This is a genomic window from Dechloromonas sp. ZY10, assembly GCF_041378895.1.
Lineage (GTDB): Bacteria > Pseudomonadota > Gammaproteobacteria > Burkholderiales > Rhodocyclaceae > Azonexus > Azonexus aquae.
The window spans coordinates 2402849-3325594 of sequence record NZ_CP144212.1; the positions used below are offsets into that span (position 1 = coordinate 2402849).

Here is a 922746-nt window from a genome sequence, read left to right on the forward strand (position 1 = left end):
GTTGCCGTCTGCCTCTACGACACCGGGGTGCCAATCGCCGGCATGAATCACTTCATGCTGCCGCAAATGAAAAAAAGCGCGCATGCCGACGAAGATGTGCTTCTCGCCGGCGATGCCTGCATGGAAGCCTTGCTCAATGCAATGCTGGCACAGGGAGCTGCCCGCCACCGGATTCGCGCCAAGGCTTTTGGCGGCGGTACGGTAATCGATGCCAACTTGCCGAACTCCTTGTCGATCGGCAAGAAAAATTCTGATTTCACCCGGGACTGGCTGGAGCGTGAAAGCATTCCGCTGATCGCATCCGACTTCCTCGGCCCCTGGTCGCGCAAGGTCCTGCTCGTTCCGGCCAATGGCGATGCCTACTGCAAACGTGTAACCTCCAGCCTGATCAAGGCGGAATCCCTGCGCCGCGAACAGGAAGCCTACGCCGCCTCACTGCATGTGCAGCAAGCCACCGCCTCTTCCAAGAAAATCGAGTTGTTTTGATGCAAGCCCCCGCCATTACCGACCAGGAATTCGGATTGTTCCAGCGGCTGATCTACAAGATCGCCGGGATCAACCTTGCCGATAGCAAAAAGGTGCTGCTGGTCGGACGCCTGCAAAAGCGGCTGCGCCACCACCAGCTGGATACTTTCACGCAGTATTACCGGATGCTTGCCAGTGGCCAGCACCCGGATGAACTGCAGACAATGGTCGACCTGCTGACGACCAACGAGACCTATTTCTTCCGCGAACCCAAGCATTTCGACTTCCTGATTGAGGAAATCTTGCGCCCTCGCCGCAATCCGGGGACCTTCCGGATTCTCAGTGCAGCCAGTTCGACCGGGGAAGAAGCCTACACGATGGCGATGGTACTCGCCGAAAATCTCAAAAACAGCCCTTGGGAAGTGGTTGGAACCGACATCAGCACCCAGGTTCTGGAAAAGGCCCGGCGCGGCCACTATCCGCTGGAGCGTAACGAAGGCATTCCCCCCGCCTATCTCTCCCGATACTGCCTGAAGGGTGTCCGTTCGCAGGAAGGCACCTTCCTGATCTCCAGCGAGTTGCGCAAGCGGGTCAGCTTCCACCACCTCAATCTGACCCTGCCAGTCACTCAGGATCTGGGAATCTTCGAAGTGATCTTCCTGCGCAATGTGATGATCTATTTTGACTCGGACACCAAGCGCAAGGTGGTAGGCAATCTGCTCCCCTTGCTGGCCCCGGGCGGATACCTGATCATAGGCCACTCGGAAACGCTGAACGGCATCAGCGATGGCCTGATCGCCCTGCGCCCGACCATTTACCAGAAAGCATAAGCATGGCAGACAAAATCAAAGTCATGATCGTCGACGACTCCGCGCTGGTGCGGCAAGTCGTTTCCCAGGCACTGGCCAAGGAGCCGGGGATCGAAGTAATCGCCACCGCCTCCGACCCGGTCTTTGCACTCGACAAGCTCAAGAGCCTGTGGCCGGACGTGATCGTGCTGGACATCGAAATGCCGCGCATGGACGGCATTTCCTTCCTCAAAAAAATCATGGCTGAACGGCCGACGCCGGTAATCATTTGCTCGTCGCTCGCCGAAAAAGGCGCGCAGGCCACCTTTGACGCGATGGCAGCCGGCGCGGTCAGCATCATCACCAAACCCAAGGCTGGTCTCAAAGCCTTTCTCGAAGACGCCTCGAACGACATCGCGCAAGCCGTCAGGGCCGCAGCCCGCGCCAACCTGCGCGCACTGACCCGGAGCAGCAGCGCCTCAAACACGGCTGCCGCAGCAGCCCTGGTCAACCGGCCCAAGATTTCCGCCGACGTGATGCTGCCCCCCGGCGGCAGTTCCACCGCGATGGCCCGCACCACCGACCAGCTGATCGCGATCGGCACCTCGACCGGCGGTACCCAGGCGCTCGAAGCAGTGCTGACCCGCCTGCCGTCGACCTGCCTGGGCATCGTCATCGTCCAGCACATGCCGGAAAAGTTCACCGCGATGTTTGCCGAACGCCTTAATGGCCTGTGCGAAATCGAGGTCCGCGAGGCCAGGAACGGCGACCGCGTGATGCCGGGGCGGGCGCTGATCGCGCCCGGCGGCAAGCACATGATGGTCAAGCGCAGCGGCGCCCAGTACATCGTCGATGTTGTCGACGGGCCGCTGGTCAACCGCCACAAGCCCTCGGTCGACGTACTGTTCCGCTCGGTCGCCAAATTCGTCGGGGCCAATGCCCTGGGCGTCATCATGACCGGGATGGGTGACGACGGCGCGCGCGGCCTCAAGGAAATGAAGGACGCCGGTGCCAAGACCATCGCCCAGGACGAAGCCTCGTGCGTGGTCTTCGGCATGCCCAAGGAAGCAATCAAGCTCGGCGGTGCTGACCAGGTGATGCCGCTGGAGCGGATTCCCGACGCCATGATTGCCTACACCCGCAGCAATCTCTGAGCCGACGGTCACTGCCGCCGATGCCGCAAGGCGGGGCATGAGCTCAGAAGAAATCCTTCTTTGCCGAGTCCCTGCCACCGACCTAAACTCGCATCGGATTTGCCCCCGGCATCACCCCACCGGGGCAACATTGCCGTGCATGGCAGTTTTGACCGTATGCTGATCATTCGAGGAGAGGGCGCAATGCCGCTGACCGAACTGGCGCTTTATTTCAACAATATCCATCCCGCACAGGACAGCGCACTGTTCCCCAGTGGCCAAAGGATGGAAGCCTGGTTTCGCGAATACTTTCTCGGTTCGCTGTTCGAGCCGATTGTCGAACTGAGCAGCGGTCGCATTGTCGGCCATCAGGCCACCCTGACCGTGCGCGACCCAGGTGGCCAGTCGCTGAGTCGCGACCAAGCCTATGCGCTGTGCCGTGATACCGACGAAGTGGTACTGCTCGACCGTCTTTGCCGGACCCTGCACGCACTCAACTTCCTGACCCAACGCCAGCATGCCGGCGGTTTCCTGCTGCTGCCGGTGCATCCCCGCCACCTGCTCGCCGTCCCCTGCCAGCACGGGCTGGTCTTCGAAGCCCTGCTGCGCCGCTGCGGGCTGGCTGCCGACGACATCGTCCTCGAAATCGGCCCGCACCCACTGCTGGCCGAGGAGCGGCTGGCAGCGGCCGTTGCCAGCTACCGCCAACGCGGCTACCGGATCAGCATCGCCAAACAACCGGAACAGCCGCAGGTCGAACGCAGCTTCACCCCCGATTTCATCAAGCGTAACCTCGCCGGCCTGCCCCCGCCGGCAGATGCTGACGCGCCGGCGCTGATCGTCGAGGAGATCGCCACGCCGGAGCAACTGGAATACGCCCAGCGCTGTGGCGCCAGCTACGGTTGCGGCCCCCTGTTCGGGAGCGCACAGGCGCAGTGCCTGCCAACCCATCGCCCCCGCGCCGCCTGACACTGCGGGGCCGAGGCGGATACGCCGCCGTACCGCCGGCGGCATCCCTTCCTCAATCTGCCCGTCGCGGTTCGTTCGATGCCGCCAGCCACGCAGCCATCCCCCGGCCGGCAACGAAGCCGCTGGCCAGGCAGGCAGTCAGCAGGTAACCGCCGGTCGGCGCCTCCCAGTCAAGCATTTCGCCGGCACAGAACAGCCCGGGACAGGCCGTCAGCATCAGGTGCTCGTCAACCGCCGCGAACTCAACCCCGCCGGCACTGCTGATCGCCTCGTCGAGCGGCCGTGGCGCCACCAGCGGCAGCGCTAGGGCCTTGATCGCACGGGCCGCGCTTGCAGCCACGGTCAACGCTTCCGGCGAACAAAATTCACGCAGCAGCGCGGCCTTGACCCCTTCGATCCCGGCCCGCCGACGCAGATGCGTCGCCAGCGAATCGCGGCCGCGCGGCCGCGCCAGTTCTGCAGTCAGCTTGTCGAGGCTGCGGCCGGGCGCCAAGTCGAGCATCAGCGCCGCCGTTCGCTGCTGCGCCAGCGCATCGCGCAGCGGTGCCGAGAGCGCATAGACCAGGCCGCCCTCGATACCGCCAGCAGTGATATTGAATTCGCCCTGGCGCTCGTTGCCGCAAAAGCTGGCGACCACCGCCTTGACCGGGGCACCGGCAAAGCGCTCGCGAAAATAGGTGCTCCAGGCCACGTCGAAACCGCAATTGGCTGGCTGCAGCGGCGCCACCGGGATTCCCCGTGCCTGCAACCAAGGCACCCAGGCGCCGTCGGAACCGAGCTTGGACCAACTGCCGCCGCCCAGCGCCAGCAGCACTGCATCGGCCGCGACCTCCACCTCGCCGTTCGGCGTCGCCAGGCGCAGCCCACGGGTCAGCGCTCCGTCCCCCTGCCACCCCAGCCAGCGGTGACGGACATGCAGACGCACCCCGCGTTCGCGCAGCCGGTGCAGCCAGGCGCGCAGTAGCGGCGCGGCTTTCATCTCGGTCGGAAAGACCCGTCCCGAGGTACCGACGAAGGAGGCAATTCCCAGCCCCTGCATCCAGGCGCGCAGGTCGTCCGGACCGAAAGCCGCGAGCAGCGGCGCGATCCGTTCGGCGGCGCGGCCGTAGCGGCCGATAAAGGCGGCACGCGGCTCGCTGTGGGTGATGTTCATGCCACCCTTGCCGGCCATCAGGAACTTGCGGCCCAACGAAGGCATGGCGTCGAAAATATTGATTTCCAGCCCGTCGACCGTGGACAGTTGCTCGGCCGCCATCAAACCGGCCGGCCCGCCGCCGATGATTGCTACCCGCCGCATGCAGCTGCTCCCTCGCCCAATTGCGGCAGGCCGGGCGGCAGGCCTTCCTCGTCCAGCGGCACCACCGTCACCGCGACTTCCGGGGCCGGGCCACCGCCGCCGAGGACCACGCCGCGCAGCGGTGAGACATCGGAAAAATCGCGGCCAAACGCCAGCGTGATGTGCTCGGTATCGGGCAACAGGTTATTGGTCGGGTCAAACTCGACCCAGGTCGCCGGCAACCTGTCGCTTCCCGGAACATACACCGCCACCCAGGCATGCGAAGCATCGGCGCCAATCAGCCTCGGCCTGCCTGGCGGCGGCCGGGTCAGCAGATAACCGCTGACATAGCGGGCGGCCAGGCCGAGCGCACGCAAGCATCCGATCATCAAATGGGCAAAGTCCTGGCAGACCCCCCGTTTCTTCTCCAAGACCTCAAGGATCGGTGTCGACACCGTGGTCGCCTGCGGATCAAACACAAACTCGCTGAAAATCTGCTCCATCAGCGCCGTGACCGCCTGCAATAGCGGGCGCCCTGGCGGAAAGCAGGGCGCCGCGAAGGCGGCCAGCTCGTGCTTGACCCGCACATGCGGACTCTCGAACAGAAACTGGCAGGCCTCCAGATCCTCGTCGCCGGGTGGCAGGCCCCGGTATGCCAGCCGATCGCGCACGCTTTCCCAAGCCGGCGAAGCCACCAGGTCGGGCATCGGACGCGTCTGCAAGGCCAGGGTCAGGGCCGAGCGGATGCATAGCGAGGCATGTGCCTGGTCAAATGCGACCCAACTCACTGGATTGCCAAAGGCATCGACACCGTCGCGCCGCCAGGATGGAGCCGGCAGAATCTCGACACATTGCAACTCGATCTGCTGCCACGCCAGCACGCGGGGCGACAAATGCAGTTGCTGGCGCGAAAGCGAAACTGGCGACGCATAGGCATAGCGGGTTTCGTGCAGAACGTGATAACGAACGGTGGCGGCAGTCATGATCTACAGGGCCAGAGTTGAGCGGGCCTGCTCGTCGCAGTGCGTGAAATGCCGCATCGCCAGCACATCCGACAGGCTGGCGGCAGCCGCCGCCAGGTGGTCCAGACACCCGGCCAGCTGCACTGCCGCCGCCTGCGGCGCCCGCTCGAAACTGACCAGCGGAAAATTCAGCAAAGCCTCGGCAGCACTGGCCAGGACGGTTGCCGGCGGCGACCCCAGCTCGCGCTGCAGGCGTTCGAGATAGCGCGTCAGCACCTCGACCTGGCCAGCTACCGCATGCGGATTGCTGGCATCGAAGACCAGCAGATCGACCAGCGGCAACAACTCCGGGGGCCGCGAGTAGCGCGAACGATAGGTGATGATCGAGTCCGCCAGTTCAAGCAGGCCCTCCATGCTGTCGCGATCGGTGCTGCCCAGGTGGCGGAGAAAGTCGGCGAGCATCCGGGCCAGGAAGATCAGGCGCTCGATGCGGCGCCCAACCATCAGGAAGCGCCAACCATCGTCACGAGTCATGTTGTCCATGGCAAACCCGTTCAGCGAGGCCGACACTGCCAGCACCCCGTCAAGAAAGGCCAGACTCTCACCCAGACCGGAAGCGCTCTGACGGGCCAGGGCAAAGACCTGCAGATCGCGCTGCAGACGACTCAGCACCTGCCAGTGATCCTGCGACAAGCGCTCGCGAACCTGGCCGGCGGCACGCAACAAGGCCCGGATCGCACTGTGCAGGCCACCACCGAGACGGGGATCATGGACCGCCCGCAACAGGACGTGTTCGTCTCCTTGCACGGAGTCTGCCTGAGCGGCAGGAATCACGCCCAAGGTACCAGCCAGGCGTAACAACCCGGCAACCGCCGGCGTCCGCTCGCCGGTGGTATCGACCAACCGGGCCAGCGCCACCCGCAATAGCCGCGCACAATCGTCAAAACGCTCGGAATAGCGCCCGAGCCAGAACAGATTTTCCACCGCCCGCGAACTCAACGGCCCGCCAGCCCTGACCAGATCGCGAACGCCGAGCGAAGGTTTAAGCAGCGAAAACTCGCTGACCGGCCCGTCGGAGAGCACCCAGGCGTCCTTCGATGCCCCTCCCCGTTGCATCGAAATCACCCGCTCGTTCACCGCGCCGCCAACCCGTGCCAGGCCGCCCGGCATCACCGCGTAACCGTCGGGTGTTGCCACTGCGTGCACCCGCAACCCCACCGGGCGGGCAAGCAGCCGCCGTTCGTGGCTACGGCTCCAGATCGGCGCCTGCGCCAGTTCGATCACTTCCTGCGCGACGTAGGCGTGCGGCCGCGCCTCGATCCGGTGCAGCAACTCGCTGCGCTCGGCGACGGACAATTCGCCGGCAAACACCGGCGCCAGCCGCTGGGTCGGGTAAGCCGCCTTGATCACCAGTTGCGGCAAATGCTTGCGTACGTAGTCGAGCGCTGGTCGTTCTCCGCACCACCAGGTCGCGACCGAGGGCATCGCCAGGGTTTCGCCGAGCAGCCGCTCACAGGCGCCGGGCAGGAAACCCATCAGCGCGCCGGAACCAAGCAAGCCGCTACCGAGCGCGTTGGCCACCAGTACCCGGCCGGCCCGCACGGCATTGAGCAGGCCGGGCACGCCCAGCGCCGATTCGCCGCGCAATTCGAGCGGATCGCAGTAATCGTCGTCGAGCCGGCGCAGGATCACATGTACCCGCTGCAAGCCGCTCAAGGTTTTGAGATAAACCGCATCGCCGCGCACGGTCAGATCCTGCCCCTCGACCAGCGGAAAACCAAGATAACGGGCGAGGTAGACGTGCTCGAAATAGGTTTCGTTGTACGGCCCCGGAGTGAGCAGCACGATCCGCGGCTGCTCATCGCCGGCCACCGGCGCCAAGGCAGCCAGTCCCTCGCGCTGGCGACGGAAGAAATCGGCAAGATGCTGCACGCGCAGGTCACGAAACAATTGCGGAAAGACACGCGAGACGATCAGCCGGTTTTCCAGCGCGTAGCCGGCTCCGGAGGGTGCCTGGGTACGGTCGGCAATCACCCACCAGCGGCCGTCGGGCGAGCGCGCCAGATCGACCGCGTACTGGTGCAGCCAGACGTCGCCGGGCGGACGCAAGCCCTGACACGGCCACAGATAGCCATGCTGACCATAGACCAGAGCCGGCGGCAGCAGCCCTTCGGCGAGCAAGCGACGGGGGCCGTAAAGGTCACCCAGGATCGCGTTGAGCAGGCGCGCGCGCTGCGCTACTGCGGCTTCGATCTGCGCCCACTCGGCAGGCGGAATGATCAACGGCAGCGGATCGAGGGCCCAGGGCCGGTCGGCACCGTCGGGATCGGCATAGACGTTGTAAGCGACACCGTTTTCGAGAATCCGGCGATCAGCAAAATCGAGCCGCAGGCGCATCTCCTCCGGCGTTGCTTCGTCAAGATGTGCGAACAGGCGCCGCCAATGCGGCCGGACGCTGCCGTCGGCGGCGAGCATTTCGTCGTAACGGCGGGGATTACGGGGATAAATCGCGAGAAGCGTGCGGGCCATGCTGCCGGTCGATCAAGATAAGCACCGGCCGGGAGCCGGAAAGTCAGAAGCGCGCCCGAACCAGGGCCAGGCGGAAGTCTAACGTAAACCCGGGCGTCGACTGCGGCTGCGGGTTTGCGGCAACGCATCCGTTACCGACTTTGGGCTAAGCTGACGAGCCTTGCCGTCCTTCCTGCCTCCCCCAATGCCGCCCGCCTCCCGCCTGCCCCTGCGCACCGCCCTGTTACCGCTGCTGCCCGTGCTGCTCGGACTCCTGCTGCTGGTGCTCGACCCGGTCCCGCTGCAAGGCCTGCGCCATGCGCTGTTCGACCAGTACCAGCGCTGGCAGCCACGAGAAACGAGCGAAGTACCGGTACGGGTGGTCGATATTGACGACGCCAGCCTGGCGCGCCTTGGCCAATGGCCGTGGCCGCGCACCCGGATCGCCGAACTGCTGGCCCGGCTGCAAACAGCCGGTGCCGCCAGCATCGGCTTCGACGTGGTATTTGCCGAAGCTGACCGAAGCTCGCCGCTGACCGCCAGCAGTGAGTGGCCACTGACACCAGAACTCAAGCGCCATCTGGTCAGCCTGCCCGACCACGATGCGGTACTGGGCGAGCGCCTGAGCCAGAGCGGGGCCATTCTCGGCTTTGCCGTCAGCCAGCCGGAAAATGCGGCGATTGCCGCGTCGACCGTGGAATTGCCACCGCCGCCCTCGCCCGCCCGCTTCATCGAGGCGGGTCAGGACGCCAGTGCCCGCCTGCCAGCCTTTGCCGCTGCCATCGCACCGATACCGCAGCTTGCCGCAGCCGCCGGCGGCCACGGCGGACTGGCCTTCATTCCCGACCGCGACGGGATCGTCCGCCGCGTGCCGCTGGCGCTGAGAGTGGCCGGCGAACTGCGTCCGACCCTGGTCAGCGAAACCCTGCGCAGCGCACTCGAGACCCGCAACCTGATCCTGCGCGCCGAAGGTGGCCAGCTGCGCGAAATCCGCATCGGCGACCGGAGTATCCCGACCACGCCGAGCGGCGAATTGTGGATGCACTACGCGGCACCTGAATCGGGACGCCGGCTGCCGGCCTGGCAGGTACTGGCGGGTCAGGCCGACCCGGCACTCCTGGCCGGCCACATCGTGTTGATCGGCACCTCAGCCAGCGGCCTGATGGACCTGCGCTTCACCCCGCTTGGGCAGATTGTTCCGGGCATCGACATCCATGCTCAGGCGCTGGAGCAGATCCTCGCCGGCCAGTTCCTGCAGCGCCCGGCCTGGGCGACCGCCGGCGAAGCCCTGGCTCTGCTAGTTGCCGGGCTGCTTGCCGGAATGCTCGGCCTGCGCCGCAAAGCGCTACCTGCTGCCATCTTGAGCCTGAGCCTGACCGGTGCGCTGTTCGCCGGCAGCTGGCTGAGCTTCCGCCACACCGGCCTGCTGCTCGATGCTGCCTTGCCGGCACTGACCGTGCTCGCTGCCTTCGCCGTCGGCAGCCTGGTACACCACCGGCAAAGCGAACGCGAACAGCGCCGGGTGCGCACCGCCTTTGCCCGCTACGTCTCGCCCAACCGCGTTGCCCATCTGCTCGCCCATCCGGAAGCGCTGCAACTCGGCGGCGAACGTCGCCAGTGCAGCTTCGTGTTCACCGACCTCGCCGGATTCACCACGCTGATGGAAAAAATCGATCCGGCGCAAGCGGTCGAACTGCTCAATGCCTACCTCGATGAAATGATCGCCATCGCCTTCCGTCACGAAGGCACGCTCGACCGGATCGTCGGCGATGCGGTGGCGATCATGTTCTCGGCACCGCTGCCGCAACCCGACCACGCAGCCCGCGCCCTGGCCTGTGCCCGGGAAATGGCGGTATTCGCAGACCGCTACGCAGCCACCCTGCAGGCGCGCGGAATCGCCTTCGGTCATACCCGGATCGGCATCCACAGCGGCGAAGTAATCGTCGGCAACTTCGGCGGCAAGCACATCTTCGACTACCGGGCGCTGGGCGACCCGGTCAACACCGCCGCCCGGCTGGAGAGCGTCAACAAGCAACTCGGCACCCGCCTTTGCGTTTCGGCGGCAACGCTGGCCGACTGTCCGGAAACCGCCGTCCGTCCGGTCGGACGGCTGGTGCTCAAGGGCAAGAGCGAGGCACTGGCAGTGTTCGAACCGCTACCGCCGGAACTTCCTGCCGGCTACGCCCCAACTGCCGAATACTGTGCCGCCCATGCCATGCTCAACAGCCAGTCCGCCAACCCTGAGCAAACGCTCGCACTATTTGCTGCGTTGCTCAGACAATGGCCAGACGATCCACTGGTCAGGCTTCACTGGCAACGCCTGCAAGCCGGCGAAAGCGGCGACCTGCTGGTGATGCAGGCCAAGTAGAGCGGTATTGATGCGCTTGTTCACGGTCGACCGTGAAAAACCGCAAAAATGGCGTAAAAAAACCGGGGGATGCCAGCCCCGGTTTGCGGTTTTCGGTAGCGCGGCTTCAGCGCACCGAAATTTCCACCCGGCGATTCCTGGGCTCGGCGGTTTCGTCAGGCGTCGCCACCAGCAGGTTGCGCTCGCCATGCGATTCGACGCTCAGCGCGTGCACCTTGAGCCCCTTGTCCTTGAGCAGGGTGGCAATCGCTTCGGCCCGCTTGAGCGCCAGCGCTTCGTTCATTTCCGCCTTGCCGACGGTATCGGTATGGCCGATCACCGAAACATCCGGCGCCGGACGCTGGCCGACCTCGTCGAGAATTTTCGGCAACAGGGCCTGCGACTCGCCGGTCAGCGCCACCCCGGCGCTCTGGAAATAGAGCAGGAAACGCACCGGCAGTTTCGGTTGGGCGGCCAGCGCGGCACCGAAATCGCGTTCGATCTGCTCCCTGGGAATCGCCGCCGGTGGCGCCGAACCATCATTGGGCACGCCCTGCCCGGCAACGCTGACGCTCTGCTCGCCCTTGGCGCCCTTGACCAGAATCTGGCCGGTACTGCCGTCCGGGTTTTCCAGCAGGACCACGTAGGACTTGCCACCGCAGGCACTCAGTGCAAGCGCCAGTAGCCCGGCCAGCAGCCCGCGGCCGAATTGTTTACGGTCAACCGTGAAAAAAGACGAAAAATGCATCGCTTACTCCTCCTCGACCCGCACCGCAAAATGCGTGCCGCGTACGCCAATGATCCCCGCCGGAGTCGCCACCGACACCGCTTCCGGCTGCAATTTGGCGATCACCCCGGAAACGTAATTGAGGCTGCCCTTGGCCAGCTTGCTGCCGAGCTTGAGTTTGCCCTGGCCGGGCTGGTACAGGTATTCGTCAACGCTGAGTTCGGTATCGGGGCCGAAGGACATCACCGTTTCGTCCTTGAAAACCACACCGAGACTGCTTTTCGGGCCGGTGCGCAGCACGCTGCCCTGCTGCACTGGTGTCCCGACTGCGGCCTTGGCACTTTTTCCGGCAGTGGTCACCGAAGCCTCGCCGCTAACGTTCTTGACATAGCCGATGGCGGATTCCTGGGCCCCGGCGGTACCCGCCAGCCAAAAGACCGCCAGCCAGATCGCATGTCGCATGCTGCTCTCCCCTGCAGATATTGGAAAACGCATTCTAGCAGCCCGCAGTCCCGCCGCTGATCCGGCGCAGGATCGGCCGATCTGGCAGGAGTATACTGGCGGCACAGGGGGTCAAGATGCGCAGCGCCATCACCAACAACACCACATCGATGCCGGAAAACCGCTTCGCCAGTTCACAATGGAGCGCCCGCATCCTCAACGCCGCCATCCTGCTGATCCTCGGCTGCGGCGGCCTGCTCTCCAGCCACTGGCTGAAAAACTATGTCACCCAGCAAAAGCTGGTCGAACTGACCCGCGCCAACCGCCAGGTCAGCGACATGGTCGGCGCCTACGCCAAGGCCCTGGAACAATCGGCGCTGACGCTGGGCAGCGACTTCGCCAGCCGCTTCCACAACCTCGAACGCCTGCCGCAGGAAACCCTGAGCAGCGGCCAACGCAATCTGCCCGCATTGCGCCAGGGGCAACATCTGCTGAACAACGACAGCCAGGCAGTCGACAACTTCTCGGCCGCCACCCAGGCCACCGCCACCCTGTTTGTCCGCAGCGGCGACGATTTTTACCGGATTGCCACCACCGTCAAGCAGCAGGACGGCAGCCGGGCACTGGGCACTGCGCTGGGCCAGGATCATCCAGGCTATCGCCAGCTGCTGCGCGGCGAGGCTTATACCGGACCGGCACTATTGTTCGGACGCCAGTTCATGACCCATTACCAGCCACTGCACAACCGTCACGGCGAGGTGATTGCGATTGCCTATATCGGAATCGACTTCACCGACGGCCTGAGCGCTCTCAAGGAACGCATGCTGGCCCTGCGAATTGGTGAAAGTGGCTACGTTTTTGCGGTCGACTATCGCTTTCAGCCCGGCCGCCTGATCGTCCACCCGGCCGGCGAGCCTCTCTACCTGCAGCAACGGGACAACCCCGAAGCCCAGCGCCTGGTCAACGAGATGTTCACCCGTGGCGACGGCATCCTGCGCTATACCTGGCGCAATACACCGCTCGGTGAAACCAGCCCGCGCGAAAAGATTCTGGTCTATTCGCGCTTCGAGCCCTGGGGCTGGATCATCGGAGCCACCGCCTACCAGGACGACATTGACCGGGAACTGCGCCCGCTGCACCTGCAACTGCTGACCATTGGCGGCCTGATCGCGGTACTGCTGCTCGCCACCTCGGCCTATGTGACCCGCCGCTTCCGCCTGGCAGAAGAACGAATCGAACATGCCTGTCTCGCCGCCGAAGCTGCCAGTCGGGCAAAAAGCGAGTTTCTCGCCAACATGAGTCACGAAATCCGCACCCCGTTGAACGGCGTGATCGGAATGACCCATCTGCTGCGCGAATCCCCACTCGACAACGAACAGGCGGAGTATGTCCAACTGATCGAGAGTAGCGGTGATGCACTGATGACGGTGATCAACGACATCCTCGATTTCTCGAAAATCGAGGCCGGCAAGCTCGATCTGGAAACCATCCGTTTCGAACTGCCGAAACTGGTCGAGTCGGTCTGCGACCTGATGGCCATCCGGGCGCACGAAAAGCAGCTTGAGCTGATCTGCGAACTGGCCCCCGAACTGCCCGAACAATTGCACGGCGACCCCGGGCGTCTGCGCCAGGTCCTGATCAACCTGCTCGGCAACGCCATCAAATTTACCGCTCGCGGCGAAGTCAGCCTGAACGTCAGCGGCCGCCCCAATCGTGATGGCCACTGGTTGCTGCGCTTCGAAATCCGCGATTCGGGAATCGGCATCGCGCCAGAACGACTGGCCGACCTCTTCTCGCCTTTTGTCCAGGCCGACAGTTCGACCACCCGACAATACGGCGGTACCGGCCTGGGCCTGTCGATCAGCAAGCGACTGGTCGAAATGATGGGCGGGGAAATCGGTGCCGACAGCCGCCTCGGCGAAGGATCGACTTTCTGGTTCACCCTGCCCTGTCCGGTGGCGAGCGCCCCCCAGGCGGCCCCACCGATAGTCGCCCACGACTGCCTCGAAGGCTGCCGCATTCTGGTTGTCGACGACAATGCCACCAACCGGCAATTGCTGCTGCGCCTGCTCGGACGCTGGGGTTGCGCGGTAAGCAGTGTCGACGGCGGCAGCGCAGCGCTCGATGAGCTGGAACGCGCCCATGCCGCCGGCAGCCCTTATGAAATCCTGCTGCTCGACATGCAAATGCCGGGCATGGACGGCGAGACCCTGGGCCGTGCTGTCCGCAGCGATGCACGCTTTGCCGCCGCACATCTGGTGATGCTGACATCGGCGGCGCTGCGCGGCGATGCGGAGCGCCTGCGCCAGGCCGGATTTGCGGCCTACCTGAGCAAACCGATCAAGGAGCAACATCTCTGGCACAGTCTGGCCAGCCTGCGCCAGCGCGTCGCCACCCCGGCCCCGACCGACCATGAACTGATCACCCGCCACAGCATTGACGAAGCCCTGCCGCGCAACGGCCGCATCCTGCTGGTCGAGGACAATCCGACCAACCAGAAGGTCGCCAGCGCCCTGCTGACCAAGTTCGGCCTGGCTGTGGATATCGCCAACAACGGCAGCGAGGCACTCGATGCGCTGGCGCAGCAAGCTTATGACTTGGTTCTGATGGATTGCCAGATGCCAGTGATGGATGGCTTCGAAGCCACCGAAAATATTCGCGGCGGCAAGCAACAGGCTGGGATTCCAATCATTGCCCTGACTGCCAACGCGATGCAGGGCGATCGCGAACGCTGCCTGGCCTGCGGCATGAACGACTATCTGGTCAAACCGCTCAACTGGCAGCAACTCAAGGCTGCCCTCGAACGTTGGCTGCCGACCGGCAACCCGCCGCCCTAAGCCATGCAGAGCCACCGGTTTCAGGCGACACCGCCGGTCGACCGCAAACTGCGCCCGACGCCCTTCACCCCCAGCCCGCGTCCGCCAATCCCTCTCCAGCCCGGGCTTGGCGTCCTCCGGCCCGCCCTGCTGCTCGGCGGAATGTTGCCAGCCGCGCTGCTGGCGGCGGCGCCCCCCTATCCACTCAGCGTCGATAACCAGCGCACTGCCCGCGGTTACCGCTTGCAGGCACGCAACCTTGGCCCGGCACCGGTATCACTCAGCCTGAGCCTGAGCGATAGCCGCAACCTGGCCAGCGAACGCAGCTTTCCGCAACTGGTCGTGGTCCCGCCCAACGGGGGCAGCGTAGACTTCGGCGAAGTTTATGCCGCGCATCCGGGCCATGCCTTTTCCTTCCGCACCCAGTATCGCTGGCTGCTCGGCGACTTCCATGCCCGCCATGCCACGGAAACCCTTTACCGCCTGCCCTGGCTGGATGGTCAGCAATTCACCCTGGGCCAGGCGCCGGGCGGACCGATCAGCACCCACACCCGCCCGGACAGCGAATACGCGGTCGACATTCCGATGCCGGAAGGCACCCCGATCGTCGCCGCGCGCGGCGGCCGGGTGATCGCCACCGAGGCTGGCGAAAGTGACGGCCGCCAGACGGCCGACATGCTCAGCCGCGCCAATCTGGTCAAAATCCTGCATGAGGATCGCAGTATCGGGGTCTACGCCCACCTGGCACCGGGCGGCGTCCGGGTCAGCAGCGGCCAGTACGTGGCTGCTGGGCAGGTAATCGGGCTGGCCGGTTCGACCGGCTACTCCAGCGGCCCGCACCTGCACTTTGCCGTCCTTGGCGTACGTCGCAACGGCGAACAACTGGAAAGCGTCTCGCTACCCTTCAATTTCCACGTCGGCAACCCGCCGCAGGTGATCGTGCCACGCTACGGACTGACCCTGACCGCCCAATACCAGCACCCGTATCAGCCAGCCGTGCCCGCCCCGGCGGCGGCCGGAACGCCGCCCAAGCCCCCCGAGAATCCGGCGACCGCTGCCCGCCAGCCTCAGCTCCGCAGCGAGCGGGACCACGCCGAGACCTGGGTAACACAACTGGCAGCACTCCCTGCCAGCGTCTGGGCCGGGCTGCTGGTCGCCCTGTCGCTGCTCTTTGCCTGGTTCAACCACCGCAACGACCGCCGTTGAAGCCGATCAGGGCGACAACGCAAATTGCCCAAAAAACCGGCAAGGCGAACAAAATTCCAGCGAATCAATGAACTGCACTGCGCACCCACATTCCATGCGCAGACTTACCCACAGCTTTTGGGGACAACCCAGCCCTTGATCCTCGATCTCAGCGCCCGAAACGCTGCTTCTGCTCAAAGGCCACCGCGCGACGCAGATAGGCGCTGAATTCTTTCATCGCCTCAGGGTGGTTGCTATAGCCCTTGTCCTGCACCTCGGCATCGACAATCGCATCGAGCCCGGCAGGCAGCGAAATGGCGGGGTAGGTTGTGCGGCGCTTGGCGATTTTCATATGCAATCCTGCTCTGGAACGAAAAAAAACGCGAACTCTACCCGCTGCGCCCCGATTCGGCTACTACCAGCCGCCGGACGGGACGGCCGAAGCAGCCGGCGAGGCTCTGCTAGACTCCGCCTTCTTCTCACCCCATCGCCCCCGCCATGCTGCCGCCCGACCTGGAAAAACAACTCGCCTTCCTCAGGGAAATCGATCGCCTCAAGAATGTTGTCCGGCTCTCACCCCTGCTCGACCGTTCACGCCGTGAAAACAGCGCCGAGCACTCCTGGCATTTGGCGCTCTACGCCGTAATCCTGCGCGATTACGCCGCAGCCCCGGTCGACCTCGCACGGGTGGTCAAGATGCTGCTGATTCACGACATTGTCGAAATCGATGCGGGCGATGTTCCTTTTCACCTGCCAGAAACCCATATTGGCCAGGCCGAACGCGAACAAGCGGCCGCCGCCCGCCTGTTCGGCCTGCTGCCCGCCGCCCAGGCTGCCGAATTGCGCGCCCTGTGGGACGAATTCGAAGCCGCTGCCAGCGCCGACGCCCAATTTGCCAAGGCGCTCGACCGCTTCCAGCCGATGCTGCATAACGCCGCAACCGGCGGCGGCACCTGGATCGAATGCGCCACCACCCTCGACCAGATCAGGCAGCGCTGCCAGCCCCCGATCGAACGCGGCGCACCGCTGCTGTGGCAGGCGGCGCTGGCGATGGCCGAAGCGCACTTTCAGGCGGCCGCTGAGGGTCGGCAAGCTTGAGAGGCACGGTCGACCAGAAAAACCGCCATTTTTGCCAGTTGACCGTGAACGCAGCCACATTGCCTAAACAATAGGCAGCACCGTGCCCAAGCCCGTGCTTAAAGGAAAGGTAGCGACCGGCCAACACGCGGCCCACAGACTTATCCACAGGAACTGGGGACGAGTCTGCGCCGGCAGCCCGGAGAACGCAGCGCTCCGGCCGCGCTGACCACGGTCAACCCCGGAAAACCACAAAAAACCCGCCGCTGCTTTGTGGCACACTGCCGCCATGCATGCTTTACCTCATCTTTCTCCCGGCGACTGGGCAGCACTACTCATTTTCTTCATCTGTTGGGGCGGTTACGCTTGGTTTGCCGAGCGCAGCCCGCACGGCGCGCGCGGCCTGACCCGGACGACGCAGTTGTACCGGCTGGACTGGGCCTACCGGATGCTGGAGCGCGAAAACCGGGTCGCCGATTCAAGCCTGATCGGCAACCTGGTAACCAGCGTCTCGTTCTACGCCAACACCACGATCTATATCATTGCCGGCCTGGTCGCCGCGCTCGGCGCCTCCGACAAGCTGATCAGCGTTACCGCCGAACTGCCCTTCGGCGGCGTCGGCAATCGCGAGCTGCTGGAGATCAAACTAATGCTGGTGCTCGCTTCGTTCGTCTTCGCCTATTTCAAATTTACCTGGTCGTTGCGCCAGTTCAACCTGCTCTCGATTCTGGTCGGTGCGGCGCCGCAGGGCCAGCCGGGCGAGCCGGGGATCGACGCCTACGCGCAGCGGGTCGCCGGGGCCAACAATTTTGCCGGCGACGATTTCAATCGCGGCATCCGCGCTTATTACTTCGGGCTGGCGGCCTCCGGCTGGCTGTTGAGTCCCTGGGTGCTGGCGGTACTCGCCTGCGTGATCCTGCTCGTGCTCTACCGCCGCGACTTCCGTTCCGAAGCGCTGGCACTGCTCCACCGCGAGGAGGCCGCCGCCCCCCGCGACGCGGCCTGAAATGCGGCAATCGCAATGAATTCGCGCCCGAGCGCCGCCGGGATTGCCTTCGGCCTCGCTGCCTACGGCATCTGGGGCTTTTTCCCGCTCTACTTCCACCAGCTGGCGGCAGTGCCGCCGCTCGACGTGCTCAGCCACCGCGCGCTGTGGGCCTGCCTGTTCGTCGCGCTGCTGCTGGTGCTGACCGGCGGCTGGCCCAAGGTGCGGGCGCTGCTCAGATCGCCGCGCCACTGCGGCCTGCTGGCGCTGGCGGCGCTGCTGGTCGGCAGCAACTGGCTGATTTTCCTGTGGGCGGTCGGACAACGGCTGGTGATCGAATCCAGCCTCGGCTATTTCCTGACCCCGCTGGTCAATGTGCTGCTCGGGCTGCTGGTGCTCAAGGAACGGCTGAGCCGCTACGAATGGATCGCGGTCGGTCTGGCGCTGGTTGCGCTGCTGCACGAAGTGCTGGTGCTCGGCAGCCTGCCCTGGGTCTCGCTGGCGCTGGCCGCAACCTTCGGCACCTACGGTCTGGTGCGCAAGCGGGTACCGGTCGAGGCGCTGCCCGGCCTGTGGCTGGAAACCCTGGCAATGCTGGCCTTCTGCCTGCCGTACACGCTGTGGCAGGCAAGCCAGGGGCACGCGGTTTTTGCCTTCGGCGCCGGGTCGACCGTGACTTTCGCCGAACAGGCCTTCCTGCTCGGCGCCGGGGTACTGACCGCCGTGCCGCTGCTGTTTTTTGCCGCCGCCACCCGCCGCCTCGATCTGGCCACCGTCGGGATGCTGATGTACATCAACCCGACGCTGCAATTTCTCACCGCCGTCGTCGTCTTCGACGAAGCCTTGCAACCGGCGCGGCTGCTCAGTTTTGCGCTGATCTGGCTGGGCCTGGCCTTCTTCAGCGTCGGCCTGTGGCAGAAGACGCGCCGCCCCCGGAACTGACATGTCTCCCCGCCTGATTTACGCCATCGTCTTCATCGAAGGTTTCTGCTCGCTCGGTGCCGAGGTGATCGCCCTGCGCCGGCTGGTGCCGCATGTCGGCAGCGCGATTGTCGTCACCGCGCCGACCATCGGTTTCTTCCTGCTCGCGCTGGCGCTCGGCTACGCCGCCGGCGGACGCATTGCCGGCGATTACCGGCGGGTGGTGCGCAACAACTTCCTGCTGGCGGCGGCGCTGGCCGGGATCGGCCTCTCCGGCCCGGCGATCGACCTCGCCTTTAGCCATTTGCAGCCGACCCCGCTCGCCTACCTCGCCTTCGTCGGCGGCGTGATGTGCCCGATTGCCTGGCTGCTCGGGCAGACGGTGCCGGTGCTGACCAACCTGCTCGCCAGCGAGCGGGTCGGCGAGGCCAGCGGCAATGCGCTGTACTGGTCCACGCTCGGTTCCTTCCTCGGTTCGCTCGGGCTGTCGCTGGGGATGATGCAGTGGCTGGGCGTTTCCTCGGCGGTGTTCGCCTGTGCCCTCGGCCTCGCCGCCGGGGCGCTGCTGCTCGCCGGCCGCGACGGCAAATTCTGGCTGCTCGCCGGGTCGACCGTGGCCGCCAGCCTGGCGATCAATCTGCAACACGCGGTCAATGCCGACACCGCCTACGCCGAATACCGGATTGCCACGGTCGACCTGCCGGGGCAGCAAAATCCGCGCGCCTTCAAGGTCAACCAGTCGGTCGCCTCGCTGCTCGACGATAGCGAGCCGCCGCGCACCACCCGCTATGTCGAGCATCTGCGCCGGGTACTGCGCGACGAACTCGGCTTCCGCGAGCGCGAGATCCTGGTTCTCGGCGCCGGCGGCTTCACGCTGTCGCTGGCCGACCCGGACAATCGCTATACCTATGTCGATATCGACCCAGCCATCCGCCGCATCGCCGAGCGCGATTTCCTCAAGCGCCCGGCCGCTGGCGAATTCATCGTCGATGATGCGCGCCGCTTCGTCGCCGCCAGCGAGCGCCGTTTCGACGCGGTGGTGGTCGATGTCTATAGCTCGCACACCTCGATTCCCAGCCACCTGGTTACCCGCGAATTCTGGGTCGGGCTGCGCCGCGTGCTGCGCGACGGCAACGGCGCGGTGCTCGCCAACCTGATCCTCGACGGCAAGCTGGAAACGCCGTTCGCCCGCAACCTGCTGGCGACCATCGAGAGCGTCTATGGCCGCTGCGCGGTCGAGGTGCTGCACAAGGGCAAGCCGCTGGCCAATGTCGAAGTACTGTGTTTTGCCAGCAGCCAGCCGGCACCGACCGGGATCTACCGCGACGAACTCAACCGCGCCGACAGCGACCGTCTGCACTGAAACGGCCGCCGCCCTGTTCGTTCAATCAGTGGGCGCCTATCCCGCCGGCGTTTTATAATTCCACCCTTGTGCGGTAACCGCCGGGCCTCCCGCCTACGCTCCCTGCACCGTCCCGTCGCGAGTCGAGGCTTGAAAAACGAAAACACCCTCCGCTGGTTGCTCCCTCTGCTGGTTGTAGTCGCCAACCTGTTTGTCATCGCACTGGTTGCCTACTCGCTGTTCGAAAGCCGCCAGCTGCAGGAACAGCGGGCCTTGGTACAGACCCAGAATCTGGCCACCATCCTGGAACAAAACCTGACCGAGAAGCTGCGCAGCATCGACCTTGCGCTGCGCAGCGGACGCGACGAATTCGAACGCCAGCAAGCCGCCGGCGGCATCGACCCGGCAGCACTCGACACCTACCTCAGCCGCCTGCAGGCCCGCCTGCCCGAACTGGACGGCCTGCGCATCACCGATGCAGCGGGCAACATCCGCTACGGTCAGGGAGTCAATCAGCACACGCTGGCCAATCTGGCCGACCGCGACTATTTCCGCTGTACCCGCGATGGCGACAAGGCCCGCCGTTGCCTCGGACAGCCGGTGATCAGCCGGGTCACCGGAAAATGGATTACCGCCCTTGCCTATCGGCTTGAAGATCGCCGGGGCAACTTTGGCGGCATGGTCTATGCCACCATCCGGATCGCGGAACTGACCCGGCTGTTTGCCGAACTGGAAATGGGTCGCCACGGCTCCCTGATTCTGCGCGACCACCAGGCCCGTCTGATCACCCGTTACCCCGAAGCAGCGGGCCCCGCCGGCGAGGTCGGCAACGCCAAGGTCTCGCCGGAATTTCGCTCCCTGCTCGGCAGTGGACAGCAAGCCGGCAGCTATAAAGCCAGCAACACTTCCGATGGCATCGCCAGAATTCACACCTTCCACCGCCTTTCGAGCGCCGACTGGATCGTCGTCGCCGGACTCGCCGAAGATGAATACCTGGCCAGCTGGCGCGACCAGCGCGACCGTTACATCGCCGTCGCGCTAATTTTTCTCGCCGCATCGCTGTTCGCCATGCGGCTGCTCGGCGACTACTGGCGGCAGCAGATCGAAAACGCCGAGCAACTGCGCCGGGCACGCGACGCCGCCGACGCGGCCAACCGGGCCAAGAGCCAGTTTCTCGCGGTGATGAGCCACGAACTGCGAACCCCCCTCAACGGCGTGCTCGGAATGGCGCAAATCCTGATGATGCCGGACATCACCGATCAGGAAAGAATCGACTACGCGCAGACCATCAACCACTCGGGGCTCAGCCTGCAAACCTTGCTCAACGACATCCTCGATCTCTCGAAAATCGAGGCCGGCCGCATGGAACTGCAGGTAGCCGATTTCCACCCCGAGCAACTGCTGCACGAAAGCGCCCAGCTCTTCGCCGATGCAGCCGGCAAGAAAGGCCTCAGCATCACGGTCGACATCGGCTCATTGCATTTTTCCAGCTATCGGGGCGATCCGTTGCGTTTGCGCCAGATCCTGATCAACCTGGTCAATAACGCAGTCAAATTTACTGAACAGGGGGGCATCCGCCTGCAGGTCTGCGACGCCCCCGCCGGCAACGGTCTGCGTTTCAGCGTCTGCGACAGCGGCATCGGCATCCCGCCGGACAAGCAGGCGGCCCTGTTCCAGCCGTTCTCGCAGGTCGACGACTCATTCACCCGCCGCTATGGCGGCACCGGCCTGGGGCTGGCAATCAGTCGCAACCTGCTGCAATTGATGGGGGGAGAGATCGAACTCGACAGCGAACCCGGACGCGGCACCTGCTTCACCTTCACCCTCCCGGCCCCGCCGGGCAATGCCAGCGCCGACCTCAGTCCGGTTTCATCGGCCCCGCCAGCGAGCGAAGCTCCGAGCCCCCCGCCAGCAGCGATCCTGCTGGTTGATGACAACCGGGTCAACCGCAAGGTGGTACGCACCCTGCTTGAAAAACATGGCTTCGCGGTCAGCGAAGCCGAAGATGGCGAACAGGCGCTGGCACAACTGGCCACCGGGCCGTTCAGCCTGGTACTGATGGATTGCCAGATGCCGGTGATGGACGGCTACAGCGCCACCCGCGCCTTGCGCCAGAGGGAAGCCACAGAACACTTGCCACACCTGCCGGTGATCGCGCTGACCGCCGCCGCCTTTGAAAACGACCGTGAACAATGCGCCGCCGCCGGGATGGATGACTTCCTCAGCAAGCCGGTCGTCGCCGAGCAGCTTTTCGCCGCGATCAAGCGCTGGCAGCGGTAGCGACCGGGCTCAGGCCCGGCGCAAAGCCATGTGTGAAACGATCATTTGCCCGATATTGGTGGCCAGGTTTTCTTCCAGCCTGCACTCCAGCGCCAGATGCAACAGGCCGCTGGTGAAGGCCCAGGTGTCGCGGGCCGCAGCAAATGGATCAAGACCGGCGCGCAAGGTACGCCGCTCGGCGGCGCGCACATACATGCGCTCGATCTTGGCCAGAAAATCGATCGCCGGACGATTGACCTCTTCCTGAACCCCGGCAAACTCCTGCACATATTCACAGCGCAGGATCATGATTTCGAAAACCTCGCGCACCACCGCGCAATCGTCGAGAACCCGGAAAAATTCCTGCAGCGAAGCCTGGATGGCATCGAGCGGATCGCCGTAAGCCTCAGAAAACAGGATTGAATCGGTGCGTTCGAGCAAGGGCACGAAGATGTCCTCGCGCACGGCGAAAAACAACTCGGCCTTGTCCTTGAAGTGCCAGTATACGGCCCCGCGGGTAACACCAGCCTCCTGCGCGATCTTCTCCAGCGTCGAACGGCTGACGCCGCAACGGTGAAAGACCGCACGCGCGGCATCGACAATCTGTTTGCGGGTTTTTTCCGCTTCTTCGCGGGTTTTCCTGACCAAGATAATTCCTTTTCGCGGGAACGTCCCGAGTTCGGCGCGCATCTTAAACGAACTTGTTACGCTTTGAAACAACAAACATACATCCTTGTATGTTTATAATAGGCGCAATATTTCTCCCCGGAGTTCGTCCATGCCCCCCTTTTCCTCCGTCCGTCCGCCCTTCCTTCATCTAGCCACGGCGCTGGTGCTGAGCAGCGCCCTGCTCGCTGGCTGCGGCCAGTCGCAGGCACCTGCCGGCAAGCCGCCGCAGGGCCCGCTACCGGTCAGCATCGTCAAGGTGGAAAGCCAGCGGCTGCCGACCTGGATCGAAGTCATGGCCCAGACCGAAGGCGCCCGCGAGAGCGAAGTGCGGGCCCGTGTCGGTGGCATCCTGGTCAAGCGCCTGTATCAGGAAGGCGACCCGGTCAAGGCTGGGCAAGCGCTGTTTCAGATTGATCGCGCCCCCTACGAAATCGCGCTCGAACAGGCCAGGGCCCGCGCCGACCAGACCCGCCGCGAAGCCAGCCGGCTCAAGGGGCTGGCCGAGGCCAAGGCGATCAGCCAGAAGGAATACGACGATGCGGTTTCGGCCGATGCCCAGGCACAGGCCGCGCTCAAGCAAGCCGAACTGAACCTGGCCTGGACCACGGTCACCGCCCCGGTGGCCGGCACCAGCGGCCGCGCCGTTCGCTCCGAAGGCAACCTGATCGGCACCGGCAGCGCCGACAGCCTGCTCACCTCGGTGTATCAGAGCAACCCGATCTGGGTCCGCTTCAGTCTCGGCGACAGCGACCTCGCCCGCCTGCCCGCCCGCCGGGTCACCAACAAGGACGTGAAAAAGGTCGAACTGGTGCTGGCCGATGGCAGTGTTTATGAACAGCCGGGCAAGCTCAACTTCCTGGCCTCGAACATCGACACCACGCTCGGCACCCAGCAATTGCGCGCCGAATTCGCCAACCCCGAACAGCGCCTGCTGCCTGGCCAGTTCGTCCGCATCCGCCTGGTCACCGGCGAGCGCGACGGCCTCTTCCTGGTGCCGCAGGCGGCGGTGATCCAGACCGACCGGGGCGCGCTGGTGATGACCATCGATGGCGAAGGCAAGGTGGCGCCGCGCCCGGTGCAGACTGGCGAATGGCAGGGCAAGGACTGGATCATCCTCGGCGGCCTGAAGAACGGCGACCAGGTGATCACCGACAACCTGATGAAGCTCAAGCCGGGCATGCCGGTCGCGGCCAAGGACGCAGTACCTGCCGGTCAGGCACCGGCTGCCGCCGGCGGTGAGCCGGGCAAGGCAAGCGCCAAGTCCGGAGAAGGCGCCAGCCAGCCGACCGGTGACAAGCCGGGCGCAAAGCAGGGCTAAGGAGCGAGCATGTCGAAATTCTTCATCAACCGGCCGATTTTCGCGTCGGTCATCTCGATCATCATCGTGATTGCCGGGCTGGTCGCCTCGCAAGTGCTGCCGATTGCGCAATATCCGCAAATCGCGCCGCCGACGGTGCTGATCAACGCCACCTACCCGGGCGCCTCCGCCGAAACCCTGGCCAAGACCGTTGCCGCCCCGATCGAGGAGCAGTTGAACGGGGTTGAAGGCCTCTCCTATTTCACCTCGTCGGCCACCGCCAACGGCACGGTGACGATTACCGCCACCTTCGATGTCGGCAGCAATGTGGACATGGCGGCGGTCAACGTCAATAACCGGGTCAAGGCCGCTGAACCACGCCTGCCGGAAGAAGTCCGGCGCAACGGCGTGATCGTGCAGAAGCGCTCGAACGACATCCTGCAGGTGGTTGCGCTCGATTCCGAACAGGGCAAGTACAACACCCTGTTCCTGTCGAACTACGCCAGCCTCAACATCGTCGACGAACTGAAGCGGCTGAAGGGAGTCGGCGACGTCACCATCTTCGGCGCGCAGGACTACTCGATGCGCGTCTGGCTCAAGCCCGACCGCCTCGCGCAACTGGGCCTGACCACCAGCGACGTGTCGAACGCGATCAAGGCACAGAACGCCCAGAACGCCGCCGGCAAGATCGGCCAGGAACCGGCGCCGAGCGACCAGCAACTGGTGTACACGGTGACCGCCAAGGGCCGCCTGCTGACGCCGGAAGAGTTCGGCAACATCGTCATCCGCAGTTCCGGCCCCGGTGGCCTGCTGCGCCTCAAGGACGTTGCCCGGATCGAACTCGGGGCCTACAGCTACGACCAGAGCGTGACCCTCGACGGGCAACCGACCATCGCCATGGGCGTCTTCCTGCAAACCGGCGCCAACGCGCTGGAAGTCGCCGAGCGCGTGCGCGGCAAGATGCAGGAACTGAAGCAGAAATTCCCCGAAGGCATGGGTTACGTCATCCCCTTCGACACCACCCGCTTCGTCTCGGCCTCGATCGACGAAGTGGTCAAGACCCTGGTCGAAGCGATGGTGCTGGTGCTGGCGGTGGTGTACCTCTTCCTGCAAAGCTGGCGCGCGACGCTGATCCCGATGGTCGCGGTACCGATTTCGCTGATCGGCACCTTCGCCGGCCTATGGCTGTTCGGCTTCTCGATCAACACCCTGACGCTGTTCGCGATGGTGCTGGCAATCGGGATCGTGGTCGATGACGCGATCGTCGTCCTGGAAAACGTCGAACGCCTGATGGCCGAAGAAAAGCTGCCGCCGCGCCAGGCCGCAATCAAGGCGATGCACGAAGTGCAGGGCGCACTGATTGCGATCGTGCTGGTGCTGTGCGCGGTATTCGTTCCGGTTGCCTTCCTCGGCGGTATCGCCGGCCAGCTCTACAAGCAGTTTGCGGTCACCGTCGCTGTCGCCGTGGTCCTCTCCGGCGTCGTCGCGCTGACCCTGACCCCGGCGCTGTGCGCCCTGCTACTCAAGGCGCAGCATACCGAGAACAAGCTGTTCGCCCCGTTCAACCGCGCTTTCGAGCGTTTTACCAACGCCTTTACGCGCGGCGTCGATTTCATCCTCCGCCACTGGATTGTCGGGACCACGGTTTTTGCCCTGGTGATCGCGTCGACCGTAGCGTTCTTCAAGATCATCCCCGGCAGCTTCGTGCCGGCCGAAGACCAGGGCTACCTGATCTCGGCGCTGATGCTGCCCGACGGCGCCACGCTGAAGCGGACCGAACGGATGGGCGAGCAGACCCGCGCCATCATCGCCAAGGACCCGGCGGTCAAGCATACCTTCGTCGTCTCGGGCTTCGACCTGATCGGCGGTGGCAACAAGCCCAACGCCGGTACCATGTTCATCCCGCTCAAGGACTGGAAAGAACGCGACGCCAAGGCGCAGGATCTGGCCGGCAAGTTCATGGGCATCGGCATGAGCCAGCCGGAAGGTCTCGGCCTGGTCTTCAACCCGCCCCCGATCATGGGCCTGGGCACCGCCGGCGGTTTCGAAGTCTATGTCCAGAACCGCGTCGACGGCGATGCCAAGAAGCTCAACGAAGTGGTTCAGGGCTTCATCGCCGAATTGCAGAAGCGGCAGGAATTCACCCGCATCTCGACCTTCTTCCGGCCGACCGTGCCGCAGCTCTTCGTCGAGGTCGACGAGGCCAAGGCGCTGGCCCTCGGCATCCCGCTCGCCGACGTGTACACCACGCTGCAGAGCACCATGGGCGCGCTCTACGTCAACGACTTCAACAAGGCCGGGCGCGTCTACCGCGTGCAGTTGCAGGCCGAAGCCAATTACCGGATGAAGCCGGACGACATCGGCAAGGTCTATGTCCGCGCCAATACCGGCGCGATGATTCCGCTGTCGGCAATCAGCAAGGTCAATAGCGTGGTCGGTCCGGAACAGGTCGAGCGCTTCAACGGTTTCATCGCCGGCAAGGTGATGGGCGACTCCAAGCCCGGCATCAGCTCCGGCGACGCGATCAAGATCGTCGAGGAAGTCGCCGCCGCCACCCTGCCCGATGGCTACACCATCGCCTGGACCGGCCAGGCCTTCCAGGAAAAGCGCAGTGCCGGCTCCTCCCTGCAGGCCTTCGGCTTCGCAATCATCATGGTCTTCCTGATCCTCGCCGCCCAGTACGAGAAATGGTCGCTGCCGCTGGCGGTGGTGATGGCCGTGCCCTTCGCGCTGCTCGGCGCCCTGGCGGCGATCTGGCTGCGCGGGATGCCCAACGACATCTACTTCCAGATCGGTCTGGTGGTGCTGATCGGGCTGGCGTCGAAAAACGCGATCCTGATCGTCGAGTTCGCCGCGCAGAAGTACGCCGAAGGCAAGAGCGTCGTCGACGCCGCGCTGGAAGCCGCCCGCTTGCGCCTGCGGCCAATCGTGATGACCTCGCTCGCCTTCATCCTCGGCGTCTTCCCGCTGGTCAAGGCCAGCGGCGCCGGCGCTGCCGCCCGTCAGTCGATGGGTACCGGCGTCTTCGGCGGGATGCTCGCCGCCACCTTCGTCGCGACCATTTTCGTGCCGCTGTTCTTCAAGTGGCTGGAACGCGGCAAACAGATCGATCCTTCGCACCTCGCCAGCGAGGAGGAAAACGCATGAATACCCGCTTGCTGAAATCCCTGGCCGCGCTGCTCGCGGCCGGCGCCCTCGGCGGCTGTGCCGTCGGCCCCGACTACCTGCGCCCGGCCAACCTGTTGCCGGCCTTGTTCGGCCCGGCGCCCGCCGAAGCCGAAGTGACGACTGCCACGGTCGACGCCCGCTGGTGGCAGTTTTTCAACGATCCGGCGCTCAACGAGCTGATCGAACAGGCACTGCAGAAGAACGCCGACCTGCGCCTCGCCGTCGCCCGCGTCGCGCAGGCCGATGCCGCCGCCCGCGAAGCCGGCGCCGAGCTGTACCCGGGCATCAACCTGCAGGCCGGCAGCAGCAGCAACAAGGTCAGCGGCAAATCGGCGACCTACTCGCCGGCGATGCCGCAGATCCGCCAGAGCCGGACTGCCGGCCTGGCCGTGTCCTACGAGCTCGATGTCTGGGGCCGCGTCCGCCGCAGCGACGAAGCGGCGCAGGCACAATTGCTGGCCAGCCGCTACGGCCGCGATGCGGTCCGCCTCTCGGTTGCCGGGCTGGTCGCCAACGCCTACCTGACGCTGCGCGCCACCGACGCGCAACTGGCGGTCAGCCAGGAAACCCTGGCGACCCGGCAACAGGCGCTAGACCTGGTCAAGAAACGCGTCGATGCCGGCCTCGGTTCGCCGGTCGACCTGCACCAGGCCAGCGGCGCCCTCGCCGCGGCCGAAACCCAGGTGATCGAACTGCGCCGCCAGCGGGCCCTCGGCGAGCACCAGCTGGCCCTGCTGAGCGGCAACCCGGCGCTGCGAATTGCGCCGCCGGCCAGCGCCGACCCGCAACTGCTGCCGCTGCCGCCGCTGCCGCCGGCCGGTTTGCCGGCGCAACTGGTCGAACGCCGGCCGGACGTGCGCGAAGCCGAACAGAAGCTGATCGCCGCCAACGCCGGGATCGGCCTGGCCAAGGCCGGCTACTACCCGAAATTCACGCTGACCGGCAGCTACGGCAGCGAGAGCAAGGCGCTCGGCGACCTCTTCGCCGCCGGTGCCGGCACCTGGGGGCTGGGCCTCAACCTGCTCATGCCGCTGCTCGATTTTGGCCGCACCGAGGCCCGCGTCGACCAGGCCAAGGCAGTCAACGAACAATCGCTGATCGCCTGGGAAAACACCCTGCAGGGCGCCTACAAGGATGTCCGCGACGCGCTGGTCAACAGCCGCGAACAAGCCGCCGCCGAACAGGCGCAGCAGGTCCGCGTCGACCAGGCCCGCGAAACCCTGCGCCTGGTCGACCTGCGCTACCGCGCCGGGCACGCCGGCTACCTCGAAGTGCTCGACGCGCAGCGGACGCTGAACGACTCGCAACTGCAGCAGATCGCCACCCGCCAGGCCCGCCTGGCGGCAGCGGTCGGCCTGTTCAAAGCCCTCGGCGGCGGCTGGCAGGCTGCTTCCTGAGGCGAGTCGCCGCGGCTAAGGCCGGCGCGGCGACAAAAAAAGGGGTTTTTCACGGTCGACCGTGAAAAACCCCTTTTTTTGTTCACCCGCAGCGACGCAGATCCAGCGTCAGCGGGTACTCAGCGCTACGCACCGGCGCTTCGACGCTGACCGGTCCCGGCGTATGGCCGAAGCGGAAGAAGCGGGCCAGGCGGCGGCTTTCGGCCTCGAAGGCATTGACCGGGAAGTGGGCGTAATTGCGCCCGCCGGGGTGCGCGACGTGGTACTGACAACCGCCCAGCGAACGGCCGCTCCAGGTATCGACCAGATCGAAGACCAGCGGCGCGTGCACGCCGATGGTCGGGTGCAGGCAGGCTGCCGGCTGCCAGGCGCGGTAGCGGACGCCGGCCACATATTCGCCGACGGTACCGGTGTTGTGCAGGGGCAGTGCGACGCCGTTGCAGGTCAGCACATAACGGTCGGGCGGCAGGTTGCTCAGCTTGAGCTGCAAGCGTTCGACCGAGGAATCGACATAGCGCACAGTGCCGCCAACCGCCCCCTCTTCGCCCATCACATGCCAGGGTTCGAGCGCATGCCGTAATTCGCAGGCGATGCCGCGCAGATTGAACTCGCCGTGGCGCGGGAAGCGGAATTCGAAATGCGGCGCGAACCAGTCGAGCTGCAGCGGATAACCAGCCGCCTGCAGTTCGCCGATCACTTCGGCAAAATCCTGCTCGACGAAGTGCGGCAGCATGAAGCGGTCGTGCAGTTCGCTGCCCCAGCGGGCCAGCCGCGCCGGCTTGTACGGGGTTTCCCAGAAACGCGCGAGCAGTGCCCGCAACAGGAGTTGCTGGGTCAGCGACATGCGCGCGTGCGGCGGCATTTCGAAGGCGCGCAGTTCAAGCAGGCCGAGGCGGCCGGCCGGGCCATCGGGCGAATACAGCTTGTCGATGCAGAACTCGGCACGGTGGGTGTTGCCGGTAACGTCGATCAGCAAATTGCGCAACACACGGTCGACCCGCCAGGGCGGCACATTTTGCCCGGCCTCGGGCAACTGGCGGAAAGCGATTTCCAGTTCGTAGAGACTGTCGTTGCGCGCCTCATCAACGCGCGGCGCCTGGCTGGTCGGGCCGATGAACAGGCCGGAGAACAGGTAGGACAGGCTGGGGTGGTTGTGCCAGTAGGCGATCAGGCTGGCCAGCAGGTCCGGCCGACGGAGGAAGGGCGAATCGGCCGGAGTCGCGCCACCAAGCACGAAATGGTTGCCGCCGCCGGTGCCGGTGTGGCGACCGTCGAGCATGAATTTTTCGCTGATCAGCCGCGACTCGCGCGCCGCGTCGTACAGGTGGGTGGTTTGCGCCACCAGTTCGCGCCAGCTGGCGGCGGGATGGATATTGACCTCAATCACGCCAGGGTCCGGCGTCACCCGGAAATGCGCCAGACGCGGATCGGCCGGCGGCTCGTAGCCTTCGATAATCACCGGCGTCTGCAGTTCGGCGGCAGTGGCTTCGACCGCTGCCAGCAGTTCGAGGTAGTCCTCCAGCCGCTCGGTCGGCGGCATGAAAATGTGCAGGCGCCCGTGCCGTGCCTCGGCACACAGCGCCAGGCGCACAATTCCGGGCGCCGACTGGCCCGGCTGCGGAGCACCAGCCGACATCGTCGATGCGCCCCCCGCGACACTTGCTGCCGCGCAGGCCGTTCCGGCGTCGACCGCCGTTGCACCGGTACTCGGCGCCGCCGCAAACTGCTGCCGGATCGCTGCCGCGCTGGCCAACGGCTGACGCGGTGCGAAGGGGTCGGGCGCGTGCTGCCAGGGGTAATCGGCTGCCGTTACCCAGGGCTGCGAATCGAGCGGCAAACGGTAGCCGAGCGGCGAATCGCCGGGCAGCAGGTAGCAGCGTTCGCTGCGCAGGAACCACGCACCACTTTCCCAAGAGCCGGCGGCATTCTTGCGCAGGGGCAGTACCTGCCCGACCACCTGCGCCAGCCCCTGGCCAAAAACCCGCGCCAGGCGCTCGCGCTCCAGCGGGTCATCGAGATTCGAAGCCAGCGGGTCGACGTTGATCGGCAAGCGACGTTCACGCCACAGGTAATAAAAGGCGTCTTCGTAAGCCGGAAAAACGAATTGCGGATCGAGCCGTAACTTGGCCGCCAACCGGCTCAGGAAGCGCTGCGCGGTTTCCGCGCTGTGGCCGTAATCGATCTTCTCGTCGGCATAGAGCGCCGGGTCCTGCCATAAGGGCTGGCCGTCGCGGCGCCAGAAGCAGTTCAGGCTCCAGCGCGGCAACTGCTCGCCGGGATACCACTTGCCCTGCCCGAAATGCATCAGCCCCTGCGCCGCGTATTCGGCGCGCAGCTTGTGGAACAGGTCGGCGGCAAGCAGGCGCTTGCGCGGCCCGAGCGCATCGGTATTCCACTCGGCGCCATCCGGATCGTCGAGCGCGACGAAGGTCGGCTCGCCGCCCTGGGTCAGGCGCACGTCGAGTTCGCCGAGACGGCGGTCGACCGCGTCGCCGAGTTCAAGAATCGCCTGCCATTGATCGTCGCGGTAAGGCTTGGTAACGCGCGGCGACTCGTGGATGCGGCTGACCGTCATCGCGTGCTCGAATTCGACCTCGCAGGCGTCGAGGCCACCGGTCAGCGGTGCCGCCGAGGCCGGCTCCGGCGTGCACGCCACCGGAATATGCCCCTCGCCGGCGAGCAGCCCGGAAGTCGGGTCGAAACCGACCCAGCCCGCCCCCGGGAGATAGACCTCGCACCAGGCATGCAGATCGGTGAAGTCGGCCGGCGGACCGCTCGGGCCGTCGAGCGACTTCTGGTCGGCGGTCAGCTGGATCAGGTAGCCGGAGACGAAACGCGCCGCCAGGCCGAGGTGACGCAGCAGTTGCACCAGCAGCCAGGCCGAGTCGCGGCAGGAACCGGAACGTTTTTCCAGGGTTTCTTCCGGTGTCTGCACCCCCGGTTCGAGGCGGATGGTGTAACTGATGTCGCGCTGCAGGCGGGCGTTGAGATTAACCAGGAAATCAACGGTCGGCGTCCGCGTGCGCGGGATTTCTGCCAGGTAGGCGACAAAGCGCGGAGTTGCCGGCAACTGGTAGAGAAAGGGGGTCAGCTCGTGCCGCTGCCAGGGCTCGTAGACGAAGGGAAAGTGCTCAGCCGAGGCTTCGAGGAAGAAGTCGAAGGGATTGAACACCGCCATCTCGGCTACCAGATCGACTTCGAACGAGAATTCGCGGGTTTTTTCCGGAAACACCAGGCGTGCCAGCCAGTTGCCCTGCGGGTCTTGCTGCCAGTTGATGAAGTGGGGTTCCGGCTGGACCTTGAGCGCATACGATAGAACGCGAGTACGCGCATGGGGACAGGGGCGCAGGCGAATCACCTGCGGTCCGAGGTTGATCAGATGGTCATAGCGGTAGCGGGTGAGGTGATTGAGTGCAACGTGGATCGACACGGCGGCTCTCCTTCAACAAGCGAATCAATCCGCACGCACCGGAAGCCGCCGGTGCGTGCCGGGAACGAACGGGGAACGACGACTAGAGAGCGGCCCAGTCGATGTCGGGCAAGGCGGCAAAGCCCTGCCGCAGATGCTCTCCCCACTGGCGGCGAATGGCCCCGTAGTAGGGGCTTTCCTGGGTGATCTGCACCTGCCGGCCAAGACTCAGGCTATCGCGCTCGTACAGCACGAGATCGAGCGGCAGGCCGACCGAAAGGTTGGAGCGGATGGTCGAGTCCATCGAGATCAAGGCGCATTTGGCCGCCTCATCCAGCGAGGTGGAGGGCGCGATCACCCGGTCGATGATCGGCTTGCCGTACTTGGCCTCGCCAATCTGGCAATACGGTGTCTCGCGCTGGATCTCGATGAAATTGCCAGCAGCATAGATATTGAACAGGCGCGGTTCCTCGCCCCCGATCTGGCCGCCAAGGATCAGCGCGGCCGCGAATTCCATGCCGAATTTTTGCAGCGCTGCCGCATCGCGCTCATGCACTTCGCGCAGGCAGTCGCCAACATGCTTGGCCGCCTCGAACATGTTCTTGGCCCGGTACAGGCTCGCGCCGCGCCGCGCCTCCAGCCGTTCGCGCAGGGTATTGACCACAGCCTGGGTAATCGCCAGATTGCCCGAGCTCATCAGCACCAGCACCCGCTCGCCCGGCTTTTCGAAGACGTGCATCTTGCGGTAGGTATTGATGTGATCGACGCCGGCATTGGTTCGCGAATCGGCGAGAAAGACCAGGCCTGCATCCAGCCGCATGGCAACGCAGTAAGTCATGCCGCCTCCTCCATCGGAACCAGGAAGTCGCGGCTGATGCCGTCGCCAAGCGCGTAGATGCGGTCCATGAAATCGGTCAGCCATTCGTGCAGGCCGTGTTCGAGAATATCCTCGATCCGCCCGTAGTGCAGCTGCGCATGCAGCAGCCCGGCCTGGCGCTGGGTCTCGCCGGACAGCCGGTTGGCGACCAGTTCGAGATTCTTGATCACACCGTTGAGACAGAAATGCAGCGAGCGCGGCATGTCATCCTTGAGGATCAGCAATTCGGCAACCCGCCCCGGGGTGATCACGTCGCGGTACACCTTGCGATAGACCTCAAAGGCCGATACCGAGCGCAACAGGGCCCCCCACTGGTAAAAATCGGTCGCTCCTTCGCTGTCGTCCTGCGGCCGCAGGACGTGATATTTGACGTCGAGGATGCGGGCGGTGTTGTCGGCGCGTTCAAGCAGGGTCCCGAGACGGATGAAGTGGTAGGCCTCGTCCTGCAACAAGGTGCCGAGCGTGGTCCCGCGCGAGAGCGAGGAGCGCATCTTGACCCACTCGAAAAACTCGCCGATGCCGGCGTTGAACAACTGCTCGAAGCCCTTGTCGCGTGCTTCCAGCCAGGTTGCGTTGATCGTTTCCCACATTTCGGCGGTCAGCGTGCCGCGCACCGCGTGCGCGTTTTCGCGGGCCAGGCGCAGGCAACTGTAGATCGACGAGAGGTTTTCGGCGTCGGTCACCATGAATTTCAGCACATTTTCAGCGTTGACCGTGGCATAGCGCGCAGCAAACACGGCATCCAGGCTATTCAGGGTCAGCACGGCCTGCCAGTTCTGATTGGCGGCAGCCTCGGGCTGCGGCACCAGCGACATCTGCCAGGTGACGTCGAGCAGGCGGGCCAGGTTTTCGGCGCGTTCGATATAGCGTGCCATCCAGAACAGATGGTCGGCGGTACGGCTCAGCATTTTCTTTCTCCCTAAACTCAGTCTTCCAGCACCCAGGTATCCTTGGTCCCGCCGCCCTGCGACGAATTGACCACCAGCGAGCCCTTGGTCAGCGCCACTCGCGTCAGTCCGCCCGGCGCCATCTGGATACACTTGCCCGACGACAGGACGAAGGGCCGCAGGTCGAGGTGGCGCGGCGCGATGCCTTCCTCGACAAAGGTCGGACAATTCGACAGCGCCAGCGTCGGCTGCGCGATGTAGCCGTCCGGCTTGCTCAGCAGCAACTGCCGGAAGTGCTCGATCTGATCGGGCGTCGCCGCCGGGCCGACCAGCATCCCGTAGCCGCCGGCGCCGTGCACTTCCTTGACGACCAGTTCAGGCAGATGTGCCAGCACGTACTTGAGATCGTCGGGCTTGCGACACATGTAGGTCGGGACGTTGTTCAGCTTCGGCTCCTCGCCGAGGTAGAACTTGATCATCTCCGGCACGTAGGGATAGATCGACTTGTCGTCGGCGACCCCGGTACCGATGGCATTGGCCAGGGTCACGTTGCCCGCCTGGTAGGCCTTGAGCAGGCCGGGTACGCCCAGCGCGGAGTCGGGACGAAAGGCGAGCGGATCGAGGAAGTCGTCGTCAATCCGGCGGTAGATCACATCGACCCGCTGCGGCCCCTGGGTGGTGCGCATGTATACCACTTCATCCTTGACGAACAGGTCGCGGCCTTCGACCAGCTCAACCCCCATCTGCTGCGCCAGGAAAGTATGTTCGAAGTAGGCTGAGTTGTAGGCGCCGGGCGTCAGTACCACTACTGTCGGATCGTTGACGCCGTTGGGCGCCACCGCGCGCAGCTTTTCCAGCAAGAGGTCGGGGTAGTGCTGGACCGGCGCCACCTTGTGCCGGGCGAACAGCTCGGGGAACAGGCGCATCATCATCTTGCGGTCTTCGAGCATGTACGAGACGCCGGAAGGCACGCGCAAGTTGTCCTCCAGCACGTAGAACTCGCCGGCGCCGGCACGCACCACGTCAACCCCGGCGATGTGGGCATAAACCCCGCCCGGCACGTCGACGCCCTGCATCACCGGCCGGTACTGGGCATTGTTCAGTACCTGCTCGGCCGGGATGATGCCGGCCTTGAGAATTTCCTGATCGTGGTAGATGTCCCACAGGAACAGGTTGAGGGCGCGCACCCGCTGGCGCATCCCGGATTCCAGCGCCTTCCATTCCGCTGCCGGAATGATCCGCGGCACGATATCGAAGGGAATCAGACGCTCCTTGCCGGCTTCTTCGCCATAGACTGCGAAGGTGATCCCGACGCGGTGAAAGGCGAGGTCGGCTTCGGCCCGCTTGCGCTCGATGCGCTCAGCCGGGGTTGTTTCAAGCCACTCGGCGTAGGCGCGGTAATGCGCCCGGACCTCGCCGTCTGCTGCATACATCTCGTTATAGAAGTTCATGATGTGCTCGCTGCTGATCTTGATAGGCAGAGAGCATTTAGCACTTAGCATGCCATCGGAAAATGCGCCAAAAACCGAAAAAACCCGGGATTTGATCGCAAAAACGGCACCAAAACGGGGGGGGATGCCTTGTTTTGGTGCCACCTGGAGAGCACTATCCCGGTGCAAAAATGGCCCGCCATACAGGTTGACCGTGTCAACGCAACACGGGGCCCGCAGGCCCCGTGTTCGGTTGCGCCGGATCGGCGCGCTTATTTGATGTAGCGGAAGTAGGACACCAGCTTGCTCAGGCGGGCAGCGGTTTCGCTCATTTCGCGCGTATTGTCGGCAGCCATCCGCACCGTGCCGACGGTCTGCTCGATTCCCGCGACGATGCCCTCGATCTGGGCCAGAATGTCGCGACCGGCCTGACTCTGTTCACGGGTCGCATCCGCAATATGACGCGACATGTTGGCCACTTCGCCACTGTGATGGTCAACCTGACCCAGGCCATCCTCGGCGGCAGTCATCGAGCTATCGGTTTTGGCGACCTGCTGGCCAGCATTCTCCATGCCACTGACGGCGATCTGGGTAATCCGCTGGATTTCGCCGACCGTTGAGGTGATTTCCTTGGTCTGCAGGCTGGCCCGCTCGGCCAGTTTGCGCACCTCGTCGGCGACCACGGCAAAGCCACGACCGCTCTCGCCGGCCCGCGCCGCCTCAATCGCTGCGTTGAGTGCCAGCAGGTTGGTCTGGTCAGCAACTTCCTCGATGGTCCGGGTCACCGCGCCAATCGCAAAAATCGACTTGAACAGCTCGGCCATGGTGTTGCCGGCACCGTTGACCGTATGCACCACCTCCTGCGTTGCCTGCCGGCTCTGCTGCATGCTGCCGACCGCCTGATCAAGCAAGCGCCGCGACTCTTCGACTGCAGCTGCGGTAGCCTGCGAATCGTCGGCCACCTGGGCAATCGAAGCATTGATTTCCTCGACCGCCGCTGCAATCCGGTTCACCGAGTCAGCCTGCATTTCAGTCGTGCTATGGGTCTGCTCCATTCCCACCGCCAGACCGCTGGCTGAACTTTCAACCGTCTTCGCAGCCTCGTCGATCTCCGCCATCATGCTCTTGAGATGGGTCTGCATGCTGATCAGCGCATCGTTGACCTTGCCCAGTTCGTCCCGGCGATGCAGCGGAATCTGGTCGGTCAGGTCGCCCTGGGCAATATGATCGAGACGCCCGATGATCCGTTCGATGATGGTGAAGACCTTGCCCTGCAGCAGCATCAAGCCGACACCGACACCGATACTGCTGATTCCGAGCAACTGCAGCAATGACGACACCGCGGCCTGGGACAAGCCCAGCGAAGCGCCGAACTGGTGCAACAGACCGCCGATCAGGTGTGCCAGGATCAGATAGCCGACCGCCGCGTTGAATTTGCTGCGCAGCGAAATCCGGCTCCACAACGAAGCCTTTGGCAAGCTGGCCTTGCCCTGCTGCAACTGGCGGTAAAGTCCCTCGGCTTCGCTGACCTGCTGCCGCGTCGGCTCGGTTCGCACCGACATGTAACCGATGGTCTGATTGTTCTTGCGCACCGGCACCACCAGCGCATCGACCCAATAGAAGTCGCCGTTTTTGCAGCGGTTCTTGACCACGCCGCGCCAGGGCCGCCCCTGCTTGATGGTGTCCCACAAATCCTGAAACGCCACCGGCGGCATGTCCGGATGGCGCACCATGTTGTGATTGAAGCCGATCAATTCGTCGCGGGTGAAGCCCGACAGTTCGACAAAGGTATCGTTCGCGTAGGTAATCGCGCCCTTCAGATCGGTTTTGGAAACAACATATTTTCCTTTTGGGAAAGGCTGCTCATTCTGGGTAATTGGCAGATTTTGTTTCATGGTGCGGAAATCGAAAAAAGTTCAATGAGTTTAGCAATAGGCATGCCATCAAAATCTTGACCCAACAAAAAAGGGCAGCTTCCGCTGCCCTTTTTTGTTGCAAAAACCGCAAATTACATGCGTTCGAAGACGCAGGCGATGCCTTGCCCGCCGCCGATACACATGGTCACCAGCGCATAGCGGCCATTGGTACGCTGCAACTCATACAGCGCCTTGGTGGCGATGAAGGCACCGGAACAGCCAACCGGATGGCCGAGGGCGATCGCGCCGCCGTTCGGGTTGGTCTTGGCCGGATCGAGGCCGAGGCCCTTGGAAACAGCAATTGCCTGAGCGGCAAAGGCTTCGTTCGACTCGATCACATCCATCTGATCCAGGCTCAAACCGGCCTTTTTCAGGGCCAGCTTGGATGCCGGGATCGGACCTTCGCCCATGACGTCGTTGGGCACGCCGGCAACCGCGTAGGAAACCAGACGGGCCAGCGGCTTCTGGCCGGCGGCAGCAGCGACATCGGCGGCAGCGAGGACGAAGAAGGCAGCACCATCGTTGATCCCGGACGCGTTACCGGCGGTGACCGTGCCATCTTTCTTGAAGGCCGGCTTCATCTTGCCCAGGGATTCCAGCGTGGTACCCGGCTTGAGGTGCTCGTCGGTGTCGAAGACCACTTCGCCCTTGCGCGTCTGCTTGACGATGGGGACGATCTGCGACTTGAAGTAACCGGCTTCCTGGGCAGCGGCTGCGCGACGCTGCGACTCGACGGCAAAAGCGTCCTGTTCTTCGCGGGAAATGCCCCACTTGCTTGCCAGGTTCTCGGCGGTGATCCCCATGTGGCCAACGCCGAACGGGTCGGTCAGGACCGAGACCATCATGTCGACTGCCTTGCTATCACCCATGCGGGCGCCAGTACGCAGTGCCGGCATCATGTAACCACCGCGCGACATCACTTCGACGCCGCCGCCAATCCCGTAATCGCAATCGCCGAGCATGATTTGCTGCGCGGTGGTGACGATGGCCTGCAGGCCGGAAGAACACAGGCGATTGACCTGCATGGCCACGGAATCCATCGGCAAGCCGGCCTGGATCGAGGCAACACGCGGCACATAGGCATAGCGGGAATCAGTCGGGATGCAGTTGCCAACCGTCACATAATTGATCTGCTGCGCATCGACGCCGGAACGGGTGATGGCTTCCTTCATCACGGTACCCGCCAGTTCGGCCGGCTCGATATCGGCCAGGGAACCGCCAAAAGCACCGATGGCGGAACGGACTGCGCTCAGAACGACTACTTCTCTGCTCATGTAAACCTCCTGTGAGTAAGCTCTGGTGCCTGCCTGCGAGGACAGGCCCTTTCAAGATTGGAACAGCACGATGTTACGCGTTGAAGAATCAAGCGCGCGGGTCTACGGGTGTCGGACCATCCCGTGACTGGCAGGCGGCGCGGAGAACTCCACGACAAAGCTCCGCCAGCGGGACGAAAGTTCCTGCAGCCGGTGGGCCGGCTCTTTTTTATTACGGTTTGTGACAATAACACAAGCTCAGGCCGCGTGCAGCCCGAGACGCGCAGTGAGCGAACGGATCATCCCGGCGGTAGCTCCCCAGATGAAATAATCCTGCCAGGGCATGGCAAAAAAATGCCGCAAGGCCCCGCGCACGTGTACCGAATGTTGCTGGTGATTGGCGGGATCGAGCAGAAAGGACAAGGGTACCTCGAACACCTCGGCAACCTCGAAAGGATCGGGACTCAAGGTGAAAGGCGGAGTGACCAGCGCCACCACCGGAATCACCGAAAAACCGGTGCCGGTGCGGTACTCCGGTAAATACCCCAGAACCTCGACATGTTGCCGGGCGAGACCGATTTCCTCTTCGGTTTCGCGCAGGGCGGTAGCCAGCGGTGACGTATCCTCATCCTCGACCCGCCCACCGGGAAAACTGATCTGCCCGGCATGCTTATTGAGGTGGGCGGTCCGCTGGGTCAACAGCACGGTCCGCCCCTCGGGCCGATCGATCACCGGAAACAGGACAGCGGCGGGCGTCAGTCCGGCACTCGGCGCTCCATCCTCGATCACCACCTGCGTCAGCGGCGGCAGCGGCAACAGCGCAGCCTTCAGCTGCGCAACATCAATGTTCATGCGACAGGCGAATCTTCCTCGATTTCGGCATGCACCGCACCCAGGGCGTCCTGCAGGGTTTCCTCGGGCAGGGCGTTGATCGAGGTGGCAACCAGATCGGCGGATTCGACAGCACCTACCGGCAAGCGCTTGCTTTCCAGCGAGGCAATCAACACCGCAGCGGCACCAACCACCCGCAGCAAAGCCTGCCGTTCAGCCATCAGCATTTCAATTTCTTCACGCAAGAGCGCGATTTCCTGCTCGCGTTGGGGCATGTTGCACCTTTCCTAATAGCGCTTTTTCAGCGTCATTGTCGGGCCGTCGCGCAGCATTTCCATACGATTGAGGAAGCTCATTCCGAGCAGCGCGATCGGCAAGTCGTTCTGGTGGATCGTGGCATCGACGCCGTGCAGCGTTACCTCGCCGATCCGTACAGTGTCCAGTTTGACGCGACTGACCTGTACTTGTCCATTCGCAGTTTGCGATATTCCACGCTGACCGCTGTTGAAGTCGAGCCCGATCCGGCGGGCATCCGAAGCGCCCAGGGAAATCATGGTGGCCCCGGTATCGACGAGAAAACGCACCGAAGTGCCGTTGATCGTGCCGTTGGCCAGAAAATGCCCTTGGCCATCTGCGGTCAGCACAATCTTGCCGCCGCCTTCGGCAGCCGCGCCAACGGCATGCTGCCCAACCCGCAAGGCGCGCTTGCGCCCGCCAATCTCGACGATCACCTGCTCATCCTGCACGGCCAGCAGGCGTACGCCGTCGAGGGTCTGGCCAACCGTTGCAGCCCGCGGCGAGCCACCGTTGATGATCAGCATCGCCTTGCTGCCGAGAATGCCGGCAAGGCCGACCTCCTGGGCCGCCAGCGGTGCGGCGGCCAACAGCAGCCAGGCAAACGCCGTACAATGACCGGCCATTTTTCCGCTACCGGGGAATTTCATGCTGCCAGTCGCCATCTTTCGCCATGCTCCTACCGAAGGTCCGGGCTATTTTGCCACATTCCTCGATGCCCACGGGATTCCCTGGGAACTGATCGCGGTCGATGCCGGCGCCCCCCTGCCGCTCGATACACAGGCATTTTCCGGCCTCTGCCTGATGGGTGGTCCAATGAGTGTGAATGATTCGTTGCCATGGATCGAGCCGGTTTGTGCCCTGATCCGCGAAGCCGACCGGCGCCAGCTGCCGCTGCTTGGACACTGCCTGGGCGGACAACTGATCGCCAAGGCACTCGGTGCCCGGGTCGAGAAAAACCCGGTCAAGGAAATCGGCTGGGGCACGATTCTCGGCGAACAGCATGCAACGGCGCGGCGCTGGCTCGGCGAATTCTCCGGCCGCCCAGTCAGTGCCTTTCACTGGCACGGCGAAACCTTCTCACTGCCGGCCGGTGCCGAACGACTCGCCGGCAACGCCCATTGTGCCAACCAGATGTTTGCGCTCGGCCCGCACCTGGGCCTGCAGTGCCATGTCGAGATGACCCCGGAGATGATCGCCGAGTGGTGCGAACAGTGGCACGAGGAAACCCAAGGCGTCGATGAGCGTATTGGTATCCAGACGCCGGAAACGATGGCGGCCGAAACTGCTGAACGGCTGCCGGAAATGCGCCGTCTGGCCGATCAGTTGTACTCGACCTGGAGTCTCTGCCTGCCGCGCTGAAGCGGGATGGTGCCGCCGGCCTCAGCCGGGCAAGCGCCCGGCGCGAACCAGGGCGGCACGCAAGCGGGCCACGGTTTCCTCGACCGGCGCATCGCGCCTGACCTCCAGCCCGAGGTCGCGGGCCAGCGCATTGACCCGCGCCGGGTTGAGCGGAATTCCGCCCCGCTCGACCGCCAGCACCAGCCGGCGAGCACGCTCGAATTCGTCAAGCGGCACCGGCGGCTTGCCGAACAATGCCTGCAACCATTGCCGAAAACCCATGTGCAGCCCCGAAATCGATGGTGGACTTGTTCTTTTTGCTGGTTTTCACGGTCGACCGTGAAAACCAGCAAAAAACCGATCAGTCGCGGAAATTCCCGGCCTTGATCGGAAAATCGGCAATCGACTTGCGGATCAGCGCGATGCATTCCTGCAGATCGTCGCGCTTGGCCCCCTGGACGCGCACGGCATCGCCCTGGATCGAAGCCTGCACCTTGAGCTTGGCATCCTTGATCATTTTGACAATCTTCTTGGCCAGCTCGGTTTCGATCCCGAGCTTGATTTTCAACTCCTGCTTGACCTTGTTGCCGGAGACTTTCTGCAGCGGCTGCTCGTCGAGGCGCTTGGTGCTCTCGGCTTCCTTCTTTTCCATCGCCGGGAACAGGATGTCCTTGATCTGGTCGAGCTGAAAATCGGAATCGCCGTGCAGGGTGATCAGCTTGTCCTTCTCGTTCAGTTCGACCTTGGCCGAAGTGCCCTTGAAGTCATAGCGGTTTTCGATCTGGCGCGCCGCGACGTCAATCGCGTTCTTCAGCGCGACCATGTCGGCTTCTGAGGTGAAGTCAAAAGAAGGCATTACTAGCTCCTGAAAAACGAAAAACCCGGCACGCAGCCGGGCTCTGACCGGACTGGCCGGAAACGATCAGCCGAAGTGGCAAACGTAGTGGTAGGACTCGCCGTCGGCCACCGAAATTTCGAAGGACGAATTACCCGGCACGTTGAAGGACTGGCCCTCACCATAGGCGGTCCATTCGCTTTCGCCGGCCAGCTTGACGCGGCAGGCACCGCCTACGCCTTCCATGATTTCCGGCGCGCCGGTGTTGAAGGTCAGGGTGGACGGCAGGATCACACCGACCGTCTTCTTGGTGCCGTCGGCAAGGACGACGGTGTGGCTGACGCACTTGCCGTCAAAATAGACATTGGCCTTCTTGACCACCGAAACGTTATCGAATTGAGACATCAGATTCCCCAGATTTTTTGGATGACGGATTTGGCGATGAAACCGACCATGCCGAAGGCCAGCACGAAGAACAGGACAAAGGTCCCGGTCTTGCCCGCCTTCGATTTCCAGGCGATTTCGCCGATGATGAAGAGCATGAACAGAATGAAAGCTCCGACGCCCCAGGTCGAAAAAAAATCGGAAATCTGTTCCTCGGTCAGGCCGAAAAGAGTCGAAGGTTCCATCTGTTGAGCGGCTAGCTGTTAGATATTGGCAAACAGTAAATTCAGGGGGCGCCTGCCGCGCCCCGAGGAATCAGTTCGGTCCTCGATCCTGATCCCTCGCCCCTGTCCTTACCCCTTGCGCGCCTTGAGATTGGCGGCAATGCGCATGCGCAGCGCATTGAGCTTGATGAAGCCCCCGGCATCGCGCTGGTCGTAGGCACCGGCATCGTCCTCGAAGGTGGCGATGGTCGGGTCGAACAGCGAGTCGGTCTTGGAATCGCGGCCGACGACGATGACGTTGCCCTTGTACAGCTTGACCCGGACGTTGCCGTTGACGGTCTGCTGGGTGTGGTCAATCAGGGTCTGCAGCGCAACGCGCTCCGGGCTCCACCAGTAACCGTTGTACACCAGGCTGGCATAACGCGGCATCAGGTCGTCCTTGAGGTGAGCAACTTCGCGATCGAGGGTGACCGATTCGATGGCGCGATGGGCCTTGAGGATGATCGTGCCGCCCGGGGTTTCGTAGCAGCCGCGCGACTTCATGCCGACGTAACGGTTTTCAACCAGGTCCAGACGGCCGATACCGTGCTTACCGCCCAGTTCGTTCAGCTTGGTCAGCACCTGAGCCGGGCTCATGCGCACACCGTTCAGCGCGACGATGTCACCCTTTTCAAAGTCGATGTCGAGGTATTCGGCGGCGTCCGGTGCCTGTTCCGGCGACACGGTCCAGCGCCACATCGACTCTTCGGCCTCGGCCGACGGGTCTTCGAGGTGACGACCTTCGAAGGAGATGTGCAGCAGGTTGGCGTCCATCGAGTACGGCGAACCGCCGTTGCGGTGCTTCATGTCGATGGGGATGCCGTGGGTTTCGGCGTAGTTGAGCAGCTTCTCGCGCGACAGCAGATCCCACTCGCGCCACGGGGCAATGACCTTGACGCCCGGCTTCAGTGCGTAGGCGCCGAGTTCGAAACGCACCTGGTCGTTGCCCTTGCCGGTCGCACCGTGCGAAATCGCGTCGGCACCGGTCATGTTGGCGATCTCGATCAGGCGTTTGGCGATCAGCGGCCGGGCAATCGAGGTGCCGAGCAGGTATTCGCCTTCGTAGACGGTGTTGCAGCGGAACATCGGGAAGACGAAGTCGCGGACGAATTCTTCGCGCAGGTCGTCGATGAAGATGTTTTCCGGCTTGATGCCGAACTGCAGTGCCTTGGCACGTGCTGGTTCCAGTTCCTCGCCCTGGCCGAGGTCGGCAGTGAAGGTCACCACCTCGCACTGGTAGGTATCCTGCAGCCACTTCAGGATCACGGAAGTGTCGAGACCGCCGGAATAGGCCAGCACCACTTTCTTGATATCGCTCATCGTCGTTTCCTTACTTCGTTTCAATCCTGCCCAAATGCAGGTATTCCATCAAAGCCTTCTGCACATGCAGCCGGTTTTCGGCTTCGTCCCAGACCACGGACTGCGGGCCGTCGATCACTTCGGCGGTCACTTCCTCGCCGCGATGTGCCGGCAGGCAGTGCATGAAAACCGCCTGCGGACTGGCCACTGCCATCATCTCGGCATCGACACACCAGTCGGCAAAAGCCTTCATCCGCACCTCGTTCTCGGCCTCGAAACCCATCGAGGTCCACACGTCCGTGGTGACCAGATCGGCCCCGCGACAGGCCTCCATCGGATCGGCAAAAACCTGGTAATGCGCCGGATTGACACCCTTGATCAAGTCCGGGTTCAGTTCATAGCCGGGCGGGGTCGACACATTGACCTTGAAGTCGAGGACTTCGGCCGCCTGCAGCCAGGTGTTGCACATATTGTTGGCATCGCCGACCCAGGCCACCGTCTTGCCCTGGATGCAACCGCGATGCTCGATGAAGGTGAAGATGTCGGCCAGGATCTGGCACGGGTGATATTCGTTGGTCAGGCCGTTGATCACCGGCACGCGCGAATGCTTGGCAAAGCGCTCGATGATGTCCTGCTCATAGGTGCGGATCATCACCAGATCGCTCATCCGCGAAATCACCTGCGCCGCATCCTCGACCGGCTCGCCGCGCCCAAGCTGCGAGTCGCGGGTGTTCAAGTAGATCGCGGCGCCGCCCAACTGGTGCATGCCGGCCTCGAACGAGAGACGGGTGCGGGTGCTCGCCTTCTCGAAGATCATCACCAGGGTGCGATCCTCCAGCGGCCAATACTTGTTGAAGGACTTGAACTCCTTCTTGATCCAGGCGGCGCGCTCGAACACATAGGTGTGCTCTTCGCGCGTGAAATCACTGAATTGCAGAAAGTGCTTGATTGCCATGCTCTTTATCCTGCGAGAAATGCCTTGATCAGCGGTGCGACACGGTCGACCAGCTCGCGGGCATCATTTTCGGTAAAGGTCAGCGGCGGCAGGAAGCGCACCACCGTATCGGCCGTCACGTTGATCAGCAGGCCGGCAGCCAGCGCCTGGCCAACCAGTTCGCCGCACGGGCGTGCCAGTTCGATGCCGATCATCAACCCGTGACCGCGAATTTCGACCACGCCATCAACGCCGGCCAGTGCCTCGGCAAAGCCCTGGCGGATCAGCGCGCCGATCCTGGCAGCATTGTCGAGCAGGCCTTCTTCCTCAATCACCGCGATGGTGGTCAGGGCTGCGGTGGCGACCAGCGGATTGCCGCCGAAGGTTGAACCGTGATTGCCCGGCCCGAACAGACCGGCGGCCCGGCCGCCAGTCAGACAGGCACCGATCGGCACACCTGAACCCAGGCCCTTGGCCAGGGTCGCCACATCCGGCTGGACACCGGCGGTCTGGAAACCGAACCACTTGCCGGTCCGCCCCATGCCGCACTGGACTTCGTCGCACATCATCAGCCACTCGTGCCGGTCGCAAAGCTCGCGCACGCCGCGATAGAAGGCTTGATCAACCAGATGGATGCCGCCCTCGCCCTGAATGATTTCAAACATCACGGCGACAATGTTCTTGTTGTGTTCGGCCACCGCGCGAATCGCGTCGAGATCGCCGTACGGCACCCGGACAAAACCGCTGACCAGCGGCTCGAAACCGGCCTGCGCCTTGCGATTGGCTGTTGCCGACAAGGTCGCCATGGTCCGCCCGTGAAAGGCCTTGTCCATGACGATCACCGTCGGCAATTCGATACCCTTTTTATGGCCGTAAAAACGCGCCAGCTTGATCGCCGCCTCGTTGGCTTCGGCACCGGAATTGCCGAAAAAGACTTCCTGCATTCCGGACAGCGAACACAGCTTGTCGGCCAGTTGCTCCTGCTCGGCGATCCGGTAGAGGTTGGAAACATGCAGCATGCGGCCGGCCTGGGCAGAAATGGCGGCAACCAGCTTCGGATGGGCGTGGCCCAAGGTCGAAACGGCGATCCCCGACAAGGCGTCGAGGTATTCCTTGCCATCAACATCGAACAGGCGGCACCCACGACCGTGGCTGAAAGTCACTGGCAGGCGGGCATAGGTATTCATCACATGCGACATGAGGGAACCCCAGAAAACGAAAACGGCGGCCAGTGCCGCCGAAACCAGTGCAACTTGCGCAGGCGCAGACAAAAAACGGGCCTGCAGGAGCTGCAGAAACCTGAATACTAAGTGAAAAATGCAGCCTTGTATAGAACGGCTCCGTATGCGCATTGCCACTTTTGAACCGCCGCGCACAGCAATCAACGACGACAGCCACGCCACCCCTCGAGCCGGACGCAAACCAACTGTCACCTACCGATCACCGCCAGCTTCACCGCAACAACATCCGGCCAGGGGCAGTGCAACCGTCTGAGTTCGCCCAAGCCAACGGGCTTCTGCTAGAATGCTCCCCCGCAAGGTCGCATCGCCCGCAAACGCAGAGTAGAACAATGACAACTCCAGAAACGACCACCTTCATCATTGTCGGCCTGACCACCGAAGGCAAGAAATTTCGCCCCAGCGACTGGGCCGAACGCCTGTGCGGCGTGATGTCCGCCTTTGGCGCCGAGCGCAAGATGAAATACTCCCCTTACGTCGGCCCCGGCGACTACAACGGCGAAAAAGCCGTGTTTGTTGATGGACGCCTCGGCGAAATCGAGCCGATGGCCTACCGCTTCATGCTCAACTTCGCACAGGACAACGACCTGCAAATCGTCGACGGCGTCTGCTCGCTGGACGACCGCAAGTAATCCCCGGGGAAGCCAGCACTTCCCACCATCACCACCAAAAGCAGCCGCACCGGCATCGATCCGGCAAAAAAACAAGACAATAAAAAAGGCGCCCGCAGGCGCCATTTTTATTTGCTCGTCGCAGTCGCTCAGGCAGCAGCCAGCGCCTTGATCTGGGCAGACAGGCGGCTCTTGGTGCGAGAGGCCTTGTTCTTGTGGACGATCTTCTTGTCAGCGATGCGATCCAGAACAGCCACGGACTGCTGGAAAACGCTCTGGGCGGCAGCCTTGTCGCCGGCGTCGATTGCCTGACGGACACGTTTGATTGCAGTACGCAGGGTGGAACGCAGGCTGGCGTTGTGGGCGCGCTGCTTGTCAGCTTGACGTGCGCGCTTGCGGGCTTGTGCGCTGTTGGCCATGAATGTATCCAGTAAAAGTGAATAATCTAAACCGTAGATTCTAACAAAGAATCAACTCATCGTGCAAGACATCAGCCCTGCAACAACTCTTTCGGTAGCGGAAAAGAGACACCTTCTTCCTCTCCCTCAAGCTGCCCGACCGTCGCACCTGTCAGCGCCACGATACGGTCAACCACCTGCCGAACCAGAATTTCCGGCGCCGATGCGCCGGCGGTAATCCCGATCCTGACCTTGCCGGACACCCATCCAGCATCGATTTCATCTGCCGAATCGATCAGGTAGGCCGCGATGCCGCGTGCCGAAGCCACTTCTTTCAGGCGCCGCGAATTGGAGCTGTTCGGGCTACCAACCACCAATACCAGATCGCAACGCTCGGCCAGCGCCTTGACCGCATCCTGACGATTCTGCGTGGCGTAACAGATGTCATCCTTCTTGGGCCCTTCGATCGCCGGAAATTTTTCCCGGAGCGCATCGATCACCACCACCGCATCATCCACCGAGAGCGTCGTCTGAGTCACGAAAGACAGGCGTTGCGGCTCGGCAACCTGAAGTTTGGCCACATCTGCGACGGTATCGACCAGATACATGCCACCTTCGCTTTGCCCCATCGTGCCCTCGACCTCGGGATGCCCCTTGTGGCCGATCATCACGATCTCGCGCTCACTCTTGCGGTTGCGCGCCACTTCCAGATGCACCTTGGTCACCAGCGGACAGGTCGCGTCAAACACCTTGAGCCCACGTGTATCCGCCTCGGCACGGACGGCCTTCGAAACACCGTGGGCACTGAAAATCACCGTACTGCCGGCCGGCACCTCGGCGAGTTCCTCGACAAAGATCGCCCCCTTGGCCCGCAGGTCGTCGCAAACGAACTTGTTATGCACCACCTCGTGACGCACATAGATCGGCGCGCCGAATTTTTCCAGCGCCTTTTCGACGATGGCGATGGCGCGCTCGACACCGGCACAAAAACCGCGGGGGTTGGCAAGAATGACCTGCATTACATGATTCCGATGATTTCCACCTCGAAACGGACCGTTTTGCCCGCCAGGGGATGATTGAAGTCGAACAGCCCGTGCGTTGCACCGAGTTCGCGCAGGAAACCGGCAAAGGTCGAACCGTTCGGGGCGGTGAATTCGACGACCGAGTTTTCCTTGAGTTCCATCCCCGGCGGCAGTGCACTCAGTGCAATCCGCTCAACCAGGCGCGGGCTGTATTCGCCAAATCCCTGCGCCGGTTCCAGTTCAAAGACAAAACGCTCCTTGGCGGTCAGACCGACCAGCAGCGCCTCCAGATTTTCAGCCAACTGGCCGCTACCCATCTGCAGGGTGGCCGGGCTCATCTCAAAGGTCGACAGAAACTCCTCGCCATCGAGGGTGGACAGACGGTAATGCAGCGTCAGATAGCTGTCGGGGCGAACGGTAGCGCTCATGCTTGATCCTTGTTTGCCGGTTCCCCGGTCTTTGCCACGGTCGACGCGCCGAACTGGGCAAAAACCAGCAAGGCAGCACCGACGGTAATCGCCGAATCGGCGACGTTGAAAGCCGGCCAGTAATACCCGCCGGCATGCCATTGAATGAAATCGACGACCGCACCGAAACGAACCCGGTCGATGGCGTTCCCCAAGGCCCCGCCCATGACCAGCGCGAACGCCAGCGCCGCCCAACGCTCGCCGGGATGCCGCCGGATTTCCAGCGCCATCCAGCCGGAGACCGCAAGTGCCAACAGGGTGAAGAACCAGCGCTGCCAGCCCGGCTGGTCAGCCAGGAAACTGAAGGCCGCCCCCGGATTGAAGGTCAGCACCCAGTTCCAGAACGGCGCAACATAAATCACCTCGCCGAAGGCGATTTGCTGCAGAACCAGCCATTTACTCAACTGGTCGAGGACGATCACGCCCCCGGCCAGTCCGTACCAACCGGCCGCCGTCTTAGGCACAGACCCGCGCCTCGCCGTCGCCGTGCAGATTGCTGACGCAACGGCCGCACAGGCCGGGATGCGCCGGATCGGCACCGACGTCAGCGCGGACGTGCCAACAGCGTTCGCACTTGGCGTGTTCGAGCGGCGTCGCCGCCACAGCCTCGGCCGCATCTTCAACAACCACGGTCGACGAGCAGATGAAGACAAATTTCAGATCATCGCCCAGCGTTGCCAAGGCCGCATATTTCTCACCGCCGCAGCGAATTTCGACCGCCGCCTGCAAGGCAGAGCCGATCTTGCCCGCTTCGCGCTGCGCTTCCAGCGCCTTGGTCACATCGTTGCGCACCTCGCGGATCAGCGCCCACTTGGCCGCCAGCACCGCCTCATCAGCCACCTCCGGCAGGTCGTGCCACTGCTGGAACATCACCGAATCATCCGCCTTGCCTCCCAGCACCGCCCACACTTCTTCAGCGGTGAAGGCGGCAATCGGCGCCAACAGGCGGACGAAAGCCTGAGTGATGTGCCACAGCGCCGACTGCGCCGAACGACGGGCAACCGACTTGGGTGCGGTGGTGTACAAACGGTCCTTGAGGATGTCGAGGTAAAAACCGCCCAGATCTTCGGAGCAGAAAGTCTGCAAGCCCTGAACCACACGGTGAAACTCGTAGCGATCGTACTCGGCGCGGCAGTCGTCCTGCAGCTTGCGGGTCAAGGCCAGCGCATAGCGGTCGATCTCCAGCCATTGCTCGACTGGCAGCATATCGACCGCTGCATCGAAATCCGACACATTGGCCAGCAAGAAACGCAGGGTGTTGCGGATGCGGCGGTAGCCTTCGACCACCCGCTTGAGGATTTCATCGGAAATTGACAACTCGCCGGAGTAGTCGGTCGAGGCGGTCCACAGGCGCAGGATGTCGGCGCCCATCTTGTCCGACACCTGCTGCGGCGCAACCACGTTGCCCTTGGACTTGGACATCTTGTGGCCCTTGCCATCAACGACGAAGCCGTGCGTCAGCAGCGCCTTGTACGGGGCACGGCCGTCGATCGCGGCGCCGGTCAGCAGCGAGGAATGGAACCAGCCGCGATGCTGGTCCGAGCCTTCGAGGTAGAGGTCAGCCGGCCAGCCCAGTTCGCTGCCGTGGGAGCCGCGCATTACGCTCATGTGCGTGGTGCCGGAATCGAACCAGACATCGAGAATGTCGGTGGTCTTGACGTAATCCGCAGCATCGGCGCCCAGCAGTTCAGCGGCATCCAGCTGCGTCCAGGCCTCGATACCGCCCTGCTCGACGCGCTTGGCGACGGCTTCCATCAGCTCCAGCGTGTTCGGGTGCAGTTCGCCGGTCGCCTTGTGGGTGAAGAAAGGCAGCGGCACGCCCCAGTTGCGCTGGCGCGAGATGCACCAGTCCGGGCGGTTGGCGATCATTGCGTGCAGACGGTTCTTGCCCCAGGCCGGGTAGAAGGCGGTGTCCTCAACGCCCTGCAGCGCGGCTTCGCGCAGCGTGTGACCAGCCGGTTCAGTGGCGGCAACGCCCTGGCTGTCGACGTCCGGTGCATCCATGCGCACGAACCACTGGCTGGTGGCGCGGTAGATCAGCGGCGTCTTGTGGCGCCAGCAGTGCATGTAGCTGTGTTCGATGGTGGCGTGCTTGAGCAAGGCGCCGACTTCAGCGAGCTTTTCGACGATGACCGGGTTGGCCTTCCAGACGTTCATGCCGCCGAAGAAGGGCAGATCGGCGGCGTAGGTGCCATCGCCCTGCACTGGCGTCAGAATCTGCTCGTTGTGCATGCCGTACTGCTTGCACGACTGGAAATCCTCGATCCCGTAAGCTGGGGCCGAATGCACGATGCCGGTACCGGCATCCATGGTCACGTAGTCACCGAGGAAGACCGGCGACAGGCGATCGTAGAACGGATGACAGAAGGCAATGCGCTCAAGCGCAGCGCCCTGGCAGCTGGCCACGGTCGTCCCCGCCAGGCCGTAACGGGCCAGACAGGCTTCCTGCAGTTCGGCGGCAAGGATCAGGCAACCCTTTTCGGTCTGTACCAGGTTGTAGGTAATTTCCGGGTGAGCGTTGAGCGCCTGGTTGCCGGGGATGGTCCACGGCGTCGTGGTCCAGATCACGGCATAGGCTTCGCCGGCGGGCAATTCCTTGAGGCCGAAGGCAGCGGCGAGCTTGTCGCGTTCGGCAGCAGCAAAGGCCACATCGATGGCGGGCGATTTTTTGTCCTGGTATTCGACCTCGGCTTCAGCCAGCGCCGAACCGCAATCGAAGCACCAATTCACCGGCTTCAGGCCGCGATAGACAAAACCGCGCTTGACCATCTGACCCAGCGCACGGATTTCGTCCGCTTCGGTCTTGAAATTCATGGTCTTGTACGGATTGCCCCAGTCACCCAGCACGCCCAGGCGGATGAAATCCTTCTTCTGGCGCTCGATCTGCTCGCCGGCGTAGGCGCGGGCCAGCTTCTGCACTTCGGCGCGCGGGATATTCTTGCCGTGCGTCTTCTCGATCTGGATCTCGATCGGCATGCCATGACAATCCCAACCCGGGATATACGGTGCGTCGAAACCGGACAGGGTTTTCGAACGCACGATGATGTCCTTGAGAATCTTGTTCACCGCATGACCGATGTGGATATCCCCGTTAGCATACGGGGGGCCATCGTGCAGGATGAACTTCGGACGTCCGGCAGAAATTTCGCGAATCCGCTGATACAGCTTTTTTTCCTGCCATTGCGCCACCCATTGCGGCTCGCGCTTGGGCAGGTCACCGCGCATCGGGAATGGGGTGTCGGGAAGATTCAGGGAGTCCTTGTAATCAGCCATTTTTTTACGCCATCGAGAGTGGAGAGTTGTGAGTCAAGAGAAACGCTCTCTCACAGCCGGAAAAATTCCCTCGCCGCAGCGGCATCGGCCGCAATCTGCGCCTTGAGGGCATCGAAATTAGGAAAACGCTGCTCGTCGCGCAGCTTGTGGATGAAGCGGACAGCGATGTGGGCGCCGTAAATGTCGCGGTTGAAGTCAAACAAATGGACTTCAAGCAGGGGACGAATCCCGCCCACCGTCGGCCGTACGCCGAGATTGGCGACACCCGGCCAGGGCCGCTCGGCCAGGCCGTCAACCTCGACCGCAAAAACACCGGTCATGGGCAGCGGATTGTGCTTGATCCGCAGGTTGGCGGTAGCGAACCCGAGTTGCCGCCCGATCTTGTCGCCGTGCTTGACCTGTCCGTCGATCACGTAGGGCCGCCCAAGCAGACGCGCGGCATGCTCCATGTCGCCGGCCGCCAGCGCCTTGCGCACGCCCGAACTGGATACCCGCTCACCGTTCAGGGTCACGCTGCCCAGCGCTTCGGCAGTAAAGCCCAAGGCTGCGCCAGCCGCCTGCAACATCGCCAGATCGCCGCTACGACCGCGACCGAAACGAAAATCGTCGCCGACGATCACGTGGCGCACGCGCAGCGCGCCGACCAGCACCCGCTCGATGAATTCCTCTGCGCTCAAGGCGGCAAAGGCGGCATTGAACGGGCAGATCATCGCCTGAGCTACTCCGGCCGCAGCCAGCAGTTCAAGCTTTTCACGCAGCGTGGTGAGACGCGCCGGCGCCGATTGTGGTGCAAAAAACTCTCGCGGGTGCGGCTCAAAGCTGAGCACCGTGGGCGCCCCCCCGCAGGCTGCGGCAACCTCGCCCAGACGCTGCAGCAAAGCAGCATGACCAAGATGCACCCCATCGAAATTACCGATAGCGAGGGCAACAGGATCGGAGACGGGACGTGAATAGCCGCGAAAGACGCGCATGGACGGAGGCCGGAACAAAACGTCGCATTATAGCGGCCTGCACCGTGCATGGAAAAACCATTTCCTGAAAAAACAGGTAGCTAGAACACTTCCCACGGCCCCCCCGACGATTCGGCCACGAACGCAAGCACGAACAACCGGGGCAATCGCGACCGGCAAACGGCTAAAAAACCCCAAAAATGCGAAACCCAGGCCAGCAAATTCATACTTTCGTTATAATCAATAACATCTTCTGGACCTATGCCGCCCATTCGGCACCGTCTTCATGCACGACCTGATCAGCCACGTGGTCAACATCTCGGCCCGGCGCGACCGGACCGAAATCAATTCGGCAATGACCTCGGCCCTGCGCGAACTGTTCGCCCCCCAGCAGTCGACCATTTACCGTTGCTACGCCAACAGCAGCGACGACGTGCTGCTATTCGCCTGCGCCGGATTTACTCCTGGCGGCGAGTTCGTGCGCAATGCTTATTTGCCCGACCGGCGTTACTGCCGCCCCTTGCAGCGCGAACCGATGCTCCAGGCCAGCTACCTGCAGCAACAACCCTTGCTGGCATCGCTGCCGGACGGACGGCGACGGATCGTGCTGCCAATCCACAGCAGCCAGCTGCTGACCCCGGACTATCTGATCGACCTGATCCTCCCCTTCGACCTGAGCAGTGACGAGGAGAGCTCACTGCGTGGGCTGGCAGAATATTTCAGCAACCATATCGCACTGCTGGACTATGGCGAGACCGATACCCTGACCCGCCTGTCGAGTCGCAAGACCTTCGAGAAACATCTCTTCGAGATGCTCGGGCAATCCTTGCCGGACACCGCCGCGCCGCTTGAAGAGATGCCGCACCGGCGCCACGGCAGTTCAGCGGATTGCCATCATTGGCTGGCGGTGTGCGACATCGATCATTTCAAGAAGATCAACGACAGCCACGGCCACCTGATCGGCGATGAGGTGCTGATCATGCTGGCCGACACGATGCGGCAGAGCTTTCGCATTGAAGACCAGCTGTTCCGTTTCGGCGGCGAAGAATTCATTGCCTTGCTGCAACCAGCCACTGCCCCGGATGCGCTGGCAACCCTGGAGCGCTTCCGCCAGCGGGTTGCCGGCCAGATCTTCAGCCGGGTCGGCCATGTCACGCTAAGCATTGGCTTCAGCCAGCTGCTCAGCAATGACACGCCCAACGACGTCATCGACCGGGCCGACGAAGCGCTTTATTACGCCAAGCAGCATGGACGCAACCGGGTCGAATCCTACGAGCAACTGGTCGCCTGCGGCGCCCTGTCAGCCCGGCAAAGCATCAGCGGCGAAATCGAATTGTTTTAAGCAAAAAAAGGGCATTTTCCACGGTCGACCGTGAAAAATGCCCTTTTTCCGAATACCGGACTCAGCCCAGCACTGCCATCTTGGCCTTCGGCCCCGGCGGGTGCTTGATGAAGTACTGCCGGATGCCACGGATGATCGCCTCGGCCAGCTTGTCCTGATAGGCGTCGTCGGTCAGCCGCCGCTCCTCCTCGGGATTGGAGATGAAAGCGGTTTCAATCAGCGCGGACGGAATATCCGGAGCCTTGAGCACGGCAAATCCCGCCTGCTCGACGTGGCTCTTGTGCAGGGTGTTGATCGAACCCAATTCGCCGAGCAGGTACTTGCCCAGCTTGAGACTATCGTTGATGGTTGCCGTTTGCGACAGATCGAGCAGGGTCTTGGCCAGAAAAGCATCCTTGGTCGCGATATTGACGCCTCCGATCAGGTCGGCCTGGTTCTCGCGTTGCGCCATCATCCGCGCCAGCGTACTCGAAGCCCCCCCCTCGGACAGAACGAACACCGACGAACCACGCGCCTCCGGCTTGATCCAGGCATCGGCATGAATCGACAGGAAAAGGTCAGACTGGACCCGCCGCGCCTTTTGCACGCGCATTTGCAAGGGCACGAAGAAATCAGCATCGCGAGTCAGTACCGCACGCATGTTCGGTTCAGCATCGATCCGTGCCTTGAGGCGACGAGCCACCTCCAGCGTCACGTTCTTTTCCTGCGTCCCCCGAGCTCCGATCGCCCCGGGATCTTCGCCGCCATGGCCGGGATCCAGGGTAATGGTGACCAGACGATCCACGACCGGCTTCCCGGATTTGCGGCTGGTCTGGATTTCGGGTGCATCCACGGTCGACTCGGCCTTTTTGCCATTTTCCGTCGCAGTGCGCCCGAGATTGTCGAGCGACCCCGGCTCCAGAGCCTCCTTCCGCCCCTCCAGCAGGGCCATCAGAGGATCGACCGGGACTTGCGGGTAAACATCGAGAACCAGCCGGTGACCATATTCGCCGACCGGCTTGAGCTCAAACACCTGCGCACTGACCTTGGTCTTGAGATCCATCACCAGACGGACGACGCCCGGCTTGTAGCGACCGGCACGCAACTGGCGGATATAGGGATCGCTCTCCGAAACCTTGCCAGCCAGCGAACCAAGGACGCCGTTGAACTCGACGCCTTCAAGGTCAACCACCAGACGGTCGGGGTTCTCGACCGTGAAGTGGGTGAATTTCAGTGGCGAGTCGAGTTCCAGTGTCACCCGCGTGTAATCAGCGGCCGGCCAGATACGGACGGCAACAATCGCCGGCTGGCGGGTAACCGCACCGGCCAGCGGCGAGACGGAAAAAATCAGCGCGGCGCCGGCGCCACGCAACAGGCGGCGACGCCCCCGGCTGAGATCGTGGCGTTCAGACATGCTTGACCCCGTTCGGTATCGGCGACGGCTTCGAGTTCCCGCCCGCCATCGGCGGTGTGATGCAGGAATAGGCGCAGATCGGGGGCCGGCAAACACTCCGCCGCCCGCTCCGGCCACTCAACCAGACAGACAGAAGTCTCGTTGAAATGCTCGCCAAAACCCGCATCGAGAAACTCCTCAGGAGACTCGAAACGATAAAAATCAAAGTGATATAAGTATAAGCTCGAAATTACGTAAACTTCAACCAAAGCATAGGTCGGACTTTTCACCGGCCCGGCATGCCCCAGGGCACGAATCAGCGCCCGCGACAAAGTCGTTTTTCCGGCCCCCAGATCGCCCGCCAGGAAAATCTTGAGCCCCGGCACGACTCCCTGTGCCAGCGCTTCGCCCAGAGCCTGGGTTGCCGCCTCGTCAGGCAACCGCCAGCATTTCGTATTTTCCATTGCAATCTCCTGCCACTTTTTCCTTACTGCTAGCAACCACCATCATTCAAAGTGGGGCAATTCAGGCTAAGATTCGCGCCCTCAGCCTTCGTCGGCCCGCCTCCCCTGCCCAAGCCCTGCCATGCCCGCCGATACTCCCTCCCAATCCCCCGTCGAGGCCGCAGCGCTCAAGCTGGCAATTCGCACCGCAGCGCAACGACTCGGTTTTTCCGAAATCGGGTTTGCCCGCGCAGAACCTTCGGCGGACGCCGTACTCCGACTGCGCGCATGGTTGGCCGCCGGCCGCCACGGGGAGATGGATTATATGGCTCGCCATGCCGATCTGCGCGCCCGACCGGCCGATTTGCATCCCGGCACGCTGACCGTGATCAGCACCGCCACCGACTACCTGCCGCACCGCAAGCAAGCCGACGATCCGGCCCAGGCAGCCATCTCGCGCTATGCCCAGGGCCGCGATTACCACAAGCCAATCCGTGCCCGCCTGCAAAAGCTGGCCGACGCCATCGGTGAACTGATTGGCCCCTATGGTTACCGGGTCTTTTCCGACTCGGCGCCGGTGATGGAGGTGGAATTCGCACAACAAGCCGGCCTCGGCTGGCGCGGAAAACATACCCTGCTACTGTCACGCCAGGGCTCATGGCGTTTTCTTGGCGAAATCTACTGCGACCTGCCGCTGCCGCCCGACCCGCCAGTCGAGGCACATTGCGGCTCATGCACTGCCTGCATCGACGCCTGCCCAACGCAAGCCATCGTCGCCCCCTACCAGGTCGACGCCCGCCGCTGCATCTCCTACCTGACCATCGAACTTTCCGGCGCCATTCCGGAAGAACTACGCCCGCTGCTCGGCAACCGGATTTACGGCTGCGACGACTGCCAGACCTGCTGCCCGTGGAATCGCTTCGCGCAACTCGGCGACCCCGAGTTCGCCCCGCGCCATGGCCTGGACAGCGCCAGCCTGTGCGAGCTGTTCGCCTGGAGCGAAGCGGAATTCGAGCAGCGCCTGGCTGGCAACCCGATTCGCCGCATTGGCCACGAACGCTGGTTGCGCAACATCGCCGTCGGCCTCGGCAACGGCCCGACCAGCCCAGCCACGCTACAGGCCCTGTACAGCCGCCTGGAGCATCCGTCGGCACTGGTTCGTGAGCATGTCAGCTGGGCACTCGTCCAGCTCAAGACTTCCCGCTAACCGGGGAGCCTGCACTTACAACCACTCCAGCAGTTTGCGGAACAGTACCGCTGGCTCAATCGGCTTGGAGACAAAGTCGTTCATCCCGGCATCAAGACAGCGTCGCTGCTCTTCAATGAAGACGTTGGCAGACAAGGCCAGAATCGGGGTATTCCGGCACAGACCGGCCCGGCGGATCTCCCGCGTCGCCTCAAGCCCGTCCATGACCGGCATCTGCATGTCCATCAGGATCAGATCGAAAAGCCTGTTTTCGGTCTGCAGCAAGGCTTCTCGACCATTGCCGGCAACCGTGACCTGCAAACCGAGGTCTTGCAGGATGGTGGCACTGATTTCCTGATTGATCGGCTCATCCTCGACCAGCAGGATGCGCTTGCCGGCATGCTGCTGCCGCAGGCGCTCCTCTGGCCCTTCGACCTCACTCTCAGCCCCGGCCTCCTCGGCCGGAAAGCTTGCCAACCCCCGTTTAAGGCAGACGGTAAACCAGAAGCGGCTGCCTTTACCCAACTCGGTTTCAACGCCAGCCTCCCCTCCCATCAACAACGCCAACTGACGGGTGATCGCCAACCCCAGCCCGGTCCCACCGAAGACCCGGGTAGTCGAGGAATCGGCCTGCTCGAAAGCAGCAAACAGACGCGACACAACATCAGGGGCAATCCCCGGCCCGGTATCCTCGACCTCGAGGCGGACATGCACGCTGTCCACAGACTGCTCAAGCAAGCGGCAACGCAGACAAATTTCCCCGCGCTCAGTAAATTTCACCGCATTCGACGCGAAATTGAGCAAGCCCTGGGTAATTCGCGTTGCATCACCCTCCAGCCCATCCGGCAGTGGATCCACTTCAGCGCGTACCTGCAGTTGCTTGAGATCGGCAAGTTCCCCAATGATCGACCGGACGTTGGCAAAGATTTGCGGCAAACTCACCGGCTGGTAATCGATACTCAGCTTGCCGGCATCAATTTTCGAGAGATCGAGGATGTCATTGATGATGGTCAGCAAATGCCGTGCCGAATGCTCAATCTTGTCCAGGTAGGCAAGCTGCCGACTACTCGGCTGCTCCCGCCGCAGCAGGTGGAGCATGCCAATGATTCCATTCATCGGCGTCCTGATTTCGTGACTCATATTCGACAGGAAGGCTGCCTTGGCCCGGCCAGCCGCCAGCGCGCTTTCCCTGGCTTCTTCGAGTTCCCCGGTACGCTGCCGAACCATTCCCTCCAACTCGCCGTGATAGCTGGCCAATGCCTTTTCTGCCTCGATCTGCTCCGATATATCGTGAGCAACGGCAATCAGGCATTCCTTGCCATCAAGCCACAGCACCTCCACCGATAGCAAAATGGGAACCAGACCACCACCGCGACGGCAACACTGAGTCCGATAATTACTCAGGCGAGAGGCATTCCCAAGCGCCGCCAGCAACGCTTCGCGCGTTGCCGGATCCGGCCAGAAACCGACCTCGATCACGGTCCGCCCAAGAACCTCTCCACGAGTAAAGCCGAGCACCCGGGAAAATGCCTCGTTGACCTCGATAAAGCGCCCGGTCAGCCGTTCGGTAATCACGATCGGATCCGGCGAAGCACGAAAAATACTGCCCAGCTTGTCGCCAACTTGCAGCAATTCACGAGTACGACGGGCAATGGCATCGGCCATGCTGTCCAGCGCGCCTGCCAACTGCCCGAGTTCATCGTCACTGCGCCAGTGGCTACGAGCAGCGTAATCGCCATCCTCGATCCGTCGCGCCAGTTGCTCCAGAGTCAGGACTCTGGCAATCACCAGTCGGTTGATCACCAGCCACAGTATCCCTAGCAGCAACAAATAGCCCGCCAACCGGACCATCAACCGGGAACGCCAGGTTTCAAGCGCCCGCTGGGTCACTCCGACCACCGGCAAATGCATGCTCATGATCCCGCGCAACTCTCCCGGATGATAATCAAAAGCACTGTCATAAGCCGTGCTGACGGCCTCCGGGGCCTTATCTCGCTCACCATGGCATTGCAGGCAATAGCTTTCCACCCAGATTGGCGTTGCATAGAGGTAATAATCCCCTTGCGCCCGATTCTCGATCAGAGAGGTGTATTCGGTAGCTTGCGGGTTGTTCCGGAACCAGGCCATTGCTGTCAGCTCATCGGAGTCCGCTTGGTTTTGCGGATTGCGCGGGCGGTCGGAAACATTGTTGAAGCGCATCCCGGTTGCTGACCAGTTCGGAAATTCGCGCGCAATCCGCGACATTGCATGCGCCGGGAGAAACCCGAGGGTCTTGTCGGTCAGCGGCAATCCGCTCTCGATGAACTGGTGGTGGTAAACCCGCCGAACCGACATCAGCAAACTACGGACTTCGCGTGCATCGCGCAGCATTTCGCCCCTGACATCCTGCTCGATTACCCGATAGCCGGCCCATCCCTCGAACAACAGGACCAGCGCCAGCACTGCCAGGCAAGCCAAACCGATTTTGAATTTGAGATTCATCATCAGTCCCCTGGCATTCTGCGGGTCAAGTGTTGGACAGCAGACGGATCAGTTCCTGGTCATAGTCCAGCTCGACGGCATAAGCCCCCTCAAGCGAACTGGCCAGAACCGAATCGAAGATGCGGGCGTGTCCGCCCATCCAGGCCCGTGCAATGTGCTGCAAATGCAGGGCCGATTGCCGTGGATTGTCACGATCCAGATTGGCAGTCAATTCGCTCAGCAGGCGGGAAATTTCCCCATGCGCCTGCTGATGAGCAGAAATATGGCGACGACAAACCTCACTGTCGGGCAGGAACCGCATCAGCTTTTCCTCGTAGGAAAAATGCTCGACCATGAAGCCGAGCAAATCGGCAATCAGATCGGCCAGACGATTATTGCAGGCTGAAAATGAAGCCTCCGGGCAGTTCAGGCAATCCGGAGCCCCGGCCTGGCGATTGGCGCAGACCAAGTCCAGGTGCGCAATGATGCTATCCAGGCGCTCGTGCTGGCGGTCGATTTCTTGGTGTCCGGTCAGGGCGGTCATGGCACTTGATGCTCCCAGGCAGTCACTCTAAATGTAACCGATTTATTCGAAATACCGCTATGCAGAATGGACCAGTCCCGCCGTACTGGAAAAATGCGGTAACGTCGGCAGAAAAGCTGCTTCCGATCATAAAAAAATGCCGCCTGGCACTTTCAACCAGGCGGCATTGATCAGGGATGCCCCTTGAGATCAGGCGTCGAGCAGGATGCGCAGCATGCGGCGCAGCGGTTCGGCAGCCCCCCACAACAACTGGTCACCGCAGGTAAAGGCAGCCAAATATTCCGGCCCCATGGCCATCTTGTGCAGACGGCCGACCGGCACCGTCAGCGTGCCGGTGACGGCAGCCGGGGTCAGTTCGCGCTCAGAAATCTCGCGATCGTTCGGCACCACCTTGGCCCACTGGTTGGCCTTGGCGAGCATGTCGGAGATTTCGTCCAGCGGTACATCCTTCTTCAGCTTGATGGTCAGAGCCTGGCTGTGGCAGCGCATCGCGCCGATACGAACGCACAGACCATCGATCGGGATCGAACCGGCCGAACGGAAGGCCGGCTTGCCGAGGATCTTGTTGCATTCGGCGCCGCCCTTCCATTCTTCCTTGGACTGGCCGTTTTCGTACGGCACGTCGATCCACGGGATCAGCGAACCGGCGAGCGGCGTGTTGCGGAAATTCTTCTTCGGGAAAGCGTCGGAACGGATGGTTTCGGCGACCTTGCGATCGATGTCGAGAATGGCGGAAGCCGGGTCGGCCAGCAGGTCCTTGACGGAATCGTGGATGACGCCCATCTGGGAGATCAGTTCACGCATGTTCTGCGCGCCGGCGCCGGAGGCAGCCTGGTAGGTCATGGAGGTGGCCCACTCGACCAGATCGTTCTGGAACAGCCCGCCCAGGCCCATCAGCATCAGGGAAACGGTGCAGTTGCCGCCAATCCAGTTCTTGCCGCCCTTGGCCAGGGAGTCCTTGATCACGTTCATGTTGACCGGATCGAGGATGATCACGGCATCATCGGCCATGCGCAGCGACGAAGCAGCGTCGATCCAGTGACCGTTCCAGCCGGCAGCGCGCAGCTTGGGGAAGACTTCCTTGGTGTAGTCGCCACCCTGGCAGGTGATGATGATCTCGCAGGCCTTCAGGGCCTCGATGTTGGTCGCATCCTGCAGCGGCAGGGAGGCTTCCTTGCCACCGAATACCGGTGCCGTGCCGCCAGCGGCGGAGGTCGAAAAATAAACCGGATCGATATGGGCGAAATCACCCTCTTCCACCATGCGTTGCATCAGCACGGAGCCAACCATGCCACGCCAGCCAACCAGACCAACCTTCTTCATGACTTCTTCTCCAGATATAACTTGTATTTAACGCGCGAGCCGGGTTTTGGCTTACGCAGCCAGCGCGGCAAGCACGGCGTCGCCCATTTCGCGGGTGCCGACCTTGTTGGTACCGCGCTCGTAGATGTCGCCGGTGCGATAACCTTGAGCCAGCACCTTCTTGACGGCGTCTTCGATGCGCACAGCCTGCGCTTCAAGGTTGAAGGTGTAACGCAGCATCATCGCGGCGGACAGGATGGTGGCCAGCGGATTGGCCACGCCCTTGCCGGCGATGTCCGGCGCCGAACCGTGCGACGGCTCGTAGAGGCCCTTGTTGTTCTGATCCAGCGAAGCCGACGGCAGCATGCCGATCGAGCCGGTCAGCATCGAGGCTTCGTCGGACAGGATGTCGCCGAACATGTTGCCGGTCACCATCACGTCGAACTGCTTGGGCGCCTTGACCAACTGCATCGCGGCGTTATCGACCAGCATGTGGCTGAGTTCGACATCGGGGTAATCCTTGCTCACCTCGATCATCACATCGCGCCAGAGCTGGGTGCATTCAAGCACGTTCATCTTGTCGACCGAGCACAGCTTCTTGTTGCGCTTCTGCGCAGCCTGGAAAGAAACGTGGGCGATGCGACGGATTTCCGACTCGCTGTACACCATGGTGTTGAAACCAACGCGCTCGCCGTTTTCTTCACGCACGCCGCGCGGCTGGCCGAAATAGATGTCACCGGTCAGTTCGCGGACGATCAGGATATCAAGGCCGGCCACGACTTCGGGCTTCAGCGTCGAAGCGTTGGCCAGTTCCGGATAGAGGATGGCCGGACGCAGGTTGGCAAACAGGTTGAGATCCTTGCGGATGCCGAGCAGACCGCGCTCCGGACGCTGTTCGCGCGGCAGGCTGTCCCACTTCGGGCCACCGACGGCGCCGAGCAGGATGGCATCGGCTTCGCGCGCCAGCTTCTGCGTCGCTTCCGGATAGGGGTTACCGGTCGCGTCAACCGCACCGCCGCCAAGGAGGGCTTCCTCCATCTCGAACTTGAGGTCGAGCGCCTTGAGCACACGCACTGCTTCAGCAGTGATTTCAGGACCGATGCCGTCACCCGGCAAAACACAAATCTTCATATTTTCAGGATCCAGTGGGTAGGACTCAGGATCGAACCGGCCAGAAACGCCAACCATAGCGTTCCCGGCGACTGACGGCTCAAGCCCCTAATAACTAAAAAACCAATGACTTAACCTGCAAACAGCCAGGGCTGCTCAAGCCGGCGCTTATCCTCAAAGGCCTTGATCTTGTCGGCATGGCGCAGCGTCAGACCGATGTCGTCCCAGCCATTGAGCAGGCATTCCTTGCGGAACGGATCAATCTGGAAGGCCATCGCATGCCCGTCCGGACGAATCACTTGCTGCGCCTGCAGATCGACGACCAGCCGATAACCCGGGGTCGCGGCGATCTGCTGCACCAGCGTTTCGACCTCAGCCGCAGGCAACACGATCGGCAGGATGCCGTTCTTGAAGCAGTTATTGAAGAAAATATCGGCAAAGGACTCGGCAATGATTGCCTTGAAACCGAAGTCCAGAAGTGCCCAAGGGGCATGCTCGCGCGAGCTGCCACAACCAAAATTGGCACGGGTCACGAGGATCTCGGCGCCCTGATAACGAGCCTGATTGAGCACGAAATCTGGGTTCTTCGGGCGCTGCGAGCAATCCTGACCGGGCTCGCCGACATCCAGGTAACGCCATTCGTCGAAGGCGTTCGGGCCGAAACCCGAACGCTTGATCGACTTCAGAAACTGCTTGGGAATGATCGCATCGGTATCCACATTGTTGCGGTCGAGCGGCGCGACCAGTCCGTCGAGACGTTCAAACTTGTCCATGGGCTTCCTTACTTCGTTGCGCGCTGGATGGCCTCGCCACCCTTTTCAATATCCTTGCCGATTCCCTGAATCGTATTGCAGGCCGACAGCGAAAGCAGGCCTGCTACGGTCAACACGGCAAAAAGCAATTTTTTCATGTCCGTCTCCGCGTCAGGAAAGCTCGCGCACATCAGCGAAGCGCCCGGCAATAGCCGCTGCTGCGGCCATTGCGGGACTCACCAGATGAGTCCGCCCGCCCGGGCCCTGACGACCCTCGAAGTTGCGATTCGAGGTCGAAGCACAACGCTCGCCCGGCTCCAACCGGTCGGCATTCATCGCCAGACACATCGAACAACCCGGCTCGCGCCATTCAAAACCGGCAGCAAGGAAAATCTGATCCAGCCCCTCGGTCTCGGCCTGACGCTTGACCAAGCCGGAGCCCGGTACGGCCAGCGCCAGCTTGACGTTGGCCGCAACCTTCTTGCCCTTGACCACAGCTGCCGCCTCGCGCAAGTCCTCGATCCGGGAATTGGTGCACGAACCGATAAACACCTTGTCGATGGCAATCTCGGTCATCGGCGTATTGGCCTGCAAACCCATGTATTGCAACGCACGCTCCATGCCTTCGCGCTTGACCGGATCGGCCTCCTGCGCCGGATCTGGCACCCGGCCATCAACCGCCACCACCATCTCCGGCGAAGTCCCCCAGGTCACCTGCGGACGGATATCATCGGCGTTCAGGGTGACCACCTTGTCGAAATCGGCAGCTGCGTCGGAATGCAAGGTCCGCCAGTAGGCGACAGCCTTGTCCCAAGCTTCGCCAGTCGGCGAGAACGGACGACCGCGCAGATAGTCGATCGTTTTGTCGTCAACGGCAACAAAACCCATGCGGGCGCCGGCTTCGATTGCCATATTGCACAGGGTCATCCGCCCTTCCATCGACAGGCTGCGGATCGCGCTGCCGGCGAACTCGATGGCGTAGCCGGTGCCACCAGCAGTACCGATCTTGCCGATCACTGCCAGGGCAACATCCTTGCCGGTCACGCCTTTGCCAAGCTCACCGTTGACCAGCATCAGCATGGTCTTGGACTTCTTCTGCACCAGGCACTGGGTCGCCATCACGTGCTCGACTTCAGAAGTCCCGATTCCGTGTGCCATGCAGGCAAAGGCACCATGTGTCGAGGTGTGCGAATCACCGCAAACCACGGTCATACCCGGCAAGGTCGCCCCGTTTTCCGGACCGACCACGTGCAGGATGCCCATGCGCGGATCCTTGAACGGGAAATAAGCCAAGGCGCCGGTTTCCCGCACGTTGGCGTCAAGGGTCTCAACCTGCAGGCGCGAAACCGGATCCTTAATCCCTTCGTCCCAGTGATCGGTCGGGGTATTGTGGTCCGGTGTCGACACGATGGACGACGGGCGCCAGGGCTTGCGACCGGCCAGCTTGAGGCCTTCGAAAGCTTGCGGGCTGGTCACTTCATGCACCAGGTGACGGTCAATATAGATCAGGGCCGTGCCATCCGCCTCCTGATGGACAACGTGGCTTTCCCAGAGCTTGTCGTAAAGTGTTTTCGCCATGAAAATCAAAACAAGGGGCTGTAAAGCGTTCGATTATTGCACAGGATCGGCGCTTTTTTGCCTTTTTGCCGCGTCGACCGTAGCAACCGCCGGGACTCCACGAGCAATCAACAGGTAGCCGACCAGAGCTGCTAGCGCCGCCAGGGAAAAAGTCCAGCCCGCCCCCCAGGCCGTCCAGGTATAGCCGCTGATCAGAGCCCCCAACAAGCCCCCGGCGCCGAAAGACAAACTGGAATAGAGCGCCTGACCACGCGCCTGTGCTGCACCGGGAAACCAGAGGTTGATCGCGGTAATCGCAACGGCATGATAAGCCCCGAAAGTCAGGCCGTGCAGCAATTGCACCAGAACCGCCAGCAGCAATGAATCCATGCCCCAGCCCATCAAAACAAAGCGCAGTACGGCAGCCGCAAAAGCGAACAGCAGGATCGCCCGCAACGAATAGCGCCGCCCGAGCCGGGCCATGGCCATGAACACCCCGATTTCGGCAAGCACCCCGAGTGACCACAGAACGCCGGTGGCACTGCGACCATAACCATGATCGGCCAGATGAATCGAGAAAAAAACGTAGAACGGACCATGCGCAACCGACATTGCAAAACACGCCGCCAGCAGCGCCCGCACCTGCGGGCGGCGCAGAATATCGCTGATACCGACCGTCTCCCGCCCAGCGTGAGCAACACTTGCCTCAGGCAAGCCCAGCGCACAAGCCAGGATACCAAGCAGAATCGCCGCGCAAACCCACAACACCCCGCTAGCCGGCAGGTGATCAAGCAGGGCACCGGTCACCAGGACCGCCACGATGAAACCGACCGAGCCCCACAGCCGGACCCGGCTGTAACGCCCCCGCTCTTCCCGCAAATGATCAAAGGTCAGTGCTTCGACCAGCGGCAGCGCCGCACTCCAGAAAAAGGCCAGCACAGCCATCGCGAGCAACATCGGCTCAAGACGCTGCCACCAGAAGAAACTCAGAAAGCCCAGACCACTCGCCAACGCTGCCAACCGAATGATCAGCAACCTACGGCCATAGCGATCTGCCAGCCAACCCCAGACATAGGGGCCGAGCAGGCGCATCAATTGCATCTGGGACATCAGCAAACCAATATCCCAAGCAGAAAATGCTAGCGACTGGAGGTAGAGCCCGAAAAAAGGAGAAAAGGCGCCAAGGAATGCAAAGTAGAAAAAGTAATAGCCGGACAGGCGCCAGTAGGGGAAAGCGTGCATCCGGCCATTCTACCGGACGCACGCAGTACCGGAACTCAGGTGCCGAGCGCGGCTTGCTGGCCGGCGCGGTAGGCCAGCAGCAGGTGATACAACTCATCCTTCAACTTCAGGCGCTGCTTCTTCATGTCTTCCAGCGTAAAGTCGGAGACCGGCATATCGTGCTCTTCCAAATCCTCGACCTTGCCGGTCAAGCGCTGGTAAGAGGCATGCAGGCGGGCGAAATGGGCATTACCCGCCTTCAGCGCAGCGATGGCATCAACCATCTCCGGAAACTCCTGGTGCAGCTCGTGATGCTCAACTTGCATGGTGTGTTCTCCCTGGAACGACTGAACAAAGCTTGAATTCACTCACTGCAGTAAAGTTTAACGGATTTCGCCAGGAATCACCGGGGTGCCAGAACGCACATCGGCGCACTGAGCACGATGACGCAGCGCGTGATCAATCAGGACCAGTGCCAGCATCGCCTCGGCGATCGGCGTAGCCCGAATGCCGACACAGGGATCATGGCGGCCATGGGTTGCCACTTCAATCGCCTGCCCTTGACGATCGACCGAACGACGCGGCTGGGCAATCGAGGACGTCGGCTTGATTGCCATATTGACCACGACCTCCTGCCCAGTCGAAATTCCCCCAAGGATGCCACCCGCGTGGTTGCTGGCAAAGCCCTGAGGGGTCATTTCATCGCCATGTTCGCTCCCACGCTGGGCAACCGAGGCGAAGCCGGCCCCGATCTCAACGCCCTTGACCGCGTTGATGCTCATCATTGCGTAGGCAATCTCGGCATCGAGCCGGTCAAAGACCGGCTCGCCCCAACCAGGCGGCACGCCGCGCGCGGTTACCGTAATTTTTGCCCCAACCGAATCGAGCGACTTGCGCAACTCGTCCATGTAAGTTTCCAGCTGCGGCACGATCTCGGCATTCGGTGCAAAGAAGGCATTGCCATCAATTTCTTGGTCAGCCACAAAAGGAATTTCGATCGGTCCAAGCGCACTCATCCAGCCACGAATCTCGATCCCGAAGCGCTCGCGCAACCATTTCCGGGCAATCGCCCCGGCAGCAACGCGGACGGCGGTTTCTCGGGCGGAAGAGCGGCCACCGCCACGATAATCGCGGAAACCGTATTTCTGGGTGTAGGTGTAATCGGCATGGCCAGGCCGGAAAGTCTCGGCAATATTGCCGTAGTCCTTGCTACGCTGATCTTGATTGCGAATCAGCAAGGCAATCGGTGTGCCGGTGGTTTTGCCTTCGAAGACCCCGGAAAGGATTTCAACCGTATCCGGTTCACGCCGCTGCGTCACATGGCGGGACGTCCCTGGCTTGCGCCGATCCAGTTCCAGCTGAATATCGGCTGCGCTCAGCGCAAGTCCGGGCGGACAGCCGTCAACCACGCAGCCGATGCCCGGCCCGTGCGACTCGCCAAAGGAAGTGACGGTAAAGAGGGTGCCAAAGGTATTGCCGGACATGATTGCAAAGCCTGAAAAAACAAAGGGGCGATTTTATCACGCCCCTTGCCCACCGCTTCTGCCCGACCCCTCCAGGTTCAGGCAGCCGGGGCCTCACCTTCGCCAGGCCAGTTCTTGATATAGCTTTTGAGCATACGGTTCTCGAAGCTTTGCTCTTCGAGAACCGCCTTGGCGACGTCGAGGAAGGAAATCACTCCCTGCAAGGTATTTCCATCCATCACCGGCAGATAACGGGAGTGCTTCTCGATCATCAGGCGGCGCAACTCGTTGGCCTCCATCGCGGGATAAGCCGTCACCGGGTCGGCAACCATGACCTCGCCCACCTTGATTTCCTCAGGAGCCCGGTCATGCCGATGCAAGGCCTGAAGGACCTCGCGAAAAGTCAGCATCCCCGCCATCTTGCCATCCTGCATCACCACCAGTGAACCGACATCAAGCTCGGCCATCACATCGATCGCCGAAGCCAGCGTATGCTCGGGCGTGGTGGTGTACAGCGTGCCCCCCTTCAGGCGAACAATTTCGCGAACCTGCATCGGACTCTCCAGCAAAAATGGATTGCAATGGCGTTGCATATTAGAGCATTGAACCGGAATGCGAAAGACAGGACGATTGCAACCAATTTCCGGCTCCGCTAGTCTTACGTCCAAACAATTCCCTGGAGCCTGACCATGAACTACGACACCCCCTCGATCAACAGCCAAGGCATCGCCCTGTCGCCAGGCCAAAATCGTGTGTTGCGCAACACCTACCTGCTGCTCGCACTATCCATGCTGCCAACAATAGGCGGCGCCCTGCTCGGCATCCAGCTGAAGTTTTCGTTCTTCGCCGGTAGCCCGTTCATCGCTTTCCTGGCTTTCCTGGGGATTGCAATGGGCTTCATGTACGGCATCGAGCGCACCAAGAACAGCGGCCTTGGCGTAGCCTTGCTGCTCGCCTTCACGTTTTTCATGGGGCTGATGCTCTCGCGCCTGCTCCAGGTTGCGCTCGGTTTCAGCAACGGCGGCAGCATGATCGCCCTCGCCGCCGGCGGAACTGGCGCAATATTCTTCACGATGGCCGGAATCGCCAGCGTCAGCAAGCGCGACTTCACCAATATGGGGAAATTCCTGTTTGTCGGCATGATCGTGGTGCTGCTGGCCGCCGTCGCCAATATCTTCTTTCAGATTCCGGCCCTGTCGCTAGCCATTTCCGCAGCCGTAGTAATGATCTTTTCAGCCTATATCCTGTATGACATCAGCCGCATTGTGCAGGGTGGCGAGGATAATTACATCAGTGCAACGCTGGCAGTCTATCTCGACATCTACAACGTCTTTGCCAGCTTGCTGCAACTGATCATGGCCTTCAGCGGCGAGCGCGACTAAGCCTCCCCTCCCCGCCCATCCCTGGAAAAAAGGCGACCAAGGGTCGCCTTTTTTCCAGGGCGGCACAAGCCAGAGCGTCAGTCGTGCTCAAATAGCGCCACCGATTCAACATGCGCAGTATGCGGAAACATATTCACAATTCCGGCGGCCTTCAGGCGATACCCCTTGACCGCTGTAAGCACCCCCGCATCCCGTGCCAGCGTCGCCGCGTTACATGAAACATACACTAGACGGCGCGGGGCATCTTCGGACAGCGCCTTGACCAGCTCGACAGCACCTTCGCGCGGCGGATCGATCAGCATTTTGTCAAAATGCCCCAACGCCTTGAGCGACTCCGGCGTACATTCAAACAGGTTGGCCACCCCGAACTCGACCTGTGCCGCCAAACCGTTGGCCTGCGCCGTCGCCCGCCCCCGCTCGACCAGCCGGGGACTACCCTCGATACCGAGCACCGAGGCGCCACGGCGGGCAATCGGCAAGGTGAAGTTTCCTAAGCCGCAAAACATGTCGGCAATCCGCTCGCCCGGCCTCGGGTCGAGCAAGGCCAACGCTTTCGCCACCAGAATGCGGTTGACCGTATGATTGACCTGGGTGAAGTCGGTGGGCTTGAATTCGAACTCAAGGCCGAACTCCGGCAAGGTGTAGGACAGGCGCGGCTCAGGCGGATAAAACCGGTAAATGCTATCCGGCCCCTTAGGCTGCAAATAAAAAACCACGTCATGCCGGTCGGCAAATTCGCGCAGCAAACGCTCGTCATTGCCTGTCAAGGACTGCAGAATCCGCAATGAAAGCGCAGTGCAGTGCTCTCCCACGGCTATCTCAAGTTGCGGCAAGCGATCGGCCATACTGAGTGCCGAAAACAACGCACGCAACGGCTCAAGCAGCGCTGAAACATGCGGAGGCAGGACCAGACAGGAACGCAAGTCGGCAATATAGCTACTGCGCCGCTCGTGAAACCCGATCAGCACCCCCCCCTTGCTGGGCACCAGGCGCACCCCCAGCCGAGCCCGATGCCGGTAGCCCCACGGCGCACCATAAACAGGCGCCAGCATCGTCTCCGGGCGAACGCGTCCGACATGCCACAAAGTATCTTCGAGCACCCGCTGCTTGACCGCCACCTGGGTGGCCGGGTCGACATGCTGCATTGCGCAACCACCGCAAATATTGAAATGCGGACACGGAGGTACAACCCGGGCATTCGACGGCTGCAGAACGGAAACCAGTTGCGCCAGCTCGTATTTCGGCTTGCGGCGAAAACTGGCATATTCCACCATCTCCCCCGGCAAAGCACCATCGACGAAGATGGTTTTACCATCCTGACGGGCAATTCCTCTTGCCTCATGATCCAGCGACTCGATGACACCGACAGGCACGGTCGACTCCCAAAAAGGCGAAATTTTATCAAGCCTCTTCACCGCGCAAACGGAAAGCACGAGAAAAGTCTCCGATCAAGCGACAATGAATACGTTTACGGATAGCCGTTTCTCATACTGCAATGCAACAAGAAAATTCCCTCATTGCAAAAAATTGCTATAATCGCACGTTGATCAGGTCGCTCCTGGTCTCCCAACGTTTCAACATTTTACGTTTCTTATCGATAAGGAAATCCCATGAACAAGTCTATCCTCGCCGCCGCCCTCCTCGCCGTTGCCCTGTCCGCTTGCGGCAAGAAGGAAGAAGCCGCCCCGGCCCCGGCCCCGGCTCCGGCTGCTGCTCCGCAAGCTGGCATGGCTGGCATGGAAGCCGCCAAGCCCGCCGAGCAAGCTGGTATGGCTGGCATGGAAGCCGCCAAGCCCGCCGAGCAAGCTGGCATGGCCGGCATGGAAGCCGCTAAGCCTGCCGAGCAAGCTGGCATGGCCGGCATGGAAGCCAAGAAGTAATCCTTCTTCGCCATCCAAGAAAAACGGGGCTTCGGCCCCGTTTTTCTTGGCCTGAACGGCAAGAAAAACGGCGCCATAGGCGCCGTTTCTGATCTCATTCGGCCAGCAGGATTACTGCAACTGCTGCTGCAACAATCCGAGAATACGGCGCGCGGTTTCGGAACGATCGGCTCCACCCTCGCTGGACAAGACCTGAACCACACTACCGGCACCGCCATCGCGGATATAGATACGATACTGTGTACGGCTATTTGCCACTGGCTCACTGCCCTTCCAGAACGCAAGCTTCGACAGCAGGCTATCGGGCTTCTTGTTCATTCCGGCATCCGGGTCAACATAGCGGACAAAATACAAGCCCCGCGAACGATCCCGGTCTTCCACCGTAAACCCGATCCGGTCAAGCGCCAGTCCGACACGACGCCAAGCTCGATCAAAACGTTCGCTAACCTCAAGCGTCCCCGAACCATCGTTGGCACTTGCCAGGCGAGCACGCGGCTCGACCTTGGCAGCAGCAATACTGACTTCGGCACGCTTCTCTTCCGTCCCCAGCCGCACCATCAAGCGCCGCAGCATTTCGGCTTCCAGCTCGACATCCGGCGGCCGTGGCTGCCAGCGCGTTTCATCCTTGGCCGAAGAGGTATAAACCTCCTCCATACCACGATGACTGATGAAAATATCAGTTGTTCCCGGTTCCGCACCGGGCTCGAAGCGGGTTCTGAACTTGTCCCGCTCACCACTCGAATACAGCGAGTCAAGAAGCTTGCCGAGAGTATTCCGGATGATGTCATCGGCAATCTTGGCCCGGTTTTCCGCCCAATCGGTCTCCATCACCCCAGCTTCCGGGCGCTCGATGGAGACGATGAAGCCGGTTTCCTGCCAGAAATCCTTCACCGTATCCCATAATTTGTCAGCAGGCATGCCAACCACCAGCCACCGCTGATTTCCCGAACGCTCGACACGAACCTTGTCAACCTGCGGAAGAATCGCGGTATTTTGGCTCTGCGCCTGCGGCGTGCGATCTGCTGCATAAGCCGAGAAAGTAGCACTCCCCTTGCCGGCAATATCCGGCACCAGAAAGCGATCATCCTTGGCCAGCTGCGACAAGTCGGGAGGAATCTCCAGCGAAGGCGCCTTGCCCGCCGACTTGTACTCGATCTTCTTCGACTCGGGCAAGACGCTGCAACCTGCCAGCATCACGGCGACCAGCGACAGCGCTACCCCGGAGAAACGACATTTCATCAAATACCCCTTGTCAGGCAAGCAAACCGGCTTGGCGCAAGGCAGCCAGCACTTTGGCCTGCCCCGCCTCGCCCAGGGTTGTCAGCGGCAGCCGGATACCACCCGGCATCATTCCGAGCTGCTCGACGGCCCACTTGACCGGAATCGGGTTAGCCTCGCAGAAGAGGTCGCGGTGCAGCCCCAGCAACTTGAAATGAATCTCCCGCGCCTTGGCCACCTCGCCCGCTGCCGCAGCGACGCACATCTCATGCATCAGACGAGGCGCGACGTTAGCGGTGACGGAAATATTACCGTGGAAGCCCATCATGATTGTCGAGACACAAGTCATGTCATCGCCGCTATACAGAGCAAAACCCTGCGGCGCGCGAGCAATCAGATCGCAAGCCCGATCAAAATTACCGGTGGCATCCTTGACCCCGACAATCCCGGGCACTTCTGCCAGACGCAAAATGGTGTCGTTGCTCATGTCGGCAACGGTACGCCCAGGCACGTTGTACAGGAGCACAGGCAATTCCACCGCTTCAGCGATGGTCTTGAAGTGGCGATAAAGGCCTTCCTGCGTCGGCTTGTTGTAATACGGAACCACTGACAGGGCCATGTCGGCGCCAGCCTTCTTGGCAAAGCGGGTCAACTCGATCGCCTCTGCCGTCGAATTGGCACCCGTCCCGGCGATCACCGGAATCCGCCCGGCGGCATGCTCGACCGTCACCTTGATCAGTTCGCAATGCTCTTCAACGCTGACCGTTGGCGATTCGCCGGTGGTTCCGACGATCACGATGCCATCAGTCCCTTCGGCAACATGAAAATCAACCAGCTTGCGCAGGGAGTTCAAATCAAGGCTGCCATCCTCGTGCATCGGGGTGACAATCGCAACAATGGATCCAGTAATCATGGCCTGACAAAAAGAAAATAATCCCTTGATTGTAACTGAAGCCTCAGCCCCGCGAAATGCCAAAAGCGGGCATTTCTCGCACCGCCAAAACCTTCGGGCGCCAAAGAAAAAGCCCGGAACGAATCCGGGCTTTTTTACGAATCCAGCAGGTCGACCGTGGATTACTGGTAGTACAGGCCGCCGTTGATGTTGATGGTGGCGCCGGTGGTGAAGCCGGACAGCTCATCGCACAGATAGGCACAGGCAAAACCGATTTCTTCCGGCTTGGCCAGGCGCTTCATCGGCACCGAGTCAACGATGGTTTGCAGGATTTCCGGCTTAATGGCCATGACCATCTTGGTAGCAACATAGCCCGGAGCGATGGCGTTAACCGTCACACCCTTGTTGGCCAGTTCGGCAGCCAGTGCCTTGGTGAAGCCGATGACGCCAGCCTTGGCGGCGGAGTAGTTGGTCTGGCCAGCCTGCCCCTTGACGCCATTGACCGAAGAGATGTTCACGATGCGACCGAAGCCACGCTCGGCCATCTTGGCGGAGACCTGCTTGGTCATGTTGAACAGCGAAGTCAGGTTGGTGGCGATCACAGCATCCCAGCCATCTTTTTCCAGCTTGGCGAACATGCGGTCACGGGTGATGCCAGCGTTGTTGATCAGGATGTCGACCTGACCGCAGGCGGCTTCCGCTTCGGCAACCATGCGCTGGCAATCTTCGAGGACGGACACGTCGCCGCCAACACAAACGAAGTCGTTGAAGCCGGCAGCAGCCATCTCCTTCAGCCACTCTTCCTTGTTGTCGAATTGCGGGTGATAGGCCGCGACCACCTTGTGCCCGGCCTTGGCCAGTTGCTGACAAATGGCGGTACCCAGGCCGCCCATGGCGCCGGTAACGATTGCAACACGTTGCGTCATTTACTTTCCTTCCTATTAAGTGACTACTGCGTTAAAGACTTCCGGCGGCCCAGGCCTCCCTGGCCGTCGTGAATCGTGAATCCTGCATCAAACAGCGCGTGCCCGCACATAACGCCCCGGCGCCGGCTCGACCGGCTTGTACTTGCTCGAACCGAGCGCGCGCGGCGCACGTTCCTTGCCCACCAACGGCTGCAGCCAAGCCGCCCAGTCATTCCACCAACTGCCCTTGTGCTCGGAAGCGCCGAGCAGCCAATTCTCGGCATCGCTCTTTACATCCGGATTAATCCAGTAACTGCGCTTGTTCTTGCTCGCCGGATTGATTACCCCGGCAATATGCCCGGATGCGCCAAGGACGAAACGCAAGGCCCCGGAAAGCAGACGGGTACTCCGGTACGCCGACTGCCACGGCACGATGTGATCCTCGCGGGTTGCCAACAGGTAAATCGGCATGTCGAGTTGCCCGAGATCGACCTTGACCCCGCACATCGACAACTTGCCCGGAATACGCAGGCTGTTCTCGTGATACAGATGGCGCATGTACCAACAGGCAAAAGGCCCCGGCAGATTGGTCGAATCCGAATTCCAGTACAGCAGGTCAAAGGCAGCCGGCTTCTGCCCCTTGAGATAATTGTTGGTCACATAATTCCAGACCAGGTCGTTGGCGCGCAGAAACGAGAAGGTATTCTGCAGGTCGCGGGCCGGCAGCAACCCACCCTGACCAATCGCCTGCTCACGCGATGCCAAGGCACTCTCATCGATAAACAGACCGATTTCCCCGGTATCCGAGAAATCGAGAAGCGTGGTCAGCAAGGTCAGGGAAGCCGCCGCATCATCGCCACGTGCCTTGAGCACGGCAAGCGCGGAAGTTGCGATAGTCCCACCGACACAAAAGCCGAGGACATTCGCCTGTTTGACCTTGCAAATCTCACGCACCACGCGCAAGGCCTCGATCGGCCCCTGTTCCAGATAGTCATCCCAGGTCAACTGACCTTGCGCTTCCTGAGGATTGCGCCAGGAAACCAGAAAAACCGTGTTCCCCTGCTCGACCATGAAGCGGATCAGCGAGTTGTCCGGCTGCAAATCCATGATGTAAAACTTGTTGATGCAAGGCGGCACCACCAGCAAAGGCCGCGTCCCGACCTTAGGCGTCAGCGGCGAATACTGCAAAAGCTGCATCACCTCATTTTCGAAAATCACCGCCCCCTCGGTAGTAGCGATGTTCTTGCCGATCTCGAATACCGATTCATCGGTCATCGTGATCCGCCCTTTTTCGAAATCGCGGATCAGATTATTGATGCCATCCGTGATGCTCTGCCCTTTGGTTTCAAGCGCCAGCTTGATGAACTCAGGATTGGTCGCAGCAAAATTCGACGGAGCCAGGGCATCGCTCACCTGCCGGGCAATGAAGCGCATTTTTTCCCGCCCCTTGTCATCCACCGCCGGCAAGGTCTCAACCAGATCTTTCAGGTAGCGAACATTGAGCAGATAAGCCTGATGCAGATAGTCATACACCGGGCTCTCGCGCCACTCCGGCGCAGCAAAACGACGGTCACCGGGCTCGGGGCTAACCGAAAATTCACCAGCAGGCTGTTGCTGGTGCTTCCCCATCACGGCTTGCCACAAGGCAAGCTGCTGCTCAGAATATTTTTTCTGCAGCGCAGTCAAGGACTGCGGATCAACCGCCAGCGGCGGCACATTAGGGTTGCCAGCCTGGCTCAGGGCATCTACGAATTGCTGCAGCATACCTTGGCCGGCCTGCAGAAACTGCATGGCTGGGCCAAAAAAGGCGTCGTTGTGGTTCGCTCCGGAAGCCATGGGGTCATCGTCCTTGTGAACGTCAGGGTCTAAGCCTCTCGATTCTCCATAGCCCCCGAAAGTGTGTCAACGCATTTGCATGCAGCAACCGGACTCTCCCACCTTCCCCACGCCACAACAGGGCAGAAGCCGATTGCCGGCGGCACGGCGAATTCCTAAAATGGGCGGATGCACCTTTCCCTGATCATCGTCATCGGCTGGCTCTATGTCACCCTGCTGGTCGCCGCCAATGAGCCGACCCTGATTGCCGGCATCGTATCCTTTCTGTTCTACGGCGCCCTGCCCTGCGGATTGATTCTCTATTTTGCCGGCAGCAGGATTCGCCGCGAACGGCGCAGGCATCGGGAGCTACAGGCCGCTGCAGCACAGCCCAAGCACAAAGAGTAAACCGACCGTGCCTCACTCACCGACTAACGCCTGAACCACCCCGATCGAGGCAATTCCGGCGCAGATCAACAAGACCTGCTGCACGGTAGCCTTGAGTTCAGTGCGTTTATGCAGCCCCGGGATCAAATCCGCGACTGCCACGTAGATCATGCTGGCGGCAGCAATCCCCAACAACGAAGGAACCCACTCCGACAATTCAGCCAGAGCAAAATAGGCCAGCAGGGCTCCCACCAGGGTTGCCAGACTGGAAAGCAAATTGAACATCAGAGCCTTGAAACGGCTATAACCCGAGTGCAGCAGGATCAGGAAATCCCCGACCTCCTGAGGAATTTCGTGAGCAATGATGGCCAGCGCGGTAACGATTCCGAGTTCTGTGCTCTCAACAAAAGCAGCCGCAATCAGAATCCCGTCAACAAAGTTGTGGAAGGTATCCCCCACCAGAATCAGCATCCCCGAGCGCCCGTGATCATGCCCCTCTGCTTGCGCCTCATGTGCCTCGCAGTGGTCGTGATGACAGTGCCGCCATAGCACCAGCTTTTCCAGCACGAAAAAGCCAAGAATCCCGAACAGCACGGTCATCGCGGTATGGTGCGCATCCCCATGCTCGAGAGCATGCGGCAGGATTTCCAGGAATGCGGCTCCGAGCAATGCGCCGATCGCGTAGGAAATCAGCATTCCCACCCGCTGAGCACCAAGCGTTGCTCCCAGCACCGCTGCGGCCGTAACACTCAACAAGCCGCCGGCGAGGGCGACGGCGATGATCCAGGAAAGCGTGCTCACAAAAATCCGCAGTCAGAAAGGTAACCGTACATTATACGCCTTCTACTGCAGGCGTTCACTCCAGGCAGATCAGGGTCGCCATCCGCCCCGTCTGCCCATCGCGCCGGTAGGAAAAATAGCGTGCAGAATCGTGATAGGTGCATTCGCCTCCACCATAGATCGCTGTCACCCCGAGTCTATTCAATCGCTGTCGTGCCAACGCGCCAAGATCCGCCAACCACTTTCCCTTTGCTGCGGGAACAAAAGCGCCAGCCGCGGCGGGAGAGTCCTTGACAAAAGCGATGCGCACCTCGTCACCGACTTCGAATGCCTCCGGGCCAATCGCCGGCCCGAACCAGGCCAGCAGGTTACCGGGAGCGCAAGTCATGGCTGCGACGGTCGACTCCAGCACCCCCCCCAGCAAACCCCGCCAACCGGCATGAGCCGCAGCCACCACCGTACCCTGCCGATCACAAAACAGCACCGGCAGACAATCTGCCGTCATCACTACGCAAACCACGCCCGGGCTGCGCGTCCACGACGCATCTGCCTCCGGAAAATTCTGAGCTTTTCCCGCGTCGACCGTAAGCGTCCCATGCACCTGCCGCAACCAGCAGGGCTCAGCAGGCAGACACCCGCGCAAAGCAGCCCGGTTGGCGGCCACCCGCAGCGGATCATCGCCTACGTGGTCACCAAGATTGAAGCCAGCCCATGGCGCCGAACTATAGCCACCAGTGCGCAGGGTCTGCCAGGCCCGCACCCGGGATGGGGCTGGCCACTCAGGAATCAGCAAGCCGATATCGACCGCATCGACCTCAGGCATATTCGAGACGCTCAAGCAACTCGCGCATATCTGCGGGCGGAGGCGCCTCCCATTGCATCAAGCGACCGCTCAGCGGATGCAGCAAACCAAGGCGGGTGGCATGTAGTGCCTGCCGGTGAAATTCGGGCAAACGGGCATGCGGCTTGCCATAGACGGGATCACCGACGAGGGGATGACCGATCGATGCCATGTGCACGCGAATCTGATGCGTCCGCCCCGTCGCCAAGGAACATTCAACGTAAGTGCAGTGTGGGTAATAAGCGAGTATGCGGTACCAGGTCAGCGCCGGCTTGCCACCACGGCTTTCCGGCACCACCGCCATTTTGGTCCGCTGCACCGGATGCCGGCCAATTGGAGAGTCCACGCCGCCATCAGCCTTGACCGTGCCAGCGACCAGTGCCAGATAGACCCGGCGCACGCTCCGGGCCTGCAATTGGCGCACCAGATCGGTCTGCGCTTCGAGTGTTTTGGCAACTACCATCAGGCCACTGGTATCCTTGTCCAGACGATGCACGATGCCCGCCCGCGGAACCTCCGCAATACCGGGAATGTGGTGCAACAACGCATTCATCAAGGTTCCGCTCCAGTTCCCGCTCCCCGGGTGTACTACCAGCCCGGGCGGCTTATTGATCACCAGCAGGCATTCGTCCTCGTAGACGATATCCAGCGGAATGTCTTCCGGCTGCTCGGCGAGCACCTGCGCATCGGGTGGCTCGGCCAGGGACAACTGCTCGCCACCATGCAACTTGCGCTTGGGCTCAGTTTCCACCTGACCGTCAATCCTGACCAGGGAGTCACGCACCCAGCCCTGCAGCCGGTTACGGGAATGCTGTGGCAGCAACTCTGCCAGGACCTGATCCAGTCGGCGACCGGAACAGGTATCGGGAACGCTCAGGACGAGCGGTTCAGTTCGGCTATAATCGCCGGAGTTTTCCATAGGATCGTTCATGATGCGAAGTTTAGCCGTAATCCGGAGTTTCTCGCCGTTTTGCCGCAACGCTGCCGGTTTTTTCCGGCTTGCGCCGGTACTGCTGGCCGCCGCGCTAATTGCCGGCTGCGCGAGCAATGAGAAATACGACGAAACCGCCGGCTGGTCGGCAAGCAAACTCTATTCCGAAGCCAAGGATGCGCAGGCCGATGGCGGCTGGGATAAAGCCGCCAAGCTGCTGGAAAAACTGGAGGCACGCTACCCCTACGGTCGCTACGCCCAGCAGGCGCAAATGGAACTCGGCTACATCTACTGGAAAGGCGGCGAACCCGGTTCCGCTTTGGCGGCCTGCGACCGCTTCATCAAACTGCATCCAAATCACCCCGCCGTCGATTATGCCTACTACCTCAAAGGCCTGATCAATTTCAACGAAGACCAGGGTTACGCCGGCTACATCAGCAAGCAGGATCCGACCGAACGCGACCCCAAGGCGGCCCGCGAAGCCTTCGACACGTTCAAGGAACTGGTCGCCCGCTTCCCGAAGAGCAAGTACGCACCGGATGCAGCCAAGCGCATGCACTATCTGGTCAATGCACTGGCCTCACAGGAAGTTCACGTCGCCCGCTACTACATGAAGCGCGAAGCATATATTGCAGCGGTCAACCGGGCCCAGTTTGCAATCAAGACCTATCCGGAAGCGCCGGCCATCGAGGAAGCACTGTCGATCATGGTCACCGCCTACGACCGGTTGGGTATGCCGGAACTGCGTGACGACGCAAGCCGCGTCTTGCAAAAGAATTTCCCTGAAAGCCGCTTCACCAGCAGCAAACTGGCGGAAGACAAAGCCTGGTGGAAATTCTGGTAATCACCAAACCGGATTTCCCACAAACGAAAACCGCGCCGGCCCAAAAGCCGCGCGTTTTTTTTAATGCACCAAGCAAGGCTGACACGCCAGCCGGAACCCCATCTCAACTCCCTTGCTTGATCGCCAGCACAGCCTGGTTCCGCAAGGTGCGCAGCAAAGACAACTCCTTTTCCGGAATCGAAATTCCACCGGGTTCATCGCGATCCGCATAGATCAAGGCAACCGGGTTGTTTTTGATGTTCAGCGGGAACAACACCATCGACTGCGCCGGCAAGGCTTTGCGGTACCAACCGGGTACGCGCGGCGCGATTTTTGGATCATTGATGTCGTTGATCAGGATGTCGACACCTTTCGAGGTGGCAACATGAAAGACATCAGCAGAAAAACTCAGGGGAAAACGGAATGTCTTGACCACCTCAGTTGTGTTTGGCCCGAAACCAAAACGACCGATCATGCTATTGGTCTTGGCATCACGAACACAGAGGATCACGCGCTTGAAACCCATCGCCCGATACATGGTTTCCAGAATGATGCGCAAGATGTCATTCAGCTTGAAGCCATCGACCAAAGTATTGCTGATATCCTGAATCCCGGCAGTTAGAATTGCCTGCGCATCAATCCGGGTATCCAACTCGCGACCATCCTCGCTGACCTCTTCAATGATTCCATAAGCCCCCTCATCCTTGAGCACGGTTGAACTGAGGGTGTCTTCGCCGACCCGCGCTCCGCCCGCAACAGCATCTCCCTTGCCGGAGAAGAACTGGCGCATCTGCTTGCCAAACGTGGTTTGCTGCAGGTTCAGATGAATGATCCGGGCAAATTCCGCCACCTCCTCAACCGAACGCTGCATGCTTTGCTTGACCTCCTTGTCGGAGAGAGGGACTGCAGCGGCGTAGCGGGCCATTATCTTGCGCATTTCCTTGTCCCTGCCTTCGCCGCCAGGCTGGGCGACCAGTTGGCACAACTCGTTGGCCATCCCTGACAGCACCCGTTGCCGCTCCTCTGGGGTTACCGGCTTGCGCACCAGGCCATCAGGCAAGCGCCGCATGGCACCAACGATCAGGGGAGGGAACCCCCATTGGCGGGCAATTTCGATGCCCATTTCCTCGTAGGAAACGCCTAGTACCTGCTGCGAAGCGACATCCTCGGTCAATTCGCGCTGTGCCGCCAGACGCCGAATCTCCTCCGCTTCTTCAGGGAAATAATACTGCGAAAGCAGGCGCCCGAGATTGTGGAACAAGGCACAGATGAAGCTTTGCTCGAGATCCCGCATCTGGGCTGCGCCCCCCAACTCCTTGCCCAGAATCCCTGCCAGATTGGCGCGGAGGAACTCCTCCTTGAGCTGGTTGGCATTGGATTTATTCTGCAGGTGCTCAAACAGCAACACACTGATTGCGATATTGCGCACAACATCAAAGCCAAGGACGATCACCGCACGCGATACGGTGCTGATACTCCCTCCGCCTGCTGGCCTGAAATAGGCGGAATTAACCAACCGCAGGATTTTGTTGGTCAGTGCAAAATCCTTGAGAATCGAATTCGAGAGCTTGTTTACACTCTCTGTTTCGCTGGCGGCGATTTTGTTAATCGTAGTAACCGACTCCGACAAGGCAGGAAAATCGCTCTTGTGCCGCATCCGCCGCAACAGGAAATCGATTGTCGATTGCTTTCCCTCACTGGCTGCAGTCTCGGCCTCCGGTGCAAGGTAGGCGTCGAGCGCCTCAGCAAACTGGTTGGCACTCTGGTACCGCAGGCAGGGATCACGAGCCAGCGCCTTGTTGAGGATTTCCCCCAGACGCTGATCGACAGCAACGCCGGCAGGCAGGCGAATGTCTTCGTTGGCGACCCGATTCATCACCTGATAGATATTGTCGCCCTGTGCTGCCCGTTGCCCGGTTAACAGTTCATAGAGGATCAGCCCGGCGGCAAACACGTCCGAACGCTCGCTCAACTGGCGGTGAGCAATATATTCCGGCGCCATGTACGCCGGAGTACCGGTGTACTCATCCGGCGACTCGGCCGGGCCATCAACCCGGGCAGCAATCCCGAAATCCATTACCCGTGGCAACCCATTTTCATCGATCAGGATATTCGACGGTTTCAGATCCCGGTGAATTACCCCATGCCCATTGGCATAGGCCACCGCATCCAGGATCGGCCGAATCAGCGCGATAGCGCGACCCGACGGAAGAGCCCCCGATTCACGCAGGTAAGCGGCAAGATTTTTACCCGGTACATACTCGAAAACCAGGTAAAGATCGCCGGCCTCCTCACCAGCTTCGAAAATCGGAACGATATTCGGATGGCGGAGCTTTCCGACCGTCCGCGCCTCGTTGAGCAGAGTCTGATTTTGCTGCGGATCCGGTTTGCCGAAATGCAGGGTCTTGATCGCGATTTCGCGCTGCAACTGCGGATCGAAGCCGAGATAAACGACACTCTGAGCCCCCCGGCCGAGTTCGCCCTTGACGTCAAAGCGTCCGATTTTCTTGCTCATTTTCTAATTCGTTTTCTTTTATCCACAGCAACTGTGGCACAGCATCGCCCCAGCCAACGAGCACCGCCCTCTGACCATGCTCGACGGCCAGACGGCGCAGCGCGTGCCAGCTCAGCCCCACCGCCAGACAAGTCGGTTCAACCGGCCAGACCGAACCATCGGCGAGGTTTTCCCCCTCTCCGGCAAGCCAGCCGCCGGCCCGCAGGCCAGCCCGCAGGCGCTCCTGCCGCTCGGCGTTCTCAGCTGCAGAAAGCAAGCGTGAACCAGGATTGTACGCCGTAATGATCGCAAATTTGTCAATTTCACTTGCCCGCAGCCAGGCGGCAAATGCCGCCTCCGGCGCCCCTACCCGCAGATCAAACACCCGCCCATCAACCTTCACCCGATAGGTAGTGGCTTGATAAGCCGCCAGCAACGGGTCGGGAGATGCCGTCGGGATACTCATTTCAAGGCAAACTCCACCCCCGGCGCCCGCATTCCGTCCTTGCCGGTAGCAACCTTGGGGGGCAGCATGAAGATTCGCTCCACCGGCGCCCCCTTGTCGACCAGCCAGGCCTGAACCACCTCGGCCCGGCGACTTGCAAGCAAGGCCAGATCATCATCGCTCGCTGGCAGATGCGTCAGCAGCAGCTTTTCCATCTCCTCAACCGGCAAATCCTTCTGCAGGCCGATCAGGTTGCGCGGCTTGGGAAACCTGGCATCACGATAAACCCGCTGCAGATAACGTGGATATTCGTTGTCGGCAATCTCGATATTATCGATAGAACGCCCTTCACCCATTTTTTTCTGTAATTCGCGAGCCTTCTCAGCCTTCATCAAGCGCTCAATCGCCACCCGCTTCAAGCCCTCGCGGTCAGCCTCGGGATCGGCTCGCCCGAGAATCTCAAGCTTGAGTCCACTGCGATCCTGCAGGGCACGAGCCAATGCCGACAACTTTTTCTGGCTATCCGAGCTCAAGGAATTTTGCCCTGGTGCAAAGTCGACCGTGGAAAGCTCCTCTCCTCCGCCAAAAATCGATCCGAGCAGCGCAAATGGCGAAGTGACCGCCTTGACAAAGAGGTTCACGATCACTTTGACTACCAAGCCGCCGATTGAAAACTGCGGGTCGTCGAGCGAGCCGGAAATCGGCAGATTGAGATCGATTTCCCCCCGGCTATTCTTCAGCAAGGCCAGCGCCAGATTGACCGGCAGTTTGGTCGCATCCGGACTCTCGACCGGCTGCCCGAAAGTGAGCTGATCAATGAACAGACGATTATCGGCACTGAGTTGGCGGTTTTCCAGCTTGTAGGCGACGTTGAGCGACAACTTGCCCTTCTCGATCGCATAACCGGCGTATTTGCCGGCATAGGGCGAGAAACCAACCAGATCGACACCAGTCACTTCGGCCTTGAGATCCAGATAGGGATTGGCGGCCAGCGGATTCAAACGGCCTTCGATCCGGACCGGCGCTGCGTTGGCGTAGGCCCCGCGCAAATCGAGCTCGGCAACACTGCCGTCTTGCGAGGAAAGACCGGTAACCCGCCCTCCCAACTTGCCGATATTGACCGAATAATTCGGTTTGACGAAATAGTCGGAGAAATTGACCGTACCATTCTGCAAGCTGACCTTGGCGATCTTGATCGGCAGCGGAGCACTCTTGCCCCCGGCCTCTTCAGCCCTTGCAACAGGCTGCACCGAGGTAGTCGGCACTACCTGTTGCGGGTTGTCGCTGGCCGGCTTGCGCACGATCTGCTGCAGATTGAGTTGTCCCTGCGCATCGAGAATCAGACGCGAGTAAAAGTCGCTCAAGGCTATTTCGCCAACCTCGATTGCCAGCGGCTGGGCCCGAAAATCGACCCCCCCGAAATACAGTGATTTCCATTTCAGGAAATCGGCGTTATTGACACGGTCGACCGCAAGAAAATCACCCAGGGTCAATGCCCCGCGGTAACCGGCCTGAACAGTGCCCTTGGTCTCGCGCACCGTCGCCTCCCCCTTCGCCGAAACCTGGCCGCGCGTCACCGCAACATTCAGATGTTCGTCGAAATATGCCTGCAAGGGCATCAACGGTAGCGCCTGAGCCTCCAATTTGAGCGCCAGATCCAGCGGCTGGGCCTGCACGCTGCCTTCAACCCCCAGGCTACCCTTGCGGTTAACCCGTGCCTTGAGCGCGATTCGCCCCTTGCGTCCAGGCTCATTACCGAGGTTTTCACCATGCAAGCTGAGACCGTCAATCTCCTGGATTGACGTCAGCTTGCCGGAACGATCTTCGAAACGTACTGCCAGATCGTCAATTACCAATTTAGCCAGCTGCGCCTGCCAGGGTTTTTCCGCAGAGGCCTTACCGGTTGCCGCCGGCCTGGCCGGCGGATTGGCCAGTTGTGGCGGCGACAGCCAGCTCAATTGCCCCTGCGCATTGCGCAGCACGGCAATCCGGGTCTGGCTGTTGCGCAACTCGCCGATCTGGATGCGCTGGCCGACCAGATCGATCCGCAAATTGCTCAAACTGACCGGCCCCGACTGCAGCGCGCTACCAAACTGCGGCCGGAACGATAGCTCGCTGATTGCCAGCGGCTCGGCCAAGCGATGATCCAGCCTGCCCACTGCTAGTTCCAATCCCTGCAACTCGCCCTGCACCGCTGGTGCATTCGATTCATCACGCCAATGCACCAGCCCTTCGCGCAACAGCACGCTGCCGACCGACCACCGCAACGGCTGGCCGGGAGCTGATGCAGCAGCCTTGCCGCCGGCCGCCGGAGGCACCAGTTGCAGCCAGTTCAACCGCCCTTGCCGATCCACGGTTGCGTGCACAGTCGGAGCGGTCAGCTTGACCAGGCCAAGGACAAACTCCAGATTCAGAGGATCGACCCGCTCAACCTCGACATCGAGCCGCTGCCACCCCAGCAGGGGGCGACCGCTGCGTTCCTCAAGCGCAAACTTAGTCAGATGCAGCGCGCCACTCAAACCCAGCGAGTAGACCTGGTCTGCCGATTCACTGAATACCAGCTTCAACTCCGAATCAAGCACCCCCGAAACCAGCCGGAAAGGCAGCCCGTCCGGCAGATAGGCCTGAACTCCGCTCAGATCGAAACCATCAAGATCAAGATCCAATTCGCTTTGACGACTATTGGCAAACGGCTTGCTACGCCCCTTGAGATCGATCCGCGAACCATTGAACTCGGCAGCGAACGCCGGCTCCACGAAAATTTCGGCCTGATAAGGCAAGCTTGAAAGGAACGGAATGCCCAAGCGCAGGCCGGCCACCTGATGCATTCTCCCTTTAAGTTGATCGTCCAGCGTCAAACGGCCATCTGCAATCTGGATGTTATTCAGCGAAAAGCGCGGCACGCCGCTATCCGGCTCATCCTTGGGCTGCAGCCACTGGTCGAGAAGGTCGGAAATGTCATAGCGCCCCTCTGACAGGCGGATCAACGACAGCCTCGGTGCCTGCAGGCGGAGTTCGTCGACTACCAATGCCGCCTTGAACAAGGAAGCAGCAGAGAGATTGACGAAGAGTTCGCCAAAGCCGGCAACTTCACGCCCGCTGTGATCACGCAGCGAAGCCTCGGTGATCCGCAACGACAAGGCAAAAGGATTGAACTCAACCCGACCGACCTGCAAGTCGCGTTGCAAGGCTTTGCCGGCCTGCTCCTGCAGCACCGACTTGAGCACGGGTGGCACAGCCAGATACGCCACCGTCGCAAGCACCAGAAGAACCGCGACCAACCATGCCAGGCGCTGCCGCCAGCGTATCCGCTTTACACCGCTGCCGGTGGCCGGATGTGCCGAGTCTGCTGCGGTACCTGCCCTGTCTTCAGCCATGATAACCTTCGTCAAAAAAGAGTTTTTTCGAATTTAGCATACCCCCCACCTGGAGCGAGTCCAACCATGTTGCGCTGGATCATTGACGACCTGAAAGACGCCTTTGAGCAATTGAAACGGCCCGAAACCTGGATCGTCATCGGCCTGATTTTCACCTTTATCCTGTTGCTCTACCTGGTTGGCCGCTTTGCTTTCCGCACCGACGCCATCCTGGTTTTCCATCACGCCACCAGCGGCTACTGCCGGCCCCTCAGCGATTTCGCAATCATCATGCTGTTTTGCGGCATGATCTTCTTCTTCTTCTTCGCCACGCTGACACTCGGAGAATTGCAGCAGTATTTCACCCTGAAAGCCCGCAAATTCAAAGGCGAAGCCGAAAAGGCCCTGCGCGGGGTGATGCTCTGGGGTGGAGCAACCATCGGCATGTCGCTCGGCGCGCTGATTTTTTTCAATAGCAACTGCTCCTGATCGCTCCTCCGGATTCGGCTAGGCCATGAACAAGAACAAACGCACTCCGGTACTAATCGTTGACGATAACGACATGATGCGCAGCGTACTGCGCGGCATCCTGCGCGGTGACGAGTACGAAGTCATCGGCGAGGGGCGCAACGGCCTCCATGCGGTTGAAATGACCAAGAACCTGCTGCCCTGGATTGTCTGCCTCGATGTCCAGATGCCGGAAAAGGATGGCCTAACCGCATTGGCGGAAATCAAGGCCGCACAGCCCAAGGTACAGGTGGTGATGATCACGGCCAGCGCCGATGGGGAGACCGTCAAGCATGCGGTACAGTCCGGTGCCAGCGGCTTCATCGTCAAGCCGTTCAACGCGGCAAATGTACTCAAGGCGCTGGAAAAAGCCCGCCAGCGCTATCTTGAACAAGCCACCGCCAAAACCCCGCCGCCCACCACCTGATCAGAAGTTGTTTCGCCAAGCTCTCAGGGCCGCAAAAACAGCGACCGGATCATCGCCGACCGCCCCCTGTTGTCGGGCGGCGGCAACCACTTCCGACTGCTGACAACGCAGAAATGGGTTGGTCGCCTTTTCCTCGGCCAGCGTTGATGGAACGCTGGCCCTGCCATCGGCACGCAACCCGGCCACCTGCCGGCAACGCGCGAGCAGCGCCGGATTACCCGGCTCAACCGCAGCGGCAAAGCGCAAATTGGCCTCGGTATATTCATGCGCACAGTAAATCAGCGTCTCTTCGGGCAGAGCAGCAATCCGTTGCAGCGAAGCTGCCATCTGCGCGGGCGAGCCTTCGAACAGGCGGCCACAGCCGGCACCGAACAAGGTGTCGCCGCAAAACAAGGCACCGCGATGGTAATAGGCCAAGTGCCCCAGAGTATGGCCGGGTACCGCCAGTACCGCAAACTCGGCCCCCAGCAATTCCAGTTGTTCTCCGCCGCGCAGCGGACGATTGCAGCCGGGAACGTTCTCCGTTTGCGGCGCGTAGACCTGGGCTTGCGGCCAGACAGCAAGCAAGTCGGCCACGCCGCCTTGATGATCTGCATGATGGTGCGTCACTAGAATCGCCGCCAGGCTCAGCCGCCGTTCAGACAAAGCCGCCAGCACCGGGGCAGCTTCGCCGGGATCGACAACCAGCGCCGACTGCCCATCGTCAAGCAGCCAGATATAGTTATCGCGAAAAGCGGCCAGCCGGCTGACCATCAGGGAACTGACCGCTGATTGCGGCAGGCTCATGGGGTACCCGCAGTAGCCGTGCGGCCACTGCCGCGACGCTCGACCTTGATCGTGTTCTTGCCCAGTTTGGCGGACCACGCAAGGAAGGTTCCAATCGCCTGTCCCTCGGCCGCCAGCCGTGCGGCTTCGGCGAGATATTCGGCGTAATCCTGATTCAATTGTTTCTGTTCGGCTTCACTGATCATGCTGCGGATTGTAACCCCGGGACAGGTTAAAATTGCTGCGACCGGCAACGGTCGCAGCGGTCTGTGCCAAGCCTTGCGGTAGCCGCCCCTCACCTCAGGTTTTTGCTCCCCGATGACCCACCTCCCTCTCCCCCCCACCGACGACGGCATGGATGCCTGGTACGCCAGCGCCCCCGGCTGTTACGCGCTGGCCTGGGAGCAAGCCGCGATCGACGGCGCAGTCGCCGATGTTTTCGGCTACAACGCGGTGCAACTGGGACTACCACAGCTGGCCGGACTGCGCGGCAGCCGCATTCCGCTGCGCCAGATCGCCGGCGAACCCGGCCATGCCCCGGGGCGTTTCGACCTGATCTGCGACTTCACCGCCCTGCCCTTCGCGGCCAACAGTCTTGACCTGGCGATTCTGCCCCACACCCTGGAATTCGCCGATGACCCGCACCAGATCCTGCGCGAAATCGAACGCGCCCTGATTCCCGAAGGACGGCTGCTGATCACCGGCTTCAATCCCTACTCTCTATGGGGAGCGCATCGCCGGCTGACCCGCAGCCAATGCTACCCTTGGCACGGCCACTACCTGTCGGCCGGGCGTCTGACCGACTGGCTGAAATTGCTCGGTTTCGACGTCGACCGTGGCAGCTTCGGCTGCTACGCCCCGCCGCTCAGCCAGGAAAAGTGGCTGCGCCGCTGGCAGTTTGCTGAAGGCCTGGGGCCCCGCTGGTGGCGCTTCTGTGGCAGCGTCTACCTGCTGCAGGCGATCAAGCGGGCGCCCGGCATGCACCTGATTACCCCGCCCTGGCGTCGCAGCAAGCTGCGCGCCAAGGCCTTGCGCCCGGTGGCGCAACGCCGCTTACACAAGGAAAACACCCTGGAATGACCACCCCGAACCCAACCGACCCTCTGATCGAAATCTTTACCGACGGCGCCTGCAAGGGCAACCCCGGCCCCGGCGGCTGGGGCGCGATCCTGCGCATGGGCCCGCACGAGAAGGAACTGTGGGGCGGCGAAAAGGAAACCACCAACAACCGCATGGAACTGATGGCCGCGATCCAGGGCCTGAGCGCGATGAAGCGGCCGATCGTCGGCAAGGTGTACACCGACTCGCAATACGTGCTCAAGGGCATCAGCGAATGGATTCACGGCTGGAAGCGCAACGGCTGGAAGACCGCCGACAAGAAGCCGGTAAAGAACGCCGACCTCTGGCAGCAGCTCGATGCGCTCGCCCGCCAGCACAAGCTGGAGTGGATCTGGGTCAAGGGCCACGCCGGCCACCCGGAAAACGAACGCGCCGACGCCCTCGCCAATCGCGGCATCGACGAACTGAAGAAAGCCTGACCACGATGCGCCAGATTGTCCTCGATACCGAAACCACCGGCATCGACCCGCGCCAGGGTCACCGCATCATCGAAGTCGCCTGCATCGAGATGGTCAACCGCCGGCTGACTGGCCGCCATCTGCATAAATACATGCACCCCGAGCGCGACATCGACGAGGGTGCGGCCAAGGTGCACGGGATCACCCTCGAATTCCTCGCCGACAAGCCCAAGTTCGCCGACATCGTTGATGAACTGATCGACTTCATCAGCGGCGCCGAGTTGATCATCCACAACGCGCCCTTCGACATCGGCTTCCTCAACGCCGAATTTGCCCGCCTCGACCGGGTGCCGATCGAAACCCTGTGCAATGGCGTGATCGACACCCTGAAGATGGCGCGCGAGCAGAATCCGGGCAAGCGCAACAGCCTCGACGCACTGTGCGAACGCCACGGCATCGACAACTCCGGGCGCACCCTGCACGGCGCGCTGCTCGATACCGAACTGCTCGCCGACGTGTACCTGGCAATGACCCGTGGTCAGAACGCGCTGATGATCGAACCCGACGATGGCCCGGTGCTCAGCCTCACCGCCGACGGCAAGCCGCGCGTGCGCAAGCCGCTGGTGGTGGTGCGTCCGAGCGAGGCCGAACTCGCCGACCACGACCGCGTCCTCGCCGCCATCGACAAGGAAACCAAGGGCGGCTGCCTGTGGCTGCCCAAGGCGCCGGAAGACGCTCCGGCCGCCTGATCCGTGCCCCAAGACACCGCCGCGCCCGCCTGCCGAAAGAAGCCCATGCCCACCCCGCTTACCGTCGCTCAACGCGCTCCGGCGCAAGACCTGCTCGATTTCATCGACGCCAGCCCCAGCCCCTGGCACGCCGTCGCCACTTGCAGTGCCCGGCTCGAAGCCGCCGGCTATCGCCGCCTCGACGAGGGCGAACGCTGGTCGCTTGAGGCCGGCGGCCGCTATTACGTAACCCGTGGCGACGCCTCGCTGATCGCCTTCCGCCTCGGCCGTGCGCCGCTGGCCGAAGCCGGCCTGACCATGATCGGCGCCCACACCGACTCGCCAGGCCTGCGCGTCAAGCCGCGTCCGGCCGAAGACGTCGCCGGCATGCGCCGGGTCGCGGTCGAGGTTTATGGCGGCCCGATCCTGGCCACCTTTGCCGACCGCGATCTCGGCCTCGCCGGCCGGGTTTATGTGCGCGACGGCGCCGGCGGCCTGCGCAGCCAGCTGGTGAACTTTGCCGAGCCGCTGCTGCGCCTGCCCAACCTGGCGATCCACATGAACCGCGAGGTCAATGAAAGCGGCCTCAAGTTCAACAAGCAGAACGAATTGCCGCTGCTGCTCGGCGTCGCCGACGGCATCCCGGCTGACGACGCCTTCCGCGCTTTGCTTGCCGAACGCGCCGGTGTCGCCGGCGCGGATTTGCTGAGTTGGGAGCTGGTCGCCAGCGATACGCAAAAAGGCGTTTTTTGGGGTGTCGACCGTGAATTTGTCGCCAACAGCCAACTCGACAACCTCGCCTCCTGCCACGCCGCGCTCAGCGCCCTGCTCGCCGACGAAGACGCGGCCAAGCAGCAGGCCACCTGTGAGCAAAGCGCGCTGGTCGCTTTCTTCGACCACGAGGAAGTCGGCAGCGAAAGCGCCGGCGGCGCCGGCGGCAGCTTCATCGCCGACCTGCTGGCGCGACTGGCGCTCAGCCAGCAACTCGACGCCGAGGATCAGCGGCGAATGCTGGCCAGGAGCTTTTTCATCAGCGCCGACATGGCGCACGCCTGGCATCCCAATTTCCCCAATGCCTACGAGCCCGGCCACCGCGTGCTGGTCAATCACGGCCCGGTGATCAAGCACAACGCCAACCAGCGCTACAGCACCAACGCTGCAACCGCCGCCCGTTTTGCCGAGTTCTGCCGCCGCGCCGGCGTGCCCTGCCAGCACTACGCGCACCGTACCGACCTCGGCTGCGGCTCGACCATCGGCCCGATAGTCGCCGCCCAGCTCGGTATTCCCAGCGTCGACATCGGCAACCCGATGTGGGCAATGCACAGCCTGCGCGAAAGCGCCGGCGCCCTCGATCACACGTACATGATCGCCGCGCTGCGCCAGGCGCTCGCCGGCTAAACCTTTCCCCAGAGCCACCGATGCTGGTCCTCGATCACGTCTCGATTGCGGTTCCCGACCTCGCCGCCGCCCGCCCTTTCTACGATGCGATCATGGCGGCGCTCGGCGTCGAGAAAGTCTATGATCGCCCCGACGCGCTCGGCTACGGCCTGCGCTGTAACGCCATCGAGGATTTCCACTCCTGCCTCGCAGTCTATGCCGCCGCCGCAGCCACCAGTGACGACCGTCGCCACTGGTGCTTCAAGGCCAGCACCCGCGCCCAGGTTCGCGCCTTCCATGCCGCCGGACTGGCCCACGGCGGTCGCGACAACGGCGCCCCCGGCCTGCGTCCGCACTATCACGCCGACTACTACGGCGCCTTCCTCCACGATCCAGCTGGTAACCGGGTCGAGGCTGTCTGCCATCGGGGCGAGTAAAGTGAGTAGCACCGCGATCAGCGCCTTGCCCCAATTGCTGGCCAGCCTGCAGCCGGAGCTTTGTCCCGGGGTATATGTCTATGCCACGCTGCCGCTGACGGCTGATCCCCAGCCCTATACGCCGCTGGCGACGATCCGCGAAACCGAGGCGCTGACCGTGATCGTGCCCGAAGCCGTCGCCGAGCAGGCCGGGCTGCCGATTCATTTCCGCTGCGCCTGGATCACCCTTCGTGTGCACTCCGACCTCGCCGCCGTCGGCCTGACTGCCGCTTTTGCCAATACGCTGGGAGCCGCCGGAATCAGTTGCAATGTACTCGCGGGAACCTACCACGATCATTTGCTGGTCCCGGTCGCCAGCGCGGAAGCCGCCTTGTCCGCATTGCAGCGCCTGCAGTCCGAAGCTGCCGCCGAAACAAAAACGGGCGAAACCCGGGCAAGCGCCTTCTGAAGGCTGCCGCGAGCGCTGCTTTTACGGCCTGCGCACGGTCGACCGTAAAATTCCGGAAAAATGGCCGGACTCAGGGTTGTGCAGCCGTTTCGGCGGCAGCTCGCCCCTGCGTCAGATAGGCGTGCAGCAAGGTGTACAGACTCTCCGGCGCAAACGGTTTGGTGACAAAAGCATCCATGCCGGCTGCCAGACAGTGCCGCCGGTCTTCGGGGAAGGCGTTGGCCGTCATCGCGACGATCGGCATCCTGGCCAGCCCGAGTTCCTCGCGAATGCAACGCGCCGCTTCAAGCCCGTCCATTTCCGGCATCTGCATGTCCATCAGCACCAGATCGTAGGTCGCAGCCTTCAGACGCTCCAGGCAGGCTTTGCCATTGTCGGCCGTATCGACCAGCAAGCCTGCCTCGCTGAGGATTTCGCTGGCGATCTCGCGGTTGATCGCTTCGTCATCAACCAGCAACACCCGGAGCCCCTGACAATCGCGTCGTAACCCGGCAAGCGCCGAAACCGGAGACAAGGCCTCAGCGGCCAGGCAGCCCTCTGCGCCCGACAGATCGGTCCGCGTCAGGGCTTCGCGCAGCATCGTCACCGACAAAGGCTTGAGCAGCACTTCGGAAAAACCGGCACGCGGCGCATCGTCAAGAATCGACTGATCACCGGAGGCGGTGACCAGCCAGCAACGCGGCGGCGGGTCCAGTGCCAGGGCCCGGATCGCGGCCAGGGTTTCGAAACCGTTCATGCCCGGCATCTGGAAATCGATCAGGATCAGTGCATACGCCTGTCCGGATGCCGCCGCCAGACGGATTGCTTCCACCGCTGCTTCGCCAGCCGGCGAATCATCACAATTCAGCCCGGCAGCCCGCAGCAATTGGGCATGCACCAAGCGGCACACCGGCGTATCGTCGACCACCAGAGCCCTTGCTCCCGACCATACCGGTGGCAAGGCTGGCTCCGCCAGCGGGTCCTGGCAGCGGAAACGGGCACTCATCCAGAAGGTGCTGCCCACCCCCGGGCTGCTCTCGACTCCGGCGGCCCCGCCCATCATCTCTGCCAGACGGCGGGTAATCACCAGACCCAGACCAGTACCACCGTACTGGCGAGTGGTCGAACTGTCTGCCTGCTGGAAGGCCTGGAACAGCCGCGACAGGGCTTCAGCCTCGATTCCGATGCCATTATCCTCAACCTCGAACTGCAAATACAAACTCTCGCGATGTTCCTCCAGAACCCGAACGCGCAACGTAATCACGCCTTCCTCGGTAAATTTGACCGCATTACCAAGATAATTCAGCAGAGCCTGGGCCAGACGGGTCGCATCGCCAAGCAGAACCCTTTCGCCGATCGCACAATCGATAACCAACTGCAGCTTCTTGGCATGAACCCGGTCAATCACCATGCCGGAAACCCGCGTCAGGACAGACTCGAGGGTAAACGGCACCGCTTCGAGCACGATTTTGTTGGCCTCGACCTTGGAGAGATCAAGAACATCGTTGATCACCCCGAGCAAGTGATCGGCCGCCGCTGAAATCTTGTCCAGCCGCGCCAGTTGCTCGGGATTGGCAATACCCTTGCGCAGCAGGTAGGCCATCCCGATGATGGCATTCATCGGAGTGCGGATTTCATGGCTCATATTGGCCAGAAAGGCGCTCTTGGCCTGATTCGCCGCTTCGGCCTGCAGCTTTGCCTCATGCAACTGGGTTTCAACGGCCTTGCGCTCACGAATATCCCGGATAAAGGCAAAAAATTCCCCAGCGCCCGGCGTATCGGCCGCCGCCCCCAGATAATACAAAGTCACCTCCACCGGGATAGCCTCGCCCTGTCGGGTCAGGTTTACCGTTTCAAAGGAAGCGACACGCTGCTCGCGTAGCGAGCGCACAGCCTCGGAAAAGTCGTGGGCGGGAAAATTCGGGTCGATATCCGGCACCGACAATTGCAGCATTTCCCTTTCCCCGTAGCCAAGCATTTCGGCCGCCACCCGGTTAACGTAGCGCAGCCTGCCGCTGGCAGCATCGACCCGATGTACCGCGATCCCGACCCGATCCATTGCAAACTGGATCAGTTCCAGCCGTTCCAGGGTTTGGTTCTTTTCCCGCCAGACACGTTCGCTGACGCGGACCAGCCGTCCGCCGAAGAATCCGAACAAAGCCAGCGCCAAAATGCTGATCCCCAGCAAGCCGTGCCAACCGGACAAGACCCGTTGATACTCACGACCAACGAACACGGTGAATCCATAAGCCGGATGGCGGCGATAGGAATAGATGCGCCGAACCCCATCGGCTGCGCTGGTACCGCTATCGTAGCTGCCGGCATCGGGCGTTGCCTGAAGCATCGCCTGAGCCGGCAAGGACAGCGCCTGATCGCCAACCTTGACCAAGGTACCGTCCTTGGCACTGCGGGCAACACTGTGCCAACCAGCGTCGCGCAGCTCGATGACGCTACCGCTGTCGAGTTGAATCTCCTCGAACAAGCGCACCAGATCATCGATGTAAATCGAAGCGTAAACCACCCCGGCAAACTGGCCATCTGGGGTTTCGTAGCGACGGGCCGCCAGCCACAGCCAACGTTGCGAAATCTTGCCGAACACCGGCGCCGGCATCAGCAGCCCGGCCGCCGGGTTATCGCGCAGTTCGCGAAAATAATCACGGTCACCCAGGCCAAGCGGCACCGCCGGCAGACCGCGCCCATAAATCACCACGCCCTCGCGATCGCTGGCCCGCAACAAGCGGATATGCGGAAACCGCTCCTGTTGCCGCTGCATGAAACTCGACAAGGCCTCAGGATCCACCCGCCCTTCCTGCAACTGGTGCTCGATCTCATCGACCGTCACCTGCAAAGCGTAATCCATGCCTTGCAACATGCTGCCCAGGGTCTGGCCAACCGAATCGGCCAGGGTTCTGGTCTCCAGTTCGGTATCGGCCAGGGCCCGCTCGTATTCGACCCGTAGAAAGGCCATGCAGCCAAGCACGCAGGCCAGGAAGAGCAGCCAGAAACCCTGCCACCAACCGATTTTCTTTTCACTCATGCCTGCCCCCCTGCCCTCTCCTGAGGCCGCCCCGCGTGAGTCGCCACTCCAGCCGAGGAACTTGAGGGGAACTGTAGACTGCTGCGAATACGAATAAAACTAGCAGAAATGACAGGCTGCAGCCGCTACACGAAGGTCAGACCAGACGCCGGCTGACTGCGGCGAGTGTGGTCAGGCACGGGATTTGTATTGTCGGCCGAGCCAACTGAACGGCCTTTTTCGCTGTTCAGCCGGTACCGGCCGCTGCTGCCGGCAGCCAGCACAAAAGCCCCCGCCCAGCCCGCATCCGGCCAGCCGGCAAGTGGAGTTCCGGGTGCCGGTCTGGCGCCGCGTTCTGCAATTGCCGGGCAAACTCTTCCAGTCGTTCGCTATTCGGCGGCTGCCAGCCAAGCTGGCGCAGACGGTAACGCAGCAGATTTTTCAAGCGCGCCAGCGGTAGTTGCCGCAACGCCGGCCAGCGCGCGCTGTCACCATCGGCGACCGTGGCCCAGTCGAGTTCGGCCAGTTGATCGAGCAGTTCGCCAGCTTCGGCACAATGCGCGGCGCTGCGCGCCAGTGCGGCTTCGGCAGCAGGAAAGCGACTGCCGAGCAGCGGCAGCAATTCGTGGCGCAGATGGTTGCGACTGAAGGCGGTATCGGCGTTGCTCTCGTCCTCGATCCAGCGCAGGCCATGCGCCTGCGCCCAGGCCTCGATTTCACTGCGGGCGCTGGTCAGCAAAGGTCGCAACAGCGGTCGGGAATGAAACACGCGCTGCGCCGGAATACCTCCCAGACCAGTCACCCCGCTACCGCGTAACAGGTTGAAAAGCAGGGTTTCGGCCTGGTCGCCGCGATGCTGGCCGAGCAGCAGGGCATCGGCGGCAAAGGCGTCGAGGGCGGCGGCAAAGGCCTGGTAGCGCGCGTTGCGGGCGGCGGCTTCGAGTCCTTCGCCGTGCGGCGCCACGGCCACGCGGCTGATTTGCAGGGGAATCGCCAGTTCGGCACAGAGGGCGGTGCAATGCTCGGCCCAGGCATCGGCATTGGGCGACAGGCCGTGATGCACATGCACGGCACAGAGTTCATAGCGTGGCCGCAGGACGGCCAGCAGATGGAGCAGGACCGTCGAATCGCAACCGCCGGAGAGCCCGACACACAGCTGGGGTGCGCCGGCTCTGGCAGCGATTTGCCCGGCCAGGCGGTCGGCGAGAAAGTCGCCGACGCGCCTTGCCAGATCAGGCGGCGGACTGTTCCGTGTAGCGGCCATAACTCATCAGCCGCTGGTAACGGGTGGCCAGCAATTCCTCGGTGGTCAAGCCCGCCAGGCGATGCAACGCGGCTTCGAGCGCCGCCTTGAGGTTGCGCGCCATCGCCACGTGATCGCGCTGGGCGCCGCCCAGCGGCTCGGGGACGACGCGGTCGACCAGGCCGAGATCGTGCAGGCGGTCGGCGGTGATGCCCATGGTTTCGGCGGCAACCGAGGCCTTCTCGGCGCTCTTCCACAGGATCGAGGCGCAGCCTTCCGGCGAAATCACCGAATAGGTCGAGTATTGCAGCATCTGCACGGTGTCGCCGACGGCAATCGCCAGCGCGCCGCCGGAACCGCCCTCGCCGATGATGGTGACGATCACCGGCACCTTGAGCTCGGCCATTTCGAACAGATTGCGGCCAATGGCCTCGGACTGGCCGCGTTCCTCGGCGTCGATCCCGGGATAGGCGCCGGGGGTATCGACAAAGGTCATCACCGGCAGGCCGAACTTCTCGGCCAGCTTCATCAGGCGCAGCGCCTTGCGATAGCCTTCCGGACGCGGCATGCCGAAGTTGCGGTAGATTTTTTCCTTGGTGTCGCGGCCCTTCTGATGCCCGATCACCATCACCGGATGACCGTTGAAGCGAGCCAGGCCGCCAACAATCGCATGGTCATCGGCAAAGGCACGGTCGCCGTGGAGTTCCTGGAAATCGGTGAAGATGTGCTGCACGTAATCGAGCGTATACGGACGCTGCGGATGACGGGCCAGTTGGGCCACCTGCCAGGGGCTGAGGTTGGCATAGACCTCGCGGGTCAGTTGCGCGCTTTTGGCTTCCAGCTGGGTGATCTCGTCGGCGAGGTCGACCGCCGAGTCCTCCTGCATGGTGCGCAGCTCTTCGATCTTGGCTTCGAGATCGGCAATCGGTTGCTCGAAGTCGAGAAAAGTGTTCTTCATGGCGTACTCACAGCAAAATTTGTCGCGGATTTTACCGCAAAGGACGCCGCTTGCCCTGCCACTCGCCGCCGGCCCCACTGCGCCCTCCGGCTGGAATTGCACCGACCGGGGGCAGAAAGCGGTGCTTTGCCGGCACGTAGCCGGCGCATTCGCCGTCGTTACCCAGGATTCTCGCCACCAGCAAAGATTTCCCCGGGATAAGCGCTCGCGGGTAAAGCAAGAGGCACTCAGGCAAAAAACCCGCCATTCACGGTCGACCATGGCACAGGGCAAAAATGTCGAGCCCCGGACTTGCGCAACAACCGGTTGGCGCGCTAAATAAGGCGCCTTGCTTTCATCGCGAACAGCCCATGCCCAGCCTGATCCTGCACAGCGACCGTCTCGAACTGTGCCATCCCGAAGCCGCCGACTTTCCCGAGTTGCACGCCATCCTGGCCGACCCGGAAACCATGGCCCAGGCCTTTGCCGGACAACCGCTGAGCGAGGCCGCCGCCCGCGATTTTTTCCGCGACCACTTCGACTGGACTCGCACCGGCCGCCGGGCAGGCGTTCTGCGTTGCCGGGGCGGGGCGGAAATCATCGGCTTTGCCGGCCTGCTCCCTTGTAGCGCACTCGGTGCAGACGACTACGAAATCGGCTTCGTCCTCGCCCGGCGCCACTGGGGCCGTGGTTACGCGCAGGAAATCGGTCACGCCCAACTGGCCTACGGCTTCACCCAACTCAACTGTCCCCGAATGCTGGCGCAGGTCGCTCCGGACAACCTCGCCTCGCGCAAGGCGCTGGAAAAACTCGGCATGCACCTGCACGGCAGCACGCCGCACCCGCTCCGGGGCGAACGCCTGATTTACCTCAAGCACCGCCCGCCCGGCTGCTAGCGGCTAATACTCCACCGGCACCGGATCGAGACTGCGCCACAAATACCAGGTAGCGACCGAGCGCCAGGGTCGCCAGCGCTGGCCCAATTCGACCAACTCGGCCCGCGTCGCCTTGTCGCGATCAAGGTAGTGCCGGCCGACCGCACGCTGCAAGCCGATGTCGTCCAGCGGATAGACATCGGGACGCATCAGGTTGAAGATCAGGAACATTTCGGCAGTCCACCGGCCAATGCCACGCACCGCCGTCAGTTCGCCAATGATCGCGGCGTCGTCAAGTTGCGGCCAATGCCCGGGATCGAGTTGGCCGGAGACAAAATGCCCGGCCAGGTCAAGCAGGTATTCGCGCTTGCGCAACGACAAACCGCAGCCATCCAGCCCAGCAAACCCGAGCGCCAGCAAGCGTGGCGGCGCAACCTCGCCAACCTGCGCGACGAAGCGTGCCCAGACCGAATCCGCAGCCTTGACTGAAATCTGCTGCCCGACTATCGAACGCGCCAGCGTCCCGAATACGTCGCCGCGCGATTGCAGGCTGACGCCGGGATAGGTAGCGATCAGCCGGGCCAGCACCGGGTCGGCGTCACTCAGTTCGGCACAGGCTGCGCGCCAATACGCAGGTGGCATTTTGCACCCAGATCAAAGCAGGAGCCTGCATTTTCCCGCATTTTCACGGTCCACGGCACATTGGCCGAAAAACTTGGCATCCCCGCGATAAGACGATAACGCTGCGCGTCATTCTCCGTTTACCCGCACAGACGCCAGCAGTTAAGTTTGCTAGGATCGCGCAAAAAACTGAATGATTAGCCATGAACGAACGGCACTACCTGTTCATCCACCCTCTGCTGGCCACCGACGAAACCTGCGCCGGCTACCGCTGCGACCTGCTGCCCGGAACCGACGCGGCACCGTTGCTGGCCGAACTGACCGCCGACCCCAACTGGGCAAAGTTTCCCCTACAGGCGCTCTGGCTGGCGCCGGCGATACCGCTGTGCGACAACCAGCCACGACTGACCCCGGTGTTCGTCGCGCCGCCGGAAGCCGAGGCCGACTGCCAGCGCCTGGCACTGCTGCGCCAGGCCGGACGCAAGACCGTGCTCGCACTGCAGCCCGGCCAGCCGCTGCCGGGCGCCGGCAACTGGGATTACCTGCTGCTACGCTGCGGCCATGCGCGAACCCTGCCACCGCTGTCTTTGCTCGGGCTCTCCGCACGCAGCACGCTGATCGCCAGCGAGGTTTGCTCGCATGCTGACCGCGACTGGGTACAGAAGAACGGCTTCACCCTGTGTTCCTGCGAGTACCTGCTGACGCGGTCCGCCAACGGCAACCGCGCCGACACCGTGCGTACCCGGCTGCTCCGGCTGCTCGCGCTGATCGCGGAAGACGCCAGTACCGGCGAACTGGAGGCTGTTTTCCGCCAGGAACCGAAGCTGTCGTACAGCCTGCTGCGCCTGGTCAATTCCGCTGCCGTCGCGCCGCGCGTGCCAATCGCCAGCTTCGGCCAGGCGATCAATCTGCTCGGCCGGCGCCAACTGCAACGCTGGCTGCAACTGCTGGTCTATGCCGACCCGGACAACGGCCAGCGAGCCAACCCCTTGCTGATCAAGGCGGCTGCTCGCGGCCACCTGATCGAAACGCTCAGCCGCGACCTCGAACTGCCGGCAGAACTTGAGCATCCGCAGGATGCGGCTTTCATGGTTGGCAGCTTTTCGCTACTTGATGTCCTGCTCAACCGGCCACTCCCAGAAATCCTCGAACAGTTGCCCCTGGCGACACCGGTCCGCGCTGCGCTGGCGGAACAGCAGGGAACGCTGGGGAAATTGCTGGCAGCGATCCAGCATGCCGAAAGCGGCGAACTGGAACAGGCCGAAAACCTGCTCGGCACGCTTGGAATCGAACCTGGCGGCCATCTCGCTGCGCAACTGGCCACCTTGCACTGGGCCGGCAGCATCCAGCTCAGCGCCTGAGGCGGCGCCCACCTCAACCGAAGCGACCGCTGAGGAAAGGATTGAACTGGCGCTCTTCGCCAAAGGTGGACTGCGGCCCATGACCGGGAATGAAGCTGACTTCGTCGCCGAGCGGAAACAGCTTGTCCTTGATCGAGCGGATCAGCGTCTCGTGGTCGCCGCGCGGGAAGTCGGTGCGCCCGATCGAGCCCTGGAACAACACGTCGCCGACCTGAGCCAACCGGCTCGGCGCATGGAAGAAGACGACATGGCCGGGGGTATGGCCAGGGCAGTGCAGCACGTCGAGCTCGACTTCGCCGAAACGGACCTTGTCGCCATCCTTGAGCCAGCGCGTCGGCACAAAGGGCTGTGCTTCGGGGAACCCGAACATCCGGCTTTGCTGCGCCATGCCATCGATCCAGAACCGGTCTTCGGCATGCGGCCCCTCGACTGGTACGCCGGTCCGCTCAGCCAGCGCGTGCACCGCCCCGGCGTGATCGATATGGCCGTGGGTGACCAAGATCAGCGCCAGGGTCAGGCCTTCCTGCTGCAAGGCATGCAGAATGCGGTCGATGTCGCCGCCGGGGTCGATTACCGCGGCTTGACGGGTTTGCTCGCACCAGAAAATGGTGCAGTTCTGTTCGAAGGGAGTGACGGGAACGACGAGATAGCGCATAGCCCAACCTTGGTGCCGAATCGGAAGCGCGAAACTTTACCAGATAAGCCGGCGCGCTTCGTACCGCCACCACGGCCAAGCGGTCTGCGATAGCCGCATCGCATGCAGTACATCGGTTATCCTCGTCAGTAGCGACATAAACACATAACTCGAATCATGTCCCCGCCCAAATCGCTCGGCTTTCAGCGCCAGATCGTCCTCCCGGTCGTCGCTGCCATCGCACTGCTGCAAGCCCTTACGCTGTTCAGCTTCGACCGCTACCTGGATACGCAGATGACCCTGCGCATGACCCAGCTCAGCACCCAGGTCCGCAGCGGCTGGCACAATCTGGAGGCCGACAGCAGCCGTCAATTGGCGTGGTTCGCTGCCGAAGCTGCGGCCATGCCCGAGTTGCAGCAGGCGATGCGCCAGGGCCACCCCACCCGCCTGCTGGCCCTGAGCCAGGAGCGGCTGCGAACCCTGAACCATGCGTTCGGGATCAGCCATTGGTATTTCATTACCCCGGAACACAAGGTCTTGCTGCGAGTCCACGCGCCACTCAACGCCGGCGACCTGATCGAGCGCAGCACGCTGAAACAGGCCGCCAGACTGCAACAGCCATTCACTGGACTGGAAATCGGCCGCACCGGCGTCCTCACCCTGCGCCACGTTCGCCCCTGGCATGACACCTCAGGCCAACTGCTCGGCTACCTCGAACTGGGTACGGAAGTGCATTGGTTCGCCAACAAGATCAAGGAGAATCAGGGGGTGGATATCGCCTCCGGCCTGCGCAAGGAGTACAGCAATGTGGAAGATTTTGCACTGGGCAAGCGCACTTTCAACTTCAGCGGTAACTGGGACAGTTACCGCGATCTGGTCATCCTCAACCAGACCCAGGCGGAACTGCCGCCGCCCCTGATCACTGCCTGGCAAGCTCATCTGCAAGGCAGCGGCAGCGGCGCACAATTGCTGCGGGAAGCGGACAACCACTGGGCCGTCGATTTTGTCGACATCCCCGACACCGATGGCCGACCGGCGCTCTCGCTGGCCGTGCTGCTCGATCTCAAAGCTCAGACGCAGGCACGGACGCACGATCAGATTCTGCTTTTGCTGCTCACCATTGCTCTAGGCATTCTGCTGGCATTCGCCCTGTATTGGCGAGTCCGGCAAATTGAAACGCGGGTCGCTGCAGCCGAATCCGACCGGGTCCGGCGCGACCAGGCCACCCAGGTCAAATACGCGGTAGCGCACGCCCTGCAGGAATTCGACCTGCCCTTCGCCAAGCGTATCGACCATGCACTGGCGGCACTCGGCCAGATCGAAAGCCGACATCCGCAAGGCGGCTTCTGGCTCGCAGTCCGGGGGATCGACACCGAGCAGCAGAGTTTCCTGCACGGCGAAGCCCTGTGGCAGGAATGGAACGACCTGCAACCGGGGGATCACGTCCGCGTGATTGAGCACTGCAGCTTGCGCGAACCGGCCCACGGCCATTATCAGATCGCTCTGCGACACGGCCAGGAAACCTTAGGGTCGCTGGTCGTCGACACCGTCTGCAATCCGGCCAGCGATACGGTCACCCTGGAAACCCTGGCCCAGATCGGCGACATCTTCGCGCTGGCGATCATCAACGAACGCACTGCCGGGCTGCTACTCAAGGCCAAGCTGAAGGCGGAAGCGGCGAGCCGGGCGAAAAGCGATTTCCTGGCCAACATGAGCCACGAGATTCGCACCCCGATGAACGGCGTGATCGGCATGTCGCAATTGCTGCTCGACACCAAACTCGACGACGAACAGCGCGATTTCGCGACCATCGTCAAAAACAGCGCCGAATCGCTGTTGACCGTGATTAACGACATTCTCGACTTTTCCAAGGTCGAAGCCGGCAAGCTCGACATCGAGTACATCGACTTCGATTTGCCGCAGGCGATCGGCCATACCGTCGACACGCTGGCGATCAAGGCCGCTGAAAAAGGCTTGGAACTGATCTGCGACATCGCCCCCGACGTACCGCAACGGGTCCGCGGCGACCCCGGCCGGCTACGCCAGATCCTGCTCAACCTGGCCGGCAACGCGATCAAGTTCACCGCCCGCGGCGAAGTTGCGATCAGTGTCCGTAACGGCGCGAAACAGGAAAACGGACAGTTGCTGACCGTTGCCGTCCGCGATACCGGGATCGGCATCTCGGAAGAACAACGCGAACACCTGTTCCAACCGTTTTCGCAGGCCGACAGCTCGACCACCCGCCGCTTCGGCGGCACCGGCCTGGGCCTGTCGATCGCCCGGCGGCTGGCCGAATTGATGGGCGGCGATATCCAGGTCGCCAGCACCGAAGGCGTCGGCTCGACCTTCACCCTGTCGCTGCAGGTGTTCCCGCCGGAAGACGCGGGCCCGCGCAGCGCCCTACCCCACCCCATCGACCTCAACGGCTGCCGCGTTCTGGTGGTCGACGACAACCAAACCAATCGCCGCCTGCTCAAGCGCCTGCTGCGAAACTGGGGCTGCCTGGGCAGCGAAGCCGCCTCCGGGCGTGAAGGACTGCGCCTGCTGCAAGCGGCGCAAGCCGACGGGCAGGCCTTCGAAATTGCGCTGCTCGATATGAACATGCCGGAAATGGACGGCGAAACCCTGGGCCGGCTGATTCACGGCGATCCGGCACTGGCAGCAACCAAGCTGGTGATGCTGACCTCGGTCGCACTGCGCGGCGATGCCAGTCGCTTTCACGAGGCCGGCTTTGCTGCCTATCTGACCAAGCCGCTGAAAGAAGAGAACATCCGCCGCTGCCTGGCCATGCTACGCGCCAGCGAACCGCAAACCACGACCGCCCCGCAGCCGCTGATCACCCGCTACACCCTGGAAGAAAATTGCGGCGGCCGGCGTATCCTGGTGGTCGAGGACAATCCGATCAACCAGAAGCTGGCGGTTCTGCTGCTGCAAAAACAGGGGCACACCGCCGAGTTGGCCGAAAACGGCGAGATCGCCCTGGCCCGGCTGGCGACCGAAGATTTCGACCTGGTCCTGATGGATTGCCAGATGCCGGTCCTCGACGGCTTCGAGGCGACCCGCCGGCTGCGCCGCGACGGCCAGGTCCGCAATCCGCAGATCCCGGTAATCGCAATGACCGCCAACGCACTCGAAGGCGACCGCGAGCGCTGTCTGGCAGCCGGGATGAACGACTATCTGACCAAACCGGTACACCAGCAACACCTGCTTAAGCTGCTTGCCGCCTACCTGCCCGGCTAAGGCATTTCTGCCATTTCTGGCATGAATATCGCTTTATTCTGCTTAGTCGATTCACCGGCCACGATCCGCTACACAGCGGATGCGGAGGTTTCGGCTTACTGATGAATAAACGGAACCGATCATGCTCGACCACCCCCTGCCCGAACTCGAAGACTGGATTTTGCTGTTCTCCAACAACAGCCTGCCGGTACTGCGCGTCACCAAACGCCGACTCGAAGAGATGCGCGAGAACCTGGACGCGGTCGATGTGCGCGAACTGGCGCGGGTGATCCTGCAGGACCCGATCATGACCGTGCGCGTGCTCGCCTACATCCAGCCGATGCGCGGTCGCTTCCTGCAGCACGACATCACGACCATCGGCGGCGCCATCCTGATGGCCGGGATCGAGCCCTTCTTTCATCGTTTCGAAAACCTGCCGACGATCGAGGAACAACTGCACGACCAGGATCCGCACGCCCTGCTCGGTGTCCTGCAAGTCATCCGGCGCGCCCAGCGGGCCGCCGATTACGCACAGGACTGGGCGATCCGCCGCCAGGACATCAACATGGAAGACGTACGGATCGCGGCGTTGCTGCACGACCTGGCCGAAATCCTGGTGTGGTGCTTTGCGCCCAAGCTGGGTTTGATGATCCATCAGCTGCAGGTGCTTGAGCCAACCCTGCGCAGTGCCGATGCGCAAAAGCGGGTACTCGACTTCACCTTCCTCGATATTCAGTTGGCACTCTGCGGCGTCTGGCACTTGCCCGAACTGCTCAAGACCCTGATCGACGACGACCATGCCGAACAGGTGCGGGTCCGCAACGTCACTCTGGCGGTGCGCCTGGCACGCCATTCGGCCCACGGCTGGAACGACCCGGCGCTGCCCGACGACTACCGCGACATCGGCAAGTTGCTCAATACCACGCCGGCAACGGTCTGCCGTCGCCTGGGGGTCGACGTGCCGGCGCAATTTGCCGAACAGGACGACGAGGACACTCCGGCTCAGCCGCAGTAACGCAGGTTGGTCCAGTCAAGCAACAACTCCGGCATCTGGTAGGCGGCAAAAGCTGCCGCCAGCACCAGTACCAGCAAGGTCGCGGCGATACCGGCGATCAACCAGCGCCAGCGCCGCTGCATCACGCCGCCTGCCGCTGCAGCGGCTTTTCATTGATCGGCAAAGAACACAGGGTCGCCAGCAGCGACAGCCCGACGGCGATCATCCAGGCCAGATCGTAGGAACCGGTCTGGTCGAAAATGCGACCGCCCAGCCAGGCGCCGAGGAAGCTGCCCAACTGGTGGCCGAGGAAGACGATCCCGGTCAGCATCGACATGTAGCGCAGGCCGAAAATTTGCGCGACCAGCCCATTGGTCAGCGGCACCGTACCCAGCCAGAGCAGGCCCATTGCGGCGGCAAAAACCCAGGCGCTCACGGTCGACAGCGGCACCAGCATGAAAATCACGATCACCACCGCCCGCAGCCCGTAGATCAAGGCCAGCAGGTTTTTCTTGCTGCAGCGGCCGCCGCCCCAGCCAAACAGGAAAGAGCCGAAGATATTGAACAGCCCGATCAGCGCCACTGCCGTCATCCCGACGTTGGCCGAGAAACCGGCATCGACCAGGAAGGACGGCAGATGCAACATCACGAAGGCCGTCTGGAAGCCGCAAACGAAATAGCCCCAGAACAGGTAGTGAAAGCTTTTTTGTCCGCTGGCTTCGCGCAGTGCTTCGCCAATCGACTGGCCGCTGCTCGCCGCCGGGCGGTGGCCGTCGGCCAGCGCATAGGCCAGCGGTGCGATCAGGCCGGCGCCAGCACCGAGCAGCACCAGCGCACTCTGCCAGCCGTAGGTGTTGATCAGCATCTGTCCGACCGGGAGCACCGCGAACTGCCCGAAAGAACCGCCGGCACTGGCAATCCCCAGCGCCAGGCTGCGCCGTTCCGGCGTGGTGTGGCGGCCGATCACCCCCATCACCACCGCAAAAGTGGTGCCAGACAAACCCAGGCCGATCAGCACCCCGGCCGACAAGTCAAACGCCAGCGGCGTGCTGGCTTGCGCCATCAACACCAGGCCGATGACGTAGAGCACGGCGGCCCCGGCAATCGTCTTGCCAGCGCCGTGGCGGTCGGCCAAAGCCCCGGCAAAAGGCGAGGCCAGTCCCCAGACCAGGTTCTGGATCGCAATCGCAAAGGAGAAGGTCTCGCGACTCCAGCCGTGCGCCACCGTCATCGGCTGCAAGAACAGGCCGCCGTTGTGGCGAATGCCCATTGACAGCGTCAGGATGATGCAGCCGGCGACCAGGATCAGGAACGGGGTACGCCAACCGGCGTTGGGAGTAGAGCTCATCGGAATTCGGTCCGCCAAACAGTCAATAGAAGGGACTTGGGCAACGCCGTTCAGCCAGCGTTCCCGGCTTTGGCTTCGAGCACTTCCCAGCGTTCGAGCAAGGCCAGCAATTCGTCGTCAATCGCGGCCAGCCGCTCGGCCGCCTGTTGCGCCCCTTGCGGGTCGCGCTGATAAAGCGCCGGGTCTTCGAGCTTCTGGCTCAGCGCAGCTTGCTCGGACTCCAGACCGGCGATCTTGTCGGGCAGCCCTTCCAGTTCGCGGCTTTCTTTCCATGACAGTTTGTCACCCTTCGGACCGGAATTTTTCGCCGCATTTTGACCGTTTTCCACGGTCGACCGTGAATTTTGCCGATTTTCCGCCTTGGCGGCCTCGTCCTTGCGCTTCTGCTCGCGGGCGAGCTCTTCCTCACGGGCACGGCGGGCAGCACTCCATTCGGCCCATTCGGCATAACCGCCGACCTGCTCGCGCCAGATCCCGTCGCCTTCGGCAGAGATGGTCTGGGTCACCACATTGTCGAGGAAGGTCCGGTCGTGGCTGACCAGGAAAATGGTGCCTTCGTAGTCCTGCAACAGCTGTTCGAGCAGTTCCAGGGTTTCGATGTCGAGGTCGTTGGTCGGCTCGTCGAGCACCAGCACGTTGGCCGGCTTGGCGAACAGACGGGCGAGCAGCAGGCGGTTGCGTTCGCCGCCGGACAGCGAACTGACCGGCGAACGCGCCCGCTCGGGCGCGAACAGGAAATCTTCGAGGTAGCCGATAACATGCTTCCTGGCACCGCCGATCTCGACGTAGTCGGAGCCCGGCGAGATCACATCGGCGAGGCTGGCGTTGGGGTCGAGCTGGGTACGGAACTGGTCGAAGTAGGCAATTTCGAGCTTGGTGCCCTGACGGATGACGCCGCTGTCGGCCTGCAACTCGCCGAGGATCAGGCGTAGCAGCGTGGTCTTGCCGGCGCCGTTGGGGCCGATCACGCCGATCTTGTCGCCGCGCTGGATGCGCGCCGAGAAATCGCGAACGATGGCACGTTGACCGTAGTTTTTATGCACATGCTCCAGTTCGGCGACCAGTTTGCCGCTCTTGTCGCCGGCGTCGAGCTGCAACTGCACCTTACCCATCTGGTCGCGGCGGGCGGCGCGCTCGGCGCGCAGGCGGTCGAGCCGCTGGACGCGGAAGACCGCGCGCGTGCGCCGGGCTTCCACGCCCTTGCGAATCCACACCTCTTCTTCCTTGAGCAGTTTGTCGGCACGGGCATTGGCCAATGCCTCCTCGTGCAGCATCGCCTCCTTGCGCTCCTGATACTTGCCAAAGCTGCCGGGAAAGCTGGCTAGCTGGCCGCGATCCAGTTCGACGATGCGGGTGCACACCCGCTCCATGAACGCCCGGTCGTGGGTAATGAACAGCAGCGTGACGCCGGATTCGATCAGCAGGTTTTCCAGCCATTCGATGGCGGCGATGTCGAGGTGGTTGGTCGGCTCGTCGAGCAGCAGCACCTCCGGCGCCACCGCCAGCGCCTGGGCCAGCGCCAGGCGCTTTTTCTGGCCCCCGGAAAGGCTGCCGACCCGCGCCTCGGGATCGAGGCCGAAACGCGCGATCACCCGCTCGGCCTGCGCTTCGTAAGCCCAGGCGCCGCATGCTTCAAGTTCGTGCTGTAGCTCGGACATGCGCGCCAGCAGGGCCTCGCTGTCACCGCCTTCGCTCAACTGGTGCGAAACCGCGTGATACTCGGCCAGCAGGCGCGAGGTTTCGCCCATGCCGGAGACCACGGCGGCAAACACCGTCGCCTCAGGATCAAAGGGCGGCTCCTGCGGCACATAGCCGACACGGATGCCGGGCTGGGTCCACACTTCGCCATCGTCGAGCCGGCCACGTCCACTGCCGGCGGCCAGGGCGGCCAGCAGCGAGGACTTGCCAACGCCGTTGCGGCCGATCAGCGCAACCCGCTCGCCAGGATCGAGCTGGAAATCGGCATGATCGAGCAAGGGCACATGGCCGAAGGCTAGACAGGCATTGGCAAGACGCAGATAGGGCATGGCGATCGACCGCTCACAACAAGATCATGAAAAAAGCGGCGCCCCAGAGGACGCCGCTGACTGGATGGGGGCGATTTTAACAGCCTGCGGTGCTGGCCCGACGCCCCACAAACAAGGCTTACACCGAGAATCGGGACAACCGCGCCTGCAAATCGCTGGCCAGCTGCTGCAATTGCCCGGCCCGCTCGCGGTTGAGAGCCGCCCGTCCGCTATTGCCTTCGGCAACCTGAGCCACGGCACCGACCAAGCGGGAAATTTCCTGACTGGCTGTACTTTGCTGGCGAGTGGTGTCGGCGATGTCATGCACCACGCCCACGGTCTGCTGCGCATGGGTTTCGATACCGGCCAGCGCTACCCCGGCGGCGCGAGCCAGATCAACGCTGTCGCGCATGCTGCCACTGACCGATTGCATGCGCGACACGGCCCCCGAGGTCTCACTCAGGATCGCCTGTACCGTCGCCGCGATCTCCTGAGTCGACAACGACGTGCGCTCGGCCAGCTTGCGCACCTCATCGGCCACCACCGCAAAGCCGCGCCCCTGCTCACCGGCGCGAGCCGCCTCGATGGCGGCATTGAGCGCCAGCAGATTGGTCTGATCGGCAATCTCGCGAATCACACCAACCACATTGGAAATCTGCTGCGACCGCTCACCCAGCGCCTCGATCAGCTCGGCAGACTCGCCAATTTCGGCAGCCACACGGATCAACTCCTGCTCGGTTCGCGCCACCACTTCGCGGCCACTGACCGTGACCTGGCGTGCATCCTCGGAAATGCGCGCCGCCTCGCCCGCATGGTCGGCAACCTGGGCAATGCTGCCCGACAACTGATCGACCGACGCGGCAATGCCGTTGGCCGACTGCGAAGCCTGAGCCGAACTTTCGAGCGCAGCCCCTGCGGCCTCCTGCAGTTCTTCGGCAGCGCCATGCAATTTTTGCGAGGTTTCGGCAACTCCGGCAACCAGTTCGCGAATCTGTACCGCCATGCGGCTGAAAGCCAGGGAAATCACCTCCACTTCATTGCGGCTATCTGCGTCAACCGCAGGCAAGGCGACCCGCAAGTTGCCCGCGCTTAATGCCTCGACCCGCTCGACCAGGACCGCCAGACCGCGCAGGCGCGTCGCGATCAGGAAGCGCACGACAATCGCCAGCAATAGCGCAGCCCCGACGCTGACCAGCAGGACCATGTTGCGCAATGCCTTGCTCTCGTCGAGGTATTCATCGACCCAACTGCCGGTAAACACGGTCCACCCCCAGGCTGGCGAAGTTGCGGCATAGATCAGCTTCTCGCGCAACAGCCCTTCGGCCTCGGGCAGAACATAGCGATCGGCACCGTTCTTCCGGATCAGCAACTCACCAATACTTTGCTTGACCACGGCCGGAGCATCGATCTCGGCCAGGCTCTTGTCCTGGAACCTGGGATGCTGCACGAATTCGCCGCCCCCCTTGTCATCGGTAGCCCGCACGATGAAGACATAACCGGTCTTGCCTGCAACGATCTGCCCGAACTGGCTGCGCAAGCGCTTGAGCTCGCTCTCCAGCGACAATCTGACCGAGTACGCCCCCCAGGCTTTCCCCGCCGGATCGCGCAGCACCTTGACCGTACTGAAGAAATAGCGGCCGCCGCGAATCGCCAGCCCCTGGTAGTCCTGCCCGGCGAGCACAGCCCGCGCCACCGGATCACCATCCGGCAAGGGAACCCCGTGCATCGGCTTGCCGTCCTTGTCACGCAACAAGGTCGCCAAGCGGTACACCTTGCCTGCATGCAGCACCAGGAATGCCCCCTCCTCGCCAGTCTGCTGACGAAATGCCGCCAGCAGGCGTTCATTGCCATTCAGCAGTTCACTGCCCAGGCGAACCGGCGGCAGTTCCACCTCACCGGTCTTGACCTGGCCCGCCCCCGGCTCCGGTACGCCACCCAGATATTTCAAAAAGAAATCCGACTGCCGCTCGCCGCGCGCTTTGACCGACTCAAACAAGGCATCAAGCGTCGAGGCCATCAATTCGGCCTCGTGCTTCAAATTCTGTTCGGCCACGCTCAACGCTGCCCGGCTGGCCCGCTGCTCGATCAACCAGACCATCCCGCCAAAGACCAACAGCATCGCCAGCAAGATCACCAAAATCAGCTGCTGGGCCAAAGGTCGCTGCACAAAATGATGTTTCATACGCCCCCCGCAAGATTCAACATTTAATCAAGTAATAATATTTCAATCTGCCACGCCCTGCCGATAAACCGTTACAATGCGCGCCGTCCGCAAGGGACCGCTGCGCCTCCATAGTTAAATGGATATAACACGCCCCTCCTAAGGGCGAATTGGTGGTTCGATTCCACCTGGGGGCGCCAGCCTGAAGCCCGGCTACAGGACCCTCGCAAGTATTGATGCAGATCAACCCGGCACCGACGATGCCGTCGGAAAATCGACAGGCTCTAATACTTTCGGACCACCCCTCCCTGTGCTCAAGCCCTACCAGCACTCACAAAGGCTAGTTGTTGCACTGCTGCGCAGCCTCCTGCCGCTCGGCCTGCTGCTGACCAGCCTGGTGCCGTTTGCCGGCGAGCCCGCCGCCACCTATCGCCTGGCCATTCTTGCGTTTCGCAGCCCGGAACAGACCCTGGCCCGCTGGCAGGCAACCGCGAATGCGCTGGAAACCTCGCTACCCCGGGGGAGCCGGCTCGAATTGCGGGTCTTGCGCCAGGACGCCCTCGATCAGGCCGTAGCCCAGCGGGAAGTCGACTATGTCTTGACCCAGCCGGAGCACTACGTTCTGCTCCGTGAACGGCATGGACTGGCAGCCCTGGTCACCCTGATGCCACTCGCCAGCGGCCGGCCGGTAACCCAGTTCGGCGGGGTGATATTCACCCGTGCAGAACGGCGGGACCTGAACACCCTCGACGATCTCGCCGGAAAACACCTGATGGCGGTGCACGAACACTCGTTTGGTGCCTTCCGGATGCAGCAATGGGAATTGCTCAAGCGCGGCCTCCACCTCCCGCGCGATGCGGCCAGCCTGAAATTCAGCGGTCAGCCGCAGGACAATACTGTCTTCGCCGTACTTGAAGGGCGGGCCGACGCCGGCTTCGTCAGAACCGGTGTGCTTGAGGCGATGGCGGCAGAAGGTAAGCTCAGGCTGGACCAGCTCAAGATACTCAACCGCCAGCCGGAAGCCGATTTCCCGCAATTGCTATCCACGGCGCTCTATCCGGAATGGCCGCTGGCTGCAATGCGCGGCACCCCGGAAGCGATCAACAAGACGCTCACGCTGGCCCTGCTCAACCTCCGCCCGGACTCGGAGGCTGCCCGCCAGGGGCAGTACTACGGTTTTTCCCCACCCGGTGACTACACGCCACTGGAAGCCGTACTGCTGCGCCTGCGCGTACATCCGAAAGCCCTCAACAGCTTCGAGTTCCGCGATGTCTGGCACAAGTACAGCCAGCCCCTGGCCAGCCTGCTGGTCTTGTTGTTGTTGCTGGCACTGGCGACGGTCTGGCGCATGCGTCGGGACAGCCGCCTGATTCGCAAGGGTGCCCACGAGCGCAGCCTGTTACTGAGCAGTCTGGGCGAAGGGGTGTATGGGGTTGATGCCGGCGGTCAGTGCACTTTCATCAACCCTTCTGCGTTACGCATGCTCGGTTTGAACGCGGAGGAATGCATCGATCGCAATCCACATCTGCTGTTTCACCATCACCGTCCGGATGGCAGCCCCTATCCGGAAACCGACTGTCCTCTTTACCAGGCATTACGTGCGGGTCGCCCGTCACGGGGAGAGGAATATTTCTTCCGGGCCGATGGCAGCGGTTTTCAGGTTCGTTTCGACGCCATGCCGATCACCGAAGGTCACCGGATCGTCGGCGCCGTCGTCTGCTTCCAGGACATCTCCGAAGAACGGGCTGCCGAAGAGGCGCTGCGCTTGGCTGCGGTGGCGTTCGAAACGCAGGAAGCGATCGTCATCACCGATGCCGCCAACCGTATCCTGCGGGTCAACCGTGCCTTTACCCAGGTCACCGGCTACAGTCCCGAAGAGGCCATCGGACAAACTACCTCACTGCTCAAGTCAGGACGCCATGATGCGGCATTTTACCGGCGCATGTGGCAGGAATTGCAGGAGTTCGGACGCTGGCAGGGCGAGGTCTGGAACCGCAGGAAAAATGGTGAGTTGTACCCGGAGTGGCTAACGATTACCGCAGTCAGAGACGAGCATGGAGCTATCCGGCATTACGTCGCGGCCTTCCTTGACATCACCGAGCGCAAACAGGCGGAAGCCAAGCTCGAATACATGATGCTGTACGACAGTCTGACCGGCCTCGCCAACCGCCGTCTCTTCCTTGACCGACTGGCACAGAACACGGCCCGGCGCAAACAGGGTTTTGGTGCCCTGCTGTTCGTCGACATCGACAATTTCCGGCATCTCAACGATCGCCTTGGACATGCGCAGGGAGATCGCCTGCTGGCTGAAATCGCCGAACGCCTGCGCGCAGTCAGCGGCGACGAATCCACCCTCGGCCGGGTGGGGGGTGATGACTTTGTGGTTTGTTGCAGCGAACTGGGTTTGCTCAGCAGCGAAAGCGCCACCCGGGCCGAGCAAAAAGCAGAGGAATTGCTGGCCAGCCTCACCCGCCCCTACAAAGTCGGCGACGAGGACTGCCATTGCAGTGCCTGCGTCGGAATCACATTGATTGGTGAACACAGTCCGGGTCCCGAAGAACTGCTCAAGCAAGCAGAGTTGGCGATGTACCAGGCCAAGGAAAACGGCCGCCAGAATGTGCGTTTCTTCGACCCCGACATGCAATCCGCCGTTGCCAGCCGCCTGAGCCTCGAAGCCGACCTGCGCCAAGCCCTGGCCGAGCAGCAATTCGTATTGCACTACCAGCCGCAGGTCGATGGCCGGGGCCAGATCGGCGGCGCCGAAGCCTTGGTCCGCTGGCTACATCCCGAACGCGGCATGATTTCTCCGGGGCTGTTCATTCCCCTGGCAGAAGAAAGCGGCCTGATCGTCCCTCTGGGGCGCTGGATACTCGCCCAAGCCTGTCACCAACTGGCTGAATGGCAGAGCAACCCAGCCAGCCAAAACTGGACCCTGGCAGTCAATATCAGCGCCCGTCAGTTCCACCGCCCGGACTTTGTCGAACAGGTGACCGAGTTGTTGCTCAGCAGCGGCGCCGCTGCGCGTGGATTGAAGCTGGAACTGACCGAATCCCTGCTGATCGAGGATGTCGAGGATACGGTGCGCAAGATGTCAGCACTGCGCGAGCTCGGGCTGACCCTGTCACTCGACGATTTCGGTACGGGTTACTCTTCGCTCTCATACCTGAAACGCCTGCCGCTCTCCCAGCTCAAGATTGATCAGTCGTTTGTCCGTGACCTCAGCGAAAACGCCAACGATGCGGCAATCGTCAGGGCAATCATCGGGATGGCAGAAAGTCTTGGACTGGAAGTCATCGCCGAAGGGGTTGAAACCGCTGAACAATGTGCCCTGCTTCAGGACTGGGGCTGCCAGCACTTTCAGGGTTACCACTTCTATCGTCCGCTGCCGCCGGAAGCCATCGCACGGCTTGAACATCGCCACCCACCCGCAGTACAGACCGGCAGCAACGGCCAACTTGCCGGATAATGCCGCCTGTTTCCATCTGCGGTTTTCCCCATGTCTCGCTCCAAAGCCCCACGCCACGCCATCGACATCAGTGAGGATGCCGGTGTCCGTTATCTCCACTTCGGTTCGGACTGGATTCAAGGGGCGATGCGCATTGCTCGCCCCTGGTCGCTGGAACTCCCCTACACCCGCGACATGCTGTTCGGACTACTGCTCCGCGAGCCGGCAGAATGGCCGCGCAACATTTTGCAGATCGGGCTTGGAGCTGCATCGCTGACCCGTTTCATCCACCGTTACCTGCCGCGCAGCCGGCAAACCGTGGTTGAAATCAACCCCCAGGTGGAGTTCGTGGCCCGTCAGTACTTCAAGCTGCCGGACGACCCTCCCCGTCTGCACATCGAACATGCTTGCGGTGCCGAGTACTTGCTGGCGGGCGGCCCCACCAGCGAGTTGCTGCTGATCGACGGATTCGATCCGGAGGGACGCATGGGAGCTCTCGGCACCGAACCCTTTATGCAGGCTGCCCGTGCCCGTCTGGCCGAAAACGGCTTGCTGGCCATCAACCTGCTTGGCCGGGACCGCAACTTCAAGGCCCTGCTTGCCCGCATCCGCGAGGTCTTCGCTAACCGGACCCTGGTCCTGCCGCCGTCTGCCAGCGGCAACGTCATCGTTCTCGCTCACAACGGCGAGCCCCGCCATTATTCCTTCGCCGATCTGGAACAGCGAGCCCTTGCCCTGAAATCCGACACCCGCCTGGACTTACGCCCGACGTTGCAGGAACTGCGGAGCGCCAGCGGCGAGGCAAGCCTGCTCTTTTGATCCGGCTTGTCCTGAAGGGTAGAGTGGACTACAAACAAGACAGGTACCGTCGGGGTTTCGGTTGATCATGCCCGACTTGTCCCGCTAAGGAGTTTTCCCATGTTATCGATACAGGACGTGCTGGATTATTGCGATCTTGATCGCGGCGAAATCGAGGCCATCGCCGAACACGAGCATCTCCCGCTGGCCGTCGCGGCAGAGCTCGGCGAAGCTTTGCTGAGCACACCCGAAGGGGTTTGTCAGGTGCACACCATGATCATCGAGAACATCCAGCATGCTCTTGATGGCGGCCACTATCAGCATGCGCAGGAACTGGTCACGGTTTACGAACACCTGCAACGCTGCCACCCGCTTCCACAACACTGAGCGGCCAAGACCGGACCCTGCACACAACCCCGGCGCTGCCGGGGTTGGTTTTTACGTGCGTTCCTACCAGTACCGGGGAACGCACGTAATTTCAGCCGGCAGCAGCGTTTCGCGCCGGGCCGTAGCCATGCTCGACGGCATAGAGTGCAACCTGTACCCGGCTAGTCATGTTCAGTTTCTTGAAAATGTTCTGGACATGAATCTTGACCGTACTCTCGGCGAGATCCAGGCGACGGGCAATTTCCTTGTTGCTTTCGCCCTGCGCCAGGCTGGCCAGGATGTCGCGCTCACGCGGCGAAAAGCGCTCCCGATCCGGCGGATTGTTTTCCTGACGCGGCGGGTTGCGTACGCCAGCGATCAGCTTGGCCGTCATCTGCTGCGACACCACCGACTCGCCGGCAGCCACCCGACGCACACCGTCGATCAGCATCTCGGTCTCGATATTCTTCAGCAGATAGCCGGAAGCTCCTGCCCGCAGCGCATCCATCAGATCCTGCGCGTCCTCCGAGACAGTCAGCATCAGGACTCGCACTTCAGGAATCTCTTCAACGATAACCTTCAGCGCCTCCAGCCCCGATACGCCGGGCATGTGCAAATCGAGCAAGGCCACATCCGGCTTCAGCGAACGTGCACGCTTGATCCCTTCCAATCCGTCGCCGGCTTCACCGACGACCTCGAACTCCTCGTTGCGTTGCAACAAGGATTTGATTCCACTGCGAAAAAGGGTGTGATCATCGACCAGCAGCACCCGAATTTTGTCGCTCATCTCCTATCGACTCCCGAAGTTTGGCGTTTGCGATCATCGCGGACGGCGCAGTGTAACCTGCGTACCGCCGCCAATCTTTGATGTAATCCGACATTCGCCGCCGATCCTCTCGGCTCGCTCACGCATGATTTTCAGTCCGACATGGCGGTCCGACAAGACCTTGGCCTCATTGACCGGGTCGAAACCGATGCCATCATCTTCAACCACGATCTCGACCCGCCCCTGGCTGCGGTGCAGGCTGACCTGCACATGCCTTGCCTGGGCATGTTTGCGGATATTCGATAGCGATTCCTGGATGATATGCATCATCTGGATTTCATCCTCCGGCGCCAGCGGCATGCCACCGCCCTGACAAATAAACTCGCTGGCAACTCCGGTCTGCCGCTGGAATTTTTCCAGGGCACCACGAATCGCCGACTCCAGATCGGCCTGATTCAGGCGGGTCCGGAAATGCAACAGCAATTCGCGCACGTAGTCGTAACTTTCCTGCACGCCCTCTCGCAACTGGCCGGCAATCTGCAGGGACTCGCCCAGATCCTGATGGCGTAGCGAATCCTGCAACAACTGGACCTGGATATTGAGAAAAGCCAGGCCCTGGGCAATCGAATCGTGCAACTCCTGAGCCAGCAAATTACGCTCTTCGGAAACCGCCAGTTCCTTCTCCCGGGCTTTCAGGCGCTGAGTTTCAATCGCCCCCCCGAGATGCTGGCCCAAGGTTTCAAGCAAACGTATTTCACGCTCCGAAAGAGCTGCCGGACGTGAAAAATAGAGATTAAAGACACCCAGCTGCTGCTTCTCGCAAACGATATTGAAGGCGCTGGCAGTCGCAAAACCTTCGCGGACGCAGGTCATCATTTTCATGCCTACCGGTGGGTTGACCGTGTGAAAAGCCACCGGCACACCGCTTTCGATCACACCACCGCACAAGCAATCGCCACAATTCATTTCGCCTTCGGTGGCAATGAAGTCTTCCGACAAGCCTTCATGGGCAACGATATAGAGCATTTCCGACTGCGGCTGGTAAAGGCGAACAGCACCGCCGTCAGCCCCCAGGGCTTCGCGAATACGGGACAGGAAACCTTTGCACAAGGCCTCCAACGGAGCCGGCTCGCTGAGAAAGGCCGTCGCTTCATACAAGATTCCGAGTTCACGGTTACGCTCGGCCAGACTCCGGGTTTCGGCCTCCACTCGTTGCTCCAAGGTACCGTAAGCAATCTGCACATGTTCGGCCATGCGGTTGAAACCATCGGCCAAGCGCCCAAGTTCATCATCGCTGGTCACCGGCAGACGCACTGAAAGATCCTTCCCGGTCATCCGCAGCATGCCGGCATGCAGGATATTGACCGGCTGGATCACCAGCCGGAAAAAAAAGCTGATCAGCAGCAGCGTGCTCACCATCGACAGAAAAACCAGTATTGCCTGGAGAGTCCGCAGCAGATTGGTATCGTCGGCATAGCTACGCTCCATCGCCAGCACCAGATGATTGATGTTGCCGACAAAAGGTTCGAGTACCAAATCGTACTGATTGAGCAACGACTCGCGCTGCGCCCGGTCGGCCGACAGGAAGAGCGCCACCAAGGGACGCAATTGCGACTCCCACGATGCAGTCACGCTGCTCAGGTGCAATTGCACCTTGTCATCGCGCGGAGCGGCCAGCGGACGAGCCGGGTCGCCCTGTTGCAGGTCGAGCAAAACTTGATCGAAACGCTGCAGTTCCAGAGCCAATTCGTCGATCACCGGCGTACTCGCCTGCTCGCCCTGCATCCGCGACATCAGATGGCTGATCCGGTAACTCCGCATGCGCTGGCTGCCGGCATCATTGATCGCTGCGGCAACCCCTTCGAGTTGCCAGGAAATAGCCAGCGTCAGGCCAATCGCGGCAGTGGCGACAACAAAAAAAGCGATCAGCGAACTGACAATTTTTCGCGATAATTTTCCCGCAGGGAGCAGCATGGCGCTTGATCCGGCAACCCAAAACGCGCAACCTTAGACCTGCCATCGAGAAAAACGCAAGCGCCGCCGACAAAAACAGAATTTATTATTCCCTTAGCCAGTCATGACCACCCAGCCAAGTACCGCCTGCGCCCGCCACATCGTCTACGCACTCTCCGATGCCCTTGACCTGGTCGGCATCGACGATATTGCCCACGGCAAACGGGTCGGCATCATGGCAGCCGAATGCGCCCGTCACCTGGGGTGGCCCGACTGGCGGATCGAACGGATTTTTGACCTTGGCCTGCTACACGACATCGGGGTTTCATCGACCGCAACCCATCGGCAATTGGTCAGCGAATTCGACTGGACCAGTTCGCAGCAGCACTGCGAAATTGGCTACCGCCTGCTTCGCGAATACCCGCCGCTAGCCGACCTGGCCGAACCGATTCTCTACCACCATACACACTGGCCGGCCCTGCCTGCCGGACTGCCGCAGGAGACTGCCGAAGCGGCCAACCTGATTTACCTGGTTGACCGTGTCGATGCGCTGGCTGCTCCGTTTCACGCCGAGGGTACCCTGCTGCGCCATACCGTCAGCATCCGCGAGCAGGTTTGCCAACATGCCGCCGGTCGCTTCTCGCCAACACTGCTGGCAGCCTTCCTCGCTGCGTCGCGTCCGGAAGCCTTCTGGCTGACGCTCGAACCACGGGGAATCCGCGTTTACCTCGGCAGCATGCTGTCGGCAACTGCAGAACAGCCTGTCCCGGCTGCCGAACTGAAACCCGTGGCCCGAATCCTGTCGCAGATTGTCGATGCCAAGAGCCCATTCACCGCCGAACACTCGCAAGGCGTTGCCGCGCTGGCCCGCCTGCTGGGCGAACAATGCGGAATTACCGGAGTCAACCTCGACAAGATCGAGATTGCCGGATTGCTGCACGATATCGGGAAATTGCGCGTTCCCGATGAAATTCTCGACAAACCGGGGCAACTCGACCACGACGAACGCCAGGTAATGAATGCCCACAGCTTCGAAACCTGGCAAATCCTCCGGCAGATTCCCGGTTGCGAAGAGATCGCCCCGTGGGCTGCCTACCACCACGAAGAACCGGGCGGTCACGGCTACCCCTTTCATCTGGATGCCACGACCCTGCCACTGGAAGCACGTATCCTGCGCGTTGCCGACATCTTCCAGGCGATGACCCAGAACCGGCCTTACCGGCGCGGCCTCGACCTGACCTCGGCGGCTGCTTTCATGCGCGAACTGGTCGCTTCCGGACGGCTGGATGGCGCACTGGTTGAACGTCTGCTGGACATCCCCGAAGCCGCCCTGGCAGCGGCCCGGGCGGCCCCCTCTGACTGAGCCAAGGCTTACCAGCTGGCTCCCTGCGGCCCTGGCATGAAATGCAGTGGAGCCACTTCTGCCTTTTCTCTAGCCATTTTCTGCTCGATGCGCAGGCGCAGCACTTCCCGAGCCGGCTGCGGATAGCCGGCATACTCGCCCAGCAGGTGACGCAGCCGCCCCAGCCACCAATGGGTCAGCCCGGCCAATGCAGCATAGAAGTCGCAGTCGGCAAACTGCACCACACGCGCAGCAAACTCGGGAAACCAGTAGCCGACATGCTCGTCGATGAAACAGGCAATTTCCTCCGCCCGCGCCGACAACGGCGCCCGGCCAAAACGCCGGAGGCTATGTGCCAGGTAATGCAGTTGCGGCACCAGATGATCATCGAAGTATTGCTGCCGGTCGGCCAGCGACAAGCCAGCCTGGGCATACAGTTCGCGCAATTCGAACATCGGTGCCGCGCAGGCCAGATGGTCGTCCGAGAGCCATACCGATTCGCAGGGTGACGTCCCGTAGCGATGATTCAGATAGATTGCAGCGTAGTCGGCGGCCAGCCGGTCTAGGCCGGCTGCATCACGCGGCAGGCCCGCAACAGCCCGGGACATTTCACTCAGGACTTGCGCCTCGACCGCCGCAGCCGGCAGCAAGGCCAGCCCCTGTGGAAATTGCTCGGCCTGCAGCGCGTCGACCGTGGGGAGATCCAGTTCATGCTGATGCAGGCGCACCAGTTGCTCCAGATCATCGGCCAGGGCAGCAAAAAAGGAAGAAATCACCCCATCAACCATCGACTCGCCCCTTGCTGTGCGGAACAAAAGCCACCGAGGGCTTGGTCAGTTCGGGATTGGCCATGTTCTTGACCTGTTTGACCGGCTGGTCGTGCGGCCCCATCGCGGTGGTTTTGAGTTTGCCACTCCAGATCTGCTCGATCGGCCCGATGTCGAGGACGCGCATCATGCAGGCCATCACGCAGTAAGGCTTGCGCCCAGCCTCCAGTTCGTCGATGCACATGTTGCATTTCTTGACCACCAGTTCCTGCGGGTCCCACTGCGGTGCTCCGTAGGGGCAGGCAGCTTCGCATTTGCGGCAGCCGATACACAGCGTCGAGTCGATATCGACCACCCCGTTATCGGCCCGCTTCCAGATCGCACCGGTCGGACAGGTCGGCAGACAGGCCGGTTCGGCGCAGTGGTTGCACGACATGTTGACCTTATAGGCATAGACCTCGGGATAGCTCCCACCCTCGACGTACATCACGCGCCGGAAGCGCGGCCCCGGCGGCAGGCCGTTCTTGTCCTTGCAGGCAATTTCGCAGGCGCGGCAGCCGATGCAGTCGACATTGTGGTGGATGAAGCCGAGCTGGACGGCCGGCTTGACCGGCTCATAGGTCTGCGCCACCTTGCGTTCGATCCCGGCTTTCAATTCCTGTTTATCGATTTTCCTGACCATCACTTGTCCCTCCGGAAGATCACCGAACGCGAAGTCGCCTGGGTATCCCAGCCCGGACGGTGGTTCAGTGTCGTTTTCCTGAAATCGACGAGGATGGTGTTGTAGGCAAACGCCCCGGCCGGACTCGGCTGGTCAAGGGTCAGGAAGTCGGGATTGCCGGAACGGTCGGAGCCATCCTTGGCCAGATCCATCCACGCCCCCTCGTAAAGCACGACCACGCCGGGCATGCAGCGCTCGGTCACATAAACCGGCACTACCACCTTGCCGCGCTCGTTCCAGACCTCGACGATATCGCCGGTCTTGAGCCCCTTTTTTGCCGCATCGGCGGCGTTGACCGTGATTTCCTGCTGGTAGGTCTCGCGCAGCCAGGGAATGTTGTGAAAGATCGAATGCGTCCGCCAACGCGGATGCGGGGTGATCATGTGGAAGGGGAATTGCCGGGCCTTGGGGTGATTCAAGGACTCGAAAGGCTCAATCCATTTAGGAATATACGGTATTTCATAACCGTACTGTGTCCGCGTCCAATCCTTGATTCCGGCAAGATAGCCGGAAAGCACCTCGATCTTGCCCGACTGCGTGGGAAACGGAATCCCCTTTTCGATCTGTTCCTGGAAGGCCACATGCGGCCGATCGAACTTGAACTTGTACACCCCGTGCCGCTTGAAGTCATCCCAACTCATCGTCACGCCCTGATGCGCCTGAACCTTGTGTTTCCACCAGTCGACCAGATAGGCCTCGTCGGTGGCGTCGTTGTCCTGGAAATAGCTGCGCGTTGCCTTGGGGTTGTAGCGTTTGCCGAAGTCCTTGACGCTCGGGTCGATCTGCTCGATCCGGTAGGCAAGTTCGGTAAATACCTGGAAATCGGTTTTGGCCTCGCCCAGAGGCTGAATCGCCTTGGGCCGGTGGATGTAGTAATGCCCTTTGTACCAGGGCAAGGCGACATCGTGGCGCTCGAAGTGGGTGGCAATCGGGAAAAGCACATCGGCCCACAGGCCGGACGGGGTGATCGTCGAGTCCATGCAGACCACCAGTTCCAGCTTCTTGATCGCGGCGATTTCCTTGTTGATGTTGGTCAGCTGGTTGAACCAGTCGGAGCCATGCCAGAAAATCGCCTTGATATTGGGAATCTTGCCGTCCAGCTCGTCATCGCGCGGCCAGCAGCCAATTTCCTCGCGCTTCACGTTGGGATAATTCAGCACGCAGTGCGCCCAGCGGTCAGACTTGATCGAGGCGTACCAGACATTGGCGTACTGATCGTAAGGATAGGCCACCGACTCGGCATGCCAGCCTTTGCCGACCCCCTCGGCGCAACCGCCGAGGACACCGATGTTGCCGGTCATCGCCTGCAAGACTGCAGCCATCCGGTTGTACTGCTCGCCGTAGCTGGCCCGCCCCGGCGCCCAGCTGGCCTTGAGCGCGGCCGGTTTGGTCAGGGCATACATTTCGGCCAGCTTCTTGATGTCGGCTGCCGGCACACCGCAGATCTGCTCGGCCCACTCGGGTGTCTTTGGCGTGTTGTCGTACTTGCCCAGGATGTAATCCTTGAAGTTCTCCTTGTCCTTGAAGCGCTCGGGCGTGGTTCCGGCATCCATCCCCTGGCAGAAGCGGTCGATGAACTTCTGGTCCTGCCAGTTGTTGGCAAAGATGTGATGCGCCATCCCGGCCAGCATCGCGGCGTCGGTATTCGGCTTGATCGGAATCCACCAGGCGTCGTAGGCCGCCGCCGAATCGGTGTATTGCGGGTCGATGACGACAAACTTGCAACCGCGCTGCTTGGCCAGCCGCATGTAGTAAAAAGTATTGCCGCCATGGAAAGTGTAGGCCGGATTCCAGCCCCACATGATGATCAGCTTGGAATGGGCAAAGGCATCGTCCTCATTGCCATCGGTAATCGTGCCGAAGGTCATCCGCGACGAAAAAGTCGTCCCCTGATAGCTCGGCACCGACCACGAATTGGTGCGGCAGCCGAACATCCCGAGAAAACGCGCCAGCAAGCCCTCGATCTGGTCCGACTTGTGCAGCACGCCATAAGAAGTGCCGGCATAAGCCTGATCGAGAATCGCGGTCGGGCCATAGGTCTGCTTCAGCTCGACCATCTTGCGCGCCACGAAGTCAAGCGCCTCATCCCAGGAAACGCGCTTGAACTTGCCCTCGCCCCGCTCGCCCACCCGCAGCATCGGGTAGAGCAGCCGTTCCGGCGAATACAGCCGGGCGCGATACGAGCGGCCGCGCAAACAGGCGCGCAATTGCGGCACCTGCTCACTTTCGAAACCGAATTTTCCACCCTCTTGGTAACGTCCGTCATCCGTCGACAGGCGCACGATCACATCGCCCTTCTTGTGCGCCACCAGCATGTGGCGGGAACCGCAGTTGTGATCACAGGAAGTGACCACGGTGGTCAACTCGTCATCCTTGGGATAGGGCTCGTAGGCAAAGGCCTGCACCTGTTGCTCGCCACTGCCCAGTTCGACCAGAGTCCCGGCCCCGGCGACCGCTGCCCCGGCCCCGACACTTTTGAGAAAACTGCGCCGGCGGGGATTAAGCAAATTCAGCCAAGCGTTCTTTTTATCCATGATTTTTGCCTTTATTGCGGGTTGACCGTGGCAGTCGTGCGGAAGCGTGCTTCCGATTCGGTTGGACGATTCTTTGCCCAGTCCGGCACCTCCGGACTCATTCCTTCCCAGGCATGGCGTGGGTAAGGATAGGAAATGCGATACCAGGAACGCCCGCCATGGCAGCCGTAACAAACCTCGGCATCCTTTTGGCCGGCGGCCTCGATAGCGGCCGGCTTGAGGTAGTTCACCTGATGCCGCCGGGTACGAATCGCGGCGTGGCAGGTCAGGCAGGAGTTCCCGAAGATTTCCCGGCTCTCCTGCCAGGGGCCGGGCAAGCCCATGATCTGGGTATTCATCTGACCGTGGCATTTGAGACAGGTGGTTTCTGGGTTGACCGCCTTGCGCAGGGTAAAACCCGGATCGCCCTGCGGCGCAGCCGTTGCTGACGAGCCTTGGGCCTCCTCGCGGGGATCGTGCCCCTGATGACAGGTATTGCAGGAAAGATTCATCAATTCCCGCGCCATCGGCGACAACAGATGCCGGCGATGAAAGGTATCCTGCTCACCACTATACGTACTCACCCGCTGATACCAGGCCTTGCTGGTCGCGGCCGCAATCCCGGCCGGAGAACGCTCGCGGACCTTGTCGTCGAGCACTTCACGATGACAGGCCAGGCATTGGGCATCGGTCGCCTGCTCAATCGCCGGCCTGAAGTGAAGCGGATCGTAACTTGCCCGCAAATGATCCGGATGCGACTCGGCAAGCACCCGCTCCCGATTATCGCGACTGATCTGCCAGCCGGCCCCGAGGCCAAGCAACAATGCCAGTGCAAGCAATCCGGCAATCAACCCGGTAGTTCTTGAATTATCCATACTCAATTCTTCCCGCTGGCTTTGCCGGCGACATGCAGGCCACGCAGGTCGTAATACCCCGGCATGTTCGGCCGATTGAACGGGGTATACCAAGCCCCCTGATCCTTCAGGAAGGCCGTGCCATTCGCAGGCAAGCCAAGGCCTCTGACGGCATTAGCCTTCCATGCCTCGCTCTGTTCGAAACTGACAATCCGCGGCGCCGCAACCGGTCGCCGATCCGGTTGCAAGCCGGCCACCGTAACCTCACGGGCGTCACTGGCCGAGGCCAGGCCGCAGCCCGCCGCATAGACCAGCACATACCCCAACCAAAACTTCCGCATCACCCCTCCCATCACGCAAAGAGGGCGGACCCACGTCCGCCCTCGCCAGACCGGCTGGCTTACTTCTTCTTGCCTTCCATACCGGACATCCCGGACATGCCGCTCATCCCCGACATGCCTTTCTGACCTTCCATGCCCGACATGCCGCTCATCCCGGACATACCCTTCTGGCCTTCCATGCCCGACATGCCGCTCATGCCTTGCTGCTTGCCAGCCTTCTTGCCCTCCATGCCCGACATCCCGCTCATGCCCGACATGCCGGACATGCCACTCATCCCCTTCTGGCCTTCCATGCCGGACATCCCGCTCATGCCCTTCTGCTCAGCGGCCACCGAGCCGCTCAGGGCAGCCAACGAAACGATAGCAACGGCAGCAATAGTCGACAGCTTCTTCATGGGTTACCTCACTGTTGTAGTAGTAGTCATCGTCGCTGCACCAGGCAGCTGACGGCCCGAGCAAAGGCTGGGGCACAAGCTACTACGCACAAGCCGTGCCAAGCAAAAACGAGCAGCCAACCAACTGATTTAAAAGAACTTAATCAAGCCCACAAAAAATCACAAAGCAACTCTCTGACATTTTGACAGGACAGAAACAGGCTTACCTGGCAAGTCATTGATTTTCAGGGGAATCACCAACTGCCATTTTGACAGCCCACGCTCACTCCCGCGCGCCAATCTTGCATGCCTCGTCAGGCAGCAAAAAAAACAGCGATCAATCAGAGGCTTAATCGCTCAACCCGTAGTGCTTGATCAGGCGATAGATGTTGCGCTCGCTGATCTCCAGCGCCTGCGCCGCAGCAGCGCGATTCCCGCCGTGACGCAACAGGGCTGTGCGCAGGCATTCGCGCTCGACCTCGGCCAGTGTTGGCGACTGCGCAAAACTGAATACCACGGCATCGCTACTCCCGCCTTGCAAGGGGCCAAAATGCTCGGGCCGGATCTTCTCGTCGCGGCCGGCGAGGATCGCCGCCCGTTCGATCAGGTTACGCAACTCCCGGACATTCCCCGGCCAGTCATAGGCCTGCAGCAGACGCAAAGCCTCCGGGGTCAGCAGCAACTGCCGGCCACGGGCGAAGCGCTGGAGAAAATGCTGGGCCAACAGGGGAATATCCTCGCGCCGCTCGCGCAGGGGCGGCACCCGGATGACGAAGCTCGCCAGCCGGAAATAGAGATCGCTGCGAAACCCGCCATTACGGCTCAACTCGGCCAGATCGCGATTGGTGGCGACCACGAAACGGACATCAGCCTTGAGCGTCTTGGTTCCGCCGAGACGGCGGAAAGTCGAGGTTTCGAGGACGCGCAGCAGCTTGGCCTGGTTGGCCGCCGACATTTCGCCAATTTCGTCGAGGAACAGGGTACTGCCGGCAGCCTCCTCGATCAGGCCTTTCTTTTGCCGCTCGGCGCCGGTGAAGGCTCCGCGCTCATGGCCAAACAATTCCGACTCGAACAAGGTTTCCTGCAGGGTGCCGCCATCCACCACCACCAGTTCGCCGGCGTGCCGGGCACTGGCCTGGTGAATCGCCTGCGCAACCATTTCCTTGCCGCTGCCGGACTCGCCAAGGATCAGTACGGTTGCTTCGGTTGGGGCAACGGCATCGATCATCGCCTGCAGTTCGCGCATCGCAGGGGCCTCGCCAAGCAACGGGCCCGGCCGCCGCGATGCCAGTTGCCGCCTGAACAAGGCATTGCTGCGCCGCAGTTCGGCATTGGCCAGTTCGCGGCGCAGGGTCAGTTCGAGTTCATCCAGCCCGACCGGTTTGGTCAGATACTCGACCGCCCCCGCCTGGATCAGATCGACCGCATTGCGGATCGAACCGTAGCCGGTGAGGACCACGACCGGAAACTGACCGGCCAGGGTCTCGACCAGTTGCGGGGTATCGGCATCGGGCAGGCGCAGGTCAAGAAAGATCAGATCCGGCTCGCTCTCGGCAAGAAAGGCCGTAGCCTCGGCCCAGTTCAGGGCTCCGTAGGCATCGAAGCCCATCTCGCCGATCTGGTCGACCAGCAGGCGGTTGAAAACGCGGTCATCGTCGACCACCAGAATCTGTTTGCGCATCATCCTATTCCTCGGCTCGCTGCAAATACACCTGGAACACGGTCCCTTCGCCAACCACGCTGGAGACATCGATCCGACCGCCGTAGCGCTCGACAATGCTTTTGCAGATGGTCAGCCCAAGCCCGGTGCCACCTTCGCCATCGGCCCGGCGGCTGTAAAAAGGGTCGAAAATCCGTGCCAGCACCTCGGCCGGGATGCCACAGCCACTATCGCGGACCTCGATCAGCGCCAGCTTGCCTACCGCAGCGGTCCGTACCTGCAAACATCCGCCCTCCGGCATGGCATGGTGGGCGTTCTGTACCAGATTGAGCACCAGCATGCGCAGATCGCTATCGTCGGCCAGCACCTCCAGCACCTCCCCGGCGAGTTCGAGTTGCTGCTCGATGCGATGGCTGCGGGCGTCGAACTCAAGCAGGGTGACGGTATCCGCAACCGCCGGATTGAGTGCAACCCGCTGCGCCTGCTGCTGCGGCAAGCGCGACAGCAGCAAGAGGCGCTGGGTGACGCCGGTACAGCGGTCAATTTCGGCACTCATCATTTCCAGATAGCCGCTCAAGCGCTGCGGCTCTGCCTGTCCCTGGCGCAGGGCACGCAACAGGCCATCGACCGCCAGGCGCATCGAGCCCAGGGGATTGTGGATTTCGTGGGCGATCCCGGCGGCAAGCAGCCCCAGCTCGGACAAGCGCTGCTCCTGGGAATGGCGGACGGCATGCGATAGATCGACAATCGACTCGACGATCAGCGCCCCGGCATCGTGTTCGAGCAGGCTGGCATGGACCTCAACCGGAACCTCGCGGCCATCGGCCGCTTTATGGCGGTGGCGACAAACCAGCGACTGCGCCGGCGAGCGCAGTTCGACCAGCGGGCAAACCAGCAGGGTCTGCGGACAGGGAGCACTCCGTCCATGACTCAGACGATAGCAGGGCTGCCCCAGTGCTGCCGGAGCACTGATCCCGAGTTGTCGGGCAAAGGCCGCATTGACGGCAAGCACCTGATAGTCTGCCTGACGGATCACGCGCACGCCGTCGGGCAGGCCGTCGAGCAATTCCTGCAAATAGCGGCGCTGCTCTGCGGTCTGCTGCAACTGCCCGGCCAGACGGTCGGCCATGCGATTGAACGAGGCGGCCAGCCGGCCGGTTTCATCATCGCAACCGGCATCGGCGCGCTGGGCCAGATCGCCGCCGGCGAGCGCATCGGCAGTTGCCGCCAGAGCGGCCAGCGGGTCGATTACCCGGCGCCGCAACAACCACCACAGCAGCGCCAGGGTCAGGCCGAGGACCGCGATGCCAGCGCCGGCAAACAGCCCAGCACTGCGCAGCGAAGCCTCGCGGATGGCGCCGGCAGCCAGGTCGACGACCAGCACGCCATTGACCGGATGCGCCTGCAGATCGCCGTGGCACGCCACGCAGGCTGGCTGGTTGGGCACCGGGTTAAAGGAACGTAACAACTCCTCGCCATCACGTTGCAGAAACTCTGCCTGCATCCGCTCGGCAACCAGTCCGGCAGTCAATTCCGGCAACTGCCGCCCCAGATCATCGGGCCGCGAAGCAAAACGCACCTCGCCGGCCGGCGTCAGGATCATCACCCCGGCAATCCCAGGCTGGGCCCCGAGGTGATTGACAATATCGCGCAAGCCCTCAACGTCGCGTTTGAGCATTGCATTTTCGAGCGCCCCGCGCAGCAGACGGCTGACCTGCTCGGCGGCCCGGGTCCGTTCCTCGATCAATTGCTGGCGATAGAGACCGAAAAAAAGCAGGCCAAACAACAGCGAAGCACCGCCCGCAACCAGCAGGATCCGCCGCAGCATCGCAGCCACCAGCGTCCCTGCCGGCAGCCCGGCAACTGCCGCCGGTGGCTCAAGGAGCGGCATGCCGCCCCCGGTTCAACGAGCCAGCGGCCGCGCCGGGTCTGCGCACCACTCGCTCCACGACCCCGGATAGAGCCGGGCACCGGGCAAGCCGGCAATTTCCATGGCCACCAGATTGAGGCAGGCGGACACGCCCGAGCCGCATTGGTGCACCACCTGCTCCGGTGCGGCACCGGCCAGCAGCGACAGCCATTCGGCACGCAGCACGGCCGCCGGCTTGAAGCGGCCATCGGGCAGCAAGTTATCCTTGAAGAAGCGATTGCGAGCCCCCGGGATATGCCCGCCGACCGGGTCGATGGTCTCGTTCTCACCGCGATAGCGATCAGGCGACCGGGCATCGACCAGACACATATTCACGGTCGACAGGTTTTTTTGCACAAAATCGGCGTCGACCGTCAATCCCGGCCTGGGTACGGCCACCGTACTGGCCGGCTGCGGTGTCTTGGTCCCCGCAGCCGGAGCATCCGCAGCCCCCGCCGCTATCTGCCCTCCTGCCGCCAGCCAGGCCGCCCAGCCGCCGTCGAGCAAGGCCACTGCCTCGTGACCGAGCCAGCGCAACAGCCACCACAGGCGCCCGGCGATCATTCCCTGGGCATCGTCATAGACCACCACCTGCGTCGTTGGCGCCAGCCCCAGCCCGGCCATCCGGGCGGCAAAGACCGCCGGATCAGGCAACGGGTGGCGGCCATTGCCGCCGCTCACCATCCCCGACAGATCGCGGTCACAATGCAGGAAACGGGCGCCCGGCACATGCGCCGCAGCGTAGGCCCGCTCGCCGTACTCCGGGTCAGCCAGCTGGTGCCGCACATCGATCACCAGCCAGTCCGGTGCATCGAGATGCGCCGCCAGAGTGGCGGCGTCGACATGGGTAAGATAAGGCTTCACCCCGGGACTCACAGTGGCTCCATCTCCAGCCACATCCTGGCCTCCTCGGCGACCGCAAAGACCTCGACATCGGCATTGACAAAGGTCTGCGACAACCAGGCGCTCCAGGTCACCCACTGGCTGTCGGTAACCACTGCCACCCGCTTGAAGTCGTTGGCGTGCGCCCGCGAAAACTTGACCTCCTCCCAGGCCACATCCAGCGTCAGGCCGGCCATCTGGCTAAGATCGAAATAAAGGTCTACCGGCCCCTCGAATTTCACCTTGTAATTGACGACCTCCTCAAACTCCTTGTAATCGGCCAGAGTGAACTCGCCGAATACGGCGACGTTGACGAGATTTGGTTTGTGGTCGATGACGATCATGATCTGCTCCCGAAAGTGGTTCACGGCCTGCCATCCTTGTCGTGGCGGGGCTTCAGGGACTATCTTAATCCCATGCGAGCAAGCCCGCACGTCGACCGCCGGGCAACCCCCGGCGGAATTCCGCGCAAACCGGAGAAGCTGCGCCAAAAAAGCAGGCTTTTTACGGTCGACCGTGGCTCCCTCCGGATTTCTCCGGCATCGTCTGTCCACCCTGAATCAGCCCCTGTCCTCACCATGACCACCACGCCCCCACCGACCGCACAGACCCGGGAAGAAATTCTCGCCTGCCTGCAAAATACCCCGCTGCGCATCGGCCAGATCGACGTCAACGGCAAATGCAATGCCAAGTGCTGGTATTGCCCGGTGAAGTACGAAGGCAATCCGCAGGAGTTTGCGGTCCAGATGCCGCCGGAGATGCTCGACGAGATTCTCGGCAAGCTGCGGGCATCGCCCCTGATCACACCCGATTTCCGCTTCCTCTACACCTGTCATTACAACGAAGTGCTGCTCTACCGCCATTTTGCCGAACTGCCCGGACTCTTCCGCAAGCACGGTTTCGCCACCATGGTACTGTCGAATGGCACACCGCTGACTCCCGAAAAAATCGACATCATCATGGACAATCAGGACGTGATCTGGGGTCTGGCACTGAATATTCCGGCGCTCGAACAAAACGACTGGGCCCGCAAAACCGGCTTCCCTGCGAGCATGCACAACAAGCTGCTGCGCAATCTCGATTATCTGCACGAGCGGCGCAGCGCGACCATCCAGATCAACTGCGCCACCAATACGGCCAGTGTGCTCGGCGAAGGCATGGGCAACACCAGCGAAGAAGCAGAGAATATCGCCGAAGCCTTCCGCCAGCGCTATCCGAAATTCAAAATATCGCTGCAAACCTGGCTCAGCGACCGGGCGGGAAAACTCAGCGAGCATGGAGCGATCTCGCTGCAACAAGCGGCCAGGCAACCGATCATCGGCTGCTCGCACTCGGCCAACGAAGGCGGCCGGGTGTTCGGCTGGGCACACATCAACGCACGTGGCCAGATGTTTCTATGCTGCGACGATTACGAGATGCGCTACCGCTTTGGCGACCTGACCCAACAGAGCTTCGCCGAAGCCTGGCTGTCGGCCGAGCATATCGATGCGATCGAAGCCTCGCGCAACGGCATTTGCCGCCACTGCCCCTTCCGCATCGAGCAGACAGCCTGAAGCAGCGGCCGCTCAGTCCTGCTCGACCGGGCTGGCGCGCGAGAAATGCGTGGCGGCGATGCCGGAGAGGATGATCAGGCCGATCGCCGCCCAACCCGAGGCGTCCATCACCTCGCCCCAGAGCTGCATCCCGAAGAGGCTGGAAAAAATCACCGTACTGTAGGCCAGCGCCGCCGAAACCAGGGTTTTACCGCGCGAATAGGCGCGGGTCATCGCCAGTTGCGCAACGGTGGCAAAGCTGGCCACCCCGAGCAGCAGCAAGCCGCTCTCCAGATCCACCGGATGCAGTTCGGAAAACGCCAGCCAGACGGCAGCGCAGACGGTAGACACCAGCGAAAAATAAAATACCGTGCGGGTTTCCGACTCGCCGCGCGCGCCCAGCTGGCGGACGCTGAAATAAGCCATCCCGGCCATGATCCCGGAACCCAGACCGATCAGACCGCCGACCAACTGCTCGGCGTGCAGGGTCGGTTTGAGCAACAGGCCAACCCCGAGCAGCCCGACCGCCAAGGCCCCGAGCATGCCGCCCCGGACGCGCAAACCGGCCAGCGCCAGATAGAGGGCGAGAAAGATCGCCGAGGTGTAGTTGAGCGTCACCGCCGTCGCCAGCGGCAACAGGGTAATCGCGTAGAAATAGGAAAACAGCGAAATGAAGCCGACCACGCCGCGCGTGATCTGCCAGCGCAGGTGCGCGGTCGCCAGCGGCACGCCGCGCAGGCGAACCAGACCGAACATCAGAATCAGCGACAGGAAACTGCGCCAGAAAGTGATCTCGACCGCCGAATGGGTAGCCGATGCGAGCTTGACGCACACTCCCATGCAGGCGAAGAGCAAGCTGGCAACGATCATCCACAGGGATTGCATAGAAAGCCGGTTATCCGAAACGAGGCAGAGTCGCGCCGACGCGATCCGCAAAAAACAAAAGGGCGCCGGCTTTTTGCTGCCGACGCCCGGTTGACCGTGGAAGACCGCTCAGCGGGCCTCAATCGAGGATTGCATGACCCGGCGATAGAACTCGTGGAAGTGCTGCATGCCGTCTTCCATCGGGCTCTGGTAGGGACCGACCTCGTTGCGCCCCTGCGCGAGCAGCGCCTTGCGGCCGCGATCCATGCGTTCACCGATATCGTCGTCCTCGATCGCCGTCTCCATGTAGGCGGCGCGCTCGGCCTCGATGAACTCGCGTTCGAAATCGACGATTTCCTCGGGGTAGTAGAACTCGACCACGTTCATGGTCTTGTTCGGCCCCTGCGGGATCAGCGTAGACACCACCAGGACGTGCGGATACCACTCGACCATGATATTCGGGTAGTAAGTCAGCCAGATCGCGCCTTGCGGCGGGGTCTCGCCCCGGTCACCGTAGTACTCGCGCACCACTTTCTGCCACTTGTCGTAGACCGCCGAACCGGACTTCATCAACGAGGTAATGCCGACCTTCTGCACCGAATACCAGTCGCCAAATTGCCAGGTCAGATCGTCGCAGGTGACGAAGTTGCCGAGACCGGGGTGGTAGGGCACGACATGGTAGTCCTCCAGATAGACCTCGATGAAGGTCTTCCAGTTGTAGTTGCACTCGTGCATCTCGACGTGGTCGAGCTTGTAGCCGGTGAAATCGAGGTCACGCGCCACCTTCATCCCGGCCAGATCGGCATTGGCCGAACGCGGGCCCTTGAAGAGCAGGCCGTTCCAGTTTTCCAGCCGGGCCTTGTCGAGGTTGAGGCAAGGATTCTGCGGAAAGTGCGGCGCCCCGATCAGTTGCCCGCCCTGGTCGTAGGTCCAGCGGTGAATCGGGCAAACCACCGGCCCTTCGAGCGTGCCGCTGCCTTGCAGCATGATCGCCTGGCGATGGCGGCAGACGTTGGACATCTGCCAGATCCCGGCGTTGGGGCCGATTTCGCCGCCATTGAGCAGCATCTGGCCGTGGTCCTTCCATTCCAGCGAACGATAGTTGCCGGGTTCCGGAACCATCAGTTGGTGCCCGACATAGCCGGGACCGGCATCGAAGATGAGCTTTTTCTCCAGCTCATAGATTTTTTCGTCGAAGTACCAGTCCACCGGCAGTTGGGAAACTGCGGGGGCCAAACGGGACATCGTGGCGACATCGGACATCTCAAGCCTCCGGCAGGATTGTGAAAATTAACGGAAAGGCGGGATTCTACCCGTCCCCGCATTTGACCAGAAGCCCTTTGTTGGAGTATTTTGATATGTTTTGTCATCCCCCGTTGACATGGATCAATCCCCAATTGGCGACCTGAAATTCGAGGCTGCGCTGGCCGAACTTGAAGGCATCGTGCGCAGCATGGAGAACGGCCAGCTTGAACTGGAGGCCGCAATTGCCGCCTACAGCCGCGGCATGGCGCTGATGCAGCACTGTGGCGCCCAGCTGGACGCCGCCGAGGATCAGATTCGCATCCTGGAAAATGGCCAGTTGCGCGCCGTTGACCGTAGCACGCTGGAGAATTCGTGACTTCCGCCTCCCCGACCGCCACCCTTGCCTTCAGCGACTGGATGGCGACGACGCAGCAGCGCGTCGAACAGGCCCTGAGCCAGCACCTGCCTTCTGCCGACCGGATTCCCGCCCGCCTGCATGCGGCGATGCGCTACGCGACCCTGGGCGGCGGCAAGCGCGTCCGGCCGCTGTTGGTGTTTGCGGCCGGCGAACTGTCTGGCGCTCCGGTCGAACGCTTGGAAGTCGCCGCCTGCGCGGTCGAGATGATCCACGTTTATTCACTGGTGCACGACGACCTGCCGTGCATGGACGACGACGTACTGCGCCGTGGCCGCCCGACCTGCCACGTCGAATACGACGAACCGACCGCGCTGCTGGTCGGCGACAGCCTGCAAACCCGGGCCTTTGAAATCCTCGCCGATCCGGCGCTTGGCGACCCCGCCCGGCAGCTGAAAATGATCGCCCAACTGGCGCATGCCAGCGGCTCCTGCGGCATGGCCGGCGGCCAGGCCATCGACCTGGCTTCGGTCGGCCAGACCTTGAACCAGACCGAACTAGAATTGATGCACGCGCTCAAGACCGGTGCCCTGATCCGCGCTGCCGTGCTGCTTGGCGCTCTCGCCGGTAACCCGCTCGACGCCGAAGCCGAACACCAGCTCGACCGCTTTGCCAAGCGCGCCGGCCTGCTCTTCCAGGTCGTCGACGACATTCTCGACTGCACCGCCAGCACCGCCACGCTGGGCAAGACCGCCGGCAAGGACGAAGCCGCCGACAAGCCGACCTACGTGGCGCTGCTCGGGCTCGAACGCGCCCGCGCCTACGCCGAAGAACTGCGAACCGAAGCCCTCGCGGCGCTGTCTGTGTTCGGCGAGCGTGCCAGCCGCCTGATCCAGCTGGCCGATTTCATTTGCCACCGGCAATTCTGAACATGACTGCTGCCTCGACCTTTCCGCTGCTGGAACGCATTGCCTCACCGGCCGACCTGCGCCGCCTGGACCGCAAACAACTGCCGGTCCTCGCCGCCGAGTTGCGCCAGTTCCTGATCGAATCGGTCGCCCAGACCGGTGGTCACCTCTCGTCGAACCTCGGTACGGTCGAGCTGACCCTGGCCCTGCACCGCGTCTTCAACACCCCCGACGACCGGCTGGTCTGGGACGTCGGCCACCAGTGCTATCCGCACAAGATTCTCACCGGTCGCCGTGAGGGGATGAGTCGGCTGCGCATGCGCCACGGTCTCGCCGGCTTTCCCAAGCGCTGCGAGAGCGAGTACGACACCTTCGGCGTCGGGCACTCCTCGACCTCGATCTCGGCGGCGTTGGGCATGGCCCTGGCCGCCAAGCAGCAAGGCCTTCCCCGCCAGGTGGTGGCAATCATCGGCGACGGCGCGATGTCGGCCGGGCAAGCCTTCGAAGCGCTCAACAATGCCGGTGTCGCCGATGCCGACATGCTGGTCATCCTCAACGACAACGAGATGTCGATCTCGCCGCCGGTCGGCGCGCTGAACAACATCCTCACCCGCCTGACCTCAAGCAAGACCTACAACGCCGCCCGCGAAGCCGGCCGCCACATGCTCGGTTTTGCCCCGCCGCTGCTCGAACTCGCCCGTCGTGCCGAAGAGCACGTCAAGGGCATGATCGCACCGGGTACGCTGTTCGAGGAATTCGGCTTTCATTATTACGGTCCGATTGATGGCCATGACCTCGATGCGCTGATCCCGACGCTGGAAAACCTGAAGCAGATCAAAGGCCCCAAGTTCCTGCACGTGATCACCAAGAAGGGCCAGGGCTACAAGCTGGCCGAGGCCGACCCCATCCTTTACCACGGCGTCAGCAAATTCTCCGCCGACGAAGGCATCGCCTCCGGCAAGAGCGGCGGCAAGCTCAGCTACACCCAGGTCTTTGGCGACTGGCTGTGCGACATGGCACGCGCCGATGCCCGCCTGGTCGGGATCACCCCGGCGATGCGCGAAGGCTCGGGCATGGTCCGCTTCGCCAGCGAACAGCCGGCGCGTTACTTCGACGTCGGGATCGCCGAACAGCACGCCGTCACCTTCGCCGCCGGCATGGCCTGCGAGGGCCTCAAGCCGGTGGTTGCGATCTACTCGACCTTCCTGCAGCGGGCTTACGACCAACTGGTGCACGACGTTGCGCTGCAGAATTTACCGGTGGTTTTCGCGGTCGACCGTGGCGGCCTGGTCGGCGCCGACGGCCCGACCCACCACGGCACCTTCGACCTCTCGTTCGCCGCCTGCATCCCCAATCTGGCAGTCATTACCCCCGCCGACGAAGCCGAGTGCCGCGCACTGCTGACCACCGCCTTCCGCCACGACGGCCCGACGCTGGTCCGCTACCCGCGCGGCAGCGGTCTCGGCACCGTCCCCGGCAATGACCTCGACGCCCTGCCCTTCGGCAAGGGCGAAATCCGCCGCCCGGGCCGTCAGGTCGCGCTGCTCGCTTTCGGCAGCCTGCTCGGCGCTGCCTTGGCCGCCGGCGACGACCTCAATGCCACGGTCGCCAACATGCGCTTCGTCAAGCCGCTCGACGCCGACCTGGTCGCCGAACTCGCCGGGAACCATTCCCTGCTGGTCACGCTCGAAGAAAATGCCGTGATCGGCGGCGCCGGCTCGGAGGTCGAGCGCGTGCTCGCCGAACGCGGTCTCGCCGTCCCGGTACTGCGCCTCGGCCTGCCCGACCGCTTCATCGACCACGGCGAACAAGGCCAGCTCCTCGCCGAACTCGGCCTCGACAAAGCAGGCATCGTCCGCGCCATCCAGGCCCGGCTTGCCTCCGACAACAGACAATAACCCTTACCCCGACAGAACAGCCCACCATGAGCACCCCGAACACTGCTATCCCCGACGTGCAGAACCTGGCCGACACCCGCCAGATCGCGATCAATAAAGTCGGGATCAAGTCGATCCGCCACCCGATCAAGGTCCAGGACAAGTCCGGCGGCATCCAGCACACCATCGCGATGTTCAACATGTACGTCAGCCTGCCGCACAACTTCAAAGGCACGCACATGTCCCGCTTCGTCGAGATTCTCAACAGCCACGAGCGTGAAATCTCGGTCGAAAACTTCCCGGCGATGCTGCGCGACATGGTCGAAAAGCTCGAAGCCGAAAGCGGCCACATCGAGATGAGCTTCCCGTACTTCATCAACAAGGCCGCGCCGGTTTCCGGCGTGCAGAGCCTGATGGACTACGACGTCACCTTCATCGGCGAAATCTGCGGCGGCGAAATCCGCTTCTCGCTCAAGGTCGTGGTCCCGGTCACCAGCCTCTGCCCGTGCTCGAAAAAGATTTCCGAATACGGCGCCCACAACCAGCGCTCGCACGTCACCGTCACCGCCCGCACCAACGGCTTCCTGTGGATCGAGGAACTGGTCCAGTTGGTCGAAAGCGAAGCCTCCTGCGAACTGTGGGGCCTGCTCAAGCGCCCGGACGAGAAGTACGTCACCGAGCGCGCCTACGACAACCCCAAGTTCGTTGAAGACATGGTTCGCGACGTCGCCGCCCGCCTCAACGCCGAAACCCGGATCGATGCCTACATCGTCGAATCCGAAAATTTCGAGTCGATCCACAACCACTCCGCCTACGCGCTGATCGAAAAAGACAAAACACGCGGCTAAACCGGCAAAAACCCGGATTTTCACGGTCGACCGTGAAAATCAGCCAAAAAGCGCAGCCAGGCTGCGCTTTTTTCTTTTTCACTGCCGCCGCTACCCGGCAACCGCAAAAAACTCGCTCGGCGCAGCGCCGAACTGGCGGCGGAACATGGCGGTAAAGGCGCTCGGGCTGGCGTAGCCGGCGTCGAGCGCGACGTCGAGGACGCGACGGCCGGCGGCCAGTTGTTGCAGGGCGAACAGCAGCCGCGCTTGGCGCCGCCATTCGCCGAAGCTCATCCCGGTCGCTCGCTGAAAACGCCGCTGCAGGGTGCGGCTGTCGATGCCCAAGGCCGCCGCCCAGTCGACCGTTGTGCGCGCGTCGTCGGGGGTGTTGCGCAGGGTTTCGCACAAGGGCTGCAGGAGCGGATCGGCGGGGATCGGCAGCGCCAGTGGCAGGCTTGGCAGGATTTGCAGTTCGTCGAGCAGTACGCGGATCAGCCGTTCGGCCCGGCTCTCAGGCGGATGCGGCGGCTGCAATTGCACCGCCGCCAGCAGCAACTCGCGCAGCAGCGGCGTCACCGCCAGCACGGCGCACATGCTCGGCATCGCCCGCACCGCATCGGGCCGGACATAGACGCTGCGGATGCACACCCGGCTCAGCATCCGCACCTGGTGCCACTCGCCGGGTGGAATCCAGATCGCCCGGCTCGGCGGCGCGATCCATTGGCCAAGCCCGGTTTCAACCTGCATCACCCCCTCGATCGCGAACAGCACCTGCGCCACCGGGTGGGTATGGCGGATGGTCGTCGTTCCGGCGACGTAGGTTTCGGATTTGCCGATCAGCAAGCTGTCGGCCATCGCCTCGGGCGGGCCAACTTCGGCAATCGGCGCCAGCGCCGGGTTGCTTGGGTACTCCATGTCGCTTTCTCGATAGTTTCTGCCACAATCCAGCAGGACAGGCAAAAGCATAACACCTAGCATGATCACCCGACTCATCCCTGGAGCCTCCCGATCATGACCAGCAGCACCGCTTTACCCGCCAACGCCGCGCCCGACGATACCCGCTACCGGGTACTGACCGCGATCAGCCTGGCGCACTTTCTCAACGACATGATGCAGTCGCTGATCCTGGCGCTTTACCCGATTCTCAAAGGCAATTACCACCTCAGTTTTGGCGAAATCGGCCTGCTGACCCTGACCTACCAATGCACCGCCTCACTGCTGCAGCCGCTGGTCGGACTCTTCACCGACCGCAAGCCGATGCCGCGCGCCTTGGCGCTGGCCATGGCCGCGACGCTGATCGGCTTGCTGCTGCTGGCGCAGGCCACCACCCTGCCCGGCCTGCTGCTGGCGGCCGCACTGGTCGGCACCGGTTCGGCGATTTTTCATCCGGAATCGTCGCGGGTGGCGCGCCTGGCCTCGGGCGGCCGGCACGGCTTCGCGCAGTCGCTGTTCCAGTTGGGTGGCAATGGCGGCACCGCCGCCGGTCCGCTGCTGGCGGCGCTGATCATCCTGCCCGGGGGCCAGCACAGCGTTGCCTGGTTTGCGCTCGCCGCGCTGCTGGCGATCATCGTCCTCTGGCAAGTCGGCAACTGGTATCGCACTCACCTAGCGGCCCAGCCCACACGGGCACCGGCACCGGTGCAGGCGCCGCTGGCGGCTGGCCGCACCCGGCTGGCACTGGCAGTGCTGGTCGGCCTGGTGATCGGCAAATACACCTACATGGCCAGCCTGCACAGCTACTACACCTTCTACCTGATGCAGCATTTCGCGCTCGACGCCGAGGCAGCGCAGCTCTACCTGTTCGCCTTTCTCTTTGCCGCTGCTGCCGGCACGCTGCTCGGCGGCCCCCTGGGTGACCGGATCGGGCGGCGCAGCGTGATCTGGTTTTCGATTCTCGGCACCATTCCCTTCGCGCTGTGGCTGCCTCATGCCAACCTGCACGGCACGCTGCTGCTGAGCATGGCGATCGGTTTCATCCTCTCGTCGGCGTTCTCTGCGATTCTGGTCTTCGCCCAGGAGTTGGTGCCAGGCAAGGTGGGTACGATTTCCGGGCTGTTCTTTGGTCTGGCCTTCGGCATCGCCGGACTGGCCGCCGCCGTGCTCGGCTGGCTCGCTGACCACTGGGGCATTGTCGGCATCTACCAGCTGAGCGCCTGGCTGCCGCTGAGCGGCCTGATCGCGCTGGCTCTGCCGGACCTGCGCCGCAGCGGCCGTTGAAGCAAAAAAAAACGGAGTGCCGAGGCACTCCGTTTCCTGAACTGAAAGAACAGTCCTGATTACTGCGCGGCCGCAGCAGCCGGCTTGCGTGCAACCAGCTTTTCCTTGATGCGGGCGGACTTGCCGGAACGCTCGCGGAGGTAGTACAGCTTGGCACGACGCACATCACCGCGACGCTTGACTTCGATCGAAGCAACCAGCGGGGAGTAGCTCTGGAAAGTACGCTCGACGCCTTCGCCGGAAGAGATCTTGCGGACGATGAAGGAAGAGTTCAGACCACGGTTGCGCTTGGCAATGACCACGCCTTCGTAAGCCTGCAGACGCTCGCGGTTACCTTCCTTGACCTTCACTTGCACGACGACGGTGTCGCCGGGAGCGAAATCAGGGATGGTCTTGCCCAGGCGGGCGATTTCTTCTTGTTCCAGTTGTTGAATCAGGTTCATGTGAGATCCTTCGATTGTTAAATTTTACTCACCGCATTGCTCCGCTTCGGCAATTTCCGAGAGGAGTTGCGTTTCTTCCGCAGTCAGACTGCGTTGCGCCAGCCAATTGGCCAACAGCTCCGGGCGGCGCTCCCGGGTTCGCTGCAGCGACTGCTTGAGCCGCCAGCGGCGAATCTTTTTGTGGTCGCCGGACAGCAGTACTGCCGGCACCCCTTGTCCTTCGTAGACTTCGGGCCGCGTGTAATGCGGGCAATCGAGCAGGCCATCGACAAAGGAATCCTCGGTCGCCGACGCAGCATCGCCCAGCACCCCCGGCAACTGGCGGACAACGGCATCGATCAACACCATTGCCGGCAATTCGCCGCCGGACAGCACGAAATCTCCGACCGATATTTCTTCATCGACGCAGCGCTCGATCAGACGCTCGTCAATTCCTTCATAGCGACCGCAGAGGAGGATCAAGCCCTCGTCGGCGGCAGCCAGTTCCATCACTCGCGCATGCGTCAGCGGACGCCCTTGCGGCGACAGGTAAATCACCCGGCTGCGCACCACGCCGACAGCGGACTGGGCCGCCTTGGCTGAGGCAATCGCCTTTTCCAGCGGCGCGGCCTGCATCAGCATGCCGGGACCGCCGCCAAACGGCCGATCATCGACGCGCCGCCAGGCATTTTCGGCGAAATCGCGCGGATTCCAGCCTTGCCAGGCCCAGCGCCCTTCTTCCAGTGCGCGACGGGTAATCCCGCTCTGCGTGACGGCCGCGAACATCTCGGGAAAGATGCTCACGCAGTCGAAACGCATCACCAGTCGAGTCCCCAGTCGGCGAGAATTTCGCCTTTTTCGCGGTCGACCGTGGAAACCACGGCATCGACGAAAGGCAAAAGCCGCTCGGTGCCATCTTCGCCAACGACGCGCAAGACATCGTTGGCACCGGTCTCGATCAGGCTGGCCACCCGACCAAGCAATTCGCCCGCCGGATTAACCACCCGCATGCCGATCAAGTCGGCCCAGTAATACTCGTCGGCCGCAGTCTGCGGCAAGGCCGCGCGCGGCGCCCCGACCAGCACCCCCTTGAGGGACTCGGCAGCATTGCGGTCGGCAACGCCTTCCACTTGCACTACCAGACCGTCGCCGTGGGCCTTCAGCCCGAGCAGACCGATCTGGCGCCAGGGACCGCCTTCGCGCCCCAGCCACCAATGCGGCATTTGCCGCCAGGCCAGCGGGTCGTCGCCAAAAGCGTGCAGGTGCAGCCAGCCGCGAACCCCATAAGGATCGGCAAGCCGGCCCAGGACAACGATTTCGTCAGTCACAGCAATGCCGGACTGATCGGCAGGCTTGTCGCTCAAGGCCGGAGAGCAATCAGGCGGCTTGCTTGGCAGCGTACTGCTTGATCACGCGAGCAGCGGTCGGGCTCATCTGAGCGCCGTTCTGCTGCCAGTAGGTCAGGCGATCCATGGCGACGCGAACGCCTTCTTCGCTTTCAGCAGCAACCGGATTGTAGAAACCGATGCGCTCGACGAAACGGCCATCACGACGGCAGCGGGAGTCGGCAACAACGATGCTGTAGAAGGGACGCTTCTTGGAGCCGCCACGGGCAAGACGGATAACAACCATGAGAATTCTTTCGTTAGCAGGAAAAAAGACTGTAGATTATAGCGTCAAAGCGTGAAAAAACAAGCCACTTAGCCAAAGGCTGCAGGAAAGAGGCGCGACAAGTTGTGAAAAAGCACGAAGCCTGTACATTTCCGGCGGTTTTGCTATCCTCGCCGGACCCATGAATACGCCTCCGGAATACCATGATCCGGCCGGGCAAGCCGCCGCCGAAATCCTTGCCTGGCTGAGCAGCACCCGCCCCGCCAGCGCCGAACCCGGCGAGTTGCTGCGCCTGCTGCAATTACTCGACAGCGCCCCCCTGCCGAGCGAACCGCGGCAGCGCTTTCTCGACCTCATTTACAGCCAGGCTCTCCGCCTGGCCACCAACCTGACCGGTAGCCTCGGCACGCAGACGCTACCCTTGCCGCGACCGCTACGCCAGCGCACCCGGCAAACTGCCAGCCTCCTGGCGCTACTGGCTGAAACCTACGCCCGCAGCCCCGCCTTCCCAGCCACGCCCGCAGCCACCCGTCCGCACCATCTCTGGCAAGCCCTGCAGGCCAGCCTGTGGCAGTTGCGCACTGACCAGCAGAGCGCCGCCCCGAGCGAACCAGGAACCTGGCTGCGCATCCATGCGCTCTATCAGCGTGCCCACGAACAGGGCATCCATCAACACCCCGGCCCCCGCCACACCGCCAGCATCGAAGCCCTTTACCTGCAACTGGTACTGGCTGCGATTGCGCAACCCACGTCGTTCAGTCCCGACGAAATCGGCTTCATTGGCGAGTATCTGGCCCAATCGCTCCCCCTGCCCGAGCTTTCGCAGCGGCCCGGACAACCGCCAACCACCTTCTGGATCGACCCGAACAAGGATTTGCCGGCGCAAGCCCTGGTCCGGCGCAACCCGCCGCCGGAAACGGCCATCCTCTATCTCGACTGCCAGGCCCTGGCGGCCCGCATCGGCGAGCATTGCCAACGACTGCAACAGGGCGCAACCAGCGAGCGACTTGGCCTGCCGCCGCTGCCGCCCGGCCTGCCCCTGCCAGCCACGTTGCGACGCCTGCAACAACTCTGGGGCGAACCCGCCCGCCGCCGCTTTCCGCGGCGCCGCCAATCCTACCGGGCCAGCCTGCTCAGCGGCCTCGACACCCTGAACAAATTTGCCCGCGACGGCTCTTGCGCGCAGCCGGGGAGCCAATGGATGGTCATCAACGAAAGCCCGGACGGGTATGCGCTGATGCACCTCAGCGGCGACAGCAGCAACATTCGCGTTGGGGATGTGGTGGCGATCCAGCCGCAGCGGGATTCCACTACCGACCGCGCCAACTGGCAAACCAGCCTGATCCGCTGGGTGGTTTCCGAGAATCCGGAACATCTGGAAATTGGCCTGCAGGTTCTTGCTCCGCAAATGCAGGCCGCCGAAATCGCCGGCTTGGCCGAGCGTATCCCGGCGCTATTCCTGCCGGAAAAGCCGCCGCTGCGCCCCCAAGCCGGGCTGATCGTGGCCGCCGGCAGCCTGCCCGGCCAGCCGGAGCGCTTGTTGCTGCTGGTGGAACAAGGCAATCTTTGCGTTCGCGAAGTACGCCCCACCCGCCTTGAAGAACAAACCGCGAGCGTCGAAATCTTCAGCGTCGAGCCCGATCACTCCCAGTAGCCGCGAGCAAGCCGCCGAGCAGCACAATCCCCCAGGAAACGTGCAGCCAGAGCAGAAATACCGGAAACGCGGCAAAAGCACCGTAAATACTCTTCAGCAAAGCCGAACTGACCAGATAGTACTCGAACACTTTCTGCATTCCGGCGAAGGCGAACGCCGCGAAAAATCCGCCCAGCAGCGCACGCCGTCGCGCTACTGCGGCATTCGGCACGGCGTAGTAGAGGAAGGAAAAGAACAGCCCGAGCAGGAACAGCGAACTCCCCTTGAGCACCCAGTGCTCGGCCAGACCAAGATCGCCAAACCAGCCGAGCGAATTGCTGACGGCAAACGACACGGCCAAAGCCACCCCGCCCAGCAGCAAGGGCCAGACCAGCATCATCAGCAGATACAGACCCAGACGATCCAACCAGCGCCGCGGCTCAACCTGCCACAAATGATTGAAGGCCCGCTCGATGGTGTGCAGCAGCATGAAAGCGGTTACCGCCAGGACCCCCAGGCCAGCCCAAGTCAGCTGTCGCGCCTTGTCGGTAAAGCGCACCAGGCCGGCGACGATGGTTGCCGCTGCCCCGGGCGGGAGCAAGGTGTCCTTGAGCAAGGCATCAAGCTTGAGCAGCAAGGGATCGGCATAGGGAAAAAAGTGCGCCAGCGACAACACCACGGTCAGCAGCGGAACCATCGACAACAGCGTGGTAAAAGCCAACGCAGCACTGGTCTGGATCATGTTTTCGCCGAAAAAACGGCTGACAATCCAGCGCACAGGGTTTTCTCGGCCGGCACTGACGCGCGAAGGCGACGGGCGTTTGCGGCGGGTAGTCGGCATGGGGCCGTATAATAGCCGACCATGTGTGAAATTCTTGTCCTTTATTACAGCCATCGCGGCTCGGTCCGCGCCCTGGCCGAAGCCATCGGCCGCGGCATCGACTCGGTGCCCGGCGCCGCAGCCCGCCTGCGCACCGTACCTCGCGTCTCCACCACGTGCGAAGCCGTTGCCCCAGCGATTCCCGAGCAGGGCGCCCCCTACGTCGAAGCCTGCGACCTCGCCGAATGCGCCGCCCTGGCGCTGGGCAGCCCGGTCCGTTTCGGCAACATGGCAGCGCCGATGAAATATTTCTGGGACAGCACCGTCGCCGACTGGCAAAACGGCACGCTAGCCGGCAAGCCGGCCTGCGTATTCACGTCCAGCGGCAGCCAGCACGGCGGCAACGAAGCCACCCTGCTCTCGATGATGTTGCCACTGTTGCACCACGGCATGCTGCTGCTCGGCCTGCCCTTTTCCGAACCCGACCTCGCCCACAGCCGCAGCGGCGGCACGCCTTACGGCGCCAGCCACGTTGCCGGCGCCAATGGCGACCCGCGCCTGAGCGACGAAGAAATCCGCCTCGCCGTGGCACAAGGCAAGCGCCTGACAGAATTGGCCCTGAAACTGAGTTGACCGTGAATATTCCCCCCGCATCCGCCCCGCGCTGGCAACTGCTGGCCAGCGCCAGCCTGATCGCGCTGATTGCCCTTTGCCTGGCCTGGGAAGGCTGGCTGGCCCCGCTCCGTCCCGGCGGCTCGTGGCTGATCCTCAAGGGCTGCTTCCTGCTGCTGCCGTTGTTCGGCATCCTGCGCGGCAAGCGCTACACCTACAAGTGGCTGTCGCTGTTCGTGCAGTTCTACCTGCTCGAAGGCCTGACCCGCGCCACCAGCGAACAAGGGGCAAGCCAATGGCTGGCCGTCGGCGAAACCCTGCTCGCCAGCCTGCTGTTCGCCGCCTGCATCCTCTACGTGCGCGCCACCCGCAACCCGCCGACCACAGCGTAAATCCCGCCCCGACCATGAAAAAAGGCGGTTTTCACGGTCGACCGTGAAAACCGCCTTTTTTGTGCGGCAAGCGCCTAGGGCTTATACGTCGCCCTGCGCCTTGACCTTGTCGCGACTGGAATGCAGCTTGTTCAGCGCATTCAGGTAGGAGCGTGCGGAGGCGATGACAATGTCGGTATCCGCCCCGTTGCCATTGACGATGCGCTCACCCAGCGCCAGACGAGTCGTCACTTCGCCCTGAGCATCGGTTCCGGTGGTGATCGCGTTGACCGAGTAGAGCAGCAGTTCGGCACCGCTGCCGGCGATGCTTTCGATGGCCTTGAAGGTAGCATCGACCGGGCCACCACCGCCCGCTTCGCCCTTTTTCTCGACGCCGCCGACATTCAGGATCACCTTGGCAAACGGCAGCTCACCGGTCTCGGAACAGACATGTGAATACACCAGCTTGTAGTACTCCTGGTCCGGCGTCACCACCTCGTCGGAGACCAGCGCATGCAGGTCTTCATCGAAGATTTCGTGTTTCTTGTCGGCAAGTTCCTTGAAGCGGGCAAAGGCGGCATTCAGGGTTTCGTCGCTATCGAGTTCGATCCCGAGCTCGGACAGACGGGTCTTGAACGCATTGCGCCCGGAATGCTTGCCCAGCACCAGCTTGTTCTGAGTCCAGCCGACATCCTGGGCGCGCATGATTTCGTAGGTCTCGCGGTGCTTGAGCACGCCGTCCTGATGGATACCCGATTCGTGCGCGAAGGCATTGGCACCGACCACGGCCTTGTTCGGCTGCACCGGGTAGCCGGTGATTTGCGACACCAGTTTGGAGGCGGGAACGATCTGCGTCGTCTCGATCCGGGTTTCGACCGGAAAAACGTCGCTGCGCGTGCGCACTGCCATCACGATTTCTTCAAGCGAGGCATTGCCGGCGCGTTCGCCCAAGCCATTGATCGTGCATTCAACCTGCCTGGCGCCAGCCATCACCGCCGCCAGCGAGTTAGCTACCGCCAACCCGAGGTCGTTGTGGCAATGCACCGACCACACTACCTTGTCGGAATTGGGCACCCGCTCGATCAATTGGCGAATGGTATCGGCGTACTGCTGCGGAATGTTGTAGCCGACGGTATCGGGAACATTGATCGTGGTCGCGCCGGCCTTGATCACTTCCTCGAAAATGCGGCAGAGGAAATCAATCTCGGAACGCCCGGCGTCCTCGGCGGAAAATTCGATATCGCCGGTGTATTGCCGCGCCCAGCCGATCGACTTGACCGCCTGCTCGACCACTTGGTCCGGCGTCATCCGCAGCTTCTTTTCCATATGGATCGGCGAAGTTGCGATGAAGGTATGAATCCGCCCCGACTTGGCTGGCTTGATCGCCTCGCCGGCACGCCGGATGTCGTTTTCGTTGGCCCGTGCCAGCGAGCAGACGGTCGAATCCTTGATTGCCTGCGCGATCGAGTGGATCGAATCGAAATCACCAGGGGAAGCGGCGGCAAAGCCGGCCTCGATCACGTCGACCCGCATCTTTTCCAGCTGACGGGCGACACGAATCTTCTCTTCCTTGGTCATCGACGCGCCGGGGCTCTGCTCGCCGTCGCGCAAGGTGGTATCGAAAATGACAAGATGCTGTTTCATCGAAAACTCCGTAAATCAGATTGCCTTGCGCTTGAACAGGCCAAGCGCGGCGAGGACGTAGCCGGACAGGCCGTAGAGCACGAAAAAGCCGAACAAGGCAATTTCCGGACTATAGGCAACCAGCGCAAAACCGAGGGCAATCGCGGCAATCACGAAGAACGGCACGCTCTTCTTCAGATTGACGTCCTTGAAGCTGTAATAGCGGATATTGGAGACCATGGTCACGCCGGCAAAAATGGTCAGCACGCAGGCAATCCCGCGCACGTCGGCGCCGGCCACCCCGGAAACGATCATCACCCAGACGAAACCAGCCACCAACGCCGCCGCCGCCGGAGACGGCAAGCCCTGGAAGAAGCGTTTGTCGACCACTTCCAGCGTGGTATTGAAGCGCGCCAGGCGCAAAGCCGCACCGGCACAGTAAATGAAGGCGGAAATCCAGCCCAGGCGGCCGAGATCCTGCAACGCCCATTCGTACATCACCAGCGCCGGCGCCGCGCCAAAGCTAACCATGTCGGACAGGGAATCATATTCGGCGCCAAACGCCGATTGGGTATTGGTCAGCCGCGCAACGCGGCCATCGAGACCATCGAGAACCATGGCGATGAAAATCGCCATCGCTGCCCGTTCAAAATCCCCCTGCATCGCCTGGACAATGGCGAAAAAGCCGGCAAACAACGCCGCCGTGGTAAACAGGTTGGGCAGCACGTAAATACCGCGCCGCTTGACTTCGGGATTGAACAGGGTCTTTCGGGGCTTGAGTTCAGTCATTGGCAAACAATCCACGGGCAATCCGAAGAGGATACACCCGGACAGCGTCAAAATCCGCAAACAACAAGGGCGGTGCAGTTTCCCACACCGCCCGAAGCGAAGACGAGGCTAGGCACAAGCGCCCGGACAATCCGTCAGTACGGCAAACGCCGCCTCGCCAAGCCAGTCAATGACCAATTAGTTCTTGGTCTGATCAACCAGCTTGTTCTTCTTGATCCACGGCATCATGTCGCGCAACTGGCCGCCGACCGTTTCGATCGGATGCACGGCATTGAGGCGACGACGGGCAGTCATGCTCGGGTAGTTGGTACGACCTTCGAGGATGAACATCTTGGCGTACTCGCCGGTCTGGATGCGCTTCAGGGCGTTGCGCATGGCTTCGCGGGACTGCTCGTTGATCACTTCCGGACCGGTCACGTACTCGCCGTATTCGGCGTTGTTCGAGATCGAGTAGTTCATGTTGGCGATGCCGCCTTCGTACATCAGGTCGACGATCAGCTTCAGTTCATGCAGACACTCGAAGTAGGCCATTTCCGGAGCATAACCGGCTTCAACCAGGGTTTCGAAGCCCATCTTGACCAGTTCGACGGCGCCGCCGCACAGAACAGCCTGCTCACCGAACAGGTCGGTCTCGGTTTCTTCGCGGAAGTTGGTCTCGATCACGCCACCCTTGGTGCCGCCGTTGGCAGCTGCATAGGAGAGTGCAATGTCCTTGGCCTTGCCGGAGACGTCCTGGTAAATGGCGATCAGGGACGGCACACCGCCACCCTTCAGGTACTCGGAGCGCACGGTGTGGCCCGGGCCCTTCGGGGCAACCATGATCACATCAAGGTCGGCACGCGGCACAACCTGGTTGTAATGCACGTTGAAGCCGTGTGCGAAGGCCAGGGTCGCGCCCTTCTTGATGTTCGGCTCGACGTCATTCTTGTAGACCTCGGGAATGTTCTCGTCCGGCAGGAGGATCATGACCACATCGGCAGCGGCGACGGCGTCCTTGACTTCCGCAACCTTCAGACCAGCGCCTTCGGCCTTGGCCCAGGAAGCACCGCTCTTGCGCAGGCCGACGGTGACGTTGACGCCGGAGTCGCGCAGGTTCTGAGCGTGGGCATGGCCCTGCGAGCCATAACCAACGATGGTGACGTTCTTGCCCTTGATCAGGGACAGATCGGCGTCCTTGTCGTAATAAACTTTCATGAAATCCTCGTTACAAAACAGACAGTTAAACTTTCAGAATCCGGTCGCCGCGACCAATACCGCAAACCCCGGTACGCACGGTTTCGAGAATCAGGCCGGCATCGAGCGCGGCGATGAAGGAATCGAGTTTGGAGCTGGAACCCGTCAGTTCGATGACATAGGTCGACTCGGTCACGTCGATGATACGGCCGCGGAAAATGTCGGCCATCCGCTTCATCTCTTCGCGGTCCTTGCCGGTCGCGCGCACCTTGATCAACATCAGTTCGCGCTCGACGTGTGCAGCCTCGGAGAGATCAACCACCTTCACCACGTCGACCAGCTTGTTGAGCTGTTTCGTGATCTGCTCCAGCACCTCGTCGGAACCGGAAGTCAGGATGGTCATCCGCGACAGCGAGGGATCTTCCGTCGGTGCCACGGTCAGGGATTCAATATTGTAGCCACGAGCCGAAAACAGGCCGGAAACACGCGACAGGGCGCCGGCTTCGTTTTCGATCAGGATGGAAATGATATGTCGCATCGTCTTTTCCTTCCCCGCTTACAGGTCTTCAGCGAGGATCATTTCGGTCAGACCCTTGCCTGCCGCCACCATCGGGAAGACGTTGGCCGCCGGGTCGATGATGAAGTCCATGAACACCAGGTCGTCCTTGTGTTCGGTAAATGCCTTGCGCAGGGCCGGTTCGACGTCTTCCGGACGCTCGATCTTCATCCCGACATGGCCGTAGGACTCGGCCAGCTTGACGAAGTCCGGCAGCGAAGTGACGTAGGACTGAGAATAGCGCTTGGAATAGAACATCTCCTGCCACTGGCGGACCATGCCCAGCATGCCGTTGTTCAGGTTGATGATCTTGACCGGCAGACCGTACTGCTTGCAGGTCGACAACTCCTGGATACACATCTGGATCGATGCTTCGCCAGTGATGCAAGCCACCGTCGCATCCGGGTTCGCCATCAGGACGCCCATGCCATACGGCAGACCGACGCCCATGGTGCCGAGACCGCCGGAATTGATCCAGCGGCGCGGCTGGTCGAACTTGTAGTACTGCGCAGCAAACATCTGATGCTGGCCGACGTCGGAAGTAACGAAGGCATTGCCGCCGGTCACTTCATAGAGTTTCTCGACCACGTACTGCGGCATGATGTGCTCGCTCTGGCGATAACGCAGCGAATTGCGACCACGCCAGTCTTCGATCTGCTTCCACCAATCAGGCAGTTCCGGATCGGTCTTGCAGCCGCCGTCGAGCAACTTGAGAATTTCATCAAGGACATCAGCGACATTGCCGACGATCGGCACATCGACCTTGACCCGTTTGGAAATCGAGGAAGGATCGATGTCGATATGGATGACACGGCGCTTTTCCTGGCTGAAATGCTCCGGATTGCCGATCACGCGATCGTCGAAGCGGGCGCCGATCGCCAGCACCACGTCGGCGTAATGCATCGCCATGTTGGCTTCGAAGGTTCCGTGCATGCCGAGCATGCCAACAAACTGCCGGTCAGTGGCAGGGTAGCCACCGAGGCCCATCAGCGTGTTGGTCACCGGGAAATTCAGTTTGCGCGCCAGTTGGGTCAGCTTGTCGGCGGCATCGGAAAGAATCACACCGCCGCCAGTATAGATAATCGGGCGCTTGGCTTCCTGCAGCAACTGGACGGCCTTCTTGATCTGTCCCAGATGCCCCTTGACCACCGGGTTGTAGGAGCGCATCTGGACAGCCTTGGGATATTCGAACTCGCACATCTGTGCGGTGATGTCCTTCGGGATATCGACCACTACCGGACCAGGACGACCGGTCGCCGCGATGTGGAAGGCCTTCTTGATAGTAACAGCGAGATCCTTGACGTCCTTGACCAGGAAGTTGTGCTTGACACAGGGACGGGTGATCCCGACCGTATCGCACTCTTGGAAGGCATCCTGGCCGATGTACTGGGTCGGCACCTGGCCGGTCAGCACCACCATCGGGATCGAATCGCAGTAAGCGGTCGCAATGCCGGTCACGGTATTGGTCACGCCGGGACCGGAGGTCACCAGCGCCACGCCAACCCGCTGCGAGGAGCGCGAGTAGGCATCCGCCGCATGCACGGCAGCCTGCTCGTGGCGAACCAGAATATGTTTGACCTGATCCTGCTTGAAAAGGGCATCGTAAATGTGCAGCACGGACCCGCCCGGGTAACCGAACACACAATCAACCTTTTCTTCCTGCAAGCACCTGATTACAATTTCCGCACCGCTGATCATCATTGCTAGAGCCTAAAAGCTGTTACCCGAAAAGGGCATAACCTTAATCGACCGACCAGTTCCGGTCAAGGTTTGCAGCATGTGCGTATATAATCGGCTCGCGTTAAAGAAGAACGGAAGGCAAGACCCTGGCTGCACCCCATCAACTCTCAAGCTTCCTCGAATCGGTTGAACGCCGAGCCTTCAAGCAGGCGATGTTCGCCGTTCACGACGAGGAAGCCGCGCTGGACATCGTTCAGGACGCCATGCTGAAGCTTGCCGAAAAATACGGCGACCGCCCGGAAGAAGAGTTCCCCATGCTCTTTCAGCGCATCCTGCAGAACACCATCCGCGACTACTACCGACGGAGCAAGGTTCGCTCGATGTGGACCACGCTGCTGTCGGCGTTTTCCAAGGACGACGACGAGGATCACGACCCACTGGAAACCCTGGCCGCCGACGAAGACCAGAAAGGCGAGGCCAGAACCCCCGAAAGCAAGCTACTGCAGGCGCAGACACTGAACCTGATCGAGGACGAAATAAAAAAATTGCCGGCACGTCAACGCGAAGCCTTCCTGATGCGTTACTGGGAGGACATGGACGTCGCTGAGACCGCAGCGGCGATGGGCTGCTCAGAAGGCAGCGTCAAGACCCACTGCTCGCGCGCCACCCACGCGCTCGCAGCCGCCCTGTCGGCGAAAGGTATAGAGCTATGAAGGAAGAACGCTACGCACAACGGATTCGGCAAGCCCTGAATCACGGACTCAAGGACGTTTCCCCGGCCGCTTCGCGGCGGCTGGAGGCCGCCCGTCATCTGGCGCTGAGCAAGCAGAAGCAGACCGCCCCACAACTGGCGCTGAACACCGGCAACCGCCACACCGGCAGCAGTTGGCAGGAGGTTCCCTACGTGCGCCAACTCCTGGCGATTGTCGCCCTGCTGCTGGGCATGTGGATCTCTTTTTACTGGCACAGCGTGCAGTACGTCAGCGAAATCGAGGCCGTCGATAGCGCCCTGCTCGCCGACGACCTGCCGCCCGAAGCTTTTCTCGACGAAGATTTCTTTTCATGGCTCACCGACGACTCCTCGGACGATTGACCCTACTGGCGGCCCTCAGCCTGCCGGTTGCTGCCCAAGTACCAACCACGGCGGTAATTGGCACGCCCCCGCAACCCACCTGGGGCCAATTGAGCGCACAGCAAAAAGGGGTACTGGCCCCGCTGTCCCAGGACTGGGACAAGATGGAAAACATCCGACGGAAAAAATGGCTGGGAATCGCCGACCGCTACCCCAGCATGAAGCCGGAGGAACAGCAACGGATGCAGGAGCGGATGCGTGAATGGGCCGCTCTGACCCCCGAGCAGCGCGCGAAAGTGCGCGGAACCTACAAGGATTTCCAGCAACTACCCGTCGAACAAAAGCAGGTTGTAAAGCAGAAATGGGAGGCTTACAACAGCCTGCCAAGCGAAGAGCGCCAGAAAATCCGCGAAAGCGGCAAATCGGCCAAGCTGCTCGCCCCACCGCCCGAAGCCCCGGCGCCGGAAAGCCCGGCCGAGCCCCCCCCAGCCGAAGCCGGACGTAATTGATGCCGCCCTCCCCCCCCCTGCCCAGCGCCGGACTGGGGCGCCGCCTTGCCAGCCTGCTTTACGAGGGACTGGTCCTGTTTGCAGTATTGCTGATCGGTTTCTGGCTACCGCAAGCCCTGCTTCTCGGCAACGGCATCCAGTTCAGCGCCAGACAACTCTGGCTGCACGTATTCCTGCTATTGATGCTGTACTGCGTCTGGTTCTGGATCAACGGTGGCCAGACCCTGCCGATGAAGACCTGGCGCCTGCGTATCGTAAATGCCAATGGTGGCGCCATCCGTCCGACCCAGGCCTTGCTTCGCTACCTTGCCAGCTGGCCTTGCCTGCTACTTGGCGGCATCGGCATTCTCTGGGCCCTGATCGACAAGGACCGGCAATTCCTGCACGACCGGGTCGCCGGCACCCGCATCGTCCAGGAGCCCGCGAACACCTGATCCAGCCGCCCTCCGGCCAAGGATTGATCCAGTAAAAAAGCCTGCTTTCACGGTCGACCGTAAAAGCAGGCTTTTTTACCACCACCTCTCTGTCGCTTTCAGCGGCGCTCAACCCACCACAGCATTCCGGCCGCGGCCAGCATGAACAGTGCCGACGGCGCAGCCGCACTGGCAAAAGGAGGCCAGGCGTTGATCACGCCGAGGTTGGAGAACAAGCCATTGAGCGCGTAGAAAACGATGCCCAGCATCACTCCGGCGAAAATCTTGAGGCTGACACCGCCGACACGGTCATGCGAATAACCGAAGGGCAAGGCCAGCGCCACCATCACCAGCGCAGTCAGGGGATAAAGCAATTTTTTCCATAGCGCGATCTCGTAGCGTCCGGTTTTCTGCCGGTTCTCAGCCAGATGACGGGTATAGTTAACCAGCCCGAACAGCGACATCCGCTCCGGCGAGACCATCAACACCGACAGCAAATCCGGTGTCACCGCCGATTGCCACCACTCACTTGCCGCCCTTTCGACCCGGGCCGACTCACCGGCCAACGCGGTGCGCACCACTTCATGCAACTGCCAGCCATGCTGCGCATCGTATTCGGCAGTCGCCGCGTCGGTCACCGACTGCAACGCATTTTCGGCGTCAAAACGATAAATCCGCACCTGCTCCAGGCGAGCATCCGGCGTTGCCGAACGAATATTGATAAAGCTTTTGCCATCCTTGACCCAGATGCCACTGCCAAAACCCTGCTGCGCAATCACCCGACTCAAGGCGCGCGCTTTCAACTCCTGCGCCACCCGCTCCGACCAGGGGACCAAGGCTTCGCCCACCAGCAAGGTCAGCAGCGCCAACAGCCCAGCCACTCGGAACAAGGTGAGCAACAAATCGCGGGTAGCCAACCCCGAGGCCCGCAACACGGTGATTTCCGAGTGGCGGGCGAGCGTGGACAGCGCATACAAGGTGCCGATCAGGGTAGCGATCGGAATCAGTTCATAAACCAAACCCGGCATGCTCAGGGAAACAAAAAGCAGTGCTTGCGCAACACCGTAGTCGGCCTTGCCGACATTACGCAGCTCATCGATGAAATCGAAAAAACCGAACAGGGCAAGAAAGGCCGCCAGCACCAGGCCGACCGCAGCCAGGACCTCGCGCATCAAATAGCGCTGATAGAGACCCAAACGCAACATCAACCCTCCCTCCGCTGCCAAGGCATGCGGATCGCCACCCGCCGGTAGAAGAGCAGCAGCAGTGGCAACAGCATTAGCGCATGGACAGCCCAGACACCGACCCAGAACGACAGCTTGCCCTGCGACACCCAAGCCTGACTGACCGATAGCAGATTGCTGTAAATCGCATAAATCAGGATCGCAATCAACATGTTGGCGGAACGCCCGGCACGCGGATTGACATAAGAAAGCGGAATCGCCAGCAAGGCCAGGATCAGCGCCGAAATCGGCATGCCGATTCGCCACACCAGTTCGCCCTGGGCCCCCGCCACCCCACTCGCCGCACTGCGCACCAAGTCATCCAGCGGCATCCGGTTGGGCAAGCGTTCGGCAGGCGTCGCCTCGCCATCCTGAGTACGCACCCAGTAACGCTCGAACTCCATGATCCGGAACGCCGGAGTCCCCGGCTCAACCTCGTAACGCCGCCCCTGTTCCAGCACCACGAAGCGGTCACCGTTATCGGCCGTTTCCTGGGTACCGGTATCGGCCATCACCACCCCCAGACGCCCCTCCTGAATCGAGGCGACAAACACGTTGCCGACGCGACTGGCATCATCGGCCAGCGCCTCGACAAAAAACACCCGCTGGCCGCTCTTGACCTCCCGGAAAGAGCCGGGCGAGACCTGGGACAACTCGCTGCGCACCGACAACCGCTGCTTGTAATCGGCGGTGTTGTAGTTGGCCCACGGCGACAAGAAACCAGAGAGCACCGCAATTGCCACCACCAGCGGCAAGGCAAAGCGGACCACCGGCCCCACCCAGGCCGTCAACGGCTGACCGCAGGAAAACCAGACCACCATTTCGGAATCGCGATAAACCCGCGACAGACTGAGCAGAACAGCGACGAACAAGGTCAGCGACAACAGCACCGGCATGAAATTGAGCGCCGCAAAGCCAAGCAGGGACGCCACTGCCTCGGGCGCAATCCGGCCGCCGGCCGCATCCTTGAGCAATCGGATCAATTGGGTGGAAGTCAGGATCGCCAACAGCGCTACGCTGATGCCGGCCGCCGCCTGGGCGAACTCGCGCCGGGCGGCGCGCTCGAATATCATGTTTTGACGAAAGCGAAAAGAAGCGCGGATAATCCGACGGTTACAGATACTTCCCCGTTCAGGAGCAGCCTGTGGAATTTAGCATAAAAAGCGGTAGCCCGGAAAAACAGCGCACGGCCTGCGTTGTTGTCGGCGTCTACGAAAACCGGAAACTGAGCCTGGCGGCAGAGCTGCTGGATAACGCCTCGGGCGGTTATTTGCAGGAAATCATCAAGCGCGGCGATCTCGACGGCAAGCCCGGCAGCACGCTGATGCTCCATCGAGTGCCCGGCACCGCCTGCGAGCGCGTGCTGCTGATTGGCCTGGGCAAGGAAAAGACTTTCCGCGAAAAGGAATTCAACCGTGCCCTGCGGGCCGCCACCAAGGCACTCAACGATGCCAACCTGGCCGACGCCAGCCTGTTCCTGACCGAACTGCCGGTAAAAAAGCGGGACAGCGCCTGGAGGATTCGCCAGGCTGCGAGTGTTGTCAGCGAGACCAGCTATCGCTTCGACCGCTTCAAGAGCAAGCTGGATGACGCCCGCCCGGGCCTGCGCCGACTGGTTCTGATCGTGGATCGCCGCAACGAACTGCCAGCCGCCGAGGAGGCCCTGCAACAAGGTCTGGCCATTGCTGCCGGCACCACGCTCGCCCGCGACCTGGGCAACCTGCCGCCGAATATCTGCCACCCGACCTATCTGGCCGAACAAGCCCGGCAGCTGGCCAGCGAATTCAAGCTCGATTGCGAAATCCTCGAACGCGCCGACATGGAGGCCCTAGGGATGCACTCGCTACTGGCCGTGGCCCGCGGCTCACAACAGCCGCCCAAGCTGATCGTCCTGCACTACCGAGGCGGCGCCGCGCAGGACAAGCCGATCGTCCTGGTCGGCAAGGGCATCACCTTCGACACCGGCGGCATTTCGCTGAAGCCGGGTGCCGAAATGGACGAAATGAAGTACGACATGTGCGGTGCTGCCGGCGTCATCGGCACCCTGCGCGCAGTCGCCGGCATGCAGTTGCCGATCAACCTGACCATCGTCGTTCCGGCAACGGAAAACATGCCCGACGGCAACGCCACCCGGCCGGGAGACATCGTCACCTCGCTCTCCGGCCAGACCATCGAAATTCTCAACACCGACGCCGAAGGCCGCCTGATCCTGTGCGACGCGCTGACTTACAGCCAGCGCTTCGAACCGGATACCGTGATCGACGTCGCCACCCTCACCGGCGCCTGTGTTGTCGCCCTCGGCCAGGTTGCCAGCGGCCTCTTCGCCAACGATGACCACCTTGCCCGCGAACTGCTCGATGCCGGAGAAGAAGCCGACGACCGCGCCTGGCAAATGCCGCTCTGGGAGGACTATCAGGACCTGCTGAAGAGCCCCTTTGCCGACATGGCGAACATCGGCGGCCGCTGGGGCGGCGCGATTACGGCCGCCTGCTTCCTGGCCCGGTTCACCAAAGAATACCGCTGGGCGCACCTGGACATTGCCGGCACTGCCTGGAAATCGGGTGCCGACAAGGGAGCCACCGGACGCCCGGTCCCCCTGCTGACGCACTACCTGATGCGCTGCGCCGGGAAGCTGAATTGACCGAAGTTTTCTTCTACCACGGCGCTGCCGACCGCATTGCCGCTGCCTGCGCGCTACTTGGCGGTGCAGCGGCGCAAAAGAAGGCGGTACTGGTCTACGCTCCGGAAGCCGGGCTGGCCGCGACTCTCGACCGCAGCCTGTGGACGCACAATGCGCTGAGTTTCGTGCCGCATTGTGCAGTCGACTCGCCACTGGCCGCCGAAACCCCGATCCAGATCGCCGCCTCGGCTGCCGCCCTGGCTACGGCCGGCCCGCGCGAGCGGCTGATGAACCTCGGCCAGCAGGCCGCTCCCGGCTTTGCCAGCTATGCGCGACTGATCGAGGTCGTCGGCCAGGACAAAGAGGAGCGGCGGATTGCCCGCGAGCGCGTACAGTTCTACCGGCAATCCGGTTGCGACGTGCGCTTTTTCGACCTTAGCCAGCGCTGAAACCATGCCCAGCCCCATCCTTGCCCGCGCCAACGCCCTGATGCACCGGCATCGCAGCAACGCCGACGACGGCGATGAAATTCCCGTGCTCACCGATGCGGTTGCCAGCAGCGAGGAAGCCCCGCTGCTGACCGACATCCTGTCGCCGGAAATCGCCCCGGCATTGCCGCCGCTGACGGCCCCTGACCTCTGCCTGGAACCCATCGAACCCGCCGCCCCGGCTGCGCGGCCAGACCCGGCCCCGCAGCCGCCAGAGAATGCGCTGCTGCAGGCTCTTTGCCAGCGCGTCGAAGCCCGCCTGGCGGCAGCCCTGCCCGGACTGATCCAGGCCTGCTTGCAGGAAGTGCTCGCCGAACAGGCTACCGCCCCAGACACAGCGGCACCGCGCGACCTGCTGGCCCCCTGAATTGCATCCGCTACCAGCCGGGAGCGAATCGCTCCGGCTGCCTCCGGTATAATCACCGGTTTTCCCCATTTCCCCGTACAGCCCCATGGAACTCGCCAAAGCCTTCGAGCCGGCCGACATCGAACGTCGCTGGTACCCCGAGTGGGAAGCCCAGAATTACTTCGCCGCCGGCGTCGACCGTAACCAACAGGACAATTTCTGCATCCTGCTGCCGCCGCCCAACGTCACCGGCACCCTGCACATGGGTCACGGCTTCAACCAGACGATCATGGACGCGCTGACCCGCTACTACCGGATGAAGGGCCACAATACGCTGTGGCAACCGGGCACCGACCATGCCGGGATCGCGACGCAAATCGTCGTCGAGCGCCAATTGGACGCGCAGGGCATCTCCCGCCACGACCTCGGCCGCGAGAAGTTCCTGGAAAAGGTCTGGGAATGGAAGGAATACTCCGGCAACACCATCACCAAGCAGATGCGCCGGATGGGCACCAGCCCGGACTGGACGCGTGAGCGCTTCACCATGGATGCCGGCCTCAACCAGGTCGTCACCGAGACCTTCGTCCGCCTCTACAAGGAAGGCCTGATCTACCGTGGCAAGCGCCTGGTGAACTGGGACCCGAAGCTGCACACCGCCGTGTCCGACCTCGAAGTCGTGCAGGAGGAAGAAGACGGCTTCATGTGGCAGATCCGCTATCCGCTGGCCGATGGCAGCGATAGCCTGGTGGTCGCCACCACCCGCCCGGAAACCATGCTCGGCGACACCGCCGTGATGGTCCACCCGGAGGACGAGCGCTACCAGCACATGATCGGCAAGATGGTGAAGCTGCCGCTGACCGACCGCGAAATTCCAGTCATCGCTGACGCCTACGTTGACCGCGAATTCGGCACCGGTTGCGTCAAAGTCACGCCGGCACACGATTTCAACGACTACGCCGTCGGCCAGCGCCACAACCTGCCGATGATCTCGATCCTGACCCTGACCGGCCAGATCAACGACCACGCCCCGGAAAAGTACCGTGGCCTCGACCGCTTCGACGCTCGCAAGGCCGTGGTCGCCGACCTCGAAGCGGCTGGCATTCTGGTCAAGGTCGACAAGCACAAGCTGAAGGTGCCGCGCGGTGATCGCACCGGGGTGGTCATTGAGCCGATGCTCACCGACCAGTGGTTCGTTGCGATGAGCAAGCCGGGCGCTGACGGCAAGTCGATCACCGAAAAGGCGCTCGACGTGGTCCATTCCGGCGAAATCAAGTTCTACCCGGAAAACTGGGTCAATACCTACAACCAGTGGCTGAACAACATCCAGGACTGGTGCATCTCCCGCCAGCTGTGGTGGGGCCATCAGATTCCGGCCTGGTACGGCGTCAATGGCGAAGTCTTCGTCGCCCACAACGAGGAAGAAGCCCGTGCCCAGGCCGATCAGGCCGGCTATGCCGGGCAGCTGACTCGTGACGCCGACGTCCTCGACACCTGGTACTCGTCCGCCCTGTGGCCGTTCTCGACGCTCGACTGGAGCGGTGACGAGGCGCAGGATGCCGCCAACCAGATGCTGCAGCAGTATCTGCCGTCGTCGGTGCTGGTCACCGGCTTCGACATCATCTTCTTCTGGGTCGCCCGCATGGTGATGATGACCAAGCACATCACCGGCAAGATCCCGTTCAAGCACGTCTATGTGCACGGCCTGATCCGCGACGGCGAAGGCCAGAAGATGTCCAAGTCCAAGGGCAACGTGCTCGACCCGATCGACCTGATCGACGGCATCGGCATCGATGCGCTGGTGGAAAAGCGCACCTTCGGCCTGATGAACCCGAAGCAGGCCGAGAGCATCGCCAAGAAAACCAAAAAGGAATTCCCGGACGGCATCCCGGCCTTCGGCACCGACGCGCTGCGCTTCACCTTCGCTTCGCTCGCCAGCCCCGGCCGTGACATCAAGTTCGACCTCAACCGCTGCGACGGTTACCGCAATTTCTGCAACAAGCTGTGGAACGCCACCCGCTTCGTGCTGATGAACGTCGAAGGCCAGGACCTGGCGCTCGAACACGAACAAGGGCGCGGCGGTGCATGCACGGTCGACGGTGAGAAAAAGCTGAAATTCAGCTTCGCCGACCGCTGGATCGTCAGCCTGCTGCAAAAGCTGGAACAGGAAGTCGAGCAGCACTTCATCGACTACCGCTTCGACCTGCTGGCGCAGGCGATCTACAAGTTCGTCTGGGACGAGTTCTGCGACTGGTATCTGGAAATCGCCAAGGTGGAAATCCAGACCGGCGACGAAGCCCAGCAGCGCGGCGCCCGCCGCACCCTGGTGCGGACGCTGGAAACCATCCTGCGCCTGGCCCATCCGCTGATCCCGTTCATCACCGAAGAACTGTGGCAGACGGTCGCTCCGATTGCCGGGCGCAAGACGCACGCCTCGCTGATGCAGGCAAGCTACCCGAGCGCCAACCTTGCCCGCGTGGACGAAGCCGCCGAAGCCAAGGTCGAACGGCTCAAGGCCCTGGCTTACGCCTGCCGCAACCTGCGCGGTGAGATGGGTGTTTCGCCGGCACAGCGGATGCCGCTGCTGGTCGCCGGCGGCGGCGAGGAAATGGCGGAATTCGCGCCGATCCTGCAAGCCCTGGCCAAGGTTTCCGAAGTCCAGATCGTCGCCGAGATGCCGGAAGATGCAGTCGCACCGGTCGCCGTGGTCGGCGAAACCCGCCTCATGCTCAAGGTCGAGATCGACGTTGCCGCCGAGAAGGAACGCCTGAAGAAGGAAATCGAGAAGCTGGAAAAGCAGATTTCCATCGCCCAGGGCAAGCTCTCGAACGAAGGCTTCGTCGCTCGTGCGCCGGCCGCCGTGGTTGAGCAGGAAAAGCAGCGGGTCGCCGAGTTCAGCGCCACGCTGGAAAAGCTCAAGCCACAACTGGCCAAGCTGGGGAATTGAGCATGAGCACGCCCGCCGCCCAGCCGGGAGATCGCTTCACCGCGATCTTCTCGGCCTTCATGGTCTTCTGCGTACTGGTCTGGCTGTGGGGCCTCGGCCTGTTCATGCTCTGGCCATGGCAGAAGGGCGGCGAATGGCTGCCCGAGTTCCCGATTGCCGCGATCTGCGCCGACGAGCAAGTCTGTGCCGTGCCCTATGGCGAACTCGCGGCGGCCAAGACGGCCGGCCGGGTGAAAACCCTGCAACTGCCGACCGCCAGCGGCGAAACCGCTTACGAGATGATCGCGCTGCAGTGGAAAAAGCTGCCTGGCGGCGTTGAGGCCAAGGCCTCGGCCTGGAACTTCCAGACCACGGTGCGCTACCGGATCGAAGATGAGATGCCGATTCTGGTCGAGTACCAGGAAATCGGTGGCAAGGTCTTCTTGTACGCCATCGTCGGCGCCCTGATCAGCCTCGGCCTGCTCTATCTGCGCAAGCTGCGGAAATAAGCAGCCAGAGGCCATCAGCCCAAAGCGGGAGTGCGCAAGCCTCCCGCTTTTTTCGTGCCCGTTTGTGGCACCACCTGTTTGGCAGCGACTGGATTTTGCGCCTACGGGGGAACCCGGCCCCGGTCCCAGCCCGGGTGGTACGCTGGCGGCCTCACCCAAGCCAGCAGGATTTGGCGATTACTCACGGTCGACCGTAAAAATGCCCGAAAACGCTCAGCAGGCTGCCCCGGACTCAGCTTCAATGCCAGCAATCCAGTGCAAACCGCGCAAGGCGTTGCCGAGCCAGAAGCCATCCCGCAGATCGGCCGGATAAAGCACTGCCTCGCGCGCCCGGCCGCTGGCCAGCAATTCGCCACGCAAGACGCCGGGCAACGCGCCGCTGGCAAGCGGCGGGGTCAGCAGGATGCCGTCGCGCTCGACAAACAGATTGCTGCGCGCGCCTTCCGCCAGCTCGCCACGCTGGTTCAAAAACACCACATCGAACAGCACCGGGTCGCCGCCGATGCGCTGCAGCGCCGCGTCGTAGAGCGCACGCTGGGTGGTCTTGTGACGGCGCAAGGGATCGTCGGCATCGATCGACTCGGCCGCCAGCCAGGCGCGGCGCGGCCCCTCCGGTTCGGGCTGGAGCGGAAAGGCCGCAACCTCCGGCCGGCCGTCTTTGCCCAGCGTCAAGCGCACCCGCCAGTCGCCAACGGTCTTGTCAGCCGCGAGTTGGTGCAAGGCCGCAGCCACCGCTGATAGGTCGCAGGCAAACCCGAACCAAGCCGCCGAACGGGTCAGCCGGGCCAAATGCCCAGCCAGGGCCGGATAGTCGCCGGCGCTCAAACGCAAGGTTTCAATCAGCCGCAAGCCGGGATCGGCCGCGTGCACAAAGGCGCCCTTGAGCAGGCATTCGCGCCATTCGGCGGCTGGATCGGAGTCGGCGACGATGCCGCTGCCCAGGCCGAGTTGCGCCTGTCCATCGGCAGCAATCGCCAGCGTGCGGATCGCGACATTGAGCCTGAGGTCACCCTCCGGCGAGCGCCAGCCGAGTGCCCCAGTGTACAAGCCGCGCGGCGCTGCTTCGAGTTCGCCGGCGATCTGCATGGCGCGGATTTTCGGCGCGCCGGTGATCGAGCCGCAGGGAAAAACCGCACGCAGCAACTCGCCAAGGCGCTCGTCACCCGGCGCCAGTTCGGCAGAAATCTCGGACACCATCTGCCAGACGCTGGGATAGGCCTCGACTTCGAACAACCGCTCGACACGGACGCTGCCGGCTGCGGCGACGCGCCCAAGATCGTTGCGCAGCAGATCGACGATCATCAGATTCTCGGCCCGGTCCTTGACCGAATCGCGCAAGGCCTCGGGTGGCAAATCACGCGGCGCGGTGCCTTTCATCGGCCGGGTCAGCAAGCGCCGGCCGCGCTTTTCAATGAATAGCTCCGGCGACAGCGAGACAATTGCCTCGCCGCCCGCCGGGTCGCCGACAAAACCGCCATAACGTACCGGTTGCCGCTCGCGCAGGCGTGCGTAGAGCGCCAGGGGCGAACCGAACACCCGGCCGCTGACCGGGAAGGTCAGATTGACCTGATAGCAATCGCCGGCGGAAATCCAGTGTTTGACACGGTCGACCGCAGATAAATAGTCTTTTTCGGCAATCTGCGGCTGCCAGCCGCCGAGACCGGCTACCGGAGCAACACCGACCTGCACCGCCAGCCAGTCCGCCGCCTCGTCGGCCCGCAAGGTCCGCACTGCGGCAAACTGCCAGATCCGCCCCAGCGGCGCCGCACCATCGGCCGGCAGTTGCCAGCCCGCCGGAGCCGCACGCGGCTCAAGCAGGTAGCCCAGCTCGTAATCAAGCGCCAGCACCGACCAGCCAGCGCCCCGCTCGACAGCAGCAAGAGCTGCGGCCAGACTCCCGGCATCGCGAATTTCATGGCAGGCGAGCGGCTGCTCGAATAGCCAAGCGGCGGGTTCGCCGGCCGGCGCCCGCCTGTCTTCAAAAAAGGCAATCAAGGGTGGTGCGGTAAAACGCAGCGACGGAAATTACTTCCGCTTCAGGAAGAACAGGAAAACCTTGTCTTCCTCACCCTGCTCGACCAGTTCATTTCCGGTCTGCTTGGCAAATGCGGGAAAATCCTTCAGCGAACCGGGATCGGTCGCCTGCACGCGCAAGACCTGCCCGGAATCCATTTCGGCCAGCGCCTTCTTGGTCCGCAGGATGGGCAACGGGCAGTTCAGGCCCTTGACGTCGAGATCGCGATCAAAATGCATGGTGTCAGCAACTTATGGCAAAAACAGACGCCCATTTTAGCGCGAATCGCCGACCGTCACCCGCCGTAGCGGCGCTTGATTCAACGCTTTTCCTTCATCTCGTCGATCCGTCGCTGCTTCATCTCGCGCAAGCGGGCATCGATGGTCGAATTTTCAAAAAAGTTGGCATCCCCTGCGCGTTGCGCCAGATTCAGCTGCTCGATGGCCGCCTGGGTCTGCCCCTGCAAAGCCGCCGCCTCCGCCAGCGCCAGATGTTGCGGCGCCCGCCGGCCAAGACCGGCATAGCTTTCGGCACGCAGGCGATAAAGCCGGACCTCGTCGGGAAACGACGACAACTGGGCGTCGACAAAACGCAAGGCTTCCGGATAACGCTTGGCGGCGACCAGCGCCGCTGCATAACCGAAAACCAGCCCATGGTGCCGGGGAAAACGCTCGGCAGCCGCCCGATAGACCGCCAATCCGCCATCAACATCGCCCTGGGCAATCCGCACATCGGCCAGCAGATGTTCGATCATTGCGCTCCCGCTCTTGCCGGCCCTGGCCTCGCGCAAGGCCTGCTCGGCCGCAGCCCAGTTGCGCGCCCGGAACTGCGCCTGAGCCAGGCCGTACCAGGCGGCCGGCCGCACCGCATGCTTGCCTTCGGCCAGCAACTGGGTGAAATCGCGCACGGCTTCCGCCGGAACTCCCAACTGTGCCCGCAAGCGGGCCCTGACGAGATGAAAATCGAGGCTGTCGGGTACTTGCCGATAAGGCGTTTGCAGTTCGCGGTTCTGCATGTCGGTCACCCGCTCGCCACTGAGAGGGTGCGTGCGCAAATAGGCAGTGGCATTGTTTTCGTAAAGGCGCACCGCTTTCTGCAGGCGCTCAAAAAACAGCGACATTCCACGCGGGTCGAAGCCGGCACGCGACAGCAGGTCAAAACCGACCCGATCCGACTCGCGTTCGAAATCCCGCGAAAACGCCAGTTGCGCCGAAATCGCGCCCGCCTGGGAGGTTGCGGCGGCAGCACCGGCCACCTGCCCGTTGGAACGCGCGGCAAGCAGGGCCAAACCCATCGCCACCATCGACGCCATGCCGATCTTCTTTGACTGAAAAACCTGGCGGGCAATATGGCGCTGGGTGACGTGCGCAATTTCGTGCGCGACCACCCCGGCCAGTTCCGACTCGCTCTGCGCGGCCAGGATCAACCCGGTATGCACGCCAATGTAGCCGCCCGGCATCGCGAAGGCGTTGATCGCCGGATCGCTGATCGCGAAAAAATAGAACCCTGTTCCCGGATCAGCACTGACAGCAGCCAGCCGCCCCCCCAACTGATTCAGGTAGGCCTCGATATCGGGATCGTCAAGAAATGCCGGTTCGCGCCAGCGGATTTCGTGCATGATCTGCTGCCCGATCCGCCGCTCGGCGGAAATCGAGAATTCGCTGCCGGCAATATCGCCAAGCTCGGGCAGATCGTCCGCCGGCTGCGCGGGAAATGCCAGCGAAACAGCCAGCAAGGCGGCGAGAAAACGAGAGGAACGACGCATGGTGCTATGATACCCCACTCGCAAAATCGCCATCGCTACCGATGGTAAGCAAAGGTAAATCGCCGTGAGTGACACCCCCGCCTCCCCCCTCACCCACTTTGACGCCAGCGGCCAGGCCCACATGGTCGACGTTGGCAGCAAGGCGGAAACCGCCCGCATCGCCCGTGCTGGCGGCAGCATCCGCATGCAGCCGGCAACCCTGGCCCTGATCCAGGCCGGCAACGCCAAGAAAGGCGATGTCCTGGGCATCGCCCGGATTGCCGCGATTCAGGCCGCCAAGCGGACCGGCGACCTGATTCCCCTGTGCCACCCACTGGCCCTGACCCGGGTAACCGTAGATTTTGAGATTGATGCCGCAGCCGCCACGGTCCGCTGCCAGGTCACCGCAGAATGCTTCGGTCGCACGGGTGTTGAAATGGAAGCCCTGACCGCTGCCAGCGTCGGCCTGCTCACCATCTACGACATGTGCAAAGCGGCTGACCGGGGGATGACCATCGAGAACCTTCGTCTGCTTGAAAAACAGGGTGGCAAGTCCGGGCATTGGACGGCGCCCTGAGCCGAAAAGGGAGCAAGCCTTGACTCCGCGCAAGCCTGCGGCCCGCCATTTGCGTTCGCTGCTGCTCATGGCGCTGGTAGCGGCCAACCTGCTGGTGCTCGCGCTGTCGGTCAGTTCGGTCCGGCAAGCCCGCCTGCAATACGAACAGAATGCCCGCACCCATAGCGAAAACATCGCCCAGGCACTTGACCAGAGCGTCACCAACAGCATCGACAAGATCGACCTGGCATTGCGCAGCGTTGCCGACGAACTGGAACGCCAACTGCAGCAAGGGCGCATTCTTCCCGATCAGGCTGATGCCTACCTGGAGCGCCTGCTCGCACGACTGCCAGAAGTCGAGGCGCTACGCGTTGCCGATGCCGATGGCCGGGTTTTTCTCGGGCGCGGCGTTGACCGTGGAAATCCGGTCAGCTGGGCCGACCGCGAGTACTTTCTCGCCCTGCGAGCCGATCCGCAAGCGGGTTTGCAAATATCGAAACCGCGCATCGGCAAGGTCGCGAAGAAAGCCATCGTCGGCTTTGCCCGCCGCTACAACCACCCCGATGGACGCTTTGCCGGAGTCATTTCGGCTCCGATTCCGGTCGAGCATTTCCAGACCCTGCTGTCCGGCTTCGATACCGGCCCTGGCGGCGCCGTTGTCCTGCGCGATGCAGAACTCGGCCTGATTGCCCGCCATCCGGCGCTGCCGGGCAATCCGGCAGCCAGCGTCGGCAGCCAGAGCGTCTCGCGGGAATTGCAGGAGTTGGTTGCCAGTGGTGTCGCCAGTGCCACCTATCACTCCATCACTGCCTCCGACAAACTTGAACGGATCATCAATTTCCGTCGCCTCGAAAAAGCCCGGATGTACGCACTGGCGGGGATTGCCAGCGACAACTATCTGGCAGGCTGGCGCGACGAACTGCGCAAGACCGCCTGGTTTGCCGGCAGTTTCTGCCTCCTCTCGCTGCTCTGTGGCGGCCTGCTGCTGCATCTGCTCGGCCGCACCCTGCGCGAAAGCACTCGCAACCGGGTATTCCTGCAGCGGGCCGGCGACGGAATCCAGATTCTGAACGCACGCGGCGAACTGATCGAAGCCAATGAGCGCTTCGCTCAACTGCTGGACTACCCTGCCGAAGAATTGCCCGGGCGCAGCATTGGCGACTGGGAAACCGGCTGGGCAGATCCCGCCATCCGCCAGCGCTATCTCGACTGGAACGATGATGATGCCGGCCCTCCCACCTGCTTCGAGACCCGCTACCGCAACCGCGACGGAACCTTGATCGATGTTGAGGTCAGTCTGGGACACTTTGAACTTGAGGGCGCGCGCCATGTTTACGCTGCCGCCCGCGACATCCGCGAACGCAAGCAGGCGGAACGTGAACTGATTGCAGCCAAGCAGGTAGCAGAGGCTGCCAATCTCGCCAAAAGCCGCTTCCTGGCCACCATGTCGCACGAAATCCGGACACCGATGAACGGGATTCTGGGCATGGCGCAACTGCTGCAACTCCCTGACCTGACCATCGCAGAACAACAGGAATACGCCGGCACCATCCTCAGTTCCGGACAAACTCTGCTCGGCCTGCTCAACGACATTCTCGACCTGTCCAAAGTTGAGGCAGGCAAACTAGAGTTGCATCCAAGCGCCTTTACCCCCTCGCAGGTACTGGCCGATACCGCAGCCCTGTTTACCGCCAGCGCCGAACAAAAAGGTCTGACCATCGAAGTCGACCGTGAATCTGCGGCGAGTGGCAGCGTGTATCTCGGGGATGTCACGCGCCTGCGCCAGATGCTGTCCAACCTGGTCAGCAATGCAATCAAATTTACCGATCGCGGCCAGGTCGCCCTGTCGATTCGTGATCTTGCTCCCCCTGACTCCTCACCGGCTCGCCTGCGCTTTGCCGTAACCGACAGCGGTATCGGCATCCCGCCCGAGGCACAAAGTCGTCTCTTCTCGCCCTTCAGCCAGCTTGACTCATCGAGTACCCGCAAATACGGCGGCACCGGACTGGGACTCTCGATCGTGCGCCGCCTGGCCGAATTGATGGATGGTGAGGCCGGCGTCAGCAGTCGCCCCGGGGCCGGTTCGACCTTCTGGTTTGAAATTTCCCTGCCGCGTGCGCAGGGGCTTTCGCCCCTCCCGCCACCGGAGCCCAGCAGCCCTGCCGCTCCCAGCCTATCTGCCCCAATATCGGCGCACATCCTGCTGGTCGAAGACAACGCCACCAATCGCGCAGTGGTCAAGAGCCTGCTGGGAAAATATGGCTACCAGGTTAGTTGCGCTCACGATGGACAAGATGCTGTCGAGCAATTGACCTGTGGTGAGCAGGCGATTGACCTGGTTTTGATGGACTGCCAGATGCCCCGTCTCGACGGTTTCGATGCCACCCGCGAAATACGCTCCTGGGAACATTGTCAGGGACGCTCTCCCTTGCCGATTATTGCCCTGACCGCCGGCGCCTTCCCCGAAGACCGCCAACGCTGCCTGGAGGCCGGCATGAACGATTTTCTTGCCAAGCCGGTCAATGCCGGAGAACTGTTCGCTTGCCTGAAGAAGCACCTGCCCCCCTCGCCTTCGGTACATTGACAGGCGCCCCCGCCTGCCGGCAATGTAGAGGTTTTACTCGCCCACCGGGGGACCTCGCTGCAGGCCGCCCCGGCATTAGCCAAGAAAAGGACTCCCATCGATGATGCCCCTGCGTCGACTGCTGCTGAAAGGCAGCGCAGCCGCTTCGCTATTGCCACTGCTCGGCGGAGGCATGTTGTTGCCTACGCGAGTGCTGGCCGCCGAATGGAACCGCAACGCCTTTACTGCCCGTCAGGCGGGCGATGCGCAAAAAGCCTATGGGGCTGCTCAGGTAAGCGAATCGCGCGAGATCACAATCAACGCCCCTGAAATTGCCGAAAATGGCGCCAAGGTTGAAATCGAGGTCGCCACGACTCTGGCAGGGGCCCGCAGTATTGCCGTTTTCGCCGACAAAAACCCTTACCCCCTGTGCTCCACCATGGACTTTTCCCCGCCAGCCCTGCCCTTTGTCAAACTCCAGGCCAAGCTGGCCGAATCGACCCGAATCCGTGCCCTGGTCCGCACCGGTGACGGAAAAAATTACATCGCCTTTCGCGACGTCAAAGTCACGCTGGGCGGTTGCGGAGGCTGAGCATGGCAGACCCGATCAAGATTCGCGTTCAACAACATGGCGATTTCGCCGACATTCGCATCCTGATGCAGCACCCGATGGAAACCGGGCAACGCAAGGACGACCAAGGCAAAACCGTGGCACTGCAATTCATCCAGACGTTTGCCGTCGAATTGAATGGCAAGCCGCTGATTGAAGGGCAGCTGAATACCTCGATTTCGCGCAACCCGCTATTTGCCTTCCGCGCCCGCGGAATTCGTGCCGGCGACAAGATTGCAGTCAGTTGGACAGACAATGGCGGCGACCGGCGGCGGGATGAAATCACCGTCGCCTGAAACGACGTGAAGCAATAAAAAAACCCGCCGGAAGGCGGGTTTTGTCTTGCGCGGATCCCCCGATCAGGCGCGCTGGATGTTCGAGGCCTGCTTGCCCTTCGGGCCCTGCACGACATCGAAGGAAACCTTTTCGCCTTCCTTCAGGGTCTTGAAGCCATTCATGTTGATTGCCGAAAAATGGGCGAAGAGATCTTCGCTGCCATCATCCGGAGTGATGAAGCCGAAACCTTTGGAATCATTGAACCACTTAACGGTACCGAGTGCCATATCCTTGCTACTTTCCCACAAAAAAACGAACCAAACTCCGGTGCTACCGGACTCCCTGTTTGAGTTCAACGCACCGGTGCGCTGCGGCATCTGCGATACAACTTGAATCCAAACGCCTCTGATTTTTACGCCTGCTGCATTTCGCCGTCAACACATTTCGATGCCGCAGTGCACCATCCATAATCACTTGCACGCGTCTCACCTGGGGGCGCGGCCACAGGCGGTTGCAGATTGAAACCGACTGTATAGAATCCGTCCCATGGCTACACAGACTCACGAAGAAGGTGTTCAGGAGGCTAGCACCACCCTCCCGGAACCTCCGCGCATGTACAAGGTGTTGTTGCTGAACGACGACTACACCCCGATGGATTTTGTCATTCTCGTGCTGCAACGTTTTTTTTCGCACGACACTGAACAAGCGACGCGCATCATGCTCAAAGTTCACAACGAGGGCCGCGGCGTCTGCGGGATTTACCCCCGCGATATCGCGGCCACCAAGGTTGAACAGGTATTAGCTTTCGCGCGTCAGCATCAGCACCCGCTGGCCTGCACCATGGAGGAAAACCAATGATTGCCCAGGAACTCGAAGTCAGCCTGCACATGGCCTTTGTCGAGGCTCGCCAGAAACGCCACGAATTCATCACCGTGGAGCATCTGCTGCTTGCCCTGCTCGACAATCCTTCTGCCGCAGAGGCCCTGCGCGCCTGCGGCGCCAAACTGGATCTGCTGCGCAAGGACCTGGGCAACTTCATCGGTGAGCACACCCCGACCGTGGCTGGCGATGACGATATCGACACCCAGCCGACGCTGGGTTTTCAACGGGTCATCCAGCGCGCCATCCTGCACGTTCAATCATCGGGCAAGAAAGAGGTCAATGGCGCTAACGTGCTGGTTGCGATTTACGGGGAAAAGGACTCGCATGCGGTGTATTTCCTGCAGAAGATGGGCATTACCCGCCTCGACGTAGTCAATTTCATCTCGCACGGAATCAGCAAGGTACCGCAGCCCAGCAAGGCACCAGCCGAAGGCGAAACCGAGCCGGAAGCCGAGCGCGAACAAGGCGGACCGCTGGAGCAATACACGATCAATCTCAATGCGCTTGCCCTGCAGGGCAAGATCGACCCGCTGATCGGTCGCGATAAGGAACTCGAACGGGTGATCCAGACCCTTTGCCGGCGCCGGAAAAACAATCCGCTGCTGGTCGGCGAGGCAGGCGTCGGGAAAACCGCGATTGCCGAAGGCCTGGCCCGGCGCATCGTTGAAGGTGACATTCCCGAAATTCTCGCAAAGGCCAACGTCTACTCGCTGGATATGGGTGCGCTGCTCGCTGGCACGAAATACCGAGGCGATTTCGAGCAACGCCTCAAGGGCGTGCTGAAAACCTTGCAGGAAAACCCCAACGCAATCCTGTTCATTGACGAAATTCATACGCTGATCGGCGCCGGTTCGGCCTCCGGCGGAACACTCGACGCCTCCAACCTGCTCAAGCCCGCATTATCGAACGGTCAGCTCAAGTGCATCGGCGCCACGACCTATACCGAATTCCGGGGTATCTTCGAGAAGGACAGCGCTCTCTCGCGCCGTTTCCAGAAAATTGATGTCAACGAACCCTCGGTAGCCGAAACCATCGACATCCTCAAAGGCCTGAAGGCACGCTTCGAAGCTCATCACGGAATCAAATACTCGACGACAGCACTGTCCTCGGCCGTCGAATTGTCTGCCCGCTATATCACTGACCGCCACTTGCCCGACAAGGCCATCGACGTCATCGACGAAGCAGGCGCCGCTCAGCGGGTGCTTCCCAAGTCGCGACAGAAGAAAGTCATCAGCAAGCAGGACATCGAGGAAATTGTTTCGCGGATTGCGCGCATTCCTTCGCAACACGTTACCATGGATGACCGCAGTGCATTGAGGAACCTCGACCGCGACCTCAAGGCCGTGGTGTTCGGACAAGACAACGCTATCGATGCACTGGCCCGCGCCATCAAGATGGCCCGTTCCGGCCTGGGTAACCCGGGCAAGCCGATCGGCAGTTTCCTGTTCAGCGGGCCGACCGGCGTCGGCAAGACCGAAGTCGCCAAGCAGTTGGCGTACTGCCTGGGGATCGAGCTACAACGCTTTGACATGTCGGAGTACATGGAGCGCCATGCGGTCTCACGCCTGATCGGCGCACCACCCGGATACGTCGGTTTTGATCAGGGCGGACTGCTGACCGAAGCAATCACCAAGAAACCCTACTGCGTCCTGCTGCTCGACGAGATCGAAAAGGCCCACCCGGACGTTTTCAACATTCTGTTGCAAGTGATGGACCACGGCACGTTGACCGACAATAACGGACGCAAGGCCGATTTCCGCAACGTGGTAATCATCATGACCACCAATGCCGGAGCCGCCGACCTGCAGAAAAGCAGCATGGGCTTCACCAGCAGCAAGCAGACCGGCGACGAAATGGCGGAAATCAAGCGGATGTTCACCCCGGAATTCCGCAACCGCCTGGACGCGACCATCCCATTTGCCCCGCTCGACCGGCAGATTATCCTGCGTGTGGTCGACAAGTTCCTGATGCAACTGGAAGAGCAGCTGCACGAGAAGAAGGTCGAAGCGCATTTCACCGAAGCGATCAAGGAGATGCTCGCCGACAAGGGCTTTGATCCATTGATGGGTGCCCGACCGATGGCTCGCCTGATCCAGGACACCCTGCGCGCTGCACTTGCCGATGAATTGCTGTTCGGCAAACTGGCCAGTGGCGGGCATGTCACGGTCGACCTCGATGAACACGGAAAAATCCGCCTGTCCTTCGCTGAAGAAAAGGCAGAAGCAGTGGCCTGAAGCGGCCGCAGAATCCATTACAGCCATGCCCTGCATGGCTTTTTTTTGACCAGGGAGACCTTGAATGAGCTTTAAAACCCCCGACCTCTGCGACGAATTTGAAAATGAACTGGGCCACGGCCTGCGCGTCGTCACCCCGATGTTCAAGCGCTACGGTGGCCGCGCTGCATTTTCCGGACAGATCGTCACCCTCAAACTGTTTGAAGACAATTCGCTGGTTCGCGAAGCCTTCGGTGAAAACGGAACTGGCAAGGTACTGGTGATTGACGGCGGCGGCTCCCTGCGCTGCGCGCTGGTCGGCGACCAGTTGGCGATCCTGGCCAACAAAAACGGCTGGGAGGGCGTAGTGGTTTACGGCTGTATCCGCGACTCAGGCGACATCAACGGAATCGACATCGGGGTCCGGGCGCTCGACACCCACCCGCAAAAAAGTATCAAGAAAGGGGTTGGTGACAAGAATATCGCCGTCACCTTCGGCGGTGTCACCTTCCAGCCCGGAGAATGGCTGTACGCCGATGAAGACGGCGTACTCGTCTCGGCCAGATCGCTAACCTGATCGATCCCGAAACCGAGTTGCCCGGAATTTCAGCCTTCACCCCTCCAGCAGGACACTGCTGTCGCAGCCGATGCGGGCACCCCCCCAGTGGCGACCATTGACAATCAACGGCAAGTTGATTTCCGACAAGACCTCGCCCGTATCTCGGGCGTAGGTCTGCACCAGCAAGGGCAGACGGTTTTTGGCTGCCCGCTGCCCGGTCGGATCCTCCCACAGGCGACGGGTTCGATTGCCGACCAAGTCAACCTGATAATCGCCGGTCAGGGGTTTTGAATGCTTGAGGTTATGGATTGCCCCGTAACCCTTGTTATCGACCACCAGCGCATACGCCCCCCCCTTCAGGCGCCCCAGGGTAGCTTCGGCAATCGGTTGAATCTCGCGCTCGAAAGCGGAAACATAGCTGACCTCGTATTTCTGCGGATTGGTTCCCGGAATGGGGCGGTAATTCTGATCCCAGATATCGATTCCTCTTTGCACCATGGCGGTCAGCGCATCCTGGAACTCCTGCTGGAAGCGGCGCGCCTGCTCAACGTTGTAGTCAAATGCGCCGCGACCGATTTTAAAGCGGGACACCAGTTCCTGAACGCTCTCAGTAGCATTGCTCAAGGTCACGGTAGATTCAGATGAGGTTTTCATGCTCGCCGAGACCTCGGAGGACAAACCATGAACCTGGGTCACCGCATCATGAACCTGGCCATTGGTTGCCCCCAGTTCCTCCATGGCCGCCGCAATCTGGCTCAACTGATCGCTGGTGCGCTCAAAATCCAGAACCATCCGCTGAAACTCGTCGGAAGAACGTTCAACCACCTCACGGGTTTGCCGGACATCACCGTTGATCGCCTCGTTTTCCTGCTGGGTGTCGCGCACCAGAGCAATCATGCCGCCGATGTTTTCATTGATTTCCTGCGTTGCCACATTGACCCGTTCAGCCAGTTTTCTAACCTCATCGGCGACCACTGCAAAGCCTCTACCCGCCTCTCCCGCCCGGGCTGCTTCGATAGCGGCGTTAAGTGCCAGCAAATTGGTTTGATCGGCAATTTCCTTGATCAGCCCGGCGATTTGCCGAATGCTGTCAGAACGCTGCGACAACTGCCCGACCGTGTCGTTGAACCGCCCCAACTTGTCGCTGACTGTCTGCACCTTGTCTACAACCTGCCCGATCTCACCCAGAGACTTGCGCGCATTGGCCAAGTTACTTTCGGTAGACTCGGAAATTCTCTCGGTTGCCGCCGAAACCTCCTCGATTGCCTGCGTCGCCTCATTGCTGGCACCGAAAACCGCTGCCGCAATCTGACTTTGCTGCCCCGAACGCTCGGCCGTGACCGCCACCGCCTTCTTCATCATCACCGCTTCACGGGCGATATTGACGCTCATCTTCCGCACTTCGCTGATGATTTCGCGCATCTTCTCAGCAAACCGGTTGTAGGACTCAGCCAGCGTTCGCAACTCATCGTGCGAAATAGTTGGCAGATTGCGAGAGAAGTCCCCCTCCCCACGCCCAATCTCATCGAAAATTTGCGAGATCAGGCGCACCGGGCGGAGGATCAAATGCCGGATATAGAGAATCTGCAAAACGTTCCAGCAGAGTGCGATACCAGTCAGGATCAGCATCAACAACAAGCCCTGATTCAGGCTATCACTCACCCCCTGCAACACCTCGGCTGAGGTATTGCCTGCACGCAGACGGGCCTCGATGTCGCCTTTTTGTCGCACGTAGATGCCAAGATAAACGGCATCGATCAGCAACAGGAGCAAGAAACTCATCAGCTTCTTGGTCAGCGAATTCCAGAACGTGCGTTCGCTCCAATCATATAAACGCCGAAAAGTCTCCATGCCCATGCCTCCAGATTTGTAGATTTTGGCGAATTCAACGCTTCTTGGAGCACTCCGTCAAGGCTTACCCGACAAGGGTTTTCCCCTTATCAAGCCAGCGTCATTCGGCACCTGCGCAAGCAAAATTTCACTAACGCAAATTATTTTTCACATTATGAAAAATAAAAAACAAGCCAATGATTTTAATAAGAAAAATATTGTCTTATGTCTTATATAAGACTATTGCTGCCCCGCAAAAAAAAAACTATACTTCTCTCCATCGCACAAGCACTCTCCAAACCCCTGGCTTGGCGCAACAAGCAAACTCTCAACCCTACTCTTGAGGAATTCACATGAGCACTCGCGAACAGCAAATCGCCGCCCTGGAAAAAGATTGGGCCGAAAACCCCCGCTGGAAGCTCGTCAAGCGCGGCTACTCCGCTGCTGACGTCGTCCGTCTGCGCGGCTCCCTGCAGCCGGAATACACCCTGGCCCAGCGCGGCGCCAAGATCCTCTGGGATAAGGTCAACGGCGGCGCCAAAAAGGGCTACGTGAACGCCTTCGGTGCGATCACCGCTGGTCAGGCCATGCAACAGGCCAAAGCTGGCCTGGAAGCCGTCTATCTGTCTGGCTGGCAAGTCGCCGCCGACGGCAACACTTCCGAAACCATGTACCCGGACCAGTCGCTGTACGCCTACGACTCCGTCCCGACCATGGTTCGCCGCATCAACAACACCTTCAAGCGCGCTGACGAAATTCAGTGGTCCCGCGGTGTCAATCCGGGCGACGAAGGCTTCATCGACTACTTCCTGCCGATCGTTGCCGACGCTGAAGCAGGTTTCGGTGGCGTCCTGAACGCTTTCGAACTGATGAAGAACATGATCGCCGCCGGTGCCGCTGGCGTTCACTTCGAAGACCAGCTGGCTGCCGCCAAGAAGTGCGGCCACATGGGCGGCAAGGTTCTGGTTCCGACCCGCGAAGCCATCGAAAAGCTGATCTCCGCTCGTTTCGCCGCTGACGTCATGGGCGTTCCGACCCTGATCCTGGCCCGTACCGATGCCGAAGCTGCCAACCTGATCACCTCCGACTACGACGACAACGACAAGCCGTTCCTGACCGGCGAGCGCACCCAGGAAGGTTTCTACCGCGTCAAGAACGGTCTGGAGCAGTCCATCTCCCGCGGCGTTGCTTACGCTCCGTATGCTGACCTCGTCTGGTGCGAAACCGGCGTGCCCGATATCGGCTTCGCCCGCGAATTTGCCCAGGCCATCCAGGCCGCCTGCCCGGGCAAGCTGCTGTCCTATAACTGCTCCCCGTCCTTTAACTGGAAGAAGAACCTGTCTGACTCCCAGATCGCTTCCTTCCAGGAAGAACTGTCGGCACTGGGCTACAAGTACCAGTTCATCACCCTGGCTGGTATCCACGTCAACTGGTACAACACCTTCCAGTTTGCCCACGCTTACGCTCGCGGCGAAGGCATGAAGCACTACGTCAACATGGTTCAAGAGCCGGAATTCGCTGCTCGCGAAAAGGGTTACACCTTCGTCTCCCACCAGCAGGAAGTCGGCACCGGCTACTTCGACGAAGTCACCACCGTGATCCAGGGCGGCTCCTCCTCCGTCAAGGCCCTGACCGGCTCCACCGAAGAAGAACAGTTCCACTAATTAGAACAGGCCGAACGCCAACCGTCACCGCAGTGGCGCAAGGGCCGATCCCGGAAGGGATCGGCCCTTTTTCATTGTTTATCAAACTAAGTAATTGATGACAAAAAAAAATGCTGTCAGAATTATAAAATCATCAACGACTAGTTAATAAGCATGCTTTCGAATCTTAAAATTCGCCACCGTCTGGCATTGCTCGTTGTCGGAGCCCTGGTCCTGATGGTTGCCACCGCCGCCTACGGCCTGCTGATCCTGCGCGCATCGATTCTCGAGGACAAGCGAATCGAAACCCGGGAAATCGTTAACCTGGCCTACAGCATCGCCGAACACTATGGAAAGCAAGCCGAGATCGGAAAACTCCCGCTCGAAGAAGCAAAAGAACGCGCACAAACGGAAATCGCAGCCCTGCGCTATGAAGGCGACAATTACTTCAGCCAGTACGATACTTCGTACCGGATGGTTCGCCACCCGTTCAAGCCCGAACTTAATGGCAAGGATCTCAGCGAACTCAAGGACAGTACCGGCAAGCGCATTGTTTACGAGATGGTTGAGGCCGCCAAACGCGGCAAAGGCGAGTTCGTTGAATACCTCTGGCCACGCGGCGCCGACAAGACTCCGTTGCCCAAGCTGGCAACTGCCCGTCTGTATGCCCCCTGGGGTCTGATCGTCGCTTCCGGCATCTACATCGACGATGTCGACACCCAGTTCCGTCAGGCCGCCAGCGTCATCGGGATTGGCATTGGAATCGGCATGCTGCTGCTGGTCGGTCTCTCGTGGACGATTGCAACCGGCATCACCCGCCCCCTGACCCAACTCAGCGAAGGCATGCATCTGGCGGCAGCCAGCGGCGACCTGAGCCAGCCCATTCAAATTCGCAGCCGTGCCGAAATCGGCGCGATAGCGAAAGCTTTCAATACCCTGCAGCAAAAATTCGGTGACATTATCCGCGACATCTCTGCCAGTTCCCAGCAAGTCCTGGCTGCCTCGGAACAGCTGAGCAGCAGCATCCGCCGAATTGAGCAAAGCAGCGCCCGACAAAGCGATGCCGCAGCCGCCACGGCAAGTACGATTGAAGAGGTCAGCCAAAGCATCGCCAGCACCACCAGCAGCCTGCAGCAGTTGACCGGCATTGCCGGATCCTCCCGGCAACTAACAGAAGACGGGCGCTCCGTTGTCAACGAGGCTTCCGGCGAGATGAGCCGGATTGCCCAGTCGATTTCCGGTACAGCACAGGCTGTTGACCAGCTCGGCGAAGAATCACGACGGATCTCCGACATCGTGGCCGTAATCCGCGACATTGCCGACCAGACCAATCTGCTGGCACTGAATGCTGCAATCGAAGCTGCCCGGGCCGGCGAATCCGGGCGGGGCTTTGCCGTAGTGGCGGATGAAGTACGAAAACTGGCTGAACGCACCGCCCAATCGACCAGCGAAATCACCGGCATGATCGGCTCAATCCAGTCCCGTACGGAACGGGCTGTCGATGAAATCGGCCAAGTATCGGGCATGGCGCTGAACGGTGTCACACTGGCCGAAAAGGCAGGAGACTCGGTCACCAGCATCAGCGGCAGCGTGGGTGAGGTCAGCCAGATCGTTGCCGACATCGCACGCGCCGCAGAAGAGCAGCACATCGCCAGCGCATCGATCTCCGGTCACATCGAAGATATCTCGCGGCAAGCCTACGAAAACACCTCCGCCATCCGCGACGTTGCCGAGGCAGCCCGAGGCCTGGAAAAGATGGCCGAAAGCATGCGCAGCACAATTGCCCGGTTTCGTATCTGAACGCGGTTCCCTGCTGCTCCCGCGACCGAACTCGCGGGAGCAGTACAACCCTGTCGCCAGCACGGGCAATTGCTCGTACAATGAAACCGAAATCACTACAACGACAGGAGCTTCAACCATGTTTCCCGAATTCCGCGACCTGATCACCCAACTGAAGACCAGCGACCGTCATTTTTTAAACCTGTTCGACAAGCACAATGAACTTGATCAGAAGATCAAGAACATGGAAGCCCACATCGAACCGGGCACCCCGGTCGAAATCGAAGTGCTGAAGAAGGAAAAGCTGGCACTCAAAGACGAACTCTACGCCGTACTCAAAAAAGCCAGCGCCGAAGCTGCCGCCTGACTTACGAATGACCCGAAGTCGACAAGCCGGCGCTCAGCGCCGGTTTTTTTATTGCTGCTCAACCAACCGGCCAGCGCATCAAGACAGCGCAAAGCGCTTCTGTGATCCGAAAATCCCGGCTAAGATCGCTACCTTGTAAAAATCACAAATCTAGCAGCATCGTGCCCCCTCTCTGGCAAAGCATTTCGCGCCACATCGTCGCCCCCTCGCAACTCAATGCCAGCCAGCTGTTCAGCCTGCTGACACCAGCCGGCCGGTCACTGCACCTGCGGCGCCACGCCGCGAGCGTGATTCTCGCCAGGGTGCAATTAATTGCCGCACTGTTTGCCGTCCTGGTCCCGCTCTGTTCGATCGTCGACCTGCTGGTTTTCCCGAGCGAGCTTGCCTGGCAACTGGTCATCCTCCGCATTGCCTCGGCACTGCTCTTCGTCGCCCTCGCGTGGCCCCGCGAGTTGTCCGCAGCCCATCCTTACCGGCAGGCACTGTTGCACCTGCTTGGGCTACTGATGATCCCGCCGCTCTTTCACCTGTTTGCTGCCGATGCCCTGCTGGGGGCTGGAACCACCCAGGCGCAACGCCTGGTCGCCCAGCTATATACCTACTTGCCCACCATTGTTCTCGGCGGCCTGGCCATTTTTCCGCTGACAGCCTTGGAGACCCTGGGGCTCGCCCTGCCTGTGATTGTCACCGGATTACTCGGTGCGACCAGTGGCCAGACCCTCAGCCTGGAACAACATGGCGGCACCCTCTGGTTCATGAGCATGATGCTTGGCGTAGCCGTTTTTTCCGGCATGAGCCAATGCCACTACATGGCAACGCTGGTTCTCAAGGCGATGCACGACCCGCTGACCGGTGCCTTCACCCGCCAGTCCGGGGAAGAAGCGCTCAATCTGCTGTTTCGTTTGAATGCCATGGCTGACAAGCCGCTGACCCTGGCCTTTTTTGACCTGGACCATTTCAAAAGCATCAATGACACCTGGGGGCATGAAGCGGGCGATCGCTGCCTGCAGACACTGGCTGACCGCATCCGTCAAGGCTTGCGGCGCAGCGACCTGCTGGTCCGCTGGGGAGGGGAGGAATTCATCGCTCTGTTACCCGACACCCCGAGCGACAATGTCGAAATCCTCCTGCGGCGCCTGCGCGCCAGCGGACTCGGAACTCGTCCGGACGGAACAGCCCTAACCGCATCGGTAGGGATTGCCGCCAGTAGCGAAGACGGAATCACCGCCTGGGAACAATTGGTCCAGCGTGCCGATCAGCGCATGTATGCAGCCAAGGCGCTAGGTCGCGACGGCGTGGTTACGCCAGCTGGCGACTATCACTCGCTCACCCCTGAGCCCTGAGCACTCCCTTCAGGCATTCGGCCGGCTCAGCATCCAGCCGAACACCACCACGCCAACGGCCATCGGCACATAGGCCAGTGGCGGCGACAGCCACCACCAGCCGCCGACCGCACTGATTGTCAGCAAGATTCCGGCCATCCATTTCGCCACCAGCGGAATCGCCCGCCGCTGCCGCCAGGCCATGATGGCCGGACCGACTCGGGGATGAGCCAAGAGCCGCGCCTCCCATTCCGGATGTGAATGGGCAAAAAAATACGCGGCCAAGATGAGAAAAGGCGTCGTCGGCAGCAAGGGCAGAAAGGCGCCGATAACGCCGAGCACAACCGAACAGATTCCCAGCAGTCGATAGACCGGACGCTTCATGGTTTAGAGCAGGCTGAGCAAGCCAAGGAGATGGAAGAGCGGCAGCTTAGCGCAGTTTCTCTCGGTCGCCACCGCTGTTAGCGCAGTTCCCAATACGCCGGGTTGCCATAGTTGTCCTTGAGCAGATCAATGAACAGCCGGACCCGCAGCGGCAGATGCCGGCGCTGCGGGAATACCGCGTAAATTCCCATCGGCGGCGCCTGCCAGGCATCGAGCACCGAAGTCAGCCGCCCCTCCTTGAGGTCGCGCCCGACCTCCCACAACGAGCGCCAGGCCAGCCCGCGTCCGGCCAGCGCCCATTCGTGCAGTACAGCCCCGTCGTTGCATTCGAAGCGACCACTGACCTTGAAGGTCTCGACCTCGCCGCTCTCCGGCTGGCGAAAAATCCAGCCGCGCTGCTGCCCGAGCGACAGGCAGTTGTGCCGAGCCAGATCGGCCGGCGAGCGCGGCACCCCGTGCGCGACCAGATAAGCCGGACTAGCGACCACCATCCGCCGCATTTCGCCCAAGCGGACACTGACCAGACTGGAATCGGTCAATTCACCGATGCGCACCGCGCAATCTATGTTTTCGTTGATCAGGTCAACAATTCTGTCGCTCAAATTGAGGTTGACCGTAACTTCCGGATTGGCGCGCATGAAATCGCCGACCAGCGGCGCCACATGCTGCCGGCCAAAGCCGGCCGGCGCCGAAATCTTGAGGTAGCCACTCGCCTGCAGCCCGCCGAGCGATACTGCCGCCTCGGCATTGGCCAAATCGTTGAGCAGTTTCTGGCAATCCTCAAGAAAGGCCTGCCCCTCGAAGGTCAGGGTCAGCTTGCGCGTGGTGCGCAGCAGCAAACGCACGCCCAGACGAGCCTCCAGCGCATCGAGGCGACGCCCGATGATCGCCGGCGTCACCCCTTCGGCACGCGCCGCCGCCGACAAACTGCCGCGAGTTGCGACACCAACAAAGGCCTCAACCTGTTTTAATCGATCCATTTTTTACTTTAAGTAAAAGATGAAATGATTTTACCCAGCTTCCAAGTCTTATAGAAGACCCATAAAATGCGTTGCATCGCAGCATTGGTTTACTCTTCATTCAACTTTGATCCAGGAGATCCGCATGGCCCTCAACCTGCCCGCCGGTATGCAAATTACCGCCCCCGTGAAGCCCGAATGGGAATCCATCCTCACCACTGAGGCCCTGGAATTCGTCGCCAAGCTGCACCGCGCCTTCGAAGGCCGTCGCCAGGAACTGCTGAAGGCCCGCGTCGAGCGCCAGGCCCGCATCGATGCCGGCGAAATGCCGGACTTCCTGCCGGAAACCAAGCACATCCGCGAAGGCGACTGGAAGGTTGCCCCGATCCCGGCCGCCCTGCAATGCCGCCGCGTCGAAATCACCGGCCCGGTCGAAGCCAAGATGATCATCAACGCCTTCAACTCGGGCGCTGATTCCTACATGACCGACTTCGAAGATTCCAACAGCCCGAACTGGGAAAACCAGATCCAGGGCCAGTTGAACCTGTACAAGGCCATCCGCCGCGAACTGTCGTTCAAGAACGAAGCCGGCAAGGAATACAAGCTGAACGACAAGATCGCCACCCTGCAGATTCGTCCGCGCGGCTGGCACCTCGACGAGAAGCACGTTCTGGTTGATGGCCAGCGCGTTTCCGGCGGCCTGTTCGACTTCGGTCTGGTCTTCTTCCACAACGCCAAGGAACAGATCGCCCGCGGCGCCGGCCCGTTCTACTACCTGCCGAAGATGGAAAGCCACCTCGAAGCCCGCCTGTGGAACGACGCCTTCGTGATGGCCCAGGACCACGTCGGCCTGCCGCAAGGCACGATCAAGGCCACCGTGTTGGTCGAAACCATCCTCGCCACCTTCGAGATGGAAGAAATCCTGTACGAACTGCGCAACCACTCCGCCGGCCTGAACGCCGGTCGCTGGGACTACATCTTCTCCTGCATCAAGAAGTTCAAGAAGAACAAGGACTTCTGCCTGGCCCAGCGCGGCGCCATCACCATGGAAGTGCCCTTCATGCGCGGCTACGCCCTGGCCCTCGTCCAGGCCTGCCACAAGCGCGGCGCGCCGGCCATGGGCGGCATGTCGGCCCTGATCCCGATCAAGAACGACCCGGTTGCCAACGAAAAGGCCCTAGCTGGCATCCGTCACGATAAGACCCGCGACGCCAACGACGGCTTCGACGGCGGCTGGGTGGCTCACCCGGGTCTGGTGCCCATCGCCATGGAAGAGTTCGTCAAGGTGCTGGGCGACCGTCCGAACCAGTTCGACAAGCAAGTCGAAGGTTCCTTCGGCCCGCAACAGTGGCTCGACTTCCGCCCGACCACCCCGATCACCGAAGCCGGTCTGCGCAACAACATCAACGTCGGTATCCACTACCTCGGTTCCTGGCTGGCCGGTAACGGTTGCGTGCCCATCCACAACCTGATGGAAGACGCCGCCACCGCCGAAATCTCCCGCTCGCAAGTCTGGCAGTGGGTCGTTTCGCCGAAGGGCATCCTCGACGACGGCCGCAAGGTCACCGTTGAAATGGTCCGTCCGATGATCGCCGAAGAACTGGTCAAGGTGAAGGCCACCGTCACCGCCCAGGGCGAAGACACCGCCACCTACGATCAAGCTGCCGAAATCTTCGACCGCATGTCGCTGACCCCGGATTACCCGGAGTTCCTGACCCTGCCGCTGTACGAAGCCATGGCCTAAAAAACAAAAAGTGGAGTGAGACAGAAGCGCCGGGGCAACCCGGCGCTTTTTTATTGGTTTTTTACGGTCGACCGTGGCAGGAAGGAAAAAACCTCGACCCCGGCACCTATTGGTTTTTGTCGCAATCGACGCAAATCCTTACCTGGAAAGGCGCTCAGCATTTCCTGAGAAAGCGGTCGAAAAGCCTTCCGGGCAAGACATGTTGGCGACCCACAGGATAAACCAGGGGCGAAGGCGAACAGGGCCAGGAAGAACCTGCCCCCCTAGGTGCCTCCTCGTGCAAAAAGGCCGGTTTTCACGGTCGACCGTGAAAACCGGCCTTTTGGGCCGAGGCTAAAGTCAGATCAGGGACAAACCGCTGTTGTCGGCTCGTTGTCGCGGGTGACAACGCTGTTTTTCGCCAATGAGAAATAGGGATCACAGGCAGCGGCAGGCTTACCGGTACGCACCGTTAACTCGGCACTACCGGCCAGCGGCTGGCCGCTGACGTTGAGTGCCTGCAGACTGTAGCGGTAGCTGGTCTGGGCCTGCAAGCCGTTATCAACCCAACTGTTGACCGTGCCGGCAGCCAGGGTCGTCAGCGGCTGGCTGTCGCGGAGCAGGCGGTAACTTTGCGCCCCGGGCACGGGCGCCCAGGCCAGCGCAACCTGGCTGGCGGAAGCATCAACCAGCTGCAAGCGCAGTTCGCGCAGGGGCGCCACCGGTGGCGCGGACTTGGCTGCTGCAGCAATGCGCTTCACCATGTTCCAGACGCTGGCAATCTGCGCGCCATCGCGGGTTGCGTAGTAGCCGGTCATGTTCCAGCCGTAATCGTTGTAGCCCCACCAATCCCAGCAGCCTTGCGGATTGAAGGGCGTTGCCGGCGGCGCGACGGCGGCAACGGTTTGCGGATAGAGCACGACAATCCGGTTGGCGTCGGCCCATTCGTTGAAGCCGGCGTGCTCGACGAAGTCGCGGCCGATCAGCCCGGCCTGCTGCTGACAACCGTGAAAAGCCACGTGCAGGCGACAGGACTCGCCATCGGCGCAGGCTTTCGGAACATACAGGTAACCACTGTCGGCCAGCGAAATCTTGAGCGGCGTCACCGGCTTGCCGCCTTGCTGAGTATAGGGCCGCTGGTCGAACTCGCGGATGCTGCCCGCTAGCGCCGAGGCGGCCGTGCGCTGCAAGGGGCCATAGAACAGCTGCAGGGCGGCGCCGGCAGCGTCGTAAGCCTGCTCCGGACGCGCCTCATCGCGGCAGCTGTTGATGAATTTGCCGCCGGTGGTGGCACAGGGCTGACACGCCGCCTCGGCGCTACCGCAAGCGGCAGAAATCTGGGCATGTGCTGCCGGCGTCTCGTTCTTGTAAAACACCTGGGCGGCCGGCACGAATTCGCGGTACCACTTGTACAGCGCATCGCTGACTGGAGCTTTGACGATCCCGTCGTTGTAGCCATGAAACAGCCAGACCTTTTGCTGGGCCAGGCTTTCGAGTGGGTCGATCAACTGCCAGCCGGCCCAGCTGCGGGTCGAGGAGACCATATTGCGCATCTCGGCATCGCCAATCGGCTTGGCCGGATAACCTGGGTCGCCCTGCATGCAGCGAGCGATCACCCGGCTGACACTGGCCCCGGCCCAGGAATCCTTGCCGGCGCAAAAATACGGCCCGCCTGCTGTCGCTGCTACGCCGCGCACCTGCGCTGAATGCACCACCCCGAATTGCACGGCCATAAAGGCGCCCGAGGAAATTCCCGAAACGCTGGTCTGGCTCAGATCGACATTCAAGGCAGGCAGCGGAGTCGCCGCAGCCACTGCCAAGGATGCCGCCAGCAGCGGCAGCACCAGAGGAAAGCGCAAAGCACAGGATAAACGCGGCAGGGCCATCGACGAACTCCCGAACACGAAGAAGGAGGCCGCAATTATCGCATCGTCAACCACCATTAATGCCATAAGCAACAAAATAAATTCCCTCGGGATTACCCGTCTTGCCCGAAAGAAGCGATGCCTGCAGACTGCACTCCCTGCCGGTTCATCTGCGGCTTACTCCCCTTTCCCGACCATGGATCTACTCGTCGATATCGTTCTCAGGGCCGGCCGCTCGGCGGTCGAGCTATCTCTATTCATTCTGCTGCCGGTGATGGTCGTGATGCTGTCGCTGATGCGCCTGCTTGAAGCACGCGGCGCGCTCGACCGACTGGTGCTGCTGCTGACCCCCCTGCTGCGCCCCTTCGGCCTGACCGGCCTGGGCGTATTTGCCGCGCTGCAGATCAATTTCGTCAGTTTCGCCGCGCCGATGGCGACCCTGACCATGATGGAACAACGCGGCGCTTCCGACCGCCACCTGGCGGCGACCCTGGCGATGGTCTTCGCCATGGCTCAGGCTAACGCTGCCTTTCCGATGCTAACCATGGGCCTCGATTTCACGCTGACGCTGGTTTTCTCGCTGCTCGGCGGACTGGCGGCAGCGGCGGCGACCTACTACCTGTTCGGCCGGCAACTGTCGGCCACCGAAGAACCGTTTGACGAATCGCTCAGGCATCCGGTGGCCGAATCAGCCAAGGGCGTACTCGACGTGATCAACCGCGCCGGTGCCGAAGCGTTCAAGATCGCTATCGGCGCGATCCCGATGCTGGTCTTGTCGCTGGTCGCGGTCACCGCCCTGAAGAAATTCGGCGCACTTGACCTGTTGACCGTAGTCATTGCACCGGCACTGCAGTGGCTGGGCATTGACCCGGTCTTGATCCTGCCCGCGCTGACCAAATACCTGGCTGGCGGCACCGCAATGATGGGGGTGGTCGACGAGATGCGGCGCGCCGGACAGATCGGTCCCCTGTTGCTCAATCAGAGTGCCGGCTTCCTGATCTCGCCGTTCGACCTGCCTGGCGTCGCCGTCCTGATCTCAGCGGGAGCGCGTGTCGCCCGAGTATGGAAGGCGGCCGCTCTCGGTGCCTGCTGCGGCATCCTGCTGCGGACCATGGGGCACGCCCTGTTTGCCTGAGGCAGCGGCGGAGAATTTGATCCAGCGCAAAAAGCCAAAGACTTTGAGACGCCCACCATTGAATTTGTTTGGCATTGCGTCATAATCGCCGGGCTTCCCAAAAAACCAATTACAACGCGAGACATCGTGAAACTCCACGCCAAGGTCACCCTGTTTTTCATTGGCATCGCAGTTGGACTGCTGGCCGTTCTGGTCGCAATCAGCCTGTATGCCTTCCGCAGCTTCTCGATCGCTACCGCGACCGAACACATCCGCACCGCTGGCGAGATCGTCCGTGTGCACCTCACGGAATCGATGATCAATGGCGTCATTGACAAGCGCGAGCGCTTCCTGCATCGCCTGGTCGAGGTCCAGAGCCTGAAATCGGCACGGGTGATCCGTTCGCCGGAGGTCAGCAAGCAGTTTGGCAACGGACTGACCGTGGAAGCCGCAGCCGACGACATCGAAAAAACCGTACTGCAGGATGGCAAACCACGCTTCGAAGTGATTGATGTCGAAAACGACACGGTCTTCCGCGGCACCATCCCCTACATCGCCACCTCGCTCGGTAATCCCAATTGCCTGCAGTGTCACCAGGTTCCCGAAGGCACCGTGCTCGGTGCCGTCAGCATGACCATGTCGCTCAGCGCGCTGAAGGAAAAGGCGTTGTTTACAGTGGCCGGGATTGCCACTGCCGTAACGCTCTTCGCACTGGGCCTGATCCTGTTGCTGCGCCGCCAGCTGAAACCGATCTCGGATACCGCCTGGGCCGTCGAGGAGGCTGTACAGCGCGCCCTGCGTGGCGACTTCAAGGCACACGTCGAAAAGAAAACCAACGATGAAATCGGTCAGATTGCGACCGACATGAACCGCCTGCTGACCTTCCTCGACGAAGGCCTGACCCGGATCGGCAGCAATGTTGCCAGACTGATCAACCGCACCCCGACGCCAGGAGAAAACCTGCTTACGGCCACCATCGACATGGTCGACGGCCTGACCAAGGCTGCGCACTTCAAGCAGGCGATCGAGGAAGACGAATCGAAGGACGAAATCTACGAACGCCTCTCGACCACGCTGAAAACCGAGTTTAGCCTCGGCGAGTATTCGATTTACGAGGTCCACCCGAACAAGCGCCAGATGCAGAGCGTAATGGTCGACGGCGAGACCGGAGGAAGCTGCCGCTGGTGCGATCCGCAGGTGCTGGTCCGCCCCGAGGCCTGCCGTGTTGCCCGCACCGGGCACGTGGTCGACGGTGTCTCGACACCGGACATCTGCTACTCCTTCCGCCCCCCGGCCGAGGCCGGCGAACGCCGCCACGTCTGCTTCCCGGTAATGCAGTCGGGCTCGGTCGGCAGCATCGTGCAATTGCTGACCACGCCGGAGCGTGCCGCCTGCCTCAGCAACAAGATTCCCTTCGTCAATGTCTATCTGCGCGAAACCGCACCGGTGCTCGAAACCAAGCGACTGATGGAGAGCCTGCGCGACTCGACCCTGCGCGACCCGATGACCGGCCTGCACAATCGCCGCTTCCTTGAGGAATATGTCGAGACCTTGGTCGCCAGCGTCCAGCGCAAGCGGGTGCACGCAACGATCATGATGCTCGACCTCGACTACTTCAAGATGGTCAACGACACCTACGGCCACGATGCTGGTGATGCCGTACTCAAGGCCCTATCGAGCATTCTCCGCCAGGCGGTGCGTGCCTCCGACCTGGTTATCCGCTATGGCGGCGAGGAGTTCATGATCATCCTGCTCGACACCCAGGGCGAGGCAGCCGAAAAGGTCGCCGAGGGCATCCGCCTGGCGGTCGAGAACATGAAGGTGCAGGTCACTGGCGTGGTTTTGCAAAAGACCATCTCGATCGGCCTGTCCGACTTCCCGACCGACAGCGACACCTTCTGGCAAGCGGTCAAGTTTGCCGACATCGCCCTCTACCAGGCCAAATCAAGCGGTCGCAACCGGGTGATCCGCTTCAACACCAGCATGTGGTCGGATCAGAAGGAATACTGATCAGGAAACGGCCGCCGGCTGTTTTTCGGGTAGCATCCTGAATCGGGGCGGCCACAGCCGCCCCGCTGTCTTTCGGCCACGCGGCGACTTGCCCCCTGAATTAGGGTAAGTACCAATGGCTGCCTTAGCCGTCGCGGCCAAAAATCAGTCGATGTTTATTCGCCCCCCTACTTCCTTTCCCGGCAAGCCTTGGCTATGGCTTGCGCCGTATGTCGCAATCGGTGTCTTCGCGGTCGCGATGTTTGCCGTTACCGCCATGTTGCAATGGCGCGAACTCGACACAGCCCGCTCGGCGCTAGAAGCCGACATGCACTGGGCTGAACGCACTATTGAAAGCCGCTTGCACCAGCACCAGGATTTTCTCGGTGAACTTGGCCGCGAACAGGAATTCCGCCAACTCGACTACGAAGGTTTCCAGGTCAAGGCCGCGCGCTATGTGCGCGACAATCCGGACCTGCAAGCGATTGTCTGGGTCAATACAGAGGGCAAAGTCGAATGGGTCGCCCCCAACGAAGGCACCGATACCTTTGTTGGTGAGCAACTGGAGGGGCTTCGACTACATGCTCTGCAGGAGGCACTGCGCATCCGGCGCGAACTGTATTCGCCTGATTACCCTGACGTGAGCCAGAAACGCGTCCACGATCTGGTCCTCCCGGTACAGCGCGCCAGTAGCGATCTCGGAGCCTTCATCGCAATGCAGTCGCTGGAAATGCTGCTGCGTACCTCGCTGCCGACCAGTTTCACCACCCGCTACAACCTGACGCTGGTCGACGCCGGCAACCGCGAACTGCTGAGCAACACCTCGGTCAAGCCGACCCAGCGCGAACTTTCCGGCACGATCAGCCTCGACCTGCCCAACAACCGGCTCGGCCTGAACATCGTCGCCTACCGCAGCGGCGGCCCATGGATTCAGTACCTGCCGGCGCTGATGATCGGGCTCCTGACCCTGATTGCGGCGGCCACCCTGGTCCAGTTGCGGCGCCATGCGCAGCACCGGGCCGATGCCGAGGAAGAATTGCGAGCGGCCTATGCGTTCCGCCAGGCAATGTCGAATTCGCTGATTACCGGCATGCGCGCCATCGACCTGGAAGGCCGGATCACCTTCGTCAATGCCGCCTTCTGCCGGATGACCGGCTTCAATGAACGCGAACTGATCGGACTCAAGCCTCCGTACCCCTACTGGCCTCCGGAAGAGTTCGAGCAATTGCAACACAATATCGATACGGCGCTCGCCGGGCAGGCACCGGCCAGCGGCTACGAGATGCGGATCATGCGCAAGAACGGCGAACGTTTTGACGTGCGCCTCTATTTTTCGCCGCTGATCGACACCGCCGGCCGCCAGATCGGCTGGATGGCCTCGATGAATGACATCACCGAGCCCAAACGCGCCCGCGTCGAACTGGAGCGGGCCCACGAGCGTTTCGTCACGGTAATCGACGGCCTTGATTCAGCGGTACATGTCGCCGATGTTGATAGTGGCGAAATCCTCTTTGCCAACCGGGCCTTCCAGAACATCTTCGGTTACAACACCCTCGGGCGCGACTCGGCGTTGGTCACTGCGGCGTGTCGGCCGGCGCCGGACGCGCTGGAAACCGACCCCATGGTCTTGTCCACGGAACAACTGCCGCAAGATTTGTTCGATGGCGAAATCCAGCACGCCCTGTCGGGGCGCTGGTACCACGTGCACGAACGGGTGATCCGCTGGGTCGATGGTCGCGCGGTACGGGTGCAGGTCGGAACCGACATCACCGAGCGCAAGCATATCGAGGAGGTCAATCTGCAGCAGCAGAAGCGCCTGGAACAGACCTCACGACTGATCACCATGGGTGAAATGGCCTCTTCGCTCGCCCACGAACTCAACCAGCCACTCTCGGCAATCGCCAACTACTGCGCTGGCTGCATCAAGCGGATGCAAGGCGGCAACTACCGTTTTGAGGACCTGTTGCTGGCGATGCAGAAGGCCGCCGACCAGGCCGAGCGCGCCGGCAAGATCATCCGCCGGATGCGCGACATGGTAAAGAAAGGCGACCCCAAGCGCTTGCCCATTGCGCTGGCAGAAATTATCGACGAAGCACGTGCTTTTGCCGACATCGAGGCGCAGCGGAACAGCACCCAGATTCAGGTCGAAATGGCCGAGGACCTGCCGCGCATCGTGGTCGACCGGATCATGATCGAGCAGGTGCTGCTCAATCTGGTCAAGAATGCGATCGAGGCTATGAGCGACGTACCGGTCGAACGCCGCCGGCTGACCATCAGCGCCCATGAGGTAGCCGGCCGGATGCTCGAAATTGCCGTCACCGACCAGGGACACGGCATTGACGAAGCCGATGCCGAGCGGATCTTTGCCCCGTTTTACACCACCAAGGCAGAAGGCATGGGCATCGGCCTGGCCATCTGCCGTTCCATGATCGAATTCCACCAAGGCCGGCTGTGGCTTGAAAACCGCCGCGAAGGTGGTACTGTGTTCCGCTTTACCGTGCCCTGCGAGGCAACCGGGGAAGCCGACGGAGAATCCAGCGATGAGTGATCCCTCTCAGACGATTTACGTAGTCGACGACGACGAAGCCATGCGCGATTCGCTGACCTGGCTGCTTGAAGGCGAAGGCTACCGCGTAGTCTGTTTCGACTCGGCCGAGCATTTCCTGCTTGCCCGCCGCGATGAAATGCGCGGCTGCCTGGTCCTCGATGTGCGGATGCCGGAAATGAGCGGCCTCGAACTGCATGAAAAGCTCGACAGCCTCGGTTCGCAATTGCCGATCATTTTCGTCACCGGGCACGGTGACGTGCCGATGGCAGTCAATGCGCTGCAGCGCGGCGCCTGCGACTTCATTGAAAAACCGTTCAGTGACGAAGACCTGCTCTCGCGTATTCGCCGCGCCCTGGAACTCGACTGCGAACTCGCCGCCCAGCGCGAACGCAGCCACGCCCTGAGCCACCGGATCGAGCAACTGACCCAGCGCGAGCGCGAGGTAATGCAACTGGTCGTGGCCGGGAAACTGAACAAACAGATTGCCGACGAACTCGCGATCAGCATGAAAACGGTCGAAGCCCACCGGGCCAGGGTCATGGAGAAAATGGGCGTGCGGACTCTGGCAGAATTGGTCAAGGCGGTGATGAGCCTGTCCTGAGTCCGGGGCGAAAAAGCTTTTCTGCCAACTGACGCGGTCGACCGTGACAGGCGATAATTCGCCTTTTCTCCTTTCCCGGTCCGGCCATGTCCGCTCATCCGCCCACCACTCCGCACATCCAGCGGCAAGTCGTCGTTTCCGCCTGCTTCGGGACCTTTCTCGAATGGTATGACTTCCTGACCTTTGCCTCGCTGGCCACCTGGTTCGGCAGTCTCTTTTTTCCCGCCACCGACCCCGTCGCCGCGCTGCTCGCCAGTCTCGGCACCTTCGGCATCGGCATGATCGTGCGGCCGCTCGGCGCGGCGCTGTTCGGTTCGCTTGGCGACCGCATCGGCCGGCGCACAGTGTTCCTGATCACCATCGTGCTGATGGGTGGCTCGACCGTCTGTGTCGGCCTGCTCCCAACCTATGCCCAGGTCGGCCTGCTCGCCCCGGCGCTGCTGCTCTTCCTGCGCATCCTGCAAGGTCTCTCGGTCGGCGGCGAAATCGGCGGCGCAGCGGTCTACCTCACCGAACACGCTCCGACCGGCAAGCGCGGGCTATATACCAGCGTGCTGCAGTTGATGGGGCCGCTGGGCATGCTCGCCTCGACGCTGCAAATCGTGCTGCTGCAACAATGGCTGTCGGAAGCCGAATTCCGCGACTGGGGCTGGCGGGTCCCCTTCATTTTTTCGGCCGTGCTGCTGGCGATTTCGCTGAAAAGCCGGCTGAATCTGCACGAATCGCCGATTTTCCAGCAATTGCGCGCCAAAAATGCCCTGGCCAAGGCACCGCTGCGGGAATGCCTGCGCGACCGGCAAACCCTCGGCCGCATGGCCCTGCTCTTCTTCTGCATCTCGGCCGGTGGTTCGATCCTGTTCTTTTCCGGCCAGGTCTACACCAACGTCTTTCTCAAGACCGTGGTCAAACTGCCGGCGGCCGATGCCAGCAAGCTGGTGATGCTGTCGACGCTGGTCTTGCTGCCGGCGACCATTTTCTGCGGCTGGCTGTCGGACCGCATCGGCCGCCGTCCGGTCCTGCTGTTCGGCCTGATCTCCGGTCTGCTGGTGATTTTCCCGGTCTTTCAGGGGCTGCTCTACTACGGCACGCAGGCAACGCCCGACCAGGGTATGTTGCTGGTGCTGCTGCTGGTGCTGGTAGTGCCCTTGGCAGCGATCACCGGACCGCAAACGGCAACCTTGCCGGAACTCTTTCCGGCACGCACCCGCTACAGCGCGGTCGCCTTGCCGCACAACCTGTCAGCCGGCTGGCTCGGCGGCATGTCGCCGTTCATGGTCACCTGGCTGGGGGTGCACTTCGGCCACCCGCTCGCCGGACTCGGTTACCCACTCGCCCTGCTGGTGATTGCCAGCATCGTCGGCGTCTTGTTCCTGCCCGAAGTACGCGACCGCCCGCTCGAAACCTGAAGCTGACTGCAGCCTAAAACCGGCTGTCCACGGTCGACCGGCAAAAATCGGATTTTTTGCCGGTCGACCGTAAATAATTGCGGCCGCCGCGTCAGTAATTCCTGACCGGCCCTTTCGGCGGCATTTTCGGGGTTCCGAAATAAGTCGCCGGCGGCACCTTGTAGCCCACCGCTTTGCCCTTATCGTCGTACACCATCTGCGCCTTCTGTTCCTGCGGCTTGGCGCGGCTGGCCGAAATTTCAAAGGTTGCGGCCCGCCCCGGTGCATTTGGCCGATCCAGTTCGGCGCGGACGATGCGGACCCGCTCGGCAGCAATCCGCTTGTCAATCTGCTCGGTCGCCATGCCTCGCTGGGCCAGCGTTTCGCGCATTTTGAGCAGTTCCTCCAACTCCTTCGAAGTACGCAACGAACGCTTGGGCTCGCCCCATTTTTCCTTGGGCTGGCTGACCGCGATATTGAACTCCTCGGGGTTACTGACCATCCGCGCCAGATCGAGACGCTCGTAGCGCATCGCCCACTCCAGTGCCCCGTCGCCCCAGTCGTTCTTCACCGTGCGGTCGGCGCCCTTCTCGATCAGTTTGCGCGCCAGGGCCTGGCGCCCCTCATACACGGCCAGCATCAGGGGACTGGAGCCATTGGTCGACAAGGCATTGATGTCGGCGCCCTGAGCAATCAGGCTGTCGGCCATTTCCTCGTGCCCGGCGAACACCGCGTAATGCAGCGCCGACCATTGCCGGGGGCCGGCATTGATCCTGGCACCGCGCTCAAGCAACCAGGCTACCGCCGCCTTCTGGCCGCGCCAGGCGGCCAGCGCCAGCGCCGACTCACCGTTATCGTTGACTGCATTGAGGTCGGCACCGCGCGCCCGAAACAACTCCATCAGTTCGAGGTTACCCTCCCAGGCACCGATCATCAGACCGCTGCCGATCCGGCTGCCGGCGAAATTGACCGGCAGTCCGGCATCGAGCCACTGACGGGCCTGGCGCACATCTCCCAGTTCCAGCGCATTGGCAAAGGCTACCGGATCCGGCAAGGCGGTAGCGGCAGAAAGCGGCATTGCCGGCAGGCAGATCAGCGCCATCCCGATTATCATTGCGGCTCCCTTGATTTTCAGCCGCCCACCTGTAGTCTGCATTGCCTGTGATCCTGTCGATTCAAACCGGATGCATTGTCGCATGAGCCGCCCGCCTCCGCTGCCGTTCGCGCCGAGCGAACGCCGCCTGATGCGGGCCCTCGCCGCCTCGCTGTTGGCGCATGCGGTGTTGCTGCTGCCACCGCAGCCCAAAGCGCCGGTCCGCCCCCCTGCCCTGCCGCCACTGCAAGCCCGCCTGCAGCCGCCGCCGGTCGCGCCGCTGGCGGTACCGGAATTGCGCCTGGAGAGCGAGCAAACCGCAGTCCGCACGCAACCGCCCCCGCCCCCCGTTGCGGCGCGCCGGCCACCGCCGGAACGCAGTCAGCCACAGCGCAGCGACTGGCGGGAAAAAGTCCGTCAGCATTTGCAGCAGTTGCAACAACAAGGCCTGTTCTACCCGCCGGAAGCGATTGCCCGGGGCGAACAGGGCGAGGTCGTGGTTCTGCTGATCCTGGCAGAAGACGGGCAGGTTGCCGCCGCCCGCGTCGAACAGGGGAGCGGCCATCCCTTGCTTGATGCCGCCGCGTTACGCGCGGTACGCTCACTGCACGCCCTGCCCGCCGACGCCCCTCGGGAAACCCTGCTCCCGGTCCGCTTCCGGCTTCGCTGACCCCCTGCTCAGCCCCCCTCTCCGCAGCCAACCAAGACGCCTCAAAAAAGTGCGTAACTGATTGCACTTTAGGAAATCGCAACTATGCTAAAAGTAATAGGTCATAGTTTGCGATCAGGGCCGATGTCGCCTCTGTCGCCCTTCACCCACAGACCAAGGGAGCATTCAATGAACAAGATCCAGAACTGGTCGGTTTCTGCCCGCATGCACCTGCTCGGGATCATCAGCATTCTCGGGCTGGTGCTGCTCTGTGTCGCTGCCTTGCTGATGCTGCGCCATTCAATGCTTGAGGACCGCAAGGCCAAGATTCGCAACCTGACCGAATACGCCCACAGCCAGCTGGCCTATTACGAAGAATTGCAGCGCAGCGGCAAGATGAGTCTTGAGGAGGCGCAGCACCATGCCAAGGAAAGCCTGCGCAAGGCACGCTACGACGACAAGGAGTATTTCTGGCTCAACGACTTCCATCCGCGCTCGCTGATGCACCCGATCAAACCCGAATTGCAAGGCCGCGACATGACCGACAACCGCGACCCGAGCGGCAAGCAGTTATATGTTGAATTCGTCCGCGTCGTCCGCGCCAATGGTGCCGGCTTCGTCGACTACCAATGGTCGAAGCCAGGCTCGGAGCAGGCCGTGCCCAAACTATCCTACGTCAAGGGCTTCGCGCCGTGGGACTGGATCGTCGGCACCGGGATTTACATTGACGACGTGGACGCTGCCTTCCGTCAGAACCTGCTCTGGCTCGGCGGCATCGCCGGAGTGTTGTTGCTGGTTCAGGGATTCGCCGGCTGGCTGATCCGGGGCAGCATCGTACGCCAGCTGGGGGGCGAACCGGCCGCCGCCGTCCAGGCAATGCAGCAGGTTGCCGCCGGCGATCTGACAGTAAGCATTGCCGCCCCCCCCGACAGCCTGCTCGGGGCTCTCAACCAGATGCTGGCCTCGTTGCGCCAGTTGATCGGCGAAGTGAACCACAGCGCCCAGACCCTGGCCGGGAACGCAGCCGAAATCCGCAATGCCGCCAGCGAAATCAGCCGCGCGGCGGAACACCAGTCCGATGCCACTTCATCGATGGCAGCGGCAATCGAACAGTTGACGGTGACCTCGAACCACATCTCCGACAACGCCAGCGATACCGAAACCAATTCCCGCGCAGCCTTGCGGCAAGCCGATGAAGGCCGCCTGCGAGTGGAGGCGGCGAGCAAGGCCATCGAAACCATTTCGCACACGGTCAACGACGCTTCGGGCCGGATTCATGCGCTGGCCGAGCGGGCCAACCAGGTTTCCGGGATCGCGCTGGTGATCAAGGACATTGCCGGCCAGACCAATCTGCTGGCGCTCAACGCCGCCATCGAAGCTGCGCGAGCCGGGGATCAGGGCCGCGGCTTCGCCGTCGTCGCCGACGAGGTGCGTACGCTGTCGGAACGGACAGCCAAGGCTACCGGGGAAATCGAAGGCATGCTGCAAAGCATCCAGCACGATACGGCAGCCGCTGTGGCGGCGATGAATTCCGCACTGCCCGAAGTCAACAATGGCGTCGCCCTGGCCAGTGCCGCCTCGGAATCGCTTAGCCTGATCGAAAGCGAAACGGGCAAGACCCTGGACCGGATCGGCGACGTTGCCGCCGCGACCCGCGAACAGAGTTCGGCCAGCACCTCGATTGCCCAGCGCGTCGAGGAAATCGCCCAGATGGTCGAGGAAACCACTACCACCATTCGCGGCACAGCCAATGCCGCCAATTCCCTGGAGCAACTGGCGCATGAATTGCGCCAGCAGATCAGCCGCTTCCGGACATGAAGCGATCCGGAGCAAGGCACTACTGGCGGGTGCGGCCTAGATCGCGCCCGCCTGGCGCAGGGCGGCAATTTCTTCAGCTGGGTAACCGAGGGCGGTAAGCACCGCATCGGTATGTTCGCCCAGACGAGGCCCGATCCACTCGGTCGTGCCCGGCGTTTCCGACAATTTGGGTACGATCCCCGGCATCTTGAACGCCTTTCCGTCCGGCAATTGCGCCGCAGCAAACATCTGGCGGGCGATGAATTGCGGGTCGGCAAACATGTCGACCGCGGAATAGACGCGCGAGGCCGGCACCTCGGCCTGCTCCAGTACGGCCAGCACCTCGGCTTCGTCGTGGCGGCGGCACCAGTCGTCGATCAGGGCATAAATCTCGTCGCGCCGCGTATCGCGGCCGGCATTGTCAGCCAGGCCCAGATCGTCAGCCAGGTCGGGCCGGCCAATGGCGAGCATGAAGCGGCGGAAGATCGCATCGCCATTGGCGCCGATGGTGACGTGCTTGCCATCGCGGGTGGTGTGGGTATTCGACGGCGTGATCCCGGGCATGATGTTGCCGGTGCGCTCGCGGACAAAGCCAAACACATCGAACTCCGGAACCAGCGATTCCATCATCGCAAACACCGCTTCGTAAAGCGCGACATCGACCACCTGCCCGACGCCACCGTTCACTTCCCGGTGACGCAGCGCCATCAGCGCGCCGATCGCGCCCCACAACGCGGCAATCGAATCGCCGATCGAAATCCCGGTGCGTACCGGCGGCCGGTCGGCAAAGCCGGTGATGTAGCGCAGCCCGCCCATCGACTCGCCAACCGCGCCGAAACCCGGCTGCTCCTTGTACGGCCCGCTCTGGCCGAAGCCCGAGAGGCGAACCATGACCAGACCGGGATTGGCGGCCTTGAGCTCTTCCCAACCAAGACCCAATTTTTCCAGCACGCCGGGGCGGAAGTTCTCGACCAGGATGTCGGCCTCGGCGATCAGCCGGCGCACGAACTCGCGTCCGTCCGGGTGCTTGAGGTTGGCGGTGACCGACTTCTTGTTGCGCGCCTGCACATACCACCACAGCGAGGTGCCTTCGTAGAGCTTGCGCCATTTGCGCAAGGGATCACCACCATCCGGCGCCTCGACCTTGATCACCTCGGCACCGAATTCGCCCATGATCCGGGTACAGAACGGGCCGGCGATCAGGGTGCCGAGTTCGACCACCTTGAGTCCGGCCAAAGGTTTTTGCGGATTCGTCATTGTCTTCTCTGTTCAAGGTTCCCAGTGCGCGACCGGCATTTTTTGCCCGAAGAGCCGGTCGACCGTGGCGGCAACCCGCTCCGGACCGCCACTGGTAGTCAATTGGCTGCGGCCGCTACCGCCGCCGAGCAGCCCGCCCGCCGCGAGCAGGCGTTCGAGTTGGCGCGCCACTGCCGCACCAGTATCAAGCAATTGCGTACCCGCCGGCATGCGCCGGGCGATTGCCTCGGCGACCCACGGGTAATGCGTGCAGCCGAGGACCACGACATCGGCGCCGGCGGCATTGAGCGGAGCGATGTAGCGATCCAGCAGGCCCTCAACTGCCGCGCTGCCCGGCCCATCGCTCTCTATCGTTTCGGCCAGACCGGGGCAAGCTTGGGCGAGCACCTGCTGGCCCCGGCCATGTTCGGCGACCAGCCGCTGAAAGCGTTCGCTGGCCAGCGTCCGCGTCGTCGCCAAAACGCCGATGGTACCGCTGCGACTGAGGTTGCAAGCCGGCTTGACGCCGGGTTCGAGGGCGACGATGGGCAAGGCAGTAGCGGCCCGGATCGCCTCGGCCGCCGCCGCCGTCGCCGTATTGCAGGCAATCACCAGCGCTTTGGCTCCACGTGCCGCCAGCGCTGCAGCGATCTGTACCCCGCGCTCGCGGAGAAAGACCTCGGGCTTGTCGCCGTAGGGCAGGTGCCGGGTGTCGGCAAAGTAGAAATAATCTTCGTGCGGCAGACGCGCCTGCAAGGCGCGCAGTACAGTCAGGCCGCCAAGGCCGGAATCGAAGACAGCAATCGGGCGAGGGTTCACGGAATCAAAGGCAGGGCAAAGAAAAAGCCCCCGCGCGCGGGGGCCCCATTCAACCATAAATGCGCCCGGATTACATCCGCGCGATCATCGCATCGCCGAATTCGGAACAGGAAATTTCCTCGGCGCCATCCATCAGGCGGGCGAAGTCGTAGGTCACCTGCTTGTCGCCAATCGCCGCTTCCATGCCCTTGATCACCAGATTGGCGGCTTCCTTCCAGCCGAGGTGGCGCAGCATCATCTCGGCCGAGAGGATCAGCGAACCGGGATTGACCTTGTCGAGGCCGGCGTACTTCGGCGCGGTACCGTGGGTCGCCTCGAAGCAGGCGTACTGGTCGGAAATGTTGGCCCCTGGCGCAATGCCGATGCCACCGACCTGCGCGGCCAGCGCGTCGGAGATGTAGTCGCCGTTGAGGTTGGTGGTGGCGATTACGTCATACTCGGCCGGACGTAGCAGGATCTGTTGCAGGAAGGCGTCGGCAATCGAGTCCTTGACCGTGATTTCGCGCCCGGTCTTGGGATTGGTGAAATGGCACCAAGGGCCGCCGTCGATCAGTTCGGCGCCGAATTCCTCACGGGCAACCTGGTAGCCGATGTCGCGGAACAGGCCCTCAGTGAATTTCATGATGTTGCCCTTGTGCACCAGAGTCACACTCTTGCGGTCATTGTCGATCGCGTACTGCAGCGCGGCGCGGACCAATCGGGCGGTGCCCTCAACTGAAACCGGCTTGATTCCGATACCGGAGCTTTCCGGGAAGCGGATTTTCCTGACGCCCATTTCCTTGACCAGGAAGTCGATGACTTTCTTGACCCCTTCCGAACCGGCCGCCCATTCGACGCCGGCATAAATATCCTCGGTATTCTCGCGGAAGATGACCATATTGGTCAGTTCCGGGTGCTTGAGCGGGCTGGGCACGCCCTTGAAGTAACGCACCGGACGCACGCATTGGTAGAGGTCGAGTTCCTGGCGCAACGCGACGTTGAGTGAACGAATACCGCCGCCAACCGGAGTAGTCATCGGCCCCTTGATCGACACCGAGTATTCCTTGAGCGCAGCGAAGGTTTCCTGCGGCAGCCACTCGTCCGGACCGTAGATGCGGGTCGCTTTTTCGCCGGCGTAGACTTCCATCCAGTGAATTTTTCTGGCGCCACCGTAGGCCTTTTCAACCGCCGCATCGATCACCTTGATCATCACCGGAGTGATGTCGATGCCAATCCCGTCGCCTTCGATGAAGGGAATGATCGGATTGTCGGGAACCGCTTGTCCGGGAACGATTTTCGCGCCGCCCTGCGGCACCTGGATGTGAGAGGTCATGGCTACTCCTTGGTCTGTGTGCAGGCCACAGGGCCTATGGCCCCGGCCCCGGACGCATCTCCCGCGCGCCGGTGGCGCGAATTATGTAGCAAATCCGCCTGCGCTGTCAGCCGTCCGGCACCCCAGAAGATCAGCGGGAAAACTCACTGTTTTCACGGTCGACCGTAAACAAAAGAAAAAACCCCGGCCGCCAGAAAGCGGGCCGGGGTTCTTGCCGTTCAGGCAAGCCGGACTCAGACGGCGGCAGCAGCCTTGATCGCGGCGTTGAAAGTCGGGCTCGGACGCATCACGGCCTTGCACTTGGACGAATCGGCCATGTAGTAGCCACCGATGTCGGCCGGTTTGCCCTGCACGGTAGTGAACTCGGCAACGATTTGTGCCTCGTTGTCGCTCAGGGCTTTGGCCAGCGGAGCAAACTTGGCGGCCAGTTCGGCATCTTCGGTCTGCGCTGCGAGTTCCTGAGCCCAATACATCGACAGGTAGAACTGCGAACCCCGGTTATCGAGCTCGCCGGTCTTCGGCGACGGCGACTTGCGGTTGTCGAGCAGCTTGCCAGTCGCGGCATCGAGGGTCTTGGCCAGGATCACGGCCTTCTTGTTGCCGGTTTTCAGGCCGAGGTCTTCGAGCGACACCGCCAGCGCCAGGAACTCGCCGAGCGAATCCCAACGCAGGTGGTTTTCCTCGGTCAGCTGCTGCACGTGCTTCGGGGCCGAACCGCCGGCACCGGTTTCGTACATGCCGCCACCCGCCATCAGCGGAACGATGGAGAGCATCTTGGCCGAGGTGCCGAGTTCCATGATCGGGAACAGGTCGGTCAGGTAGTCGCGCAGGATGTTGCCGGTCACCGAGATGGTGTCGAGACCGCGAGCGACGCGCTCCAGCGTGAAACGCATGGCACGGACCTGGCTCATGATGCGGATTTCCAGACCGCTGGTGTCGTGATCCTTGAGGTAGGTTTCGACCTTCTTGATCAGTTCGGCTTCGTGCGGACGGTACGGATCCAGCCAGAAGACGGCCGGCATGCCGGAATTGCGGGCGCGGGTAACGGCCAGCTTGACCCAGTCGCGCACCGGCGCATCCTTGACCTGGCACATACGCCAGATATCGCCCGCTTCAACGTTCTGGGTCAGCAGCACTTCACCGCTGTCGATATCGACGATGTTGGCGATGCCGTCTTCAGCAATTTCGAAGGTCTTGTCGTGCGAACCGTATTCCTCGGCCTTCTGCGCCATCAGACCGACGTTCGGGACGGTACCCATGGTGCGCGGATCGAAGTTGCCGTGCCACTTGCAGAAGTTGATCATCTCCTGGTAGATACGGGCAAAGGTCGATTCCGGCATCACTGCCTTGCAGTCGGCCGGCTTGCCATCGGCGCCCCACATCTTGCCACCCTGGCGGATCATCGCCGGCATCGAGGCGTCGACGATCACGTCGTTCGGAGAGTGGAAGTTGGTAATGCCCTTGGCCGAATCGACCATCGCCAGCTTCGGACGGTGCTCCTGGCAGGCATGCAGGTCACGGATGATTTCGTCGCGCTTGGACTCCGGCAACTGCTTGATCTTCTCGTAGAGATCGACCATGCCGTTGTTCACGTTGATGCCCAGTTCGTTGAACAGGGCACCGTGCTTCTCGAAAGCTTCCTTGTAGAAAATCTTGACGCAGTGGCCGAAGACGATCGGGTGCGAAACCTTCATCATCGTCGCCTTGACGTGCAGCGAGAAGAGGATGCCGGATTCGCGGCAATCTTCCAGTTCCTTCTCGTAGAACTCGCACAGCGCCTTCTTGCTCATGAACATCGAGTCGATGATTTCGCCAGCCTGCAGGGCAACCTTCGGCTTGAGCACGGTGATCTTGCCGCCCTTGGCAATCAGTTCCATGCGCACGGTGCGAGCCTTGTCGAGGGTCATCGACTTTTCGCCATGGTAGAAGTCGCCGTGGTGCATGTGCGACACATGGGTGCGCGACCACTGCTTCCACTCGCCCATCGAGTGCGGGTTCTTGCGGGCATAGTTCTTGACGGCAAGCGGTGCGCGACGATCGGAGTTACCTTCGCGCAGAACCGGGTTGACGGCCGAGCCGAGGCATTTGCCGTAACGGGCAGCAATCGATTTTTCTTCGTCGCTGTCCGGAGCTTCCGGGTAGTCGGGAATTGCATAGCCCTTGCTTTGCAGCTCCTTGACGCATGCCTTCAACTGCGCGACCGATGCCGAGATGTTCGGCAGCTTGATAATGTTGGCGTCCGGCTCCAGGGTTTTCTTGCCGAGTTCGGCCAGCGTGTTCGGGACGCGCTGTTCTTCGGTCAGATACTCGGGAAACTCGGCGAGAACGCGGGCAGACACGGAAATGTCGGCCTTTTCGATCTCGATGCCAGCCGGAGCGGTAAAGGTCCGGACCACCGGCAGAAAAGCGCAGGTCGCCAGCAGCGGTGCCTCGTCCGTCAGTGTGTAGATAATCTTCGACTTATCGCCAGCCATGAAAAACCCCTTGCGGTAGATTGATTGTCGGGACCGGTCAGTGCCGGTCTTTTCTGAGGAAGAACAGCAAAGACCGAAGTATCGGTTTTCTTGGGCGTTCCAGTCAACGAAACCCCGTTTCACATTGCGAAGCGAAAACCTTTTTTCCCGCCACGGCAGCGTTGACCGTAAATGTCGGGTGCTAAGATTTCTCGCTGCTGCAGTCAGGGGAGAGGCATGAAAATTTCGATTGGTCTGTATGGGAGCAACGCTCACCAGATCGCGCTGGCGCTGATCCAGGGGTTCAACAAACACTACACCCTGTTCCGCCAGACCAGCCGCGAAGCCAGAGTCCGGTTTGAACAAGCCGACTGGCAAGGGGGCCAAAAGGCGGTGCGCGAGCGGATCCGCTTTTACGACGACCGGGTCGATGAATGTGTCGAGCGCCTGCGCAGCGAATTCGACGTCGAGAACATCGAAGACGGCACCTGGCAGCAGGTCAAGCTGCTCTATATCGGCCTGCTGCTCAACCACAAGCAACCGGAACTGGCCGAGACCTTCTTCAACTCGGTGACCACCAAGATCCTGCACCGTACCTATTTCCACAACGACTTCATCTTCGTCCGCCCGACCATCTCGACCGAGAACCTGGAAGCCGACGGCGACCCGACCTACCGCAGCTATTACGCGCACGAGCACGACGGTCTGCGCGGCGCGATGCGCCAGATCCTGCTCGACTTCGGCTGGCGGCGGCCCTTTGCCGACCTTGGCCGCGATGTCGAGAATGTTTACCGGGCCATCCTCCGCCACCTGGGCGAAATGCCCCGCCGCGAAGTCAATTTCCAGATTCAGGTACTCGGCTCGGCGTTTTACCGCAACAAGGCCGCCTACGTGATCGGCAAGGCGATCAATGGCGCCGCCGAGTATCCGTTTGCGATTCCGGTCCTGCACGACGGCAAGGGCCAACTCTTTCTCGACACCATCCTGCTCGACGCCTGGCGGATCGGCCTGCTTTTTTCGCTGTCGCGCGCCTACTTCATGGTCGACATGGAAGTCCCCTCGGGCTACGTCCAGTTCCTCCGCTCGATCCTGCCCAACAAGCCACGCTCCGAGTTGTACATCATGCTCGGCCTGGGCAAGCAGGGAAAGACCATGTTCTTCCGTGACTTCATCTATCACCAGCATCATTCGGAAGACCAGTTCATCATGGCGCCCGGTATTCGTGGCCTGGTCATGCTGGTGTTCACGCTGCCGTCCTATCCTTATGTCTTCAAGATCATCAAGGATGTCTTCGGCACCTCGAAGGAGATGGATCAGGCCACGGTCAAACGAAAATTCATGCTGGTCAAGCAGGTTGACCGGGTTGGCCGACTGGCCGACACCCTGGAATTTTCGAATGTACTGTTTCCGCTCGACCGCTTTGCTCCGGAAGTGCTCGATGAATTGCAGCGTCTGGCCCCCTCCAAGTTCGAAATCGACGGCGAGCAACTGATCATCAAGCACCTCTACATCGAGCGCCGGATGGAACCGCTCAACATCCACATTGACCGGATGGACAAGAGCAACAATCAGGATGGACTGGAGCACGCCATCAAGGAATACGGCAACGCCATCCGCGAACTGGCGCAGGCCAACATCTTCCCCGGCGACATGCTGTGGAAGAACTTCGGGATCACCCGCTACGGTCGCGTCGTGTTCTACGATTACGACGAGATCGAATACATGACCGACATCAACTTCCGCAAGATCCCGCCGGCCCCCGATTTCGAGACCGAGATGTCGGGCGAGGTGTGGTACCCGGTGGCCCGCAACGATGTTTTCCCCGAGGAATTCGCGACTTTCCTGCTGGGCTCCCCGCTGGTCCGGAAATTGTTCATGAAACACCACAAGGACTTGCTCAAACCGGCTTTCTGGCAGGAGGCACAGGAAAAAATCCGGCAAGGGCATGTCGAGGATTTCTTCCCTTATCCGCAGGAAATCCGCTTCTGCCGGCAAATCGCCCAAAGCTGAGACTTTGCCAATTTCAACATTTTCTCCGCTGCCTGGTGCTCTCCCCGTACAATGCGGCGATCCCACCTCTACTGTGGATACAGCAATGCAAAGAATCGATGACCTGCTGATCGCCACCACCCTTGCCGCCAGCCTGGGCCTGGGCGTCTGGGGGTTGTTCGGCGGGCAGCCGCCGGCTTACCTGTTTTTCGCCATCGGCTGCCTGTTGACCGTGGCTGCCGCCATCTCGACCGGCGAACGGCGCCGCTGGCGCGAGCGCCAGCAAGCCAAGCTCAAAGAACTGAACGACGTGGTTTCCGAATATCAGGTGCTATCCGACCAAGCGATGGCCCATGCCGAAACCCAGTTCGTTTCTCTGGAAAAGGAGATGGGCGAGGCCCGGCAGTTGATCCGCGACTCGGTCGCCAAACTGTACGGCAGCCTGACCGGACTCGAATCGCAATCGACCGACCAGCGCCAGGTTCTGCGTTCGCTGATTTCGGAAATGTTGCAGATGACCGGTTCGGAAAACAGCGAACAGGAACGGGCCGGCTTGCAGCGCTTTTTCACCGAAACCAATCTGCTGATCGCCGAGTTTTCGCAGAAGATGGACACCCTGCGCGGCAGCAGCCATGAAATCGCCGGCAGTTTCGAACAAATGAAAGCGCAGGTCAGCGGGATCAACACCTCGCTGAACGACATCGCTGCGATCACCAAGCAAACCGACCTGCTGGCCCTGAATGCCGCGATCGAGGCTGCACGAGCCGGCGAAGCCGGACGCGGCTTTGCCATCGTCGCCGACGAAGTGCGCAGCCTGGCTGCCCGTACCGGCGAATTCAATGTCGCAATCCGCAAAGAGCTCGACAGCATTCTCAACCTGCTGGAAAAAATCGGCCGCCAGGTCGAGGAAGCGACCAATGTGGATATGAGCGTTGCTGAAAAATCGCGCGGCACGCTCGACGAACTCGGCAAGGAATTGTTCGAACTGACCGACAAGGCACGGGAACACTCGCGCCACATCACCGAGGTCAGTGAGCAGATGCAGCGGATGACGCAGGAAGGCGTAATGGCGATGCAGTTCGAGGACATCGTCGCCCAGATGATCGAGCGCATCACTCAACGCACCAACAATGTCGGCCAGTACATGCACGCCTTCCTCAGCCTGCACCGCGAGCAGGGCAGCGACGACCCGGTCAGCCGCTACCGCGCCCGCACTGAGCAACTGGTCCAGTTGCTGGTCGAGTCCCACATCAAGACCGATGCCTTGCGCGCCCACGCGGTTGCACCGCCCCAGAGCAGCAACGACGACATCGAACTGTTCTGACCGCAACGGCAATGCTCAGAAAAGCGATCGTCACCGGATACAGCCGCGGCCTTGGCGCAGCAATCGCGCAAGAACTGCAGCAGCAGGGCTTCGAGACCCTCGGGCTGGCCCGCCAGTCGAATGCGCAATCCTGTACTTTCCGTATCAGTCTCGATCTGGCAGACAGCCGGGCACTGGCCGACTGGCTGGCCAGTGGCGAACTGGCAAGTTTTCTGGCCGATGCCGAACAAGCCATACTGATCAACAATGCGGGTACCGTGCAACCGATCGGGCCAGCTGGCAGCCATGCGGCCACCGAGGTGCTGCACGCGCTGGCTCTCAACGTCGCCGCACCGCTGCTGCTCAGCGATGCCTTCATCGCCGCCAGCCGCGACTGCCCGGATCGCCGCATCCTGCATGTTTCAAGCGGCGCCGGCCGCCATGCCTACCCCGGCTGGAACCTCTACTGCGCCGGCAAGGCCGCGCTTGACCGGCATGCCGAAGCAGTGGCACTGGAACGATTGCCCGGACTACGCATTGCCAGCCTCGCCCCGGGGGTGATCGATACCGACATGCAGGGAGAAATCCGGGCCTGCCCGGAGCCCCGGTTTCCGTTGCGCGGCCGCTTTGTCGAACTCAAAGCCCGCGGGCAACTGAGCAGCCCGGAAAATGCTGCGCTCGACACCGTCGCGTATCTGCTCGGAGAGCACTTCGGCACCCCGCCGCTGGCCGACCTGCGCGAACTCAAACAGCCCAATAAAAAACAACAAAACCAATAAAAATCATAATATTATAGAATTAATTTGTAATATTTCCGTCATAAAAGCTACCGCAGCAGACTCTATACTCCCCGGGCTAACAACAATCAGTCCACCGGGGAAATCAATGCCAAAACACCTGAGCACTTCAGGCAAACTGCTCCTGCTCGGCCTGCTCGCGGCCGGCGCCATCGCCATCGTCGGCCTGCTGGGTATCGGCGCACTCGAAACCCTGTCCGGCCACGCCCAGCGCGCATTGCGCGGCGCCGAACTGGACAGCCGGATCATGCTGCAGATCAAAGGAGCGCAAAGCAACATCCTGATCCAAATACAGGAGTGGAAAAATATTCTGCTGCGTGGCCAGGACCGCGCCAGCTACGACAAACACCTGCAAGGCTTCGGCGAGCGCGCCACGGCGGCCCAGGGGCAGCTGAAAAAAGCTGCCGAACTGATGCGCGAACGGCAGATGCCCACCACCGAGATCGACCAGCTGATTCGCGAGCACCAACTGCTCAACCAGCGCTATCGCGATGCATTGTCCGCCTTCCGCAGTGATGATCCGCAAGCCGGACAACAGGTCGACCAGCAGGTTCGCGGGATGGACCGTGCGACCATCGCCGGGCTATACAAACTGGTCGAGGCCGTCGAGGCTGAGTTTTCACGCCGGATCGGCAGCGAGATCAGCAGCAATGAACAACAGAGCAATCGGGTCGAACGGATTTTTGCCGGCCTCGCACTCGCTACGGCCGCTCTAGTTGCGCTCCTTGCCAGTCTGATCCGCAAGGATCTGATGCGGCTGCTGGGCGGTGAACCGGCCTATGCAGCCGAGGTCGCCCGACAAATCGCCGAAGGCAACCTCAGCGTGCCGATCAACGTCCGCTCCGGCGACCAGAGCAGCCTGCTGGCCGCCATGCACCGCATGCGCGATGCGCTACTGGCGATCATCAGGAACATTCAGCACAGTTCGGAGCAACTGGCCGGTGCTGCCGAGCAACTGGCCGCCACGTCGCAACAGGTCGCAGCCAGCAGCGCCAGCCAGAGCGACGCCTCAAGTTCGATGGCTGCCTCAATGGAGCAAATGGCCAGCAGCATCGGCCAGGTCGCCGACAACGCCAGGATGTCGCGCCAACTCGCCGATACCGCCCGCAACTCGTCGGCCAGCAGCGGGCAACTGGTGCAGCAGACAATTCAGGAAATCCACCAGATTGCCCAATCAGTCGAACGCTCGGCCCGGGTGGTGCATGGACTAGGCGAGCACTCACAGAAAATTTCCGGGATTGCCAACACGATCAAGGAAATTGCCGATCAGACCAACCTGCTGGCGCTGAATGCCGCAATCGAAGCGGCACGCGCTGGCGAACAGGGGCGCGGCTTTGCGGTAGTAGCAGATGAAGTCCGCAAATTAGCGGAAAAGACCACCATCTCGACCCACGAAATCAGCACCATGATTGATGCCATCCAGCACGGCACCAACGAAGCGGTAGCGCAAATGCAGACCGGTACCGAGCAGGTTCAAAGCGGCGTGGATACTGCCGCCCGGACCGGCCAGTCGATGGCCGGGATCGAGGCCAGCGCCAGCCAGGTCCTGCAGGCGGTGGATGACATTTCGGCTGCGCTGCATGAACAGAGCCTGGCCAGCGGGGAGATTTCACGCCGGATCGAACACATTGTGCAGATGACCGAGGAAAACGGCAGCGCAGTACGGCAGGTTTCAAATTCAGCCAGCCACCTGCTCGGCCTGGCCTCCGAACTGCGCCAATCGGTTTCCCGCTTCCGTCTCAGCGCCAATTGAGGACGGCGGTCGGTCCGGTAACGCCCGGCAGGGCATTACCGGATGGTTCCGACTCAATGCGGGAAATACATCCGCGCCTTGTCGAGCTTGTAGGTCCAGGGCAGATTGGCATTTTTCCAGCCATTCACCGCCCGCTGCCCGGCTTTCGCACCGCTCTTGGCAAGATCGCCTTCAAAGCCTTCGGGAACGCCATAGACCTGCCGATAACCCGCCGCCAGCAGGCGATCCTGCGCCTTTGAACTGCGGTCGCCGGAGCGGCAGATCAGGATGATCGTCGCCTCCTTGCCCAGGCCCATCGCCTGCAGGCGCCGTTCCAGTTCCGGCATGAAGTCCTGGTTCGGTTCCAGCTTGTACATCTGCCGCTTGTCGTCCCAGTCGGTCATGATTTCCTGATGCTCGACAAAGGGCACCAGGGCATCAGCGATCTCCGGCCAGCCGACATAAACGGCCTCGGCGCGGGTCCGGATGTCGAACAAGGCCACCGTTTTCGGGTGGGCCTTTTTCATCTCGAAGGCTTGCTGCGGCGTCAGATACAGCGCGAGCTTGCTGCGCTTGATTTCGGGCAGTTTGTCCCAGTCACTGAAACCGGGCTGCCAATCGGAAGCCAGCGCATTTCCGGCCAGCAGCAAGGCCAGTCCGAGCCCTGCCAGAAAACGTTGGTGCTGCATCATGCAATCCCCGGGTTATTGGCCGCGCCTTTCAGCGTCGGCAGGTTGAGGGTGACCGGCTTGACCGTCTTGAGGTCACGCAGGTAGCGGGCGACCAGTTCCCAGATCGGCTCACCGGAGTTTTTCGCTTCTTCCGCCACTGGCGCCCAGCCGGCCACCTTATAGTTTTTGCCGGCTGCCAGCGGTTGACCGTGGAGGGTCAGATTCTGGATCCGCTGGCCCATGCGGGCGGTCGGATCGCACGTGTATTGCAGGCCGCCGACGCGCACCATGTCGCCACCTTGCTGATAATACGGATCGGGGTTGAACAGGTTGTCGCAAACATCCTCAAGCACGGTCTTGATCATTTCGCCGCTCATCGTGGACACCGTGGTCCACGGATAGGTGATCGCAGTCTGGTCGAGCACGTGCTCCATCCGGATCACCTGCCCCGGCAGCAAGGAGGTACCCCAACGGAAGCCCGGGGAAAAGGCGATTTCGGCGTTCTTTTCACGCATCAGGGCATCCAGGATCAACTGGTCAAAACTCCCGTTGAAATTGCCGCGCCGATAGAGCAAGCCCTCGGTCACCGCCAGCTGCTCGTTGAGCTTGTCGAGGTAAGGCGCGCGAATCCTGTCGATCAAGGCCTGCATCTCGCGGTCAGCCGGCAGCAGGTTGGCGAAGACCGGCAACAGCTTGTAGCGGAAATCGGCGACCTTGCCGTTTTTGACCTCGAAATCCATCACGCCGAGGTATTTGCCGTTCGAGCCGGCATTGGTCACCAGCGTCTGACCACCGCCATTTTTGACCACCACCGGCGCCGGTACGCCATCATGGGTATGGCCGCCAAAAATCGCATCGATGCCGCGAACCCGGCCGGCCATCTTGAGATCGACGTCCATGCCGTTATGCGACACCACGACCACCACTTGTGCACCCGCAGCGCGCGCCTCGTCGACGGTCTTCTGCATGTTTTCTTCCTGGATGCCGTAGCTCCAGTTCGGCACCTGCCAGCGCGGGTTGGCAATCGGGGTGTAGGGAAAAGCCTGACCGATGATCGCCACCGGAATGCCGTTGATCTGACGGATCACATAGGGTTTGAACACCGGATCACCGAAGTCGGTAGTCTTGATGTTCTGGGCAACAATGTCGATTCGCCCGGCAAAATCCTTTTCCTCGATTTCCTTGACCCGCTCCTCGCCGTAGGTCGCCTCCCAATGCAGGGTCATCACGTCCACGCCCAGTGCCTTGCAGGCGTCGACCATGTCCTGTGCATTGGTCCACAGCGCGGTCCCGGACCCTTGCCAGGTATCGCCGCCGTCGAGCAGCAAGGCACCGGGCCGGCTGGCTTTCATTTTCTTGACCAGGGTCGCCAGATGCGCGAAGCCGCCGACCTTGCCATAGGTCTGCGCCGCCTTTTCGAAATTGAGCGAGCTGAAGGCATGGGCTTCCAGCGTATTCGGACGGAAGCCGAAATGCTTGAGCAGCGACTCGCCGACCAGGTGCGGCACCTTGCCGAACTGCTCGCCGAAACCGAGATTGACATTCGGTTCGCGGAAGTAGATCGGCTGCAACTGCGCATGGCAGTCGGTGATGTGCAGCAGACTGACATTGCCGAATCTGGGCATTTCGTACAGCTTGCCTGCCCCCTTTTCAGCCAGCGCCAGTTCGCTGTGCAAGGCCATGCCGCCGGCTGCGGCAACCGCCAGCATCTGCAGAAATTCACGACGATTGATACTCATATTTTTCCCCTGATCCTTGGTCGTGGCGACGCCCGACCGGCGCCATCCGAAAAAAAGCCGGAATTCGCGCGAATCCCGGCTTGCAGCGGCACGTCAGCCCGGCCGCCGGGCAGATTTACGGTCAACCGTCTCAAACCCGGATTTTCAGGTTTGGCCGGCGATCGTTGATCAGCCGATGGTGGCTTCGTCGGTGCGTGAATCGCCCTTGTTGTCCTTCCAGGCGACGCTGACCTTGTCGCCCTTGGCCCCGCCTTTGAAGCGGAAGGCCAGATAGGGATTCTTCGACACGGCGGTCCCGAGTTCCCCCTGCAGCACCACCTTGTCGCCATGCTTGGCGGTCAGTTCGGTGATGAACCAGGCCGGAATCAACGCCCCGGCGGCGTCCTTGCGCTGGCCGGTTTCCATTTCGTGGCTGATCAGTACCTTGACCTCGGTCACACCATCCTTGACGGCGGCGCGGATTTTCATCGGATTGCCCATGTTGCTATCTCCTAAACTCAGTAAGTGTGAAAACGGGAATAAAGGCATCGCGGACCACGGCCCAACCAGGCGCATCGGTGAAGTAGTGCGATCCGCACGACAGCCAGATGCAACGCGGTTCCGGTACGCGCAGTCGCCTTGCCCCCGTTTTAGCCGCCGCAGCCGCCCAGGGTGACCTTGATTTCCTTGGTCGCCATGTAGAACTTGCCGTCGGCCTTGACCAGGGCATAGACATTCGAGGTCTGGCCCATCTTGACGCGAGTCTGGACGTTGCACTCCGTGCCTTCCGGCAGGTTGAAGGTACAGGCCAGCGCGTTCGGGTTCTTTTCGATCAGTACCGCGACCATGCTCACGTTAGCCAGCGACGAGGTCACGCCGACCGGAACCACGGCGCCGTTTTCGGCGATGTCCGGACCGTTGACCTGTACATCCTTGCTGTCGACCGAGGCGCTGACACCGAGGGCCTTCAGCGTATCGGCCATGCTCTTGGCGTCAAACGCAGCCTTGTTCCAGTCGGCCAGCGCCAGCTCCGGCTTGATCAGACCGGCTGCAGCCAGGACGCCCAGCAACGCGGCGCCGGAACTGCCCTTGAGTAGATTACGACGTTGATTGTTCATGACAACTCCTGTGAGGTAGGTGATGCGTTACTTGGCGCCGGACAAGATCCACTTGACCAGCTGCGAAATTTCCTCGTCCTTGAGGTGGGCGTTCGGCGGCATCGGCACGCTGCCCCAGACCCCCTGGCCACCGTTCTTGACCTTGGCGGAGAGGCGGCTCTCGGCATCGGCCTGATCCTTGTAGCGGGCAACGACTTCGTTGTAGCCCGGGCCGACAATCTTGTGCGCCACACCGTGACAGGCCATGCAGCCGTTCTTGCTGGCCAGTTCGAGCGCCGGATTGGCGGCGGCCGCCGGTTTGGCAGCGGCCGACCCGAGGGTACGGGTACCGCGCACCGGACCGAAGCTGCGATTCTGATCGGCCAGTTCGCCGTGCGCGGTCTTGGCATAGTCGGGCAAGGTCGAACTGACCTTGGCTTCCGGCTTGCAGTTCTTCATGCAGGCGCTGTTCTTCACATCGGGAATGCCACCGTTACCGATCTCCCCCTTCTTCGCCGCCGGCCCCGGCCACATGCCGTGGTCGGTCGTCATCCCGTAGCGATTCGGCATCAGCTTCTGGACCTCGGCGATGTTCTGGTCCGACAGGGTGAAATCGGCAGGGACAATCTCGGCCAGGTTCAGGAAGTAAGCGAGGATGGCGTAGACATCGTCCGGCTTGAGCGATTTGGGCGCAGTCCAGGGCATGGCGCGGTAGATGTAATCCCAGACCGTCGAGATCGTCGCGACCTTGGTGAAGGTAGTGCGCTGCGGAATGTCGCCCTTGACGAAGCCGCCGACGCGGCCATTCTTGACATCCTCCTTGGTGGTGCCGCCGACCAGTGGGGTAAACACCTCGTTCGACTCACCGAAGGAACCATGGCAGGAAGCGCATTTATCCTCGAACAACTCCTGCCCCCGGTCGACATTGCCGGACCCCTTGGGCAAACCCTTGAAGTCGGGCCGCACGTCGATATCCCAGGCCTTGACCTCGGCCGGGGTGGCCTGGCGGCCTATCCCCTGATAGCGATCAAAGGCGCTGACCACGGTCGACAGGCTCGTAGCCGAAAAACCGAGCGCCAGGCAGAGCAAGGTTTTAGAGAACCTGGACATTGGTCACCTCCCCGTTTTCGACGACCTTCCAGGTCTGGATTGCATTGTTGTGATAGATCGACTTGGTCCCCCGAACCTGCCGCAGCTGGCCGTAGCCGGGCTGGACGTAGCCGGTTTCGTCAATCGCCCGCGATTGCAGCAGGGCAGGCTTGCCGTCCCAGACCCAGTCGATATTGAAACGGGTCAGCGCCTTACTCAGTTGCGGTCCTTCGAGGCGGGCCGTCCGCCAGTTGATGCCGCCATCAACCGAGACATCGACTTGCTTGATCTTGCCGCGCCCCGACCAGGCGAGACCGGAAATGTTATAGAACCCGGGCGTCAGCAGGGTCTGGCCACCGGACGGCGTGGTAATCACCGACTTGCATTCCTGGATCGAGGTGTACTGGCGGTGCAGACCGTTCGGCATCAGGTCGATGTAGTGCACGGCTTCGTCCTTGGTCGCATAAGGCTGGTCACCGACTTCGATGCGGCGCAGCCACTTGACCCAGGACACGCCCTGAACGCCCGGGACCACCAGACGCAGCGGGTAGCCGTTCTCGGGACGCAGCATTTCGCCATTCATCCCGTAGGCGACGAAAACTTCGCCGCTCTCGACCATTTCCATCGGAATCGTGCGCGTCATCGACGAGCCATCGGCACCTTCGGCCAGCACGTAGCGGGCCTTCTTGTAATCGACGCCGCAATCCTCAAGCAACAGCTTGAGCGGCACGCCAGTGAACTCGGAACAGGAAAGCATCCCGTGCGTGTACTGCACCGTCGGCACGGCCACATTGCCCCATTCCAGTCCGGTGTTGGCACCGCATTCGATGAAGTGAATGCGCGACACCGAGGGCAAGCGCATCAGTTCGTCCATGGTGTAGACCTTGGGCTTTTTCAGGAATGCCGGGTCGGAGCCATTGATCATCAGGCGATGCCGGGCCGGGTCGATATCGTGCCAACCTTGGTGGTGACGCTCGAAATGCAGGCCCGACGGGGTGATGATCCCGAACAGGCCCTGCAACGGGCAGAACGACACTGACGCCCCGCCAACCCGGGTCAGGCCCGGCGATTCGCGGCGCTGCAACTGGCTTTCATACTTCGAAGGCTGACCATACGGACGGGTGGCCACCGGTTGCCCGAGCGTGGTGCTCCACTCCGGCAACTCCAGAATCGCCGGATCACCCTCGCTGGCTCGTGCCGCCAGCGGCGCGGTCAGACTTGCCCCTGCCGCCAGCAGACTGCGGCGAAGGAAATCGCGGCGCCCGGCCCCGACTGCCCTGACCTGCTCCTCCGACAGGAAGTTTTCCGGCGCCGGCCGCAGCCGCCCCGGTTGTTGCTTGTAATCCACCATCGAATGGCTCCCCTCTGCGTGTTTAGAGTTCTTTGGCTGACAATCTGCCGATCACACCCATTTGCTCCCCCAGGTCGCGGCTGGCGACGGTAATGCTCACGGTGCGGCAAATATCGACGAAATTCGGATCGGTAACCCGGTAATAGACCGTGCTTCCCTCGCGCCGGCGCCCAACCACTCCTGCCCGGTACAGGATATTGAGATGGCGCGAGATATTGGCCTGGGTCAGCCCGATATGCTCGACCACCTCATGCACCGGACGCTCCTCGGCGCACAGGCAGGAAAGGATGCGCAGGCGGGTCGGATCGGCGAGCAAGCCGAAGTAATGCGCCACCTGTTCAAAGACTCGTACGGTTTCGTCCATGATCCATTTTGATTTCAGTCAAGAATTACTGTATAACTATGCAATTATATAGTCAACCACTGATAGTTCAGTCTCAACGGATGCTTTTTTTGGCGAAGCCCGCTAACCTTCGAGCCTTGCCGGAAGCCTGGTCGCACCCGTCAGGTTGATCGTCCGAGGCATAACAACACCACTCAGAGGAGATGTCCCGATGAAGTTGCATACCACCGTCGCTGCACTCTGCCTGTTCGCTGTCGGCACAGCCGCACAGGCCACCGACCCGAATCTGGGCCGCAACCTGGCCGCCACTTGTGCCAACTGCCACGGCACCAACGGCAAGGCCCTGGCGGCTCCCGGCTCTGGCCTGGAACCACTGGCTGGCGTGCCCAAGGCCACCACGCTGCAAAAGCTGACCGACTTCCGCAACGGCGACAAGCCGGCGTCGATCATGCACCAGATTGCCAAAGGCTATACCGATGCGCAGCTTGAGCTGATCGCCGCCTACTTTGCCGCTCAAAAATAAGGGAGACGAACATGATGCTGATGAAACGACGTGATTTCCTCAAGGCCGGTGCGGCCGCCACCGCCATGGCCGGTCTGTACGGCTGCGCCGGTGCCGGCAAGAGCGGCGGCCACGTGGTCGTGGTCGGTGGCGGCTATGGCGGAGCAACGGTGGCCAAGTACCTTCGGATGTGGAGCGAAGGCGCGGTCCAAGTCACGCTGATCGAACGCAACCCAAGCTTTATCTCCTGCCCGATTTCCAATCTGGTGATCGGCGGCACCAAGACGATGGCCGACATTACCGTCAGCTACGACAACCTGAAGAGCAAATGGGGCGTGCGCGTGCTGCAGGATGAGGTACTCACGGTCGACGCCGCCAAACGCACGATTTCGCTGCAAGCCGGCGGCACCCTGAGCTACGACCGGCTGGTACTGTCGCCGGGGATCGATTTCATGTGGGACGAAATCCCCGGACTCAAGCCGGCGGAAGCGCAAAACCAGATCCTGCATGCGTGGAAAGCCGGCCCGCAAACCATCGCGCTGCGCAAGCAACTGGAAGAAATGAAGGACGGCGGGGTCTATGCGTTGGCCGTACCCAAGGCACCTTACCGCTGCCCACCCGGCCCTTACGAGCGGGCCTGCCTGGTCGCCGACTATTTCAAGAAGCACAAGCCGAAATCCAAGGTCGTGATTCTCGATGCCAACGAAGACGTGATGTCCAAGCCAGCGCTCTTCAAGAAAGCCTGGAACGACCTGTACAAGGGCATCATCGACTATCGCAACAATAGCGAAGTCAAGGATGTCGAGGTCGCCAGCAAGACGGCAGTGCTCGAATTCGACAAGTTCCAGGCCGACGTGCTCAATATCGTGCCGCCGCACCGCGCCGGGCAGATCGCGGCCCAGGCCGGACTCAAGCTGATCAACAACCGCTGGGTCGACATCGACTGGCTGACCATGGAATCGACCAACACCCCGGGCGTCCATGTCATCGGCGATGCGATTTTCCCGGCGCCGACCATGCCCAAGTCCGGCCACATGGCCAACCAGCATGCCAAGGTAGCCGCCGCAGCGATCATTAACCTGCTCGCCGGCGAGGCCCCGAACCCGAGCCCGGTGGTGATGAACACCTGCTACAGCTTTGTCGATGCCAAAAACGTGATCCACGTCGCCTCGGTGCACCAGTACGACAGCGCCACCAAGACCGTGCAACCGGTCAAGGGCGCCGGCGGCGTCTCGGCCGCGCGCAACGAGCTCGAAGGCAAGGTGGCGCTGGGCTGGGCCAAGAATATCTGGGCCGACATGCTCGCCTGAACCCCGCCTGAAACTGCGGAAGCCGCCCCCGGGCGGCTTTTTTCATACCCTGTCGAACCGCAGCAAGTTTACACAGGGCTCCATACGGGGGATGGCGGCTCGGGCATATGACGATAAAATCGTTGTTTTTCGACTCTCGCCATCACCATGCCTTCGACCTTGCGCCTGCGTCGCCCGCACACCCTGCGCTCCCGGCTGATGCTGGCACTGGCTCCGATCATCGGCCTGATCATCCTCGGCGGCGGCTACCTGCTGGCACTTAGCAGCAAGGACGCACTGCTGCAAGAGAAACAGCGACACCTGCTGGGAATCACCCGAATGCTGCTGAGCGAATTACAGCGGCAAGGCGGTTATGAGCTGATCGAAACCCAGGCTGACAGCCGTAAACAGCCAGGCACGGAGCGCGTCCGGATTCTCAACACCCAGTTGAGCGAGGCAACCGACCGGATTGCCGGGGCCTTTCCCGGTGTCGGCCTCGGTTTCTATCACCGCGAACTTGATGCGATCATCACCTACAGCCCAAGCCGTGAATTCCGCGACAAAGTCGGCGTCCGGATCGCGTCCGATCACCCGGGCCGGGAGGTCATGACCCGGGGCGTCGCCATGGTCAGCAGCGGCCTGCAGGTACGCGGCGAAATCATGAATGCCATGACTCCGATCATTGCCGACGGGCGGGTCATGGGCTACATCTGGGCCAACGAATTGCTGGCCGACATTGACCGGCAGGTCAGTGAAATGCAGCGCAGCATTTTGGCTTACGCCTCGCTGGCACTACTGCTGACCCTGCTCGCCGTCTATCTGGTCGTACGCCGCCTGACCCGCGATGTGGCAACGATCAAGGAAGGCCTGGAGCGGATGTCGCAGGACCTTGAGCAACGAATCCCTCCCCTGCGCGGCGAATCCGGTGAAGTTGCAACCGCCATCAACAGTCTGGCAGCTTCGCTGGCCAGTTCGCGGGAACGTGAAATCGGTGCCGTCCAGAAAGCCCTGGAGCATAGCGAGGAAACCCTGAAAACCGCGATCGATGCAATTGACGCTGCCTTTGTCCTGTTCGACGCTGAAGACCGGCTGCTCTACTGCAACCAGAAATACCGCGAGTTGTTCCCCCTGATCGCCAGCAGCCTGCACCGTGGCAACACCTATCCGCAAATGCTGCGCGCCGGGGTCTATGGGGGTGTTTTCCCGCAAGCCACTGGCTGCGAAGAAGCCTGGATTGAATTGCGCATGGCCGAACACCTGGACGGGAACCGGATTCGCGAAGAACAGATCGACAATGGCCGTTGGTTGCGCTTCATCGACCGCAGGACCGGGAGCGGGCTGTTTGTCGGGCTACGCATCGACATCACCGACCTGCAACTGGCCAAGGAAGCTGCCGAAGCGGCAAGCCGGACTAAAAACCAGTTCCTGGCAACAATGAGCCATGAAATCAGAACCCCGATGAACGGTGTCCTGGGAATGACCGAATTGCTGCTAACTACCCGCCTCGACGCCGAGCAGCGCGAATTCGCCGAAACCGCAGCGCACAGTGCTCGCGCGCTACTGGGCCTGATCAATGACATTCTCGACTTCTCGAAAATCGAGGCTGGTCGCCTGGAGGTCGAGAACATCCCCTGCAATCTGATTGAAATCGCCGAGGAAATCGTCGAACTGCTCAATCTCCCGGCTGAGGAAAAAGGCATTGAACTGCTGGCGGATCTGGCCCCCGAATTGCCAGCGCAAATCCTCGGCGACCCCGGACGCCTGCGCCAGATCCTGCTCAATCTGCTCGGCAACGCCGTCAAATTCACGCAACAAGGCCAGGTTGTGCTGCGCATCACAGTCCTGCCGGACACCCCACCGCGCCTGCGTTGCGAAATCAGCGACACCGGCATCGGTATCGCCGCAGATGTCCAGGCTCGACTATTCCAGCCTTTCACCCAGGCCGACAGTTCGACCACCCGGGAATTTGGAGGCACCGGACTGGGCTTGTCGATTGCCCGTCGCCTGGTTGAACTGATGCAGGGCGAGATCGGGGTGACCAGCCAACCCGGACAAGGCGCCAGCTTCTGGGTGGAGTTACCGCTGCAAATCCCGCCCGGCACCACCACCGTTTCCACGGTCAACCTCGCACAACAGCGTTTTTTCCTGCTTGAACAAAACGCCGCCGTTGCCGCCATGATTGCCGCGCATATCCGCCATGCCGGTGGGGAGCCCATCCTGCTCGACCAACTCGCCGACTGGCCTGCCGTTCTCGCGGCCCACCCGGCCCCCAGCGCGCTGCTGCTCGACTCTCGCCTCTTGCCGGGCAACCTCGCCGCATTACCGCCAGGGCTACCCTGTCTGCTGCTCACCCGCGCCGGCGAACGCTCGACATGGGAGCGCTACCGGGCAGCCGGTTTTGCCGAATGCCTGCATCGCCCACTGCGTGCAGGCGCCCTGCTCGCGGCACTAGCCCGGCTTGGCAGGCAAGCCGGCACCACCGGCACGCTCCCGGTAGCGGCTCCGGCTGAGCCCGAGTTACCCCGGCAAGATACCCGTCTGCTGCTGGTTGAAGACAATCCGGTCAACCAGAAAGTTGCCCTCGCACTACTCCACCGCCTCGGCTATTCGGCCGATGTTGCCGAAAACGGTGAGCAGGCACTGAACTGCCTGGCCCAACAAACCTATGGTCTGGTTCTCATGGATTGCCGCATGCCGGTCATGGATGGCTATGCGGCCACCCGCGCGATTCGCAACCAGTCCCGCCAAACCCGGCAGCCACAAATTCCGATCATCGCAATGACGGCCAATGCCATGGAAGGCGACCGGGAAGCCGCACTGGCCGCAGGCATGAACGATTATCTGAGCAAACCGGTCAATCCGCCCTTGCTTGCAGCCACCCTGCAGCGCTGGCTACAACCCCAGGACGCGCCAGTGCCGGCGGCGACCACAGCACTCCCGGGCAACCCGCAGGCAGCAGCAAGCCTGTTTTCACCCGCCCGCGTCATGGAACAATTGGGTGGCGACCTGGCGATTGCCCGCGATATTCTTGCCGAAATCCCTAGCGCGATCAGAGACGAACTCCAGCGCTGCCAGACCGCCTTGCGCCACGAAAGCCCTATCGGAGAAACCGCGATCCGCGCCGCTCATACCTTGAAGGGACTCTGCGCCCAAGCAGGCAGCAGCCACCTGCAACAACAGGCAGAAATACTGGAAGCACAACTGCGCGAGGGCAAAATCAATGCCAGCGAACAGCTGCTGCATACCCTCGACGATGCGCTGGACGAACTTCAAAAAGCCATCGAATGCTGGCTCGCGGGAACTGAAACCATCATCGCCAGCGAATCCTGAACAGCACGCACTGGCACAAAAAAGCCGGGCGGCAACCCGGCTTCAGGCTCGATTCGGCGTAGCTCAGTCAAGGGTTGCGATGTACTCGGCCACCGCATGCGCCTCAAGTTCCGAGAGTTTCGAAGCGATGGTATGCATGATCGCATTATCGTTAGTCCGCTCCCGCTTGTTGAACTGCTTCAGCTGATCCTCGATATAACGCGGATGCTGGCCTGCGAGCCGCGGCAGGTGCGGCGTCCCCAACCCACGCTCACCATGGCAACTGGCACAGGAAGGAACGCCGGAAAAAGAGTTGCCACGGTTGAATACGAACTTGCCGACCCCGAGCAATTCCTGATCGGAGGCACGCCGTGCCTTACCCGGCTTGTTGGCAAAGAAAGCACCAAGCGCCTTCATTTCTTCGGGATTGAGCTCCTCGGCCTGCGGCTTCATCGTATCGCTCTTGCGCTTGCCCGACTTGAAATCGGCCAGCTGCTTGGCGATGTATTCGGAGTGTTGCCCCGCCAGCCTGGGAAACACCGGACTTGCGGACTCTCCCTCCATCCCGTGGCAAAGGAAGCAACGCCCGGAAACAATCTCTTCCGCACGCGCCAGATCAGCGGCAGCAACTGGCAGGCTGACGGTCAGCGCAGCAGCGACAACAGCAAAACGGTGTGACCAATACGACATCCCCCGACCCCCAATAAAAGAAAATAATTAAATCGTAATTTGCTTACGCCGCGCTTTCAAGTCTGCTGCCAGAAATACCCCCGTCCGATCAATGCTTGCCGGTACTGCCAAAGCCACCTTCACCGCGCTCCGACTCAGGGAATTCATCAACTACGTTAAACCCCACCTGCAACACCGGAACCACTACCAATTGGGCAATCCTCTCCAGCGGGTTGAGAACAAAATCGGCCTGACCACGATTCCACAGCGAAACCATCAGTTCGCCTTGATAATCGCTGTCGATCAGCCCGACCAGATTACCCAGCACGATCCCGTGCTTGTGTCCCAACCCCGAACGCGGCAGGATCATCGCTGCCAGCCCCGGGTCGGCGAGATGGATCGCCATCCCGGTACGAACCAGCGTGGTCTCGCCTGGAGCCAGCGTTAGCGGCGCCTCCAGACAAGCGCGCAGGTCGAGACCGGCAGAGCCCGGAGTGGCATACTGCGGCGGCTGGTTATTAAGGCGTGAATCAAGAATTTTGACGTCGATACGGTGCATGGTTGTCCTGCAAAAATCAGTTTAAAAATCGGAGCATCCGGTCATCAGGGTGGCCGCAAGCCACCGCCTGCAGTACCCACCCGCCAGGGCGTCAAGGCAACAGGCGCGCCACATGCTCGAGCAATTGCCGCGCCAGTGCTAACTTGGATGCCGGCGGCAAAGGGTGCGCGCCATTCGCATCGAACAGAACCAGGCGATTGTCGTCGCCACCGAAACCGTCCTGAATCAAATTGCCAGCAATCAACGGAATCTTCTTCTTGGCGCGTTTTTTCTGGGCGTAGTCCTCAAGATTCTGGCTCTCGGCGGCAAAGCCGACACAAAACGGGGGGGCCGGCAAAGCCGCCACCTCGGCCAAAATATCGGGGTTCTCGACCAGGCGGATCGGCGGCACACCGCCCTGGTCCTTTTTCAGCTTGTGCTCGGCGACTTCGGCAACCCGATAGTCGGCCACTGCCGCCACCGCAATGAATACATCGGCCGCAGCGGCCCGAGCCATCACAGCGGCATGCATTTCGAGGGCACTGCGCACATTGACACGGTCAACCCCGGCCGGAGCCTGAAAAGCCACCGGCCCGGAGACCAGGGTCACCTCGGCCCCGGCAGCCCGGGCCGCGCTGGCCAGTGCGTAACCCATGCGCCCGGACGACAGGTTGGTGATCCCGCGCACGGCATCAATGGCCTCAAAGGTTGGACCCGCAGTCATCAGCACCTTCCTGCCGGCAAGAATCTTCGGCGTGAAGAAGACCCGGATTTCTTCGAGAATTTCTTCCGGCTCCAGCATTCTGCCAGCCCCCACCTCACCGCAAGCCTGTTCGCCGCAAGCCGGCCCGAGCAAGCCAATTCCATCATCCTGCAACTGCCGGACATTGCGCTGGGTCGCCGGATTTTCCCACATTTGCCGATTCATCGCCGGCGCCAGCAAGAGCGGACAATCGCGGGCCAAAACCATGGTCGCGAGCAGATCGTTGGCCATTCCGTGGGCAATCCGGGCGAGAAAATCAGCTGAAGCAGGTGCCACGACGATCAGGTCTGCCTGCCGTGAGAGATCGATATGTGCCATTGCATTCGGCATCCGGGCATCCCATTGATCAACATACACCGGCTGGCCGGACAAGCCCTGAAAAGTTGTCGGCGTCACGAAATGCGTTGCCGCCTCGGTCATCGCCACGCGCACGCTGGCCCCCGCCTTCCTGAGCAGACGCACCAGTTCCGCCGCCTTGTACGCGGCGATCCCGCCGGTCACGCCAATAACAATGCTTTTGTCATGCAAATCCATGCTCAAACCGCTAGAATGCAAAAGCACGAATTCTACTGGAAAGACCGGAGAAACCCTTTGGCAATCAGTGACTGGCCAACTGCCGAACGCCCACGCGAGCGTCTCCTCTCCCAAGGTGCTGCCGCCCTCTCCGACGCCGAACTGCTGGCAATCTATCTGCGCGTCGGCGTCCGCGGCAAAAGCGCGGTCGACCTCGCCCGGGAACTGCTGCAGCGCTTCGATGGCAACCTGGCCGCGCTGGCAAGCGCCTCACTGCCGCAATTGGCGGCAACCCCCGGCATTGGCCAAGCCAAAGCCGCACAACTCAAAGCCAGCTTTGAACTGGCCCGCCGTGCTCTCAGCCAAGAAATGGAGCAACGTGACAACCTCACCTCACCCGACAAGGTTCGCGACTGGCTACGCCTGCAACTCGCCCACCGTTCCCGCGAAGTCTTCCTGGCGCTGTGGCTGGATGCGCAAAACCGCCTGATCAGCAGCGAAGAACTGTTTACCGGCAGCCTGACGCAAACCTCGGTGTACCCGCGCGAAGTGCTTAAATCGGCATTGACCCATAACGCTGCTGCTGTCATTCTCGCCCACAATCACCCCTCCGGCGTTGCCGAGCCTTCGAATGCTGACGAGCTGCTGACCCGCAGCCTGCGCCAGGCTCTGGCCCTGATCGATGTCCGCCTGCTCGACCATTTCATCGTTGCCGGTAACCAAGCCCCCCTTTCCTTTGCCGAACGCGGACTCCTGGCATGAGCCATGCGTACTGAACGAGGTTTAATCCAAATAGAACTTGCACTAACCAGCAAAATACGGATAAAATCCCGGGCTTTCTCTTAGCGAATTCTGGAGCACCATCATGGCGCGAGTCTGCCAAGTCACGGGTAAAGCCCCGATGGTTGGGAACAACGTTTCCCACGCCAACAACAAAACGAAGCGCCGCTTCCTGCCGAACCTGCAGTACCGTCGTTTCTGGGTCGAAAGCGAAAACCGCTTTGTCCGCCTGCGCGTTTCCAACGCCGGCCTGCGCATCATCGACAAGAACGGCATTGATTCCGTTCTGGCCGATCTGCGTGCCCGTGGCGAAATCTAATCAAGAGGGACTGAAAAATGGCTAGCAAAGGCGGTCGCGAAAAGATCAAGCTGGAATCCACTGCGGGTACCGGTCACTTCTATACCACCTCCAAGAACAAGCGTACGACGCCTGAAAAACTGGAGTTCATGAAGTACGACCCGAAGGCACGCAAGCACGTGGCTTACAAGGAAGTTAAGCTGAAGTAATTCAGCCCTAGCTTCTCCAGCTTTCGACAAACCCGCCTTCTCGGCGGGTTTTGTTTTTTTGCCCTGACGTACGCCAGGGCCCCTCCGAAACTCAGTGCTTTCGCACCGACAACCAGCCAACAAAACAGAGAATTCCGGTAAACACCAACAAAGACCAGTTTGCCAGCGACAACCCAATAAACTCCCAGTCCCGGCTACTGCAAAACCCGGTCGCCAAAAACAGCGATGGCCAGTGCATCCCCAGCCAATCGACAAGGCGCTCCAGGACATTTGGATCGGTATAGCTACACTCCGGTGCCAGATGCGGGTAAGCCTGCATCCAGCTTTGGTAGGCTGCAATCAACCACCCCAACGAAGTCACCGCGCCAATCAAAACCGACCACAAGGAACGCCCCCGCGGCCAGCAGACCCCCCCCAACGCCAGCCCCGCAATCAGCAGATAGAGGACTCGCTGGGCTATGCACAATGGACAAGGCGCAATCTTGACCAACTGCTGCAAAGCCATCCCGGCTGCGACCAAACCGAATACCCCAAGCCCCAGCGCGGCAAACCAGGCCCGATCGGGAACCTCGGCCAAACTCTGCAAAACCGGCCCACCCCGAGGATTATCACGTTGCTGCATAAACTCTCTCCAAGACATCAGTCTGCGCGCAAATGAGAATCGGCAAGCGAATTGCCAGCCCGCGCAACTGCCCGCATAATGCGGGCCAATAATATAAGCCGTAATGGCAAAAATAGTGGAGAAGACAATCCGTGCCACACCACAATCCGCACCTGCCATCCGGACAACCGGGTCGCAGTGGCAGTTCTTTGCTGGCCCTGCTTGCGGCCATTGCGCGCCTGCGACAATCCTGCTGCCACGAAGACGAACTTCTTGGCGACACCTGCCAAACCCTGGTCGATACCGGCGACTACCGGACGGCCTGCATTGCCCTGTTTCCCCCAGGACAGGGCAAGACCTATGCCGAACTCAGCGCGGCAGCAGCGAAAGATACCCCGCCGGTCGACTGGGCAAGCTTTGAAGCCTCCGGACTTGCCCACCTGATCGCCAGAATCGAACACAACGGCGAATGCCTCGGGCTACTGGGAATCGAAAGCGCAACCGGCCTGAACGCCGACGAGCAACAGTTACTGCATATTGTTGCCGACAACCTTGCCGAATCCCTGGCCAGAATGCGGGGAGAGCGCGCCCGGAGCGGCATGGAATCAAGCCTCCGCCAGTTGTCCCGAGCCCTCGAATCGAGTTCGAACGGAGTAATGATCACCTCCTCAACCCAACTCGACCATCCGATTGTGTATGTCAATCCTGCCTTTGAGCGGATTACCGGCTATCGCCCGGACGAGGTGATCGGAATCAGCGGCCGCTTTCTGGTCCGCGACGACCTGAACCAGAAGGGATTGAGCACGATTCGCGATGCACTGCGCAATCACCACGACGGCCACGCCATTCTTCGCAACTACCGCAAGGATGGTTCCCTGTTCTGGAATGAACTCTACATTTCCCCGGTTCGCGACGAAGCCGGGGAAATGACCACACATTTCGTCAGCATCATCAATGATGTCACCGAACGCATCAATTACGAGCAACAACTCGCCTTCCATGCAAACCACGATACTCTCACCGGGCTGGCCAATCGTAACCTGCTCAATGACCGGATCGGCCAGGCAATCGCCCAGGCCCGCGACGATGGACTGCTGGCAGGAGTACTGCTACTCGACCTAGACCGATTCAAGCTGGTCAATGATGGCTTCGGCCATACCCCCGCCAACGAACTCCTCAAGCACGTTGCCCAACGCCTGGGAACCTGCGTGCGCGACAGCGATACAGTCGCCCGCCTGGGCGGAGATGAATTCGTGATCGTCGTTGGCCGACTGCAGGCAGCAGATGATCTCGCCATCGTTGCGAGCAAAGTGCTGCGGGCGTTCAGCCAGCCCTTCCACCTCGAAGGCAAGGAGATATACGTGACCGCATCGATCGGCGCTGCGATTTACCCCCGCGACGGGGAGCATGGCGAAGCCCTGCTACGCAACGCCGATGTCGCGATGTACCGAGTCAAGGAGCACGGCCGCAACAACTATCGCTTCTACACGCCAGAAATGACCCATATGGCACTAGACCGCCTGGACATGGAAGGCAACCTCCGCCGCGCACTGGAACGCAACGAACTGATCGTGCATTACCAGCCGATCGTCTCGCTCAAGAGCGGTCGAATCACCGGTGCCGAAGCCCTGATCCGCTGGGAGCACCCCCGCATCGGACGCATTCAGCCAGGTGAATTCATCCCCCTGGCCGAAGAAACCGGCTTGATCATCCCGCTCGGCCAATGGATCATCCGCCAGGTCTGCCGCGACCTGCGCGACTGGGACAGTCATGGCTTGCCGCCGCTCCGCGTCTCGATCAATCTCTCAGCCCGCCAGTTCCGGCAGGACGACCTGGTGGATACCATCAGCGCGGCTCAGCAGGAGTTCGGGATTGCAGGAGAACGACTAGGCTTCGAACTGACCGAAAGCATGATGATGCACGATCTGGAAAATACGCTGGCCACACTGCGAGATCTGCAAAATCTGGGAGCCCTGCTGTCGCTCGACGATTTCGGAACCGGCTACTCCAGCCTTTCCTACCTCAAGCGCTTTCCGATTGACGTACTCAAGATTGACCGCTCCTTCATTCGCGACATTCATGAAAATGCCGACGATGCCGCCATCGCCCATGCCGTCATTGCCATGGGGCACCGCCTAGGCATGCGTGTCGTCGCCGAAGGCGTGGAAAATGAAGCACAACTCGGACTACTGAGGGAATACGGGTGCGACGCACTACAAGGCTTTTATTTCAGCCGCCCAGTCCCGGCCGAGGAGTTCACCCTGATGCTGCACCAAGGAAAAGCACTGGAGACTGCTGCGGAATGAGCCGTAAACCGCAACTCGAATATCAACGGATTACCCGCCAGGCACTCGCAGACCATCTTGGACAACATGAAGTGCTGAGTGCCGAAGTCTGCACCGGGCTAACCGTCTATCGCTGTGCAGCCGCCGACGGCGATGGAGAAACCTTGGCCATCTCGCTTCCCGAGGGCGAAGCACTGCTCATCAGTTGTCCGGTAGCCGCCAGTGGAAAACTGGACCGCAGGCGCAAGCCCGGCTAACATCCGCGCATGAATACCCGTATCCTGCTTGTCGAAGACGACACCCGGCTAGCCGAACTCACCGCCGAGTACCTCGGAAAGAACGATTTTTCTGTCAGCATCGAACCTCGCGGTGATACCGCCGAAGCACGCATTCTGGAAGAACAACCCGATCTGGTAATTCTTGACGTGATGCTTCCCGGCAAGGATGGACTCGAAGTCTGCCGCGCCGTCCGCCCGGCCTATCGAGGCGTCATCCTGATGCTGACGGCCCGCGACGAGGATTTCGACCAAATTCTCGGTCTTGAAATGGGGGCCGACGATTATATTGCCAAGCCTGTCCAGCCACGCGTCCTTTTGGCCCGGATCAAGGCCCTGCTGCGCCGCCGCCCGGCCACAGAAGCCACCGGCGGCTCCGGCGGCGACGATGAAAGCCTCGTCTTCGGCCAGTTCCGGATCAGCCAGGTGACTCGCAATGCCAGCCTCGCCGGCCAGACCATTGACCTGACCACCGCCGAGTTTGACCTGCTCTGGCTGCTTGCTTCGCATGCCGGCAACGTCCTGTCGCGCGACGACCTGCTGCAGGAGCTACGCGGCATTGGCTTTGACGGTCTCGACCGCTCGATCGACGCACGCATTTCGCGCTTGCGCAAAAAGCTGAACGACGACCCGGAAAACCCCACCCGGATCAAGACCGTACGCGGCAAAGGCTACCTGTTCAGCAAGCATGACTGGAACTAAGCAGCCCCCGGAGGAGCGGAGGCGCGCCGGTCTCGCCCGCTCGCTGTTCCGGGTTGCCTTGCCTCGCTGGCGGAGTGGCCGTTACAGCCTATCGCAGCTGTTTTTCAATTTTTATCTACTGGCGATGGGATCTTTCGTTGCCATCGCTTTCACTGCCGACTTCGTCATCTCGACCGCCCAGCGGGGAATCACCGATGATTACGCCCGTCGTTTCATGCGGGGTACGATCACCCTGATCGAAGACGAACTTTTCCGCCATCCCCGCTATACCTGGGAAAGGAAAATCAAGGAACTCGACGAGAAATTCTCTTACCGCCTGGATATCGTTGAACGAATTACCCTGGATCGAAAACTGACCGCTGCTCAAGTCACCAAACTGGATGCTGGCGACATTGCCATCGACCACGACGGCGACATCATGTACCACCGACTGGGCACCAGCAGCCGCGTTCTGGTCGTTGGCCCACTTGCCTCCAGCCGCAATCCGGAACTCACCGACAGAATGCCTCTCGAATTGAGGCTGCGTCTGCTGACCTGGAGCCTGACCGGAGTAATTTTCGCTATCGCACTGTGGTTCTGGGTACGCCCGATCTGGCGCGACCTGGAAGCACTCCGCCAGACGGCTCGCGCACTCGGCGACGGCGACTTCGAAGCGCGCGCCCCCTGTGCGCGCAGCCAGTTGTTCGCCCCCCTGTCAGACACCATGAACGGGATGGCGGAGCGTGTCCAGCAACTGATTGCAACGCACCGGGAACTCTCCTGCGGCATCTCGCACGAACTACGCACACCGATTGCCCGCATGCGTTTTGCACTGGAAATGCTTGCCGAAACCGACGAGCAAGGGGAGCGTCAACGCCTGTGGTCGATGATGGAAGATGACCTCGATGAACTCGACCATCTGATTGATACCAGCCTGACCTATGCCCGTTTCGAGCGGGAGGCACCGGAGCCGCATTTTTCCAGCGTTGATCTGGCTGAGTGGCTGACCGACGAAGTGGACAACGTCCGCGTTCTTGGGCGCAGCCTCGACGTCACGGTCGACTGCAGCCAATTGCCAGAAACCTGCCCGGTTGATCTGGATCGCAAAGCAATGCCTTATGCGTTGCGCAACCTGCTACGCAACGCTTTCAAATATGCCCGTACACGGATTGTCGTCAGTGCCGAACTCGCCGACAGCCGCGTCCAAATCCACGTAGATGACGACGGCATCGGCATTCCCAGTGATGAACGGGAACACATTTTCTCTGCCTTCACGCGTCTTGACCGCTCTCGTGATCGAGCCACCGGCGGCTATGGACTGGGCCTGGCAATTGCCCGCCGCGTCCTGGAGTTGCACGGAGGAACGGCCAAAGCCAGCGATGCACCTCTCGGCGGCGCCCGACTGACCCTATGCTGGCCCAGCCACCGGCCAGGATGACCCAGCCCCGCCTGTTACACAACGTCACGCAAGCACACCCGACGTTACTACCCACCACGCATCAGCCACAGACGTAAACTGTCGGTCTTTCCTAAAATCCCTCCCATGATGGAACAACAAAACCTACAGGAGGAAAAGAGGATCATGGAAAGCAATATCCACCAATTTATCGCCGCTGCCCGCGACTATCTCTTTGGAATGCTTCCGGCGACCGGCAAACAACTGGGTACGGCCAACTAATGGCTTTTGCCGACCATCTGCCGATCAACGAAAGCCTGGGGGTTTTCGTCGGCGTTGCCGGTTTTGACTGGCTGGCCGAAGGCCAGGCAGAGCCACTGAAGGCACTGCTGGCAGCACTCTGTGCCGGTGTCGCCATCGCACTCGTACGACAGCACTGGAAGAAACGGCGCAAGGAATAGCAAAACCGCAGCGCCCCCTGTCCCCATTCCCTCACCGGGCTCAGGGCCAGTGAAACTGGCCGTGGTCGTCGGAAAACAAGCGATCAACCGCAACACAGGCAGTGGTCATTGCCGTTTGCAGTTCCTTGGCCGGCAGCAAATGCGGCGCCTTCGCCGTGGCTGGGTAGCGCCAAGCCCGAACCTCGGTCTCCCCCTGCACTTCGCTGATTGCGCACGCCACGCCCAAACCTGCCTCGCTGCGCGCCTTCTCAACCGCATCCCGCTCATTCCCGAGGGTCTCAAGTTGCTGGCGCAACCCCTGGATTTCCCCGGTTATTTTCTGGGCCACCCGCAATAACGGCGACACCTTTGCCACCAGTGCATTCCATTGCGCCAACTGCGGCTGAGACAAGACCTGCTCCCCCGACTTGATGCGCGCATGCAGTGAAAAATAGGTTTTCATGTCTCGCTGTTCGCGCAATTCGCGCAAGACCTCCTGGCGACCGGCAATGCCTTGCTCGGTCTCCGCCAGCGCCTGCTGCACGGCCGACTCACGTGCCTGCAACGGTCCCGGGTCGGGCAAGCGCAAGTTGACCAGAGCCGGAACTCCACGCCGGTCGCTACTACAGCCGATAGTCGCCAGTTTACAGGCCAACGCCCCTCCTTCAAGCACCCCGACCTCTGCCGCATCGGCAACCACCGTACAGCCGACCAGATGCTCCGCCTGAACCCTGGCTGCAAAAATGGTGCAGGATTCGGCACGCTTGACGATGACCTCGCCCCCATGAGCGTCGATTCGGGCATTCGATGCACCGCCTTCAATCACGATCGTGCCCTGCGGGCTTTCCGCCACTCCCCCCCCAAGATTGGACTTGAGGGAAATCCGCCCACCACGCGACACGACATGCCCATATACCGGTGCCAGGAAGGTCATGTGCAGCCCTTCGACCCGGCGCTTTTCCTGAACCTCGCCATGCTCCTCGTACTCATCGCCACTCAGCGCAAGATTGCCGGTGGTACGCGAACTGACCCCTTCGCGATTGACGATCTTTTCGATTACCGAAATCTTGCCGCTCTGCGGCTCGATATCGACAAAGCCGTCACGATCAGCCAACAGGCATTGCTGCCCCTCTCGGGCCTCAAGACGCACCCCCTCTCCGGCCAGGGCATGCAGGTCAAAGTCCTTGACCGGCTCGGGAGCCAGCAGGCGTCCCCGCACATCCCGCCCGGGCAAGCCTTCCTGCTTCGGCAATTTGCGAAATAGAACGTCGTCGCAAAACACCTGAGGAAAGCGATTGGCGTACTGACACAAGTCCAGGCGCCCATCGGGACGTATCTTCGGCGTATTGTCCCGGTGCAGGGTGCTGGAGGCCTCCTCAAGACTTGCATCGTGGCCGGGCTGCGGCGCCTGCTGCCGGGCGATCACCTGCCACTGAGTACCCGCTGCAAGAATGGCACTCCGGACCTGGTCAAGATCGATTCCCAGACGCAGCCCGCCCAGCCAGACGGCGGCCACCAGTTCATCGAGTTCCAGCCTGGCCGGCTCGCTCAGCGTTTTGCTTCTGTACTCCAGTATCGTAGGGTCACCGTGTTCGTCGGGCGGCCCGAAAACCGCCTCCTGCTCCTCACGCTCGATGAACAGCGGCTCGAACAGGTACTCCGCCTCCCGTCCTTCACTATCGATCTTGAGCCCGCGATACAGCGCTTTGCGCTCCGGCAGGAAAAGCGTCACGGCCTTGGCCAAAAACACCGTCGACGGTTCCCCCACCTGCTCACGCCGCTCAAGTTCGGCAGCGATATCGTCGAGCGACCAGTGGAACAACAGGTTCTGGAATAAAGGGTAATCCAGTCCGACCAGGTAATTGCCGCTGGCAAACAGCGACTGCACAAATTCAGGAAACAAGGCCAGGGAATCGAGCGCAGCCAACTCGACCGCGATTCCTTGCGGGCCGCTGACAATAAAACCGGGCAGGGGAAACCCGCCACCGGCTATCTGTTTTTGCTCACCACTCATCCCTGTCTCCCGTCGCCCTGGTCGGTCAGCACCGGGCGCCACGGGAGCGAACCAACATTCCGCGCAAACACTCAAGTGCCGAGCAGGCGAACCTCTCTTTGCGGATAGGGTATCTCGATACCATGAATTCTAAAAGCATTCCAAATGGCAAAATTCACATCCGAGAGCACATTACCTCGCCCTTCTTCAGGATCGGCGATCCAGAAACCCAATTCAAGGTTAATTGCACTGTCGGCGAACTGAGTCAGCAATACCTTCGGGGGCGGGTCCGGCAGCACACGCGGATGCGTGGCGGCCGCTTCGCTCATCAGGCGCATCACCAATTCCAGATCGCTGGCATAGGCAACGCCGATCGTCGTCGCCAGGCGAACCCGGCTGTCGGAATAAGTCTGGTTCTGGACGACGCTGCCGATCAACGCCTCGTTAGGCACGATGTATTCGGTACCACCGGGATGCTTGAGAACGGTGTAACGGGTGGTAATCTGCGTCACTTGGCCGGCATCGTTGCCGACCTGAACGATGTTGCCGAGGCGAATCGAGCGGTCGAGCAGGATGATGAAGCCGGAAACGTAATTGCTGGCGATCTTCTGCAGGCCGAACCCCAGCCCGACCCCGAGCGCCCCGGTAAATACCGACAGCGCGGTCATATCGATCCCGACCAACGACAGGCTGGTGATTAGCGCACCCACCGTGAGCAAGGCCTTGGCCACGCGGACGCCGACGATGCGCAGGCTGGAATCGAGTGACTCGACCCGCATCAGCCGGCCTTCGATTACCCCAGCTACCCACAATGCGACAACCACGGTCAGGAAAACAGTGACCAGGCCATGCAGCAGCATCCACAGATCGAGTTTCTGCTTGCCGAGCTTGAAGCTGACCGATTCCAGGGCCTCAATCACATACGGGGCCAGATCGGTGATGTAAAGCGCCAGCCAGCCCCAGACCAGGGCTGCGATGATCCGTTCCCAGGCAACCAGCCAGCCAGCCTGCGGAAAAGCCTGGCGCAGTACGAAAACCACGGTGCGGACCAGCACCATGGCCCCCAGCAGCGGCTGTGCCAGCTTCAGCAAGTTGACATGGACAAAGGGTGCCAGCGCAAACTGGGCCACCCCGATCAGCAACGAGGCGACCAGCGGGAAGGCCAGCCGGGCGCTGGCCTGCTTCAGGTGCCCGGCCGAGTCGTGCTGCCGCCCCCACCACCAGCGGGCAAAGGCCCAGGCAAGCAGCAGACAGGTGGCCAAGGCCAGAACCTGCCAGACAAAATCGGGATCGGCCACATCCGCCCATAACTCATTCAGCAGCTTGAGTGCCGGGCTTTTTCCGTTCATGCCCGACGCTCCAGCACGGCGGCAAAAAACCCATCCGTGTCGTGATGTTGCGGCAGCAACTGCAGACAATCGGCACTCAAGGCCGTGCCGGGCAATTCGATCTGCTGTTTGGCCAGCACGTCACTCGCTGGCAGTAACACGAAATCCGGATGCGCTGCCAGGAAGGCTTCGACGACACCGAAGTTTTCCACGGTCAACAGGCTGCACGTGGCATAAACCAGGCGCCCACCGGGGCGCACCAGAGTCGCCGCAGCCGCCAGGATCGCTGCCTGCTTGGCGGTCAGTTCGCTGACCGATTGCGGCGCCTGCCGCCATTTCAGATCCGGGTTGCGGCGCAGGGTCCCCAGGCCGGAGCACGGAGCATCGACCAGCACCCGGTCGATCTTGCCGGCCAGGCGCTTGACCCGGGTATCGCGCTCGTGTTCGATGCGGATCGGATGCACATTGGACAGGCCGCTGCGCGCCAGCCGTGGCTTCATGTTGGCCAACCGCCGGTCAGAGACATCAAAGGCGTACAAACGGCCGGTATTTTTCATCTGCGCGCCGAGCAGCAAGGTCTTGCCGCCGGCCCCAGCGCAAAAATCGACCACCGCTTCGCCCCGCTTGGGCGCCAGCAGGCAGGCCAGCAACTGGCTTCCCTCATCCTGAACCTCGAAATGTCCCTCCAAAAATAGCGGGTGCTTGGCCAGCGCCGGCTTGTCGCGCAAGCGCACCGCCAACGGCGACCAACGCCCCGCACTGGCGGCAATGCCATCAGCCGCCAGCGCTGCGAGCAGGGCAGCCTGATCGGTTTTCAGCGTGTTCACCCGCAGGTCGAGCGGCGCAGCCTGATTCAGCGCCTGTGCCAGTTCGGGGACCGCTGCGGCGCCATAATTTTCCGCCAGTTGCTGATACAGCCAATCAGGCAGGTCACAGGCGACCGCCGGTGCCAGCGTTGCAACATCGCAGGCTTTGGCTGCAGCCAGCCAGGGCTCTTCGCTTTCCTTGAGGACCGGCGCCAGTTCGCGCAAGCTCCAGCCACGTACCGTTGCCAACATCGCCAGCAGCAGGCCGCGCACAGTCACGCGCGCACCACCAGCCAGGCACCGTGCCTCCAGACTGCGCCAGCGGCGCAGCACGGCATACACGCTCTCGGCGATGAAGGCGCGGTCGGCATGCCCGAGTTGGCGATGTTCGCGGAAGTAATGGGACACCGTCGCATCGGCTGGATGCTCGAAGCGGAGCAAGCGGGTCAGCAGTGCTTCGGCATGGACGAACAAGGTCGGCGTAAAGCGGGCACTGCGCGGCGCAGCCCCCGGAGTGGCGCCTTTGGCCGGAGAAGGGGAAGGAGCATTGTTTTTGGAGGAGTGGCGTGTCATGGATTTCCTGTATTCGGCTCGGGCAGCGGCGGGTCACCGCTGCCGATTTGCTGGGCGAGTTGGACATAGCTCTCGCCCTTTTTATCGGTAAAGCGAATTTTAACCGGCAGATGAGAATGCTCGAAGGCCAGCCAGACTTCGGTCAGGTTACCGCCACGCACCAGCAGGTGAATGCAGGAAAAACGCCCGGCGGGTGTTTCTATCGTTTCTTCGCCGCGCACTTCGAGCTGTTGCACCTCATAACTGCGCCCGCTGACCACGCCGAGGGTGCCGGCACCACCAGCGGGCAACAGATAGGCCAGTTGGTAAGGAAAGGAAAGCAAGTCCTGGGTGCCGACCTGCACCGGCAGCATCCGACCATCACGCGCCAGAGTAACGCTCACGGTCGACCAATCAAAATCGGCATTTTCCCCCAGGTCCCGGCCGTTCTTGCGGGTTCGGTAAAACTCCGGTTGCAAACCGTCGACAACCAGCCGGCCGGCACTCTCGCTCTCGAAACGCACCGGTCGGAACAACGAGGCCAGACCACTGGTTTCGCTGCGACTGCGCAGGCGATAACGGCCATCGCCGGAAAATTCCCAGACCTGCTCGACCCAGCCGATGACCAGCCCCAAGGATTCTTTGCTCACCTGGTAGCGGATATATCCGCTACCCGACAAACGGGGAGCCGCTGGAACCACAGCCGGCAACGCCGGTTCCGACGACTGCGGCGTTGCGTCGGCGGGTCCGCCAGCCGGCATGGCCTCGACCAGCGGCGCTTCGGGTACTGCGGCTTCGGCAGCCGGCAAAGGCCAAGCTTTTTTGCGTTTTTCGCCAGTCGACCGTGGCGGATGCGTTGGCATCGCCATCACCGGCGCCGGTTCGCTGGCAACACGCGGCAACGGCCGCAATTCGGCTTGCAAGGGTGGATTGACCTCGGGCAGTAGCACCGGCCAGGGAATTTCCGGCCCGAACAACGCCCCGGCATGCAAGGCCAGTGAGGCGGCAAAGGCAGCCAGCAAAGGCAGCATCGGCAAGCCGCCGGCCCGCGCTTAACCGGCCAGTTGCGGCGCGATCAAGGCACAGTCGGCGACCAACTCGGCCGCCAGGCGCACCTTGCCGCCTTCCAGCCGCAGCCGGCCCTCGGCAAACCAGCGCACCGCTTGCGGATAAATGCTGTGTTCCTGGCGCAGCACCCGGGCCGCCAGCGTGCTTTCATCGTCGCTGTCGAGCACCGGCACAGCGGCCTGGATGACCACCGGACCATGATCGAGTTCGGCCGTCACGAAATGCACGGTACAGCCGTGGATGCGCACGCCTTCGTCGAGGGCCCGTTGATGCGTGTGCAGGCCGGGGAAGGACGGCAGCAGCGACGGGTGGATATTGAGCAGGCGGCCCTCGTAGTGACGGACGAAGTCCGGGGTCAGGATACGCATGAACCCGGCCAGGACCACCAGATCGGGGGAAAACTCGTCGATGCAAGCGGCCAGCGCATGATCAAAGTCTTCGCGACTGGCGTAGGCCTTGTGGTCCAGGCTGCGCGTGGCAATACCAGCGTTGGCGGCGGTTTCCAAGCCCTTGGCGTCAGGGCGGTTGCTGATCACGGCGGCAATCTCGACCGGCAACTGGCCAGCGGCGCGAGCGGCGAGCATGGCTTCCATATTGGAGCCGCGACCGGAAACCAGGATGACGATTTTTTTCATTTCAATAAACCTACGGGCAAGAAGATCATCGTGGCGACATTTTGTGTCAGCCGGGAAAAACTGCGGCCGTTGCGGTCGGCAACGACGCGCGCGAGAAAATCGAGGAGGCCGATCAGGCGGCCAAATTCGCGTTCGAACGACAGGTTGCGGTTGGCCGGATCGAGTTCGTTGGCCAGCAGGAAAGCCTCGCCGGCGGCACTACGGTCATGCGCCAGCTTCCACACTGCGACCTCGACATTGCGCGCGCAGTTGTACAGCTTGCGTTCATCGAGCTGGTCGAACAGGTAAAAACTTTCCTTGTGCTCGAAAGCCGCATCGACCATGGTCAGCAGACCGTAAACCAGCGCCGCAACGCGGTCGCCACCATAGGAATCGCTGAAGGCCAGCGCTGCCGCCGGACCTTCGCGCAAGCCGGTCAGTTCAGGCCAGAGTGGCGCCTGGCGCCGGTTCAGCCGCTCCAGCGCCGCCTCACGGCTGGGATGGCCGGCCTTTTTCCATTCACGGGGATTGCGCCGGTACAACTTGTCGGCCAGCATCATCAAACCCGATACCAGTTCTTGGCGATTGAGGTCGGCAATCCGGTCAACCTCGGTTTTGGCCAGATATTTCAGGTCGACCGTGGTCGTTGGCTGTCCATTCTTGCCCAGTTGCGTCGAGCAAGCCGCCAGCCCGAGCAGGATGAGTGCGGCCAGCGGCAGAACAGGGGCAACCGGCATCAGGCAGCGCGATGCTTGAGATAGCCGAGCAGCACCGGCAGCAGCGAGAAGGCGATGATGCCGACGATCACCAGCGACAGGTTCTGCTTGATCCAGGGCATGTTGCCGAACCAGTAGCCGGCCAGGCACAGCGACACCACCCAGGCCAACGCTCCGATCAGGTTAAAAAAGCTGAAACGGGCAAAAGGCATCGCGCCAATACCGGCGACGAAGGGGGCAAAAGTCCGGAACAACGGCAGGAAACGCGAAAGCACCAGGGTTTTGCCGCCGTGCAGTTGATAAAAGGCGTGGGTCTTTTGCAGCGCTGCGCGGTTGAACAGGCGCGAACTTTCCCAGTGGAAAACCCTGGGCCCGAAATATTTGCCGATCTGGTAGTTGACCGTGTTGCCGAGAACGGCAGCGATGGTCAGCACCGCCATCAAGGTGCTCAGGTCCATGCCGCCCTCACCGATCGCCGCCAGCGCACCGGCCACGAAGAGCAGCGAATCGCCGGGCAAAAACGGGAAGACGACAAAGCCGGTTTCGGCAAACACGATGAAAAACAGGATCGCGTAAATCCACAAGCCGTGTTGCTGCACCAGCAGCGCCAGGTGCTTGTCGAGATGCAGCAGGAGATCGAGAAACTGGCCGAGGAATTCCATGATGGACGAACGAAGAGAAAGCAGGATTCTACCGCAAGCTATAATCCGCCCCCATGCCGACCATTGCCCGCCTCCCCGACCTGCTGATCAGCCAGATTGCTGCCGGCGAAGTGGTCGAACGCCCCGCCTCCGTACTCAAGGAACTGCTCGAAAACAGCCTCGATGCCGAAAGCAAGGCCATCCAGATTCACCTTGAGGAAGGCGGGGTCAAGCTGATCCGGATTACCGACGACGGCTGCGGCATCGCCCGCGAGCAGCTGGAACTGGCACTGACCCGGCACGCCACGTCAAAGATCAAGGACCTCGACGACCTCGAAAAGGTCGCCACTCTGGGCTTTCGCGGCGAAGCCCTGGCCTCGGTCGCCTCGGTCGCCCGCCTGACCCTGACCAGCCGCGAACGCGGGGCGAGCCACGCCTGGAAGCTCAAGGGCGAACCGGGCGCGACGCCGGAGCCGGCGGCCTTGATGGCCGGGACCGTGGTCGAGATGCGCGATCTGTATTACAACACCCCGGCCCGGCGCAAATTCCTCAAGTCGGAAAGCACTGAATTCGCGCATTGCGCCGACGCTGTCCGCCGCCTGGCGCTGACCCGGCCCGACGTCGCCTTCAGCCTCAGCCATAACGGCCGCCTGCTTTACCAATGGGCACCGGCGGATGCGCCACGGCGGATTGCCGACGTGCTGGGCGACGATTTCATCGGTGCCGCCCGGCGCGTGGACGCCGCCGGCGGGCCGCTCGAACTGTTCGGCTTCGTGATCGACCCAACCCTCGCTGGCGAGAGCAAGGATGGTCAGACGGTTTTCGTCAATGGCCGTTTCGTCCGCGACAAGGTGATTGCCCACGCGCTGCGCGAGGCCTACCGCGACGTGCTGCACGGCAGCCGCCAGCCGGCGGTCTGCCTGTTCCTGGCGATCGACCCGGCGCTGGTCGATGTCAATGTGCATCCGGCCAAGACCGAGGTTCGCTTCCGCGACTCGCGGGCGGTGCACCAATTCGTCTATCACGCGGTCAACCGCGTGTTGGCCGAAAATCGCGGCACGCCAGAAAACTTCAGCGGGCAGTCCACGACTCCGGTCAGCCCGGCTGCCCGCGAGAGCCAGCCGGCCCCCACCGTTTTCACGGTCAACCCGCCCACCGCGCAAAAACCCGCCTGGCAGGCACCGCAGCAAGGCGGACTCGGGATTGCCGAACCCACCGCTGCGGCCTATCTCGCCTTTGCCCGCGCGACCCAGACGCTGGACGCGCCGGGTGGTCACAGCCCGCGTCCGCCAGCGCTCAGCGAGAATCCTCCGCCCCAGCCGGTCGACCGTGACAGTCCACCGCTCGGCTACGCGCTGGCCCAGCTGCACGGCATCTACATCCTGGCGCAAAACGCCGAAGGCTTGGTCGTCATCGACATGCACGCCGCGCACGAGCGCATCCTCTACGAAAAGCTGAAGACCGCCTTTGACAGCCGCGAGGTCGCGACCCAGGCACTGCTGATCCCGGCCGTGTTCAATGCCGATCCGCTCGATGTTGCAGCCGTCGAGGAACACGCCGAAGCACTGGCAACGCTCGGTTGCGAAATCACCCCGCTGGGGCCGACCCAGCTGGCGGTGCGCAGCGTCCCGGCCTTGCTACAATCGGGTGACCCGGCCGCGCTGGCGCGGGCACTGATTGCAGAAATGCGCGAGCACGGAATCAGCCAGCTGATCACCGCCCGCCGCAACGAACTGCTGGCGACCATGGCCTGCCACGGCGCAGTCCGCGCCCGCCGCCAGCTAACCCTGCCGGAAATGAACGCGCTGCTGCGGCAGATGGAGGAAACCGAGCGCGCCGGCCAATGCAACCACGGCCGCCCGACCTGGAGCGCACTGTCACTGGCCCAACTCGACAGACTGTTCCTGCGCGGGCAATAAGCCACACCGCTTCCCGGCCGCACGGATTCTGGCAGTTCCGCCCCCTTGGCAGGCGCCAAGCCAGGACGACCGAGGAAAGCTCGCACTCGCGGGCTCGGCCCGGCAGACGAAAAAAAGGCCGCAGGGAAAATGCGGCCTTTTTGCCAAACGGCGTTCTGCGCTTACTGGTACGAGCGTACCTCGACCAGGAAATCCCCACCCGGCGTATGCCCTGCCGAAGCCGAGCCGGCATATTGCGGATTCTGCGGAAACTCCTTCGTCACCTGTGCCTTGACCGCATCGAAGAGATTGCTGGCCGGGTCAAACTTGCTGACCGTCTTCAAGGCATTCATGAAGCTGTAGGCAAAAATCGAGTGCCCATCCTTGCCTTCGTCAGAGACAGGCTCCTCCCCCCCCGAGGACATCACGGTCACTGAACGCTTGGCCAGAATTGCATTCGGATCGACCGAAGTGCGGGAGCCCACCGTCTGCTCCTTGGCCAGCGAGCCGGAATAGCAGGAATCGGAAACCAGCATCACCTGTTTGGCCGGAATATTGTTCAACAGCTTGGCCACATCGTTATTGGAAATCCAGTTATCCGGCGACGTACTCTTGGCATCTGCCGGAATCCAGTAGCCGGTATTGTTCTTGTCGCTCAGATAGCCGTGCCCGGCGTAATAAACGGTGACCGAGTCATTCGGCCCCACCTCGCGTGCCAACTGGTTGAGAGCGACCACAATATCCGCCCGGCTAGCATTGGGCAGGGTTTTGACGTCGTAGCCCATCTGGTTCTTGAGCGCATCACCGACCGCCCGGGCATCGGGCAAAGCAGTTTCCAGTGCCGGAATATTGGAATCGGAGTAATTGTTGATCCCGATCATCAACGCCACCTTGCGCTGAATCTGCGGCAGGAAGGAGACCGTCGGACGCGGAGGCGGCGGCAGTTCAGCATTCTGGTTGCTGCCCTCCGGCACGCAAACCACCGCACCACTACCGCAAGGCGGCAGATCAGCAGCCTTCGGATTACGCTCGACGGTTTCCAGCGCCGGCTTCAGCACCTCGGTCTTCAATTCGCGGCGCATGGCCAGCACATCGGCAATCTGAGCCTTCGAGGCCCCAGCCGGAAGAGTAGAGAATGCGCTGGCCACTTCTTCCTTGCGCTGCTCCTTACGCGTTTCCTCGGCAACTTTCCGAGCCTCGGCCTTCTGCTCGGCAACCGCCTTCTTCTGCTCGGCTTCGGCCTTCTTCTGCTCCACCTCGGCCTTCTTCTGCTCGACCTCGGCTTTTTTACCCTCGACCTCGGCCTGTTTCAACTCGGCCTCGGCTTTTTTGACCTCAGCCTCGGCCTGCTTGACCTCAGCCTCGGCCCGCTTTTCCTCGACCCGCTTTTCGGTCACAGTCCGCCCCCCCGCCGAACGCTGACTGCGTGCCTCGATTTCCCCGAGCTGAGCAGCGGCCTCGGCCTGCTTGCTCTCCGCCTCAGCCTGCTTGCTTTCGGCGAGGGTCTGCTTGATCTCGGCTTCGAATTTCTTCTGCTCAGCCTTTTGTTCCGCACTCGCCTTTTGCTCCGGGCTTGCAGCAGTCTTGGCCGCACTCTCTGCCTGCTTGGCCTCGTTTTCCGCCTGCTTGGCCTCTGCGGCCAGCTGCTTGCTCTCTGCGGCCTTGCGCATCGACTCCGACTCCAATCGGGCCAGGCCAATCCGCTCGCGCAGTTGCTCACGCGTCAACGGCAAGGGATTGCCGCTCAGCATCAGTTTATTCAGGGCATCCTCGGTTTCGGCAGCACTCAATTGCATGAAACTGTTGATCAGGTTGCGCTCGACCTGAACCGGTGCCTCAGCCTGCTGCGGGAAATTGGGATTTTTTCCGCGCTGCGCCTCAATCGCCTGTTTCTGCAGTTCGGTCAGCAAACGGTTTTGTTCCAGCACCTGCTCTTGTACCTTCTCCGGTGCGATTGTCGGCTGCGGCAGCAGCGTGCCCTCCGGGGCAAGCGTTGGCTGCGGCACGATGCTCGGATCCGGCGTCGGCTGCACGGTCGGCACTGGAGACGTTGTTGGCTCGGGCGTGGGACTTGGGGTTGGCGCCGGGGTCTGGGTTGGCGCCGGGGTGCTGGCACCGCCACCACCGCCGCCGCCACTGCTAACCGTTGGCGCCGTGCCAACCGCATAGAATTTGCGATTGGTCAAATCGGAACTGGCGATGGTTGAATTGGACAAATACCCTGCTGCAGTCAGCGCAGATTTATCAGCATAGGTTCGATACCCGCTTGGCAAGGAAGATGTCGGCTCGCTGGTAGAGGAAGGAGTGATCAGAAACCAGGTTTTTCCATTCGAACTACCCGTTGCATTGATCTGTGAGGCCGGCGTGGTCTGTGACAAAGCGCCGTAGCTGGTTCCCGAGGAGGAATCCCCCAATTCGACGATTACGGTAGGGTCCGTCGTTGTCGGACTATAGGTGCTGGCGCTGCCCGGCTCCTTCAGAGGCGCCAGACTCCCCGAGCCTTGCAGCGAACCGGTCGAGCCCAGAGAAACCGTGCCACTACTCGATTTGGCATGAACAAAGATGTAGCTGGCTTTCGCCGTCCCCGAAGAGAGATCAATGTTCCCCTTCTGGGAAGTAATATCCAACTCACGGCTGGCCGTCAGTTCAGTGCTGATGGTCAGATTGCCACCGGCATTAAGACTCAGGCTCTCGGCAGGCTGCAGAAAACCGCTGACCACTGAAAGGGTGGCGGTTCCCGAAGTATTGACGGCAGTTTGCTTCCAGCTACCTGAGAAATAGGTGCTGACATCCTTGATGCAGATCGTGCTGCCAGGACAATTGCTGTCATCACCCAACTGGATGTTATCGCGCTCAATCCCCTTGGGCACCATCGCCAATGTCCAGGCACTCACCTTGAGCGGCACAATGCTTGAGCTGCTACCCAATGCTTCGTAGTCTGGAGACCCGGCAGCCAGGATGCCGGTAGTAAAAGTCGACTCGGCCCCCGACTCGACCGACAAGTAACGAGTAGAGATTTGCACGATCCCGGCCCGGTTATTCACCCCCCCGACCGTCACCTGAGCACCAGGTTTTACCCGCAGCTTGTTGCCGTTAAAACGCAAATCGGCTTCGTCGTACCAGTTAGTATTTTCCTGCACTGAAGCCGTCTTTGGAATATTGATCACCGCGTCACTGGCCAGCTTGATTTCGCCGCTGGCGTCATCCGTAGACTCCAGACGGACTTTCAGCCCCGAGGCCGAGGCGGCATCGAAACTTCCGCTCAACTCCACCGACCCGCCCTTGGCGATCAAGGTCCCGCCAGCCAACACCGACGGTACGGTATACGACTGAAGAAAAACCTTACCCGAGGTCAGCATCGACAAGGTCGATGCACGAGGATTAAAGCTGCTGCTTAAATAAATGTCGCCATAGGTAGCATCGACATCATAAGGGTTCTTGATCAACAACTTGGACAATGAACTGGTGCTGGCAAACAGTTCATGCACATCTGAAAAACAGAAATTACCCGCTCCGCAAGCATCGTTGGAGATCGACACCCCGAGCTTCAAATGCTGGATATTGGCTGACTTGGGGTCCAGCTTGAGGGTATTTGCCTTGACTTCGAGATTACTGGAAAAGCTACCCGCTTCGATGTGGACATTGCCGGCCGCCAGTTTTGCGGGGCTGGCTGCGGCAATCTGCCCGACTTTAAGCGCCGCAATCCCGCTATTGCTGCTGTAGTCGCCCACCTCGACCTTGCTGTTGGCAGCAAAATCCACCTTGGTTGCCTCGACCTTGAAACTCGCGCTGGCCATGGTATCCGCCGTGTCGGAAACCGTGCCCCCCGGCCCCGGCAAGCGAATCGAGGCACTCGGGCCAAATTCGACTGCATTACTCTTGGTGCTAAAAGAGGAAGAGGAGCCAGAGCTTGCATTCAGCCACAAGGCCAGGTTACGGCTATTGGCCGTATCCGAGGTCTTCGCATCAAAAGTCCCATTGACATAGATATACGGTGCCTCAAACGTGATTTTTCGCCCCTGCGGCACAGTGCTGGAAACCTCGAAAACCCCGCCATTCGGCAAAATCTCGATGTAATCGGTAGCGGTATAGGTGAGATCACTGCTGAGCAAAGCCGACTCAAGATTTGCCTTGCTGACTTTTGAAACCGGCGCTGGCGTGGCCGCCGGGTAACTTTCGCTAGTCGTACTGCAAAGATCACCACTGTTCAGCACAAAACAGATGACGGATGGATCAATCAGCCAGAACCCGGTTTTCCCTTTGCTGGCCAAGGTGTTCACCTGCCCGCCCAAGTCGATGCTCCGATGGCCAGAGGTTTCGACCCGTCCGCCGTTACCATCGAGAGCACCGCCTCGCGCAAAAATCTGCCCCTTGAAGTCGGTATGTCCATCGGCCCAGACCACGACCTTGCCGCCATCACCTCGTTCGGTTGCATCGGCCTTGATCGTTGCTCCGGCCTGCATGGCAGTCGTTTGCGCATTCGGTACGGCGCCATTCTTTCCTTGCCAGTCACCACCGACCAGCACCGTCCCGCCACCAGTAGCACCGGAGGCATCAAGAGCCGCCTTTGCGGTCAACTCGACTTTTTCGCCCAAAACGCGGATATCCCCACCCTGCCCCTGGCTATTGGTAGCACTCAAGGCACCACCCACGGACACCGTATCGCTTGCTCGCAGCACGATCCGCCCCTGTGCATCGACGCGGGCACTGTCGGCACTGAGAACGCCTTGCTGCTCGATTAGCGCCCCGAACATGTCGATCCTGCCACCGTTGGCGTCGATCCGTCCCAGGTTGACGGCCTTGTTCGCATTTGCTGCGATCGTGACTGACAATTCCGGGCCTGCCGTATCGGCCAGACTGACGCTCTTGCCGGCTGCCAGCAAAACCTGCCCCAGGGGGCTGGAGATGATGCCCTCATTACGTACTTCACCACCCACCAGGTAAACACTGCCGCCCAGCGGTGTGGAAATTCGCCCCAGGTTAACGACTGGGCCAAAACCCCCGCCATTGAAACTGAAACGGCGGGCAAGAAAATCGGCATCGGCCAGATTGAGCGACGAGAGGATCAGTTTGCTGACATCGATGACTGCATTCGGACCGACAAATATGCCGGCCGGGTTAACCAGATAAACCTGCCCGTTGGATTGCAAGTGACCATAAATCCTGCTCGGATCGTTACTCAGCACCCGGTTGAGTACCGCCGAACTCGCCGATTGCTGGTTGAAGCGAGTGGTTTCGCCGGCATTGATGTTGAATTGCTGCCAGTTGATGATCGTCCCTGGCGCATTCGTCACTGTCAAGGTGCTGCCCTGCTGGTTGAACTGAGCGTTACCGGCGACCACCTGTGGCCCGACCGGATTGGCCAAGGCCCCGGTATGGGCAAAACAGGCGGCGACCGCCATCGCAGCAAGCGATGGGCGAAAATCAAAAACCGGACGAGTGCAGCGGGCGGCGGGGCGATGACGAGAATTCATGATCTTGCAACTCCCTGAATACGGGATCAAAACGAAATATTGAGTGCCACATGACCGAACGAATCGCCACGCTGGCGACTCATCCCGGTCCCCGGACCACCAACGAACGATTCCTGAGTGACACCGACGTCAATCTTGAACGCAACGCTGCGTCCCAGATTGAAGCGCAGGCCGGCACCTACGCTGGAGAGCGGCAATTGGGCAGAACCGGCGTTTGAATAGACTCGGCCAAAATCATGAAACACCAAAGCCCGCAAACCAACGCCCTCACCCAGCTGCTTGCCGATATCCGGAGAGTACAACTCCACGTTTACACTATAGCCGCTCTCTGCGGTCGCGGTTCTCTCCATGTAGCCACGCACGGAGGCAGAACCACCAACCCCGAATTGCTCACCTGCAATCAGCCGGTTACCAGTCACTTGCCCGGCCAGAGCAACCCGGAACTGAAAATCCGCAGGTAACGGCAACATCGCACCTGCACTTATGCGCCATGCCTGCCAGCGATTTTCACCACCTCTGGCGTTGAGCCGGTATTCCTGGTTGCCACCGTTCGGGCCTCCCGGCAGGTTGGTAAACCAACCGAGGCTACCGTTCAACTGATAAGCGGGGTTATTCAACTGCGCGACATACGAAACGCTCAGCGGTTGCGAAGTAATCGTGCCGCACTTGCCCGGCGCGTCGGGTGCGCCCGTGCAATCGTTGCGAAAATCTTTGAAATCATAGCCATAGATAAGGCGATGACGGTATTCACCGATGCTTGAGAGTATCTGATTAAGGCGCAAGCCCAGCGTCACCCCCTTGCCGGTAAACTGATTGGCGTTGCCAAAACCGACATTGGTTGTGGCATTGGAGTCGGAATAGGCCGCAATCAAATCGAGGGACAGACCGCTTTCATAGAACGGCACCCGATACCCCCCGGAAAGACTCAGGCTCTTCTGTGGGTAATCCCAGGAGGTGCTAGCCGTCAGGGTCAACATGTGGTCGCGATTGAACAGGTTGGCATGCTGATAGCCAACGCTGTAGCGGTTGACGCCGGTCGACTTGCTCCCCATGTTGTCGGCAGTCAGCAGGATTTTTTCCGGGTTTTCCTCTGTGACATTGACAATCGCATCGATATCACCCAACTGCTCGGCGGCCTGGAAGTTAACCGCCACCTGCTTGGCCGGATTTTCATTGGCCGCTGCAACCGCAGCGACGATCTCGCCGGTGTTCGGCTGCCGCCGTTCCTGCAGAGGCGGCAAACTGGCGCGGATATTATCAGCGTTGTAGATTTGGCTCCCCTTGATCTGGACCGACTGAATCTTTCCTTCGATCACCTTGAGCTTGATCCGCCCCTGCTCGGCCGCCTGCACCGGCGGATAAACCTTGACCACCGGGTAGCCGGCCTTTTCATAAGCATTGCGCAGCGCTTCGGCAGCCGCGTTGATGTCATCCAGAGTCCGTCCGGTACCCACGTAAGGCTGAACCACCTGGGCAATGGCTGCTTCGGGAAACAACGTAACGCCTTCCACGTCGAAGGCATTGATCACGAACCCGCCGGTATCGCCGCCAACCCCTGCCACCAACACTGCCAACACCGCCCCGAAACTCATTGACAACCCCTTGTACAAACTCTCTTTGCGCCTTGATCAAGGCAAACCTTTCCATTGTACTAGAAGCACTGGGACAAACAGAATAGGCCTTTCGCCCCACCCGCCGCCGAATCGCCCCCTACCGGAGATTCACCGATACCCGTGATAGCATTCGCCGCCATGAATTCTGCCTGCTCCACCCATTCACTCCCCCCCGCCATCCTGCTGATGGGCCCGACTGCATCCGGCAAGACTGCCCTTGCCATGCACCTCGCCGAGCGTTTCCCCTGCGAGCTAATCAGCGTTGACTCAGCCCAGGTCTTTATCGACATGGATGCAGGCACGGCCAAACCCAGCGCCGAGGAACTCGCACGCCACCCTCACCGGCTGATCAACCTGATCAGCCCGGAAGAAAGCTACTCGGCGGCACGCTTTTGCAGTGACGCCCTGGCGGCCATGTCCGAAGTTCGCCAAGCCGGAAAAATCCCCCTGCTGGTCGGCGGCACCATGCTTTACTTCCGGGCGCTACTACAAGGGCTGGCCGACCTGCCGCAAGCCGACCCGGCCATTCGGGCTGAACTCGATGCGGACGCCGCGCGTCTCGGCTGGCCAGCTTTGCATGCTCGACTGCAGGCGCTTGACCCGGTGACCGCAGAACGCCTGCACCCTACCGACAGCCAGCGAATTCAGCGCGCCCTGGAAATCTGCCTGCTTTCAGGGCAAACCATGTCGGCCCTGCTTGCCACCAGCCAACACACGCCCCCACCCTACGACTTCCTGCAGTTGGGCCTGCTCCCATCCGACCGTAGCGTTCTGCACGAGCGGATTGCCCAGCGCTTTGACAGCATGCTGCTCGCCGGACTCGATGACGAGGTGCGACAGCTACGGGAAAAATACTCGCTGCACCCCGAACTTCCCTCGATGCGCTGCGTCGGCTACCGCCAGACCTGGGAGGCGCAGGAAGGACTGATTCCCCGCCGGGAGTTACGGGATCGGGGTATTTTTGCCACCAGGCAACTGGCCAAGCGCCAAATCACCTGGCTCAGCAATTCGTTTGCCGCTGACAACTTCGATTGCCTGGATGCGGCGCTGCAAAAAAAAGCCGGCGACCATGTCGCCGGCTGGCTGGCGGCCCGAAACTTCAGTTCCTGAGCAAAGCCTCAAGCGAATCGGCCAGTTCCTGCAGCTGATCGATGATCTGCGCACCTTGATCCTGTGACGCTACCATGGTCCGCATCTGCTCGCCGGTCAGCCCCGTCAGGAATTCTTCCTGTTCCTCGGTCAAGCCAAGCGAAACAAAGGACTTGGCCAGCACCTGCTCGAACTCCAGCATGCTTTGCGTCAGTTCGAAGGAACTGCGGCGGTAGCCCGCCTGGACCGATTGCAACACTTGCTGCACCCTCGGCAGCACCCGCTCGATCCCCTCGCGCCGACGATGCGCCAGCAAATCACTTTCAATCGCCTGCATCCGGGCTGCGGCCCCCTCGGCCAGCAGCGCTACGTTATCGCGAATTCGTCCGGCCCGCTCCTCATCATCCAGCGGCATGTTATTAAGCAGCAGCGTCAGATTGCCGTAGTTGAAAACACAACGCGACTTGAACTGGAAGATTCGCCCGCTGTTACGGACATGGTTGAGCACCGCAACTTCCAGCGGGACTTCCGGACCATGGGCACTGACCGAATAAACCCGCCCGTCGAGCCGCAACTGAACGGCTGCCTGCAAGTCCCACTGCCGGGTTGCGTCAAGTATCGCTGCCGCCAGCGACTCGACATCGCTGCAGGCAAAAGACTTGCTGAGAAACTGCAGCACCACGCCCAACTCACCCATGCTGGTCATGGCCGAAAGCGCAGTCCGCTGGGCATAACCCGCCTGCTCGTTGAGTGCCCGCTTGCTGGCAATGATCCGCTCGGCAACCTGCAGCTTGCACTGAATCTCGGCCGGCTCGAAAGGCTTGAGAATAAAATCCTCGCCTCCGGCTTCGTAACAACTCAGACGCGTTTCCATGTCATCGTTGGCCGAGACAAAAATTACCGGAATATCCTGGGTTTCCCAGTCGTCCTTCAACTCGCGGCAGAAGGTATAGCCATCCATCCCCGGCAACGACAGATCGAGCAACAGCAGATCAGGCTGACGCTCCGGCAGGCGCGCCCGGCAAGCCTCGACCGACGTAAAGCACTCGACCGCACATTGCCCCGCGAGAATCTCGCGCAACACGGTCAGGATAATTTCGTCATCATCGACGATGAATACCAACAATCCGCTGTCCATGGCTTTTTTCTTCATCTCCCGAAAGTAGGACATTGTAGACCAAGCACATCACTACAAACGCCCGCTGGATCACCTCACCGTAATCTTCACTGCATTCCCAAATCCTGCACCGGCAGCGAAAAATCGGCCTCTGACGGCGGTTGACCGTAAAAATCGGGCATCTCAGGCAAACCAAACGCCGCCCGGCACGCCTGTCGCGCGTCGGTTTCCCCCTCGCCAGCGAACAGGGCTGCCGCATGCGCCGGGTCAAGCCTGGCGACCCGTACAATAGCTACCCCAGCCCGCAGACTACCCAATGCCTCAGCCGCACTGCGGGACAGGTCGATCACCCGCTTGCGATGCCCGGCCATCCGGTCATTAATCCGCACAATCACGCAAGCTTCGGTATCCGGGCGGTAAACAGCAACCTTGCTTCCCAGCGGGAAGCGGTTGCTGGCACCGGTAAATTCGCGCACATCGAAAGTTTCGCCCGAGGCGGTACGCCGCCCCTGAAAGGCATGGCCGTAAAAACTGGCGGCGCCATGCACCCCTTGAAAATCGCCGGCCAGCACTTCGGCTGCACCCAGTGTGGCAACCAGGTAATCGGCCGGATTGCTGGCCAGCGGCTCGCTGGGTGGAGGGGCCTTGGGCTGGGCCCGTTTAAGGGCCGGACGCAACGGCCGGGCTTTGCCGCGCACGACCGGCGGCGCGACCGTCGCAAGCTGCCGCAGCCCATTGCCCGGCTTGGCGGGAGCCGCCATAACCGGCTTCGGGGCAAAAACAAAAACCAGAAATCCCGCCAGCAGCAGCGCCGGCAAGCGCAGTTGCCGGCCAGCCCGCTGCGCCGGAGAATCAGACCACCAGGGTCTGCGCTTCGTCACCCTGACGCGCCCGGATCACGCCGATGCGATAGACTGCCTCGCCCTGCGCCTTAAGTTCGGCCTCGGCTGCATCGGCTTCGGCAGCAGAAACGATCACCACCATGCCAATACCGCAGTTGAAGGTACGGTGCATCTCGTTTTCGGCAACATTGCCTTCGGCCTGCATCCAGTCGAACAGCTTGGGACGCGGCCAAGCAGCCTTCTGCAGTTCGGCGACGGTATTCTCTGGCAGCACGCGCGGCACGTTTTCAAGCAGGCCGCCGCCGGTGATGTGGGCCATGCCCTTGATCGTCACCTTCTGCATGGTCGCCAGCACCTGCTTGACGTAGATACGGGTCGGCGCCATCACCACGTCGGCCAGGGTGCGCTCGCCGTCAAACGGCGCGTTCATATCCGGGTTGGAACGCTCGATGATCTTGCGCACCAGCGAGTAACCGTTGGAGTGAGCGCCGGAAGAAGCCAGACCAAGGACCACGTCGCCCGGCTGGATCGACTTGCCATCGATCAGTTTGGATTTTTCGGCAACCCCGACGGCGAAGCCGGCCAGATCGTACTCACCGTCCGGGTACATCCCCGGCATTTCGGCGGTTTCGCCACCGATCAGCGCGCAACCAGCCAGCTCACAGCCCTTGGCGATACCGCCGACGACCGCAGCGGCGGTATCGACATGCAGCTTGCCACAGGCAAAGTAGTCGAGGAAGAACAGCGACTCGGCCCCTTGGACCAGGATGTCATTCACGCTCATCGCCACCAGATCCTGGCCGACGGTATCGTGCCGATTGAGCTGGAAAGCCAGCTTGAGCTTGGTGCCAACGCCGTCGGTGCCGGACACCAGCACCGGCTCCTGGTAGCGCTTGGGCACCTCGAACAGGGCGCCGAAACCGCCGATGCCGCCAAGCACGCCATCGCGCAGCGTCTTCTTGGCCAGCGGCTTGATGCGGTCGACGAGGGCATCGCCGGCATCGATATCGACGCCGGCATCACGGTAGGAGAGGGAGGTATTCTGGGTCATGGCAGGAATATTTGCGGTCGACAATCAAAGATTGCCATTTTACCTCAAGCCGGTGCCGGCTTTTTCAATAAACAAAGGGCCGCGCTGGACGCGGCCCCGGCACCTGCCTCTGTTCGCCGCCTAGCGCAGGCCCGGCTGGCTCTTGCGCAGCATGCTGCGCACCTGCCGATCCAGCGGCAGCGCATAGTCGTGCGCGGCCAGGATCATGCTGTTGGCCGGATTGACGAGCTTGAGGCTGACGTGGATGTAGGACGCACTTTCGGCATAAGTCCCGAGAACCACCGCCTGCGCCCGATGCGCGGTCGCCACTTCCTTGATCTCACGAGTCAGCAGGAATTCACCCTCGTTGCGCTTCATGTAAATCCCGTTACGCAACTTCAGTTCAACCACTTGCTGCCCCATCTGGCTCAGACGCGACGACACCTGTTCGGAAATCAGCCGCCCCAGGGTCGACGACTGCTCCAGCTGGTCGATATTGGCCACGGTCGCCACGATGAACGGCGCGGCCGCACTCTCGGCACGGTTGTTGACACTCGCCGGCAGCCCGTAACGCTGCATCAACTCGCCGACTGCACGGTAGTTGGCCTGAACGAAAGCATTCTTGCCAGCCTCCTCGTACGTCGGCTCCGGCAGATCGCCATCGCGCCGAATCGTTTCGCAGCCGGCCAATGTCAGCCCGGCCAGAACCAGCCAAGCCCCCGTTATCAGCGCGCGCATTTCGCCACCTCACCGCCGCAATCGCCGCTGACCTGCAGCACCGTACCACCCGCCGCTGGGCGACTCCAGTACAGGGCAACATCCGCATCGGCCACGAAATAGACATGACTCTTGCGCACCACGATCCGGCCGGCGTCGGCAATCGACGTGGTCAGCACGATTTCGCTTTGCGGCACCGGGCCGCTGGCTTCGCGTGACTTGCCGCCAGCCTCTTGTTCAAGCCAATTCAAGCCATCAAGCCAGGCTCCAACACCGACCAAAACAGTCCCGACATGCACGCCAACTGCATGCGTCACCTTTGCCGAGCCAATCGCCCCCAGCCCCCATAAACCAACGGCCAGCGAAGTCAGCTGACCGTAACGATACTGATTGACCACGCGATCAGGAGAAAAGCGGTAGGCCGCATAGCGCACATCAACGCTCAAAGCCCCTTGCGGCTGCGTCGCCACCGGTACGCCACGCTCGACCAGCGCAGTGATCAGCAACTCGCGAAAACCTTCAACGAAAGCCTGTTCGCCGCCCGGCTGCGGCACATACAAGGCCCGCCCAGCAAGCTTGTCGCCGATGCTCAGATCGGCCGCCAACTGCTCGGCGACATGCCCGGCGATCACCTGCCAGTGATGTGCCGCCTGCAGCTTCTTCTGCGCCGCCGCTTCAAAGCGGGTCGGCGTCGGCACATCGGCATATTTCGAGGCACAACCGGACAACCCCAGCCCGGCCAGCAGCGCGCACAAAATGGCGCTCTTGTTCATATAAAACTCCCTGTCGACGAGGACAAAACCTTTCTGCCAAAGCAGATACAAGCCAATGGCAGCAGCAAAAAACAACCATGGGATTATGCCAAACACCCATCGCAATGCCAAAAGGAATATTCCATCAGTACCAAACGATGAAAAACAACATTTTTTAGATCATCCACGGTCAACAACCTTCACACTTAAAAACCAGCCTCGCGACAAGGCCGACCGACCGCCATCCACCTCCCGCCGTCGAAACCAGACTCCGGGAAGTCTCATCATGCGCTTAGCACCGAATACTGATCAGCGGTACCGACACCTGTCCGTGGCCAAATGCCCCTTACTTGAGATACCGGATGAAACAAGGGGCTCGGGCGTTCACGCGATACGCATAGCCGCCTAGCCATACGCGAATCAGCGACACCACATTCCCCTCCGGTCAAAAGCATGCCGAACTGCAGTCGACCGCAGCGCCTCTGTTAAAATCTGCGGTCCGATTTTTGGCGCGTCGGAATCTTTCTCAACTTGCGCCGGTTTGTGGAGAAAACGCAATGTACAAGTCCCCCCTCCTTCAGGACCTGCAGGATCGCGGCCTGATCGCCCAGCTCACCGATGCGGAGACGCTCGACCAGATGCTGACCGAGGAGAAGGTGACGCTGTATTGCGGCTTCGACCCGACCGCCGACAGCCTGCACCTCGGCCATCTGGTGCCGGTGCTGATCCTCAAGCGTTTCCAGGACGCCGGCCACACCCCGATTGCGCTGGTCGGCGGCGCCACCGGGATGATCGGCGACCCCAGCTTCAAGGCCACCGAGCGCAAGCTGAACACGCCGGACGTGATCGCCAGCTGGGTCGGCAAGATCCGTGACCAGGTCAAGCCCTTTCTCAAGTTCGAGGGCGACAACGCGGCGATCATGGCCAACAACTACGACTGGTTCAGCGGCATGAACTGCCTGGAATTCCTGCGCGACATCGGCAAGCATTTCTCGGTCAACGCCATGATCAAGAAGGAATCGGTGCAGCAGCGCATCCAGCGCGAAGACCAGGGCATTTCCTACACCGAGTTTTCCTACAGCCTGCTGCAGGGCTACGATTTTGCCGAGTTGTACAAGCGCCACGGCTGCAAGATCCAGGTCGGCGGCTCCGACCAGTGGGGCAACATCACCGCCGGCACCGACCTGACCCGTCGCCTGCATCAGACTCAGGCCTACGGCATGACCGTACCGCTGATCACCAAGGCCGACGGCACCAAGTTCGGCAAGACCGAGTCCGGCGCCGTCTGGCTCGACCCGAAAAAGACCTCGCCCTACGCCTTCTACCAGTTCTGGCTGAACACGGCCGATGCCGACGTCTACAAATTCCTGAAGTTTTTCACTTTCCTGCCGGTCGACCGGATCAACGAGATCGAAGCCGCCGATAAAGCCAGCGGCGGCAAGCCGGAAGCCCAGCGCATTCTGGCCGAGGAAGCCACCCGTCTGGTGCATGGCGAAGTGGCGCTGATGGCCGCCCGCCGCATCACCGAAAGCCTGTTCTCCGGCCAGCTGGCCGACCTGACCGAGAACGACCTGGAGCAACTGGCGCAGGACGGCATGCCCGGCGTCCAGATCGACGGCGCCAACGCTGGCCTGATCGACGCGCTGGTGGCCGCCGGCCTGGCCAAGTCCAAGTCGGAAGCGCGCACCTTCATCTCGGGTGGCAGCGTCGCGATCAACGGCGTCAAGGCCGACTCGCTCGATCACCAGATCGTTGGCGACGACCGCCTGTTCGGCCGCTTCAGCATCCTGCGCCGGGGCAAGAAGAACTACGGCCTGATCAGCTGGCAGTAACCCGACGCCCGTCCTGAACGCCCCGCCCCGCTGCGGGGCGTTGCTTTTTTACCGGCAGCACCATCACTGCCGGCGAGCATTTTCTGTATTTACCACGGTCGACCGTGGCAAAGCGCCATTTTCAGCCGACCGCACTCATCTCAGCAGCCTTGCTGCGACTCAGCCAGCGATGAATGGTGGCGTAAACCAGTTCCAGATCGACCGGCTTGCTGATGTGGTCGTTCATCCCGGCGTCGAGACAGGCCAGGCGATCCTGTTCAAAGGCATTGGCAGTCAGGGCGACAATCGGCGTCTGCCGGTTCAACGAGTCGGCACGGATTGCGCGCGCTGCCTCAATCCCGTTGAGATGCGGCATTTGCATATCCATCAGCACCAGCGCGTATTTCTGCTGGTTCGCCAGCACCACCGCCGCAGCGCCGTCCTCTGCCAGATCCGCAATCAACCCAACCTCTTCCAAAGCGCCCTGCATCACCGCCTGGCTGATCGGCTCGTCTTCCGCCAGCAGCACGCATGCGCCAGCAAAATCACGGCGCAGCCGGCTCTCCGCCGACTCATCGCTGCCGTGCGGCAGGAGTTGGCCGTTGGCAGCCTCATCGGCCAACGGCAGGCGCACGGTGAACCAGAAACAACTCCCCTGCCCCAACTGGCTGCTGACACCGATTTCCCCGCCCATCAACTCGACCAGACGCCGGCTGATCGCCAGCCCCAACCCGGTACCGCCGAAGCGGCGGGTCATCGACTCGTCGGCCTGGACAAAGGGACAGAACAGACGCGCCTGTTCATCCTCGCCAATCCCGATCCCCTGGTCGCTGACCGAAAAGCGCAACAGTACTTCCTGCCCGACCTCAGCCGCCAGTTCGACCGTGATCCTGATCTCGCCATGCTGGCTGAATTTGATCGCATTGGACGCCAGATTATTGAGGATCTGGCCAAGCCGCAGGGGGTCGCCGAGCAAGGGTTTGCGCCCCAATTCCCAAGGCAGGTCAACCGCCAGCGTCAGCCCCTTTTCTTCGGCCCGGGCGCCTAGCATCGAGTAAACATTGCCGAGTACGGTCGAGAGATGCAGGGGAATCCGCTCCAGGGTCATCCGTTCGGCTTCGATCTTGGACAAATCGAGAATGTCATTGAGGATGCCCAGCAAATGCTCGGCTGACGTCCGGGCCCGCTCCAACTGCTCCTCGCCGCGCGGATCGCTCATCCGCTTGCGGGCCAGCGCGATCATCCCCAGCACCCCGTTCATCGGCGTCCGCAGTTCGTGGCTCATATTGGCCAGGAAGGTACTCTTGGCCCGACTGGCCCGCTCGGCGTCCTCCTTGGCCTGCGCCAGATCGCGGGTACGAGTCTCGACCATTTCCAGCAACTGGGTCTGGTATTCGAGCAATTTGGCTTCGGCCGCCTTGCGCTCGGAAATATCCTCAACCATCGCCACGCAGTAATCGACCTGACCATCGGCCTTGCGGACCACGCTGACCGCCAGCCGGGTATGCACCGGGTGTCCGTCGCGATGAACGAAACGCTTGTCCATTGCATAGCCATTGATTTCGCCGGCCAGCAGGCGCCGGAACTGTGCTGCGTCAGCCTCCAGATCATCAGGATGCGTCAGTTCGACCCAGGTCATCCGCTGCAATTCCTCGCGTGCATAACCAAAGGACTGGCACAGCGCATCATTGACCTCGACCCACCCCTTCTCCGGGCTGGTGATTGCCATCCCGATCATTGCGTAATCGAAATAGGCATGGAAGCGGGCTTCGCGTTCGCGGATTCCCTCCAGCATCAAGACCCGTTCGGTGACGTTGTGACCGATTCCGAGCACCCCCAGCAAATCGCCGCTACCCGAGTAAATCGGCGTCTTGGTAGTTTCCAGCAACACCCGCGGACCACCGTGGGCATAGGTCACCCATTCTTCATTGACCGTCGGCCCCCCGCGCTCGACAGCCCGCTGATCGTTGCGGCGGAAAAAGTCGGCCAGTGCCTGATCGACAAAATCGTAGTCGGTCCGTCCGATGATCGCCGCCTCGGCCGCCCCGAAAAAGCGTTCGAATTCGGCATTGCAGGCCAGATAAATCCCAGCCGGGTCCTTCAGCCAGATCATCGCCGGCGCCGACTGGATCACCGTCTTGAGCAGGCGCCGTTCACGCTCCAGTTCCTCGGTACGCTCGATCACCCGCTGCTCCAGCCCGCTCTGGGCCTGATTCACTTGCTCGGCCATATGGTTAAAGGCCAGCCCCAGCGCCAAGAATTCACTACAGGACTCGCCATCCGTGGCCACCCGCCGCTGCCGCTCTCCGCCGCCAAAGGCTCGCGCGGTTTCGGCCAGGCGGGCCAGCGGCTGGGTCAAGCGGCGTACCGCGCCCCAAACCAGCCCCAGGCCGACCAGCAAGAAGAGCGTCCCGACCAGCAACAAGCCGGTACGAATCCGGCCAGCCCCCTCCAGCATTTCGGCCTTGCGCTGAAAATGCACCAGGCGCAAGCCCTCGCTGCCGCTGATCGCAACGTGCCGATAACTGGCCACCAGTTCGCCCAAAGGCTCAACCACCTGGGCCACACTGCCTTCGAAACCGGCAGTGATTGCCAGCAGGCGCAGTACTTCGCGCTCTCCCGGCTGCCCCGACAAGGTGTTTAGCAGCACCTCTCCGGAAGTATCGGCAAGCAACATGTGCCGCTGCAAGTTGGGCATCGCCGCACTGCCGAGTTCGGCCATCGGCAACAACTGCTCGTGGTTGAGCACCGCCAGCAGCACCCCCAGCGGTCGCCCGACCGGCCGACCTTCACTGTCTAGCGCATGCACCTGGCGTAGCACGGTAAGCGCCAGCCCCCCCCGCCGGCATCGGGCAGCAGACGGATCATTTCATGCACTCCGGGCTCGCCCATGGCACGCAAGGTCTCGGCTGCCAGCAAGCGCCGTCCGATTTGCGAGGCCGAAGTGCTGAACCGCACCTCGCCACTACCCGGATCGAGAATCTGCAGGTAGCGGTAATGGTCGGGGTAGGCCCGCAACAACCGCTCGAGCGTCACTTCGACCGTTGCCTGTGTAACCTCGCCTGGCCGCTGCAAGGCACGGGCAACCACCTCGTTTTCAGCCAGCACCAGCAGGTCGCCGCGCCGCTCCTTGATCCGCTGAGTCAGCAAGGATTGCTGGTAGTCCGCCCCCTGCTCCAGCAGTTGCACCGCGCCGGTCACGTGGCGCTGCCACTCGCCGGTCAACCCCAGCGCCGGGACACCGAAGTACCAGGCACACATGACGGCAGCGATACTGAGGGCAAAAAGCAGGGCGAAATAGCGACTGACGCGGGCGGAGAAGGAGTGCGGGCGCATCACGATGATCAATTCTCGTAATCAAAAACCGACAGGCGATAGCGTTTGGGATCAGCGATGACTCTGGCCAGGCCGTCATACCGCAGAGCGGCTTCGACGGCGGACCATTGCGCACCTTCCGGCAAGCGCCCCTGACGACTTAAAAAGTCGAACTCACCGCGCAACGGCGGCCGGCTCAAGCGCTCGGGAATAGCCGGTGCCGATGGCACCTCAAGCAAATCCTGACGGACAATCCGTACCGCCTGCGCATCCGTCACACCGACCGGCTTACCCGAAAAGGCCAAGGCATCGGCCTTCATCCAGCGCACTGCCCGCTCCAGATTGGACTGGGAACGACGCATCCACTCCAATGCCCTGACGAAGGATGCGGCCACCTGCAGGGCGCTCTCCGGCTGCCGCTCGGCGAATGCACGGCCAAACACCAGATAGTCGCTGGTCAAGCCGCGAAATACCACCCGGTTATCGCGGCTCGCGGCCAGGGCAATCGCCGGCGCCGGCTCCCAGCCGGCAAATGCGTCGATGCGGCCAGCCGCCAGTGCTTCTGGCATCTCGCTGACGGCCAGCGGCAACAGCTGCACCCGCTGCTCGTCGAGCCCAGCCGAGCGCAGGCCCTGCAGCAGGGTGTGATGCGCACTCGACCCCTCGACATAACCAATCCGCTTGCCGGCCAGTTCGCCCACCTGAATCACGCCCCGTCCGACAATCGCAGTCGAGGTCTGCTTGACCAGGCCGACAATCACGGCCTGCCCGCCGACCGTAGCCATCAGCGTTGGCATGTCGCCGAGCAACCCGACCTCCAGCTGACGGCGATTAAGCAACGGAACAATCTCCGGCCCACGCCAGAAGGGATGAAACACTGCAGTCCCGCGCGACACCTCAAGCGCCCGCTGCAAAACCCGGTCGCGCTGCATCACCGCGCTAACCACCCCTGACGGTATACCCAACGGCTGCACACCGACATCAACCGCAGGCGAATCGGCAACCGGCAACGCACGCCCGGCATCAGCCGCCAGCACCAGCGGCAACACCAAGCCCAAGCCCAACCCGCACAGCCACGACCAAGCGCGGCTTTGGCAATCATTTTTCCGGCATCTCATGCAGGCACTCCTCCCCGCGTCGATAGACCTTCCCCTGACTCAATATAGCGGCTTTTCCGCCGCAGCACCGTATGACCTATGGTGCAAATCATGGCGAATTGGCCGCTGTTTAGGGTCGACCGTAAAAATCGCAAAAAATGCCACTTGCCAGGCACCTCTCGGCGCGCTTCCGGTTTACCAGTAAAATCCGCCCCTCGTCGTTTCTCCCCCCACCATGCGCCAACTTACCCTCGACCTCGTGCCCGACAGCCCTCCGACGCTGGACAACTTCGTCGCTGGCAGCAATGCCGAAACCGTCGCGGCACTGACCGAATGGCTGGCTGGGGCGCGGCCCGACACCTCGTTTGCCCTTTACGGCGAGTCCGGCTGCGGCCGAACGCACCTGCTGCTGGCCAGCGGTTTCGCCTATGTCGATGCCGCCACCAACCCGGCCTTGGCTGGGATTACCGCCAACGGCGAGTTGGCGATCGACAATGTCGACCGGCTCGACGCCGATGGCCAGATTGCGCTGTTCGCGCTGTTCAATCAGCTCAAGGCTGCAACCGGTCGCCTGCTCACCGCCGCCCCGCAACCACCGGCCCACCTGGCCTTGCGCGAGGACTTGCGCACCCGCCTCGGCTCCGGCCTGATCTACCGGCTGCAAGCCTTGTCAGACAGCGAAAAGGCCGAGGCGCTGCAAGCCCTGGCCCGCGAACGCAGCCTGCGCCTGCCCGGCGAAATCAGCAGCTACTTGTTACGCCACGTCAGCCGCGACATGCGGACCCTGGCGATGCTACTGCTGGCGCTCGACCAGTATTCGCTGGAGCAGAAACGTCCGCTGACCCTGCCGCTATTGCGCGAACTGCTGCAGCAATACGCCCCCTGAATCCTTCATCCTCTTCCTTGTCTGCACCGCCTGTCACCATGAATCTTGCCCTGTTCGACCTCGACAACACCCTTCTTGCCGGCGACTCCGATTTTGAGTGGGCGCAATTCCTGATTTCGCGCGGGGTGGTCGACCGCGAAGTGCAGGAGGCCAAGAACATCGAGTTTTACGAGCACTACAAGGCCGGCACGCTCGACATTTACGCCTTCCTCGAATTCCAGCTGGCACCGCTGGCCCGCCACCCGCGCAGCGAACTTGATGCCTGGCACCGCGAGTACATGGCCAAGCACATCCGCCCGATCATGACCCCGCAGGCCCGGACCAAAGTTCTCGAGCACCTCGCCGACGGCGACCTGTGCGCCATCGTCACCGCCACCAACAGTTTCGTGACCGGTCCGATTGCCCGCGAATTCGGGATCAGCAACCTGATCGGAACAATTCCTGCGGTCGACGTCGCCAGCGGCCGTTTTTCCGGGCAGCCGACTGGCACCCCCTCATTCCAGGGCGGCAAGATCACCCGCGTCGAAGCCTGGCTGGAAAGCCAGGGTCTGTGGTGGGGAAGTTTCGAAAAAAGCTACTTCTACAGCGACTCGCACAACGACCTGCCGCTGATGGAGAAAGTCAGTCATCCGGTTGCGGTAGACCCCGACGACAAGCTGCGGGCACACGCCACGGCAGCCGGCTGGCCGGTCATCAGTCTGCGTCCGGCTTAACATTCTTCATCGGCAATTGCGCAAAAAGCCCTACGCCTTCCGGTAGAATCCGCAGGTTTTCGCAGTGCAACATTTCTTTTTCCCGTGATCCGCAAACTCATTTCCCGTGTTTTCGGCGGCAAAAAAGCCGCCCCCAGCAAGAACGAACCGGCCGTCATCCCGGTTTCCAGTCACGGCATCACCCGCGACCGCCTCAGTTCAGGCAGCCGCCGCACCTGCGAAACCCTGCAGCAGCACGGCTACAAGGCCTTCGTCGTCGGTGGCGCGGTACGCGACCTGCTGATCGGCGCCGACCCCAAGGATTTCGACGTCGCGACCAACGCCACGCCGGAGCAGGTCCGTGCCTGCTTCCGCCGCTCGCGGATCATCGGCCGCCGCTTCCAGATCGTGCATGTGATGATGGGGCAGGAGACGATCGAGGTCACCACCTTCCGCGGTGAACTCGACGCCAACACCAAGAAAGACGAGCACGGTCGCGTCCTGCACGACAATGTTTTCGGCACCCAGGCCGAAGATGCGGCGCGCCGAGACTTCACCGCCAACGCCCTGTATTACGACCCAGCCACGGAAGCGATCATCGACTACCACCACGGCGTCGGCGACCTCAAGGCAAAAACCCTGCGCATGATCGGCGAGCCGAAGACCCGCTACCGCGAGGACCCGGTGCGCATGCTCCGCGCCGTTCGCCTGGCGGCCAAGCTCGGGCTGCAGATCGATCCAGACGCCAAGCGCCCGATCCGCGAAATGACCAGCCTGCTGGAAAACGTCCCGCCAGCCCGGCTGTTCGACGAAATGCTCAAGCTGCTGACCTCGGGCCATGCAGTGAAATGCCTGCGCCAATTGCGCGACGAAGGCCTGCACCACGGCCTGCTACCGCTGCTCGACGTCATCCTCGAACAGCCGCTCGGAGAAAAGTTCGTTATGCTGGCGCTGGCCAATACCGACGAACGAATCCGCAAAGGCAAGGGAAGTTCGCCCGGCTTCCTGTTCGCCACCCTGCTCTGGCACGAAGTGTTGATGCACTGGGACAAACTGAAGGCCAAAGGCGAGTTGAAGATTCCGGCGCTGTATCAGGCAATGGACCACGTGCTCGACGTCCAGGCGGAAAAGCTGGCGATCACCCGCCGCATCGTCGGCGACATCAAGGAAATCTGGTCGCTGCAGCCGCGCTTCGAGCAGCGCGCCGGCAAGCGCCCCTACGCACTGCTCGAACAGCCGCGTTTCCGTGCTGCCTACGATTTTCTGGTGCTGCGTGCCCAGGCCGGCGAGATCGAGATGGAGATTGCCGACTGGTGGACCCGCTTCCAGCGTGCCGACTTCGACCAGCGTGGCGAAATGCTGCTGCCGGAAGCCGCTGGCGACAAGAAAAAACGTCGCCGGCGCAAGAAAAAACCGGCTCCCGGCGACGTTGACCGTAGCAGCGGCGAATAAACGCAAGGATTACCCATGGCGATTGCCTATCTTGCGCTGGGCGCCAACCTCGGCGACCCGGTTGCCACGGTCAACGCCGCTTTTGCGGCCATTTCCCGGCTGCCGGACAGCGAACTGCAAGCCCGCTCGGCGCTCTACCGCACCGCGCCGGTCGGAATTGCCGAGCAACCCGAATTCATCAACGCCGCTGCCCGCATCAAAACCGCGCTGGCACCGGAAGCGCTGCTCGACGCGCTGTTGGCCATCGAACAGGATTTCGGACGCATCCGCAGCCTGCGCAACGGCCCGCGTACTTTGGATCTCGACGTCCTGCTTTACGGCGACCTGACGCTGGATACGCCGCGCCTGCAGTTGCCGCACCCGCGCCTGCACCTGCGGGCCTTCGTCCTGCAACCGCTGGCTGATGTCGTACCCGCTGCCGACTTTCCGCTGCCCGGCCGGGGCACCCTCGCCGCCTGGCTGCCAGCCGTCGCCAATCAGGGCATCGTCCGTCTCTGATCCCGCCCGGATGCCTGCATGAGCGCCTTGACCGGACTTCCCGTCCTCTGGCAGACCGTCATCCTGCTGACGCTCTCGAACGTCTTCATGACCTTTGCCTGGTATTCGCACCTCAAGCATTTGAACGACCGCCCCTGGTGGATCGCCGCGCTGCTGTCGTGGGGCATCGCACTGTTCGAATACCTGCTGCAGGTACCGGCCAATCGCATCGGCAGCAGCCAGCTGAGCCTGGCCCAGCTCAAGATTTTGCAGGAAGTGATCACCCTGACGGTATTCATTCCGTTCGTCGTCTTCTATATGGATCAACCGCTGAAGCTTGACTATCTGTGGGCGGCTCTGTGTATCCTAGGCGCCGTCTATTTCGTTTTCCGCGGCTGAAGATCACGCCGTCACCGTCCGTCGCGGCCACGCCGCACCTAACCCTCACTCCTACTTTCGACTCAGGATGTCCGCACAAACCATTACCCGCCGCCTGACCCAGGCCGACCTCGCCAAGCTCTACCAGGATGGCGAAAAGGTCGTGATGTTCACTGCCTACGACGCCAGCTTCGCCCGTCTGCTCGATGGCGCCGGCGTCGAATGCCTGCTTATCGGCGACTCGCTGGGCAACGTGATCCAGGGCCACGACACCACCCTGCCGGTGACCATTGCCGACATCGCCTACCATACCGCCGCCGTCAAACGCGGCTCGGAGCGCGCCTTCATCATCGCCGACATGCCTTTCGGCAGCTACCAGGAGGCCCCCGAGCAGGCCTTCCGCAACGCCGTCACGCTGATGGCGGCGGGGGCTCAGATGGTCAAGCTCGAAGGCGGCCGGGAGATGGCCGAGACCGTGCGCTTTCTCGTCCAGCGCGGGATTCCGGTCTGCGGCCACGTTGGCCTGACGCCGCAATCGGTGCATGTACTCGGCGGCTACAAGGTTCAGGGCAAGGGCGATGCCGCTGCCCAGCGCCTGAAGGACGACGCGCTGGCCTTGCAACAAGCCGGAGCGACGATGATCGTGCTCGAAGCCATCCCGGCCGTTCTGGCAGCCGAAGTCACCGCCCAGCTCGACATCATCACCATCGGCATCGGCGCCGGCAAGGACTGCTCCGGTCAGGTGCTGGTCGTGCACGACGCCTTCGACATTCCGCCGGGGAAGAAAGCCAAGTTCGTGCGCAATTTCATGGCCGGCGCCAGTTCGCTCGATGACGCCGCCCGCCGCGCCGTGGCTGCGGTCAAGGACGCCAGCTACCCCGGCCCGGAACACACTTATTCAGCCTGAGGGCTGGCCGGGACGTGCTTGCCAGCGCAACCGTCCCGGCTCACGACTCCCGACTTGCCATGCATATCCATTCCCGTATCGCCGACCTGCGCAGCGCCCTGCAAGGATGCGGCCGTATCGTTTTCGTGCCGACCATGGGCAACCTGCACGCCGGCCACATCAGCCTGATGGAACAGGCCCGAGCCCACGGTGACACCGTGGTCGCATCGATTTTCGTCAATCGCCTGCAGTTTGGCCCGAACGAGGATTTCGACAAATACCCGCGCACCTTCGAAGCCGACTGCGCCAGGCTGACGGCAGCCGGTGTGGACGTGCTGTTTGCCCCCACCGAGAGCGACCTCTACCCGGAACCGCAGGAATACCACGTCGAACCGCCCGGTATCCAGAATATCCTCGATGGTGAGTTTCGCCCCGGCCACTTCCGCGGCGTCGCCACCGTGGTCACCAAACTGTTCAACTGCGTCCAGCCGCAAGTCGCGCTGTTCGGCAAAAAGGACTACCAGCAGTTGATGGTAATCCGCAACATGACCCGGCAACTGGCCCTGCCGATCAAGATTGTCGGCGGCGAAACCGTACGTGCCGACGACGGCCTGGCCCTCTCCTCGCGCAACGGCTACCTGTCGCCGGCCGAGCGCGCCGAAGCGCCGCGCCTCTACCGCCTGTTGCAAGAAATCCGCAGCGCCATACTGGCCGGCAATCGCGACTACGCCGGACTGGAACGGAAGGCGCTCGACGAACTCGCCGCAGCCGGCTGGAAAAGCGATTATGTTGCGGTGCGACAACAGTCCGACCTGAGCCTGCCACAGACCGCTAACGCCCCACTGGTGGTGCTTGCGGCAAGCCGACTGGGGGCTACCCGGCTCATTGATAACATTGAGATTTGAGCCCCGCACAAATTCATAATTACACTGGTTGACAGAGGGGCGATTGCCGTTACAATGCGCTTCCCCGACCTTCCTTAACCATGGATGAGTGAAACCTATGCAGAGAACAATGCTGAAATCCAAGCTGCATCGCGTGACCACGACCCACGCCGATTTGCACTACGAGGGTTCCTGCGCCATCGACGAAGATCTGCTTGACGCAGCCAATATCAAGGAATACGAACAGATCGACATCTGGAACGTCAACAATGGCGAGCGTTTCACCACCTACGCCATTCGCGCCGAGCGCGGCTCCGGGGTGATCTCGGTCAACGGTTCGGCCGCCCGCCGCGCCGCCCCGGGTGACATCCTGATCATCGCCACCTTTGCCATCTACAACGACCTTGAGATTGCCAAGTACGAGCCGGACCTGATCTACGTCGACTCACAGAACCGCATCGTCCGTCGCGGCCACAAGATTCCGGTACAACCGGCCGAGGCCGCCTGAGACCTGCCACCGGGTCGCCGGCTGACCGCCGGGCACAAGTTCCACGGTCGACCCGCCAGCCGATAAAAAACCGCCCGAGGGCGGTTTTTTATCGTCCTTGAAGGCAGGCACCAGCGCCTGCCTTCGGTCGCTTATTCACCGACTTCGGCCGCCCCTTTGGCATCTTTCGCCTCTTTAGCCTCTTTAGCCTTGCGCGGCCGGGAAGAGCGCTGTCGGGCCGGCTTGACGGATTTGACCGCAGCCTCAGGCTCGGCAGCGACCACCGGAGCCACTTCGCCGACCACTGCAGTCTCTGTCGCCACACGCTTCTCTGCAGTCTTGCGCCGACTACGGGCAGGCTTCTCCTCGCTGCTTTCCGCAAGCGACGCCACCTGGCTGCCTTTGGCCTTTGGCCCGGCTTTTTGCCCGGCCTTCTGTTCGCTCTTCTCCTTGCGGGCTGGCTTGTGCGCGCGGCGAGCCTTGCCCGCAGCCTCAGCGGGCGCCTCGCCTGCACGCTCATCGCCCACGCTGGCAACCGCTAACGCATCTGGCGACGAGACCAGCTGCGCGGGCCCAGCTGAAAGTTCCGTCTCCGGCAAAGGTTCGGCAGACTCGCGACGCGACGTCTCGGCGACGGCCGACTGGGCCTCACCCTTGCGACCACGGCCTCGCCCCCGACCGCCGCGACGACCGGAACCCGCTTCGACGGCGGCAACATCAACCGGTGCGGCAGTCGCCGCCGGCACCATCTCGGCCTCATGCTCTCCTGACAGTTCCCCCGGGGCTTCTCCCGCTTCCGGCTCGGATTCGGCCGCACGAGGCTGGGCGCGGGTCACATAGTTGCCTGACTTTTCATCGCGGCCAACACTGAGCAGCCCCCGCTGTGCCGCCTCTTCCAGCAGGTTGCCAAAGGTGCGGAAGCCGAAATAGCTCTCGTTGAAGCCAGGATTACGCCGCTTGATCACTTCCTTGAGCACCGAGGCCCAGATCCGTTCGTTCTCGCCCCGATCGGCAATCATGTCGGCAAAAGTCGCTGCGGCGAGTTCGACCGCCCGAGTCTTGCGCTCTTCGAGTTTCTCGCGCCGTTTCTGCTCTTCTTCCGGCGTCCGCTTGCCCTGTTCACGCTCGCGGCGCAGCGAAGCGCGCTGCGCCTCGCGCTCGCGCACCAGATCGTCGTAATAGATGAATTCGTCACAATTGGTGACCAGCAGATCGGAGCAGGACTGCTTGACGCCGACCCCGATCACCCGTTTGGCGTTTTCGCGGAGTTTGGAAACCAGCGGCGAGAAATCAGAATCCCCCGAGATGATCACGAAGGTATCGACGTGGGCCTTGGTATAACAGAGGTCGAGCGCATCGACCACCATCCGGATATCGGCGGAGTTCTTGCCGGACTGGCGAACATGGGGAATTTCGATCAGTTCGAAATTGGCTTCATGCATTCCGGCCTTGAAACCTTTATAGCGCTCCCAGTCGCAATAAGCCTTCTTGACGACGATGCTGCCCTTGGCCAGCAAGCGCTCAAGCACCGGCTTGATATCGAATTTTTCGTATTGCGCATCGCGCACGCCGAGGGCGATGTTCTCGAAATCGCAAAATAACGCCATGCTGGCGGTGTCGTTGGCTACTGCCATGTCTAACCCTTCCCTAGAAGAGTGCGCAGTATACCGTCTTGGCCGCTGCCGGGACCCGCCTGCGTCCCGGCAGCCCGGCGCTTAGCGGTTGAACACGCTGCGGTCGTTCTTCACCACAATGACTTCGAAATATGGACGGAACTGTTCCTCGCCGATACCAAAGCCGCTGAGGAAGCGGTTGAACAGGGCCTGCTCGGCCGCTGCCGCATTGCCGTCGGCCAGCAAGGAATCCGCCAGATTGGTCAAAATGCACAGCTTCTGCGACTCTGACAGAACCGCCGCAGCCTGCGGCAGGAAGGCATCGACTGGATTTTTGCGGGCATATTTCAGTGCCGCATCAAGCGTCGCGCGGTCACCGCCAAGGGCCGAAATCAATTGCCCGACCTCTTCCTCCTCGATCTGGCCATCGGCCGACATCATGTACAGCAGGGCTGCAGCAAAAGCCAGCTTGGGAGTCATTTCCTCGTTATTGCTGCCTTTGAACATATCGAACAAACCCATGGTTTTCTCCTCGCTCGGGACAAAAAGCGCCATTCTAAGCACCGAAAGCCACCGATAAAACCAGAAAAAACCCAAAAAACATTCCCATAAAAACAGCAATTCTCCCTCTCGCGTACAGCACAACCCTTGCTCCGGCAAGGCTTTCCGCTGCCTGCACATTTCCCATTTTTAGCGGACATCAAAGCCGCAACCGCCCCCCGCCACTACCATCGGTCGGCCAAACATATATTCCGAAAGGGGGAAAATCCATGAGTGGCGCTTTCACCAAATCGATGGCGCGGAACATTTTCTACGGGGGGACGGTTTTCTTCTTCCTGTTGTTCCTGGCGCTGTCATTCGACACCCATTCGCAACTGCCCAAGCGGGACATGCGGGCCAACATCACGCCGCAAGTCGTCATGGGCAAAAAGCTGTGGGAAGAGTACAACTGCATTGGTTGCCACACCCTGATGGGCGAAGGCGCCTACTTCGCACCGGAACTGGGCAACGTCGTTGTCCGTTACGGCGAAGAAGGCACCAAGGCTTTCATCAAGGCCCGTCCGAAGGAAGGGATCCCCGGCCGCCGCAGCATGCCGCAGTTCAACTTCACCGACGAGCAACTGGATGCCATCGTGGCCTTCCTGAAGCACGTCAATTCGATCAACGATGCCAACTGGCCGCCTAACAACCAGGGCTGATCGAGAGGAGAGAACGAACATGCAATTCAAGTCGCAAGCGGTTGCAAAACCCTACTTCATCGCTGCCCTCGGTCTTTTTGTCGGGCAGATCCTGTTTGGCCTGATCCTGGGCCTGCAGTACGTGCTGGGTGACTTCCTGTTCCCGGCAATTCCGTTCAACGTGGCCCGCATGGTCCACACCAACCTGCTGATCGTGTGGCTGCTGTTTGGCTTCATGGGCGGCGCCTACTACATGATCCCGGAAGAATCCGAGACCGAACTGTTCAGCCCGAAACTGGCGCTGGCCATGTTCTGGATCTTCCTGGTCGCAGGCGCCTTGACCATCGTCGGCTACCTGACGGTTCCGTACGCCACCCTGGCGCACATGACCGGCAACAACATCGTGGAAACGATGGGTCGCGAGTTCCTTGAGCAACCGCTGATCACCAAAGTCGGCATCGTCATCGTTGCCCTGGCCTTCCTGTTCAACATCACGATGACCGTGCTGAAGGGCAAGAAGACCTCGGTTGCGACCGTGCTGCTGATCGGTCTGTGGGGCCTCGCCGTCTTTTTCCTGTTCTCCTTCTACAACCCGGCGAACGTCGTTCTCGACAAGTTCTTCTGGTGGTGGACGGTGCACCTCTGGGTGGAAGGCGTTTGGGAACTGATCCTTGGCTCTTTCCTGGCCTTCGTGCTGATCAAGACCACCGGTGTTGACCGCGAAGTGATCGAAAAGTGGCTGTACGTGATCGTCACCCTGACCCTGATCACCGGCATCATCGGTACCGGTCACCACTACTACTGGATCGGTACGCCGGAATACTGGCAGTGGTGGGGTTCCATCTTCTCCGCACTGGAGCCGATTCCGTTCTTCGCCATGACCGTCTTCGCCTTCAACATGGTGAACCGTCGTCGTCGCGAACACCCGAACAAGGCTGCCGTGCTGTGGGCCCTGGGTACCGGTGTGATGGCCTTCCTCGGCGCTGGCGTGTGGGGCTTCCTGCACACCCTGGCTCCGGTGAACTACTACACCCACGGTACGCAGATCACCGCCGCCCACGGTCACATGGCCTTCTACGGTGCTTACGCCATGGTCGTGCTGATGATGATCTCCTACGCCATGCCGATCATGCGCGGCCGTGCTGCCAACAGCAACAAGTCGCAAGTGATGGAAATGTGGGGCTTCTGGCTGATGACCATCGCCATGGTCTTCATCACCCTGTTCCTGACCGCTGCCGGCATCCTGCAGGTCTGGCTGCAACGCGCCTCCGACGCACCGCTGCCGTTCATGGTTGCACAGGACAAGATCGCCTTGTTCTACTGGATGCGTGAATGGACCGGCGTGGCCTTCCTGATCGGCCTGATCGTCTACATCGCCAGCTTCTTCATCGGTGGCGAAGAGAAAGAAGCCGCCTAACCGGGATATTCCTCCTCGCAGTATTAAGCGCGGTACTTCGGTACCGCGCTTTTTTTATCGTCGAATCGTCAGGTCGACAACGATCATCCTTCTCCACCAGCCCCGGAACAAAGGGGACTTTCTGTTAGCATTCAGGGATACATTCCATCGTTTTACCCCATGCGCTTACGCCTTCTTCCGGCCTTCTTACTGCTGCTCGCCACCTCCGGCCACGCCGAGACATCGCTACCCGGAGGCGTGCAGTTCAATGGCTTCGGCAGCATTGGCCTGACCCGTTCCAGCAGCCGCCAAGCAGCCTTTGTCCGCGACCTTGGACAAGCCAAGGGAAGCCGCGGCGACTGGCGCAGCGAAACCGACAGCCTGCTCGGGCTGCAAGCCAGCTGGCAGGTGAATCCGCAACTGGCACTGGTTGCACAGGGAATCAGTCGCTACCGGGTGGGTAACAACTACAACCCGGAACTGATGTCCGCCTTTGTCCGCTACGAACCGGATGCCCGGGCCACCCTGCGGGTGGGACGGATGCCGACCGATTTTTACCTGTTCTCCGATTCGCGTCACATCGGTTACAGCTATCTCACAGTCCGCCCTTCGGGTGACTTCTTTGGCGCCCTGCCTTTTGCCCATTTCGACGGCACCGATCTGCAATTGGCGCATCCCTTGGGCGACAGTCTGCTCCGGGGCAAGCTGTACTGGGGTTACCTGGACGAAGAACTCCCTCTGGCCGAACGTCGCTGGCCATTGCGCGGCTCCCAGCTCAGCGGCGGCAACCTGAGTCTGCAGCAAGGCCCCTGGACCCTCCGGCTGAGCACGACCTTGCTGCACTTCCGCCACAACCTGCCGATCGCCGAGATCAGCGACAACCTGCGCCAGCTTGCCCCCCTCTTTCCTGCCGCCGGCACGGCTGCCGAACGCCTCGAGGTGGCAGGCGCGCACAGCCGCTTTCACTCACTGGGCGTAGTCTATGACGATGGCCCGCTGCAGTTCCAGGCCATGCTCAGCCGCGCCACTCACTCGACCTCTGCCTTCCAGAACTGGCAGGCCGGATACCTGCAGGTCGGCTACCGGCGTGGCACAGTTACTCCTTTTATCGGCCACTCCTGGATTCGCTCAAACCGGCGGACACTCGAAAGCGGCCTGCCCAGCGGCGTTGCACCGGCTTTCGACCTGCTCAACGCCGGCGTTGCCAGCGTGCTCGCCGACAGCCACAGCGCCCAGCAGACCACCACGCTGGGGCTACGCTGGGATCTGGCCAGCCAGTTTGCGCTGAAGATCCAGTACGACATGATTCGCGGCAAGCCTGATTCGATCTTTCCCTATCGCGACGAAACCCGGGCCTGGAACGGTAGAACCCAGGTTCTCTCGGCGGTTCTCGACTTCATTTTCTGATCATGCGTTACCTGCGCCTGCTTCCTCTCCTGTTGCTGCTCGGCCTCCCGGCCGTTCGGGCCGAGATGGTCGTGGTGGTGCGCGCGGACAGTGAAATCAGCGCGCTGGGGAAAACCGAGGTCACCAATATTTTTCTCGGCCGCTACCGTCAGTTGGCCAGCGGCCAACTTGCCGAGCCGATTGACCTGCCCACCGGCTCGGCCGAACACGCAGCGTTCTACGATACCCTGCTCAACAAGACCAGCGCCGAGATTCGCGCTTACTGGGCCCGCCTGGTGTTTACGGGGCGGGTCGCCCCACCGCGAACGGTGGATAGCAGCGAACGTCTGCTGGAGCAGTTGCTGATCAACCCACGCGCCATCGGCTATATCGAACGTAGCAAAGCCGACCGGCGCCTGCGCGTGGTCTTCGAGGTGAGCAGCCGATGAAGCCGCCTTCCCCGCTCTGGCAACGCAGCCTGCTGTTTCGCACGGTCGCCAGCATCATCGCCATGACCTTGCTGGTCGGAGGCCTGCTGGTCGCCGGGCTCTCGGTGCTGGTCAAGCAAAAGGCCGAGGCCGACGCCTATCGCCAACTCGGGGAACTGATCGACACCGTTGAAAGTACTGTCCGCATCGCCTGCTTCGTCAAGGACGAGCAACTGGCGGCGGAAGTCGCCCGCGGCCTGATGCGGACGCGGGAAATCAGCGCAGTCCGCATCTCCGACGAATTACAGCCGCTCACCTACCAGGAGCGCAGCCCCGAACCCGGACGCAAGATGCCACTGACGGTGGCGCCGCTGGAACGGGAAGTGCATTCCCCCTTCGACGAACGGGAACGGGTCGGCAGCATCACCCTGTATCCGAACAAGGCCTTGATCGAGGAACGGATCGTTACCTCGACCCTGTATATCGCCTCGCAGTTCGGCCTGCTGATCGCCGCAGTAGCCGCAGCGCTGACCCTGACCGTCTATCGCCTGGTAATGCGCCCGATTGCCCGGCTGTCACACGGCTTGCACGCCCTGGATGCCGAGTCGGGAGCCCACCTGCAGCCACCGCGCAGTCATGAGCACAACCTGCTGGGCACCCTGACGGCCGACATCAATGCTCTGACTGCGCGACTGGTGGCCTCTCTGCATGACGAACAGAGTCTGCGCCGGCAGCGGGAAATCGACGAGCGCAAATACCGCGGGATTTTCGAAAACGCCGAATCGGGCATTTTTGTCGCCGACGGACGTTGCCGAATGAGTTCTTACAACCGTTCTCTCGCCCGCTTGGCCGGCCTGCCGCCGGCCGCCGAACAGGCTGCGGCGCTGGCCCTGACCGACCTTCCCTGGGCCGCACCGGAACATCTGCCAGCACTGATTGGCCGCTGCCTGCAAGACAACCTCACCGTTGGCGACGACTTCGAACTGATGCATCCGGAAACCGGCTGGTGCTGGCTGAACATCACCCTGACACCGGTCGGCCCCGACCTGGTCCAGGGCATTGTCAGCGATGTAACCGAGCGCCGCGAGGCCGAAATCCGCGCCCGTCGCCTCGCCATCACCGATCCACTGACCGGCCTGCCGAATCGTAGCGGCTTCGAACAAGCCTTGCTGCAACAACTGAAAAACCAGCCGGAGCAGGAATTCACCCTGCTCCTGCTCGACCTCGACGGTTTCCGCCAGATCAACGATGCACTCGGCTTTGCCGTCGGCGACCAGGTCCTGGTCGGAATGGCCGCCCGCTGCCTGGCCGCGCTCAAGCCCGGCGACCAGGTAGCACGTCTTGGTGGCGACGATTTTGCCATCTGTTTGCCCGGTGTCTCCAGCAGCATTTCCGCCGGCAAACTGGCGCAGCGACTGAAAGGCCAGATTGCCGAACCGATCCGCGTTGCCGACCGCGAACACGGCTTGCACGCAAGCATCGGCATCGCCCGTTACCCGGCCGACGGCAACACGTTGCCGGATCTGCTGCGACACGCCGAACTGGCGCTGGCCAGCGCCCAGAGTAGCGGAGGTAACGCCTGGCGGCTGTTCGAGCCGTCAATGGCCAAGGCAGTCGAGCAACGCCAGCAGTTGGCCAGTGACCTGCGGGAAGCCGCCAGCCGGGGCGAACTGCGCCTGCACTATCAACCCATCGTCGACCTCGCCAGTCATCGTGTCAGCAGCGCCGAATGCCTGCTGCGCTGGCAGCACCCGACCCTTGGCATGATCCCGCCCGACCGCTTCATCCCGCTCGCCGAAGAGACCGGGCTGATCGACGAAATCGGCCTGTGGTGCCTGCAAACCGCTTGCCAGCAGTTATCCAAATGGGATGCAGGCGGCCTGGGCCTGAATCTCACGGTCAACGTTTCGGCACGGCAAATTCCCACCGGCCTTGCCCCCGAAGCGGTGCTCGCGCTGCTCGCCAGACATCAGCTGGCCCCACACCGGATCGGTCTGGAAATCACCGAAAGCACGCTGATCGGCGACCGCAGTGCCGTCGAAACCTGGATCGACACCCTGCGTGCCGCCGGCTGCCGGATTTATCTCGATGATTTCGGCACCGGCTACTCGTCGCTGTCCTATCTGAAATCCCTGCAACTCGATACGCTCAAGATCGACAAGGCCTTTGTCCGCGACCTCGACGAGGCCTCCCATGACCGGGTGATGGTCGAGGCGGTGACAATGATGGCCGACAGCCTGCAGTTGTCAGTCGTCGCCGAAGGGATCGAAACCCCCGAGCAACTCGCGGTGCTGCGCCAGATGGGCTGCCGCTACGGGCAAGGCTATCTGTTCTCGCGCCCGGTCCCGGCCGAACAGTTACCAGAGGCCCTGGTGCGGATCAATACCCACGCACTGGCAGCGACGATTTAGGCCAGATCAAGTTGGCCGGCGCAGCGGATCATTAAGATGCGCTCATGCAGACCCCAACCCCTTCCGAAGCCACAACTGCCCCGCGCCGACTGCCCGGCGACCTGGCAATCTGGTTTTTCATCCTTGCCGAACTGCTCGCCTTTGCCGTGTTTTTCTCGGCCTACGCCTTCGCTCGCGCCCGTCATGTCGAGGAATTCAACCTCTACCAGCAGACGCTGGACCTGACTGCCGGCGCAGTCAATACCGTGCTGCTGATCACCGGCTCGTGGTTCGTCGCCCTGGCGGTCCAAGCCGCCCACCGTAACGATCAGGCCGCGATCAGCCGGCACCTGGCCCTCGGCTGGCTCTGTGGCGCAGCCTTTCTTGGCGTCAAATGCTACGAATACGCGGCCAAGTTCGGCGCCGGCATCACGCTGTCGACCAACACCTTCTACATGTTCTACATCTCGCTGACCTTCTTTCACTTCATGCACGTGATCCTCGGCATGGTGATCCTCGGCATTTTGTGGAAACAGGCGCGCAAGGGCGTCTATGGCGCCAGCGAGGCCAACGGCCTGGAGAGCGGTGCTGCGTACTGGCACATGGTCGATCTGCTGTGGATCGTGCTCTTTCCTCTGGTTTATGTGATGCGCTGATGATGAAGTTCCTTGCCAATCCCATCCACCGCGCCTGGCTGGTGCTGCTCGCCGCCACCGGCCTGACCTGGTATCTCGGCGAAAGCGGTGCTGCCGGCACCGGTGCGATCGTCGCCATGCTGCTGATCGCTTTCGTCAAGGGTCGCCTGGTAATCCTCGATTTCATGGAACTGCGCCATGCCCCACGACTCTGGCGCATTCTGCTCGAAGGCTGGATGCTGCTGGTCGGCGGGCTGATCCTGCTCGCCTACTGGCTATCGCTCAAATAAGCCCGCTCCGGCCCGTTTTTTTGCCCCTTTTTTCCGCGTTGACCGTAAAACTCCATGTCCGACCACTCCCTGCCCTTCTACGAACCGTCCGGTAACGAAATCGCGCTGTTCGAACACGCCTACCGCGAGCGCCTGCCGCTGCTGATCAAGGGCCCGACCGGCTGCGGCAAGACCCGCTTCGTCGCGCACATGGCCGCCCGCCTCAAGCTGCCGCTGTACACCGTCGCCTGCCACGACGACCTGACCGCCGCTGACCTGGTCGGCCGCCACCTGATCTCCGGCAGCGGCACCTACTGGACCGACGGCCCGCTGACCCGCGCGGTACGCGAAGGCGGCATCTGCTACCTCGACGAAGTGGTCGAAGCACGCAAGGACACCACCGTCGTCCTCCATCCGCTGGCCGACGACCGTCGCATCCTGCCGATCGACCGCACCGGCGAGACGCTCGAAGCCCCGCCCAACTTCATGCTGGTGGTGTCGTATAACCCCGGCTACCAGAACCTGCTCAAGGGCCTCAAGCCCTCGACCCGCCAGCGTTTCGTCTCGCTGCGCTTCGATTTTCCGTCGGCCGAGCGCGAAAGCTCGATCCTGATCGGCGAAACCGGCTGCGACGGTGATCTGGCCAAGCGCCTGATCGGCATTGCCCGCGCCTTCCGCGCGCTCAAGGACCGCGATCTCGAAGAAGTGGTCAGTACCCGCCTGCTGGTCTATGCCGCCACCCTGATCAAGTCAGGGATGGACGTTTCGGTCGCTTGCCGCGCCGCGCTGGTCGAAAGCTTGACCGACGACGAAGAAACGGTCGAAGCCCTGATGGAAATCGTCAACGCGACCTTCGGTCGCTGAGGAGAAGTGCGATGAGCAGCGAAGACGACTTCGGCATCCCGGAAGAAAAACTCGGCCAGGGTCTGGCCGTTGCCGCCGAAGCCCTGTTTCTGCTCAACCTGCTGGCCTTTCCCGGCCTCGCCTTTGCCGTTCTGGCCGGGCTCTGGTTCAAATTCCGCCACAGCGCCCCGCCGCTGGCCCGCCAGCATCTCAAGCAGGCCACCTGGGTCAGCTTCTGGGGCGGCCTGCTGATCGTCGGCCTCTCCGCCATCATCCTCGCCGCCGGCGGCCTGCAGTCGGAATGGACCTGGGTCACGCTGATCCTCTATTTCACCTGCATCCACTCGACCCTGGTGCTGTTCGGCATGTACGCACTGATCAAGGCACTCAACGGGCAGACCTGGCGCTACCCGTTGATCGGCCCCACGGTCGACGGCGAAAACACCGGAAAATCATCGTGAGCAAACCCGCGCTGCAACGCGCCCGGGTACTGGCGCAGATCGCCTTTTTTGCGCTTTTCGCCCTGACCCCGGTATTCGACCTTTTCCGCTATGACCTGATTGCCGGTCACGCCTGGTTCCTGACCTTTCCCTGGCACCTCGGCATCGACGAATTGATCGCCGGCACGGGCCACCCGCTCGCCGCCGCCGGCAATATCGTGCTTTTTCTGTTCCTGCCGGTGCTCGGCACGCTGGCACTGATCATCCTGGTCGCCTGGAAGTGGGGCCGCCTCTATTGCGGCTGGCTGTGCCCGCATTTTTCGGTAGTCGAAACGATCAATCGGCTGATGCTGTTCGCCACCGGCAAGCATTCGCTATGGGACAAGAAGACGACGCCACCGTGGGAGCCTGACGGCACGCCGGCGCCGCGCGACAAACGCTACTGGTTTGCGGTCGTCCCCGCCGCCATCGCCTTTGCCTTTGCCTGGGCCCTGGTCGGCCTGACCTACCTGATGCCACCCTCCCAGGTCTATTCAGGGCTGTTGAACGGTAGCCTGACCCGTGGCGAAGTGATTTTCCTGACCGCCGCAACCACCGTCCTCAGCCTCGAATTCCTCTTCGCCCGCCACCTGTTCTGCCGCTACGCCTGCGCGATCGGCCTGTTCCAGAGCTTTGCCTGGATGGGTAACAAGAAGGCGATGGTGGTCGGCTTCGAGCGCGAACGCCTGAGCGACTGCGCCAACTGCCTGAATGGCCATGGCTCGGCCTGCGACGCGGTCTGCCCGATGCGCCTCAAGCCGCGCAACGTCAAGCGCTGGATGTTCGCCTGCACCCAATGCGGCCAGTGCGTCTCGGCCTGCGCCACGGTCAACCGCGAGCATCCGCAAGGCCAGTTGCTGCGCTGGGTCAGCAACGATGCCGCCAGACGTAACGAAGCCCGCTTTTCAGCGCTATCGCAGACCGACGAAGACGCCGGCGCCCGCTGAAGTCAGCGCACTGCCCCCTCAACCTGAATGCTCGCCCCAAAAAAATGGAAGAACTGATCGGCAAACTCTGGCATAACTGGGTCACCAAGGCCGCCGGCGGCCATTACCCGGCTGCCGCCGTCAAGCTGGTCGAGGTTGAGAAAACCGCCGGCATCCTGTTCCGCGCCTTTGGCGGTGACCCTGGGCTGAACGTTGCTGCCGCCACGCTCGACGCCCACGGCGCCCGCCGCAACTGGTTGCAACGCTTGGCCGGCAGCGGCGAAAAGGTCGCGCAGGCCCGCCGCGACGCCGAAACCCTGCGCCTGCCGCCGGAAATCGCCGCCTTCCCCGATAAAGCGCTGAACCGCGACCTCTACCTGTGGCTGGCTGCGCTCGCCGCCTGCGATGTTTCGCCACAGCGCGGCTGGCTGATTCGCAATCAGCACGCCACCCAGGCTGCCTTGCTGCGCTTTCCCGGACTCAAACCGCGCTACGAACGGCTGGTTGCCGCGCACCTGGCCAACCGCATCGGCCCCGAGCAAATGCTGCCCGACGAGGCCGCGCAGGAAAATGCCCTGCGCGCCGCACTGCTTGATCCCGGCTCGGTCGCCGGCCTGCCGCCGCTCAATTCGCTGAAGGCCAAGCCGCCGCAGCCGGTACTGCTGTGGCTGATCGCCGCCGACGAACCGGCTGTGGCGCCACTCGGCAACCTGCCCGACGAACAACTGCCAACCGAAGGCAGCAGCCAGACCGACGCGCGCAAGGAAGCGCACAAGGCCGAACAGGTGGAGAAGCCGGACAACAAGGCACCGGTACTGGCGATGTTCCGCGCCGAAAGCCTGCCAACCTGGGCCGAATACGTGCGGGTGAACCGCGCCTTCGACGAGGACGAGAATCCGGACGCGCAGAACGCCGCGCGCGACCTCGACCGGCTGTCATTGATGCGCGACGGGGAAACCGGCAAGTCGCGGGTCAAGTTCGACCTTGATCTGCCTTCGGCGGCCGAGGACGATACCCCGATCGGTCCCGGCATTGCATTGCCGGAATGGGATTACCGCAAGGAACTGATGCAGGAAAAACACTGCCTGCTGCAACCGATGGTTGCGCAGGATGCCGAACCGGCGGCGCTGCCTGGCCCGCTGGTCGCCACCGCCAAGAAGCTGCGCGGCCAGTTCGCTGCGCTGGCGCCGCAGCGCCGCTGGCTCAAGGCGCAGCCCGACGGCCCGGAGCTCGATCTCGACAATTGCGTGCGTAACCAGGCCGACCGCCTCTGCGGGCAAACTCCGGAAGCCGGCAGCTATCTGGCGCAGGCCCGTTGCGAACGCGACCTCGCCTGCCTGCTGCTGGCCGACCTGTCGATGTCCACCGACGCGCCGATTTCCGACACCCATCGCATCGTCGACGTGATCCGTGATTCGCTGCTTCTTTTTTCCGAAGCGCTGACTGCCACCGGCGACCGCTTCGGGATTTACGGTTTTTCGTCGTTGCGCCGGCAGAACGTCCGCTTCCACCTGCTCAAGGATTTCGGCCAACGCTATGATGCTGCCGCCCGCGGCCGGATTCTGGCGCTCAAACCCGGCTTTTACACGCGGATGGGCGCCGCGCTGCGCCAGGCCGCCGCAATCCTGGCCGAACAGCCGGCCAGCCGTCGGCTGCTGCTGATCATTACCGACGGCAAGCCCAACGACCTCGACCTCTACGACTCGCGTTACGGCATCGAAGATACCCGGATGGCAGTGCACGAAGCCCGCCGCCTCGGACTGACGCCATTCTGTGTCACCATCGACCGCGAAGCTGGCGCTTACCTCCCCTACCTGTTCGGCCCGGCGGGTTTCTGCGTCATCCGCAAGCCCGAAGAATTGCCCAAACGCCTGCCCCTGCTTTATGCTCAACTGACCCGCCAATAGCTAATCAAAAAGGAGGATTGCGACCATCCTACCCGGGTGCGAACATCCCCCCCTTCGGATTCACTACCCTGCCCATGCCGAACTCACAACCGATCAATATCGAAGCCCTGCTTGCCAACATCCCCCTGTTCAATGGCCTGGCGCCCGAGGAAATCGCCCGGATCGCCCGCGGCACGCGCGAGATCAACGCCAGCAAGGGCGAAATCCTGTTCCACAAGGGCGACCCGTGCAACGGCTTCCACCTGCTGGTATACGGTCAGATCAAACTGGCCTTCACCTCATCGCAAGGCACCGAGAAAGTGGTCGAGATCCTGACCCAGGGACAGAGCTTCGGCGAGGCGGTGATGTTCATGGAGAAGCCCTACATCGTCTTCGCCCAGGCGCTGACCGATACCCTGCTGCTGCACATCTCCAAGAACGCGGTGTTTGACGAACTGGCGCGCGACCACAATCTCTGCCGCAAAATGCTGGCTGGCATGGCAATGCGTCTGCATCAACTGATGAACGACGTTGAATCGTATTCGCTGCACTCGGGCAAGCAGCGGATCATCGGCTACCTGCTGCGCGAACTGCCGGAAGTCGAAGGCAGCGGCAAAAACGTGGTGATCACCCTGCCGACCAACAAGGGCATCATCGCCTCGCGCCTCAACCTGACCCAGGAACACTTCTCGCGCATCCTGCACGAGCTTTCAGAAGACGGCCTGATCGTCGTCGAAGGCCGCAAAATCCACATTCCCTGCGTTGCCAACCTGAAGAAGCACGAAGGCTGAAGCCGCAGCAGCGACCTGCCTGCTGCAACGACAACGGCGCCAGATTCGGCGCCGTTGCTTTTTCTCGGCTGCGGCCGCTGGGGTTTTTGCAGCGGTTCACGGTCGACCGTGAACCGCTGCATTTTTGCTCAGGCCAGCAAGGGCACGATCAAAAGCGCGACCAGGTTGATGATCTTGATCAGCGGATTGACTGCCGGGCCGGCGGTGTCCTTGTAGGGATCGCCCACCGTGTCACCGGTCACCGCCGCCTTGTGCGCGTCCGAGCCCTTGCCGCCGTGGTGGCCGTCCTCGATGTATTTTTTGGCGTTGTCCCAGGCGCCACCGCCGGTGGTCATCGAAATCGCGACGAAGAGGCCGGTGATGATGGTGCCGACCAGCAGACCGCCGAGGGCCTGCGGCCCGAGCAGCAATCCGACCGCCACCGGTACCGCCACCGGCAACAGCGACGGCAGCAGCATTTCGCGGATCGCGGCAACAGTCAGCATATCAACCGCCCGCGAGTAATCGGGCTTGGCCGTGCCTTCCATGATCCCCGGAATTTCGCGGAACTGACGGCGGACTTCGACCACTACCGCGCCCGCCGAACGTCCCACCGCCTCCATCGCCATCGCGCCGAACAGGTAGGGAATCAAGCCGCCGATGAACAGACCGACGATCACCTGGTGGTTGGACAGATCGAAGGAGACCGTGCCGATGCCGCTGGCTTCGAGCCCGTGCGTGTAGTCGGCGAAGAGCACCAGCGCCGCCAGCCCGGCCGAACCGATGGCATACCCCTTGGTCACCGCCTTGGTGGTATTGCCAACCGCATCGAGCGGATCGGTGACATTGCGCACCTCCTTCGGCAGCTCGGCCATTTCGGCGATGCCGCCAGCGTTGTCGGTGATCGGCCCGTAGGCATCAAGAGCGACGACGATCCCGGCCATCGAGAGCATCGAAGTCGCAGCGATGGCAATCCCGAACAGGCCGCCGAGCGCCTGCGCCGACCAGATCGCCAGGCACACCGCCAGTACCGGCCAGGCGCAGGCCTTCATCGAGACGCCGATGCCGGCGATGATGTTGGTCGCGTGCCCGGTCTGGCAGGCCGAAGCAACGTGGCGCACCGGCGCGTAATCGGTGCCGGTGTAGTACTCGGTAATCCAGACCAGCGCGGCAGTCAGCGCCAGGCCAATCACCGCGCAGCCAAACATCGACTCGGCGGTGATCCCGATCGCCGGGGCACCGGCGCCAATCAGCCACACAGTCACCGGATAATAGGCGAGCAGCGCCAGAATCCCGGCAACGATCAGGCCGCGATAAAGCGCGCCCATGATCTTGCCGCCCTCGCTGGTCTTGACGAAGAAGCAGCCGGCAATCGAAGCCAGGATCGAAACGCCGCCCAGGGCTAGCGGATAGAGGATCAGGTTTTCCCCAAGCGCTGGCACCGCCTGCAAGGTCAGCGCCGCGAGGACCATGGTTGCGACCACGGTAACCACGTAAGTTTCGAACAGGTCGGCGGCCATCCCGGCGCAGTCGCCGACGTTGTCGCCAACGTTATCGGCAATCACCGCCGGATTGCGCGGGTCGTCCTCGGGAATCCCGGCTTCGACCTTGCCAACCAGGTCGGCACCGACATCGGCGCCCTTGGTAAAAATGCCGCCGCCAAGACGGGCAAAGATCGAAATCAGCGACGAACCGAAGGCCAGCCCGACCAGCGGCTCAAGGGCATGATAAAAATCGCCGTTTGCCACGGTCGACCGTAGAAAAGCGTAAAAACCGGCAACCCCGAGCAGCCCCAGACCGACCACCAGCATCCCGGTCACTGCGCCGCCGCGAAACGCCACCGCCAGCGCCGGGGCAATCCCGCCGCGTGCCGCTTCAGCAGTGCGCACATTGGCGCGCACCGAGACATTCATGCCGATGAAGCCGGTCGCCCCGGAGAGCACGGCACCAAGCAGGAAACCGCAAGCGGTGGCCCAGCCGAGGCGTGGCACCAGCCCGATCAGCAGGAAGAGCACGCCGCCGACCAGCGCAATGCTGCGGTATTGCCGGCTGAGGTAAGCTGCCGCCCCTTGCTGGATGGCGCGGGCGATCTCCTGCATCCGCTCGTTGCCGGCCGGCAAAGCCAGAATCCGCTGCCCGGACAACCAGCCGAACAGTACCGCGACGATGGCACAGCCAAGTGCCAGCAACAGTGCAGCATTCATCACACACCCCCTGCGTCGATGAAACACTCGGCCGGTCGGGATGACCGGCCACAGCAACCAAACCAGAAAACACTCCTGAACCTGATCACACAAACAACTCACTGACAGCCCAGGTGGCCTGGCGGGGCTTTCTGCGGCGACCGGTAACTGGCGCCCGCCCCCGACCAACAGGCTGGCTAACCCTCTCCAGCCTCTGGGAAATCAGTGTTGTGCTACGTCCTCTCGGTTTGAAACGAGAGTTATCAGGATCAAACAGCAAATGCGGCGAGCTTTTTCTCTACAGCGTTATTCTGCAAACGAACATAGTCGGGCAACCCGGCCCGGAACGGCGGCGGTGCCTCGCCCTCGATCAAGGGCTGCAAATAGCGGCGGCAGGCATCGGTAATCTGAAAACCGTCGGCCGAGATGAATTCGGCCGGCATCTTGCGTTCGACATTGGCCACAGCGGCCAGTGGCACCTCGCCGATATGCCAGCGATACGGCGCATCCGCCTCGCGGACGATGGTCGCCATCACCGCGTTTTTTCCCTGCAGGGCGAGGTCGACCGCAGCCACGCCCAAGGCGTGCGCCTGTTCGAGATCGGTCCGCGAAGCCAGGTGGCGGGCCGAACGCTGCAGATAATCGGCGAGCGCCCAATGGTATTTGTGACCGAGACGGTCCTTGATCAATTGCGCGACGTACTGGCCGACGCCACCCAGCTGCGCATGCCCGAAGGCATCGCGACTGCCGCTCTCGGCCAGCAAATGACCGGCTGCATCACGCAAACCTTCGGAAACGGCCACCGTGCAATAGCCGTAATCGCGTACGCACTGGTCCACGCGGGCGAGGAAGGCCTCGGGGTCGAACGGCACCTCCGGGAACAGCAACAAATGGGGCGGTTCGCCGGCCTGCTCGGCGGCCAGGCCGCAGGCCGCAGTGATCCAGCCGGCGTGGCGGCCCATCACTTCAAGGACGAAAATCCTGGTCGAGGTGCGCGCCATCGACGCGACATCGTAGCCGGCCTCGCGGATCGAGGTCGCAACGTACTTGGCGACCGAACCGAAGCCGGGACAGCAATCGGTCAGCGGCAGATCGTTGTCGATGGTCTTGGGAATCCCGACACAGACCACCGGATACCCCATCGCCTCCGAAATCTGCGACACCTTCCACGCGGTGTCCATCGAATCGTTACCGCCGTTGTAGAAGAAATAGCCGATCTCATGGGCGCGAAAGACCTCGATCAGCCGTTCGTACTGCGCGCGATGCTGCTCCAGACTCTTCAGCTTGTAGCGGCAGGAGCCGAAAGCGCCGCCCGGTGTCTGCAGCAGGCGGGCAATATCGGCATCGGACTCTCTGCTGGTGTCGATCAGATCCTCGGTCAGCGCGCCGATGATCCCGTCGCGCCCGGCCAGCACCTTGCCGATTTTTTCCGGGTGCAGCAAATGCAAACGGCGCGCTTCCTGAATCAGGCCGCACGCCGTTGCATTGATGACCGCAGTCACACCTCCCGACTGCGCATAGAAGGCATTGATCGCGGCCATGGGCTTCTCCTTACATGGGAGGAATTACTTCAGGGCGTCGAACACCGAAGCGGTGATCGCATCGACCGAACCGACACCGGCAACCTTCTTGACCTGCGGTGCCTTGCTGCAGCCTTCGGCGGCCCACTTGCTGTAGAAGTCGACCAGCGGCTTGGTCTGCGAGTGGTAGATTTCGAGGCGCTTCTTGACGGTTTCTTCCTTGTCGTCATCGCGCTGAACCAGGTCTTCGCCGGTCACGTCGTCCTTGCCTTCGACCTTGGGCGGGTTGAACTTGACGTGGTAGGTGCGGCCGGAAGCCAGGTGCGCGCGGCGGCCGGCCATGCGCTCGATGATGTCGCTGTCGGGAACGTCGATTTCAACCACGAACTCGATCGGCACGCCGGCATCCTTCATCGCCTGCGCCTGCGGAATGGTGCGCGGGAAACCGTCGAACAGGTAACCGTTCTTGCAGTCGTCCTGGGTCAGGCGATCCTGGACCATGCCGATGATCACGGCGTCCGGCACCAGGCCACCCGCATCCATATGCTTTTTGGCTTCGAGGCCAAGCGGCGTGCCGGCCTTGACCTGGGCGCGCAGCATGTCGCCGGTCGAGATTTGCGGAATACCGAACTTCTCGCAGATGAACTTGGCCTGGGTGCCCTTGCCGGCGCCGGGAGCGCCCAACAGAATCAGCTTCATGAAAAAAATCCCTCTGGTTTATAAAAGTTGTACTACTGAAACCTGTTCTCGACCGCTTTCGATCTTGTGGCGCTGCCGCCTGTGTTTTTTCGAAAAAAGTACTCGCTATTTCAGACCCGGTCAAACAGTTTGCGCATCCGCTCGGCATCTTCCGGCGTATCCACACCGGGTGCCGGCGCAGCGTCGATCAGCGCGACGCTGATGCGGTAGCCATGCCACAGCGCACGCAACTGCTCGAGCGATTCGAACTGTTCGGTCGGCGCCGGAGCCAGGCCGGCATAGGCTTTGAGGAAAGCCGCCCGGTAAGCGTAGAGACCGACATGGCGCAAGGCCGGCAAGCCCGCCGGCAGCACGCTGCGGTCACGGGCGAAATCGTCGCGGGCGTAGGGCAGCGGTGCGCGCGAGAAATACGCGGCGTCGCCATCGGCGCGGCACACCACCTTGACCACATTGGGGTTGAAAAACTCTTCGGCGGCGGCAATCGGGTGCGCCACCGTCGCAATATCGGCGCCGCTGGCCGCCAGTTGCCGGGCGGTTTGCAGGATCACCGCCGGTTCGATCAGCGGTTCGTCGCCCTGCACGTTCACCACCAGCGTATCGCTGGCCCAGCCGCGCTGGGCGACCACTTCAGCCAGCCGGTCGGTGCCGGTGGGATGGTCGCCGCGGGTCATGATTGCGGCGACCTCGTGCGCGCAGCAGGCAGCATGCACCCGTTCGTCGTCGGTCGCGACCCAGATTTCCTCGGCCCCGGACTGCCGTGCCCGCTCGGCCACACGCACCACCATCGGCTTGCCGCCGAGGTCGAGCAAGGGCTTGCCGGGCAGGCGGGTCGAGGCGTAGCGGGCCGGGATGACGACCTTGAACGCCGGGGTCGGCATTACTGGCCTTCCGCTTCGAGGCGGCGAGCCTCGTCGACCAGCATCACCGGAATGTCATCGCGCACCGGGAAGGCCAGCTTGCACGGCTTGCAGACCAGTTCCTGTTCATTCTTGCGATGTTCCAGATTGCCCTTGCAGATCGGGCAGACAAGGATGTCAAGCAGCCTGGCGTCCACGGAGTTTCTCCTCAACGAGTTCAATCAGCGCCGGCGGCAGTTCCGCCTCGACCGGCAGGTACCAGGCTTCGCCCGGCACAAGAGCCAAACATTTTACTGCATCCTTCTCGGTCATCAGCAGGATATCGTCGCCAGCAAAGGATAAATCGGCAACGGTATAGGCATGATGGTCGGGAAAGGGATGGGCGACGAAATCGATGCCCAAGCCCAGCAAGGTGGCGAAGAAGCGTCCGGGATCGCCGATTCCGGCCAGGGCATGCACCCGGCGGCCGGCAAAGTATCCGGCCTCGACCGCTGCTGCCGGCCGGTCCAGCCGTTCGAAACGTCCTGGCTGCAAGGTCATCGGAAAATATGCCGGACCGGCCGGCAACTCGACGCCCGGTGGCAGCATGGTTGCCGCCCCGGAAAAATTGCCGATCACCGCGTCGACCGTGGATAACCGCGACAAGGGTTCGCGCAGCGGCCCCAGGGGCAGGCGCCAGCCGTTGCCAGCGCCACGCCCGTCGAATACCGCCAGTTCGACATCGCGCGCCAAACGCAAATGCTGCAAGCCGTCGTCGCAGAGAATCAGATCGACCTGCGGCTGCGCCGCCAGTAGCGCCCGCGCCGCCGCGCCCCGGTCGCGTCCGACATAAACCGGCACACCACTACGCCGGGCAAGCAACAGCGGCTCGTCGCCAACCTCAGATGCAACGCTGTCGGCAGTGACCGCGACCACGCCGTCGCCCCGCCGGCCATAGCCCCGGCTGACGATCCCCGGCTGCCAGCCGCGTGCCGCCAGCCTGCGGGCCAGCCACAGGGTCAGCGGGGTCTTCCCGGCGCCGCCGACGGTCAGGTTGCCGACCACCAGCACCGGAACCGGCAAGCGTTGCGGCTGCGCCCGTCGCCGCTGCCAGCCGGAAACCAGCACGAACAAGGCATGCAGCGGCAACAATGGCCACAACAGGAACAACAACGCCGGCGTCAGCCGGCGTTGGAACCATTGGCGTTGCAGCCAGCGGGCAAACATCACTGCGCCGTCTGGGTAGCGAAGGAAATGTGCGGGTAGCCTGCGGTCTGCGCCGCCTGCATCACATCGACCACGCTCTGGTGGGTCGCCTTGGCGTCGGCATTGATCACGATGACCGGATCGTTGCGGCTGCCGGCGGCGCGGCGCAGCGCATCGGAAATCGCCGGCACGTTGCTGTTGGCCAGCGGCGATTTGTTGATCAGGACCTGGCCACTGGCGGTCACCGCGACGTCAATCTCGTTCGGCTGCTCGGCCTGCTTTCCGGCTTCGGCAGTCGGCAGGTTGATTTCCAGCCCGGAGAACTTGGAGTAGGTGGTCGTCAGCATCAGGAAAATGATGATCACCAGCAACACGTCGATCATCGGCACCAGGTTGATTTCCGGCTCTTCGCGAGCGGCTCCGCGACGGAAGTTCATGATTTCACTTCCGGTCGCCGTGCATGTACTCGACCAGGCGCACGGCCTGCTGCTCCATCTCGACCACGAAGCCATCGACCAGCGCCCGGAAATGGCGCCAGAAGATCATGCTCGGAATCGCAATGAAGATGCCAAAGCCGGTGTTGTACAGCGCAATCGAAATCCCGTGCGCCAGCTGCTGCGGATTGCCGCTGCCCGGTGCTTGCGCGCCAAAAATCTCGATCATCCCGACCACCGTGCCAAACAAGCCCATCAGCGGGCTGATCGAGGCGATGGTGCCGAGCGTGGTCAGGTAGCGACTGAGTTCATGGGTGACAGCCGAACCGGCCTCCTCGATCGACTCTTTCATCACCTCGCGGGAGTTATCCACATTGCGCAGGCCAGCCGCCAGTACGCGACCCAACGGGGAATGACGCTCCAGGTTGTCGAGCAGGGCGGTGTTGTCCTGGCCGCGCTTGAATTCACCGACGGCATTTTGCAACAAGCCGGGCGGAACGATCTTGCTGCGACGCAGCGCAACCAGACGCTCGATGATCAGGGCGACGGCAATGATGGAGGCCAGCAACAAGGGCCAGATTGGCCAGCCGGCCGCTTTGACGATTTCGAACACTTCAATTTCCCCGGTGGAATGTCAGCCCGCGATTTTGCCCTGCCCCCCGACGCAGGGCAAGCCAGCTTGCTTGCGGCAAAATGCCACACCTCCGGCCGCTTATCCCCAGAAGCTGTGGATAAACCTGTGCACGAGCTGTCAGCAGAATGACAAAAGCCACAGATTTAAAGGCTCCGGCCTACCCTGCCCAAAAAAAGAGCAAAACAGCAATAACAAATAAAAACAACAGTTTACAAAGTATGCGCGACTGTCAAGCCCTGCCTGAGCCACCGCTTCGCCAGTAGAATCGCGCCCATGCCCACGCCTCACCTCCCTGTAGACAACCCGGTCCTCAGCGTTTCGGCACTCAATCGCCGGGTACGCGACTGCCTCGAACAAAACTTCCCGCTCAGTTGGGTTGCCGGCGAAATCTCGAATCTGACCCAGGCTGCTTCGGGCCACGTCTATTTCTCGCTGAAGGACGCCCAGGCGCAGGTCCGCTGCGTGATGTGGCGCAGCCGGGCGCAATTGCTCGGCTGGCGGCTGGAGAACGGGCAGAAAGTCGAAGTCCGGGCGCTGGTATCGTTTTACGAGCCGCGCGGAGAATTCCAGCTCAGCGTCGAAGCCATCCGCCGTGCCGGCCAGGGCGATCTGTTCGAGCGCTTTTTACGGCTCAAGGCCAAGCTCGAAGGCGAAGGCCTGTTTGCCCCTGAACGTAAGCGCCCACTCGCGGAACATCCCCGCTCACTAGCCATCGTCACCAGCCCGCAAGCGGCCGCCCTGCGCGACGTGCTAAGCACCTTGCGGCGGCGTGCGCCCTACCTGCAACTGACCCTCTACCCGACCCTGGTCCAGGGAGAGGGTGCCGGCGAACGCATCGCAGCCGCCCTCGCGACAGCGGCTGCCGGCGCTCACGACACGATCATTCTCTGCCGTGGCGGCGGCAGTATCGAAGACCTGTGGGCCTTCAACGAAGAAGTCGTCGCCCGGGCGATTGCCGCCAGCGCCGTGCCAGTCATCAGCGGTGTCGGCCATGAAACCGACTTCACCATTGCCGACTTTGTCGCCGACCTGCGCGCCCCGACCCCAACCGCTGCCGCCGAACTGGCAGCCCCCGACCGCGTCACCCTGCTCGCCCGACTCGCCGATTGCCAACGAAGGCTCAAACGCGCAAGTGAGCGCCTGCTCGCACAAGATCGCCAGCAACTCGACCTGCTCGCTGCCCGCCTGCTTCATCCGGCGCAACGCCTGCATCAGCAACGCCAGACCCTGCACGCCCTGGGCGCGGCACTAGGTTTTGCAAGCGAGCGCATGCTTGCGCGTCGCCGCGAGCGTTTAAGCCAACTTCAGCGCGAATTGCAACGCCGGCGACCGCAAGCCGAACGGCACCAGACGCAGCTGGGCGAACTCGGTCACCGACTGGCACAAGCCCTGCACCGCCGCCTCGACGGCAAAAAAATGCAACTAAACACGCTGGCCGCCAGTCTGAAGCAACTCGATCCCCATGCGGTGCTGACCCGCGGCTACGCGATCGCCGTCGGTGCCGACGGACGCAGCATCCGCGATGCCGCTCAGCTGACCCCGGGCAGCCGGCTGCAACTGAGCTTTGCCCGAGGTCGCGCAGCGGTCACGGTCGACGCGGTAGCCAGCGAAAAAAGCGCTCCGCCGGTTGTCGCCACCCCGGAAGCCCAATAGAATTTTTGCTTTACCCCTGAAAACAACGGAGAAAACCATGGAACATCAACTGCCCGCCCTGCCCTACGCCAAGGACGCACTGGCTCCGCACATGTCCGCCGAGACTTTCGACTACCACTACAGCAAGCACCACAACGCCTACGTGGTTAACCTGAACAACCTGATCAAGGGTACCGAGTACGAAGCCCTTGACCTCGAAGCCATCGTCAAGAAGGCCCCGGCCGGCGGCATCTACAACAACGCTGCCCAGGTCTGGAACCACACCTTCTTCTGGAACTGCATGACCCCGAACGGCGGCGGCGCTCCGAGCGGCGCCCTGGCCGACGCGATCAATGCCAAGTGGGGTTCGCTGGATGCCTTCAAGGCCGCCTTCCAGGCTTCCGCCGTCGGCAACTTCGGTTCCGGCTGGACCTGGCTGGTCAAGAAGGCCGACGGTTCCCTCGACATCGTCAACATGGGCGCCGCCGGCACCCCGCTGACCACCGGCGACAAGGCCCTGCTCTGCGTCGACGTCTGGGAACACGCCTACTACATCGACTACCGCAACCTGCGTCCGAAGTTCGTCGAAACCTTCCTCAACCATCTGGTCAACTGGAACTTCGCTGCCGCCAATTTCGCCGGCTAAGCGACTCCCCGCCAAGCAGAACGACCCCGCCACGTGCGGGGTTTTTTTGTGCACTGCAACTTGCCTGCCGCCTGCACCATGGCTAATGTCAGCATTCAGCCAAACCAAGGGCAGCCATGAGCGAACCTGATTTCCCCCACAGCGGCAGCCGCCTGCTGGTCGTCGATGATGACCGCCTCTGCCGGACCACGCACCGTTTGATGCTGGCGAAGCATTTTGACGTGCTTTCTGCCGCCTCCGGTGAGGAAGCACTCACCTTGTGCGACCAGGCCCTGCCCGACCTGATCCTGCTCGACGTGACCATGCCCGGTCTCGATGGCTACCAGACCTGTCGCCTGCTGCGCGAACGCCATCCGCGCATACCGATCATCTTCGTCACCGGCTGCCAGACGCTGGACGAGCACTTAACAGCCTTCGAAGCCGGCGGCGACGATCTGATCGTCAAGCCGGTCGAATACGAGATCCTGCTCCACAAGATCCGCCTGGCCTTGCAGCGCCACGCGACCGCCGCCCAGTTGCAGGCCGAAAAGGACAACCTGCACAGCATGGCGATGCAGTTCCTGTCCTCGGCTGGTGAAAACGGCACCCTGCTCAACTTCACCCGCGCTGCGATCCAGTGCCGCGATTACGGCACGCTGTCCGAGCAACTGGTCGCCGCGATCCGCGAATTCGATCTCGGCTGCAGCGTGATGATCCGCCACGGCGGCGAAACCACCATCCGCACCGGTGCCGGCGAGCCCTCGCCACTGGAACAGGCGATTCTCGAACACGCCTCGACCATGGGCCGGATTTTCCAGTTGGGCAGCCAGTGCGTATTCAATTACGACCATGTTTCGATTGTCGTGCGCGGCCTGCCCGAAGACGAAGACAAGCGCGGCCGCATCCGCGACAACCTGACCATCCTTGCCGAAACCGCCGAAGGCCTGTGCGACAACGTCGCGATGCGGCAAAAATCCGGCGCCCATGCCGAACAGCTGCAACTGGCGCTGGGCGGCGCGGTCGCGTCGATTGAAAGCCTGCGCCTGCGCCAGCAGCAATTGCTGCTCGACAGCCGCCTGCTGCTGCAGGAGATGATCGACAGCATCGAAAAGGCTTATGCCTGGCTCGACACCGCCCCCAACCAGGAACAGGCGATCAGCAGCACGATGGAAGCAGCGGTGCACAAGGTGCTGGACATGCTCACTGCCGGCAACCAGAAAGACGCGGCTGATTTTCAGAGCGTGCTCGACGCGCTGCGCGGCCCCGGTGCCGGCAACGACGACGTCAGCCTGTTCTGACCGGGCGCCGCGCCTGGCTCAGCCGGTGAGGGCCCGGATCGCCGGCAGGAAGACCTCGCAAACACTGACCTGCTGCCCGCCCAGCGCGTGCGTCGAACGGCGCGCCCAGAGTTGCGGCGGCAGGGCGCTGCCGGCTGGCAGCGCTGCCAGCGCGGCGCGATACAGCGGGTCGCGCCGGTCCAGCCGGGTACACTCGATGGCCCCCCGGCAAAAGCCCGGATAGGCAAACAGCAAGGAACCCAGCGAACGGCTGCCGAGTCGGGCCAGCCAGCGGTTGAGGCGGCCGCGCCCCACGGTCGACAGCGTGGTGTGGGCAAAAATCACCGGCACCCCGTCGCAACAGAGCAGGACTTCGCGCACCAGCGTCTGGCGCGCCCGCGCCGGCTTGGCGGCGACCAGGTCCGGCGCCCGCCCCTGGGCGAGCAGACACACCTGGAAATGCCGGCACCGGCCCTGGCAGCGCCGGGTCAGCGAACCCGGCTCCAGCAACCAGGAACGCAGCCAGGCTTCGGGCGCTGGCGCCGCCAGCGTGGCGCGCCAGGATTTGCGCAGCCGCACCGGCGTTTACCGTGGCTGCGGCGCGCGCTCGATGCCGCCGATCTTGCTGCCGGATTTGATCCCGCGTTCGCGGAACCAGCCGAGGTTCATTTCCAGCGCAAACCGTGCCGGGCGCTTGGCGCAGTGGCTGTCCTCGGTTTGCGGCTGCATGTCCTCGATATTGATCACCACACCGTTGTCGTCGATGAAGGCGACCGACAGCGGCAGCAGCGTGTTGCGCATCCACATGCAGTGGGTATTCGCCTGCGGAAACACGAACAGCATGCCATGGTGCTGCGGCATGCTCTTGCGGTGCATCAGGCCGAGCATGCGGTTCTGCTGGTCGGCGGCAACTTCGGTATCAATCCGGTACATGCCGGCGGTCAGCTCCATGCGCGGCATCTCGGCCTGCGCCACTGGCACCAGAACAAGCGCCAGCAAGCCGGCGAGGAGGGAAAAAATGGATTTCATGCGACTCCGGAATTACTGGGCGGCCACGCGCGGACCGGCGTAAGCACGCTGCGACACGCGCTTGGCCTTTTTCGCAGACAGCGATTTCTTCGCCTTCTTGGCCTTGACGCTTTTGCCGGCCTTGGCCTTGTGCATCTTGACGGCCTTGACGCCGTGCTTGTGACGCGGCGCGGCTTCGGCGACGAAAGAGGTGGAAACGAGGGCAAAGGCAGCCAGCAGGCTGATCAGCTTTTTCATGGTGTGTATTTTCCTGTTTTTTTGCGGGAAGGGGGCGCTACCGGACGCTGCGCCAAGGCAGCCGGCGGCGCCAGATCGGCCAGACCACCGACGAATTGACGCCACTCGCCGGGCGCCAGTCCGGCCAGGTCGAGCCGGCCAATCGCCGCCCGAACCAGGCGCAGCGTAGGATAGCCGATGGCCGCCGTCATCTTCCTGACCTGCCGGTTCTTGCCCTCGCTGATGCGGATTTCCAGCCAGCTGGTCGGAATTGCCGCCCGGTAGCGGATCGGCGGATCGCGCTCCCACAGCCCTGCGGGCGCGTCGATCAGCCGCACCTTGGCGGGTTTGGCAACGTAGTCGGACAAGGCGATCCCGGCGCGCAGCCGGTCGAGCGCCGCTTCGTCGGGAATACCCTCGACCTGCGCCCAGTAGGTTTTTTCCAGCTTGTGCTTGGGCTCGGCGATGCGCGCCTGCAACTGGCCGTCGTCGGTCAGCAGCAGCAGTCCTTCGCTGTCGGCATCGAGGCGGCCGGCGACATACACCCCCTTGAGCGGGATGAACTCGGCCAGCGCCCGCCACTTCCCCTCGGGGGTGAATTGGCTGAGCACGCCATAAGGCTTGTTGAAAACGACGATCCGGGCCACGAAATACCAGCGAGGCAGAAAAAAACGGATTGTGCGCCAGCCGCCGCGCCGGCGTCGAGCGGGTTTTTGCCCTTTTTCACGGTCGACCGTGAAAATCAGGGAAAACCCGCAAGTCGACCAGGCGGGCAGCCAGGAGGCCAGGCGGCGGCTCAGTGATAAAAGGCGTAGCCGATCAAGATTGCACCGACCAGCCCGACCGCGTCGGCGATCAGGCCGCCGGCCACCGCGTAGCGGGTTTGCGTGATGCCGACGCTGCCGAAATACACCGCCAGCACATAGAAGGTGGTTTCGGTCGAGCCCTGGATGATCGCCGCCAGCCGCCCGGCGAAGGAATCGACGCCGTAGGTGGTCATTACATCGACCATCAAGCCGCGCGCGCCGCTGCCCGACAGGGTTTTCATCAGCCCGACCGGCAGCGCCGGGACAAAATCGGTATTCAGCCCCAGCCCGCGCACGCCCCAGGCGATGCCCTCGACCAGCCAGCCCATGCCGCCGCTGGCGCGGAACAGCGCAATCGCCGCCAGCATCGCGACCAGGTAAGGCACGATCTGGATCGCGACATTGAAGCCATCCTTGGCGCCCTCGACAAAGCTGGCGTACACATCGACGCCGCGCCAGGCGGCGACGCCGACAAAGAGCCCGATGATCGCCAGCACCGTGCCGCTGCCCAGCGCCCCCATCGCCCGCGCCATTTCTTCCGGCGGCAAGCCGCCCAGCCACAGGTACAGCCCGGCGAGCAGCGCGGCAAAACCGGCAAAGAAGACCAGTACCGGCCGGCACAACAGGTTGATGCGCTGCCAGCGGGCGACCGCGATCAGCCCGGCGGTAAACGAGACAAAGGTCGCCAGCAGGGTCGGCAGAAAGATGTCGGCGGCGTTGAAGCCGACCAGCCCCTGCTTGAGCGCCAGGCTCTGGCGGATCGCGATCACCGAGGTCGGGATCAGGGTGATCCCGGCGGTATTGAGGACCAGGAACATCAGCATCGGGTCGCTCGCCACCGTCTTCTGCGGGTTGATCTCCTGCAGTTCGCGCATCGCCTTCAGCCCCAGCGGCGTCGCCGCGTTGTCGAGGCCGAGCAGGTTGGCCGAAAAATTCATCGCGATGCTGCCGCTGGCCGGGTGCCCCGGCGGAATCGCCGGAAAGATGCAGCGGAAAAACGGCGCCAGCAGCCGCGCCAGCGCCTCGATCAGGCCGCCGCGCTCGCCCACCTTCATCACCCCCAGCCACAGGCTCATCAGCCCGACCAGCCCGAGCGCGATGTCGAAACTGGTCTTGGCGCTGTCGAACAAAGCTGTCAGCAGCCGCGCAAAGACCTCGACATCGCCGTGCAGCGCCTGCCACGACGCCGCCGCGAAGGCGAACAAGACAAAAGCAATCCAGATCCGGTTGAGCACGCTGTACGGGGCGGCGGCAGGCCGCGCAAAAGGCAAAGGCACAGTTTACGTGAAGACATTGAGCTGCCATAGCCAACACCCCAGAAACCAGCGAGCTCATTGGCATAAAATGCCGTGGTTATTTGTTCCAACACCAAAAACCGGGAGGGATTGCATGTCTTTACATCGCCATTACGCGTTATTTTTTTCCGCAGCGAGTTTGCTATTTGCCGGCTGCGTTCCACAATCGGGCATGCCGGTCAAACCCACTGAGCAGGTTGAAAGCCCCGCTCAAATCCCGACCTCTGCCGAAACCGTAAAAGCCTCACCAATCGGCAGCAGGCCGTCCGGCAAACTCTCCTGCAAGGCGATCAACGGCACATTGGTTTCTCTACGCGCAGAAATCGAGCGCCTTGAGGAATTGGATGCCGAAGCCCGCCAGAAGATGGCAACCCAAGCCTCTACCGGCTCCCTCTTCCTCTCGGCACTGAATCCGGCGAATTTCGGCAACTCCCCATTCGCCAAACAACTGAGTCTGCAACCTTCCCCCCGGCTGATCGCGGCAGACCTGGAGCGACTCGAACTGGAGCAACTGGCGCAGGAACAAAAATGCAAACTTTCGCCTGACGCCACCCTCCCCCCTTCCTTGAACAAACTCAGTTGTCCGAAAATCCACGCCGAATGGAAGTCATTGACTGACAACCACCTGCAAAACAACCGCGAACTCGACAAGTACAAAAAAATGGCAGACGAAAGCAAAAAGTTCGGGATGGTTGCAGGCTCGGCCGGTCTCCTGGCCGGCGCCACCCCGCTGGCTGCCGCCGGGCACCTGGCAGGAAAAATGGAGGTAGGCCCCCAAAGTTATGAAATGGCACGCCTGACCCAGTCCGCCGTCAGCAAATACTCGGGAGAAGATCTCAAGGCCGCCGCCGCCAGCAAGAAATGTCGAATCAGCGACCCTCAGGACCTGGCCAAGCAAACCACCTTCAGCCCACTGATCCGCTCGTGCCGGCTACTGCAGATCGAACTCAGCAATGCCCAGACAGCTGAAGAAGCAACACACTTGACCACAGGCCAAAAAGTAGCCGGCATACTTGCCATATACACCGCTAGCGGGGTCATCGGCGGGAGCCGGGCCCATGAGGACTATAAAAAACAGCGCATCGCAATTGAAAAACAGATGGCCGAGCAGCGCTGTGAGCAATACGTGAAGCGGCTAACGGATGCGGAGCAAATCCATTAAGGGGAGCACCCCGGACAAGCCGTAGCAGGCCAGGTCGCTCTCGGCGGCCTGCGGCCACTGCAGCAGCAGCGGCTGCGCGGCGGCGTCGAGCCAGCCGGCCAGTTCGCGCATCGCCGGCAGCGCCAGCGCGGTGCAGCCGGCGGTCGGCACGCCCGGCGCCTCCCACACGTGCAAAAAAATGCACGAACCGCGCCCGGGCTGCGGCGGCTGGTTGTAGGCGACGACCGCGCCGAGCTCGTAACGCCCATCGGCCCGCCGCATTTCTTCGGCCGAACCCCAGTCGACCGTGACAGCGGCACGATCCACCACCTGGTTGTAATGCGCCGACATGGCATCATCGACGCACTGCAAACCCGGATGCGCCGCCAGATACGGCAGCCGCGCCGCCCGCGCCAGCTCGCTGTCGGCAGCGGCATAACCAAACAAGGCCGTCACCGGAAACAGCCCGACCGGCGCCCGACCGTCGCCTTCGATTTTGTGTGGAGCGGCTTGCGGTGCGGTTGCGGTTGCGGTTGCGGACAGGGCTAAGTCTGGTGCGCCTGCGAGTGCACTTCCCGGGACATTCTCCGGCGCGGTGTTGAGCGCACCGGCCGGCATGCCGACCATCCCCCAGGCCAAGCCGTTGCGCCCCAGCATCACCGGCCACGCCTCGCCCACCGGTTGCCAGCCGGCCGCATCGCGTTCAAACCGCTGCAAATGCCCGCTCGTCGCCTGCCAATCGGCAGCGAGACAGAGCAGCAACTGGCGGCAGGAGGCCAGCGCCGTCGCCAGCGTATCGGCAACAGCGCTGGCCGCTTCGGGCACGGCACCCACAGGAGACAGCACCGGCCAAGCAGCAGGCGCGGCAGAACAAGTTGAGGATTCGGACACGATCAAGGCGAAAAAGGATCAAAAAACACCGGGAACACCGGCAGAGCAAGCATTTTCGCCGATTTTCACGGTCGACCGTGGAAATGGCGAAAAACGGCGCAATGGACTGAGGCCAGCGTAAAACGTCCGCCAAAGACTGGGAGAACAATTGGCAAATCAACGCCGCCAAAGCCACCGCCCCAACCCGGCAATCAACGGCCAAAGATCAGCAAAAACCGGGTAAGCGGGTTGCGCCCGCAGAGCGCACAAAAGACCCGCCCCCGCCGCTGTCGTAAAAATGCCGCAAGCGGCCGATTTTTGCCGGCGGATACGGTCGACCGTGAAAAAGATCAAAAACCACGCCATGCCGTCCGGCTAGAATAAGACCTTTGTCCTAGCCCGCATTCGCGCCCTCGCCGCGCCCCAAGGAGCCCGCCGCATGCCGATGTTTGTTGATACCTCGCCGCCCGGCGAATGCATTTTCTGCCGCCTGATTGCCGGCGAAATCCCCGCCGCCAAGGTCTATGAAGACGAACTGACGCTGGCCTTCATGGACATCGGCCAGGTCAACCCCGGCCACGTGCTGGTCGCCGTCAAACGCCACGCCGCCACCCTGCTCGACCTGACGCCGGCAGAAGCCGGCGCCGCAATGCAAACCGCGCAGCGCATCGCGCAAGCCCTCAAAGCCAGCTTCGACCCGCCCGGCATCACCCTGCTGCAAGCCAACGGCAAGGAAGGCGACCAAACCGTCTTCCACTTCCACCTGCACGTCGTCCCCCGCCACGGCAACGACGGCATCGCCCTCTCCTGGCCGAGAAAAGACCCGCCGAGGGAGGTGCTGGAGGAGTATGCGGGGAGGTTGCGGGGGAGTTTGGTGGGGTGAGAGTGCGTTTTCGTCCAGAGGAATAAGGCAGGAATTGTCTGCTACCGGCCAGAAGCAGTCCTTCACGAAAATCGCCTAAGGAAGCCATTGGAACCTTCAGGCAGTATGCTAAAGACCTGCTTTTAGACGCACTACTTTCTGGGGGCTGCCCACTGTTCTTGGCCCTGTTCTTGAGCTTGTTGACCAAGAGAGTTTCGCAATGAACACTACGTTCTACCTTGATGAAAGCGGCCACAGCGGCGATATGGTGAATAGTGGCGATAACTTCGACTTCAACAGCCAACCATACTTTGTGTTGGCGGCGGTTGGATTGAGCGACGAAGCTGCACATGCTACGCATGTGGCCAAACTGCGCACCTTGCACAGAATCCCTAAAGGAGGGGCGTGTAAGAATTTTTGTGTAAACGGTCATTTGGCAGGAGACTGCCACGCCCCAAGGAGCGATGATGGCCGTAGCAAAGAAAGCAGTACCCAAAGAGTTGCTGGACAGCCTGCTGGCTGACTATCGAAAACCGGAAGACCTGATTGGCGAGAACGGCTTGCTCAAGCAGCTCACCAAGTTGCTGGTCGAGAAAGCGTTGGAGGCGGAGATGGCCGACCATCTCGGCCACGGCAAGAATGAGCCGGTGGAGAATCCGGCGGGCAATACGCGTAACGGAAAGAGCCGTAAGACGCTCAAAGGGGAATTCGGCGAACTACCGATAGAAATTCCCCGCGACCGCCACGGCACCTTCGAGCCGCAGCTGATTCCCAAGCACCAGACCCGCTGGACGGGCTTCGACGACAAGATTCTGTCACTGTACGCCCGGGGCATGACGGTCCGCGAAATCCAGTCGCACCTGGAAGAGATGTATGGCGCCGAGGTCTCGCCTACACTGATTTCATTAATCACCGATGCCGTGGTTGATGAGGCCAAAGCCTGGCAGTCACGGCCTCTGGACAGCATCTACCCCATCGTTTATCTGGACTGCATCCACGTCAAAGTCAGGGATGGCAGCGTACGGGTCAAAGCCGTCTATCTGGCGATTGGACTCAACTTGGCCGGTGAGAAGGAAGTGCTGGGGCTGTGGATTGCCCAGACGGAAGGCGCCAAGTTCTGGTTGCAAGTCGTCACAGAACTCAAAAACCGGGGGGTGCAGGATATCTTCATTGCCTGCGTCGATGGCCTGAAGGGCTTTCCAGAGGCCATTGAAGCCGTTTATCCCCACGCCGCCGTTCAACTGTGCGTCGTCCATATGGTTCGGCATAGCCTGAACTACGTCTCATGGAAAATGCGCAAGGCGGTGGCCGCTGACCTCCGGCGGATTTACACCAGCGCTACTGCTGACGAAGCGGAGCAAATGCTCGGCGAATTCGAAGACAAATGGGACGATGCCTACCTGCCCATTAGCCAGTCCTGGCGCCGCAATTGGCCGCGAATCATCCCGTTCTTCGACTACCCGCCGGAAATACGTAAAGTCATCTACACGACCAATGCGATTGAGTCGGTGAACATGAGCCTGCGCAAAATCACCAAGAACCGAGGCTCGTTTCCTAGCGATGAGGCACTGATGAAATTGTTCTACCTGGCACTGCGCAACATCAGCCAGAAATGGACACTGCCTATTCGGGATTGGAAGGCAGCATTGACCCGATTTACTATCCAGTTCGAAGACCGGATGAACAACCTGTAACTCAAACCCCGTTTACACAAAATTCCAGACACGCCCGAACCACATGGATGATGCAGAAAAATTAGCTAACCACATCGAAACACTCGCTAAGCAAGGGAAGCTCGTACTGGCTAGTGCCAAACTCCCTGATGAATATTTCTACAGTTCGCTATCTCTTTGTGTCATCGATTCCGTTTTTTCGATCGGTGTGCGCTACCAACAGGTTCAAGCGGTAGTCAATCGCTACTGCGATTACTACAACCTGAACCAGGATCGAAGGACCCCCCCTCCAGTTGCCGAGCAAGAACGACGACTGGAAAGTCTTGTTATGCGAATCAACCAACTAGGCGTACAGGCTTTTGCTGAACAGGTCGTCAAGAACCGGCAACGAACATCAACAAGGAATGGGATTCTGAAAGCTGAAGCAGTCAAATTTTTCGCCGAATCGTTGATTAAGAATGGTATCCAGACATTTCAGGATGCGATTGAAGCGACTCGAGATCCACAAAAGGAAAGGGGCATCCGGAAGGCTATCAAATCCATTCCTGGCCAGCGCTCGGGAATTTCCCTGCAATATTTCTCTATGCTTGCTGGCTCCGATGATTTCATTAAGCCAGACCGCATGATTCTCCGCTTTGTGCAGCCTGTACTTGGCAGATCTGTAGCCCTAGATGAAGCACAAGCCCTGCTTGCAGCAACCGTTCGCTTTCTTAATAACAGCTATCCCACGCTGACGCCACGTCTTCTTGATTACATTCTTTGGAATTATCAACGAGGAGCAAAAGAGGCCAAGCCCTGCTCGCCGAACTAACGCATACCATTCCGCACAACCCCATATGCATACCCCCGCGTGTAAGCCACGTCGGCAATAACCCTTCGTTACAGTCTGGTATGCCCTGCAAGAACAAAAGGGACCAGGGTCAGTTTTTTCCCAAAACCACGGTCGACCGTAATTTCGAGCAAAAAATCCATCTGATCACCGCCCCCAAAAAAACAAAAGCCCAGGCATCCGCCCGGGCTTTTGCTTTCCTTCCCCCGCCACCCACCTTCCCGGCGGGCAGCCATGGGGGTACGCGACCTCGCCTTACGCCGCCGCCTTCTTGCACTCCTTGACGCAAGCGGCGCAGGAATCGGCGCAGGCTTTGCATTCGGCGTGGTGGTCGGCGTGTTTGCGGCATTCTTTTTCGCAGTTGGCGCAGATTTCGCCGGCAACCTTGGCCAGGGCGGGGACGTAGCGGGAGTCCTGGCCGGCGAGTTTCATCAGCGCGGTGCAGGAGGCGAGGAGTTCGTTGACCGACTGGGCGCAGGCGGCCATTTCCTTGTCGCCGTTGCCGAGCAGGTAGAGGCAGTGGGCAAGGCAGGCTTCGCCGGTTTTGAGGCAGTCGGCGGTGGCGGCGATCAGTGCGGCGTTGCGTTGGGCACCGCCGTGGTCGTGGTGCTCATGGTGGTGATGGTCGTGCTGACCGGCAGCGAAGGCGCTGGCGGAGAGCGCGCCGGCAACGGCGGCGGCAGCAGTTTTGAGAACTTCGCGACGTTCCATGGGGGCTTCCTTGCTTTCCTTGTTTGTTGGTGGATGCAACACCGGGCAGCCAGGCGATTGACTCATCACCCGGCGCCGGCAATCAATGGCTGGTACCTTCGGACTTGGTGATCTTGTTCCAGATGTTGTACTTGCCGACCGGCTTTTTCATCGGCAGGCGCTTGACTTCCTTGAGCGTGACGGCGTCGTAGATGATCAGCGCGCCGTCCATTTCCCACAGGCTGGCGAGGACGTACTTGCCGTCGCGGGTGAATTCGACGTGAGCGAAGGTCTTGCCCGGCTCGGGCTTGAGTTCGGCGACGACTTCCAGGCTTTGCTTGTCGATCACCTGCATGGTGTCCTTGAATTCGCGGCTCATCATCGAGTCGGTCCAGGCGTAGCGGCTGAGCTCGTGGCTGCGCATGAAGAAGCCGGGGCCACGGGTCTTGATCTGCTTGATCGTTTTCCAGGTCGCCATGTCGATGATGCTGATGATCCCCTCGTTGAGATTGGGGGTCGCCATCACCGTGCGTTCCTGACCCTGCGCGTCCTTCCACTTCCAGCTGATGCCGGAGCCGAGGTGGGGCATGCCGGGCAGTTCGAGGTCGGCGATCTTCTTGCGCGCGTCAAGATTGATCACCTGGCCGCTGACCACGCTCTTGGCGTCGTTGCGCGAGGCGCCCATCACCTCGTCGTAGTTCTGGGTGAAATAGAAGTCGTCGAGGTAATCCTCGGTCTGGCTGCGCTGCGGGTTGAGGAAGCCAGGGACAAAAGCGCCTTCGCGGTACTTGAAGTCGTGGATGATGCCGGCGGGGATTTCCGGCGCTTGCGGGTTGTACGAGATTTCCCAGATTTCCTTGACGTCCTTGAGCGCGGCGACAAAGCTCTGGCGCGGGCTGGCGTCATAGACGGCGGAAACCCGCGAAGTGGTTTTGCCGTCCTTGTCGGCGACCGGGATGGACTTCACGAAATTGAGGTCGGCATCGAGGATGACCAGGCTGTGCGGCAGGTAGTTGGCAACCGCGACAAACTTGCCGTCACCGGAGACGGCGGCGTTGCGGGTGTTGATCCCGGCGCGGACTTCGCTGATCACCTTGAGGTTCCACAGGTCGTACTTGGTGACCCAGCCGTCGCGCGAGGCGAAATAGACGTAGCGGCCATCCGGCGTGAACTTCGGCCCGCCGTGCAGCGCAAAGCGCGAGGGGAAGCGGTGGATGCGTTCCAGCTTGTCGCCGTCGAGCACCGAAACATGATGGTCGCCGGATTCGACGACGACGAAGAGGTTGAGCGGGTCGGCCTTGAATACCGGCCGGTCGGGCAGGGGCTGCGCTTCATGCACGATGCGCGAGGCGGTGATTTCCTTCTCGCCCCACACCGGCAGCGGCTTGACCGGGGTGTAGATGTAGTCGACCAGGGCCTTGACCTCGGCCGCCGAAAGCTGGTCACCAAAAGCCGGCATTTGCGTGGCCGGGCGGCTTTCGCGGATGACCTTTTCGGCTTCGGCCTTGCGCAGGCGGGCCAGGTTGTCCGGCAGCAGCGCCGGGCCGATGCCGCCCAACCGCGCCTCGCCGTGACAGGAAGCGCAGTGTTCCTTGTAGGCAACAGGTGCAGCCGGCGCATCGGCGGCCTGGGCCAGTTCGCTCAGCGCCAGCAGCGAACACAGCGCGAAGCCGGCGGGGATCATGATCTTGGTGATTTCCTTGAGGTTCATGCCGCGATCTCCTCGTCGCTCAGGTAGCAGCCGGGGTCTTCCGCCCACGGGTTGCCGGTCAGTTGTTGGGCGCGCACGCGGGTATTGCCGTTGCAGCGCGCGAGGTGGGCACAACCGGCACAACGCCCTTCGACCGCGCGCGGGTGCTGCTTGAGGCCGGCCAGCAGCGGGTCCGAGAGGTCGCTCCAGATTTGCGAAAACGGCCGCTCGCGAACATTGCCGAGGGTGTGGTGCCACCACATGGTGTCGGGGTGCACATTGCCCAGGTTGTCGATATTGGCGACATTGACCCCGGAAGCATTGCCGCCCCACTGCACCAGCTTGGCGGCGATGTGTTCGGCGCTGGCCGGGAAGCGGCGGCGCACCCAGTGCAGGAAATAGGCGCCGTCGGCGTCGTTGTTGCCGGTGGTGAATTCCTTGTGCAGGCCGCGCTGCTGGTAGTCGAGGCAGGTGTCGAAGAGGAGGTCCATCGCCCAGCGCGTCAGCTGGTGCTGCGCGTCGTCCTTGCGGTTCTTGTTGCCGCGCCCGGCGTAGTTGAGGTGCGAGAAGTAGAAGCGGTCGATGCCCTCATCCTCGATCAGTTTGAGCAGACCGGGCAGGTCCTGCGCGTTGTCCTGCGTCATCGTGTAACGGACGCCGATCTTGAGGTCGAGGTCGCGGCAGAGGCGGATGCCGTGCAGCGACTTTTCGAAGGCGCCGTCAAGGCGGCGGAATTTGTCGTGGGTGGCGCCCAGCCCGTCGAGCGAGACGCCGACGTAGTTGAAATCGCATTCGGCAATGCGCTCGATGTTGCTTTCGTCGATCAGCGTGCCATTGGATGAGAGCGCGACGTAAAAGCCCTGCGCCTTGGCCCGCTGGGCGATCTCGAAAATATCCGGGCGCAGCAGCGGCTCGCCGCCGGAAAGGATCAGCACCGGCACGCGGAAAGCCTTGAGGTCGTCCATCACCGTCGCCACTTCGGCAAAATTCAGCTCGCCGGCAAACTCGGTATCGGCAGAAATCGAATAACAGTGCTTGCAGGTCAGGTTGCAGCGGCGGATCAGGTTCCAGATCACGACCGGACCGGGGGGATTGCGGCGCGGCCCGACCGGGGTCGGGGCGTTGATTTCCTGCATGAATTGCGAAATGCGGAACATGGGTTTCCTTGCGCGGGTGCGGCAAATTGGGCGTCGGCGTATTCAATGGCAGAGCGGCCCTGGCGACATTGATGCGAGTCAAGCTTGGCCGCTGCCAACGCAGTCACCGCCACGGTCGACGGGAAAAAAGGCGATTTTTCCGGGTCGACCGTGGCCACAGCGGGTCAACCGCAATCCCGCCCGGACGTTACGCAACAGCACCTTCCGGTATACTCCCGCGATGACCCCAAGCCATATCAATTCAAACAGCATGGCCACGACCATGCCACAAAACCCCGACCAGACCCTGCCGCCCCACTGGGCCGGCGAAGTCGGCAGCCGGCTCGAAGCCGGCGAAAGCGTGCAAGCCTGGCTCGAAACCGACCTCGATGCGCGCCTGTATTTTGCCCCCGGCCTGATCGTGCTGACCGAGCGCCGCCTGCTGGCGCGCGCCGGCGGCGAACTGGAATGGAAAAGCTGGCCGCTGGCCGCCGGGCAGCGCCTGGAACACCACGACCATGCCGGCGTCGGCCTGCTCGAACTGGTCAATGAGCAAGGCCGGGTCGCCACCTGGCGCTACACGCTGGCACGCAACCTGGCGGCGCTGCGGGTAATCGCCGAATTCGACCTGCACCGCGACAGCCAGGTTTCCGGCCAGCCGGTGCAGCGCCCGGACGACAGCAACTGCCCCAAATGCAAGGCGCCGATTCCGCCCGGCGAAGACGAATGCCCGATCTGCAACCGCGAATCGACGGTCGCACCGTCAACCTGGACGCTGTTCCGCCTGTGGCGCTTTGCCCGCCCCTACCGCTGGCAGCTGTTCATGGGCTTCATCCTGACCCTGGCCTCGACCGCCGCGCAGCTGGTGCCGCCCTACCTGACCATGCCGCTGATGGACAATGTGCTGATCCCCTTCCAGAACGGCCAGCCGATTGACTGGGAACTGGTCAGCCTGTATCTCGGCGGCCTGCTCGCTGCGGCCATCGTCGCCTGGGGGCTGGGCTGGATTCGTACCTACATCCTGGCGCTGGTCTCGGAACGGATCGGGCGCGACCTGCGTACCCAAACCTACGAACACCTGCTCGGCCTGTCGCTGGAGTACTTCGGCGGCAAGCGGACCGGCGACTTGATGGCGCGGATCGGCGCCGAAACCGACCGGATCAACGTCTTCCTGTCGCTCGATCTGCTCAATTTCGCGACCGACGTGCTGATGATCACGATGACGGCGGTGATCCTGTTCACCATCAATCCGTGGCTGGCGCTGGTCACCCTGCTGCCGCTGCCGATCATCGGCTGGCTGATCCACACCGTGCGCGAAAAACTGCGCACCGGTTTCGAGAAGATCGACCGGGTCTGGGCCGAAGTCACCAACGTGCTTGCCGACACCATCCCCGGCATTCGCGTGGTCAAGGCCTTTGCCCAGGAAAAGCGCGAGGCCGACCGCTTCCGCAACGCCAACGAGCACAACCTGGCGATGAACGACAAGCTGAACAAGACCTGGTCGGTGTTCACCCCGACGGTGACGCTGCTCACCGAGGTCGGCCTGCTGGTGGTCTGGATTTTCGGCATCTGGCAGATCGCCCGGGGCGATTCGACGGTCGGCGTGCTCACCGCCTTTCTCGCCTACATCGGCCGCTTCTACACCCGTCTCGACTCGATGAGCCGCATCGTTTCGGCCACCCAGCGCGCCGCCTCCAGCACCAAGCGCATCTTCGACATTCTCGACCACGTATCGAGCGTGCCGGAGCCGGCCAAGCCGGTGCATCTGGAGAAGGTCACCGGCCTGATCGAATTGAAGAAAGCCGGCTTCCGCTATGGCACCCGCGCCGTGACCAAGGATGTCGATCTGGTGATCCAGCCGGGCGAGATGATCGGTCTGGTCGGCCACTCCGGCTCGGGCAAATCGACGCTGGTCAACCTGATCTGCCGCTTCTACGACGTTTCCGAGGGCCAGGTGCTGATCGACGGCGTCGATGTGCGCTCGGTGCCGGTCGCCGAATTCCGCAGCCACATCGGTCTGGTGCTGCAGGAGCCCTTCCTGTTCTTCGGCACGATTGCCGAAAACATCGCCTACGGCAAACCCCACGCCAGCCGTGCCGAAATCATTGCCGCCGCCCGCGCCGCGCATGCCCACGAGTTCATCCTGCGCCTGCCGCACGGTTACGACTCGCTGGTCGGCGAACGCGGCCAGGGCCTCTCCGGCGGCGAGCGCCAGCGCATCTCGATTGCCCGCGCGCTGCTGATCGACCCACGCATCCTGATCCTCGACGAGGCGACGTCTGCGGTCGACACCGAAACCGAGAAGGAAATCCAGCGCGCCCTCGACAACCTGGTCAAGGGCCGCACCACGATTGCCATCGCCCACCGCCTGAGCACGCTGCGCAAGGCCGACCGGCTGGTGGTGATGGATCGCGGCAAGATCGTCGAGATCGGCAACCACGACCAGCTGATGGCGGCCGAAGGGCATTACCACAAGCTGTACATGGCCCAGGCCCGCAACGTCGACACCGAAGACCCGGAGCCGGCAGCACCCAACCTGCCCAAGACCGTTGCCACTTCCGCCTGAGTCACTGACCGAGTATTCCGCATGTCCACAGCTTCCTTCCAACTTGAACGCGACGCCTACGGTCGACTGGTCCTGACCGGCGAAAACGGCGAGCGCCACGAAGGCGTCACCCCGGTGCGCGCCTTTCCGATTGCCGCGCCGGACGAAGGCATTTCGCTGATCAGCGCTGAAGGCCACGAAGTGGCCTGGGCCGACCGCGTGGCCGACCTGCCGCCGGCGGCCCGCGCCCTGGTCGAGGACGAACTAGCCAGCCGCGAATTCGTCCCCGAGATCGACAAGATCATCGCCGTTTCCAGCTTTGCCTGCCCCAGCACCTGGCAGGTGAGTACCAGCCGGGGCGCCTGTGAACTGCTGCTCAAGGGCGAGGAAGACATCCGCCGGCTGTCGCGCACGCAATTGCTGATCGCCGACAGCCACGGCATCCAGTTCCTGGTGCGCGACCTGACCCAGCTCGACCGGCACAGCCGCAAGCTGCTCGACCGCTTCCTGTAAGGCGCCGCCCTGTAACCGCCTGTGGCGAAACGGTGACATTTTTTGCCAGCGGTCAGCCCGGTGGCGAACAAATGCGTTGATAATCGTGAATTCGTCGCAGTGCCCTAGACACTTACCAAGCTGCTAGCATGAAGAACGCAAACATCATCATCAGGGAAACCTTTTCGCTGCCCGGCCCGAACATCTGGACCATCTACCCGGTTCTGGAAGCCTGGATCGACATCGGCGAGCTGGAAGACTACCCGTCCGACAAGATTCCCGGTCTCTACGAGCGACTGACCGCGTGGATTCCCAGCCTGATCGAACACCGCTGCAACATCGGCGAACGCGGCGGCTTCCTGCAGCGCTTGCGCAACGGCACCTGGAGCGGCCACATCCTCGAACACGTCGTGCTGGAATTGATGAACCTGGCCGGCCTGACCGGGACCCGCGACGGCTTCGGGCGGACCCGCGAAATGACCGAGCGCGGCGTGTACAAGCTGATCATCAGCAATTTGCACGAGGAATGCACCCGCTACGCGCTGGACCTCGCCCGCGACCTGCTGCTGGCCGCGATCCGCGACGAGCCACACGATGTCGAGGCGACCATCGCCAAGCTGCGCCGCCAAGTCGACCGCAAGCACCTTGGTCCGTCCACCGCCGCCATCGTTCAGGCCGCCGAAAAGCGCGATATTCCGCACATCCGCCTGCTGCCCAACGGCAACCTGGTGCAACTCGGCTACGGCGCCGCGATGCGCCGCATCTGGACCGCCGAAACCGACCAGACCAGCGCCATCGCCGAGACCATCTCGCGCGACAAGGATTTGACCAAGGAGTTGATTTCCTCGGTCGGCGTACCGGTGCCGGAAGGCCGCGAGGTCGATAGCGCCGAAGATGCAGTCGAAGCCGCCGAAGATATCGGCTACCCGGTGGTGGTCAAGCCGACCGACGGCAACCACGGGCGTGGCGTGTTCATCGACCTGGTGACGCCGGAAGCGGTGCGCAAGGCCTACCCGATTGCCGCCGAGGAAGGTTCCGGCGTGCTCGTCGAACGCGCCATTCAGGGCATCGAACACCGCCTGCTGGTGGTCGGCGGCAAGCTGGTCGCGGCCAACCGCAGCGATTTCATCACGGTTACCGGCGACGGCCAGCAGACCGTTCAGCAACTGATCGATAGCCAGATCAACGTCGATCCGCGCCGTGGCAACACCGAACTGCATCCGCTGTCGATCATCAAGATCGACACCGCTGCCAAGATCGAACTCGAACGCCAGGGGCTGGGCGAAGACAGCGTGCCGGCTGCCGGCCGCGAAGTGCTGATCCAGCGCAACGCCAACCACGCCTTTGACTGCACCGACGAGGTTCACCCCGAAACCGCCGCCGTCGCCGCGCTGGCGGCCCGCGTGGTCGGCCTCGACATTGCCGGCATCGACCTGGTCTGCGCCGATATTTCGCAGCCGCTGGCCGCCCAGGGCGGTGCCATCGTCGAAGTCAATGCCGGCCCCAGCCTGCTGATGCACATCAAGCCCGGCGTCGGCAAACCGCGTCCGGTTGGACAGGCGATTGTGGACAACCTGTTCGCCGCGCACGAAAGCGGCCGCGTGCCGCTGGTCGGTGTCAGCGGTACGCACGGCAAGACGGCGGTCGCCAAAATCATCGCCCACCTGCTCTACCTCTCCGGCAAGCACACCGGTCTGGCCTGCAGCGACGGCCTCTACCTCGGCCGCCGCCAGGTCCAGAAAACCGATGCCGGCAATTTCGCCGGCGCCCGCCGCCTGTTGATGAACCGCGCGGTCGAGGCCGCAGTGGTCGAAGCCGGGGCCGAAGTGATCCTCGGCGAAGGCATTCCCTACGACTTCTGCTCAGTCGGTGTGGTCACCAACGTTGCTCCGGCCGACGAGGATTTGTCGCGCTGGGACGTGCAGCCGGTAGACAGCGACTATTACACGACGCCGCGTGCGATTTACCGCTCGCAGGTCGATGTGGTGCAGCCGAACACCGGGATCGCCGTGCTCAATGCCGACGATGCACTGGTCGCCGACTTCGCCGAGTTGTGCGAAGGGAAAACCCTCTTTTTCACGGTCGACCGTAAAAATCCGCGCATTTTCTCTCACCTCGCCGCCGGTGAACGCGTCGTCACCATTGACGACGGGCGCATCGTGCTGCTTACCGGCAGCGACGAAGTCCGCCTCTGCCGCCTGGGCGACGTGCCGCTGATCGGCAAGGAGAAAAAGCCGGCCGACATCGCCAACGTGCTCGCGGCCACGGCCACCGGCTGGGCGCTGGGGCTGTCCAAGGACGTGCTGAAGACCGGCCTGAAGACTTACGGAATCGAGCTGGCCGACCTGGCCACGCTGCTGTCGCAGAAATAACAAGGAATAAAGCGTCATGGACGTTTCCCGCATTCGTGCCCTGCGCGGTCCCAACCTGTGGAGCCGCCACACCGCCATTCAGGCCATCGTTACCTGCGAAGGCAACGAGACCGCCATTGCCCAACTGCCCGGCTTTGAAGCCCGCCTGCGCGAGCGTTTCCCCGAGCTGGGCGACCTGATCCCGTCCGACCACCTCGACACCGTGTCGATGGCCCACGCGCTGGAGTTCTGCGCCCTCGGGCTGCAGGCCCAGGCTGGTTGCCCGGTGACCTTCAGCCGTACCGCCCAGACCGTCGAAGCCGGGGTCTATCAGGTGGTGGTCGAATACACCGAAGAGGATGTCGGCCGCCTCGCCTTCGAACGTGCCGAACAGCTGTGCCTGGCGGCGCTCAACGACACCCCGTTCGACCTTGAAGGCACGCTCAAGGAACTGCGCGATCTCGACGAAGATATCCGCCTCGGCCCCTCCACCGGTGCCATCGTCGCCGCAGCCGTCGCTCGCGGCATTCCCTACCGCCGGCTGACCCAGGGCAGCCTGGTGCAACTCGGCTGGGGCTCGAAACAGAAGCGCATCCAGGCTGCTGAAACCAGCTTCACCAGCGCGATTGGCGAAGCGATTGCACAGGACAAGGAACTGACCAAGCAATTGCTGCACGCCGCCGGCGTGGCCGTCCCCTTCGGTCGTCCGGTCGATGATGAGGACGATGCCTGGGCGGCGGCGCAGGAAATCGGCCTGCCGGTGGTGGTCAAGCCGCAGGACGGCAACCAGGGCAAAGGGATTTCGGTCAATCTCACCAGCGAAGAGCAGGTCCGCCATGCCTACCGCGTTGCAATCGAGTTCCGCGACGACATCATGGTCGAGAAATACCTGCCCGGCCACGACTGGCGCCTGCTGGTGATCGGCAACAAGCTGATCGCCGCCGCCCGCCGTGATCCGCCGCTGGTAGTCGGCGACGGCACCCATACCGTGCGCGAACTGGTCGACATCGTGAATAGCGATCCGCGCCGCTCCGACGGCCACGCGACCTCGTTGACCAAGATCCGCTTCGACGAAATCGCCATCGCCCGTCTCGCCGAGCAAGGCTACCAGCCGGACTCGATCCCGGCGCGCGGCGCCCGCGTGGTCTTGCGCAACAACGCCAACCTGTCTACCGGCGGCACCGCTACCGATGTCACCGACGACGTGCATCCGGAGCTGGCCGCTGCCGCCGTTGCCGCTGCGCAGACCGTCGGTCTCGACATCGCCGGCATCGACGTGGTCTGCGACACCATCCTCAAGCCGCTCGAAGAACAAGGCGGCGGCATCGTCGAGGTCAACGCCGCGCCCGGCCTGCGGATGCACCTCGATCCGTCTTACGGCAAGGGCCGCGCAGTCGGCGAGGCGATCATCGAGATGATGTTCAAGCCCGGCCCCGACGGCAAGCCCGATAACGCCCGCATCCCGGTCGTTGCGATCACCGGCACCAACGGCAAGACCACCACCAGCCGCCTGATCGGCCGGATTTTCGAGGCCGACAACAAGCGCGTCGGGATGACCAGCACCGACGGCATTTATGTCGAGAACCGCCGCATCGACAGCGGCGACTGCTCCGGCCCGCGCTCAGCCCGCAATGTGCTGATGCACCCGGACGTTGACGCTGCGGTGTTCGAAACCGCGCGCGGTGGCGTGCTGCGCGAAGGCCTCGGCTTCGATGTCTGCGACGTCGCCGTGGTCACCAATATCGGCGTCGGCGATCACCTCGGTCTGAACTACATCACCACGGTCGACGAGCTCAGCGTGGTCAAACGGGTGATCATCGAAAACGTCAAGCGCGACGGCCACGCCGTGCTCAACGCCGGCGACCCGATCGTCGCCCGGATGGCGCCGCACTGCTCGGGTGAGGTGATCTTCTTCGCCCGCGACAAGAAAAACCCGGTACTGGCCACGCACAAGGCGCAAGGCAAGCGGGTGGTCTATGCCGAGCGCGATGCGATGATTTTCCAGCACGGCAACAAGAAGCACCGTGTTCCTTTCGTCAATATTCCGCTGACCCGCAACGGCAGCATCGGCTTTCAGGTCGAGAACGCAATGGCCGCTGCCGCCGCCGGCTGGGCGCTGGGCATCGACTGGCCGCTGATCGAACAGGCGATGGCCGGCTTCACCAGCGACGCCAGTACCGCCCCCGGCCGCTTCAACGTCTTCGACTACAAGGGCGCAACGCTGATTGCCGACTACGGCCACAACCCGGACGCGATTCAGGCACTGACCCAGGCAATCGAAGGCATGCCCGCCGTGCGCCGCTCGGTGGTGATCAGCGCCGCCGGCGACCGCCGCGACGAGGACATCCGCCAGCAGACCGAAATCCTCGGCGGTGCCTTCGACGATGTGATCCTCTACCAGGATGCCTGCCAGCGCGGCCGCGAGGACGGCGAAGTGATTGCCCTGCTCCGCCAGGGCCTGAGCAATGCCAGCCGTACCCGCCGCATCGACGAGATTACCGGTGAATTCGTCGCCATCGACCTGGCGCTCGAACGCCTGCATCCCGGCGACCTCTGCCTGATCCTGATCGACCAGGTCGACGAGGCCTTGGCACACATCGGGCAGCGGATCGCAGAAAGCAAGTAAGCCACGCCCTGAACGCATGACAAAACGGCCCGGTTGGCAGCAACCGGGCCGTTTTTATTGGTGGCCCTTGCGGTGCCTGCCCGCCTGCGGCTCAACCGATCCGCAGGCCGCTTTTCTTCAGGATTTTGCTCGAATACAAAATATCGCCGGAGCGGCAGGCATCACCCAGCAGTTCCCGAATCTGCCCGGCCTTGGCCTCGCATTCGTCACGCGAACTGCCGTGCACCATCGCGAACAGGTTGTATGGCCAATCCGGCAGCGCGCGCGGGCGGCGATAGCAGTGGGTGACGAACTCCAGCGCCCCGACCTGCGCGCCGAGGGCGTCGATCCGGGCGTCGTCGACGTCCCAGACGGTCATCCCGTTGGCGGTCCAGCCGATCGCGTAGTGATTGGGCACCGCGCCGATCCGGCGGATCACGCCGCTGGCTAGCATCGCCTGCAGCCGGGCAATCGCTTCCGTTTCGGGAATCCCGACCTCGGCGGCAATCCGCGCGTAAGGTTCGGGCACCAGCGGCAGGCCGGCCTGGGTGGCGACGATCAGGGCGCGGTCGACGGCATCGAGCACCACCGCCGGCTCCTTGGCAGACAAGGCGCTCATACCCTGGCCTCCAGTTTCATTTCGACGAAGTACTCGCGCTCCTTGGGAAAGGCATGCACCTTGAGCCCGGTCGCCGCTTCAATTTCGGCAATCGCCGCCGGGATTCCTTCCGGCGTTTCGGTGGCCAGCACGAACCACATGTTGAGCAGGTGCTCGCGGCGATAATTGTGGGCGACCTGCGGCAGCGCATTGACCTGTGCCGCAACCTCGTCGTAGCGCACCTCTGGCACCGCCAGCGCGGCCAGCACGAAGGCGCCGCCGATGCGCTCGATCTGCACCATTGGCCCGAAGCGGGTCAATACCCGGGCGTCAAGCAGGCGCTGCAGACGCTGCAGCAACTCGGCCTCGCAGATCCCGAGATGCTCGGCGGCAGCCTGATAGGGACGGGAGCAAAGCGGGAAATCGCCCTGCATTTTGGCCAGAATTTCACGGTCGACCGTGTCCAGGGCGATTTTTTCGGCTGGCGGCGTCTGTCGCTCACGCATAGCGGGCTCCGGTCTGCTTGAAGCGGGTTCGTGAAAAGAGGATTTCGTGCGCGTGCGCCTGCAGTTGGTGCTGCTCGCGCAATTCGGCGATGCGCGCCTCGACCTCGCTGCGGTCGCGGCCGTGAATCATGCAGAAGAGGTTGTAGCGCCACTCCGGCAGCTGCCGTGGCCGCCGGTAGCAGAGCGTGACCCCGGCGGCTTCGGCAAGGGTCCGGCCGATGGCGCTGACCTGGTCGTCGGGGATGTCCTGGACCAGCATCGCATTGGCGGTGAAGCCGAGTTCGTGATGGCGGACAACGACGCCGAAACGCTTGATCGCGCCGTCCTCGACCCAGCGACGAATCCGCCCGAGGACTTCGGGTTCGGCCACGCCGATCCGCTCGGCAATCAGCTGAAAGGGGCGGATGAACAGCGGCAGTCCTTCCTGCAGCACCGCAATCAAGCGCCGCGCCTCCTCGTCGAGCGGCAATTGCGGTTGCACCGGGCGCGCCTGCGCTGGTGCCGGCTTGCGCTCGCCGCCTTGCAGGCAAAAGCCAAGGTCGATATGGAATTCCTCGACCAGCGGCAAGGGCAGCAGCGGGTAACCGGCGCTCTGCTCAATGGCGCGCAGCGTTGCCTGCAGACGCTCCTCGCTGCCGGCGGTGACGACGAACCACAGGTTGTAGCGATGCTCGCGCTCGTAATTGTGATTGACCTCGGGAAAGCGGCTGACCGCCGCGCCGACTGCCGCCAGTTTTTCCGGCGGTACGGCCATCGCGGCCAGGGTCGAGGCGCCGATCCGTTTCGGGGCAAACACCGCGCCGACCCGCGAAATCTTGCCTTCACGGCGCAGCGCTTCGAGCCGGCCAAGCACCGTGCTCTCGCCAACGCCAAGACGGCTGGCGAGTTCGGCGAAGGGAGCCGGGCAGAGCGGAAAGTCGCGCTGGAACTCGTTAAGCAGGCGAAAATCGAGGCTGGCTTGCATGTCGTCGTTCATCAAAAACCGATACGCGCGGCGCGCGTGGTGAAGAAAATCCCGGAAGGGTTGTCGGCAGCGATTTCGCCGACCCGGGCAAAGCTACCCGTATCGTAAATCACCACCTTGTTGTCGTCGCGGGCCGAGAGCCAGACATTTTCGCCGCGCGGCGTGAATTCCATGTGCAGGATGCCCTTGCCCGGTTCCAGCTGCTTGACCACCTTGCCCGCCAGGGTATCGACCACATCGACCATGCCGTAGTCGGGGAAGGCGAAATTGACCCAGATCTGCCGCCCGTCGGGCCGCGCCATCACGAACACCGGTTGACCGCGCACCGGAATCCGGCCGACTTCCTTCCAGGTCGCGACATCGACCACCAGAATTTCGTGGCGCCCGATCGCCGGCAGGTAGGCCTTCCCTTGCGCCACCGACCAGCCGCGCAGGTGCGGCATCTTGAACACCGGTAGCTTCTGCTCACCGCGACCGTAGTTTTCGAGAATCTTGCGCGCGCCCTTTTCCGGCTGCCACAGGTCGAGCATCGCGACCCCGTCCTCGCCGAACAGGCCAGCCAGGAAATGCCGGCCATCGGGCGTCACCAATCCGTCGTAGGGCTGGCTGCCGGCCGGGTAGCGCTCGGTTTTTGGGGCTTTGGGATCGCTGAAATCGGTCACCCGGATCTCGCCGCCATCGAACAATGCGTAGGCGAACTTGTTGCCCGGCGAGTCGGCCAGGCCGACGACCTTGGAGAACTTGCCCGGCGCGTACTCGGCGGGCACCTCCGAAAGCAACTCCAAGGTGTCGGCATCGAAGGCCTTGATCCCGCCCGGGGTGTAGTTCTGCGCAACCACGATGCGGCCATCCTGCGAAATCGAACCGCCAATCGCGTTGCCGGACTGGATCACGCGCTTGACGATCTTGGCTTCCAGCAAGTCGACCTTGGTCAGCCCGCCGTCGCGGCCGAAGATGTAGGCATAGCGCCCATCCCGCGAATACACGGCGGAGGCGTGCGAAAGATCGCCAAGCCCGCTGATTCGGGCATAGGGCTGGCGCGTGCTGGTATTGACCAGGGTCAAGTGGCCGCTGGCCCGCTCGATGATCAGGCCGAGATCGCCAGTGCCGCGCAGGGGCTGGCCGGCGCAGGCCGCCAGCAGCAAGCTTGCGGCAGCGGCACACAACAGGGAACGCAGGCGCTTCATTGGGGAAACTCCGTCATCAGCCGCTCGGCGATCCATTGCGCCTCGGCTTCATTGAGAAAACGTTGCCAGGGCGGCATCGCGGTGCCCGGCCGCCCGTAGTAGATGGTGGCGGCCAAGCCTTCGACCGGCTTGTCCTTGAGTTCGGCCGGCAGCAACGCCGGCCCGAGGCCGCCCTGCAGGGTCATGCCGTGGCAGGAGCCGCAATCCTGGCGGACCATGCGCACCAACTCGCGCTGCCGGGAGGTCAGCGGCTCAGCCGCATCGCTGGATACGGTCGACAGGGAAAAAAGGCAAAAAAGCAGCACGGAAATACCGGCGCGAGAAGCTACTGGATTCATGGCGATCAGCGGGTGGCCGGGTAATCGACGTCCAGGTCATCGGCTGCCCGCCCCCGGCTTGCGGCGTGCTCACTCGACATCGACAACCCCTTGCATTTCCGGATGCGGGCCGCAACGATAGTGATGGCGACCGCTCCGCTCAAAAACCTTTTCCCACTGCTCGGCGGGAAACAAACGCTCCGACTCCTGGCCGGATGCTACCAACAGAACTGAATGGCTGGTCCGTTTTTCGCGGTTGATCCAGCGCACGGTATCGCCAGCCTTGATCCGTACCTCGGCCGGCACAAAGCGGTAATCGAGCATTTCGACTTCGACCGTTGCCGCCGCCACCCCTGGGGCTGCAGCAAAAGTCAGCAACAACGGACCGACCGCCTGGACGGTCCGTTGCACGAGGCGGGTGAGCCGGCTCATCCCCGGCTCCCGTCCGGCTTACTGCTTGACGGCCTTGACATCGCCGTCGGCCCCGAGGCCGATGGTATGGCCGAAGGAGACATGATGGAAACGACCGGCCGCATGATCGGCATGGATCGCGATCCCGAACGGTACGGCCTTGCCAGCGGCGAGCACGGCATTGCCGGCCAGCTTGCGGGTGAAGGTCACGGTATAGGTATCGCCGGCCTTGGCACCTTCGGCAGTAGCACCGGCCTTGCCGCCGGTCATGTTGCGCTTGTCGCTGACGAAGCCGTCGCTGCTCTTGCCGCTGCTCGCCCATTGCATCAGGTCGTAAGCACCGCTGCTGGTGTACTTGGTCTTGCTGTCGCTGCCCTTGGGCATGCCCTTGGCGTCCTGGTGGCAAGTGGCCCAGCAACCGACCTGCTCGCCCATTGCGACCTTATCGTTCGGGAACAGTACCGTGGCCTTGACCTCGTTGTCCTTGTCGGACTTGTCGGCACCGCCGGCCGGCGCCTTGAAGGTGAGACGGACGTAAAGGTTGCTGGCATCGAAGGCAGCCTGCACGGCGACCGGGTAGGTCATGGTCTTGGGCGCGCCCTTGGGTTCCATTTCCTTGCTCGCCAGCCGCTTCAGGTCCAGGCTCAGCTTGCCGTCCTCGACGTGGCAGCCGGCACAGGTTTCACCCTTTTTCAGGCCGGCGGCACCGCTATGGTCGCCCTTGCCCTGCAGCCATTCGACCGGAGTTGCCCCCGGGTGGAAAACGTGGATGTCCTTCTTCGGCACCTTGCTCCAGTCCGGGGCAGCCAAGGCAGCCTGCGAACCGAGCGCCAGCAAGGCCCCGCCAACTGCCAGGGCAACGAGATTCTTCTTCATTGCAATCATCTCCAATAACGAGGTAACGAAGGCCCCGGAGCAGCACCTTGCCATTTCCGGATGCCTCTAATGCTACGGGGGCTTGCGCCCCCGTTTTAATGCTTCAGATCAAACTATTCCGGTAAAGGATTAGTAGATGTCGTGCTGGGTGTTGTAGACGTTGAACTTGCCGGTCGGGGTGATCATCTTCGGATCGGTGATGACCTTCTTGACCTTGAGCGTAGCATCGTCATAAACCACGATCGCCGACTGGTCGGTCTTGCCACCCCACAGGGAAATCCAGACTTCCTTGCCGTCAGCCGAGTATTCCGGATGCACGGCACGCTTGACCGCCTTGGTCACCGGCAGGCCCGAGTCCTTGGCCACGTTCAGCACGGCCTTCGGCTTGGAGAAGTCACCCTTGACGTCATACACGGCCACGGAGTTGGCGATGTCGGTATCCGGGTTCATCGGCGCATCGGCCCACAGGTGAGAAGACTTCGGATGGGTCTTGACGAACAGGTTGCCAGCACCGATGTGCTTGATTTCCTGCACAACCTTCCAGTTGTATTCCTTGAACTTGGCGTTCTTCTTGTCATCCGACGGGGTCGAGATCAGGGTGATCACATCGGCACCGAGGTGGCCGGTGGTCCACACCGGGCCAAACTTGCTATGCACGAAGTTGGCGCCGCGACCCGGGTGCGGAATCTTGGCGGTATCGACCAATGCAGCCAGCTTGCCGGTCTTGGTGTCGACCGCAGCGATCTTGTTGGAAGCGTTGGCAGCCACCAGGAAGTAACGCTTGGAAGCATCCCAACCGCCGTCGTGCAGGAACTTGGCGGAAGCGATGGTGGTGGTCTTCAGGTTTTCGATGTCGGAGTAATCGACCAGCAGGATCTGGCCGGTTTCCTTGATGTTGATCACCCACTCCGGCTTGGTAAAGGAAGCAACGATCGAGGCAACGCGCGGCTCCGGATGGTATTCGCCATCGACGGTCATGCCACGGGTGGACACTACCTTGCGCGGCTTCAGCGTGTCGCCGTCCATGATCACGTACTGGGGCGGCCAGTAGGAGCCGGCCACGGCGTACTTGTCTTCATAACCCTTGAACTTGGAGGTGTCGACCGAGCGGGCATCGAAGCCGACTTTGACTTCGGCAACCACTTCCGGCTTTTCCATCCACAAGTCGATTAGGGACAGACGGCCATCGCGACCGATCACGTAAACATAACGGCCGGACGCCGACAAACGGGAAATGTGAACGGCGTAACCGGTCTTGACGATGGAACGGATTTCCTTGGTGTCGCCGTCGATCAGCGCCACTTCGCCGGTGTCGCGCAGGGTCACCGACATCACGTTCTTCAGGTTGATGTTGTTCATCTGCTTGGTCGGGCGCTTGTCGACCGGAACCATCAGCTTCCAGGAATCCATCGTGTCCTTGAGGCTGTACTCAGGCGGCACATCCGGGGTGTTCTGGATGTACTTGGCCATCAGGGAGATTTCTTCCTTGGTCAGGATGTCGTCGAAGTTGACCATGCCGCCATCGGTACCGTAACCGATGATTTTTTCAAGGCGCTGCTGGCCAAGCTTGAGCATGCCGCCTTCGGTGGTATTGCCATCCTTGTCCTTCTTCGACCAGTGCGGCTCGAGGTTCTTGCCGGTAGCACCTTTGCGCAGGACGCCGTGGCAACCGGCACAACGTTCGAAGTAGATCTTCTTGGCAGTTTCTTTTTCAGCTGCGGTCATTTCCGGAGCTTTAGCCACGTCCTGAGCGAAGGCCGTGCTCATGGCAGCGGTCATGGCGGTCAGTGCAAGCATCCCCACTACAGATTTTCTCATCTTTACTCTCCAAGGAACATGAAATAAGCGCGCTCAAACCCCCGAACGCGATGGACGAAAGATTGAACCTACGCCCTCCCTCCATCCTTGATGCCCATCAATTCTGAGAGATAAGAAAATCCTTATAAAACAATAAAGTGTAACCACTACGAACTAGCAGAATAGTTCTTTTTGCCTATCTCCCGGCGATTCCTCTCCGTCGGCTATTGGCAGGCGCCCATTCCGGCATTAGCATGGCCGCGCAAAGGAAAACCGACATGAACACAAAACACAAACTCGAAGCCGGCAAGGTCTGGCTCGTCGGCGCTGGCCCTGGAGACCCGGAACTGCTGACCCTCAAGGCAGCGCGCCTGATTGCCGCTGCCGATGCCTTGGTTTACGACCATCTGGTCGGCGACGGCATTGCCGACCTCGCCCGCCCCGACGTCCGCCGCATCTACGCCGGCAAGGAAGCCTCCAAGCACACCCTCCCGCAGGATGAAATCAACCGCCTGTTGGTAGACCTGGCTCGCGAAGGACTGTCCGTAGTCCGTCTCAAGGGCGGCGACCCCTTCATCTTCGGGCGCGGCGGCGAGGAACTCGAAACGCTGGTCGAGGCCGGCATCCCCTTCGAGGTTGTTCCCGGCGTGACTGCCGCTGCCGGCTGCGGTGCCTACTCGGGCTTTCCACTGACCCACCGCGAGCATGCCCAGGCGGTGACCTTTGTCACCGGCCACCTCAAGGACGGCAGTGTCAATCTCGACTGGCCGGCCCTCGCCCGCCCCTGCCATACCGTGGTTTTTTACATGGGGCTTGGCGCCGCAGGCGAAATTTGCCGCCAGATGATTGCCCATGGACTGCCGGCTAGCACCCCGGCAGCGGTGGTCCGCAACGGGACCCAGCCGGACCAGAAAACGCTGCTCGCGACGCTGGGCACCCTGCCCGAAGCGATTGCCAGTTCGGAAATCAAGCCCCCGGCGCTGATCGTGGTCGGCAGCGTGGTCAGCCTGCACGCCAAGCTCAGTTGGTTCGAAAAGGCATGAACAAACAACTCGCCCTCTGCCTGCTGTTATGCGGCAGTACGCTGGCCCATGCTTACCAGGCCGGCGAACTGCGTGAGGACTGTCAAATTGCCGAAAACATGCTGTCCCAGCAAAGCAACTTGACCCCCTACGACTCGCTGCGCGGCACCCGCTGCATCTCTTACCTGGCCGGGTTTGCCGATGGCTACGCCGTTGCCGACTACCTGGGCGGCAAGGTCGGGCTGCAACTGGGGGCTTTCTGCCTGCCCAAGGAAGAAAACCTTCCCCCGCGAATGGTCCGCGCCCTGCTCGCCCAGTTCGACCGCATGCCCCCCCGAATTAGTCAGGGAACGGCAGAAATCGCGGCAGCTGCCTTCGCTCGCAGCTTCCCATGCAATGAAAAGCTTGAAACAAAGTAAGGATTCAGACATAATCATCCTTTCTTTGCCGAGATGGCGGAATCGGTAGACGCAGCGGATTCAAAATCCGCCGCCGAAAGGTGTGAGGGTTCGAGTCCCTCTCTCGGCACCAGCCATAAAATAAGCACTTAGGCCAACTTTACGAAGTTGGCCTTTTTGCTTTTTATCCTGGAGAGGCACCTTCCCCGCAAGAGTCTCCAAGATCGGCCCGCCTCCGACAAGGACTCCGAGGCCTGCCTGGCCAGCCCGTTTGCAGGCGAACCTTTTCCCGACTGCCACGCCAAGATGCAGAAATGAAAAGGCCCATGTGCTACATGGGCCTTCTGACTACTGCAACCCCCATCGGAATGGCTGAGGGCGTATCGGCATCATGTGCCGCTCAATGACTGCTAATCAGTTGTTTCAAAAGACACTGCGAAGCAAACCTGCCATAGAGTCTCCCGAAAATGCAGCGCTGCCGGCCAACGCTGCGTTCTGCCGATGCCTGCCGGGCTGCGCGCCAGCCCGAAGACACGATTTCAGAATAGCAGCGCTTTGCAAAAACGCAATATTTCTGCCATTGAGCACTGACACAATGCGCCGCAAACATCCTCATACATATCCCCACTCAACCCGAACCGACACTAAAGGCATATTGCAAGCCCATGATTCAACGTATAAAAATAGACCATGGGCGAATCGGCGCCAGAACCGCAACACGTGAAACATGAAACAGGCAGGCAACAACAAGAAGGAGTCGATCATGGGTATAGACTGGATAGAGAGCAACAATGGTCGCAAGATCCTCCGTCTCAGCGAAAAGCTCAATTTCGATTGTCACAAGGACTTCCGCTCGGCCATTCGCGACTGGGACAGCGACCCGCAGAAGACCAGCGTCGAGGTCGACCTGGCCCACGTCACCTTCATTGACAGCAGCGGCCTGGGCTTGCTGTTGCTGCTCAAAGACACGGTGCGGACGGCAGGTCACAAAATCGCCTTCCGCAATGGCAACAAGGCGCTTTGCCCAACCCTGCGGATGCTGTCGCTGGAAACCTTTTCCTGAGCCAAAAGCTTCATAAGCCGATGAATTATTGATCCTTGTTGGCGCATCCTGTATCCTGCGATCCCCCATCGCAGCGGCTGGATGAACCTCACGTTCCACCGGTTGCTCCAGTTGCGGCCCTCGCTCAGGGGGCCGCTTTTTGATTGACGCACCCGGAATTGCACCATGTCGTTGACCGTCGACGACTTCGACTTTGATCTCCCCCCCGAACTGATCGCCCAGCACCCGGCCAGCGAGCGCCGAGGCAGCCGGCTGTTACACGTGTGCGGCCAACAGCTGAGCGACCGCAAATTTTCCGACCTGCCTACCTATCTGCGTGCCGGCGACTTGCTGGTCTTCAACGATACCAAGGTGATCAAGGCGCGCTTTTTCGGCCAGAAGGAAAGCGGTGGCCAGGTCGAGGTATTACTTGAACGCATTGCTGACGACACCCACGCCGTGGCGCAGGTTCGCGCCAGCAAATCGCCGAAACCAGGCTCCCTACTGCGCCTGGCGGGCGCCTTTTCAGTCTGCGTTACCGGACGGGCCGGCGCCAACGGCGAGTTTTTCGCGCTGGAACTGGTTGACCGCGAACATCCCGACCACAACCTTTGGGACCTGGCAGAATGCTACGGCCAACTGCCGTTGCCGCCCTACATCGAGCATCCTCCCGAAGGGGCCGATGAAACCCGTTACCAGACGGTCTATGCCAACAACCCCGGTGCAGTTGCCGCCCCCACTGCCGGCCTGCACTTCGACGAAGCGATGCTCGCCCAGTTGCGCGACCGGGGCATTGGCACAGCATTCCTGACACTGCACGTCGGGGCCGGCACCTACCAGCCGGTACGGGTGGACAAAATCGCCGAGCACAAGATGCATAGCGAGCGCTTCGCAATCCCGAAAGCTACCGCTGAAGCCATTGCCACCACTCGCGTTGCCGGCGGCCGGGTAATCGCTGTCGGCACCACCAGCCTGCGTGCGCTGGAATCGGCGGGCAACCCCGACGGAACGGTGCGAGCCGGCGCCGCCGAAACCGATATTTTCATCACCCCCGGCTACCGCTTCCAGGTGGTCGACCGGATGATCACCAATTTCCACCTGCCAAAATCGACGCTGATGATGCTGGTTTCGGCCTTTGCCGGCTACGACACGATTCGCGCCGCCTACGCCCACGCCATCGCCGCACGCTATCGCTTCTTCAGCTACGGCGACGCAATGCTGCTGGAAAAAACCCAGGATTAAGCCCATGCTGCAATTCGAACTCCTGAAGACCGACGGCGCCGCCCGCCGCGGCACGCTGACGCTGAACCACGGCGTCGTCCAGACCCCCGTCTTCATGCCGGTCGGCACTTACGGCACGGTCAAGGCGATGACGCCGCAGGCCTTGAACGACATCGGCGCCCAGATCTGCCTCGGCAACACCTTCCACCTCTGGCTGCGTCCCGGCCTCGATGTGATCACGGCACACAAGGGGCTGCACGATTTCATGGGCTGGCAGAAGCCGATCCTGACCGACTCCGGCGGCTTTCAGGTGTTCTCGCTCGGCGCCCTGCGCAAGATCACCGAGGAAGGCGTCAAGTTCAGTTCGCCGATCGATGGCGCCAAGCTCTTTCTGTCGCCCGAAATCTCGATGCAGATTCAGCACGTGCTGAACTCCGACATCGCGATGATCTTCGACGAATGCACCCCCTACCCGGCGACGCGCGACGAAGCCGCCAAGTCGATGCGCCTGTCGATGCGCTGGGCCCGCCGCTCGCGCGATGAATTCGACCGCCTGGAGAACCCGAACGCGCTGTTCGGCATCGTCCAGGGCGGGATGTACGAAGACCTGCGCGACGAATCGCTGGCCGGCCTCGACGAGATCGGCTTCCACGGCATGGCGATCGGCGGCCTCTCGGTCGGCGAACCCAAGGAAGACATGCAGCGCATCCTGGCCCACACCGCTCCCCGCCTGCCGACGCACAAGCCGCGCTACCTGATGGGCGTCGGCACGCCGGAAGACCTGGTGCATTCGGTCAAGGCCGGGATCGACATGTTCGACTGCGTGATGCCGACCCGCAATGCCCGCAACGGCCACCTGTTCACCCGCTTCGGCGACATCAAGATCAAGAACGCCAAGCACAAGACCGACACCGGCCCGCTCGACCCGTCCTGCAACTGCTACACCTGCCAGAACTTCAGCCGCGCCTACCTGCACCACCTCTTCCGCGCCGGCGAAATTCTCGGCAGCATGCTCAATACCATTCACAACCTGCATTTCTACCAGACGATCATGGCCGAGATGCGGGCCGCGATCGAGAACGGCTGCCTGGATAACTGGTCGCGGCAATTCGCCAGCGACCGGACGCAGGAAGGGCGCCAGACCGCCTGACGCCGGATTATGGTCACCCGCAAGCCGGGTGACCGCCTCTGCCACGGTCAACCGGGTCAAACGGCAAAAAAGCGGCCGCCAAGAGCGACACCCGAAACGCCTAGCCGATCAGGCTGCCATCGTCATTGGCAATCGTCCGCATCGCCGTCAGCTTGACCACTCCCTCGCCGAACGAACCGCCGACGGGATTACTAACATCGAGATAGAAGGTTTCATCGGCCTCGGCCTGACTGTCGCCAACGATCTCGACCGGAATCACTGCCTGGTTCTCGCCGGGATAGAGCTTCAAGGTTCCGCTGACCGCCAGATAATCGCTCCCCGCCTTGGCCGTTCCGTCGCGGGTAACATAATCGACACTCAGGACATCGTCGCTCTTGGCTCGCACCCCAGTGAATTCGAGCAGGAAATAAGCACGCGTCAGCGTACCTGCCCCCCCTTCGACCACTGTTTTCTGGACTTGCGACACCTTACTCGGTGCCGCCGTATCGGCCGCGCGAACCGTCTGATCGATCCACTGCTGGTAGTAGCTGATGCGTTGCCAGGCGGCAACCTCGCCGTAGCTGCTGTTGCCCACCGTATCGATATCCGGCCGAGCATAACTGGCCGCCAGTGCCGCGGAATAGCTGGCCACACCGGCCAGCTTGTTCCCCAGTAGCGCCGGACCGCCGCTATCGCCGGGGGCAATCAAGCCTTCGCTCGTCCCCAGACCAAGGTCGGCGGTACCGATCAGGCGCGCCAACGCATCGTGCGCCGCAGTTCCGTCATCGAAATCGGCAACCAGTTGCGAACCGGTCACCGGACTCCAGCCCATTGCGGCGCCCAAACCGCCCTTCAGGGCACCGATTTCGGTATCGAAGCGGTTATTTGCCTTCAACCGCACATAGCTGCCGCTGTAATTGCTGATCGTGCCGCTCGCACCGCTACCAGGCGTCCCGTAGCCGACCAGGGTAGCGATCTGACCGAGCTCATCGCTTTTACGATACAACTCGTAACGCTCCGCCGTGACCGGCGCCGGCGCACTCAGCCAGACGACCGCCAGGTCATGGTTGCCATTCACCGCGTCGTAATTCGGGTTAACGAAGACCTGACCGCTGGCAATGCTCTGACTGCCGCTCGCCGTCTCGAAATGAACAGTCGCACTGCTGCTGCCCTTGAACAGATGCGCTGCGGTAATCACCGCCCGCCCCCCTTCGATCAGGGCTCCCGTACCGTAATACCCGGCCACCGACACCCGGACCACCCCATCGTAGCCTTCGCCCACATTGGCGCGGTTGCGGCTATCGGTATAGGAAGTAACGGTGGTAACCATGGGAACTCCGGGAATGGATGGCAGAGCGCTGCATTATATCCGCGCCCCCCCCCACCCTGCCTGCGGCGGCCCAAGACAAACCACCGCGACGATTAGCCAAAGGCCTGCAGCCCAGATACTCCCGGCCAATGCTGGCGACAAAAGCCGGGAGAAACCTGCCCAGCCAAAACTTCATATAGGACTTGTTTCATATAGGAGACTCCCGTATCATCCGCCGATCATGAATTCATCCATCGTCATCCGCTTTCCTGCCAACGAGGTACAGAAGGCCAGCCTGATCCGCTTGCGGACAGCCTTTGCCGAAGCCTGCAATGCGCTGGCACCGCTGGTGCGAGAACATCGTTGCTGGAACCGGGTTGCCCTGCACCACCTGGCGTACCGGCAAATGCGCGAACGCTTTCCGGCGCTCGGTTCGCAGATGATCTGCAACGCGATTTACTCGGTATCCCGCACGGCCCGCGTGATCTACCAGCACCCGGCCAGTCCCTGGTGCATCAGCCACGCCCCGATGCGAGCGCTACCGTTGCTGAATTTTGCCAACACCGCGCCAGTCTATTTCGATCGCCACACCCTGAGCCTGCGCCAGGGTGGCCTGTCGATGTACACCCTGGACGGGCGGATTCTGTTCGAGATACCGCTCACCCCTGATGTCGAGCAACGCTTTCGCAACGAAAAAATCCGCGAAATCACCCTTTCTGAAGACAGCGAAGGCTTTTTCCTGGTCTTTGCTTTCGGTTCGGCAGTCGAGTCAGCCGAAGAAGCTCTGGTCTTCCCCGAATACGTCATTGCCATCACCCCCGAACAGGCCGTAGCCTGACTTTTAAAGCCAAATCCATGAAGAAACTGCTTGTACCCAAGACAGAGCTTGCCGAAGTGCTGCTCTCGTTCAAGAAAGCGTTCTACAGCGCCGGCATTTTCAGCATGTTCATCAACATGCTGGGGCTGATCCCCTCAATCTACATGCTGCAGGTATACGACCGCGTACTGCAAAGCCGCAACGAAACCACGCTGGCGATGCTGACCGTAATCCTGCTCGGCTTCTACCTGATGCTCGGCATGCTTGAACATGCCCGTTCCAAGCTGCTGGTCCGGGTTGGCGCCCAGATCGACCAGAAGCTCAGCGAACGGATTTTCACCGCCTCGTTCGAAGGCTATCTGCGGCGCAGCGGCGGCAATGCCGGGCAAGCCCTGGGCGACCTGACCAACGTCCGCCAGTTCATCACCGGCAACGGTCTGTTTGCCTTTTTCGACGCACCTTGGGCCCCGTTCTACCTCGCCGTGATCTTCATGTTCAGCCCCTGGCTGGGCCTGTTCGCGATCATCGCAATGATCATCCTCGGCGCGCTAGCCTGGGCCACCGAAATGCTCACCCGCAAGCCGCTGGCCGAAGCGTCGATGTACGCCAGCGCTGCCAACAGCTTTGCCAGCAACAACCTGCGTAATGCCGAAGTGATCGAAGCCATGGGCATGCTCGGCAACCTCAAGCGACGCTGGCTGCAGCGCCAATTGCGCTTTATCAAGCTGCAGAACGAAGCCAGCGAAAAGGCCGGGGCAATCAGCGCACTGACCAAGACCGTCCGCATCACCGTGCAGTCGCTGGTGCTTGGCTTGGGCGCCCTGCTCGCGATCAAAGGCGACATCACCCCGGGAGCGATGATTGCTGCCTCGATCCTGCTCGGAAAGGCGCTTGGCCCGGTTGAAATGGCGATTGGCGTCTGGAAGCAGTTGCTCTCTGCCCGTACGGCCTATCACCGCCTCGACAAGCTGCTGAGTGACCACCCGCCGCGCCCGGAAGCCATGGAATTGCCGCGCCCACAAGGGCATCTGCTGGTCGAAGGCGTTTCGGCCATGCCTCCAGGCAGTTCGACCATGGTCGTCAAGCAAGTCGGCTTCCAGGTCCAGCCCGGCCAGGTGCTCGGCATCATCGGCCCCTCGGCCTCAGGCAAGTCGACTCTGGCCCGCCTGCTGGTCGGTATCTGGCCAACCGCGCTGGGCAAGGTTCGGCTTGACGGCGCCGATGTCTACCAATGGGACAAGGCCGAACTCGGCCCGGCCGTCGGCTACCTGCCGCAGGATATCGAACTGTTTGAAGGCACCATTGCCGAGAACATTGCCCGCTTTGGTGAAGTCGAGGCTGAAAAAGTGGTTGAGGCAGCCAAGCTGGCTGGCGTGCATGACATGATCCTGCGCTTCCCGAAAGGCTACGATACGCCAATTGGCGAGGGCGGCAGCGTTCTCTCCGGCGGCCAGCGCCAACGCATCGGCTTTGCCCGCGCGGTGTATGGCAACCCCTCGCTGGTCGTTCTCGACGAGCCCAACTCGAACCTCGACGATGCCGGCGAAGCTGCGCTGGTACAAGCTGTACGCGGCCTCAAGGAACGCGGCATTTCGGTGGTAGTGATCACCCACCGCACCAGCATCATTGCCGCAGTTGATCTGCTCGCGCTGATGGCGGAAGGCGTACTCCAGCTTTTCGGCCCGCGCGACCAGGTCCTGCAGGCCATCCAGCAACAGAACCGGCAGGCCCAGCAGCCTCAGCCAGCCCCCCCGGCAGGCACTCTGCCGGCCGCCGCGAAGTAAGCGGGAGATAAACCCATGTTCAAGAAAATCAAACATTTGATCAGCAGCCTGCGTCCCGGCGAAATCGCGACGCAGATTGACGAAAACCCGAAGGGCGACCTGCCCAAGGTCGAAACCGACGAACGCAAGGTCGTCCGCTTCGGCTACCTGACGCTGGCGCTCGGCTTTGGCGGCTTTATCCTGTGGGCGGGTCTCGCCCCACTTGACGAAGGCGTGCCCGGTATCGGCGTGGTCAGCGTCGACACCAAGCGCAAAGTGATCCAGCATCTGCGCGGCGGCATCGTCGAGACAATCAAGGTCCGCGATGGGCAAAAGGTCAAGGCTGGCGACGTACTCGTCACACTGGTCGACACCGAAATCAAGGCGCAACTTGACATTACCTCCGGCGAATTCTGGCAAATGCAGGCGATGCAGGCTCGCCTGCTGGCCGAGCGCGATTCGCTGCCGGCTCCGCAATTTCCGCCTGAACTGATCGCTGCGGCAACCGAGGACCGGCGCGCCAAGGACGCCATGGATGCACAGCGCCAGCTGTTCACTGCCCGCCGCCTGGCTTTGCGTAGCGAACAAGGCGCGCTCGACGAAACCATCACCGGCCTGCAGCAACAGATCAAGGGGGTTCAATCGGTCCAGCAGGGCAAGAAGACCCAGATCGAACTGATCGAAAAGGAACTCGGCTCGCTACGCGGCCTGGTCGAAGAGGGGTTTGTCCCTCGCAACAAGCTTTATGAACTGGAGCGCGTGCTTGCCGAACTGCGCGGCAGCCACGGCGACAGCATGGCCACCGTTGCCCGCGCCCAAGCAGCCGTCAGCGAAACCCGGCTACGCCAGTCGCAGCGTCTGCAGGACTATCGCAAGGAGGTCGAAAGCCAATTGGCTGACGTGCAACGCAATGTCGGCGGCACCGGCGAGAAGAAGAAGGCGCTCGAAGAAGAACTCGAACGGACAGTGATCAAGTCGCCAACCGACGGCGCCGTGGTAGGCCTAGAAGTGCACACCATCGGCGGCGTGGTTCGCCCCGGCGAAGTGATCATGAATATTGTGCCGGAGGGCGATCTGCTGGTGGTCGATGCCCGCCTGCCGATCAACCTGATCGATAAGGTCCGGGTCGGACAACTGGCCGACATGCACATCAACATCGTGATGCCAGGCGGTGCACATCCGGTCATCGAGGGCAAGCTGACCAAGGTCTCGGCCGACCGCATCACCGACCCGCGCACCGGCGAACCCTACTACGCCGCGATTATTGAAATTACCCCGCAAGGCGAGCAGGAACTGCGCAAGTACAAGGTCACGCCGCAGCCGGGCATGCCTACCGATGTGGTGATCAAGACCGGCGAGCGGACCCTGCTCAACTACCTGCTCAACCCCCTGCTCAGCCGCATGAACTTTGGCTTCCGGGAGCAATGATGATGAACCGCACTCTCCGCCGCTGGCGCCTGGCCGCGCTGCCGTTGGCACTGGCCTCCGGCCTGGCCAGTGCCGGTGCCCTGCAGGACCTTTACCAGGAAGCCCGCACCGCTGACCCGCAGATCGCCGCAGCCCAGGCTGAGTTGCGCGCTGCGGAAAGCCTGCTGCCGCAAGCACGCGGCGCACTGCTGCCTCAACTCGGCGTCAGCGGCAGCCGGATCGCCAATGACACCACTTACGAACAACGCTTTGGCAGCCGCACGGCAACCAAGGATTACTCGTTCACGGCTAAAAATGCCTCGCTCAACCTCAGCCTCGCGCTGCTCCGGCCACAAGCCTGGGCAGGGCTGGCGCAAGCCTCGGCACAGGTGCGGCAGGCCGAACAGCAATATCGCGCTGCCGAATACGACCTGATCATCCGCCTTACCCAGGCCTACCTCGAAGCCCTGCTGGCGATCGACAACGTCACTCTGGCTGGCGAACAGAAGGCGGCGATTACCGAGCAACTGAAGCAGGCCAAGCGCTATTTCGAGGCCGGCGTCGGAACCGTCACCGACATCAACGAAGCTCAGGCCCGCTACGATACGATCGTGGCCCAGGAAATTGCCGCGCAGAACAACCGTGAGATCCGCCTGCGCGCCATCGAGGCGATCATTGGCAAACTCCCGCCGACGCTCAGCTCGCTCGGCCCGAAACTGCCGCTGGAACTGCCACAACCGGCCGACGTTGAACGCTGGCTTGAATTTGCACAAAGCAACAACCCGCAGATCCTGGCCCGCGAAGCAGCGCTCGACGCAGCCGAGCGCGAGCACTACAAATCCTGGGCCGCCCACCTGCCCACGGCTGATCTGGTGGCCTCGCGCGGGCGCAGCGAAAACCCCAGTTTCACGATGACCGATACGGTCAACTGGTCCAACACCATCGGCATCCAGGTCTCGATTCCGATTTTTTCCGGCGGCGCCACCCAAGGCCGCGTGGATCAGACCAGCGCCCAGCGTGATCGGGCCCGCCACGATCTTACCGGTGCCTTGCGGGCGGTGAACCAGAGCGCCCGCCAGGAATACCTCAACGTCATCAACGGCGTGGCACAAATCACCGCTTTGCAACAAGCAGTCAAGTCCAACGAGTTGGCGCTCTATTCGGCCCGCAAAGGCCACGAAGCCGGAGTGCGTACCAGCTTTGACATTCTGAACGCCCAGCAACTGCTGTTTTCAGCCAAGCGCGACTTGGCCCAGGCACGCTACGGCTATGTTCTCGCCCGCCTGCGCCTGCGTGCTGCCGCAGGCCTGCTTGGCCCGGACGACGTTAACCTGGTTGATGCCTGGCTGGAAAAATAGGCGGGACAACGACCAGCACGACCCAAAAAAAGCGAGGCGAACGCAGGTTCCCTCGCTTTTTTCCGATTTTCACGGTCGACCGTGAAAATCGCTAAAAATCACCGCACTCAGCCCTCGCCCTGAGCGCCAAGCACGGCCCTTGGCTCAGCGGAAACCGCTGAAATTCAGGGTATCGCCAGCAACCAGCGTATCTGCCCCGAGCGCAGGCGCACTTGCGACTTGCGCAGCCGCAGCCTTGGCCTGCGCCTCCGCCAACTGCCCGAGCACCGACAGATGCTGCAGCGAAAGCAATTGGCAATAAGCCGCAACCAAACCACCAACATCACGCACCGCCGCCAGATCGTCAGGGGAAAGGGCGTTCAGCGCCTCCTCGTCCAACTGAAACAAGCCGGCTACCGCCTGGTCTCCGGCCTCGCTGCGCAACACTAGCGGCAAAGGTTTGAGCAGTTGCTTGGCCTGCAATACAGCAACGGCTGCTGCGGTCTGGGTCCGGCTTTGCTCAGTCGCCAGCAGAAAATCGATCACTTGCTGCAAGCTGGCTGCCGGTTTGCCATCCTCGGCAAAAAAACCCTCGCCATCAGGTGCATCGACCAGCAGGCCCGAATCTTCGTCGACGCACAGAACCTGCCCGCCTTCCGGGGTATGACCGATACGGAACGGATAGCCACGGCAAGCCGCCGGGACATAGCCGTGCACCCAGCGACCATCCGGTGCAACAAACAAATTCTGCGCCGGCTGCAAGCCCATTACTGCCACCGGCTGAAAAACGCCAGCCTGCTCGATAAAGGCAATCGGCAGCGACATCATCGCCTTGGGCAATTCGGCCAGAGTCAGCGGCAGCACCGTCTCCCGCATTGCGAAGGCATAACTGGTATAACGCAACCAGCCTTTGTGGCCGTGGCGCTCGTGGGAAACCACCTGAAAATTCGGCATCATCAACTCCATTCGAAACCGGGCCCACTGAAAGCAGGCCAAACACCGGTTTGGCAAAGGAAGGATTCTAGCAGGGGGCAGGCGACTTTCAGGGACAAGCCCCCCGTCTCCTTAGTCAAGGCCATGGCTAGGGAAGTATTACATTCCCACGGTCGACCGGAAAAATTGGCGCTTTTCCGTTCAGCAGTCGATCTGCTCCGGCGCCAGGTAGCGCTCGGCATAGCTGCGATAGACCTTGCTCTCGACAAATACCGCAAACAGGTCCGGATCGATATGGCCGTTATCACGGAAGTTCTGCATGATCTTCAGCGCTTGCGACAGGGGCATCGGCTGCTTGTACGGACGATCCTTGGCAGTCAGTGCCTCGAAGATGTCGGCAATACCCATCATCCGAGCCTGCCAACTCATCTGTTCGCGCTTGAGACCGCGCGGATAGCCCTTGCCGTCCATGCGTTCGTGGTGACCTCCGGCATACTCCGGCACGTTGCGCAGATGCTTGGGCCAGGGCAACTGTTCCAGCATGCGGATGGTAGCAACGATGTGGTTGTTGATGATTTCCCGTTCGGCTGCAGTGAGGGTACCGGCGCGGATGCACAGGTTTTCGACTTCATCAGCGCTGAGGAAGGGGGCAGGCTGCCCCTGTTCATCCTGCCATGGGTATTGCCGTGCAATCGCCTGCACCCGGGCAATATCCTCGTCGCTCATCCGCTCGCCGCCGATATTTGCCTTACGGAGAAAATCCCGGTCGCCATCGCACCGGCGGCAAAATTCAGTGCACTCAGCCTCGGCTGCCGCCGCAGGGGATCCTTCAGAAATCTGCCGCCATTTGCGGGCTTCGGCCTCGCGCTTGAGTACTTCGAAGCGCAGGTCGAGAAGATGAATCCGATCGTTGATCGACTCCAGCTTGGTTGATTTATCGACCACATGCACCGGTGTCGTAATCTTGCCGCAATCGTGCATCAGCGCCGCGATCCGCAATTCGTAACGATCGACATCAGTCAGCGTGAAATCGGCCAGCGGACCTTCGCGTGTCGCATCCACCGCATCCGCCAGCAACATCGTCAACTCGGGAACCCGCTGGCAATGCCCTGCAGTGTAGGGCGATTTTTCGTCAATCGCGACGTTGATCAGACGGATCAGGGCTTCGAACAACTCTTCCAATTGCAGCATCAACTGGCGGTTGGTCAGAGCCACGGCAGCCTGGGATGCCAAGGACTCGGCAAGATGCTGGTCGGCCGCCGAAAATTCCCGGACCTCGCCGCTCTCCTGATCAATCGCATTGATCAATTGCAGCACCCCGATCACTTCCTTTTCATGCGTACTGCGCATTGGTACGGTCAGGAAGGAGCGCGAGCGATAGCCGGTTCCGGCGTCAAACTTGCGTGTCCCGGAAAAATCGAAGCCTTGTGCCGTGTAAGCATCGGCAATATTGACCGTAACCCCGGTCAATGCGGCATAAGCCGCAACCATGCTGGTATTCGGGGTGCCATCATCATGATACAGAGGCAGATTGGGAAACTTCCCCGATGTCGGCTGCCCCGAGGTTCCGCCAAAAGCAATGTGCAAAGAGTCGGTGCGGACGATTTCAAAATGCAGGTGACGGCGATCCTCGGCAAGCAGGTAGAGCGTCCCGCCATCGGCATGGGTAATCCGCTTGGCGGCAAGCAGAATCTTCTCCAACAGGCAATTGATGTCGCGCTCGCTGGAAAGTGCGGTCCCGATTTCGTTCAACTGCTCGAAACGCTGTAACAACTGGGTTTGGGTTTGCGTATCCATATCCCTATCCTATTTGATGCAGACAGCACGAACCTGTTTGATGTCGGTGATCCCCTGCAAGATCTTCTCTATGCCATCCATCTTAAGGGTACGCATTCCTTGGTTAAGTGCAAGGGCCAGCACCTCTGCCACCCGGGCTTTTTCCTGAATCAGTTTTTTTACCTGGTCGGAACCGACCAGCAATTCATGCAAACCGACCCGACCACGATAACCGGTATCGTTACATGCCGCGCAGCCCTTGGCACGATACAGGGTAAATCGGCCGTCTCGAGCAAACTGCGCCTCCCATTCCTGACGAACCGCCGCCAGTGCAGCCTCCGGATTCTCGCGCCAGCGAACAGTATGCTCCAGTTCGCTGGTATATTCCCGCAGCAATTGCAGTATCTCTGCTTCCTCCGGATGATAAGCCTCCCGACAATCCTTGCATAAACGCTTGCCCAGTCGCTGGGCCAGGATACCCAGCAGGGCATCAGCAAAATTGAACGGGTCCATCCCCATGTCGAGCAGACGGATGATCGACTCGGGCGCCGAGTTGGTGTGCAGCGTGGCAAAAACCAGATGCCCGGTCAGCGAGGCCTCGATCCCGATGCCGGTTGTCTCGGCATCGCGCATTTCGCCGACCATGATGATATCGGGATCGGCCCGCAGGAAAGCCTTCATCACGGTGGGGAAGTCGAGTCCGGCCTTTTTATTGACCTGTACCTGGCGCAAACCCTTCTGGGTGATCTCGACCGGATCCTCTGCCGTCCAGATTTTGGTGTCTGGTCGGTTGAGATAACCGAGTACCGAATGCAGGGTTGTGGTCTTGCCGGATCCGGTCGGACCACAAACAAAAAACAGACCGTAGGGCTTCTCGATACAAGAGAGCAGGTGGCGACGATTCCACTCCGACAAGCCCAGCTGATCGAGTTTGATCGGTTCCCCTGCGGCCAAAATCCGCATGACCACATCCTCAACCCCGCCAGCGGTCGGAATCGTGGCAACCCGCAACTCGATGTCGAGCGGGCCGAAACGCTTGAATTTGATTTTTCCATCCTGCGGTTTGCGCTTCTCGGAAATATCGAGATCGCACATGATCTTCAAGCGGGTCACCAACGGCGAGCGATAAGCAGCTGGCACCTCAATGTAGTTGACCAAGGAGCCGTCCTTGCGGAAGCGAATGATGGTTTTGTCCTTACCCGGACGTGGCTCGACATGGATATCGGAAGCCCCTTGCTGATAGGCATCGACGATCACCTTATTCACCAGACGAACCAGTTCATTGTCAGCGGCAGCAGACGCATCGTCGTTAGCCTCCGCAGCTCCGTCCTCTCCCTCGTTCATCCCTGACAGCAATTCGCTGACCGACCCAAGTTCGCCGACAGCGCCGAAAAATCGGTCTACGGTTTCGTGGAATTCACGCTCGGTAGTGACCCGATAGATCGGCCTGGCTTTAGGGAAAATACTGCCGACCACCCGAGACTGGCGAATTCTTTCTGGGTCCAGGGTCAGCACCACCAGGCCTTCCTGACCGTCCTCCAATGGCAGCCACTGGTTTGCATCGACGTACTCACGCTTGATATTGCGAAGCAAATCGACCGGCTTCATCCGATCAGCCTGTGCCGGCTCATAGTCGACGCTGAAAAACCGCGCAAGCGCTGCACCGATCTGCGCAGTTTTAACGTGCATTTCGCCCTGCAGGACCTCTTCAAGGCTCAAACCCTTGTCACGCGCATGCAACTGGGCCTGCTCCAGTTGCTCCTGAGTCAGCACCCCGTCGACAATCAGGTAGTCGTATCGACCGCGGATCACCAGGGCCGGTTTGCGCCGCTGAACAAAGGCGATGGCCAGGGTTTGTGCCAGTTCACCAGCCCCCTCTTCCTCCAAGGTGGTAAAGGGCCGCCCCTGGCGGCTATTGATCAGTTGGAGAACTCCCAGCAATTTGTCCTGAACATCAATGATCGGCACCACCAGCATCTGCTTCGAGCGATAGCCTGTCCGCCGGTCCACTTCACGCAAAAAATGCATCCGCGGGCTGTAGACTTGCAACTGGTTTTCATCATATACGTCGGCGATATTGACCAACTGACCGGTCGCGGCAACAAACCCGGCAATACTCTGGTCATTGATTGGCAGCCGAATGTCCTTGAACGAGTTCAACCCGGTTTTTACTTTTGAAACAATGCTCTGACCATCGTCGGCAAGCACATAGATGGTCAGCCGATCAGCGTCGAACAGGTTACATATGTCCTGCGACAGTTCAAGCATGATTTCGTCAAGATTATTGGTCGCATGAATCTTGTTGGTGACCTTCTGCAGGTTTTTCAGAAAAACCAGACGTCCTGCGACATCGCTCATGACTTAACCTCTTTACCCGCGCCATCATTCAGGCGGCAGGCCTTGAAACCATTACGCGCCAGCAGGAAGGCAGCGGCCGCACTGCGCCGGCCACTGTGGCAGTAAGTGATGTACTCGACCTCGGGATCGAGCAGTGAAAATGCAGTCCGGATTTCATTGAGCGGAACATTCACCGCGCCAGGCAATCCATCCTGTGCGAACTCTGCCGGATAGCGAACATCCAGCCAGCGTGCGCGCCCGCTGGCTACCCGCAGTTCCGCTTCATGAGGCGAGACCTCCTGCAACAAGGGGGCTTTCAGCAAGCGGATGAAGTCGGGCTTCGACAAGCGCAACAAAACCCCGTCGGTCCGCATTTTTACCGAAGCGTTGCGGGGGGCATCGGAAACCAGCGCCTCCTCGCCAAACGCATCGCCAGCCCGCAACTCGGCAAGACCGACCTCGCCCCCACCCACCTGTCGCAGAACTGTGCACCGTCCGCTTTCGAGCAGATAGTAAAAATCACCATGCTCTCCCTCGCGGATGATGTACTGCCCGGCCCGCACGAAAATCCGCTCAAAAGCCCCAAGCAATTCGTGGATATGTGCCGGAGGCAATTGAGCCAACGCACCAGAAACCAGGCTTTGCGCGCTGAACGCCCCGGTCATTGTGGTCCAGGGCGGCGGATCATCCTCCTGCCCGTCCTTCTGCTCAGCAACCGAGGCCAACTCATCCCAGGTCATCATGATGTCGAGCAGATCAAAATCCAGACGCAGTATCTGGGCATCGGTAATCGCCCTGGCCGATACAGGCATTGAGGTTTTATAGCCCAACGGCCAGCGGGCAATCTCGCAGCCGCCAACAATCACCTTGATCGTTCCATCGGGGAGTACAATTTTCAACTCCCCTGCCAGCAGATACACAAACCGCATTGCATCCCCGGCCTGACGCAGAGGATCGCCGCCGGCAGCGCAATTTTCCAGGCGGCACCACTGCACCAGCTCACTAAGCCGCGCCGCAGACAAGCCGCGAACCGGTTCCAGACGCTGCAACAATTCAACCGTCAGATTCATTTCAGAACTCGATCACCTGATTATTCTGTAGCATGCGCGGCTTGAAATCGCCCAGACAGGTTTCGATTTCCTCCATGGTCAACTCAATCTGGCCAGGCTTCAAATGGGTAATATGGATGTCACAGGGGCGCTCAAGCTTTTGCAGTTCGCTTGCCAGAAGATCCGGACACAGATGGCGTGACAGCATCGCCAGCTTGCGTTCACGATTCGAAAATGCGCACTCGATAATCAGATGACGAAGGTTCACAATCCGGTTCACTGCCCGCCAGAAACCATCGCAAGGGCCTGTATCGCCGGAAAAGACCAAGCTGCCGTCCCCGGAATCGATACAGTAAGCCACGGCCGGCACGGTATGATCGACCGGCAAGGCCGTAATCCGCCGCCCATCAAGATTCACTTCCGCACCCGGAACGATCGTCCGATACACCATGAAGGGCTTTTCCGGTGTTGGTACCTCCGAAAAATCCGGCCAGATCGCCCAATTGAAAATGTGATTGCGCAGGATGGTCAGCACCGCCTCGGTGCCGTATACCACCAGCGGCTTGCTGCGCCGGTCAGCAACCGTGTCCAGCAACAACGGCAAGGCCAGGATGTGGTCCAGGTGGGTATGCGTGATGAACACATGATCAATCACCGCCAGCTCGGGAATTGCCAACTCCCCGACCCCGGTACCGGCATCGATCAGAATATCGTGGTCAAGCAGCAGGGCCGTGGTGCGCTGGGCGCGCCCGCCAATCCCGCCACTACATCCGAGAACACGGAGTTTCATGCTTATTTGGTCTTGAACACGGTGACCCCATCCCAGGGGAGAGAGGGGGGCGCCAGGCGCAAAGCGCCAATCCGCTCCCGGTAGAGTAGATAGAGGTGACTGTCCGGGTGTTGCTGCAGCAATTTCTGCAACAAGGCCTCGGCCTCATCCCAGCGGCAAGCACGATAGGCGTCAAGAGTCGCAGCCCATCCGCTCAGTTCGGCCTCTTGCTCCGCAGAAAGTTCAGCCTGCAAACCCCAGGGCTCGTAGATCGACACCGGCTCATCCTTGCCCTTGACCCGAACCCGGTCCAGCTCGCGGCATGCAAACTCGGGCAGCAACGTACGAGTACGCTCACCGATGACGACTCCGACTCCGTACTCTTTGGTAATTCCCTCCAGACGGGAAGCCAGGTTCACCGCATCGCCCATCACGGTATATGCTTTGCGCACTGCAGAACCCATGTCCCCGACAGTCATCAGTCCGGTATTGATCCCGACTCCAATATGCAACTCGGGCCAGCCACGCGCCTTGAACGGGACCGCCAAGGCTCTCACCGCCTGCTGCATTTCGAGCGCGGCCAGTACCGCATTACGGGTATGAGCCGGATCAGCGACCGGGGCCCCCCAAAACGCCATGATCGCATCGCCGATATATTTATCGAGCGTACCTCGCCGGTGGCGGATAACTTCGGTCATCGCCCCCAAGTACTCGTTCATCAACTGGGTCAGCTCTTTCGGATTCATCCCCTCGGAAATCGAAGTAAAGCTGCGGATATCGGAGAAAAGCACTGACAACTCTTCGTTACGCCCTTCCATGCTGTAGCTCTCGGGATTCCTGGCCATCTCGTCGACCAGTTCAGGAGGCACGTACTGCCCGAACAATTCGGTGAACTGTCGCTTGCTGCGCGACTCGACAAAAAACCCCCAGGACATGTTGAAGGCAAACAGCAGCAGCACCATCACGCCAGCAGCAGCCAGAGGCAGAACCAGTGCTGCACCGTTCCACAGCCAGACATTTAGCGCCAGCAAGCCGCTAACCGCTGCGGCGGCGAGCCCCGTGGCACGCACCGGCGAAAGCAACGGCAACAAAATAGTCAATAGAGCGCCAAAGAAAAGCAGCTGGACAAAGTCGATAGCCAGCACAAAGCCCGGCTTCTCGCGAATACTGCCGTCGAGCATCCCGGCAATCAGATTGGCATGTACTTCGACTCCCGGATAGGCGCCCCCGACCGGAGTTGCCCGCAAATCCATCAAACCTGGTGCGGTCGTACCGACCAGCACGATACGGTCACGCAACACCTCGGGCGCCACCCGCCCCTTGATCACATCAACCGCTGGTACATAAGGGAAACTGCGCTCATAGCCCCGATACGGCACCAGGGCTGCCAACTCCTCATCGACCGGTACCTGCAGGTGGCCGCCTTCCCCCCGGATTTCCAGCCATTCGACGGTATTTGCGCCATCGGGTACACCTGGATGGAGTTCGGCTTTACCCAAAACATGGCGCACCATCGCCAGCGACAAGGACTCGTAATAGGCTCCCTGGAATTCGAGAATTAACGGAACCCGCCGGGTATTGCCGTCAAAATCGACCAAGGGGTTGAAATGCCCTCCGCTTGCCGCAGCCTTTTGCAGCGGTGCGAGATTGGCACCGAAGCCTTCCCAGGAAAGAATCCGGGTGGACAACCCGGCAAAACTGCCCGGGGGAAACACCGGTGCAGGCAAACCACCAGTTCGTTGCGCCCCCTCCTTGTTCGAAAAGTAGTAGCCAAGGACAACCGGGCGACCATGCAGGGTTTCAGCAAATCGGGCATCGTAATCGAGGGTTTTGCGGAGTCCTGCCAGTGCCTTCTGGTAGCCAGGTTCGCCACGCAATGCGCCGCGCCCGATCTTCTCCAGCACCGGCAGGCCGGAACTCTCGTCCGGCTCGGCAAACACTACGTCGAAACCGACCACGGCAACCTGATAGTCATCGGTCAGGCGCCGTACCATATCGGCTACCGTATTCCGGCTCCACGGCCAGCGGCCAATCTCCGACAGGCTCTTCTCGTCAATGTCGACGACCACGATCCGCGGATCGGTTGTCCCCGGCATGAAGGTTCGCACCCGGACGTCGTACAAATAGGCATCGAGGGCCGTGATGAACGGAATCTGCCACAGTTTTCCGGAGTGCCCGAGAAACCCCAGGACACACAAGGCGCCAAACAAATAGCGAGCCAGATGCTTTTTCACGCGATGACCTTCCCGACCTTTCAGGTCTTGAAAAAGAATTCCATTTTGATCCCGGCAATCTCGATCACATCATGATCCGCCAGCGGATGTGCTTGGGCATCCAGCGCCCGGCCGTTGAGCACCGGGTACTGCCCGCCCTCGACATGAGTGATGAAGTAACCGTGCGGCCGCCGGGCAATCACCGCCACCTGGACTCCTGGCTTGCCCAGCGTCGTCAGCGATTTGGTCAGTTCCAGTTCCCGTCCGGCCTGCGCTCCACTGAGCAGCTGAATCGCGGCAGCCGCCGGCTGCTGCACCGGTGGAGCCGGGGAGGGAACCGGCACCGGGGAAACACCGGGGCGTACCATTCCCGGACGCAAAATCATCGTCTTCTCAAAATCAGCGGCAACCGGGGCTGCTGCTTCGGCCAGATATTTCAAACGGTACTTCCCCAATTCGATCAGGTCGCCATCGCACAAGGCATGGCGCTTCACCGGCTGACCATTGACCAGGGTGCCGTTGGTGCTGTTCAAGTCCTCAAGAAAGGAATCGTTGAGCAGCGTGGTGATTGCAGCGTGCTCGCCAGAAATTGCCAGGTTATCAATCTGGATGTCGTTATGCGGTTTGCGCCCGATCGTCAGTCGCTCCTTGCTCAAGGGGATTTCCTTGAGCACCACACCATCCATCGACAGTATCAGTTTCGCCATCTTGCCAGCCCTTCACTCACTATCCGTATCGCTGCCCGACTAGCGCGGGTTCAGCCGAAAAAGCCCTTCAGTTTCTGCCACCAGGAGCGGTCGACCGTGAAATCCCCTTTGATCCGCAGCAGTATCACCGACACGTTGTCACGCCCACCATTATCGTTGGCCATCTGGATCAACTGCTCGGCAGCAAGCGGCAGATTGGCCCCCAGGGCGTGCAACGTCAGTGCGATCTCTTCATCCTCGACCATGTCATTGAGACCATCCGAGCAGAGCAGCAGAAGGTCGCCTGCCTCGACCGGAAAATCCCTGACCTCAACCTCGACCGTTGGGTCCACACCGAGCGCCCGCGTGACCAGATTGCGGTTTTGCGAATGGCGCGCCTCCTCGGCACTGATCAAGCCACTGTCAATCTGTTCCTGCAGGAAGGAATGGTCGCGGGTCAGCTGCATCAGTTGCCCAGCCCGCCAGCGATACAGGCGTGAATCACCGACATGCGCAACGCTCAGATGATTGTCGTACAACCAGGCCAGCACCAGCGTGGTTCCCATCCCTGCGTACTGGGGCTGGCTTTGCGCGGCGTGGTAGATCGCACTGTTGGCAGCGCCCACTTCGCTGCGCAGATAGTCGCCAGCCACCGCCGGATCGGCAAAGCCGGGAACCCCGGGACGCCAGGTCGGCAAAAAGCGGCTAAAACTGTTGGCCAGCACCGCCGTCGCCATGCCGCTGGCGATTTCGCCGGCATTGTAGCCGCCCATCCCGTCGGCCAGCACCGCCAGGCCCAGCGCAGCATCGGCGAAGACTGCATCCTCGTTATGCGGTCTGATCATGCCGGGGTCGGAACGGACCACTACTTCGAGCGCATCGGCTAATTTCATTCACTTTCCTTTCGCCAGCAAGGCCTGGCAAGCCTTGAGATCATTCGCCATCTGCCCGCCGCGCTGGTAGCGCTGGGCGAGATCCTTGTGCAGGGCGCGATTGATCACGGCCACCACCGCCCCGGGAATCTGTGGATTGACCGTACGGATATCCGGATGATGTTCATTGGCAATCCGATACATCAACTGGGCCAGGGAATCCCCGGAAAATGGCAGTTGACCGCAGCAAAGCTGATACAGGGTCACGCCCAGCGAGAACAGGTCCGAACGGCCATCAATTTTTTTTCCGGCGATCTGCTCGGGCGACATGTACGACGGCGTTCCCAGCACCATCCCGGTTTTCGTGCGCGAGGCATCGGTGATCCGGGCAATCCCGAAGTCGGTCACCTTGACCACGTCCTCGTCCGGTTCGTACATGATGTTGGCCGGTTTGATGTCACGGTGGACGACTCCATTCCCATGCGCATAATCGAGCGCCTCGGCCACCCGCTGCACAATCGACAGCACGCGTGGCAACGGCAACAGCCCCCCAGGCTTGGCGCAAGGAACCAGGTCACGCCCCTTGAGAAATTCCATTGCAATATAGGCCAGATCATGCTCCTCCCCGGCATCGTACATCGTGACGATATTCGGGTGCGTAAGCCGGCCCGCTGTCTCCGCCTCGCGGAAAAAGCGGGCTTTGACATCAGCCAGTTCGTCCTCGTCAAACTCCTGCGACAAGGCCATGGTTTTGATTGCCACCACTCGGTTGATTTTCGGGTCCCGCCCGAGGTAAACCACCCCCATAGCTCCCTTGCCCAACTCTTTTTCGACCTGATAACGCCCCAGCATTGGCTTTTCAACTTGGCCGCCGGCGACGATCAGGGTTCCCCCTGCCGCTGCACTGCGAGCACCGCCGAGCAGCACCGTTTCCGACATTTGCTGCGCCAGCTTCAGACGTTGCGGAAGATCGCGAAAATCAGGCCGATGCTCGGCCATGTAACGGAAAACCGCTTCGGCCTTGTTGAATTGCCGCTTGCGTTCATAATCGAGCGCCAGGTTGTAGAGATTTTCGAGCAAATGATCATCGACCGGACACTTACGGAATTTGTCGAAGGCCATATCGAGTTGCCCCTGCCCCTGAAAGGCCAGGCCAAGCATCCGGTTCGATTCGGCGGACTCGAGGTCGGAGCGCTCCTTGCCGCGCTCGGTCGCAAAGAAACGACGTGTGGTCAGCAACAGGTGGCCTGCCAGCAGCAACACGGCCGCCCCCATCCACTGTACCCACAGGCCGGCGCCAAGCAGCAAGCCGAAATGTGCGGCAATAATCAGCAGCAGCAAGCCACCGGTTGCCAGTGCGCCAAACGCTGCCGATAGGCGCGGCAGCCCGAGAGCCAGATATGCGCCCACCAGCAGCATCGCCCCCAGGCTGAGCCACTGCCCCCAGGCGGGAACGACAAAGAAATGCTCCTGCATGATGCTGGAAACGCTGTGCGCCAGGGTTAACACCGGTGCCATCGCTGGCGAAACCGGCGTCACCTGGGTAGTCCCGACCCCCGCCGCCGTCGCCCCGAGCAGGACGATCTTGCCGGCGTATTTGCTGGCAGGAATCTTGCCGCTGAGCACGTCGAAGAACGAATCGACCACGAAGGCTGGTCGCTCCTCGCGCCCCTTGTAGAAAAAGGTGTGCATCCGGGTTGCACCATCGGTGGGAATCCGCAACTTCCCAACCCGCACCTCTTCGCCCAGACGCACGACAACATCGGCTGGCCCCAGATTCAATCCCTGCGCCGCGAGCATCAATGCCAGCGACGGGAAATACTGATCGTAATAACGAACCACCAAGGCCTCGCTGCGCACACCGCCATCGCCATCGGGGGTGGCATTCAAATGCCCCAGCCCGCGTGCCTGGCTACCCAAGGCTGCAAGCGGCAATTGAAGTGCTCGCGCTGGCAAGGCATCGCCCCCGGGATGAACCTGTGACAAACGATTGCGACTCACATAATCGGGCAAGGGCTGATCGGGACGGCCATGCGCATCGCCCAGTTCGAACAGTACGGGCAGCAGAACGTTGCCGGCACGCCCATAGCTGGCAGCCAGGCGCCGATCGGTGTTCAACGCCTGCTCCGCCTCCTTGAGAATGTCGCCGATGCGCGCCAAGTCACCACCGGCTTGGCCGGCGAGGCTCGCTTGCTCGACCAGTTCGGACAGTTTCAGGATATAGCCGTAGCCGGGGTCGCGTTGCGGCTCAGAGAAAAATACCGTATAGCCGATCACCTTGGCTCCGGCTCCGGCCAGCAAGTCGACCATCCGGGCATGCAACTCGCGCGACCAGGGCCAACGCCCCAGATTGGCAATGCTTTGATCGTCTATCGCGATCACTGCTATGCGCTCCGATGGCGCCCGGATCGCCGCTTGCACTCCCCAGTCGTAAGCTTTGCGCTCCAGCCCCTGAAGCAAGCCGGACAAGGCCAACAGCAACATCACCACGGTGATGCCGGCCCCGATCCACCCATCCGATTTTCCTGCAACGGCCCCCGCCATTACCCCTCCCGCTTGCATCCGCTCCGGTACGAAATATACCGGAGGGTCATTTTTACGCCGACCGCAAGCCGCGGTCAAACCCGCCTATACGGAACCCAGCGGGATTTCACGCCCCAGGCCGGCCGCTTCAGCGGCCCGGACCACGCGCAATGCCAGCGCCAGGTCCTGGATTGCCATGCCCTGCGATTCAAACAGGGTGATCTGGCCAGCACTGCTGCGACCGGGATGCCGAGCACAAATCACATCACCCAACTCAACCAGCTGACGCGGCTGCAGGCGCCCTTTTTCAAGCAACGGCAGCAGATCGCCCGCTTCCGCCAGGGCGGTCGGGACAGAATCAACGCATATCAGGTCGCAACGACGCACGGCAGCCTCGGACAATTCCTGACGGATCAGCGCATTGGAGCCAGCGGCGTTGAGATGCGTCCCTTCCGCCAGCCATTCGGCAGCAAACAGCGGCTGTGCTGCGGTCGTCACGGTACCCACCAGATCGCTGCCGCGCACGGTATCTTCGGGACTGGCGGCGGGAACGACCCGGATACCGGTCACCTCGCTCAGGCGAGCGCAAAAATCGGAGAGCTTGCCGGCCTGCCGCCCCCAGACCTTGACCTCGGCCAGTGGCAAGGCTGCACAAATTGCCCGGACATGTCCTTCAGCCTGCCAACCGCAGCCAAAAACCCCAGCCACCTCGCTATCCGGCCGCGCCAGCCATTTAGCCGCCACCCCGCTGGCAGCACCGGTACGGAACATGCCCAACGTATCGGCTTCGAGAATGGCTTGCAACTGACCGCTGGCGGCATCGAAAAGATGCACCAGGAAGCGATTGCCGCTGCGGTTGCTGGTATAGGCCTTGTAGCCAAGCACCCCTTGCGCCGGCAGCGCCCCCTGAAGAATGTGCAGTACCGTCTGCGGCAAGCGGCTGCGCGCGCGCGGGGTGTCCAGAGCCTGCCCGAGCGCCAGGTCGCGATGCGCAGACTCGACCGCCTCCAGCGCCATATCCACGGTCAACAGCTGGGAAACCTCATTTTCAGTCAGGAACAAGGCCATCAATTACTCCCTCACACCAAGGTCACATCCTGTCGCGCCAATGCCCGCTGCTCAAGCCAGCGCCCGAGTCCGACCACCACCAGCGCCCCCATCGCACCTGCCAGCTTCCCGGCCCATGCTGGCAAGGGTGGCAACCAGGCGAGAACGCCCGGATCGGTAAAAATCATCTGACCGGCAACATAGCCGAGCAGCCCGGCACCGAACAGCACGATCACCGGGAAACGCTCCATCCAGTGCAGGATCAATTGGCTGGACCAGACGATCAGCGGAATGCTGACCGCCAGCCCGAACAGCAGCAAGGTCATGCTGCCGTGCGCCGCCCCGGCAACGGCAATCACATTGTCGAGGCTCATCACAAAATCGGCGACGATGATGGTCTTGACTGCTCCCCACAAATTTCCGGAAGCTTCGATGTCATGCCCATCCTCGTCTTCAGGCAGCATCAATTTGAGCGCGATCCACAGCAGCAGCAGCCCGCCGATCAGCTTCAGCCAAGGCAAGCCCATCACCAGCGCAGCACAAGCGGTCAGCGCCACGCGCAACAACACCGCACCGGTGACGCCCCAGAAAATTCCCTTTTTCCGCTGGTCGACCGTGAGATTTCGACAAGCCAGCGCAATCACCACGGCGTTGTCGCCAGACAAAACAATGTCGATCAGGATGATCTGGCCGACGGCGAGCCAGAATGCAGCAGAAGCAAAGTCGAGTTCCATGAATCTTCAGGCAAATAAAAAGGCGGACCGAAGGCCCGCCTTTTTTGGTTGAGCTAGGCTCGGATTTTACAGCATCGCCTTCAGCAGCTTAGCCATTTCGGACGGGTTGCGGGTGACCTTGAAGCCGCACTCTTCCATGATCGCGAGCTTGGCATCGGCGGTGTCGGCACCGCCAGAGATCAGGGCACCTGCGTGGCCCATGCGCTTGCCGGCCGGTGCGGTGACGCCAGCGATGAAGCCGACGATCGGCTTCTTCATGTTGGCCTTGCACCACTGAGCGGCTTCGGCTTCGTCCGGACCACCGATTTCACCGATCATGATGACGGCGTCGGTATCCGGATCGTCGTTGAACATCTTCATGACGTCGATGTGCTTCAGACCGTTGATCGGGTCACCACCGATACCGACAGCGGAAGACTGGCCGAGGCCCAGTTCGGTCAGCTGACCGACGGCTTCGTAGGTCAGGGTACCGGAACGGGAAACGACGCCGATACGACCCTTGCGGTGGATGTGACCCGGCATGATGCCGATCTTCACTTCGTCCGGGGTGATCAGGCCAGGGCAGTTCGGGCCGAGCAGCAGGGTCTTCTTGCCGCCCTTGGCTTCCTTTTCCTTCATCTTGTTGCGCACCATCAGCATGTCGCGGACGGGGATGCCTTCGGTGATGCAGATGGCCAGATCGAGGTCGGCTTCGACAGCTTCCCAGATCGCAGCGGCAGCACCAGCGGGCGGCACGTAGATGACGGACACGGTAGCGCCGGTTTCAGCGGCGGCTTCCTTGACCGAACCGTAGATGGGGATGTCGAAAATCTTTTCGCCAGCCTTCTTCGGGTTCACGCCGGCAACGAAGCATTCCTTGCCGTTTGCGTATTCCTGGCACTTCTCAGTATGGAACTGACCGGTCTTGCCGGTGATGCCCTGGGTGATGATCTTGGTGTTTTTGTTGATCAGGATAGACATTCGCTAGCTCCTTACTTGACCGCAGCAACGATCTGGGTGGCGGCCTCGGCCATGGAATCGGCAGAGATGATCGGCAGGCCGGAGTCCTTGAGGATCTTCTTGCCCAGATCTTCGTTGGTGCCCTTCATGCGGACGACCAGCGGGACCGACAGGTTAACTTCCTTGGCTGCGGCAACAACGCCGGTAGCGATGGTGTCGCACTTCATGATGCCGCCGAAGATATTGACCAGAATGCCCTTGACCTTGGTGTTTTTGAGCATGATCTTGAAGGCTTCGGTGACCTTCTCGGTCGTGGCACCGCCGCCGACGTCGAGGAAGTTGGCCGGCTCGGCGCCGAACAGCTTGATGGTGTCCATGGTGGCCATGGCCAGACCGGCACCGTTCACCAGACAGCCGATGTTGCCATCGAGGGAAATGTAGGCCAGGTCAAACTTGGAGGCTTCGATTTCGTCCGGATCTTCTTCGTCCAGATCGCGCATGGCAACGATCTCTTCCTGACGGTAGAGGGCGTTGGAGTCGAAGTTGAACTTGGCATCCAGAGCCTTGACAGTACCGTCGGCTTCGTGGATCAGCGGGTTGATTTCGGCCAGGGAGGCATCGGTCTCCATGTAGCAGGTGTAGAGATTCTTCAGGGTCTCAACACACTGCGGGATCGAGGCTTCGTTCATGCCCATGCCCTTGGCCAGGGTCAGCGCCTGCTCGTCGGTCAGGCCGACCAGCGGGTTGACGAAAACCTTGACGATCTTCTCCGGGGTCTTGTGCGCGACTTCTTCAATATCCATGCCGCCTTCGTAGGAGGCCATGATCGCGACGGACTGGGTGGCACGATCGGTCAGCGCGGCAACGTAGTATTCGTGCTGGATGTCAGCGCCTTCTTCGATCAGCAGGTGACGGACCTTCTGCCCTTCCGGACCGGTCTGATGCGTGATCAGCTGCATGCCGAGAATCTGGCTGGCGTATTCGCGCACTTTTTCGAGGGAAGTAGCGACCTTGACGCCGCCGCCCTTGCCACGGCCACCAGCGTGAATCTGGGCCTTGACCACCCAGACCTTGCCGCCCAGGGTTTCGGCTGCCTTGACTGCGTCTTCGACGGTCGTGCAGTGAATCCCGCGCGGAACCGTAACGCCGAATTTCTTCAGGATTTGCTTGCCCTGATATTCGTGAATTTTCATGCGCTTTCCTTGCGTTGAGTTAAGTTGCGAGCAATGAGCGGCAGCCGATAAATCCCCCGACCCCACCCGGTTTTAGAGTTATTAGCCCAAAATCCTACCACAGGCGGAAAAATAATTGCAGCCTAAAATTCATAATTATGAATCAGGGAGCAATTCACCCAGAACCTTGTACATCAGCGGCAGCAGCACCGCCGAAGCCAGCACCAGGCTGAGTACCGCCGCCAGCCAGAATCCGGCGGCCCCCAGCGGGGCCTGCCCCCGGTAACAAAGCCAGAATCCACCGGCCAAACCGATCCCCCAGAAGCAAAAAGTCTGCAGCAGCATCGGCAGAAAAGTCACCCGGCAGGCCCGCAGCACATGCCCGGCAATGGTCTGCAAGGCATCGCAAAACTGATAAGCGGCAACATACAGGATCAAGCCAAGAGCCACGTCACGCACCGCCGGATCGTCGGTATAACCGGCGGTCAATGGCTCGGCGGCCAGCCACAGCAAGCTGCCGGTCAGCAAGGATGAGAGCCCGGCCAGCCACAATCCGGCCCGAACCAGGGCTCGCACCCCGCCCCAGTCGTGCGCGCCCAGTGCCTGCCCCACCGCCGCCATCACCGCAATCCCCAACGACAGCGGCAACATGTAAGCCAGGGCAGAAAGATTGGCCACGATCCGGTGCCCGGCAACAACCGTAGCCCCGAGTGAGGCAATCAGCAGCGCAATCAGTGTAAAGGCGGTGATTTCTACGAAATTCGACACCCCCATCGGCAGCCCCAGACGCAGCAATTCGCGCCAGATCGGCCAGCGAGGGCGCTTCCAACCACGCAAAGGCCGGTAACAGCGACCGAGCGGCCCGTAATGCAGATAGGCGGCAGCACCACCGCAGGCCACCCAGCCAATCAACACATTCGACCAGGCGCACCCCACCACTCCCAGCGGTTCGCCAGCCCAGCCTTGCAGGGCCAAACCCCAGGCCAGCAAGGCATGCACCAGCAGCGCGGCAAGACCGATCAACATCAAGACCCGTGGTCGCCCAAGAGCATTGCAGAAAGCGTAAAAGGTCCGGTAGCACAAAGCTGCGGGCAGCCCCCAGGCAAGAATCTGCAAATATTCCCGAACCTTGGCGTCGACCGTGGAATCCATGCCAGCACTGCCCAGCAGGAAGCCGGGAAAGATCAGCAACAGCATTCCCGGCACGCTGAGCAGCAGCGCCAGCCAGAATGTCTGCTGCAGGATTTGCACCACCTTGCCCCCCTCGCCTGCGCCGTGCGCATGGGCCACCATCGGCGCCACAGCCTGGACGATGCCAACCAGCGCAAACACCAGCGAGATATGGATGCCTCCGCCAATTGCCACTGCCGCGAGGTCGGCTGAACTGACATGACCGAGCACGGCGGTATCAACCAGCATCATGCCGACAGAAGACAACTGGGCGATCAGGATCGGCAAGGCATGGGCCAGCAGCCTGCGGGCGGTTGAATAAAGCATGGGCGGCATTGTCGCATAGCCGGACATGCTCACCGAGGTTGACCTGGCTCAACAATACCCCTGCCGGCAACGGGGAAAATCCCCGGTTCATAACAACGAACAGGGAGACCCTCATGGCAGGAAAACCAGGGCTGCATGCCATCGAGCACGCCAGCCGCGATGAAATTTCGCAGTTGCAAACCGAGCGTCTGCGTCAGACGCTGCAGCAGGCCTACGCCAACGTCCCGCATTACCGCCAACGCTTCGACGCTGCGGGCGTACATCCGGACGATTTCAAATCCCTGGCCGACCTGGCCAAGTTTCCGTTCACCACCAAGCAGGACTTGCGCGACAACTATCCTTACGGGATGTTCGCGGTACCGCGGGAAGAGGTGGTGCGGATCCATGCCTCCAGCGGCACCACCGGCAAACCGACGGTGGTCGGCTACACCCGGCGCGACATCGACACCTGGGCTGATCTCGTCGCCCGCTCGATTCACGCCGCCGGCGGGCGCGCCGGCGACATCCTGCACGTCGCTTACGGCTACGGCCTGTTCACCGGCGGGCTGGGCGCGCATTACGGTGCCGAACGCCTCGGCTGCACGGTGATCCCGATGTCCGGCGGGCAGACCGAAAAGCAGGTGCAACTGATCTGCGACTTCAAGCCAAGCATCATCATGGTCACCCCTTCGTACATGCTCAACATCGCCGACGAGTTCCGCCGCCAGGGCATCGACCCGCGCAGCACTGCACTGCGCATCGGTATCCACGGCGCCGAACCGTGGACCGACGCAATGCGCGGCGAAATCGAGAATATTTTCGGAATCGACGCGGTCGACATCTACGGCCTCTCGGAAGTGATCGGCCCCGGCGTCGCCAACGAATGCGCCGAGAGCAAGGATGGACCAGTGATCTGGGAAGACCATTTCTACCCGGAAATCATCGATCCGAGCACCGGCGAAGTGCTGCCTGACGGCTGTCAGGGCGAACTGGTGTTCACCTCGCTGAGCAAGGAAGCGATGCCGGTGATCCGCTACCGGACCCGCGACCTGACCCGGCTGCTGGCCCCGACCTCACGCAGCATGCGGCGGATCGGCAAGATCACCGGCCGCTCCGACGACATGCTGATCATTCGCGGGGTCAACGTCTTCCCGTCGCAGATTGAAGAGCTGATCCTGCGCCAGCCCAGGCTGTCGCCGCACTACATGCTCGAGCTGACGCGCGACGGCCACCTCGATTCGCTGAAGGTGAACGTCGAAATGAAGCCCGAGTTCCAGTTCGTCGGCCAGGCCGAAAAGGAATTTGCCGCGCACGACCTGCAACACCACATCAAGTCCTATATCGGTATTTCAGCCCGCGTCGAAGTCGTCGATAGCGGCGGGATCGAGCGTTCAGTCGGCAAGGCCCGGCGCGTCATCGACCGCCGCCCGCAGGCAAACTGAAGCACCAGGATCAGACAATCCTGGCCCGCAGCGGAGGCAGTCCGGCGACCGTTCCTTCAAGACGGTCGCCACGTTGCAGCGGCCCGACGCCAGCCGGCGTCCCGGTGTAGATCAGATCGCCCGCTGCCAGGCTGACCAGCGCCGACAACTCGGCAATGATCTGCGGCACCTTCCACATCATCTCCGACAAGTCGCCTGCCTGCCGGACCTCACCATTCACCTGCAAACCGATCTCGCCGCCCGCCGGATGGCCGCAATCAGCGACCAACACCAGCGGCCCGCATACGGCCGACTGGTCAAACCCCTTGCTCATGTCCCAGGGATGCCCCTTTTCCTTGGCCCGCGCCTGCAGGTCGCGACGGGTCAGGTCGAGGCCCACGGCGTAACCCAAAATCAGGCTTTTGGCCTGGTCGACCGTAAGATTGCTGCCTCCGTCGCCCAAAGCCACCACCATTTCCACCTCATGGTGCAAATTGCTCGTCCGCGGCGGATAGGACACGCTCAATTCGCCGTCTCCGGCGACCAGCGCATCCGCAGGCTTGGTAAAGAAAAAAGGCGGCTCCAGGCCTTGCGCCTGATCGACCGCCCCCATCTCGCGCGCATGCTCGGCGTAGTTGCGGCCAACACAGAAAATACGCCGAACGGGGAAACGTGCCGCACTACCCTGAACGGGCACCAGCACCGGAGGCGGAAGGGGAAACAGAACTTGCACGAACAGACTCCTCGAACGCATGGGAAATGGGTTAAAAATGCCACATAATGACGCTTTTTGCGCGTCCAGGAGAATTGATTCATGCTGCGGAAAGTGCCCCGGCGGTTGCTCGCCCTGCTGGCAGCCCTGCCCCTCACTCCCGCCGCAGCCGGAGTCGAGCTTGGCGAAGCGCAATTGCACTCCCGCCGCCACCAGCCATTACATCTGACCATCCCGCTCGCCGCCACCAGCGAGCAAGCTGCCCCGGCAGCTTGTTACCGGGTCCGTAGCGAAGAACTGGCGGCCACCGCGATCCGCACGCGCCTGCTGCGCAGCGACGAGCATTACCAACTCCAGATCACCAGCACCGAGCCGATCAGCGGCACCAGCCTGGCCCTGGAAGTCACTGTCGAATGTGGGCTCAAGCTGCACCGGCAATACCGCTTGCCACTCCCCGAAGCCCTGCCGCGCGCACCGACCGCCGAAACCCCGGCTACGGCGCCGCTCCCGGCCAGCCCCCCCCGCCCTGCCCCGGCCCAGCGTCAGCAAGCTCCGGCGCAGGCCAGGCCACAACCGCAAGGCACGCTGCTCTGCGCCGATCCCTGTGCCGGCCAGCGGGTCGAAGAATTGACCCGCCGCGTCGGGCAAATGGAGGCCATCCTGGCCCTGCTGACGCGCACCAACGAGCAACTCGACCGCGCCGCTCAACTGGTCGACACCACACTGACCCGACAAAAGCAGGCGGCCAATCCTGCACCTGCACCTGCACCTGCACCTGCACCTGCACCTGCACCTGCACCTGCACCTGCACCTGCACCTGCACCTGCTCCTGCTCCTGCTCCTGCTCCTGCTCCTGCTCCTGCTCCTGCTCCTGCTCCTGCTCCTGCTCCTGCTCCTGCTCCTGCTCCTGCTCCTGCTCCTGCTCCTGCTCCTGCTCCTGCTCCTGCTCCTGCTCCTGCTCCGGCAACAGACAACGCGGACAACGATCTCTGGCAGTTGCTGATCACCGCAGGCGCGGGTGCTGCACTGGCGGCCACGGCAGTTTTCTGGCGGCGCCGGCGCAAGGAACAACAAGCCCTCCTTAACGAGGCAACGGAGGCAGCACCCAGCCGGCTACCGGTGACCACCGTGGCCACCGCACCGACAGAACCAGAAAGCCTGCTCTCGCTATCGCTGCCGCCGATCAACCGCCCCCATAGCGACGCCGAAGCGGCGCAAGCCCTGGCCGAGCAAACACCGCTCAACCCGAATGCAGGCGAAGAGGTTGCCGAGTATTACAACGGTGACTCGATGCTCGAACTGGCGGAAGTAATGCTCAGCTTCGGCCGCCTCGATGGAGCCGCCGAGACGGTTGCCGAATACATCGAAAACTATTCGCCGCAGAACATCGGGCCCTGGTTGTTGCTCCTCGACCTCTACCGCCGCGGCAACATGCGCAACGAGTTCGAGCACTTCTCGGAAACCGTGCGCACCCGCTTCAACGTCCAACTGCCGACCTGGGAGACCTCAACCACGGTAATTTCGGGGCTGCGCACCCTGGAAGACTATCCGCACATTCTCAAGCGGATCAGCGAACTGTGGGGCTGCCCGGAATGCGTCGACTACCTGCAATCGCTGACGCAGGACAACCGGGGAGGGCAGCGCACCGGCTTCCCCCTTGAAATTGTCGAAGAAATTGTTCTCCTGCTCCGCGTTCTCGAGAACGGACACAAGCTCAAGCGGATCGTTTAACCCGCTCAGACCGGATTAGCGACCTCAACGAAGCGGCAATCGAGTCCACAATCTTCCGCGACCCGGGCCGCCAGCGCCTGAATTCCGAGGCGTTCGGTCGCATGATGGCCGGCAGCCAGATAGGCAACCCCGGTTTCACGGGCCAGATGCACGGTCTGCTCGGAGATTTCGCCCGACAGGTAGAGGTCGACACCTTGCTCGATTGCCGCTTCGAAATAACCTTGGGCGCCGCCTGAGCACCAGCCGACGCGACGGACTGGCGCCTGCGGATCGCCGATCAGCAGCGGCTCGCGCCCCAACGCAGCCGCTACCCTCGCCGCCACTTCGGCCACGCTCTGCGGCTGCGGCAAACTGCCGCGCCAAGCAATGTTCTGCTCCCCAAAACACCCCTCGGCCAGCCAGCCGAAGGCCTGCGCCAGTTGTGCGTTATTGCCTAGTTGCGGGTGAGCATCCAGTGGCAGGTGATAAGCGATCAGGCTGATCTCATGATCGAGCAAGGTTTTCAATCGCTGCCGACGAATCCCGGTCACCCGCCCGTCCTCGCCTTTCCAGAAATAGCCATGGTGTACCAGCACGGCATCGGCCTGCGCGGCTACCGCCGCATCAAGCAAGGCCTGACAGGCGGTAACACCAGCGACAACCCGGCGAATTTCCCGCCGTCCTTCCACTTGCAGCCCATTTGGGCAATAATCCTTGAACTTTGCCGGCTCCAGCAGCCCATCCAGATAATCCAGCAGCGCTTCGCGTCTCATCAATTTCCCTTCATGCACAGGTTGTGGCTGATTTTTGCACAAACAGTAACGGTTGCGGTGGCCGTACTTTTTGTCGTCTCGACCTTGCGCCCCGACTGGTTGCCATCACGCCGACCGCTTGCCATTATCGAACAGGCGCCAAGCGGTAGCCATGAAGACGACAAGGCCGCCCCGGCCGGTTCATATCGCGATGCCGCGCGTGCCGCACTCCCTTCGGTTGTGCATATCTACACCACCCAGCAGGTACGCAGCCCGCGCCATCCGCTGTTTGATGACCCGATCTTCCGCCATTTTTTCGGCGACCGCCAGGATGGGCCGGAACAACGCAATGCCGGCCTCGGCTCGGGGGTAATAGTCAGCCCCAGCGGCTACATCCTGACCAACTACCACGTGATCGAGGCTGCCGACGACATCCAGGTCTCGCTCAACGACGGCCGCACCTACAAGGCGCGCAGCGTCGGCAACGACCCTGAGTCCGATCTTGCGGTGCTCCAGATCCGCACCGACAAGCCACTGCCCACGGTGACCTTTGGCCAGATTGATGCATTGCGGGTTGGCGACGTCGTGCTCGCCATTGGCAATCCATTCGGCGTCGGGCAAACCGTGACCATGGGCATTGTTTCGGCGCTGGGGCGCTCACACCTGGGCATCAACACCTTCGAAAACTTCATCCAGACCGATGCCGCAATCAACCCCGGCAACTCCGGCGGCGCGCTGGTCGATGCCCAAGGCACTCTGGTCGGGATCAATACCGCGATCTATTCGCGCACCGGCGGCAACCACGGCATCGGCTTTGCGATTCCGGTCTCCAGCGCCCGCAGCATCATGGAACAAATCATCCAGAATGGCGCGGTCACGCGCGGCTGGATCGGTGTCGAGGCCCAGGAAGTTACGGCCGAACTGGCCGAATCCTTTGGCCTTCCCGACACCGAGGGCGCGCTGATTGCCGGCGTCGTCCGCAATAGCCCGGCCGAACAGGCCGGCATTCGCCCCGGCGATGTCCTGCTTGCGGTCAACGGCAAAGCCGTCAAGGATCCGCAGGTCATGCTCGAACTGATTGCCGCACTCAAGCCGGAAGAAAAAGTCGGCTTCCGCCTGCGCCGCGACAAAACCATCCTCGAACTGACGGTGCGGATCGGCAAACGCCCGACCGCCCGGGTCGAACGCTAGTTCCGCCCTTTTCGCCAACCCTCTTTCGCTGCGACTCCGCCATGTGCCAACTGCTCGGCATGAACTGCAATGTCCCGACCGACATCTGTTTTTCCTTTACCGGCTTCCAAGCTCGCGGTGGCGCTACCGACGTCCACTCCGACGGCTGGGGCATCGCCTTTTTCGAAGGCAAGGGTCACCGACTGTTTCTTGACCCGCAACCTTCCTGCACCTCTCCGGTTGCCGAACTGGTGCGGCAATACCCGATTCGCTCGAAAAATGTGATTGCCCATATCCGCAAGGCTACCCAAGGGGCAGTTGGGCTGGAAAATACGCACCCCTTCGTTCGTGAACTATGGGGGCGCTACTGGACTTTTGCCCACAACGGCAATCTGCTCGACTTCCAGCCGGAACTGGACGGCAGCTTTGTGCCGGTCGGCCTGACCGACAGCGAAAGGGCGTTTTGCTGGCTGCTGCAACAACTACGCCAACGTTTCGGCGCGACACCGCCCGACGATGCCGTGCTTTTTGCCGAAATTCACCGGTTGACCGTGGAAATCGCCCGTTCCGGCGAATTCAATTACCTGCTCTCGAATGGCGACTGGCTACTCGCCCATGCCTCGACGCGCCTCAGCTACATCGTGCGCCAGGCTCCCTTTGCCGAGGCACACCTGACCGATCAGGATGTCAGCATCGACTTCAGCGAAGTGACCACCGACCGCGACCGCGTGGCAGTGATCGCCACCCAGCCGTTGACCGATAACGAGGCCTGGACCGCGATGCCGCCGGGCAGCCTGTGGTGGTTTGCCGAAGGCGAGGTGCGCGCCCAACGCATCACACTCCCTGGGCCGGAACGGAAATCCCCCGCAGCGCCAACCGCCTGAGCAAAAAACAACGAAAAAGGCCTCGGCCAGGATCGGCTGCCGGTGAAGCACTGCGGCCGGATAAACCGGCCGCACTCGCAATGGAAAGGCGTTAACCGCCTGTTGCCGTCACCACTCAAGGGCCAGAGAGTTTGCGAAAATCCTCTTCGGCCTTGTCCAGTTCGGCGGTCAGCTCGGCTTGCTGGGCTTGCCCTGCGGCGGTTTCGCTTTTTTCAACCGCAGGCGCGTCGACCGTAGCAGGCGGCGGCGCACTGACCAAGCGCGAAACCAGGATACCCAATTCATAGAGCAGGCACATCGGAATCGCCAGCGCGAGTTGCGAAACCACATCCGGCGGCGTGACCACGGCAGCAATGACAAATGCCGCGACGATGAAATAGGAACGCCACTCGACCAGCTTGTCGACCGTGACCACGCCCAGCTTGACCAGAACGACCAGCGCCACGGGGACCTCAAAGGCAATCCCGAAGGCCAGGAACATGGTCATCACAAAAGACAGATAGGCCTCGATGTCCGGCGCCGGAGTGATGCTTTTCGGAGCAAAGCCGGCGATGAAACTGAACACCTGACCAAACACGAAGAAGTAGCAAAAGGCCATGCCGAGCATGAACAGCACGGTGCTGGAAACAATCAGTGGCAGCCCCAGGCGCTTTTCATGATCGTAAAGCCCCGGCGCGACGAAGCCCCACACCTGGAACAGGATGAAGGGCAGGGCCAGTACGAAAGCCACCATCGCGGTAACCTTGAGCGGCACCATGAACGGCGTGATCACGCCGATCGCGACCATCTTGGTGCCCTCCGGCAAGGCTTGCGTCAAAGGCGCTGCCAGCAGGTCATAAATGGCCCCCGGACCGGGGTACAAGCAGAGTGCGCCCATGATCACGCCTACCGCGATCAGAGAACGCAACATGCGATCGCGCAACTCGATCAGGTGCGAGATGAAGGATTCTTCGGGTGCGTCAGTCATGCTGTCTTGTTGTCGCCTGCTGGCCCGGAAGCCAGCGGTGCAGTGCTCGGCAACGGGACCGGCGTTACCGCCGGGGCCACCGCCAATGATTCATTCAGCGTGGATTGCAGGTCACCGACCGCCGCCTGGACGCTCTCGACCGGCGCGGCTACCGCACTACGTGCGGAGTCATACTCCTTGCGCACCGATTCTTCGAGTGAGCGAGCCGACTCGGTCACCTGAGACTGCAGTTTTTTTAATTCATCCAGCTGAATCTCGCGATTGATGTCGGATTTGACGTCATTGACATAGCGCTGGGCACGCCCGAGCAGATGCCCGAGGGTGCGCGCCACCTTGGGCAGTTTTTCGGGACCGATCACCACCAGGGCAACGATCCCGATTACCAGAAGTTCCGAAAAGCCGATGTCAAACATGGTTGTTTAGGAGTCGGGATCAAGGATTAAGCATCGAGGATTCGGGGAACAGATTGCCTGCTCCTCAATCCTCGATCCTGCTTTGTCCGCCCTTAGCCTTTCGTCTTTTCCTTGACTTCGACGTCGATGGTCTGACCACCGGCCACCTGCTGCGGCGCAGTGGATGCGGCAGGCTGGGCGGCATCGCCACCGTTGGCTTCCTTCATGCCATCCTTGAAGCCCTTGACCGCACCACCGAGATCCTGGCCGATGTTGCGCAATTTCTTGGTCCCGAAGACCAGCATGACGATGACCAGAACGATCAGCCAGTGCCAGATGGAAAAGCTGCCCATTGAATTTCTCCTGAAGCTTAAACGCGTTTGAGCATCGGACCGACCGGATCCGGGCCGCCGACGATATGCATGTGCAGGTGCGGCACTTCCTGCTGCCCCACACGACCGGTGTTGATGATGACTCGGAAACCATCCGGACTGCCTTGAGCCACCGCAATTTCATTGGCCTTGGCCAGCATTTTGCCGAGCACCGGGGCATCTTCCGGTGAAACCGTGGCCAGCGACGTGATGTGCTTTTTCGGGATCACCAGGATATGCACCGGACGCGCCGGATGGATGTCCTTGAAAGCGAGAATATCGTCGTCCTCATAGACCTTGGAAGATGGGATTTTCCCTTCCACGATCTTGCAAAAGAGGCAGTCGCTCACTTGTTCTGGCTCCGGGCAGCCTTTTCATCGATCCCGGAAATACCTTCGCGACGGCGCATTTCCTGCGACACGTCTTCAATCGACAGGCCGTAAAAAGCCAGCAATACGAGAATGTGATAGATCACATCGGTCGATTCCCAGACGACCTTGAGGCGCTTGCCTTCCTTGCCGGCCATGATCAACTCGGCGCATTCTTCGCCGATCTTCTTCAGGATCGAATCCGGACCTTCGGCAAACAGCTTGGCCGTGTAGGACTTCTCCGGGTCGGCATTGCGGCGCGAAGCCAGGGTCTCGGAGAGACGATGCAAAATGTCATGCGTGCTCATTGATAAATATCCTTCGGGTCTTTGATAACCGGATCAACGGGAACCCAGCGGTCCCCCTGCAATTCATTGAAGAAGCAACTGGCGCGGCCGGTATGGCACGCAATACCGCCAACCTGTTCAATGGTCAGCAACAATACGTCGCCGTCGCAATCGGTACGAATCCCGAGAATTTTCTGGAAATGCCCGGATTCCTCGCCCTTGCGCCACAAGCGGCGGCGCGAACGCGACCAGTAAACAGCATTGCCGCAGGCCAAGGTTTCGGCCAGCGATTCGCGATTCATGTAGGCAAACATCACGATCCGCCCGGCGGCATCCTGGGCAATCGCAGGAATCATCCCGTCGGCGTCCCACTTCAGCGCCTCGTAAAGCGGCAGCGAAGGATCGAGATCGGCCATTACAGGCGAACCTCGATGCCGCGCCCAGCCATGTATTCCTTGGCCTGACGCACGGTGTACTCGCCGAAATGGAAGATCGAAGCGGCCAGCACCGCATCGGCACGCCCTTCGGAAACGCCGTCAGCCAGATGCTGCAAGTTGCCGACACCACCGGAAGCGATCACCGGAATGCTCACCGCGTCGGAGACCGCGCGGGTCAGGGCCAGATCGAAGCCATTCTTGGTCCCGTCACGGTCCATGCTGGTAAGCAGGATTTCTCCGGCACCGAGGGCGGCGACCTTCTGCGCCCATTCGATTGCGTCGAGGCCGGTGTCGTTACGGCCGCCGTGGGTAAATACATGCCATTTGCCCGGTGCCACCTGCTTGGCATCAATGGCAACAACGATGCACTGCGAACCGACCTTGCTCGACGCATCGAACACCAGATCGGGGTTCTGCACGGCAGCGGTATTCATCGACACCTTGTCGGCCCCGGCATTGAGCAGCCGGCGCACGTCCTCGACCTTGCGCACGCCGCCACCGACGGTGAGCGGAATGAACACCTGCTCGGCACAGGCTTCGACGATGTGCAGGATGATGTCGCGCTGATCGCTGGAAGCGGTGATATCGAGGAAGGTGACCTCATCGGCCCCCTGCTCGTTGTAACGGCGGGCGATCTCGATCGGATCGCCGGCATCGCGCAGACCGACGAAATTGGTGCCTTTGACGACGCGACCGGCGGTCACGTCAAGACAGGGAATGATGCGTTTGGCGAGCATGGCTCAGCGGCCCAACTCGTCAGCAAGCTTCTGAGCAGCGGCGAAATCGAGCGAACCGTCGTAGATGGCCCGGCCGGCGATGGTGCCGACTACGCCCTCGCCCTCGACCGCGCACAGGTTGCGGATGTCGTCGAGGTTGGACAGACCGCCCGAGGCGATCACCGGAATGGTCAAGGCCTGCGCCAGACGCACGGTGGCTTCGATGTTGATCCCGGAGAGCATGCCGTCGCGGCCGATATCGGTGTAGATGATCGACTCGACGCCGTAGTCCTCGTATTTTTTGCCGAGGTCGACCACGTCGTGACCGGTCAGTTTGGACCAGCCGTCAGTCGCTACCTTGCCGTCCTTGGCATCGAGGCCAACGATGATGTGACCGGGGAAGGCGGTACAGGCATCGTGCAGGAAACCGGGATTCTTGACTGCGGCCGTGCCGATGATCACATAGGAGAGGCCGCCGTCGAGACAGGCTTCGATGGTGTCGAGGTCGCGGATGCCGCCCCCCAACTGTACCGGAATCCGGTCACCGATTTCTTGCAGGATTTCCTTGATCGCAGCCGCATTCTTCGGCTTACCGGCAAAGGCACCGTTGAGGTCGACCAGATGCAGGCGACGGGCGCCCTGCTCCAGCCAATGGCGAGCCTGCTCGGCCGGGCTTTCGGAGAACACGGTCGCCTGCTCCATCAGGCCTTGTTTGAGACGCACGCACTGGCCGTCCTTAAGATCGATTGCGGGAATAATCAGCATGGGATTCAAACGAATGAGCGGAGGCGAAAATCGCTACCTGAGGGAAAGATTCTGAAGGAAAAGTTCTGGATTTGGCTTGAACACCGGGCGCGCCGATAAAATCAGGGACGCCACTCGACAAAATTCTTCAGCAACTGCAGGCCGTCACGGGCGCTCTTTTCCGGATGGAATTGAACCGCGAAGATATTATCCCGCCCCACCGCACAGGTAAAGGGGATGCCATAGTCACAGGTACCGGTGGTCAACTGCGGGTCGACATGCTGGACGCAGTAGCTATGCACGAAGTAAAACCGAGCCCCATCGGCAATGTTCTGCCACAGCACGTGCGGCTTTTGCCAGACGGTATTCCAGCCCATGTGCGGCACCTTGAGCCTGGCTCCGCTACGGTCAACCATTTTATCGGCCGGAAAGCGCAGCACCTGGCCGGGGAAGATGCCGAGGCCAGGAACATCGCCTTCCTCGCTATGTTCGAACAGCATCTGCTCGCCGACGCAAATCCCGAGGAAGGGCTTGCTCGCGGCGGCCTGGATTACTGCATCGCGCAGGCCACGCGCTTCGAGTTCGCGCATGCAGTCGGGCATCGCACCCTGGCCTGGAAAGACCACGCGGTCAGCGCTTGCCACCACTTGCGGATCGGCCGTGACGACGACGCTTGCGGCGCCGGCGACGTGCTCGATAGCCTTGGCCACCGAACGCAGGTTACCCATGCCATAGTCGATAACGGCAATCGTCTCAGCCATTGAGCGTCCCCTTGGTCGAGGGCATCAGGCCAGCCATTCGCTCGTCCGGCGTTACCGCCATGCGCAGTGCGCGGCCGAAGGCCTTGAAAATGGTCTCGGCCTGGTGGTGCGCGTTCTGGCCACGCAGGTTGTCGATATGCAGGGTCATCCCGGCGTGATTGACCAGTCCGTGGAAGAATTCGCTGAACAGATCGACGTCGAAACTGCCGATCGTCGCCCGCGTGTACTCGACGTTGTAGGTCAGCCCCGGACGCCCGGAGAGGTCGATCACCACCCGCGACAAGGCTTCATCGAGCGGCACATAGCTGTGCCCGTAGCGGGTCAGCCCCTTCTTGTCGCCCCAGGCCTTGGCCAGCGCCTGACCGAGGGTGATGCCAAGATCCTCGACGGTATGGTGCGCGTCGATATGCAGGTCGCCGTTGGCGACGATATCGAGGTCGATCAGGCCATGCCGCGCGATCTGGTCGAGCATGTGGTCGAGAAAGGGAACGCCGGTGGCGAACTTGCCCTGGCCGCTGCCGTCGAGATTGACGCGGACGGTGATCTGCGTTTCCAGGGTATTACGGGTAACTTCGGCTTGCCGCATGTTGAGTCGAAAGTAAGGAGTCAGGCGTCGCGGGAAAGTGCGACGAAAGGGCATGATACCATTTCGTTTCGCAATCCCCCCAACGAATCCCCCTAACGACAGCGCAGCCAGCGGCCGGAAAGTTTTGTGCCACGACTGCCAGCCTCTCGATTGAATACCATGAGCCGCTTCTGGAGCCAGGTCGTCCGCGACCTCACCCCCTACGTCCCGGGCGAACAGCCCAAGATCGCCAACCTGATCAAGCTCAACACCAACGAGAACCCCTATCCGCCGTCGCCCAAGGCGCTGGCCGCGATCCAGGCCGAACTCGGCGACGATGCCGCACGCCTGCGCCTCTACCCCGATCCCAACGCCGACCTGCTCAAGCAGGCGGTGGCCCGGCGTTACGAGGTGACCCCGGCACAGGTCTTCGTCGGCAACGGTTCCGACGAAGTCCTGGCACACGCCTTCCAGGCGCTGCTCAAGCACGATGCGCCAATCCTGTTCCCGGACATCACCTACAGCTTCTACCCGGTGTATTGCGGGCTCTACGGCGTGGACTACCGCTGCGTGCCGCTGGCCGACGATTTCACCCTGCGCCCGGCCGACTATGCACCCGTCCACGGTCAACGCCACGGCGGGATCATTTTTCCCAATCCGAATGCGCCGACCGGCCGCCTGCTGGCGCTCGACGCAATTGCCGAAATCGCCGCCGCCAACCCTGATTCGGTGGTGATCGTCGATGAGGCCTACGTCGACTTCGGCGGTGAGACGGCGATTCCGCTGACCGCCCGCTTCGACAACCTGCTGGTCATCCATACCCTGTCCAAATCGCGCTCACTGGCCGGGCTGCGGGTCGGCTACGCAGTTGGCCATCCAGCGCTGATCGAGGCGCTGGAGCGGGTCAAGAACAGCTTCAACTCCTACCCGCTCGATCGCCTGGCGATTGTCGGCGCGGTCGCCGCCATCGAGGACGAAGCCTGGTTTGCCGACTGCTGCCGCAAAGTCATCGCCAGCCGCGACGTGTTGAATGAGCAACTGGCCGGACTCGGCTTCGAGGTCCTGCCCTCCGGCGCCAACTTCGTCTTCGCCCGCCATCCGCAACGCGACGCCGGCGAGCTGGCCAAGGCCCTGCGCGAGCGCAACATCATCGTCCGCCATTTCAAGCTGCCGCGCATCGACCAGTTCCTGCGCATCACCGTCGGCACCGATAGCGAATGCGCCGCGCTGGTTACCGCCCTGCGCGCCATCCTCGGCTGACCCGGACATGAGCGAGATCGCTGCCTGGCATCAGGTACCCGGCGCCCCGGCGCCGGGCAGCCGCCTCGGGCTCGTCGACGAACTCGCCGACGGCGCCGCCGCGCTGCACGCACTGGGCGACCCGGCCCAGCCGTTCCGCTACATCCTGCTGCGCAGCGGCGAGCGGATTTACGCCTACGTCAATCGTTGCGCCCACTTCGGCGTACCGCTGGCCAACAAGCTCGAACACCTCGGGGTCAAACCACACAGCAGCATCCACTGCTGCGTACACTACGCCCGCTACCGCTGGCAGGATGGCTATTGCGAGTACGGCGACTGCGTCGGCGAATCGCTGCTGGCGATCCCGGTGTCCATCGTTGCCGGTGAAATCCTGATCGCGGAGCAAGCAAAATGACGCAAAACTTTCAGCCTGCAACCGACCCGGCCCTGATCTGGCGCCGCCCCGACGGCTCGGTGGTCGCTTGTACCGAAAAGATCAAGGTCCTGCGGGAAAATCTCGAAGAGTTGCGCCAGATGGCGCAAGATGCCTTTGAGGACGCGCTGCTGATGGAGTGCGACGAAGCCCAGATTCGTGCCGTCTTCGCCGCTGTGATCAGCGAACTGCACAATCCTTATTGCCCGGACTGAGCCTGCCGCTCGCGACTCAGCCAATCAAGCAGCGTGGAAAAGAGCAACTGCGGGCTGACCGGCTTCCCGACATGCGCATTCATCCCCGCAGCCAGGCATTGCTGACGATCCTCGTCGTAAGCATTGGCGGTCATCGCAATCACCGGCGTCGTCCGGTTCGGGCCGCTCGCCCGGATCGCCTGCGTTGCTTCGAGGCCATTCATTTGCGGCATCTGCACATCCATCAGGATCAGCGCATATTTTTCGGCTGCCGCCCGCGCTACCGCCGTCTGCCCATCGCCGGCCAGATCGACCTGCAGCCCGGCCTCCTCGAGCAAAGTCCGCGACACCTCCTGATTGACCGGCTCGTCCTCGACCAGCAACACCCGGCACCCGGAAAATTCCCGCCGCAGCACCTCCTCGGCCGCCAGTTGCTGCGGTCGGGCACGCCTTGGCGGGGCGGCCTCAGCAAGCGCCAACCGGGCAGTAAACCAGAAACAGCTACCAGCGCCGGGCACGCTCTCGACCCCCACGTCTCCGCCCATCAGACGGGCCAGCCGCTTGCTGATGGCCAATCCGAGACCCGTCCCGCCGTACTGGCGAGCGAGCGAATTGTCCGCCTGCTCAAAGGCTGAAAACAGGCGTGGCAAGACCTCGGGCGCAATCCCGATCCCCTGATCGCGAACCTCGCCGCGCAGCTGCAAGCTGCCGGCGGTTTCAGCAATCAGCGACAGGCGCAGGACGATCTCGCCCCGGTCCGAGAACTTGATTGCGTTGCCGGCAAAATTCATCCAGATCTGGCTCAGGCACTGAGCGTCGCCCAGCACTTGCTGGGCCGCCAGTGCTGGCGCGGTCTCCACCTGCAGCACCAGCCCCTTGTCCTCGGCCGCGTGGGTCAGCACTACCTGCAGCTTGTCGAGGACCTCGCCCAGGCGAAATGGCGCATGGGCCAGCACGAACCGGCCGGCTTCGATTTTGGACAAATCGAGAATATTGTTGATGATTCCCAGCAAATGCCGCGAGGCATGGTCGATCTTGCCCAGTTGATCGAGCAGGCGCGGCTCGCCGCCCCGCCGCATGGCCAGCGCCACCATGCCCATGATCGCGTTCATTGGTGTACGCAACTCATGGCTCATGTTGGCCAAGAATGCGCTCTTGGCGCGACTGGCTGCCTCGGCCGCATCCCTGGCCTCAACCAGTTCTGCCGTCCGCTCGCTGACCCGCTGCTCAAGCTGCGCGTTCAGTGCGCTGATCGCCTGCTCATGCCGCTTGCGCTCGCCGATTTCACGAATGAACACGGGAAACAAAGACTCCTCCGGCAAATAGCCGACCGAAATCTCGACCTCGATCAACGAACCGTCCTTGCAGCGATGCCGCGACTCGAAATTCGCCCCGCCGGAGGCAACCACCTGCTGCATGCGCTGCTCGATAATCGCCAGATCGTCGCTGGCATCGATTTCGGGCACACTGAGCTGCAGCATTTCCTCCTGCGTATAACCGAGCATCGAGCAAGCGCGCAGATTCACCTCGCGCAAGCGGCCGCTGCGGCAAACCAGCCAGTAGCCATCGAGCGCGGTCCGCAGAATCTGCTCGTTACGGTCGGCGACCTGCTTGCGTTCGGTAATCTCGACCGCGACGCCGCCCACGCAGCGCTCCCCGCCGCGCCCTTCGAATACGAACTTGTTGGTCAGCCACCAGCTACGACGGCCATCCGGTGTCACCGCCAGTTCAACCAGTTCATGCGTTCCGCCCCGGGCAAGCAGATCCATGTCGCTTTTACGAAACGCATCGGCAATTTCTGCGGGCCAGATTTCACGTTCACAACGTCCGAGCACCTGCTCGGCAGACAAGCCGAAATGACGCAAAAAATTATCGCTGGCGAACAAATGGCGCCCATCATCACGCTTGAGCCAGGCAATGATTGCACTATTGTCGAGGAAGGCGCGCAAGCGCCGCTCGTTCTCACTGCTGGCATCGAGCATGGCATTGAATTCGTCGGCCACCGCCTGCACCTCGCGCGGCCCTTCGCGGCGTGCCCGCGCTGGCTGACCGGCATGAACCGCCCGGGCCACGTCGGCCAGATCAATCACCGGCCGGGCGATGCTGCGGGCAATCCACAGCGACACCGCAGCCAGCAGACCGAGCAGCAAGAGCAGAACCACCGCCGCCAGCATCGCCTGCTGCTGCGCCCGAGTGTAAATCTGTTCAACCGGGATGCCGACAAAGGCAGTCCACCCTGCCTCGGGCAACGGGCGCACGGCAAAGAAGCGGCGCACGCCATCGCTTCCTTCGGCCTCGAATTCACCTTCCCGCAACTGCATTCCCCGCGCCACTGCAGGCAGACTCAGCTTACGCCCGACCATCCCGTCCGGATCCACATTGCGCCAGACCAGCACCCCGTTCGCGGCGACAAAGCCGTAGCGGCTGTCAGCGGGCAAAATGCCGTCGGGCAACTCGGGATCGAAAGCCGCCAGATCCAGCGGCAAATGCACGCCACCGGCAAAATGCCCCCGCTCATCAAGCACCGGCATACTGAGCACCGATACCCATTTCTGGCTGATCGGCCCCCAGTGCGGCAGGCCAACTGCAAAACGCCCCTGCGCGGCAAAATCGGCGAACCACGGCATGCTGCCGACGCTGGGCAGGGAACGCCCCGAATGATTTAGCGCGGAACACAGGGTTTGCCCGGAAAGATCAGTCGATGCGACATTCGAGTACGCCGGCGACAAGGCAAACAACTCCCCCAGCAAGGGATCGCACTGGCGCGCATCAAGGCGCCTGACCAAGGGTCGGGCGGCCAGCATTTCGAGGGTTTGGCGCGCCTGAGCGATACGCTGGCCGGTGTTATTGACCATCACTCCGGCCAGCAGCCGCAACGAGGCCTTGGTGCTGTCGATCTGCTGCAACATCTGCTGGTGCACCGTGTAGGCGATCAAGGCGGCCAGTGGCAGAGCCAGGGCAACAACCAGCAGGAGCAGACGGGAACGGATCGAATAGGCGCGCAAGTCGGCTCCGGCAAAAACGGTTCTGATGAGCAGTTCAGAATACCCCGCAGGCAGAGCGATGAAAAGCCTCGCCGTCTACGCGAAATGGCACTTTTCTATCGTTCCTGGCTGGCTTACACCCAGCCCAGCGCCCCGCATACGGCGCCAGCCGCGATCAACCACAGCGGATGCCAGCGGGTGCGCAGGCTGAGCCAGCCGGCCAGCACCACCAGCCCCCACGCCCCCGGCCCGAAAGCCGCCGCCTGGGCGATCAGGGTGGCGCCGGAGAACACCAGCCCGACCGCCAGCGGTGCCACGCCAAGACTCACCGCCTGTTGCCAGCGGCGGCCGGCAAAGCCCTGCCAGCGGTCGATCAGCAGGTAAATCAGCACGCTCATTGGCAGGCACATCGCCAGCGTCGCCACCGCCGCCCCGGCCAGGCCGGCGATCTGCCAGCCGATCAGGGTCACCACCAGCACGTTCGGCCCCGGTGCGGCCTGGGCAATCGCATAGAGATGGGTGAAGGTGGTGTCGTCGAGCCAGTGATGCTGTTCGACCACCACCCGGTGCATTTCCGGCAGCAGCGCGGTGGCACCGCCGAAGGCGACGAAGGCGAGAATGGCGAATTCGCGGAACAGGTCGAGCAGCATCGGCGCCCCTCAGTTCCGCCGCCGGCCGAGCCGGGCATAAGCCAGCGAACCTGCTGCCAATAGGCCAGCGAGCATCACCCAGGGCAAGGGCCAGCGCAGGCCGGCGATGGCCACCACGGTCAACGCGGTAAAGGGCAGGAAAAGGAATTTATCCTTGAGTGCCGTCGCCATCCGCCAGGCCATTGCGAACAACAAGCCAACGCCGACTGCGGCAATTCCGCGCAACAGCCCCTGCGCACGCGGCAATCCGCCCCAGGTGTCGTAAGCCAGTGCCAGCAGCAGCACGATCAGGAAGGGTCCGAGCAAGAGGCCGAGCGGCGCGACGCAGGCGCCGGCCAGGCCGCCGTAGCGTTTGCCGACGACCACTGCAAGGTTGATCACGTTGGGGCCGGGGAGGAACTGGCAGAGGCCGAGCTGGGTATTGAACTCCTCGGCCGAGAGCCAGCCCTTGTCCTCGACCAGCAGGCGCCGGGCAAAGGGCAGCACGCCGCCGAAGCCGGAGAGGCCGACGCTTGAGAAGCCGAAAAAAAGCGCCCGGAGATCCGGGCGCGGGCGGCCACCGGGATGGGCGGCGGCGTTTTCCTCGTTATTCACGGTCGACCGTGAAAACGCTCAGTTTTCCAGGCGCAGCCGCGCCGACGCGGCGTGGGCCGGCAGGCCTTCGCCATCGGCCAGGGTGCCGGCGATGCGGCCCAGGGTCTGCGCTCCGGCTTTGGAGACCTTGATCAGGCTGGTGCGCTTCTGGAAGTCGTACACGCCGAGCGGCGACGAGAAGCGCGCCGAACCCGAGGTCGGCAACACGTGGTTGGGACCGGCGCAGTAATCGCCGAGTGCTTCCGAGGTGTAGTGGCCGATGAAGATGGCCCCGGCGTGGTGAATCTTCTCGACCCAGGGATCGGGATCGGCCAGCGCCAGTTCGAGGTGCTCGGGGGCAACGCGGTTGGCGATCGCCACCGCCTCGTCCATGTCGCGGACCAGGATGAAGGCACCGCGATGGGTCAGCGAGGTACGGATCACTTCCTGGCGCGGCATGGTCGGCAGCAGCTTCTCGATGCTGGCCTGCACGCGCTCGATAAAAGCGGCATCGGTACAGATCAGGATGGATTGCGCCAGTTCGTCGTGTTCGGCCTGCGAGAAGAGATCCATCGCCACCCAGTCCGGATTGCCGGAGCCATCCGACACGACCAGAATTTCCGACGGGCCGGCCACCATGTCGATACCGACGATACCGAAGACGCGGCGCTTGGCGGTGGCGACATACGCGTTGCCCGGGCCAACGATCTTGTCCACCTGCGGCACAGTCTGCGTACCGTAGGCCAGCGCACCGACCGCCTGCGCACCGCCCATCGTGAACACGCGATCGACGCCAGCCAGGCAGGCAGCGGCCAGCACCAGCGGATTCTTCTCGCCGCCCGGCGTCGGCACCACCATGATCAGTTCCTTGACCCCGGCGACCTTGGCCGGGATCGCATTCATCAGCACCGATGACGGATAGGCCGCCTTGCCGCCCGGCACGTAAAGACCGACACGGTCGAGCGGGGTGATCATCTGGCCGAGCATCGTGCCGTCGGTCTCGGTGTAGGACCAGCCATCCAGCTTCTGCCGCTCGTGGTAGGCGCGAACGCGGCTGGCGGCGGCTTCGAGTGCCGCGCGCCGCTCGGCGGACAGGCCGGCCAGCGCCGCTTCCAGCTCGCCACGCGACAGTTCGAGCTCGGCCATCGTCCCCGCCTGCAAGCGGTCGAAACGATTGGTGTACTCGACCACGGCGGCATCGCCCCGCGCCTTGACATCAGCCAGGATGCCGGCAACGGTGCGCTCGATGTTCTCATCGGCCGCTGCCTCAAAGGCAAGCAGGGTTTTCAGTTTTGCCGAAAAGTCGGCGTCGACCGTGGAAAGACGCTGGATATTGACCGTCATTTACTTCTCCGCCGCCTGTTCAAAGGCATCGATGATCGGTTGCAGGGTTTCGCGCTTGACCTTGAGCGCCGCCTGATTGACCACCAGGCGCGACGAAATTTCCATGATGTGCTCGCAAGCCACCAGCTTGTTGGCCTTGAGCGTGCCGCCGGTGGACACCAGATCGACAATCGCATCGGCCAGCCCCGCCAGCGGCGCCAGTTCCATTGAACCGTAGAGCTTGATCAGATCGACGTGCACGCCCTTGCTGGCAAAGTGCTCGCGGGCGGTCTTGATGTACTTCGAAGCGACCTTGAGGCGTGCGCCCTGACGCACGGCGTTGGCGTAATCAAAACCTTCCGGCACCGCGACCATCATCCGGCACTTGGCGATATTCAGGTCGAGCGGCGCGTACAGCCCTTCGCCGCCATGCTCGATCAGCACATCCTTGCCGGCCACGCCGAGGTCGGCGGCGCCATATTGGACGTAGGTCGGGACATCGGTGGCGCGGACGATGACCACGCGCACATTCGGCTGATTGGTATCAATGATCAGCTTGCGCGAGGTTTCCGGGTTTTCGGTCGGGACAATGCCGGCCGCCGCCAGCAGCGGCAGGGTTTCGTCGAAAATGCGGCCCTTGGAGAGGGCGATGGTGATGCCGGTCACGGGAAGCTCTCGGGGAGAAAAAAAGCGATTTTACCGCAAAGCAGCAAAAGCCCCTGCCCCCGACCGGCTATGGCCGCGATAGAAAAACAAAAAGCCCGGACAACCGGGCTTTTCAGCAGAACAAGAAAACGCTTAGGCGATCTTGTTGATGTTGGCAGCTTGCTTGCCCTTGGGGCCGGTAACGATGTCGAAAGTCACCTTTTCGTTTTCAGCCAGGGACTTGAAACCATTGCCTTGAATTGCGGAGAAATGGGCAAAGACGTCTTCGCCGCCGTCGGACGGGGAAATGAAACCAAAACCTTTAGCGTCGTTGAACCATTTAACGGTGCCAGTTGCCATGAACAGCTTCCTTCGAAAAAACATTTGGATAAAACAGATCGCCAGCGGCGACCGGGTAGTACGAGAATCAAGCAGAGGAGCTGAACAGACCGGAATGCACTGAGCACAAGGCTACGGGCGGTACTGCGAGGCGCAAAGCCTGGAAATCCCGAGCCCGCAGTATGCGGCGAGATCGCCGACTTGAACAGTCGTTTTTTCAGCATTTTTGCGGTCGACCGTAAAAATGCGCAAAAACGACGCCAAATACAACACCGCCGGAGACCCCGCCCCTTCCGGCTTCTGCCGCCGGAACGATGCCGGGCACGATGGTGTTGACGCCGGAACGCCGGCACCGGCACAATCAAAACATGCTTATGTCGATTTCCCTGCTGCCTACCTGCTACCGCTTCGCCACCCTGCGCCGTCCGTGCGTCTGGTGCCGTCCGGCACGTCTGCGGCCGCAGCGGGACTGAAACCGGTCCCCCTGCCGGAAATCCTCCCCCAGGCCGCGGAATCTTCCCGCGGCCTTTTTGTTTTTTCTCTTCCTTTTTTCACCCACCCGGAGATTCACCATGGAATGCACTTCCCTTGCCGCCGTTCGTCAGCAGATCGACCGCATCGACCGGCACCTGGTCAGCCTGCTCGCCGAGCGCGGCGGCTATGTCCGCCAGGCCGCCCGTTTCAAGACCGACGCCGCCGCAGTCGCTGCACCGCAGCGGGTCGCCGCAGTTCTCGCCCGTGTCGATGCGCTGGCCGCAGAGCTCGGTGCCGACCGCCAGGTCGTTGCCGCCGTCTGGCGCACGATGATCGATGCCTTCATCGTCGCCGAACAGGCCGCGCACGCCGCCTTGCATCCACCCACGCCCACCCCGCTCAACAGCGACTGAACCGGAGCCTGCCATGTCCATACCCGCCGCCTACCTCGGCGTTGTCCTGATCTGGTCTACCACCCCGCTTGCCATCCAATGGAGCACTCAGGGGACCGACTTTGCCTTTGCTGTCTTCCTGCGCATGCTGATCGGCTGCCTGCTTGCCGCGACCCTCGTCGCCGCCTGGCGCATCGGCCTGCCGCTGCATTCCCGCGCCCGCCGCGCCTATCTGGTCGGCGGCCTCAGCCTGTTCGTGGCGATGAGCCTGACCTACTGGGGCGCCCGCCACATCCACTCCGGCCTGGTGTCGCTGATTTTTGGCCTTGCCCCGCTGCTGACCGGGCTGTTTGCCCGCTACTGGCTGCCCGGGCAACCCCTGCACCGCCACGAATTGCTCGGCGCCGGCCTGGGCGTCGGCGGCCTGGCGCTGATTTTTGCCGCCGGCCGCCAGATCGGCGATGAATTGTTCATCCACGGCCTGCTGGCCCTGCTTGCTGCAACGGCGATCTACTCGGCCGGACTGGTCGGACTCAAGCGGATCGGCGACGACAGCCCGCCGCTGGCAACGACCCTCGGCACCCTTGCCGTTGCCCTGCCGCTGTTCGGGCTGCTCTGGCTGCACGAAAGTGGCGGCGACTGGGCGCTGCCGCCGGCACGCAGCCTGGCCGCCATCGTCTATCTCGGGGTATTCGGTTCGGTGCTCGGCTTTGCGCTGTATTACTACGTGATCAAGCACCTGGCGGCCGCACGGGTGGCGCTGATCACCCTGATCACGCCGGTGCTGGCGCTGCTGCTTGGGCACTGGCTGAACGGCGAGGAAATCGGACTGCGGATTGCTGCAGGCACGGCGCTGGTGCTCGGCGGCCTGCTGCTGCATCAATGGCCGCAATTGCAGCGCAGTCTGCGCCCGGCTGCGGCCCGCTGAAACCGGTGCAAAAGCGGCATCTGCCACGGTCGACCGTGGAAAAGCAGAAAAAAGGCCCCGCAGCATTGCGGGGCCGCTCGGGCTTACATCAGTTCGCGGCGCTCACGCTCAAGACGATCGATGTAGCGCTGAATCCGTCCTTCCTCTCCGAAAGACAGGCCGATGAACTGCAGGCCGATGCGGAAGACCTTGCTGCCGCTGCGATTCTCGATTTCGGCAATCCGCCGCAACACGATCTCGATGTCGAACTCGCGGGGATCCTCGGGCAGGAAGAACTTGCCTCGCCCAAGCTTGATCCCCGGCGCATCGAGACTGGGCGGTACGGTTTCGGCATTGAGCCCGATCCCGGCAACCGACAGATCGTAGATCGGAAGCGACAGCGGGCTGCCGTCGGGCAGCTTGAAATCGAACATCAACGGCTTGCCGCGCGGGGTATGCACGCGGAAGTATTCGCGCCGCTGCACCCGCATCAGCGACTTGGGCAGCGCCACCGAAAAAGCCTTGTCGCCCTGATAGGCAACCAGCGACGGGGCCGGTGTCTGGAACTGGACGCGAATGCCGCCCGGCTTGCCGGCAAAGGTCAGGCGATCGGCATTCTGCAGGCGCCGATTGATGTCGGAACTACCGCTGATGTCGAAAATCAGCCGTTCGTCGTCGGCATCGACCGCCAGCAAGGTGGTCAGATACATATCGTTGGCGTTGCCGCCAAAAAATACCGTGAACTGGTCGCGCTCCTTGATGAAGCCGGTCAGCATGAACTGCACCGAGCGCGTGCCGCTGACGCGGTAGCGGTCGTCGTCGAGTTCCGACGGACTGAGCAAGGCCATCTGACTCATACGCCCTCCAGTACCCGCAACAGGGACGACGTATCGTCCTGCCCCCACCCCTGCGCCATCAGGGCGTTCAGTTGCTGCGCAACAACCGCCGTCAGCGGCGTCGCGACACCGCTCCTGCGGGCGGCATCCAGCACCAGGCCGAAGTCCTTGTGATGCAGACGTGCCTCGATCCCGGCGGCAAAATCGCGGCGAACCATGCGTTCGCCCATTACCTCGAGCACCCGTGACGCGGCCGAACCGCCTGCCAGCGCCTGCTTCGCCCTGGCCGGATCGACACCTGAGGCTGTCGCCAGCCGCAAGGCTTCGGCCACCGCCTCGATGGCGGCGACCATGATCATCTGGTTGCAAGCCTTGGCGACCTGGCCAGCGCCGTTGGGGCCGACATGGACAATGCGTTTACCGAGGCATTCGAGCAAAGGACGAACCCGTTCGAGCACCGCCGCCTCGCCGCCGGCCATGATTGCCAGCGTAGCGTCGATGGCACCCTGAACGCCACCGGAAACCGGCGCATCGAGCATGGCGATGCCTTTTTCGCCGAGACGGGCGGCGACTTCGCGCGCGGTCTCCGGGGCGATGGTCGAGCAATCGACCAGCACGCTGCCCGGGGCCATGCCCTCGATCAGGCCGGCAGTGCCAAGAGCCACTCCGGCCACATCCGCGCTCGACGTGATCATGGTAAACACCACCTCGCACTGGCGCCCGAGCTCGGCCGGCGTGGACCACGCCTGCGCCGGCAGGTCGCCGATACGATTTGGATTGCGTGCCCAGACGTGAAGTTCATGCCCGGCACGCTGCAAATGCAACGCCATCGGGCGCCCCATCACGCCAAGACCGATGAAACCGACTTTCATGCCTGCCCCGACAGCCCTTCGAGCAGCTTCAGCACGGCAATCGAGTCTTCCTCGCCGAGCCCTGAGCCGACCATCGCCGCAAACATCTGCCCGGCCATCGCCGAACCCGGCAGATACAAGCCCAGTTCGTGCGCGGTCTGCATCACGATATTGAGGTCTTTTTCGTGCATCCAGCTCTTGAAGCCGGGCTTGAAATTGCGGTCAAGCATGCGTTGACCGTGGTTTTCGAGAATCCGCGAGTAGGCGAAGCCGCCGAGCAGCGCCTCGCGCACCTTGCCCCGGTCGACACCGTTTTTCGAAGCAAAAGCGAAGGCTTCTGCCACGGCCAGCACGCCCATCCCGGTCACGATCTGGTTGGCCGCCTTGGTCACCTGCCCGGCGCCGGAGTCGCCAACATGGACCACGTTCTTGCCCATGCATTCGAAAGCCGGCAAGGCGCGGGCAAACGCCGCCTCGGAACCGCCGGCCATGATCGAAAGGTTGCCGGCAATCGCCCCAACCTCGCCGCCGGACACCGGCGCATCAATGAAGTCGATGCCCTGCGCCGCCAGGTCCTCGGCAATCTTGCGCGCGGCCGACGGGGCGATGGTGCTCATGTCGACCGCAACCAGACCGGCCGCCGCACCCTGCGCCACGCCCTGGGCGCCGAGCATGACTTCGCGCACATCCGGGGCATCGGCCACCATCGAGATCACCAGGTCCTGCCCCGCTGCCGCAGCGGCGGGGCTCTCGGCGGCACGTGCGCCGGCGTCGAGCAAAGGCTGCATCGACTCCGGCCGCCGCGCCCAGACAGTCAGCTGATGGCCGCCGCGCAACAGGTTGAGCGCCATCGGGCGCCCCATGATGCCGAGTCCGATAAAGGCGATTTTCATATACCGGGTTCCAAGTGAACAAGCTGAAGATTCTACCGCGAACTCCAGCGCCGGGGGAGCCCGCGCACCGCCCGCCCGACCCTTGCCCGGTTTGCCCCGGCGGGTGTTGGCAGGGATACGACAGAGGCGTAATCTCAAGCTTCAAGCATTTTCCCGGGACGCGCCCCGGCGGCGCTTCCCGCTTCGACATCGCGATGCAAGGAGAAGGATCATGGCTGAAATGATGAAAGCCGCCGTTGTCCATGCTTATGGCCAACCGCTGGTCATCGAGGAAGTGGCGGTCCCCGCCGTGCCCCCGGGACAGATTCTGGTCAAAATCGAGGCTTCCGGGGTCTGTCACACCGACCTCCACGCCGCCAGCGGCGACTGGCCGGTCAAACCACCGCTCCCTTTCATTCCCGGTCACGAGGGCGTCGGCTTTGTAGCCAAAGTGGGCGCCGGAGTAGGCTGGATCAAGGAAGGCGACCGGGTTGGCGTACCCTGGCTGCACAGCGCCTGCGGCCACTGCGAGCACTGCCTGACCGGCTGGGAAACCCTGTGCGACAGCCAGCAAATGACCGGCTACACGGTCAACGGCGGTTATGCCGAATATGTGCTGGCCGACCCCGCCTATGTCGGCCACCTGCCCGCCAGCCTGGACTTCGCACCGGCCGCCCCGGTGCTCTGCGCCGGCGTGACGGTTTACAAGGGGCTCAAGGTACTCGACTGCAAGCCCGGCGACTGGGTGGTGATTTCCGGCATCGGCGGCCTCGGGCACATGGCGGTGCAATACGCCAGAGCCATGGGATTCCATGTCGTCGCGGTGGACATTGCCGATGACAAGCTGGCACTTGCCCGCGAACTGGGCGCCGAAGTGACGATCAATGCCGCGCAAGAAGATCCGGTGACGCTGCTCCAGAAACAATTGCGCGGCGCCCACGGGGTGCTGGTCACGGCGGTATCCCGGAGCGCCTTCGACCAGGGCGTCGGCATGCTGCACAAGCGCGGCACCATGTCGCTGGTCGGGCTGCCGCCGGGCGGTTTCGAACTGCCGATTTTTGACGTGGTGCTCAACGCCAAGACCATCCGGGGTTCCATCGTCGGTACCCGCAAGGACTTGCAGGAGGCGCTCGACTTCGCCGGCGAGGGGAAGGTCAAAGCCCACTACAGCGAAGACCGGCTGGACCGGATCAACGACATTTTTGCCCAGATGCGCCAAGGACGGATTGACGGGCGGATCGTCGTCCGCATCTAGCCCCCGGCCCCGGCAACACCGGGTGCCACTGCCGGGGCGGCGGCCGCCGCCCCCGGTCGTTCAGTGGGCGTGCTGCCGGCGGTAGGCGGCGTAATAGAGCACCGGGATCACCACCAGCGTCAGTAGCGTAGACACCAGGATGCCGAAGATCAGCGCCAGCGCCAGGCCGTTGAAAATCGGGTCATCAAGGATGAACAGCGCGCCAAGCATCGCCGCCAGCGCGGTCAGCGCAATCGGCTTGGCGCGCACCGCCGCCGACTGGATCACCGCGTCGTGAAAGTTCACCCCGGCGGCGACCTGCTGCTTGATGAAATCGACCAGCAGGATTGAGTTGCGGACGATGATCCCGGCCAGCGCGATCATCCCGATCATCGAGGTGGCGGTGAATTGGGCACCGAACAGCGCGTGCCCCGGCATCACCCCGATGATGGTCAGCGGAATCGGCGCCATGATGATCAACGGCACCAGATAACTGCCGAAGTGCGCGACCACCAGCAGGTAGATCAGGATCAGCCCGACCGCGTAGGCCAGGCCCATGTCACGGAAGGTTTCGTAAGTCACCTGCCACTCGCCGTCCCATTTGATGCTGTAACCGGCGTAGGGATCGGCCGGCTGGCGGATGAAGCCTTCGCCCAGGGTACCGCCTTCCTTGAGCGGCAGCTCCTTGAGCCGCGAGCGGATGTCGAACATCCCGTACAAGGGCGAATCGAGCGGGCCGCCCATGTCGCCGACGACATAGGTCACCGGCAGCAGGTCCTTGTGATAGATCGCCTTCTCGCGCGCCACGTCGCGCACCTCGACCAGTTCCGAGACCGCGATCAGCCGCCCGTCGCGGGCCCGCACCCGCAGCTTGAGCAGGCTGTCGAGGCTGGCCTGCTGCTCGGCCGGCAGCACGATGCGCACCGGGATTTCGAACTTGGATTCGGTATTGCGCGCCGGGGTCACGTCGAGTCCGGCCAGCCCCATCCCGACCACCTCGACGATGTCGCTCTGCGCCACGCCGAGTTGCGCCGCCTTGGCCTGCAGCACGTGCAGCACCAGCTTGCGCGCGTCGGCCTCGACGTAATCGTCGACCGCGACCACGTCCGGGGTCTCGGCAAAGGCCGCGCGCACCCGCTTGGCCACCGCCATCTGGCCGGCGTAGTCCGGGCCATAGACTTCGGCAACAATCGGCGCCAGCACCGGCGGCCCCGGCGGCACTTCGACCACCTTGGCGACGCCGCCGTTGCGCTGGCCAATGGCTTCGATCCGCGCGCGCAGGGCGACGGCGATCTCGTGGCTCTGCTTGCTGCGGTGTTTCTTGTCGGCCAGGTTGACCTGAATATCGCCTTTTTCCGGCGTCGACCGTAGATAGTACTGGCGGACCAGACCGTTGAAGTTGATCGGGCTGGCAGTGCCGGCGTAGGCCTGATAATTCACCACCTCGGGCACCTGTGCCAGTTCGCCACCGATTTCGTGCAGCACGCGCGCGGTTTCCTCGACCGGGGTGCCGACCGGCAGGTCGACGACGATCTGGAATTCGCTCTTGTTGTCGAAGGGCAGCATCTTCAATACCACCAGCTGGAAGTACGCCAGCGATACCGAACCGGCGATCAGCAGCAGCACCGCGACCGCCAGCTTGCGCCGGGCGGCACCGCCGCGTTGCGGGTCGAGGAAGGGCGTCAGCAGGCGGCGGAAGGTCCGGTCAAGGCCGGCGTCGAGCCGCGATGCGGCAGCCCCGGAGCCGGTGCCGGTTACCGGCACGTGGCCGTGCATCAGCTTGCCGGCCAGCCACGGGGTGACAACGAAGGCAATCGCCAGCGAAATCGCCATCCCCAGCGAGGAGTTGATCGGGATCGGGCTCATGTACGGCCCCATCAGGCCGCTGACGAAGGCCATCGGCAGCAGCGCGGCGATCACCGTCAGCGTCGCCAGGATGGTCGGCCCGCCGACTTCGTCGACCGCCCCCGGAATGATCTCCAGCAAACCTTTATCCGGGTAAAGCCCTTGCCAGCGGTGGATGTTCTCGACCACCACGATGGCGTCATCGACCAGGATGCCGATCGAGAAAATCAGCGCGAACAGCGACACCCGGTTGAGCGTGAAGCCCCAGGCCCAGGAAGCGAACAGCGTTGCCGCCAGGGTCAGGGTCACCGCCAGGCCGACGATCAGCGCCTCGCGCCGGCCGAGGGCGAAGAAGACCAGCGCGACGACGAAGGCGGTGGCGAAAATCAGCTTGCCGATCAGCTTTTGCGCCTTTTCGCTGGCCGTTTCGCCATAATTGCGGGTGACGCTGACCTCGACGCCCTCCGGGATCACCGTGTTCTTCAGACTCTCGATCCGCTGCAGCGCGGCGCTCGCCACGTCGGCGGCATTGACCCCGGGCTGCTTTGACAGCTGAATGGTCACTGCCGGAAATTCTCCCTCGCGGCTGCCAATCCAGGCGTAGCGTTTGGGCTGATCCGGGCCATCCTCGACGCGGGCGACATCGGCGACATGCACCGGCTTGCGCGCCCCGGCCTCGCCGCGCGCGGCGATCACCAGCTGGCGCACGTCGGCGGCGGATTCGAGATAGGTGCCGGTCTGCACCAGCAGTTCGCGGTTGCCGGCAACCAGGCTGCCCGACGACTGCAAGGCATTGGAGAGCTTGAGCGCCGCCGCCACGTCCTGCGGCGTGACCCCGTGCGCGGTCATCCGCTCCGGGTCGAGCAGGACGCGGATGGCGTGATCCGGGCCGCCGAGGGTGGACACGTCGCGGGTGCCCTTGATCCGCTTGAGTTCGATTTCGACCGCGCGCGCCACCTGCTGCAGATCGTAGGCCGAGCGCTCGGCGTCGCGGGTCCAGAAGGTCAAACCGAGGATCGGCACGTCGTCGATGCCGCGCGGCTTGATCACCGGCTCGGCAACGCCGAGATTGGGCGACAGCCAGTCGCGGTGCGAGTGCACGGTATCGTAGAGGCGCAGCACCGCGTCGTTGTATTTGACGCCAACGTCGAACTGCACGGTGATCACCGCCAGACCGGGGCGCGACATCGAGAAGACGTGTTCTACCCCGTGCATCCGCGACAGCACCTGCTCGGCCGGGCGCGCGACCAGATTCTCAACATCCTTGGCCGAGGCGCCGGGAAAGGCGACGAAGACGTCGGCCATGGTCACATCGATCTGCGGCTCTTCCTCGCGCGGCGTCACCAGCGTCGCAAACACCCCCAGCAGCAGCGCGACCAGCGCCAGCAGCGGCGTCATCCGCGAGTCGAGAAAGGCAGCGGCGATCCGCCCGGAAACCCCAAGCCGGCTCATTTCGCCCCCGCGCGAATCTGGATCGCGGCGCGCACCGGATCGGTAATCACCCGCTCACCCACGGTCAACCCGGCCAAAACCTCGATTTCGCCGGCCGACTGAACTTCGCCCAGGCGCAACTGGCGCAGCATCAGGCGGCCATCGGCCGCCTGCACATAAACCGCCGCCACCTCACCCCGGCGCACCACCGCCGCCTGCGGCACGGTCAGCTTGTCGGCCTCGCCGGTCAAGAAGCGGACTCGGGCAAAGCTCCCCGGCATCGCATCGGTCGCCGCCGGCAAGCTCACCCGCACCGTGGTCGCGTGCGTCGCCGCATCGGCGGTCGGCAGCACCTGCACCGCCCCGGCGGCCACCGCAACCTGGCGGCCGAGTTCGGGAAATTCAACCACCGCCCCGCGCTGGCCGCGTAGTTGCGGCAGCCGGTGTTGCGGCACGCTGGCGCTGACGCGCAGACCGCCCGGCTGGTAAATGGTGAACAGCGGCGCCCCCGGCATCGCCATGTCACCGGCCTCGGCGTGGCGGCGGGATACGATTCCGGCCAACGGCGCCACCACCGTCGCATGGCTCTGCCCGGCGCTGGCGGCGCTGTGCTGCGCCGCCGCTGCGTCGAGGTCGGCGCGCGCCTTGTCGAGCGCCGCCGGGCTCATGAATTTTTGCGTCACCAGGGCCTGAGTCCGCGTGAAATTTGCCTTGGCATTGCGGTATTGCGCTTCGGCCGCGCGTGCCGCCTCTGCTGCCTCGCGTGCATCAATGCGGGCCAGCACTTCGCCTTTTTTCACCGTCTGCCCGGCATCGACGCGCACCTCCAGCACCCGCCCCGGCACCTGACTACCGACCGTGGTCTGGATCACCGCCTCGACCGTAGACTCAACGGCAAAGCCACCGGCCAGCCGCTGCGGCTGCACCACCACGCTGGGCAATGGTTCGACAGCACACACCACGGTCGACTGGAGAAAAGCGGCAAAAAGCAGCGCCGAGACATGGCGGAAAGAAAGGCTGGAATTCAGCGGCGAAACAAGCGGCATACGGGCACCTGAAGCAAAAACGCCGGAACGGGCATGGCACATCCAGGCCCCTGCCGGCAAGGTATATAAGCATACGCTAATTATCAATCCAAAACCAGCCACCACCTTCGCGCCACGCCGCCTGCCGGCACGGCAGCAAACCCCACCGGCAGGGCCAGCCGACGTGCGCACTGTTTAGGGAAAAATGGCCCCGTACCCGGTTGACCGTAACGCGCCGGCGACTACTTCAGTCTGCGTGACGGTAGACCCCGAATTCGCTGCCGCGAAACTCGCGCACGCTCTCCAGCCGAGCCCCCAGTGCCAGCGCCACCCGGATCGAAGCCGTATTGCGCTGGTCAATGAAACTGATCGGCGGCGGCCCCGGCCAGGCCGTCTTCAACAGGGCCAGGACAGCGGCGGCCGCCTCGCGGGCATAGCCCCGCCCCTGACACTCGGGCAGCAGCGCCCACTTGATCTCACGCTCGGGAAAATCGACCGGAAACCACGGCCCTACCGCCCCGACCAGCAGGCCGCTCGCTTTTTCCTCCAGCGCATACGGCCCATAACCGCGCAACAACCAGTGCCCGGCCAGCGTCGCGGTCAAGCGCCAACTCTCGCCCTCGCTCAACACCCGCCCCAGGGTATAGCGGGTACACGCCGGATCGCTGTAATGCCGGTGCATCCCCTGCCAGTCAGCCTCGACAAAAGGCCGCAACAGCAAACGCTCGCTGGCGAGATGGGTGGGCAGGGAAAAGGTCATGGGGGATTCATTATGGGAAGGCATGCGGCGGGCAATCTGAATGCGGTGGCAGATAGGGACCTGGGGGGCCCCGGGGCGGATTCATTCCGGGTTAGCCAATCCAAGGCTACTCTCAACCCCAAGCGGTCGAAGGACAGGTCGGCGGTTCAAGGTCGGGAAATGATTAAAGCAGTCGCACCAAGAGACTCTCAGCCGACCACTGCTTTTCTCGGAGCCAATCTTCAACCGGTGGCCTAAAAGGGGCAGAGATGCGCTAGACAGCCGCCGGCCGCCTTTGCGTACCAAACCGCTGGATATGAAATTGCCCCTGTAGCCTTCAGCCGATTCGCCCTGATGTCAAAGACTAGCCGTTTGCCGCACGGCTATCATCCGGCGCCTCACTCCGCTCATCCATACCGTAATCTCGAATGACCGATCCAACTCGGATTCGATATTTGGCAAACACGCCGTCACGCCCGGTGGCCTGTGCATGGCGATGTGCTTCCAGATTACGCCAAGAACGAATAGCTTCCTCGTCACGCCAGAAGGACAGGGAAAGGTACTTCCCTTTAGTTGCCAGACTCTCAAAGCGTTCAACAGAGATGAAGCCGTCGATATCCTGAAGACATGGTTTCAGTTCTGCAGCGATATCGAAATATTCGTCGGCTCGCTCCGTGAGCGGCCACACTTCAAAGATGACTGCCAGCATGAAAAACTCCCATTCTGTTGTGCGCACTTGCGCTGGCGAACATTCGTCGACGAAGAGGATTGCTGCTGAGCAAGGGAAGCGACGCCTGCAGCAAAAGAAAAATGTTTGACTTCAAGAGCGGGCTGCAGACCGGAAGATTTCTGGGCCCTGCCCAAACTCATAATGAGTCATCATCTATCGCGTGGCTTAGCCGCCTGATTACTGCCTGTTGTTGGAATCGTACCCCAATGGCACCAAAGGCCGAAGAGCACGAATCGACCGTCGGACAGCTCTTCGAGTGTCGATTTTGAAGGTATGGCGGCCGCTGGCTTGTGGCCGACAGCCGCCCCCTCTTTCCACGGTCAACCTCAAAAAAAGCCGAAAACGCGGCCAAAGGATCAGGCTCGATTTCACAACGACCGTGCCAGGCAAAACCGCCCAGCCTCCAAAGGCGGCGCCAAACCGTGACCTACCCCCGCGCCTTCTGCCGTTCCGCCCAGATGTTCCGGCAGCCGGTTTCGACGATCCACCACGAGCAGAGCGCACCGACCAGCGAGCCGGCGACGACGACCAGCAGACCGCCGCGCCAGGCGGCAAGGTCGTAGATGCGGGCGCCGCCGAGCATTTCGCCGTGCCAGCCCTGGTCCATAATCCAGCCGACCAGCGGTTGCAGCAGCGCGGCGGCGAGGAAGCTGCCCATGTTGGTGACGCTGGTGGACATCCCCGACAGCATCGGCGGATTGACCTCCTTGGCGCAGGCCCAGGTCAGGCTGAAGCCGGCGGTGGCCAGGCCAAGCAGCGCGAACAGCAGGTAGGAGCCGGCCAGCGGCAGAGTGATGCCGGCGAGCAGGAACAGCCAGACCGCAGCAAAAACGTGGGTGGTGGCAATGATCACCGGCTTGCGGCGGCGAATGCGGTCGGACAGCGAACCAAGCAGCAGGCAGCCGACGGCAAAACCGCCAAACCACAGCGACAGGTGCGAGGCGGCAGTGCTGCGCTCCATACCATGCACCTGCATCAGATAGGGCACGGTCCACAGCCCGGCAAAGGTGAAAAAGGCACCGCAGGTGCCGGTATTGACCAGGATGGCCGGCCAGGTGTCGCGGTTTTTAACCACCGAGAGCAGGCTGGTGAGTAGCACGGTGCGGTCGAACTTGACCGCCGGCGGCGTGCCGGCGCCTTCCGGACGGTCACGCACGATCAGCCAGCAGGCGGCGGCAAGAGCCAGCGAGACCACGCCGATACCAATGAATACCCCGCGCCAGCCGGTGGCCTGAGCGACGGCCGAGAGCGGCGCGCCGGCGAGGACCGAGCCGAGGTTGCCGATCAGCATGCAGACGCCGACCAGGGTGGCGAAGCGGCTTTCTTCGAACCACACGGCAATCAGCTTGAGCATGGCGATGAAGGTGACCGAGACGCCCAACCCGACCAGCGTCCGCCCGACCAGCGCAATCTCGAAGCTGGGCGCGAAGCCGAACAGGAAGCTGCCGACGCCGCCGATCAGGCCGCCGAGCATCAGGATGCGGCGCGGGCCCAGGGTATCGGCCAGCATCCCGGTCGGCACCTGCATCACCGTGTAGACGTAAAAGTAAGTGGCAGCCAGCGCCCCGAGCGAGGCGGCCGAGGTATTGAAGGCTGCCGCCAGATCCTGTGCGATGCCGGCCGGGGCAAAGCGCTGGAAGAAGGACAGGACGTAAGCCACGGCGACGATGCCGAGCGCCAGCCAGCGGCGTCGTTGCTGTTCGGGGGTCAGATTGAGCATGCTCTCCACCTAAAATATTGTTGTAATCGAACGCGGCGATGCTGCCGCGAGCGGCCGATTCTAGCAGCAGCCCAATCGCGCCGCCCGGCCGAAAGATCGCCGTTTGCCGCTCCGCTCTCTATAATCCGGCATCCCTGCCGCCACCCTCGCGACCATGAGCACCGAAATCGAACTCAAGCTGCAGTTGACGCCCAAGGCAGCGCGCAAACTGCGCGAACATCCGCTGCTGTCCGGGCTGACGCCGCAAAAGCAACATTTGCTGAACACCTATTACGACACCCCGGCGCTGGAGTTGCATGCCCGCCGGATCGCCCTGCGCTTCCGAAAAAAAGGCGAACAGTGGCTGTTGACCGTGAAAACAGCCGAACCGGCCAGCGGTGGCCTGGCCCTGCGCTCGGAATGGGAATGCCCGGCCCGCCCCGGCGAGTTCGATTTCAGCCACGTCGACAACGACGATTTGCGGGGCTTTCTCGAATTGCGCCGCGAACTGCTGGAGCCGGTGTTTACCACCCACTTCGACCGCCAGATTCTGCAGGTTTCCTATGGCGACTCGGAAATCGAGATGGCCATCGACAAGGGGAGTATCGACAGCCGCGACCGCAGTTCGCCAATCTGCGAAATCGAACTCGAGCTACTCTCGGGCAAGGTCGATGATATTTTTGCGCTGACCCGCCAGTTGCAGAAAGACTTGGCCCTCTACCCGGCCATTGCCAGCAAGGCCGAGCGCGGCTACCGCGCCTATCTCGATGCGCCGGTCAAGCCCTGGAAGGCCAAGCCGGCCAATGTGCACACCGGACTGACGCCGGTTGAGGCCTTTCGTGCCATTGCCCTCGGTTGCCTGGAGCATTTTCAGCGCAACGAAGACGGCCTGCTCGCCGAAAGCCAGCCTGAGTTCGTGCACCAGGCCCGGGTGGCGCTGCGCCGCCTGCGTTCGGCGATCAAGCTGTTTGCACCGGTGCTGCCGGCGGATTTCGTCCAGGCTTATGGCCAGACCTGGCAAACCCTGGCCGGCGCACTCGGCGATGCGCGCAACTGGGATGTCTTCCTCAGCGAGACCTTGCCGCCGATCAGTGCCGCCTTCAGCAGCCATAAAGACACCAAGCGCCTGCGCAGCCTGGCCCACAAACGCGCCCGCGCGGCCCGACGCGACATCGTTGACCTGCTCTCGCTGCGCGAATACCCCTGCCTGCTGGTCGAGTTCACCGCCGCAGTCTATGCCTTGCATGACAGCCAGGCAATTTCACTACTCGACTTTGCCCGGGAACGCCTGAGCGCGCACGCCCGGCGGGCTCGCAAGCTGGCGCGCCGGCTGCCCGAGTTGAATGCAGACGAGCGGCACAAGATGCGGATCGCCTTCAAGAAACTGCGCTACGCGCTGGAGTTTTTCGCCCCGCTGTGGCCGGAACGCAAACTCAACCCTTACCTGGCGGCGCTGACCAGCCTGCAGGACGAACTGGGACGGCTCAACGACCATGTCACGGCAGAAACCCTGCTTACCGCCACCCTGAGCAAGGGCGATGCCGGCGTCGCCCACGGCTGGCTGGCCGGACGCCAGTTACTGCTACTCGAAACCCTGCCCGCAGTACTCGCCGCCTGGCTGGAACAGAAAGCCCCCTGGCAACACTGAACAGGCCGGCCAAGACGGCACTGCGCCAGCCCGCAAGCTGGCCCGGCCAATAAAAAAACCGCTGCAGAACGGGCAGCGGTTTTTTTATTGGCCGGCCGTCGCGGCCGGGTTCGGGATTCACCCGAAGGGGTGCAGGACTCAGGAACGCTGGCTGCTGCTTCCCAGACTGGCGCTTTCCATCCAGCGCTTGATCCGGATCGCATCGCCGACGCGGGTCATCTTGCCTACCGAATCAAGCAGCACGATCACTACCGGCTTGTCTGCGACTCGTGCCTGCATCACCAGGCAACGCCCGGCCTCGGAAATGTAGCCGGTCTTGGAAACCCCGATGTCCCAGCGTTCGTTACGCACCAGCGCATTGGTGTTGCCGAAGTCGCGAATCCGTCCGTTCAGCTCGACCTTGGCTTCAGCCGTGGTCGAGAAAGTGCGAATCTCCGGGTAACGAGCCGCCGCCGTGACCATCCGCGCCAGATCGTGGGCGGTCGACACGTTGTTGCTCGACAAGCCGGTCGGCTCCTCGAAACGGGTGTGGTACATCCCCAGCGACTGGGCTTTGCGGTTCATTGCAGCGACAAAGGCCGGCAGACCGCCCGGGTAATGCCGGCCAAGTGCGTTGGCGGCGCGGTTTTCCGACGACATCAGCGCCAGCAGCATGGCCGTTTCGCGAGTCATCGTGGTACCCACCGGCAGGCGTGAACGAGTGCCCTTCAGGGTATCGACGTCGGCTTCGCCGATGCTGATCACTTCCTGCATGTCGAGTTTGGCGTCAAGGACGACCATCGAAGTCATCAGCTTGGAAATCGACGCAATCGGCAACACGGCATCCGGGCTTTTTTCGAACAGCGGATGCCCGGTGCTCTGATCGATGACCAGCGCCGAAGCAGAGCCCAGCGCCAAACGACCGGTTTCGAAATCGCTGGCGGAAATGCGGCGAATCGGTTTGTGCGCGGACTCGGCCAGCGCCAATGCTGATTTTCCAGCGGATTTCTGCGCCGACTTGGCTGCCTGCGGTGCGGCCTTGGTGGCCATCTTTTGCGGTGCACGCGCCTGCGGCTGCGTTTTTACCGCGACTTTCTGCGTTGCCGGAACGGCCTTTTTGGCCGAAACCACCACCGGCTTCCGACCACCGGCACCCTGTGCCTTTTTGTCCTGGCTGGCCGGGGCCGCAGTCGCACCGCTGCCCAGCAAAATCGCGGCAGCGATTACAGCGGCGTTGAACAGATATTTCATCAAGACCCTCCTGAAAACTTCGCGGGATTCTAGCGCAGTTTATCAGGAGAAATAAAAAATACAATCAAAATAACAAGATAGACAACAAATCTAAAGTCACACCTTAGATCAATGGCGAGCACGCCATTCTGGACATGCTCGCCATCTCAATCAGCCGGCATCGACCACGGTCAACGCGGTCATATTCACGATTCTCCGGACAGTAGCCGTCGGGGTCAGGATATTAACCGGTTTGGCCGCCCCCAGCAGGATCGGACCAACCGTCAGATTGTCGCCAGCCGCCACCTTGAGCAGGTTGAACGAGATGTTCGCTGCATCCAGGGTCGGCATGACCAGCAGATTCGCCTGCCCCTTGAGCCGGGAGTTCGGGAAAGCCTTCAGGCGGATATGCTCGTCAAGCGCAGCATCGCCGTGCATCTCACCCTCAACCTCAAGTTCCGGCGCCCGGGCCTGCAGTTGGCGCAGAACTTCGCGCATCTTGCCGGCGGTCGGCGTGTCGTCGGTCCCGAAGGTCGAATGCGACAGCAGCGCGACCTTCGGCGTAATCCCGAAGTTGCGGATTTCTTCGCAAGCCATCAGCGTCATGTCGGCCAGCTGCTCGGCGTTCGGATCGTAATTGACGTAGGTATCGCCGATGAAGACAGTGCGCCCCGGCAGCATCAGCAGATTCATCGCGTAATAGCGATCCAGACCGTCGCGGGTGCCAATCACGCTCTGCACGTATTCGCGATGCGTTTCGTGGCGACCAAACGTTCCACAGATCAAGCCATCGGCATAACCAAGGCGAACCATCAACGCGCCGTACAGGGTATTGCGGCGGCGCACTTCGCGGCGGGCGTAATCCGGCGACACACCCTTGCGCTCCATGATCTCGTGGTAAGTGCGCCAGAATTCCTCGTAGTGTTCGTCGAAGAAGGCGCAGTTGTCGGAATGGACGATCTCGAAATCCTCGCCTTCGCGGATGCGCAGGCCGGCTTCCTCGATCCGCCGGTTGATCTCGGCGTGACGACCGATCAGGATCGGGCGAGCAATGCCTTCGTCGCGCACCACCTGCACCGCACGCAGCACGCGCTCGTCCTCACCTTCGGCGAAGACGATCCGCTTGGGGGCCAGTTTGGCCTGCGAGAACACCGGCTTCATGATCATGCCGGAGTGGTAGACGAATTCGTTGAGGCTCTGGATGTAGGCATCCCAATCCTGGATCGGACGGGTAGCGACGCCGGAATCCATGCCAGCCCGGGCTACGGCCGGCGCGATCTTGACGATCAGGCGATGGTCAAAAGGCTTGGGAATCAGGTATTCCGGGCCAAAGCCGGAAATCTTTTCGCCGTAGGCCGAGGCAACGACCTCCGACTGCTCGGCGCGCGCCAGTTCGGCAATCGCCTTGACCGCCGCCATCTTCATTTCTTCGGTAATCGTCGTCGCACCGACGTCGAGCGCGCCACGGAAGATGAAGGGGAAGCAGAGGACGTTATTGACCTGGTTCGGATAGTCCGAGCGGCCGGTACAGATGATCGCGTCGTCGCGCACCTGCTTGACCAACTCCGGCAGAATTTCCGGAGTCGGGTTGGCCAGCGCCATGATCACCGGCTTCGGCGCCATCTTGGCAACCATCTCCTGCTTGAGCACGCCACCGGCCGACAGGCCGAGGAAAACGTCGGCGCCTTCGATCACTTCGCCCAAGGTGCGGGCGTCGGTCTGCTTGGCATAGCGCGCCTTGATCTCATCCATCTCCTCAACGCGGCCTTCATAGACCACGCCCTTGATGTCGGTAACCCAGATATTCTCGACCGGCGCGCCGAGCATCACCAGCAGGTCGAGGCAGGCCAAAGCGGCAGCACCGGCACCGGAAGTGACGATTTTCACGGTCGACAGGTCTTTGCCGATCAAATGCAGGCCGTTGAGGATGGCCGCACCGACAACGATGGCGGTCCCGTGTTGATCATCATGGAAGACGGGAATCTTCATCCGCTCGCGCAGCTTCTTCTCGATGTAGAAGCACTCGGGCGCCTTGATGTCTTCGAGGTTGATACCGCCGAAAGTCGGCTCCAGCGAGGCGATGGTATCGATCAGCTTGTCCGGATCGCGCTCGTCGATTTCGAGGTCGAAGACATCAATGTTGGCAAACTTTTTGAACAGCACGCCCTTGCCTTCCATCACCGGCTTGGCGGCGAGCGGGCCGATCGGACCGAGGCCGAGGACGGCAGTGCCGTTGGTGATGACGCCGACCAGATTGGCCCGCGAGGTCAGGGTGCTGGCCTCGGCCGGATCGGCGACGATTTCTTCGCAGGCGTACGCCACGCCCGGGGAATAGGCCAGCGACAGGTCGTACTGGTTGGTCAATTGTTTGATCGGGGTGACCGCGATTTTGCCCGGTTTCGGCTGGCGGTGGTAATAGAGCGCTGCTTCGCGCAACTGCCTTGCATCCATGTCTGCCTCCGTTTTGTATCGTGAAATGCAATTTCAAATCGCGGCAAATAATAGCATGTTCGACGTGCGGCGGAACAACTGCGGCTATTACTTAGGCGCCAAAGTCAAGTAGATGTTTCCCTCGAGTTGAGGCATAATTACGGGCTTCCCAGCCGACGGCCTCTCAGCCGCTCGATTCGATGGTGGCAGCTCCCGGCGACTGGCGTGAAACCTAGCTATTTCAGTAACTTAGAGAGAGACACACTGCCATGACCGCACCGCTGAATGCTCCTGCTTACGTTAAACACGAAGGCCTGAAACAGTGGGTGGCTCAAATTGCCGAGCTGACCCAACCCGACCGCATCTACTGGGCCGATGGTTCGCAAGAGGAGTATGACCGCCTGTGCGCCGAGATGGTTGAGGCCGGCACCCTGATCAAGCTGAACGAAGAAAAGCGCCCGAACTCCTATCTCGCTTTCTCCGATCCGTCCGACGTTGCCCGCGTCGAAGATCGCACCTACATCTGCTCGCAGAATAAAGAAGACGCCGGCCCGACCAACAACTGGGAAGACCCGGCCAAGATGCGCGAAACCCTGAACGGTCTGTTCAAGGGCTGCATGAAGGGGCGTACCCTGTACGTCATTCCGTTCTCGATGGGCCCGCTGGGTTCGCCGATTGCCCACATTGGCGTCGAGATTTCCGACTCCGCCTACGTGGTGGTCAACATGCGCACCATGACCCGCATGGGCAAGGCCGTGTTCGACGTGCTCGGTACCGATGGCGAATTCGTGCCTTGCGTGCATACCGTCGGCGCGCCGCTGGAGCCGGGCCAGGCTGACGTCAAGTGGCCGTGCAACCCGACCGTCAAATACATCGTGCACTACCCGGAAACCCGTGAAATCTGGTCCTACGGTTCCGGCTACGGCGGCAACGCCCTGCTCGGCAAGAAGTGCTTCGCCCTGCGTATCGCCTCGACTATGGCTCGCGATCAGGGTTGGCTGGCCGAACACATGCTGATCCTCGGCGTCGAATCGCCGGAAGGTGAAAAATCCTACGTCGCGGCAGCCTTCCCGTCGGCCTGCGGCAAGACCAACTTCGCCATGCTGATCCCGCCCGAGCCGCTCAACGGCTGGAAGATCACCACCATCGGTGACGACATCGCCTGGATCAAGCCGCGCGTCGATGCCGACGGCGTTACCCGCTTCTACGCGATCAACCCGGAAGCCGGCTTCTTCGGCGTCGCCCCGGGCACCTCGGCCAAGACCAACTACAACGCCCTGGCTACGCTCAAGGAAAACATCATCTTCACCAACGTCGCGCTGACCGACGACGGCGACGTGTGGTGGGAAGGCCTGACCAAGGAAGCCCCGGCACACCTGATTGACTGGCAGGGCAACGACTGGACGCCGGAAGACGGCAAGGCTGGCAAGAAGGCCGCCCACGCCAACTCCCGCTTCACCGCCCCGGCCAACCAGTGCCCGTCGGTCGACGCTGCCTGGGAAGATCCTGCCGGCGTGCCGATTTCCGCCTTCATCTTCGGCGGTCGTCGCGCCACCACCGTGCCGCTGGTCTACCAGGCCTTCAACTGGAACTATGGTGTCTACATGGCCGCCACCCTGGGCTCTGAAACTACCGCCGCCGCTTTCGGCCAGCAGGGCGTGGTCCGTCGCGATCCGTTCGCGATGCTGCCCTTCTGCGGCTACCACATGGGCGACTACTTCAACCACTGGTTGAAGATGGGCAAGACCGTTGATGCCACGCCGAAGATTTTCTGCGTGAACTGGTTCCGTATGGATGCTGATGGCAACTTCATGTGGCCTGGCTTTGGCGACAACATGCGTGTCCTGAAGTGGATCGTTGATCGCTGCAAGGGCAAGGTTGCCGCCCAGGAAACCGCGCTCGGCTGGATGCCGAAGTTCGAAGACATCGACTGGAGCGGCCTGAACATTTCCAAGGAAGAGTTCGAAGCCCTGACCAGCATCGACGCCGATGCCTGGAAGGCCGAACTGGCCGGCCACAAGGAGTGGTTCGACAAGATGGGCGAAAAGCTGCCGAAGGAATTCAACCTGAAGCGCGAACTGTTCGAAATGGCACTGTTCAAGGACGCTGCCTAAGTCTTTCCGGCTCCGTCCGGATCAGAGCATTGCAAGGCCGCAGAGCAATCTGCGGCCTTTTTCCTTCCCTGCCCATGAACACGATGCCGCCTCTGCCCGCCTCCGCCGTAAGCGGCCAGCACTGGACGCTGGATCTCTCCGGCTGCGCCTGCCCGGCCCGCCTGCTGCGCGAGCGCAACTATCTGGAAGAAGTCTGTCGCGCGGCCTGCCAAAGCGTCGGCCTGAATGTCGTCGGCAGCCTCTTCCATCAGTTCGAGCCGGTCGGGGTCACCGGCGTCGTCCTGCTCGCCGAATCCCACCTGTCGGTGCACACCTGGCCTGACCAGAGCTTCGTCGCGCTGGACGTTTATGTCTGCAACCACCTTAACGACAATACCGCCAAAGGCGCCGCCCTGGTTGGCCGCATGCGCGAACTGTTCCAGCCAGCCCATAGCGATGACAACCAACTCTCCCGGCGCAGTATTGGCGCCCCTCTGACGCTCTGACTTCCCTTTATGAACACATTTTCGCCCCTGCCCGCTGCCGACCGCCTCAAGGAGATCGAGCCGTTTCACGTGGTCGAACTGCTGACCCGTGCCCGCCAGCTCGAAGCCGCCGGCCGCGACATCATCCACATGGAAGTCGGCGAACCCGATTTCCCCACCCCGGAGCCGATCGCCAACGCAGCAATCGCAGCCATCCGTGCCGGCCAAACCCTGTACACCCCAGCCCTCGGGCTGCCCGAGCTACGCGCGGCGATTGCTGATTTTTACCGCACCCGCTATGGCATCGAGCTACCGGCCAGCCGCATCGCGGTCACGGCCGGCGCCTCCGGGGCGCTCAATCTGGCCTTTGCCAGCCTCGCCAACCCGGGCCGCGAATGGCTGCTGGCCGATCCCGGCTATCCTTGCAACCGCCACATTTTGCGCACTTACGAAGGTCGACCGTGTGCCTTGCCGGTAGGCCCGGACAGCAACTTCCAGCCAACCCCGGCGCAGGTCGCAGCGGCCTGGAACGAACACACTGCCGGCCTGCTGGTAGCCTCGCCGGCCAACCCGACCGGCACCCTGCTCAGCCTCGACCAGATCAAGGCATTGGCCGAATGCGTGCGCGAGCGCCAGGGACATTTCCTGGTCGATGAGATTTATCACGGCCTGACCTACCCGGACGCAGGCGACGGCAGCGCCGAAACACCGACTGCATGCGCCGCCGGAGACGACATCTGGGTAATCAACAGCTTTTCCAAGTATTTCCAGATGACTGGCTGGCGCCTCGGCTGGATGGTGATCCCCGAAGCCTACGTCCGCGATGTCGAAAAGCTGGCGCAAAACCTGACCCTGTGCCCACCGACGGTGGCACAGCACGCCGCACTCGCGGCCTTTGCCCCGGAAACCATTGCTCTACTGGAGGCCCGCCGCGCCGAATTCCGCGCCCGCCGCGATTTTCTTGCACCGGCGCTGGAGGCCATCGGCCTGCGCGTGGTGGCCCGCCCGGAAGGTGCCTTTTATCTCTATTGCGACTGCTCTGCCGTCGCCACCGACAGTTTTGCGCTCGCCCGCGACCTGCTCGAACAGGCTGGCGTCGCCGCCACTCCGGGCCTCGACTTTGGCAGCAACCAGCCCGAGCGCCATATCCGCTTCGCCTACACCACGGGGATTCCCCGGCTGGCCGAAGCAGTCGAGCGCTTACGCCACTACTTCGCCCGGCAGGCTTAAATCCGGGTGGCGGCGCTGTAGCGCCGCCCAGTCAAAATGTGGCCCGGGGTCGCTCTTGCGCCCCGGTGCCACGTGCTCGTGCCCGGCGACCGCCGTCAGCGGATAACGTTCGCGCAAGGCTGCCAGCAGATGCCAGAGGGTCTGGTACTGGGCGGCAGTAAAAGGCAACTCATCGCAGCCTGCCAGCTCAATCCCGAGGGAATAGTCGTTGCAGTTGGCCCGCCCCTGCCAGACTGACTGCCCGGCATGCCAGGCGCGCCAGTCGGCGCCGACCGCTTGCACCAGTTCGCCATCGCGGCGGATGTAGAAATGTGCCGACACCTGCAGGTTTGAAATTTGCGCAAAATACGGGTCGACCGTGGGCGGCAGCCGATTCTGGAAAAAAGCCTCAACCCAGCGGCCGGAAAACAGCCCAGGCGGCAAACTGATATTGTGCAGAACCACCAGGTTGACCACGGTCGACGCCGGTCGCGGGCCAAAATTGGGCGAGAAACACCAGCGCGCTCCGAGTAGCCAACCTCCCGGCCGCCAGACCCGAGGCCTCTCTTCCGCCCGATTCATTCGATCCCCAGGCGTTCGAGACGGTAGCGCAGCGAACGGAAGCTGACCCCGAGCGCCCGCGCCGCTGCCGTCCGATTCCCCTCGCAGTGCAACAAGGCCTCCATGATCGCCTCGCGTTCCAGCCGATTGAGGTAGGCATCCAGGGTCTCGCTCCCCCGCTCCGGCGGCGGCAACAACTCCCCGGCCTCGCCGGCAGGGTCGAGACGCAGGTCGCCAGCCTCGATCCGTTCGCCGCTGGCCAGGGCCACCGCACGTTCAAGAATATTTTCCAGCTCCCGGACATTGCCGGGAAAGGAATAGCGCTGCAGCAACGCCAAAGCTTCCTGACACAAGGCCGGAGCCCCTTCGCCCAACTGCCGCCGCAGCAGCATGGCGACCAATTCGGGAATATCCTCGGGGCGCTCGCGCAAGGACGGCATGTGCAACTCGATCACGTTGAGCCGGTAATAGAGGTCCTGGCGGAACAGCCCCTTGTCGACGCACTCGCGAAGGTTCTTGTGGGTTGCACAAATGATCCGCACATCGACCGGCTCTTCAACCACGCTACCAACCTTGCGCACCTTCTTTTCCTGTATCGCCCGCAGCAATTTCACCTGCATGGCCAAGGGGAGATCGGCCACCTCGTCGAGAAACAGGGTGCCGCCATCAGCAGCCTGGAAAAACCCCTCGCGATCGCTATCGGCACCAGTAAAAGCTCCTTTCCGATAGCCGAAGAATTCGCTTTCCATCAGGTTTTCCGGAATGGCGCCGCAATTCACCGGAACAAAAGCGGCCGCACTGCGCATCCCCAGCGCGTGAATCTGACGGGCAGCCAATTCCTTGCCGCTACCCGACTCGCCGGAAACGTAAACCGGTGCCTGGCTGCGCGCAAGTTTGCCGATGGTTTCGCGCACCTGCTGCATCGCCGGCGAATGTCCGAGCAACAACACTTCTGCCTCGCCGACCGGCGCCTCTCCGGGCAAACGCAAAGCCGACTTGACCAGTGCCCGCAATTGATCGAGCCCGACCGGCTTGGCCAAATAGTCAAAGGCTCCGGCCTTCAATGCAGCAACTGCATTTTCGGCGCTGCCGAATGCAGTAATCACGGCCACCGGCGTACGCGGACTACATTCGAGAATGTGGCGGACGATCTCCAGGCCGTCACCGTCAGGCAAGCGCATGTCGGTAAGGCAAAGATCGAAATGTCCGGCCGCCAGCGCTGCCCGAGCCTCGGCAACACTGCCGGCAGACTCGGCTGCCAAGCCCATTCGCGATAGCGTCAGATCAATCAATTCACGAATATCCGCCTCGTCATCGACGATGAGAACCCGGCTCAGCGGTTGCCGTCCGCTACGTTCGTTTCTGGCTGCCGACACGCTTCGCCTCTCCCTGCAATGATGAAATGCGCTCCCCGCTCAACCGGCAATAAATCCAGCGTGGCACCGTTGGCCGCACAGAGTTCGCGAGCAATGAACAGTCCCAGTCCCGTCCCTTGATGATGGGTGGTAAAGAAGGGCTCGAATATCTTGTCGCGATCGGCGGCGGCAATACCCGGACCGTCATCGCGCAGATGCAATTCTACCCGTCCTGGTAGCGCCCCCGGGAGCACCCGCATATGCACCGCGCCCGGGCGCCGCGAAGCATGCCGCAGGGCATTGGCCAATAAATTCCACAGCACCTGACGCAGCTGCGAACGGTCAAAATACAGAGTGGTCTCGCTTTCTGCGCCCAATACCACGACGCCTGGCTCCAGTTGTTCGCACTGGGCAAACTCATCGAGGAAAGTACGGCAAAATTCACCCAGCGCCAAGCATTCCGGCATCGTCTCGCGTTGCCTCCCCAGATCAAGCACATCGCGGACAATCCGGTCGAGCCGCCCGACATTGTCGCCGACGATGCGGAGCAAGCGCTGGGCCAGCGGATCACGGCACTCTTCGCGTAACAATTCGCCAGCATGCGCAATCGACGCCAATGGATTGCGGATTTCGTGGGCAATGCTGGCGGTCAAACGCCCCAGCGCAGCCAACTTGAGTTGCTGTGCCTGTGCACGAATCCGCCCCAGGTCTTCAAGAAAGACCAGCGCCTCTCCATCGCTACTATCCGTGGCTTCAAAACGTGCCCGCCATTCGCCACCTTGCGCCAGCGTAAATTCGATGCTGGGTGAACCGCTCCCCGTCCGCCAGGCCGCCAACCCGGCATCGACTGCGGCCGGCAGCCGAAGCTGCCCGTGGTCGCCGATACCCATTAATTGGGCAGCAACCGGATTGTTGCGCAAGACCTGCCCACCAAGCCCGACTATCAGCACCCCATCCTGCATGCGCTCGACCACACGCTGACTGATCCGGATCTGGTTTTCCAGCGCCACCCCGCGTCGCTTGGCCAGTTCCTCATTCGCCATCAGCCTTTGCCCGAGCAGACGGGCAAGAATTGCCGTTGCGAAGAATGCAGCCGAAACCAGCCCGGCATGAAAGAGTGAGGAAAAGTCCGCCACATTGGCCAGAATTACCGCCACCTGAGCCGCCAGCACGGCGAGTGTTGCCTGAGCAGCATACAGCAACACCAGGCGCCCGCGCCCAACCAGACTGGCTGCAGCCAGACTGACCAGCATCAATATGCCGAGGCCACTGACCACACCACCGGCACGATAAAGCAGCAACCCAGATAGCAGCACATCAACCAGTACCTGGAAGGAAAGCTGGGCATTAAAATGCCGCTGCCAATGTATCGAAAGCAAAAGCCCGCCAACCACCAGCGAGGCATAAAGGGAGAGCGGGAAAATCAGCCCCTGCGAGGCCAGGCCAAGCGAGCGAATCACCCAGTCACTGGGCGTCACGATGACCAGAAAAAACAGCGCGGTCAGAATCAGCCGATAAAGATTGAAATACTGGAAAGAGCGCCAGTTGGCCTCCCAAGTGGCCGATAGCCAGTGCTGCTTCACTGTCCGGATGCCCGACGATGCTCGGATGAGCAATAGTGGCGCCCGCCCGCTTCTTCGCCGTCACTGGCCGGGAAATGAACGCCGCAGTAGGCACAGCAATACATGGATTCTGGCGGCTTCTGCTCCGCTCGGATATCGTTGCCACCGGAAACGGCTGGCCGGCGGAAAATCCACCACAGAACAGCCAGAAAAACGAGCAGCAGCAAATACTTCATCTGCGAAAACCTCGCCAAACGACATCCACAAACAAAAAAAGCCTACGGTAATCCGTAAGCTTTTCAGTTTTTTGGTCGGAGTGACATGATTCGAACATGCGACCCCTGCGTCCCGAACGCAGTGCTCTACCAGGCTGAGCTACACTCCGACATCCGCCGAGAAACTCAGTGGTTTCTCTCAACAGCGAAGAAGCACAATTCTAGCAGGGCTTCTTTGTATTGGGAAGCCCCCAAAGCAAAAATAACCTGTTTTGCTGCCTCAGCTTCGCGCTGGGCACAGGCCCGCGCATGTGCCAGCGCTCCGGTTTCGCGAATTGCCGCCAGCACTTCAGGGAAAGCATCGCGGCCGCCAGTCTCGATGGCTTGACGAACACAGGCTGCCTGTTCCGGATTGCCATGCTGCATCACGTAAATCAGCGGCAGGGTCGGCTTGCCTTCGGCCAGGTCGTCGCCCAGATGCTTGCCCGTGTCGGCCTCCTGCCCGGAGTAGTCGAGAACATCGTCGATCAGCTGGAAAGCCGTTCCCAAGTGCATGCCATAGGCAGCCATCGCCGCTTCCAGCTCCGGCGGAGCATCACAGAGGATCGCCCCCAGGCGAGCAGCCGCCTCGAACAATTTGGCGGTCTTGTAATGAATGACCTGCATGTACCGCGCCTCGTCCACATCGGCGTCATGGCAATTCATCAACTGCAGGACTTCGCCTTCCGCGATCACGTTGGTGGCATCGGACAACACTTGCATCACGCGCATGTTGTCGACGGCAACCATCATCTGGAAAGCACGGGAATACAGGAAATCGCCAACCAGTACACTGGCGGCATTGCCAAAAGCAGCATTGGCAGTATCGCGGCCGCGCCGTAGCGCCGATTCGTCCACTACGTCGTCGTGCAACAAGGTCGCGGTATGAATGAACTCAACCACCGCTGCCAAGTCGTGATGCCGGGTCCCCTGGTAACCTAGCGCACCGGCGACCAGCAGCAACAAGGCCGGGCGCATCCGCTTGCCACCGCTGCCGATGATATATTCGGCAACCTGCCGGACCAAAACGACATCGGAATAAAGTCGTTCGCGAATGACCGCATCGACGGCCTTCATGTCTTGCCCGATCAGGGCATAAAGCTGTTCCAATGTCACGGTAGGCAACCCTTTGCTGAAGCGCGGAATGTTAGGCGCCCAACCCACCCGCGTCAAGGGTTCGCCCCGCCTATAAACGAGTGAATCACAACGAACAGAGTACGCTTTCGGCTAAACTGACAAAACCAGCAGCTGTAGTCACTTAGCCATCTAATCTGCCGCAGGGAGAAGATCATGAATAGCCGTTCATTTGCCACTCCGGTCATCCAGGATCGGGAGGCAATGGAAGAGTTTGCCGACGTTTTGAGCGACCGAGCACCAGAGGTTGAACGCGATGTGGCACGCTTGAAAAATCTGGGCGCCGACCGGGAAGTCACCGCCGACCTGTTTCGAGCAATCCACAACATCAAGGGTGATGCCGCCCTGTGCAAATTCCAGATCGGCGTTCTTCTGGCTCACCCAATCGAAAGCCTGATGTCGCGTTTTCGCGATGGAGAGTTTCCATTTTCGGATTTGCTTGCCGAATTAATTCTGCTTTCGATCGATCGCCTCGAACTGGCAACCGATGCGACACTAGGCGGGAAATCGCTGGAACCGCTGCAACTTGAGCAGTTGCTGCAAGGGCTGGAAGAAATCTCGCAGGCGCCCGCCGAGCGAATTGATCCCCTCGCTGCAGACTTGATTGAGGCTGTCACAGGATTTCGTCCAATTAGCGGCAATACGACCGCCCCGGCACCGCGCCCGCTGCCGCAACAAACGTCAGCCCCCGAAGGTCCGGATGAGGATCTGGAGTTTTTCCGCTCGCTCGCACTGCAGTTCGAGAGTCGTTCCCCTCTTTTCAAAGGGAGAACCGCCCGCATCTTGCGCCTGGCACAGGAAACCAATCGCATTGCAGGAAGCCCGGTTGATGCCCAACAACTTGAGGCTGCTGTCTATATGCACGACGTCGGGATGATGCTGCTACCGGAAAGCGTTTGGCTGAAAGTCGGCCGGATGAGCGATGAGGAAAAACAGATTTTGCGCAATCATCCTGGCTTTGCCGCCGGCCTTCTCCAACGCATTCCCGGCTGGGATGCCGCAGCCAGCATGGTTGCCCAGCACCATGAAATGTACGATGGTGGCGGCTACCCGCTAGCCTTGAAACATGAAGAAATCACGCCAGGAGCCAAAATCCTGTCAATCGTCGATGCTTTTGAAGCCGTGATGCTCAAACATATTCATCGGGGAAAAAATCGCTCTGTCTTGCGTGCCATTGCCGAGATAAATGCGGGTAACAAGCAATTCGCACCGGAGTGGATCGGACCTTTCAACGCGGTGATCCGCAAAACACTGGAGAATGCATGAGTAGTCTGCCTGGCGGCGATCGCCGTTTTGGCGGTGTCAGCCGCCTGTACGGCGAAACCGCCGCCAAAAAACTGGAAAACGCCCATATCTGCATTATCGGCATCGGCGGGGTTGGCTCATGGTGCGTGGAGGCCCTCGCGAGAAGCAAAGTCGGTCACTTGACCTTGATCGACCTGGACATGGTCGCCGAGTCGAATACCAACCGACAAATACACGCACTCGACGATATTTACGGACTGGCCAAAGTCGAGGCCATGCGCAGAAGAATCAAGTTGATCAACCCGGATTGCCGGGTCGACTGTATTGAGGATTTTGTCACCCCTGAAAACTGTAGCGAGTTTTTGAGCCAACCATTCTCTGTTGTTATAGACGCAATTGACCAGGTCAAGCCAAAAATTGCCTTGATTATCGAGTGCCGCAAACAACGATTACCGCTTATCGTCGTTGGTGCTGCGGGGGGAAAGCTTGATCCAACCCGGATTCGCAGCAGCGATCTGAGCCAGACCATTCAAGACCCCTTACTTGCTAAGATTCGCTCCCAATTACGGCGCAGCCACAATTTCCCACGTGACCCAAAGAAAAAATTCGGGATCGCCGCAATTTTTTCCGACGAAGCCATGCAGTATCCAGAGAACAAGGGAGCATGCGCTACTGAGCGGACATCTTCCGGCCTCAATTGCGCCGGCTTCGGCTCCTCGGTGTGTGTTACATCCGTTTTTGGGATGATTGCCGCAGCTCAAGCGATCAAATCCATCACTCAGGCTGACTAAAACCCCACCTCTTCCAATTTTCACACTCAGGCTTCGATTTTTCCGAGAAAAATCGAAGCCTGACATTGCGCACAGGAGAGGCGTTGGCGGGGGTAATTAGTTGATTTTTGTAATGGCGAAAGCGAAGAACCCCTCGCTACGGTTGTGTAGGAGGGGTTCTGAATGGGATGTCTGGCGGTGACCTACTTTCGCGAGCGAGGTGCTCACTATCATTGGCGCTCATCTGTTTCACGGTCCTGTTCGGGAAGGGAAGGGGTGGTACCAGAAGGCTATTGCCGCCAGACGGAAACTGGTTGTATTCCGAATGTTGCTATTCGGTGTATTGGAAGAAGGTATTAGTGATTGCGTTTATTGTGTTGCGTGCATTATCAAGGTTATAGGATCAAGCCGCACGGGCAATTAGTACTGGTTAGCTTAACGCATTACTGCGCTTCCACACCCAGCCTATCAACGTCGTGGTCTTCGACGACCCTTTAGGGAGTTCAAGACTCCGGGAAATCTCATCTTAAGGCGAGTTTCACGCTTAGATGCTTTCAGCGTTTATCTCTTCCATTCATAGCTACCCGGCGATACGACTGGCGTCATAACCGGTACACCAGAGGAATGTCCACTCCGGTCCTCTCGTACTAGGAGCAGCCCCCTTCAAATTTCCAGCGCCCACGGCAGATAGGGACCAAACTGTCTCACGACGTTTTAAACCCAGCTCACGTACCTCTTTAAATGGCGAACAGCCATACCCTTGGGACCGGCTACAGCCCCAGGATGAGATGAGCCGACATCGAGGTGCCAAACACCGCCGTCGATATGAACTCTTGGGCGGTATCAGCCTGTTATCCCCAGAGTACCTTTTATCCGTTGAGCGATGGCCCTTCCATACAGAACCACCGGATCACTATGACCTGCTTTCGCACCTGCTCGACTTGTGGGTCTCGCAGTCAAGCACGCTTTTGCCATTGCACTTTATGGGCGATGTCCGACCGCCCTAAGCGTACCTTCGTACTCCTCCGTTACCTTTTGGGAGGAGACCGCCCCAGTCAAACTGCCTACCATGCACGGTCCCCCGCCAGGATTCACTGGCGTAGGTTAGAACCTCAAATAAATCAGGGTGGTATTTCAAGGACGACTCCACCGAGACTAGCGTCCCGGTTTCACAGTCTCCCACCTATCCTACACAGACCGATTCAAAGTCCAATGCAAAGCTACAGTAAAGGTTCATGGGGTCTTTCCGTCTTGCCGCGGGGAGATTGCATCTTCACAAACATTTCAACTTCGCTGAGTCTCAGGAGGAGACAGTGTGGCCATCGTTACGCCATTCGTGCAGGTCGGAACTTACCCGACAAGGAATTTCGCTACCTTAGGACCGTTATAGTTACGGCCGCCGTTTACCGGGGCTTCGATCAAGGGCTTGCACCCCATCACTTAACCTTCCGGCACCGGGCAGGCGTCACACCCTATACGTCCACTTTCGTGTTTGCAGAGTGCTGTGTTTTTATTAAACAGTCGCAGCCACCATTTCACTGCAACCCATTCGTGCTCCAGCCGCAGGGCTATCACACTACTAGGGCACACCTTCTCCCGAAGTTACGGTGTCAATTTGCCGAGTTCCTTCTCCTGAGTTCTCTCAAGCGCCTTAGAATTCTCATCCTGCCCACCTGTGTCGGTTTGCGGTACGGTCGTTTCTAGACTGAAGCTTAGTGGCTTTTCCTGGAAGCTTGGTATCAATCACTTCAGTGCCGTAGCACCTCGTCATCACGCCTCAGATAATTCCCGCGGATTTGCCTACGGGACACTCCTACACGCTTAAACCACCTATTCCAACAGATGGCTGACCTAACCTTCTCCGTCCCCACATCGCATCTAGAACCGGTACAGGAATATTAACCTGTTTCCCATCGACTACGCTTTTCAGCCTCGCCTTAGGGGCCGACTCACCCTACGCCGATGAACGTTGCGTAGGAAACCTTGGGCTTTCGGCGAGCGGGCCTTTCACCCGCTTTATCGCTACTCATGTCAGCATTCGCACTTCTGATATCTCCAGCATCCTTTACAAGACACCTTCACAGACCTACAGAACGCTCCCCTACCATATCTTTCGATATCCGCAGCTTCGGTGCACAGTTTGAGCCCCGTTACATCTTCCGCGCAGGACGACTCGACTAGTGAGCTATTACGCTTTCTTTAAAGGGTGGCTGCTTCTAAGCCAACCTCCTAGCTGTCTATGCCTTCCCACCTCGTTTCCCACTTAACTGTGTCTTAGGGACCTTAGCTGGCGGTCTGGGTTGTTTCCCTCTTGACAATGGACGTTAGCACCCACTGTCTGTCTGCCTTGCTCGCACTTTCCGGTATTCAGAGTTTGCCATGGTTTGGTAAGTCGCAATGACCCCCTAGCCATAACAGTGCTTTACCCCCGGAAGTGATACAAGACGCACTACCTAAATAGTTTTCGGGGAGAACCAGCTATTTCCGGATTTGTTTAGCCTTTCACCCCTATCCACAGCTCATCCCCTAGTTTTTCAACACTAGTGGGTTCGGACCTCCAGTTGGTGTTACCCAACCTTCATCCTGGCCATGGATAGATCATCCGGTTTCGGGTCTACGCCCAGCTACTAAACGCCCTTATCAGACTCGCTTTCGCTACGCCTCCCCTATTCGGTTAAGCTCGCAACTGAACGTAAGTCGCTGACCCATTATACAAAAGGTACGCAGTCACCCCACAAGGAGGCTCCCACTGTTTGTATGCATGCGGTTTCAGGTTCTATTTCACTCCCCTCCCGGGGTTCTTTTCGCCTTTCCCTCACGGTACTAGTTCGCTATCGGTCGATCACGAGTATTTAGCCTTGGAGGATGGTCCCCCCATGTTCAGACAAGGTTTCACGTGCCCCGCCCTACTTTTCTCCAGCTTAGTACCACAGGTGTGTTTTCGCATACGGGGCTATCACCCACTACGGCCGGACTTTCCATTCCGTTCTGCTAACACTCCTGCTATCACTGTCAGGCTCTTCCCTGTTCGCTCGCCACTACTTAGGGAATCTCGGTTGATTTCTTTTCCTCCGGCTACTTAGATGTTTCAGTTCACCGGGTTCGCCTCGCTTACCTATGTATTCAGTAAGCGATACCCTTGCGGGTGGGTTTCCCCATTCGGACATCACGGGATCAATGCTTCGTTGCCAACTCCCCCGTGCTTTTCGCAGGCTTGCACGTCCTTCATCGCCTGTGATCGCCAAGGCATCCACCACATGCACTTAGTCGCTTGATCCTATAACCTTGATGTCTCTTGCGAGACGGTTACAGGCAACTCAATAAACTTTGTGCCGTTTCTGACCTAGCTGTAAGCCAGAAACAGATGCAATCACTGTGTAAGTCGCTTCTCATCAAAGCGCTTACAACCTTCTTCCAATTTGTTAAAGAACAGTAGCAATTTGTTTTACCAAACGCTAAAGATAAACAACCCATGCTTATCTTTAGGTTTTGGTGGAGGATGACGGGATCGAACCGACGACCCCCTGCTTGCAAAGCAGGTGCTCTCCCAGCTGAGCTAATCCCCCGTTAAACACGTATTCATGTTTATCTGATAGACGTTTGGTGGGTCTGGTTGGAATCGAACCAACGACCCCCGCCTTATCAAGACGGTGCTCTAACCGACTGAGCTACAGACCCTCCGTCTGTTTGCTACTTCTATGAACAACCGATAGGTTGTGGGTGCCAGGATGCTTTTCTCTAGAAAGGAGGTGATCCAGCCGCAGGTTCCCCTACGGCTACCTTGTTACGACTTCACCCCAGTCATGAACCCTGCCGTGGTAAGCGCCCCCCTTGCGGTTAGGCTACCTACTTCTGGCAGAACCCACTCCCATGGTGTGACGGGCGGTGTGTACAAGACCCGGGAACGTATTCACCGCGACATGCTGATCCGCGATTACTAGCGATTCCGACTTCATGGAGGCGAGTTGCAGCCTCCAATCCGGACTACGATCGGCTTTCTGGGATTGGCTCCACCTCGCGGCTTGGCAACCCTCTGTACCGACCATTGTATGACGTGTGAAGCCCTACCCATAAGGGCCATGAGGACTTGACGTCATCCCCACCTTCCTCCGGTTTGTCACCGGCAGTCTCGCTAAAGTGCCCAACTTAATGATGGCAATTAACGACAAGGGTTGCGCTCGTTGCGGGACTTAACCCAACATCTCACGACACGAGCTGACGACAGCCATGCAGCACCTGTGTTCCAGTTCCCTTTCGGGCACACCCAAATCTCTTCAGGCTTCTGAACATGTCAAGGGTAGGTAAGGTTTTTCGCGTTGCATCGAATTAATCCACATCATCCACCGCTTGTGCGGGTCCCCGTCAATTCCTTTGAGTTTTAACCTTGCGGCCGTACTCCCCAGGCGGTCAACTTCACGCGTTAGCTACGTTACTAAAGGGTTTTACCCCCCCAACAACTAGTTGACATCGTTTAGGGCGTGGACTACCAGGGTATCTAATCCTGTTTGCTACCCACGCTTTCGTGCATGAGCGTCAGTATCGGCCCAGGGGGCTGCCTTCGCCATCGGTGTTCCTCCACATCTCTACGCATTTCACTGCTACACGTGGAATTCCACCCCCCTCTGCCGTACTCTAGTGAGGCAGTCACAAGCGCAGTTCCCAGGTTGAGCCCGGGGATTTCACGCCTGTCTTACCAAACCGCCTGCGCACGCTTTACGCCCAGTAATTCCGATTAACGCTCGCACCCTACGTATTACCGCGGCTGCTGGCACGTAGTTAGCCGGTGCTTCTTATTCCGGTACCGTCATCCATGTAGGGTATTAGCCCACACGATTTCTTCCCGGCCGAAAGAGCTTTACAACCCGAAGGCCTTCTTCACTCACGCGGCATGGCTGGATCAGGCTTTCGCCCATTGTCCAAAATTCCCCACTGCTGCCTCCCGTAGGAGTCTGGGCCGTGTCTCAGTCCCAGTGTGGCGGATCATCCTCTCAGACCCGCTACAGATCGTCGCCTTGGTAGGCCTTTACCCCACCAACTAGCTAATCTGATATCGGCCGCTCTATCAGCGCAAGGCCCGAAGGTCCCCTGCTTTCCTCCTCAGAGAATATGCGGTATTAGCGTAACTTTCGCTACGTTATCCCCCACTGAAAGGTACGTTCCGATACTTTACTCACCCGTTCGCCACTCGCCGGCACCCGAAGGTCCGCTGCCGTTCGACTTGCATGTGTAAGGCATGCCGCCAGCGTTCAATCTGAGCCAGGATCAAACTCTTCAGTTCAATCCAACAAACTCGCAAATTCACTGACGGTAGATTTCTCTACCTATTACTCGGTGTATTTGCCTTAATACTATTTGCGATTGCTCGCTTTCGCATCAAGACACCCACACCTATCGGTTGTCCAAATTGTTAAAGATCACTACCGCGCCAACTCGTCGTTTCAAACAACTCGTCGTCTGCAGCAGAGAAGCGAGATTATGAACAACTCCTCACTTCTCGTCAAGCACTTTTTTAAAATTTCTTTTTCGAAACCGCCGAAAAACAATACCTAAAAAACCGCTTCACTCTTCGCCGCTTCGCTTCCTGACTCGTTTCCGAATCCCCGTCGCGTCGAAGAGGTGCGCATTCTACTCAACTTTAAAAATACGTCAACACCCTGGGCAAAAAATAGTTGCACCGAACTTGGCGCCAATGGTGACTTGCCCCTGTTCGCCGACTATGCCAAAGTCGGCGCTTCCCAACCATGATGCCGGTGCAATCCGGTTCATCAGTATTAATGAAACTGCGCAGACTCCATCGGCGGTTCGGCATCGCCGCCCCTCAACTGGTCATTCGCAACCAGATTCCCTGGCAATGGATGCTTGTCACCAGCCTTTTCTGGCTGTGCATCCTGTTGATTTCCCACTGGCTGGACAGCGCCGCCGATCATGCAGATACCCGCGAACTGCGACAGGAAATCTACAAATTGCGTAACGAGGTGGGTGAGTTGAACGTCCGCAGCAATACTGCGGGCAATGTCGTCAATATTGAAAAGGCCACACAGCAACAGTTGGCCAACCGCATTCAGACCCTCGAAAGGGAAAATGCCGCTCTTAAAGAAGACATCCGGCTGTTTGAACGCCTCATCCCGCAAGCCGGCGAAGAAGGACAGGTCCGTATCGATAGCGCCCAGATCAGCAAGGATGGCGACAGCTATCGTTATCGCGCGGTATTCGGTTACCGCCCCAGCAAGCAGGCGCCCATCTATAAAGGACGGCTACAACTGGCGATTACTCTTGCTGACGGCAGCACTTTGCTGTTTCCCGAAAGTCGCGACCAAGAAGCTTTCACTCTCGAGGTCAAGCATTTCACCAGACGCGAGGGCCGCCTTGAGCTCCCGAGCGATGCCGAGCCGGTAAGTGCCGAATTCCGTGTATTACAGGGTGATACACTTCGCAGCAAGCATATTGAGCCGATTAAAGGGAGCAAGCATGTTCGGACGCAAAACTGAAGGCAAACCGCCCAGCAAGATCGATAGCCTGATCGGTGCGGGCACCATGATTGAAGGCAATATCCGGTTTGCCGGCGGACTGCGGGTTGACGGCGAGATCAAGGGGAATGTTGAAGCCACCGAAAGCGGATCTGCCTCGGTGCTGGTGATCAGCGAAAAAGCCCAGATCGAAGGCGCAGTCAATGTCGACCATATGATCATCAGCGGCACCGTTGTCGGCCCGGTCAAGGTACAAACTTCGATCGAAATGCATCCCAAGGCCCGAATTATTGGCGATGTTGAATACGACACCATCGAAATGCATCAGGGAGCAATTATTGAAGGCCACCTGGTTCATCGGCCGAGCCGGGCCGCGGAACCAACCGAAAGTCCGGCTGATCAAACCGTTTGACCGAGTTCTCACTCGCTCTCATAATTTCGCACGATTTTTATCTGGAGTTACCCTATGAACGCAGTTGCCGAAACCACCGCCCCGCTGATTTTCACTGACAGTGCCGCAGGCAAGGTCCGCGAGTTGATCGAAGAAGAAGGCAACACCAATCTGAAGCTACGCGTTTTCGTCACCGGCGGTGGCTGCTCCGGCTTCCAGTACGGTTTCACCTTTGACGAAGAAGTCGCCGAAGACGACACCGTGATGGAAAAAGACGGCGTCACCCTGCTGATCGACCCGATGAGCTTCCAGTACCTGAGCGGTGCCGAGATTGACTACAGCGAAGGTCTTGAAGGATCGCAGTTCGTGATCCGCAATCCGAACGCCACTTCGACCTGCGGCTGCGGCTCCTCCTTCTCGGCCTAAGCGGCAGAGCGGCCGGCGCCAGACGCAACGGCCACAATCAAAGGCCACCGATGCACATCGGTGGCCTTTATATTTTTGTTCCGGCAGTCAGCATCCACATATCGCCGCCCGTATTGCTGTTCAGGCGGCATGATTGCAGTGACTGCCACTCAGTCGCGCCATACCCAAGTAATACCGCGACGCTCGATTTCGCAACGAATATCCGCCAGCGCCTGCTCGACCCGCAGCGGCTCGCCTTCGACCCCCAACTCCAGATGCTTGCGCTCCTTGCCGATCAATGAGGGCAGCGAAAACAGGCGCAGATCGGGATAGACAGCAACGATCCGCTCCATCAGGTCAAGCAAGGCACTTTCGTAGGCATTCGGGCCAGTCAGCAGCATCGCCTTCTCGACTCGCCCGGCCACCGGCTGAAATTGCTCGCGGTAGAAGGTATCGAGTGCCCACTCAAGCATGGGATGCGCCATCTGCGGAAAGCCGGGCACAAAATAATGTTCATGCGTCATGAAGCCGGCAATCCGGTTGAACGGGTTGGGGATCATCTGCACACCTTGCGGGAAAGTGACCAGCAATTTGCGCTGTTCGGTGATCTCCTCGCCGGCAAAGCGAATCTTCAGTTCCTCAAAAGCGGCAGCATGCAACTCCAGGCCGACACCAAGCGCCTGCGCCACCGCCTGACGGGTGTGATCGTCCGGGGTATTGCCGATGCCTCCGCAGGAAAAAACCACGTCACCGGCGGCCATGGTGCGGCGAAAAGTTGCCGCCAGCCGCTCGCGGTCGTCGCCGAGATACTCGACCCACGACAACCGCAAGCCACGCAGGGCCAGCATCTCGGCAATTTTGGCGAAGTGTTTGTCCTGGCGCTTGCCGGACAGGATTTCGTCACCAATGATGATTGCGCCAAAGGTTTTCATGCAGCAGATTCTCCGAAAAAATAAGCGCCAACAGCGACTCAGTCGGGAATCCGCTCGGCCTCGCCAAGCAGCAAGGCCTCGCCGCGCAAGCGGCGCAAGGATTCCAGACCGAGGTGCACATAAGCCAGCGCGGCCAGCGCCGGCACCAGCAGCCCCACAAACGGCAGGTGCGCCAGCACCGCCATCAGCAGGCCGAGCAGGAACATCGCTTGCCGCTGCTCGCGCTGCAACAGCGCCCATTCACCCGCATTGGCATGCTGCGCCAGGGCGTCGTAAGCAAAGGTACGGCGATTGAACCAGGCCATCAGCAACAGCGGCAGGATCAGCCCCAGGCCGGGAATCAGCCACAGCGGCACGGTCGCCAGCCAGGCGGCAATAAACAAAAATGCCGCCCACAGGCTGTTGACCGTGGCAGCAATAAAACTGTCCGCCCCCAGCGGTGCAACATCGGCGTATTCGCCACGAGCCAGATGGCGCAGCATCAAGGGCAGCACCAGCACGGCGGCGAGCAAGGCGGTGGTCAGGTAAGCGGCGGCGAAAATCGCCATCCAGCCGCCCAGCCAGGCCAGCAAATTGGCCAGCCAGATCAAGCCCCACGAGGCGAGCAGCGTCATCGGCGGATTGGCCAGCAGCCAGTCGACCACTGCGCCGACGCCCCAAATCGCCAGCCCCATCCAGATAAAAAACGCCGCAGCCGCCGGTGCCAGCAGGTAGAACCAGACCACCGGGCTGCGCAAACTGCCGAGCGAGCGCATCAGCGCCAGCGCCACCAGTCCGAGTGCGTCGGTCAGTGATTGACTCATGTGCGCCCGGCCTTCGCCGAAAGATTAGCCATTGCGTATCCCTTCCCATTGTTTTTGCAGCCGCTTGACCGAGACCGGCACCGGCGTGCGTAACTCCTGAGCATACAAGCCGACGCGCAATTCTTCCAGCAGCCAGCGGAATTGCTCGATTTGCGGGTCGACCGTGTGCAGTTTGGCCAATTGCACCGCCCGCCGTTCGTAATTGATCCACAAGGCCGCGTATTCGGCCATCGCCTGCGCGTCGCGGCTGGCACCGGCGGCGCCGCCGGCCTTGAGCTTGTCGAGACGGACGGTAATCGCCTTGAGGTAACGCGGGTAGTGCTGCAAGCGCTCGAACGGCGTATCAAGTACGAAACGCTTGCCCACCAGACGTTTCAACTGCGCCTCGACATCCTGGACTACCGCTGGGTAAGCCTTGAAACCAGCCAGTTTCTTGGTTGCCGCCTGCCACTCGGAGAGAACGGTGCCAACCAGGCGGCAGATTTCCTGCATGATCAGCCCCAACCGTGCCTTGGCCTCGGCACAGCGCGCCTTGAAGGCTTCCGGCGTGGTCGGCAGAGGTTCAGCGAGACAGGCGCGGGCAAAGGTCAGATCGACGATCTGGCGCTTGAGTTCATCAGTCGTCCCCAGCGCCATGTACTGCATCCCCATCTGGGTCAGCCCCGGCACGTTCTTGTCGAAATACTTCACCTGCTCCTTGAACTGCAGCATGTACAGCCGCAGCAAGCCCTGGCGATGCACCTCGGCCGCTTCTTCCGCCGAGTCGAAGACCTTAAGACTAACGCTTTCGCCGTCGTCGCTCAGGCCGGGGTAGCCGATCACCGTCTGCCCAGAGACCGGCACTTCCATCAACTCTGGCAGTTCGCCGAAGCTCCAGTCGGTCAATTGAGTGTATTCCGACGGCGTTTCATGCAATTCGGCGAATTCCTGCTTCGCTGAGTTGCCCCACTCGCCGCGCAGCGCAACCAGGCTGCGGTTCATATCCAGCTGGCGGCCGTGCTCGTCGATCAACTTGTAGTTCATCGAGAAATGCGCCGGCAGCGCGTCGGGCCGGAAGGCATCCGGCGTCACCGCCCAGCCCCGGGCATTGAGGCCGCGCGCTTCAAGGATGTAGTCGATCAGGGGCGGCAACAGGCCCTGATTGAGCTTCTTGTCGTTGCCTTGCACGGTCGACAGGAATTCCTCGACAAATTCCGGCACCGGCACCAGCTTGGCGCGGATGCGCTGCGGCAGCGTCTTAATCAACTGCACCAGCTTTTCCTTGATCAGCCCCGGCACCAGCCACTCCATGCGCGCCGCCGGAATCTGGTTAAGCTGCGCCAGCGGCAAGGTCAGGGTGACGCCGTCCTTCGGCGAACCCGGCTCGAAGTGGTAGCTGAGCCCGTACTCGACGCCGCCGACCTTGATCTGATGCGGGAAGGCCTCGGTGGTGACGCCGGCGGCCGAGTGCCGCATCAGGTCATCCTTGGCCAGGAACAGCAGTTTGGCGTTTTCCTGCTCAGCGGTTTTGCGCCAGTGGTCGAAGGTAACGCCGTTGTGCACGCCTTCGGGAATCAGGTGGTCGTAGAAGGCGTAGATCAGTTCGTCGTCGACCAGCACATCCTGCCGCCGCTGCTTGTGCTCGATCTTCTCAATATCGCGGATCTGCTTCTGGTTGTGCTGATAGAAGGGCCAGCGCTTGGCGTAGGTCTCGTCGATCTCTTCGGCGACCAAGCCCTGGCGAATGAAGATGTCGCGCGACTCGGACGGCGCCAGCGGCCCGTAATGGATGCGCCGCTTGGGATTGATCACCACGCCGTAGAGCGTCGTCCGCTCCCAGGCCGCAACCTGCATCGCCTTCTTTTCCCAGTGCGGGTCAAAATACTGGCGCTTGATCAGATGCGCGCCGACCTTCTCGATCCAGTCGGCCTCGATCTTGGCGACGCAACGCCCGAACAGGCGGGTGGTTTCGGTGATCTCGGCGGCCATGATCCACTTGCCGGCCTTTTTCTGCAGCGGCGACGAAGGATGGATCAGGTAGCGGATACCGCGTGCGCCGAGGTAATAGCCGGATTCGTCCGACTTGCAGCCAATGTTGCCGAGCAGGCCGGAAAGCAAGGCCATGTGGATCGCATCGTAGGTGCCGGGCAGTTCGTTTTCCTTCCAGCCCAGCTCGGTCACCATCGCGTGCAACTGGCCATGCACTTCGCGCCATTCGCGCAGCCGCAAATACGACAGGAAATGCGCGTGGACCGTGTCCACCAGCGATTTATTCGATTTTTTATGGTCGACCGCGTGCTTGAACCAATTCCACAGCTTGACCCAGGTCAGGAACTCCGATTTCTCGTCGGCCCATTGCTTGTGCTTCTCGTCCGCCGCCTGCTGGCGCTCCTGCGGCCGTTCGCGCGGGTCCTGCACCGACAGCGCGGCGGCGATGATCAGCATCTCGTGCAGACAGCCGAGATCGCGGGCGGCGACCAGCATGCGGCCGATGCGCGGATCGAGCGGCAGCTTGGCCAGCGCCTCGCCGACCTTGGTCAGCCGATTCTCGTCATCGAGCGCGCCAAGTTCCTGCAGCAGCGCGTAACCGTCGCTGATCGCCTTGTTCGGCGGCGGCTCGATGAAAGGGAAGGTCTCGACATCGGCCAGACGCAGCGACTTCATGCGCAGAATCACGCCGGCCAGCGACGAGCGCAGGATTTCCGGATCGGTAAACGGCGCCCGCGCGTTGAAATCGGCCTCGTCGTACAAGCGCACACACACCCCGGCGGCGACCCGGCCGCAACGTCCGGCGCGCTGCCGCGCGGCGGCCTGCGAAATCTTCTCGACCTGCAACTGCTCGACCTTGTTGCGGTAGGAGTAACGCTTGACCCGCGCCAGACCGGTGTCGATCACGTAGCGAATGCCGGGCACGGTGAGCGAGGTTTCGGCGACGTTGGTCGCCAGCACGATCCGCCGCTGACCGCCGGACGACTTGAAAATCCGGTCCTGGTCGCCAGCCGACAGGCGCGAGAACAGCGGCAGGATTTCCGGTGCGTGCGCCGAACTCATCCCCGGCCGCGCCAGCGCTCGCTTGCGCAAGGCCTCGGCCGCCTCGCGGATTTCGCGCTCGCCGGGCAGAAAGACCAGAATATCGCCAGGCCCGAGGCGCGCCAGTTCGTCGGCGGCATCGACAATTGCGTCGTACAGATCGCGCTCGTCGTCCTGCTTGTCGAGATCATCAACCGGCCGGTAACGCACCTCGACCGGATAAAGCCGGCCCGAGACTTCGATAATCGGCGCTTTTTTGCCGTTGACCGTGAAATGCTCGGCAAAACGCTCGGCGTCGATGGTCGCCGAGGTGATGATCACCTTGAGGTCGGGCCGCTTGGCCAGCAACTGCTTGAGGTAGCCGAGCAGGAAGTCGATGTTGAGGCTGCGCTCGTGCGCCTCGTCGATGATGATCGCCTCGTAGGCGTTGAGGAAAGGATCGGACTGCGACTCGGCGAGCAGGATGCCGTCGGTCATCAGCTTGACCCAGCTATCCACGGTCGACTTGTCGTGGAAGCGGATTTTGACGCCCACCCCCGCCCCCACCTGAGTTTTCAGTTCCTGCGCCAGACGGGTCGCGACCGAACGCGCCGCCAGCCGGCGCGGCTGGGTATGGCCGATCAGGCCACGCGCGCCAATTCCAAGATCGAGACAGATCTTCGGCAACTGCGTGGTCTTGCCCGAGCCGGTCTCACCGCAGACGATCACCACCTGATGCCGGGCAATCAGCTCGGCAATCTCGCCGCGCCGCTCATTGACCGGCAGATCGTCCTGAAACTCCGGACGCGGCAACTTCGCGCGCCGCGCCGCCACCGCCGCCTGCGAGCGCTCTAACAACGCCGCCAGCTCGGCCTGCAGTTTTTGCTTTTTGTCGCCGGTCGACCGTGACACTTCACGCGCCAATCCCGACCAGCGCTTCAAATCCGCCGTCAATCCAGCAAACGCGGCAGACGCCCGCGCACCCAAGCTCGGCGCCTGCGGACGCCGTTCCGTTCTTTCTTGTCTCATTGCAACCAGGGAGGAAAACGAGGGGGGATTCTACCGCGACCGCCGCGCCCCGCCCTCAATACCCTTCCGGTACCGCCACCACCCGGGCGCGGCCGTCGGGGAGTTGTTCGAAGGTGGCGTAGCGTTTGGGGTACTTGACCGAAAAATTGGGCGTCACCCGTTCCGGCAGGCAGGGCTGGCCGTTGATCTGCGGCGGCGAGAAGATCACTTCACTTTCAGGGATTTGCGAGCGTCGACCGTAGACTTCGACAAAGTTGGCGATACGCGGCCGGAGCGGGAAGTGCTTGCCTTCGAAAAACAGCGAACCGATGTATTGCGGCACTTCGCCGGCACCGCGCCGCTCGATCGAAGCGGCGTACCAGCGGCCGCTGTAGCCGGCGGGCGGCGACACCTGCTCACGTACCAGACGATAGCTGTAGTGGCCGCTGCGCCAGGCGTAGCGGCTGCGTACGCTGGCAAATTCGCCTTCGTAGCCGTCGGCTTCGTAATACGTCTCCGCCTCACCGCGCATGAAGGCCAGCGGGACCTTGCCGCCGTCGCGCGCCCAGCGCGAAAACAGTGCGCCCCGCCCGATGGTCAGCGGCTTTTGCTGATGCAGGGAATTCCAGGCATGGACCTGGGTTTGCAAACCGCCATAGGCGGCAATTTCGGCCAGGCGGATCAGGCCCAGTGGCGCGATGTAGAGCGCGTAGTCGGCACTCACCTCGCGCACGATCTCGAAATCAACCCGCAATTCCTGCAAATCATCGGTGGTTTGCGAGCATTTCCACCACACATTGACCAAGGCGAAGGGATAGACCGGCGGCCGCCGGTCGGAGGCCAAAGCCAGCCCAGGGAGGCAAGCCAGCAGACAGAACCAGCGGCACAAAACAATCAACTTTTTCTCCTCGTGCGGCAGCGTGCCGTAAGGGGCATGGTAGAACAAGGCAGATGCATCAAGGGCCACCCGCAAAATGACATTGAGCTAAAGAACAATACAAGGCATGATTCCCCCTCTACCTGATTCAGAGAGCCCAAAAAACCATTCAAATTCCTGCTGGCTTTTTAATCGACCCTCTGCACCGCCTCGGCGGTGCTTCTGGCCCGTTTTTACGGTCAACCGTAAAAACGGGCTTTTTTTGCCCGGAAAACTGCAAGTCAGCCTTGATAGCCAGGGACAAGCACTCACGAGCCACAACGCCCCAAGCGATGCCCCATGGTGTCACTCTGCGCCTGCCGGCGATATGCGGCCACTGGACTGCAGCACCATGGGCGTTAGCCGCCCCTCCCGCCCAGGGCAAATAATCAGCGTGAACAGCGAGCGGGCGCGACAATTCGACGCATCGGCAAATGCTGATGTAGCAATTATGATGGGAACTCACCAGACAGGCCTCCCTCGGGACAAGCCCTAACTTGCCCGCCCTGCCCACCCCCCGGCAGGGCGTTTTTTTGCGCAGCGACGGCGACCGTCGCAGGGTGATTTTTCCTAGCCCCAGATTCTGGTCGCGCCAACGCTGAGCAGTCCCAGCCAGGTAGCCAGCAGGGAGCCGGCCAGATGCGCCCCGGCCAGCCCCAGGGCCAAGATCAATTGTCCGGCCAGCAGGCGCTCGACCACCTCGGCAGAAAAAGTCGAGAAGGTGGTCAACCCGCCGAGAAAACCGGTGATCGCAAACAACTTGAGCGCCAGCGGCCACTGCGCATGCAGATGAAACAGGCCGACGGCAACCCCGACCAGATAGCCGCCGAGGAGGTTGGCGGCCAGCGTTCCCAAAGGCAAGGCCAGCCACAACGGATTGAGCAGAACCCCCAATCCCCAGCGCAACCAGGCCCCCAGGGCTGCGCCGCTGCCAACCGCGAGAAAACCGAGCGCATTCATCGGCGATACTCCCTTATAAAAAAACGCCAGCCGCAAGCCCGGCGACAACTGGTTTACGCTAACAGTGCAATCAATCGCTGCCAGCCCGCGCCGGCATTGTAACCGGCTGCGCGAGCCGCTTCCGAGGCTGCTATATTTGCATCTCATGACTTACCGCCATGACCGCCAGAATCGACTGCCCGGCCTGCCCGTGCGTAAACTGCTGCTTGCCGGCATTGTTCTGGTTGCCCTGATCGTCAGCCTGACGGCCTACGAAACCTTCAGTCGGCGCGACCGCGCCTACGCAGCCGTAGAGCGGGATCTGAAGCTGCTTGCCACTGCGATGAGCGGTTATACCGCTCGCACCTTTCAATCGCTCGAACTGATGCTCCGCAACATCGAGGCCGACCTGCACGACCTACGCCTCGACCACCCGGCGGACATGGCCGAAGCTACCCGGATTCTGCGCGCGCGCCAATCCGATTTTCCCATGGTTGCCTCACTCAACTTGCTGGGCAGCGAGGGCGAACTGCTGGCTGCCGCGATCCCGATTCCTGCACCACGCCCCCACTATGGCGACCGCGATTATTTCCGCGAAGCCAGGGCTCGCAGCGAAAGCAAGCGGGTCTATATCGGTCGCCCGATTTTTGGCCGCAAGTCGCAACGCTGGGCAATCCCGGTCATCCTCAACCGCCATGATGCCCAAGGCCGCTTCATCGGTGCCATCTATGCCGGCATCGATATCGAGAAGCTGACCGATTACTACCAGAGCATCAGCCGCATCGAAGGTGCGGTCACCACGCTGTACCGTGCCGATGCCCGCCTGCTGGCCCGCACCCCGGCCCAGGCCGAGGCTTACGACAAGGACTACGCCGACATCGACGTCTTTCGCGCGCGCCAGTTACAGGCTGCCGACGGCTTTTATCACGGCCGCGATCCCGGCGACGGTACGCCGCGCAGCGTGGCCTATCGCAGCATTGACGAATTCGGGCTGCTGCTCAATGTTTCAGCCAACGAGGAACTGATCGAAAGCAGTTGGCGCCAGACCCTGGCCCTGCCCCTCGTCACCTCGCTGGCCGGGCTGCTGCTGTGCCTGACCCTGCTTGCGATTGCCTGGCGCCAGTGGCGCAACCACCGCGAACTGCAAAGCCGCTTTGCCTGGCAGGCCAACCACGATGCCGCCACCGGCCTGCCCAACCGCTTCCTGTTCGAGGACCGGCTGCAAAAGGCGCTGCACGCGGCCCAGCGCAGCCGGACACCGCTGGCGCTGATGTTCATCGACCTCGACAATTTCAAGCGGATCAACGACTCGCTCGGCCATGCTGCCGGCGACCAGGTCCTGCGCACGGCGGCCGTCTGGCTGCGCACCTGTGTCCGCGAAAGCGACACAGTCGCCCGCCTGGGCGGCGACGAATTTGCGATCCTGCTGCCTGAACTCGCCGCCGAAAGCGACGTCGGGGTCGTTGCCGGCAAAATCCTGCAGCAATTCAACACCCCGATGCACATCGGCGAACAGGCACTGACCATCACCGCCAGCATCGGCATCGCCACCTTCCCGCGCGATGGCAGCGATGCGGCACAAATGATGGTCAGCGCCGATGCGGCGATGTATCAGGCCAAGGAAGGCGGCCGCAATCTGGTCTGCCACTTCAACCAGACTCTGGCCGACGCGATTTCCCGTCGGCTGCAAATTGAAACCCGACTCCAGGATGCCCTTGAACGCGACGAGTTTTCGCTGGTCTTCCAGCCCGTGGTCGATGCCAGCAGCGGCCTGCCGGTCGCGGCCGAAGCCCTGCTCCGCTGGAATTCGGCCGAACTCGGCCCGGTGCCGCCGGACGAGTTCATCCCGGTCGCCGAGAGCATCGGGCTGATTCCGGCCATCGGCGAATACGTGCTGCGCGAAGCCTGCCGCCAGGCGGCGCTTTGGCCTGCCATCGCCAGCCAGCGTCTGCGCCTGTCGGTCAATGTCTCGGCCCGCCAACTGGAACAGGCTGGATTCCGCCAACTGGTCAGCCAAACCCTGGAACAATGCGGCCTTCCCCCCGAAAGGCTGGCGCTGGAAATCACCGAGAGTCTGCTGGTCACCCCCGACTCGGCGGCCTGCAAACAATTGCGCGCACTGCGCGAACTCGGTATTGGTGTCGCCATCGATGACTTCGGTACCGGTTATTCCTCGCTGTCCTACCTGTCGCGCTTTCCCTTCAACTCGCTGAAGATCGACCGCGCCTTTGTCGCCCGAATCGAAGACAGCGCCGCCGACCGCATCCTGGTCCGCGCCATCGTCGCGCTCGCTCACGGCCTTGGCCTGCATGCCGTTGGCGAGGGCGTCGAGAACGAAAACCAGCGTTTGCTGCTCAGTGAAAGCGGCTGTCGCTGGCTGCAGGGCTATCTGTTCTCACGGCCGCTGCCCGCTGCCCAGTTCGCCGACTGGCTGGCCGCCCGGAATACCGCGCAGAACGCGGCTGCCGACGCACCCCGCGTCACGGGTTAAAATACCGCCCATTCCGGCGCTGCATGCGCTGGCCGCTGCGCCGCCGACGGCCCCGGCCGATGTTGCAGCCATTTGACCGACTTCAACCCGTTTTTTCCCGACCGCCCATGAGCGCCCCCAACGACAAGAATACCGCCCCGGCCCCGGCCGCCAATTTCATCCGCAACCTCGTCGAAGCCGATCTCGCCGCCGGCAAGCACGCCCAGCGCCGCTGGGCCGGCCAGCCCGGCACCGCTGCCGAGCACGCGGCAGCCGAACTCGACCCGGCAAAAATCCGCACCCGCTTCCCGCCTGAGCCGAACGGCTACCTGCACTTTGGCCACGCCAAGTCGATCCTGCTCAACTTCGGCCTGGCCCAGGAATTCGGCGGCCGCTGCCACCTGCGCTTCGACGATACCAATCCGGAAAAAGAAGAGCAGGAATACGTCGATTCGATCATCGACGCCGTGAAATGGCTGGGCTGTTCCTGGGAAAAGGAAGGCGAAACCAATCTCTACTACGCCTCCAACTACTTCGACTGGATGGTCGCCTTCGCCGAATACCTGATTTCGGCCGGCCACGCCTATGTCGATAGCCAGAGTGCCGAGGAAATGCGCGCCAATCGCGGCACGCTGACCCAGCCGGGCAAGGATTCGCCGTTCCGCAACCGTTCGGTCGCCGAGAACATGGACCTGTTCAAGCGCATGCAGGCCGGCGAGTTCCCCGACGGCACCCACATCCTGCGCGCCAAGATCGACATGAGCGCCCCCAACATCAACCTGCGCGACCCGGCGATCTACCGCATCCGCCACGCGGTGCACCACAACACCGGCGACAAGTGGAAGGTGTACCCGATGTACACCTTCGCGCACCCGATCGAGGACGCGCTGGAGAACATCACCCACTCGCTGTGCACCCTCGAATTCGAAGATCAGCGTCCGTTCTACGACTGGCTGCTCGCCCGCCTGGCCGAAGGCGGCCTGCTGCAGCGCCCGCTGCCGCAGCAGATCGAGTTCTCGCGCCTCAACCTGACCTATGTCGTGCTCTCCAAGCGCAAGCTGATCCAACTGGTCGAGGAAAAGCACGTCGACGGCTGGGACGATCCGCGCATGCCGACCCTGGTCGGTGCCCGTCGCCGGGGTTATGCACCGGAAGGCTTCAAGCTCTTTGCCGACCGCATCGGCATTTCCAAGAACGATTCGCTGATCGACTACGTGCTGTTCGAAGATGCGATGCGCGAGGTGATGAACCTCTCCGACGAGCGCCGCGTCGGCGTGCTCGATCCGCTCAAGCTGATCATCGACAACTACCCGGCTGGCCAGTTCGAAGACTGCCACGCGCCCAACCACCCGCTCAAGCCGGAACTCGGCGAGCGCAGCATGCCCTTCGGACGCGAACTGTGGATCGAAGCCGAAGACTTCCAGGAAGTGCCGGAAAAGGGCTTCCGCCGCCTCTTCCCCGGCAACAAGGCCCGCCTGCGCTACGGCTACGTGGTTGAATGCACCGGCTGCGACAAGGACGAAAACGGCAAGGTGATCGCGGTCCACTGCACCTATTTGCCCGAAACCAAGTCCGGCACGCCGGGCGCTGACAGCGTCAAGGTCAAGGGCAACCTGCACTGGGTCTCGGCTGCGCACGCCTACCCCGCCGAAATCCGCCTCTACGACCGGCTGTTTGCCGTGCCCGCCCCCGGCGCCCGCCGCGAAGGCGATGCGCCGGAACTGGAGCGCAATTTCCTCGACGATCTGAATCCAAACTCGAAGACGACGATCACCGCGATGCTCGAACCCTCGCTGAAGAACGCCGCACCCGAGCAGCGCTTCCAGTTCGAGCGCCACGGCTACTTCGTTGCTGACCGCATCGACTCGCAAGCCGGCGCACCGGTGTTCAACCGCGCCGTCACCCTCAAGGATTCGTGGGGCAAGGCCTGATGCAGGACTGCGGACACGCCCTGCGCCATTTTTCGGCTTCGGCCGCAAGCGAGGCCTGAGATGGCCGGCAGCTGGGGCTGTCCGCACGAGGTCAACGACCATTGCCGCAAGGTCAATGACCTCCCCTGCAATCCCGGGATGAAAGGCTGCGAACTCGCCGGCCGCTTCCGCTTTGCCGACAAGAGCAAGAACGAGCGTTACTGGGAAAAGAAAGCGCGGGAACAGGCCGGCAAGCAAGGCGACCCGGCATGACCTGCAACCAAGACCAGCCTCGCCGCTCCAGCCTTTAACACAATGCCCCGTAACGTCGCCCAACTCGGCCAGGTGTTCACGCCACCGCAGGTCGTCGAATTCATGCTCGATCTCTGCCGCAACAACGGCCGGGTGCTTGAGCCATCGGCCGGTGACGGGGCGTTTTTCCATGCCTTGCAGCAACGCGGCCAGGACTGCGTCGGGATCGAAGTCGATGCCCGGGTAGCCCCGACCGGAGCACGGGTAATGGATTTTTTCGACTTTCCGCTCAAGGAGCAATTCGCCAGCATTGTCGGCAATCCGCCCTATGTGCGGCTGCAGGATGTCACGGTCGACACCCGTAACAAGCTGAAATCGCCGCTCTTCGACCAGCGCAGCAATCTTTTCCTGTTTTTCATCGAGAAGTGCGTGCGCCACTTGTTGCCGGGCGGCGAGTTGGTGTTCATCGTGCCGCGTGAATTCGTCAAGCTGACTGCTGCCCGAAAGCTCAACCGCTGGCTGTTCGAACAAGGCAGCATCACCCACTTTTTCGAGACCGGCGACCGCCGCGTATTTGGCGAACACACGCCGAATTGCGCCATTTTCCGTTTCGAGAAGGGCCGCTTCGACCGGCGCATGGCCGACGGCCGGATGTTTACCGAAGTTGATGGCCAATTGATGTTCCTGCGCGGCGATTACCCGCTGTCGCTGGGCGACCTGTTTTCGGTCAAGGTCGGCGGTGTTTCCGGCGCCGACGACATTTTCGCCCATCCCGACGGCAACATGGATTTCGTCTGCTCGAAGACTGTCGACACCGGAGAAACCCGGCGCATGTTCTACGAGGTCGAGAACGACTGGCTGCGGGCGCACAAGCCGCAATTGCTGGCCCGCCGCGTGACCGAGTTCAACGAAAGCAACTGGTGGCGCTGGGGGCGCCACTTCCCGCTCAATGACTTGCCACGAATTTACGTCAATGGCCGCACGCGCAAGACCGAGCCCTTTTTCCTGCACGACTGTCCGGCTTTCGACGGCTCGGTGCTGGCGCTCTTCCCCAAACACGCCGGCCTCTCCCGCCGCGACCTGATCGCCTGCACGACCATGCTCAACCGCCAGGTCGATTGGCAGGAACTCGGCTTCGTCTGCGACGGCCGTTTCCTGTTTACCCAGCGCAGCCTGCAAACCTGCCGCCTGCCTGCCGAATTTTCCCGTTTCCTGCCACCCGCGACCACCGCGACCGGCATGCCCGATCTCCAGAACGCCAAGGAACTTCCATGACCTTCACCCAGCAACTGGCTGCCGCCTGGCAGAAAAACAACTCCCTGCTCTGCGTCGGCCTTGATCCGGATCCGGCCAAGTTCCCGGTTCATCTGCAAGGCCGCGACGACGCAATTTTCGAGTTCTGCAAAAGCATCGTCGACGCCACCGCCGACCTGGTCTGCTCGTTCAAGCCGCAGATTGCCTACTTTGCTGCCCGTCGCGCCGAAGACCAGCTGGAGGCGCTGATTGCCCACATCCATGAACAGCACCCCGGCATCCCGGTGATTCTCGATTCCAAGCGCGGCGACATCGGCTCGACCGCCGAGCAATACGCGGTCGAGGCCTTCGAACGTTTCAAAGCTGACGCCGTCACGGTCAACCCCTACATGGGCCGCGATTCGGTCGAGCCTTATCTGGCCCACCCGGATAAAGGCGTGATCCTGCTTTGCCGCACCTCCAACCCCGGCGGCTCCGACCTGCAATTCCTCGACGTTGGTGGTGAAAAACTCTACGAGCGAGTCGCTCGGCTGGCCGCCACCGACTGGAACAGCAGCGGCCAGATCGGCCTGGTGGTCGGCGCCACCTTCCCCGCCGAGATCGCCCGCGTCCGCGCATTGGTCGGCGACGTACCGCTCTTGGTCCCCGGCATCGGCGCCCAGGGCGGCGACATCGAAGCCACGGTCAAGGCCGGCCGCACGGCCAACGCCACCGGCCTGATGATCAATTCCTCGCGCGCCATCCTCTACGCCGGCAAGGGAGAGGATTTCACCGCAGCCGCCCGCACCGCCGCGCTGGAAACGCGTGACACCATCAACCAGTTTCGTTAACCCGGCAACGCCATGGAATTCGACCTGAGCCAGATACCGGCACAGCCGACGTTTTACTTGCTGGCCAGCAACGCCATTCAACCCAGGCCGATCGCCTGGATCAGCACGGTGGGGAGCGACGGCAGTACCAACCTAGCGCCGTTTTCCTTCTTCACCGTGGCCTGCATCGCCCCGCCGGTCCTCAGCGTCACGCTTACCTGGCGGCGCTCCAGCACCGGCTTGTCACCGGAAAAGGACACCCTGCGCAACTTGCGCACAAACGGCGAATGCGTCATCAACATCGTCACTGAACCTCTAGCCGCCAGCATGAACCAAACCTGCGGTGACTACCCGCCACAGACTAGCGAAATCGACGTACTAGGCATCACCACCATGCCCAGCAGGCAAGTCGGACCACCGGGCGTCGTCGCCTCGCCGGTCCGTTTCGAGTGTCGCCTGCGCCAACTGATTCCGCTCGGTGAAGGCCCGGGCAGTAGTCACATTGCGCTGCTTGACGTCCTTCATGTCCATGCCGACGATGCGGTATTGAGTAACGGCATGGTTGATCCCGACAAACTGGCCTCGGTCGGAAAGCTGGGCGGCGACGGCTATGCCACGACGGACAACCGTTTTTTCCTACCCCGTCCGATCATCGGCCAATGAGCCACCAAGGAGTTCACCATGCGTATCGACGACTATCGCGACAGTGACAACGTGGAAGACCGCCGGGGCGGCGGCGGGGGCTTTGGCGGCGGCAGCGTCGGTATCGGCGGGGTGATCCTGGCGTTGGTGGTCAGCTACTTTACCGGCATCAACCCGCTGACCCTGCTCGGCTTTATAGAACAAACACCGCTCGCCCAGCACAGCGCCCCGGCAGCGCACAAGCCGCCGGCCGACGACGCCAGCGCCCGCTTCGTCTCCAAGGTCCTGGCCTCGACCGAGGATGTCTGGCACGCCGCCTTCCAGGCCAACGGCCGTCGCTACGAAGCGCCGAAACTGGTGCTGTTCTCCCACTCGACGCCGACCGCCTGCGGCACCGGCAAGGCAGCGATGGGGCCGTTTTACTGTCCCGGCGACCGCAAGGTGTATATCGACCTGGCTTTCTACCGCGAACTGAAGACCCGCTTCCACGCCCCCGGCGAGTTCGCCCAAGCTTATGTCATCGCCCACGAGGTCGGACACCACGTGCAGAACCTGCTTGGCGTCGCGCAGCAGGTGCACGAGACGCAACGCAAAGTCAGCCGGGCCGAAGCCAACGCGCTGTCGGTGCGCATGGAACTGCAAGCTGACTGCCTCGCCGGCATCTGGGGCCGCCGCGCCGACGAGATGCGCGGCATCCTTGAGAGCGGCGATCTGGAGGCAGCGCTCAACGCTGCTGCTGCGATCGGTGACGACCGCCTGCAACAGCAGTCGCAAGGCCAGATCGTGCCGGAAAGTTTCACCCACGGCAGTTCGGCGCAGCGGGTCCGCTGGTTCAAGCGCGGCTTCGAGTCCGGTGACATAAACCAATGCAATACCTTCAAGACCAATACGCTGTAAGCCCCCAGTGAACGCCACCGGAGAAACCCCGCCGCCCGCCCGTCTACCCTGGTGGAAATCCGGCTGGTTGCTGGAGTTGCTGATCGTGCTGGTACTGCTCGCCGGTTTCCAGTTCTGGCGCACGCGGGCCGTTCCCGGCGGCCCGGCCCCGCAATTTGCCGGCACCCTGACCGACGGCAGCGCCTTCGATCTGGCCGCCTGGCGCAAGGCGCATCCGGGGCAGGCGCAGCTGATCTATTTCTGGGCCGACTGGTGCACCGTCTGCAAGACCACCGCCGGCAACGTCACGGCAGTGGCCCGCGACCACCCGGTACTCAGCATCGCCATCCAGTCCGGCGACCGCGCTCAGGTCAGCGCCACCCTGCAAGCCGCCGGCTATCGCTGGCCCACATTACCCGACCCGCAGGCGCGCCTCCTGCGCGACTACGGCCTGCCCGGCGTACCGGCTTTTATCGTGATCGACCCACAAGGCCAGATCGCCTACACCAGCCTCGGCTACACCAGTGAAAGCGGCTTGCGGCTACGTCTGTGGCGGGCCGGACAAAATCAGGAAAGCCCCCGATGAAACCTCTGCTCACTGCCCTGCTCCTCCTCGTCAGCAGCCTCGGCTGCGCCCAGGCCCTGCCCCGACACGCCCCGGTTCCCGGCGGCGTCGCAGTGATCGACCTCGGTCCGGCCACGACCACCGCCCCTGCCGCCCACTGGGGCGAACAGCCGCTGGCGGTGGTCCGCGAGCACGGTCACTGGTACGCGCTGCTCGGGATTCCGCTCGACACCTTGCCGGGCGAACTGGAAATTCGCGTGCTGCGCGGGTCGACCGTGGAAACGCGGCCGCTCAGCGTCGGCATCAAGAATTACCCGGAACAACGGCTGACCATCCGCGACCGGCGCAAGGTCGAGCCCTCGGCCGAAGACCTGGCCCGCATCGCCCGCGAAAAGGAGACCACCGACGCGGTCAAGCGCCGTTTCGCCGAAGCCATGCCCGATACCGCGCTCGACCTGCCAGCCAAGGGGCCGCTGTCGTCGCGCTTCGGCCTGCGCCGGGTGTTTAACGGCCAGCCGCGCAATCCGCACGCCGGGCTCGACGTCGCGGTCGGCAGCGGCAGCCCGGTGCGCGCGCCGGCCGCTGGCGTGGTGGCCAATACCGGCGACTATTTCTTCAACGGCAATACGGTTTTCATCGACCACGGCCAAGGGCTGATCACCGCCTACATGCATCTGTCGCGGGTTGACGTGCGCCACGGTCAACCGGTCAAACGCGGCCAAATCCTCGGTGCCGTCGGCGCCACCGGCCGGGCGACCGGACCGCACCTGCACTGGGCCGTGATTCTCAACAACACCCCGGTCGACCCCGAGCTCTTCCTCGGCCGGCGCTGAACGCAACCGCGCCATGTCGCGAACCGTCATCCACCTGCATCGCGATGCCCCGGCCAAGCCGGCACTCGGCGTTGCCTGCAACGGCTGCGGCGTCTGCTGCGCACTCGAAACCTGCCCGGCGGCGCGGCTGATTTTCCGGCAGTGCGGCGGCCCTTGCCCGGCGCTGATCTGGTCAGCCGCCGATGGCCGTTACCGCTGCGGCTTGTTGACCGCCCCCAGCGAATATCTGCGCTGGCTGCCCGGCTGCGCCCAGCCGCTTGCCAGCCGCCTCTTCCAGCGCTGGATCGCTGCCGGTGTTGGCTGCGACTGCAGCGCCGAACTCTCCGAGCAATGAAAAAGGCGGGCCGCTGGCATGCGGCCCGCCCGAGTCAAACCCGCCGGATCAAAGCTTGCAGCGTTGCGCCTTGGCTTGTGCTTCCAGTTGCGTGCGGCGGATCGCCAGGTCGTTGCCAGGAACGCCGCCGCCAGCCAGCGCGTTGGCCTGGTCACCGACCGATTTGAGCGCCTGGTTGCCGGTCAAGGCTCCGGCGACCGAGGCGAGCATTCCCACCGTCTGCGCCTGCGCTGCCACCTGGTTGGCCTGCGGAACGGCTACCGGTACCGCGCTCAAGGCCTTCAGTTCCTGCTTGAGGTGACCGCAGGACATCGCCCCGATGTTTCCTGCCGCCGGCACCACCATCACCACCTGCGGTGCAGCCGGCAATTTGCAGCGTTTGGCGCTCGCAGCCGTTTCCAGCTCATCGCGGGCCAGTGCGCTCTGCACGACCGGCGATACAGCTGCCGGAGCAGCTGCCCCCGCACCGCCGACCTGATTTGCCACATTGGCAATCGAGCCCAACTCCTGGTTACCGGTGGCGCTTGCAGCCACCGAAGCGACCGCACCGACGATCGCAGCAGTCGCCTGCAACTTGTTGCCGGCACCGCCGATGCCACCCAGCGGCTGCGCAACCGGAGCAGCAGCGGCCAGCGCTTGTTGCTGATGCGTCGCCAGCCATTCCGAAGCAATCTGGTTGCAACTCATTTTCAACATGGTCGGGCTGACCCGGGCCTCGATCGGCAGCTTGCATTTCTGGTTCGCCGCACGCGTTTCGAGCTCGCCCCGGAGTGCATCCAGCGCAGCCAGCTGGTCGTTCTTGCCATTCGCCGTCAGCGACGACAATTGGCCGCCCGCATCGGCCAGTTGCGCGTTGCCGCTCACTGCACCAATCACACTGGCTGCCGTAGCCGCCATCGCCAATTTATTATCGGTCCCAGCCGGCAACCTGTTCTGGCCCACGGCTACCGCAACCATATCGCTACGCGCCTGGATCAAACGCTTGCTCAAGTCCTTGCAGGAGAGCTTGGCCGGCAGATCGACCAGCGGCAACGCCTGCGCCGTCTTCGCCGCCCCTTGGGCGAGACCGGCTGCAAGCTGCGGATTGCCTCCCTGGCCCATCGCCGTTTGCAACGCGGCATTGGTCAACGCCTGTTGCTGCGGATTACTGACGCAACCGCTCAGCAGCCCCCCCAAAGCAACCGACAGAACCACGCCGGCACTGCGATACCCCTTGATTTTCTCTGCACCAACCATTTCATCCCCCCTTAGGATTTTTTTTGGTTAAAACGCAGATAGTCACACAAGCCCCAAGCGGGGGGAATATAACTAAAGTTGCATATGCAGATCAGCCCAACGCGCAAAGCTTGCTGCCTGGCCGTGGCAACGCCCATCGGCGTCGATCAGATTCCACACCACCGCTTGCTCGATACGAAAACGCCGGCCATCGGCCGCAATACGGATACCGGCGTAGTCGTCGATGAAGCCCTCGCGGCTGACGCGTGCCAGCAACTGCGCCCGCTCCTCGCGCGCCAAAGGCTCGGCCGAGTAACGCGAAGGCAAGCGGGTAAAGGCGGCGAAATCCATCGAAAATGCCTGCAGTGCCCGCGCATTGCCGTAAAAAAATACCGGATCGGCCTCAGTCCCGTGCGCAACGATCACTTGCGGCGCCTGCCAGACGGCGGCAGCCAGATCGCTGCCCGCCTCATCCAGTAAAGGCCGGCCGGTCAGCCGCTGGTAGCTGTCGACGATCAGCTGCAACCGGGTCACGCCGCCGAGCGGCAAATTCATGCCTTTTCCCCGTCGACCGTAGCTGCGGTGAGAACCATCTCGACCCGGTACTCGGGCTTGGCCAGGCGGGCTTGCACACAGGCCCGCGCCGGCGCACAGCCAGCCGGTAGCCAGGCATCCCAGACTGCATTCATCGCCTCGTAGTCGGCCATGTCGGCAAGGTAGATGGTGACCATCAGCAAGCGCGACTTGTCGCTGCCGGCCTGCGCCAGCAGACGTTCGACCGAGGCCAGCAGGTTGGCGGTCTGTGCCGCCACGTCAGCCTCCAGATTGGACGGCACCTCGACCAGATAAACCGTCCCCTGATGCACGACGCTGTCGGCAAAGCGCGGGGTTACGCCGAAACGCTGGATGCTCATTCGTGCCCCTTACTCGACGACCACGGCGGTACCGCTGGCCGAAACCATCAACATGCCGTTTTTTTCGCCCAGCACTTCGTAGTCAATATCGATCCCGACCACCGCATTGGCACCGAGCTCCTGCGCCTGGGCCTCGAGTTCGCGCAGCGCAATCTCGTGCGCCTTGCGCAACTCCTTCTCGTAAGTCCCGGAGCGCCCGCCGACCAGGTCGCGAATGCCGGCAAAGAGGTCCTTGAAGAGGTTGGCGCCAAGAATGGCCTCGCCGGCGATCACGCCGCGATAGGCGACGATGCGTTTTCCCTCAATCGAAGGCGTGGTGGTCATCTGCATCTCTGTATCCCCAATGAATCAATCCAAAGGGGCTATGGTACGCGACGCAGAAAAAGCTGGAAAATCCCTCCACACACACTATATTCAAAAAGTAACAAGGCTAAAAAAACCAAAACAAACAGGAGACTGACCATGGATCATGAGAGCGCCGCTTTTCTGCCTGAAGCCCTGATTCTGGACATCGACGAGATCGACGATCAGCACGCTGGGTTGTTCGCCCGCCTGGCCCAACTCAAGGAACACTGCATCGAAGCCAACGGCCTGCCTCCGGGTGAAGGCTGCGCGTTGCTGGAGGCGCTGCGCGAACATTGCTCGACCGAGGAGCGGCTGGCAGCCGAAGCCGGTCTCGACTTCGACGAACACGCCACCAAGCACCAGGCAATGCTGCGTTGCATCGGGCACGCAATTGAGCAGGTCCTGATCGGGAAAAACGACGCTTTCAGCCTGATCCGCTATCTTGAATACTGGTTTGAGCGGCACATCCACGATGAAGACGTGCCTTTCGGCGAGCGCCTGCACAATGCGAATGCCGTTCTGCCAGGCTGGCAACCGGAAGCCTTTGCCGAAGTCCGGCAGGTCGCCTGAACCCGCTCCTCCCCGGTGCCGGCCTACCGGCACCTTGCCTGCCGCGCCGAGCAGCATCGGTGCGGCTTTCTTTTTTCAGGACACGCCGGAAACTGTTGGCTGATGGCCTTGGCGGACGCCGGTGCATGCTTCAGAATACCGGCATTGCCGCCCCGCCGCCTGATCCATGGACAACCTGATCAAGGATACCACCCCGCTGGAACTCTACTGCTGGCTTGATCCGGCAGCCGAGCTGCCGGGCTGGGACATCCTCAAAGGCGGCCCTTTCGGTGCCACGCTGGCATCACCCAACGGCGGCCCGCCGACGCCGGACAGCCAATTCCTTTCGGTGCAGAACTATTTTGCCGAATACCATCTGGAGTACTTCCGGCAGCGCCGCTATAACCACTTCCCCAGCCGCCTGCACGCGCTGCTGCTGTTCGCCACCCGGGTCGATGCCGAGACATTCCGGGAAAAGCACGGCAACCGCGTTTTCGGGAAGCAACTCAACCGGGCGCGCAGTGAAGGGGCCTATACCGTTTCCTTCCACGATGCCAGCTGGCTCGATTATTTGCGCCTGCCGCACAGCCTGTCGCTGGACGCGCTCGACGAAGTCGCCAATTATTACTGGTCGGGTAAGACCGTCGAGGATGTCGGCCTCAGTTTCATGGATCAGGCCTGGCACGATACGCCGGTGATCGAAGCCTTGTTCCAGGGCTCGCTGGCGGCTGCGCCGGAACCGACCTTGGACGCTTTTTACCAGTCGGGCTGGCTGCCCGGCTTCAACCAGGATTCTGCATGCCCGCCGCCAAGACCGTCGTACTGAGCATTACCGCCGCCGCCCTGATCGCCGGCAGCCTGTTCTGGATCAACCGCCCCAAACCCGTCACCGTCGTTGTTAGCGAAGTTGCGCGCGGCGCGGTCGAGGCGAGCATCGCCAACACTCGCGCCGGCACTGTCGAAGCCTGCCAGCGGACCAAGCTGTCAACCATCATCGGCGGCCGTATCGAGTACCTCGGGGTCAAGGAAGGCGACCGGGTCGAAAAGGGGCAGTTGCTGCTCAAGCTGTGGAACGACGACCAGCAGGCCAATGCCGCGCTGGCGCAAGCGCAGATCGCGCTGGCCGCACGGCGCAGCGACGAAGTCTGCATTGCTGCGGTCAACGCCGAAAAAGAGGCAAAACGTCAGGGCGAATTACGCGAGCGCGGCTTCGTTTCGCCGAGCAAGGAAGAAGCCGCCCGCACCGACGCCGAAGTCCGCCGCGCCGCCTGCGTCACCAGCCGCGCCGACGTGGCCGCCGCCGAGGCCAAGTTCAAGGCAACCCGCATTGAGCAGGGCCGCGTCGCGCTGTATGCGCCGTTTGCCGGCACCGTCGCCAAGATAGTCGGCGAACTCGGCGAGTATTCGACCCCATCGCCACCGGGCGTACCGACGCCGCCGGCCATCGACCTGATCGACGACTCCTGCCTCTACGTCAAGGCGCCGATGGACGAGGTCGATGCACCGCGCATCGCCGCCGGCCAGAGCGTGCGCATTCGCCTCGACGCGCTGCCGGGCCAGACGCTGGCGGGCAAGGTACGGCGTGTCGCACCCTACGTTTCGGCGGTGGAGAAGCAGGCGCGCACGGTCGATATCGAGGCCGATTTCACCGACCCGGCCGCCGCCGGCAAGCTGCTGGTCGGCTACAGCGCCGATGTCGAAATCGTGCTTGACCGCCGCGCCGAGGTGTTGCGCATCCCGACCGCCGCGATCCAGGAAGGCGGCCGCGTGCTCCTGCTCAACGCCGCTGGCAAGCTCGAAGAACGGCGGATCAAGACCGGCCTGAGCAACTGGGAATTCAGCGAAGTCAGCGAGGGGCTGCAGGGTGGCGAACAACTGGTCACCTCGCTCGAACGCCCCGGCGTCAAAGCCGGGGCTGCCGCCGTGGCCGAAGCTGCCAGCCGCTAGGTCGCCGCCGATGCCGCTGATCGAGTTGCAGCAAATCGAACGCCGCTTCCAGTTGGGCGATACCACGGTCAACGCGCTGGCCGGGCTGAATCTGAGTATCGACGCCGGCGAGTACGTCGCGGTGATGGGCCCGTCCGGCTCCGGCAAATCCACCCTGCTCAACCTGCTCGGCCTGCTCGACCGACCGCAGTCCGGCACCTACCGGCTGGAAAATCGCGATGTCACGACGTTGACCGTGGATGAGCAGGCTGCCGTGCGCAGCGCCCGGATCGGCTTCGTTTTCCAGAGTTTTCATCTGGTCCCGCGCCTCTCGGCGGCAGAAAACATCGCCTTGCCGATGACCCTGGCCGGGATCGCCCCGGCCGAACGCAAGGTCCGCGTCGCCGCAGCGCTGGCCGCCTTCGGCCTGAGCCAGCGGGCCGACCACCGGCCGGACCAGCTTTCCGGCGGCCAGCGCCAGCGGGTGGCGATTGCCCGCGCAACGATCATGCGCCCGGCGCTGCTGCTCGCCGACGAGCCGACCGGCAACCTCGACCGCCATACCGGCGAGGAAGTGGTCGACTTGCTCGAAGGCCTGAATGCGCAGGGCGTCACCCTGGTCGTCGTCACCCACGACCCGGCGATGGGCGAACGCGCCCGCCGCCAGCTGGTGATGGAAGACGGCCGCCTCAAGTACGACAGCCAGACGCGCAACGCCGCCGATGCGCCTCGCTGACCGCCTGCACTTCGCCCGCGCTGCCGTCACCGGCGCGCCGTTGCGTAGCGCCCTCTCGGTGCTGGCGATGAGCATCGGCGTCGCCGCCGTGGTCGTCCTTACCGCGCTCGGCGACGGTGCCCGCCGTTACGTGGTCGGCCAGTTTTCGTCGATCGGTACCAATCTGGTGATCGCCCTGCCCGGCCGTACCGGGACCGGCGGTTTCAACCCGGCAACTGCGATCACCAGCACGCCGCGCGATCTGACCATCGACGATGCGGCCAGCCTGCTCCGCCTGCCCGGCGTCGCCCGGGTGGCGCCCCTGGCGGTCGGCACCTCGGAAATCGCCGCGCAAGGCCGGCTGCGCGAAGTGATGGTGGCCGGCGTCAGCAGCAGCTATGTGCCGATGCGCAATTTCGAACTGGCGCAGGGGCAAAACCTGCCTGACGACGACTGGAACCGCGCCGCACCGGTCGCGATCATCGGCCACAAGATCCGCGACGAACTGTTCGGCAGCACGCCCGCCCTCGGCCAGTTGGTCCGGGTCGGCGACCGCCGGGTGCGGATCATTGGCGTGCTCAAGCCGGTCGGCCAGGGCCTGGGCATGAATACAGACGAACTGGTGATCGTGCCGGTGGCGCTGGCGCAGGCGCTGTTCAACAGCAACACCCTGTTCCGGGTACTGATCGAGGCCAACAGCCGGCCGGCGATTCCCGAAGTCCGCGAGCGCGTGCTGCAGCGGCTCAAGGAGCGCCATCGCGGCGAGGAAGACGTCACCGTGATCACCCAGGACGCGGTGCTGGCCACCTTCGACCGGCTGCTCGGCGCGCTGACCTTGGCCGTCGGCGGGATTGCCGCAATCAGCCTGGCGGTGGCCGGCATTCTGGTGATGAACGTGATGCTCGTCGCGGTGACCCAGCGTACCGGCGAAATCGGCCTGCTCAAGGCACTCGGCGCGCCGGCAGCAACCATCCGCCGGCTGTTCCTCAGCGAAGCGGCGATGCTCTCGGCGCTCGGCGCCCTGCTCGGCTACCTGCTCGGCCAGGCCGGTGCCTTCCTGCTGCGCCAGCTGTTTCCGGTCTTTCCCGCCTATGCGCCGGACTGGGCGGTCTTCGCGGCACTCGCCACGGCCCTGCTCACCGGCCTGCTCTTCGGCGTCCTGCCGGCCCGCCGCGCCGCCCGCCTCGACCCGGTCGAGGCCTTGATGAAACACGGCTGAGAGGCTGACCGCGTGCGCAGCGCCGACCTTCTACAACTCTCGTTCCGCGCCATTCGGGCGCAGCGGCTGCGCAGCTTCCTGACCCTGCTCGGGATTGCGGTCGGAATTGCGGCGGTGATCCTGCTCACCTCGATCGGCGAAGGCATCCACCGTTTCGTGCTCGGCGAATTCACCCAGTTTGGCACCAACAACATCACCGTAGTCCCGGGCAAGACACGCACCGGCGGTGCGCCTTCGGGCCTGCCGTCGAGCGCCCGGCCCTTGAGCAGCGACGATGCACGGGCGCTCGAACACCTGCCGCAGGTCATCGCGCTGACCCCCAATGTGCGCGGCAACGCCGAGGTGCAAGGCAACGGCCGCACCCGGCGGACGCTGATTTATGGCCTCAATTCACGGTCGACCGTGGTTTTCCGCTCACAACTGCAAAGCGGCCAGTTCCTGCTGCCGGAAGACGACCAGGAAGGCGCCCGCGCACTGGTCGTTCTCGGCGCCAAGCTCAAGCAGGAATTGTTCGGGGCCGCCAACCCGCTCGGCCAGCGGCTGCGCATCGGCGGCCTGCAGTTCCGCATCATCGGCGTGATGGCACCCAAGGGGCAGTTCCTCGGCATCGACCTCGACGACACCGCCTTCATCCCGACGGCGCGGGCGCAGGAGTTGTTCAACCGCGCCGGGCTCGACGAAATCAACCTCACCGTTGCCGATGGCGTGCCAGCCGCCGGCATCGCCCGCAAGATCCGCCAGGTGCTCGGCGAACGCCACGGGCGCGAGGATTTCACCGTCGTCACCCAGGAAGAAATGCTCGGCACGCTGTCCAACATCCTCAACGTCCTGACCCTGGCCGTCGGCGCCCTTGGTGGCATTTCGCTGCTGGTCGGCGGCGTCGGCATTGTCACCATCATGACTATCGCGGTCGCCGAACGGACCGGCGAAATTGGCCTGCTGGTCGCGCTCGGTGCCCGCCGGCGCAACATCCTGCTGCTTTTTCTCGGCGAAGCGATTGCGCTGTCGGCACTCGGCGGACTGATCGGGCTGGCGCTCGGGATGAGCCTGGCGCAACTCCTGCACTGGGCGCTGCCCGCCCTGCCGGTGAACACCCCGCTCTCCTTCATCCTGCTCGCCGAGAGCCTGGCCATCCTGATCGGCCTCGTCGCCGGCGTCCTGCCGGCCCGCCGCGCTGCCCGACTCGATCCGGTCGAAGCCCTGCGCAGCGAGTGATCAGCACCCGCCAGAGCGTTGCGTCGACGTCACAAACGGCAGCCTCGGCAATGCTCCGAAGCCCGGCCCTGTCGCCATCCTGTCATGACAGACGTGCTAGAGTTGAACTTCCGCAAGACATAACAAGAGGAAGGAGCACCAGCATGGCTTACCATATCGACGAGTTGCAGCCCGGGATGTCCGCAAGCACCTCCAAAACCGTCACCGAGGCCGACATCATCCTGTTTGCCGGCATTTCGACCGACGTCAACCCGGCCCACCTCGACGAGGAATACTGCAAGGGCACGATGTTCGGTACCCGTATCGCCCACGGCATGCTCTCCGCCGGTTTCATTTCGGCGACGCTGGCCAACAAGCTGCCCGGCCCCGGCACCATCTACCTGTCGCAAACCCTGAAGTTCAAGGCCCCGGTCAAACCGGGCGACACCGTCACCGCCACCGTCACCGTGCGCGAAGTCAATGTCGCCAAGAACCGCGTGATCCTCGACACCGTCTGCACCGTCGCCGGCAAGACCGTGATCGAAGGCGAATGCGTGATGATGCCGCCGGTTCGCCCGGCCGCCTGACACCTCCGGAGGTACAACGAAAAACGCCGGCCAGGCCCAGCCTGCCGGCGTTTTTTCATGCCTCCGTTTTTTCATTTCCGGTTTAGTGCAGGAAACCACGGTCGACCGTAGAAATACCGTTTTTTTCCCGCTCAGAACAGCATCACGTTGTCGGCTCCGTTACTCTGTGGCTGCAGGGCATCGAGAATCAATGAAAACTGCGCCTCCATGGCCTCGTCCTGCTGGAACAGCGAGAGGACCTCATCGGCGCTGCGCCGCAGCGAATCGCTGACGGTTGCCTCCTGACGCTCGGTCAGGCCGAGGAAGACGTAACTGTCCTCGACATCGTTGACCATCTGTTGCAACTTCTCGCGTGCGGCCGACTGCTGCGCCCGGTATTCGTCGCGCAGTACCTCGATAGCTTGGTAACTGCTGGCCGAGCCATATTGCAAAGCCTCGGCTCGACTGGCAGATTCGTGCCGCACACCGATGGTTTCGGTAATCGCTTCGGCACTTTCAGCCAGCATCGCCAACCGCTCCTGCAATAGATCGGTCAGCGCTTCGTCATCCGGCGTTTGCAGCAGCAGCAAGGAAACCGACGGACAATTGACGATCAAGCGGCGACTGAAACGAAAGCTCCGCCCCAGCCCGGCGCACTGGGCAAACACCCCCAGTTCCACAGCACTGGCGGGGCCTTCGGCAGTCAAGCTTACCGCCCCCTCAGGATGGCGCACTTGCACATGGCAGGCCAGGCCGTAGGCCTGGGTTGCCGCGAGCAGGTTACGCGCTAACTCGCGGTAGTCACCGCAACCGATGCTCTGGCGCATGAAATTCAGCAACACATCGGTTTGCCTGAGGTCGCGCAATACATCCGAGGCCAGGCTTTGCAAGGCCTCCCGGTCCTCGGCCAAGCGCCGCTTCTGCCGATGCCGATCAATCGCCCGCTGGACCTGGCGAAAGAGGACTTCGGCATTGAACGGCTTGGTGACAAAATCATCGGCACCGGCATCAAAGCCGCGCAACTGCTCGGCCAGCGAATCGTGGGCAGAGACAAAAATCACCGGAAAGTCATAGCTGGCAGAGCGCAGCCGACGGCACACTTCATAGCCGTCCATTTCCGGCATTTCAATATCGAGCAGCAACAAATCCGGCGTTTGATTGCCGACCCATTGCAGGCATTCTTCGCCGGATGCGGCTTCGGCGACCGCGAAATCATCGGCCAACGCAGCACTCAGCGTTTCCCGGATCAGAAAATCGTCATCGGCAATCAGGACTCGGGGCAAATTCATTTCTCTTCCTCAACGACGGATAACAAAGCTGCGCGCAAATCGGCAAAGCTTCGCTCAAAGACCGAAATCATGTTTTCCAGCTCCTTGCGGCACTGTGTCTCCTCCGAGGGCACACGCAGGATCAGTTCCAGCCGCTCTGCTGCCTGCCGGATCGCCACCAGCCCGAGCGTCGAAGCCACCCCCTTGAGTGAATGGACTTTTTTCAGCACCGGGCTGAACTGCGCGCGGGCCACAAGCTCGCGCCACTCTGCCGGCGACTCGCAGTGATCGAGGGTTTTGCGCAACAGTTCAAGATATTTGCCAAAGTCCTGATTACGGACTGCTTGCAAGCCCTGTTTCAAATCCAGCCCCCAGACCTGCCCCAGACGCTGTCGCGGGTCAACCTCGCCGGTTGCATCCAGCGCCACCGCGCCGTGAGCGGCAGCGTGAACCGCCCCGAGGCGCAACCAGTAGGCCAGCTTGCCAAACAGCACCTCGGGACTGAACGGCTTGGCCAGATAGTCGTTCATGCCCGCATCAAGACATTGCTGACGATCCTCGGCAAAGGCATTGGCTGTCATTGCAATCAGCGGGGTGTGCCGGTGCCGATGCAGTTCGCGAATCCGTCGGCAGGCCTCAAGCCCGTCCATTTCAGGCATTTGCATGTCCATCAGGATCAGATCGTAGCCCCCTGCGGAAGCCCGCGCCACCGCCTCGACTCCGTTCCGCACCCGTTCAACGCTCCAGGCCGACTCACCCGCCAGCATGTCGCAAACCACCTGGGCATTGATGTCGTTATCCTCAACAATCAACAAGCGATAATTTCGCTCCCCGGTCAACAACACTGGCTCGCTCTGCTCGGCAGCCTTGACCGCAGCCTCGGAAGAGCGCTCAACCTGCAAGGTGACCCAGAAAATGCTACCCACCCCGGGCTGACTGTCGAGGCCGACCTCGCCGCCCATCAGTTGGGCAAAACGCCGGTTGATTGCCAACCCCAGGCCGGTTCCGCCGTAACGGCGGGAAGTGCTTTCCTCACCCTGCTCGAAGGAGTTGAACAGGCGTTCCTGCAACTCAGGAGGAATGCCAACGCCGCTATCGGCAACAGCAAAATACAATAACAACCCATCCGCCGTCTCGGACTGCACACGCCCGTGCAACACCACTTTGCCTGCCCGGGTAAATTTGACGGCATTGGTCAGGTAATTGAGCAGGATCTGGGCCACCCGGGTCGCATCACCGCACAGGTATTCGGGAATCCCCGTCACATCCTGCTGGTAGCTCACTCCACCAGCCTGCAAGCGCTCCGCGACCAAAGCCCGCAACCGCTCAAGAATTGCCGACAGACGAAACGGCTGGTGCTCAAGGCGGACTTTGCCGGCTTCGACCTTGGATAGGTCCAGAATATCGCTGATCACCCCGAGCAAGTGCTCGGAGGCGGCAAAGATAGAACGAACCCGCTCGCGTTGGCGCTGGCTCAATTCGTCCCGCATCAGCAGGTGGCTCATGCCGACAATGGCATTCATCGGGGTCCGGATTTCATGACTCATGTTGGCCAGAAAGGCGCTTTTCGCCCGATTGGCCTGCTCTGCCAACTCCTTGGCCTGGGCCAGCGCCTGATTTTTGGCGACCAGTTCTGTCGTTTGCTGGCGCACGATTTCTTCAAGATGTTCGCGATAATGCGCCAGTTCGGCCTGACTCCGGCGGTGCTCGGTCACATCGAGAAAACCACCGACGATACCGGCCACATTGCCTTTTTCGTCACGGAAGACATCACGACTGAAAATCACAGCCAAGGAACGCCCCTGGCGGTCCTGCAAGGTGCATTCATAATGCTGCAAGCCTGGCGTAGCGAGCAGTTCGACGTCCTTTTGCTGGAAATACTCGACCATCGCCGGCGGCCAGACCTCACGCAAGGTTTTGCCCAGCAGTTCGGCCTCGCTGATGCCCAGCAATTCGCTGAACAAGGGATTGCAGCCAAGATAACGGCCATGCCGATCCTTGTAGAAAATCGCCATCGGAATTGCCCGCAGCAAACTTTCCTTGAACGCCAGGGAACGCTGTTCGGCATCATGCGCCGAACGGCGCAAGCGGCTCAGGCGGGCAAACTCCAGCCGCTGCATGCGGGCGAGTACACGATAGCCGGCAAGCAGCAGAAGCAGGAACAACACCACCAGCCAACCCGAATGTCCCACCGCCGCAGCCCACAATTTGCGCTGTTCAAGCTTGAGCAATAAATACCAGTCAGAATCGGGAATCTGACGAACAATCGCCAGCACCGGCTGGGCACGCACGTCGTCGCCCGGCAGCACCTGATTAGCCGGGGCCTCGCCCCGCAACACGCGTGCCCCGGGCTGAATAGCGGTCGCCAGCGCCAACTGACCACCGGCATCGGCTGCTTGCCAGCGGCTTTCATTGAAATAATGCAGTGCCCCACCAACCCGCCAGAGCAGAACCGTCTCAATACTTTGCTGGTTCAGGACCTGTTCTGCCAGCGAGGGGAACAATTGCTGTTCGCCAACCACTCGCAGCACGGCAACATAACGGGCTGCGGCACTGGATCCCTGCAAGCTGACAGCAAAATCGATCTGTTGCCCCGGCCCGCCCCCTGGGCGGGCATACCAGTCGCTGCGCAATACGCCCGGCCGCAGCGCTGCCCGCTCCACTAAAGCAGCCAGTTCCGGTTCAGCAGCGAACGGCGGCACACCGGCAGCGATCAGCAATTGCCCCTCGGGCGTAAAAAGAAACAAGGATTGATAACGGCCACTGGCCAGATAAGGTGCGAGCAGGGCTTGCAAATCGGCGGCGGGAAGCTGCCTCCGCCGATACCGCTCAAGCCGCTCCGCCAGTTCGCTACGAGTTCCCAGCAAAGCCACGTCGGCCTCGCGTTCGCGCAGCCACCCACCCAATTGCTGCGCCTTGAGCAGGGAAGCCATCTCCAGTCGCTGCGCCTGATCGGCATACTCGACGCGATAGACCTGCCAGAAGCCCAGCAGCACGAGCACTGCCGAGAATACGACGTGCGCGCCAAAGTAGGCCCACCACCGGCCTTTGTTGATCAATGCCACGGCCTTTCCAGCTTGCATATCACGGAGTTGCTCCACTCCCTCATCCGGCAAAGGCACTCAGAACGCATCGCCACCAAATGGTTTCCAGAAGTTCAGCAGAAAAGAAAGAGGAGGGTCGCCTGCCTTTGGCCAAAGCCTCTGCTCCGACCAGCCCCCCCCGGGTACACCGCCCTCAGCCGAGGCCGGCGCACCCTTTCTCCGCCCAGTGGCGCAGCCCGACAAGGCTAGAAGGATTCGCCTTCGCGCAAAAAGCGCCACTGCCCAAGCGGCAGGTCGCCGAGCCGGATGCGACCGATTCGTACCCGTTTCAGTCCAATCACCTTGAGCCCGACCAACTCGCACATGCGGCGAATCTGGCGCTTTTTTCCTTCCTTAAGGATGAAATGCAACTGGTCTTCGTTGAGTTGCTTGACCCAGGCCTGGCGCAAAGGTTTACCGTCAAGCTCGAGGCCATGACGCAACAACGCCAGCCCACCATCGATCATCCGCCCCGAAACCCGGACCAGATACTCCTTCTCGGCATCGCTGTCTTCACCGATCAGACGCTTGGCAACCCGGCCGTCACTGGTCAGGACCAGCAAGCCGGTGGAATCCACATCGAGACGGCCAGCAGGCGCCAGGCCGCGCAGCATCCAGGGCTTGAACTCCGGACCACCGGAATTCGGCAGTTGATTCTCCGGGGTAATCAGCGTGACCGCAGGCACACTCCCTGGCTCCGGCTGGCCGGAAACATACCCGACCGGCTTGTGGAGCAGGATGGTCACGGCCTTGGCCTGGTCTTTCCTGGCTTCCTGGGAAATGGTGATGGTTGCTTGCGGATCAATCCGTGACCCCAGTTCGCTGACCACCTCGCCATTGACCAGAACCCAACCCCGTTCAATCCACAGATCAGCCTCCCGGCGCGAACACAGGCCGCGCTCGGACATCACCTTGGACAAGCGGACGCCGGCCGGTGCCGGCCGGGCCGGATCGATCACGACCGGGGCAGTTGCGGCGGCACTCACGGTCGACGCCGCAAAACCGGCTTTTTTCTCACTGCTGCGCCGCGACTTGCCCCACGGATCATCGCCTGCCGATGACGGCGCACGCCTCGCTGCAGGAGATTCGCTCTTCCGGAAAGCCGGCTTTTCGCCAAACTTGCCGACCTGCTGCGAACTGCGCTCCTGCGTGCGCGCCGGCTTGCCTGGCTGCCGCTCCCCCTCCTTGCGCCGAGGCGCTTCGGAATTCACCCGCGCCCTGTCCTGCGCGAGCTTGCCACCCTTGGACGAGGTTTTACGCGTAGCAACGGCCGCTGCGCTGCGGCGAACGCTCAGCGTTCCCAGTGGCGCACGTTCACCATCACCTTCCGGCCCGGGGACTGCAGCAGCCGGCGCCGCTGGCAAAGACTCTGCAGCCTCGGCAACCGGTTCGCGCCAACGCGCCCACGGATCGTTGCCTGGCGTTACCGCATCATCCTGCGGCGCCTGGCTATCGCGACGTTTTCCACTCATTGCACGGCGAGCAGTTCAACTTCGAAGACCAGCGTGGCATTCGGCGGAATCACCCCGCCAGCACCACGCGGACCGTAGCCCAGTTCAGGCGGGATGGTCAGCTTGCGGGTACCGCCAACCTTCATGCCCTGCACCCCCTCATCCCAACCGGAGATCACATAGCGCTTGCCCAGCGGAAACTCGAACGGCTCGGCGCGATCCTTGCTCGAATCGAACTTGCTGCCATCGGTCAGCCAGCCGGTGTAATGCACGGTGACGAAGTTGCCCGCCTTGGCCTCGCTGCCTTCGCCGACAACGGTATCTTCATAGACCAGACCGGATGCGGTGGTGATTTCAGCCATGTTGCTCTCCTTGTAAAGGGGCATCAGTCTAACACATGCACAGACAAGGCTTTGACTTGGCGAAGTTTTTACGTATAATCCGCTGTTTTTCGTAGCACCCTTTTGTTTCCGTTTGGAGTCCAACATGTACGCGGTCGTAAAAACCGGTGGTAAGCAGTATCGTGTTACCGCTGGCCAAAAACTTAAAGTAGAACAGATACCGGCAGACGTTGGCGCAGAAATCACTCTCGACCAGGTCCTGATGGCAGGCGAAGGCGAGACCGTGAAGATCGGCGCCCCCTTTATCGCTGGCGCCTCCGTGAAGGCCACCGTGGTTTCCCACGGCCGTCACGACAAGGTCAAGATTTTCAAGATGCGTCGTCGCAAGCACTATCAAAAGCGTCAAGGCCATCGTCAGAACTACACCGAGCTGCGCATCGAAGCGATCGCCGCCTGAGTAGAGTAGAAGGAGCTAGATTAAATGGCACACAAAAAGGCAGGCGGCAGTTCACGTAACGGCCGCGACTCACAAGCACAACGTCTTGGCGTCAAGCGCTACGGCGGTCAGTTCGTCCTCGCCGGCAACATCATCGTTCGCCAGCGCGGCACCGAGTTTCACCCCGGCGAAAACGTCGGCTGCGGCAAGGATCACACCCTGTTCGCCCTGAAGGACGGCGTTGTCCAGTTCACCATCAAAGGCGCCGCCAAGCGCCGCACGGTGACCATCGTTCCGGCCGCTGAATAACTCCAGCCCGGCAACACCGAAAAGCCCTGTCCCCCCGGATGGGGCTTTTTGCTTTATCAAGTCGCGCGTCGAGAGCGACTTGAGTCGAGAGCAACAACAGGCAAAACCCATCCTCTCGACCCACCCTTGCTCACTCCCGACCCCTGACCATGAAATTCATTGACGAAGCGAAAATCTACATAAAGGCCGGCGACGGCGGCAACGGCATTGCTACTTTCCGCCGGGAAAAATACATTCCGATGGGCGGCCCCAACGGCGGCGACGGCGGCCGCGGCGGCAGCATCTACGTCATCGCGGACCGCAACATCAACACCCTCGTCGATTACCGCTACACCCGGAAGTTTCTTGGACAACGCGGCGAGAACGGCGGCAGCGCCGACTGCTACGGCAAAGGTGGTGACGACATCGTCCTGCGCATGCCGGTTGGCACGGTAATCACCGACGCCATCACCGAACAGGTCATTGCCGACCTCGACCAGCACGACAAAAAAGTACTGATCGCCAAAGGCGGCAAAGGCGGCCTTGGCAACACCCACTTCAAGTCCTCGACCAACCGTGCGCCACGCCAATGCACCAAGGGCGAACCAGGCGAGGAATTCGAACTTAGACTCGAGCTAAGGGTAATCGCCGACGTCGGCCTGCTCGGCATGCCGAACGCCGGCAAGAGCACACTGATCCGCGCCATCTCGGCCGCCCGCCCGAAAGTCGCCGACTATCCATTTACCACGCTGCACCCGAACCTCGGCGTCGTTCGCGTCGACAACGAGAAAAGCTTCGTCGTCGCCGACGTTCCCGGCCTGATCGAAGGCGCCGCCGACGGCGCCGGCCTCGGCATCCGCTTCCTCAAGCACCTGCAGCGCACCCGCATCCTGCTGCATCTGGTCGACATCGCACCGCTCGACCCCGGCGCAGACCCGGTGTACGACGCCCGCGCAATTGTCGGAGAACTCGAAAAACACGACCCCGACCTCGCCGCCAAGCCGCGCTGGCTAGTCCTCAACAAACTCGACCTGATCGATGAAAGCGAACGCCAGGAAGCCATCGACAATTTTCTTTCCGCATATCGCGCCGAGACCAGCTATGAAGGCCCGGTCTTTACCATTGCCGCGATCAAGGGGGAAGGCACGCGCCCACTGATTTTCGCAATCCAGGAACAATTAGAGAAGATGGCCGCCGAAAACCCGCGCCCCACCGCCAGCGACCTTTCGTCAGACGAGGCCGACGAAGGCGAGAACCCCGACGCCCCGCAGGAAGACGAAAGCGAAGACAACCCGGAAGAACATTAAGCATGCAAACCACCCGCCTTGCTCACGCCAAGCGACTAGTCGTCAAAGTCGGCTCGGCGCTCGTCACTAATAACGGCACCGGCCTCGACCTTGTCGCAATTCATGACTGGGCCCGCCAAATCAGCATCCTGCGCAGCCAGGGCAAGGAAGTGGTCCTGGTCTCTTCCGGCGCAATTGCCTGCGGCATGCAACGACTGGGCTGGGACAAGCGCCCAAAATCGGTACACGAACTGCAAGCAGCCGCTGCTGTCGGACAAATGGGACTAGCCCAGGTATACGACAGCGCATTCCTTGAGCACAAACTGCACACCGCACAAATCCTGCTCACCCACGACGATCTGGCCGACCGCAAGCGCTACCTGAACGCCCGCTCGACACTAACCACACTACTCTCTCTTGGCGTCGTCCCGATCATCAACGAAAACGATACCGTCGTTACCGACGAAATCAAATTTGGCGACAATGACACCCTCGGCGCCCTGGTCGCCAACCTGATCGAAGCCGACGCGCTAATCATTCTGACCGACCAGAAAGGCCTCTACACCGCCGACCCACGCAAAGACCCTGAAGCCACACTAATCCAGGAAGCCTGCGCCGGCGACACCTCACTCGAAGCCATGGCCGGGGGTGCCGGCACCCGCGTGGGCACCGGCGGCATGATCACCAAGGTAATTGCCGCCAAGCGGGCCGCCCGTAGCGGCGCCCATACCGCAATTGCCAGCGGCCGCGAAACCGACCCCATTGTTCGCTTGGCAGCCGGAGAGCCAGTTGGCACCCTGCTGATAGCCGGAACCCAACCTCTGGCCGCCCGCAAGCAATGGCTCGCCGACCACCTGCAACTCGCCGGCAGGCTGCACCTTGACCAAGGCGCCATTGACGCATTAAAAGCCGGGAAGAGCCTGCTGCCAGTTGGGGTTATTTCCACCGAAGGAGACTTTGAACGCGGCGCAGCCGTTGCCTGCATCGCCCCCGATGGACAGGAAATCGCACGCGGCCTGAGCAACTACGGCAGCGGCGAAGCCCGCCTGATCGCCCGCAAGGGAACCGCCGAAATCGAAGAACTGCTCGGCTACGTCGACGAACCCGAAATGATCCATCGCGACAACCTGATCCTCACCCGCTAACCCCCCTACCCCAATCCAAACACAAACGCCCGACACAAGCCGTCGGGCGTTTGTGTTTGGACGCACCAGACCCCCGCTGAGAACCGGGTGAAAAATCGCCGCAGACCAAGCCCCAACGACCCAACGGACCAGCCACCAACAAACAGCGAATAGCACCATATAAAAAAAGCCGCCCAAGGGCGGCTTTTTTGCGCTTCCAGCGAATTAACGCTTGGAGAACTGCTTGCGGCGACGTGCTTTGTGGAAGCCAACTTTCTTACGCTCGACTTCACGTGCATCGCGGGTAACGAAACCAGCCTTGGAAAGGGCAGACTTCAAAGTTGCGTCAAACTGAATCAGGGCACGAGTAATACCGTGACGAACAGCGCCGGCCTGACCGGATTCACCGCCACCACAGACATTGACCTTGATATCAAAGCCGTTCAGCTGCTCAACCAATTCGAGCGGCTGGCGAACGATCATGCGACCGGTCACACGGGAGAAGAACTCGTCAATCGGCTTGCCATTGACGACGATGGCACCGGTGCCACGCTTCATGAAAACCCGAGCAACGGCGCTCTTGCGACGGCCGGTACCGTAGAAATAAGCTTCTGCCATGATGACCCCTTAGATTTCCAGAGCCTTGGGCTGCTGGGCGGTATGCGGATGCTGATCGCCGGCGTAGCACTTCAGCTTCTTCAGCATGGCATAACCGAGCGGACCCTTCGGCAGCATACCCTTGACGGCCTTTTCGAGGGCCCGACCCGGGAAGCGCTGCTGCATCTTCTTGAAGTTGGTTTCGTAAATACCGCCAGGATAGCCAGAGTGACGGAAGTACTTCTTATCGTCAGCCTTGTTACCGGTAACGGTGATCTTGTCGACATTGGTCACAACGATGAAATCGCCGCAGTCGACGTGCGGGGTGAAGATGGCCTTGTGCTTGCCACGCAGGCGAGAAGCAATTTCGGAAGCGAGGCGGCCGAGCACCTTGTCTGTGGCGTCTACCACAAACCACTCGCGCTTCACCTCATGTGGCTTGGCGGAAAACGTTTTCATGTGAGTGCCGTCCTGAAAAATAGGGCGCAGAAATTAAGAAAGTCGTGGATTCTATCCACATCACTCCCCCCCTGTCAATCACTGAAACAAAAATTCTCTCTTCAGGCAAAAAAAACGCGGCTCGCTGAGCCGCGCTAAATCCACACCAAAGGAGGAGGGTGGAGGAGACAAATCTGAACCGAAGTCGGTTCGTACGCTTCGCATTATGCCCAAGACCACGGCTTTGATCAAGTCCTTTTGTGCATCGCACAACAATTAAAGAAATGGCTTAATAAATAATGCATATGCAATACAACATATTGTTTTTATTTATAAACTACATATTTTAGTGAATTAATTGACCTATTGCTAACCAGCACACCCCACCTATCACCCAGTCCTGACAAGAACAAAATTGCTGCAGCGCAGCAATCAATTTCGCCACAAAATTCCTTCACGCCACCGCGCCCACTCGCGGAAATCGTGTTTCAGGCTAGAATCACCGCCTGTTTTTTCGGGAGTTTGCAATGGAGTGCACAGTCAGATGGATGGGTAGCGACGCAGGAATGTCCTTTGTCGCCGAAACGGGAAGCGGCCACATGCTGGCCATGGATGGCGCACCTGAGGCTGGCGGCCGCAATCTAGCCCCACGCCCGATGGAAATGCTGCTGGCGGGAACCGGCGGATGCTCGGCATTTGACGTCGTACTGATTTTAAAAAAGGGGCGCCACCAGGTCACCGGCTGCGACGTGAGCCTGAAAGCGGAACGCGCCGACAGCGATCCGAAAGTATTCACCAGGATCCATCTGCACTATCGCGTCAAAGGACGGCAACTGAAAGCAGAAGCTGTCGCCCGGGCAATCGAGTTATCGAAAGACAAATACTGCTCAGCCTCGATCATGCTGGGAGAAACAGCCGCCATCAGCTACGACTTCGAAATCATCGAAGAGGTGAGTTGAAAGCCTCGCGCGACAATGCGTTGCTGCCGCCATAGTGCCAGTCAGGAATACGCCTGACGCAACCGCTTCTCTGGCCGCACCGAAAGCAGCGAACAAAGACTCCGGGAGGATCAACACTCCCGGCATCCGCGCCCGCCCCGTAACCACACCGGAACACCTCAGCAGACGACGTGTCCCCGGGCTTGCTTCAGAGACGATAGGCAGTACCAGTCATCACCCGCCCCATGACCTTCATCGCCGACCTCACCGGGAGAGGCAATTCAGCAGCACCAAAATGAACGGCCATTTCTGCATGCTTGATTTCATCAAGACGCATTTGATCGACGATAGCCCGGGACTTTTCATCCTGATCAGGCAAGGCCTGCAGATGACTATCAAGATGAGCCTCAACCTGCCGCTCGGTTTCAGCCAGAAAGCCAAGATTCCAGCGATCGCCAAGCACACCGGCAACAACCCCAAGCGAAAGCGATCCCAAATACCAGAGCGGATTGAGCATGCTTTTGCGACCACCCAGTTCGGCAATCCTGCCTTCGGTCCAAGCCAGATGCTCGGTCTCCTCATCAGCCGCCAGCCGCAAAGCATCGCGCACAACAGGATCACGGGAGGTCAGGGCCTGCCCTTGATATAAAGCCTGGGCACAAATTTCGCCGCAGTGGTTAACCCGCATCAAGCCAACCACATGACGCCGCTCGGCGTCGTCCAATGGCGCCTCAGCCATCTCCGCCCCCGGAGTGGGCCGCCGGGTACGCGCCGGCGCTGCGAGCGTTCGCAGCGCCCGATCAAATTCGAGAATCAGTCGATCCATTGCTCAACCTCAATTACCGATGCGCTCGTTCAGGGGGTGCACTCCACGCCGTAGCGCCGTCAGTGCCTCAGCAGCATTTCTGACTTGCACGCCAATCGGACAAAAATACTCGCTAAACAAAGCTGCGTAGTGACGATTGGCGACCGCATCGCGAATTGGCTCCCAGCGCCGGTTACGCGACAATGACCAGCTAGCGTCCGCTCGTCCTGAGGCATACAGCCTGCGCTCCCGAGTCTCGCAGCGCATTCCCTCAAACGTCACGTTACGCGCGCCCCCTGCCGTCTCGACGACCAGAACGTACCGCACGACCCCATCCCCATCGACACTCAGGCTACGGGCATCAACCAAAAATCGGTTGCTGGTTGCCGCACTGACGACAAAAGGGAGCAAATCCTCAGCCTTGGGGAAAGCAGGCAGACTGGCCTCCAGTTCCTGCCAAGGCTTGAGTTCATCGTCGTCATCCTCAGCCCAGACCGGGGACAAAGCCAGACACAGAAGCATGCCTAACAGGCTGCGCAATTTCATTCGAGACCTCCCTGCCCTTCCTGCGGAGAAGCCTGACGCTCTACCGCCACGTGCCGTCGGTCCTGCCCGAGAAAGCGAACCAATTCGTTCAAGGCTTGCTGATACACCCCACGCTTGAATTCGATCACGGCATCGAGCGGCACCCAGTAATCATTCCAGCGCCAGGCATCGAATTCCGGCTTGTTGGTCGCTCGCAAGCAGACGTCATTATCCCTTCCCACCAGGCGCAGCAAAAACCAGATCTGCTTCTGCCCCTTGTAGGAACCGCGCCATTCGCGCTTGATCCATTGGGTCGGCACATCGTAACGCAGCCAGCCCTTGGTTCTTCCGAGGATGCGCACATGCTCGGGCAACAGCCCGACCTCTTCGTACAGTTCGCGGTACATCGCATCTTCCGGGGACTCGCCCCGCTTGATGCCGCCCTGTGGAAACTGCCAGGAATGTTCCCGTATGCGCTTGCCCCAGAAAACCTCGTTTTTCGCGTTACACAAGATGATGCCGACGTTCGGGCGATAGCCTTCACGGTCGAGCATAAAAGTCCTGCAAAAATGTTTGGTTGGCGCAATTCTTTCACAAAGGGGCGCCGCATGCAAAGAACGGACCCGGTGTAAAATCACCGCCTGATTTCCCTTTTGTCAACGAATTCAAGAGCACCTCATGCGCACCTCGCAGTTTTTCTTTACCACCCTCAAGGAAGCCCCCGCCGACGCCGAAGTCATCAGCCAGAAAATGATGCTGCGCGCGGGTTACATCAAGCGTTCGGCAGCTGGCATCTATACCTGGATGCCACTGGGCCTGCGTGTGCTGCGCAAGGTTGAAAATATTGTTCGCGAAGAAATGAATGCCGCCGGTGCACTTGAATTGCTGATGCCGGCCGTGCAGCCTTTCGAGCTGTGGGAGGAATCCGGCCGCGGCCCGGCTTACGGCCCGGAACTGCTGCGCTTCAAGGATCGCCACCAGCGCGACTTCGTGATCGGCCCGACGCACGAGGAAGTGATCACCGACGTCGTCCGCCGCGACGTGAAAAGTTATCGCCAACTGCCGATTCACCTCTATCAGATTCAAACCAAGTTCCGCGACGAAATCCGCCCCCGTTTCGGCGTGATGCGCGGCCGCGAGTTCCTGATGAAGGACGGCTACTCCTTTCACACCTCCTTTGAGGACCTGGTGCGCGAGTACGGCAACATGTACGCCACCTACAGTCGTATTTTCACTCGTCTCGGCCTGAAGTTCCGCGCCGTCGCCGCCGACACCGGTTCGATTGGCGGCGATGGCTCGCACGAATTCCACGTCCTCGCCGACTCGGGTGAGGACGATATCGCCTTCTGCCCCGACTCCGACTACGCTGCCAACGTGGAACTGGCCGAGGCTGTCGCACCGGGTACGCCACGCGCGGCCGCCGGCAAGACCATGGACAAGGTCGCCACCCCGGGCAAGGCTGCCTGCGCGGATGTCGCCGCATTTCTCACGGTCGACCTGCAAAATATCGTTAAATCAATTGCGGTGGTCAGCGAACAGGAAGACGGCGGTAAGAAATTCGCACTACTGCTGTTGCGTGGCGATCATGAACTGAACGAAATCAAGGCCGGCAAGATTGCCGCACTCGGCGCCTTCCGCTTTGCCTCCGACAGCGAGATTCAGGAATATCTTGGCTGCATCCCCGGATTTATCGGTCCGGTCGGCGTCGACCGTGAACAGGTTGCCGTATTCGCTGACCGCAGCGTGGCCGCGATGAGCGACTTCATCTGCGGCGCCAACGAAGCCGGCTTCCACCTGACCGGCGTGAATTTTGGCCGCGACCTGCCCGAAGCCGAAGTGTTTGACCTTCGCAATGTTGTCGCCGGCGATCCTTCGCCGGACGGCAAGGGCAAGCTGGAAATCTGCCGCGGCATCGAAGTCGGCCATATTTTCCAGTTGCGCACCAAATACGCCAAGGCCCTCAACTGCGCCTTCCTCGACGAGAACGGCAAGAGCCAGATCATGGAGATGGGCTGCTACGGCATCGGTGTCTCGCGCATCGTCGGCGCCGCCATCGAACAGGGCAACGACGAGCGCGGCATTATCCTGCCTGCCTCGATCGCGCCATTCGCGGTCAGCATCGTGCCGATGGGTTATTTCAAGAGCGACGCCGTCAAGGCAGCGGCCGATCAGCTCTACGCCGACCTGAAACAGGCCGGGATCGACGTGGTGCTCGACGACCGCAACGAGCGCCCCGGCGTGATGTTTGCCGACATGGAACTGATCGGCATCCCGCATCGGGTGGTGATCGGCGAGCGCGGTCTCAAGGAAGGCCAGCTCGAATACAAGGGCCGCAGCGATGCTGAAGCCACCATGGTCGCGCAAGGCGAAATCCTCGCCTTCCTGCAAGGGAAACTGTGCGCCGCCTGATCGCCGCGCTGCTCTACCTCTGCGCCACGGCCGCGCTGGCCGGGGCGCAGAAATACGAACCGCTGTCGGCCAGCGTTCAGGCCGCATTGCACAAGGCCGTGTCCGACAGCCGCCCGGCGGTCAGTTCATTCAGGACACCACTGGAAGCCACGGATTGGCTGTCCACGATGTCGCCCCGACTGGAAAAGCGGATTCCCGACCGCGCCTACCGGATCGACCTGCTGCGCAGCGTACACTACGAGGCCACCCGCGCCGGACTCGACCCACAACTGGTTCTCGGGCTGATCCAGGTCGAATCCGGCTTTCGGAAATACGCGGTGTCTTCTGCCGGCGCCCGCGGCTACATGCAAGTCATGCCGTTCTGGCTCAAGCTACTGGGGCGACCAGAAGACTCCCTGTTCGACCTGCGCACCAACCTGCGCTACGGCTGCACCATCCTGCGCCACTATCTGGATATTGAAAAAGGTGACCTCTACCGCGCCCTGGGGCGTTACAACGGCAGCCTCGGCAAACCGGAATACCCGAATCTGGTTCGCGCTGCCTGGCAAAGCCACTGGGACTACCGGCAGCCGCTGCGACTAGCAGGACAAAACCGCTAACTCGAATAACTCGCAACCGTCATGTAGCGACAATAAAAAAGGCCAGCGCAAAGCGCAGGCCTTTTTTGCATCAATCCGGCGTTGACCGTGAAAACCACGGTCAACTCAGCGCAAGCCGAAAAATCAGCGCATTCCCGGCATCAACCCCTTCATGCCGCGCATCAGCTTGCCAATCCCGCCTTTTGAAAACTGCTTCATCATTTTCTGCGTCTGTTCGAACTGATTAAGCAGACGGTTAACCTCCTGCACCTGCACCCCGGCGCCGGCGGCAATCCGACGCTTGCGGCTGGCCTTGATCAATTCAGGCTTGGCCCGCTCGGCCGGGGTCATCGAATTGATGATCCCCTCGACGCGGCCAACGATCTTGTTCTCCGCCCCGGCCGGCAACTGACCGGCCATCTGCGAAAACTGGGCCGGCAGCTTGTCCATCAGCGAGGTCAGTCCGCCCATGTTGCGCATCTGCGCAATTTGTTCCTTGAAGTCGTTGAGATCGAAGCCCTTGCCGGCCTTCAGCTTCTTGGCAAAAGCAACGGCCTTTTCCTCGTCGATCCCCTTGCGCGCCTCTTCGATCAACGACAGCACGTCGCCCATACCGAGGATGCGCGATGCCATCCGCTCGGGGTGGAAAGCCTCGATCCCGGTCAGCTTTTCACCGACCCCGGCAAACTTGATCGGCTTGCCCGTGATATGGCGCACCGACAGTGCGGCGCCCCCCCGGGCATCGCCGTCGAGCTTGGTCAGCACCACACCGGTCAGCGGCAGCGCCTCGTTGAAGGCCTTGGCAGTATTGACTGCGTCCTGCCCCAGCATCGCATCGACCACGAACAGGGTTTCAATCGGCTTGATCGCCGCGTGCAGCTGCTTGATCTCGGCCATCATCGCTTCGTCAATCGCCAGACGACCAGCGGTATCGACCAGCAGCAGGTCGTGGTAATGCCGTTTGGCCCAGTCGATTGCCGCCAGCGCGATCTCTTCCGGCTTTTGCCCGACGTCAGACGGGAAAAAGTCCACACCGGCTTGCGCTGCCACCGATTTCAACTGCTCGATCGCCGCCGGTCGATAAACGTCACAGGAAACCACCAGCACCTTCTTTTTCTGGTTTTCCTTGACGAACTTGGCGAGCTTGCCAACGGTGGTGGTCTTGCCCGCCCCCTGCAAACCCGCCATCAAGACGATCGCCGGTGGCTGGGTATTGAAGTTGAGCCCCTCGTGCGCCTCGCCCATGACCTTGGTCAGTTCGGAATGCACTACGCCGATCAGCGCCTGGCCAGGAGACAGGGAACCGATAACCTCCTCGCCAACGGCTTTTTCCTTGACGGCGGCAATAAAATCCTTGACCACTGGCAACGCCACGTCGGCTTCCAGCAGTGCCATGCGCACCTCGCGCAAAGCATCGGCAATATTCGATTCGGTCAGGCGAGCCTCGCCCTTGAGCGTCTTCATGACGCGGGCAAGACGTTGAGTCAGGTTGTCGAGCATGTGACTTGGGCTTCTAGTAGAATTTGCGAATGGCCGATATTGTAATTCACCTTGCCCCGCACATTCTTGCCGCGCTGCTCTATGGTGCACTTGGCTTCCATTTCTGGAACACCCGCTGGCGAGAGAGCGAAACACAATCCGTCGCCGGCCCGATGCGCCGCTGGGAACGCAGTGCCATCGCAGCCGCCTTGCTGATCCACGCTGCCGGCTTGCAAGCCGCACTTTTCTCCGATGCTGGAATGCGCTTTTCGTTCAGTTTCGCGCTTTCACTGATGATGTGGCTGGCTGTACTGGTGTATTGGCTGGAAAGCTTCATGGCCCGGATGGAAGGCATGCAACCGATGGTGCTGCCGCTGGCCGCGCTGTGCACCGCACTACCGGTGCTGTTTCCGAATGTGCACGTCGTGGCCCATGCGCATGCGCTGGGCTTCAAGCTGCATTTTCTGGCCGCAATGCTGGCCTACAGCCTGCTGACCCTGTCGGCCTTGCACGCAATTTTCATGGGCTTTACCGAAAATGCGCTGCACAAACACAATCTGACCCGCAGTCTCGCCAGCTTGCCGCCGCTGCTGGTCATGGAGACCTTGCTCTTCCGCATCCTGACGTTGGGCTTCATCCTGCTGACGCTAACCGTCGGCAGCGGTGTTTTCTTCTCGGACAGTCTCTTTGGCAAACCCTTTGTGCTCGAACACAAGACGCTGTTTGCCCTGGCCTCCTGGGGCATTTTTGCCACCCTGCTGCTTGGCCGCCACGCCTGGGGTTGGCGCGGCAAACGTGCCTTGCGCTGGACGCTGGCCGGCTTTGCCTTGCTCATCCTGGCCTATGTGGGCAGCCGCTTCGTGGCCGAAGTCATTCTTGGACGCGTCTAATTGGACGAAATCAGCCTGAGCACCAAATTATTGGCGCTCGCCACCCTGCTGGCGATGTCGGCGTTTTTCTCGCTGAGCGAAACCGCGATGATGGCCAGCAACCGGTTCCGCCTGCGCCATCTGGCACAATCCGGCAATCGGGGAGCACAAAAATCGCTGGCCCTGCTCGGCCAGACCGACAAGATGCTGGGCGTCATCCTGCTCGGCAACAACCTGATCAACTCGGCAGCGGCAACCTTGGTCAGCCTGATTGCAATCGAGCTTTTCGGCGAAGAAGAATGGGCTCTCGGCGCTGCCACTCTGGCGGTCACCTTTGCCATCCTGGTTTTCTCGGAAATCACCCCCAAGATTGCCGGGGCCACTTACAGCGACCGCCTGACCCCTTGGCTGGGTCATCTGCTGACCCCGCTGCTCCGCCTGTTTTATCCGGCAGTATGGTTCGTCAATCTGTTCGCCAGCGCGCTGCTGCGACTACTAAGACTGAAGCGGGAACCGGATAGCGAAACGGCCCAGTTGTCACCGGAGGAATTGCGTAGCCTAGTGCTTGAATCCTCTCATGTCATGCCGCAAAAGCACCGGGCAATCCTCAACAGCCTCTTCGACCTGAATAACATCTCGGTCGAAGACATCATGACTCCACGCGGCCAGATCGAGATTCTTGATCTGGACCAATCATGGGATGCAGTGTGCCGGCAGATCGAGACCTGCCACCACAGCCGCCTGCCGGTATGCCGCGGCTCGCTCGACCGCTTGCTTGGCATTCTGCCGATCAGGCGTCTGCTCGGCCGCCTGAGCGACCCCGGGTTTTCGGAGGCAGCACTGCTCGAACAAGTGCAATCTCCCTACTATCTCCCCGCAGGCACGGCAGCCTTCTCCCAACTCGCTTTCTTCCAGGAAACACGACAACGCGTTGGCTTTGTCGTCGACGAGTACGGCGAAATTCTCGGCTTGCTGACCCTCGAAGATATCGTCGAGGAAATGGTCGGCGAGTTCACCACCTCGCTCCCGGGCCTTGGCCAAGCACTGGCATGGACTCCGGAAGGGAGCGTGGTGGTTGAAGGTACGCGGACGTTGCGCGAACTCAACCGGATGCTGCAGTTGGATTTCACGCTGGAAGGCCCGAAAACACTGAACGGATTGATACTTGAACACCTTCAGGAGATTCCCGAGGCGGACCTGAGCCTGAAAATCAACGGGATCACCATGGAAATCCTGCAAACCCAGGATCGCAGCATCGTTACCGTTCGCATCTACCGCCCTCGACCACCCCGGGGTTAATCCGGGCCGGCTTTACAAAGCCCCGCCTGCGTAGCATCATCCGCCGACATCCAACGCAGCCCTTGCTTACTGGCCTCCATGGCAGCCACCCCACCCCATTCCACACTGAGCGGCCTGGCCCGCGCCCTTGTTCAGGCCGGCCAACTGACCGAAGCCGAAGCCGAGCAATTACTGCAGCAAGCCAGTGCCAACAAGCAAACCCTGGCCGAGCAATTTCTCGGCTCGCACAGTTTGCCGGCTGCCGACTTGGCCCGCTTCATCGCCGAAACATTTGGCTTTCCGCTACTCGACCTGGATGCGTTCGACGAGTCGCTGATTCCGATTGACGCGATTGATCGCAAACTGATTGCCAGTCACCGGGTGATTCCGCTCAACAAGCGGGGGAACCGGCTGGCGGTGGCCATGTCGGACCCGACCAATCTGAGAGCATTGGACGAAATCCGCTTTCAGACCGGACTGGCCGTAGACCCGGTGGTAGTCGAAGCCAACAAATTGGCGCCACTGGTAGGCAAACACGCCGAAGCGCCTCAGGATGCACTCAAGACACTAGCCAACGACGACCTCAACCTGGACCTGCTCGATGGCGCCATCGAAAACGAACCACAGGAAGATACCAGCAACCAGGATGTCGATGACGCACCGATTGTTCGCTTCATCCAGAAAATCCTGCTCGATGCGATTGAGGACGGCGCCTCGGATATCCATTTCGAGCCCTACGAAAAGTACTACCGCATCCGTTTCCGGGTAGACGGCATCTTGCGCGAAGTGGCAAGCCCCCCATTGGCGATCAAGGAAAAGCTGGCCTCCCGGATCAAGGTCATCTCGCGCCTCAACATTGCTGAAAAGCGGGTTCCGCAGGATGGCCGGATGCGCCTCGTACTCTCGAAAAACCGTGCCATCGATTTCCGGGTCAGCACCCTGCCCACGCTGCAAGGCGAAAAGATAGTCCTGCGGATTCTCGATCCCAGCTCAGCCACTCTCGGCATCGAAGCCCTGGGTTACGAACCGGAGCAAAAAGCGGCCTTGCTTGACGCGGTCAACCGCCCCTACGGCATGGTTTTGGTCACCGGACCGACCGGTTCGGGCAAAACGGTATCGCTGTACACCTGCCTCAACCTGCTGAACAAAGTTGGAGTCAATATCTCCACTGCCGAAGATCCGGCGGAAATCAACTTACCGGGAATCAATCAGGTCAACGTCGACGACAAGGCCGGGCTCACCTTTTCCTCGGCGCTGAAGGCATTCCTCCGCCAGGATCCGGACATCATCATGGTCGGCGAAATCCGCGATCTGGAAACGGCGGAAATCGCGATCAAGGCCGCGCAGACCGGACACCTGGTACTCTCGACGCTGCACACCAACGATGCGCCGCAGACACTGACCCGGCTGATGAACATGGGCATCCCGACCTTCAACATCGCCTCCAGCATCCTGCTGATCACCGCCCAGCGCCTGGCGCGGCGTCTGTGTCACTGCAAACAACCGATGGAAGTGCCGGAGCAGAGTCTGCTCGACGCCGGCTTCCGGCCGGAGGAATTGGACGATTCCTGGACCCTGTACGGACCTGGCGGCTGCGAGCGTTGCAAAGGCACCGGCTACAAGGGACGGGTTGGGATCTATCAAGTCATGCCAATCAGCGAGGACATGCAACGCCTGATCATGAGCGGTGCCACCGCCATCGATCTGGCCAATCAGGCCAAGCAGGAAGGCGTCAAGGACTTGCGCGAATCAGGCTTGCTCAAAGTCAAGCAGGGAGTCACTTCGCTCGACGAAGTGCTGAGTACGACCAACGCCTAAACAGGAAGGCCGAGCATGGCGACCACAGCCAAACCCAAAGTGCCCACAGTCAAGGAAAGCATTTTCCAATGGGAAGGTAAAAGCCGCGACGGCAAGTCGGTGCGAGGCGAGATGCGTGCCGCCAGCGAATCCGTAGTTCAGGCCACCCTGCGTCGCCAGGGCATCAGCAAAACCACCGTCAAAAAACTGAAATTCAAGTCGGGCGGCAAAATCAGTGACAAGGACATCACCCTGTTCACCCGGCAACTGGCGACCATGATGAAGGCCGGCGTCCCCTTGCTGCAATCCTTCGACATCGTCGGCCGTGGCCACGCCAATCCCGCCGTCGGCAAACTGCTGCTCGACATCAAGGCCGACGTCGAGACCGGCAGTTCGCTGTCGCAGGCTTTTCGCAAATACCCGCTGTATTTCGACAATTTGTTCTGCAACCTGATCGCTGCCGGCGAAGCAGCGGGGATTCTCGACAGCCTGCTCGACCGCCTGGCAACCTACAAGGAAAAAATGCAGGCAATCAAAGGCAAAATCAAGTCGGCACTGTTTTATCCGATCGCTGTTATCGCTGTCGCCATCATCATTACAGCGGTCATCATGATCTTCGTCATCCCCGCCTTCAAAGATGTCTTCAAAAGTTTCGGCGCCGACCTGCCAACTCCAACCCTGATCGTGATTGCGATGTCGGATTTCTTCGTCGAGTGGTGGTGGCTGATATTCGGCTGCATGGGGGGGGCCATCTACAGCTTTTTCGAGACCTGGAAACGCTCGGAAAAAATGCAGATGGTCATGGACCGCCTGTTCCTGCGTCTACCAATCTTCGGCGAGGTGATCCGCAAATCGGTGATTGCCCGCTGGACGCGCACTTTGGCCACGATGTTCGCTGCCGGCGTACCGCTGGTCGAAGCACTGGACTCGGTAGGCGGAGCCTCCGGCAATTATGTTTACAAGATCGCCACCCGCGAGATTCAGGCCGAGGTCTCGACCGGCACCAACCTGACCCAGGCCATGCAGAACGTCAACCTCTTCCCCAACATGGTCACCCAGATGGTAGCGATTGGCGAAGAATCAGGTGCTCTCGACTCGATGCTCTCGAAAGTCGCCGATTTTTTCGAGGCCGAAGTCGATGATGCGGTTGAGGCGCTTTCAAGCTTGATGGAACCGATGATCATGGTAATACTCGGCACCCTGATCGGCGGCATGGTAGTCGCCATGTATCTGCCAATTTTCAAGATGGGGAGCGTCGTCGGATGATGATGCCGGAAACCTTGGGTGGCCTGGCGGCCGCCGCCGGACTGCTAGGCTTGTGCGTCGGCAGCTTTCTGAATGTAGTGGTCCACCGCCTGCCAAAAATGATGGAGCAGGAATGGCGCGAACAATGCGCGGAGCTTTGCGGTGAAAATTGCAAAAACCCGCAGTCGACCGTGGAAAAGCTGTCGCTGGCCCGCCCCCGCTCCCGCTGCCCGGCGTGTGGACACGTCATTCGTGCATACGAAAACATTCCGCTGCTCAGCTACCTGCTGCTGCGTGGCCGCTGCTCGGCTTGCCATCAGTCGATTTCGCTTCGCTACCCGCTGGTCGAACTGCTTACCGCCGCACTCTCGGCAGGAGCTGCCTGGCACTTTGGCCCCAGTTGGCAAACCGTCGGCGCCCTCGCCTTGCTCTGGGCCCTGGTTGCGCTGACGATGATTGACCTCGATACGCAGCTGCTGCCAGACAGCATCACCCTGCCTTTGCTCTGGCTCGGCCTGCTGATCAATCTGCATGGGCATTTCGTTTCTCTCGAAGCCGCCGTCATCGGCGCAGTTGCTGGCTACCTGGCGCTCTGGAGCGTATTCTGGCTATTCAAGCTGGCGACCGGCAAGGAGGGCATGGGCTATGGCGATTTCAAGCTGCTGGCGGCGCTTGGCGCCTGGCTCGGCTGGAGCATGTTGCCGACCATCGTCCTGCTCTCTTCGCTGGTCGGCGCCTGCGTCGGGATCGGGCTGATCGTCTTCGCCCGCCACGGACGCAATGTCCCGATTCCCTTCGGCCCTTACCTCGCAGCCGCAGGTGTTATCGCGCTCTTCTGGGGCGAAAAGATCAACCGGACCTATCTTGGCCTGCTCTGAAACCACCGACCCGGCTTGAAATTAGCGCGACCACCCCGACATAGGACCACTCTCGGTTATATAATTCAAGGTTTTGGAGGATTCCCATGCCGATCTACGAATATCGCTGCGACGCCTGCGGTTTCCAGAAGGAACATCTGCAAAAGCTCAGCGACCCGCAACTGACTACCTGTCCCGAATGTGGCCAGGAAAGCTATAGCAAGCAACTCTCCGCCGCCGGTTTCCAGCTCAAGGGCAGCGGCTGGTACGCTACCGACTTCAAGGGCGGCACCGCCCCGAAGGCACCGCCCCCATGCCAGACCGGCGAAGGAAGCTGCTCGTCGTGCGTGGCCAACTGATCAAACGTTACTTCATCACCGGGCTCCTGATCTGGGTGCCGCTGGTGATTACCGCCTGGGTGCTATCGGTCATCGTCAGCACCCTGGATCAGTCATTGCGCCTGTTACCCGAGGCCATCCACCCGCAACATCTGTTCGGTTTCAGCATCCCCGGCGCCGGCGCCCTGCTGACACTGGCGATGATTTTCCTGACCGGTCTGTTGGCCGCCAATTTCATCGGCCAAAAACTGGTCGGCTGGTGGGACAAGCTACTTTCGCGGATTCCGGTGGTCAATTCGGTGTACAAGAGCGTCAAGCAGGTTTCCGACACCTTGTTCGCCCCCAACGGCAACGCCTTTCGCAAGGCCCTGCTGGTTCAATACCCGCGCCAGGGCAGCTGGACCATCGCCTTTCTCACCGGCACACCGGGCGGCGACATCGTCAACCACCTGCACGGCAACCACGTCAGCGTTTATGTCCCGACCACTCCCAACCCGACTTCGGGCTTCTTCCTGATGATGCCGGCCAGCGAAGTGGTTGAACTCGACATGACCGTCGACGAAGCACTGAAGTACGTCATTTCAATGGGTGTCGTCGCGCCTCCGAAGCGCCCCCATGTCGTGACTCGCCACACCGATAGCCAAACTCAACATTCCTAATTAAGCACCCCACGGATTTTTCATGCGTACTCATTACTGCGGACAACTCAACGCCTCCCTCGACGGCCAGATCGTCACCCTGTGCGGCTGGGCCCACCGTCGTCGCGACCACGGCGGCGTCATCTTCATCGACCTGCGCGACCGCGAGGGCTTGGCCCAAGTCGTCTGCGACCCGGATCGCGCCGACAGCTTCAAGATCGCTGAATCCGTCCGCAACGAGTTCTGCCTGAAGATCACCGGCAAGGTCCGTCCGCGCCCGGCCGGCACCACCAACGCCAACCTGGCCTCCGGCGAAATCGAAGTGCTGTGCCACGAAATCGAAGTCCTGAACCCGTCGGTCACGCCCCCGTTCCAGCTCGATGAGGAAAACCTCTCCGAGAACGTCCGCCTGACCCATCGCGTCATCGATCTGCGCCGCCCACAGATGCAGAACAACCTGATGCTGCGCTACAAGACGGCGCGTGCTTTCCGCCGCTTCCTGGACGACAACGGCTTCATCGACGTCGAAACTCCGATGCTGACCAAGTCGACCCCGGAAGGCGCCCGTGACTACCTGGTACCGTCGCGCGTGCATGCTGGCCAGTTCTTCGCGCTGCCGCAGTCGCCGCAGCTGTTCAAGCAGTTGCTGATGGTTGCCGGCTACGACCGCTACTACCAGATCACCAAGTGCTTCCGCGACGAAGACCTGCGCGCCGACCGCCAGCCGGAATTCACCCAGGTCGATATCGAAACCTCGTTCATGAGCGAGGCCGAAATCACCGCGCTGATGGAGCAACTGATCCGCCGCGTCTTCAAGGAAGCGATCGACGTCGAACTGCCGGAATTCCCGCGCATGACCTACGCCGAAGCCATGCGCCGCTTCGGTTCCGACAAGCCGGACCTGCGCGTGACGCTCGAACTGGTCGATGTCGCCGATGCCTTCAAGGACGTCGCCTTCAAGGTCTTTGCCAATGTCGCCAACAGCGAAGGTGGCCGCATCGCCGCCATGCGCATCCCGGGCGGCGCCAGCCTCACCCGTGGCGAAATCGACGAATACACCAAGTTCGTCGGCATCTACGGCGCCAAGGGCCTGGCCTACATCAAGGTCAACGACGTTACCCAGGTTAACGAGACCGGCCTGCAGTCGCCGATCGTCAAGAACCTCTCCGAAGCCTCGCTGCGCACCGTGCTCGAGCGCACCGGCGCCCAGTCTGGCGACCTGATCTTCTTCGGCGCCGACAAGGGGAAGATCGTCAGCGATGCCCTCGGCGCGCTGCGCATCAAGATCGGCCACGAAAAGGGCTTCGTCACCGGCGCCAAGTGGGCCCCGCTGTGGGTGATCGACTTCCCGATGTTCGAGTACGACGACGAATCCAAGCGCTGGACCGCCTGCCACCACCCCTTCACCAGCCCCAAGGACGAGCATCTCGAATTCCTGGCCACCGATCCGGGCAAGTGCCTGGCCAAGGCCTACGACCTGGCGCTCAACGGCTGGGAACTGGGCGGCGGCTCGGTGCGTATCCACCGTGCTGACGTGCAGGAAAAGGTCTTCGCTGCCCTCAATATCGGCCCGGAAGAACAGCAGGCCAAGTTCGGCTTCCTGCTCGACGCGCTGAAGTACGGTGCCCCGCCGCATGGCGGCCTGGCCTTCGGCCTGGATCGCATCGTCACCATGATGACCGGTGCCGAATCGATCCGCGACGTGATCGCCTTCCCGAAGACCCAGCGCGCCCAGTGCCTGCTCACCGACGCCCCGTCGGCGGTCGACGAGAAGCAACTGCGCGAACTGCACGTCCGCCTGCGCCAGAAGGTCGAAACCCAGGTCGAAATCAGCCAGGGCTAAGCCATGACTCATGCCGTACTCCGTCTGCTCCTGACTTTCTGGCTGGCGCTGGCGGCATGCTGCTTGCCGGGCACCGTGGGTGCCCGCGACCAGGCTCAGGGCAACACTTACACGGTCGACAGCGAAAAAGGCAAAAATTCGCCTTTTTCCGGGTCGACCGTGGCACTCGCCGAACTACCGCGCGAAGCCCGCGAGACCTATGCGCTGATCCTGCGCGGCGGCCCCTTCCCTTATGACCGCGACGGGATCGAGTTCCGCAACTTTGAAAAGCGCCTGCCCAAGGCCGCGCGCGGCTTCTACCGTGAATATACGGTCAAGACGCCGGGCGAACGCAGCCGTGGCGCCCGCCGCATCGTCAGCGGCGGCGAGCCGCCGAGCGTGTTTTACTACACCGACGATCACTACAACAGCTTCCGCCGGATTCACGACTGAGCGAAGCGCCCAGGAGCCGTACTGTGGCCAGCCCGTTTTTCAACCGCCCCGAACTTGCCGGCCCCTACCGGCTGCTTCCCACCCGTCGCACGACACTTGCCGACGAACTGGCTGCGGCAACCAACCCATTGATCCGCATCGCCCCTGACCAGGCGGCAAGCATTACCGACTGGCTTGGCGCCTTGGGGCAAGCCCTCAATTTCCCGGCGCATTTTGGTGCCAATTTTGATGCGCTGTTCGATGCCCTGTGCGACCGTGACCTGCTGCCCCAAACCGTCCTGGTGCTTGAGCTCAGTGCGCTCAATGCACTTGCCGAAGAAGAGGTCGACACCCTGATCGCCGTTTTTCAGGCCGCCGCCGATGAGTGGCGCGAACAAGGTCGCTGCCTGTGGTCGCTGTTTGACGCTCCCGGCCTCGACCTCGACCCGCTCCCCACCCCGAAGGCATGACCTCGCCAGCCGGCCCTCCCGGCAGCAGCTACAAGCAGCCGGTTTCAGTGCTGGTGGTGATCCATACCCCGGCAATGGAGATTTTGCTACTCGAACGGGCCGCCCACCCCGGCTACTGGCAATCGGTAACCGGCAGCCGAGAAGGCGACGAGGCGCTGGGCCACACGGCCTGGCGCGAGGTGCTTGAAGAAACCGGCATCGACTGCCGCCAACACGGACTAAGGGACTGGCAGCAGCAAAACCGCTACGAAATCTTCCCGCAGTGGCGCCATCGTTACGCCCCCGGTGTGACCGAGAACGTCGAGCACGTCTATTCGCTGTGCCTCAACGAAAAACAGACACCCTGCATCGCCCCGGACGAACACCGCGCCTGGTGCTGGCTCCCCTGGCAGGAAGCAGCGGCCCGCTGTTTTTCCGCCAGCAACCGCTACGCCATCGAAGCCCTCGCCGGACAGCCAGCCCGCTCTTGAAACTCGGTTTGCCCACCCTATATTGGAGGCATTGCAACCCGACCCAAGGAGGCCATCATGGCTAATCTGATGCGTCACGACGCCCATCTCGATTCGCTCGACGACCTGTTTCGCGGCTTTTTTGTCCGCCCGGTCGAATTCAACCAACACCCGGCAACACCTCCGGCGATCACTCTCGACGTCCGCGAACAAGCCGATGCTTATCTGGTTCACGCCGAACTACCCGGCGCCCGCAAGGAAAACATTCACGTCACGGTCGACGGCGCACTGGTTTCAATCAGCGCCGAGGTCCGGCAGGAGCGCGAAAGCAAGGAAGGCGAGCGGGTTCTGCGCAGTGAACGCTACTTCGGCAAAGTATCCCGCTCCTTCCAGCTGGCCCAGGAAATCGACGATAGCCAAGCCAGCGCCCGCTTCACCGACGGCGTGCTCGAACTGACCTTGCCAAAGCGCAGCGCCAGCCCGCAACGCCGGCTCTCGATCGAGTAAATCACCACCTCATTTTCCCGGCCGGCCCCGCGCCGGCCTTTTTCTTTGTACAATCCGCGGCGATTTCCTTTGGAGCCCGCCATGAGTCTCGAAAACCTCGCCCCCGGCATCAAGGCCGCCGTTCTGGCCGAAGCCCTGCCCTACATCAAGCGCTTCCACGGCCGCACCATCGTCGTCAAATACGGTGGCAATGCGATGACCGAAGAACACCTGAAAAACTGCTTCGCGCGCGACGTGGTGCTGCTCAAGCTGGTCGGCTTCAATATCGTCGTGGTACACGGCGGCGGCCCGCAGATCGAAACCCTGCTCGCCCGCGTCGGCAAGAAGGGCGAATTCATTCAGGGCATGCGCGTCACCGACACCGAGACCATGGAAGTGGTCGAGATGGTCCTCGGCGGCCAGGTCAACAAGGACATCGTCAATCTGATCAACCAGCACGGCGGCAAGGCCGTTGGCCTCACCGGCAAGGATGGCAACTTCATCCGCGCCAAGAAGCTGATGCTGGAAAACAAGGACAACCCGGGCGACCTGATCGACGTCGGCCAGGTCGGCGAGATCACTTCGGTCGACCCGTCGCTGATCGGCCTGCTCGAATCCGGCGCCTTCATTCCGGTGATCGCCCCGATCGGTGTCGGCAAGGATGGCGAGACCTACAACATCAACGCCGACGTGGTCGCCGGTAAAATCGCCGAAGTGCTCAAGGCGGAAAAGCTGGTGCTGCTGACCAACACCCCGGGCGTGCTCGACAAGGCCGGCAACCTGCTGACCGGAATCACCCCCAAGGAAATCGACGGCATGGTCGAGGACGGCACGCTGTCCGGCGGCATGCTGCCCAAGATCAGTTCGGCGCTCGATGCCGCCCGCAACGGCGTCAAGGGTGTACACATCATCGACGGCCGCGTCGAACACGCGCTGCTACTGGAAATCCTGACCGACCACGGCGTCGGCACGATGATCAAGTCGCACTGAACCTCGCCCCCCACGTACTGGAAACCCGCCACCCGGCGGGTTTCTCGCTTTCCAGCATGTCACCGCCCCCCACCTGGCTCTTCGACCTCGACAACACCCTGCACAATGCCTCGGCACGGATTTTTCCGCACATCAACCGGGCCATGCGCGAGTACATCGAACGCCATCTCGGCCTCGACCGATACGCTGCCGACCGCCTGCGCGCCGACTACTGGCGGCGCTACGGCGCGACCCTGCTTGGACTGGTCCGCCATCACGCGACCGACCCGCAGCATTTTCTCGACGAAACCCATCGTTTCCCCGACCTGGAACGGATGATCGTCTTCGAGAAGCCCTTGCTGCACGCGCTGAAGCGCCTGCCCGGGCGCAAGATCCTGTTCACCAACGGCCCCGCCGCTTACGCCAACGCGGTTCTGGCGCTGACCGGACTGCAGCGCCATTTCGATAGCGTTTATAGCGTCGAGCGCCTGCGCTTTCAGCCCAAACCGAGCCGTGCCGCCTTCGACATCGTTCTCCGCAACGAGCGACTGACGCCTCACCGCTGCATCCTGGTTGAGGACAGCCTGGAAAATCTGGTTACTGCCAAGAAACTGGGAATGCGAACGGTCTGGATCAATACCGGAATGCGCCAGTCGCCGTTTGTCGACCTCAAGCTGCGTTCGGTCCGCGAATTACCCCACCGCTACGGTCGACTATAATTTTTTGGCATTTTCCGGCATCCTTGCGGCTACTTCATTTTGTACAACAAGAAAACATGGCCAGCAAACCCGGAGAACGCCGCCTGCAGATTCTGCAAACCCTCGCCGGTATGCTCGAAAGCCCGCAAGGCGAAAAAATCACCACCGCTGCCCTGGCAGCCCGCCTTGCATGCTCGGAAGCCGCGCTCTACCGCCACTTTGCAAGCAAGGCCCAGATGTATGACGGCCTGATCGAATTCATCGAACAAAGCCTGTTTGGCGTAATCAACCGGATCACCGGTGAAGAACCAGACGGCCTCCGTCAGGTCGAGGCCATCCTGGGTCTGCTACTCAACTTTGCCCAGAAGAACCGGGGCATGACGCGGGTTTTGATTGGCGATGCGCTGGTACACGAAAACGAACGCCTGCAACTGCGGATCAATGCCCTGCTCGACAAGCTCGAGGCCGCGCTCAAGCAGGCTCTGCGCATCGCCGCAACGCAGGGCACTCTGGCCGAGCAAGCCGATTTTGCAGCGCTCGCCAACCTGCTGCGCTGCTACGCCGTCGGGCGCTGGGAACAATACGCACGCAGCGGTTTCTCCCGCGAACCCTTGGCTAGTTGGCCGCAGCAATGGCCAATGCTGTATTGCGCCTGCCTGTCGCAGGCCGGTCGTTAGCGGCGTGCCTGCGACTAACCCGCTTGGTGGCAAGCTTGCCTGCCCGTCATTGCCAACTTTGAGAAAGAACGGGGGCGCCGCAGCGCCCCGGAAATACGGCTAACCGGCTAACCGGCTAACCGGCTAACCGGCTAACCGGCTAACCGGCTAACGGCCGGCAAGATACTCGGCTGCATCGAGCGCGAAGTAGGTGAGAATCCCGTCGGCCCCTGCTCGCTTGAAGGCAAGCAGGCTTTCCAGGACACAGGCCTCCTCATTGAGCCAGCCGTTTTGGGCAGCAGCCTTGAGCATCGCGTACTCCCCGCTGACCTGATAAGCGTAGGTCGGCACTTTGAACTCGTCCTTGACTCGCCGAACGATGTCGAGATACGGCATGCCCGGCTTGACCATTACCATGTCAGCCCCCTCTTCAAGATCAAGAGCGACTTCACGCAAGGCTTCGTCAGTGTTGGCCGGGTCCATCTGATAGGTGTATTTGTTGCCCTTGCCAAGATTGGCCGCCGAACCGACGGCATCGCGGAACGGGCCGTAGAAGGCCGACGCATATTTGGCTGAGTAGGCCAGAATCCGCGTGTAAATCTGCCCCTGGTTTTCCAAAGCCTGACGGATACGCCCGATCCGGCCATCCATCATATCCGACGGCGCAACCACATCGGCCCCCGCCTGGGCATGACACAAGGCCTGCTTGACCAGCACCTCCAGAGTTTCGTCGTTGAGTACGTAACCGTTGGCGTCGATCAAGCCATCCTGGCCATGGCTGGTGTAAGGGTCGAGTGCGACATCGGTAATCACCCCCAGTTCGGGGAATTCCCGCTTCAAGGCCTGTACCACGCGCGGCACCAGCCCCTCCGGGTTGTACGCTTCTTCGGCGGCCAGGGACTTGAGCGATGCATCGACCACCGGAAACAACGCCAAGGCGGGAATACCCAGCTTGGCTGCACGCTCGGCAGTACGCAACAGGACATCCAGCGACTGACGCTCAACCCCGGGCATCGACGCCACCTTCTCAACCCGGCCAGCTCCCTCGAGAACGAATACCGGATAGATAAAATCATCGACAGTGAGCACCGATTCGCGCATCAGGCGACGGGAAAAATCATCGCGCCGCATGCGCCGCATGCGGGTTGCAGAAAAAACGCCGGTTACCGCCATGAACAACCTCCAGCTAAACAAGCCAAAAAAAGATGATGCGCGCTCCGGAACTTTTCGACTTTGACCCGAGTCAGAGCGACTAGATGGCACGCGCTGTCTCCCGCTTTACCTCCCTGAGCGGGTGCCCTGATCTCGTCAGGGCATTTTGCCCCCGGACCCCCCTTATCCGGGGGCTTTTTGTTTGACCGCAGCCGTTGCTGGGGGCGTTTTCGGCGCTGCCTGCCGAGGCTCAGGCAAAGGCATGTCGAGCCAGCCGGCAAGAACCTGTTCCGCCTCTTCGATCCCGGTCTTTTTCAGACTCGAAAACAACTGTGCCGAATACCGGCCGCCGTTGCTGCCTTCGGTCCAGGTGGCAATTTCCGCCCGCACCGCGCGCAATACCTTGGTCTGGTCCTGGCGGCTGAGCTTATCGGCCTTCGAGAGCAGGATATGCAGCGGTCGGCCAGTCGGCCGGAACCAGTCAATCATGCGCCGATCGAGATCGGTGAAAGGGCGCCGGATATCCATGATCAGTACCAAGCCGACCAATGGTCCGCGCCGGGTCAGATAGGGACCGATCAACCCTTCCCATTGGGCACGAATTTCCTCGGGCGCCTTGGCAAAACCATATCCCGGGAGGTCGACGAAATACTTGCCTTCGGCCAGCGTGAAATAATTCAGGTGCTGCGTCCGCCCTGGCGTTTTACTGACGAAGGCGAGCCGCACACGGCCTGCCAGGGTGTTAATCGCCGAAGATTTGCCGGCATTCGAACGGCCAGCGAAAGCCACCTCGCTACGGGCGTCGGTAGGCAAGTCGCGCAGGTGCGCCACGGTGGTGTGAAAAACAGCTTTCTGGAACAAAGGCATAAAAAACTCGCAAGACCCGCCTTGTTAAAGGGCGAAGTGATATAGAATAGCAGGTTTGTAACTTCCGTTCCGGTCAAAGCGCCCACAAACGCGCACTAGGAGTCCGAAAAATGATTCGTACCGCGGCAATGGCAATCCTCCTCGCCACCAGTTTCGTTACCCACGCTTCCGATGAAGCCAAGGCCAAGGCCGACCCTGCCAAGGGCAAAGCCATCGCCGAAACCGTTTGCGTGGCCTGCCACGGCGCCGACGGCAACAGCGCTGCCTCGGCTAACCCGCATCTGGCCGGGCAGATCGAGGAATACCTGTTCAAGCAACTGAAAAACTTCAAGGCCGCCGACGGCAAGCCCGCCGCCCGGAACAACCCGATCATGGGCGGCATGGTTGCCGGCTTGTCGGAAGAAGACATGAAGAACGTCGCTGCCTGGTTCTCCAGCCAGAAGCTGAAGCCAGCTTCCGCCAAGGACGAATCCAAGCTTGCTCTCGGCCAGAAGCTGTGGCGCCAGGGCGACTTCAAGAAGGGTATCCCGGCCTGTGCCGGCTGCCACGGCCCAGCCGGCGCTGGCATGCCCGCCCAGTACCCGCGCCTGTCCGGCCAATTCGCCGAATACACCGAGGCCCAGCTGAAGGCCTTCCGTGTTGACGAGCGCAACAATGACCCGGAAAAGATGATGCGCACGATTGCCGCCAAGCTTTCTGACGTCGAAATCAAGGCCGTTTCGGAATACGCCGCCGGTCTGCGCTAAGCGGTTCCGCACGCAAGCAAAAGGCAGCCCCAGTGGCTGCCTTTTTGTTGCCCGCCGTCTGCTGGGACCACGAGCAACGATCAATGCCAGGAGGAGCAGCCTTGTTCGCCAGCAGCGGCAGGACTAGACTGAAGCCGCAGCATCCGATCCCCCCGATAGAGGAGAAGCAAAATGAAAACGCTCAAGCAACTGCTCGCCGAAAAACAGCATCCGCTCGCCGTCGTTTCTCCCGCCGATACCGTTTTTCACGCTCTCGGCGTGATGGCGCAGCACGACGTTGGCGCCTTGCTGGTACTTGATGGCGAGGCACTGGTCGGCATTTTTTCCGAACGTGATTACGCCCGCAAGGTGATCCTGCACGGCAAAGCCTCAAAGGACACCCCGGTACGCGACATCATGAGCGAGCGCGTAGTCTACGTCACCCCCGATCAAACCCTGGATCAGTGCATGGCGCTGATGACCGAAAAACGTTTCCGCCATCTGCCGGTACTCAATACCGACGGCAGCGTCGCCGGAATCATCTCGATTGGCGACCTGGTCAAGGAAACCATCAGTTCGCAGCAGTTCATCATCGATGAACTGGCGCGTTACATCAGCAGCTAATTCATGTCCGTTACCGACTGCCGCCACCATAAGCTTCTCACTCGCATTACCAGCGATTTGGCCGGGCAGGCCAATTTCCCCACCTGCCTGGATGCGGCAGTCGCAGTGCGCAATACCTTGCAGCAAGAGCAGGTCACGCTGGAAATGCTGCGTGAGGCAGTGGCGGGCTCGCCGCTGATTGCGGCCCGTATTCTTCGCTTGGCCAATGCCAGCGCCTACAACCCGGGTGGCAAAGTGATTGCCGACCTGGGGTCAGCAATCAGTCGGATCGGCTTCGAGGCGGTCCGCAGCATTTCGCTGGCCATCGCCATTGCCCAGATGAACGCGCCGCAGCAACCACCTCATTTTGCAGCCATTGCTGCCGCCACGCTGGAGCACTCGCTACAGGTGGCGGCAATAGCCCGCACACTGGCGCGCACCCTCGGCCGAATCAACCCGGACGAAGCAATGCTGGCCGGACTGGTGCACGACATCGGGATCTTTTACCTGCTTTATCACGCTGCCGAAGCCAGTGATTACCGCCAAGACTCAGCGTTGCTCGACGATCTGCTCGCCTGCCACCATGAGGCTATCGGCGAGCAGTTGCTGCTGGCCCTGGCCCTGCCCGGACGGATCATTCGTGCCGTCAGCGAACATGAGCACCTGCAGCACGTCGAGACCCCCTCCTCGATCCGCGACGTCCTGTACTTCGCCAACCTGCTCGCCACCCCGGTAGCAAGCGAAATCTCGCTGGACCTGCCCGCAGCCGAACGCGAATTGCGCCAACTTGACCGCGAGCGCTATCAGGCCATTCTGAGCCATGCCGAAGATCACATTGCCGACCTGCGAACCGCCCTCGCTGCCGCCTGAACTCACCGTGCGGAGCGTGGTCCGAACCAGGTAGCCAATTGTTCAGCGACCATTATGCCTCCTGATCTGCCAGCAATCCCGAGCAGCGAAATCACCCCGCCCGAGGTTTTTTCCCAGCGGCGGCGGTTGCTGCTTGCCGGTGCTGCCGGCTTGCTCGGTAGCACCGGCAGCGCTGCCACCACGAACCGCGAAGAGCCACTCATCGCCAGCCGCAACCCGCGCTTTGCCCTCGATGACAAGCCCACCCCGCTAGCCACCATGACCGGCTACGGCAACTTCTACGAATTCGGCCCGGACAAAGATAGCCCGGCGAAAAATGCGTACCGCCTGCGCCTGCGGCCGTGGACGCTTACGGTCGACGGCGAAGTCAGGCAAAAAAGGACTTTCGCAATCGAAGACATCCTCGGCTGGGGCGGCCTTGAAGAACGGACCTATCGTTTTCGCTGCGTCGAGGGCTGGAGCGCCGTCGTACCCTGGATCGGCCTGCCCTTCAACGAACTGCTGAAGCGCGTCGAATTGACCGGCAATGCCCGCTTCGTCGAGTTCTGGAGCCTCGCCGACCCTGAACAAATGCCTTATGTCCGCACCCCATTCCTCGACTGGCCTTACGTCGAGGCGCTACGCCTGGACGAAGCGGGACATCCGCTGACCCTGCTCGCCGTCGGAATGTACGGCCAGGTCATGCCCAAGCAGAGCGGCGCCCCGCTGCGCCTGATCGTGCCCTGGAAATATGGCTTCAAGGGTGCCAAGTCGATCGTCCGCATCCGCTTTGTCGAAAAGCAGCCAGCCACGGTGTGGACCAAGGCCGGCCCCGACGAATACGGGTTCTACTCCAACGTCAATCCCGAGGTGCCGCACAAGCGCTGGAGCCAGAGCCACGAGCGGCGCCTGGGCGAATTTTTCAAGCGCAAGACGCTACCCTTCAACGGCTATGCCGAACAAGTTGCCGGGCTGTACGCCGGCATGGATTTGAAGCTTAATTTTTGATGACCGCCACCCCCAACCTGCCTCAAACAACGGCTCCAACCCCGCCTCGCCTCGCTGCCGTGAAGGCCCTCCTGTTCGCGCTCTGCCTACTTCCCTTGCTCCGCCTGGCGTGGGCCGCCTGGCATGATGACTTTGGTGCCAACCCCGTTGAATTCGTGCAACGCTGGACCGGCATCTGGACCTTCAACCTGCTGTTGCTGACCCTTTGCATCTCGCCCCTGCGCGCCTTCACCGGTCGCCCCTGGCTGATCCGGCTGCGGCGGATGCTCGGCCTGTTCTGTTTTTTTTACGCCAGCCTGCACTTCCTGTCCTACATCGGCTTTGACCACAGTTTCGAAGTCGATGCCATCGCCCGCGACATTCTCAAACGCCCCTTCGTCAGCGCTGGCTTTGCCGCCTTCGTGCTACTGCTGCCGCTGGCGGCGACCTCGTCGAATCGCGCCATCCGCTGGCTTGGAGGGCGCCGTTGGCAGGACCTGCACCGGGCCATTTACCCAATTGCATTGCTCGCCTGTGTGCACTACTTCTGGCTGGTCAAGGCCACTGCACTGCTTTGGCCGCTGGCCTACAGCCTCGCTGTAACCGCCCTGCTGGGCTGGCGCATGCAAGCCTGGAAGCGCAAGGCACAGGTCGCCGCGCCCACACCCGGAACGCGAGTGCAGCCTGTGCATTTTCACCAGCAACGTCCCAAATCAGGTTCAGCGACCGACTGATAGCCAGTCGTAGTAGTAACCCCCGGGACCAGGTTTGTTTTTTGGCTTTTTAGCGGGTTGACCGTGAAACCCACGGTCAACCCGGCTTGAGACTGTTTTTAGCCGAGCTTGCGCTTCAGGCCATCGAGGTTAACCACCGCCCGACCATCCGGAGTCTGCTTGGGCGCAACCTTCCAGGCATGACCATAAACCACCTCGAAGGTAGCCGGCAGCTTGCCGTTTTCGCGCAGTCGCTCGTAAGCCGCGCGCACGGCCTGCCAACGATTGCGGCCGGTCAGGCCATGGCGGCGCATCTTCAGTGCGCAGGCCGAACCCGCGCCACGCAGTTCAGCCAGCATCCGGTCGAATTCGTCGTAGGTCAGACGAATCACTTCCATATCCATCACCGGATCGGCAAAACCGCAAGCGACCAGCATATCTCCCAGATCGTGCATATCGGCAAAGCGCTGGGTATGCGCATAGCCATCGGCAAATGCGCTGCGTAGCTCATGCAGGGTATCCGGCCCGAAGGTTGAAAACATCAGCAAGCCACCGATATCCAGCACCCGTTGCGCTTCGGCAAGCGCCGGCAGAGGATTGTCCAGCCAGTGCAGCAGCAGATTGGACCAGACCAGATCAACCGAGCGTGCCGCCAACGGCAATTGCGTCGCATCGGCAGCCAGCCGGAGCGGTGCGCTACGCTTGCCCAATCCGAACAGGCGCCGCCAACCGCTACGCCGGTCGTCGATCTGCGCCAGCATCGCCGGCGCCAGATCGAGGCCCAGCCACTGCGCCTGCGGATAGCGTGCATTCAGTGCGTCGAGACTACCCCCGGCACTGCAGCCAAGATCAAGGATGCGCCGGGGCTCGATCCGCACATAATCGAGGCGCTCGTGCATGCGGCGGTCGATTTCGCGAACCAGGAAATCATGCTCGCGATAAGTGGCAGCGGCCCGACCAAACCGCCGCGCCACCTGCGCATGCTCAACGAAACTGCCGGGCGGCAAACCGGCAGTGGCAGAGGTGCCGTTCAAACCGCCTTGAGACCGAGGCGGGCAAACAGTTGGTCGTCGCGGTCGACGTCCGGGTTGCCGGTGGTTAGCAGGCGTTCGCCGTAGAACATCGAATTGGCACCGGCAAGGAAACACAGCGCCTGCAACTCGTCACTCATTTCCTGGCGACCGGCCGACAGGCGAACCCAGGAACTCGGCATGGTGATCCGTGCCGCAGCAATGGTGCGCACGAATTCAAAGGGATCGAGACGATCATTGGCCGCCATCGGCGTCCCCGGGATCGGCACCAGATTATTGATCGGCACCGACTCCGGCGCCTTGGGCAGGTTGGCCAGTTGCACGATCAAACCTGCACGGTTCTTGCGAGACTCGCCCATGCCGATGATACCGCCGGAACAGACGTTGATTCCGGCATCGCGCACCTGCTCCAGCGTATCGATGCGATCGTCGTGGGTATGGCTCTTGATCACCTGGCCATAGAATTCCTTGTCGGTATCCAGGTTGTGGTTGTAATAGTCAAGGCCTGCTTCCTTCAGCTTGCCGGCCTGACCATCCTTGAGCATGCCCAGAGTAACGCAAGTCTGCATCCCCAGTGCCTTGACCTCACGCACCATCTCCAGGACCTTGTCGAGATCGCCGTCCTTGGGGCCGCGCCAGGCAGCGCCCATGCAGAAGCGGGACGCGCCCTTGGCCTTGGCGGCCTGCGCGGCAGCCACCACTTCGTCGATCGGCATCAGCCGCTCGCGCTCGGTATCGGTCTGGTAGCGGGCGGATTGGGAACAATAACCACAATCCTCGGAACAACCGCCGGTCTTGACCGAAAGCAGCGTCGAGCGTTGAATGGCATTTGCATCAAAATGCTCGCGGTGCACTGCCTGGGCACGCCAGATCAAATCCATGAGCGGCAGGTCGTAGAGAGCGAGGACTTCCTCGACCGTCCAGCGATGACGGGACTCCGAAGAAGCCTGCGGAGCGGAAGCGGCGGCGGTAGAACAAGCGAGCATGACTGGCCTTGCAAAAAAATCGTTGAAAATCAGCGACGAAACACGTCCGTAATTATGAATTATCTCGAACGTGCTCTGCGCTGTCAATTTTACCCCAGCCCGGAGGCGCAGCTTGGATGATCCTGTCCACGATTCGTTCCCACCCACTACCGGATGGCGCCAACTCAGCCACTTGAGCACCCAGCTACTTGCTCGCCTGGGCTGCTACCTCGGCAACTTGCTGGCCTCGCACTGCCTGTTGTGCGGGGCAGCCAGTGGCAACGACCCAGTTTGCCCGGCCTGCGCCGGCGAACTGCCGCGTCTCCTCCCCGGCGACAGCTGCCCTTGCTGCGGCGAAGGCGGTAGCGGCGGCGCAGTCTGCGGCCGCTGTCTGCGCCAGCCGCCGCCCTTCCGGTCAACCTCCGCTGCTTGGCGTTACGCTTTTCCTGCCGATCGCCTGGTTCAAGCCCTTAAATACCAGCATCGCCTGGCCCTTGCCGGCTGGCTGGGACGCCAACTGGCGAGCAGCATCACCGTTCCGGACTGCGACTGGATCATTCCCCTGCCGCTACACCCTGAACGACTAGCCGAGCGCGGCTTCAACCAATCCCAGCTGATTGCCGAAGCACTCGGAAAATGCCTGCGGCGGCCCGTCGACCGTGACAGCCTGGTCCGCATCCGGCCAACCCCACCGCAGGCGGCGCTCGCCTATCGCCGGCGTCAAGCCAACGTCCGCGGCGCTTTTGCTTGCCAGCGCGATTTTCGCCAGCAGCGCCTACTGCTGGTCGACGACGTGATGACCACCGGTGCCACCCTGCGCGAAGCCGCCCGTGTATTGCGTTTACATGGCGCATCTGAAATTCGGCTGGCGGTGGTGGCTCGCGCCCAGCGCGACGACCGGAGAATTCTGCTCAGGCCCGATTCCATGGTTTAATCCGCGCGATCACTCCCACCATCCCGCCCCATGTTCGCGATTGTTCTCTTTCAGCCGGAGATTCCTCCCAATACCGGCAACATCATCCGCCTTTGCGCCAATACCGGGACCGAACTGCACCTGGTCGAGCCACTCGGGTTCAGTCTGGACGACAAGCACATGCGGCGCGCCGGCCTCGACTACCACGAATATGCCAGCATCCAGCGCCATGCCGACTGGGCCGACTGCTGCGCTGCGCTGGCCGGCCGCCGCTTGTTCGCCATGACCACCAAAGGACGGACCTCACCTTATGAAACCCGGCTGCAACCCGGTGATGTCTTCGTATTCGGCCGCGAAAGCGCCGGCCTCCCGCCCGAAATCCGCGAGCAGTTTCCGCCAGCACAACGCCTGCGCCTGCCGATGCTGCCGGAGCAGCGCAGCCTGAATCTTTCCAACGCCGCAGCGGTGACATTGTTCGAGGCCTGGCGCCAGAATGATTTCGCCGGCAGCCTCCACCTCGCCCCTTGACCAGATCGGGATTGCCGCCTACTTGAGGTCTGTGACGGCTTCGCCAAGCGCCCGCGCCTCCTCGTCGGCAGCCTGCAACAACCAGCAGAGATCAGCCCCTTGCAATGGCAAGGGCACCATCCGGTTACGCCGCCAGATGAATACCGGGCCGAAAGGCAGATAACGCGCCAAGACGTCACCCTGCGGGCCAACGCCAAAAAATGGCCATCCCGCATCCACCCGTTGCTTGAGTTCGCTTGCAGTCATGATCATCAGTGTTCTCCCGGCGGATTCAGCACAGTTCAGTGTGCGCCGGTTGCGCCGGCTGGACAAGCAAAAGGCCGCACGCAGGCGGCCTTTTGCTTGTCCAGGATACTTCTCTGACTCAGGCTGCCTCGACGCGAGGGTCGCGTGCCATCAGTAACTCAACCGCCTCGACCGCGCTACACTGGCCAGCAAGAACCGCCGCCACTGCCTGCGAAATCGGCATTTCGACCCCCAGTTCGCCAGCCAGGCGGGCAACTTCACGGGCGGTGTAAACCCCTTCGGCCACATGCCCGAGCTCTTCCAGAATCTGCGGCAATGATTTGCCCTCGGCCAGCGCCAAACCAACCCGGCGGTTGCGTGACAGATCCCCGGTACAGGTCAGGATCAGGTCGCCCATACCGGCCAGCCCCATGAAGGTCTCCCGCTTGGCGCCAAGGGCTTCGCCCAGACGCGCAATCTCTGCCAGACCGCGGGTCAACAACGCTGCCCGGGCATTGTGGCCAAGCCCCAGGCCGTCACAAACACCGGCAGCAATCGCCAGCACATTCTTGACTGCACCGCCGACCTCGACACCGACCAGATCGTCATTGGCATAAATGCGCAGCCGCTGGGTATGCAGTTCGTGCGCTGCCTGACGGGAAAAATCGACGGAATTGGCGGCCAAGGCTACGGCGGTCGGCTGCCCCGCAGCAACTTCCTCAGCAAAACTCGGACCGGACAACACCCCGGACAAAACCCCCTTGCCCAGGACCTCGGCGACCACCTGATGCGGCAAACGCCCAGTCCCGGCCTCAAAGCCCTTGCAGACCCAGATCAACGGGCGAACCACACCCTGATCGTGCAGAATCTGCAGCGTCGGACGCAGACCGGCCGTTGGTGTGGCAATCAGCAGCAACTCAGCCGGCGCAACGGCGCTGGCAAAATCAGTTGCCACCTCGACGTTCTCCGGCAAACGATAGCCTGGGAAAAAACGCCGATTTTCACGGGTCGACCGTAAATCTTCGGCGACATCGGATTCGCGGGTCCACAGAGTCACCGCATGCTTGCCGGCAAACGCGATTGCCAGCGCGGTTCCCCAGGCACCGGCCCCCAGAACGGTAATCTTCATAGCCCCCACACCTGCATGCTGCGGATGAAACCGGTTGCGCCATCGCGATGACGCACCTTGACCCAACCGACGGTCGCCTTATCAAGATATTCCAAGGCAACCCATTTATCGACTTCCAGCACCAAGGGTGCATCGGGGCGGTCCGCCTGACGGATTTCGCCGCGCGCAGCGGTCACCAGCAAGGTGCGCTTCTCCGCCAGAAATTTTGTTTCAATCCACGCCAGCGTTCCCTCGGCATCGCGAACCTTGCTCCACCCCTCCAGCCGAACCACCACCTCGACCGGAGTCAGGGCCTTGATCAGATAGAGCTTCTTGCCTTTTTGCGAAGGCGAGTCGTAGAGCACGGCAGCTCCCGGCTCGACAGAGCGATAGTCAACCGCCTGCGCGTTGCCAAAGAGGGCAGCGCACAACACGAAGCACCAGATACGCCAGCGCGGCATGGTCTTATTGCACCGGAATTTCGGACGGTGCGGCAGCGGCGGCTTGCTCCTCCAGACGCTGCATGTACATTGCCTCGAAATTGACCGGCTGCAGAACGATCGGCGAGAAGCCGGCGCGGGTCACCGCATCGGAAACAACTTCGCGGGCATAGGGGAAGAGCAGGTTCGGACACGCCACCGCAATCAGCGGCTCAAGTTGCTCTTCCGGTACATTCATGATGCGGAAGATACCGGCTTGGCCCACTTCGACCAGAAACACGGTTTTTTCGCCGACGGTAGCAGTGACGGTCACCGTCAGCACAACTTCGAAAACACCGTCGCCAAGACCCCGGCCGCCAGTATTCAGCTGGATTTCGACCTGCGGTGCTTCCTGCTCGAGGAAGATTTCGGGCGCATTCGGCACCTCGATCGACAAATCCTTGACGTAAAGCTTTTCAATGCCGAAAACCGGCTGATTCTGTTCCATGATGTTCTTTCCAGACTATGAATTAAATACGGCGCCCGAGCGCCGCGTCAGGCCTCGCCTGCGAGCAGCGGCAACAGGCCGCCAGCCCGGTCGAGAGCAATCAGGTCATCGCAACCGCCAACATGCGTGGTACCGATGTAAATTTGCGGCACGGTGCGCCGCCCGGTGCGCTGCATCATCTCGTCACGGCGAGCCGGATCGAGGTCAATCCGCACCTCCTCGATTTCACCGACTCCGCGGGCTGCCAGCAGCTGCTTGGCACGGATACAGTACGGACAGACTGCCGTGGTGTACATCAGCACGGGCGCACTCATTTGTTGCGACTACCTTTCTTGATCGGATAGCCGGCCCCGACCCAGGCATCAACGCCGCCTTCGAGGTTGTAGAGCTGGTTGAAACCCTGCTTGCCCAGATCGCGGCAGGCACGGTTCGAGCGCATGCCAGCAGCACAACAGACGATCAGCGGCTTGTCCTTGTATTTCTCGATTTCGGCAAGTCGTTCGACCAGCTTGCCGGCCGGCAGGTTGATTGCATCCGGCAAATGCCCCTGGGCAAACTCTTCGGCCTCGCGCACATCAAGGACCACTGCATTTTCACGATTGATCAGCAAGGTCGCGGCTCCCGGATTGACCGCCGTGCCGGCCCGCCGGACCAACGCCGGCCAAATCAGGCCCAAGCCGCTGATAACGACAATCGAGATCAGCAGGATATTCTGATAAACAAACTCCATCGGCACTACTTACTCCTCCACACCGCAAAAGACTTCACGCATCATACCGACGAGTTGCAAAGTCCGCTGATCGCCCACGCGATAAAAAACCCGGTTGGCGTCCTTGCGGGTCAGCAACACGCCCTTTTCACGCAGAATGGCGAGATGTTGCGAAATATTGCTTTGCGACGTCCCGACGGCATCGACGATCTCCTGTACACAGGCTTCCTGATCGCCCAGCACGCAGAGAATCTTCAGCCGCAAGGGATGGGCAATCGCCTTCAGCGCCCGTGCTGCAAGCTCGATATGCTCCTGCTTGTCGATCAGATTGAACGAAGGTGCTTCCAAGATAAAACCTCAGTTTGGTGAATGGATCATTATAAAATAAGGGATTCGGTTTCGCAGACCTTAATCCATATCACCTTGAGGAATCCGCGTGCGCGTGCCGCCGCCGCTTAGCCGTCCATCTCCCCGCTTGTTGTTTGCCCGCCGGGCGCTGGCCGGCACCTGCTGCCTGCTCACGCTGGCCGGGCTTCCCGCCGCCGCGAACCCACCGGCCAAAGGCCCTCAGGGCAAGGCACCGCCCCCTGAAATCGCTGAAAAACAGGCTGACCTTGGCGAGTTGAGGGGGCGCATCGAAAACCTGCGCAAGGAGCTTTCAGCCAGCGAAGAAAGCAAAGCCAGCGCCGCCGACCGGCTCCGCGAATCGGAGCGGCAGATCTCACGCCTGGAACGCGAGGTACACGAACTTGGCGAGCAACGCGGTCAACTGCAGAAAAAGCTGAAAAACCTCGAACAGCAATCGACCGAACTTGGCCAGACGCTGGCGCAGCAGCAGAACCGCCTGGAGCGACTGCTCTACCGGCATTACCTGCGCGGCAATCCGGACACCCTGCAATCCTTGCTCAACGGCGAGGACCCCAACCAGTTGGCGCGCGACCTGTATTATTTTTCGGCGATTGCGCAAGCCCGCAGCGAATTGATGGGCGAACTGAAAGACAACCTCGCTCGCAAGAAAGCACTGGCCAGCGAAACCAAGGCCCGCGCCGGCGAACTTGCGGAAATCGAGGCGGAGCAGCAAAAACGCCATAGCGAACTGCAAAAACAACGCGAACAACGCAAAACCTTGTACGCCCAACTGGCGGAAAAGGTGAACGCCCAGCGCAAGGAAATCGGCAGTCTGCAACAAAATGAAAAGCGGCTAACGCAACTGATTGATCGCCTATCCAAGATTCTTGCTGCCCAGGCCGCAGCCCGTGCAGCCGAAGCCGCAAAGGCTGCAGAGTCGGCTCGCCGGGCCAGCGAAGAAGCCTCCCGCCACAAAAAACGCGGCGAGGAACCCCCCGCCCGCACCACCAGCGAAGCGCCACGCAGCAGCAAGCCGGCTGAAGCCGAGAACCGCTACGAACCCGCCCCCAACGATGGCAGCTTTGCCCGCCAGAAAGGCAATCTCCGGCTTCCGGTACGCGGCAGCGTCAGCGGCCGCTTCGGCAGCCCACGCGAAGGCGGCGGCACCTGGCGCGGGCTGTTCATTCGCGCCACCAGCGGGAGCGAAGTCAAGGCGGTAGCCAACGGCCGCGTCGTTTTTGCCGACTGGATGCGCGGTTTCGGCAATCTGCTGATTGTCGACCATGGCGACGGCTACCTCTCGATCTATGGCAACAACGAAGCGTTGCTCAAGCAGGTCGGGCAGAGCGTGCGCGGCGGTGAAAACATTGCCAGTGTGGGCAACAGCGGGGGCAACCCGGAATCCGGTTTATACTTTGAAATTCGCCACCAGGGGCAACCCGTAGACCCGATGAAATGGGCCAGTTTGAAATGAGCAAAGCCAAAACCTTCAGCCTCGTCCTCGGCGGCTTCGTCGCCGGCGCCTTGATCAGCCTTCACCTACCGGCCCTTGCCGAGAAGGAGAGCAAGGCAGGCCTGCCAATCGACGAATTGCGCACCTTCGCCGAAGTCTACAGCGCGATCAAGCAAGGCTACGTCGAGCCGGTCGAAGACAAGAAGATGATCACCAATGCCATCTCCGGCATGCTCTCCAATCTCGACCCGCATTCCGCCTATCTTGATGCCGATGCCTTCAAGGATCTGCAGATTGGCGCCCAGGGCGAATTCGGTGGCCTCGGCATCGAAGTCGGCATGGAAGACGGCTTGGTCAAAGTCATTTCCCCGATCGAAGACACCCCGGCTTACCGTGCCGGAGTCAAATCCGGCGACCTGATCTTCAAGCTCGATGACACGCCGGTCAAGGGCCTGACCCTGTCGGAAGCAGTCAAGAAAATGCGCGGCAAACCGAAAACCTCGCTCAAGATTTCGATCTTGCGCAAGGGCGAAGTCAAGCCGCTCGAAATCACACTGGTCCGCGAAATCATCAAAGTCCAGAGCGTCAAATCCAAGCTGATTGAGCCGGGTTACGGCTGGGTTCGGATTACCCAGTTCCAGGAAAACACCACGGCCGAACTCGCCCGCCACCTGAACACCCTCTATAAAGATGGCAACCTGCGCGGCCTCGTGCTCGACCTGCGCAACGATCCGGGCGGCCTGCTCAACAGCGCCATCGGCGTCTCCGCGGCGTTCCTGCCGGCCGAGGTCAAGGTGGTCTCGACCGACGGCCGCACCGACGATGCCCGCCAGGAATTCCTTGCCCGCCCGCGCGACTACCTGCGCGGCACCAAGGAGGATCCGCTGCGGACGCTGCCGACCGATGTCAAGAAAGTGCAGATGGTGGTTCTGGTCAACGGCGGCTCGGCCTCGGCCTCGGAAATCGTCGCCGGAGCCCTGCAGGACTACAAGCGCGCCCGGATCATCGGCACCCAGACTTTTGGCAAGGGATCGGTGCAATCGGTATTGCCGCTACCCGGCAACACCGCGATCAAGCTGACTACCGCCCGCTACTACACCCCGGACGGCCGCTCGATCCAGGCCAAGGGCATCACTCCCGACATCGTTGTCGAAGAAACGCCAAACGGCAGCAATGGCCAACGCCTGCGCGAAGCCGACCTTGACCGTCACCTGATGAACGACAAGGAGAAGGAAGAGGCCAAAGCCGCAGCCAAGGAGGCGGCGAAGCCCAACAAGCCAGCAGCCAAGGCCGGCAACGGCGACAAGAAGGACAAGCCGGAGAGCGAGGACGAACTACCTCCGCGCCTTGAATACGCCAGCTCCAGCGATTACCAGTTCCAGCAGGCGCTGACTCTTCTCAAGGGCGGACAGATCGTGGAGAATAAGCCACAGTAAATCGCCAACCCAAGGGAGGGTAGGATGAACAGCGCAGACCTGAAGAAACAGCGGGAAATCCTCTTCGCCAAATTCCCTCCCGGCCAGGTGCCGGAAGCCGCCGACGACCTCAGCCGCCTGGACGAGGTCGCCGTCGAGGCCCGCTACGAAAGGCGCTCGCTGGGGGTCGGCTACGATCTGCAGCAACACACCCTCCGCGACCTCGAAGAGCATCTGGAGGACAAAGGCTACCACCTCGACAACACCTTGATGAGCAAGCTGACGCGGGCGCTGATCCATTACGTCGAGGACACCCAGTTGCACAACCTCGACGCTCCGGAAAAGCGCCTCAAGCGCTCCTCGCAGCACGCTTACGTCAAGGCTTGGGAACACCACCCGCACGGCGACCACGACGACACCCCGCCCGAATGGCGGGAATACAAATAGGATCAAGGACTCAGCCACCAGGATCCAACGCAACCTCGATCCTTGATCCTCAAATGAACGACCAGCAACTCCTCCGCTACAGCCGCCACATTCTGCTCGATGCCCTAGGGGTTGAAGGTCAGCAATCGATTCTCGACAGTCACGCATTGATCATTGGCGCCGGCGGGCTCGGTTCGCCGGCCGCGTTGTATCTGGCCTCGGCGGGGATCGGCAAGATCACGCTGGTCGATGATGACAGCGTGGATTTCACCAACCTGCAACGCCAGATCATGCATTGTGAAGCGCGGGTCGGCATGGCCAAGGCCGAATCCGGGCGCCAGGCGCTGGCGGCGATCAATCCCGAGATTGAAGTTGTCCCGCTGATTCGCCGCCTGGCGGGAGCCGAGCTTGGCGCACTGGTCGCCAGCGCCGATCTGGTACTCGACTGCACCGACAATTTCGCGACCCGGCACGCGATCAACCGCGCCTGCGTGCAGCACCGCAAGCCACTGGTTTCCGGCGCGGCGATCCGTTTTGACGGCCAGGTCAGCGTCTACGATTTGCGCCGCGACGACGCCCCCTGCTACCACTGCCTGTTTCCTGAAGGCGAGGATGTCGAGGAAGTACGCTGCGCGGTAATGGGCGTCTTTGCCCCGCTGACCGGCATCGTCGGCAGCATGCAGGCGGCCGAAGCGCTGAAGCTGGCGGCCGGCATCGGCCAGCCGCTGAACGGCCGACTACTGCTGCTCGACGCACTGAGCATGGAATGGCGCAGCGTCAAATTCCGCCGCGACCCGGAGTGCGCGGTCTGTCGCCCGGACTCGCGGGTCCGCAGTGGCGACTGGCGCGAAACCGAGGTGGACCAAGGCGCCCCCGCCTGCCGGCTCTGAACCCTCGGGACAGCGATCAAGCACAGGAAAATCGACTTTTTCACGGTCGACCGTGAAATTTCCGAAAAACCCTGGATTTACCCGGGGACAGGCAGAATATCCCTAGCCAGCGCGTGCGCAACGGCGCCTCAACCACCCCGCCTGACCCAACCCCGACGGCTCCAGCATGACGGGAGCAACAGAGCATTGATAGCGACAGCCCGTGTCCGGCCGGAGCAGCACAAACCTGCCCTCGCACCGCCTGCGTCAGGCTAGCGCCAACGCGCGACGATGCGGATATCCGCGCCCACCTGACGCAGGTCGCGAATCTGCAATTCGCGCTTCCCTTCCAGTGAGGTCAGTTCCGGCAGATTGAACAAGCCGGCCGCGTGATGTCCTAGCAGACAAGGTGCGAGATAGAGCAGCAATTCGTCCACCAAGCCCTCACGCAACAGGGAGCCGTTGAGTTTCCAGCCGGCCTCGGCATGCACTTCGTTGACTCCGCGCCGGCCCAGCTCGGCAAGCAGCGCGGACAAATCAACCTTGCCGCTCGAATCAGGCAACAGCAGTACTTCGGCACCGGCAGCCGCCAGCACCTTTCGTCGCTCCGGGCAGTCGACCGCAGCCGCGATCAGCACCGGTCCTCCCCCCTGCAGAATGCGCGCCTGCGGCGGCGTTTCCAGGCGACTATCGATGATCACCCGCAAGGGCTGGCGGGTGGTTTCGACCTCGCGCACATCAAGTCGGGGATCGTCGTCACGCACCGTACCGATCCCGGTCAGGATCGCGCAGGCACGGGCCCGCCAGCGATGGCCGTCACGCCGCGCATCGGGCCCGGTGATCCACTGGCTGAGACCATTGTTGAGCGCGGTCTTGCCATCGAGGCTGGCGGCGGTTTTCAGGCGCAACCACGGTCGACCGCGCTCCATGCGTGAAACGAAGCCAAGATTCAGCGCCCGCGCCTCGCCTTCAAGCAGGCCGCAGGCGGTCGCAATTCCGGCGGCTTCAAGCAGCGCCAGCCCGCGCCCGGCGACCAGGGGGTTCGGGTCCTGCATCGCCGCCACCACCCGGCTCACGCCGGCGGCGACCAGCGCCTCGGCACAGGGCGGCGTGCGTCCGTGGTGACTGCAGGGTTCCAGAGTGACATAGGCAGTCGCGCCGCGCGCCCGCTCGCCGGCCTGACGCAAGGCATGGACCTCGGCATGCGGCTCGCCGGCACGCTCGTGCCAGCCCTCGCCGACAATCTCCCCGGCCTGTACCAGCACGCAGCCGACACGCGGATTGGGCGAAGTCGTCCACAAACCACGTTCGGCAAGTTGCAGCGCGCGGGCCATCAGCCGAAAGTCTTCGGCGGAGAAATCCATTATTTTTTGCGCGGAGAAGCGGGGGAAACTTCGCGGATTGCCTTGGAGAAGGCATCCACATCTTCGAAATTACGATAGACGGAAGCGAAGCGGATGTAGGCGACCTTGTCGAGCTTCTTCAACTCGGCCATCACCAGTTCGCCCACCTGCTGCGAACTGACTTCGCGCAAGCCGGCGGAGAGCAGCTTTTCTTCGATTTCGGCAATTGCCGCATCGACCAATTCGGTCGACACCGGCCGCTTGCGCAGCGCCAACTCGAAGCTGCCGCGTAATTTGTCGCGGGAAAACTCGGTCCGCGAACCATTCTTTTTGACCACCTGCGGCAAGCGGATTTCGGCTTTTTCGTAAGTCGTGAACCGCTTGTCGCAGACGTTGCACTTTCTGCGCCGCCGCACGATGTCGCCCTCGTCGCTGAGACGAGTATCGACCACCGCTGTTTCATCGTGACCGCAGAAAGGACATTTCATGATCAGATCCGAGGCTCAAGGACCAAGGATCAAGCGCCTTTGCTGGCGGCTCGATCCTCAATCCTCGACCCTTCTCAGGCGCCGTACACCGGGAACTTCTTGCACAGCTCGGAAACCTTGGCACGCACCTTGGCGGCCACGGCTTCGTCGTTCGGTGCATCGAGCACGTCGGCGATCAGGTGGGCAATGGTTTCGGCTTCGATCTCGGTAAAGCCACGGCTGGTCATCGCCGGCGAACCGATACGGATACCGGAAGTCACCATCGGCTTCTGCGGGTCGTTCGGGATGCCGTTCTTGTTCACCGTGATGTGGGCACGCCCCAGCGCGGCTTCGGCATCCTTGCCGGTGAGGTTCTTGGGCCGCAGGTCGACCAGGAAGACGTGGCTCTCGGTACGGCCGGAGACGATGCGCAGACCGCGTTCCTCGCCCAGCACACGCGCCATCACGCGGGCGTTGTTGATCACCTGCTCCTGGTAGTTCTTGAACTCCGGCGAAGCGGCTTCCTTGAAGGCCACGGCCTTGGCGGCGATCACGTGCATCAGCGGACCACCCTGCAGGCCCGGGAAGATGGCGGAATTGATCGCCTTCTCGTGCTCGGCCTTCATCAGGATCACGCCACCGCGCGGACCGCGCAGGGTCTTGTGGGTGGTGGTGGTAACGACGTCGGCGAAAGGCACCGGGTTCGGGTAGAAACCGGCGGCGATCAGGCCGGCGTAGTGCGCCATGTCGACCCAGAAAATCGCACCGACTTCCTTGGCGACCTTGGCAAAACGCTCGAAGTCGATGCGCAGCGCGTAGGCGGAAGCACCGGCGACGATGATCTTCGGCTTGTGCTCGCGGGCCAGGGCTTCCATCTTGTCGTAGTCGATCTCCTCCTTCTCATTGAGACCGTAGGAGACGACGTTGAACCACTTGCCGGACATATTGAGCGCCATGCCGTGGGTCAGGTGACCGCCTTCGGCTAGGCTCATGCCCATGATCGTGTCGCCCGGCTTGGCGAAGGCCATCAGCACGGCCTGGTTGGCCTGCGAACCGGAATTGGCCTGGACGTTGGCGGCATCGGCACCGAACAGGGCCTTGAGGCGGTCGATCGCGATCTGCTCGACGACGTCGACGTGTTCGCAACCGCCGTAGTAACGCTTGCCGGGATAGCCTTCGGCGTACTTGTTGGTCAACTGCGAGCCCTGAGCCTCCATGACCGCGTTGCTGACGTAGTTTTCGGACGCGATCAGTTCGATATGCTCTTCCTGACGCAGATTCTCGGCCTCGATGGCCTGCCAGAGTTCGGGATCAACGTTTGCCAGGGTATCTTTCGCGGAAAACATGGGGAGTGCCTCAAGCCATTGAAAAGGGTGCGGATTTTATCACGAAGGAAGTTCATCCAGCGCACCCGGTTCAAGATGCCCGGTTTCACCCCAGGATTCGATCGCCCATTTTTGCCCGTTTTCGCTGTTGACCGTGGAAATCCAGTTCAAACCGGCATTGGGAATCAGGAAGTCGCGCGGCCGCTCAAGCGGAGTTGCCCGGACAAAGCGATTGACAATGTCCAGCACCCCGCCATGTACCACGATGGCAACCGCCGCTCCGGCATGCGCAGCGGCGATTGCGCGGAGCTTTCCGGTAACCCGCGCATGCATCGTTTTCAGGCTTTCGCCATTTTCGAAGGCATAATCCGCATTGCGCCCCTCGAACGCGGCGTAGCCCTCAGGGTAGCGGGCCGCCGCCTCGGCGTAGGTCAGCCCCTGGAAAATGCCATAACAGCGTTCGCGGAGTTCCGGATGGCGGCTGACCTCCAGCCCCAGTTCGGCGCCAATCGCCTCGGCGGTAGTCGCGGCCCGCTTGAGATCGCTGCTGTAGAGGGCGACAATGCCGGCCCCGCGCAACCAGCGTCCGGCGGCTTGCGCCTGACCCAGGCCGGTGGCGTTGAGTCCGATATCGATCTGCCCCTGAATTCGCCGCTCGGCATTCCATTCGGTTTCGCCGTGACGAATCAGGCACAGACGGGTGATTTGACTAGGGATTTCCTGCATGGTCCGGGCTGGCTCCAGGCTGTACATTCAAAAAACGGGATTACTCAATAGCACCGCCATCAAGGCGATCATTTTACCAACCGAGGAGAAAAACAAGTGACCCCCCTACTCTCGCTCTCGACATTGATCGACAAGATCAATGAGCGTGTCGGCAAGGGTGCATTCTGGCTTGTCTTGCTGATGACCCTCATCAGTGCCGGTAACGCAACCTATCGTTTCATCTTCAACGACAGTTCGAATGGCCTACTGGAAATCCAGTGGTACCTGTTTGCCGCAGTTTTCCTGCTCTGCGCCCCCTACACGCTGCAAAAAAATGAGCACGTCCGCATCGACGTGATCTCCGGAAAATTTTCCCCGCGCGGCCTGGCCATCATCGACATCATCGGTACCCTGTTCTTCCTGCTGCCAATGGTCGTACTGGTGCTCTGGCTGTCGGTCCCGCTGGTCACCGAATCTTTTCGCATTAACGAATACTCGGCCAACGCCGGCGGTCTGATCCGCTGGCCGGTCAAGGCCCTGTTGCCGCTCGGTTTCCTGCTGCTCGCCTTGCAGGGCGTCTCCGAGTTGATCAAGCGCATCGCCTTCCTGCAAGGCCTGATCGCCGACCCCAACGCCAAGGAAAACAAACCCTCGGCAGAAGAAGAACTGGCTGCCGCCATTGCTGCCGCCAAAGCCAAGGAGGGCAAATAATGGAATGGGTCATTGCCAACATGGCGCCGCTGATGTTCGGCGCACTGGTTCTCTTCCTGCTCTTCGGCTACCCGGTCGCCTTCGCGCTGGCCGCCAACGGCATCGTTTTCGGCCTGATCGGGATCGAACTGGGCCTGCTCACCCCGGCACTGTTCCAGGCTCTGCCGGAACGGATTTTCGGGATCATGGCCAACGATACCTTGCTGGCCATCCCCTTCTTCACCTTCATGGGGCTAGTGCTTGAACGCTCGGGCATGGCCGAGGATTTGCTCGACACCATCGGCCAGCTGTTCGGCCCGATGCGTGGCGGCCTCGCCTATGCGGTGATTTTTGTCGGCGCCCTGCTTGCCGCCACCACCGGTGTAGTTGCCGCCTCGGTAATCTCGATGGGTCTGATCTCGCTGCCGATCATGCTCCGCTACGGTTACGACAAGCGCCTCGCCTCCGGCGTCATCGCTGCCTCCGGCACCCTGGCCCAGATCATCCCGCCGTCGCTGGTACTGATCATCATGGCCGATCAGCTGGGCCGCTCGGTCGGCGACATGTACGAAGGCGCCCTGGTCCCGGGCCTGGTACTGACCAGCCTCTATGTCGGCTACGTCGCCCTGCTGACCATCATCAAGCCTGCCTCGGCACCGGCCCTGCCCCCCGAAGCCCGCACCCTGCGCGGACTGAAGCTTCTGCTCCGAGTCATCACCACGATGGTCCCGCCGCTGGCATTGATCTTCCTGGTACTTGGCACCATCTTCCTGGGCATTGCCACCCCGACCGAAGGCGGCGCAATGGGTGCGGCTGGCGCGCTGATCATGGCCATCGCCCGCAAACGCCTCGACTGGAACCTGCTCAAGCAGGCCATGGCCACCACCGGCAAGCTGTCGTCCTTCGTGGTCTTCATCCTGGTTGGCTCGACCGTCTTCGGCCTGGTCTTCCGCGCGGTCAACGGCGACCTCTGGGTCGAACACCTGTTGCTGTCGCTGCCAGGCGGCCAGCTCGGCTTCCTGATCGTGGTCAACATTCTGGTCTTCCTGCTCGCCTTCTTCCTTGACTTCTTTGAACTGTCGTTCATCATCGTGCCGTTGCTGGCACCGGTCGCAGAAAAGCTTGGCATCGATCTGATCTGGTTCGGCGTGCTGCTCGCAGTCAACATGCAGACCTCGTTCATGCACCCGCCGTTCGGCTTCGCGCTCTTCTACCTGCGCTCGGTCGCCCCCGCCTCGATCAAGACCACCGATATCTACTGGGGCGCAGTACCGTTTGTCTGCATCCAGATCATCATGGTCGCCATCGTCATCACCTTCCCGAACATCGTCAGCTACGGCGACCCGGAGGAAAGAGCCCGCATCGAACAGGCTGGTGAAGCCGGGGGCGTCGATCTTGGCTCCCTGATGCAAGACAGCGACAACGACAAACAGGAAGAACCCGGCGCCGACCTGCTGAAAAATCTGCAGAGCAACGAAGGCAAATAAGCCGATCCGATCTATCCCTCACTCAGGCGGGGCTGCGGCCCCGCTTTTTTTTCGTCATCAAAAAGGCCTATGATCAGGATTGGCAAATGCGACTGGCAAGATGCCGACAGCCAGCGCAGAATATCCCCATTGTCGTCACCTGCTTGAGGAGAAAAACATGGATATCGGAATCAGCAAAAAAGACCGCGAAAAAATTGCCGAAGGCCTGTCCCGGCTGCTTGCGGACTCATTCACGCTTTACCTGAAGACCCACAACTTCCACTGGAACGTCACCGGCCCGATGTTCAATACCCTGCACGTGATGTTCATGGACCAGTACACCGAACTGTGGAACGCCCTCGACCTGATCGCCGAGCGGATTCGCGCGCTGGGGGTGCAAGCCCCCGGCACCTATCGCGAGTTTTCGCAACTGACGGTGATCAAGGAGAGCGAAGGCAAGGTCAGCGCCGAAGAAATGATCAAGCAATTGGTTGCCGGACAGGAAGCGGTGACCAAGACTGCCCGCAGCATTTTCGCCATCGTGGACAAGGCCGGCGACGAGCCGACCGCCGACCTGCTCACCCAGCGCATGCAGATTCACGAAAAGAACGCCTGGATGCTGCGCAGCCTGCTGGAAAGCTGAAGCCGATTCGCCGCTCCCGGACCTAAGCAAAACCCGCGATCTGAAATCGCGGGTTTTTTGTTGTCGACCGTGAAAATCGCCGCCCCCGCCATGACTGAGTCCGCCCCGCATCACCACTGGACCCAATCCAGCGCCTACGGCTTGATCATCTCGCCGCACATCGGCGAAGCCGGCGATTACGTGCTTGAACGCGCTTTCGTCGAGCAGTAAAAAGGCAGTAGCCAGACGCAAAAAAGCCCGGATTGAATCCGGGCTTTTTACTGCAAACGGTCAGTCGACCGTGGCGGATTACTTGTGCGACTGCAGGAAGCGGTCCATCCGCATTTCGGCGACGCTGAACCAGGCATTCTGCGTCTTGCGGTACTTGTCCCACTCGGTGTAAATCTTCTTGAACGCCGGGTTCTTGCCGGCCTCGTCGGCGTAAATCTGCTGCGCGGCCTTGTAGGCGGCGCCGAGGATTTCGTCGGAGAAGGCGTTGAGCTTGACACCGCTCTGCAGCAGCTTGGACAGGGCGATCGGGTTCTTGTGATCGTATTCGGCCATCATCGTGACGTTGGCCTCGTACGCAGCAGCCTGGAAAGCAGCCTGGTATTCCTTCGGCAGCTTGTCCCATTCCTTCTTGTTGACGAAGAAGTGGATGACCGGGCCGGATTCCCAGAAGCCAGGGTAGTAGTAGTTCTTGGCGACCTTGTAGAAGCCGAGTTTTTCGTCATCGAACGGGCCGACCCATTCAGCAGCGTCGATAGTGCCTTTTTCCAGCGCCGGGTAGATGTCGCCACCGGCGATCTGCTGCGGCACCACGCCCAGTTCGGAGAAGACGGTGCCACCGAGACCGGCGATCCGCATCTTCACACCCTTGAGGTCAGCCACGGTCTTGACTTCCTTGCGCCACCAGCCGCCCATCTGGGTACCGGTGTTGCCGCCGGCGAAGGAGACCACGTTGTAGTTGGCGTAGAACTCGTCGAGCAGCTTCTGGCCGCCGCCGTAGTAAATCCAGGCGTTCATCTGGCGGGCATTCATGCCGAACGGTACGGCAGTGCCGAAACCGAAAGTCTTGTCCTTGCCGACGTAGTAGTAGGAGCAGGTGTGGCAGCACTCGACGGTGCCTTGCTGCACGGCGTCCAGCGCCTGCAGGCCGGGGACGATTTCGCCGCCGGGGAAGACACGGATGTCGAACTTGCCGCCGGTCATTTCGCGCAGGCGGTTGGCGAGCACGTCAGCGCCGCCGTAAATGGTGTCCAGGCTCTTCGGGAAGCTGGACGTCAGACGCCACTTGATGTTCGGCAGCGACTGCGCGATCGCCGGGGCGGCGACGGTAGCAGCAGCACCGGCAGCGGCGCCCAGCGAGGCTTTTTTCAGAAAATCACGACGTTGCATGTTGTCTCCTCCAGTGTGATCGGTAACGTCAATGGTGACAAATTGATTCTAACTAAAGACAGAGTACAAACGAGTTGAGGAAAACCCTTATAGTCCGCTGCCCCGGGCCCTGGCGTCAATCACCCGGCCACTCAGGCCCCGGCGACGGTCATCCGGTCGATCAGGATGGACCCCGCCTGCTTCGAACCGCGAATCAGCACATCGTTCCCGACCGCAGCGATACCGGCAAACATCTGCCGCAGATTGCCGGCAATCGTGATCTCCTCGACCGGGTGCACGATCTCGCCGTTCTCCACCCAGAAACCGGCGGCGCCGCGCGAATAATCGCCGGTTACATAATTGATCCCATGCCCCAGCAGTTCGGTCACCACCAGGCCACGCCCCATCTGCTTGAGCAGGCCGGAAAAATCGAGTTCGCCGGGTTGCAGCAGCAGGTTGTAGGCACCGCCGGCATTGCCGGTCGTCTGCATGCCCAGCTTGCGCGCCGAATAGGCCGACAGGAAATAGCCTTGCAGCACCCCGCCCTCGACCACTGCCCGCTCGCGGGTTGCGACGCCATCGCTGTCGAACGCCGCCGAACCGAGCGCCCCCCGCAGATGCGGCCGTTCGTCGATGCGCACGAAATCCGGCAGGATTTTCTGCCCCAGCTGGCCGACCAGAAACGACGCCTTGCGGTACAGCGCGCCGCCGCTGGCGGCATGAACCAGGCTGCCGAGCAAGCCGCCGGCCAGCGTGGCATCGAACAACACCGGATATTCGCCGGTCTTGATCCTTTGCGCGCCGAGCCGCCCGGTAGCCCGTTCCGCCGCTCGCCGCCCGACCGCTTCGGCAGCATCAAGCAAGGCCGGATTGCGATTGGTGGTATACCAGTCGTCACGCTGCATGCCTTCGCCGTCTTCCTCGCCGGCGATCACCGAGCATGAGACATAGTGACGCGAGGTTGGATAACCGCCCATGAAGCCGTGGCTGTTGGCCGAAACGAAATGTGCCTGCTGGGTCGACACCGACGCGCCTTCCGAATTTTCGATCAAGGGGCTGGTCGCAAACGCCGCTTGTTCGCAGCGCTTGGCAATCTCTATCGCCGCTTCCACGGTCAACGCCCAGGGATGGTGCAAATCGAGTTCCGGGCAATCGCGCGCCATCAGCGCTGCCTCGGCCAGGCCGGCGCAATCGTCCTCGGCAGTGAAGCGAGCGATCTTGAGCGCAGCCTCGACCGTGTCGCGCAGTGCCTGCGGCGAGAAATCGGACGTACTGGCGTAGCCCTTGCGCTGCCCGGCATAGACGGTAACGCCAATACCCTTGTCGCGATTGAACTCGATGGTTTCGACCTCGTCGCAGCGCACCGTGACCGATTGCCCGAAGCCCTCAGAGACGTCCACCTCGCAGGCGCTGGCGCCCTGTTTTTTGGCATGCGTGAGCACATCTTCGGCCAACTGCTGCAGGGTGGCATGGGCGTAGGAAAAAGCGGAGGAATCGTTGGGCATAGTTGGGCCGGCAAGCGCAAAGGAGCGGGAAAATCGCTATCATAGCAGGCCCTGTATGACCCACTGGCGCAGCCAGCAAGATTCCCCCATGCCCGCACCCAAAGCCCGCAGCAACGCGCTGCCCGACGACGATTTCGCCGAAGACTACAGCCGCCCCTCGAAAACCAAGCGGAAGGAGGCGATGCAGGAATTGCGCGACCTCGGCGCCGAACTGGCCGAACTCTCGGTTGGCCAACTCAAGCGCATCCAGTTGCCGGAAGAGATTTTCGCCGCCGTCCGCGAAGCCCAGAAGATCACCGCCCACGGCGCCCACAAGCGGCAGCTGCAATATCTGGGCAAACTGCTACGCAGCGTCGACGAAGAGCCGATCCGTGCCGGACTGGCCATGCTGCGCGGTGAATCCTCGGCTGAAACCGCGCGCCTGCACCGGCTCGAACGCCTGCGCAGCAAACTGCTCGAAGACGAAAGCACGCTGGCCGGTATCGTCGCCCAGTGGCCCGGCATCGACCAGCAGCAATTGCGCCAGTTGCGCCGCAATGCGCTCAAGGAACAGGAAGCCGGCAAGCCGCCCAAGGCCTTCCGTGCGATTTTCCAGATTTTCCAGGAACACGACCGGGGCGGCGTTAGTGCGGCGGCTGCCGAACCCACCGAGGCCGACGATGAGTGAGACGCTGAAAATCGGCCTGGTCTCGATCAGCGACCGCGCCTCGACCGGCGTTTATGAAGACAAGGGTATTCCGGCGCTGCAGGACTGGCTCGGCCGCGCACTGGCCTCGCCCTGGGAATGCGTGCCCCGGCTGATCGCCGACGAACAGGCAGAGATTGAAAATACCCTGATCGAACTGGTCGACCGTGAACAATGCCATCTGGTGCTGACCACCGGCGGCACCGGTCCGGCGCCGCGCGACGTGACGCCGGAAGCAACGCTGGCGGTGGCCGACAAGGAAATGCCCGGCTTCGGCGAGGAAATGCGGCGGATCAGCCTCAACTTCGTGCCGACCGCAATCCTCTCGCGCCAGGTTGCGGTGATCCGCAAGCAGGCGCTGATCATCAACCTGCCCGGCCAGCCGAAGGCGATCCAGGAAACCCTGGAGGGCGTCCGCCACCCCGACGGCAGCGTGCGCCATGTCGGCATCTTTGCCGCCGTGCCCTACTGTATTGACCTAATCGGCGGCCCCTACTGCGAAACCAATGCTGCGGTGATCCAGGCCTTCCGCCCCAAAAGCGCGCAGCGCCCCGCCCGCCCGAACTAAGGAACCGCGCCCATGCAAGCCTATCTCGACCTGATGCGCCATGTGCTGGATAACGGCCAGGACAAGGCTGACCGCACTGGCACCGGCACCCGCTCGGTGTTCGGCTGGCAGATGCGTTTCGACCTCGCCGCCGGCTTCCCGGCGCTGACCACCAAGAAGCTGCACCTGAAGTCGATCATCCACGAACTGCTGTGGTTCCTGCAGGGCGACACCAACATCGCCTACCTCAAGGAACACGGCGTCCGCATCTGGGACGAGTGGGCCGACGAAAACGGCGACCTCGGCCCGGTCTACGGTAAGCAATGGCGCCGCTGGGAGACCCCGGACGGCCGTCTGGTCGACCAGATCAGCCAGCTGGTGCACAGCCTCAAGCACAACCCGGATTCGCGCCGCCATATCGTTTCGGCCTGGAACCCCGGCGACGTCGACGCGATGGCGCTGCCGCCCTGCCACTGCCTGTTCCAGTTCTACGTCTCGCCGCCCGATGCGACTGGCCAGCGCAAGCTGTCGTGCCAGCTTTATCAGCGCAGCGCCGACATCTTCCTCGGCGTGCCCTTCAACATCGCCAGCTACGCGCTGCTGACGCTGATGCTGGCGCAGGTGTGCGGCTACCGGCCGGGCGAATTCGTCCATACCTTCGGCGACGCCCATCTCTACGCCAACCACTTCGAGCAGGCCCGCCTGCAGCTGACGCGCACGCCGCGCCCCTTGCCGACGCTGTGGATCAACCCCGAGGTCAAGGACATCTTCGCCTTCCGCTTCGAAGACTTCCGTCTCGACGGCTATGACCCGCACCCGCACATCGCGGCACCGGTCGCGGTCTGAGTCTGCCCACACCCGCCCATGTTGACGCAATCGCCCGCCTGGCAAGCCCTTGCCGCCCACGCCGAAGATTTCCGCGCGACCCATTTGCGCGAACTGTTTGCCGGCGACCGCGCCCGCTTCGACCACTTCAGCCTGCGCCACGGCAAGCTGCTGCTCGATTTTTCCAAGCAGCGGATCAGCCAGCAGACGCTGAGCCTGCTGCACGACCTGGCAACCAGCGCCAACCTGGCCGGCTGGATCAAATGCCTGCGCAGCGGCGAGGCGATCAACCACACCGAACAGCGGGCCGTGCGCCACATGGACCTGCGCGACGGCGACGCCGCGCCGCCTGAGGTCAAGGCCGTGTTGCGGCGCATGGCCGACTTTTGCGATGCGGTGCATAGCGGCCAGTGGCGGGGTTTTTCCGGCGAGTACATCACCGACGTGGTCAATCTCGGGATTGGCGGCTCCGACCTCGGTCCGCGCATGGTGGTGCAAGCACTGAGCGCCCACCAGCTGCCCGACCTCAACGTCCATTTCGTTTCCAACCTCGACGGCGCCGACCTGGCCGCGACGCTGGCCGGGCTCAATCCGCGCACCACGCTGTTCATCGTTGCCAGCAAGACCTTCACCACGCTGGAAACCCTGACCAATGCCCGCACCGCCCGCGACTGGCTGCTCGCCGCCGCCGGCCAGACCAGCGGCGCAGTCGCCAAGCACTTCGTTGCCGCCTCAACCAATCTGGAAGCGACCCGCAACTTCGGCATCGACGACGCCAACGTGTTCGAGTTCTGGGACTGGGTCGGCGGCCGCTTCTCGCTGTGGTCAGCCATCGGTCTGCCGATTGCGCTGGCGATCGGCTATCGCAGCTTCAAGGAGTTGCTCGCCGGCGCGCACGACCTGGACAAACACTTCGTCAGCGCCCCGTTTGCCGAAAACCTGCCACTGACCCTGGCCCTGCTGACGCTGTGGAACACCGATTTCCTCAAGGCCGCCAGCCACGGCATCTTTCCCTACAGCCAGTCGCTGTCGCTGCTGCCACGCTACCTGCAGCAGCTGGAGATGGAGAGCAACGGCAAGTACTACGACCGCGACGGGCGCCACATCGACGTCGCGACCAGCCCGATCATCTGGGGCGAAGCCGGCACCAACGGCCAGCACTCGTTCTTTCAGCTGCTGCACCAGGGCGGCCAGCCGATTCCCAGCGACTTCATCGCGCTCGGCAAGTCGGACTACCCGCTGCACGGCCACCACACCGCGCTGCTTGCCAACTGCCTCGCCCAGTCGGCTGCGCTCGCCTTCGGCCAGAGCGCCGAGGAGGCGCGCGCCAACGGCATCCCCGAACACCTGCTGCCCTATCGCACCTTCCCCGGCAACCAGCCGTCGACCACGCTGGTGCTTGGCGAACTGACGCCTTACACCCTTGGCCAACTGATCGCGCTCTACGAGCACAAGGTGTTCTGCCTCGGTGTGTTATGGGGGCTCAACTCCTTCGACCAGTGGGGCGTCGAACTGGGCAAAGTGCTGGCCAGCCGGCTGATTCCGGTGGTGCGCGGCGAAGCCGACGACCACGAGCTCGACAGTTCGACAGCCGGCCTGATCACCCACCTCCGCCAATTCCGCATGTCATGAAACCGGAAATCGTCATCATCGCCGCCGTGGCGCAAAACCGCGTCATCGGCAAGGACAACCAGCTGCTCTGGCATCTCCCTGAAGACATGGCGCATTTCAAGGCGATGACCAGCGGCCGCCCGGTGATCATGGGGCGCAAGACCTGGGAGTCGCTGCCGCCGCGCTTTCGCCCGCTGCCCGGCCGACGCAATATCGTGATCAGCCGCCAACCGGACTACGCTGCCCCCGGCGCCGAACTCGCCGACTCGCTGGAAAATGCGCTATTCCTGCTGTCGACCGTGGACGCCGCGGACCTTAGCCCGGCCTTCGTCATTGGCGGCGAACAGATCTACCGCCAGGCCATGACGCTCGCCGACCGCCTCGAAATCACCGAAGTCGAACTGCAACCCGAAGGCGATGCCTGGTTTCCCGAGATTTCCACGGTCGACTGGGAAATGGTGCAAAAACGCACCGCCGACCGCAGCGATGTGCCGGCTTGCCACTTTGTCACCTATCGTCGCCGGCGCTGACCCCTGCGCGATGAGAACCACCGCCCTCCTCCGCCCGCGCCAACGCCCTTCGCTGCGGCGACTGGCGCAACTCTTCCCGCTGCTGCTGCTCGCCGCCTGCGCCACCCCGGGCAGCAAACCGCCCGCCGCCTACAAGGCCGAAAGCTTCGATAACGAGGCCACGCCCTTTCTCTGGCACAGCACGCAAGGGCCGGAAGCGGCCTGCGAAAAAGGCCGCCGCGCCTTGCTCGGCCAGGGCTACGAACTGGAGAAATTCAGCGAGAAGCAAGGCGAAAACAGCGTCAAGGGCGTCAAGTTTTTCATGCCCAAGAGCAACCAACAGCTGCAATTGCGGATCACCCTGGTCTGCCTGCCCAGCAGCGGCGGTTCGACTATCTACGCCAATGCGCTGCAGTCCTCGCACGAACTGCGCGCCAACACCAGCAGCAGCGGCCTCAGCGTTGCCGGCGTCGGCTCGATCTCGCTGCCCTGGCCGTCCTCCGAGAGCGGCACGCTGGTCAAGGTCGGCGAAGAAACGGTGGATGATCCGGCCTTCTACCAGCGGCTCTTCTCGCTGATCGAAAACATCCCGGATTAAAGCAAACAGGGCGCCGCTGGCGCCCTGTGCGTTTACCGCCCTGGCGGCAGCAAACTCAGCCGGTGTGCGGCTCCTTGTCGAGCGCCTCCAGATGACTCGCGTACTGGCGAACGAACGCCGCACAAAAGTCAGCCAGCAGGCGGCCGGTATCTTCAGAAGCGTGATGCGGGTGAATCAGTGCCGGCTGCGACTTGACCATCACATCAAGCATGTCCTTGGCTTCCTTCAGATACCGTTCTTTCATCGCCGTCTCCTGTTCAGGGCGCCGGTTCAGCGCACGCAATCGACATAGTACTCACCGTCCTCGCGCTTGACCAGACCATGGATGTCGGTCTCAAAACCGGGGAAGCGGGCGTTGAAATCGCGGGCAAACTTCAAGTAACGAATGATGGTGGCGTTGAACTGCTCACCCGGGATCAGTAGCGGGATGCCCGGCGGGTAAGGCGTCAGCAGCACCGAGGTAATGCGCCCTTCGAGGTCGTCGAGGCGGACGCGCTCGATCTCGCGGTGCGCCATCTTGGCGAAGGCATCGGCCGGACGCATTGCCGGCACCATGTCCGAGAGGTACATCTCGGTGGTCAGGCGGGCGATGTCGTTTTCCTTGTACACCTTGTGGATCTGGGTGCACAGCTCGCGCAGGCCGACCCGCTCGTAACGCGGGTTCTTCTGCACAAACTCGGGCAGCACCTTCCACAGCGGCTGGTTCTTGTCGTAATCGTCCTTGAACTGCTGCAGCGCGGTGACCAACGAGTTCCAGCGGCCCTTGGTGATGCCGATGGTGAACATGATGAAGAAGCTGTAGAGGCCGCACTTCTCGACGATCACGCCATGCTCGGCGAGGTACTTGGTGACGATGGCCGCCGGGATGCCGAATTCGTCGGCGAAGTCGCCATCGACGTCGAGCCCCGGGGTGACGATGGTCGCCTTGATCGGATCGAGCATGTTGAAACCGTCGGCGACCTGGCCAAAACCGTGCCAGCGGTCGCCCGGCTTGAGCATCCAGGCGTCGCGCTCTTCGATCCCCTCTTCCGACAGATCGTCCGGCCCCCAGACCTTGAACCACCAGTCAGCGCCCCATTCCTCGTCGACCTTGCGCATGGCGCGGCGGAAGTCGAGGGCTTCGGCAATCGACTCCTCGACCAGCGCGGTACCACCCGGCTCTTCCATCATCGCCGCCGCCACGTCGCACGAGGCGATGATTGAGTATTGCGGCGAGGTCGAGGTGTGCATCAGGTAAGCCTCGTTGAAGGCATCGCGGTCAAGCTTGCGCGCTTCGGAATCCTGGACCAGGATTTGCGAGGCCTGGCTGAGGCCGGCGAGCAGCTTGTGCGTCGATTGCGTCGAGAACACCATCGACTCCTTGCAGCGCGGGCGGTCGGCGCCAATCGCGTGGTAGTCGCCGTAGAAATCGTGGAAGGCAGCGTGCGGCAGCCAGGCTTCGTCGAAGTGCAGGGTGTCGATCTTGCCGTCCAGTTCTTCCTTGATGTCCTCGACGTTGTAGAGGATGCCGTCGTAGGTCGACTGGGTGATGGTCAGCACGCGCGGCTTGGCCGTCTTGTCGGTAATGAAGGGGTTGGCGTCGATCTTCTTCTGGATGTTTTCCCAGGCAAATTCGCTCTTCGGAATCGGGCCGATGATGCCGAAGTTGTTGCGGGTCGGCATCAGGAACACCGGGATCGCGCCACACATGATGATCGCGTGGAGGTTGGACTTGTGGCAGTTGCGGTCGACGACCACGATGTCGCCCGGCGCGACGGTCGAGTGCCAGACGATCTTGTTCGAGGTCGAAGTGCCGTTGGTCACGAAAAACAGGTGATCGGCGTTGAAGATGCGGGCCGCGTTGCGCTCAGAGGCGGCGACCGGGCCGGTGTGGTCGAGCAGCTGACCGAGTTCTTCAACCGCGTTGCAGACGTCGGCGCGCAGCATGTTCTCGCCGAAGAACTGGTGGAACATCTGCCCGACCGGGCTCTTCAGGAAGGCAACACCGCCGGAGTGGCCAGGGCAGTGCCAGGAATAGGAGCCATCGGCAGCGTAATGGGTCAGCGCGCGGAAGAAAGGCGGCGGCAGGCTGTCGAGATAGGCATTGGCCTCGCGCTTGATATTGCGGGCGATGAACTCCGGCGTGTCTTCGTGCATGTGGATGAAGCCATGCAGTTCGCGCAGGATGTCGTTGGGGATGTGGCGGCTGGTGCGCGTTTCGCCGTGCAGGAAGATCGGGATTTCGGCGTTTTTGTGGCGGATTTCCTCGACGAAGGAACGCAGCTCGGTCAGCGTTTCCTCCGGCTCCATGAACAATTCCTCATCGTCAATCGACAAAATGAAGGCCGAAGCACGGCTCTGCTGCTGCGCGAACGAGGTCAGGTCGCCGTAGCTGGTGACGCCCAGCACCTCCAGGCCCTCTTTTTCGAGAGCCTCGGCCAGCGCACGGATACCGAGACCGGAAGCGTTCTCGGAACGAAAGTCTTCGTCGATGATGATGACGGGAAAATGAAAGCGCATGGCTGGTTCTCTCAAAAAGCGGCGACCCGCCGCAGCGGGTCGAACAATAAGACAGGTTCGTTACAAACTGAGGTCAGATCTTGGGCAGGGTCACACCGACCTGGCCCTGATACTTGCCGCCGCGATCCTTGTACGAGGTTTCGCAAATTTCGTCGGATTCGAAGAACAACACCTGAGCGCAGCCTTCGCCCGCATAAATCTTGGCCGGCAGCGGCGTGGTGTTGGAGAACTCCAGGGTCACGTAGCCTTCCCACTCCGGCTCGAAGGGGGTAACGTTGACGATGATGCCGCAGCGGGCATAGGTCGATTTGCCGAGGCAGACGGTGAGCACCGAACGCGGAATGCGGAAATACTCGACGGTACGCGCCAGCGCGAAGGAGTTCGGCGGAATGATGCAGACGTCGGACTCGATTTCGACGAAGGACTTGGGATCGAAGGCCTTGGGATCGACCACCGTCGAATTGATGTTGGTGAATACCTTGAATTCGCGGGCGCAGCGAATATCGTAACCGTAGCTGGAAGTGCCGTAGGAGACGATTTTCTGACCGTTGGCTTCGCGAATCAGCTCCGGCTCGAAGGGTTCGATCATGCCGTGCTCTTCCGCCATGCGGCGTATCCACTTGTCTGATTTGATGGCCATTTTTCCCTGCTGCGGTCGACAAAAAACAAAGGCGGGATTCTAACCGTCTTTGCCGCCGGAAATGTCGACAAATTGCGTGAAGAACACAAGCAAATGCGCTAATCCGGCACTCATCTAAAACACGGTACCCTCAGTACGCCAGCGGCTGCAAAACCTGGGACACCCCGACCCAGCCAACAAAAAGCCCGCTATCCACGGTCGACCGTGGATAGCGGGCTTTTTCATCTCAGCCGGCGGAGGAACGCCGGCGCGGAGGCAATCAGGTGTTCTTGACCACGATATTGGGGAACTTCGAAGTCATGTCCTTGGCTTTGTCGGCGATCTTGACTGCGATGCGGCGGGCGATGGCGCGGTAGATTTCGGCCGGGCGCGAGTCGGGGGCGCCGACTACGGTCGGCTGGCCGCTGTCGGCGAGCTGGCGGATCGAGAGTTCGAGCGGCAGGCTGCCGAGCAGTTCGACCTTGTAGTCTTCGCCCATGCGCGCGCCGCCGCCTTCGCCGAAGATGTGCTCTTCGTGGCCGCAGTTGGAGCAGATGTGGATGCTCATGTTTTCGACGATGCCGAGGATGGGGATGTTGACCTTCTCGAACATCTTGAGGCCCTTGCGCGCGTCGATCAGCGCGATGTCCTGCGGCGTGGTGACGATCACCGCGCCGGTCACCGGCACTTTCTGCGCCATCGACAGCTGGATGTCGCCGGTGCCCGGCGGCATGTCGACGATCAGGTAATCGACCTCGCCCCAGTTGGTCTGGCCGAGCAGCTGGTCGAGCGCCTGGGCGACCATCGGGCCGCGCCAGACCATCGGCGTTTCGACATCGACCATGAAGCCGATCGACATCGCCTTGACGCCGTGCGCTTCCAGCGGCTCCATGGATTCGCCATCCTTGGATTCCGGCTGCTGGCCGGCAAGGCCGAGCATTTGCGGCTGCGAGGGGCCGTAAATATCGGCGTCGAGAATGCCGACCGAGGCGCCTTCCTGCGCCAGGGCCAGCGCCAGGTTGACGGCGGTGGTCGATTTGCCGACGCCGCCCTTGCCGGAGGCGACGGCGATGATGTTCTTGACGCCGGGCAGCAGCTTGACGCCAAGCTGCACCGAGTGGGCGACGATTTTGCTGAAGACGTTGGCCGAGACGTTGCCGACGCCGGCGACGCTGCGCACGGCGGCAATCACCTGCTTGCGGATGGCGTCGATCTGGGTCTTGGCCGGGTAGCCGAGTTCGATATCGAAAGAGACGTCGGCGCCGTCGATTTTCAGATTCTTGAGCGCCTTGCCGGCGACGAAATCCTTGCCGGTATTGGGGTCGACCGTGGCAGCCAGCGCCGCCTTGATCTGCTGTTCGGTAAAGCTCATGTGAACTCCGCTGTCGTGATGTACTGGGGCTTCCGGGCGGGAATACCCGACCAATTTTGTACAGTATAACTGAAAGCCTGCACCGCCGGCGCATCGCCAAGACGACAAAACAAGACACTCATGACAGCATGGGCTAATATTTCAAATTGTCGTCGTTTTTTTAAACCCCCCCTTTTTCCGCCCCCTCCGCCCGGATCGCCGCTCATGTTCTTTCCCTCTTCGCTTGGCAGCAAGTTGGCCCGTCTTGGAACATTGGCCCCGGAGAGCGGAGAAATCACCGTACTGCTGGTTGAGGACAGCCGCACCGTGCGCGTGCGCCTGCGCGAAACCCTGGTCAACCTGCCCGGCGTACGGGTGCTGGAGGCCGGCACCCTGGCCGAAGCCCGCGCCCTGCTCGATCAGGATGCCGCCGGCCTGTTCTGTGCCGTACTCGACCTGACCCTGCCCGACGCCAGCGGCAGCGAGGTAGTCGACCTGGTCAGCAGTTACGAAGTACCGATCATCGTCCTCACCGGCACGCTCAACCCGGAGGTGCGGCGGGCGGTGCTGGAAAAACGGGTGATCGACTACATCATCAAATCCAATACCGGTGCCATCGAGGATGTCGCCTACCTGATTGTCCGGTTACGCCAGAACCTGCGCACCAAGGTGCTGGTGGTGGACGATTCGGCGACTTTTCGCACTCACCTGAGCGGCCTGCTGACGCAATACCATTTCCTGATCCTGACTGCTGCCAACGGTCAGGAAGCGCTGGCGCAGATCGCCACCCATCCCGACATCGTGCTGGTGCTGACCGATTACCACATGCCGGAAATGGACGGCCTCGAACTGATCCGCGAAATCCGCCGCCGCTACCGGCGCGAGGACATGGCGATCATTGCCCTCTCCGACGCCGACCAACCGGACCTCTCGGCGGCGATGCTCAAGGCCGGCGCCAATGATTTTCTTTCCAAGCGTTTCCAGAGCGAGGAGTTTTACTGCCGCGTCACCCAGAACACCAACATGATCGGCTACGTCCGCCAGTTGCGCGACATGGCGACGCGCGACTACCTGACCGGCCTCTACAACCGCCGCCACCTGTTCGAACTGGGCAATACCCTGCATGCCTCGGCACGGGCCGGCGGCGAACTGCAACTGGCGCTGGCGATGATCGACGCCGACCATTTCAAGCGGATCAACGACCAGTTTGGCCACGATGCCGGCGACGCGGCGCTCAAGATGCTGGCGGCAACGATGCAGCGAACGCTGCCCGACAGCGACATCCTCGCCCGCTTTGGCGGCGAGGAATTCGTCTGCCTCAGCCTGCTGCCCCGGTGCGAGGACGCGGCCGCGCATTTCGAAGCCCTGCGCGCGGCAGTCAAGGCCAGCGACCTGCGCTGGCAGGGCGAGCGAATCCCGCTCAGCGCCAGCATCGGCTACACCACCGCGCTCGGCGAATCGCTGGCAGCCATGATCGCGCGCGCAGACGAAGCGGTGTACCGCGCCAAGGAAGGCGGTCGCAACCGGGTGGTCGAGGGCTGAGCCCGCCGGGCGCGAACACCCCATGCGACTGCCGGACGCAAGGCCGGGCAGACTGCGGCCTTCGGCGGCGCCACTGAAAAAGCCGTATTTTCATGGTCGACCGTAAAAAGCGGCCAAAACCGCCGCTACGCGACCCTGAAGCAATGCGCGACAGTACGCAGCGCGCCGCACAGGCAGCCACTTTGCCTTTAAAATTCACCCTTTGCCGCAACGCACAAAGCCGATCATGACCCGCAAGATTCTTGTCACTTCCGCCCTGCCCTACGCCAACGGCGCGATCCACCTCGGCCATCTGGTCGAGTACATCCAGACCGATATCTGGGTCCGCTTCCAGAAGATGTCCGGCAACGAATGCTGGTACGTCTGCGCCGACGACACCCACGGCACGCCGATCATGCTGCGCGCCGAGAAGGAAGGCATCACCCCGGAGCAGTTGATCGAGCGCGTGCATGGCGAGCATTTCCGCGACTTTTCCAGCTTCCACGTCGGTTTCGACAACTATTACAGCACCCACTCGCCGGAAACCCGCGAGTGCGCCAACGACATCTACGGCAAGCTCAAGGCCGCCGGGCTGATCGAGGTGCGCACCATCGAGCAGTATTACGACCCGGTCAAGCAGATGTTCCTGCCCGACCGCTTCATCAAGGGCGAGTGCCCGAAGTGTCACGCCAAGGACCAGTACGGCGACAACTGCGAAGCCTGCGGCGCAGCCTACGCGCCGACCGACCTGATCGAGCCTTTCTCGGCCGTGTCCGGCGCCAAGCCGGAACTGCGCAATTCCGATCACTATTTCTTCAAGCTCTCCGACCCGCGCTGCGAAAGCTTCCTGCGCCAATACACCGCCAGCGGCGTGCTGCAGGCCGAAGCCGCCAACAAGATGCAGGAATGGCTGGGCGCGCCCGGCGACAACAAGCTCTCCGACTGGGACATTTCGCGCGATGCGCCCTATTTCGGTTTCGAGATTCCCGACGCGCCGGGCAAGTACTTCTACGTCTGGCTCGACGCACCGATCGGCTACATGGGCTCGTTCAAGAACCTGTGCGCCAAGAAGGGCCTCGATTTCGACGAGTTTTTCAGGAAGGATTCGAGCACCGAGCTCTACCACTTCATCGGCAAGGACATCCTCTACTTCCACGCGCTGTTCTGGCCGGCGGAACTGGAGCAGGCCGGTTTCCGTACCCCGAGCAAGATCTTCGCGCACGGCTTTCTCACGGTCGACGGCGCCAAAATGTCGAAATCGCGCGGCACCTTCATCACTGCGCAGAGCTTCATCGACAACGGCCTCAACCCGGAATGGCTGCGCTACTACTTTGCCGCCAAGCTGTCGGCGACGATGGAAGACATCGACCTCTCTTTCGACGACTTCACCGCCCGCGTCAATTCCGACCTGGTCGGCAAGTACGTAAACATCGCCAGCCGCTCGGCCGGCTTCATCGCCAAGCGCTTCAACGGCCAGCTGGCCCCGGCCGACGAGAGCCTGCCGGCCCTGCGCGCGATCCGCGAAGCCGCGCCGCGCATCGCCGAGCTGTACGAAGCCCGCGAATTCGGCAAGGCGATCCGCGAAATCATGGCCCTGACCGACGGCGCCAACCAGTACGTCGATAGCGTCAAGCCCTGGGAACTGGCCAAGCAGGAAGGCAAGGAGGCCGAACTGCACGCCGCCTGCTCCAACGCGCTCAACCTCTTCCGCCTGCTCACCGTGCTCTTGAAGCCGATCCTGCCGGCCGTCGCCGAAAAGATCGAAGCCTTCATGAACCTGGCGCCGCTGACCTGGGCCGACAGCCAGACCCTGCTCGCCGCCGGCCACGCGATCAACGCCTACAACCACCTGATGACCCGCGTCGATCCCAAGCAGATCGAAAAACTGATCGAAGCCAACAAGCAGTCGCTGGCGCCGACCGCCGAGGTCGCCACGGTCGACAGCAAAAAAGCGGAAAAACCCGCCAAGGCTGAAAAGGCCGGCAAGGCCGTCGACCAGAAGGACGCCGCCCCGGCAACCGATGACGGCCTGTGCAGCATCGACGACTTCATGAAGATCGACCTGCGCATCGCGCTGATCGCCAACGCCGAACACGTCGAAGGCGCCGACAAGCTGGTGCGCCTGACCCTGGATATCGGCGAGGAAAAGACGCGCAACGTTTTCGCCGGGATCAAGGCCGCCTACGACCCGGCGCAACTGATCGGCCGCCTGACGGTGATGGTCGCCAACCTGGCGCCGCGCAAGATGAAGTTCGGGATGTCCGAAGGCATGGTCATGGCCGCCTCCGACCCGGACGGCAAAACCCCGGGCATCTACCTGCTCTCGCCCGACTCCGGCGCAACGCCGGGAATGCGCGTCAAATAAGCGGCCAGCCGCTGCCAACTGTAAGGCCGGGGATTCCCGGCCTTTTTTACCTCTGGGCGACGGGAAAATCGCTGCTTTTCACGGTCGACCGTAAAAAACGCGCTTTTTCCTTATCCCCAGAAGCTGTCGTCAAGGCTGTGGACAAGCCCTGAGCAAGTCACCCAAGTCCTTGGTGCAACGTCACTTTTTGCACCTGCCCAAAATTTCGGCAACGGTACATTTCCACGGCCGAGCGGGCGGTCAACGCAAAACCGCCGCCGGGTTCGCCGGCGGCGGTTTTGTTCCAGGCTAGCCGCCGGCTGCGCCAGCGGTCGCGGCGGGCAGGCTCAGTCCTTGACCAGGGTCCATTTGCCACCCTTGACCGTCATCATCACCCGGGCGCGCTGGTCCATGCCGTTATGGTTGCCGGCGCTCATGTTGAAGACGCCCTGGGCACCGACCACTTCCTTGCTCTTTTCCAGCGCATCGCGCAGCGCGATGCGGAATTCCGGGGTGCCCGGCTTGGCCTTCTTGAGCGCTTCCGGCACGGCTTTCTGCAGCAGCAGGCCGGCGTCCCAGGTGTTGGCGCCAAAGGTCGAGACGCTGCCGGCGCCAAAGCGGGCTTCGTAGGTCTTGATGTAGTGCTGCGCAACCGGCTTGATCGGGTTGCTGTCGGCCAGGTCGTCGACCACCAGCATCGGGCCGCCGGCCATCAGCGTACCTTCGACGTTCTTGCCGCCGAGGCGGATGAAGTCCTGGGTGGCGACGCCGTGCGTTTGATAGACGCGGCCCTTGTAGCCTTTTTCCAGCAGGCCGGCCTGCGGCAGCACCGCCGGGCCGCCGGTGGCGGCGACGAAGACGGCGTCCGGCTTGGCGGAAATCAGCTTGAGCACCTGCGGCGTCACCGACGAGTCGGTGCGGTTGTAGCGTTCGCTGGCGACGATGCGGATACCGGCCTTTTCGGCGAGCGGGGTGAACACCTTGAACCAGTTTTCGCCATACGGATCGTTGAAGCCGATGAAGCCGAGGGTCTTGATCCCGGCGGCGCTCATGTGCGCAAGCACGGCTTCGGAGATCAGATCGTCGTTCTGGGTAGTCTTGAACACCCACTTCTTCTTGTCGTCGAGCGGCAGGATGATCGCCGACGAGCCGACCGTGGTCAGCAACGGCGTCTTCGCCTCGGCAACGAAATCGAGCATGGCCAGCGCCGCCGGCGTGGTGGTCGGGCCGATCAGCGCATCGACCTTGTGCTCGCTGAGCAATTTCTTGACGTTGGTCACCGCGTGGGTCGGGTCGGAAGCGTCGTCGAGCACGATGTACTCGACCTTCTGCCCGGCGATTTCGGCCGGCAGCAGCGCGGCGGTGTTTTTCTGCGGGATGCCGACGGCGGCAGTCGGGCCGGTAGACGAAGCGATCACACCGACCTTGATCTCGGCCAACGCCGGCAGCGCGTTGCCGAGCAAGGCGGCGAGCAGGGTGGCCAGGGTAATTTTGTGCATGGGAGCTCCAGGGAGAAAACCGGCGAACCGCCGGCAGCGGCGCTTATTGTCGCGGCCATCCTCTGGCGCGGCAAGCACTTGACCGACGAATCGGGAAAACCCGCAAGCCTTGCCCATCCCGGTCTTGAGCCGCCTCAAGGCCGGCCCCGATTTAAAGTATTACTTTAACTTCCGGTCCGAAACACCGGCCTGCTCACACCCTTTTACAGCTATCCACAAAAACTGTGGATAAGTCTGTGAATGAGTCATGAACGAAGCCGCTAAGTCTCCGGCCAGCAAGGCTTTTTCCTACCCTGCACGAAGTTTTGGCAATTTCTCAAGCCATTGATTTTATTGAGAATCACAGCTTTAAGGCGCGGTCAAGCAATTACAACGGCAAGCCAGGAGCAAACAGTGTTTCAAACAGCCCGGAATGTGCACAATTTACCCCGCCGCACGCGCTCAGCCTCGATTTTTACCGCGCCCCGGCCTCCACGCCCCCGCCGCTTTCCCCTACCCGGAGTCTGTCCATGCATCGCCGTCACTGCCTGCAACTAGCCGCTGCCGCCCTGCTCTCCGCCAGCGGCCTGAGTCGCCACCTGCACGCGCAACCGGCAGCACCGCGCCTGTTGATCCTGGGCGGCGGCTGGGGCGGGCTGGCTGCTGCCCGCGAGTTGCGGCGCCTGCTACCGGCAGCCGAGATCACGCTGATCGACCGCAGCCCGCAGTTCTTTTCGCGGCCGCTGTCAAACCGCTGGCTGGTCGGGCAAGCCGGGACGTCAATGCTGCAGCGCGATCTCGCCGCCAGCGCCCGGGCTCAGGGCTACCGTTTCGTCGCCGCCGAGGTGCGGGCGGTAGATCGACTGTCGCGGCGCGTCGAGAGCAGCGCCGGGGACCTGCCTTACGACTGGTTGCTGGCAGCCCCCGGTATTGCCGAAGATTTTTCGCCCTGGTTCGGGGTTGACCGTGATGCCCGCACACATTGCCGCCAGCACTACCCCAGCGGGTTTGCCGAAAGCGCCGGCCTGCAGCAGTTGAAGGCGAACCTCGAGGCATTTCGCGGCGGCGATCTGTTGCTGAACATTCCGCCCATGCCTTATCGCTGCCCTCCCGCCCCTTACGAGCGAGCGGTGCTGCTGGCCGACTGGCTGCAACGGCGGAAGCTGCCGGGGCGGATTACGATTCTCGACCCCAATCTGCCGGCGATTGCCTTCGACCGGATTTTCCGCGAATCCCACCGCGACCGGATTCTCTACCTGCCGCAATCGGGCATTCGCGAAGTGGACCTGGCCAACCGGCGGGTGATCAGCGATTTCGACACTATCGACTTCGACGCCGCAATCCTGATGCCGCCGCAACGCGCCGCACCGCTCCCCGGCCTGAGCCCGACGCCGGCAGCGGCCTGGCTGCCGGTCGAGCCGCACAGCCTGCAACTGGCGGGCGACGAGCGGGTATTCGTGATCGGCGATGCGATCGACCGGGTTTCGACGCTGTTCGGGCATTACCCGAAAACCGGCCAGATCGCCGCCCGCCAGGGTCAGATCGCCGCCCGCCAGATTGCGGCCCGGATCAAGGGCGAAGAAGCTGCCAGCGAACTGCCCAACAGTACCTGCATCGTGATCCAGCGCGCAGAGCCACTGGAAATGACCCGGATTGACACGCACTACCGCCGCCGGGGCGATGGCGAAATCATGCAGACCGTGAAGCAACAGCGCCTGCCGCAGGCCGGCGATGAAGACATTGCCTGGACTCAGGCAATGTTCGGCGAACTCGGGCTATAGGCAGCCGCCACAGCGGCTGGCAACCCTGCCCGGGCAGGAAATTCAGTGCCTGGCCCAGGTCTTGGTCTTGCCGTCGGGAAGAACCAGCAGGGTGTCGAACAACTCGCGCTTGGGCGCTTTTTCGCCGGTAGTGTTGTCGAGGGTGGTGCAAGCGGTTTCGCAGGTCGGATTCGAATACTCGCGCCCCGGCGCGCCAATCGGCAGGCCCGGGACGGCAATCCCGCGCGCCTTGGGTTTGTCACGCAACAATTCGTGAATGTCTTCGGCGTAGGCATGACCTTCGACGAAATAGCCGCGGACCACGGCGGTATGCACCGACTCGACCTCCTTGGGCACCTTCAGGCGTTTTTTGACGGCAGCCATGTCGCGGCTTTCAACATAGCGAACCTTGAAACCGTTGTCGGCCAGATAGCTCCCCCAGTCAATGCAGGCCAGACACGGGCTCGGCATATGGATTTCGACCAGCGGCGGCTCGGCCACCGGTGCTGGCGGCGCGGCCAGCGCCAGGCTCGAGATCAGGGAAAACGCCAACAAGGAAAAACGCGACACGACGGCCCCTTCGGGAGAAAATGCGGATTCCGCGATTATAGCCACAGCCCCATGTTCGGATCTCCCCAACGCGCCATCCGTCCCCGCCTGACCCTGCGCATTTTCCTTTTTGGCGTGCTCGACATCTTCGGGCTGACCTGCCTCGCCATTTCGGGAATCTGGCTGGCCAACGGCCAGCACGTGCTGACCACTTCCTTCCCGAACAACACCGCCGAAGCCGTGGCCGGCATCGCCGGCGGCCTGGCGGTCATGCTCTGGGCAGTCGCCAAGATTCTGCGCGAAATGATCAAACAGGGACCGGAACTGGAACAGCAGTTCGCCGCGCTGCAGCAGCCGCCGCAGCAAGACCGCTAGCCTGCCTGGCAGCCGGGCCCTGAGGTGCGGCCTGCTGCCCTCGGCCTGGCCGCAACACGCGCCCCCTGGCCAGCTTTTTCAGGCCTGTTTGCTTGCCGGTTGCCGACCTGTCGGTCGATCTAGTCCCCGACCTTGCCACTCGGCTTCAGCCACTCCGGCAATTCGCGGCCGCCGGCATTGTCCTGGATGTACTGGCGAATCATCCGGCGCACCACCTGCGACGGCGTCAGGTCGTGCTCGGCGCAAATTTCTTCAAAAATCCGTTTTTTGGTCGGATCGATCAATAAAGTCAGACGGGCAGTACGGTTTTCCATGCGTTCTCCGGATCATTATTCATAATTATTTTTCAGCCATTATAGTACCAATCACATTAACATTTTATTAACATTTACAATAAACATGGTGTTCATATAATGGTGAGCTTCGCCTACCGAGCGCATCATGAAAATCGCCTTCCGCCCCAAGCTGCTGGATTGCCTGCCGAGCTATGATCGCGCCCAGTTCGGCAAGGATGTCGCCGCCGGAATCACCGTTGGCGTGCTCGCCCTGCCGCTGGCCATGGCGTTTGCGATTGCCTCGGGCTGTTCGCCGGCCGCCGGCATCTGGACCGCCATCGTCGCCGGCCTGCTGACCTCGCTGTTCGGCGGCTCGCGAGTGCAGATCGGCGGCCCGACCGGAGCCTTCATCCCGATTGTGTACGGCATCGTCGCCCTGCACGGCTTCGCCAACCTGCTCGGTGCGACCATGCTCGCCGGCGTGCTGCTGCTGGCGATGGGGCTGGCGCGCCTCGGCCAGCTGATCCGCTTCATCCCGGTAACGGTGGTAATCGGCTTCACCAACGGCATCGCGGTGGTGATCTTCATGGCCCAGATCAAGGATTTCTTCGGCCTGCAAATCGAACACTTGCCAGCCGAGTTCTTTGCCCGCAGCAAGACCCTGCTCGCGCATGCCCACACGGTCGACTTGCCGACCCTGGCCCTTTCCAGCGCCTGCTTTCTGTTCCTCCTTTCGTACAATCGCCTGGCCCAGCGCTGGGCGCCGCTACGCCGCGCCCCCGGTCCGCTCGCGGTGCTGGTTGCCGGCACCGTCGCTGCCTGGCTGCTGGAACTGCCGGTCGAGACCATCGGCAGCCGCTTCAACGGCATCCCGCAGGAACTGCCGGCCTTCGGCCTGCCGGAACTGTCGATCCACCATTTCGGCAAACTGATCCCGCCGGCCATCACCATCGCACTGCTGGGCGCGATTGAGTCCCTGCTCTCGGCCCGCGTTGCCGACGGCCAGATCGACGACCGCCACGATCCCAACCAGGAATTGATCGCCCAGGGTCTGGCCAACCTGGCAGCACCGTTGTTCGGCGGCTTTGCCGCGACCGGGGCGATTGCCCGCACTACGACTAATGTCCGCACCGGCGGCCGCACGCCGATTGCCGGCATCGTCCATGCGCTGGTGCTGCTGGCGGTGGTCCTGATCGCCGCGCCGCTGGCCGCCTACGTGCCGCTGGCAACGTTGTCGGCCATCGTGATGGTGGTCGCGATCAACATGGGCGAATGGCACGAGTTCCGCGAACTGCGCCGCTACTCCTGGAATTACCGGGTGATCCTGGTCAGCACCTTCCTGGTCACCGTGCTCTTCGACCTGACCATCGCGGTCGAACTGGGCATGGTTCTGGCCAGCCTGTTCTTCATCTACCGGATGTCGGAACTGACCCGGATCGAGCGCATGCCGCTCGACGACGAAGCCGGCGACCACTGCTTCATGCACCCGGACGGCAGCCTGCGCGTTGCCGCCTGGCAACTGTTCGGCTCGCTGTTCTTTGGCGCGGTCAACAAGCTGGAAGAATTGCTTGATCCGCAGGCCGGCCACCCGGAAATCGTGATCCTCGACATGAGCCGGCTGGTGCAACTCGATACCAGCGGCCTGGAAGGCCTGGAAAACCTGCGCGAAAAGCTGGCCAGGCGCGGCTGCACGCTGCTATTGTGCGGCCTCAATTCACAACCCGGCTCGCTGCTGTACCGTGCCGGCTTCATCGACCATCTGGGCGACGACAACGTCTGCCTCGACCTGAACCAGGCGCTCGCGCGCGCCCGCCAGCTGCTGCCCGACCTGAGCGGCAACGGCGACGAAGACTATTAAAAAAGGAACACCATGAGCAGCCTCCCTCCCTGCCCGCAATGCGGCTCCGAATACGCCTATGAAGACGGCGCCCTGTACATCTGTCCCGAATGCGCCCATGAGTGGAGCAAGGATGCCGGCGCAGGCGAAGAAGCCGCGCGCGTCTGGAAGGATGCCAACGGCAACGTACTGCAGGACGGCGACAGCGTGACCGTGATCAAGGATCTGAAGATCAAGGGTTCGTCGGCGGTGGTCAAGGTTGGCACCAAGGTCAAGAACATCCGCCTGATCGACGGCGACCACGACATCGACTGCAAGATCGACGGCTTCGGCGCGATGCAACTCAAGTCGGAATTCGTCAAGAAGGCCTGAACGCTGACAAAATCGCCGGTTTTCACGGTCGACCGTGAAAACCGGGCAAAACCGGCGACCGGGCGCCATCAACCGGCAGGCCCCGCCCATCGACTGCCCTTAATGCAGCCCTCAACGCGGCCAACTGGCGGCCCAGGCTTCGGCCGCTGGCGCCAGCAGTTCCAGCCAGGGAGCCGGATACAGGCCAGTCACCAGCAACAACGCAATCCAGAGTAGCAGCAGACCACGTTCGCGGCGGCGCAAATCTTCGGCCTGCACCATCGCCGCCCGCTCCGGCGCCCCCCAGAATGCCTTGCGATAAATCTGCAGCCAGCCGGCAAGCGCAATCGACAAGCCGAACAGTGCCGCCATCCCGGCCCCGGTGTGGCTTTCCAGCGCACTCAGCAACAGCAGCAGTTCGCCGGGGAAACCGCCGGTTCCGGGCAGCCCGGCTCCGGCCAGCGCGCAGAACAGAATCCCGGCGGCCAGCAGCGGCATGCTTTCAGCCGCCCCGCCCAAAGCCTGCAAATCGTTTGAGCCGCAGCGCTGGCGCAGGCACTCGAGCAGTAAACAGACACCGCCGCTGGTCAGCACAAAACTCAGCAAAGTCGCCACCGCGCCCTGCACGCCCTGTGCGCTCAGCCCTGCAAGGCCAAGCACCACCAGCCCGGCGTGACTGATGCTGGCGTAAGCCAGCGCCACCCGCAGGTTGCTCTGCGCCAGCATGGCCACGGCGCCATACAGCAAGGCAACGGTACCGAGCCCGGCCAGCAGCCAGTGAAGTTGCGCCGCCACCTCCGGCGCCAGCGGCAAAGCAAAGCGCAGCAAACCATAGGCGCCCAGCTTCAAGCCGAGCAGGAGCGCCAGTTGCGAACCCGGCGCAGCGAGGGCCACTTGCGGCAGCCAGGTATGCAGCGGCACCAGCGGCAATTTGAGTCCGAAGGCAAACAGGCAGAGCAGGAAGACCCCCCACTGGGTCGGAACTTCGGGCGGTGCCGCCAGCCAGGCCAGCAGATCGAAGCCCTGCTCCGGCCGTTGTCCGGCCAGCAGCAGGAAGGCCAGCAACAAGGCTGCCCCGCCGGCCAGCATCAGCAGACAATAGCGCGCGGCCACCTGCGGCGCGCGGCTGCCCAGCCCGAAACGGGCCAGCAGGAAATACAAGGGAACCAGCGTTGCCTCCCAGAAAACGAAGAACAACAGGGTGTCGACCGCAGAAAACAGCCCCAGCGTCGCGCCGAGCAAGGCCAGTTGCAAGGAATAGTACAGACGCCGCCCGACCCGGACGGCATTCCAGTCAACGACCAGTGCTGCCAGGAAGAGCAAGGCCGTGGCCGGCAAAAAAAGCACCGACAAGCCGTCGACCGCCACCTGGTAGTGAGCATCGAGGCCCGGCAGCCACAAGTGGCGCTCAAGCAACTGAAAGCGTTCGCCCTGCGGCACGAACCGCGCAGCCACTGCCAGCGCCTGCGCCAGTACGGCAAGCAGAATGCCCGCCTGGGCTGCACGCAACCAGCGCTCGGGGAACCATTGCAACAGCACGATGCCGGCCAGCGGCAGGCCAATCAGCCAGGACAGGGCATGTTCGCTCATCGCGCAAACCTCGCAGCAGCCCGCTCGCTCGCCACTTCGGTCAGATGCAGCCAGGGCTCGGTGAAGAAGCCGCTGGTCAGCAGGGCAGCCAGGGTCATGCCGCAAACCAGGTATTCCATCGGCAAGGTACGGTCAACCTGACTGCCGCCGCCTTTCGGCTGCGACAGGAAAGCCTTCTGAAAAGCCCACAGCAGGAAGCCGGCAGCGGTCACGTTACCAAGCGCGGTGGCCACCGTCGACAAGGCACCGAACTGGTCGATTGCCGCCTCCAGCACCAGGTGCGCGGCATCGAAACCGGGGGTGCCGGGCATCCCGACAATGGCCAGACCGCAGGTGAGGAAGGCAATGGCAAGAAAGGGAATGCGCTCGAACAAGCCGGACAATTCGTCGAGTTCGGTGGTCCCGGTACGGCGGAAAACGAAGCCGACGATAAACCACATACCGGTCACCGCCAGCCCGAAGTTGGCGGCCAGCAGTACCGCCCCCTGAATCCCGGCCTGATGCAGACTGAACAGGCCGATCACCAGCAAGCTGGTATGGCTGACCACGGCAAAAGCCAGCAAGCGGCGCAGATTGGTTTGCAGAAAAGCCAGGGCGGCAGTGAAGAAAACCCCGGCCATGGCAAAACCAACCACATAAGGCTGCCAGGCCAGCACCGCCTCCGGCGTCAGCGGCAGGACAAAGCGGAGCATGCCGTAAAACCCGACCTTGACCCCGACCATCAGCGCCGGCCCGACCGCGATCAGGCCGTGCTGCGCCATGTTCGGCAGCCAGCCATGCAGTGGAAACAGCGGCGTCCGCACCGCCAGGCCGTAGAACAGCAGATAGAAGGCTACGGTCTGGAATTTGCCGGCCGGTGCCGCCCCGAGCAGATCGAACAGATCGAAGCTCCAGCGCCCGTTGCTCACCTCGGCATGACTCCAGCCCAAGACCAGGCAACCGGCGAAAAACAACAGCCAGCCGAAGGCCTGGTACTGGACAAAGCGCGACAAAGCCTGGATTTCGGCACGCGAACAAGCCCAGCGGCGGAGCAGGTAGATCACCGCCCACAACTCCAGCGCGGAATACAAAGCAAACCACAGGATATTCAGCGTCACCAGCATCCCGACCAGTCCGCCCTCGGCCAGCAGCAAGACGGCAAACAGGTGCCCCGGCGAAATCATCCCCCGGCTCATCCCGTACAAGGTCATCAGCAAGGTCAGCAAGGCGGCCAGCAGGATGAAGACCACCGACAGGCCGTCGACCGCCACATGATAGGCCAGCGGCGCAAAGCGCTCGGCCAGTTGCAGCGCCGGCAAGCCCGGATCAAGCGCGCGCAGGGCGCCCAGCGCCAGCAGCAACTCGGCCAGGGCCAGCAACTTGCCCAAGGTGACCGCGCTGCGTCGCTCGCCCAGCGCCAGCACCAGGCCGGCCCCGGCAAACGGCAGCACCTGCAACCACAGCAGCCAGGGCTGTACAGCCTGCGCCGACCAGAGGATTTCCTGCAGCGGGACATTGTCCGGAGTCATCAAAGGATCACCACAAAAGTCGCCATCACCGCCATCATCAAATAGCGCGGCTGTTCGAGAAGATTTTCGACGGTCGCCAGATACCCGGCCAGCCGCCGCAACAAGCGTTCGCCAAAGCCGCCCCGGCCACGCAGCAAGAGGCGCTGCTCAAGACGGTCGAGGTGATCCGAAACCGCGCCGAGGAGCAGGCCGGGCCAGCCATCGACCCGGACCAGCGGGCGCTGTGGATCGGGAGCCACGCCACTGCCAGGCTCGCCCACCACCCGATCGACGAAAGCCCGCTCGAATTGCCGCAAGTCGTGAGCAAAGGCTTCGGTCGGCTGCACGATCAGGATCTGCTCCAGCTTGCCCAGCCAGAAGCGCTGCAGGGCGGCGGTATACCACCCCTGGCGCCGGGCCAGCCAGGCGGGTGGCGAGGACGGCCGCTGCCGGCTCCATTGCAGCCAGGACGGCGCCACCAGAAACTGCCAGGCACGCCAGGCGGTATGCAGACACAGATGCACCAGCGCCACGGTGGTCCAGCCACAGCCAATCGCCACCACCATCAGCGCCACCTGGAACAGCGTGCCAAAAATCAGCCCGGATTTGACATCGGTCTGTACCTGCGCACAGAACCAGGCATACACCGCCGTCAGGCTGCCGACGGCGACCAGCCCGTACATGATGTCGGGCACCCGCGCCAACGCCGGCTCCAGACGCAGCAGCAGATAGACACCGGCATGAATCAGCACGGCTCCGTAGAAAATCGCCGACGACGGGGTCGGGCCTTCGAGCGCCCGGATGATCCACGGCGAAAAGGGAAACTGCGCCGACTTGACCAGTGCCGCAACGACAAAGCCAAGGGCCAGCAGGCGCAGTTCGATCACGCTCAAGGCCGGATCGTGCAGCCGCGCCCAGGAAAAATCCCCCAGCCAGAAAGCCGACAGGCCCAGGGCAAAGAGCAGCCCGGCATCGCCGACCCGGTTACTGGTCAGAGCAAACAGGGCATTACCGGTGGCCAGCGGCCGCTGTCGCTGATAGCCGATCAGCAGGAAGGAAGCGAGTCCGCACCACTCCCAGCCGATGAACAGGAGCAGGCTGTTGCCGGCCAGAAAGAGCAACTGGATGCCAGCCAGGAAAAGCATCAACACGATGAAAAACCGCTGAAAACCAGCTTCGCGGTGCAGGTAATTGCGAGAAAAGCGGGTGACTAACCAGCCGATCAAGGCGCTGACTGTCGCCACCGACAAGGACAGTGGATCAAGCAGAAATGAAAACTCGGCACGCCAGCGCGGATTGGCAAACCAGAGCACGCCCGGCAACTGGCCGGGCACCCCGGTCAGCCAGGCACCGAGGTCGAGTGCCAACAGCAGGAGCAGGCTGCCCAGAGCCGCCGCCTCGGCCAGCCGGGCGGTACCGGGCTCGCCGGCGTCGCCGCAGGCGCGCCCGGCAAGAATACGCAAGACAATCAACAATCCGGCCAGCAACGGCAGCAGCGGAACCAGCCAGACCAGATCGGCAAGCAGCGAGAAGTATGCGTTCATGCGACACCTCCGGGTGGAACCGCGCAGTCCAGCAAAGCCGGCGGCAGCGCCGTGCTTTTGCCGGCAAACCAGCTCGCCGAATCGGCCACCCGAACCGGAGGTTCTCCCTCGGCGGCAGGCTGCCAAGGCACCCAGCCACGACCGATCAGCAAACGCTGGATTTCGCCGCTGTGCGGATCTTGCGCCGCAACCGTGACCCAGGCGTTGCCGATCAATTCCTGCAGGGCGGGCTGGCGGGCGACGATGGCATCGAGAATCGCCGGAGTCTGTTCGACCACAATCAGCAAGCGCATCGGCTCGTGGATTTCGACCATTTGCTGCGGCAGACCAGTGCGCAAATCGGATTCACAGCCGGCCATTACGCCGAAACCGCCGGCCAGGTTGTGGGTGACCTTCGAGCCGCAGCCGTAGCGCTCGTTATCGACGGTGGAGAAGTAATACTCCAGACTGATGCCAGCCCCGACCGGCCCCGCCGCCAGCAAGATGCCCTCGACAATCCGGCCGCCGTCATCGGTCAGCGGATCGTAGGAAATCAGGAACACCCGCCGGTCGAGAAACAAACCGCGACTGGCTTGCCGGCGGCCAATATAGGCAGCCGCATTGGTCGCATGCCCAAGCTCCGGCCGCGCCTGCGACAAATCCTGCGCGCGTCCGGCGACATGCCGCCAGGCCTGCCATGGCGAGGGCTGACGCGGTGCCGAGGCCAGCCGCCGGCAACGCTCGACGGCGTGCGCCCGGCAAGCCGCCGCCAATTGTCCGACCAGCGTATCGAGGGCGCCTTGCCAGCCAGCCGGAACCTGATCGAGGTCGTACCAATCGACCCGGTCATCGCAGGTGTTGTGAAAGGCGGCGACGAACCAGGTGCTCTCGGGAATCTGAATCCCGACTTCAGCCAGCCCGGCGCGGACCTCGGGACGATTGGCCATCGCCGCGAAGACACGGGCGTTCGGTCCGCCATGACGGCCGGAGCAGGCGCCGCAATCGTAGGCCGAGCGGTGCGGATTGTTCAGGCTGGTCGAGCCGTGCCCAAGGAGCAGCACCAAAGGAGCAAAGCCGCCGGTCAAGCCAATCATGCGCAGGAAGGCGGCCACCCGCTCGATCTGCTCGCGGTCGGTGAACCCCAAGCGTGGACTCTGCTTTGCACCTTCCGGGCCAGCGGTCAATTGCAGTTCGCCGGGAAGTTCGCCTTCGTAAGCCCGGCGCCAATGCTGCAAACGTTCGCCCAGCCAGGCCGGGGCCAGACTGCCAGCCAACAAGGCAGCCAGTGCCGGCACAGCGGCTCCGGCTGCAAGCAAAGGCCCACTCACCGGAGCCAGCCGGGTGGCCCGGTGCAAACGCTCGCGCCAGCGCAACCGCCGCTGTTGTCGCGACTGGTGCCGTTCCTGTTGCGCGCTGTCGGCATTGGCCTGCTCGCGAATCAGCACTTCGGGACGAACCACCACCGGGCACAGAGCCGTCGGTGCCGGATCATCCTGCCCCTGCCAGTACATCGCCACGCCAAAAAAGCCGGCTGCCCCGTAGGTCTCGATCTCCGGAGCAATTTCCTCAAGATGGCGGCGCGTTCCCTCCTCCCGGTCATCCATGCACATCACCACCTGCGCCGATCTGCTCGCGGCAAGTCGACTGCGCCCGTGATTGGCCCGCAGCGCGGCAAAGAGCTGCTCCCGGTAATGGCCTTCGTAAGCCAGCAACCAGATTTCACCACGCTGTCCAGCGCTCAAGCTGGCAGCAACGTCCAGTATCTGCTCGGCGGCTGCGGGCGACCACGCCGCCAGTGCCTCGGCACCCAGCCCCAGCGCGCTGCACAAACGCCACAGGGCCCGGGCATCTTCCCGAGCCTGGGGCAACGCGGCCAGCCGCTCGGCCAACGCGTCCCAGGCGACACTGGCATGCGCCTGATCCGAGCATTCGAGCGCAGCCGCGACCTCGGCTGCCAGTTCCTCGGGCAAGGCACGGCAGCGCCAGGCGTCGCGGACCAGAAACTCCCCCGGACGGGCCGTGAACCAATCCGCCAAATCGCTGCAGGCCAGCGGCTGGCCGGTCAGCCGGCGGAGCTGATCCTCGCACAGCAGGCGCTCCAGCAGAACCCGCACTGCCAACCAGTCAGCAAGCGCTACCGGCGTGCCATCGCCGGCTTCGGGATGCTCCTGATGCCAGTGCAGCATCCCCGACCAGCCCGGAAATTCGAGCAGCAAGCGCTCCAGGTAGCGCGGCCATTGGGCCTCGGGCAATAGCCGCGGCAACTCTTCGGCAAGCAGGGCCACCGGATCGTCCGGCAAGTGGCGGATTTCATCGCGCACATTCGGCAGTTCGTCGAACTCCCACTGCCAATCAAGGCCGGCACTAGCCCGCCAGGCGGCATAAAACCCTTCGCCCCGGGCCGGATTGCGCCAAGCCGCCAGACTGTGGTCAAGGTGCGCCGCCAGATGGCGCTGCAGCACGGTACGCACGGCGGCCAGCAGATCGAGCCCGTAGAGATGTTCGATCAAGCCGCGCCAGGTCAGCCGATCGCCAAGCTGTGCCCACAGGGCTTCCTGCCGCTGCCTGGCCTGTTCGCGCCAATTGGCAACCTCGCCCGTCGCTGCCGCTGTGCTGGGCATTGCCACGGTCAACTGCTGACAAATGCTAAAAAGTGGGTCCGTCTCCAGGCGGTGCTCGGCCAGCCACCACTCCGCGCCCCCGGTCGCCTCGAACGGGACACCAGTGCAGAGCGCCGCCAGCAACACGTCCTGCCGGCTCAATCCGGGCAGCACGGGGCGTTCCGGATCGGGAATACCGGCCTCGACCAGTGCTGCTGCCAGGTCGCTGCGGGTAATTCGGCCGGACTCAAACTCGCGGCGAAAACGAGCTTCCGGCCAGTAAGCCAGGGCGCCGGTATGAGCCTGAGCAGTCGCTACCGCATCGCGGAATGGCAAATGCTGATAGGCGTGCAAGGTATTGTGATGCACGAAATCACGTAGCGGAGCTTGCGCCGGCAAGCGATGGGTGCATTCATGCAACCACTCGGCAAGGCGCTCGTGGAACGACAGGGCTTCCGCTCCGGAGCTCGAAGGAATGCTCATCCTTACCCCCCTACCCCGCCAAGCAGCGAGGCCACGCTACTGCCGATCAGGTTCAGCAAGGGCGCCGGCCATACCCCCAGAGCGATGATCGCCAGCACCAGTAAAGTCGCCGCAAACGTCTCGATCCGATCGAGATCGGCCATCTGTTGCACCGGCCCCGGCAAGCATAAGCGCCCGATCACCCGCAAGCTGGCTGCTGCCGCAATCAGCAAGGCCAATCCGAGCACCACGGCCCAGCCCCCATGACTAACCAGCACCGCCAGTAACACATGCACTTCGGCAACAAAGCCGGCACTGCCGGGCAGGCCGAGTACCGCCAGCCAGCCAAAGGCGATAAAGACGACAAAACGCGGAGCTACGCCTTGCAACGAGCCATAGTCGGCCAGATCCCGGCTGTGCTGGCGCTGATACAGGAGCCCGACGATCAGGAACAACAAGGCCGCAGTCAAGCCGTGCGCAACCATCTGCAAGACCGCTCCGGTCAGCCCTTTGACTTCAAGCGAGGCGATCCCGAGCAAGACCACGCCCATGTGCGAAATCGACGAATAAGCCACCATCGCCTTGAGATCCTGTTGCCGCCAGGCCAGGATGCCGCCGTAAAGCAGGGAGCCGAAAGCCAGGATCACCAAGGCTTGCTGCGCCGCCAGCAAGCCGGCGGGCAGAGTCTGTGCTGCGCGAATCAGACCATAAGCCCCCATTTTGAGCAGGATGCCAGAGAGCAGAATCGACACCGGACTGGGCGCTTCGACGTGGGCCAGCGGCAACCAGCCATGCACCGGAAAAACCGGCATCTTGACCCCGAAGCCGAGGCAGAGCCCGGCAAAGATCAGCAACTGCACGCGTGGTTCCAGCGCCTGTCCGCCGACAGCCATGTCGGCCATGGCAAAGCTGTGACCGGGCGCGGCGTCATAAAGAAAAAGCAGGGCCACCAGCATGAATACCGAACCGCCGAGGGTATAGAGAAAGAAATTCAGCGCAGCCCGTTGCCGGTCGGCGCCCCCCAGACGGTCAATCAGGAAAAACAGGGGAACCAGCGTGGCCTCCCAGAAAACATAGAACAGAGACCAGTCGCGGGCGCTGAAAACGCCAAAAATCGCCGATTCGAGCAATAGCAGCAAGGTGTAATAAAGACGGCCGCCGCGCGCCGTCTGACGGGACACCAGTACCGCCACCAAGGTCAGCAAGGCGGTGAGCAGCAGCAAGGCAACCGCGATACCATCGACCCCGAGGGCAAAATAGGAGCCAAGCCGGGCGTTCCAGGCCTGGCTTTCTTCAAACTGGAATACCGGCCCCGCCGGATCGTAGCGCCAAGCGATGATCACCGTCAGCGCCAGCACCCCGGCAGAGAAAACTCCGGCCAACCGCCAGCGCCCGGCGCTGCCCAGCCCAGGCCAGGCTCCGGTCAACAACGCCCCGACCACCGGCAGAAACAACAACAGCTTCAGCACACGCCCCCCCGGGTCGAGCGCCATCGTTGCAGACGGCCCGCCATTTTCGTCCCCATTATTTTTTCATCCGGCGATTATGCCAGCGGTACCCCGGTTTGACAGCCCATGTCGGCTTGGATAAATTCGCCGCTTCCCCAACCCAGAAATAATTCCACAAGGAGCTCTCTCATGGCCGTTCTCGTTGGCAAGCAAGCCCCGGACTTCACCGCCACCGCCGTCTATGGCGATAACGAAATCAAGGAACTCAAGCTGTCCGACTTCAAGGGCAAGCCGGTCGTCCTGTTTTTCTACCCGCTCGACTTCACCTTCGTCTGCCCGTCCGAACTGATTGCCTTCGATCATCGCCTGGAAGAATTCAAGCAACGCGGCGTCGAAGTCATCGGCGTCTCGATCGACTCCCAGTTCACCCACCTCGCCTGGAAAAACACCCCGGTCAAGGAAGGCGGCATCGGCCAGGTCGGCTATCCGCTGGTCGCCGACATCAAGCATGACATCTGCCGTGCCTACGATGTTGAACTCGAAGCTGCCGGCGTGGCCTTGCGCGGCTCTTTCCTGATCGACAAGAATGGTGTGGTCATGCACCAGGTTGTAAACATGCTGCCGCTGGGGCGCAACATCGACGAAATGCTGCGCATGGTCGACGCCCTGCAGTTCTTCGAAGAACACGGTGAAGTCTGCCCGGCTGGCTGGAACAAGGGCAAGCCCGGCATGACCGCGACCCCTGAAGGCGTCGCCTCCTACCTGGCCAAGAACGCCAAGAAGCTGTAAGTCGGCCCCATGCTGACAGCCCCGGTCGTTTTTTGCGACCGGGGCTTTTTTATTTAGCCGCACCAAAATGCTGCAAACCGGCTGCAATCCGTTAAAATCCTTCGGATAACAGCAAACGCTTATCCCAAAACCATGGCAGATCAGGAATACCTCAGCACCCGACAGGCCGCACAACGCCTTGGCGTCTCCCTCGGAACCGTTCAGAACATGGTTGAAAGCGGCGCGCTTGAAGCCTGGAAGACGGCCGGCGGCCACCGCCGGATTCCGGTCGCGTCAATTGATGCCGTGCTCGCGCGCCGGCGGGCAGCACTGGGCAAGGACAACAACGGCATGCTCGACCTGCTGATTGCCGAGGATGAGCCGATGTTGCGCACGTTGTATGAATCCACCATCGAAAGCTGGAACCTGCCGATTCGCCTGCGGATGGTCGAAAACGGCTTCGACGGGCTGATCGAGGTCGGCCAGAGAACGCCGGACATTCTGATCGCCGATCTGATGATGCCAGGAATGGATGGCTTCGAAATGATCCGCCGGCTGCGCGAAAAACCCGAACTGGCGCAGATGGACATCATCGTGATCAGCGCGATCGAGCGCCATCTGATTGCTGAAAAAGGGCTGCCCAGCGATGTTACCGTCTTTGGCAAGCCAATTCCGTTTCACGAAATCAAGGGCTTTGTTCTCGGCCGCTTGGCGGCCCAACAACGGACGGTCTGAGCACTCTCAGCCACCGGCAAGCCGGCTCTCCGGCCGCCTCGCCGCGCTCAGCGCGGCGGGAACAAACTGTCAGGCAAGAGCGGTCTGCCCCAACCAGCGGGTTACCCCGGCCGGCGCGGAGGAACCTTCCACAAAGCTGGCAAACTCCCAACAATCCTGGTGCTCAAGCAGGGCCCTGGCCAGCTGGTTGTTGAGCGCATGCCCCCCCTTGTGCGAGGAGTAGGCTGCAAGCAGGGGATGCCCGAGCAAATAGAGGTCGCCGACAGCATCGAGAATCTTGTGCTTGACGAACTCATCGCCATAGCGCAAGCCATCCTGGTTGAGCACCCGGAACTCATCGAGAACGATCGCGTTCTCCAGACCGCCACCGAGCGCCAGCCCATTCTCGCGCAGGAATTCGACCTCCTGCATGAAGCCGAAGGTGCGGGCACGCGACACTTCGCGAACGTATGAATGCTCGGCGAAATCGATTTCAGCCGTCTGCGCCGATTTGTCGATTGCTGGGTGATTGAAAACAATCGAGAAAGCCAGACGATAGCCATCATAAGGCTCGAAGCGCGCCCATTTGTCGCCATCCCGCACCTCGATCGGCTGCGTGACGCGAATGAATTTTTTGGCCGCATTCTGCTCTTCGATACCTGCCGACTGGATCAGGAATACGAAGGGCGCGGCAGAGCCGTCCAGAATGGGAACTTCGGGGGCGTCGAGATCGACCCATGCATTATCAATACCAAGACCGGCAAAAGCCGACATCAGATGCTCGATGGTACCTACCTTGACCCGACCGCCAGCCGCCTCCATTTCAAGACAGGAGCACATGCGGGTATCGCCGACCATCATGGCCTGCGCGGGCAATTCAACCGGCTCCGGCAAATCAACACGGCGGAAGACGATACCGGTATCCGGAGCGGCCGGGCGGAGGGTCATGTTGACCTTGACACCACCGTGCAATCCGACGCCCGAAGCGCGGATCAACGTCTTGAGCGTGCGTTGCTTGAGCATGCCATTGAATTCAGAAAACAGGGGAAGGCGGGGATTGTAGCACAAACCCCCGCCCACCTTTTTCAGAGAGAAGCCGCAGATGCAGGCTCAATCTGCCTGCTTGCGCAGGAAAGCCGGAATGTCGTAGCGATCGACACCGCTGTTGGCCAACGCCTCGACCGTCACGTTACGCTTGCGAACTACTGCCGGCACATCGGCAATCTGGTTGTAATCAATGGCGGGCGCTGCAGCAAAAGCACCGACAGCATCGTGCGTCCCGGTCGCCTGCTGCACCACTGGAGTGTTGATGACCTCAAACGTATGACGACCACGAGTCACCGCAGCAACCTGACCAAGGCCGGTCGCGACCACGGTCACGCGCAGCGAGTCGCCCATCGCTTCGTCGTACACCGCACCGAAAATAATGTGCGCATCTTCCGCTGCAAAGGTACGCACCGTATTCATCACCTCGTTGACTTCCTTCATCTTGAGGTTGCCACGCGCCGCAGTGATATTCACCAGCACGCCACGGGCGCCGGACAGGTTGACCCCCTCCAGCAGCGGCGAAGCAACTGCCTGCTCGGCGGCAATCCGGGCCCGGTCTAGGCCGGAGGAAACGGCAGAGCCCATCATTGCACGCCCCATCTCACCCATCACCGTGCGCACGTCTTCGAAGTCGACGTTCACCAGACCCGGATAGGTAATGATTTCGGCAATGCCGCCAACCGCATTCTTGAGCACATCGTCGGCGGCCTTGAAGCAATCATCGACATCGGCGTCTTCACCCATCACTTCCATCAACTTGTCGTTGAGGATCACGATCAGGGAATCGACATGCTTGGCGAACTCGGCGATCCCGGCCTCGGCCGATTTCATCCGCTTTCCGCCTTCAAAGCTGAACGGTTTGGTCACCACGCCGACGGTCAGGATTCCCATTTCGCGAGCCACTTCGGCCACCACCGGTGCTGCACCAGTCCCGGTGCCGCCGCCCATGCCCGCAGTGATGAACGCCATATGCGCACCGTCCAGAGCAGCACGAATGTCGTTGCGATGCGCTTCGGCGGCTTGCTGACCCTTTTCCGGCTTGGCACCGGCACCCAGCCCGGTTTCGCCCAGCGTCAGCTTGGTTGCCGCCGAATTGCGCCCGAGCGCCTGGGCATCGGTGTTGGCAGCGATGAACTCGACACCATTGACCCCCTGCTGAATCATGTGCTCGATGGCATTGCCGCCGGCACCGCCGACACCGAACACCTTGATGATGGTACCGCTCTCTTCCTTTTCAATGATCTCAAACATGACGACCTCCTCTGAAAAAACTCGAATGGTGCTTCACGCACCTCAAAAATTCTTGGCAAACCACTGTTTCATGCTGGAAAAGACATCGCCGAAGCCCTGCTTTTCCTGAATCTTCAGCCCCCGTTTCCGCTGCGTCTGGGCTTCCAGCAGCAAGCCATACGCTGTCGAGAAACGCGGGTTCTGAACCACATCAGCCAAGCTGGCGTTGTATTTCGGAGCCCCCAGACGCACCGGCATGTGGAAAATTTCTTCACCCAGCTCAACCATTCCCGGCATGATGCTGGCTCCGCCGGTCAGCACGATCCCGGATGACAGCACCTCCTCGAAACCGGAGCGGCGCAACTCGTTCTGGATCAACTCATAGAGCTCTTCGACCCGTGGCTGGATCACGTCGGACAAGGCACGGCGCGACAGCTTGCGGCTGGGCCGGTCATCGACGCCAGCCACATCGAGGTTCTCGCTCATGTCGGCAAGTTGCGACAGCGCACAACCAAACTTGCACTTGATGTCCTCAGCTTCGCGGGTCGGCGTACGCAGAGCCATGGCGATATCGTTGGTGATCTGATCGCCAGCGATCGGGATCACCGAAGTATGGCGGATCGCCCCCTGCGTCCAGATTGCGATATCGGTCGTACCACCGCCAATATCGATCAGACAGACCCCGAGTTCCTTCTCGTCGTCGGACAGCACGGCATAACTGGAAGCCAACGGCTGCAGCACCAGATCATTGACCTCAAGGCCGCAGCGCCGGACGCACTTGACGATGTTCTGGGCCGCCGAAACCGCACCGGTCACGATATGTGTCTTGACCTCGAGGCGCATGCCACTCATCCCGATCGGCTCACGAATGCTGTCCTGGCCGTCGATCACGAATTCCTGCGTCAGGATATGCAGGATCTCCTGGTCCGCCGGCATCGGCATCGCCTTGGCGGTTTCGATGACGCGATCGATATCTGCCTGCGTCACTTCCTTGTCCTTGATCGCAACCATGCCATGCGAGTTGAAACTCTTGATATGGCTGCCGGCAATCCCGGTATACACGTCGCGCACCTTGCAGTCGGCCATCAGCTCGACTTCCTGGATCACCCGGCTGATGGTGTGCACCGTTTCCTCGATATTGACCACCACGCCTTTTTTCAGGCCGCGCGAATCCTGTGACCCCATCCCGATCACATTCAACAAGCCCTCCTGGTTCACCTCGGCAACCAGGGCGACAATCTTCGACGTACCAATGTCGAGACCGACAATCAGATCCTTGTTATCCCTGCTCATATCCCTACTTTCCCTTGCTCTCGGCCGCGACACGCATCGCAAAGCCGTTCGGATAGCGCAAATCCACCACCGTCGGCCGCAGCTGACGCTTGCCTACGGCCTCCGGATAAAACTCGACAAAACGTTGCAAACGAACCCCAATCGGCGACTTGCTCTGCTCGCGCCCCATGTCGAGCAACAAACCGTTCTCCAGCCGCATCTGCCAGGCCAGGCGCGGCGACAAGCTCACCATTACCGGCTTTTCCCCCAGCGGTGCCAAAGCCTCGCTGAATGCCGCGTAGCGCCCCAAGACTTCCGGGGCGGTTCCCGCCGGGCCGTTGAGGGTTGGCAAACTCGCCAGATCCACCTCGACTGGAGCAGCAAGGAACACCTCGCCATGGGTATTGACCAGTTCGCCCTTGCCCTCGCCCCAACGGGCTGCCGGAACATGCTCCTCTACCGCAACTTCCAGGCGTGACGGCCAAATCCTGCGCACCTCGGCCCGCCGCACCCAAGGCAAGGTTTCGAGCATGGCGCGCACCTGCTCCAGATTGAGGCTGAAAAAATTCCCTTTCAGCGCCTGCGGCAGAACCTGCTCGACCTCGGCCCGCCGGGTATGCGCCAACGCCTCGGTGAACACCACCTGCTGCACCGGCATGGCCGGGACCCGCGCCAGCCAGACCGCGACCCCGGCCACCAAGGCAGCGGTCGCAACCAGCACCAGCAGGTCGGCTATCGCGTTGAGCAGTTGTGGCTTGTTCCACATTCATCGCCTCAGTCGTTGGCGGCCAGTTCGAGCACCCGGCGCACCAGCGCCGGATAGTCCATGCCCGCCACGCGAGCCGCCATCGGTACCAGGGAATGATCGGTCATCCCAGGCGCCGTATTGATTTCTAGGAAATAGTGCCGCCCCTCGGTGTCCATCAGAAAATCGACCCGCCCCCAACCGCGTGCTCCAACGACCCGAAATGCGGCCAGCGCCTGCCGGCGAATTTCTGCCTCCTGCTCAGGCGGCAAGCCGCAGGGGCAAAGATAGCGGGTGTCATCGCGGTTATATTTGGCTTCATAGTCGTACCACTCGGTTGCCGGCTCGATTTTGACGATTGGCAAGGCTTCGTCGCCGACGATGCCGACCGTGTACTCCCCCCCCAGAATGCCGCGTTCGGCAATCACCAGCGCATCATGCCGTGAAGCTTCGCGATAGGCCGCCTCGACCCCGCCCGGCTGCTTGACCTTGCTGATGCCGATCGAGGAGCCTTCATGCGCAGGTTTGACAAACAGTGGCAAGCCCAAATGCGTTTCAACTGCAGCAAAATCGCTGTCGGCACTCAAAATTTCGTATTCCGGAACGGGCAACCCGGCAGCCTGCCACAGCAGTTTGGTCCGCCATTTGTCCATCCCCAGCGCGGAGGCCATAACCCCGGAACCGGTGTAAGGGATATGCATGACCTCCAGCGCCCCCTGGATGGTTCCATCTTCACCATGGCGACCATGCAAAGCGACAAATGCCCGGTCATAGCCCTTCAGCGCATCGAGCGGCTGCTCCGCCGGATCAAAGGCATGGGCATCGATTCCTTGTCCACACAAGGCGGCGAGCACCCGCGACCCGCTATTCAGGGACACCTCGCGCTCGGCGGAGGTACCGCCGAAGAGGACCGCGACTTTGCCAAAACCACTCATTTCATTTCTACCAGCTTGCCCGGCACGCCACCAATCGAGCCGGCGCCCATCGTCAGAATCACATCGCCCGCGCGGGCGACATCCAGAATTGTTTGCGGCATGGCCGCAATATCTTCAACAAAGACCGGCTCGACCTTTCCGGCAACACGCAAGGATCGTGCCAAAGCACGGCCATCAGCTGCCACAATCGGCGTTTCGCCAGCAGCATAAATTTCCGCCAACAATAAGGTGTCGACCGTAGACAGCACTTTGACGAAATCTTCGAAGCAATCGCGCGTCCGGCTATACCGGTGCGGCTGGAAAGCCAGCACCAGCCTGCGTCCCGGGAAAGCACCGCGGGCAGCAGCCAAGGTTGCGGCCATTTCAACCGGGTGATGCCCATAATCGTCGATCAAAGTCGCCTTGCCGCCATCGCGGGTGGCAATTTCTCCGTAGCGCTGGAAGCGCCGGCCAACCCCCTTAAATTCGGCCAGCGCCTTGATGATTGCGGCATCGTCAACCTGCACTTCGGTGGCAACGGCAATTGCTGCCAGGGCATTCAGCACATTATGCCGCCCCGGCAAATTCAGCACGATCGGCAACCGCGACACACTGCCGTTGACCCTGACGCAATCGAAGCGCATCCGGCCATCCTCGGCGACCACATTTTCCGCGTAAAAATTGCAGGATGAGGAAAAACCGTAGGTCACGATCTGCTTCGGCACCTGGGGCATGATCGAGCGGACATTGGCATCGTCGCCGCACAATACCGCAACGCCATAAAACGGCAGGCGATTCAGGAAATCGACAAAGGCCCCCTTGAGCCGCTCGAAATCGTGGCCGTAGGTCTCCATGTGATCGGCGTCGATATTGGTCACGACGGAGATTACCGGCGACAGGTAAAGGAAGGAGGCATCTGATTCGTCGGCCTCGGCGACCAGAAAATCGCCGCTACCCAGACGAGCATTGGCGCCCGCTGCATTCAACCGGCCGCCGATGACGAAGGTCGGATCGACGCCGCCTTCGGCGAGGATGCTGGTCACCAGGCTGGTCGTCGTCGTCTTGCCGTGCGTGCCGGCAATGGCGATGCCCTGCTTCAGGCGCATCAACTCGGCCAGCATCTGGGCGCGCGGCACCACCGGAATGTGACGCTCGCGCGCCGCCTGCACTTCCGGGTTATCGGCCTTGACCGCCGTCGAAATCACCACCGCATCGGCTGCTGCGACGTTTTCTGCGGCATGGCCGATCACCACCCGCACGCCCTGGTCCTGCAGCCTCCGGGTGGTGGCACTGGCAGCCAGGTCCGAGCCGGATACGCCGTAGCCGAGATTGGCCAGGACTTCGGCGATACCGCTCATACCGGAACCGCCCACCCCGACGAAATGGATGTTTTTGACTTTATGCTTCATTTCGCTATCTCCGCGCAAAGCTGCGCAACCGCCGCCGTCGCATCTGGTTTCGCCAGCGCCCTGGCCTTTTCTGCCATTTCCAGCAGTTGACCGCGTGAATAGTTGCGGATCAGCGCCACCGACTCCGGCGTCAATTCGCCTTGCGGACAAAGGAAAGCTCCACCGACATTGACCAGAAAACGGGCATTCGCAGTTTGATGGTCATCCACCGCATGCGGATAGGGCACCAGAATTGCCGGCACCCCGGCAACTGCCAGTTCGGCGACAGTCAAGGCTCCGGCCCGGCAAATCACCAAATCGGCCCAGCCGTAGGCACCGGCCATGTCGTCGATGAAAGCAACGCAGTGTGCCGGCACGCCGACCGCCGCATAATTAGCTTGCAACTGCTCAATGTGTTTTTCGCCCGCCTGGTGCACGATTTGCGGCAGTTCATCGGCCCCCAGCAGGCCCATGGCCTTCGGGATCACCTCATTCAATGCCTGCGCGCCCAGACTGCCGCCAATCACCAACAACCGGAGCGTGCCGCTCCGCTCGTGGAAACGCTCCGCCGGAGCCGATAGCGCGGCAATTTCCTGACGCACCGGATTACCCAGCCACTCGCCCTTGCGCAAGGCCTCGGGAAAACCGGTGACAATCCGGTCGGCGACCGCTGCCAGTACGCGATTAGCCAGCCCCGGCACCGAGTTCTGCTCGTGCAGGACCAGCGGAATCCCGGTCAACGCGGCCATCATCCCCCCCGGGAAAGTGATGTAGCCCCCCATTCCGAGCACCACATTCGGACGCACCCGACGCAGAGCCTGCCAGGCCTGCCAGAAACCGCGCAGCAAATTCACCGGCAGCAACAGTTTGCGCAACAGGCCCTTGCCACGCAGCGCCGAGAAACGCACCGGCACCAATTCATATCCATGCTGAGGCACCAGCCGCGCCTCCATCCCATCGGGATTACCGAGCCACAGCACACGCCAACCGGCCGCACGCAGACAATCGGCCACCGCCAGCGCCGGGAAGATATGTCCACCGGTTCCCCCAGCCATGATCAGCAAGGTCTTGCTCATAATTTTCCACCTCGCATCAATTGCCGGTTTTCCCAATCGATCCGCAGCAGGATCGCCAGCGCCGTACAGTTGGCGACGATCCCCGAACCGCCGAAACTCATCAGCGGCAAGGTCAGCCCCTTGGTCGGCAGCAGCCCCATGTTCACGCCCATGTTGATGAAGGACTGCACGCCCATCCAGACACCGATACCCATCGCCACCAAGGCCGGATACAACCGGTCAAGCTGGACACATAGGCGACCGATGGCGAAAGCCCGCTGGACGATCAGTGCGAACAACGCAATCACGGTCAACACCCCGACAAAGCCCAATTCCTCGGCGATCACCGCCAGCAGGAAATCGGTATGCGCCTCCGGCAAATAAAACAGCTTTTCAACGCTGGCACCGAGCCCGACGCCGAACAGTTCGCCACGCCCGAAAGCAATCAGCGAGTGCGACAACTGATAACCGCGCCCGAAAGCATCCGCCCACGGGTCCATGAAGCCGAAAACCCGGTCGCGCCGGTAAGGCGAGACGATGATCATGATCGTGAAGGCGATCAACAGCCCGACGATCAGCAGGGCAAACAGCCGGGCCTTGAGCCCGCCAAGGAAGAGGATCGCCATCGCAATCGAAATGATCACCACGAAAGCGCCAAAGTCAGGCTCCTTGAGCAACAGCATCCCGACCACTGCCATCGCCCCGAACATTGGCAGAAAAGCCTGCTTCAGATCGTGCATCACGTTGATCTTGCGTACCGTGTAATCGGCGGCATAGAGCACTGCAAACAACTTCATCAACTCGGAAGGCTGCAGGTTGGCGAAGCCCAGAGGCAACCAGCGCCGAGCGCCGTTCACGTCGCGGCCGATCCCAGGCACCAGCACGACGGCCAGCAGGATTACCCCAAGCATGAACAGCCACGGCGAATATTTCTGCCAGAAACCGAGTGGTACCTGAAAGGCGATGCCGGCCGCCACCAGGCCGACACACAGGAAAATTCCGTGACGGATCAGAAAATATGCTGGCTGATGATTGGTGAACCGACCGCCCTCGGCGGTGGCAATTGACGCCGAATAAACCATCACCAAGCCGGTAAACAGCAGGGCGAGAATGCTCCACAGCAAGGCATGATCGATTTCCGCAAGCTGGCGGCGGGGAGCATCAAGTGCCGAAATCAGCATGGCAAGGCCTCGACGGCAGCAATGAAGGCCGCAGCCCGATGAGCGTAATTGCGGTACATGTCCAGGCTGGCGCACGCCGGCGACAGCAGGACCGCATCGCCGACCTGCGCCTGCCCGGCCAGCCACTGTACTGCCGTGGCCATGTCGGCAAAACGCCGCAGCGGCAAATCGCAACCGGCCAGTGCCGCCTCGATCAGTGCAGCATCGCGGCCAATCAGCGCCACCGCCCGGCCGTGCGCCATCAAGGCAGCCTTCAGCGGTGAGAAATCCTGGCCCTTGCCGTCGCCGCCGAGAACGATGGCGACCTTGCAACCAAGTCCCTCGACTGCGGCCAACGTGGCCCCGACATTGGTCCCTTTCGAATCGTCGATGTAGCGCACACCCCGCTTCTCGGCCACCAGTTCAACCCGATGTGCCAGGCCTTGAAAGGCCTTGAGCGGCGCCACCAGCGCCTGCGGCTGAACCCCGGCGACTTCGCACAAGGCCAGTGCCGCCATCGCATTGGCAGCGTTATGCAGGCCGCTCAAGCGCAGTTCGGCCACAGCAACCAGCTTTTCCTTGCCGCGCCAGAGAGCGCCCTCGGCGTAACCATAGTCGACCGCACGCGGCGCCGGACCAAGGCCAAAGGTAATCATCTTGCGACCGCAGCGGCCATTGCTGATCGACCAGTCGTCGTCCCGATTGAGGATCATCGCGCCGCGTCCCTGGAATATCCGGGATTTGGCTGCGGCGTAATTGGCCATGCTCCCCGCGTAACGATCAAGGTGATCCTCCGACAAGTTGAGCACCGTCGCCGCCAGGGCATTCAGGTGATGCGTGGTTTCCAGCTGGAAGCTGGACAGTTCGAGTACCCAGACCTCCGGCAGCTGACCGGCATCTTCGGCATCCATCAATGCATCCAGCGCCGACGGGGAGATGTTGCCGCAGGCGACCGCGCTGACGCCGGCGGCGTTGAGCAGGTATGCGGTCAACGCCGTCGTCGTCGTTTTTCCGTTGCTGCCGGTGATCGCCAGGATTTTCGCCGGCGATTGCAGGGCATGCACCCCGGCGGCAAACAGTTCGATTTCGGAAACCAGCGGCAGCCCGGAAGCGACGATGGCCGGGATCTCCTTGGCGACGCCGGGGGAAATCGCGATCAGGTCGATGCCGGCAAAGGTCGACGGCGAGAACTCGCCGGTCAGCAATTCGGCCTGCGGCGCCAATGCTTGCAGTTGCTCGACATTCGGCGGTGCCGTCCGCGAATCGGCAACGCGCACGCACGCGCCCTGGCGCGTCAGCCACTTGGCCATCGCCAACCCGGACTCACCGAGCCCGATCACCAGGATGCGTTTGCCTTGCCAGTTCATCTCAGCGCAGCTTCAAGGTAGACAAGCCGACCAGCACCAGCATGATGGTGATGATCCAGAAGCGCACGACGACCTGGGTTTCCTTCCAGCCGGTCTGCTCGAAATGGTGGTGCAGCGGTGCCATGCGCAGGATGCGCCGGCCCTCGCCGTATTTTTTCTTGGTGTATTTGAACCAACTGACCTGCAGCATCACCGACAGGGTTTCGACCACGAAGACCCCGCCCATGATCACCAGCACGATTTCCTGGCGAATGATCACGGCGACGGTCCCCAGGGCTGCGCCGAGCGCCAGCGCGCCGACGTCGCCCATGAAGACTTCTGCCGGATAGGCGTTGAACCACAGGAAACCCAGCCCGGCCCCGGCGATCGCGCCGAGCAGGATGCACAACTCGCCAGCCCCCGGCACGTAGGGAATCAGCAGGTACTTGGCGTACACCGCGTGGCCGGTGACGTAGGCAAAAATCGCAAAGGCACCGGCGATCATCACCGTCGGCATGATTGCCAGACCGTCGAGACCGTCGGTCAGGTTGACCGCGTTGCTGGTACCGACAATCACGAAATAAGTCAGCACGATGAAGCCGACCACGCCCAGCGGATAGGCCACGCTCTTGAAGAAGGGGACGATCAGTTCGGTCTGCGCCGGCGACTTGGCCGAATAGGCGAGGAACAGCGCGGCGCCGATGCCCAGCACCGACTGCCAGAAATACTTCCACTTGGCCGAGAGGCCGGCCGGGTTGCGATAGACCACCTTCTTCCAGTCGTCGTACCAGCCGACGATGCCGTAACCGAGAGTGACGACCAACACGGTCCACACGTACTTGTTGCTCAAATCGCCCCACAGCAGGGTGGTGACACCGATCGCAATCAGGATCAGCACGCCGCCCATGGTTGGCGTGCCGGACTTGACCAGGTGCGTTTGCGGACCGTCGGTGCGCACTGCCTGACCGATTTTCTTGGCCGCCAGCCAGCGGATCACGCGCGGACCGGCGACAAATGAAATCAGCAGGGCCGTCATTGCGGCCAGCACGGTGCGCAAGGTGATGTAGTTAAAGACGTTGAACAGGCGAACGTCCTGGGCAAGCCATTGGGCCAGCGCGAGCAGCATTAAACAATCTCCAGCATCAGTGTGTTTCCTTTCCCGCCACCGTATCGGTGGCCAGGGCATTGGCTACGCGCTCCATCCGCATGAAGCGCGAGCCCTTGATCAGAACCGTGGTTTCCGGGCCCAATTCCTTGTCGACCGTGGCAATCAGCTTGTCGGGGTCCGCGAAATGCCGTGCCCCCTCACCGAAGTTGCGCACGGCCTGCTTGCTGGCCTCACCCAGCGCGTAAAGACGGTCGATGCCCTGGCTTTTGGCGTAGCCACCGATTTCGTCGTGGTACTGGCCACTGGCCTCGCCAATTTCGCCCATGTCGCCCAGGATCAGGATCTTGTGGCCGATGGTCGAAGCCAGGACATCAATACCGGCCCGCACCGAATCCGGGTTGGCATTGTAGGTATCGTCGAGAATCGCCGCCCCCTGCCGCCCGGTCCGCTGTTGCAAGCGCCCGGCCACGCCAGCAAAGGCATTCAGCCCGGCGACCACAGCCGCCAGCGGAATCCCGGCGGCCAGACAGGCTGCGGCGGCGGCAGCGGCATTGCGTGCGTTATGGCGCCCCGGCGCCCGCAATGTAATCTGTGCTGCACCTTCCGGCGCCGACAGTTCAAGCACCATCGCCAAGCCATGGGCGCGGGCGGCAACTTGCACGTCGGCCGGCCGATCCAGGCCAAAAGTCCGCACCCGATGCCCAGCTGCGTGCTGCGCAGCCAGCCAGTAATCGGCGTAGGCATCGTCGGCATTAATCACCGCAATGCCATCCACGCCCAGCCCCTCGAAAATGCTGCCTTTTTCGCGTGCCACTTCGTCGAGATCACCCATCCCTTCCAGATGAGCGCGCTGCGCGTTATTCACCAAGGCAACCGTCGGACATCCAATCCGCGTCAGGTAGGCGATTTCACCCGGGTGGTTCATCCCCATCTCGATCACTGCGGCCCGATGAGCGGCCCCCAGACCGAGCAAGGTCAGTGGCAGGCCGATATCGTTGTTGAGGTTACCGCGAGTGGCCAGCACGGCGTCGCCGAATTGCGCCTGCAGAATAGCCGCGATCATTTCCTTGGTGGTCGTTTTGCCGTTCGAGCCGGTTACTGCGATCACTGGCAGCGCGAATTCCTGCCGCCAGGCGGCCGCCAGCCGGCCGAGCGCCAGCCGGGTATCGTCGACCAGCACTGCCGCCACCCCTTGCGGCAAGCCAGATGGATCGGCTACCAGGGCAGCAGCCGCTCCGTCCGCTAGCGCCTGGACAATGAAATCGTGAGCATCGAAGCGCTCGCCCCGCAGCGCAACGAACAACTGCCCCGGAGCGATTGCCCGCGTATCCGAAGACACGCCATGCACCATCACATCGTCGCCGAGCAAACGCCCGCCAACGGCCTCGGCGACTCGTGCCAGCATCCATTCGATCATGCCGTCGCCTCCATTGCCCGCCGTTGCGCCAGTGCTGCCGCAGCCTCTTCAAGATCGGAAAAATGCTGACGCACTCCGGCACACTCCTGATAATCCTCATGCCCTTTGCCTGCCAGCAAAATCACATCGGCCGGACCAGCCTCGGCTACCGCCCGCAAGATTGCCTGATGCCGATCTGTCTCGCTCTCGGCATGCACCATGCCCGCAGCAATTTCACCAATGATCGCGGCCGGGTCCTCGCTACGCGGATTGTCGCTGGTCAGCAGCACGCGGTCGGCCAACCGCTCGGCAAGCGCCCCCATTTGCGGTCGCTTGCCCCGGTCACGATCACCGCCGCAGCCAAAAACCACCGCCAACCGGCCTGCCCGCGCTTGCGCAACAGGGCGCAGGGCCTGCAAGGCGTTTTCGAGCGCATCCGGGGTATGTGCATAATCGACCACCACCAATGGCTCGTTGCTACCGCCCAGGCGCTGCATCCGCCCGGGCGGCGGCGTCAGCTCTCCCAGACGGCGGGCGATTTCGCCGGCTGCCAGCCCCGCATCGTAGAGGACTGCTGCCACCGCCAGCAGATTGGCTACGTTGTACTTGCCAAGCAGGCCCGTGACCACTGGCGCCCGCCCGTTCGGCAGCACCAGAGTGAATTCCTGGCCGAGCGGGGTTTCATTCAGGCTTTCGGCACGAACCAGAACCTGAAGATCGCGCTCCTGATAGTCAATTGCATAGCCAAGCAGACGAGTGGCCGAGGTCTCGCGGGCAATCTGCCGCCCGATCTCGTCATCGAGATTGACCACGGCCGTGCGCAGCCGGGGCCAGGCAAACAACTTTTTCTTGGCTGCCGCATAAGCGGCCATGGTCCCGTGATAGTCGAGGTGATCGCGGGTAAAGTTGGTAAACACCGCGACATCCAGGCGCGCCCCGCTCATCCGCCCTTCCTCGATGCCGATCGAGCTCGCCTCCAGTGCACAGGCTGCCGCCCGGGCAGTTCTGAACTCAGCCAGGCAGCGCATCAGGGTTGTCGCCTCGGGCGTGGTGAATCCGGTGTCCTGCAGTTCGCCGGGAAAACCGACGCCGAGGGTGCCGATCACGGCACAGGGCTTGGCATAAGCACGCGCCAGACACTGGCTGACCGTGGTTTTGCCATTGGTTCCGGTAATCGCAATCAGCGACAATCCTTCCGAAGGATGGCCATAGACTGCATGCGCCAGAGGCCCCGCAAGCGCACGCAAGCCCTCAACCGGAATCGCTTTTACGGTCAACGCCGGATTCCAGGCAAAATCCCCGCCGGGTTGCCAAAGAACGGCCAGTGCTCCCCGCGCCACGGCATCGGCGATGAAACGACGACCATCGGTCAAAGCCCCCGGATAGGCAAGAAACAGATCGCCCGGCCGCACCTGGCGGCTGTCATCGGCCACGCCAGTCGGATTCACGCCGAGTGCGGCGAGTTGGGCGAGGAGGTTTTGTATGATCACTGCTTGCTCCATTACAAGGCCCCCGCCCTGACGCCGGCGTCGGCCATCTGCTGCACCGGGGCATCGGGAACCACGCCCAGCGTACGCAACGAAGCACCCATCACCTGCGAAAAAACCGGCCCGGCTACGTCGCCACCGTAGTGGCGACCAGCCGAAGGCTCATCAATCATGACCGCAACAACCAGCCGAGGATCGGATATCGGCCCGATCCCGACAAAGGAGGCAACGTATTTATTGGCATAATTTCCGGCCTCCAGCTTATGCGCCGTGCCGGTCTTGCCACCGATCCGGTAGCCGGGAACCCGTGCCTTGGGCGCAGTCCCCTCGGGCCCGGCCGCCAATTCGAGCATGGCCCGTACTTCACGCGCAGTCTGCGCCGAAAACACCTGAGCGCCATGCACCCGTGGCTCATTGGTGCGCAGCAGCGACAGCGGAATCAGATCGCCATCGCGGGCAAACACGGTATAAGCCCGCGCCATCTGGATCAGGCTGGTCGAGATGCCGTGCCCGTAGGACATCGTTGCCTGCTCGATCGGCCGCCAATTTTTCCAGGGGCGCAAACGGCCGGTCACCTCGCCGGGGAAGCCTAATTGCGGCAGCTGGCCGAAGCCGAGCGCATCGAACATTTCCCACATTTCCTTGGGCGGGAAAGAGAGAGCCATTTTGCTGGCACCAATGTTCGATGACTTCTGAATCACCTGTGCCACGGTCAACGCCCCGTGCGGATGAGAATCCGAAATCGTTGCCGTGCCGATGGTCATTTTACCCGGTGCGCAATTGATCACCGTGTCGTAACGGAACTTGCCCTTTTCCAACGCCAGCGCAGCCGTAAACGGCTTCATCGTCGACCCCGGCTCGAATGTGTCGGTCACGGCCCGGTTGCGCAACTGGGCTCCGGAGAGATTCTGCCGATTGTTGGGGTTGTAGGTCGGCCAGTTGGCCAGCGCGAGAATTTCACCGCTGCGGGTATCAATCACCACCACGCCCCCGGCTTTTGCCTTGTGCTCGGCAATCGCAGTCTTCAATTGGCTATAGGCGATGTACTGGATCTTCGAGTCGAGCGCCAGGCGAATTTCCTTGCCGTCCAGCGGCGGCCGCATCGCCCCGACATCCTCGACGATATTGCCGCGCCGGTCGCGAATCACGGTACGGCTCCCCGGACGTCCCAACAAGGCGTTCTGGAAGGCCAGTTCAACACCTTCCAGACCTTTGTCGTCCACGCCGGTAAAGCCGACGATATGCGCAGTCATGTCGGCCGTCGGGTAATAACGACGATACTCTTTCTCCTGATGCACTCCCGGCAACTTCAGCGCCGCCACCCGGTCGGCCGTCTCGGGCGGCACCTGGCGCTTGACGAAAACAAAAGTCTTGTCAGAGGCGAGGCGTGAATCGACCTCGCGCACATTCATTTCGAGCAACCCGGCCAGCTGCTGTTTCTGCGGCTGCGTCATCGCCCGGGCATCAGCAGGAATTGCCCAGACCGACTTCATCGGCGTCGATACCGCCAGCAGATCGCCGTTGCGATCAGTGATCTTGCCGCGGGAGGCCGAGACTTCAATATCACGCAGATAACGTGAATCTCCCTTTTCCTGCAGGAAATCGTTGTTGATTACCTGCAGATAAAATCCACGCGCCACCAAAACAAGAAAAGCCCCCATCAACAGGAGGCCAACCATCCGCGAACGCCAGCCCTGCAAAGCCAGCTCGAGCAATGGGCTCTCGGTGAACCGGTGACCGCGCCGCTTGGGCGTCATCGCCCGCCCTCCCGCCCCTTGGGCTGTGCGGTGCGTGGCGCCAGCGGCCGCCCGACCGGATCAGGGACCAGCATATGCAAGCGTTCGCGGGCAATCTGCTCGATCCGCGGATGGGTCGCCCACGTCGACAGTTCAAGCTGCAACTGACCGTACTCGACATCGAGTTGCCGCGCCCGCTCCTGCTCTCCTTCAAGGGCCTGAAAGAGCTTGCGCGCCCGATGCTGCGAGGTGATTACGCCAAGCGCGCAAATCACTACAAGCAAAAGAAGGAGCATATTCAGGCGCACCATCAGACCTTCTCCGCCACCCGCATCACCGCACTGCGCGAGCGCGGATTGGCCGCCACCTCGGCCGCGCTGGCCTTGATTGCCTTGCCGATCAGGCGCATCTTCGCAGCCGGCAGCTGATCAGCCCGCAACGGCAGATTTTTCGGCAGGGCATCCGCAGTCGACTGCTGGCGCATGAAATTCTTGACGATCCGGTCTTCCAGCGAATGAAAGGAAATCACCGCCAGGCGCCCACCCGGGTTAAGCAACGAGAGCGCCTGCGGCAAGGCTACCTCCAGCTGGCGGAGCTCCTGATTGGTGTGAATCCGTAAAGCTTGAAAGCTGCGCGTCGCCGGGTCCTGCCCTGGCTCACGGGTGCGCACGGCCTCGCGTACGATGGCCGCGAACTGGCCTGTAGTGACAATTGGCTGTTCGAGCCGAGCAGCCACAACCTTCTTTGCAATCTGGAAAGCAAACCGTTCTTCGCCATAATTCCTGATAACCTCCGTGATTTCCCTGATCTCAGCCCGCGCCAGCCATTCAGCAGCGGTTTCGCCCTGCGTTGTATCCATGCGCATGTCCAGCGGCGCATCGTGCCGGAAGCTGAAGCCCCGACTGCCATCGTCGATCTGCGGCGACGAAACACCGACATCGAACAAAATTCCATCGACCGCGCCGACGCCAGCCTCGGCTGCCGCCAAGGCAAGCTCCCCGAAAGCGCGGTGCACCAGCGTAAAGCGCGGATCGGCAAGAGTCTGCCCAGCCGCAATCGCGAGGGGATCACGATCCAGCGCAATCAAACGCCCGCGCGGCCCAAGTGCAGCCAGAATCCGCCTGCTGTGACCACCGCGCCCAAAGGTCGCGTCGATATAGACCCCATCCGGCCTGACTGCGAGAGCAGTCACCGCCTCTTCAAGCAACACGGTGACGTGGGCAAATTCCGTCATCACAACACCAGATCCATCAACCCTGCCGGCAGCTCGCCGCTCAAGGCCTCGGCCGCAAGGTCGTTTTGCTGTTTCCAGCCGGCCTCGCTCCAAATTTCGAAATGACTGCCCATACCAACCAGATAGACCGTTTTTTCCAGTTGCGCATACTCGCGCAACTCCGCAGCAACCAGCAGGCGACCTGCCGAATCCGGCTCTTCGGTACGCGCGTTACCAACCATCACCCGTTTGATTGCCGCCGCCCGAGGATCCAGGCTGGATGCCTTGAGAATCTGATCCCGGATCGGCTGCCAGGCCGGCGCCGGGTAGAGAAGCAGGCAGCGATGAGGATGCGCGGTCAGCACCAGGGAGCCCTCGCCGGCCGCAACCAGGGCGTCACGGTGCCTTGCCGGTATGGCAAGCCGCCCCTTGGCATCCAGACTGAGCGCCGTAGCTCCCTCAAACATCCAAAATTTCCCCGTTTACCCACTTTTCAACACATTTCTCCACTTTAGAGGAGCAAATGCGGAGCGTCAATAGAAAAACGGATTTTTTTCTTAAACAACAAGGACTTAGAGCATCTTTTGCAGACTTTTACAAAGCAAAATATCTTTAAAAATCAATGGCGAAATTTAGGACTCTTAAAGTGACTTGTTAGGATAAGAGAGCCACCCGGACGCCATATCCGCCCCAATTTTCAGCAATAAAAAAGGGAGCCACACAGGGCTCCCTGATCTCCGGCAAAAAGACGCTTACCGGGTCTGCGTCAGCTTCTGCTCAATCCGTGCCAACGGCATTGCTCCGGGAACCCGTTCGCCATCGGCGAAGAACATCGTCGGAGTACCGCTGATATTGAGCTTGCGTCCAAACTCCTGATTCTTGGCAATGGCCGCAGTATCGCAGTCGTCACGACCGCTCGGGGCCTTGCCTTCGACCATCCAATCATTCCAGGCTTTCGAGCGATCTGCAGCACACCAGATCTGACGCGACTTCTTCACCGAGTCCTCCGACAAGATCGGATACAAGAAGGTGTAGACCGTGACATTGTCCAGCTTCAGCAAATCGCGGGCGAGGCGTTTGCAGTAGCCACAATTAGGATCTTCAAAGGTCGCCAGAACCCTCTTCCCATCTCCTCGCACCTGCTTGATTGCTCGCTCCAGCGGCAGATCGGAAAAACGGATCGCAGTCAGCTTGCGCATCCGCTCGTCAGTCACGTTTTTCATCGTCTTGGTGTCAATCAACTGACCACCGGCGATGATCGCGCTCGCCTTGTCGTCAGTGTAGAAAATGCTGCCTTCGGCAAATACCTCATAGAGCCCCAGGTAACCGGACTTCGCAACGCTCTCGACCTTGCCGCCGAACTTGGCTTCGATGGTCTTGCGGATTTCAGCCTCGTCCGCATGCACCGGCAAAACGGTGGCAGCACACAAGACCAACGACAACAATTTCTGCAGCATCTTTTCTCCTATCAATGTCAGATGCGTCCAAGAGCATAACGAATCAAGGCATTCTTGAGCACCGGCAGGCGTTCCGTCAGCCCTAAGCCAGCATTACGCAACCAGGCAACCGGCGGCGCCTCGACCCGGAATAAGCGCCGCAAGGCATCGGTAGCCCCCTGCAGCAACACGGTTTCCTCACGCCGAGCCCGTTGGTAGCGTTCAAGAAAGTGCATATCCCCAATATCCTGCCACGGCTGAGCCCTGCCCAGCAGAGCCGCCAACTCGGCAGCATCCTGGAAGCCCAGGTTGATTCCATGCCCGGACAAGGGATGAATGCCATGCGCCGCATCGCCAACCAAGGCCAGACGCGGAGCTACGGTTTGCGGCACCCGCATCAGGCGCAGCGGAAAGGCCGCAGCCGGGGTGATCGTTTCCAGCGCCCCGAACACACCGCCTCCAGCCGCTGCCACACGTTCAGCCAGGTCAGCCGGAGCCAGAGCACACAACGCATCAGCCCGTGCATCAGGCAAAGACCAGACCATCGACATCCGCTGCCCAGGCAGCGGCAGATAAGCCAGGACTTCATCCTGCCCGAACCATTGCCAGGCGACGCCACGATGTGGTTTGGTGCACGCAAAATTGGCAACCACGCCCTTTTCACGGTAATGGCTGTTCCGAGCGGACAAACCGGCCGTCTCGCGAACCCACGAATCGCGGCCATCGGCTGCGACCAGCAAGCGTCCGGATAGCGCCCGGCCATCTTCAAGAAACAAGCAGGCAGCGTCGTGACGAATTTCCAACGCAGTTGGCCGGGCCGGTGAAAACAATTCGATATTCGCCTGCCGCTTGACGTTTTCCCACAACTCACAACTGACCAGAGAAGACTCAAGAATCCAGCCCAACTCCGGCACACCGGCCGCGAAAGATGAGAATTGCAGGCGAGCTCCTTGATCGCCACGTACCTCCATGGCACGAATCGGCTCCATCCGGCTTGCCTCCAGATGCTTCCAGACACCGATCCGTTCCAGAAACTCGGCATTAGCCGGACTCACTGCATACACCCGGGCGTCCCAGCCTTCTGGCCGGCGCGGAGGCATTCCCTCAACCAGGGCAATTTTCAGACGGGAATCGCGCAGGGCGGCCGCGAGACTGGCGCCGGCCAAGCCACCGCCAACGATTACAAGATCAAAGTGCTGCATGCAATAAGGGCCGCCACACGGCCGTACGGCAAAGAGAAATCAAGTCGGCGCCGGCCTGCCACAGCCAACCGGCAAACCGATCAAGCGGCAGACCCGCCGCCACCGGCCGGCGTCTTGTTCTGGCGCGGACGGCGATTATTACCGCCTCCACGCGGGCGATTCTGATTCTGATTCTGGCCCTGCCCCTGATGATTCTTTTGCTGGCCGCCGCCACCGCCGGGCTTGCTACGCTGGGGCTTGTTGCCACGCCCCCCGCCACCTGCCGATGGCAAGCCACCGAGAGATTCGTTAGGAGCGATGCGATTACCGGGAGCCAACTGGATTTCAAGTTCGATAATCTCATCCCACTGCTCGTCCGTTCTTTCGCGCTCGGGCACGGAGAGCAACTCGCGCAAGCGGCGGCGCGCATCATTGGGTTGAAAAGCCGCCACCGGAGCAGCCTGTTGCGGCTCTTCCTGGACCTGCGGTTCAACAGCGTTTTCGGGATTCTGATTGGTCATTGTGTGTCAGCGGACGAGCTTTGCGTTACGCAAAGCTCGTCACGGTTTGGAGCGGATTACTTTTTCTTTGCAGCGGGCTTTTTCGGCGCCACTGCCGCCTTGAAGCCGCTGCCCGGGGAAAACTTGGGGACCACGGTCTCGGGGATTTTCAATGCAGCGCCCGTCTTCGGATTCTTGCCGGTACGCGCAGCGCGCTTGGCCGACTTGAAGGTACCGAAACCGACCAGGGTGACGGAATCGCCCTTGGCCACGGCATCGACTACCGCACCGAGAATGGCGGACAGTGCTTTTTCGGCAGCTGCCTTGGTGATACCAGCTTCTTTTGCAGCAACTTCGACCAGCTCGGATTTGTTCATCTAAGTGCCTCCTGTTACTCATTCAATTGAAGAAAACTGGCCGTGGGCACGGCAGTGCCTTAAAAGTAGCATACCTTGCCAAACAAGTGTCGGGACAAGCGCCAAATTTCCAGCACCCACGCGGCTTTCCGGCAATTATCGTCCCCTTTGTGCAAAAAACAACCCCGGCAAGGCACCGGGGTTGATTTCTGACAACGGCGTCGATTACTTCTTGTCGGCTGCCTCAGCCGGCTTTTCGCCGTGCGACAACTCAGGCGCGCCTTCATTCTGCTTGCCGATATGCTGATCCAGACGCGGCAACTGGTGAGCAATCCCCTTGTGGCAGTCGATACAGGTCTTGCCTTCGTCGAACGCCTTGGGATGAGTACGCGATGCGCGCGGCCCCTGCTCGGTGTAATCCATGTAGGAATAATTGTGGCAGTTGCGGCACTCCTGCGAGTCATTCTTCTTCATCCGGTTCCACTCGTTCTGGGCGAGCTGACCGCGCTTGGCGTTGAACTTCTCGGGCGTATCGACACTACCCAGCAGCTTGTGCCAGACCTCGTTCGAAGCCTGGATCTTGCGGATCATCTTCGGGCCCCACTCCTTCGGCACATGGCAATCCGGGCAGGTGGCGCGAACACCGGTCCGGTTGGTGTAGTGAATGGTGTTCTGATATTCCTTGAACACATTCTCTTCCATCTCATGACAAGAGATACAGAACGACTCCTTGTTGGTCGCTTCGAGCGCCCAGTTGAAGCCCCCCCAGAAAACAATACCAGCAACGAAGAGCAGCAGGGCCGAGGTCAGGCCGATGCGCTTCAACCAGCCGGGCATGCATTTTTCGAGATTCATCATTCCCCCTTAATTCTTGGCGGCAGGTTTGTAATTGTTCTCGACCAGCGGTTTGGCGTCGAACTGCGGCACGTGGCACTGCATGCAGAAATAGCGGCGCGGCGAAATCGTCTGCAGCTTCTTGTCTTCGCGATCCAGATAGTGGGACTTGGCAACCTTGGTGGCACCAGTCTCTTCCGCCCGCTCCTTGGAGTGACAGTCCATGCACTTGTTAAAGTTCTGGGTCACGACATAGCCCTTGACGCTATGCGGAATCAGCGGCGGCTGCTTCTGAAAGTTGCGGGGAATGTTTTCCTTGTCTTTCTCGGGACGGAACATATCGACCTTCGAAGTCTGATCGATGGACACGTCGCCACGCTCGGACAGCAGCTTTTCCTGCGCACTGACCAAACCCGTTCCCGAAAACAGAACGGTTGCGGCCAGCGCCAGAGCAGGGATCAATCTCATGGTTTTTTACCTCCGATGAACGGCCGGAACACTCCGGCCGCTTTTTCGTTCATTTGTGTGGTTGACCGTGACAAACCGCTATCTCAAGCCTTGGTCACCTTGACCGCGCACTTCTTGTAATCGGTTTCCTTGGAAATCGGGCAAGTCGCGTCGAGCGTCAGCTTGTTGATCAGGCGGCCGGCATCGAAGAAGGGCACGAACACCAAGCCACGCGGCGGCTTGTTGCGGCCGCGAGTTTCCACGCGCAGCTGAATCTCACCGCGCCGGGAAGCGATCTTGACCTCCATGCCGCGCTGCAAGCCGCGCGCCTTGGCATCCTCCGGGTGCATGAACAGCACGGCGTCCGGGAAGGACTTGTACAGTTCGGGAACCCGGCGGGTCATCGTACCGGTGTGCCAATGCTCAAGCACGCGGCCAGTACACAACCAGAGGTCGAATTCCTTGTCCGGCATTTCGGGAGGATCCTGGTAGGGCAGCGCAAAAATTACTGCCTTGCCATCCTTGTGGCCATAGAACTTCACACCGTCGCCTTTCTTGACGTACGGATCGTAGCCCTCACGGAAACGCCACAGGGTTTCCTTGCCCTCGACCACCGGCCAGCGCAGGCCGCGTGCCTTGTGATAGGTCTCGAACGAGGCCAGATCGTGACCGTGACCGCGACCGAACTGGGCATATTCTTCGAACAAGCCTTTCTGGATGTAGAAACCCAGCAGTTTCGAATCGTCGTTCTCGTGCCCGGCCTGGAGCTCGTTCAGCTTGTACTTGTTGACCACGCCGTTGGCGTAGAGCACGTCGAACAGGGTCTTGCCCTTCAGCTTCGGTGCCTTGGCGATCAGATCGGCCGGCCAGACATCCTCGACCTTGAAGCGCTTGGAGAATTCCATCACCTGCCAGACGTCGGAGCGGGATTCGCCCGGTGCCTTGACCTGCTGGCGCCAGAACTGGGTACGCCGTTCGGCATTGCCGTAAGCACCTTCCTTTTCGACCCACATGGCGGTCGGCAGGATCAGATCGGCCGCCATGGCCGAAACCGTCGGGTAGGGATCGGAAACGACGGCGAAGACCTCCGGGTTGCGCCAACCCGGATACAGTTCGCCGTTGATGTTCGGACCGGCTTGCATGTTGTTGTTGCACTGCTGCCAGTAGAAACCGATCTTGCCGTCCTTGAGGGCACGGGCCATGGCCACGGCGTGGAGACCGATCTTGTCGGGGATGGTGCCTTCCGGCAATTGCCAGATTTCTTCGGTGTGCTTGCGGTGATCCGGGTTGGTCACCAGCATGTCGGCCGGCAGGCGATGGGCGAAAGTCCCGACTTCGCGCGCCGTGCCGCAGGCGGACGGCTGACCGGTCAGCGAGAACGGGCTGTTGCCCGGCTCGGAGATCTTGCCGACCAGCAGGTGCACGTTGTAGATCATGTTATTGACCCAGGTGCCGCGCGTATGCTGGTTGAAACCCATGGTCCAGAACGACATCACCTTGGTCTTCGGATCGGCATAGAGCTCGGCCATCGCGACCAGATCCTTGACCGGCACCCCGGAAATCTTCGAAGTCTTTTCGGCGGTGTACTCGGAGACGAACTTCTTGAAATCGTCAAAGCTGATGTCATCCGCCTTGGCCGGGTTGCCCTTCGGCTTGCCGTCTTCGCCCGGATAGCCGTTGTTGCTGGCCTTCTTTTCCAGATCGTGATTCGGGCGCAGACCAAAACCGATGTCGGTTTCGCCCTTCTTGAACTTGACGTGCTTGCTGACGAAGTCCTGGTTCACCTTGCCGGTCGAAATGATGTGATGGCAGATGAAGTTGAGGATCGCCAGATCGGTGTTCGGCTTGAACACCATCGGGATGTCGGCCAGTTCGAACGAGCGGTGTTCGAAGGTAGACAACACGCCGACCTTGACGTGCTTGTTCGACAGCTTGCGGTCGGTGATGCGGGTCCACAGGATGGGGTGCATCTCGGCCATGTTCGAGCCCCACAGGAAGAAGGCGTCGGCATGCTCGATGTCATCGTAGCAGCCCATCGGCTCGTCGATCCCGAAGGTGCGCATGAAACCGGCTACGGCGGAGGCCATGCAGTGACGGGCGTTAGGGTCCAGATTATTGGTGCGGAAACCGGCCTTCCACAGCTTGGAGGCGGCATAACCTTCCCAGATCGTCCACTGACCGGAGCCGAACATTGCCAGACCATTGGGGCCCTTGGTCTTCAGCGTTGCCCGGACTTTCTCCTCCATGATGTCGAAGGCCTGTTTCCAGGTGATCGGGGCGAAATCGCCGTTCTTGTCGTACTTGCCGTCCTTCATCCGCAGCATCGGCGTCTTCAGGCGATCCGTGCCGTACATGATCTTCGACAGGAAATAGCCCTTGATGCAGTTCAGGCCGCGATTAACCGGCGCATCCGGGTCGCCCTGGGTAGCGACGACGCGCCCGTCCTGGGTACCGACCAGCACCGAACAACCGGTGCCGCAGAAACGACAGGGCGCCTTGTCCCAGCGAATCTCGTCCTTACCTGCCGCGACGGCAGCGGTCGGCGCCGTCATGCCGGCTGCCGAAATGGCCGCTGCTGCTGCATTGGCCTTGATGAAATCACGTCGATTGAGTTTCACGCCTCCACCTCCTGGGAATCCATGACATCGTCGCTGTATTGATAAACCATGGCCACCGATGCGACGCCGGGAATGCCATGCAAAGCCACGTAGGAATCCGCAGCCGAATTGGTATCGCTGTCTTCGACGGTCACCACGACCTTGCCTTCCGGGCTCCGGGCGTGAATCTCCACTCCCGGCATTCCGGCCAGCACCGCGCACGCCTCTTCCAGGCGCTCGGGCACGACATGCAATATGACGCTGGATATGTTCATCCGGCGATAACCTCCAGAAAACGGCCGTCCAGACACGGCCTCGGGGCGCAGTCTTCACGCTCGACCGGCCTTTTTACTTGATATGAGTCAACTACATACTGCAGTAAGAAGCCCTTCGCTCCGTAAGGACTAAAACAGTCTAGTTCTTTATAACTAAGTTTCCACCAACGCTGCCGCCCCGGCTGCGCGGAGCAATATCCCGCCGGGCGATAGGGATTCAATATCCGGCAGATTGATGCAATCAATTGGCTTGCCGGCCGGAGCTTTCCTAAGATGCATCCGTGTTCAACAACAACCCACCTCTCAAGGAGTCCCAGATGTCGCTGATCAATACCCAAGTTCAACCGTTCAAGGCCCAGGCTTTCCACAACGGCAAGTTCATCGAAGTCACCGAAGCCAGCCTCAAGGGCAAGTGGTCGGTCCTGATTTTCATGCCGGCCGCCTTCACCTTCAACTGCCCGACCGAAATCGAAGACGCCGCCAACAATTACGCTGAATTCCAGAAGGCTGGCGCCGAGGTGTACATCGTCACCACCGACACCCACTTCTCGCACAAGGTCTGGCACGAAACCTCGCCGGCCGTCGGCAAGGCCCAGTTCCCGCTGATCGGCGACCCGACCCACGCCCTGACCAACGCTTTCGGCGTGCATATCCCGGAAGAAGGCCTGGCCCTGCGCGGTACCTTCGTGATCAACCCGGACGGCGTGATCAAGACCGTTGAAATCCACTCCAACGAAATCGCCCGCGATGTGTCCGAAACCCTGCGCAAGCTGAAGGCTGCCCAATACACCGCCGCTCACCCGGGCGAAGTCTGCCCGGCCAAGTGGAAGGAAGGCGAAAAGACCCTGGCCCCGTCGCTTGACCTGGTCGGCAAGATCTAAGCCCCAGCCACCAACAGAGATATATAAAAACAGAAACCCGCCGCTACCCGGCGGCGGGATTTCAGCGAAATGTCACGGTCGACCGTGACATTTCAGTGAAATTCAGCCAGGGAGAAGCCACATGCTCGACAGTCAGATCAAAGGCCAATTGACCGCCTACCTCGAACGCCTGCAACGCCCGATCGAACTCGTGGCCACGCTGGATGACAGCGCCGCGGCTGGCGAAATGCGGGCCTTGCTCGCCGAGATCGTCGCCTGCTCGCCCAAGGTCAGCCTGCGCGAAGACGGCAATGCCAGCCGCCGCCCCTCGTTTGCCGTCGGCCTGCCCGGCGAAACGCCGCGCATTCACTTTGCCGGCCTGCCGATGGGTCACGAATTCACCTCGCTGGTCCTCGCCCTGCTGCAGACCGGCGGCCATCCGCCCAAGGTTGAGCCGACGGTGATTGAGCAGATCAAGGCCTTGCCCGGCCCCTTCCACTTCGAAACCTATATCTCGCTCTCCTGCCACAACTGCCCGGACGTGGTCCAGGCACTCAACCTGATGGCAGTGCTCAACCCGAATGTGACCAGCACGATGATCGACGGTGCGCTGTTCCAGAGCGAGGTCGAAGCGCGCCAGATCATGGCCGTGCCGACCAGCTACCTGAACGGCGAGGAATTCGGCGCCGGCCGCATGCTGATCGAGGAAATCCTGGCCAAGGTCGACACCGGCGCTGCCGCTCGCGCTGCCGAAGAACTCGGCAAGAAGGAAGCCTTCGACGTGCTGGTGGTCGGTGGCGGCCCGGCCGGTGCGGCAGCGGCGATCTACGCCGCACGCAAAGGCATCCGCACTGGTGTGCTCGCCGAACGCTTCGGCGGCCAGGTCATGGATACGCTGGGGATCGAAAACTTCATCTCGGTCAGCCATACCGAAGGCCCCAAGCTGGTCGCCTCGCTGGAACAGCACGTCAAGGAATACGCCGTCGACGTGATGAACCTGCAGCGTGCCGGCAAGCTGATTCCGGCCGCAGAAAACGGCGGTCTGGTCGGGATCGAGCTGGAAAACGGCGCCAAGTTGCAGGCCAAAACCGTCATCCTCTCCACCGGCGCCCGCTGGCGCGAGATGAACATCCCTGGCGAGAAAGAATACAAGGCCAAGGGCGTCTGCTTCTGCCCACATTGCGATGGCCCACTGTTCAAGGGCAAGCGCGTGGCGGTGATCGGCGGCGGCAACTCCGGCGTCGAAGCCGCGATTGACCTCGCCGGCATCGTTGCCCACGTCACCCTGCTCGAATTTGCCGACACCCTGCGCGCCGACGCGGTGCTGCAGAACAAGCTCTACAGCCTGCCCAACGTCACCGTGATCAAGTCGGCGCAGACCACCGAAGTCACCGGCGACGGGCAGAAGGTCAATGGCTTGCGCTACAAGGATCGCGTCTCCGGCGAGGAAAAAGCCGTCGAACTCGAAGGCATCTTCGTCCAGATCGGCCTGCTGCCCAACACCGACTGGCTCAAGGGTACGCTCGAACTGTCGCGCTTCGGCGAAATCGTGATCGACGCCAAGGGCCAGACCAACGTACCCGGAGTCTTTGCGGCCGGCGACTGCACCACCGTGCCCTACAAGCAGATCATCATCGCCATGGGCGCTGGCGCCACTGCCTCGCTCAGCGCCTTCGACCATCTGATCCGCAGTTCAGCCCCGGCCTGAGCCCAGCTCTCCGACACCTCTCCTGCAACAACGCGCAAAGGCCGATAGAATCAAGGTCTTTGCGCGTTTGCTCAGGAGGCTTTGATGCGTCGCCACTTTCTCAAACTGTCACTGCTTGCCGCCCTCAGTCTGCTTGGCCCGGCGGCGCAAGCCCAAGGCAAGCCGGAACTGCTGCTGTATTGCGGCATCACCATGGTCCGGCCGATGGGTGAAATCATCCAGGCCTTCGAAAAGCGTGAGAACGTCAAGATTGCGCTGTCGCAAGGCGGCTCGGAAGACCTTTATCAGGCGGCCAAGCGCAGCGGCGTCGGCGACCTCTACCTGCCGGGCGAACCCAGCTACCGCGCCAAGCATCTGGCTGAAGGCCTGCTCGGGGACTACGTCACGGTCGGCTACAACCAAATGGCGCTGGTTGTCGCCAAGGGCAACCCGAAAAAGATCAAGGGCGACCCACGCGAATTGCTCCGCCGCGACCTCGTCACCCTGCTCGGCAACGCCGAATCCGGCAGCGTCGGCCAGGAGGCGAAAAGCATCCTCGACAGCCTCGGCATTTATCCCAAAGTGGTCAAGCAGGCCGCCTTCCTGGTGCCCGACTCGCGCAGCCTGATGAACGCGATGAAAAAAGGCGAGGCCGACCTGGCGATGAGCTGGCGCGCCACCGCCTTCTTCCCGGACAACGCACCACTGGTCGACGCGATCGACCTCGACCCCAAGCTGGCCAAGCCGCAGGCCTTGCTGCTCAACCTGCTGGCTTCGTCCAAGCATAAGGACGTCACCCGTCGTTTCATGAACTACGCGGCCGGCGAAGAAGGCCAGGCGATTTTCCGCAAGCACGGCTTCCTCGACAACAAGACGGCGGTGGCAAAATAAGCTGGCGCCCGAGGGCCGGGTTAGAATCCGGCCCCATGTCGAACCTTCCCACTGCGGCCATCCCGAGCCGTTCCAGATTTTTGCTGTGGCTGGCTGCGGCCGGGTTCATCGGCGCCCTGGCGGCAGCCTTCTGGCGTATTCCGGCGGCCCCGGCGCCGGCCTTCGCAGCCCGCGCCCATACTCTACCTGCGACGGCGGCAGTTTCCTTGCCGGCTTTTTTTGCCAGCGCGATGCTACCGCAAGCTGCGGCCTCGGCCCACGCCGCCACCCTGACGTTCCTCCCCGACGGCCGACTGGCGGCAGCCTGGTTCGCCGGCAGCCGGGAAGGCGCCGCCGACGTCACGATCTGGCTCAGCCGCCTCGACAAAAATGGCTGGAGCAAGCCGCAAGCGCTGGCCAACCGGGAAAGTACTGCCGGCGCCTTATTCACCAATATCCGCAAACTGGGCAACCCGGTGTTGTTCACCGATGGCGCACGCGTCCACTTGTGGTTTGTCAGTGTTGCACTCGGAGGCTGGGCCGGCAGTTCGCTCAACCACATCTTTTCCGACGACAGTGGCGAAACCTGGTCCAAGCCGAGCAAGCTGGTCACCTCGCCCTTCCTCAACATCAGCACTCTGGTGCGTACGCCGCCGCTGCCGCTGGCCGATGGCGGCTACGGCCTGCCGGCCTACCACGAGTTCGTTGCCAAGCACGGCGAATGGCTGCGCCTCGACCGCGATGGCCGGGTAATCGACAAGACGCGCATGGCCCATCCGGTGCGCAGCCTGCAACCGGCCGTGGTTGCCCTCGATGAAAAGAGGGCCTTGGCCTTACTGCGCGATGCCGGCCCTGGCCCGGGGCGCATCCGCGTTGCGAGCACCGGCGATGCTGGACTGACCTGGGAAACCGGCGGCGCCAACGGCGACGACCTGCCCTTGCCCAATCCCAATGCCTCGGTGGCCATGCTCCGGCTGGCCAGCGGCAGGCTGCTGCTCGCCGGCAACGGTGACGACGGGCGGACCCACCTGCACCTGTGGCTCTCGGCTGACGAAGGCAAAACCTGGACCCTGGCCCGCACCGCCGAAAGCGCCCCCGACGGCGGCGCTGAATTCTCTTACCCGGCACTGCTGCTCGGCCCCGATGGCCGCATCCACCTGGCCTACACCTGGCGCCGCCAGGGAATCAAACACGCCATCTTCAGCGAAGCCTGGCTCGACGGAGGGCAGCCATGACCCTTGCCGCAGCCTACGGCCTGCTGGCCCACGGCCTGATTTTTGGTGCCTTTGCCGCGCTGCTACCGCTCGGCGAATTCCGTCCGCGCATCGGCCTGGCCGCCACCACCATCGCCTTGATCGGCGGGATTGCGCCAGCCCTGCACGGAATCTTCGGCGCCCCGTCGCCAACGCTGTTGCTGCTGGCGCTGCTGCAGCTGGCCAACCGCACCCCATCACCGCTGACCTGGCCGATTGCGCGGGGCCTCTTGCTGTTTGCGCCTTGGTTTTACTTGCCGGCGCTCGGAGCCAGCGCCTTCGATCCTTACGCGCTCGGCTACCAGCCCTGGCCGCTGCTCGCGGCATTGATCCCGGTGGCCGCCGTGCTCTTCTGGAAACGGCAGGCGATGTGGCTGGGCATACTTGCCGTCGACCTCGCCAGCTATGCGCTGGGCTTGCACGCCAACCTGTGGGACGCCTTGTTTGACCCGCTGCTGCTGCTGCTCGCATTTGGCCTCGGCTGTCGCCAGACCTATATCCGCTTCAGACTACGCAGGGTCGCCGCCAAAGCGGCGGCTTAAAGCGCGAAAAGCCGGAGAGTCCGGCTTTTCGCGTCATGTTCACGGTCGACCGTGAATACTGCTGCTTTTTGCTTGTTCAGTCCTGCGGCAAGGCGTTCGCGATCAGGCGGCGGATCGTGCCGGCATCGAAAGGCTTGTCACAAATTGCCGACACCCCTGCCCGCTCGACGGCAGCCAGGCGGCCCATGTTCTGTTCGCTGGTCACCATCAGGATCGGTACTTCGCATTGCCAACTCTGCTCGCGGATGTACTCGGTGAGTTCGCGACCATCCATCTCCGGCATGTTGAAATCGGTAATCACCAGATCGACCATGGTATCGGACAGTACCCCCACAGCCTCCTTGCCGTTACCGGCTTCGGCTATCCGCTCGATTCCGATTTCTTCGAGCAGGCGACGCAGATGGCGACGTGAAGCCGGGCTGTCATCAACCAGCAACACCCGCAAACCGGCCACCTCTGCCGGGTCGATGTCCTGCGGCGGATTCAGGTAATCGGCGGCGGAATACAAGGCACGCCCCAACTGCTCCTCGCTGAACGGCTTGGCGATGATGCTGCAGGCGCCGGACTGGCGCACCGGATCGAGCATCTGCGGCCGGGTCTCGCTGGAAACCAGAATAAAAGGCAAGGCATCGAGCAGCGGATCGTCGCGCATCACGGTTACCAGTTCGGTTCCGGACATATCCGGCAGATACAGACTGCTGACCACCACGCGGTTGCGCAACGCATTTTCAGCCAGCCATTGCAATGCCGCATTTCCCGACTCGACCCGGTCGATTTGCAGCACCCCTTGCCCCTCCAGCATCCGGGTCACCAGATTGGCCTGCATTTGCGACGGCTCCACCAACAGAACCGCAATATCTGCCAAAGACATCGTCAACGCCATGTTCCCCCCTGCACGCGATGCGAAAACGGCAACTATAGCAGTATCCACCACGACGCAAAGGCCTGCCCCGGCGAAGAACACGCCAAAAGAATAAATATGGCAATTAATACAAATACATTTTGTTTTTAAATTATTAACTTAAATCAAGACATCATTCCCAATGAATAGATATACCTCCCCTCCTTCTGCTTGCCACAGCCATTCGCTCAATAACAATGAAAAATCTCAAGTTTCCAAGCAAATTCCTGCTCGTCTTTTTGTTGGTCGCACTCGGCCTGGGCTGCCTGGGAGGCCTGTACCTGCAAGTCCGCAGCCAGGAAATCTCGGCCCTGCAACGCGAAGGACTCGGCCTCACCCCCTGGCGGTCGGCCATCAACGCCATTCGGCTGATGCAACAATCGCGCGGATTGTCGAATAAATGGTTGAGCGGCGACAGCGAAGGCGCCCCCAAGGTCCGCGCCAAAATGGCCGAGGTCGATGCCGTGCTGCCGCTGCTCACCCCGGCGCTCGCCGCCTTGCCGGAACTGACCACCGACTACGAAGCCTTCCGCAAGGCCTGGGAGGAAAGCAAACAGCTGGCCGCAGTCGCCCAACCGGAGCCCCGGCTGTTCGCCCAACATACCCGCGCCATCGAGCAGATGCAGCTGGTGCTTGAGCACACTGCCCTCTACAGCGGCCTGCAGCAGGATGCGGCTGCCGACATCTTTCAGCTGCAAGCCCTGCTCTACGGCGACATTCCCGCCACTATCGAGTATTACGGGCAGTTCCGCGCCCTCGGCACGGGGATTCTGCAGCGCGCCGAAATCACCCCGGACCAGATCGTCGATACACGCATCCTGCTCGGCCAGATCGACCGGGCGCTGGTCCGTATCCAGCGCAAGCTAGCCTTGCTCGCAGCCAGCAACGGCGAACTGCGCGAACTGGCCGACGATTACCGGACGCGGATTGGCCAGCGGCGCACGTTGATCCACGAACTGGGCCATCAGGAACTGCTGTCTGGCCGCTTCACGCGTCCGGCCCAGGCCTTCTTCGACGACATGACCCGCGCCATCGACGGGGCCTATGAATTCAATGAAAAGCAATTGTTCCCGCACCTCGAACAACGCCTGCAGGCGCGCCAGCAAGCCGCCGAACACGCCCGCCTGCTGGCCATCCTGCTGGTGGCCGGCGTTCTCGCCGCCAGCGCGGCGATTTTCTGGCGCATCACCCGGGACATCCTGCAACAGTTGAGCCGCTTGACTTCGGCAGCCAGTGCGCTAGCCAACGGCGACCTGACCCAGGCCACGGCCTGCGACGGCAGCGATGAACTGGCGCTCGCCTTAAATGACTTCGACCGGGGCCGCCGCCAGCTGGCCGGGCTGCTCGGCGAATTCGGCCGCCAAATCGACGGCCTCGACGGCCAGACCCAGTTACTGGTCTCGGCAAGCGCTCAGGTGGCCGCAGCCGCCGCGCATCAAGCCGACAACGTCGCCCATCTGGCCAGCACGGTCGAGCAAATCAGCACCAGCGTCCAGCACGTCGCCGACTCAGCCGGCTGCGCCCGGAGCCACGGCGAAGACTCGGAGCGCCTGGCCGAACACGGCAAGGGGATCGTCGCCGGGACAGTCGAGGAAATGAGCGAAATTGCCCGCCGGGTCGACGCCTCGGCCGGGATCATCCAGCACCTGGGCGGCGAATCGGAAAAGGTCTCGACCATCGTCGGCACCATCCGCGAAATTGCCGAGCAGACTAATCTGCTTGCGCTCAATGCGGCGATCGAGGCGGCGCGTGCCGGCGAAACCGGCCGCGGTTTCGCGGTCGTCGCCGACGAGGTGCGCAAGTTGGCCGAACGTACCTCGGTTGCCACCCAGGAAATCGGCACCACCATCACCCGCATCCAGAGCGACATCACCAACGCGGTCACCGCGATGAGCCACAGCGTCGGCCAGGTCAACAGCGGGATGAACACAGCCCGCGACTCGGGCCAGTCGATTGAGCAGATTCACCTGCGCATCCGCGACATGCAAGCGATGGTCGGCGAGGTTTCCAACGCGCTCAGCGAACAAAGCACCGCGACCCATTCGATTGCCCGGGATATCGAGGCGCTGGCGCAAAGCGCGGAAGAAAATCACGCGGCAGCCGACTCCTCGCGCCAGGCAACGGAAGCGATGCAGCAAGGCATGACCCAGTTGCGCCAGGCGATCACTGCCTTCCGCTTTTAAGCCGCCGGCACGGGCTACTGGCCCGTGCCGGTCATCGCCAGATCAAGCGCCGCGGACCAGCCGCTCGGCAACCCGGCGCCCGAGCGCTGCAGCAGTTTTCAGGTCGCTCTCGCGCATCGCCTCGGCCCCTTGGTCGGCATTGGCCTGCGCCATCGCGCCGGCAAAGCTGCCCAGCCGGTTGAGATCGTCGAGCGAGCCCTTGCTGCTGTTATTACCCGGCAACAAGCCCAAGCCCAACCACAGCATCCCGTGCTGCTGGGCAAAAAGGAACATTTCAACCAGGGTATTCAGCTTGTCGCCGTTCTGGCTGGCCGAACAAGTGAAGCCGGCCGCCAGTTTGTCCTGCCAGGCCCGCTGATACCAGCGGCCGGAACTCGCCTCCATGAAGGTCTTGAACTTGGCGGAAGCGCTGCCCATGTAAGTGGGCGCACCGAAAATCAGTGAATCGGCAGCATCCAGCTGCGCCCATTCGCTCTCGCCCAAGGCATCGACCGGGTACAGGCGAACCTCGACCCCGGCCACTTCCGCCACACCGGCAGCAACGGCCTCGGCCTGACGCTGGGTATGGCCATAGCCGCTATGAAAAACAATGGCAACTTGCTTGCTCATGAAAAACTCCTCAAGGTTGGGGTAAAGAAACGACGCGGCGCCGGATCAGGCCGGCGGCAGGTCGAAAAACAGGAATTCGGCGGCCTCGGTGGCACGAATCCGGAACGCGGATTCGTCAGCGATCTTCAGCCCGTCACCAGCGTGCAGGATGATTTCCGGCGTGATCTGCAGTTGACCGTGAATCACCTGCAGATAGCCCAAACGCTCCCGGGTTAAAGGCGCAGTCAGGGTCTCACCCGCCGCCAGGCGAGCAGCATAGACACGGGCATCCTGCTGAATCCGTGCGCTGCCGGCCTCGGCATCCGGCGAGGCGAGCAGGCACCAGCCTGCATCAAAGGCCGTAGACGGCAGCACCCGCTGCTCGTAACTTGCCGGCAAGCCACGCTGCGCCGGCTCGATCCAGATTTGCAGCAAATGGGTTTCAGCGACCGACGACGGGTTGAACTCGCTGTGCAGGATGCCGCGCCCGGCGCTCATTCGCTGGTATTCGCCGGGGCGGATCACGCCGCCATGCCCCAGACTGTCGCGATGCTGCAATTCGCCGGCGATGATCCAGGTCAGGATCTCCATATCGCGATGCCCATGCATGCCAAAACCCTGCCCCGGAGCAATCCGGTCCTCGTTGATCACGCGCAGGGCGCCCCAGCCCATTTCCTCCGGGTCGTGGTAGTCGGCGAAGGAAAAGCTGTGCCGGGCCTGCAGCCAGCCGTGATCGGCAAAGCCGCGCGCGGCAGCGGGACGAAGTTGCCACATGTCAATCTCCTGGTGAATCGTTCCGAAGTTTCCAGATCAATCATAAACATCGACAAATCAAGAAAAAAGCGAATAATTCAGGGATCGACATTCAAAAAAATTCACCAATGAAAATCAGCCTTGATCTGCTCCAGATCCTCGATGCGATCGATCGCCACGGCAGCTTCAGCGCCGCCGCCAACGCCCTGCATCGCGTGCCCTCGGCGATTTCGCACGCCATCGGCAAGCTGGAAGACGAACTCGGCTTTCCGCTCTTCGAACGGGAAGGACGCAAGGCAATTCTCAACGCCGCCGGCCAGACCCTGCTCGATGACGGCCGCCACCTGTTGCACGCGGCAGCCGAACTGGAGCGCCGGGTACAGCGCGTTGCCACCGGCTGGGAGGCCGAATTGCGCATCGCCGTCGACATGCTGATCCCGGCCGAGCGCCTCTACCCAATGGTCAATGCCTTTTTTGCCGCCGGTCATGCCACCCAGATCCGGATTGCCTACGAGGTTCTGGGCGGCACCTGGGATGCACTGACCACTGGCCGCGCCGACCTCGCCATCGGCGCCCCCGGCGACCTGCCACCGCGTGGCGGCATTGCCACCCGAGCGCTGACCTTCACCCGATTACTCCCTCTGGCGGCCCCCAACCATCCGCTGGCCGCCTGGACCACGCCGATTCCCACCGAGGAGTTGCGCCGCCATCGGGCGATTGCGATTGCCGACACCTCGCAGGAATTGCGCGCCCGCACCACCTGGCTGCACGAAGGCCAGCCGGTGCTGCGCGTTCCCGACATGCGCGCCAAGGCTGCGGCCCAGATCGCCGGCCTGGGAATCGGCCATCTGCCACGCTGGCTGGCCGAAGGAGACATCGCCGCCGGCCGCCTGGTCGAATTACAACTGGCCGAGCCGCGCCCGCCCACGCCTTGCCACATCGCCTGGCGAAGCCGGCAACCGGGTCAGGCGCTCACCTGGTTTCTGGAGGCGCTGAACGACCCGAAAAACGTCGCCCAACTGACACAGGGGCTCTAAAAAAGCTTACAAAAAATCAAAAAAACGAAAGAAAAGTGTAATACTTCGGGCGATAAAAAACCTACAAAACCAAAAAACAAAACAGGCAACACCGGGGGATGGTCGACCACACCCTGCCCCACCCAGGGTTGCCCCCGGAGATCGCATGTTCAACCGTTTCCGCCAGCTGCCGCTGGCCACCTACCTGGCCTTGCTCGCCGCGAGCATCGTCCTCATCGTCACCATCACCCTCGCTTTCGTGGTTAACCGCCAGGTAACGCAATTTGCCCTCAAGGGCGCCAGCGAGGAAATCACCCGCCAGATCGGCTCGGTCCGCGCGCTGCTCGACCTGGCCTACGACAACGAGCAGGCCCGCGCCGAGCGGGCGATGCGGCAACTGCTGCGCATCTATGGCGGCCGCCTGGAACTGCGCGAAGACCTCCACACGCTGGGCGACAACCAGTTGCCGCAGTTGCGACACAACGGCCATCTGCTCAACGGCAACCATGATCTGGCAGCGGAGTTCTACGCCCAGAGCGAAACCGACAATGCGCTCCTGGTTCGCAAAGGGGACGATTTCTTCTACATCGCCGGCGTTCTTGGCGGCAAGCAGGCCACCGCCCTGATGGGCAAGCCGCTGATGCCCTCGACCCGGGTCAATCTCAAGGAAAAGCTGCTGGCCGGCGAAACGGTCATCGATCTGGCGCTGCGTGACGGCAAATACGCAATGGTCGGCTACAGCCCGCTGCGCGACAGCGAGGGCCGGGTCATTGCCGCCTTTGCCGTGCGCATGGACCTGGAAAAGGCCGGCTTGCGCGCCCTGCGCGAACAGATGCGACGGATCAAGCTGGCCAAGACCGGTTATCTGTTCGCCGTTGCCCAGGAACCGAAATCGGATGCCGTGCGCTTCACGCTGCACCCCAAGCTGGAAGGCAAGCTCGACACCGAACTGCCGGAGTACGTCAAAAGCGTCAGCCGCCCGCTGATTCGCGACAAGGAAGGGACGCTGACCTATGACTGGCCGGCGGGTGAAAATCGCAGCGAACAAAAGCTGATGATCTTCATCCACTCGGCCAAATGGGACTGGGTAATCGGCGCCACCGGCCCGGTGGACGAATTCGTCGAGGAATCGCTGCGCCTGCGCAACCTGCTGATGACCGCCTCAGCCGCCTCCGGCCTGTTGATCATTGCCATCCTCTTCTTTGCGATCAATCGCGGCCTCGCCCCGCTGGCTGGTGTCGTCAATGGCCTGCGCGAACTTGAGCGCGGCAATATCGCAGTCCGCTTTGCCGAGGGAGCAGATGGCAGTCGCAACGAAGTCGATGTCCTGGCCCGCGAACTCAATGCCACCTTGCAAACCCTGGGCAGCCTGATCGGCAACATTGCCAGCGCCACCCGGCAGATCGACGGCACGGCACGCGAACAGGAGCAGTCCTCCGACCGGGTCGCCCATGCCTCGACCCAGCAAAGCCATGCCGCTTCGGCAATGGCTGCTGCCGTCGAAGAGTTGTCGGTCAGCATCGGGCAGGTCGCCGACCATGCCCGCGAAGCCGCCCGCCTGGCCGAACAGGCCCGCCATTCGTCCAGCGATGGACGGCAGGTGGTGAATGCTGCGATGACCGACCTCAATGCCCTGGCTCAGGAACTCAACAGCAGCGCCGAACGGGTAGTTGCACTGGGCACCAAATCGCAGGAAATCTCCAGTATCGTCGGCACCATCCGCGAAATCGCCGACCAGACCAACCTGCTCGCGCTCAACGCGGCCATCGAAGCCGCCCGCGCCGGCGAACAAGGACGCGGCTTTGCCGTGGTCGCCGACGAGGTGCGCAAACTGGCCGAACGGACTGGCCATTCGACGCAGGAAATCGCCGCGATGATCACTGCCATCAGCGACGAGACCCGTCGTGCCGCCGAGCAAATGCAGGACGTGCGCAGCCGCATGGATGCGGGGATGGCACGGATCAACGGGATCGGCTCGGTACTGGCGACCATTGACGAAAACAACGGCCAGACCGAAGTCGTCGTCCGCGACATCGCCAGCGCCACCCAGGAGCAGTCTGCAGCCAGCGGCGACATTTCACGCCAGGTTGAACACATCTCGCAAATGGCGGGCGAAAACGCCGGCACCTCCGACAGCAATCGGGAACAGGCCGGGGCGATGTTGCAACTCGCCGGCGACCTGCGCGACGCAGTCGCCCGCTTCCGCACCTGAACCAAGCAGCAACGGCAAAAAGGCGGAGCCCGCGAGGGCCACCGCCTTTTTTACTGATTTTCACGGTCGACCGTGAAAACGGTGCTTTTTCCCGTCAGCTGGCTTCGGCCCAGTCGATGATCGGCTGCCACTGCTCCAGATCGCGCGCCGTCCGGCTGGGCGGCAGGTCGAACAGGGTCATCCCGGCCGCTGCAGTCTGGACATAGAGTTGGGTATCACGCAGGTAGGTCAGCACCGGCAATTCGAAACCGGCGAGAAAGCGCTCCAGTTCTCCGGCCGCCCGCGTCCGCGCATCGACCCGCATGCCGATCACCGCGACATCGGCGCGCCCCTTGCGGACCGCCTTTTCGTCGAGTAAAGCTTCGAGGAAGGCGCGCGTCGCGCGCATGTCGAAGATCGACGGCTGGACCGGAACGATCACCCGCGTCGACAGCTTGAGCACTTTTTCCAGCGCCTTGCCGTGCAGCCCCGCCGGGGTATCGAGGACGACATGTGAGGTACCTTTCGGCGGTCGCGCAATATGATCGGGGCCGATCTCCCAGGTGTCGATGGTCGGCAGTTCGAACGGCCGCGTCTGCAGCCATTCGCGCGCCGATTGCTGGCGGTCGATATCGCCAAGCATCACTTCCTGCCGTTGGCTGGCGAAATAGCCGGCGAGATTGGTCGCCAGCGTGCTTTTGCCGGAACCCCCCTTGGGATTAGCAACCAGAAAGGCTTTCATGCCTGCGCCTCCCGTTTGAGCAGCATGCCGCGCACCAGATTGACGTGCTCGCGCAGGGTATAGACCAGATCGGTGAAACCGAGCGGCACGCGCAGGCTGCTCGCCTCCTCGTCAAGCGCGTCCAGCCGCTGGCGGTACTCGCCGAGCCGCGTCGGGTCAAAATGCTGACGCAGATCCTCTTCGAGAAAACGCAACTCGCCGTAGCAGCGGAACACCTTGGAGCGAATCCGCCAAGTGTAGATCGCCGGCGCAACCTTCAACAGCGGGATCAGCAAGGCGATCAGCGGCAGCAGCATGACCATCAGCCGGTCGATCAGCACTGCCAGCCAGAACGGCAGGTAACGCTGCAGGAAGGGCGGACCGGATTTGAAGAAGTGCGCGGCTTCGGCCGACAGCGGCAGCCCTTGATCCTTGTAGGCGGGAAACTCGCCATGCCGATTGAAGAAGCCGCTCTTGCCATGCACTTCCGCTGCGGCCTGCAGCAGCAGCGACTGCAGCGCCGGGTGCAGGTCGTCGCGGACCACTAGGTTGGCGGTCGCCGCGAGCAGGGTCACGTCCTGCGCCGGCAGGTCACGCACCAAGTCAACCACGCCTTGCGGCAAGGTCAGCTTGCTGAGAAAGGGAAAACGCCGCAAATAGGCATCGGCCTGGGCAAAGCCCATTGCCCTGATTCCTTCGCTGCGCAACAGGGTCTGCACCACCGGCGCCTTTTCGGCAGCGATCACGAAAACGGCATCGAGCCGGCCGGCAACCAACTCATCGGCGGCTTTCTGTCCGGTCAGCGGCACCAGCAATTCCCCCTGGGGGATTTCGCTAGCGGCCAGCAACTGGGTCGCCAACTGGCGAACGCCGGAGCCCTCGGGACCGATTGCTACCCGCTTGCCGCGCAACTCGGCCAGCCGCGACAAGGGTCGAGCAAAGCGTTCGCCACGATAAAAGACCCAGACTGGCTCGTAAAACAGGCTACCCAGCGACAGCAGACCGCTCTCCTCGACTGCATCGGGATCGCTCGGCACGCTCATCACCCCGCCCTGGACAAACGCTACTTGGGCCTCGTCGTTTTTCAATCGCTCCAGATTCTCCAGCGAACCGGCCGAAGTACGTACTTCCAGCGTGATTCCGTTCTTTTCCAGCAGCGCGGCGTAACGGTTGGCAAACTGATAGTAGGCGCCGCTGCTGCCGCCGGTGCTGATCACGATCCGCGTCGGTGGCGCCGGCTCGACAAACTGGTAGGCAACGGCAAAGCCGATGCCGGCGATCAGAAAAATCCACCAGGCGGTGGCGAACAAGTCCCGCAAGGAGAGCAGGCTGGCTTTCAGTTTGGCCATCATGAGCGGCTAGGATTCAGGAAAAAGTGGGCGGCACAAAAATCACGGCAGGAAGATGGTTGAACCGGTGGTTCGCCGTGCCTCCAGATCACGGTGCGCGTGCGCCGCATCAGCCAGCGCATAGCGCTGATGCACCTCGATCCGCACCCGCCCGTCGGCCACCACCGCAAATAGCTCGTCACCGAGCGCCAGCAAGTCCTCGCGGCGAGCGGTGTAGCTCATCAGCGTCGGCCGGGTGATGAACAGCGAGCCCTTCTGCGACAACTGGATCAGGTCCACCGGCGGCACCGGCCCCGAGGCGTTGCCGTAAGAAACCATCATCCCCAGCGGCCGCAGGCTGTCGAGCGAGCCGGCGAAAGTATCCTTGCCGACACCGTCATAGACCACCGCCACCCCCTCACCACCGGTGATTTCGCGGACGCGGGCAGCGAAATCTTCGCGGCTGTAGTCGATCACGTGCTGACAACCGTGCGCCCGTGCCAGTTCGGCCTTGGCTGGCGAGCCGACGGTGCCGATCACCGTCGCCCCGAGCGCGCGTGCCCACTGGCAGGCAATCAGGCCGACCCCGCCGGCCGCAGCGTGGATCAGCACCGCGTCGCCAGGCTGCACACGGTAGGTCCGGCGCAGCAGGTAGGCGGCAGTCAGGCCTTGCAGCATCATCGCTGCCGCCGTATCGAAGAATATCTCGTCGGGCAGCCGCAACAGCCGGTGCGCCGGCAGGTTGCGCGCTTCGGCGTAGGCCCCGACCGGACCGCCGGCATAGGCGACGCGATCGCCGACGGCAACCTCGGTCACGCCTTCGCCGACCGCCTCGACCACGCCGGCAGCCTCGAGACCGATCCCGGACGGCAAAGGCAGAGGATAAAGCCCGGTGCGATGGTAAACGTCGATGAAATTGAGCCCGATCGCCGCGTGCCGAATCGTCGCTTCGCCGGCTGCCGGCGGCGGTAGCTCGACGGTTTGCAATTGCAACACTTCGGGGCCGCCCACCCGCTCGAAACGAATCGCTCTGGTCATGGTCATCTCCTCCTGCTTTTTATCGGTCGCCGGCAACCGTGCTTATGCCGAATGCTGGAGAGTATCACCGCCGTCGCTGCCCTTCCACCGTGCCCCACAAGCGAAAACGGCGATTTTTACGGTCGACCGTACAAATCGCCACTTTTCCGCTGCTGCGACGGCAAGCCTCAGATCGGCGTCAGCTTGGCGTACTCCAGTGCCAGCCATTTCATCCCGGTGGCACCGCCAAAATTGACCTGCACCCGGGCATCGGCGCCGCGCCCCTCGCTGGCAACGATGACCCCGGCGCCAAACTTGGCGTGCTCGACGCTTTGGCCAATGCGCAGGCCGTTGGGCAGGGCATTTTCGGTCGATCCGGCCGTGCTCCGGGCACTGCTTCCGGCGCTCCAGCCGCCCCCCGGCACGGCACGACCAGTCGGGCGCTGACCGAGGTGACGCAGCAGCTCCTGCGGGATTTCCTCAAGGAAGGACGACACCGTGCAATAGCGCGTCTGTCCGTGCAGCATCCGGCTCTGCGCATGACAAAGGTATAGCCGCTTGCGGGCGCGGGTCACTGCCACGTACATCAAGCGTCGCTCTTCCTGCAGCCCTGCCTCGCCCTCGCTGACTGCGTTTTCGTGCGGAAACAATCCCTGCTCCAGACCGGTGATGAAGACAGCATCGAACTCCAGCCCCTTGGCCGCATGCACGGTCATCAACTGTACCGCTTCCTGACCTTCGCCGGCCTGGTGTTCTCCGGCTTCGAGCGAGGCATGGGCGAGGAAGGAGGCCAAAGCCCCGCCCTCGCCTTCGACGCTCATCACCACGCCGTCGTCATCAATAAAGGTGGCGGCGGCGTTGATCAGTTCATCCAGGTTCTCCAGCCGCTCCTGGCCATCCTTCTCGCTCTGGTAATGCTGCTTGAGACCGGAACGGTCCAACACATGCTCGATGATCTCGGGCAGCGGCAGTTTTTCACACTCCTGGCGCAGACCTTCGATCAGCCGGATGAAGGCACCGACTGCCTGCCCGGCCTTGCCCGAGAGCGAAGCCGCCGCGTTGTAGAGGCTGGAATTGAACTGGTGGGCCAGCCCTTGCAGGCTTTCCAGCGAACGGGCGCCGATGCCACGGGTCGGAAAATTGACCACGCGCAGGAAGGCGGTATCGTCATCGGGGTTGCCGAGCAGGCGCAAATAGGCCAGCGCATGCTTGATTTCCTGACGCTCGAAAAAGCGCAAGCCGCCATAGACCTTGTACGGCACGGCGCGGGTGAACAATTCGTGTTCGAGTACCCGCGACTGGGCATTCGAGCGATACAGAAGCGCAATCTGCAGCGGGCTAACCCCGTCGCGGATCAACTCGCGCACCTCGTCGACCACAAAGCGGGCTTCATCGAGATCGGAATAGCCGTCATAGACGCGGATCGGCTCGCCGTCGCCGGCATCGGTCCACAGGTTCTTGCCCAGGCGGTCGCTGTTGTTCTTGATCAGCGCATTGGCCGCTGCCAGGATGTTGCCGTGCGAACGGTAATTCTGTTCCAGGCGGATCACATTCGCGCCAGCGTAGTTGCGTTCAAATTCGCGCATGTTACCGACCTCGGCACCCCGGAAGCGGTAAATCGACTGATCATCGTCGCCGACCGCGAAAATACTGGCGCCGCCACCGGCCAGCAGTTGCAGCCAGGCATATTGCAGGCGGTTGGTATCCTGGAACTCATCGACCAGAATGGTGCGGAAGCGCGCCTGATAGTGCTGGCGCAGCGGCTCGTTGCGCGACAGCAGTTCGTAACAGCGCAGCAGCAATTCGGCGAAATCGCACACGCCTTCGCGGTTGCACTGGGCCTCGTACTCGGCATACAGCTCGACGCGCTTTTGCGTATAGCTGTCGTACGCCTCAGCCTGGGCTGCACGGACCCCTTGCTCCTTGTGGGCATTGAAGAAGTGACACAACTCGCGCGGCGGGTATTTTTCGTCGTCGACATTCAGGTTCTTCAGCAAGCGCTTGACCATGGCCAATTGATCGCCGCTATCGAGAATCTGGAAGGTTTGCGGCAGGCCGGCCTCGCGGAAATGCGCACGCAGCATCCGGTTGCACAGGCCATGGAAGGTGCCGATCCACATGCTGCGGATGTTGAACGGCACGGTCGCCGCCAGACGGGCACTCATTTCCTTGGCCGCCTTGTTGGTAAAGGTCACCGCCAGCACCGCATGCGGACTCATCTGATTGGTCGACAAAAGCCAGGCGATCCGCGTCGTCAGCACCCGGGTTTTGCCGCTACCGGCACCGGCAAGAATCAGGGCGTGTACCGGCGGCAGGGTGACCGCCTGCAATTGCGGCGGATTCAAGTGGGCAAGAAGGTCTGACATAAATCAATCCAAACTATTACTAAAGGCGTAGAATATCCGGTCAACCCAGAGGGGAAGCCGCCCGCCACAGTTGTTGTTATTGTGCAACGCAACAATACGTTCCGTCACAAACTGCAACAGGAAAAAAGCGAGCAGCCAGTATACTGGCGACAAACATAGTGCACTGCACAAAAAAATGGCCCACAAGGCTGATCCCGCAAAGTGGCTACCGCCACGGATGCTGAACCACAACTGGAGAATCCCACCATGAACGCCCCGAAAATGCTTCCCTGGATTGCCCGAAAGGCCGGCATCAGCGACGAACTGGCACTGAAACTGTGGCGCCGCGCCGCCTCTGAGGCCGAGTACCTGACCGGCAAGAGCAAAGGCTCCGAATACTGCGGCCTGGCCGTCGAGCGCCTGCTCGCGCTGGTCGAAGACGAAATCGGCGAGCGCCCGGCCTACCAGCTGGTTTCCGCCCCGCAATTGACCTGGGTCTGGCGCCATCAGACGCGGATGTCGCTGTTGTCGCTGATGGCCGCACAGAACACCTATCGCTACTGGCAAAACGCCTGGGAAAGCCTGTATCCGCAAGCCCACGCAGCCTGAGCCCGAGTCCGGCGACGCCGGATAACCCATTGAGCAGAGCGGAAACTGTTTGGCCGTTTCCGCTCTGTGCGTTTACCGACGCCGCACGTCGGCAGCCGGCAAGTCCCGATCAACGTTGGCCAAACGAATTTCCAGGGCTGCCGCGTCCTCTTCTGAACGCAGCTGCTCGAATTTCAAACGATAGGCGTAGCCCCCCTCGGCCGCCGCACGCGGCTCGATCCGCGCCGCATAGCCGGCGGCACGCAGGCGGTCGTAATGCGCCAGCACCGCATCTTTGGTAAACGGGCCATAGCGCAACTGCCAGCGCCCGCCCGCCTGCTGCACCCCACGATCCGGCTGCAATTCGGTTTCTCCGGCCCACTGCGCGACTTGCTCGGAACTGGCCTGCTGCACCGGCCCCGGTGCCTGGCCGCGCTCGGCGCCATAAAAGGCCAGCGGCGTATCCAGGCTGACCGGCTCGGCCTGCGGATGGGTAGCGACGACTTTTCCTTCAAGCAGACAGACAAAATCTCGATCAGCCGCAGCCCGCCCCCAGACGTCAGTGCCACGCACGCCGATGGTCACGGTACCGGAGCGAACATTGATCGTCCGGTCGCTGCGATATTTATGGAAGATTTCAGTCGTCAGGCGAAACGCTCCCTTGGCGACATCGATGGCGGCAGCAAAATGTGGCCGTCCGCGCTGTGTCTGCTGCTGCATCGCATTGAAGGCATAACTGCCGTCCTCGCCGACCTTGACCGCGCTGCCATCGGCCAGCCGCACCAGCACCCTGCCGCCGCTACCGGTGACCACCCGGTCGCGGTTCTGCAATTCCATCCCGGCCAGCACCGGCTGCCGTTCGCCATGGCGCTCCAGCCAGACCGGCCCCTGCGCGGCGTCAATCCGCGCCGAGGCAGCCGCTTCCACGGTCGACACGCCCCCCAGGGCAAAAATCACTGCTGCCAGCACAGCCATCCGCTGCATCGAATTCTCCCGCGAATTGAAAAGGTATAATGGCCGGTCTTGCCTTGTCGCATCGTCCAACCGAACCGCTTACCACCGACTGAATTCAAGCCCATGTCCATGCAGGAAAAATACACCCCGGCCGAGATCGAACGCGCCGCCCAGGCTCACTGGGATCTGACCGCCGCTGCCCGTGCCGTCGAAGACGCGAGCCGCCCCAAATATTACTGCCTGTCGATGTTCCCTTACCCGTCGGGCAAACTGCACATGGGCCACGTGCGGAACTATACCATCGGCGACGTGCTCTCCCGCTTCCACAAGATGCAGGGCTATAACGTGCTGCAGCCGATGGGCTGGGACGCCTTCGGCATGCCGGCCGAAAACGCCGCACTGGCCAACAACGTCGCGCCGGCCGGGTGGACCTACTCCAACATCGAGTACATGAAGCAACAGCTCAAGTCGCTCGGCTTCGCCATCGACTGGCAGCGAGAACTGGCGACCTGCACCCCCGAGTACTACCGCTGGGAACAGTGGCTGTTCACCCGCCTCTATGAAAAGGGCCTGGTGTACAAGAAGCTCGGCACCGTGAACTGGGACCCGGTCGACCACACCGTGCTCGCCAACGAGCAGGTGATCGACGGCCGCGGCTGGCGCTCCGGCGCCCTGGTCGAAAAGCGCGAGATCCCCATGTATTACATGAAGATCACTGCTTACGCCGAAGAACTGCTGGCTGAACTGGACAATCTGCCCGGCTGGCCGGAACAGGTCCGCCTGATGCAGAAGAACTGGATCGGCAAGAGCACCGGCGTGCGCTTCGCCTTCCCGCTGGCTGACAATGCCGACGAAAAGCTGTGGGTATTCACCACCCGCGCCGACACCATCATGGGCGTCACCTTCGTTGCCGTCGCCGCCGAGCATCCGCTGGCCACCCGCGCCGCCGCGAACAATCCGGAACTCGCCGCCTTCATCGAAGAATGCAAGAAGGGCGGCGTCGCCGAGGCCGACCTCGCCACGATGGAAAAGAAAGGGCTGCCGACCGGCATTTTCGTCACGCATCCGCTGACCGGCGAACAGGTCGAAGTCTGGGTCGGCAACTACGTGCTGATGAGCTACGGCGATGGTGCGGTGATGGCCGTACCGGCGCATGACGAGCGCGATTTCGCCTTTGCCAAAAAGTACGATCTGCCGATCAAGCAGGTCATCGCCGCCGACGGCGAAAGCTTCAGCCTCGACGGCTGGCAGGAGTGGTACGGTGACAAGCAGAAGGGCACCTGCGTCAATTCCGGCAAGTACGACGGCCTCGCTTATGAAGCCGCAGTCGATGCCGTGGCTACCGATCTGGCCGCCAAGGGCCTCGGCGAGAAGAAAGTGCAGTTCCGCCTGCGCGACTGGGGGATTTCCCGCCAGCGTTACTGGGGCTGCCCGATCCCGATCATCCACTGCCCGACTTGCGGTGACGTGCCGGTGCCGGACGAGCAACTGCCCGTCGTGCTGCCGGAAGATGTCGAGATCACCGGCGCCGGCTCACCGCTGGCGCGTATGCCCGAGTTCTACGAGTGCAAGTGCCCGAAGTGCGGTGGCGACGCCAAGCGCGAAACCGACACCATGGACACCTTCTTCGAGTCGTCCTGGTACTTCCTGCGCTACGCCTGCCCGGACAACGCCACGGCCATGGTCGATGAGCGCGTGCAGTACTGGTGCAAGGGCGGTATCGACCAGTACATCGGCGGCATCGAACACGCCATCCTCCACCTCCTGTACTCGCGCTTCTTCACCAAGCTGATGCGCGATGTCGGCCTGTTTGGCGAGTTGCAACTCAACGAGCCCTTCGCCAACCTGCTGACCCAGGGCATGGTCGTCGCTCCGACCTTCTACCGCGAAGGTGAAAACGGCAAGAAGCTGTGGCTCAACCCGGCCGATGTGGATGTCGTCACCGACGAACGCGGCCGCCCGACCGGCGCCACGCTCAAGGCCGACGGCCAGCCGGTGATCATCGGCGGCACCGAGAAGATGTCAAAGTCGAAGAACAACGGCGTCGACCCACAATCGCTGATCGAGCAGTACGGTGCCGACACCGCGCGTCTGTTCATGATGTTCGCGGCGCCGCCCGACCAGTCGCTGGAATGGTCCGACGCTGGCGTCGAAGGTGCCTTCCGCTTCCTGCGCCGCTTGTGGAAGCTGGTGCATGACCACGTGCAGGCTGGCACGGTCAACGCAGAAATCGAGGCAAAAACGCTGTCGACCGTGCAAACCGATCTGCGCCGCAAGCTGCACCAGACGATGCAGAAGGTCGCCGACGATTACGGCCGCCGCAAGCAGTTCAACACCGCCATCGCTGCGGTGATGGAACTGCTCAACGCCTACGACAAAACCGACTTGAGCGATGCCGCCGGCCGTGCGCTGGCGCAAGAACTGCTCGAAGCCGTGACCCTGCTGCTGTTCCCGATCGTGCCGCACATCGGCCAGGCGCTCTACGGCGAACTCAAACCGGGCGCCGATGCCGGCCTCGCCGCCTTCCCCAAGGCCGACCCGGCTGCGCTCAAGCAGGACGAGATCGAGCTGATGGTGCAGGTTAACGGCAAGCTGCGCGGGTCCATCCGTGTCGCCGCCGAAGCCGACAAGGCGAGCATCGAAGCCGCTGCGCTGGCCTCGGAAGGCGCCGTCAAGTTCATGGAAGGCAAGCCGGCGAAGAAGGTCGTCGTCGTTCCCGGCCGCCTGGTCAATATCGTGGTGTAAGTGCCACCTTGCCTGGTGAGCGGCCGGTCATCCGCCGCCCATCAGGCAGTGCCAAGTGCCAATCACCCGCAATCACCCCGCGAAAACACATGCTTACTCGCCGCCGTCTGCTCACCCTGCTTCCTGCCGCCGGTCTGCTGCTGACGGCGGGCTGCGGTTTTCGCCTGCGCGGCGCGCAAAGCGCCAAGCTGCCGTATCAATCGCTGCACATCGCGCTGCCGGAAACTGCCGATGTCCGCATCTGGCTGGAACGCTACATCAACGCCACCGGCAACACCGAATTGACCGACAACCCGCTGGAGGCTGAGGCCATTTTCCAGCAGGTGGCCGATCAGCGCAGCAAGACCATCCTCAGCGTCAATGCCCAGGGCCGCGTGCGCGAATATCGCCTGCAACTGATTTACAGCTTCCGGGTGATTACACCGGAAGGCAAGGTGCTGGTGGCGCCGAACGAGGTCAACCTGACCCGCGACATCGCTTTCGACGATTCCAACGTGCTTGCCAAGGATCTTGAAGAAAGCCTGCTCTGGCGCGACATGACCAGCGACCTGGTCAATCAGGTGATGCGCCGGCTGGCCATCATCAAACCCAAGGTCACCAAGGAAGAAGACGAGGACTGATGCAACTCAAGGGCGACCAGCTCGGCGCGCACCTCGAACGCGAGTTGCGTCCCCTCTACGTACTCTACGGCGACGAGCCGCTCCTGGTGCTCGAAGCCGCCGATGCCATTCGCCAGAAATCGCGCCAGCAGGGCTATGGCGAACGCGAGGTGCTGACCGTGCTGCCCGGCTTCGACTGGAACCAGTTGCTGGCCGCCGGCGGCAACCTGTCATTGTTTGGCGACCGCAAGCTGATCGACCTGCGGATTCCCAACGGCAAGCCGGGCAAGGACGGCAGCAGCGCCTTGCAGGCCTGGTGCCAGAACCTGTCAGCCGACAACCTGCTGTTGATCACCCTCCCCGAGCTCGACTGGAAGGAAGAAAAAGCGGCCTGGTTCGTCGCTCTGGCTACGGCCGGTGTTGCGGTCAAGCTCAACGCACCGCCGCTGGCTGAACTACCGGGCTGGATTGCTGGCCGACTGCGCCGCCAGCAGCAAAGCGCCGCCCCGGAAAGCCTGACCTTTATCGCCGAACGCGTCGAAGGCAATCTGCTGGCCGCCCACCAGGAAATCCAGAAACTGGCCCTGCTCTACCCAAGCGGCAAACTGAGTCCGGAACAAGTCCGCGAAGCAGTGCTCAACGTTGCCCGCTACGATCTCGACGGCCTGCGCGAAGCCCTGCTGCAGGGTGATCTGGGACGCTTCAAACGGACTCTGGACGGCCTGATGCACGAAGGAGAAGCTCCGCCGCTGGTGCTCTGGGCGATGACCGAGGAGATTCGCGCCCTGGCCACGATCCGTGCCGGACTCGACCGCAATTTGCCGCACGATGCACTGCTGCGTGATGCCAAGGTCTGGGGGCCGCGTCAAATACTATTCAAGAAGGCCTTGCAGCGCCTCCACACACAAGGCCTAATGCAAGCGTTAGCGCATGCCGCTACAATCGACAAAATTATCAAGGGCATCGGTCGCGGTAACCTCTGGGAGGAGTTGCTGCGCTTGGGACTAATGCTCTGCGAGTCGCGACCAAAGCAAAAATCCAGTTGATGTCCCTGCCACGGTCGACGCGAAAAAAAGGGAAAAACCATGCATACGCTTCGCACCGGACAGCTTGCTGCCTTGTTGGCCCTGCTCAGCCTGCCCGCCTGGTCGGCAGGCAACCCAGGCCTCAACGAACTACTACCGCTGACGCTTGACGAACTGATGGCGACCCCGGTGGTGACCGCATCGCGGAAGCAGGAGTCACGTCAGCAAACCCCGGCGCACATCATGGTCTACACCCGCGAGCAGATTCGTGAGCGCCGCTACAAAAACCTGGCCGACCTGCTCGAGGACCTGCCCGGCGTGGACTTCCAGCGCGGCACCCGCTCGGCGCAGTACAACCACTTTGCTTTCCAGGGGCACCTGTCGAACAACAAGCTGCTGATCCTGCTCGACGGCGTTCGCATCGACCATCCCGCCGGCGGCAAGATTCCGGTTGCGGAAAATTTTTCGCTGCATTTCGCCAAGCAGGTTGAAGTCCTCTACGGCCCGGCCGCCGCCCTTTACGGCGCCGACGCTTTCGCCGGCGTGATCAACATCATCACCGACAAAGCAGCGGAAGCACTGCATGGCCGCGCCAGCGTCGGTTTTGGCAGCTTCGGCACCCGCGAAGACAGCTTCCTGGTCGGCGGCTCGCCACTCCCCGGCTTTACCTTGACCGCAAGCGCCCACCAGCAATCGAGCGACCGCGCACCGCTCGACAAGTATTACCCCGACAGCTATCCCAAGCTAACCGCCGGAGGTGTGCCGGCGGCCCAGCGCGAGCACTACGTGGGCGACATTTCCAGTCAGAGCCAGTACGCACGCCTGGATTACGAAGACCGGGTAACGCTGGGCTTCTATCGCAACCGCTTTCGCAACCTGAGCAGTAATGGCGATGCACCGGCCGCCACCTTCTACCTCTCGAATGTGTTTTTCGATACCACCATCGAGACCTGGTACGGCAAATATCGCACGGAGCTGGCACCGGGCCTCAAGGCCGAAACCGTGATCGACCACTCGACTTACGAAATCGACCCGCGCACCCGCTACATCAATCGCACCACCAATTTCCAGAACAATGGCTACGACTACTCCTACGCCCGCCGCCGGGGCATCGAACAAAACCTGAACTGGCAACTGAACAGCCAGCATGACCTGCAGGCCGGCTTCGGGTACAAGGATTATTACGCCATTGAAACGCCGGATCTTCCCGGCCCCTACAATACTTCGACCGGCCCGTCCAATCAGGGCTATGTTTACTCCAACACCAACCTGCGGTTGCAAAATCCTCAAGCCCGCTACAGCAGCTGGTCCGCTTATCTGCAATGGCAAGCACGCTGGAGCGAGCACTTTTCCACCATGCTCGGCACCCGGCGCGACCTCTACTCGACCTACGGTGGCACCCTGAATCCACGCATCGGAGCCGTCTGGCGGCCAGCTCCCGGCAATTACCTGAAACTCCTCTACGGCGAGGCCTTCCGGGCACCAGCGCCGGAAGACGTCTACAGCGCCTTCGGCAGTTTCCCGGCCCAAGCCGGCAGTCCCTACCGGGGTACCGGCTTCCGTGCCCCCAATACTGCGCTGCAGCCAGAAAAATCGAAAAACCTGTCGCTCACCTGGGACTGGCGCCCACGCAGCGACTTCAACCTGATTGCCAACGCTTACAGCGCCCGGGTCGAACAGGTGATCACCACACAAAGCGGCGACTCCACCACCCCTTGCCCCTTCGATGCCAACCGCTTCCTTGGCGCCAACCAGTACATCCCCGGAGCAATCCTGTGCAGCAGCACCACCAAAGCCAACTCCGGCAACGACCGCTACTGGGGCATTGACCTGATCCCTCAGTGGAAGACCTCGCTCGGCCACGGCTGGAGCGCCGACCTCTGGGGTAGCTACAGCTACGTCCGCGGCTATACCCGAGAGCGCACCGGCAGCATTGAGCGCGAACAGATCAATATCGCCCAGCACAAAGTCAAGCTGGGGGTAACCTTCCGCTATCAGGACTGGCTGACCATTACCCCCCGCCTGCAATGGATTGGCGAAACCAATACCGGCAAGGAGTTGAGCGCTACCTCGCAGGAACGGATCAAAACCGATGCTTACCGCAGCTTGAGCCTGCATCTCGCGATGCACAAGCTGGGCAGCGATAATCTGTCGTTTTACCTTGATTTCTACAATCTCACTGACGAGCGTTACTACGCCGCCCATACCTCGGCCTCAAGCTCGGTCCTGTTGCAGGTTCCACAGCAACCTCGTACCGCCGTCGGCAGCATCGAGTACCGGTTCTGACAATGCGCACGGTGGCATCCCGTCTGCGAAGCATCGGTCTGATCTGCGGCCTGGCCGGGATCGTGCCGTTGTCGCCGGCCGTCACCGCCGCCGATATTCCCGAATATGGAATGAAGGCCATGCTGTTTTACCGCCTCAGCCAGTTCGTCTATTGGCCAGGCGGCGAAAAGCCCGGCCCGACTCCGACGCTTTGCATCGCCGGCAGTAATCCCTTTGGCAACGCCCTCACCCAGATCGCCGGCAATGCCGGCGCCGAGGTTCGCAGTGCCGGCAGCGATCCGGTCGGCTGCCACCTGATTTTCATTGCCCGCAGCGAACAGCCAGCGCTTGAGCGCTGGTTGCAACGGGCCGAGCAACGGCGCGTGGTAACAGTTTCGGACATCCCCGGCTTTGCCCGCCAGGGCGGCATGATCGAACTGCCGCTCGAGGGCGAGCGGGTAGCGATCCTGGTCAACCGACGCAACGCCCAGAAACAGGGGTTTGAATTCAACACCCAGCTACTGCGCCTGGCACGGGGGGTTGAATGAACTTCGGCCGCATCGGCAGCAGCCTGCACAACAAGCTGGTTGCGCTCTCCTTCTCGTTCCTGGTGCTGATCGTGCTACTGGTTTTTGCCTTGGTGCAGACCCAGCAACAACGCCTGCTGCAAACCCAGTGGAGCGAATCGCTGCACGCCCAGGCCAAGCTGCTGGCCACCAATCTGCATGCCGCCGTTGCATTCATTGATGCTCGCGAAGCCAACAACCTGCTCGACTCACTGGCCGCCAATCCCGGAATAGTTGCCGGACGGGTCCTGATCGGGGGGCGTACCTGGGCCGCCTATCAGCAGCCGGCTGCGACTCCGGTCGAATTCCCGGACAGCCTGCTCGACACCCAGTTTGGTAACGACTACCTGTTTGTCCGCGAACCCCTGATCCTGACTCCAGGCGAAGCCCCCACGGCCCATGTCGAACTGCTGGTTTCCCTCGCCCCTTACCATCGGACAATCGCCGAAACCCGGGTGGAAACCCTGCTGTTGCTGCTGGCGGCACTGGTTGCGGCACTGATCCTGACCCGTTTCGTACTCCGCCGCCTGACCGCCCCCATCGAACACCTCAACCAGATCGTCGCCAGCATCTCGGAACGCGGTTCGCTGGCCGAGCGAGTCAAAGTGGAGTCATCCGACGAAATCGGCCGTCTCGGACACGCCTTTAATGGCATGCTCGAGCGCCTGCAGGTACGGGACGGCGAGTTGGCACGCTACCGGGAAGACCTGGAAAAACTGGTTGAACAGCGAACCGCCGCATTGCAACAGGCGACCCGCGAGGCGCGCGAAGCCAGCCAGGCCAAATCGGCTTTCCTGGCCCGGATGAGTCACGAAATCCGGACCCCAATGAACGCCATCGTCGGCCTCTCGCGAATGGTGCTTGAAAGCGAATTACCCGAATCGCAACGCGAACACGTCGAGCAGATTGTCCACTCGTCGGATGCTCTGCTCGGGATTCTCAATGATGTCCTCGACTATTCAAAAATCGAAGCCGGGCGCCTGACGCTGGAAAAAACCATTTTCCCGCTGGACAAGGTGCTGCAGTCATTGCGCAGCATCTTTGCCAGTAAAGCACGGGAAAAGGGCATTACCCTGAACATTTCGGTTGCGCCGGATGTCCCCCCCGTGCTGCAGGGGGACCCGCTACGCCTCGGGCAGATTCTGATCAATCTGGTCAGCAATGCCCTCAAATTTACCGAAACCGGTGAAATTTCCGTATCGATCCGCTGCCTGGAGCCGTGCAGTGGATCGCAAATCCGGCTTGAATTCGCGGTCCGCGACACCGGCATCGGGATTCCGGCAGAAAGCCAGGCCCAACTCTTTTCGCCGTTCACCCAGGCGGACAACAGCATCACCCGCCGCTTTGGCGGCACCGGACTGGGACTGGCAATCTGTCGGCAACTGGCTGAACTGATGGACGGAGAAATCCATCTCGCCAGCACTCCCGGCACAGGCAGCACTTTTTCCTTCAGCGCCCGGTTGACCGTGGTTGATCAGGTGAGTCCGGCTGCCTTCCCGGGTTCAGCAGTAAAGTACGCGCCGGAGGCGGCACTGCCGAATTGGGCAACGCGGCGCATCCTGCTGGTCGAAGACGTAGCGCTTAACCGCAAGATCGCCGAAGCTCTGCTGAAAAAAGTCGGCGTCCAGGTCGAAATCGCGGTCAACGGGGCAGAAGCTGTCGACCGTCTACTGCAGAGCGATCCGCCGGCCATCGATCTGGTCCTGATGGACATCCAGATGCCAGTCATGGATGGCTTGACGGCCACCCGCAAGCTGCGGGCAATCCCTCGTTGCGCCACCCTCCCGATCATTGCCATGACTGCGCACGCGATGAGTGAAGACCGCGAGGAAAGCCGCGCGGCCGGGATGAACGAGCACCTGGTCAAGCCCATCGTGCCCGCCGACCTGTATGCCGCACTGGCCCGCTGGCTACCGCCGGACGCCTAGACTGGATCGGTCTCGACCGAAGGCTGGGCAGCGTCGACCGCATCCGGCGCCAAATCCTCCCAGATGCAATCGCAATCGTGACGCGGCGCGTCCAGCAAAGCCGGCTTTTGCTCTTCCTGAGCCAAGCACTCGCCCTGGCAGGTCTCGGAAACCACCACCACCTGCATTTCGGGATCAACCCGACGTTCGCCGTCCCAGTAACTGCAGGTCGCACAAACCTTGACCTCGGTCGGCAGAATCAATTTTTCAGCCATCTCATCCTCGATGGAAAACCCTTTTGAACTCAGGGCTAAGAGTTTACCTGCTTACAGAAGTTCCCAGTATATTTGCTCGTTATAATGAAGCTTTAGTTTCGTGCAATAACATGAACATCCAAGACTACATGCAGACCGTGGGCCGCCAGGCACGGGCCGCTTCGCGCCGCCTGACGATGGCCACGACCGCTGAAAAGAATGCCGCGCTGATGCACATCGCCAGCGCCATCCGTCGCGAAAAAGCCGCCCTTGTGGCCGCTAACCGGCTGGATCTCGACGCCGCCCGCGCCAACGGACTGGAGCCGGCCATGCTGGATCGCCTGACCCTGTCCGAAAAGGGCGTGGAGTCGATGGCCGAAGGCGTCGAACAAGTGGCCAAGCTACCCGACCCGGTCGGTGAAATCCGCGACATCAAATTCCGTCCGTCCGGCATCCAGGTTGGCAAGATGCGCGCGCCGCTCGGCGTCATCGGCATCATCTACGAAGCCCGCCCCAACGTGACCGCCGATGCGGCTGCGCTGTGCCTGAAGTCCGGCAATGCCGCCATCCTGCGCGGTGGTTCGGAAGCCATCAACAGCAACCGTGCGATCGCCGCCCTGGTTCAGGAAGGCCTGCAAGCCGCCGGCCTCCCCGCCGAATGCGTGCAGGTGATCAACACCACCGACCGCGCCGCCGTCGGCGAACTGATCACCATGCGCGAGTTCGTCGATGTCATCGTCCCGCGCGGCGGCAAGGGCCTGATCGCCCGCCTGCTGGCCGAAGCCCGCGTGCCGATGATCCAGCACCTGGACGGCAACTGCCACGTCTATATCGAAACCGACGCCGACCCGGCCAAGGCGCTGAAGATTGTCGAGAATGCCAAGACTCAGCGCTACGGCACCTGCAACACCGCCGAATCGCTGCTGATCGACCGCAGTATCGCTGCGGCCCAGTTGCCGGCGATTGCCGCCATGCTCACCGGCAAGGGCGTCGAAATCCGCGGCTGCGCTGAAACCTGCGCGCTGGTCCCCAACGCGCAGGCAGCCAGCGAAGAGGATTACTACACCGAGTTTCTGGCCCCGATCATTTCGGTCAAGGTGGTCGATGGCTTCGATGAGGCCGTCGCGCACATCAATCAGTATTCATCGCACCACTCGGAAGCCATCGTCACCCAGGACCATTCGAAAGCGATGCGTTTCCTGCGCGAAGTCGACTCCAGTTCGGTAATGATCAATGCCTCAACCCGCTTTGCCGACGGTTTCGAATACGGCCTCGGTGCCGAGATCGGAATTTCGACCGACAAGATCCATGCTCGCGGACCGGTCGGTCTTGAAGGCCTGACCAGCGAAAAGTGGATCGTACTCGGCGACGGACACGTTCGCGCCTGAGTCGACACCAACCGCGTCCGCATGCCTCCAATCCCCGCTACCGAATCGCTGCAGCATGCGGAGCGCCTGACCAGCCATCGCGATCATGCGATGCTCGACTGCGGGCTGGTCAGTTCGTTGACCAGCATGCTTGGTCGCGGCCGGCGGCGGGTCAACGTCCAACTCTACCGTACGGATATCGACGACGAACTCCTGCACATTACGCAGACGGCCAGTTGCAACGGTGTCGAACAGGACCACAACGAATACTTGTGCGAGCCGGAAACCCTCCCGGAAGCCATGCAACGGGCGATCAGCCTGCATGTCTTCCATACCGAAATCCAGCAGGAAGGACGGCGCAGCATGCACTGCTGCTGGTTCCCGGTCGTCGCCGACAATCGCCTGCTGGCCTGTATCGAAATCCGCTGCAGCCGGGCACTGAGCATGCGCCAGTTGCAGATGATCCACGGCATGCTCGGGCTCTACCGCAACTACCTCCAACTGCTCAACTACAGCCAGCACGATTCGCTGACCGGACTGCTCAACCGCAAGACCTTTGACGACAGCCTTGAGCGCATCCTGCTGAATACGCCTCTGCTACCGCCCCGCGACAACGAACAGCGACACCCGGAGGACAGCGTTGGCAACAGCTGGCTGGCGATCCTCGACATTGACCATTTCAAGCGGATCAACGACCAGTACGGCCACCTCTTCGGCGATGAGGTGCTGATTCAGGTTGCCCGGCTGATGCGCCGGCTGTGCCGCCGTACCGACAAGCTGTTCCGCTTCGGCGGCGAGGAATTCGTGATTGTGATCCAGCAAATCGGAGAGAACGATGTTGCCCGCCTGCTTGAACGCCTGCGGGCGACGGTCGAACAAAATCCAATCCCGCAAGTCGGGCAAATCACGTTGAGCATCGGCTATACCCAGCTCCACCCCGATGACCAGGCCTCGGTCGCCCTCGGACGCGCCGACCATGCGCTGTACCACGGCAAACAGCACGGCCGCAACCAGGTCAACCGTTACGAAACCCTGCTCGCCCAAGGCGAGGTCTGCACCCCGCTGCTCCACGATGACGTCACGCTGTTCTGACTCCAAAACTCCGGCCACTGGCTGGCAGGCGATTGTCGCCGCCCCCGGTTTTGCCCTCGGCGTGCGCTGCGACGACGATAGCCTGCACCTGATTGAATTTCTCTCTCCACAACCCGCCCAGGTGCCCGACCGACCGCTAGCCGCCGAAGCTGCCCGGCAACTCGAAGCCTGGCTGGACGACCCGGCCAGCCCGTTTTCACTTCCCTTGCTGGCACAAGGCACCCCCTTTCAGCGCCGCGTCTGGCAGGAAATTTCGGAAATCCCGCTGGGGCAGACCCGGAGCTACGGTCAACTGGCAAAAAACCTTAAAAATGCACCGCGTGCTGTCGGCCAGGCTTGTGGTGCCAACCCCTTCCCGTTGCTTATCCCCTGCCACCGCGTACTCGCCGCCCATGGCGGACTCGGCGGCTTCAACCGCCAAGGTGGTGGATTCCTGCTCGACATCAAACGCTGGCTGCTCAGACATGAAGGCGCCACCTGCGACTGAACTCGACGAGATCGACCGCTTCTGCGACGGTCTCTGGCTTGAAGATGGCCTGTCGCGGGCAACGCTCGCCAGCTATCGCTCCGACCTCAAGCACCTGGCCGGCTGGCTCGCCGAAAATGCCAGCGAACGCCTGCTCGATGCCAGCGAGACGACGCTGATCGGCTTCGTCGCCGAACTCTCGCGTAGCACCCGCACCAGTTCGCAAGCTCGCTACTTGTCGACACTACGGCGTTTTTATCGCTGGCAAATCAGCCGTGGCCGCCTGCGCCAGGACCCGACCCGGCAACTGAGCAACCCGGCGCGAGCATCCCGCTTGCCCAAGACCTTGAGCGAAGGGCAGGTCGAAGCGCTGCTGGCAGCCCCGGATACCGGCACACCGCTCGGCCTGCGTGACCGGGCGATGCTGGAAACCATTTACGCAACAGGCCTGCGGGTTTCCGAACTGGTAAATCTCAAGCTCTTCGAAATCAGCCTCAACGATGGCGTCGTCCGCGTCACCGGCAAAGGCGGCAAAGACCGCCTGACCCCACTGGGCGAACTCGCCACTGAATGGATCACCCGCTATCAAAACGAGGCACGCGGAGAAATTCTCGCCGGCCGCCAGGATGACGCACTGTTCGTCACCGGCCGAGGTCATGCAATGACCCGCCAGGCCTTCTGGCAATTGGTCAAACGCTACGCGCTGACTGCCGGTATCCCGCCCGAGCGCCTATCGCCGCATGTGTTGCGGCACGCCTTCGCCACGCATCTGCTCAACCATGGCGCCGATCTGCGCGTCGTCCAGCTTCTGCTCGGCCACGCCGACATCTCGACCACCCAGATTTACACCCACGTTGCCCGCGAACGGCTCAAATCGCTACACGCCAGCCACCACCCGCGCGGCTGATACCGGACCGCCGTTGGGCCAGGCATCGGCAGTTTTGTAAAAATGCCCGCACCGAGACCCGCAGTGGGGAGTACACTCAAGCCACAAGCTGGACCAGGGAGGATGGTGCGATGCCCGTTTACATCTGCAAATGGCTGTTGCTGCTGCTAATCGCCGGCCTGTCTGCCTGCGGCCGCCAGGAACCGCTGATGATCGGCCTGATTGCCGGTCTCTCCGACCGCGGCTCGGACTTTGGCGAAAGCGTGCGCAACGGGGTGATTCTTGCCGTTGAACAACAAAATGCCGCCGGCGGTATCAATGGCCGCATGCTCGAACTGGTTATCCGCGACGACGGGCAAAATCGCGAACAAGCTGCCCGCGCTGCCCGCGAGTTGATCGCACTGAAACCGGAAATCGTGATCGGTCCGGTCACCAGTTCGATGGCGACAGTCGTCGTACCGCTGATGAATGAAGCCGGACTGACACTGATCAGCCCGACCGTCGCCGCCCCCGACTTCGTCGGCCTCGACGATCAGTTCTTCCGTGTCAACCGCAGCACCCGCACGGCTGCGGAACACCACGCCGAAATCCTGTTTGGCCGCGGTGCCCGCCGCACCGCGCTGGCCTACGACACCAGCAATGGACCTTACTCGCATACCTGGGTCGCGGCGTTCCGCGACAAATTCACTGCCCTGGGCGGCCAGGTCAGCGCTGCCGTCGCCTTCGCATCGTCGGCCCAGACCGGCTTTGCCGGCGTGATCAAGGAAATGCTGCGAAGCCGTCCCGATGCGCTGCTGTTCGTCGCCAGTTCGCTCGACACCGCCCGCCTCTGCCAGCAAGCTCGTCGACTGGCACCGCAATTGCCGCTGAGCTCTACCGAATGGGCCGCCTCCGGTGAGTTCCTGGTCGAAATGGGCGGCGAGGCGGTCGAAGGCCTGCTCATTGCCCATGCTTACAACCGCAACGACAACGGTGCTTTTGAAACCTTCCGCCAGGCCTACCGGCAGCGCTTCCAGCGCGAGTACGGCTCCTTTTCGCCACTCGCCTTCGACACAGCCAACATCGTCTTCAGCGCCCTGCGCAAGCGCCAGCCTGGACAAACCATGAAAAGCGCCCTGCTCGGTAGCGGCCCCTATACCGGCCTGCAGCAGGAAATCCGCTTTGATGCCTGGGGCGATGCCAGTCGCCAGGTCTATTTCACCGAAATCCGCAACGGCCAGTTCAAGCAACTACAATGATCCGCTCCCGGCTTCGCGAATGGCGTTTGTCCAGCTATCTGGCCACCCTCCTGACACTCACCTCGGTGCTCAGCTTCGCCTTGGTCGCCTCAGCTTTTCTGCTGACGCGGATTCCCCAGCTCGAAGAGGAAATCCGCACCCGGGCCGAGGGTAATGCCCGCGATCTGGCGGCACGAATCGAACTGCAGCTTGGTTCGCTGCAGGAACAACTGGCGATGCTCGGGCTGGCTTTGCCGCCCCGCGGCGAATCCAGTTCATTGCTTGAACGTGCCGTCGGCCCGGGCCAGACCTTCCGGGCGCTGTATCTGGTATCACCGCGCGGCAAGGTCGAAGGTGCTGGTCTGGCCCCCGCCTACCGCCATCTGCAAGCCGAAGTAATCGGCAGCGACCTGGCTGCCGTCGCCCTGTTTCGGGAAGTACGCCAAAAAGGGCAGGCCGTCTGGAGCGGCAAATACCTGTCGGCACTGACCGGTGCCGTCACCATTGGCCTCGGCCGGCCGCTGCCGGATGGCCGGATCCTGATCGGCGAAATCCCGCTCGCCTACTTGCTGGATATTGTCAAATTCAATCTTGGCACCGAATCCCGGGCAATCTGGGTGATCGATCAACGCGGCGACCTGCTCGCCGATACCGAATCGGAACAGACCCGGGGCCTCAATTTTTATTCGTCGCCGCTGCTTCAGGCGATCCTCAACGAACAAACCCTGCCGCGTCAGTTCGATTTCGATGGCAACGCCCATTACGTTGGCGGAGCCCGTTCGCAAACCCTTGGCTGGTCCTTCGTTGCGCGTCTGCCCGCAGGGCTGAACAATCCGGAAATCCGGATGACGGTGCTGATTGTCTGTGGCGGCTTCCTGGTTTCGCTCCTCATTGGTACCGCCACCGCGCTGTACGGTGCCGCCCGACTGCAGCGCCCCTTGCAGCGCATTGTCAGCCAGACGCACGCGGTGGCACAGGGCGAAAGCAACGGCGACTGGCCGCGCGGCCAGATTATCGAGTTCAACCATCTTTCGGCCGATATTGGGCGAATGGCTGCCAGCCTCAGCGAACGCGAGCAAAAATTCCTGGCCATTTTCAACGCCTCGCCGATTCCGCTGCTTTTTTCCAATCTTGGAGACGATGCACGGATTGCGGATGTCAACAACGCCTGGATCGCGCAATTCGGTCATACGCGCGCCGAGGTGATCGGTCGTACCGGGCTTGAAATCGGCATCTGGGAATCGCCGGAAATCCGCAGCCAGGTCCTTGCCACGGTACTCGACGGGCACAGCAGCGTAGAAACCATACTCCGCAGCAAAAACGGCGACCGCCTGCGCTGTAAGGTAGCCGCCCAGTTATTCGAAATCAGTGGCCGACGCTACCTGATCTGGGTCCTTGAAGACATCAGCGAACTCCGCCGCATCGAACAGGAATTGCGACTGCTCAACACTAGTCTGGAAGCTCGTGTCGCCGAGCGTACCGCAGCGCTGTCGCAAGCCAAGGAAGCCGCCGAAGCGGCCAATCGGGCAAAGAGCGCTTTTCTGGCCAACATCAGCCATGAGATTCGCACCCCGCTCAATGCAATCGGCGGCATGGCCCACCTGATCCGCCGGGGCGGCTTGCCACCCGAGCAAGCCGCCCGCCTCGACAAACTGGAGGCGGCCAGCCGCCATCTGCTCGAAATCATCAATATGGTGCTCGATCTGTCGAAGATTGAAGCCGGCAAAATGCAGCTCGAAAGCCAGCCATTCCGGCTGGAAATGATCTTCGCCAACATCTGCTCGATGCTCAATGAAAAAGCCCTGGAGAAAGGACTGCACCTGCACTACCAGTTGCCACCGCGACTCCCCCGGCTGCTCGGAGACCCGACCAGGCTGCAACAGGCACTGCTCAACTTTGCCGGCAACGCGATCAAGTTCACCGAGCAAGGCGAGGTCGCCCTCAGTGCAGAAATCCTCACCCGCGAAGCTGACCACCTGCAATTGCGCTGCAGCGTCCGCGATACCGGCATTGGCATTGCACCGGAGGTACAGGCCCGGCTATTCCAACCCTTTGAACAGGCCGACAGTTCGACCACCCGCCGTTACGGTGGCACCGGACTGGGCTTGGCAATCGCGGCCCGCTTCGCCGAAGCGATGGGCGGCACGGCCGGTGTCAGCAGCGTTCCCGGCGCAGGCAGCCACTTCTGGCTTGAGGTTCGGCTGGCACTGGCCCCGGCAGAAACCGAAGCTCCCGGCACCCCGCCCGAGGAAATCGAAGCGGCGCTCCGCGCGCTGGCACCGGCCTGCCGGGTGCTGCTGGTCGACGACGAACCGATCAATCGTGAAATCGGCCTGATGCTGCTGGCCGATGTCGGCCTTGGTGCCGACCTTGCCGGCGATGGACTGGAGGCTGTAGCCCGTGCCACCGATCAGGCCTACGACCTGATCCTGATGGACATGCAGATGCCGCAACTCGACGGACTTGGCGCCACTCAGCGCATTCGCGCATTGCCACAACATCGCCACACACCGATCGTGGCCATGACCGCCAATGCCTTCAGCGAGGACCGCCAGCGCTGTTTCGCCGCCGGCATGACCCACTTCATCGCCAAACCGATTGATCCGGCTGCCTTCTACCAGTTACTGCTTGGAATTCTGGAAAGCGAAGGGCAAAGCAAAAACACTCCGTTTTCCGGTTGACCGTGAAAATAAAAGCCGGCAGCGCGATAATCACCCTCCGTTTTCTTTTTTCACCGAAGCAGCGTCATGAGCAAGCCGGATCACGCCCCCGAAACCCCAGCGACCAAATTCCTCAAAGCCCACAAGGTGCCCTATTCCAGCCATCTTTACGCTTACGAAGAACACGGCGGAACCCGGGTTTCGGCACGTGAACTGAATGTCGATGAGCACGCGGTAGTCAAGACGCTGATTTTTGAAGACGAGAACGGCAAGCCACTGATCGTGCTGATGCACGGCGACTGCAAGGTTTCAACCAAGGAACTGGCCCGCCAGATCGGTTGCAAAAAAATTGAACCGTGCAAGCCGGAAGTCGCAAATCGCCACAGTGGCTACCTGGTTGGAGGCACCAGCCCGTTCGGGACCAAAAAGGCGATGCCCGTATATCTGGAAAAAGGCATCCTTGACCTGCCGCTGATCTATATCAACGGCGGTCGCCGCGGCTATCTGGTCGGCGTGCATCCGCACGACATCGTGCGTACGCTGGCGCCCAAAGTGGTCGCAGCAGCGCTGGCCGACTAAGCCCCTAGCCTCGCCACCAACGTGGCAGATGCAAGCCGGGCAACGATTACCGGAGGTGCTCGTAAAGCGTGGCCCTGCCCAAGCGGTGCTCCGCAACGCCTAGCCGATTAGCAATAACAATCGAATTTATTCCATAAATTGATTGGCGCTATTTGACGCCGACCCGTAAAGTCTCTTCATCCAAGGAGAGCCATCATGAGCCAGATCGTTCTGCAACACTACACCCGCCCGGCTAACCGCCGCCATCTGTGGATCGGACTTGCGCTCAGCCTGGTCGCCGTAACTCACCTTGGAGCCGGCATAGCAGCCTGGCTGACAGCGCATCCGCAAGCTGCAGCTGGCCTGCAGGCCAGCCTGTTCGCCGGGCTGGCCACAGGAATCGGGGCCCTGCCCTTGTTCTTTCTCCGCCGTCCGGCAGCCAGCTCGCCGGCACTGCTACTCGGCGTGGCCGGGGGGATGATGCTTGCTGCCAGCGTCTTTTCGCTGCTGGTTCCGGCGCTCGAAATGGTTGCCGCAGCCTCGCGTCCCGGCTTTGCCGGTGCCGCCGTCGCACTCGCCCTGCTGGCCGGGGCTGCCGGGATGCAGCATTTTGACCGCCGTCTGCCGCATACCCATATCGAACCGCAGCAAGCGCCCCCCCTGCAGCGGGCGCGCGTGCCCAACGCCGGCCTGATCGTTGCCGCGATTGCCTTGCATAACCTGCCGGAAGGCCTCGCCGTCGGAGTAGCCGCAGCCGCTGGCGCCGACCATGGAATCAGCCTCGGGATCGCCCTGCAGAACATCCCGGAAGGCTGGATCGTTGCCAGCACCCTGCTGGCACTGGGTGCCAGCCCTTGGCGGGCAGCCGGACTGGCGCTTGCCACTGGTCTGATCGAACCGCTGGGCGGCCTGGTCGGAGTGATTGCTGCCAGCCTCGCCGGCGCGGCCCTGCCGCTGGCCCTGTCCGCTGCGGCTGGCGCGATGTTCTGGGTAGTCGGACACGAACTGGTCCCGGCGGCGCAAGCCGGTGGCCGGGCACGTACCGGCAACTTCGGATTGCTCTGCGGTTTTGCCGCGATGACCTGGTTGAGCAGCCTGTTTTAGCCTGAGTACCGCCGCCCGAATTCAGACTTCGCCAGGTTGCGGGCACCATCCCGAGCGGGCGGGGAAAACAGCACAGGACTCCAGCCGGCCAGCCCCGGGAAGATTCCGGATTTAGCGAAGGGACAGTTCACAAATAATTCACGAACCTTGGCCGGGGTCAGGCGTCGATAGTTCATATCCACCCACCGACAGGAGACTCACCATGCCGCACCGTGCCGTGATCAAGATCATCGAAGGACGCTCCTTCCTGACCTCCACCCCGGAAAAAAGCGTTCGCGCTGTCGCCGCCCACATGCGTGACAATCGCAGTGGCGCGGTACTGGTTGTAGCGCCCGACGACGGCCGGCTGCTGGGCATCTGCACCGAGCGTGACCTGACCTTCAAGGTCCTCGCCGCCGGTCTCGATGCCAGCACCACCCCGGTTGGGACGGTGATGACCTGCAACCCGGAAAGCATCGGCCCGGACAGGCTATTTGGCCACGCGCTGCACCTGATGCATGAAGGCGGCTTCCGCCATCTGCCGGTGGTGATTGCCGATGGCCGTCCGATTGGCGTGATCTCGGCCCGCGATGCGCTGGGCCTCGAACTGTTCGATTTTCGCAATGAACTTGAGCAGCGCGAAGCCTTGAGCGAAATCCTGTAAGTGCGTGGGCGGCGATGCCGCCTGTCACGGTCGACCCGCCGCCGGGCCAAAAATGCCCGGCGCCTTTTTCTGCCCGCCACCCAGCCGGCGCTTAGACCGAACGCTCGATGGTCACGCCAACGCGCTTGACTCCGGGCATCATCCCCAGCTTGGCGACCGAAACACGTACCCATTGCGCGGCGAAGTTTTCCAGCAAATAGGTGGCAATGTGCTCGGTCAGCTTTTCCAGCAGGTTGAAATGCGCCGCCGCCAGGTCCTGGCGCAGGCGCTCGACCACCACTGCGTAATCGACGGTATCGCGGATGTCGTCGCTGGCCCCGGCCGAGGTGGTCGAGACACCGATGTGCAGGCTGATCTCGACCGTCTGCGGCATGGCCTTTTCGCGCGGGTAAATGCCGATCCAGGTCTCGGCGCGCATTTCTTCGATGAAAATGATGTCCATGAGGCAGTCGACCGTGGTCGAGGTGTAAAATTCGGCGCGATTGTACCCTGCCTGTACCTCAGGGCAAGGCCAACCCACCCCAAGATCAGAACAATACCCGCCCACCATGCAAACCGCCCTCGCCCTCGTCGCCGCCTACCTGCTCGGCTCCGTCCCCTTTGCGATGCTTTCGTCAACGCTGTTCGGCCTCGCCGATCCGCGCAGCTACGGCTCGGGCAACCCCGGCGCAACCAACGTGCTGCGCAGCGGCAACAAGAAAGCCGCATTGCTGACGCTGATCGGCGATGCGCTCAAAGGCACCCTCGCCGTCATCGTCGCGCAACAGGCCGGAATGAGCGACAGCCAGATTGCCCTGGTTGCGCTCGCCGTCTTCCTCGGCCACCTTTACCCGGTCTTTCTCAAGTTCAAGGGCGGCAAGGGCGTTGCCACCGCCGCCGGCGTGCTGCTCGCGCTCGACCCGCTGCTCGGTCTGGCGACCGTCGGCACCTGGCTGCTGGTCGCCTACGTTTCGCGCTACTCCTCTCTTGCCGCGCTCTGCGCTGCGGCTGCCGCGCCGCTTTATTCAGCACTGATGCACGGCGCCAGCACCCAGACGGTAATCGTTGGCGTCCTTGGCATGGCGCTGATCGGCAAGCATTGGCAAAACATCCAGCGCCTGCTCGCCGGCCAGGAAACGAAGATCGGCAGCAAGAAAAAAGGCTGATCGCACACTGCATTCCATTCCCGTGCAGCAGCGAGGCTGCCGCCAGTGCCGGCGGGCAACGAACCGGCAGGGAAGGTTCAGCCGCGCGTCGAGAAGAAGCGCTCCACCCCGTCGACCTTCGGCTGACTGACCGGCGTCGAATACAGGAAAGGCCCCCTGGGCTCGGCGGGATCGACCTTGCGCAACTTGGCCAGCGCCTGCTTCTGCGCCGGACTCAGGCTCTGTCCGATCCGGGCGAAAGCCATGGCGTAGAGATACGACAACTGACCGTCGAGTTCGCCGTAACGGCGCGACAAGCTCAATACCCGCTGCCGGTCGGCCCGCTCACCATCAAGCAAACGGCGCAGTTCGCCGGCAATTTCGCGGCGCACCCGGGCAATTTCCTGCAATTCGTTGCGCTGCGCGCCCGGCAAGGCGGTCAGCGATTGCCGCTGGTTCTCGTTCAAGACGGCCAGCAACGCCTCGCCGCTATCACCGGTCAGGCGGGTGCTGATCGAGTAATCGCGCTTGCCCATCGCCGGCGCCGTTTTCATCCCGAAGCCGCCGAAATACATCCCGTGCCGCTCGGGACAGAAATAGGTGTCGGCAGCCAGCGAACCGGCATACCAGGAAAACATCTCGCTGGCGTAAGTCATCACCGCCACGTGCTCGCCATGACTCATGCTGCGCCGGTCAAGCGGCTCGGGCAACTCGGGCCAGGTTGCCGAATCGCCGAACTTGAGTCGCGCCAGAGCCTGTTTTTGCGCCGGGCTGAGACTGCGCAGAATCGCGGCCATCGTCTCGGCCCGCGCATAGGCCAGCTTGCCGTCCAGTTCGTAAAGCTCGGCCGAGTACTTGAGGATCGCCGCCCGGTCGAGGCTGTGGCGACCAGCCGGCAAATGCCCTTCTAGATTGAGTCGGAAGGCCTGAATCAAAGGCAGGCGCAACTCGGCAAAGCGCCGGATATCGTCCTGCTGCGCCTTGGCCAGCGCCTGCAACCTGGACTTCTGTTCACGGTCGAGAATCGTCAGCAGGTTGTAGGCAATCCGAGTCAGGAAATGTGTATTGTGACCGCCCTCGCGAGCATCAATATCGCGCAAATATTGAAAGCCGAAATAGTCGGACACCTTGCCCGGCGGCAAAAAAGTGTCGTAGCCGAAATCGCCGGTCAGGAAAGCCAGTGCGTTGAAGGCGATGGTGTTGAGCTGGGCACGGTCCGACATTGCCTGTTCGAGCGAATATTTGCTGCCCCCGGACGCCGGGCGCTCGGCCCCCGGATCGCCCGCCTGCTGCCCGCGCTCGGGCCGGGCCCGCAAGCCACCGGCAGCTTCGACGCAGGTGGCCGCAACCATGCCATCGCGAGTCTGATGCTGCACACGCTCGCCCGCCTGCTTGCCGCGACAATCGGCATACGCCTGCGGCGGCGGCTCGCGCATCTCCGCAGGTGCCGACCGAGCCGGCTGGGCGACGGCCCAACTCGTCGCAAGCGCAATCCCCAAACCAACGATAAGCTGCCGCTGCTGCATTTTTTCCTCCCCGATTGACGGCAGTCCGCCGGATACGATACGCCCCAGCAACCAGCCAAACGCACCCGCTGTTTGCTCACCTTTGCCTGCCGCCGAAAATTGCCTGTTAGCACCGTCGACCGTAGCACGGAACGCTGCCCCCGGTTACACACCGGCACATAGCCGCCCTTGCCTCTCTCCCGGCTTTTCGGACAAAATATAAGCGTTCAATTATATAAACCACTCAGGAAGAACAGCCATGTACAAGACCGTTGTCGATAGCAGCATGCAAATCAAGGTAAATGCCGGCAAGTTCGAAGCCGATTACGCACTCGATGGCTCAGCGATGAATCCGCTGGAAGCCTTTTACGCCTCGCTCGCCGCCTGTGCGGCCGTATTTACCAAGAAGGCATGCAAATCGCTGGGCATTTCGCCGGTCGGCGTCGAGATCGACTGCAAGCCCTTTGCCGGCCCCGGCGGCCCGCTGACCCTGGGCAAGTTCCGCACCGAGGTCCGCTTCCCGGCTGCATTCACCGCCGAACAAAAAGCTGCAATCATCGACAGCATCGAGCACTGCGCGGTCAAGGAAATCGTCAAGACCGGCGCCAGCATCGAATTCCAGGTTGCAGAAGCGGCCTGATCCAGCCGCCGCTTGCACCGCACCGGGTTCCCCCTTTCCCGGCTCGCGGTGGCAAAAAAGCCCGCCTGCGGCAGCAGTGCGGGCTTTTTTGCGCTGACCGGCGGCGCGCGGCCTGCCGGATGAAGCGGACTCAGGCGCTGGCGATGCCCTGCAGCAGTTGCTGCAGTTCGCCGGCCTGATACATCTCTTTCATGATGTCACAGCCACCGATGAACTCACCCTTGATGTAGAGCTGCGGAATGGTCGGCCAGTTGGCGTATTCCTTGACGCCCTGACGGATTTCTTCGTCGGCCAGCACGTTGACCGTGACAAAGTCGTTCACGCCGCAGAGCTTGAGGATCTGCACGGCGGTGGCGGAGAAGCCACACTGCGGAAAGCGGGCATCGCCCTTCATGTAGAGGACGACCGGGTTGGTGGTGACGGTTTCTTTGATGCGCTGTTGAACGTCGGACATGCTGACTCCAGATTTAACGATGGCCGACACTGACGCGGTCGATACCCGCGAGGTCGGGATGGGTTTGCGCCGCTTTGAACCCGGCGGCAGTCAATAAGTTCCGGCTGGCGGCCCCCTGATCGTAGCCGTGCTCGAACAGCAAGCAGCCAGCGGTCGTCAGGTACCCGGGCGCAGCGGCAACGATCTCGCGGATGCAGGCCAGGCCGTTGCCGCCCTCATCCTGATCGGTGAGCGCCAGCTGCGGCTCGAAGGGCAGGCCGTTCAAGGCCAAATGCGGGTCGCCGGCGGCGATGTAAGGCGGGTTGGACACGATCAGGTCGAAGCGCTCGCCGGCCAGCGGCGCGAACCAGCTGCCGGCACGGAAGTCGACGCGAGCACCAAGGCGGCCGGCGTTGTTGCGGGCCACCGCCAGTGCGTCGGGCGACAGATCGACCGCGACCACCTCGGCCAGAGGAAACTCCAGCGCCAGCGAAATCGCGACAATGCCGGAACCGGTGCCGAGATCGACAATGCGGGGACGCCGCCCCGCCGGCTGCTCGGCCGCCGCCGTCGACTCCTGCGCGGCCTGCCAGGCCTGCAGCCGCTGCAAAGCCAGTTCGATCAGCACCTCGGTTTCCGGGCGCGGGATCAAGACATCGGGCGAGACCTGGAACACCCGGCCGCGAAACTCGGCCTCGCCGACCAGATAGGCCAAGGGCTCGCCGGCGGCCCGGCGCTCGACCCATTCCAGGTACTGTGCCAGCGCCGGCGCGAGCACTGGCGTTTCCGGCCGCGCCAGCAGGTCGGTATGGCTGCAGCCGGTGGCGTACTGCAGCAGCAACCGTCCATCGAGCCGGTCGATCCGGCCGCGCGCTGCAGCCAGGGCTTCGCCGAGAGTCATCGTCAGTTTTGTTCTGCCAGTTCGGCGAGCAGGTCGGCCTGATGTTCGGCCGCCAAGGCGTCGAGGACTTCGTCCATGTCGCCTTCCATGATGCTGGCGATCTTGTACAGGGTCAGGTTGATGCGGTGGTCGGTGACCCGGCCCTGCGGGAAGTTGTAGGTACGGATGCGCTCGGAGCGGTCGCCGGAGCCGATCAGGCTCTTGCGCGTGCTGGCAATCTTGCTCTGCTGCTCGCGCAGCTGGATGTCCTTGATCCGCGCCGCCAGCACCTTCATCGCCGACGCCTTGTTGGCATGCTGCGAACGGCCGTCCTGGCACTCGGCGACGATCCCGGTCGGCAGGTGGGTGATGCGCACCGCCGAATCGGTCTTGTTGATATGCTGGCCGCCGGCACCCGAAGCGCGGAAAGTGTCGATGCGCAGATCGGCCGGGTTGAGGTTGACGTCCTCGACCTCGTCGGCCTCGGGCATCACCGCGACGGTACACGCCGAGGTGTGGATGCGGCCCTGGGTTTCGGTTTCCGGCACGCGCTGCACGCGGTGTCCACCGGATTCGAACTTGAGCCGAGAATAGGCGCCATAACCGCCGATCCGGCAGATCACTTCCTTGTAGCCACCAAGGTCGGATTCGCTGGCCGACATCACTTCGACCTGCCAGCGCTGGCGCTCGGCGTAGCGCGAGTACATGCGGAAGAGATCGCCGGCAAACAGCGCCGATTCGTCGCCGCCGGTACCGGCACGGATTTCGAGCAGCACGCTCTTGTCGTCGTTGGGGTCCTTGGGCAGCAGCAGCTTTTGCAACTCGACCTCAAAACCGGGCAGACGGGCGCGGGCGGCGGCAATTTCCTCTTCGGCAAATTCCTTCATGTCCGGGTCAGCCAGCATCGCCTCGGCCTCGACGATATCGTTTTCTGCCTGGCGGAAGGCGTTGAACTGCAGCACCACCGGCTCGACCTCGGCCCGCTCGCGGGTCAGCTTGCGGAACTGGTCCATATCTTTGGCCACATCCGGCGCCGCCAGCAGGCGGTCGATTTCATCAAGGCGGTCGACCAGCAGGTCGAGTTTCTGGCGGATGCTGGCTTTCATGGAGGACAGGCCAAAAGGGAAGAGAACAGAGGCAGCGGGCCAAGCGGCCCACAGGCGGCGGCAGAAAACTGCACGGGGCCGGTATTTTACCCGGAATCGCCAGCCGCCTCCCGCCCCCGGACAAAACCATTCCCCCGACAGGGGAACTTTCGCGGTGGGCGCAGTCCAATGCCCTCTTGCCCCTCGAAGACAACAAGAAAAATGCTGATCAGCGCGAATCGCCAACAACTTCAGGAAATTCTCGACGAAATCATGGCCAGCATGGCCATTGTCGAACCCGACGAGCAGGGCAGCTTCCGCCTGCTCGCCGCCAACGCTCCTTTCTTTGCCATGCTCGGCCAGCCCTATGCCCGGCCGCTACCGGAAGCAACGCTGTACGACTACCTGCCAACCTACGCAGTCGATGAATTTCTCCAGACCTTGCGCCATAGTCTGGCCGAAGGGCGCCCCGAGGACTTCCGTCAGGCTTTCGACCAGCGCGGCCAGACCAGCTGGTGGCGGGTCCTGGTCAAACCATTGCGGGCGCTGGTCGATTGCCGGCCCAAAACCCGGCTGATCATCACCGCCACCGACATCACCGAAAAAATCGTCCTCGCCAACCAGTTGCAGACCGAGCAACAACGCTATCGCGGGCTGTTCGATACGGCTTACGACGGGGTCCTGACCATCGACCGCGAGCAGCGGATCAAGCTCAGCAACCGCGCCGCGCAGCAGCAATTCGGCTATAGCGGCGAAATCTTGCAGGGAATGGCGCTCGACCAATTGCTACCGGAGCGTTTCCGAGCCCGGCACGGCAGCTATATCCAGCAGTTTTCACACTCGCCGATCCAGGCCCGGCACATGTTCGAGCGCGGCGAGATCCTCTGCCTGCGCGCTGATGGCAGCGAATTTCCGGCTGAAATCAGCATTTCCAAAATCCGCATCGACGGCGAAACCGAATTCACCGCAGTGATTCGCGATATTTCCGAGCGCAACACGCTGATCCGCGAGCTCAAGCTGCGCGCCAACACCGACCCGCTGACCGGGCTGCGCAACCGGCGCTCGGCGGTCGAAATGGGGCAAATCCTGTTTGACGGTCACGGCCGCAGCGGCCGGCCGCTATCGGTCTTGATGCTCGACCTCGACCACTTCAAGCAGGTCAACGACCGCTACGGCCACGCCGGCGGCGATGCCGTGCTGCAGCGCGTAGCCCAGGTGCTCGACGAGGAAAGGCGCAAGGGCGACCTGCTCGCCCGCATCGGCGGCGAGGAATTCCTGTTCCTGCTCGCCGACACGCCCCGCGAGGCTGCGGGTGTTTTTGCCGAGCGCCTGCGCCAGCGCATCGAACACGAAGCGATCTGTGTCCAGCCCGGCGCGCCCGCCATCGGCATTACCTGCAGCATCGGCATCGACGGCATTCGCGAAGGCGACGGCTGCCTCGAAAACGCCATCGAACGCGCCGACCGGGCGCTGTATCGGGCCAAGCATGCCGGACGCAATCGGGTCGCCGGACTGGAGGACTAAACGCTGGCCGGCGCCGGAAAAAACCGGCGCTGCACACGGTCGACCGTAAATCGCGGGAAAAACCGCTCAGTGAGCGTCTGGGTGCAAGTGGAACAAGCGCGAAGCTGCCGTCTGCAACTGGCTGCGGTCCTCGCCTTCGGCCAGGTTCAGGGTTTGCGTCGGCGCGTGCAGGAATTTGTTGGTCAAGCGCTGCGACAACTGCTCCAGCACCTTTTCCGGATTCTCGCCCTTGGCCAGCAGCTTCAGCGCGTGCTCCATCTCGTGCCGGCGCATCCGCTCAGCCGCATCGCGCAGGCCGCGAATCACCGGCACCGTCTCACGCGACTGCAACCAGCCAAGGAATTCGCGGACCCGTTCGCCGATGATGCCTTCGGCTTCGACCACTGCCGCCTGACGCGACTCCAGGCCGCTGGCGACGACCTGCGCCAGATCATCGACGGTATACAGGAAGACATCATCGAGTTCGCCGACTTCCGGCTCAATATCGCGCGGCACGGCCAGGTCAACCATGAACATTGGCCGATGCCGGCGCGCCTTGATCGCCCGCTCGACCATGCCCAGGCCGATGATCGGCAAGGGGCTGGCGGTGCAGGAGACGACAATGTCGTGGCGCGGCAGATGCTCGGCCAGTTCGTCGAGGCGGATCGCGCTGCCGCCGTATTGCTCGGCCAGCGCCCGCCCGCGCTCGACGGTGCGATTGGCGATGGTGACCTGCTTGGGCTTTTGCGCACAAAAATGTGCAGCGCACAGTTCGATCATTTCACCAGCACCGATGAACAGCACGTTCTGTCCGGCAATCGAGGGAAAGATGCGCTCGGCCAGATGCACGCCGGCAGCGGCCATCGACACGATGTTGGCGCCAATCGCGGTGGTCGTGCGCACTTCCTTGGCCACCGAGAATGAGCGCTGGAACAGCTTGTGCAGCTGCGTACCCAGGGTGCCGCTTTCTTCGGCGGCGCGCACCGCGTCCTTCATCTGACCGAGAATCTGCGGCTCGCCGATCACCATCGAATCGAGGCCGGAAGCGACGCGGAAGGCGTGGCGCACGGCATCCGGTTGATCGTGGGTATAGAGATAAGGCGCCAGTTCATTGCGCTCGACCTGATGAAACTGCGCCAGCCAGTCGATCACCACCTCCGGCGATTCGGCCGCACAGTAAATTTCGGTGCGGTTGCAGGTCGACAGGATGGCGACTTCCTTGACCGGACGGTTGCGCGTCAGGTCAGCCAGCGCATGCTGCAACTTGTCGGCGCCAAAGGCCACGCGCTCGCGGATGGCGAGCGGCGCGGAATGATGGTTGAGGCCGAGGGTAAAAATCACCGGTCGAGGTTCTTCACTGGAATCGGGCGGCGATTATAACACCCGACGGGCAGGGGCATTTTTGATGCAAATGCCCCTGCCTTGCAGCGGGTCAAAATAGAAAAGCCTGTTTTTCCGGGGTCGACCGTGGTTGATTGTCGGCGCCGAAAACGCGCATCTGGCGCGGGCGGAACCAGACTTGCTGACCAACCGCCAGTTGCAGCGCCTCGTGGCGTTCGCGCGACAACTCGACTTCGACGATCTCGGCGTCGTGCTGCAGTTCGACACGAACCACCGGCCCGATCGGGTGCACATGGCTGACCGTCGCCGGCATGCCGTTTTCCAGCACGACATTCGACAGATCGATGTCGTGCGGACGGACGAAGGCGGTCGCCTTTTCGCCGTTCTCCGGCCGCGCTTCGCGCTCGACCTCGGCATAGCCGCCCTGAACCCGGCTGTGGAAGACGTTCACATTGCCGAGGAACTGATAGACGAAGGGGGTGGCCGGCGAGGAATAGACCTCGTCGGGCGAACCGATCTGCTCGATTTTGCCGTGATTCATCACCACCACGCGGTCAGCAACTTCGAGCGCCTCTTCCTGGTCGTGGGTCACGAACACCGACGAGATGTGCATGTCGTCGTGCAGGCGGCGCAGCCAGCGGCGCAACTCCTTGCGCACCTTGGTGTCGAGGGCGCCAAAAGGCTCGTCGAGCAGCAGCACCTTGGGTTCGACGGCCAGGGCGCGGGCCAGCGCGATGCGCTGCCGCTGGCCGCCGGAAAGTTGCGACGGATAGCGGTCGGCCAGCCAGTCGAGCTGGACCAGGCCGAGCAATTCCATCACCCGGCGCTTGATTTCGGTGTCCGACGGCCGCTCCTTGCGCGGCTTGACGCGCAGGCCGAAGGCAACGTTCTCAAACACCGTCATGTGGCGGAACAGCGCGTAATGCTGGAAGACGAAGCCGACGTTCCGCTCGCGGGCGTGCAGGTGAGTCGCTTCGGCGCCGGAGAACAGGATTTCGCCCTGATCGGCGCTTTCCATGCCGGCGATGATGCGCAGCAGCGTGGTCTTGCCGCAGCCGGACGGGCCGAGCAACGCGACCAGTTCGCCGGTCGGGATGTCGAGATTGATGTTATCGAGCGCGACGAAATTGCCGAAGCGCTTGGAGATATTGCGGATTTCGATGCTCATTGGGTTTTCTCGCCGGGAAGTTCTGCGTTCAGCATTTCAGTTTCCTTGCGCATGCGCCATTCGACGATGGTCTTGGCGACCAGCGTGACCAGCGCCAGCAAGGCCAGCACCGACGCCGCAGCGAAGGCGCCGATGGCGTTGTATTCGTTGTAAAGGATTTCGACGTGCAGCGGCAGGGTGTTGGTCTCGCCGCGAATGTGGCCGGAGACCACCGACACCGCGCCGAACTCGCCCATCGCCCGGGCGTTCGACAGGATCACGCCGTAAAGCAGGCCCCACTTGATGTTGGGCAGGGTCACCCGCCAGAACATCTGCCAGCCGGACGCGCCGAGCGAAATCGCCGCCTCTTCTTCATCCTTGCCTTGCGACTGCATCAACGGGATCAATTCGCGGGCGATGAAGGGGAAGGTGATGAACAGGGTGGCGATGATCATCCCCGGCACGGCAAAGATCACCTTGTATTCATTCGCCGCCAGCCATTGGCCGAAATAGCCCTGAGCACCGAAGAGCAGGATGAAGATCAGCCCGGCGACCACCGGCGAGACCGCGAACGGCAGGTCGATCAGGGTGATCAGCAGGCTCTTGCCCTTGAAATCGAACTTGGCGATGGCCCAGGCGGCTGCGACGCCGAAGAGGATGTTGAACGGCAGCACGGCGAGCGCGATGACCACGGTCAACCAGATCGCCGAGCGGGTTTCCGGGTCCTGCAGCGCGTCGAGATAGAGCGGCAGGCCCTGCGCCAATGCTTCGACAAACACCGCCAGCAGCGGCAGGCCAAGGAAGAAGAAGAGGAAGCCGAGGCCGACAGCGAGCAGGGTGCGACGCACCCAGGCCGGCTCCTGCGTCGCGCGGGTCAATTTATTGTGGCTCATGCGGTGCTCCCCTGCCCGGCCTTGCCGGCAGCGACTTCCAGCGGCTCGATATTCTTGTGCCGATTGGCCGCCCACCATTGCAGAAGGTTGATCACCAGCAGCAGCACGAAGGAAATCGCCAGCATCACCACCGCCAGCGCGGTGGCGCCGAGCACGTCGTATTGCTCCAGCTTGGAAATGATCAGCAACGGCACGATCTCGGAGATCAGCGGCAGGTTGCCGGCGATGAAGATTACCGAACCGAACTCGCCGAGCGCGCGGGCAAAGGCCAGCGCGAAGCCGGTCAGCAACGCCGGACCGATGGCCGGGAAGATGACCTTGGCAAAGGTCTGCCAGCGCGAGGCGCCGAGCGTCGCTGCCGCCTCTTCAACCTCGGTTTCGATATCCTCGATCACCGGCTGCAATGTACGCACGACAAACGGCAGGGTGACGAAGGTCAGCGCAACGACGATGCCGAGCGGGGTGTAAGCGACCTTGAAGCCGAGCGGTTCGAGATAGCGGCCGAGCCAGCCGTTACCGGCGTAGAGCGTGGCCAGCGTGATCCCGGCGACCGCCGTCGGCAACGCGAAAGGCAGATCGACCAGGGCATCGACGAAACGCTTGCCGGGGAAGGAGTAGCGGACCAGCACCCAGGCCACGATCAACCCGAAAAAAGCGTTGATCGACGCCGCCAGCAGCGACGAGACGAAGGTGACGCGAAACGCCGCCAGCGAACGTTCGCCGAGCGCGATGTCGAGGATTTGCACGAGGCCCAGTTCCGACGCCTTGAGGATCATGCCGCCCAGCGGCAGCAGGATCAGCAGCGACAGATAGACCAGCGTGTAGCCGAGCGCGAGCCCGAATCCAGGGAGTACACGTTGGGAATTGACGGACATGTTTTTTTATTCAAATTCCGGGTTGACCGTAGCAAAGCGAAAGGCGCCGGCGACCAGCCTGACGGCTGAGCTCCGGCGCCCCAGAGGTGATGACTGCGGGCGCGATTCTGCCGCGAATTACTTGGCGACGTAAATCTGGTCGAAGCTGCCGCCATCCTTGAAGTGGGTGGCAAAGGCCTTGTTGGCGCCGCCAAAGACTTCATCGACGGTGAAGGTTTTGACCGGGGGGAAAAACTGGGCGTACTTCTTCAGGATTTCGGGATCGCGCGGCCGCAGGTAGTTCTGCGCCGCGTTTTCCTGGCCTTCCTTGGACCACAGGTAATCCAGATAAGCCTTGGCCTGAGTACGAGTGTTCTTCTTGTCCACCACTTTCTCAACCAGCGCCACCGGAAACTCGGTCTGCATGGTCAGGCTGGGATAAACCACTTCGAATTCGCCTTTGCCGAATTCCTTGGCGATCATCTCGGCCTCGGACTCGAAGGTGATCAGCACATCGCCCAGACGGCGCTGCATGAAGGTGGTGGTCGCATCGCGGCCACCGGCGGCGAACAGCGGCGCATTCTTCAACAGCTTGCCAACGAATTCCTGCGCCTTGGCGTCGCTGCCGCCCGGCTGCTTGAGCGCCCAGGCCCAGGCCGAAAGGTAGGTGTTGCGACCGTTGCCGGTGTTCTTGGGGTGCGGAACGATCACTTGCACACCGGCTGCGGCCACATCACTCCAGTCCTTGATCGCCTTGGGGTTTCCCTTGCGGACGATGAAAACCATGGTCGAGGTGTAGGGCGAAGCGTTGTTGGGGAATTTCCTGGCCCAGTCCTTGGCCACCAGGCCCTTGTCGGCGAGAAACTCGATATCGTTGGCCTGGTTCATGGTCACCACGTCGGCCTCCAGGCCGTCGGCAACGGCACGTACCTGCTTGGTCGAACCGCCATGCGACTGCTTCAGTTCGAGACTCTCGCCGGTTTTGGCCTTCCAGTATTTCTGGAACATCGGGTTGTAGTCCTTGTACACATCGCGGGCGACATCGTAGGAAGCATTCAGCAAGGTCGCATCGGCCAGAACGGCAGCACTGGCAAGGGCAAGAACAAGAGCAGACAAGGTGTGGCGCAGGGATTTCATATGCGGGTACTCCAAAAGCAATGGAGGCAATTTAGCCGACGCCTCTTATAACAACAAATAAAATTTCAGAATTTGCTTATATCCTTTGAAGCTTTGGCAAGCGGCATACCGCTGACGCCCGCAGACAAGCCCGGGCCAAGCGGCTATCATTCGCCCTTGCCCTAACTTCCGCTGCCCGAAACGATGCGCGCCTCCCTGCCTGCCACCCTGCTTCTGTCCTCCCTGCTCGCCGCTTGCGCCATCAAGGGCGACATCCCGCCGAGCAAGCACATTTCGCAAAAGGGGGCGCTCAAGGTGCATCCCGGCCTGCTCGGCCAGCCGGTGCCGCCGGAACTGCAGGGCGAAACCCGTCTGGCGGCGGCCACGCCGGGTGCCGGCACCGACGCAACAGGCGGCCAGCCGGCGCTGGGTGACCCGCTGAACGTACGCAGCATTCACTTCGACCTCGACAGCGCCGCGATCAAGGCCGACTACGACACGGTGCTGCAGGCGCATGCCCGCCACCTGGCGGCCAACCCGGCGTTGCGCATCCGCATCGAAGGCCATGCCGACGAACGCGGCCCCAGCGACTACAACCGTCGCCTCGGCCAGAAGCGCGCCGACAGCGTGCGCCAGACCCTGCTCAACCACGGCGCCCCGGAAAACCGCATCGGCATCCGCAGCCTGGGCGAGAGCAAGCCCCGGCAAAAGGGCCACGACGAAGAATCCTGGGCCGAAAACCGCCGCGCCGAACTGGTTTACGAGAAGTAAGCCCGGCTTCGCCTCTCATCCGGTTCGCGGCCGCCGGCGACTCGCACCGCCGCACCGACATGCCGCTGCCACGGTCGACGACGAAAAATGCCGTTTTTTCCGGTCGACCGTAGCAACGCCGACCGGGGAAATTACCGGGGCAATTCGTAACCGAAGGAACGAATCACGGTCTGCGCCGCGTCGCCCTTGAGAAAGGCCAACCAGGCCTGCGCCGCCGGGTTATGGCGCCCCTTGTGCAACAGCAGCGCATCCTGGCGGATCGGATCATGAAACTCGGCCGGCACCAGCCAGCCGGAACCACCGCCGATGCGACCATTTTTGATCACCTGTGAGTAGGCGACAAAACCCAGTTCGGCATTGCCGGTGCTGACAAACTGGTGTGTCTGCGCAATGTTCTCGCCCTGAACGAAACGTGGCCGGAGCGTTTCCAGCACGCCCAGCCTGGCCATCGTCTGCTGCGCGGCAAGCCCATACGGCGCAGTCTTTGGGTTGGCCAGCGCCAGGTGCCGGAAAGCTCCCTTCCTCAGTACCTCGCCGCGCTCGTCGATCAACTTGTCGTCGGGTGACCACAGCACCAGCCGGCCGACCGCATAGGTGTAGGCGCTACCGGGAACCCCCTGCCCTTCCTTGAGCAGCCGCGCCGGAGTTTCGTCGTCGGCCGCCAGCAGCACTTCGAAGGGGGCGCCGTTGCTGATCTGGGCGTAGAACTTGCCGGTCGCGCCGAAAGCGGCTTGCAATTTGTGGCCGGTTTCGCGCTCGAACAGCGGCGCCAGCACCTGAATCGGGCCGGTGAAATTCGCCGCCACGGCAACGCTGACTTCGCCACCCCAGGCCGGAACCATCCCGACCAGAAAACCTGCCGCTAGCAGGACCTGCTTGTTCCGCACACCGCCTCCTTGAGCCGAAGCCACGGAGCCCTTTGCCCCGCCTTGCAGCGCGCAGGATAGCGGAGGAACGCGCCCCCCGCCTAGCGCGGCTGCAACCAGCTCAGCAATTCGTCCTTGCTCGGCATGCGCCCGGAAACCAGCACCTGCTCGTCAACCACCAGCGCCGGCGTGGTCATGATCGGATAGGCCATGATGCGGTCCATCTCGCGCACATGCTCAAAACTGGCCTCCAGCCCGAGTTCGGCCACCGCCTCGCGGGTCAGTTGTTCCAGTCGGTTGCACTTGGCACACCCGCTGCCGAGAATCTTGATCAACATGTCGTTTCTCCCCTGGCCGCGCGACGGCGGCCTTCAATCAGATGCAGCACGCCGACGACGCCGGCGACAAACCCCAGCACCACCGCAGCCAGTTGCCAGGCGGGCATGCCATCGACCCAGGCCCCATAGGTCAGGCCGGCCACTGTGGAAAACAGCGCCACCAGTCCGACGTAGGTCCAGGCCCGCAGCTTGCCGATGATCGCTGCCGTAATCAGGATACTCTGCAGCGACAGTTCCGGGTCGGCCATCAGGTAGGCAATCAACGGCCCCGGATGCATGCCGAGCGACAGGAACATTTTGGCAATCGGCACCTCGACCAGGGTCGGGAAATACATGAAGACGCCAAAGAGCACGCCACTCAGGTTGGCCAGCAGGGTATTGGCACCGGCCAGCGCACGAATCCACTCCGGCTGGATGAACACCCGGATCACCCCGACCAGAAACACGCCGACGATGAGCAGCGGAAAAATCTGCTTCACGAAGCGCCAGGTTTCCCACAACCACTGCTGGACGTCCCAGGCATCGAACCGGCGCGCCAGCGGGATCAGCGCCAGCGCACAGACGGCGACCGCCAGCGTGCGCCCGGTCAGGCTGACCAGCAGACCGGCGGCGTCAACCCGGACGCCGAGCGCGGCAACGATCAGGGTCAGCACGGTCAGCCCCAACGCCAGCGGCGTCAGGCGATTGAAGCCGGCGTCGACCGTCCCCAGCCCCCGCCAAGCCACCGCGCCGATCATCGCCAGCAGGCCGATCAGCAACGCGCCCTGCAGACTCAAACCCTCTGCCCCGATGGCTTCATTGACCGGAACCCACCGATCCAGCGTCTGCTGCACCCCGGCCGCACCCGACCACGGCAACTCGAAGGCAAACACCACGCTTTTGAACAGATCCAGCTTCAAGGTCCCGGCCAAGAGCAGCGCCACCAGCATGCCGATGAAGGCCAGCGCCTTGCCCGGCACGCCGCCTGCATCGGCGAAGGTGGCCGCATCGCCAAGTCGGGCCACGTCGGCTTCGCGAAAAAGGATGGCCATGATCATGCCGATGCCGATCCCGAAGGCCAGCGCGAGCAGGATGCGGGCAATCGCGAACTCCGCCCCGAGCGCGACGCCGGTATAGGCCAGCGCCAGGATATTGGCGGCCGGCGCGAAGAAGAGGAAGGTGATCGCCGGCCCAAGCCCGGCCCCTTTTTTATAGATGCCGGCAAACAAGGGCTGGATAGTGCAGGAGCACACCGCCAGCAGGCTGCCGGCACCGGCCGCCGCCGAGTAGGACATCCACTTGGGCGCCGTCGGCCCGAGAAAGCGGATGATCGCCTGCTGCGGTACCAGCGCCGACAACGCACCGGCGATGAAAAAGGCCGGCACCAGGCAGAGCAGCACATGCGCTGCCAGATATGAAGCCAGGCTGTCGAGGCCGCCTTGCAGGGCCAGCATCAGGCCATCCATGATCGACTCCTTTTGTGTCCCCGAGGGGCGTTGACCGTGTTCTTCGCTTACCTTGCTTCGTACCAGCCCTTGCTGGCATTCACCACCTTGACCACCAGCAGCATCACCGGCACCTCGATCAGTACGCCGACCACCGTGGCGAGTGCCGCCCCCGACTCGAAACCGAACAGGCTGATTGCGGCCGCAACCGCCAGTTCGAAGAAGTTGGAGGCCCCGATCAGCGCCGACGGGCAAGCGACATTATGTTTCTCGCCCACCGCCCGGTTCAGCCAGTACGCCAGCGCCGAGTTGAAAAACACCTGGATCAGGATCGGCACGGCCAGCAGCGCGATGACCAGCGGCTGCTTGAGGATGGCCTCGCCCTGGAAGGCGAAAAGCAGCACCAGCGTGGCCAGCAGGGCCGTGATCGACCAGGGGCCGATCTTGGCCATCGCTGCATCGAACGCTGCCTGCCCCTGGGCCAGCAGCGCCTTGCGCCACCATTGGGCGAGCGCCACCGGGATCACGATGTAGAGCACCACCGAGGTCAGCAGCGTATCCCAGGGCACGGTGATGGCCGACAGGCCAAGCAGGAAGGCCACCAGCGGAGCGAAGGCGACCACCATGATCGTGTCGTTCAAGGCCACCTGCGACAGCGTAAACAGCGGGTCGCCATTCGACAGCCGGCTCCAGACGAAAACCATCGCGGTACAGGGTGCCGCTGCCAACAGGATCAGGCCGGCGATGTAGCTGTCGAGCTGCTCGGCCGGCAACAGCGGCGCAAACAGGTTGCGCACGAACAACCAGCCGAGGAAAGCCATCGAGAACGGCTTGACCAGCCAATTGACGAACAGCGTCACGCCAATCCCGCGCACATGCTGCTTCACTTCATGCAGCGCGCCGAAATCGACCTTGACCAGCATCGGGATGATCATCACCCAGATCAGCAGACCGACCGGCAGATTGACCTGCGCCACCTCCAGCCGACCGATGGCCTGGAACACGCCGGGTGCCAGCTGGCCGAGGGCAATCCCGGCGACGATGCAGAGGCCGACCCAGAGCGTCAGATAGCGCTCAAAAACGCTCATCGGCGCGCCGGCTGCCGCCTTGGCGGTGATTTCGCATTGTGCCGACATCAGGCTTCCCCCAGACCCAGCGCTGCCCGTACTGCCGGCACCAGGCGGGCGCGGATGTCGTCGCGGACGGCAACAAAGCTGGCCAGCGGTTCGCCGTGCGGATCGTGGAAAGGCAGATGAATGCGCGCCACCGGCCGCGGAAAGACCGGACAGGTTTCCTTGGCGTTGTCACACACGCTGACCACCAGGTCGATTGCCTCGTCCATCACGGCCTCGACGTCCTTGGGGTGCAACCCCGCGGTCGGCAGGCCGGCCAGGCGCAGCGCTTCAAGCGCGCCATCGGCCACCTTGGGTTGCGGCCGGGTGCCGGCGGAAATGCCGCGCACCAGCCCGGCCAGATCGTGATTGAGGATGGCTTCGCCCATTTGCGAGCGACAGGAATTGCCGGTGCACAGCACCAGCACAGTTTTCAACGTGGACATCAGGGTTTCTCCAGATCAGCGCGACGCTTTTCAATCGTGTCGCAGCAGGCGGTTTTCGGCAGGCAGGCTTCGCCCTGGCAGCAATTGCGGGTCAGGAAGGCGATCAGTTCATCCATCGTCGCGTAGCTTGCGGAATAACGGATGAAACGGCTTTCCCGCTCCCCGGTGATCAGCCCCACCCGGCTCAGATGGGCCAGATGAAAGGACAAAGTCGCCGGCGCCATCCCCAGCCGTTCGCCAATCGCGCTCGCCGTCACCCCGGCCGGCCCGGCTTCAACCAAGAGACGGAAGATGGCAAGGCGGGACTCATGCCCGAGAGCAGCCAGCAGTTCAGCAGCATTCAGTGTTTCCATATTTCGAATATTATCGAAATATTTAAAAAAGTCGAGTACCGGGCAAGCCCTTCCGCACTTCTTTCCGCTAGCCCAGCCACAGTGCATCCGCACCAAAATGGAACAAAAGTTTCGGCGCCTGCCCCATGAACGGGCTCAGATGCACATTAACGGGCAGGCGATCCGTCGCTGTTGCACGCTTCCCCCCCGGCGCAGGAGGGAAATCCGCCCCTGCGAGCATCTGGCACGCGTCGTGCTTTAAGCTGAACAGCCCGCCGCAAAGTAGCCAAGGGCAAAGCTTTCCGACAACGGTGTCGGTATCCGGTCAGCCTTGCGCACGACCGGGTTTCCCTAATCGACAGAGCCGCTTTCGGACAGCGCCAAACCCCAGTGCCGGCAAGGCACGGCGGGTCGCAACGCGACGTTCCACCGAAGCGGCAGGTGAGAACGAGCATGAAGATAATCGTCATCGGCCACGGCATGGTGGGCCACAAGTTCCTTGAAGAACTGCATCAACGCGCTCTGCCTGGAGTAGAAGTCACGGTGCTGTGCGAAGAACCGCGCACCGCCTACGACCGCGTCCATTTGTCGGAATTCTTCAGCGGCAAGAGCGCCGACGACCTGTCGCTGGTCGCTCCCGACTTCTTCGCCGCCAGCGGCTTCGCCCTGCGCCTCAACACCAAGGCAGCAGCAATCGACCGCCAGCACAAGACCGTCACCACCCAGGACGGCGACACGCTGCCTTACGACAAGCTGGTGATCGCCACCGGCTCCTACCCTTTCGTCCCGGCGCTGCCCGGCAACGACCGCCCGCACTGCTTCGTCTATCGCACGATTGAGGATCTGGAAGGAATGAAAGCCTCGGGCGCCATCTCCAGCAGCGGCGTGGTCGTCGGCGGCGGCCTGCTCGGGCTGGAATGCGCCAAGGCACTCAAGGATCTCGGACTGGAAACCCACGTCGTCGAATTCGCTCCGCGCCTGATGGCAGTGCAGGTCGACGACGAAGGTGGCCGCATCCTGCGCAACAAGATCGAAGCCCTCGGCGCCCACGTGCATACCGGCTGCAACACCGTCGAAATCCGTGACGGCGCCCGGGCGCGGCACCGCATGGTGTTCGCCGACGGCCACTATCTCGAAACCGACATGATCGTCTTTTCGGCCGGGATCCGCCCGCGCGACGAACTGGCCCGGCAGAACGCGCTGGCCGTCGGCGCCCGTGGCGGCTTCTCGGTCAACGACCACTGCCAGACCAGCGACAAGGACATCTACGCCATCGGCGAATGCGCCTCCTGGCACGACCAGCTGTTCGGGCTGGTCGCACCGGGTTACGAAATGGCCCGCGTCGTCGCCCGCCACCTCGCCGGCGAGGTCGGCGCCGCCTTTGCCGGTGCCGACCTCAGCACCAAGCTCAAGCTGATGGGCGTCGATGTCGCCAGCATCGGCGATGCGCACGGCAAGACGCCGGGCAGCCGCAGCTTCCGCTATGTCGACGAATGCAAGGAAATCTACAAGAAGATCGTCCTCAGCGAGGATGGCAAGCGCCTGCTCGGCGCGGTGCTGATCGGCAACGCCGACGAATACGGCACCTTGCTGCAGATGGTGCTGAACGGCATCGCACCGCCCGCCGATCCCGAATTCCTCATCCTCCCCGCCAGCGACGGCAAGGCCAAGCCCGGACTGGGGCCGGACGCCCTGCCCGACAGCGCGCTGATCTGCTCGTGCAACAACGTGACCAAGGGCCAGATCCGTGCCGCCGTCGCCGAGGGCAAGACCAGCATCGGCGAGATCAAGGCCTGCACCAAGGCCGGCGCCACCTGCGGCGGCTGCATCCCGCTGGTGACGCAGGTGATGAAGGCGGAAATGGCCAAGCTCGGCCTCACGGTCAACAACCACGTTTGCGAACATTTCCCGCATTCACGGCAGGAGCTGTTCCATCTGGTCCGGGTCGGCCAGATCACCTCCTTCGCCGAACTCCTTGCCCGCCACGGCAAGGGCCTCGGCTGCGACATCTGCAAGCCGCTGGCGGCCTCGATCCTCGCCTCATGCTGGAACGACTTCGTGCTCAAGGGCGAACTCGCCAGCCTGCAGGACAGCAACGACTACTACCTGGGCAACATCCAGAAGGACGGCACCTATTCGGTGGTCCCGCGCATGCCCGGCGGCGAAGTCACCCCCGACGGCTTGATCGCGGTCGGCCAGGTGGCCAAGAAATACGGCCTGTACACCAAGGTGACCGGCGGCCAGCGGGTCGACCTGTTCGGTGCCCGCGTCGAGCAACTGCCGCTGATCTGGGAAGAACTGATCGCCGCCGGCTTCGAATCCGGCCACGCTTACGGCAAGTCACTGCGCACGGTCAAAAGCTGTGTCGGCAGCACCTGGTGCCGCTACGGGGTCGACGACTCGGTGGGCCTGGCGATCGATCTGGAAAACCGCTACAAGGGGCTGCGCGCGCCGCACAAGATCAAGTTCGGGGTTTCCGGCTGTACCCGCGAATGCGCCGAAGCACAGGGCAAGGATGTCGGCGTGATCGCCACTGAACGCGGCTGGAACCTGTACGTCTGCGGCAACGGCGGGATGAAGCCACGGCACGCCGAACTGATCGCCGCCGACCTGTCGAAGACCGAACTGATCCGCCTGATCGACCGCTTCCTGATGTTCTACGTGCGCACCGCCGACCGGCTGCAGCGCACCAGCACCTGGCGCGAAAGCCTGGAAGGCGGCCTCGACTACCTCAAATCGGTGCTGATCGATGACAGCCTGGGTCTGTGCGGCGAACTCGAAGCCCAGATGCAGCACGTGGTCGACACCTACCAGTGCGAATGGAAGACCGCAGTCAACGACCCGGCCGTCCGCCAGCGCTTCCGCACCTTCGTCAACAGCGACAGCGCCGACCAGCGCATCGTCTTCGTCAAGGAGCGCGGCCAGATCCGCCCGGCGCAAGCCGACGAACGCGAACATGCCGCCGCCGACCCGCTCACGCTCTGATTCCTGAAAGGTCCCGATCATGACTACTTCGACTTCCTGGCAGCCGGTCTGCCGACTCGACGACATCCTCCCCAACACCGGCGTCTGCGCGCTGGTCGAAGGCCGCCACATCGCCATTTTCCGGGTCGGCGACAGCGACTGCTACGCGCTCGACAACATCGACCCGAAATCCGGCGCCAGCGTCCTCGCACGCGGCCTGGTCGGCAACCTCGGCGAACACCTGGTGGTCGCCTCGCCGCTCTACAAGCAGCACTTCGACCTGCGTTCCGGCGCCTGCCTGGAAATCCCCGAGCAATCGATCCGCAGCTACCCGGTACGTTGCGACGGCCAGCAGATTTTGCTCCAGCTCGCCGCCTGACGCCCCCGCATTCAATTCAATCCAAGAAGGAATCACCATGGCCTACCTCGCTCCTGCCGAGTTCGTCACCAAGATGGTCGACGCCGGCGAATCCAAGCTGCTGATGTCCACCCGCGACACCCTCGTCCGCGCCTACATGGCCGGCGCCATCCTCGCGCTGGCCGCTGCCTTCGCCGTCAGCGTCACGGTCAACACCAGCAACCCGCTGATCGGCGCGCTGCTCTTCCCGGTCGGCTTCTGCATGCTCTACCTGCTCGGCTTCGACCTGCTCACCGGGGTGTTCACCCTGGCCCCGCTGGCGGTCATGGACAAGCGTCCGGGCGCCACCTGGAACGGCGTGCTGCGCAACTGGTCACTGGTGTTCACCGGCAACTTCGCCGGCGCGCTGACCGTCGCCGTGTTCATGGCGATCATCTTCACCAACGGCTTCAGCGAGGCGCCCAACGCCATCGGCCAGAAGATCGGCCACATCGGCGAGGGCCGCACCGTCGGCTACGCCGCACACGGCGCCGCCGGGATGCTGACCCTGTTCGTCCGCGCCGTGATGTGCAACTGGATGGTCTCGACCGGCGTCGTCGCGGCGATGATGTCGACCAGCGTCTCGGGCAAGGTGATGGCGATGTGGATGCCGATTCTGGTCTTCTTCTACATGGGCTTCGAGCACAGCATCGTCAACATGTACCTTTTCCCGTCCGGCCTGATGCTCGGCGGCAACTTCACCTTCATGGACTACATGATCTGGAACGAAATCCCGACCGTGCTCGGCAACCTGGTCGGTGGCCTGACCTTCGTCGGCGCCACGCTCTACTCGACGCACTACAAGACCGCGCCGAAGCGCAAGGTCGCCTGAGCGGAACGCTGCCAATGCGCCCCTCCGGCCTGCAAGTCAGCATCGGCCAGCACTCGCTGGCCGGTGCGCATGCGGAGAACCAGGACTTCCACGGCGCCTTCGTGCCGCGCGGCGGGTTGCTGGCCAGCAAGGGCGTTGCCCTGGCGCTGGCCGATGGCATCAGCAGCAGCCGGGTCAGCCAGCAAGCCAGCGCGATGGCGGTGCGGACCTTTCTCGACGACTATTTTGCGACTTCCGAAGCGTGGACCGTGCGCCGCGCGGCCCACTGCGTCCTCGCCGCGACCAACGCCTGGCTGCACGGCCAGACCCAGGCCGGCGACGGCCGTTTCGACAAGGACCGGGGCTACGTCTGCACCTTCAGCGCGCTGGTCCTCAAGGGGCGCAAGCTGCACCTCTTCCATGTCGGCGATTCGCGTATCTTCCGGCTCCACCCGCAAGCGCTGGAACAACTGAGCGAGGATCACCGGATCGCGCTCTCGGCCAGCGAAAGCTACCTGGCGCGCGCGCTCGGCACCGCCGCCCACGTCGACATCGACCACCGCAGCTGGGAAGCCGCGCCCGGCGAGGTGTACCTGCTGGCCACCGACGGCGCCTACAGCCAGCTCACGGCAAACGGGATCAATCAGGCGCTGGCGCAGCATCCCGACGACCTCGACGCCGCCGCTGCGCAACTGGTCGAGCAGGCACGCGCTGCCGGCAGCGACGACGACGCCACCCTGCAGATCCTGCGCATCGACGCGCTGCCCGACGCCGACAGCCCGCAAGCCCTGCTCCGCCGCGAACACCTGGCGCTGCCGCCGCCGCTCGCCCCGCGCCTGGCCTTCGAGGGCTTCACCGTTGTCCGCGAATTGCAGGTCAGCGCGCGCAGCCACGTCCATCTCGCCAGCGACGACACCAGCGGGCAGCCAGTGGTGCTGAAAACGCCCTCGGTCGACCTGCGCAACGACCCGCACTACCTCGACAGCTTCGTCCTTGAAGAATGGGTCGCCCGCCGCGTCGACAGCCCGCATGTGATCAAGGCCTGGAACGGCGACCGGCCCCGCCGGCATCTTTACGTAGCGATGGAATACATCGAAGGCCAGACCCTGGGGCAATGGCTGACCGACCACCCGGCGCCGCCACTGGAGGCCGTCCGCGACCTCATCGGGCAAGCGGCACTGGGCCTGCAGGCACTGCACCGGCGCGACATGCTGCACCGCGACCTGCGCCCGGAAAACCTGATGCTCGACCGGCAAGGCACGGTCAAGCTGATCGACCTGGCCAATGTCCACGTCGCCGGCCTTGCCGAAAGCGCCGGCCAGCCGGTGGCCGAACTGCCGCCGGGCACGCTGCAATACATGGCCCCCGAATGCCTGCTCGGCGAGGAAAGCAGCGTCCGCAGCGATCTCTTCTCGCTGGCCGCGATCGCCTACCGGCTGCTGACCGGGCAACTCCCCTACGGCCTCGCCATCACCCGCATCCGCAACCCGCAGGAACTGAAGAGCCTGCGCTACATCCCGCTCCGCCACCACCGCCCGGACCTGCCGGCCTGGCTCGACGCGGTGCTGGCCAAGGCACTGCACCCGAACCCGGAAAAACGCCAGGAAGTCGTCTCCGAATTCGCCCACAACCTGCAACACCCCGCCCCCGAATTCAGCAACATCCGGCGCGTGCCGCTACTCGAACGCGACCCGGTGCGCTTCTGGAAAATCCTGTCCGGACTGCTCGGCCTGTGCGTTTTCATCCTGTTGCTGCTGCGGGCGCGGTGAATCTGAAGCTCTCAGCGCCGGCTGCCACGGTCGACCGGCGAAATCGGAGTTTTGTTGCTGCGGGGAGAAATACCGACCGTAGCACAGTCGGCAAAGCCCCCAGTTCCTGAGGCAACTCGATGAACTGCCAATATGGGCAACCAGGTTCACCGGCTAAAAATTGGCGGGATCAAGTCAGTCAACGCGGTCTTCACTGCCCTGCCTGAGAGGTGCGCTCACCATCACGGGATACGGATGCCCGTTTTTGTCGATATGCCACCTACAAAAACTATAGCTACCCGATTGGTGACGACGCGCTGCCAACCGCTTTCGTTTCCGATTGTGGAAGAAAAGCACAACATGCCAAACGGCAAACAGGAGAGCACAAACCATCACGATCACAAGCAGAACTTGGTAGAGAATATTTTCCATCGCGGCACCAGAGAAGCAATCCAAAAAACAACAAGAGCATAACAGAAAGCAAAAAAACAATTCTCCGCCACGCCCCAGCATGTGGCTGTCGCTGCCTCCTAATCCGTAGTAATGGCCGCCTGAAGGACTGATACAGCCCCCCCCCTCAACTTAGTGGCAATTGATTAGCAGGCCACCCGAATAACCGCCAAAACCAAGCAACAGAAGGATCCAAACACAAAGCCCGGCAACCGCCGGGCTTTGTTGATCTACCGTCCGCCAGGCTTCACTCCCGCCAGCCGGACTGAATTGCTTCCTGCCACCCGCTTACCAGTTCGGCTCGCGCTCCGGCGTGGCGGTAATTTTGTGGATCGACAGGTCGGCGCCTTCGTATTCTTCTTCCTGGTCGAGGCGGATGCCGAAGACGCTCTTGAGCAGGCCGTAGACCAGCGCGCCGCCGGCCAGGGCGATGACGATGGCCATCACCGTCATGATCAGCTGCGGCATGAAGGCGACGCCGCCGGCGCCGCCCAGGGCCTTGCTGCCGAAGATGCCAGCGGCGATGCCGCCCCAGGCGCCGCAGAGGCCGTGCAGCGGCCAGACACCGAGAACGTCGTCGATCTTCCAGCGGTTTTGCGTCAGCGTGAACATCACCACGAACAGGCCGCCAGCGACGCCGCCAACCACCAGCGCACCCATCGGGTGCATCAGGTCGGAGCCGGCGCAGACCGCAACCAGGCCGGCGAGCGGGCCGTTATGGACGAAGCCGGGGTCGTTCTTGCCCATCACCAGCGCGACCAGCGTGCCGCCGACCATCGCCATCAGCGAATTGAGGGCGACCAGGCCGGAAATCTTGTCGAGGGTTTGCGCGCTCATCACGTTAAAGCCGAACCAGCCGACGATCAGGATCCACGAGCCGAGGGCGAGGAAGGGAATCGATGAGGGCGGGTGCGCCGAGATGCGGCCGTCCTTGCTGTAGCGGCCGTAGCGCGCACCAAGCAGGAGCACCGCCGGCAGCGCCATCCAGCCGCCCATCGCATGCACCACGACGGAGCCGGCGAAGTCGTGGAATTCCTCGCCGAAGGTCGCCTTGAGCCAGGCCTGGATGCCGAAGGCCTGGTTCCACGCGATGCCTTCAAAGAAGGGATAGACGAAGCCGACCAGCAGGAAGGTCGCCGCCAGTTGCGGGTGAAACTTGGCGCGTTCGGCAATGCCGCCCGAGATGATCGCCGGGATCGCGGCGGCAAAAGTCAGCAAAAAGAAGAACTTGGTCAGTTCGAAACCGCTCTTTTCCATCAGCGTATCGACGCTGCCGAAGAAATGCACACCGTAGGCAACGCCGTAGCCGATGAAGAAATAGGCGATGGTCGAGATCGCGAAATCGGTCAGGATTTTGACCAGCGCGTTGACCTGGTTTTTCTTGCGCACGGTGCCGACTTCGAGAAAGGCGAAGCCGGCGTGCATGGCCAGCACCATGATGGCGCCGAGCAGGATGAATAAAACATTGCTGCCGGATTGGAAAGCGTCCATGTGACCTCCGATATCAGGGATGGACGCCTTAAAGCAAGCACCGTTCCAGTGCGCAAAACCCTTTGCAAATCAGGATATTGCATCCTTCATGGTGCATCCAAACGCACCATAACGGTGCTTCGATGCAGCGCACCGCCTCAACTTCGTGCGCACCGCCCTGCTCTGCCCATCAACGCGGTGCTGCCTCCGGCGGCAGCAGCACCCACATCCGGCCCGACTGCTTCATCCGCCCGGCCTGTTCGCCGGCTTCCTTGCCGAAGCCCCAGAAGAAGTCGGCACGCACCGCGCCCTTGATCGCGCCGCCGGTATCCTGCGCCAGCATCAGCCGGTTGAGCGGCTGCGCCGAATTGGGGCGGGTGGTGGCGAGAAAGACCGGGGCACCGAGCGGCACCGCGCGCGGGTCGATGGCCAGGCTGCGCTCGGGGGTCAACGGCACGCCCAGCGCGCCCTGCGGCCCGGCATTGGGGTTGCTGGCGTTGCCGTTGGCCGGCATTTCGCGGAAGAAGACGTAGCTCGGGTTACTGTTGAGCAAGTCGTCAAGCCGCGCCGGATTGGCCCGCGCCCAGGCCTGGATGCCCTGCATCGAGGCTTCTTCGGCCTTGAGTTCGCCGCGCTCGATCAACACCCGGCCAATCGACTGGTAAGGGTGGCCGTTCTGATCAGCGTAATTGACCCGGACCAGGCTGCCGTCGGGCAGGCGGACGCGGCCGGAACCCTGAATCTGCAGGAAGAACAGTTCAATCGCGTCATCGACCCAGAGCAGCGGCCGCGCCGGCAGCCGTTCGCCGCGCGCGACGATGTCGGCACGCGACCAGTAAGGCACGACCTTGTTGCCCTCCAGCCGGCCGCGCACGCGCTTGTCCTTGAGTTCGGGGAAGAGCGTGCCGAGGTCGATGGTCAGCAGGTCGTCGGGGACGCCGAGCAAGGGCTGGGCAAAGGTCTTGCTGCGTTCGCGGCTGCCGCGCAGCAGCGGTTCGTAATAGCCGGTGATGGTGCCCTCGAAGACCGGCCGGGCGCCCGCGTTGTTGGCCAGCGCGTAGGGCCGCAACTGGGTCTCGAAGAAGCGCCGGGGGTCGAAACCCGGCTTGCCCTCGCTCTGCCGCGCCAGCTCGCAGACCCGCTTCCAGGCCGCACCGTGCGGCTTGCTGGCGATGCCGCGACAGGATTGCAGGAAGGCCGGCCAGGCGGCCGCCACCTCGTCGTCGCCCCAGCCGGGCAGGTCGGCGTAGTCGGCCGGCAGCAAAGCGCGGCTGAAAGCCGGCGCGGCAACCGGCGCACCAGGGCAAGCCGGACAGGCGGGGCAAGACGCAGCCGCCCCGGCATTCACGGTCGACGCGGTGCAGGCGGCTTTTTCCGGGACGGCATCGGCCGGCGCCCCACCCTTGCCCAACAGGGGCAACTCGGCGCAGGCAGCGAGCAGCAAGGCGCTGCCCAGCGCCAGGCAGGCGCGAACAGAGAGGCGGCGGGGGCGACGGGCGGAAAAACGGGACGATGAGGCGGGCAGCAACATGGCGAACGACGGCAAAAGACGTGAAGGGGTAGCGGGCGGGCTGGCAGCGGCCGGTAGCAGGTGACAAGCCCCGCCCTTGCTCGTTAGAGTGCGTTTTTTTGCCGCAAAGTATACCTGCCCGATGAGCCACAGCCCGCAACGCGAACAACTACTCGAACAACTGCTCACCCGCGCCGAACAGGTGCTGGCGCGTTTTGAAGCCAGCCTGCCGCCGCTGACCCCGGCCCCTGACTGGGACGCCGCCGTCGCCTTCCGCTGGCGCAAGACGCAGGGACGCGGCTGGCTGCAGCCGGTGCGCCATCCGCACCCGATCCGCCTGGCCGACCTCGACACCATCGCCGACCAGAAGGCGCGCATCGTCGCCAACACCCGCCAGTTTGTCGCCGGCCAGCCGGCCAACAACGTGCTGCTGACCGGCGCGCGCGGTTGCGGCAAGTCCTCGCTGGTCAAGGCGGTGCTCAACGAATACGCCGCCGACGGCCTGCGCCTGATCGAGGTGGACAAGGCCGACCTGGTCGACCTTGCCGACATCGTCGATCTGGTCGATGGCCGCCCGGAACGCTTCGTGATCTTTTGCGACGACCTCTCGTTCGAGGCCGGCGAAACCGCCTACAAGGCGCTCAAATCGGTGCTCGACGGCTCGGTTGCGGCGCCGCCGGCGAATGTACTGATCTACGCCACCTCCAACCGCCGCCACCTGATGCCCGAGTATTTCTCGGAGAACCTCGAAACCACCCGCGTCGACGACGAAATCCACCCCGGCGAGGCGACCGAGGAAAAAATTTCGCTGTCCGAGCGCTTCGGGCTGTGGATTTCCTTCTATCCCTTCAGCCAGGACGACTACCTGACCGTGGTCGGCCGCTGGGCGCGGCACTTCGGGATTAGCGATGCAGTGATCGCCGAACACCAGCGCGACGCGCTTAACTGGGCGCTCAGCCGCGGCTCGCGCTCCGGCCGCGTCGCCTGGCAATACGCCCGCGACCTCGCCGGTCGGATCAACGGTCACCTGCCGGGAGCCGGACTATGAGCGCCGACACCGCCAAGATCGTCGAAGTCGCCGCCGCCGTGATGCTGCGCCCCGCCCCCGGCACACGCCTGGGCCAGGAATTCCTGCTCGCGCAGCGGCCGGAAGGCAAGGTCTACGCCGGCTACTGGGAATTCCCCGGCGGCAAGCTGGAAGCCGGCGAAAGCGTGCGCGAGGCGCTGGTGCGCGAACTTCACGAAGAACTCGGCATCCGCGTCACCGCCTGCTCGCCGTGGCTGACCCGACAATTCACCTACCCGCACGCGACGGTGCGCCTGCATTTCTGGCGCGTCACCGCCTGGGACGGCGAAATCGGCATCACCGCCCCGCTCGAACACAGCGCCGTCGCCTGGCAAGCCTGCGGCGACGCCGCCCAGGTCGCGCCGATCCTACCGGCCAACGACCCGATCCTCAAGGGTCTGGCGACGCCGACGCAAATGGCAATCACCCTGGCCGAAGCGGAAGGCGTCGAGCGCACCCTGGAGCGCCTGGAAGAGGCTTTTGAGCGCGGCAGCGACGCACCGCGCCTGATCCAGGTCCGCGACAAAAGCTGGCCGCGCCCGCAGCGGCTGTGGCTGGCCGAGGCGGTGACCCGCATCGCACACAGCCACGGGGCGCTGGTGGTAATCAACGACGACGCCGAAATCGCCCGCCAGGTCGGCGCCGACGGCCTCCACCTGTCGAGCGCCGCACTCGCCGCCTGCGGCGAACGCCCCGACTTCGCCTGGGTTGGCGCCTCCTGCCACAGCGCCGAAGAAATCGCCCGCGCCGGCCAGCTCAACCTCGACTACGCCCTGCTCGGCCCGGTCTTGCCCACCCCGACCCACCCGGAAGCCGCCGGCCTCGGCTGGGAGCGCTTCGCCGCCACCCTCGCCGGCAACACCCTGCCCATCTTCGCCCTCGGCGGCATGCAGCCGGAACTGCTCGCCACTGCGCAACAGCACGGCGCGCACGGGGTGGCGTTGATGCGGGGCTGGTGAAGCACGGGGATTTTCACGGTCGACCTCGGAAAACGCGGTTTTTCGCCGGTCGACCGTAGTTGCGCGAAAGTTAAGGCAACTCCTCGATCACCCTGCTCAGCAGCCGCTGGTAGAGCGCCCTGACCTGCGCTCGCCCCGGCGTGGTCGCGGCCGGCAGGCGCCAGCTGAGGAAGGGATGCGGCTGGCCGGCGGCCTGGCCAAGGTTGAAGGCGAGCGGGCAGAGCGCGAGTTGCGCCGGGTCTTCGCCGAGCAGGATGAAGGCGAGTTTGGCGCTGCAGAATTGCAGGATTTCTCCGCGTTGCAGCGGCGGCGGCTGGCCGATGGCCGGGGCGGTGCGTGCCAGCATTTCGGCAAAGTCGAGCGGCGGGCTGGGCACCAGGCCCTCGCCTTCGATGGCGTCGAGCACCGCACTGCGCACGCTGGCGTAGTCGTACTGCGGGAATTCGCGGTAAGCGAGATCGTCAGCGCTGCTGGCGGCGACGGCGCGGGTGCTCAACAGGGCCGCCAACGCCGCAAGCACCGCCAGCCGGGCGAGGTCGGCGAAGCGGCCGCCGCCTCGCCCGCGTCCGGGTTCAGAAGGCATAGCGCAGGGCGACGCCGGCCAGCCAGTTGCGGCCCGGCGCGGCTTCGTAATAGCGGGCATTGCCGTCGCCGACTACCACCGAGCCAACGTACTGACGATCGAACAGGTTGTTGATGCGGGCATAGGTGCGGATGCTGAGCGGGCCGTAGCTGCGCTCGACGCCAACGCGCAGGTTGGCGATGGCGTAGCCCGGCGCCGGCCGCTGCGTATTGCTGTCCTCGACCTGCATGTTGCTGCGCGCCAAGCCTTCGACCCCGGCGTAGAAGCCGCTCGCCGCATGCCGCCAGACCAGATCGGCGTAGAGCTGCTGGGCGGCGATGCCGGGCAGGCGCTTGCCGGCGTCGACCACGCTGCCACCGGAGGTGGTGAAAGCCTGGTCGTAACGGGCGTCGAGGTAGGTGTAGGCGAGGCGGCTGCTGAAACCGGCGCCCCAGCGGCTGTCGAGCGCCGCTTCCAGCCCCTGACGCTGGGTGCGGCCGGCATTGCGGTAGCTGGTGCGGCCGCCGCTGCTGCTGTCGACCACCAGTTCGTCGCGGGTGTCGATCTGGAACAGCGCCAGGTCGAGCCGGATATCGGCGCCAAGGTAGGCCTTGAGGCCGGTTTCCAGGTGCGTGCTCTGCGCCGGCTTGAGCGCGTAGCTGAAGCTGCCGCCGGGGCCGGAGTAGAACAGTTCGCCAAAGGTCGGCGCCTCGAAGCCGCGCGCGGCGCTGGCGTACACATTCACCGCCGGGCTCAGGCGGTAGAGCGCGCCGACGGTCGGCGTGGTCTTGTCGTACTCGACGCGGCCGCCGTCGTTGCCGTTTTTCAGGTAACGGTCGTCGACCTTGAACGCGACATGGCTGCGGCGCAGGCCGGCATTCACCTGCCAGTCGCCGCGCGCCCATTCGGCCTGCGCGTACTGGTCGAAGCTGGTGACCGTATCGGCCTCGTTGCGGCGCAGCGCGCCGAGCACGCCGAGCGTGTTGCCAACGTAATTCTCGTAGCCCCGGCGGTCGTCGCGGGCGGTTTCGTAATCGGCACCCAGGGTCGTGGTCAGGCGCCCGCCGGCAAGGTCGAAGCGGCCAATCCAGCGCGCCGAGGCGCCGCCGTAATCGCGATCGAAATCGATCACGCCGCCGCTGTGACGGGGATTGGTCTGCGCCGATTTCGGAATCGACTGGTACTGGGTGGTCGAACGCTGGCCGATGTAGGCCGAGACTTGCACGCGGTGCTCGCCGAAGCGGTGCTCGTAGGTCAGCCCGCCCTGGCTCTGCTCGATCTCCTTGCGCGTGTTGTAATCGAGCGCAGCCTGGGCGACGCTGCGCGGATCGGCGCGGAAGCCGCTCCAGGTCTGGCCCAGTGGGTCTTGTGCCGACTGGCGGAAGGTCGACGCCAGCAGGTTGAGCTTGCCGTCCTCGCTCGGCTTGAAGGTCAGCTTGACCTGGCTCTGCTCGCGCTCGGCGCGGCTGTGCTGGCGGTAACCGTCGGTGGCGAAGCGCGAGGTATCGAGCACGTAGCCAACACCTCCGATCTCGCCCCTGGCCGCCAGATCGGCCTTCCAGGTCGCGTCGCTGCCGGCGCTGAAATTGCCCTCGACCACCGGTCGACCGTGACCTTCCTCGGTAAACAGCTGGATGACGCCGCCGGCGTGGTTGCCATAGACCGCCGAGAGCGGCCCACGCAGGACTTCGATGCGTTCGGCGCGGTCGAGGTTGAAGGTCGCCGCCTGCCCCTGGCCATCGGGCATCGAGGCCGGAATGCCGTCGGCGACCAGGCGGATGCCGCGCACGCCGAAGGCCGAGCGGGCGCCGAAGCCGCGCGACGACAATTGCAGGTCCTGCGCGTAGTTCTGGCGGTTGAGTGCGGTAATGCCGGGCACGCTGGCCAGCGCCTCGGAGGCATTGACGCGCGGCTGGTCGGCGTCGAGCCGCTCGCGGCCAAGCACGTCGATGGCCGCCGGCAGGTCGAAGCTGCGCTGTTCGGCGCGGCTTCCGGTGACCACCACCTGGTCGAGAACCAGGTCGGCAGCGCCGGCATGGGTTGCGGCAAAAGCGCCCAGCACAGCGGCCAGGACGGGATGAAAGCGGAGATGCGGGGTCATGATCGTTCCTTGGCGAAAGCGGGTCAGAAGGCGTAGCGGAAGCCGATCCAGGCGGTGCGCGGCGCGCCCGGGGCCTGGAAGCTGCTGTGGAGCAAGGTGGTGTTGTCGCCGCTGGCGGCGAAGGGGCGGGCAATGAAACTGCCGTTGGCGGTGAGCGCGGTGGCGCCAAGTTGCGCGGCGCTGGCATAGCGCCGGTCGAACAGGTTGTAAACCGAGGCGAACACGGTCAACGCCGGGCTTGGGCGATATTTGGCGCCAAGGTCGAAGAGCGCGTGTCCCGGCACCCGGCCGCTACCCAGGTAGCGGACGCCGTCGGCCTGGTGCAAGCCGTTTTCGTTGCCGCGCGCCAGGCTGTCGGACACCGCCAGCATCCCCAGACTGAGCGCCAGCTGCCCGCTGGCCTGCCACTCGGCGCGCAGGCGCAACTGGTTGCGCGGGCTGAGCGGCATCCGGTTGCCGGGGCGGATCGCGATGTTGCCGTTGGCGTCCTGGCTGCTGTTGGCGGCGCCATTGACCGTCTCGGCACTTTCGAAGGTGGCGTCGAGATAGGTGTAGTCGGCGCTCAGGCGGACGCTGCCGAGCTGCGCGCTGGCGCCGAGTTCGGCGCCCTGGCGGCGGGTCTCGCCGAAGTTGCGGAAGTAGCCGAAGCCGTTGGCCTGGCCGGCGACGAACAGGATGTCGTCCCGGTTGTCGGCGCGGAACACCCCGGCGTGCCAGCGGTACTGGCTGTTGCCGCCGCGCAGCCCGGCTTCCCAAGTTCGCGTCACCACCTGCTTGAGCGGCGGGTCGCCGGCCATCGCGTTGGGCAGCTTGCAGGGGTTAGCCGGGTCGGCGCAGCCAAGTTCGACTGCCGTCGGCGTGCGGCTGCCCTCGTTGTAGCCGGCGTACAGCGTCAATGTCGGCAGCGCTGCGTAAGCCAGACCCAGCGCCGGGTTGAAACGGCTGAAACGGTGGTCGCCGTCGAGCGAACCGCGCTGGCCGCCGGGGGTGATCTGGTCGCGGTTGCGTACCGTGGTGCTGTTGAAACGGCCGGAGACGGTCAGGTGCAGGCGCTCGAACAGGCTCAGCGTATCGGTCGCGTACACGCTCCAGGTCTGGGTCCGACCGCGTAGGTCAACACGGCTGTCGATCGGCTGGCCGTCGTCGCCGGTATAGCTGCCGTCGGCGTAGGCAGCGACCGGGACGATGCTGCGGTCCGGGTTGAGGTAGCCGAACTGCGCGGATTGAGTGAAGTGCATCCGGCTGCTGTCGTAACCCGCGCCCAGCGTCCATTGGTTGCGCTGGCCGGCGATTTCGCCAAGGCGGGTCAGCTGGCCGCTCCAGCCGTAGTTTTCCTGGGTGGTCTGGCTGCGGTTGATCAGGCCGTTGCACTTCTCGGCCGGCTCGTCGGCGAGCAGCACGTTGGCCAGACAGCGCCAGTAGGGAAAGGGGGTATTGGCGGCGCTCGCGCCGCTGGTCGGAAAGCCGCGGTAACCGGCCGCAGCGAGCGCCGTGCGCTCGGCGGCGCTCGGCTGATACACCGACTGGTCGAGCGAGTCTTCGTTGATGTCGCCGTTGTAAGTCGTGGTCCGCACCCGCCGGTAATAGAGGTTGCCGGCGAGCAAGGTGTCGGCGTTCACGCTGTGCTTGCCTTCGAGGTTGAGGAACAGCGAGCGGTTGCGGGTTTCGTCGGGCTTCGAATAGACGCTGCGCCAGTCGCGGTCGAGCTGGCGGACATCCTGCAGGCCATTGCCGGTCAGCATCGTGCGAGCCAGCGCGACGGTCAGCGCCAGATCGGTGGCGCCGCCCTGCCAGCCGAGCTTGCCGAACAGCTGACCGAGGCGGCTCGGCGAATCGTCGCGCCAGCCGCCGTCATGCGTCGTGTTGCCGGTGACGAACCAGTGCAGGCCTTGCGCGTTGCGCCCGCCATGCTCCAGCGTCAGCATCTGGCGCCCGTAGCTGCCAAGCCCGAGCTCGACCGCCGAACCGGCATGGCTCAGGCCGCTCTTGGTGTGCACCGCCAGCGCGCCGCCGAGCGTATTCAGGCCATAGACCGGATTGGAGCCAGGCATCAGGTCGATCCCGGCAATCGCCGAACGCGGAATCAGGTCCCAGCTGACGACATCGCCGAAGGGCTGGTTGAGGCGCACCCCGTCCATGTACAGCGACAAACCCTGCGGCGTGCCGAGCAGCGGTGAGGCGGTAAAGCCGCGATAGCTGAGATCCGCCTGCCAGGGGTTGCCCTGGATGTCGTTGAGAAAAACGCCGCCGAGCTGCTGCTGGAGCAGGTCGGCAAGACTGCCGCCAGGGCGGGCCGCCAACGCCTCCGCCCCCAGCCGCTGCACCGGCGCCGGGATCGCATCGCGCGGCAGGCCGAGTCCGGGCAAGGGGGTGGCGCCCATCACCTCGACCGGGTTGAGCGTCAGGGCCGGCTCGGCGGCCAGGGCGGTGCAGGCCAGCGCGGTCAGCCAGGCCAGACGGCGCGGATGGGGAATTTGTCTCTTCATGTCGTTTTTCTCAGCTTGTAATGAATCGGAATCACCACCTGCAATTCGCCGCCTTCCCAGCGCTCGGGCAGCGGCGGAAAGTCGCCGTGGTCAGCCAGCCGGGCCAGCGCATGCTGGTCGAGCACCTCGAAGCCGCTGGAACGGTCGAGCTGCACTGCCAGCAGGTTGCCCTTGCGCGCAATCCGCAGGCGCAAGCGCACCTCGCCCTCCCAGCCGCGCAAGGCGGCCAGCCGGGGGTAGTCGCGCGGCGCCGAAACCAGCGCCTGCAACTGCCGGCGATAGGCATCGAGCAAGGCCTCGCCGGCGCCAGCAAGCACCGGGCCGGGCAGCGGCGGATTGACCGCTTCCGCTGCCGGTGCCAACGGAGCCGGGGCAAGGGCGGTGAGCACTGGCCCGCTGCTGGCGCTGATGGCATTCGCCACATTCGGCGCCGGGAGGCTGGCCGCTGCCGGCAAGGCGGCGGACGCTGTCGGCCGGGCCTCGGCGCGGCGGCTCAGCAGCGCAGGCGCCGGCCGGATCAGCGGAGCAGCGGCCACCAGCGCTGGCGGCGCAGCCGGCCGGCGCGGCAGCGGGGCCGCAGCGCGCTGCCGGGTGGGTGGCAACTGCTGAGCAGTCGTGGTGGCCGACGGCCGGGCGAGTACCGCCACCAGCGACCGGTGCTGGCTGGCACCGCGCTCGCCAGCGGCCACCGCCAGCGCCCCCGGCCGCTGCCGGAGATCGGGCAGGCCTAGGAGCAACAGGCCGTGCAGCCCGAGCGAGAGCAGCAAAATGCAGCTAAAACGGCGGTCGACCGTGTTTGGCATCAAGGTTTCTCCGCCAGCACCCGCGCCTCGATGGCCGGGAACCAGTGTTCGACCGAGCGCCGGTATTCGCGCTGCGCCAGCGGCAAGCGCGCCAGTTCCGGCGGCAGCGGCCGCTGCAGCACTTCGCTCATGTCCAGCCCGGCGCGGGCATCGGCTTCCAGCTGCGCGGCCAGCCAGCGCAGCCAGGCGCGGGTCTGCAGAATCGGCGCCGCATCGGCGCTGACCGGGCCGTGTCCCGGCACCAGCCGGGTAAAGCCGGGGGCATGGGTCAGCGCCTGCAGCGTATCGAGCGCCGCCAGCCAGGCGCTGATCTCGGCATGCGGCGTGGTCGGCGCCCGTTCATGGAAAACCAGGTCGCCGGCAAAGATCACGCCGCTGGCGCGGTCGATCACCACCAGATCGGCATCGGTATGCCCGGCCAGCGCCCGCAGTTCCAGCGTGCGCCCGGCAACCTCCAGCGTCCCGGCAGCGAGATCGCGGTTGGGCGTCTGCACCTCGGTCCCTTTCAGCCAGTCGCCGCTGAGGCGGTACAAGTTTTCGGCGAAGGCATTGCCCTCGGCGGCGATGCCCTGGCGGGTCGCCGGCAAGGCGGCAATCGGCAGATCGGCAAAGGCCTGATTGCCGAGGAAATGGTCGGGGTGGTGATGGGTATTGAGCAGCAGTACCGGCGGCAGCGGTGTCACCCGGCGGATCGCAGCGCGCAGTTGCTCGCCGTAGCGGCGCGACGGGCCACTGTCGATCACGATCACCCCGTCGCGGCCGACAATGAAGCCGATATTGACGATGTTGCCGCCGTTGCGGGTATCGAAATCCTCGCTGGCACCCGCCAGCACATAGACATCGGAGGCGATTTGCTGCGGCTGCAGGCGGTAATCGAAGGCCTCGGCCAGCGCTGCCGGCAGGCTGGCGCTGCCGAGCAGCAGCGCGGCCAGCAGGCGGCAGAGCAGTTCGTGGCAGAAAAACTGGCGACAGCTCATGGCGCGATCCGGGTGCTGAACTGGTTGCCGTTGTTGTCGCGGCCGCTGGCCTCGACCGCCCCGTGGCCGAGGCCGCCGAGGGTGAACACCGGGTTTTCCGCGACCGGCTCGGCCGGCTGCACGCGCAGCAGGCGCTGGCCGGCCGCGTCGCGCAGGGTGATTTCTTCCAGGAAAAAGGCCGGAATGCCGGCGACCAGCCCGGTATCCATCGGGTGCACGATCTTCAGCCGCAGACGGCCGGCGTTAGGGCCGGTGGACCATTGGCGCGCCGCCACCTGGTTGAGCTGCGCCTGCCACAGCGGCGAACCGGAGCCGAGCGACGGCGTGGTGCAGCCGCCGCCGGCGGTATTCACCCAGCTGCCGCCGACGTGCCAGACACCATCGCGGGTCCGGGCAGCGGCGCGCACCGGCGTCGATTGCTGCAGCTTGATGCGAAAACCGAGGCTGGCCGGAACCGCCTCCGGGTAGAAACGCAGGATTTCGACAATCGGGTTGAAGTCGGCGAAGACGATCACCTCCTCGACCCCGGCCAGTGCCGAGGCATCGACGCTGATCGGCACCTGCAGCGGGTTTTCCGCCAGTTCCGGGGCGCTGACCTTGACCTGCGGATCGAAGACGAACGGGGCATTGCCGATGAACTGGCGCTGCATCTCGCCCCAGCGTGCCGAAGCCAACGGATCGCCACGATTGGCCATTGCAGCCGCCGGCGCCAGAGCGCCACGCTCGGTCCCGATCACGGTGCCGCTAGTCAGCGGCAGCAGCAGGGTGCAGGCCAGCGCCCACACCACCGCCCGCCAGGGCAGATGGATGCCTGTTGTCATGCTTGTCTCTCTCCGGTGTCCCTCGATGCGGGGAATCTGGACGAGAGGTTGCAAAGCCTGTGCCACGTCCGGCACAAACCCGGCCAAGCCTTGCCGGAGTGGGCTTAGCCGGGTTTGCGCTGGCGCCGGAGGATGCCCGACAGCCGCACATTGCTCCACATTTGAACAGCTGTTGCTCAACGCAGCAGCGAACTGTATCGCCGCCGCTGCCCATGCGGCGGCCCCCAACGGGACGATCCCTCGCAATCCCATGCCCAGCAAGGGATTGCCAACATTGACCGGACGATGGCACAGGGTTTGCAGCCTGCCCTTCGCCTTTCGCCGTGGGTCCCCAGCTCACCCGGAAGCCCGCGCAGGCGGCACCCCGCCGCCGGTATCGCACAAAACAGGAGACATTCCATGCACAACACCCATCCCCTTCGCCGCTCGCTGCTGGCCACGGCCCTGGCTGCCGCCCTGCTCGCCGCGCCGGCCGCGCAGGCCGGCGTTACCGATGCCGACATCGTCAATGACGCCAAAACCAACGGCGACGTCGTCAGCTTTGGTCTCGGCACCCAGGGCCAGCGCTTCAGCCCGATGACCCAGATCAACACCAAGACGGTCAAGAACCTGGTCCCGGCCTGGTCGATGTCCTTCGGCGGCGAGAAACAGCGCGGCCAGGAATCGCAGCCGGTGATCCACAACGGCAAGATGTTCGTCACCGCCTCGTATTCGCGGCTGTTCGCCATCGACGCCAAAAGCGGCAAAAAACTGTGGAAGTACGAGCACCGCCTGCCTGACGGGATCATGCCCTGCTGCGACGTGATCAACCGGGGCGCCGCGCTCTACGGCGACCTGGTCATCTTCGGCACCCTCGATGCCCAGCTGGTCGCGCTCAACCAGAACACCGGCAAGGTCGTCTGGAAGGAAAAGGTCGGCGATTACGCGGCCGGCTACTCGCTGACCGCCGCCCCGATCATCGCCAAGGGCAAGCTGATTACCGGTGTCTCTGGCGGCGAGTTCGGCATCGTCGGCCGCGTCGATGCCCGCGACCCGCTGACCGGCAAGCTGGTCTGGACCCGCCCGACCGTCGAAGGCCACATGGGCTACATCGTCCAGAATGGCGAGAAGGTGGAGAACGGCATTTCCGGCACCACCAACGCCACCTGGCCGGGCGACCTGTGGCAGACCGGCGGCGCGGCGACCTGGAACGGCGCCACCTACGACCCGGAAACCAACCTGATCTTCGCCGGCACCGGCAACCCGGCCCCGTGGAACAGCCACCTCCGCCCCGGCGACAACCTGTTCTCGTCCTCCACCGTGGCCATCGACGCCGACAGCGGCAAGATCGTCTGGCACTACCAGAACACCCCGCACGACGGCTGGGACTTTGACGGCGTCAATGAATTCGTCTCCTTCGACTACAAGGACCCGCAGACCGGCAAGCTGATCAAGGCTGGCGGCAAGGCCGACCGTAACGGCTTTTTCTTCGTCAATGACCGGACCAACGGCAAGCTGCTGGGCGCTTATCCCTTCCTCAAGAAGATCACCTGGGCCACCGGCTACGACATGAGCACCGGCCGCCCGATCTACACCCCGGACGGCCGCCCGGGCAACCCGGCAGATGAAGGCGATGGCAAGAAGGGCAAGGTCGTCTTCTCGGCGCCCTCCTTCCTCGGCGGCAAGAACCAGCAGCAGATGGCCTACAGCCCGCAGACCGGTCTTTTCTACATCCCGGCCAACGAATGGGCGATGGACATCTGGAACGAGCCGGTGGCCTACAAGAAGGGCGCTGCCTACCTCGGCGCCGGCTTCACGATCAAGCCCCTGAATGATGACCACATCGGCGTGCTGCGCGCGCTCGACCCGGCCAGCGGCAAGATCGTCTGGGAAAACAAGAACTACGCCCCGCTCTGGGGCGGCGTGCTGACCACCGCCGGCGGCCTGGTCTTCTACGGCACCCCGGAAGGCTACCTCAAGGGCGTGGACGCCAAGACCGGCAAGGAACTGTGGTCCTTCCAGACCGGTACCGGCATCGTCGCACCGCCGGTCACCTGGGAACAGGACGGCGAGCAGATGATCGCCGTCGTCACTGGCTGGGGCGGCGCCGTGCCGCTGTGGGGCGGCGACGTCGCCAAGCGCGTGAACTACCTCGAACAAGGCGGTTCGGTCTGGGTCTTCAAGCTGCACAAGAGCTAACCCTGCTCTCCCCGGGGCGGCCTCCCTCCGCCCCTTTTGCACGGCCCCCTGCTCCGGCAGCGGGGCCGTTTTTTTTCGGACCAAACGCGAAATGGGTAGAGCCAAGCGCAGCGGCAAGATGCCTCCGAAGGTGTATGCTCCCGGACTTTTTGGCCAACTGGCAGCGGCTCGCTACCGAGCAAGCCGCCTGCATCGCCCACAACTCGGTAATCACCCATGTCTTTCCTGAAACGCTCCTTCCTGATGGCCACCCTGGCGGCGATGCTGGTGACGGTGGCGCCCGCCGTGCAGGCATGGTCGGCGCCGGCGGCTTGTTTGCTGGTCGGGCTGGTTGATTTGCAGCGTTTGCCCGACGGTTCACTGACCGATAACCCCGCAGCAGCGGATCAAGAGCGTTACCAGCAACTGGCCCGCGAGGCACGGGCGCGAATTGCGGCGACGTTTGGTTCGACCAGCGCCCAGCCGATTCTGGTGTTTTTCAGCCGTCCGGAGGGTTTCGGGCCGTTCCGGCTCAATCCTTACGGCAGTACGCCTTTCATCGGCAGCCGCGCTTGCGTGCTGGTCGGCCCGCAGGGGCAGAACGTCGATGTCCTCGCCCACGAACTGATGCATGCCGAGCTTCATCATCGCGTCGGCTACCTGCAACGCTTCCTTGAAGTGCCGGCCTGGTTTGACGAAGGGGTGGCGATGCAAGTCGATTACCGTCCGCGCTACGCACGGCCACTGGAGGCTACGCCCGGCGAACCCGTGCGCAGCCTGAGCAGTTTTTCGGCATTTTTCAGCGGTGACGAACAGCGCATCGTGCGCAATTACACCGCCGCCAGGCGGGTGGTTGCGGGCTGGCTGGAGAAGGTCGGCACCGCATCGCTGTACGCGCATCTCGAACGCCTGAGAAACGGCGAGTCGTTTGCCCAGGTGATTGGAGCGCTGGCCGGGGAATAAGACGCGCACCGGGCCGCAGTAGCGGTCCGGTTTCCGCTATCCTTGATTCTCCGAGCGCTGGCGTCCGGCAACCCGGCACACACCATCGCACAAAACAACGCCCCAGCCCAGAACCCGAATGCCCTACCGCCTCCTCGCCGCGCTGGCATGTACCGCCTTTTCCTGGCTGGCGCTGGCCGCCAGCTGGCGCTCGCAGGCACCGCTGTGGCTGGCGGCATGGGCACTGTATGCGCTGATTCTCGGGTTCTGGATCAAGGACAATCACGCGCCGAAGCCGCTGCTGCTGCTTGGCACACTGCTCGGCGGACTGTCGGTGCTGACCTCGCCCTTCTTGCTTGCATTGCTCTGGGCCTTGCCGGCGATTGCGCTGATGCTGCATGTGCTCCGCTGTTCGTGGCGGACACCGGCCACAAGCCAAGGCGGGCAGCACTGATTGAACGCCGCCCGCACGGCAAGCACACGGTCAACGGCTAAAAATTCGATTTTTCAGCGGTTGACCGTGCGTGAGACCCGCACCGCAACGTCAGCGCTTGCGCGCCTGCTGCTCAATAAACAATTGGATCGCCCAGGCCAGTTCCTGGGGCAGGATGCCGTCCCAGGCCGGCATGTGGGTGACGCCGACGATCACCTTGCCCTGGCGCACGCTTTTGGCGAAGTAGGCGTCGTTGTCGCGCTGGCACCAGGCTTTGAGCTCCGCATCGTCAATCCGGTGGCAGCTGCGGTTGAGGTTGCGCAAATCGGGCGCGGGTGCGGCGTTGGTGCTGGCGTCGGCGCCGTGGCAACGGGCGCAGGCCTGGCTGTAAGCTGCCTGACCTGGCGCCAAGGCCGTTTCGGCAGCGGCCTGCCCACGGTAAGGATTGGCCGCCTGCCACGCTTTGCCGAGCGCCGGCAGCGCAGCCGCATCCACTTGCGGGGCTTGCGCGACCTCGGCCCGCAGCGTCCCCGTGACCAAACCCAGGCCCAAGCCCAGCCCCAACAGCAGCGCCGCCGCGCGGCGGCCGCAGAAAAACGCATGGAATGACATAAGCACCTCACCAGTCCTTGGGGTCCGGGCAGCCGGTGCAGCCCGTGAAATCGGCGTCCTGGAAGACGGTAAAGCGTCGGTAACTACCGCTCAGGTCGGCGCCGCGCAGATTGACCGTAAAGAACTTGGCCTCCTGCAGATTGCTGTGGGTCAGCCGCGCGCCTTGAAACCAGGCGAAATTGGCCTTGGCCGCTTCGAGATTGGCACCGGTCAGATCGGCATTGCTGAAATCGGTGCGGAACAGGCGGGCAAACTCCAGATCAGCCCCGACCAGCCGCGCCCCGCGAAAGGTGGCGGTAGGCGCTGCCGCCTTGTTCAGGCGGGCAGCAGTGAGATCGGCACCGTCGAAATTGGCGCCGGCCAGATTGGCGCCGGTAAAGTTGGCGCGGGCCAGCTGGGCGCCAGAAAAATCGGCCCCGGCCAGGTTCCTCCCGGCCAGATTGGCGTGACGCAGGTCGGCACCGCGACACTGGGCATGTGGCCACAGGCCGCAACCATTGATCACCAGCGTTTCTTCGCCGGCCACCACGGTCAACGGCAACAACAGGGCAAAAAGGACAAGACGACGCATCGCAGCGGCCTCCTGATGGACGCGGGCGCCAGCCACATGCGCTGGGCCCGGTGAACGAAATGACTGAGCCGGTACCCATGCAGCACCGGCCCCGCCCGGAGCGCCACTCGACTACGCAGCACTCCGCCCCAGATCATTGGCCGCTCAGCGCTTGGCCGATTTGGGCAGCTTGAACACCCACATCGAGCCGCCCTGCGTCACCTGCTTGGTCAGGTCGGCCATATCGCCGCCCCACAGCGGCACCGCACCGCCGTAGCCGGACTGGATACCGACAAACTGCTCGCCGTCCATTTCCCAGGTAATCGGCACCGAAACCACGCCGGAGCCGGTCTGGAACTTCCACAGTTCCTTGCCGTTCTTGGCGTCGAAGGCTTTGACATAGCCATCGGAGGTGCCGGTGAACACTAGGCCGCCGGCAGTGGTCAGCGTGCCCGCCCAGAGCGGGAACTTCTCCTTGTGCTCCCAGGCGATCTTGCCGGTCTTGGGATCGATGGCGCGCAAGGTGCCGACGTGATCGTCAAACAGGCGCTTGATGCGGAAGCCCTGGCCGAGATAGGCGTTGCCGGCCTTGTAGGTCAGCTTTTCGGTCCAGTAGTCCATCGCCCAGTGGTTGGCCGGGATGTAGAACAGTTCGGTCTGCGGGCTGTAGCTCATCGGCATCCAGTTGGTGCCGCCCAGGAAAGGCGGCGAGACAAAGACCGATTCGCCCTTGTCGGCCCCGGCCTTGGGCAATGGCGGCCGGTTACCGGCTTCAATCGGCTTGCCGGTCTTGAGGTCGAAGCCCTTGGCCCAGGTGATCCCTTCGACAAACGGCCAGGCCCCGAGCAAGGCATTCGGCTTGTTCGGATAACCGGCGCCGTCGGAAAGCTTCTCGCGGTCGGTGACGAAGAAGAAACCGTTGCGGTCGGCATGCGCCGAAGCCTTGACCAGCTTGCCGGTCTTCGGGTCTTTGTATTCAAAGAGCACCACCGAGTTGTTGCCGGAAAAATCCCAGGCGTCGTTCGGCGTGTGCTGGTAAAAACCTTTCAGCTCGCCGGTGCTGGCATCGACATAGGCCTGACCGGAGGTGAACAGGCTGTCCCAGTTGCGCGGATCGTCGCCTTCCTTGGTCCGGTGCCAGGTGTTCCACGGCGCCGGGTTGCCGGAGCCGATCACGACCATGTTCTTGTCCACATCGTAACTGGCGGTTTGCCACGGTGCACCGCCGCCGTGGTGCCAGGCTTCGACCTTCTTGCCATCCGGCCCTTCCGGCCAGCTCGGCGCCTTCGGGTCGCCGGTCGGGGTGCTTTCCTTCCCGTTCAGGCGGCCCATATGGCCTTCGACCATCGGCCGCGCCCAAACCTCCTCGCCGGTATCGGGATCGCGGGCAAACAGATAGCCGACGACGCCGAACTCATCACCGGACGAGCCATGCACCAGCAGCACCTTGCCGCTCTTCTGATCCTTGACCACGAAGGGGGCGCCGGTCATCGTGTAGCCGACCTTGTGGTCACCGAACTTCTTGCGCCAGACCACCTTGCCGGTATCTTTGTTGAGGGCGACGATGGCCGCATCCAGCGTCCCGAAGTAAATCTTGTCGCCATAGATCGCGGCCCCCCGGTTGATCACGTCGCAGCAGGGACGGATGTCATCGGGCAGACGCGCTTCGTATTCCCACAGGCGCTTGCCGGTGCGCGCATCGATGGCAAAAATCCGCGAGTACGATGCAGTGACGTAGATCACGCCATCATGGACCAGCGCCTGCGCCTCCTGGCCACGCTGTTTCTCGCCGCCAAAGGAAAAACTCCACGCCGGCACCAGATCCTCAACGTTCTTGGTATTGATTCTGGTCAGAGTGCTATGCCGCTGCGCCTTGAGGCCGAGGCCGTAGGAGAGCACATCGCCCGGTGTTTTATCGTCATTGAGAATGTCTTCCCAACTGACGCTCTTGCTGGCCAGCGCCGGTGCGCTGCAGGCCAGGGCAACCAGACCGGCAAGCAAGGTCTGGCGAAAGGAATGGCGTGGGGTGGTCATGATTTGAGTAGTCTCCGGATGTTGTTCGTCAGGCCTGAACGCTCGGTTGGGCGGTGGCTTGCCTGTCAATCGCGACAGGTGGAGCGAGTATAGGAAGCAGCTTTTGCCGCCGTCTCGGGAGGCCTGCCCGCTCAATTCGGGAAATTTTCCCGACAACGCTGGCCGCCGGTACGAAACCTGCAGACAAGACGGCATTTCATGGACAGGAATCCGCATGGACCTGCGCAAACGACTCCTGCTCTGGCTGGGCAGCCTGCTCGCCGGGCTGCTCTTGATGGTGGCTGCGAGCAGCCTGTATTCACTGGTCAGCGACATCCGCAGCGAAGTTTCGGCCTCCGAGCGACTGGTCGCCTTTTTGATTGCTGCAAGCCAGGAGCCGCCCGCAAGCAGCGAGCAGCTACAAGCGCAACTGCGCGAGGCCGGCTTGCGCCACGTCAAGATCGCGACTCATCCCGAAGCTGTGCAACCCGACGACCAATCGGCCCTCTCCCGCCTGCTCGGGGCCAGTCCGCTGGTCAGCCCGCCACATCCACTGCGTCTGGGGGCGCATCAATTCTGGATTGCGCCGAATCCGCAGTCCGAAATCGAAGAGCGGCTGGCGAGCACTGTTCGACTTTGCATCACCCTGTTGTTCTATTCTGGAGCAACGCTGCTCGCCGCCTGGTGGGCGGCCGACCGGGCGCTGAGCCCGGTGCGCGAACTGGAGGCCGGCCTGCGCCGGCTGGCGGCCGACCAGCCCTGCGCCCTGCCGGCCTTTGCCCTGCGCGAGTTCCGGCGCGTGGCGCAAGCCATCGAGACCCTGGCGCAAGCCCTCGACACTGCCCGCGCCGCCCGCCAGCAACTGGCGCGCGACCTGCTCAGCGTGCAGGAAAACGAGCGGCGGACACTGGCAAGGGAATTGCATGACGATTTCGGGCAGAACCTGACGGCCATCGGCTTGACCGCCGCCCATCTCGAACGCCGTGCCGGGCAACTCACCGCCGAACAGCTGACTACTTGCGCCCGCGAACTCAAGCGCGATGTGCGCCAGATTCGCGAGCAACTGCGACAGATGCTCAAGCGCCTGCGTCCGCACGGACTCGATGCCGCCGGTCTGAGCAGTGCGCTGCGCGAGCTGGTCGATGGCTGGCGGCAGCGGGAAACCGGCATCGGTTTCAGCCTGGAGATCGCGGCAGACCTGCCGCCCGTAGACGCGGAGGAAGCGCTGGTGATTTATCGGATCGTGCAAGAAGGGCTGACCAATGTCGTGCGCCACAGCGGCGCCACGCACTGCGGGATCGTGGTCGGACATGCGCCGGACGGTCTGTTTGTCCATGTCGCGGACGATGGCAAAGGCCTGCCCGAGGTGGGCATCGCCCGGCGCGGCGGACTGCTCGGCATGGAAGAACGCCTGGCCATGGCCGGCGGCCACCTGCGCGTGAACCATCGCCCACCGCACGGCCTATCCCTGGAAGCCTGCCTGCCCCGCCCGCATCCGCCCCGTACGGATAAGGAGGACGCATGATCCGCATCATTCTGGTCGATGACCATGCCGTGGTCCGCTCCGGGTATCGCCGCCTGCTCGACCATGAGCCGGGCTTCGCAGTGATTGGCGAAGCCGCGAGTGCCGACGAGGCGTATGCGCTGGTCGTCCAGCAAACCCCCGATGTGGCGGTGGTTGACCTCAGCCTGCGCGGCAGCAGCGGCCTTGAAGCGATCCGCCGCATTCTGAGCCGGGCACCGCAAACCCGGATTCTGGTGTTGTCGATGCACGAAGGCGCCGGCCATGTCACCCAGGCCCTGCGCAGCGGCGCACTCGGCTATTTGACCAAATATAGCGAACCGGAATGCGTGATCGAGGCGATCCGCAAGGTCGCCCACGGTCAACGTGCCTTTTCCCCCGAAATTGCCCAGGTCCTGGCCGATGAAGCACTTGCCGGAGAGCGCCCCCTGGCCGACCTGACCCCGCGCGAATTCGAAGTGCTGCGCCTGCTGGCCCATGGGGAATCGGCACTGGGTATTGCGCAATCGATGCACTTGAGCCCCAAGACCATCCTCAATTACCTGTCGCTGATTCGCCAGAAGCTGGATGCGGAAAGCGACTTCAAGCTGCTGCACCTGGCGGCTCGCCACGGGCTGGTCAATCTACCCAGCCCGCGCAGCTGCTGACCTTTATTTGATAAACACACCCGGAGACTGCCATGCCCCCTCGTTCCCTACGCGCCCCGCTGCTTGGGCTGACCCTGACCCTCGCCACCGGCGCCGTTCTGGCCGCCGAACACGCCACCCCGCGCGAGGCCCGCGCGCTGTTCGACCAGGCGGTGCGCTACCTGCAGGCCAACGGCCCGGAGAAGGCGTGGCCGGCGTTCAACAACCGCAAGGGCCCCTTCGTGCGCAAGGACCTCTACGTGTATGTGATCGACCGCCAGGGCACCTACGTCGCCAACGGCGCGGCACCGGAGGCGCTGGTCGGACTCAAGGTACTCGACAGCGTCGATGCGGCCGGTAATCCGCTGTTCCGCGAAATGCTCGCGGTCACCGAGAAACAGGACGAAGCCAAGATCCGTTACGTCTGGCTCAACCGCCAGAGCAACCACGTCGAGCCCAAGGTGGCCTGGCTGCACCGCGCCGGCGACTACGTGCTCGGCGTCGGCTACTACGCGCCGCGCTCGACCGCCGACGATGCGCGCAAGCTGCTCGATGCGGCCAGCGCGCAGCTGCGCCGGGTCGGCGCCGGCAAGGCCTTCGCCAGCTTCAACGACCCCCGTGGCACCTTCGTCCGCGACGACCTTTACGTTTTCGCGGTCGACCTGCAAAACGGCCAATTTCTGGCGCACGGAATGAATCCCCAGCTGACCGGTACCGATGCCGCCAGCCTGCACGATGTCGAAGGCCGGCCGCTGGTGCAGCAGATGATCGAACTGGCCAGGAGCAAGGGCGAAGGCACGGTCGATTACGTCTGGCGCAACCCGGTAACCAATGCCGTCGAGCAGAAGCGGACTTTCGTCCGCCGCGAACAGGACAGCCTGATCGGGGTCGGTTTTTATCGCGAATGACCCGTCTCCTGCCTCTCGGCGGCGAAAAAACCCCTTGCGCCCCGTTCGGCCCACGCCGCGCGGGGCATTTTTTTACCTGCTCCGGGCAACTGGAGCAAATCTGCTCCAAATCTGAACAAGTGTTGCGGGCAGCCCCCGGGCAGATCGCCCGCAACGGCCGAACCGCGCCGAACAAAAACATTCAACGCACTGATTTTAATGGTTTTCATGTCGCCAAGCCAGCAAACGGAACGGGCTGGCACGGCCCCTGCAATTAATCCGGCACGAGCCAGCGCCCGGCCGAGGCCCCAGCTTCCTCCTCCCCGGCTCCGGCCAGGCGTGCGGCTCGACATTGTTCGCAAACACTTAACAGCAGATGGAGACAAACATGATCTACGCAGCCCCTGGCACCGCCGGCGCCAAGATTGCCTACAAGGCAAAATACGACAACTTCATCAACGGCAAGTGGACGCCGCCGGTCAAGGGCGAGTACTTCGACGTCCTGACCCCGGTCAATGGCCAGGTCTACACCCAGGCCGCCCGCTCTACCGCCGAAGACATCGAACTGGCGCTGGATGCCGCCCACGCCGCCTTCCCGAAATGGGGCAAGACCGACGCGACGACCCGCTCCAACATCCTGCTCAAGATTGCCGACCGCCTCGAAGCCAACCTTGAACTGCTGGCCTACGCCGAGACCGTCGATAACGGCAAGCCGATCCGCGAAACCCTGAACGCCGACATCCCGCTCGCCGTCGACCACTTCCGCTACTTCGCCGGCTGCCTGCGCTCGCAGGAAGGCGGCATTTCGGAAATCGATGAGAACACCATGGCTTACCACATCCATGAGCCCCTCGGTGTTGTCGGCCAGATCATTCCCTGGAACTTCCCGATCCTGATGGCCGCCTGGAAGCTGGCCCCGGCCCTCGGCGCCGGTAACTGCGTCGTCCTGAAGCCGGCCGAATCCACCCCGATCTCGATCCTGATCCTGATGGAGCTGATCGCCGACCTGCTGCCGCCGGGCGTGCTCAACATCGTCAATGGCCTCGGCCGCGAAGCCGGCATGCCGCTGGCAACTTCCAAGCGGATCGCCAAGATCGCCTTCACTGGCTCGACCGCCACCGGCCGCGTCATCGCCCAGGCCGCTGCCAACAACCTGATCCCGGCCACTCTGGAACTCGGCGGCAAGTCGCCCAACATCTTCTTTGCCGACGTGATGGACAAGGACGACGGCTTCCTTGATAAAGCCATCGAAGGTCTGGTGCTGTTCGCCTTCAACCAGGGCGAAGTGTGTACCTGCCCGAGCCGCGCGCTGATCCAGGAATCGATCTACGACAAGTTCATGGAACGCTGCCTCAAGCGCGTTGCTGCGATCAAGCAAGGCTCGCCGCTCGACACCGAAACCATGATCGGCGCCCAGGCCTCGCAGTTGCAGATGGACAAGATCCAGTCCTACCTTGCCCTCGGCAAGGAAGAAGGTGCGCAAGTGCTGATCGGCGGCGAACGCGCCCAACTCGGTGGCGACCTGGCCGGCGGCTATTACATCCAGCCGACGCTGTTCAAGGGCCACAACAAGATGCGCATCTTCCAGGAAGAAATCTTCGGGCCGGTGCTCGCGGTGACCACCTTCAAGGACGAAGCCGAAGCCCTGGCCATCGCCAACGACACCCTCTACGGCCTCGGCGCCGGCGTCTGGAGCCGCAACGGCAACGTCGCCTACCGCATGGGCCGCGCCATCCAGGCCGGCCGCGTGTGGACCAACTGCTACCACGCCTACCCGGCGCACGCTGCCTTCGGCGGCTACAAGGAATCCGGGATCGGTCGCGAGACCCACAAGGTCATGCTCGACCACTACCAGCAAACGAAGAACCTGCTCGTCTCCTACACCGAGAGCAAGCTCGGCTTCTTCTGATCCCCGACGCAGCCGGTGCGGTGCCTGTGGCCGAAAGGGCTGCAGGCACGTCTGGCCCGGCCGCTGACACCGAGCTCCACTTGCCCAGTTCTCAATGCTTGCGGGCAACGTTTACGGGGGCGGGCAACCGCCCCCTTTTTTTCCGCCAGAAAACCGGAGAAATCATGGTTGACCGTGTCACCGCCACCCCAGCCGCACTGGCCCTGATCGAACAGCTCAAAGCCACCCATGGCCCGGCGCTGATCTTTCACCAATCCGGCGGCTGCTGCGACAACAGCGCCCCCAACTGCTACCTGCCGGGCGACCTCGCCATCGGCCCCTACGACATCCACCTCGGCGAAATCGGCGGCGTGCCTTTCTACATCAACGCCGGCCAGTATGAGTATTGGAAGCACACCCAACTGATCGTCGATGCCGTCCCCGGCGCCAGCGACAATTTTTCTCTCGAATGCGGCACCGGCCTCTCCTTCCTCAGCCGCTCCCGCCTGTTCACCGATGCCGAATGGGCCGAACTCCAGGCCGCCGGCCTGGTTTGACTCCGTCCAAGGATTTTTGCTCATGCACAAACTCAGTCTTCTCGCCCTCAGCCTGTTCCTGCTCGCCGGCTCGGCCGCCCACGCCAGCGAAGCCATCGTCAAGAAAGCCCGCTGCGTCGCCTGCCACACCATCGACCAAAAGCGCGTCGGCCCCGCCTACCAGGACGTTGCCGCCAAATACAAAGGCGACGCCAAAGCCCCCGCCCGCCTCTTCGACAAAGTCCGCGCCGGCGGCGCCGGCGTCTGGGGCGACATCCCGATGCTGGCCCACCCGGCCGACAAGATCAGCGACGACGACCTCAAGGCGGCGATTGCCTGGATTCTGGCGCTGCACTGATTTCCGTTCGGCTTGGCTTAACGCCGAGCACCTAGCCCCCCCAGCCGTCCGTACCCTGCGGGCGGCTTTTTTACGCCCTTGGCCGATGGAAACCGCTGCTCAGACAGGCGCAATGGCGGTTGCCACGGGTTGCCGTTCAAAAGATGGCGATTAAACAAACAGCATCATTACAATAGCAAACTGCCCGCTTTCAGCCCCTTGCCCACCGCCGCAGCAATGCCTTTTCGTCAAAACGCCGAACCGGCCAGGGCTGCAGCTTGTGTCCTGCAGGCCAGCAGATGGGACAGGCACCGGCTCGAAGTTCCCCGGCAACAACTGTTTCTCCAGATCCACAGCCAAGAGCCGTAGTCCTCCTATGCGCATTCCACTTCATTTTGCCTTGCTTCCCATTGTTGCCTTCCTTGGCGGCTGTAGCCTTCTTCAAGCCGGAAAGCTTTACGCGCCAGAGACCTTCGGCTTCGTCCCCGTCACACCGAACATTTATGTTGAACAAGCCGCCGATGCCGCCACAAAAACGAAATTGCGCGAGGCGATGGACAAAGCCAAAGATGTCATTACAAACACCTTCGGGGACACCAAGGCCAGTCCTACCGTATATGCTTGCATCACCGAGCATTGCTTCTGGGCGGTTGGAGGGAGAGGAGCTATCGCGAAGGTCTACGGCGACCGGATTATTCTTTCGCCTCGCGGACTGAACTGGCACTTCATCGCGCACGAATGGTCCCATGCCGAAATGAGTACTCGTTTAACATTACTCGCGTGGCAGCGCATGCCCCAATGGTTTGACGAAGGGCTTGCTGTTGCCGTCAGCGAAGCGCCGGAGCACTCCGAATCACACTGGCGGTTTCTTGTTGCCGCCAGTATTCCTCGTCCGACGCGAGAGGAGTTGTACTCCTTCAAGTCCCTGCAAGACTGGCTCGACGCCGTTGGGCGGTATAGCGACAATAAGAATGCAGAACGCCGAGCGCTTGGAAAAACCGAAATCCATAGCCTCTATGCAGCAGCAGGACATGAGGTTCGCCCTTGGGTTGCCGGAGTCGGAACGGCAGGCATCTTGGCATTCATAGGAAAGATGAATGGCGGTGAAACCTTCGAGGCTGCCTATCAGACGGCTAACCCAGTGGCGCAGGGGACGCAGGGCAGTGCCCCTGACTTTAACCGTTGAAGCTGCAGAGAAACGAGAGAGTCCGGGATTCTGTGTAAATAGCTTCGTCCAGAGACTGCAGCCACTGCCCTGCCCTCTACGCCAGGGAAACCACAGGGGCAACTATCTACGCAGGCGAAAAACCCCGGCACTCGGAGCCGGGGAACGGGGGATTTGGGGGTCTGGCAGCTAGCCTGCTGCTGCGGGTGCTTTTGCTGCCATGGCGCAGGCGATCAGTTCGAAGTCATGGGCTGAGACTTCGAACAGGCCAAAGCGCAGTTGATAGCCCCAGTTCTTTTTCCCGGCCGAGAATTCCAGCCGCTCCAGCAACGGAGTGATGGGCGTGGGTCGAGCCGCCGCCCAGCGCACATCCCGGCGAAAGGGGAGAAAGCCGCCGCCCATGTCCGCTTGGTAAGGCTCCCCGGCCAATACCCGGCCCAGGGCGGTGAAACAGCGGAGTGGCGTTTTCCCGCCGAATTTCTCGGTCGGCGAGTAATAGACCACCTGATCCCCCGGCCGGATCCGCCGCAGAGGCGCCGCCTTGCCGTGACAGACCTGCATGAAGCCACCGGCCTGACCGATGCGGACATGTTCGGCCGAAGCCACCGCGATCCAGTTGCGGCTCATGCTTGGCTCGGGGAGAAAACGCGAAGGCGGTGGCCATCCGGATCGAGGCCGAGGAAGGTGAAACCGAAATCCATGCGGGTCGGCGTCTGGGCGATGACGATGCCTTTCGCGGCCCATTCGGCGTAGCAAGCCTCTACCGCTGCGTCGTCCGCCATGGCAAAGGCCAGTTCGCTGCTGCCCGCCCCGGCAACCGCCTTGGGTGCCACCGTTTCTCTCGCCCAGAGCCCCAGCATCATGCCGTTGTCCAGGGCGAACATGGCAAAGGTCGGCGATGCCTCTACCGGCGGTGCGCCCAGAAGCTGGGTGTAGAAGGCCGCGCTGGCGACAGGGTTGGCGACGTACAGCAGCAGGAAGTTGGGATGATTCATGGCGATGCTCCGATCAGGTTAGTCAAGCCGGCCAGTGGTGGCCGATCGATGGAGCGATCGTAAAAGCAGGCAGTGACAGTTTCTGTCAGCAGTCGAATTACTGGCCGGGAATACCTTCCTGTTGCCGCCACCGCCGCAGCAGCGCCTGACGGCGCTCGGGGTAGCGCGCCTCCTCGATCGATAGGCGAGCGATGCGGTCAATGCGGAAATGCCGGAAGTCCTCGCGCAGTTCGCACCAGGCGACCATGACCAGGCAGCGGTCGAAGAAGCCCACCGCGCAGGGCCAGACCGTGCGCAGGCTTTCTGCGCCTTGCACGTCCCGGTAGCCTACCTGCAGCTTGCGCTCAGCCCGGATGGCGGTGCGGACCTGAAACAGCAGCTGATCAACCGGGCTGGCCTGATTTTCCGGCCCGACCAGCAAGGCGGAGCTTTCCGCCTCGTGTCGCAGTTCCGGCGGCAGCACCGCTGTAATTTTGGCCAAGGCATTCTTGGCGGCCTCCCCCAGCCGGGGGTCGCCTCGCTCGGCCACCCAGCGCGAGCCGAGGACCAAGGCCTCGATCTCGTCCGCTGAAAACATCAAGGGGGGAAGGACAAAGCCCGGCCGCAGGATGTAACCCAAGCCGGCTTCGCCCTCGATATGGGCGCCCTGGCCTTGCAGTGTGGCGATATCCCGGTAGAGGGTACGCAGACTGACCCCGAGTTCGGACGCGAGAGCTTGGCCGGCAATCGGTTGGCGATGGCGGCGGAGAGTCTGCATCAATTGCAGGAGGCGTTCGGCGCGAGACAAGCGGCTGATCCTGTTCAGAATCTCAATCGGGGGAGCATTCTAATGGGATTTTCCGGCACGGCGCCAGCGGGTACCCAGCAGCGAAGGTCGGCTTGTGCTGAGCTTGCGCCGGCCTCGAATGGCAGTTTCTGAAACCCGCCAACCACCGGCGAGAAACGACCGCAGCCGCGCCGTTCGCTGCTGCCCGAGGGTACTGGGCCGGCGCTTTGTCGACTGCGGCGAGCCCGGCGCCTATGGACGCGATGGGTGCCGCCCCAGGCATCGGGCGGGCAGGTTGTGGCCATCGCCAACACTTGTACCGCCCACCCAAAAACATGGCGCCAGGTATCGACCCGCACGATTGGTCTTTACTGCCCTGTCACGGTCGACCGTGAAAAACCGTCTTTTTCCGGTACCGCTGCCGTTGGCTGGCGGTGCCTTGGGTCTTGCGGCACCGCACACCGCAGGCGTCCGCTGCCGCACGCCACTGCCCCACTCCTGCTCCAAAATGGAGCAACTGCTCAATCCCGGAACAGGCGCGCGGGCAACATCCGCTTGAGGATCGGCTGCCCGTGCAGTTCATGGCGGATGACGCCGGCCAGATGCAGCGCAATCAGCCCAGCACCGCTCCACACCAGCGCGAAGTGCAGCGACTTGAACAGGGCGTTGAGTTGCTCGTCCGGCGCGAACAGGCGCGGCAGCGGCCAGCCGAAGAATTTCATCGGGTACTGGGTGAAGGCCGAGGCGAGAAAACCGGCGAGTGGTGCAGCAAGCAGGAACAGGTAAAGGCCAAGATGGACGATGGCCGCCAGCCGCGCTGGCGCCCCGTTTTCGAGCGCCGGCGGTGGTGGCGATTGCCGGCGCCAGGCCAGGCGCAGCGCGAGCAGCAGCAAGGAGAGCAGGCCGAGCGACTTGTGCAGGTTGTAGGCGGCGCTGCGTTCGGCCCCCTTGGGCAGATCGACCATCTGCCAGCCGAGCCAGAGCAGGCCGAGGATCAGGATCGCCGAGAGCCAGTGCAACAGCATCGCCGGCCAGCGGTAGCGCAGGGTTTTCATCGGATCGCCACTCCCCAGGGCAGTTCGCCGACGGCAATTTCGCTCACCACCTGGCGGCGCCCAGTCGCGATGACCGAGACGGTGCCTGAGCGGCCGTTGGCGACGTAGAGCTTGTCGCCGGCGGCGGTCAGCGCCATATTCCACGGCCGCTTGCCGACGGCGATGGTAGCCACCACCTGCTGCGTGGCCACGTCGATTTCCATCACCGAAGCATCGCGGCCGTTGGAGACATAAACGCGCTGGCCGTCGGGATGCACGGCAACTCCGTTCGGATACTGGCCGACGGCGATTTCGGCGACCACGCGCTGGCTGGCGATATCGAGCGCATAGACCTTGCCGGCCAGTTCGCAGGCGACGTAGGCGAGGCGCCCGTCGGGCAGGAAGCCGATGCCGCGCGGCCGCTTGCCGACCGGGATGTGGGCCACCTGGCGGCGCTGGCGCAGGTCGATCACGTCGACCTGCTCGGCCTCTTCGGCGCTGACGTAGAGCCAGCGGCCGTCGGGGCTGAACACCGCGTGCTCGGGGTTCTTGCCGGCGACCGCGATTTTGGCCACTTCGCGGCGGTCGACCGTGGATACCAGGTGCACCGCGTTGTCGTCTTCAACCGCCACCGCCAGCAGCCGGCCGTCGGGCGACAGGCTGACGCCTTCGGGCGAGGCGCCAAGGCGCAGCGTGTGCAGGCTGCGGCCGCTGGCCCGGTCAAGGACCAGCAGGCTGCCGCTCTTGCCGTCGCTGAGATACAACTCGCGAGTCCCCACCGCAATGCCGCGCGGGCGCTGGCCGACGGGCACAGTCTGCAGCACCTGATCGCTGACGGTATCGATCAGGCTCAGGCTGGCCGATTTTTCGTTGGGCACGTAGGCGGTATCGGCCTGCCCAGCCAGCGGTGCGAGCAGGGCCAAGCAGCCGGCAAGCAAGGGAGCGATCCGGGGTGTGCGCATGATGGCAGCCTCCTCAGGCGGGTAAATGGGTAATCCCGTAACGGGCAAAGATGGCGGCCAAAGTGCCATCGCGCTTGAGGTCAGCCAAGGCGGCCGCCAGTGCATCGGCCAGTTCGGCCTCCTCAACCTTCACCGCCATCCCCAGCGGCCAGCCGTCGGTTGGCAGTTCGGGCAGACGGAAGGCGTCGAGCGCCAGCTCGCTGCGCCCGGCCACCGCCGCCTCCAGCTCGCCACGCGGCGCCAGCACCGCCGCAAGCTGCCCGCTCGCCAGCGCGGCGGCCGCATCGCCGACGTTCTTGAAATGCACCACCTGCTCGCGCAACCGGCCATTGAGCACGGAAAGCAGGAAGGCATCGGCGAGGGTGGCGGTTTCGACCCCGATTTTTTCGCGGGTAAACACCTCCAGCGCCACCGCCGCCGAACCTTGCGCCGGCTGCGGCACGCGCCCCGGATGGCGTGCCAGGGCCAGGGTCTCGCGGTGATAGGGGGCAAAAATGCGGACTTTGTCGTTAGCCGCAGCGAGTTTGCGGTCAACCGGCACGTGCAGCATCACATCGGAAGGCTGGGTCCCGAGGTAATGTCCTTTCCAGACCATGTTGCGCAGGTCGTCGCTCATGTCTTCATCGGCGGTATAAGCGACGATGTCGGCGGCAACCCCGAGGCGGGCGGCCAGCGCCCGGCCGAGATCGGCGTCGATGCCCTTGCCGCCGGCCAGCGAATAGGGCGCGAAGTCTTTGTACACCGCCACCCGCAGGCGGCCCTGCTGGCGAATCCGCGCCAGTGCATCGGCCCGAGCCGGCAGGCTGGCCGCCAGCGGCAGCATCGCCAGTCCCTTGAGCCAGAGGCGGCGATCATTCTTCATGGACAGTCTCCAGCCAGGCGCGGATCGCCCACATCGCTTCCTGGCTCAGCGTGCCTTCGAACGGCGGCATATAGACCCGGCCATCGCGGACCGAACCCTTGCGGATGCGCTGCAGGAAGACCTCATCGCCCTCGTCGCCGAGCGGCAGGTAGCGCAGGTCGGGGGCAATCCCGCCGGAAATCGCGCCCAGACCGTGGCAGCGGGCGCAGTTCTGGTTATAGGCCGAATCGCCGATGCGGATCGCGGTCGCGTCCTTGCGGTAGGGGTTGCTGGCCAGAAAATCGGCGCCCAGCGCCTTGAGGCCGGTGGTATCGACCGCCTGCGGCACGACATCGCCGTGCGCCAACACCTGGCTGGCGGTCACGGCGATGGCGAGGGAGGCGGCGATCAGACTGAGCTTGCGGAAGGGATGGGTCACGATTGTCTCCTTGTTATCGGTTGAGGTGAAACAGTGCCCCCTCCTCTGCAAACGCCATGCCACCCCCCGGCAAGAACCTGGCTACCGGTTTTTTAAACGTTTGCATGAGGTTCTGGCACAACCCTTGCTCAACGGTGACACCCCGGATTCGGAGCAATTGCTTAGAAACGGGGCAGGTGTTACGTTATGAAACAACACCAATAAAAACAAACACATCTGGAATAAATCCAGGAGGAGCGATGAGACAAGCCATCCAATTGGCAGGGGGGCATGACCCGCTGCTGCATGAGGCGCGAACGCTGTTCTTCGCGCAAGGCTCGGCACTGCCGGGGGGACTGATCGATCCTTTGATCGCCCGGTCGTGGGAACGCTGTCGCCGCTTCGGCCTCAGCGAGACGATTCTGGGCGCGCCCAGCGAAGGCATCGACCGGCTCGCCCTGAAAACCGAGCAGGAGCGCCACCGGGCGCTGCTGACCCTGGGCCGGCCGATCATGGAGCACGTCTACGAGCAGATCCGCGAATCGGGCAGCATGGTGATCCTCGCCGACGCCAGCGGCCTGCTGCTCGAAACCGTCGGCGACCCCGACTTCGTCAGTCGGGCCGACCGGGTGATGCTCGCCGCCGGTGCCTCGTGGGACGAAAACCTGCGCGGAACCAACGCGATCGGCACGGCACTGGCCGAGGAACAGCCGGTGGCGGTGCTCGGCGCCGAGCATTTCATGGAGAACAATGCCTTCCTGACCTGCTGCGCCAGTCCGATCTTCGGTCCCGACGGCCGCCTGCTCGGCGTACTCGACATTTCCGGCGACTACCGCACCCAGCAGCGGCACACCCTGGGCCTCGCCCGCTTGTCGTCGGCGATGATCGAAAAGCGCCTGTTCGAGGCGGCCCACGCGCAGCACATCCTGGTCTGCTTCCACGAACAGCCGGAATATCTCGGCAGCCTGCAGGAGGGCATGGCGGCAGTGACCCCCGACGGCCAGATCCAGGCGATCAACGCTCAGGGCTGCCGGATTCTCGGCATCCGCCCGGTCGATGCGCTGCGCCGCGATTTTTCGCTGGTCTTCGAGAACCAGCTGGGCCCGCTGATCGACCGCCTGCGCCTGTACCCGCAAGGACATCAGGTGCTGCGCGTCGGGCCGCAACTGCTCTGCCTGCAATTGCGCGGCCAGTTGCCGGGGCTCAGCGTCAGCGGCCGGGTAATCGACACTACGGCCGCCGCGCCCGGCCGGCGCAGCGAAAGCCCCCGCGAAACTGCGAGCAGCTCCCCACCGCTCACCCTCGACACCTTGAGCACCGGCGACCCACGCCTGCAACTCGCCATTGACCGGGCGCGCAAGATGCTCGGCCGCGACATTCCGATCCTGATCCAGGGCGAGTCCGGCGCCGGCAAGGAGATGTTTGCCAAGGCCTTCCATAACAGCGGCCCGCGTGGCGAGCAGCCCTTTGTTGCCCTCAATTGCGCATCGATTCCCGAGACGCTGATCGAATCCGAGCTCTTCGGCTACCAGGGCGGCGCCTTTACCGGCGCGCGCAAGGAAGGGGCGCCGGGCAAGATCCAGCAGGCGCACGGCGGTACCCTGTTCCTCGACGAGATCGGCGACATGCCGCTCAACCTGCAGGCCCGCCTGCTGCGCGTGTTGCAGGAGCGCTGCGTGACGCCGCTGGGCAGCACGCGGGCAATACAGGTCGATATTTCCCTGGTCTGCGCCACTCACCGCAAATTGCGCGAGGAGGTGGCGCGCGGCAGCTTCCGCGAAGACCTCTATTACCGTCTGGCCGGCATGAGCGTGACTTTGCCAGCCTTGCGCGAACGCAGCGACATCGACGTCCTGGTAGACAAGATCACCGCCCGCGAAACCGCCCGGCGCAGCCGTCCGGCGCGTTTCTCGCCAAGCGCCCTGGCGCTGCTGCGGAATTACCCGTGGCCAGGCAACATCCGCCAGTTGTTCAACGTGATCCGCGTTGCCGTCGCGCTGCTCGACGACGACGACAGCCTGATTACCGAAGCGCATCTGCCGGAGGAGTTTTTCGAAACCCCGCCGCACTACCCCACGCCGGCTGCAATGCCTTCGGGCGCGCTCCCTCCAGGCCCGGTGGCCACCGCAACTGCCCCCGCCAGCCTCGACGAAATCGGCCGCCTGGCCGCCCAGCAAGCGCTTGCCGCCGCCGGCGGCAACGTCTCGCTCGCCGCCCGCCAGCTCGGCATCAGCCGCAACACGCTGTACCGCAAACTGGGACGGATGTAGCCCCCCCGCCGGAAACAACCGCCGGCGGGGCGTTGTGCCTCCGTTCCGGCCAGCGGGGCGAGCTCCGGCGCAAGGCCGGCCATCGGTTTTCCGATGCCCGGCCGCGCCAAAAATCCGGTTTTCCGACCACCAGTTCGGCGGCCGCCAGAAAATTCACCGATAAATCATCGATTTATCCAGTCAAAACTACAGGCACGCGGCTTGCAATAAGAAAAGACCTCCTCCGGCAACAAGGAGGCCTGCCCCTGTCGCTGTCACTGCCGGCGGCGACGGGGGCTCCCGCTTTTTCCGTATTTGTCGCACCTCCCCCTCTCCTGACAGAAAGGACATTCCATGTTCTCCCACGCTCTCGCCCTGCGGACGAATTCCCTGCGCCGCAGCCTGTTGCGCGGCACCGCGCTGACCGCGCTGGCGCTATGCAGCGCCGCCGCCCTCGCCGCCGACCTGCCCAAGGTGGTGATCCTCGCCACCGGCGGTACCATCGCCGGCGCCGGCGCCGAAGCCACCAACAGCGCCACCTACCAGGCCGCCAAGGTACCGGTGGACAAGCTGATCGCCGGCATTCCGCAGCTTGGCAAAGTGGCCGAGGTGCGTGGTGAACAGGTCTTCCAGGTCGCCTCCGAAAGCCTGCGCAACGAAAACCTGGTCGCGCTGGCCAAGCGCGTTTCGGCACTGAGCAAGCAGAAGGATGTGGACGGGATCGTGATCACCCACGGCACCGATACTGCCGAAGAAACCGCCTACTTCCTGAATCTGGTGGTGGCGAGCGACAAGCCCATCGTCGTCGTTGCCTCGATGCGTCCGGGTACGGCAATGTCGGCCGACGGCCAGCTCAACCTGCTCAACGCCGTCGGCGTGGCCGGTAGCAGCGATGCACGCGGCAAGGGCGTGCTGGTAGTGATGAACGACGAGATCAACAGCGGCCGCGACGTGAGCAAGGCAGTCAACATCCGCGTCGATGCCTTCCGCAGCCCCTGGGGCGCGCTGGGCATGGTGGTCGAGGGCCGCAACTATTGGTTCCGCCGCCTCGACAAGCGCCACACCGTGAATTCCGAGTTCAATATCGACCAGATCGACAGCCTGCCGCTGGTCGAAATCGCCTACGCCGCCGGCAACGCCAACCCCACCGCCTACCGCGCACTGGCCCAGAGCGGTGCCAAGGCGCTGATCCACGCGGGTCCGGGCAACGGCTCGGTCGCTGCCGGCGTCGTCCCGACCCTGCGCGAACTGCGCGGCCAGGGTGTGCACATCATCCGCTCCTCGCACGTCAATGCCGGCGGTTTCGTGCTGCGCAACGCCGAGCAGCCGGACGACCAATACGACTGGGTGGTCGCCCACGACCTCAACCCGCAGAAGGCGCGCATCCTGGCCTCGGTGGCCCTGACCAAGACCCAGGACAGCAAGGAGTTGCAACGCATCTTCATGCAGTACTGAGCATTTTTGCCCTCTGCCACGGTCGACCGTGGTAGAGCGCAAAAAACGGTCGCCGCTGCGGCGGCCGTTTTACTTTGCGGCCAGACCGCCAGCAGCGGAGTGCCAAAGCAAACGCGGCGCCGCCGTTGCCGGCAGGCGCCGCGTTCATCCATTCCGGGTCGGAAAGTCTTGGCACAGGCCGGCGGTCGGGTCTGACCTGACTCCGCTGCGGGTGGCGGCGGCTGGCGCAGTGCGTCGATGGCGGGATTAAACCAGCCCGGCAGCAATCTGAAAAATTCAGATTAAAGATAGAACCATCTTGAAAACAGATCGGTTTTGCGCAACTCTTCCTGATTCACTCGCTCACCCTCCCCCGCAGGCCAGCCGATGGAACTCCGCCAACTCCGTTATTTTGTCGCCATTGCCACTCATGGCAGCCTGTCGCAGGCCGCCGCCCGGCTCTATGTCGCGCAGTCGGCGCTGAGCCACCAGCTGGCGCAACTGGAAAACGAACTGGGGGCAACGCTGTTCGACCGGTTGCCGCGCGGCGTAGCGCTGACCGCTGCCGGCCGGGCTTTCCATGCCCACGCCGAAGCTATCCTGCGCCAGGTCGAGGCGGCGCGCGCCAGCGTGCGCAACGAGGCGGCAACGCCCGCCGGCAAGGTCATCGTCGGCATTCCCCACAGTCTTTCGCAAGCCCTCGCGCTCCCCCTGCTCAAGGCGGTGCGGGCGACCCTGCCGCAGGTCGAACTGGAACTGACCGAGGAACTGACCGGCAACCTGGTGCCGCAATTACGCGCCGGCCAGATCGACCTCGCCTTTCTGTTCGCTGACGGCACGCTCGACGAATTCCGCCACCAGCCCCTGCTCGTGGAGGAGTTGCTGCTGATTTCGCCGCCCGAACAGACACCGCCGCAGCCGCTCGATCTGGCGACGGCACTGCGCCAGCCGCTGATCCTGCCGGCCGCGCCGCACGGTGTACGTCCGATCATCGAGGCGGCCGCCCGCACTGCCGGGCTGGCGGCTCCGAACGTGGTGGCCGAGATCAGTTCGATCAGCATCCTGCGCACCAGCCTGCTCGCCGGCCTTGGTCATACCCTGCTGCCACCGATGCCGCTGCAGCGTGAACTGGCCGAAGGCCGCTTGCGCGCCTGGCCGCTGGCCAATACCCCGTTACGCCGGCAAGTCGAACTATGCAGCGCCCGTCACCTGCCGCCGACGCCGGCCGCGCTGGCAGTTGCCGAACTCTGCCGGACACTGGCCCGGCAACTCTGTACCGAGGGCGAATGGGCAGGAGCAAGCAGCCTCGACCCGGGACTTTTGAACGAATTTCACGGTCGACCGTAGGCAGGCCCATTTTTTCTGAGCAATGCCGCCGGCTAGTGCAACTCGCGTTAGCATCGCACCATTGCCGTCGCGGAACCCGATCATGAAAACTCCGAGCTCTCCCGCCACTCCCGCGCCCGACCCCACGGCCTCCTCTCCGGTCGGCCTTGATCTCGCCAACTTCGGCCTGCCGCCGGAACAGTTGCTGCCCTTCGTGCTGCGCAGCCTGAACCGGATCGACGACGAAATTCTCTGGATCAACCACGAAGGACGCATTCTCGACGCCAACGAAACGGCTTACCGCAACCTCGGCTACAGTCGGGAAGAACTGCTGCAACTGCGAATTGCCGACATCGATCCGAACTACGACAGCACTTACTGGCAAACACACTGGCAGGAACTCAAGACGAACGGCTCGCTGACTTTCGAGTCGACCCACCGGAGCCGCAGCAGCCATACCTACCCGATCGAAGTGGTCGCCAACTATTTCGAATTCGCCGGCCGCGAATTCAATTGCGCGCTGGTCCGCGACATTACCCGGCGCAAGGAAACCGAAGCCGCACTGCGCAGCCGCGAAGAGCAATTGCGCATGGTCCTCGAAGCTGCGGAACTCGGCCTCTGGGACTGGGACATCGCGCTCGACCGCGTGGACCGCAACGAACGCTGGGCCGGCATGCTCGGGTTTCGCCTCGACGAACTCGACAGCAAGGTGCTCGACAGCCTGGCGCTGGTCCATCCCGACGACCGCGACAAAGTCTGGCGCTCGCTCAACGAAACCCGGGCCGGACGCCAGCCGGCCCACCGCATGGAATACCGGATGCAGCGCCGCGATGGCAGCTATTGCTGGGTTTTCGACCACGGTCGGGTCACCGCCTGGGATCACGATGGCTGCCCCAGCCGGATGAGCGGCATCCATGTGGACATCACCGAACGCAAGCTGCTCGAAGGCGAACTGCAAAAGCAGGCGCATACCGACTTTCTCACCGGCCTGCCCAATCGCCGCCACTTCATGCAACTGGCCGAGCACGAGCTCAATCGCTCGATCCGCTACGGCAGCCAGCTGGCGATCCTGATGCTCGACGTCGACCATTTCAAATCGATCAACGACCGCTACGGCCACAAGTTCGGTGACGACGTGCTGATCCGTCTCGCCGAGACCCTGCGCAAAGTGCTGCGCAACAGCGATGTGGCCGGGCGCCTGGGCGGCGAGGAATTCGCCATCCTGTTGCCGGAAACGCCGCTCGAAGGCGCAGCCGAAGTCGCCGAGCGGATTCGCCTGGCGATCGCCGAAAGCGAAATGCCACTACCTGGTGCGCTGCCCTTCCGGTTTACCGCTTCGCTCGGCGTCGCCGTGCTCGACGCGCGCGACCATACCCTCGACCAGTTGCTGAACCTTGCCGACAAGGCCCTCTACCAGGCCAAGGAGGGCGGTCGCAACCGCGTCTGTCTGGCCGAGGAGTCGTAAGCCACGATGCCTCGCCGCAGCGGCTCCCTATGGCCGATCTACGCCTTGGGTGGCGCCTGCTGCCTGCTGGCACTGGCGGCCTTGATCCTGGTTTTGTGGCAGATCGGCCAGTCACTGCGGGCCGAGCGCTGGATTGCCCACCCGGCCGAACTGATCGAGCAGCACGCCAGCATCGCCCCCGGCATCGGCCTGCGCCGCGACCTGAGCCGTCAGGCAGGGCGCTATCGCTACCAGTGGGCCGGCCGCGAATACTACGGCGAACAGCTCAGCTTTTCCTTCGCCCGCAGCAGCAACTTCGACGATTGGGATGCCGAACTGGCCGAGCAACTGGGCGCGCCCGGCGAATCGTTCATGCTCTGGGTGAACCCGAATGACCCGGCTGAAAGCGTGGTTCGCCGCGACATCCGCTGGGGAGAAATCGGCGCTGCGCTATTTCTGGTCGCGGGCTTTGGCGGCGGCGGTGGCGTCCTGCTCGCTGCCGCCGGCCAGCGCGGCCCCCGGCAACGTCGGGCCGGGCCGCCCCGGGTAAATGGCCGCACCCTGCTGCTGATGAGCGGATTGCTGCCGCTGTTTGCGCTGTTCGCCTGGCTGCTGTGGCGTGACAACCACCCCTTCTGGGCGGTACTGGCCGGCTTGCAGCCACTGCTCACGCTCAACGCCTGGCGCATCTGGTGGCCGCAGCGCTGAACGCGCCCGGCGGTCAGACCGTCACCGCCACCGGCGGAGCGGGCTGCGGCTCGCTGACAAACACCGAGACCTGGTTGCGGCCGGCCATCTTGGCCCGATACATGGCCTGATCGGCACACCGCTGCAGCACCTGCATCTCGACCGGGCAGCCTTCGCTCCCGGCAACTCCGATGCTGGTCGTTACGCGCAGGCATTCGCCGCCGCCAATATCCGGAGCCAGGCGTTCGACCGCCCGACGGAGGTTCTCGGCAACCAGCACCGCCGCATCGCGGGAAGTGTCGGGCAGGAACACCGAAAACTCCTCGCCGCCGATCCGCCCCAGCGTATCGCTGCTGCGGATGCTCGCGCCCAGGGTTTCGCCGACCCGCTTAAGCACCACGTCGCCAGCGGCATGCCCGTGCCGGTCGTTGATTGCCTTGAAATGATCGAGATCGACAAAAAGCACGGCATACGGGCGCCCGCTGCGCTGCGCAGCGGCAATCAGGCGGTCGCAGATTTCGTAATAGGCACGCGCATTGAGAATGCCGGTCAGGGGATCGCGCATCGCCAGCAGATACAGCCGTGCATTGGACTCGCGCATGCGCACGTAGTAGGAGACCGAGCGCGAGGCAAAAACATGAAAAAACAGGGCCAGATAGATCATGCAAACCACTGCCGTCGCCAGTGCCGGCTGGCTGTACGGCTGGCTCATCGAGGCGTTGCCGAGGATCAGCCCGAGCAGCGACAAGGCGGTGATCACAAACCCGACCTGGCGTCCGAGCAGCAAATAGACGCCGGGGATATTGGTGAATAGCCAGAGGATGCGCAATTCATCCTGCGGCACGTAAGCCAGCACCGAGGTGTATTCGATGATGCAGATCGCCTCGTAAATCCAGGCGATCGCCAGAAACCGCTGCTTCTGCCCGCGCAGCAGCAGCCACAACGACAGGGCGGCAGCGATGAAGAAATGCATGGTCAGCACATGCGGCGAATTGAGCGGATTGAGCCGGGTATATTCGCCAAGCACGAAGACTGCGGTAAACAGCGCACCGCAGATCAGAACGATACAGAGAAACTTGAACTGGAATTCCAGATGCTCTTCGCACGGATCGAATTCGATCCTGCCAAAAATGATGCGATCCAGCCGCCCCATACCTGCCCCGCCCTGCTCATGCCAAAAGGGAAAAAATAGAAGACCCCGCCGCCTCTGACAAGCTAGCAAAAATGACAGCTATCTTTTCATCAACTGTTATTAAATACAGTATTTAATGCATTGGTGCGAGCTTTTGCGTATAGTTGCCCCTCCCCAACCCGATCCCGAACAGCGATGGAAACCCTGCGCATTCGCGGTGCCCGCACGCATAACCTGAAGAACATCAACCTCGACCTGCCGCGCGATCAGCTGATCGTGATCACCGGCCTGTCCGGTTCCGGCAAGTCCTCGCTGGCTTTCGACACGCTCTACGCCGAAGGCCAGCGGCGTTATGTCGAATCGCTGTCGGCGTATGCGCGGCAGTTCCTGCAGTTGATGGAAAAGCCCGATGTCGATCTGATCGAAGGCCTCTCGCCAGCGATTTCCATCGAGCAGAAGGCGACCTCGCACAACCCGCGTTCGACGGTCGGCACGGTCACCGAGATTCACGACTACCTGCGCCTGCTCTACGCCCGCGCCGGCACGCCTTATTGCCCCGAACATCACCAGCCGCTGGCGGCGCAGACGGTGTCGCAGATGGTCGACCACGTGCTGGCGCTGCCGGCCGAGACCAAGCTGATGATCCTGGCGCCGGTGGTCGCCAACCGCAAGGGCGAACAGCTCGAACTGTTCACCGAATTGCGTGCCCAGGGTTTTGCCCGCGTCCGCGTCGATGGCGAGGTTTATGAAATCGACGCCGTGCCCAAGCTGGCCAAGGCGCAGAAGCATACGGTCGATGTCGTCGTCGACCGCTTGAAGGTACGCGACGACATGCGCCAGCGCCTCGCCGAGTCCTTCGAAACCGCGCTGCGCCATGCCGACGGGCGGGCCATCGCGCTGGAGATGGACTCCGGTCAGGAACACCTGTTCTCGGCCAAGTTTGCCTGCCCGGTCTGTTCCTACGCCTTGCAGGAGCTGGAGCCACGGCTGTTCTCGTTCAACAACCCGATGGGCGCCTGCCCCAAGTGCGACGGCCTCGGCGTGATCCAGTTCTTCGACCCCAAGCGGGTGATCACCAACCCCGAACTGTCGCTGGCCGATGGCGCCATTCGTGGCTGGGACAAGAAGAACCAGTTCTACTACCAGATCATCGAATCGCTGGCCGAGCACTACGGGTTCACGGTCGACACGCCGTTCGCGCAACTTTCCGAGGAAGTCCGCCAGATCGTGCTCTATGGCTCGGGCAAGACCGAGATCCGCTTTCTTTACGAGAACGAGAAAGGCACCCGCTTCGACCGCAGCCACACCTTCGAGGGCATCATTCCCAACCTCGAACGGCGTTATCGCGGCAGCGACTCGCAGGCGGTGCGCGAAGACCTGGCCAAGTACATCAGCAACTCGACCTGCCCGCATTGCTCCGGCTCGCGGCTGCGCACCGAGGCGCGGCATGTGCGGGTCGGCAGCCACACCCTGCACGAGATCAACCGCCTGCCGCTGGGCGAGGCGCGCAATTACTTCAACTGCCTGGAACTGACCGGTGCCAAGGCGCAGGTCGCGGAGAAAATCCTCAAGGAAATCACCGCCCGCCTCTCCTTCCTGATCAACGTCGGCCTCGACTACCTGTGCCTCGAACGCTCGGCGGAAACGCTCTCGGGCGGCGAAGCGCAGCGCATCCGCCTGGCCTCGCAGATCGGTTCCGGCCTGACTGGCGTCATGTACGTGCTCGACGAGCCTTCGATCGGCCTGCACCAGCGCGACAACGACCGCCTGCTGCACACCTTGCAGAACCTGCGCGACATGGGCAACACCGTGCTCGTCGTCGAACATGACGAGGACGCGATCCGCGCCGCCGACTACGTGGTCGACATCGGCCCCGGCGCCGGCGTCCATGGCGGCGCCGTCGTTGCCCACGGCACCCCGGCCGAAGTCGCGGCCAACCCGGAATCATTGACCGGCGCCTATCTCTCCGGCGCGCGGGCGATTTTGCCACCGGCCAAGCGTCGACCGTGGAATCCGGAAAAACAGCTGCAAGTCCTCGGCGCCAGCGGCAACAACCTGAAAAACGTCGACCTGAGCCTGCCGGTCGGCCTGTTCACCTGCATTACCGGCGTCTCCGGCTCGGGCAAATCGACGCTGATCAACGACACCCTGTACGCGGCGGCGGCCAAGCACCTCTACGGCGCCACCACCGAGCCGGCGGCGCACGACCAGATCGTCGGCCTCGACCTCTTCGACAAGGTGATCAACGTCGACCAGGCGCCGATCGGCCGCACTCCGCGTTCCAACCCGGCGACCTACACCGGCCTGCTGACGCCGATCCGCGAGCTGTTTTCACAAGTGCCGGAATCGCGCACCCGTGGCTACGGCCCCGGCCGCTTCTCGTTCAACGTCAAGGGCGGGCGCTGCGAGGCCTGCCAGGGCGACGGCATGATCAAGGTCGAGATGCATTTCCTGCCCGACATCTACGTCCCCTGCGACGTCTGCCACGGCAAGCGCTACAACCGCGAGACGCTGGAAGTCCAGTACAAGGGCAAGACCATCCACGACGTGCTCGGGATGACCGTCGAACAGGCGCGCGAATTCTTCGACCCGGTCCCGGTCGTCGCCAAAAAGCTGCAGACCCTGGTCGACGTCGGCCTCAGCTACATCACCCTCGGCCAGAGCGCAACGACGCTCTCCGGCGGCGAGGCCCAGCGCGTCAAATTGGCGCTCGAACTCTCCAAGCGCGACACCGGCCGCACCCTCTACATCCTCGACGAACCGACCACCGGCCTGCACTTCGCCGACATCGAACTGCTGCTCAAGGTGCTGCACCGGCTGGCCGACCACGGCAACACCATCGTCGTCATCGAGCACAACCTCGACGTGATCAAGACCGCCGACTGGCTGGTCGACCTCGGCCCCGAAGGCGGTGCCGGCGGTGGCCGCATCCTGGTCGCCGGCACGCCTGAAACGGTGGCGCAACACTCGGCGAGCCATACTGGGCGCTTTCTCAAACCGCTGCTGGAAAAAACCGCATGAGCCACGACCCCGACACCAGCGTCATCGACCAGTACAAGGGCAAGCAGGGCCTGACCCGCTTGCTCAACGCGCTCGGCTATTCGCGCGACGGCCTCGCCGCCGCCTGGAAAAACGAAGCGGCGTTCCGCGAGGAAGTGCTGCTCGCTGCCGTCGCCATCCCGCTGGCGCTGTTTCTGGCCCAAACCGGCGTCGACCGTGCACTGCTGATCGGCAGCATCCTCTTCGTCCTGATCGTTGAAATCCTCAACTCGGCGGTCGAGGCAGTGGTCGACAAGGCCTCGCCGGAACACCACGAACTGGCCAAACGCGCCAAGGACATGGGCAGCGCGGCGGTGCTGCTGTCGCTGCTCAACGCGACGGTGATCTGGGCCTGCGTGCTGTGGCCGTAAACCATTTGGCAAGCCCCTAGGTAAATCCCTTAGAAGGTCAGCGAACAGTCAGACGAGCGATCTAAACTCGTTTCCGGTTTCTCCTCCAGGGAGCCACATACCCTTAACCCGTCGCTTGACGGGTTTTTTTTGTCCGCGACCGCCCGCCTCTGCCGGGCAACCGGCCCACCATGGCCACCTGTCACCCAAAATTCATCGTTTGCCGCTAAGATCGCCCGATGACCTCGCACCGCCCTTTCCTGCCGCTACTGCCTGCCTTGCTGGCGCTAAGCACCCTGTACACCGGCCATGCCCTCGCCGCCCGCCCTTTCGTCACTGACGATGCCCGCCTGACCACCGGCGGCAGTTGCCAGCTCGAAAGCTGGACCCGCCTCTACCGCAACAGCCAGGAATTCTGGGCCTTGCCCGCCTGCAACCCCGGCGGCAATTTTGAAGTCACCGCCGGCGGTGGCCGTGCCCGCAACGACGGCGAAGCCGCCACCAGCGACTACGTGCTCCAGGGCAAGACCCTGTTCCGCCCGCTGACCACCAACGACTGGGGCTGGGGCCTGGCAGTCGGCAAAGTGATGCACCCCGGCGTCAACCCCGGTCCGAACCTGCTCGGCAACACCTATTTCTACCTGCCGGCCTCGTTCTCGTTCAACGACGACAAGCTGATCGTGCACACCAACCTGGGCATGTTGCACGACAAGGCCAGCGACCGGAACAGCGCCACCTGGGGCATCGGCGGCGAATTCCAGCTGACCCCGCGCCTGCTCGGTATCGCCGAAAGCTTCGGCGACAGCCGCCACAACCCCTACTGGCAGGTCGGCGCCCGCTACGCCATCGTCCCCGACCGGGTCCAGATCGACGCCACCATCGGCCAGCAATACAACGGCCCCACCGCCAGCCGCTGGCTCTCCTTCGGCCTGCGCCTGACCCCGGACAAGCTGTTTTAAGCCTTTTTCACGGTCGACCGCGAACTGCGCCGTTTTTCCCGGCACTGAGCGACCGAACTGCTCTCGCCAGCTGCCGCACGGCATCTGCCAGCGTCCCTTCCGCCAGATTTCCGTAGCCGAGCACCAGGCCGTTGCAGCGCATCGGCGCGCGGGTGTAGCTGCTCAGCGCCCGCACCCCCAGCCCCTGTTCGGCCGCCTGCTTCACCACCTCGGTATCGCTGATCCGCTCCGGCAACCACATCACCAGATGCAGGCCGGCCTCGCCGCCGGACAACTCGACGGCGGGCCCGAATGCCGCCTTCAACGCGCTGCGCAATGCCAGTTGCCGGGCGGCGTAACGCGCACGCATGCGGCGCAGATGGGCAGTGTAATAGCCGCGCCGGATGAAATCGGCGAGGGCGCGTTGTTCGATCCCCTGACCCGGACGCATGGCCTGGACCGTGGCGCGGGCAAAATCGCCGGCGATGGCATGCGGCAGGACCAGATAGCCGAGGCGCAGGCCGGGATAGAGGGTTTTGCTGAAGGTTCCAACGTACACCACCGGAGCGTCAGGCTGCAGGCCGAACAGCGCCGGCGGCGCCGGTCCGGCGCGCCGGAACTCACTGTCGTAATCGTCCTCGACGATCCAGGCGCCGGCCTGGCGGGCGCGCTCAAGCAGCGCCAGACGCCGAGCCAGCGGCAGAACGCGGCCGGTCGGGTACTGGTGCGATGGCGTGACCATGATCAGGCGCGGCGGATGGTCGCACCAGTCACGCTCGCTGGGGGCCACCCCCTCGCCATCGACCGGCACGTCGTGCACCTGCAGTCCGGCCAGAGCAAACGCAACGCGGGCGGCGAGATAGCCGGGGTTCTCGACCCAGGCCGTGTCGCCATGATCGGCCAGCAAACGGGCGCACAGGTCCAGCGCTGCCTGCGTCCCACTGGTGATGACGACCTGGGCAGGCTCGACCGCCAGACCGCGAACCGTCGTCAGGTGGCCAGCCAGGGCCGCGCGCAGGGCCGGATCGCCCCCGTGCTCGGCATACCCGAGCTGGCGCCACCCGGCATCGCGCCAGGCACCCTCCAGACAGGCACGCCAGGCGCGGAAGGGAAAGGCGCCGTAGTCGGGGGTTCCCGGCGCAAACGGCAAGGCCGCCACCTCGCCAGCCGGTTCCGGCGCCCATGCCGCCATCGCCCGTGCGGACAAGCGCAAGGCGGCGGCGGGCGGGCGCGGGTCGGAAGATGCGGGTGCCGGCCGCAGCGCGAGCGAAGCCACCCGCGTTCCCTGGCGGTCGGCCTGCAAGCAGCCTTCGGCGGTCAACTGCTCGTAGGCAAACAGCACGGTATTCCGGGCAATATCAAGGGACGCCGCCAGACGGCGAGTCGCCGGCAGCAGCGTGCCGGGCGACAAGCGGCCGGACAGAATCGCCTCGCGCAGGCGGAGGTAGAGCACACGCTGCCGCGGCATGGCTTCCGGCAAAGGGGGGGCAAGCAACCAGTCCAGTTCCATCGTGGCTCCATCGATCCATCACTTCATGGCACTAACAACGGTACCACGAGTTCCCTAAGCTAGGCCCATCGACACGCTATGGAACCTTTCCGCCATGCCCCCCGCAACAGCCCCCTCCCCGCGCACCCGTATTCGCCGCAAACCGGAACGCGCCGCCTACGACGCCGCGAGCATCCACGCCATCGTCGACGCGGCAGTGATCTGCAGCGTGGCCTTCCAGATCGACGGCACGGTTCATGCCATCCCGACCATCCACTGGCGCGAGGGCAATCATCTCTACATCCATGGCGCCAAGGCATCACGCATGCTGCAGGCGCTGACCGCCGGCGAAGCCTGCGTCACGATCGCCCTGGCCGATGGCCTGGTGCTGGCCCGCTCGGCCATGCACCATTCGCTGAATTACCGTTCGGTGGTGATTTACGGCCGCTTCGCGCCGGTGCTCGATGAAGCGGAGAAACGGCACAGCCTCGAAGCACTGATTGAAGGCCTCTATCCCGGCCGTTGGGACACCCTGCGCCCGATCAACGACAAGGAACTGAACGCCACCAGCGTGCTGCGCCTTGAACTGACCGAAGCATCGGCCAAAGTACGGAACGCCGGAGTCAAGGATGACGACGAAGACCTCGGCTGGCCGGTGTGGGCCGGGGTGATCCCGCTGCAGACAGTGACGGGCGCGCCACGCCGCGAAGACGACAGTGTCGGGCAGCGCGTCCCGGCCACTCGCTTTACGCCGCCAAGCGGCAACAAGCCCTAGCTACTGGCCCGCCTTCGGCCTGCGCCAGCCCCCGGACAAGCTGTTTTGAGCCTTTTTCACGGTCGACCGTAACTTCGAGACGTTTTTCCCCGGCCCTCTGCGGCGTCGAGCAGCACAGGATGGGCGGGGGATTTCGGTTCGCATTGTTTGAGCCGCAGGCGAGTTCATGCGAACCGCCCGACCGTCCGAGCAGCGCAGAGCACCCGGCAAAGCCGGACGCCGCAGCGGGCGCGCCTTCTTTTGGCTACTTTTCTTGGCAAGACAAGAAAAGTATGCCCGCCGGTCAACGGCGGAAAACAGCGCCTCCCAATGCAAGAACCCAATCCCTCCAGCAAACACCACCGGCTCCTTACTTGCCCTGCCGAGCCCCTGGCTTGTTCGAAAATGATTGAGCCTGGTTTCCGCGCCTGACGCGCGGGCATACTTTCTTTTGCTTCGCCAAAAGAAAGTAGCCAAAGAAAAGGCGACCCCAGGTGACGCGGTCGGCTGCGCCGACTCCCCTGCGCTACTCGTCGAGCCGGGCGGCTGGCTAAACTCGCACCTGCGGGGCTCAAACACCGCCAGCCGAAATCCCCCGGCCCGCCTGCGTTGCTCAGCGCTTCACATGGGGACCCAAAGGCGTCGCGGCGGAAAGGCTGAAGAAAGAACAAAAGCTGATTGGCTTTTACGGTCGACCGGCAAAAAGGCAAAAAGGCCAATTTTCTGCGTCGACCGTAAATCCGAGACGTTTTTCCCCCGCCCTCTGTGGCGTCGAGCAGCGCAGGGCGGGCGGGGGATTTCGGTTCGCATTGTTTGAGCCGCAGGCGAGTTCATACGAACCGCCCGCACGCCCGAGCAGCGCAGAGCACCCGGCGCAGCCGGGCGCCGCAGCGGGCGCGCCTTCTTTTGGCTACTTTTCTTGGCAAGACAAGAAAAGTACGCCCGCCGGTCAACGGCGGAAAACAGCCTGTCAGCATCCGCCATGGGACGCCCCCCGCCAGGGCTACCGTTCAGGCCTTTTCTACGGTCAACACCGCACAGCGTGCGATTTTCAGGCTACCCAAGAGGGCGTCACCGCCCGGCGAGCCGGCTGAGACAACCTCACCCGCCTCACTGCTCGACAAAAGCCCGCTCGATCACATAATCCCCCGCCTCGCCGATGTGCGGCGAAATCTTGAAGCCGTAGCCGTCGAGCATTTGCGAGATTTCCTTGAGCATCGCCGGGCTGCCGCAGATCATGCCACGGTCGGTGGCCGGGTCGAGCGGCGGTTCGCCGAGGTCGGCGAAGAGCTTGCCGGAGGTGATCAGATCGGTCTGGCGGCCGGTGTTGCGGAAGGGTTCGCGGGTCACGGTCGGGTAGTAGATCAGCTTGTCGCGGATTTCTTCGCCGAGGTATTCGTGTTCCTTGAGGTCCTGCTCGATGTAGTCGTGGTAGGCCAGTTCGTTGGTCCAGCGGACGCCGTGAATGAGGATGATCTTCTCGAAACGCTCGTAGGTTTCCGGGTCGTGGATCAGGCTCATGAACGGCGCCAGACCGGTGCCGGTGGCGAACATAAAGAGGCGTTTGCCCGGCTTGAGGTCACGCAGGACCAGGGTGCCGGTCGGCTTGCGGCTGATCAGCAGTTCATCGCCGGGTTGCAGGTGCTGCAGGCGCGAGGTCAGCGGGCCATCCTGGACCTTGATGCTGAAGAATTCGAGGTGTTCCTCGTAGTTGGCGCTGGCGACGCTGTAGGCGCGCATCAGCGGCTTGCCGTTAACCTCCAGCCCGATCATTACGAACTGGCCATTGACGAAGCGCAGGCCGGGGTCGCGGGTGGTACGGAAGGAAAACAGGGTGTCGTTCCAGTGATGAACGGAGAGGACTTTTTGCGGGGCGAAGGCACTCATAGCGGGGGGCTGTCAGGCGGTGGCAATGGCGACATTGTCGGCGACCTGTCTTAGCGAAAAAAGCGGATAATCTGAATATCAATCAGCGACAAAACAAATAAGGTACCGCCGCATGAAATTCAGCCTGCGCCAGATCGCGATCTTTGCCGCCATCGCCCGCTGCGGCAGCGTTTCGCAAGCCGCCGAGCGGCTGGCGATGTCGCAGTCGGCGGCGAGCAACGCCCTACTCGAACTCGAACGCGCCTACGAACGGCCGCTGTTCGACCGGATCGGCAAGAGCCTGCACCTGAACAGCGACGGGCGCGGCCTGCTGCCCTTTGCCGAACGCCTGCTCGGCCAGGCCGCCGACATCGACAGCCTGCTCGCCGGCGACCGCCCCGGCCCGCTCGCGGTCGGCGCGACGCTGACCATCGGCAACTATCTGGCGACCCTGCTGGTCGCCGATTACCTGCGGCAAAACCCGGACTCGCCGGCAACGCTGCACGTCGCCAACACCCACCAGATCGTCGCCAGCCTGCTCGCCTTCGACTGCGACCTCGGCCTGATCGAAGGCGAAGTCAGCCACCCCGACCTGCGCTGCGAGCCCTGGCTGGAGGACGAACTGCTGGTCTTCTGCGCGCCCGGCCACCCGCTCGCCGCCGCCAGCCACGCCGATAACGCGACGCTGGCGGCGCAGGACTGGATCCTGCGCGAACCCGGCTCGGGCACCCGCGACCAGTTCGAACGCCAGATTGCGCGCCAGCTGCCGCAGGTGCAAACCCGGCTCGAACTGGAACACACCGAAGCGATCAAGCGCGCCGTCGAATCCGGCCTCGGCATCGGCTGCCTGTCGCGACTGGCCCTGCGCGAAGCCCTGCGCCGGGGCAGCCTGGTCGAAATCGCCACCCCGCAATTCGACCTGCGCCGCCACTTCTACCTCGCCTGCCACCGGCAGCGGCACGAAAGCCTGGCGATGCGGCGCTTCCGGGCACTTTGCGCGGGCTTTACTGGCGGCGCGCGGGATACCGGGGAACTGGTGTTGCCGTTTATTCCCTGAGTTTTTGGGGTTTTTACGGTCGACATGGGAAAAATGGATTTTTTCGGGTCGACCTTGGTAATGCGCGGGCGAGCTTGTTGTGAGGTCGGCAATAACCAGACCTTGGGTGGCCCTGATTACGGCGGTTTTCCGCGCCTGACGCGCGGGCGTACTTTCTTTTGCTTCGCCAAAAGAAAGTAGCCAAAGAAAAGGCGACCCCAGGCTACGCGGTCGGCTGCGCCGACTCCCCTGCGCGACTCGAATCCGGCGGGGGGCTGCGGAACTCGGCCCTACGGGCCTCAAACAGTCCTCGCCCCTTATCCACCGGCTTCTGCGTTGCTCGGCGCTCCACATGGGGACCCAAAGGCGTCGCAGCGGAAAAGTTTGGCGCAGGAACAGGCAGAACAGGGACCTGTTACGGTCAACCTGGAAAAACGCCCATTTTTACCGTCGACCGTAAATCCGAGACGCTTTTCCCCCTGCCCTCTGCGGCGTCGAGCAGCGCAGGGCGGGCGGGGGATGTCGGTTCGCATTGTTTGAGCCGCAGGCGAGTTCATGCGAACCGCCCGCACGCCCGAGCAGCGCAGAGCACCCGGCGCAGCCGGGCGCCGCAGCGGGCGCGCCTTCTTTTGGCTACTTTTCTTGGCAAGACAAGAAAAGTACGCCCGCCGGTCAAACGGCGGAAACCAGCGCCTCCCAATGCAAGAACAAAAGCCCCCTTCGGCCAAGGACCCTCCCCAACGCCCCGGCGAAAAAACGCCTGCTTTCACGGTCGACCGTAAAAACAGGCGTTTTCCAAAGAATCACCAAGCCGGCGAGAGGCTTCCGGCAGGCAACCGCCCCGGCCAAAAACCGAGGCCGCCGCCCCCCGCTCACAACACCAGTTGCGTCCCCAGTTCGACCACCCGATTGGTCGGGATGTGGAAGAAGTCGCTGGCGCTGGTCGCGTTCTTGGACATGATCGCGAACAGCCGCGCGCGCAGCGGCGAAATCTTACGGCTGAACGACGGGACGATGGTTTCGCGCGACAGATAGAAAGTGGTTTCCATCATGTCGAAAGCTTCGCCGAAACGCTTGCAACCTTCAAGCGCTCCGGGTACGTCGGGGCTTTCCATGAAGCCGTAACGGATGATGACGCGAACGAAGCCCTTCTGCATGCGGTGCACGTAAATCCGGTCAAAGTCGTTGATGTAGGGCGTATCGGCGGTTTGCACGGTAACCAGTGCAACCCGTTCATGCAGGACCTGGTTGTGCTTGAGGTTGTGCAGCAGCGCCGCCGGGACGCCGTCCTTGGCGCTGGTCATGAACACCGCCGTACCATAGACCCGGTGCACGCCGTCGATGGCCTGGATGAAATCTTCCATCGGGATGCTCTGCTTGGCCATTTCTTCCGAGACCAGCCGGCGGCCGCGCCGCCAGGTGGTGAGTACGGTGAAGGAGATCAGACCGGCAACGATCGGGAACCAGCCACCTTCGGGAATCTTGATCACGTTGGCGGCAAAGAAGGCGATGTCGGCGGCGAGCAGGCTGCCGATGGTGACTGCAACCAGCGACCAGTGCCAGCGCCACATCAGCACCATCACGAAGGCGACCAGAATGGTGTCGATCAGCATCGTGCCGGTGACCGCGATGCCGTAGGCGGCGGCGAGGTTGGACGAGGACTTGAAGCCGATCACCAGCGCCACCACCGCGAGGTAGAGGCTCCAGTTGGTGAAGGGCACGTAAATTTGCCCTTCTTCCTTGCCCGAGGTGTGGATGATCTGCATCCGCGGCAGCAGGCCCATCTGCACCGACTGGCGGGCGACCGAGAAGGCGCCGGAAATCACTGCCTGCGAGGCGATCACGGTCGCCAGCGTGGCGATTCCGACCATCGGCAGCAGCGCCCAGTCCGGGGCGAGCAGGAAGAAGGGGTTCTGGATTGCTTCCGGCTCGGCCAGCAGCAAGGCACCCTGACCGAAGTAATTGAGCACCAGCGCCGGCATCACGTAGCAGAACCAGGCCAGGCGGATCGGGAAGCGGCCGAAGTGGCCCATGTCGGTATACAGGGCTTCGCCGCCGGTGACCGCCAGCACCACCGAGCCGAGCGCCAGGAAGGCGAGCCCCGGGTAGTGGACGATGAAATGGATTGCGTAGGCCGGATTGAGCGCCGCCAACACGGCCGGGTTGTCGACGATGTGGCTGACGCCGAGCACGGCAAGGATGCCGAACCAGCCGGTCATCACCGGGCCGAAAGCAAGGCCGACGGCGCCGGTGCCGTGCTTCTGGATCAGGAACAGCCCGGTCAGGATCGCCAGGGTGATCGGGATCACGTAGGGCTTCAGGGTCGGCGCCACCAGTTCCAGGCCCTCGACCGCCGACAGTACCGAGATCGCCGGGGTGATCATGCTGTCGCCGTAGAACAGCGCCGCCGCAAAAATTCCGAGCAGGGTCACGATCCAGGCCAGACGGGGATTCTTGGCACGCTCGGTAACCAGCGCCAACAGCGCCAGCGAACCGCCTTCGCCCCGGTTGTCGGCGCGCATGATGATCGCCACGTACTTGAGCGAAACCAGCGCCATGATCGACCAGAAAACCAGCGACAGGATGCCGAGGATGTTGTCCGGGGTGACCGGGATCGGGTGATGTCCGTTGAAGATTTCCTTCAGCGCGTACAGCGGGCTGGTACCGATGTCGCCAAAGACCACGCCGATGGCCCCCAGCGTCAGCGCCGGTAGCGCCTGTTTGCCGTGTTGCATGCTAAACCCCCTAAGCTTCTGTACCCGGTGCTTCCGGGCTGATTATTAATGCTTTTTCCCCTGCAAGCGCCGTTCCATTTCGCTCGCCAGCGCAGAAAATTGCCCGGCCAGTTCGTGCTGCATGAAATTGACGCCCAGGCCGGCCGGAATCCACTGTTCAGGCAGTAACTCCAGACGGTAATCCAGCAGTGTACTGCTGCCGCTGGCCTGTGTGCGCAATTCGCTACGCATTTTCCTTACCCCCGACAGGCCGATGGCGACAATCCGGCCATCCGGCAGCGCCTCGATCAAACGCTCATTGGCAAAATTCAGGCGAAACGGCCCGAAACTGAGCCGCCCCTGCTGCTGGACATGCCAGCGTTGCCCGGCGTGCGCCAGCACCCGGCTCTGCTCAAGGCCGGGAATAAAGGCCGGCATCCGCTCGAAATCGGTCAGCACGTCCAGCGCCAAAGACTGCGGCACCGCCACCCGGAACTGCAGATGGGCGTAATAGGTGCCATCGCGGTACTCGACCTCGACCTCGTCGTCAGCCAGGGTCAGCGCAGCGGCGGGCAGCGCCAGCAAGCAGCCAAGCATGCAGCACCAGGCCAGAGCGAAACCGGCACGCCGACCGACGTTCAATGCAGCGCCCTGGCCAGACGCGGATGGGTAGCGAGGAAGTGACATAGGGCCGGCAACACGAACAGGGTCAGCACGGTCGCTGAAATCAGCCCGCCGATCACCACCAGTGCCAGCGGTCGCTGGGTTTCGGCGCCGATGCCATGCGACAACGCCATCGGCAGCAGCCCGAGCATCGCCAGCAGCGCGGTCATCAGCACCGTACGCAGGCGCGACAGCGCACCGTGGAAAATCGCTTCTTCCTTGCTCATTCCCTGGCGCTGCAACTGGTTGATGTAGCTGACCATCACCACCCCGTTCAACACCGCTTGGCCAAACAGCGCAATGAAGCCGATCGCCGCCGAGACCGACAGCGGAATACCCGACAGCAGCAGCGCAAAGACACCGCCGATCAACGCAAAAGGGATGTTGCAGATGATGATCAGCGCGTCCCTGAACGACTTGAAGGCATCGAACAGCAACAGGAAGATCAGCAGGATCGACAGCGGCACCACCAGCATCAGCCGCTTCATCGCCCGCTCCTGGTTTTCGAACTCGCCCGACCAGGTGATCGAATTGCCGGCCGGCAGCTTGATTTCCTGCGCCGCCTTCTGCATGTCGGCAACCACGCTACCCATATCGCGGTCGCGGATGAAGACGCCAATCGCAACCACCCGCTGCCCCGATTCGCGGGCGATATTCATCGCACCGCTGCCAGGTTTGAAATCCACCAGCGCCGCCAGCGGCACCTGCGCCCCGCTCGGCGTCGGGATCAGCACCTCGCGCAAACGGTCGAGCTGGCGCTCGGATTCCGGCAGGCGGACAACAACGCTGAAATGCCGTTCGCCCTGCCACAGTTCGGTCGCCACCTTGCCAGCGAGCGCGGTTTCGACCACGTCCTGCACGTCCATCACGTTGAGGCCGTAGCGCGCCGCCGCCGCCCGGTCGATCTCCAGCCGGTACTGCGGCAGGTCGCCGTCGCGGTCGATGAAGGCACGGACCACGCCGGGTACGGTGTTGATCCGGGAGAGCAACTGGTTGGCGTTGGCCTTGAGCACATTCAGGTCGTCGCCAAACAGCTTGACCACGATCTGCCCGTCGATCTGCGAAATCGATTCGAGAATCTGGTCGCGCACCGGCTGGCTGAAGGTCGGCTCGATCCCCGGCAGGTCGTTGAGCTTGTCCTCCATCTCGCGCACCAGCGCCTCCTTGCCGATCCCGGGACGCCACTCCGACTCGGGCTTGAGGTCGACCAGCATTTCGGTCATGTTGATGTTCTTCGGGTCGGTGCCGTCTTCCGGCCGGCCGCCCTTGGAAATCACCGCGTTCACTTCGGGAAAATCGGCGACCACCCGGCGCAGTTTTTTCAGTTCGTTGCGCGCCTCGTCAACCGACAACGAGGTCGGCAGGGTGATGTTGATCCAGATCGAGCCCTCGTTGAGTTCGGGCAGGAACTCCGTGCCCAGCCAGGGCACGGCCACCGCCGTCGCGGCCAAGACCAGCAGCGCACCGGCCAGCACCCGCCGGCTGCGTGCCAGCACCCATTGCAGGGCCGGCTCGTAGCGGTTCATGCACCAGCGCATCAGACTGGTCTCCTCGTGCGGCACGCGCTTGCGGAAGGCGATATTGGAGAGGAAAGGCACCAGCGTCAGCGACAGAATCAGCGAGGTGATCAGCGCCGCCACCACCGAATAGGCCATCGGCGCGAAAATCTTGCCCTCGTGCCGCTGCATGGTGAAGATCGGCAGATGCGCGACGATGATGATCACCATCGAGAACACCGTCGGCCGGCCGATTTCCAGCACCGCTTCCTGGATGGTGCGGGTGCGCGGCCGGTGGTCCTCGTCGCGGTGTGCTTCGCCCAGGCGGCGGAAAATGTTTTCGATCACGATCACCGCGCCATCGACGATGATCCCGAAATCCATCGCCCCGAGCGACAACAGGTTGGCCGGGATGCCGACCAGCGACAGGCCGATGAAGGTGCCGAGCAGGGCCAGCGGGATCACCGAGGCGACAATCGCCGCCGCACGCAGATCGGCGAGGAAGAGATAGAGCACCAGCGTGACAAGCAGCGCGCCTTCGAGCAGGTTGGTAAACACCGTCTTCAGCGTCTTGCCGATCAGCCACGAGCGGTCGTAATAAGGCACGATCCTGACCCCCGGCGGCAGGCCGCCGGCGTTGAGCCGGTCGATTTTGGCCTTGAGCGCATCGAGCACGAAGGATGGGTTTTCGTCCTTGCGCAACAGCACGATACCTGACACGACATCATCCTGATTTCCCTCAGCATCGGTATAGCCGACGATGCCCTGTGGCGGCACGCGGGCTTCGACCACCTCAGCAAGATCGCGGACCAGCACCGGCACGCCCTTGTTTTCGGCGACCACGACCTGGCCGATGTCGGCCGACGAGCGCAGCAGCCCGAGCGAACGGATCAGGAACTGCTGCCGCCCCTGCGCCACCGAGCCGCCACCGGCGTTGGCATTGGCCCGCTGCAGCGCGGCGTAGAGCTGACCGAGGGTGATCCTGTAGTCGCGCAGCCGGGCCAGGTCGGGGCGCACCTCGTACTGGCGGATCGGCCCGCCGAGCGAAACCACATCGGCAATCCCCGACACCTGCTTGATTTGCCGCGTGATCTGCCAGTCCTGGATCGCGCGCAGTTCGCCGGGGGCAATGCCCTCGCCTTCCAGACGGTAGCGGAAGATCTCGCCGGTGGCGGTCGCCGGTGGCGCCAGTTCGGGCTCGACGCCGGGCGGCAGGTCAAGCCCGCGCAGACGCTCCTCGACCAGTTGCCGGGCCATGAACAGGCTGGGTTTTTCGTCGAAGGTAACGACGATGAAGGAGAGCCCGAACTGCGTATGCGAGAACATCCGGATCGAATTCGGCACCCCGGAAAGCGCAATTTCCAGCGGAATGGTCACCTGTTTCTCGACCTCTTCCGGCGCCCGGCCGGGGTAGAGCGTGATCACCGTGACCTGGGTATCGGTCACGTCGGGAAAGGCTTCGATGGGCAGCGAGCGGAAAGCGGCGATCCCGCCACCGATGAACAGCAGCAAGCCGAGCACGACAAACAGCGGCTGATTCAGCGCGTAATCGACGATGCGCTTGATCATTGCGCCCCCGCCGTGACCGGCTTGAAGTACTTGAGCAGGTGCAGGTTGCCTTCGCTGACGACCCGCACGCCAGCCTCCAGTCCGCCGAGAATTTCCAGCCGGCCATTCCGTTCGCGGCCGACGCTCACCGCCTGCCGGCGATATATCCCCGCAGCCTCCTCGACGAAGACATAGCGGCGCTCGCCTTGCAGGAATACGGCGCCGCTCGGCACGCTCAACGCCTGGCCGGCCGGTAGCCGGATGCTGGCGCGGACAAACATTTCAGCCTTGAGACGGCGGTCGGGATTGGCCACCTCGCCCCGTACCCGCAAGGTACGGGTGGCCGGATCGACGAAATCGGCGACATGGCGGATCACCCCGGCAAAGCGTTCGCCCGGATAGGCCTTGACCTCAAGACTGAGTTCCTCGCCCGGCTTGAGCGCTGCCAGATCGGCTTCACCGGCATCGAGTTGCAGCCACAACCGGGCCGGATCGGTAATCACGAACAAGGGCAGGGCACCGGCCTCGGGCCGGAACTCCATGCCGGGATTAAGATTGCGCTCGACCACGATGCCCGCCAGCGGGGCTTTCAGCGGATAGCTGTCGGCCTCACCGCCGAGACTGGCCAGCTGGCGCTGCGCCCGCTCGCGTTCGGCGCGCGCGGCGGCGGCCTCGGCCTCGCTCTGCTGCCAGTCCTTTTCGGCAATCACCCCGGCCTCGCGCAGTTCGCGCTGGCGGACCAGGTTCTGCTGCGCCAGCCGGTACGCGGCCTCGGCCTTGCGCAGTTCGGCGCGCGCCTGACCGTAGTCGGGAGAACTCAACCAGGCCAGCGTCTCGCCGGCCTTGACCGCCTGCCCGACCGCCACCGCGACGCGCTGGATGCGACCGGCGACCTGCGGCACCACGCGCACGGTCCGCTCCTCATCCCAGACGATGCGCCCGGGCAGGGTCAGAATTTCGCCCTGATCACGGTCGACCGTGGCAATCTGCAAAAAACCGGCCTTGTCCGGCTCGGCCAACAGCACCCGTTCGCCATCGGTACGCACCGCCGGTTTTTTTGCGGCTTCCGGTTCGCTGCTGCAAGCCGCCAGCAGGCTCAGGGACAAGGCCCCCAGCAACAAGAAAAAACAACGGGGCAGCCCGAATTTCATGGTTTCGTTCCGGAAGCGTTATTCTGATTTTGGTAATTTGCCTGCAAGGTCCAGGCGGCCCAGGCGCGGGCATAGTCAGCGCGGGCATTGAGCGCCTCGACCTCGACCTGGCGCTGGGTACGCCGGGCATCCAGCAAGTCGAGCAGGCCCATTGCGCCACGGCGGTAAGCCAATTCGGCGGCATCGGCCACCCGCCGCGCATCGGCAAGCAGACCGTCCTCGATCCGCCGCAGGCGGTCGCGCGCGGCAAGCAAGGCACTGCGCGCCACCGCCACCTCGCCGCCGACCTGTGCCTGCAGTTGCTCAAACTGCAGGCGAGCCGTATTCAGGTCGGCCTCGGCGCGGGCAATTTCACCCTCGTACTCGTGCCAGATAAACAGTGGCACGCTGACCCCGAAGCCGTAGCTGTTGGTCGGCGCATTCTGCAGATTGTGTTCGTATTGCATGCCGACAGTCACGTCGCGGGTTCGCCTGGCCCGCGCCAGTTCGCGCTCGGCTTCCGCCGCAGCCACCCGGCGACGGGCGGCTGCGAGGTCGGGACGCGCATCGAGACTTGCGCCTTGCAGTTCGGCGGCAGTCGGCAATGGCCAATCGTCGGCAGCCTGCAATTCGCCGGCCTCCGCCTCGCGTCCGATCAGATAAGCCAGCGCCTGTTGCGCCCGCTCGCGCTCGGCCTGGGCCGCGCGCAATTCGGTCTCGGCCCGCGCCAGGTCGATCTGCAGCCGCGCCAGGTCGACCGGGGCGATGTCGCCGGCCTTCTTGCGCAACTGACCGGCTTCGACGCTGCGCCGGTAGAGGGCGGCCGTTTCCTGCGCCAGACGCAGGCGCTCCTGGCTCAAGCGCAAGTCGAAATAGGCGCCACGCAGGTCGAGCAACTGCAGCCGCCCGAGATCCTCAGCCGCAAAACGCGCGGCGGCCAGCCGTTCATCGGCGCTGCGCTGGCGCAGTTCGCGCTTGCCGCCGCGCTCGATCAGTTGCTCGACGCGCAGTACCGTGTCCATCTTCTTGCGCTCCCAGCCACCGCTGCGATACCCCGACCACGGGCTGATCGCCAGCGTATTCAACGCCAGGTCGGGGTTTTGCCGCTGCCCGGCAGTCACCTGGTCCGCGGCCGCCGCCTCAACCGCCACGGCAGCCAATTTCAATTCGCGGCTATGCTGCCGCCACAGGGCTTCGGCCTGGTTCAGGGTTAGCCCGGCGCGAGCCGGGCCCGTGGCCAGGAACAGGCTCAGGCAGAGGATGAATGGGAGAAAGGGAGGGCGCATGGCGTAGGCAAAGAGGCGACGTGGTATCGTATGGAGTTGCTCTGACCCGGTTCTGACCAGTTGCTGACCGCCCCCTGACCACCTTCACCTGTTTTGACCATGCGTATCCTGCTTGCCGAAGACGATGCCCTGCTGGCCGACGGCCTCGCCCGCGCCCTGGCCCATTCCGGCTATAGCGTCGAAATCGCTGCCGACGGCAAGACCGCCGACCACTGGCTGCAGAGCGAGGAATTCGACCTCGCCATCCTCGACCTGGGCCTGCCCGGCCTCGAAGGCAGCGACGTGCTGCAGCGCCTGCGCAGCCGTCGCCAGAAAACGCCGGTACTGATTCTCTCGGCGCGTCCGGCGATGGAGGAGCGGGTGCGCCTGCTCGACCTCGGCGCCGATGACTACGTGGTCAAACCGGTGGCGCTGGCCGAGCTTGAGGCCCGGGTGCGGGCGCTGATCCGGCGCGGCCGGGGCGACCCCGACCCGAACCTGATCCTCGGCCGGCTGCGCCTCGACACGCTGGGCAAACGGGCTTGGGTGCGCGATGCTGATGGCGACGGCGAACACAATTTCGAGCTGACTGCACGCGAATGGGCGGCCATCGAATTTCTCGCCCAGCGGGTCAACCGGGTGATCAGCAAGGAACAGATGATCCAGGCGCTGTACGGCTGGGAGGACGACATCACGCCGAACGCCATCGAAAAGTTCATTTCCCGCCTGCGCGGCAAGCTAGAGACCGCCGGCGTCACCATCCGCACCGTGCGCGGCCTCGGCTACTACCTGGAAAAGCCGCATGCCTGACCCGGGCCGCCACGGCAGCCTGCGCATCACACTGTTGCGGCGCCTGCTGCCGGCAATGCTGGCCTTGTTGCTGGGCAGCGCCACCATCGCCTACTGGATTGCCTGGCGCAGCGCGACCAAGGCCTACGACCGGGCGCTCGCCGACGCGGCACTGGCGATTGCCGAACAACTCCACCTGAAGCACGGCGAAGTCCATCTGCCGTTGACGCAGCAGGCCCGCGAAGTCCTGCTGACCGACCACTACGACCAGATTTTTTACGCCGTACGCGCCGCCGACGGCACCCTGCTTGACGGTGAACATCGCCTGCCGCTAGCCCCTGAAACCAGGCGCAGCGGCGAAATCCGCTATTACTTCGACGCCCGTCTGGATCACCTGCCGATCCGCGTTGCCGCGCTCGAACGCGAACTCGCCGGACAGAAGCTGACCATTCTGGCCGGGGAAACGATGGTCAAGCGCAATGCGCTGATCCGCGAAATCCTGCTCGGAATGCTGCTGCCGGAACTGCTGCTGGTCGGGCTCAGCCTGCTGATCGTCTGGTTCGGTGTCCGCTCCGGCTTGCGTCCGCTCGACGGCCTGCGCCACGAACTGGCCGGTCGTTCGCAGACCGACCTGAGCCCGCTGGGCACCGATGTGCCGCAGGAAATGCAGCCGATGGTGCGCGAAATCAACGGCCTGCTGCAACGCCTGGCCGACTCGCTCGACAGCCAGCGCAACTTCGTTGCCGACGCCGCGCACCAGCTACGGACGCCGATTGCCGCGCTGCAAGCGCAGGTCGAAGCCGCACTGCAGGCCGCACCGGAAAACGCCCGGCCGCAACTGAGCGGCGTCCGCAACGCCTGCCAGCGGCTGACCCACCTGGTCTCGCAATTGCTCGCACTGGCCCGCGCCGAACCCTCGCTGGCGCAAACCGACCCGGAAATCGAACTGGCCGAGATCATCCATGCCTGCGCCGAAAGCTGGCTACCCAATGCCATCGCCCGCAGCATCGACCTCGGCTTCGAGGTCGCGCCGGCCAGCGTGCATGGCAACCGGCTGCTGCTCCAGGAATTGCTCGGCAACCTGATCGACAACGCCTTGCGCCATGCCCCCGCCGGCGGCGCGGTCACCGTTGGCTGCGGTACTGCGGCCGACGGCCGCTGCCGGCTGACGGTCGAGGACAACGGCCCCGGCATCCGCGACGGCGAACAGGACAAGATTTTCGAGCGTTTCTACCGCCCGCCCGGCAGCCATAGCGACGGTTGCGGCCTCGGCCTGGCCATCGTCCGGGCGATTGCCCGCCAGCATGGCGGCCAGGTCCGCGCCGAGCGTTCGCCCCGACTCGGCGGCGCCCTGTTTGAAGTCAGCCTGCCGGCGACGCCGGCCGCGCACTGAAAGACCGCCGGATTCAGCCCGAGGTTGCCTGCTGCAGGCGCTGGTTCATGTTTTTCAGCCGCTCGGCCAGCACCCGCATCACCTGGGTGGCAAAAAAGGGCGTCTGCTGGACGAGAAACTGGAAACGTTTCTCATCGACCTCGACAAATTCGCAATCGCTCAACGCGATTACCGAGGCTGAACGCGGCCCCGGCAAAACGATGCTCATTTCACCGACAATCGACCCGTGCACCAGGGTTTCAACCGCCTGCTCGCCAACCCACACCTCGGCGCTGCCGGTCGCCAGCACATACATCAGATGCCCCTCCTCGCCCTCGCGAAACAGGGCCTGCCCGGCAGGCACCTGGACCAGCGAAGGATTGTGGGCAAACAGATCAAAGAACACCATTCCATCTCTCCTCATCGAAGCTGCACACATCGTACACGGTGCCGGCCAAGCGGCTTGCCGGGTGGCTCCACAATAGCAAAGCCGGCTCCGGCTGTGCCGGCGCGCTGCCCGTCAGCGTAAAAAAACGCGCATTTCTACGGTCGACCGTGAATATGCGCGTTTTTGCCGGGCGGTACAGCCGATCAGCGGCGGCCGTCCTGCCCGTGCTGCTCCATCAACAAGGCGGCCCCCTGGAAATAGGCAATCGCCTCATCGGCCAGTTTGGGATCGGTCGGCACCGGCTGCGCTTCGCGGCCGTCGTCGCTGACGCGGAAGGTTTCGATCTTGCGCCGGGGTTGCAGCACGGTCATCAGATTGCCCTTGAGGTAGCCGAGGTTCTGGTAGGTCGACAGCAGGGCCCGACCTTCGTCCGGCGCCATGCGCAGAATGTCGCGGCCGACAAAATGATCTTCCTTACCCAAGCCGAGCAGCGCCAGCAGGGTCGGCACCAGATCGATCTGGCTGGACAGCGTGTCGACCCGGGCCGGCTTGATCCACTTGGGTGCGTAGAGCACCGCCGGGATGTGGTAACGATCGACCGGAATCTTGGTCTTGCCGGCACTGCTCGCGCAATGGTCGGCGACGAACAGGAAGACGGTATTGTCGAACCACGGTTTCTGCTTGGCCATCTCGATGAAGCGGCCGACCGCGTAGTCGGCGTACTTGACGCCGCCGCGCCGCTTGCCCGGCGAGGGAATGTCGATGCGCCCCTCCGGATAGGTGAAGGGAACGTGGTTGGAAGCGGTCATGATATGACCGAAGAAGGGCTTGCCGGCGGCATGGTCGCGGTCGATTTCGAGCAGCACCTGGTCGAACAGATGCTCATCGGCAACGCCCCAGATATTCTCGAACTCGACGATCCCGTCCTGAAAGCCGGTACGGTCGGTGACCCGGTAACCCTGCGCGGCAAAGTAGCTGTTCATGTTGTCGAACGCGCCGTAGCCGCCGTAGAGGAAGTGCGGCTGCCAGCCGTGCTCGGCCAGCGAAGCGCCAAGGGTATTGAGGTTGCTGACGTTGGGCCAGCGCACCACCGACTTGCCTGGCAAGGGCGGCAGCGCTGCCGACAGGGCTTCGAGGCCGCGCACGGTGCGCGTGCCGGCGGCGTAGAGGCGACTGAACAGCAGCCCTTCGCCGGCCAGCCGGTCGAGGTTCGGGGTCAGCCCTTCGCGGTTGCCGAAAGTCGCCATGTACTCGGCGGAGAAGCTCTCCATCATCACCACCACCAGGTTCGGCTGCTTGCCGCCGAGCGCCTGCGGCGCATGGTAGGCGGCCTTTTGCACCGGCGCGTGGGTGGCGCTGACCGTGGCATGGCCGGACAGGCGCTGCAGATCGCGCATTACCTCGGTATCCGGCCGGGTAGCATAGAACTGGCGATAGTCGAGGCGATTCTGCCGCGCGGCCCAGATGAAGCTGCGCCAGCCGTTGTCGGCCAGTTCGTTGGCGAAACCGTTGCCGGAAAACTCGGCCGGCGGCACCTTCCAGTAGGCGAGCAGCGCGAACAGGCTGATCACCAGCAGGGCCGGCAGCTGCCGCCAGCGACGGCCCCCCGGCTGAACGCCGGCCGGCTGCGGTTGCGGGACTTGCAAAACGCGCCGGCAGCCGCCGACGATGAGCAAGGATGCACCGATCAGCGCAGCGACAATCGGCCCGACCGGATAAGACTCGCGGATATTGCCGATCACCTCGGTGGTAAACACCAGGTAATCGAGGGCGATGAAGTTGAAGCGGACGCCAAATTCGTCCCAGAAAATTCCCTCGGCCACAGCCACAAACAGCAGCACGAAGACATAAATGAAGAGCAGCGGCAAACGCAAACGCTGTCCACGCGGCCCGGTAAACCAGCTGGCAAACCACAGCCAGGGCAAGGCCAGCACGGCAGCGACCGGCAGGTCGCGCAGCACGCCAAGGGCAAAGCCGGCAGCCAGTGTCGCCAGCGGCTGGCCGGAAACCAGCGCGGCATGGGCCAGCAGGGCCAGGCGGGTGAGTACGAACACCGCCAGGGCCAGCCCGGCAGAGAGGCCGGCGCTACGCCAGCCGGCAAGAGACAAAAACGCCATGCAATTCCCCGAAATGAATTTCGGGGATGCAGGCTAGTCGACCGTGTGTGATGGAATTGTGAGGTCGCCCGGCGCAAAGCGCAGCCGGATCAAGCCGCCGCCAGTTGCGGCATTCTCCGCCGTGACCTGCCAGCCGCAAGCCTGACTGACATGACGGACCAGGGCCAGCCCCAGCCCGTGCAAGCCACGGCGGCCGATATAGAAACGGTCGAAAACGTGACCCAATTCATCGGCAGCAAAGCCGGGACCGCTATCCTGCACCGCCAGTTCGTCGTCTGCCAGCCAGCAGCGGACCGTGCCATCAGCGCTATAGCGCAACGCATTGTCGAAAATATTGCGCAGGACCAGTTCGAACAGCGCCGGATCAGCCAGCAGCTGACAGTCAACCGCTACCGCATTCTCGAGTTGCGGCACCGGCAGCCCGGCGGGAACCGCGTCCAGACTGCGCTGCCAGACCTCATCCAGCAGCCCCGCCAGTGCCAGCGGCAAGCGCTCGCCCGGGCGCGCCTCGCGCGCCAGCAGCAGCAGGCTGGCAGCCAGCGAATTGATCCGGTCCACGCCGGCAACGATACGGGCCCCGCGCCTGGCCACCGCCGCCGGCAAGTCCGGCAGCTGGCTCAGCAACTCGGCATCGGTGCGGATTGCGGTGAGCGGCGTCCGCAGCTCATGCGACAGATTGGCGGCAAAAGCGCGTTCGCGCGCCATCGCCTCACGCTGACGGTTGCGCTGGCGGTCAAAGGCCTCGGCCAGCGCCAGCACTTCGCGCTCCATTGCCGGATCGGCCAGCGCTTCCGGGACTTCGCGCTCGACCGCCTCGGCCAGCCCGCCAAGCCGGCGGGTCAGCCGCCCGGCCAGCCAGTAGCCGGCGCCGAGGGTAGTCAGCGCGAGCAGCAGGGCCGCCGCGAGCGTGCTCCAGAACAGCCGGTTGAGACGAAATTCATGATCTTCGACGTCGTACACCAGGATGTAGCGTGCCTGCGCATCGGCCCGTACCAGCACATGGTATTCGTGACTACCGATAAATACCTCGTGATCGCCGACCGGCAAATGCGCGAACTGCGGCGGCGCCTCTACCCGCTGGCTGCTGGGCCGGAACGGCTCGCGGTAGAGCCACATCGCCGGCGAATTAGGCAGCGCTGCCTCCGGATGCTCGCGCCACAGCGCCATGCTGTGCGCCATCTGTTCGTGCAATTGCTGGTTGATGAAGGCGTCTTCCTGGCGTTCGAGCAGCCACAGCCAGGTCAGCGACTGCGCCAGGATGGTCAGCAAGGCCAATGCCGCGAGCGCGGCCGCCACCCGCCAGCGCAGGCTGCGTGCTCGTTCAGCCCAGCGCCAGCTTGTAACCCAGGCCATGTACATTCTCCACCTGCCACCCCGGATGCGCCGCCAGCGCCTTGCGCACGCCGAGCAACACCGAGCGCAGGTTGTCGCTCGACGCCTGCGCCTCGCCCCAGATCGCGATTTCCAGTTCGCGCCGGGCATAAACCCGCCCCGGCTGTGCCGCCAGCGTTGCCAGCAGCCGCCAGGCCTTGGGCGACAGATTGAGCGGCTGACCGTCGAGGCTGGCCGCGCGGGCAGCCGGATCGAGCCGCAGCCCACGGTACTCGCGCACCGCCGGCACCGGCGCCACCGCCCGCCGCTGCAAGACCTGCAGCCGGGCCGCCACCTCCTGCAGCGCATAGGGCTTGACCAGGTAATCGTCAGCCCCGGCGGCAAAGCCGTCGAGCTTGTCGTCAAGCCCGTCGCGGGCAGTCAGCAGCAGCACCGGGGTGTAGTCGCCCTGTTCGCGCAGCATGCGCACCCAATGCGCACCGTCGCCATCGGGCAAATTACGGTCGACCAGCAAAACGGCGTATTTTCCGTCGCGGCAACGCGCTGCCGCTTCGCCCAGGGTGGCCGCGTAATCGCAGCGATAGCCGGCGGCTTCGAGAAAATCGTAGAGATTTTCCGCAATCGTCCGCTCGTCCTCGACGATCAGCACTGCTACCGCGTCTTCGTCCGCCCCCGCTTCCAGCACGCCGGCTCCCTCGCTCAAATCTCGAAATGCCGCCGCACGCAAACGGTCAGCAGCCGCCGCAACTCGTTCTCACCACAACCGGCAAGCTGCTCGTGAATGTCCTGGGCCATCTCGCGGAATACGGCGACCACGGCCGGGTCGAAATGACTGCCGCTGTCGCGCTCCAGAATTTCCATCGCTGCGGCAAAGGGCAGCGGCTCCTTGTACGGCCGCCGCGAACAGAGCGCGTCGAACACGTCGGCCACGGCAAAAATCCGCGCTGCCAGCGGAATCTGCTCGCCGGCCAGGCGCCGTGGGTAGCCGCTGCCATCCCATTTTTCGTGGTGTCCGGCAACCACGGCATGTGCGCCATCAAGCCAGCCCATGCCGTGCACGATGTCCTCGCCCTGCGCAACATGGGTGCGCATGATCTCGAATTCTTCGGCGTCGAGCTTGCCCGGCTTGAGCAGGATGGCATCGGGAATCCCGATCTTGCCGACATCGTGCAGGAAGCTGCCGGCAATCAGGGCCTGCATCGCTCCCTGCCGGAAGCCCATCCGCTCGGCGATGCGGGCGGCGATCCAGGCCACCCGGTAGTTGTGCGCGCCGGTATCGGAATCGCGCTTGGCAATGGCGCGCCCCAGGGCTTCCATCATCGCAATGTGCGAATCGAGCACTTCGCGTGCCTTTTGCTCGTTTTCCCGCGACAGGTAGACCACCACCGGGTAGATCGCCGCACCGCACAGCAGCGCCGCCAGCGCTGCCAGCAAGGCCGCCGACAAGGCGCTGTTGCGAATCTGGCGGCGCTGCCAGTCGGGCACCACGCGCACCCCTTCGAAATAGCCGGCATCGGCCAGCGGCACCATCACCCGCAGCGCCCAGCGACCGTCCGGCAGATCGATCCCGAGATAGTCGGGTCTTTCACCCGCCGGCTTGCGATGCGGCGGCAGCAGCGACTCGATCGCCTCGCCCAGATCGGTCGCCGCCTCGGCCCGCTTGTTGCCAGAAGCATCGTAAATTTCGGCGATGTCGAACAGGCCGCCGACAATCGCCTGCGCCGCTTCGCCGGCATGAGCATCGGCCGCCGGGTCGGCGCGGTCGAAGGCAGCGAAATGCTGCAGCAACCGGCGCGACTCTTCTGCCGCCAGAGCCACCGTGGTTTCCTCGGCGCTCTCGCGGGCGACATACCAGGCCAGCGGGCTGGCCAGGGCAGCCAGCAGCAGGCTGACGGCGGCAATCCGCAGGGCGGCACGGCGATTGAATGGATTCATGATTCGGGCACGGTAAAGGCAGAAAGGCGAAGAGTAAGGGCAAATTAGCGGGAGCAGCTTAAGGCTGGCTTAATCCTCGCCGGCGATACTGCGCGCCAGTCGCCCGGCCGGCTTCGGCCACCGCTCCATCAACCTCCGCTGCCCGCCTCCGCCATGTATCCGCCACTGCTTGTCCGCCTGCTTGCCTTGCTTCCCCGATTGTCGCTGGCCTTGCTGACGGTTGGCTGCCCGGCCGCTGCCAGCGAACTGGTCGTACAAGCCGGGCAACTGCGTGCACTCGGGATCGAAGTGCAACGGGTCGCGGCAACGCCAGCGCTGCAGGGCAGCCCGCTGCCAGCCCGGGTCACGGTGCCGAGCGCACAATTGCGGGTGGTCGCTGCACCACTCGGCGGTCTGGTCGAAAGCCTGCTGGCAGCCCCCGGCGACCGGGTTCGTCGCGGCCAGCCGCTCGCCCGCCTGAGCAGCCGCGAAGTGCTGGAACTGCAGCGCGACGCCCTGCAGGCCGACAGCCAGGCCGCGCTGCTGCGACAAAACCTGACCCGCGACGAGCAATTGTTCGCCGAAGGCCTGATCGCAGCCTCCCGCCTGCAGGCTACCCGGGCGGCAGCTGCCCAGGCCGCCGCGCTGGCCGGCGAACGGCGGCGGGGTCTGCAACTTGCCGGCAACGACGGAGCGAGCGGGCTCAGCCCCAGCCTGACCCTGAACTCGCCGATCGACGGCGTGGTGCTGGAACAGATGGTCGGCAGCGGCCAGCGCATCGAAGCGGCCAGCGCGGTCTACCGGATCGCTGCGCTCTCGCCGCTGTGGTTGGAAATTCAGGCTCCGTTGGCGGCTGCGGCACAATTGCGGCCGGGCCAGCACTTGCGGCTGCTTGACTCACCGCTCAGCGCCCGCCTGATCGCGGTGGGCCGGGCAGTCGACCCGCTCAGCCAGAGCGTTCTGGTGCGCGGCGAAATCCGCGAGGGGGCCGAGCAACTGATCCCCGGCCAGTTGCTCAGCGTCGAGCTCCCTGCCACCGAGCCAGGCGAACACTGGCGCCTACCGGCTGCGGCAGTGGTCCGCGACGGTGAGAAAGCCTTGGTCTTCGTCCGTCACGGCACGCCGGCGGCGAATGGCGAACAACGCTTCGCCGCGCAACCGGTCGGGATCGTCGCCCAGGGCGGCGACAGCATCACGGTCAGCGGCCTGCGCGGCGAGCAGGCGGTGGTCGTGCGTGGCGCCTCGGCGCTCAAGGCAATGCGCGCCGGCGTCGGGCGCGAATAGGCGGAGCCGGAGATGCTGACCGCCCTGATCCGTTTTTCGCTGACCCAGCGCCTGCTCCTGCTGGTTCTCGCCTTACTGCTCGCCGGCGCCGGCCTGCAGGCTTTTGCGCTGCTGCCGATCGACGCTTTTCCCGATGTCTCGACGACCCAGGTCAAGATCATCCTCAAGGCGCCGGGGATGACCCCGGAAGAAGTCGAAGCCCGCATCACCACCCCGCTCGAACAGGAATTGCTCGGCATTCCCCAGCAGCGCCTGCTGCGCTCGACGGCAAAATACGCGCTGGCCGACATCACCCTCGACTTCACCGACGGCACCGACATCTACTGGGCGCGGCAGCAGGTCGGCGAACGCCTGAACGCAGCGCTCGGCAACCTGCCCCCCGGGGTCGAAGGCGGCCTGGCACCGATCACCACGCCGCTCGGCGAAATGTATATGTTCACCCTCGAAGGCGAATTGTCGCTGGCCGAAAAGCGCAGCCTGCTCGACTGGACGATCCGCCCGCAACTGCGCACCGTTCCTGGCGTTGCCGACGTTAACAGCCTGGGCGGCGAAGTCCGGGTCTTCGAAGTCGTCCCCGACGCTGCCCTGCTCGCCGCCCGGGGCCTCAGCCAGCAGCAGCTGGCCACGGCACTGGCGGCGAATAACCGCAACGACGGCGCCGGTCGCCTGGGCGATGGCGAAGAGGCCTTGCTGGTGCGGGTCGAAGGCGCAATCCGCGATCTCGACGACGTCCGCGCGATTGTCGTCAGCCCCCGTCCCGAGCGGGTCGTCCGCGTTGGCGACGTGGCCACCGTGCGCCATGGCGGCCTCACCCGCTACGGCGCGGTAAGCCGCAATGGTGCAGGTGAGACCGTGCAGGGACTGGTCCTCGGGCTGCGCGGCGCCAACGCGCAAGCCGTCGTTGCCGGGGTCAAGGCGCGCCTGGCCGAGATCGCCGCCAGCCTGCCCGAAGGGGTGCGCATCGTTCCCTTCTACGACCGTGGCGAACTGGTCAGCCGTGCTGTCGGCGGCGTTGCCAAGGCGCTGGCCGAAGCCATCGTGCTGGTCGTGCTGCTGCTCCTCGCCTTCCTCGGCAATCTGCGCGCCGCGCTGGTAGTGGCGCTGATGCTGCCGCTGTCGGCGCTCGCCACCTTCGTGCTGATGCAGCTGGCCGGGCTCTCGGCCAACCTGATGAGCCTGGGCGGCCTGGCCATCGCCATCGGCATGCTGGTCGACGCTGCAGTGGTGGTGATCGAGAATGTCGAGACCCAGCTCGCCGAAGGCCAGCCCGGGCTGCCGACACTACACTTGGTCTATCGCGCGGCGCGCGAAGTGGCCACCCCGGTCACCTCCGGGATCGCGATCATCATCATCGTGTTTCTGCCGCTGCTGACCTTGCAGGGGCTGGAAGGCAAGATGTTCGCGCCGGTCGCGCTGACCATCGTTTTCGCGCTGTCGGCCTCGCTGCTGCTGTCGCTGACTGTGGTCCCGGTGCTCGCTTCCTGGCTGCTCAAGCGCGGCGTACACCACGAGCCGTGGCTGGTCAGGAAGCTCGCCGCGCTCTACGACCGCGTGCTGGCACAGGCACTGGCGCACAGCCGCCGCTTCATCGCCGGCGCCCTGCTGGCGCTGGTCGCTGCCGGCGGGGTCTTCCTGCTACTCGGCAAGAGTTTCATGCCGACGATGGACGAAGGCGATCTGATCATGCAGCTCGAAAAGCTGCCGTCAATCGGCCTCGACCAGACCATCGCCGTCGATACCCGGGTGCAGCAGGCGATCCTCGAACGCGTTCCCGAGGTGCGCGGCATCGTTGCCCGCGCCGGCGCCGACGAACTCGGCCTCGACCCGATGGGGCTCAATCAGACCGACACCTTCATGGTCCTGGCACCGCGCAGCGAATGGCGCGATGCCGACCCGGCCGCGCTGCAGGACCGCCTGCGCGCAGTGATGGCCGACTTCCCCGGCATCGGCTTCAGCTTCACCCAGCCGATCGACATGCGCGTTTCGGAAATGCTGACCGGCGTGCGCGGCGACCTGGCGATCAAGATTTACGGCCCCGACCTCGCCACCCTCAACCGGCTGGCCGGCGAGATCGTCGCCAGCGTCGGCCGCGTGCGCGGGGCGGAAGACACCTTCACCCTGCGCAACGACGGCGTGCAATACCTCAGGATCGGGATCGACCGGCTGGCCGCCGGCCGCCTTGGCCTCAACGTCGCCGACCTGCAAAACGAACTGAAGACGCTGCTCGAAGGCCAGCCGGTCGGCACCGTGCTCGACCGGGGCCGGCGGGTACCGGTGCTGCTGCGCGCGCCGGCGGCCCTGCGCCATTCGCCGGCCGACTTTGCCGCGCTGCGCATTGCGCTGCCCGGCGAAGCGGCGGGAGGCACCGGGGCCAGCGTACCGCTGGCGCAGGTTGCGCGGATCGAACGAATTGACGGCCCGGTCAAGGTGGACCGTGAAAATGCACAACGCTACGTGGTGGTTCAGTCCAACGTCCGCGACCGCGACCTGGTCGGCTTTGTTGAAGAAGCCCGAGCCGCCGTCACCCGCGACGTCCCCCTGCCGACCGGCTACCGGCTGGCCTGGGGCGGCCAGTTCGAGAACCAGCAGCGGGCTGCCGCGCGGCTGGCGGTGGTGGTGCCGGTAGCGCTGCTGCTGATCTTCTTCCTGCTCTTCTCGACCTTCGGCTCGCTGCGCCAGGCGCTGCTGGTCCTGTCGAACATTCCCTTCGCGCTGATCGGTGGCGTCTTCGCCCTGTTCATCGCCGGCGAATACCTGTCGGTTCCGGCCTCGGTCGGCTTCATCGCGCTGCTCGGGATCGCCGTGCTCAACGGCGTGGTGATGGTCAGCTATTTCAACCAGTTGCTGGCGCGCGGCCTGCCGCTCGCCGAAGTCGTGGTCGAAGGCGCCCGCCGCCGCCTGCGGCCAGTACTGATGACCGCCAGCATCGCCGCCTTCGGCCTGGTACCGATGCTGTTCGCCAGCGGCCCCGGTTCGGAAGTGCAACGACCGCTGGCCATCGTCGTGATCGGGGGCCTGCTCACCTCGACCGTGCTCACCTTGCTGCTGCTACCCATCCTGTTCCGCCGCTTCGGGCTGGAAACCGCCTCGCCCCTGCCACGTTGACCCCCATGCATACACCATCCGCCGCCCATGCCCTGCCCAGCGGACTGCCGCCCGGCGACGAGCTGCTGCTGACACTGATCGTCCCGGTCGATGTTGCCGAAGCAGTCGAAGACCTGCTGCTCGCCCGCAGCGACCTGGTCAGTGGCTTTACCAGCAGCATTGCCGACGGCCACGGCTCGCGGCTGGCCCTGCACGGCGCAGCCGAACTGGTCAGCGGCCACTCGCCGCGCAGCCAGATTCAAACGATTGCCACCGCTGACGACCTGCGCCTTCTGCTGGCTGCGCTCAAGGCAGCGCTGCCGCGCGCGCAAATCTACTACTGGCTGACCCCGGTACTTGAAAAAGGCCGTTTATGATCCGCCCCCTTGCCCTCCTGGCCGCGCTCGGCATCTCGCCCGGCTCGATTGCCGCCCCCGAGCCGCCGCCTGCCGCCGTGCACGCCGTGCTCCCCCCCACCGCCGCAGTCGCCCGGATGCTGCGCGAGCACCCGGCGCTGGCCGCCGGCGAACTGGGAATCGCCGCCAGTACCGCCGAACGCCGCCGGCTCGAAGCCGGGCCACACGAATGGACCCTGCGCCTGCTCGGCCAGCAACGCCGCAGCCTGCCGCCGGCCACGCCGGAACAACGCTACAACGAATGGAATGGCGCCGTTGAACGCGCCCTGCGCCTGCCCGGCAAGGCCGCGCTCGACAGCGAACTTGGCGCTGCCGGCGAAAGCGCAGCCCGTAGCGCGGCCGGCGAGATTGGCCATGCAACCCGGCGCGAATTGCTCACCCGCTGGTTTGACTGGCTGCGCGACAGCGCCGCCGAGCAGCAATGGGCCGGGCAAGCCGCCTCGCTCGACCAACAAGCCGCCAGCCTGCGCCGCCGCGAACAACTCGGCGATGCGGCCCGCAGCGAACGGGTTCAAGCCGAAGCCGCACAGGCCCAGGCCGAGGCACAACTGGCGCAGGCCCGGCAACGCCGCCTGAGCGCCGAAGCCCAGCTGCAACATCGCTACCCCGGCTTGCCACTGCAATTGCCCAGGCAATGGCCAACACCACCGACGTGGTCCGGTAACGAGCAGGAATGGCTGGCAGCGCTGCTCGAACACAACCACGAACTCGCACTGGCTACCGCCGAAGCCCGGCGCGCCGGGGTCGCCGCCGAACGCAGCCGGCGCGAACGGACCCCCGACCCGACCATCGGCCTGCAACTCGGCCGCGAACGCGGCGGCGAAGAACGCCTTGCCGCCATCTACCTCAGCCTGCCACTGCCCGGCGAAGCCCGTAGCGCGGCTGCCGATGCCAGCCAGGCTCAAGCCGCCGCCGCCGAACGCCAGCTCGCAGCCGTCCGCCGCCGCATCGAAGCCGACGCCGCCAGCCTGCTGCAAGCCCTGCGCCTGAGCAACGAACACTGGCCGGCCAGCCAGCGCGCCGCCGAACGTCAGCAACAGGCGGCGGCGATGAGCGAACGCGCCTGGCAACTCGGCGAAGGCAGCCTGGGCGAAGTCCTGCTCGCCCGCCGCCTGGCTAACGAAGCCGCCCTCACCGCCCGCCTGGCGCAACTCGACGCGCTGGAAAAACACGCGCAGGTACTGCTTGATGCGCATCGCTTATGGGATGACGAGGAATGAAGCCGGGGCGGCTTCAGGACGTAGAGGCTCTCCGGTGCAGGCCTGGCTTAAGGCTGTTTTTTCTGATTGACGCGGTCGACCGTGGAAATTGAGGTTTTTTCCCCGGTTGGCGGGATGAATGCCTGCCGGATCTTGCTTCGCCAAGCCATTGCCTTTTTTGGCGCGGGCTTCCGCGCCTGATGCTCAGGCGCAACGGGGGCGCGGCCAAACCCGGCCCAGCGGGCCTCAAACAGTCCTCGCCCTCTTCCCCGTTGCCCCCTGCGCTGCTCAACGCCGCAGAGGGCCGGGGAAAACCCTTACCGATTCACGGTCGGAGGGGAAAGCAAGCTGCTCCTGCGCACCGATCAAGCTGCCTCGCCACTTTTCCCGTCACTCGCCTTAGGCGTAAAAACATTGCCCTTGGCCTGATTGGCCAGAGTGATGGTGATGGGCGGATTACATTCGGAAGCTGGGTTACCGCGCAGGGTACGGTAGCCATCGGGCTCTTCCCGAATATTGATCGTGCAATTGCAGCAAACAAACTGATTCCAGTCGGAGTTGATGTGATTCCAGCTATCAAACCCGACTTGGCAGTTGATCGCCAGGCAGTTGTCGTAGCTAATTTTGATAGCGCCAACCTTGCAGAACATATCGCGCGGATCGGGTGCCCAGCCGTAGCCAAGCCCCTGTCCATACTCGGGGCCGGTCGCACCGTAAGCATCCATGGCCAGCACATTGGTAGCCGTGCAGGAGACAAAACTGATATCCCACCCCCAGGCGGTAAATCCGGCAGCCTGCAAATCCTGGGGACGAATGGCGGTAATGTTTTCGGCAACGCAATCGCTAACCGTGACGCCAATCCCATAGACTTCGACACCGGTAGATTTGGCCCCGGTCTGACTGGGGGTAACGCCATCAATGATGTTGCGTGCGACAAAATGGCTGACGCTGACATCGGCATCAAGAAAAACCGAAATACCATGGCAATCGTCAGCACTGCCGGTGAGGTTGGTGGCCGAACAGCGGTCGAAGTTCAGGCCTATGCAGAAAATCGGCACAAAGCCGATGACGGTGTGGCCGCCGGTCAGGATGTTGCCGTTGAATTGCGACAGCAAGTTGCTGGCGACACACTCCCAAGTCACTACACTCATGCACTTGAGGTAGCTGTAACCCTGCACAGCACCATCGTGGTTGATGAAGTTGCGCATCAGGCATTCGCTGACCGTAGCACCGATGGTGTTCAGGATTTGAATGCCGGCACAGGAATCGGCAGTTACCTCGAGGTTATGCACGGCACAGTTGAGAATAGCCACATCCAGCGCCTTGCTGACATGAAAGCCGCAAGGCGTCAGGAAACGAGTATCCAGATTGTGAAAGAACAGCCCGTCCACAGTGATGTTCTTGATCCCCAGAGAACTCACTTGTTCAGCCCGCACCCCGCAGTAGCCCATGTTCTCCAGGGTACCGTTCTCGACAATGATGTTGGCGACGTTGTTCTGAATGCTGATTCCCGCTGTGATCAGACTGCGATCAGACAGGTCAGCGCGCAGGGTGTGGCCCCCGAGGTCGAGCACGACATTGCTGGCAGCAATGGTAATCGCCGAGCCGGGCTCGGCGCCGGGAGCCCATACCACGTCATCGGCCAGCACATACCTCCCCGGGCTGTTGATCAGCAAGCCTTGCGGAGGGATGGCAGTGATCAACGGCTTGGCTTGCACCTCCTGCATGCCTTGGTTCCGTAGCGGCGACAGCAGCTCCATCAGGGCATCGGCAGAATCGTAGGCCTTAACCAGAGCGCCTTGGTCCAGCGAACTGAACCCATCCCGTTCAAACAGTTTTTGCAACACATCCTGCGGCTGAGTGGCATTCATGAGCGTTCCTTGTTGTTGCAGCGATAGCAAGGGAGGATTCCCCTCCCCGGAGAAAAGCAACTTCCCAACGGCATCCAAAAATGCCGAACGCAAACAATTAACACGTCATCAAAAATGAAGCAACAACCACCAGAAAGCATCGTTTTCATAGACCCGCAAAGACCATGCGCCAACAGCATTTTTTCTCAAGGCTGACGCGGTCAACCACAGAAATGGGGGATTCGCTGTTGGCGAGATCAATACCTGCCGTGCTTTGCTTCGCCAGGCCATCGTCTTTCTAGGCGACAGTTTCCGCGCCTGACGCGCGGGCTTACTTTTTCTTGTCTTGCCAAGAAAAAGTAGCCAAAAAGAAGGCGCGCCCACTGCGGCGCCCGGCGATGCCGGGTGCTCTGCGCTGCTCAGGCGCAACGGGGGGCTGCGGAACTCGGCCCTGCGGGCCTCAAACAGTCCTCGCCCTTGATCCCGTTGCCCCTTGCGCTGCTCGACGCCGCAGAGGGCCGGGGAAAAACGTCTCAGTTTTATGCCCGACGCTGAAAACAAGCGTTTTGTGGTGTTAGCAGTGGAAAATCTGCACCAATCCCAAAGATATTTTATCGACCCATACTGCTTCCCAATGTATGCTTTTAGAGCATCCGAGATGCCCTAAAAAAATGTGACTTCTCCCGTTTATGGAAAGGCTTTACTAGATGCTTGCTAACGTACCTCTTGTATTTCAAGGGCTGTTCTGGGGAGCTTTAGGAGGAGCCATGTTTCATGCATATTGGCTTTTGTCAGTAGGCCATACGATGAATAAGGCTTCGATGAGTGTGGCAAAGCGCAACCGTAATTTCAGACTGAAATTCACTGTTCTTTCTGGATTTGTTGGTGCTATAGCCGGGTTCTTCGTATTTGTTTGGTTTTTTAACGAAATACAAGCAGGGTTTATTGCTAAAGAGAAGGTATGCGTTGCTGCTGCATTGGCTGGACTAACAGGAGAGCCATTGTTGAGTTTTCTGGGGAAGGTGCGTTCATTGTCAGTTTTTGGGGTTGCGGCAAATAACAAAGAGTAAATATCGTCTTGAGGTCAAGAGACTAATTTCCGCAGTCAACAGCTAAAAAGCTGCCTTTCCCCAAGTCGACCGTAAAAATCATTCCCCCGCAAAGCACTCCAGCCCGTGACGCCTTTGGGCCCCATGCGGAGCGCCGAGCAACGCAGGCGGGCCGGGGGATTTCGGCTGGTGGTGTTTGAGCCCCGCAGGGGCGAGTTTAGCCAGCCGCCCGGCTCGCTGAGTAGCGCAGGGAAGTCGGCGCAGCCGACCGCGTAGCCTGGGTTGCCTTTTCTTTGGCTACTTTCTTTTGGCGAAGCAAAAGAAAGTACGCCCGCGCGTCAGGCGCGGAAAACAGCGGGAAAATAGCGAAAACCAGTCCAACACCACCGCCCCCCAAAAAAACCAACCCCAAACCGAAACCCCCATGTCCCCCACCCTCCGCCCTGCCCATTTCCCCTCCGACCTCGCCGCCGTGCTGGAAATCTTTCGCGAGTACGTGCGCAGCCCGACCGCCGACCTGGGTTTTCAGGATTACGAGCGCGAGTTCGCCGACCTGCCAGGGAAGTACGCGGCACCGCGCGGTTGCGTGTTGCTGGCGTGGGCGGGTGACGAACTGCTGGGTTGCGGCGCCTTGCGGCCGGTCGATGATGCCAGTTGCGAGATGAAGCGGGTCTATCTGCGGCCGGCGGCGCGCGGCCGGCAACTGGGCCGCCAACTGGTCGAGGGCCTGCTCGCCAAGGCGCGGGAGGCCGGCTACCGCCGGGTTTGCCTCGACGTGCTGCCGGAGTTTGTTGCCGCCCGCCGACTTTACGCGTCGCTGGGTTTTGTTCCGGCGCCGCCGGTGAGTTTCAACCCGGTGCCGGGAACGCTGTTCCTGGCGCTCGAATTGCCTGACCGCAACACCACCCCCTGAGCGCCCGCTCCGGGTTAGCCGCAGGAGGCTGGCCCGGATTCGGCAAACTTCTTGGTTAAAACGGGAAATTTCACGGTCGACCGTGACCACAGTTTTTTGCCCCAGCCGAGGTACCGGGCGGGTTAATCCGCGCTTAAGCTGCTGCGCTTACCCTCGAAAAATCTATTTTTCATGGGGGCATCATGCTGCGCGATCTGACTATCCGTTTCCGCCTTGGCCTGACCCTGGGCCTGCTTTGTCTGGCGCTTGCGGCAACCGGCGGGCTGGGAATTTACAGTACCGTGGTCAATCATCGGGTGACCGAGAACCTGATTGCCGACGAACGCCTGGTGGTGATTGTCGGCCGGATCAACGTCAAGGTATTCGACTCGCGGCTGCACATTGCGCAGGCCCGGCTGGAAACCGCTACCGACAAGTTGCAGCAGGAAGGCCGGGTACTGGCAGAAAACAACCGAGCCACCCGGCTCGACCTGAGCGAACTGCAGGCCGCCGGGGCAGCTCGGCAAACGCCGGAGATTGCGGCTTTTGTCAGCACCGTGGGCAATTTTGTCGAACATTATCTGGTGCCGCTGGAAAAGGCCTTGCTGGCTGGCGACCAGGCCGAATTCGCCGCCTTGCTGGAGCAATCCGGCGGCAAGTATTACAGCCCGATCAAGCAGAGCCGCTCCGACCTGATGCAGGCCATCGAGCGTTCGTCGCAGGCACAGCAGGCGGAGTCGGCCCAGGTCTATCGCCTGAGCCTGCGCCTAATCGTCACCGTGGTCGGTGGCGGAATCCTGCTGGCACTGGGTTTTGGCGGTCTGGTGCTGCGCACGATCAGCATCGATACCCGGCGCTTGCTCGACGGCATCCTGAGCATCCAGCAGCAGCACGATCTGACCCGACGACTGGAAGACCGGGGCCGGGACGAACTGGCGCAGATCGCCACGGCGATCAATCGGCTGTTGGGGGCGCTGCGCCACTTTGCCGGCAATGTCGGCGAGCATAGCCGGCAGAACATCGCCGTTGCCAGCGGCTTGCTGGCACAGGCCGGCGAGGTCAGTGGCAGCGCCTCGCAACAAAGCGAACTGGCAGCGGCGGCACGAGCCCGGCTGGCAGAGATGCGCGACGGCATTCACGCGATCAGCCAGCTGGCAGCTGAAACCCGCAGCCTGACCGAAGCCGGAGCCCGCCTCGGCGCGGCCGGCGGCAGCGCGGTGACTGGCACCGCGCAGGAAATGCGCAAGGTCGCGGCGCAGGTGCAGAGCGCCGCCGACGACATTCGGCAACTGGACAAGCAGTCAGGCGAAATCGATCACATCGTCTCGGCGATTTCGGAAATTGCCGACCAGACCAACCTGCTGGCGCTCAACGCGGCCATCGAATCGGCCCGCGCCGGCGAAGCCGGCCGCGGCTTTGCCGTGGTCGCCGACGAGGTGCGCAAGCTGGCCGAACGGACCCGGCATTTCACCGACCAGATTCAGGTCACCATCTCGAATATCCGCCAGGAAACGGTGGCTGCCGCCAACTGCATGGAGGCCGGCAAGGAACTGGCGCAAAGCGGAGTACAAGCGGCCGTCGACGCCGCCGGACTGATCGGGCAGATCGAAGCAGCGCTGAACTCGATCAACCGGGCGGTCAGCGAAATCAGCGACACCCTGCACACGCAGGAGGACCGCAGCACGCAAATCGCCCTTGGCATCGCCGAGATTGCCGAACTCTCCGGCCGGAATGCCGAGCATGCCCGCAATTCCTGTGCGCTGGCGGCGCAGGCGGCCGAAGCCAGCCGCGAATTGTCGGATGCGGCCTCCCTGTTCAAGGCCTGAAGCAGCGGGACTGTTAAGCAGCACTTAATCCCCATCCCCCAGACTGATACCCGAGCAAACCGCAAGGAAACCCGACATGCGACCAACACTGTTGATGATTTTGAGTTGTATCTCTTTCGGCGCCGGAGCCGCCACGCCTAACCCGTTGCTGGCCCGCTACCAGCAGGAGGCACAGGCAGTGCAACCCGGCTTCACGGCTTCGGCCCGGCGCGGCGAACGCTGGTTCAACCAGGACTTCGCCAATACCCCGCAGTTACCGAGTTGCACCACCTGCCATACGCAGCAGCCGACGCAGCCGGGACGCCACGCGATCACCGGCAAGGCAATCAAGCCGCTGGCGCCGGCGGCCAACCCCGAGCGCTTCGGCGACCCGGCCAAGGTCGAAAAATGGTTTGGCCGCAACTGCCGGGAAGTGGTCGGCCGCGACTGCAGCGCGGCGGAAAAGGCCGACCTGCTTGCCTATCTCGGCGAGGTGCGCTGAGATGCGCCGGCACTGTCTCCACCTCGGCCCGCTTTGGCATGGTCTGGCCGCTGCCGGGCTCTGCCTCGGCCTGCTCGGCAGCGCCCGCGCCGACCGCCTGCCGCTGCCGCCCGATACCCCGGCGGCCTACCGCGCCGAATGCGGCAGTTGCCACCTGGCCTACCCGCCGGGACTGCTCGCGAGCAACGACTGGAAGCAGTTGCTGGCCCGGCTCGAACACCACTTTGCCAGCGACGCCCGGATCGAAACGCCGGCACTGCGCGAAATTCTCGCCTTTTTGACTCGCCACGGCGCGGCGGACGGGCCGCGCTCGGCCGGCGGCATCCCGCCCCGGATCAGCCGCACCGCCTATTTCGAACGCAAGCACCGCAAGGTTCCGGCCGGCCTGTGGCAAGACCCGCGCGTCGCTTCGCCGGCCAATTGCGAGGCCTGCCATCGCGGCGCGGCCGACGGCCGTTACAGCGAACACGATCTGGCCTTGCCTGAACTGAGGAGAAGATGATGCTGCGCCGGATTCTGGTCTGGGATTGGCCACAACGGGTCGGCCACTGGCTGCTGGCGGTTTGCGTCGCGCTCGCCTGGCTGACCGCCGAGAGCGACCGCCTGCAGCTGCTGCATGTATTGGCCGGCGGTTGCGCCGGCGGGATCGCCGCCTTCCGCGTGCTGTGGGGACTGGTCGGTAGCCGGCATGCCCGCTTCGTCAATTTTCTCCGTGGCCCGACGGCGGTGGTCGGCTACCTGCGCAGCCTGTTGCGCCGCCATCCGGAAGTGCACAGCGGCCACAACCCGGCCGGCGGCTGGGCCGTGCTCGCGCTCCTGCTGCTGGTCCTGGCCACCGCCGGCAGCGGCTGGGCGACCTACAACGACCTCGCCGGCCACTGGCTGGAAGAACTGCATGAGGGCCTCGCCGAAGGGCTGTTGCTACTGGTCGGCGTGCATTTTGGGGCGGTCGTCCTGAGCAGTTGGCGACACCGCGAAAACCTGCTGCGGGCGATGTTCGACGGCCACAAGCAAGGCGCCGCCAGCGAAGCCATCGGCTCGCCGCGCGCCTGGGCAGTGCCGCTGCTACTGGCGGCCGGCGCGCTGGCCGCCTATCTGGCGCAAGCGGCCTGAGCCGCCTGTCGGATGGCGGGAGCCGCTTAGTGGTCGAGACGCGAGAAGCCGGGGTCGGCGAAGTAACCGGCGTAGTTGTTCAAGGCCTGCACGACCTTGACCGCACCGGCCTGGCGCTGCTTCTTGCCGGCCATCTGCCGGCTGCCGGCGAGCAGGTCGGCAACGATCAGGTGCAGTTGCGCATCGGCGGCCGGTTCCAGGCGGCAATCGGCAACGATGTTCCCGACTTCGGCCTCGACGGTGCGCGCCAGCGCCGCGTAGCCGGCCGCGTCGAGGCGCTGGGCGTGGATCTGCGGCAGTTCGCCGGCCAATGCCTGGCGGATGCGCCCCATCGCCTGACGCAGCGGCGCGTCGGTCGGCCAGGGCTGGCCGGCATTGAGCGTCAGCTTCTTGGGCGCCGGCGCAGCGTGGTGGTGCGCATGTTCATGCCCGGCCGCCGGGGCGGCGACCGCCAGTGCAAGCAGCAGGGCAACGAGCGGTGCATTGGATCGATTCGACATCGGTACTTCCTCCAGATCGGATATTGCGGTGGGTCCTCCTCCCACATAACCAACTAAATTAGTCAACCAATCTTAAGCCCGGCTTAAGCAGCCGCTGCTAAAATTCTCCGATCATGCGCATCCTCCTCGTTGAAGACGACCCCCAACTCGGCGACGGCCTCTGCGTCGGCCTGCGGCAGACCGGTTTCACGGTCGACTGGCTGCGCGACGGAAAATCGGCCATCGCCGCGTTGACCGTGGAAAATTTCGATTTCGCCGTGCTCGATCTCGGCCTCCCCGACTGTTCCGGAATGGCGGTACTGGCCGCCGCGCGGCAGGCCGGGCGCGATCTGCCGGTACTGATTCTGACCGCCCGCGATGCAATCAACGACAAGATTGCCGGCCTCGATGCCGGTGCCGACGATTATCTGGTCAAGCCGGTCGACCTCAACGAACTGGCCGCCCGCCTGCGCGCGCTGGCCCGCCGCCGCCAGGGCCGGGCGACGCCGCTGCTGACGCATGGGACATTGACGCTCGACCCAGCCGCCCGCCGGGTGACCCGCGACGGCATCGAAGTAGCACTCTCGGCACGCGAGTTTTCATTGCTGCAACTGCTGCTCGAAGCCGCCGGCCGGGTATTGCCCAAGAGCCAGCTCGAACAGGCACTCTATGGCTGGAACGACGAGCCCGACAGCAACGCCCTCGAAGTGCATATCCATCACCTGCGCAAGAAGCTGGGCAGCGACCTGATCCGCACCCTGCGCGGTGTCGGCTATACCGTGCCCAAGCCATGACCCGCTGGTTCTCGCTGCGCCGCCGCCTGCTCGGCCTGCTGCTCGGCGGGATCAGCGCGGTGTGGTCGCTAACCCTGCTGCTCAGCTACCTCGACGCGCAGCACGAAATCGACGAGTTGTTCGACGCGCAACTGGCCCAATCGGCGCAAACCCTGCTCGCGCTGGCAACGCACGACGACGAGGACGAGCGGATCGGCGACCTGAGCGAGGTCGGCGATGCGGCGCATGAATACCAGCGTCACCTGCGCTTCCAGATCTGGCGCGACGACGGCCGTCTGGCGATGCGCTCGGAAAATGCCCCGGAAACGCCGTTGACCGTGGATCGCGGCTTTGCCGAACGACCCGACGCCACGGCCCTGTGGCGCACCTACAGCCAGTGGAACCGCGAACGCAGCCTGCAGGTGCAGGTCGCCGAAGACCATGCGATCCGCGACGAACTGACCCGCAACATCGCCTGGCGCTTCCTGTTGCCGATGCTCTTCGGCCTGCCGCTGATCGGCCTCGGCACCTGGCTGGCGACCCGCCGCGGACTGGCCGCGCTGGATGCGCTGGCTGGCCAGATTGCCAGCCGGCAGGCGGCACAATTGCAGCCAATCGTGCCGGCCAGCGCGCCGGAGGAAATCCGCCCGATGCTGGAGGCGCTCAACCAGTTGTTTGCCCGCGTCGAACAGACGCTGGAATCCGAACGCCGGTTTACCGCCGACGCCGCCCACGAGCTGCGCACCCCGCTCGCTGCCCTGCAGGCGCAGGCGCAGGTAGCACTGCAAGCGCGCGATGACGCCGAGCGCAACCGTTCGCTGGCGCAGCTGCAGATCGGCCTGGTCCGCGCCGCGCACCTGGTCGACCAGATGCTGCTGCTGGCCCGGCTCGATCCCGAGCAGGGCTTGCCGGCAGCCGAGGCGGTCGATCTGCCGGCCCTGGTCGAGGAAGTCTGCGCCGAGCTCGGCAACGCCATCCTCGCCCGCGAACTCGACTTCGACTTCATCCCCGCCGACGGCATGGTGCACGGCCAGCGCGAGTGGCTGCGCGTGCTGGCCCGCAACCTGATCGACAACGCCATCCGCTACACCCCGCGCGGCGGCCAGTTGCGGGTCGTCGTCGCGGCGACGGCCGAGGCGCTGCTGCTGCAGGTCGCCGACAGCGGCCCGGGGATTCCCGCCAGTGAACGCCAGCGGGTACTCGAACGCTTCCACCGCCTGCACGCCGGCGAAGTCCCCGGCAGCGGCCTCGGGCTGGCCATCGTCGCGCGCATCGCGGCCTTGCATGGCGCCAGCCTCGAACTCGACGCCAGTCCGCTCGGCGGACTCGAAGTCCGCGTTCGCTGGCCACGCTGAGCGTCCGGTCTCCGCTCCCCCGGCCACTCCACCGCGCCACTTAATCGGCCGTTAAGTTTGTCGCCTTACGATGCTCGCATGCCCCACCCAACCGCGAGGAGACCCGTATGAGCCGCAACGAATACCGCGAATATGAAGACGATGACCGTGCCGACGACCGGTACCACCAGGAAGACGAACACCAGGAAGTCCATGACGACGGCCGCGAATACCATTACGCCACCGAACGCGACCACGAACTGCACGGCAGCGACAGCCGCGCCTCGGTCCTGATCGGCAACGGCAGCAGCGACCGGCTTTACGGCGGCCGCCACGACGACCGTTTCGAAGCGGGTGACGGCGACGACTACCTCGATGGCGGCAGCGGCATCGACACTTCGGTCCACCACGGCCGGCGCAGCGACTACCTGCTGGAGAAAAATGGCACTGGCTATCTCTTGCAATCGCGCAGCCAAAGCGGCGGCAGCGACCAGTTGCTGAACGTCGAACGCCTGCAGTTCGCCGATGCGACACTGGCCCTCGATATCGACGGCCACGCCGGCCAGATGTACCGGCTCTATCAGGCCGCCTTCAACCGGGCCCCGGACAACGACGGGCTGAAATACTGGATCGGGCGGATGGACCAGGGCTTGAGCCTCGGCAACGCAGCCGACGCCTTTACCGGCAGCAGCGAATTCCAGGCTTTATATGGCGGCAGCCACCCCGACCCGGCCCTGCTGGTCAAGCTGCTCTACCGGAACGCCCTCCACCGCGAGGCCGACGACGACGGGCTGGGCTACTGGGCCGGACGCTACCAGAGCGGCTCGGTCGACAAGGCGACGCTGCTGGCAGCGTTTTCAGAATCGGCCGAAAACCAGGCCGCAGTGATCGGCGTGATCGGCGACGGCATCGTGCTGTATTGAGCGGCGACCGGCCGGACCGCCCAATAAACAGGCAGCAGCAACAAAGTTGCTGCCGAAACAGCCACTTGGTCCAGCCGCCCCCACCCCGACCACAGGCTTATCCACAGCTTCTGGGGATAGCTGCCGGCGCTAGTCGAGGACCAGCAAGCAGCCCTGCAAGGCAAACCAGATGGCCTTTTTGGGCGGCACCGAATCGCCGGCAAACAGCGCGGCGTAGCGTTCGAGTTGCGGCCGGAAGCCTTCGGCGCGGCGACGCAGCGCGCCAGCTTCGTCCTCGTCGGCGGCCAGACGCACGGTTTTGTAATCGATGATCCAGCGCACGCCATCGGCAACAAAAATCCGGTCGATCACGTGGTTGACCGTGGATGCCGCCTCCAGGCTCGTCCAGGCCTGTTCGCAGCCGGCCTGAGGGTGATCGGCCAGCAACCAGCGGCCGGTTTCGCTGTCCAGCGTCCGCTGCAGTGCCGCCAGAGCCTCGGCAGCGCCGCTCGCGGCTTCTTCAGGGCTGTGGCCAAGGCCGCGCAGCCAGCGCTGCCAGCCGGGCAGCAGTCCGGGCAGGCGTTCCGCCGGCCATTGCGGCAAACCCTGGCGGGCGATTAATTCCAGGCAGCGATGGACCAGCGTGCCCACCGAGGCGTCGAGCGCGATGCCGGTCGCCGAGAGCGCGACCAGCGGCGGGTTGTCGGCATCGATCGGGGGCAATGGTGCCGCCAGTTCGGGCGGCGGCCCCACCACGCGGAGACGACGCAGAGGCGGTGCCGGCGGCACTTCCGCTACCGCGATCGCCGTCTCTTCAGCCTGCGCCCCACGTGCGGCCAGCGCAGCGGCAAACACCGGCTGCGCCTCGCCTGGCCAGAGCAGGCGCAACAGGGTGCCGCTGGCCGGCGGCTTGAGCCCGTCGTCGGCCTCGGGGTCGAGCTTGGCCACCCCGACCAGGTGCAGGTGGCGGATCGCCCGCGTTGCCGCAACGTAGAGCAGGCGCTCGTCCTCGTGCGCGCTGCGTTCGTTCTCGACCCGGCGCAACAGGTCATAGAGGGTAGCGCCGTCCCCGCTTTCCCCTTCCTCGCCGCCCTCGTCGCTGGCGACCTTGCTGCGCAGCGGCGCCACCAGCAAATGCTCGTGCCCATCGGCATCGGCCACCTGGTCCCACAGCAACAGGCTGCTGTCGTGCATGCCGGTGTCCCGGTGCAGGCCGGGCACGATCACGGTTTCGAATTCCAGTCCCTTGGATTTGTGGATGGTCATCATCTGCACGGCCTCGCCGGCCAGCGGGTCGGGCGGCGCGTACAACTCGGCAGTGCGCGCGGCGAGTTCGTCGGCCGGCAGCCGACCGTCGGTCGCAATCTGATCGACCAGCTGAAAGAAGGCATCGACATCCGCCATTTCCTCCGGGGAAGCCAGCGTGCGCGGCCCGCCGAGCAGCACCCAGACGCCTTCCAGCCAGCGCCGGGGAGACATCCGCCCGCGCTCGGCCAGGGCCTGCGCGAGCACTGCGCGCACACAGAGCAGGCGCGCCCGACCATCGTCCGAAAGCGCCGCCAGTCGTTCCTCGGCGTGCATCAGCTGCCACACCGTGCGCTGTTTGTCGCCGCCGGCCAGCGCCAACAGGTCGGCCAGGGTCAGCCCGCAACAGGGGCCGCGCAGCAACGCCAGCCAGTGGATGCGGTCGGCGCGGTGGCTCAGCGCGCGGTACAGGGTGAGCAGGTCCTCGATATGCTGGCGCTCGGCCAGGCCTTCGATCTCGACTGCCGAAAAGCGCAGTTCGGGCGCACTGCGGCGGATTTCGCCGACCAGCGCGTCGAGGTGGCTGCGCGCCCGGACCAGCACCGCGACCCGTTCCTGGGGTTCTCCTTCTCGCCGTTGCGCGCGCGCCTGCAGGATCAGGTCGAGGACGATCCGCGCCTCGTCACCGGCGGCATCGTCGCTATCAGCGAACACCGGATGCACCTGCACCCCGCTGGCGGCCTCGAACGGCCGTGTTGCCGCCGACGGGGCGTAACAGACGGCGCCGGTTTCCGGCGCGTCCTGCGCCGGGAAAATGCCCGGAAAAGCGCGATTGACCCAATCGACGATCCCCGGATACGAGCGGTTATTGCGGAACAGGCGCAGATGTTCGAGCGCCACGTCGCCGATGCCGCGCTCGCGGACGCGCAGGAAGAGCCCGACCTCGGCCTTACGGAAACGGTAGATCGACTGCATCGGATCGCCGACGACGAACATCGTGCGTCCGTCGCCGGGCTGCCAGCCGCGCATCAGGCGGGCAATCAGCTCGACCTGGCCGGGGCTGGTGTCCTGGAATTCGTCCACCAGCAGATGCTGAATCCGGTAGTCGAGCGCCTGCGCCAGGTCGGTCGGCGCCTCGTCGTCGCCAAGCGCCAGGCCGGCGCGGGCGGCGATTTCGATGAAATCGACCTCGCCGGCTTCCTGAAAGACCAGCCACAACTGCCCGGCGGCGAGTTGCAGCAGGCGCGCGAAGCCGGCCACGGTCGACCATTCGGCGGGCGAAAAATGCGGCGCAGGCAAATCGGCCACTGCCGCCAGTGCCTCGGGCAGGCCGCTGACCTGCGCCAGTTCGGCGAGCAGTTCGCTCATCGCTTCCTTGTGCGGTTTGGCCTCCTTGTCGGCGGGGAAGCCGCAACGCTTGTCGAGCTTCTGGCGCAGGCTGCCGCTGCTAGTCAGCAGCAGGCTGGCGAGCGCTCGCCAGGCCGGCAGATCGGTGGCCAGCGCCCGTGCTGGCTCGGTTCGCTCAAGCAGCGGCGCCAGCGCCGCCACGCCGTTGCCGGCGGCAAACCGCGCCAGCGGCAGCAGCCGCGTCTGCCAGCGGGCATCGAGCCGTTCCGCTGCCGTCTGCAGGGTACGCCCGGTGAGCAGTGCGAAACCGGCCTCGATCTCGGCCCGCAGGGCCTCGCCGCCGTGATTGATCCGCGCCGCGTGCTGCAGCCACTGGTCGCGCCGGCCGAGCATGGCGATCAGCAGGCGTTCAAGGCGGCCGGCATGGTTATCCATGAAGGCCAGCGCGGCAGCGACGACATCTGCATCGCTGGTGACCGCATCGGTCGCCGGATCGTCGCTTTCGAGCATCGCCAGCGTCCGCCGCGCAGCCGTGGCGTAATGCGCCTCGGCGTCGTCGGCCACGCCGGGCTGCGCGCCGAAGCGCGAGAGAAAGGGCATTTGCCGCGCCAGATTGGCGCACAGCGCGTCGAGGGTAGTGATGCGCAAGCGGCCCGGATGCTGCAGCAAGCTCCAGCCGCGCTCGCGGTCACGCTGCAAGACCGCGCCGGCTAGATGAAAAGTCAGCTGTTTGTGCGGCGCCTCCGGCAATTCGCCGCCGGCGGCCAGCTCCAGGCTACCGAGAATGCGGTCGCGCATCTCGGTAGCGGCCTTATTGGTGAAGGTCAGCGCCAGCACTTCTTCCGGATTGTCGACCACGGCCAGCAGGCGCAAGGTGCGCTGGGTCAGCAGTTCGGTCTTGCCCGCTCCGGCCGGCGCCTCGACGATGAACGAGGCCAGGTCGAGCGCCCGTTGGCGGGCTGCTTCGTCTTCGCGCAGGCGGGAAACCGGGGTTGCAGCAGAATCGGCGTTCATCGGCAAAAGATGGCTAAAAGCCCAAGGATAAGGCAAACCCCGGTCGATTCGAGCAGGGTTTCAGAAATTGCTTTCCCCAACAAATCAATACGGTACAATCGAATGTTAAGAAATGTTATTTTTTGTAAGGCCAAGCGTAACGCAGAAATCACAAGGGGGAGCTTTGAAACATTCACCAGCCAAGCGGCGGCCAGGGGGGCCGACCAGCCGTTTGTCGCAGATCGCGTGGGCCCTGGCTTTATGCCTGCCGCTCAGCGCCGGCGCCCAGCAGGCCTTGATTGACCAGGCGCAAGCCCTGGTCGCTTCGGGCAAGGCCGGTGACGCCTACCTGCTGCTCGAAGCCAGCGAGGAGGCCTATGCTGGCGATGCCGCCTTCGATTACCTGCTGGCCAGCACGGCACTCAGCAGCGGGCGGCCGAGCAAGGCCATCTTCGTTCATGAGCGGATTCTCGCGGTCGATCCGTCCTATGTCGGCGTCCGCGCCGACATGGGTCTGGCCTACTACGCGCTGGGCGACTATGCCCGAGCCAAGATCGAATTCGAGGCTGTGCTGGCGATTGGCAATCTGCCCTCGGACCTGCGTAGCCAGGTCGAACAGTACGTACGGGCGATCGATGCCCGCAACCAGAGCGGCGGGGGCTACCGTACCGCCTACGTCGAATTCGGCTTCGGGCGCGACAGCAACGTCGGCAGCGCCACCGAACACCGCCTGCTCAATTTGCCGGCTTACGGCCTGTATCAACCGCTCCCGCCGATCGGCCTGCGCCGGGGAGACAACTACTCGACCCTGGCGCTGGGCGGCGAAATCAGCCACCCGCTCAATCAACGGCTGGGCATCTATGCCGGTGCAGACTACCGGATCCGCGACTACCGCCACTATAACGATCCCAATACCTGGACTCTGGACGGTCGTGCCGGCCTGAGCTACAGCGGTAACGACTGGCTGTTGCGCGGCGGCGTGCTGCTTGGCGAATACCGCTACAACGCCGCCCGCCTGCGCCAAAGCAGTGGCGCAACTCTCGACTGGCGCCAGGCCATCGATGCCTCCAACCAGTTCACCGCAGGTGCCTCGGTGATCAAGGCCAACTATCTGACCCGCAGCACGCTGGGTCAGGACGTCAATATCTACAGCGGCAACCTCGGCTGGCTACGCGCCATCGGCAACGGCAATACGGTCCTGGGCCTGAGCGGCACCCTCGGCTACGAGGAATCCTTGCGTTCGCGCGACGATGGTGACCGCCGCTTCTGGGGACCACGCCTGACCGTGCAGTCAAGCTTCAATCCGGTTCTCGGCGGCTACCTCACCACCGGTGCCACCCATTCGGTCTATAGCGGCAACAACACCAGCTACCAGTTTGCCCGCAATGAAACCACTTACGATCTGACCATGGCCCTGAACTGGACCGTGGCCAAGGGCGTCGCCCTGCGGCCGCAGGTGTCGTACATCAAGAACGTCAGCAATGCGACGCTCTACTCGTACGACAAGACCGACCTCTCGCTGAACCTGCGTTTCGATTACTGAGCGAGGCCCAGACATGCATTCCCTTGCCCGTTTTACCCTGTCCGCCCTGGCTCTGGCACTCGGCTTCACCGCCGGCCTGCAGGCCCAGGAAGGCGCCACCGTACTTTTTTCGCAAAGTGGCAGCCAGATCATCAATGCAGCCGGCAACAGCCGGCCGGCCAGCCGCGGCGAACGGCTGCAGACCGGAGAACGGCTGGTAACGCCGGCCAACGCAATCTCCCAGATCAAGCTCCCCGACGGCAGCCTGGTTGGCGTTCGCCCCGGCTCCGAACTCAGCATCGACAGTTCCAGCCGGCAACAGACGATTGCCGTACAGCAAGGCGGCGTGCGGGTGATCGGCGCCGAATTGATCAAGCCGCAAGCCAGCAGCAATCTGGTCGTACAAACGCCGCAAGCCCGCGTTGAGTTGCGGGCCGGCGACCTGGAAACCGCAGTCACCCGCCCGCCTGCCGGCAACCGCCAGGACGGCGAGGCGGGTAGCTACAATCGGCTGCAGGCCGGTGCCGCCAGCTTGCAGAAGCCGGGAGCGCCCAGCCAAGGACTGGACTTGCGCCAGACCACGTTCGTCGACAACAGCGGCAAACTGGCACAACTGGGAGCGACGTTGCCGCCCCCCACCGCCGGCGAGGCCCCGCGCCCGCCACGCCCCGCCGAGGCGCCGCCCCCAGGCGGCTCGGGCAAAACGCCCCCCGGGCAGCCGCCGCTGGTTCCGCAACTGGGCGGTTCCTCCGGCGCGCCACCAACCCTGCCGGTCATCGGTCAGGGAGGAGCGCCTGTACCGGGCGGAATGCCCCCTCCGCCGGCCGGCGGTCTCCGCCCACCGTTGCTGCCCCCGCCCGGACAGGCCGGTGCACCGGGAGCCGGGGCGCTGGGCAAACTGCCGCCACTCCCGCCACAACCCGGAATGTTGCCCGGAACCCCGCAAGGCAGACCCCCCGGCGTCGTCCCCGGCCCGTTCCAGCCGGGCGCCCCGAAACCACCGCAACCGCCGAGTCAGAATCCTCCCCCAATTCAGAATCCGCCACCGGGAGGGATGCAACCGCCTGCCGGACCGCAAGCTCCGGCTCCGTTACCGCCGCCGGTACGTCCTTGAAACACCAAGCCCCTGTCCGCAGGGGCTTTTTTTCGCTCCCGAAAGTACGGCAGCAACCTATCCCAAAACGATAAGGGCAGCCGCACTATGTATAATCGCGCCCTTGATCGCATCGAGTCGCGCCATTTTGTCCGCCATTTCGTTCCCGCTCCGCAGTTTGTTGTTCGCCGCGCTGTTGCTTGGCGCGGTCGCGCCGAGCGTGGCCGAAGACAATCCCTATCTGGATGCGATGCAGGCAATTGCCGACGGCCGCTACGAAGATGCCCGGCGCTCGCTGGCCAGCCTTGCCGCCCAGGAGCCGGAACATGCTGGCGCCTGGCTCGATCTGGCAATCCTGCAATGCGGCCTGGGTCATCGTGAAGAGGCCGAAGCCCTGTTCACGGCAATCGAGCTACGCTTTGCGCCGCCACCGGCGATCCGCGAGATGATCGCCCAGCAGCGCGCTACCGGCTGCCGGCCCAACGCCGGCAAAGGCAGCTACCGCCTGCGCGCCGGCCGCGGGTACGACAGCAATGCCAATCAGGGAGCCAGCAACCCCAACCTCAACATCGGCAGCGGTTCGAACACGCTGACTCTGGTCCTCGCCCCCGAATACGCACCGCGTGGCGACAGCTTCACCAGCATTCAGGCAGAAGGCGCCATGCCGCTGGGCAACAACGGCAGCCTCGGTTTTGCCCATTTTCTCCACCGGCGCTACGACAACCTCAGCCGCTACGACCTCAGCTCTGCCATCGTCGGACTCGAACGTCCCTGGCAACTGGGTTCCTGGAGCCTGCGGGCCACCGCCTCAGCCGGCCTGCTCGGGCTGGGCGGAAAGCTCTATCAGCAGCACCTGCAGGCTCAGTTGCAGGTCACTCCGCCGTTACCGCTGCCCGCGCCATGGCAACTGTCCCTGATCGGGGCGACGTCGCTACAGGCCTACCCGGCGCAAAGCCAATTCGATGCGGTGCAGAATGAATTTCGCCTGCAACTGACCCACCGTGGCCAGGAGCACTTACTACAGGCAGCCGCCGGCCTGCTCGCCGACGACAGCAGCAAAGCCCGTCCGGGAGGCGATCGCCAGGGCTGGACAGCCAGCCTTTTCGGACGTCTGCACTTGGGGCAAGGCTGGAGTGCGGAAGGGGCCTGGAATGTGCTCGACTGGCGTGGCGCCCGCCCCTTCTCTCCCGGGTTGATCGACTTTCGCCGCGAACAGCAAACCCGCCAGCTGCGCCTCGGCCTGCACTATGCGCTCGGGCATGGCCAGGCGATCATTGCCGAGTATCGGCAGATCGACAATGACGAAAATATCAGCATCATGGGCTACCGTGGCCGCCAGCTCTCGCTGAACTGGCAGTGGCAACCCTGAAGCTCTGAAGCTCTGAAGCTCTGAAGCTCTGAAGCTCTGAAGCTCTGAAGCTCTGAAGCTTGCTTGTTATCTGCGCAGATCGATCAGGAAGTCGCCCCCGGCAACATGGCCCGCGCTTTGCACCGCCCCCAGTTGCGGCACTTGCGGATATTCGGCGGTGACATCGTCGCGAATCCGGTCGAACAACTGACCGACGGTCGTGTTTTCCTGCAACCCCTGGAGTCGCTCGATCAGCGCCGCAGCAAAAATCGAATGGCCATTACGCCCCTCATCGCTGACCGGCTCCTCCCCCCCCGAGGTAAGAGCCAGCACTGAACGCCTGGCCAGCAATTCGGAACGCGAAACCGTCGGCTGCGCACGTGCGCTCTGCTCATTTGCCAGAGTGCCGGAATAACAGCTGTCGGAGATCAGGATCACCTGCTTGGCCGGAATTGCCGTCAGCAACTTGGTGATGTCGCTATTGGAAACCCAGCCTGCCGGATCGCGACTGTTGCCATCAACCGGAATCCAGTAGCCCTGCCGGGTTTCGCTGATCTGATAACCGTGACCGGCATACATCACTAGTACGCTCTGATGCTGCCCGGTCGTTTTACCAGCCAGCTGCAAGGTCCTGATGATCTGCGCCTTGCTTGCGTCATGCAGCACCTTGACGTCGTAGCCCATCCGTTCGCGCAACACCTGCCCCAGTACTTCAATATCGGCACGGGGCGTTTCCAGTTCCGGAATCGGCGCCTGATAACGGCTATTGGCAATCAGATAGGCGACCCGCCGACCGATTTCCATCGGCTGAACCGTGCTTGCCTGCACCCGGGCAATCGTCGCGGCCGGCGGAACGCAGACGTCGCTGCGGCCACTGCACTCTTCAACATCAGCCAGTTTGGGATTGCTTTTCAACTGCCCCAGGGCTTCCTTGAACATCTCGCTGCGCTGCTCACGCCGGGCCATGTCGATCACCGCCAGTTGCGCGAGACGTTCGGGGCCAACGCCCTGGCGGCCATTTTTTCCCGCAGTTGGCTCGCCCCCTTGTCCAGGTTTTTCCCCCGGCCCCCGGCCTTCGCCATTGCCTCGCTTCTCTCCCGGCGGTGAAGCTGGACGCCGCTCCTGCGCGGGGTTTCCGGGGCCTCGCCCAGCCTCTTTTGGCAGCCCGGCCTCGCCGCGCCGGGAAGCATCCGGCGCGCCTGCACGTTGTCCCGGTTGTCCCGGTTGTCCCGGTTGTCCCGGTTGTCCCGGTTGTCCCGGTTGTCCCGGTTGTCCCGGTTGTCCCGGTTGAACCTGTTGTCCCGGTTGAACCTGTTGTCCCGGTTGAACCTGTTGTCCCGGTTGAACCTGTTGTCCCGGTTGAACCTGTTGCCCCGGCTGAACCTGTTGCCCCGGCTGAACCTGTTGCCCCGGCTGAACCTGTTGCCCCGGCTGAACCTGTTGCCCCGGCTGAACCTGCTGCCCCGGCTGAACCTGCTGCCCCGGCTGAACCTGCTGCCCTGGTTGAACCTGCTGCCCCGGCTGAACCTGCTGCCCTGGTTGAATCTGCTGTACCGGTTGAATCTGCTGTACCGGTTGAATCTGCTGTACCGGTTGAATCTGCTGTACCGGTTGAATCTGCTGTACCGGTTGAATCTGCTGTACCGGTTGAATCTGCTGTACCGGTTGAATCTGCTGCACCGGTTGAATCTGCTGCACCGGTTGAATCTGCTGCACCGGTTGAATCTGCTGCACCGGCTGGATCTGCTGTACCGGTTGAATCTGCTGTACCGGTTGAATCTGCTGTACCGGTTGAATCTGCTGCACCGGCTGGATCTGCTGTAGCACCTGTGCATATGAAGAGTGCGCCAGCAAGCCGGCGGGAAAGAACACCAGATGACGCAACCAGCGCCTGGGCAACAGCCATCGTGTGAGCTTGGTCATGACCATGTTCGCAACAAAAATCGGAATGGATAGGCAGATAAGCGCGGAGATTAACCGAAAACCGCCATACATCGCAGCCTGACCTGCCCCGGTACGCCGAGCCCCCGCCTCAGCGCCGGGCCAGCCAGCGCCGTCGTTCAGGCAGGCGCAGCAGCGGCTTGACCTCGCAATACTGCAACAGCTTTTCATCGCTGAATACCACCCCGGCTTCGCCGGCGCGGACCTCGCGGGCAATTGCATGCAAGCGCTCGTGCCAGTGCGCCAGCACGCTGGGCCAATCGGGGAAAGACTCGCGGGGAAAAATCCGCTGTTTGCCGTCGCTTAGCCCCGGCACCCCGGGAAGCAAGTCTCCATCCGCCGCCACCCCGGCAAACGCCGGCTTGTCAGGCAGGACTTTGGCAAAGGCAACGGCGACCGTATCGGTCGCGAGCAAAGCGGCATAGATTGGCAGTTGTGGTTCGGTAATGCGCGGCGAAGCCCAGTTTTTCACATCAATGGCGGCCCCCGTCTTGTAATCCAGGATCAGCTGTCCTCCAGGAACGGCATCGATACGGTCGACCACCATTTTGACCTGAATTCCCTCGATCTCGACCGAGGCCTGCTGCTCGCAGGCAAGCACCCGGAAATCCCCGGGACGCTCGGCCTCCAGAGCCAACCAGCGCAACAGAAGCCGTTGCAGGCGGGCTGCCTCAAGCAGGCGGAAGCGGGCAGGCAGGGGCTGATGCACCGACTGCTCGTAGCCCGCCAGAGCCCCCTCGCAGGCAACCGCCACCGCCGCAGTGCGAGCCTCCGGTGTTTGAGCACGCAAGCGGCCGGCGTCGCCGGTAACCTTCCAGAACGCTTCCAGCGCAGCGTGGACCAGCGTTCCGCGGGCGGCGGGATCAAGCCCTTCGACAGCCTCGTCCAATGCCTCGGCGTGCAGGCGGAACTGATGGAAAGCCCAGGCCGGGCAGATCGCCTGGGCTCGCAGCAACCAGCTGCCGCCAGCCACGGACTCTCCGGCGGCTAGCGGCGGCGCCCGGCTGTCATCAATTTCCTCGCAGTCGCTGCCAGCCTGCTGCGCAGCCCGTGCAGCCGATGTCGGCACGGTGGCCGGCAGCGCTAGCGACCGGCCGCCAGGGAGCAGCGGACTCGGCCGCCGAATCCGGTTGCCGTCGGCCTGCGCCCAAGACAAAACCACCTCCGGCGCCGATTGCAGCAAGCGGGCAGTGACCCGGCGAGCAAAGTCGAGCTCGACTTCGGCACTGGCATGAGCAGCCCCGACCTGTCGCTGTTCGCTGGCCGGCAACAGCGGATTGGGCCGCGGCGCAGGTGGCCACTGGTCGTCGTTCATTCCCATCAACCACAGCGCATCAAACTCCAAGCCGGCACTTTCGAGCACCCCGAGCACCTGAATCGCCGGCTGCCCACGGGTTTCCGGCTGAAATACACGCTGCCGGCAAAGCTCCCCCAGTCGTTTGAGCGCTGTCGCCCGATCAAGCGGCCCGAGCAGTTCGTCCAGCCGGCCCAACCCGGCCAGGACTTCGCCAAAGGCACGCCGGGCCTGAAATTCGTGACTCGACAGGCGACGCTCGCCAGGCCAGCCGGCTGCGGCCAGCACCTCGGCAAACCAGGCTGCCCAGCGCCCGGGCAATTGCCGACGCGGCAGACCATCGCCCGCTGCCGCCAAGGCCTGCAGCGCCCCTGCGGTTTGCGGCAAAGGGGATTGCGCCGCCTGGCGCTCAACCAGGCGCAACACCGCCGGCCAATGGGTGAAATATCCCAGGTCGCGGCACAAGGCGGCGGCCAGCTGTGCACGCGCATCGGCCTCGCCGACGTCGCCATGCCAGCCACTTGCCAGCAGCAGTTCGCCAAAACGTGCCTGCTCAACACGACCACGCTGGCCGGCCAGTGACAGCAGGTCGAGCGCACTGCGGACCAGAGGCTGCGCAGCCAGCGGCCGGCCCAGCGAAAAGTTGTAGCAGCGCGTGGACTCGGCCTGGTCCGGGCGCAAGCTCTCGGGATGCAAAGCATCGTCGAGCAGACTTTCAAGCCGCTCGCGGACATCGGCAAGATGCGGGGCAACGATTCCGATCCGGTAACCCGGCCGGGTTGCCTGTGCCAGCCGTGCCGCAGCCCAGGCAACAGCTGCCGCGCATTCGGCGGCAGCATCGGCCGCCGGATAATGTGCCGGAACCGGCTCGCCGGCGCTACGCTCGAGGCTGACAGACAACTGGCCCGCGACCTCGATTCCCGGCGGGAAGGCGGCTACCTCCACCCTGACTCCACGCGCTTCCAGCGCGCTCAGCAAGGACTGCTCCAGCGGTGTCAGCCGGTCGAATCCGATCAGCCAAAGCTTGGCCGGCAAGGAGAATTCGCCGGCAGCGAGCAACCCGACCACCCGCTGCTGCCAGCCGCCGACATCGATCCAGCCACGCTCCCGGCAACGGCGCAGAAACTCACTCTGCCAGCCGCGAAACAATTCGGCCTCGTCAGCCAGTTCCGGGGCCGCCAGGCTCGCCGCCAAGTCTGGCCAGAGGCGCAGCAGTTGCTGCGCCCCCTGGGCCGAACCGGCCATTCCCGGCAGGTCGAACAGGGGGGCGGCGGCACCTGCAGCTTGCGCCAAGGTATCGGCAATCACCTGCTCCCACAGCAACTTTTCAGCATAAGGATCGAGGACCTGCGGCAATTCAGCCTGGCCGCACAACAAGGCCTCCTCGGCAAGCAGGGCGAACCACTGGCCAAGGGTCAGCGCCTGCACCGTCCGCCAGGCCTCACCCTCCCCCGCCGGTCGCCGGGTACGCAGGATCTGCGCCAGCCGGGTAGTGGCACAGAGATAGAGCGGCTGGGCGCCGGCCAAGGCATCGTCATTCGCGGTCATCGGTGAATTTTAGTGCTTCCGGCCGGCACCGGGGCAACTCTCCGGGCTTTGACCAGCCACGGCCTTCCGCCGCACAATGGCATGCCATGCTAGTTGCAAGGAGCCGCATGAACGGCCTGACCGCTTTTTTCCGCCGCCTGTTTGCCGCCGAACAGCCGCCCGAGGAACGCCTGCGTGGTGCCTTGTTCCGCTGCCACGATGACGCGGCCGACCCGCTGTACCTGCTGCGCGGCCTGTTCGCCGCCTGCCGCCCGCATTCGCGCAGCGAAGCCCAGGCCGGGCTGCCCGCAGCCCAGTTGCAACGCCTGCTGCAATTGCTGCAAGCCGACGCCGGACTACGCACGGCACTGGCGCGGCAGGTCGGGCGCCTGGTCGGCGAGCGACGCTTGCTGACCTTCTTCACCGATAGCGGCATCCTGCCCGGCACCGGCTTCTTTTCCGAAGGCTGGCGCATTGTCGGCAACCGCCTGCTGCCCGAGGTCCCGGACGAACGACGGCTGAAAGACTGCCTGCACGTATTGTGCGACCACGGCGACGACTGGCGCTGGCTGGAAACCCTGCCCAGCGATGACCTGCAACGCCTCTGGCAATTGCTCGACGCGGCCGACGCCCCGCCGCTGGCCGGTGTCCGCGAGCAGATGCTCGACGCCATCCTGCTGCTGGCGCACCGGGTCAGCGGCCTCGGGGTCGAGGGCGAACTGATGCGCGCCTCGCCCAACCTCGATGCCGACCGGCCGCGCTTCGTCGCGCTCTCGGCCGAGGCCCTGGCCTTTGCCCAGAGCTGGCGGCAGGCGCTGCACGACCCCGAATATCTGGCCGACGACGGCAGCCAGTTGCTGGTACTCTCGGCGCAATGCCGCGAAACCCTGCAGCGAATCCGCCGCCGCGCGCTGCAAGTCGGCGCCAGCCAGAGCCTTTCTTACCTGCTGACGCGCAGCCAGCAAAGCCTGGAACGGCTGGAAACCCTGGTCGGCATCCTCGCCCCGCCGCCGGCCGCCGACGCGCTGACACCACCGGCGGCGGCAGCCTGGAGCGACTTCGTGCATAGCGCCCTGCTCGCCGAAAACCGGCGCAACAGCCTGCGCCACTACCTGGGCGAGCTGTCGCACCTGCTCGCCGTGCGAGTCACCGAAAACGCCGCGCATTCGGGCGAACATTACATCTGCGAAGAAGGCGCCGACTACCGCCGGATGTGGGCCTCGGCGGCCGGTGCCGGCGTCCTGATTGGCGGCATGGCCCTGCTCAAGATTCTGGCTGCCGGGCTGCACGCACCACTGTTCGTCGAGGCCGTGCTGTTCAGCCTGATCTACGGCGGCGGCTTCGTGCTGATCTACCTGCTCGGGCTGACCGTCGCCACCAAGCAGCCGGCGATGACGGCGCAAACCCTGGCCGGGCTGCTCGGCGATTTGAAACCCAACCGCGCGGCCGACCTCGAACGCCTGGTCGATGTCGTCGCCGCAGTCTCGCGCAGCCAGCTGGCAGCCATTGCCGGCAACGTGATGGTCGCCCTGCCGGTCGCCATCGCCATCGGCTGTTTGAGCGCGCAGGCGCTGGGCGCCCCGGCGGTGACGATGGAGAAAGGCGCACACCTGCTGGCCGACCTCGACCCGCTGGGCTGGGCCTTGCCACACGCTGCGGTCGCCGGCTTCTACCTGTTCCTGTCCGGGTTGATCACCGGCTTTTTCGACAACCGCGCGACCTACCAGAACATCGGCCCGCGCCTGAGCCGCCTGCGCTGGCTGCGCATCCTGCTCGGCGACGCGCTGGCGGCGCGGTTCGGCAGCTACGTCCAGGACAAGCTCGGCGGCATCATGGGCAACCTGCTGTTCGGCTGCATGCTCGGCTCGACCGGTGTCTTCGGCCAGATCCTCGGGCTGCCGCTCGACATCCGCCACATCGCCTTCTCCTCGGCCAACCTCGGCTATGCGCTGACCGCCTTCGACTTTGCCCTCGCCGCGCCGGCACTGGCCTGGGCGGCGCTCGGCGTGGCGCTGATCGGTGCCATCAACCTCGGGGTAAGCTTTACCCTGGCCTTGCGCACCGCGCTCGCCGCCCGGCGGATTCGCTTCACCCACTGGGGGCCGCTGCTGCGGGCGATTGCCTGCCGCCTGCGCCACCAGCCGCGCAGCTTCCTGCTGCCGCCGGCTGCGGGCAAGGACTGAGCGGCGGCCGGCAGCGATTTTTTGCCATTTTCACGGTCGACCGTGAAAATGGCGGAAAACACTTCCGGATCGCCACTATGTCCGCACTCCGCCACCTCTCCCCGCTCCTCGCCGCGCTGCTGCTTAGTGCCTGCGCCACCTTCGGCACGCCCGGCGGCTTCGGCCTGCAGCCGGGCGTACATAGCCTGGCCGAGGTCGAAGCCCGCCTCGGCCCACCCTCGCTGCGCTGGCGCAACGCCGATGGCAGCGAGCAACTGGCCTACCCGCAGGGCCCGGCCGGGCTGCAAACCTGGATGGTGCACGGCGACCCGAGCGGCCGCCTGCTGCGCCTGGAAAACGTGCTCGACTCCAGCCACTTTTCACTGATCCGCCCCGGCGAGGACGACCACGAAAGCGTACTGCGCCGGCTCGGCCCACCGGCACCAGGCTACAGCGTGCTCTACGAGGCACGCAACGAACTGGCCTGGGAATGGCGTTTCTGCGACGACTGGAGCCGCCTGGCCCGGCTCGACGTGCTGTTCGACGCGACCACCGGCAAGGTCCGCGCGGTCCAGCAGCGGCGCGAGCTCTACGGCCCGCGCCTGGAAAGTCCCTGGTGCAGCCGCTAGGGCCGGGCGCCGGGAGCGCCGGCCCGGATCAGGAACGGACCGGTAACCGACGACGGACCGCTTCGATCAGGTCGTCGATGTAGGTAAACACCACCGGGATCACCAGCAGGCTGAGGAAGGTCGAGGTGATCAGACCCCCGATCACGACGATTGCCATCGGTGCGCGGAAGCTCGGGTCGGTACCGATCCCGAGCGCGATCGGCAGCATCCCGGCGCCCATTGCGACGGTGGTCATCACGATCGGCCGCGCCCGCTTGCGACAGGCGTCGAGCAGTGCCTGCCAACGATCCAGGCCGGGCTGTCTGTCGATGCCGCGACGGGCGAGCACGACGTAGTCGATGAGCAGGATCGAGTTCTTGGTGGCGATCCCCATCAGCATGATCAGGCCGATCATCGATGGCATCGACAACGCCTTCTGGGTCACGAACAGCGCCAGGAAGGCCCCCGGCACCGACAGCACCAGCGCCGCGAGGATGGTCACCGGCTGGACGAAATCCTTGAACAGCAGAACCAGTACGATGTAGATGCAGAGGATGCCGGTGAGCATCGCCAGGCTGAAGCTGGCGAACAGTTCGCCCATCGCCTCGGCATCGCCGACCGTGGTCTGCAGCACGCCGGGTGGCAATTGCTTGAGGCTGGGCAGGGCCAGCGCGGCCTTTTCGACTTCGCCGAGCGGCTGGCCGTTGAGTTCGATTTCGAAATTGACGTTGCGCAGGCGGTCGTAACGGTCGATCTCGGCCGGCCCGCCGGCGATGCTCAGGCGGGCGACGTTGCCCAGGCGCACCGGGCCGTGGCGGCCGGGGACGCTGAGTTGTTCGAGCAGCGCCAGATCGCTGCGGGCGCTGACCGGCAAGCGGACCACGATCGGCACCTGGCGCTGGCTCAGGTTGAGCTTGGCCAGCCCCTGGTCGTAATCGCCCGAGGTGGCGACGCGCAGGGTTTCGGCAATCGCCGCCGAGGTCACGCCGAGGTCGGCCATCCGAGCGAAATCGGGCTGCACCACCAGTTCCGGGCGAACCAGGCTGGCGGTGGTAGTCACCGCGCCGATACCGGGAATGCCGCGCAGTTCGCGTTCGACCAGGCGCGCATGGTCGGCCAGGGCCTGGCCGTTTTCGCCGGCCAGCACCAGCACGTATTTCTCGTTTGAAGCCCCCATCCCGACCTTGACTTGCGCGCCCGGCAAGGCGGCGAGACGCTGGCGGAATTCGCTTTCGACATCCTGCTTGCTGACCCCGCCACGCGCCTTGCGTGGCGTCAGGTTGATCGTCAGCGTCGCCTTGCGTACCTCGTTGGCACCGCGCGGCGCAAACGGGTCGCTGCCGGCGGCGCCGCCGCCAATCGCGGTATACACCAGCCGCACGTGCGGATGATCGCCGATCAGCCGGCGCGCCTCTTCGGCGGCGGCATGCGTCTGCGCATAGGTGCTGCCCGGCGGCAAGGCGACATGCACCTGCGTCTGCGACAGGTCGTCAGGCGGCAGGAAGCCGGTCGGCAGCAGCGGCACCAGCGCGAAGGAGCCGAAGAAGAAGACCGTCGCCGCCAGCATCGTCAGCCAGCGGCGACGCAGACAAGCGGCGACCCAGCCGGCATAGCGTTCCAGCCAGCGCGGCTCGTGTTCGCCTGGCTTCGCCGGCTTGAGCAGGTAGGCGGCCATCATCGGCGTCAGCATGCGGGCGACGACCAGCGAGAAAAACACCGCGATTGCTGCGGTCCACCCGAACTGGACAAAGAATTTGCCGGGCACCCCGCTCATGAATGCGGTCGGCAGGAACACTGCGATCAGCGTGAAGGTGGTGGCGATCACCGCCAGCCCGATTTCGTCGGCCGCTTCCATCGCCGCCTCGTAAGGCGTCTTGCCCATGCGCAGGTGACGCATGATGTTCTCGATCTCGACAATCGCGTCGTCGACCAGAATCCCGACCACCAGCGACATCGACAACAGGGTCACGACGTTGAGCGAGAAGCCCATCAGCCACATCACCGCAAAGGTCGGCACCGCCGACAGCGGCAGCGCCGCTGCCGAGACGAAGGTCGCTCGCGTATCGCGCAGGAACAGCCAGACCACCAGCACCGCCAGCGCAGCACCTTCGAGCAGCAGCGACATCGAGCCGTCGTAGTTTTCCTGCACCGGATCGACGAAATTGAAGGCTTCGGTGATCTGGATATCGGGGTGCTCGCCGCGCAGTTTTGCCAGCGTCGCCTGCACGCCCTGCGCCACTTCGATTTCGCCGGCGCCGCGACTGCGGGTGATTTCGAAACCGACCACCGGCTCGCCGTTGAGCAAGGCGCCGGCGCGCCGTTCGGCGACGGTATCGCTGACCGTCGCCAGCTGGTCCAGGCGGAAATGCCGGCCATCGGAGAGCACGATGTCGAGCGCTGCCAGTTCGGCCGCGCTCTGCACCGTGGCGATGGTGCGCACCGACTGCTCGGCGCCGCCGACGTCAGCACGCCCGCCCGAGGCTTCCTGCTGCACCTGCTTCAATTGCCGCGAAAGATCGGCGGCGCTGACGCGCAGCGCCAGCAGGCGGGAGGGATCGAGCTCGACCCGGACTTCGCGGCTGACGCCGCCGACCCGCGCCACTGCACCGACCCCGCGCACGCTGAGCAGGGCCTTGGCAACCGTGTTGTCGACGAACCATGAGAGCGCCTCGTCGTCCATCCGCGGCGAAGCAACGGTATAGGTCAGGATCGGCGCGCCGGACAGGTTGACCTTGGCAACCACCGGGTCCTTGAGGTCGCCGGGCAAGTCCGAGCGGATTCGCGACACCGCATCGCGCACGTCGTCGACCGCCTCCTGAGTCGGCTTCTCCAGTCGGAATTCGACGGTGACGATGGCGGTTCCGTCCTGCGCCTTGGTGTAGATGTGCTTGACGCCCTGCAGCGTCGCCACCGAGTTCTCGATCTTCTTGGCGACCTCGGTTTCCATCTGCGCCGGCGCCGCCCCCGGCAAGGTCGCGGTGACCGTCACCGTTGGCAGGTCGATATCCATGAACTGCTGGATTTTCATCGCCCGGAAGCCGACGACACCGGCCAGCGTCAACAGCAGGAAAAGCATGATCGCCGGGATCGGATTACGGATGGACCAGGCAGAAACGTTCATGGTGTCAGTCGCCCGCTGGGCGTACGAGAAAAAGAAACAAAAAGGGCGGCATCAGCACACCGACCCCGCACAGCGCATCAGCGTGCCGTCTCGGCCGGTAGCAACTGGACCACGTCGCCATCGGCCAGGAAGCCGACCCCGGACGCCACGACCGATGCATCGGCCGGCAAGCCGGCAAGAATCTCGATCCGCTCGCCCTGGCGCCGGCCAAGCTCAACCTTGCTCTGGATCACCCGCGTCCCGCCAGAGTCGAGCCGGAAGACATAGGCAAAGCCCTCACGCAGAACGACTGCGGCTTGCGGCAGGGTCAGCGCCGGCTGCGCACCGAGATCGAACTCGCCGCGCGCGAAGGCACCGGCCCGTAGCGCCGGATTTTCATCGCGAGTCACGGTCGACCGTGGCAAATCGACATAAACCAGGCCGTTGCGCGTCTGCGGGTCGACGCTCGGGGCGACGCTGCGCACCTTGCCGACAAGCTCGCTGCCATCGGCAGCCCGCAAGCGGGCACTCGCCCCGGGGCGCAGTTTCGGCAAATCATCAGCCGGCACCTCGGCACGCCACTCCAGGCGCCCGCCACGAATCAGGCGGAACAGTTCGTCGCCATTCTGCGGCAGCGAGCCGACGGTCGCGGTGCGCGCCGAAATCACGCCGGCATCCGGCGCCAGGACCTGGCTTTTGGCCAGCCGCAACTCGGCCGCCGCCAGCCGCGCCCGGGCAGCAGCCAATCGTGCCGTCGCTGTGCCTTCGGCGGTCTGATACTGGACCGCCGTCTGTGGACTGTAGAAACCCTGGGCGCGCAGGGCGCGAGCCCGTTCGGCATTGGCCCTGGCCTCCAGGGTAGCGGCCTCGAGTTCGGCTACCCCAGCCCGGGCCTCGGCCACCTCCTGCTGCAACGCAGCAGCATCAATCCGGGCCAGAGCTTGCCCCTTGCGCACCGAATCGCCAACTTGCACCAGCACCTCGGCGATTCGCTGATTCCCCACTTCGGCACCAATCACCGCCTCCTGCCAGGGCATCACGCTGCCGCTGGCCGCCAGCCGTTGCGGCCAGTCCTCGCGCTGCGGCAGCACGGTGCGCACGCTCAGAGCCGGCTTGGCCGCAGGCGCCGCTACCGGCGCCTCGGAGTTGCCCGGACCACACGCTGCCAGCCATGGAGCAAGCAGCAACCAAGGAACTACACGGAGATAGGCAAATTTCATCGGAATCCAGCCTGACCCTGGGAAAAATCGCGAGCCGACATGATAATGAACGGGCGGTCAGTAGTACAGCACAATGTCACGCACCCAATGGACGACCCCGCAACCAGCCCAAAGTCATATTGCAAAAGCTACAAATCGCGTGCTAATTTGGCAAAACTAAAATCCGGCAACGCAACTATCTAGACCGGAAAGCATCACAGGGATTCCCGTTCCAAACATCGCGAGATTCGCCATGCCCCAACCCCGTTCCGCAGTTTCCCCTCGGGCCGCCACCTCCGAAATCAGCAGTTCATGGCTGCGGCGCTTCTGGGTCGTGATCATCGCCACCCTGCTCCTCGCCAGTGCCAGCATTTTCCTGGTCACCCGCAAAGACGAGAGCCATAGCCAGGAAATTGTCCATGTTCCGTTACGCGTTCAAGCCACCGGCGCCGGCGGCCTGCCCATCGTCGGCAAGCTGGCCTTGCTGATCGAGCGCCCCAAGGAAGACGATCTGCGCCGCTGGGAACAAAAACTGCAGCATGTCGCCAGCAGTGAGATCAGCGAACTGTTCGACCAAGGCCGCAGTGCCGATCTGGCGCAGGTCCGCACCGTACTGCTCAAGGCATTCAACCAGGCCCTGCCCAAACCCCTGCAACTGCCCGACCTGTTGATCGAAGATTTTTTCCGGGTAGCTCGCTAGCCCTCAGCGTCATCAAGCTCAATCGCGGCGCACTGCTGCCGGGCACGACAAGCCGTGCGGCAGGCTGAGGCCGGGAACCAGGCGCTGCGCCTGCTGCCAATCGCTGCAGCCTGCACCGGCAGATTGCCCGATAGCGACCAGATACGCCAGCGCAACCCCCTGCGCCCGGGCTTGCATCAGCAATTCGGTCTGCATCGGGTCGGCCGGACCGCGCAACACGGCCAGCACGGCTTGAGCCTGCCCGTAGCGGCGCTCGGCCAACGCCTCGACCACCCGCAGGCGCTCGCCCTCAGGCAGTTGCTCATCGAGCAGAGCGGCCAGCAGAACTGCCGGCCCATCGCCTTGATTAACCAGTTGCTTGATCCGCTCGCCATGCAGCCCAAGTCTTTCCGACCAGTCTGAATAATCGCAGCGGCCCTTGCGGTCGGCCTTGGCGGCGACCAGGGCCAGCCGGTAGATGTCCTTGCCGACACCGGCTTCGCGCAGCAGTTCGGCCGCGCCATCGGTCCGGCCCCGGCAGATGGCCGCCAGTCCGTCCGCGACCCGCGCCCGGGCGGTCTCGCTCGGAACGCTGGCCGCCGGAATTTGCCGCTGATACCAGCTGGCGAACACCGCATTCTCGATGGCAAAGGCACGCTGATCGGGCTCGCCACAAGCCAGGGGCAGCGCGCAAAGGAGGGAAAGCAGGCAGCGAGTGACAGCGACGTTCATCGGCAACGGAGTTTCTCGGAAAAGGCGTCGATTCTACTCCGCTGGAGGGCAGCTCAAAGCAGCATGGCGCGCAAGCCCATTGGAGCCTCGGCAAATATCCGGGAATCCATTTGCCGCAACTCGGCGCTGATCAGGGGACGGAAATCCATCCTTTCGAGAATCCCGGCCTGGAGGTCGACCCCGGGAGCGATCTCGGTCAGTTCCAGCCCCTCCGGCCGCAAACGGAAAATGCAGCGCTCGGTGATGTAGAGGACTTCCTGACCGCGCCGGGCCGCCTCGGGACCACTAAAGGTTCGGTGCTCGACGGCAGCAACAAACTTGTTGGCCGAACCGTCCCGGGTAATTTGCAGTTTTTCGCCGTCGACCGTGATTTCAAGGCGACCGGCGGTAAAAGTGCCGACGAACACCACTTTTTTTGCATTTTGCGAGATGTTGATGAACCCGCCGGCGCCGGCCAGCCGGGGACCAAATCTGGAAACGTTCAGATTCCCTTCGGCATCGGCCTGAGCCAGCCCAAGGAAAGCGATATCCAGCCCGCCGCCATCATAAAAATCGAACTGGCTGGGCTGATCGATGATTGCCTGGGCATTGGTTGCTGCACCGAAATTCAGGCCGCCGGCAGGAATCCCGCCAATCACACCGGGCTCGGCGGTCAGCGTGAGCAGGTCGATCACGCCTTCCTCGGCCGCAACGCTGGCGACTCCTTCTGGCATCCCGATCCCGAGATTGACCACCGCCCCAGCCTTCAGCTCGAGTGCCGCGCGGCGGGCGATGATTTTGCGCTCGCTCATTTCCATCGCCGCCAGTGCCGACAAAGGCACCCTGATCTCACCGGAAAATGCCGGGTTATAGGGCTCGATGAAGGTCTGCTGGTGATACTCCGGTTTTTCTGCGACCACCACGCAGTCGACCAGAACCCCGGGGATTTTCACCTGGCGCGAATTGAGCGAGCCGCGCTCGGCGATCCGCTCGACCTGCACGATCACGATTCCGCCCGAATTGTGCGCGGCCATCGCAATCGCCAGCGCCTCCAGGGTCAACGCCTCCTTTTCCATGGTCACATTGCCATCGGGATCAGCCGTGGTGCCACGAATGATGCCCACATGGATCGGAAAAGCCTTGTAAAAAAGGTAGTCCTCGCCGTCGATTTCCATCCGCCGAACCAGGTCGACCGTGGTTTTTTCGTTGAGCTTCCCGCCCCCGTAACGCGGATCGACAAAAGTGCCCAGCCCGACCCGGGTCAGTGTTCCCGGCTTGCCAGCAGCGATGTCACGGAAAAGATGGGTGATCACCCCCTGCGGCAGGTTGTAAGCCTCGATCCGGTTGGCTACCGCCAGTTCCTGCAAGCGCGGTGCCAGGCCCCAGTGGCCACCGATCACGCGGCCAACCAGACCGTCATGCCCGAGGTGATTGAGCCCCCGCTCCTTGCCGTCGCCCTGCCCGGCGGCATAGACCAGGGTCAGGTTGCGCGGACTGCCCTGGCCGTGCATGTCATTGGCCCGGGTCTCGACAAAACGCTCCTCCAGCGCCACCGCGATATTCTCGGCAAAGCCGATTCCGACAAAGCCGCCGGTTGCCACCGTCGCATGATCAGGGATTCGTGCCACCGCCTCGCGGGCGCTGACTATCTTGCCGGACTGCGGCGAGGGAGACGATGCGTCGACTTCGGACATGAGCAACCTTTCACTTTCACAAACCAGCGACCGGACGATTCGGCGGCGGCCATTGTCACCCAGGCAACGCCGGACGCGCACCCGTGTTTACCCGTAAACCATCAGCGAACCGCCTGCCTGATACCGGCCAGCAGTACCGCAGCGGTTGCAAACAGCCCCCCGAAAACACGGTTCAGCACCTGCTGCTGGTGAGGCTCGCGCAACAGGCGCAACACACGAGCGGCAAAGCCGGTGTACCCGGCCATCACCACCAGATCGACAGCCACCATGGTCAACGCCAGAAGCAAGTACTGCAGCAGCAAAGGGCGCCCGGGATCAATGAACTGGGGGAGTACTGCAAGAATGAAGACGATCGCCTTGGGGTTGCTGGCATTGACCAGAAAACCACGCACCACCAATTTCCGGACCCCGACATCGGCTGCGCCGGATTCCAGGCTGACCGGGCTCGCAGCGGCCACCCACTGCTGCCAGCCAAGGTAGAGTAAATAAGCGACGCCACACCACTTGAGCAAGGCAAATGCGGCTTCCGATGCGGCCAGCAGGGCCCCCAGGCCAGCGGCAACAACGGCAATCTGCAACAGCAAGGCCAGTTGCAGGCCAAGCGCCAGCCAGTAGCCACGGCGAAAACCGAAATTGAGCCCGGAGGACATGGAAGCTACGGCGCCGGCTCCCGGCGACAGACTGATCACCCAGCACGCCAGAAAAAATGCCAGCCAAGTATCAAAGGCCAAACACGCCCCCTCTCACAAACAAAAACGGCAGCCCTCCGGGCTGCCGCGATCCTGCCGCAACGCTCATGGCGCCAGCGCGGCCTCGATTTCGGCAAAGGTGCTGGCCAATTCGAAGCCCAGCACCGGAACGCCAAGCGCCCGGCCGATCTGGGTCGCCGAGAAAATTCCGCGCACCCGCGGCTCACCGGTGATCGGATCGACGTCCTCGACCAGAATGTGCTGCCGCCCAAGAGCCTTGAGTCCATTAAGGATGTCGACCACACGCGCATTGAGCACTTCACCCAGATACAGCGTGTCGATACTGCCGATCGGGGTCATCACATCCTTGACCAGCAGATCGTCGCGCGAACAACCACGCGCCTGAACGATCTGCATCGGCCGCTCGCCATGCAGGTCGCGGGCGGTAATCAGACCGACCACGACATCGTCGCTACCGGTCACCAGCAACAGGCGCACTCCGCGTGAAATCATCCGGGCCTGCGCTTCCGACATCGCTGCATCGGCGGTGATCGTCACGACCGGAACCCGGGCAAAATCGGTCATCGCCTCGATTGCGGGCGAGTCCGCCCCCAGCTGGTTAAAGCCGGAAGCGCACAGCGTTGCGTTGGGGGAAAGTTTGTGCGTACGCACACGTGCAGCAAGAGTCATTTTTATCATCCTCCGTCATTTTGTCTTTTGCCGGCCCCTTGAGGCATCCTGTAGCCCCCTTGTGCAGCCCGGCCCGCCTAGTATTCGGCCAGCCGCCCCACTTGGCAAGGGGGCCGGAAAAATTTCCCCGGCGTCTGGTTGACCGTAAATGTTGGCGAAAGCTCCGCAAAAAAACAGGGTCTTCCCGAAAATTCCGGAAAGACCCTGCGAGCGTAGCCCAAACCGGCAAAAGTGCCGGCCGAATGCTTAAAACTCAGCCCATTCGTCGTCCTCATTGGGATCGTCCGGCGGCAGCGATGCCGGAATCCCGGTCGGCTTGCGACTTCCCGAGCGCGAGGCGACCGACTTAGCCGCGAGGTGCGGGACGGCACCGAGCTGGACCGACGCAACAGCCCCGGCGTTGAGGCGGAACACGCCAACCGCATTGACCAAGCCCTGCGCCTGCTCTTCCAGGCTCTCCGCCGCCGCCGAGGCCTGCTCGACCAAGGCTGCGTTCTGCTGGGTCACTTCGTCCATCTGCGATACGGCCTGGGTCACCTGTTCGATCCCGGCACTCTGCTCGCGGCTGGCATTCGAGATGTCGGTCACCAGAGCGGCCACCCGCTGGAAGCTTGCCACCACCTCGTCCATGGTCGCTCCGGCCTGGCCGACCAGACGTGCGCCGCTATCAACCTTGCCGACCGAATCGTCGATCAGTTCCTTGATTTCCTTGGCCGCGTTGGCCGAGCGCTGCGCCAGGTTGCGCACTTCGCTGGCAACCACGGCAAAACCGCGTCCTTGCTCACCGGCACGGGCCGCTTCGACCGCCGCATTGAGTGCCAGGATATTGGTCTGGAAGGCAATGCCGTTGATCACGCCAATGATGTCAGCAATCCGCTGCGAGCTTTCCTGGATGCCGTTCATGGTATTGACGACGTCCTTGACCATCTGACCGCCACGCAGCGCGATCTCGTTGCTGCGGTTGGCCAGTTCGTTGGCCTGGCGGGCGTTATCGGCATTCTGGCGAACCGTGCTGTTAAGCTGCTCCATCGAACTGGAGGTTTCCTCCAACGAGGAAGCCTGTTCTTCGGTACGGGCCGACAGATCACTGTTACCGGCTGCAATTTCCTTGGCGGCGGTATTGATCGCCTCGGTCGCTTCCTTGATGCTGCCGACGACTTCGCGCAGGCGTTCGATAGTGCTGTTGGTATCGTCCTTCAACTGCCCGAAAATACCGGAGAAGTCAGCATCAATGGTTTGCGTCAGATCACCGCCGGCAACCCGCGAAAGCACTTCGGAGGTCGCGTTGAGAGCCTGCTGAGTGTTATCGAGCAGGCGATTCAGATCGCTGGCCAGGGTGTGGAAGAAACCGGTCTTGCCATCTACCGACAGGCGCATGCCGAGTTCACCCTGTGTCGCGGCGCCGACGATTTGCGCAATCTCCTGCTCGACCAGCACTTCGGCCGTGCGGTCCTTCCATTCGGCCACCGTCCCGAGGCGCTCGCCGCGCTCGTTGATCACCGGGTTGGCAGTCACCACCAGATGACGGCCGCCAATTTCCAGGGCTGCGGTGTAAGGCTTGCTGAGATTGGCCAGCAGGCCAGCCTGATGCGCCGGATTTTTGTGGAAGCTGTCGATGTTGACGCCAATCAGACGATCCGGGTTGAAGTTGGGCAACTGCGACTTGATCGCGGCCTCGGCCCCCTTGAGGATACCCACGACCGAATGATTGGTGTAGGTCACGGTACGGTTGCTGTCGGCGATCATCACCCCGGTCGAAACGTTGTCGAGCGCGATCTTGACCCGCGTCATCTCGTTTGCCACCCGCTGCTGCTCGACCAGATCGAAGCCCAGGCGAATCTGCATCGACTCCAGCCCCTGCAGCACCTCGCCGATTTCGTCATCACGACCGATGTTGAGCAAGGTGTCAAAACGCCCCTCGGCCATTGCCCGGAAGGCTGACAAAATGCTGTCGAAAGCCCCCATCAGGCCGCTCAGCAGACGCGACACCAGCAACCAGGAAGCCACCACCAAACCCAGAACCAGGGCAATCAGAAGATTGCGCAACATCGCGGCAGCATCACTAGCTGCTTTCATTTCCTCCTGGGCGGCATCTTCCTGAATCTGCTTGAGGGCACTCACTGCGCCATCCAGAGGCTCGGACAACCGCTGCACCGTCGGCCACAGGCGTTCAGCCTGTTCAAACTCACCCGCTTTCAGATGTGCGCTGAGCGGCAGTCGGGCCTCCTTCAGATAAGCCTGGCGACCAGCCTCATACTGCTCGGCCAGAGCCTTTTCCTTGGCGTCCATCTGCGTCGCCGAGTAGCGCTCCCAACTCACTTTGTTTGCGGCTGCATTTCTGTCGACTTGAGCCAGGTTTTTTTCAACCAGCTTGGGGTCACGCGATTTCAGTGCTTCCAGCATCAGCAACTGATTGCTCAGCGAACGCGACTGGATCGCCGCAATATCGCTGGTTGCCTGCATCCGATCGAGATGCAGGCTTTCCAGCCGATGATTGCTCTGGTTGACTCCGTACAGCCCGGCCGCGCCGACCGCCACCAAGGCTATCGACAGTGCTGCCACCAACCCTTGCAGACGCTGCTTGAGGCCCATTCGGCCAAGGAAACCGCCCCCCCCGCTAACCACCGCGCCGTGCTCGATCCGCTGCCCGCCCTGCTTCTTCTCGCGGAACATCCGGTAGGCGGCTTCGCAGGCCTCGACCGCTTGCCGCGACGGTTTGCGGCGCACCGACATGTAGCCAACTACTTGCCCACCTTCGCGGATCGGCGTCGCATGCGCTTCAACCCAGTAATAGTCGCCGTTTTTGCAGCGGTTCTTGACGTAGCCGACCCACGGCCGCCCGGCCTTGAGGTCACGCCAGAAATCGGCAAAGGCCTCGACCGGCATATCCGGGTGGCGCACCAGATTGTGCGGCTGCCCGATCAATTCAGCTTCGGTGAAGCCGGAAATATCAATAAACGTCTGGTTGATATAGGTGATCTGACCTTTCAGATCGGTTTTTGAAACGATGATTTGGTCATCGCCAAGAACAATTTCATTCTGGGTGACTGGCAGATTAGTCCGCATCTTCTTGTTACCCCCAACAATCCCGAAAAAACCCCAAACAACGCTCGCCCCGCCAACCGTTACCAGCTCCGACGACGATTCGCCACCAAGTATTCAACTGCACCGGAGGTGCGCCAATGCCGAGGCTGCGCCGCTCCGCGCGACCTAGCGCGAAGCCTAGCGCAACTGCATCGGCTTGAGCAAAAAAATTTACAGCCCGAGGCTGTCCCACAAGCCATCGATGCGATTTTTCACGGCTGCATCCATGACAATCGGGCGCCCCCACTCACGCTGGGTCTCACCCGGCCACTTATTGGTTGCGTCGATGCCCATTTTGGAACCCAGGCCGGCCACCGGTGAGGCGAAATCCAGGTAGTCGATCGGCGTGTTGTCGACCAGCGTCGTATCACGTACGGCGTCGAAACGCGTGGTCATCGCCCAGATCACTTCCTTCCAGTCACGGATGTCAATATCGTCATCGACCACGATGATGGTCTTGGTATACATGAACTGACGCAAGAAGGACCAGATCCCGAACATCACCCGCTTGGCGTGACCAGGATAGGCTTTCTTGATGCTGACAATCGCCATCCGGTAGGAGCAGCCTTCGGGCGGCAGGTAGAAATCGACAATTTCGGTGAACTGCTTCTGCAACAGCGGCACAAACACCTCGTTCAGCGCCACGCCGAGAATCGCCGGCTCGTCGGGTGGCTTGCCGGTGTAGGTGCTGTGATAGATCGGGTTTTTCCGCATCGTGACACGGTCGACCGTGAACACAGGGAATTCTGCCTGCTCGTTGTAATAGCCGGTGTGGTCGCCGTAGGGACCTTCAAGCGCCATTTCGCCGGGATGGATCACCCCTTCGAGGACGATCTCGGCCCGTGCCGGCACCTGTAGCGTCGAGCCGAGACATTGCGTCAGCTCGGTCTTGCTGCCACGCAGCAGCCCGGCAAACTGATATTCGGAGAGCGAATCCGGCACCGGCGTCACCGCACCGAGGATGGTCGCCGGATCGCAGCCGAGCACCACGGCGACCGGGAAAGGCTGACCGGGATTTGCCAGTTGATGTTCGCGGAAGTCGAGTGCGCCACCACGATGCGCCAGCCAACGCATGATCACCTTGTTCGGCCCAAGCACCTGCTGGCGGTAGATACCCAGATTCTGCCGACTCTTGTGCGGCCCGCGCGTCACCACCAGCCCCCAGGTAATCAGCGGGGCAACATCGCCCGGCCAGCAATGCTGGATCGGCAAACGCGACAGATCGACATCCTTGCCTTCCCAGACGATTTCCTGGCACAGCGCCGACGACACCTTTTTTGGCGCCATGTTGAGTACGTTTTTCAACATCGGCAGCTTGTCCCAGGCGTCTTTCAACCCCTTGGGCGGCTCCGGCTCCTTCAAGTACGCCAGCAGCTTGCCGACTTCACGCAGCGCTGCAACCGACTCCTCGCCCATCCCCAGCGCCACCCGGCGGGGCGTGCCGAACAGGTTGGCCAGGACCGGCATGCTGTGCGCACGCTCGCCGGCCTTCGGTTGCTCGAAAAGCAGTGCCGGACCGCCAGCGCGCAGCACACGGTCACCGATTTCGGTCATTTCGAGGTGCGTATCAACCGGGACCTGAACCCGCTTCAATTCGCCGTCTTTTTCCAATTGCGCGATGAAATCGCGCAGGTCGATATATTTCACTTCAGCATCCGTTGATATCAGTTTTCGCCGACCAAACGCCCATAGACAAACGCCGTCAGCGCAAACTGGGCAGATGCCTCGACGTCGACAAAACGCAGCCCGAGAAAGTGCGGCATGGCCTGATCGGCATCGACCCGCGCATTGCAAACCTCGGCAGTCAGTGCCAGAACCGTATCCAGCCCCTGCACACTGACCTTGAACTTGGCCAGAATCTGATCACCCTTCCCCGCTACCGCCTGTTTGGTACGCAAACCGGCCCCCGTGGCACTCAAATCAATGATCTTGCCCGCCCCTTCCTTGCCCGAAGGCAAGCTCAGCGCAGCGATCAACTCGGTATCAATCCGCGGGCTCTTGCGCACTTCCTGAACCCCGACTTCGCGCGGGTAGGCAAGGTGCAGGTGCGGGTAAGGTACATTGGTCTGGCGCAGCACACTGGTAGGGAAGGCATAGGCACTCAAACCCGAGAAAAACCGGCCGACAAAGGCCTGACCTTCGCGCAGGATCACCGGCGCACCGTTGACCTCGGGTACGCTGACAATCACACCGGCGTTTTTGGCATAGCCGATCAGACGTACCAGATAGCGTTGCGAGGCATCGGCCGAGCCCTGTAGCTGGATTGTGTCGCCAACCTGGATGCGCGCCGCCTCAAGCGCCACCACGCTCGGTTTGTCATTTTTTTTGGCAGGAGCGGCGGCGGCACTCGCCGATGCGCCACTGGCCACCGCACTCTGCTGCTGCGCAATCACTGCATCGCGCAAGGGACTGCGTTCAACGCGCGAAGTCAACGGCCGGATCGCGGTCGGCAACGGCGCCAGATCACCATCCTGAAACAACCTGAACCAGCCCTTGGCGATCGCCGCCTCGGCCTCGGCACGCGTAGGAATCGCTTCGCCGCGCCCGAAAATCAACTCCTTGTCGCCGTTGTAAATGGCCCAGCGCAAGGGCTTGCCGATCTCGATATCGTCGATGGTCAATCTGACGAATTTTTTGCCGTCGTCCAACATCCAGTCAAAACCCCCCGGCTAAACTCAGCGCATTCCAGCTATTGCCGGACCAGCAGGTAGTCGAGAACTATCCCGACAAAAATCACCAGCCCGACATAATTGTTATTGAGGAATGCCTTGAAACACGCCACCCGCTCCCGCTCCCGAATCAGGGTGTAGTGCCACCCCATAATGCCGGCAGCGAGCAGCAGCGCAAAAAAATAAACTCCACCCAGCTTGAGATAGACCCCAACCCCGGCGAGAAGTGCCAGAGTTGCGGCATAGCAGGCCATCACTGCCGCAACGTCGAAGCGGCCAAAAGTAATCGCCGAGGTCCGGATACCGATCTTCAGATCGTCATTGCGATCGACCATCGCATACTCGGTATCGTAGGCAACCGCCCAGAACACGTTCGCCAGCAACAGGATCCAGGCCACCGGAGGTACCGTGTCGAGGTGGGCCGCATAGGCCATCGGAATGCCAAAACCGAAGGCAATGCCAAGGTAGGCCTGAGGAATCGCAAAAAAACGTTTGGTGAACGGGTAACTCGCTGCCAGCAGCAAGGCTGGCAGCGACATCCAGATCACCAGCGGCCGCCCCAGCGCCAATACCAGTAGAAACGCAAGCGCCGACAGGATGGCAAACAGCCAGAGCGCCTCACGCGTCGTCACCCGCCCCGCCGTCAGCGGGCGTTGTGCGGTACGCTCGACGTGGCGGTCAAAGTCGCGGTCGGCAAAATCGTTGATCACGCACCCGGCCGAGCGCATCAGGATGGTTCCCAGGATAAAAACCAGCACCACCGGCCACTCCGGCCGCCCCTCGGCTGACAACCAGACCCCCCAGAGGGTCGGCCAGAGCAGCAGCAAGATGCCGATCGGCTTATCAAGCCGCATCAATTTGAAATAATCGCCGAGCCGGGAACGGAGTTGCAGGAATTCCATCCGGCGATTTTACTCGCAGATTCGCGACTTGCGCCTGACTGGCGGGGAAAAGGCTGATGCCGCCCGGGCGAGGTCAGGACTTATCCATAAACCGCAACATCAGGTCGCGCCGATTCAAGGCGCCGGTTTTGACAAAAATCTGCTCAATATGGCTACGCACGGTCCAGAACGAGATGCCCAGCTGGCGGGCAATTTCCTTGTCCGGATCGCCAGCCAGGATACGCCGGCAGACATCGCGCTCACGCGGAGAAAGGTGCTGCCACCAGCGATGCTCGCCGGCCCCGGGCACACCCTCGCGGCTACTGCCGTGGTCGAAAGCGGCATGCGCATGCAGGATGCGCTGGATGCGCCAGACCAGCTCCTCCGGCAAGAAAGGCTTGCAAATGAAATCATCCGCGCCGCTCTTCAGGGCCTGCAGGCGCTGAGTCTGGTCAGTGTAGGCCGACATCACCAGACTAGGCTGATGGCTGGCCTGGCGCTGGCGTACCTGGCGGACAAAGGCAGCCCCGCTGTGCCCGCCCTGGAGCAGGATGTCGGCAATCACCAACTGATATTTGCCCGGTGCATAGAGACGATGCGCGGCATCGACATCCGCCACCACATCGACTTCAAACCCCAGCACCCGGCAGATTTCGCCGACGTAGGCTGCATGCGACGCGGAGTCTTCCAGTACCAGCGCCCTTCCGATCTGTAGCGAGGTACTGGGCAAACGCCCCCAATAATCGACGAAGGACGCTAGTTCGTTCAGTTCCTCGCGCAGAAACACCTCTGTCGCTCCGGAAACCATCGCCTGATGCGCACACTGGCTGTCGCACTCGGCGGCGACAAAGGCGATCGGCAACATCGCCTGCGCAGGCGCCAGGCGGATGCTCTCGATCAGGCGAAAGCTGTCGCCTTCACCGAGTTGCCGCGCGATCAGCACCAGGCAATGGTTGCCCGCAGCCAGATGCTGCAAGGCGGCTGTCTCGGTCGCACAGTTGTCGCAGGCAAGACCGCTGCTTTCAGCAATTCGGGCAAAAATTGCGCGCTGGGTCGGAGATGGCTCGACACAAAGTATTTTTCGTTGGGCGGTAGTCATTATTTTCGTTATCGGGCGCGGGAAAGTCCGGCAACCAAGGCAAGCAGAAGAAATAGCGCGCAGTGCATCGGCACCGATTTTCACCAATTTTGCGGTGACAAATCCAGTGCCGTCCTCCCCCTAAGAATAGGGGGTTGCCAGCCGGGGCCAACACCTAGAATGCGCATCTGACTTTTTGCCCCCAGCCATGCCTCCTCCGCCTTCCTCCCTGATCAACCAGCTTTCCAGCGCACTGGCCCGCCTGGAGCAGCCGCTCGACGATGCCGATGTCCATGAGTTGATCGACCAGTTGAGCACGGCTACCCGGCAAGCCCTGGCCAGCGGCACCCTGCGCCCGGAGGAAGAACATTTCCTGCTTGAATTGCTGGAGGCGCTGGCAGAAACCTGCATGAACTTCATGGAACAACAGCAGCATCTCGACCGCCAGCTGTATCGCACGGTCAACACCTGTCTGCACGATTATTCCACCGCACCGGAAACGCCCCCCCTGGCAGCCTGAGCCAAAACGTTTCCGCTACGCATGGCTGCGTGTTTCGCGCTACCCTTGCGCCTCGTTTTTTCCTTTCCCCCGACGATGCGCTCTTCCCGTTCAGAATTTCTCGATCTTCCCGATATCCGCCTGCACATCCGCCGCTGGGGCGACCCGGAGGCACCGACGCTGTTTCTGCTGCATGGCTGGATGGACGTTTCCGCCTCCTGGCAGTTCGTCGTCGACCAGCTGGCCCGCGATTGGAACCTGATCGCGCCCGACTGGCGTGGTTTCGGCCCCTCGCAATGGCTGGACCGGCCATATTACTTCGCCGAGCACGTCGGCGACATGGAGGCGATTCTCGACCACTATGCTCCCGACGGTCAGGTCAAGCTGGTTGGCCACAGCATGGGCGGCATCCTGGCCAGCCTCTACGCCGGCATTCGCCCGGAACGGGTCGAGCGCCTGATCTCGCTGGAGGGCTTCGGGATCGCGCCGATGCAGGCCGACCTGGCGCCGGAACGCTACCGGCAGTGGCTGGGGCAGATCCGTCAGCGCCCCAAGATGCACGTGCACCCGGACCGCGCCGCCTTTGCCCGGCGCCTGCAACGCGATGACCGCTTCCTGCCGGCGGAGCGCGCCGATTATCTGGCCAAGCACCTCGGCCGCGTCGGCGAAGGTGAGAACAAGGCCGGCGAACGCCGGCACGGCATCGTCTGGAACGGCGACCCGTGGCACAAGATTTTCTCCCCCTATCTGTTCCGGCTTGAAGAGTCGATGGCGATCTGGCGCCAGATCACTTGCCCGGTGCTCTGGGTGGCCGCCCGCGAGTCGTGGATCGTCAAGGATTTCGCCACCCGCCCGGGCGACTGGGAAGCTCGCCGGGCCTGTTTCGGCCAGGTCGAGGAAGCCTGGGTCGACAACGCCGACCACATGCTGCACCACGACCAGCCGGAAGAAGTCGCACGGCTGATCGAGGACTGGTTCAGCCGCCCCTGAGGCCAGAACCGTCACGGTCGACGCCGGAAAATGCCGTTTTTCAGCGTCGACCGTGAATTTCCGGCTCAGGACTTGAGCAATTCCTCGCGCGTCCCCAGCCAGCGCCGCAAATGCCGCTCGGCGGCCGCCAGGTCATCACGCAGCAGGTTCTCGGCCAATTCCCGCGCCGCTTCGATCAAGTCGGCATCAGCTTCCAGATCGGCGTAGCGCAGCAAGGGCACGCCGCTTTGCCGGCTGCCGACAAACTCGCCCGGCCCGCGCAATTGCAAGTCCTGGCGTGCGATTTCAAATCCGTCGGTGTGCTCGAAGATGATCTTCAACCGTTGCCGCGCGATTTCACCCAGCGGCCCGGCGTAGATCAGCACGCAACTCGACTCGTACTGGCCGCGCCCGACCCGGCCACGCAACTGGTGCAATTGTGACAAGCCGAAACGCTCGGCGTGCTCGATCACCATCAGGCTGGCGTTGGGCACATCGACGCCAACCTCGATCACCGTCGTCGCCACCAGCACCTGAATCTCGCCAGCGGCAAACGCCGCCATCACTGCCTGCTTTTCTGCCGCTTTCAAGCGGCCATGCACCAAACCCACGGTCAACTCCGGCAAATCGGCCAAAAGCTGCGCATAGGTTTCCTCGGCGGTCTGCAATTGCAGGGTTTCCGATTCCTCGATCAGCGGGCAGACCCAATAGGCCTGGCGCCCTTCCGCAACCAGCTTGCGGACAAAGGCGACCACGTCGTCGCGGCGGCTGTCGGCGACCAGCCGGGTACGGATCGGCGTGCGCCCCGGCGGCAGTTCGTCGAGTACGGTGACGTCGAGATCCGCGTAATAGCTCATCGCCAGCGTGCGTGGAATCGGCGTCGCCGACATCATCAACTGGTGGGGGTTATTGCCCTTGTTGCGCAAGGCCAGCCGCTGGGCGACGCCGAAGCGGTGCTGTTCGTCGACGATGGCCAGACCGAGTTTGGCGAAATCGACGCCGTCCTGGATCAGCGCATGCGTGCCGACCACCAATTGCGCCTCGGCGGCGGTTGCCGCCAGTTGCTCACGCTTGGCCTTGCTCTTGAGACTGCCGGAAAGCCAGGCGACGCGCACGCCGAGCGGCTCCAGCCAAGCGCGCAGCTTGAGATAGTGCTGCTCGGCGAGGATTTCGGTCGGCGCCATGAACGCCGCCTGCCAGCCGGCCTCGATCGCCTGACAGGCGGCGAGCGCGGCGACGATGGTCTTGCCGGCGCCAACGTCGCCTTGCAGCAGCCGTTGCATCGGGTGCGGCGCCGCCAGGTCGCGCAGGATTTCCTCGACCGCGCGCCGCTGCGCCCCGGTCAGCCCGAACGGCAACTGCGCCAGCAAGCGCCCGGCGAGCAGGCCCTCGGCCTGCAATACCGGCGCCCCCTGCTCGCGCCTTGCCAGATAAGCCCGACGCAAGGACAGCTGTTGTGCCAGCACTTCATCGAATTTCATCCGCCGCCAGGCCGGGTGACCGCGATTTTCCAGCGGCAGCTGCGGCGTTCCCGCTGGCGGCGCATGCAGAAAGCGCAGGCAACGGGCAAACTCGGGCAGTTCGAACTGCGCCCGTAACGCCTCGCTCAAGGTATCGGCGAGATCGCCGTACTTCAGCGCATTGCCGATCAACTTGCGCAAAGCATTGTTGCTGACTCCGGCGGTGGTCGGATAAATCGGCGTCAGCCCCTCAGGCAGGGGCTCGTCCTCAGCCACCGCATGAAAGCGCGGATGCACCATTTCCAAGCCAAAAAAGCCGTGGCGGACTTCACCAAAAGCACGAATCTTCGCCCCAGGCGCAAAAACTGCCTGCTGGTTCGGGTAAAAACTGAAGAAGCGCAAGGTCAGCTCGTGCTCGCTGCCGCTGGCATCGGTGGCATGCACCACCAGCTGCCGCCGTGGCCGCATCTGGATCTCGGCGCTGCGCACGATCACTTCAACCTGCACCGCGTCGGCCCACGGTCCACGACCGAGAGTGACGATCCGGGTTTCGTCTTCATAGCGCAGCGGCAAATGCAGAAGCAGATCGGCTTCGGTGTGGAGACCGATCTTGGCCAGTTTTTTCTTCATCGCCTCGGAGGCGACGATGGGACGCAGGCCGGCCGGCAAGGCCGGCGCCCCGGACTTCTCCGCCGGCATTTAGCCGAGGTACATCACCGCATCGGCCTCGACCAGCGCACCGCGCGGCAGTTCCTTGACGCCAACCGCAGCCCGCGCCGGGAAGGGCTCGCTGAAATATTGGGCCATCGTCTCGTTGACCTTGGCGAAGTTGCCAAGATCGGTCAGGAAGACGTTGAGCTTGACCACGTCGGCCAGCGAACCGCCAGCCGCTTCCGCAACTGCCTTGAGGTTATCGAAAACGCGAACGATTTGCGCATCGATGCCGTCAACCATTTGCATGGTGGCCGGATCGAGGCCGATCTGGCCGGACAGGTAAACGGTGTCGCCGACGCGCACGGCTTGCGAGTAGGTTCCGATGGCCGCCGGTGCATGCGGCGTGGCGATGATGGTCTTGCTCATCTGTTGATTTCCGATCGATTTAAAAACGGTATTTTAGCCGCGAACCCAGGAGAAAACCCCGCGTGAACACTGCAGACAACCCCGCCACACAGGCCAGGATCGCCGCCCTCAGCAAATTGCTTGACGGTCCGCGCGACAATGCCCTGCTGCGCTTTTCACTGGGCAACGAGTATCTCAAAAGCGGCGATCTGTCCGAGGCTGAAAAATGCTATCGCGCCGCCGTTGACCGTGATTTCCATTTTTCCGCTGCCTGGAAAGCCCTGGGCAAAACACTGGCCGCAGCCGACCAGCCAACCGCAGCGCTAGCGGCCTTCCGTACAGGCATTGGCGTTGCCAGCGAACAAGGCGATGTGCAAGCAGCCAAGGAAATGCGGGTTTTCAGCCGCCGACTGGAAAAAAACCTGCCCCAACCGATGACCGATAGCCAGCCCCAGCGGGGCGCACTCTCAGCGTCGCCCACCCCGGGGAGCCATCAGCACGGTATCGATCCCTAAGCCGCGCAACTTGGCCTGTGCCGCTTCGGCTTCCTGCCGGGTGCGGAAAGGTCCAACCTGCACTCGGGTTTCGAGTGTGGACGGAACACCGCTCAAGGTCAGCTTGGCATGCAACTCTTCAGCCAACTGCGGATTGGAAAACACTCCAGCCTGGAGCGCAAACCCGGAAAACAGCCGAGGTGGCTCGGGTGTGCGCGGTGCTGACTGACCACCAGGCACCGGTGCGGCTGCCGGCGTTTGCGAGCGGGTTTCCAGCACCCGCGCCGACGGCTTGGCCACAGTTGACTCGACAGGCACCGAAGGCGGCACCAGAGGCGGCGCCGCAGTCCCTTCCGCCAGCGACGGCCGCGACGGGCGAGGAGAGGGGTTGCCGGCAGCCGGGGCCCGGGCAGCACCGGAACCCGGCGACACCGGCTCGACCGGGGCTGCCGTCGGCTTGAGCGGCACATTCACGGTCGACGCCGCAACCGGGGGATTTTTCCCGCCGTCCAGCGACGGCCGAGCCTCAACCCGGGGTGGAGGCAACTCATCGGCGATTTTTTTGCCGCCCTCGCGAGGAAGTTCGCGCTGACCAATGGTTCCATCCTTGGCCACCGGCTCTTCGACCGCCTTGGCGGGCTCGGGCGGCGGAGGCAACTCGGTTGTCTGCTTTACCGGTTGCGAGACTTCTTTTTTCGGCGGAACCGGAATCGGCTTGCTGAAGGCCGGCAAATCATCTTCTTCCTGCGGTGGCGCAGCAAGGTGATCAAAAACCGCGAGGGTGCCCAACAGGAGGCTGATCAGCAGCCCAGCAACTGCCAGACGCTTGAGCAGCTTGCCACGCAACTCATCCTGCACCTCCGGCTCCACCTGCTCGGCCACCGGTTTGGGCGCGACCGGCTTGCGTGCCGACGGGGGGGTTTTAGCCATGCGCCACACCTCCTTGTTGACTGCGCGCCAGTCCCACCACCATTTCGGCCTCGGCGCGGGCAATCCCGCAACGCTCGGCAATCATCTGCGCACTGTATCCGGCCATCGCCATCTGCATCGCATCACTGTACAACGGCGAAACACTTTGCCCCGCCCGCAACTGTGCCAGCTCCTGTTGCATATCCTGGCGCAATTCCTGCATTTCGCCGCGCACTGAGGCCAGATCGCGCCGCAACGACTCAAGCTCGCGCTCAAGTTCGAGCCGGGATACGCCGGCCGGACGCGCACCTTCGTCGGCCACATCGCGCGGGCGCGAACGTTCACGGCGCACCGCCGGCCCTGGCTCAGGGGGCTGCCGCAGCAACTCATCGAGCGTTAGCGCCGGTGCCGAATCGATCTCTGGCAAAGCCGGCTCACGCCCCGGTTCAGCCCCCGGTTCCGACTCGCCCCCCGCATTGCGCACCGCATTGAGCCGCCGCATGCGCAGCAGGACGAACAGCATGTAGCCGGCGAGCACGACGATCAGCGCGACAACCGCCTCACGTACGCCCAGTGTCATGCCTTTTCCTGCTCCGGGAAAACGGCCGTCAACTTAGAAACCAAGCGAGTACTGCGCACCCAAAATGTGGGCACTGGCATCATATCGGCCGCTCAGGGAAGTTCCGTTGCGATTCTGCGAAACGGTCGGATCCTTGACGTAGAGGTAGGAGTAACCAACGTCCAGACGCCCGCCCTGGCCAAGCTTCCACTGCCCACCCAAGGACAGCCACAGGCGGTCGTTATCGGGAACTCGCGGCGAACGAACGGCATCGGTGACCGGCGTCCGGTCCCAGGCGATGCCGAATTTCAACTTGGTATCATCGCTGTAGCGGTAAGCGGCCCCCCAGGCAAAACGCCAGGAGTTCTTGTAGCCGAAATGCTCGGTGTCCGGAGTTGCGCCGCCATAATTGACCAGCAACTTGTCGAGAGAATTCCAGCGGGTATAGGAGAGGTCGCCCATCGCCTCCCAACGGTCGGACACCTGCTGCCAGACCGACAGGATGAAGGTATCCGGGAGCTTGATGTCGGCTGTGGCGCTACGACTGACGCCGGCCAGCGTGCGCGAACCCTCCAGCCGGTAATCGACCGCCGACCGATAGGAAACGCCAAGCCGCATTGCAGGCGACAGAGTGAACAATGCACCGACGTTCCACCCGAGCCCAGCATCATCCCCCTTGACCCGGTAACCACCGGCCAGTGCGCTGGTCATTTCGGCGTCGATAGTCTGATAGTTCAGGCCAAAACCCAGCGAAACCTTGTCGTTCAGCCGGTAAGCCAGCGAAGGATTGTAATTGACGGTGCGGATTTCCGACTTGACGGCAAGATTTGCACCGACCCAGTTGTTGGCGGTGTATTCGGTGGCCAGGCCGAAAGGCGCGGAGATGCCAAAGCCAAGATACAGCCGGTCACTCAACTGCTGCGAGAAATAGGCATTCGGAACGCCGGCCCAACCGCCCGCATCGCCGCCGTTCGGACCGCTGGCATTGGCCCCGGTTGAACCATGATTGCTGAACCGGTAGCTTGGACCGACCGCGGAAACGCCAAGCGAAATCTGCGTTCCCGGCAACTGCGTCAGCCCGGCAGGATTGAAGAAGTTGGTGCTGGCGTTGTCGGCAACCGCCGCCGACCCGGCGTAGGCATTGCCCAGACCGCTGGCATTCTGCTCCCACAACTGGAAAGCGGCCGCTGACGCGGTGGCGGAAAAGCCCGCAAGGATCAGGGCCGACAAAGGACGCAGGGTTCGTTTTTTCATGGCAGGAATTCCGGAAAGCATGCACGAGGCTCAACCGCGCGATTCTATTCCATTTTGCGTGTTTATTTCTTCGGGAATCGCCCGTTTGCTGCCGTCGGCGTCGATCGCGACATAGGTCAGTTCGGCTTCGGTAACCTTGACCACCGTAGTCGGCGCAAAATTCCGCTCGGCGTACACCTCGACCCGGACAGTAATCGATGTCCGGCCGACGCGCACGATCTCGGCATAAAGACTGACAATATCGCCAACCGAAACCGGTTGCTTGAACTGAAAGGAGTTCACCGACACCGTCGCCACCTTGCCGCGCGCTCGCCGCATCGCCGGGATAGCCCCGGCCACATCAACCTGTGACATGACCCAGCCCCCGAAGACATCGCCATTCTGATTCAAGTCAGCCGGCATGGGGACGACACGCAAGGCCACATCGCGGTCAGGCAGGCAGATCCGTTCTACGCTCATCGCAACTCCGCATAAAATTTGAGACAGGGAGCTGATTTTCGCGGAAAGCGGGGAGTTTTCATATACTCCCGCTCTCGCCCATTCATCACGACCCAGCCCATGCGCCGCTCGACATCCTTGCCCCGCCCGCCCGCTGGCGCCCCCCTGGCAGAAACTCACGCCTGGGAAACCGTCAAGCTGCTCTTCCCCTATCTCTGGCGCTACCGCTTGCGAGTAATCGCCGCACTGAGTTGCCTGATTGCCGCCAAGGTCGCCAACGTTGGAGTTCCGCTAGTTTTCAAGCACATGATCGACGATCTGGGCGGTGAGAAACTGGCTCTCGGCTTACCAGTGTTGCTGCTGCTACTGTACGGAGCGATGCGTTTTTCGACATCGCTATTCACCGAACTGCGGGAAATCCTGTTCACCCGAGTAACCCAACGTGCAGTTCGCCAGGTAGCACTGGAGGCCTTCCGCCACTTGCACGCACTTTCCTTGCGCTTCCATCTCGAACGCCAGACAGGAGGTATTTCACGGGATGTTGAACGAGGCACCCGCTCGATTTCGAGTCTGATGTCCTACTCGCTGTACTCAATCCTGCCCACCCTGATCGAGATCGGTCTGGTACTGGGCATCCTGGTTGTTCGCTACGACGCAGGCTATGCGCTGATCGTCCTGGCCTCACTGAGCGCCTACATGGCTTTCACCATCAGCGTCAGCAACTGGCGGATTGCAATCCGCCGTGCCGTCAACGAAACCGACTCGGCTGCCAACACCCGCGCCGTAGATAGCCTGCTCAACTACGAAACCGTCAAATATTTCAACAACGAGGACTGGGAAGCTCGTCGCTACGACGAACAACTGCAACATTGGGAGGCGGCAGCAGTCCGCAGCCAGAAAAGCCTGGCCCTGCTCAACCTGGGACAGCAGGCGATCATCGCTTGTGGCGTCACTGCAATGATGTGGCGCGCCGCGCAAGGGGTGGTCGATGGGCAAATGACGATTGGCGATCTGGTGCTGGTCAATGCGCTGCTAATCCAGTTGTATGTCCCGCTCAACTTTCTCGGGATCGTCTATCGCGAAATCCGGCAGGCACTGACCGACATCGAGCGGATGTTCCTGCTCTTGCGCGAGCACCGAGAAATCGCCGATACCCAGGATGCAGTCGACCTTCCATCGGGGCCGCTGGCAATCGAGTTTTCCACGGTCGACTTCGCCTACGAACCAAAACGCCCCATCCTGCACGCGATCGATTTTCGTATCCCTGCCGGACAAACCGTTGCGGTGGTCGGCCACTCTGGAGCGGGAAAATCGACGCTGGCCCGCCTGCTTTACCGCTTTTACGATGTTAGCCAGGGCAGCATCCGGATTGCCGGCCATGACCTGCGCGACCTCCGCCAGGACAGCCTGCGCCGAGCCATCGGCATCGTTCCGCAAGACACCGTGCTGTTCAACGACAGCATTCGCTACAACATCCGCTACGGTCGTCCGGATGCTAGCGATGCGGAGGTCGAGGCTGCGGCCCGTGCGGCGCAGTTACATCATTTCGTCGCTGCCTTGCCGCAAGGCTACGAGACGCGAGTTGGCGAGCGCGGCCTGAAGCTATCCGGTGGCGAGAAACAACGCGTCGCAATTGCTCGTGCCTTACTCAAAGACCCGCCAATCATGATTTTTGACGAAGCCACCTCGGCGCTCGACTCAGGCACGGAGCGGGCGATCCAGCAGCAACTGGAACAAGTGGCACAAGGCAAGACTACGCTGATCGTCGCCCACCGACTCTCGACGGTGATGCATGCCGACGAAATTCTGGTTTTTGCCGAGGGCCGCATCGTCGAGCGAGGACGACATCCGGAACTGCTTGCCGCCGGCGGCACCTACGCCGGGATGTGGGCACTGCAGCAGCAAGAACAGGCCAGCTAGCAACAGGCGTCAACTGCTTGACTCCCACCCCTGACTTGCGGCCGACTTTCCCGCCCAGCGAACCCGACCAGCCGGGGAGCAAGCGTGATAGGATGCGCATTTACGAGACCAACCGGGGAGTGATAGCTGGCGCGGCGCACTCCCGCGAAATGTAATAAAAATAGGGAATCCGGATCATGAGTCAGGCAAGCGTCCTCGTCGTTGATGACGAAGCGATCAACCTGGAAATACTCAGCGAGTATTTCGAAGGTGAGAGCAATCTGGCACTCCACACCACCTCAAATGGCGAAGATGCCTGGGCTGCGCTGCAGAACCCGGACAACAGTTTTCAGGTGGTCTTGCTCGACCGCATGATGCCGGGACTCGACGGAATCGGCCTGCTCAAACGCATCAAGGCAGACCCGCGCCTGGCAGCAATTCCGGTCATCATGCAGACAGCCGCCGGATCACCCGAGCAAATCCGGGAAGGCCTGGAGGCCGGAGCCTATTACTACCTGACCAAACCCTATCGCCGTGATGGCCTGCTGGCCATCGTCCATGCCGCCCTGGCCGATGCTGAAACTCGCGATGCACTGCGCAAGCAACTGAACCAGCACGTCTACTCACTGAAATTCATGGACCAGGCTGAATTTTCGATCCGCACCGTCGATGAGGCTGCGCAGCTGGCTTCATTCGTCGCGCACGCCTGCCCGGTACCCGATGCAGCGATCATGGGCATTTCCGAGTTGCTGATCAACGGCATCGAACATGGCAACCTTGGCCTGACCTACAGTGAAAAGTCCGCACTCAAGCTGAGCGACAAATGGCAAGACGAAATTGAACGCCGCAGCAAATTGCCTGAAAACACCAACAAACGGGTACACCTTTCGTTCCGGCGCAGTGAAAAGGGCGTCGAGTTGGTCGTGCGCGACGAGGGCCAAGGCTTCGATTGGCAGAAGTATCTAGAAATCGACCCGGCCAGGGCTTTCGATCCAAATGGTCGGGGCATCGCGCTTGCGCGCATGCTCTCCTTTTCGAGCATCCGTTACGAGGGTTGCGGCAATATCGCGATCGCCTGCATCGACGCCCCCGAAGGCATCCCGACAAGCGAGTAAGCCATGGCCGGCCATATTTCCCTGAAGGTTCTCGCCGTTGACGACAACCGTACCAACCTGCACATCCTCCAGGTCTTTCTGAAGAAACTGGGGCATCAGGTCATCCTCGCCGAAAATGGCGAAGAGGCGGTAAGGCGGTTTGCCAGCGAAGAAATTGACGTCGTCCTGCTCGACATCATGATGCCGATCATGGATGGTTTCGAGGCATCTCGCCAGATCAAGGCCATGTCGCGGGAACGGTGGACCCCGATCATCCTGCTTTCCGCACTCAACCGGGACGAGAATCTGGTCGAGGGCCTGGAAGCGGGTGCCGATGACTACCTGACCAAGCCGATCAACTTTGTCGTTCTCGAAGCCAAACTACGCTCAGTACACCGAACACTGACGCTGCAACAGCAATCGATCGATACCGCACGCCGCGAGCAGGCAGTCGCCGACAACATCATTGATGCGATTATCACGATCAACGACCGGGGTATTATCTCTTCGGTCAACCGGGCAGCAGAGCGAATTTTCGGCTGGCGCAGCGAAGAACTGGTTGGTAACAACGTCAAGATGCTGGTTCCGGAGCCGCACCGCAGTGCGCACGATGGCTACATCGAAAACTATACCGGTGGCGGACAGCCAAAAATCATCGGCAAGGAACGCGAAGTTGAAGCGCTCCACAAGGACGGCCACACTTTCCCTGCGACACTCGGAGTCACCGAGGTTTTCCTCGATAACAAGCGGATGTTCATTGGCTTGGTACGCGACATATCAGAGCGCAAGCAATCCGAACACAAGTTGCAGGAAAACGCCCGCCTGCTGCAGGCCTACTACGACCAAACGCAAAATGAGCAGCAACTGGCTCAACGTTTGATGGAGAAGCAACTTCATCGCAAGGGCTTGCAGGACAAGCGCCTACGCTACAAGGTAATTCCTGCAGAAAACTTCAGCGGCGACATCGTCGCCGCCAACCGGTCCCCCGAGGGCCGTTTCTACGCCCTGCTCGCAGACGCCACGGGCCATGGCCTGCCGGCAGCGATCAGCGCCCTCCCGGTACTTGCGATCTTCTACCGCCTCGCCCGTCTCAACAGTTCATTGCGCGAAATGGTGCACGAACTCAACCAGCAACTGAAGGAATCAATGCCGATAGGACGCTTCGTTGCTGCCACGCTGGTTTGCCTGGACGAAGAAGCAAAAACGGGAGAAATCTGGGTTGGAGGCACGCCGCAAGCCTTCCTGTTCGACCGCTGGGGGCGCCCGTCCCGTGTCTTCGAATCGGACAATCTGGCCTTGGGTATTATTGGCAACGAAGAACTGGACTGCCGGCCGGTAGCGTTCACCTGGGAAAGCGAGAGCCAACTGGTACTTTGCTCCGACGGCCTGCTGGAAGCCTCCAACAATCAAGGAGAGCAGTTCGAAGTGGAGGGATTGCTGGCAGCAACCGCGAATACCTCTCCGCATATCCGTTTTGCCAATATTGAATCGGCGCTGGCCAAGCATCTGCAGGATCAGGTAGCCACTGACGACGTATCGCTGATGGTGATCGACTGCCCTTGAGGTAGCGGGATTCTGACAGACCCAAACCACAATTAGCGTATCCGCCTGCTTCCTTCAGGGGGCGCAGGTCTCCTCGCTATCAACACGGGCAGACTTGGTTACTCGGAAAATTAGTCGGGAATTGTCTTGTAAGATAATCATAGAAAAGCCCCGCAAGTGCGGGGCTTTTCTATTGGCGCGAGGCGTTGTTACTCGCCGGCGCTTTCTTCGACTTCAACTGCTTCGGTGGGCTCCGGGCGGTCCAGCAGTTCGACGAATGCCATCGGAGCGTTATCGCCGACGCGGAAGCCGCACTTCAGGATGCGCAGGTAGCCACCCGGGCGCTGAGCATAACGCGGACCGATTTCGGCGAAAAGCTTGACCACGACCTCACGATCGCGCAGACGGTCAAAAGCCAGACGCTTGTTAGCCAGGGTCGGGTTCTTGCCCAGCGTGATCAGCGGCTCGACGACGCGACGCAGTTCCTTGGCCTTGGGCAAGGTGGTCTTGATCGCTTCGTGCTTGAGCAGAGAAACGCTCATGTTACGCAGCATCGCCAGGCGGTGGCTGCTGGTACGGTTCAGTTTACGAAGTCCATTGCGGTGACGCATGGTTAATCCTTTCTATGTTCTGCAGGCGTCCCTTGAAGCGCACAGCGGAAAGCTGGCGCTCAGGCCTTTTCCAGGCCGGCGGGCGGCCAATTTTCCAGCTTCATGCCCAGGGTAAGACCACGGGCAGCAAGCACTTCCTTGATTTCGTTCAGCGACTTGCGACCGAGATTCGGCGTCTTCAACAGCTCGTTTTCAGTCCGCTGAATCAGATCGCCGATGTAGTAGATGTTCTCGGCTTTGAGACAATTCGCAGAACGAACCGTCAATTCGAGATCATCCACTGGCCGCAATAGAACCGGGTCGACCTGGGCCGGGCGGGAAGCCTCGGCCACCGGCGCCGTACCTTCGAGATCAGCAAACACGGCCAGCTGCTCCATCAGCACGCGGGCCGCGTAGCGGATTGATTCCTCGGGATCGACGATACCGTTGGTCTCGATGTCGACAATCAACTTGTCCAGATCGGTACGCTGCTCAACGCGGGCACTCTCCACCGAGTAGGCAACACGCCGGATCGGAGAAAAGGAAGCATCCAGGACCAACTTGCCGATGGTCTTGGAGTCGCCCAGGTTGCGGACATTGCCCGGAACATAACCACGGCCTTTTTCGACCTTGATTTCCATGTTCAACTTCCCACCTGCGGAGAGATGGGCGATGACATGTTCCGGATTGATGATTTCGACATCGTGCGGCAGCTCGATATCGGCTGCGCGAACGATGCCCTCACCTTCACGAGCGAGCTTGAGCGTGACGACGTCACGGCCATGCAGCTTGAAAACAACACCCTTGAGGTTCAAAAGGATGTCAACGACATCCTCCTGAACGCCATCAATGGTGGAGTACTCATGCAGCACGCCGTCAATTGCGACTTCAGTCGGCGCGTAGCCCGGCATCGACGAAAGCAGGATACGCCGCAGCGCATTGCCCAGCGTATGACCGTAGCCGCGTTCGAACGGCTCCATCACCACCTTGGCTTGCACCGGGGAAACGCTTTGAACATCGATGATACGGGGCTTGAGAAGACCACTGCTTTGCATGGGCTAATATCCTCGGCGAAGTGGAATTACTTCGAGTAAAGTTCGATGACCAGACCTTCGTTCAGGTTGGCAGGCAACTCGGAACGCTGCGGCATCGCCTTGAACGTACCTTTGCCTTCCTTGACATCAACCGAAATCCACTCCGGGAACCCACGGGACTCAGCGGCTTCGAGAGCAGCCTTGCAACGCAGGGAAGCACGGGCACGATCAGTCAGCTGAACAACATCACCCGGCTTGACGATATAGGACGGAATGTTGACACGCTTGCCATTGACCAGAACGCCATTGTGGCGAACGACCTGGCGGGACTCGGTGCGGGAAGCACCAAAACCCATGCGATAGGCAACGGAGTCCAGACGGGCTTCGAGCAATTGCAGCAGGTTTTCGCCGGTTTGGCCTTTGCGGCGATCGGCTTCGGCGAAGGTCTTGCGGAACTGACCTTCCAGAACGCCATAAACGCGACGAATCTTCTGCTTGGCGCGAAGATGCACGCCGTAGTCAGACAAACGGGCACCGGACTTCTGGCCGTGCTGACCGGGAGCGTAGGAACGGCGTTCAATCGCGCACTTGTCGGTGTAACACTTTTCGCCCTTCAGGAAGAGCTTCTCGCCTTCACGGCGGCACTGACGGCACTTGGGATCGAGATTACGAGCCACTTGTCTTACTCCTTAAATGCGGCGCTTCTTGGGCGGACGGCAGCCGTTGTGCGGCACCGGCGTGACATCGGAAATCGCGGTGATCTTCATGCCCAGCGCGTTGAGTGCGCGGACGGAGGACTCACGACCGGGACCAGGGCCCTTGATGCGAACTTCCAGATTCTTGACGCCACATTCCTGAGCCACTTTGCCAGCAGCTTCGGCAGCCACCTGAGCGGCAAACGGGGTGGACTTGCGGGAGCCACGGAAACCGGCGCCGCCAGAGGTAGCCCACGAAAGCGCATTGCCCTGGCGATCGGTGATGGTGATGATGGTGTTATTGAACGAGGCGTGGATGTGGGCAATGCCCTCAGCAACGTTCTTTTTAACCTTTTTGCGAACTTTGGTAGCAGTCTTTGCCATTTTTCGTTCCTATTACTTCTTACCGGCGATAGCCTTGCGCGGGCCCTTGCGGGTACGTGCATTGGTCTTGGTGCGCTGGCCACGGCAAGGCAAGCCCTTGCGGTGACGCAGGCCACGGTAGCAGCCAAGGTCCATCAGACGCTTGATGCTCATGGTCACTTCGCGACGCAGGTCGCCTTCGACGGTGAACTTAGCAACTTCGTCACGCAGACGATCCATCTCGGCGTCGGTGACATCTTTCATTTTCGTGGTACGAGCCACGCCGGCTGCATCACAGATCAGCTGTGCACGCGTACGGCCGATGCCGAAAATCGCGGTCAACGCGATTTCAGCATGCTTGTGGTTCGGAATGTTTACCCCAGCAATACGGGCCATTGAATCACTCCAATATTTCTAAAATTAACAAATGCCGGACATGCCAGGGAATTAACCCTGGCGCTGCTTATGACGCGGGTCCTTGCAAATGATGCGCACGACGCCCTTGCGACGGATCACTTTGCAGTTGCGGCAAATGCGCTTCACAGAAGGTTGCACTTTCATGTTTAACTCCTCGTCTGCCGGGCTAGGAAGCAGCCGTGATTCGTCGCCCAGCGGTTATTGCGTAGAGAACCGTTACTTTGCGCGGAAAACAATCCGCGCCTTGCTAAGATCGTACGGTGTTAATTGCACCGTTACCTTGTCACCGGGAAGGATCCGGATGTAATGCATCCGCATTTTCCCGGAAATGAAGCCATGTACTACATGGCCATTTTCCAGCTTGACCTTGAAGGTCGCATTAGGCAGGTTTTCGAGAACCTCACCTTGCATCTCGATGTAGTCTTCTTTCGCCATAACTACTTACTTGATCATTGTCGGGGAGCCCTTGAAATTCGCTTTCTTGAGCAGGCTCTCATATTGATGCGACATCACATATGCTTGAACTTGCGCCATGAAATCCATGGTAACAACCACAATGATCAGCAACGACGTACCACCAAAATAGAACGGAACATTCCACTTCAAGATCAGGAATTCAGGCAACAGGCAGACCAGGGTGATATAAGCTGCGCCAATCAACGTCAACCGCATCAAAATCTTGTCGATATAACGGGCAGTTTGCTCACCGGGACGAATCCCCGGGACAAAAGCGCCGCTCTTCTTCAAGTTATCGGCTGTTTCCTTCGAGTTAAAGACCAGCGCAGTATAGAAGAAACAGAAAAATACAATGGCAGCTGCGTACAGCATCACGTAGATCGGTTGTCCGGGTGACAGGGTCGCGGCAACATCTTTCAGCCAGCGCATCGAGTCACCAGAACCAAACCATCCAGCCGCGGTTGCCGGAAACAGGATGATGGATGAAGCAAAAATGGGCGGAATGACACCAGCCATATTCAATTTCAAGGGCAGATGCGAACTTTGCCCACCATACATCTTGTTACCTACCTGGCGCTTGGCGTAATTGACCAGAATCTTGCGCTGCCCACGCTCGACGAACACCACGAACGCAGTGACCAAGACCACCAAAATACAAATGATCAAAGCAGTCAGCGGATGCATCGCACCGGTGCGCACCAATTCCAGCAGCCCGCCAATGGCATTCGGCAAGCCAGCTGCAATACCAGCAAAGATAATGATCGAAATGCCGTTGCCCAGACCACGTTCGGTAATCTGCTCACCCAGCCACATGAGGAACATGGTGCCAGTAAGAAGGGTGGATACCGTGGTCAAACGGAAGAGGAAGCCGGGGTCGTTAACCAAACCTGGTTGCGCCTCGAGGGCAACAGCGATCCCAAGACCTTGGAAAAGAGCCAACAGGACCGTGCCGTAGCGCGTGTACTGGGTAATCTTGCGACGGCCTGCCTCACCCTCTTTTTTTAGCGCTTCCAGCTGAGGGCTGGCTACCGTCATCAACTGCATGATGATCGACGCCGAAATATACGGCATGATCCCCAATGCGAAAATGGTGAATCGCGACAGGGCACCACCCGAGAACATGTTGAACATGCCCAGAATGCCGCCCTGTTGCGAATTAAACAGATCGGATAGAACGTTGGGATCAATACCCGGCACCGGAATATGAGCTCCGATGCGGTACACAACCAGCGCCCCTAGCAAAAACCAGAGACGGCGCTTGAGATCACCAAATTTGCCGCCCTTGGCGACAGTGTTCGGATTTGCAGCCAACGTTCAGACCTTTCTACAACTTACTCAGCGACAGAGCCGCCAGCGGCTTCGATAGCAGCCTTCGCACCCTTGGTGGCACCAACCCCCTTCAAGGTCACCTTGCGGGTGATCTCGCCAGCCAGAATCACCTTGGCCGACAGGGCGTCACCAGGAACCACACCAGCTGCCTGCAGCGCCAGCAGATCGATTTCATCAATCGGCAGGCGATCCAGATCAGTGAGGCGAACCTCGTAGTTACGGGCGCGAGTCAAGGAGTTGAAGCCGCGCTTAGGCAACCGGCGCTGCAAAGGCATTTGACCGCCTTCAAAGCCGACCTTGTGGAAGCCACCCGAACGGGACTTCTGGCCCTTATGGCCACGGCCACAGGTCTTACCAAGACCGGAACCAATACCGCGACCGACGCGCTTTGCAGCGTGCTTGGAGCCCTCACCGGGCTGAATGGTATTGAGACGCATCGATTAACCCTCAACCTTGACGAGATACTGAACCTTCTGAATCATGCCGCGAACAGCAGGCGTATCCAGCAACTCAGCAGAGCTGTTCAACTTGCGCAGGCCCAGACCACGAACGGTGGCGCGATGATCCTGCTTGGTACCAATGATGCTCTTGACGAGCGTCACCTTGATCTTTTTGTCAGACATTGCTTACCCCAGAATCTGTTCGACCGAAAGACCACGCTTGGCGGCGATTTCAGCCGGCGTATTCACCTTGGACAAACCGTCAATGGTGGCACGCACGATGTTGTAGGGATTGGTCGAGCCGTGAGCCTTAGCAACCACGTTGGTCACGCCGACAACTTCGAACACGGCACGCATAGCACCGCCAGCAATGATCCCGGTACCTTCCGGCGCCGGCTGGATCATCACGGTGGTAGCGCCATGACGGCCCATCACGGTGTGATGAACAGTACCGTTCTTGAGACTGACCTTGGCCATCTTGCGACGCGCCTCGTCCATTGCCTTCTGAACAGCAACCGGCACTTCGCGGGACTTGCCCTTACCCATGCCAATAGCGCCATCACCATCACCAACCACAGTCAACGCTGCAAAGCCGAGAATCCGACCGCCCTTGACCACTTTGGTGACGCGATTCACCGCAACCATCTTCTCGCGCAAACCGTCGTCGCGCTCATCAGCCTGTTGCGGCTTCTTGTTTCTTTCAGGTTTAGCCATTTCTTAACCTCGTTCTGTCGGCGTCGCTTAGAACTTCAAACCGCCTTCACGCGCGGCTTCTGCCAACGCCTGAATACGACCATGGTACTGGTGCCCGGAGCGGTCGAAAGCGACCTGTTCGATACCAGCAGCCTTGGCACGCTCGGCGATCAGCTTGCCGATAGCAGCAGCCGCTGCCTTGTTGCCACCGTTTGCAACGGCTTCGCGAACATTTTTATCCAGAGTGGAAGCCGAAGCCAGGACCTTTCCGCCACAAGCGGAAATAACCTGAGCATAGATGTGGCAGTTAGTGCGATTAACGCACAAGCGCACAGCATTGAGTTCGGCGATTTTGGCCCGGGTTTTGCGGGCACGGCGCAAACGCGCTTGCTTCTTGTTAAACATATGCCACCCTTACTTCTTCTTGGTTTCCTTGATAACCACCACTTCGTCCGCATAGCGAACACCTTTGCCCTTATAGGGCTCCGGCTTGCGATAGGCACGAATTTCGGCGGCAACCTGACCGACCTGCTGCTTGTCGGAACCCTTAACGATGATTTCGGTCTGAGTCGGACATTCAACCTTTACACCGGCCGGCATCTTGTGCGCGACGGGATGGGAAAAGCCGAGAGACAGATTAAGGACATCGCCTTGGGCCTGTGCGCGGTAACCCACGCCGACCAATTGCAGCTTGCGCTCGAAGCCTTTGGAGACGCCAGTGACCATATTGGCGATGTTGGCACGCATCGTACCCCACATCGCGGCAGCACCTGCCACACCTTCGACCTTGGCCACGGAAACAGCACCGCCATCGACAGTGACGGCAACCGCAGGATGGTTAGCAGTTGCCAGCGAACCCAACGGGCCCTTGACAACGATTTGCTGACCAACGGTCACCTCAACACCAGCGGGGAGCACAACGGGATTCTTACCGATACGAGACATGATCAGGACCCCTTACGCGACGATGCAGAGCACTTCGCCACCAACTTTGGTAGCGCGAGCCTTGCGATCGGTCATAACACCCTTGGGAGTGGAAACAATCGCCACACCCAGGCCATTCATAACACGCGGAATATCCTCGCAGCCCTTGTAGATACGCAGACCAGGCTTGGAAACACGCTCGATGCGCTCGATAACCGGACGACCGGCGTAGTACTTCAGCCCAATTTCAAGATTAGCCTTGCCGTCGGTCTGGCGAACAGCAAAATCTTCGATATAGCCCTCGTCCTTAAGAACGGCCGCAATAGCAACCTTGAGCTTGGAGGACGGAACGGAGACAGACGCCTTTTCGGCGAGCTGGGCGTTGCGGATGCGGGTCAGCATATCCGCGATCGGATCGCTCATTGCCATATTCTGTAACTCCTGAATTACCAGCTGGCCTTAACAATCCCCGGAATCTCGCCATTAAAGGCAAGCTCACGGATCTTGTTACGACACAGACCGAATTTACGGAAAACACCCCGAGGACGACCAGTCAGTTGGCAGCGGTTGCGCAAGCGGGTCGGGCTGGAATTGCGGGGCAGGGCCTGCAGCTTGAGACGAGCTTCAAAACGCTCCTCATCAGACAGGCTCACATCATTGATAACAGCTTCCAACGCAGCACGCTTAGCAGCGAACTGAGCCACAAGCTTGCGGCGCTTTTCTTCGCGATTGATCAGAGCAAGTTTTGCCATGATTGCCTCAATTCTTGAACGGGAACTTGAACGCCGTGAGAAGCGCCTTGGCTTCAGCATCGGTTTTCGCAGTCGTCGTAATGCTGATATTCATACCGCGGAGAGCATCGATCTTGTCGTACTCGATTTCCGGGAAAATAATCTGCTCTTTGACGCCCATGTTGTAGTTACCCTGACCGTCAAAACCCTTACCGGAGATACCGCGAAAATCGCGAACACGCGGCAAGGCGATAGTCACCAAGCGATCGAGGAATTCAAACATCCGCGGACCGCGCAGGGTAACCATGCAACCGATGGGATAGCCGTCACGAATCTTGAAGCCAGCGATTGACTTGCGAGCCTTGGTAGCCACCGGCTTTTGGCCGGCAATCTTCTGCATATCGCCAATCGCGTTTTCGAGAACCTTCTTGTCGGCAACCGCCTCACCAACCCCCATGTTCAGGGTGATTTTGGTGATGCGCGGCACCTCCATAACGGACTTGTAACCGAATTGCTTCTGCAAATCAGCAACAACCGTCTCTTTGTAAAACTGCTGCAAACGTGCCATGAGCAACCCCTTAAGCGTTCACCGGCTCGCCGTTCGACTTGAACACGCGAACCTTGCGACCATCTTCCAACACCTTGAAACCGACGCGATCTGCCTTGCCGGTAACCGCATTGAACAATGCAATATTGGAAACATGAATCGGCATATCCTTATCGACGATGCCACCCGCAACCCCCTTTACAGGATTCGGACGAACGTGCTTCTTGGCACGATTCACACCCTCGACAACCACATGCTCTGCATCAATGCGCTTAAGCACGGTGCCACGCTTGCCCTTATCCTTGCCGGTAAGAACAATAATTTCGTCGCCTTTGCGGATCTTTTCCACGACCGACCCCTTAGAGAACTTCCGGAGCCAGGGACACGATCTTCATGAAGCGCTCGGTACGCAATTCGCGCGTAACGGGCCCGAAGATGCGAGTGCCAATCGGCTCAAGCTTGGTATTGAGAAGAACAGCGGCATTGCCATCAAAGCGAACCAGCGAGCCATCCGGGCGACGTACGCCCTTGGCGGTACGCACCACGACAGCATTGTAGACATCGCCCTTTTTGACGCGACCGCGAGGGGCAGCATCCTTGATACTAACCTTGATGATGTCACCAATGCCTGCATAGCGACGCTTGGAGCCGCCCAGAACCTTGATACACATCACTGAACGAGCACCGGTGTTATCGGCGACGTCCAGAATCGTCTGCATCTGAATCATTTAATTAAACTCCAACTTAATCCGCCTCAGCGGTCAGTCTTGGAACCCGTACGGGTCGAACGAATTCGCAACCCGGAACACGGGCCACAAAAAAGAAGCCGGATTATACCGGCTTCTTTTGAGACCTGACAAGAGGTGGATGCAATTAAATCACAACGGCCTTTTCAAGCACCGTGGTAACGGCCCATGCCTTAGTCCGGGAGACCGGGCGAGTCTCAATGATCTCGACGAGATCACCAGCCTTTGCCACATTCCCTTCGTTGTGCGCATGATACTTCTTCGAGCGGATCATAACCTTCCCATACATCGGGTGCTTGACCTTACGCTCCACCAAGACGGTGACCGTCTTGTCCATCTTGTCGCTCACTACACGCCCGATCAGCGTGCGCTTAATGCTGGATTCGCTCATTGCTGCACCGCCTTTTCACGAATAAGAGTGCGGACGCGAGCAATATCACGACGCACCTTGGAAATTTGGCTGGTATTGCCCAACTGCTGGGTAGCAAGCTGCATACGCAGGCCAAACTGCGCCTTCAGCAACTCCAGCAATTCTTGCTTGAGCTCGTCCACGCTCTTGGTTCTCAATTCACTAGCTTTCATGATTACCCCAGATGACGAGTCACAAAGGTGGTCGAGATTGGCAGCTTGGCCGCAGCCAGAGCAAAAGCCTCGCGCGCCAGCGCTTCGCTAACACCGTCCATCTCGTACAGAACCTTACCCGGCTGGATTTCAGCAACCCAGTACTCCGGATTCCCCTTACCGTTACCCATGCGGACTTCGGCAGGCTTCTTGGAAATCGGCTTATCCGGGAAAATGCGAATCCAGATACGACCACCCCGCTTAATGTGGCGGGTCATCGCACGACGGGCAGCCTCAATCTGACGAGCCGTCAGACGACCACGCCCGGTTGCCTTAAGGCCCCACTCACCGAACGAAACCTTAGCGCCGCGAGTAGCCAGGCCTTCATTCCGACCCTTGTGCTCCTTGCGGAACTTACGACGATTAGGTTGCAGCATGTTAAGCACCTGCCTTTCTTACACGCTTACCGGGGGCAGCATCCGCACCGTCTGCCTTCTTGGCAACGCGGGTACGGGGACGATCACCTTCCGGCTTACCAGGCGCGCGACGACCACGACGGTCTTCAGCAGCCGGCTCAACCACTTCCGGCTGTTCGTTGCGATCGAGCAAATCACCTTTGTAGACCCAAACCTTGATACCGATGACACCATACGTGGTACGAGCTTCGGAGGTGGCGTAATCGATATCGGCACGCAGGGTGTGCAACGGCACACGACCTTCACGGTACCATTCGCTACGTGCGATTTCCGCACCATTAAGACGACCAGCGCTCATCACCTTAATACCCTGAGCACCCAAACGCATCGCGTTCTGCATTGCGCGCTTCATGGCACGACGGAACATGATGCGCTTCTCGAGTTGCTGGGCAATCGAGTCGGCAATCAACTGAGCGTCCAGCTCCGGCTTGCGGATTTCCTCGATGGAAACGTGAACCGGAACCCCCATGATCCGCTGCAGATCAGCACGAAGGGTCTCGATATCCTCGCCCTTCTTACCAATCACAACACCCGGACGTGCGGAATACACGGTAACGCGAGCATTCTTGGCAGGACGCTCAATCAGGACGCGACCAACCGAAGCATGAGCCAGCTTGCGCTTCAGATATTCACGGACCTTGACATCTTCCTGCAGCATACCAGGGAAATCCTTGCTGCTAGCATACCAGCGGGAGTTCCAGTTTTTGGTGACGGCCAGACGGAAGCCTGTCGGATGAATTTTCTGTCCCATGGCTTCTCCTTAGTTACCAACGGTCAGATAGATATGGCAGGTCGGCTTGGTGATCCGATTGCCACGACCCTTGGCCCGAGCGGTGAAACGCTTCAGGACCATCCCTTTTTCGACGTAGATGGTCTTAACCTTCAGCTCATCGATGTCAGCACCGTCGTTATGTTCTGCGTTGGCAATAGCCGATTCGAGAACCTTCTTAACGATACCTGCACCCTTCTTAGGGCAAAAAGCCAGGATGTTCAGAGCCTGAGCAACCGGCTTGCCGCGCACCAGGTCGGCAACGAGACGACCTTTTTGCGCGGAGAGGCGTACGCCTCGCAAACTTGCACGAGTTTCCATTTCAGCTCCTTACTTCTTGGCCTTTTTGCCGGCGGTGTGACCCTTGAAAGTACGGGTCAGAGAGAATTCGCCAAGCTTGTGACCAACCATGTTTTCGGTAACGAAAACCGGAATATGCTGCTTACCATTGTGGACCGCAATCGTCAGACCGATAAACTCGGGGAGGATCGTCGAGCGACGCGACCAGGTCTTGATCGGGCGCTTGTCGTTAGAAGCGCGCACTGCTTCGACCTTGTCGATCAGATGCGCATCAACAAACGGGCCCTTTTTAAGAGAACGTCCCATTTCCTACCCCTTAACGCTTATGACGACGCTGAACGATCATGCTGTTCGTGCGCTTGTTCTTGCGAGTACGATAACCCTTAGTCGGCTGACCCCATGGGTTAACCGGCACACGGCCTTCGCCAGTCTTACCTTCACCACCACCATGCGGGTGATCGATCGGGTTCATTGCCGTACCACGAACGGTCGGACGAATACCACGCCAGCGCTGCGCACCGGCCTTACCAATCTTGCGCAGATTGTTCTCTTCGTTACCAACTTCACCAACAGTTGCACGACACTCGACGTGGACGCGACGAACCTCGCCAGAACGCAGACGAATCTGGGCATACACACCGTCGCGAGCCAGCAACTGAACAGACGTTCCAGCAGAGCGAGCGATTTGCGCCCCCTTGCCCGGAAGCATTTCCACGCAGCAAATGGTCGTACCGACCGGAATATTACGGATCGGCAGCGCGTTACCGGACTTGATCGGGGCCTCAGAGCCACTCATAACCTGCTGACCGACCACCATGCCCTTGTTGGCAATGATGTAGCGACGCTCACCGTCCGCATACAAAACCAGCGCGATGTTGGCAGTGCGATTGGGGTCGTATTCGAGGCGCTCAACTTTACCAGGAACACCGTCCTTGGTACGCTTGAAGTCAATAACGCGGTAAGCCTGCTTGTGACCGCCGCCCTGATGGCGAACAGTCACGCGACCGTTGTTATTGCGACCCGAGCGCTTGGACTGCGACTCAACCAGACCAGCAAAAGGCTTACCCTTGTGCAGATCAGGATTGACCACCTGAACAACTGCGCGACGACCAGGAGAAGTCGGCTTTACTTTTACCAGAGCCATTAGGAATTACCCCCTTCTACGAAGTTGATCTCCTGACCAGGCTTCAGGCAGACAAAAGCCTTTTTCCAGCCCTTGCGGCGACCAACAGCACCGCGGAAGCGCTTGACCTTACCCTTAACGTTGCACACCTGAACCGAGTCAACCTCAACCTTGAAGAGCAATTCAACAGCAGCTTTCACTTCAGGCTTGGTTGCATCGGAAGCAACACGGAAGACAACTTGCTCGTTCTTATCAGCAATGAAAGTTGCCTTTTCGGAGATTTGCGGCGCCAGCAGCACCTGCATCAGACGTTCTTGATTCATCCCCACATCTCCTCGAACTTGGCAACGGCGCTCTTGGTTACGACAACCTTGCCGAAACGCACCAGAGAAACCGGATCAGCCTCCTGTGCCTCAAGCACCAGCACATTCGGCAGGTTGCGAGACGACAGATAGAGGTTTTCGTTGAGCACGTCGGTAACCACCAGAAGATTACCTTCCAGCCCCATGCTCTTCAGCTTCTGACTGAACAACTTGGTCTTCGGTGCATCGACTGCGATATCCTCGACAACCACCAAGCGATCCTGGCGAGCCAACTCGGAAAGAATAGACGCCATCCCAGCGCGGAACATCTTCTTGTTCACTTTCTGGGTGAAGTTTTCTTCCGGGGAGTTCGGGAAAATGCGACCACCCCCACGCCACAGCGGCGAGCCATTACTACCGGCACGGGCACGACCCGTACCCTTTTGGCGCCACGGCTTGGTGGTGGTGTGCTTAACCTCGGAGCGATCTTTCTGCTTGCGATTGCCAGCACGTGCATTGGCCTGATAAGCCACGACGATCTGATGCACCAGCGCTTCGTTAAACTCGCGACCAAACAGAACGTCGGAAGCCTGAAGCTTCGCAGCTTCTTGGCCCTGCTCGTTAATTACCTTGAGTTCCATGACGCCCCCTTATGCCTTAACCGCCGGACGCACGACCACGTCAGAGCCCTTCGCCCCCGGAACAGCACCCTTGATCAAAAGGAGCTGACGCTCGGCATCAACACGAACAACGGTCAAGCACTGAGTGGTTACCTGAACATCACCCAAATGACCAGCCATACGCTTACCAGGGAACACACGACCCGGATCCTGCGCCATACCGATAGAACCGGGTGCGTTATGCGACACCGAGTTACCGTGAGAGGCACGATTGGAGGAAAAATTGTGACGCTTGATGCCACCCTGGAAGCCCTTACCGATGCTCTGACCGGTAACGTCAACCTTTTGCCCTTCAGCAAACAAGGTAACAGCAATCTGATCACCAGCCTTCAGGCCAGCCAATTGCTCTGCATCAACACGAAACTCTTTGAGAACGTGACCTGCCTCAACCCCTGCCTTGGCGAGATGACCCGCCAGCGGCTTGGTAACACGCGAGGCGCGGCGCGTGCCGAATGCGACCTGAACAGCTGCGTAGCCGTCGATCTCCGGCGTTTTGACTTGGGTCACACGATTATTGGACACATCCAGCACAGTTACCGGAATGGAAACACCATCCTCAGCAAAAATGCGAGTCATGCCCACCTTGCGACCAACAAGGCCTAGACTCATGGTTATTCTCCTCATCGCCGGCTGCGATTGGCCGGTCGATGTAAAACAACAAATGGGCAACCGCAAAGCGGCCACCCCCGAAAAAAGCGGATTATATCCGCCTTTTATGACTTACTGCAACTTGATTTCGACGTCAACGCCAGCCGGGAGATCCAGCTTCATCAGAGCATCAACCGTCTTATCAGTCGGATCAACGATATCCATCAGACGCTGATGGGTACGAATCTCGAGCTGATCACGAGAAGCCTTATTGACGTGCGGGGAGCGCAGAATATCAAAGCGCTGCTTGCGAGTCGGCAAAGGAACCGGACCGCGAACAACGGCACCAGTACGCTTGGCGGTGTCCACAATCTCCTGAGCGGACTGATCGATCAAACGATAATCAAAGGCTTTCAGGCGAATACGAATTTTCTGGTTTTGCATAGCAGCTTCCAAAGAGCAGATTTAAAGAACGAAATAAGCGCCCGAATCGAGGACCCGGGCGCCAAGTACAATTACTCGATGATCTTAGCGACGACGCCAGCACCGACGGTACGACCACCTTCGCGAATTGCGAAGCGCAGGCCCTCTTCCATAGCGATCGGGGCGATCAGCTTGACGGTCATCTGGATGTTGTCACCCGGCATAACCATCTCAACGCCTTCCGGCAGCGAAATCGCGCCAGTCACGTCGGTAGTACGGAAGTAGAACTGCGGACGGTAGTTGTTAAAGAACGGGGTATGACGACCACCTTCGTCCTTGGACAGAACGTACACTTCGCCCGTGAAGTGGGTGTGCGGGGTGATGGAACCCGGCTTGCACAGCACCTGACCACGTTCGACGTCTTCACGCTTGGTACCACGCAGCAGCGCGCCGATGTTGTCGCCAGCCTGACCCTGATCCAGCAGCTTGCGGAACATTTCGACACCGGTACAGGTGGTCTTCTGGGTCGGACGAATACCAACGATTTCGATTTCTTCGCCAACCTTGACGATACCGCGCTCAACACGGCCGGTCACAACAGTACCGCGACCAGAGATGGAGAACACGTCTTCAACCGGCATCAGGAACGGCATATCAACCGCACGTTCCGGGGTCGGGATGTAGGAATCCAGAGCAGCCGCCAGGCGGAAAATTGCCGGCTCACCGATTTCGGACTGGTCGCCTTCCAGGGCCTTCAGTGCGGAACCGTGGATGATCGGGGTGTCGTCGCCCGGGAAGTCGTACTTGGACAGCAGCTCGCGCAGCTCCATTTCGACCAGCTCGAGCAGCTCGGCGTCGTCAACCATGTCGCACTTGTTCATGAACACCAGAACGTACGGCACACCAACCTGACGGGCCAGCAGGATGTGCTCGCGAGTCTGCGGCATCGGGCCGTCAGCAGCGGAACACACCAGGATCGCGCCGTCCATCTGGGCGGCACCGGTAATCATGTTCTTCACGTAGTCAGCGTGACCCGGGCAGTCAACGTGAGCATAGTGACGATTTTCGGTTTCGTATTCGACGTGAGCGGTGTTAATCGTAATACCGCGAGCCTTCTCTTCCGGAGCGGCATCGATTTCGTCGTACTTCTTGGCTGCACCACCAAACTTGGCAGCCAGCACGGTGGTAATCGCAGCGGTCAGCGTGGTCTTACCGTGGTCAACGTGACCAATCGTACCAACGTTAACGTGCGGCTTCGTACGTTCAAATTTTTCCTTGGCCATTTTCGGACCTCCAAATTAAATAGAACAGAAATTACTTCTTATTGATAACAGCTTCGGCGACGTTCTTCGGTGCCTCAGAGTAGTGCTTGAATTCCATGGAATAGGTAGCACGACCTTGCGACAACGAGCGGAGCGAAGTTGCATAACCGAACATTTCGGACAGCGGAACTTCTGCACGAACTTCCTTAGTACCACCCGGCAAATCATCCATACCCTGGACGATGCCACGACGGGACGAAAGATCGCCCATGACGTTCCCCATATAGTCTTCCGGGGTTTCGACAACAACCGCCATCATCGGCTCAAGCAACGTCGGACTAGCCTTCTTCATACCTTCCTTGAAGGCCATCGAGGCAGCCATACGGAATGCATTTTCGTTCGAGTCAACGTCGTGGTAAGAACCGTCAAACAGCGTGAACTTAATATCGACAACAGGGAAGCCAGCAAGCACGCCATTGGCGATCGCGTCCTGCAGACCCTTGTCGACTGCTGGGATGTATTCGCGCGGAACCACGCCACCCTTGATCGCATCGACAAAAGCGTAACCTGCACCCGGCTCATTCGGCTCGATCTTGAGCCAAACGTGACCGAACTGACCACGACCACCGGACTGCTTGACGAACTTGCCTTCCTGCTCGACAGCCTTCTTGATGCATTCGCGGTAAGCAACCTGCGGCGCCCCCACGTTGGCTTCAACGTTGAATTCGCGCTTCATGCGGTCAACGATGATTTCGAGGTGCAATTCGCCCATACCGGAAATAATGGTCTGACCGGATTCTTCGTCAGTACGAACGCGGAAGGACGGATCTTCAGCAGCCAGACGACCCAGCGCCAGACCCATCTTTTCCTGGTCGCCCTTGGTCTTCGGCTCGACGGCGACGTGAATCACCGGATCCGGGAAAACCATGCGCTCAAGAATGATCGGGGCATCTGGATCACACAGGGTTTCACCCGTGGTAACTTCCTTCAAACCGACGCAAGCGGCGATGTCACCAGCCAGAACTTCCTTGATTTCCTCGCGGTTGTTGGCGTGCATCTGCAGAATACGGCCGATACGCTCCTTCTTGCCCTTGACCGAGTTGTAGACGGTTGCACCGGAGTTCAGCACGCCCGAGTAAACACGGATAAAGGTCAGCTGACCAACGAACGGGTCGGTCATCAGCTTGAATGCCAGAGCGGAGAACTTTTCGGCGTCATCAGCCTTGCGGGAAGCTGGCTGCTCGCGCTCGTCCGTACCCTGAACCGGCGGAATATCAACCGGCGACGGCAGCAGTTCAATGACGGCGTCCAGCATGCGCTGCACACCCTTGTTCTTGAACGCAGTACCGCACAGCATCGGCTGGATTTCGCAGGCCAGGGTGCGCAGACGCAGACCCAGCTTGATCTTCTCTTCCGACAGATCGCCGTTTTCCAGGTATTCGTTCATCAGGTCTTCAGAGGCTTCAGCAGCCGCTTCAACCATCTGTTCGCGCCATTCCTGAGCGGTATCAACCAGATCAGCCGGAATATCACGGTAATCGAACTTCATACCCTGGGAAGCTTCATCCCAGAAAATGGCCTTCATCTTGATCAGGTCAACCACACCAGCGAAGGTATCTTCAGCACCAATCGGGATCACGATCGGCACCGGATTGGCCTTCAGGCGGGTCTTCATCTGGTCAACGACCTTGAAGAAGTTGGCACCGGAACGGTCCATCTTGTTCACGAAGGCCAGACGCGGCACTTGGTACTTGGTCGCTTGACGCCAAACAGTTTCGGACTGCGGCTGAACGCCACCGACCGCACAGTAAACCATGCAGGCACCATCCAGAACACGCATGGAACGCTCAACTTCGATCGTGAAGTCAACGTGTCCCGGGGTGTCGATGATATTGAAGCGGTGCTCAGGGAAGGAACTGTCCATACCCTTCCAGAAGCAGGTCGTTGCAGCGGAGGTAATGGTGATACCACGCTCCTGCTCCTGCTCCATCCAGTCCATGGTGGCAGCACCGTCGTGCACTTCACCGATCTTGTGGTTAACACCGGTGTAGTAGAGGATACGCTCGGTCGTGGTGGTCTTGCCGGCGTCAATGTGAGCGGAAATACCGATATTACGGTAACGCTCGATAGGAGTCTTACGTGCCACGTTGTAGCCCTCGATGGATTAGAAGCGGAAGTGAGCGAATGCCTTATTGGCTTCGGCCATACGGTGAACTTCGTCGCGCTTCTTGACGGCGCCGCCGCGGTTTTCGGCGGCTTCCAGCATTTCCGCTGCCAGACGCTGACCCATCGACTTTTCGGAACGCTTGCGAGCAGATTCACGCAACCAACGCATTGCCAAAGCAGCGCGACGAGCCGGACGAACTTCAACCGGAACCTGGTAGTTCGCACCGCCCACACGGCGGGACTTCACTTCAACCATCGGCTTGACGTTTGCCATGGCAGAGCCGAAGACTTCCAGCGGATCCTTACCGGACTTGGTGGTGATGATGTCAAAAGCACCATAAACGATGCGCTCGGCAACAGACTTCTTACCGCTCTGCATAATGGCGTTGATGAACTTGGAGACTTCGACATTACCGAACTTCGGGTCCGGCAGAATATCGCGCTTGGGTACTTCACGACGACGGGGCATATTAACCTCTATAGATCACTATTCAGTTGAAAAGCCGGAACTGGGTTACCCCATCCCGGCCCTCTCGACCGCCACAAGACGGCCACTTACTCAAGCCACCAGAAAACTTAGGCAGCCTTCGGACGCTTGGCACCGTACTTCGAACGGGCCTGCTTACGATCCTTGACCCCCTGGGTATCCAGGGAGCCGCGCACGGTGTGGTAACGCACACCCGGCAAATCCTTGACACGACCACCACGGATCAGAACCACGGAGTGCTCCTGCAGGTTGTGACCCTCACCACCGATGTAGGAAATGACTTCGAAGCCATTGGTCAGGCGAACCTTACAAACCTTACGCAACGCGGAGTTCGGCTTTTTCGGGGTCGTGGTGTAAACACGGGTGCAAACGCCACGCTTCTGCGGGCACTTTTCCAGAGCAGGAACCTTGCTCTTGGCCTTCTCGGCCACTCGCGGTTTGCGCACGAGCTGGTTGATGGTCGGCATATCAAACTTCCTTCAATTGCCGACCTCGCTAGAAGCCGGCGATTTTGTTATCCAAAGCAGAGACAATGATTAGCCTCTGCCGACAAAGACCATAGATTCTATGATCGCTCAAGCCTCTGTGTCAACTTGACACAGAGGCCAAATTGCTCATGCACTCAGATCGGCATCCTGCCCGGCGAATTGCTCTGCGGACTCTTCCAATTGAGAAATACCTTGATCCTCACCTTCGGCCTGCGCCTTGCGGCTGCGGTGGTAAGCCAGGCCAGTACCGGCGGGAATCAGGCGACCCACAATGACGTTCTCCTTGAGACCGCGGAGTTCGTCGCGCTTGCCCATGATCGCAGCCTCGGTAAGAACACGAGTAGTCTCCTGGAAAGAGGCTGCCGAAATAAAGGAGTCGGTAGACAGCGAAGCCTTGGTGATCCCCAGCAGCATGTGCTCGAAAGTTGCCGGCAATTTACCCTCGGCAATTACTCGATCATTTTCGGCAAGCAACTCGGCACGCTCGACCTGCTCTGACTTGATGAACTTGGTGTCACCCGGTTCAACAATGGTCACCCGACGCAGCATCTGACGGACGATCACTTCGATGTGCTTATCGTTAATCTTCACACCTTGCAAACGGTAAACATCCTGAACTTCATCAGTGATGTAACGCGCCAGCGCCTCAACGCCCTGCAGACGGAGGATGTCATGCGGATCGGGCTCGCCTTCGACGATCTTCTCACCCTTGTTCACCACCTGACCATCGTGCACAAGAACATGCTTATCCTTCGGGATCAGGTATTCGTGGGTCAGACCATCCAGGTCGGTAATGATCAACCGCTGCTTGCCCTTGGTGTCCTTACCAAAGCTGATGGTACCGGTAAATTCAGCGAGAACCGAGGCATCCTTCGGCGTACGAGCTTCAAACAACTCGGCAACGCGCGGCAGACCGCCGGTAATGTCGCGAGTCTTGGCTGACTCCTGAGGCATACGAGCCAGCACATCGCCAACACCAACCTGCTGACCATCAACCACGGAGATGATTGCCCCTACCTGGAAAGCAATCGAAACCGCGTGATCAGAGCCTGCTACACGAACTTCCTGGCCATTCTCGTCGAGCAGTCGCACCACCGGGCGCAAACCCTTGGCAGCCGCTTTACCACCGCGCTTGGAGTCGATCACAACCAAGGTTGACAGACCGGTCACATCGTCGACCTGCTTAGCAACGGTCACGCCCTCTTCGACGTTTTCGAAGCGGACAGTACCAGCATATTCGGTGACGATCGGACGGGTGTGCGGATCCCAGGAAGCAAGCTTGGTGCCTGCCTTGATCTGCTGACCATCATCCACGGCCAGAGTCGCGCCATAGGGCACCTTGTGCCGCTCACGCTCGCGCCCATGGTCGTCGGTGATCAGGACCTCGCCGGAACGGGAAATCACCACCTTGTCGCCCTTGGCGCTGGTGACGTAGCGCATATTGGAAGTCAGACGGACGGTACCGGTGGATTTGGCCTCAACCTGCGATGCCACGGCAGCACGGGAAGCAGCACCACCCACGTGGAAGGTCCGCATGGTGAGCTGAGTACCCGGCTCACCAATTGACTGAGCAGCAATCACACCAACCGATTCGCCAGCGTTAACCATGGTGCCGCGGCCGAGGTCGCGACCGTAGCACTTGGCGCACAGGCCATAGCGGGTTTCGCAGGTCAGCGGCGTACGAACCTTGACTTCGTCGATACCCAGCTTATCGATCAGATCAACCAGGTCTTCGTCGAGCATCGTGCCGGAGAAAATCACCGTCTCCTGGGTTTCCGGATCCACCAGATCGTCGACCGTAACACGACCGAGGATCCGCTCACGCAGCGGCTCAATCACTTCACCGCCTTCGACCAAGGCCTTCACAGCGAAACCATTGCTGGTTCCGCAATCATCTTCAGTGATCACCAGATCCTGAGTCACATCGACCAAACGACGAGTCAGGTAACCGGAGTTCGCAGTCTTCAACGCGGTATCAGCCAGACCCTTACGCGCGCCGTGGGTCGAGATGAAGTACTGGAGAACGTTCAGACCTTCGCGGAAGTTGGTGGTAATCGGAGTTTCGATAATCGAACCGTCCGGCTTGGCCATCAGGCCGCGCATACCAGCCAACTGGCGAATCTGGGCTGCAGAACCCCGCGCGCCCGAATCGGCCATCATGTAAATCGAGTTGAAGGAGTCCTGCTTGACCTTCTTGCCATGGCGATCAATGACTTCCTCGTGACCGAGTTCGTCCATCATCACCTTGGCGACCTGGTCACCAGTGCGCCCCCAGATATCAACGACCTTGTTGTAGCGTTCGCCCTGGGTCACCAGACCGTTCTTGTACTGATCCTCGATCTCCTTAACCTCGGCCTCGGCCTCGGCAATGATCTGATACTTCTTGGCCGGAACCAGCATGTCATCGGAGCAGAAGGAAATACCGGCGCGAGTTGCCAACGCATAGCCGTTTTGCATCAGCTTGTCAGCAAAAACAACCGTTTCCTTCAGACCACAGCGGCGGAACGACTCATCGATCAGCTTGGAGATTTCCTTTTTCTTCAAGGCCTTGTCGATCACCTTGAACGGCAGGCCCTTGGGCAGAATCTGGGAAAGAATGGCACGGCCGACCGTAGTTTCGGTGCGCACCATTTTTTCATTCCACTCACCGTCGACCGTGGAAGGCTCGTACTGCTTCAGGCGGACATTGACGCGAGCGTGCAGTTCGACCTGGCCGGCGGCGAGAGCACGCTCGACTTCGGCGACGTCGGCAAAATACATGCCCTCGCCCTTGCCGTTGATTCGCTCACGGGTGGCGTAGTACAAACCCAGAACGATATCCTGCGACGGCACGATGATCGGCTGACCGTTAGCTGGCGACAGCACGTTGTTCGAGGCCAGCATCAGCGTGCGGGCTTCCATCTGGGCTTCCAGCGACAGCGGCACGTGAACAGCCATCTGGTCGCCGTCGAAGTCGGCGTTGAACGCCGCACAAACCAGCGGATGCAACTGGATTGCCTTGCCTTCGATCAGGGTCGGCTCGAAAGCTTGAATACCCAGACGGTGCAGAGTAGGAGCACGGTTCAGCATGACCGGATGTTCGCGGATGACATCTTCCAGAATGTCCCAGACCACCGGCTCCTGACTTTCCACCATCTTCTTGGCCTGCTTGATGGTAGTCGCATAACCGAGCACTTCCAGCTTGTGAAAGATGAAAGGCTTGAACAGTTCCAGTGCCATCAACTTGGGCAGGCCGCATTGATGCAGCTTGAGCTGAGGACCAACCACGATGACCGAACGGCCGGAGTAGTCGACGCGCTTACCCAGCAGGTTCTGACGGAAACGACCGCCTTTACCCTTGATCATGTCGGCCAGCGACTTCAGCGGGCGCTTGTTGGCACCGGTCATCGCCTTACCGCGGCGACCGTTATCAAGCAGCGAATCAACCGCTTCCTGCAGCATCCGCTTTTCGTTACGAACAATGATGTCCGGAGCCTTCAACTCCAGCAGGCGCTTCAGACGGTTGTTACGGTTGATGACGCGACGATAGAGGTCATTCAGATCGGAAGTCGCAAAACGGCCACCGTCCAGCGGCACCAGGGGGCGCAGATCCGGCGGCAGAACCGGCAGTACTTCGAGAATCATCCAATCCGGCTTGATACCGGACTTGAGGAAGCCTTCGAGAATCTTCAGGCGCTTGGCCAGCTTCTTGTTCTTGGCTTCCGATCCCGTGACATCCAGTTCTGCGCGCAGAGACTCAACCTCCCCTTCCAGATCTAGGTTGCGCAGCAGTTCGCGAACGCCTTCAGCCCCCATCAGGGCCTGGAAGTCGTCACCATGCTCTTCAACCATGTCCAGATACTGCTCTTCGGTCAGCAACTGGGCGCGCTGCAGATTACCGACCATACCCGGATCGGTTACCACATAAGCTTCGAAATACAGAACACGTTCAATATCGCGCAAGGTCATGTCGAGCACCATGCCCAAACGGGATGGCAACGACTTGAGGAACCAGATGTGGGCAACCGGCGAGGCCAGTTCGATGTGCCCCATGCGGTCACGGCGGACCTTGGCCAGCGTCACTTCGACGCCACACTTTTCACAGATCACGCCACGATGCTTGAGACGCTTGTACTTGCCACACAAGCATTCGTAATCCTTGACCGGGCCGAAAATCTTGGCACAGAACAGACCATCACGCTCCGGCTTGAAAGTCCGGTAGTTGATGGTTTCCGGCTTCTTGACTTCGCCATAGGACCAAGAACGGATCTTTTCGGGCGAAGCGAGACCGATGGTAATCGCGTCAAATTCCTCTTCGGCGGTTACCTGCTTGAACAGATCGAGCAATGCTTTCATTGTTTAACTCCTAAGCCCTGAATCAGTAGCGTTCCAGATCGATATCGATCGCCAGCGAGCGGATTTCCTTGACCAGCACGTTGAACGACTCCGGCATCCCGGCATCAATCTTGTGCTCGCCCTTGACGATGTTTTCGTAGACCTTGGTCCGGCCATTAACGTCATCCGACTTGACGGTCAGCATTTCCTGCAGCACATACGATGCACCATAGGCCTCCAGTGCCCACACTTCCATTTCACCGAAGCGCTGACCACCGAACTGTGCCTTACCGCCCAACGGCTGCTGGGTAACCAGCGAGTACGGACCGGTCGAACGGGCGTGCATCTTGTCATCAACCAGATGATGCAGTTTCAGGTAGTGCATGTAGCCGACCGTAACCTGGCGCTCGAATGCATCACCAGTACGGCCATCGAACAAAGTCATCTGACCTGACTCGGGCATCCCCGCCATGCGCAGCATGGTCTTGATTTCCTCATCCTTGGCACCATCGAACACTGGGGTAGCAAACGGCACACCCGTGGTCAGATTGCCAGCCATTTCCATGATTTCGACGTCAGTCAATTCGTCCAGATTTTCGCTCTTGCCACTGCAGTTATAAACCTGATCAAGGAATTGACGGACCTCGGTTACCGCAGCCTGACGACGCAGCATGTCGCCAATCTTGTAACCCAGCCCCTTGGCTGCGAGACCGAGGTGGACTTCGAGAATCTGCCCAACGTTCATCCGTGACGGAACACCCAGCGGATTCAGCACGATATCAACCGGGCGACCGTCTTCCATGTACGGCATGTCTTCAACCGGAAGAATCCGGGATACAACACCCTTGTTACCGTGACGACCGGCCATCTTGTCGCCTGGCTGCAGGCGGCGTTTGACGGCAACGTATACCTTGACCATTTTCTGGACGCCAGGCGGCAATTCATCGCCCTGAGTCAGCTTCTTGCGCTTGGCCTCGAAGGCAACATCAAACTCCTTGCGTGCCTGCTCGAGACCTTCGCGGGTCTGTTCGAGTTGCAGCGCCAGCTCCTCGTCCGCCACGCGGATATCGAACCAGTGGTGGGGATCCATGCTATCGAGATAGGCCTGCTCGATAACAGCCCCCTTGGACAGCTTCTTCGGACCACCGTTGGCTTTCTTGCCGACGATCAGGCGACCCACCCGCTCGAACGCATCGCGTTCGACAATCCGCATCTGGTCGGCGAGATCGAGTTTGTAGTGACGCAGGTGCTCATCAATGATTGACTGGGCGCGCTTGTCACGCTCGATCCCCTCGCGGGTGAACACTTGTACGTCAATGACCGTACCGGCAATACCCGAGGGCACACGCAGCGAAGTATCCTTAACATCAGATGCCTTCTCGCCGAAAATTGCACGCAGCAGCTTTTCTTCCGGAGTCAACTGGGTTTCGCCCTTGGGCGTCACCTTGCCCACCAGAACATCACCCGCCTGCACCTCAGCACCGATATACACAATCCCGGAGTCATCGAGACGCGACAACTGCACTTCGCCCAGCGAAGCGATATCGCGGGTAATTTCCTCGGGGCCAAGCTTCGTATCGCGTGCAACAACGGTCAACTCCTCGATATGGATCGAGGTGTAACGGTCTTCTGCCACAACACGCTCAGAAATGAGGATCGAATCTTCGAAGTTGTAACCGTTCCACGGCATGAACGCGATCAGCATGTTCTGACCAAGAGCCAGTTCGCCCTTATCGGTCGATGCCCCGTCAGCAACCACATCGCCGCTGGCGATGATGTCGCCCACGCGAACCATAGGACGCTGATTGATATTGGTATTCTGGTTCGAGCGGGTGTACTTGGTGAGATTGTAGATATCGACGCCAACCTCACCAGCTACCGCTTCCGCATCATTGACGCGGACCACAACGCGGCCGGCATCAACGTAGTCGACCTTGCCGCCACGCCGGGCAACTACGGCCGTGCCCGAGTCAACCGCGACAGTGCGCTCGATGCCGGTACCGACCAGCGGCTTTTCCGGACGCAGACAAGGCACCGCCTGACGTTGCATGTTGGCGCCCATCAGCGCGCGGTTCGCATCGTCATGCTCGAGGAACGGAATCAACGAGGCGGCGACCGAAACAATCTGGCCCGGAGCCACGTCCATGTACTGAACACGAGCTGGCTCCGACAGGATGGTTTCGCCTTTTTCACGGCAGGTAACCAGCTCGTCGATCAGGCGGCCTTCGCCATCAAGCGCGGCGTTTGCCTGCGCAACGACATAGTTACCTTCCTCAATTGCCGACAGATACTCGATTTGGTCGGTAACCTTGCTATCGATCACACGCCGGTAAGCGGTCTCGATAAAGCCGTAGGAATTGACCCTAGCATAAAGCGCCAGCGAGTTGATCAGGCCGATGTTCGGACCTTCCGGCGTTTCGATCGGGCACACGCGACCATAGTGGGTGGGATGCACGTCACGAACTTCAAAGCCCGCACGCTCGCGGGTCAAACCGCCAGGACCGAGTGCCGAAACACGCCGTTTGTGCGTAATTTCCGACAACGGGTTGGTTTGATCCATAAACTGGGAAAGTTGGCTGGAGCCAAAAAACTCCTTGATCGCAGCACTGATCGGCTTGGCGTTAATCAGATCATGCGGCATCAGGTTGTCGGACTCAGCCTGGCTCAACCGTTCCTTGACTGCGCGCTCCACACGGACAAGACCAGCCCGGAACTGATTTTCGGCAAGTTCACCCACCGAGCGAACACGGCGGTTACCCAGGTGATCGATATCGTCAATTTCTCCGCGGCCATTGCGCAGTTCAACGAGAATCTTGATCACTTCGACGATATCCAACGGGCTAAGCGTCAGTTGCTCGCGAACTTCCAGGCTGGCGCCCGCGGCCTTGACTTTGTCATGCAGCGTCTTGGCCACTTCCTGCGTGAGGTTTTCTGCCAGCGCGCGCGGGCCGTAAGGCAAACCGTTTACGATGTCGTGAATCAGGTCAAGCGACACTCCGGCAGCGTCTGCCAGCTTGTTCAGGGCTGCCTCAGCCTTCGAGGCAAGCGAGCGCACCATCACCTTGTATTCAATGACGTCGGGGCGAGCGAGACGGCGGTTGAACTTCATCCGGCCGACGCCGGACAGGTCGTAGCGCTCGTCGGAATAGAACAAACCGTTGAACAGAATCTCCACCGCCTCTTCCGTCGGCGGCTCCCCCGGACGCATCATGCGATAAATTGCAATTCTTGCCGCTTGGCGGGACGCGGTTTCATCTGCCCGCAGGGTGTTGGAAATGAACGCTCCACGGTCCAGATCGTTGGTGTACAACGTTTCAACCGTCGCAACCTCGGCTTCGCGCAACTTGGCCAGCAACGTCTCGGTAATCTCGTCGTTGGCATTGGCAATCACCTCGCCCGTTGCCTTATCGATGATGTTCTTTGCCACCACGCGCCCGAGAATGAACTCTTCCGGCACGGCAACCTGCTTGAGACCGGCCGCGGCAATATCGCGAATGTGCTTTGCCGTGATCCGTTTGTCTTTGGCAACAATCACTTTGCCGTCAGGAGCGACGAAGTCAAAACGAGCAACCTCACCCCGCAAACGCTCGGGCACGAGGGAAAACTCGACACTTTCGCGCCCCAGCAGGAAAGTATCGAACTCGAAGAACTGAGCCAGGATTTCTTCTGAACTCATCCCGATTGCTTTGAGCAGCGTCGTTACCGGCATCTTGCGACGACGATCCACCCGGAAGAACAGCGTGTCTTTAGGATCGAATTCGAAATCGAGCCAAGAGCCACGGTAAGGAATGACGCGAGCGGAGAACAGCAACTTGCCGGAACTATGGGTCTTGCCGCGGTCATGCTCGAAAAACACGCCGGGCGAGCGGTGCAACTGGGAAACGATGACGCGCTCGGTTCCGTTGATCACGAACGAACCATTCTTGGTCATCAAGGGGATTTCCCCCATGTAAACTTCCTGCTCCTTGACCTCTTTCACGGTGTCGGGCGCATCGCGATCCATGATCACAAGACGAACCTTGGCCCGCAGAGACGACGCGAAGGTCAGACCGCGCTGCTGGCACTCAGTCACATCGAAGGCCGGCTCGCCGAGCATGTAACTGACAAACTCCAGCCTGGCGTTACCGGAATGGGAAACGATCGGGAAAATCGAGGTGAACGCCGCTTGCAGCCCTTCGTTCTTGCGCTGCTCGGTCGGAATATCCGCCTGCAAAAACGCTTCGAAAGAATCGAGCTGGGTTGACAACAAGAAAGGAACGTCAAGCACGCTATCGCGCTTGGCGAAACTCTTACGGATGCGTTTCTTCTCGGTGAAGGAGTAAGTCATGGTAACTCCGTGAGGATGAAATCAAACATTGGGCCCATCGAAACGGGCAAACGCAAACGAACTCCGCCTAATTATTTAGGAAGAGCGCCATTTGCGTTTGCCAGCGGAGAAGGGTGCAGTTTTGTACAGAATCAGTTTTACAAAGCACAAAAGGGCCGGAGACAAAGTCCCCAGCCCATCCTGTCGATCAAGATTACTTGATCTCGACCTTGGCGCCAGCTTCTTCCAGCTGCTTCTTCAGGGCTTCTGCATCAGCCTTGGAGACGCCTTCCTTCAGGGGCTTCGGAGCACCATCAACCAGGTCCTTGGCTTCCTTCAGGCCCAGGCCGGTAACAGCACGGACGACCTTAATGACTTCAACCTTCTTGTCGCCGGCAGCAGCCAGAACAACGGTGAATTCGGTCTGCTCTTCAGCAGCGGCAGCACCACCAGCAGCCGGGCCAGCAACGGCGACGGCGGCAGCGGAAACGCCAAACTTCTCTTCGAACGCCTTGACCAGGTCGTTCAGTTCCATAACGGTCAGGGAGCCAACGGCTTCCAGGATGTCTTCTTTGCTAATTGCCATTTCAAAGTACTCCTAATTCAGTTCGTATGCGGTAATGATCAAGCTGCGGCAGCTTCTTCTTCGCGCTTTTTAGCCAGTGCATCCACAGCGCGGACAAAGCCGGCGACCGGAGCTTGCATGACGTACAGCAGCTTGGAGAGCAGTTCTTCGCGGCTCGGGACCGAGGCGAGAGCCTGGACACCAGCCTTGTCGAGCGTCTTGCCGGCATAAGAACCGGCCTTGAGCACCAGCTTGTCGTTGGTCTTTGCGAAGTCGTTCAGGACTTTCGCAGCTGCCACGGGGTCGGCGGAGATGCTGTAAATCAGCGGACCAACCATCTGGTCAGCCAGGCCGGCAAACTCGGTGTCGGCCACCGCGCGACGGACGAGGGTGTTCTTCAGCACGCGCAGGTAAACGCCAGATTCGCGAGCCTTCTTGCGCAGCACGGTGAGGTCACCGACCTCGATGCCACGGTATTCGGCAATCGCGATCGTCTGGGCATTAGCCACTTGTGCCGAAACCTCGGCGACGACAGCTTTTTTGTCGTTCAGATTGAGACCCACGGGTCTTTCCTCCTTTCAAGTCATAATGCGGAAGTTTCCCTCCGCCCCTATACGGCGACCTGAACCAGAAGCTTGCCTTCGTTAAAAGGCAGAAATCTTGTTCGGGGACACCGTCTGCGCAGGTTGATTTTGCCGATTAAGTCGCGTCGACCGTAATCTCTGCGACACCTGCGGTCTTTGACGATCCACAATCCAGGCTGTTACCAACAACCCGGACCGTGGCCCAAAGTTTTTTAGCCGACCAGGGTAGCCTGATCGATGCGGACGCCAGGCCCCATCGTTGCGGCAACAGCAACCTTGCGCAGGTACTGGCCTTTCGAGGAAGCCGGCTTGGCCTTGTTCAACGCCTCAATCAGCGCCTTCAAGTTAGACTCGAGGCTTTCAACGCTGAAAGAAGCACGGCCGATGGTCGCGTGAATGATACCAGCCTTGTCGGTGCGGTACTGAACCTGACCGGCCTTGGCGTTCTTGACGGCGGTAGCGACGTCCATGGTCACGGTACCGACCTTCGGGTTCGGCATCAGGCCACGGGGGCCAAGAATCTGACCGAGTTGGCCTACAACGCGCATGGCATCGGGGGTTGCGATGACAACATCAAAGTCAAGCTTACCCGCCTTGACATCAGCGGCCAGATCGTCGAAACCAACAACCTCTGCACCGGCTGCCTTGGCAGCTTCGGCCTTGTCGCCTTGGGCGAACACGGCAACACGGACGGACTTACCGGTACCAGCCGGCAGCACGACAGAACCGCGAACGACCTGGTCGGATTTACGTGCATCAACCCCCAAGTTGACGGCCACATCGATGGACTCGTCAAACTTGGCGGTTGCAGTTTCCTTAGCCAGCGTCAGAGCTTCCTGAACCGGGTAAAGCTTCTGCGCTTCAATCTTGCCCTGCTGGGCCTTTTGCTTTTTGGTCAGCTTAGCCATGATTAGAGCCCCTCCACCGTGATACCCATCGAACGGGCAGAACCCGCGATAGTGCGAACCGCTGCTTCCATATCGGCGGCAGTCAGGTCAGGCATCTTGGTCTTGGCGATTTCTTCGGCTTGAGCACGAGTAATCTTGCCCACTTTGTCGGTATGCGGCTTGGCCGAACCAGACTTGATACCGGCGGCTTTCTTAATCAAGATCGTAGCCGGCGGCGTCTTCATCACGAAAGTGAAAGACTTGTCGGCGTAGGCGGTGATCACAACCGGAATCGGCAGACCCGGCTCGACACCTTGAGTCTGAGCGTTGAACGCCTTGCAGAATTCCATGATATTCAGACCACGCTGACCCAGTGCCGGACCGATCGGGGGCGACGGATTGGCTTTGCCAGCAGGCACTTGCAGCTTGATATAGCCGGTAATTTTCTTGGCCATGTTAACTCCAATGTAGTGAGTGATAGCGCATTTTTATCCGCCAGGAGAAAAATGCTCCTCTTGTCAGCCTCTGGGCGGCTGACTTGCCCTTTCAACCGATCAGGACTTTTCGACCTGACCGAACTCGAGTTCAACCGGGGTTGCGCGACCGAAAATGGTCACGGACACACGCAGGCGATTCTTTTCGTAATTGACATCTTCGACCGAGCCGTGGAAGTCCGTGAATGGACCTTCCTTGACACGAACCACCTCGCCAATTTCGAAAAGGATTTTCGGCCGCGGCTTTTCAACACCATCCTGCATTTGCTGCATGATCTTGTCGACTTCGCGCTCGGAAATCGGGGTTGGCCGGGTAGCGGTCCCACCGACAAAACCGGTCACTTTCGGGGTATTCTTTACCAGATGCCAACTATCATCATCCATTTCCATTTCAACCAGGACATAGCCCGGAAAGAATTTGCGCTCAGAAATGGACTTCTGGCCACCCTTCATTTCAACGACTTCTTCGACCGGCACGAGAATGCGACCAAATTTGTCTTGCATCCCCATGCGGGAAATGCGCTCCTGAATGGCGCGCATTACACTTTTCTCGAAGCCCGAATAGGCGTGAACTACATACCAACGCTTACTCATGATTTCTTCCAACCCAGAACAAGGTCATACAACACCCACTCCAGACTCTTGTCTGTGAGATACAGGAAGATCGCCATGACAACAACAAATGCAAATACAGCACCAGTGGTCTGCATGGTTTCTTTGCGGGAGGGCCAAACTACTTTTTTCGCTTCGACAACCGACTCGTTGGCGAAAACAAAAAAACGCTGACCAGCCTCGGTTTTCCACATCACCAAAGCAGCCAGCACCACACCCAACAACACAACCAGCAGACGCAGAATGGCCGCCTGCTCGGAAAGCAGGTAGAAGCCAGCTACGCCGGCAGCCAGTACAACCAGCGCCAGCGCAAACTTGATCTTGTCGGACATGACGTTTGCGATCTTAAAATGATTTGGCAGGGGCGGAGGGAATCGAACCCCCGACCTACGGTTTTGGAAACCGTTGCTCTACCAATTGAGCTACACCCCTGCGGCAGAGACATCAGGACGCTCCATAACAGAGCGTCCCTGAAGAAGCAAATTACTCGATGATCTTGGCGACGACGCCAGCACCGACGGTACGACCACCTTCGCGAATTGCGAAGCGCAGGCCTTCTTCCATAGCGATCGGAGCGATCAGCTTGACGGTCATCTGGATGTTGTCACCCGGCATAACCATCTCAACGCCTTCCGGCAGCGAAATCGCGCCAGTCACGTCGGTCGTACGGAAGTAGAACTGCGGACGGTAGTTGTTGAAGAACGGGGTGTGACGACCACCTTCGTCCTTGGACAGAACGTACACTTCGCCCGTGAAGTGGGTGTGCGGGGTGATGGAACCCGGCTTGCACAGCACCTGACCACGTTCGACGTCTTCACGCTTGGTACCACGCAGCAGCGCGCCGATGTTGTCGCCAGCCTGACCCTGATCCAGCAGCTTGCGGAACATTTCGACACCGGTACAGGTGGTCTTCTGGGTCGGACGAATACCAACGATTTCGATTTCTTCGCCAACCTTGACGATACCGCGCTCAACACGGCCGGTCACAACAGTACCGCGACCAGAGATGGAGAACACGTCTTCAACCGGCATCAGGAACGGCATATCAACCGCACGTTCCGGGGTCGGGATGTAGGAATCCAGAGCAGCCGCCAGGCGGAAAATTGCCGGCTCACCGATTTCGGACTGGTCGCCTTCCAGGGCCTTCAGTGCGGAACCGTGGATGATCGGGGTGTCGTCGCCCGGGAAGTCGTACTTGGACAGCAGCTCGCGCAGCTCCATTTCGACCAGCTCGAGCAGCTCGGCGTCGTCAACCATGTCGCACTTGTTCATGAACACCAGAACGTACGGCACACCAACCTGACGGGCCAGCAGGATGTGCTCGCGAGTCTGCGGCATCGGGCCGTCAGCAGCGGAACACACCAGGATCGCGCCGTCCATCTGGGCGGCACCGGTAATCATGTTCTTCACGTAGTCAGCGTGACCCGGGCAGTCAACGTGAGCATAGTGACGATTTTCGGTTTCGTATTCGACGTGAGCGGTGTTAATCGTAATACCGCGAGCCTTCTCTTCCGGAGCGGCATCGATTTCGTCGTACTTCTTGGCTGCACCACCAAACTTGGCAGCCAGCACGGTGGTAATCGCAGCGGTCAGCGTGGTCTTACCGTGGTCAACGTGACCAATCGTACCAACGTTAACGTGCGGCTTCGTACGCTCGAATTTTTCCTTAGCCATTCCAGTTCCTCAAATAATCAAATAAGTAAAAAATCCAGAAGCAAGCTAATGGTGGTGCCCATGGGCAGGATCGAACTGCCGACCTCTCCCTTACCAAGGGAGTGCTCTACCACTGAGCCACATGGGCCTACCTAAAACTCCAACCGTACCGATTCTTGGAGCGGGTGAAGGGAATCGAACCCTCGTCTTAAGCTTGGAAGGCTTCAGCTCTACCATTGAGCTACACCCGCTTAACCTCGCTCGCAGCAATAACCGCTACAGCGCAAATCTGGTGGAGGGAGAAGGATTCGAACCTTCGAAGGCAGTGCCGTCAGATTTACAGTCTGATCCCTTTGACCGCTCGGGAATCCCTCCTGAAGAGCCCGCTATTCTCCAGATAAGCACAACCACTGTCAACACCTACGCACACTTTTTTCCATCCACTTCAAAACAAAACGCCTTGCAATGCTGCAAGGCGTTTTGTTTTGAAGCCCGCGGATAAGCAGGCCGCAAAGCAGCGATCCGATTACTTGGTCGCCAGAACCCAGGCTGCAAGCTTCTTGGCTTCGTCTTCGGTGACGTTGTTCGGGGGCATCGGAATCTCGCCCCAGACGCCCTTGCCACCGGTCTTGATCTTGGCGGCCAGGGTTGCTGCAGCCTTGCCATCACCCTTGTACTTGGCTGCCACATCCTTGTAGGAAGGACCAACCAGCTTCTTGTCAATAGCGTGGCAGGACATGCAGTTCTTGGCCTTAGCCAGAGCTTCGTCCGCCTGGGCCTGGCCCATCATGGCAATACCAGCAGCGGCCATCATTGCAACGTAAACAGCTTTCATTCTCTCGCTCCGTAATAGAAGAGTTGATGTTAAAAAAGCAGGCTCCGATGATATAGACGAAGGCGAACAGACGCCAGTTCTCTTACCACCGGGCTGCGCTTTTTGCCAAAAAAACAGCAGCCCTGTAACAAGGGAGCAACACCACGCCCCCTGCAGGCCAAACCAAGCTTACTTGCGGCGAATCTGTCGCACGTCGCGCACAGCCCCCTTGTCCGCCGAGGTTGCCATCAGAGCATACGCCTGGAGCGCCGCCGAAACTTCGCGCTGGCGACTTTCCGGCTGCCAAGCAGCCTCCCCCTTGGCCTCCATGGCACCCCGGCGAGCCGCCAATTCTTCGTCGCTCACCGCCAGATGAATCCGCCGCCCGGGAATATCGATCTCGATCCGATCTCCTTCGTTAACCAACCCGATTGCTCCGCCATCAGCAGCCTCTGGGGAAGCATGACCAATCGACAAGCCCGAGGTACCCCCAGAAAAACGGCCATCGGTCAATAGCGCACAGGCCTTACCCAACCCCATCGACTTGAGGTAAGAGGTCGGATAAAGCATTTCCTGCATACCCGGCCCCCCCTTGGGACCCTCGTAGCGAATCACGACCACATCCCCGGCGACCACCTCCCCGCCGAGAATTGCCTCGACGGCAGAATCCTGACTTTCAAAGACCCGGGCGCGCCCGGAAAACTGCCAGATTGACTCATCAACCCCGGCCGTTTTGACGATACAGCCATCAAGAGCGATGTTTCCGTAGAGAACCGCCAAGCCGCCGTCCTTGGAATACGCGTTGGCCAGATTGCGGATGCAGCCATGGGTCCGGTCCAGATCCAGCTCATTGAAGCGACGCCCTTGGGAGAAGGCCACCTGCGTTGGCACACCGCCCGGCGCAGCCTTGAAAAACTCGTGCACGGCGATGTCATGCTCGCGAATCACATCCCAGCGATCAATCGCCTCACCGAGATTCCGCGCGTGAACAGTCGGAGCATCGCGGTGAATCAACCCGGCGCGGTCAAGTTCCCCCAGAATTCCCATGATCCCGCCGGCGCGATGAACATCCTCGATGTGATATTTATCGGTCATCGGAGCCACTTTACACAAACACGGAACCGAGCGAGAAATTCGGTCAATGTCGGCCATCGTGAAATCGATTCCAGCCTCCTGCGCAGCAGCAAGAATGTGCAGAACGGTGTTGGTCGACCCGCCCATCGCCACATCGAGGGTCATGGCGTTTTCAAACGCACCGCGTGTCGCAATCGAACGCGGCAACACGGAAGCGTCGTCCTCTTCGTAGTAGCGCTTGCACAGTTCGACAGCCAGACGCCCGGCCTTCAGGAACAACTGCCTGCGGTCCGCATGCGTCGCCACCACCGTGCCATTACCGGGCAAGCTAAGACCGAGTGCCTCGGTCAGACAATTCATCGAGTTGGCAGTAAACATTCCCGAACAGGAGCCACAGGTCGGACAGGCCGAACGTTCGATTTCATCCAGTTCTGCCTGCGGCACCGAGGCATCGGCAGCCTTAACCATCGCATCGACCAGATCCAGATGAACCACCTTGTCCTGCAATTTGACTTTGCCGGCTTCCATTGGACCACCGGACACGAAAACAACCGGAATGTTCAAGCGCATTGCCGCCATCAACATACCCGGGGTGATCTTGTCGCAATTCGAAATACAAACCATTGCATCGGCGCAATGCGCATTGACCATGTATTCGACCGAATCGGCAATCAGATCGCGCGACGGCAACGAATAGAGCATACCGCTGTGCCCCATCGCGATGCCGTCATCAATTGCGATCGTGTTGAACTCCTTGGCAATCCCGCCTGCGGCCTCGATTTCGCGGGCAACCATCTGCCCCAGGTCCTTCAGATGCACGTGCCCCGGCACAAATTGAGTAAACGAGTTGACCACCGCGATGATCGGCTTGCCGAAATCGCCATCCTTCATGCCGGTGGCACGCCAAAGAGCGCGGGCACCAGCCATGTTGCGGCCATGGGTGGAAGTGCGGGAACGATACTGGGGCATATTCAGTCTCCGTGTCGGACGAAATCAATGCGCCGGGAGCAAGGCCTGCGGCGCGAACTATAATCGGCCAATTCTAGCCCACTCTTGCTACCGATGCTGATCCACCCGCAATTCGATCCGATCGCGTTTTCGCTCGGACCACTCGCCGTCCGCTGGTACGGTCTGATGTACCTGCTGGCCTTTGCCCAGTTCATCCTGCTCGGCCGCCTGCGCATCCGGCGCGGCAACGCCCCCTTCGATCAGGAACAACTTGACGACCTGCTGTTCTACGGAATGCTTGGCGTGATTTTCGGTGGCCGCCTCGGCCAGGTGCTGTTTTACGAACCGGGCTATTACCTGAGCAATCCTCTGGAAATCCTCGCCATCTGGAAAGGCGGGATGAGTTTCCATGGAGGCTTTCTCGGCGTGTTGATGGCCATGGCTGCATGGGCACGCAAGCATGGAACCGACTGGTTTGCCGTTACCGACTTCATTGCACCGCTAGTGCCACTGGGGTTAGCCGCAGGGCGCCTCGGCAACTTCATCAACGGCGAGTTATGGGGCCGCGTTGCCGGGAGCGACCTGCCCTGGGCAATGGCTTTCCCGCAAGCCGGCGACTTGCTGCCGCGACATCCCTCGCAGCTTTACCACATCGGCCTCGAAGGTTTTCTGCTTTTTGCCGTGTTGTGGCTGTCGACCGTGAAAGCCCGCCCCCGCAGCTTCGCTTCGGGGCTGTTTCTGGTCGGTTACGGAGCCTGCCGTTTCGTCACGGAATTTTTCCGCGAACCCGACGCCGGGATTTTCGGCCATTCCTACGCGATCAGCATGGGGCAATGGCTGTCGCTGCCAATGATCGCGGTCGGCCTGTTCCTGCTGCTGCGAACCCGGCGATCCGTCGAATCTTCCGCTTGAGAGTCAGGGGCGAATCTCTATAATTATGGATTACGTCTTTCACTTACACAGGAAACAGATCATGCAGCGTCCGTTCAAGGTTCTTGGCATCCAGCAAATCGCGATTGGCGGCCCTTCCAAGGAAAAACTGAAAACCCTGTGGGTTGACATGCTCGGCCTGGAAATTACCGGCAACTTCGTTTCCGAACGCGAGAACGTCGACGAAGATATCTGCGCCATGGGCAGCGGCCCGTTCAAGGTCGAAGTCGACCTGATGCAACCGCTCGACCCAGAAAAAAAGCCAGCCGTGCATACCACCCCGCTGAATCACGTCGGTCTGTGGATCGACGATCTGCCGAAGGCCGTCGAATGGCTGTCGGCCAATGGGGTACGCTTTGCTCCCGGTGGCATTCGCAAGGGCGCCGCCGGTTTCGACATCTGCTTCCTGCACCCGAAGGGCAACGAGGAATCGCCGATCGGCGGCGAAGGCGTACTGATCGAACTGGTTCAGGCTCCGCCTGAAGTCGTTGACGCCTTTGCCCGTCTTGCGGCTCAATAAACCCCATCCGCAACCGGGGCGCCACTTGGCGCCCCCTTGCCTGATGGATGGTTTCCGCATGCCCCCGATTTCCGAAGAAGATCTCGAACAAACCCGCAACGCACTCGCCCCCACCCTGGACGCCACGGCGGCCATCCTGCCGTGGCTGGCGCGACCGGCGACACTCCGCTTTCCGGCGGAGCTGAACCAGCGCTGGCTGAGCGCGGCAGCCCGTCTGCACCAGACCTGGAGCAATCGCCACCTGGACGGTGACGACGACCTACGCCCGGCCTTGTTTGCTCTCTACTCAATTTGTCTGGAAACGGCCGACGCCGACTGCCTGCGCTTTGGCGAAGCCTTGGCCAGCGCAATAGACCGCCTTGAAATCAGCGGCGAACACCCAAAGCTGGTGACAGGACTGAGTGCCGCGATCGAAGCTCTGGACGAAGAAAAAGGTCTCGAACACGAAACCTTCGGCGAACGCTGCCGGCACTTTGCCCAGCGCCTGGAAAGCCTGCACGCCCAACCAGAACAGAAACGCTCGCCAGTGATTGACCGCCTGTTCATTGACGAAGCACAGGAGCGGGTTGAAGCCATGTGCGATGCACTCGCCGCCCTGCCGCCTGACGCCTATGCCCTGAAGACCGAGGCCGAGGAACTGGCACAACACGCCGAACAACTGGAATTGTGGGGCGTCATGCATCAGGCACGACGACTCTACAAACTGACCGGCAACAAACCGGCCAGTCTGGAGTACGCCTGGTACCGGCAGCGAATCGAGGGTGAAATCGCCCATCTGAGCCAGCTGCTCAACCTGATCGAGGTCACAGCCTAATGAAAATTGCCGGTTTTCACGGTCGACCGTGAAAACCGGGAAAAATCAGGCAGCCCCCTCACCGCCCGGGGTGGTTTTGAATACGAAGGCCACCTTTTCCACCTCCACCATCCACACCAAGCCGTCGCCGTAGTGGCCAGTCTGAGCGATTTCGATCACCCGCTGAAAAATTGCCTCTGCAACTTCATCGGGGGCAACGATTTCGATCCGGACCTTGGGCGAATAATCAGTCAGTTCATCCTTGATCCTGACCTTGCCCGGAACATGACGCGCCGGCGCACTGCACCCCTCCACCCGAGTCACCGTCATCCCCGGAAAACCGGACATGGCAACCAGTGCATCACGCAGTGCCGGTAACTTGTTCGGACGAATCACGGCCTTGATTTCCTTCATGCTTCGACCTCCTCTTCGTCGAACCAGCGATAAATACTCGGCACCACCACCAACGTCAACAACGTAGATGTGATCAACCCACCGATCACCACGATTGCCAAGGGGCGCTGCACCTCGGAACCCGGCCCGGTCGAGAACAAAAACGGAATCAGGCCGAGCATGGCTACCGTCGCTGTCATCATCACCGGCCGAAAGCGCAGGGTTGCGCCCTCAACGACCGCCTCGGCAATACTCCGCCCCTCTTGGCGCAACGAACGGATGTAGGACACCAGCACCACACCATTCAGTACGGCAATTCCCCATAGCGCGATAAAGCCAACCGAGGCCGGAACCGAAAGATACTCACCGGTCAGGAACAGTCCAACCACTCCGCCTATCGAGGCAAAAGGCAGCACAGTAATGATCAGGGTGGCGTAGCGCAAGGAGTTGAAGAGCAGGAAAAGCAGGAAAAAGATCGCAGCAATGGTCAGCGGAATAATGACCATCAGATGCCCCAGTGCCCGCTCCATGTTCTGGAACTGCCCGCCCCACTCCAGATAATAGCCCTCGGGCAATTTGATCTGGTGCTCGACCTTTTGCTGCAACTCGGCCACAAATCCGCCCAGATCACGGTCTTTGACATTCACACCGACCACAATCCGGCGCTTGCCCAGTTCCCGGGAAATCTGCGCCGGCCCGTCCATCACGCGGACACTGGCGACATCAGCCAGACGCACCTGGGCGCCATTGGGCGAAGTGATCAGGATATTGGAGATCGCCTCGACATTATTGCGGAAGCGCTCCGGCAGACGAACCACCCCGGGAAAACGCCGCTCACCCTCGAAAATCTCGGTTGCTTCCTTGCCGCCGACCGCAGTTTCGAGTACGTCATTGACATCGGATACATTCATACCCAGGCGAGCGATCGCCTGCCGATCGATTTCCACCGTCAGATACTGCTGCCCGCTAACTCGTTCGATCCGCAAATCCTGGGCTCCCTGCAAGCCCTGAGCCACCTTGCCAATCTGTCCGGCAATCCGCTTGAGCTGATCGAGATCGTCACCAAAAACCTTGACGGCAATATCCGAACGTACCCCGGTCACCATCTCGGCAACCCGCGCCGAAATCGGCTGCGCGATCACGATCTGCGCCCCGGGCAACACCTTGAGTTTTTCACGGATGGCATTCTGTATGGTTTCCTGCGTCCAGCCCTCCGGCCACTGATCGCGTGGCAGCAAGCTGACAATCGGGGTGGACTCATTCTGCCCCTGCGGATCGGCGGGCGACTCGCCTCGTCCAACACCGGATACCGCAGACTTGACCCCTGGCACCTGCGTCACCAGACGCATTGCCTCCATTTCCATTTTGATTGACTCATCCAGAGAGATGTTGGGCACCCGAATCACGTTCGGCACAATCGAACCTTCCTTCATCTCGGGAATGAAGGCAGTCCCGAGGAAAGGCAGCAAGCCGAGGGTCAAGGCAAAAGCCAGCACCGAAACCAGCACCGTCTTGACCCGGTTAGCCAACGCCAGATGCAGCAACTTCAGATAACGCTGCTTCATCGCCGCAATCAGGCGCGTATCGTGATCGCCATCGTGGGCTGGCGGCTTAAGCAAGTAAGTCGACATCACCGGGGTCAAGGATAGCGACAAGATCAGCGAAATTCCCAAGGCAATCGCAATGGTATAAGCCAGCGGCGCGAACATTTTGCCCTCCATGCCTTGCAGGGTCATCAATGGCAGGAACACCAGAATGATGATCCCGACGCCGAAAATCACTGGCGTTGCCACCTCGACCACAGCCTTGAGGATGATCCGTGTCTGGCTCTCGCCACTCTTGGCTGCCCGGCCAAGCAGGGCAAAGGCATTCTCGACCACCACCACCGAACCATCGACCATCAGACCGATCGCTATGGCCAACCCGCCGAGTGACATCAGGTTGGCGGAAATACCCAGTTTGTTCATCGCCATGAAGGTCAACAAGGGCGTGAGCACCAGCGTCGCCACCACGATCAGCGAGGAGCGGACATCGCCAAGGAAGAGGAACAGCACCACCACCACCAGCACCACCCCTTCAAGCAGGACCTTGGTCACGGTCCACAGGGCGGCATCGACAAGTTCGGAGCGATCATAAAAGGGCACGATCTTGAGTCCCTCGGGCAACATCCCCTTACGATTGATCTCTTCGACTCGCGCCTTGATCCGGCCGACGACCTCCTTGGCATTCCCCCCGGCGATCATCATCACGATCCCGCCAACCGCCTCGGTGGCGCCATTCTTGATCAGCGCCCCCTGGCGCACCTCGTGCCCGATCTGAACCTCCGCCACGTCACCGACGCGGACCGGAACCCCATCTTTTTCCTTGAGCACGATCATGCGCAGGTCATCAAGATCGCGCACCAGGCCAACCCCACGAATCAGGAACTGCTCGGCGTATTGCGGCAGCACACCACCACCGGCATTGGCGTTATTGCGTCCAACCGCCTGATATACATCGGCCACGGTCAACGCGTAATGGCGCAACTTTTCCGGATTGACGAGAACCTGGTATTGCTTGGCAAACCCCCCTTGGGAGTTGATTTCCGCCACTCCCGGAATCGAGCGCAACAGCGGCCGGACTACCCAGTCCTGAGCGATCCGGCGTTGCATCAACTCTTCTTGCGACAACGCACGGCCACCGTCATCCAGCCGCTCCAGCGTGTACTGATACACCTCGCCAAGCCCGGTAGACACCGGACCAAGGACAGGAACGATGCCGTGCGGCAACTTCGGAGTCACCTCCAGCAAACGCTCCATTACCAGCTGACGGGCAAAATACACGTTGGTCTTGTCGGTAAACACCAAGGTAATCAACGACAGCCCGGGTTTGTTCAGCGAACGCATCTCCTCCAACCCAGGCAGACCGGTCATCGCCACCTCAAGCGGCACTGTGGCAAAACGTTCGACCTCCTCAGGCGAACGCCCCGGTGCCTCGGTCGCAATCTGGACCTGCACATTGGTGACATCGGGGAAAGCATCCACCGACAGCTTGCGTGCAGCGTTCAGGCCAAAAAAGAAGAGTACGGCCGCGATCACCGCAACCACCAGGCGCTGCTTCAGCGCCCCCCGGACCAGAGACTCGATCACGCGCCCTCCAATTCCTTGCGATTGCGTTCATTGTTCAAGTGAAAAGCTCCTTCGACGACAATTTTTTCGCCGCCCTGTAAACCGGAAAGGACTACCCGCCGCCCCTGCTGCTCGGGACCGAGCTTGACCTTCAATAAGCGAAAGTTCCGCTCATCAACCATCACGAAGACATGCTCTTCGTCATTTTCACGAACCACGGCACTCGCCGGCACCACCAGCCGCTCCGCCGGCCGGGCCTCGATCAGCATGGTCGCCAGCATGGCAGGCTTGAGACGGCCATCATGGTTATCGAGTTCGGTACGCACGAGCACGGTGCGGGTTTCAGGATTTACCGTCTGCCCGACAAAAATCAGCTTACCGGTGAGTTTTTCATTGCCCAGCGCCGGCACCAGAATCGAAACAGCCTGCCCGACCCTGACCTGCGACACCTGCTGTTCGGGAACCTCGGCCTCGGCCCAGACACGAGACAAGTCGGCAATCACGAACAGGCTGTCGGCCGGCTGCACCACCTGCCCCGGCGCCAACTTGCGCTCGACGACGACACCGCTGATCGATGCCACCACCGGCGTCACCGAATTCACCGCCCCCTGACTGCCCAGCCGGTCAATCGCCTGCGGCGTGACTCCGAGCAACAGCAGTTGGTCGGCTGCAGCCCGAGCCTCGGCGCGCGAAATCTGATATTCACTTTCCCGCCGCTGCAACTCGGCGGCACTGATCACGTCCGCATCGAACAGGGAGCGGGCACGCTCTGCATTGCGCCGGTTGAGTTCGAGTTCAGCCCGGGCCTTCAGATAGCTCAATTGCTGGCTCGACAATTCACTGCTGTTGAGGCGGGCGAGAATATCGCCTTTTTTAACCTCCTGTCCGAGCAGCGCATCGATTTGGGTGACCCGGCCGGTCACCGTCGCCCCGATCCGGGCAAGGTGCTGCTCGTCGAAATCGATCTGCCCTGCGACGCGCAGGGTTTCCGATACCAAACTGCGCTCAACCTGACCTAAGCGCAACTGCGCCCGCAATTCAGGGGCTGGTTCGACCAGCGCCGGGTCAGCGGCAGCCCGCCCGGCTTCCGGCTGGGCCCCCTCCTTGCAGGCCGCCAGGCCAAGTACGGTCAAAGCCAGAATCAGCGCCTTTTTCATTGTTTCTTTTCCTTGGGCAATGCTCTCAATCGTTCAATTTCAACCCAGGCCGTTGCAAGTTCGTGGCGCGCCTGAATTAGCTCTGCCCGGGCAGCGCGAAATACGCGCTGCGCATCGAGGACTTCGAGAAATCCGCGTTCGCCAAAACGATACGCTGCCGTGGCCACGCGCAACGCTGCTTCCGCCTGTCGCAAGATGCCGGACTCGAGAGCCCCCACCTGGGCAAGCGCGATTTCGTATTGCTGGTAAGCGACCTCCAACTCCTGTGCCAGGGAAAAACGCCGCCCTTCCAGTTCATGCCGCGACCTGGACAACTGCGCCGTCGCCTCACCCACCTGCGCCCGCCGCCGATCCCAAAGCGGAATGCTGACCTGGAAACCAACCCGGGAACTCCGGATTTCAGAATCTTCGTCCATGCCGGCTCGCAGGCTCACCGCCGGCAACCGCAGCGCCCGCTCCAATTCAAGCTGCTTCTCGGCCCGGCTCACTTCAGCCTGAGCCCGCTGCAAATCCGGGCTATGCACCCGCATTTCCTGCTGCAACTGAGTCAAGGAGGGCACCTCGGGAACATCGCGCAAACGGCCGCTCAGCGTGAAATCCGAAGGCAGGCTGTCGCCCGCCACCTGGCGCAATTGCGAACGCGCCTGCTCAACCCGGAAACTCGCAGCCTGCACATTCTTGCGGGCATTAAGCAACTCGGCATCGGCCTTGATCAGCTCGAAACGTGCCGCCTCGCCGGTTTCTACCCGCTTGGCGATCCGGGTATGCACGCCTTCCACGGTCGACGCATCTTCACGGGCATTTTTCAACTCGGCCTCGCGGCGCAACAGGTTGAAATAGCGCGCCCGCAAATTAGCCAGCAAATCGGCTGCTAGAACACCGGCCGTTGCCGTTGCCACATTGAATCCGGCATCGGCAGCCGCAATCCTCGGGGTACGCCGCCAAGGCAGGTCAAGCGGCTGACTGAGCGACAGGCTGCGGGTATCACCGGGGACGCCAAGGCCAGCACGGCTGCGCTGATTCCCCGCCAGATATTCCAGCTCCGGATTGGGAAAGGCGCGTGCCGATTCGGCGGCATACCGCGCCGCCTCTAGCTGGTCGCGAGCTGCCAAAGCCGTCCGACTGCTGTTCAGCGCCATTTTCTCCAGCGCCGCCAAATCGAACTCAGCAGCCTGGAGAGAAGACAGACCAGCAGCCTGGAGAGAAGACAGACCAGCAGCCAGCATCAAGGCAAGAAGCGTTTTTGTGCGTTGCATCATCCGGCAAATTTAGCAAAAGAAAGTTTGTCTGTCAGCATTTTGTCAGAAAACAGTCAGTTTCCTGACAGTGCGGCAATCCGCTGCTCCAGCGGGGGATGCGACGAGAACAATTCGAGCCAGCCAGCCCCACCGGCAATCCCGGATGCTGCCATGTTCTGCGGCAGGGGCTCGGTATGCAGGCTACCAAGGCGACGCAAAGCATTCTGCATCGGACGGGCACTACCCATCAGCGCTGCCGCGCCTGCGTCAGCCCGGAATTCGCGCTGCCGCGAGAACCAGGCGACGATAATGCTGGCCAGCACCCCGAACAACAACTCGCAGACGATGCTGGTTGCCATGTACGCGAGCCCCGGCCCGGAGGAGGATTCATCATCCTTGCGCAGGAAACTATCGACGGCGTAAGCGATGATCCGCGACAGGAAGACGACGAAGGTATTGACCACCCCCTGGATCAGGGTCAGGGTCACCATGTCGCCATTGGCGATATGCGCCACCTCATGCGCCAGCACCGCCTCGACTTCGTCACGGGTCATGCTCTGAAGCAAGCCGGTCGACACTGCGACCAGAGAACTGTTCTTGGTCGCTCCGGTCGCAAAGGCGTTCGGTTCCCCCTCGTAGATGGCCACTTCCGGCATCGGCAAGCCTGCGCGATCAGCCAGCTTGGCCACCGTATCGACCAGCCACAACTCGGTAGAGGTTGAGGGATTCTCGATGACCTGCGCCCCGGTGCTCCATTTCGCCATCGGCTTCGACAGCAACAGGGAAATAAACGCACCGCCAAAACCGATTATCCCGGCGAAGGCCAGCAACATTCCGAGGTTGAGGCCATTGGCAGTCAGGAATTTATTAACGCCCAGCAGGCTGGTCACCAGACCAAGAACCAGCATCACCGCGATGTTGGTCAGCAAAAACAGCAGAACACGTTTCATCTCGTTCTCCAGAAAAAATTACAACGGCGTGATCCTAACGCATTGCACAAACAATAAAAACAGTAGCAAAATGACCAAACTTCAGTTTTTTGCGAACATAAAATGCAGAACCTCAACTACAAGCATCTGCACTATTTCTGGGTGGTAGCCCAAGAAGGCAGTATCACCCGCGCTGCTGACCGCCTGGGGGTCGCCATTCAAACCATCAGCGGCCAGCTTTCGCTACTCGAAACCCAACTTGGCAAGGCTTTGTTCGTGCCCCAGGGGCGCGGGCTCGCGCTGAGCGAGGTCGGACGCACGGTCCAAGGCTACGCCGACCAGATTTTTCAGCTCGGCGATGCCCTGGTGGACGCGGTCCAGCAGCATGACAACAGCGGCACCCTGCGTCTGCGCGCCGGGATTACCGACGGGATACCCAAACTCCTAGCCTACCAACTGCTGAACAGCATCGTTGCGGGTCCGGGCGATGTGCGGCTGATTTGCGAAGAAGACGAATTTGACGATCTGCTTGCCGACCTCGCGCTACATCGCCTCGACGTTGTCCTGACCGACCGTCCCGCTCCCAGCGGAGGGAACCTGAAATTATTCAGCACCCAGCTAGGCGACTTCGCTACCGGCCTGTTTGCCAGCCACGAACTGGCAAAAGCCCACGCCGCCGACTACCCGGCCTCACTCGACGGCGCTCCCTTGCTGCTTCCCAGCCGTCACCACGCGGTACGTACGCGAATTGATCGCTGGCTGGAAAACCTGCAGAGGGAAAAAATCCGCCCGAGGATTGTCGGCGAGTTTGAAGACAACGCGCTGCTCAATACCTTTGGCCGCGGCGGCCTGGGTTTGTTCCCTGCGCCGCTAGCCCTGGCAACGCAGGTCAGCGAGCAACTCAACGCGCAAGGGATCGGCGAGATGCAGGGTGTCAGCGAACAGATCTACGCGATTTCCAGCGAACGCCGCATCCGCCACCCGGCAGTGGAAGCGCTCTGCCGGGTGCAGATCGGCTGATCGCGACTCAATCGCCGAAGCGGCGCAAGCCTTCGAGGTCAATGATATTGATTCCGCCATACTCGCTGCGGACCAGACCAGCATCCTCAAGCACCTTGATCGCCTGATTGGCCCGCTGGCGGGAAACGCCTGCGAGATAACCCAATTCCTCCTGGGAAATCTGGAGCAGGCGACTGGTGCCCGGATACAGCACCGGATTGAACAATGCCGCCAACCCTCGGGCAATACGCGCATCAGTTTCGAGCAGACGCTCATTTTCCATCATCCCGATGAACTGCCCGAGACGCTCATTGAGCTGGGTGATCAGATAACGGTTGAAGCCGATGCTGTGGTCAAGCAGCCACTGAAAAGTGTGTTTGTTCATGAAGGCAACCCGCGACTCGCGAATAGCCATCACGTCGTAGCGCCGCGGCTCGTTTTTCAGTAGCGACCCTTCACCGAACCAGGCGCCATCGCTAATCCCGGTAAACGAGGTGGTTTTGCCGGTAGTCCAGTGGCTGGCCATCTTACCCAAACCACTGACCATACCCATCCAGTAATCGACCGGCTCGCCTTTCATGCAGATAAATGCGCCGGCAGCGTAAGTGCGCTCAAAAATACCCGCAAGTGCCCTTTCGATTTCGTTCTCGCTCAGGGATTGCCCCCATTGCGAGGACCTGAGCAGATCTTCAGCCGTTCTCAATTTTTTTCCTGGATTGTCTGCCGGACGACAATTATAAGCCGAGCGCTTCCCTACACTGGATTGACCAAACACCGTGAATATTTTGCTGCAGTGCAAGGTTTACGCAACAGCGTGTCATGGTCAGAATGCATTCCACGATTCAAAACAAACGTTAGACCGCACCCCTAAAGTGCGGCATGAGGAGACACTAAATGCCGACGCAGGCGAATTACGCCGCGCTGGATGGTTTGCACACCTTCCCGCGGCTGCTGTTCAACCACGCCCGTACCCGGCCGAATGCGCCGGCGATGCGGGAAAAATACCTTGGCATCTGGCAGACCTGGAGCTGGAGCGACGTTGCCGAACGCGTCCGCGCCCTGGCTTGCGGCCTTTCGGAGCTCGGTTTCAAGCGCGGCGACAACCTCGCCATCATCGGAGATAACCGCCCCCACCTGTACATGATGATGGCCGCAGCCCAATGTCTGGGCGGTGTCCCGGTACCGCTCTATCAAGACGCGGTAGCAGCTGAAATGCTCTTCGTCCTGCAGGATGCCGGCATCCGCTTTGCCATCGTCGAGGATCAGGAGCAGGTAGATAAGCTGCTTGAAGTCCGGGAGCAGCTGCCGAACCTCGAACACATCGTCTACGACGATCCTCGTGGTATGCGTCATTACAACCAGCCCTTCCTGCATGACATCCACGAATTGATGGAAATGGGACGGATTCACGACCGAAACCACCCTGATTTCATCACCGGCGAAATCGAAAAAGGTCATTACGACGATACCTCGGTCATGCTGTACACCTCGGGCACCACCGGCAAGCCCAAGGGGGTTTGCCAGACTCACGCCGCATTCATCGCTGCAGCCCAAGGGGGTGTCCAGGTAGACCGCATGGGCGATGACGGAGACATCCTCTCGTATCTACCCATGGCCTGGGTCGGCGACCATCTGTTTTCCTATGCTCAGGCACTGGTTGCCGGCTTTACCATCAACTGCCCCGAGTCCGGCGATACGGTAATGAGCGACCTCCGCGAGATCGGCCCAACCTATTACTTTGCGCCACCGCGGGTATTTGAAAGCTTGCTCACCTCGGTGATGATCCGCATGGAGGACGCAGGCAAGCTCAAGCAGAAGCTGTTCCACCACTTCATGGATGTCGCCAAGCGCTGTGGCGCTGACATTCTCGACGGCAAATCCGTCTCGCTTGGCGACCGTTTCCAGTACTGGCTGGGCAATCTGATGGTCTATGGTCCGCTACGCAACGTCCTCGGAATGAGCCGCATTTGCGTGGCGTACACCGCCGGTGCAGCGATCGGCCCCGACCTCTTCAAGTTCTACCGCTCGATCGGGATCAACTTGAAGCAGTTCTACGGCCAGACGGAAACCTGCGCCTATGTCTGCATGCAGCCCAACGGTGAGATCAAGTTCGACTCCGTCGGCCGACCGGCCCCCGGTGTCGATATCAAGATCGCCGACAACGGCGAAGTACTGGTCAAAGGCCCGATGCTGCTCAAGGAGTACTACAAGCGCCCGGATGCCACAGCCGAATCGATCAATCCCGACGGCTACTTCCTGACTGGCGATGCTGGCTTCCTCGACGAGGATGGGCATCTCAAGATCATCGATCGAGCCAAGGATGTCGGCAAGCTGTCGAACGGGGCAATGTTCGCGCCCAACTACATCGAGAACAAGCTGAAGTTCTTCCAGTACGTGAAGGAAGCCGTCTGCTTCGGGGCCAATCGCGAGCAAGTCTGCGCCTTCATCAATATCGACATGGGCGCGGTCGGCAACTGGGCCGAACGCCGCGGGATTGCCTACGCCGGCTACACCGACCTGGCCTGCAAGCCGGAAGTACTCGAACTGCTTCGGGAATGCATTGAGCAGGTCAATGCCGACCTGGTACATGACACGATGATGGCCGACTCACAGGTCCATCGCTTTCTGGTCCTGCACAAGGAATTGGATCCCGACGACGACGAATTGACCCGAACCCGCAAAGTGCGGCGCAACTTCGTTGCCGAAAAATACAAGGTGCTGATTGACGCGCTCTACGAGGGCAAGGCAAATCAGTTCATCGAAACCGAGGTCAAGTTCGAAGACGGTCGTCGCGGCAAAGTATCCGCCGACCTCAAGATTGTCGACGCCAAGACCTTCCCGATCGCGAAAAAGGCTGCCTGACATGTCCAAGAAAATAGGCGACGTCATTCTCGACCTGCAAAACATTTCCCTGCGCTTCGGCGGCGTCAAAGCGCTGACGGATATTTCCTTCGATGTCCGCGAACACGAAATCCGCTCGATCATCGGCCCCAATGGCGCCGGCAAAAGCTCGATGCTGAACGTAATCAACGGGGTTTATCACCCGCAGGAAGGGAAAATTTTCTGGCGCGGTAACGAGCGCAAAAAAATGGAGCCGCACATGGCTGCGCAGCAGAACATCGCACGCACTTTCCAGAATATTGCCTTGTTCAAGGGTATGAGTGTGCTCGACAACATCATGACCGGGCGCATCACCAAGATGAAATCCAATTTCATCGAGCATGCGCTGTGGTTTGGCCGGGCCAAGAACGAAGAGTTGGAACATCGCAAGAAAGTCGAAGAGGTCATCGACTTCCTCGAAATCCAGCATATCCGCAAAACCCCGGTCGGGCGCCTGCCCTACGGCTTGCAGAAGCGAGTCGAACTGGGTCGAGCGTTGGCAGCCGAACCCTCGATGCTGCTCCTCGACGAGCCGATGGCGGGGATGAACGTCGAAGAAAAGCAGGACATGTGCCGCTTTATCCTCGACGTAAACGACCAGTTCGGCACCACCATCGTCCTGATCGAACACGACATGGGCGTGGTCATGGACATTTCCGACCGCGTCGTCGTACTCGATTACGGGAAGAAAATCGGCGACGGGCTGCCCGACGATGTGAAGAACAATGAAGACGTGATCCGCGCCTATCTCGGCGCAGGACACTAAGGAGACAGGCAGATGAACTTCTTTTTTGAAGTCCTGATTGGCGGGCTGCTCTCCGGGGTCATGTACGCCCTGGTCGCCCTTGGTTTCGTAATGATCTACAAGGCTTCCGGGGTGTTCAACTTTGCCCAGGGTGCGATGGTCTATCTGGCCGCGCTGTCGGTCGTCGGCTGCATGGAGAAAGGTGCGCCGCTGTGGCTGGCGGTCATCCTCGCCTTCGCGATCATGACCCTGTTCGGTATTGCCACCGAGAAATTCGTGCTGCGCAAGCTGGTCAACCAGCCGCCGATCGCACTGTTCATGGCCACCATCGGCCTGGCCTTCTTCATTGAAGGTCTGGCGCCGATGATCTTTGGCTCGGAACCGCGTGCGCTCGACATCGGCATCGTGGACGAGCCGATCGAATACATCCTCGAAAACTTCAACATGGTGATTTCCCGCTTCGACTTGGTTGCTGCACTGGTTGCCTCGGTCCTGGTCGCTACCCTGGCTCTGTTCTTCCAGTACACCCGGGTCGGACGCGCCCTGCGTGCTGTCGCCGACGACCACCAGGCCGCACTGTCGATCGGCATCCCGCTGCAGAACATCTGGGCGATCGTCTGGGGGGTTGCCGGTTTTGTCGCCCTGGTCGCGGGGATGATGTGGGGAGCCCGCAACGGGGTCCAGTTCGCGCTCACATTTACCGCGCTGAAGGCTCTGCCGGTGCTGATCCTTGGCGGTTTCACCTCGGTTCCGGGAGCGATTGTCGGGGGCCTGATCATCGGCGCTTCGGAAAAGCTCGCCGAAATTTACATTCCGCCGGTGATGCAGGACTTGTTCGGCGGCAACTTTGGCGGCATCGAGGGCTGGTTCCCCTACATCCTCGCTCTGCTCTTCCTGCTGGTTCGTCCGGAAGGACTGTTCGGCGAGAAACATATTGACCGCGTATAGCGCCTTTGCTCTGCGACCAAATACTAGCGAATAAGGATTAAAAAACATGCTTTATCGTGAAGCCGGTCAATTCAAGACCACTTACGCGGCCGACCAACAGCTGTTCCCGATCCGCCAGGACCGGATCGGGGTCATCACCCTGCTGCTGATCGCCTTCATCGGGGTACCGCTGTTTGCCAGCGAATACTGGTTCTCGGCAATCCTGATTCCCTTCCTGATCTTTGCCCTGGCCGCCCTCGGCCTCAACATCCTGACTGGCTATGCTGGCCAGTTGTCGCTCGGCTCGGCCGCCTTCATGGCAGTCGGCGCTTATGCGGCCTATAACTTCCAGTTGCGGGTCGAAGGCATTCCGATTCTGGTCTCCTTCCTGTGCGGCGGTTTGACTGCCGCTGCAGTGGGAGTGCTATTCGGCCTGCCCTCGCTCCGAATCAAGGGCTTTTACCTGGCAGTAGCCACCCTCGCCGCACAGTTTTTTATCGTCTGGTGCCTGACCAAGTTCCCCTGGCTCTCCAACAACTCATCCTCAGGGGTAATTTCAACGCAGCAACTGATTATTTTCGGTCATGAACTGAAGACACCAACTGAAAAATACTTGCTGGTGCTGTCGATTGTGGTCTTGCTCGCTCTGGCCGCGAAGAACCTGGTCCGTTCCTCGACCGGCCGGGCCTGGATGGCGGTGCGCGACATGGACGTGGCGGCCTCGGTGATCGGCATCAAGCTGATGCCGACCAAGCTGCTGGCCTTTGCCATCAGCTCGTTCTACTGCGGCGTCGCCGGCGCACTCTATGCTTTCTGCTACCTCGGCTCGGTCGAACCCGATGGCTTCTCGCTCGACATGTCGTTCAAGATCCTGTTCATGATCATCATCGGCGGTGTCGGCTCGATCATGGGGAGTTTCCTCGGCGCTGCCTTCATCCTGCTGCTGCCGATCCTGCTCGACGTACTACTGCCCTTCTTTGCCGGCCTGTTCGGGCTTCCTTTCTCTAGCGCGACCGTCTCGCACATCCAGATTCTGGTCTTCGGTGCGCTGATCATGTTCTTCCTGATCGTTGAACCGCACGGGCTGGCCCGTCTGTGGCAAATCGCCAAGGAAAAACTGCGTTTGTGGCCCTTCCCGCACTAAGGACTGGTCATTTTCGACACGGTGACCTCCGGTCGCCGCCATTTGCAACATTGGAGGAGACATTAAGATGATTAAAACCTGCAAACCCGTTCTCGCTGCCGCTGCCCTGGCAGTTGCCATGCTGTCGCAGAATGCCCTCGCCGCCGAGGAACAGTTTTTCCCGATGACCAGCTACCGCGTCGGCCCCTACGGTGCCAACGGCCAGTCGTTCTACGGCGGCTTCATCGACTACCTGAACTACGTCAATCTCAAGGAAAAGGGCGTCAATGGCGTCCAACTCACCTACGAAGAGTGCGAAACCGAATACAACAACGCCAAAGGCGTCGAGTGCTACGAGCGACTGAAGGGCAAGGCCGCCAAGTCAGCCGGCCCGATTCACACCATGTCCACCGGCATTTCCTACGCGCTGATCGACAAGTCGGCCCAGGACAAACTGCCACTGGCGATGATGGGCTACGGCCGCACCGATGCGGTTGATGGCTCGGTATTCCCGTATGCCTTCCCGCTGGTCACGACTTACCAGATGCAAGCCTCGGCCATCGTCAAATTCATCAAGGAAAAGAACGGCGGCAATCTGGCCGGCAAGAAGATCGTTTATCTGTATCACGACTCCGCCTATGGCAAGGAAGCGATCATCGCGCTCGAAGCCGAAGCCTCGCTGAACAAGTTCCAACTGGTGCAGATTCCGGTGGCCCACCCCGGCAACGAACAAGGCGCACAGTGGCTGAAGATTCGCCAGGAGAAGCCTGATTTCGTGATCTTCTGGGGTTGGGGCGTGATGAACCAGACCGCCCTCAAGGCGGCTCAGAAGGTCGGCTTCCCGCGCGACAAGATGATCGGTTCGTGGTGGACCGGCTCTGAAGAAGACGTCGTCCCGGCCGGTGAGTCGGCCAAGGGCTACATGGCTGCCACCTGGAACGTCGCCGGCAAGAACGTGCCGCTGATTGCCGATATCGAGAAGACCGTTTATGGCGCCGGCAAGGGCAACCTCAGTGACAAGGCCAAGATTGGCACCATCCTGTACAACCGTGGCGTTTCGGCTGCCGTACTCTCGGTCGAGGCCATCCGCAAGGGCCAGGAAAAGTACGGCAAGGGCAAGGCATTGAACGGCGAGCAAACCCGCTGGGCCCTGGAAAACCTGAACATTACCGAAGCCCGCCTGAAGCAGATCGGCGCCACCGACCTGCTGCCCGAAATCAAGACCTCATGCGACAACCACGAAGGCTCGGGGAAAGTGAAAATCCAGCAGTGGGATGGCGACAAGTGGGTTCCGGTTTCCGGCTGGATCGAGGGTAACAAGGCGCTGATTCACCCGCTGTTCCAGGCCTCTGCCAAGCAGTACGCCAAGGAAAAGGGAATCACCCCGCGCGACTGCTCGAAAGAGAAGTAAGGATCGAGGATTCTGGATTCGGGATCGAGGATTGAGTCAAGGCTCAAATACCTCGATCCTTGATCCTCGATCCTAAAAGCACACCAGGATTGCCATGACTACACAAACCACAACTGCCGCCAGCGATCACTACCTAAGCATCAACAACATCGAGGTCATCTACGACCACGTAATTCTGGTGCTCAAAGGGGTCTCGCTGAGTGTTCCCAAAGGCAAGATCGTGGCCCTCCTCGGGGCCAACGGAGCCGGCAAATCGACGACCCTGAAAGCCATCTCCAACCTGCTGCACGCAGAGCGGGGCGATGTAACCAAAGGCTCGGTCGAGTACAAAGGACAGCGCGTCGATCAACTGACCCCCAACGAACTGGTCAAGCGCGGCGTGATTCAGGTGATGGAAGGTCGCCATTGCTTCGGTCACCTGACCATCGAAGAAAATCTGCTTACCGGCGCTTATACGCGCTCGATTTCGCGCAGCCAGCTAAAGGAAAACCTGGAAAAGGTCTATCACTACTTCCCGCGCCTAAAAACCCGCCGGACTTCGCAGGCCGGCTATACCTCGGGTGGCGAGCAACAAATGTGTGCAATCGGCCGCGCCCTGATGGCCAACCCGGAAATGGTGCTGCTCGACGAACCCTCGATGGGCCTGGCGCCACAGATCGTCGAGGAGGTCTTCGAGATCGTCAAGGATCTCAACAGCCGCGAAAACATCAGTTTCCTGCTCGCCGAGCAAAACACCATGGTCGCCCTGAAGTATGCAGACTTCGGCTATATCCTGGAAAACGGCCGCGTGGTGATGGAAGGCGATGCTGAAGACCTGCGAACCAACGAGGACGTCAAGGAGTTTTACCTGGGTCTCTCGTCCGCCGGCCGCAAATCATTCAAGGAAGTGAAGCATTACCGGCGTCGCAAGCGCTGGCTTTCCTGACCCATCCACCAGCAGCAATGGCAGCCTGACCGCGCCGCTCCGGCGGCGCTGCGGGTCCCCTTTGCGCCGCTTTTCCCTGAAACATTGCCGCCCAGGCCAAAAACCGCCATTTCCACGGTCGACCGCAGAAAACGGAGAAAATGACATGAGCTTTTACGACCCGCTCGAGACTCGCGACCCCGCCGAGCGCGAAGGCGACCTGATGGACAGACTGGCTCGCCAGGTTGCGCACGCCAAGGAAAGCACGCACTACTATTTCCAGTCGCTGGCGGGAATCAATCCTTACGACTGTACCAGCCGCGCCGCGCTCGCCAGCCTGCCGCTGACGCGCAAGCGCGATCTGATCGAACTGCAGAAAAAGCAGCCGCCTTTCGGTGGCCTGAATGCCCTGGCCCGTAACCGGGCCAAGCGGGTCTTCGCCTCTCCCGGACCGATCTACGAGTTGCAGGGCGCCGAGATGGACCCGTGGCGTATGGCCCGGGCACTCTACGCCGCCGGCTTTCGCCACGGCGACCTGATCCACAACTGTTTCTCCTACCATTTCACCCCCGGCGCCTTCATTTTTGAGGGTGGCGCCCGCAAGCTCGGCTGCGCGGTTTTTCCCGGCGGCGTCGGGCAAACCGAACAGCAGGTCCAGGCCATGGTCGACCTGCGCCCGGACGGTTATGTCGGTACGCCATCCTTCCTCAAGATCATTGTTGAAAAGGCCGAGGAAAGCGGCGCCGACATCGGCTCGCTGAAAAAGGCGCTGGTCTCGGGCGAAGCCCTGCCCGGAATCACCCGCAACTGGCTGGCCGAACGCGGGATTGAAGTCCGCCAGTGTTATGCCACGGCTGACATTGGCACCATCGCCTACGAGACCGTGATCAACGAAGGTCTGATCGTTGAAGAAGAACTGCTGCTGGAGATTGTCCGCCCCGGCACTGGTGATCCGGTACCCGATGGCGAGGTTGGCGAAGTCGTGGTCACCTCCTTCAACCCTGACTATCCCCTGATCCGCTTCGCCACCGGCGACCTCTCGGCCATTCTCCCCGGCCGCTCCAACTGCGGCCGCAGCAACGTCCGGCTCAAAGGCTGGCTGGGTCGTGCCGATCAGACCACCAAGGTCAAGGGGATGTTCGTTCACCCCGAACAAATCGCTGATCTGGCCAAGCGCTTTCCCGACCTCGGGCGCCTCCGCCTGGTAGTGGACAATCCGGGCGGGCAAGACCGCATGACGCTCCACTGTGAAACGGCCGAAGTAGCTGACGGTCTGGCCGCCAGCCTGCAGAACAGCCTGCGCGAAGTCACGAAACTACGGGGAGAAGTGCATTTTTCCGCACCGGGGGGCTTGCCGAACGATGGCAAGGTGATCGAAGATTGCCGGGTTTATTGACCCGGTATTCTTCATGCGCCAGCCTGCCCTTGCTTTCTGCCTGTTCGCACTTGCCATTGCCGGCCTGCCATTGGCTGCCGGGGCGGTCGGCACCGACGATCCAGCCCTGCGCCCCTCGGCCCAGCTGATTTTCAAACACCCCGAACTGCTGCGGGCGGGGCAATGTGTGCGCTACGAAGAAGGCGGGCATGGCTGGATTCTCAGCGAGCCGCTGTACTACCTGCGCGGCGAAGTGATCGGGGCCGAGGTCAGGACGCGCAAGCTGGGTAGTTGCCCGCGCGTGGCCGGCAAGACATTGAAGCAATACAACCGTCAGGAATACAACCGCCTGGTGCAAGCCTCTCCGTGCAGCGACACGGCCGAGGCAAGCCAGGCACCACAGCACATCGGCATGGTTCGCCTGCGCGTCAGCGACTGGGAAACCCCTTACGAGCGCAAGGCGGAAAACGCCGGGCGCCTGTGGCGCGGGATGTTCATCGAACGCAAGCTGGAAAAAGGTCTGGAGATCGAACTGGAAGCCGATCTGCTCAGCCCCTGCCAGCGCGAATAACTGCGTTCGCCACGGGCTGCCACCAACAAAACTACAACACAGCGGTCAAGCCCGACCGCATGACAGAGGGAGAAAAGCACATGCCGGCAACGCATGCACCCGGTCCATTGACCGGTATCCGGATTCTCGACCTGACCCGACTGCTACCCGGTCCGGTCGCCACCCTGCACCTGGCTGACCTGGGTGCCGATGTGATCAAGATCGAAGACCCACAACTCGGCGACTATGCGCGCACCCTCGGCACCGGCAAACGCAGTGCAGAGGGCAAAGACAGCGCTTATTTCCGGATGATCAACCGGAACAAGCGCGGCCTCTGCCTTGACCTGAAGCAGCCGGAAGGCGTCGCCGCCTTCTTGCGCTTGGCCCGCGATGCCGATGTAATCATCGAAAGTTTCCGCCCCGGTGTCGTAGACAAGCTCGGAATCGGCTACCAGACAGTTGCCGCGCTCAACCCACGCATCGTCTATTGCGCGATCAGCGGTTACGGACAGGATGGCCCCTATCGCGACCTGGCCGGACACGACATCAACTATCTGGGTTACGCCGGCGTACTCGGGCAGATCGGCCGGGACGGCGGCGATCCGGCGATTCCCAATTTCCAGATTGCCGACCTGCTTGGCGGCGCGCTGACCGCCACCACCGGCATCCTCGCTGCGGTGATCGAAGCCCAGCGCAGCGGCCACGGCCGTCACGTTGATGTGGCGATGACCGACAGCGTCCTCGCGCATACCTATTTTACGATGCTGCGTCTGGATCAGTTCGGCCATTCAGCACCGGCCGGCGGCGACGTCCTCTCCGGCGGCGTCCCCTGCTACGCTGTCTACCGCTGCCGGGATGACCGACATATGGCAGTCGGCGCACTCGAAGGCAAATTCTGGCAACTCTGTTGCGGCGTCCTGGAACGCCCGGACTGGATCGCTCGTCAGTTCGACCCGGCCTTGCGCGATGAAATGGCAACGTTATTCGCCAGCCGCCCCCGGGACGACTGGGCACGCCTCTTTGCCACGGTCGACTGCTGCGTCACCCCGGTTTTGTCACCGGAAGAAGCGCTGGTCAATGAGCAGATTGCAGCCCGCGGCATGGTCATCCGGGATGCACCGGCGACCCCGGGGCTGACCCAGTTCGCCCCCCCGCTCAAGCTCTCCGAACATCGCTTCGAGGTTCGCCGTGCCGCACCGCAGGTCGGGCAGCATAACCACGAAATTCTGCGAGAAGCCGGTTACAGCGACGCAGAAATCAGCCAATTGCAGGCACAAGGGGTTCTCGGGCACTGAGAGCCGGGCGGAGCGGCTGTGGATATCCCCGATACCCACAGCCAATGCCCCCCGTAAAATGCAGGAATGACGACTGCCCTGCTCCTGCTTCCCGATTTTGCGCTGATCCTGCTCGGTGTTGCCATCCGCCGCTGGATGGGCCTCGGCGATCATTTCTGGAACGGCGTCGAGAAGCTGGTGTATTTCATCCTCTTCCCGGCCCTGCTGATCAACGCCATTGTCCGCACCCGGCTGGATTTGCTGGCCGCCATCCCGCTCCTCGCCACCGCCTTTGCGGCCATGGCAGCGGGGATGCTGCTGGCGGCCTTGCCGCGCCTGCTGAGCAGCCTGCCGCCACTGACCTTTGCATCGATGTTCCAGTGCGGCTACCGCTTCAACTCCTACATTGCCCTTGCCGTTGCCGGCATGCTCTTTGGCGCGCCCGGAATTGCCACCATGGGGCTGATCGTCGGTGCCGCCGTGCCAGTAGCCAACCTGGTCTCGGTCTGGATGCTGGCCCGCCATGGCAATAGCGGCTTATGGCGGGAGGTCGCACGCAACCCGCTGATCTGGGGAACGGCTACCGGCTTTCTGCTCAACCTCGCAGGCTTCATTCCTCCGGCGCCAGTGCAGGCCTTTCTCGGCCGCTTGGCCGATGCGTCAATCGCACTCGGGTTGATTGCTGTCGGTGCCGCGCTGCGCCTGGAAAGCACGCCGGGAGTCCGGGGCTTTGCGCTGTGGCTGGTGGCGGTCAAGCTTGGGGCACTACCGCTGGTTGCCATTCTGGTCGGCCAGTGGCTAGGTCTGAGCGGCCTGCATCTGCAAGTGGTGGTCTTGTTTGCCGCCCTGCCCACCGCCTCATCGGCCTACATTCTGGCAATGCGCATGGGAGGCGACGGGCGCAGCGTCGCCTGGCTGATCTCGGCAACGACTCTCGGCGCGATGCTCAGTTTGCCGCTTTGGGCAGCTTGGCTGGGCCGGGGCGCTTAAACTCCGGACCAGCGGAAGTTCATCGCGCCCCACGCGCCGTGCTTAACTGGTTTTTTTACGCCGAGCCGGTTTTTCAGCCGCATCCTCCGGTGCCGGTGCGGACGCCTGAGCAGCGGCATCGGCATGCTGCTGCATCTGCTCACGCATCTGCTGCATCATCTGCCAGGGCCACATCGCTGCTTCGGAAAATGCGCTTTTTTGCGGGTCGACCGTAGCATCGCCGCTGTCGGCCGGTTCGCTGGCCGAACGTGCGGCATCGGCTGCCATCCGCCCCATCGCCTGCACGGTCGACACCGTAGTACGCTGCATTTCCAGACTCTGGATGGTCATCTGCAACATCGACAGATTCATTCGCAGCCAACCTTCGACTGCCTTCAAATCCTTGATCCGCTTGTCGAGTTCCTCGACATCGAAGGTGGGCGCCACCATGCCGGGGAGCGAGAAGCCCATGTTGCCCCACAGGTTGCGCATGAAGTTGAGTGGATCGTGTGCCTGCTCGTCGGACATTCTCGTTCTCCCTCCGGTTTAATGACTCCATGTTAAACCACTTTTTCTGCCCGCAATGGTAAATTAGCGGTCCGCCCCGGGGAGAACGGAACAGGAACAATAATGCTGAAACTGCTGGTAGTCGAAGATCATGCACTGGTACGCGAAGGCTTGGTTCGCCTTCTGGCGCAGGTAGACCAGGAAGTTGAGGTTGCCGAAGCGGCAGATTTTGAAACCGCGCTGACGCAACTCGAAGACGCCGGAGAATATGACCTCGTCTTCCTTGATCTGGCGCTGCCGGGCATTGACGGTTTTTCCGGCCTTGATGTTCTGCGGCGCCGCTATCCGGCCATGCCGGTGGTGGTGGTTTCTGCCTACGACGACACCCCAACGGTCAACCGCGTCCTCGGACTCGGTGCCTCCGGCTTCATTCCCAAGGCCTACTCCGGCGAAGCATTGCTGGCCGCAGTACGCAGCGTGCTCGATGGCAATATATTCCGCCCTGCCGGGCAGCAATCAAGCCGCGTCGTCGATGACAGCGAACTGCGCGAAGCACACAAGTTCCCGGCTGGAGTCAAACCCTCGGAAATCGGCCTGACCGATCGCCAGGCGCAGGTTCTGGCACTGATGGTGCGAGGCCTGTCGAACCGCGACATCGCCGAACAGCTGAAACTGTCGGAAGGCACGGTCAAGATTCACGCGACGGCAATTTTCCGCACGCTCGATGTCAGCAGCCGGACCCAGGCACTGGTTGCGGTTGCCCGCTACGGCATCGACTTCGAAAACACCTTCTGAGCCGGGAATGGCTCAAGCCTTGCTGCAGGCACGCAGCAAGGCACGCAACTTCGCCGGACGAACCGGCAACGGCAAAGGATGCACGCCGGGCGGCAAGCTCACTGGCGTTTCCGGCAACACGCAGATCAGGGCCAGCCCGCTGCTATCGCTGCCGAGCTGACGGAGCACCGGATAATCGACGATCACGGTCCGCTCGGGCACCAGTGCCGCATCTTCCAGACGGGTATGGCGGCGGGTGCGGTAGTCCCAAGAACGCAGCAGGCTTTCAATCAGGTCGAACTGCGCGTGCTGGCCGATCAGGCAGACATCGCCGGCAACCGCCATCAGTTCGCGCAAGCGGTTATCGTTCTCTCGCGCCTCGGGTAGCCACAGGCTGAAGCGGGTTCCCTCGCCAGGGCGCGACTTCAGTTCAATCCGGATTTCCAGCGCGCGCACCAGCCGGTCGACAATCGACAAGCCCAGCCCCAAACCCTTGTTTTGCTCGCGTGCGCTATTCCCCACCTGATAGAACTCGGCAAAAATCGCTGCCTGATGTTCGGTGGCAATCCCGATCCCGCTGTCGCGGACCTCGATCACCACGCCGCGCCCACGCCGCCGGGCGGCCAGCAGGATGGTGCCGCCCTTGGGGGTATAGCGCAGCGCATTGGCCAACAGATTCACCAGTATCCGCTCAAGCATCAGCGGGTCGGTCTCGACCCACAAGCGCGTAGCTCGCACCCGCAGACGCAAGCCGCGTTCGATGGCAGTCCGGCGAAAGGACGAGGCCAGCCGCTCGAACACCGGATTGAGCGCGGCACCGTGGATTTCAGGCTTGATCCCGGCGACGTCAAGCCGCGAGATGTCGAGCAGCGAATCGAGCAACTCGCCGAGCACCGAAGTCGACTGGGCGATCTGCTCGGCCAGTCGCGGCAGCGTGTGAGTCACGCCGTTGCTCACCTGGCGCAACAGATCGGCGGAAAACAGCGACAAGGCATGCAACGGCTGGCGCAGGTCGTGGCTGGCCGCCGCGAGAAAACGGCTTTTTGCCTTGTTAGCCCGCTCGGCTTCGTTTTTCTGCGCTTCCAGCTTCTGGGTTGCCTCGCGTACCCGGTCTTCCAGCATCTGCCGGCTGGCCTGCAGTTCTTCGGTCATTTGCGCCATTGCCCGAAACTGGCGACGGACCAGCATTGCAATGGTCAGCAACAAGCCGCCAAGCAGAAAGCCGAGGGTGGTCAGTTCAAGCATCCGTCCTTGCCAGTTGGCGAGCAAGGTTTTTTCCGGAATCACCGCGACAATTCGCAGATCGGGAAAACTGGGAACCGGCGACAGCGAGGCCATCAGCCCGCCATGACTGACGATCCCGCTACCGCCCAGACGGCCGGCCAGTTGCCCGTCAAACAGGCTGTCTTCGGCGCGAGTGCCAAGAATCGGCGACTGCTTGCTCATGTCGGTGGGACGGCAGGAGGCAACCACCTCGCCCTTACTGTTGATCAGCAAGGCCTCGAAATCGTCGGAAAGCCGGTTGTACCAGCAGAAGTCCTGCAGGTAAGCCGGCTCGACCGCAGCGAAGGCAGCTCCGGCAAACTGCCCGCCCGGCGTCACGATGCGCCGCGCCAGTGCGTAAGTGTAGCGACCGGAGTTACGCCCGATATAAGGCCCGAAGGTGGAGACGTTGGCGCCGTTCTCCAGTTGGGCAAAATAGGGCCGGTCGCGGACATTGATATGCGGCGGCGGAAAATAAGTGGAGATAAAACGCTGGTTGCCCTGACGATCGAAAATGATCAGGTCGCGCAATTGCGGCATCGCCCGCGAATGGCGCTGAGCCATGTACTCCCAGCCCCGAGCCGGCTCCCAGCCCTCCCAGTCGCTGCGGTTCTGCGACAGATCGGTCGCCACTTCCCGCAACAGAATATCGATCGCCTCGAAGGAACGCGCGGTATGCTCGGCCATCATCACGCTGAAATGCTGCAGCCGGCGTTCCCCGCTTTCGATTTCGCGCTGCCGCGACAGGTAAAGATCGGCGAGCAGAACCACGAATACGGCCAGCGTGCCGACCAGAGCGATCAGAGGAATCAGCGATTCGGGCTTGCTGCGTGCCGCCACCGTCTAAGCCCCCGGCATTTCGTAACAATACAGGGGCCGCGCCGGCAGGCAAGGCACCTCGATCACCCGGCTCGGCACCACACCGGGCACGGGAAAGCTATTACTGACCAACAGGCTGCCGGGCGCCATCTCGCGCAGTGCCTTTTCCCAAAGCTGCGGCATTGGCGCCGGCGACAGAAAAGCATAAACCACGTCGTGCTGGCCGAGATCAACCTGCCACAGATCTTCCCATTGCCACTGCAGATTAGGCCGCCCAACCGCCAGCAGGCGGCCGATCAGCCAGGTTAACGGAGCATTTTCGACACCCCGGCAGTGCACCTGCGGCAAGTGGTCGGCCAGCGTAATCACCGTGCTACCGATCCCGGCACCGAGATCGACAAAACGCAGGCTGCCCGAGCCAGCCCGCTGTTCAAGCAACTCGGCCAATGCCGCGACAGTTTCGCGGTTCGACAGGTAGAGAGGAACCTGTCCCGACAAGGCACCGCGATAGACCAGCAGGAGCAGGATGAAGGCGGCCAGGAACCAGCCCGGATCGATCTGCAACTGATGGGTGAACCACACCGCCGGCAGGAACAAGAGATGAATCAGCCGCCACCACCAAGGCTGGCGCGACAAGGTCGCGAAGGCAAATCCGACGCAACCGATGGCATAGCTGGTTTCAGCCCAAGGCAGCGCCGCCGCCTGCCAGCCGTAATAGGGCCAGGCAACCGACAGAACGAGCATCGCTGCCGCCGCCTGCAGGGCAAACTGACGGGCGGCTGGCGAGAATGAGAAGGAATCTGACATGCAGCGATTTTATGCCAAATCCGCCCCCCCTCGCGGTGCCGTTTTCGCCGTATCCACGGTCAACCGCCGAACCGGACAACAAGCCGCGCGACCTCTGCGCCAGCGCGATCTCCCTTCCTGCCTTCAACCATTGGCCAGAGGCGCTGCCGGCAACGCCGCCCGCATCGCTTGCCGCGACTGGCAGGCGGCGGCAGCTGCCGCCGCCTTGATCGGCCCGAAACCACGCACCTCGCTCGGCCAGGCCGCCAGTTCGCGGGCTTGCGGACCACTGCCGCGCTGCAGAATCAGATCGAGGTCGGACTCGTAGGCCGTCAGCAGTTCGCGAGCAAGCGCGTTTTCTGCGCTCAGACGCAAGGGATCGAACCAACGCCCTCGCCAATGCCGCCCGGCGGCCAGCAAGCGCAACCAGGGCAACAGCCAAGGACCGAAAGCCTGCTTTCGCGGTCGTCCGTCGGCCCCCGCCCGCCGCCCCCATGGCGGCACCAGATGAAAACTCGGACGCAAGGCCTGGCCCGCTGCCAGCGGCTCGAACTGCTCCTTGAGCCGAGCCAGAAAATCGCTCTCGACGAAGAGGCGGGCGACCTCGTATTCGTCCTTGGGCGCCAGCAGCCGCGCATACTGCACCGCCACCAGCCGGGTCAGCACCTCATCGCCCAGCGCGCGCAGGGTGGCGATGCGATGCCGGTAGCGGGCGGCTAGTTCGCCATCCTGATAGGCAGTCAGGTGTTGCGCCCGCTGCTCGATCAGCGCGTCGAGCGAGATTTCCCCGACCGGCGGCGGCTGCAACGGACCGGCCAGGGCGGCGACCCGTTCCGGGAAGACGGCGGCCCGCCGCCCCCAGTCAAGGGCTTCGAGATTGGCCGCGACCGCCGTGCCGTTGAGTTCGATCGCCCGCTCCAGCGCCGCCAGGCTGACCGGCACCAGCCCCATCTGCCAGGCGTGGCCGAGCAGCAGCAGGTTGGTGTAGATCGCATCGCCCATCAGCCGCAAGGCCAAACCCTGGGCGTCGATGAAGTGCACGGCAGTCGCCCCGACCGTCTCGACCAGGCGTTGCTGCAAGGCCGCCCCCGGCAGTTTCCAGTCACGCTGGCGGGTGAAGTCGGCGGTCGGCGTTTCGGCACTATTGACCAGGACCCGGCTCTGCCCGGCGAGTAGCTTGGACAGCGCCTCACTGCCGGCGCTGACCACCAGGTCGCCGCCGATCAGCGCATGCGCCTCGCCGGTCGCGATCCGCACCGCGTGGATATCCTCCGCCCGGTCAGCAATGCGCAGGTGCGAGAAGACCGCCCCGTACTTCTGCGCCAGCCCGGTCATGTCGAGCACCGAGACGCCCTTGCCGTCGAGGTGCGCCGCCATCCCGATCAGCGCCCCGACGGTGATCACGCCCATGCCGCCGACGCCGGTGAGCAGCAGGTTGTAGGGGACAGCGGTCGGCGGCAAGGCCGGCAGCGGCAATATGCCCCAATGTTCACGGTCGACCGTGGAAATTGCATCTTTTCCGGCAGCCGGCGGCGCCAGCCCGGCCCCCTTCTTCAGGCGCACGCCGTCGAGCGTCACGAAGCTTGGGCAAAAGCCCTTGAGGCAGGAGAAATCCTGGTTGCAGGCCGACTGGTCGATTGCCCGCTTGGTCCCGAACGGGGTTTCCAGTGGCACCACCGACAGGCAGTTCGATTGCCGCGAACAATCGCCGCAGCCTTCGCAAACCTCGGGATGGATCACCACCCGCCGCGCCACCGGCGGCAGCTTGCCGCGCTTGCGCCGGCGCCGTGCTTCGGTGGCGCACATCTGGTCGTAGATCAGCACCGAGACGCCGGGATATTCGCGCAGTTCGCGCTGAACCTGGTCGAGTTCGTCGCGATGAAAGATCGGCAAGGCCCGGCCACCCGGCGTGGCCAGATCGGTGACTTCGGCATATTTATCGGGATCGTTGGTGACGATCACCACCTTCTCGACGCCTTCCGCCGCCAATTGCCGGGTCAGGCGCGGAATGCTCAGCTGGCCGTCGACCGGCTGGCCGCCGGTCATCGCCACCGCATCGTTGTAGAGGATCTTGTAGGTGATCGCGACCTTGGCCGCCAGCGCCTGGCGGATCGCCAGGATGCCGGAATGGAAGTAGGTGCCGTCGCCAAGGTTGGCGAAGATGTGCTTTTCCTCAGTAAACGGCGCCTGGCCGACCCAGGGCACGCCTTCGCCGCCCATGTGGGTATAGGTCGCGGTATTGCGCCCCATCCAGGTCACCATGTAGTGGCAGCCGATCCCGGCCACCGCCCGCGAACCTTCCGGCACCTGGGTCGAGGTGTTGTGCGGGCAGCCGGAACAGAAATGCGGCTTGCGCTCGGCCAAGACCAGCGGCGTCTGGCTGGCCTTCTGCTTCTGCGCGATCAGGTCGAGCCGGGCATGAATCGCCGGCGAGGTGAAGAAGCGGCCGATGCGGGCCGCGATCACCTTGGCAATCGTCGCCACCGGTAGTTCGCCGGTCGCCGGCAGCAGCCAGTCGGCGTGCGCCAGGTAGCCGCCCTCGCCTTCCACGGTCCACTCGCCTTTTTCGTCGAATTTGCCGATCACCCGCGGGCGCACGTCGTCGCGCCAGTTGTAGAGTTCCTCCTTGAGCTGGTATTCGAGCAGTTGCCGCTTTTCCTCGACGACCAGAATTTCCTCCAGCCCCTCGGCGAAACGGCGCACGCCTTCCGGCTCCAGGGGCCAGACCATCCCGACCTTGTACAGGCGGATGCCGATCTGCGCTGCCAGCGCCTCGTCGATACCCAGTTCGTCGAGCGCCTGGCGCACATCGAGATAGCTCTTGCCGGCGGTGAGGATGCCGAGACGCGGCTGCGGCGAGTCGATCACCAGACGGTCGAGGCGATTGGCCCGGCAATAAGCCAGCGCGGCATACAGTTTGAGGTTGAGCAGGCGCTTTTCCTGCTCCAGCGGCGGGTCCGGCCAGCGGATGTTGAGGCCGTCCGGCGGCAGCGCGAAATCCTGCGGCAGCACGATGTTGACCGCTGCCGGATCGACGTTGACCGAGGCCGACGTCTCGACCGTGTCGGCCAGCGCCTTGAACGCGACCCAGCAGCCGGAATAGCGGCTGAGCGCCCAGCCGTGCAGGCCGTACTCGATGTATTCCTGAATATTCGCCGGATAGAGCACCGGCATCAGCACCGCCTTGAAGATGTGCTCGGTCTGGTGCGGCAGGGTCGAGGACTTAGCCGCATGATCGTCGCCGGCGACCACCAGCACTCCGCCATAACGCGCCGAGCCGGCGGCATTGGCGTGGCGGAAGACGTCGCCGCAGCGGTCGACGCCCGGCCCCTTGCCGTACCACAGGCCGAACACGCCGTCGTAACGGGCACCGGGAAACAGCCCGACCTGCTGGCTACCCCACACGGCGGTCGCCGCCAGGTCCTCGTTGAGTCCCGGCTGGAAGCTGATGTGGTGGTCAGCGAGATGTTGTTTGGCCTTCCACAAGCCCTGATCGAGCGGCCCGAGCGGGCTGCCGCGATAACCGGACACGAAGCCGGCGGTATTCAGGCCGGCGGCAAGGTCGCGCTCGCGCTGCAGCATTGGCAGGCGAATCAAGGCCTGGGTGCCGGTCAGATAGACCCGGCCGGTGCTGGTATAGCGATCATCAAGCCGGGCAACGGCCCCGGCTTCGCTGCGCAGTACGGAATCGGCATGGCTCATGACCCATCCTCCCGAGCAATGGCATCCCGCGATCGCGGAACACCGGGAGGGCCCCGCCGGTAGCGGTCGCCGGACGGCACCTTCCTGCCGCTTGGAGCGAGTCAGCCGGGCGGAGGTTCCGCCCGCCCACTCATTCAGGCCGGTGGGCGACCGGCGCTGGCCAGCGTAAAGGGCAACATGACCGAGAACACGCTGCCCTCACCTTCGCGGCTGCGCACCTCAAGCCGCCCGCCCATCAGTTCGACCAGTTGCCGCGAAATTGCCAGGCCCAGACCGGCACCGCCGAACGCACGGGTCGACGAACCGTCGGCTTGGGCAAAGGGCAGGAAAATCTGCTCCAGTTGCGCCGCCGGAATCCCGACACCGGTGTCGCTGATCACGATCTGCGCCGTTACCAGCCCCGGAGGCTGGACCTCAACCCGCAAGTCGAGGGTAATGCTTCCATGTGCGGTAAACTTGATCGCATTACCCAGCAGATTGAGCAAAATCTGGCGTAGCCGCAGGGCATCGCCCAGCACCTCTCGCGGCAGATCGGCCGGCAGACCGAAACGCAGGTCGAGCCCTTTCTTGTGGCAAGGCGGCGTCATCAGGCGCACCACATCGCCGACCACTCCGCCGAGCGACATCGGCTGCTGACGGATAACCAGCTTGCCGGCATCGAGGCGGGACATTTCGAGAATGTCGCTGAGAATCGCCAACAAGGAACGCGCCGAATCCAGCGACATCTGTACGGCATGCCGGGTTTCTTCGTCGCTGGCCGACATCAACGCAATTTCGCCCATGCCGATGATGCCGTTCATTGGCGTCCGCAACTCATGGCTCATGTTGGCCAGAAATTCGCTTTTTGCCCGGTTGGCAGCTTCCGCTGCATCCCGGGCCTGTTCCAGATTGAGCATGATCCGGTTGCGCTCGGCCTCGCTCACCGCCAACGCCTCCTCAGCCAGGTTCCGGGCGGCAAGAAAACCGTTGAACGCAGTTGCCACAGTCTGAATCTCGGCACTGCCGGCAACAGCCACCGGCGCCGCCGGCAACCCTGGGCGCATGCTGCGGGCCCGCTCGTCCATCGCCACAGCCAGCGCGCCGAGTGGAGCGAACAGGCGCCGCCCCAGCCACCAGACCAGCGGCAAGGCAAGCACCATCAGCAACAGGGTAACCAGCGCCATGTCGCGCTGGATCTTGGCCACCGGCCGCAAGGCCTGCTCGACCGGGATCACCGAAGCCAGAACCCAGCCGGTGGTAGCCAGTCGGCGGAAGGTGAAAAACCCGTGCAGGCCACGGTGATTGACCCCTTCCAGCGTTCCTTCGTAGCCAGCCAAAGCACGCGCCAGCACCGGATGGTCGCGTTCAGCGGGCACCGGCTGCAGGATCAGCGAACGATCCGGATGGGCAATGAACTGCCGATCGGAGGAAACCAGGTAAAAATAACCGTGCTCGCCGATCTTGCGATTGCCGAGTTCGCCAATCAGATTGGCTTTGTAGAGGTTGAGCACGCCACCGACGATGGCCACCAGTTCGCCACGGGAGTCGAGTACCGGAGCCGCAATGACGACGATCGGCTGGCGCGTTGCCTTGCCCAGAATCGGCTGTGAAATGAAGGGCTGGCGAGTCGCCTGCACGCCCTTGACATAATCGCGGGCCGACATGTCAAGACCACGCCGCCCCGGCTTTTGCGGCCAATCGACAAGCAGCACCCCGCGGGCATCGAAAATATAGAGGTCGTCGAACAACGCCAGCAACTCGGCCTTGCCCTGCAAATGCCGCTCCAGCGCCGGCAGGTCGGCCAACCGGTCAAGCGGCACCGTGCGTGCCGACTGCTGCAACATCGTCTGACGTTCCTCGATCTTGTCGTCAAGTTGCTCGGCCAGCGCGCTGAGGAGCACAAACTGCTCCTTTTCGATACCGGCTTGCAGGTCGGCATGCAGCGAATAGAACTGCGCAAAGGACTGGACGATCAGCAAGAGCACCGCGATCGCGGCGGCACCGAGGGTCAGTTTGAGCTTGAGGCTGAGCGAAGTCATGGCAACGGAGGAAGTCAGTCCGTTATTCTATTACGGCAACTCCCCCCTTGGCTCATGGTTTTTTCGGAAACAACACCTTGCCTGGGTTAAGCAGGGCCAGCGGATCGAGCGCGTCCTTGAGCGCCTGCATCACCGCCACCGCGACCTCGCCATGTTCGCGGGCGAGATACTTGCGCTTGCCCAGACCGATTCCGTGCTCGCCGGTGCATGTGCCCTCCATCTGGATCGCCCGCTCGACGACGCGCGAACTGATCCAGGCCGCTTCGTCCATTTCTTTCGGATTGTCCGGATCGACCAGCACCACCAGGTGAAAATTGCCGTCACCGACATGCCCGAACAAGGCAATCGGGATCGACACCTGCGTGATGTCGGCCTGCGTCTCGGCAATGCACTCGGCCAGCCGCGAAATCGGTACGCACACATCGGTCGGAAAGCAGCGGCAACCGGGCTTCAGCTGCAGGCAAGCGAAGTAGGCATCATGGCGCGCCTGCCACAGCCGCGAACGCTCTTCGGGACGCGTCGCCCAGGCGAAATCGGTACCGCCCAGTTCGCTGCTCAGCATCTGCACCGTCTCGGCCTGTTCGGCAACGCCGGCCGGCGAACCGTGAAATTCGAAAAACAGCGTTGGGGCCTCGGCCAACGTCGTCTTGCTGAAGCGATTGATCGCCGCCAGGGCCAACTGATCGAGCAGTTCGATACGGGCGACCGGCACCCCCAACTGGATGGTCTGGATTACCGCCTGCACGGCGGCATCGATGCTCGGAAAAGTGCACACCGCCGCCGAGATTGCCTCGGGAATCGGATAGAGCTTGACCGTCAACTCGGTCATGATGCCCAGCGTGCCTTCCGAGCCGACCAGCAGGCGGGTCAGGTCATAGCCGGCCGACGACTTGCGCGCCCGGCCGCCGGTTTTCAGCACGCGACCGTCGGCAAGCACCGTGGTGGTCGCCAGTACATTGTCCTTCATCGTACCGTAACGCACCGCATTGGTCCCGGAGGCCCGGGTCGCGGCCATTCCGCCCAAGGTCGCGTCGGCCCCCGGATCGATCGGGAAGAACAGGCCGGTTCCCTTCAGCGCATCGTTCAACTGCATCCGCGTGACCCCGGCCTGGACCGTCGCATCGCCGTCCTCGGCATGGATCGCGATGATCTTGTTCATTCCGGACAGATCGAGCGAAATCCCGCCTTGCGGCGCCAGCACATGCCCCTCGACCGACGAACCGACGCCGTAGGGAATCAGCGGTACGCCATATTCGGTGCACAGGCGGGCGACTGCGACCACCTCGTCGGTACTCTCGGCAAACACCACGGCCGCCGGGAGCATCGGCGGATGCACCGACTCATCGCGGCCATGCTGCAGGCGATGCGACTCGCCGGTAGTGAAGCGCGAGCCGAAGCGCTGACTCAGGGGTTCGCTCAAGGATGGGGGCAATACGGACACGGGACTCTCCAGGAAAGCGCAGTACTCTGCGAACAACCCGGGCAAATTACCACAAGGGTAGACACGTATTGACGCCAACTGCGGGCACCGCGAGAATCGCGAGGTTTTTGCACGACCGGTCGATCAACCAGTCTGCAACCCATCCATTAATCAGAAACCTGGAGCATCTCCTATGCAACTCAAGATTTCTGCTGTAGCCCTTTCCGTCGCCGCTGCCTTCGCCCTGTCGGCCTGCGGCCAGAAAGAGGAACCGAAAGTCGCCGCACCGGCTCCGGCTGCGGCACCGCAAAAGCCGGAAGTGCTGGTCAAGATCGGCCATGTCGGCCCGATGACCGGCCCCCAGGCCCACCTCGGCAAGGACAACGAAAACGGCGCCCGCCTGGCGATCGAGGAACTGAACGCGCAGGGCCTTGAAATCGGCGGCGCCAAGGCCAAGTTCGAACTGCTCGGCGAAGATGACCAGGCCGACCCGAAGCAAGGCACCACCGTCGCCCAGAAGCTGGTCGATGCCAAGGTCAATGGCGTCATCGGCCACCTCAACTCGGGCACCACGATTCCGGCCTCCAAGCTCTACTCCGATGCCGGCATTCCGCAGATTTCCGGCTCCGCAACCAACCCGACCTACACCCAGCAAGGCTTCAAGACCGCCTTCCGGGTGATGGCCAACGACGTGCAGCAGGGCAAGGTGCTCGGCGAATTCGCCGCCAAGCAGGGCGCCAAGGCTGTTGCCGTGGTCGATGACCGCACGGCTTACGGCCAGGGCCTCGCCGACGAATTCCGCAAGGCCGCCGAAGCGGCCGGCCTCAAGGTCGTCGCCAACGAATACACCAACGACAAAGCCACCGACTTCAAGGCCATCCTGACCAAGATCAAGTCCAAGAAACCGGACCTGATCTTCTTTGGCGGCATGGACGCCCAGGGCGGCCCGCTGGTCAAGCAGATGGCCGAACTCGGGATCAAGGCCAAGTTCCTTGGCGGCGACGGCGTGTGCACGCCGGAGTTCATGAAGCTCGGCGGTGCTGCTGCCGAAGGCCAGTTCTGCTCGCTGCCGGGCCAGCCGCTGGAAAAGCTGGCCAAGGGTCCGGAATTCAAGGACAAGTTCACCAAGAAATTCAACGCCGAAATCCAACTCTACGCACCGTACGTCTACGACGCGGTGATGGTGATGGCCGACGCGATGAAGCGTGCCGGCTCCGCCGAACCCGCCAAGTATCTCCCGGAACTGGGCAAGACCAAGTACGACGGCGTTACCGCACTGATCGAGTTCGATCAGTTCGGCGACCTCCAGGGTGGCGCAATCTCCCTGTACCAGTACAAGGCCGGCAAGCTGGATTACGTTGAAACCCTCGGTGGCGCAGCCGCTGCTCCGGCTGCCGAAACGGCCAAGGCAGAAGCTGCTCCGGCCCCGGCTGCGGCCGCTGTTCCGGCACCGGCCGACAAGAAATAAGCCCCTCCGGGCTTCCGCAAACGGCGCCGCAAGGCGCCGTTTCCTCTTTCTGCGGACCTGAAAGCTAATATGGATATTTTCCTGCAACAAATCATCAATGGCCTGGTCCAGGGCAGCATTTATGCCCTGGTCGCGCTGGGCTACACGATGGTCTACGGGATCATGGGACTGATCAACTTCGCACACGGCGAAGTGGTGATGATCGGCACCCTGACCGCGATCACCGTCGCCGGCACGCTGCTCGCGTCCGGCATGCCGCCGGCGCTGGCCGGCCTCGCTGCCCTGATTGCCGCCTCGTTGCTGTGCATGGCAATGGGCTGGGGGCTCGAACGGATTGCCTACCGCCCGCTGCGCAATGCGCCGCGCCTAACGCCGCTGATCACCGCGATCGGCATGTCGATCATCCTGCAAAACCTGGCGATGATCGTTTGGGGGCGCAATTACCAGACCTTCCCGCCGCTGTTCCCGAAAATCAACTTTGAACTCGCCGGGGTGCACTTCACCGCCGTCCAGGTGGTCATCGTCGTACTTTCGGCCGCAACCATGCTCGGTCTGACGCTGCTGGTGTATCGCACCAAGCTCGGCATGGCGATGCGCGCCACCGCCCAGAATCCGGCCGTCGCCGGACTGATGGGGGTGAACAGCAACCGCGTGATTTCCGCCGCCTTCGTGATCGGCTCGGCACTCGCCGCGCTGGCCGGAATCATGGTCGGCGCCTATTACGAGATCGCCCACTACCAGATGGGCTTCATGCTCGGCCTCAAGGCCTTCACCGCCGCCGTACTCGGCGGGATCGGCAATCTGGTCGGCGCAATGGCCGGCGGCATCCTGCTCGGGATCATCGAAGCCCTCGGCGCCGGCTACATCGGCGACCTCACCGGCGGCTTCCTCGGCAGCCACTATCAGGACATCTTCGCCTTCATGGTGCTGATCGCGGTGCTGATGTTCCGCCCCAGCGGCCTCTTTGGCGAAAAGACGGGAGACCGCGCATGAGTATCAAAAACTGGCTTTCGCCACGGTCGACCGTGGGAATCGCTTTAATTGCCATTGCCCTGATCGCGCTTCCGTTCGCGCTGGCCACTGGCGGCCAGGCCTGGGTACGGATCGCCAACTTCGCGATCCTCTATGTCTTCCTCGCCCTCGGCCTGAATATCGTGGTTGGCCTCGCCGGCCTGCTCGACCTTGGCTATATCGCGTTCTACGCGGTCGGCGCCTATACCTGGGCATTGCTCGCCAGCCCGCACTTCGGGCTGCACCTGCCGGTCTGGGCGATCCTGCCGATCGGCGCGGCCTGCGCCTGCGTTGCCGGCGTGCTGCTCGGTTCGCCGACACTGAAGCTGCGCGGCGACTATCTGGCCATCGTCACCCTCGGTTTTGGCGAGATCGTGCGCATTTTCATGAACAACCTGAATGCCCCGATCAACATCACCAACGGCGCCCAGGGCATCACCCTGATCGACCCGGTCAAGATCGGTGACTTCAGCTTTGCCGGCAACAGCACCATTTTCGGCCTGACGCTGAGTGGACCGCAGAAATACTATTTCCTGCTGGTGGCGCTGGCCTTGCTGGTGATCTTGGTCAACCTGCGCCTGCAGAATTCGCGGATCGGCCGCGCCTGGCAGGCGATCCGCGAGGACGAGATCGCCGCCAAGGCGGTCGGGATCAACACCCGCAACGTCAAGTTGCTCGCCTTCGCCATGGGCGCCTCGTTTGGCGGCATTGCCGGCGGCGTCTTCGCCGCGATGCAGGGCTTCGTCTCGCCGGAGAGTTTCTCGCTGATCGAATCAGTGATGATTCTGGCGATGGTGGTGCTCGGCGGCATGGGCCACATCCCGGGCGTAATCCTCGGCGCGGTGCTGCTGGCGATTTTGCCGGAAGCCCTGCGCTACGGCGTCGCGCCGATCCAGCAACTGCTCTTCGGCAAGGTGCTGGTCGACCCGGAAAGCCTGCGCATGCTGGTCTTCGGCCTGGCGCTGGTGCTGGTGATGCGCTTCAAACCGGCCGGCCTGTGGCCGGCGCCGGAGCGCAAGGCTGAACTGGAGGAGGGACGCGCATGAGCGACAACACCAATCCGACGCAAAAGCCGGTGCTGCTGGCCGCCAAACAAGTGGCCAAGCATTTCGGCGGGGTCAAGGCGCTGCGCGATGTGTCGCTGACCATCCGCCAGGGCGAAATCTACGGCCTGATCGGCCCCAACGGGGCCGGCAAGACCACTTTCTTCAACTGCATGACCGGGCTCTACATTCCCGACGGCGGCGGCTTTGATTTCGCCGGTACGCCGCTGGTGGCGGATGCCCCGGACCAGGCGGCGGCGCGCGGCATCGCCCGCACCTTCCAGAACATCCGGCTGTTCGGCAACATGACCGCGCTGGAAAACGTGATGGTCGGCCGCCACGTGCGGACCCAAGCCGGCGTGATCGGCGCCATGCTCAACAGCGCCGCAACCCGCGCCGAAGAAAAGGCGATTCGCGAGCGGGCGATGGAATTGCTGCACTACGTCGACATCGCCGAGCGGGCCGACGACCTGGCCAAGAACCTCTCCTACGGCGATCAGCGCCGCCTGGAAATCGCCCGCGCGCTGGCTACCGAACCCAAGCTGCTCTGTCTCGACGAACCGGCCGCCGGCATGAACGCCACTGAAACCGGCGAATTGCGCGAGTTGATCGAGGGCATTCGCGGCGACGGCACCACCGTGCTCCTGATCGAGCACGACGTGAAGCTGGTGATGGGCTTGTGCGACCGCGTCGCCGTACTCGACTACGGCGCGCTGGTTATCGAGGATGTACCCGCCGTGGTACAGAATGATCAACGTGTGATTGAGGCATACCTAGGTGCTTGAAGTTACCGGACTCCATGTGGCTTACGGCGGCATCCAGGCCGTCCGCAGCATCACCTTTCACGTCAAACAGGGCGAGACCGTCGCCCTGGTCGGCGCCAACGGCGCCGGCAAGACGAGTACGCTGAAAGCCATCTCGCGCATTGTCCCGGCTACCGGCGACGTGCATTTTTGCGGCGAAAAGATGTTGCAGGTCGCGCCGTACGATCTCATCCGCAAGGGCATCGCCCTGGTCCCGGAAGGGCGCGGCGTTTTCCCGCGCCTGACCGTCGCCGAGAACCTGGCGATGGGCGCCTTCATCCGCGACGACAAGGCTGAAATCGCCCGCGACGTCGAACGGATGTACGCCTATTTCCCGCGCCTCAAGGAACGGGAAACCCAGCTGGCCGGCACCCTCTCGGGTGGCGAACAGCAGATGCTGGCGCTCGGCCGGGCCTTGATGAGCCGGCCCAAGCTGCTGTTGCTCGACGAACCTTCGATGGGTCTGGCACCGATCATGGTGCAGAAGATCTTCGAAGTCGTCCGTGCAGTGGCCGCTGAAGGCATGACCATCCTGCTGATCGAGCAGAACGCCAAACTGGCGCTCGAAGTCAGCCAGCGGGCCTACGTGATGGAAAGCGGTGAAATCACCCTGACCGGTGATTCCGCCGAACTGCTGCACGACCCCAAGGTCAAGGCCGCCTACCTCGGCGAATAAGCTCCGCTGGCCACCGCAGCCCACGGGTCACCGCCCGTGGGCTTTTTTCATGGTGCCGGGTGGGCCGAACTCTCGAAGCGCCGCTCGGCGCGTTCGAGATGGCGGATCAGGACGTGTGAAATCAGGTTGATCCCGATCCCGGCGAAGGTCGCCGGCAGCAGGTAGATCGCCATCCCGAGCTGGCCCGAGAAAATCGCGTCGTCGAACAGCGACGGCGTCTGCTTGACGATCTCGGCCAGGCGTTGCAGCAACAGCAGATCGATCCCGGAGAGCAGGATCAGGATCGCCGCCAGCGCCAACACGGTCAACGGCGAAATCGAGCGCTTTTTCCACATGAAATAGTAGATCGCCAGCGGCAAGCCGATTGAGCACAGCAACAGCGCCACGAATTCGAGTTCGAACCACATCGCGCCGCCGCCCTCACAACCACTCGGAATCGCCGTCGGCGGCGAGACCGTCGCTCAAGGCGCCGAGATCGTCGCCATAAGAATTGTTCGCGACCGTTTCGCCCGGTGTCAGCAATCCCTGGCTGGGCGGATGGGTTGCCGCCCCTGCCAGCAGGTGTTCGATGCCTTGATACAGGAAGGAACCGGCAACCACCCCGGCCGCGGTGGTCGCAACCGTCCCCAGCCAGCCCGGCGCACCGCTACTCGCGGTACCGCCAGCGCCGGTCACTACCGGCGGCGGCGCAAGCGGGCGGGCCTGGCCGCCCCAGGTCGTATCGCCGAGCAACGAAGCCCCCGCCGGTGCCGCCTGCAAGCGCCGAAGGTCGTCGTGCGCGGTCTGCAGCGCCCGTTCCTGGAGCAACACCCGCTGTACCAGCAAGTAGGCGGCATCCGGCTGGCGAGCGACGGCCTCGCTGATCAGTCGTTCCGCCTCGGCATCCCGGCTCATCAGTTGCACTTGCGTCAGCCGATTCAGCAAGGCCGTCAATTGTTCGCGTTCAAGGTCGTTCATGTGCAAGCTCCCGATGAAATTCAGTTCCCGCATCTTGCAAAAAAGTCGGCGCTGCTTGCTGAGCGCTTGTGCAAGCAGTTGTTTCGATCTGTTTCCCACCGCCTTTTTACCTGTATCAAATGCGCCGCGGCGCCGGCGCGACACAATCCCGCGATCTCGCATCGGATTATTGGCATGAAAAAACACTTCCTCCTGCTCCTCGCCAGCTGTCTGCTGCCGCTCTCCAGCCTGGCCGATGAGCCGGAAGCACCGCCGCCGCCGAGCGCACCCAAGCTGGCCTACGGCCTGCTGGTCAAGCAGGGCGACAAGATTCTCTTCGCGCCCTGCCGCGACCGCAGCTACGCGCTGGTCGAAGACGTCTCGCCGGACAAGGCGGTCACCCGCGGCCTGCAGCAGGTCGGCCTCGACCAGGGCCAGAAGCTCTACGTCGAACTGGTCGGCAGTGTCGAAGGCATCGCGCTCAAGGCCAGCGCGCTCAATTTGGCGCGGACCAACGGCCGCTGCCAGCAACCGGGCGGCGCCGAGGAAAGCTGGCGGGCTGCCGGGCAGATGCCGGGCTGGCTGCTCGCCGCCGGTGGCGACCGGGTCACGCTGAAGCGCGAAGGCCAGAACGAAGACCGCATCTGGCCGCACCAGGAGTTCCAGCGCGATGGCGATCACGTCCATTTTGCAGCCCAGGCCGGCAACGAGCAGATCGAACTACGCTTCGAACGCAAGCTGTGCCAGGACCCCGCCGCCGAAGCCGTGTTTGGCTGGACAGCACAACTGAAGCACAACGGACAAACGCTGCAGGGTTGTGCCTGGCAACGCTAGTTCCAGGTTGGCCGGAAAAACGAGCCTGGGGCCGGTGGACCGTGGACCGGGCCGCAACCGTTGCCCGTTCCGTAGAAATTTCCCCGTTCCGGACGCACATGAAAAACGCCGCATCGCTGCGGCGTTTGGCATTTGCTTCTGACGGCAGCGCGCTTATTCGCCCGCTTCCCGGACATAGGGTTCGCGCAGCTCGACCGGCTTCGCCGTCTTCTTGCGCATCCGGATATTGAGCATCTCGACGCCGACCGAGAAGGCCATCGCGAAGTAGATATAGCCCTTCGGCACATGGTGGCCGAAACCGTCGGCGATCAGGACCACGCCGACGACAACCAGGAAGGACAAGGCCAGCATCTTGATCGTCGGATGATTTGAGACGAACTCGCCGATATGGCGGGCAAACAGCATCATCAACCCGACCGAAGCGACCACCGCAGCGATCATCACGCCGACCTGACTGACCATGCCGACCGCCGTGATGATGGAATCGAGCGAAAAGACCAGGTCGATCACGATGATCTGGGCGATGACCCCGGCAAAGGTCGAGGCGACCTTGCGGGATTCCTCGCCCTCCTCGCCTTCCAGCAACTGGTGCACTTCGCCGGTACTTTTCCAGATCAGGAACAGGCCGCCGCCGATCAGGATCAGATCGCGCCCGGAAATCCCGTGGCCCAATAGCGTCAGCACCGGCTCGGTAAGGCCGACGATCCACGACAAGACCAGCAACAGCGCGATGCGCATGAACATCGCCAGGAACAGACCGATCCTGCGTGCCACTTCGCGTTTTTCCGGTGGCAGCTTATCGACCAGGATGGAGATGAAAATGATGTTGTCGATCCCGAGGACCAGTTCCAGCGCAGTCAGCGTGAAAAAGGCGATCCAGATTTCGGGCGAGGTCAGCAGTTCGAGCATGGCGGGCATCCGCGAAAGAATGAAGTCGCGATTGTAGGGGCATCCCCTAGGCCATCACCAGACCGGAGCGGGAAAAGATGCTTCGAAAAAACCGGAGAGAGCACAACGCCCCCGGCTTTTTACCGAAAACCACGGTCGACCGTGGAAAACGGCAAAAAGCCGGCGGCGGCTTACAGCATGTGGCGCAGGAAAGCCTGGGTGCGGGCCTGCTGCGGCTGCCCGAACAAGGCTTGCGGCGGCCCGGCTTCGACAATCTCGCCGCCGTCCATGAAGATGGTGCGGGTGGACACGTCGCGGGCAAAACTCATCTCGTGCGTGACCACCAGCATGGTCATGTGCTCATCGGCCAACTGACGCATGGTGCGCAGCACTTCGCCGGTCAGTTCAGGGTCGAGCGCTGAGGTCGGCTCGTCAAAGAGCATGATGTCGGGGGCCATCGCCAGCGCCCGGGCAATCGCCACCCGCTGCTTCTGGCCGCCGGACAGGCGCGACGGATAGGCGTCGCGCTTGGCGAACAGGCCGACCTTGCGCAGCAATTCGTCGGCCAGCGGCTCGATCTCGGCACGGCTCATCCCCTTGACCGTCAGCGGTGCCTCGATCAGGTTCTGCAGCACGGTCAGATGCGGAAACAGGTTGAAGTGCTGGAAAACCATCCCCATCCGCCGGCAGATCCGCCGCGCCTCGACTTCCGGCGCGTAACGACAATGGCCTTGTCCATCGCCGCAGACCAGGGTTTCGCCGGCGATACGAATTTCGCCGCGATCAATGCTTTCAAGATGGTTCAGACAGCGCAGGAAGGTGCTCTTGCCCGAGCCGGACGGCCCGATCACCGCGATTACCTCGCCCTTGCCCACCGTCAGCGAGACGCCGCGCAGCACCTCATGCTCGCCGAAGCGCTTGTGCAGGTCGTGCGCGACGAGCATCGGCTCAGTCGTCGTAGACGGCATATTTCTTCTCCAGGCGGGCAAAGCCCCAGGTCAGCACCAGGGTCATCAGCAGGTAGAACGCAGCGGCAACAACGAAGGGCATGGTCGTAAAATCGCGCTGGACCAGGCCGCGCGCAGCGCGCAGCAGATCATTCATGGCCAGCACGTAGATCAGCGAGGTGTCCTTGACCAGGGTAATCGTTTCATTGCTCAAGGGCGGCAGGATGCGCTTGACCATCTGCGGCAGGATGATCCGCCGCATCGTCTGCGCCCGGCTCATGCCCAGCACCTGCGCCGCCTCGTATTGCCCCTTGCCGATCGACTGGATGCCGGCGCGGAAGATTTCGGCAAAATAAGCCGCGTAATTGAGCACGAAGGCGAGAATCGCTGCCGGGAAATCGGGCAGGCGAATGCCGATCACCGGCACGAAAGGCAGCGCAAAATAGATGAACAGCATCTGCAGCATCAGCGGCGTGCCGCGCATCAGCCACACATAGCCGCCCACCAGCGTCCGCGCCAGCGGCCAGCGCGACAGGCGCAGCAAGGCCAGGCTCAAGCCCAGCGGCACCGCCAGCAACAGCGTCAGGGTAAAGACCTGCAGCGTGACGCCCGTGCCATCGAGCAATGGCCCGAGTATCTGTAGGAAGTAATCCATGCTTGCTCCCCGCCCGCAGGACGGGAGACGGGCCCCGCTATGCGCGGGGCCCGGAGTTTACTTGACGATGTTCTTGCCGAACCACTCGGTCGAAATGCGGGCAGCAGCGCCGTCTTTCTTCATCTCGTCCATCGCCTTCTGGATCTTGCCGAGCAACTCGGCATCGTCCTTGCGCACGCCGACGCCGTATTCTTCGGTACCGAAATGCTCGTCGAGGATCACGTATTCGCCCGGCTTCTTGGCAGTGTAATAACGACCGACCACCTCATCGACCACCAGCGCGTCGAGACGGCCGGTAGACAAGTCCATCAGCGCAGTCACGTTATCGCCAAATTTTTTCAGTTCCTTCAGCGTTTTGCCGGCAGCATCCTTGTCGATGGCCTCGACCGCGCTGGAGCCTTCCTGTACGCCAACCACCTTGCCAGCCAGATCGGCCTTGGCCTTGACCGGCGAATTGGCGGCGACGATCACGATCTGGCGGTTTTCGAGATACGGCGCAGTGAAGGCAATCTTTTCCTTGCGCGGCTCGGTAATGGTCAGGCCATTCCACAACACATCCACGCGCTTGCCGCCAAGTTCGGCTTCCTTGGCATTCCAGTCGATCGGCTTGAATTCGACTTCGGCACCGAGGCGCTTGGCCGCCTCGCGTGCCAGATCGATGTCGAAGCCAACCAAGTTCCCCTTGGCGTCGCGGAAGCCCATCGGCGGGAAGTTGTCGTCCAGACCGACCACAATCTTGCTGGCCGGCGCCGGAGCGGCGGTTGCCGGTGCTTCTTCCTTCTTGCCGCAAGCAGTCAGGGACAAGCCGGCCACCAGGGCCAGCGCCAGCAGGGAAAACGTCTTTTTCATCTGGTCAGCAATCCGAAAAAAGGCACAAGCGAATGTGCAAAGGATCGATTTTCCCCCGAACACTCGCCCACGGCATCAGGGAAAACCCTTAACTACTCGATATGGCACAGCAGTGCCGGGTCGTTTTTTGCCCCTTCCGCCATCTTGTCGAGACAGGCGATGACCTTGAAGCTCGCCGCTTCCATGCTTTCGACGTGGCGCAGCATCTGCTGCACATCACCCTGATCGCGCGCATTCAGCGCAGCGATCCCGGCCTGGTGCACTTCGATATGCGGCGCCTCAAGCTCGCGATACCCGGGCAACTTGCTGAAGCATTCGCGCCCTTCGCCCTCGTAATACCATTTGCCCAAACGGCAACCGGTATGCGCGGCAACATCGCAGGCGGCGAGATTGGTCAGTCCGAAGAGCCCCATGTAAATACGGAATTTGAAGACCAGGTGATCAACCTTGGCGACTTCGACAAAACTGTTCAGCGCACCGCCGGCAATCACTTGCTCCATGCGCCGCGCCAGCCCGACCACCTCGGCCATGCCCTCGGTGGCAGCCGTGCCGCGCAAGCTGAAACCGCCGGCTGCGGACGACAAACCGTCCATCGCGGCCTTGGCGGCGACCGAGTTGTGACGCACTCCGGCAACCAGTTCGGAGATTTCGCGCGTCGCCTTGGCCGTACGCTCGGCCAGTTTGCGCACTTCGTCGGCGACGACGGCAAAACCGCGCCCGGACTCGCCGGCACGGGCCGCTTCGATCGCCGCATTCAGCGCCAGCAGATTGGTTTGATCGGCAATATCGTGGATCAACTGGACAATCGCATCGATCTGCTCGGCCTGATTGGCCAGACTACCCACGGCACCGGCCGCCGCAGAGGAGTCGTTGGCCAGTTGCTGCAGGCTGGCCGCAATCTCGGTCGTGACCTGGCCGCTGGCTACCGAAGCCGCTGCCGCCTGCACCGCCTGGGCCCGCTCATCGCGCAAGACCGCCGCCATCGAACCAAGGCTTTGCTGCGAACCGCCCAGAGTATCGCTGAATGCCGACAGGTGACGCAAAATCTGACGCAGGGTATCGCATTCGAACTCCTTGGTCCGCCAAGCTGCGGACTGCTCGGCCAACTGCTCCTGCAAGCTCGCATTGCTCGCTTGCAGCACCTGTTTTTCCTGCTCGAGACGGGCAAGCTGCGCCTGCAATTCGCTCACTTCCCTGGCCTTGCTCCAGAACATCCGCTACTCCTTCGAGGAAACACTACGACTAATTGGTTAACCCGAAATTATCCCTCCTTGTAACCTTGGTGTCACAGACTCGTCACCATGCGGCGTCAATTGTTTTTCCCGACCGGCAACAAAAAGGGCGACCCGGTTGCCCGGGTCGCCCTTCCAGGAGAATCGCCGAAGACGGTCAGAGACGGCGCAGCAGGCTTTCGTCCCAGGCCGGATGCGCCTCGTAGCCCAGCAGATTGGCTACCGTCGCAGCGATATTCGAAAGACCTGCCGTTTCGCTCTGCACCAGAGTCAACTGGCCGCCGGTCGCGTAATCGGCAAGGAGCAAGGGCACCGGGTTCAGGGTGTGGGCGGTCTTGGCCTTGAAACTACCATCCTTGTTCTGTGCCGGCTGCTTGGTCTTCTTGTCCAGTTCGAACATTTCGTCTGCGTTACCGTGATCGGCAGTGATCAGCGCAACCCCGCCAGCCGCCTCGACCGCCTTGAGCAGGCGCCCCAAGGACAGATCAACCGCCTCGACCGCCATCCGTGCAGCCTCGAAATTGCCGGTATGCCCGACCATGTCGCCGTTGGCGAAATTACAACGCAACACCTTGTATTCACCGGATTGGATCGCAGCGATCATCGCGTCGGCGATCTCGGCAGCCTTCATCCACGGGCGCTGTTCGAAGGGCACCACGTCACTCGGTACTTCGAGATAGGTTTCGCCGGCGAACTTGCCGGAGCGGTTGCCGTTCCAGAAGTAGGTAACGTGGCCGAATTTCTGGGTTTCGGAGCAGGCAAACTGGGTAATCCCGGCCTTGCTGAACCATTCGCCCGAGGTGTTGGTGATCGCCGGCGGCGGCACCAGGAAGCGCTTGGGCAGTTGCAGGTCGCCGTCGTATTGCAGCATGCCGGCGTAGGTCACGCTCGGCACACGGATGCGGTCGAATTCCTTGAACTCGGCCTCGACAAAGGCCCGGGTGATTTCAATCGCGCGATCGCCACGAAAGTTGAAGAAGACGACCGCATCGCCGTCTTCGATCGTGCCGATCGGCTGGCCGTTCTCGGCAATCACGAATTCCGGCAGATCCTGGTCGATGGTGCCGGGATTTTGCTCGCGCAGGCCGTTGACCGCAGCAGTGGCATTGGCGAACTGCGGGCCTTGTCCGAGAACGTGGGTTTTCCAGCCTTTTTCGACCATCGGCCAGTTGGCGTCGTAGCGGTCCATGGTGATGTACTGACGACCGCCGCCCGAGGCGATGCGGGCATCGAAGCCGCCGGAGGACAGGTCGGCAAGGAAGGCTTCGAAGGGCACGACATAGTCAAGCGCGCTGGTTTCCGGCACATCGCGGCCGTCGAGCAGGGCGTGGATGCGCACGGTCTTGACGCCCTCTTCCTTGGCACGAACGACCATGGCCTTGAGGTGATCAATGTGGCTATGCACGTTGCCGTCGGAGAAGAGGCCGATGAAGTGCACCACGCCACGGCCGGCCTTGGCTCCGGCGACCACTTCCTGCCAGGCGCTGCCGGCCCACAACGTGCCCTCGGCGATGGCATTGGCGACCAGCGCCGCGCCCTGCGCATAGACCTGGCCGGCGCCGATGGCATTGTGACCGACTTCGGAGTTACCCATGTCGTCATCCGACGGCATCCCGACGGCGGTGCCATGTGCGCGCAGGCGGATATTCGGACAATTGGCGAAAAGGCGGTCCAGCGTCGGTTTCCTGGCGGCGGCGATGGCGCTGCCGACATCGGTTTTGGGCAGGCCATAGCCGTCCATCACGACGACCACGACCGGACCGGCAACGCCGGCAAAACGGGAGGATTTCTGCAACATGGACAAGAACGGAGAAGGAAGATGAAGGGGGCAATTTTACCGTTCACTGCTGCGGCCTATGGGATAATTGCCGCTTTATTAACCTCCGTTCGCCGCCAGATCGCCGCCAGCATGCCGAAAGAAGCACCGATCCAGTTCAAGGGCACGACCCTGAAAATCATCCTGATCCAGTTGTCGACCGTGGATGTGGCGGCATTGCGGCAAGCCTTGCAGGAACTAACCGGCAACTCGCCGGATTTCTTCGGCGACGAACTGGCCGTACTCGACTTCAGCGCCGCCGGGGAACTTCCGGCCAGTGCCGACTGGCCGGCGCTGCGACAACTGTTGAGCGAATCCGGCCTGCATGCGATTGCTGTCCATGGACTGCCCGCAGCGCTGCTTTCCGGCGCCATTGCCGCCGGTCTGCCGCAAGCTGCGGCCGAAGCCTTTGCCCGGCGGGCCCCAGGCCGCAGCAGCAGCGAAGCCGCCGAGCCGCCTCCGCCGCCCACCACTCCGGAGCCGATGCCGACCGCGACGCCGGAGCCCACTGCGGCCCCCAGCGTCGCGCCGGCGCCGGCAACCATGATCGTAGACAAGCCGCTGCGCTCGGGCCAGCGCGTCTATGCCCGTGGCGGCGACCTGATCGTCACCGCCATGGTCAGCGCCGGCGCCGAGGTGATTGCCGATGGCAGCATCCACGTTTACGCCCCCTTGCGCGGCCGCGCCCTGGCCGGTGCCAGCGGCGATGCGCAGGCGCGAATTTTCACCACCAGCCTGGAAGCCGAACTGGTTTCGATTGCCGGGATGTACCGTACCTTCGAGGCCGGAGTTCCTGCCGACCTCGCCCGCCAGCCGGCGGTCGTCAGCCTGCACCAGGACGGCGATGCCATGAAACTGACCGTGGCAGCGCTCGCCCTCAGATAAACTTAATCCATTCACATATCCCAGCGAGAACCCAAAGTGACCCGCATCATCACCGTGACCTCCGGCAAGGGTGGCGTCGGCAAGACCACCACCAGCGCCAGCTTTTCCTCCGGCCTCGCCCTGCGCGGCTTCAAGACCGCCGTGATCGACTTCGACGTCGGCCTGCGCAACCTCGACCTGATCATGGGCTGCGAACGCCGCGTGGTCTATGACCTGATCAACGTGATCAACGGCGAAGCGACGCTGACCCAGGCGCTGATCAAGGACAAGCACTGCGATAACCTGTACGTGTTGCCCGCGTCGCAAACCCGCGACAAGGACGCACTGACCGAAGCCGGAGTCGAGAAGGTCCTCAAGGAACTCGAACACATGGCCTTCGACTACGTGATCTGCGACTCGCCGGCCGGCATCGAGCACGGCGCGGTGATGGCGCTGACCTTCGCCGACGAGGCGATTGTCGTGACCAACCCGGAAGTCTCCTCGGTCCGTGACTCCGACCGTATCCTTGGCATCCTCCAGGCCAAATCGCGGCGCGCCCTCGAAGGCCGCGACCCGGTCAAGGAACACCTGCTGATCACCCGCTACAACCCGGGCCGCGTCGAAGCCGGTGAAATGCTGTCGTACAAGGACATCCAGGAAATCCTGCGGGTCGAAATCATCGGCGTCATCCCCGAGTCCGAGGAAGTGCTGCAAGCCTCGAACCAGGGCACCCCGGTCATTCACCAGAAGGAAAGCGAAGCCGCCGATGCCTATCAGGACGTGATCGCCCGCTTCCTCGGCGAAGCCCGGCCGCTGCGCTTCGTCGACTACGTCAAGCCCGGTCTGCTGAAGCGCCTGTTCGGAGGCAAGTAAGATGTCCCTGCTCTCCCTGCTCTTCGGCAACAAGCCAAAATCCGCCCAGGTGGCGAAGGAGCGCTTGCAACTGATCATCGCCCACGAACGCGATGGCGGCGGCAACGCCAATTTTCTGCCCGAACTGCAACGCGAACTGATCGCAGTGATCTCGAAATACGTCAAGATCAACCAGGACGACATCCGCGTGTCGCTGGAAAAGCAGGACCGCTACGAGGTCCTGGAAGTCAATATCGTGCTACCGGAAAAGGACTGAATCGGCGCCGCGTGGCAGTTCGCTGCTGCGCGGCCGGTTCTCGCCGGACAAAAAAAGCGGGGCCCGAAGGCCCCGTGAAAAAAGAGATGACGGTTGCTGTTCTCCCGTTATCTCTCCCGCAGAGTGGTCGTTTCGATCAACTGCCCGACCCGGAAGTCAAGACAGTTCATCGTTGCAAGGAAGCGTCGGCATTGCTGCCGAACACCACGACCAGGATGACAAAAATTGCCGCGATGAAAGCCAGTGCCTGCAGGCGTACGCCAAAACCGAGCACCGACATCTGCCAGAGATCAGCCAGACCGCCAAGCAGCAAAGCCAGCACGGACAGCAACGTCCCCGCGAGCAGCGCGGCAAACGAGCGCCGCAATGCCAGACGCGGAAGCAGGCGGCCCATCGGAGCGGAGGCTGGTTTCATCGCAATCTTCGCTTACATGTTCGGATAGTTCGGACCGCCGCCACCTTCGGGTACCGTCCACATGATGTTCTGGGTCGGGTCCTTGATGTCGCAGGTCTTGCAGTGCAGGCAATTCTGGGCGTTGATCTGCAAGCGCGGCTGGCCTTCTTCCTCGCCGAGGATTTCATAAACCCCGGCCGGGCAGTAACGGGTTTCCGGTGCGCCGAAGCGGGCGTAGTTCACGCTGATCGGCACCGACTCGTCCTTGAGCCGCAAATGGCTGGGCTGGTTTTCCTCGTGGTTGGTCGCCGACAGGAACACCGACGACAGGCGGTCGAAGGTCAGCTTGCCGTCCGGCTTGGGATAGTCGATCTTCGGATGACTGTTCTTGTCGCCGAGCTGCGTGTGATCCTCGTGATGATGCAGGGTCCACGGCGCCTTGCCGCCAAAGACGTAGGTGTCGATGGCACCGTAGGCCAGCGCGCCCCACAAGCCCCACTTAAAGGCCGGGCGGATGTTGCGCACTCGATACAACTCGTCCCACAACCAGCTTTGCTTGATCTGCTCGCCGTAGGCAGTGGCTTCGCTGCCGGCATTTTCAACGGCGAGGTGGGCAAAGACCGCTTCGGCCGCGACCATCCCCGACTTCATCGCCATGTGCGTGCCCTTGATCTTGGGCACGTTGAGGAAGCCGGCGGTGTCGCCGACCAGCAGGCCGCCCGGGAAGGTCAGCTTGGGAATCGACTGGTAACCGCCTTCGGACAGAGCACGGGCGCCGTAGGAAATCCGGCGGGCACCTTCGAAGTAAGCGCGAATCGACGGATGCGTCTTGTAACGCTGGAATTCTTCGTAGGGCGACAGCCACGGGTTTTTGTAGTCGAGACCGACCACCATCCCGACCGCGACCAGGTTGTTTTCCAGGTGATAGAGGAAGGAGCCGCCGTAGGTATCGCTCTGCAGCGGCCAACCGACGGTGTGCACGATCAGGCCAGGCTGATGCTTGGCCGGGTCGATCTCCCACAGTTCCTTGATGCCGATGCCGTAGGTTTGCGGATCGACGCCTTCGCGCAGATTGAATTTGGCCCACAGGTCCTTGGTCAAGGAGCCACGGCAGCCCTCGGCAAAAATCGTCTGCTTGGCGTGCAGTTCCATCCCCGGCTGGAAGCTGTGCGACGGTTGCCCGTCCTTGCCCAGCCCCATGTCGCCGGTGGCCACGCCCTTGACCGAACCGTCCTCGTGATAGAGGACTTCGGCCGCAGCAAAGCCGGGATAGATTTCGACGCCGAGGGCTTCGGCCTGCTCACCCAGCCAGCGGCAGAGGTTGCCGAGGCTGATGATGTAGTTGCCGTGGTTGCTCATCTGCGGCGGCGTCGGCAGCTTGAACGAGCCACCTTCGCTGAGATAGAGCAGGCGGTCTTCACCGGCCGGCGTGTTCAGCGGTGCACCGCGTTCCTGCCAGTCGGGGAAGAGCTCGGCCAGCGCACGCGGCTCAAGCACCGCGCCGGAAAGGATATGCGCACCGATTTCGGAGCCCTTTTCCAGCAGGCACACCGAAACCTCGCGGCCGGCTTCTTCCGCCAGTTGTTTGACGCGGATCGCCGCAGCCAGCCCCGAAGGGCCACCACCGACGATCACGACGTCGTATTCCATCGCATCGCGATCAGTACGCATGACGCTTCCCGACTTAAACGGCGGCCGCCAGTTGCGGCACGGCTTCGAACAGGTCGGCGACCAGGCCGTAGTCGGCGATCTGGAAGATCGGCGCTTCCGGGTCCTTGTTGATCGCAACGATCACCTTGGAGTCCTTCATCCCGGCCAGGTGCTGGATCGCGCCGGAGATACCAACGGCGATATAGACCTGCGGCGCGACGATCTTGCCGGTCTGGCCGACCTGGTAGTCGTTGGGCACGAAGCCGGCATCGACCGCGGCACGGCTGGCGCCGAGCGCGGCGCCGAGCTTGTCGGCGAGCGGTTCGAGCAGCTTGTGGTAGTTCTCGCCACTGCCCAGGCCGCGACCGCCGGAGACGATGATCTTGGCGGCGCCCAGTTCGGGACGCTCGGACTTGGTCAGTTCGCGGCCGAGCAGCTTGCTCTGCGCGGTGTCGGCGGCGGCGCCCAGGGCGTCAACGGCGGCCGCGCCACCGGTGGCGACGGCGTCGAAGGCGGTGGTACGGACGGTGATCACCTTGACCGCGTCGGCGCTCTTGACCGTGGCCAGCGCATTGCCGGCGTAGATCGGGCGGACGAAGGTATCGGCGGCTTCGACGCCGACGATTTCGGAGATCTGGGCGACGTCGAGCAGCGCGGCGATGCGCGGCGCGACGTTCTTGCCGAAGGTGGTGGCCGGGGCCAGGATGTGGCTGTAGCCGGCGGCGTTGGCAATCACCAGCGCGGTCAGGTTTTCAGCAGTCTGGTCGGCGTATTGAGCCGCATCAGCGACCTTGACGGCAGCAACACCGGCGAGGGCGGCGGCTTGTTGGGCGGCGGCGGCGCAGTTGGCACCGGCGACCAGCACGTGGATGTCGCCACCGATTTTCTGGGCAGCGGCGACGGTGTTCAGGGTCGCGGCCTTGAGGCTGGCGTTGTCGTGTTCGGCAATAACGAGAATGGTCATGGTGGCGTCCCCTTAGATCACTTTGGCTTCGTTCTTGAGCTTGCTGACGAGTTCGGCCACGTCAGCCACCTTGACGCCGGCCGAGCGCTTGGCCGGCTCGGCGACTTTCAGCGTGGTCAGGCGCGGCGCGACGTCTACGCCGAGGTCGGCGGGCTTGAGCGTGTCCAGCGGCTTTTTCTTGGCCTTCATGATGTTGGGCAGGGTCGCGTAGCGCGGCTCGTTCAGGCGCAGGTCGGTCGAGACCACGGCCGGCAGGCTGATTTCCAGGGTTTCCAGGCCGCCGTCGATTTCGCGGGTAACCTGGGCGCTGTTGCCGTTCAACACGACTTTGGAGGCGAAGGTGGCTTGCGGCCAGCCTTGCAGCGCGGCCAGCATCTGGCCGACCTGGTTGGCGTCGTCGTCAATCGCCTGCTTGCCGCAGATCACCAGTTGCGGTGCTTCCTTGGCGCAAACGGCCTTGAGCAGCTTGGCCACGGCCAGCGGTTGCAGATCGACATCGCCGCAATCGACGAGGATGCCACGATCGGCACCGATCGCCATCGCCGTGCGCAGGGTTTCCTGGCAAGCGGCAACGCCGCAGGAAACGACCACCACTTCGGTCGCAACGCCGGCTTCCTTGAGGCGCACGGCCTCTTCCACCGCGATTTCGTCGAACGGGTTCATGCTCATCTTGACGTTCGCCAGATCCACACCCGAACCGTCCGCCTTGACGCGAACCTTGACGTTGTAATCCACCACCCGCTTCACGGGAACGAGAATTTTCATGTCTGCCAACCTTTCCAAAAACAGCGCCTGCCGCTTCTGCGGGCAGCGGCGCGGAAAATGCCTTGAATTTGCGTTATATCGCGGTCTTTGATGTAACGACGCCGTTGCGTTGCCGCAACGGCGCGTCACTTGCTGTGCTCTTCGCAAGGAAGAACGCTGTTCTCTTTTATAGGTCTTTACTGCTGGAGCGAAGAATCGCAAAACACTCTTGCAGAACTTTTCCGCGAATGTAACGAATCGTTACAAGCGGGCAAAAAAACGTCTTTTTCACGGTCGACCGTGGAAATGGCAAAAAACGGCTGAAACTCGCGGCGCCGGCCAGTAAAATCAGCCGATGCACTCACCGCCCGCCGCTCCCAGCCACGATCCCCGCCTGACCATGCTGCAGGCCGGCCTCGATCTGCTCGACCAGGGCATCACCGTGTTCGATGCCGACTTGCGCCTGGTCGCCTGGAACCGCACCTTTCTCGAACTGCTCGATTTCCCCGAGTCGCTGGCGGTCGTCGGCACCCCGTTTGCCGACTTCATCCGCTACAACGCCGAGCGCGGCGAGTACGGCCCCGGCGAGGTCGAGGCTCAGGTCGCCGAACGGCTGGCGGCAGCCGCCAGCTTCCAGCCGCATGTGCGCGAACGCCAGCGGCCGAACGGCCGGGTTCTGCTGCTGCGCGGCGAGCCCTTGCCCGAGCGCGGCTTCGTCACGCTGTACACCGACATTACCGAGCAACGTTACATCGAGCACCTGACCGAGCACCAGAACATCCAGCTCGAAGAGCGGGTGCGCCGGCGTACCGCCCAGCTGGAAAACGCCAACGCCAACCTGCGCCGGGCAATTACCGAGAAGGAAAGCATTGCCGCCGCGCTCAAGCGCAGCGAGGAACGCCTGCGCCTGATCAACGACACCATCCCGATCCTGATCGGCTACGTCGACGCCAACGAGGTGTACCAGTACGCCAATCGAGGCTACGCCGAGTGGTTTGCGCCGCCGGGCGGCACCGTGATCGGCCGCTCGGTGCCCGACGTGGTCGGACGCGAGGTTTACGCCCAGGTGCGCGACCCGGTCAAAAAGGCGCTGGCCGGGCAGCAGGTCAGTTACGAGTATCAGAAGGAACGCCACGGCGAAACGGTCTTTGCGCGCAGCACCCTGGTCCCGGAAATCACGCCGGAAGGCCGTACGCTGGGCTTCTTCGTCTTCGCCTACGACATCACCGAGCAGAAGCGGATGCAGGCGGCGCTGATCCAGGCGCAGAAGATGGAAGCCATCGGCCAGCTGACCGGCGGCCTGGCGCACGACTTCAACAATTTGCTGACGGTGATCATCGGCAACCTGGCGGCGCTGCAGGACCATCTGCCCAAGGCGGCAAGCGGCGATGCCACGGTCAACGCGGCGGTGAACGAATTTGTCGAACCGGCGCTGCAGTCGGCGCGGCGCGGCGTACAGCTGATCAAGCGACTGCTCACCTATTCCCGGCAGCAACCCTTGCTGCCGGAAGCGGTCGATCTCGGCCAGCTGCTGGCCAGCCTGTCGAAATTACTGCGCCGCTCGCTCCCCGAGCCGATTGCGATTTCGACCGACCTCGGCAGCCAGCCGATCCACGCCTTGGCCGATCCCGGCCAGCTGGAAAGCGCAGTGCTCAATTTTGCGCTCAACGCCCGCGATGCGATGCCCGACGGCGGCGTGCTTCACCTCGCTTGCCGCCCGGTCGAACTGTCGACCGATGCCGCCGCCTTCGGCGTCGCCCCCGGCCACTACGCGCTGCTCGAAGTCACCGACAACGGCTGTGGCATGGATGCGGCAACGCTGGCGCGGGCTTTCGACCCCTTTTTCACCACCAAGCGCCTCGGCCTCGGCAGCGGCCTCGGGCTGGCGATGGCCGACGGCTTCGTCAAACAATCCGGCGGCGGCATCGCCATTCACAGTCAGCCCGGCGAAGGCACGGTAATCCAGATGGTGCTCCCGGCCACCCAGCCGGAGACGCACCCAGAACCGCCTCCCGAGGAAAGCAGCCAGCCCGGCGGTGGCGAGCTGGTGCTGCTGGTTGAGGACGACCCGCAGGTGCGGCGCATCGTCTGCCAGCAACTGGTCGACCTCGGCTACCCGGTGATCGAAGCCGAAGACGGCCAGCAGGCATTGCTGATGCTGGCGCAGATTCCTGACATCCGCCTGGTAGTCAGCGACGTACTGATGCCGGGTGGACTCAACGGCCGCCAGCTGGCTGAGCGCATCGCCGGCGAATTTGCCGATAAGCGCTGCCTGCTGATCAGCGGTTATACCGACGAGGAAGGCCAGGGCGCCGCCGACAGCGGACTGGGCGCACAGATTCCAGTTCTTGCCAAACCGTTCACCCGCCAGGAACTGGCGCGCGCCCTGCACGCCACCTTTTCCTCCAGCCAAAGCTAATGCCATGAAAGACAGCGAAGCCGGAAAAATGATCGTCGTCGTCGAAGACGATCCGGACATTGCCCGCATCATTGAACAATCGCTCAAGGACTTCTCGTTCCGCACCGCCTGGTGCCGCAGCGGCGGTGACCTGCTGCGCCGCCTGCGCAGCCTCGGCCCCGACCTGTGCATCATCGACCTCGGCCTGCCCGACATGGACGGGATCGAGGCGATGCAGAAGGTGCGCGCCGAATCGGCCTGCGGCATTCTGATCCTGACCGGGCGCGCGCACGTCAGCGACCGGGTGATGGGTCTGGAAATGGGTGCCGACGATTACATGCTCAAACCCTTCGAGCCGCGCGAATTGGTCGCCCGCGTGCGCAGCATCCTGCGCCGGCGCGAAGGGACGGCGGCACCGCAAGCCAAGCAGGTCGCCGAATTTGCCGGCTGGCGTTTCAATCTCGGCAACAACAGCCTGCACGGCCCCGGCGGCGAAGAACATGGCCTGAGCACCTCGGAGGCCGAGTTGCTCAAGGTCTTCGTCAAGAATCCCAACCGGATTTTGCAGCGCGAGCAGCTGATGGGCAGCCGCGACCTGTCGCCGACCGACCGCGCCATCGACGTTCGCGTTTCACGCCTGCGCCGCAAGCTGGAAGCCGACCCGGAACGGGCAGCGCTGATCAAAACTGTCTATGGCGCCGGCTACCTGTTCATGACCACGGTCAACTGGCTGGAATAGGAAAAATCAGCCAAAACCACGGGCCGGCACCAACGCCGGCCCACTCAATGGCTAAGGCTTACAACACCACCTGCGAGCCCAACTCGACTACCCGGTTCGACGGAATACGGAAGAAGGCGGTGGCGCTGCCGGCGTTGCGGAACATCGCCACGAACAGCAGGCTGCGCCAATAGGCCATTTCCGAGCCGAGCTTGGGAATCAGGGTTTCGCGGCCGAGGAAAAACGAGGTATCCATCGGGTCGACCGTGAGACCGCAGGTCGCGCAATGCGCCAGTGCCGCCGGGATGTCCGGCTCGTCCTTGAAGCCATAACGTACCCGCACCGTCGCGAAACCGCCCGGCAGCAACTCGACCGCCACCCGCTCGTGTTCGCCGACGTAAGGCACCTCCAGCACGGCAACGCTGAGGATCAGCACCCGTTCGTGCAGTGCCTTGTAATGTTTGAGGCTGTGCAACAGCGCATGCGGCACGCTTTCCGGGTGCTGGGTCATGAACACCGCCGTCCCCGGCACGCGCTCGACACCGCCGGCAACCAGGCTGGCGACGAAAGGCTGCAAGGCCATCGCGTCCTTGTCCAGGCGCGCAGCGAGTACTTCCCGGCCACGCTTCCAGGTGGTCAGCAGGACGAAAATCAGCAACCCGAAGGCGAGCGGGAACCAACCGCCATCGGGAATCTTGACGCTGTTAGCGAAAAAGAAGGCGCTATCGATGACGATGAAGGGCAAGGCGCCGGCCACCGCCCGCCACGGACTCCAGTCCCACAGGCGCACCGCCACCGCGATCGCCAGCAGATTGGTGATCAGCATGGTGCCGGTCACGGCGATGCCATAAGCTGCCGCCAGGTTGGACGAGGACTGAAACTCGATCACCAGCACGATGATCGCCAGCAGCAAGACCCAGTTGATCGCCGGCAGGTAGATCTGGCCGATTTCCTGCGCCGAGGTGTGCTGGATTTCCAGACGCGGCGTGTATCCAAGCTGGATCGCCTGCTGGGTGATCGAGAAGGCGCCGGAGATCACCGCCTGCGAAGCGATGATGGTGGCGACGGTGGCCAGGATCACCAGCGGATACATTGCCCACTCGGGCGCCAGCAGGTAGAAGGGATTCTCCACCGCCGCCGGATCAGCCAACAGCAAGGCGCCCTGGCCGAAATAATTGAGCAGCAACGCCGGCATCACATAGCCCAGCCAGGCGTACTGGATCGGCCGCGCACCGAAATGCCCCATGTCGGCGTACAGCGCTTCGGCGCCGGTGATGCACAGCACCACCGCCCCCAGCGAGAGGAAGCCGAGCACGCTATTGCCTTGCAGGAAGGCCAGCGCATACAGCGGATTGATCGCCGCCAGCACCGCCGGCTGCTGCACCACCGCGCTCAGGCCGAGCAAGGCGATGGTCGCGAACCAGAGCAGCATCACCGGCCCGAACAGCGCCCCGACGCTGGCCGTGCCGCGCCGCTGGAAGACGAACAGGAGCACCAGCACCGCCAGCGTGATCGGCTGCACATAGGGCTTGAACGCCGGAGTGATGATTTCCAGCCCCTCGACTGCCGAGAGCACCGAAATTGCCGGCGTGATCACTCCGTCGCCGTAAAACAGCGCCGCGCCGAACAAGCCGAGCGCGACCAGACAACGCTGCTGCCAGCTGCCGGGACGCCCCTTTTGCAGCGCCAGCGTCATCAGCGCGATGATCCCGCCCTCGCCCTTGTTGTTGGCGCGCATGATGAAGGACACGTACTTGACGGTGACCACGATGATCAAGGTCCAGAAAAACAGCGACAGGACCCCGAGCACGTTGCCCGGCGTGATCGGCACCGGATGGTGCGCACCGCCGAAAACCTCCTTCAGCGAATACAGCGGACTGGTGCCGATATCGCCATAGACCACCCCCAGAGCGGCCAAGGTCAGCGTCGCCAGGCGTGCCTTGTTTGGTTCGGTATGTTGCATGTTTCCCCTCATGGCTGAAAACGGTAGCCAACCCCGGTTTCGGTTAAAAAATGGCGCGGCTGGGTCGGATCGTCCTCCAGCTTTTGCCGCAAGCGGGCGACATAGACCCGCAGGTAATGCCCGCTCTCGACCGCAGCGGCGCCCCAGACTTCCCGCAGCAGGCTGCGCTGCGTCAGCACCTTGCCCGGCTGCGCCAGAAAGGCGAGCAGCAGGCGGTATTCGCGCGGCGTCAGATGCACCGCCTCGCCGTGGCGCAAAATTAGCCGCCGTGGCAGGTCGACCGTGAATGAGCCGCACTCGACCAGCGGCTGACCGCCGCCGGCCGCACGCCCCTGGCGGCGGAGCAAGGCGCGCACCCGCGCCCGCAATTCGCCGACGCCGAAGGGCTTGCACAGATAATCGTCGGCCCCGGCATCGAGGGCTTCGATCTTGTCGTGCTCCTGCGCCCGCGCCGACAGGATCAGCACCGGAATGTCGGACCAGCCGCGCAGGTTGCGGATCAACTCGACGCCGTTGCCATCCGGCAAGCCGAGATCGAGGATCACCAGCTGTGGCCGTTGGGCCGCCGCTGCGGCCAGGCCTTGCCCCAGATCGCCGGTTTCGATCCCGACACCGCCCTCTTCCTCGACCGCCAGCCGCACGACCCGCCGGATCTGCGGCTCGTCCTCGACGATCAAGACCCGGATCGCGTCGTGATTCATGCCCCCTCCTCGTCCGACCAGGCCGGCGGCTCGCCCACCGGCAAGCGAAAACTGACGCGTGCACCACCCTGCGCCCGGTTGCCGGCGACAATCGTGCCGCCATGCGCCTCAACAATCGCCTTGCAAATCGCCAGCCCGAGGCCGGTGCCGGAAAGGCCCGACTCGCGCTCGCCGCGAACGAACATGGCAAACAGTTCGGCCGGATCGCCGACCTGGAAACCCGGCCCGGCATCCTCAACCGCAACCTCGACCCAGGCATCGACGCGGCGCGCCGACAAGCACAGTTCGCTGCCGGCAGGAGCATACTTGGCGGAGTTTTCCAGCAGATTGCAGAGCACCCGCTCCAGCAATACCGCATCGAACTCCAGCCAAGGCAGATCAAGCGCCAGATCGGTGCCGACCCGCAGCCCGGCAAGTACCGGCGCACTCAGCTTGAGGCTGGCACCCACCACCTCCTCCAGCGGCTGCCACTCCTTGCGCAGGCTGACCTGGCCGGCGTTGAGCCGGGCCATGTCGAGCAGGTTGCCGACCAGCCCGGCCATCCCGGCAGCCCGCTGATGCAGGGCCTCTGCCGTTTCCAGCGCCGCCGCCGGCAAGGGCGGCTTGATCAGGAACAGCGAATCGGCCAGCCCGACCAGCGCGGTCAGCGGCGTCCGCAAGTCGTGCGACAAGGCCGAGAGGATCGAACTGCGCAGCCGTTCGTCGAGCATCTGCAATTCGCTGCTGCGCGCCACCTCAACGTAATGCAGGCGCTCCAGCGCTACCGCCAGCAAGGAAGCCAGCGCGGCCAATAGCGATTGTTCGGTGGCAGTTTCCATGCTCGCGGCCAGCGAATGCTCGACCGCCAGCACCCCGCGCAGCCGCATTGGCGCCTGCAGCGGCAGATACAGCGCAGCCAGCCCCAAGCCTTGCACGCTATCGCTGCGCACCCATTGCCCGCTCTCAAACGCCACCTGCGCCAGATGCGGCTCGACCGGGATTGCTGGAATGCCGGCCAGCGGCTGCAAGCTGCGCCGGGTTTCATCCGGCAGCAGCAGGCAGGCGCCAACCGCCAGTTGTTCGCGCAGGAAGCCGAGCACCTGTTCCGCCGCCTGCTGCCGGGTCAGGGCACCGGCCAGCTGCTGCGCCAGGCGGTAGAGCGCCAGCGTCTGCCGCTCGCGTCGTTCGGCTTCGGCGGCCCGCTGCGCCAGAGCCGAGGCGAAGTGGCTGGTGGTCAGTGCCGTCGCCAGCATCACCGCGAAAGTGACCAGATACTGCAAATCACTGACCGCCAGCGAAAAGCGCGGCGGCACGAAAAACACGTCGAAGAGCAAGACGCTCAACACCGAGGCCAGGATCGCCGCCCGCCGCCCCCAGCGCACCGCGACCAATAACACGGTCAACAGGAACAACATCACGATATTGGCTGGGTCGAGCACGCCATGCAGCGGTGTCGCCAGCGCGGTGGTGGCGGCACATGCGCTGACGGTGCCGAGCAGGCGGAGCGATTCGCGCGGTGAGCGGCGATTTGCGTCCAGGTTTGTCATCGGGTTTGCCTCCTTGTGCCCTTGTTGCTGTGCAGCATTCTGGCAAGGCGGGCGTATAAATGTCGTAAACATTACGCACCGATTTGCCGGCAACGATCAGACGCCCGCAGGCAAGCTGTTCCCCCAAAAAAGCCAAGGGCGGCCATGCGCCGCCCTCTTGGGAAATGCTGCGACCGGCCCGGTACCGGGCCGCTGGCCTTATTCGTCGTCGTCGCGCAATTCGAAGCGGCTGGCCAACTGCTGCTGAATCTGCGGTGGGACAGCGGCGTAGCGGGCAAAGTCGATGCGGTAACTGCCCTGACCGCCGGTCAGCGACTTCAAGCGCGACTGGTAGTCGTTGAGTTCGGCCAACGGCACTTCGCCGGCGATCACCATCTGCCCGTGGCTACGGCTGTCGGTCCCGGTGATGTGGCCACGGCGCCCGGACAGATCGCCGGTCAGGTCGCCGATGCTGGCCTCCGGGGCAACAATTTCGATCGCCACGATCGGTTCGAGCAGGATCGGCCTGGCGGCGCGGATCGCCTCGATCGCCGCCTTGCGCCCGGCAGTGGTAAATGCCACTTCCTTGCCGTCGACCGAGTGCGTCTTGCCATCGAAAATCGTGACCTTCAGGTCGTCGACCGTGTAACCGGCCACCACGCCGCCGGCCAGCGCCTGGCGCACGCCTTTTTCAACCGCCGGCATGAAGACGCCGGGAATCGCGCCGCCCTTGACCGCATCGACGAACTCGAAGCCCTCGCCGCGCGCTTTCGGCTCGATCCGCAGATGCACCTCGCCGAACTGGCCGGCGCCGCCCGACTGCTTCTTGTGGCGATACACCGCCTCGGCCGGCTGGGTAATGGTTTCGCGGTAGGGAATACGCGGCGGCTTGGTCTCGACCTCCAGCTTGTACTGGCCGGCCATGCGCGCCAGCTTGGCCTTGAGATGGATTTCGCCAAGACCGCGAATCACCGTTTCGTTGCTGCTCGGGTGGCGTTCGACAACGAAGGTCGGGTCTTCCATCGCCAGCTTGCCGAGGATGTCGAACAGCCGCTGCTCGTCGCCCTTCTTGCGGGTTTCGACCGCCAGCCCGGCCATCGGCTTGGGAAAATCAAGTGGCTTGAGGTGAATGTGATCTTCGTCGTGCGAGTCGTGCAGTACGGCATCGAACTCGATTTCATCGACCTTGGCCACCGCGCCGATCTCGCCCGGCAGCAGTTGTTCGACCTCCTGCATTTCCTTGCCCTGCAGGCGGTACAGGTGCGCCACCTTGAACGGGCGCCGGGCATCGCCGACGAACAATTGTGCGTCCTTCTTCAGCATCCCCTGGTGCACGCGGAACACGGCAACCTTGCCCATGTAGGGATCGGCGACGATCTTGAAGACATGCGCCAGCACATGCTGGTCCGGATCCGGCTTGGCGGCGAAGGCCACCGCTGCGGAGCCCGGCTCGCCCCGCCAGAAGGGCGGCGGGTTGCCTTCGGTCGGGTTCGGCGCCAGCGTCGCCAGCACATGCAGTAATTGCGGAATGCCGGCGCCGGTCTTGGCCGAGACGAACAGGATCGGAATCAGATGGCCGGCACGCAGCGCCTTCTCGAACGGCGCATGCAGGCGCTCGGCATCGGGATCGGCACCGTCTTCGAGATACTGCGCGAGCAGGTCTTCGTCCTCCTCGACGATCTGGTCGATCAAGGCCCGATGCGCGGCGGCGACCGAGGCGAAATCGCTGTCGCCGTCGATCTGTTCCAGCACTTCGACGACATCGGCACCGCCGTGCGCCGGCAGGTCGAGCAGCAGGCACTCTTTGCCGAAACGTTCGCGCAAGTCGGCGACCAGCGCCGGCAGATCGACATTGTCGGCATCGATTTTGTTAACCACGATCATCCGGCACAGGCCGCGCTCGCCGGCATGGCGCATCATCCGCTCGGTCATCAACTCAACACCGGTCTGGGCATTGACCACCACCAGCGCGGTATCGACCCCGGCCAGCGCCGCCACCGCCTGGCCGGCGAAATCGGGATAACCCGGGGTATCAAGCAACTGAATGCGGGCGCCTTGATAGTCGCAGGCGGCCAAGGCGGAAAACAGGCTGTGTCCGGCCTCCTTTTCCTGCGCATCGTGGTCGCACACCGTATTACCACGGTCGACGCTGCCCCGCGCCGGAATTGCACCGCTGGCGTGCAGCAGGGCTTCGGCCAAGGTAGTTTTACCGGCAGCCCCGTGGCCGACCAGCGCCACGGAACGGAGTTGCGCAACTTGCAGACGATCCGACATCTTTTTCTCCCTGAGTGGTGAATGCGGTCAGGGCGCGTCGGCGGCAGGAATGAAGGCTTGCCGGGCAACGCCCTGGGAACAACAAGCTGGGAAAGACTTTATGCCCCTCTGCTCGGCGAGGCAAGCCTGGAAACTTAAGGAGTGACCGGTGCCAGCGGGGAAGGAACGGCCGGCTCAGAGGGAACATCGGCAACGGTCAACTCGATCAGCAAGCGGCTGGCTACGACTTGCTCGCCTTTGCGCGCCGGCTGAAAGCGGGCCTGGCCAAAGGCATTGCGGACCAGTGCTTCAGTTGCCGGGTTCAGGCTGGAAGTCAGCACCTCGCTACGGTCGACCTGCCCACCGGCGTTAATCCATAGCTCCAGCACCATTCGACCATTGGTAGCCAGCCTCCCCAGCGTTTCCGCCAGCGGCGAGCCATTTGCCGCGACATCCTCGACAATCTGCGGCCCCCGGTCAACCTCGGCACGCCGGTAGTAATGCACCTGCGGCCAGACTGCCTCGCCCGACGGCTCGGTTTCCGCCACCGGCAAGACCGGTTCGACCCTTGCCGGCTCGCCGGTAGCCGGCAACGCGAGCAGCGACTGCTCGGCCGGCGGCCCCGGGTTCCGGGCAACCAGCAGATCGTGCCGGCGCGGCCGTGGAAGTTCGGCAGCCGGTGCAGCCGCCGCCTGCCAGTGCACCTGCAAAGCTTGTCGGGGCAGCGGCGCCCCTGCCGGCCAGTTACTGCCGGCAGGGAGCGCCAACAACCCGAGATGCAGGAGGACCGACATGCCGGAGGCCGGCAGCCAGCGCCACCCCGGTTCAGTCAAGCAATTCGCGCCACATGACCCGCTTGCCACTGCCGACTCCGCCGCTGCCAGTGGGACTGACCGGCAAGGATGGCGGCGTACCTGCCGGAATCTTGCCGTCGGCAGTGATCGGCACCACCTTGATCGTACCGCTTGGCAGCTTGAAGGCCGAAACCCCGACAATCGGCGAGACATACTTGAGCATCGCGGCCGAAGTCCCGACACTGCCGCCGGTCCGGTAATCGAGGAAGAACAGGTGGCTGTAGCCGCCCGGTTGGCACTCGCTGGCCTCGGGTACGGTACTGGCAAAGACCAGGGTACCCATGATCAGTTTGGCATCAAGATGCACCCGCTCCTTGTTGTCCGGGAGATTGACATACCAGCCACCATTGGCTGCCCAATCGACGGGATTGTTGCTGATGCTGCTACCGGAAATGATCTGCTGCACCAGGGCGCCCTTGGACAAGGTAGCGCCGCTGTCATACAAGCCGTAGAGAGACTGGGTTTGATTCAAGGTCAGATCGCCTTCGCCCAGATAACGGCCGGTTCCAAAGAACAGCAACGGTTTGCCGCTGATTTCTCCCAGTTCCGGCGCAGCGGTGATCGGCTGAGTATTGCCCAGGGCGATCAGCTTGCTCGCCGTTCCGGCCAGCAGGTTGAAGCGCCAGAGGTTACCCTCGAGATCGCCGGCATAAGCGGTTTCGGCGGTATTGTCGAGATTGAAATCGCCGATCACCCGGGCATTGAGCCGCCCCAGGCCGCTGGGATTGCCGACGGTCCCGACACCGGTACCGATCGTCTTGATTACAGCCCCGGTGGCAGCATTGAGGACAAAAAGATAACCCTCGCCCGTCGCCCCCGGATACTTGCTTCCTTCTGGAATATTGTTGTAACCGGAGGGCAGCAGTACCGACCAGACCCCATTGATCTTGGTGACCACGGCTGGAGCATAGCTGTAGCCGAGATTGGGCAGATCGTCGGCAGAAAGCGACCAGAGATAGGCGGGCGCTGCCGGGTTGGTGATGTCGAGCGCGAAGTAGCCGCGGCCGCCCTTGCCCAGACCGGCAATCAGGATGGTTTTCCAGACACCACCCACCTGGATGTCGGTGACCGTCAGCGGACCATCGACCGAGTAGCGGTGATTGGTCGCGTAATCCTTGTCCGCCAGCCGCCACAGGTTGGGCATCACCTGCGGCGGAATGAAGGCCCAGCTTTCATTGCCGGTGGTTGCATCAAAGGCATGCAGCATACCGTCGTTGGCGGCCACATAGACCATTGCGGTGCGAGCCGACTGGGCTGTCTTGAAGGCCGCGTAACCGGTATCGGTAAAGTCGTACTGCGGTGCCTTCACATACACCGGCTGTGCGTGGATGATATCGCCCAGAGTCGCCACCCGGTCGCGATAGAGACGGCTATAGACAAAGCCGCTCGGCCGGTCCTGATCCTCGTAACGGTTCTGTCCGCGCAGGTATTTGACCAAATTTTCGGCGGTTGCCAAAGCCTGGTCGCCGGCACTCAGATCGCTGTACTGGCTCAGCTGGTTGTTGTTGAACCAGGCCCGCTGATCGGTGGACAGATTGGCGTAGCTGAAAGCCGCCAGCGCCCCCGATTTGACCATGTAGATGGTCCGTGTATCGCTGTCGGAGGAGACCTTGGCATCGAGTTGGGTCGATGCCTTCCAGGTTGAGGTCGAGGAAATTGCCCCGGTACCGAGGTCGACCGTGTAAGCGGAGAGTTCGCCGGTCCACGCAACGGTCGTATAGTTGGCGATGTAGATTGCATTATCGCCTTCAACCGGTTCCAGGCTGCTGGTCGCTGCCGCGGCGCCGGAGCCGGTCACCGACTCCATGGTACCCAGTGCCGAGGTCAGCCCGTTGATCAGCGATTCGGGATCGCGGGCGCTGAAATAAGTTCCCCGCCCATTCACCGCTGCGTGCCACAAATCATCGATTTTCCGCTCGTCGTCGGTACCTGGATCGACGGCCGGCCAATCCGTAGTACCTTGCTTCAAGCCCTGATAATCGCCGGTCGTGCTGGTTTTGTACCCGTCCTGATAGGTCAGGGTGCCATCCACTCCGAGGCCAATGGTGAAGGTCGTCATGTGCTGGTGCTGGGCAATGTCGTCTTCGTCCTTTTTCGTCCCGGCCGGGACCACGTTGTCGGTGCAGACACTGCAACTACCGGGGCGCAGATCGGTGTGGTAATAGTAGTAAGCCACATCGGCCAGGGTATTGGCCGTGGCATTCCGCTCATACGACGGACGGGCCACGCTGGCCGCGCTATCGAGGTCGCCGACCTTGGTCGCGCCATCCTCCTTGGTCGGACCATAGGCGTCGGTGACCGAGTTCCAGTAGCCATCCGAAGACAGGATGGTGAAATTGCGCTGACAGGAATACTGCACTGGATCGACCGAGAGCTTCCCTGCATACATCCGCCCGGCCTTGGCCAGCGCACCGAGCAAGGGGGTGCCACTCGACGGCACGGTGCCATAGAGACGGGTGAACCAGGTGCTCTTCTGGGCGGTATCGAAATTATCGACCTTGAGGAACTTGGAGCCATCGGTCGTTCCTGTACTGCTGATGGTCGAGAAGCCGACGCGGGCATGGAAATAATTCTTGTCGCTGACATCGCTGCTGTTCGGCGTGCCGCGAATATTGGCAAATGCCTGACCAATGCCGCTTTTCGCCATCTGCATCCGGCTGCGGTACCACGCGAACCAGTTGGCAAAATTGGTCATTTCCTGGCTGTAGGTACGGGTTGTACCGTTCGGGCCGGGATAGGAATTGACACTGGGCGTGATCGTGACCTTGGACCAGTTGGAAAAACGGGGATATTTGTAGGTACTCGTCTTTTTGGCCTGACAGGTTCCGCTCTTGCCAAAGTTCCGGTCGGTCCCGCTGGTGTTGCGCTGGCTGCACCATTCAACGGTTACGTTGTAGTAATACGGAGCGCCATAGACCGTGCGCAGATACTTGTAGGTGCTGTCGGGATAGACATAAAGATTGCTCGCATTCAGCGCTGCGACGGTGTTGTTACTGCAGGTGGTCGAGTTCGAACCGCTGGTACACCATTTCCGCTCGGGGAACTGGGTCGTCAGGTTCAGGTTGTAGCCCAGACCATAGGCCCAGTCATGCGGCGTGACCGTATCGTAATCATAGACATAATCATTGCGCGGATAACTGCCCGTGGAAGTGAACTGGATTCCATAGCCATCAAGAGGTACCGACGTCCAGCTGGTATAGCTGGTTTTGGCTGATCCATCGGAATTCAGCGGGGCGGCGTAATTGACCAGTGGGTTGTAATACACCCGGTTGAAGGCACTGGCCATGAACGGAGGGTCGCCAAAGCGGCACACGTCAAGGCTGGCATCGGTATTGCCATCCTCGGTGTAATTGTCGCGGCAATAGTTGCTATCAACGTAGTCCGGCATGTAATCCCACTCCATACTCCCCGAGTCATCAAGGATGAAATAGATGTTGGGCAACACGGTGACCGTCGAGGCATTGGCCAAAGGCACATCGGCCAATTGGGTTGCCCCGGCATGGAGCAGGCCGCCGACCCAGCACTGCCCGAGCAGCAGCCACGCCCAGTGACGTCGCCGGAACGAAAATAGCTCGCGGTTCATGTTTATCTCCTTGGTCAAAGCAGCGGCACAGCACGCTTAGTACTGCACCACCGCCTGTACATACCCGGTGTTGTTGCGCGGACCGGAAACCCGGACGCTGATCCGGTAAAAGCCCATCAGCGTCCCTTCCCCGACAATTGTTTTCTGATACGTGGAGCCTTGCTGCAAGGTACCGGCACTGCCCCCGCCGGAAGTGGCCGAATAGGTCGAACTGCATCCGGCATCGGCCAGCGGACCGGTCTGGTCGCACAGGCGATGAATCACATAGCAGATTTTGTTGCCTCCCTCGTCCTTGGCTGCGACACAAAACGGGGTGTACTGTCCGGGCTGGGTCGAGCCATCGGCATTGACCCATTTCACGTCATCGGCCGTACTGGTCGTGCGGCTACCGGTCAGGTCGATACCCTTGCCGTCGACCCCGCCAACATTCATCCGGCTGGCGTAGTAACCCGAAGCTGCGAGATCCTGCTCCAGGCCGGCGCTATTTGCCCCCAGCCAGGTTCGCGCACTCTCCACCCCGCTGTCACCGGCATTCACCGCACTCTGGCGAAAAGCCAGGTTCCCGGCAACCAGTGCATTGGTATCTACCGCGCGCAATAGCGCGACGCCGGCCAGGGCCATCACCACCAACGCAATCATGGCAACCATCAGAGCCACACCCCGCTGGTTGCGGTTGTCGATACGACAGGCCAGATTCCTCTGCATGCCAGTCTCCGTTCAGAATGCCGCCCACAACACGTTGCGGAGCGGAATCACCGTTTCAAACGCCTTGTAGCGATAACAAGCCCAATCGGGCAGGGTTTTGATTGATGCAAACTCAGCCCAGTCCGACCATTGGTCAAGCATGGCCTGAGTCGTGGTCGCACAAGCCTGCCCCGGCTCAGGCTTCTCGTATTCGCTGTTGCGCGCCACGACCGCAACTCGTACCGCCTTGATCCGCGACCCTAGGGCCCGGGTCAGCGTCGCCGCCGCCCAGGCGCCGGTAGGGTCGACCCAGGCAGTCACCTTGTTGCTGGCTGCGGTATCCGAGATACCGTACTGTGCCTGCAAGCTGACAATTTGCGGTGCCAGACTGATCGCCGCAGCGCTGCCAGAATCCTGCGACTCCAGCTGATAGGCAGCGCTGATCCGGTAAGTACGCTGCAAAGGCGCTGAAAAACCGCAACGAACCACAGCATCCTTGGCAAAGGCCGGCCAGGCGTTGGCGACTATGTAAGGATTGTTCGGGTTATATACCGGATCACCCGCCGTTCCTGCCCCCCCCGGATTGTGCTGAATTTTCAATGCCGAATCCTGCACCTGGGTAATTTCCATCACCATGCAGTTCCCCGCCTGCTGGACAATCGCCAGCGCCCCCTCCTTGCAACCGTCGGTACTGCTGACATTCAGCTCGGCCGATGGCTGCGGCATGGTGCTGCGCAAGGTAGTGTAGGAAGGAATCGAAAAATTGTTGTCAGCAGGATCCGCGTAATAGACCACGGCGATCTGGTCCGAGCCGGCCCCGCCATCGGTAATGACCAGTGGCGCGACAGCACTCATGCCCGGCAATGGGCCTGCAGCGCCACTCCCGTTGTCGTAATAGCTGTAGGTAACATTGCACTTGGCCGAAAAATCGGTTTCCAGACCGAAGCCTGCCATCCGCAAATCGCGCTCCAGCATGAACAACCCCAGTGCGCCATTGGTCTGCGCGTCGGCCGTACCGGTTGTCACCCGCTTTTGTCGCTCGTTCAGGCTGAACGCATGAAAAACGATGACCGTGGTCAGCATCCCGATCAGTACGCCCACCATCAGTTCGATCAGGGTCAGGCCTCGCTGGCTGCTTAGGTTCGACATGCGCATCCCCGCTGCTTAAAGCCCGTTATTGTTGATTCGGGCAATCGACACAAAACTGTTGGTAGAGGAAGCGCCAGGTGTCTTCCAGGTAATCGTCACCGTTACCTTGTCACCGGCCACCACCGTAGTCATTGTTCCCGCAGGCAACTCACTCACTTCGACGGTACCGGCATGGCCGGAGAGATTGCCGAAATCGGCCCACATTTCGCCGATTTTCTGATTGGCGAGATAGCTGGCATCAACCCGCAGCTTGGCATCACTGGCCAACCGCATCGAACTGGCTTGCAGGCCAACCAAGGCCAGAATGCCGAAGGAGAAGAGCAGAACCGCAATCAGCGCCTCAAGAATGGCCACCCCTTGCTGCCTGCGCGGGTAATCATTGAGGTAATGCATCAACATGCCCTCGTATCACTGCCCGAAGTAGCCGGATCGCACATTCTGATGCTCCCACCTGCGCTAATGGTGATCCGTAGCTCCCGGCTTTTGTCGGCGGCCAGCGCCGGATTATCGATGTCGATTCTGGTCAGCGGCGCACTGCCGTCGGCATTGAGTGGAAGTACACGCCCCAGGCTGCTGAAGGTGACGATCCGGGCATCCGCAGGTTGGGTCGTCAGCTGCGCCTTGGCGCTGCCTTCTCCCGCCGGCATTGCCTGAACCAGTTCATTGGTATTGCGAACACGAATCTCCCAACCGGTTTCGCCCACGCCGCCCTCTCCGAGCAGCACGAACTGGACCGGAGTATTACGTCGGACCGCCTCTGCCCGAGCAGCCTGCAGACCGGCAGTGACCCCTTCCGCCGCAGTACGGATCTGGGTGTTTTGCACCCAGTCCACGAAGGACGGCATGCCGGTTGCCAGCAGTGCAATCAGGATCGCCACCGCTACCAGTACCTCGACCATCGAGACACCGGCATGCCGACGGCGGGGGGCTAGGTTCAGCATGATCCCGACTTGCCGGTAATCCAGCAATTGGCATTGGTGGACCAGCCCGACGGAGCCCCGGTTGTCGCCTTCTGGTTACTTTGATTGATGGTGAACACAAAACCGGCCATCGGGCCCTGCCCTGTCGCCTGAATGGTGTAGCTGCTGGCATTCTGGGTAGTACATGAGTAAGTAAAGTTCGAACTACCGCCAGTCGTGCAATCAAAACCGGCGTAAGTCCGGTTGTTGTCGAAGAAATTCTCCAGTTGTGCCCGCTTTACCGCAAGATTGCCGGTCGCCTCGGGAATCCGCCCGCGCATTACATACTGTGAATAGGCGGGCAAAGCGATGCTGGCGAGGATCGACACGATGGCCACGACGACCATGATTTCAATCAGCGTAAATCCCCCGGTACGAGTTGCCGCACGTACATTGCAAGGTTTCATGAGGCGTTTCCTCCTTTGAATGGAATAGTAATGAGTCCATCAGCCCCTGCAGAACCAAGGCCGACCGTCGGTCGCCCCCGCACGACAGGCGGTAGTCCTGCCGGGGACTGACGGAGCCTCCTGCCACCGGTTATTTCTGTTTTGGCTTGGGACGCTCCCAGTTGCTCAAACTGAGCTGCTTGGCCCGCGACACGGTCAACGCCTCGGCAGGGGCATTTTTGGTCAAGGTCGTCCCTGCGCCCAGCGTTGCTCCTCGCCCGACGGTCACAGGGGCAACCAATTGGCTGTCTGAACCAATAAAGGCGTCGTCCTCGATGATGGTTTTGTGTTTATTGACCCCATCATAGTTGCAGGTGATCGTCCCGGCACCGATATTCACTCGCTGGCCGATTTCCGCATCGCCGATATAGGCTAGGTGGTTGGCCTTCGACTGCGCACCGATGGTGCTTTTCTTGACCTCGACAAAATTGCCGACATGGACTTCCGGGCCAAGTTCGGCACCCGGGCGCAGACGGGCATAAGGGCCCAGAATGCTCTCGGCGCCAACCGTTGCCCCATCGAAATGGCAATATGCTGCGACCCGGCAGCCGGCAGCCAAGCGGACATTGCGCAATACGCAATAGGGGCCGATCTCGACTCCGTCGCCAAGCTCGACTTCACCCTCGAAAACGCAGCCCACATCAATGAAGACATCGCGACCATGAGTCAAGCTACCCCGCACATCGATCCGCGCCGGATCGGCCAGGCGGACTCCGGCCAGCAGCAATCGCTCGGCCAGCATTGACTGATACTGGCGCTCAAGCTGCGCCAGCTGCAACTTGTTATTGACCCCCAAGACCTCCCATTCGGTGGCCGCTGCAGCAGTATGCACCGGCACCCCGGCGGCCACCGCGAGAGCCACCAGATCGGTCAGGTAGTACTCGCCTTGCGCATTGTCATTTTTGAGTGCAGCCAACCATTCGCGCAGGCGGGCCGTCGGCAAGACCATGATTCCGGTATTGACTTCACGAATCGCCTTTTCATCGGACCCTGCATCCTTCTCTTCGACAATGCAAGCCACCCGGCCGGTAGGATCGCGAACGATCCGGCCATAACCTGCGGGGTCAGCCAATTCGACGGTAAGGATCGCAAGCCCTTCCTGTCCGGCCTGCAGCAAACGGCGCAAGCTCGCTTCGCTGATCAATGGAACGTCGCCATACAGCACCAAGGTTTGTGCCGCATCGGACAAGGCGGGCAGGGCTTGCGCCAGCGCGTGCCCGGTTCCCAACTGCTCGGACTGCAAGGCCCAATGCAGATCATCGCCGGCCAGTGCAGACCGCACCTGCTCGCCGCCGTGACCGTAGACCATCACCAGTTTTTCCGGCTGCAACTGGCGGGCGGTTTCAAGTACATGGCTGACCAGCGGCTTGCCGGCAAGGAGATGCAGAACCTTGGGCAACGCGGAGTACATCCGCTTCCCCTGGCCAGCAGCGAGGACAACGATATTCATGGCAACTCATTCAGAAAAAAGAAAAGCGGGACGCTGGCAAGCGGCCCGGGAAACCTGGCGGTCGCGCCTCAGGAACCGCGTGCCTCGTCCCGGGCATCGAGAATCTCGCCGAGCAGGCCACGCCCTTTGGCCGAAATGGTCCAGTGCAGGACATTTTTGTCATTGATCCGGGTTTCGATCAGCGCCTGCGCCTTCAACGCCGTCAACCGCTGGCTGACGAATTCGCGAGCCAGTCCGGTCCGCTCACAGATCGCGGCAAGATTCCCATAGACAAAATTCTCTTCGGCGATTGCCCGCAGAATTTCGACATCGTTATAAGACAACGAGTCGCGCGCCTCGTCCTTGCCACTTCCGGCAACAGGCTCCTCACGAGTGGCCACGGATGGCTCGTGCGCTTCCTGCTGCATTTCCCGCAGGTCCTTACGCACCTGCTCGACTTGCCCGAGCAAGCGCTGCACGGCGTTTTCAAACCAGCGCCGCGAGGCAATCACATAGACCAGACAAAAGCCGGCAAATGCGAAGAAATCAACCGGTTTGGTGCGCGCACCTTCGAGCAAGGTACTCGACATCATGTTGAGGAACAAGGGGACCGTCAACGCGGCCACCACGCCAAGCACGAGGTATTTCCCCCGATCGTTCGCCGAACGCTCCTCGCGCTCCGCCAGATAGTAATTGGCCGCACCACCCAGCAGGCCAGCCACCATCATGATGGCCAGAATCATCAGCATATGGGCATCCAGCACACCGCTCGGCGCGCTGACCTGATACGCTGCAGTCAGCTCATTGGACATTCGACTCCTCCCGTGTTTAGCCGGGATTGTCACATGATTCCGCCCCCCTGTCGAAGCCGGAACGGCGGATGCAAAGCGGCATCAGACAGCGGTCTGGCGGCGCTTTTCGGTTTTTTTCTCGGCCAGCAAGCGGACCTCGCCAGCCGCATCCTGTTGCTCCAGGCGCACCGCGAACCCCCACAGGCGCGCCACCTGCTCCAGTACGGCCTCATGCTGCCCCGACAGAGGGCGACGCTGGTGCACAAAATGGCGCAAAGTGAGCGACCGATCACCGTGAACATCGACATTCCAGACCTGAATATTGGGATCGCTGTTACCCAGGTTGTACTGCTCGGCAAGGCTTTTCCGCAACTCGCGATAGCCGGACTCGTCATGGATGGCGTCGACTTGCAGCCGACTCTGACGATCATCATCCCGCACCGAAAATAAACGGAATTCGCGCATCAGGCGCGGCGACAGGAACTGGGCGATGAAGCTCTCGTCCTTGAAGTTGTGCATGGCGAATTCAAAGTTTTCCCGCCAGTCCCGCCCAGCCAGATCGGGAAACCAGGCCCGATCCTCCGCATCCGGCGCTTCACTGATCCGCCGGATGTCGCGCCACATCGCAAAACCCAGCGCGTAGGGATTGATCCCCGAGTACCAATTGCTGTTGTACGGCGGCTGATAGACCACGTTGGTGTGCGATTGCAGGATTTCCAGCATGGCCCCGTCACTGATCCGGCCTTCGTCGTAGAGGGTATTGAGCAGGGTGTAGTGCCAGTAAGTCGCCCAGCCCTCGTTCATCACCTGGGTCTGGCGTTGCGGGTAGAAATATTGCCCGATCTTGCGTACGATCCGCACCACTTCGCGCTGCCAGGGTTCAAGCAGCGGCGCGTGTTTTTCGATGAAATAGAGCAGGTTTTCTTCCGGCTCTTCGGGAAAACGTTTCTCACCGACCGGAGCCGCCACGTTTTCCCGCTGCGGCAGGGTCCGCCAGAGTTCATTGACCTGCGCCTGCAGATAGGCTTCCCGCTCCTGCTGCCGCAGTTTCTCCTTGACCAGCGACAAGGGCGGCGCCCGCTTGTAACGATCAACGCCAAGATTGGACAGGGCATGACAGGCATCGAGCAACTGCTCCACAGCCTCGATGCCATGCCGCTCCTCACACTCGCTGAGGTAGTTCCGGGCGAAAACCAGATAATCGATGATCGCATCGGCACTGGTCCATTGCTTGAACAGGTGGTTGCCCTTAAAGAAGGAATTATGGCCGTAGGCGGCATGCGCAATCACCAGAGCCTGCATGGCCATGGTGTTTTCTTCCATCAGGTAGGCGATGCAAGGATCGGAGTTGATCACGATTTCGTAGGCCAGCCCCATCTGACCCCGCTTATAGCGACTCTCGGTTTCAAGGAAATGCTTGCCGAACGACCAGTGATGGTAATAGACCGGCATCCCGATTGCCGCGTAGGCGTCCATCATCTGTTCTGCGGTGATGATCTCGAGTTGATGACGGTAGCAGTCGAGGCCGTAGCTGCGGGCGACGCGGGCAATCTCGGCGTCGGCCAGTTCCAGCCCTTCCAGGGTCCAGTCAGAACCCTCGATCATGCGCTTGCTCTTCTTCCGGCTCATGTCATTCGCCTCCTGAACAACTCGCGGAACACCGGGTAAATATCGCCAGCCTGGGCGATGCGCTGGATCGCAAACAAGCCATCGCGTCCCGCCTGCAGCTTGCTGTATTCCTCCCACAGGTTTTGCGGCTCGCCGTCGGTGATTTCGACGTAGGCGAAATACTGCACCAAGGGCAGGATGGACTCGGAGAGCAATTCGCGGCAAATGGGCGAATCCTCGTTCCAGTTGTCGCCGTCGGACGCCTGGGCTACATAGATGTTCCACAGGCTGCTGGCGTAGCGGGCGACGATTACCTCGCGCAACAGCTTGAGCGCGCTGGAAACGATAGTGCCGCCGGTCTCGCGCGAATGGAAGAAAGTATCCTCGTCGACCTCCTCGGCCGCCGTATGGTGGCGAATGAAGACCACTTCGATCTTCTCGTAGTTGCGATTGAGAAAAAGGTAAAGCAGCATGAAAAAGCGCTTGGCCATCTGCTTTTTGGCCTCGTCCATCGACCCGGAAACATCCATCACGCAAAACATCACCGCCTGGGTCGAGGGCTGCGGCACGCGGATCCGGTTGGAAAAGCGCAGGTCGAAGGGATCGACAAAAGGGATTGCCTGGCGCTTGGCCTTGAGCACTTCGATTTCACGCTGCAGCCGGCGCACCTCGTCTTCGTTGGCCGGCACCTCATCCAGCGCGCTTTCAAGTTCGGCCTGCAATTGCCGCAGTTCGCGGCTATACGGCCCGCCGATCGCAATCCGCCGCCCGGCGGCACCGCGCATGGTGCGGACGATGCTGATGTTAGTCGGCACCCCGGTTTGCGTATAGCCGGCGCGCACCCGCTTGTATTCGTCGATCCGAGCCAGTTGCCGCTTGACCAGATTGGGCAGGGCCAGTTCGTCGAAGAAAATGTCGAGGAACTCGTCGCGGGTCAGGGTGAACACGAAATCGTCGAGCCCCTCGCCATCCTTCGACGCCTTGCCCTTGCCTTGGCCGGCCCCGCCGCCGCTCGGCCGCTCGATCTGGTCGCCAGTCGAAAAACGGTCATTTCCCGGGTGGACCGTGTCACGCATGCCGCCGCGCCCGTGATGGAACTGCGGTTCCGAAATATCGCCGGCCGGAATTCCGATCTTCTCACCATTCTCCAGATCGCGAATGCCGCGCCGGGCAATTGCATCGGCCACAGCCTTGCGAATCTGCCCCTTGAAGCGGCGCAGGAAACGCCCGCGATTGACCGAGCTTTTGTTGCGGCTGTCCTGCCTTCGATCAACTATCCGTACCGTCATGGCTCCTCCCTGCTCGTGTCACCGACACGGATGACGGCCGGACTGGATTCAGTCCGGCCAGCCGCCGGGCATCAACTGCTCTTCCTGACGCGCAAGTACCATTCGCAGAGCAAACGCACCTGCTTTTCGGTGTATCCCTTGTCGATCATGCGGTCGACGAAGTCCTGGTGCTTTTTCTGCTCGTCGGCACTGGCCTTGGTGTTGAAGGAAATGACCGGCAGCAACTCCTCGGTATTGGAAAACATCTTCTTCTCGATCACCGCGCGCAGTTTTTCGTAGCTGGTCCAGGACGGATTCTTGCCGTCGTTACGGGCACGGGCGCGCAGCACGAAGTTCACCACCTCGTTGCGGAAGTCCTTGGGATTGCTGATTCCGGCCGGCTTTTCGATTTTTTCCAGTTCGTCATTGAGGGCCGAGCGGTCGAGAATTTCGCCGGTATTCGGATCGCGGAATTCCTGATCCTGAATCCAGAAATCGGCGTACAGCACGTAGCGGTCGAAAATATTCTGTCCGTACTCGGAATAGCTTTCAAGGTAAGCGGTCTGGATTTCCTTGCCGATGAACTCGGCGTAGCGCGGACTAAGGAATTCCTTGAGGAAGCGGCGATAGCGCTCCTCGACCTCGGGCGGATACTGTTCCTGCTCGATTTGCTGTTCGAGCACATACATCAGGTGCACCGGATTCGCCGCCACTTCGCGGTGGTCGAAGTTGAACACCCGCGACAGAATCTTGAAGGCGAAGCGGGTGGACAGACCGGTCATGCCCTCGTCGACACCAGCGAAATCGCGGTATTCCTGGAAACTCTTGGCCTTGGGGTCGGTATCCTTGAGGTTCTCACCGTCATAGACCCGCATCTTGCTGAAGATGCTGGAATTTTCCGGCTCCTTCAAGCGCGACAGGACCGAGAACTGCGCCATCATGCGCAAGGTGTCCGGGGCGCAGGGAGCAGCCGACAGCGACGAATTGGCCAGCAGTTTTTCATAGATGTGCATCTCATCGGTCACGCGCAGGCTGTACGGGACCTTGACGATGTAAATTCGGTCGAGGAAGGCCTCGTTGTTGCGGTTGTTCTTGAACGACTGCCATTCGGCCTCGTTCGAGTGGGCCATGATCAGGCCGTCGAAGGGAATTGCACCAAACCCCTCGGTACCCTTGTAGTTCTGCTCCTGGGTCGCGGTCAGCAAGGGGTGCAGCACCTTGATCGGCGCCTTGAACATTTCGACGAATTCGAGGATGCCGCGATTGGCCAGACACAGGCCGCCGGAGTAGGAATAGGCGTCCGGGTCGTTCTGCGAATAGGTTTCCAGCTTCCTGATGTCGATTTTGCCGACCAGCGACGAAATGTCCTGGTTGTTCTCGTCGCCCGGTTCGGTCTTGGCCACCGCCACCTGCGACAGCACCGATGGGCGCAGCTTGACCACGCGGAAACGACTGATGTCACCGCCAAACTCCTGCAGCCGCTTGACCGCCCAAGGGCTCATGATGGTGCCGAGATAACGGCGCGGAATACCATAGTCCTCTTCAAGCAGCGGACCATCCTCGGCAACGTTGAACAGGCTCAGGGGTGACTCGTGCACCGGCGAGCCCTTGATTGCATAGAACGGCACCCGCTCAATCAGCGACTTCAGCCGCTCGGCCAGCGACGACTTGCCGCCGCCGACCGGCCCCAGCAGGTAGAGAATCTGCTTCTTTTCCTCCAGACCCTGCGCCGCATGGCGGAAGTAGGCAACGATGTGTTCGATCACCTCTTCCATCCCGTAGAACTCGCGGAAGGCAGGGTAGATTTTCAGCATCTTATTGGCGAAGATTCGCGACAACCTGGGCTCCAACCGGGTATCCAGCAATTCCGGTTCGCCAATCGCCAGCAACATCCGTTCGGCTACGGTGGCATAGGCTGCGCGCTCGGACCGACAGAGATCCAGATAATCCTGGATCGACATTTCCTCTTCCTGGGCCGCTTCGTAGCGACTCTGGTAACGGGCAAAGATCGACATGACACCCCTCCTTTCGGGAACGGACAAACCGACCTGTAGCATTCAACGGCCGCAGGATCAAAAAGCTGACTCAGGAAATGCTTTTTTTGTTTTTTGCTGTCGACCGCGACAGCCGGTCATTCGGTGCTTGCTGGTTCGACTACGCCTGCCGAGACCAGTTCGCAAAATATTTGTGACAAAAAAGCCCGCCGGGATTGCTCTCCGGCGGGCTTTGGGGTGCAACTCGGGCGATGCTTAGCGCGGCAGGATGCTAGAACCCATCAGGAAGGCATCAACTTCACGAGCGGCCTGGCGACCTTCGCGGATTGCCCAGACGACCAGCGACTGACCGCGGCGGACATCACCTGCGGCATAGACGCCGGCGACATTGGTGCGGTAGCAGCCTTCGCCATCGGTCGTGGCCTTGGCATTGCTGCGCGCATCCTTTTCGACGCCGAAGGATTCAAGCAAGGAGCCGACCGGGTTGGTGAAGCCCATCGCCAGGAAAGCGGCGTCGCACGGCAGTTCGAATTCGGAACCGGCGACCTCGGACATCTTGCCATCCTTCCATTCGACGCGGACCGCCTTCAGGGCTTTGACATTACCCTGACCATCACCGATGAACTCCTTGGTCGCGACCGCGAATTCGCGCACGGTGGCACCTTCCTTGTGGGAAGAAGAAGTACGCATCTTCAACGGCCAGTACGGCCAGACCAGCGGCTTGTCTTCCTGCTCCGGCGGCGCCGGCATCAGTTCGAACTGGGTTACCGAAGCCGCACCGTGACGGTAGCTGGTACCGACACAATCGGAGCCGGTATCGCCGCCGCCGATCACGATGACATGCTTGCCCTTGACGTTGATCGGATTGGTCAAACCCTGCTGGACTTCCTTGTTCTGCGGGATCAGGAACTCGAGGGCAGCATAAACCCCCTTGAGTTCACGGCCCGGCACCGGCAGATCGCGCGGCACTTCGGAACCGGCGGCGAGAATCACCGCATCAAAATCCTTCTTCAGCTGCTCGGCGGAAACCGTCTCGGTCGCATCGTTGTTGATGCCGGCCGGGATGTTCTTGTCACCGACGATGACCTTGGTCTTGAAGACCACGCCTTCTGCTTCCATCTGCGCAACGCGGCGGTCGATCACCGACTTGTTGAGCTTGAAGTCGGGAATCCCGAAACCGAGCAGACCGCCGATGCGGCTGGACTTTTCGAACACGGTCACGTCGTGACCGGCACGGGCCAGCTGCTGGGCAGCCGCCATCCCGGCCGGGCCGGAACCAACGATGGCGACCTTCTTGCCGGTTTTGACGGCGGCCGGCTGCGGCACCACCCAGCCCATTTCCCAGCCCTTGTCGATGATCGCGTGCTCGATCGACTTGATCCCGACCGGAGCGGCATTGATGCCGAGGGTACAGGCGGCTTCACACGGAGCCGGACAGATCCGGCCAGTGAAGTCGGGGAAATTGTTGGTGGAGTGCAGCACGTCCAGCGCCTGCTTCCAGTTGCCACGGAAAACCAGATCATTCCAGTCGGGAATGATGTTGTTGACCGGACAGCCGTTGTTGCAGAATGGGATGCCGCAATCCATGCAGCGAGCACCCTGGGTTTTGGCAGCATCGTCAGACAGGGTCTGAACGAATTCCTTGTAATGCTTCAAACGCGCTTCAACCGGCTCGTAAGCCTCTTCGATGCGTTCAAATTCCATGAAACCAGTCGGCTTGCCCATTTATGCGGCCTCCTTCTGTGCAGCAGCGGCCAACTCGGTGAGGGCTCGCTTGTATTCATGCGGATAGACTTTGACGAACTTCTCGCGGTAGGCATCCCAGTCAGCCAGGATGCGCTTGGCCGTTGCGCTGCCGGTTTGCTCGGCATGCCGCGTTACCAGTTCCTTGAGCTGGGTTTCGTCGACCGTGCCACGGTGCATCGGCTCGTCGGTCGCTTGCCGATTGGCCGGCAGAACCTTTTCCAGCGCCACCTGGGCGAGGTTGCAACGGTTCTTGAAACTGCCGTCCTCATCGAGCACGTAAGCGATACCACCGGACATGCCGGCAGCGAAGTTACGGCCGGTCATGCCCAGCACCACCACCGTACCACCGGTCATGTATTCGCAGCCGTGGTCACCCACGCCTTCGACCACTGCCGTGCCGCCGGAATTGCGGACGCAGAAACGCTCGCCACCGACACCGGCAAAGAAGGCTTCGCCATCGGTCGCGCCGTACATCACGGTGTTGCCGACGATGATATTTTGCTGGGTGTCACCACGGAAATCCGGGCTCGGCTTGATGATGATGCGACCACCGGAGAGGCCCTTGCCCACGTAGTCGTTACCTTCGCCGGTCAATTCCAGCGTCACGCCCTTGGCCAGGAAGGCACCAAAGGCCTGGCCGGCGGTACCGGTCAGTTTGACGTGGATGGTGTCGTCCGGCAAACCGGCGTTGCCATAGCGACGGGCAACTTCGCCCGACAACATGGTGCCGCAGGTACGGTTGACGTTGATGATCGAGGTTTCGATCTGGACCTTCTGGCCCTTTTCCAGCGCCGGCTTGGCTTGCTCGATCAACTTGTGGTCGAGGGCCTTTTCCAGACCGTGATCCTGGCCTTCGGTGTGACGGCGCGGCACGTCGGCCGGAACGGCCGGCTGGTAGAAGACCTTGGTGAAGTCAAGACCCTTGGCCTTCCAGTGTTCGATGCCGGCACGCATTTCGAGCAGATCGACACGGCCGACCAGTTCGTCGAAAGAGCGAACGCCGAGTTGGGCCATCAATTCACGGGCTTCTTCGGCGACGAAGAAGAAGTAATTGACGACGTGCTCCGGCTGGCCGGAGAAGCGCTTGCGCAGTTCCGGGTCCTGGGTGGCAACACCGACCGGGCAGGTGTTCAGATGGCACTTGCGCATCATGATGCAGCCTTCGACCACCAGCGGTGCAGTGGCGAAACCGAATTCATCGGCGCCAAGCAGCGCACCGATGACCACGTCGCGACCGGTCTTCATCTGACCATCGACCTGGACACGAATCCGCGAACGCAGGCGGTTGAGGACCAGGGTCTGCTGGGTTTCGGCCAGGCCGAGTTCCCACGGCGTACCGGCATGCTTGATCGACGATACCGGCGAAGCACCGGTACCACCGTCGAAGCCGGCGATCACAACGTGATCGGCCTTGGCCTTGGCGACACCGGCAGCCACCGTACCGACGCCGACTTCGGACACCAGCTTGACCGAAATGGATGCACGGTCGTTGGCGTTCTTCAGATCGTGGATCAGCTGGGCCAAGTCCTCGATCGAGTAGATGTCATGGTGCGGCGGCGGGGAAATCAGGGTCACGCCCGGCACCGAGTGACGCAGCTTGCCGATGTATTCGGAAACCTTGGTCCCCGGCAACTGACCGCCTTCACCCGGCTTGGCACCCTGCGCCATTTTGATCTGGATCTGGTCGGCATTGACCAGATATTCGGTGGTGACACCGAAACGACCGGAGGCAACCTGCTTGATCGCGGAACGCAGGGAATCGCCTTCCTTGAACACGTAATCGCGCTCGATGCGGGAAGCACCAACGATTTCAGCCAGGGTCTGACCGGCCTTCAGCGGCTGGAAGCGCTTGGCATCCTCACCACCTTCGCCGGTGTTCGACTTGCCGCCGATGCGGTTCATCGCCACGGCCAGCGTGGTGTGAGCTTCGGTCGAGATCGAACCGAGCGACATCGCGCCGGTAGCAAAACGCTTGACGATTTCCTTGGCCGGCTCGACTTCGTCGAGCGGAATCGGCTGGGCAGCGAACTTAAACTCGAACAGACCGCGCAGGGTCAGGTGACGCTTGGTCTGATCGTTGATCAGCTTGGCGTATTCCTTGTAGGTTTCGTATTTGCCGGAGCGGGTCGAGTGCTGCAGCTTGGCAATCGAATCCGGGGTCCACATATGCTCTTCGCCGCGAATGCGGAAGGCGTACTCACCGCCAGCGTCCAGCATGTTGGTCAGGACCGGGTCGGCGGAGAAGGCTTCCTTGTGCAGACGGATAGCTTCCTCGGCAACTTCGAAAATGCCGATCCCTTCGATGTTCGACGGCGTGCCGGTGAAGTACTTCTCGACGAAGTCCTTCTTCAGACCGATGGCCTCGAAAATCTGCGCGCCGGTATAGGACATGTAGGTCGAGATGCCCATCTTGGACATGACCTTGCACAGGCCCTTGCCGATCGCCTTGACGAAGTTCTTGGTGAACTTCTCGGCCTTTTCGGCATCGCCCTTGGCCAGGGTTTCGATGGTTTCGAGCGCCAGATAGGGGTGCACGGCCTCGGCACCGAAGCCGCCGAGCAGCGCAAAGTGGTGAACTTCGCGGGCAGAACCGGTTTCAACGACCAGGCCGGCGGAGGTACGCAGCCCCTTCTTGACCAGATGCTGGTGAATGGTCGAGGTGGCCAGCAGCGCCGGGATCGCGACATTGTCGGCATCGACCTTGCGGTCGGAGACGATCAGGATGTTGGCGCCGGAACGGACGGCATCCTCGGCGTCAGCGGCCAGCGAAGCCAGACGGGCTTCGACGCCTTCCTTGCCCCAGGACACCGGATAGCAAATATCCAGTTCGAAGGAGCGGAACTTGCCGGAGGTGTATTGCTCGATGTTGCGCAGCTTTTCGATGTCGGCGAACGACAGGACCGGCTGCGACACTTCCAGGCGGATCGGCGGATTGATGTCGCCGGTGTTGAGCAGGTTGGGCTTGGGACCGATGAAGGACACCAGCGACATGACCAGCTCTTCGCGGATCGGGTCGATCGGCGGATTGGTCACCTGCGCGAACAACTGCTTGAAGTAGGTGTACAGGGTTTTGTTCTTCTTCGACAGCACCGGCAGCGAAGAATCGGTACCCATCGAACCAGTGGCTTCCTCACCGTTCTGGACCATCGGCTCCAGAATGACCTTGATGTCTTCCTGGGTGTAGCCGAAGGCCTGCTGACGGTCGAGCAGGGAAGCAGCGGCAGCGGCGGCCTTCTCGTTCGGAGCGGGAACTTCGTCGAGCTTGATGCGGATCTTGTCGATCCACTCGCGGTACGGCTTGGCGTTGGCCAGGGAGTTCTTGAGTTCCTGGTCGTCAATGATGCGGCCTTGCTCCATGTCGATCAGGAACATCTTGCCCGGCTGCAGGCGCCACTTCTTGACGATCTTCTTTTCCGGAATCGGCAGCACGCCGGACTCGGAAGCCATAACCACGAGGTCGTCGTCGGTGACCAGATAGCGCGCCGGACGCAGACCGTTACGGTCGAGCGTGGCGCCGATCTGGCGACCGTCGGTAAAGGCCACGGCAGCGGGGCCGTCCCACGGCTCCATCATCGCGGCATGGTATTCGTAGAAGGCGCGACGGTTTTCGTCCATCGTCGTGTGCTTTTCCCAGGCTTCCGGGATCATCAGCATCACGGCGTGAGCCAGCGAGTAACCACCGCCCATGACCAGCAGTTCGAGCGCATTGTCGAAGGAGGCAGAGTCGGACTGACCGGGGTAGTGCAGCGGCCAGACCTTGTCCAGATCCTTGCCGAGGATCGGCGAGGAAATGGCTTGTTCGCGCGCCTTGAACCAGTTGACGTTGCCGCGAACGGTGTTGATTTCACCGTTGTGCGCAATGTAGCGGAACGGGTGCGCCAGATCCCAGGTCGGGAAGGTGTTGGTCGAGAAACGCTGGTGTACCAGGGCCAGAGCGGAAACCGTGCGCTTGTCCTGCAGGTCGTCGTAATACACGCCGACCTGGTCGGCCAGCAGCAGGCCCTTGTAGTTGACGGTACGCGCCGAGAAGGAAGGCACGTAGAATTCCTGGCCGTGCTTGAGCTTCAGCGACTTGATCGCGTTGGCAGCGCGGCGGCGGATGATGTACAGCTTGCGCTCAAGCGCGTCGGTAACGAACACGTCCGGACCGCGACCGACGAAGACCTGCTTGATCACCGGCTCCTTGGCCTTGACCGTCGGCGACATCGGCATTTCGGCATTGACTGGCACATCGCGCCAGCCCAGCAGCACCTGGCCTTCGGCCTTGATCGAGCGCTCGATTTCCTCGATGCAGGCCTGGCGAGAAGCGCCCTCCTGCGGCAGGAAGACCATGCCGACGCCGTATTCGCCAACCGGCGGCAGTTCAACGCCCTGCTTGGCCATCTCTTCGCGGTAGAACTGATCCGGAATCTGGATCAGGATACCGGCACCATCACCCTGCAACGGGTCGGCACCAACGGCACCGCGGTGATCGAGATTTTTCAGGATCAACAGACCCTGCTCGACGATATTGTGGGACTTCTGGCCCTTGACGTGAGCGACAAAGCCCACGCCGCAAGCGTCGTGCTCGTTGGCAGGGTCGTACAAACCCTGCCGCTCAGGTACTGCCGGTTCCATCACACGCATTCCTTCAAAGTACTTCGGCCGCCGAATCATTGGCCAATGATGAAAAAAGCTGGGCGCCACGAGGCACGTCAGCCTGTACGAAAATTAGAGGCAACCATTAAATATAACGGGAAAACCCCGTCAATTCAAGATGCTGCACTGCGGAAAAACACTGAATTCGGCGCGCACGGCCTATTTAAACGCACCAAAAAAGGGAAAAACTCCATTTTCACGGTCGACCGTGAAAATGACGAAAAAAAGGGACGCCCTGCGCGCCCCCTTTGCTTCGGCCCCTCTCAGCAGCAGCGCCGTATCGCCTCGGCAATTGCCGCTTCATCGGCATCAGCAGTCAGCACCGCTTCCCCGAGCCGGCGCAACAGCACCAATCGCAGCCGCCCCTCCGCCACCTTCTTGTCGTGGCGCATCAACTCGATGTAGCGCGCTTCGCCGAGTTGCGGCCCGCGCACCGGCAAGCCCGCCCGCCGGAACAAGGACTCCGTTCGCTCGACATCGGCATCGGTGAGCCAGCCCAGCAAGCGCGACAACTCGGCGGCCATCATCGTCCCGGCAGCAACAGCCTCCCCGTGCAACCATTCGCCGTAACCCAGTCCGGCCTCGATCGCATGACCAAAGGTATGCCCCAGATTGAGCAAGGCTCGCTCACCGGTTTCACGCTCGTCGGCCGCAACCACCTCCGCCTTGTTGGCACAGGAACGCTGCACGGCCTCGGCTAGCAAATCCGGATCGCGCGCCAGCAGCCCCTCGATATTCTGCTCCAGCCAGGCCAGGAAAGCGGCATCGCGGATCAGGCCATACTTGATCACCTCGGCCAGGCCGGCACGCAACTCGCGGTCGGGCAAGGTCGCCAGGGTGTCGATGTCGGCCAGCACCAGACGTGGCTGATAGAAGGCGCCGATCATGTTCTTGCCCAGCGGATGGTTGATCGCGGTCTTGCCTCCGACCGACGAATCCACCTGCGACAGCAGGGTCGTCGGCACCTGAATGAACGGCATCCCGCGCTGGTAGCAGGCAGCGGCAAAGCCCCCCATGTCGCCGACCACGCCCCCACCCAGCGCGACCAGCGTGGTTCCGCGCTCGCAATGCGCGCCGAGCAGAGCATCAAAAATCAGGTTCAGGGTTTCCCAGGTCTTGTAACGCTCGCCATCCGGCAGAATCGCGGCAAATGACTCAACTCCGGCCGCTGCCAGCGAAGCCTGGAGACGGGCGAGGTACAACGGCGCAACCGTTTCATTGCTGACCACCAAGGCCTTCTTCTGAGCAAAATGCGGCGCCAGTAAATCCGGGCGATCAAGCAGACCGGAGCCAATGTGAATCGGATAGGAGCGCTCGGCGAGCGCGACTTGCAGAGTCTGGATCATGACGAGGAAAGGCGCTTGTACTCGCGCAATAGATGATTGACGATGCCCGAGGCGACCAAGCTGGCGCCATCGACGACGAAGTGCGCAGTCTCCCGATACAGCGGGTCACGCACGGCATACAGCTCTTCAAGACGGGCGAGCGGGTCGGCCACCTGCAACAGGGGGCGATTCTTGTCGTGCCGCGTCCGCTGGTAAAGCAGCAAAGGGGGCACATTCAAATAAACCACCCAGCCAGTGTCGTGCAGGCAACGGCGATTTTCCTCACGCAGTACAGCGCCACCGCCGGTCGCCAGGACCACATTGTCACCGGCGGTCAGCTCGTGCAAGGTTTGCGTTTCACGCCGCCGGAAGCCCTCTTCGCCTTCGATTTCAAAAATCGTCGGAATCGCCACACCGGTGCGCTCGACAATTTCATGATCGGTATCGTAAAAGACTCGCCCCAGCCGTTTGGCCAGCTGACGCCCGACAGTCGTTTTGCCAGCCCCCATCAGGCCGACGAGATAGATATTGCGACGATTTTCCACAGGCGGATTCTAGCCGACTTGCTGCCGGCACAAAAATCGGGCCGGAATCTCCGGCCCGTAACACAAATGACCCGACACCCGATCAATCGACCTGCATCTTGTCCGAAATGATTCGCGGCGTAATAAATACCAGCAATTCGCGCCGTTCGCCCTTGTCGTACTTGTACTTGAACGCCCAGCCCAGGAAAGGCAGATCGCCCAGGAAGGGGACCTTGTCGGTCTTCGACTCGTTATTGGTGATGAAGACCCCGCCAATCACCACCGTACCACCGTTTTCAACCACCACATTGGTTTCGACGATCGAACTCTTGATCGGCGGATTACCCTCCACCGAACGCGTCCAGTCAGGCTCTTCCTTTTTCACGATCAGGGCCATCCGCACGGTTCCCTCGGGCGTAATCTGCGGGGTTGCCTCCAACGACAGCTTGGCCGGCTTGAAGCTGATTGTCCGGGTGATCGTGCCGCCACTGTTTTGCGTGGTCACATACGGCACCTCGGTACCGTCCTCGATTTTTGCCTTGACGTTATTGGCGGTGATCACGCGCGGGCTGGAAATGATCTTGCCGCCGCCATCGGACTCCAAAGCAGCCAGCTCAAGATTGAGAATGCGCGTCACCGAGGCATTGAACAACGAAAGGGCAAACGATCCGACCCGGCCGGTGTTTTCAACCTTCATCGGCAGATTGACCCCGACCATCGGATTCTGCACCAGTGTTGCAGGCGTTCCCGGTGTCGTCGAAGTTGCCGACACCGCCGGCTTCATTTCACCCCCGGCAATGTAAGTACTTCCCGTCCCACCTATCCGCACCGGACGCGAATTGATCAGCCCCAGACGCATCCCCAGTTCCTTGTTAAAGGCATCGTGCGCCTCGACCACTCGAGCTTCGATCATGACTTGCCGGGCACCCACATCGATCGCCTTGATGAAGGTCCTGATTTCCTCAAGCTTCGACGGAATGTCATTGACGAACAGCAGATTCGACTGCGGATCGGCAACCGCACTCCCCCGCTTGCTGAGAATCCGCTGCGTTGCCGATGCCACCCCCGGGGTCACCGGCGGGGTCGGCGTCGTCGTGGCACCGGCCCCCGCTGCGGCCCCGGAAGGTGGCAGCGGCGGCAGACCGGCCAGCAGGCGCGCCACATCGGTTGCCTTCTGGTAATTCAGAATGAACTGCTCCATTTTCAGCGGCTCCAGCTCGCTGATCTGCTGCTTGGCCTCGAAATCGAGCTTTTCGCGGGTTGCGATTTCGTCACGCGGGGCAATCATCACGATATTGCCCTTCTTGCGCATATCCAGCCCTTTTTGCTGAAAAATGATATCGATCACCTGATCGGCCGGAACATCCTTGAGTACCAGAGTCGTCGTCCCGCTAACTGTTTCACTGATCACGGCATTCAGCCCGAGTTCCTCGGCCATCAGGCGCAACAGGGCCCGGACATCGCCATTCTGGTAATTGATACTGACGCGCGGCCCCTGGTAACCGACCGTACTGCCTTGCACCAGTTTGTTCGGGTCCTCCTGTATACGCCGCACCTCGATCACGAACTGATTGTCGCTCTGGTAGGCGTTATGTTCCCAGAGCCCCTTCGGCGCGATGACCAGGCGGACATTGTCACCATTGGCGCGAGACTCAACCGACATCACCGGAGTTGCAAAGTCGGCCACATCCAGCTTGCGCTGCAAATGCTCAGGCAAGGAGGTCTTGGCAAAATCGACCACCAGATTGCTGCCTTGCTGCCGAATGTCGATTCCGGTTCCGGCATCGCTCAACTCAACCAGAACCCGACCCTCGCCATCCTTGCCACGCCGGAACATGAGATCGCGGATCGCATGGCGCCCGGCAAACAGCCGCTCTTCGGCAAAACGGGTATTCTTGGCCGCCACCGAGTCCACCATCGAAGTCAGAGGCGAGAGCGTCAAATACAAGGCCCGGCCGTCAAGCCGGGTCTTGTAATTCATTTTCTGGATCAGGTTCAGGACCATCCGGGTCCGCTCACCAACCTGCACCACGTTCACGCTGCGCAAATCACCTTCGTTGATGATCTGGCTGTTTTTTCCCAAGGCATTCACGGTCGACGGGAAATCAAGCGCAATTTTCGCCGGAGCCGCTATCGCAAAGCTGGCGGGCAGTTCTGCCAACGGCTCGCGCAAATCGATCCGCACGGCAATTTCATTGCCCTGACGCGCGACCTGCAGCCCCTCAATGGCGTTTTCCTTCCCCGCCCCCTGGGCGGATGCCAAGGGCGCCAGCAACAGTCCGGCGGCAAGCAGCGCCCACGTCTTGATCCATTTCATTTCTTACCCCCGTCCGTGCTCTGCAGATAGAGGAAACTGGTTCTCTCCGTCCATTCCCCCGCAGAATCCTGCACCAGTTCGTGCACCTCGACCTCGCTCTCGGTCACCCGTTTCACCCGGCCGAAATCCTGCCCCAGATAATCGCCTACCCGTACCTGCTTGACCTTATCCTCAGCCTGGATCACCGCCATCGGCTTGCGATTGACATAGAGATAACCAATCATTTTCAGGGTTTCCAGCGGATACTTCTCCAGCAGGCTGTTACGTAACTCCCGCGCCTCGAAATCCGGCTGGAAAACGCCCCCCTTGCCGCCTCCACGCGGCTTCCCTTCAGGCTCGATCTTGCCCGGGCGGAAGGGGTCGAGAAGGGTTTCGACATCGTACACCACCGCCTGATAGGGCTTCATTTCAGGCAATTTCTGAATATGCGGCTGCAAGTCACGGGTATTTTCGGCCGCCCAGCGGCGCAAATCCTCGTGGTCGCCCCCGCTACAGGCGGCTAACCCCAGTGCTGACAACAGGAAAAGCAGACGTGCCAGCATCATTTCTTGCCTCCCGCAGCCTTTTCCTTCTTGCGAGCGGCTTCCGCCTTGCGCTGTTCCGCCAGTTCATCTTCGTCGAGATAGCGGAAAGTCTTGATTTGCGCATCCAGCGTCAGCGCCGGACTGTCCTTCTGCGGTGCGAGTACCAGATTGTTCAGGGTCACGATCCGGGGCAAGCGTGCAACGTCAGCGGCAAACGCACCAAGATCGTGGTAGCTGCCGTTGACCCTCACGGCAATCGGCATTTCCGCATAAAACTCCTTGACCTGCACCTGCCCAGGCTTGAACAACTCGAACTGAAGGCCACGCCCCAGGCCAGCCTGATTCACCTCGATCAGCAAGGCCTCGATTTCGGCCTTGCCTGGCAATTGCTTGAGCAAGGCGCCGAACGAGCGATCGATTTCAGCCAGTTGCTGTTTGTACAAACCCAGATTGACCGCTTGCCGCTTTTTCTCGAGATACTGTTCCTTGAGCGATTGCTCTTCGTTGCGCCGGGTTTCCAGGGTCGTCAGCTGATCGTCCCAGACCAGCAGCCACCCGAGAAACACCAGACCCAAGAACAGACCGATCAGAACGGCCACCCGGGGGAACAGAGGCCAGCTTCCGGGATCGTTGGGGTTCATGTAACGGAACTCGTCCAGCAAGGCCTGGACGTCAATTTTTGGCAGGGAAAGCTTGCTGGCCGCCATCACTTCTTCCCCTTCACTTCTTCCGGCTCGCTCCGGGTGATCGTGAAATTCATGCTGAACTCGTTCAGGCGACGTCCATTCTGGTTCACCGCCTTGACCTCAACCAACTGCGGGTTCTCCAACCAGGGCGACGCCTCCAGATTGCGCATCAGCGCCGACACCCGGGCATTTGACTGAGCAAAACCACCGATGTCGATTTTCAAGCCATCCTGCTTGAGCGACTTCAGATACACCCCCTCGGGCACCTGGCGCACCAGTTCAGCCAGAAGATGAACGGTTTCTCCGCGATCTTTCTGCAGATTTTCGATCACCTGCTTGCGCGACAGCAGTGCCCGGGTTTGCTCCTTGAGCCCCTTGATTTCCTCCAACTGCTTGTCGAGTTGCGCAATTTCGCCCTTCAGATAAGCGTTGGCATCCTCCTGAGCGGTCACATATCCGCCGATCAGGGTATAGCCGGCAAAAACGATGACACAGCCGAGCGCGGCGACCAGTCCGGCGAGCAGGTAGAACTGCTCGCGCCGCGCCTTGCGCGCCGCCTCCCGGTGCGGTAGCAGATTGATGCGGATCATAACGGGTCAAACCTCCGCAACGCCAGGCCACACACCACCATCAGCGAGGAAGCGTCGGCCAGCAACGCCTTTGCCCGCACCTTGTCGGAAACGGCCATGCCGGCGAAGGGATTGGCCACCAAGGTATTGACCTGAGTGCGCGTGGCAACAATTTCATCGAGCCCCGGAATCACCGCACACCCGCCTGCCAGCACCAGATGGTCAACCTGATTGAATTGCGTCGACGTAAAGAAAAACTGCAGCGCGCGCGACACTTCCAGCGCCAGACTTTCCATGAATGGCAGCAACAGTTCGTCGCGATAACTATCGGGCAGACTACCGCTGCGCTTGGCCGTCTCGGCCTCCTCAAAGGTCATGCCGTATTGGCGAGCAATATCCTGGGTCAGCTGGACCCCGCCGAACGCCTGCTCACGGGTGTACACCTGCTGCCCATTGCGCAGCACCGTCAGATTGGTCGAGTGGGCCCCAACATCGACCAAGGCCAGCACCTGATCGCGCCCGGCATTGGGCAACTGCTTTTCGATCAACTCGAAAGCCGCCATTGCCGCCAGCGAGTCAACATCGACAATCCCAGCCTTGAGTCCGGAAGCATCAGCCACGGCCACCCGATCCTCGACCCGTTCCTTCTTGGAAGCGGCGAGCAACACTTCCAGTTCGTCCGGTGCCGTCGCAGAGGGGCCGATCACATGGTAATCAAGGTTCACTTCATCAATCGAAAAGGGGATGTACTGGTTAGCCTCAGCCTCGACCTGAGCCTCCAACTCCTCCTCGCGCAAACCCGAGGGCACCAGAATTTTCTTGGTAATCACCGCCGACGCCGGCAAAGCCATCGCCACATTCTGCGTCGATGCGCCAAAGCGCTTGCAAACCCGGCGCACGGTCTCAACCACGGCATCGAAATTGATGATGTTGCCGTCAACTACGGCATCCTTGGGCAGTATCTCTATCGCGTAGCGCTCAACACGATAACCACCCTTGCCCCCAGCGCTCAATTCAAGCACCTTGACGGCAGACGAGCTGATATCCAGCCCGAACAGGGAACGGGCTTTGGGATTCAACAGCGAGGAGATATCGAAACCCACCAGACCCCCCAAAATTCCCTTATGGAATACGAAGTTATAACAAAATTCAATAATTCACTTTAAATCCTAACAACAAGCCCCTGCACTGTAAAGGACTTTCAGGAAGCCCTCCGGCAGCAGCGTATAATCGCCGCACGCCAATTTCCCTGCCGACCATCTTGTCCTCGTTACCTCTCCCCCTCCGCCTGATTCTCTACCCGCTACTGCTGGTTTCAGGCCTGCTGGCGATGGGCGTTGCCATCGCACTGATCGTGCTGGTACTGACCTACCCGAACCTGCCATCGCTCGAAGTCCTGACCGACTACCGCCCCAAGATTCCTCTGCGTGTCTACACCGCCGACGGCCACCTGATCGGCGAGTTCGGCGAAGAACGGCGCGCTGTGGTCGCCATTGGCGAAGTGCCGCCGGTGATGAAAAACGCCATCCTGTCGGCCGAAGACGACCGCTTCTACCAGCATGGCGGGATCGACTATCTCGGCATGCTCCGCGCCGCAGTCACCAACGTCGTCGGCGGCGGCAAACGCCAGGGCGCCTCGACGATTACCCAGCAGGTTGCCCGCAACTTCTTCCTGTCCAGCGAGAAGACCTACAGCCGCAAGCTCTACGAAATCCTGCTCTCGTTCAAGATTGAAAGCAATCTGGGCAAGGATCAGATTCTTGAGTTGTACATCAATCAGATATTCCTTGGCCAACGCGCCTACGGCTTTGCCGCCGCTGCCCAGATCTACTTTGGCAAACCGCTGAAAGACATTTCCATCGCCGAAGCAGCCATGCTGGCCGGACTACCCAAGGCCCCCTCAGCCTACAACCCGATCGTCAACCCGAAACGTGCCCGCCTCCGCCAGCAATACGTCCTGCGCCGGATGCACGAACTCGGGCACATCAACGACAGCCAGTACGAGGCGGCACTCAAGGAACCGCTGGTGCTCAAGCGCGACCTCGGGGATTACGCGGTGCACGCCGAATACGTTGCCGAAATGGCTCGCCAGATTGCTGCCGAACGTTTCCCGGACGATGTTTACACCCGCGGCCTCAAGGTTTACACCACCCTGATCAAGGGCGAACAGGAAGCCGCCTACGCTGCGCTGCGCAAGGGCGTGCTCGACTACGACAAGCGCCACGGCTATCGCGGCGCCGAGTCCTACCTCGATCTGAAAGACATCAAATCCGACCAGGACGAGGCCATCGACGAAGCCCTGCAGGACATTCCGGACGCGGGCGACCTGCTGCCCGGACTGGTACTCGCGGCCGACAGCAAGCAGGTCAAGGTTTACCGCAAGGGCGGAGAAATCCTCAACCTGTCGGGCGATGCGATCAAATTCGCCAGCCGCATGCTCGACGACAAGGCGCCGCCGAACAAGCGCCTCAAACGTGGTGCGATTGTCCGGGTCAACAAGGATGACAAGGGCCAATGGCAGATCGTCCAGCTGCCCGAAGTCGAATCGGCATTTGTCGCGGTATCACCCAAGGATGGCGCGATCCATGCGTTGGTTGGCGGATTCGACTTCAACCGCAACAAATTCAACCACGTCACCCAAGCCTGGCGTCAGCCCGGCTCCAGCTTCAAGCCCTTCATCTATTCGGCTGCGCTGGAAAAGGGCTACACCCCGGGAAGCATCGTTGCCGACGAACCGATCACCATTTCGGCCAGCGAAACCGGCTCGCAGGCCTGGACCCCGCACAACTACGACGGCAAATACGAAGGCCCGATGCGCATCCGCACCGCTCTCGCCAAATCGAAGAACATGGTCTCGATCCGCCTGCTGCAAGCCATCTCCCCGCAGTATGCGCAAGACTACGCCAGCCGCTTCGGCTTCGACGCCGACAAGCACCCACCCTACCTGACCATGGCTCTCGGCGCCGGTTCGGTGACGCCTTGGCAAATGGTCACCGGCTACGCGGTCTTTGCCAACGGCGGCTACAAGATCAGCCCTTATGTGGTGCGCGAGATTCGTGACGAGCGCAACCAGGTGATCGCGCAAGCCAGCACCACCGAGGCCGGCGACGAATCGATCCGCGCCATCGACGCCCGCAATGCCTTCATGATGGACACCATGTTGCGTGATGTGACCATCTACGGCACAGCAGCCAAGGCCTCGGCCATCCTCAAGCGTCAGGACCTGGCAGGCAAGACCGGGACCACCAACGAATATGTCGACGCCTGGTTCTGCGGCTATCAGGTCAGCGTTGCCGGCTGTGCCTGGGTGGGTTTCGACCAGCCGAAAAAGCTGGGCAACAGCGAAACCGGCGGCGTTGCCTCGTTACCGATCTGGATCGGCTACATGCAGCGGGCGCTCAAGGACGCCCCAATCGCGACCTTGCCGCAGCCGGAAGGACTAGTCGCCAGCGGAGAAGGACGCGAGCGCAACTTCGTCTACTCCGAAAATGCGCACAAGGAAGCGCCAGCCGAAGAAAATCCGCCGCCGCTGCCGGAACGCCCGGACTTGAGCAAGCCACCCAGCGACTAAATCCGGGCAAGTCCGCAAAAACAAGAAAGCCGATCCTTGAGATCGGCTTTCTTGTTTTTGCTTGCCGGTAAAAAGCCAGGCCTGCGGGAGATAGCAGCGACTTACTTCAGCAGCACCTGCTCACCTGCCTGCTGCGACGCCAGAGCCGACAGCTTCTGCAACAATTCGGCACCATCGCGGGTATCGACCCACTGACCATCCTGCCAGCGGAAATGGAAGCCCCCCGCGCGCGCCGCAACCCAGATTTCCTTGGCCACGGCATGGCGATTGACGATGATCTTGCTGCTATCGGCGAACTCGATTTCGAGTATCCCGCCGGCCTGCAACTCAAAGTCCAAATCGGCATCGCAAGCCTCCAGCGCCTGATCGATCCGGGCCAGGATTGCGTCCGCCGCGCTGCTGAAATCCTTGTCATCCATCGTGTGCTACCATCCGTTTCTTTGTTTTCTGCCGCCACAATCAGGTTTGGCGGCATTTACGATTGTTGCCATGCTCCGACTTGCCGCGCTTCTGCTGGCCCTGACCGCCGGCTCCCAACTCACTGCCTGCGGCCTCAAAGGGCCGCTGGTGCTGCCGCCAGGCCCGGCGCCCGAACCACTGTTCGGCAACGCCAAAGCCCCTGTCCAGCCGGCCACCAAGCCGTTGCCCGCCGATCTTAGCACGCCCCGGAAAGACACCCCACAATGAGCTTCTTCTCTCTCAAGAACGGCGTCCTGCACGCTGAAAACGTCGCCCTGACCACGCTTGCCGCCGAATACGGCACCCCGGCCTACGTTTACTCGCGTGCCGCGCTGACCGCTGCGCTCAAGGAATTCCAGGACGTGCTCGGCGCCCATCCGGCCGGTGCCGGCGCACTGGTCTGTTACGCCGTCAAGGCCAACTCCAACCTCGCCGTGCTCAACGTTTTCGCGCGCATGGGCGCCGGTTTCGACATCGTTTCCGGCGGCGAACTGCAGCGCGTGCTGGCCGCCGGTGCCGATCCGAAGAAGGTGGTTTTCTCCGGCGTCGGCAAAACCGCCGCTGAAATGAAGCAGGCGCTGGCCGCCGGCATTTTCTGTTTCAACGTCGAATCTGCCCCCGAACTCGAGCGCCTCAACCAGGTCGCCGGCGAATGCGGCCAGAAGGCGCCGGTCAGCTTCCGCGTCAATCCCAACGTCGACCCCAAGACCCACCCCTACATCTCGACCGGGCTCAAGGAAGCCAAGTTCGGCGTCGCCTACGAACAGGCGCTCGCCCTCTACCGTCGCGCCGCCGCTTTGCCGAACATTGCCGTCACCGGCATCGACTGCCACATCGGCTCGCAGTTGCTTGACCCCTCGCCCTTCGTCGAAGCCCTCGACCGGATTTTGGCCCTGGTCGACCAGTTGACCGTGGAAGGCATCCAGCTGCACCACATCGACATCGGCGGCGGCCTCGGCATCAAGTACCAGGCCGAGCAGGAACAACCGACCGTCGCCTCCTACCTCAATCCGCTGCTCGACAAGCTCGCCGGCCGTGGCCTGCAGATCGTCATGGAGCCGGGCCGCCGCCTGGTCGGCAACGCCGGCCTGCTGCTCACCCAGATCGAATTCCTCAAGGAAGGCGAAGGCAAGAACTTCGCGATCATCGACGCGGCGATGAACGACCTGATGCGCCCGGCGCTCTACGAAGCCTGGCACGACATCAACCCGGTCGCTCCGCGCGACGGCGCCAGCCGCGACTACGATGTGGTCGGCCCGGTCTGCGAAAGCGGCGACTTCCTCGGCCAGGCCCGCCCGCTCAACGTCCAGCCCGGCGACCTGCTGGCGGTGATGTCGGCCGGCGCCTACGGCATGGCGATGGCCTCCAACTACAACACCCGCCCGCGTGCGGTCGAGCTGATGGTTGACGGCGACACGGTCCACGTCATCCGCCAGCGCGAAAGCGTCGAACAGTTGTACGCCGGCGAAGCCGTCCTGCCGGCCTGAGCATGGGCGTCCGCATCGACAAATGGCTGTGGGCCGGGCGTTTTTTCAAGACGCGCAGCCTGGCCAGCGATGCGGTCAGCGGCGGCAAGGTCAAGCTCAACGGCGCCGCCGCCAAGCCGGCGCGCGAAGTCAAACCCGGCGACCGGTTGGAGATTCATAACGGCGACACCCGCTGGGAAGTGATCGTCCAGGCGTTGTCGGAAAAACGCGGCCCGGCACCGGAAGCGCGGCTGCTCTACGAAGAAACGGCGGAGAGCATTGCCGCCCGCGAAGCCGAGCAGCAGCGCCGCAAATTCACCGTCGAACCCGCCGCCGACCTGCACGGCCGCCCGACCAAGCGCGACCGGCGGCAACTGCAACGCTTCGGCGAGTAAACGCAGGAACGCGAGTCCGCCGCTCCCGGCGCGCCTCGCCGGCTGCACCGCTGACCGGGCCTTGCTCGGCCATCCATCAGCCAGCCGCTGTTACCGGCTTTTTAGCCTTTGCCACGGTCGACCGTGGCAGAGCGGCAAAATCACAAGACCCAGGCCAGCGCCAGCGGCAGGAAGAGCAGCGCCGCCAGGTTGCCGATCAGCACGATCGACGCGACCCGCTGCGGCTCCTGCTGGTAACGCTCGGCAAAGAGGAAGTTGAGCACCGCCGGCGGCAGCGCGCCGAAGACGAACAGCATCGCTGCGTCACGCCCCTGCAGGCCGAGCAGCTGGATCAGGCCGAGCGCGATCAGCATCCCGACGACCGGGCGCAACAGGGCGCTGCCGACCGCCAGTTTCCACTCGTTGAAACGCACGTCGGTCATGCGCACGCCAAGCGAAAACAGCAGCAGCGGCACCGACACATCGCCGAGCATCTTGATCGCGATCAGCGCCGGCGGCCAGACCGGGATTTTGAGGATCGCCACGGTCAACCCGGCGATCGCGGCAAAAACCACCGGAATCCGCCACAAGGTCAGCAGCCGCGTACTCGGGTCAAGCAGGCGGGCGCCAAACGAGAAGTGCAGCGTGTTTTCGACCATGAACAGGATCACCGCCGCCGGCAGGGCGCTCTCGCCCCAGGCCAGCACCGCCAGCGGCAGGCCGATGTTGCCGGAGTTGTTGAACAGCATCGGCGGCACCAGGGTTTTCGCCTGCACGCCGCACAGCCGGGCCACCGGCCACGCCAGCAGGCCGCACAGCGCCAGCAGCAGAAAACCGCCCAAGGCCAGCGGCGCGTAGGCGGCGAGGTCAAAGGACTTGCCCGCCATCGCGGCAAAAACCAGCGCCGGGACGAACACATCCATATTCAGGCGGTTGGCGACCGCCATTTCCGGCTTGTGCTTGCGCGCGTAGAAAAAACCAGCGGCAACAATGCCGAAGATCGGGAACAGGATCGCCGCAAGACGCAGGCTGAGACTGGCATTTTCCACGGGCTGCACTCCACCAAAGACGATGGCCGGCATGATGCGCGCCATCGGCGCTGCCGGCCATCCGGGTTTGCCCGCGAGCGCTACCACTCGCGGGACGAACAAACTAGCGCTGCAGATTACAGCACATAACGCGACAGATCTTCGTCGGCGGCGACTTCGCCCAGCTTTTGATTGACGTAGGCGGCGTCGACCAAGACCTGCTCCAGACCAATCTTGCCGGCGTCGAACGAAACCTCTTCGAGCAGCTTTTCCATCACCGTATGCAGGCGGCGGGCGCCGATGTTCTCGGTGCGCTCGTTCACCTGGAAGGCGATCTCGGCCAGACGGCGGATACCGTCGGCGGCAAACTCGATATTCACCCCTTCGGTCGCCAGCAAGGCCTGATACTGCTTGGTCAGGCAGGCATCGGTCTGAGTCAGGATGCATTCGAAATCGGCGACTGACAGTGAATCGAGTTCGACACGGATCGGGAAGCGACCCTGCAGCTCGGGAATCAGGTCCGACGGCTTGGACAGGTGGAAGGCACCGGACGCGATGAACAGGATGTGATCGGTCTTGATCATGCCGTACTTGGTCGACACCGTGGTGCCTTCGACCAACGGCAGCAGGTCGCGCTGCACGCCCTGGCGCGACACGTCAGCGCCCTGCATCTCGGAACGGCTGGCAACCTTGTCGATCTCGTCGATGAAGACGATGCCGTTCTGCTCGACCGCCTTGACCGCCTCCAGCTTGATTTCCTCGTCGTTGACCAGCTTGGCCGCTTCCTCGTCGGTGAGCAGCTTGAGCGCCTCCTTGATCGGCATCTTGCGCGACTTCTTCTTGCCGTTGCCCATGTTCTGGAACATGCCCTGAATCTGCTGGGTCAGCTCTTCCATCCCCGGCGGGGCGAAAATCTCGGCCTGCATCGACGGCATCGCTACTTCGATGTCGATTTCCTTGTCGTCGAGCTCGCCCTCGCGCAGTTTCTTGCGGAATTTCTGGCGGGTCGCGTTATCTGCGGTCGACGCATTCTCCTCGGCAAAAAAGCCGGGGCTGCGCGCCGGCGGCAGCAGCACGTCGAGCACGCGATCCTCGGCGGCATCCTCGGCGCGCGCGCGCATCGCCTTGATCGCCCGCTCGCGCTGGCTCTTGATCGCCATCTCGACCAGATCGCGGATGATGGTCTCGACATCGCGGCCGACATAGCCGACCTCGGTGAACTTGGTCGCCTCGACCTTGATGAACGGCGCATTCGCCAGCCGCGCCAGGCGGCGCGCAATCTCGGTCTTGCCGACGCCGGTCGGCCCGATCATCAGGATGTTCTTGGGCGTAATCTCCTGGCGCAGCGGCTCGGCCACCTGCGCCCGCCGCCAGCGGTTGCGCAAGGCAATCGCCACCGACTTCTTGGCCGCCTTCTGGCCAACGATGTGCTTATCGAGTTCGGAAACGATCTCCGGCGGGGTAAAACCCAGAATCGAGGTACTCATTCGAGGACTTCCAGCGTGAAATTGCGATTGGTGTAAATGCACAGATCGCCGGCAATCTCCAGCGACTTGGTGACGATTTCCAGCGGCGACAACTCGGTATTCTCCAGCAAGGCCCGCGCCGCGCTCTGCGCATACGCCCCGCCCGAGCCAATGGCGACGATGCCGTGCTCCGGCTCCAGCACATCGCCGTTACCGGTAATCACCAGCGACGCATCGCGGTCGGCCACCGACAACATTGCCTCCAGCCGGCGCAAGGCCCGGTCCGAACGCCAGTCCTTCGCCAACTCCACCGCCGAACGCACCAGATTGCCCTGATGCTTCTCCAGCTTGGCCTCGAAACGCTCGAACAGCGTAAACGCATCCGCCGTCCCGCCGGCAAACCCGGCCAGAATCCGGCCGTTATACAAACGCCGTACCTTCTTCGCCGTTCCCTTGATGACGATATTCCCCAGCGTCACCTGCCCATCCCCCCCCATCGCCACCGAGTTGCCCCGGCGCACGGAAAGGATGGTCGTGCCGTGATATTGCTCCATGCGAGACTTCCTGAACGAGAGATAAGGAAGATAGATGGGGATGAATCGGGGGGATTCAAGATGGGGGATGGGGATTGTTGGGGCGGACGGAGAGCACGGTAAATCGCCCTCTGGAGCGGGCGCCCAACCCGATTCTTGGCCAGCGCCGTTTCGCCTCAGCAGAACACGGCTTTTGCTTTTTTTCGGGTTGACCGTGTCACGAATACATCCGGCGACTTGCGCCTTACTGCAATTACACTGCCGAACCGCCGGCCTGATCGGAAATGATTACAGTGGCTGTCCGCGCCTGACGCGCGGGCGTACTTTCTTTTGCTTCGCCAAAAGAAAGTAGCCAAAGAAAAGGCGACCCCAGGCTACGCGGTCGGCTGCGCCGACTACCCTGCGCTACTCGGCGAGCCGGGCGGCTGCGGAACTCGGCCCTGCGGGCCTCAAACAGTCCTCGCCGAAAACCCCCGGCCCGCCTGCGTTGCTCGGCGCTCCACATGGGGCCCCAAGGCGTCGCGGCGGAAAGCTTGGAGCGAAAATCAACGTTGACTGGCTTTTACGGTCAACCGGCAAAAACGTCATTTTTTTACCGTCGACCGTGAATCCGAGACGTTTTTCCCCCAGCCCTCTGCGGCGTCGAGCAGCGCAGCGGGCAACGGGAAAGAGGGCGAGGACTGTCTGAGGCCCAAAGGGCCGAGTTCCGCAGCCCCCCGTTGTGCGCGAGCAGCGCAGAGCACCCGGCGCAGCCGGGCGCCGCAGTGGGCGCGCCTTCTTTTTGGCTACTTTTTCTTGGCAAGACAAGAAAAAGTATGCCCGCGCGTCAGGCGCGGAAACCAGCGCCAGCAGCAACAGACCCCGCGCCAGCAACAGCCCTCACGCGCCAGCCTGCCTGCAAGCACAAACCAGAATCCCCCCGCCGTTAGCGCCCGCTCGCAGCCCGCATTCCCGAGGCGTCTCTGGCTCGCGAGCCGGGCAATCCGGCTACTTCCACGGTCAACCGCGAAAAACGGCCATTTTCCCCGTCGACCGTAAAACCGACGCAGTTTTTTGCCAATTCCCACCCGCCGCAGGTTTTTCCCGGCCGGAAACCCCGATAATGGCGGCCATTTTGTTTTGCACGCTTTTGCGGAATTCCCATGGAAATCAAGGTCAATTTTCTCGACAAGCTTCGTCAGGAAGCCAAATTCGACGACTTCACGGTCATCGCCGATCAGCCCATCCGCTACAAGGGCGATGGCTCGGCGCCGGGGCCGTTCGATTACTTCCTCGCTTCGTCGGCCTTGTGCGCGGCCTACTTCGTCAAGCTCTACTGCGACACGCGCAATATCCCGACCGAGCACATCCGCCTGGCGCACAACAACATCGTCGATCCGGAAAACCGCTATAAGCAGACCTTCAAAATCCAGGTCGAGCTGCCGCCGGACATTTCCGAGAAGGACCGGCTGGGCATTTTGCGTTCGATTGACCGGTGTACCGTGAAGAAGGTCGTGCAGACCGGCCCCGAGTTCGTGATCGAGGAAGTCGAGAATCTGGATGCCGACGCCCAGGCGCTGCTGACCCTCAGCCCGGACGCCGACACGCAGACCTACATCGCCGGCAAGGACCTGCCGCTGGAAGAGACCATCGCCAACATGTCCGGCCTGCTCGCCGGGCTGGGAATCAAGATCGAGATCGCTTCCTGGCGCAATCTGGTCCCGAATGTCTGGTCGCTGCATATCCGCGACGCGCATTCGCCGATGTGCTTCACCAACGGCAAGGGGGCGACCAAGGAAAGCGCGCTGGCCTCGGCGTTGGGCGAGTACATCGAGCGCCTGAGCTGCAACCATTTCTATAACGACAATTACTGGGGCGAGGAATTCGCCAACGCGCCCTTCGTGCATTACCCGGAGGAGCGCTGGTTCAAGCCGGGCAAGAAGGATGCGCTGCCCAAGGGCCTGCTCGACGACTACACGCTGGAAATCTACAACCCGGACGGCGAACTGCGCGCCTCGCACCTGTTCGACACCAATTCCGGCAACACCGAGCGCGGCGTCTGCGCGCTGCCTTACGTGCGCCAGTCGGACGGCGAAACGGTGTATTTCCCGACCAACCTGATCGACAACCTCTACCTGAGCAACGGCATGAGTGCCGGCAATACGCTGGCCGAGGCGCAGGTACAGTGCCTGTCGGAAATCTTTGAGCGGGCCGTCAAACGCGAAATTCTGGAGGGCGAAATCGCCCTGCCCGACGTACCGGCCGAGGTGTTGGCCAAATATCCCGGCATCGTCGCCGGCATTGCCGAACTGGAAAATCAGGGCTTCCCGGTGCTGGTCAAGGATGCTTCGCTCGGCGGCGAATTCCCGGTGATGTGCGTGACCCTGATGAATCCGCGCACCGGCGGCGTCTTTGCCTCCTTCGGCGCGCATCCCAGCCTGGAAGTGGCGCTCGAACGCAGCCTCACCGAACTGCTGCAGGGCCGCAGCTTCGAAGGCCTCAACGACCTGCCGCGACCGACCTTCGAGAGCAACGCCGTCACCGAGCCCAATAACTTCGTCGAACACTTCATCGACTCCAGCGGCGTGGTGTCGTGGCGCTTTTTCAGCGCCAAAGCCGATTACGAATTCGTCGAATGGGATTTCTCCGGCCAGGGCGAAAATTCGAACGCCGACGAAGCCGCCACCCTGTTCGGCATCCTCGAAGCCATGGGCAAAGAAGTGTACATGGCGGTCTACGACCAGTTGGGCGCCACCGCCTGCCGCATCCTGGTTCCGGGTTACTCCGAAATTTACCCGGTCGACGATCTGATCTGGGACAACACCAACAAGGCGCTGGCCTTCCGCGCCGACATCCTCAATCTGCACCGCCTCGACGACGACGCGCTGGCCGCGCTGCTCGAACGCCTGGAGGAGAGCGAGCTCGACGACTACACCGACATCATCACCCTGATCGGCGTCGAGTTCGACGAAAACACGGTCTGGGGCCAGCTGACCATTCTCGAACTCAAGTTGCTGATCAACCTGGCGCTGCAGGATTTCGAGTCGGCCAAGGATCAGGTCGAGGCCTATCTGCAATACAACGAGAACACCGCCGAGCGCGGCCTCTTTTATCAGGCCGTGAACGCCGTGCTTGAAGTCACGCTCGACGACGAGCTGGAACTGGACGATTACGAAACCAATTTCCGCCGCATGTTCGGCAACGAACGCATGGACGCCGTACTCGGCTCGGTCAACGGCAGCGTGCGCTTCCATGGCCTGACGCCGACCAGCATGAAGCTGGAAGGACTGGACCGCCACCAGCGGCTGCTCGACAGCTACCGCAAGGCCCACGCCGCTCGCACCAAGGCGGCCGGGTAAGCCAGAGCGGCCGCCCAACACGCACCTCTGCGAGTTGGGCCTCGGCTGCTCTGGCCGATCACGGTCGACCGGAAAAAAGGCGATTTTTCCCGGTCGACCGTAAATCTCAGCCCAAGACCACCGCCAGCAGCAGCAACAAGGCCAGTACCGGCCCGAACGGCTGATCGAGGCCGAGCGCCAGGGCAAAGGCGGCGAGGTAGGCCAGCAGCCCGCAAGCCAGCGCCAGCAGCAGCCCCCGCCGCCAGCTGGCGGCACGGCGAAAGGCGAGCCAGGCCGGGATGAAGACCAGCGCGAAGGCGCCCATCACACCCAGAGTCATGGTCGCCAGCGCCAGACACAGCGCGGCAAGCAGGTCGAAGCCGGCGAGCACCGGCCAGGCCGGACGGCCGCGCAGACGTAAAAAATCCGGGTAGAGCCGGGCAAGCAGCAGGTCGGCCGACCAGCGGCGCAGCCCGAGCAGCGTCAGCAACAGCGCGCCGCCGGCCAATGCCAGCTGCTGCCAGCCGGCAAAGTAAAGCTGGCCGTCGAACAGTGCGTGGCCCAGGCTTTCGGCGAGCGGGTTGTTGGCAACCAAGAGCACCGCCAGCGCCCAACTGGCGAGGAGCAGGAACACCTGGGCGGCGGCGCCGCTGAGCCGGCGTTGCAGGGCCTGCTTGCCAGCCCCGGCAACGGCGCTGGCGGCCAACCCGCCAGCCACCGGCGGCAACGCCGCGCTGGCCGCGAGCAAGGCGCCGGCGGCGGCAACGTGGGCGTAAGCCAGCGCCGCCAGCCATTCGTCGCGCAGGCGCAGGTAGGCGCCGAGCAGCGGTAGCAGCAAGGCCAGCAGCAGGCCGTTGGCAAAGGGCAGCGCAAAGAGCGCGAAATCAGGCGAGGTCCACTGCATGCGCGGCCTCCAGATGAACGATGCGGTCGCAGCAGGCGGCGAGAAAATCGGCGTCGTGGCTGACCACCAGCAGGCCGGCGCCAGCCGCCGCACGATCGCGCAGATGCGCGGCCAGCCAGCGCACGCCGGCTACATCGAGATTGTTGGTCGGCTCGTCGAGCAGCACCAGATCGCCCGGCGCCTGCAGTACCGCCCACAGCGCGAGAAAGTGCCGCTGCCCGCCGGAAAGGCGGTCGAGCCGCCAATCCAGCTTGTCGGCCAGCCAGGGCGGCAGGCCGACAGCGGCAGCACCGGTCAGCGCCAGCAGTTCGTGTCCATTCAGCGGCAGGCCGGCAAAGGGCGGCACTTCCTGACGTTGCCAGTTGATGCGCAAGCCTGCCGCCCGCTGCAACTCACCTGCGATGCAGTGGGCACCGCCGCCGGCGATCAACGCCAGCAGGCTGCTTTTGCCGACGCCGTTGGGCCCGGCCAGGCCGACGATTTCACCGGCCGCCAACGCCAGGCTGACTGCCTTGCCGACAGGGGTATCCGCCGCCCCCGGCCAGCCGGCGACCACCCCGGAGAGTTGCAGCAGCGGCGCCATCACAGGGCTTTCAGCAAACGTTGGACGCTGTCGTCGAAAAGGCCGAACAGATCGCCGGCTTCGGCGGTACCGCCGACGGTGTAAGGCAGTTGCAGCGCCGGAATCCCGGCCTTGGCCGCCAGCCACTGGCTAGGGCCTTCGGCCTGGTAGGCGGTGCGCAGGATCAGTTTGGCCGCCTGCGCCCCCTGCTGCCGCTGCAGCAAGCCGCTGAGGTGGCTGCTGCTTGGCTCAACCCCGGGTTTGGGTTCGAGCGCACCGACAATGCGCAAGCCCAGCCAGTGCGCAAGGTAGGCGTAAGAGGTGTGATGCTCCAGCACCGGCAGCCCCTTGAGCGGCGCGGCCTGCGCCTCCCAGCGACTGATCGCGGCCTGCCAGCGGGCGCGGAATTTTTGCCAGTTTTGCTGGTAGACCGTGGCATTGGCCGCATCCAGCTCGGCCATGCGGCGGCTCAGCGCGTCGCCCACCGCCAGCAGGTTGCGCGGGTCGAGGTGGAGGTGCGGATTGCCCGCCGCATGCACGTCGCCGTGCGCGCGGTCGAGCACCGTCGGCACATCGAGCAGGCGGACCTGCTGCGCCGCTTCGAAATAACCGGGCTGCCCCGGCTGGATCGCGGCATTGCCAGCATCGCGCAGGACCAGCGGCAGCCAGCCGATTTCGAGGTCGGCGCCGGTGGCGACCACCAGTTGCGCCCGCCGCGCCTGCGCCAGCAGCGAAGGCCGTGCCTCGATCCGGTGCGGGTCCTGACGGGCGGTGGTCGCGGTATACACCTTGGCCTTGCCGCCACCGATTTCACTGGCCAGCGCACCCCATTCCGGGACCGTGGCAAAGACCGCGAGATCGGCGTGAGCCAGCGTCGCCAGCAAGCTGCTGACAAACAGGAAAAAACTTTTTTTCATCGCTTGCTCCCTCAGAACTTGTGCGCGCCGTGGGCGCCCAGGCTCATGATGTACTGCAGGGTCCATTGGTGATCGGTCAGGCCCTGCATCGACTTGTCCTGCGCGTATTGCAGACGGACGCGCGAAAACTCGCTCCAGCTGTAGTCGATCATCGCCGACGAACGCTTGGGCGTGAAATCCTTGAACAAGGCATTCTCGCTGCCCAGCTCGGCCGCTGCCAGCGTGCCGATGCGCGCACTGTTGGCCGCCAGCTGCTCGTGACGCAGACCGGCGCGCCAGTTGGGCGTGAATTGGTACACCGCCTGCAGATACCAGCCATTCTGCCGGCGGCGGTAGCTGTCGCGGGTACCGCTGCAGGCCTCGCCGCTACCGGAGACTTCGGCAGCGCAACCGATGTCGCCGTTTTCGCTGCGGCTGAAGTATTCGCCCTGCAGCTTGAAATTGCGGTACTTGGGATTGCCATCGGGCGCCCATTTCCAGACGAAATCGGCGATCCAGGTCTGGCTGCCGGCGTTGAGCCCAGCCTCGCCGTGCACGTCGTTGGCGTCGTGCACCTCGGCCAGCCGCTGCCGGGTCGCGGTCTTGAGGTAAGAAAGGCCGGCGCGCCAGCTGTGCGAATCGCCGAAGTCGTTGCCGATGTGGGCAAAGACCGCGCCACTACCGGCACCGTTGCGGTTGCGCTCGCTGCCGGGGAAGCCGGCCCCACGCCCGCTTTCGGCGCCGAATTCGAGGAAGAACGGGGTCGGCGCCAACCACTTGGCCTGCACGCCGTCCTGCACGTAACTACCGTGCTCGCCGAAGAGCGCGGAATACATCAGCGGCGCGCCGGCGAAATCCCACATGTGCGGATGCTGCTCGTTGAGGTAGCCGATCCCGGAGCGGAAACGCCCGCCCTTGAGGCCGAAGCCGCTGCCCAGACCGAGCGACTGGAACCAGGCTTCTTCGACTTCAACCTCGCGGTCGCGCATGGCCAGGATCGCCTGGCCGCGCCAGTTCGGGTCGATATTCGCGGAGAGCACCAACTCGCTGTGATCGACATTGAAGCCGCGCCGGTTGGCGGCCTCGACTTCGTTACCGCCGTGGCTGTGCCCGGCCGCCGGCCAGAAACCGGTGATACCGCGACCGGCGACATTCTTCATCTGCGTATATTGCCCTTGCAGGATCAGCGAGACTTCCGGATTGAAGGCGCTGGCCCGGCTACTGCCGCGCTCGCTGCGGGGTGCTGCCGGTTCAGCCGCAGCCGGACCAGCAGGGGCTACGGCCGGCGTCGTCTGGCGCTCGGCGGCGGCCAGCTTGCTTTCGAGCGCGGCAATCCGCTGCTCATAGGCCTGCTTCATTTCGGCAATCTGGGAACGAATGGCAGCCAGATCGGCAGACTCGGCGGCAAGAAGGGGAAGAGGCAGAAAGATGCCGGCAATCATGGCCGACAGGAGGGTTTGACGCATGGGAAACTCCTGAAAAAACGCGAACGAGCGCGACCGGGCGCATCGCCACGGTCGACGTTGAAAAAGGCGGTTTTTTCAGGAAAGCGGCGGGCCGCGTTGTGCTGCCGGCGGCGGCGGCAAGGCCAGGCGACCTTGCGACATCGGGCTCGCAGCCCTCTCGGCCAGCAAGACCGGCAGCGGCAACGCCAGCAGCGTCGGCAATGCCGCCCCCAGGTCGTGCGCCTGCAGACACAATTCGCAGGCGTGCGTCGGCACCGCCTCGTCGTCGCCGGCAGCGTGGCCGACCGCATGCACCCCGACCGCCAGCTGGGCGAAGACGAGGACAATGACGAGAAGGAGATGACGCAAGGAATTCACGAGGGGCAAGAGGCAAAGCGACCGGGAGCGTGCCCCCGGTCAGCCGGTTCAATCAACCTGAACGAGCAGGCCTTTGAGGTATTCCCCCTCGGGAAAGTTCAAGGCGACCGGATGATCGGCGGTGCCCGACAGGCGGCGGACGATGCGCGCCGAGCGACCGGCGTCGAGCGCGGCGCCGGCGACGATCTTCTGGAACAGCTCCAGACCGATGCCGCCGGAACAGGAATAGGTCATCAACAGGCCGCCCGGCCGCAGCAGGCGGAAGCCGAGCAGGTTGATGTCCTTGTAGGCGCGGGCCGCGCGGTCGGCATGCGCCGCCGACGGGGCAAACTTGGGCGGATCGAGCACGATCAGGTCGAAGCTGCGCCCGGCCTTGCGGAAATCGCGCAGCGCCTGGAAGACATCAGCCTCCTGCCACTCGGCGCGTTCGGCCGGCAGCTGCGGGTTGAGCGCGAGGTTGGCCTGCGCCTGCGCCAGCGCCGGCCCGGAGGAGTCGATCGAGAGCACCGAACGGGCGCCGCCGGCCAGCGCCTGCAGCGAGAAGCCGGCGGTGTAGCAGAAGCAGTTGAGGATGTCCTTGTCGGCAGCGACGCTGCGCAGCCAGGCGCGGTTGTCGCGCTGGTCGAGGTAGAAGCCGGTTTTGTGGCCGCCGACGACGTCGACCGCGAGCTTGACCCCGTACTCGTCGATCACCAGCCCCGGCCGCTCACCTTCGGTCGGCGCGCCGTGCAGCCAGCCGACGGTCGGCTCCAGGCCTTCGAGACCGCGCACGTCGGAGTCGGAACGCTCGTAGATGCGAGCACAGCCGGTGGCCTTGATCAGCCCGTGGACAATCGCGTTGCGCCACTTGTCGGCGCCGGCCGAGGTCAGCTGCACCACCACCGTATCGCCATACTGATCAGCGACGACGCCGGGCAGGCCATCCGATTCGGCGTGGATCAGGCGCAGCCCCTGCTGGCCACGCAACTCGGGCAGGGCCTGACGGCGGGCGACGGCTTGCGCAATGCGGCGCTTGAAGAAGGCATCGTCGACCGACTCGTCGGCATCAAAGGTCCAGAAGCGGGCGCGGATCTGAGAGCTCGGGCTGTAAGCAGCCCGCCCCAGCGGCTTGAGGTTGTCGGAGAGGACTTCGACGGTATCGCCCGGACGCGCCCGCCCTTCGAGACGACCGACCGAACCGGCAAACAACCAGGGATGCCGCTTCATTGCCGAGCGTTCCTTGCCCGGCATCAGGATCAATTGGGCCATGATGACTTTCGATAGCACAAGACAGCGCAGAAAACGGAGGTGGGGCCACCAATCAGGCGAAATTCCCCAGCCAGAATGCAACAAGCCCCGGCGCCTTGCGGCCACCGGGGCTTGTCTCGGTATCGGTGCTTACTGACCCAGGCCCTTGCGGTTGCGCTGGTGGCATTCAGCGGCGTAAACAGCCTTGAACATTGCCTTGCCATTGCCCTTGAACAGGCGCTTGGCGGACTTGGAAATGCAGCGGCGTTCCAGCGTGGAACGGCGGGTACGGTTGATGGCCATGAGGAACTCCTGAGAATCCGGTTTTTTGCAAAAGCGGAATAATAAAACCAGCCTGCCCAAAGGTCAATCGGCCGATCCACCGAGCAAGCTCAGTTGAGCGCTGATTCTTCAGCATTTTTGCCCCCCGAGCGTGACCCGGCCTAGCCCCGTGCCATCCGCCGACAACGCAACCCGGCCCCGCCCCGAAAAGAACCAGACATTCTGCATAAAAAATGCAAAGGAGTTAGCGAGTGCGATGGAAAAATTGGCAAATATGGAAATAAAATGAGCCTCTATGCCGGCCAGGCCGGACACGCCAATAATAATCGCAATCATCCGGAGACAATCCATGCCCTCGACCGTCGGCGCCCTTGGCCTCGAATGCCTGATGAACCGCGCCAACATCTATTTCACCAGCGGTTACCGCTTTGCCGGCCCGCTCGACACCGATGCCTTGTGCGCGAGCTACAACGCACTGCTCGATGCCACCGAAAAATTTTCCCAGCGCCTGCACTTCTCGGCCCAGACCGATTACCAATGGCGCCCGGCACCACAACACCGCCATTTCCGGGTGATCGACAGCAACGACATCGAACGCGACTTCGCCGAACTCTGCCGCCAAAGCCTGGAACTCAGCGACGAGGAAAAACACAGCGCCATGGCGTTGACCGTGTTGCGCCAGAACGGCAGCAACGAATTCATCATCGCCCAGACCTGCGAGCATACTTATGTCGATGCCCGTAGCGCCGAATGCCTGTTCAATCGCCTGATCGAGCATTACAACGCCGGCTTGCGCCGCGATCAACCGCGTCAGCAGGCCGTACTGTCGGCCGCCGCAACCACTCGCACCGCTGCGCTTGAAGAAATGCTGCCCTTGCTCGATCTCGATGAGCCAACCCACCAGCGCAATCTTGCCGGCCTCGGCACTTACCCGGTTGCCGACGACGGGGCCTACGCCATACCGCTGGCAGCGGTTCCCGGCCATCTCGGCGAGTACCGCAAGCAGCGCTTTGCTCCGGTCAGCCGCCATTTGCCGCTCGCTGCGCTGGTCGAGCGCTGCCGCCGGCACAACCCGGAAGTCACCCGCAACAGCGTGATCTGCGCAGCACTGGCCAAGGGCTTTTACGAGCAGAACCGGCGGGAAAAACAGCTCCCGGAAAAGCAGACCATCAGTTTCAAGATGCTGTCAGACCTGCTACCGCCGGATGTACGAGAACGCTATTGCGGCAATTACATCGCTTTTGTCCCGGTCAGCGTCGATGGCGAGCTGCCGATCGAACAGATCGCCGAGCAGATCCACCGCCGGATTCGCGAATTCAAGGACCAAAAGATCGACGCCAGCCTGTTCCGCGCGGTTGAGGATGCCGTCCGCCAGGGCGTGGTCGGCACCAGCGACGACGCGCTTTCCTTCGTCGTCACCAACTGGAACAACTACCGTTTCCTGCAACAGCCGGATTTCCTGCATGGCTGCACCTCGCTGCGCCATCAGAGCGGCGTCAATATCAGCCCGCGCGATACCCTGGGCGCAGTTCTGGTGAACCGGCCGATTCTGGTCATCAACGAATCGCCGCGCGACGAAGTCTGCCTTTCCTTCTTCCCGTCGCTGCGTGCCGAGGCCGAGAACATCGCACTGGCCAACCGTATCGCCGCACACTTCGTCTAACTCCCAATGGCGGCCCGCCAGCCGCCATTTCCCGACAGGGCCATCCCATGACGGCTTTCGCCAGCTCCGAATTCGAGCTTATCGAGAAACTGCACGATAACCGGCAGACCCGGGTATATCGCGCCCGCCGGATTCACGACGGCCTGCCGGTGATCCTGAAAATCCTCAGCGACGACCACCCGTCCCCGGAGTCGCTGCCCCGGCACCGACGCGAATACCAGTTGCTGCAGTTGCTTGGCGAAATGCCGGGGATCATCAAGCCACTCGACCTGATCGACATCAACGGTTCGCTGACGATCGTCACCGAAGACATCGGCGCCGAATCGCTCGACCGGATACTGAAGCAAACCAATCTCAGCCTGCAACAGTCGCTCGAACTGGCCATTGCCATCACCCGCGCCCTGAGCGAAGTGCATCGAGCCCAGATCATCCACAAGGACATCAACCCGGCCAATGTGATCTGGAACCGGAGCAGAGGCGATGTACGCCTGATCGATTTCGGCATCGCCTCGCAACTGGCACAGGAAACCCAGGGTTTCCTGAGCCCGAAGCAACTCGAAGGAACGCTTGCCTACACCGCCCCCGAACAGACTGGCCGCATCAACCGTCCGCTCGACTACCGGGCCGACCTGTATTCCCTGGGCATCACCCTGTACGAACTTTTTGCCGGCACCCGGCCATTTACCGAGCGCGAAGGGATCGAACTGATCCACGCCCACATTGCATTACCGGCCACGCCACCGCACCAGGTCCATCCGAGGGTACCGACGATGGTGTCGCGGATCATCATGCGCCTGATCGAGAAAATGGCCGATGACCGCTACCAGAGTGCAGACGGCGTCCTGCACGACCTGCAGATCTGCCTGTCCGCACACCGCAGCCTGGGCAGCATCCCCGATTTCCTGCTCAGCGAAGGCGACGCCCCGACCCATTTCCAGCTGCCGCAGAAGCTTTACGGTCGCAGCGAGGAAGTGGCCACCATCCTCTCCGCCTGCTCCAACGCCAATGCCGGACAAGCCTCGCTGCTGTTGGTACTCGGCTCCCCCGGGGTTGGCAAGAGCGCGCTGGTGCGCGAGGTGTACAAGCCGCTGACGGAGCAGCAAGGCAATTTCATCGTCGGAAAATTCGACCAGTACCAACGCGACATTCCCTTTTCAGCCTGGACCCAGGCGTTTCAAGAATTGTGCAACCTGCTGCTGCAGGAAGACGATGCCGTTCTCGCACGGTGGCGGGAACTGATCCTGGAAAGCATCGGCCCCCTCGGGCGGGTACTCACCGATGTCATTCCGTCGATCGAGCTGATCATCGGTCCCCAGCCGGAAATACCGCAACTTGATGGCGACAAGGCGCAAAACCGCCTCAACTATGTCTTCGGCAATTTCATCAGGGCGATCTGCCAGCCAGAGCATCCGCTGGTCGTCTTCATTGATGACTGGCAATGGGCTGATGCCGGCTCGCTGGCGCTGCTCCGCTTCATTCTCAGCGGCGGCGCCGATCACCTGCTGCTGATTGGTGCATATCGCGACAGCGAGGTCGACTCAACGCATCCGCTACACGCGGCCTTGGCGGATGTCGCCCGTTCCGGCTGCCCGATCGAAAGCCTGAAACTTGACAATCTGCGCCCGGAACACGTGGCGCAAATGGTCAACGACACGCTGGGAGAACACGCCGAGTGCGAGGGACTAGCCGACCTGCTCTATGAAAAGACGCATGGCAACGCATTCTTCCTGACCCAGTTGCTGACCGACCTGCACGAAGGCGGAGCCCTGTATTTCAACCGTAACAAGCGCCGCTGGCAATGCGATCGGGAAAAGATTCTGGCCGCAGAAATTTCGGGCAATGTGATCGACCTGATGGTCAGACGCATTCGCAATCTGCCCGGTAGCACCCAGAAGGCCATTCTCAAGGCCGCTTGCCTGGGCGATCGTTTTCGCCTCGGAACGCTCTCCCGACTGCTCGGCGAGCCACCCTACATCGTCGCCAACTATCTTGAAGCGGCCCTGCACGAGGGTGTGCTGCTGCCAATCGGCTCTGCCTACCGTTACGCTCAGCAGAAGGACAACCGCAGCCAGGTGCATTACCGATTCGTGCACGATCGGGTCCGCCAGGCCGCATACAGCCTGATCGAACCCGAGGCCCGCGAGCAGACCCACTTCCGGATCGCCGAAATCTGGCTACGCGGCAAACAGGACAAGGATCACGAATACAGCATTTTCGATATTGCCAACCAGTACAACGCCGGCCGGCGCCTGATTCAAGGAAGGGCCGGGCGCAGCGAACTCCGCAAAATCAACTTCCTGGCCGGCGAAAAGGCCAAGCAGGCAGCCGACCAGGCGACCGCCCTCAGTTACCTCCGGCAGGCACTCGACCTGCGCGAGGAGAATTGCTGGCAGGAGCAACGCAGCGAAACCGAAACCCTGCTGTTGAGCGCCGCTGACAGTGCCCTGCTGTGCAAGGATTATGTGCTGATGGAGCAGTGGCTGGACGAATATCTGGCGCATGTCAGCGAAACCTTTGCGCTGATTGCCGCCAGCAAGATTCGCCTGCAGGCTTACGTAGTCCAGAACCGCCTGGAAGAAGCTGTGGACGTTGGCCTGGCCGCTCTGAAGCGCCTCGGCTGCAAGCTCGACAAGACCCCGGGCAAGCTGCGCAATCTGCTCAAGCTGATGCAGACCCGGTTGGCCATCCGCAGCAAATCGTTTACCGACCTGCATGCCCTGCCGGCAATGACCGACCGCCGCCAGCTCGAAACCATGGAATTGCTAGGCTTGTTGCTGCCGCCGGCCTACTGGACCTATCCGGACCTGCTCGCTCAGGTCGTGTTCCAGATGGTGCGCGACACGCTGACTCACGGCTACTCGCCCAATGCCGGTTACGGGCTGAGCTGGTGGGGAATCACCGAAAGCGCACTGCTCAACAACATCGACTCTGGCGTCGTTTTTGGCGATTTTGCGATCGAACTGGCGAAAAAACACGGCCTGCGCTTGCAACAGCCGCTGTTTTTTGTTGGCTGGATTGTCCTGAAATACAAGCATCACCTGCGCAAAACACTACCCTTGTTGCAGCAGGCTTACGCCATCTCGCTGGAAAAAGGGGATTTCGAATACGCCTCGTATGCCCGCAACAATGAAATGCAGGCGCGCCTCCATTGCGGCACGCCCCTGGCCGAACTGCTGCCCGAGATGGGTCTTGCCCACCGCGACCTGACCCGCTTTCAACTCGGCTCGTCGCTCTACTGGCATGCCATCTGGTGGCAAACGGCGCTCAACTTTGCCGCCCCCAGCGACAACGCTACCGTTCTTTCAGGCTCGGCCTACGACGAACGCGGCGAGATCCAGAAGCACCTGGCCGCCAGCGACCACAGTACGCTCTTTCTGCTTTATTGCGCCAAAACCATGCTCTCGGTGTATTTTGGAGAAGGTCAGAAAGCCAATGATTACGCCCACGAAGCCAGAATTCGCCTGAATGCCGGAACCGGCATGTACGCCCATACCCTGTTCCATTTCCTCGAATCCCTGTTGCTGATGCAGTCGCCACAGGCGAACGAAAGTGCCGTCCAGCAACACGTTGCTGCCAACCAGAAGAAACTGGCCCACAGCGCCCAATACGCACCGAGTAACCACCGCCATCAATGGCTGCTGGTCGAGGCAGAACGGTTGCGTCTGAACAAACAATATGAAAGCGCGCTGCTTCACTACGAAGAGGCGATCGATGTAGCCAGGGAACACGGTTTCCTGCACGAGGAAGCCCTGGCGCTCGAATTAACAGCTGGCTTCCATCGTTCGCGCAAGCGTTCGCGCCTGGCTGCCCATTATTTGCGCCAGGCCATCCAGACCTACGAGGCGTGGGGCGCCAAAGCCAAGGTCATCCAATTGCGCAAGCAATACCCGATGGAATTGCTGGGCCTCTCGCAAAACGACATTCGCCCTTCGACCGAAACCCACCTGTCGTTCCGCAGCACCCTGCACGGCAGCGAAGGCTTCGATCTGGAAGCTGCCAGCCAGGCCTCGCTCGCAATTTCAGGCGAAATCATGCTGCCGGCACTGACCCGGATGCTACTGCGGATTGCGATCAAGAACTCCGGTGCCCAACGGGCAGCGCTGATCCTGCAACAGCATGGCGAATTTTCGATCGAAGCGGTGGGCTGTTCCGACCGGGACATTGAGGTCAGTCTGTTATCCCGACCACTGGATGAGCAATCCGACCTGCCGGTCCCCCGCACCCTGATCCAGTATGTTGGACGCACCCAGAAATCGCTGGTCATCGATGATGCCCGCGATCGCAGCGTTTTTTCGCGCGACCCATATTTTCTGCGCGAGCGTCCGATTTCCATCCTCTGCGAGCCGATTGTCCGCCAAGGCAAGCTGCTCGGCATGCTCTACCTCGAAAACAACCTGACTGTCGGCACCTTTGCCGCCAACCGGCTGACTCTGCTCCGCTTGCTGGCCGCCCAGGCTGCGATTTCGATCGAAAATGCACTGCTCTACAGCGGCCTGGAAGAAAAAGTCGAAGAACGCACCCGCGAGTTGCGCGACTCGCTATCCACGCAAGAGCAGTTAAACAGCGAACTGCAGTCCGCTTATGCCAAACTGCACACGGCAAACAGCAAGCTGGAGGAACTGGCGAATACCGACGGTCTCACCAGCCTGGCCAACCGCCGCCACCTCGCAGAACGCCTGAACTATGAAATCGGCCGCTGCGCCCGCGAAGGCCAGGCCTTGTCGCTGCTGATCTGCGACCTCGACAACTTCAAACGGTACAACGACATCTACGGTCATGTCTGCGGCGACGATTGTCTGCGGGCAGTGGCCGGCGAAATCCGTCAGGTCTTTTCCCGCAGCAGCGATCTGGTGGCCCGCTACGGCGGCGAGGAGTTTGTCGTGCTGTTGCCGGGCATCGAGAGCGAAGAGGCTCAGCGACTGGCCGAGCGCATGCGTCAGAACGTTCTGGCCCTGGCCATTCCCCATGCCGGCAATGCCAGCTACGGGATCGCCACCATCAGTGTCGGCTGCCATACCCGGCAAGTCAGCTCCGACTGCCGCCTCAGCGACATCATCGAGAACGCCGACCGTGCGCTTTATGAGGCCAAAGCACAAGGGCGCAATCTGGTTGTTGCGAACAGCGGGCAGCATGACTGGCCGCCGACCGCAGCGGATCGGGACTCGCTCGAGCCTTGACCGCCCACTGATCCGGCGCCCAAGAGGGGGGCTGCCCCCCCTTCGCAAGCTATTTCGAATAATCGGGCAACGGGCACGCCTGGTTCTGATTGGCAGCACACCAGGCCCGGGCCTTGGCAACGCTCCAGGGAGCTAGCTGCGGGCTCTTGTCCACCACCGCCATCGCACAAACCTGATTGGCCACCTCGACGCTGGGAGCACTGCTCAGGTACTGGCCATTGCACTGCTCGGCGACCTGGGCCGGAACAGCTCCCGGCGTTGCCGCCATGCTCTTGGCAAAGCAGGCGCTGGCCAAGTCCTGCTGCTCCATCTTGATCAATCCGGGTGTCGACGAACACGTCTGATATACCGCGGCAATCGGATGATTGGCTCCCGCATAGGGGGTCTGCAGCCCCCCCGCAGCCAATGCCGTGGCACCAGCCTGGTTCACCCCGATCGGGGCCGCAGGATAGGCCGCACGCCAGTAGCCCAAAGCCTCGGCACCAAATACCATCACCGGCAGCGTCGTCACGGTATCGACCGCCAGGGCGAGGCCAGAAAGCATCCCCGGCACATATCCCGCGCCCTGGCTGCTGAAATACTGGACGGCCGATGCGGTGCTGAAACACCCGCTTTCGCCACTACCCGGGGCAGCGATCGGAAAAATATCGACAATAGTCGAATACAGAGCCGTATCGGCATTGGCCACCCCCACCGTAGTCAATAAACGCTGCCACCGATTCAATGTGGCGTTATTCAGATAATCGGACTGCTGCATGGAAACGTAGGGGGGATAATGCAAGAGCATCAGCAACTTCTGCTGCACGATTGGCAAACCGAGTGGCAAATAAAACTGCCATGGCGCAGCGCATTGCAGTTGCCCCCCGGTCGGCTGCCAGCACGCGGCATCCAGCTGGCAGCTACGCACGCCTTGCAAACCCAAACGGCCATTGCTCAGCCACTGCGGGTGGGCTACCGGATACTGGGCGGCGGCGGCGGCACTTGAGCGGAAACTGACCGAGTAGCGGCTGATCTTGCTGTCGGGCTTGACGCTTAATTCACAGTAGGCGATCTGATCGCGAGCCAGGGAGGATTGCAGATAAAACTGCACACTGGCAGCAACGGCAGCACGCCGATCTGCATCGTTCATCGCGGCGGAGTTAATTGCCGGATACAGTTCGTCGATATCTTCGAGGATATAGCTGTATTGCGGCCAATCCTCACACTTGGCGATCGCGGCATTCGGCAGCAGCACCGCGAGGGACAACAACAGCGGAAACAACCAGCGGCTGGCTGATCGGGTTTGCACGGGGAACACATTTGCCTCCTTGAACAACCGGTGGTAAAGACCCATTGTTACAGAAGAAAAATGCTTGGCGATACGCCTTTTGCATCAGCCTTTGCGTCGGGCACGGGGATGCGCCTGGTCATACACCGCCGCCAGGTGCTGAAAATCGAGATGGGTATAGACCTGGGTCGAGGCAATGCTGGCGTGGCCGAGCATTTCCTGGACCGCCCGCAAGTCACCTGATGACTGCAGCACATGCGAAGCAAAAGAATGCCGCAGCATATGCGGATGCACGTGCTGCGGCAGGCCTTGCATCAGCGCCCGCCGGGCAAGGCGCAACTGGATTGACCGAGGCCCCAGACGCTGTCCGCGCTGACCGACGAACAATGCGTTTTCGTCGGCAACGGCCAATCCATCGCGCAACGGCAACCAGGCCGCCAACGCTACCCGCGCCGCTTGTCCGACCGGGACCAGCCGGGCCTTGGCCCGCTTGCCGAGAACCCGCAACTCGCCTTCACCCAGCACCCGCAGAGCCTCGCTACGATCAAGCATGGCCAATTCGGCCAATCGCAGGCCAGAGGAGTAAAACAGTTCGAACATCGCGCTGTCGCGCACCTCGAGAGGATCGTCGGGGCTGCTCACGTCAAGCAGCCGTGCGGCCTCGTCGACGGCTAGCACCTTGGGCAAGCGCCGGGGCGACTTCGGCGGCCTGACCCCCTCGCAGGGATTCGCTGCCACCAGGCCTTGCCGGCCGAGCCAGGCGAAAAACCCGCGCCAGGCCGAAAGCATTCGGCCCAGGCTACGGCCGCCGAGCCCTCCGCCGTGCAACTGCGCCAGCCAGCGACGTATCAGGAAAACATCAATCTGTGCCAGCGGAGTGGCTGCAGCCAGCCCGAGCAATGCGGACAAATCCCGCCGATAACTGCTCAGGGTGTGAGGAGAGCAGCGCCGCTGCTCGGCCAAGGCCGCCAGCCAGGCGGTGGCCAGCGGTGCTTCGGGATGCTGGTCCTCTGCCACCGGAACCGGCACAGGAGGCCTGCTCAAAGAATGCTGCGGGTAACGCGGGCCAGAGCGGCTGAAACCATCTCTCCCAGGCGCTCAAGGTACAGCGTGCCCATGTCGGCATAAAAGCGCTGCGCCTCCTCGCTGCCCAGAGCCACCAACCCGATCGTGCCACCGCCGTTACGCAGCGCGATCAGCGCCTGCGAGCGGATGTGTGGTGCATGCTCGCCGAACCAGGACTGGGTTCCGAAGCCGGCGGTCGAGCCGCAATACGGTCGACTCAGGGTTTCGGCGAAAACCTGTAGTTCTTCGCTGACCGCAGCGAACTCCGGCAAATCCTCGATCCCCTCGGGCTTGTGCCACAAGCGCAGTGCCACATGCGGCACCGCGAAATCGTCACGCAGGTGGAAATTCAGCAGGTGGATCACCGCCTGGAAGGTTTCCGCCGCAATCAGTCCAACCGACAGGCGGTGGACCTTTTCGCTGATGGCGTCGTTTTCCTCGCCGTAGGTAATCAACTCAGCCAGTTTGTACTCCAACTGGCGATTCTTCTCGCGCAGGGTCAGCATTTGCCGCTCGACCAGCGACACCGCCCGCCCGGCGTGCGGGTGCGGGACGAAAATCTGTGCCATCAGATCGGCGTATTGCTCGAAGAAACCGGGGTTGCTTTGCAGATAATCGGCCACTTCTTCAGGAAAGAGAGCGCTCATAGTTCGATTTCTCCAGTAAATACGGTCACCGCCGGACCGGTCATCAACACCGGGCGTCCCGGCCCCCCCCAGGCGATGGTCAGATCGCCACCCCGGGTCGACACTCGCACCGGGGAATCGAGCAAGCCACGCCGAATCCCGGCCACGGCAGCAGCACAGGCACCGGTCCCGCAGGCCAGCGTCTCGCCCGAACCACGCTCGTACACGCGCAGGCGAATCTGGTGCCGGTCGACGATCTGCATGAATCCCGCATTAACCCGCTTGGGAAAACGCTGATGGCGTTCGATCAACGGTCCGTGTCGTTCGACCGGGTGCCGCTCGACATCGTCCACCACCTGTACGGCATGCGGATTACCCATCGAGACCACGGTAGTTTCCAGCGTCTCATCGGCAACATCGAGGAGATGAATGATCACATCTTCATCCGCCAGGAACGGAATTTCAGCCGGCAAAAACCGTGGTTCGCCCATGTCGACCGTGACACTCCCATCGGCCTCAAGGCGCGGGGCAATGATCCCCTTCAGGGTTTCGACGCGGATTTCGCGCTTGTCGGTCAGGCCTTGCTCGTGGACGAAGCGGACGAAACAGCGGGCACCGTTGCCGCATTGTTCAACCTCACCGCCATCGGCATTGAAAATCCGGTAACGGAAATCAATCCCGGCCTGCGCGGCCGGTTCGACCAGCAGGATTTGGTCGCAGCCCACGCCGAAATGCCGGTCGGCGAGGTAGCAAAGTTGCTCCGGGGACAGCGAAACATTCTGGCGAACCCCGTCGAGGACGACGAAATCGTTGCCCAGCCCATGCATCTTGGAGAATTTGAGCTTCACTTTTCCCTCCGTTTTTGACAAGAAAAAGAATAACAGAGACAGTCACTTGCCTCAAATTATTAAAGCTTTTTCTCCATCACGAAATCATCCATCACATAACGGCCCAAATCCTCGACGGTAGTCTCACGAACCACGAACCCGTATTTCTGGTAGGAGGCAATCGCCTTGGTATTGCGCTTGTTAACCTGCAGCACCAGAGCCGGATAGCCGAGTTTGCGCGCCCGGGCCGCCACATGCTCGATCATCTGCCCACCGACACCTCGCCGTTGCACATCGGGATGGATGTAGAGCTTGTCGAGCTTGAACTCGCCCTTACGCAATTCGCTGAAGGCAAAGCCGACCCGGCGCTCGCCGACCAGCGCCTGATCCAGCCACTTGTCGGCATCTTCCAGGTCATCGTAGAGGCGCTCGTGGCCATAACGCTGCTCAAGCATGAAATCGATCTGCTCCTGGGTGATGATCCCCGGATAGCTGGCTTGCCAGATTTCGCGGGCCAGCGCGGCAATCGCCGGAACGTCGGGCGGCGTGATCGGACGGATAGTGATATCGATGGGTGTTGCGCTCATTTGTAAAACCTCTGTTCTCCGGCTGGCCGGGTTTTGAAACGTTTGTGCAACCAGAAGTACTGTTCCGGCATTTTCAGGACTTCAGACTCGATGAAGCGGTTCATGAACTCGGCATCAGCCTCGATGCTGGCTCCGGGAAAATTTTCCCAGGCCGGCTGCAACTCGACCTCGTAACCGTCAGCCACCTGGCGCGTGATGCAGGGCACGACCCGGGCACCGGTCAAGCGAACCAGCCGCGACAATGCCGGGATAGTAGCCGCCTGCACCCCGAAAAAGGATGAAAAAATCGATTCTTTCGGCCCGAAATCCATATCCGGCAGATAGTAGAAGGGATAACCCTCCTTCAGGTACTTGACCACCTTGCGCAGCCCCTCCTGGCGGGATGCCAGCTGCGACGGATTGAAACGCATCCGCCCCGTATACAGCAAACGGTTCAGGACCGGGTTTTTCTGGTTCGAGTAGACGCTGCATACCGGCGTCTCCATCGTCATCCGCGTACCGCCAGCATCGAGGCCGACGAAATGTGGCGCCAGCAGGATCGTCGGCCGCCCGTCAGCAGAACGCAAATGCTCGCCCCCACGCAGGCGAATCAGGCGTTCGAGGCGGCAGCGCGGCGCCCACCAGCCCAGCGTACGATCAAGTACGGCCTGAGCAAAGGCAACAAAATGCCGCCGCGCCAGTTGTTCACGGTCAACTTCGCTCAAGGTCGGAAAACACAGGCGCAGGTTGGTCAGTGCCACTTGCCGCCGCTCACGGCCAAAACGGTACAAAAGATGCCCGAGAGCCGCCCCCAGGGCGCGCAGCCAGCGCAGCGGCAGCCAATGTAACCACCACAGCAAACCCAGTCCGCAATACGTTGCCAGTTTTTTCACGCCGCAGCTCCCGGCGGGGGCTCGGCACCACCCGGCTGCTTGTAGCGGTTGTAGCCCCACAAATATTGCTCGGGGCAAGTCCGGATCAATTGCTCAATTTCACGATTGATCTGCGCCGCCCGCGCCACCGTATCCCCCTGAAGCGGCTGACCAGGCTCGGAGAAGCGTACGCGAAACCCGCGCCCGCCGGACAAGCGTTCGCCCCAGACCAGCAAGGTCACGGCCTCGGTTTCAGTCAAGCGCGCAGCCAGCGTCATCGTGTACGCTGGGCGACCGAAGAAATCGAGCCACACACCTTCGCCAGTCTTGGGCGCCTGATCCGGCAGCATCCCGACCATCTGGCCTTTTTTCAGAGCTTTGATCAAGGCGCGGACACCCGACAAATCAGCCGGTGCCAAATGCAATTGCGGCCGCTGCCGTCCCTGCAGAATCAAGGTTTGCAGCGCCGCCGACTTGGGTGCCCGATACAGCACGGTGATGTCCGACAAAGCCGACAAATACTGCGCGGTAATTTCAAAACAGCCCAGATGCGGCGTCAGGAACACGATGCCCTTGCCCGAAGCTCGCGCCGCTTCGACCAGGGCCAGCCCTTCGACCTCCGCCACCAGAGGCAAAGCCTCCTCCAGAGTGCGGCCCCAGATACGCGCCAGTTCGAGCATCTGCTTGCCGGTTTCGCGCGCCACCTGCAAGCGGCTCACGGTTTGTGCCAGTCCGGCTTGCGCCAGGTTCTCGCATAGATGGCGGCGATAGGTGGGCGACAACAGATAGGCCAGCAGACCCAATGCGGCGCCCAGCCAGTGCAAAGCGCACAACGGCAGGCGACCGAGAAGACGAAACAGTAAGACCATGAAGCCCCTGGGGGTTGAATGCTGCAAGGAAAAGTTTATTATTATCGGATCGCCGAGTTAAACAGACAACTTGCGGGGCGATTCAGAAAATCCGCTAAAGCGTCACCCGCTCCTGGTCCGAAGCCGGTAACGCAGTACCGAAGGACCGCTGGAGCCCGCCATGAGCGAATACTTCTTCACCTCGGAATCCGTTTCCGAAGGCCATCCCGACAAGGTCGCCGACCAGATTTCCGATGCCATCCTCGACGCCATCCTGGCGCAGGATCCGCACGCCCGGGTTGCCGCCGAAACCCTGTGCAACACCGGCCTGGTCGTCCTTGCCGGCGAAATCACCACCCACGCCAACGTCGATTACATCCAGGTCGCCCGCGACACGATCAAGCGCATCGGCTACGACAACACCGATTACGGTATCGACTACAAGGGCTGTGCCGTGCTCGTCGCCTACGACAAGCAGAGCCCGGACATCGCCCAGGGCGTGAACAAGGCCTACGACGACAACCTTGATCAGGGCGCCGGCGATCAGGGTCTGATGTTCGGCTACGCCTGCGACGAAACCCCGTCGCTGATGCCTTTGCCGATTTATCTCTCCCATCGCCTGGTTGAGCGCCAAGCACTGCTGCGCAAGGACGGCCGCCTGGCCTGGGCGCGTCCGGATGCCAAGTCGCAAGTCACCATCAAGTACGTCGACGGCAAGCCTTACTGCATCGACACCGTGGTGCTGTCGACCCAGCATTCGCCGGAAATCAGCCTGGAAGACCTGCGCGAGCAGACGATCGAAGAAATCATCAAACCGGTGCTGCCGAAGGAACTGGTCAAGGGCGACATCAAGTATCTGGTCAACCCGACCGGCCGCTTCGTCGTCGGCGGCCCGCAGGGCGACTGCGGCCTGACCGGCCGCAAGATCATCGTCGACACCTACGGCGGCGCCGCGCCGCATGGCGGCGGTGCCTTCTCGGGCAAGGATCCGTCCAAGGTCGACCGTTCCGCTGCCTACGCCGGCCGCTACGTCGCCAAAAACATCGTCGCCGCCGGCCTGGCCTCCAAGTGCTTGGTGCAAGTTTCGTATGCAATCGGCGTATCGCACCCGACCTCGATCATGGTCGACACCTTCGGTACCGGCAAGGTCAGCAACGAAACCCTGACCGCGTTGGTCAAGAAACACTTCGACCTGCGCCCGAAGGGCATCGTCAACATGCTCAACCTGCTGCGTCCGATCTATCAGAAGACCGCAGCCTATGGTCACTTCGGCCGCGAAGAGCCGGAATTCTCCTGGGAAGCCACCGACCGCGCCATCCTGCTGCGCAACGACGCCGGCCTCTGAACCACCACCGGGGACATGGCCGGACGGTACGGCCCTCCTCCCGCAATGGCGCCCCAAATCAGGGCGCCATTTTTTCATCGCTCAACCGGCAGAAGGCGCTTTTCCGGCCAGCAGGAAAGCAGCCAGCTTTTTGTCGGTGTTCATGATGTGATCAACCAGCCACTGGTTCAGGAAAGCAATCAGATCATCCGGAGTGATCAAAACCCCCGCTTTCAGATTCTCGCGAATCGAAACCACCTTGGCCGAAAAATTGCGGTGCTGCTCAAGATGCAGCGCCTGCATTGCCGCATCCTGTTCGCTGTAGCCACTTTGCTGCATCAACTCCTCTTCGGTATCGAAGTGATACAAGGCATAGCCCAGCAAATCCTGAGTGATCTGCCCGAGAATTTCCGCCGAACACTCGCGCCCAAGGCGCTCGGCAGCTTCATTCAAGGTATGCACCAGAATCATGTGCTGTTCGTCGATCTCCGGCACCCCGGTCATCAACGCTTCCCCCCATTCGAGACGGCTTTGCACGCTCATTTCCCCCCTCCTGACACGACACTTTTCTGTTGTTTGGCATGCCGGCGTACCTGAGCCTGCCGAAACTGAGCCAATAATCGCATGAAATCGCCATGCGCCGCGATCAGGGCCGCCCATCCCCCGTCAGTCATCGGCGCGGCCGCCCACTGTCCAGCCAGCCGATGCACCTCAAAGTGCAAGACCTCCAGCGCCTTGAAGCGCTGCGAGGCGGCAAACTGCTTGCGAGTGCGGGGATCGGCAAACCACTGGCTCATACGGCAGGCTGCATGCTCAAGACAGGGCAACGCATCAGTCCTGCCGGCACTGGCTGCTGCCTGCAAACGCTCGAACCAGTGGCGATGCGCCGTCTCCTGCAGCAGCAACTGGAAATCAGCATGACTGGGATAGCCCGTCCCCGCAACCCGCCAGCGCGGATCCGGGCAAAACTCGTCCAGCCACTCATATAAACGCTCGGCCGGCATCGGTCGGGCAATTCCATATCCCTGCATGATGTCGCAGCCCAGCGCCAGGAGCAGTAATACATGCTCGATACTTTCAACCCCTTCGGCCACCACCTGCCGGCGGAAAGCGCTCGCCAGTCCGATCACCCCCTGCACGATCGCCAGATCGCCAGGATCACCCAACATGTCGCGCACAAATGTCTGGTCAATTTTCAGCACATCGACCGGCAAATGTTTCAAATGCACCAGCGATGAATAGCCCGTCCCGAAATCATCGAGCGCAAAGCGCAGGCCGCCGGCGTGATAACGGGAAATCAGGCGCACCACTTGCCCGACATCCTCAAGCGCGGCAGTTTCAACAATTTCGATTTCGAGAAAGGCCAGTAACGCCTCGGGATATTTGCCGAGTAACTCGCCCAGGCGTTCCTCAAGCTGCCCATGCTGAAAATGATAGGCCGAGATATTGACGCTGATCGAAACCGGGTGCCCTGCAGCGTGCAGTTTCTGCAACTGCCGCAGGGCCTCATCCAGCACCCACTCGCCCAAACGGACAATCATTTCGTCATGTTCGATCAAGGGCAGGAACTCTGCCGGCGTACGCACCCCGAGTACCGGATGATTCCAGCGAATCAGGGCTTCCAGACCAAGTACCCGACCGCGCCTGCAATCGACCTTGGGCTGGAAGTAGAGGCAAAAATCTCCCCGCTCAAGTGCCTGCTCGATCTTGCGACGTAAGCCCTGATTGGCCCGGGCCTTGGACTCGAGCATTGGATCAAAGATATCGAAGCGGTTTTTCCCCGACTGCTTCGCGCGGTACATCGCCTGATCCGCGTGCCGTAACAACTGATCGGCATCTGAAGGATCCTGCGGTGCCAGCGTCACGCCGATGCTGGCGGAGACCCGGGCTTCGTGCCCGCCGATCCGGCAAGGCGTGGCCACTGCCTCCAGGATGCGCCGCAGCACCTGTTCGCAAGCCCCGGAGGTCTTGATCCCGCCAAGTAGCAAGGCAAATTCGTCACCACCCAGGCGGGCAGCGGTATCTTCAATCCGCAGCACGTCCCCCAGCCGGCGGGCGATCTCCTGCAGCAGTTGATCGCCGGCTGCATGCCCAAGCGTGTCATTAACCGCCTTGAAACCGTCCAGATCCATCAGGCAGACCGCCAACCACTCCCCGGAGCGACGGGCCCGGGCAATCGCCTGGCGCATCCGGTCGGCCAGCAACACCCGGTTCGGCAGCCCGGTCAACGCATCGTAATGTGCGTCGTGCTGCAAACGCCTTTCCTGCTCGACCAGCAAGGTCACATCGACCGTACTGCTGACCGCCCCGACCTGCTCACCGGTGGCATCATCGAACATTGCGTGGGCATTGAAGCGGACCCAGCGGTGGGTATCGTCCTTGCGGATGATCCTGACCAGCAGATTACCAACCCCCGGGTCGCCGGCCAGCGCCCGGGCCACGGGAAAGCTTTCGGGGCGACAATAAGCACCCTGCTCGGATAAGCAAAACTGCATCCACTGCAACCAATGCACCCCGGGAGCCACCAGTTCGTCATTCGCCACTTGTTCTAGGCTCGCGGTATTGGCAAAAAGCAAGCGCCCTTCGCGATCCCAGAACTGGATACCTTCCTGAATCGTCTCAAAGACCGAACTCATCCGCGCGGTGAACAACGGCGACCAGGGTCCGACCGGGCTTTCCGGATCAATTTGCTGGCTAGCGTCAAGCAACAACTGGGCGATCCCTCATTAAGCAAACAGTGGTAAAGAATTTTCAGCTTCAACGTTAGATAATACTACCTAGTTGGACGCCCCCAAGAGTTTGCCAAGTGCTCAAAAAGATCAAAACAGAAGACCTGACGCTCGGCATGCACCTGCATGCCTTTTGCGGTTCCTACCTCGACCACCCGTTCTGGCGCACCCGCTTCGTTCTCGAGGACCCCAAGGACCTGGCGCAGATCAAGGACTGTCCGGTGCGCGAGGTGTGGATCGATTCCGCGAAAGGCCTCGATATCGCCGCCGAACTCTCCTCAGACGAGGTCGAGGAACTTCCGCCGCCGCCCCCCGCTCCCGCCGCCATCGAAAAATCCTCGATGGGAGACGAAATCAAGCGTGCCTCGAAGATTGTCGCCAAAGGCCGCGAAGCGGTCGTTTCAATGTTCCAGGAAGCTCGCATGGGCAAGGCCATCGAGGCCGAGGCCGCCGCGCCGCTGGTCGAAGAAATTTCCAACTCGGTGCTGCGCAACCCAGGGGCCCTGATCAGTCTGGCCCGCCTGAAGACCGCCGACGATTACACCTACATGCATTCCGTCGCGGTCTGCGCGCTGATGATCGCCCTCGCCCGCCAACTCGGCCTCGATGAGCAACAGACCCGCGAGGCAGGGATGGCCGGCCTGTTGCACGACCTGGGCAAGGCGATGATTCCGAACGAAATCCTCAACAAGCCGGGCAAGCTGACCGACGAAGAATTTGCCATCGTCAAGACCCACCCGGCCGAGGGCCACAAGTTGCTGCTCGAAGGCAAGGGCATCAGTGAAGTCACCAAGGACGTCTGCCTGCACCACCACGAAAAGGTCGATGGCAGCGGCTACCCCAAGGGTCTGAACAGCGAAACGATGAGCCTGTTCGCCAAGATGGGGGCCGTTTGCGACGTCTACGACGCGATCACCTCGACCCGCCCGTACAAGGCCGGCTGGGACCCGGCCGAGTCGATCAAGCGGATGGCCGAATGGAAGGGACATTTCGACCCGGCGGTATTCCAGGCTTTCGTCAAGAGCCTCGGCATCTACCCGACCGGCTCGCTGGTCCGGCTGGCCTCGGGCAAGCTCGGCGTGGTCATCGAGCAGGGTGAGAAATCCCTGCTGACGCCGAAGGTCAAGGTGTTCTACTCGACCAAGTCGCAAGCCTATATCCCGCCCGAGGTGGTCGACCTGGCGCGCAGCCCGGAGAAGATCGCCGGCCGCGAGGAGGCAAGCAAATGGGGAATCAAGGACATCGACCGGTACTGGGTCGGCGAGGCCGGTTGACGACGCTTGCTGCCGGCCGGCAAAAAACCGGTTTATAATCCAAAACTTCCGAGGGGCGCTGCAGGGCGGACAAAAACGTTCGCCCCAGGCTCGGTGCAAAAACGGCGCTCACCCGATCATTGTTCCAATCCGTGCCGGGCACGGGGCAGCATACGGGTGGGCACGTCATTCGAGCCTCTCTTTTTGCCCCGTTCCGGCCACACAGTTCAATCGAAGGAGCTCGCTGTGGCTGAATTCAAAGACTACGTCATCGCTGACATCGCCCTTGCCGACTGGGGTCGCAAGGAAATCAAGATCGCCGAAGGTGAAATGCCGGGCCTGATGGCCATTCGCGAAGAATTCGCGAAGACTCAGCCGCTCAAGGGCGCGCGCATCACCGGCTCGCTGCACATGACCATCCAGACCGCCGTGCTGATCGAGACGCTGACCGCGCTCGGCGCCGAAGTCCGCTGGGCCTCGTGCAACATCTTCTCGACGCAGGACCATGCGGCTGCCGCCATCGCCGCCGCCAACATCCCGGTCTTTGCCGTCAAGGGCGAAACCCTGGTCGACTACTGGGATTACACCCACCGCATCTTCGAATGGGCCGACGGTGGCTATTCGAACATGATCCTCGACGACGGTGGCGATGCCACCCTGCTGCTGCACCTCGGTGCCAAGGCCGAAAAGGACATCTCCGTGCTGGCGAAGCCGGGCTCCGAAGAAGAAACCATCCTCTTTGCCGCAATCAAGGCCAAGCTGGCCGTCGATCCCACCTGGTACTCGGTGCGTCTGGCCCAGATCAAGGGCGTGACCGAAGAAACCACCACCGGCGTCCATCGCCTGTACCAGATGCACGCCCGTGGCGACCTCAAGTTCCCGGCGATCAACGTCAACGACTCCGTCACCAAGTCGAAGTTCGACAACCTTTACGGCTGCCGCGAATCGCTGGTTGACGGCATCAAGCGCGCCACCGACGTCATGGTTGCCGGCAAGATCGCCGTCGTCTGCGGCTACGGCGACGTGGGCAAAGGCTCGGCGCAAGCCCTGCGCGCTCTGTCGGCACAAGTCTGGGTCACTGAAATCGACCCGATCTGCGCCCTGCAGGCCGCGATGGAAGGCTATCGCGTCGTGACCATGGAATACGCCGCCGACAAGGCCGACATCTTCGTCACCACTACCGGCAACTTCCACGTCATCCAGCACGACCACATGGTCAAGATGAAGAACAACGCCATCGTCTGCAACATCGGCCACTTCGACAACGAAATCGACGTTGCTTCGCTGGAACAGTACCAGTGGGAAGAAATCAAGCCGCAGGTCGATCACGTTATCTTCCCGGACGGCAAGCGCATCATCCTGCTCGCCAAGGGCCGCCTGGTGAACCTCGGCTGCGCCACCGGCCATCCGTCCTACGTGATGTCCTCGTCCTTCGCCAACCAGACCATCGCCCAGATCGAGCTGTTCACCAAGACCGGCGAATACCCGGTCGGCGTGTACACGCTGCCCAAGCATCTGGACGAGAAGGTCGCCCGCCTGCAACTGAAGACGCTCAACGTGCAACTGACGACGCTGACGCAGCAGCAGGCCGACTACATCGGCGTGCCGGTGGAAGGTCCGTACAAGGCCGATCACTACCGCTATTGATCTGGCGGCCGGCGGTCGGCGCTTAGGGGAAGAGTTCAATTCTTCCCTTCTCTATTCATCGCTGACCGCCAACACCTGACAACCCACATGAGCATGAACTCCTTCCACGCCCGGCAAGGCAAGCCGCGCGACGAAAAACCGGCGAAAAAACCGGTCGACCGTGGCGGCATGCTGCGCGCCGATGCCTTGCTCGTCCAGCAAGGCCTGGCCACATCGCGCACCGCTGCGCAGCGCCTGATCGAAGCCGGCCGGGTGCTGCTCGACGGCACCGTGCTCAACAAGGCCGCGCTGTCGTTGCCGCCGGACGCCGCGCTCAGCGTGGTCGCCGACGCCGACGACCGCTACGTCTCGCGCGGCGGCCTCAAGCTGGCCGGGGCGCTGACAGAAAGCGGAATGCGCGTGGCGGGGCTCCGCTGCCTCGACGTTGGGCAATCGACCGGCGGCTTTTCCGACTGCCTGCTGCAGGCCGGTGCGGCGCAGGTGGTCGGAGTCGATGTCGGCCACGGTCAACTGCACCCACGGCTGAAAACCGAGCCGCGCCTGACTGCAATCGAAGGCGTCAATTGCCGCCATCTGAGCCCGGCCGATCTCGGCCCGGCGCTCCCTCCCGGCGGCTTCGACCGGATCGTCGGCGACGTCTCGTTCATCTCGCTGACGCTGATCCTGCCGCAACTGCCGCCGCTGCTGGCCGCCGACGGCGAAATGCTGCTGCTGGTCAAACCGCAGTTCGAGGTCGGCCCCGGCAATCTTGGCAAAGGCGGCATCGTCCGCGACCCGGCGCTCTACGCCGAAGTTGAGCAGAAGCTCCGCGATTTTGCGCAAAATCTCGGGTTGACCGTAAAAGCCTGGCTGAACAGCCCGATTGCGGGCGGCGACGGCAACCGTGAATTCTTCATCTGGCTGAACCAATGAAAACCGAAATCTCCATCGAATTCTTCCCGCCGCAGACGCCCGAAGGCATCGAAAAACTGCGCGCGACGCGCCAGAAGCTGGCGGAACTCAAGCCCGAGTTCTTCTCGGTCACCTACGGTGCCGGCGGCTCGACCCGCGAGCGCACCTTCGCCGTGGTCAAGGAAATCGCCGCCGAAGGCTTCGACGCCGCACCGCACCTCTCGTGCATCGGCTCCAGCCGCGAGTCGATCCGCGAAATCCTGGCTGAATACAAGGAGGCCGGCATCCGCCGCATCGTCGCCCTGCGCGGCGACCTGCCCTCGGGTATGGCCGAAACCGGTGAATTCCGCTACGCCAACGAACTGGTCGAATTCATCCGTGCCGAAACCGGCGACCACTTCAGCCTCGAAGTCGCCGCCTACCCGGAGTGGCACCCCCAGGCCAAGAGCCCGAAGGATGACCTCGAAGCCTTCGCGCGCAAGGTCAAGGCTGGTGCCAACTCGGCGATCACGCAGTACTTCTACAACGCCGACGCCTATTTCCATTTTGTGGATGAAGCCCGCGCCCTCGGCGTCGACGTGCCGATCACCCCCGGGATCATGCCCATCGTCGGCTTCACCAAGCTGGCCCGCTTCTCGGACGCCTGCGGCGCTGACATCCCGCGCTGGATGCGCAAGAAGTTCGAAAGCTTCGGCGACGACAGCGACTCAATCCGCGCCTTCGGCCTCGACGTGGTCACCGAACTCTGCGAACGCCTGCTCCAGGGCGGCGCCCCCGGCCTCCACTTCTATTGCATGAACCAGGCCGCACTGACCACCGAAATCTGCCGCCGCCTCGGCTGAAAAGGCTGATTTCCACGGTCGACCGTGGCAGAAAGTAAAAAGCCCATCGCTGCCGATGGGCTTTTTACTTTCTGCCCGGCCAAACCATCTCGCGCCAACGATAAAGCGCGACTGCAAGCACGGATAGAACCAGGCGCAGCGATACCAGCCGACAGCCACCCAGAAACGACACGGGAGCGCAGGGGCAAGCAAACAGGAGGCGGGGGGGAATACTGGGGGAGGAAATGGAGCGGCAGAAGAGTCTCGAACTCTCGACCTATACCTTGGCAAGGTATCGCTCTACCAACTGAGCTACTGCCGCTTCGTGGTTGCGGGGACAGGACTTGAACCTGTGACCTTCGGGTTATGAGCCCGACGAGCTGCCAACTGCTCCACCCCGCGCCCGATGGCTGCCTGCAAGCACAGGCAAACCGAGAACACGCTGGTGCGTCCCAACGGAATCGAACCGCTGACCTCCACGATGTCAACGTGGCGCTCTAACCAACTGAGCTAGGGACGCATCCCGTCGCAGCCAACTGCGCTACGACTTAAAAGCAAAGGCCCCGTTGACCGGGGCCAGATGCTTGAATCTGTGGTTGCGGGGACAGGACTTGAACCTGTGACCTTCGGGTTATGAGCCCGACGAGCTGCCAACTGCTCCACCCCGCGCCCGATTGGCGCGCTGCACTTTTACAACAACGCTCCAGATAAACTGGAGCGGCAGAAGAGTCTCGAACTCTCGACCTATACCTTGGCAAGGTATCGCTCTACCAACTGAGCTACTGCCGCTTTGTACTGCTTGAACCGGCTTCAGCCGATTACCAAATCCTGGTGGGGCGTCACAGATTCGAACTGTGGACCTACGGATTAAGAGTCCGCTGCTCTACCAACTGAGCTAACGCCCCATTTCCGCAAGCTTGGTGGGTCGGGCGAGATTCGAACTCGCGACCAACGGATTAAAAGTCCGCTGCTCTACCGACTGAGCTACCGACCCATGCCGCCGGAAAGCAAGCATTATAGACAGACCACAGGGGCGAGTCAACACTTTCTGACGCATTTTCTCAAAAACTGCGAGAAACCCATCGCGACAAGCTCGCTGCAGCAAATAGAAACGGCGCGCCCAGCCATCGCCAGAGCACGCCGTTAGTAGTCGCAACCGGCAAATTCCGCTTTTTGCACGGTTGACCGTAGTCGAGTCGCTTAACGGTTCTTGAACACCGGCTTGCGTTTTTCGACGAAGGCAGACATCCCTTCCTTCTGGTCTTCCAGCGCGAAGGCCGAATGGAAGGTGCGGCGCTCGAAGAGCAAGCCCTCGTTGAGCGAGGACTCGTAGGCACGATTGACCGACTCCTTGATCATCATGATCACCGGCAGCGAGAAGCCGGCAATGGTCTGCGCCGCCTTGAGGGTGTCTTCGAGCAGTTGCTCGGCCGGGATCACGCGCGCGACCAGGCCGCTCTTCTCGGCTTCGGCTGCGTCCATCATGCGGGCCGTCAGGCACAAGTCCATCGCCTTGGCCTTGCCGACCGCGCGCGGCAGGCGCTGCGTACCGCCGGCACCGGGCATGGTGCCGAGCTTGATTTCGGGCTGGCCGAACTTGGCGGTATCGGCGGCAAAGATCATGTCGCACATCATCGCCATTTCACAGCCACCGCCGAGCGCGAAGCCGGCCACCGCTGCGATCACCGGCTTGCGGGCGGTCTTGATCCGCTCCCAGTTGCGGGTAATGAAGTCGGTTTTGTAGGCGTGCATGTAATCGAAGTCCTTCATGAAGCCGATATCGGCCCCGGCAGCAAAGGCCTTTTCGCTGCCGGTCAGCACGATGCACCCGATGTTTTCGTCGGCCTCGAAGGTATCGACAGCGGCGGCAATACCATCCACCACATCGTTATTCAGCGCATTCAGGGCTTCCGGACGGTTGATGCGAATCAGGCCCACTTTGCCGTGGACTTCGGTTAAAACGACTTGCGTCATCTGTGTGTTCTCCAAAAAAAAGGCCGCCCGAGGTTGCCCCCGGCGGCCCAAGTCGAATGATTTCTGTTATTGGACCAGCGACCAGTCACCGTTCTTGATTTCGAGCAGGCGGAATGCCGAAAGATCAAGACCCATGTGATCGGTGGCCGACATATTAACGACTCCACCGGTACCGATGTAGCCCTTGGTCGCCTCAATCGCATCGCGAACCTTGGCCTTGTCGGTCGAACCGGCACGCTTGATGGCATCGACAGCGATCATCAGACCATCGTAAGCGTGGCCACCGAAGGCCGACACATCGGTCTTCCACTTCTCTTCAAAGGCTTTGCTGTAGCCGACCACGACCGGCTTCTGCGGGTCCTTGTTGTCCAGCTTGTTGGCCACCAGCAGTGCCGAGGCCGGCAGGCGAACCCCCTCGGCGGCCGGGCCGGCGAGCTTGATGAACTCTTCGGATGCGACGCCGTGCGACTGATACAGCGGCAAGCTCATGCCGAGTTGCTTGAAGTTCTTGGTCACAATCGCAGGCCCCTGTCCCAGACCGAAAACGAACAAGGCCTGCACCCCGGCGGTGTTCTTGATCTTGGTCAGCTGCGGGCTCATGTCGGTATCCTTGGGGCCATAAGTCTCACTGGCGACCAGGGTAATCCCGTATTTGGCGGCAACAGCTTCGGTTTCCTTCTTGCCCGACTGGCCAAAGCCGGAGGTCTCGGAAAGCAGGGCAACCTTGGTCAGGCCACGCTTCTTCATGTCTTCGAAAACCTTCTCGGCTGCCATACGGTCGGTATGCGGGGTCTTGAAGACGTGCTTCTTGACCGGCTCAACGATAACCACGGCACCGGCCAGGGAAATGAAGGGAACCCCCGCCTTCTCGACCAGTGGAACCATCGACATGGTTGCGCCGGTGGTGGTGCCGCCCACCATCACATCGACTTTGTCATCGTCGATCAGGCGCTTGGCAAAACCGTTGGCCTTGTTGGCATCGCTACCATCGTCATAATGCACCAGCTGCAGCGGCCGGCCGATCACGCCGCCCTTCTTGTTGATTTCCTCGACGTACTGCTGCAGCGTCTTCAGCTCCGGGTCGCCCAGAAAAGCGGCCGGACCGGTGACTGACAGGACCGAGCCGATCTTGATCGGATCAGCAGCAATGGCACCAAAGGCACCCAGCACCAGGGCGGCGCCGGCAACAAGCTTCTTGATGGTCTGCTTCATGGGGTTGTCTCCTCCGTTAAGATATTAGTATTTCGGATTATGTAACGAATTCCGAAAAAATGAAATGCAAGATCAAATCCGCTCAATCACCATCGCAATTCCCTGCCCGACGCCGATACACATGGTGCACAAGGCGTAACGACCGTTGCGCCGCTGCAGTTCGTATAAGGCAGTCGTCACGAGACGGGCGCCGCTCATCCCGAGGGGATGCCCCATCGCAATCGCTCCGCCATTGGGATTCACGTGGGGCGCATCGTCGGCCAGACCGAGGTCGCGCAGCACAGCCAGTGCTTGTGCAGCAAAAGCCTCATTGAGTTCGATCACATCCATTTGCTCAAGCCGCAAGCCGGTCTGCGCCAAGACCTTGCGCACCGCTGGGGCCGGACCAAAGCCCATGATCCTCGGTGCCAGGCCGGCACTCGCCATGCCGACCACGCGGGCGCGCGGCGTCAGGCCGTACTTGCCGGCGGCAGCTTCAGAGGCAATCAGCAAGGCGCAAGCGCCATCATTGACCCCGGAGGCATTGCCGGCGGTCACCGTCAGCTCCGGGCCATTGACGCCCTTGAGCTTGGCCAGCTGCGCCAGCGTCGTTTCCGGGCGCGGGTGTTCGTCACGGTCGACCACCAGCGGCTCGCCTTTTTTCTGCGGGATCAGCACCGGAGTCAATTCATCGGCAAAACGTCCTGCCGCATCGGCCGCCGCCCAGCGCTGCTGGCTGCGCAGCGCGAAGGCGTCCTGGTCGGCACGGTTGATACTGAACTCTTCGGCGACGTTATCGGCCGTCTGCGGCATCGAATGCGTGTCGTAGAGCTTTTTCATCAGCGGATTGGGGAAGCGCCAACCGATGGTCGTGTCATAGATCGAGGCCTGGCGCGACCAGGCAGTTTCCGCCTTGCCCATCACGAACGGTGCCCGCGACATGCTCTCGACCCCACCGGCCAACATCAGCGAAGTCTCGCCGGCCTTGATCGAGCGGGCGGCCAGCCCGACCGCGTCCATTCCCGAGCCACACAGGCGGTTGACCGTGGTGCCCGGCACCTCGACCGGCAGGCCGGCCAGCAGGCCGGACATCCGGGCGACGTTACGGTTGTCCTCACCGGCCTGGTTGGCGCAGCCGTAGATGATGTCCTCGACGGCCGCCCAGTCCACCTGCGGATTGCGCTCGATCAGCGCCTTGAGCGGAATGGCGCCGAGATCGTCGGCCCGCACCCCGGCCAGGGCACCACCGTAACGGCCAATCGGAGTACGAATCGCGTCACAGATAAAAGCTTGAGTCATGAGTTGCTAGTCCTTGGTTATTAGCCGAAAGGCAGCCAGTCGTCAGCGGGCAAGGGCCTGGCCCCACCCGGCAAAACAACTAGCAACCAACTACTGTTGCTTGGGCCGCTCGTCGAGAACGCGGCGGGCCTTGCCGACCTGGGTACGCGGAATCGAATCGAATTCCATCACCGTCACCCGGGTGGTGACGCCGATAATTGTCTTGATCCGGTGCTGCAGCTCCTTACCCACCGCCTGTACCTGCTCCGGCGTCAAGGCACTGGACTGGGCACTCTGCAACTCACAACGCACTTCGAGGTTGTCGAGATGCCCATCGCGGGTCACCACCACCTGATAATTCCCGCTCAGACGCGGGTCGCGCAGGATCTGCTCCTCAATCTGGGTTGGGAACACATTGACCCCGCGAATGATCAGCATGTCGTCGGAACGCCCGGTGATCTTGTCGATGCGACGGAAGGCGCGGGCAGTCGGCGGCAGCAGACGGGTCAGGTCACGGGTGCGGTAGCGGATGACCGGGAAGGCTTCCTTGGTCAGCGAGGTGAACACCAGTTCCCCTTCTTCGCCATCGGGCAGGACTTCGCCGGTTTCCGGATCGATGATTTCCGGATAGAAGTGGTCTTCCCAGATCACCGGGCCGTCCTTGGTCTCGATGCACTCGTTGGCCACCCCCGGCCCCATCACTTCGGTCAGACCATAGATGTCGATCGCGTCGATCCCGAGCTTGCGCTCGATTTCGGCGCGCATGCCCTGCCCCCAGGGTTCGGCACCAAAAATGCCGACTTTCAGCGAGATTTCCTCGGGGGAGATACCCAACCGCTCGAACTCTTCGGCGATTACCAGCGAATATGACGGCGTGACCATGATCGCATCCGGCTTGAAATCCATGATCTGCTGCACCTGCTTCTCGGTCTGGCCGCCGGACATCGGCACCGCGATGCAGCCGGCACGCTCAATCCCGTAATGCGCCCCCAGACCGCCGGTGAACATTCCGTAGCCGTAGGCGTTGTGCACCATGTCACCGGGACGCAGGCCGGAAGCGCGCAACGAGCGGGCGACGACGTTGGCCCAGTGATCCAGGTCATTCTTGGTGTAACCAACCACCACCGGCTTGCCAGTGGTGCCGCTCGATGCATGCAGGCGGGCCAGCTTGTTGCGCGGTACGGCAAACAGCCCGAAGGGATAGTGATCGCGCAGGTCGGTCTTGGTCATGAACGGGAACTTGGCCAGATCCTCTAGGCGCTGCAGATCGTCCGGATGCACGCCCTTGGCGATGCACTTCTGGCGGTACGGCTCGACGTTATCGTAGGTATGGCGCACCGACCATTTCAGGCGCTCCAGCTGCAAGGCCGAAATCTCGTCGCGGCTGGCGGTTTCGATCGGCTCCAGGTCGCCGGGTAGGGGCTTCTTGACGGGCATGTTTGTCTCCTCTGCGTTATCTGATGTGTTTTATTTGGCGTCCGCTGCTTGCAGGCCGGCAATCACCTCGCCGCTGATGCGGTAAGACTTGCCCCGGAACAGCGCCACGGTCCGCCCGCCGGCAATGCGCACGGTGACGTCGTAGACGCCGGTGCGCCCGGCCGCCGATTGCTCGACGGCCTCGGCCTCAAGCAACTCGCCCTCTTTGGCCGGGGCGAGAAAGTCGATATGGCAGGCCGAAGCCACCGTATTGCGGTTGTAGCTGTTGCAGGCGTAGGCAAAGGCGGTATCGGCCAGGCTGAAGATCATCCCGCCATGGCAGATGTGGTGACCATTGACCATGTCGCGGCGTACCGGCATGGTCAGCAGTGCGGCACCGGGCTGAACACGGACGATGGCGATCCCCAGCGCCTGCGCCGCGTGGTCACGCGACCACATCGCCTTGGCGGTTTCGTCGGCCAGCGCCTGCGCGGCGAGGGGGTCGAGTGGAGCATCAGTCATGAATCTTTCTTCCGGCAAATACCGCTTGGTGCAGCAAGGGCGAAATACGGTAGCGATCTTCGCCATAGCTGTCGGCGAGATTGGCCAGCACGTCACGCACTGCGGCGACGCCGATCTGGTCCGCCCAGGCCAGCGGCCCTTGCGGATAATTGACGCCGAGACGCATCGCCTGGTCGGCACCGGCGGCGCTGCATACCCCTTGATTGACTGCATCAGCCGCCTCGTTGGCGAGCATCGCCACTGTTCGCATCACGGCCAGGCCGGGAACGTCGGCAAAGCGCGAGACCTGGAAACCCGCTGCCTGCAACAAGCCCACCGCAGCATTAACCGCTGCCATCTCGGCTTGGGTTGCGGCGGCCAGGGCCAGCCGGGTGGACTTGGCATAGTCCAGGGCGAGGTCGAGCAGCACGCAATTGCCGATACCGGTTTCGGCAGCTCGGCGGGTCGCGCTGCGCCCGTCGGTCACATAGAGCACGGCACCGTCGGCTTCGGCAACCCGGCCGTCGGCGCTCACCTGCTGCGTGTAAGCCACGCCGGCAGCGGCCAAACGGGCGGCCAAGGCATTGGCCACGGTAGACGTGCCACAAATGGTGATTTTGCCCGGGACGGGCTGGGCAGCTTCGCTCGCGGCAACCGGTTTGGCGGCGCCTTCGCGGTAGTCGTAGAAACCGCGTCCGTTCTTGCGGCCATAGAACCCGGCATCGACCAGTTCCTGCTGCAGCAACGACGGCAAAAAGCGCTGGTCGTTGTAGAACGCCCGCCAGACCGAGTTGGTCACCGCAAAATTGACGTCGTGCCCGATCATGTCCATCAGCTCGAACGGCCCCATGCGGAAACCGCCGGCCTCGCGGCAGCAGGCGTCGATGGTCGCGTAGTCGGCCGCGCCTTCCTGCGCCAGGCGCAGGGCCTCGGCGTAATACGGGCGGGCGACGCGATTGACGATGAAACCCGGTGTCGACTTGGCATGCACTGGGGTTTTGCCCCAGGCGGCCGCAGTCGCAAATAAGGTCTCCGCCACTGCGCGCTCGGTGGCCAGACCGGAAACGATCTCGACCAGCGCCATCAACGGTGCGGGATTGAAAAAGTGCAAGCCAGCCAGCCGTTCCGGGCGCTTGAGCGCGGCGCCGATGGCGGTGACCGAAATCGACGAGGTATTGGTGCCGAAAATGCAGTCGGCGCCAACGATGACTTCAAGATCGGCGTAGAGCTTCTGCTTGGCTTCGAGGTTTTCGACAATCGCCTCGACCACCAGTGCGCAATCGGCAAGTTCGGCCAGTTCGCTGACCGGTTGCAGCCGTGCGCCAGCCGCAGCGGCGGCTTCCACGGTCAACTTGCCTTTTTCGGCCATTTTCGCGAACTGGGCGCGAATGCCTTCGACGGCTTTTTCGGCTGCGCCCGGACGGTTATCGAGCAGCTTGACCGGATGCCCGGCCTGGGCCGCGACCTGGGCGATCCCGGCGCCCATCGCACCGGTTCCGACCACCGCAACCACGGCCTCCGGCGCCAACGGATTGGCGTGCGTCATGCTCATTCTCCGGTGAATTGCGGTGCGCGCTTTTCCATGAAGGCGGCGACGCCTTCTGCGTAATCCGGCGACCAGCCGAGTTCGCGCATGAAGCTGCCCTCGAAGGACAATTGCTGCTCCAGCGTGTGACCCAGACCGGCGTGCATCGCCTGACGGGTACGCACCAGCGCTTTGGTCGGTGCCGTCGCCAGTTGTGCAGCCAGCGCATCGATACGGGCGGCAAAGGCCTCGTCCTCGACGCATTCCCAGATCAGGCCCCACTGCGCGGCCTTTTCCGCCGGCAGCTTGTCGGCGAGCAGCGCCAGGCCCATCGCCCGCGCCATGCCCACCCGTTGCGGCAGGAACCAGGTGCCGCCGGTATCGGGGATCAGGCCGATCTTGGAAAACGCCTGCAGGAAGGAGGCCGACTTGGTCGCCACCACCAGATCGCAGGCCAGCGCTACCGACGCACCGGCGCCGGCGGCGATGCCGTTCACTGCGGCGATGGTCGGCACGCGCAGGTTCTGCAGACGCAGCACCAAAGGCTTGTAGTTGCGCTCGACGGTGTTACCGATGTCGGGCATCTTGCCTTCCTTGATCTGCATCGCGCGGTCGCCGAGGTCCTGGCCGGCGGAGAAGCCACGTCCGGCCCCGCTCAACACCAGCACGCGGGCAGCGGCAGCTTCGCCGCGACCGGACTGGATCGCATCCAGCGCATCGCGCAGTTCGGCGTGCATGGCATCGGTAAAACTGTTCAGCTTGTCGGGACGATTGAGGGTCAGGCGGGCAATGCCGCCCTCGACGGTGAATTGAATATTTTCGTAGTTCATGTTCTCTGTCCGGGGGCTGGGCGGTTGCCGGCAGGGCCGCAACCGCCCACGGGATTAGACGTGGTAGCGACGCTGGACGACACGGAAGCGGTTGGCGACGAAGGCCGAGTCGGCATACGAGGCATTCGCTGCCGGGTTGCCGCCGGTACCGTGGTAATCGGAGAAAGCTGCCGACTGGTTCACGAACACGCCGCCGGTCAGGTTGATCGAGAGCGCGACCTTGGAGCGCCAGGTAGCCTCGGTCATCGCTTCGATCACCGCTTCACTGGTCGAGTAGAGGCCGGCCGTCAGCGCGCCGTGGGTGCTGACGATGCGCTCGGACAAGGCAATCGCCGCCGCCGTGTCGGCAACCTTGACGATGAAGCTGATCGGGCCGAAGCGCTCTTCCATGTAGGCGGCTTCGTCAGCCGCATCGCAGGCGAGCAGCACCGGGGTGCGTACTTCGGCCTGCGGGAACTCCGGGTTCTCCAGCTTGCTCGACGCCAGGACCACCTTGCCCAATGAACCGCTGTCAGCCTCGACGATCCGCTTCAGGGTATCGGCCGACTGCACCGCGCCGAGCACGGCGTGCGCCACTTCCGGCTTGGCCAGGAAGCCGCTGACCGCCTGCGCCAGATCGGCACAGAATTCGTCGTAGGACTTGTGCCCCTGGTCGGTCTCGATGCCACCAGCCGGCACGAACAGTGCCTGCGAGGTGGTGCACATCTGGCCCGAGTACAGCGCCAGGGTGAAGGCCAGATTGCCGAGCATGCGCTTGTAGCTGTCAGTCGAGTCGACCACGATGTTGTTGACCCCGGCCAGTTCGGCATAAACCTGCGCCTGGCGGCAGTTGTCGATCAGCCACTGACCGAAGACGTTGCCGCCGGTGAAGTCGATCGACTTGACCTTGGCATGCGTCACCAGCTTCTGCGTGGTGGCGCGGTCGTTGGCGACCGCCAGCGTGACCAGGTTGGCATCGAGGCCGTTTTCAGCCAGTACGGCACGGATGGTGCGCACCGTGATCGCCGCCGGCAGGATGGCGTTGCTGTGCGGCTTGACGATCACCGCATTGCCGGTTGCCAGCGCGGCGAACAGACCAGGATAGGTATTCCAGGTCGGGAAGGTGCCGCAACCGACGACCACGCCGATACCGCGCCCGACGACTTCGAAGTGTTTTTTCAGGACCAGCGGCGGATTTTTGCCCTGCGGCTTTTCCCAGACCGTTTCGGCCGGCACGAAAGCCTGCTCGCGGTAGGCATAAGCCACCGCCTCCAGGCCGCGATCCTGGGCGTGCGGAGCACCGGCCTGGAAGGCCATCATCCAGCCCTGGCCGGTGGTCATCATCACTGCATGCGCCAGCTCAAAACTCTGCTGATTCAAGCGCTGCAGGATTTCGAGACAGACACCGGCCCGGCCGTCGGCGCCGATTCTCTGCCAACCGCCCATCGCAGCCTCGCCGGCGGCAATCAGCGCCTCGATGTCGCACACCGGGTATTGCACGCCCAGTTCAACGCCGTAAGGCGACTTTTCACCGCCGTGCCAATCCTTCTGTCCCGGCTGCCCAAGTTCGAAACGCTGCCCGAGATGGGCTTCGTAAGCCTTTTTGCCGTCTTCCGGCGCAGTTTCGCCATAGAGCTTGGGGCTCGGCATCTCGGGATATGCGGACCAGTAGCCACGGCTGGCGATCGCGCTCAAGGCGCCATCGAGGGTCGCGCGATGCTTTTCGAGCAGCGGATGGGACATGAACAACCTCCTCGGGGGAAATACGTTTTTATGGGAACAGGCAAATCGCTTCTGTCAGATGTCACGTTACGAAGTAATGCAATTACTGTCAATACAATGTATCACTACAAGGCATGACGGACAACATTCTACAAAGAGGAAATAATTCCGACAACAAAGTATTTACTTATAAAAAACATACAACTAACCAACCAACAATCAGCAGATTTTGCGGAATTTTTTTTCTACAAACCAGTGGCCGCTTTCAAAAAAACCAACATCTGATACAAAAAGTATTGACAATTTGCCGCGCGGTGTAACATGATTCACCTCGAGGCGACGCACCCGGTGCGAGCGACCGTAACCCGACCCAATCAGGAGGAGACTGAGAGATGGCTAGCAACAAGGAAAAATTTGCCGACAAGATGGAATTCCCGCCGGAAACCGTTCAGCCGAACGTCTATCCGCTGTCCTGGCATTCGCACACCAAGAAACTGCAGGAAGTCTGGGAAGCCGCCCTGCGCGAGAACTGGGACCCGGAAAAGCTGCCCTGGGACACCCTGGACGTCGACAGCTACTCTTGGGAAGAGCGTGAATCCATCGCCTATTGGTGGACCCTGCTGTCGGTCTTCGACGCCTCCGCCCCCCCGGTGTTTGCCGAAGCGCTGATCAAGACCTATGAAGTGCATGAAGAAGACCCGGTGCGCAAGTGCTTCTTCTCGGTCACCCGCGACGAACAGAACCACGAAATCATGTGCGGTCTGGCCATCACCAAACTGCTCGGCCATTCCGACCCGCTGACCTACCAGCCGAAGACCGAACTCGGCAAGCGCCTGCAGAAGAACGCCCAGTGGCTGTACTTCAACGGCGGCCGTTACTGGACCGGCTACAAGCAGGCCGTACCCAAGTATGACTTGGCGGTATTGTTCAGCTCCTTCCTGATGGGCGAAATCGCTGCCGCGACCATCTTCAAGCAGATGTACGACAACTCCCGCGAAGCCGTCTTCAAGGAAGGCTTCAAGAACATCGGCCGCGACGAAGGCCGCCACATGGCGATCTGCATGGCCGTGATGGAGCGCGACTACCCGAAAATGGGCCCGGAAAACAAGGCCGTGATCACCAAGCAGATCCGCGCTGGCTACCTGTTCCTGTCGGCCGTCCTGTTCGAGCCGCCGATGGAATTCTGGGACCTGCCCGCCGACTTCATCGCCAACCAGCGCGAAGCCGAGGAAGTTGCCCGTGCCGCCGGTTTTGGCATCCCGACCTACGAAGCCAAGAAGGAAAACTGGCGCAACGCGATCATCAACCTGAAGGGCGTGCTGGATCGCTTCAACATTCCGTTCCCGGCGATCCCGGAAGTCGGCATCACCGGCCAGGAAATTTCCGATCTCGAAATGGAAGACATCATCCCGGTCTTCTAATATTCCGCACTGATCCTGCCATGGCCGGCACACCTCCGGGTGTGCCGGCTTTGCCGCAACAGAGAAACCACTAACAATAAGGGGAAGAGCAATGGCTCGTATCGTGATGCAACCCTCAGGCAAATCGGTCGAATGCGCTTATGGCGACACCGTGCTGATGGCACTGGAAAAAGCAGGTTATGCCCTGCCCAACAACTGCCGTGCCGGCGCCTGCGGCGAGTGCAAGGTCAAGGTCACCTCCGGCCAGTTCGATCAGGGCATGGTGCTCGACATGGCGCTCTCGCAGGACGAGCGGAAACAAGGCTACGGCCTGATGTGCATGGCCAAGCCGATTTCCGACGAGTTGACCATCGAATGGGGCACCGAGGACGCCAAGCCCAAACTCTTCCCACCGCGTGAAGATGCCCTGTTTGTCGTGATCGACAAGAAGTCAGTCGCCGCCCGCGTCGTCGAACTGCGCCTGCGTCCGGTCGGCCAGCCGATCCGCTATTGGCCCGGGCAATACGTCACCCTAGGCAATCCGCGCGAGAACATTCCCGCCCGCGCCTACTCGATTTCCAACCCGCCCCGCCCGGATGGCGAACTGGTGCTGCAGATTGCCCGTGCCGAAGACGGCGTTACCAGCAACTGGGTGCACGACACGCTGCAAATCGGCGATAACGTCAAGATTTCGGGCGCCTACGGTACTTTTATCGGCGACCCGTCGGTCGACACTCCAGTCCTTTGCCTTGCAGCCGGCACCGGTCTGGCACCGATTCTTGCCCTGGCCGAAGCTGCATTGCGCCGGGGTTTCAAGAAGCCGGTGGCAATGGTCGTCTCGGCACGCAGCCGGGCAGACGTCTACAGCCAGGGGATGATGGCCTGGTGGCGCACCAAGCACCGCAACTTCGACTACAAGATCACTCTGACCCGCGAGGAAGCCGAAGGTTATCTGGCCGGAAGAATCGGTACGGTCCTGCCGAAGCTGTTCCCGGATCTGTCAAAACACACCATCTTTGCTGCCGGCAGCCCGGAATTTGTCGATGCCTGCGTCGCCGCCGTCAAACAACTCGGCGCCAAGGATGAGCTGATCCATGTAGAAGGTTTCTTCGCCCAGCAACAACCCGTCGTGGCCGACGACGACCATTTGCTGAAGCTTTAAGCGGAGACGCGACTGTTCAGGGGGGCATGAAATGGGTAACATGCGCGGTTTGCCCGCTGCGACTCATTTCGTGATCCCGTCCGTCAAACAGCGGCTGGACGACTTCCGGCAACAGAAGCGCGTTCAGGCCGGCTCCCTGATCATTTCCGCCTTTGGCGACGCCGTCGTGCCACGCGGCGGCCGCATCTGGCTGGGCAGCCTGATCCGCCTGCTGGAACCGCTCGAACTCAACGAACGCCTGATTCGCACCTCGGTCTTCCGCCTGGCCAAGGAGGAGTGGCTGCGCACCGAAAGCGTTGGCCGGCGGGCCGATTACGTCCTGACCCATTCCGGCAGAAGACGCTTCGACGAAGCCTCGCGGCATATTTATGCATCGCACTCCCCGCTCTGGGACCGCCGGTGGCGGCTGATCCTGTCGGTTGGCGAACTCGACGCCCGCGACCGGGAAAAACTGAAACGCGCCCTGTTCTGGCAAGGCTTCGGCGCCCTGGGCAACGAGTGCTTCGTACATCCCAGCGCCGACCTCACCGCCGCTTTTGACGCTCTGGTCGCGGAAGGACTGGGCGAATTACTCGACCGCTTGATGCCGCTGTTGGCGGTCGACTCCCGTGCCGGCCTGTCGGCCAACGATGCCGATCTGGTGCGCCGAGCCTGGGACCTGGAAGAACTGGGCGAAGCCTATGCCGGTTTTGTCGCGACCTATCTGCCGATTCTCGCCGAGCTACGCCAGGAACGGGAGGCCGGCATTGGCGAGGAAGACGCTTTCCTGGTCCGCCTGCTACTGATCCACGACTACCGCCGCCTGCTGCTGCGCGACCCTGAACTCCCCGATGTCCTACTGCCCAGCGACTGGCCGGGTCAGAAAGCCCGCCTGCTCTGCCGCGAGCTCTACCGGCGCCTGGCCGGCGCCTCGGAAAGCCATCTCGACCGCGTGTTGCAACTCGCCGATGGCAGCACGCCGACCTACGACCCCGCCTACAACGAACGCTTCCCCCAGGACGACCCGCTGCCTGGCGGAAACCAATCCCTGCCGCCAGAGCGCTAAGGCTCCTTGCGCGCGGCAATCGCCTGCTCGGCCAGCCCCACCAGTTCAGCGCCAATGGTTTTCCGCCACTTGTCGTAAACAGGACGAGTCGCCTGAACAAACGCAGCACGCTGGGCAGCTGTCAGGTGGGTCACACTCACCCCGGCAGCTTCCAGTTGCCGCCACTGGCTGGCATCGTGTCCCATCAGTCCGCGTCTGGCACGTTCAATGTTTTCGCGCGCAGCCTGCTGCGCAGCTTGGCGTACGATCTGCCGATCCGATACCGACCAACCTGCCCATACCTGCGGATTGACAACAAAAATCAGCGGATCGGCAACATAGCGCCAGGCTGTCAGGTAACGCTGCCCGACTCGAAGCATATTCGATGCCAGATACACCGAAAGCGGATTTTCCTGTCCATCAACCACGCCCTCAACCAGTGCCGGCTGGGCATCGACCCAACTCATCAGCATCGGGCGCGCCTTCAGCGCATTGAAAATATCGACAAACACCGGGGAACCCACAACCCGGAATTTCATGCCTTTCATGTCGGCCGGCAGGGCAATCGGCTTGCGCGAATTGGACAACTCACGGAAACCGTTCTCCCCCCAGGCAAGCGGAATCACGCCATTCTTCTCGAGCACGGCGAATAATTCTCGCCCTACCGCCCCCTGGGTCAAGGCGTCAATTGCCTTATGGTCAGGCAGCAGGAAGGGCAGAGAGAACAAATTCAATTCCTTGACCTGCGGCGACCAGTTGATGGTCGACCCAACCGCCAGATCGATCACCCCTTGCTGGATCGATGGAAACTCCCGGGTCTGGTCCCCCCCGACCAGCGAGGCACCCGTGTATAACCGGATGTTGATGCGCCCCTGCGTTTGCTCGCGCACCAACTCTGCCCAACGCTCGGCCGCCTGTCCCCAGGGAAATCCACTCCCCAGCACGCAGGAAAGGCGATACTCGGAACGGTAACTCTGCGCAGCTGCCTGGGGAATGACCAGTACCGCAGCACACACCAACAGCAAACGCGTCAAATGAAGCAGCATGACAACCTCGGTGCGGGCCAAGGCAGTCTTGCCCGCAGCATCAATAATTATAACTTTCGTTATAGTACCATCGCAGGATCAGGGTATACCGTGATTGACGGACAAAATCATCGTTCAATCGCAGATTTCCCGTGCTGGCAGCCAGCGCCCGAGCATTTCCTGCAATGCCGACGCATTGACCGGCTTGGGCAGAAAGTCATCCATTCCGGCATCAACACAGTTCTGCCGATCCTGCGAAAACACCCCGGCGGTAAAGGCTATGATCGGAGTCCGCCGCCAGGACTGTGCCCCCTCCCAGCGGCGAATCCTGCGGGTTGCCTCAAAGCCGTCCATGACCGGCATCTGGCAATCCATCAGAATCAGGTCTGGCGCCTGGCGCCGATAGAAATCGTCAGCCTCGCGGCCATTTTCAACACAATCGACGCGATGCCCGCCCTTTTTCAGCAACGCGGCCACCACCTTACGATTGGTGGCGTTGTCATCAACCACCAGAATGTGCCCGGATACCGAAGCCGCAGGAGCGGCCGGCGGATGCACCGGCATGGTCCGGACCACGCTGCTGGCTTGCTCGGCCCGCTCGCGCACCAAGCCTACCCGGACCGTAAACCAGAAGCAGGCCCCTTCCCCAATCTTGCTGACGACACCGACCGCACCATCCATCATTTCCGCCAGATTGCGAACGATCGACAAACCGAGGCCCGTACCGCCGAATTTCCGGGTAGTGGAGCTGTCTGCCTGACTGAATGGCTGGAACAGCAAAGCCTGCTTTTCCTCAGGAATACCAATCCCCTGATCGCAAACCTCGAAGCGCAAAACCGCAGCATCGGCCTCAACCTCCACTTCCTTGGCCAGAACCCGGACTTCTCCGCCGTGGCTGAACTTGATCGCATTGCTGACCAGATTGCCGAGCATCTGGCGCAGACGCGTCGGATCCCCCTGGTAATGATGGCCAAAATGCTCTTCCCACTGACCTTGCAACAGCACTCCCTGGCGCTCGGCAGCATCAGCGAACAATTCGAGTGTGTCGCGGATCAATTGCCCGGGGTCGAAGGCTGTCACTTCCAACTGCAGCTTGCCCGCCTCGATTTTTGACAGGTCGAGAATATCGTTCAACAAGGTCAGCAGCATCTGTCCGGAATTGAAGATGGTCTGCGCACAATCACGGCTTTCGCCATCGGCGGCATCGTTCATCAGCATGATCTGGGCCATGCCCAGGATACCGTTCAGCGGCGTCCTGATTTCGTGCGACATGGTCGCCAGAAACTGACTCTTGGCCAGACTCGCCGCCTCGGCAACCTCCCGCGCAGCAAGCAACTCCTGCTCATGACGCTTGCGTTCGGTGATGTCGATGAAGGCGCCGATAATCCCGGCCACATCCCCTTTTTCATCAAGAAAAATGTTACGGGCAAAAATTACCTGTCGGGGATCGCCATGGCGATCACGAATCGCAAACTCATAGACCTGCGGCGCCTCACTGGCAATCAGTTCGCGGTCTTTCTGGACATAGATATCGGACAGGTGAGTGGGCCAGACCTCGGCAGTTGTCCGCCCGATCAGGTCAGCCGGTGCCACACCAAGAATCTCGGTGTACGCCGGATTGCAGCCTAGATAACGGCCATCGCGGTCCTTGAAAAAGACTGGAACGGGGATCGCCTTGAGCAGAGCCTCGTTAAAACGCAGCAACCGCAGATTCTCGGCTCGCGCCTGCTCATGCGCGCACCAGACCCGCACAATCACGTAAGCACCGGCCCCGGTCAATATCGCAAACAGCAGGAAGGCCACCAGCGAGAAGCGCAGTTCCTTGTACCAGGGCGCCAGATAATCTTCGGACATCAAATCGACTGCGATCAGGAAGGGCCAGTCTGCCGACTTGCGCAACGCCAGCATGTGAATTCCATCCCCCCCCGCCAATTCATGAGCGTTGCCCATCATCGCATCGCCCGGCTGCAGCAAAGGCAGCAGCCCTTCCAACTGTGAATTCCCGGCGTTCTGCCGCTCACCTTTGGCACGTGGATGGTGAGCGATCTGCCGCTGCTCCTCATCCAGCAGCGTGACCGTGCCACGTCCGCCAACCCTGACCTGCGTTAGCGCCCGGGCAAAACGATCGACTTCGGCCAGAACGACCAGGCTACCGGCAAAACTGCCGTCCGAGTGGGCAATCCGGCGGGCGAAAGGAAGCAGCAATTGGTGCCCGAGAGGATCTGGCTGCGGCCGGCCGACCACCAGGCCGGCATAATGATCCAGGCTAACCCGGCGAAAATAATCGGTGTCGGCTAAAGACCCGCCAGCGCTGCTCTCAAATCCGGAACTGGCGACGATACGCCCCCGCGCATCAAGCAATAAAATCCGGTCGGCATCGGGTTGACGGGCCTGGTGCTGGGTTAGCAAACCATACAGCTTCTGCTGCTCCAGGCTCTTGCCCTCACCCAACGCACGCACCACGACATCGCCCACCGAACGCAGCGAGATATCGATCTGGCGGATCGATGCGTTCAACTGTTGCTCAAGCAACTGCGACAGGTTCTGTGCCGAAATGGCGGCCTTCTCGCTGTACTGAGCCCGGCTTTCCAGCAGAAAAAAGCCGATCATCACGGCGACAAAGCCATTCAGCACGAGGAACGCCAGCAAGCCCCAGCGGCTCAAGCGGGTACGGGAGAAGGCAAGCATCGAAAAATACCGGCTACGGCGCGGACCGGCTTATTCATTCCTGATGGGATTGCCGGACGCAACCGCAGTCACGCATCGGCAAATCATGTTATTCCAATGACGATCTGCGATTGTACAGTCATCCTGCCACCCCGGGGCTGAAAATCACCAAAGAGCCAAGCACCGCCGCTGGCGCAGCGTCAACCGGCTCCTTTTTTCAACGCAACCAGAGGCACCACATCGGGAATACTGATCCGCGGCCGTTCGGCCTCGATAGCCGTCAGCGGAGCACACTCGACCATGGTGGCCAGGCTACGCCGGGCCAGGTCCTGATAGGTCTGCGTTCCCTGCCCCTTCCAGGCAATTTCCTCATCCGACAATTCGCGGATCACCCGAGCCGGCGAACCAGCCGCCAGACTACGCGCCGGAATCTCCGCTGCCGCTTTGACAAAGGCGCTGGCGGCAACAATCGCTGACTCGCCGATCACCGCATTATCCATGATCACTGCGTTCATCCCGACCAGCGCATTGCGCCCGACACGACAGCCGTGCAGCACCGCACCATGCCCGATATGGCCATCCTCTTCGACCACCGTATCGGTTCCCGGGAAACCGTGCATCACGCAGGTATCCTGCAGGTTGGCGCCGCGCTCCAGAATCAATCGACCAAAATCACCGCGCAAGCAGGCACAAGGCCCGACATAGCACCCCGGCCCGACGATCACGTCACCGATCAGCACTGCCGAGGGATGCACAAACGCCGTCGGGTCGACGACGGGAACAATGCCATCGATGGCAAAAACACGTAAAGGCAACATTCCTCGAATCTCCATGACATGACCAGACGGAATTCTATAAAATAAAACCAGTTTCGTATTTGGAAATTTTGGAGAATTCAGATGAGCGAAGAACTGGAAGGTAAACACGGCGTCCAGTCCCTGGAAATCGGCATGAGCATCCTCCGCGCGATGGTCAACGGCCAGCGCTCGATGATGCTCAAGGATATTGCTGCGGCAGCCGACATGCCGGCGTCGAAAGCCCACCGCTACCTGGTCAGCCTGATCCGGGCCGGACTGGTAGAACAGGACCCGCTGACCTCGCGCTACGACCTTGGCGGTTTCGCGCTGAATATCGGTCTGGTCGCCATCGACCGGCTCGATCGCGTGCGCCTCGGATTATCCGAGATCGCCCGCCTGCGCGACGAAATCAACGAGACCACCGCGCTCGCAGTGTGGAGCGAGAACGGTCCGGTGATCGTCCGCTGGGAACGCCCGCGCCGGGCAATCACGGTCAATGTGGTTACCGGCACGGCTCTGCACATCCTCAATTCGGCGAGCGGGCGGATATTCGCTGCCTGGCTGAAGAATGACACGGTCGACCGCCTGATTGGCCAGGAATTGAAAAACAAGAAACTGCCGCCACACCTGCAAACCCGCACCCAGGTCGAACAAATGCTGGCCCAGGTACGCCAGGATGGCTATTGCGCCCTCTCCGACTATTACATGGCCAGCGGCGTTGAAGCTGTCGCCGCCCCGGTTTTCAACTTCCGCAACGAAATCACGATGGGGATTGTGGTCGTCGGCGTCAAAGGCATGTTCGACATGAGCCCGGACAGCCAGGTGGTCTCCGCATTGCGCCGCTCGGCCAGCGCATTGTCGCAACGCCTGGGAGCCACCGGTCACCCTGCCTGACCCCGCGACGGCTTTGCGATACGCAAAACAAAAAAAAACAGAGTTTTTGTATCATTTCTATTGACAGAATCAATTACGAAATACAGAATTTCAAATCAGTGACCATGGTTTTCCCACGGTCAGACAGATAACAACAGGAGGAGACATGACGAATCGTCGCGTTCCGCGGAGAGCGATGCCCCAGGGCATCGGGAGGATCTGCTGATGTTGGCCCAGTTCCTGCAGTTCCTATTTTCCGGCGTCACCGTCGGCGCGACCTACGCGCTGGCTGCGCTCGGCTTCACGCTGATCTACAACGCCAGCCATGTGATCAACTTCGCCCAGGGCGAATTCATCATGCTCGGCGGCATGCTCGCAGTCTTCTTCACCCAGGCCGGCCTGCCGCTACCGGTGGCTCTGCTGCTGGCGATCCTGATTCCGGCTATCGTCGGCATCCTGGTCGAAAAACTCGCCATCGAGCCGGTCAAGGGCGCCGAAACGGTCACCCTGATCATCATCACCATCGGCGCCTCGCTGGTCATCCGCGGCCTGATCCAGGTCTGGCTGGGCAAGGGTACCTTCAGCCTGCCGGCCTTCTCCGGCGACACCCCGATCGAGATCATGGGCGCCACCCTGTTGCCGCAAAGCCTCTGGGTGCTCGGCGTCACCGCGCTGGTCGTCGCCGGTCTGTGGTATTTCTTCAACCGCACGCTGCAGGGCAAGGCCATGCTCGCCACCTCGGTCAACCGCCTGGCCGCCGAACTGGTCGGGATCAACACCAGCTGGGTGCTGTTCATGAGCTTCGCGATGTCAGCGGCACTCGGTGCCATCGGCGGCATCCTGGTCACCCCGATCACCCTGACCTCCTACGACGTCGGGATCATGCTCGGCCTCAAGGGCTTCGTCGCCGCCGTCGTCGGCGGCCTCGGCAACGGCCTCGGCGCAGTCATCGGCGGCCTGCTGGTCGGGATTCTCGAAGCGATGGGTGCCGGCTACATTTCGTCGGCCTACAAGGATGCGATTCCCTTCGTCCTGATCCTGCTCATCCTCTTCTTCATGCCGCGCGGCCTGTTTGGCGGCAAATCGACGGACCGGGTGTAAGCCATGCAAAAGAACGTCTACTTCGGCCTGCTGATCGTCATCGCGGCACTGCTGGTCCTGCCTTTCGCAGTCCCCAACAGTTTTTACCTCGACCTGGTGATCCGGATGGCGATCAACGCCACCATCGTCCTTGGCCTCAACCTGCTGATCGGCTTTGCCGGCCAGATCAGCCTCGGTCACGCCGGTTTCCTCGGCATCGGCGCCTATGCCTCAGCCGTACTGCCAACGCATTTCGGCTGGCACCCGCTGCTGGCGATGCTCGCCGGCGCAGTCGCCACCGGTCTGCTGGCGGCGCTGGTCGCCCGGCCGATTTTTAAACTCAAGGGGCACTACCTGGCGATGGCCACCCTTGGTCTCGGCATCATCATCAACATTGCGCTGCGCAACGAAGCCCAATGGACCGGTGGCCCGGACGGGATGCCGGTGTCGGCAATGGGCTTATTCGGATTCGAACTGAGCAGCGACAAGCAATGGTATTGGGTAATCGCCGCACTGCTCGTAGCGAGCATCTGGACCTCGCTGAACCTGATCGACTCGCCCTTCGGCCGCGCGCTGCGTGCGCTGCATGGTTCTGAAGTCGCCTCGCAGGTGGTCGGCGTCGATGTCGTCCGCTACAAGGTCGCGATCTTCGTGCTGTCGGCGGTCTTTGCTTCGCTGATGGGCAGCGTCACGGCCCACTACATCGGTTTCGTCAGCCCCAATTTCGCCGATTTCTTCCACTCCATCGAACTGGTCACCATGGTCGTCGTCGGCGGCATGGCCTCGGTCTACGGCTCGCTGATCGGTGCCATCCTGCTGACCGCCCTGCCGCAAGCCCTGGCCACCTTCGAAGGCTGGGAAACCGTGGTCTTCGGCGCGATCCTGATGGGCTTCATGATTTTCCTGCCGCGCGGCATCGTACCGACGCTCGCGGCCAAGTTCGGCAAGGGGGAATGAGCATGGCCCTGCTTGAAGTCAAGGATCTGTCGATCCACTTTGGCGGCGTCAAGGCCGTCCAAAACGTCAGCTTCACCATTGATGCCGGTATCGTCTATTCGGTGATCGGCCCCAACGGCGCCGGCAAGACCACCCTGTTCAACCTGATCACCGGGGTCTACCAGCCGACCACCGGCCAGATCCGGCTCGACGGCGAGGCGATCGAGGGCAAGTCGCCCAACGAACTGGCCCGCCGGGGCATGGCGCGCACCTTTCAGAACCTGCAGATCTGCATGAACATGAGCGCGCTGGAAAACGTCATGGTCGGCGCCCATCTGCGCCTCGACCGCAACCTGTTCAAGGCAGCCTTGCGCCTGCCCGGACTCAAGCGCCGCGATGCCGAATTGCGCGGCGAGGCCGCCGAACTGATGCGCTTCGTCGGCCTGGAAAAGTACATCGAGGCACGCGCCGACAGCATGCCCTACGGCGCGCTCAAGCGGCTGGAGATCGCCCGCGCGCTGGCCATGAAGCCGCGCCTGATCTTCCTCGACGAGCCGGCCGCCGGCCTCAATCCCAAGGAAACCATCGAGGTCGACCATCTGGTCCGCAAGGTCGCCGATTCCGGCGTCACTGTGGTTCTGGTGGAGCACGACATGAAGATGGTCATGAACCTGTCCGACCGCATCCTGGTGCTCGACTACGGCAAGAAGCTGGCCGAAGGCACCGGCGAAGAGGTCCGCAAGAACCCGGACGTGATCGCCGCCTATCTCGGCGCCCACGCCTGACAAGGGGAGCAGCATGGAAGCCCTGCGCATCATCACCGAAGAACACCAGAACCTGTGGCGGATCGCCACCACCATCGACCTGCTGGCCGGCGAGATGGACGATGGCGGCCAGGTCGACCCGGCGCTGTTCGCGTCGATTTTCGACTACATCGAACAGTTCATGGACGCCTGCCACCACGCCAAGGAAGACCTGCATCTGTTCCCGCTGCTGCGCCAGCGCAACGAAGCCGCCGGACCGATTCTTGACCGACTGCAGGCCGAGCACCGCAATGGCCCGGAAGTCCTCAAGTCGCTGCGTCAGCAACTCGCGGAAGCCGCAGCCGGCAGACTGGGGGCGCCGGAATTCGCGGCTGCATTGCGGATCTACACCCAGAGCCTGAAAAACCATATCCGGACCGAGGAAAAAGACGCGATGCCAATGGCCCGCGAGAGCTTTTTCCCCGGCGACTGGGAGCCGATCGACCGCGCCTTCCTCGACAACGAAGATCCACTCTTCGGCGAGCGCGCCAAGGCCGAATTCCGCCAGTTGTTCCATCGTATCGCCAGCCTCGCCCCCGAATCGATTGGTCTGGGCGCCCACAGCGCCGGCGAGCTCGAACCCGGCAAGGTGCACCGTACCGGCGAAATCCTGCTCTCAGTCTCCGGGCTGGAAAGCTGCTACGGCCGGATCAAGGCGCTCAAGGGCATGGACATCGAAGTCCGTCGTGGCGAACTGGTCGCGCTGGTCGGCGCCAACGGCGCCGGCAAGACCACCTTCCTGCGTACCCTGTCGGGCATCCAGCCGATGAGTGCCGGCAAGATCCTGTTCGACGGTGCCGACATTTCCAGCGTCCGTTCCGACCAGCGCATGCGCCGCGGCATCTGCCAGAGCCCGGAAGGCCGTCAGGTTTTCGGCCCGCTGTCGATCGAGGACAACCTGCGGCTGGGCGCCTACACCCAGCCCAAGGCCCATGTCGAGGAAGACCTGGAAAAGGTGTTCACGATGTTCCCGATCCTCAAGGAAAAACGCGCCTTGCCGGCCGGCACGCTATCCGGCGGCCAGCAGCAGATGCTGGCCATCGGCCGCGCGCTGATGGGCCGGCCCAAGCTGTTGCTGCTCGACGAACCGTCGATGGGTTTGGCGCCGCTGCTGGTTGAAGAAGTCTTCAACGTGGTCAAGGCGCTCAAGGCCCAGGGGATGACCATCATCCTTGCCGAGCAGAACGCCTTTGCCGCGCTGGCCATTGCCGACCGTGGTTATGTCATCGAAACCGGTCTGGTCACGCTGTCCGGCAGCGGCCAGGAACTGATCAGCAACGAGCAGGTACGCGCCGCCTATCTCGGCATGTAAGCCCTGCTGATTGCCTCCGCTTGCTTTGCGGTTTGACCGGGGAGTGCCTCCCCCTCTCGGCCTCCCCGGTTTTTTCTTGCCCGGCTGCGCAGCCACTGCTGGCCAGGTACACGGTCAACCGCAGGGCAGCGGCTTTTTCCGCAGCCACCTGCGGTAATCCCTTATTCAGGATTCTTCAGGCAGACGGTATAAGGCCAACTTCCAAAAATGGGAAAACTCCCGGGGGATGCCAATGTCTGTCAAATCCGAGTTCAGCCTGCGTCAGCGCCTGCTGCTGATTGTCCTGGCGGCTTTTGTCGGGATGACCACGCTTGCTGCGTTCAGCGCTTATCATGCCCGCCAGTCCTTGCTGGAAAGCCGCAAGACGCTGATCCGGACCGGCGTCCAGGGCATCCACAATGCCGTCGCCGAACTGCAGCGCCAGGTCGAAGCCGGCACCCTGCCGCTCGAAGAGGCCCAGCGCCGTGCCCGGGAAACCATACGCAGCGCCCGCTACGGCGGTGCTGACGGCAAAACCGAGTACTACTACGCCTGGACTCTGGATGGGGTCAGCGTTGCCCACATCAAGCGTGAACTGGAAGGGCAGAACATGCTCGACAAGATCAAGGATGGCAATGGCCGCTACACCATCCGCGACCTCACCGCCGCACTGGTCAGCGCCGACGAAGCTTATGTCGACACTCAGTTTCCCCGGCCCGGCGGCACGCAAGCCTTGCCCAAACTGCAATTCGTCAAAAAATTTCCGGCCTGGGGCTGGCTGATCGGGACCGGGATTTATACCGACGATCTGGACGCCGAATTCCGCAGCATCCTGCTCCAGCAAATCCTGATCTCGCTGGGCCTGACCGCACTGATCGGCCTGCTCGGTTTCCTCATCGCACGCGGCATCCTGCGCCAGATCGGCGGCGAACCCGCCGCCGCCAGCGCAGTGATGCAGGCAGTAGCCGCTGGTGACCTGACTGCACAGGTGGGACACCCCGCTCCCGGCAGCCTGCTCGCTGCCCTCGACCAGATGCTGAAGGTACAACACGACCTGATCGCCGGGATTCGCGACAGCGCCGCAACGCTGGTCCAAAGCGCCCGCGGTATCGGCCACTCGGCGGCTGAGGTGGCACAAGCCGCCGAACACCAGGCCGACGCCACCACCGAAATGGCGGCCGCCATCGAAGAACTGACGGTCAGTTCGACCCATATTTCTGACAGTGCCCGCGCCACCGAAGACGACTCGCAGCAGGCGATGGCGCTGGCGGGTAACGGCAGCCAGCGTGTCGATCAGGCCACCCGCGCGATCCGCCAGATTGCCGGCACGGTCGACCAGGCTTCGCAACGCATCCGCGCCCTTGAAGCGCGAGCCAGCGAAGTGTCGAGCATTGCCAATACGATCAAGGAAATCGCCGGCCAGACCAATCTGCTCGCGCTCAACGCCGCGATCGAGGCGGCCCGTGCCGGCGAACAGGGACGAGGCTTCGCCGTGGTCGCCGACGAGGTGCGCAAGCTGGCCGAACGGACCTCGCTGGCGACCACCGAGATCGAAACGGTGATCGCCGGCATCCAGGGCGAAACCGGGGGCGCTGTTGCGGCGATGAGCGCAGTCTTGCCCGAGGTCGAGCAAGGCGTCGATCTGGCCGGCGAAGCTTCGCTGTCTCTGCAGCAGATCGAAGACGGCGCCAGCCGCACGCTGACCCGGATTCGCGACGTCGCCAATGCCACCCGCGAACAGAGCGCCAGCAGCGGCTCGATCGCGCTGCGGGTTGAGGAGATCACCCGGATGGTTGACCAGACCGCGCGCAATGTACGCGGCACCGCTGAAGCGGCCAATACCCTGGAACGCATCGCCGACGACTTGATGCGGCGGGTCGAACGCTTCCGCGTCTGAGCCGCCCCAGGGGATTTTTGCCCGCTGCCACGGTCGACCGTGGCAGCGGGCATTTTTCATTCGCCCTGCAACAAGGTGTCGAGTGCCGCCAGCATTTCGTCGATTTCGTCGCGCGTTACATTGAGCGCCGGCATGAAGCGCAGCAGGTTGGGGCGCGGCGAATTGAGCAGCAGGCCATGTGGTTCCATCGCCAGCGCCCGCTGCACGATCTGCGGTCCGCTCTCATCCGACAGGATCAGGGCCCGCAACAAGCCGCTGCCGCGCTCGCCGACATGTCCGTATTTGCCGGCCAGATCGCGCAAGCCTTGAGCCAGATATTCGCCAAGCGCCACCACCTCGTCGAGAAAACCGTCGGTCAGCAGGCGCCGGATGACGGCAGCGCCGACCGCAGTCATCAACGGGTTGCCGTTGTAGGTACCGCCCTGGTCGCCGGGTTCGAAACAGCAGACCGCTTCGCGGGCCAGCAATGCGGCCAGCGGCACGCCGCCGCCGATGCCTTTGCCCAGAGTCATGATGTCCGGCTCGATGCCGGCATGCTGGTAGGCAAAGAGCTTGCCGGTCCGCCCCATGCCGGTCTGCACTTCGTCGACGATGAGCAGAATGCCGCGCTCCCGGGTGAGTTTGCGCAGACCCTGCAGGAATTCGATCTCGGCCGGGATCACCCCGCCCTCGCCCTGCACCGGTTCGAGCATCACCGCGACGGTTTTCTCGCCGATCAACGCCGCCACCGAGTCGAGATGGTTGTACTCGGCCTTGGGGAAGCCCATCACCTGCGGCGCGTACAGGGTATCCCAGCCAGCCTTGCCGGATGCCGACATGGTCGCCAAGGTGCGGCCATGGAAGGAATGGCCGAAGGTGATGATTTCGTGCGCCCCGCCGCGATGCAGCCGGCCCCACTTGCGTGCCAGCTTGATCGCGCCTTCGTTGGCCTCGGCGCCGGTGTTGGCGAAGAACACCCGCTCGAAGCACGAATTGCGGGTAAGCAGGCCGGCGAGTTCAACCATCGGCCCGTTGTAGAAGGCCGGACTCGGGTTGATCAGTTGCTTGCTCTGCGCTGCCAGCGTGTCACTGATTTCCGGAGGACAGTGGCCGAGGCAATTCACCGCCCAGCCCTGGATGAAATCGAGGTAGCGGCGACCAGCGTGATCAGTCAGCCAGGAACCCTGGCCGCGCTCGAAAACAATGTCGGGACGCTGGGTAATGAACATCAGCGCGTCGGTCGAAGAATCTTTGTAGTCCATGCAAAATCCTGAGGCAGTAGAAGCAAAAACGAAGGCACGGCCGACATTGTCGGGGAAGGGACCTTACCGGAGTATGACGCTGGCGGCAAGCGCCGACAAAATGATGGCAACAAGCGTCAAGCAGACGTCAAAGCGCGGCTAAAAAAAGGAACCGTCTTGCCGCCACCGGATCAGAATGAGACATGGCGACAGAAGCTCGGGGCCCTTCGTCGGTGGCTCCGGTTTCTTCGCCCTGCTGCGGCCAGACCCCAGGAGGCAAGCATGAACACTTCAATTCCCCCCGCCTGCGATGCCCGCGACCTGGTCAAGGCCGCCCTGGCGCTCGACCCACGATTATCGGCCAGCGATCCGGCCGAATTCATTCGCCGCCGCCACGACCTGCTCGAAACCCTGATGGCCCAGGCCGGCGCCCATCGGGCCCAGCTCCACCAGTTGCAGGAACAGATCGACCACTCGGGTGCCGTCAATCCTTCACCACAGCAGGCGGTGGAAGGCTTGTTGCTGGCCCTGCAGGATCGGCTGCGGCTGCTCAATCAGCTCTTCGCCGAGCTTGACTCGCTGGCCCAGGCCGTAGCTACCGAGCACCAGCCGCCGCCGGGCGAACACTGATCGCCAATGCGAACCGGGGCCGCTAGGCTGTGGCCAGCGCCGCCGCCGCGATCGCACAATCCTGCGCTTCGCTGCCGCCGGAAATCCCGATCCCGCCGACCCGTTGCCCTTCGTGTTCGACTGGCAGGCCGCCGCCGAAGCCGACAAAGCGCTCGCGGCGGATCAGGCCGTGCCGCAACTGTTCGCTGCCAGCCGCCAGCCGCTCGTTCCAGGCCGCCGTCGGACGGCCGAAACTGACCGCCGTATAGGCCTTGTCGAGCGCAATGTCGATGGAGTGCAGCGGTGCTGCCGGCTGCCGTTTGAAAACCAGCGGCAGGCCGGCGCGGTCGACCACGGCAACGCAGATTGCGACACCGTTCGCCGTAGCCGCCGCTAATGCCCGTTCGGCCAGTTGCTCGGCGGCACACAGGGACAGGGAAGGAATTTGTTCGATCTGCATGGAGCCATCCGGAATCAGGAACCGGCCGCTTCCGGCGCCACCACCTGGGCCAGCAGGCGCTGCCGGCGCCGGTAGAGGAAAAGGACAAACAGCAATAACAACAGGCCTTCGCCGATCAGCGTTCGGGCGGCGCCGAAATGGCTGGCGAGGAAGCCGGCGAGCAAGCCGCCCAGCGCGTCGAAACCGAAGCGCGCCGAGGTGAAGAAGGAGACGATGCGGCCGCGCAGGGCTTCCGGGGCGGCACTCTGCAGCAGCATGTTGATGCCGACGTTGCAGACCGAAATTCCGAAACCGACACCGAACATCCCGAGCAAGGCCAGCGCCAGCCAGTCGCTGGCGGCAAAGAGCAGCAGCGACAGCGCCGCAATCGCGGTTCCCGCCACCACCGCGCCAACCACCGCCGGCAAGGCCTTGCGCGTCGCCAGTACAACGGTCGAGGCGAAGGCGCCGCAACCGGCCGCCCCCCACAGCCAACCCAGCGTCGTCGCATCGCCGTGAAAGACATCGGCGGCGAACACCGGCAGCAGCACAGCGTAGGCCGACGCCGTCAGGTTGAGCGCAACCAGCGTCAGGATCAGCATTTTCACGGTCCACGTCCGCCAGGCATAAAAAAGCCCCTCGCGGAACACCTCGCCAACCGAGCCGCTGGCACGGGGCGGCGGTGCACCGCGCACGACCAGGATGGCGACAATCAGCGCGAGGAAGGAAAGGGCATTGAGCGCAAAGCAAGCCGCTTCGGAAGTCAGCCCGAGCAGCAGCCCGGCAACCGGGGGGCCGACAAAGCGGCCGGCGTTGAACAACATCGCGTTGAGCGCCAGCGCATTCGGCAGGTCGTCGCGCCGGCCGACAAAGGAGCCGATCAGGGATTGCCGCAAGGGTGCGTCGAAACTCGACAGGACGCCGAGCAGCAGCGCCATTGCGATGATCAGCGGCGGATTGATCAGGCCGCTCCAGGTCAGTCCGGCGAGTACCAGCGCCTGCAGCGCCATCGCCGACTGCACCCCGATCAGCCAGCTTTTCTTGTCGTGCTTGTCGATCCAGGCACCGGCAAAGGGGCCAACCAGCAACTGCGGAATCAGTCCGCAAAAGGCGGTGATCCCGAGCAAGGCCGCCGAGCCGGTGAGCCGATAGACCAGCCAGGCCAGCGCCACCTGCTGAATCCACGAGCCGAGAATGGATATCGCCTGGCCGGCGAAGTAGAGCCGGAAGTTGCGGTGCGCCAGCGCGCGCAGGCCATTGGGCCAGCGCCGGGTCGAAGTCGGAGTCTGCGTCATCGGCCGGATCTTAACCGGCCCGCCGGGCCGCGTGGCGATAGAGCAGATAGCCGGCAAACGAGGCCAGCGCGCAACCGAGGATCACCCCGGCCATGCGCCGCCCGTCGGGTGCATGCTCGTAGGCCACGGCGGCACTCGCCCACATCCCCAGGCCAAATTGCGCCGAACCGAACAAAGCAGCCGCTGCGCCGGCATTCTGCGGGTAGCGCGCCAGCAGCAGGCCGACGCAATTGGCACCGAGCAGGCCGGTGGTAGCGACCACGATAAACAGCATCGCGATCACCGCCAGCGTCGCCGCCGGATTGCCGATGGCCAGCCACAGCACTAGCGCCGCCAGCAGGCTCATGCCGCTGCCGACCCCGGCCAGCACCGCGCCCCCCCGTTGCCGCACCAGCCGGCTATTGACGAAATTGGCAGCAAAAATTCCCAGCGCGTTGGCGGCGAACAGGAAGCTGTAGGCCTGCGGCGTCCAGCCCTGCGCCTCGATGAAGTAAAACGGACTGCCCGTGATGTAAGCGAACATCGCCGCAAACGACATGCCGCCGGCCAGCAGCAAACCGAGTGCCAGCGGATCGGTAGCCAGCCGGAAATAGGCAGCGAACGCCGCCGCCAGCGGCAGTTGCCCGCGCTGCCCGGGCGCCAGGGTTTCCGGCAGGCGGCGCCAGACCACGGCAAAGCTGGCGATCCCCCACAGCAGCACTGCGGCGAAGGTGCCGCGCCAGCCAAAGGCGAGCAGCAGGCCGCTGCCGAGCAAAGGCGCGAGCAAGGGCGCAATCGCCGTCACCATCGCCATCAGTGACAGCTTGCGGATTGCCTCGGCCGGGGCGTAGACATCGCGCACCACCGCCCGCGCCAGCACCGATGCGGCACCGCCCCCGAGGGCCTGGACGAAACGCGCCAGCACCAGCTGCTCGCCACTGGCAGCGAGCAGACAGGCCAGACTGGCGAGCGTGAACAACGCGATCCCGGCCAGCATCACCGGACGCCGCCCGTAGCGGTCCGACAGCGGACCGTAAAACAACATCCCCAGGGCAAAACCGGCGAGAAAGACGGTAATCGACGCCTGCACCTGCGCTGCCGAAGCCCCCAGGCCGGCCGCGATGGCCGGCAGCGCCGGCAGATAAAGGTCGATGGCCAGCGGCCCGAAGGCAACCAGCGCACCGAGCAATAAAAGGAAACGGCCCTCGCGGGCCGCAGGGATCAGGGCTGAATTCATCGCTGCCTTGCTGTCAAACCGGGAGGACGGCCCGCCGGGCCGCCGCCATCCACCGGAACGGCCGGTGGGCCGGAGATTTTACAGGCCACCGAGCGCCAGGTACTTGAGCTCCATGTATTCCTCGATCCCGTGGCTGGACCCTTCGCGGCCAACGCCGGAGAGCTTGACCCCGCCGAAGGGGGCGACCTCGGTCGAAATCAGGCCGGTATTGACCCCGACCATGCCGTATTCGAGTTGCTTGGAGACGCGCCAGACGCGGCCGTGATCCTTCGAGAAAAAATAGGCGGCAAGACCGAACTCGGTATCGTTGGCCATGCGCACCGCTTCTTCTTCGCTCTTGAAGCGGAACAGCGGCGCCACCGGCCCGAAGATTTCCTCCTTGGCCACCGCCATCGCGGGAGTCACGTCGGCAAGGATGGTCGGCTCGAACCAGGTACGGCCGAGCGCGTGGCGCTTGCCGCCGGTGACGACGCGGGCGCCCTTGGCGACCGCATCCTGCACCAGCTCCTCGACCTTGTTGATCGCAGCGTCGTCGATCAGCGGGCCTTGGGTAACGCCCTCTTCCATGCCGTTGCCGATCTTGAGCCCGGCCACTGCCGCCGCCAGCTTGGCGGCAAAGGCTTCATAGACGCCGTCCTGGACCAGGAAACGGTTGGAGCAGACGCAGGTCTGGCCGGCGTTGCGGTACTTGGAAGCAAGGGCGCCAGCGACGGCGGCATCGAGATCGGCGTCGTCGAAGACGATGAAAGGCGCGTTGCCGCCCAGTTCCAGCGACAGTTTCTTGACCGTGCCGGCGCACTGCTGCATCAGCAACTGGCCAATCGGCGTCGAACCGGTGAAGGTCAGCTTGCGCACAGTCGGGCTGGACGTCATCACGCCGCCAATCGCCGAAGCCTTGCCGGTGACCACGCTGAACACCCCGGCCGGGACGCCGGCGCGCTCGGCCAGCTCGGCCAGCGCCAGCGCCGACAGCGGCGTCTGCTCGGCCGGCTTCAAGACGATGGTGCAGCCGGCGGCGAGCGCCGGGGCAACCTTGCGGGTAATCATCGCCGACGGGAAATTCCACGGCGTGATCGCCGCGCAGACGCCGACCGGCTCCTTGGTGACCACGATCTGACGATCCTTGAACGGCGACGGAATCACCTCGCCGTAAGCGCGCTTGGCCTCCTCGGCAAACCATTCGACATAGGCGGCAGCATAGGCGATCTCGCCCTTGGCCTCGGCCAGCGGCTTGCCCTGCTCGGCGGTCATCAGCTTGGCCAGGTCTTCCTGGTGGCTCATCAGCAAGTCGAACCAGCGGCGCAGGATGCGCGCGCGCTCGGCAGCGGTGGTCTCGCGCCAGGTTTTCAGCGCCTGATCGGCGGCAGCAATCGCCCGCTCGGTCTCGGCGGCACCGCAA

General features: G+C 62.1%; 840 protein-coding genes, 16 tRNA genes, 3 rRNA genes, 1 pseudogene and 1 riboswitch (2 of these 861 only partly in view). Of the genes and pseudogenes, 355 read left to right on the forward strand and 505 right to left on the reverse strand.

Annotated features, from left to right (window positions below; genetic code table 11):
• The 4 genes from VX159_RS10905 to VX159_RS10920 all read left to right on the forward strand — a co-directional run.
• On the forward strand, positions 1–486 hold the 3' portion of the coding sequence (locus tag VX159_RS10905; protein ID WP_371322914.1) for a chemotaxis protein CheD. The gene continues 117 nt to the left of window position 1, outside the view; 486 of the gene's 603 nt are visible here — the last part of the coding sequence; the start codon falls outside the window, past its left edge; its stop codon occupies positions 484–486.
• Positions 486–1295: a protein-glutamate O-methyltransferase CheR gene (locus VX159_RS10910; RefSeq protein ID WP_371322915.1), complete on the forward strand. Its 810-nt coding sequence runs from the start codon at positions 486–488 to the stop codon at positions 1293–1295. The genes VX159_RS10905 and VX159_RS10910 overlap by 1 nt, the downstream gene beginning before the upstream one ends.
• 2 nt (positions 1296–1297) lie before the next feature.
• Entirely contained in the window at positions 1298–2407 is a 1110-nt protein-coding gene (locus tag VX159_RS10915) for a chemotaxis response regulator protein-glutamate methylesterase (protein WP_371322916.1), read from the forward strand.
• A 183-nt stretch (positions 2408–2590) separates the two neighbouring features.
• Positions 2591–3355 (forward strand): EAL domain-containing protein, encoded by a 765-nt coding sequence (locus tag VX159_RS10920; RefSeq protein ID WP_371322917.1) that lies wholly within the window; start codon positions 2591–2593, stop codon positions 3353–3355.
• A 52-nt stretch (positions 3356–3407) separates the two neighbouring features.
• On the opposite strand, the gene VX159_RS10925 is transcribed toward VX159_RS10920, so the two are convergent.
• Genes VX159_RS10925 through VX159_RS10935 form a run of 3 tightly spaced genes read right to left on the reverse strand, consistent with a single transcriptional unit; the run spans position 3408 to position 8122 of the window.
• Positions 3408–4652: a TIGR03862 family flavoprotein gene (locus tag VX159_RS10925; RefSeq protein ID WP_371322918.1), complete on the reverse strand. Its 1245-nt coding sequence runs from the start codon at positions 4650–4652 to the stop codon at positions 3408–3410.
• The gene (locus tag VX159_RS10930; protein WP_371322919.1) at positions 4640–5614 is read right to left on the reverse strand and encodes a transglutaminase domain-containing protein; all 975 of its coding nucleotides are present in this window, start codon (positions 5612–5614) and stop codon (positions 4640–4642) included. The genes VX159_RS10925 and VX159_RS10930 overlap by 13 nt, the downstream gene beginning before the upstream one ends.
• Positions 5615–5617: 3 nt before the next feature.
• Positions 5618–8122 (reverse strand): circularly permuted type 2 ATP-grasp protein, encoded by a 2505-nt coding sequence (locus VX159_RS10935; RefSeq protein ID WP_371322920.1) that lies wholly within the window; start codon positions 8120–8122, stop codon positions 5618–5620.
• Between the two features lie 184 nt (positions 8123–8306).
• Between VX159_RS10935 and VX159_RS10940 the strand changes: the two genes are divergently transcribed.
• Positions 8307–10469, forward strand: coding sequence for a CHASE2 domain-containing protein (locus VX159_RS10940; protein ID WP_371322921.1), 2163 nt, complete (start codon positions 8307–8309; stop codon positions 10467–10469).
• Between the two features lie 106 nt (positions 10470–10575).
• Here the strand turns inward: VX159_RS10940 and VX159_RS10945 are convergent, their stop codons facing one another.
• The gene (locus VX159_RS10945) at positions 10576–11196 is read right to left on the reverse strand and encodes an OmpA family protein (protein WP_371322922.1); all 621 of its coding nucleotides are present in this window, start codon (positions 11194–11196) and stop codon (positions 10576–10578) included.
• 3 nt (positions 11197–11199) lie between these two features.
• The gene (locus VX159_RS10950; RefSeq protein WP_371322923.1) at positions 11200–11637 is read right to left on the reverse strand and encodes a FecR domain-containing protein; all 438 of its coding nucleotides are present in this window, start codon (positions 11635–11637) and stop codon (positions 11200–11202) included.
• A gap of 116 nt (positions 11638–11753) precedes the next feature.
• Here VX159_RS10950 and VX159_RS10955 point away from each other — a divergent pair, with 116 nt between their 5' ends.
• Positions 11754–14453, forward strand: a complete 2700-nt coding sequence (locus tag VX159_RS10955; protein ID WP_371322924.1) for a Cache 3/Cache 2 fusion domain-containing protein — start codon at positions 11754–11756, stop codon at positions 14451–14453.
• Between the two features lie 3 nt (positions 14454–14456).
• Positions 14457–15638 (forward strand): M23 family metallopeptidase, encoded by a 1182-nt coding sequence (locus VX159_RS10960; protein WP_371322925.1) that lies wholly within the window; start codon positions 14457–14459, stop codon positions 15636–15638.
• A gap of 148 nt (positions 15639–15786) precedes the next feature.
• Here the strand turns inward: VX159_RS10960 and VX159_RS10965 are convergent, their stop codons facing one another.
• Entirely contained in the window at positions 15787–15969 is a 183-nt protein-coding gene (locus VX159_RS10965; protein WP_371322926.1) for a hypothetical protein, read from the reverse strand.
• Between the two features lie 146 nt (positions 15970–16115).
• On the opposite strand from VX159_RS10965, the gene VX159_RS10970 reads away from it, so the two are divergent.
• From VX159_RS10970 to VX159_RS10990, 5 genes are all read left to right on the forward strand, one after another.
• Entirely contained in the window at positions 16116–16715 is a 600-nt protein-coding gene (locus tag VX159_RS10970) for an HD family hydrolase (RefSeq protein WP_371322927.1), read from the forward strand.
• Between the two features lie 268 nt (positions 16716–16983).
• On the forward strand, positions 16984–17700 hold the full coding sequence (locus VX159_RS10975) for a DUF599 domain-containing protein (RefSeq protein ID WP_371322928.1): 717 nt from the start codon (positions 16984–16986) through the stop codon (positions 17698–17700).
• Between the two features lie 15 nt (positions 17701–17715).
• Positions 17716–18621, forward strand: coding sequence for an EamA family transporter RarD (gene rarD, locus VX159_RS10980; RefSeq protein ID WP_371322929.1), 906 nt, complete (start codon positions 17716–17718; stop codon positions 18619–18621).
• A 1-nt stretch (position 18622) separates the two neighbouring features.
• Complete coding sequence (locus VX159_RS10985) at positions 18623–19963, forward strand: fused MFS/spermidine synthase (RefSeq protein WP_371322930.1); 1341 nt, start codon at positions 18623–18625, stop codon at positions 19961–19963.
• 129 nt (positions 19964–20092) lie between these two features.
• Positions 20093–22222 (forward strand): ATP-binding protein, encoded by a 2130-nt coding sequence (locus VX159_RS10990; protein WP_371322931.1) that lies wholly within the window; start codon positions 20093–20095, stop codon positions 22220–22222.
• A gap of 9 nt (positions 22223–22231) precedes the next feature.
• Here the strand turns inward: VX159_RS10990 and VX159_RS10995 are convergent, their stop codons facing one another.
• Entirely contained in the window at positions 22232–22849 is a 618-nt protein-coding gene (locus VX159_RS10995; RefSeq protein WP_371322932.1) for a TetR family transcriptional regulator, read from the reverse strand.
• 130 nt (positions 22850–22979) lie between these two features.
• On the opposite strand from VX159_RS10995, the gene VX159_RS11000 reads away from it, so the two are divergent.
• From VX159_RS11000 to VX159_RS11010, 3 genes are read left to right on the forward strand one after another with little or no spacing between them, the layout of a single operon-like run.
• The gene (locus tag VX159_RS11000) at positions 22980–24188 is read left to right on the forward strand and encodes an efflux RND transporter periplasmic adaptor subunit (RefSeq protein WP_371322933.1); all 1209 of its coding nucleotides are present in this window, start codon (positions 22980–22982) and stop codon (positions 24186–24188) included.
• Between the two features lie 9 nt (positions 24189–24197).
• The gene (locus VX159_RS11005) at positions 24198–27314 is read left to right on the forward strand and encodes an efflux RND transporter permease subunit (protein WP_371322934.1); all 3117 of its coding nucleotides are present in this window, start codon (positions 24198–24200) and stop codon (positions 27312–27314) included.
• Positions 27311–28732 carry an efflux transporter outer membrane subunit gene (locus VX159_RS11010; RefSeq protein ID WP_371322935.1) on the forward strand — a complete coding sequence of 474 codons (1422 nt, stop codon included), beginning with the start codon at positions 27311–27313 and terminating at the stop codon, positions 28730–28732. Before VX159_RS11005 ends, VX159_RS11010 begins: the two co-directional genes overlap by 4 nt.
• Positions 28733–28814: 82 nt before the next feature.
• On the opposite strand, the gene VX159_RS11015 is transcribed toward VX159_RS11010, so the two are convergent.
• The 9 genes from VX159_RS11015 to VX159_RS11055 all read right to left on the reverse strand — a co-directional run bounded on the left by VX159_RS11015 (position 28815) and on the right by VX159_RS11055 (position 40279).
• Positions 28815–32162 (reverse strand): DUF2126 domain-containing protein, encoded by a 3348-nt coding sequence (locus tag VX159_RS11015; protein ID WP_371322936.1) that lies wholly within the window; start codon positions 32160–32162, stop codon positions 28815–28817.
• Positions 32163–32244: 82 nt separating this feature from the next.
• Positions 32245–32979, reverse strand: a complete 735-nt coding sequence (locus VX159_RS11020; RefSeq protein ID WP_371322937.1) for a peptidase — start codon at positions 32977–32979, stop codon at positions 32245–32247.
• Positions 32976–33926: an alpha-E domain-containing protein gene (locus tag VX159_RS11025; RefSeq protein WP_371322938.1), complete on the reverse strand. Its 951-nt coding sequence runs from the start codon at positions 33924–33926 to the stop codon at positions 32976–32978. The genes VX159_RS11020 and VX159_RS11025 overlap by 4 nt, the downstream gene beginning before the upstream one ends.
• Positions 33927–33943: 17 nt before the next feature.
• A complete protein-coding gene (locus VX159_RS11030) occupies positions 33944–35356 on the reverse strand; it encodes a circularly permuted type 2 ATP-grasp protein (protein WP_371322939.1) in 1413 nt (470 codons plus the stop codon).
• Between the two features lie 251 nt (positions 35357–35607).
• Positions 35608–37230, reverse strand: coding sequence for a methyl-accepting chemotaxis protein (locus tag VX159_RS11035; protein ID WP_371322940.1), 1623 nt, complete (start codon positions 37228–37230; stop codon positions 35608–35610).
• 113 nt (positions 37231–37343) lie between these two features.
• The gene (locus tag VX159_RS11040; protein WP_371322941.1) at positions 37344–38525 is read right to left on the reverse strand and encodes an acetyl-CoA C-acyltransferase family protein; all 1182 of its coding nucleotides are present in this window, start codon (positions 38523–38525) and stop codon (positions 37344–37346) included.
• A gap of 237 nt (positions 38526–38762) precedes the next feature.
• Complete coding sequence (locus VX159_RS11045) at positions 38763–39356, reverse strand: CoA pyrophosphatase (RefSeq protein ID WP_371322942.1); 594 nt, start codon at positions 39354–39356, stop codon at positions 38763–38765.
• Entirely contained in the window at positions 39353–39610 is a 258-nt protein-coding gene (locus VX159_RS11050; protein ID WP_371322943.1) for a hypothetical protein, read from the reverse strand. Before VX159_RS11050 ends, VX159_RS11045 begins: the two co-directional genes overlap by 4 nt.
• 12 nt (positions 39611–39622) lie before the next feature.
• Positions 39623–40279 carry a TIGR02281 family clan AA aspartic protease gene (locus VX159_RS11055; protein ID WP_371322944.1) on the reverse strand — a complete coding sequence of 219 codons (657 nt, stop codon included), beginning with the start codon at positions 40277–40279 and terminating at the stop codon, positions 39623–39625.
• On the opposite strand from VX159_RS11055, the gene VX159_RS11060 reads away from it, so the two are divergent.
• Positions 40278–40991 (forward strand): type 1 glutamine amidotransferase, encoded by a 714-nt coding sequence (locus VX159_RS11060; protein ID WP_371322945.1) that lies wholly within the window; start codon positions 40278–40280, stop codon positions 40989–40991. The two genes, VX159_RS11055 and VX159_RS11060, sit on opposite strands and share 2 nt — an antisense overlap.
• 21 nt (positions 40992–41012) lie before the next feature.
• Here VX159_RS11060 and VX159_RS11065 read toward each other — a convergent pair whose 3' ends face one another.
• The 7 genes from VX159_RS11065 to VX159_RS11095 all read right to left on the reverse strand — a co-directional run bounded on the left by VX159_RS11065 (position 41013) and on the right by VX159_RS11095 (position 45884).
• Complete coding sequence (locus VX159_RS11065) at positions 41013–41252, reverse strand: hypothetical protein (RefSeq protein WP_371322946.1); 240 nt, start codon at positions 41250–41252, stop codon at positions 41013–41015.
• 79 nt (positions 41253–41331) lie between these two features.
• On the reverse strand, positions 41332–41826 hold the full coding sequence (locus VX159_RS11070) for a YajQ family cyclic di-GMP-binding protein (RefSeq protein WP_371322947.1): 495 nt from the start codon (positions 41824–41826) through the stop codon (positions 41332–41334).
• Between the two features lie 66 nt (positions 41827–41892).
• Entirely contained in the window at positions 41893–42210 is a 318-nt protein-coding gene (locus VX159_RS11075; RefSeq protein WP_371322948.1) for a pyrimidine/purine nucleoside phosphorylase, read from the reverse strand.
• The gene (locus VX159_RS11080; RefSeq protein WP_371322949.1) at positions 42210–42434 is read right to left on the reverse strand and encodes a DUF2788 domain-containing protein; all 225 of its coding nucleotides are present in this window, start codon (positions 42432–42434) and stop codon (positions 42210–42212) included. Before VX159_RS11080 ends, VX159_RS11075 begins: the two co-directional genes overlap by 1 nt.
• Before the next feature lie 108 nt (positions 42435–42542).
• A complete protein-coding gene (locus tag VX159_RS11085; protein WP_371322950.1) occupies positions 42543–43772 on the reverse strand; it encodes an argininosuccinate synthase in 1230 nt (409 codons plus the stop codon).
• Positions 43773–43782: 10 nt separating this feature from the next.
• The gene (gene argF / locus VX159_RS11090) at positions 43783–44706 is read right to left on the reverse strand and encodes an ornithine carbamoyltransferase (RefSeq protein ID WP_371322951.1); all 924 of its coding nucleotides are present in this window, start codon (positions 44704–44706) and stop codon (positions 43783–43785) included.
• A 5-nt stretch (positions 44707–44711) separates the two neighbouring features.
• Complete coding sequence (locus VX159_RS11095) at positions 44712–45884, reverse strand: aspartate aminotransferase family protein (protein ID WP_371322952.1); 1173 nt, start codon at positions 45882–45884, stop codon at positions 44712–44714.
• A 371-nt stretch (positions 45885–46255) separates the two neighbouring features.
• Between VX159_RS11095 and VX159_RS11100 the strand changes: the two genes are divergently transcribed.
• Positions 46256–46555 (forward strand): DUF3579 domain-containing protein, encoded by a 300-nt coding sequence (locus VX159_RS11100; protein WP_371322953.1) that lies wholly within the window; start codon positions 46256–46258, stop codon positions 46553–46555.
• Between the two features lie 128 nt (positions 46556–46683).
• On the opposite strand, the gene rpsT is transcribed toward VX159_RS11100, so the two are convergent.
• The 6 genes from rpsT to VX159_RS11130 form a co-directional block, all read right to left on the reverse strand.
• Complete coding sequence (gene rpsT / locus VX159_RS11105; protein ID WP_371322954.1) at positions 46684–46953, reverse strand: 30S ribosomal protein S20; 270 nt, start codon at positions 46951–46953, stop codon at positions 46684–46686.
• A 71-nt stretch (positions 46954–47024) separates the two neighbouring features.
• Positions 47025–47951 carry a 4-hydroxy-3-methylbut-2-enyl diphosphate reductase gene (gene ispH, locus VX159_RS11110; protein WP_371322955.1) on the reverse strand — a complete coding sequence of 309 codons (927 nt, stop codon included), beginning with the start codon at positions 47949–47951 and terminating at the stop codon, positions 47025–47027.
• The gene (locus VX159_RS11115; RefSeq protein WP_371322956.1) at positions 47951–48382 is read right to left on the reverse strand and encodes a peptidylprolyl isomerase; all 432 of its coding nucleotides are present in this window, start codon (positions 48380–48382) and stop codon (positions 47951–47953) included. Before VX159_RS11115 ends, ispH begins: the two co-directional genes overlap by 1 nt.
• Positions 48379–48885 (reverse strand): signal peptidase II, encoded by a 507-nt coding sequence (lspA, locus tag VX159_RS11120; protein WP_371322957.1) that lies wholly within the window; start codon positions 48883–48885, stop codon positions 48379–48381. Before lspA ends, VX159_RS11115 begins: the two co-directional genes overlap by 4 nt.
• On the reverse strand, positions 48878–51694 hold the full coding sequence (gene ileS, locus VX159_RS11125; protein ID WP_371322958.1) for an isoleucine--tRNA ligase: 2817 nt from the start codon (positions 51692–51694) through the stop codon (positions 48878–48880). The genes lspA and ileS overlap by 8 nt, the downstream gene beginning before the upstream one ends.
• A gap of 50 nt (positions 51695–51744) precedes the next feature.
• Positions 51745–52665, reverse strand: a complete 921-nt coding sequence (locus tag VX159_RS11130; RefSeq protein WP_371322959.1) for a bifunctional riboflavin kinase/FAD synthetase — start codon at positions 52663–52665, stop codon at positions 51745–51747.
• Between the two features lie 265 nt (positions 52666–52930).
• Here VX159_RS11130 and VX159_RS11135 point away from each other — a divergent pair, with 265 nt between their 5' ends.
• On the forward strand, positions 52931–53986 hold the full coding sequence (locus VX159_RS11135; protein WP_371322960.1) for a GGDEF domain-containing protein: 1056 nt from the start codon (positions 52931–52933) through the stop codon (positions 53984–53986).
• Positions 53987–54047: 61 nt separating this feature from the next.
• On the opposite strand, the gene VX159_RS11140 is transcribed toward VX159_RS11135, so the two are convergent.
• Both VX159_RS11140 and tsaE read right to left on the reverse strand, forming a co-directional pair.
• Complete coding sequence (locus VX159_RS11140; RefSeq protein ID WP_371322961.1) at positions 54048–55379, reverse strand: N-acetylmuramoyl-L-alanine amidase; 1332 nt, start codon at positions 55377–55379, stop codon at positions 54048–54050.
• On the reverse strand, positions 55313–55822 hold the full coding sequence (gene tsaE / locus VX159_RS11145) for a tRNA (adenosine(37)-N6)-threonylcarbamoyltransferase complex ATPase subunit type 1 TsaE (RefSeq protein WP_371322962.1): 510 nt from the start codon (positions 55820–55822) through the stop codon (positions 55313–55315). The genes VX159_RS11140 and tsaE overlap by 67 nt, the downstream gene beginning before the upstream one ends.
• A gap of 121 nt (positions 55823–55943) precedes the next feature.
• Between tsaE and queG the strand changes: the two genes are divergently transcribed.
• Complete coding sequence (gene queG, locus VX159_RS11150) at positions 55944–57008, forward strand: tRNA epoxyqueuosine(34) reductase QueG (RefSeq protein ID WP_371322963.1); 1065 nt, start codon at positions 55944–55946, stop codon at positions 57006–57008.
• Between the two features lie 15 nt (positions 57009–57023).
• Here the strand turns inward: queG and VX159_RS11155 are convergent, their stop codons facing one another.
• The 11 genes from VX159_RS11155 to VX159_RS11205 all read right to left on the reverse strand — a co-directional run bounded on the left by VX159_RS11155 (position 57024) and on the right by VX159_RS11205 (position 67950).
• Positions 57024–59468: a DUF3365 domain-containing protein gene (locus VX159_RS11155; protein ID WP_371322964.1), complete on the reverse strand. Its 2445-nt coding sequence runs from the start codon at positions 59466–59468 to the stop codon at positions 57024–57026.
• Between the two features lie 25 nt (positions 59469–59493).
• Positions 59494–59991: a bacteriohemerythrin gene (locus VX159_RS11160; protein WP_371322965.1), complete on the reverse strand. Its 498-nt coding sequence runs from the start codon at positions 59989–59991 to the stop codon at positions 59494–59496.
• A gap of 189 nt (positions 59992–60180) precedes the next feature.
• Positions 60181–61314, reverse strand: a complete 1134-nt coding sequence (gene asd / locus VX159_RS11165; RefSeq protein WP_371322966.1) for an aspartate-semialdehyde dehydrogenase — start codon at positions 61312–61314, stop codon at positions 60181–60183.
• Positions 61315–61365: 51 nt separating this feature from the next.
• A complete protein-coding gene (gene leuB / locus VX159_RS11170; RefSeq protein WP_371322967.1) occupies positions 61366–62424 on the reverse strand; it encodes a 3-isopropylmalate dehydrogenase in 1059 nt (352 codons plus the stop codon).
• Between the two features lie 110 nt (positions 62425–62534).
• Complete coding sequence (leuD, locus tag VX159_RS11175; protein WP_371322968.1) at positions 62535–63176, reverse strand: 3-isopropylmalate dehydratase small subunit; 642 nt, start codon at positions 63174–63176, stop codon at positions 62535–62537.
• 8 nt (positions 63177–63184) lie between these two features.
• On the reverse strand, positions 63185–63313 hold the full coding sequence (locus VX159_RS11180; RefSeq protein ID WP_371322969.1) for an entericidin A/B family lipoprotein: 129 nt from the start codon (positions 63311–63313) through the stop codon (positions 63185–63187).
• A gap of 13 nt (positions 63314–63326) precedes the next feature.
• Positions 63327–64733: a 3-isopropylmalate dehydratase large subunit gene (gene leuC / locus VX159_RS11185; protein WP_371322970.1), complete on the reverse strand. Its 1407-nt coding sequence runs from the start codon at positions 64731–64733 to the stop codon at positions 63327–63329.
• Positions 64734–64766: 33 nt separating this feature from the next.
• Positions 64767–65954 (reverse strand): MFS transporter, encoded by a 1188-nt coding sequence (locus VX159_RS11190; RefSeq protein ID WP_371322971.1) that lies wholly within the window; start codon positions 65952–65954, stop codon positions 64767–64769.
• Positions 65955–65989: 35 nt separating this feature from the next.
• Positions 65990–66259 (reverse strand): YdcH family protein, encoded by a 270-nt coding sequence (locus tag VX159_RS11195; RefSeq protein ID WP_371322972.1) that lies wholly within the window; start codon positions 66257–66259, stop codon positions 65990–65992.
• Between the two features lie 57 nt (positions 66260–66316).
• Complete coding sequence (gene aroC, locus VX159_RS11200) at positions 66317–67417, reverse strand: chorismate synthase (RefSeq protein WP_371322973.1); 1101 nt, start codon at positions 67415–67417, stop codon at positions 66317–66319.
• A 77-nt stretch (positions 67418–67494) separates the two neighbouring features.
• A complete protein-coding gene (locus tag VX159_RS11205; RefSeq protein ID WP_371322974.1) occupies positions 67495–67950 on the reverse strand; it encodes a CBS domain-containing protein in 456 nt (151 codons plus the stop codon).
• Positions 67951–68085: 135 nt separating this feature from the next.
• Between VX159_RS11205 and VX159_RS11210 the strand changes: the two genes are divergently transcribed.
• Positions 68086–68778 (forward strand): Bax inhibitor-1/YccA family protein, encoded by a 693-nt coding sequence (locus tag VX159_RS11210; RefSeq protein ID WP_371322975.1) that lies wholly within the window; start codon positions 68086–68088, stop codon positions 68776–68778.
• Between the two features lie 77 nt (positions 68779–68855).
• On the opposite strand, the gene rlmD is transcribed toward VX159_RS11210, so the two are convergent.
• Positions 68856–70151, reverse strand: a complete 1296-nt coding sequence (rlmD, locus tag VX159_RS11215) for a 23S rRNA (uracil(1939)-C(5))-methyltransferase RlmD (RefSeq protein WP_371322976.1) — start codon at positions 70149–70151, stop codon at positions 68856–68858.
• 237 nt (positions 70152–70388) lie between these two features.
• Between rlmD and VX159_RS11220 the strand changes: the two genes are divergently transcribed.
• Positions 70389–70658: a hypothetical protein gene (locus VX159_RS11220; RefSeq protein ID WP_371322977.1), complete on the forward strand. Its 270-nt coding sequence runs from the start codon at positions 70389–70391 to the stop codon at positions 70656–70658.
• A 111-nt stretch (positions 70659–70769) separates the two neighbouring features.
• Here VX159_RS11220 and bamC read toward each other — a convergent pair whose 3' ends face one another.
• From bamC to phaC, 4 genes are all read right to left on the reverse strand, one after another.
• Positions 70770–71897 carry an outer membrane protein assembly factor BamC gene (bamC, locus tag VX159_RS11225; protein ID WP_371322978.1) on the reverse strand — a complete coding sequence of 376 codons (1128 nt, stop codon included), beginning with the start codon at positions 71895–71897 and terminating at the stop codon, positions 70770–70772.
• A 13-nt stretch (positions 71898–71910) separates the two neighbouring features.
• Positions 71911–72789 (reverse strand): 4-hydroxy-tetrahydrodipicolinate synthase, encoded by an 879-nt coding sequence (gene dapA, locus VX159_RS11230; protein ID WP_371322979.1) that lies wholly within the window; start codon positions 72787–72789, stop codon positions 71911–71913.
• 161 nt (positions 72790–72950) lie between these two features.
• Positions 72951–73694, reverse strand: coding sequence for an acetoacetyl-CoA reductase (gene phbB / locus VX159_RS11235; RefSeq protein WP_371322980.1), 744 nt, complete (start codon positions 73692–73694; stop codon positions 72951–72953).
• An 87-nt stretch (positions 73695–73781) separates the two neighbouring features.
• On the reverse strand, positions 73782–75509 hold the full coding sequence (gene phaC, locus VX159_RS11240) for a class I poly(R)-hydroxyalkanoic acid synthase (RefSeq protein ID WP_371322981.1): 1728 nt from the start codon (positions 75507–75509) through the stop codon (positions 73782–73784).
• A 168-nt stretch (positions 75510–75677) separates the two neighbouring features.
• On the opposite strand from phaC, the gene VX159_RS11245 reads away from it, so the two are divergent.
• Positions 75678–75896, forward strand: coding sequence for a hypothetical protein (locus tag VX159_RS11245; RefSeq protein WP_371322982.1), 219 nt, complete (start codon positions 75678–75680; stop codon positions 75894–75896).
• A 12-nt stretch (positions 75897–75908) separates the two neighbouring features.
• Here VX159_RS11245 and VX159_RS11250 read toward each other — a convergent pair whose 3' ends face one another.
• From VX159_RS11250 to rluD, 3 genes are read right to left on the reverse strand one after another with little or no spacing between them, the layout of a single operon-like run.
• Positions 75909–76676: a ZIP family metal transporter gene (locus VX159_RS11250; RefSeq protein WP_371322983.1), complete on the reverse strand. Its 768-nt coding sequence runs from the start codon at positions 76674–76676 to the stop codon at positions 75909–75911.
• Positions 76677–76731: 55 nt separating this feature from the next.
• On the reverse strand, positions 76732–77478 hold the full coding sequence (gene pgeF / locus VX159_RS11255) for a peptidoglycan editing factor PgeF (RefSeq protein ID WP_371325514.1): 747 nt from the start codon (positions 77476–77478) through the stop codon (positions 76732–76734).
• Complete coding sequence (rluD, locus tag VX159_RS11260) at positions 77471–78427, reverse strand: 23S rRNA pseudouridine(1911/1915/1917) synthase RluD (protein WP_371322984.1); 957 nt, start codon at positions 78425–78427, stop codon at positions 77471–77473. The genes pgeF and rluD overlap by 8 nt, the downstream gene beginning before the upstream one ends.
• On the opposite strand from rluD, the gene VX159_RS11265 reads away from it, so the two are divergent.
• Positions 78426–79271 (forward strand): outer membrane protein assembly factor BamD, encoded by an 846-nt coding sequence (locus VX159_RS11265; protein WP_371322985.1) that lies wholly within the window; start codon positions 78426–78428, stop codon positions 79269–79271. The genes rluD and VX159_RS11265 overlap by 2 nt on opposite strands.
• 103 nt (positions 79272–79374) lie before the next feature.
• Here the strand turns inward: VX159_RS11265 and VX159_RS11270 are convergent, their stop codons facing one another.
• From VX159_RS11270 to VX159_RS11280, 3 genes are read right to left on the reverse strand one after another with little or no spacing between them, the layout of a single operon-like run.
• The gene (locus tag VX159_RS11270; RefSeq protein ID WP_371322986.1) at positions 79375–81765 is read right to left on the reverse strand and encodes an HDOD domain-containing protein; all 2391 of its coding nucleotides are present in this window, start codon (positions 81763–81765) and stop codon (positions 79375–79377) included.
• Entirely contained in the window at positions 81740–82210 is a 471-nt protein-coding gene (locus VX159_RS11275) for a DUF3293 domain-containing protein (RefSeq protein ID WP_371322987.1), read from the reverse strand. Before VX159_RS11275 ends, VX159_RS11270 begins: the two co-directional genes overlap by 26 nt.
• Positions 82207–85566, reverse strand: a complete 3360-nt coding sequence (locus VX159_RS11280) for a DUF748 domain-containing protein (protein ID WP_371322988.1) — start codon at positions 85564–85566, stop codon at positions 82207–82209. Before VX159_RS11280 ends, VX159_RS11275 begins: the two co-directional genes overlap by 4 nt.
• A gap of 66 nt (positions 85567–85632) precedes the next feature.
• On the opposite strand from VX159_RS11280, the gene VX159_RS11285 reads away from it, so the two are divergent.
• Together VX159_RS11285 and VX159_RS11290 are read left to right on the forward strand one after the other, a co-directional pair.
• Entirely contained in the window at positions 85633–86034 is a 402-nt protein-coding gene (locus VX159_RS11285) for a hypothetical protein (protein WP_371322989.1), read from the forward strand.
• A 25-nt stretch (positions 86035–86059) separates the two neighbouring features.
• Positions 86060–86479: a response regulator gene (locus tag VX159_RS11290; RefSeq protein WP_371322990.1), complete on the forward strand. Its 420-nt coding sequence runs from the start codon at positions 86060–86062 to the stop codon at positions 86477–86479.
• Here VX159_RS11290 and gloB read toward each other — a convergent pair whose 3' ends face one another.
• Together gloB and VX159_RS11300 are read right to left on the reverse strand one after the other, a co-directional pair.
• The gene (gloB, locus tag VX159_RS11295) at positions 86480–87265 is read right to left on the reverse strand and encodes a hydroxyacylglutathione hydrolase (protein WP_371322991.1); all 786 of its coding nucleotides are present in this window, start codon (positions 87263–87265) and stop codon (positions 86480–86482) included.
• The gene (locus VX159_RS11300) at positions 87262–87450 is read right to left on the reverse strand and encodes a hypothetical protein (RefSeq protein ID WP_371322992.1); all 189 of its coding nucleotides are present in this window, start codon (positions 87448–87450) and stop codon (positions 87262–87264) included. Before VX159_RS11300 ends, gloB begins: the two co-directional genes overlap by 4 nt.
• A gap of 112 nt (positions 87451–87562) precedes the next feature.
• Here VX159_RS11300 and VX159_RS11305 point away from each other — a divergent pair, with 112 nt between their 5' ends.
• Genes VX159_RS11305 through VX159_RS11330 form a run of 6 tightly spaced genes read left to right on the forward strand, consistent with a single transcriptional unit; the run spans position 87563 to position 91751 of the window.
• The gene (locus VX159_RS11305) at positions 87563–88324 is read left to right on the forward strand and encodes a class I SAM-dependent methyltransferase (RefSeq protein ID WP_371322993.1); all 762 of its coding nucleotides are present in this window, start codon (positions 87563–87565) and stop codon (positions 88322–88324) included.
• Positions 88321–88782, forward strand: a complete 462-nt coding sequence (rnhA, locus tag VX159_RS11310) for a ribonuclease HI (protein ID WP_371322994.1) — start codon at positions 88321–88323, stop codon at positions 88780–88782. Before VX159_RS11305 ends, rnhA begins: the two co-directional genes overlap by 4 nt.
• A 5-nt stretch (positions 88783–88787) precedes the next feature.
• The gene (gene dnaQ / locus VX159_RS11315) at positions 88788–89510 is read left to right on the forward strand and encodes a DNA polymerase III subunit epsilon (protein WP_371322995.1); all 723 of its coding nucleotides are present in this window, start codon (positions 88788–88790) and stop codon (positions 89508–89510) included.
• A gap of 45 nt (positions 89511–89555) precedes the next feature.
• Positions 89556–90887, forward strand: a complete 1332-nt coding sequence (locus VX159_RS11320; protein ID WP_371322996.1) for a M18 family aminopeptidase — start codon at positions 89556–89558, stop codon at positions 90885–90887.
• 20 nt (positions 90888–90907) lie between these two features.
• The gene (locus tag VX159_RS11325; RefSeq protein ID WP_371322997.1) at positions 90908–91303 is read left to right on the forward strand and encodes a VOC family protein; all 396 of its coding nucleotides are present in this window, start codon (positions 90908–90910) and stop codon (positions 91301–91303) included.
• A 1-nt stretch (position 91304) separates the two neighbouring features.
• The gene (locus tag VX159_RS11330) at positions 91305–91751 is read left to right on the forward strand and encodes an ACT domain-containing protein (protein ID WP_371322998.1); all 447 of its coding nucleotides are present in this window, start codon (positions 91305–91307) and stop codon (positions 91749–91751) included.
• A 70-nt stretch (positions 91752–91821) separates the two neighbouring features.
• On the opposite strand, the gene VX159_RS11335 is transcribed toward VX159_RS11330, so the two are convergent.
• The 3 genes from VX159_RS11335 to VX159_RS11345 all read right to left on the reverse strand — a co-directional run bounded on the left by VX159_RS11335 (position 91822) and on the right by VX159_RS11345 (position 96947).
• Positions 91822–94767 (reverse strand): response regulator, encoded by a 2946-nt coding sequence (locus tag VX159_RS11335; RefSeq protein WP_371322999.1) that lies wholly within the window; start codon positions 94765–94767, stop codon positions 91822–91824.
• A gap of 226 nt (positions 94768–94993) precedes the next feature.
• Complete coding sequence (tilS, locus tag VX159_RS11340; protein ID WP_371323000.1) at positions 94994–96010, reverse strand: tRNA lysidine(34) synthetase TilS; 1017 nt, start codon at positions 96008–96010, stop codon at positions 94994–94996.
• A complete protein-coding gene (locus VX159_RS11345) occupies positions 95979–96947 on the reverse strand; it encodes an acetyl-CoA carboxylase carboxyltransferase subunit alpha (RefSeq protein ID WP_371323001.1) in 969 nt (322 codons plus the stop codon). Before VX159_RS11345 ends, tilS begins: the two co-directional genes overlap by 32 nt.
• A 350-nt stretch (positions 96948–97297) precedes the next feature.
• On the opposite strand from VX159_RS11345, the gene VX159_RS11350 reads away from it, so the two are divergent.
• Positions 97298–97822, forward strand: coding sequence for a GNAT family N-acetyltransferase (locus tag VX159_RS11350; RefSeq protein ID WP_371323002.1), 525 nt, complete (start codon positions 97298–97300; stop codon positions 97820–97822).
• Positions 97823–97825: 3 nt separating this feature from the next.
• Here the strand turns inward: VX159_RS11350 and VX159_RS11355 are convergent, their stop codons facing one another.
• The gene (locus tag VX159_RS11355; protein WP_371323003.1) at positions 97826–98443 is read right to left on the reverse strand and encodes a DNA-3-methyladenine glycosylase; all 618 of its coding nucleotides are present in this window, start codon (positions 98441–98443) and stop codon (positions 97826–97828) included.
• A 182-nt stretch (positions 98444–98625) separates the two neighbouring features.
• Between VX159_RS11355 and VX159_RS11360 the strand changes: the two genes are divergently transcribed.
• A complete protein-coding gene (locus VX159_RS11360; protein ID WP_371323004.1) occupies positions 98626–99783 on the forward strand; it encodes an EAL and HDOD domain-containing protein in 1158 nt (385 codons plus the stop codon).
• 13 nt (positions 99784–99796) lie between these two features.
• Here VX159_RS11360 and VX159_RS11365 read toward each other — a convergent pair whose 3' ends face one another.
• The gene (locus VX159_RS11365; protein WP_371323005.1) at positions 99797–100438 is read right to left on the reverse strand and encodes an MBL fold metallo-hydrolase; all 642 of its coding nucleotides are present in this window, start codon (positions 100436–100438) and stop codon (positions 99797–99799) included.
• 156 nt (positions 100439–100594) lie between these two features.
• Between VX159_RS11365 and VX159_RS11370 the strand changes: the two genes are divergently transcribed.
• Together VX159_RS11370 and VX159_RS11375 are read left to right on the forward strand one after the other, a co-directional pair.
• On the forward strand, positions 100595–103657 hold the full coding sequence (locus VX159_RS11370; RefSeq protein WP_371323006.1) for a response regulator: 3063 nt from the start codon (positions 100595–100597) through the stop codon (positions 103655–103657).
• Between the two features lie 121 nt (positions 103658–103778).
• Positions 103779–104651, forward strand: a complete 873-nt coding sequence (locus VX159_RS11375; RefSeq protein WP_371323007.1) for an HDOD domain-containing protein — start codon at positions 103779–103781, stop codon at positions 104649–104651.
• Here the strand turns inward: VX159_RS11375 and VX159_RS11380 are convergent.
• From VX159_RS11380 to VX159_RS11395, 4 genes are all read right to left on the reverse strand, one after another.
• Positions 104639–104773: a hypothetical protein gene (locus VX159_RS11380; RefSeq protein ID WP_371323008.1), complete on the reverse strand. Its 135-nt coding sequence runs from the start codon at positions 104771–104773 to the stop codon at positions 104639–104641. The genes VX159_RS11375 and VX159_RS11380 overlap by 13 nt on opposite strands.
• Positions 104773–105978, reverse strand: a complete 1206-nt coding sequence (locus VX159_RS11385) for an MFS transporter (protein WP_371323009.1) — start codon at positions 105976–105978, stop codon at positions 104773–104775. Before VX159_RS11385 ends, VX159_RS11380 begins: the two co-directional genes overlap by 1 nt.
• A gap of 50 nt (positions 105979–106028) precedes the next feature.
• Entirely contained in the window at positions 106029–108005 is a 1977-nt protein-coding gene (locus VX159_RS11390; protein WP_371323010.1) for an ATP-binding cassette domain-containing protein, read from the reverse strand.
• Between the two features lie 118 nt (positions 108006–108123).
• Positions 108124–110166 (reverse strand): methyl-accepting chemotaxis protein, encoded by a 2043-nt coding sequence (locus VX159_RS11395; RefSeq protein WP_371323011.1) that lies wholly within the window; start codon positions 110164–110166, stop codon positions 108124–108126.
• 104 nt (positions 110167–110270) lie between these two features.
• On the opposite strand from VX159_RS11395, the gene VX159_RS11400 reads away from it, so the two are divergent.
• The 4 genes from VX159_RS11400 (at position 110271) to VX159_RS11415 (ending at position 114775) form a co-directional block, all read left to right on the forward strand.
• A tRNA-Arg gene (locus VX159_RS11400) sits at positions 110271–110345 on the forward strand.
• A gap of 110 nt (positions 110346–110455) precedes the next feature.
• Complete coding sequence (locus VX159_RS11405) at positions 110456–113611, forward strand: EAL domain-containing protein (protein ID WP_371323012.1); 3156 nt, start codon at positions 110456–110458, stop codon at positions 113609–113611.
• A gap of 30 nt (positions 113612–113641) precedes the next feature.
• On the forward strand, positions 113642–114409 hold the full coding sequence (locus VX159_RS11410) for a spermidine synthase (protein ID WP_371323013.1): 768 nt from the start codon (positions 113642–113644) through the stop codon (positions 114407–114409).
• 99 nt (positions 114410–114508) lie between these two features.
• Positions 114509–114775 carry a hypothetical protein gene (locus VX159_RS11415; protein WP_371323014.1) on the forward strand — a complete coding sequence of 89 codons (267 nt, stop codon included), beginning with the start codon at positions 114509–114511 and terminating at the stop codon, positions 114773–114775.
• 91 nt (positions 114776–114866) lie between these two features.
• Here VX159_RS11415 and VX159_RS11420 read toward each other — a convergent pair whose 3' ends face one another.
• Complete coding sequence (locus VX159_RS11420) at positions 114867–115541, reverse strand: response regulator (protein ID WP_371323015.1); 675 nt, start codon at positions 115539–115541, stop codon at positions 114867–114869.
• 33 nt (positions 115542–115574) lie between these two features.
• A complete protein-coding gene (locus VX159_RS11425) occupies positions 115575–117494 on the reverse strand; it encodes a type IV pili methyl-accepting chemotaxis transducer N-terminal domain-containing protein (RefSeq protein ID WP_371323016.1) in 1920 nt (639 codons plus the stop codon).
• Positions 117495–117597: 103 nt separating this feature from the next.
• Here VX159_RS11425 and VX159_RS11430 point away from each other — a divergent pair, with 103 nt between their 5' ends.
• Complete coding sequence (locus VX159_RS11430) at positions 117598–118836, forward strand: HD domain-containing phosphohydrolase (protein WP_371323017.1); 1239 nt, start codon at positions 117598–117600, stop codon at positions 118834–118836.
• Between the two features lie 8 nt (positions 118837–118844).
• Here VX159_RS11430 and VX159_RS11435 read toward each other — a convergent pair whose 3' ends face one another.
• The 10 genes from VX159_RS11435 to VX159_RS11480 form a co-directional block, all read right to left on the reverse strand.
• Positions 118845–119591: a molecular chaperone gene (locus VX159_RS11435; protein ID WP_371323018.1), complete on the reverse strand. Its 747-nt coding sequence runs from the start codon at positions 119589–119591 to the stop codon at positions 118845–118847.
• 4 nt (positions 119592–119595) lie between these two features.
• Entirely contained in the window at positions 119596–120264 is a 669-nt protein-coding gene (locus tag VX159_RS11440; protein WP_371323019.1) for a 4Fe-4S dicluster domain-containing protein, read from the reverse strand.
• Positions 120264–122837, reverse strand: coding sequence for a molybdopterin-dependent oxidoreductase (locus tag VX159_RS11445; RefSeq protein ID WP_371323020.1), 2574 nt, complete (start codon positions 122835–122837; stop codon positions 120264–120266). The genes VX159_RS11440 and VX159_RS11445 overlap by 1 nt, the downstream gene beginning before the upstream one ends.
• An 11-nt stretch (positions 122838–122848) precedes the next feature.
• Entirely contained in the window at positions 122849–123691 is an 843-nt protein-coding gene (locus tag VX159_RS11450; protein WP_371323021.1) for a hypothetical protein, read from the reverse strand.
• A gap of 2 nt (positions 123692–123693) precedes the next feature.
• Positions 123694–124011, reverse strand: a complete 318-nt coding sequence (locus tag VX159_RS11455) for a hypothetical protein (RefSeq protein WP_371323022.1) — start codon at positions 124009–124011, stop codon at positions 123694–123696.
• A gap of 59 nt (positions 124012–124070) precedes the next feature.
• The gene (locus VX159_RS11460) at positions 124071–124406 is read right to left on the reverse strand and encodes a hypothetical protein (RefSeq protein WP_371323023.1); all 336 of its coding nucleotides are present in this window, start codon (positions 124404–124406) and stop codon (positions 124071–124073) included.
• A gap of 328 nt (positions 124407–124734) precedes the next feature.
• Positions 124735–126066: a sigma-54-dependent transcriptional regulator gene (locus VX159_RS11465; protein ID WP_371323024.1), complete on the reverse strand. Its 1332-nt coding sequence runs from the start codon at positions 126064–126066 to the stop codon at positions 124735–124737.
• Positions 126067–126070: 4 nt separating this feature from the next.
• Positions 126071–127936, reverse strand: coding sequence for an ATP-binding protein (locus VX159_RS11470; RefSeq protein WP_371323025.1), 1866 nt, complete (start codon positions 127934–127936; stop codon positions 126071–126073).
• A gap of 12 nt (positions 127937–127948) precedes the next feature.
• On the reverse strand, positions 127949–128818 hold the full coding sequence (locus tag VX159_RS11475) for a sulfurtransferase (protein ID WP_371323026.1): 870 nt from the start codon (positions 128816–128818) through the stop codon (positions 127949–127951).
• An 8-nt stretch (positions 128819–128826) separates the two neighbouring features.
• Positions 128827–129180, reverse strand: a complete 354-nt coding sequence (locus VX159_RS11480) for an STAS/SEC14 domain-containing protein (protein WP_371325515.1) — start codon at positions 129178–129180, stop codon at positions 128827–128829.
• 234 nt (positions 129181–129414) lie between these two features.
• Here VX159_RS11480 and VX159_RS11485 point away from each other — a divergent pair, with 234 nt between their 5' ends.
• The gene (locus VX159_RS11485) at positions 129415–130389 is read left to right on the forward strand and encodes a radical SAM/SPASM domain-containing protein (RefSeq protein ID WP_371323027.1); all 975 of its coding nucleotides are present in this window, start codon (positions 129415–129417) and stop codon (positions 130387–130389) included.
• Between the two features lie 12 nt (positions 130390–130401).
• Here VX159_RS11485 and VX159_RS11490 read toward each other — a convergent pair whose 3' ends face one another.
• Together VX159_RS11490 and VX159_RS11495 are read right to left on the reverse strand one after the other, a co-directional pair.
• Positions 130402–131253: a DMT family transporter gene (locus tag VX159_RS11490; protein WP_371323028.1), complete on the reverse strand. Its 852-nt coding sequence runs from the start codon at positions 131251–131253 to the stop codon at positions 130402–130404.
• A gap of 108 nt (positions 131254–131361) precedes the next feature.
• Complete coding sequence (locus VX159_RS11495; protein ID WP_371323029.1) at positions 131362–132495, reverse strand: aromatic ring-hydroxylating dioxygenase subunit alpha; 1134 nt, start codon at positions 132493–132495, stop codon at positions 131362–131364.
• 118 nt (positions 132496–132613) lie between these two features.
• On the opposite strand from VX159_RS11495, the gene xseB reads away from it, so the two are divergent.
• From xseB to folE2, 4 genes are read left to right on the forward strand one after another with little or no spacing between them, the layout of a single operon-like run.
• On the forward strand, positions 132614–132853 hold the full coding sequence (gene xseB / locus VX159_RS11500) for an exodeoxyribonuclease VII small subunit (protein WP_371323030.1): 240 nt from the start codon (positions 132614–132616) through the stop codon (positions 132851–132853).
• Positions 132854–132894: 41 nt separating this feature from the next.
• Complete coding sequence (locus VX159_RS11505) at positions 132895–133761, forward strand: polyprenyl synthetase family protein (RefSeq protein ID WP_371325516.1); 867 nt, start codon at positions 132895–132897, stop codon at positions 133759–133761.
• 2 nt (positions 133762–133763) lie between these two features.
• Positions 133764–135638: a 1-deoxy-D-xylulose-5-phosphate synthase gene (gene dxs / locus VX159_RS11510; RefSeq protein ID WP_371323031.1), complete on the forward strand. Its 1875-nt coding sequence runs from the start codon at positions 133764–133766 to the stop codon at positions 135636–135638.
• Positions 135639–135664: 26 nt separating this feature from the next.
• Positions 135665–136465 carry a GTP cyclohydrolase FolE2 gene (gene folE2, locus VX159_RS11515; protein ID WP_371323032.1) on the forward strand — a complete coding sequence of 267 codons (801 nt, stop codon included), beginning with the start codon at positions 135665–135667 and terminating at the stop codon, positions 136463–136465.
• Positions 136466–136555: 90 nt separating this feature from the next.
• On the opposite strand, the gene VX159_RS11520 is transcribed toward folE2, so the two are convergent.
• Positions 136556–137359 (reverse strand): helix-turn-helix domain-containing protein, encoded by an 804-nt coding sequence (locus VX159_RS11520; protein WP_371323033.1) that lies wholly within the window; start codon positions 137357–137359, stop codon positions 136556–136558.
• Between the two features lie 96 nt (positions 137360–137455).
• On the opposite strand from VX159_RS11520, the gene VX159_RS11525 reads away from it, so the two are divergent.
• Positions 137456–138661 carry an MFS transporter gene (locus VX159_RS11525; RefSeq protein ID WP_371323034.1) on the forward strand — a complete coding sequence of 402 codons (1206 nt, stop codon included), beginning with the start codon at positions 137456–137458 and terminating at the stop codon, positions 138659–138661.
• Positions 138662–138720: 59 nt separating this feature from the next.
• On the opposite strand, the gene rplS is transcribed toward VX159_RS11525, so the two are convergent.
• The 4 genes from rplS to rpsP all read right to left on the reverse strand — a co-directional run bounded on the left by rplS (position 138721) and on the right by rpsP (position 140715).
• The gene (rplS, locus tag VX159_RS11530) at positions 138721–139104 is read right to left on the reverse strand and encodes a 50S ribosomal protein L19 (RefSeq protein ID WP_371323035.1); all 384 of its coding nucleotides are present in this window, start codon (positions 139102–139104) and stop codon (positions 138721–138723) included.
• Between the two features lie 24 nt (positions 139105–139128).
• Positions 139129–139902, reverse strand: a complete 774-nt coding sequence (gene trmD, locus VX159_RS11535) for a tRNA (guanosine(37)-N1)-methyltransferase TrmD (protein WP_371325517.1) — start codon at positions 139900–139902, stop codon at positions 139129–139131.
• Positions 139902–140399 carry a ribosome maturation factor RimM gene (gene rimM, locus VX159_RS11540; protein WP_371325518.1) on the reverse strand — a complete coding sequence of 166 codons (498 nt, stop codon included), beginning with the start codon at positions 140397–140399 and terminating at the stop codon, positions 139902–139904. Before rimM ends, trmD begins: the two co-directional genes overlap by 1 nt.
• 61 nt (positions 140400–140460) lie before the next feature.
• Complete coding sequence (gene rpsP, locus VX159_RS11545; protein ID WP_371323036.1) at positions 140461–140715, reverse strand: 30S ribosomal protein S16; 255 nt, start codon at positions 140713–140715, stop codon at positions 140461–140463.
• A gap of 160 nt (positions 140716–140875) precedes the next feature.
• Here rpsP and VX159_RS11550 point away from each other — a divergent pair, with 160 nt between their 5' ends.
• On the forward strand, positions 140876–142348 hold the full coding sequence (locus VX159_RS11550; RefSeq protein ID WP_371323037.1) for a hypothetical protein: 1473 nt from the start codon (positions 140876–140878) through the stop codon (positions 142346–142348).
• Here VX159_RS11550 and VX159_RS11555 read toward each other — a convergent pair.
• Positions 142320–143105, reverse strand: a complete 786-nt coding sequence (locus VX159_RS11555) for a YihY family inner membrane protein (protein WP_371323038.1) — start codon at positions 143103–143105, stop codon at positions 142320–142322. The genes VX159_RS11550 and VX159_RS11555 overlap by 29 nt on opposite strands.
• 84 nt (positions 143106–143189) lie before the next feature.
• Between VX159_RS11555 and wrbA the strand changes: the two genes are divergently transcribed.
• Positions 143190–143780: an NAD(P)H:quinone oxidoreductase gene (wrbA, locus tag VX159_RS11560; protein WP_371323039.1), complete on the forward strand. Its 591-nt coding sequence runs from the start codon at positions 143190–143192 to the stop codon at positions 143778–143780.
• Positions 143781–143782: 2 nt separating this feature from the next.
• On the forward strand, positions 143783–144151 hold the full coding sequence (locus tag VX159_RS11565; protein WP_371323040.1) for a DUF2069 domain-containing protein: 369 nt from the start codon (positions 143783–143785) through the stop codon (positions 144149–144151).
• 81 nt (positions 144152–144232) lie between these two features.
• Here VX159_RS11565 and VX159_RS11570 read toward each other — a convergent pair whose 3' ends face one another.
• From VX159_RS11570 to ilvB, 5 genes are all read right to left on the reverse strand, one after another.
• Positions 144233–145774, reverse strand: coding sequence for a 2-isopropylmalate synthase (locus VX159_RS11570; protein ID WP_371323041.1), 1542 nt, complete (start codon positions 145772–145774; stop codon positions 144233–144235).
• A gap of 15 nt (positions 145775–145789) precedes the next feature.
• Complete coding sequence (pssA, locus tag VX159_RS11575; protein WP_371323042.1) at positions 145790–146542, reverse strand: CDP-diacylglycerol--serine O-phosphatidyltransferase; 753 nt, start codon at positions 146540–146542, stop codon at positions 145790–145792.
• 177 nt (positions 146543–146719) lie between these two features.
• Positions 146720–147736, reverse strand: a complete 1017-nt coding sequence (gene ilvC / locus VX159_RS11580) for a ketol-acid reductoisomerase (RefSeq protein ID WP_371323043.1) — start codon at positions 147734–147736, stop codon at positions 146720–146722.
• 25 nt (positions 147737–147761) lie between these two features.
• On the reverse strand, positions 147762–148253 hold the full coding sequence (ilvN, locus tag VX159_RS11585; protein WP_371323044.1) for an acetolactate synthase small subunit: 492 nt from the start codon (positions 148251–148253) through the stop codon (positions 147762–147764).
• A gap of 18 nt (positions 148254–148271) precedes the next feature.
• Positions 148272–149972: a biosynthetic-type acetolactate synthase large subunit gene (ilvB, locus tag VX159_RS11590; protein WP_371323045.1), complete on the reverse strand. Its 1701-nt coding sequence runs from the start codon at positions 149970–149972 to the stop codon at positions 148272–148274.
• A 125-nt stretch (positions 149973–150097) separates the two neighbouring features.
• Here ilvB and VX159_RS11595 point away from each other — a divergent pair, with 125 nt between their 5' ends.
• From VX159_RS11595 to VX159_RS11610, 4 genes are read left to right on the forward strand one after another with little or no spacing between them, the layout of a single operon-like run.
• Entirely contained in the window at positions 150098–150664 is a 567-nt protein-coding gene (locus tag VX159_RS11595) for an RNA polymerase sigma factor (protein ID WP_371325519.1), read from the forward strand.
• On the forward strand, positions 150661–151044 hold the full coding sequence (locus VX159_RS11600; RefSeq protein ID WP_371323046.1) for a DUF3619 family protein: 384 nt from the start codon (positions 150661–150663) through the stop codon (positions 151042–151044). Before VX159_RS11595 ends, VX159_RS11600 begins: the two co-directional genes overlap by 4 nt.
• A complete protein-coding gene (locus VX159_RS11605) occupies positions 151014–151532 on the forward strand; it encodes a DUF3106 domain-containing protein (protein WP_371323047.1) in 519 nt (172 codons plus the stop codon). Before VX159_RS11600 ends, VX159_RS11605 begins: the two co-directional genes overlap by 31 nt.
• The gene (locus tag VX159_RS11610; protein ID WP_371323048.1) at positions 151532–151966 is read left to right on the forward strand and encodes an RDD family protein; all 435 of its coding nucleotides are present in this window, start codon (positions 151532–151534) and stop codon (positions 151964–151966) included. The genes VX159_RS11605 and VX159_RS11610 overlap by 1 nt, the downstream gene beginning before the upstream one ends.
• Before the next feature lie 98 nt (positions 151967–152064).
• Here the strand turns inward: VX159_RS11610 and lptG are convergent, their stop codons facing one another.
• Together lptG and lptF are read right to left on the reverse strand one after the other, a co-directional pair.
• The gene (lptG, locus tag VX159_RS11615; protein WP_371323049.1) at positions 152065–153150 is read right to left on the reverse strand and encodes an LPS export ABC transporter permease LptG; all 1086 of its coding nucleotides are present in this window, start codon (positions 153148–153150) and stop codon (positions 152065–152067) included.
• On the reverse strand, positions 153150–154241 hold the full coding sequence (lptF, locus tag VX159_RS11620) for an LPS export ABC transporter permease LptF (RefSeq protein WP_371323050.1): 1092 nt from the start codon (positions 154239–154241) through the stop codon (positions 153150–153152). The genes lptG and lptF overlap by 1 nt, the downstream gene beginning before the upstream one ends.
• Positions 154242–154312: 71 nt before the next feature.
• Between lptF and VX159_RS11625 the strand changes: the two genes are divergently transcribed.
• The 5 genes from VX159_RS11625 (at position 154313) to VX159_RS11645 (ending at position 160054) form a co-directional block, all read left to right on the forward strand.
• A complete protein-coding gene (locus VX159_RS11625) occupies positions 154313–155809 on the forward strand; it encodes a leucyl aminopeptidase (protein ID WP_371323051.1) in 1497 nt (498 codons plus the stop codon).
• Positions 155806–156237, forward strand: coding sequence for a DNA polymerase III subunit chi (locus VX159_RS11630; protein WP_371323052.1), 432 nt, complete (start codon positions 155806–155808; stop codon positions 156235–156237). The genes VX159_RS11625 and VX159_RS11630 overlap by 4 nt, the downstream gene beginning before the upstream one ends.
• 4 nt (positions 156238–156241) lie before the next feature.
• Complete coding sequence (locus VX159_RS11635; protein ID WP_371323053.1) at positions 156242–156643, forward strand: hypothetical protein; 402 nt, start codon at positions 156242–156244, stop codon at positions 156641–156643.
• An 85-nt stretch (positions 156644–156728) separates the two neighbouring features.
• Positions 156729–159566, forward strand: coding sequence for a valine--tRNA ligase (locus VX159_RS11640; protein WP_371323054.1), 2838 nt, complete (start codon positions 156729–156731; stop codon positions 159564–159566).
• A 2-nt stretch (positions 159567–159568) separates the two neighbouring features.
• Positions 159569–160054: a hypothetical protein gene (locus VX159_RS11645; protein WP_371323055.1), complete on the forward strand. Its 486-nt coding sequence runs from the start codon at positions 159569–159571 to the stop codon at positions 160052–160054.
• A 213-nt stretch (positions 160055–160267) separates the two neighbouring features.
• Here the strand turns inward: VX159_RS11645 and pabB are convergent, their stop codons facing one another.
• From pabB to VX159_RS11660, 3 genes are all read right to left on the reverse strand, one after another.
• Positions 160268–162049 (reverse strand): aminodeoxychorismate synthase component I, encoded by a 1782-nt coding sequence (pabB, locus tag VX159_RS11650; RefSeq protein WP_371323056.1) that lies wholly within the window; start codon positions 162047–162049, stop codon positions 160268–160270.
• 30 nt (positions 162050–162079) lie between these two features.
• Positions 162080–162307, reverse strand: coding sequence for a sulfurtransferase TusA family protein (locus VX159_RS11655; protein WP_371323057.1), 228 nt, complete (start codon positions 162305–162307; stop codon positions 162080–162082).
• 80 nt (positions 162308–162387) lie between these two features.
• Complete coding sequence (locus VX159_RS11660) at positions 162388–163833, reverse strand: M48 family metalloprotease (protein WP_371323058.1); 1446 nt, start codon at positions 163831–163833, stop codon at positions 162388–162390.
• Positions 163834–163897: 64 nt separating this feature from the next.
• Between VX159_RS11660 and moaC the strand changes: the two genes are divergently transcribed.
• The 4 genes from moaC to soxZ (VX159_RS11680) all read left to right on the forward strand — a co-directional run bounded on the left by moaC (position 163898) and on the right by soxZ (VX159_RS11680) (position 167837).
• Positions 163898–164389, forward strand: coding sequence for a cyclic pyranopterin monophosphate synthase MoaC (gene moaC, locus VX159_RS11665; RefSeq protein WP_371323059.1), 492 nt, complete (start codon positions 163898–163900; stop codon positions 164387–164389).
• Between the two features lie 19 nt (positions 164390–164408).
• Positions 164409–166952: an ATP-binding protein gene (locus VX159_RS11670; protein ID WP_371323060.1), complete on the forward strand. Its 2544-nt coding sequence runs from the start codon at positions 164409–164411 to the stop codon at positions 166950–166952.
• Between the two features lie 100 nt (positions 166953–167052).
• Positions 167053–167523 (forward strand): thiosulfate oxidation carrier protein SoxY, encoded by a 471-nt coding sequence (gene soxY / locus VX159_RS11675; protein ID WP_371323061.1) that lies wholly within the window; start codon positions 167053–167055, stop codon positions 167521–167523.
• 2 nt (positions 167524–167525) lie between these two features.
• Positions 167526–167837 carry a thiosulfate oxidation carrier complex protein SoxZ gene (gene soxZ, locus VX159_RS11680; protein ID WP_371323062.1) on the forward strand — a complete coding sequence of 104 codons (312 nt, stop codon included), beginning with the start codon at positions 167526–167528 and terminating at the stop codon, positions 167835–167837.
• A gap of 63 nt (positions 167838–167900) precedes the next feature.
• On the opposite strand, the gene VX159_RS11685 is transcribed toward soxZ (VX159_RS11680), so the two are convergent.
• Positions 167901–168104, reverse strand: coding sequence for a cold-shock protein (locus VX159_RS11685; protein WP_290893394.1), 204 nt, complete (start codon positions 168102–168104; stop codon positions 167901–167903).
• Between the two features lie 259 nt (positions 168105–168363).
• On the opposite strand from VX159_RS11685, the gene clpS reads away from it, so the two are divergent.
• The 3 genes from clpS to rraA all read left to right on the forward strand — a co-directional run bounded on the left by clpS (position 168364) and on the right by rraA (position 171489).
• Positions 168364–168675, forward strand: coding sequence for an ATP-dependent Clp protease adapter ClpS (gene clpS / locus VX159_RS11690; protein ID WP_371323063.1), 312 nt, complete (start codon positions 168364–168366; stop codon positions 168673–168675).
• The gene (gene clpA, locus VX159_RS11695; protein ID WP_371323064.1) at positions 168672–170933 is read left to right on the forward strand and encodes an ATP-dependent Clp protease ATP-binding subunit ClpA; all 2262 of its coding nucleotides are present in this window, start codon (positions 168672–168674) and stop codon (positions 170931–170933) included. The genes clpS and clpA overlap by 4 nt, the downstream gene beginning before the upstream one ends.
• A 64-nt stretch (positions 170934–170997) precedes the next feature.
• Complete coding sequence (gene rraA, locus VX159_RS11700; protein WP_371323065.1) at positions 170998–171489, forward strand: ribonuclease E activity regulator RraA; 492 nt, start codon at positions 170998–171000, stop codon at positions 171487–171489.
• Between the two features lie 36 nt (positions 171490–171525).
• On the opposite strand, the gene VX159_RS11705 is transcribed toward rraA, so the two are convergent.
• Entirely contained in the window at positions 171526–173322 is a 1797-nt protein-coding gene (locus tag VX159_RS11705; RefSeq protein WP_371323066.1) for a methyl-accepting chemotaxis protein, read from the reverse strand.
• Positions 173323–173654: 332 nt separating this feature from the next.
• Here VX159_RS11705 and aceA point away from each other — a divergent pair, with 332 nt between their 5' ends.
• The 4 genes from aceA to VX159_RS11725 all read left to right on the forward strand — a co-directional run bounded on the left by aceA (position 173655) and on the right by VX159_RS11725 (position 178433).
• Positions 173655–174965 (forward strand): isocitrate lyase, encoded by a 1311-nt coding sequence (gene aceA, locus VX159_RS11710; RefSeq protein WP_371323067.1) that lies wholly within the window; start codon positions 173655–173657, stop codon positions 174963–174965.
• A gap of 153 nt (positions 174966–175118) precedes the next feature.
• On the forward strand, positions 175119–176744 hold the full coding sequence (locus VX159_RS11715; RefSeq protein WP_371323068.1) for a methyl-accepting chemotaxis protein: 1626 nt from the start codon (positions 175119–175121) through the stop codon (positions 176742–176744).
• 118 nt (positions 176745–176862) lie between these two features.
• Positions 176863–177090 carry a YdcH family protein gene (locus tag VX159_RS11720; RefSeq protein WP_371323069.1) on the forward strand — a complete coding sequence of 76 codons (228 nt, stop codon included), beginning with the start codon at positions 176863–176865 and terminating at the stop codon, positions 177088–177090.
• 161 nt (positions 177091–177251) lie between these two features.
• On the forward strand, positions 177252–178433 hold the full coding sequence (locus VX159_RS11725; protein ID WP_371323070.1) for a diguanylate cyclase: 1182 nt from the start codon (positions 177252–177254) through the stop codon (positions 178431–178433).
• Between the two features lie 9 nt (positions 178434–178442).
• On the opposite strand, the gene VX159_RS11730 is transcribed toward VX159_RS11725, so the two are convergent.
• Positions 178443–178796, reverse strand: coding sequence for a YbaN family protein (locus VX159_RS11730; RefSeq protein WP_371323071.1), 354 nt, complete (start codon positions 178794–178796; stop codon positions 178443–178445).
• A gap of 77 nt (positions 178797–178873) precedes the next feature.
• Positions 178874–179776 carry a LysR family transcriptional regulator gene (locus VX159_RS11735; RefSeq protein ID WP_371323072.1) on the reverse strand — a complete coding sequence of 301 codons (903 nt, stop codon included), beginning with the start codon at positions 179774–179776 and terminating at the stop codon, positions 178874–178876.
• 124 nt (positions 179777–179900) lie between these two features.
• On the opposite strand from VX159_RS11735, the gene aceB reads away from it, so the two are divergent.
• Positions 179901–181499, forward strand: coding sequence for a malate synthase A (gene aceB / locus VX159_RS11740; RefSeq protein ID WP_371323073.1), 1599 nt, complete (start codon positions 179901–179903; stop codon positions 181497–181499).
• A 344-nt stretch (positions 181500–181843) separates the two neighbouring features.
• On the opposite strand, the gene VX159_RS11745 is transcribed toward aceB, so the two are convergent.
• Entirely contained in the window at positions 181844–183436 is a 1593-nt protein-coding gene (locus tag VX159_RS11745; protein WP_371323074.1) for a hypothetical protein, read from the reverse strand.
• Positions 183437–183539: 103 nt separating this feature from the next.
• On the opposite strand from VX159_RS11745, the gene VX159_RS11750 reads away from it, so the two are divergent.
• The 5 genes from VX159_RS11750 to VX159_RS11770 all read left to right on the forward strand — a co-directional run bounded on the left by VX159_RS11750 (position 183540) and on the right by VX159_RS11770 (position 191001).
• Positions 183540–184478, forward strand: coding sequence for a nucleoside recognition family protein (locus VX159_RS11750; RefSeq protein ID WP_371323075.1), 939 nt, complete (start codon positions 183540–183542; stop codon positions 184476–184478).
• Positions 184479–184604: 126 nt separating this feature from the next.
• Entirely contained in the window at positions 184605–186467 is a 1863-nt protein-coding gene (locus VX159_RS11755) for a diguanylate cyclase (RefSeq protein WP_371323076.1), read from the forward strand.
• Between the two features lie 115 nt (positions 186468–186582).
• The gene (locus VX159_RS11760) at positions 186583–188994 is read left to right on the forward strand and encodes a PAS domain S-box protein (RefSeq protein WP_371323077.1); all 2412 of its coding nucleotides are present in this window, start codon (positions 186583–186585) and stop codon (positions 188992–188994) included.
• Positions 188987–189595 (forward strand): response regulator transcription factor, encoded by a 609-nt coding sequence (locus VX159_RS11765; RefSeq protein ID WP_371323078.1) that lies wholly within the window; start codon positions 188987–188989, stop codon positions 189593–189595. The genes VX159_RS11760 and VX159_RS11765 overlap by 8 nt, the downstream gene beginning before the upstream one ends.
• An 86-nt stretch (positions 189596–189681) precedes the next feature.
• Positions 189682–191001: an MFS transporter gene (locus VX159_RS11770; protein WP_371323079.1), complete on the forward strand. Its 1320-nt coding sequence runs from the start codon at positions 189682–189684 to the stop codon at positions 190999–191001.
• Positions 191002–191092: 91 nt separating this feature from the next.
• Here VX159_RS11770 and VX159_RS11775 read toward each other — a convergent pair whose 3' ends face one another.
• On the reverse strand, positions 191093–192094 hold the full coding sequence (locus VX159_RS11775; RefSeq protein WP_371323080.1) for an ankyrin repeat domain-containing protein: 1002 nt from the start codon (positions 192092–192094) through the stop codon (positions 191093–191095).
• An 82-nt stretch (positions 192095–192176) separates the two neighbouring features.
• Between VX159_RS11775 and VX159_RS11780 the strand changes: the two genes are divergently transcribed.
• Positions 192177–192743: an energy transducer TonB gene (locus VX159_RS11780; RefSeq protein WP_371323081.1), complete on the forward strand. Its 567-nt coding sequence runs from the start codon at positions 192177–192179 to the stop codon at positions 192741–192743.
• 168 nt (positions 192744–192911) lie between these two features.
• On the forward strand, positions 192912–194540 hold the full coding sequence (locus VX159_RS11785) for a methyl-accepting chemotaxis protein (protein WP_371323082.1): 1629 nt from the start codon (positions 192912–192914) through the stop codon (positions 194538–194540).
• 36 nt (positions 194541–194576) lie between these two features.
• Here the strand turns inward: VX159_RS11785 and VX159_RS11790 are convergent, their stop codons facing one another.
• From VX159_RS11790 to VX159_RS11805, 4 genes are all read right to left on the reverse strand, one after another.
• A complete protein-coding gene (locus VX159_RS11790; protein ID WP_371323083.1) occupies positions 194577–195776 on the reverse strand; it encodes a CaiB/BaiF CoA transferase family protein in 1200 nt (399 codons plus the stop codon).
• Between the two features lie 12 nt (positions 195777–195788).
• Complete coding sequence (gene murI / locus VX159_RS11795) at positions 195789–196574, reverse strand: glutamate racemase (RefSeq protein WP_371323084.1); 786 nt, start codon at positions 196572–196574, stop codon at positions 195789–195791.
• A 70-nt stretch (positions 196575–196644) separates the two neighbouring features.
• Entirely contained in the window at positions 196645–197886 is a 1242-nt protein-coding gene (gene icd / locus VX159_RS11800) for an NADP-dependent isocitrate dehydrogenase (protein ID WP_371323085.1), read from the reverse strand.
• A gap of 233 nt (positions 197887–198119) precedes the next feature.
• Positions 198120–200360: an NADP-dependent isocitrate dehydrogenase gene (locus VX159_RS11805; RefSeq protein ID WP_371323086.1), complete on the reverse strand. Its 2241-nt coding sequence runs from the start codon at positions 200358–200360 to the stop codon at positions 198120–198122.
• Between the two features lie 216 nt (positions 200361–200576).
• Between VX159_RS11805 and aceK the strand changes: the two genes are divergently transcribed.
• The 4 genes from aceK to VX159_RS11825 all read left to right on the forward strand — a co-directional run bounded on the left by aceK (position 200577) and on the right by VX159_RS11825 (position 206181).
• Entirely contained in the window at positions 200577–202349 is a 1773-nt protein-coding gene (gene aceK / locus VX159_RS11810) for a bifunctional isocitrate dehydrogenase kinase/phosphatase (RefSeq protein WP_371323087.1), read from the forward strand.
• An 85-nt stretch (positions 202350–202434) separates the two neighbouring features.
• The gene (locus tag VX159_RS11815) at positions 202435–203652 is read left to right on the forward strand and encodes a methyl-accepting chemotaxis protein (RefSeq protein ID WP_371323088.1); all 1218 of its coding nucleotides are present in this window, start codon (positions 202435–202437) and stop codon (positions 203650–203652) included.
• 11 nt (positions 203653–203663) lie between these two features.
• Positions 203664–204410: an SDR family oxidoreductase gene (locus VX159_RS11820; RefSeq protein ID WP_371323089.1), complete on the forward strand. Its 747-nt coding sequence runs from the start codon at positions 203664–203666 to the stop codon at positions 204408–204410.
• Positions 204411–204516: 106 nt separating this feature from the next.
• Positions 204517–206181 (forward strand): methyl-accepting chemotaxis protein, encoded by a 1665-nt coding sequence (locus VX159_RS11825; protein ID WP_371323090.1) that lies wholly within the window; start codon positions 204517–204519, stop codon positions 206179–206181.
• Between the two features lie 53 nt (positions 206182–206234).
• On the opposite strand, the gene VX159_RS11830 is transcribed toward VX159_RS11825, so the two are convergent.
• From VX159_RS11830 to VX159_RS11860, 7 genes are all read right to left on the reverse strand, one after another.
• On the reverse strand, positions 206235–206852 hold the full coding sequence (locus VX159_RS11830) for a rhodanese-like domain-containing protein (RefSeq protein WP_371323091.1): 618 nt from the start codon (positions 206850–206852) through the stop codon (positions 206235–206237).
• Entirely contained in the window at positions 206849–208570 is a 1722-nt protein-coding gene (gene soxB, locus VX159_RS11835) for a thiosulfohydrolase SoxB (RefSeq protein WP_371323092.1), read from the reverse strand. The genes VX159_RS11830 and soxB overlap by 4 nt, the downstream gene beginning before the upstream one ends.
• A 168-nt stretch (positions 208571–208738) precedes the next feature.
• Complete coding sequence (gene soxZ / locus VX159_RS11840; RefSeq protein WP_371323093.1) at positions 208739–209050, reverse strand: thiosulfate oxidation carrier complex protein SoxZ; 312 nt, start codon at positions 209048–209050, stop codon at positions 208739–208741.
• 149 nt (positions 209051–209199) lie between these two features.
• A complete protein-coding gene (gene soxY / locus VX159_RS11845) occupies positions 209200–209667 on the reverse strand; it encodes a thiosulfate oxidation carrier protein SoxY (RefSeq protein WP_371323094.1) in 468 nt (155 codons plus the stop codon).
• A 27-nt stretch (positions 209668–209694) separates the two neighbouring features.
• On the reverse strand, positions 209695–210756 hold the full coding sequence (locus tag VX159_RS11850; RefSeq protein ID WP_371323095.1) for a c-type cytochrome: 1062 nt from the start codon (positions 210754–210756) through the stop codon (positions 209695–209697).
• Positions 210740–212086, reverse strand: coding sequence for a sulfite dehydrogenase (soxC, locus tag VX159_RS11855; protein WP_371323096.1), 1347 nt, complete (start codon positions 212084–212086; stop codon positions 210740–210742). The genes VX159_RS11850 and soxC overlap by 17 nt, the downstream gene beginning before the upstream one ends.
• 22 nt (positions 212087–212108) lie before the next feature.
• Complete coding sequence (locus VX159_RS11860; protein ID WP_371323097.1) at positions 212109–212450, reverse strand: ArsR/SmtB family transcription factor; 342 nt, start codon at positions 212448–212450, stop codon at positions 212109–212111.
• 190 nt (positions 212451–212640) lie between these two features.
• Between VX159_RS11860 and VX159_RS11865 the strand changes: the two genes are divergently transcribed.
• From VX159_RS11865 to VX159_RS11875, 3 genes are all read left to right on the forward strand, one after another.
• On the forward strand, positions 212641–212952 hold the full coding sequence (locus VX159_RS11865) for a cytochrome c (RefSeq protein WP_371323098.1): 312 nt from the start codon (positions 212641–212643) through the stop codon (positions 212950–212952).
• An 11-nt stretch (positions 212953–212963) separates the two neighbouring features.
• Positions 212964–214241 carry an FCSD flavin-binding domain-containing protein gene (locus VX159_RS11870; protein ID WP_371323099.1) on the forward strand — a complete coding sequence of 426 codons (1278 nt, stop codon included), beginning with the start codon at positions 212964–212966 and terminating at the stop codon, positions 214239–214241.
• A 147-nt stretch (positions 214242–214388) separates the two neighbouring features.
• Positions 214389–217550: an ATP-binding protein gene (locus VX159_RS11875; protein WP_371323100.1), complete on the forward strand. Its 3162-nt coding sequence runs from the start codon at positions 214389–214391 to the stop codon at positions 217548–217550.
• Between the two features lie 63 nt (positions 217551–217613).
• Here the strand turns inward: VX159_RS11875 and VX159_RS11880 are convergent, their stop codons facing one another.
• The 3 genes from VX159_RS11880 to coaBC all read right to left on the reverse strand — a co-directional run bounded on the left by VX159_RS11880 (position 217614) and on the right by coaBC (position 220033).
• The gene (locus VX159_RS11880; RefSeq protein ID WP_371323101.1) at positions 217614–218219 is read right to left on the reverse strand and encodes a cytochrome c; all 606 of its coding nucleotides are present in this window, start codon (positions 218217–218219) and stop codon (positions 217614–217616) included.
• A gap of 88 nt (positions 218220–218307) precedes the next feature.
• Positions 218308–218757 carry a dUTP diphosphatase gene (gene dut, locus VX159_RS11885; RefSeq protein WP_371323102.1) on the reverse strand — a complete coding sequence of 150 codons (450 nt, stop codon included), beginning with the start codon at positions 218755–218757 and terminating at the stop codon, positions 218308–218310.
• A gap of 91 nt (positions 218758–218848) precedes the next feature.
• A complete protein-coding gene (gene coaBC, locus VX159_RS11890) occupies positions 218849–220033 on the reverse strand; it encodes a bifunctional phosphopantothenoylcysteine decarboxylase/phosphopantothenate--cysteine ligase CoaBC (protein WP_371323103.1) in 1185 nt (394 codons plus the stop codon).
• A 57-nt stretch (positions 220034–220090) separates the two neighbouring features.
• On the opposite strand from coaBC, the gene radC reads away from it, so the two are divergent.
• The 3 genes from radC (at position 220091) to rpmG (ending at position 221299) form a co-directional block, all read left to right on the forward strand.
• Positions 220091–220774, forward strand: a complete 684-nt coding sequence (radC, locus tag VX159_RS11895) for a DNA repair protein RadC (protein WP_371323104.1) — start codon at positions 220091–220093, stop codon at positions 220772–220774.
• 103 nt (positions 220775–220877) lie between these two features.
• Positions 220878–221111, forward strand: coding sequence for a 50S ribosomal protein L28 (rpmB, locus tag VX159_RS11900; protein ID WP_290894891.1), 234 nt, complete (start codon positions 220878–220880; stop codon positions 221109–221111).
• Between the two features lie 17 nt (positions 221112–221128).
• The gene (gene rpmG / locus VX159_RS11905) at positions 221129–221299 is read left to right on the forward strand and encodes a 50S ribosomal protein L33 (RefSeq protein WP_028994601.1); all 171 of its coding nucleotides are present in this window, start codon (positions 221129–221131) and stop codon (positions 221297–221299) included.
• Between the two features lie 91 nt (positions 221300–221390).
• On the opposite strand, the gene VX159_RS11910 is transcribed toward rpmG, so the two are convergent.
• A complete protein-coding gene (locus VX159_RS11910) occupies positions 221391–221921 on the reverse strand; it encodes a disulfide bond formation protein B (protein ID WP_371323105.1) in 531 nt (176 codons plus the stop codon).
• A 131-nt stretch (positions 221922–222052) separates the two neighbouring features.
• Here VX159_RS11910 and VX159_RS11915 point away from each other — a divergent pair, with 131 nt between their 5' ends.
• From VX159_RS11915 to VX159_RS11935, 5 genes are all read left to right on the forward strand, one after another.
• On the forward strand, positions 222053–224206 hold the full coding sequence (locus tag VX159_RS11915) for a putative bifunctional diguanylate cyclase/phosphodiesterase (protein WP_371323106.1): 2154 nt from the start codon (positions 222053–222055) through the stop codon (positions 224204–224206).
• A complete protein-coding gene (locus VX159_RS11920; RefSeq protein ID WP_371323107.1) occupies positions 224203–224442 on the forward strand; it encodes a hypothetical protein in 240 nt (79 codons plus the stop codon). The genes VX159_RS11915 and VX159_RS11920 overlap by 4 nt, the downstream gene beginning before the upstream one ends.
• Positions 224443–224451: 9 nt before the next feature.
• Positions 224452–225162, forward strand: a complete 711-nt coding sequence (locus tag VX159_RS11925; protein ID WP_371323108.1) for a winged helix-turn-helix domain-containing protein — start codon at positions 224452–224454, stop codon at positions 225160–225162.
• Positions 225149–226579, forward strand: coding sequence for an ATP-binding protein (locus VX159_RS11930; RefSeq protein ID WP_371323109.1), 1431 nt, complete (start codon positions 225149–225151; stop codon positions 226577–226579). Before VX159_RS11925 ends, VX159_RS11930 begins: the two co-directional genes overlap by 14 nt.
• A gap of 239 nt (positions 226580–226818) precedes the next feature.
• Positions 226819–226998, forward strand: coding sequence for a hypothetical protein (locus VX159_RS11935; protein ID WP_371323110.1), 180 nt, complete (start codon positions 226819–226821; stop codon positions 226996–226998).
• Positions 226999–227038: 40 nt separating this feature from the next.
• Here the strand turns inward: VX159_RS11935 and VX159_RS11940 are convergent, their stop codons facing one another.
• From VX159_RS11940 to VX159_RS11970, 7 genes are all read right to left on the reverse strand, one after another.
• Entirely contained in the window at positions 227039–228991 is a 1953-nt protein-coding gene (locus VX159_RS11940) for a flagellar assembly protein A (protein ID WP_371323111.1), read from the reverse strand.
• Between the two features lie 71 nt (positions 228992–229062).
• On the reverse strand, positions 229063–230319 hold the full coding sequence (locus VX159_RS11945; protein ID WP_371323112.1) for a mechanosensitive ion channel family protein: 1257 nt from the start codon (positions 230317–230319) through the stop codon (positions 229063–229065).
• Positions 230316–231677 (reverse strand): RsmB/NOP family class I SAM-dependent RNA methyltransferase, encoded by a 1362-nt coding sequence (locus VX159_RS11950; protein ID WP_371323113.1) that lies wholly within the window; start codon positions 231675–231677, stop codon positions 230316–230318. Before VX159_RS11950 ends, VX159_RS11945 begins: the two co-directional genes overlap by 4 nt.
• Positions 231674–232687, reverse strand: coding sequence for a DUF3108 domain-containing protein (locus VX159_RS11955; protein WP_371323114.1), 1014 nt, complete (start codon positions 232685–232687; stop codon positions 231674–231676). The genes VX159_RS11950 and VX159_RS11955 overlap by 4 nt, the downstream gene beginning before the upstream one ends.
• Before the next feature lie 21 nt (positions 232688–232708).
• Positions 232709–233359, reverse strand: a complete 651-nt coding sequence (purN, locus tag VX159_RS11960; protein ID WP_371323115.1) for a phosphoribosylglycinamide formyltransferase — start codon at positions 233357–233359, stop codon at positions 232709–232711.
• Entirely contained in the window at positions 233356–234075 is a 720-nt protein-coding gene (locus VX159_RS11965) for a hypothetical protein (protein ID WP_371323116.1), read from the reverse strand. The genes purN and VX159_RS11965 overlap by 4 nt, the downstream gene beginning before the upstream one ends.
• Entirely contained in the window at positions 234075–234716 is a 642-nt protein-coding gene (locus VX159_RS11970; protein ID WP_371323117.1) for a DedA family protein, read from the reverse strand. Before VX159_RS11970 ends, VX159_RS11965 begins: the two co-directional genes overlap by 1 nt.
• Before the next feature lie 53 nt (positions 234717–234769).
• Between VX159_RS11970 and mutL the strand changes: the two genes are divergently transcribed.
• Complete coding sequence (gene mutL / locus VX159_RS11975) at positions 234770–236614, forward strand: DNA mismatch repair endonuclease MutL (protein ID WP_371323118.1); 1845 nt, start codon at positions 234770–234772, stop codon at positions 236612–236614.
• 161 nt (positions 236615–236775) lie between these two features.
• Here the strand turns inward: mutL and VX159_RS11980 are convergent, their stop codons facing one another.
• Both VX159_RS11980 and VX159_RS11985 read right to left on the reverse strand, forming a co-directional pair.
• A complete protein-coding gene (locus VX159_RS11980) occupies positions 236776–242067 on the reverse strand; it encodes a caspase family protein (RefSeq protein WP_371323119.1) in 5292 nt (1763 codons plus the stop codon).
• Between the two features lie 26 nt (positions 242068–242093).
• Complete coding sequence (locus VX159_RS11985) at positions 242094–243659, reverse strand: ShlB/FhaC/HecB family hemolysin secretion/activation protein (RefSeq protein WP_371323120.1); 1566 nt, start codon at positions 243657–243659, stop codon at positions 242094–242096.
• A gap of 159 nt (positions 243660–243818) precedes the next feature.
• Here VX159_RS11985 and miaA point away from each other — a divergent pair, with 159 nt between their 5' ends.
• Positions 243819–244790, forward strand: coding sequence for a tRNA (adenosine(37)-N6)-dimethylallyltransferase MiaA (miaA, locus tag VX159_RS11990; RefSeq protein ID WP_371323121.1), 972 nt, complete (start codon positions 243819–243821; stop codon positions 244788–244790).
• Here miaA and VX159_RS11995 read toward each other — a convergent pair.
• The 5 genes from VX159_RS11995 to VX159_RS12015 form a co-directional block, all read right to left on the reverse strand.
• Positions 244780–245907: a two-component system response regulator gene (locus VX159_RS11995; protein ID WP_371323122.1), complete on the reverse strand. Its 1128-nt coding sequence runs from the start codon at positions 245905–245907 to the stop codon at positions 244780–244782. The genes miaA and VX159_RS11995 overlap by 11 nt on opposite strands.
• Positions 245908–245993: 86 nt before the next feature.
• Complete coding sequence (locus VX159_RS12000) at positions 245994–246767, reverse strand: septal ring lytic transglycosylase RlpA family protein (RefSeq protein ID WP_371323123.1); 774 nt, start codon at positions 246765–246767, stop codon at positions 245994–245996.
• The gene (purM, locus tag VX159_RS12005; RefSeq protein WP_371323124.1) at positions 246739–247779 is read right to left on the reverse strand and encodes a phosphoribosylformylglycinamidine cyclo-ligase; all 1041 of its coding nucleotides are present in this window, start codon (positions 247777–247779) and stop codon (positions 246739–246741) included. Before purM ends, VX159_RS12000 begins: the two co-directional genes overlap by 29 nt.
• A 120-nt stretch (positions 247780–247899) precedes the next feature.
• Positions 247900–248496 (reverse strand): FlgO family outer membrane protein, encoded by a 597-nt coding sequence (locus VX159_RS12010; protein WP_371323125.1) that lies wholly within the window; start codon positions 248494–248496, stop codon positions 247900–247902.
• Complete coding sequence (locus tag VX159_RS12015) at positions 248484–249248, reverse strand: hypothetical protein (protein WP_371323126.1); 765 nt, start codon at positions 249246–249248, stop codon at positions 248484–248486. The genes VX159_RS12010 and VX159_RS12015 overlap by 13 nt, the downstream gene beginning before the upstream one ends.
• Before the next feature lie 536 nt (positions 249249–249784).
• Here VX159_RS12015 and tyrS point away from each other — a divergent pair.
• Complete coding sequence (gene tyrS, locus VX159_RS12020) at positions 249785–251059, forward strand: tyrosine--tRNA ligase (RefSeq protein WP_371323127.1); 1275 nt, start codon at positions 249785–249787, stop codon at positions 251057–251059.
• A gap of 121 nt (positions 251060–251180) precedes the next feature.
• Here tyrS and VX159_RS12025 read toward each other — a convergent pair whose 3' ends face one another.
• Genes VX159_RS12025 through VX159_RS12035 form a run of 3 tightly spaced genes read right to left on the reverse strand, consistent with a single transcriptional unit; the run spans position 251181 to position 255471 of the window.
• Positions 251181–253859, reverse strand: a complete 2679-nt coding sequence (locus VX159_RS12025; protein WP_371323128.1) for a PAS domain S-box protein — start codon at positions 253857–253859, stop codon at positions 251181–251183.
• Positions 253835–254377 carry a hypothetical protein gene (locus tag VX159_RS12030; protein WP_371323129.1) on the reverse strand — a complete coding sequence of 181 codons (543 nt, stop codon included), beginning with the start codon at positions 254375–254377 and terminating at the stop codon, positions 253835–253837. Before VX159_RS12030 ends, VX159_RS12025 begins: the two co-directional genes overlap by 25 nt.
• 5 nt (positions 254378–254382) lie before the next feature.
• Entirely contained in the window at positions 254383–255471 is a 1089-nt protein-coding gene (locus VX159_RS12035) for an ABC transporter substrate-binding protein (protein ID WP_371323130.1), read from the reverse strand.
• A 214-nt stretch (positions 255472–255685) separates the two neighbouring features.
• Between VX159_RS12035 and hda the strand changes: the two genes are divergently transcribed.
• The 8 genes from hda to panD all read left to right on the forward strand — a co-directional run bounded on the left by hda (position 255686) and on the right by panD (position 261613).
• Positions 255686–256336 (forward strand): DnaA regulatory inactivator Hda, encoded by a 651-nt coding sequence (gene hda / locus VX159_RS12040; protein ID WP_371323131.1) that lies wholly within the window; start codon positions 255686–255688, stop codon positions 256334–256336.
• 38 nt (positions 256337–256374) lie between these two features.
• Positions 256375–257049 (forward strand): HAD family hydrolase, encoded by a 675-nt coding sequence (locus VX159_RS12045; protein ID WP_371323132.1) that lies wholly within the window; start codon positions 256375–256377, stop codon positions 257047–257049.
• 84 nt (positions 257050–257133) lie between these two features.
• Positions 257134–258480: a polynucleotide adenylyltransferase PcnB gene (gene pcnB, locus VX159_RS12050; RefSeq protein ID WP_371323133.1), complete on the forward strand. Its 1347-nt coding sequence runs from the start codon at positions 257134–257136 to the stop codon at positions 258478–258480.
• A 15-nt stretch (positions 258481–258495) separates the two neighbouring features.
• Positions 258496–258978, forward strand: coding sequence for a 2-amino-4-hydroxy-6-hydroxymethyldihydropteridine diphosphokinase (folK, locus tag VX159_RS12055; protein ID WP_371323134.1), 483 nt, complete (start codon positions 258496–258498; stop codon positions 258976–258978).
• A gap of 18 nt (positions 258979–258996) precedes the next feature.
• Positions 258997–259356 carry a DMT family protein gene (locus VX159_RS12060; RefSeq protein WP_371323135.1) on the forward strand — a complete coding sequence of 120 codons (360 nt, stop codon included), beginning with the start codon at positions 258997–258999 and terminating at the stop codon, positions 259354–259356.
• A gap of 67 nt (positions 259357–259423) precedes the next feature.
• Positions 259424–260242 (forward strand): 3-methyl-2-oxobutanoate hydroxymethyltransferase, encoded by an 819-nt coding sequence (panB, locus tag VX159_RS12065; protein WP_371323136.1) that lies wholly within the window; start codon positions 259424–259426, stop codon positions 260240–260242.
• A gap of 59 nt (positions 260243–260301) precedes the next feature.
• A complete protein-coding gene (panC, locus tag VX159_RS12070) occupies positions 260302–261126 on the forward strand; it encodes a pantoate--beta-alanine ligase (protein WP_371323137.1) in 825 nt (274 codons plus the stop codon).
• Between the two features lie 97 nt (positions 261127–261223).
• Positions 261224–261613, forward strand: coding sequence for an aspartate 1-decarboxylase (gene panD, locus VX159_RS12075; protein WP_371323138.1), 390 nt, complete (start codon positions 261224–261226; stop codon positions 261611–261613).
• Positions 261614–261744: 131 nt separating this feature from the next.
• Here the strand turns inward: panD and VX159_RS12080 are convergent, their stop codons facing one another.
• Together VX159_RS12080 and VX159_RS12085 are read right to left on the reverse strand one after the other, a co-directional pair.
• Positions 261745–263226 carry an NYN domain-containing protein gene (locus VX159_RS12080; protein ID WP_371323139.1) on the reverse strand — a complete coding sequence of 494 codons (1482 nt, stop codon included), beginning with the start codon at positions 263224–263226 and terminating at the stop codon, positions 261745–261747.
• An 81-nt stretch (positions 263227–263307) separates the two neighbouring features.
• Positions 263308–263727, reverse strand: coding sequence for a TerB family tellurite resistance protein (locus VX159_RS12085; protein WP_371323140.1), 420 nt, complete (start codon positions 263725–263727; stop codon positions 263308–263310).
• A 248-nt stretch (positions 263728–263975) separates the two neighbouring features.
• On the opposite strand from VX159_RS12085, the gene VX159_RS12090 reads away from it, so the two are divergent.
• The 12 genes from VX159_RS12090 to VX159_RS12145 all read left to right on the forward strand — a co-directional run bounded on the left by VX159_RS12090 (position 263976) and on the right by VX159_RS12145 (position 275812).
• A complete protein-coding gene (locus tag VX159_RS12090) occupies positions 263976–264404 on the forward strand; it encodes a cytochrome c (RefSeq protein ID WP_371323141.1) in 429 nt (142 codons plus the stop codon).
• A 19-nt stretch (positions 264405–264423) separates the two neighbouring features.
• Positions 264424–265800, forward strand: a complete 1377-nt coding sequence (locus VX159_RS12095) for a cbb3-type cytochrome c oxidase subunit I (RefSeq protein WP_371323142.1) — start codon at positions 264424–264426, stop codon at positions 265798–265800.
• A 159-nt stretch (positions 265801–265959) separates the two neighbouring features.
• Complete coding sequence (locus VX159_RS12100) at positions 265960–267186, forward strand: hypothetical protein (protein WP_371323143.1); 1227 nt, start codon at positions 265960–265962, stop codon at positions 267184–267186.
• Positions 267187–267188: 2 nt separating this feature from the next.
• Positions 267189–267614, forward strand: coding sequence for a hypothetical protein (locus VX159_RS12105; protein ID WP_371323144.1), 426 nt, complete (start codon positions 267189–267191; stop codon positions 267612–267614).
• On the forward strand, positions 267611–270004 hold the full coding sequence (locus VX159_RS12110) for a putative bifunctional diguanylate cyclase/phosphodiesterase (protein ID WP_371323145.1): 2394 nt from the start codon (positions 267611–267613) through the stop codon (positions 270002–270004). The genes VX159_RS12105 and VX159_RS12110 overlap by 4 nt, the downstream gene beginning before the upstream one ends.
• Positions 270005–270048: 44 nt before the next feature.
• Positions 270049–270639, forward strand: coding sequence for a cytochrome c oxidase subunit 3 family protein (locus tag VX159_RS12115; RefSeq protein WP_371323146.1), 591 nt, complete (start codon positions 270049–270051; stop codon positions 270637–270639).
• The gene (locus VX159_RS12120) at positions 270639–270908 is read left to right on the forward strand and encodes a cytochrome C oxidase subunit IV family protein (protein ID WP_371323147.1); all 270 of its coding nucleotides are present in this window, start codon (positions 270639–270641) and stop codon (positions 270906–270908) included. Before VX159_RS12115 ends, VX159_RS12120 begins: the two co-directional genes overlap by 1 nt.
• A gap of 54 nt (positions 270909–270962) precedes the next feature.
• On the forward strand, positions 270963–271751 hold the full coding sequence (locus VX159_RS12125; protein WP_371323148.1) for a CbbQ/NirQ/NorQ/GpvN family protein: 789 nt from the start codon (positions 270963–270965) through the stop codon (positions 271749–271751).
• Between the two features lie 11 nt (positions 271752–271762).
• On the forward strand, positions 271763–272191 hold the full coding sequence (locus tag VX159_RS12130; protein WP_371323149.1) for a hypothetical protein: 429 nt from the start codon (positions 271763–271765) through the stop codon (positions 272189–272191).
• The gene (locus VX159_RS12135) at positions 272188–273156 is read left to right on the forward strand and encodes a 4Fe-4S binding protein (RefSeq protein ID WP_371323150.1); all 969 of its coding nucleotides are present in this window, start codon (positions 272188–272190) and stop codon (positions 273154–273156) included. Before VX159_RS12130 ends, VX159_RS12135 begins: the two co-directional genes overlap by 4 nt.
• Positions 273157–273200: 44 nt before the next feature.
• Entirely contained in the window at positions 273201–275042 is a 1842-nt protein-coding gene (locus VX159_RS12140) for a nitric oxide reductase activation protein NorD (RefSeq protein ID WP_371323151.1), read from the forward strand.
• A gap of 74 nt (positions 275043–275116) precedes the next feature.
• On the forward strand, positions 275117–275812 hold the full coding sequence (locus tag VX159_RS12145) for a Crp/Fnr family transcriptional regulator (protein WP_371323152.1): 696 nt from the start codon (positions 275117–275119) through the stop codon (positions 275810–275812).
• Between the two features lie 128 nt (positions 275813–275940).
• Here VX159_RS12145 and VX159_RS12150 read toward each other — a convergent pair whose 3' ends face one another.
• The 8 genes from VX159_RS12150 to VX159_RS12185 form a co-directional block, all read right to left on the reverse strand.
• Positions 275941–277995: a sodium-translocating pyrophosphatase gene (locus VX159_RS12150; protein WP_371323153.1), complete on the reverse strand. Its 2055-nt coding sequence runs from the start codon at positions 277993–277995 to the stop codon at positions 275941–275943.
• A gap of 248 nt (positions 277996–278243) precedes the next feature.
• On the reverse strand, positions 278244–279515 hold the full coding sequence (locus VX159_RS12155; protein WP_371323154.1) for a 6-phosphofructokinase: 1272 nt from the start codon (positions 279513–279515) through the stop codon (positions 278244–278246).
• A 24-nt stretch (positions 279516–279539) separates the two neighbouring features.
• Positions 279540–280193, reverse strand: coding sequence for an adenylate kinase (gene adk, locus VX159_RS12160; protein WP_371323155.1), 654 nt, complete (start codon positions 280191–280193; stop codon positions 279540–279542).
• A 110-nt stretch (positions 280194–280303) separates the two neighbouring features.
• The gene (gene kdsB / locus VX159_RS12165) at positions 280304–281071 is read right to left on the reverse strand and encodes a 3-deoxy-manno-octulosonate cytidylyltransferase (protein WP_371323156.1); all 768 of its coding nucleotides are present in this window, start codon (positions 281069–281071) and stop codon (positions 280304–280306) included.
• Positions 281071–281247, reverse strand: a complete 177-nt coding sequence (locus tag VX159_RS12170) for a Trm112 family protein (RefSeq protein ID WP_371323157.1) — start codon at positions 281245–281247, stop codon at positions 281071–281073. Before VX159_RS12170 ends, kdsB begins: the two co-directional genes overlap by 1 nt.
• Entirely contained in the window at positions 281228–282256 is a 1029-nt protein-coding gene (gene lpxK, locus VX159_RS12175) for a tetraacyldisaccharide 4'-kinase (RefSeq protein WP_371323158.1), read from the reverse strand. Before lpxK ends, VX159_RS12170 begins: the two co-directional genes overlap by 20 nt.
• The gene (locus tag VX159_RS12180; protein WP_371323159.1) at positions 282256–282672 is read right to left on the reverse strand and encodes an ExbD/TolR family protein; all 417 of its coding nucleotides are present in this window, start codon (positions 282670–282672) and stop codon (positions 282256–282258) included. Before VX159_RS12180 ends, lpxK begins: the two co-directional genes overlap by 1 nt.
• Before the next feature lie 4 nt (positions 282673–282676).
• Positions 282677–283282, reverse strand: a complete 606-nt coding sequence (locus tag VX159_RS12185) for a MotA/TolQ/ExbB proton channel family protein (RefSeq protein ID WP_371323160.1) — start codon at positions 283280–283282, stop codon at positions 282677–282679.
• Between the two features lie 294 nt (positions 283283–283576).
• Here VX159_RS12185 and xseA point away from each other — a divergent pair, with 294 nt between their 5' ends.
• From xseA to VX159_RS12200, 3 genes are all read left to right on the forward strand, one after another.
• The gene (gene xseA / locus VX159_RS12190) at positions 283577–284956 is read left to right on the forward strand and encodes an exodeoxyribonuclease VII large subunit (RefSeq protein WP_371323161.1); all 1380 of its coding nucleotides are present in this window, start codon (positions 283577–283579) and stop codon (positions 284954–284956) included.
• Between the two features lie 37 nt (positions 284957–284993).
• Entirely contained in the window at positions 284994–285581 is a 588-nt protein-coding gene (locus VX159_RS12195) for a superoxide dismutase (protein WP_371323162.1), read from the forward strand.
• A 116-nt stretch (positions 285582–285697) separates the two neighbouring features.
• A complete protein-coding gene (locus VX159_RS12200; RefSeq protein ID WP_371323163.1) occupies positions 285698–286858 on the forward strand; it encodes a response regulator transcription factor in 1161 nt (386 codons plus the stop codon).
• An 18-nt stretch (positions 286859–286876) separates the two neighbouring features.
• Here VX159_RS12200 and VX159_RS12205 read toward each other — a convergent pair whose 3' ends face one another.
• The 5 genes from VX159_RS12205 to VX159_RS12225 all read right to left on the reverse strand — a co-directional run bounded on the left by VX159_RS12205 (position 286877) and on the right by VX159_RS12225 (position 290123).
• Positions 286877–287416, reverse strand: a complete 540-nt coding sequence (locus tag VX159_RS12205) for a chorismate lyase (RefSeq protein WP_371323164.1) — start codon at positions 287414–287416, stop codon at positions 286877–286879.
• Between the two features lie 6 nt (positions 287417–287422).
• The gene (locus VX159_RS12210) at positions 287423–287866 is read right to left on the reverse strand and encodes a DUF192 domain-containing protein (protein ID WP_371323165.1); all 444 of its coding nucleotides are present in this window, start codon (positions 287864–287866) and stop codon (positions 287423–287425) included.
• Between the two features lie 12 nt (positions 287867–287878).
• Positions 287879–288103, reverse strand: a complete 225-nt coding sequence (locus VX159_RS12215; protein WP_371323166.1) for a hypothetical protein — start codon at positions 288101–288103, stop codon at positions 287879–287881.
• Positions 288100–288729: a pseudouridine synthase gene (locus VX159_RS12220; protein ID WP_371323167.1), complete on the reverse strand. Its 630-nt coding sequence runs from the start codon at positions 288727–288729 to the stop codon at positions 288100–288102. Before VX159_RS12220 ends, VX159_RS12215 begins: the two co-directional genes overlap by 4 nt.
• Before the next feature lie 149 nt (positions 288730–288878).
• On the reverse strand, positions 288879–290123 hold the full coding sequence (locus tag VX159_RS12225) for a nucleoside recognition domain-containing protein (protein ID WP_371323168.1): 1245 nt from the start codon (positions 290121–290123) through the stop codon (positions 288879–288881).
• Positions 290124–290277: 154 nt separating this feature from the next.
• On the opposite strand from VX159_RS12225, the gene VX159_RS12230 reads away from it, so the two are divergent.
• On the forward strand, positions 290278–291345 hold the full coding sequence (locus VX159_RS12230) for a hypothetical protein (protein WP_371323169.1): 1068 nt from the start codon (positions 290278–290280) through the stop codon (positions 291343–291345).
• On the opposite strand, the gene VX159_RS12235 is transcribed toward VX159_RS12230, so the two are convergent.
• Positions 291319–292170, reverse strand: coding sequence for a L,D-transpeptidase (locus VX159_RS12235; RefSeq protein ID WP_371323170.1), 852 nt, complete (start codon positions 292168–292170; stop codon positions 291319–291321). The two genes, VX159_RS12230 and VX159_RS12235, sit on opposite strands and share 27 nt — an antisense overlap.
• 463 nt (positions 292171–292633) lie before the next feature.
• Between VX159_RS12235 and VX159_RS12240 the strand changes: the two genes are divergently transcribed.
• The 4 genes from VX159_RS12240 (at position 292634) to VX159_RS12255 (ending at position 295540) form a co-directional block, all read left to right on the forward strand.
• Positions 292634–293077 carry an HIT family protein gene (locus VX159_RS12240; RefSeq protein ID WP_371323171.1) on the forward strand — a complete coding sequence of 148 codons (444 nt, stop codon included), beginning with the start codon at positions 292634–292636 and terminating at the stop codon, positions 293075–293077.
• Positions 293078–293276: 199 nt separating this feature from the next.
• Positions 293277–293579 carry a DUF3800 domain-containing protein gene (locus VX159_RS12245; RefSeq protein WP_371323172.1) on the forward strand — a complete coding sequence of 101 codons (303 nt, stop codon included), beginning with the start codon at positions 293277–293279 and terminating at the stop codon, positions 293577–293579.
• Positions 293524–294750, forward strand: coding sequence for an IS256 family transposase (locus tag VX159_RS12250; protein ID WP_371325520.1), 1227 nt, complete (start codon positions 293524–293526; stop codon positions 294748–294750). The genes VX159_RS12245 and VX159_RS12250 overlap by 56 nt, the downstream gene beginning before the upstream one ends.
• 43 nt (positions 294751–294793) lie before the next feature.
• Positions 294794–295540 carry a hypothetical protein gene (locus VX159_RS12255; RefSeq protein WP_371323173.1) on the forward strand — a complete coding sequence of 249 codons (747 nt, stop codon included), beginning with the start codon at positions 294794–294796 and terminating at the stop codon, positions 295538–295540.
• Between the two features lie 273 nt (positions 295541–295813).
• On the opposite strand, the gene VX159_RS12260 is transcribed toward VX159_RS12255, so the two are convergent.
• The 3 genes from VX159_RS12260 to nirJ all read right to left on the reverse strand — a co-directional run bounded on the left by VX159_RS12260 (position 295814) and on the right by nirJ (position 299095).
• The gene (locus VX159_RS12260) at positions 295814–296269 is read right to left on the reverse strand and encodes a four-helix bundle copper-binding protein (protein WP_371323174.1); all 456 of its coding nucleotides are present in this window, start codon (positions 296267–296269) and stop codon (positions 295814–295816) included.
• Between the two features lie 82 nt (positions 296270–296351).
• Positions 296352–297959, reverse strand: coding sequence for a cytochrome D1 domain-containing protein (locus VX159_RS12265; protein WP_371323175.1), 1608 nt, complete (start codon positions 297957–297959; stop codon positions 296352–296354).
• Positions 297956–299095, reverse strand: a complete 1140-nt coding sequence (gene nirJ, locus VX159_RS12270; protein ID WP_371323176.1) for a heme d1 biosynthesis radical SAM protein NirJ — start codon at positions 299093–299095, stop codon at positions 297956–297958. Before nirJ ends, VX159_RS12265 begins: the two co-directional genes overlap by 4 nt.
• Before the next feature lie 262 nt (positions 299096–299357).
• Here nirJ and VX159_RS12275 point away from each other — a divergent pair, with 262 nt between their 5' ends.
• The 4 genes from VX159_RS12275 to cphA (VX159_RS12290) all read left to right on the forward strand — a co-directional run bounded on the left by VX159_RS12275 (position 299358) and on the right by cphA (VX159_RS12290) (position 307088).
• A complete protein-coding gene (locus VX159_RS12275) occupies positions 299358–301640 on the forward strand; it encodes an ABC transporter transmembrane domain-containing protein (RefSeq protein ID WP_371323177.1) in 2283 nt (760 codons plus the stop codon).
• Between the two features lie 21 nt (positions 301641–301661).
• Positions 301662–302132, forward strand: a complete 471-nt coding sequence (locus VX159_RS12280; RefSeq protein ID WP_371323178.1) for a DUF1854 domain-containing protein — start codon at positions 301662–301664, stop codon at positions 302130–302132.
• 128 nt (positions 302133–302260) lie between these two features.
• On the forward strand, positions 302261–304483 hold the full coding sequence (gene cphA / locus VX159_RS12285; RefSeq protein WP_371323179.1) for a cyanophycin synthetase: 2223 nt from the start codon (positions 302261–302263) through the stop codon (positions 304481–304483).
• A 16-nt stretch (positions 304484–304499) separates the two neighbouring features.
• On the forward strand, positions 304500–307088 hold the full coding sequence (gene cphA, locus VX159_RS12290) for a cyanophycin synthetase (RefSeq protein ID WP_371323180.1): 2589 nt from the start codon (positions 304500–304502) through the stop codon (positions 307086–307088).
• 91 nt (positions 307089–307179) lie between these two features.
• Here cphA (VX159_RS12290) and VX159_RS12295 read toward each other — a convergent pair whose 3' ends face one another.
• From VX159_RS12295 to VX159_RS12330, 8 genes are all read right to left on the reverse strand, one after another.
• Positions 307180–307686: an Lrp/AsnC family transcriptional regulator gene (locus VX159_RS12295; protein ID WP_371323181.1), complete on the reverse strand. Its 507-nt coding sequence runs from the start codon at positions 307684–307686 to the stop codon at positions 307180–307182.
• Positions 307683–308171 (reverse strand): Lrp/AsnC family transcriptional regulator, encoded by a 489-nt coding sequence (locus tag VX159_RS12300; RefSeq protein WP_371323182.1) that lies wholly within the window; start codon positions 308169–308171, stop codon positions 307683–307685. Before VX159_RS12300 ends, VX159_RS12295 begins: the two co-directional genes overlap by 4 nt.
• Positions 308164–309147 (reverse strand): AsnC family transcriptional regulator, encoded by a 984-nt coding sequence (locus VX159_RS12305; protein WP_371323183.1) that lies wholly within the window; start codon positions 309145–309147, stop codon positions 308164–308166. The genes VX159_RS12300 and VX159_RS12305 overlap by 8 nt, the downstream gene beginning before the upstream one ends.
• Complete coding sequence (locus VX159_RS12310; protein ID WP_371323184.1) at positions 309147–310322, reverse strand: cytochrome D1 domain-containing protein; 1176 nt, start codon at positions 310320–310322, stop codon at positions 309147–309149. Before VX159_RS12310 ends, VX159_RS12305 begins: the two co-directional genes overlap by 1 nt.
• Positions 310319–310660: a cytochrome c gene (locus tag VX159_RS12315; RefSeq protein ID WP_371323185.1), complete on the reverse strand. Its 342-nt coding sequence runs from the start codon at positions 310658–310660 to the stop codon at positions 310319–310321. The genes VX159_RS12310 and VX159_RS12315 overlap by 4 nt, the downstream gene beginning before the upstream one ends.
• Positions 310661–310729: 69 nt before the next feature.
• On the reverse strand, positions 310730–311071 hold the full coding sequence (locus tag VX159_RS12320; protein WP_371323186.1) for a plastocyanin/azurin family copper-binding protein: 342 nt from the start codon (positions 311069–311071) through the stop codon (positions 310730–310732).
• Between the two features lie 18 nt (positions 311072–311089).
• A complete protein-coding gene (locus VX159_RS12325; protein WP_371323187.1) occupies positions 311090–311926 on the reverse strand; it encodes an ethylbenzene dehydrogenase-related protein in 837 nt (278 codons plus the stop codon).
• A 129-nt stretch (positions 311927–312055) separates the two neighbouring features.
• Positions 312056–313744 carry a cytochrome D1 domain-containing protein gene (locus tag VX159_RS12330; RefSeq protein ID WP_371323188.1) on the reverse strand — a complete coding sequence of 563 codons (1689 nt, stop codon included), beginning with the start codon at positions 313742–313744 and terminating at the stop codon, positions 312056–312058.
• 257 nt (positions 313745–314001) lie between these two features.
• On the opposite strand from VX159_RS12330, the gene cobA reads away from it, so the two are divergent.
• From cobA to tgt, 6 genes are all read left to right on the forward strand, one after another.
• Complete coding sequence (gene cobA, locus VX159_RS12335) at positions 314002–314766, forward strand: uroporphyrinogen-III C-methyltransferase (protein ID WP_371323189.1); 765 nt, start codon at positions 314002–314004, stop codon at positions 314764–314766.
• Positions 314763–315164 carry a Rap1a/Tai family immunity protein gene (locus VX159_RS12340; protein ID WP_371323190.1) on the forward strand — a complete coding sequence of 134 codons (402 nt, stop codon included), beginning with the start codon at positions 314763–314765 and terminating at the stop codon, positions 315162–315164. Before cobA ends, VX159_RS12340 begins: the two co-directional genes overlap by 4 nt.
• A 27-nt stretch (positions 315165–315191) precedes the next feature.
• Positions 315192–315276, forward strand: a tRNA-Leu gene (locus VX159_RS12345).
• 594 nt (positions 315277–315870) lie between these two features.
• A complete protein-coding gene (locus tag VX159_RS12350) occupies positions 315871–316206 on the forward strand; it encodes an STAS domain-containing protein (RefSeq protein ID WP_371323191.1) in 336 nt (111 codons plus the stop codon).
• A gap of 165 nt (positions 316207–316371) precedes the next feature.
• Positions 316372–317427 (forward strand): tRNA preQ1(34) S-adenosylmethionine ribosyltransferase-isomerase QueA, encoded by a 1056-nt coding sequence (queA, locus tag VX159_RS12355; RefSeq protein WP_371323192.1) that lies wholly within the window; start codon positions 316372–316374, stop codon positions 317425–317427.
• A 7-nt stretch (positions 317428–317434) separates the two neighbouring features.
• On the forward strand, positions 317435–318556 hold the full coding sequence (gene tgt, locus VX159_RS12360) for a tRNA guanosine(34) transglycosylase Tgt (RefSeq protein WP_371325521.1): 1122 nt from the start codon (positions 317435–317437) through the stop codon (positions 318554–318556).
• A 100-nt stretch (positions 318557–318656) separates the two neighbouring features.
• Here tgt and VX159_RS12365 read toward each other — a convergent pair whose 3' ends face one another.
• A complete protein-coding gene (locus VX159_RS12365) occupies positions 318657–319865 on the reverse strand; it encodes a Calx-beta domain-containing protein (protein ID WP_371323193.1) in 1209 nt (402 codons plus the stop codon).
• 220 nt (positions 319866–320085) lie between these two features.
• Between VX159_RS12365 and VX159_RS12370 the strand changes: the two genes are divergently transcribed.
• The 4 genes from VX159_RS12370 to VX159_RS12385 are packed head-to-tail and all read left to right on the forward strand — an operon-like array spanning position 320086 to position 325189.
• Positions 320086–320682 carry a hypothetical protein gene (locus tag VX159_RS12370; protein ID WP_371323194.1) on the forward strand — a complete coding sequence of 199 codons (597 nt, stop codon included), beginning with the start codon at positions 320086–320088 and terminating at the stop codon, positions 320680–320682.
• A gap of 17 nt (positions 320683–320699) precedes the next feature.
• Positions 320700–322445, forward strand: coding sequence for a type I secretion system permease/ATPase (locus VX159_RS12375; RefSeq protein ID WP_371323195.1), 1746 nt, complete (start codon positions 320700–320702; stop codon positions 322443–322445).
• Positions 322446–322460: 15 nt separating this feature from the next.
• Positions 322461–323852, forward strand: coding sequence for an HlyD family type I secretion periplasmic adaptor subunit (locus VX159_RS12380; RefSeq protein ID WP_371323196.1), 1392 nt, complete (start codon positions 322461–322463; stop codon positions 323850–323852).
• Between the two features lie 2 nt (positions 323853–323854).
• Positions 323855–325189 (forward strand): TolC family outer membrane protein, encoded by a 1335-nt coding sequence (locus VX159_RS12385; RefSeq protein ID WP_371323197.1) that lies wholly within the window; start codon positions 323855–323857, stop codon positions 325187–325189.
• Between the two features lie 144 nt (positions 325190–325333).
• On the opposite strand, the gene VX159_RS12390 is transcribed toward VX159_RS12385, so the two are convergent.
• From VX159_RS12390 to VX159_RS12455, 14 genes are all read right to left on the reverse strand, one after another.
• Entirely contained in the window at positions 325334–326125 is a 792-nt protein-coding gene (locus tag VX159_RS12390; protein ID WP_371323198.1) for a SapC family protein, read from the reverse strand.
• A gap of 177 nt (positions 326126–326302) precedes the next feature.
• On the reverse strand, positions 326303–327898 hold the full coding sequence (locus tag VX159_RS12395) for an HD domain-containing phosphohydrolase (RefSeq protein ID WP_371323199.1): 1596 nt from the start codon (positions 327896–327898) through the stop codon (positions 326303–326305).
• A gap of 9 nt (positions 327899–327907) precedes the next feature.
• Positions 327908–330235: an ATPase, T2SS/T4P/T4SS family gene (locus VX159_RS12400; protein WP_371323200.1), complete on the reverse strand. Its 2328-nt coding sequence runs from the start codon at positions 330233–330235 to the stop codon at positions 327908–327910.
• Positions 330232–331284: a cyclic nucleotide-binding domain-containing protein gene (locus tag VX159_RS12405; RefSeq protein ID WP_371323201.1), complete on the reverse strand. Its 1053-nt coding sequence runs from the start codon at positions 331282–331284 to the stop codon at positions 330232–330234. Before VX159_RS12405 ends, VX159_RS12400 begins: the two co-directional genes overlap by 4 nt.
• A 1-nt stretch (position 331285) precedes the next feature.
• Positions 331286–332053 carry a 3',5'-cyclic-nucleotide phosphodiesterase gene (locus tag VX159_RS12410; RefSeq protein ID WP_371323202.1) on the reverse strand — a complete coding sequence of 256 codons (768 nt, stop codon included), beginning with the start codon at positions 332051–332053 and terminating at the stop codon, positions 331286–331288.
• Positions 332054–332055: 2 nt separating this feature from the next.
• A complete protein-coding gene (locus tag VX159_RS12415; RefSeq protein WP_371323203.1) occupies positions 332056–334266 on the reverse strand; it encodes a CHASE2 domain-containing protein in 2211 nt (736 codons plus the stop codon).
• Between the two features lie 20 nt (positions 334267–334286).
• Complete coding sequence (locus VX159_RS12420) at positions 334287–334952, reverse strand: FHA domain-containing protein (protein WP_371323204.1); 666 nt, start codon at positions 334950–334952, stop codon at positions 334287–334289.
• 50 nt (positions 334953–335002) lie between these two features.
• Positions 335003–335824, reverse strand: coding sequence for a Stp1/IreP family PP2C-type Ser/Thr phosphatase (locus tag VX159_RS12425; RefSeq protein WP_371323205.1), 822 nt, complete (start codon positions 335822–335824; stop codon positions 335003–335005).
• Positions 335825–338347: a CHASE2 domain-containing serine/threonine-protein kinase gene (locus tag VX159_RS12430; protein WP_371323206.1), complete on the reverse strand. Its 2523-nt coding sequence runs from the start codon at positions 338345–338347 to the stop codon at positions 335825–335827.
• Between the two features lie 84 nt (positions 338348–338431).
• A complete protein-coding gene (locus VX159_RS12435; RefSeq protein WP_371323207.1) occupies positions 338432–339394 on the reverse strand; it encodes an ornithine cyclodeaminase family protein in 963 nt (320 codons plus the stop codon).
• An 11-nt stretch (positions 339395–339405) separates the two neighbouring features.
• Positions 339406–340107: a TerC family protein gene (locus tag VX159_RS12440; RefSeq protein ID WP_371323208.1), complete on the reverse strand. Its 702-nt coding sequence runs from the start codon at positions 340105–340107 to the stop codon at positions 339406–339408.
• 66 nt (positions 340108–340173) lie between these two features.
• A complete protein-coding gene (gene sucD, locus VX159_RS12445; RefSeq protein ID WP_371323209.1) occupies positions 340174–341067 on the reverse strand; it encodes a succinate--CoA ligase subunit alpha in 894 nt (297 codons plus the stop codon).
• A gap of 11 nt (positions 341068–341078) precedes the next feature.
• Complete coding sequence (gene sucC, locus VX159_RS12450) at positions 341079–342239, reverse strand: ADP-forming succinate--CoA ligase subunit beta (protein WP_371323210.1); 1161 nt, start codon at positions 342237–342239, stop codon at positions 341079–341081.
• A gap of 135 nt (positions 342240–342374) precedes the next feature.
• The gene (locus VX159_RS12455) at positions 342375–343715 is read right to left on the reverse strand and encodes an MATE family efflux transporter (RefSeq protein ID WP_371323211.1); all 1341 of its coding nucleotides are present in this window, start codon (positions 343713–343715) and stop codon (positions 342375–342377) included.
• A 113-nt stretch (positions 343716–343828) separates the two neighbouring features.
• Between VX159_RS12455 and paaK (VX159_RS12460) the strand changes: the two genes are divergently transcribed.
• Positions 343829–345136 (forward strand): phenylacetate--CoA ligase PaaK, encoded by a 1308-nt coding sequence (paaK, locus tag VX159_RS12460; RefSeq protein WP_371323212.1) that lies wholly within the window; start codon positions 343829–343831, stop codon positions 345134–345136.
• A gap of 10 nt (positions 345137–345146) precedes the next feature.
• Here the strand turns inward: paaK (VX159_RS12460) and VX159_RS12465 are convergent, their stop codons facing one another.
• Complete coding sequence (locus VX159_RS12465) at positions 345147–345848, reverse strand: fumarylacetoacetate hydrolase family protein (RefSeq protein WP_371323213.1); 702 nt, start codon at positions 345846–345848, stop codon at positions 345147–345149.
• Between the two features lie 81 nt (positions 345849–345929).
• On the opposite strand from VX159_RS12465, the gene VX159_RS12470 reads away from it, so the two are divergent.
• The gene (locus tag VX159_RS12470; RefSeq protein ID WP_371323214.1) at positions 345930–347558 is read left to right on the forward strand and encodes a hypothetical protein; all 1629 of its coding nucleotides are present in this window, start codon (positions 345930–345932) and stop codon (positions 347556–347558) included.
• Positions 347559–347563: 5 nt separating this feature from the next.
• On the opposite strand, the gene VX159_RS12475 is transcribed toward VX159_RS12470, so the two are convergent.
• The gene (locus VX159_RS12475) at positions 347564–348310 is read right to left on the reverse strand and encodes a Nif3-like dinuclear metal center hexameric protein (protein WP_371323215.1); all 747 of its coding nucleotides are present in this window, start codon (positions 348308–348310) and stop codon (positions 347564–347566) included.
• A gap of 12 nt (positions 348311–348322) precedes the next feature.
• Here VX159_RS12475 and VX159_RS12480 point away from each other — a divergent pair, with 12 nt between their 5' ends.
• Both VX159_RS12480 and VX159_RS12485 read left to right on the forward strand, forming a co-directional pair.
• The gene (locus VX159_RS12480; protein ID WP_371323216.1) at positions 348323–349480 is read left to right on the forward strand and encodes a Do family serine endopeptidase; all 1158 of its coding nucleotides are present in this window, start codon (positions 348323–348325) and stop codon (positions 349478–349480) included.
• A 41-nt stretch (positions 349481–349521) separates the two neighbouring features.
• Positions 349522–350343, forward strand: coding sequence for a class II glutamine amidotransferase (locus tag VX159_RS12485; protein WP_371323217.1), 822 nt, complete (start codon positions 349522–349524; stop codon positions 350341–350343).
• Positions 350344–350458: 115 nt separating this feature from the next.
• On the opposite strand, the gene tatC is transcribed toward VX159_RS12485, so the two are convergent.
• From tatC to hisB, 10 genes are all read right to left on the reverse strand, one after another.
• Positions 350459–351310, reverse strand: coding sequence for a twin-arginine translocase subunit TatC (gene tatC, locus VX159_RS12490; RefSeq protein ID WP_371323218.1), 852 nt, complete (start codon positions 351308–351310; stop codon positions 350459–350461).
• Positions 351307–351723 (reverse strand): Sec-independent protein translocase protein TatB, encoded by a 417-nt coding sequence (gene tatB / locus VX159_RS12495; protein WP_371323219.1) that lies wholly within the window; start codon positions 351721–351723, stop codon positions 351307–351309. The genes tatC and tatB overlap by 4 nt, the downstream gene beginning before the upstream one ends.
• Positions 351724–351815: 92 nt before the next feature.
• A complete protein-coding gene (tatA, locus tag VX159_RS12500; RefSeq protein ID WP_371323220.1) occupies positions 351816–352055 on the reverse strand; it encodes a Sec-independent protein translocase subunit TatA in 240 nt (79 codons plus the stop codon).
• 17 nt (positions 352056–352072) lie between these two features.
• Complete coding sequence (locus VX159_RS12505; protein ID WP_371323221.1) at positions 352073–352423, reverse strand: histidine triad nucleotide-binding protein; 351 nt, start codon at positions 352421–352423, stop codon at positions 352073–352075.
• A complete protein-coding gene (locus VX159_RS12510) occupies positions 352420–352749 on the reverse strand; it encodes a phosphoribosyl-ATP diphosphatase (protein ID WP_371323222.1) in 330 nt (109 codons plus the stop codon). The genes VX159_RS12505 and VX159_RS12510 overlap by 4 nt, the downstream gene beginning before the upstream one ends.
• Entirely contained in the window at positions 352746–353144 is a 399-nt protein-coding gene (hisI, locus tag VX159_RS12515) for a phosphoribosyl-AMP cyclohydrolase (protein ID WP_371323223.1), read from the reverse strand. Before hisI ends, VX159_RS12510 begins: the two co-directional genes overlap by 4 nt.
• Positions 353144–353902: an imidazole glycerol phosphate synthase subunit HisF gene (hisF, locus tag VX159_RS12520; protein ID WP_371323224.1), complete on the reverse strand. Its 759-nt coding sequence runs from the start codon at positions 353900–353902 to the stop codon at positions 353144–353146. Before hisF ends, hisI begins: the two co-directional genes overlap by 1 nt.
• A gap of 3 nt (positions 353903–353905) precedes the next feature.
• Entirely contained in the window at positions 353906–354646 is a 741-nt protein-coding gene (hisA, locus tag VX159_RS12525) for a 1-(5-phosphoribosyl)-5-[(5-phosphoribosylamino)methylideneamino]imidazole-4-carboxamide isomerase (RefSeq protein ID WP_371323225.1), read from the reverse strand.
• Between the two features lie 101 nt (positions 354647–354747).
• Complete coding sequence (gene hisH, locus VX159_RS12530) at positions 354748–355386, reverse strand: imidazole glycerol phosphate synthase subunit HisH (protein ID WP_371323226.1); 639 nt, start codon at positions 355384–355386, stop codon at positions 354748–354750.
• Positions 355379–355972 (reverse strand): imidazoleglycerol-phosphate dehydratase HisB, encoded by a 594-nt coding sequence (gene hisB, locus VX159_RS12535; RefSeq protein ID WP_371325522.1) that lies wholly within the window; start codon positions 355970–355972, stop codon positions 355379–355381. Before hisB ends, hisH begins: the two co-directional genes overlap by 8 nt.
• A 159-nt stretch (positions 355973–356131) precedes the next feature.
• Here hisB and hisC point away from each other — a divergent pair, with 159 nt between their 5' ends.
• Genes hisC through VX159_RS12550 form a run of 3 tightly spaced genes read left to right on the forward strand, consistent with a single transcriptional unit; the run spans position 356132 to position 357838 of the window.
• Positions 356132–357211, forward strand: coding sequence for a histidinol-phosphate transaminase (gene hisC / locus VX159_RS12540; RefSeq protein ID WP_371323227.1), 1080 nt, complete (start codon positions 356132–356134; stop codon positions 357209–357211).
• A 7-nt stretch (positions 357212–357218) separates the two neighbouring features.
• Positions 357219–357605 carry a Rieske (2Fe-2S) protein gene (locus VX159_RS12545; protein ID WP_371323228.1) on the forward strand — a complete coding sequence of 129 codons (387 nt, stop codon included), beginning with the start codon at positions 357219–357221 and terminating at the stop codon, positions 357603–357605.
• A complete protein-coding gene (locus VX159_RS12550; protein WP_371323229.1) occupies positions 357602–357838 on the forward strand; it encodes a hypothetical protein in 237 nt (78 codons plus the stop codon). Before VX159_RS12545 ends, VX159_RS12550 begins: the two co-directional genes overlap by 4 nt.
• Here the strand turns inward: VX159_RS12550 and VX159_RS12555 are convergent.
• From VX159_RS12555 to VX159_RS12580, 6 genes are all read right to left on the reverse strand, one after another.
• The gene (locus tag VX159_RS12555; RefSeq protein WP_371323230.1) at positions 357823–360822 is read right to left on the reverse strand and encodes a PAS domain S-box protein; all 3000 of its coding nucleotides are present in this window, start codon (positions 360820–360822) and stop codon (positions 357823–357825) included. The two genes, VX159_RS12550 and VX159_RS12555, sit on opposite strands and share 16 nt — an antisense overlap.
• A 113-nt stretch (positions 360823–360935) precedes the next feature.
• Positions 360936–361451, reverse strand: a complete 516-nt coding sequence (locus tag VX159_RS12560) for a chromate transporter (RefSeq protein ID WP_371323231.1) — start codon at positions 361449–361451, stop codon at positions 360936–360938.
• 9 nt (positions 361452–361460) lie between these two features.
• A complete protein-coding gene (locus VX159_RS12565; RefSeq protein ID WP_371323232.1) occupies positions 361461–362045 on the reverse strand; it encodes a chromate transporter in 585 nt (194 codons plus the stop codon).
• Between the two features lie 18 nt (positions 362046–362063).
• Entirely contained in the window at positions 362064–363368 is a 1305-nt protein-coding gene (hisD, locus tag VX159_RS12570; RefSeq protein WP_371323233.1) for a histidinol dehydrogenase, read from the reverse strand.
• Positions 363369–364013 (reverse strand): ATP phosphoribosyltransferase, encoded by a 645-nt coding sequence (hisG, locus tag VX159_RS12575; protein ID WP_371323234.1) that lies wholly within the window; start codon positions 364011–364013, stop codon positions 363369–363371. It abuts the gene before it with no gap.
• 132 nt (positions 364014–364145) lie between these two features.
• Positions 364146–364352, reverse strand: coding sequence for a cold-shock protein (locus VX159_RS12580; RefSeq protein WP_371323235.1), 207 nt, complete (start codon positions 364350–364352; stop codon positions 364146–364148).
• A 551-nt stretch (positions 364353–364903) separates the two neighbouring features.
• Between VX159_RS12580 and VX159_RS12585 the strand changes: the two genes are divergently transcribed.
• Both VX159_RS12585 and VX159_RS12590 read left to right on the forward strand, forming a co-directional pair.
• The gene (locus VX159_RS12585) at positions 364904–365218 is read left to right on the forward strand and encodes a chorismate mutase (protein WP_371323236.1); all 315 of its coding nucleotides are present in this window, start codon (positions 364904–364906) and stop codon (positions 365216–365218) included.
• Positions 365219–365231: 13 nt separating this feature from the next.
• Positions 365232–366125 carry a DMT family transporter gene (locus VX159_RS12590; protein ID WP_371323237.1) on the forward strand — a complete coding sequence of 298 codons (894 nt, stop codon included), beginning with the start codon at positions 365232–365234 and terminating at the stop codon, positions 366123–366125.
• An 83-nt stretch (positions 366126–366208) separates the two neighbouring features.
• Here the strand turns inward: VX159_RS12590 and VX159_RS12595 are convergent, their stop codons facing one another.
• The 3 genes from VX159_RS12595 to VX159_RS12605 are packed head-to-tail and all read right to left on the reverse strand — an operon-like array spanning position 366209 to position 368684.
• Positions 366209–366961, reverse strand: coding sequence for a flagellar brake protein (locus VX159_RS12595; RefSeq protein ID WP_371323238.1), 753 nt, complete (start codon positions 366959–366961; stop codon positions 366209–366211).
• The gene (locus tag VX159_RS12600) at positions 366958–367812 is read right to left on the reverse strand and encodes an NAD(P)-dependent oxidoreductase (RefSeq protein WP_371323239.1); all 855 of its coding nucleotides are present in this window, start codon (positions 367810–367812) and stop codon (positions 366958–366960) included. Before VX159_RS12600 ends, VX159_RS12595 begins: the two co-directional genes overlap by 4 nt.
• A complete protein-coding gene (locus VX159_RS12605; RefSeq protein ID WP_371323240.1) occupies positions 367809–368684 on the reverse strand; it encodes an NAD(P)-dependent oxidoreductase in 876 nt (291 codons plus the stop codon). The genes VX159_RS12600 and VX159_RS12605 overlap by 4 nt, the downstream gene beginning before the upstream one ends.
• A gap of 211 nt (positions 368685–368895) precedes the next feature.
• Here VX159_RS12605 and adhP point away from each other — a divergent pair, with 211 nt between their 5' ends.
• A complete protein-coding gene (gene adhP / locus VX159_RS12610) occupies positions 368896–369918 on the forward strand; it encodes an alcohol dehydrogenase AdhP (protein ID WP_371323241.1) in 1023 nt (340 codons plus the stop codon).
• A 60-nt stretch (positions 369919–369978) separates the two neighbouring features.
• On the opposite strand, the gene VX159_RS12615 is transcribed toward adhP, so the two are convergent.
• The 5 genes from VX159_RS12615 to VX159_RS12635 form a co-directional block, all read right to left on the reverse strand.
• Positions 369979–373194, reverse strand: a complete 3216-nt coding sequence (locus VX159_RS12615) for an efflux RND transporter permease subunit (RefSeq protein WP_371323242.1) — start codon at positions 373192–373194, stop codon at positions 369979–369981.
• Entirely contained in the window at positions 373191–374219 is a 1029-nt protein-coding gene (locus tag VX159_RS12620; RefSeq protein ID WP_371323243.1) for an efflux RND transporter periplasmic adaptor subunit, read from the reverse strand. Before VX159_RS12620 ends, VX159_RS12615 begins: the two co-directional genes overlap by 4 nt.
• Before the next feature lie 226 nt (positions 374220–374445).
• Entirely contained in the window at positions 374446–374958 is a 513-nt protein-coding gene (locus VX159_RS12625; RefSeq protein WP_371323244.1) for a GNAT family N-acetyltransferase, read from the reverse strand.
• A gap of 343 nt (positions 374959–375301) precedes the next feature.
• Positions 375302–375646, reverse strand: coding sequence for an antibiotic biosynthesis monooxygenase (locus VX159_RS12630; protein WP_371323245.1), 345 nt, complete (start codon positions 375644–375646; stop codon positions 375302–375304).
• A gap of 448 nt (positions 375647–376094) precedes the next feature.
• Complete coding sequence (locus VX159_RS12635) at positions 376095–377387, reverse strand: MFS transporter (protein WP_371323246.1); 1293 nt, start codon at positions 377385–377387, stop codon at positions 376095–376097.
• Between the two features lie 154 nt (positions 377388–377541).
• Here VX159_RS12635 and VX159_RS12640 point away from each other — a divergent pair, with 154 nt between their 5' ends.
• The gene (locus VX159_RS12640; RefSeq protein WP_371323247.1) at positions 377542–379014 is read left to right on the forward strand and encodes a CHAD domain-containing protein; all 1473 of its coding nucleotides are present in this window, start codon (positions 377542–377544) and stop codon (positions 379012–379014) included.
• A gap of 138 nt (positions 379015–379152) precedes the next feature.
• Here the strand turns inward: VX159_RS12640 and pbpG are convergent, their stop codons facing one another.
• Both pbpG and VX159_RS12650 read right to left on the reverse strand, forming a co-directional pair.
• Positions 379153–380244, reverse strand: coding sequence for a D-alanyl-D-alanine endopeptidase (pbpG, locus tag VX159_RS12645; RefSeq protein WP_371323248.1), 1092 nt, complete (start codon positions 380242–380244; stop codon positions 379153–379155).
• A gap of 150 nt (positions 380245–380394) precedes the next feature.
• On the reverse strand, positions 380395–382674 hold the full coding sequence (locus tag VX159_RS12650; protein ID WP_371323249.1) for an NADP-dependent malic enzyme: 2280 nt from the start codon (positions 382672–382674) through the stop codon (positions 380395–380397).
• Between the two features lie 248 nt (positions 382675–382922).
• On the opposite strand from VX159_RS12650, the gene VX159_RS12655 reads away from it, so the two are divergent.
• The 3 genes from VX159_RS12655 to VX159_RS12665 all read left to right on the forward strand — a co-directional run bounded on the left by VX159_RS12655 (position 382923) and on the right by VX159_RS12665 (position 386461).
• Entirely contained in the window at positions 382923–384767 is a 1845-nt protein-coding gene (locus VX159_RS12655; protein WP_371323250.1) for a phosphoenolpyruvate carboxykinase (GTP), read from the forward strand.
• A gap of 83 nt (positions 384768–384850) precedes the next feature.
• Positions 384851–385252, forward strand: a complete 402-nt coding sequence (gene speD, locus VX159_RS12660; protein ID WP_371323251.1) for an adenosylmethionine decarboxylase — start codon at positions 384851–384853, stop codon at positions 385250–385252.
• Positions 385253–385261: 9 nt separating this feature from the next.
• Positions 385262–386461: a pyridoxal phosphate-dependent aminotransferase gene (locus VX159_RS12665; protein ID WP_371323252.1), complete on the forward strand. Its 1200-nt coding sequence runs from the start codon at positions 385262–385264 to the stop codon at positions 386459–386461.
• Here VX159_RS12665 and ampD read toward each other — a convergent pair.
• From ampD to ispB, 6 genes are all read right to left on the reverse strand, one after another.
• Positions 386432–387022, reverse strand: a complete 591-nt coding sequence (gene ampD / locus VX159_RS12670) for a 1,6-anhydro-N-acetylmuramyl-L-alanine amidase AmpD (RefSeq protein WP_371323253.1) — start codon at positions 387020–387022, stop codon at positions 386432–386434. The genes VX159_RS12665 and ampD overlap by 30 nt on opposite strands.
• Positions 387019–388377, reverse strand: a complete 1359-nt coding sequence (locus VX159_RS12675; RefSeq protein WP_371323254.1) for a sigma-54-dependent transcriptional regulator — start codon at positions 388375–388377, stop codon at positions 387019–387021. Before VX159_RS12675 ends, ampD begins: the two co-directional genes overlap by 4 nt.
• On the reverse strand, positions 388335–389939 hold the full coding sequence (locus VX159_RS12680) for a PAS domain-containing sensor histidine kinase (protein ID WP_371323255.1): 1605 nt from the start codon (positions 389937–389939) through the stop codon (positions 388335–388337). The genes VX159_RS12675 and VX159_RS12680 overlap by 43 nt, the downstream gene beginning before the upstream one ends.
• Positions 389936–390154, reverse strand: a complete 219-nt coding sequence (locus VX159_RS12685) for a PP0621 family protein (protein WP_371323256.1) — start codon at positions 390152–390154, stop codon at positions 389936–389938. Before VX159_RS12685 ends, VX159_RS12680 begins: the two co-directional genes overlap by 4 nt.
• A gap of 72 nt (positions 390155–390226) precedes the next feature.
• Positions 390227–390303: transfer RNA gene (locus tag VX159_RS12690), tRNA-Pro, on the reverse strand.
• A gap of 16 nt (positions 390304–390319) precedes the next feature.
• Complete coding sequence (ispB, locus tag VX159_RS12695) at positions 390320–391288, reverse strand: octaprenyl diphosphate synthase (RefSeq protein WP_371323257.1); 969 nt, start codon at positions 391286–391288, stop codon at positions 390320–390322.
• Positions 391289–391462: 174 nt separating this feature from the next.
• On the opposite strand from ispB, the gene VX159_RS12700 reads away from it, so the two are divergent.
• Positions 391463–392572 (forward strand): HD domain-containing phosphohydrolase, encoded by a 1110-nt coding sequence (locus VX159_RS12700; protein WP_371323258.1) that lies wholly within the window; start codon positions 391463–391465, stop codon positions 392570–392572.
• Positions 392569–393342: a ThiF family adenylyltransferase gene (locus VX159_RS12705; RefSeq protein WP_371323259.1), complete on the forward strand. Its 774-nt coding sequence runs from the start codon at positions 392569–392571 to the stop codon at positions 393340–393342. The genes VX159_RS12700 and VX159_RS12705 overlap by 4 nt, the downstream gene beginning before the upstream one ends.
• Positions 393343–393511: 169 nt before the next feature.
• Here the strand turns inward: VX159_RS12705 and rrf are convergent.
• The 5 genes from rrf to VX159_RS12730 form a co-directional block, all read right to left on the reverse strand.
• A 5S ribosomal RNA gene (gene rrf / locus VX159_RS12710) occupies positions 393512–393625 on the reverse strand.
• 95 nt (positions 393626–393720) lie between these two features.
• Positions 393721–396598, reverse strand: a 23S ribosomal RNA gene (locus VX159_RS12715).
• Positions 396599–396811: 213 nt separating this feature from the next.
• Positions 396812–396887, reverse strand: a tRNA-Ala gene (locus VX159_RS12720).
• Between the two features lie 35 nt (positions 396888–396922).
• Positions 396923–396999, reverse strand: a tRNA-Ile gene (locus VX159_RS12725).
• A gap of 64 nt (positions 397000–397063) precedes the next feature.
• Positions 397064–398599 (reverse strand): 16S ribosomal RNA (locus VX159_RS12730).
• Together the 16S, 23S and 5S rRNA genes with 2 tRNA genes alongside form the textbook arrangement of a ribosomal RNA operon.
• Before the next feature lie 463 nt (positions 398600–399062).
• On the opposite strand from VX159_RS12730, the gene VX159_RS12735 reads away from it, so the two are divergent.
• Genes VX159_RS12735 through erpA form a run of 3 tightly spaced genes read left to right on the forward strand, consistent with a single transcriptional unit; the run spans position 399063 to position 400605 of the window.
• Positions 399063–399809 (forward strand): DUF6776 family protein, encoded by a 747-nt coding sequence (locus VX159_RS12735; RefSeq protein ID WP_371323260.1) that lies wholly within the window; start codon positions 399063–399065, stop codon positions 399807–399809.
• On the forward strand, positions 399790–400200 hold the full coding sequence (locus tag VX159_RS12740) for a polymer-forming cytoskeletal protein (RefSeq protein ID WP_371323261.1): 411 nt from the start codon (positions 399790–399792) through the stop codon (positions 400198–400200). The genes VX159_RS12735 and VX159_RS12740 overlap by 20 nt, the downstream gene beginning before the upstream one ends.
• Positions 400201–400254: 54 nt before the next feature.
• Positions 400255–400605: an iron-sulfur cluster insertion protein ErpA gene (gene erpA, locus VX159_RS12745; protein WP_371323262.1), complete on the forward strand. Its 351-nt coding sequence runs from the start codon at positions 400255–400257 to the stop codon at positions 400603–400605.
• 149 nt (positions 400606–400754) lie between these two features.
• Here erpA and VX159_RS12750 read toward each other — a convergent pair whose 3' ends face one another.
• The 5 genes from VX159_RS12750 to crcB form a co-directional block, all read right to left on the reverse strand.
• Positions 400755–401516, reverse strand: a complete 762-nt coding sequence (locus tag VX159_RS12750) for a competence/damage-inducible protein A (protein ID WP_371323263.1) — start codon at positions 401514–401516, stop codon at positions 400755–400757.
• A gap of 38 nt (positions 401517–401554) precedes the next feature.
• Positions 401555–402319 (reverse strand): EI24 domain-containing protein, encoded by a 765-nt coding sequence (locus VX159_RS12755; protein WP_371323264.1) that lies wholly within the window; start codon positions 402317–402319, stop codon positions 401555–401557.
• Positions 402320–402343: 24 nt separating this feature from the next.
• Positions 402344–406336: an ATP-dependent RNA helicase HrpA gene (gene hrpA / locus VX159_RS12760; RefSeq protein WP_371323265.1), complete on the reverse strand. Its 3993-nt coding sequence runs from the start codon at positions 406334–406336 to the stop codon at positions 402344–402346.
• A 55-nt stretch (positions 406337–406391) separates the two neighbouring features.
• Positions 406392–407261, reverse strand: coding sequence for a hypothetical protein (locus VX159_RS12765; RefSeq protein ID WP_371323266.1), 870 nt, complete (start codon positions 407259–407261; stop codon positions 406392–406394).
• 540 nt (positions 407262–407801) lie between these two features.
• Positions 407802–408191, reverse strand: coding sequence for a fluoride efflux transporter CrcB (crcB, locus tag VX159_RS12770; RefSeq protein WP_371323267.1), 390 nt, complete (start codon positions 408189–408191; stop codon positions 407802–407804).
• 145 nt (positions 408192–408336) lie between these two features.
• Between crcB and VX159_RS12775 the strand changes: the two genes are divergently transcribed.
• From VX159_RS12775 to VX159_RS12820, 10 genes are all read left to right on the forward strand, one after another.
• Positions 408337–410661 carry a putative bifunctional diguanylate cyclase/phosphodiesterase gene (locus VX159_RS12775; RefSeq protein WP_371323268.1) on the forward strand — a complete coding sequence of 775 codons (2325 nt, stop codon included), beginning with the start codon at positions 408337–408339 and terminating at the stop codon, positions 410659–410661.
• A gap of 107 nt (positions 410662–410768) precedes the next feature.
• Positions 410769–412571 (forward strand): glutamine--tRNA ligase/YqeY domain fusion protein, encoded by a 1803-nt coding sequence (locus tag VX159_RS12780; protein WP_371323269.1) that lies wholly within the window; start codon positions 410769–410771, stop codon positions 412569–412571.
• 60 nt (positions 412572–412631) lie between these two features.
• Positions 412632–412823: a hypothetical protein gene (locus VX159_RS12785; protein ID WP_371323270.1), complete on the forward strand. Its 192-nt coding sequence runs from the start codon at positions 412632–412634 to the stop codon at positions 412821–412823.
• Between the two features lie 42 nt (positions 412824–412865).
• Positions 412866–414077: an Eco57I restriction-modification methylase domain-containing protein gene (locus VX159_RS12790; protein ID WP_371323271.1), complete on the forward strand. Its 1212-nt coding sequence runs from the start codon at positions 412866–412868 to the stop codon at positions 414075–414077.
• Positions 414074–414886, forward strand: coding sequence for an orotidine-5'-phosphate decarboxylase (gene pyrF / locus VX159_RS12795; protein WP_371323272.1), 813 nt, complete (start codon positions 414074–414076; stop codon positions 414884–414886). Before VX159_RS12790 ends, pyrF begins: the two co-directional genes overlap by 4 nt.
• Before the next feature lie 12 nt (positions 414887–414898).
• Complete coding sequence (locus VX159_RS12800) at positions 414899–415528, forward strand: flavin reductase family protein (RefSeq protein WP_371323273.1); 630 nt, start codon at positions 414899–414901, stop codon at positions 415526–415528.
• Positions 415529–415546: 18 nt separating this feature from the next.
• Positions 415547–416404 (forward strand): neutral zinc metallopeptidase, encoded by an 858-nt coding sequence (locus VX159_RS12805; RefSeq protein ID WP_371323274.1) that lies wholly within the window; start codon positions 415547–415549, stop codon positions 416402–416404.
• Positions 416405–416411: 7 nt separating this feature from the next.
• Positions 416412–416969, forward strand: coding sequence for a protein disulfide oxidoreductase (locus VX159_RS12810; protein WP_371323275.1), 558 nt, complete (start codon positions 416412–416414; stop codon positions 416967–416969).
• A complete protein-coding gene (locus tag VX159_RS12815) occupies positions 416966–417781 on the forward strand; it encodes a peptidoglycan DD-metalloendopeptidase family protein (protein ID WP_371323276.1) in 816 nt (271 codons plus the stop codon). The genes VX159_RS12810 and VX159_RS12815 overlap by 4 nt, the downstream gene beginning before the upstream one ends.
• A gap of 13 nt (positions 417782–417794) precedes the next feature.
• Positions 417795–418115: a hypothetical protein gene (locus VX159_RS12820; RefSeq protein WP_371323277.1), complete on the forward strand. Its 321-nt coding sequence runs from the start codon at positions 417795–417797 to the stop codon at positions 418113–418115.
• A gap of 48 nt (positions 418116–418163) precedes the next feature.
• Here the strand turns inward: VX159_RS12820 and VX159_RS12825 are convergent, their stop codons facing one another.
• The 4 genes from VX159_RS12825 to VX159_RS12840 form a co-directional block, all read right to left on the reverse strand.
• Positions 418164–419351, reverse strand: coding sequence for a hypothetical protein (locus tag VX159_RS12825; RefSeq protein ID WP_371323278.1), 1188 nt, complete (start codon positions 419349–419351; stop codon positions 418164–418166).
• A 72-nt stretch (positions 419352–419423) separates the two neighbouring features.
• Entirely contained in the window at positions 419424–419885 is a 462-nt protein-coding gene (locus tag VX159_RS12830) for an MEKHLA domain-containing protein (RefSeq protein ID WP_371323279.1), read from the reverse strand.
• Positions 419882–420244, reverse strand: a complete 363-nt coding sequence (locus VX159_RS12835) for a RidA family protein (RefSeq protein ID WP_371323280.1) — start codon at positions 420242–420244, stop codon at positions 419882–419884. The genes VX159_RS12830 and VX159_RS12835 overlap by 4 nt, the downstream gene beginning before the upstream one ends.
• A 9-nt stretch (positions 420245–420253) precedes the next feature.
• Entirely contained in the window at positions 420254–420574 is a 321-nt protein-coding gene (locus VX159_RS12840) for a heavy metal-binding domain-containing protein (RefSeq protein ID WP_371323281.1), read from the reverse strand.
• Between the two features lie 132 nt (positions 420575–420706).
• Between VX159_RS12840 and VX159_RS12845 the strand changes: the two genes are divergently transcribed.
• The 7 genes from VX159_RS12845 to VX159_RS12875 all read left to right on the forward strand — a co-directional run bounded on the left by VX159_RS12845 (position 420707) and on the right by VX159_RS12875 (position 426779).
• Positions 420707–421159, forward strand: a complete 453-nt coding sequence (locus tag VX159_RS12845) for a bacteriohemerythrin (protein WP_371323282.1) — start codon at positions 420707–420709, stop codon at positions 421157–421159.
• A gap of 166 nt (positions 421160–421325) precedes the next feature.
• Entirely contained in the window at positions 421326–421964 is a 639-nt protein-coding gene (locus tag VX159_RS12850) for a hypothetical protein (RefSeq protein WP_371323283.1), read from the forward strand.
• Positions 421937–423085 carry an efflux RND transporter periplasmic adaptor subunit gene (locus tag VX159_RS12855; RefSeq protein WP_371323284.1) on the forward strand — a complete coding sequence of 383 codons (1149 nt, stop codon included), beginning with the start codon at positions 421937–421939 and terminating at the stop codon, positions 423083–423085. The genes VX159_RS12850 and VX159_RS12855 overlap by 28 nt, the downstream gene beginning before the upstream one ends.
• 10 nt (positions 423086–423095) lie before the next feature.
• Complete coding sequence (locus VX159_RS12860; protein ID WP_371323285.1) at positions 423096–423800, forward strand: ABC transporter ATP-binding protein; 705 nt, start codon at positions 423096–423098, stop codon at positions 423798–423800.
• Positions 423787–424998, forward strand: coding sequence for an ABC transporter permease (locus tag VX159_RS12865; RefSeq protein WP_371323286.1), 1212 nt, complete (start codon positions 423787–423789; stop codon positions 424996–424998). The genes VX159_RS12860 and VX159_RS12865 overlap by 14 nt, the downstream gene beginning before the upstream one ends.
• Positions 424999–425010: 12 nt before the next feature.
• Positions 425011–426213: an ABC transporter permease gene (locus VX159_RS12870; protein ID WP_371323287.1), complete on the forward strand. Its 1203-nt coding sequence runs from the start codon at positions 425011–425013 to the stop codon at positions 426211–426213.
• Between the two features lie 143 nt (positions 426214–426356).
• Positions 426357–426779 carry a MaoC family dehydratase gene (locus tag VX159_RS12875; protein WP_371323288.1) on the forward strand — a complete coding sequence of 141 codons (423 nt, stop codon included), beginning with the start codon at positions 426357–426359 and terminating at the stop codon, positions 426777–426779.
• A gap of 131 nt (positions 426780–426910) precedes the next feature.
• On the opposite strand, the gene VX159_RS12880 is transcribed toward VX159_RS12875, so the two are convergent.
• The 4 genes from VX159_RS12880 to VX159_RS12895 form a co-directional block, all read right to left on the reverse strand.
• Positions 426911–428047 (reverse strand): response regulator transcription factor, encoded by a 1137-nt coding sequence (locus VX159_RS12880; protein WP_371323289.1) that lies wholly within the window; start codon positions 428045–428047, stop codon positions 426911–426913.
• On the reverse strand, positions 428044–431091 hold the full coding sequence (locus tag VX159_RS12885) for a response regulator (RefSeq protein ID WP_371323290.1): 3048 nt from the start codon (positions 431089–431091) through the stop codon (positions 428044–428046). The genes VX159_RS12880 and VX159_RS12885 overlap by 4 nt, the downstream gene beginning before the upstream one ends.
• Positions 431092–431315: 224 nt before the next feature.
• A complete protein-coding gene (locus VX159_RS12890) occupies positions 431316–432581 on the reverse strand; it encodes a pseudouridine synthase (RefSeq protein ID WP_371323291.1) in 1266 nt (421 codons plus the stop codon).
• A complete protein-coding gene (locus VX159_RS12895) occupies positions 432578–432922 on the reverse strand; it encodes an FKBP-type peptidyl-prolyl cis-trans isomerase (protein WP_371323292.1) in 345 nt (114 codons plus the stop codon). Before VX159_RS12895 ends, VX159_RS12890 begins: the two co-directional genes overlap by 4 nt.
• A gap of 124 nt (positions 432923–433046) precedes the next feature.
• On the opposite strand from VX159_RS12895, the gene rplU reads away from it, so the two are divergent.
• From rplU to proB, 4 genes are all read left to right on the forward strand, one after another.
• Positions 433047–433358: a 50S ribosomal protein L21 gene (rplU, locus tag VX159_RS12900; protein WP_371323293.1), complete on the forward strand. Its 312-nt coding sequence runs from the start codon at positions 433047–433049 to the stop codon at positions 433356–433358.
• Between the two features lie 24 nt (positions 433359–433382).
• Positions 433383–433646, forward strand: coding sequence for a 50S ribosomal protein L27 (rpmA, locus tag VX159_RS12905; protein WP_290894315.1), 264 nt, complete (start codon positions 433383–433385; stop codon positions 433644–433646).
• A gap of 149 nt (positions 433647–433795) precedes the next feature.
• Entirely contained in the window at positions 433796–434932 is a 1137-nt protein-coding gene (gene cgtA, locus VX159_RS12910; RefSeq protein WP_371323294.1) for an Obg family GTPase CgtA, read from the forward strand.
• A gap of 2 nt (positions 434933–434934) precedes the next feature.
• A complete protein-coding gene (proB, locus tag VX159_RS12915; protein ID WP_371323295.1) occupies positions 434935–436056 on the forward strand; it encodes a glutamate 5-kinase in 1122 nt (373 codons plus the stop codon).
• A gap of 204 nt (positions 436057–436260) precedes the next feature.
• Here the strand turns inward: proB and rpsI are convergent, their stop codons facing one another.
• Both rpsI and rplM read right to left on the reverse strand, forming a co-directional pair.
• On the reverse strand, positions 436261–436653 hold the full coding sequence (rpsI, locus tag VX159_RS12920; protein ID WP_371323296.1) for a 30S ribosomal protein S9: 393 nt from the start codon (positions 436651–436653) through the stop codon (positions 436261–436263).
• A 9-nt stretch (positions 436654–436662) separates the two neighbouring features.
• Entirely contained in the window at positions 436663–437091 is a 429-nt protein-coding gene (gene rplM, locus VX159_RS12925) for a 50S ribosomal protein L13 (protein WP_371323297.1), read from the reverse strand.
• Positions 437092–437597: 506 nt separating this feature from the next.
• Between rplM and VX159_RS12930 the strand changes: the two genes are divergently transcribed.
• Positions 437598–438029 carry an OsmC family protein gene (locus tag VX159_RS12930; protein WP_371323298.1) on the forward strand — a complete coding sequence of 144 codons (432 nt, stop codon included), beginning with the start codon at positions 437598–437600 and terminating at the stop codon, positions 438027–438029.
• Between the two features lie 187 nt (positions 438030–438216).
• On the opposite strand, the gene coq7 is transcribed toward VX159_RS12930, so the two are convergent.
• From coq7 to VX159_RS12945, 3 genes are read right to left on the reverse strand one after another with little or no spacing between them, the layout of a single operon-like run.
• A complete protein-coding gene (coq7, locus tag VX159_RS12935; RefSeq protein WP_371323299.1) occupies positions 438217–438834 on the reverse strand; it encodes a 2-polyprenyl-3-methyl-6-methoxy-1,4-benzoquinone monooxygenase in 618 nt (205 codons plus the stop codon).
• 9 nt (positions 438835–438843) lie between these two features.
• The gene (locus VX159_RS12940; RefSeq protein WP_371323300.1) at positions 438844–439359 is read right to left on the reverse strand and encodes a CNP1-like family protein; all 516 of its coding nucleotides are present in this window, start codon (positions 439357–439359) and stop codon (positions 438844–438846) included.
• Positions 439356–439892 (reverse strand): RNA pyrophosphohydrolase, encoded by a 537-nt coding sequence (locus tag VX159_RS12945; RefSeq protein WP_371323301.1) that lies wholly within the window; start codon positions 439890–439892, stop codon positions 439356–439358. The genes VX159_RS12940 and VX159_RS12945 overlap by 4 nt, the downstream gene beginning before the upstream one ends.
• A 124-nt stretch (positions 439893–440016) precedes the next feature.
• Here VX159_RS12945 and VX159_RS12950 point away from each other — a divergent pair, with 124 nt between their 5' ends.
• Both VX159_RS12950 and VX159_RS12955 read left to right on the forward strand, forming a co-directional pair.
• The gene (locus VX159_RS12950; protein ID WP_371323302.1) at positions 440017–441747 is read left to right on the forward strand and encodes a proline--tRNA ligase; all 1731 of its coding nucleotides are present in this window, start codon (positions 440017–440019) and stop codon (positions 441745–441747) included.
• Positions 441735–442346, forward strand: a complete 612-nt coding sequence (locus VX159_RS12955; protein WP_371323303.1) for a lytic transglycosylase domain-containing protein — start codon at positions 441735–441737, stop codon at positions 442344–442346. The genes VX159_RS12950 and VX159_RS12955 overlap by 13 nt, the downstream gene beginning before the upstream one ends.
• Before the next feature lie 123 nt (positions 442347–442469).
• Here VX159_RS12955 and ffh read toward each other — a convergent pair whose 3' ends face one another.
• Positions 442470–443825 carry a signal recognition particle protein gene (gene ffh, locus VX159_RS12960; protein WP_371323304.1) on the reverse strand — a complete coding sequence of 452 codons (1356 nt, stop codon included), beginning with the start codon at positions 443823–443825 and terminating at the stop codon, positions 442470–442472.
• Between the two features lie 29 nt (positions 443826–443854).
• Here ffh and VX159_RS12965 point away from each other — a divergent pair, with 29 nt between their 5' ends.
• The 15 genes from VX159_RS12965 to slmA all read left to right on the forward strand — a co-directional run bounded on the left by VX159_RS12965 (position 443855) and on the right by slmA (position 456829).
• Complete coding sequence (locus VX159_RS12965; RefSeq protein ID WP_371323305.1) at positions 443855–444694, forward strand: inner membrane protein YpjD; 840 nt, start codon at positions 443855–443857, stop codon at positions 444692–444694.
• A complete protein-coding gene (locus tag VX159_RS12970) occupies positions 444695–445972 on the forward strand; it encodes an HlyC/CorC family transporter (protein ID WP_371323306.1) in 1278 nt (425 codons plus the stop codon). It begins immediately after the preceding gene.
• A 78-nt stretch (positions 445973–446050) separates the two neighbouring features.
• Positions 446051–447769, forward strand: a complete 1719-nt coding sequence (gene pilB, locus VX159_RS12975) for a type IV-A pilus assembly ATPase PilB (RefSeq protein WP_371323307.1) — start codon at positions 446051–446053, stop codon at positions 447767–447769.
• Between the two features lie 15 nt (positions 447770–447784).
• Positions 447785–449014: a type II secretion system F family protein gene (locus VX159_RS12980; protein ID WP_371323308.1), complete on the forward strand. Its 1230-nt coding sequence runs from the start codon at positions 447785–447787 to the stop codon at positions 449012–449014.
• On the forward strand, positions 449014–449871 hold the full coding sequence (locus tag VX159_RS12985; RefSeq protein ID WP_371325523.1) for an A24 family peptidase: 858 nt from the start codon (positions 449014–449016) through the stop codon (positions 449869–449871). The genes VX159_RS12980 and VX159_RS12985 overlap by 1 nt, the downstream gene beginning before the upstream one ends.
• 86 nt (positions 449872–449957) lie before the next feature.
• Complete coding sequence (locus VX159_RS12990; RefSeq protein WP_371323309.1) at positions 449958–450209, forward strand: FmdB family zinc ribbon protein; 252 nt, start codon at positions 449958–449960, stop codon at positions 450207–450209.
• Entirely contained in the window at positions 450209–450847 is a 639-nt protein-coding gene (locus VX159_RS12995) for a DUF502 domain-containing protein (protein ID WP_371325524.1), read from the forward strand. The genes VX159_RS12990 and VX159_RS12995 overlap by 1 nt, the downstream gene beginning before the upstream one ends.
• A 22-nt stretch (positions 450848–450869) precedes the next feature.
• Positions 450870–452669: an aspartate--tRNA ligase gene (gene aspS, locus VX159_RS13000; RefSeq protein ID WP_371323310.1), complete on the forward strand. Its 1800-nt coding sequence runs from the start codon at positions 450870–450872 to the stop codon at positions 452667–452669.
• A gap of 3 nt (positions 452670–452672) precedes the next feature.
• Positions 452673–453101 carry a ribonuclease domain-containing protein gene (locus VX159_RS13005; protein WP_371323311.1) on the forward strand — a complete coding sequence of 143 codons (429 nt, stop codon included), beginning with the start codon at positions 452673–452675 and terminating at the stop codon, positions 453099–453101.
• 23 nt (positions 453102–453124) lie between these two features.
• Complete coding sequence (locus tag VX159_RS13010) at positions 453125–453550, forward strand: barstar family protein (RefSeq protein WP_371323312.1); 426 nt, start codon at positions 453125–453127, stop codon at positions 453548–453550.
• On the forward strand, positions 453547–454020 hold the full coding sequence (nudB, locus tag VX159_RS13015; RefSeq protein ID WP_371323313.1) for a dihydroneopterin triphosphate diphosphatase: 474 nt from the start codon (positions 453547–453549) through the stop codon (positions 454018–454020). The genes VX159_RS13010 and nudB overlap by 4 nt, the downstream gene beginning before the upstream one ends.
• A 57-nt stretch (positions 454021–454077) precedes the next feature.
• Positions 454078–454506 carry an Hsp20/alpha crystallin family protein gene (locus VX159_RS13020; RefSeq protein ID WP_371323314.1) on the forward strand — a complete coding sequence of 143 codons (429 nt, stop codon included), beginning with the start codon at positions 454078–454080 and terminating at the stop codon, positions 454504–454506.
• 81 nt (positions 454507–454587) lie between these two features.
• Positions 454588–455475, forward strand: coding sequence for an acetylglutamate kinase (argB, locus tag VX159_RS13025; protein WP_371323315.1), 888 nt, complete (start codon positions 454588–454590; stop codon positions 455473–455475).
• Positions 455476–455531: 56 nt separating this feature from the next.
• A complete protein-coding gene (locus VX159_RS13030) occupies positions 455532–456173 on the forward strand; it encodes a pyrimidine 5'-nucleotidase (RefSeq protein WP_371323316.1) in 642 nt (213 codons plus the stop codon).
• Positions 456174–456229: 56 nt separating this feature from the next.
• Positions 456230–456829, forward strand: coding sequence for a nucleoid occlusion factor SlmA (gene slmA / locus VX159_RS13035; protein WP_371323317.1), 600 nt, complete (start codon positions 456230–456232; stop codon positions 456827–456829).
• A 147-nt stretch (positions 456830–456976) separates the two neighbouring features.
• On the opposite strand, the gene hemB is transcribed toward slmA, so the two are convergent.
• Positions 456977–457981: a porphobilinogen synthase gene (gene hemB / locus VX159_RS13040; protein WP_371323318.1), complete on the reverse strand. Its 1005-nt coding sequence runs from the start codon at positions 457979–457981 to the stop codon at positions 456977–456979.
• Positions 457982–458143: 162 nt separating this feature from the next.
• Positions 458144–458827, reverse strand: coding sequence for a ribosome biogenesis GTP-binding protein YihA/YsxC (gene yihA, locus VX159_RS13045; protein ID WP_371323319.1), 684 nt, complete (start codon positions 458825–458827; stop codon positions 458144–458146).
• Positions 458828–458937: 110 nt separating this feature from the next.
• Here yihA and VX159_RS13050 point away from each other — a divergent pair, with 110 nt between their 5' ends.
• From VX159_RS13050 to VX159_RS13070, 5 genes are all read left to right on the forward strand, one after another.
• Entirely contained in the window at positions 458938–459573 is a 636-nt protein-coding gene (locus VX159_RS13050; protein ID WP_371323320.1) for a cytochrome c, read from the forward strand.
• 171 nt (positions 459574–459744) lie between these two features.
• Positions 459745–460176 carry a CBS domain-containing protein gene (locus VX159_RS13055; protein WP_371323321.1) on the forward strand — a complete coding sequence of 144 codons (432 nt, stop codon included), beginning with the start codon at positions 459745–459747 and terminating at the stop codon, positions 460174–460176.
• A 3-nt stretch (positions 460177–460179) separates the two neighbouring features.
• On the forward strand, positions 460180–461025 hold the full coding sequence (locus tag VX159_RS13060) for an HDOD domain-containing protein (protein ID WP_371323322.1): 846 nt from the start codon (positions 460180–460182) through the stop codon (positions 461023–461025).
• Positions 461026–461079: 54 nt separating this feature from the next.
• Positions 461080–462012 carry a protein-methionine-sulfoxide reductase catalytic subunit MsrP gene (gene msrP / locus VX159_RS13065; protein WP_371323323.1) on the forward strand — a complete coding sequence of 311 codons (933 nt, stop codon included), beginning with the start codon at positions 461080–461082 and terminating at the stop codon, positions 462010–462012.
• A 59-nt stretch (positions 462013–462071) separates the two neighbouring features.
• A complete protein-coding gene (locus VX159_RS13070; protein WP_371323324.1) occupies positions 462072–462725 on the forward strand; it encodes a sulfite oxidase heme-binding subunit YedZ in 654 nt (217 codons plus the stop codon).
• 98 nt (positions 462726–462823) lie between these two features.
• Here VX159_RS13070 and bioC read toward each other — a convergent pair whose 3' ends face one another.
• Both bioC and bioB read right to left on the reverse strand, forming a co-directional pair.
• On the reverse strand, positions 462824–463738 hold the full coding sequence (bioC, locus tag VX159_RS13075; protein WP_371323325.1) for a malonyl-ACP O-methyltransferase BioC: 915 nt from the start codon (positions 463736–463738) through the stop codon (positions 462824–462826).
• Positions 463735–464721, reverse strand: a complete 987-nt coding sequence (gene bioB / locus VX159_RS13080; protein WP_371323326.1) for a biotin synthase BioB — start codon at positions 464719–464721, stop codon at positions 463735–463737. Before bioB ends, bioC begins: the two co-directional genes overlap by 4 nt.
• A 112-nt stretch (positions 464722–464833) precedes the next feature.
• Here bioB and VX159_RS13085 point away from each other — a divergent pair, with 112 nt between their 5' ends.
• Both VX159_RS13085 and trmL read left to right on the forward strand, forming a co-directional pair.
• The gene (locus VX159_RS13085) at positions 464834–465634 is read left to right on the forward strand and encodes a ComF family protein (RefSeq protein ID WP_371323327.1); all 801 of its coding nucleotides are present in this window, start codon (positions 464834–464836) and stop codon (positions 465632–465634) included.
• Positions 465635–465664: 30 nt separating this feature from the next.
• On the forward strand, positions 465665–466141 hold the full coding sequence (gene trmL, locus VX159_RS13090) for a tRNA (uridine(34)/cytosine(34)/5-carboxymethylaminomethyluridine(34)-2'-O)-methyltransferase TrmL (protein WP_371323328.1): 477 nt from the start codon (positions 465665–465667) through the stop codon (positions 466139–466141).
• Between the two features lie 18 nt (positions 466142–466159).
• Here trmL and VX159_RS13095 read toward each other — a convergent pair whose 3' ends face one another.
• From VX159_RS13095 to VX159_RS13125, 7 genes are all read right to left on the reverse strand, one after another.
• The gene (locus VX159_RS13095; protein WP_371323329.1) at positions 466160–466393 is read right to left on the reverse strand and encodes a hypothetical protein; all 234 of its coding nucleotides are present in this window, start codon (positions 466391–466393) and stop codon (positions 466160–466162) included.
• A 112-nt stretch (positions 466394–466505) separates the two neighbouring features.
• A complete protein-coding gene (locus VX159_RS13100; protein WP_371323330.1) occupies positions 466506–467495 on the reverse strand; it encodes an NAD(P)H-dependent glycerol-3-phosphate dehydrogenase in 990 nt (329 codons plus the stop codon).
• On the reverse strand, positions 467492–467935 hold the full coding sequence (locus tag VX159_RS13105; RefSeq protein WP_371323331.1) for an SH3 domain-containing protein: 444 nt from the start codon (positions 467933–467935) through the stop codon (positions 467492–467494). Before VX159_RS13105 ends, VX159_RS13100 begins: the two co-directional genes overlap by 4 nt.
• 4 nt (positions 467936–467939) lie before the next feature.
• Complete coding sequence (gene secB / locus VX159_RS13110) at positions 467940–468401, reverse strand: protein-export chaperone SecB (protein ID WP_371323332.1); 462 nt, start codon at positions 468399–468401, stop codon at positions 467940–467942.
• Between the two features lie 47 nt (positions 468402–468448).
• Positions 468449–468715, reverse strand: coding sequence for a glutaredoxin 3 (gene grxC, locus VX159_RS13115; protein ID WP_371323333.1), 267 nt, complete (start codon positions 468713–468715; stop codon positions 468449–468451).
• A complete protein-coding gene (locus VX159_RS13120) occupies positions 468712–469131 on the reverse strand; it encodes a rhodanese-like domain-containing protein (protein WP_371325525.1) in 420 nt (139 codons plus the stop codon). Before VX159_RS13120 ends, grxC begins: the two co-directional genes overlap by 4 nt.
• A gap of 9 nt (positions 469132–469140) precedes the next feature.
• On the reverse strand, positions 469141–469458 hold the full coding sequence (locus VX159_RS13125; RefSeq protein ID WP_290893864.1) for a helix-turn-helix transcriptional regulator: 318 nt from the start codon (positions 469456–469458) through the stop codon (positions 469141–469143).
• Positions 469459–469552: 94 nt separating this feature from the next.
• Here VX159_RS13125 and VX159_RS13130 point away from each other — a divergent pair, with 94 nt between their 5' ends.
• From VX159_RS13130 to VX159_RS13145, 4 genes are read left to right on the forward strand one after another with little or no spacing between them, the layout of a single operon-like run.
• Positions 469553–470932, forward strand: a complete 1380-nt coding sequence (locus VX159_RS13130) for a murein hydrolase activator EnvC (RefSeq protein ID WP_371323334.1) — start codon at positions 469553–469555, stop codon at positions 470930–470932.
• A complete protein-coding gene (locus tag VX159_RS13135; protein WP_371323335.1) occupies positions 470929–472347 on the forward strand; it encodes a S41 family peptidase in 1419 nt (472 codons plus the stop codon). The genes VX159_RS13130 and VX159_RS13135 overlap by 4 nt, the downstream gene beginning before the upstream one ends.
• A 24-nt stretch (positions 472348–472371) precedes the next feature.
• Complete coding sequence (locus VX159_RS13140) at positions 472372–472773, forward strand: hypothetical protein (protein WP_371323336.1); 402 nt, start codon at positions 472372–472374, stop codon at positions 472771–472773.
• Positions 472774–472826: 53 nt separating this feature from the next.
• Entirely contained in the window at positions 472827–473642 is an 816-nt protein-coding gene (locus VX159_RS13145) for a ThiF family adenylyltransferase (protein WP_371323337.1), read from the forward strand.
• A 251-nt stretch (positions 473643–473893) separates the two neighbouring features.
• Here VX159_RS13145 and ribD read toward each other — a convergent pair whose 3' ends face one another.
• The 4 genes from ribD to VX159_RS13165 form a co-directional block, all read right to left on the reverse strand.
• Positions 473894–474985: a bifunctional diaminohydroxyphosphoribosylaminopyrimidine deaminase/5-amino-6-(5-phosphoribosylamino)uracil reductase RibD gene (ribD, locus tag VX159_RS13150; protein ID WP_371323338.1), complete on the reverse strand. Its 1092-nt coding sequence runs from the start codon at positions 474983–474985 to the stop codon at positions 473894–473896.
• Positions 474985–475452 carry a transcriptional regulator NrdR gene (nrdR, locus tag VX159_RS13155; protein WP_371323339.1) on the reverse strand — a complete coding sequence of 156 codons (468 nt, stop codon included), beginning with the start codon at positions 475450–475452 and terminating at the stop codon, positions 474985–474987. Before nrdR ends, ribD begins: the two co-directional genes overlap by 1 nt.
• A gap of 74 nt (positions 475453–475526) precedes the next feature.
• The gene (gene glyA / locus VX159_RS13160) at positions 475527–476777 is read right to left on the reverse strand and encodes a serine hydroxymethyltransferase (RefSeq protein WP_371323340.1); all 1251 of its coding nucleotides are present in this window, start codon (positions 476775–476777) and stop codon (positions 475527–475529) included.
• Positions 476778–476816: 39 nt separating this feature from the next.
• Positions 476817–477482, reverse strand: coding sequence for a histidine phosphatase family protein (locus VX159_RS13165; protein ID WP_371323341.1), 666 nt, complete (start codon positions 477480–477482; stop codon positions 476817–476819).
• A gap of 96 nt (positions 477483–477578) precedes the next feature.
• Between VX159_RS13165 and VX159_RS13170 the strand changes: the two genes are divergently transcribed.
• From VX159_RS13170 to VX159_RS13180, 3 genes are all read left to right on the forward strand, one after another.
• Positions 477579–478172: a TRAP transporter small permease subunit gene (locus tag VX159_RS13170; protein ID WP_371323342.1), complete on the forward strand. Its 594-nt coding sequence runs from the start codon at positions 477579–477581 to the stop codon at positions 478170–478172.
• Positions 478169–479638, forward strand: a complete 1470-nt coding sequence (locus VX159_RS13175; protein ID WP_371325526.1) for a TRAP transporter large permease subunit — start codon at positions 478169–478171, stop codon at positions 479636–479638. Before VX159_RS13170 ends, VX159_RS13175 begins: the two co-directional genes overlap by 4 nt.
• A gap of 157 nt (positions 479639–479795) precedes the next feature.
• Complete coding sequence (locus tag VX159_RS13180; protein ID WP_371323343.1) at positions 479796–480260, forward strand: Dps family protein; 465 nt, start codon at positions 479796–479798, stop codon at positions 480258–480260.
• Positions 480261–480548: 288 nt separating this feature from the next.
• Here the strand turns inward: VX159_RS13180 and VX159_RS13185 are convergent, their stop codons facing one another.
• On the reverse strand, positions 480549–481670 hold the full coding sequence (locus VX159_RS13185; protein ID WP_371325527.1) for a TRAP transporter substrate-binding protein: 1122 nt from the start codon (positions 481668–481670) through the stop codon (positions 480549–480551).
• Between the two features lie 98 nt (positions 481671–481768).
• A complete protein-coding gene (gene pmbA, locus VX159_RS13190) occupies positions 481769–483121 on the reverse strand; it encodes a metalloprotease PmbA (protein ID WP_371323344.1) in 1353 nt (450 codons plus the stop codon).
• Between the two features lie 88 nt (positions 483122–483209).
• Between pmbA and yjgA the strand changes: the two genes are divergently transcribed.
• From yjgA to VX159_RS13220, 6 genes are read left to right on the forward strand one after another with little or no spacing between them, the layout of a single operon-like run.
• Positions 483210–483788 carry a ribosome biogenesis factor YjgA gene (yjgA, locus tag VX159_RS13195; protein ID WP_371323345.1) on the forward strand — a complete coding sequence of 193 codons (579 nt, stop codon included), beginning with the start codon at positions 483210–483212 and terminating at the stop codon, positions 483786–483788.
• Complete coding sequence (mog, locus tag VX159_RS13200; protein ID WP_371323346.1) at positions 483781–484374, forward strand: molybdopterin adenylyltransferase; 594 nt, start codon at positions 483781–483783, stop codon at positions 484372–484374. The genes yjgA and mog overlap by 8 nt, the downstream gene beginning before the upstream one ends.
• 12 nt (positions 484375–484386) lie before the next feature.
• The gene (locus VX159_RS13205) at positions 484387–485199 is read left to right on the forward strand and encodes a thymidylate synthase (protein ID WP_371323347.1); all 813 of its coding nucleotides are present in this window, start codon (positions 484387–484389) and stop codon (positions 485197–485199) included.
• A gap of 18 nt (positions 485200–485217) precedes the next feature.
• Positions 485218–486810, forward strand: coding sequence for a glucose-6-phosphate isomerase (pgi, locus tag VX159_RS13210; protein ID WP_371323348.1), 1593 nt, complete (start codon positions 485218–485220; stop codon positions 486808–486810).
• A complete protein-coding gene (locus tag VX159_RS13215) occupies positions 486807–487319 on the forward strand; it encodes a dihydrofolate reductase (RefSeq protein ID WP_371323349.1) in 513 nt (170 codons plus the stop codon). Before pgi ends, VX159_RS13215 begins: the two co-directional genes overlap by 4 nt.
• 10 nt (positions 487320–487329) lie before the next feature.
• Entirely contained in the window at positions 487330–487896 is a 567-nt protein-coding gene (locus tag VX159_RS13220; protein WP_371323350.1) for a DUF2242 domain-containing protein, read from the forward strand.
• Between the two features lie 55 nt (positions 487897–487951).
• Here the strand turns inward: VX159_RS13220 and VX159_RS13225 are convergent, their stop codons facing one another.
• The 4 genes from VX159_RS13225 to apbC all read right to left on the reverse strand — a co-directional run bounded on the left by VX159_RS13225 (position 487952) and on the right by apbC (position 492386).
• On the reverse strand, positions 487952–488140 hold the full coding sequence (locus VX159_RS13225) for a hypothetical protein (protein ID WP_371323351.1): 189 nt from the start codon (positions 488138–488140) through the stop codon (positions 487952–487954).
• Between the two features lie 26 nt (positions 488141–488166).
• A complete protein-coding gene (locus VX159_RS13230) occupies positions 488167–490395 on the reverse strand; it encodes an Orn/Lys/Arg decarboxylase N-terminal domain-containing protein (RefSeq protein ID WP_371323352.1) in 2229 nt (742 codons plus the stop codon).
• A gap of 73 nt (positions 490396–490468) precedes the next feature.
• Positions 490469–491035 (reverse strand): dCTP deaminase, encoded by a 567-nt coding sequence (gene dcd, locus VX159_RS13235; protein WP_371323353.1) that lies wholly within the window; start codon positions 491033–491035, stop codon positions 490469–490471.
• Positions 491036–491294: 259 nt separating this feature from the next.
• Positions 491295–492386 carry an iron-sulfur cluster carrier protein ApbC gene (apbC, locus tag VX159_RS13240; protein ID WP_371323354.1) on the reverse strand — a complete coding sequence of 364 codons (1092 nt, stop codon included), beginning with the start codon at positions 492384–492386 and terminating at the stop codon, positions 491295–491297.
• Positions 492387–492590: 204 nt separating this feature from the next.
• Between apbC and VX159_RS13245 the strand changes: the two genes are divergently transcribed.
• Together VX159_RS13245 and metG are read left to right on the forward strand one after the other, a co-directional pair.
• Positions 492591–493907 (forward strand): diguanylate cyclase, encoded by a 1317-nt coding sequence (locus VX159_RS13245; RefSeq protein ID WP_371323355.1) that lies wholly within the window; start codon positions 492591–492593, stop codon positions 493905–493907.
• Between the two features lie 226 nt (positions 493908–494133).
• Positions 494134–496251 (forward strand): methionine--tRNA ligase, encoded by a 2118-nt coding sequence (metG, locus tag VX159_RS13250; RefSeq protein WP_371323356.1) that lies wholly within the window; start codon positions 494134–494136, stop codon positions 496249–496251.
• 326 nt (positions 496252–496577) lie between these two features.
• On the opposite strand, the gene VX159_RS13255 is transcribed toward metG, so the two are convergent.
• The gene (locus tag VX159_RS13255) at positions 496578–497729 is read right to left on the reverse strand and encodes an ABC transporter substrate-binding protein (RefSeq protein ID WP_371323357.1); all 1152 of its coding nucleotides are present in this window, start codon (positions 497727–497729) and stop codon (positions 496578–496580) included.
• Between the two features lie 509 nt (positions 497730–498238).
• On the opposite strand from VX159_RS13255, the gene VX159_RS13260 reads away from it, so the two are divergent.
• Positions 498239–499489, forward strand: a complete 1251-nt coding sequence (locus VX159_RS13260) for an FAD-dependent oxidoreductase (RefSeq protein WP_371323358.1) — start codon at positions 498239–498241, stop codon at positions 499487–499489.
• Positions 499490–499531: 42 nt separating this feature from the next.
• Here the strand turns inward: VX159_RS13260 and VX159_RS13265 are convergent, their stop codons facing one another.
• Positions 499532–500038, reverse strand: a complete 507-nt coding sequence (locus VX159_RS13265) for a DUF411 domain-containing protein (RefSeq protein WP_371323359.1) — start codon at positions 500036–500038, stop codon at positions 499532–499534.
• A 51-nt stretch (positions 500039–500089) separates the two neighbouring features.
• Between VX159_RS13265 and VX159_RS13270 the strand changes: the two genes are divergently transcribed.
• Entirely contained in the window at positions 500090–500392 is a 303-nt protein-coding gene (locus VX159_RS13270; protein ID WP_371323360.1) for a hypothetical protein, read from the forward strand.
• A gap of 119 nt (positions 500393–500511) precedes the next feature.
• Here VX159_RS13270 and VX159_RS13275 read toward each other — a convergent pair whose 3' ends face one another.
• Positions 500512–500706, reverse strand: coding sequence for a CopG family transcriptional regulator (locus tag VX159_RS13275; protein ID WP_371323361.1), 195 nt, complete (start codon positions 500704–500706; stop codon positions 500512–500514).
• A gap of 127 nt (positions 500707–500833) precedes the next feature.
• Between VX159_RS13275 and VX159_RS13280 the strand changes: the two genes are divergently transcribed.
• Entirely contained in the window at positions 500834–502525 is a 1692-nt protein-coding gene (locus tag VX159_RS13280) for a SulP family inorganic anion transporter (RefSeq protein WP_371323362.1), read from the forward strand.
• Positions 502526–502537: 12 nt separating this feature from the next.
• Positions 502538–502876 carry a zinc ribbon domain-containing protein YjdM gene (locus VX159_RS13285; RefSeq protein WP_371323363.1) on the forward strand — a complete coding sequence of 113 codons (339 nt, stop codon included), beginning with the start codon at positions 502538–502540 and terminating at the stop codon, positions 502874–502876.
• 111 nt (positions 502877–502987) lie between these two features.
• Here VX159_RS13285 and VX159_RS13290 read toward each other — a convergent pair whose 3' ends face one another.
• The 5 genes from VX159_RS13290 to VX159_RS13310 are packed head-to-tail and all read right to left on the reverse strand — an operon-like array spanning position 502988 to position 512010.
• Positions 502988–504445, reverse strand: a complete 1458-nt coding sequence (locus VX159_RS13290) for a NuoM family protein (protein ID WP_371323364.1) — start codon at positions 504443–504445, stop codon at positions 502988–502990.
• The gene (locus VX159_RS13295) at positions 504442–505953 is read right to left on the reverse strand and encodes a NuoM family protein (protein WP_371323365.1); all 1512 of its coding nucleotides are present in this window, start codon (positions 505951–505953) and stop codon (positions 504442–504444) included. Before VX159_RS13295 ends, VX159_RS13290 begins: the two co-directional genes overlap by 4 nt.
• Positions 505953–507476 carry a proton-conducting transporter membrane subunit gene (locus VX159_RS13300; protein ID WP_371323366.1) on the reverse strand — a complete coding sequence of 508 codons (1524 nt, stop codon included), beginning with the start codon at positions 507474–507476 and terminating at the stop codon, positions 505953–505955. The genes VX159_RS13295 and VX159_RS13300 overlap by 1 nt, the downstream gene beginning before the upstream one ends.
• Positions 507473–510538: a DUF2309 domain-containing protein gene (locus tag VX159_RS13305; protein ID WP_371323367.1), complete on the reverse strand. Its 3066-nt coding sequence runs from the start codon at positions 510536–510538 to the stop codon at positions 507473–507475. Before VX159_RS13305 ends, VX159_RS13300 begins: the two co-directional genes overlap by 4 nt.
• A 2-nt stretch (positions 510539–510540) precedes the next feature.
• Positions 510541–512010 (reverse strand): NuoM family protein, encoded by a 1470-nt coding sequence (locus VX159_RS13310; protein ID WP_371323368.1) that lies wholly within the window; start codon positions 512008–512010, stop codon positions 510541–510543.
• A gap of 144 nt (positions 512011–512154) precedes the next feature.
• On the opposite strand from VX159_RS13310, the gene VX159_RS13315 reads away from it, so the two are divergent.
• Both VX159_RS13315 and VX159_RS13320 read left to right on the forward strand, forming a co-directional pair.
• Positions 512155–512754, forward strand: coding sequence for a peroxiredoxin (locus tag VX159_RS13315; RefSeq protein ID WP_371323369.1), 600 nt, complete (start codon positions 512155–512157; stop codon positions 512752–512754).
• Positions 512755–512886: 132 nt separating this feature from the next.
• Entirely contained in the window at positions 512887–513468 is a 582-nt protein-coding gene (locus VX159_RS13320; RefSeq protein WP_371323370.1) for a response regulator, read from the forward strand.
• 69 nt (positions 513469–513537) lie between these two features.
• On the opposite strand, the gene lpxC is transcribed toward VX159_RS13320, so the two are convergent.
• The 24 genes from lpxC to VX159_RS13440 form a co-directional block, all read right to left on the reverse strand.
• Positions 513538–514470, reverse strand: a complete 933-nt coding sequence (gene lpxC, locus VX159_RS13325; RefSeq protein ID WP_371323371.1) for a UDP-3-O-acyl-N-acetylglucosamine deacetylase — start codon at positions 514468–514470, stop codon at positions 513538–513540.
• A gap of 87 nt (positions 514471–514557) precedes the next feature.
• Positions 514558–515745, reverse strand: coding sequence for a cell division protein FtsZ (ftsZ, locus tag VX159_RS13330; RefSeq protein WP_371323372.1), 1188 nt, complete (start codon positions 515743–515745; stop codon positions 514558–514560).
• 42 nt (positions 515746–515787) lie between these two features.
• Positions 515788–517017 (reverse strand): cell division protein FtsA, encoded by a 1230-nt coding sequence (gene ftsA, locus VX159_RS13335; protein ID WP_371323373.1) that lies wholly within the window; start codon positions 517015–517017, stop codon positions 515788–515790.
• A gap of 4 nt (positions 517018–517021) precedes the next feature.
• A complete protein-coding gene (locus tag VX159_RS13340; protein WP_371323374.1) occupies positions 517022–517762 on the reverse strand; it encodes a cell division protein FtsQ/DivIB in 741 nt (246 codons plus the stop codon).
• Between the two features lie 8 nt (positions 517763–517770).
• Positions 517771–518676 (reverse strand): D-alanine--D-alanine ligase, encoded by a 906-nt coding sequence (locus VX159_RS13345; RefSeq protein ID WP_371323375.1) that lies wholly within the window; start codon positions 518674–518676, stop codon positions 517771–517773.
• Positions 518673–520064, reverse strand: a complete 1392-nt coding sequence (murC, locus tag VX159_RS13350; RefSeq protein ID WP_371323376.1) for a UDP-N-acetylmuramate--L-alanine ligase — start codon at positions 520062–520064, stop codon at positions 518673–518675. The genes VX159_RS13345 and murC overlap by 4 nt, the downstream gene beginning before the upstream one ends.
• Positions 520061–521119 (reverse strand): undecaprenyldiphospho-muramoylpentapeptide beta-N-acetylglucosaminyltransferase, encoded by a 1059-nt coding sequence (murG, locus tag VX159_RS13355; RefSeq protein ID WP_371323377.1) that lies wholly within the window; start codon positions 521117–521119, stop codon positions 520061–520063. The genes murC and murG overlap by 4 nt, the downstream gene beginning before the upstream one ends.
• Complete coding sequence (ftsW, locus tag VX159_RS13360) at positions 521116–522279, reverse strand: putative lipid II flippase FtsW (RefSeq protein ID WP_371323378.1); 1164 nt, start codon at positions 522277–522279, stop codon at positions 521116–521118. The genes murG and ftsW overlap by 4 nt, the downstream gene beginning before the upstream one ends.
• A complete protein-coding gene (gene murD / locus VX159_RS13365) occupies positions 522273–523625 on the reverse strand; it encodes a UDP-N-acetylmuramoyl-L-alanine--D-glutamate ligase (protein ID WP_371323379.1) in 1353 nt (450 codons plus the stop codon). Before murD ends, ftsW begins: the two co-directional genes overlap by 7 nt.
• 1 nt (position 523626) lies before the next feature.
• On the reverse strand, positions 523627–524730 hold the full coding sequence (mraY, locus tag VX159_RS13370) for a phospho-N-acetylmuramoyl-pentapeptide-transferase (protein ID WP_371323380.1): 1104 nt from the start codon (positions 524728–524730) through the stop codon (positions 523627–523629).
• 16 nt (positions 524731–524746) lie between these two features.
• Positions 524747–526129 (reverse strand): UDP-N-acetylmuramoyl-tripeptide--D-alanyl-D-alanine ligase, encoded by a 1383-nt coding sequence (murF, locus tag VX159_RS13375; protein WP_371323381.1) that lies wholly within the window; start codon positions 526127–526129, stop codon positions 524747–524749.
• Positions 526126–527598, reverse strand: a complete 1473-nt coding sequence (locus tag VX159_RS13380; RefSeq protein WP_371323382.1) for a UDP-N-acetylmuramoyl-L-alanyl-D-glutamate--2,6-diaminopimelate ligase — start codon at positions 527596–527598, stop codon at positions 526126–526128. Before VX159_RS13380 ends, murF begins: the two co-directional genes overlap by 4 nt.
• Positions 527599–527609: 11 nt before the next feature.
• Entirely contained in the window at positions 527610–529352 is a 1743-nt protein-coding gene (locus VX159_RS13385) for a peptidoglycan D,D-transpeptidase FtsI family protein (RefSeq protein ID WP_371323383.1), read from the reverse strand.
• Entirely contained in the window at positions 529349–529642 is a 294-nt protein-coding gene (gene ftsL, locus VX159_RS13390; RefSeq protein ID WP_371323384.1) for a cell division protein FtsL, read from the reverse strand. Before ftsL ends, VX159_RS13385 begins: the two co-directional genes overlap by 4 nt.
• A complete protein-coding gene (gene rsmH, locus VX159_RS13395) occupies positions 529642–530565 on the reverse strand; it encodes a 16S rRNA (cytosine(1402)-N(4))-methyltransferase RsmH (RefSeq protein ID WP_371323385.1) in 924 nt (307 codons plus the stop codon). Before rsmH ends, ftsL begins: the two co-directional genes overlap by 1 nt.
• Positions 530565–531011, reverse strand: coding sequence for a division/cell wall cluster transcriptional repressor MraZ (gene mraZ / locus VX159_RS13400; protein ID WP_371323386.1), 447 nt, complete (start codon positions 531009–531011; stop codon positions 530565–530567). The genes rsmH and mraZ overlap by 1 nt, the downstream gene beginning before the upstream one ends.
• 285 nt (positions 531012–531296) lie before the next feature.
• Entirely contained in the window at positions 531297–532001 is a 705-nt protein-coding gene (locus VX159_RS13405) for a DsbC family protein (RefSeq protein ID WP_371323387.1), read from the reverse strand.
• A gap of 17 nt (positions 532002–532018) precedes the next feature.
• Positions 532019–533182: a UbiH/UbiF family hydroxylase gene (locus tag VX159_RS13410; protein WP_371323388.1), complete on the reverse strand. Its 1164-nt coding sequence runs from the start codon at positions 533180–533182 to the stop codon at positions 532019–532021.
• Between the two features lie 80 nt (positions 533183–533262).
• Positions 533263–533682: a hypothetical protein gene (locus tag VX159_RS13415; RefSeq protein WP_371323389.1), complete on the reverse strand. Its 420-nt coding sequence runs from the start codon at positions 533680–533682 to the stop codon at positions 533263–533265.
• Between the two features lie 56 nt (positions 533683–533738).
• A complete protein-coding gene (locus VX159_RS13420; RefSeq protein WP_371323390.1) occupies positions 533739–534038 on the reverse strand; it encodes an HU family DNA-binding protein in 300 nt (99 codons plus the stop codon).
• A 204-nt stretch (positions 534039–534242) separates the two neighbouring features.
• Positions 534243–534872, reverse strand: a complete 630-nt coding sequence (locus VX159_RS13425; RefSeq protein WP_371325528.1) for a NapC/NirT family cytochrome c — start codon at positions 534870–534872, stop codon at positions 534243–534245.
• Between the two features lie 9 nt (positions 534873–534881).
• Positions 534882–535319, reverse strand: coding sequence for a nitrate reductase cytochrome c-type subunit (locus VX159_RS13430; RefSeq protein WP_371323391.1), 438 nt, complete (start codon positions 535317–535319; stop codon positions 534882–534884).
• 83 nt (positions 535320–535402) lie between these two features.
• Positions 535403–537916, reverse strand: coding sequence for a nitrate reductase catalytic subunit NapA (gene napA / locus VX159_RS13435; protein ID WP_371323392.1), 2514 nt, complete (start codon positions 537914–537916; stop codon positions 535403–535405).
• Positions 537913–538170 carry a chaperone NapD gene (locus VX159_RS13440; protein ID WP_371323393.1) on the reverse strand — a complete coding sequence of 86 codons (258 nt, stop codon included), beginning with the start codon at positions 538168–538170 and terminating at the stop codon, positions 537913–537915. Before VX159_RS13440 ends, napA begins: the two co-directional genes overlap by 4 nt.
• Before the next feature lie 317 nt (positions 538171–538487).
• Here VX159_RS13440 and ahpC point away from each other — a divergent pair, with 317 nt between their 5' ends.
• From ahpC to VX159_RS13465, 5 genes are all read left to right on the forward strand, one after another.
• Positions 538488–539051 carry an alkyl hydroperoxide reductase subunit C gene (ahpC, locus tag VX159_RS13445; protein WP_371323394.1) on the forward strand — a complete coding sequence of 188 codons (564 nt, stop codon included), beginning with the start codon at positions 538488–538490 and terminating at the stop codon, positions 539049–539051.
• A 121-nt stretch (positions 539052–539172) separates the two neighbouring features.
• A complete protein-coding gene (gene ahpF, locus VX159_RS13450; RefSeq protein ID WP_371323395.1) occupies positions 539173–540738 on the forward strand; it encodes an alkyl hydroperoxide reductase subunit F in 1566 nt (521 codons plus the stop codon).
• Between the two features lie 84 nt (positions 540739–540822).
• Positions 540823–541608 (forward strand): extracellular solute-binding protein, encoded by a 786-nt coding sequence (locus VX159_RS13455; RefSeq protein ID WP_371323396.1) that lies wholly within the window; start codon positions 540823–540825, stop codon positions 541606–541608.
• A 35-nt stretch (positions 541609–541643) separates the two neighbouring features.
• Positions 541644–542822 (forward strand): exo-alpha-sialidase, encoded by a 1179-nt coding sequence (locus VX159_RS13460; protein WP_371323397.1) that lies wholly within the window; start codon positions 541644–541646, stop codon positions 542820–542822.
• On the forward strand, positions 542819–543382 hold the full coding sequence (locus VX159_RS13465) for a hypothetical protein (RefSeq protein WP_371323398.1): 564 nt from the start codon (positions 542819–542821) through the stop codon (positions 543380–543382). Before VX159_RS13460 ends, VX159_RS13465 begins: the two co-directional genes overlap by 4 nt.
• Positions 543383–543458: 76 nt before the next feature.
• On the opposite strand, the gene VX159_RS13470 is transcribed toward VX159_RS13465, so the two are convergent.
• Positions 543459–544265: a response regulator gene (locus VX159_RS13470; RefSeq protein ID WP_371323399.1), complete on the reverse strand. Its 807-nt coding sequence runs from the start codon at positions 544263–544265 to the stop codon at positions 543459–543461.
• A gap of 215 nt (positions 544266–544480) precedes the next feature.
• On the opposite strand from VX159_RS13470, the gene VX159_RS13475 reads away from it, so the two are divergent.
• The gene (locus VX159_RS13475) at positions 544481–546466 is read left to right on the forward strand and encodes a methyl-accepting chemotaxis protein (RefSeq protein ID WP_371323400.1); all 1986 of its coding nucleotides are present in this window, start codon (positions 544481–544483) and stop codon (positions 546464–546466) included.
• 42 nt (positions 546467–546508) lie between these two features.
• Here the strand turns inward: VX159_RS13475 and VX159_RS13480 are convergent, their stop codons facing one another.
• Both VX159_RS13480 and VX159_RS13485 read right to left on the reverse strand, forming a co-directional pair.
• Positions 546509–547075 (reverse strand): flavodoxin family protein, encoded by a 567-nt coding sequence (locus tag VX159_RS13480; protein WP_371323401.1) that lies wholly within the window; start codon positions 547073–547075, stop codon positions 546509–546511.
• Between the two features lie 45 nt (positions 547076–547120).
• On the reverse strand, positions 547121–547828 hold the full coding sequence (locus VX159_RS13485) for a pirin family protein (protein WP_371323402.1): 708 nt from the start codon (positions 547826–547828) through the stop codon (positions 547121–547123).
• Between the two features lie 107 nt (positions 547829–547935).
• On the opposite strand from VX159_RS13485, the gene VX159_RS13490 reads away from it, so the two are divergent.
• Both VX159_RS13490 and VX159_RS13495 read left to right on the forward strand, forming a co-directional pair.
• Positions 547936–548844 carry a LysR family transcriptional regulator gene (locus tag VX159_RS13490; protein ID WP_371323403.1) on the forward strand — a complete coding sequence of 303 codons (909 nt, stop codon included), beginning with the start codon at positions 547936–547938 and terminating at the stop codon, positions 548842–548844.
• Between the two features lie 145 nt (positions 548845–548989).
• Positions 548990–551035, forward strand: a complete 2046-nt coding sequence (locus VX159_RS13495) for a methyl-accepting chemotaxis protein (RefSeq protein WP_371323404.1) — start codon at positions 548990–548992, stop codon at positions 551033–551035.
• Between the two features lie 94 nt (positions 551036–551129).
• Here the strand turns inward: VX159_RS13495 and VX159_RS13500 are convergent, their stop codons facing one another.
• The 4 genes from VX159_RS13500 to VX159_RS13515 all read right to left on the reverse strand — a co-directional run bounded on the left by VX159_RS13500 (position 551130) and on the right by VX159_RS13515 (position 556446).
• Positions 551130–551756, reverse strand: coding sequence for an AAA family ATPase (locus tag VX159_RS13500; protein ID WP_371323405.1), 627 nt, complete (start codon positions 551754–551756; stop codon positions 551130–551132).
• Positions 551753–553087 carry a TAXI family TRAP transporter solute-binding subunit gene (locus tag VX159_RS13505; RefSeq protein WP_371323406.1) on the reverse strand — a complete coding sequence of 445 codons (1335 nt, stop codon included), beginning with the start codon at positions 553085–553087 and terminating at the stop codon, positions 551753–551755. The genes VX159_RS13500 and VX159_RS13505 overlap by 4 nt, the downstream gene beginning before the upstream one ends.
• A gap of 39 nt (positions 553088–553126) precedes the next feature.
• Positions 553127–554101 (reverse strand): quinone oxidoreductase, encoded by a 975-nt coding sequence (locus VX159_RS13510; protein WP_371323407.1) that lies wholly within the window; start codon positions 554099–554101, stop codon positions 553127–553129.
• Between the two features lie 167 nt (positions 554102–554268).
• On the reverse strand, positions 554269–556446 hold the full coding sequence (locus VX159_RS13515) for a UvrD-helicase domain-containing protein (protein ID WP_371323408.1): 2178 nt from the start codon (positions 556444–556446) through the stop codon (positions 554269–554271).
• Between the two features lie 246 nt (positions 556447–556692).
• Between VX159_RS13515 and VX159_RS13520 the strand changes: the two genes are divergently transcribed.
• The gene (locus VX159_RS13520; protein ID WP_371323409.1) at positions 556693–557034 is read left to right on the forward strand and encodes a hypothetical protein; all 342 of its coding nucleotides are present in this window, start codon (positions 556693–556695) and stop codon (positions 557032–557034) included.
• Between the two features lie 72 nt (positions 557035–557106).
• Here VX159_RS13520 and VX159_RS13525 read toward each other — a convergent pair whose 3' ends face one another.
• Positions 557107–557997 (reverse strand): FecR domain-containing protein, encoded by an 891-nt coding sequence (locus VX159_RS13525; RefSeq protein WP_371323410.1) that lies wholly within the window; start codon positions 557995–557997, stop codon positions 557107–557109.
• Positions 557998–558096: 99 nt separating this feature from the next.
• On the opposite strand from VX159_RS13525, the gene leuS reads away from it, so the two are divergent.
• The 6 genes from leuS to VX159_RS13555 all read left to right on the forward strand — a co-directional run bounded on the left by leuS (position 558097) and on the right by VX159_RS13555 (position 567095).
• The gene (leuS, locus tag VX159_RS13530) at positions 558097–560712 is read left to right on the forward strand and encodes a leucine--tRNA ligase (protein ID WP_371325529.1); all 2616 of its coding nucleotides are present in this window, start codon (positions 558097–558099) and stop codon (positions 560710–560712) included.
• Between the two features lie 89 nt (positions 560713–560801).
• A complete protein-coding gene (gene lptE / locus VX159_RS13535; RefSeq protein ID WP_371323411.1) occupies positions 560802–561332 on the forward strand; it encodes an LPS assembly lipoprotein LptE in 531 nt (176 codons plus the stop codon).
• The gene (holA, locus tag VX159_RS13540; RefSeq protein ID WP_371323412.1) at positions 561332–562357 is read left to right on the forward strand and encodes a DNA polymerase III subunit delta; all 1026 of its coding nucleotides are present in this window, start codon (positions 561332–561334) and stop codon (positions 562355–562357) included. The genes lptE and holA overlap by 1 nt, the downstream gene beginning before the upstream one ends.
• A gap of 39 nt (positions 562358–562396) precedes the next feature.
• Positions 562397–564622: a TonB-dependent receptor plug domain-containing protein gene (locus tag VX159_RS13545; RefSeq protein ID WP_371323413.1), complete on the forward strand. Its 2226-nt coding sequence runs from the start codon at positions 562397–562399 to the stop codon at positions 564620–564622.
• Between the two features lie 2 nt (positions 564623–564624).
• Positions 564625–565149 carry a YfiR family protein gene (locus VX159_RS13550; protein WP_371323414.1) on the forward strand — a complete coding sequence of 175 codons (525 nt, stop codon included), beginning with the start codon at positions 564625–564627 and terminating at the stop codon, positions 565147–565149.
• A complete protein-coding gene (locus VX159_RS13555) occupies positions 565146–567095 on the forward strand; it encodes an ATP-binding protein (RefSeq protein ID WP_371323415.1) in 1950 nt (649 codons plus the stop codon). The genes VX159_RS13550 and VX159_RS13555 overlap by 4 nt, the downstream gene beginning before the upstream one ends.
• Here the strand turns inward: VX159_RS13555 and VX159_RS13560 are convergent.
• Positions 567092–567349 carry a hypothetical protein gene (locus tag VX159_RS13560; protein WP_371323416.1) on the reverse strand — a complete coding sequence of 86 codons (258 nt, stop codon included), beginning with the start codon at positions 567347–567349 and terminating at the stop codon, positions 567092–567094. The genes VX159_RS13555 and VX159_RS13560 overlap by 4 nt on opposite strands.
• A gap of 110 nt (positions 567350–567459) precedes the next feature.
• Here VX159_RS13560 and VX159_RS13565 point away from each other — a divergent pair, with 110 nt between their 5' ends.
• From VX159_RS13565 to VX159_RS13605, 9 genes are all read left to right on the forward strand, one after another.
• Positions 567460–568716: a glutamate-5-semialdehyde dehydrogenase gene (locus VX159_RS13565; RefSeq protein WP_371323417.1), complete on the forward strand. Its 1257-nt coding sequence runs from the start codon at positions 567460–567462 to the stop codon at positions 568714–568716.
• A gap of 21 nt (positions 568717–568737) precedes the next feature.
• Positions 568738–569787: a GGDEF domain-containing protein gene (locus tag VX159_RS13570; protein ID WP_371323418.1), complete on the forward strand. Its 1050-nt coding sequence runs from the start codon at positions 568738–568740 to the stop codon at positions 569785–569787.
• Positions 569768–570274, forward strand: a complete 507-nt coding sequence (locus tag VX159_RS13575) for a methylated-DNA--[protein]-cysteine S-methyltransferase (RefSeq protein ID WP_371323419.1) — start codon at positions 569768–569770, stop codon at positions 570272–570274. Before VX159_RS13570 ends, VX159_RS13575 begins: the two co-directional genes overlap by 20 nt.
• The gene (xerD, locus tag VX159_RS13580; RefSeq protein ID WP_371323420.1) at positions 570252–571160 is read left to right on the forward strand and encodes a site-specific tyrosine recombinase XerD; all 909 of its coding nucleotides are present in this window, start codon (positions 570252–570254) and stop codon (positions 571158–571160) included. The genes VX159_RS13575 and xerD overlap by 23 nt, the downstream gene beginning before the upstream one ends.
• A gap of 110 nt (positions 571161–571270) precedes the next feature.
• Positions 571271–572377, forward strand: coding sequence for an ABC transporter substrate-binding protein (locus VX159_RS13585; RefSeq protein WP_371323421.1), 1107 nt, complete (start codon positions 571271–571273; stop codon positions 572375–572377).
• On the forward strand, positions 572374–575037 hold the full coding sequence (locus VX159_RS13590) for an ATP-binding protein (protein ID WP_371323422.1): 2664 nt from the start codon (positions 572374–572376) through the stop codon (positions 575035–575037). Before VX159_RS13585 ends, VX159_RS13590 begins: the two co-directional genes overlap by 4 nt.
• 66 nt (positions 575038–575103) lie before the next feature.
• A complete protein-coding gene (gene ybaK, locus VX159_RS13595) occupies positions 575104–575595 on the forward strand; it encodes a Cys-tRNA(Pro) deacylase (RefSeq protein ID WP_371323423.1) in 492 nt (163 codons plus the stop codon).
• Positions 575596–575790: 195 nt separating this feature from the next.
• Positions 575791–576678, forward strand: a complete 888-nt coding sequence (locus VX159_RS13600; protein WP_371323424.1) for a ZIP family metal transporter — start codon at positions 575791–575793, stop codon at positions 576676–576678.
• 202 nt (positions 576679–576880) lie between these two features.
• Positions 576881–577321 carry a cyclic nucleotide-binding/CBS domain-containing protein gene (locus VX159_RS13605; protein WP_371323425.1) on the forward strand — a complete coding sequence of 147 codons (441 nt, stop codon included), beginning with the start codon at positions 576881–576883 and terminating at the stop codon, positions 577319–577321.
• Between the two features lie 91 nt (positions 577322–577412).
• Here VX159_RS13605 and VX159_RS13610 read toward each other — a convergent pair whose 3' ends face one another.
• Entirely contained in the window at positions 577413–577763 is a 351-nt protein-coding gene (locus VX159_RS13610; RefSeq protein ID WP_290896996.1) for a dihydroneopterin aldolase, read from the reverse strand.
• A 106-nt stretch (positions 577764–577869) separates the two neighbouring features.
• Here VX159_RS13610 and plsY point away from each other — a divergent pair, with 106 nt between their 5' ends.
• Positions 577870–578466, forward strand: coding sequence for a glycerol-3-phosphate 1-O-acyltransferase PlsY (gene plsY, locus VX159_RS13615; RefSeq protein ID WP_371323426.1), 597 nt, complete (start codon positions 577870–577872; stop codon positions 578464–578466).
• Positions 578467–578543: 77 nt separating this feature from the next.
• Here plsY and VX159_RS13620 read toward each other — a convergent pair whose 3' ends face one another.
• Positions 578544–579971 carry a hypothetical protein gene (locus VX159_RS13620; RefSeq protein WP_371323427.1) on the reverse strand — a complete coding sequence of 476 codons (1428 nt, stop codon included), beginning with the start codon at positions 579969–579971 and terminating at the stop codon, positions 578544–578546.
• A 238-nt stretch (positions 579972–580209) separates the two neighbouring features.
• Here VX159_RS13620 and VX159_RS13625 point away from each other — a divergent pair, with 238 nt between their 5' ends.
• Positions 580210–580590, forward strand: coding sequence for an OsmC family protein (locus VX159_RS13625; protein WP_371323428.1), 381 nt, complete (start codon positions 580210–580212; stop codon positions 580588–580590).
• A 130-nt stretch (positions 580591–580720) separates the two neighbouring features.
• On the opposite strand, the gene grxD is transcribed toward VX159_RS13625, so the two are convergent.
• From grxD to prfA, 3 genes are read right to left on the reverse strand one after another with little or no spacing between them, the layout of a single operon-like run.
• A complete protein-coding gene (gene grxD, locus VX159_RS13630; RefSeq protein ID WP_371323429.1) occupies positions 580721–581044 on the reverse strand; it encodes a Grx4 family monothiol glutaredoxin in 324 nt (107 codons plus the stop codon).
• A 13-nt stretch (positions 581045–581057) separates the two neighbouring features.
• Positions 581058–581924 (reverse strand): peptide chain release factor N(5)-glutamine methyltransferase, encoded by an 867-nt coding sequence (gene prmC, locus VX159_RS13635; protein ID WP_371323430.1) that lies wholly within the window; start codon positions 581922–581924, stop codon positions 581058–581060.
• A gap of 2 nt (positions 581925–581926) precedes the next feature.
• Positions 581927–583009 (reverse strand): peptide chain release factor 1, encoded by a 1083-nt coding sequence (gene prfA / locus VX159_RS13640; RefSeq protein WP_371323431.1) that lies wholly within the window; start codon positions 583007–583009, stop codon positions 581927–581929.
• A 201-nt stretch (positions 583010–583210) separates the two neighbouring features.
• Here prfA and VX159_RS13645 point away from each other — a divergent pair, with 201 nt between their 5' ends.
• Positions 583211–584512 (forward strand): diguanylate cyclase, encoded by a 1302-nt coding sequence (locus VX159_RS13645; protein WP_371323432.1) that lies wholly within the window; start codon positions 583211–583213, stop codon positions 584510–584512.
• A gap of 66 nt (positions 584513–584578) precedes the next feature.
• On the opposite strand, the gene hemA is transcribed toward VX159_RS13645, so the two are convergent.
• From hemA to VX159_RS13670, 5 genes are all read right to left on the reverse strand, one after another.
• Positions 584579–585832 (reverse strand): glutamyl-tRNA reductase, encoded by a 1254-nt coding sequence (hemA, locus tag VX159_RS13650; protein WP_371323433.1) that lies wholly within the window; start codon positions 585830–585832, stop codon positions 584579–584581.
• A gap of 91 nt (positions 585833–585923) precedes the next feature.
• A complete protein-coding gene (locus VX159_RS13655) occupies positions 585924–587000 on the reverse strand; it encodes a sulfate/molybdate ABC transporter ATP-binding protein (RefSeq protein WP_371323434.1) in 1077 nt (358 codons plus the stop codon).
• A complete protein-coding gene (cysW, locus tag VX159_RS13660; protein ID WP_371323435.1) occupies positions 586997–587872 on the reverse strand; it encodes a sulfate ABC transporter permease subunit CysW in 876 nt (291 codons plus the stop codon). The genes VX159_RS13655 and cysW overlap by 4 nt, the downstream gene beginning before the upstream one ends.
• A complete protein-coding gene (gene cysT / locus VX159_RS13665) occupies positions 587869–588747 on the reverse strand; it encodes a sulfate ABC transporter permease subunit CysT (RefSeq protein ID WP_371323436.1) in 879 nt (292 codons plus the stop codon). The genes cysW and cysT overlap by 4 nt, the downstream gene beginning before the upstream one ends.
• A gap of 117 nt (positions 588748–588864) precedes the next feature.
• On the reverse strand, positions 588865–589863 hold the full coding sequence (locus VX159_RS13670) for a sulfate ABC transporter substrate-binding protein (RefSeq protein WP_371323437.1): 999 nt from the start codon (positions 589861–589863) through the stop codon (positions 588865–588867).
• Positions 589864–590046: 183 nt separating this feature from the next.
• Between VX159_RS13670 and VX159_RS13675 the strand changes: the two genes are divergently transcribed.
• Positions 590047–590613, forward strand: a complete 567-nt coding sequence (locus VX159_RS13675) for an OmpA family protein (RefSeq protein ID WP_371323438.1) — start codon at positions 590047–590049, stop codon at positions 590611–590613.
• A 131-nt stretch (positions 590614–590744) separates the two neighbouring features.
• Here VX159_RS13675 and modA read toward each other — a convergent pair whose 3' ends face one another.
• From modA to VX159_RS13705, 6 genes are all read right to left on the reverse strand, one after another.
• The gene (gene modA / locus VX159_RS13680; RefSeq protein ID WP_371325530.1) at positions 590745–591455 is read right to left on the reverse strand and encodes a molybdate ABC transporter substrate-binding protein; all 711 of its coding nucleotides are present in this window, start codon (positions 591453–591455) and stop codon (positions 590745–590747) included.
• A 125-nt stretch (positions 591456–591580) separates the two neighbouring features.
• Positions 591581–591817, reverse strand: coding sequence for a thioredoxin family protein (locus tag VX159_RS13685; protein WP_371323439.1), 237 nt, complete (start codon positions 591815–591817; stop codon positions 591581–591583).
• The gene (locus VX159_RS13690) at positions 591811–593262 is read right to left on the reverse strand and encodes a permease (RefSeq protein ID WP_371323440.1); all 1452 of its coding nucleotides are present in this window, start codon (positions 593260–593262) and stop codon (positions 591811–591813) included. Before VX159_RS13690 ends, VX159_RS13685 begins: the two co-directional genes overlap by 7 nt.
• A 47-nt stretch (positions 593263–593309) precedes the next feature.
• The gene (gene arsB, locus VX159_RS13695; RefSeq protein ID WP_371323441.1) at positions 593310–594377 is read right to left on the reverse strand and encodes an ACR3 family arsenite efflux transporter; all 1068 of its coding nucleotides are present in this window, start codon (positions 594375–594377) and stop codon (positions 593310–593312) included.
• Entirely contained in the window at positions 594377–594799 is a 423-nt protein-coding gene (locus VX159_RS13700) for an arsenate reductase ArsC (RefSeq protein WP_371323442.1), read from the reverse strand. Before VX159_RS13700 ends, arsB begins: the two co-directional genes overlap by 1 nt.
• The gene (locus VX159_RS13705; protein ID WP_371323443.1) at positions 594799–595152 is read right to left on the reverse strand and encodes an ArsR/SmtB family transcription factor; all 354 of its coding nucleotides are present in this window, start codon (positions 595150–595152) and stop codon (positions 594799–594801) included. Before VX159_RS13705 ends, VX159_RS13700 begins: the two co-directional genes overlap by 1 nt.
• Positions 595153–595584: 432 nt before the next feature.
• Here VX159_RS13705 and nirB point away from each other — a divergent pair, with 432 nt between their 5' ends.
• The 5 genes from nirB (at position 595585) to VX159_RS13730 (ending at position 601525) form a co-directional block, all read left to right on the forward strand.
• On the forward strand, positions 595585–598116 hold the full coding sequence (nirB, locus tag VX159_RS13710; RefSeq protein WP_371323444.1) for a nitrite reductase large subunit NirB: 2532 nt from the start codon (positions 595585–595587) through the stop codon (positions 598114–598116).
• A gap of 19 nt (positions 598117–598135) precedes the next feature.
• Positions 598136–598474 (forward strand): nitrite reductase small subunit NirD, encoded by a 339-nt coding sequence (nirD, locus tag VX159_RS13715; RefSeq protein WP_371323445.1) that lies wholly within the window; start codon positions 598136–598138, stop codon positions 598472–598474.
• A gap of 37 nt (positions 598475–598511) precedes the next feature.
• Entirely contained in the window at positions 598512–599324 is an 813-nt protein-coding gene (locus VX159_RS13720; RefSeq protein ID WP_371323446.1) for a formate/nitrite transporter family protein, read from the forward strand.
• 14 nt (positions 599325–599338) lie between these two features.
• On the forward strand, positions 599339–601072 hold the full coding sequence (locus VX159_RS13725; RefSeq protein ID WP_371323447.1) for a protein kinase: 1734 nt from the start codon (positions 599339–599341) through the stop codon (positions 601070–601072).
• Between the two features lie 132 nt (positions 601073–601204).
• Positions 601205–601525, forward strand: a complete 321-nt coding sequence (locus tag VX159_RS13730; protein WP_371323448.1) for a hypothetical protein — start codon at positions 601205–601207, stop codon at positions 601523–601525.
• Positions 601526–601789: 264 nt separating this feature from the next.
• On the opposite strand, the gene VX159_RS13735 is transcribed toward VX159_RS13730, so the two are convergent.
• Entirely contained in the window at positions 601790–602992 is a 1203-nt protein-coding gene (locus VX159_RS13735; protein ID WP_371323449.1) for an ammonium transporter, read from the reverse strand.
• Positions 602993–603161: 169 nt separating this feature from the next.
• Positions 603162–604502, reverse strand: a complete 1341-nt coding sequence (locus tag VX159_RS13740) for a murein transglycosylase A (RefSeq protein ID WP_371323450.1) — start codon at positions 604500–604502, stop codon at positions 603162–603164.
• 121 nt (positions 604503–604623) lie between these two features.
• On the opposite strand from VX159_RS13740, the gene VX159_RS13745 reads away from it, so the two are divergent.
• Together VX159_RS13745 and VX159_RS13750 are read left to right on the forward strand one after the other, a co-directional pair.
• Positions 604624–605529 carry an ATP-binding protein gene (locus tag VX159_RS13745; RefSeq protein ID WP_371323451.1) on the forward strand — a complete coding sequence of 302 codons (906 nt, stop codon included), beginning with the start codon at positions 604624–604626 and terminating at the stop codon, positions 605527–605529.
• Positions 605526–606506 carry a Nudix family hydrolase gene (locus tag VX159_RS13750; protein WP_371323452.1) on the forward strand — a complete coding sequence of 327 codons (981 nt, stop codon included), beginning with the start codon at positions 605526–605528 and terminating at the stop codon, positions 606504–606506. The genes VX159_RS13745 and VX159_RS13750 overlap by 4 nt, the downstream gene beginning before the upstream one ends.
• Positions 606507–606576: 70 nt before the next feature.
• On the opposite strand, the gene VX159_RS13755 is transcribed toward VX159_RS13750, so the two are convergent.
• From VX159_RS13755 to VX159_RS13780, 6 genes are read right to left on the reverse strand one after another with little or no spacing between them, the layout of a single operon-like run.
• On the reverse strand, positions 606577–607089 hold the full coding sequence (locus VX159_RS13755) for a DUF302 domain-containing protein (protein WP_371323453.1): 513 nt from the start codon (positions 607087–607089) through the stop codon (positions 606577–606579).
• Positions 607079–609169, reverse strand: coding sequence for a TonB-dependent receptor family protein (locus VX159_RS13760; RefSeq protein ID WP_371323454.1), 2091 nt, complete (start codon positions 609167–609169; stop codon positions 607079–607081). Before VX159_RS13760 ends, VX159_RS13755 begins: the two co-directional genes overlap by 11 nt.
• A gap of 23 nt (positions 609170–609192) precedes the next feature.
• Positions 609193–611655, reverse strand: coding sequence for a TonB-dependent receptor (locus VX159_RS13765; RefSeq protein ID WP_371323455.1), 2463 nt, complete (start codon positions 611653–611655; stop codon positions 609193–609195).
• Positions 611652–612458, reverse strand: coding sequence for an energy transducer TonB (locus VX159_RS13770; protein WP_371323456.1), 807 nt, complete (start codon positions 612456–612458; stop codon positions 611652–611654). The genes VX159_RS13765 and VX159_RS13770 overlap by 4 nt, the downstream gene beginning before the upstream one ends.
• Complete coding sequence (locus tag VX159_RS13775) at positions 612458–613435, reverse strand: quinoprotein relay system zinc metallohydrolase 1 (protein ID WP_371323457.1); 978 nt, start codon at positions 613433–613435, stop codon at positions 612458–612460. Before VX159_RS13775 ends, VX159_RS13770 begins: the two co-directional genes overlap by 1 nt.
• Entirely contained in the window at positions 613432–614256 is an 825-nt protein-coding gene (locus tag VX159_RS13780) for a quinoprotein dehydrogenase-associated SoxYZ-like carrier (RefSeq protein WP_371323458.1), read from the reverse strand. The genes VX159_RS13775 and VX159_RS13780 overlap by 4 nt, the downstream gene beginning before the upstream one ends.
• A gap of 399 nt (positions 614257–614655) precedes the next feature.
• Here VX159_RS13780 and VX159_RS13785 point away from each other — a divergent pair, with 399 nt between their 5' ends.
• The 3 genes from VX159_RS13785 (at position 614656) to VX159_RS13795 (ending at position 617809) form a co-directional block, all read left to right on the forward strand.
• Positions 614656–616434: a PQQ-dependent methanol/ethanol family dehydrogenase gene (locus VX159_RS13785; protein WP_371323459.1), complete on the forward strand. Its 1779-nt coding sequence runs from the start codon at positions 614656–614658 to the stop codon at positions 616432–616434.
• A 216-nt stretch (positions 616435–616650) separates the two neighbouring features.
• On the forward strand, positions 616651–617376 hold the full coding sequence (locus tag VX159_RS13790; RefSeq protein ID WP_371323460.1) for a hypothetical protein: 726 nt from the start codon (positions 616651–616653) through the stop codon (positions 617374–617376).
• A gap of 118 nt (positions 617377–617494) precedes the next feature.
• Positions 617495–617809: a hypothetical protein gene (locus VX159_RS13795; protein WP_371323461.1), complete on the forward strand. Its 315-nt coding sequence runs from the start codon at positions 617495–617497 to the stop codon at positions 617807–617809.
• Between the two features lie 90 nt (positions 617810–617899).
• Here the strand turns inward: VX159_RS13795 and VX159_RS13800 are convergent, their stop codons facing one another.
• From VX159_RS13800 to VX159_RS13810, 3 genes are all read right to left on the reverse strand, one after another.
• A complete protein-coding gene (locus VX159_RS13800) occupies positions 617900–618400 on the reverse strand; it encodes a c-type cytochrome (RefSeq protein ID WP_371323462.1) in 501 nt (166 codons plus the stop codon).
• A gap of 7 nt (positions 618401–618407) precedes the next feature.
• Positions 618408–618971, reverse strand: a complete 564-nt coding sequence (locus VX159_RS13805) for a pentapeptide repeat-containing protein (protein ID WP_371323463.1) — start codon at positions 618969–618971, stop codon at positions 618408–618410.
• Positions 618972–619115: 144 nt separating this feature from the next.
• Entirely contained in the window at positions 619116–620984 is a 1869-nt protein-coding gene (locus VX159_RS13810) for a methanol/ethanol family PQQ-dependent dehydrogenase (RefSeq protein WP_371323464.1), read from the reverse strand.
• A 214-nt stretch (positions 620985–621198) separates the two neighbouring features.
• On the opposite strand from VX159_RS13810, the gene VX159_RS13815 reads away from it, so the two are divergent.
• The 8 genes from VX159_RS13815 to VX159_RS13850 all read left to right on the forward strand — a co-directional run bounded on the left by VX159_RS13815 (position 621199) and on the right by VX159_RS13850 (position 627945).
• The gene (locus VX159_RS13815; RefSeq protein ID WP_371323465.1) at positions 621199–622488 is read left to right on the forward strand and encodes a histidine kinase; all 1290 of its coding nucleotides are present in this window, start codon (positions 621199–621201) and stop codon (positions 622486–622488) included.
• Entirely contained in the window at positions 622485–623132 is a 648-nt protein-coding gene (locus VX159_RS13820; protein ID WP_371323466.1) for a response regulator, read from the forward strand. The genes VX159_RS13815 and VX159_RS13820 overlap by 4 nt, the downstream gene beginning before the upstream one ends.
• A 32-nt stretch (positions 623133–623164) precedes the next feature.
• A complete protein-coding gene (locus VX159_RS13825) occupies positions 623165–624019 on the forward strand; it encodes a cache domain-containing protein (RefSeq protein ID WP_371323467.1) in 855 nt (284 codons plus the stop codon).
• Positions 624016–624276, forward strand: coding sequence for a hypothetical protein (locus VX159_RS13830; protein WP_371323468.1), 261 nt, complete (start codon positions 624016–624018; stop codon positions 624274–624276). Before VX159_RS13825 ends, VX159_RS13830 begins: the two co-directional genes overlap by 4 nt.
• 110 nt (positions 624277–624386) lie before the next feature.
• Positions 624387–625907: an aldehyde dehydrogenase family protein gene (locus VX159_RS13835; protein ID WP_371323469.1), complete on the forward strand. Its 1521-nt coding sequence runs from the start codon at positions 624387–624389 to the stop codon at positions 625905–625907.
• Positions 625908–626071: 164 nt separating this feature from the next.
• Positions 626072–626443, forward strand: a complete 372-nt coding sequence (locus VX159_RS13840; RefSeq protein WP_371323470.1) for a DUF779 domain-containing protein — start codon at positions 626072–626074, stop codon at positions 626441–626443.
• Positions 626444–626465: 22 nt separating this feature from the next.
• On the forward strand, positions 626466–626780 hold the full coding sequence (locus tag VX159_RS13845; protein WP_371323471.1) for a c-type cytochrome: 315 nt from the start codon (positions 626466–626468) through the stop codon (positions 626778–626780).
• Between the two features lie 355 nt (positions 626781–627135).
• Complete coding sequence (locus tag VX159_RS13850; RefSeq protein ID WP_371323472.1) at positions 627136–627945, forward strand: hypothetical protein; 810 nt, start codon at positions 627136–627138, stop codon at positions 627943–627945.
• A gap of 168 nt (positions 627946–628113) precedes the next feature.
• Here VX159_RS13850 and VX159_RS13855 read toward each other — a convergent pair whose 3' ends face one another.
• From VX159_RS13855 to pedF, 7 genes are all read right to left on the reverse strand, one after another.
• Positions 628114–628551 carry an EVE domain-containing protein gene (locus tag VX159_RS13855; RefSeq protein WP_371323473.1) on the reverse strand — a complete coding sequence of 146 codons (438 nt, stop codon included), beginning with the start codon at positions 628549–628551 and terminating at the stop codon, positions 628114–628116.
• Positions 628548–628919 carry a VOC family protein gene (locus VX159_RS13860; protein WP_371323474.1) on the reverse strand — a complete coding sequence of 124 codons (372 nt, stop codon included), beginning with the start codon at positions 628917–628919 and terminating at the stop codon, positions 628548–628550. Before VX159_RS13860 ends, VX159_RS13855 begins: the two co-directional genes overlap by 4 nt.
• Positions 628920–629016: 97 nt before the next feature.
• Positions 629017–629706, reverse strand: a complete 690-nt coding sequence (locus VX159_RS13865; protein WP_371323475.1) for a helix-turn-helix transcriptional regulator — start codon at positions 629704–629706, stop codon at positions 629017–629019.
• A 500-nt stretch (positions 629707–630206) separates the two neighbouring features.
• Positions 630207–630740: a cytochrome b gene (locus tag VX159_RS13870; RefSeq protein ID WP_371323476.1), complete on the reverse strand. Its 534-nt coding sequence runs from the start codon at positions 630738–630740 to the stop codon at positions 630207–630209.
• Positions 630737–631681 (reverse strand): beta-propeller fold lactonase family protein, encoded by a 945-nt coding sequence (locus VX159_RS13875; protein WP_371323477.1) that lies wholly within the window; start codon positions 631679–631681, stop codon positions 630737–630739. Before VX159_RS13875 ends, VX159_RS13870 begins: the two co-directional genes overlap by 4 nt.
• A gap of 13 nt (positions 631682–631694) precedes the next feature.
• Entirely contained in the window at positions 631695–632543 is an 849-nt protein-coding gene (locus VX159_RS13880; RefSeq protein ID WP_371323478.1) for a substrate-binding periplasmic protein, read from the reverse strand.
• Positions 632533–632961, reverse strand: a complete 429-nt coding sequence (gene pedF / locus VX159_RS13885) for a cytochrome c-550 PedF (RefSeq protein ID WP_371323479.1) — start codon at positions 632959–632961, stop codon at positions 632533–632535. Before pedF ends, VX159_RS13880 begins: the two co-directional genes overlap by 11 nt.
• Positions 632962–633200: 239 nt before the next feature.
• Between pedF and VX159_RS13890 the strand changes: the two genes are divergently transcribed.
• From VX159_RS13890 to VX159_RS13910, 5 genes are all read left to right on the forward strand, one after another.
• Positions 633201–635210, forward strand: a complete 2010-nt coding sequence (locus VX159_RS13890; RefSeq protein WP_371323480.1) for a sigma-54-dependent Fis family transcriptional regulator — start codon at positions 633201–633203, stop codon at positions 635208–635210.
• A gap of 333 nt (positions 635211–635543) precedes the next feature.
• Entirely contained in the window at positions 635544–636644 is a 1101-nt protein-coding gene (locus VX159_RS13895) for an asparaginase (protein WP_371323481.1), read from the forward strand.
• 366 nt (positions 636645–637010) lie between these two features.
• Positions 637011–637970 (forward strand): LysR family transcriptional regulator, encoded by a 960-nt coding sequence (locus VX159_RS13900; RefSeq protein WP_371323482.1) that lies wholly within the window; start codon positions 637011–637013, stop codon positions 637968–637970.
• Positions 637971–638052: 82 nt separating this feature from the next.
• Positions 638053–639414, forward strand: coding sequence for a diguanylate cyclase (locus tag VX159_RS13905; protein WP_371323483.1), 1362 nt, complete (start codon positions 638053–638055; stop codon positions 639412–639414).
• 6 nt (positions 639415–639420) lie between these two features.
• Complete coding sequence (locus tag VX159_RS13910; RefSeq protein WP_371323484.1) at positions 639421–640101, forward strand: DUF3592 domain-containing protein; 681 nt, start codon at positions 639421–639423, stop codon at positions 640099–640101.
• Between the two features lie 13 nt (positions 640102–640114).
• Here VX159_RS13910 and VX159_RS13915 read toward each other — a convergent pair whose 3' ends face one another.
• Entirely contained in the window at positions 640115–641233 is a 1119-nt protein-coding gene (locus VX159_RS13915; RefSeq protein WP_371323485.1) for a GGDEF domain-containing protein, read from the reverse strand.
• A 174-nt stretch (positions 641234–641407) separates the two neighbouring features.
• Here VX159_RS13915 and uvrA point away from each other — a divergent pair, with 174 nt between their 5' ends.
• The 3 genes from uvrA (at position 641408) to VX159_RS13930 (ending at position 645560) form a co-directional block, all read left to right on the forward strand.
• On the forward strand, positions 641408–644233 hold the full coding sequence (gene uvrA, locus VX159_RS13920; protein WP_371323486.1) for an excinuclease ABC subunit UvrA: 2826 nt from the start codon (positions 641408–641410) through the stop codon (positions 644231–644233).
• Positions 644230–644622 (forward strand): diacylglycerol kinase, encoded by a 393-nt coding sequence (locus VX159_RS13925; RefSeq protein WP_371323487.1) that lies wholly within the window; start codon positions 644230–644232, stop codon positions 644620–644622. The genes uvrA and VX159_RS13925 overlap by 4 nt, the downstream gene beginning before the upstream one ends.
• 218 nt (positions 644623–644840) lie before the next feature.
• The gene (locus VX159_RS13930; protein ID WP_371323488.1) at positions 644841–645560 is read left to right on the forward strand and encodes a hypothetical protein; all 720 of its coding nucleotides are present in this window, start codon (positions 644841–644843) and stop codon (positions 645558–645560) included.
• 7 nt (positions 645561–645567) lie between these two features.
• Here VX159_RS13930 and VX159_RS13935 read toward each other — a convergent pair whose 3' ends face one another.
• A complete protein-coding gene (locus VX159_RS13935) occupies positions 645568–647049 on the reverse strand; it encodes a PLP-dependent aminotransferase family protein (protein ID WP_371323489.1) in 1482 nt (493 codons plus the stop codon).
• A gap of 94 nt (positions 647050–647143) precedes the next feature.
• On the opposite strand from VX159_RS13935, the gene VX159_RS13940 reads away from it, so the two are divergent.
• Positions 647144–647803, forward strand: a complete 660-nt coding sequence (locus tag VX159_RS13940; RefSeq protein ID WP_371323490.1) for a pyridoxamine 5'-phosphate oxidase family protein — start codon at positions 647144–647146, stop codon at positions 647801–647803.
• 1089 nt (positions 647804–648892) lie between these two features.
• On the opposite strand, the gene VX159_RS13945 is transcribed toward VX159_RS13940, so the two are convergent.
• Positions 648893–649669, reverse strand: coding sequence for a ferredoxin--NADP reductase (locus VX159_RS13945; protein ID WP_371323491.1), 777 nt, complete (start codon positions 649667–649669; stop codon positions 648893–648895).
• Between the two features lie 112 nt (positions 649670–649781).
• On the opposite strand from VX159_RS13945, the gene VX159_RS13950 reads away from it, so the two are divergent.
• The gene (locus tag VX159_RS13950; RefSeq protein ID WP_371323492.1) at positions 649782–650705 is read left to right on the forward strand and encodes a LysR family transcriptional regulator; all 924 of its coding nucleotides are present in this window, start codon (positions 649782–649784) and stop codon (positions 650703–650705) included.
• 851 nt (positions 650706–651556) lie between these two features.
• On the opposite strand, the gene VX159_RS13955 is transcribed toward VX159_RS13950, so the two are convergent.
• The 5 genes from VX159_RS13955 to VX159_RS13975 are packed head-to-tail and all read right to left on the reverse strand — an operon-like array spanning position 651557 to position 659521.
• A complete protein-coding gene (locus tag VX159_RS13955; RefSeq protein ID WP_371323493.1) occupies positions 651557–653419 on the reverse strand; it encodes a potassium transporter Kup in 1863 nt (620 codons plus the stop codon).
• 45 nt (positions 653420–653464) lie between these two features.
• On the reverse strand, positions 653465–654040 hold the full coding sequence (locus VX159_RS13960; RefSeq protein ID WP_371323494.1) for an SRPBCC family protein: 576 nt from the start codon (positions 654038–654040) through the stop codon (positions 653465–653467).
• Positions 654037–657126: an efflux RND transporter permease subunit gene (locus VX159_RS13965; RefSeq protein WP_371323495.1), complete on the reverse strand. Its 3090-nt coding sequence runs from the start codon at positions 657124–657126 to the stop codon at positions 654037–654039. The genes VX159_RS13960 and VX159_RS13965 overlap by 4 nt, the downstream gene beginning before the upstream one ends.
• The gene (locus VX159_RS13970) at positions 657123–658256 is read right to left on the reverse strand and encodes an efflux RND transporter periplasmic adaptor subunit (protein ID WP_371323496.1); all 1134 of its coding nucleotides are present in this window, start codon (positions 658254–658256) and stop codon (positions 657123–657125) included. Before VX159_RS13970 ends, VX159_RS13965 begins: the two co-directional genes overlap by 4 nt.
• Positions 658253–659521 (reverse strand): TolC family protein, encoded by a 1269-nt coding sequence (locus VX159_RS13975; protein ID WP_371323497.1) that lies wholly within the window; start codon positions 659519–659521, stop codon positions 658253–658255. Before VX159_RS13975 ends, VX159_RS13970 begins: the two co-directional genes overlap by 4 nt.
• Before the next feature lie 99 nt (positions 659522–659620).
• Here VX159_RS13975 and VX159_RS13980 point away from each other — a divergent pair, with 99 nt between their 5' ends.
• Together VX159_RS13980 and VX159_RS13985 are read left to right on the forward strand one after the other, a co-directional pair.
• Positions 659621–660310, forward strand: a complete 690-nt coding sequence (locus VX159_RS13980; RefSeq protein ID WP_371323498.1) for a response regulator — start codon at positions 659621–659623, stop codon at positions 660308–660310.
• Positions 660303–661682 carry a sensor histidine kinase gene (locus tag VX159_RS13985; RefSeq protein WP_371323499.1) on the forward strand — a complete coding sequence of 460 codons (1380 nt, stop codon included), beginning with the start codon at positions 660303–660305 and terminating at the stop codon, positions 661680–661682. The genes VX159_RS13980 and VX159_RS13985 overlap by 8 nt, the downstream gene beginning before the upstream one ends.
• Positions 661683–661695: 13 nt before the next feature.
• On the opposite strand, the gene VX159_RS13990 is transcribed toward VX159_RS13985, so the two are convergent.
• From VX159_RS13990 to VX159_RS14010, 5 genes are all read right to left on the reverse strand, one after another.
• Positions 661696–662070, reverse strand: coding sequence for a Crp/Fnr family transcriptional regulator (locus VX159_RS13990; RefSeq protein ID WP_371323500.1), 375 nt, complete (start codon positions 662068–662070; stop codon positions 661696–661698).
• 182 nt (positions 662071–662252) lie between these two features.
• On the reverse strand, positions 662253–664166 hold the full coding sequence (locus tag VX159_RS13995; RefSeq protein WP_371323501.1) for an LTA synthase family protein: 1914 nt from the start codon (positions 664164–664166) through the stop codon (positions 662253–662255).
• 33 nt (positions 664167–664199) lie between these two features.
• On the reverse strand, positions 664200–665519 hold the full coding sequence (locus VX159_RS14000; RefSeq protein WP_371323502.1) for a sensor histidine kinase: 1320 nt from the start codon (positions 665517–665519) through the stop codon (positions 664200–664202).
• Entirely contained in the window at positions 665488–666201 is a 714-nt protein-coding gene (locus tag VX159_RS14005) for a response regulator transcription factor (protein WP_371323503.1), read from the reverse strand. The genes VX159_RS14000 and VX159_RS14005 overlap by 32 nt, the downstream gene beginning before the upstream one ends.
• Positions 666198–667433, reverse strand: a complete 1236-nt coding sequence (locus tag VX159_RS14010; RefSeq protein ID WP_371323504.1) for an HD-GYP domain-containing protein — start codon at positions 667431–667433, stop codon at positions 666198–666200. The genes VX159_RS14005 and VX159_RS14010 overlap by 4 nt, the downstream gene beginning before the upstream one ends.
• A 153-nt stretch (positions 667434–667586) precedes the next feature.
• Between VX159_RS14010 and VX159_RS14015 the strand changes: the two genes are divergently transcribed.
• The 4 genes from VX159_RS14015 to VX159_RS14030 are packed head-to-tail and all read left to right on the forward strand — an operon-like array spanning position 667587 to position 673416.
• Positions 667587–668696, forward strand: a complete 1110-nt coding sequence (locus VX159_RS14015) for an efflux RND transporter periplasmic adaptor subunit (protein ID WP_371323505.1) — start codon at positions 667587–667589, stop codon at positions 668694–668696.
• 12 nt (positions 668697–668708) lie between these two features.
• A complete protein-coding gene (locus VX159_RS14020) occupies positions 668709–671801 on the forward strand; it encodes an efflux RND transporter permease subunit (RefSeq protein ID WP_371323506.1) in 3093 nt (1030 codons plus the stop codon).
• Positions 671802–671806: 5 nt separating this feature from the next.
• Positions 671807–672157 (forward strand): DUF3240 family protein, encoded by a 351-nt coding sequence (locus tag VX159_RS14025; RefSeq protein ID WP_371323507.1) that lies wholly within the window; start codon positions 671807–671809, stop codon positions 672155–672157.
• Complete coding sequence (locus tag VX159_RS14030) at positions 672154–673416, forward strand: TolC family protein (protein ID WP_371323508.1); 1263 nt, start codon at positions 672154–672156, stop codon at positions 673414–673416. The genes VX159_RS14025 and VX159_RS14030 overlap by 4 nt, the downstream gene beginning before the upstream one ends.
• Before the next feature lie 344 nt (positions 673417–673760).
• Here the strand turns inward: VX159_RS14030 and VX159_RS14035 are convergent, their stop codons facing one another.
• Positions 673761–675296, reverse strand: a complete 1536-nt coding sequence (locus VX159_RS14035; RefSeq protein ID WP_371323509.1) for a hypothetical protein — start codon at positions 675294–675296, stop codon at positions 673761–673763.
• A 656-nt stretch (positions 675297–675952) separates the two neighbouring features.
• On the opposite strand from VX159_RS14035, the gene VX159_RS14040 reads away from it, so the two are divergent.
• The 6 genes from VX159_RS14040 to VX159_RS14065 all read left to right on the forward strand — a co-directional run bounded on the left by VX159_RS14040 (position 675953) and on the right by VX159_RS14065 (position 680606).
• Positions 675953–676315, forward strand: a complete 363-nt coding sequence (locus VX159_RS14040; protein WP_371323510.1) for a hypothetical protein — start codon at positions 675953–675955, stop codon at positions 676313–676315.
• Between the two features lie 403 nt (positions 676316–676718).
• Positions 676719–677207 carry an N-acetyltransferase family protein gene (locus tag VX159_RS14045; RefSeq protein WP_371323511.1) on the forward strand — a complete coding sequence of 163 codons (489 nt, stop codon included), beginning with the start codon at positions 676719–676721 and terminating at the stop codon, positions 677205–677207.
• A 182-nt stretch (positions 677208–677389) separates the two neighbouring features.
• On the forward strand, positions 677390–679012 hold the full coding sequence (locus VX159_RS14050) for a methyl-accepting chemotaxis protein (protein ID WP_371323512.1): 1623 nt from the start codon (positions 677390–677392) through the stop codon (positions 679010–679012).
• 76 nt (positions 679013–679088) lie between these two features.
• Entirely contained in the window at positions 679089–679493 is a 405-nt protein-coding gene (locus VX159_RS14055; protein WP_371323513.1) for a DUF1924 domain-containing protein, read from the forward strand.
• Between the two features lies 1 nt (position 679494).
• Positions 679495–679995 (forward strand): cytochrome C, encoded by a 501-nt coding sequence (locus VX159_RS14060; protein ID WP_371323514.1) that lies wholly within the window; start codon positions 679495–679497, stop codon positions 679993–679995.
• Complete coding sequence (locus VX159_RS14065) at positions 679995–680606, forward strand: cytochrome b/b6 domain-containing protein (RefSeq protein WP_371323515.1); 612 nt, start codon at positions 679995–679997, stop codon at positions 680604–680606. The genes VX159_RS14060 and VX159_RS14065 overlap by 1 nt, the downstream gene beginning before the upstream one ends.
• Positions 680607–680632: 26 nt before the next feature.
• Here VX159_RS14065 and VX159_RS14070 read toward each other — a convergent pair whose 3' ends face one another.
• Positions 680633–681106, reverse strand: coding sequence for a hypothetical protein (locus VX159_RS14070; RefSeq protein ID WP_371323516.1), 474 nt, complete (start codon positions 681104–681106; stop codon positions 680633–680635).
• A gap of 113 nt (positions 681107–681219) precedes the next feature.
• Here VX159_RS14070 and VX159_RS14075 point away from each other — a divergent pair, with 113 nt between their 5' ends.
• The 3 genes from VX159_RS14075 (at position 681220) to VX159_RS14085 (ending at position 684115) form a co-directional block, all read left to right on the forward strand.
• The gene (locus VX159_RS14075; RefSeq protein WP_371323517.1) at positions 681220–681879 is read left to right on the forward strand and encodes a response regulator; all 660 of its coding nucleotides are present in this window, start codon (positions 681220–681222) and stop codon (positions 681877–681879) included.
• On the forward strand, positions 681876–683213 hold the full coding sequence (locus tag VX159_RS14080; protein WP_371323518.1) for an ATP-binding protein: 1338 nt from the start codon (positions 681876–681878) through the stop codon (positions 683211–683213). The genes VX159_RS14075 and VX159_RS14080 overlap by 4 nt, the downstream gene beginning before the upstream one ends.
• Positions 683214–683320: 107 nt before the next feature.
• The gene (locus VX159_RS14085; protein ID WP_371323519.1) at positions 683321–684115 is read left to right on the forward strand and encodes a DUF4214 domain-containing protein; all 795 of its coding nucleotides are present in this window, start codon (positions 683321–683323) and stop codon (positions 684113–684115) included.
• A gap of 129 nt (positions 684116–684244) precedes the next feature.
• Here the strand turns inward: VX159_RS14085 and VX159_RS14090 are convergent, their stop codons facing one another.
• Positions 684245–687700, reverse strand: coding sequence for a UvrD-helicase domain-containing protein (locus VX159_RS14090; protein WP_371323520.1), 3456 nt, complete (start codon positions 687698–687700; stop codon positions 684245–684247).
• Positions 687701–687863: 163 nt separating this feature from the next.
• Here VX159_RS14090 and VX159_RS14095 point away from each other — a divergent pair, with 163 nt between their 5' ends.
• From VX159_RS14095 to VX159_RS14105, 3 genes are all read left to right on the forward strand, one after another.
• On the forward strand, positions 687864–689222 hold the full coding sequence (locus VX159_RS14095) for a surface lipoprotein assembly modifier (protein WP_371323521.1): 1359 nt from the start codon (positions 687864–687866) through the stop codon (positions 689220–689222).
• 13 nt (positions 689223–689235) lie between these two features.
• Positions 689236–690315, forward strand: coding sequence for a FecR domain-containing protein (locus VX159_RS14100; protein WP_371323522.1), 1080 nt, complete (start codon positions 689236–689238; stop codon positions 690313–690315).
• Between the two features lie 127 nt (positions 690316–690442).
• On the forward strand, positions 690443–691663 hold the full coding sequence (locus VX159_RS14105) for a tetratricopeptide repeat protein (RefSeq protein ID WP_371323523.1): 1221 nt from the start codon (positions 690443–690445) through the stop codon (positions 691661–691663).
• A 66-nt stretch (positions 691664–691729) separates the two neighbouring features.
• On the opposite strand, the gene VX159_RS14110 is transcribed toward VX159_RS14105, so the two are convergent.
• Positions 691730–692608 carry a caspase domain-containing protein gene (locus VX159_RS14110; protein ID WP_371323524.1) on the reverse strand — a complete coding sequence of 293 codons (879 nt, stop codon included), beginning with the start codon at positions 692606–692608 and terminating at the stop codon, positions 691730–691732.
• 330 nt (positions 692609–692938) lie between these two features.
• On the opposite strand from VX159_RS14110, the gene VX159_RS14115 reads away from it, so the two are divergent.
• The gene (locus VX159_RS14115) at positions 692939–693466 is read left to right on the forward strand and encodes a hypothetical protein (RefSeq protein ID WP_371323525.1); all 528 of its coding nucleotides are present in this window, start codon (positions 692939–692941) and stop codon (positions 693464–693466) included.
• Positions 693467–693674: 208 nt separating this feature from the next.
• On the opposite strand, the gene VX159_RS14120 is transcribed toward VX159_RS14115, so the two are convergent.
• The gene (locus VX159_RS14120) at positions 693675–696425 is read right to left on the reverse strand and encodes a PD-(D/E)XK nuclease family protein (protein ID WP_371323526.1); all 2751 of its coding nucleotides are present in this window, start codon (positions 696423–696425) and stop codon (positions 693675–693677) included.
• A 107-nt stretch (positions 696426–696532) separates the two neighbouring features.
• Between VX159_RS14120 and VX159_RS14125 the strand changes: the two genes are divergently transcribed.
• Together VX159_RS14125 and VX159_RS14130 are read left to right on the forward strand one after the other, a co-directional pair.
• Positions 696533–698587 (forward strand): site-specific recombinase, encoded by a 2055-nt coding sequence (locus VX159_RS14125; RefSeq protein ID WP_371323527.1) that lies wholly within the window; start codon positions 696533–696535, stop codon positions 698585–698587.
• Positions 698588–698664: 77 nt separating this feature from the next.
• The gene (locus tag VX159_RS14130; protein WP_371323528.1) at positions 698665–699195 is read left to right on the forward strand and encodes a hypothetical protein; all 531 of its coding nucleotides are present in this window, start codon (positions 698665–698667) and stop codon (positions 699193–699195) included.
• Positions 699196–699223: 28 nt separating this feature from the next.
• Here the strand turns inward: VX159_RS14130 and VX159_RS14135 are convergent, their stop codons facing one another.
• Both VX159_RS14135 and VX159_RS14140 read right to left on the reverse strand, forming a co-directional pair.
• Entirely contained in the window at positions 699224–702295 is a 3072-nt protein-coding gene (locus VX159_RS14135; RefSeq protein WP_371323529.1) for an efflux RND transporter permease subunit, read from the reverse strand.
• A 77-nt stretch (positions 702296–702372) separates the two neighbouring features.
• Entirely contained in the window at positions 702373–703494 is a 1122-nt protein-coding gene (locus tag VX159_RS14140; protein ID WP_371323530.1) for an efflux RND transporter periplasmic adaptor subunit, read from the reverse strand.
• 232 nt (positions 703495–703726) lie between these two features.
• On the opposite strand from VX159_RS14140, the gene VX159_RS14145 reads away from it, so the two are divergent.
• Positions 703727–704173: a hypothetical protein gene (locus tag VX159_RS14145; RefSeq protein ID WP_371323531.1), complete on the forward strand. Its 447-nt coding sequence runs from the start codon at positions 703727–703729 to the stop codon at positions 704171–704173.
• An 18-nt stretch (positions 704174–704191) separates the two neighbouring features.
• Here the strand turns inward: VX159_RS14145 and VX159_RS14150 are convergent, their stop codons facing one another.
• From VX159_RS14150 to VX159_RS14190, 9 genes are all read right to left on the reverse strand, one after another.
• Positions 704192–704884, reverse strand: a complete 693-nt coding sequence (locus tag VX159_RS14150; protein ID WP_371323532.1) for a hypothetical protein — start codon at positions 704882–704884, stop codon at positions 704192–704194.
• Positions 704885–704937: 53 nt separating this feature from the next.
• Positions 704938–706557 carry an acyl CoA:acetate/3-ketoacid CoA transferase gene (locus VX159_RS14155; protein ID WP_371323533.1) on the reverse strand — a complete coding sequence of 540 codons (1620 nt, stop codon included), beginning with the start codon at positions 706555–706557 and terminating at the stop codon, positions 704938–704940.
• Between the two features lie 101 nt (positions 706558–706658).
• Complete coding sequence (locus tag VX159_RS14160; protein WP_371325531.1) at positions 706659–707246, reverse strand: LysE family transporter; 588 nt, start codon at positions 707244–707246, stop codon at positions 706659–706661.
• Positions 707247–707351: 105 nt separating this feature from the next.
• On the reverse strand, positions 707352–707936 hold the full coding sequence (locus VX159_RS14165) for a CBS domain-containing protein (protein ID WP_371323534.1): 585 nt from the start codon (positions 707934–707936) through the stop codon (positions 707352–707354).
• A gap of 246 nt (positions 707937–708182) precedes the next feature.
• Positions 708183–711002 carry a methyl-accepting chemotaxis protein gene (locus VX159_RS14170; protein ID WP_371323535.1) on the reverse strand — a complete coding sequence of 940 codons (2820 nt, stop codon included), beginning with the start codon at positions 711000–711002 and terminating at the stop codon, positions 708183–708185.
• Positions 711003–711191: 189 nt separating this feature from the next.
• Positions 711192–712667, reverse strand: a complete 1476-nt coding sequence (gene ubiD, locus VX159_RS14175; protein WP_371323536.1) for a 4-hydroxy-3-polyprenylbenzoate decarboxylase — start codon at positions 712665–712667, stop codon at positions 711192–711194.
• 17 nt (positions 712668–712684) lie between these two features.
• Positions 712685–713671 (reverse strand): flagellar brake protein, encoded by a 987-nt coding sequence (locus VX159_RS14180; RefSeq protein WP_371323537.1) that lies wholly within the window; start codon positions 713669–713671, stop codon positions 712685–712687.
• Positions 713672–713709: 38 nt separating this feature from the next.
• Positions 713710–714591 (reverse strand): 4-hydroxybenzoate octaprenyltransferase, encoded by an 882-nt coding sequence (gene ubiA, locus VX159_RS14185; protein ID WP_371323538.1) that lies wholly within the window; start codon positions 714589–714591, stop codon positions 713710–713712.
• 73 nt (positions 714592–714664) lie between these two features.
• A complete protein-coding gene (locus VX159_RS14190; protein WP_371323539.1) occupies positions 714665–715669 on the reverse strand; it encodes a response regulator in 1005 nt (334 codons plus the stop codon).
• Between the two features lie 187 nt (positions 715670–715856).
• On the opposite strand from VX159_RS14190, the gene VX159_RS14195 reads away from it, so the two are divergent.
• Together VX159_RS14195 and VX159_RS14200 are read left to right on the forward strand one after the other, a co-directional pair.
• On the forward strand, positions 715857–716168 hold the full coding sequence (locus VX159_RS14195; RefSeq protein ID WP_371323540.1) for a hypothetical protein: 312 nt from the start codon (positions 715857–715859) through the stop codon (positions 716166–716168).
• A gap of 75 nt (positions 716169–716243) precedes the next feature.
• Complete coding sequence (locus tag VX159_RS14200; RefSeq protein WP_371323541.1) at positions 716244–717137, forward strand: alpha/beta fold hydrolase; 894 nt, start codon at positions 716244–716246, stop codon at positions 717135–717137.
• 65 nt (positions 717138–717202) lie between these two features.
• Here VX159_RS14200 and recG read toward each other — a convergent pair whose 3' ends face one another.
• Positions 717203–719206, reverse strand: a complete 2004-nt coding sequence (recG, locus tag VX159_RS14205; protein WP_371325532.1) for an ATP-dependent DNA helicase RecG — start codon at positions 719204–719206, stop codon at positions 717203–717205.
• Positions 719207–719275: 69 nt separating this feature from the next.
• The gene (locus VX159_RS14210) at positions 719276–719656 is read right to left on the reverse strand and encodes a RidA family protein (protein WP_371323542.1); all 381 of its coding nucleotides are present in this window, start codon (positions 719654–719656) and stop codon (positions 719276–719278) included.
• Between the two features lie 62 nt (positions 719657–719718).
• Here VX159_RS14210 and VX159_RS14215 point away from each other — a divergent pair, with 62 nt between their 5' ends.
• Positions 719719–720150, forward strand: a complete 432-nt coding sequence (locus VX159_RS14215; RefSeq protein ID WP_371323543.1) for a hypothetical protein — start codon at positions 719719–719721, stop codon at positions 720148–720150.
• Here VX159_RS14215 and VX159_RS14220 read toward each other — a convergent pair.
• The 4 genes from VX159_RS14220 to VX159_RS14235 are packed head-to-tail and all read right to left on the reverse strand — an operon-like array spanning position 720103 to position 723310.
• Positions 720103–721059 carry an SPOR domain-containing protein gene (locus VX159_RS14220; RefSeq protein ID WP_371323544.1) on the reverse strand — a complete coding sequence of 319 codons (957 nt, stop codon included), beginning with the start codon at positions 721057–721059 and terminating at the stop codon, positions 720103–720105. The genes VX159_RS14215 and VX159_RS14220 overlap by 48 nt on opposite strands.
• Positions 721052–721618 carry a DUF2802 domain-containing protein gene (locus VX159_RS14225; RefSeq protein ID WP_371323545.1) on the reverse strand — a complete coding sequence of 189 codons (567 nt, stop codon included), beginning with the start codon at positions 721616–721618 and terminating at the stop codon, positions 721052–721054. Before VX159_RS14225 ends, VX159_RS14220 begins: the two co-directional genes overlap by 8 nt.
• Before the next feature lie 33 nt (positions 721619–721651).
• A complete protein-coding gene (locus VX159_RS14230) occupies positions 721652–722851 on the reverse strand; it encodes an OmpP1/FadL family transporter (protein ID WP_371323546.1) in 1200 nt (399 codons plus the stop codon).
• A 30-nt stretch (positions 722852–722881) separates the two neighbouring features.
• The gene (locus VX159_RS14235) at positions 722882–723310 is read right to left on the reverse strand and encodes an acyl-CoA thioesterase (protein WP_371323547.1); all 429 of its coding nucleotides are present in this window, start codon (positions 723308–723310) and stop codon (positions 722882–722884) included.
• A 99-nt stretch (positions 723311–723409) separates the two neighbouring features.
• Here VX159_RS14235 and VX159_RS14240 point away from each other — a divergent pair, with 99 nt between their 5' ends.
• The 3 genes from VX159_RS14240 (at position 723410) to VX159_RS14250 (ending at position 727845) form a co-directional block, all read left to right on the forward strand.
• On the forward strand, positions 723410–725209 hold the full coding sequence (locus VX159_RS14240) for an ABC transporter ATP-binding protein/permease (protein WP_371323548.1): 1800 nt from the start codon (positions 723410–723412) through the stop codon (positions 725207–725209).
• 176 nt (positions 725210–725385) lie between these two features.
• The gene (locus tag VX159_RS14245) at positions 725386–726303 is read left to right on the forward strand and encodes a response regulator (protein WP_371323549.1); all 918 of its coding nucleotides are present in this window, start codon (positions 725386–725388) and stop codon (positions 726301–726303) included.
• 3 nt (positions 726304–726306) lie between these two features.
• Complete coding sequence (locus tag VX159_RS14250; RefSeq protein ID WP_371323550.1) at positions 726307–727845, forward strand: SpoIIE family protein phosphatase; 1539 nt, start codon at positions 726307–726309, stop codon at positions 727843–727845.
• A gap of 188 nt (positions 727846–728033) precedes the next feature.
• Here VX159_RS14250 and rplQ read toward each other — a convergent pair whose 3' ends face one another.
• From rplQ to ilvD, 48 genes are all read right to left on the reverse strand, one after another.
• Positions 728034–728435 carry a 50S ribosomal protein L17 gene (rplQ, locus tag VX159_RS14255; RefSeq protein ID WP_371323551.1) on the reverse strand — a complete coding sequence of 134 codons (402 nt, stop codon included), beginning with the start codon at positions 728433–728435 and terminating at the stop codon, positions 728034–728036.
• A gap of 59 nt (positions 728436–728494) precedes the next feature.
• Positions 728495–729469 (reverse strand): DNA-directed RNA polymerase subunit alpha, encoded by a 975-nt coding sequence (gene rpoA, locus VX159_RS14260; protein ID WP_371323552.1) that lies wholly within the window; start codon positions 729467–729469, stop codon positions 728495–728497.
• 26 nt (positions 729470–729495) lie between these two features.
• Entirely contained in the window at positions 729496–730125 is a 630-nt protein-coding gene (gene rpsD / locus VX159_RS14265) for a 30S ribosomal protein S4 (RefSeq protein WP_371323553.1), read from the reverse strand.
• Positions 730126–730137: 12 nt separating this feature from the next.
• Complete coding sequence (gene rpsK, locus VX159_RS14270) at positions 730138–730527, reverse strand: 30S ribosomal protein S11 (protein WP_028994208.1); 390 nt, start codon at positions 730525–730527, stop codon at positions 730138–730140.
• 12 nt (positions 730528–730539) lie between these two features.
• Complete coding sequence (gene rpsM / locus VX159_RS14275) at positions 730540–730902, reverse strand: 30S ribosomal protein S13 (RefSeq protein ID WP_371323554.1); 363 nt, start codon at positions 730900–730902, stop codon at positions 730540–730542.
• Positions 730903–730953: 51 nt separating this feature from the next.
• Positions 730954–731067 carry a 50S ribosomal protein L36 gene (rpmJ, locus tag VX159_RS14280; RefSeq protein WP_011286109.1) on the reverse strand — a complete coding sequence of 38 codons (114 nt, stop codon included), beginning with the start codon at positions 731065–731067 and terminating at the stop codon, positions 730954–730956.
• Between the two features lie 72 nt (positions 731068–731139).
• A complete protein-coding gene (gene infA / locus VX159_RS14285; RefSeq protein WP_290899074.1) occupies positions 731140–731358 on the reverse strand; it encodes a translation initiation factor IF-1 in 219 nt (72 codons plus the stop codon).
• Between the two features lie 6 nt (positions 731359–731364).
• Positions 731365–732690 carry a preprotein translocase subunit SecY gene (secY, locus tag VX159_RS14290; RefSeq protein WP_371323555.1) on the reverse strand — a complete coding sequence of 442 codons (1326 nt, stop codon included), beginning with the start codon at positions 732688–732690 and terminating at the stop codon, positions 731365–731367.
• A gap of 20 nt (positions 732691–732710) precedes the next feature.
• Positions 732711–733145, reverse strand: a complete 435-nt coding sequence (rplO, locus tag VX159_RS14295) for a 50S ribosomal protein L15 (protein WP_371323556.1) — start codon at positions 733143–733145, stop codon at positions 732711–732713.
• A 3-nt stretch (positions 733146–733148) separates the two neighbouring features.
• Entirely contained in the window at positions 733149–733331 is a 183-nt protein-coding gene (rpmD, locus tag VX159_RS14300) for a 50S ribosomal protein L30 (protein ID WP_028994202.1), read from the reverse strand.
• Positions 733332–733334: 3 nt separating this feature from the next.
• On the reverse strand, positions 733335–733862 hold the full coding sequence (rpsE, locus tag VX159_RS14305) for a 30S ribosomal protein S5 (RefSeq protein WP_371323557.1): 528 nt from the start codon (positions 733860–733862) through the stop codon (positions 733335–733337).
• 27 nt (positions 733863–733889) lie between these two features.
• Complete coding sequence (gene rplR / locus VX159_RS14310) at positions 733890–734246, reverse strand: 50S ribosomal protein L18 (RefSeq protein ID WP_371323558.1); 357 nt, start codon at positions 734244–734246, stop codon at positions 733890–733892.
• Positions 734247–734255: 9 nt separating this feature from the next.
• Positions 734256–734786, reverse strand: coding sequence for a 50S ribosomal protein L6 (gene rplF / locus VX159_RS14315; RefSeq protein WP_371323559.1), 531 nt, complete (start codon positions 734784–734786; stop codon positions 734256–734258).
• 12 nt (positions 734787–734798) lie between these two features.
• Entirely contained in the window at positions 734799–735194 is a 396-nt protein-coding gene (gene rpsH, locus VX159_RS14320; protein WP_371323560.1) for a 30S ribosomal protein S8, read from the reverse strand.
• A gap of 17 nt (positions 735195–735211) precedes the next feature.
• Positions 735212–735517, reverse strand: coding sequence for a 30S ribosomal protein S14 (gene rpsN, locus VX159_RS14325; protein WP_371323561.1), 306 nt, complete (start codon positions 735515–735517; stop codon positions 735212–735214).
• A gap of 7 nt (positions 735518–735524) precedes the next feature.
• Entirely contained in the window at positions 735525–736064 is a 540-nt protein-coding gene (gene rplE / locus VX159_RS14330) for a 50S ribosomal protein L5 (protein ID WP_371323562.1), read from the reverse strand.
• Between the two features lie 10 nt (positions 736065–736074).
• A complete protein-coding gene (gene rplX, locus VX159_RS14335; protein WP_371323563.1) occupies positions 736075–736392 on the reverse strand; it encodes a 50S ribosomal protein L24 in 318 nt (105 codons plus the stop codon).
• Positions 736393–736402: 10 nt separating this feature from the next.
• A complete protein-coding gene (gene rplN, locus VX159_RS14340; protein ID WP_371323564.1) occupies positions 736403–736771 on the reverse strand; it encodes a 50S ribosomal protein L14 in 369 nt (122 codons plus the stop codon).
• Positions 736772–736916: 145 nt separating this feature from the next.
• Positions 736917–737180 carry a 30S ribosomal protein S17 gene (gene rpsQ / locus VX159_RS14345; RefSeq protein WP_371323565.1) on the reverse strand — a complete coding sequence of 88 codons (264 nt, stop codon included), beginning with the start codon at positions 737178–737180 and terminating at the stop codon, positions 736917–736919.
• Positions 737177–737371 (reverse strand): 50S ribosomal protein L29, encoded by a 195-nt coding sequence (gene rpmC / locus VX159_RS14350; RefSeq protein ID WP_371323566.1) that lies wholly within the window; start codon positions 737369–737371, stop codon positions 737177–737179. Before rpmC ends, rpsQ begins: the two co-directional genes overlap by 4 nt.
• Before the next feature lie 2 nt (positions 737372–737373).
• Positions 737374–737787, reverse strand: coding sequence for a 50S ribosomal protein L16 (gene rplP / locus VX159_RS14355; protein WP_371323567.1), 414 nt, complete (start codon positions 737785–737787; stop codon positions 737374–737376).
• A 1-nt stretch (position 737788) separates the two neighbouring features.
• Entirely contained in the window at positions 737789–738577 is a 789-nt protein-coding gene (gene rpsC / locus VX159_RS14360; RefSeq protein WP_371323568.1) for a 30S ribosomal protein S3, read from the reverse strand.
• A gap of 9 nt (positions 738578–738586) precedes the next feature.
• Positions 738587–738916, reverse strand: coding sequence for a 50S ribosomal protein L22 (rplV, locus tag VX159_RS14365; RefSeq protein WP_371323569.1), 330 nt, complete (start codon positions 738914–738916; stop codon positions 738587–738589).
• A 9-nt stretch (positions 738917–738925) separates the two neighbouring features.
• On the reverse strand, positions 738926–739201 hold the full coding sequence (gene rpsS / locus VX159_RS14370) for a 30S ribosomal protein S19 (protein ID WP_290899124.1): 276 nt from the start codon (positions 739199–739201) through the stop codon (positions 738926–738928).
• A gap of 10 nt (positions 739202–739211) precedes the next feature.
• Positions 739212–740039 (reverse strand): 50S ribosomal protein L2, encoded by an 828-nt coding sequence (gene rplB / locus VX159_RS14375; protein WP_371323570.1) that lies wholly within the window; start codon positions 740037–740039, stop codon positions 739212–739214.
• A complete protein-coding gene (gene rplW / locus VX159_RS14380) occupies positions 740039–740341 on the reverse strand; it encodes a 50S ribosomal protein L23 (RefSeq protein WP_371323571.1) in 303 nt (100 codons plus the stop codon). Before rplW ends, rplB begins: the two co-directional genes overlap by 1 nt.
• The gene (gene rplD, locus VX159_RS14385) at positions 740338–740961 is read right to left on the reverse strand and encodes a 50S ribosomal protein L4 (RefSeq protein WP_371323572.1); all 624 of its coding nucleotides are present in this window, start codon (positions 740959–740961) and stop codon (positions 740338–740340) included. The genes rplW and rplD overlap by 4 nt, the downstream gene beginning before the upstream one ends.
• 9 nt (positions 740962–740970) lie before the next feature.
• Positions 740971–741609 carry a 50S ribosomal protein L3 gene (gene rplC, locus VX159_RS14390; protein ID WP_371323573.1) on the reverse strand — a complete coding sequence of 213 codons (639 nt, stop codon included), beginning with the start codon at positions 741607–741609 and terminating at the stop codon, positions 740971–740973.
• A gap of 111 nt (positions 741610–741720) precedes the next feature.
• Positions 741721–742032: a 30S ribosomal protein S10 gene (rpsJ, locus tag VX159_RS14395; protein WP_371323574.1), complete on the reverse strand. Its 312-nt coding sequence runs from the start codon at positions 742030–742032 to the stop codon at positions 741721–741723.
• A 71-nt stretch (positions 742033–742103) separates the two neighbouring features.
• Positions 742104–743294: an elongation factor Tu gene (tuf, locus tag VX159_RS14400; protein WP_371323575.1), complete on the reverse strand. Its 1191-nt coding sequence runs from the start codon at positions 743292–743294 to the stop codon at positions 742104–742106.
• Positions 743295–743325: 31 nt separating this feature from the next.
• Positions 743326–745419, reverse strand: a complete 2094-nt coding sequence (fusA, locus tag VX159_RS14405; protein WP_371323576.1) for an elongation factor G — start codon at positions 745417–745419, stop codon at positions 743326–743328.
• 18 nt (positions 745420–745437) lie between these two features.
• A complete protein-coding gene (rpsG, locus tag VX159_RS14410) occupies positions 745438–745908 on the reverse strand; it encodes a 30S ribosomal protein S7 (protein ID WP_371323577.1) in 471 nt (156 codons plus the stop codon).
• A 107-nt stretch (positions 745909–746015) separates the two neighbouring features.
• The gene (gene rpsL, locus VX159_RS14415) at positions 746016–746393 is read right to left on the reverse strand and encodes a 30S ribosomal protein S12 (RefSeq protein WP_027456682.1); all 378 of its coding nucleotides are present in this window, start codon (positions 746391–746393) and stop codon (positions 746016–746018) included.
• Positions 746394–746540: 147 nt separating this feature from the next.
• Positions 746541–750749, reverse strand: a complete 4209-nt coding sequence (gene rpoC / locus VX159_RS14420; RefSeq protein ID WP_371323578.1) for a DNA-directed RNA polymerase subunit beta' — start codon at positions 750747–750749, stop codon at positions 746541–746543.
• Between the two features lie 22 nt (positions 750750–750771).
• Positions 750772–755055 (reverse strand): DNA-directed RNA polymerase subunit beta, encoded by a 4284-nt coding sequence (gene rpoB / locus VX159_RS14425; protein ID WP_371323579.1) that lies wholly within the window; start codon positions 755053–755055, stop codon positions 750772–750774.
• A gap of 193 nt (positions 755056–755248) precedes the next feature.
• On the reverse strand, positions 755249–755620 hold the full coding sequence (gene rplL, locus VX159_RS14430; RefSeq protein WP_371323580.1) for a 50S ribosomal protein L7/L12: 372 nt from the start codon (positions 755618–755620) through the stop codon (positions 755249–755251).
• 38 nt (positions 755621–755658) lie between these two features.
• The gene (rplJ, locus tag VX159_RS14435; protein WP_371323581.1) at positions 755659–756162 is read right to left on the reverse strand and encodes a 50S ribosomal protein L10; all 504 of its coding nucleotides are present in this window, start codon (positions 756160–756162) and stop codon (positions 755659–755661) included.
• Positions 756163–756395: 233 nt separating this feature from the next.
• Positions 756396–757091, reverse strand: a complete 696-nt coding sequence (rplA, locus tag VX159_RS14440; RefSeq protein WP_371323582.1) for a 50S ribosomal protein L1 — start codon at positions 757089–757091, stop codon at positions 756396–756398.
• Between the two features lie 2 nt (positions 757092–757093).
• Entirely contained in the window at positions 757094–757525 is a 432-nt protein-coding gene (gene rplK / locus VX159_RS14445; RefSeq protein ID WP_371323583.1) for a 50S ribosomal protein L11, read from the reverse strand.
• 99 nt (positions 757526–757624) lie between these two features.
• Complete coding sequence (gene nusG / locus VX159_RS14450; protein WP_371323584.1) at positions 757625–758158, reverse strand: transcription termination/antitermination protein NusG; 534 nt, start codon at positions 758156–758158, stop codon at positions 757625–757627.
• Complete coding sequence (secE, locus tag VX159_RS14455) at positions 758155–758508, reverse strand: preprotein translocase subunit SecE (RefSeq protein ID WP_371323585.1); 354 nt, start codon at positions 758506–758508, stop codon at positions 758155–758157. The genes nusG and secE overlap by 4 nt, the downstream gene beginning before the upstream one ends.
• A 24-nt stretch (positions 758509–758532) precedes the next feature.
• Positions 758533–758608: transfer RNA gene (locus VX159_RS14460), tRNA-Trp, on the reverse strand.
• Positions 758609–758659: 51 nt separating this feature from the next.
• Positions 758660–759850, reverse strand: a complete 1191-nt coding sequence (gene tuf / locus VX159_RS14465) for an elongation factor Tu (protein ID WP_371323575.1) — start codon at positions 759848–759850, stop codon at positions 758660–758662.
• Positions 759851–759902: 52 nt separating this feature from the next.
• Positions 759903–759977, reverse strand: a tRNA-Thr gene (locus VX159_RS14470).
• A 29-nt stretch (positions 759978–760006) separates the two neighbouring features.
• Positions 760007–760080, reverse strand: a tRNA-Gly gene (locus tag VX159_RS14475).
• Positions 760081–760119: 39 nt separating this feature from the next.
• Positions 760120–760204 (reverse strand) — tRNA-Tyr (locus VX159_RS14480).
• Between the two features lie 151 nt (positions 760205–760355).
• Positions 760356–760664, reverse strand: a complete 309-nt coding sequence (locus tag VX159_RS14485) for a c-type cytochrome (RefSeq protein ID WP_371323586.1) — start codon at positions 760662–760664, stop codon at positions 760356–760358.
• Between the two features lie 168 nt (positions 760665–760832).
• Entirely contained in the window at positions 760833–762686 is a 1854-nt protein-coding gene (ilvD, locus tag VX159_RS14490; RefSeq protein ID WP_371323587.1) for a dihydroxy-acid dehydratase, read from the reverse strand.
• Positions 762687–762779: 93 nt separating this feature from the next.
• Here ilvD and lgt point away from each other — a divergent pair, with 93 nt between their 5' ends.
• Genes lgt through VX159_RS14505 form a run of 3 tightly spaced genes read left to right on the forward strand, consistent with a single transcriptional unit; the run spans position 762780 to position 764929 of the window.
• Positions 762780–763577 carry a prolipoprotein diacylglyceryl transferase gene (gene lgt, locus VX159_RS14495; RefSeq protein WP_371323588.1) on the forward strand — a complete coding sequence of 266 codons (798 nt, stop codon included), beginning with the start codon at positions 762780–762782 and terminating at the stop codon, positions 763575–763577.
• A 58-nt stretch (positions 763578–763635) separates the two neighbouring features.
• Complete coding sequence (locus VX159_RS14500; RefSeq protein ID WP_371325533.1) at positions 763636–764115, forward strand: VOC family protein; 480 nt, start codon at positions 763636–763638, stop codon at positions 764113–764115.
• Positions 764116–764173: 58 nt separating this feature from the next.
• Entirely contained in the window at positions 764174–764929 is a 756-nt protein-coding gene (locus VX159_RS14505) for a hypothetical protein (RefSeq protein ID WP_371323589.1), read from the forward strand.
• A 45-nt stretch (positions 764930–764974) separates the two neighbouring features.
• On the opposite strand, the gene VX159_RS14510 is transcribed toward VX159_RS14505, so the two are convergent.
• The 5 genes from VX159_RS14510 to htpX are packed head-to-tail and all read right to left on the reverse strand — an operon-like array spanning position 764975 to position 771753.
• Positions 764975–765322, reverse strand: a complete 348-nt coding sequence (locus VX159_RS14510; protein WP_371323590.1) for a P-II family nitrogen regulator — start codon at positions 765320–765322, stop codon at positions 764975–764977.
• Positions 765319–768429 (reverse strand): efflux RND transporter permease subunit, encoded by a 3111-nt coding sequence (locus VX159_RS14515; protein WP_371323591.1) that lies wholly within the window; start codon positions 768427–768429, stop codon positions 765319–765321. The genes VX159_RS14510 and VX159_RS14515 overlap by 4 nt, the downstream gene beginning before the upstream one ends.
• Positions 768426–769565 (reverse strand): efflux RND transporter periplasmic adaptor subunit, encoded by a 1140-nt coding sequence (locus VX159_RS14520; RefSeq protein WP_371323592.1) that lies wholly within the window; start codon positions 769563–769565, stop codon positions 768426–768428. Before VX159_RS14520 ends, VX159_RS14515 begins: the two co-directional genes overlap by 4 nt.
• Entirely contained in the window at positions 769562–770824 is a 1263-nt protein-coding gene (locus tag VX159_RS14525) for a TolC family protein (RefSeq protein WP_371323593.1), read from the reverse strand. Before VX159_RS14525 ends, VX159_RS14520 begins: the two co-directional genes overlap by 4 nt.
• A 53-nt stretch (positions 770825–770877) precedes the next feature.
• A complete protein-coding gene (htpX, locus tag VX159_RS14530; protein WP_371323594.1) occupies positions 770878–771753 on the reverse strand; it encodes a protease HtpX in 876 nt (291 codons plus the stop codon).
• Positions 771754–771855: 102 nt separating this feature from the next.
• Between htpX and VX159_RS14535 the strand changes: the two genes are divergently transcribed.
• Positions 771856–772752 carry a LysR family transcriptional regulator gene (locus VX159_RS14535; protein ID WP_371323595.1) on the forward strand — a complete coding sequence of 299 codons (897 nt, stop codon included), beginning with the start codon at positions 771856–771858 and terminating at the stop codon, positions 772750–772752.
• Positions 772753–772759: 7 nt separating this feature from the next.
• Here VX159_RS14535 and VX159_RS14540 read toward each other — a convergent pair whose 3' ends face one another.
• Positions 772760–773434, reverse strand: a complete 675-nt coding sequence (locus VX159_RS14540; RefSeq protein ID WP_371325534.1) for a Crp/Fnr family transcriptional regulator — start codon at positions 773432–773434, stop codon at positions 772760–772762.
• Positions 773435–773625: 191 nt separating this feature from the next.
• Between VX159_RS14540 and VX159_RS14545 the strand changes: the two genes are divergently transcribed.
• From VX159_RS14545 to VX159_RS14590, 10 genes are all read left to right on the forward strand, one after another.
• Positions 773626–775593: a long-chain fatty acid--CoA ligase gene (locus VX159_RS14545; protein WP_371323596.1), complete on the forward strand. Its 1968-nt coding sequence runs from the start codon at positions 773626–773628 to the stop codon at positions 775591–775593.
• A gap of 1 nt (position 775594) precedes the next feature.
• Positions 775595–776377, forward strand: coding sequence for an ABC transporter ATP-binding protein (locus VX159_RS14550; RefSeq protein ID WP_371323597.1), 783 nt, complete (start codon positions 775595–775597; stop codon positions 776375–776377).
• Between the two features lie 12 nt (positions 776378–776389).
• Complete coding sequence (locus VX159_RS14555; RefSeq protein ID WP_371323598.1) at positions 776390–777304, forward strand: branched-chain amino acid ABC transporter permease; 915 nt, start codon at positions 776390–776392, stop codon at positions 777302–777304.
• A gap of 46 nt (positions 777305–777350) precedes the next feature.
• On the forward strand, positions 777351–778427 hold the full coding sequence (locus VX159_RS14560; RefSeq protein ID WP_371323599.1) for a branched-chain amino acid ABC transporter permease: 1077 nt from the start codon (positions 777351–777353) through the stop codon (positions 778425–778427).
• A 67-nt stretch (positions 778428–778494) separates the two neighbouring features.
• Positions 778495–779817 carry an ABC transporter substrate-binding protein gene (locus tag VX159_RS14565; RefSeq protein ID WP_371323600.1) on the forward strand — a complete coding sequence of 441 codons (1323 nt, stop codon included), beginning with the start codon at positions 778495–778497 and terminating at the stop codon, positions 779815–779817.
• 94 nt (positions 779818–779911) lie between these two features.
• Complete coding sequence (locus VX159_RS14570) at positions 779912–780742, forward strand: ABC transporter ATP-binding protein (RefSeq protein WP_371323601.1); 831 nt, start codon at positions 779912–779914, stop codon at positions 780740–780742.
• Between the two features lie 145 nt (positions 780743–780887).
• A complete protein-coding gene (locus VX159_RS14575) occupies positions 780888–782117 on the forward strand; it encodes a phenylacetate--CoA ligase family protein (protein ID WP_371323602.1) in 1230 nt (409 codons plus the stop codon).
• A 13-nt stretch (positions 782118–782130) separates the two neighbouring features.
• Positions 782131–782667: a hypothetical protein gene (locus VX159_RS14580; protein ID WP_371323603.1), complete on the forward strand. Its 537-nt coding sequence runs from the start codon at positions 782131–782133 to the stop codon at positions 782665–782667.
• An 80-nt stretch (positions 782668–782747) separates the two neighbouring features.
• On the forward strand, positions 782748–783941 hold the full coding sequence (locus tag VX159_RS14585; protein ID WP_371323604.1) for a CaiB/BaiF CoA transferase family protein: 1194 nt from the start codon (positions 782748–782750) through the stop codon (positions 783939–783941).
• 66 nt (positions 783942–784007) lie between these two features.
• Positions 784008–784910, forward strand: coding sequence for an AEC family transporter (locus VX159_RS14590; RefSeq protein WP_371323605.1), 903 nt, complete (start codon positions 784008–784010; stop codon positions 784908–784910).
• 42 nt (positions 784911–784952) lie between these two features.
• On the opposite strand, the gene VX159_RS14595 is transcribed toward VX159_RS14590, so the two are convergent.
• The gene (locus VX159_RS14595; protein WP_371323606.1) at positions 784953–785417 is read right to left on the reverse strand and encodes a PhaM family polyhydroxyalkanoate granule multifunctional regulatory protein; all 465 of its coding nucleotides are present in this window, start codon (positions 785415–785417) and stop codon (positions 784953–784955) included.
• 102 nt (positions 785418–785519) lie between these two features.
• Between VX159_RS14595 and VX159_RS14600 the strand changes: the two genes are divergently transcribed.
• Entirely contained in the window at positions 785520–786191 is a 672-nt protein-coding gene (locus VX159_RS14600) for a response regulator (protein WP_371323607.1), read from the forward strand.
• Positions 786192–786203: 12 nt separating this feature from the next.
• On the opposite strand, the gene VX159_RS14605 is transcribed toward VX159_RS14600, so the two are convergent.
• The 5 genes from VX159_RS14605 to VX159_RS14625 form a co-directional block, all read right to left on the reverse strand.
• Positions 786204–788273 (reverse strand): ATP-binding protein, encoded by a 2070-nt coding sequence (locus tag VX159_RS14605; protein WP_371323608.1) that lies wholly within the window; start codon positions 788271–788273, stop codon positions 786204–786206.
• 3 nt (positions 788274–788276) lie between these two features.
• On the reverse strand, positions 788277–789059 hold the full coding sequence (locus VX159_RS14610; protein ID WP_371323609.1) for a class I SAM-dependent methyltransferase: 783 nt from the start codon (positions 789057–789059) through the stop codon (positions 788277–788279).
• Between the two features lie 123 nt (positions 789060–789182).
• Positions 789183–792740, reverse strand: a complete 3558-nt coding sequence (locus tag VX159_RS14615; protein WP_371323610.1) for an indolepyruvate ferredoxin oxidoreductase family protein — start codon at positions 792738–792740, stop codon at positions 789183–789185.
• Positions 792741–792874: 134 nt separating this feature from the next.
• On the reverse strand, positions 792875–794758 hold the full coding sequence (locus VX159_RS14620) for a sensor histidine kinase (protein WP_371323611.1): 1884 nt from the start codon (positions 794756–794758) through the stop codon (positions 792875–792877).
• A gap of 52 nt (positions 794759–794810) precedes the next feature.
• Entirely contained in the window at positions 794811–796199 is a 1389-nt protein-coding gene (locus VX159_RS14625) for an FAD-binding oxidoreductase (protein WP_371323612.1), read from the reverse strand.
• Positions 796200–796371: 172 nt separating this feature from the next.
• Here VX159_RS14625 and VX159_RS14630 point away from each other — a divergent pair, with 172 nt between their 5' ends.
• From VX159_RS14630 to VX159_RS14650, 5 genes are all read left to right on the forward strand, one after another.
• The gene (locus VX159_RS14630) at positions 796372–797646 is read left to right on the forward strand and encodes a branched-chain amino acid ABC transporter substrate-binding protein (RefSeq protein ID WP_371323613.1); all 1275 of its coding nucleotides are present in this window, start codon (positions 796372–796374) and stop codon (positions 797644–797646) included.
• 69 nt (positions 797647–797715) lie between these two features.
• On the forward strand, positions 797716–798639 hold the full coding sequence (locus VX159_RS14635; protein ID WP_371323614.1) for a branched-chain amino acid ABC transporter permease: 924 nt from the start codon (positions 797716–797718) through the stop codon (positions 798637–798639).
• Complete coding sequence (locus VX159_RS14640; RefSeq protein ID WP_371323615.1) at positions 798636–799703, forward strand: ABC transporter ATP-binding protein; 1068 nt, start codon at positions 798636–798638, stop codon at positions 799701–799703. The genes VX159_RS14635 and VX159_RS14640 overlap by 4 nt, the downstream gene beginning before the upstream one ends.
• Positions 799700–800485: an ABC transporter ATP-binding protein gene (locus VX159_RS14645; RefSeq protein WP_371323616.1), complete on the forward strand. Its 786-nt coding sequence runs from the start codon at positions 799700–799702 to the stop codon at positions 800483–800485. Before VX159_RS14640 ends, VX159_RS14645 begins: the two co-directional genes overlap by 4 nt.
• On the forward strand, positions 800478–801179 hold the full coding sequence (locus VX159_RS14650) for an ABC transporter ATP-binding protein (RefSeq protein WP_371323617.1): 702 nt from the start codon (positions 800478–800480) through the stop codon (positions 801177–801179). Before VX159_RS14645 ends, VX159_RS14650 begins: the two co-directional genes overlap by 8 nt.
• A 47-nt stretch (positions 801180–801226) precedes the next feature.
• Here VX159_RS14650 and VX159_RS14655 read toward each other — a convergent pair whose 3' ends face one another.
• A complete protein-coding gene (locus VX159_RS14655) occupies positions 801227–801586 on the reverse strand; it encodes a hypothetical protein (protein ID WP_371323618.1) in 360 nt (119 codons plus the stop codon).
• 13 nt (positions 801587–801599) lie between these two features.
• The gene (locus tag VX159_RS14660; protein ID WP_371323619.1) at positions 801600–802136 is read right to left on the reverse strand and encodes a DUF2076 domain-containing protein; all 537 of its coding nucleotides are present in this window, start codon (positions 802134–802136) and stop codon (positions 801600–801602) included.
• Positions 802137–802310: 174 nt separating this feature from the next.
• On the opposite strand from VX159_RS14660, the gene VX159_RS14665 reads away from it, so the two are divergent.
• On the forward strand, positions 802311–802949 hold the full coding sequence (locus tag VX159_RS14665; RefSeq protein ID WP_371323620.1) for a hypothetical protein: 639 nt from the start codon (positions 802311–802313) through the stop codon (positions 802947–802949).
• A gap of 153 nt (positions 802950–803102) precedes the next feature.
• Here the strand turns inward: VX159_RS14665 and VX159_RS14670 are convergent, their stop codons facing one another.
• The 7 genes and pseudogenes from VX159_RS14670 to gpmI form a co-directional block, all read right to left on the reverse strand.
• Positions 803103–803858, reverse strand: a complete 756-nt coding sequence (locus VX159_RS14670; protein ID WP_371323621.1) for a TerC family protein — start codon at positions 803856–803858, stop codon at positions 803103–803105.
• Between the two features lie 170 nt (positions 803859–804028).
• A complete protein-coding gene (locus tag VX159_RS14675) occupies positions 804029–804781 on the reverse strand; it encodes an amino acid ABC transporter ATP-binding protein (RefSeq protein WP_371325535.1) in 753 nt (250 codons plus the stop codon).
• A 4-nt stretch (positions 804782–804785) separates the two neighbouring features.
• Complete coding sequence (locus VX159_RS14680) at positions 804786–805439, reverse strand: amino acid ABC transporter permease (RefSeq protein WP_371323622.1); 654 nt, start codon at positions 805437–805439, stop codon at positions 804786–804788.
• A 57-nt stretch (positions 805440–805496) separates the two neighbouring features.
• Complete coding sequence (locus VX159_RS14685) at positions 805497–806288, reverse strand: amino acid ABC transporter substrate-binding protein (protein ID WP_371323623.1); 792 nt, start codon at positions 806286–806288, stop codon at positions 805497–805499.
• Positions 806289–806380: 92 nt separating this feature from the next.
• Complete coding sequence (locus VX159_RS14690; protein ID WP_371325536.1) at positions 806381–806818, reverse strand: CZB domain-containing protein; 438 nt, start codon at positions 806816–806818, stop codon at positions 806381–806383.
• Positions 806819–806839: 21 nt separating this feature from the next.
• Positions 806840–807502, reverse strand: a pseudogene (locus tag VX159_RS14695) (methyl-accepting chemotaxis protein); the annotation flags it as partial.
• Positions 807503–807677: 175 nt separating this feature from the next.
• A complete protein-coding gene (gene gpmI / locus VX159_RS14700) occupies positions 807678–809318 on the reverse strand; it encodes a 2,3-bisphosphoglycerate-independent phosphoglycerate mutase (protein ID WP_371323624.1) in 1641 nt (546 codons plus the stop codon).
• 111 nt (positions 809319–809429) lie between these two features.
• Here gpmI and minC point away from each other — a divergent pair, with 111 nt between their 5' ends.
• The 3 genes from minC to minE are packed head-to-tail and all read left to right on the forward strand — an operon-like array spanning position 809430 to position 811329.
• Positions 809430–810221, forward strand: coding sequence for a septum site-determining protein MinC (gene minC, locus VX159_RS14705; protein WP_371323625.1), 792 nt, complete (start codon positions 809430–809432; stop codon positions 810219–810221).
• A 36-nt stretch (positions 810222–810257) separates the two neighbouring features.
• Positions 810258–811073: a septum site-determining protein MinD gene (minD, locus tag VX159_RS14710; protein WP_371323626.1), complete on the forward strand. Its 816-nt coding sequence runs from the start codon at positions 810258–810260 to the stop codon at positions 811071–811073.
• A 1-nt stretch (position 811074) separates the two neighbouring features.
• Positions 811075–811329 carry a cell division topological specificity factor MinE gene (gene minE / locus VX159_RS14715; RefSeq protein ID WP_371323627.1) on the forward strand — a complete coding sequence of 85 codons (255 nt, stop codon included), beginning with the start codon at positions 811075–811077 and terminating at the stop codon, positions 811327–811329.
• Positions 811330–811495: 166 nt separating this feature from the next.
• Here the strand turns inward: minE and VX159_RS14720 are convergent, their stop codons facing one another.
• Genes VX159_RS14720 through VX159_RS14735 form a run of 4 tightly spaced genes read right to left on the reverse strand, consistent with a single transcriptional unit; the run spans position 811496 to position 815102 of the window.
• The gene (locus VX159_RS14720; protein ID WP_371323628.1) at positions 811496–811744 is read right to left on the reverse strand and encodes a hypothetical protein; all 249 of its coding nucleotides are present in this window, start codon (positions 811742–811744) and stop codon (positions 811496–811498) included.
• Between the two features lie 12 nt (positions 811745–811756).
• Complete coding sequence (locus VX159_RS14725; RefSeq protein ID WP_371323629.1) at positions 811757–813394, reverse strand: electron transfer flavoprotein-ubiquinone oxidoreductase; 1638 nt, start codon at positions 813392–813394, stop codon at positions 811757–811759.
• A 13-nt stretch (positions 813395–813407) separates the two neighbouring features.
• On the reverse strand, positions 813408–814337 hold the full coding sequence (locus tag VX159_RS14730; protein ID WP_371323630.1) for an electron transfer flavoprotein subunit alpha/FixB family protein: 930 nt from the start codon (positions 814335–814337) through the stop codon (positions 813408–813410).
• 12 nt (positions 814338–814349) lie between these two features.
• Positions 814350–815102 carry an electron transfer flavoprotein subunit beta/FixA family protein gene (locus VX159_RS14735; protein ID WP_371323631.1) on the reverse strand — a complete coding sequence of 251 codons (753 nt, stop codon included), beginning with the start codon at positions 815100–815102 and terminating at the stop codon, positions 814350–814352.
• 334 nt (positions 815103–815436) lie between these two features.
• Between VX159_RS14735 and VX159_RS14740 the strand changes: the two genes are divergently transcribed.
• Together VX159_RS14740 and VX159_RS14745 are read left to right on the forward strand one after the other, a co-directional pair.
• Positions 815437–817500: a PAS-domain containing protein gene (locus VX159_RS14740; protein WP_371323632.1), complete on the forward strand. Its 2064-nt coding sequence runs from the start codon at positions 815437–815439 to the stop codon at positions 817498–817500.
• A 4-nt stretch (positions 817501–817504) separates the two neighbouring features.
• On the forward strand, positions 817505–818218 hold the full coding sequence (locus VX159_RS14745) for a response regulator transcription factor (RefSeq protein ID WP_371323633.1): 714 nt from the start codon (positions 817505–817507) through the stop codon (positions 818216–818218).
• A gap of 58 nt (positions 818219–818276) precedes the next feature.
• Here the strand turns inward: VX159_RS14745 and VX159_RS14750 are convergent, their stop codons facing one another.
• The 25 genes from VX159_RS14750 to VX159_RS14870 form a co-directional block, all read right to left on the reverse strand.
• Complete coding sequence (locus tag VX159_RS14750) at positions 818277–820160, reverse strand: potassium transporter Kup (RefSeq protein WP_371323634.1); 1884 nt, start codon at positions 820158–820160, stop codon at positions 818277–818279.
• 8 nt (positions 820161–820168) lie between these two features.
• The gene (locus VX159_RS14755) at positions 820169–820861 is read right to left on the reverse strand and encodes a response regulator (RefSeq protein WP_371323635.1); all 693 of its coding nucleotides are present in this window, start codon (positions 820859–820861) and stop codon (positions 820169–820171) included.
• A complete protein-coding gene (locus VX159_RS14760; RefSeq protein WP_371323636.1) occupies positions 820858–822387 on the reverse strand; it encodes a DUF4118 domain-containing protein in 1530 nt (509 codons plus the stop codon). The genes VX159_RS14755 and VX159_RS14760 overlap by 4 nt, the downstream gene beginning before the upstream one ends.
• A gap of 198 nt (positions 822388–822585) precedes the next feature.
• Positions 822586–824640: an elongation factor G gene (gene fusA, locus VX159_RS14765; protein WP_371323637.1), complete on the reverse strand. Its 2055-nt coding sequence runs from the start codon at positions 824638–824640 to the stop codon at positions 822586–822588.
• A 134-nt stretch (positions 824641–824774) separates the two neighbouring features.
• Positions 824775–825413, reverse strand: coding sequence for an energy transducer TonB (locus VX159_RS14770; RefSeq protein ID WP_371323638.1), 639 nt, complete (start codon positions 825411–825413; stop codon positions 824775–824777).
• 31 nt (positions 825414–825444) lie between these two features.
• The gene (locus VX159_RS14775; protein ID WP_371323639.1) at positions 825445–829056 is read right to left on the reverse strand and encodes a pilus assembly protein; all 3612 of its coding nucleotides are present in this window, start codon (positions 829054–829056) and stop codon (positions 825445–825447) included.
• Between the two features lie 36 nt (positions 829057–829092).
• Positions 829093–829761, reverse strand: coding sequence for a hypothetical protein (locus VX159_RS14780; RefSeq protein WP_371323640.1), 669 nt, complete (start codon positions 829759–829761; stop codon positions 829093–829095).
• Between the two features lie 12 nt (positions 829762–829773).
• Positions 829774–830889: a PilW family protein gene (locus tag VX159_RS14785; protein WP_371323641.1), complete on the reverse strand. Its 1116-nt coding sequence runs from the start codon at positions 830887–830889 to the stop codon at positions 829774–829776.
• Positions 830890–830904: 15 nt separating this feature from the next.
• Positions 830905–831282 carry a hypothetical protein gene (locus tag VX159_RS14790; RefSeq protein ID WP_371323642.1) on the reverse strand — a complete coding sequence of 126 codons (378 nt, stop codon included), beginning with the start codon at positions 831280–831282 and terminating at the stop codon, positions 830905–830907.
• Complete coding sequence (locus tag VX159_RS14795; protein ID WP_371323643.1) at positions 831282–831830, reverse strand: GspH/FimT family pseudopilin; 549 nt, start codon at positions 831828–831830, stop codon at positions 831282–831284. The genes VX159_RS14790 and VX159_RS14795 overlap by 1 nt, the downstream gene beginning before the upstream one ends.
• On the reverse strand, positions 831824–832255 hold the full coding sequence (locus VX159_RS14800; RefSeq protein WP_371323644.1) for a type IV pilin protein: 432 nt from the start codon (positions 832253–832255) through the stop codon (positions 831824–831826). Before VX159_RS14800 ends, VX159_RS14795 begins: the two co-directional genes overlap by 7 nt.
• Positions 832256–832385: 130 nt before the next feature.
• A complete protein-coding gene (gene glmU, locus VX159_RS14805; RefSeq protein ID WP_371323645.1) occupies positions 832386–833744 on the reverse strand; it encodes a bifunctional UDP-N-acetylglucosamine diphosphorylase/glucosamine-1-phosphate N-acetyltransferase GlmU in 1359 nt (452 codons plus the stop codon).
• 68 nt (positions 833745–833812) lie between these two features.
• Positions 833813–834535, reverse strand: a complete 723-nt coding sequence (locus tag VX159_RS14810; protein ID WP_371323646.1) for a YEATS-associated helix-containing protein — start codon at positions 834533–834535, stop codon at positions 833813–833815.
• Positions 834536–834616: 81 nt separating this feature from the next.
• Positions 834617–836143: a SpoVR family protein gene (locus VX159_RS14815; RefSeq protein ID WP_371323647.1), complete on the reverse strand. Its 1527-nt coding sequence runs from the start codon at positions 836141–836143 to the stop codon at positions 834617–834619.
• A complete protein-coding gene (locus VX159_RS14820) occupies positions 836140–837411 on the reverse strand; it encodes a YeaH/YhbH family protein (RefSeq protein ID WP_371323648.1) in 1272 nt (423 codons plus the stop codon). The genes VX159_RS14815 and VX159_RS14820 overlap by 4 nt, the downstream gene beginning before the upstream one ends.
• A 71-nt stretch (positions 837412–837482) precedes the next feature.
• Positions 837483–839405: a PrkA family serine protein kinase gene (locus tag VX159_RS14825; protein WP_371323649.1), complete on the reverse strand. Its 1923-nt coding sequence runs from the start codon at positions 839403–839405 to the stop codon at positions 837483–837485.
• A gap of 234 nt (positions 839406–839639) precedes the next feature.
• Entirely contained in the window at positions 839640–841109 is a 1470-nt protein-coding gene (locus VX159_RS14830) for a glutamate synthase subunit beta (protein ID WP_371323650.1), read from the reverse strand.
• On the reverse strand, positions 841110–845747 hold the full coding sequence (gene gltB, locus VX159_RS14835; protein ID WP_371323651.1) for a glutamate synthase large subunit: 4638 nt from the start codon (positions 845745–845747) through the stop codon (positions 841110–841112). It lies immediately after the preceding gene.
• Between the two features lie 284 nt (positions 845748–846031).
• On the reverse strand, positions 846032–847111 hold the full coding sequence (gene aroB / locus VX159_RS14840; protein ID WP_371325537.1) for a 3-dehydroquinate synthase: 1080 nt from the start codon (positions 847109–847111) through the stop codon (positions 846032–846034).
• Positions 847111–847638, reverse strand: a complete 528-nt coding sequence (locus VX159_RS14845; RefSeq protein WP_371323652.1) for a shikimate kinase — start codon at positions 847636–847638, stop codon at positions 847111–847113. Before VX159_RS14845 ends, aroB begins: the two co-directional genes overlap by 1 nt.
• 82 nt (positions 847639–847720) lie before the next feature.
• On the reverse strand, positions 847721–849934 hold the full coding sequence (gene pilQ, locus VX159_RS14850) for a type IV pilus secretin PilQ (RefSeq protein WP_371323653.1): 2214 nt from the start codon (positions 849932–849934) through the stop codon (positions 847721–847723).
• On the reverse strand, positions 849931–850476 hold the full coding sequence (locus VX159_RS14855; RefSeq protein WP_371323654.1) for a pilus assembly protein PilP: 546 nt from the start codon (positions 850474–850476) through the stop codon (positions 849931–849933). Before VX159_RS14855 ends, pilQ begins: the two co-directional genes overlap by 4 nt.
• The gene (locus VX159_RS14860; protein ID WP_371323655.1) at positions 850476–851165 is read right to left on the reverse strand and encodes a type 4a pilus biogenesis protein PilO; all 690 of its coding nucleotides are present in this window, start codon (positions 851163–851165) and stop codon (positions 850476–850478) included. Before VX159_RS14860 ends, VX159_RS14855 begins: the two co-directional genes overlap by 1 nt.
• A complete protein-coding gene (locus tag VX159_RS14865; protein WP_371323656.1) occupies positions 851165–851734 on the reverse strand; it encodes a PilN domain-containing protein in 570 nt (189 codons plus the stop codon). The genes VX159_RS14860 and VX159_RS14865 overlap by 1 nt, the downstream gene beginning before the upstream one ends.
• Complete coding sequence (locus VX159_RS14870; RefSeq protein WP_371323657.1) at positions 851731–852816, reverse strand: pilus assembly protein PilM; 1086 nt, start codon at positions 852814–852816, stop codon at positions 851731–851733. The genes VX159_RS14865 and VX159_RS14870 overlap by 4 nt, the downstream gene beginning before the upstream one ends.
• Before the next feature lie 158 nt (positions 852817–852974).
• Between VX159_RS14870 and VX159_RS14875 the strand changes: the two genes are divergently transcribed.
• Positions 852975–855284, forward strand: coding sequence for a penicillin-binding protein 1A (locus VX159_RS14875; protein WP_371323658.1), 2310 nt, complete (start codon positions 852975–852977; stop codon positions 855282–855284).
• A gap of 101 nt (positions 855285–855385) precedes the next feature.
• On the opposite strand, the gene cyaY is transcribed toward VX159_RS14875, so the two are convergent.
• Positions 855386–855703 carry an iron donor protein CyaY gene (gene cyaY / locus VX159_RS14880; RefSeq protein WP_371323659.1) on the reverse strand — a complete coding sequence of 106 codons (318 nt, stop codon included), beginning with the start codon at positions 855701–855703 and terminating at the stop codon, positions 855386–855388.
• On the opposite strand from cyaY, the gene VX159_RS14885 reads away from it, so the two are divergent.
• Genes VX159_RS14885 through VX159_RS14895 form a run of 3 tightly spaced genes read left to right on the forward strand, consistent with a single transcriptional unit; the run spans position 855693 to position 857604 of the window.
• Positions 855693–855971: a hypothetical protein gene (locus VX159_RS14885; RefSeq protein WP_371323660.1), complete on the forward strand. Its 279-nt coding sequence runs from the start codon at positions 855693–855695 to the stop codon at positions 855969–855971. The genes cyaY and VX159_RS14885 overlap by 11 nt on opposite strands.
• Positions 855968–857230 (forward strand): diaminopimelate decarboxylase, encoded by a 1263-nt coding sequence (gene lysA, locus VX159_RS14890; RefSeq protein WP_371323661.1) that lies wholly within the window; start codon positions 855968–855970, stop codon positions 857228–857230. The genes VX159_RS14885 and lysA overlap by 4 nt, the downstream gene beginning before the upstream one ends.
• A 2-nt stretch (positions 857231–857232) precedes the next feature.
• Complete coding sequence (locus VX159_RS14895; RefSeq protein WP_371323662.1) at positions 857233–857604, forward strand: RNA-binding S4 domain-containing protein; 372 nt, start codon at positions 857233–857235, stop codon at positions 857602–857604.
• Positions 857605–857744: 140 nt separating this feature from the next.
• Here the strand turns inward: VX159_RS14895 and VX159_RS14900 are convergent, their stop codons facing one another.
• The 3 genes from VX159_RS14900 to hslV all read right to left on the reverse strand — a co-directional run bounded on the left by VX159_RS14900 (position 857745) and on the right by hslV (position 860631).
• Positions 857745–858665 carry an AEC family transporter gene (locus VX159_RS14900; protein WP_371325538.1) on the reverse strand — a complete coding sequence of 307 codons (921 nt, stop codon included), beginning with the start codon at positions 858663–858665 and terminating at the stop codon, positions 857745–857747.
• A gap of 83 nt (positions 858666–858748) precedes the next feature.
• Positions 858749–860086, reverse strand: a complete 1338-nt coding sequence (gene hslU / locus VX159_RS14905) for an ATP-dependent protease ATPase subunit HslU (RefSeq protein WP_371325539.1) — start codon at positions 860084–860086, stop codon at positions 858749–858751.
• Positions 860087–860094: 8 nt separating this feature from the next.
• A complete protein-coding gene (gene hslV / locus VX159_RS14910; protein WP_371323663.1) occupies positions 860095–860631 on the reverse strand; it encodes an ATP-dependent protease subunit HslV in 537 nt (178 codons plus the stop codon).
• Between the two features lie 1121 nt (positions 860632–861752).
• Here hslV and VX159_RS14915 point away from each other — a divergent pair.
• Positions 861753–863948 (forward strand): OsmC domain/YcaO domain-containing protein, encoded by a 2196-nt coding sequence (locus VX159_RS14915; protein ID WP_371323664.1) that lies wholly within the window; start codon positions 861753–861755, stop codon positions 863946–863948.
• A 106-nt stretch (positions 863949–864054) separates the two neighbouring features.
• Here the strand turns inward: VX159_RS14915 and VX159_RS14920 are convergent, their stop codons facing one another.
• The 8 genes from VX159_RS14920 to VX159_RS14955 form a co-directional block, all read right to left on the reverse strand.
• Positions 864055–864831, reverse strand: a complete 777-nt coding sequence (locus VX159_RS14920; RefSeq protein ID WP_371323665.1) for a metal ABC transporter permease — start codon at positions 864829–864831, stop codon at positions 864055–864057.
• Positions 864812–865414, reverse strand: a complete 603-nt coding sequence (locus VX159_RS14925; RefSeq protein ID WP_371323666.1) for an ATP-binding cassette domain-containing protein — start codon at positions 865412–865414, stop codon at positions 864812–864814. Before VX159_RS14925 ends, VX159_RS14920 begins: the two co-directional genes overlap by 20 nt.
• The gene (locus VX159_RS14930) at positions 865414–866310 is read right to left on the reverse strand and encodes a metal ABC transporter substrate-binding protein (protein WP_371323667.1); all 897 of its coding nucleotides are present in this window, start codon (positions 866308–866310) and stop codon (positions 865414–865416) included. Before VX159_RS14930 ends, VX159_RS14925 begins: the two co-directional genes overlap by 1 nt.
• A gap of 11 nt (positions 866311–866321) precedes the next feature.
• Entirely contained in the window at positions 866322–867755 is a 1434-nt protein-coding gene (locus VX159_RS14935; RefSeq protein WP_371323668.1) for a TonB-dependent receptor, read from the reverse strand.
• A 75-nt stretch (positions 867756–867830) separates the two neighbouring features.
• Positions 867831–868103, reverse strand: a complete 273-nt coding sequence (locus VX159_RS14940) for a hypothetical protein (protein ID WP_371323669.1) — start codon at positions 868101–868103, stop codon at positions 867831–867833.
• A 57-nt stretch (positions 868104–868160) separates the two neighbouring features.
• Positions 868161–869360 carry a class I SAM-dependent rRNA methyltransferase gene (locus VX159_RS14945; protein WP_371323670.1) on the reverse strand — a complete coding sequence of 400 codons (1200 nt, stop codon included), beginning with the start codon at positions 869358–869360 and terminating at the stop codon, positions 868161–868163.
• 129 nt (positions 869361–869489) lie between these two features.
• Positions 869490–869642 carry a hypothetical protein gene (locus VX159_RS14950; RefSeq protein ID WP_290897420.1) on the reverse strand — a complete coding sequence of 51 codons (153 nt, stop codon included), beginning with the start codon at positions 869640–869642 and terminating at the stop codon, positions 869490–869492.
• 108 nt (positions 869643–869750) lie between these two features.
• Positions 869751–869957, reverse strand: coding sequence for a hypothetical protein (locus tag VX159_RS14955; protein ID WP_371323671.1), 207 nt, complete (start codon positions 869955–869957; stop codon positions 869751–869753).
• Between the two features lie 13 nt (positions 869958–869970).
• Between VX159_RS14955 and VX159_RS14960 the strand changes: the two genes are divergently transcribed.
• Positions 869971–871284, forward strand: a complete 1314-nt coding sequence (locus VX159_RS14960) for a hypothetical protein (RefSeq protein ID WP_371323672.1) — start codon at positions 869971–869973, stop codon at positions 871282–871284.
• Positions 871285–871331: 47 nt separating this feature from the next.
• A complete protein-coding gene (locus VX159_RS14965) occupies positions 871332–876461 on the forward strand; it encodes a diguanylate cyclase domain-containing protein (protein ID WP_371323673.1) in 5130 nt (1709 codons plus the stop codon).
• Between the two features lie 49 nt (positions 876462–876510).
• Here the strand turns inward: VX159_RS14965 and VX159_RS14970 are convergent, their stop codons facing one another.
• The 7 genes from VX159_RS14970 to VX159_RS15000 form a co-directional block, all read right to left on the reverse strand.
• Entirely contained in the window at positions 876511–877758 is a 1248-nt protein-coding gene (locus VX159_RS14970) for a hypothetical protein (RefSeq protein ID WP_371323674.1), read from the reverse strand.
• Between the two features lie 75 nt (positions 877759–877833).
• Positions 877834–878745, reverse strand: a complete 912-nt coding sequence (xerC, locus tag VX159_RS14975; protein ID WP_371325540.1) for a tyrosine recombinase XerC — start codon at positions 878743–878745, stop codon at positions 877834–877836.
• Positions 878746–878768: 23 nt separating this feature from the next.
• On the reverse strand, positions 878769–879440 hold the full coding sequence (locus VX159_RS14980; protein ID WP_371323675.1) for a DUF484 family protein: 672 nt from the start codon (positions 879438–879440) through the stop codon (positions 878769–878771).
• Positions 879437–880267, reverse strand: a complete 831-nt coding sequence (dapF, locus tag VX159_RS14985) for a diaminopimelate epimerase (RefSeq protein ID WP_371323676.1) — start codon at positions 880265–880267, stop codon at positions 879437–879439. The genes VX159_RS14980 and dapF overlap by 4 nt, the downstream gene beginning before the upstream one ends.
• A gap of 59 nt (positions 880268–880326) precedes the next feature.
• A complete protein-coding gene (locus VX159_RS14990; protein WP_371323677.1) occupies positions 880327–880833 on the reverse strand; it encodes an N-acetyltransferase family protein in 507 nt (168 codons plus the stop codon).
• A complete protein-coding gene (locus tag VX159_RS14995; RefSeq protein ID WP_371323678.1) occupies positions 880830–881705 on the reverse strand; it encodes a lysophospholipid acyltransferase family protein in 876 nt (291 codons plus the stop codon). Before VX159_RS14995 ends, VX159_RS14990 begins: the two co-directional genes overlap by 4 nt.
• Positions 881702–882553 (reverse strand): lysophospholipid acyltransferase family protein, encoded by an 852-nt coding sequence (locus VX159_RS15000; protein WP_371323679.1) that lies wholly within the window; start codon positions 882551–882553, stop codon positions 881702–881704. The genes VX159_RS14995 and VX159_RS15000 overlap by 4 nt, the downstream gene beginning before the upstream one ends.
• 160 nt (positions 882554–882713) lie before the next feature.
• On the opposite strand from VX159_RS15000, the gene metK reads away from it, so the two are divergent.
• Positions 882714–883877, forward strand: coding sequence for a methionine adenosyltransferase (gene metK / locus VX159_RS15005; RefSeq protein ID WP_371323680.1), 1164 nt, complete (start codon positions 882714–882716; stop codon positions 883875–883877).
• Between the two features lie 81 nt (positions 883878–883958).
• Here the strand turns inward: metK and VX159_RS15010 are convergent, their stop codons facing one another.
• Together VX159_RS15010 and VX159_RS15015 are read right to left on the reverse strand one after the other, a co-directional pair.
• Positions 883959–884399 (reverse strand): bacteriohemerythrin, encoded by a 441-nt coding sequence (locus tag VX159_RS15010; RefSeq protein WP_371323681.1) that lies wholly within the window; start codon positions 884397–884399, stop codon positions 883959–883961.
• Complete coding sequence (locus tag VX159_RS15015; protein WP_371323682.1) at positions 884396–886567, reverse strand: EAL domain-containing protein; 2172 nt, start codon at positions 886565–886567, stop codon at positions 884396–884398. The genes VX159_RS15010 and VX159_RS15015 overlap by 4 nt, the downstream gene beginning before the upstream one ends.
• Before the next feature lie 95 nt (positions 886568–886662).
• Here VX159_RS15015 and VX159_RS15020 point away from each other — a divergent pair, with 95 nt between their 5' ends.
• From VX159_RS15020 to metF, 4 genes are all read left to right on the forward strand, one after another.
• Entirely contained in the window at positions 886663–887859 is a 1197-nt protein-coding gene (locus VX159_RS15020; RefSeq protein ID WP_371323683.1) for an HD-GYP domain-containing protein, read from the forward strand.
• 45 nt (positions 887860–887904) lie between these two features.
• Positions 887905–887976, forward strand: a riboswitch (S-adenosyl-L-homocysteine riboswitch).
• Between the two features lie 108 nt (positions 887977–888084).
• Positions 888085–889485 carry an adenosylhomocysteinase gene (ahcY, locus tag VX159_RS15025; RefSeq protein ID WP_371323684.1) on the forward strand — a complete coding sequence of 467 codons (1401 nt, stop codon included), beginning with the start codon at positions 888085–888087 and terminating at the stop codon, positions 889483–889485.
• An 87-nt stretch (positions 889486–889572) separates the two neighbouring features.
• Entirely contained in the window at positions 889573–890397 is an 825-nt protein-coding gene (locus VX159_RS15030; RefSeq protein ID WP_371323685.1) for a TlyA family RNA methyltransferase, read from the forward strand.
• On the forward strand, positions 890394–891218 hold the full coding sequence (metF, locus tag VX159_RS15035) for a methylenetetrahydrofolate reductase [NAD(P)H] (protein WP_371323686.1): 825 nt from the start codon (positions 890394–890396) through the stop codon (positions 891216–891218). The genes VX159_RS15030 and metF overlap by 4 nt, the downstream gene beginning before the upstream one ends.
• A 225-nt stretch (positions 891219–891443) precedes the next feature.
• Here the strand turns inward: metF and VX159_RS15040 are convergent.
• The 15 genes from VX159_RS15040 to paaN all read right to left on the reverse strand — a co-directional run bounded on the left by VX159_RS15040 (position 891444) and on the right by paaN (position 901634).
• A tRNA-Gly gene (locus tag VX159_RS15040) sits at positions 891444–891519 on the reverse strand.
• Positions 891520–891523: 4 nt separating this feature from the next.
• Positions 891524–891599, reverse strand: a tRNA-Met gene (locus VX159_RS15045).
• A gap of 41 nt (positions 891600–891640) precedes the next feature.
• Positions 891641–891717 (reverse strand) — tRNA-Val (locus VX159_RS15050).
• A 73-nt stretch (positions 891718–891790) separates the two neighbouring features.
• Positions 891791–891866 (reverse strand) — tRNA-Met (locus VX159_RS15055).
• A 44-nt stretch (positions 891867–891910) separates the two neighbouring features.
• Positions 891911–891986: transfer RNA gene (locus tag VX159_RS15060), tRNA-Gly, on the reverse strand.
• 40 nt (positions 891987–892026) lie between these two features.
• Positions 892027–892102, reverse strand: a tRNA-Lys gene (locus VX159_RS15065).
• Positions 892103–892115: 13 nt separating this feature from the next.
• A tRNA-Lys gene (locus VX159_RS15070) sits at positions 892116–892191 on the reverse strand.
• A 206-nt stretch (positions 892192–892397) separates the two neighbouring features.
• Positions 892398–893171 (reverse strand): enoyl-CoA hydratase, encoded by a 774-nt coding sequence (locus tag VX159_RS15075; RefSeq protein ID WP_371323687.1) that lies wholly within the window; start codon positions 893169–893171, stop codon positions 892398–892400.
• A 66-nt stretch (positions 893172–893237) separates the two neighbouring features.
• The gene (locus tag VX159_RS15080; RefSeq protein WP_371323688.1) at positions 893238–894383 is read right to left on the reverse strand and encodes an ABC transporter substrate-binding protein; all 1146 of its coding nucleotides are present in this window, start codon (positions 894381–894383) and stop codon (positions 893238–893240) included.
• Between the two features lie 72 nt (positions 894384–894455).
• The gene (gene pcaF, locus VX159_RS15085) at positions 894456–895661 is read right to left on the reverse strand and encodes a 3-oxoadipyl-CoA thiolase (protein ID WP_371323689.1); all 1206 of its coding nucleotides are present in this window, start codon (positions 895659–895661) and stop codon (positions 894456–894458) included.
• A 90-nt stretch (positions 895662–895751) separates the two neighbouring features.
• On the reverse strand, positions 895752–897077 hold the full coding sequence (paaK, locus tag VX159_RS15090) for a phenylacetate--CoA ligase PaaK (protein WP_371323690.1): 1326 nt from the start codon (positions 897075–897077) through the stop codon (positions 895752–895754).
• Between the two features lie 30 nt (positions 897078–897107).
• Entirely contained in the window at positions 897108–897578 is a 471-nt protein-coding gene (gene paaI / locus VX159_RS15095; RefSeq protein ID WP_371323691.1) for a hydroxyphenylacetyl-CoA thioesterase PaaI, read from the reverse strand.
• Positions 897571–899103 (reverse strand): 3-hydroxyacyl-CoA dehydrogenase PaaH, encoded by a 1533-nt coding sequence (gene paaH / locus VX159_RS15100; protein WP_371323692.1) that lies wholly within the window; start codon positions 899101–899103, stop codon positions 897571–897573. Before paaH ends, paaI begins: the two co-directional genes overlap by 8 nt.
• Before the next feature lie 2 nt (positions 899104–899105).
• A complete protein-coding gene (gene paaG / locus VX159_RS15105; RefSeq protein WP_371323693.1) occupies positions 899106–899912 on the reverse strand; it encodes a 2-(1,2-epoxy-1,2-dihydrophenyl)acetyl-CoA isomerase PaaG in 807 nt (268 codons plus the stop codon).
• Positions 899913–899966: 54 nt separating this feature from the next.
• Positions 899967–901634: a phenylacetic acid degradation protein PaaN gene (gene paaN, locus VX159_RS15110; protein WP_371323694.1), complete on the reverse strand. Its 1668-nt coding sequence runs from the start codon at positions 901632–901634 to the stop codon at positions 899967–899969.
• A gap of 371 nt (positions 901635–902005) precedes the next feature.
• On the opposite strand from paaN, the gene VX159_RS15115 reads away from it, so the two are divergent.
• From VX159_RS15115 to paaX, 3 genes are all read left to right on the forward strand, one after another.
• Positions 902006–903034, forward strand: a complete 1029-nt coding sequence (locus VX159_RS15115) for a hypothetical protein (RefSeq protein WP_371323695.1) — start codon at positions 902006–902008, stop codon at positions 903032–903034.
• A gap of 91 nt (positions 903035–903125) precedes the next feature.
• Positions 903126–904175, forward strand: a complete 1050-nt coding sequence (locus VX159_RS15120) for a 2Fe-2S iron-sulfur cluster-binding protein (protein WP_371323696.1) — start codon at positions 903126–903128, stop codon at positions 904173–904175.
• 40 nt (positions 904176–904215) lie between these two features.
• Positions 904216–905220 (forward strand): phenylacetic acid degradation operon negative regulatory protein PaaX, encoded by a 1005-nt coding sequence (gene paaX, locus VX159_RS15125; RefSeq protein WP_371323697.1) that lies wholly within the window; start codon positions 904216–904218, stop codon positions 905218–905220.
• Here the strand turns inward: paaX and dctP are convergent.
• From dctP to paaY, 3 genes are all read right to left on the reverse strand, one after another.
• Complete coding sequence (gene dctP / locus VX159_RS15130) at positions 905217–906245, reverse strand: TRAP transporter substrate-binding protein DctP (protein WP_371323698.1); 1029 nt, start codon at positions 906243–906245, stop codon at positions 905217–905219. The genes paaX and dctP overlap by 4 nt on opposite strands.
• 114 nt (positions 906246–906359) lie before the next feature.
• On the reverse strand, positions 906360–908912 hold the full coding sequence (locus tag VX159_RS15135) for an ATP-binding protein (RefSeq protein ID WP_371323699.1): 2553 nt from the start codon (positions 908910–908912) through the stop codon (positions 906360–906362).
• Between the two features lie 179 nt (positions 908913–909091).
• Positions 909092–909709 (reverse strand): phenylacetic acid degradation protein PaaY, encoded by a 618-nt coding sequence (gene paaY / locus VX159_RS15140; RefSeq protein ID WP_371323700.1) that lies wholly within the window; start codon positions 909707–909709, stop codon positions 909092–909094.
• Positions 909710–909790: 81 nt separating this feature from the next.
• Here paaY and VX159_RS15145 point away from each other — a divergent pair, with 81 nt between their 5' ends.
• The 6 genes from VX159_RS15145 (at position 909791) to VX159_RS15170 (ending at position 916568) form a co-directional block, all read left to right on the forward strand.
• The gene (locus VX159_RS15145; RefSeq protein WP_371323701.1) at positions 909791–910582 is read left to right on the forward strand and encodes an IclR family transcriptional regulator; all 792 of its coding nucleotides are present in this window, start codon (positions 909791–909793) and stop codon (positions 910580–910582) included.
• A gap of 204 nt (positions 910583–910786) precedes the next feature.
• Entirely contained in the window at positions 910787–911662 is an 876-nt protein-coding gene (locus VX159_RS15150) for a branched-chain amino acid ABC transporter permease (protein WP_371323702.1), read from the forward strand.
• Positions 911663–911665: 3 nt separating this feature from the next.
• Positions 911666–912598, forward strand: a complete 933-nt coding sequence (locus VX159_RS15155) for a branched-chain amino acid ABC transporter permease (protein ID WP_371323703.1) — start codon at positions 911666–911668, stop codon at positions 912596–912598.
• Complete coding sequence (locus VX159_RS15160; RefSeq protein ID WP_371323704.1) at positions 912595–913362, forward strand: ABC transporter ATP-binding protein; 768 nt, start codon at positions 912595–912597, stop codon at positions 913360–913362. The genes VX159_RS15155 and VX159_RS15160 overlap by 4 nt, the downstream gene beginning before the upstream one ends.
• Positions 913363–913375: 13 nt before the next feature.
• Positions 913376–914692, forward strand: a complete 1317-nt coding sequence (locus VX159_RS15165) for an ATP-binding cassette domain-containing protein (protein WP_371323705.1) — start codon at positions 913376–913378, stop codon at positions 914690–914692.
• 232 nt (positions 914693–914924) lie between these two features.
• Positions 914925–916568, forward strand: coding sequence for a methyl-accepting chemotaxis protein (locus VX159_RS15170; RefSeq protein WP_371323706.1), 1644 nt, complete (start codon positions 914925–914927; stop codon positions 916566–916568).
• 56 nt (positions 916569–916624) lie between these two features.
• On the opposite strand, the gene VX159_RS15175 is transcribed toward VX159_RS15170, so the two are convergent.
• On the reverse strand, positions 916625–917809 hold the full coding sequence (locus tag VX159_RS15175; protein WP_371323707.1) for an acetylornithine transaminase: 1185 nt from the start codon (positions 917807–917809) through the stop codon (positions 916625–916627).
• Between the two features lie 261 nt (positions 917810–918070).
• Between VX159_RS15175 and VX159_RS15180 the strand changes: the two genes are divergently transcribed.
• Positions 918071–918418, forward strand: a complete 348-nt coding sequence (locus VX159_RS15180; RefSeq protein WP_371323708.1) for a DUF3135 domain-containing protein — start codon at positions 918071–918073, stop codon at positions 918416–918418.
• A gap of 22 nt (positions 918419–918440) precedes the next feature.
• On the opposite strand, the gene VX159_RS15185 is transcribed toward VX159_RS15180, so the two are convergent.
• The 4 genes from VX159_RS15185 to VX159_RS15200 form a co-directional block, all read right to left on the reverse strand.
• Complete coding sequence (locus VX159_RS15185) at positions 918441–918857, reverse strand: heme-binding protein (protein WP_371323709.1); 417 nt, start codon at positions 918855–918857, stop codon at positions 918441–918443.
• A 14-nt stretch (positions 918858–918871) separates the two neighbouring features.
• Positions 918872–920131: an MFS transporter gene (locus tag VX159_RS15190; RefSeq protein ID WP_371323710.1), complete on the reverse strand. Its 1260-nt coding sequence runs from the start codon at positions 920129–920131 to the stop codon at positions 918872–918874.
• A 10-nt stretch (positions 920132–920141) separates the two neighbouring features.
• Positions 920142–921347 (reverse strand): multidrug effflux MFS transporter, encoded by a 1206-nt coding sequence (locus tag VX159_RS15195; protein ID WP_371323711.1) that lies wholly within the window; start codon positions 921345–921347, stop codon positions 920142–920144.
• Positions 921348–921425: 78 nt separating this feature from the next.
• Positions 921426–922746, reverse strand: partial view of an NAD-dependent succinate-semialdehyde dehydrogenase gene (locus VX159_RS15200; protein ID WP_371323712.1) — the 3' portion only. It continues 134 nt past the right edge of the window; 1321 of the gene's 1455 nt are visible here — the last part of the coding sequence; the start codon falls outside the window, past its right edge; the stop codon is at positions 921426–921428.

Excerpts from the sequence above, each read along its gene's own strand:
- VX159_RS11750 (WP_371323075.1), top strand. The coding sequence starts at position 183,540 with ATGGATCTACTCGTCGATATCGTTCTCAGGGCCGGCCGCTCGGCGGTC.
- VX159_RS12245 (WP_371323172.1), top strand. The coding sequence starts at position 293,277 with ATGAACACTACGTTCTACCTTGATGAAAGCGGCCACAGCGGCGATATG.
- VX159_RS13405 (WP_371323387.1), bottom strand. The coding sequence starts at position 532,001 with ATGCTGCAGAAATTGTTGTCGTTGGTCTTGTGTGCTGCCACCGTTTTG.
- VX159_RS11085 (WP_371322950.1), bottom strand. The coding sequence starts at position 43,772 with ATGAGCGATATCAAGAAAGTGGTGCTGGCCTATTCCGGCGGTCTCGAC.
- VX159_RS13775 (WP_371323457.1), bottom strand. The coding sequence starts at position 613,435 with ATGAGCTGTCGCCAGTTTTTCTGCCACGAACTGCTCTGCCGCCTGCTG.
- VX159_RS12930 (WP_371323298.1), top strand. The coding sequence starts at position 437,598 with ATGGAGTGCACAGTCAGATGGATGGGTAGCGACGCAGGAATGTCCTTT.
- argF (WP_371322951.1), bottom strand. The coding sequence starts at position 44,706 with ATGGCAATCAAGCACTTTCTGCAATTCAGTGATTTCACGCGCGAAGAG.
- VX159_RS14560 (WP_371323599.1), top strand. The coding sequence starts at position 777,351 with ATGCTTTATCGTGAAGCCGGTCAATTCAAGACCACTTACGCGGCCGAC.
- xseB (WP_371323030.1), top strand. The coding sequence starts at position 132,614 with ATGGATCAATCCCCAATTGGCGACCTGAAATTCGAGGCTGCGCTGGCC.
- VX159_RS15180 (WP_371323708.1), top strand. The coding sequence starts at position 918,071 with ATGAACACTTCAATTCCCCCCGCCTGCGATGCCCGCGACCTGGTCAAG.
- rplL (WP_371323580.1), bottom strand. The coding sequence starts at position 755,620 with ATGGCAATTAGCAAAGAAGACATCCTGGAAGCCGTTGGCTCCCTGACC.
- gltB (WP_371323651.1), bottom strand. The coding sequence starts at position 845,747 with ATGGAACCGGCAGTACCTGAGCGGCAGGGTTTGTACGACCCTGCCAAC.
- VX159_RS13280 (WP_371323362.1), top strand. The coding sequence starts at position 500,834 with ATGAAAATCGCCTTCCGCCCCAAGCTGCTGGATTGCCTGCCGAGCTAT.
- cysT (WP_371323436.1), bottom strand. The coding sequence starts at position 588,747 with ATGTCCGTCAATTCCCAACGTGTACTCCCTGGATTCGGGCTCGCGCTC.
- VX159_RS12545 (WP_371323228.1), top strand. The coding sequence starts at position 357,219 with ATGAGCGAGATCGCTGCCTGGCATCAGGTACCCGGCGCCCCGGCGCCG.
- VX159_RS12340 (WP_371323190.1), top strand. The coding sequence starts at position 314,763 with ATGAACAAACAACTCGCCCTCTGCCTGCTGTTATGCGGCAGTACGCTG.
- VX159_RS13625 (WP_371323428.1), top strand. The coding sequence starts at position 580,210 with ATGTACAAGACCGTTGTCGATAGCAGCATGCAAATCAAGGTAAATGCC.
- rpsC (WP_371323568.1), bottom strand. The coding sequence starts at position 738,577 with ATGGGACAGAAAATTCATCCGACAGGCTTCCGTCTGGCCGTCACCAAA.
- VX159_RS11210 (WP_371322975.1), top strand. The coding sequence starts at position 68,086 with ATGAACTACGACACCCCCTCGATCAACAGCCAAGGCATCGCCCTGTCG.
- argB (WP_371323315.1), top strand. The coding sequence starts at position 454,588 with ATGAGTCTCGAAAACCTCGCCCCCGGCATCAAGGCCGCCGTTCTGGCC.
- VX159_RS14535 (WP_371323595.1), top strand. The coding sequence starts at position 771,856 with ATGCAGAACCTCAACTACAAGCATCTGCACTATTTCTGGGTGGTAGCC.
- msrP (WP_371323323.1), top strand. The coding sequence starts at position 461,080 with ATGCCTCCTGATCTGCCAGCAATCCCGAGCAGCGAAATCACCCCGCCC.
- VX159_RS12805 (WP_371323274.1), top strand. The coding sequence starts at position 415,547 with ATGCGTATCGACGACTATCGCGACAGTGACAACGTGGAAGACCGCCGG.
- VX159_RS11760 (WP_371323077.1), top strand. The coding sequence starts at position 186,583 with ATGGCTGCCTTAGCCGTCGCGGCCAAAAATCAGTCGATGTTTATTCGC.
- VX159_RS13560 (WP_371323416.1), bottom strand. The coding sequence starts at position 567,349 with ATGGCTGAAAAATTGATTCTGCCGACCGAGGTCAAGGTTTGTGCGACC.
- apbC (WP_371323354.1), bottom strand. The coding sequence starts at position 492,386 with ATGAGCTTTACCGAACAGCAGATCAAGGCGGCGCTGGCTGCCACGGTC.
- adk (WP_371323155.1), bottom strand. The coding sequence starts at position 280,193 with ATGAAGCTGATTCTGTTGGGCGCTCCCGGCGCCGGCAAGGGCACCCAG.
- VX159_RS13725 (WP_371323447.1), top strand. The coding sequence starts at position 599,339 with ATGCGCCCCTCCGGCCTGCAAGTCAGCATCGGCCAGCACTCGCTGGCC.
- adhP (WP_371323241.1), top strand. The coding sequence starts at position 368,896 with ATGGCTGAAATGATGAAAGCCGCCGTTGTCCATGCTTATGGCCAACCG.
- VX159_RS12350 (WP_371323191.1), top strand. The coding sequence starts at position 315,871 with ATGAAACAGGCAGGCAACAACAAGAAGGAGTCGATCATGGGTATAGAC.
- VX159_RS13700 (WP_371323442.1), bottom strand. The coding sequence starts at position 594,799 with ATGTCCACGTTGAAAACTGTGCTGGTGCTGTGCACCGGCAATTCCTGT.
- VX159_RS12210 (WP_371323165.1), bottom strand. The coding sequence starts at position 287,866 with ATGAAATCCATTTTTTCCCTCCTCGCCGGCTTGCTGGCGCTTGTTCTG.
- VX159_RS11220 (WP_371322977.1), top strand. The coding sequence starts at position 70,389 with ATGAACAAGTCTATCCTCGCCGCCGCCCTCCTCGCCGTTGCCCTGTCC.
- VX159_RS13275 (WP_371323361.1), bottom strand. The coding sequence starts at position 500,706 with ATGGAAAACCGTACTGCCCGTCTGACTTTATTGATCGATCCGACCAAA.
- VX159_RS12875 (WP_371323288.1), top strand. The coding sequence starts at position 426,357 with ATGGCTTACCATATCGACGAGTTGCAGCCCGGGATGTCCGCAAGCACC.
- VX159_RS15010 (WP_371323681.1), bottom strand. The coding sequence starts at position 884,399 with ATGAGCGTGCAAAGCCGTCTCGAATGGGGGGAAGCGTTGATGACCGGG.
- VX159_RS12600 (WP_371323239.1), bottom strand. The coding sequence starts at position 367,812 with ATGAAAGTCGGTTTCATCGGTCTTGGCGTGATGGGGCGCCCGATGGCG.
- VX159_RS14725 (WP_371323629.1), bottom strand. The coding sequence starts at position 813,394 with ATGCGTACTGATCGCGATGCGATGGAATACGACGTCGTGATCGTCGGT.
- VX159_RS13120 (WP_371325525.1), bottom strand. The coding sequence starts at position 469,131 with ATGGAGTTTGTTTATCAGAATATCCTGCTGATCTCGATTGTCGTTATC.
- VX159_RS12855 (WP_371323284.1), top strand. The coding sequence starts at position 421,937 with ATGCCCGCCGCCAAGACCGTCGTACTGAGCATTACCGCCGCCGCCCTG.
- VX159_RS14595 (WP_371323606.1), bottom strand. The coding sequence starts at position 785,417 with ATGTCCGACGAGCAGGCACACGATCCACTCAACTTCATGCGCAACCTG.
- rplB (WP_371323570.1), bottom strand. The coding sequence starts at position 740,039 with ATGGCTCTGGTAAAAGTAAAGCCGACTTCTCCTGGTCGTCGCGCAGTT.
- VX159_RS11645 (WP_371323055.1), top strand. The coding sequence starts at position 159,569 with ATGAGCACGCCCGCCGCCCAGCCGGGAGATCGCTTCACCGCGATCTTC.
- mutL (WP_371323118.1), top strand. The coding sequence starts at position 234,770 with ATGCCGACCATTGCCCGCCTCCCCGACCTGCTGATCAGCCAGATTGCT.
- VX159_RS11370 (WP_371323006.1), top strand. The coding sequence starts at position 100,595 with ATGTCCCCGCCCAAATCGCTCGGCTTTCAGCGCCAGATCGTCCTCCCG.
- VX159_RS12255 (WP_371323173.1), top strand. The coding sequence starts at position 294,794 with ATGGATGATGCAGAAAAATTAGCTAACCACATCGAAACACTCGCTAAG.
- VX159_RS12840 (WP_371323281.1), bottom strand. The coding sequence starts at position 420,574 with ATGCAGATGACCACCACGCCTTCGATTGAGGGAAAACGCATCGTCGCC.
- VX159_RS12895 (WP_371323292.1), bottom strand. The coding sequence starts at position 432,922 with ATGGCTGAAATCACCACCGCATCCGGTCTGGTCTATGAAGATACCGTT.
- rplN (WP_371323564.1), bottom strand. The coding sequence starts at position 736,771 with ATGATTCAGATGCAGACGATTCTGGACGTCGCCGATAACACCGGTGCT.
- gpmI (WP_371323624.1), bottom strand. The coding sequence starts at position 809,318 with ATGTTGCAGAAATCCTCCCGTTTTGCCGGCGTTGCCGGTCCGGTCGTG.
- VX159_RS12835 (WP_371323280.1), bottom strand. The coding sequence starts at position 420,244 with ATGAGCATCCAGCGTTTCGGCGTAACCCCGCGCTTTGCCGACAGCGTC.
- tuf (WP_371323575.1), bottom strand. The coding sequence starts at position 759,850 with ATGGCTAAGGAAAAATTCGAGCGTACGAAGCCGCACGTTAACGTTGGT.
- VX159_RS12035 (WP_371323130.1), bottom strand. The coding sequence starts at position 255,471 with ATGAGATGCCGGAAAAATGATTGCCAAAGCCGCGCTTGGTCGTGGCTG.
- VX159_RS12115 (WP_371323146.1), top strand. The coding sequence starts at position 270,049 with ATGCAGACCCCAACCCCTTCCGAAGCCACAACTGCCCCGCGCCGACTG.
- VX159_RS11775 (WP_371323080.1), bottom strand. The coding sequence starts at position 192,094 with ATGATAATCGGGATGGCGCTGATCTGCCTGCCGGCAATGCCGCTTTCT.
- VX159_RS14770 (WP_371323638.1), bottom strand. The coding sequence starts at position 825,413 with ATGTCGGTCCTCCTGCATCTCGGGTTGTTGGCGCTCCCTGCCGGCAGT.
- leuC (WP_371322970.1), bottom strand. The coding sequence starts at position 64,733 with ATGGCGAAAACACTTTACGACAAGCTCTGGGAAAGCCACGTTGTCCAT.
- ileS (WP_371322958.1), bottom strand. The coding sequence starts at position 51,694 with ATGGCTGATTACAAGGACTCCCTGAATCTTCCCGACACCCCATTCCCG.
- VX159_RS13785 (WP_371323459.1), top strand. The coding sequence starts at position 614,656 with ATGCACAACACCCATCCCCTTCGCCGCTCGCTGCTGGCCACGGCCCTG.
- VX159_RS12260 (WP_371323174.1), bottom strand. The coding sequence starts at position 296,269 with ATGGAACGTCGCGAAGTTCTCAAAACTGCTGCCGCCGCCGTTGCCGGC.
- VX159_RS11945 (WP_371323112.1), bottom strand. The coding sequence starts at position 230,319 with ATGAACGGAAAAAGCCCGGCACTCAAGCTGCTGAATGAGTTATGGGCG.
- lptF (WP_371323050.1), bottom strand. The coding sequence starts at position 154,241 with ATGATATTCGAGCGCGCCGCCCGGCGCGAGTTCGCCCAGGCGGCGGCC.
- VX159_RS12265 (WP_371323175.1), bottom strand. The coding sequence starts at position 297,959 with ATGAACCTCAAGGAAATCACCAAGATCATGATCCCCGCCGGCTTCGCG.
- VX159_RS10960 (WP_371322925.1), top strand. The coding sequence starts at position 14,457 with ATGCAGAGCCACCGGTTTCAGGCGACACCGCCGGTCGACCGCAAACTG.
- VX159_RS13985 (WP_371323499.1), top strand. The coding sequence starts at position 660,303 with ATGCCTGACCCGGGCCGCCACGGCAGCCTGCGCATCACACTGTTGCGG.
- VX159_RS14635 (WP_371323614.1), top strand. The coding sequence starts at position 797,716 with ATGGATATTTTCCTGCAACAAATCATCAATGGCCTGGTCCAGGGCAGC.
- VX159_RS11880 (WP_371323101.1), bottom strand. The coding sequence starts at position 218,219 with ATGTCGTATTGGTCACACCGTTTTGCTGTTGTCGCTGCTGCGCTGACC.
- VX159_RS13100 (WP_371323330.1), bottom strand. The coding sequence starts at position 467,495 with ATGAAGATTACCGTTCTGGGGGCCGGTGCCTGGGGAACCGCGCTGGCA.
- VX159_RS11180 (WP_371322969.1), bottom strand. The coding sequence starts at position 63,313 with ATGAAAAAATTGCTTTTTGCCGTGTTGACCGTAGCAGGCCTGCTTTCG.
- uvrA (WP_371323486.1), top strand. The coding sequence starts at position 641,408 with ATGGAAACCCTGCGCATTCGCGGTGCCCGCACGCATAACCTGAAGAAC.
- VX159_RS11455 (WP_371323022.1), bottom strand. The coding sequence starts at position 124,011 with ATGCGGAAGTTTTGGTTGGGGTATGTGCTGGTCTATGCGGCGGGCTGC.
- VX159_RS11495 (WP_371323029.1), bottom strand. The coding sequence starts at position 132,495 with ATGTCCGATGTCGCCACGATGTCCCGTTTGGCCCCCGCAGTTTCCCAA.
- tatA (WP_371323220.1), bottom strand. The coding sequence starts at position 352,055 with ATGGGCAGCTTTTCCATCTGGCACTGGCTGATCGTTCTGGTCATCGTC.
- VX159_RS11940 (WP_371323111.1), bottom strand. The coding sequence starts at position 228,991 with ATGAGTGGTGAGCAAAAACAGATAGCCGGTGGCGGGTTTCCCCTGCCC.
- VX159_RS10930 (WP_371322919.1), bottom strand. The coding sequence starts at position 5,614 with ATGACTGCCGCCACCGTTCGTTATCACGTTCTGCACGAAACCCGCTAT.
- lpxK (WP_371323158.1), bottom strand. The coding sequence starts at position 282,256 with ATGTTTGCCCGCTGGCTGCAACGCCAATGGTTCCAACGCCGGCTGACG.
- rplD (WP_371323572.1), bottom strand. The coding sequence starts at position 740,961 with ATGGAACTCAAGGTAATTAACGAGCAGGGCCAAGAAGCTGCGAAGCTT.
- VX159_RS11115 (WP_371322956.1), bottom strand. The coding sequence starts at position 48,382 with ATGAGCGCTACCGTTCGCCCCGACAGCTATCTGACGCTGCATTACCGT.
- VX159_RS11130 (WP_371322959.1), bottom strand. The coding sequence starts at position 52,665 with ATGCGCGTCTTTCGCGGCTATTCACGTCCCGTCTCCGATCCTGTTGCC.
- VX159_RS14060 (WP_371323514.1), top strand. The coding sequence starts at position 679,495 with ATGCGCCGGCACTGTCTCCACCTCGGCCCGCTTTGGCATGGTCTGGCC.
- murC (WP_371323376.1), bottom strand. The coding sequence starts at position 520,064 with ATGAAGCATAAAGTCAAAAACATCCATTTCGTCGGGGTGGGCGGTTCC.
- VX159_RS14950 (WP_290897420.1), bottom strand. The coding sequence starts at position 869,642 with ATGGCCATCAACCGTACCCGCCGTTCCACGCTGGAACGCCGCTGCATT.
- VX159_RS12455 (WP_371323211.1), bottom strand. The coding sequence starts at position 343,715 with ATGCTTTATTCAACCGCCCGCAGGCTGCTGGCCCATGCCTTGCCGATC.
- VX159_RS14230 (WP_371323546.1), bottom strand. The coding sequence starts at position 722,851 with ATGAAAAAACGAACCCTGCGTCCTTTGTCGGCCCTGATCCTTGCGGGC.
- clpA (WP_371323064.1), top strand. The coding sequence starts at position 168,672 with ATGATTGCCCAGGAACTCGAAGTCAGCCTGCACATGGCCTTTGTCGAG.
- slmA (WP_371323317.1), top strand. The coding sequence starts at position 456,230 with ATGGCCAGCAAACCCGGAGAACGCCGCCTGCAGATTCTGCAAACCCTC.
- rnhA (WP_371322994.1), top strand. The coding sequence starts at position 88,321 with ATGACCACCCCGAACCCAACCGACCCTCTGATCGAAATCTTTACCGAC.
- VX159_RS11025 (WP_371322938.1), bottom strand. The coding sequence starts at position 33,926 with ATGCTGAGCCGTACCGCCGACCATCTGTTCTGGATGGCACGCTATATC.
- VX159_RS11825 (WP_371323090.1), top strand. The coding sequence starts at position 204,517 with ATGCCAAAACACCTGAGCACTTCAGGCAAACTGCTCCTGCTCGGCCTG.
- VX159_RS12140 (WP_371323151.1), top strand. The coding sequence starts at position 273,201 with ATGGAAGAACTGATCGGCAAACTCTGGCATAACTGGGTCACCAAGGCC.
- nirB (WP_371323444.1), top strand. The coding sequence starts at position 595,585 with ATGAAGATAATCGTCATCGGCCACGGCATGGTGGGCCACAAGTTCCTT.
- VX159_RS14645 (WP_371323616.1), top strand. The coding sequence starts at position 799,700 with ATGAGCGACAACACCAATCCGACGCAAAAGCCGGTGCTGCTGGCCGCC.
- VX159_RS11030 (WP_371322939.1), bottom strand. The coding sequence starts at position 35,356 with ATGAACTTCTATAACGAGATGTATGCAGCAGACGGCGAGGTCCGGGCG.
- pyrF (WP_371323272.1), top strand. The coding sequence starts at position 414,074 with ATGACCTTCACCCAGCAACTGGCTGCCGCCTGGCAGAAAAACAACTCC.
- VX159_RS14520 (WP_371323592.1), bottom strand. The coding sequence starts at position 769,565 with ATGAAAAAGGCGCTGATTCTGGCTTTGACCGTACTTGGCCTGGCGGCC.
- VX159_RS13415 (WP_371323389.1), bottom strand. The coding sequence starts at position 533,682 with ATGACCAATCAGAATCCCGAAAACGCTGTTGAACCGCAGGTCCAGGAA.
- VX159_RS12830 (WP_371323279.1), bottom strand. The coding sequence starts at position 419,885 with ATGAATTTGCCGCTCGGCGGCGTGACCCGGTTGCAGCTGATCGTCGAC.
- VX159_RS12130 (WP_371323149.1), top strand. The coding sequence starts at position 271,763 with ATGAGCAGCGAAGACGACTTCGGCATCCCGGAAGAAAAACTCGGCCAG.
- VX159_RS14100 (WP_371323522.1), top strand. The coding sequence starts at position 689,236 with ATGCATTCCCTTGCCCGTTTTACCCTGTCCGCCCTGGCTCTGGCACTC.
- hslV (WP_371323663.1), bottom strand. The coding sequence starts at position 860,631 with ATGGAGCAATATCACGGCACGACCATCCTTTCCGTGCGCCGGGGCAAC.
- VX159_RS11270 (WP_371322986.1), bottom strand. The coding sequence starts at position 81,765 with ATGAGCAAGAAAATCGGACGCTTTGACGTCAAGGGCGAACTCGGCCGG.
- VX159_RS12430 (WP_371323206.1), bottom strand. The coding sequence starts at position 338,347 with ATGGCGGGGGCCGTTGCAGGAAAATCGGATGGGTGGATCGGGGCCGGC.
- VX159_RS13095 (WP_371323329.1), bottom strand. The coding sequence starts at position 466,393 with ATGATCATGACTGCAAGCGAACTCAAGCAACGGGTGGATGCGGGATGG.
- VX159_RS15145 (WP_371323701.1), top strand. The coding sequence starts at position 909,791 with ATGAGCGAAGAACTGGAAGGTAAACACGGCGTCCAGTCCCTGGAAATC.
- pssA (WP_371323042.1), bottom strand. The coding sequence starts at position 146,542 with ATGACTGAACTCAAGCCCCGAAAGACCCTGTTCAATCCCGAAGTCAAG.
- ribD (WP_371323338.1), bottom strand. The coding sequence starts at position 474,985 with ATGGATTTCTCCGCCGAAGACTTTCGGCTGATGGCCCGCGCGCTGCAA.
- VX159_RS11865 (WP_371323098.1), top strand. The coding sequence starts at position 212,641 with ATGAAGTTGCATACCACCGTCGCTGCACTCTGCCTGTTCGCTGTCGGC.
- VX159_RS14025 (WP_371323507.1), top strand. The coding sequence starts at position 671,807 with ATGCATACACCATCCGCCGCCCATGCCCTGCCCAGCGGACTGCCGCCC.
- VX159_RS14815 (WP_371323647.1), bottom strand. The coding sequence starts at position 836,143 with ATGAGCCGGAAGAAGAGCAAGCGCATGATCGAGGGTTCTGACTGGACC.
- rpoB (WP_371323579.1), bottom strand. The coding sequence starts at position 755,055 with ATGACTTACTCCTTCACCGAGAAGAAACGCATCCGTAAGAGTTTCGCC.
- VX159_RS13750 (WP_371323452.1), top strand. The coding sequence starts at position 605,526 with ATGAGCGCCGACACCGCCAAGATCGTCGAAGTCGCCGCCGCCGTGATG.
- rplM (WP_371323297.1), bottom strand. The coding sequence starts at position 437,091 with ATGAAAACGTTTTCCGCCAAGCCACATGAGGTGAAGCGCGAGTGGTTT.
- VX159_RS11460 (WP_371323023.1), bottom strand. The coding sequence starts at position 124,406 with ATGAAGAAGCTGTCGACTATTGCTGCCGTTGCTATCGTTTCGTTGGCT.
- VX159_RS11365 (WP_371323005.1), bottom strand. The coding sequence starts at position 100,438 with ATGCGCTATCTCGTCGTTCCCGTCACTCCCTTCGAACAGAACTGCACC.
- VX159_RS11065 (WP_371322946.1), bottom strand. The coding sequence starts at position 41,252 with ATGGGTTTTCGGCAATGGTTGCAGGCATTGTTCGGCAAGCCGCCGGTG.
- ffh (WP_371323304.1), bottom strand. The coding sequence starts at position 443,825 with ATGCTCGACAACCTGACTCAACGTCTTGCCCGCGTCATGAAGACGCTC.
- VX159_RS13850 (WP_371323472.1), top strand. The coding sequence starts at position 627,136 with ATGCGCATTCCACTTCATTTTGCCTTGCTTCCCATTGTTGCCTTCCTT.
- panD (WP_371323138.1), top strand. The coding sequence starts at position 261,224 with ATGCAGAGAACAATGCTGAAATCCAAGCTGCATCGCGTGACCACGACC.
- VX159_RS14735 (WP_371323631.1), bottom strand. The coding sequence starts at position 815,102 with ATGAAAATTCTCGTTCCCGTGAAGCGGGTGGTGGATTACAACGTCAAG.
- VX159_RS13815 (WP_371323465.1), top strand. The coding sequence starts at position 621,199 with ATGGACCTGCGCAAACGACTCCTGCTCTGGCTGGGCAGCCTGCTCGCC.
- rplA (WP_371323582.1), bottom strand. The coding sequence starts at position 757,091 with ATGGCTAAGCTGACCAAAAAGCAAAAGGCCCAGCAGGGCAAGATTGAA.
- VX159_RS12750 (WP_371323263.1), bottom strand. The coding sequence starts at position 401,516 with ATGAAAACCTTTGGCGCAATCATCATTGGTGACGAAATCCTGTCCGGC.
- VX159_RS12300 (WP_371323182.1), bottom strand. The coding sequence starts at position 308,171 with ATGCGTGAGCGACAGACGCCGCCAGCCGAAAAAATCGCCCTGGACACG.
- VX159_RS15190 (WP_371323710.1), bottom strand. The coding sequence starts at position 920,131 with ATGACGCAGACTCCGACTTCGACCCGGCGCTGGCCCAATGGCCTGCGC.
- coq7 (WP_371323299.1), bottom strand. The coding sequence starts at position 438,834 with ATGGATCGACTGATTCTCGAATTTGATCGGGCGCTGCGAACGCTCGCA.
- nudB (WP_371323313.1), top strand. The coding sequence starts at position 453,547 with ATGACCTCGCCAGCCGGCCCTCCCGGCAGCAGCTACAAGCAGCCGGTT.
- ilvD (WP_371323587.1), bottom strand. The coding sequence starts at position 762,686 with ATGCCCCAGTATCGTTCCCGCACTTCCACCCATGGCCGCAACATGGCT.
- VX159_RS11910 (WP_371323105.1), bottom strand. The coding sequence starts at position 221,921 with ATGCAGCAACGTGATAATCCTCGGGGTGGGCCGGTTTTGCAGAGTTTG.
- VX159_RS11720 (WP_371323069.1), top strand. The coding sequence starts at position 176,863 with ATGTTTCCCGAATTCCGCGACCTGATCACCCAACTGAAGACCAGCGAC.
- lpxC (WP_371323371.1), bottom strand. The coding sequence starts at position 514,470 with ATGCTCAAGCAACGCACGCTCAAGACGTTGATCCGCGCTTCGGGCGTC.
- VX159_RS14045 (WP_371323511.1), top strand. The coding sequence starts at position 676,719 with ATGTCCCCCACCCTCCGCCCTGCCCATTTCCCCTCCGACCTCGCCGCC.
- miaA (WP_371323121.1), top strand. The coding sequence starts at position 243,819 with ATGAATTCTGCCTGCTCCACCCATTCACTCCCCCCCGCCATCCTGCTG.
- rpmJ (WP_011286109.1), bottom strand. The coding sequence starts at position 731,067 with ATGAAAGTGCAACCTTCTGTGAAGCGCATTTGCCGCAACTGCAAAGTG.
- VX159_RS10970 (WP_371322927.1), top strand. The coding sequence starts at position 16,116 with ATGCTGCCGCCCGACCTGGAAAAACAACTCGCCTTCCTCAGGGAAATC.
- sucC (WP_371323210.1), bottom strand. The coding sequence starts at position 342,239 with ATGAAAATTCACGAATATCAGGGCAAGCAAATCCTGAAGAAATTCGGC.
- VX159_RS12385 (WP_371323197.1), top strand. The coding sequence starts at position 323,855 with ATGAACCGCACTCTCCGCCGCTGGCGCCTGGCCGCGCTGCCGTTGGCA.
- VX159_RS15160 (WP_371323704.1), top strand. The coding sequence starts at position 912,595 with ATGAGCATGGCCCTGCTTGAAGTCAAGGATCTGTCGATCCACTTTGGC.
- VX159_RS14660 (WP_371323619.1), bottom strand. The coding sequence starts at position 802,136 with ATGAACGACCTTGAACGCGAACAATTGACGGCCTTGCTGAATCGGCTG.
- VX159_RS14620 (WP_371323611.1), bottom strand. The coding sequence starts at position 794,758 with ATGACTTCGCTCAGCCTCAAGCTCAAACTGACCCTCGGTGCCGCCGCG.
- VX159_RS13900 (WP_371323482.1), top strand. The coding sequence starts at position 637,011 with ATGGAACTCCGCCAACTCCGTTATTTTGTCGCCATTGCCACTCATGGC.
- VX159_RS13855 (WP_371323473.1), bottom strand. The coding sequence starts at position 628,551 with ATGAGCCGCAACTGGATCGCGGTGGCTTCGGCCGAACATGTCCGCATC.
- VX159_RS15030 (WP_371323685.1), top strand. The coding sequence starts at position 889,573 with ATGAGCATGAACTCCTTCCACGCCCGGCAAGGCAAGCCGCGCGACGAA.
- VX159_RS11155 (WP_371322964.1), bottom strand. The coding sequence starts at position 59,468 with ATGAATCTCAAATTCAAAATCGGTTTGGCTTGCCTGGCAGTGCTGGCG.
- VX159_RS13140 (WP_371323336.1), top strand. The coding sequence starts at position 472,372 with ATGAACAGCGCAGACCTGAAGAAACAGCGGGAAATCCTCTTCGCCAAA.
- rpmC (WP_371323566.1), bottom strand. The coding sequence starts at position 737,371 with ATGAAAGCTAGTGAATTGAGAACCAAGAGCGTGGACGAGCTCAAGCAA.
- rpsM (WP_371323554.1), bottom strand. The coding sequence starts at position 730,902 with ATGGCCCGTATTGCTGGGGTAAACATTCCGAACCACAAGCATGCTGAA.
- pilQ (WP_371323653.1), bottom strand. The coding sequence starts at position 849,934 with ATGAAATGGATCAAGACGTGGGCGCTGCTTGCCGCCGGACTGTTGCTG.
- VX159_RS11860 (WP_371323097.1), bottom strand. The coding sequence starts at position 212,450 with ATGGACGAAACCGTACGAGTCTTTGAACAGGTGGCGCATTACTTCGGC.
- leuB (WP_371322967.1), bottom strand. The coding sequence starts at position 62,424 with ATGAAGATTTGTGTTTTGCCGGGTGACGGCATCGGTCCTGAAATCACT.
- VX159_RS14235 (WP_371323547.1), bottom strand. The coding sequence starts at position 723,310 with ATGAGCGTAGAACGGATCTGCCTGCCTGACCGCGATGTGGCCTTGCGT.
- VX159_RS15155 (WP_371323703.1), top strand. The coding sequence starts at position 911,666 with ATGCAAAAGAACGTCTACTTCGGCCTGCTGATCGTCATCGCGGCACTG.
- tsaE (WP_371322962.1), bottom strand. The coding sequence starts at position 55,822 with ATGGAAAATACGAAATGCTGGCGGTTGCCTGACGAGGCGGCAACCCAG.
- VX159_RS12625 (WP_371323244.1), bottom strand. The coding sequence starts at position 374,958 with ATGACCTTTTCCCTGCCCACCCATCTCGCCAGCGAGCGTTTGCTGTTG.
- VX159_RS11360 (WP_371323004.1), top strand. The coding sequence starts at position 98,626 with ATGAACGAACGGCACTACCTGTTCATCCACCCTCTGCTGGCCACCGAC.
- VX159_RS13300 (WP_371323366.1), bottom strand. The coding sequence starts at position 507,476 with ATGAACGCATACTTCTCGCTGCTTGCCGATCTGGTCTGGCTGGTTCCG.
- VX159_RS11385 (WP_371323009.1), bottom strand. The coding sequence starts at position 105,978 with ATGAGCTCTACTCCCAACGCCGGTTGGCGTACCCCGTTCCTGATCCTG.
- VX159_RS12785 (WP_371323270.1), top strand. The coding sequence starts at position 412,632 with ATGGCCGGCAGCTGGGGCTGTCCGCACGAGGTCAACGACCATTGCCGC.
- VX159_RS13385 (WP_371323383.1), bottom strand. The coding sequence starts at position 529,352 with ATGACGCCCAAGCGGCGCGGTCACCGGTTCACCGAGAGCCCATTGCTC.
- minC (WP_371323625.1), top strand. The coding sequence starts at position 809,430 with ATGCCGAAAGAAGCACCGATCCAGTTCAAGGGCACGACCCTGAAAATC.
- VX159_RS14110 (WP_371323524.1), bottom strand. The coding sequence starts at position 692,608 with ATGGCCCGGCGTGAGCAGCGCAGCGAGATGTTCAAGGAAGCCCTGGGG.
- VX159_RS11395 (WP_371323011.1), bottom strand. The coding sequence starts at position 110,166 with ATGAAACATCATTTTGTGCAGCGACCTTTGGCCCAGCAGCTGATTTTG.
- metF (WP_371323686.1), top strand. The coding sequence starts at position 890,394 with ATGAAAACCGAAATCTCCATCGAATTCTTCCCGCCGCAGACGCCCGAA.
- VX159_RS11045 (WP_371322942.1), bottom strand. The coding sequence starts at position 39,356 with ATGAACATTGATGTTGCGCAGCTGAAGGCTGCGCTGTTGCCGCTGCCG.
- VX159_RS14575 (WP_371323602.1), top strand. The coding sequence starts at position 780,888 with ATGAGCTTTTACGACCCGCTCGAGACTCGCGACCCCGCCGAGCGCGAA.
- VX159_RS10955 (WP_371322924.1), top strand. The coding sequence starts at position 11,754 with ATGCGCAGCGCCATCACCAACAACACCACATCGATGCCGGAAAACCGC.
- VX159_RS12740 (WP_371323261.1), top strand. The coding sequence starts at position 399,790 with ATGTTCGGACGCAAAACTGAAGGCAAACCGCCCAGCAAGATCGATAGC.
- VX159_RS14640 (WP_371323615.1), top strand. The coding sequence starts at position 798,636 with ATGAGTATCAAAAACTGGCTTTCGCCACGGTCGACCGTGGGAATCGCT.
- ilvB (WP_371323045.1), bottom strand. The coding sequence starts at position 149,972 with ATGATGATCAGCGGTGCGGAAATTGTAATCAGGTGCTTGCAGGAAGAA.
- VX159_RS14955 (WP_371323671.1), bottom strand. The coding sequence starts at position 869,957 with ATGATTGCGATTATTATTGGCGTGTCCGGCCTGGCCGGCATAGAGGCT.
- VX159_RS14900 (WP_371325538.1), bottom strand. The coding sequence starts at position 858,665 with ATGCCGGCCATCGTCTTTGGTGGAGTGCAGCCCGTGGAAAATGCCAGT.
- VX159_RS14210 (WP_371323542.1), bottom strand. The coding sequence starts at position 719,656 with ATGAGCAAGACCATCATCGCCACGCCGCATGCACCGGCGGCCATCGGA.
- dut (WP_371323102.1), bottom strand. The coding sequence starts at position 218,757 with ATGCACCGTATCGACGTCAAAATTCTTGATTCACGCCTTAATAACCAG.
- VX159_RS11685 (WP_290893394.1), bottom strand. The coding sequence starts at position 168,104 with ATGGCACTCGGTACCGTTAAGTGGTTCAATGATTCCAAAGGTTTCGGC.
- VX159_RS14610 (WP_371323609.1), bottom strand. The coding sequence starts at position 789,059 with ATGTCAGATTCCTTCTCATTCTCGCCAGCCGCCCGTCAGTTTGCCCTG.
- VX159_RS11140 (WP_371322961.1), bottom strand. The coding sequence starts at position 55,379 with ATGTCTGAACGCCACGATCTCAGCCGGGGGCGTCGCCGCCTGTTGCGT.
- panB (WP_371323136.1), top strand. The coding sequence starts at position 259,424 with ATGTCCGCACAAACCATTACCCGCCGCCTGACCCAGGCCGACCTCGCC.
- VX159_RS14545 (WP_371323596.1), top strand. The coding sequence starts at position 773,626 with ATGCCGACGCAGGCGAATTACGCCGCGCTGGATGGTTTGCACACCTTC.
- rpsQ (WP_371323565.1), bottom strand. The coding sequence starts at position 737,180 with ATGAGCGAATCCAGCATTAAGCGCACGCTGATCGGGCGTGTAGTGAGC.
- VX159_RS15075 (WP_371323687.1), bottom strand. The coding sequence starts at position 893,171 with ATGACGCAAGTCGTTTTAACCGAAGTCCACGGCAAAGTGGGCCTGATT.
- rpmB (WP_290894891.1), top strand. The coding sequence starts at position 220,878 with ATGGCGCGAGTCTGCCAAGTCACGGGTAAAGCCCCGATGGTTGGGAAC.
- VX159_RS12560 (WP_371323231.1), bottom strand. The coding sequence starts at position 361,451 with ATGCTGCTCGACCTGTTCCGCGAATTCGCCATTCTCGCCTTCGTCGCC.
- VX159_RS12045 (WP_371323132.1), top strand. The coding sequence starts at position 256,375 with ATGAATCTTGCCCTGTTCGACCTCGACAACACCCTTCTTGCCGGCGAC.
- rpoA (WP_371323552.1), bottom strand. The coding sequence starts at position 729,469 with ATGCAAAGCAGTGGTCTTCTCAAGCCCCGTATCATCGATGTTCAAAGC.
- VX159_RS14895 (WP_371323662.1), top strand. The coding sequence starts at position 857,233 with ATGGGCGTCCGCATCGACAAATGGCTGTGGGCCGGGCGTTTTTTCAAG.
- rplR (WP_371323558.1), bottom strand. The coding sequence starts at position 734,246 with ATGTTTAACAAGAAGCAAGCGCGTTTGCGCCGTGCCCGCAAAACCCGG.
- VX159_RS14915 (WP_371323664.1), top strand. The coding sequence starts at position 861,753 with ATGGAAATCAAGGTCAATTTTCTCGACAAGCTTCGTCAGGAAGCCAAA.
- VX159_RS13610 (WP_290896996.1), bottom strand. The coding sequence starts at position 577,763 with ATGGACATCATTTTCATCGAAGAAATGCGCGCCGAGACCTGGATCGGC.
- VX159_RS10945 (WP_371322922.1), bottom strand. The coding sequence starts at position 11,196 with ATGCATTTTTCGTCTTTTTTCACGGTTGACCGTAAACAATTCGGCCGC.
- VX159_RS12475 (WP_371323215.1), bottom strand. The coding sequence starts at position 348,310 with ATGAGACGCGAAGCGCTGCTGGATTATCTGGATGGGCTGCTGGAGCCG.
- VX159_RS12410 (WP_371323202.1), bottom strand. The coding sequence starts at position 332,053 with ATGAAACTCCGTGTTCTCGGATGTAGTGGCGGGATTGGCGGGCGCGCC.
- VX159_RS10985 (WP_371322930.1), top strand. The coding sequence starts at position 18,623 with ATGTCTCCCCGCCTGATTTACGCCATCGTCTTCATCGAAGGTTTCTGC.
- VX159_RS14050 (WP_371323512.1), top strand. The coding sequence starts at position 677,390 with ATGCTGCGCGATCTGACTATCCGTTTCCGCCTTGGCCTGACCCTGGGC.
- VX159_RS11100 (WP_371322953.1), top strand. The coding sequence starts at position 46,256 with ATGACAACTCCAGAAACGACCACCTTCATCATTGTCGGCCTGACCACC.
- VX159_RS13055 (WP_371323321.1), top strand. The coding sequence starts at position 459,745 with ATGAAAACGCTCAAGCAACTGCTCGCCGAAAAACAGCATCCGCTCGCC.
- VX159_RS11985 (WP_371323120.1), bottom strand. The coding sequence starts at position 243,659 with ATGAGTTTCGGGGCGGTGTTGGCAGTGTTGGTGGCAGGGGTTGGCGGC.
- VX159_RS12370 (WP_371323194.1), top strand. The coding sequence starts at position 320,086 with ATGAATTCATCCATCGTCATCCGCTTTCCTGCCAACGAGGTACAGAAG.
- ybaK (WP_371323423.1), top strand. The coding sequence starts at position 575,104 with ATGAGCAAGCCGGATCACGCCCCCGAAACCCCAGCGACCAAATTCCTC.
- hda (WP_371323131.1), top strand. The coding sequence starts at position 255,686 with ATGCGCCAACTTACCCTCGACCTCGTGCCCGACAGCCCTCCGACGCTG.
- VX159_RS14670 (WP_371323621.1), bottom strand. The coding sequence starts at position 803,858 with ATGCTCGAACTGCTGACCTCGCCCGAAATCTGGATCGCCTTTTTCACG.
- rplE (WP_371323562.1), bottom strand. The coding sequence starts at position 736,064 with ATGGCACGTTTGCAGCAGTTTTACAAAGAGACGGTTGTTGCTGATTTG.
- VX159_RS12480 (WP_371323216.1), top strand. The coding sequence starts at position 348,323 with ATGCACAGGTTGTGGCTGATTTTTGCACAAACAGTAACGGTTGCGGTG.
- murG (WP_371323377.1), bottom strand. The coding sequence starts at position 521,119 with ATGAGCAAGACCTTGCTGATCATGGCTGGGGGAACCGGTGGACATATC.
- VX159_RS11820 (WP_371323089.1), top strand. The coding sequence starts at position 203,664 with ATGCTCAGAAAAGCGATCGTCACCGGATACAGCCGCGGCCTTGGCGCA.
- VX159_RS13935 (WP_371323489.1), bottom strand. The coding sequence starts at position 647,049 with ATGGAACTGGACTGGTTGCTTGCCCCCCCTTTGCCGGAAGCCATGCCG.
- rsmH (WP_371323385.1), bottom strand. The coding sequence starts at position 530,565 with ATGACGGAATTTGCCCACGTCACCGTGTTGCTTGAAGAGGCGGTGACT.
- prfA (WP_371323431.1), bottom strand. The coding sequence starts at position 583,009 with ATGAAAGCCAGCATCCGCCAGAAACTCGACCTGCTGGTCGACCGCCTT.
- lgt (WP_371323588.1), top strand. The coding sequence starts at position 762,780 with ATGCTGATCCACCCGCAATTCGATCCGATCGCGTTTTCGCTCGGACCA.
- VX159_RS13835 (WP_371323469.1), top strand. The coding sequence starts at position 624,387 with ATGATCTACGCAGCCCCTGGCACCGCCGGCGCCAAGATTGCCTACAAG.
- VX159_RS13050 (WP_371323320.1), top strand. The coding sequence starts at position 458,938 with ATGATTCGTACCGCGGCAATGGCAATCCTCCTCGCCACCAGTTTCGTT.
- VX159_RS14075 (WP_371323517.1), top strand. The coding sequence starts at position 681,220 with ATGCGCATCCTCCTCGTTGAAGACGACCCCCAACTCGGCGACGGCCTC.
- VX159_RS13255 (WP_371323357.1), bottom strand. The coding sequence starts at position 497,729 with ATGCACAAAATTACCCTGGCCACCCTGCTCGCCGCCTTGCTCGGCAAC.
- VX159_RS14180 (WP_371323537.1), bottom strand. The coding sequence starts at position 713,671 with ATGTTGGACGACGGCAAAAAATTCGTCAGATTGACCATCGACGATATC.
- paaG (WP_371323693.1), bottom strand. The coding sequence starts at position 899,912 with ATGAACTACGAAAATATTCAATTCACCGTCGAGGGCGGCATTGCCCGC.
- ampD (WP_371323253.1), bottom strand. The coding sequence starts at position 387,022 with ATGAATCGGGCGGAAGAGAGGCCTCGGGTCTGGCGGCCGGGAGGTTGG.
- cphA (WP_371323180.1), top strand. The coding sequence starts at position 304,500 with ATGGACGTTTCCCGCATTCGTGCCCTGCGCGGTCCCAACCTGTGGAGC.
- VX159_RS12400 (WP_371323200.1), bottom strand. The coding sequence starts at position 330,235 with ATGAGCGATGTCGCAGGACGTCTGGTTTTTCTGAAAAACCTGCAGAAG.
- secB (WP_371323332.1), bottom strand. The coding sequence starts at position 468,401 with ATGGAACAGAATCAGCCGGTTTTCGGCATTGAAAAGCTTTACGTCAAG.
- VX159_RS13605 (WP_371323425.1), top strand. The coding sequence starts at position 576,881 with ATGCCGCACCGTGCCGTGATCAAGATCATCGAAGGACGCTCCTTCCTG.
- erpA (WP_371323262.1), top strand. The coding sequence starts at position 400,255 with ATGAACGCAGTTGCCGAAACCACCGCCCCGCTGATTTTCACTGACAGT.
- VX159_RS14655 (WP_371323618.1), bottom strand. The coding sequence starts at position 801,586 with ATGTGGTTCGAACTCGAATTCGTGGCGCTGTTGCTGTGCTCAATCGGC.
- paaK (WP_371323690.1), bottom strand. The coding sequence starts at position 897,077 with ATGCCCGTCAAGAAGCCCCTACCCGGCGACCTGGAGCCGATCGAAACC.
- VX159_RS12945 (WP_371323301.1), bottom strand. The coding sequence starts at position 439,892 with ATGCTCGACCGTGAAGGCTATCGCCCGAACGTCGGCATCATCTTGTGT.
- pmbA (WP_371323344.1), bottom strand. The coding sequence starts at position 483,121 with ATGCCCAACGATTCCTCCGCTTTTTCCTACGCCCATGCCACCCTGCAG.
- VX159_RS13420 (WP_371323390.1), bottom strand. The coding sequence starts at position 534,038 with ATGAACAAATCCGAGCTGGTCGAAGTTGCTGCAAAAGAAGCTGGTATC.
- VX159_RS13995 (WP_371323501.1), bottom strand. The coding sequence starts at position 664,166 with ATGGCGTTTTTGTCTCTTGCCGGCTGGCGTAGCGCCGGCCTCTCTGCC.
- pcaF (WP_371323689.1), bottom strand. The coding sequence starts at position 895,661 with ATGACTCAAGCTTTTATCTGTGACGCGATTCGTACTCCGATTGGCCGT.
- VX159_RS13310 (WP_371323368.1), bottom strand. The coding sequence starts at position 512,010 with ATGGCGCTCGACCCGGGGGGGCGTGTGCTGAAGCTGTTGTTGTTTCTG.
- VX159_RS12365 (WP_371323193.1), bottom strand. The coding sequence starts at position 319,865 with ATGGTTACCACCGTTACTTCCTATACCGATAGCCGCAACCGCGCCAAT.
- VX159_RS13840 (WP_371323470.1), top strand. The coding sequence starts at position 626,072 with ATGGTTGACCGTGTCACCGCCACCCCAGCCGCACTGGCCCTGATCGAA.
- VX159_RS12215 (WP_371323166.1), bottom strand. The coding sequence starts at position 288,103 with ATGAAAAAGCTGATCAGCCTGCTGGCTGCCTTTGCCCTCGTTTCCACC.
- VX159_RS11875 (WP_371323100.1), top strand. The coding sequence starts at position 214,389 with ATGCCTTCGACCTTGCGCCTGCGTCGCCCGCACACCCTGCGCTCCCGG.
- grxC (WP_371323333.1), bottom strand. The coding sequence starts at position 468,715 with ATGAGTGCGCCCGTGCTGATGTACACCACGGCAGTCTGTCCGTACTGT.
- rplU (WP_371323293.1), top strand. The coding sequence starts at position 433,047 with ATGTACGCGGTCGTAAAAACCGGTGGTAAGCAGTATCGTGTTACCGCT.
- VX159_RS12110 (WP_371323145.1), top strand. The coding sequence starts at position 267,611 with ATGAAGCCGCCTTCCCCGCTCTGGCAACGCAGCCTGCTGTTTCGCACG.
- VX159_RS11870 (WP_371323099.1), top strand. The coding sequence starts at position 212,964 with ATGATGCTGATGAAACGACGTGATTTCCTCAAGGCCGGTGCGGCCGCC.
- VX159_RS12125 (WP_371323148.1), top strand. The coding sequence starts at position 270,963 with ATGTCCGACCACTCCCTGCCCTTCTACGAACCGTCCGGTAACGAAATC.
- glyA (WP_371323340.1), bottom strand. The coding sequence starts at position 476,777 with ATGTTTTCCGCGAAAGATACCCTGGCAAACGTTGATCCCGAACTCTGG.
- VX159_RS13825 (WP_371323467.1), top strand. The coding sequence starts at position 623,165 with ATGCCCCCTCGTTCCCTACGCGCCCCGCTGCTTGGGCTGACCCTGACC.
- VX159_RS11040 (WP_371322941.1), bottom strand. The coding sequence starts at position 38,525 with ATGAGCAGAGAAGTAGTCGTTCTGAGCGCAGTCCGTTCCGCCATCGGT.
- VX159_RS15170 (WP_371323706.1), top strand. The coding sequence starts at position 914,925 with ATGTCTGTCAAATCCGAGTTCAGCCTGCGTCAGCGCCTGCTGCTGATT.
- VX159_RS12950 (WP_371323302.1), top strand. The coding sequence starts at position 440,017 with ATGCGCACCTCGCAGTTTTTCTTTACCACCCTCAAGGAAGCCCCCGCC.
- VX159_RS14790 (WP_371323642.1), bottom strand. The coding sequence starts at position 831,282 with ATGCATTACCTCAATGATTACCCGCGCAGGCAGCAAGGGGTGGCCATT.
- VX159_RS10950 (WP_371322923.1), bottom strand. The coding sequence starts at position 11,637 with ATGCGACATGCGATCTGGCTGGCGGTCTTTTGGCTGGCGGGTACCGCC.
- VX159_RS13685 (WP_371323439.1), bottom strand. The coding sequence starts at position 591,817 with ATGTTGATCAAGATTCTCGGCAGCGGGTGTGCCAAGTGCAACCGACTG.
- VX159_RS14830 (WP_371323650.1), bottom strand. The coding sequence starts at position 841,109 with ATGGGCAAGCCGACTGGTTTCATGGAATTTGAACGCATCGAAGAGGCT.
- speD (WP_371323251.1), top strand. The coding sequence starts at position 384,851 with ATGCCGCCTCTGCCCGCCTCCGCCGTAAGCGGCCAGCACTGGACGCTG.
- VX159_RS11610 (WP_371323048.1), top strand. The coding sequence starts at position 151,532 with ATGCCGCCCTCCCCCCCCCTGCCCAGCGCCGGACTGGGGCGCCGCCTT.
- VX159_RS13520 (WP_371323409.1), top strand. The coding sequence starts at position 556,693 with ATGAACGCCCCGAAAATGCTTCCCTGGATTGCCCGAAAGGCCGGCATC.
- VX159_RS14165 (WP_371323534.1), bottom strand. The coding sequence starts at position 707,936 with ATGACTCTTGCTGCACGTGTGCGTACGCACAAACTTTCCCCCAACGCA.
- VX159_RS15135 (WP_371323699.1), bottom strand. The coding sequence starts at position 908,912 with ATGCTTGCCTTCTCCCGTACCCGCTTGAGCCGCTGGGGCTTGCTGGCG.
- VX159_RS13135 (WP_371323335.1), top strand. The coding sequence starts at position 470,929 with ATGAGCAAAGCCAAAACCTTCAGCCTCGTCCTCGGCGGCTTCGTCGCC.
- rpsE (WP_371323557.1), bottom strand. The coding sequence starts at position 733,862 with ATGGCTAAACCTGAAAGAAACAAGAAGCCGCAACAGGCTGATGAGCGC.
- VX159_RS12880 (WP_371323289.1), bottom strand. The coding sequence starts at position 428,047 with ATGAATTTGCCCCGAGTCCTGATTGCCGATGACGATTTTCTGATCCGG.
- VX159_RS12120 (WP_371323147.1), top strand. The coding sequence starts at position 270,639 with ATGATGAAGTTCCTTGCCAATCCCATCCACCGCGCCTGGCTGGTGCTG.
- VX159_RS14190 (WP_371323539.1), bottom strand. The coding sequence starts at position 715,669 with ATGACTACCGCCCAACGAAAAATACTTTGTGTCGAGCCATCTCCGACC.
- VX159_RS13590 (WP_371323422.1), top strand. The coding sequence starts at position 572,374 with ATGATCCGCTCCCGGCTTCGCGAATGGCGTTTGTCCAGCTATCTGGCC.
- VX159_RS14690 (WP_371325536.1), bottom strand. The coding sequence starts at position 806,818 with ATGGCCGAGGTGGTCGGGCTGGCGCGGCGCATGGAGCAAGTGATTGCC.
- VX159_RS12850 (WP_371323283.1), top strand. The coding sequence starts at position 421,326 with ATGGACAACCTGATCAAGGATACCACCCCGCTGGAACTCTACTGCTGG.
- dnaQ (WP_371322995.1), top strand. The coding sequence starts at position 88,788 with ATGCGCCAGATTGTCCTCGATACCGAAACCACCGGCATCGACCCGCGC.
- VX159_RS11410 (WP_371323013.1), top strand. The coding sequence starts at position 113,642 with ATGTCTCGCTCCAAAGCCCCACGCCACGCCATCGACATCAGTGAGGAT.
- hisC (WP_371323227.1), top strand. The coding sequence starts at position 356,132 with ATGAGCCGCTTCTGGAGCCAGGTCGTCCGCGACCTCACCCCCTACGTC.
- VX159_RS13545 (WP_371323413.1), top strand. The coding sequence starts at position 562,397 with ATGCATACGCTTCGCACCGGACAGCTTGCTGCCTTGTTGGCCCTGCTC.
- VX159_RS11440 (WP_371323019.1), bottom strand. The coding sequence starts at position 120,264 with ATGGTCAGGAAAATCGATAAACAGGAATTGAAAGCCGGGATCGAACGC.
- VX159_RS12315 (WP_371323185.1), bottom strand. The coding sequence starts at position 310,660 with ATGAATCCAGTAGCTTCTCGCGCCGGTATTTCCGTGCTGCTTTTTTGC.
- VX159_RS14825 (WP_371323649.1), bottom strand. The coding sequence starts at position 839,405 with ATGTCGATCTTTGCCCGTTACCAGAGTCGCTACGAAGCGGCCCAGGAA.
- VX159_RS13575 (WP_371323419.1), top strand. The coding sequence starts at position 569,768 with ATGACGTCACGCTGTTCTGACTCCAAAACTCCGGCCACTGGCTGGCAG.
- VX159_RS11075 (WP_371322948.1), bottom strand. The coding sequence starts at position 42,210 with ATGTCTCAATTCGATAACGTTTCGGTGGTCAAGAAGGCCAATGTCTAT.
- VX159_RS12990 (WP_371323309.1), top strand. The coding sequence starts at position 449,958 with ATGCCGATCTACGAATATCGCTGCGACGCCTGCGGTTTCCAGAAGGAA.
- VX159_RS11195 (WP_371322972.1), bottom strand. The coding sequence starts at position 66,259 with ATGCAAGTTGAGCATCACGAGCTGCACCAGGAGTTTCCGGAGATGGTT.
- VX159_RS13295 (WP_371323365.1), bottom strand. The coding sequence starts at position 505,953 with ATGACTCCGGACAATGTCCCGCTGCAGGAAATCCTCTGGTCGGCGCAG.
- pgi (WP_371323348.1), top strand. The coding sequence starts at position 485,218 with ATGTTGACGCAATCGCCCGCCTGGCAAGCCCTTGCCGCCCACGCCGAA.
- VX159_RS13585 (WP_371323421.1), top strand. The coding sequence starts at position 571,271 with ATGCCCGTTTACATCTGCAAATGGCTGTTGCTGCTGCTAATCGCCGGC.
- leuD (WP_371322968.1), bottom strand. The coding sequence starts at position 63,176 with ATGGACAAGTTTGAACGTCTCGACGGACTGGTCGCGCCGCTCGACCGC.
- VX159_RS13260 (WP_371323358.1), top strand. The coding sequence starts at position 498,239 with ATGCATCGCCGTCACTGCCTGCAACTAGCCGCTGCCGCCCTGCTCTCC.
- VX159_RS13955 (WP_371323493.1), bottom strand. The coding sequence starts at position 653,419 with ATGCAACACGGCAAACAGGCGCTACCGGCGCTGACGCTGGGGGCCATC.
- rplQ (WP_371323551.1), bottom strand. The coding sequence starts at position 728,435 with ATGCGTCACCGCAATGGACTTCGTAAACTGAACCGTACCAGCAGCCAC.
- VX159_RS14120 (WP_371323526.1), bottom strand. The coding sequence starts at position 696,425 with ATGACCGCGAATGACGATGCCTTGGCCGGCGCCCAGCCGCTCTATCTC.
- VX159_RS12470 (WP_371323214.1), top strand. The coding sequence starts at position 345,930 with ATGCTGCGGAAAGTGCCCCGGCGGTTGCTCGCCCTGCTGGCAGCCCTG.
- VX159_RS11010 (WP_371322935.1), top strand. The coding sequence starts at position 27,311 with ATGAATACCCGCTTGCTGAAATCCCTGGCCGCGCTGCTCGCGGCCGGC.
- proB (WP_371323295.1), top strand. The coding sequence starts at position 434,935 with ATGCAAACCACCCGCCTTGCTCACGCCAAGCGACTAGTCGTCAAAGTC.
- VX159_RS15115 (WP_371323695.1), top strand. The coding sequence starts at position 902,006 with ATGGCTAGCAACAAGGAAAAATTTGCCGACAAGATGGAATTCCCGCCG.
- VX159_RS13060 (WP_371323322.1), top strand. The coding sequence starts at position 460,180 with ATGTCCGTTACCGACTGCCGCCACCATAAGCTTCTCACTCGCATTACC.
- VX159_RS12890 (WP_371323291.1), bottom strand. The coding sequence starts at position 432,581 with ATGAGTGGAAAACGTCGCGATAGCCAGGCGCCGCAGGATGATGCGGTA.
- VX159_RS10940 (WP_371322921.1), top strand. The coding sequence starts at position 8,307 with ATGCCGCCCGCCTCCCGCCTGCCCCTGCGCACCGCCCTGTTACCGCTG.
- VX159_RS13780 (WP_371323458.1), bottom strand. The coding sequence starts at position 614,256 with ATGACAACAGGCATCCATCTGCCCTGGCGGGCGGTGGTGTGGGCGCTG.
- VX159_RS11300 (WP_371322992.1), bottom strand. The coding sequence starts at position 87,450 with ATGATCAGTGAAGCCGAACAGAAACAATTGAATCAGGATTACGCCGAA.
- trmD (WP_371325517.1), bottom strand. The coding sequence starts at position 139,902 with ATGCGTTTCGACTGCGTGAGCATCTTTCCCGAGATGTTCGCGGCCGTC.
- VX159_RS12705 (WP_371323259.1), top strand. The coding sequence starts at position 392,569 with ATGAGTAGTCTGCCTGGCGGCGATCGCCGTTTTGGCGGTGTCAGCCGC.
- hisH (WP_371323226.1), bottom strand. The coding sequence starts at position 355,386 with ATGGCTGAGACGATTGCCGTTATCGACTATGGCATGGGTAACCTGCGT.
- VX159_RS12100 (WP_371323143.1), top strand. The coding sequence starts at position 265,960 with ATGCGCTTACGCCTTCTTCCGGCCTTCTTACTGCTGCTCGCCACCTCC.
- VX159_RS11050 (WP_371322943.1), bottom strand. The coding sequence starts at position 39,610 with ATGCCCCAACGCGAGCAGGAAATCGCGCTCTTGCGTGAAGAAATTGAA.
- VX159_RS13485 (WP_371323402.1), bottom strand. The coding sequence starts at position 547,828 with ATGTGGCAACTTCGTCCCGCTGCCGCGCGCGGCTTTGCCGATCACGGC.
- VX159_RS12735 (WP_371323260.1), top strand. The coding sequence starts at position 399,063 with ATGATGCCGGTGCAATCCGGTTCATCAGTATTAATGAAACTGCGCAGA.
- VX159_RS12980 (WP_371323308.1), top strand. The coding sequence starts at position 447,785 with ATGGCGACCACAGCCAAACCCAAAGTGCCCACAGTCAAGGAAAGCATT.
- glmU (WP_371323645.1), bottom strand. The coding sequence starts at position 833,744 with ATGAATATCGTTGTCCTCGCTGCTGGCCAGGGGAAGCGGATGTACTCC.
- cobA (WP_371323189.1), top strand. The coding sequence starts at position 314,002 with ATGAACACAAAACACAAACTCGAAGCCGGCAAGGTCTGGCTCGTCGGC.
- lptG (WP_371323049.1), bottom strand. The coding sequence starts at position 153,150 with ATGTTGCGTTTGGGTCTCTATCAGCGCTATTTGATGCGCGAGGTCCTG.
- VX159_RS14525 (WP_371323593.1), bottom strand. The coding sequence starts at position 770,824 with ATGATGCAACGCACAAAAACGCTTCTTGCCTTGATGCTGGCTGCTGGT.
- VX159_RS12640 (WP_371323247.1), top strand. The coding sequence starts at position 377,542 with ATGAGCACCGAAATCGAACTCAAGCTGCAGTTGACGCCCAAGGCAGCG.
- VX159_RS14065 (WP_371323515.1), top strand. The coding sequence starts at position 679,995 with ATGCTGCGCCGGATTCTGGTCTGGGATTGGCCACAACGGGTCGGCCAC.
- VX159_RS14030 (WP_371323508.1), top strand. The coding sequence starts at position 672,154 with ATGATCCGCCCCCTTGCCCTCCTGGCCGCGCTCGGCATCTCGCCCGGC.
- VX159_RS11995 (WP_371323122.1), bottom strand. The coding sequence starts at position 245,907 with ATGGACAGCGGATTGTTGGTATTCATCGTCGATGATGACGAAATTATC.
- VX159_RS12375 (WP_371323195.1), top strand. The coding sequence starts at position 320,700 with ATGAAGAAACTGCTTGTACCCAAGACAGAGCTTGCCGAAGTGCTGCTC.
- cgtA (WP_371323294.1), top strand. The coding sequence starts at position 433,796 with ATGAAATTCATTGACGAAGCGAAAATCTACATAAAGGCCGGCGACGGC.
- pbpG (WP_371323248.1), bottom strand. The coding sequence starts at position 380,244 with ATGAAATATCTGTTCAACGCCGCTGTAATCGCTGCCGCGATTTTGCTG.
- VX159_RS14935 (WP_371323668.1), bottom strand. The coding sequence starts at position 867,755 with ATGCGTCAAACCCTCCTGTCGGCCATGATTGCCGGCATCTTTCTGCCT.
- VX159_RS13230 (WP_371323352.1), bottom strand. The coding sequence starts at position 490,395 with ATGCGCTTTCATTTTCCCGTCATCATCATCGACGAAGACTTTCGTTCC.
- VX159_RS14795 (WP_371323643.1), bottom strand. The coding sequence starts at position 831,830 with ATGCTGAACCTAGCCCCCCGCCGTCGGCATGCCGGTGTCTCGATGGTC.
- hemB (WP_371323318.1), bottom strand. The coding sequence starts at position 457,981 with ATGGCGGTAACCGGCGTTTTTTCTGCAACCCGCATGCGGCGCATGCGG.
- VX159_RS14820 (WP_371323648.1), bottom strand. The coding sequence starts at position 837,411 with ATGACGGTACGGATAGTTGATCGAAGGCAGGACAGCCGCAACAAAAGC.
- VX159_RS11520 (WP_371323033.1), bottom strand. The coding sequence starts at position 137,359 with ATGGAGTACCCAAGCAACCCGGCGCTGGCGCCGATTGCCGAAGTTGGC.
- VX159_RS13165 (WP_371323341.1), bottom strand. The coding sequence starts at position 477,482 with ATGCAGGAAATCCCTAGTCAAATCACCCGTCTGTGCCTGATTCGTCAC.
- VX159_RS11415 (WP_371323014.1), top strand. The coding sequence starts at position 114,509 with ATGTTATCGATACAGGACGTGCTGGATTATTGCGATCTTGATCGCGGC.
- VX159_RS12755 (WP_371323264.1), bottom strand. The coding sequence starts at position 402,319 with ATGAGTCAATCACTGACCGACGCACTCGGACTGGTGGCGCTGGCGCTG.
- VX159_RS12060 (WP_371323135.1), top strand. The coding sequence starts at position 258,997 with ATGAGCGCCTTGACCGGACTTCCCGTCCTCTGGCAGACCGTCATCCTG.
- VX159_RS14580 (WP_371323603.1), top strand. The coding sequence starts at position 782,131 with ATGCGCCAGCCTGCCCTTGCTTTCTGCCTGTTCGCACTTGCCATTGCC.
- VX159_RS13670 (WP_371323437.1), bottom strand. The coding sequence starts at position 589,863 with ATGAAATCCCTGCGCCACACCTTGTCTGCTCTTGTTCTTGCCCTTGCC.
- ispH (WP_371322955.1), bottom strand. The coding sequence starts at position 47,951 with ATGCAGGTCATTCTTGCCAACCCCCGCGGTTTTTGTGCCGGTGTCGAG.
- VX159_RS13475 (WP_371323400.1), top strand. The coding sequence starts at position 544,481 with ATGAAAAATCTCAAGTTTCCAAGCAAATTCCTGCTCGTCTTTTTGTTG.
- VX159_RS13225 (WP_371323351.1), bottom strand. The coding sequence starts at position 488,140 with ATGAAAGAACGGTATCTGAAGGAAGCCAAGGACATGCTTGATGTGATG.
- VX159_RS13980 (WP_371323498.1), top strand. The coding sequence starts at position 659,621 with ATGCGTATCCTGCTTGCCGAAGACGATGCCCTGCTGGCCGACGGCCTC.
- VX159_RS11980 (WP_371323119.1), bottom strand. The coding sequence starts at position 242,067 with ATGAATTCTCGTCATCGCCCCGCCGCCCGCTGCACTCGTCCGGTTTTT.
- VX159_RS14040 (WP_371323510.1), top strand. The coding sequence starts at position 675,953 with ATGCTTGCTAACGTACCTCTTGTATTTCAAGGGCTGTTCTGGGGAGCT.
- VX159_RS13220 (WP_371323350.1), top strand. The coding sequence starts at position 487,330 with ATGAGAACCACCGCCCTCCTCCGCCCGCGCCAACGCCCTTCGCTGCGG.
- rpsG (WP_371323577.1), bottom strand. The coding sequence starts at position 745,908 with ATGCCCCGTCGTCGTGAAGTACCCAAGCGCGATATTCTGCCGGACCCG.
- VX159_RS13470 (WP_371323399.1), bottom strand. The coding sequence starts at position 544,265 with ATGGCGTTGACGATGTCTTTGGCAGATATTGCGGTTCTGTTGGTGGAG.
- VX159_RS14775 (WP_371323639.1), bottom strand. The coding sequence starts at position 829,056 with ATGAACCGCGAGCTATTTTCGTTCCGGCGACGTCACTGGGCGTGGCTG.
- VX159_RS14200 (WP_371323541.1), top strand. The coding sequence starts at position 716,244 with ATGCGCTCTTCCCGTTCAGAATTTCTCGATCTTCCCGATATCCGCCTG.
- VX159_RS14130 (WP_371323528.1), top strand. The coding sequence starts at position 698,665 with ATGTCCGCACTCCGCCACCTCTCCCCGCTCCTCGCCGCGCTGCTGCTT.
- prmC (WP_371323430.1), bottom strand. The coding sequence starts at position 581,924 with ATGACTCTCGGCGAAGCCCTGGCTGCAGCGCGCGGCCGGATCGACCGG.
- VX159_RS11390 (WP_371323010.1), bottom strand. The coding sequence starts at position 108,005 with ATGCCCTATCTGCGTCTTGCCAATGCCTGTCTAGCCTTCGGCCATGTG.
- mraY (WP_371323380.1), bottom strand. The coding sequence starts at position 524,730 with ATGCTGCTCGCGCTGGCCCAATGGCTTGCCCAGGACGTTCGCCTGTTC.
- VX159_RS11285 (WP_371322989.1), top strand. The coding sequence starts at position 85,633 with ATGTTGCGCTGGATCATTGACGACCTGAAAGACGCCTTTGAGCAATTG.
- VX159_RS13880 (WP_371323478.1), bottom strand. The coding sequence starts at position 632,543 with ATGAAGAATGATCGCCGCCTCTGGCTCAAGGGACTGGCGATGCTGCCG.
- VX159_RS15000 (WP_371323679.1), bottom strand. The coding sequence starts at position 882,553 with ATGGTCTTACTGTTTCGTCTTCTCGGTCGCCTGCCGTTGTGCGCTTTG.
- VX159_RS14585 (WP_371323604.1), top strand. The coding sequence starts at position 782,748 with ATGCCGGCAACGCATGCACCCGGTCCATTGACCGGTATCCGGATTCTC.
- VX159_RS12280 (WP_371323178.1), top strand. The coding sequence starts at position 301,662 with ATGTCCACAGCTTCCTTCCAACTTGAACGCGACGCCTACGGTCGACTG.
- crcB (WP_371323267.1), bottom strand. The coding sequence starts at position 408,191 with ATGAATGCGCTCGGTTTTCTCGCGGTTGGCAGCGGCGCAGCCCTGGGG.
- holA (WP_371323412.1), top strand. The coding sequence starts at position 561,332 with ATGCAACTCAAGGGCGACCAGCTCGGCGCGCACCTCGAACGCGAGTTG.
- VX159_RS13320 (WP_371323370.1), top strand. The coding sequence starts at position 512,887 with ATGGCAGATCAGGAATACCTCAGCACCCGACAGGCCGCACAACGCCTT.
- wrbA (WP_371323039.1), top strand. The coding sequence starts at position 143,190 with ATGTGTGAAATTCTTGTCCTTTATTACAGCCATCGCGGCTCGGTCCGC.
- VX159_RS13215 (WP_371323349.1), top strand. The coding sequence starts at position 486,807 with ATGAAACCGGAAATCGTCATCATCGCCGCCGTGGCGCAAAACCGCGTC.
- VX159_RS12580 (WP_371323235.1), bottom strand. The coding sequence starts at position 364,352 with ATGGCAACTGGCACCGTTAAATGGTTCAACGACGCTAAAGGTTTTGGT.
- VX159_RS13340 (WP_371323374.1), bottom strand. The coding sequence starts at position 517,762 with ATGTGGAACAAGCCACAACTGCTCAACGCGATAGCCGACCTGCTGGTG.
- rpsS (WP_290899124.1), bottom strand. The coding sequence starts at position 739,201 with ATGGGACGTTCTCTTAAAAAGGGCCCGTTTGTTGATGCGCATCTGATC.
- VX159_RS11375 (WP_371323007.1), top strand. The coding sequence starts at position 103,779 with ATGCTCGACCACCCCCTGCCCGAACTCGAAGACTGGATTTTGCTGTTC.
- arsB (WP_371323441.1), bottom strand. The coding sequence starts at position 594,377 with ATGTCGGCACAATGCGAAATCACCGCCAAGGCGGCAGCCGGCGCGCCG.
- VX159_RS13030 (WP_371323316.1), top strand. The coding sequence starts at position 455,532 with ATGTCACCGCCCCCCACCTGGCTCTTCGACCTCGACAACACCCTGCAC.
- ftsA (WP_371323373.1), bottom strand. The coding sequence starts at position 517,017 with ATGAGCAGGGATAACAAGGATCTGATTGTCGGTCTCGACATTGGTACG.
- VX159_RS14250 (WP_371323550.1), top strand. The coding sequence starts at position 726,307 with ATGGCCGGCCATATTTCCCTGAAGGTTCTCGCCGTTGACGACAACCGT.
- rpmG (WP_028994601.1), top strand. The coding sequence starts at position 221,129 with ATGGCTAGCAAAGGCGGTCGCGAAAAGATCAAGCTGGAATCCACTGCG.
- fusA (WP_371323637.1), bottom strand. The coding sequence starts at position 824,640 with ATGTCGGATCGTCTGCAAGTTGCGCAACTCCGTTCCGTGGCGCTGGTC.
- VX159_RS12195 (WP_371323162.1), top strand. The coding sequence starts at position 284,994 with ATGGAACATCAACTGCCCGCCCTGCCCTACGCCAAGGACGCACTGGCT.
- paaH (WP_371323692.1), bottom strand. The coding sequence starts at position 899,103 with ATGACGCACGCCAATCCGTTGGCGCCGGAGGCCGTGGTTGCGGTGGTC.
- VX159_RS12150 (WP_371323153.1), bottom strand. The coding sequence starts at position 277,995 with ATGAATGCTGCACTGTTGCTGGCACTTGGCTGTGCCATCGTCGCGGTA.
- VX159_RS13480 (WP_371323401.1), bottom strand. The coding sequence starts at position 547,075 with ATGAGCAAGCAAGTTGCCATTGTTTTTCATAGCGGCTATGGCCATACC.
- VX159_RS13005 (WP_371323311.1), top strand. The coding sequence starts at position 452,673 with ATGACTCATGCCGTACTCCGTCTGCTCCTGACTTTCTGGCTGGCGCTG.
- VX159_RS14615 (WP_371323610.1), bottom strand. The coding sequence starts at position 792,740 with ATGAGCCATGCCGATTCCGTACTGCGCAGCGAAGCCGGGGCCGTTGCC.
- tuf (WP_371323575.1), bottom strand. The coding sequence starts at position 743,294 with ATGGCCAAGGAAAAATTTGAACGTACGAAGCCGCACGTTAACGTTGGT.
- mog (WP_371323346.1), top strand. The coding sequence starts at position 483,781 with ATGAGTGAGACGCTGAAAATCGGCCTGGTCTCGATCAGCGACCGCGCC.
- VX159_RS14990 (WP_371323677.1), bottom strand. The coding sequence starts at position 880,833 with ATGAGCGCAACACCCATCGATATCACTATCCGTCCGATCACGCCGCCC.
- VX159_RS11000 (WP_371322933.1), top strand. The coding sequence starts at position 22,980 with ATGCCCCCCTTTTCCTCCGTCCGTCCGCCCTTCCTTCATCTAGCCACG.
- VX159_RS14720 (WP_371323628.1), bottom strand. The coding sequence starts at position 811,744 with ATGAAACCAGCCTCCGCTCCGATGGGCCGCCTGCTTCCGCGTCTGGCA.
- VX159_RS14135 (WP_371323529.1), bottom strand. The coding sequence starts at position 702,295 with ATGAACGTTTCTGCCTGGTCCATCCGTAATCCGATCCCGGCGATCATG.
- VX159_RS11490 (WP_371323028.1), bottom strand. The coding sequence starts at position 131,253 with ATGCAATCCCTGTGGATGATCGTTGCCAGCTTGCTCTTCGCCTGCATG.
- VX159_RS12405 (WP_371323201.1), bottom strand. The coding sequence starts at position 331,284 with ATGAATCTGACGGTTGAATTGTTGCAGCGTCTGGAACCGGTTCGCGGC.
- VX159_RS13910 (WP_371323484.1), top strand. The coding sequence starts at position 639,421 with ATGCCTCGCCGCAGCGGCTCCCTATGGCCGATCTACGCCTTGGGTGGC.
- nirD (WP_371323445.1), top strand. The coding sequence starts at position 598,136 with ATGACTACTTCGACTTCCTGGCAGCCGGTCTGCCGACTCGACGACATC.
- ftsZ (WP_371323372.1), bottom strand. The coding sequence starts at position 515,745 with ATGTTTGAGATCATTGAAAAGGAAGAGAGCGGTACCATCATCAAGGTG.
- VX159_RS12155 (WP_371323154.1), bottom strand. The coding sequence starts at position 279,515 with ATGGCCGCGATCAATGCCTTCTATGCGCAGTCGGGAGGTGTGACTGCG.
- VX159_RS13755 (WP_371323453.1), bottom strand. The coding sequence starts at position 607,089 with ATGCCTTCTGAACCCGGACGCGGGCGAGGCGGCGGCCGCTTCGCCGAC.
- xerD (WP_371323420.1), top strand. The coding sequence starts at position 570,252 with ATGAAGGCGCCACCTGCGACTGAACTCGACGAGATCGACCGCTTCTGC.
- VX159_RS14140 (WP_371323530.1), bottom strand. The coding sequence starts at position 703,494 with ATGAAATTTGCCTATCTCCGTGTAGTTCCTTGGTTGCTGCTTGCTCCA.
- xseA (WP_371323161.1), top strand. The coding sequence starts at position 283,577 with ATGCCCACGCCTCACCTCCCTGTAGACAACCCGGTCCTCAGCGTTTCG.
- VX159_RS14945 (WP_371323670.1), bottom strand. The coding sequence starts at position 869,360 with ATGGCCCAATTGATCCTGATGCCGGGCAAGGAACGCTCGGCAATGAAG.
- VX159_RS11705 (WP_371323066.1), bottom strand. The coding sequence starts at position 173,322 with ATGGAGACTTTTCGGCGTTTATATGATTGGAGCGAACGCACGTTCTGG.
- VX159_RS14960 (WP_371323672.1), top strand. The coding sequence starts at position 869,971 with ATGCCCTCGACCGTCGGCGCCCTTGGCCTCGAATGCCTGATGAACCGC.
- VX159_RS12305 (WP_371323183.1), bottom strand. The coding sequence starts at position 309,147 with ATGAACGACGACATGCAAGCCAGCCTCGATTTTCGCCTGCTTAACGAG.
- VX159_RS12940 (WP_371323300.1), bottom strand. The coding sequence starts at position 439,359 with ATGAAATTGCGCAGCCTGTTAGGCATGCTTCTGTGTCTGGCTTTGTCC.
- VX159_RS11930 (WP_371323109.1), top strand. The coding sequence starts at position 225,149 with ATGACTGGAACTAAGCAGCCCCCGGAGGAGCGGAGGCGCGCCGGTCTC.
- VX159_RS10975 (WP_371322928.1), top strand. The coding sequence starts at position 16,984 with ATGCATGCTTTACCTCATCTTTCTCCCGGCGACTGGGCAGCACTACTC.
- VX159_RS12320 (WP_371323186.1), bottom strand. The coding sequence starts at position 311,071 with ATGAGCCGGCTCACCCGCCTCGTGCAACGGACCGTCCAGGCGGTCGGT.
- VX159_RS11785 (WP_371323082.1), top strand. The coding sequence starts at position 192,912 with ATGAACAAGATCCAGAACTGGTCGGTTTCTGCCCGCATGCACCTGCTC.
- VX159_RS11635 (WP_371323053.1), top strand. The coding sequence starts at position 156,242 with ATGCCCAGCCCCATCCTTGCCCGCGCCAACGCCCTGATGCACCGGCAT.
- VX159_RS11335 (WP_371322999.1), bottom strand. The coding sequence starts at position 94,767 with ATGAGTGAAAAGAAAATCGGTTGGTGGCAGGGTTTCTGGCTGCTCTTC.
- hisD (WP_371323233.1), bottom strand. The coding sequence starts at position 363,368 with ATGACGGTCAATATCCAGCGTCTTTCCACGGTCGACGCCGACTTTTCG.
- VX159_RS14565 (WP_371323600.1), top strand. The coding sequence starts at position 778,495 with ATGATTAAAACCTGCAAACCCGTTCTCGCTGCCGCTGCCCTGGCAGTT.
- VX159_RS11655 (WP_371323057.1), bottom strand. The coding sequence starts at position 162,307 with ATGCATTTTGATCGCGATCTCGACGTCAAGGGCCTGAACTGCCCGTTG.
- VX159_RS12985 (WP_371325523.1), top strand. The coding sequence starts at position 449,014 with ATGATGCCGGAAACCTTGGGTGGCCTGGCGGCCGCCGCCGGACTGCTA.
- VX159_RS12820 (WP_371323277.1), top strand. The coding sequence starts at position 417,795 with ATGTCGCGAACCGTCATCCACCTGCATCGCGATGCCCCGGCCAAGCCG.
- VX159_RS14020 (WP_371323506.1), top strand. The coding sequence starts at position 668,709 with ATGCTGACCGCCCTGATCCGTTTTTCGCTGACCCAGCGCCTGCTCCTG.
- VX159_RS14800 (WP_371323644.1), bottom strand. The coding sequence starts at position 832,255 with ATGAAACCTTGCAATGTACGTGCGGCAACTCGTACCGGGGGATTTACG.
- VX159_RS14930 (WP_371323667.1), bottom strand. The coding sequence starts at position 866,310 with ATGAAAAAAAGTTTTTTCCTGTTTGTCAGCAGCTTGCTGGCGACGCTG.
- VX159_RS13950 (WP_371323492.1), top strand. The coding sequence starts at position 649,782 with ATGAAATTCAGCCTGCGCCAGATCGCGATCTTTGCCGCCATCGCCCGC.
- VX159_RS14015 (WP_371323505.1), top strand. The coding sequence starts at position 667,587 with ATGTATCCGCCACTGCTTGTCCGCCTGCTTGCCTTGCTTCCCCGATTG.
- VX159_RS11780 (WP_371323081.1), top strand. The coding sequence starts at position 192,177 with ATGAGCCGCCCGCCTCCGCTGCCGTTCGCGCCGAGCGAACGCCGCCTG.
- VX159_RS14755 (WP_371323635.1), bottom strand. The coding sequence starts at position 820,861 with ATGAATCACGACGCGATCCGGGTCTTGATCGTCGAGGACGAGCCGCAG.
- VX159_RS13720 (WP_371323446.1), top strand. The coding sequence starts at position 598,512 with ATGGCCTACCTCGCTCCTGCCGAGTTCGTCACCAAGATGGTCGACGCC.
- VX159_RS13555 (WP_371323415.1), top strand. The coding sequence starts at position 565,146 with ATGAACTTCGGCCGCATCGGCAGCAGCCTGCACAACAAGCTGGTTGCG.
- VX159_RS13515 (WP_371323408.1), bottom strand. The coding sequence starts at position 556,446 with ATGTCAGACCTTCTTGCCCACTTGAATCCGCCGCAATTGCAGGCGGTC.
- yjgA (WP_371323345.1), top strand. The coding sequence starts at position 483,210 with ATGCCCGCACCCAAAGCCCGCAGCAACGCGCTGCCCGACGACGATTTC.
- VX159_RS11420 (WP_371323015.1), bottom strand. The coding sequence starts at position 115,541 with ATGAGCGACAAAATTCGGGTGCTGCTGGTCGATGATCACACCCTTTTT.
- VX159_RS14220 (WP_371323544.1), bottom strand. The coding sequence starts at position 721,059 with ATGGCTAAAACCCCCCCGTCGGCACGCAAGCCGGTCGCGCCCAAACCG.
- VX159_RS11950 (WP_371323113.1), bottom strand. The coding sequence starts at position 231,677 with ATGACACGCCACTCCTCCAAAAACAATGCTCCTTCCCCTTCTCCGGCC.
- VX159_RS14680 (WP_371323622.1), bottom strand. The coding sequence starts at position 805,439 with ATGGATTACTTCCTACAGATACTCGGGCCATTGCTCGATGGCACGGGC.
- VX159_RS15165 (WP_371323705.1), top strand. The coding sequence starts at position 913,376 with ATGGAAGCCCTGCGCATCATCACCGAAGAACACCAGAACCTGTGGCGG.
- VX159_RS13735 (WP_371323449.1), bottom strand. The coding sequence starts at position 602,992 with ATGGACGCTTTCCAATCCGGCAGCAATGTTTTATTCATCCTGCTCGGC.
- hisB (WP_371325522.1), bottom strand. The coding sequence starts at position 355,972 with ATGCGGCAAGCCGAAGTTACCCGTAATACCCTGGAAACGCAGATCACC.
- tatC (WP_371323218.1), bottom strand. The coding sequence starts at position 351,310 with ATGACTGACGCACCCGAAGAATCCTTCATCTCGCACCTGATCGAGTTG.
- VX159_RS12310 (WP_371323184.1), bottom strand. The coding sequence starts at position 310,322 with ATGAAGCGCCTGCGTTCCCTGTTGTGTGCCGCTGCCGCAAGCTTGCTG.
- dctP (WP_371323698.1), bottom strand. The coding sequence starts at position 906,245 with ATGCTGCTTCATTTGACGCGTTTGCTGTTGGTGTGTGCTGCGGTACTG.
- VX159_RS12630 (WP_371323245.1), bottom strand. The coding sequence starts at position 375,646 with ATGCTGGCAGTCATCTTTGAAGTGTGGCCGCTCACGGAGCGAGCCGAC.
- VX159_RS11205 (WP_371322974.1), bottom strand. The coding sequence starts at position 67,950 with ATGCAGGTTCGCGAAATTGTTCGCCTGAAGGGGGGCACGCTGTACACC.
- VX159_RS11060 (WP_371322945.1), top strand. The coding sequence starts at position 40,278 with ATGCTGCCAGTCGCCATCTTTCGCCATGCTCCTACCGAAGGTCCGGGC.
- VX159_RS14745 (WP_371323633.1), top strand. The coding sequence starts at position 817,505 with ATGAAAGACAGCGAAGCCGGAAAAATGATCGTCGTCGTCGAAGACGAT.
- VX159_RS11070 (WP_371322947.1), bottom strand. The coding sequence starts at position 41,826 with ATGCCTTCTTTTGACTTCACCTCAGAAGCCGACATGGTCGCGCTGAAG.
- VX159_RS11640 (WP_371323054.1), top strand. The coding sequence starts at position 156,729 with ATGGAACTCGCCAAAGCCTTCGAGCCGGCCGACATCGAACGTCGCTGG.
- VX159_RS11770 (WP_371323079.1), top strand. The coding sequence starts at position 189,682 with ATGTCCGCTCATCCGCCCACCACTCCGCACATCCAGCGGCAAGTCGTC.
- VX159_RS12790 (WP_371323271.1), top strand. The coding sequence starts at position 412,866 with ATGCCCCGTAACGTCGCCCAACTCGGCCAGGTGTTCACGCCACCGCAG.
- kdsB (WP_371323156.1), bottom strand. The coding sequence starts at position 281,071 with ATGCCGACCCCGGCGTTCAAGGTCGTCATCCCGGCCCGCTACGCCTCG.
- VX159_RS11320 (WP_371322996.1), top strand. The coding sequence starts at position 89,556 with ATGCCCACCCCGCTTACCGTCGCTCAACGCGCTCCGGCGCAAGACCTG.
- plsY (WP_371323426.1), top strand. The coding sequence starts at position 577,870 with ATGCAAACCGCCCTCGCCCTCGTCGCCGCCTACCTGCTCGGCTCCGTC.
- VX159_RS12425 (WP_371323205.1), bottom strand. The coding sequence starts at position 335,824 with ATGAAATTAGCCGATGCGCTCGAAGTAGTGGTCCGTTCCGACCCCGGC.
- VX159_RS13270 (WP_371323360.1), top strand. The coding sequence starts at position 500,090 with ATGTTCGGATCTCCCCAACGCGCCATCCGTCCCCGCCTGACCCTGCGC.
- VX159_RS14780 (WP_371323640.1), bottom strand. The coding sequence starts at position 829,761 with ATGCAGAGGAATCTGGCCTGTCGTATCGACAACCGCAACCAGCGGGGT.
- VX159_RS12595 (WP_371323238.1), bottom strand. The coding sequence starts at position 366,961 with ATGAGTCAGATGGCCTTGCTCAGTCCGTCGGAACTCGACGACGACCGC.
- VX159_RS14865 (WP_371323656.1), bottom strand. The coding sequence starts at position 851,734 with ATGATCCGCATCAATCTGCTACCGCACCGGGAGGCGGCGCGCAAGGCG.
- VX159_RS15120 (WP_371323696.1), top strand. The coding sequence starts at position 903,126 with ATGGCTCGTATCGTGATGCAACCCTCAGGCAAATCGGTCGAATGCGCT.
- VX159_RS12865 (WP_371323286.1), top strand. The coding sequence starts at position 423,787 with ATGCGCCTCGCTGACCGCCTGCACTTCGCCCGCGCTGCCGTCACCGGC.
- bamC (WP_371322978.1), bottom strand. The coding sequence starts at position 71,897 with ATGAAATGTCGTTTCTCCGGGGTAGCGCTGTCGCTGGTCGCCGTGATG.
- VX159_RS13425 (WP_371325528.1), bottom strand. The coding sequence starts at position 534,872 with ATGAATCTCGAAAAATGCATGCCCGGCTGGTTGAAGCGCATCGGCCTG.
- VX159_RS13440 (WP_371323393.1), bottom strand. The coding sequence starts at position 538,170 with ATGAACATATCCAGCGTCATATTGCATGTCGTGCCCGAGCGCCTGGAA.
- soxZ (WP_371323062.1), top strand. The coding sequence starts at position 167,526 with ATGGCAGACCCGATCAAGATTCGCGTTCAACAACATGGCGATTTCGCC.
- VX159_RS11055 (WP_371322944.1), bottom strand. The coding sequence starts at position 40,279 with ATGAAATTCCCCGGTAGCGGAAAAATGGCCGGTCATTGTACGGCGTTT.
- VX159_RS13940 (WP_371323490.1), top strand. The coding sequence starts at position 647,144 with ATGCCCCCCGCAACAGCCCCCTCCCCGCGCACCCGTATTCGCCGCAAA.
- rplK (WP_371323583.1), bottom strand. The coding sequence starts at position 757,525 with ATGGCCAAGAAAATTACCGGCTATATCAAGCTGCAAGTGCCTGCTGGC.
- paaX (WP_371323697.1), top strand. The coding sequence starts at position 904,216 with ATGCGCGGTTTGCCCGCTGCGACTCATTTCGTGATCCCGTCCGTCAAA.
- VX159_RS11190 (WP_371322971.1), bottom strand. The coding sequence starts at position 65,954 with ATGCACGCTTTCCCCTACTGGCGCCTGTCCGGCTATTACTTTTTCTAC.
- rpsK (WP_028994208.1), bottom strand. The coding sequence starts at position 730,527 with ATGGCAAAGACTGCTACCAAAGTTCGCAAAAAGGTTAAAAAGAACGTT.
- VX159_RS13760 (WP_371323454.1), bottom strand. The coding sequence starts at position 609,169 with ATGACCCCGCATCTCCGCTTTCATCCCGTCCTGGCCGCTGTGCTGGGC.
- VX159_RS13730 (WP_371323448.1), top strand. The coding sequence starts at position 601,205 with ATGGGCAACCAGGTTCACCGGCTAAAAATTGGCGGGATCAAGTCAGTC.
- VX159_RS11355 (WP_371323003.1), bottom strand. The coding sequence starts at position 98,443 with ATGCCACCTGCGTATTGGCGCGCAGCCTGTGCCGAACTGAGTGACGCC.
- VX159_RS11815 (WP_371323088.1), top strand. The coding sequence starts at position 202,435 with ATGCAAAGAATCGATGACCTGCTGATCGCCACCACCCTTGCCGCCAGC.
- VX159_RS11445 (WP_371323020.1), bottom strand. The coding sequence starts at position 122,837 with ATGGATAAAAAGAACGCTTGGCTGAATTTGCTTAATCCCCGCCGGCGC.
- VX159_RS13410 (WP_371323388.1), bottom strand. The coding sequence starts at position 533,182 with ATGCAGCACTTTGATCTTGTAATCGTTGGCGGTGGCTTGGCCGGCGCC.
- VX159_RS14240 (WP_371323548.1), top strand. The coding sequence starts at position 723,410 with ATGCGCCGCTCGACATCCTTGCCCCGCCCGCCCGCTGGCGCCCCCCTG.
- rplF (WP_371323559.1), bottom strand. The coding sequence starts at position 734,786 with ATGTCTCGTATCGGTAAGAATCCCGTTGTGCTCCCCGCTGGTGTTGAG.
- minE (WP_371323627.1), top strand. The coding sequence starts at position 811,075 with ATGTCCCTGCTCTCCCTGCTCTTCGGCAACAAGCCAAAATCCGCCCAG.
- VX159_RS13550 (WP_371323414.1), top strand. The coding sequence starts at position 564,625 with ATGCGCACGGTGGCATCCCGTCTGCGAAGCATCGGTCTGATCTGCGGC.
- VX159_RS11245 (WP_371322982.1), top strand. The coding sequence starts at position 75,678 with ATGCACCTTTCCCTGATCATCGTCATCGGCTGGCTCTATGTCACCCTG.
- VX159_RS13845 (WP_371323471.1), top strand. The coding sequence starts at position 626,466 with ATGCACAAACTCAGTCTTCTCGCCCTCAGCCTGTTCCTGCTCGCCGGC.
- VX159_RS13460 (WP_371323397.1), top strand. The coding sequence starts at position 541,644 with ATGTCGAACCTTCCCACTGCGGCCATCCCGAGCCGTTCCAGATTTTTG.
- VX159_RS14195 (WP_371323540.1), top strand. The coding sequence starts at position 715,857 with ATGCCTCCTCCGCCTTCCTCCCTGATCAACCAGCTTTCCAGCGCACTG.
- VX159_RS11135 (WP_371322960.1), top strand. The coding sequence starts at position 52,931 with ATGCACGACCTGATCAGCCACGTGGTCAACATCTCGGCCCGGCGCGAC.
- recG (WP_371325532.1), bottom strand. The coding sequence starts at position 719,206 with ATGAAGAAAAAACTGGCCAAGATCGGTCTCCACACCGAAGCCGATCTG.
- VX159_RS11920 (WP_371323107.1), top strand. The coding sequence starts at position 224,203 with ATGAGCCGTAAACCGCAACTCGAATATCAACGGATTACCCGCCAGGCA.
- VX159_RS13860 (WP_371323474.1), bottom strand. The coding sequence starts at position 628,919 with ATGAATCATCCCAACTTCCTGCTGCTGTACGTCGCCAACCCTGTCGCC.
- sucD (WP_371323209.1), bottom strand. The coding sequence starts at position 341,067 with ATGTCTATCCTGATCAACAAAAACACCAAGATCATCACCCAGGGCATC.
- VX159_RS13510 (WP_371323407.1), bottom strand. The coding sequence starts at position 554,101 with ATGACCAGAGCGATTCGTTTCGAGCGGGTGGGCGGCCCCGAAGTGTTG.
- infA (WP_290899074.1), bottom strand. The coding sequence starts at position 731,358 with ATGGCGAAAGAAGACTACATCGAGATGCAAGGTGAGGTTCTCGAAAAC.
- VX159_RS11465 (WP_371323024.1), bottom strand. The coding sequence starts at position 126,066 with ATGCGCAAACAGATTCTGGTGGTCGACGATGACCGCGTTTTCAACCGC.
- VX159_RS14810 (WP_371323646.1), bottom strand. The coding sequence starts at position 834,535 with ATGTCCAATGAGCTGACTGCAGCGTATCAGGTCAGCGCGCCGAGCGGT.
- VX159_RS14245 (WP_371323549.1), top strand. The coding sequence starts at position 725,386 with ATGAGTCAGGCAAGCGTCCTCGTCGTTGATGACGAAGCGATCAACCTG.
- paaK (WP_371323212.1), top strand. The coding sequence starts at position 343,829 with ATGGCAGGAAAACCAGGGCTGCATGCCATCGAGCACGCCAGCCGCGAT.
- VX159_RS13675 (WP_371323438.1), top strand. The coding sequence starts at position 590,047 with ATGCGCGCCTCCCTGCCTGCCACCCTGCTTCTGTCCTCCCTGCTCGCC.
- VX159_RS12815 (WP_371323276.1), top strand. The coding sequence starts at position 416,966 with ATGAAACCTCTGCTCACTGCCCTGCTCCTCCTCGTCAGCAGCCTCGGC.
- VX159_RS13975 (WP_371323497.1), bottom strand. The coding sequence starts at position 659,521 with ATGCGCCCTCCCTTTCTCCCATTCATCCTCTGCCTGAGCCTGTTCCTG.
- VX159_RS13770 (WP_371323456.1), bottom strand. The coding sequence starts at position 612,458 with ATGCCAAACACGGTCGACCGCCGTTTTAGCTGCATTTTGCTGCTCTCG.
- VX159_RS13890 (WP_371323480.1), top strand. The coding sequence starts at position 633,201 with ATGAGACAAGCCATCCAATTGGCAGGGGGGCATGACCCGCTGCTGCAT.
- rpsP (WP_371323036.1), bottom strand. The coding sequence starts at position 140,715 with ATGGTTGTTATCCGTCTTGCCCGTGGCGGCTCCAAGAAGCGTCCCTTC.
- folE2 (WP_371323032.1), top strand. The coding sequence starts at position 135,665 with ATGAGCACCCCGAACACTGCTATCCCCGACGTGCAGAACCTGGCCGAC.
- rluD (WP_371322984.1), bottom strand. The coding sequence starts at position 78,427 with ATGAACGATCCTATGGAAAACTCCGGCGATTATAGCCGAACTGAACCG.
- VX159_RS13495 (WP_371323404.1), top strand. The coding sequence starts at position 548,990 with ATGTTCAACCGTTTCCGCCAGCTGCCGCTGGCCACCTACCTGGCCTTG.
- VX159_RS14170 (WP_371323535.1), bottom strand. The coding sequence starts at position 711,002 with ATGCGGACTAATCTGCCAGTCACCCAGAATGAAATTGTTCTTGGCGAT.
- VX159_RS11345 (WP_371323001.1), bottom strand. The coding sequence starts at position 96,947 with ATGAAGAACACTTTTCTCGACTTCGAGCAACCGATTGCCGATCTCGAA.
- VX159_RS14675 (WP_371325535.1), bottom strand. The coding sequence starts at position 804,781 with ATGCTCGTCGCGCACGACCTGCACAAGCGCTTCGGCGAGCATGAGGTG.
- VX159_RS13820 (WP_371323466.1), top strand. The coding sequence starts at position 622,485 with ATGATCCGCATCATTCTGGTCGATGACCATGCCGTGGTCCGCTCCGGG.
- VX159_RS13345 (WP_371323375.1), bottom strand. The coding sequence starts at position 518,676 with ATGAGTGGTTTTGGCAAAGTCGCGGTCCTCTTCGGCGGTACCTCCGCC.
- aceB (WP_371323073.1), top strand. The coding sequence starts at position 179,901 with ATGGCCCTCAACCTGCCCGCCGGTATGCAAATTACCGCCCCCGTGAAG.
- VX159_RS12485 (WP_371323217.1), top strand. The coding sequence starts at position 349,522 with ATGTGCCAACTGCTCGGCATGAACTGCAATGTCCCGACCGACATCTGT.
- cyaY (WP_371323659.1), bottom strand. The coding sequence starts at position 855,703 with ATGGATGACAAGGATTTCAGCAGCGCGGCGGACGCAATCCTGGCCCGG.
- icd (WP_371323085.1), bottom strand. The coding sequence starts at position 197,886 with ATGACCTCTCACATCCAGGTGCCGCAGGGCGGCGCGAAAATCGTTCCC.
- VX159_RS14665 (WP_371323620.1), top strand. The coding sequence starts at position 802,311 with ATGAAAAAACACTTCCTCCTGCTCCTCGCCAGCTGTCTGCTGCCGCTC.
- bioB (WP_371323326.1), bottom strand. The coding sequence starts at position 464,721 with ATGCTCGCTTGTTCTACCGCCGCCGCTTCCGCTCCGCAGGCTTCTTCG.
- rpsL (WP_027456682.1), bottom strand. The coding sequence starts at position 746,393 with ATGCCGACCATCAACCAGCTCGTGCGCAAACCGCGAGTGGCCGAGAAG.
- VX159_RS13620 (WP_371323427.1), bottom strand. The coding sequence starts at position 579,971 with ATGCAGCAGCGGCAGCTTATCGTTGGTTTGGGGATTGCGCTTGCGACG.
- VX159_RS14505 (WP_371323589.1), top strand. The coding sequence starts at position 764,174 with ATGCCCCCGATTTCCGAAGAAGATCTCGAACAAACCCGCAACGCACTC.
- VX159_RS13705 (WP_371323443.1), bottom strand. The coding sequence starts at position 595,152 with ATGGAAACACTGAATGCTGCTGAACTGCTGGCTGCTCTCGGGCATGAG.
- VX159_RS13500 (WP_371323405.1), bottom strand. The coding sequence starts at position 551,756 with ATGAAAGCCTTTCTGGTTGCTAATCCCAAGGGGGGTTCCGGCAAAAGC.
- VX159_RS13965 (WP_371323495.1), bottom strand. The coding sequence starts at position 657,126 with ATGATCAAGCGCATCGTCGATTACGCGCTGAATCAGCCGCTGTTTGTC.
- VX159_RS13925 (WP_371323487.1), top strand. The coding sequence starts at position 644,230 with ATGAGCCACGACCCCGACACCAGCGTCATCGACCAGTACAAGGGCAAG.
- VX159_RS14070 (WP_371323516.1), bottom strand. The coding sequence starts at position 681,106 with ATGTCGAATCGATCCAATGCACCGCTCGTTGCCCTGCTGCTTGCACTG.
- VX159_RS14510 (WP_371323590.1), bottom strand. The coding sequence starts at position 765,322 with ATGAAGGAAATCAAGGCCGTGATTCGTCCGAACAAGTTACCGGCACTG.
- nrdR (WP_371323339.1), bottom strand. The coding sequence starts at position 475,452 with ATGAAATGTCCTTTCTGCGGTCACGATGAAACAGCGGTGGTCGATACT.
- VX159_RS11605 (WP_371323047.1), top strand. The coding sequence starts at position 151,014 with ATGGCTCACCGACGACTCCTCGGACGATTGACCCTACTGGCGGCCCTC.
- rpmA (WP_290894315.1), top strand. The coding sequence starts at position 433,383 with ATGGCACACAAAAAGGCAGGCGGCAGTTCACGTAACGGCCGCGACTCA.
- VX159_RS13245 (WP_371323355.1), top strand. The coding sequence starts at position 492,591 with ATGTTCTTTCCCTCTTCGCTTGGCAGCAAGTTGGCCCGTCTTGGAACA.
- VX159_RS14855 (WP_371323654.1), bottom strand. The coding sequence starts at position 850,476 with ATGCTGGCACGTCTGCTTTTCCTGTTGTCAGCACTGGGGTTAGCCGCC.
- VX159_RS13305 (WP_371323367.1), bottom strand. The coding sequence starts at position 510,538 with ATGAGCATTCCTTCGAGCTCCGGAGCGGAAGCCCTGTCGTTCCACGAG.
- VX159_RS12780 (WP_371323269.1), top strand. The coding sequence starts at position 410,769 with ATGAGCGCCCCCAACGACAAGAATACCGCCCCGGCCCCGGCCGCCAAT.
- VX159_RS12620 (WP_371323243.1), bottom strand. The coding sequence starts at position 374,219 with ATGCCGCTTGTTTCGCCGCTGAATTCCAGCCTTTCTTTCCGCCATGTC.
- VX159_RS12330 (WP_371323188.1), bottom strand. The coding sequence starts at position 313,744 with ATGAGAAAATCTGTAGTGGGGATGCTTGCACTGACCGCCATGACCGCT.
- asd (WP_371322966.1), bottom strand. The coding sequence starts at position 61,314 with ATGAAGAAGGTTGGTCTGGTTGGCTGGCGTGGCATGGTTGGCTCCGTG.
- aspS (WP_371323310.1), top strand. The coding sequence starts at position 450,870 with ATGCGTACTCATTACTGCGGACAACTCAACGCCTCCCTCGACGGCCAG.
- VX159_RS11095 (WP_371322952.1), bottom strand. The coding sequence starts at position 45,884 with ATGTCGCATGTGATGAATACCTATGCCCGCCTGCCAGTGACTTTCAGC.
- VX159_RS13600 (WP_371323424.1), top strand. The coding sequence starts at position 575,791 with ATGAGCCAGATCGTTCTGCAACACTACACCCGCCCGGCTAACCGCCGC.
- VX159_RS12230 (WP_371323169.1), top strand. The coding sequence starts at position 290,278 with ATGTCTTTACATCGCCATTACGCGTTATTTTTTTCCGCAGCGAGTTTG.
- secE (WP_371323585.1), bottom strand. The coding sequence starts at position 758,508 with ATGTCCGACAAGATCAAGTTTGCGCTGGCGCTGGTTGTACTGGCTGCC.
- VX159_RS11275 (WP_371322987.1), bottom strand. The coding sequence starts at position 82,210 with ATGAGTATCCCGACGGCATCTCCCGACCCGTTGCTGGCGGCTTATCAA.
- VX159_RS12825 (WP_371323278.1), bottom strand. The coding sequence starts at position 419,351 with ATGGTTGGTGCAGAGAAAATCAAGGGGTATCGCAGTGCCGGCGTGGTT.
- VX159_RS12650 (WP_371323249.1), bottom strand. The coding sequence starts at position 382,674 with ATGGATGCAAGGCAGTTGCGCGAAGCAGCGCTCTATTACCACCGCCAG.
- VX159_RS13915 (WP_371323485.1), bottom strand. The coding sequence starts at position 641,233 with ATGGGGCGGCTGGATCGCATCATTTTTGGCAGGATCGAATTCGATCCG.
- VX159_RS11765 (WP_371323078.1), top strand. The coding sequence starts at position 188,987 with ATGAGTGATCCCTCTCAGACGATTTACGTAGTCGACGACGACGAAGCC.
- VX159_RS12700 (WP_371323258.1), top strand. The coding sequence starts at position 391,463 with ATGAATAGCCGTTCATTTGCCACTCCGGTCATCCAGGATCGGGAGGCA.
- VX159_RS13505 (WP_371323406.1), bottom strand. The coding sequence starts at position 553,087 with ATGATGGCCAAACTGAAAGCCAGCCTGCTCTCCTTGCGGGACTTGTTC.
- VX159_RS12325 (WP_371323187.1), bottom strand. The coding sequence starts at position 311,926 with ATGAAGAAGAATCTCGTTGCCCTGGCAGTTGGCGGGGCCTTGCTGGCG.
- paaI (WP_371323691.1), bottom strand. The coding sequence starts at position 897,578 with ATGACTGATGCTCCACTCGACCCCCTCGCCGCGCAGGCGCTGGCCGAC.
- VX159_RS10965 (WP_371322926.1), bottom strand. The coding sequence starts at position 15,969 with ATGAAAATCGCCAAGCGCCGCACAACCTACCCCGCCATTTCGCTGCCT.
- rpsI (WP_371323296.1), bottom strand. The coding sequence starts at position 436,653 with ATGGCAGAAGCTTATTTCTACGGTACCGGCCGTCGCAAGAGCGCCGTT.
- VX159_RS11425 (WP_371323016.1), bottom strand. The coding sequence starts at position 117,494 with ATGCTGCTCCCTGCGGGAAAATTATCGCGAAAAATTGTCAGTTCGCTG.
- VX159_RS11850 (WP_371323095.1), bottom strand. The coding sequence starts at position 210,756 with ATGTCCAGGTTCTCTAAAACCTTGCTCTGCCTGGCGCTCGGTTTTTCG.
- VX159_RS12090 (WP_371323141.1), top strand. The coding sequence starts at position 263,976 with ATGAGTGGCGCTTTCACCAAATCGATGGCGCGGAACATTTTCTACGGG.
- VX159_RS14155 (WP_371323533.1), bottom strand. The coding sequence starts at position 706,557 with ATGTCCGAAGTCGACGCATCGTCTCCCTCGCCGCAGTCCGGCAAGATA.
- VX159_RS11470 (WP_371323025.1), bottom strand. The coding sequence starts at position 127,936 with ATGCCGCTCCTTGAGCCACCGGCGGCAGTTGCCGGGCTGCCGGCAGGG.
- murD (WP_371323379.1), bottom strand. The coding sequence starts at position 523,625 with ATGAACTGGCAAGGCAAACGCATCCTGGTGATCGGGCTCGGTGAGTCC.
- VX159_RS12440 (WP_371323208.1), bottom strand. The coding sequence starts at position 340,107 with ATGGAACTCGACTTTGCTTCTGCTGCATTCTGGCTCGCCGTCGGCCAG.
- ubiA (WP_371323538.1), bottom strand. The coding sequence starts at position 714,591 with ATGGAATTCCTGCAACTCCGTTCCCGGCTCGGCGATTATTTCAAATTG.
- VX159_RS14590 (WP_371323605.1), top strand. The coding sequence starts at position 784,008 with ATGACGACTGCCCTGCTCCTGCTTCCCGATTTTGCGCTGATCCTGCTC.
- VX159_RS12095 (WP_371323142.1), top strand. The coding sequence starts at position 264,424 with ATGCAATTCAAGTCGCAAGCGGTTGCAAAACCCTACTTCATCGCTGCC.
- VX159_RS14570 (WP_371323601.1), top strand. The coding sequence starts at position 779,912 with ATGACTACACAAACCACAACTGCCGCCAGCGATCACTACCTAAGCATC.
- VX159_RS12275 (WP_371323177.1), top strand. The coding sequence starts at position 299,358 with ATGCCACAAAACCCCGACCAGACCCTGCCGCCCCACTGGGCCGGCGAA.
- VX159_RS12685 (WP_371323256.1), bottom strand. The coding sequence starts at position 390,154 with ATGAAGTATTTGCTGCTGCTCGTTTTTCTGGCTGTTCTGTGGTGGATT.
- rplC (WP_371323573.1), bottom strand. The coding sequence starts at position 741,609 with ATGAGTCTAGGCCTTGTTGGTCGCAAGGTGGGCATGACTCGCATTTTT.
- VX159_RS13290 (WP_371323364.1), bottom strand. The coding sequence starts at position 504,445 with ATGAGCGAACATGCCCTGTCCTGGCTGATTGGCCTGCCGCTGGCCGGC.
- purN (WP_371323115.1), bottom strand. The coding sequence starts at position 233,359 with ATGAAAAAAATCGTCATCCTGGTTTCCGGTCGCGGCTCCAATATGGAA.
- hrpA (WP_371323265.1), bottom strand. The coding sequence starts at position 406,336 with ATGAGACAAGAAAGAACGGAACGGCGTCCGCAGGCGCCGAGCTTGGGT.
- VX159_RS11525 (WP_371323034.1), top strand. The coding sequence starts at position 137,456 with ATGACCAGCAGCACCGCTTTACCCGCCAACGCCGCGCCCGACGATACC.
- VX159_RS12845 (WP_371323282.1), top strand. The coding sequence starts at position 420,707 with ATGGATCATGAGAGCGCCGCTTTTCTGCCTGAAGCCCTGATTCTGGAC.
- VX159_RS13020 (WP_371323314.1), top strand. The coding sequence starts at position 454,078 with ATGGCTAATCTGATGCGTCACGACGCCCATCTCGATTCGCTCGACGAC.
- ahpF (WP_371323395.1), top strand. The coding sequence starts at position 539,173 with ATGCTCGACAGTCAGATCAAAGGCCAATTGACCGCCTACCTCGAACGC.
- VX159_RS11550 (WP_371323037.1), top strand. The coding sequence starts at position 140,876 with ATGAATACGCCTCCGGAATACCATGATCCGGCCGGGCAAGCCGCCGCC.
- soxZ (WP_371323093.1), bottom strand. The coding sequence starts at position 209,050 with ATGGGCAATCCGATGAAAATCCGCGCCGCCGTCAAGGATGGTGTGACC.
- VX159_RS14920 (WP_371323665.1), bottom strand. The coding sequence starts at position 864,831 with ATGCAGTGGACCTCGCCTGATTTCGCGCTCTTTGCGCTGCCCTTTGCC.
- VX159_RS13905 (WP_371323483.1), top strand. The coding sequence starts at position 638,053 with ATGAAAACTCCGAGCTCTCCCGCCACTCCCGCGCCCGACCCCACGGCC.
- VX159_RS11020 (WP_371322937.1), bottom strand. The coding sequence starts at position 32,979 with ATGACTTACTGCGTTGCCATGCGGCTGGATGCAGGCCTGGTCTTTCTC.
- lysA (WP_371323661.1), top strand. The coding sequence starts at position 855,968 with ATGAGCTTCTTCTCTCTCAAGAACGGCGTCCTGCACGCTGAAAACGTC.
- VX159_RS13795 (WP_371323461.1), top strand. The coding sequence starts at position 617,495 with ATGCCCTACCGCCTCCTCGCCGCGCTGGCATGTACCGCCTTTTCCTGG.
- queG (WP_371322963.1), top strand. The coding sequence starts at position 55,944 with ATGCCCGCCGATACTCCCTCCCAATCCCCCGTCGAGGCCGCAGCGCTC.
- ftsL (WP_371323384.1), bottom strand. The coding sequence starts at position 529,642 with ATGGTGCGCCTGAATATGCTCCTTCTTTTGCTTGTAGTGATTTGCGCG.
- VX159_RS11730 (WP_371323071.1), bottom strand. The coding sequence starts at position 178,796 with ATGAAGCGTCCGGTCTATCGACTGCTGGGAATCTGTTCGGTTGTGCTC.
- VX159_RS12965 (WP_371323305.1), top strand. The coding sequence starts at position 443,855 with ATGGCCGATATTGTAATTCACCTTGCCCCGCACATTCTTGCCGCGCTG.
- VX159_RS14550 (WP_371323597.1), top strand. The coding sequence starts at position 775,595 with ATGTCCAAGAAAATAGGCGACGTCATTCTCGACCTGCAAAACATTTCC.
- soxC (WP_371323096.1), bottom strand. The coding sequence starts at position 212,086 with ATGGTGGATTACAAGCAACAACCGGGGCGGCTGCGGCCGGCGCCGGAA.
- ilvN (WP_371323044.1), bottom strand. The coding sequence starts at position 148,253 with ATGCGACATATCATTTCCATCCTGATCGAAAACGAAGCCGGCGCCCTG.
- VX159_RS13945 (WP_371323491.1), bottom strand. The coding sequence starts at position 649,669 with ATGAGTGCCTTCGCCCCGCAAAAAGTCCTCTCCGTTCATCACTGGAAC.
- VX159_RS14965 (WP_371323673.1), top strand. The coding sequence starts at position 871,332 with ATGACGGCTTTCGCCAGCTCCGAATTCGAGCTTATCGAGAAACTGCAC.
- phaC (WP_371322981.1), bottom strand. The coding sequence starts at position 75,509 with ATGGCTTCCGGAGCGAACCACAACGACGCCTTTTTTGGCCCAGCCATG.
- VX159_RS14150 (WP_371323532.1), bottom strand. The coding sequence starts at position 704,884 with ATGAACGTCGCTGTCACTCGCTGCCTGCTTTCCCTCCTTTGCGCGCTG.
- VX159_RS12510 (WP_371323222.1), bottom strand. The coding sequence starts at position 352,749 with ATGAGCACGCATGACATTTTGCATCGTCTCTCCGAGACCCTGGCTTCG.
- VX159_RS15175 (WP_371323707.1), bottom strand. The coding sequence starts at position 917,809 with ATGGACTACAAAGATTCTTCGACCGACGCGCTGATGTTCATTACCCAG.
- rpoC (WP_371323578.1), bottom strand. The coding sequence starts at position 750,749 with ATGAAAGCATTGCTCGATCTGTTCAAGCAGGTAACCGCCGAAGAGGAA.
- VX159_RS13525 (WP_371323410.1), bottom strand. The coding sequence starts at position 557,997 with ATGCAGCGGATGGCTGTGCTGGCAGCAGTGATTTTTGCCCTGGGGGGC.
- VX159_RS13875 (WP_371323477.1), bottom strand. The coding sequence starts at position 631,681 with ATGCGCACACCCCGGATCGCTCCCTTGCTTGCCGGCTGCTTGGCCCTG.
- queA (WP_371323192.1), top strand. The coding sequence starts at position 316,372 with ATGTCGTTGACCGTCGACGACTTCGACTTTGATCTCCCCCCCGAACTG.
- rplV (WP_371323569.1), bottom strand. The coding sequence starts at position 738,916 with ATGGAAACTCGTGCAAGTTTGCGAGGCGTACGCCTCTCCGCGCAAAAA.
- VX159_RS12085 (WP_371323140.1), bottom strand. The coding sequence starts at position 263,727 with ATGGGTTTGTTCGATATGTTCAAAGGCAGCAATAACGAGGAAATGACT.
- VX159_RS11935 (WP_371323110.1), top strand. The coding sequence starts at position 226,819 with ATGGCTTTTGCCGACCATCTGCCGATCAACGAAAGCCTGGGGGTTTTC.
- VX159_RS11965 (WP_371323116.1), bottom strand. The coding sequence starts at position 234,075 with ATGCCGGTTGCCCCTGTTCTGCCGCTGGCCGCACTCATCCTGCTCGGG.
- VX159_RS14685 (WP_371323623.1), bottom strand. The coding sequence starts at position 806,288 with ATGAAAAAGACGTTTTCCCTGCTGGCGCTGGCCCTGGTGGCCGGCTTG.
- VX159_RS12390 (WP_371323198.1), bottom strand. The coding sequence starts at position 326,125 with ATGATGCCGAATTTTCAGGTGGTTTCCCACGAGCGCCACGGCCACAAA.
- VX159_RS13285 (WP_371323363.1), top strand. The coding sequence starts at position 502,538 with ATGAGCAGCCTCCCTCCCTGCCCGCAATGCGGCTCCGAATACGCCTAT.
- VX159_RS13205 (WP_371323347.1), top strand. The coding sequence starts at position 484,387 with ATGCAAGCCTATCTCGACCTGATGCGCCATGTGCTGGATAACGGCCAG.
- VX159_RS10910 (WP_371322915.1), top strand. The coding sequence starts at position 486 with ATGCAAGCCCCCGCCATTACCGACCAGGAATTCGGATTGTTCCAGCGG.
- VX159_RS14085 (WP_371323519.1), top strand. The coding sequence starts at position 683,321 with ATGAGCCGCAACGAATACCGCGAATATGAAGACGATGACCGTGCCGAC.
- VX159_RS13565 (WP_371323417.1), top strand. The coding sequence starts at position 567,460 with ATGAACATCCAAGACTACATGCAGACCGTGGGCCGCCAGGCACGGGCC.
- VX159_RS13870 (WP_371323476.1), bottom strand. The coding sequence starts at position 630,740 with ATGAAAACCCTGCGCTACCGCTGGCCGGCGATGCTGTTGCACTGGCTC.
- panC (WP_371323137.1), top strand. The coding sequence starts at position 260,302 with ATGCATATCCATTCCCGTATCGCCGACCTGCGCAGCGCCCTGCAAGGA.
- aceA (WP_371323067.1), top strand. The coding sequence starts at position 173,655 with ATGAGCACTCGCGAACAGCAAATCGCCGCCCTGGAAAAAGATTGGGCC.
- VX159_RS12605 (WP_371323240.1), bottom strand. The coding sequence starts at position 368,684 with ATGAAAATCGCCTTTATCGGACTCGGCATCATGGGGCGCCCGATGGCG.
- metG (WP_371323356.1), top strand. The coding sequence starts at position 494,134 with ATGACCCGCAAGATTCTTGTCACTTCCGCCCTGCCCTACGCCAACGGC.
- VX159_RS11080 (WP_371322949.1), bottom strand. The coding sequence starts at position 42,434 with ATGGAACCTTCGACTCTTTTCGGCCTGACCGAGGAACAGATTTCCGAT.
- dcd (WP_371323353.1), bottom strand. The coding sequence starts at position 491,035 with ATGGCCATCAAATCAGACAAGTGGATACGCCGCATGGCGGAAGAGCAC.
- rplW (WP_371323571.1), bottom strand. The coding sequence starts at position 740,341 with ATGAATCAAGAACGTCTGATGCAGGTGCTGCTGGCGCCGCAAATCTCC.
- hisA (WP_371323225.1), bottom strand. The coding sequence starts at position 354,646 with ATGCTGATTATTCCCGCAATCGATCTTAAGGACGGCCAGTGCGTGCGT.
- metK (WP_371323680.1), top strand. The coding sequence starts at position 882,714 with ATGAGCGAATACTTCTTCACCTCGGAATCCGTTTCCGAAGGCCATCCC.
- soxB (WP_371323092.1), bottom strand. The coding sequence starts at position 208,570 with ATGAGTATCAATCGTCGTGAATTTCTGCAGATGCTGGCGGTTGCCGCA.
- VX159_RS13490 (WP_371323403.1), top strand. The coding sequence starts at position 547,936 with ATGAAAATCAGCCTTGATCTGCTCCAGATCCTCGATGCGATCGATCGC.
- VX159_RS15195 (WP_371323711.1), bottom strand. The coding sequence starts at position 921,347 with ATGAATTCAGCCCTGATCCCTGCGGCCCGCGAGGGCCGTTTCCTTTTA.
- VX159_RS13180 (WP_371323343.1), top strand. The coding sequence starts at position 479,796 with ATGGATATCGGAATCAGCAAAAAAGACCGCGAAAAAATTGCCGAAGGC.
- VX159_RS11035 (WP_371322940.1), bottom strand. The coding sequence starts at position 37,230 with ATGAAACAAAATCTGCCAATTACCCAGAATGAGCAGCCTTTCCCAAAA.
- VX159_RS13465 (WP_371323398.1), top strand. The coding sequence starts at position 542,819 with ATGACCCTTGCCGCAGCCTACGGCCTGCTGGCCCACGGCCTGATTTTT.
- soxY (WP_371323061.1), top strand. The coding sequence starts at position 167,053 with ATGATGCCCCTGCGTCGACTGCTGCTGAAAGGCAGCGCAGCCGCTTCG.
- rpmD (WP_028994202.1), bottom strand. The coding sequence starts at position 733,331 with ATGTCTGACAAAAAGATCAAGGTGACGCTCGTCAAGAGCATCATTGGT.
- lptE (WP_371323411.1), top strand. The coding sequence starts at position 560,802 with ATGCTTACTCGCCGCCGTCTGCTCACCCTGCTTCCTGCCGCCGGTCTG.
- VX159_RS11925 (WP_371323108.1), top strand. The coding sequence starts at position 224,452 with ATGAATACCCGTATCCTGCTTGTCGAAGACGACACCCGGCTAGCCGAA.
- VX159_RS13810 (WP_371323464.1), bottom strand. The coding sequence starts at position 620,984 with ATGACCACCCCACGCCATTCCTTTCGCCAGACCTTGCTTGCCGGTCTG.
- VX159_RS14485 (WP_371323586.1), bottom strand. The coding sequence starts at position 760,664 with ATGAAAGCTGTTTACGTTGCAATGATGGCCGCTGCTGGTATTGCCATG.
- VX159_RS12295 (WP_371323181.1), bottom strand. The coding sequence starts at position 307,686 with ATGAGCGCCTTGTCTGCCAAGGAGCCGGCGGTGGTGCTCGATGCCGTC.
- cysW (WP_371323435.1), bottom strand. The coding sequence starts at position 587,872 with ATGAGCCACAATAAATTGACCCGCGCGACGCAGGAGCCGGCCTGGGTG.
- VX159_RS13990 (WP_371323500.1), bottom strand. The coding sequence starts at position 662,070 with ATGGTGTTCTTTGATCTGTTTGCCCACAATCCTTCGCTGGTCCAGGTG.
- trmL (WP_371323328.1), top strand. The coding sequence starts at position 465,665 with ATGTTCGCGATTGTTCTCTTTCAGCCGGAGATTCCTCCCAATACCGGC.
- VX159_RS13690 (WP_371323440.1), bottom strand. The coding sequence starts at position 593,262 with ATGGATGGCCTGATGCTGGCCCTGCAAGGCGGCCTCGACAGCCTGGCT.
- VX159_RS11830 (WP_371323091.1), bottom strand. The coding sequence starts at position 206,852 with ATGATGCAGCACCAACGTTTTCTGGCAGGGCTCGGACTGGCCTTGCTG.
- VX159_RS11790 (WP_371323083.1), bottom strand. The coding sequence starts at position 195,776 with ATGACGAATCCGCAAAAACCTTTGGCCGGACTCAAGGTGGTCGAACTC.
- VX159_RS12615 (WP_371323242.1), bottom strand. The coding sequence starts at position 373,194 with ATGAGCCGGCTTGGGGTTTCCGGGCGGATCGCCGCTGCCTTTCTCGAC.
- nirJ (WP_371323176.1), bottom strand. The coding sequence starts at position 299,095 with ATGTTCCGCATTTCGCAATTCATGCAGGAAATCAACGCCCCGACCCCG.
- VX159_RS12800 (WP_371323273.1), top strand. The coding sequence starts at position 414,899 with ATGGAATTCGACCTGAGCCAGATACCGGCACAGCCGACGTTTTACTTG.
- VX159_RS14760 (WP_371323636.1), bottom strand. The coding sequence starts at position 822,387 with ATGACAAACCTGGACGCAAATCGCCGCTCACCGCGCGAATCGCTCCGC.
- VX159_RS13740 (WP_371323450.1), bottom strand. The coding sequence starts at position 604,502 with ATGTTGCTGCCCGCCTCATCGTCCCGTTTTTCCGCCCGTCGCCCCCGC.
- folK (WP_371323134.1), top strand. The coding sequence starts at position 258,496 with ATGGCGATTGCCTATCTTGCGCTGGGCGCCAACCTCGGCGACCCGGTT.
- VX159_RS13430 (WP_371323391.1), bottom strand. The coding sequence starts at position 535,319 with ATGAGATTGATCCCTGCTCTGGCGCTGGCCGCAACCGTTCTGTTTTCG.
- VX159_RS11805 (WP_371323086.1), bottom strand. The coding sequence starts at position 200,360 with ATGGCTGGCGATAAGTCGAAGATTATCTACACACTGACGGACGAGGCA.
- VX159_RS14785 (WP_371323641.1), bottom strand. The coding sequence starts at position 830,889 with ATGTCGAACCTAAGCAGCCAGCGAGGCCTGACCCTGATCGAACTGATG.
- rplO (WP_371323556.1), bottom strand. The coding sequence starts at position 733,145 with ATGCGTCTCAATACCATTCAGCCCGGTGAGGGCTCCAAGCACGCTGCA.
- VX159_RS11380 (WP_371323008.1), bottom strand. The coding sequence starts at position 104,773 with ATGCAGCGGCGCTGGCGCTGGTTGATCGCCGGTATCGCCGCGACCTTG.
- purM (WP_371323124.1), bottom strand. The coding sequence starts at position 247,779 with ATGACCCAGAATACCTCCCTCTCCTACCGTGATGCCGGCGTCGATATC.
- VX159_RS12250 (WP_371325520.1), top strand. The coding sequence starts at position 293,524 with ATGGCCGTAGCAAAGAAAGCAGTACCCAAAGAGTTGCTGGACAGCCTG.
- VX159_RS12015 (WP_371323126.1), bottom strand. The coding sequence starts at position 249,248 with ATGAACAAGAGCGCCATTTTGTGCGCGCTGCTGGCCGGGCTGGGGTTG.
- VX159_RS11430 (WP_371323017.1), top strand. The coding sequence starts at position 117,598 with ATGACCACCCAGCCAAGTACCGCCTGCGCCCGCCACATCGTCTACGCA.
- rpsT (WP_371322954.1), bottom strand. The coding sequence starts at position 46,953 with ATGGCCAACAGCGCACAAGCCCGCAAGCGCGCACGTCAAGCTGACAAG.
- VX159_RS14860 (WP_371323655.1), bottom strand. The coding sequence starts at position 851,165 with ATGGCGGCCAGCAAGCTTTCCCTGCCAAAAATTGACGTCCAGGCCTTG.
- soxY (WP_371323094.1), bottom strand. The coding sequence starts at position 209,667 with ATGAACAATCAACGTCGTAATCTACTCAAGGGCAGTTCCGGCGCCGCG.
- VX159_RS13315 (WP_371323369.1), top strand. The coding sequence starts at position 512,155 with ATGGCCGTTCTCGTTGGCAAGCAAGCCCCGGACTTCACCGCCACCGCC.
- VX159_RS13455 (WP_371323396.1), top strand. The coding sequence starts at position 540,823 with ATGCGTCGCCACTTTCTCAAACTGTCACTGCTTGCCGCCCTCAGTCTG.
- VX159_RS13970 (WP_371323496.1), bottom strand. The coding sequence starts at position 658,256 with ATGAAATTCGGGCTGCCCCGTTGTTTTTTCTTGTTGCTGGGGGCCTTG.
- VX159_RS14980 (WP_371323675.1), bottom strand. The coding sequence starts at position 879,440 with ATGAGCGCTCTCTTTCCTGAAGAAGTGGCCGATTATCTGCAAAGCAAC.
- VX159_RS11715 (WP_371323068.1), top strand. The coding sequence starts at position 175,119 with ATGCTTTCGAATCTTAAAATTCGCCACCGTCTGGCATTGCTCGTTGTC.
- VX159_RS14600 (WP_371323607.1), top strand. The coding sequence starts at position 785,520 with ATGCTGAAACTGCTGGTAGTCGAAGATCATGCACTGGTACGCGAAGGC.
- phbB (WP_371322980.1), bottom strand. The coding sequence starts at position 73,694 with ATGACGCAACGTGTTGCAATCGTTACCGGCGCCATGGGCGGCCTGGGT.
- VX159_RS13105 (WP_371323331.1), bottom strand. The coding sequence starts at position 467,935 with ATGCCGCGCTGGCGTATCTGGTGCTTCGTGTTGTGCGCTGCCCTCTTT.
- VX159_RS14010 (WP_371323504.1), bottom strand. The coding sequence starts at position 667,433 with ATGAATCCATTCAATCGCCGTGCCGCCCTGCGGATTGCCGCCGTCAGC.
- rpsH (WP_371323560.1), bottom strand. The coding sequence starts at position 735,194 with ATGGCAATGAGCGATCCGATCGCGGATATGCTGACCCGCATCCGCAAC.
- VX159_RS10935 (WP_371322920.1), bottom strand. The coding sequence starts at position 8,122 with ATGGCCCGCACGCTTCTCGCGATTTATCCCCGTAATCCCCGCCGTTAC.
- VX159_RS14750 (WP_371323634.1), bottom strand. The coding sequence starts at position 820,160 with ATGCAACATACCGAACCAAACAAGGCACGCCTGGCGACGCTGACCTTG.
- pilB (WP_371323307.1), top strand. The coding sequence starts at position 446,051 with ATGGCAGCCACCCCACCCCATTCCACACTGAGCGGCCTGGCCCGCGCC.
- paaN (WP_371323694.1), bottom strand. The coding sequence starts at position 901,634 with ATGTCCCATCCGCTGCTCGAAAAGCATCGCGCGACCCTCGATGGCGCC.
- hisI (WP_371323223.1), bottom strand. The coding sequence starts at position 353,144 with ATGGCCGATCTCGATCCTTCGCTGCCGCTTTACGAGGCGCTGAAGTGG.
- hisF (WP_371323224.1), bottom strand. The coding sequence starts at position 353,902 with ATGCTCGCCAAACGCATCATTCCCTGTCTTGACGTGACCGCCGGTCGC.
- VX159_RS13645 (WP_371323432.1), top strand. The coding sequence starts at position 583,211 with ATGCTGATCAGCGCGAATCGCCAACAACTTCAGGAAATTCTCGACGAA.
- pgeF (WP_371325514.1), bottom strand. The coding sequence starts at position 77,478 with ATGCCTGAGGTCGATGCGGTCGATATCGGCTTGCTGATTCCTGAGTGG.
- VX159_RS12145 (WP_371323152.1), top strand. The coding sequence starts at position 275,117 with ATGCCGAACTCACAACCGATCAATATCGAAGCCCTGCTTGCCAACATC.
- VX159_RS11005 (WP_371322934.1), top strand. The coding sequence starts at position 24,198 with ATGTCGAAATTCTTCATCAACCGGCCGATTTTCGCGTCGGTCATCTCG.
- VX159_RS14630 (WP_371323613.1), top strand. The coding sequence starts at position 796,372 with ATGCAACTCAAGATTTCTGCTGTAGCCCTTTCCGTCGCCGCTGCCTTC.
- VX159_RS13145 (WP_371323337.1), top strand. The coding sequence starts at position 472,827 with ATGAACGACCAGCAACTCCTCCGCTACAGCCGCCACATTCTGCTCGAT.
- VX159_RS12775 (WP_371323268.1), top strand. The coding sequence starts at position 408,337 with ATGACTTACCGCCATGACCGCCAGAATCGACTGCCCGGCCTGCCCGTG.
- tilS (WP_371323000.1), bottom strand. The coding sequence starts at position 96,010 with ATGGCCGCTACACGGAACAGTCCGCCGCCTGATCTGGCAAGGCGCGTC.
- VX159_RS12665 (WP_371323252.1), top strand. The coding sequence starts at position 385,262 with ATGAACACATTTTCGCCCCTGCCCGCTGCCGACCGCCTCAAGGAGATC.
- VX159_RS15150 (WP_371323702.1), top strand. The coding sequence starts at position 910,787 with ATGTTGGCCCAGTTCCTGCAGTTCCTATTTTCCGGCGTCACCGTCGGC.
- VX159_RS11735 (WP_371323072.1), bottom strand. The coding sequence starts at position 179,776 with ATGGATCGATTAAAACAGGTTGAGGCCTTTGTTGGTGTCGCAACTCGC.
- VX159_RS10925 (WP_371322918.1), bottom strand. The coding sequence starts at position 4,652 with ATGCGGCGGGTAGCAATCATCGGCGGCGGGCCGGCCGGTTTGATGGCG.
- grxD (WP_371323429.1), bottom strand. The coding sequence starts at position 581,044 with ATGTCCGACGTTCAACAGCGCATCAAAGAAACCGTCACCACCAACCCG.
- VX159_RS13800 (WP_371323462.1), bottom strand. The coding sequence starts at position 618,400 with ATGTCATTCCATGCGTTTTTCTGCGGCCGCCGCGCGGCGGCGCTGCTG.
- tatB (WP_371323219.1), bottom strand. The coding sequence starts at position 351,723 with ATGTTTGACATCGGCTTTTCGGAACTTCTGGTAATCGGGATCGTTGCC.
- VX159_RS13895 (WP_371323481.1), top strand. The coding sequence starts at position 635,544 with ATGTTCTCCCACGCTCTCGCCCTGCGGACGAATTCCCTGCGCCGCAGC.
- rplS (WP_371323035.1), bottom strand. The coding sequence starts at position 139,104 with ATGAACCTGATTCAACAACTGGAACAAGAAGAAATCGCCCGCCTGGGC.
- VX159_RS11505 (WP_371325516.1), top strand. The coding sequence starts at position 132,895 with ATGGCGACGACGCAGCAGCGCGTCGAACAGGCCCTGAGCCAGCACCTG.
- modA (WP_371325530.1), bottom strand. The coding sequence starts at position 591,455 with ATGGTTCCGGCCTGGGGTGGCGAAGTCAGCGTTGCCGTGGCGGCGAAT.
- leuS (WP_371325529.1), top strand. The coding sequence starts at position 558,097 with ATGCAGGAAAAATACACCCCGGCCGAGATCGAACGCGCCGCCCAGGCT.
- paaY (WP_371323700.1), bottom strand. The coding sequence starts at position 909,709 with ATGTTGCCTTTACGTGTTTTTGCCATCGATGGCATTGTTCCCGTCGTC.
- mraZ (WP_371323386.1), bottom strand. The coding sequence starts at position 531,011 with ATGTTTGAGGGAGCTACGGCGCTCAGTCTGGATGCCAAGGGGCGGCTT.
- VX159_RS12585 (WP_371323236.1), top strand. The coding sequence starts at position 364,904 with ATGGAATGCACTTCCCTTGCCGCCGTTCGTCAGCAGATCGACCGCATC.
- VX159_RS13930 (WP_371323488.1), top strand. The coding sequence starts at position 644,841 with ATGACCTCGCACCGCCCTTTCCTGCCGCTACTGCCTGCCTTGCTGGCG.
- VX159_RS11350 (WP_371323002.1), top strand. The coding sequence starts at position 97,298 with ATGCCCAGCCTGATCCTGCACAGCGACCGTCTCGAACTGTGCCATCCC.
- VX159_RS14090 (WP_371323520.1), bottom strand. The coding sequence starts at position 687,700 with ATGAACGCCGATTCTGCTGCAACCCCGGTTTCCCGCCTGCGCGAAGAC.
- nusG (WP_371323584.1), bottom strand. The coding sequence starts at position 758,158 with ATGAGTAAGCGTTGGTATGTAGTTCACGCCTATTCGGGCTTCGAGAAA.
- VX159_RS12590 (WP_371323237.1), top strand. The coding sequence starts at position 365,232 with ATGTCCATACCCGCCGCCTACCTCGGCGTTGTCCTGATCTGGTCTACC.
- rpsJ (WP_371323574.1), bottom strand. The coding sequence starts at position 742,032 with ATGCAAAACCAGAAAATTCGTATTCGCCTGAAAGCCTTTGATTATCGT.
- VX159_RS14055 (WP_371323513.1), top strand. The coding sequence starts at position 679,089 with ATGCGACCAACACTGTTGATGATTTTGAGTTGTATCTCTTTCGGCGCC.
- VX159_RS14080 (WP_371323518.1), top strand. The coding sequence starts at position 681,876 with ATGACCCGCTGGTTCTCGCTGCGCCGCCGCCTGCTCGGCCTGCTGCTC.
- VX159_RS11325 (WP_371322997.1), top strand. The coding sequence starts at position 90,908 with ATGCTGGTCCTCGATCACGTCTCGATTGCGGTTCCCGACCTCGCCGCC.
- VX159_RS13790 (WP_371323460.1), top strand. The coding sequence starts at position 616,651 with ATGTCTTTCCTGAAACGCTCCTTCCTGATGGCCACCCTGGCGGCGATG.
- VX159_RS12550 (WP_371323229.1), top strand. The coding sequence starts at position 357,602 with ATGACGCAAAACTTTCAGCCTGCAACCGACCCGGCCCTGATCTGGCGC.
- VX159_RS12420 (WP_371323204.1), bottom strand. The coding sequence starts at position 334,952 with ATGGCGAAACTGATACTGTCGATGGATGGTGTGGTGCTCAAGGAAATC.
- rraA (WP_371323065.1), top strand. The coding sequence starts at position 170,998 with ATGAGCTTTAAAACCCCCGACCTCTGCGACGAATTTGAAAATGAACTG.
- VX159_RS14925 (WP_371323666.1), bottom strand. The coding sequence starts at position 865,414 with ATGGCGCCGCTGCTGCAACTCTCCGGGGTGGTCGCCGGCTGGCCGGGG.
- htpX (WP_371323594.1), bottom strand. The coding sequence starts at position 771,753 with ATGAAACGTGTTCTGCTGTTTTTGCTGACCAACATCGCGGTGATGCTG.
- VX159_RS12635 (WP_371323246.1), bottom strand. The coding sequence starts at position 377,387 with ATGCTCAATCTGACCCCCGAACAGCAACGACGCCGCTGGCTGGCGCTC.
- tyrS (WP_371323127.1), top strand. The coding sequence starts at position 249,785 with ATGTACAAGTCCCCCCTCCTTCAGGACCTGCAGGATCGCGGCCTGATC.
- rarD (WP_371322929.1), top strand. The coding sequence starts at position 17,716 with ATGAATTCGCGCCCGAGCGCCGCCGGGATTGCCTTCGGCCTCGCTGCC.
- VX159_RS13830 (WP_371323468.1), top strand. The coding sequence starts at position 624,016 with ATGACCCGTCTCCTGCCTCTCGGCGGCGAAAAAACCCCTTGCGCCCCG.
- VX159_RS11265 (WP_371322985.1), top strand. The coding sequence starts at position 78,426 with ATGATGCGAAGTTTAGCCGTAATCCGGAGTTTCTCGCCGTTTTGCCGC.
- VX159_RS10915 (WP_371322916.1), top strand. The coding sequence starts at position 1,298 with ATGGCAGACAAAATCAAAGTCATGATCGTCGACGACTCCGCGCTGGTG.
- VX159_RS11485 (WP_371323027.1), top strand. The coding sequence starts at position 129,415 with ATGACCACCACGCCCCCACCGACCGCACAGACCCGGGAAGAAATTCTC.
- dxs (WP_371323031.1), top strand. The coding sequence starts at position 133,764 with ATGACTGCTGCCTCGACCTTTCCGCTGCTGGAACGCATTGCCTCACCG.
- rpsN (WP_371323561.1), bottom strand. The coding sequence starts at position 735,517 with ATGGCAAAACTTGCTCTGATCAATCGCGAAGAAAAGCGCCGCAAGCTT.
- VX159_RS11290 (WP_371322990.1), top strand. The coding sequence starts at position 86,060 with ATGAACAAGAACAAACGCACTCCGGTACTAATCGTTGACGATAACGAC.
- dapA (WP_371322979.1), bottom strand. The coding sequence starts at position 72,789 with ATGATTACTGGATCCATTGTTGCGATTGTCACCCCGATGCACGAGGAT.
- rplP (WP_371323567.1), bottom strand. The coding sequence starts at position 737,787 with ATGCTGCAACCTAATCGTCGTAAGTTCCGCAAGGAGCACAAGGGTCGG.
- VX159_RS11450 (WP_371323021.1), bottom strand. The coding sequence starts at position 123,691 with ATGGATAATTCAAGAACTACCGGGTTGATTGCCGGATTGCTTGCACTG.
- VX159_RS14125 (WP_371323527.1), top strand. The coding sequence starts at position 696,533 with ATGAACGGCCTGACCGCTTTTTTCCGCCGCCTGTTTGCCGCCGAACAG.
- VX159_RS11160 (WP_371322965.1), bottom strand. The coding sequence starts at position 59,991 with ATGACCGCCCTGACCGGACACCAAGAAATCGACCGCCAGCACGAGCGC.
- aceK (WP_371323087.1), top strand. The coding sequence starts at position 200,577 with ATGAAAATTTCGATTGGTCTGTATGGGAGCAACGCTCACCAGATCGCG.
- clpS (WP_371323063.1), top strand. The coding sequence starts at position 168,364 with ATGGCTACACAGACTCACGAAGAAGGTGTTCAGGAGGCTAGCACCACC.
- VX159_RS11480 (WP_371325515.1), bottom strand. The coding sequence starts at position 129,180 with ATGATCGTCATCGACCACAAACCAAATCTCGTCAACGTCGCCGTATTC.
- VX159_RS12010 (WP_371323125.1), bottom strand. The coding sequence starts at position 248,496 with ATGCGCGCGCTGATAACGGGGGCTTGGCTGGTTCTGGCCGGGCTGACA.
- VX159_RS11660 (WP_371323058.1), bottom strand. The coding sequence starts at position 163,833 with ATGCGTCGTTCCTCTCGTTTTCTCGCCGCCTTGCTGGCTGTTTCGCTG.
- VX159_RS11570 (WP_371323041.1), bottom strand. The coding sequence starts at position 145,774 with ATGAAACAGCATCTTGTCATTTTCGATACCACCTTGCGCGACGGCGAG.
- VX159_RS14730 (WP_371323630.1), bottom strand. The coding sequence starts at position 814,337 with ATGACCATTCTCGTTATTGCCGAACACGACAACGCCAGCCTCAAGGCC.
- VX159_RS13570 (WP_371323418.1), top strand. The coding sequence starts at position 568,738 with ATGCCTCCAATCCCCGCTACCGAATCGCTGCAGCATGCGGAGCGCCTG.
- VX159_RS14145 (WP_371323531.1), top strand. The coding sequence starts at position 703,727 with ATGCCCCAACCCCGTTCCGCAGTTTCCCCTCGGGCCGCCACCTCCGAA.
- VX159_RS14740 (WP_371323632.1), top strand. The coding sequence starts at position 815,437 with ATGCACTCACCGCCCGCCGCTCCCAGCCACGATCCCCGCCTGACCATG.
- VX159_RS12240 (WP_371323171.1), top strand. The coding sequence starts at position 292,634 with ATGCCGATGTTTGTTGATACCTCGCCGCCCGGCGAATGCATTTTCTGC.
- VX159_RS10920 (WP_371322917.1), top strand. The coding sequence starts at position 2,591 with ATGCCGCTGACCGAACTGGCGCTTTATTTCAACAATATCCATCCCGCA.
- VX159_RS14225 (WP_371323545.1), bottom strand. The coding sequence starts at position 721,618 with ATGACACTGGGCGTACGTGAGGCGGTTGTCGCGCTGATCGTCGTGCTC.
- VX159_RS12655 (WP_371323250.1), top strand. The coding sequence starts at position 382,923 with ATGACCGCACCGCTGAATGCTCCTGCTTACGTTAAACACGAAGGCCTG.
- VX159_RS12180 (WP_371323159.1), bottom strand. The coding sequence starts at position 282,672 with ATGAACTTCCGTCGCGGAGCCGCTCGCGAAGAGCCGGAAATCAACCTG.
- aroC (WP_371322973.1), bottom strand. The coding sequence starts at position 67,417 with ATGTCCGGCAATACCTTTGGCACCCTCTTTACCGTCACTTCCTTTGGC.
- VX159_RS15080 (WP_371323688.1), bottom strand. The coding sequence starts at position 894,383 with ATGAAGCAGACCATCAAGAAGCTTGTTGCCGGCGCCGCCCTGGTGCTG.
- VX159_RS13805 (WP_371323463.1), bottom strand. The coding sequence starts at position 618,971 with ATGCGTCGTCTTGTCCTTTTTGCCCTGTTGTTGCCGTTGACCGTGGTG.
- ftsW (WP_371323378.1), bottom strand. The coding sequence starts at position 522,279 with ATGCTGATTTCGGCACTTGATGCTCCCCGCCGCCAGCTTGCGGAAATC.
- ahpC (WP_371323394.1), top strand. The coding sequence starts at position 538,488 with ATGTCGCTGATCAATACCCAAGTTCAACCGTTCAAGGCCCAGGCTTTC.
- VX159_RS14000 (WP_371323502.1), bottom strand. The coding sequence starts at position 665,519 with ATGGCCTGGGTTACAAGCTGGCGCTGGGCTGAACGAGCACGCAGCCTG.
- VX159_RS13765 (WP_371323455.1), bottom strand. The coding sequence starts at position 611,655 with ATGAAGAGACAAATTCCCCATCCGCGCCGTCTGGCCTGGCTGACCGCG.
- yihA (WP_371323319.1), bottom strand. The coding sequence starts at position 458,827 with ATGCCTTTGTTCCAGAAAGCTGTTTTTCACACCACCGTGGCGCACCTG.
- VX159_RS11280 (WP_371322988.1), bottom strand. The coding sequence starts at position 85,566 with ATGGCTGAAGACAGGGCAGGTACCGCAGCAGACTCGGCACATCCGGCC.
- murF (WP_371323381.1), bottom strand. The coding sequence starts at position 526,129 with ATGATCGAATGGATGCTGGCACGAGTCGCCGAGGCCGTTGGCGGGCGT.
- gloB (WP_371322991.1), bottom strand. The coding sequence starts at position 87,265 with ATGAGCCTGCCGCAATCAGCGGTCAGTTCCCTGATGGTCAGCCGGCTG.
- VX159_RS15185 (WP_371323709.1), bottom strand. The coding sequence starts at position 918,857 with ATGCAGATCGAACAAATTCCTTCCCTGTCCCTGTGTGCCGCCGAGCAA.
- VX159_RS11955 (WP_371323114.1), bottom strand. The coding sequence starts at position 232,687 with ATGCTGCCTTTGCTGGCTGCCTTTGCCGCCTCACTGGCCTTGCATGCC.
- cphA (WP_371323179.1), top strand. The coding sequence starts at position 302,261 with ATGAAGAACGCAAACATCATCATCAGGGAAACCTTTTCGCTGCCCGGC.
- VX159_RS12380 (WP_371323196.1), top strand. The coding sequence starts at position 322,461 with ATGTTCAAGAAAATCAAACATTTGATCAGCAGCCTGCGTCCCGGCGAA.
- VX159_RS11600 (WP_371323046.1), top strand. The coding sequence starts at position 150,661 with ATGAAGGAAGAACGCTACGCACAACGGATTCGGCAAGCCCTGAATCAC.
- VX159_RS12435 (WP_371323207.1), bottom strand. The coding sequence starts at position 339,394 with ATGGCCTTGTTCCTGACTGAAAATGAGGTTTCCCAGCTGTTGACCGTG.
- VX159_RS12395 (WP_371323199.1), bottom strand. The coding sequence starts at position 327,898 with ATGGATACGCAAACCCAAACCCAGTTGTTACAGCGTTTCGAGCAGTTG.
- VX159_RS12200 (WP_371323163.1), top strand. The coding sequence starts at position 285,698 with ATGAGCGAACCTGATTTCCCCCACAGCGGCAGCCGCCTGCTGGTCGTC.
- VX159_RS11970 (WP_371323117.1), bottom strand. The coding sequence starts at position 234,716 with ATGGAATTCCTCGGCCAGTTTCTCGATCTCCTGCTGCATCTCGACAAG.
- VX159_RS13655 (WP_371323434.1), bottom strand. The coding sequence starts at position 587,000 with ATGAGCATCGAAATCCGCAATATCTCCAAGCGCTTCGGCAATTTCGTC.
- VX159_RS12080 (WP_371323139.1), bottom strand. The coding sequence starts at position 263,226 with ATGGCAGTAGCCAACGACACCGCCAGCATGGCGTTATTTTGCGATTTC.
- VX159_RS14555 (WP_371323598.1), top strand. The coding sequence starts at position 776,390 with ATGAACTTCTTTTTTGAAGTCCTGATTGGCGGGCTGCTCTCCGGGGTC.
- coaBC (WP_371323103.1), bottom strand. The coding sequence starts at position 220,033 with ATGGATTTGCATGACAAAAGCATTGTTATTGGCGTGACCGGCGGGATC.
- VX159_RS13745 (WP_371323451.1), top strand. The coding sequence starts at position 604,624 with ATGAGCCACAGCCCGCAACGCGAACAACTACTCGAACAACTGCTCACC.
- ilvC (WP_371323043.1), bottom strand. The coding sequence starts at position 147,736 with ATGAAAGTTTATTACGACAAGGACGCCGATCTGTCCCTGATCAAGGGC.
- VX159_RS12105 (WP_371323144.1), top strand. The coding sequence starts at position 267,189 with ATGCGTTACCTGCGCCTGCTTCCTCTCCTGTTGCTGCTCGGCCTCCCG.
- VX159_RS12860 (WP_371323285.1), top strand. The coding sequence starts at position 423,096 with ATGCCGCTGATCGAGTTGCAGCAAATCGAACGCCGCTTCCAGTTGGGC.
- VX159_RS11305 (WP_371322993.1), top strand. The coding sequence starts at position 87,563 with ATGACCCACCTCCCTCTCCCCCCCACCGACGACGGCATGGATGCCTGG.